878 protein-coding genes, 9 tRNA genes, 1 other RNA gene, 9 pseudogenes and 4 riboswitches (2 of these 901 cut by a window edge) are annotated in these 922,746 nt (G+C 49.7%); of the genes and pseudogenes, 443 read left to right on the plus strand and 454 right to left on the minus strand.

Annotation, left to right across the window (positions count from 1 at the left end; all coding sequences use genetic code 11):
• Both GUA87_RS00840 and GUA87_RS00845 read left to right on the plus strand, forming a co-directional pair.
• Positions 1-1,320 carry the 3' portion of an acetyl/propionyl/methylcrotonyl-CoA carboxylase subunit alpha gene (locus GUA87_RS00840; protein ID WP_193714638.1) on the plus strand. It extends 654 nt beyond the left edge of the window, so the window shows 1,320 of its 1,974 coding nt (coding positions 655-1,974); its start codon lies beyond the left edge, outside the window; its stop codon occupies positions 1,318-1,320.
• Complete coding sequence (locus GUA87_RS00845; protein WP_193714639.1) at positions 1,320-2,474, plus strand: acyl-CoA dehydrogenase family protein; 1,155 nt, start codon at positions 1,320-1,322, stop codon at positions 2,472-2,474. Before GUA87_RS00840 ends, GUA87_RS00845 begins: the two co-directional genes overlap by 1 nt.
• A 36-nt stretch (positions 2,475-2,510) precedes the next feature.
• Here GUA87_RS00845 and GUA87_RS00850 read toward each other — a convergent pair whose 3' ends face one another.
• Entirely contained in the window at positions 2,511-2,966 is a 456-nt protein-coding gene (locus tag GUA87_RS00850; protein WP_193714640.1) for an EF-hand domain-containing protein, read from the minus strand.
• Positions 2,967-3,096: 130 nt separating this feature from the next.
• Here GUA87_RS00850 and GUA87_RS00855 point away from each other — a divergent pair, with 130 nt between their 5' ends.
• From GUA87_RS00855 to GUA87_RS00870, 4 genes are read left to right on the plus strand one after another with little or no spacing between them, the layout of a single operon-like run.
• On the plus strand, positions 3,097-3,957 hold the full coding sequence (locus GUA87_RS00855; protein WP_193714641.1) for a crotonase/enoyl-CoA hydratase family protein: 861 nt from the start codon (positions 3,097-3,099) through the stop codon (positions 3,955-3,957).
• A complete protein-coding gene (locus tag GUA87_RS00860) occupies positions 3,945-4,574 on the plus strand; it encodes a TetR/AcrR family transcriptional regulator (protein WP_193714642.1) in 630 nt (209 codons plus the stop codon). The genes GUA87_RS00855 and GUA87_RS00860 overlap by 13 nt, the downstream gene beginning before the upstream one ends.
• Positions 4,575-4,607: 33 nt before the next feature.
• Positions 4,608-5,039 (plus strand): acyl-CoA thioesterase, encoded by a 432-nt coding sequence (locus tag GUA87_RS00865; protein WP_193714643.1) that lies wholly within the window; start codon positions 4,608-4,610, stop codon positions 5,037-5,039.
• Position 5,040: 1 nt separating this feature from the next.
• On the plus strand, positions 5,041-5,946 hold the full coding sequence (locus tag GUA87_RS00870; protein WP_193714644.1) for a thioesterase family protein: 906 nt from the start codon (positions 5,041-5,043) through the stop codon (positions 5,944-5,946).
• A 58-nt stretch (positions 5,947-6,004) separates the two neighbouring features.
• On the opposite strand, the gene GUA87_RS00875 is transcribed toward GUA87_RS00870, so the two are convergent.
• From GUA87_RS00875 to GUA87_RS00905, 7 genes are all read right to left on the minus strand, one after another.
• The gene (locus GUA87_RS00875) at positions 6,005-8,140 is read right to left on the minus strand and encodes a 3-hydroxyacyl-CoA dehydrogenase NAD-binding domain-containing protein (protein WP_193714645.1); all 2,136 of its coding nucleotides are present in this window, start codon (positions 8,138-8,140) and stop codon (positions 6,005-6,007) included.
• Positions 8,141-8,155: 15 nt separating this feature from the next.
• Complete coding sequence (locus GUA87_RS00880) at positions 8,156-9,364, minus strand: acetyl-CoA C-acetyltransferase (RefSeq protein ID WP_193714646.1); 1,209 nt, start codon at positions 9,362-9,364, stop codon at positions 8,156-8,158.
• Between the two features lie 25 nt (positions 9,365-9,389).
• Positions 9,390-10,526 (minus strand): acyl-CoA dehydrogenase family protein, encoded by a 1,137-nt coding sequence (locus tag GUA87_RS00885; RefSeq protein WP_193714647.1) that lies wholly within the window; start codon positions 10,524-10,526, stop codon positions 9,390-9,392.
• Positions 10,527-10,670: 144 nt separating this feature from the next.
• A complete protein-coding gene (locus tag GUA87_RS00890) occupies positions 10,671-12,461 on the minus strand; it encodes an acyl-CoA dehydrogenase C-terminal domain-containing protein (protein ID WP_193714648.1) in 1,791 nt (596 codons plus the stop codon).
• A gap of 11 nt (positions 12,462-12,472) precedes the next feature.
• A complete protein-coding gene (locus GUA87_RS00895) occupies positions 12,473-14,806 on the minus strand; it encodes a 3-hydroxyacyl-CoA dehydrogenase/enoyl-CoA hydratase family protein (protein ID WP_193714649.1) in 2,334 nt (777 codons plus the stop codon).
• A gap of 2 nt (positions 14,807-14,808) precedes the next feature.
• Complete coding sequence (locus GUA87_RS00900) at positions 14,809-15,945, minus strand: thiolase family protein (RefSeq protein ID WP_193714650.1); 1,137 nt, start codon at positions 15,943-15,945, stop codon at positions 14,809-14,811.
• Between the two features lie 96 nt (positions 15,946-16,041).
• Positions 16,042-16,491 carry a MerR family transcriptional regulator gene (locus GUA87_RS00905; RefSeq protein WP_193714651.1) on the minus strand — a complete coding sequence of 150 codons (450 nt, stop codon included), beginning with the start codon at positions 16,489-16,491 and terminating at the stop codon, positions 16,042-16,044.
• Between the two features lie 306 nt (positions 16,492-16,797).
• Between GUA87_RS00905 and GUA87_RS00910 the strand changes: the two genes are divergently transcribed.
• The 12 genes from GUA87_RS00910 to GUA87_RS00965 all read left to right on the plus strand — a co-directional run bounded on the left by GUA87_RS00910 (position 16,798) and on the right by GUA87_RS00965 (position 27,821).
• Positions 16,798-17,109 carry an ArsR/SmtB family transcription factor gene (locus GUA87_RS00910; RefSeq protein ID WP_193714652.1) on the plus strand — a complete coding sequence of 104 codons (312 nt, stop codon included), beginning with the start codon at positions 16,798-16,800 and terminating at the stop codon, positions 17,107-17,109.
• 110 nt (positions 17,110-17,219) lie between these two features.
• Positions 17,220-18,140 (plus strand): sulfite exporter TauE/SafE family protein, encoded by a 921-nt coding sequence (locus tag GUA87_RS00915; RefSeq protein ID WP_193714653.1) that lies wholly within the window; start codon positions 17,220-17,222, stop codon positions 18,138-18,140.
• Between the two features lie 4 nt (positions 18,141-18,144).
• Positions 18,145-18,912, plus strand: coding sequence for a TIGR02186 family protein (locus GUA87_RS00920; protein WP_193714654.1), 768 nt, complete (start codon positions 18,145-18,147; stop codon positions 18,910-18,912).
• Positions 18,913-19,025: 113 nt separating this feature from the next.
• A complete protein-coding gene (locus tag GUA87_RS00925) occupies positions 19,026-20,276 on the plus strand; it encodes an MFS transporter (protein WP_193714655.1) in 1,251 nt (416 codons plus the stop codon).
• Positions 20,277-20,283: 7 nt separating this feature from the next.
• The gene (locus tag GUA87_RS00930) at positions 20,284-21,099 is read left to right on the plus strand and encodes a CoA transferase subunit A (protein WP_193714656.1); all 816 of its coding nucleotides are present in this window, start codon (positions 20,284-20,286) and stop codon (positions 21,097-21,099) included.
• On the plus strand, positions 21,096-21,824 hold the full coding sequence (locus tag GUA87_RS00935) for a CoA-transferase (protein ID WP_193714657.1): 729 nt from the start codon (positions 21,096-21,098) through the stop codon (positions 21,822-21,824). Before GUA87_RS00930 ends, GUA87_RS00935 begins: the two co-directional genes overlap by 4 nt.
• Before the next feature lie 49 nt (positions 21,825-21,873).
• On the plus strand, positions 21,874-23,073 hold the full coding sequence (locus GUA87_RS00940) for a CaiB/BaiF CoA transferase family protein (RefSeq protein WP_193714658.1): 1,200 nt from the start codon (positions 21,874-21,876) through the stop codon (positions 23,071-23,073).
• A gap of 76 nt (positions 23,074-23,149) precedes the next feature.
• Positions 23,150-25,480: a xanthine dehydrogenase family protein molybdopterin-binding subunit gene (locus GUA87_RS00945; RefSeq protein WP_193714659.1), complete on the plus strand. Its 2,331-nt coding sequence runs from the start codon at positions 23,150-23,152 to the stop codon at positions 25,478-25,480.
• A gap of 153 nt (positions 25,481-25,633) precedes the next feature.
• Complete coding sequence (locus GUA87_RS00950; protein ID WP_193714660.1) at positions 25,634-26,095, plus strand: nuclear transport factor 2 family protein; 462 nt, start codon at positions 25,634-25,636, stop codon at positions 26,093-26,095.
• A 75-nt stretch (positions 26,096-26,170) separates the two neighbouring features.
• Positions 26,171-26,692, plus strand: coding sequence for a DUF2478 domain-containing protein (locus GUA87_RS00955; RefSeq protein WP_193714661.1), 522 nt, complete (start codon positions 26,171-26,173; stop codon positions 26,690-26,692).
• A 126-nt stretch (positions 26,693-26,818) separates the two neighbouring features.
• Entirely contained in the window at positions 26,819-27,283 is a 465-nt protein-coding gene (locus GUA87_RS00960; protein ID WP_193714662.1) for a MarR family winged helix-turn-helix transcriptional regulator, read from the plus strand.
• Positions 27,276-27,821, plus strand: coding sequence for a cysteine hydrolase family protein (locus tag GUA87_RS00965; RefSeq protein ID WP_193714663.1), 546 nt, complete (start codon positions 27,276-27,278; stop codon positions 27,819-27,821). The genes GUA87_RS00960 and GUA87_RS00965 overlap by 8 nt, the downstream gene beginning before the upstream one ends.
• Before the next feature lie 46 nt (positions 27,822-27,867).
• On the opposite strand, the gene GUA87_RS00970 is transcribed toward GUA87_RS00965, so the two are convergent.
• Positions 27,868-28,527 carry a glutathione S-transferase family protein gene (locus tag GUA87_RS00970; RefSeq protein WP_193714664.1) on the minus strand — a complete coding sequence of 220 codons (660 nt, stop codon included), beginning with the start codon at positions 28,525-28,527 and terminating at the stop codon, positions 27,868-27,870.
• Positions 28,528-28,624: 97 nt separating this feature from the next.
• Here GUA87_RS00970 and GUA87_RS00975 point away from each other — a divergent pair, with 97 nt between their 5' ends.
• Positions 28,625-29,074, plus strand: coding sequence for a MarR family winged helix-turn-helix transcriptional regulator (locus tag GUA87_RS00975; RefSeq protein ID WP_193714665.1), 450 nt, complete (start codon positions 28,625-28,627; stop codon positions 29,072-29,074).
• Between the two features lie 106 nt (positions 29,075-29,180).
• Here the strand turns inward: GUA87_RS00975 and GUA87_RS00980 are convergent.
• Positions 29,181-29,257, minus strand: a tRNA-Arg gene (locus GUA87_RS00980).
• A gap of 268 nt (positions 29,258-29,525) precedes the next feature.
• Between GUA87_RS00980 and GUA87_RS00985 the strand changes: the two genes are divergently transcribed.
• Positions 29,526-30,791 (plus strand): hypothetical protein, encoded by a 1,266-nt coding sequence (locus GUA87_RS00985; RefSeq protein WP_227711641.1) that lies wholly within the window; start codon positions 29,526-29,528, stop codon positions 30,789-30,791.
• Between the two features lie 148 nt (positions 30,792-30,939).
• The gene (locus tag GUA87_RS00990; protein WP_193714666.1) at positions 30,940-31,671 is read left to right on the plus strand and encodes a glutathione peroxidase; all 732 of its coding nucleotides are present in this window, start codon (positions 30,940-30,942) and stop codon (positions 31,669-31,671) included.
• A gap of 68 nt (positions 31,672-31,739) precedes the next feature.
• Here GUA87_RS00990 and GUA87_RS00995 read toward each other — a convergent pair whose 3' ends face one another.
• Together GUA87_RS00995 and GUA87_RS01000 are read right to left on the minus strand one after the other, a co-directional pair.
• Positions 31,740-33,218 (minus strand): ABC transporter substrate-binding protein, encoded by a 1,479-nt coding sequence (locus GUA87_RS00995; protein WP_193714667.1) that lies wholly within the window; start codon positions 33,216-33,218, stop codon positions 31,740-31,742.
• A gap of 14 nt (positions 33,219-33,232) precedes the next feature.
• A complete protein-coding gene (locus GUA87_RS01000; protein WP_193714668.1) occupies positions 33,233-34,234 on the minus strand; it encodes a P1 family peptidase in 1,002 nt (333 codons plus the stop codon).
• Positions 34,235-34,365: 131 nt separating this feature from the next.
• Here GUA87_RS01000 and ggt (GUA87_RS01005) point away from each other — a divergent pair, with 131 nt between their 5' ends.
• A complete protein-coding gene (gene ggt, locus GUA87_RS01005) occupies positions 34,366-36,078 on the plus strand; it encodes a gamma-glutamyltransferase (RefSeq protein ID WP_193714669.1) in 1,713 nt (570 codons plus the stop codon).
• On the opposite strand, the gene GUA87_RS01010 is transcribed toward ggt (GUA87_RS01005), so the two are convergent.
• From GUA87_RS01010 to GUA87_RS01035, 6 genes are all read right to left on the minus strand, one after another.
• The gene (locus GUA87_RS01010; protein WP_193714670.1) at positions 36,075-36,803 is read right to left on the minus strand and encodes an S-adenosyl-l-methionine hydroxide adenosyltransferase family protein; all 729 of its coding nucleotides are present in this window, start codon (positions 36,801-36,803) and stop codon (positions 36,075-36,077) included. The two genes, ggt (GUA87_RS01005) and GUA87_RS01010, sit on opposite strands and share 4 nt — an antisense overlap.
• A 3-nt stretch (positions 36,804-36,806) precedes the next feature.
• Complete coding sequence (locus tag GUA87_RS01015) at positions 36,807-37,583, minus strand: methyltransferase domain-containing protein (RefSeq protein WP_193714671.1); 777 nt, start codon at positions 37,581-37,583, stop codon at positions 36,807-36,809.
• A gap of 91 nt (positions 37,584-37,674) precedes the next feature.
• Entirely contained in the window at positions 37,675-38,070 is a 396-nt protein-coding gene (locus GUA87_RS01020) for a hypothetical protein (RefSeq protein ID WP_193714672.1), read from the minus strand.
• Between the two features lie 77 nt (positions 38,071-38,147).
• Complete coding sequence (locus tag GUA87_RS01025; protein ID WP_193714673.1) at positions 38,148-39,539, minus strand: sensor histidine kinase; 1,392 nt, start codon at positions 39,537-39,539, stop codon at positions 38,148-38,150.
• 74 nt (positions 39,540-39,613) lie between these two features.
• On the minus strand, positions 39,614-41,044 hold the full coding sequence (locus tag GUA87_RS01030) for a dihydrolipoyl dehydrogenase family protein (RefSeq protein ID WP_193714674.1): 1,431 nt from the start codon (positions 41,042-41,044) through the stop codon (positions 39,614-39,616).
• Positions 41,045-41,064: 20 nt separating this feature from the next.
• A complete protein-coding gene (locus GUA87_RS01035) occupies positions 41,065-41,844 on the minus strand; it encodes a TVP38/TMEM64 family protein (protein ID WP_193714675.1) in 780 nt (259 codons plus the stop codon).
• 400 nt (positions 41,845-42,244) lie between these two features.
• Here GUA87_RS01035 and rpmH point away from each other — a divergent pair, with 400 nt between their 5' ends.
• Genes rpmH through argB form a run of 6 tightly spaced genes read left to right on the plus strand, consistent with a single transcriptional unit; the run spans position 42,245 to position 46,372 of the window.
• Positions 42,245-42,379, plus strand: coding sequence for a 50S ribosomal protein L34 (gene rpmH, locus GUA87_RS01040; protein ID WP_193714676.1), 135 nt, complete (start codon positions 42,245-42,247; stop codon positions 42,377-42,379).
• A gap of 4 nt (positions 42,380-42,383) precedes the next feature.
• Positions 42,384-42,755, plus strand: a complete 372-nt coding sequence (gene rnpA / locus GUA87_RS01045; RefSeq protein WP_193714677.1) for a ribonuclease P protein component — start codon at positions 42,384-42,386, stop codon at positions 42,753-42,755.
• Complete coding sequence (yidD, locus tag GUA87_RS01050; RefSeq protein WP_193714678.1) at positions 42,748-43,029, plus strand: membrane protein insertion efficiency factor YidD; 282 nt, start codon at positions 42,748-42,750, stop codon at positions 43,027-43,029. The genes rnpA and yidD overlap by 8 nt, the downstream gene beginning before the upstream one ends.
• 16 nt (positions 43,030-43,045) lie before the next feature.
• Positions 43,046-44,770 (plus strand): membrane protein insertase YidC, encoded by a 1,725-nt coding sequence (gene yidC / locus GUA87_RS01055; protein WP_193714679.1) that lies wholly within the window; start codon positions 43,046-43,048, stop codon positions 44,768-44,770.
• Positions 44,771-44,793: 23 nt separating this feature from the next.
• Positions 44,794-45,444 carry a ribosome biogenesis GTP-binding protein YihA/YsxC gene (yihA, locus tag GUA87_RS01060; protein ID WP_193714680.1) on the plus strand — a complete coding sequence of 217 codons (651 nt, stop codon included), beginning with the start codon at positions 44,794-44,796 and terminating at the stop codon, positions 45,442-45,444.
• Positions 45,445-45,454: 10 nt separating this feature from the next.
• Entirely contained in the window at positions 45,455-46,372 is a 918-nt protein-coding gene (gene argB / locus GUA87_RS01065; RefSeq protein WP_193714681.1) for an acetylglutamate kinase, read from the plus strand.
• On the opposite strand, the gene GUA87_RS01070 is transcribed toward argB, so the two are convergent.
• Positions 46,373-47,626, minus strand: a complete 1,254-nt coding sequence (locus GUA87_RS01070; protein WP_193714682.1) for a DUF2336 domain-containing protein — start codon at positions 47,624-47,626, stop codon at positions 46,373-46,375.
• Positions 47,627-47,636: 10 nt separating this feature from the next.
• Positions 47,637-49,361 carry a diguanylate cyclase gene (locus tag GUA87_RS01075; protein WP_193714683.1) on the minus strand — a complete coding sequence of 575 codons (1,725 nt, stop codon included), beginning with the start codon at positions 49,359-49,361 and terminating at the stop codon, positions 47,637-47,639.
• Positions 49,362-49,486: 125 nt separating this feature from the next.
• On the opposite strand from GUA87_RS01075, the gene GUA87_RS01080 reads away from it, so the two are divergent.
• Positions 49,487-50,182 carry a pyrimidine 5'-nucleotidase gene (locus tag GUA87_RS01080; protein WP_193714684.1) on the plus strand — a complete coding sequence of 232 codons (696 nt, stop codon included), beginning with the start codon at positions 49,487-49,489 and terminating at the stop codon, positions 50,180-50,182.
• 87 nt (positions 50,183-50,269) lie between these two features.
• Positions 50,270-51,115, plus strand: coding sequence for a 2,3,4,5-tetrahydropyridine-2,6-dicarboxylate N-succinyltransferase (gene dapD / locus GUA87_RS01085; RefSeq protein ID WP_193714685.1), 846 nt, complete (start codon positions 50,270-50,272; stop codon positions 51,113-51,115).
• Here dapD and GUA87_RS01090 read toward each other — a convergent pair.
• Positions 51,112-52,035, minus strand: coding sequence for a DMT family transporter (locus GUA87_RS01090; RefSeq protein ID WP_193714686.1), 924 nt, complete (start codon positions 52,033-52,035; stop codon positions 51,112-51,114). The genes dapD and GUA87_RS01090 overlap by 4 nt on opposite strands.
• Positions 52,036-52,161: 126 nt before the next feature.
• Between GUA87_RS01090 and dapE the strand changes: the two genes are divergently transcribed.
• Both dapE and GUA87_RS01100 read left to right on the plus strand, forming a co-directional pair.
• Entirely contained in the window at positions 52,162-53,337 is a 1,176-nt protein-coding gene (dapE, locus tag GUA87_RS01095) for a succinyl-diaminopimelate desuccinylase (protein WP_227711642.1), read from the plus strand.
• 1 nt (position 53,338) lies between these two features.
• Positions 53,339-53,920, plus strand: coding sequence for a hypothetical protein (locus tag GUA87_RS01100; RefSeq protein ID WP_193714687.1), 582 nt, complete (start codon positions 53,339-53,341; stop codon positions 53,918-53,920).
• Here GUA87_RS01100 and truA read toward each other — a convergent pair.
• The 3 genes from truA to def are packed head-to-tail and all read right to left on the minus strand — an operon-like array spanning position 53,914 to position 56,101.
• Positions 53,914-54,651, minus strand: coding sequence for a tRNA pseudouridine(38-40) synthase TruA (gene truA, locus GUA87_RS01105; protein WP_193714688.1), 738 nt, complete (start codon positions 54,649-54,651; stop codon positions 53,914-53,916). The genes GUA87_RS01100 and truA overlap by 7 nt on opposite strands.
• The gene (fmt, locus tag GUA87_RS01110) at positions 54,651-55,574 is read right to left on the minus strand and encodes a methionyl-tRNA formyltransferase (protein WP_193714689.1); all 924 of its coding nucleotides are present in this window, start codon (positions 55,572-55,574) and stop codon (positions 54,651-54,653) included. The genes truA and fmt overlap by 1 nt, the downstream gene beginning before the upstream one ends.
• Before the next feature lie 5 nt (positions 55,575-55,579).
• The gene (gene def, locus GUA87_RS01115) at positions 55,580-56,101 is read right to left on the minus strand and encodes a peptide deformylase (protein WP_193714690.1); all 522 of its coding nucleotides are present in this window, start codon (positions 56,099-56,101) and stop codon (positions 55,580-55,582) included.
• Between the two features lie 122 nt (positions 56,102-56,223).
• On the opposite strand from def, the gene GUA87_RS01120 reads away from it, so the two are divergent.
• The gene (locus GUA87_RS01120) at positions 56,224-57,429 is read left to right on the plus strand and encodes a DNA recombination protein RmuC (protein ID WP_193714691.1); all 1,206 of its coding nucleotides are present in this window, start codon (positions 56,224-56,226) and stop codon (positions 57,427-57,429) included.
• Here GUA87_RS01120 and recR read toward each other — a convergent pair.
• The 4 genes from recR to ffs form a co-directional block, all read right to left on the minus strand.
• Positions 57,422-58,018 carry a recombination mediator RecR gene (gene recR, locus GUA87_RS01125; protein WP_193714692.1) on the minus strand — a complete coding sequence of 199 codons (597 nt, stop codon included), beginning with the start codon at positions 58,016-58,018 and terminating at the stop codon, positions 57,422-57,424. The genes GUA87_RS01120 and recR overlap by 8 nt on opposite strands.
• A 10-nt stretch (positions 58,019-58,028) precedes the next feature.
• Positions 58,029-58,352, minus strand: coding sequence for a YbaB/EbfC family nucleoid-associated protein (locus GUA87_RS01130; protein WP_193714693.1), 324 nt, complete (start codon positions 58,350-58,352; stop codon positions 58,029-58,031).
• A 13-nt stretch (positions 58,353-58,365) separates the two neighbouring features.
• Entirely contained in the window at positions 58,366-60,201 is a 1,836-nt protein-coding gene (locus GUA87_RS01135; RefSeq protein ID WP_193714694.1) for a DNA polymerase III subunit gamma/tau, read from the minus strand.
• 86 nt (positions 60,202-60,287) lie between these two features.
• An RNA gene (gene ffs / locus GUA87_RS01140) (signal recognition particle sRNA small type) lies at positions 60,288-60,383 on the minus strand.
• A gap of 112 nt (positions 60,384-60,495) precedes the next feature.
• Here ffs and nudC point away from each other — a divergent pair.
• Positions 60,496-61,419, plus strand: a complete 924-nt coding sequence (nudC, locus tag GUA87_RS01145) for an NAD(+) diphosphatase (protein ID WP_193714695.1) — start codon at positions 60,496-60,498, stop codon at positions 61,417-61,419.
• 467 nt (positions 61,420-61,886) lie between these two features.
• On the opposite strand, the gene GUA87_RS01150 is transcribed toward nudC, so the two are convergent.
• The 3 genes from GUA87_RS01150 to GUA87_RS01160 all read right to left on the minus strand — a co-directional run bounded on the left by GUA87_RS01150 (position 61,887) and on the right by GUA87_RS01160 (position 64,206).
• Entirely contained in the window at positions 61,887-62,450 is a 564-nt protein-coding gene (locus GUA87_RS01150; protein WP_193714696.1) for a VUT family protein, read from the minus strand.
• An 86-nt stretch (positions 62,451-62,536) separates the two neighbouring features.
• On the minus strand, positions 62,537-63,397 hold the full coding sequence (locus tag GUA87_RS01155; RefSeq protein WP_193714697.1) for a prephenate dehydratase: 861 nt from the start codon (positions 63,395-63,397) through the stop codon (positions 62,537-62,539).
• A gap of 62 nt (positions 63,398-63,459) precedes the next feature.
• Entirely contained in the window at positions 63,460-64,206 is a 747-nt protein-coding gene (locus tag GUA87_RS01160; protein WP_193714698.1) for a 3-deoxy-manno-octulosonate cytidylyltransferase, read from the minus strand.
• A gap of 153 nt (positions 64,207-64,359) precedes the next feature.
• Between GUA87_RS01160 and GUA87_RS01165 the strand changes: the two genes are divergently transcribed.
• The 8 genes from GUA87_RS01165 (at position 64,360) to GUA87_RS01200 (ending at position 74,229) form a co-directional block, all read left to right on the plus strand.
• The gene (locus tag GUA87_RS01165; protein ID WP_193714699.1) at positions 64,360-64,902 is read left to right on the plus strand and encodes a c-type cytochrome; all 543 of its coding nucleotides are present in this window, start codon (positions 64,360-64,362) and stop codon (positions 64,900-64,902) included.
• 17 nt (positions 64,903-64,919) lie between these two features.
• The gene (hisN, locus tag GUA87_RS01170; RefSeq protein ID WP_193714700.1) at positions 64,920-65,696 is read left to right on the plus strand and encodes a histidinol-phosphatase; all 777 of its coding nucleotides are present in this window, start codon (positions 64,920-64,922) and stop codon (positions 65,694-65,696) included.
• Between the two features lie 84 nt (positions 65,697-65,780).
• Positions 65,781-67,634: an extracellular solute-binding protein gene (locus tag GUA87_RS01175; RefSeq protein ID WP_193714701.1), complete on the plus strand. Its 1,854-nt coding sequence runs from the start codon at positions 65,781-65,783 to the stop codon at positions 67,632-67,634.
• Positions 67,635-67,711: 77 nt separating this feature from the next.
• Positions 67,712-69,523, plus strand: coding sequence for an extracellular solute-binding protein (locus tag GUA87_RS01180; RefSeq protein ID WP_193714702.1), 1,812 nt, complete (start codon positions 67,712-67,714; stop codon positions 69,521-69,523).
• A 10-nt stretch (positions 69,524-69,533) separates the two neighbouring features.
• Complete coding sequence (locus GUA87_RS01185) at positions 69,534-70,640, plus strand: microcin C ABC transporter permease YejB (RefSeq protein ID WP_193714703.1); 1,107 nt, start codon at positions 69,534-69,536, stop codon at positions 70,638-70,640.
• Positions 70,641-70,644: 4 nt separating this feature from the next.
• Complete coding sequence (locus GUA87_RS01190; protein ID WP_193714704.1) at positions 70,645-71,673, plus strand: ABC transporter permease; 1,029 nt, start codon at positions 70,645-70,647, stop codon at positions 71,671-71,673.
• On the plus strand, positions 71,673-73,283 hold the full coding sequence (locus tag GUA87_RS01195; RefSeq protein WP_193714705.1) for an ABC transporter ATP-binding protein: 1,611 nt from the start codon (positions 71,673-71,675) through the stop codon (positions 73,281-73,283). The genes GUA87_RS01190 and GUA87_RS01195 overlap by 1 nt, the downstream gene beginning before the upstream one ends.
• Positions 73,284-73,299: 16 nt before the next feature.
• On the plus strand, positions 73,300-74,229 hold the full coding sequence (locus GUA87_RS01200) for a 2-hydroxyacid dehydrogenase (RefSeq protein WP_193714706.1): 930 nt from the start codon (positions 73,300-73,302) through the stop codon (positions 74,227-74,229).
• 1 nt (position 74,230) lies between these two features.
• Here GUA87_RS01200 and GUA87_RS01205 read toward each other — a convergent pair whose 3' ends face one another.
• The 9 genes from GUA87_RS01205 to GUA87_RS01245 form a co-directional block, all read right to left on the minus strand.
• The gene (locus GUA87_RS01205; protein WP_193714707.1) at positions 74,231-74,581 is read right to left on the minus strand and encodes a MarR family transcriptional regulator; all 351 of its coding nucleotides are present in this window, start codon (positions 74,579-74,581) and stop codon (positions 74,231-74,233) included.
• Positions 74,582-74,628: 47 nt separating this feature from the next.
• The gene (locus GUA87_RS01210; RefSeq protein ID WP_193714708.1) at positions 74,629-76,008 is read right to left on the minus strand and encodes a leucyl aminopeptidase family protein; all 1,380 of its coding nucleotides are present in this window, start codon (positions 76,006-76,008) and stop codon (positions 74,629-74,631) included.
• Between the two features lie 75 nt (positions 76,009-76,083).
• Complete coding sequence (locus GUA87_RS01215; RefSeq protein WP_227711643.1) at positions 76,084-77,145, minus strand: TAXI family TRAP transporter solute-binding subunit; 1,062 nt, start codon at positions 77,143-77,145, stop codon at positions 76,084-76,086.
• A gap of 68 nt (positions 77,146-77,213) precedes the next feature.
• The gene (locus tag GUA87_RS01220) at positions 77,214-78,170 is read right to left on the minus strand and encodes a response regulator (protein ID WP_193714709.1); all 957 of its coding nucleotides are present in this window, start codon (positions 78,168-78,170) and stop codon (positions 77,214-77,216) included.
• 15 nt (positions 78,171-78,185) lie between these two features.
• On the minus strand, positions 78,186-78,587 hold the full coding sequence (locus tag GUA87_RS01225; protein ID WP_193714710.1) for a PilZ domain-containing protein: 402 nt from the start codon (positions 78,585-78,587) through the stop codon (positions 78,186-78,188).
• Between the two features lie 77 nt (positions 78,588-78,664).
• Positions 78,665-79,375 (minus strand): hypothetical protein, encoded by a 711-nt coding sequence (locus GUA87_RS01230; RefSeq protein WP_193714711.1) that lies wholly within the window; start codon positions 79,373-79,375, stop codon positions 78,665-78,667.
• A 19-nt stretch (positions 79,376-79,394) separates the two neighbouring features.
• On the minus strand, positions 79,395-79,958 hold the full coding sequence (locus GUA87_RS01235; RefSeq protein ID WP_193714712.1) for a hypothetical protein: 564 nt from the start codon (positions 79,956-79,958) through the stop codon (positions 79,395-79,397).
• Positions 79,959-80,570: 612 nt separating this feature from the next.
• Entirely contained in the window at positions 80,571-81,050 is a 480-nt protein-coding gene (locus GUA87_RS01240; RefSeq protein WP_193714713.1) for a MarR family winged helix-turn-helix transcriptional regulator, read from the minus strand.
• A 172-nt stretch (positions 81,051-81,222) separates the two neighbouring features.
• A complete protein-coding gene (locus tag GUA87_RS01245; RefSeq protein ID WP_193714714.1) occupies positions 81,223-83,394 on the minus strand; it encodes a malate synthase G in 2,172 nt (723 codons plus the stop codon).
• A gap of 97 nt (positions 83,395-83,491) precedes the next feature.
• Between GUA87_RS01245 and GUA87_RS01250 the strand changes: the two genes are divergently transcribed.
• Positions 83,492-84,304, plus strand: coding sequence for an IclR family transcriptional regulator (locus GUA87_RS01250; protein ID WP_193714715.1), 813 nt, complete (start codon positions 83,492-83,494; stop codon positions 84,302-84,304).
• Here GUA87_RS01250 and GUA87_RS01255 read toward each other — a convergent pair.
• Positions 84,241-85,458, minus strand: a complete 1,218-nt coding sequence (locus GUA87_RS01255; protein ID WP_193714716.1) for a sensor histidine kinase — start codon at positions 85,456-85,458, stop codon at positions 84,241-84,243. The two genes, GUA87_RS01250 and GUA87_RS01255, sit on opposite strands and share 64 nt — an antisense overlap.
• A gap of 112 nt (positions 85,459-85,570) precedes the next feature.
• On the minus strand, positions 85,571-86,923 hold the full coding sequence (gene guaD, locus GUA87_RS01260; RefSeq protein ID WP_193714717.1) for a guanine deaminase: 1,353 nt from the start codon (positions 86,921-86,923) through the stop codon (positions 85,571-85,573).
• Between the two features lie 152 nt (positions 86,924-87,075).
• On the opposite strand from guaD, the gene GUA87_RS01265 reads away from it, so the two are divergent.
• The 3 genes from GUA87_RS01265 (at position 87,076) to GUA87_RS01275 (ending at position 91,768) form a co-directional block, all read left to right on the plus strand.
• Positions 87,076-88,191 carry an acyl-CoA dehydrogenase family protein gene (locus GUA87_RS01265; RefSeq protein ID WP_193714718.1) on the plus strand — a complete coding sequence of 372 codons (1,116 nt, stop codon included), beginning with the start codon at positions 87,076-87,078 and terminating at the stop codon, positions 88,189-88,191.
• A gap of 74 nt (positions 88,192-88,265) precedes the next feature.
• Positions 88,266-89,471, plus strand: coding sequence for an acyl-CoA dehydrogenase family protein (locus GUA87_RS01270; protein ID WP_193714719.1), 1,206 nt, complete (start codon positions 88,266-88,268; stop codon positions 89,469-89,471).
• A 143-nt stretch (positions 89,472-89,614) separates the two neighbouring features.
• Positions 89,615-91,768, plus strand: coding sequence for a methyl-accepting chemotaxis protein (locus GUA87_RS01275; protein ID WP_193714720.1), 2,154 nt, complete (start codon positions 89,615-89,617; stop codon positions 91,766-91,768).
• Between the two features lie 52 nt (positions 91,769-91,820).
• On the opposite strand, the gene GUA87_RS01280 is transcribed toward GUA87_RS01275, so the two are convergent.
• Genes GUA87_RS01280 through GUA87_RS01295 form a run of 4 tightly spaced genes read right to left on the minus strand, consistent with a single transcriptional unit; the run spans position 91,821 to position 93,774 of the window.
• Positions 91,821-92,249: a c-type cytochrome gene (locus GUA87_RS01280; protein ID WP_193714721.1), complete on the minus strand. Its 429-nt coding sequence runs from the start codon at positions 92,247-92,249 to the stop codon at positions 91,821-91,823.
• 47 nt (positions 92,250-92,296) lie between these two features.
• A complete protein-coding gene (locus tag GUA87_RS01285; protein ID WP_193714722.1) occupies positions 92,297-92,626 on the minus strand; it encodes a hypothetical protein in 330 nt (109 codons plus the stop codon).
• A 9-nt stretch (positions 92,627-92,635) separates the two neighbouring features.
• Positions 92,636-93,247, minus strand: a complete 612-nt coding sequence (locus GUA87_RS01290; RefSeq protein ID WP_193714723.1) for a class I SAM-dependent methyltransferase — start codon at positions 93,245-93,247, stop codon at positions 92,636-92,638.
• Entirely contained in the window at positions 93,244-93,774 is a 531-nt protein-coding gene (locus tag GUA87_RS01295; RefSeq protein ID WP_265332180.1) for a TetR/AcrR family transcriptional regulator, read from the minus strand. The genes GUA87_RS01290 and GUA87_RS01295 overlap by 4 nt, the downstream gene beginning before the upstream one ends.
• Positions 93,775-94,027: 253 nt before the next feature.
• On the opposite strand from GUA87_RS01295, the gene GUA87_RS01300 reads away from it, so the two are divergent.
• A complete protein-coding gene (locus GUA87_RS01300; protein WP_415774783.1) occupies positions 94,028-94,327 on the plus strand; it encodes a VOC family protein in 300 nt (99 codons plus the stop codon).
• 45 nt (positions 94,328-94,372) lie between these two features.
• Here the strand turns inward: GUA87_RS01300 and GUA87_RS01305 are convergent, their stop codons facing one another.
• Positions 94,373-95,104, minus strand: a complete 732-nt coding sequence (locus tag GUA87_RS01305; protein WP_193714725.1) for an SDR family NAD(P)-dependent oxidoreductase — start codon at positions 95,102-95,104, stop codon at positions 94,373-94,375.
• Between the two features lie 98 nt (positions 95,105-95,202).
• Here GUA87_RS01305 and GUA87_RS01310 point away from each other — a divergent pair, with 98 nt between their 5' ends.
• Positions 95,203-96,096, plus strand: coding sequence for a LysR family transcriptional regulator (locus GUA87_RS01310; protein ID WP_193714726.1), 894 nt, complete (start codon positions 95,203-95,205; stop codon positions 96,094-96,096).
• Here the strand turns inward: GUA87_RS01310 and GUA87_RS01315 are convergent.
• From GUA87_RS01315 to GUA87_RS01335, 5 genes are read right to left on the minus strand one after another with little or no spacing between them, the layout of a single operon-like run.
• A complete protein-coding gene (locus GUA87_RS01315) occupies positions 96,089-96,712 on the minus strand; it encodes an alpha-ketoglutarate-dependent dioxygenase AlkB family protein (protein ID WP_193714727.1) in 624 nt (207 codons plus the stop codon). The two genes, GUA87_RS01310 and GUA87_RS01315, sit on opposite strands and share 8 nt — an antisense overlap.
• Positions 96,691-96,936: an Ada metal-binding domain-containing protein gene (locus GUA87_RS01320; RefSeq protein ID WP_193714728.1), complete on the minus strand. Its 246-nt coding sequence runs from the start codon at positions 96,934-96,936 to the stop codon at positions 96,691-96,693. Before GUA87_RS01320 ends, GUA87_RS01315 begins: the two co-directional genes overlap by 22 nt.
• Positions 96,920-97,633 (minus strand): 2OG-Fe(II) oxygenase, encoded by a 714-nt coding sequence (locus tag GUA87_RS01325; protein WP_193714729.1) that lies wholly within the window; start codon positions 97,631-97,633, stop codon positions 96,920-96,922. Before GUA87_RS01325 ends, GUA87_RS01320 begins: the two co-directional genes overlap by 17 nt.
• Positions 97,626-98,459: a methylated-DNA--[protein]-cysteine S-methyltransferase gene (locus tag GUA87_RS01330; RefSeq protein ID WP_193714730.1), complete on the minus strand. Its 834-nt coding sequence runs from the start codon at positions 98,457-98,459 to the stop codon at positions 97,626-97,628. The genes GUA87_RS01325 and GUA87_RS01330 overlap by 8 nt, the downstream gene beginning before the upstream one ends.
• 9 nt (positions 98,460-98,468) lie before the next feature.
• Positions 98,469-99,230 carry an SDR family oxidoreductase gene (locus GUA87_RS01335; RefSeq protein ID WP_193714731.1) on the minus strand — a complete coding sequence of 254 codons (762 nt, stop codon included), beginning with the start codon at positions 99,228-99,230 and terminating at the stop codon, positions 98,469-98,471.
• Positions 99,231-100,175: 945 nt separating this feature from the next.
• Between GUA87_RS01335 and GUA87_RS01340 the strand changes: the two genes are divergently transcribed.
• Both GUA87_RS01340 and GUA87_RS01345 read left to right on the plus strand, forming a co-directional pair.
• Positions 100,176-100,709, plus strand: a complete 534-nt coding sequence (locus GUA87_RS01340) for a type II TA system antitoxin MqsA family protein (protein ID WP_193714732.1) — start codon at positions 100,176-100,178, stop codon at positions 100,707-100,709.
• 12 nt (positions 100,710-100,721) lie between these two features.
• The gene (locus tag GUA87_RS01345; protein WP_193714733.1) at positions 100,722-102,683 is read left to right on the plus strand and encodes a KGGVGR-motif variant AAA ATPase; all 1,962 of its coding nucleotides are present in this window, start codon (positions 100,722-100,724) and stop codon (positions 102,681-102,683) included.
• 458 nt (positions 102,684-103,141) lie between these two features.
• On the opposite strand, the gene GUA87_RS01350 is transcribed toward GUA87_RS01345, so the two are convergent.
• Positions 103,142-103,232: transfer RNA gene (locus GUA87_RS01350), tRNA-Ser, on the minus strand.
• A gap of 141 nt (positions 103,233-103,373) precedes the next feature.
• Here GUA87_RS01350 and GUA87_RS01355 point away from each other — a divergent pair.
• Positions 103,374-103,739, plus strand: coding sequence for a hypothetical protein (locus GUA87_RS01355; protein WP_193714734.1), 366 nt, complete (start codon positions 103,374-103,376; stop codon positions 103,737-103,739).
• Positions 103,740-103,742: 3 nt separating this feature from the next.
• Entirely contained in the window at positions 103,743-104,105 is a 363-nt protein-coding gene (locus tag GUA87_RS01360) for a GFA family protein (protein ID WP_193714735.1), read from the plus strand.
• Positions 104,106-104,108: 3 nt separating this feature from the next.
• On the opposite strand, the gene lepA is transcribed toward GUA87_RS01360, so the two are convergent.
• The 10 genes from lepA to GUA87_RS01410 form a co-directional block, all read right to left on the minus strand.
• Positions 104,109-105,911, minus strand: a complete 1,803-nt coding sequence (lepA, locus tag GUA87_RS01365) for a translation elongation factor 4 (RefSeq protein WP_193714736.1) — start codon at positions 105,909-105,911, stop codon at positions 104,109-104,111.
• 40 nt (positions 105,912-105,951) lie between these two features.
• The gene (locus tag GUA87_RS01370; RefSeq protein WP_193714737.1) at positions 105,952-106,401 is read right to left on the minus strand and encodes a PaaI family thioesterase; all 450 of its coding nucleotides are present in this window, start codon (positions 106,399-106,401) and stop codon (positions 105,952-105,954) included.
• A 62-nt stretch (positions 106,402-106,463) separates the two neighbouring features.
• Positions 106,464-108,869, minus strand: coding sequence for a phenylalanine--tRNA ligase subunit beta (gene pheT / locus GUA87_RS01375; RefSeq protein WP_193714738.1), 2,406 nt, complete (start codon positions 108,867-108,869; stop codon positions 106,464-106,466).
• The gene (gene pheS, locus GUA87_RS01380; protein WP_193714739.1) at positions 108,866-109,942 is read right to left on the minus strand and encodes a phenylalanine--tRNA ligase subunit alpha; all 1,077 of its coding nucleotides are present in this window, start codon (positions 109,940-109,942) and stop codon (positions 108,866-108,868) included. Before pheS ends, pheT begins: the two co-directional genes overlap by 4 nt.
• A 112-nt stretch (positions 109,943-110,054) precedes the next feature.
• Positions 110,055-110,420 carry a 50S ribosomal protein L20 gene (gene rplT, locus GUA87_RS01385; RefSeq protein WP_193714740.1) on the minus strand — a complete coding sequence of 122 codons (366 nt, stop codon included), beginning with the start codon at positions 110,418-110,420 and terminating at the stop codon, positions 110,055-110,057.
• A 12-nt stretch (positions 110,421-110,432) separates the two neighbouring features.
• Entirely contained in the window at positions 110,433-110,630 is a 198-nt protein-coding gene (gene rpmI / locus GUA87_RS01390) for a 50S ribosomal protein L35 (protein ID WP_193714741.1), read from the minus strand.
• A 203-nt stretch (positions 110,631-110,833) separates the two neighbouring features.
• On the minus strand, positions 110,834-111,349 hold the full coding sequence (gene infC / locus GUA87_RS01395) for a translation initiation factor IF-3 (RefSeq protein WP_193714742.1): 516 nt from the start codon (positions 111,347-111,349) through the stop codon (positions 110,834-110,836).
• Positions 111,350-111,486: 137 nt separating this feature from the next.
• On the minus strand, positions 111,487-113,418 hold the full coding sequence (gene thrS / locus GUA87_RS01400; protein ID WP_193714743.1) for a threonine--tRNA ligase: 1,932 nt from the start codon (positions 113,416-113,418) through the stop codon (positions 111,487-111,489).
• 149 nt (positions 113,419-113,567) lie between these two features.
• Positions 113,568-114,503: a glycosyltransferase family 9 protein gene (locus tag GUA87_RS01405; RefSeq protein ID WP_193714744.1), complete on the minus strand. Its 936-nt coding sequence runs from the start codon at positions 114,501-114,503 to the stop codon at positions 113,568-113,570.
• Positions 114,503-115,699, minus strand: coding sequence for a glycosyltransferase family 4 protein (locus GUA87_RS01410; protein ID WP_321575853.1), 1,197 nt, complete (start codon positions 115,697-115,699; stop codon positions 114,503-114,505). Before GUA87_RS01410 ends, GUA87_RS01405 begins: the two co-directional genes overlap by 1 nt.
• Positions 115,700-115,733: 34 nt before the next feature.
• Between GUA87_RS01410 and GUA87_RS01415 the strand changes: the two genes are divergently transcribed.
• Positions 115,734-116,504, plus strand: a complete 771-nt coding sequence (locus GUA87_RS01415; protein ID WP_193714745.1) for an alpha/beta fold hydrolase — start codon at positions 115,734-115,736, stop codon at positions 116,502-116,504.
• Between the two features lie 186 nt (positions 116,505-116,690).
• On the opposite strand, the gene GUA87_RS01420 is transcribed toward GUA87_RS01415, so the two are convergent.
• Entirely contained in the window at positions 116,691-116,903 is a 213-nt protein-coding gene (locus GUA87_RS01420; RefSeq protein ID WP_193714746.1) for a DUF2842 domain-containing protein, read from the minus strand.
• Between the two features lie 162 nt (positions 116,904-117,065).
• Between GUA87_RS01420 and GUA87_RS01425 the strand changes: the two genes are divergently transcribed.
• From GUA87_RS01425 to GUA87_RS01445, 5 genes are all read left to right on the plus strand, one after another.
• Positions 117,066-117,590, plus strand: coding sequence for a bactofilin family protein (locus GUA87_RS01425; protein WP_227711644.1), 525 nt, complete (start codon positions 117,066-117,068; stop codon positions 117,588-117,590).
• Between the two features lie 91 nt (positions 117,591-117,681).
• Positions 117,682-118,236, plus strand: coding sequence for a sigma-70 family RNA polymerase sigma factor (locus tag GUA87_RS01430; RefSeq protein ID WP_193714747.1), 555 nt, complete (start codon positions 117,682-117,684; stop codon positions 118,234-118,236).
• Between the two features lie 14 nt (positions 118,237-118,250).
• Positions 118,251-118,697, plus strand: a complete 447-nt coding sequence (locus GUA87_RS01435; protein WP_193714748.1) for a hypothetical protein — start codon at positions 118,251-118,253, stop codon at positions 118,695-118,697.
• Entirely contained in the window at positions 118,684-119,178 is a 495-nt protein-coding gene (locus GUA87_RS01440) for a periplasmic heavy metal sensor (RefSeq protein ID WP_193714749.1), read from the plus strand. Before GUA87_RS01435 ends, GUA87_RS01440 begins: the two co-directional genes overlap by 14 nt.
• A complete protein-coding gene (locus tag GUA87_RS01445) occupies positions 119,178-119,798 on the plus strand; it encodes a DUF938 domain-containing protein (RefSeq protein ID WP_193714750.1) in 621 nt (206 codons plus the stop codon). The genes GUA87_RS01440 and GUA87_RS01445 overlap by 1 nt, the downstream gene beginning before the upstream one ends.
• A gap of 53 nt (positions 119,799-119,851) precedes the next feature.
• Here GUA87_RS01445 and groL read toward each other — a convergent pair whose 3' ends face one another.
• The gene (groL, locus tag GUA87_RS01450) at positions 119,852-121,501 is read right to left on the minus strand and encodes a chaperonin GroEL (protein ID WP_193714751.1); all 1,650 of its coding nucleotides are present in this window, start codon (positions 121,499-121,501) and stop codon (positions 119,852-119,854) included.
• Positions 121,502-121,534: 33 nt separating this feature from the next.
• On the minus strand, positions 121,535-121,822 hold the full coding sequence (gene groES / locus GUA87_RS01455) for a co-chaperone GroES (protein WP_193714752.1): 288 nt from the start codon (positions 121,820-121,822) through the stop codon (positions 121,535-121,537).
• 271 nt (positions 121,823-122,093) lie between these two features.
• On the opposite strand from groES, the gene argS reads away from it, so the two are divergent.
• The gene (gene argS / locus GUA87_RS01460) at positions 122,094-123,863 is read left to right on the plus strand and encodes an arginine--tRNA ligase (protein ID WP_321575854.1); all 1,770 of its coding nucleotides are present in this window, start codon (positions 122,094-122,096) and stop codon (positions 123,861-123,863) included.
• Positions 123,864-123,916: 53 nt separating this feature from the next.
• Here argS and ggt (GUA87_RS01465) read toward each other — a convergent pair whose 3' ends face one another.
• The 3 genes from ggt (GUA87_RS01465) to GUA87_RS01475 all read right to left on the minus strand — a co-directional run bounded on the left by ggt (GUA87_RS01465) (position 123,917) and on the right by GUA87_RS01475 (position 126,546).
• Positions 123,917-125,506, minus strand: a complete 1,590-nt coding sequence (ggt, locus tag GUA87_RS01465) for a gamma-glutamyltransferase (protein WP_193714753.1) — start codon at positions 125,504-125,506, stop codon at positions 123,917-123,919.
• A gap of 98 nt (positions 125,507-125,604) precedes the next feature.
• Positions 125,605-125,826, minus strand: coding sequence for a DUF4170 domain-containing protein (locus GUA87_RS01470; RefSeq protein ID WP_193714754.1), 222 nt, complete (start codon positions 125,824-125,826; stop codon positions 125,605-125,607).
• Positions 125,827-125,967: 141 nt separating this feature from the next.
• Positions 125,968-126,546 (minus strand): hypothetical protein, encoded by a 579-nt coding sequence (locus GUA87_RS01475; RefSeq protein ID WP_193714755.1) that lies wholly within the window; start codon positions 126,544-126,546, stop codon positions 125,968-125,970.
• 169 nt (positions 126,547-126,715) lie between these two features.
• Between GUA87_RS01475 and GUA87_RS01480 the strand changes: the two genes are divergently transcribed.
• A complete protein-coding gene (locus GUA87_RS01480; protein WP_193714756.1) occupies positions 126,716-128,536 on the plus strand; it encodes an adenylate/guanylate cyclase domain-containing protein in 1,821 nt (606 codons plus the stop codon).
• Here GUA87_RS01480 and GUA87_RS01485 read toward each other — a convergent pair whose 3' ends face one another.
• Entirely contained in the window at positions 128,537-129,349 is an 813-nt protein-coding gene (locus tag GUA87_RS01485; RefSeq protein WP_193714757.1) for a NifU family protein, read from the minus strand.
• Between the two features lie 102 nt (positions 129,350-129,451).
• Between GUA87_RS01485 and GUA87_RS01490 the strand changes: the two genes are divergently transcribed.
• From GUA87_RS01490 to GUA87_RS01530, 9 genes are all read left to right on the plus strand, one after another.
• Complete coding sequence (locus GUA87_RS01490) at positions 129,452-130,222, plus strand: enoyl-CoA hydratase (RefSeq protein ID WP_193714758.1); 771 nt, start codon at positions 129,452-129,454, stop codon at positions 130,220-130,222.
• A gap of 142 nt (positions 130,223-130,364) precedes the next feature.
• Positions 130,365-131,546, plus strand: coding sequence for a sensor domain-containing diguanylate cyclase (locus GUA87_RS01495; protein WP_193714759.1), 1,182 nt, complete (start codon positions 130,365-130,367; stop codon positions 131,544-131,546).
• A gap of 18 nt (positions 131,547-131,564) precedes the next feature.
• Positions 131,565-131,735, plus strand: coding sequence for a hypothetical protein (locus GUA87_RS01500; RefSeq protein WP_193714760.1), 171 nt, complete (start codon positions 131,565-131,567; stop codon positions 131,733-131,735).
• Between the two features lie 48 nt (positions 131,736-131,783).
• Positions 131,784-131,862: riboswitch (SAM riboswitch) on the plus strand.
• 42 nt (positions 131,863-131,904) lie between these two features.
• Complete coding sequence (gene metZ / locus GUA87_RS01505) at positions 131,905-133,089, plus strand: O-succinylhomoserine sulfhydrylase (protein ID WP_193714761.1); 1,185 nt, start codon at positions 131,905-131,907, stop codon at positions 133,087-133,089.
• Positions 133,090-133,199: 110 nt separating this feature from the next.
• The gene (gene apaG, locus GUA87_RS01510; protein ID WP_193714762.1) at positions 133,200-133,607 is read left to right on the plus strand and encodes a Co2+/Mg2+ efflux protein ApaG; all 408 of its coding nucleotides are present in this window, start codon (positions 133,200-133,202) and stop codon (positions 133,605-133,607) included.
• Between the two features lie 21 nt (positions 133,608-133,628).
• Positions 133,629-134,231, plus strand: coding sequence for a GTP cyclohydrolase I FolE (gene folE, locus GUA87_RS01515; protein ID WP_193714763.1), 603 nt, complete (start codon positions 133,629-133,631; stop codon positions 134,229-134,231).
• Between the two features lie 369 nt (positions 134,232-134,600).
• A complete protein-coding gene (locus GUA87_RS01520; protein WP_193714764.1) occupies positions 134,601-135,602 on the plus strand; it encodes an ABC transporter substrate-binding protein in 1,002 nt (333 codons plus the stop codon).
• A 72-nt stretch (positions 135,603-135,674) separates the two neighbouring features.
• Positions 135,675-136,568: an ABC transporter permease gene (locus tag GUA87_RS01525; protein ID WP_193714765.1), complete on the plus strand. Its 894-nt coding sequence runs from the start codon at positions 135,675-135,677 to the stop codon at positions 136,566-136,568.
• Positions 136,568-137,827 (plus strand): quaternary amine ABC transporter ATP-binding protein, encoded by a 1,260-nt coding sequence (locus GUA87_RS01530; RefSeq protein ID WP_193714766.1) that lies wholly within the window; start codon positions 136,568-136,570, stop codon positions 137,825-137,827. Before GUA87_RS01525 ends, GUA87_RS01530 begins: the two co-directional genes overlap by 1 nt.
• A gap of 56 nt (positions 137,828-137,883) precedes the next feature.
• Here GUA87_RS01530 and GUA87_RS01535 read toward each other — a convergent pair whose 3' ends face one another.
• The 4 genes from GUA87_RS01535 to GUA87_RS01550 form a co-directional block, all read right to left on the minus strand.
• Complete coding sequence (locus GUA87_RS01535) at positions 137,884-138,255, minus strand: DUF4870 family protein (protein ID WP_227711645.1); 372 nt, start codon at positions 138,253-138,255, stop codon at positions 137,884-137,886.
• 46 nt (positions 138,256-138,301) lie between these two features.
• On the minus strand, positions 138,302-140,182 hold the full coding sequence (locus GUA87_RS01540; RefSeq protein ID WP_193714767.1) for an acyl-CoA synthetase: 1,881 nt from the start codon (positions 140,180-140,182) through the stop codon (positions 138,302-138,304).
• Positions 140,183-140,238: 56 nt separating this feature from the next.
• A complete protein-coding gene (locus GUA87_RS01545; protein ID WP_193714768.1) occupies positions 140,239-143,478 on the minus strand; it encodes a hypothetical protein in 3,240 nt (1,079 codons plus the stop codon).
• Positions 143,479-143,598: 120 nt separating this feature from the next.
• Positions 143,599-144,741 (minus strand): CaiB/BaiF CoA transferase family protein, encoded by a 1,143-nt coding sequence (locus tag GUA87_RS01550; protein WP_227711646.1) that lies wholly within the window; start codon positions 144,739-144,741, stop codon positions 143,599-143,601.
• 195 nt (positions 144,742-144,936) lie between these two features.
• On the opposite strand from GUA87_RS01550, the gene GUA87_RS01555 reads away from it, so the two are divergent.
• Positions 144,937-145,758, plus strand: coding sequence for a hypothetical protein (locus GUA87_RS01555; protein ID WP_193714769.1), 822 nt, complete (start codon positions 144,937-144,939; stop codon positions 145,756-145,758).
• A gap of 26 nt (positions 145,759-145,784) precedes the next feature.
• On the plus strand, positions 145,785-146,672 hold the full coding sequence (locus tag GUA87_RS01560; protein ID WP_193714770.1) for a mechanosensitive ion channel family protein: 888 nt from the start codon (positions 145,785-145,787) through the stop codon (positions 146,670-146,672).
• Here the strand turns inward: GUA87_RS01560 and GUA87_RS01565 are convergent.
• The 3 genes from GUA87_RS01565 to GUA87_RS01575 form a co-directional block, all read right to left on the minus strand.
• Complete coding sequence (locus GUA87_RS01565; protein WP_193714771.1) at positions 146,669-147,163, minus strand: AAA family ATPase; 495 nt, start codon at positions 147,161-147,163, stop codon at positions 146,669-146,671. The genes GUA87_RS01560 and GUA87_RS01565 overlap by 4 nt on opposite strands.
• Before the next feature lie 236 nt (positions 147,164-147,399).
• On the minus strand, positions 147,400-147,861 hold the full coding sequence (locus GUA87_RS01570) for an SRPBCC family protein (RefSeq protein ID WP_193714772.1): 462 nt from the start codon (positions 147,859-147,861) through the stop codon (positions 147,400-147,402).
• A gap of 71 nt (positions 147,862-147,932) precedes the next feature.
• Positions 147,933-149,057 (minus strand): aromatic ring-hydroxylating oxygenase subunit alpha, encoded by a 1,125-nt coding sequence (locus tag GUA87_RS01575; protein WP_193714773.1) that lies wholly within the window; start codon positions 149,055-149,057, stop codon positions 147,933-147,935.
• Between the two features lie 187 nt (positions 149,058-149,244).
• Between GUA87_RS01575 and GUA87_RS01580 the strand changes: the two genes are divergently transcribed.
• Positions 149,245-150,303, plus strand: a complete 1,059-nt coding sequence (locus GUA87_RS01580; protein WP_227711647.1) for an alcohol dehydrogenase — start codon at positions 149,245-149,247, stop codon at positions 150,301-150,303.
• 4 nt (positions 150,304-150,307) lie between these two features.
• Here the strand turns inward: GUA87_RS01580 and GUA87_RS01585 are convergent, their stop codons facing one another.
• The 4 genes from GUA87_RS01585 to GUA87_RS01600 form a co-directional block, all read right to left on the minus strand.
• Positions 150,308-150,751: a MarR family winged helix-turn-helix transcriptional regulator gene (locus tag GUA87_RS01585; protein WP_193714774.1), complete on the minus strand. Its 444-nt coding sequence runs from the start codon at positions 150,749-150,751 to the stop codon at positions 150,308-150,310.
• A gap of 49 nt (positions 150,752-150,800) precedes the next feature.
• Entirely contained in the window at positions 150,801-152,015 is a 1,215-nt protein-coding gene (locus tag GUA87_RS01590) for an Acg family FMN-binding oxidoreductase (protein ID WP_193714775.1), read from the minus strand.
• A gap of 126 nt (positions 152,016-152,141) precedes the next feature.
• Positions 152,142-152,218: transfer RNA gene (locus GUA87_RS01595), tRNA-Val, on the minus strand.
• Positions 152,219-152,308: 90 nt separating this feature from the next.
• Positions 152,309-152,680, minus strand: a complete 372-nt coding sequence (locus GUA87_RS01600; RefSeq protein WP_193714776.1) for a response regulator — start codon at positions 152,678-152,680, stop codon at positions 152,309-152,311.
• Positions 152,681-152,783: 103 nt separating this feature from the next.
• On the opposite strand from GUA87_RS01600, the gene GUA87_RS01605 reads away from it, so the two are divergent.
• Together GUA87_RS01605 and GUA87_RS01610 are read left to right on the plus strand one after the other, a co-directional pair.
• A complete protein-coding gene (locus GUA87_RS01605; RefSeq protein ID WP_193714777.1) occupies positions 152,784-153,698 on the plus strand; it encodes an N-formylglutamate amidohydrolase in 915 nt (304 codons plus the stop codon).
• 60 nt (positions 153,699-153,758) lie between these two features.
• Positions 153,759-154,445 carry a hypothetical protein gene (locus GUA87_RS01610; protein WP_193714778.1) on the plus strand — a complete coding sequence of 229 codons (687 nt, stop codon included), beginning with the start codon at positions 153,759-153,761 and terminating at the stop codon, positions 154,443-154,445.
• A 2-nt stretch (positions 154,446-154,447) separates the two neighbouring features.
• Here GUA87_RS01610 and GUA87_RS01615 read toward each other — a convergent pair whose 3' ends face one another.
• Both GUA87_RS01615 and GUA87_RS01620 read right to left on the minus strand, forming a co-directional pair.
• Positions 154,448-155,359 (minus strand): DMT family transporter, encoded by a 912-nt coding sequence (locus GUA87_RS01615; RefSeq protein ID WP_193714779.1) that lies wholly within the window; start codon positions 155,357-155,359, stop codon positions 154,448-154,450.
• The gene (locus GUA87_RS01620) at positions 155,352-155,939 is read right to left on the minus strand and encodes a nitroreductase family protein (protein WP_193714780.1); all 588 of its coding nucleotides are present in this window, start codon (positions 155,937-155,939) and stop codon (positions 155,352-155,354) included. Before GUA87_RS01620 ends, GUA87_RS01615 begins: the two co-directional genes overlap by 8 nt.
• Before the next feature lie 177 nt (positions 155,940-156,116).
• Here GUA87_RS01620 and GUA87_RS01625 point away from each other — a divergent pair, with 177 nt between their 5' ends.
• Positions 156,117-156,623 carry a MarR family transcriptional regulator gene (locus tag GUA87_RS01625; protein WP_193715782.1) on the plus strand — a complete coding sequence of 169 codons (507 nt, stop codon included), beginning with the start codon at positions 156,117-156,119 and terminating at the stop codon, positions 156,621-156,623.
• Positions 156,624-156,625: 2 nt separating this feature from the next.
• Here GUA87_RS01625 and GUA87_RS01630 read toward each other — a convergent pair whose 3' ends face one another.
• The 6 genes from GUA87_RS01630 to GUA87_RS01655 all read right to left on the minus strand — a co-directional run bounded on the left by GUA87_RS01630 (position 156,626) and on the right by GUA87_RS01655 (position 160,836).
• Positions 156,626-157,684, minus strand: a complete 1,059-nt coding sequence (locus GUA87_RS01630) for a bifunctional transcriptional activator/DNA repair enzyme AdaA (protein WP_193714781.1) — start codon at positions 157,682-157,684, stop codon at positions 156,626-156,628.
• A gap of 89 nt (positions 157,685-157,773) precedes the next feature.
• Positions 157,774-158,040 carry a hypothetical protein gene (locus GUA87_RS01635; protein WP_193714782.1) on the minus strand — a complete coding sequence of 89 codons (267 nt, stop codon included), beginning with the start codon at positions 158,038-158,040 and terminating at the stop codon, positions 157,774-157,776.
• Positions 158,041-158,120: 80 nt separating this feature from the next.
• The gene (locus tag GUA87_RS01640) at positions 158,121-159,338 is read right to left on the minus strand and encodes a CCA tRNA nucleotidyltransferase (protein WP_193714783.1); all 1,218 of its coding nucleotides are present in this window, start codon (positions 159,336-159,338) and stop codon (positions 158,121-158,123) included.
• 7 nt (positions 159,339-159,345) lie between these two features.
• Complete coding sequence (locus GUA87_RS01645) at positions 159,346-159,621, minus strand: DUF6111 family protein (RefSeq protein WP_193714784.1); 276 nt, start codon at positions 159,619-159,621, stop codon at positions 159,346-159,348.
• Positions 159,618-160,271, minus strand: coding sequence for a CoA pyrophosphatase (locus GUA87_RS01650; RefSeq protein WP_193714785.1), 654 nt, complete (start codon positions 160,269-160,271; stop codon positions 159,618-159,620). The genes GUA87_RS01645 and GUA87_RS01650 overlap by 4 nt, the downstream gene beginning before the upstream one ends.
• Entirely contained in the window at positions 160,252-160,836 is a 585-nt protein-coding gene (locus GUA87_RS01655) for a DUF1285 domain-containing protein (protein ID WP_193714786.1), read from the minus strand. The genes GUA87_RS01650 and GUA87_RS01655 overlap by 20 nt, the downstream gene beginning before the upstream one ends.
• Before the next feature lie 80 nt (positions 160,837-160,916).
• Here GUA87_RS01655 and GUA87_RS01660 point away from each other — a divergent pair, with 80 nt between their 5' ends.
• From GUA87_RS01660 to GUA87_RS01675, 4 genes are read left to right on the plus strand one after another with little or no spacing between them, the layout of a single operon-like run.
• A complete protein-coding gene (locus tag GUA87_RS01660; RefSeq protein ID WP_193714787.1) occupies positions 160,917-161,915 on the plus strand; it encodes an AAA family ATPase in 999 nt (332 codons plus the stop codon).
• A 2-nt stretch (positions 161,916-161,917) separates the two neighbouring features.
• Positions 161,918-162,808, plus strand: coding sequence for a DUF58 domain-containing protein (locus GUA87_RS01665; protein ID WP_193714788.1), 891 nt, complete (start codon positions 161,918-161,920; stop codon positions 162,806-162,808).
• Positions 162,805-165,576, plus strand: a complete 2,772-nt coding sequence (locus GUA87_RS01670) for a DUF4159 domain-containing protein (RefSeq protein WP_193714789.1) — start codon at positions 162,805-162,807, stop codon at positions 165,574-165,576. The genes GUA87_RS01665 and GUA87_RS01670 overlap by 4 nt, the downstream gene beginning before the upstream one ends.
• Positions 165,573-167,666, plus strand: coding sequence for a hypothetical protein (locus GUA87_RS01675; protein ID WP_193714790.1), 2,094 nt, complete (start codon positions 165,573-165,575; stop codon positions 167,664-167,666). The genes GUA87_RS01670 and GUA87_RS01675 overlap by 4 nt, the downstream gene beginning before the upstream one ends.
• Here GUA87_RS01675 and GUA87_RS01680 read toward each other — a convergent pair.
• Positions 167,663-168,178 (minus strand): GNAT family N-acetyltransferase, encoded by a 516-nt coding sequence (locus tag GUA87_RS01680; RefSeq protein WP_193714791.1) that lies wholly within the window; start codon positions 168,176-168,178, stop codon positions 167,663-167,665. The two genes, GUA87_RS01675 and GUA87_RS01680, sit on opposite strands and share 4 nt — an antisense overlap.
• A 266-nt stretch (positions 168,179-168,444) precedes the next feature.
• On the opposite strand from GUA87_RS01680, the gene GUA87_RS01685 reads away from it, so the two are divergent.
• On the plus strand, positions 168,445-169,086 hold the full coding sequence (locus GUA87_RS01685) for a flavin reductase family protein (protein ID WP_193714792.1): 642 nt from the start codon (positions 168,445-168,447) through the stop codon (positions 169,084-169,086).
• On the opposite strand, the gene GUA87_RS01690 is transcribed toward GUA87_RS01685, so the two are convergent.
• Genes GUA87_RS01690 through GUA87_RS01705 form a run of 4 tightly spaced genes read right to left on the minus strand, consistent with a single transcriptional unit; the run spans position 169,083 to position 172,791 of the window.
• On the minus strand, positions 169,083-169,775 hold the full coding sequence (locus tag GUA87_RS01690) for a DUF1194 domain-containing protein (RefSeq protein ID WP_193714793.1): 693 nt from the start codon (positions 169,773-169,775) through the stop codon (positions 169,083-169,085). The two genes, GUA87_RS01685 and GUA87_RS01690, sit on opposite strands and share 4 nt — an antisense overlap.
• Before the next feature lie 60 nt (positions 169,776-169,835).
• Positions 169,836-171,233: a TRAP transporter large permease gene (locus GUA87_RS01695; RefSeq protein WP_193714794.1), complete on the minus strand. Its 1,398-nt coding sequence runs from the start codon at positions 171,231-171,233 to the stop codon at positions 169,836-169,838.
• Entirely contained in the window at positions 171,230-171,772 is a 543-nt protein-coding gene (locus GUA87_RS01700; RefSeq protein WP_227711650.1) for a TRAP transporter small permease, read from the minus strand. Before GUA87_RS01700 ends, GUA87_RS01695 begins: the two co-directional genes overlap by 4 nt.
• A gap of 35 nt (positions 171,773-171,807) precedes the next feature.
• Entirely contained in the window at positions 171,808-172,791 is a 984-nt protein-coding gene (locus GUA87_RS01705) for a TRAP transporter substrate-binding protein (RefSeq protein WP_193714795.1), read from the minus strand.
• 306 nt (positions 172,792-173,097) lie between these two features.
• Here GUA87_RS01705 and GUA87_RS01710 point away from each other — a divergent pair, with 306 nt between their 5' ends.
• A complete protein-coding gene (locus tag GUA87_RS01710; RefSeq protein WP_193714796.1) occupies positions 173,098-175,083 on the plus strand; it encodes an AsmA family protein in 1,986 nt (661 codons plus the stop codon).
• Between the two features lie 46 nt (positions 175,084-175,129).
• Here GUA87_RS01710 and GUA87_RS01715 read toward each other — a convergent pair whose 3' ends face one another.
• A complete protein-coding gene (locus GUA87_RS01715) occupies positions 175,130-175,525 on the minus strand; it encodes a rhodanese-like domain-containing protein (protein WP_193714797.1) in 396 nt (131 codons plus the stop codon).
• Between the two features lie 122 nt (positions 175,526-175,647).
• Here GUA87_RS01715 and GUA87_RS01720 point away from each other — a divergent pair, with 122 nt between their 5' ends.
• Together GUA87_RS01720 and GUA87_RS01725 are read left to right on the plus strand one after the other, a co-directional pair.
• The gene (locus GUA87_RS01720; RefSeq protein WP_193714798.1) at positions 175,648-176,853 is read left to right on the plus strand and encodes an acyl-CoA dehydrogenase family protein; all 1,206 of its coding nucleotides are present in this window, start codon (positions 175,648-175,650) and stop codon (positions 176,851-176,853) included.
• A 51-nt stretch (positions 176,854-176,904) separates the two neighbouring features.
• Positions 176,905-177,579 (plus strand): gamma-glutamylcyclotransferase, encoded by a 675-nt coding sequence (locus GUA87_RS01725; protein WP_193714799.1) that lies wholly within the window; start codon positions 176,905-176,907, stop codon positions 177,577-177,579.
• A 479-nt stretch (positions 177,580-178,058) separates the two neighbouring features.
• Here GUA87_RS01725 and GUA87_RS01730 read toward each other — a convergent pair whose 3' ends face one another.
• From GUA87_RS01730 to GUA87_RS01740, 3 genes are all read right to left on the minus strand, one after another.
• Positions 178,059-178,736 (minus strand): VPLPA-CTERM sorting domain-containing protein, encoded by a 678-nt coding sequence (locus GUA87_RS01730; RefSeq protein ID WP_193714800.1) that lies wholly within the window; start codon positions 178,734-178,736, stop codon positions 178,059-178,061.
• A gap of 350 nt (positions 178,737-179,086) precedes the next feature.
• A complete protein-coding gene (locus tag GUA87_RS01735) occupies positions 179,087-180,256 on the minus strand; it encodes a DUF1501 domain-containing protein (protein ID WP_193714801.1) in 1,170 nt (389 codons plus the stop codon).
• A 3-nt stretch (positions 180,257-180,259) separates the two neighbouring features.
• The gene (locus GUA87_RS01740) at positions 180,260-181,612 is read right to left on the minus strand and encodes a DUF1800 domain-containing protein (protein ID WP_193714802.1); all 1,353 of its coding nucleotides are present in this window, start codon (positions 181,610-181,612) and stop codon (positions 180,260-180,262) included.
• Between the two features lie 240 nt (positions 181,613-181,852).
• Here GUA87_RS01740 and GUA87_RS01745 point away from each other — a divergent pair, with 240 nt between their 5' ends.
• Both GUA87_RS01745 and GUA87_RS01750 read left to right on the plus strand, forming a co-directional pair.
• Complete coding sequence (locus GUA87_RS01745; RefSeq protein ID WP_193714803.1) at positions 181,853-182,302, plus strand: hypothetical protein; 450 nt, start codon at positions 181,853-181,855, stop codon at positions 182,300-182,302.
• 26 nt (positions 182,303-182,328) lie between these two features.
• Positions 182,329-182,751, plus strand: coding sequence for a hypothetical protein (locus GUA87_RS01750; protein WP_193714804.1), 423 nt, complete (start codon positions 182,329-182,331; stop codon positions 182,749-182,751).
• Positions 182,752-182,840: 89 nt separating this feature from the next.
• On the opposite strand, the gene GUA87_RS01755 is transcribed toward GUA87_RS01750, so the two are convergent.
• The 5 genes from GUA87_RS01755 to GUA87_RS01775 form a co-directional block, all read right to left on the minus strand.
• Positions 182,841-182,915, minus strand: a tRNA-Gln gene (locus GUA87_RS01755).
• Between the two features lie 73 nt (positions 182,916-182,988).
• A complete protein-coding gene (locus GUA87_RS01760) occupies positions 182,989-183,846 on the minus strand; it encodes an alpha/beta hydrolase family protein (protein ID WP_193714805.1) in 858 nt (285 codons plus the stop codon).
• Positions 183,810-184,679, minus strand: coding sequence for a 4-(cytidine 5'-diphospho)-2-C-methyl-D-erythritol kinase (locus GUA87_RS01765; protein ID WP_193714806.1), 870 nt, complete (start codon positions 184,677-184,679; stop codon positions 183,810-183,812). The genes GUA87_RS01760 and GUA87_RS01765 overlap by 37 nt, the downstream gene beginning before the upstream one ends.
• Entirely contained in the window at positions 184,676-186,427 is a 1,752-nt protein-coding gene (locus GUA87_RS01770; protein WP_193714807.1) for a tetratricopeptide repeat protein, read from the minus strand. The genes GUA87_RS01765 and GUA87_RS01770 overlap by 4 nt, the downstream gene beginning before the upstream one ends.
• Before the next feature lie 131 nt (positions 186,428-186,558).
• On the minus strand, positions 186,559-188,208 hold the full coding sequence (locus GUA87_RS01775) for an electron transfer flavoprotein-ubiquinone oxidoreductase (RefSeq protein ID WP_193714808.1): 1,650 nt from the start codon (positions 188,206-188,208) through the stop codon (positions 186,559-186,561).
• A gap of 317 nt (positions 188,209-188,525) precedes the next feature.
• Between GUA87_RS01775 and GUA87_RS01780 the strand changes: the two genes are divergently transcribed.
• The 11 genes from GUA87_RS01780 (at position 188,526) to GUA87_RS01830 (ending at position 198,064) form a co-directional block, all read left to right on the plus strand.
• The gene (locus GUA87_RS01780) at positions 188,526-189,344 is read left to right on the plus strand and encodes a uracil-DNA glycosylase (protein WP_193714809.1); all 819 of its coding nucleotides are present in this window, start codon (positions 188,526-188,528) and stop codon (positions 189,342-189,344) included.
• A 4-nt stretch (positions 189,345-189,348) separates the two neighbouring features.
• Positions 189,349-191,184 (plus strand): lytic transglycosylase domain-containing protein, encoded by a 1,836-nt coding sequence (locus GUA87_RS01785; RefSeq protein ID WP_193714810.1) that lies wholly within the window; start codon positions 189,349-189,351, stop codon positions 191,182-191,184.
• A complete protein-coding gene (moaB, locus tag GUA87_RS01790) occupies positions 191,171-191,719 on the plus strand; it encodes a molybdenum cofactor biosynthesis protein B (RefSeq protein WP_193714811.1) in 549 nt (182 codons plus the stop codon). Before GUA87_RS01785 ends, moaB begins: the two co-directional genes overlap by 14 nt.
• Before the next feature lie 70 nt (positions 191,720-191,789).
• A complete protein-coding gene (locus tag GUA87_RS01795; protein WP_193714812.1) occupies positions 191,790-192,152 on the plus strand; it encodes a PilZ domain-containing protein in 363 nt (120 codons plus the stop codon).
• Between the two features lie 47 nt (positions 192,153-192,199).
• The gene (locus GUA87_RS01800) at positions 192,200-193,294 is read left to right on the plus strand and encodes a PA0069 family radical SAM protein (RefSeq protein ID WP_193714813.1); all 1,095 of its coding nucleotides are present in this window, start codon (positions 192,200-192,202) and stop codon (positions 193,292-193,294) included.
• A 66-nt stretch (positions 193,295-193,360) separates the two neighbouring features.
• On the plus strand, positions 193,361-194,029 hold the full coding sequence (locus GUA87_RS01805; protein WP_193714814.1) for a TetR/AcrR family transcriptional regulator: 669 nt from the start codon (positions 193,361-193,363) through the stop codon (positions 194,027-194,029).
• Between the two features lie 2 nt (positions 194,030-194,031).
• Positions 194,032-195,012, plus strand: a complete 981-nt coding sequence (locus GUA87_RS01810; RefSeq protein WP_193714815.1) for an MDR family oxidoreductase — start codon at positions 194,032-194,034, stop codon at positions 195,010-195,012.
• Between the two features lie 17 nt (positions 195,013-195,029).
• Positions 195,030-195,602 carry a peroxidase-related enzyme gene (locus GUA87_RS01815; RefSeq protein WP_193714816.1) on the plus strand — a complete coding sequence of 191 codons (573 nt, stop codon included), beginning with the start codon at positions 195,030-195,032 and terminating at the stop codon, positions 195,600-195,602.
• 212 nt (positions 195,603-195,814) lie between these two features.
• Positions 195,815-196,435 carry a ribonuclease HII gene (locus tag GUA87_RS01820; protein WP_227711651.1) on the plus strand — a complete coding sequence of 207 codons (621 nt, stop codon included), beginning with the start codon at positions 195,815-195,817 and terminating at the stop codon, positions 196,433-196,435.
• A 97-nt stretch (positions 196,436-196,532) separates the two neighbouring features.
• The gene (locus GUA87_RS01825) at positions 196,533-197,609 is read left to right on the plus strand and encodes a site-specific DNA-methyltransferase (RefSeq protein ID WP_193714817.1); all 1,077 of its coding nucleotides are present in this window, start codon (positions 196,533-196,535) and stop codon (positions 197,607-197,609) included.
• Between the two features lie 35 nt (positions 197,610-197,644).
• The gene (locus GUA87_RS01830) at positions 197,645-198,064 is read left to right on the plus strand and encodes an EF-hand domain-containing protein (RefSeq protein ID WP_193714818.1); all 420 of its coding nucleotides are present in this window, start codon (positions 197,645-197,647) and stop codon (positions 198,062-198,064) included.
• Position 198,065: 1 nt separating this feature from the next.
• Here GUA87_RS01830 and mutY read toward each other — a convergent pair whose 3' ends face one another.
• Entirely contained in the window at positions 198,066-199,160 is a 1,095-nt protein-coding gene (gene mutY, locus GUA87_RS01835; protein WP_193714819.1) for an A/G-specific adenine glycosylase, read from the minus strand.
• A 44-nt stretch (positions 199,161-199,204) separates the two neighbouring features.
• Between mutY and GUA87_RS01840 the strand changes: the two genes are divergently transcribed.
• From GUA87_RS01840 to GUA87_RS01875, 8 genes are all read left to right on the plus strand, one after another.
• On the plus strand, positions 199,205-199,744 hold the full coding sequence (locus GUA87_RS01840; RefSeq protein ID WP_193714820.1) for a DUF721 domain-containing protein: 540 nt from the start codon (positions 199,205-199,207) through the stop codon (positions 199,742-199,744).
• A 64-nt stretch (positions 199,745-199,808) separates the two neighbouring features.
• Entirely contained in the window at positions 199,809-200,486 is a 678-nt protein-coding gene (locus tag GUA87_RS01845) for a DsbA family protein (RefSeq protein ID WP_193714821.1), read from the plus strand.
• Between the two features lie 18 nt (positions 200,487-200,504).
• A complete protein-coding gene (gene smc, locus GUA87_RS01850; RefSeq protein WP_193714822.1) occupies positions 200,505-203,966 on the plus strand; it encodes a chromosome segregation protein SMC in 3,462 nt (1,153 codons plus the stop codon).
• A 162-nt stretch (positions 203,967-204,128) separates the two neighbouring features.
• Positions 204,129-204,443, plus strand: a complete 315-nt coding sequence (locus GUA87_RS01855) for an AtpZ/AtpI family protein (protein ID WP_193714823.1) — start codon at positions 204,129-204,131, stop codon at positions 204,441-204,443.
• A 59-nt stretch (positions 204,444-204,502) separates the two neighbouring features.
• Positions 204,503-205,240 carry a F0F1 ATP synthase subunit A gene (locus GUA87_RS01860; protein WP_193714824.1) on the plus strand — a complete coding sequence of 246 codons (738 nt, stop codon included), beginning with the start codon at positions 204,503-204,505 and terminating at the stop codon, positions 205,238-205,240.
• A gap of 56 nt (positions 205,241-205,296) precedes the next feature.
• Positions 205,297-205,521 carry a F0F1 ATP synthase subunit C gene (locus GUA87_RS01865; RefSeq protein ID WP_169559668.1) on the plus strand — a complete coding sequence of 75 codons (225 nt, stop codon included), beginning with the start codon at positions 205,297-205,299 and terminating at the stop codon, positions 205,519-205,521.
• A gap of 54 nt (positions 205,522-205,575) precedes the next feature.
• Entirely contained in the window at positions 205,576-206,067 is a 492-nt protein-coding gene (locus GUA87_RS01870) for a F0F1 ATP synthase subunit B' (protein ID WP_193714825.1), read from the plus strand.
• A gap of 2 nt (positions 206,068-206,069) precedes the next feature.
• Positions 206,070-206,555, plus strand: a complete 486-nt coding sequence (locus GUA87_RS01875) for an ATP F0F1 synthase subunit B (protein ID WP_193714826.1) — start codon at positions 206,070-206,072, stop codon at positions 206,553-206,555.
• Between the two features lie 140 nt (positions 206,556-206,695).
• Here GUA87_RS01875 and gcvPB read toward each other — a convergent pair whose 3' ends face one another.
• From gcvPB to gcvT, 4 genes are read right to left on the minus strand one after another with little or no spacing between them, the layout of a single operon-like run.
• Positions 206,696-208,249, minus strand: coding sequence for an aminomethyl-transferring glycine dehydrogenase subunit GcvPB (gene gcvPB / locus GUA87_RS01880; protein WP_193714827.1), 1,554 nt, complete (start codon positions 208,247-208,249; stop codon positions 206,696-206,698).
• Positions 208,242-209,591 (minus strand): aminomethyl-transferring glycine dehydrogenase subunit GcvPA, encoded by a 1,350-nt coding sequence (gcvPA, locus tag GUA87_RS01885; RefSeq protein ID WP_193714828.1) that lies wholly within the window; start codon positions 209,589-209,591, stop codon positions 208,242-208,244. The genes gcvPB and gcvPA overlap by 8 nt, the downstream gene beginning before the upstream one ends.
• Complete coding sequence (gene gcvH / locus GUA87_RS01890) at positions 209,591-209,965, minus strand: glycine cleavage system protein GcvH (protein ID WP_193714829.1); 375 nt, start codon at positions 209,963-209,965, stop codon at positions 209,591-209,593. Before gcvH ends, gcvPA begins: the two co-directional genes overlap by 1 nt.
• A gap of 32 nt (positions 209,966-209,997) precedes the next feature.
• Positions 209,998-211,110, minus strand: a complete 1,113-nt coding sequence (gene gcvT / locus GUA87_RS01895; protein ID WP_193714830.1) for a glycine cleavage system aminomethyltransferase GcvT — start codon at positions 211,108-211,110, stop codon at positions 209,998-210,000.
• Between the two features lie 58 nt (positions 211,111-211,168).
• Positions 211,169-211,262, minus strand: a riboswitch (glycine riboswitch).
• 3 nt (positions 211,263-211,265) lie between these two features.
• Positions 211,266-211,352, minus strand: a riboswitch (glycine riboswitch).
• A gap of 170 nt (positions 211,353-211,522) precedes the next feature.
• On the opposite strand from gcvT, the gene GUA87_RS01900 reads away from it, so the two are divergent.
• Positions 211,523-212,047 carry a PAS domain-containing protein gene (locus GUA87_RS01900; protein ID WP_193714831.1) on the plus strand — a complete coding sequence of 175 codons (525 nt, stop codon included), beginning with the start codon at positions 211,523-211,525 and terminating at the stop codon, positions 212,045-212,047.
• Positions 212,022-213,434, plus strand: coding sequence for a methyl-accepting chemotaxis protein (locus GUA87_RS01905; protein ID WP_193714832.1), 1,413 nt, complete (start codon positions 212,022-212,024; stop codon positions 213,432-213,434). Before GUA87_RS01900 ends, GUA87_RS01905 begins: the two co-directional genes overlap by 26 nt.
• Positions 213,435-213,463: 29 nt before the next feature.
• Here the strand turns inward: GUA87_RS01905 and GUA87_RS01910 are convergent, their stop codons facing one another.
• The gene (locus GUA87_RS01910; RefSeq protein WP_193714833.1) at positions 213,464-214,036 is read right to left on the minus strand and encodes a hypothetical protein; all 573 of its coding nucleotides are present in this window, start codon (positions 214,034-214,036) and stop codon (positions 213,464-213,466) included.
• Positions 214,037-214,199: 163 nt separating this feature from the next.
• On the opposite strand from GUA87_RS01910, the gene ispH reads away from it, so the two are divergent.
• Both ispH and thrB read left to right on the plus strand, forming a co-directional pair.
• The gene (gene ispH, locus GUA87_RS01915; protein ID WP_193714834.1) at positions 214,200-215,147 is read left to right on the plus strand and encodes a 4-hydroxy-3-methylbut-2-enyl diphosphate reductase; all 948 of its coding nucleotides are present in this window, start codon (positions 214,200-214,202) and stop codon (positions 215,145-215,147) included.
• Between the two features lie 10 nt (positions 215,148-215,157).
• Complete coding sequence (thrB, locus tag GUA87_RS01920; protein ID WP_193714835.1) at positions 215,158-216,126, plus strand: homoserine kinase; 969 nt, start codon at positions 215,158-215,160, stop codon at positions 216,124-216,126.
• Here the strand turns inward: thrB and GUA87_RS01925 are convergent.
• Positions 216,123-216,857, minus strand: coding sequence for a protein phosphatase CheZ (locus GUA87_RS01925; protein WP_193714836.1), 735 nt, complete (start codon positions 216,855-216,857; stop codon positions 216,123-216,125). The genes thrB and GUA87_RS01925 overlap by 4 nt on opposite strands.
• Positions 216,858-217,013: 156 nt before the next feature.
• On the opposite strand from GUA87_RS01925, the gene rnhA reads away from it, so the two are divergent.
• Entirely contained in the window at positions 217,014-217,457 is a 444-nt protein-coding gene (gene rnhA / locus GUA87_RS01930; RefSeq protein ID WP_193714837.1) for a ribonuclease HI, read from the plus strand.
• 44 nt (positions 217,458-217,501) lie between these two features.
• Here rnhA and GUA87_RS01935 read toward each other — a convergent pair whose 3' ends face one another.
• Together GUA87_RS01935 and GUA87_RS01940 are read right to left on the minus strand one after the other, a co-directional pair.
• On the minus strand, positions 217,502-217,981 hold the full coding sequence (locus GUA87_RS01935; RefSeq protein WP_193714838.1) for a peroxiredoxin: 480 nt from the start codon (positions 217,979-217,981) through the stop codon (positions 217,502-217,504).
• Positions 217,982-218,079: 98 nt separating this feature from the next.
• Positions 218,080-218,922 (minus strand): protein-disulfide reductase DsbD domain-containing protein, encoded by an 843-nt coding sequence (locus GUA87_RS01940; protein ID WP_193714839.1) that lies wholly within the window; start codon positions 218,920-218,922, stop codon positions 218,080-218,082.
• A gap of 124 nt (positions 218,923-219,046) precedes the next feature.
• Between GUA87_RS01940 and GUA87_RS01945 the strand changes: the two genes are divergently transcribed.
• Positions 219,047-219,625 (plus strand): YqgE/AlgH family protein, encoded by a 579-nt coding sequence (locus tag GUA87_RS01945; RefSeq protein ID WP_193714840.1) that lies wholly within the window; start codon positions 219,047-219,049, stop codon positions 219,623-219,625.
• A gap of 6 nt (positions 219,626-219,631) precedes the next feature.
• Here the strand turns inward: GUA87_RS01945 and GUA87_RS01950 are convergent, their stop codons facing one another.
• The 12 genes from GUA87_RS01950 to coxB form a co-directional block, all read right to left on the minus strand.
• Complete coding sequence (locus GUA87_RS01950; RefSeq protein WP_193714841.1) at positions 219,632-220,228, minus strand: GNAT family N-acetyltransferase; 597 nt, start codon at positions 220,226-220,228, stop codon at positions 219,632-219,634.
• 45 nt (positions 220,229-220,273) lie between these two features.
• Positions 220,274-221,533: a M16 family metallopeptidase gene (locus GUA87_RS01955; RefSeq protein ID WP_193714842.1), complete on the minus strand. Its 1,260-nt coding sequence runs from the start codon at positions 221,531-221,533 to the stop codon at positions 220,274-220,276.
• Positions 221,534-221,553: 20 nt separating this feature from the next.
• The gene (thrC, locus tag GUA87_RS01960; protein WP_193714843.1) at positions 221,554-222,945 is read right to left on the minus strand and encodes a threonine synthase; all 1,392 of its coding nucleotides are present in this window, start codon (positions 222,943-222,945) and stop codon (positions 221,554-221,556) included.
• Between the two features lie 95 nt (positions 222,946-223,040).
• The gene (locus GUA87_RS01965) at positions 223,041-224,549 is read right to left on the minus strand and encodes a carboxypeptidase M32 (protein WP_227711720.1); all 1,509 of its coding nucleotides are present in this window, start codon (positions 224,547-224,549) and stop codon (positions 223,041-223,043) included.
• Positions 224,536-225,261 carry an SURF1 family protein gene (locus tag GUA87_RS01970; RefSeq protein WP_193714844.1) on the minus strand — a complete coding sequence of 242 codons (726 nt, stop codon included), beginning with the start codon at positions 225,259-225,261 and terminating at the stop codon, positions 224,536-224,538. Before GUA87_RS01970 ends, GUA87_RS01965 begins: the two co-directional genes overlap by 14 nt.
• On the minus strand, positions 225,261-225,695 hold the full coding sequence (locus tag GUA87_RS01975) for a DUF983 domain-containing protein (protein WP_321575856.1): 435 nt from the start codon (positions 225,693-225,695) through the stop codon (positions 225,261-225,263). The genes GUA87_RS01970 and GUA87_RS01975 overlap by 1 nt, the downstream gene beginning before the upstream one ends.
• Positions 225,650-226,447: a cytochrome c oxidase subunit 3 gene (locus GUA87_RS01980; protein WP_193714845.1), complete on the minus strand. Its 798-nt coding sequence runs from the start codon at positions 226,445-226,447 to the stop codon at positions 225,650-225,652. The genes GUA87_RS01975 and GUA87_RS01980 overlap by 46 nt, the downstream gene beginning before the upstream one ends.
• 61 nt (positions 226,448-226,508) lie before the next feature.
• Positions 226,509-227,120, minus strand: coding sequence for a cytochrome c oxidase assembly protein (locus tag GUA87_RS01985; protein WP_193714846.1), 612 nt, complete (start codon positions 227,118-227,120; stop codon positions 226,509-226,511).
• Positions 227,117-227,245: a hypothetical protein gene (locus tag GUA87_RS18030; RefSeq protein ID WP_265332183.1), complete on the minus strand. Its 129-nt coding sequence runs from the start codon at positions 227,243-227,245 to the stop codon at positions 227,117-227,119. Before GUA87_RS18030 ends, GUA87_RS01985 begins: the two co-directional genes overlap by 4 nt.
• Positions 227,242-228,159, minus strand: a complete 918-nt coding sequence (locus tag GUA87_RS01990) for a heme o synthase (RefSeq protein WP_193714847.1) — start codon at positions 228,157-228,159, stop codon at positions 227,242-227,244. The genes GUA87_RS18030 and GUA87_RS01990 overlap by 4 nt, the downstream gene beginning before the upstream one ends.
• Before the next feature lie 15 nt (positions 228,160-228,174).
• The gene (ctaD, locus tag GUA87_RS01995; RefSeq protein WP_193714848.1) at positions 228,175-229,779 is read right to left on the minus strand and encodes a cytochrome c oxidase subunit I; all 1,605 of its coding nucleotides are present in this window, start codon (positions 229,777-229,779) and stop codon (positions 228,175-228,177) included.
• 24 nt (positions 229,780-229,803) lie between these two features.
• On the minus strand, positions 229,804-230,658 hold the full coding sequence (coxB, locus tag GUA87_RS02000) for a cytochrome c oxidase subunit II (RefSeq protein WP_227711652.1): 855 nt from the start codon (positions 230,656-230,658) through the stop codon (positions 229,804-229,806).
• 461 nt (positions 230,659-231,119) lie between these two features.
• On the opposite strand from coxB, the gene tldD reads away from it, so the two are divergent.
• Both tldD and GUA87_RS02010 read left to right on the plus strand, forming a co-directional pair.
• Positions 231,120-232,553 (plus strand): metalloprotease TldD, encoded by a 1,434-nt coding sequence (tldD, locus tag GUA87_RS02005; RefSeq protein WP_193714849.1) that lies wholly within the window; start codon positions 231,120-231,122, stop codon positions 232,551-232,553.
• Positions 232,554-233,351, plus strand: a complete 798-nt coding sequence (locus tag GUA87_RS02010) for a hypothetical protein (RefSeq protein ID WP_193714850.1) — start codon at positions 232,554-232,556, stop codon at positions 233,349-233,351.
• Here the strand turns inward: GUA87_RS02010 and GUA87_RS02015 are convergent.
• Both GUA87_RS02015 and GUA87_RS02020 read right to left on the minus strand, forming a co-directional pair.
• Entirely contained in the window at positions 233,332-234,699 is a 1,368-nt protein-coding gene (locus GUA87_RS02015) for a glutamate--cysteine ligase (RefSeq protein WP_193714851.1), read from the minus strand. The genes GUA87_RS02010 and GUA87_RS02015 overlap by 20 nt on opposite strands.
• Before the next feature lie 137 nt (positions 234,700-234,836).
• Positions 234,837-235,577, minus strand: coding sequence for a 16S rRNA (uracil(1498)-N(3))-methyltransferase (locus tag GUA87_RS02020; protein ID WP_193714852.1), 741 nt, complete (start codon positions 235,575-235,577; stop codon positions 234,837-234,839).
• Between the two features lie 117 nt (positions 235,578-235,694).
• Here GUA87_RS02020 and ubiA point away from each other — a divergent pair, with 117 nt between their 5' ends.
• From ubiA to GUA87_RS02045, 5 genes are all read left to right on the plus strand, one after another.
• Entirely contained in the window at positions 235,695-236,639 is a 945-nt protein-coding gene (ubiA, locus tag GUA87_RS02025) for a 4-hydroxybenzoate octaprenyltransferase (RefSeq protein WP_193714853.1), read from the plus strand.
• An 11-nt stretch (positions 236,640-236,650) separates the two neighbouring features.
• Entirely contained in the window at positions 236,651-238,159 is a 1,509-nt protein-coding gene (locus tag GUA87_RS02030) for a UbiD family decarboxylase (protein WP_193714854.1), read from the plus strand.
• Between the two features lie 3 nt (positions 238,160-238,162).
• On the plus strand, positions 238,163-238,933 hold the full coding sequence (locus GUA87_RS02035) for a sulfite exporter TauE/SafE family protein (protein ID WP_321575857.1): 771 nt from the start codon (positions 238,163-238,165) through the stop codon (positions 238,931-238,933).
• A 62-nt stretch (positions 238,934-238,995) separates the two neighbouring features.
• The gene (locus GUA87_RS02040; protein WP_193714855.1) at positions 238,996-240,351 is read left to right on the plus strand and encodes a TldD/PmbA family protein; all 1,356 of its coding nucleotides are present in this window, start codon (positions 238,996-238,998) and stop codon (positions 240,349-240,351) included.
• Positions 240,348-241,145: a 3'(2'),5'-bisphosphate nucleotidase CysQ gene (locus GUA87_RS02045; RefSeq protein WP_193714856.1), complete on the plus strand. Its 798-nt coding sequence runs from the start codon at positions 240,348-240,350 to the stop codon at positions 241,143-241,145. The genes GUA87_RS02040 and GUA87_RS02045 overlap by 4 nt, the downstream gene beginning before the upstream one ends.
• Here GUA87_RS02045 and GUA87_RS02050 read toward each other — a convergent pair whose 3' ends face one another.
• Both GUA87_RS02050 and xseA read right to left on the minus strand, forming a co-directional pair.
• A complete protein-coding gene (locus GUA87_RS02050) occupies positions 241,146-241,970 on the minus strand; it encodes a M23 family metallopeptidase (RefSeq protein ID WP_321575858.1) in 825 nt (274 codons plus the stop codon).
• Entirely contained in the window at positions 241,967-243,382 is a 1,416-nt protein-coding gene (xseA, locus tag GUA87_RS02055; RefSeq protein WP_193715790.1) for an exodeoxyribonuclease VII large subunit, read from the minus strand. The genes GUA87_RS02050 and xseA overlap by 4 nt, the downstream gene beginning before the upstream one ends.
• A gap of 122 nt (positions 243,383-243,504) precedes the next feature.
• Here xseA and purD point away from each other — a divergent pair, with 122 nt between their 5' ends.
• From purD to GUA87_RS02075, 4 genes are all read left to right on the plus strand, one after another.
• Entirely contained in the window at positions 243,505-244,779 is a 1,275-nt protein-coding gene (gene purD, locus GUA87_RS02060; protein ID WP_193714857.1) for a phosphoribosylamine--glycine ligase, read from the plus strand.
• Positions 244,780-244,796: 17 nt separating this feature from the next.
• Positions 244,797-245,861 (plus strand): phosphotransferase family protein, encoded by a 1,065-nt coding sequence (locus tag GUA87_RS02065; RefSeq protein ID WP_193714858.1) that lies wholly within the window; start codon positions 244,797-244,799, stop codon positions 245,859-245,861.
• Between the two features lie 41 nt (positions 245,862-245,902).
• Positions 245,903-246,946 (plus strand): phosphotransferase, encoded by a 1,044-nt coding sequence (locus tag GUA87_RS02070; RefSeq protein WP_193714859.1) that lies wholly within the window; start codon positions 245,903-245,905, stop codon positions 246,944-246,946.
• 101 nt (positions 246,947-247,047) lie between these two features.
• Positions 247,048-247,500, plus strand: a complete 453-nt coding sequence (locus GUA87_RS02075) for a cache domain-containing protein (RefSeq protein ID WP_193714860.1) — start codon at positions 247,048-247,050, stop codon at positions 247,498-247,500.
• Between the two features lie 49 nt (positions 247,501-247,549).
• Here the strand turns inward: GUA87_RS02075 and GUA87_RS02080 are convergent, their stop codons facing one another.
• The 4 genes from GUA87_RS02080 to GUA87_RS02095 all read right to left on the minus strand — a co-directional run bounded on the left by GUA87_RS02080 (position 247,550) and on the right by GUA87_RS02095 (position 252,882).
• Complete coding sequence (locus tag GUA87_RS02080) at positions 247,550-247,780, minus strand: hypothetical protein (protein WP_193714861.1); 231 nt, start codon at positions 247,778-247,780, stop codon at positions 247,550-247,552.
• 77 nt (positions 247,781-247,857) lie between these two features.
• Positions 247,858-250,965, minus strand: a complete 3,108-nt coding sequence (locus GUA87_RS02085) for an efflux RND transporter permease subunit (RefSeq protein WP_193714862.1) — start codon at positions 250,963-250,965, stop codon at positions 247,858-247,860.
• On the minus strand, positions 250,965-252,218 hold the full coding sequence (locus GUA87_RS02090; RefSeq protein ID WP_193714863.1) for an efflux RND transporter periplasmic adaptor subunit: 1,254 nt from the start codon (positions 252,216-252,218) through the stop codon (positions 250,965-250,967). Before GUA87_RS02090 ends, GUA87_RS02085 begins: the two co-directional genes overlap by 1 nt.
• A complete protein-coding gene (locus GUA87_RS02095) occupies positions 252,211-252,882 on the minus strand; it encodes a CerR family C-terminal domain-containing protein (protein WP_193714864.1) in 672 nt (223 codons plus the stop codon). Before GUA87_RS02095 ends, GUA87_RS02090 begins: the two co-directional genes overlap by 8 nt.
• Before the next feature lie 151 nt (positions 252,883-253,033).
• Between GUA87_RS02095 and GUA87_RS02100 the strand changes: the two genes are divergently transcribed.
• Complete coding sequence (locus GUA87_RS02100; RefSeq protein WP_193714865.1) at positions 253,034-253,657, plus strand: TetR/AcrR family transcriptional regulator; 624 nt, start codon at positions 253,034-253,036, stop codon at positions 253,655-253,657.
• Here the strand turns inward: GUA87_RS02100 and GUA87_RS02105 are convergent.
• From GUA87_RS02105 to GUA87_RS02125, 5 genes are all read right to left on the minus strand, one after another.
• Complete coding sequence (locus GUA87_RS02105; RefSeq protein WP_193714866.1) at positions 253,647-254,255, minus strand: hypothetical protein; 609 nt, start codon at positions 254,253-254,255, stop codon at positions 253,647-253,649. The two genes, GUA87_RS02100 and GUA87_RS02105, sit on opposite strands and share 11 nt — an antisense overlap.
• A 65-nt stretch (positions 254,256-254,320) precedes the next feature.
• Complete coding sequence (locus GUA87_RS02110) at positions 254,321-255,241, minus strand: Hsp33 family molecular chaperone HslO (protein WP_193714867.1); 921 nt, start codon at positions 255,239-255,241, stop codon at positions 254,321-254,323.
• Positions 255,242-255,259: 18 nt separating this feature from the next.
• A complete protein-coding gene (gene argF / locus GUA87_RS02115; protein ID WP_193714868.1) occupies positions 255,260-256,186 on the minus strand; it encodes an ornithine carbamoyltransferase in 927 nt (308 codons plus the stop codon).
• Complete coding sequence (locus tag GUA87_RS02120) at positions 256,186-257,355, minus strand: aspartate aminotransferase family protein (protein ID WP_193714869.1); 1,170 nt, start codon at positions 257,353-257,355, stop codon at positions 256,186-256,188. The genes argF and GUA87_RS02120 overlap by 1 nt, the downstream gene beginning before the upstream one ends.
• Before the next feature lie 156 nt (positions 257,356-257,511).
• Positions 257,512-258,294, minus strand: coding sequence for an ABC transporter permease (locus GUA87_RS02125; RefSeq protein ID WP_227711653.1), 783 nt, complete (start codon positions 258,292-258,294; stop codon positions 257,512-257,514).
• 161 nt (positions 258,295-258,455) lie between these two features.
• On the opposite strand from GUA87_RS02125, the gene arsC reads away from it, so the two are divergent.
• The 4 genes from arsC (at position 258,456) to GUA87_RS02145 (ending at position 262,069) form a co-directional block, all read left to right on the plus strand.
• The gene (arsC, locus tag GUA87_RS02130; protein ID WP_193714871.1) at positions 258,456-258,803 is read left to right on the plus strand and encodes an arsenate reductase (glutaredoxin); all 348 of its coding nucleotides are present in this window, start codon (positions 258,456-258,458) and stop codon (positions 258,801-258,803) included.
• Positions 258,804-258,805: 2 nt separating this feature from the next.
• A complete protein-coding gene (gene meaB / locus GUA87_RS02135) occupies positions 258,806-259,744 on the plus strand; it encodes a methylmalonyl Co-A mutase-associated GTPase MeaB (RefSeq protein ID WP_193714872.1) in 939 nt (312 codons plus the stop codon).
• 134 nt (positions 259,745-259,878) lie between these two features.
• Positions 259,879-261,063: an acetyl-CoA C-acyltransferase gene (locus GUA87_RS02140; RefSeq protein WP_193714873.1), complete on the plus strand. Its 1,185-nt coding sequence runs from the start codon at positions 259,879-259,881 to the stop codon at positions 261,061-261,063.
• 109 nt (positions 261,064-261,172) lie between these two features.
• Positions 261,173-262,069 (plus strand): DMT family transporter, encoded by an 897-nt coding sequence (locus tag GUA87_RS02145; protein WP_193714874.1) that lies wholly within the window; start codon positions 261,173-261,175, stop codon positions 262,067-262,069.
• Between the two features lie 46 nt (positions 262,070-262,115).
• On the opposite strand, the gene GUA87_RS02150 is transcribed toward GUA87_RS02145, so the two are convergent.
• The 5 genes from GUA87_RS02150 to GUA87_RS02170 all read right to left on the minus strand — a co-directional run bounded on the left by GUA87_RS02150 (position 262,116) and on the right by GUA87_RS02170 (position 265,705).
• Entirely contained in the window at positions 262,116-262,988 is an 873-nt protein-coding gene (locus tag GUA87_RS02150; RefSeq protein ID WP_193714875.1) for a 3-hydroxybutyryl-CoA dehydrogenase, read from the minus strand.
• Positions 262,989-263,055: 67 nt separating this feature from the next.
• Positions 263,056-263,985: an electron transfer flavoprotein subunit alpha/FixB family protein gene (locus tag GUA87_RS02155; RefSeq protein WP_193714876.1), complete on the minus strand. Its 930-nt coding sequence runs from the start codon at positions 263,983-263,985 to the stop codon at positions 263,056-263,058.
• The gene (locus tag GUA87_RS02160; RefSeq protein WP_193714877.1) at positions 263,985-264,734 is read right to left on the minus strand and encodes an electron transfer flavoprotein subunit beta/FixA family protein; all 750 of its coding nucleotides are present in this window, start codon (positions 264,732-264,734) and stop codon (positions 263,985-263,987) included. The genes GUA87_RS02155 and GUA87_RS02160 overlap by 1 nt, the downstream gene beginning before the upstream one ends.
• Positions 264,735-264,934: 200 nt before the next feature.
• Complete coding sequence (locus GUA87_RS02165; protein WP_193714878.1) at positions 264,935-265,504, minus strand: cob(I)yrinic acid a,c-diamide adenosyltransferase; 570 nt, start codon at positions 265,502-265,504, stop codon at positions 264,935-264,937.
• A 6-nt stretch (positions 265,505-265,510) separates the two neighbouring features.
• Complete coding sequence (locus GUA87_RS02170; protein WP_193714879.1) at positions 265,511-265,705, minus strand: twin transmembrane helix small protein; 195 nt, start codon at positions 265,703-265,705, stop codon at positions 265,511-265,513.
• A 66-nt stretch (positions 265,706-265,771) separates the two neighbouring features.
• On the opposite strand from GUA87_RS02170, the gene GUA87_RS02175 reads away from it, so the two are divergent.
• The 6 genes from GUA87_RS02175 to GUA87_RS02200 all read left to right on the plus strand — a co-directional run bounded on the left by GUA87_RS02175 (position 265,772) and on the right by GUA87_RS02200 (position 269,813).
• Positions 265,772-266,944, plus strand: a complete 1,173-nt coding sequence (locus tag GUA87_RS02175; RefSeq protein WP_193714880.1) for an NAD(P)/FAD-dependent oxidoreductase — start codon at positions 265,772-265,774, stop codon at positions 266,942-266,944.
• A 132-nt stretch (positions 266,945-267,076) separates the two neighbouring features.
• On the plus strand, positions 267,077-267,307 hold the full coding sequence (locus GUA87_RS02180) for a hypothetical protein (RefSeq protein ID WP_193714881.1): 231 nt from the start codon (positions 267,077-267,079) through the stop codon (positions 267,305-267,307).
• A 13-nt stretch (positions 267,308-267,320) separates the two neighbouring features.
• On the plus strand, positions 267,321-267,518 hold the full coding sequence (locus tag GUA87_RS02185) for a 2-hydroxymuconate tautomerase family protein (RefSeq protein WP_193714882.1): 198 nt from the start codon (positions 267,321-267,323) through the stop codon (positions 267,516-267,518).
• A gap of 111 nt (positions 267,519-267,629) precedes the next feature.
• Positions 267,630-268,163 (plus strand): DUF4142 domain-containing protein, encoded by a 534-nt coding sequence (locus GUA87_RS02190; protein ID WP_193714883.1) that lies wholly within the window; start codon positions 267,630-267,632, stop codon positions 268,161-268,163.
• A gap of 65 nt (positions 268,164-268,228) precedes the next feature.
• The gene (locus GUA87_RS02195) at positions 268,229-268,873 is read left to right on the plus strand and encodes a Crp/Fnr family transcriptional regulator (RefSeq protein ID WP_193714884.1); all 645 of its coding nucleotides are present in this window, start codon (positions 268,229-268,231) and stop codon (positions 268,871-268,873) included.
• Positions 268,874-268,961: 88 nt separating this feature from the next.
• Positions 268,962-269,813, plus strand: a complete 852-nt coding sequence (locus tag GUA87_RS02200) for a YhjD/YihY/BrkB family envelope integrity protein (RefSeq protein ID WP_193714885.1) — start codon at positions 268,962-268,964, stop codon at positions 269,811-269,813.
• Here GUA87_RS02200 and GUA87_RS02205 read toward each other — a convergent pair.
• From GUA87_RS02205 to ccrA, 3 genes are all read right to left on the minus strand, one after another.
• A complete protein-coding gene (locus tag GUA87_RS02205; protein ID WP_193714886.1) occupies positions 269,802-271,082 on the minus strand; it encodes an NAD(P)/FAD-dependent oxidoreductase in 1,281 nt (426 codons plus the stop codon). The genes GUA87_RS02200 and GUA87_RS02205 overlap by 12 nt on opposite strands.
• Positions 271,083-271,194: 112 nt before the next feature.
• Positions 271,195-272,874, minus strand: coding sequence for an acyl-CoA dehydrogenase family protein (locus GUA87_RS02210; protein ID WP_193714887.1), 1,680 nt, complete (start codon positions 272,872-272,874; stop codon positions 271,195-271,197).
• Positions 272,875-272,934: 60 nt separating this feature from the next.
• Positions 272,935-274,236 (minus strand): crotonyl-CoA carboxylase/reductase, encoded by a 1,302-nt coding sequence (gene ccrA / locus GUA87_RS02215; RefSeq protein WP_193714888.1) that lies wholly within the window; start codon positions 274,234-274,236, stop codon positions 272,935-272,937.
• Positions 274,237-274,482: 246 nt separating this feature from the next.
• Between ccrA and GUA87_RS02220 the strand changes: the two genes are divergently transcribed.
• A complete protein-coding gene (locus GUA87_RS02220; RefSeq protein ID WP_193714889.1) occupies positions 274,483-276,498 on the plus strand; it encodes a methylmalonyl-CoA mutase family protein in 2,016 nt (671 codons plus the stop codon).
• A 37-nt stretch (positions 276,499-276,535) separates the two neighbouring features.
• Here the strand turns inward: GUA87_RS02220 and GUA87_RS02225 are convergent, their stop codons facing one another.
• Both GUA87_RS02225 and gluQRS read right to left on the minus strand, forming a co-directional pair.
• Positions 276,536-276,931: an MAPEG family protein gene (locus GUA87_RS02225; RefSeq protein WP_193714890.1), complete on the minus strand. Its 396-nt coding sequence runs from the start codon at positions 276,929-276,931 to the stop codon at positions 276,536-276,538.
• A 16-nt stretch (positions 276,932-276,947) separates the two neighbouring features.
• Positions 276,948-277,793 (minus strand): tRNA glutamyl-Q(34) synthetase GluQRS, encoded by an 846-nt coding sequence (gene gluQRS, locus GUA87_RS02230; protein ID WP_193714891.1) that lies wholly within the window; start codon positions 277,791-277,793, stop codon positions 276,948-276,950.
• Positions 277,794-277,922: 129 nt separating this feature from the next.
• On the opposite strand from gluQRS, the gene GUA87_RS02235 reads away from it, so the two are divergent.
• The 4 genes from GUA87_RS02235 to GUA87_RS02250 all read left to right on the plus strand — a co-directional run bounded on the left by GUA87_RS02235 (position 277,923) and on the right by GUA87_RS02250 (position 281,351).
• A complete protein-coding gene (locus tag GUA87_RS02235; RefSeq protein WP_193714892.1) occupies positions 277,923-279,209 on the plus strand; it encodes a S41 family peptidase in 1,287 nt (428 codons plus the stop codon).
• Position 279,210: 1 nt separating this feature from the next.
• Positions 279,211-279,858, plus strand: a complete 648-nt coding sequence (locus tag GUA87_RS02240) for a DNA-3-methyladenine glycosylase family protein (RefSeq protein WP_193714893.1) — start codon at positions 279,211-279,213, stop codon at positions 279,856-279,858.
• A 122-nt stretch (positions 279,859-279,980) separates the two neighbouring features.
• Positions 279,981-280,532: an HNH endonuclease gene (locus tag GUA87_RS02245; protein ID WP_193714894.1), complete on the plus strand. Its 552-nt coding sequence runs from the start codon at positions 279,981-279,983 to the stop codon at positions 280,530-280,532.
• A gap of 90 nt (positions 280,533-280,622) precedes the next feature.
• Positions 280,623-281,351, plus strand: a complete 729-nt coding sequence (locus GUA87_RS02250) for a hypothetical protein (RefSeq protein WP_193714895.1) — start codon at positions 280,623-280,625, stop codon at positions 281,349-281,351.
• Positions 281,352-281,363: 12 nt separating this feature from the next.
• On the opposite strand, the gene GUA87_RS02255 is transcribed toward GUA87_RS02250, so the two are convergent.
• Genes GUA87_RS02255 through GUA87_RS02265 form a run of 3 tightly spaced genes read right to left on the minus strand, consistent with a single transcriptional unit; the run spans position 281,364 to position 283,033 of the window.
• Complete coding sequence (locus GUA87_RS02255) at positions 281,364-281,942, minus strand: demethoxyubiquinone hydroxylase family protein (protein WP_193714896.1); 579 nt, start codon at positions 281,940-281,942, stop codon at positions 281,364-281,366.
• Positions 281,942-282,433, minus strand: a complete 492-nt coding sequence (locus GUA87_RS02260; RefSeq protein ID WP_193714897.1) for a disulfide bond formation protein B — start codon at positions 282,431-282,433, stop codon at positions 281,942-281,944. The genes GUA87_RS02255 and GUA87_RS02260 overlap by 1 nt, the downstream gene beginning before the upstream one ends.
• 18 nt (positions 282,434-282,451) lie before the next feature.
• A complete protein-coding gene (locus tag GUA87_RS02265; protein WP_193714898.1) occupies positions 282,452-283,033 on the minus strand; it encodes a YqaA family protein in 582 nt (193 codons plus the stop codon).
• A gap of 247 nt (positions 283,034-283,280) precedes the next feature.
• Between GUA87_RS02265 and GUA87_RS02270 the strand changes: the two genes are divergently transcribed.
• Together GUA87_RS02270 and GUA87_RS02275 are read left to right on the plus strand one after the other, a co-directional pair.
• Positions 283,281-283,994, plus strand: a complete 714-nt coding sequence (locus GUA87_RS02270; protein WP_193714899.1) for a response regulator — start codon at positions 283,281-283,283, stop codon at positions 283,992-283,994.
• Between the two features lie 90 nt (positions 283,995-284,084).
• Positions 284,085-284,170: transfer RNA gene (locus GUA87_RS02275), tRNA-Leu, on the plus strand.
• Between the two features lie 28 nt (positions 284,171-284,198).
• On the opposite strand, the gene GUA87_RS02280 is transcribed toward GUA87_RS02275, so the two are convergent.
• The 13 genes from GUA87_RS02280 to GUA87_RS02340 form a co-directional block, all read right to left on the minus strand.
• The gene (locus GUA87_RS02280) at positions 284,199-284,600 is read right to left on the minus strand and encodes a DCC1-like thiol-disulfide oxidoreductase family protein (protein ID WP_193714900.1); all 402 of its coding nucleotides are present in this window, start codon (positions 284,598-284,600) and stop codon (positions 284,199-284,201) included.
• A gap of 9 nt (positions 284,601-284,609) precedes the next feature.
• Positions 284,610-285,641: a glutathione S-transferase family protein gene (locus GUA87_RS02285; RefSeq protein ID WP_193714901.1), complete on the minus strand. Its 1,032-nt coding sequence runs from the start codon at positions 285,639-285,641 to the stop codon at positions 284,610-284,612.
• Positions 285,642-285,768: 127 nt separating this feature from the next.
• Positions 285,769-286,869, minus strand: a complete 1,101-nt coding sequence (locus GUA87_RS02290) for a branched-chain amino acid ABC transporter substrate-binding protein (protein WP_193714902.1) — start codon at positions 286,867-286,869, stop codon at positions 285,769-285,771.
• Positions 286,870-286,995: 126 nt separating this feature from the next.
• Positions 286,996-287,334, minus strand: a complete 339-nt coding sequence (locus tag GUA87_RS02295) for a DUF6867 family protein (protein WP_193714903.1) — start codon at positions 287,332-287,334, stop codon at positions 286,996-286,998.
• Positions 287,334-288,062, minus strand: coding sequence for an ABC transporter ATP-binding protein (locus GUA87_RS02300; protein ID WP_193714904.1), 729 nt, complete (start codon positions 288,060-288,062; stop codon positions 287,334-287,336). The genes GUA87_RS02295 and GUA87_RS02300 overlap by 1 nt, the downstream gene beginning before the upstream one ends.
• 2 nt (positions 288,063-288,064) lie before the next feature.
• The gene (locus GUA87_RS02305) at positions 288,065-288,937 is read right to left on the minus strand and encodes an ABC transporter ATP-binding protein (protein ID WP_193714905.1); all 873 of its coding nucleotides are present in this window, start codon (positions 288,935-288,937) and stop codon (positions 288,065-288,067) included.
• Between the two features lies 1 nt (position 288,938).
• Positions 288,939-290,276, minus strand: coding sequence for a high-affinity branched-chain amino acid ABC transporter permease LivM (livM, locus tag GUA87_RS02310; RefSeq protein ID WP_193714906.1), 1,338 nt, complete (start codon positions 290,274-290,276; stop codon positions 288,939-288,941).
• Positions 290,276-291,211, minus strand: a complete 936-nt coding sequence (locus GUA87_RS02315) for an ABC transporter permease subunit (RefSeq protein WP_193714907.1) — start codon at positions 291,209-291,211, stop codon at positions 290,276-290,278. The genes livM and GUA87_RS02315 overlap by 1 nt, the downstream gene beginning before the upstream one ends.
• A 380-nt stretch (positions 291,212-291,591) precedes the next feature.
• The gene (locus tag GUA87_RS02320) at positions 291,592-291,990 is read right to left on the minus strand and encodes a Zn-ribbon domain-containing OB-fold protein (RefSeq protein ID WP_193714908.1); all 399 of its coding nucleotides are present in this window, start codon (positions 291,988-291,990) and stop codon (positions 291,592-291,594) included.
• Between the two features lies 1 nt (position 291,991).
• Complete coding sequence (locus tag GUA87_RS02325; protein ID WP_193714909.1) at positions 291,992-293,158, minus strand: thiolase domain-containing protein; 1,167 nt, start codon at positions 293,156-293,158, stop codon at positions 291,992-291,994.
• 110 nt (positions 293,159-293,268) lie between these two features.
• Positions 293,269-293,682 (minus strand): response regulator, encoded by a 414-nt coding sequence (locus tag GUA87_RS02330; RefSeq protein ID WP_193714910.1) that lies wholly within the window; start codon positions 293,680-293,682, stop codon positions 293,269-293,271.
• Positions 293,683-293,696: 14 nt separating this feature from the next.
• Entirely contained in the window at positions 293,697-294,236 is a 540-nt protein-coding gene (hpt, locus tag GUA87_RS02335) for a hypoxanthine phosphoribosyltransferase (RefSeq protein ID WP_193714911.1), read from the minus strand.
• Positions 294,237-294,265: 29 nt separating this feature from the next.
• Positions 294,266-295,003 (minus strand): zinc-ribbon domain-containing protein, encoded by a 738-nt coding sequence (locus GUA87_RS02340; RefSeq protein ID WP_193715791.1) that lies wholly within the window; start codon positions 295,001-295,003, stop codon positions 294,266-294,268.
• Positions 295,004-295,131: 128 nt separating this feature from the next.
• Between GUA87_RS02340 and ftsE the strand changes: the two genes are divergently transcribed.
• The 6 genes from ftsE (at position 295,132) to GUA87_RS02370 (ending at position 301,016) form a co-directional block, all read left to right on the plus strand.
• Positions 295,132-295,827 carry a cell division ATP-binding protein FtsE gene (ftsE, locus tag GUA87_RS02345; RefSeq protein WP_193714912.1) on the plus strand — a complete coding sequence of 232 codons (696 nt, stop codon included), beginning with the start codon at positions 295,132-295,134 and terminating at the stop codon, positions 295,825-295,827.
• Complete coding sequence (locus GUA87_RS02350) at positions 295,824-296,714, plus strand: cell division protein FtsX (protein ID WP_193714913.1); 891 nt, start codon at positions 295,824-295,826, stop codon at positions 296,712-296,714. The genes ftsE and GUA87_RS02350 overlap by 4 nt, the downstream gene beginning before the upstream one ends.
• The gene (locus tag GUA87_RS02355) at positions 296,714-297,262 is read left to right on the plus strand and encodes a D-glycero-alpha-D-manno-heptose-1,7-bisphosphate 7-phosphatase (RefSeq protein ID WP_193714914.1); all 549 of its coding nucleotides are present in this window, start codon (positions 296,714-296,716) and stop codon (positions 297,260-297,262) included. Before GUA87_RS02350 ends, GUA87_RS02355 begins: the two co-directional genes overlap by 1 nt.
• The gene (locus GUA87_RS02360) at positions 297,259-297,870 is read left to right on the plus strand and encodes a YdcF family protein (RefSeq protein WP_193714915.1); all 612 of its coding nucleotides are present in this window, start codon (positions 297,259-297,261) and stop codon (positions 297,868-297,870) included. Before GUA87_RS02355 ends, GUA87_RS02360 begins: the two co-directional genes overlap by 4 nt.
• Entirely contained in the window at positions 297,867-298,595 is a 729-nt protein-coding gene (locus tag GUA87_RS02365) for a lysophospholipid acyltransferase family protein (protein WP_193714916.1), read from the plus strand. Before GUA87_RS02360 ends, GUA87_RS02365 begins: the two co-directional genes overlap by 4 nt.
• A gap of 99 nt (positions 298,596-298,694) precedes the next feature.
• Positions 298,695-301,016: an adenosylcobalamin-dependent ribonucleoside-diphosphate reductase gene (locus GUA87_RS02370; RefSeq protein ID WP_193714917.1), complete on the plus strand. Its 2,322-nt coding sequence runs from the start codon at positions 298,695-298,697 to the stop codon at positions 301,014-301,016.
• 40 nt (positions 301,017-301,056) lie between these two features.
• Here GUA87_RS02370 and GUA87_RS02375 read toward each other — a convergent pair whose 3' ends face one another.
• The 6 genes from GUA87_RS02375 to GUA87_RS02400 form a co-directional block, all read right to left on the minus strand.
• Positions 301,057-301,557: a DoxX family protein gene (locus tag GUA87_RS02375; RefSeq protein WP_193714918.1), complete on the minus strand. Its 501-nt coding sequence runs from the start codon at positions 301,555-301,557 to the stop codon at positions 301,057-301,059.
• Positions 301,558-301,580: 23 nt separating this feature from the next.
• On the minus strand, positions 301,581-302,294 hold the full coding sequence (locus tag GUA87_RS02380; RefSeq protein WP_193714919.1) for a DNA-binding domain-containing protein: 714 nt from the start codon (positions 302,292-302,294) through the stop codon (positions 301,581-301,583).
• On the minus strand, positions 302,291-303,184 hold the full coding sequence (locus tag GUA87_RS02385; RefSeq protein ID WP_193714920.1) for a DUF692 domain-containing protein: 894 nt from the start codon (positions 303,182-303,184) through the stop codon (positions 302,291-302,293). Before GUA87_RS02385 ends, GUA87_RS02380 begins: the two co-directional genes overlap by 4 nt.
• A gap of 2 nt (positions 303,185-303,186) precedes the next feature.
• A complete protein-coding gene (locus GUA87_RS02390; RefSeq protein ID WP_193714921.1) occupies positions 303,187-303,483 on the minus strand; it encodes a DUF2282 domain-containing protein in 297 nt (98 codons plus the stop codon).
• A gap of 81 nt (positions 303,484-303,564) precedes the next feature.
• Positions 303,565-304,074 carry a YHS domain-containing (seleno)protein gene (locus tag GUA87_RS02395; protein WP_193714922.1) on the minus strand — a complete coding sequence of 170 codons (510 nt, stop codon included), beginning with the start codon at positions 304,072-304,074 and terminating at the stop codon, positions 303,565-303,567.
• Positions 304,075-304,562: 488 nt separating this feature from the next.
• Positions 304,563-305,183, minus strand: a complete 621-nt coding sequence (locus GUA87_RS02400) for a cation transporter (RefSeq protein ID WP_193714923.1) — start codon at positions 305,181-305,183, stop codon at positions 304,563-304,565.
• An 82-nt stretch (positions 305,184-305,265) separates the two neighbouring features.
• On the opposite strand from GUA87_RS02400, the gene GUA87_RS02405 reads away from it, so the two are divergent.
• From GUA87_RS02405 to GUA87_RS02415, 3 genes are all read left to right on the plus strand, one after another.
• Entirely contained in the window at positions 305,266-305,703 is a 438-nt protein-coding gene (locus tag GUA87_RS02405; RefSeq protein ID WP_193714924.1) for a MerR family transcriptional regulator, read from the plus strand.
• A 138-nt stretch (positions 305,704-305,841) separates the two neighbouring features.
• Entirely contained in the window at positions 305,842-307,128 is a 1,287-nt protein-coding gene (locus GUA87_RS02410) for a hypothetical protein (RefSeq protein WP_193714925.1), read from the plus strand.
• Between the two features lie 168 nt (positions 307,129-307,296).
• On the plus strand, positions 307,297-307,488 hold the full coding sequence (locus tag GUA87_RS02415; protein ID WP_193714926.1) for a DUF1127 domain-containing protein: 192 nt from the start codon (positions 307,297-307,299) through the stop codon (positions 307,486-307,488).
• Positions 307,489-307,494: 6 nt separating this feature from the next.
• Here GUA87_RS02415 and GUA87_RS02420 read toward each other — a convergent pair whose 3' ends face one another.
• Positions 307,495-308,097 (minus strand): gamma-glutamylcyclotransferase, encoded by a 603-nt coding sequence (locus GUA87_RS02420; RefSeq protein WP_193714927.1) that lies wholly within the window; start codon positions 308,095-308,097, stop codon positions 307,495-307,497.
• Positions 308,090-308,998 carry a DMT family transporter gene (locus tag GUA87_RS02425; RefSeq protein ID WP_193714928.1) on the minus strand — a complete coding sequence of 303 codons (909 nt, stop codon included), beginning with the start codon at positions 308,996-308,998 and terminating at the stop codon, positions 308,090-308,092. The genes GUA87_RS02420 and GUA87_RS02425 overlap by 8 nt, the downstream gene beginning before the upstream one ends.
• A 96-nt stretch (positions 308,999-309,094) precedes the next feature.
• On the opposite strand from GUA87_RS02425, the gene GUA87_RS02430 reads away from it, so the two are divergent.
• The gene (locus GUA87_RS02430; protein ID WP_193714929.1) at positions 309,095-310,150 is read left to right on the plus strand and encodes a DUF2125 domain-containing protein; all 1,056 of its coding nucleotides are present in this window, start codon (positions 309,095-309,097) and stop codon (positions 310,148-310,150) included.
• A 2-nt stretch (positions 310,151-310,152) separates the two neighbouring features.
• On the opposite strand, the gene GUA87_RS02435 is transcribed toward GUA87_RS02430, so the two are convergent.
• The 3 genes from GUA87_RS02435 to GUA87_RS02445 are packed head-to-tail and all read right to left on the minus strand — an operon-like array spanning position 310,153 to position 313,067.
• Positions 310,153-311,085, minus strand: a complete 933-nt coding sequence (locus tag GUA87_RS02435) for a prephenate/arogenate dehydrogenase family protein (protein WP_193714930.1) — start codon at positions 311,083-311,085, stop codon at positions 310,153-310,155.
• 5 nt (positions 311,086-311,090) lie between these two features.
• Positions 311,091-312,182, minus strand: coding sequence for a histidinol-phosphate transaminase (gene hisC / locus GUA87_RS02440; RefSeq protein WP_193714931.1), 1,092 nt, complete (start codon positions 312,180-312,182; stop codon positions 311,091-311,093).
• A gap of 27 nt (positions 312,183-312,209) precedes the next feature.
• Positions 312,210-313,067 carry a chorismate mutase gene (locus tag GUA87_RS02445; RefSeq protein ID WP_193714932.1) on the minus strand — a complete coding sequence of 286 codons (858 nt, stop codon included), beginning with the start codon at positions 313,065-313,067 and terminating at the stop codon, positions 312,210-312,212.
• Between the two features lie 232 nt (positions 313,068-313,299).
• Between GUA87_RS02445 and metX the strand changes: the two genes are divergently transcribed.
• On the plus strand, positions 313,300-314,382 hold the full coding sequence (gene metX / locus GUA87_RS02450) for a homoserine O-acetyltransferase MetX (protein ID WP_193715792.1): 1,083 nt from the start codon (positions 313,300-313,302) through the stop codon (positions 314,380-314,382).
• Entirely contained in the window at positions 314,382-315,014 is a 633-nt protein-coding gene (gene metW, locus GUA87_RS02455; protein WP_193714933.1) for a methionine biosynthesis protein MetW, read from the plus strand. The genes metX and metW overlap by 1 nt, the downstream gene beginning before the upstream one ends.
• On the opposite strand, the gene GUA87_RS02460 is transcribed toward metW, so the two are convergent.
• The gene (locus GUA87_RS02460; protein WP_193714934.1) at positions 315,011-315,781 is read right to left on the minus strand and encodes a class I SAM-dependent methyltransferase; all 771 of its coding nucleotides are present in this window, start codon (positions 315,779-315,781) and stop codon (positions 315,011-315,013) included. The two genes, metW and GUA87_RS02460, sit on opposite strands and share 4 nt — an antisense overlap.
• Positions 315,782-315,834: 53 nt before the next feature.
• Here GUA87_RS02460 and gloB point away from each other — a divergent pair, with 53 nt between their 5' ends.
• Both gloB and GUA87_RS02470 read left to right on the plus strand, forming a co-directional pair.
• A complete protein-coding gene (gene gloB, locus GUA87_RS02465) occupies positions 315,835-316,605 on the plus strand; it encodes a hydroxyacylglutathione hydrolase (protein WP_193714935.1) in 771 nt (256 codons plus the stop codon).
• A gap of 26 nt (positions 316,606-316,631) precedes the next feature.
• The gene (locus GUA87_RS02470; RefSeq protein WP_193714936.1) at positions 316,632-317,051 is read left to right on the plus strand and encodes a VOC family protein; all 420 of its coding nucleotides are present in this window, start codon (positions 316,632-316,634) and stop codon (positions 317,049-317,051) included.
• Position 317,052: 1 nt separating this feature from the next.
• Here GUA87_RS02470 and GUA87_RS02475 read toward each other — a convergent pair whose 3' ends face one another.
• The 5 genes from GUA87_RS02475 to GUA87_RS02495 all read right to left on the minus strand — a co-directional run bounded on the left by GUA87_RS02475 (position 317,053) and on the right by GUA87_RS02495 (position 321,596).
• Positions 317,053-317,964 carry a DMT family transporter gene (locus GUA87_RS02475; protein ID WP_193714937.1) on the minus strand — a complete coding sequence of 304 codons (912 nt, stop codon included), beginning with the start codon at positions 317,962-317,964 and terminating at the stop codon, positions 317,053-317,055.
• A 138-nt stretch (positions 317,965-318,102) separates the two neighbouring features.
• Positions 318,103-318,825 (minus strand): acetoacetyl-CoA reductase, encoded by a 723-nt coding sequence (gene phbB / locus GUA87_RS02480; protein ID WP_193714938.1) that lies wholly within the window; start codon positions 318,823-318,825, stop codon positions 318,103-318,105.
• 26 nt (positions 318,826-318,851) lie between these two features.
• A complete protein-coding gene (locus tag GUA87_RS02485) occupies positions 318,852-320,027 on the minus strand; it encodes an acetyl-CoA C-acetyltransferase (protein ID WP_193714939.1) in 1,176 nt (391 codons plus the stop codon).
• A 143-nt stretch (positions 320,028-320,170) separates the two neighbouring features.
• Positions 320,171-321,424 carry an alpha/beta fold hydrolase gene (locus tag GUA87_RS02490; RefSeq protein WP_193714940.1) on the minus strand — a complete coding sequence of 418 codons (1,254 nt, stop codon included), beginning with the start codon at positions 321,422-321,424 and terminating at the stop codon, positions 320,171-320,173.
• The gene (locus tag GUA87_RS02495; RefSeq protein ID WP_193714941.1) at positions 321,417-321,596 is read right to left on the minus strand and encodes a hypothetical protein; all 180 of its coding nucleotides are present in this window, start codon (positions 321,594-321,596) and stop codon (positions 321,417-321,419) included. Before GUA87_RS02495 ends, GUA87_RS02490 begins: the two co-directional genes overlap by 8 nt.
• A gap of 124 nt (positions 321,597-321,720) precedes the next feature.
• Between GUA87_RS02495 and phaR the strand changes: the two genes are divergently transcribed.
• Both phaR and GUA87_RS02505 read left to right on the plus strand, forming a co-directional pair.
• Positions 321,721-322,335, plus strand: a complete 615-nt coding sequence (gene phaR / locus GUA87_RS02500; protein WP_193714942.1) for a polyhydroxyalkanoate synthesis repressor PhaR — start codon at positions 321,721-321,723, stop codon at positions 322,333-322,335.
• Between the two features lie 229 nt (positions 322,336-322,564).
• Positions 322,565-323,035: a hypothetical protein gene (locus GUA87_RS02505; protein ID WP_193714943.1), complete on the plus strand. Its 471-nt coding sequence runs from the start codon at positions 322,565-322,567 to the stop codon at positions 323,033-323,035.
• 7 nt (positions 323,036-323,042) lie between these two features.
• Here the strand turns inward: GUA87_RS02505 and msrA are convergent, their stop codons facing one another.
• Entirely contained in the window at positions 323,043-323,525 is a 483-nt protein-coding gene (gene msrA, locus GUA87_RS02510; protein WP_193714944.1) for a peptide-methionine (S)-S-oxide reductase MsrA, read from the minus strand.
• 141 nt (positions 323,526-323,666) lie between these two features.
• On the opposite strand from msrA, the gene GUA87_RS02515 reads away from it, so the two are divergent.
• Genes GUA87_RS02515 through yaaA form a run of 3 tightly spaced genes read left to right on the plus strand, consistent with a single transcriptional unit; the run spans position 323,667 to position 327,730 of the window.
• Positions 323,667-325,148 (plus strand): PLP-dependent aminotransferase family protein, encoded by a 1,482-nt coding sequence (locus GUA87_RS02515; RefSeq protein ID WP_193714945.1) that lies wholly within the window; start codon positions 323,667-323,669, stop codon positions 325,146-325,148.
• Complete coding sequence (locus tag GUA87_RS02520; RefSeq protein ID WP_193714946.1) at positions 325,145-326,905, plus strand: extracellular solute-binding protein; 1,761 nt, start codon at positions 325,145-325,147, stop codon at positions 326,903-326,905. The genes GUA87_RS02515 and GUA87_RS02520 overlap by 4 nt, the downstream gene beginning before the upstream one ends.
• 51 nt (positions 326,906-326,956) lie before the next feature.
• A complete protein-coding gene (yaaA, locus tag GUA87_RS02525; protein ID WP_193714947.1) occupies positions 326,957-327,730 on the plus strand; it encodes a peroxide stress protein YaaA in 774 nt (257 codons plus the stop codon).
• Here the strand turns inward: yaaA and GUA87_RS02530 are convergent.
• The 5 genes from GUA87_RS02530 to argH form a co-directional block, all read right to left on the minus strand.
• On the minus strand, positions 327,723-328,721 hold the full coding sequence (locus GUA87_RS02530) for a glycosyl transferase family protein (protein WP_193714948.1): 999 nt from the start codon (positions 328,719-328,721) through the stop codon (positions 327,723-327,725). The genes yaaA and GUA87_RS02530 overlap by 8 nt on opposite strands.
• Before the next feature lie 65 nt (positions 328,722-328,786).
• Positions 328,787-331,234 carry a TIGR02302 family protein gene (locus GUA87_RS02535; protein WP_193714949.1) on the minus strand — a complete coding sequence of 816 codons (2,448 nt, stop codon included), beginning with the start codon at positions 331,232-331,234 and terminating at the stop codon, positions 328,787-328,789.
• A gap of 41 nt (positions 331,235-331,275) precedes the next feature.
• Entirely contained in the window at positions 331,276-332,535 is a 1,260-nt protein-coding gene (lysA, locus tag GUA87_RS02540; RefSeq protein WP_193714950.1) for a diaminopimelate decarboxylase, read from the minus strand.
• A 12-nt stretch (positions 332,536-332,547) separates the two neighbouring features.
• Positions 332,548-332,682, minus strand: a complete 135-nt coding sequence (locus GUA87_RS18035; RefSeq protein WP_265332185.1) for a hypothetical protein — start codon at positions 332,680-332,682, stop codon at positions 332,548-332,550.
• A complete protein-coding gene (gene argH, locus GUA87_RS02545; protein WP_193714951.1) occupies positions 332,679-334,070 on the minus strand; it encodes an argininosuccinate lyase in 1,392 nt (463 codons plus the stop codon). Before argH ends, GUA87_RS18035 begins: the two co-directional genes overlap by 4 nt.
• Positions 334,071-334,111: 41 nt before the next feature.
• On the opposite strand from argH, the gene GUA87_RS02550 reads away from it, so the two are divergent.
• Complete coding sequence (locus GUA87_RS02550; RefSeq protein WP_193714952.1) at positions 334,112-334,681, plus strand: TlpA family protein disulfide reductase; 570 nt, start codon at positions 334,112-334,114, stop codon at positions 334,679-334,681.
• Here the strand turns inward: GUA87_RS02550 and GUA87_RS02555 are convergent, their stop codons facing one another.
• The 4 genes from GUA87_RS02555 to GUA87_RS02570 are packed head-to-tail and all read right to left on the minus strand — an operon-like array spanning position 334,682 to position 337,350.
• Positions 334,682-335,071, minus strand: coding sequence for a hypothetical protein (locus GUA87_RS02555; RefSeq protein ID WP_193714953.1), 390 nt, complete (start codon positions 335,069-335,071; stop codon positions 334,682-334,684). It abuts the gene before it with no gap.
• Between the two features lie 33 nt (positions 335,072-335,104).
• Positions 335,105-335,686 carry a TetR/AcrR family transcriptional regulator gene (locus GUA87_RS02560; protein WP_193714954.1) on the minus strand — a complete coding sequence of 194 codons (582 nt, stop codon included), beginning with the start codon at positions 335,684-335,686 and terminating at the stop codon, positions 335,105-335,107.
• Positions 335,687-335,734: 48 nt separating this feature from the next.
• Positions 335,735-336,604 (minus strand): SDR family oxidoreductase, encoded by an 870-nt coding sequence (locus GUA87_RS02565; RefSeq protein WP_193714955.1) that lies wholly within the window; start codon positions 336,602-336,604, stop codon positions 335,735-335,737.
• 5 nt (positions 336,605-336,609) lie between these two features.
• The gene (locus GUA87_RS02570) at positions 336,610-337,350 is read right to left on the minus strand and encodes a hypothetical protein (protein WP_193714956.1); all 741 of its coding nucleotides are present in this window, start codon (positions 337,348-337,350) and stop codon (positions 336,610-336,612) included.
• Between the two features lie 106 nt (positions 337,351-337,456).
• Here GUA87_RS02570 and GUA87_RS02575 point away from each other — a divergent pair, with 106 nt between their 5' ends.
• Positions 337,457-338,284, plus strand: coding sequence for a tetratricopeptide repeat protein (locus GUA87_RS02575; protein ID WP_193714957.1), 828 nt, complete (start codon positions 337,457-337,459; stop codon positions 338,282-338,284).
• 1 nt (position 338,285) lies between these two features.
• Here GUA87_RS02575 and GUA87_RS02580 read toward each other — a convergent pair whose 3' ends face one another.
• Positions 338,286-338,993 (minus strand): ATP-binding protein, encoded by a 708-nt coding sequence (locus GUA87_RS02580; protein WP_193715793.1) that lies wholly within the window; start codon positions 338,991-338,993, stop codon positions 338,286-338,288.
• Positions 338,994-339,056: 63 nt separating this feature from the next.
• Here GUA87_RS02580 and GUA87_RS02585 point away from each other — a divergent pair, with 63 nt between their 5' ends.
• The 5 genes and pseudogenes from GUA87_RS02585 (at position 339,057) to GUA87_RS17795 (ending at position 343,466) form a co-directional block, all read left to right on the plus strand.
• On the plus strand, positions 339,057-339,713 hold the full coding sequence (locus GUA87_RS02585; RefSeq protein WP_193714958.1) for a TnsA endonuclease N-terminal domain-containing protein: 657 nt from the start codon (positions 339,057-339,059) through the stop codon (positions 339,711-339,713).
• A gap of 5 nt (positions 339,714-339,718) precedes the next feature.
• A complete protein-coding gene (locus tag GUA87_RS02590; protein WP_193714959.1) occupies positions 339,719-341,599 on the plus strand; it encodes a Mu transposase C-terminal domain-containing protein in 1,881 nt (626 codons plus the stop codon).
• A gap of 3 nt (positions 341,600-341,602) precedes the next feature.
• Positions 341,603-342,511: a TniB family NTP-binding protein gene (locus GUA87_RS02595; RefSeq protein ID WP_193714960.1), complete on the plus strand. Its 909-nt coding sequence runs from the start codon at positions 341,603-341,605 to the stop codon at positions 342,509-342,511.
• Positions 342,498-342,932, plus strand: a pseudogene (locus tag GUA87_RS18280) (TniQ family protein); the annotation flags it as partial. The gene GUA87_RS02595 and the pseudogene GUA87_RS18280, both read left to right, overlap by 14 nt.
• Positions 342,933-343,058: 126 nt before the next feature.
• Entirely contained in the window at positions 343,059-343,466 is a 408-nt protein-coding gene (locus tag GUA87_RS17795) for a hypothetical protein (protein ID WP_227711789.1), read from the plus strand.
• Here GUA87_RS17795 and GUA87_RS02605 read toward each other — a convergent pair.
• Positions 343,449-344,441 (minus strand): relaxase/mobilization nuclease domain-containing protein, encoded by a 993-nt coding sequence (locus GUA87_RS02605; RefSeq protein WP_193714962.1) that lies wholly within the window; start codon positions 344,439-344,441, stop codon positions 343,449-343,451. The two genes, GUA87_RS17795 and GUA87_RS02605, sit on opposite strands and share 18 nt — an antisense overlap.
• 57 nt (positions 344,442-344,498) lie before the next feature.
• On the opposite strand from GUA87_RS02605, the gene GUA87_RS02610 reads away from it, so the two are divergent.
• Complete coding sequence (locus tag GUA87_RS02610; protein WP_193714963.1) at positions 344,499-344,660, plus strand: hypothetical protein; 162 nt, start codon at positions 344,499-344,501, stop codon at positions 344,658-344,660.
• Positions 344,661-344,736: 76 nt separating this feature from the next.
• Here GUA87_RS02610 and GUA87_RS02615 read toward each other — a convergent pair whose 3' ends face one another.
• A complete protein-coding gene (locus GUA87_RS02615; protein WP_193714964.1) occupies positions 344,737-345,258 on the minus strand; it encodes an antirestriction protein ArdA in 522 nt (173 codons plus the stop codon).
• Between the two features lie 340 nt (positions 345,259-345,598).
• Between GUA87_RS02615 and GUA87_RS02620 the strand changes: the two genes are divergently transcribed.
• Together GUA87_RS02620 and GUA87_RS18285 are read left to right on the plus strand one after the other, a co-directional pair.
• On the plus strand, positions 345,599-345,847 hold the full coding sequence (locus GUA87_RS02620) for a type II toxin-antitoxin system ParD family antitoxin (protein WP_193714965.1): 249 nt from the start codon (positions 345,599-345,601) through the stop codon (positions 345,845-345,847).
• Positions 345,834-346,166, plus strand: a complete 333-nt coding sequence (locus tag GUA87_RS18285) for a type II toxin-antitoxin system RelE/ParE family toxin (protein WP_193714966.1) — start codon at positions 345,834-345,836, stop codon at positions 346,164-346,166. The genes GUA87_RS02620 and GUA87_RS18285 overlap by 14 nt, the downstream gene beginning before the upstream one ends.
• A gap of 499 nt (positions 346,167-346,665) precedes the next feature.
• Here the strand turns inward: GUA87_RS18285 and GUA87_RS02630 are convergent, their stop codons facing one another.
• Positions 346,666-347,109, minus strand: coding sequence for a hypothetical protein (locus GUA87_RS02630; RefSeq protein ID WP_193714967.1), 444 nt, complete (start codon positions 347,107-347,109; stop codon positions 346,666-346,668).
• On the opposite strand from GUA87_RS02630, the gene GUA87_RS02635 reads away from it, so the two are divergent.
• The 3 genes and pseudogenes from GUA87_RS02635 to GUA87_RS18290 all read left to right on the plus strand — a co-directional run bounded on the left by GUA87_RS02635 (position 347,093) and on the right by GUA87_RS18290 (position 348,909).
• Positions 347,093-347,590 carry a hypothetical protein gene (locus tag GUA87_RS02635; RefSeq protein WP_193714968.1) on the plus strand — a complete coding sequence of 166 codons (498 nt, stop codon included), beginning with the start codon at positions 347,093-347,095 and terminating at the stop codon, positions 347,588-347,590. The two genes, GUA87_RS02630 and GUA87_RS02635, sit on opposite strands and share 17 nt — an antisense overlap.
• Before the next feature lie 68 nt (positions 347,591-347,658).
• A pseudogene (locus tag GUA87_RS02640) lies at positions 347,659-348,015 on the plus strand (transposase); the annotation flags it as partial.
• Between the two features lie 337 nt (positions 348,016-348,352).
• Positions 348,353-348,909, plus strand: a pseudogene (locus tag GUA87_RS18290) (transferase hexapeptide repeat family protein).
• A 111-nt stretch (positions 348,910-349,020) separates the two neighbouring features.
• Here GUA87_RS18290 and GUA87_RS02650 read toward each other — a convergent pair.
• Genes GUA87_RS02650 through GUA87_RS02660 form a run of 3 tightly spaced genes read right to left on the minus strand, consistent with a single transcriptional unit; the run spans position 349,021 to position 352,116 of the window.
• Entirely contained in the window at positions 349,021-349,497 is a 477-nt protein-coding gene (locus tag GUA87_RS02650; protein WP_227711656.1) for a biotin carboxylase N-terminal domain-containing protein, read from the minus strand.
• 12 nt (positions 349,498-349,509) lie between these two features.
• Positions 349,510-351,309, minus strand: a complete 1,800-nt coding sequence (locus tag GUA87_RS02655; RefSeq protein WP_193714969.1) for an acyclic terpene utilization AtuA family protein — start codon at positions 351,307-351,309, stop codon at positions 349,510-349,512.
• Positions 351,310-351,330: 21 nt separating this feature from the next.
• Positions 351,331-352,116, minus strand: coding sequence for an enoyl-CoA hydratase-related protein (locus GUA87_RS02660; protein ID WP_193714970.1), 786 nt, complete (start codon positions 352,114-352,116; stop codon positions 351,331-351,333).
• A 134-nt stretch (positions 352,117-352,250) separates the two neighbouring features.
• Between GUA87_RS02660 and GUA87_RS02665 the strand changes: the two genes are divergently transcribed.
• The 6 genes from GUA87_RS02665 to GUA87_RS02690 are packed head-to-tail and all read left to right on the plus strand — an operon-like array spanning position 352,251 to position 357,234.
• A complete protein-coding gene (locus tag GUA87_RS02665; protein WP_193714971.1) occupies positions 352,251-353,465 on the plus strand; it encodes an acyl-CoA dehydrogenase family protein in 1,215 nt (404 codons plus the stop codon).
• A gap of 13 nt (positions 353,466-353,478) precedes the next feature.
• Positions 353,479-354,678 (plus strand): acyl-CoA dehydrogenase family protein, encoded by a 1,200-nt coding sequence (locus GUA87_RS02670; protein WP_193714972.1) that lies wholly within the window; start codon positions 353,479-353,481, stop codon positions 354,676-354,678.
• Positions 354,679-354,687: 9 nt separating this feature from the next.
• Entirely contained in the window at positions 354,688-355,542 is an 855-nt protein-coding gene (locus GUA87_RS02675; protein WP_193714973.1) for an SDR family NAD(P)-dependent oxidoreductase, read from the plus strand.
• Positions 355,535-356,338, plus strand: coding sequence for an enoyl-CoA hydratase-related protein (locus tag GUA87_RS02680; RefSeq protein ID WP_152467137.1), 804 nt, complete (start codon positions 355,535-355,537; stop codon positions 356,336-356,338). The genes GUA87_RS02675 and GUA87_RS02680 overlap by 8 nt, the downstream gene beginning before the upstream one ends.
• Positions 356,339-356,350: 12 nt before the next feature.
• The gene (locus GUA87_RS02685; protein ID WP_193714974.1) at positions 356,351-356,833 is read left to right on the plus strand and encodes a PaaI family thioesterase; all 483 of its coding nucleotides are present in this window, start codon (positions 356,351-356,353) and stop codon (positions 356,831-356,833) included.
• Positions 356,833-357,234: a PaaI family thioesterase gene (locus GUA87_RS02690; protein ID WP_193715794.1), complete on the plus strand. Its 402-nt coding sequence runs from the start codon at positions 356,833-356,835 to the stop codon at positions 357,232-357,234. Before GUA87_RS02685 ends, GUA87_RS02690 begins: the two co-directional genes overlap by 1 nt.
• A gap of 15 nt (positions 357,235-357,249) precedes the next feature.
• Here the strand turns inward: GUA87_RS02690 and GUA87_RS02695 are convergent, their stop codons facing one another.
• Positions 357,250-358,551, minus strand: a complete 1,302-nt coding sequence (locus tag GUA87_RS02695; RefSeq protein ID WP_321575862.1) for a TetR/AcrR family transcriptional regulator — start codon at positions 358,549-358,551, stop codon at positions 357,250-357,252.
• Between the two features lie 156 nt (positions 358,552-358,707).
• On the opposite strand from GUA87_RS02695, the gene GUA87_RS02700 reads away from it, so the two are divergent.
• From GUA87_RS02700 to GUA87_RS02725, 6 genes and pseudogenes are all read left to right on the plus strand, one after another.
• Positions 358,708-359,469: a glucose 1-dehydrogenase gene (locus GUA87_RS02700; protein WP_193714976.1), complete on the plus strand. Its 762-nt coding sequence runs from the start codon at positions 358,708-358,710 to the stop codon at positions 359,467-359,469.
• Positions 359,470-359,582: 113 nt separating this feature from the next.
• A complete protein-coding gene (locus GUA87_RS02705) occupies positions 359,583-361,520 on the plus strand; it encodes an AMP-binding protein (protein ID WP_193714977.1) in 1,938 nt (645 codons plus the stop codon).
• Entirely contained in the window at positions 361,517-362,371 is an 855-nt protein-coding gene (locus GUA87_RS02710) for an SDR family oxidoreductase (RefSeq protein ID WP_193714978.1), read from the plus strand. Before GUA87_RS02705 ends, GUA87_RS02710 begins: the two co-directional genes overlap by 4 nt.
• Positions 362,372-362,670: 299 nt before the next feature.
• Positions 362,671-363,081, plus strand: a complete 411-nt coding sequence (locus GUA87_RS02715; RefSeq protein ID WP_193714979.1) for a helix-turn-helix domain-containing protein — start codon at positions 362,671-362,673, stop codon at positions 363,079-363,081.
• Between the two features lie 21 nt (positions 363,082-363,102).
• Positions 363,103-363,557 (plus strand): annotated as a pseudogene (locus GUA87_RS02720) (PaaI family thioesterase).
• A 295-nt stretch (positions 363,558-363,852) separates the two neighbouring features.
• Entirely contained in the window at positions 363,853-364,443 is a 591-nt protein-coding gene (locus GUA87_RS02725) for a DNA-3-methyladenine glycosylase I (protein ID WP_193715795.1), read from the plus strand.
• A gap of 86 nt (positions 364,444-364,529) precedes the next feature.
• Here the strand turns inward: GUA87_RS02725 and GUA87_RS02730 are convergent, their stop codons facing one another.
• A complete protein-coding gene (locus tag GUA87_RS02730; RefSeq protein ID WP_227711657.1) occupies positions 364,530-364,958 on the minus strand; it encodes a MarR family winged helix-turn-helix transcriptional regulator in 429 nt (142 codons plus the stop codon).
• Positions 364,959-365,009: 51 nt separating this feature from the next.
• Here GUA87_RS02730 and GUA87_RS02735 point away from each other — a divergent pair, with 51 nt between their 5' ends.
• On the plus strand, positions 365,010-365,441 hold the full coding sequence (locus tag GUA87_RS02735; RefSeq protein WP_193714980.1) for a DoxX family protein: 432 nt from the start codon (positions 365,010-365,012) through the stop codon (positions 365,439-365,441).
• Entirely contained in the window at positions 365,438-366,136 is a 699-nt protein-coding gene (locus tag GUA87_RS02740) for a glutathione S-transferase family protein (protein ID WP_193714981.1), read from the plus strand. Before GUA87_RS02735 ends, GUA87_RS02740 begins: the two co-directional genes overlap by 4 nt.
• A gap of 463 nt (positions 366,137-366,599) precedes the next feature.
• On the opposite strand, the gene GUA87_RS02745 is transcribed toward GUA87_RS02740, so the two are convergent.
• Both GUA87_RS02745 and GUA87_RS02750 read right to left on the minus strand, forming a co-directional pair.
• The gene (locus GUA87_RS02745) at positions 366,600-368,120 is read right to left on the minus strand and encodes a class I adenylate-forming enzyme family protein (protein WP_193714982.1); all 1,521 of its coding nucleotides are present in this window, start codon (positions 368,118-368,120) and stop codon (positions 366,600-366,602) included.
• Positions 368,121-368,146: 26 nt separating this feature from the next.
• A complete protein-coding gene (locus GUA87_RS02750; protein WP_193714983.1) occupies positions 368,147-370,180 on the minus strand; it encodes an NADPH-dependent 2,4-dienoyl-CoA reductase in 2,034 nt (677 codons plus the stop codon).
• Positions 370,181-370,273: 93 nt separating this feature from the next.
• On the opposite strand from GUA87_RS02750, the gene GUA87_RS02755 reads away from it, so the two are divergent.
• Genes GUA87_RS02755 through GUA87_RS02805 form a run of 11 tightly spaced genes read left to right on the plus strand, consistent with a single transcriptional unit; the run spans position 370,274 to position 382,753 of the window.
• Entirely contained in the window at positions 370,274-371,455 is a 1,182-nt protein-coding gene (locus GUA87_RS02755) for an acyl-CoA dehydrogenase family protein (protein ID WP_193714984.1), read from the plus strand.
• Positions 371,452-372,231, plus strand: coding sequence for an enoyl-CoA hydratase/isomerase family protein (locus GUA87_RS02760; protein WP_193714985.1), 780 nt, complete (start codon positions 371,452-371,454; stop codon positions 372,229-372,231). The genes GUA87_RS02755 and GUA87_RS02760 overlap by 4 nt, the downstream gene beginning before the upstream one ends.
• Before the next feature lie 9 nt (positions 372,232-372,240).
• Positions 372,241-373,401 carry an acyl-CoA dehydrogenase family protein gene (locus GUA87_RS02765; RefSeq protein WP_193714986.1) on the plus strand — a complete coding sequence of 387 codons (1,161 nt, stop codon included), beginning with the start codon at positions 372,241-372,243 and terminating at the stop codon, positions 373,399-373,401.
• 27 nt (positions 373,402-373,428) lie between these two features.
• The gene (locus tag GUA87_RS02770) at positions 373,429-374,820 is read left to right on the plus strand and encodes a phenylacetate--CoA ligase family protein (protein WP_193714987.1); all 1,392 of its coding nucleotides are present in this window, start codon (positions 373,429-373,431) and stop codon (positions 374,818-374,820) included.
• Positions 374,817-376,424, plus strand: a complete 1,608-nt coding sequence (locus tag GUA87_RS02775) for an acyl-CoA carboxylase subunit beta (RefSeq protein WP_193714988.1) — start codon at positions 374,817-374,819, stop codon at positions 376,422-376,424. Before GUA87_RS02770 ends, GUA87_RS02775 begins: the two co-directional genes overlap by 4 nt.
• Positions 376,425-376,434: 10 nt before the next feature.
• The gene (locus GUA87_RS02780) at positions 376,435-378,441 is read left to right on the plus strand and encodes a biotin carboxylase N-terminal domain-containing protein (protein ID WP_193714989.1); all 2,007 of its coding nucleotides are present in this window, start codon (positions 376,435-376,437) and stop codon (positions 378,439-378,441) included.
• Between the two features lie 4 nt (positions 378,442-378,445).
• Positions 378,446-379,405 carry a hydroxymethylglutaryl-CoA lyase gene (locus tag GUA87_RS02785; protein ID WP_193714990.1) on the plus strand — a complete coding sequence of 320 codons (960 nt, stop codon included), beginning with the start codon at positions 378,446-378,448 and terminating at the stop codon, positions 379,403-379,405.
• A 12-nt stretch (positions 379,406-379,417) separates the two neighbouring features.
• Positions 379,418-380,332, plus strand: a complete 915-nt coding sequence (locus GUA87_RS02790) for an SDR family NAD(P)-dependent oxidoreductase (protein ID WP_193714991.1) — start codon at positions 379,418-379,420, stop codon at positions 380,330-380,332.
• Complete coding sequence (locus GUA87_RS02795; protein ID WP_193714992.1) at positions 380,332-381,126, plus strand: citryl-CoA lyase; 795 nt, start codon at positions 380,332-380,334, stop codon at positions 381,124-381,126. Before GUA87_RS02790 ends, GUA87_RS02795 begins: the two co-directional genes overlap by 1 nt.
• A 3-nt stretch (positions 381,127-381,129) precedes the next feature.
• Complete coding sequence (locus GUA87_RS02800) at positions 381,130-382,293, plus strand: acyl-CoA dehydrogenase family protein (protein WP_193714993.1); 1,164 nt, start codon at positions 381,130-381,132, stop codon at positions 382,291-382,293.
• Positions 382,253-382,753 (plus strand): hypothetical protein, encoded by a 501-nt coding sequence (locus GUA87_RS02805; protein WP_193714994.1) that lies wholly within the window; start codon positions 382,253-382,255, stop codon positions 382,751-382,753. Before GUA87_RS02800 ends, GUA87_RS02805 begins: the two co-directional genes overlap by 41 nt.
• On the opposite strand, the gene GUA87_RS02810 is transcribed toward GUA87_RS02805, so the two are convergent.
• From GUA87_RS02810 to GUA87_RS02845, 9 genes are all read right to left on the minus strand, one after another.
• Positions 382,734-383,930 (minus strand): phenylacetate--CoA ligase family protein, encoded by a 1,197-nt coding sequence (locus GUA87_RS02810; RefSeq protein WP_227711658.1) that lies wholly within the window; start codon positions 383,928-383,930, stop codon positions 382,734-382,736. The genes GUA87_RS02805 and GUA87_RS02810 overlap by 20 nt on opposite strands.
• Before the next feature lie 27 nt (positions 383,931-383,957).
• Positions 383,958-384,767: an enoyl-CoA hydratase/isomerase family protein gene (locus GUA87_RS02815; RefSeq protein WP_193714996.1), complete on the minus strand. Its 810-nt coding sequence runs from the start codon at positions 384,765-384,767 to the stop codon at positions 383,958-383,960.
• A 28-nt stretch (positions 384,768-384,795) separates the two neighbouring features.
• Positions 384,796-385,947, minus strand: a complete 1,152-nt coding sequence (locus tag GUA87_RS02820) for an acyl-CoA dehydrogenase family protein (protein ID WP_193714997.1) — start codon at positions 385,945-385,947, stop codon at positions 384,796-384,798.
• Complete coding sequence (locus tag GUA87_RS02825; protein ID WP_193714998.1) at positions 385,944-387,068, minus strand: acyl-CoA dehydrogenase family protein; 1,125 nt, start codon at positions 387,066-387,068, stop codon at positions 385,944-385,946. Before GUA87_RS02825 ends, GUA87_RS02820 begins: the two co-directional genes overlap by 4 nt.
• Entirely contained in the window at positions 387,055-387,504 is a 450-nt protein-coding gene (locus tag GUA87_RS02830) for a MaoC family dehydratase (protein ID WP_193714999.1), read from the minus strand. Before GUA87_RS02830 ends, GUA87_RS02825 begins: the two co-directional genes overlap by 14 nt.
• Complete coding sequence (locus tag GUA87_RS02835) at positions 387,501-388,220, minus strand: transglutaminase-like domain-containing protein (RefSeq protein ID WP_193715000.1); 720 nt, start codon at positions 388,218-388,220, stop codon at positions 387,501-387,503. The genes GUA87_RS02830 and GUA87_RS02835 overlap by 4 nt, the downstream gene beginning before the upstream one ends.
• A gap of 63 nt (positions 388,221-388,283) precedes the next feature.
• A complete protein-coding gene (locus GUA87_RS18295; protein ID WP_415774784.1) occupies positions 388,284-388,619 on the minus strand; it encodes a CoA transferase in 336 nt (111 codons plus the stop codon).
• A gap of 112 nt (positions 388,620-388,731) precedes the next feature.
• On the minus strand, positions 388,732-389,400 hold the full coding sequence (locus tag GUA87_RS18045) for a CaiB/BaiF CoA transferase family protein (RefSeq protein ID WP_265332187.1): 669 nt from the start codon (positions 389,398-389,400) through the stop codon (positions 388,732-388,734).
• Between the two features lie 10 nt (positions 389,401-389,410).
• The gene (locus tag GUA87_RS02845) at positions 389,411-390,328 is read right to left on the minus strand and encodes a MaoC family dehydratase (protein ID WP_227711659.1); all 918 of its coding nucleotides are present in this window, start codon (positions 390,326-390,328) and stop codon (positions 389,411-389,413) included.
• On the opposite strand from GUA87_RS02845, the gene GUA87_RS18300 reads away from it, so the two are divergent.
• Positions 390,263-390,469 (plus strand): CoA transferase, encoded by a 207-nt coding sequence (locus tag GUA87_RS18300; protein WP_415774785.1) that lies wholly within the window; start codon positions 390,263-390,265, stop codon positions 390,467-390,469. The two genes, GUA87_RS02845 and GUA87_RS18300, sit on opposite strands and share 66 nt — an antisense overlap.
• Positions 390,470-390,486: 17 nt before the next feature.
• A complete protein-coding gene (locus GUA87_RS02855) occupies positions 390,487-390,972 on the plus strand; it encodes a CoA transferase (RefSeq protein ID WP_193715001.1) in 486 nt (161 codons plus the stop codon).
• Between the two features lie 145 nt (positions 390,973-391,117).
• On the opposite strand, the gene GUA87_RS02860 is transcribed toward GUA87_RS02855, so the two are convergent.
• From GUA87_RS02860 to GUA87_RS02930, 15 genes and pseudogenes are all read right to left on the minus strand, one after another.
• Positions 391,118-392,284: an acyl-CoA dehydrogenase family protein gene (locus GUA87_RS02860; RefSeq protein ID WP_193715002.1), complete on the minus strand. Its 1,167-nt coding sequence runs from the start codon at positions 392,282-392,284 to the stop codon at positions 391,118-391,120.
• Between the two features lie 221 nt (positions 392,285-392,505).
• The gene (locus GUA87_RS02865; RefSeq protein ID WP_193715003.1) at positions 392,506-393,432 is read right to left on the minus strand and encodes an electron transfer flavoprotein subunit alpha/FixB family protein; all 927 of its coding nucleotides are present in this window, start codon (positions 393,430-393,432) and stop codon (positions 392,506-392,508) included.
• A complete protein-coding gene (locus tag GUA87_RS02870; protein ID WP_193715004.1) occupies positions 393,432-394,190 on the minus strand; it encodes an electron transfer flavoprotein subunit beta/FixA family protein in 759 nt (252 codons plus the stop codon). Before GUA87_RS02870 ends, GUA87_RS02865 begins: the two co-directional genes overlap by 1 nt.
• Positions 394,191-394,230: 40 nt before the next feature.
• Positions 394,231-395,013 (minus strand): enoyl-CoA hydratase/isomerase family protein, encoded by a 783-nt coding sequence (locus GUA87_RS02875; RefSeq protein WP_193715005.1) that lies wholly within the window; start codon positions 395,011-395,013, stop codon positions 394,231-394,233.
• An 11-nt stretch (positions 395,014-395,024) separates the two neighbouring features.
• Positions 395,025-395,801 carry an enoyl-CoA hydratase/isomerase family protein gene (locus tag GUA87_RS02880; protein ID WP_193715006.1) on the minus strand — a complete coding sequence of 259 codons (777 nt, stop codon included), beginning with the start codon at positions 395,799-395,801 and terminating at the stop codon, positions 395,025-395,027.
• Positions 395,802-395,879: 78 nt separating this feature from the next.
• Entirely contained in the window at positions 395,880-397,130 is a 1,251-nt protein-coding gene (locus GUA87_RS02885) for an ABC transporter substrate-binding protein (protein WP_193715007.1), read from the minus strand.
• A 98-nt stretch (positions 397,131-397,228) separates the two neighbouring features.
• Positions 397,229-398,467, minus strand: a complete 1,239-nt coding sequence (locus tag GUA87_RS02890) for an ABC transporter substrate-binding protein (protein ID WP_227711660.1) — start codon at positions 398,465-398,467, stop codon at positions 397,229-397,231.
• Positions 398,468-398,500: 33 nt separating this feature from the next.
• Positions 398,501-399,310 (minus strand): ABC transporter ATP-binding protein, encoded by an 810-nt coding sequence (locus tag GUA87_RS02895; protein ID WP_193715008.1) that lies wholly within the window; start codon positions 399,308-399,310, stop codon positions 398,501-398,503.
• Positions 399,311-399,321: 11 nt separating this feature from the next.
• Positions 399,322-400,395 (minus strand): branched-chain amino acid ABC transporter permease, encoded by a 1,074-nt coding sequence (locus tag GUA87_RS02900; protein ID WP_193715009.1) that lies wholly within the window; start codon positions 400,393-400,395, stop codon positions 399,322-399,324.
• A 3-nt stretch (positions 400,396-400,398) separates the two neighbouring features.
• The gene (locus GUA87_RS02905) at positions 400,399-401,286 is read right to left on the minus strand and encodes a branched-chain amino acid ABC transporter permease (protein ID WP_193715010.1); all 888 of its coding nucleotides are present in this window, start codon (positions 401,284-401,286) and stop codon (positions 400,399-400,401) included.
• Positions 401,287-403,206, minus strand: a complete 1,920-nt coding sequence (locus tag GUA87_RS02910; RefSeq protein ID WP_193715011.1) for an AMP-dependent synthetase/ligase — start codon at positions 403,204-403,206, stop codon at positions 401,287-401,289.
• Positions 403,199-404,005: an ABC transporter ATP-binding protein gene (locus tag GUA87_RS02915; RefSeq protein WP_193715012.1), complete on the minus strand. Its 807-nt coding sequence runs from the start codon at positions 404,003-404,005 to the stop codon at positions 403,199-403,201. Before GUA87_RS02915 ends, GUA87_RS02910 begins: the two co-directional genes overlap by 8 nt.
• Positions 404,006-404,043: 38 nt before the next feature.
• On the minus strand, positions 404,044-404,898 hold the full coding sequence (locus tag GUA87_RS02920) for an SDR family oxidoreductase (RefSeq protein ID WP_193715013.1): 855 nt from the start codon (positions 404,896-404,898) through the stop codon (positions 404,044-404,046).
• Positions 404,899-405,003: 105 nt separating this feature from the next.
• Positions 405,004-406,126: pseudogene (locus GUA87_RS02925) on the minus strand (acyl-CoA dehydrogenase family protein).
• Complete coding sequence (locus tag GUA87_RS02930) at positions 406,123-406,875, minus strand: CoA transferase (RefSeq protein WP_193715014.1); 753 nt, start codon at positions 406,873-406,875, stop codon at positions 406,123-406,125. The pseudogene GUA87_RS02925 and the gene GUA87_RS02930 overlap by 4 nt, the downstream one beginning before the upstream one ends.
• 195 nt (positions 406,876-407,070) lie before the next feature.
• Between GUA87_RS02930 and GUA87_RS02935 the strand changes: the two genes are divergently transcribed.
• Together GUA87_RS02935 and GUA87_RS02940 are read left to right on the plus strand one after the other, a co-directional pair.
• Positions 407,071-407,913 carry a type IV toxin-antitoxin system AbiEi family antitoxin domain-containing protein gene (locus GUA87_RS02935; protein WP_193715015.1) on the plus strand — a complete coding sequence of 281 codons (843 nt, stop codon included), beginning with the start codon at positions 407,071-407,073 and terminating at the stop codon, positions 407,911-407,913.
• Positions 407,906-408,820: a nucleotidyl transferase AbiEii/AbiGii toxin family protein gene (locus GUA87_RS02940; RefSeq protein WP_193715016.1), complete on the plus strand. Its 915-nt coding sequence runs from the start codon at positions 407,906-407,908 to the stop codon at positions 408,818-408,820. The genes GUA87_RS02935 and GUA87_RS02940 overlap by 8 nt, the downstream gene beginning before the upstream one ends.
• 299 nt (positions 408,821-409,119) lie before the next feature.
• On the opposite strand, the pseudogene GUA87_RS17815 reads toward GUA87_RS02940, so the two are convergent.
• The 6 genes and pseudogenes from GUA87_RS17815 to GUA87_RS02975 form a co-directional block, all read right to left on the minus strand.
• A pseudogene (locus tag GUA87_RS17815) lies at positions 409,120-409,709 on the minus strand (transposase); the annotation flags it as partial.
• 365 nt (positions 409,710-410,074) lie between these two features.
• A complete protein-coding gene (locus GUA87_RS02955; RefSeq protein ID WP_193715019.1) occupies positions 410,075-411,865 on the minus strand; it encodes a hypothetical protein in 1,791 nt (596 codons plus the stop codon).
• Positions 411,866-411,944: 79 nt separating this feature from the next.
• A pseudogene (locus GUA87_RS02960) lies at positions 411,945-412,787 on the minus strand (YifB family Mg chelatase-like AAA ATPase); the annotation flags it as partial.
• Between the two features lie 98 nt (positions 412,788-412,885).
• A complete protein-coding gene (gshB, locus tag GUA87_RS02965) occupies positions 412,886-413,824 on the minus strand; it encodes a glutathione synthase (protein WP_193715021.1) in 939 nt (312 codons plus the stop codon).
• A 76-nt stretch (positions 413,825-413,900) separates the two neighbouring features.
• Positions 413,901-414,509, minus strand: a complete 609-nt coding sequence (locus GUA87_RS02970; protein WP_193715022.1) for a BON domain-containing protein — start codon at positions 414,507-414,509, stop codon at positions 413,901-413,903.
• Between the two features lie 70 nt (positions 414,510-414,579).
• Positions 414,580-414,948 carry a YraN family protein gene (locus GUA87_RS02975; RefSeq protein ID WP_193715023.1) on the minus strand — a complete coding sequence of 123 codons (369 nt, stop codon included), beginning with the start codon at positions 414,946-414,948 and terminating at the stop codon, positions 414,580-414,582.
• A gap of 118 nt (positions 414,949-415,066) precedes the next feature.
• Here GUA87_RS02975 and GUA87_RS02980 point away from each other — a divergent pair, with 118 nt between their 5' ends.
• Positions 415,067-416,536, plus strand: a complete 1,470-nt coding sequence (locus GUA87_RS02980; protein ID WP_193715024.1) for a penicillin-binding protein activator — start codon at positions 415,067-415,069, stop codon at positions 416,534-416,536.
• On the opposite strand, the gene hemW is transcribed toward GUA87_RS02980, so the two are convergent.
• The 3 genes from hemW to rph are packed head-to-tail and all read right to left on the minus strand — an operon-like array spanning position 416,529 to position 419,018.
• Complete coding sequence (hemW, locus tag GUA87_RS02985; RefSeq protein ID WP_193715025.1) at positions 416,529-417,710, minus strand: radical SAM family heme chaperone HemW; 1,182 nt, start codon at positions 417,708-417,710, stop codon at positions 416,529-416,531. The genes GUA87_RS02980 and hemW overlap by 8 nt on opposite strands.
• Entirely contained in the window at positions 417,688-418,299 is a 612-nt protein-coding gene (rdgB, locus tag GUA87_RS02990; RefSeq protein WP_193715026.1) for an RdgB/HAM1 family non-canonical purine NTP pyrophosphatase, read from the minus strand. The genes hemW and rdgB overlap by 23 nt, the downstream gene beginning before the upstream one ends.
• 2 nt (positions 418,300-418,301) lie before the next feature.
• Positions 418,302-419,018: a ribonuclease PH gene (rph, locus tag GUA87_RS02995; protein WP_193715027.1), complete on the minus strand. Its 717-nt coding sequence runs from the start codon at positions 419,016-419,018 to the stop codon at positions 418,302-418,304.
• A 143-nt stretch (positions 419,019-419,161) separates the two neighbouring features.
• Between rph and hrcA the strand changes: the two genes are divergently transcribed.
• Together hrcA and grpE are read left to right on the plus strand one after the other, a co-directional pair.
• On the plus strand, positions 419,162-420,190 hold the full coding sequence (hrcA, locus tag GUA87_RS03000; RefSeq protein WP_193715028.1) for a heat-inducible transcriptional repressor HrcA: 1,029 nt from the start codon (positions 419,162-419,164) through the stop codon (positions 420,188-420,190).
• Between the two features lie 28 nt (positions 420,191-420,218).
• The gene (gene grpE, locus GUA87_RS03005; protein WP_193715029.1) at positions 420,219-420,884 is read left to right on the plus strand and encodes a nucleotide exchange factor GrpE; all 666 of its coding nucleotides are present in this window, start codon (positions 420,219-420,221) and stop codon (positions 420,882-420,884) included.
• Positions 420,885-420,932: 48 nt separating this feature from the next.
• On the opposite strand, the gene rarD is transcribed toward grpE, so the two are convergent.
• Positions 420,933-421,865 carry an EamA family transporter RarD gene (gene rarD, locus GUA87_RS03010; protein ID WP_193715030.1) on the minus strand — a complete coding sequence of 311 codons (933 nt, stop codon included), beginning with the start codon at positions 421,863-421,865 and terminating at the stop codon, positions 420,933-420,935.
• 275 nt (positions 421,866-422,140) lie between these two features.
• Here rarD and dnaK point away from each other — a divergent pair, with 275 nt between their 5' ends.
• The 3 genes from dnaK to dapB all read left to right on the plus strand — a co-directional run bounded on the left by dnaK (position 422,141) and on the right by dapB (position 426,161).
• Positions 422,141-424,048, plus strand: coding sequence for a molecular chaperone DnaK (gene dnaK / locus GUA87_RS03015; RefSeq protein ID WP_193715031.1), 1,908 nt, complete (start codon positions 422,141-422,143; stop codon positions 424,046-424,048).
• Positions 424,049-424,145: 97 nt separating this feature from the next.
• Positions 424,146-425,279, plus strand: a complete 1,134-nt coding sequence (gene dnaJ, locus GUA87_RS03020) for a molecular chaperone DnaJ (RefSeq protein WP_193715032.1) — start codon at positions 424,146-424,148, stop codon at positions 425,277-425,279.
• A 78-nt stretch (positions 425,280-425,357) separates the two neighbouring features.
• Positions 425,358-426,161: a 4-hydroxy-tetrahydrodipicolinate reductase gene (gene dapB, locus GUA87_RS03025; protein WP_193715800.1), complete on the plus strand. Its 804-nt coding sequence runs from the start codon at positions 425,358-425,360 to the stop codon at positions 426,159-426,161.
• A 2-nt stretch (positions 426,162-426,163) separates the two neighbouring features.
• Here the strand turns inward: dapB and GUA87_RS03030 are convergent, their stop codons facing one another.
• Complete coding sequence (locus GUA87_RS03030; protein ID WP_193715033.1) at positions 426,164-426,652, minus strand: DUF2244 domain-containing protein; 489 nt, start codon at positions 426,650-426,652, stop codon at positions 426,164-426,166.
• A 73-nt stretch (positions 426,653-426,725) separates the two neighbouring features.
• Between GUA87_RS03030 and nth the strand changes: the two genes are divergently transcribed.
• Positions 426,726-427,367 (plus strand): endonuclease III, encoded by a 642-nt coding sequence (gene nth / locus GUA87_RS03035; protein WP_193715034.1) that lies wholly within the window; start codon positions 426,726-426,728, stop codon positions 427,365-427,367.
• Here nth and GUA87_RS03040 read toward each other — a convergent pair whose 3' ends face one another.
• The 3 genes from GUA87_RS03040 to GUA87_RS03050 all read right to left on the minus strand — a co-directional run bounded on the left by GUA87_RS03040 (position 427,368) and on the right by GUA87_RS03050 (position 430,044).
• Positions 427,368-427,865, minus strand: coding sequence for a hypothetical protein (locus GUA87_RS03040; protein ID WP_193715035.1), 498 nt, complete (start codon positions 427,863-427,865; stop codon positions 427,368-427,370).
• The gene (locus GUA87_RS03045) at positions 427,865-428,560 is read right to left on the minus strand and encodes an EI24 domain-containing protein (protein ID WP_193715036.1); all 696 of its coding nucleotides are present in this window, start codon (positions 428,558-428,560) and stop codon (positions 427,865-427,867) included. Before GUA87_RS03045 ends, GUA87_RS03040 begins: the two co-directional genes overlap by 1 nt.
• 80 nt (positions 428,561-428,640) lie before the next feature.
• On the minus strand, positions 428,641-430,044 hold the full coding sequence (locus tag GUA87_RS03050) for an amidase (protein ID WP_227711664.1): 1,404 nt from the start codon (positions 430,042-430,044) through the stop codon (positions 428,641-428,643).
• Positions 430,045-430,153: 109 nt separating this feature from the next.
• Here GUA87_RS03050 and GUA87_RS03055 point away from each other — a divergent pair, with 109 nt between their 5' ends.
• Together GUA87_RS03055 and GUA87_RS03060 are read left to right on the plus strand one after the other, a co-directional pair.
• Entirely contained in the window at positions 430,154-431,143 is a 990-nt protein-coding gene (locus tag GUA87_RS03055; RefSeq protein WP_193715038.1) for an adenosine kinase, read from the plus strand.
• Between the two features lie 70 nt (positions 431,144-431,213).
• A complete protein-coding gene (locus tag GUA87_RS03060) occupies positions 431,214-432,917 on the plus strand; it encodes an adenylate/guanylate cyclase domain-containing protein (RefSeq protein WP_193715039.1) in 1,704 nt (567 codons plus the stop codon).
• On the opposite strand, the gene GUA87_RS03065 is transcribed toward GUA87_RS03060, so the two are convergent.
• The 8 genes from GUA87_RS03065 to GUA87_RS03100 all read right to left on the minus strand — a co-directional run bounded on the left by GUA87_RS03065 (position 432,914) and on the right by GUA87_RS03100 (position 437,316).
• Positions 432,914-433,291, minus strand: coding sequence for a histidine triad nucleotide-binding protein (locus GUA87_RS03065; RefSeq protein WP_193715040.1), 378 nt, complete (start codon positions 433,289-433,291; stop codon positions 432,914-432,916). The genes GUA87_RS03060 and GUA87_RS03065 overlap by 4 nt on opposite strands.
• A gap of 25 nt (positions 433,292-433,316) precedes the next feature.
• Positions 433,317-433,643: a phosphoribosyl-ATP diphosphatase gene (locus tag GUA87_RS03070; RefSeq protein WP_193715041.1), complete on the minus strand. Its 327-nt coding sequence runs from the start codon at positions 433,641-433,643 to the stop codon at positions 433,317-433,319.
• 9 nt (positions 433,644-433,652) lie between these two features.
• On the minus strand, positions 433,653-434,411 hold the full coding sequence (hisF, locus tag GUA87_RS03075) for an imidazole glycerol phosphate synthase subunit HisF (protein ID WP_193715042.1): 759 nt from the start codon (positions 434,409-434,411) through the stop codon (positions 433,653-433,655).
• Positions 434,412-435,137, minus strand: a complete 726-nt coding sequence (gene hisA / locus GUA87_RS03080; protein ID WP_193715043.1) for a 1-(5-phosphoribosyl)-5-[(5-phosphoribosylamino)methylideneamino]imidazole-4-carboxamide isomerase — start codon at positions 435,135-435,137, stop codon at positions 434,412-434,414.
• Entirely contained in the window at positions 435,134-435,688 is a 555-nt protein-coding gene (locus tag GUA87_RS03085) for a GNAT family N-acetyltransferase (RefSeq protein ID WP_193715044.1), read from the minus strand. The genes hisA and GUA87_RS03085 overlap by 4 nt, the downstream gene beginning before the upstream one ends.
• Before the next feature lie 11 nt (positions 435,689-435,699).
• Positions 435,700-436,341 carry an imidazole glycerol phosphate synthase subunit HisH gene (gene hisH / locus GUA87_RS03090; RefSeq protein WP_193715045.1) on the minus strand — a complete coding sequence of 214 codons (642 nt, stop codon included), beginning with the start codon at positions 436,339-436,341 and terminating at the stop codon, positions 435,700-435,702.
• Positions 436,342-436,411: 70 nt separating this feature from the next.
• Positions 436,412-437,011 (minus strand): imidazoleglycerol-phosphate dehydratase HisB, encoded by a 600-nt coding sequence (hisB, locus tag GUA87_RS03095; protein ID WP_193715046.1) that lies wholly within the window; start codon positions 437,009-437,011, stop codon positions 436,412-436,414.
• A 104-nt stretch (positions 437,012-437,115) separates the two neighbouring features.
• Positions 437,116-437,316 (minus strand): hypothetical protein, encoded by a 201-nt coding sequence (locus GUA87_RS03100; RefSeq protein ID WP_193715047.1) that lies wholly within the window; start codon positions 437,314-437,316, stop codon positions 437,116-437,118.
• Positions 437,317-437,496: 180 nt separating this feature from the next.
• Between GUA87_RS03100 and hslV the strand changes: the two genes are divergently transcribed.
• From hslV to GUA87_RS03115, 3 genes are all read left to right on the plus strand, one after another.
• Complete coding sequence (hslV, locus tag GUA87_RS03105) at positions 437,497-438,045, plus strand: ATP-dependent protease subunit HslV (RefSeq protein WP_193715048.1); 549 nt, start codon at positions 437,497-437,499, stop codon at positions 438,043-438,045.
• 3 nt (positions 438,046-438,048) lie between these two features.
• Positions 438,049-439,359 (plus strand): ATP-dependent protease ATPase subunit HslU, encoded by a 1,311-nt coding sequence (hslU, locus tag GUA87_RS03110; protein WP_193715049.1) that lies wholly within the window; start codon positions 438,049-438,051, stop codon positions 439,357-439,359.
• 104 nt (positions 439,360-439,463) lie between these two features.
• Positions 439,464-440,234 carry a response regulator gene (locus GUA87_RS03115; RefSeq protein ID WP_193715050.1) on the plus strand — a complete coding sequence of 257 codons (771 nt, stop codon included), beginning with the start codon at positions 439,464-439,466 and terminating at the stop codon, positions 440,232-440,234.
• 1 nt (position 440,235) lies between these two features.
• Here the strand turns inward: GUA87_RS03115 and GUA87_RS03120 are convergent, their stop codons facing one another.
• Positions 440,236-440,991 carry an enoyl-CoA hydratase/isomerase family protein gene (locus tag GUA87_RS03120; RefSeq protein WP_193715051.1) on the minus strand — a complete coding sequence of 252 codons (756 nt, stop codon included), beginning with the start codon at positions 440,989-440,991 and terminating at the stop codon, positions 440,236-440,238.
• Positions 440,992-441,083: 92 nt separating this feature from the next.
• Between GUA87_RS03120 and GUA87_RS03125 the strand changes: the two genes are divergently transcribed.
• Positions 441,084-441,920: a class I SAM-dependent methyltransferase gene (locus GUA87_RS03125; protein WP_193715052.1), complete on the plus strand. Its 837-nt coding sequence runs from the start codon at positions 441,084-441,086 to the stop codon at positions 441,918-441,920.
• A gap of 56 nt (positions 441,921-441,976) precedes the next feature.
• Positions 441,977-443,341: an adenylate/guanylate cyclase domain-containing protein gene (locus tag GUA87_RS03130; protein WP_193715053.1), complete on the plus strand. Its 1,365-nt coding sequence runs from the start codon at positions 441,977-441,979 to the stop codon at positions 443,339-443,341.
• A gap of 2 nt (positions 443,342-443,343) precedes the next feature.
• Here GUA87_RS03130 and GUA87_RS03135 read toward each other — a convergent pair whose 3' ends face one another.
• From GUA87_RS03135 to GUA87_RS18155, 10 genes are all read right to left on the minus strand, one after another.
• On the minus strand, positions 443,344-444,543 hold the full coding sequence (locus tag GUA87_RS03135; RefSeq protein WP_193715054.1) for an ABC transporter permease: 1,200 nt from the start codon (positions 444,541-444,543) through the stop codon (positions 443,344-443,346).
• Positions 444,540-445,568, minus strand: coding sequence for an ABC transporter permease (locus GUA87_RS03140; protein WP_193715055.1), 1,029 nt, complete (start codon positions 445,566-445,568; stop codon positions 444,540-444,542). The genes GUA87_RS03135 and GUA87_RS03140 overlap by 4 nt, the downstream gene beginning before the upstream one ends.
• A 5-nt stretch (positions 445,569-445,573) precedes the next feature.
• Positions 445,574-447,490: an ABC transporter substrate-binding protein gene (locus tag GUA87_RS03145; protein ID WP_227711665.1), complete on the minus strand. Its 1,917-nt coding sequence runs from the start codon at positions 447,488-447,490 to the stop codon at positions 445,574-445,576.
• On the minus strand, positions 447,487-449,379 hold the full coding sequence (locus GUA87_RS03150; RefSeq protein ID WP_193715056.1) for an ABC transporter ATP-binding protein: 1,893 nt from the start codon (positions 449,377-449,379) through the stop codon (positions 447,487-447,489). Before GUA87_RS03150 ends, GUA87_RS03145 begins: the two co-directional genes overlap by 4 nt.
• Entirely contained in the window at positions 449,379-449,894 is a 516-nt protein-coding gene (locus GUA87_RS03155) for a hypothetical protein (RefSeq protein WP_193715057.1), read from the minus strand. The genes GUA87_RS03150 and GUA87_RS03155 overlap by 1 nt, the downstream gene beginning before the upstream one ends.
• A gap of 22 nt (positions 449,895-449,916) precedes the next feature.
• Entirely contained in the window at positions 449,917-450,699 is a 783-nt protein-coding gene (locus tag GUA87_RS03160; RefSeq protein WP_193715058.1) for a polysaccharide deacetylase family protein, read from the minus strand.
• Positions 450,699-451,850, minus strand: coding sequence for a glycosyltransferase family protein (locus tag GUA87_RS03165; protein WP_193715059.1), 1,152 nt, complete (start codon positions 451,848-451,850; stop codon positions 450,699-450,701). Before GUA87_RS03165 ends, GUA87_RS03160 begins: the two co-directional genes overlap by 1 nt.
• A 1-nt stretch (position 451,851) precedes the next feature.
• On the minus strand, positions 451,852-452,436 hold the full coding sequence (locus GUA87_RS03170; RefSeq protein WP_193715060.1) for a histidine phosphatase family protein: 585 nt from the start codon (positions 452,434-452,436) through the stop codon (positions 451,852-451,854).
• On the minus strand, positions 452,433-453,488 hold the full coding sequence (locus GUA87_RS03175; protein ID WP_193715061.1) for a glycosyltransferase family 4 protein: 1,056 nt from the start codon (positions 453,486-453,488) through the stop codon (positions 452,433-452,435). The genes GUA87_RS03170 and GUA87_RS03175 overlap by 4 nt, the downstream gene beginning before the upstream one ends.
• Before the next feature lie 62 nt (positions 453,489-453,550).
• Complete coding sequence (locus GUA87_RS18155) at positions 453,551-454,795, minus strand: glycosyltransferase family 4 protein (protein ID WP_193715062.1); 1,245 nt, start codon at positions 454,793-454,795, stop codon at positions 453,551-453,553.
• Positions 454,796-455,022: 227 nt separating this feature from the next.
• Here GUA87_RS18155 and GUA87_RS03185 point away from each other — a divergent pair, with 227 nt between their 5' ends.
• The 4 genes from GUA87_RS03185 to GUA87_RS03200 are packed head-to-tail and all read left to right on the plus strand — an operon-like array spanning position 455,023 to position 461,068.
• A complete protein-coding gene (locus GUA87_RS03185; protein ID WP_193715063.1) occupies positions 455,023-457,680 on the plus strand; it encodes an ABC transporter transmembrane domain-containing protein in 2,658 nt (885 codons plus the stop codon).
• Positions 457,681-457,701: 21 nt separating this feature from the next.
• A complete protein-coding gene (locus GUA87_RS03190) occupies positions 457,702-458,175 on the plus strand; it encodes a cyclic nucleotide-binding domain-containing protein (protein WP_227711666.1) in 474 nt (157 codons plus the stop codon).
• Between the two features lie 27 nt (positions 458,176-458,202).
• Complete coding sequence (locus tag GUA87_RS03195; protein WP_193715064.1) at positions 458,203-459,522, plus strand: AmpG family muropeptide MFS transporter; 1,320 nt, start codon at positions 458,203-458,205, stop codon at positions 459,520-459,522.
• 31 nt (positions 459,523-459,553) lie between these two features.
• Positions 459,554-461,068, plus strand: coding sequence for an AMP-binding protein (locus GUA87_RS03200; protein WP_193715065.1), 1,515 nt, complete (start codon positions 459,554-459,556; stop codon positions 461,066-461,068).
• On the opposite strand, the gene GUA87_RS03205 is transcribed toward GUA87_RS03200, so the two are convergent.
• Complete coding sequence (locus GUA87_RS03205; RefSeq protein WP_193715066.1) at positions 461,069-461,662, minus strand: GNAT family N-acetyltransferase; 594 nt, start codon at positions 461,660-461,662, stop codon at positions 461,069-461,071.
• Positions 461,663-461,802: 140 nt separating this feature from the next.
• On the minus strand, positions 461,803-464,067 hold the full coding sequence (locus GUA87_RS18160; protein ID WP_193715067.1) for an NADP-dependent malic enzyme: 2,265 nt from the start codon (positions 464,065-464,067) through the stop codon (positions 461,803-461,805).
• A gap of 105 nt (positions 464,068-464,172) precedes the next feature.
• Between GUA87_RS18160 and mutS the strand changes: the two genes are divergently transcribed.
• The gene (gene mutS, locus GUA87_RS03215) at positions 464,173-466,842 is read left to right on the plus strand and encodes a DNA mismatch repair protein MutS (RefSeq protein WP_193715068.1); all 2,670 of its coding nucleotides are present in this window, start codon (positions 464,173-464,175) and stop codon (positions 466,840-466,842) included.
• Positions 466,843-466,931: 89 nt separating this feature from the next.
• Positions 466,932-467,702 carry an SDR family NAD(P)-dependent oxidoreductase gene (locus GUA87_RS03220; RefSeq protein ID WP_193715069.1) on the plus strand — a complete coding sequence of 257 codons (771 nt, stop codon included), beginning with the start codon at positions 466,932-466,934 and terminating at the stop codon, positions 467,700-467,702.
• Between the two features lie 49 nt (positions 467,703-467,751).
• Here GUA87_RS03220 and GUA87_RS03225 read toward each other — a convergent pair whose 3' ends face one another.
• Complete coding sequence (locus tag GUA87_RS03225; RefSeq protein WP_193715070.1) at positions 467,752-468,369, minus strand: LysE/ArgO family amino acid transporter; 618 nt, start codon at positions 468,367-468,369, stop codon at positions 467,752-467,754.
• Between the two features lie 128 nt (positions 468,370-468,497).
• Between GUA87_RS03225 and GUA87_RS03230 the strand changes: the two genes are divergently transcribed.
• The 6 genes from GUA87_RS03230 (at position 468,498) to GUA87_RS03255 (ending at position 476,933) form a co-directional block, all read left to right on the plus strand.
• Positions 468,498-471,296, plus strand: coding sequence for a [protein-PII] uridylyltransferase (locus GUA87_RS03230; protein ID WP_193715071.1), 2,799 nt, complete (start codon positions 468,498-468,500; stop codon positions 471,294-471,296).
• Positions 471,297-471,321: 25 nt separating this feature from the next.
• The gene (gene murJ / locus GUA87_RS03235; protein WP_193715072.1) at positions 471,322-472,893 is read left to right on the plus strand and encodes a murein biosynthesis integral membrane protein MurJ; all 1,572 of its coding nucleotides are present in this window, start codon (positions 471,322-471,324) and stop codon (positions 472,891-472,893) included.
• A gap of 118 nt (positions 472,894-473,011) precedes the next feature.
• Complete coding sequence (trpS, locus tag GUA87_RS03240) at positions 473,012-474,010, plus strand: tryptophan--tRNA ligase (protein ID WP_193715073.1); 999 nt, start codon at positions 473,012-473,014, stop codon at positions 474,008-474,010.
• 84 nt (positions 474,011-474,094) lie between these two features.
• Positions 474,095-475,081, plus strand: a complete 987-nt coding sequence (locus tag GUA87_RS03245) for a DUF2333 family protein (RefSeq protein WP_193715074.1) — start codon at positions 474,095-474,097, stop codon at positions 475,079-475,081.
• Positions 475,082-475,132: 51 nt separating this feature from the next.
• On the plus strand, positions 475,133-475,621 hold the full coding sequence (locus GUA87_RS03250) for a universal stress protein (protein WP_193715075.1): 489 nt from the start codon (positions 475,133-475,135) through the stop codon (positions 475,619-475,621).
• Positions 475,622-475,889: 268 nt separating this feature from the next.
• The gene (locus GUA87_RS03255) at positions 475,890-476,933 is read left to right on the plus strand and encodes a glucosaminidase domain-containing protein (protein ID WP_193715076.1); all 1,044 of its coding nucleotides are present in this window, start codon (positions 475,890-475,892) and stop codon (positions 476,931-476,933) included.
• On the opposite strand, the gene GUA87_RS03260 is transcribed toward GUA87_RS03255, so the two are convergent.
• The 3 genes from GUA87_RS03260 to ddpX are packed head-to-tail and all read right to left on the minus strand — an operon-like array spanning position 476,906 to position 479,286.
• A complete protein-coding gene (locus GUA87_RS03260) occupies positions 476,906-477,676 on the minus strand; it encodes an HpcH/HpaI aldolase family protein (protein WP_193715077.1) in 771 nt (256 codons plus the stop codon). The genes GUA87_RS03255 and GUA87_RS03260 overlap by 28 nt on opposite strands.
• 5 nt (positions 477,677-477,681) lie before the next feature.
• Positions 477,682-478,722 (minus strand): polysaccharide deacetylase family protein, encoded by a 1,041-nt coding sequence (locus GUA87_RS03265; RefSeq protein ID WP_193715078.1) that lies wholly within the window; start codon positions 478,720-478,722, stop codon positions 477,682-477,684.
• Between the two features lie 9 nt (positions 478,723-478,731).
• Positions 478,732-479,286: a D-alanyl-D-alanine dipeptidase gene (gene ddpX / locus GUA87_RS03270; RefSeq protein ID WP_193715079.1), complete on the minus strand. Its 555-nt coding sequence runs from the start codon at positions 479,284-479,286 to the stop codon at positions 478,732-478,734.
• A 102-nt stretch (positions 479,287-479,388) separates the two neighbouring features.
• On the opposite strand from ddpX, the gene tsaB reads away from it, so the two are divergent.
• From tsaB to GUA87_RS03400, 26 genes are all read left to right on the plus strand, one after another.
• Entirely contained in the window at positions 479,389-480,102 is a 714-nt protein-coding gene (tsaB, locus tag GUA87_RS03275) for a tRNA (adenosine(37)-N6)-threonylcarbamoyltransferase complex dimerization subunit type 1 TsaB (protein ID WP_193715080.1), read from the plus strand.
• A gap of 3 nt (positions 480,103-480,105) precedes the next feature.
• On the plus strand, positions 480,106-480,567 hold the full coding sequence (gene rimI / locus GUA87_RS03280) for a ribosomal protein S18-alanine N-acetyltransferase (RefSeq protein WP_193715081.1): 462 nt from the start codon (positions 480,106-480,108) through the stop codon (positions 480,565-480,567).
• A gap of 222 nt (positions 480,568-480,789) precedes the next feature.
• Entirely contained in the window at positions 480,790-481,206 is a 417-nt protein-coding gene (locus GUA87_RS03285) for a MucR family transcriptional regulator (protein WP_415774781.1), read from the plus strand.
• Positions 481,207-481,290: 84 nt separating this feature from the next.
• Positions 481,291-481,779 (plus strand): Fur family transcriptional regulator, encoded by a 489-nt coding sequence (locus GUA87_RS03290; RefSeq protein ID WP_193715083.1) that lies wholly within the window; start codon positions 481,291-481,293, stop codon positions 481,777-481,779.
• A gap of 27 nt (positions 481,780-481,806) precedes the next feature.
• Positions 481,807-482,592: a lysophospholipid acyltransferase family protein gene (locus tag GUA87_RS03295; RefSeq protein ID WP_193715084.1), complete on the plus strand. Its 786-nt coding sequence runs from the start codon at positions 481,807-481,809 to the stop codon at positions 482,590-482,592.
• 138 nt (positions 482,593-482,730) lie between these two features.
• Positions 482,731-484,092, plus strand: a complete 1,362-nt coding sequence (gene miaB, locus GUA87_RS03300) for a tRNA (N6-isopentenyl adenosine(37)-C2)-methylthiotransferase MiaB (protein WP_193715085.1) — start codon at positions 482,731-482,733, stop codon at positions 484,090-484,092.
• A 14-nt stretch (positions 484,093-484,106) separates the two neighbouring features.
• Positions 484,107-485,183 (plus strand): PhoH family protein, encoded by a 1,077-nt coding sequence (locus GUA87_RS03305; RefSeq protein WP_321575864.1) that lies wholly within the window; start codon positions 484,107-484,109, stop codon positions 485,181-485,183.
• A gap of 52 nt (positions 485,184-485,235) precedes the next feature.
• Entirely contained in the window at positions 485,236-485,772 is a 537-nt protein-coding gene (gene ybeY / locus GUA87_RS03310; protein ID WP_415774786.1) for an rRNA maturation RNase YbeY, read from the plus strand.
• Between the two features lie 94 nt (positions 485,773-485,866).
• The gene (locus tag GUA87_RS03315; RefSeq protein ID WP_193715087.1) at positions 485,867-486,709 is read left to right on the plus strand and encodes a hemolysin family protein; all 843 of its coding nucleotides are present in this window, start codon (positions 485,867-485,869) and stop codon (positions 486,707-486,709) included.
• Between the two features lie 4 nt (positions 486,710-486,713).
• Positions 486,714-488,285 carry an apolipoprotein N-acyltransferase gene (gene lnt / locus GUA87_RS03320; protein WP_193715088.1) on the plus strand — a complete coding sequence of 524 codons (1,572 nt, stop codon included), beginning with the start codon at positions 486,714-486,716 and terminating at the stop codon, positions 488,283-488,285.
• 93 nt (positions 488,286-488,378) lie between these two features.
• Positions 488,379-488,789, plus strand: coding sequence for a helix-turn-helix domain-containing protein (locus GUA87_RS03325; protein WP_193715089.1), 411 nt, complete (start codon positions 488,379-488,381; stop codon positions 488,787-488,789).
• A 114-nt stretch (positions 488,790-488,903) separates the two neighbouring features.
• Positions 488,904-490,070, plus strand: a complete 1,167-nt coding sequence (gene metK / locus GUA87_RS03330) for a methionine adenosyltransferase (RefSeq protein WP_193715090.1) — start codon at positions 488,904-488,906, stop codon at positions 490,068-490,070.
• A gap of 16 nt (positions 490,071-490,086) precedes the next feature.
• Entirely contained in the window at positions 490,087-490,782 is a 696-nt protein-coding gene (gene trmB / locus GUA87_RS03335) for a tRNA (guanine(46)-N(7))-methyltransferase TrmB (RefSeq protein ID WP_193715091.1), read from the plus strand.
• A 151-nt stretch (positions 490,783-490,933) separates the two neighbouring features.
• Positions 490,934-491,446 carry a ribosome maturation factor RimP gene (rimP, locus tag GUA87_RS03340; RefSeq protein WP_227711667.1) on the plus strand — a complete coding sequence of 171 codons (513 nt, stop codon included), beginning with the start codon at positions 490,934-490,936 and terminating at the stop codon, positions 491,444-491,446.
• A 27-nt stretch (positions 491,447-491,473) separates the two neighbouring features.
• On the plus strand, positions 491,474-493,045 hold the full coding sequence (gene nusA / locus GUA87_RS03345) for a transcription termination factor NusA (RefSeq protein ID WP_193715092.1): 1,572 nt from the start codon (positions 491,474-491,476) through the stop codon (positions 493,043-493,045).
• 10 nt (positions 493,046-493,055) lie between these two features.
• Positions 493,056-493,679: an RNA-binding protein gene (locus GUA87_RS03350; RefSeq protein WP_193715093.1), complete on the plus strand. Its 624-nt coding sequence runs from the start codon at positions 493,056-493,058 to the stop codon at positions 493,677-493,679.
• Complete coding sequence (gene infB, locus GUA87_RS03355) at positions 493,672-496,344, plus strand: translation initiation factor IF-2 (protein WP_193715094.1); 2,673 nt, start codon at positions 493,672-493,674, stop codon at positions 496,342-496,344. Before GUA87_RS03350 ends, infB begins: the two co-directional genes overlap by 8 nt.
• Positions 496,345-496,428: 84 nt before the next feature.
• Positions 496,429-496,833, plus strand: coding sequence for a 30S ribosome-binding factor RbfA (gene rbfA, locus GUA87_RS03360; protein WP_193715095.1), 405 nt, complete (start codon positions 496,429-496,431; stop codon positions 496,831-496,833).
• 5 nt (positions 496,834-496,838) lie between these two features.
• Positions 496,839-497,735, plus strand: a complete 897-nt coding sequence (gene truB / locus GUA87_RS03365; protein WP_193715096.1) for a tRNA pseudouridine(55) synthase TruB — start codon at positions 496,839-496,841, stop codon at positions 497,733-497,735.
• Positions 497,736-497,752: 17 nt separating this feature from the next.
• Positions 497,753-498,022: a 30S ribosomal protein S15 gene (rpsO, locus tag GUA87_RS03370; RefSeq protein ID WP_193715097.1), complete on the plus strand. Its 270-nt coding sequence runs from the start codon at positions 497,753-497,755 to the stop codon at positions 498,020-498,022.
• 200 nt (positions 498,023-498,222) lie between these two features.
• Positions 498,223-500,337, plus strand: a complete 2,115-nt coding sequence (pnp, locus tag GUA87_RS03375; protein WP_193715098.1) for a polyribonucleotide nucleotidyltransferase — start codon at positions 498,223-498,225, stop codon at positions 500,335-500,337.
• Positions 500,338-500,452: 115 nt separating this feature from the next.
• Positions 500,453-501,850, plus strand: a complete 1,398-nt coding sequence (locus tag GUA87_RS03380; protein ID WP_193715099.1) for an NAD(P)H-dependent flavin oxidoreductase — start codon at positions 500,453-500,455, stop codon at positions 501,848-501,850.
• A gap of 83 nt (positions 501,851-501,933) precedes the next feature.
• Positions 501,934-502,380, plus strand: a complete 447-nt coding sequence (gene irrA / locus GUA87_RS03385; protein WP_193715100.1) for an iron response transcriptional regulator IrrA — start codon at positions 501,934-501,936, stop codon at positions 502,378-502,380.
• Positions 502,381-502,505: 125 nt separating this feature from the next.
• Positions 502,506-502,922, plus strand: a complete 417-nt coding sequence (locus GUA87_RS03390; RefSeq protein WP_193715101.1) for a rubrerythrin family protein — start codon at positions 502,506-502,508, stop codon at positions 502,920-502,922.
• Between the two features lie 75 nt (positions 502,923-502,997).
• Positions 502,998-504,335, plus strand: a complete 1,338-nt coding sequence (locus GUA87_RS03395; RefSeq protein ID WP_193715102.1) for a heterodisulfide reductase-related iron-sulfur binding cluster — start codon at positions 502,998-503,000, stop codon at positions 504,333-504,335.
• Positions 504,336-504,347: 12 nt separating this feature from the next.
• Complete coding sequence (locus GUA87_RS03400; protein WP_193715103.1) at positions 504,348-504,938, plus strand: DUF3501 family protein; 591 nt, start codon at positions 504,348-504,350, stop codon at positions 504,936-504,938.
• Between the two features lie 2 nt (positions 504,939-504,940).
• Here the strand turns inward: GUA87_RS03400 and GUA87_RS03405 are convergent, their stop codons facing one another.
• On the minus strand, positions 504,941-505,441 hold the full coding sequence (locus tag GUA87_RS03405; RefSeq protein ID WP_193715104.1) for an SH3 domain-containing protein: 501 nt from the start codon (positions 505,439-505,441) through the stop codon (positions 504,941-504,943).
• Between the two features lie 185 nt (positions 505,442-505,626).
• On the opposite strand from GUA87_RS03405, the gene GUA87_RS03410 reads away from it, so the two are divergent.
• The 4 genes from GUA87_RS03410 (at position 505,627) to GUA87_RS03425 (ending at position 508,948) form a co-directional block, all read left to right on the plus strand.
• On the plus strand, positions 505,627-506,622 hold the full coding sequence (locus GUA87_RS03410; protein ID WP_193715105.1) for a 2-hydroxyacid dehydrogenase: 996 nt from the start codon (positions 505,627-505,629) through the stop codon (positions 506,620-506,622).
• Positions 506,623-506,657: 35 nt separating this feature from the next.
• Positions 506,658-507,083, plus strand: a complete 426-nt coding sequence (gene arfB, locus GUA87_RS03415; RefSeq protein WP_193715106.1) for an alternative ribosome rescue aminoacyl-tRNA hydrolase ArfB — start codon at positions 506,658-506,660, stop codon at positions 507,081-507,083.
• 98 nt (positions 507,084-507,181) lie between these two features.
• Entirely contained in the window at positions 507,182-507,982 is an 801-nt protein-coding gene (locus GUA87_RS03420; protein ID WP_193715107.1) for a substrate-binding periplasmic protein, read from the plus strand.
• A gap of 102 nt (positions 507,983-508,084) precedes the next feature.
• The gene (locus tag GUA87_RS03425) at positions 508,085-508,948 is read left to right on the plus strand and encodes a DMT family transporter (RefSeq protein ID WP_193715108.1); all 864 of its coding nucleotides are present in this window, start codon (positions 508,085-508,087) and stop codon (positions 508,946-508,948) included.
• A gap of 12 nt (positions 508,949-508,960) precedes the next feature.
• Here the strand turns inward: GUA87_RS03425 and GUA87_RS03430 are convergent, their stop codons facing one another.
• The gene (locus GUA87_RS03430) at positions 508,961-512,041 is read right to left on the minus strand and encodes an efflux RND transporter permease subunit (protein ID WP_193715109.1); all 3,081 of its coding nucleotides are present in this window, start codon (positions 512,039-512,041) and stop codon (positions 508,961-508,963) included.
• Between the two features lie 14 nt (positions 512,042-512,055).
• Entirely contained in the window at positions 512,056-513,156 is a 1,101-nt protein-coding gene (locus GUA87_RS03435) for an efflux RND transporter periplasmic adaptor subunit (protein ID WP_193715110.1), read from the minus strand.
• Between the two features lie 151 nt (positions 513,157-513,307).
• Here GUA87_RS03435 and GUA87_RS03440 point away from each other — a divergent pair, with 151 nt between their 5' ends.
• The 6 genes from GUA87_RS03440 to GUA87_RS03465 all read left to right on the plus strand — a co-directional run bounded on the left by GUA87_RS03440 (position 513,308) and on the right by GUA87_RS03465 (position 518,463).
• Entirely contained in the window at positions 513,308-513,937 is a 630-nt protein-coding gene (locus GUA87_RS03440; RefSeq protein ID WP_193715111.1) for a TetR family transcriptional regulator, read from the plus strand.
• Positions 513,938-514,049: 112 nt separating this feature from the next.
• Positions 514,050-514,880, plus strand: coding sequence for a PhzF family phenazine biosynthesis protein (locus tag GUA87_RS03445; RefSeq protein ID WP_193715112.1), 831 nt, complete (start codon positions 514,050-514,052; stop codon positions 514,878-514,880).
• A gap of 135 nt (positions 514,881-515,015) precedes the next feature.
• Positions 515,016-516,071: a DUF2157 domain-containing protein gene (locus GUA87_RS03450; RefSeq protein WP_193715113.1), complete on the plus strand. Its 1,056-nt coding sequence runs from the start codon at positions 515,016-515,018 to the stop codon at positions 516,069-516,071.
• Positions 516,068-516,745 (plus strand): DUF4824 family protein, encoded by a 678-nt coding sequence (locus GUA87_RS03455; RefSeq protein WP_193715114.1) that lies wholly within the window; start codon positions 516,068-516,070, stop codon positions 516,743-516,745. Before GUA87_RS03450 ends, GUA87_RS03455 begins: the two co-directional genes overlap by 4 nt.
• Positions 516,746-516,883: 138 nt before the next feature.
• The gene (locus GUA87_RS03460) at positions 516,884-517,762 is read left to right on the plus strand and encodes a hypothetical protein (protein ID WP_193715115.1); all 879 of its coding nucleotides are present in this window, start codon (positions 516,884-516,886) and stop codon (positions 517,760-517,762) included.
• A gap of 296 nt (positions 517,763-518,058) precedes the next feature.
• The gene (locus GUA87_RS03465; RefSeq protein ID WP_193715116.1) at positions 518,059-518,463 is read left to right on the plus strand and encodes a hypothetical protein; all 405 of its coding nucleotides are present in this window, start codon (positions 518,059-518,061) and stop codon (positions 518,461-518,463) included.
• Here the strand turns inward: GUA87_RS03465 and GUA87_RS03470 are convergent.
• Together GUA87_RS03470 and GUA87_RS03475 are read right to left on the minus strand one after the other, a co-directional pair.
• The gene (locus GUA87_RS03470) at positions 518,460-520,235 is read right to left on the minus strand and encodes a TRAP transporter permease (RefSeq protein ID WP_193715117.1); all 1,776 of its coding nucleotides are present in this window, start codon (positions 520,233-520,235) and stop codon (positions 518,460-518,462) included. The two genes, GUA87_RS03465 and GUA87_RS03470, sit on opposite strands and share 4 nt — an antisense overlap.
• A 22-nt stretch (positions 520,236-520,257) precedes the next feature.
• The gene (locus tag GUA87_RS03475) at positions 520,258-521,223 is read right to left on the minus strand and encodes a TAXI family TRAP transporter solute-binding subunit (protein WP_193715118.1); all 966 of its coding nucleotides are present in this window, start codon (positions 521,221-521,223) and stop codon (positions 520,258-520,260) included.
• Positions 521,224-521,361: 138 nt separating this feature from the next.
• On the opposite strand from GUA87_RS03475, the gene GUA87_RS03480 reads away from it, so the two are divergent.
• From GUA87_RS03480 to GUA87_RS03490, 3 genes are all read left to right on the plus strand, one after another.
• Positions 521,362-521,967 (plus strand): LysE family translocator, encoded by a 606-nt coding sequence (locus GUA87_RS03480; RefSeq protein ID WP_193715119.1) that lies wholly within the window; start codon positions 521,362-521,364, stop codon positions 521,965-521,967.
• 144 nt (positions 521,968-522,111) lie between these two features.
• Positions 522,112-522,768 (plus strand): DUF1007 family protein, encoded by a 657-nt coding sequence (locus GUA87_RS03485; RefSeq protein WP_193715120.1) that lies wholly within the window; start codon positions 522,112-522,114, stop codon positions 522,766-522,768.
• Positions 522,759-523,694, plus strand: coding sequence for a nickel/cobalt transporter (locus tag GUA87_RS03490; RefSeq protein WP_193715121.1), 936 nt, complete (start codon positions 522,759-522,761; stop codon positions 523,692-523,694). The genes GUA87_RS03485 and GUA87_RS03490 overlap by 10 nt, the downstream gene beginning before the upstream one ends.
• Here GUA87_RS03490 and GUA87_RS03495 read toward each other — a convergent pair.
• Together GUA87_RS03495 and GUA87_RS18050 are read right to left on the minus strand one after the other, a co-directional pair.
• Entirely contained in the window at positions 523,674-524,798 is a 1,125-nt protein-coding gene (locus GUA87_RS03495) for a THUMP domain-containing class I SAM-dependent RNA methyltransferase (RefSeq protein ID WP_193715122.1), read from the minus strand. The two genes, GUA87_RS03490 and GUA87_RS03495, sit on opposite strands and share 21 nt — an antisense overlap.
• Before the next feature lie 51 nt (positions 524,799-524,849).
• A complete protein-coding gene (locus GUA87_RS18050; protein WP_265332189.1) occupies positions 524,850-525,494 on the minus strand; it encodes a TetR/AcrR family transcriptional regulator in 645 nt (214 codons plus the stop codon).
• A 76-nt stretch (positions 525,495-525,570) separates the two neighbouring features.
• On the opposite strand from GUA87_RS18050, the gene GUA87_RS03505 reads away from it, so the two are divergent.
• The 4 genes from GUA87_RS03505 to GUA87_RS03520 are packed head-to-tail and all read left to right on the plus strand — an operon-like array spanning position 525,571 to position 529,491.
• On the plus strand, positions 525,571-526,887 hold the full coding sequence (locus tag GUA87_RS03505) for a flavin-containing monooxygenase (RefSeq protein ID WP_193715123.1): 1,317 nt from the start codon (positions 525,571-525,573) through the stop codon (positions 526,885-526,887).
• Positions 526,884-527,786 carry a bile acid:sodium symporter family protein gene (locus tag GUA87_RS03510; protein ID WP_193715124.1) on the plus strand — a complete coding sequence of 301 codons (903 nt, stop codon included), beginning with the start codon at positions 526,884-526,886 and terminating at the stop codon, positions 527,784-527,786. Before GUA87_RS03505 ends, GUA87_RS03510 begins: the two co-directional genes overlap by 4 nt.
• Positions 527,783-528,733: an SDR family oxidoreductase gene (locus GUA87_RS03515; protein ID WP_193715125.1), complete on the plus strand. Its 951-nt coding sequence runs from the start codon at positions 527,783-527,785 to the stop codon at positions 528,731-528,733. The genes GUA87_RS03510 and GUA87_RS03515 overlap by 4 nt, the downstream gene beginning before the upstream one ends.
• Positions 528,730-529,491 carry an SDR family NAD(P)-dependent oxidoreductase gene (locus GUA87_RS03520; RefSeq protein ID WP_193715126.1) on the plus strand — a complete coding sequence of 254 codons (762 nt, stop codon included), beginning with the start codon at positions 528,730-528,732 and terminating at the stop codon, positions 529,489-529,491. Before GUA87_RS03515 ends, GUA87_RS03520 begins: the two co-directional genes overlap by 4 nt.
• A 4-nt stretch (positions 529,492-529,495) precedes the next feature.
• Here GUA87_RS03520 and GUA87_RS03525 read toward each other — a convergent pair whose 3' ends face one another.
• From GUA87_RS03525 to GUA87_RS03590, 14 genes are all read right to left on the minus strand, one after another.
• Entirely contained in the window at positions 529,496-530,269 is a 774-nt protein-coding gene (locus GUA87_RS03525; protein WP_193715127.1) for a TonB family protein, read from the minus strand.
• Positions 530,266-530,679, minus strand: coding sequence for an ExbD/TolR family protein (locus tag GUA87_RS03530; RefSeq protein WP_193715128.1), 414 nt, complete (start codon positions 530,677-530,679; stop codon positions 530,266-530,268). The genes GUA87_RS03525 and GUA87_RS03530 overlap by 4 nt, the downstream gene beginning before the upstream one ends.
• Complete coding sequence (locus GUA87_RS03535; protein WP_193715129.1) at positions 530,676-531,074, minus strand: ExbD/TolR family protein; 399 nt, start codon at positions 531,072-531,074, stop codon at positions 530,676-530,678. Before GUA87_RS03535 ends, GUA87_RS03530 begins: the two co-directional genes overlap by 4 nt.
• Positions 531,075-531,115: 41 nt before the next feature.
• A complete protein-coding gene (locus GUA87_RS03540) occupies positions 531,116-531,757 on the minus strand; it encodes a MotA/TolQ/ExbB proton channel family protein (RefSeq protein WP_193715130.1) in 642 nt (213 codons plus the stop codon).
• 54 nt (positions 531,758-531,811) lie between these two features.
• On the minus strand, positions 531,812-533,974 hold the full coding sequence (locus GUA87_RS03545; protein ID WP_193715131.1) for a TonB-dependent copper receptor: 2,163 nt from the start codon (positions 533,972-533,974) through the stop codon (positions 531,812-531,814).
• A gap of 121 nt (positions 533,975-534,095) precedes the next feature.
• Positions 534,096-534,542, minus strand: a complete 447-nt coding sequence (locus tag GUA87_RS03550) for a hypothetical protein (protein ID WP_193715132.1) — start codon at positions 534,540-534,542, stop codon at positions 534,096-534,098.
• Positions 534,543-534,583: 41 nt separating this feature from the next.
• Entirely contained in the window at positions 534,584-535,708 is a 1,125-nt protein-coding gene (locus tag GUA87_RS03555; RefSeq protein ID WP_193715133.1) for an MBL fold metallo-hydrolase, read from the minus strand.
• Positions 535,709-535,770: 62 nt separating this feature from the next.
• The gene (locus GUA87_RS03560) at positions 535,771-538,083 is read right to left on the minus strand and encodes a cytochrome c3 family protein (RefSeq protein WP_193715134.1); all 2,313 of its coding nucleotides are present in this window, start codon (positions 538,081-538,083) and stop codon (positions 535,771-535,773) included.
• Complete coding sequence (locus GUA87_RS03565) at positions 538,084-538,902, minus strand: hypothetical protein (RefSeq protein WP_193715135.1); 819 nt, start codon at positions 538,900-538,902, stop codon at positions 538,084-538,086. It lies immediately after the preceding gene.
• The gene (locus tag GUA87_RS03570; protein ID WP_193715136.1) at positions 538,899-540,617 is read right to left on the minus strand and encodes a cyclic nucleotide-binding domain-containing protein; all 1,719 of its coding nucleotides are present in this window, start codon (positions 540,615-540,617) and stop codon (positions 538,899-538,901) included. The genes GUA87_RS03565 and GUA87_RS03570 overlap by 4 nt, the downstream gene beginning before the upstream one ends.
• A 38-nt stretch (positions 540,618-540,655) precedes the next feature.
• The gene (locus GUA87_RS03575; protein WP_227711668.1) at positions 540,656-541,711 is read right to left on the minus strand and encodes a cytochrome c family protein; all 1,056 of its coding nucleotides are present in this window, start codon (positions 541,709-541,711) and stop codon (positions 540,656-540,658) included.
• A gap of 65 nt (positions 541,712-541,776) precedes the next feature.
• Positions 541,777-543,048, minus strand: a complete 1,272-nt coding sequence (locus tag GUA87_RS03580; protein WP_193715137.1) for a 2Fe-2S iron-sulfur cluster-binding protein — start codon at positions 543,046-543,048, stop codon at positions 541,777-541,779.
• A 32-nt stretch (positions 543,049-543,080) separates the two neighbouring features.
• Positions 543,081-544,496: a hypothetical protein gene (locus GUA87_RS03585; protein WP_193715138.1), complete on the minus strand. Its 1,416-nt coding sequence runs from the start codon at positions 544,494-544,496 to the stop codon at positions 543,081-543,083.
• Between the two features lie 41 nt (positions 544,497-544,537).
• Positions 544,538-546,574, minus strand: coding sequence for a multiheme c-type cytochrome (locus GUA87_RS03590; protein ID WP_193715139.1), 2,037 nt, complete (start codon positions 546,572-546,574; stop codon positions 544,538-544,540).
• A 506-nt stretch (positions 546,575-547,080) separates the two neighbouring features.
• On the opposite strand from GUA87_RS03590, the gene GUA87_RS03595 reads away from it, so the two are divergent.
• The 9 genes from GUA87_RS03595 to GUA87_RS03635 all read left to right on the plus strand — a co-directional run bounded on the left by GUA87_RS03595 (position 547,081) and on the right by GUA87_RS03635 (position 557,165).
• Entirely contained in the window at positions 547,081-547,653 is a 573-nt protein-coding gene (locus tag GUA87_RS03595; RefSeq protein WP_193715140.1) for an STM3941 family protein, read from the plus strand.
• Positions 547,654-547,691: 38 nt separating this feature from the next.
• A complete protein-coding gene (locus tag GUA87_RS03600; protein ID WP_193715141.1) occupies positions 547,692-548,246 on the plus strand; it encodes an STM3941 family protein in 555 nt (184 codons plus the stop codon).
• Between the two features lie 145 nt (positions 548,247-548,391).
• Positions 548,392-550,620, plus strand: coding sequence for a NosR/NirI family protein (locus GUA87_RS03605; protein ID WP_193715142.1), 2,229 nt, complete (start codon positions 548,392-548,394; stop codon positions 550,618-550,620).
• Positions 550,621-550,655: 35 nt separating this feature from the next.
• A complete protein-coding gene (gene nosZ / locus GUA87_RS03610) occupies positions 550,656-552,557 on the plus strand; it encodes a TAT-dependent nitrous-oxide reductase (RefSeq protein WP_193715143.1) in 1,902 nt (633 codons plus the stop codon).
• Entirely contained in the window at positions 552,558-553,841 is a 1,284-nt protein-coding gene (locus GUA87_RS03615; protein ID WP_193715144.1) for a nitrous oxide reductase family maturation protein NosD, read from the plus strand. It begins immediately after the preceding gene.
• A gap of 2 nt (positions 553,842-553,843) precedes the next feature.
• Positions 553,844-554,779 (plus strand): ABC transporter ATP-binding protein, encoded by a 936-nt coding sequence (locus GUA87_RS03620; RefSeq protein ID WP_193715145.1) that lies wholly within the window; start codon positions 553,844-553,846, stop codon positions 554,777-554,779.
• The gene (locus GUA87_RS03625) at positions 554,772-555,605 is read left to right on the plus strand and encodes an ABC transporter permease subunit (RefSeq protein ID WP_193715146.1); all 834 of its coding nucleotides are present in this window, start codon (positions 554,772-554,774) and stop codon (positions 555,603-555,605) included. Before GUA87_RS03620 ends, GUA87_RS03625 begins: the two co-directional genes overlap by 8 nt.
• A complete protein-coding gene (locus GUA87_RS03630) occupies positions 555,602-556,135 on the plus strand; it encodes a nitrous oxide reductase accessory protein NosL (protein ID WP_193715147.1) in 534 nt (177 codons plus the stop codon). Before GUA87_RS03625 ends, GUA87_RS03630 begins: the two co-directional genes overlap by 4 nt.
• Positions 556,136-556,139: 4 nt before the next feature.
• Positions 556,140-557,165 carry an FAD:protein FMN transferase gene (locus GUA87_RS03635; RefSeq protein ID WP_193715148.1) on the plus strand — a complete coding sequence of 342 codons (1,026 nt, stop codon included), beginning with the start codon at positions 556,140-556,142 and terminating at the stop codon, positions 557,163-557,165.
• 6 nt (positions 557,166-557,171) lie between these two features.
• Here GUA87_RS03635 and GUA87_RS03640 read toward each other — a convergent pair whose 3' ends face one another.
• Positions 557,172-557,861 (minus strand): Crp/Fnr family transcriptional regulator, encoded by a 690-nt coding sequence (locus GUA87_RS03640; RefSeq protein ID WP_227711669.1) that lies wholly within the window; start codon positions 557,859-557,861, stop codon positions 557,172-557,174.
• A 131-nt stretch (positions 557,862-557,992) separates the two neighbouring features.
• On the opposite strand from GUA87_RS03640, the gene GUA87_RS03645 reads away from it, so the two are divergent.
• Positions 557,993-559,165, plus strand: coding sequence for an NnrS family protein (locus tag GUA87_RS03645; protein WP_193715150.1), 1,173 nt, complete (start codon positions 557,993-557,995; stop codon positions 559,163-559,165).
• A 130-nt stretch (positions 559,166-559,295) separates the two neighbouring features.
• A complete protein-coding gene (locus GUA87_RS03650) occupies positions 559,296-560,207 on the plus strand; it encodes a hypothetical protein (protein WP_193715151.1) in 912 nt (303 codons plus the stop codon).
• A gap of 10 nt (positions 560,208-560,217) precedes the next feature.
• On the opposite strand, the gene GUA87_RS03655 is transcribed toward GUA87_RS03650, so the two are convergent.
• From GUA87_RS03655 to GUA87_RS03680, 6 genes are all read right to left on the minus strand, one after another.
• Entirely contained in the window at positions 560,218-561,834 is a 1,617-nt protein-coding gene (locus tag GUA87_RS03655; RefSeq protein WP_193715152.1) for a hypothetical protein, read from the minus strand.
• 81 nt (positions 561,835-561,915) lie between these two features.
• A complete protein-coding gene (locus GUA87_RS03660; RefSeq protein ID WP_193715153.1) occupies positions 561,916-562,212 on the minus strand; it encodes a YciI family protein in 297 nt (98 codons plus the stop codon).
• 20 nt (positions 562,213-562,232) lie between these two features.
• The gene (locus GUA87_RS03665) at positions 562,233-562,811 is read right to left on the minus strand and encodes a TetR/AcrR family transcriptional regulator (RefSeq protein ID WP_193715807.1); all 579 of its coding nucleotides are present in this window, start codon (positions 562,809-562,811) and stop codon (positions 562,233-562,235) included.
• 148 nt (positions 562,812-562,959) lie between these two features.
• On the minus strand, positions 562,960-564,696 hold the full coding sequence (locus GUA87_RS03670; RefSeq protein ID WP_227711671.1) for an alkyl sulfatase dimerization domain-containing protein: 1,737 nt from the start codon (positions 564,694-564,696) through the stop codon (positions 562,960-562,962).
• A gap of 32 nt (positions 564,697-564,728) precedes the next feature.
• Complete coding sequence (locus tag GUA87_RS03675; protein WP_193715154.1) at positions 564,729-565,274, minus strand: DUF1254 domain-containing protein; 546 nt, start codon at positions 565,272-565,274, stop codon at positions 564,729-564,731.
• 9 nt (positions 565,275-565,283) lie between these two features.
• Positions 565,284-565,895, minus strand: coding sequence for a DUF1214 domain-containing protein (locus tag GUA87_RS03680; protein WP_193715155.1), 612 nt, complete (start codon positions 565,893-565,895; stop codon positions 565,284-565,286).
• A 100-nt stretch (positions 565,896-565,995) separates the two neighbouring features.
• Here GUA87_RS03680 and GUA87_RS03685 point away from each other — a divergent pair, with 100 nt between their 5' ends.
• The gene (locus GUA87_RS03685; protein ID WP_193715156.1) at positions 565,996-566,907 is read left to right on the plus strand and encodes a LysR family transcriptional regulator; all 912 of its coding nucleotides are present in this window, start codon (positions 565,996-565,998) and stop codon (positions 566,905-566,907) included.
• Positions 566,908-566,924: 17 nt separating this feature from the next.
• Here the strand turns inward: GUA87_RS03685 and GUA87_RS03690 are convergent, their stop codons facing one another.
• Both GUA87_RS03690 and GUA87_RS03695 read right to left on the minus strand, forming a co-directional pair.
• A complete protein-coding gene (locus GUA87_RS03690; RefSeq protein WP_193715157.1) occupies positions 566,925-568,997 on the minus strand; it encodes an acyltransferase family protein in 2,073 nt (690 codons plus the stop codon).
• 105 nt (positions 568,998-569,102) lie between these two features.
• Entirely contained in the window at positions 569,103-569,996 is an 894-nt protein-coding gene (locus tag GUA87_RS03695) for a hypothetical protein (protein ID WP_193715158.1), read from the minus strand.
• Between the two features lie 378 nt (positions 569,997-570,374).
• Here GUA87_RS03695 and GUA87_RS03700 point away from each other — a divergent pair, with 378 nt between their 5' ends.
• The 6 genes from GUA87_RS03700 (at position 570,375) to asd (ending at position 575,897) form a co-directional block, all read left to right on the plus strand.
• A complete protein-coding gene (locus GUA87_RS03700) occupies positions 570,375-571,319 on the plus strand; it encodes an HAD-IIA family hydrolase (RefSeq protein ID WP_193715159.1) in 945 nt (314 codons plus the stop codon).
• A gap of 50 nt (positions 571,320-571,369) precedes the next feature.
• Positions 571,370-572,347: a phosphate/phosphite/phosphonate ABC transporter substrate-binding protein gene (gene phnD, locus GUA87_RS03705; RefSeq protein WP_193715160.1), complete on the plus strand. Its 978-nt coding sequence runs from the start codon at positions 571,370-571,372 to the stop codon at positions 572,345-572,347.
• A 79-nt stretch (positions 572,348-572,426) separates the two neighbouring features.
• The gene (gene phnC / locus GUA87_RS03710) at positions 572,427-573,239 is read left to right on the plus strand and encodes a phosphonate ABC transporter ATP-binding protein (RefSeq protein WP_193715161.1); all 813 of its coding nucleotides are present in this window, start codon (positions 572,427-572,429) and stop codon (positions 573,237-573,239) included.
• Positions 573,236-574,042 carry a phosphonate ABC transporter, permease protein PhnE gene (gene phnE / locus GUA87_RS03715; protein ID WP_193715162.1) on the plus strand — a complete coding sequence of 269 codons (807 nt, stop codon included), beginning with the start codon at positions 573,236-573,238 and terminating at the stop codon, positions 574,040-574,042. Before phnC ends, phnE (GUA87_RS03715) begins: the two co-directional genes overlap by 4 nt.
• Positions 574,042-574,866 carry a phosphonate ABC transporter, permease protein PhnE gene (gene phnE, locus GUA87_RS03720; RefSeq protein WP_193715163.1) on the plus strand — a complete coding sequence of 275 codons (825 nt, stop codon included), beginning with the start codon at positions 574,042-574,044 and terminating at the stop codon, positions 574,864-574,866. The genes phnE (GUA87_RS03715) and phnE (GUA87_RS03720) overlap by 1 nt, the downstream gene beginning before the upstream one ends.
• A gap of 134 nt (positions 574,867-575,000) precedes the next feature.
• The gene (gene asd, locus GUA87_RS03725; protein ID WP_193715164.1) at positions 575,001-575,897 is read left to right on the plus strand and encodes an archaetidylserine decarboxylase; all 897 of its coding nucleotides are present in this window, start codon (positions 575,001-575,003) and stop codon (positions 575,895-575,897) included.
• A 157-nt stretch (positions 575,898-576,054) separates the two neighbouring features.
• Here the strand turns inward: asd and GUA87_RS03730 are convergent, their stop codons facing one another.
• From GUA87_RS03730 to GUA87_RS03745, 4 genes are all read right to left on the minus strand, one after another.
• Positions 576,055-576,678, minus strand: a complete 624-nt coding sequence (locus GUA87_RS03730; protein ID WP_193715165.1) for an MAE_28990/MAE_18760 family HEPN-like nuclease — start codon at positions 576,676-576,678, stop codon at positions 576,055-576,057.
• 7 nt (positions 576,679-576,685) lie between these two features.
• Positions 576,686-577,816, minus strand: coding sequence for a DUF262 domain-containing protein (locus GUA87_RS03735; protein ID WP_193715166.1), 1,131 nt, complete (start codon positions 577,814-577,816; stop codon positions 576,686-576,688).
• A gap of 555 nt (positions 577,817-578,371) precedes the next feature.
• A complete protein-coding gene (locus GUA87_RS03740) occupies positions 578,372-579,676 on the minus strand; it encodes a HipA domain-containing protein (RefSeq protein ID WP_193715167.1) in 1,305 nt (434 codons plus the stop codon).
• A complete protein-coding gene (locus tag GUA87_RS03745; RefSeq protein WP_193715168.1) occupies positions 579,673-579,984 on the minus strand; it encodes a helix-turn-helix domain-containing protein in 312 nt (103 codons plus the stop codon). Before GUA87_RS03745 ends, GUA87_RS03740 begins: the two co-directional genes overlap by 4 nt.
• Before the next feature lie 575 nt (positions 579,985-580,559).
• Between GUA87_RS03745 and GUA87_RS03750 the strand changes: the two genes are divergently transcribed.
• The 5 genes and pseudogenes from GUA87_RS03750 (at position 580,560) to GUA87_RS03765 (ending at position 584,500) form a co-directional block, all read left to right on the plus strand.
• Positions 580,560-580,970, plus strand: a complete 411-nt coding sequence (locus GUA87_RS03750) for a hypothetical protein (RefSeq protein WP_193715169.1) — start codon at positions 580,560-580,562, stop codon at positions 580,968-580,970.
• A gap of 725 nt (positions 580,971-581,695) precedes the next feature.
• Positions 581,696-582,004, plus strand: a complete 309-nt coding sequence (locus tag GUA87_RS03755; RefSeq protein ID WP_193715170.1) for a hypothetical protein — start codon at positions 581,696-581,698, stop codon at positions 582,002-582,004.
• Positions 582,005-582,201: 197 nt separating this feature from the next.
• A pseudogene (locus GUA87_RS17850) lies at positions 582,202-582,348 on the plus strand (IS1380 family transposase); the annotation flags it as partial.
• Between the two features lie 151 nt (positions 582,349-582,499).
• Positions 582,500-582,850, plus strand: coding sequence for a hypothetical protein (locus GUA87_RS03760; protein WP_193715171.1), 351 nt, complete (start codon positions 582,500-582,502; stop codon positions 582,848-582,850).
• A 279-nt stretch (positions 582,851-583,129) separates the two neighbouring features.
• Positions 583,130-584,500, plus strand: coding sequence for an exonuclease domain-containing protein (locus tag GUA87_RS03765; RefSeq protein WP_193715172.1), 1,371 nt, complete (start codon positions 583,130-583,132; stop codon positions 584,498-584,500).
• 116 nt (positions 584,501-584,616) lie between these two features.
• Here the strand turns inward: GUA87_RS03765 and GUA87_RS03770 are convergent, their stop codons facing one another.
• Both GUA87_RS03770 and GUA87_RS03775 read right to left on the minus strand, forming a co-directional pair.
• Positions 584,617-584,919, minus strand: a complete 303-nt coding sequence (locus GUA87_RS03770; RefSeq protein ID WP_193715173.1) for a hypothetical protein — start codon at positions 584,917-584,919, stop codon at positions 584,617-584,619.
• 79 nt (positions 584,920-584,998) lie between these two features.
• The gene (locus GUA87_RS03775) at positions 584,999-585,322 is read right to left on the minus strand and encodes a hypothetical protein (protein WP_193715174.1); all 324 of its coding nucleotides are present in this window, start codon (positions 585,320-585,322) and stop codon (positions 584,999-585,001) included.
• 681 nt (positions 585,323-586,003) lie between these two features.
• Between GUA87_RS03775 and GUA87_RS03780 the strand changes: the two genes are divergently transcribed.
• Genes GUA87_RS03780 through GUA87_RS03790 form a run of 3 tightly spaced genes read left to right on the plus strand, consistent with a single transcriptional unit; the run spans position 586,004 to position 592,513 of the window.
• Complete coding sequence (locus GUA87_RS03780; protein ID WP_193715175.1) at positions 586,004-586,432, plus strand: helicase associated domain-containing protein; 429 nt, start codon at positions 586,004-586,006, stop codon at positions 586,430-586,432.
• Entirely contained in the window at positions 586,432-586,983 is a 552-nt protein-coding gene (locus GUA87_RS03785) for a hypothetical protein (protein WP_193715176.1), read from the plus strand. Before GUA87_RS03780 ends, GUA87_RS03785 begins: the two co-directional genes overlap by 1 nt.
• 10 nt (positions 586,984-586,993) lie before the next feature.
• On the plus strand, positions 586,994-592,513 hold the full coding sequence (locus GUA87_RS03790) for a tyrosine-type recombinase/integrase (protein WP_193715177.1): 5,520 nt from the start codon (positions 586,994-586,996) through the stop codon (positions 592,511-592,513).
• Between the two features lie 88 nt (positions 592,514-592,601).
• On the opposite strand, the gene GUA87_RS03795 is transcribed toward GUA87_RS03790, so the two are convergent.
• From GUA87_RS03795 to GUA87_RS03815, 6 genes and pseudogenes are all read right to left on the minus strand, one after another.
• Positions 592,602-593,786, minus strand: coding sequence for an Arm DNA-binding domain-containing protein (locus tag GUA87_RS03795; protein WP_193715178.1), 1,185 nt, complete (start codon positions 593,784-593,786; stop codon positions 592,602-592,604).
• A gap of 12 nt (positions 593,787-593,798) precedes the next feature.
• Entirely contained in the window at positions 593,799-594,014 is a 216-nt protein-coding gene (locus tag GUA87_RS03800) for a hypothetical protein (RefSeq protein WP_193715179.1), read from the minus strand.
• A gap of 170 nt (positions 594,015-594,184) precedes the next feature.
• Positions 594,185-596,962, minus strand: a complete 2,778-nt coding sequence (locus tag GUA87_RS03805; protein WP_193715180.1) for an ATP-binding domain-containing protein — start codon at positions 596,960-596,962, stop codon at positions 594,185-594,187.
• Positions 596,963-597,080: 118 nt separating this feature from the next.
• Positions 597,081-598,193 (minus strand): SbcC/MukB-like Walker B domain-containing protein, encoded by a 1,113-nt coding sequence (locus tag GUA87_RS18305; RefSeq protein WP_415774787.1) that lies wholly within the window; start codon positions 598,191-598,193, stop codon positions 597,081-597,083.
• Positions 598,194-599,414: 1,221 nt separating this feature from the next.
• Positions 599,415-600,155 (minus strand): annotated as a pseudogene (locus tag GUA87_RS18310) (AAA family ATPase); the annotation flags it as partial.
• Positions 600,152-601,294: an exonuclease SbcCD subunit D gene (locus GUA87_RS03815; protein WP_193715182.1), complete on the minus strand. Its 1,143-nt coding sequence runs from the start codon at positions 601,292-601,294 to the stop codon at positions 600,152-600,154. The pseudogene GUA87_RS18310 and the gene GUA87_RS03815, both read right to left, overlap by 4 nt.
• 77 nt (positions 601,295-601,371) lie before the next feature.
• Here GUA87_RS03815 and GUA87_RS03820 point away from each other — a divergent pair, with 77 nt between their 5' ends.
• The 9 genes from GUA87_RS03820 to brxL all read left to right on the plus strand — a co-directional run bounded on the left by GUA87_RS03820 (position 601,372) and on the right by brxL (position 618,502).
• Positions 601,372-602,169, plus strand: coding sequence for a hypothetical protein (locus tag GUA87_RS03820; protein WP_193715183.1), 798 nt, complete (start codon positions 601,372-601,374; stop codon positions 602,167-602,169).
• A 305-nt stretch (positions 602,170-602,474) separates the two neighbouring features.
• On the plus strand, positions 602,475-602,984 hold the full coding sequence (locus GUA87_RS03825; protein ID WP_193715184.1) for a BrxE family protein: 510 nt from the start codon (positions 602,475-602,477) through the stop codon (positions 602,982-602,984).
• Positions 602,954-603,766, plus strand: a complete 813-nt coding sequence (locus tag GUA87_RS03830) for a BrxA family protein (RefSeq protein WP_321575866.1) — start codon at positions 602,954-602,956, stop codon at positions 603,764-603,766. The genes GUA87_RS03825 and GUA87_RS03830 overlap by 31 nt, the downstream gene beginning before the upstream one ends.
• Positions 603,747-604,319: a BREX protein BrxB domain-containing protein gene (locus GUA87_RS03835; protein WP_193715185.1), complete on the plus strand. Its 573-nt coding sequence runs from the start codon at positions 603,747-603,749 to the stop codon at positions 604,317-604,319. The genes GUA87_RS03830 and GUA87_RS03835 overlap by 20 nt, the downstream gene beginning before the upstream one ends.
• A gap of 19 nt (positions 604,320-604,338) precedes the next feature.
• Positions 604,339-607,986 (plus strand): BREX system P-loop protein BrxC, encoded by a 3,648-nt coding sequence (gene brxC, locus GUA87_RS03840; RefSeq protein WP_193715186.1) that lies wholly within the window; start codon positions 604,339-604,341, stop codon positions 607,984-607,986.
• 16 nt (positions 607,987-608,002) lie between these two features.
• Positions 608,003-612,004, plus strand: a complete 4,002-nt coding sequence (gene pglX / locus GUA87_RS03845) for a BREX-1 system adenine-specific DNA-methyltransferase PglX (RefSeq protein ID WP_193715187.1) — start codon at positions 608,003-608,005, stop codon at positions 612,002-612,004.
• Complete coding sequence (locus GUA87_RS03850) at positions 612,001-613,887, plus strand: DUF262 domain-containing protein (protein ID WP_193715188.1); 1,887 nt, start codon at positions 612,001-612,003, stop codon at positions 613,885-613,887. The genes pglX and GUA87_RS03850 overlap by 4 nt, the downstream gene beginning before the upstream one ends.
• A 1-nt stretch (position 613,888) precedes the next feature.
• Complete coding sequence (locus tag GUA87_RS03855; RefSeq protein WP_193715189.1) at positions 613,889-616,411, plus strand: PglZ domain-containing protein; 2,523 nt, start codon at positions 613,889-613,891, stop codon at positions 616,409-616,411.
• Positions 616,412-616,414: 3 nt separating this feature from the next.
• Positions 616,415-618,502, plus strand: a complete 2,088-nt coding sequence (gene brxL, locus GUA87_RS03860; RefSeq protein WP_193715190.1) for a BREX system Lon protease-like protein BrxL — start codon at positions 616,415-616,417, stop codon at positions 618,500-618,502.
• A 287-nt stretch (positions 618,503-618,789) separates the two neighbouring features.
• Here the strand turns inward: brxL and GUA87_RS03865 are convergent.
• Positions 618,790-618,866: transfer RNA gene (locus tag GUA87_RS03865), tRNA-Arg, on the minus strand.
• Between the two features lie 266 nt (positions 618,867-619,132).
• On the opposite strand from GUA87_RS03865, the gene GUA87_RS03870 reads away from it, so the two are divergent.
• Complete coding sequence (locus GUA87_RS03870) at positions 619,133-620,683, plus strand: ubiquitin-like protein (protein ID WP_193715191.1); 1,551 nt, start codon at positions 619,133-619,135, stop codon at positions 620,681-620,683.
• A 44-nt stretch (positions 620,684-620,727) separates the two neighbouring features.
• Complete coding sequence (locus GUA87_RS03875; protein WP_193715192.1) at positions 620,728-620,874, plus strand: hypothetical protein; 147 nt, start codon at positions 620,728-620,730, stop codon at positions 620,872-620,874.
• A gap of 122 nt (positions 620,875-620,996) precedes the next feature.
• Here the strand turns inward: GUA87_RS03875 and GUA87_RS03880 are convergent, their stop codons facing one another.
• Positions 620,997-622,187, minus strand: a complete 1,191-nt coding sequence (locus GUA87_RS03880; protein ID WP_193715193.1) for a metal-dependent hydrolase family protein — start codon at positions 622,185-622,187, stop codon at positions 620,997-620,999.
• A gap of 85 nt (positions 622,188-622,272) precedes the next feature.
• On the minus strand, positions 622,273-623,223 hold the full coding sequence (locus GUA87_RS03885; protein WP_193715194.1) for an ABC transporter ATP-binding protein: 951 nt from the start codon (positions 623,221-623,223) through the stop codon (positions 622,273-622,275).
• Positions 623,224-623,388: 165 nt separating this feature from the next.
• Here GUA87_RS03885 and GUA87_RS03890 point away from each other — a divergent pair, with 165 nt between their 5' ends.
• From GUA87_RS03890 to GUA87_RS03900, 3 genes are read left to right on the plus strand one after another with little or no spacing between them, the layout of a single operon-like run.
• On the plus strand, positions 623,389-623,568 hold the full coding sequence (locus tag GUA87_RS03890) for a zinc-finger domain-containing protein (RefSeq protein ID WP_193715195.1): 180 nt from the start codon (positions 623,389-623,391) through the stop codon (positions 623,566-623,568).
• 37 nt (positions 623,569-623,605) lie between these two features.
• The gene (gene polA, locus GUA87_RS03895; protein ID WP_193715196.1) at positions 623,606-626,485 is read left to right on the plus strand and encodes a DNA polymerase I; all 2,880 of its coding nucleotides are present in this window, start codon (positions 623,606-623,608) and stop codon (positions 626,483-626,485) included.
• A 19-nt stretch (positions 626,486-626,504) separates the two neighbouring features.
• Entirely contained in the window at positions 626,505-627,446 is a 942-nt protein-coding gene (locus tag GUA87_RS03900; RefSeq protein WP_193715197.1) for an AEC family transporter, read from the plus strand.
• Here the strand turns inward: GUA87_RS03900 and GUA87_RS03905 are convergent.
• From GUA87_RS03905 to GUA87_RS03940, 8 genes are all read right to left on the minus strand, one after another.
• Complete coding sequence (locus GUA87_RS03905) at positions 627,443-628,468, minus strand: NADPH:quinone oxidoreductase family protein (protein ID WP_193715198.1); 1,026 nt, start codon at positions 628,466-628,468, stop codon at positions 627,443-627,445. The genes GUA87_RS03900 and GUA87_RS03905 overlap by 4 nt on opposite strands.
• Positions 628,469-628,540: 72 nt before the next feature.
• A complete protein-coding gene (locus GUA87_RS03910) occupies positions 628,541-630,586 on the minus strand; it encodes a methyl-accepting chemotaxis protein (RefSeq protein WP_193715199.1) in 2,046 nt (681 codons plus the stop codon).
• A gap of 100 nt (positions 630,587-630,686) precedes the next feature.
• Entirely contained in the window at positions 630,687-631,763 is a 1,077-nt protein-coding gene (locus GUA87_RS03915) for a DUF1513 domain-containing protein (RefSeq protein WP_193715200.1), read from the minus strand.
• Positions 631,753-632,847: an imelysin family protein gene (locus GUA87_RS03920; protein ID WP_193715201.1), complete on the minus strand. Its 1,095-nt coding sequence runs from the start codon at positions 632,845-632,847 to the stop codon at positions 631,753-631,755. The genes GUA87_RS03915 and GUA87_RS03920 overlap by 11 nt, the downstream gene beginning before the upstream one ends.
• Before the next feature lie 9 nt (positions 632,848-632,856).
• Positions 632,857-634,383 carry a di-heme oxidoredictase family protein gene (locus tag GUA87_RS03925; RefSeq protein ID WP_193715202.1) on the minus strand — a complete coding sequence of 509 codons (1,527 nt, stop codon included), beginning with the start codon at positions 634,381-634,383 and terminating at the stop codon, positions 632,857-632,859.
• A gap of 57 nt (positions 634,384-634,440) precedes the next feature.
• Positions 634,441-635,727 carry an imelysin family protein gene (locus GUA87_RS03930; RefSeq protein WP_227711674.1) on the minus strand — a complete coding sequence of 429 codons (1,287 nt, stop codon included), beginning with the start codon at positions 635,725-635,727 and terminating at the stop codon, positions 634,441-634,443.
• Between the two features lie 168 nt (positions 635,728-635,895).
• Positions 635,896-636,588 carry a hypothetical protein gene (locus GUA87_RS03935; RefSeq protein WP_193715203.1) on the minus strand — a complete coding sequence of 231 codons (693 nt, stop codon included), beginning with the start codon at positions 636,586-636,588 and terminating at the stop codon, positions 635,896-635,898.
• Between the two features lie 4 nt (positions 636,589-636,592).
• A complete protein-coding gene (locus tag GUA87_RS03940) occupies positions 636,593-637,294 on the minus strand; it encodes a hypothetical protein (protein WP_193715204.1) in 702 nt (233 codons plus the stop codon).
• A gap of 113 nt (positions 637,295-637,407) precedes the next feature.
• On the opposite strand from GUA87_RS03940, the gene GUA87_RS03945 reads away from it, so the two are divergent.
• Positions 637,408-638,172: a glycosyltransferase family A protein gene (locus GUA87_RS03945; RefSeq protein ID WP_193715205.1), complete on the plus strand. Its 765-nt coding sequence runs from the start codon at positions 637,408-637,410 to the stop codon at positions 638,170-638,172.
• On the opposite strand, the gene GUA87_RS03950 is transcribed toward GUA87_RS03945, so the two are convergent.
• Positions 638,164-639,114, minus strand: a complete 951-nt coding sequence (locus GUA87_RS03950) for a UDP-glucuronic acid decarboxylase family protein (RefSeq protein ID WP_193715206.1) — start codon at positions 639,112-639,114, stop codon at positions 638,164-638,166. The two genes, GUA87_RS03945 and GUA87_RS03950, sit on opposite strands and share 9 nt — an antisense overlap.
• Positions 639,115-639,250: 136 nt before the next feature.
• A riboswitch (cobalamin riboswitch) is annotated at positions 639,251-639,448 on the plus strand.
• A 51-nt stretch (positions 639,449-639,499) separates the two neighbouring features.
• On the opposite strand from GUA87_RS03950, the gene GUA87_RS03955 reads away from it, so the two are divergent.
• The 12 genes from GUA87_RS03955 to GUA87_RS04010 all read left to right on the plus strand — a co-directional run bounded on the left by GUA87_RS03955 (position 639,500) and on the right by GUA87_RS04010 (position 652,879).
• Positions 639,500-640,177: an energy-coupling factor ABC transporter permease gene (locus tag GUA87_RS03955; RefSeq protein WP_193715207.1), complete on the plus strand. Its 678-nt coding sequence runs from the start codon at positions 639,500-639,502 to the stop codon at positions 640,175-640,177.
• Between the two features lie 171 nt (positions 640,178-640,348).
• The gene (locus tag GUA87_RS03960) at positions 640,349-642,022 is read left to right on the plus strand and encodes a bifunctional protein tyrosine phosphatase family protein/NAD(P)/FAD-dependent oxidoreductase (RefSeq protein ID WP_193715811.1); all 1,674 of its coding nucleotides are present in this window, start codon (positions 640,349-640,351) and stop codon (positions 642,020-642,022) included.
• Positions 642,023-642,263: 241 nt separating this feature from the next.
• Positions 642,264-642,473, plus strand: a complete 210-nt coding sequence (locus GUA87_RS03965) for a cold-shock protein (RefSeq protein WP_193715208.1) — start codon at positions 642,264-642,266, stop codon at positions 642,471-642,473.
• Positions 642,474-642,653: 180 nt separating this feature from the next.
• Positions 642,654-644,093, plus strand: coding sequence for a sigma-54 interaction domain-containing protein (locus GUA87_RS03970; RefSeq protein ID WP_227711676.1), 1,440 nt, complete (start codon positions 642,654-642,656; stop codon positions 644,091-644,093).
• A 246-nt stretch (positions 644,094-644,339) separates the two neighbouring features.
• Positions 644,340-645,527 carry a substrate-binding domain-containing protein gene (locus GUA87_RS03975; RefSeq protein ID WP_193715210.1) on the plus strand — a complete coding sequence of 396 codons (1,188 nt, stop codon included), beginning with the start codon at positions 644,340-644,342 and terminating at the stop codon, positions 645,525-645,527.
• Positions 645,528-645,590: 63 nt separating this feature from the next.
• A complete protein-coding gene (locus GUA87_RS03980; RefSeq protein ID WP_193715211.1) occupies positions 645,591-646,358 on the plus strand; it encodes an ABC transporter ATP-binding protein in 768 nt (255 codons plus the stop codon).
• Positions 646,351-647,061 (plus strand): ABC transporter ATP-binding protein, encoded by a 711-nt coding sequence (locus GUA87_RS03985; RefSeq protein ID WP_193715212.1) that lies wholly within the window; start codon positions 646,351-646,353, stop codon positions 647,059-647,061. The genes GUA87_RS03980 and GUA87_RS03985 overlap by 8 nt, the downstream gene beginning before the upstream one ends.
• A 21-nt stretch (positions 647,062-647,082) precedes the next feature.
• Positions 647,083-648,108 (plus strand): branched-chain amino acid ABC transporter permease, encoded by a 1,026-nt coding sequence (locus tag GUA87_RS03990; RefSeq protein WP_193715213.1) that lies wholly within the window; start codon positions 647,083-647,085, stop codon positions 648,106-648,108.
• A gap of 12 nt (positions 648,109-648,120) precedes the next feature.
• Positions 648,121-649,182 (plus strand): branched-chain amino acid ABC transporter permease, encoded by a 1,062-nt coding sequence (locus tag GUA87_RS03995; protein ID WP_193715214.1) that lies wholly within the window; start codon positions 648,121-648,123, stop codon positions 649,180-649,182.
• Positions 649,179-650,021 carry an alpha/beta fold hydrolase gene (locus GUA87_RS04000; RefSeq protein ID WP_193715215.1) on the plus strand — a complete coding sequence of 281 codons (843 nt, stop codon included), beginning with the start codon at positions 649,179-649,181 and terminating at the stop codon, positions 650,019-650,021. The genes GUA87_RS03995 and GUA87_RS04000 overlap by 4 nt, the downstream gene beginning before the upstream one ends.
• Before the next feature lie 88 nt (positions 650,022-650,109).
• Positions 650,110-650,538: a YqaA family protein gene (locus GUA87_RS04005; protein WP_193715216.1), complete on the plus strand. Its 429-nt coding sequence runs from the start codon at positions 650,110-650,112 to the stop codon at positions 650,536-650,538.
• A gap of 274 nt (positions 650,539-650,812) precedes the next feature.
• On the plus strand, positions 650,813-652,879 hold the full coding sequence (locus tag GUA87_RS04010; RefSeq protein ID WP_193715217.1) for a cache domain-containing protein: 2,067 nt from the start codon (positions 650,813-650,815) through the stop codon (positions 652,877-652,879).
• Between the two features lie 68 nt (positions 652,880-652,947).
• Here GUA87_RS04010 and GUA87_RS04015 read toward each other — a convergent pair whose 3' ends face one another.
• Positions 652,948-653,916 (minus strand): NAD(P)H-dependent flavin oxidoreductase, encoded by a 969-nt coding sequence (locus tag GUA87_RS04015; RefSeq protein ID WP_193715218.1) that lies wholly within the window; start codon positions 653,914-653,916, stop codon positions 652,948-652,950.
• A gap of 92 nt (positions 653,917-654,008) precedes the next feature.
• Here GUA87_RS04015 and GUA87_RS04020 point away from each other — a divergent pair, with 92 nt between their 5' ends.
• From GUA87_RS04020 to GUA87_RS04045, 6 genes are all read left to right on the plus strand, one after another.
• Complete coding sequence (locus GUA87_RS04020) at positions 654,009-654,494, plus strand: winged helix-turn-helix transcriptional regulator (RefSeq protein ID WP_193715219.1); 486 nt, start codon at positions 654,009-654,011, stop codon at positions 654,492-654,494.
• Positions 654,495-654,602: 108 nt separating this feature from the next.
• Positions 654,603-654,920, plus strand: a complete 318-nt coding sequence (locus GUA87_RS04025) for an ArsR/SmtB family transcription factor (protein ID WP_193715220.1) — start codon at positions 654,603-654,605, stop codon at positions 654,918-654,920.
• Positions 654,901-655,968, plus strand: a complete 1,068-nt coding sequence (locus GUA87_RS04030) for a permease (RefSeq protein WP_193715221.1) — start codon at positions 654,901-654,903, stop codon at positions 655,966-655,968. Before GUA87_RS04025 ends, GUA87_RS04030 begins: the two co-directional genes overlap by 20 nt.
• A 65-nt stretch (positions 655,969-656,033) precedes the next feature.
• On the plus strand, positions 656,034-657,335 hold the full coding sequence (gene chrA, locus GUA87_RS04035; RefSeq protein WP_227711677.1) for a chromate efflux transporter: 1,302 nt from the start codon (positions 656,034-656,036) through the stop codon (positions 657,333-657,335).
• Between the two features lie 120 nt (positions 657,336-657,455).
• Positions 657,456-659,237: an acyclic terpene utilization AtuA family protein gene (locus GUA87_RS04040; protein ID WP_193715222.1), complete on the plus strand. Its 1,782-nt coding sequence runs from the start codon at positions 657,456-657,458 to the stop codon at positions 659,235-659,237.
• A 12-nt stretch (positions 659,238-659,249) separates the two neighbouring features.
• The gene (locus GUA87_RS04045; protein ID WP_193715223.1) at positions 659,250-660,065 is read left to right on the plus strand and encodes an enoyl-CoA hydratase/isomerase family protein; all 816 of its coding nucleotides are present in this window, start codon (positions 659,250-659,252) and stop codon (positions 660,063-660,065) included.
• 58 nt (positions 660,066-660,123) lie between these two features.
• Here the strand turns inward: GUA87_RS04045 and GUA87_RS04050 are convergent, their stop codons facing one another.
• The 3 genes from GUA87_RS04050 to GUA87_RS04060 form a co-directional block, all read right to left on the minus strand.
• Positions 660,124-661,905, minus strand: a complete 1,782-nt coding sequence (locus tag GUA87_RS04050; protein ID WP_193715224.1) for a methyl-accepting chemotaxis protein — start codon at positions 661,903-661,905, stop codon at positions 660,124-660,126.
• Between the two features lie 66 nt (positions 661,906-661,971).
• Positions 661,972-662,427, minus strand: coding sequence for a cache domain-containing protein (locus GUA87_RS04055; RefSeq protein WP_193715225.1), 456 nt, complete (start codon positions 662,425-662,427; stop codon positions 661,972-661,974).
• Between the two features lie 137 nt (positions 662,428-662,564).
• The gene (locus tag GUA87_RS04060) at positions 662,565-663,518 is read right to left on the minus strand and encodes a tRNA dihydrouridine synthase (protein ID WP_193715226.1); all 954 of its coding nucleotides are present in this window, start codon (positions 663,516-663,518) and stop codon (positions 662,565-662,567) included.
• Positions 663,519-663,674: 156 nt separating this feature from the next.
• Between GUA87_RS04060 and GUA87_RS04065 the strand changes: the two genes are divergently transcribed.
• Positions 663,675-665,159 carry an AMP nucleosidase gene (locus GUA87_RS04065; protein ID WP_193715227.1) on the plus strand — a complete coding sequence of 495 codons (1,485 nt, stop codon included), beginning with the start codon at positions 663,675-663,677 and terminating at the stop codon, positions 665,157-665,159.
• Between the two features lie 3 nt (positions 665,160-665,162).
• Here GUA87_RS04065 and GUA87_RS04070 read toward each other — a convergent pair whose 3' ends face one another.
• The 15 genes from GUA87_RS04070 to GUA87_RS04140 all read right to left on the minus strand — a co-directional run bounded on the left by GUA87_RS04070 (position 665,163) and on the right by GUA87_RS04140 (position 683,348).
• Positions 665,163-666,047, minus strand: coding sequence for an alpha/beta fold hydrolase (locus GUA87_RS04070; protein WP_193715228.1), 885 nt, complete (start codon positions 666,045-666,047; stop codon positions 665,163-665,165).
• Between the two features lie 65 nt (positions 666,048-666,112).
• On the minus strand, positions 666,113-666,433 hold the full coding sequence (gene trxA, locus GUA87_RS04075) for a thioredoxin TrxA (RefSeq protein ID WP_193715229.1): 321 nt from the start codon (positions 666,431-666,433) through the stop codon (positions 666,113-666,115).
• Positions 666,434-666,546: 113 nt separating this feature from the next.
• Entirely contained in the window at positions 666,547-669,957 is a 3,411-nt protein-coding gene (addA, locus tag GUA87_RS04080) for a double-strand break repair helicase AddA (protein ID WP_193715230.1), read from the minus strand.
• The gene (gene addB, locus GUA87_RS04085; protein ID WP_321575867.1) at positions 669,950-672,937 is read right to left on the minus strand and encodes a double-strand break repair protein AddB; all 2,988 of its coding nucleotides are present in this window, start codon (positions 672,935-672,937) and stop codon (positions 669,950-669,952) included. The genes addA and addB overlap by 8 nt, the downstream gene beginning before the upstream one ends.
• Entirely contained in the window at positions 672,934-673,635 is a 702-nt protein-coding gene (locus GUA87_RS04090; protein ID WP_193715232.1) for a nucleotidyltransferase family protein, read from the minus strand. Before GUA87_RS04090 ends, addB begins: the two co-directional genes overlap by 4 nt.
• A gap of 16 nt (positions 673,636-673,651) precedes the next feature.
• The gene (locus tag GUA87_RS04095; protein WP_193715233.1) at positions 673,652-674,608 is read right to left on the minus strand and encodes an aminoglycoside phosphotransferase family protein; all 957 of its coding nucleotides are present in this window, start codon (positions 674,606-674,608) and stop codon (positions 673,652-673,654) included.
• Entirely contained in the window at positions 674,608-675,081 is a 474-nt protein-coding gene (gene tsaE / locus GUA87_RS04100; RefSeq protein WP_193715234.1) for a tRNA (adenosine(37)-N6)-threonylcarbamoyltransferase complex ATPase subunit type 1 TsaE, read from the minus strand. Before tsaE ends, GUA87_RS04095 begins: the two co-directional genes overlap by 1 nt.
• A gap of 12 nt (positions 675,082-675,093) precedes the next feature.
• Positions 675,094-677,181 (minus strand): PAS domain-containing sensor histidine kinase, encoded by a 2,088-nt coding sequence (locus GUA87_RS04105; RefSeq protein ID WP_193715235.1) that lies wholly within the window; start codon positions 677,179-677,181, stop codon positions 675,094-675,096.
• 121 nt (positions 677,182-677,302) lie between these two features.
• Positions 677,303-678,598: an adenosylhomocysteinase gene (gene ahcY / locus GUA87_RS04110; RefSeq protein WP_193715236.1), complete on the minus strand. Its 1,296-nt coding sequence runs from the start codon at positions 678,596-678,598 to the stop codon at positions 677,303-677,305.
• A 188-nt stretch (positions 678,599-678,786) separates the two neighbouring features.
• Entirely contained in the window at positions 678,787-679,062 is a 276-nt protein-coding gene (locus GUA87_RS04115; protein ID WP_193715237.1) for an HPr family phosphocarrier protein, read from the minus strand.
• Between the two features lie 11 nt (positions 679,063-679,073).
• Positions 679,074-679,478: a PTS sugar transporter subunit IIA gene (locus GUA87_RS04120; protein WP_193715238.1), complete on the minus strand. Its 405-nt coding sequence runs from the start codon at positions 679,476-679,478 to the stop codon at positions 679,074-679,076.
• A gap of 52 nt (positions 679,479-679,530) precedes the next feature.
• On the minus strand, positions 679,531-680,394 hold the full coding sequence (gene rapZ, locus GUA87_RS04125; protein ID WP_193715239.1) for an RNase adapter RapZ: 864 nt from the start codon (positions 680,392-680,394) through the stop codon (positions 679,531-679,533).
• The gene (locus GUA87_RS04130) at positions 680,391-680,846 is read right to left on the minus strand and encodes an HPr kinase/phosphorylase (RefSeq protein ID WP_193715240.1); all 456 of its coding nucleotides are present in this window, start codon (positions 680,844-680,846) and stop codon (positions 680,391-680,393) included. Before GUA87_RS04130 ends, rapZ begins: the two co-directional genes overlap by 4 nt.
• 52 nt (positions 680,847-680,898) lie before the next feature.
• Positions 680,899-682,617 (minus strand): stimulus-sensing domain-containing protein, encoded by a 1,719-nt coding sequence (locus GUA87_RS04135; RefSeq protein WP_193715241.1) that lies wholly within the window; start codon positions 682,615-682,617, stop codon positions 680,899-680,901.
• 32 nt (positions 682,618-682,649) lie between these two features.
• Complete coding sequence (locus GUA87_RS04140; RefSeq protein ID WP_193715242.1) at positions 682,650-683,348, minus strand: response regulator; 699 nt, start codon at positions 683,346-683,348, stop codon at positions 682,650-682,652.
• 426 nt (positions 683,349-683,774) lie between these two features.
• Here GUA87_RS04140 and GUA87_RS04145 point away from each other — a divergent pair, with 426 nt between their 5' ends.
• The 3 genes from GUA87_RS04145 to GUA87_RS04155 all read left to right on the plus strand — a co-directional run bounded on the left by GUA87_RS04145 (position 683,775) and on the right by GUA87_RS04155 (position 687,161).
• Positions 683,775-685,379: a phosphoenolpyruvate carboxykinase gene (locus GUA87_RS04145; protein ID WP_193715243.1), complete on the plus strand. Its 1,605-nt coding sequence runs from the start codon at positions 683,775-683,777 to the stop codon at positions 685,377-685,379.
• A 99-nt stretch (positions 685,380-685,478) separates the two neighbouring features.
• On the plus strand, positions 685,479-686,132 hold the full coding sequence (locus GUA87_RS04150) for an HAD family hydrolase (RefSeq protein ID WP_193715244.1): 654 nt from the start codon (positions 685,479-685,481) through the stop codon (positions 686,130-686,132).
• A gap of 93 nt (positions 686,133-686,225) precedes the next feature.
• Complete coding sequence (locus GUA87_RS04155; protein WP_193715245.1) at positions 686,226-687,161, plus strand: AEC family transporter; 936 nt, start codon at positions 686,226-686,228, stop codon at positions 687,159-687,161.
• Here the strand turns inward: GUA87_RS04155 and GUA87_RS04160 are convergent.
• The 7 genes from GUA87_RS04160 to ubiE all read right to left on the minus strand — a co-directional run bounded on the left by GUA87_RS04160 (position 687,158) and on the right by ubiE (position 693,515).
• On the minus strand, positions 687,158-687,922 hold the full coding sequence (locus GUA87_RS04160) for a HesA/MoeB/ThiF family protein (RefSeq protein WP_193715246.1): 765 nt from the start codon (positions 687,920-687,922) through the stop codon (positions 687,158-687,160). The two genes, GUA87_RS04155 and GUA87_RS04160, sit on opposite strands and share 4 nt — an antisense overlap.
• A gap of 3 nt (positions 687,923-687,925) precedes the next feature.
• Positions 687,926-688,879, minus strand: a complete 954-nt coding sequence (gene cysK, locus GUA87_RS04165; RefSeq protein ID WP_193715247.1) for a cysteine synthase A — start codon at positions 688,877-688,879, stop codon at positions 687,926-687,928.
• 18 nt (positions 688,880-688,897) lie between these two features.
• Complete coding sequence (locus GUA87_RS04170) at positions 688,898-689,350, minus strand: RrF2 family transcriptional regulator (RefSeq protein ID WP_193715248.1); 453 nt, start codon at positions 689,348-689,350, stop codon at positions 688,898-688,900.
• A 10-nt stretch (positions 689,351-689,360) separates the two neighbouring features.
• On the minus strand, positions 689,361-689,819 hold the full coding sequence (gene dut, locus GUA87_RS04175; RefSeq protein ID WP_193715249.1) for a dUTP diphosphatase: 459 nt from the start codon (positions 689,817-689,819) through the stop codon (positions 689,361-689,363).
• 4 nt (positions 689,820-689,823) lie between these two features.
• Positions 689,824-691,029 (minus strand): bifunctional phosphopantothenoylcysteine decarboxylase/phosphopantothenate--cysteine ligase CoaBC, encoded by a 1,206-nt coding sequence (gene coaBC / locus GUA87_RS04180; RefSeq protein WP_193715250.1) that lies wholly within the window; start codon positions 691,027-691,029, stop codon positions 689,824-689,826.
• A gap of 91 nt (positions 691,030-691,120) precedes the next feature.
• Complete coding sequence (ubiB, locus tag GUA87_RS04185; RefSeq protein ID WP_193715251.1) at positions 691,121-692,728, minus strand: 2-polyprenylphenol 6-hydroxylase; 1,608 nt, start codon at positions 692,726-692,728, stop codon at positions 691,121-691,123.
• A 16-nt stretch (positions 692,729-692,744) separates the two neighbouring features.
• Positions 692,745-693,515, minus strand: coding sequence for a bifunctional demethylmenaquinone methyltransferase/2-methoxy-6-polyprenyl-1,4-benzoquinol methylase UbiE (gene ubiE / locus GUA87_RS04190; RefSeq protein WP_193715252.1), 771 nt, complete (start codon positions 693,513-693,515; stop codon positions 692,745-692,747).
• Between the two features lie 93 nt (positions 693,516-693,608).
• Between ubiE and mutM the strand changes: the two genes are divergently transcribed.
• The 10 genes from mutM to GUA87_RS04240 all read left to right on the plus strand — a co-directional run bounded on the left by mutM (position 693,609) and on the right by GUA87_RS04240 (position 705,899).
• Complete coding sequence (gene mutM, locus GUA87_RS04195) at positions 693,609-694,439, plus strand: bifunctional DNA-formamidopyrimidine glycosylase/DNA-(apurinic or apyrimidinic site) lyase (RefSeq protein WP_193715253.1); 831 nt, start codon at positions 693,609-693,611, stop codon at positions 694,437-694,439.
• Between the two features lie 120 nt (positions 694,440-694,559).
• Complete coding sequence (locus tag GUA87_RS04200) at positions 694,560-695,336, plus strand: enoyl-CoA hydratase (RefSeq protein WP_193715254.1); 777 nt, start codon at positions 694,560-694,562, stop codon at positions 695,334-695,336.
• Positions 695,337-695,493: 157 nt separating this feature from the next.
• A complete protein-coding gene (gene rpsT, locus GUA87_RS04205) occupies positions 695,494-695,760 on the plus strand; it encodes a 30S ribosomal protein S20 (protein WP_193715255.1) in 267 nt (88 codons plus the stop codon).
• A gap of 496 nt (positions 695,761-696,256) precedes the next feature.
• Entirely contained in the window at positions 696,257-696,703 is a 447-nt protein-coding gene (locus tag GUA87_RS04210) for a rhodanese-like domain-containing protein (protein ID WP_227711678.1), read from the plus strand.
• Between the two features lies 1 nt (position 696,704).
• The gene (gene dnaA / locus GUA87_RS04215; protein WP_193715814.1) at positions 696,705-698,114 is read left to right on the plus strand and encodes a chromosomal replication initiator protein DnaA; all 1,410 of its coding nucleotides are present in this window, start codon (positions 696,705-696,707) and stop codon (positions 698,112-698,114) included.
• A 305-nt stretch (positions 698,115-698,419) separates the two neighbouring features.
• Positions 698,420-699,538, plus strand: a complete 1,119-nt coding sequence (gene dnaN / locus GUA87_RS04220) for a DNA polymerase III subunit beta (protein WP_193715256.1) — start codon at positions 698,420-698,422, stop codon at positions 699,536-699,538.
• Between the two features lie 42 nt (positions 699,539-699,580).
• Positions 699,581-700,735 (plus strand): DNA replication/repair protein RecF, encoded by a 1,155-nt coding sequence (gene recF / locus GUA87_RS04225; RefSeq protein ID WP_193715257.1) that lies wholly within the window; start codon positions 699,581-699,583, stop codon positions 700,733-700,735.
• Positions 700,736-700,762: 27 nt separating this feature from the next.
• Positions 700,763-703,207 (plus strand): DNA topoisomerase (ATP-hydrolyzing) subunit B, encoded by a 2,445-nt coding sequence (gene gyrB / locus GUA87_RS04230; protein WP_193715258.1) that lies wholly within the window; start codon positions 700,763-700,765, stop codon positions 703,205-703,207.
• 99 nt (positions 703,208-703,306) lie between these two features.
• Complete coding sequence (locus GUA87_RS04235) at positions 703,307-703,693, plus strand: hypothetical protein (RefSeq protein ID WP_193715259.1); 387 nt, start codon at positions 703,307-703,309, stop codon at positions 703,691-703,693.
• 115 nt (positions 703,694-703,808) lie between these two features.
• Positions 703,809-705,899, plus strand: coding sequence for a transglycosylase domain-containing protein (locus tag GUA87_RS04240; RefSeq protein WP_193715260.1), 2,091 nt, complete (start codon positions 703,809-703,811; stop codon positions 705,897-705,899).
• Positions 705,900-705,903: 4 nt separating this feature from the next.
• On the opposite strand, the gene GUA87_RS04245 is transcribed toward GUA87_RS04240, so the two are convergent.
• The 5 genes from GUA87_RS04245 to GUA87_RS04265 form a co-directional block, all read right to left on the minus strand.
• Complete coding sequence (locus tag GUA87_RS04245; protein ID WP_193715261.1) at positions 705,904-707,583, minus strand: acyl-CoA dehydrogenase family protein; 1,680 nt, start codon at positions 707,581-707,583, stop codon at positions 705,904-705,906.
• Between the two features lie 101 nt (positions 707,584-707,684).
• Positions 707,685-708,884: a multidrug effflux MFS transporter gene (locus GUA87_RS04250; protein WP_193715262.1), complete on the minus strand. Its 1,200-nt coding sequence runs from the start codon at positions 708,882-708,884 to the stop codon at positions 707,685-707,687.
• A gap of 42 nt (positions 708,885-708,926) precedes the next feature.
• The gene (locus tag GUA87_RS04255) at positions 708,927-709,550 is read right to left on the minus strand and encodes a M48 family metallopeptidase (protein ID WP_193715263.1); all 624 of its coding nucleotides are present in this window, start codon (positions 709,548-709,550) and stop codon (positions 708,927-708,929) included.
• Positions 709,551-709,654: 104 nt separating this feature from the next.
• Positions 709,655-710,104 carry a YcgN family cysteine cluster protein gene (locus GUA87_RS04260; protein WP_193715264.1) on the minus strand — a complete coding sequence of 150 codons (450 nt, stop codon included), beginning with the start codon at positions 710,102-710,104 and terminating at the stop codon, positions 709,655-709,657.
• 34 nt (positions 710,105-710,138) lie between these two features.
• A complete protein-coding gene (locus tag GUA87_RS04265) occupies positions 710,139-711,362 on the minus strand; it encodes a polyhydroxyalkanoate depolymerase (protein WP_321575868.1) in 1,224 nt (407 codons plus the stop codon).
• Between the two features lie 173 nt (positions 711,363-711,535).
• Between GUA87_RS04265 and GUA87_RS04270 the strand changes: the two genes are divergently transcribed.
• A complete protein-coding gene (locus GUA87_RS04270) occupies positions 711,536-712,072 on the plus strand; it encodes an ankyrin repeat domain-containing protein (protein ID WP_193715266.1) in 537 nt (178 codons plus the stop codon).
• A 1-nt stretch (position 712,073) separates the two neighbouring features.
• Here GUA87_RS04270 and GUA87_RS04275 read toward each other — a convergent pair whose 3' ends face one another.
• A complete protein-coding gene (locus tag GUA87_RS04275) occupies positions 712,074-712,775 on the minus strand; it encodes a lipid-binding SYLF domain-containing protein (RefSeq protein ID WP_193715267.1) in 702 nt (233 codons plus the stop codon).
• A 233-nt stretch (positions 712,776-713,008) separates the two neighbouring features.
• On the opposite strand from GUA87_RS04275, the gene GUA87_RS04280 reads away from it, so the two are divergent.
• From GUA87_RS04280 to GUA87_RS04295, 4 genes are all read left to right on the plus strand, one after another.
• Positions 713,009-714,004: an MBL fold metallo-hydrolase gene (locus GUA87_RS04280; RefSeq protein WP_193715268.1), complete on the plus strand. Its 996-nt coding sequence runs from the start codon at positions 713,009-713,011 to the stop codon at positions 714,002-714,004.
• 31 nt (positions 714,005-714,035) lie between these two features.
• Positions 714,036-715,358, plus strand: a complete 1,323-nt coding sequence (locus GUA87_RS04285) for an ActS/PrrB/RegB family redox-sensitive histidine kinase (RefSeq protein ID WP_193715269.1) — start codon at positions 714,036-714,038, stop codon at positions 715,356-715,358.
• Between the two features lie 74 nt (positions 715,359-715,432).
• The gene (locus GUA87_RS04290) at positions 715,433-715,960 is read left to right on the plus strand and encodes an ActR/PrrA/RegA family redox response regulator transcription factor (protein ID WP_193715815.1); all 528 of its coding nucleotides are present in this window, start codon (positions 715,433-715,435) and stop codon (positions 715,958-715,960) included.
• Positions 715,961-715,965: 5 nt separating this feature from the next.
• Positions 715,966-716,772, plus strand: coding sequence for a DNA-methyltransferase (locus GUA87_RS04295; protein WP_193715270.1), 807 nt, complete (start codon positions 715,966-715,968; stop codon positions 716,770-716,772).
• Between the two features lie 21 nt (positions 716,773-716,793).
• Here GUA87_RS04295 and GUA87_RS04300 read toward each other — a convergent pair whose 3' ends face one another.
• The gene (locus tag GUA87_RS04300; protein WP_193715271.1) at positions 716,794-717,390 is read right to left on the minus strand and encodes a hypothetical protein; all 597 of its coding nucleotides are present in this window, start codon (positions 717,388-717,390) and stop codon (positions 716,794-716,796) included.
• A 398-nt stretch (positions 717,391-717,788) separates the two neighbouring features.
• On the opposite strand from GUA87_RS04300, the gene GUA87_RS04305 reads away from it, so the two are divergent.
• The 5 genes from GUA87_RS04305 to GUA87_RS04325 all read left to right on the plus strand — a co-directional run bounded on the left by GUA87_RS04305 (position 717,789) and on the right by GUA87_RS04325 (position 723,139).
• The gene (locus GUA87_RS04305) at positions 717,789-719,060 is read left to right on the plus strand and encodes a glycosyltransferase family 4 protein (RefSeq protein ID WP_193715272.1); all 1,272 of its coding nucleotides are present in this window, start codon (positions 717,789-717,791) and stop codon (positions 719,058-719,060) included.
• A gap of 73 nt (positions 719,061-719,133) precedes the next feature.
• A complete protein-coding gene (locus GUA87_RS04310; protein ID WP_193715273.1) occupies positions 719,134-719,721 on the plus strand; it encodes a D-sedoheptulose 7-phosphate isomerase in 588 nt (195 codons plus the stop codon).
• A gap of 6 nt (positions 719,722-719,727) precedes the next feature.
• Positions 719,728-721,227 (plus strand): D-glycero-beta-D-manno-heptose-7-phosphate kinase, encoded by a 1,500-nt coding sequence (gene rfaE1, locus GUA87_RS04315; RefSeq protein ID WP_193715274.1) that lies wholly within the window; start codon positions 719,728-719,730, stop codon positions 721,225-721,227.
• Positions 721,217-722,212 carry an ADP-glyceromanno-heptose 6-epimerase gene (gene rfaD, locus GUA87_RS04320; protein WP_193715275.1) on the plus strand — a complete coding sequence of 332 codons (996 nt, stop codon included), beginning with the start codon at positions 721,217-721,219 and terminating at the stop codon, positions 722,210-722,212. The genes rfaE1 and rfaD overlap by 11 nt, the downstream gene beginning before the upstream one ends.
• A gap of 75 nt (positions 722,213-722,287) precedes the next feature.
• Entirely contained in the window at positions 722,288-723,139 is an 852-nt protein-coding gene (locus GUA87_RS04325) for a DUF547 domain-containing protein (protein ID WP_193715276.1), read from the plus strand.
• Here the strand turns inward: GUA87_RS04325 and GUA87_RS04330 are convergent.
• The 8 genes from GUA87_RS04330 to GUA87_RS04365 are packed head-to-tail and all read right to left on the minus strand — an operon-like array spanning position 723,136 to position 729,527.
• On the minus strand, positions 723,136-723,591 hold the full coding sequence (locus GUA87_RS04330; protein ID WP_193715277.1) for an MmcB family DNA repair protein: 456 nt from the start codon (positions 723,589-723,591) through the stop codon (positions 723,136-723,138). The genes GUA87_RS04325 and GUA87_RS04330 overlap by 4 nt on opposite strands.
• Positions 723,588-723,956 (minus strand): helix-turn-helix domain-containing protein, encoded by a 369-nt coding sequence (locus GUA87_RS04335; RefSeq protein ID WP_193715278.1) that lies wholly within the window; start codon positions 723,954-723,956, stop codon positions 723,588-723,590. The genes GUA87_RS04330 and GUA87_RS04335 overlap by 4 nt, the downstream gene beginning before the upstream one ends.
• Positions 723,957-723,966: 10 nt before the next feature.
• Positions 723,967-724,653 carry a Smr/MutS family protein gene (locus tag GUA87_RS04340; RefSeq protein ID WP_193715279.1) on the minus strand — a complete coding sequence of 229 codons (687 nt, stop codon included), beginning with the start codon at positions 724,651-724,653 and terminating at the stop codon, positions 723,967-723,969.
• Positions 724,640-725,323: a LutC/YkgG family protein gene (locus GUA87_RS04345; RefSeq protein ID WP_193715280.1), complete on the minus strand. Its 684-nt coding sequence runs from the start codon at positions 725,321-725,323 to the stop codon at positions 724,640-724,642. The genes GUA87_RS04340 and GUA87_RS04345 overlap by 14 nt, the downstream gene beginning before the upstream one ends.
• A gap of 1 nt (position 725,324) precedes the next feature.
• Positions 725,325-726,743 (minus strand): LutB/LldF family L-lactate oxidation iron-sulfur protein, encoded by a 1,419-nt coding sequence (locus GUA87_RS04350; RefSeq protein ID WP_193715281.1) that lies wholly within the window; start codon positions 726,741-726,743, stop codon positions 725,325-725,327.
• Entirely contained in the window at positions 726,743-727,516 is a 774-nt protein-coding gene (locus GUA87_RS04355) for a (Fe-S)-binding protein (RefSeq protein WP_193715282.1), read from the minus strand. Before GUA87_RS04355 ends, GUA87_RS04350 begins: the two co-directional genes overlap by 1 nt.
• A 58-nt stretch (positions 727,517-727,574) precedes the next feature.
• Positions 727,575-728,825: a murein transglycosylase A gene (locus GUA87_RS04360; RefSeq protein WP_193715283.1), complete on the minus strand. Its 1,251-nt coding sequence runs from the start codon at positions 728,823-728,825 to the stop codon at positions 727,575-727,577.
• Between the two features lie 12 nt (positions 728,826-728,837).
• Positions 728,838-729,527 (minus strand): Tim44/TimA family putative adaptor protein, encoded by a 690-nt coding sequence (locus GUA87_RS04365; protein ID WP_193715284.1) that lies wholly within the window; start codon positions 729,525-729,527, stop codon positions 728,838-728,840.
• A 179-nt stretch (positions 729,528-729,706) separates the two neighbouring features.
• Between GUA87_RS04365 and GUA87_RS04370 the strand changes: the two genes are divergently transcribed.
• The gene (locus GUA87_RS04370) at positions 729,707-730,237 is read left to right on the plus strand and encodes an FxsA family protein (RefSeq protein ID WP_193715285.1); all 531 of its coding nucleotides are present in this window, start codon (positions 729,707-729,709) and stop codon (positions 730,235-730,237) included.
• 92 nt (positions 730,238-730,329) lie between these two features.
• Entirely contained in the window at positions 730,330-730,809 is a 480-nt protein-coding gene (gene secB / locus GUA87_RS04375; protein WP_193715286.1) for a protein-export chaperone SecB, read from the plus strand.
• 50 nt (positions 730,810-730,859) lie between these two features.
• On the opposite strand, the gene dnaQ is transcribed toward secB, so the two are convergent.
• The 5 genes from dnaQ to GUA87_RS04400 are packed head-to-tail and all read right to left on the minus strand — an operon-like array spanning position 730,860 to position 734,421.
• A complete protein-coding gene (dnaQ, locus tag GUA87_RS04380) occupies positions 730,860-731,531 on the minus strand; it encodes a DNA polymerase III subunit epsilon (RefSeq protein ID WP_193715287.1) in 672 nt (223 codons plus the stop codon).
• Complete coding sequence (gene coaE / locus GUA87_RS04385) at positions 731,524-732,132, minus strand: dephospho-CoA kinase (RefSeq protein ID WP_227711680.1); 609 nt, start codon at positions 732,130-732,132, stop codon at positions 731,524-731,526. Before coaE ends, dnaQ begins: the two co-directional genes overlap by 8 nt.
• Entirely contained in the window at positions 732,129-732,983 is an 855-nt protein-coding gene (locus tag GUA87_RS04390) for a shikimate dehydrogenase (RefSeq protein WP_193715288.1), read from the minus strand. Before GUA87_RS04390 ends, coaE begins: the two co-directional genes overlap by 4 nt.
• Entirely contained in the window at positions 732,980-733,591 is a 612-nt protein-coding gene (locus GUA87_RS04395; RefSeq protein ID WP_193715289.1) for a Maf family protein, read from the minus strand. The genes GUA87_RS04390 and GUA87_RS04395 overlap by 4 nt, the downstream gene beginning before the upstream one ends.
• Positions 733,588-734,421, minus strand: coding sequence for a pyruvate, water dikinase regulatory protein (locus GUA87_RS04400; RefSeq protein ID WP_193715290.1), 834 nt, complete (start codon positions 734,419-734,421; stop codon positions 733,588-733,590). Before GUA87_RS04400 ends, GUA87_RS04395 begins: the two co-directional genes overlap by 4 nt.
• Positions 734,422-734,842: 421 nt before the next feature.
• Between GUA87_RS04400 and hemE the strand changes: the two genes are divergently transcribed.
• The 6 genes from hemE (at position 734,843) to GUA87_RS04430 (ending at position 739,646) form a co-directional block, all read left to right on the plus strand.
• A complete protein-coding gene (hemE, locus tag GUA87_RS04405; RefSeq protein ID WP_193715291.1) occupies positions 734,843-735,889 on the plus strand; it encodes a uroporphyrinogen decarboxylase in 1,047 nt (348 codons plus the stop codon).
• Positions 735,890-735,901: 12 nt separating this feature from the next.
• Positions 735,902-736,927 (plus strand): ferrochelatase, encoded by a 1,026-nt coding sequence (gene hemH / locus GUA87_RS04410; protein ID WP_193715292.1) that lies wholly within the window; start codon positions 735,902-735,904, stop codon positions 736,925-736,927.
• Between the two features lie 13 nt (positions 736,928-736,940).
• Entirely contained in the window at positions 736,941-737,393 is a 453-nt protein-coding gene (gene hemJ, locus GUA87_RS04415) for a protoporphyrinogen oxidase HemJ (RefSeq protein WP_415774788.1), read from the plus strand.
• Between the two features lie 228 nt (positions 737,394-737,621).
• On the plus strand, positions 737,622-738,881 hold the full coding sequence (gene rho, locus GUA87_RS04420; RefSeq protein ID WP_193715294.1) for a transcription termination factor Rho: 1,260 nt from the start codon (positions 737,622-737,624) through the stop codon (positions 738,879-738,881).
• Positions 738,882-738,995: 114 nt separating this feature from the next.
• Positions 738,996-739,238, plus strand: a complete 243-nt coding sequence (locus tag GUA87_RS04425; RefSeq protein ID WP_193715295.1) for an AbrB/MazE/SpoVT family DNA-binding domain-containing protein — start codon at positions 738,996-738,998, stop codon at positions 739,236-739,238.
• A gap of 3 nt (positions 739,239-739,241) precedes the next feature.
• Positions 739,242-739,646, plus strand: a complete 405-nt coding sequence (locus tag GUA87_RS04430) for a hypothetical protein (RefSeq protein WP_193715296.1) — start codon at positions 739,242-739,244, stop codon at positions 739,644-739,646.
• 21 nt (positions 739,647-739,667) lie between these two features.
• Here GUA87_RS04430 and GUA87_RS04435 read toward each other — a convergent pair whose 3' ends face one another.
• Genes GUA87_RS04435 through GUA87_RS04445 form a run of 3 tightly spaced genes read right to left on the minus strand, consistent with a single transcriptional unit; the run spans position 739,668 to position 743,177 of the window.
• Positions 739,668-740,642, minus strand: coding sequence for a quinone oxidoreductase family protein (locus GUA87_RS04435; protein WP_193715297.1), 975 nt, complete (start codon positions 740,640-740,642; stop codon positions 739,668-739,670).
• A gap of 32 nt (positions 740,643-740,674) precedes the next feature.
• A complete protein-coding gene (locus GUA87_RS04440; protein ID WP_193715298.1) occupies positions 740,675-741,154 on the minus strand; it encodes a methylated-DNA--[protein]-cysteine S-methyltransferase in 480 nt (159 codons plus the stop codon).
• Between the two features lies 1 nt (position 741,155).
• Positions 741,156-743,177 carry a thioredoxin domain-containing protein gene (locus tag GUA87_RS04445; RefSeq protein ID WP_193715299.1) on the minus strand — a complete coding sequence of 674 codons (2,022 nt, stop codon included), beginning with the start codon at positions 743,175-743,177 and terminating at the stop codon, positions 741,156-741,158.
• A gap of 106 nt (positions 743,178-743,283) precedes the next feature.
• On the opposite strand from GUA87_RS04445, the gene GUA87_RS04450 reads away from it, so the two are divergent.
• From GUA87_RS04450 to GUA87_RS04475, 6 genes are all read left to right on the plus strand, one after another.
• Positions 743,284-743,529: a DUF6489 family protein gene (locus GUA87_RS04450; protein WP_193715300.1), complete on the plus strand. Its 246-nt coding sequence runs from the start codon at positions 743,284-743,286 to the stop codon at positions 743,527-743,529.
• A gap of 12 nt (positions 743,530-743,541) precedes the next feature.
• Positions 743,542-744,864 (plus strand): tRNA uridine-5-carboxymethylaminomethyl(34) synthesis GTPase MnmE, encoded by a 1,323-nt coding sequence (gene mnmE, locus GUA87_RS04455; protein WP_193715301.1) that lies wholly within the window; start codon positions 743,542-743,544, stop codon positions 744,862-744,864.
• A 96-nt stretch (positions 744,865-744,960) separates the two neighbouring features.
• Positions 744,961-746,826 carry a tRNA uridine-5-carboxymethylaminomethyl(34) synthesis enzyme MnmG gene (mnmG, locus tag GUA87_RS04460; RefSeq protein WP_193715302.1) on the plus strand — a complete coding sequence of 622 codons (1,866 nt, stop codon included), beginning with the start codon at positions 744,961-744,963 and terminating at the stop codon, positions 746,824-746,826.
• 9 nt (positions 746,827-746,835) lie between these two features.
• Positions 746,836-747,444: a 16S rRNA (guanine(527)-N(7))-methyltransferase RsmG gene (gene rsmG / locus GUA87_RS04465; RefSeq protein ID WP_193715303.1), complete on the plus strand. Its 609-nt coding sequence runs from the start codon at positions 746,836-746,838 to the stop codon at positions 747,442-747,444.
• Positions 747,445-747,455: 11 nt separating this feature from the next.
• Positions 747,456-748,259: a ParA family protein gene (locus GUA87_RS04470; RefSeq protein ID WP_193715304.1), complete on the plus strand. Its 804-nt coding sequence runs from the start codon at positions 747,456-747,458 to the stop codon at positions 748,257-748,259.
• 21 nt (positions 748,260-748,280) lie between these two features.
• Positions 748,281-749,228 (plus strand): ParB/RepB/Spo0J family partition protein, encoded by a 948-nt coding sequence (locus GUA87_RS04475; RefSeq protein ID WP_193715305.1) that lies wholly within the window; start codon positions 748,281-748,283, stop codon positions 749,226-749,228.
• An 18-nt stretch (positions 749,229-749,246) separates the two neighbouring features.
• On the opposite strand, the gene holA is transcribed toward GUA87_RS04475, so the two are convergent.
• The 4 genes from holA to GUA87_RS04495 form a co-directional block, all read right to left on the minus strand.
• On the minus strand, positions 749,247-750,266 hold the full coding sequence (gene holA / locus GUA87_RS04480) for a DNA polymerase III subunit delta (protein WP_193715306.1): 1,020 nt from the start codon (positions 750,264-750,266) through the stop codon (positions 749,247-749,249).
• Between the two features lie 4 nt (positions 750,267-750,270).
• A complete protein-coding gene (gene lptE, locus GUA87_RS04485; RefSeq protein WP_193715307.1) occupies positions 750,271-750,768 on the minus strand; it encodes an LPS assembly lipoprotein LptE in 498 nt (165 codons plus the stop codon).
• Positions 750,755-753,313, minus strand: coding sequence for a leucine--tRNA ligase (gene leuS, locus GUA87_RS04490; RefSeq protein ID WP_193715308.1), 2,559 nt, complete (start codon positions 753,311-753,313; stop codon positions 750,755-750,757). The genes lptE and leuS overlap by 14 nt, the downstream gene beginning before the upstream one ends.
• A gap of 85 nt (positions 753,314-753,398) precedes the next feature.
• Positions 753,399-753,947: a DUF3576 domain-containing protein gene (locus GUA87_RS04495; RefSeq protein ID WP_193715309.1), complete on the minus strand. Its 549-nt coding sequence runs from the start codon at positions 753,945-753,947 to the stop codon at positions 753,399-753,401.
• 409 nt (positions 753,948-754,356) lie between these two features.
• Between GUA87_RS04495 and GUA87_RS04500 the strand changes: the two genes are divergently transcribed.
• The 3 genes from GUA87_RS04500 to GUA87_RS04510 all read left to right on the plus strand — a co-directional run bounded on the left by GUA87_RS04500 (position 754,357) and on the right by GUA87_RS04510 (position 757,343).
• Positions 754,357-755,559 carry a porin gene (locus tag GUA87_RS04500; RefSeq protein ID WP_193715310.1) on the plus strand — a complete coding sequence of 401 codons (1,203 nt, stop codon included), beginning with the start codon at positions 754,357-754,359 and terminating at the stop codon, positions 755,557-755,559.
• Between the two features lie 110 nt (positions 755,560-755,669).
• Positions 755,670-756,503 (plus strand): sulfotransferase domain-containing protein, encoded by an 834-nt coding sequence (locus GUA87_RS04505; protein ID WP_193715311.1) that lies wholly within the window; start codon positions 755,670-755,672, stop codon positions 756,501-756,503.
• Positions 756,504-756,506: 3 nt separating this feature from the next.
• A complete protein-coding gene (locus GUA87_RS04510; protein WP_193715312.1) occupies positions 756,507-757,343 on the plus strand; it encodes a sulfotransferase domain-containing protein in 837 nt (278 codons plus the stop codon).
• On the opposite strand, the gene GUA87_RS04515 is transcribed toward GUA87_RS04510, so the two are convergent.
• Complete coding sequence (locus GUA87_RS04515; protein ID WP_193715313.1) at positions 757,340-757,891, minus strand: thiamine phosphate synthase; 552 nt, start codon at positions 757,889-757,891, stop codon at positions 757,340-757,342. The two genes, GUA87_RS04510 and GUA87_RS04515, sit on opposite strands and share 4 nt — an antisense overlap.
• A gap of 103 nt (positions 757,892-757,994) precedes the next feature.
• Between GUA87_RS04515 and GUA87_RS04520 the strand changes: the two genes are divergently transcribed.
• Entirely contained in the window at positions 757,995-758,663 is a 669-nt protein-coding gene (locus tag GUA87_RS04520; RefSeq protein ID WP_193715314.1) for a YggS family pyridoxal phosphate-dependent enzyme, read from the plus strand.
• Between the two features lie 2 nt (positions 758,664-758,665).
• On the opposite strand, the gene GUA87_RS04525 is transcribed toward GUA87_RS04520, so the two are convergent.
• Positions 758,666-760,072: an MATE family efflux transporter gene (locus tag GUA87_RS04525; protein ID WP_193715315.1), complete on the minus strand. Its 1,407-nt coding sequence runs from the start codon at positions 760,070-760,072 to the stop codon at positions 758,666-758,668.
• A 106-nt stretch (positions 760,073-760,178) separates the two neighbouring features.
• Positions 760,179-760,730, minus strand: coding sequence for a L,D-transpeptidase family protein (locus GUA87_RS04530; protein ID WP_227711681.1), 552 nt, complete (start codon positions 760,728-760,730; stop codon positions 760,179-760,181).
• A 16-nt stretch (positions 760,731-760,746) separates the two neighbouring features.
• Here GUA87_RS04530 and GUA87_RS04535 point away from each other — a divergent pair, with 16 nt between their 5' ends.
• Entirely contained in the window at positions 760,747-761,652 is a 906-nt protein-coding gene (locus tag GUA87_RS04535) for a DMT family transporter (RefSeq protein WP_193715316.1), read from the plus strand.
• Here GUA87_RS04535 and GUA87_RS04540 read toward each other — a convergent pair.
• A complete protein-coding gene (locus tag GUA87_RS04540; protein ID WP_193715317.1) occupies positions 761,649-762,467 on the minus strand; it encodes a hypothetical protein in 819 nt (272 codons plus the stop codon). The two genes, GUA87_RS04535 and GUA87_RS04540, sit on opposite strands and share 4 nt — an antisense overlap.
• A gap of 139 nt (positions 762,468-762,606) precedes the next feature.
• On the minus strand, positions 762,607-763,728 hold the full coding sequence (gene ribA, locus GUA87_RS04545; RefSeq protein ID WP_193715318.1) for a GTP cyclohydrolase II: 1,122 nt from the start codon (positions 763,726-763,728) through the stop codon (positions 762,607-762,609).
• Positions 763,729-764,010: 282 nt separating this feature from the next.
• Here ribA and GUA87_RS04550 point away from each other — a divergent pair, with 282 nt between their 5' ends.
• Entirely contained in the window at positions 764,011-764,700 is a 690-nt protein-coding gene (locus tag GUA87_RS04550; protein WP_193715319.1) for a response regulator transcription factor, read from the plus strand.
• Between the two features lie 3 nt (positions 764,701-764,703).
• On the opposite strand, the gene GUA87_RS04555 is transcribed toward GUA87_RS04550, so the two are convergent.
• The 7 genes from GUA87_RS04555 to GUA87_RS04585 all read right to left on the minus strand — a co-directional run bounded on the left by GUA87_RS04555 (position 764,704) and on the right by GUA87_RS04585 (position 771,310).
• On the minus strand, positions 764,704-766,008 hold the full coding sequence (locus GUA87_RS04555; RefSeq protein WP_227711682.1) for a bifunctional folylpolyglutamate synthase/dihydrofolate synthase: 1,305 nt from the start codon (positions 766,006-766,008) through the stop codon (positions 764,704-764,706).
• A gap of 3 nt (positions 766,009-766,011) precedes the next feature.
• Positions 766,012-766,974, minus strand: a complete 963-nt coding sequence (gene accD / locus GUA87_RS04560) for an acetyl-CoA carboxylase, carboxyltransferase subunit beta (RefSeq protein WP_193715320.1) — start codon at positions 766,972-766,974, stop codon at positions 766,012-766,014.
• Between the two features lie 12 nt (positions 766,975-766,986).
• Positions 766,987-767,802: a tryptophan synthase subunit alpha gene (gene trpA, locus GUA87_RS04565; protein ID WP_193715819.1), complete on the minus strand. Its 816-nt coding sequence runs from the start codon at positions 767,800-767,802 to the stop codon at positions 766,987-766,989.
• Positions 767,802-769,016 carry a tryptophan synthase subunit beta gene (gene trpB, locus GUA87_RS04570; protein WP_193715321.1) on the minus strand — a complete coding sequence of 405 codons (1,215 nt, stop codon included), beginning with the start codon at positions 769,014-769,016 and terminating at the stop codon, positions 767,802-767,804. The genes trpA and trpB overlap by 1 nt, the downstream gene beginning before the upstream one ends.
• Before the next feature lie 19 nt (positions 769,017-769,035).
• Entirely contained in the window at positions 769,036-769,686 is a 651-nt protein-coding gene (locus tag GUA87_RS04575) for a phosphoribosylanthranilate isomerase (protein WP_193715322.1), read from the minus strand.
• Positions 769,687-770,394, minus strand: coding sequence for an orotidine-5'-phosphate decarboxylase (gene pyrF, locus GUA87_RS04580; RefSeq protein WP_193715323.1), 708 nt, complete (start codon positions 770,392-770,394; stop codon positions 769,687-769,689).
• 175 nt (positions 770,395-770,569) lie between these two features.
• A complete protein-coding gene (locus tag GUA87_RS04585) occupies positions 770,570-771,310 on the minus strand; it encodes a glutathione S-transferase family protein (protein ID WP_193715324.1) in 741 nt (246 codons plus the stop codon).
• 105 nt (positions 771,311-771,415) lie between these two features.
• On the opposite strand from GUA87_RS04585, the gene GUA87_RS04590 reads away from it, so the two are divergent.
• Positions 771,416-772,117, plus strand: a complete 702-nt coding sequence (locus GUA87_RS04590) for a helix-turn-helix transcriptional regulator (RefSeq protein ID WP_193715325.1) — start codon at positions 771,416-771,418, stop codon at positions 772,115-772,117.
• A gap of 11 nt (positions 772,118-772,128) precedes the next feature.
• On the opposite strand, the gene GUA87_RS04595 is transcribed toward GUA87_RS04590, so the two are convergent.
• From GUA87_RS04595 to aroA, 6 genes are all read right to left on the minus strand, one after another.
• Positions 772,129-772,488, minus strand: a complete 360-nt coding sequence (locus GUA87_RS04595; protein ID WP_193715326.1) for a lipopolysaccharide assembly protein LapA domain-containing protein — start codon at positions 772,486-772,488, stop codon at positions 772,129-772,131.
• A gap of 49 nt (positions 772,489-772,537) precedes the next feature.
• Complete coding sequence (gene ihfB, locus GUA87_RS04600) at positions 772,538-772,819, minus strand: integration host factor subunit beta (protein ID WP_193715327.1); 282 nt, start codon at positions 772,817-772,819, stop codon at positions 772,538-772,540.
• Positions 772,820-772,866: 47 nt separating this feature from the next.
• Positions 772,867-773,784 carry a signal peptide peptidase SppA gene (gene sppA / locus GUA87_RS04605; RefSeq protein WP_193715328.1) on the minus strand — a complete coding sequence of 306 codons (918 nt, stop codon included), beginning with the start codon at positions 773,782-773,784 and terminating at the stop codon, positions 772,867-772,869.
• Positions 773,785-773,838: 54 nt separating this feature from the next.
• Positions 773,839-775,551: a 30S ribosomal protein S1 gene (gene rpsA / locus GUA87_RS04610; RefSeq protein WP_193715329.1), complete on the minus strand. Its 1,713-nt coding sequence runs from the start codon at positions 775,549-775,551 to the stop codon at positions 773,839-773,841.
• Between the two features lie 156 nt (positions 775,552-775,707).
• Positions 775,708-776,334, minus strand: coding sequence for a (d)CMP kinase (gene cmk, locus GUA87_RS04615; protein ID WP_193715330.1), 627 nt, complete (start codon positions 776,332-776,334; stop codon positions 775,708-775,710).
• A gap of 10 nt (positions 776,335-776,344) precedes the next feature.
• Entirely contained in the window at positions 776,345-777,682 is a 1,338-nt protein-coding gene (aroA, locus tag GUA87_RS04620) for a 3-phosphoshikimate 1-carboxyvinyltransferase (RefSeq protein WP_193715331.1), read from the minus strand.
• Between the two features lie 202 nt (positions 777,683-777,884).
• Here aroA and GUA87_RS04625 point away from each other — a divergent pair, with 202 nt between their 5' ends.
• The 6 genes from GUA87_RS04625 to GUA87_RS04650 all read left to right on the plus strand — a co-directional run bounded on the left by GUA87_RS04625 (position 777,885) and on the right by GUA87_RS04650 (position 780,504).
• A complete protein-coding gene (locus GUA87_RS04625) occupies positions 777,885-778,205 on the plus strand; it encodes an FYDLN acid domain-containing protein (protein ID WP_193715332.1) in 321 nt (106 codons plus the stop codon).
• A gap of 107 nt (positions 778,206-778,312) precedes the next feature.
• A tRNA-Ala gene (locus GUA87_RS04630) sits at positions 778,313-778,388 on the plus strand.
• A gap of 137 nt (positions 778,389-778,525) precedes the next feature.
• Complete coding sequence (gene nthA, locus GUA87_RS04635; protein WP_193715333.1) at positions 778,526-779,140, plus strand: nitrile hydratase subunit alpha; 615 nt, start codon at positions 778,526-778,528, stop codon at positions 779,138-779,140.
• Complete coding sequence (gene nthB, locus GUA87_RS04640; protein WP_193715334.1) at positions 779,140-779,805, plus strand: nitrile hydratase subunit beta; 666 nt, start codon at positions 779,140-779,142, stop codon at positions 779,803-779,805. Before nthA ends, nthB begins: the two co-directional genes overlap by 1 nt.
• Positions 779,798-780,160, plus strand: a complete 363-nt coding sequence (locus GUA87_RS04645) for a nitrile hydratase accessory protein (protein ID WP_193715335.1) — start codon at positions 779,798-779,800, stop codon at positions 780,158-780,160. Before nthB ends, GUA87_RS04645 begins: the two co-directional genes overlap by 8 nt.
• Before the next feature lie 68 nt (positions 780,161-780,228).
• The gene (locus tag GUA87_RS04650; RefSeq protein WP_193715336.1) at positions 780,229-780,504 is read left to right on the plus strand and encodes a hypothetical protein; all 276 of its coding nucleotides are present in this window, start codon (positions 780,229-780,231) and stop codon (positions 780,502-780,504) included.
• A gap of 27 nt (positions 780,505-780,531) precedes the next feature.
• On the opposite strand, the gene GUA87_RS04655 is transcribed toward GUA87_RS04650, so the two are convergent.
• Positions 780,532-781,011, minus strand: coding sequence for a GNAT family N-acetyltransferase (locus tag GUA87_RS04655; RefSeq protein WP_193715337.1), 480 nt, complete (start codon positions 781,009-781,011; stop codon positions 780,532-780,534).
• A 102-nt stretch (positions 781,012-781,113) separates the two neighbouring features.
• Positions 781,114-782,625 (minus strand): 3-hydroxyacyl-CoA dehydrogenase, encoded by a 1,512-nt coding sequence (locus GUA87_RS04660; RefSeq protein WP_193715338.1) that lies wholly within the window; start codon positions 782,623-782,625, stop codon positions 781,114-781,116.
• Between the two features lie 207 nt (positions 782,626-782,832).
• On the opposite strand from GUA87_RS04660, the gene GUA87_RS04665 reads away from it, so the two are divergent.
• Complete coding sequence (locus tag GUA87_RS04665) at positions 782,833-783,288, plus strand: Hsp20 family protein (protein WP_193715339.1); 456 nt, start codon at positions 782,833-782,835, stop codon at positions 783,286-783,288.
• A 31-nt stretch (positions 783,289-783,319) separates the two neighbouring features.
• Complete coding sequence (locus GUA87_RS04670; protein ID WP_193715340.1) at positions 783,320-783,538, plus strand: DUF1150 family protein; 219 nt, start codon at positions 783,320-783,322, stop codon at positions 783,536-783,538.
• Positions 783,539-783,587: 49 nt separating this feature from the next.
• Here GUA87_RS04670 and GUA87_RS04675 read toward each other — a convergent pair whose 3' ends face one another.
• The 9 genes from GUA87_RS04675 to GUA87_RS04715 form a co-directional block, all read right to left on the minus strand.
• Positions 783,588-784,619, minus strand: coding sequence for a M23 family metallopeptidase (locus GUA87_RS04675; protein WP_193715341.1), 1,032 nt, complete (start codon positions 784,617-784,619; stop codon positions 783,588-783,590).
• 154 nt (positions 784,620-784,773) lie between these two features.
• A complete protein-coding gene (gene ptsN, locus GUA87_RS04680) occupies positions 784,774-785,232 on the minus strand; it encodes a PTS IIA-like nitrogen regulatory protein PtsN (protein ID WP_193715342.1) in 459 nt (152 codons plus the stop codon).
• Positions 785,233-785,279: 47 nt separating this feature from the next.
• Complete coding sequence (gene hpf / locus GUA87_RS04685; RefSeq protein ID WP_193715343.1) at positions 785,280-785,873, minus strand: ribosome hibernation-promoting factor, HPF/YfiA family; 594 nt, start codon at positions 785,871-785,873, stop codon at positions 785,280-785,282.
• 153 nt (positions 785,874-786,026) lie between these two features.
• Positions 786,027-787,583 carry an RNA polymerase factor sigma-54 gene (gene rpoN, locus GUA87_RS04690; RefSeq protein ID WP_193715344.1) on the minus strand — a complete coding sequence of 519 codons (1,557 nt, stop codon included), beginning with the start codon at positions 787,581-787,583 and terminating at the stop codon, positions 786,027-786,029.
• 41 nt (positions 787,584-787,624) lie between these two features.
• Positions 787,625-788,398: an LPS export ABC transporter ATP-binding protein gene (lptB, locus tag GUA87_RS04695; protein ID WP_193715345.1), complete on the minus strand. Its 774-nt coding sequence runs from the start codon at positions 788,396-788,398 to the stop codon at positions 787,625-787,627.
• Positions 788,399-788,415: 17 nt separating this feature from the next.
• On the minus strand, positions 788,416-788,964 hold the full coding sequence (gene lptA / locus GUA87_RS04700) for a lipopolysaccharide transport periplasmic protein LptA (RefSeq protein WP_193715346.1): 549 nt from the start codon (positions 788,962-788,964) through the stop codon (positions 788,416-788,418).
• 15 nt (positions 788,965-788,979) lie between these two features.
• Positions 788,980-789,663, minus strand: coding sequence for an LPS export ABC transporter periplasmic protein LptC (lptC, locus tag GUA87_RS04705; RefSeq protein WP_193715347.1), 684 nt, complete (start codon positions 789,661-789,663; stop codon positions 788,980-788,982).
• A 9-nt stretch (positions 789,664-789,672) separates the two neighbouring features.
• On the minus strand, positions 789,673-790,677 hold the full coding sequence (locus GUA87_RS04710) for a KpsF/GutQ family sugar-phosphate isomerase (protein ID WP_193715348.1): 1,005 nt from the start codon (positions 790,675-790,677) through the stop codon (positions 789,673-789,675).
• 94 nt (positions 790,678-790,771) lie between these two features.
• On the minus strand, positions 790,772-791,386 hold the full coding sequence (locus tag GUA87_RS04715) for a ribonuclease D (RefSeq protein ID WP_193715349.1): 615 nt from the start codon (positions 791,384-791,386) through the stop codon (positions 790,772-790,774).
• Between the two features lie 125 nt (positions 791,387-791,511).
• Between GUA87_RS04715 and GUA87_RS04720 the strand changes: the two genes are divergently transcribed.
• Both GUA87_RS04720 and GUA87_RS04725 read left to right on the plus strand, forming a co-directional pair.
• On the plus strand, positions 791,512-792,177 hold the full coding sequence (locus GUA87_RS04720) for a GntR family transcriptional regulator (protein ID WP_193715350.1): 666 nt from the start codon (positions 791,512-791,514) through the stop codon (positions 792,175-792,177).
• On the plus strand, positions 792,174-792,524 hold the full coding sequence (locus GUA87_RS04725) for a YigZ family protein (protein ID WP_193715351.1): 351 nt from the start codon (positions 792,174-792,176) through the stop codon (positions 792,522-792,524). Before GUA87_RS04720 ends, GUA87_RS04725 begins: the two co-directional genes overlap by 4 nt.
• On the opposite strand, the gene GUA87_RS04730 is transcribed toward GUA87_RS04725, so the two are convergent.
• From GUA87_RS04730 to GUA87_RS04755, 6 genes are all read right to left on the minus strand, one after another.
• Positions 792,525-792,938, minus strand: a complete 414-nt coding sequence (locus tag GUA87_RS04730) for an OsmC family protein (RefSeq protein ID WP_193715352.1) — start codon at positions 792,936-792,938, stop codon at positions 792,525-792,527.
• Positions 792,939-793,061: 123 nt separating this feature from the next.
• On the minus strand, positions 793,062-794,348 hold the full coding sequence (locus GUA87_RS04735) for a TRAP transporter large permease (RefSeq protein WP_193715353.1): 1,287 nt from the start codon (positions 794,346-794,348) through the stop codon (positions 793,062-793,064).
• Positions 794,345-794,881, minus strand: coding sequence for a TRAP transporter small permease (locus tag GUA87_RS04740; RefSeq protein ID WP_193715354.1), 537 nt, complete (start codon positions 794,879-794,881; stop codon positions 794,345-794,347). The genes GUA87_RS04735 and GUA87_RS04740 overlap by 4 nt, the downstream gene beginning before the upstream one ends.
• A 12-nt stretch (positions 794,882-794,893) precedes the next feature.
• Positions 794,894-795,895: a TRAP transporter substrate-binding protein DctP gene (gene dctP / locus GUA87_RS04745; RefSeq protein ID WP_227711683.1), complete on the minus strand. Its 1,002-nt coding sequence runs from the start codon at positions 795,893-795,895 to the stop codon at positions 794,894-794,896.
• A gap of 21 nt (positions 795,896-795,916) precedes the next feature.
• Entirely contained in the window at positions 795,917-796,864 is a 948-nt protein-coding gene (locus GUA87_RS04750; RefSeq protein ID WP_193715355.1) for a hydroxymethylglutaryl-CoA lyase, read from the minus strand.
• Complete coding sequence (locus GUA87_RS04755; RefSeq protein WP_193715356.1) at positions 796,861-798,009, minus strand: CaiB/BaiF CoA transferase family protein; 1,149 nt, start codon at positions 798,007-798,009, stop codon at positions 796,861-796,863. The genes GUA87_RS04750 and GUA87_RS04755 overlap by 4 nt, the downstream gene beginning before the upstream one ends.
• Before the next feature lie 109 nt (positions 798,010-798,118).
• Between GUA87_RS04755 and GUA87_RS04760 the strand changes: the two genes are divergently transcribed.
• The 6 genes from GUA87_RS04760 (at position 798,119) to GUA87_RS04785 (ending at position 804,429) form a co-directional block, all read left to right on the plus strand.
• Complete coding sequence (locus tag GUA87_RS04760; protein ID WP_193715357.1) at positions 798,119-799,042, plus strand: LysR family transcriptional regulator; 924 nt, start codon at positions 798,119-798,121, stop codon at positions 799,040-799,042.
• 150 nt (positions 799,043-799,192) lie between these two features.
• Positions 799,193-800,314: a hypothetical protein gene (locus tag GUA87_RS04765; RefSeq protein WP_193715358.1), complete on the plus strand. Its 1,122-nt coding sequence runs from the start codon at positions 799,193-799,195 to the stop codon at positions 800,312-800,314.
• Positions 800,315-800,400: 86 nt separating this feature from the next.
• On the plus strand, positions 800,401-800,985 hold the full coding sequence (locus GUA87_RS18165; RefSeq protein WP_321575870.1) for a DUF2161 domain-containing phosphodiesterase: 585 nt from the start codon (positions 800,401-800,403) through the stop codon (positions 800,983-800,985).
• Between the two features lie 103 nt (positions 800,986-801,088).
• On the plus strand, positions 801,089-801,820 hold the full coding sequence (locus GUA87_RS04775) for a hypothetical protein (protein ID WP_193715359.1): 732 nt from the start codon (positions 801,089-801,091) through the stop codon (positions 801,818-801,820).
• Positions 801,821-801,849: 29 nt separating this feature from the next.
• Positions 801,850-802,587, plus strand: coding sequence for a hypothetical protein (locus tag GUA87_RS04780; protein WP_193715360.1), 738 nt, complete (start codon positions 801,850-801,852; stop codon positions 802,585-802,587).
• A gap of 129 nt (positions 802,588-802,716) precedes the next feature.
• Positions 802,717-804,429, plus strand: a complete 1,713-nt coding sequence (locus GUA87_RS04785) for an AMP-binding protein (protein WP_193715361.1) — start codon at positions 802,717-802,719, stop codon at positions 804,427-804,429.
• A gap of 1 nt (position 804,430) precedes the next feature.
• Here the strand turns inward: GUA87_RS04785 and GUA87_RS04790 are convergent, their stop codons facing one another.
• Entirely contained in the window at positions 804,431-805,156 is a 726-nt protein-coding gene (locus GUA87_RS04790; RefSeq protein WP_193715362.1) for a sulfite exporter TauE/SafE family protein, read from the minus strand.
• Positions 805,157-805,169: 13 nt separating this feature from the next.
• Complete coding sequence (locus GUA87_RS04795; RefSeq protein ID WP_193715363.1) at positions 805,170-805,799, minus strand: TetR/AcrR family transcriptional regulator; 630 nt, start codon at positions 805,797-805,799, stop codon at positions 805,170-805,172.
• 109 nt (positions 805,800-805,908) lie between these two features.
• Between GUA87_RS04795 and GUA87_RS04800 the strand changes: the two genes are divergently transcribed.
• Genes GUA87_RS04800 through GUA87_RS04820 form a run of 5 tightly spaced genes read left to right on the plus strand, consistent with a single transcriptional unit; the run spans position 805,909 to position 811,158 of the window.
• A complete protein-coding gene (locus GUA87_RS04800; protein ID WP_193715364.1) occupies positions 805,909-806,901 on the plus strand; it encodes a TRAP transporter substrate-binding protein in 993 nt (330 codons plus the stop codon).
• Positions 806,898-807,404: a TRAP transporter small permease gene (locus GUA87_RS04805; protein WP_193715365.1), complete on the plus strand. Its 507-nt coding sequence runs from the start codon at positions 806,898-806,900 to the stop codon at positions 807,402-807,404. The genes GUA87_RS04800 and GUA87_RS04805 overlap by 4 nt, the downstream gene beginning before the upstream one ends.
• Positions 807,401-808,660 (plus strand): TRAP transporter large permease, encoded by a 1,260-nt coding sequence (locus tag GUA87_RS04810; protein WP_193715366.1) that lies wholly within the window; start codon positions 807,401-807,403, stop codon positions 808,658-808,660. The genes GUA87_RS04805 and GUA87_RS04810 overlap by 4 nt, the downstream gene beginning before the upstream one ends.
• A gap of 6 nt (positions 808,661-808,666) precedes the next feature.
• Complete coding sequence (locus GUA87_RS04815) at positions 808,667-810,319, plus strand: amidohydrolase (RefSeq protein WP_193715367.1); 1,653 nt, start codon at positions 808,667-808,669, stop codon at positions 810,317-810,319.
• 5 nt (positions 810,320-810,324) lie between these two features.
• Positions 810,325-811,158, plus strand: coding sequence for a GTP-binding protein (locus GUA87_RS04820; protein WP_193715368.1), 834 nt, complete (start codon positions 810,325-810,327; stop codon positions 811,156-811,158).
• Here the strand turns inward: GUA87_RS04820 and GUA87_RS04825 are convergent.
• Positions 811,155-812,840: a FecR domain-containing protein gene (locus tag GUA87_RS04825; protein ID WP_193715369.1), complete on the minus strand. Its 1,686-nt coding sequence runs from the start codon at positions 812,838-812,840 to the stop codon at positions 811,155-811,157. The two genes, GUA87_RS04820 and GUA87_RS04825, sit on opposite strands and share 4 nt — an antisense overlap.
• 135 nt (positions 812,841-812,975) lie before the next feature.
• Positions 812,976-813,902: a bile acid:sodium symporter family protein gene (locus tag GUA87_RS04830; protein WP_321575871.1), complete on the minus strand. Its 927-nt coding sequence runs from the start codon at positions 813,900-813,902 to the stop codon at positions 812,976-812,978.
• A 143-nt stretch (positions 813,903-814,045) separates the two neighbouring features.
• Between GUA87_RS04830 and GUA87_RS04835 the strand changes: the two genes are divergently transcribed.
• The gene (locus GUA87_RS04835) at positions 814,046-815,995 is read left to right on the plus strand and encodes an ATP-binding protein (protein WP_193715371.1); all 1,950 of its coding nucleotides are present in this window, start codon (positions 814,046-814,048) and stop codon (positions 815,993-815,995) included.
• Positions 815,996-816,174: 179 nt separating this feature from the next.
• Positions 816,175-816,885, plus strand: a complete 711-nt coding sequence (locus GUA87_RS04840) for a DUF6869 domain-containing protein (protein WP_193715372.1) — start codon at positions 816,175-816,177, stop codon at positions 816,883-816,885.
• Positions 816,886-817,004: 119 nt separating this feature from the next.
• Here the strand turns inward: GUA87_RS04840 and GUA87_RS04845 are convergent, their stop codons facing one another.
• Together GUA87_RS04845 and GUA87_RS04850 are read right to left on the minus strand one after the other, a co-directional pair.
• Positions 817,005-817,571 carry a carboxymuconolactone decarboxylase family protein gene (locus GUA87_RS04845; protein ID WP_193715373.1) on the minus strand — a complete coding sequence of 189 codons (567 nt, stop codon included), beginning with the start codon at positions 817,569-817,571 and terminating at the stop codon, positions 817,005-817,007.
• Between the two features lie 81 nt (positions 817,572-817,652).
• A complete protein-coding gene (locus GUA87_RS04850) occupies positions 817,653-818,237 on the minus strand; it encodes a TetR/AcrR family transcriptional regulator (RefSeq protein WP_193715374.1) in 585 nt (194 codons plus the stop codon).
• Positions 818,238-818,373: 136 nt separating this feature from the next.
• On the opposite strand from GUA87_RS04850, the gene GUA87_RS04855 reads away from it, so the two are divergent.
• Both GUA87_RS04855 and GUA87_RS04860 read left to right on the plus strand, forming a co-directional pair.
• Entirely contained in the window at positions 818,374-819,276 is a 903-nt protein-coding gene (locus tag GUA87_RS04855) for a DMT family transporter (RefSeq protein WP_193715375.1), read from the plus strand.
• A 183-nt stretch (positions 819,277-819,459) separates the two neighbouring features.
• On the plus strand, positions 819,460-822,222 hold the full coding sequence (locus GUA87_RS04860; RefSeq protein ID WP_193715376.1) for a bifunctional aconitate hydratase 2/2-methylisocitrate dehydratase: 2,763 nt from the start codon (positions 819,460-819,462) through the stop codon (positions 822,220-822,222).
• Positions 822,223-822,295: 73 nt separating this feature from the next.
• Here the strand turns inward: GUA87_RS04860 and GUA87_RS04865 are convergent, their stop codons facing one another.
• The 4 genes from GUA87_RS04865 to GUA87_RS04880 form a co-directional block, all read right to left on the minus strand.
• Positions 822,296-823,090, minus strand: a complete 795-nt coding sequence (locus tag GUA87_RS04865) for a substrate-binding periplasmic protein (RefSeq protein ID WP_193715377.1) — start codon at positions 823,088-823,090, stop codon at positions 822,296-822,298.
• A gap of 161 nt (positions 823,091-823,251) precedes the next feature.
• On the minus strand, positions 823,252-824,010 hold the full coding sequence (locus tag GUA87_RS04870) for an ABC transporter permease (RefSeq protein ID WP_193715378.1): 759 nt from the start codon (positions 824,008-824,010) through the stop codon (positions 823,252-823,254).
• Between the two features lies 1 nt (position 824,011).
• A complete protein-coding gene (locus tag GUA87_RS04875) occupies positions 824,012-824,800 on the minus strand; it encodes an ABC transporter ATP-binding protein (RefSeq protein ID WP_193715379.1) in 789 nt (262 codons plus the stop codon).
• A gap of 86 nt (positions 824,801-824,886) precedes the next feature.
• Entirely contained in the window at positions 824,887-825,906 is a 1,020-nt protein-coding gene (locus GUA87_RS04880; RefSeq protein ID WP_193715380.1) for an ABC transporter substrate-binding protein, read from the minus strand.
• Between the two features lie 479 nt (positions 825,907-826,385).
• Between GUA87_RS04880 and GUA87_RS04885 the strand changes: the two genes are divergently transcribed.
• From GUA87_RS04885 to GUA87_RS04910, 6 genes are all read left to right on the plus strand, one after another.
• On the plus strand, positions 826,386-827,657 hold the full coding sequence (locus GUA87_RS04885) for a hypothetical protein (RefSeq protein ID WP_193715381.1): 1,272 nt from the start codon (positions 826,386-826,388) through the stop codon (positions 827,655-827,657).
• A 169-nt stretch (positions 827,658-827,826) separates the two neighbouring features.
• The gene (locus tag GUA87_RS04890) at positions 827,827-829,866 is read left to right on the plus strand and encodes a hypothetical protein (RefSeq protein ID WP_193715382.1); all 2,040 of its coding nucleotides are present in this window, start codon (positions 827,827-827,829) and stop codon (positions 829,864-829,866) included.
• 1 nt (position 829,867) lies between these two features.
• The gene (locus tag GUA87_RS04895) at positions 829,868-831,040 is read left to right on the plus strand and encodes a hypothetical protein (protein WP_193715383.1); all 1,173 of its coding nucleotides are present in this window, start codon (positions 829,868-829,870) and stop codon (positions 831,038-831,040) included.
• A 38-nt stretch (positions 831,041-831,078) separates the two neighbouring features.
• Positions 831,079-831,636 (plus strand): RNA polymerase sigma factor, encoded by a 558-nt coding sequence (locus tag GUA87_RS04900; protein ID WP_193715384.1) that lies wholly within the window; start codon positions 831,079-831,081, stop codon positions 831,634-831,636.
• Positions 831,637-831,638: 2 nt separating this feature from the next.
• Positions 831,639-832,244, plus strand: coding sequence for a hypothetical protein (locus tag GUA87_RS04905; protein ID WP_193715385.1), 606 nt, complete (start codon positions 831,639-831,641; stop codon positions 832,242-832,244).
• Positions 832,245-832,253: 9 nt separating this feature from the next.
• Positions 832,254-833,873 (plus strand): S8 family serine peptidase, encoded by a 1,620-nt coding sequence (locus tag GUA87_RS04910; protein WP_193715386.1) that lies wholly within the window; start codon positions 832,254-832,256, stop codon positions 833,871-833,873.
• Positions 833,874-833,917: 44 nt separating this feature from the next.
• On the opposite strand, the gene GUA87_RS04915 is transcribed toward GUA87_RS04910, so the two are convergent.
• On the minus strand, positions 833,918-835,417 hold the full coding sequence (locus GUA87_RS04915) for an aldehyde dehydrogenase family protein (RefSeq protein ID WP_193715822.1): 1,500 nt from the start codon (positions 835,415-835,417) through the stop codon (positions 833,918-833,920).
• A gap of 161 nt (positions 835,418-835,578) precedes the next feature.
• Between GUA87_RS04915 and GUA87_RS04920 the strand changes: the two genes are divergently transcribed.
• From GUA87_RS04920 to GUA87_RS04960, 9 genes are all read left to right on the plus strand, one after another.
• Positions 835,579-836,496 carry a LysR substrate-binding domain-containing protein gene (locus GUA87_RS04920; RefSeq protein WP_193715387.1) on the plus strand — a complete coding sequence of 306 codons (918 nt, stop codon included), beginning with the start codon at positions 835,579-835,581 and terminating at the stop codon, positions 836,494-836,496.
• Positions 836,497-837,203: 707 nt separating this feature from the next.
• Complete coding sequence (locus GUA87_RS04925; protein WP_193715388.1) at positions 837,204-837,944, plus strand: trypsin-like serine peptidase; 741 nt, start codon at positions 837,204-837,206, stop codon at positions 837,942-837,944.
• 217 nt (positions 837,945-838,161) lie between these two features.
• Positions 838,162-840,858, plus strand: coding sequence for a cation-translocating P-type ATPase (locus tag GUA87_RS04930; RefSeq protein ID WP_193715389.1), 2,697 nt, complete (start codon positions 838,162-838,164; stop codon positions 840,856-840,858).
• 18 nt (positions 840,859-840,876) lie between these two features.
• Positions 840,877-842,241: a dicarboxylate/amino acid:cation symporter gene (locus GUA87_RS04935; protein WP_193715390.1), complete on the plus strand. Its 1,365-nt coding sequence runs from the start codon at positions 840,877-840,879 to the stop codon at positions 842,239-842,241.
• Between the two features lie 43 nt (positions 842,242-842,284).
• Positions 842,285-844,684 carry a phosphoketolase gene (locus GUA87_RS04940; protein ID WP_193715391.1) on the plus strand — a complete coding sequence of 800 codons (2,400 nt, stop codon included), beginning with the start codon at positions 842,285-842,287 and terminating at the stop codon, positions 844,682-844,684.
• A 69-nt stretch (positions 844,685-844,753) separates the two neighbouring features.
• On the plus strand, positions 844,754-846,388 hold the full coding sequence (locus GUA87_RS04945; RefSeq protein ID WP_227711686.1) for a Na/Pi cotransporter family protein: 1,635 nt from the start codon (positions 844,754-844,756) through the stop codon (positions 846,386-846,388).
• Between the two features lie 29 nt (positions 846,389-846,417).
• The gene (locus GUA87_RS04950) at positions 846,418-847,836 is read left to right on the plus strand and encodes an MBL fold metallo-hydrolase (RefSeq protein WP_193715393.1); all 1,419 of its coding nucleotides are present in this window, start codon (positions 846,418-846,420) and stop codon (positions 847,834-847,836) included.
• Positions 847,837-847,851: 15 nt separating this feature from the next.
• Positions 847,852-848,655, plus strand: a complete 804-nt coding sequence (locus GUA87_RS04955; protein WP_193715394.1) for a TIGR00730 family Rossman fold protein — start codon at positions 847,852-847,854, stop codon at positions 848,653-848,655.
• A gap of 259 nt (positions 848,656-848,914) precedes the next feature.
• Positions 848,915-851,284: a PAS domain S-box protein gene (locus tag GUA87_RS04960; RefSeq protein WP_193715395.1), complete on the plus strand. Its 2,370-nt coding sequence runs from the start codon at positions 848,915-848,917 to the stop codon at positions 851,282-851,284.
• A gap of 451 nt (positions 851,285-851,735) precedes the next feature.
• Here GUA87_RS04960 and GUA87_RS04965 read toward each other — a convergent pair.
• Positions 851,736-851,822, minus strand: a tRNA-Leu gene (locus tag GUA87_RS04965).
• Between the two features lie 187 nt (positions 851,823-852,009).
• Between GUA87_RS04965 and GUA87_RS04970 the strand changes: the two genes are divergently transcribed.
• The 14 genes from GUA87_RS04970 (at position 852,010) to GUA87_RS05035 (ending at position 868,473) form a co-directional block, all read left to right on the plus strand.
• The gene (locus GUA87_RS04970) at positions 852,010-852,393 is read left to right on the plus strand and encodes a hypothetical protein (protein ID WP_193715396.1); all 384 of its coding nucleotides are present in this window, start codon (positions 852,010-852,012) and stop codon (positions 852,391-852,393) included.
• 106 nt (positions 852,394-852,499) lie between these two features.
• A complete protein-coding gene (locus tag GUA87_RS04975) occupies positions 852,500-853,060 on the plus strand; it encodes a plastocyanin/azurin family copper-binding protein (protein WP_227711687.1) in 561 nt (186 codons plus the stop codon).
• A 114-nt stretch (positions 853,061-853,174) separates the two neighbouring features.
• On the plus strand, positions 853,175-854,899 hold the full coding sequence (locus GUA87_RS04980) for a copper resistance system multicopper oxidase (protein WP_193715824.1): 1,725 nt from the start codon (positions 853,175-853,177) through the stop codon (positions 854,897-854,899).
• Positions 854,896-855,609: a copper resistance protein B gene (locus tag GUA87_RS04985; protein WP_193715397.1), complete on the plus strand. Its 714-nt coding sequence runs from the start codon at positions 854,896-854,898 to the stop codon at positions 855,607-855,609. The genes GUA87_RS04980 and GUA87_RS04985 overlap by 4 nt, the downstream gene beginning before the upstream one ends.
• Positions 855,610-855,667: 58 nt before the next feature.
• Complete coding sequence (locus GUA87_RS04990) at positions 855,668-856,111, plus strand: hypothetical protein (protein WP_193715398.1); 444 nt, start codon at positions 855,668-855,670, stop codon at positions 856,109-856,111.
• A 183-nt stretch (positions 856,112-856,294) separates the two neighbouring features.
• A complete protein-coding gene (locus GUA87_RS04995) occupies positions 856,295-857,245 on the plus strand; it encodes a complex I NDUFA9 subunit family protein (RefSeq protein WP_193715399.1) in 951 nt (316 codons plus the stop codon).
• Between the two features lie 426 nt (positions 857,246-857,671).
• The gene (locus GUA87_RS05000) at positions 857,672-859,102 is read left to right on the plus strand and encodes an NAD(P)-dependent oxidoreductase (protein WP_193715400.1); all 1,431 of its coding nucleotides are present in this window, start codon (positions 857,672-857,674) and stop codon (positions 859,100-859,102) included.
• Positions 859,103-859,124: 22 nt separating this feature from the next.
• Entirely contained in the window at positions 859,125-863,672 is a 4,548-nt protein-coding gene (gltB, locus tag GUA87_RS05005) for a glutamate synthase large subunit (protein WP_193715401.1), read from the plus strand.
• 204 nt (positions 863,673-863,876) lie between these two features.
• A complete protein-coding gene (locus tag GUA87_RS05010; RefSeq protein ID WP_193715402.1) occupies positions 863,877-864,149 on the plus strand; it encodes a hypothetical protein in 273 nt (90 codons plus the stop codon).
• A gap of 70 nt (positions 864,150-864,219) precedes the next feature.
• Positions 864,220-864,888, plus strand: a complete 669-nt coding sequence (locus GUA87_RS05015; RefSeq protein WP_193715403.1) for a glutathione S-transferase family protein — start codon at positions 864,220-864,222, stop codon at positions 864,886-864,888.
• An 11-nt stretch (positions 864,889-864,899) separates the two neighbouring features.
• Positions 864,900-866,054 carry a tRNA epoxyqueuosine(34) reductase QueG gene (queG, locus tag GUA87_RS05020; RefSeq protein ID WP_193715404.1) on the plus strand — a complete coding sequence of 385 codons (1,155 nt, stop codon included), beginning with the start codon at positions 864,900-864,902 and terminating at the stop codon, positions 866,052-866,054.
• The gene (locus GUA87_RS05025) at positions 866,038-866,526 is read left to right on the plus strand and encodes a class I SAM-dependent methyltransferase (protein ID WP_193715405.1); all 489 of its coding nucleotides are present in this window, start codon (positions 866,038-866,040) and stop codon (positions 866,524-866,526) included. The genes queG and GUA87_RS05025 overlap by 17 nt, the downstream gene beginning before the upstream one ends.
• Before the next feature lie 118 nt (positions 866,527-866,644).
• Entirely contained in the window at positions 866,645-867,265 is a 621-nt protein-coding gene (locus GUA87_RS05030; RefSeq protein ID WP_193715406.1) for a hypothetical protein, read from the plus strand.
• Positions 867,266-867,348: 83 nt separating this feature from the next.
• Positions 867,349-868,473, plus strand: coding sequence for a GGDEF domain-containing protein (locus tag GUA87_RS05035; RefSeq protein ID WP_193715407.1), 1,125 nt, complete (start codon positions 867,349-867,351; stop codon positions 868,471-868,473).
• 1 nt (position 868,474) lies between these two features.
• Here the strand turns inward: GUA87_RS05035 and GUA87_RS05040 are convergent, their stop codons facing one another.
• The gene (locus GUA87_RS05040) at positions 868,475-869,335 is read right to left on the minus strand and encodes a sterol desaturase family protein (RefSeq protein WP_193715408.1); all 861 of its coding nucleotides are present in this window, start codon (positions 869,333-869,335) and stop codon (positions 868,475-868,477) included.
• A gap of 83 nt (positions 869,336-869,418) precedes the next feature.
• Here GUA87_RS05040 and GUA87_RS05045 point away from each other — a divergent pair, with 83 nt between their 5' ends.
• On the plus strand, positions 869,419-870,015 hold the full coding sequence (locus tag GUA87_RS05045; protein ID WP_193715409.1) for a TetR/AcrR family transcriptional regulator: 597 nt from the start codon (positions 869,419-869,421) through the stop codon (positions 870,013-870,015).
• On the opposite strand, the gene xth is transcribed toward GUA87_RS05045, so the two are convergent.
• From xth to GUA87_RS05090, 9 genes are all read right to left on the minus strand, one after another.
• Positions 870,012-870,806, minus strand: a complete 795-nt coding sequence (gene xth, locus GUA87_RS05050) for an exodeoxyribonuclease III (RefSeq protein WP_193715410.1) — start codon at positions 870,804-870,806, stop codon at positions 870,012-870,014. The two genes, GUA87_RS05045 and xth, sit on opposite strands and share 4 nt — an antisense overlap.
• 22 nt (positions 870,807-870,828) lie before the next feature.
• Positions 870,829-871,434, minus strand: coding sequence for a hypothetical protein (locus GUA87_RS05055; RefSeq protein ID WP_193715411.1), 606 nt, complete (start codon positions 871,432-871,434; stop codon positions 870,829-870,831).
• A gap of 31 nt (positions 871,435-871,465) precedes the next feature.
• The gene (locus GUA87_RS05060; RefSeq protein WP_193715412.1) at positions 871,466-872,092 is read right to left on the minus strand and encodes a LolA family protein; all 627 of its coding nucleotides are present in this window, start codon (positions 872,090-872,092) and stop codon (positions 871,466-871,468) included.
• Between the two features lie 83 nt (positions 872,093-872,175).
• Positions 872,176-874,584 carry an FtsK/SpoIIIE family DNA translocase gene (locus tag GUA87_RS05065; protein WP_193715413.1) on the minus strand — a complete coding sequence of 803 codons (2,409 nt, stop codon included), beginning with the start codon at positions 874,582-874,584 and terminating at the stop codon, positions 872,176-872,178.
• 9 nt (positions 874,585-874,593) lie between these two features.
• On the minus strand, positions 874,594-875,787 hold the full coding sequence (locus GUA87_RS05070; protein WP_193715414.1) for an aminotransferase class I/II-fold pyridoxal phosphate-dependent enzyme: 1,194 nt from the start codon (positions 875,785-875,787) through the stop codon (positions 874,594-874,596).
• 345 nt (positions 875,788-876,132) lie between these two features.
• Positions 876,133-877,362, minus strand: a complete 1,230-nt coding sequence (locus GUA87_RS05075; protein ID WP_193715415.1) for an ammonium transporter — start codon at positions 877,360-877,362, stop codon at positions 876,133-876,135.
• Positions 877,363-877,589: 227 nt separating this feature from the next.
• Positions 877,590-878,906, minus strand: a complete 1,317-nt coding sequence (locus tag GUA87_RS05080; RefSeq protein ID WP_193715416.1) for an ammonium transporter — start codon at positions 878,904-878,906, stop codon at positions 877,590-877,592.
• 10 nt (positions 878,907-878,916) lie between these two features.
• The gene (locus tag GUA87_RS05085; RefSeq protein WP_193715417.1) at positions 878,917-879,255 is read right to left on the minus strand and encodes a P-II family nitrogen regulator; all 339 of its coding nucleotides are present in this window, start codon (positions 879,253-879,255) and stop codon (positions 878,917-878,919) included.
• A 189-nt stretch (positions 879,256-879,444) separates the two neighbouring features.
• A complete protein-coding gene (locus GUA87_RS05090; protein ID WP_193715418.1) occupies positions 879,445-880,803 on the minus strand; it encodes an amidase in 1,359 nt (452 codons plus the stop codon).
• A 55-nt stretch (positions 880,804-880,858) separates the two neighbouring features.
• Here GUA87_RS05090 and GUA87_RS05095 point away from each other — a divergent pair, with 55 nt between their 5' ends.
• A complete protein-coding gene (locus GUA87_RS05095) occupies positions 880,859-882,088 on the plus strand; it encodes an FAD-dependent monooxygenase (RefSeq protein ID WP_193715419.1) in 1,230 nt (409 codons plus the stop codon).
• Position 882,089: 1 nt separating this feature from the next.
• Here GUA87_RS05095 and GUA87_RS05100 read toward each other — a convergent pair whose 3' ends face one another.
• The 5 genes from GUA87_RS05100 to GUA87_RS05120 all read right to left on the minus strand — a co-directional run bounded on the left by GUA87_RS05100 (position 882,090) and on the right by GUA87_RS05120 (position 884,849).
• Positions 882,090-882,470: a gamma-butyrobetaine hydroxylase-like domain-containing protein gene (locus GUA87_RS05100; RefSeq protein WP_193715420.1), complete on the minus strand. Its 381-nt coding sequence runs from the start codon at positions 882,468-882,470 to the stop codon at positions 882,090-882,092.
• A gap of 2 nt (positions 882,471-882,472) precedes the next feature.
• Positions 882,473-882,640: a Trm112 family protein gene (locus tag GUA87_RS05105; protein WP_193715825.1), complete on the minus strand. Its 168-nt coding sequence runs from the start codon at positions 882,638-882,640 to the stop codon at positions 882,473-882,475.
• Between the two features lie 65 nt (positions 882,641-882,705).
• Positions 882,706-883,368 carry an LON peptidase substrate-binding domain-containing protein gene (locus GUA87_RS05110; RefSeq protein WP_193715421.1) on the minus strand — a complete coding sequence of 221 codons (663 nt, stop codon included), beginning with the start codon at positions 883,366-883,368 and terminating at the stop codon, positions 882,706-882,708.
• A complete protein-coding gene (gene trxA / locus GUA87_RS05115; RefSeq protein WP_193715422.1) occupies positions 883,365-884,258 on the minus strand; it encodes a thioredoxin in 894 nt (297 codons plus the stop codon). Before trxA (GUA87_RS05115) ends, GUA87_RS05110 begins: the two co-directional genes overlap by 4 nt.
• A 90-nt stretch (positions 884,259-884,348) precedes the next feature.
• Positions 884,349-884,849, minus strand: a complete 501-nt coding sequence (locus GUA87_RS05120) for a prolyl-tRNA synthetase associated domain-containing protein (RefSeq protein WP_193715423.1) — start codon at positions 884,847-884,849, stop codon at positions 884,349-884,351.
• A 157-nt stretch (positions 884,850-885,006) separates the two neighbouring features.
• Here GUA87_RS05120 and GUA87_RS05125 point away from each other — a divergent pair.
• Positions 885,007-885,081: transfer RNA gene (locus GUA87_RS05125), tRNA-Gly, on the plus strand.
• 100 nt (positions 885,082-885,181) lie between these two features.
• Here GUA87_RS05125 and GUA87_RS05130 read toward each other — a convergent pair.
• The gene (locus tag GUA87_RS05130; RefSeq protein ID WP_193715424.1) at positions 885,182-885,871 is read right to left on the minus strand and encodes a DJ-1/PfpI family protein; all 690 of its coding nucleotides are present in this window, start codon (positions 885,869-885,871) and stop codon (positions 885,182-885,184) included.
• 130 nt (positions 885,872-886,001) lie between these two features.
• On the opposite strand from GUA87_RS05130, the gene GUA87_RS05135 reads away from it, so the two are divergent.
• From GUA87_RS05135 to GUA87_RS05145, 3 genes are all read left to right on the plus strand, one after another.
• Entirely contained in the window at positions 886,002-886,970 is a 969-nt protein-coding gene (locus tag GUA87_RS05135; RefSeq protein ID WP_193715425.1) for a GlxA family transcriptional regulator, read from the plus strand.
• Positions 886,971-887,191: 221 nt separating this feature from the next.
• A complete protein-coding gene (locus GUA87_RS05140) occupies positions 887,192-887,974 on the plus strand; it encodes a substrate-binding periplasmic protein (protein WP_193715426.1) in 783 nt (260 codons plus the stop codon).
• 93 nt (positions 887,975-888,067) lie between these two features.
• Positions 888,068-888,853, plus strand: a complete 786-nt coding sequence (locus GUA87_RS05145; RefSeq protein WP_193715427.1) for a substrate-binding periplasmic protein — start codon at positions 888,068-888,070, stop codon at positions 888,851-888,853.
• A 56-nt stretch (positions 888,854-888,909) separates the two neighbouring features.
• On the opposite strand, the gene GUA87_RS05150 is transcribed toward GUA87_RS05145, so the two are convergent.
• The 4 genes from GUA87_RS05150 to GUA87_RS05165 all read right to left on the minus strand — a co-directional run bounded on the left by GUA87_RS05150 (position 888,910) and on the right by GUA87_RS05165 (position 891,728).
• Positions 888,910-889,725, minus strand: coding sequence for an MBL fold metallo-hydrolase (locus tag GUA87_RS05150; RefSeq protein ID WP_193715428.1), 816 nt, complete (start codon positions 889,723-889,725; stop codon positions 888,910-888,912).
• 126 nt (positions 889,726-889,851) lie between these two features.
• Positions 889,852-890,616, minus strand: a complete 765-nt coding sequence (locus tag GUA87_RS05155; protein WP_193715429.1) for a hypothetical protein — start codon at positions 890,614-890,616, stop codon at positions 889,852-889,854.
• Positions 890,617-890,796: 180 nt separating this feature from the next.
• The gene (locus GUA87_RS05160; RefSeq protein WP_193715430.1) at positions 890,797-891,339 is read right to left on the minus strand and encodes a hypothetical protein; all 543 of its coding nucleotides are present in this window, start codon (positions 891,337-891,339) and stop codon (positions 890,797-890,799) included.
• A 98-nt stretch (positions 891,340-891,437) separates the two neighbouring features.
• On the minus strand, positions 891,438-891,728 hold the full coding sequence (locus GUA87_RS05165) for a DUF1330 domain-containing protein (RefSeq protein WP_193715431.1): 291 nt from the start codon (positions 891,726-891,728) through the stop codon (positions 891,438-891,440).
• Positions 891,729-891,838: 110 nt separating this feature from the next.
• On the opposite strand from GUA87_RS05165, the gene GUA87_RS05170 reads away from it, so the two are divergent.
• From GUA87_RS05170 to GUA87_RS05180, 3 genes are read left to right on the plus strand one after another with little or no spacing between them, the layout of a single operon-like run.
• Positions 891,839-892,462 carry a TetR/AcrR family transcriptional regulator gene (locus GUA87_RS05170; RefSeq protein ID WP_193715432.1) on the plus strand — a complete coding sequence of 208 codons (624 nt, stop codon included), beginning with the start codon at positions 891,839-891,841 and terminating at the stop codon, positions 892,460-892,462.
• Between the two features lie 52 nt (positions 892,463-892,514).
• On the plus strand, positions 892,515-892,982 hold the full coding sequence (locus GUA87_RS05175; protein WP_193715433.1) for a YtoQ family protein: 468 nt from the start codon (positions 892,515-892,517) through the stop codon (positions 892,980-892,982).
• Between the two features lie 23 nt (positions 892,983-893,005).
• Entirely contained in the window at positions 893,006-893,614 is a 609-nt protein-coding gene (locus GUA87_RS05180; protein ID WP_193715434.1) for a carboxymuconolactone decarboxylase family protein, read from the plus strand.
• 3 nt (positions 893,615-893,617) lie between these two features.
• Here the strand turns inward: GUA87_RS05180 and GUA87_RS05185 are convergent, their stop codons facing one another.
• From GUA87_RS05185 to GUA87_RS05205, 5 genes are all read right to left on the minus strand, one after another.
• Positions 893,618-894,724, minus strand: coding sequence for a DNA alkylation repair protein (locus tag GUA87_RS05185; RefSeq protein WP_193715435.1), 1,107 nt, complete (start codon positions 894,722-894,724; stop codon positions 893,618-893,620).
• Between the two features lie 131 nt (positions 894,725-894,855).
• On the minus strand, positions 894,856-895,500 hold the full coding sequence (locus GUA87_RS05190) for an OmpW/AlkL family protein (protein WP_193715436.1): 645 nt from the start codon (positions 895,498-895,500) through the stop codon (positions 894,856-894,858).
• Positions 895,501-895,673: 173 nt separating this feature from the next.
• On the minus strand, positions 895,674-896,846 hold the full coding sequence (locus GUA87_RS05195; protein ID WP_193715437.1) for a M20 aminoacylase family protein: 1,173 nt from the start codon (positions 896,844-896,846) through the stop codon (positions 895,674-895,676).
• Positions 896,847-896,953: 107 nt separating this feature from the next.
• Positions 896,954-900,187: an ATP-binding protein gene (locus GUA87_RS05200; protein ID WP_193715438.1), complete on the minus strand. Its 3,234-nt coding sequence runs from the start codon at positions 900,185-900,187 to the stop codon at positions 896,954-896,956.
• A 120-nt stretch (positions 900,188-900,307) separates the two neighbouring features.
• Positions 900,308-900,559, minus strand: a complete 252-nt coding sequence (locus GUA87_RS05205; RefSeq protein ID WP_193715439.1) for a hypothetical protein — start codon at positions 900,557-900,559, stop codon at positions 900,308-900,310.
• A 403-nt stretch (positions 900,560-900,962) separates the two neighbouring features.
• Between GUA87_RS05205 and GUA87_RS05210 the strand changes: the two genes are divergently transcribed.
• Together GUA87_RS05210 and GUA87_RS05215 are read left to right on the plus strand one after the other, a co-directional pair.
• Complete coding sequence (locus tag GUA87_RS05210) at positions 900,963-905,798, plus strand: NAD-glutamate dehydrogenase (RefSeq protein WP_193715440.1); 4,836 nt, start codon at positions 900,963-900,965, stop codon at positions 905,796-905,798.
• A 63-nt stretch (positions 905,799-905,861) separates the two neighbouring features.
• The gene (locus tag GUA87_RS05215; protein WP_193715441.1) at positions 905,862-907,199 is read left to right on the plus strand and encodes an MFS transporter; all 1,338 of its coding nucleotides are present in this window, start codon (positions 905,862-905,864) and stop codon (positions 907,197-907,199) included.
• Between the two features lie 28 nt (positions 907,200-907,227).
• On the opposite strand, the gene GUA87_RS05220 is transcribed toward GUA87_RS05215, so the two are convergent.
• Both GUA87_RS05220 and purH read right to left on the minus strand, forming a co-directional pair.
• Positions 907,228-907,542 (minus strand): heavy metal-binding domain-containing protein, encoded by a 315-nt coding sequence (locus GUA87_RS05220; RefSeq protein ID WP_193715442.1) that lies wholly within the window; start codon positions 907,540-907,542, stop codon positions 907,228-907,230.
• 23 nt (positions 907,543-907,565) lie between these two features.
• The gene (gene purH / locus GUA87_RS05225; protein ID WP_193715443.1) at positions 907,566-909,161 is read right to left on the minus strand and encodes a bifunctional phosphoribosylaminoimidazolecarboxamide formyltransferase/IMP cyclohydrolase; all 1,596 of its coding nucleotides are present in this window, start codon (positions 909,159-909,161) and stop codon (positions 907,566-907,568) included.
• Between the two features lie 255 nt (positions 909,162-909,416).
• On the opposite strand from purH, the gene GUA87_RS05230 reads away from it, so the two are divergent.
• Positions 909,417-910,727 carry a nucleotide sugar dehydrogenase gene (locus GUA87_RS05230; protein ID WP_193715444.1) on the plus strand — a complete coding sequence of 437 codons (1,311 nt, stop codon included), beginning with the start codon at positions 909,417-909,419 and terminating at the stop codon, positions 910,725-910,727.
• Here GUA87_RS05230 and GUA87_RS18170 read toward each other — a convergent pair.
• Genes GUA87_RS18170 through rsmB form a run of 3 tightly spaced genes read right to left on the minus strand, consistent with a single transcriptional unit; the run spans position 910,724 to position 914,404 of the window.
• Positions 910,724-912,379, minus strand: coding sequence for a heparinase II/III domain-containing protein (locus GUA87_RS18170; protein ID WP_193715445.1), 1,656 nt, complete (start codon positions 912,377-912,379; stop codon positions 910,724-910,726). The genes GUA87_RS05230 and GUA87_RS18170 overlap by 4 nt on opposite strands.
• A gap of 8 nt (positions 912,380-912,387) precedes the next feature.
• Positions 912,388-913,050, minus strand: coding sequence for a ribulose-phosphate 3-epimerase (gene rpe / locus GUA87_RS05240; RefSeq protein WP_193715446.1), 663 nt, complete (start codon positions 913,048-913,050; stop codon positions 912,388-912,390).
• A gap of 55 nt (positions 913,051-913,105) precedes the next feature.
• Complete coding sequence (rsmB, locus tag GUA87_RS05245) at positions 913,106-914,404, minus strand: 16S rRNA (cytosine(967)-C(5))-methyltransferase RsmB (RefSeq protein ID WP_193715447.1); 1,299 nt, start codon at positions 914,402-914,404, stop codon at positions 913,106-913,108.
• A gap of 39 nt (positions 914,405-914,443) precedes the next feature.
• Between rsmB and GUA87_RS05250 the strand changes: the two genes are divergently transcribed.
• Positions 914,444-914,683, plus strand: coding sequence for a DUF1674 domain-containing protein (locus tag GUA87_RS05250; protein ID WP_321575873.1), 240 nt, complete (start codon positions 914,444-914,446; stop codon positions 914,681-914,683).
• Positions 914,684-914,686: 3 nt separating this feature from the next.
• Here GUA87_RS05250 and GUA87_RS05255 read toward each other — a convergent pair whose 3' ends face one another.
• From GUA87_RS05255 to GUA87_RS05270, 4 genes are read right to left on the minus strand one after another with little or no spacing between them, the layout of a single operon-like run.
• Positions 914,687-915,610: a DMT family transporter gene (locus GUA87_RS05255; RefSeq protein ID WP_193715448.1), complete on the minus strand. Its 924-nt coding sequence runs from the start codon at positions 915,608-915,610 to the stop codon at positions 914,687-914,689.
• Between the two features lie 45 nt (positions 915,611-915,655).
• Positions 915,656-916,069, minus strand: coding sequence for an EVE domain-containing protein (locus GUA87_RS05260; protein WP_193715449.1), 414 nt, complete (start codon positions 916,067-916,069; stop codon positions 915,656-915,658).
• A gap of 3 nt (positions 916,070-916,072) precedes the next feature.
• Positions 916,073-916,360, minus strand: coding sequence for a YciI family protein (locus GUA87_RS05265; RefSeq protein ID WP_193715827.1), 288 nt, complete (start codon positions 916,358-916,360; stop codon positions 916,073-916,075).
• Positions 916,361-916,375: 15 nt separating this feature from the next.
• Positions 916,376-917,377, minus strand: coding sequence for an NAD(P)H-dependent glycerol-3-phosphate dehydrogenase (locus GUA87_RS05270; protein ID WP_193715450.1), 1,002 nt, complete (start codon positions 917,375-917,377; stop codon positions 916,376-916,378).
• 140 nt (positions 917,378-917,517) lie between these two features.
• On the opposite strand from GUA87_RS05270, the gene GUA87_RS05275 reads away from it, so the two are divergent.
• The gene (locus GUA87_RS05275) at positions 917,518-918,144 is read left to right on the plus strand and encodes a TetR/AcrR family transcriptional regulator (RefSeq protein WP_193715451.1); all 627 of its coding nucleotides are present in this window, start codon (positions 917,518-917,520) and stop codon (positions 918,142-918,144) included.
• Positions 918,145-918,312: 168 nt separating this feature from the next.
• Here GUA87_RS05275 and rpiA read toward each other — a convergent pair whose 3' ends face one another.
• Together rpiA and tsaD are read right to left on the minus strand one after the other, a co-directional pair.
• A complete protein-coding gene (gene rpiA / locus GUA87_RS05280; RefSeq protein ID WP_193715452.1) occupies positions 918,313-918,993 on the minus strand; it encodes a ribose-5-phosphate isomerase RpiA in 681 nt (226 codons plus the stop codon).
• A gap of 16 nt (positions 918,994-919,009) precedes the next feature.
• Positions 919,010-920,065, minus strand: a complete 1,056-nt coding sequence (gene tsaD, locus GUA87_RS05285; RefSeq protein ID WP_193715453.1) for a tRNA (adenosine(37)-N6)-threonylcarbamoyltransferase complex transferase subunit TsaD — start codon at positions 920,063-920,065, stop codon at positions 919,010-919,012.
• Between the two features lie 65 nt (positions 920,066-920,130).
• On the opposite strand from tsaD, the gene hemC reads away from it, so the two are divergent.
• Together hemC and GUA87_RS05295 are read left to right on the plus strand one after the other, a co-directional pair.
• On the plus strand, positions 920,131-921,072 hold the full coding sequence (hemC, locus tag GUA87_RS05290) for a hydroxymethylbilane synthase (protein ID WP_193715454.1): 942 nt from the start codon (positions 920,131-920,133) through the stop codon (positions 921,070-921,072).
• 28 nt (positions 921,073-921,100) lie between these two features.
• Positions 921,101-922,746: the 5' portion of a uroporphyrinogen-III synthase gene (locus GUA87_RS05295; RefSeq protein WP_193715455.1), read on the plus strand. The gene runs 475 nt beyond the window's last position; the window shows 1,646 of its 2,121 coding nt (coding positions 1-1,646); the start codon lies at positions 921,101-921,103; its stop codon lies beyond the right edge, outside the window.

Raw genomic sequence — 922,746 nt, forward strand, 5'->3', positions numbered from 1 at the left:
AGCCACGGGAATGTGGTGCATTTGGGAGAGCGGGATTGTTCCATTCAACGCCGCCACCAGAAAGTCATCGAAGAAGCCCCCTCTCCTGCGGTTTCTGAAGAATTACGTCAAAAGATGGGTGCTGCCGCCGTTGCTGCGGCCAAAGCGATTAATTATCGCGGCGCAGGTACCGTTGAGTTTTTGTTGGGCGCAGACGGTTCCTTCTATTTCCTTGAAATGAACACCCGACTTCAGGTGGAGCATCCAGTTACGGAATGCATCACCGGCTTTGATTTGGTGGAGTGGCAATTACGTGTGGCTCGCGGGGAAGTATTACCTTCCTTACAGGATGACATCGTCTTGTTTGGTCATGCCATCGAGGCACGCCTTTATGCGGAAGACCCTTATAAAGACTTCTTGCCAAGGGTAGGTACCTTGGTAAGTTGGCGCCCCGCAATTGGCGAAGGGCTTCGGTGCGACCATGGTTTGGTAGATGGCATCGAAATTACGCCTCATTACGATGCCATGATCGCCAAAGTCATCGCTTATGGTGAAAGCCGTGAAGATGCGCGTCTACGCCTGATCCGGTCGTTGGAGCAAACACAGGATCTGGGACTGACCACGAACCGCCAGTTCCTGATCGATTGCCTGAAGCATGACGCTTTCACCAATGGCGAAGCGACAACAGGCTTTATTGAAAGCTATTTCCCCAAGAAGACAAGAACACGGCCAGAACCTACGAAGCAGGATATCGCCCTCGCAGCGTCACTTCTATTTGCCATTCAGCAACATGATACGGGGTCAGACACGGACGGATGGGATAGTGCGGCGATTAATATCTCACCAATGGTCGTTGAAGTGGGAGAAAACAAACATTCTTTCCAAATTCAACAAAATGATTTGTCATCCTACTTAGTAAGAGCAGGTGAGGAAGAATGGAACATTTCGTTCCTTGATGAATTTGACACTGAAATTCGCGTACTTTTGAACGGCGTTCAAAAAACCATACATTTTGCAGAAGATACTGACCTGCTTCACATCGCTGTAGGGGCATTGACTTTCTCTGCTCGCGAAGTAACGCTCGCGCCAGCAGGTAGTGCGGACGGCGCAGGTGACGGCCGAATAGCTGCCCCAATGAACGGTCGCGTGATCGACATCCTGGTAAAAGCAGGTGACAAGGTAGAAAAAGGTCAGATCGTTGCCATGCTGGAAGCCATGAAAATGGAGCATGAAATCCCGGCACGCATTTCAGGAACTGTCACGTCTATAGGCGCGAAGAAAGACGATCAGGTCGCCTCCAAAGCGATGCTGGTTGAAATCGAAGCAGAGGAGGACGCGTAATGGACCTTTTGGAACGCACTCTTCCCCCTTTTTGCAATGAGGATCATGTCGCCTTTCGCGATATGCTTCGGAAATTCGTTGATACGGAAATAGAACCTTTTGCCAGCGAATGGGATGAAGCCGAAACTTTCCCAAAAGAGCTTTATAAGAAGGCCGGAGAGATAGGCCTGCTTGGTGTTGGATTTCCTGAAGAGTATGGCGGGGTAGATACGGATATCTTCTATGGCATTATTGGCGCGGAAGAACTTTCCCGTGCCGGTGCAGGTGGTCTGACCGCCAGTTTGATGAGCCACACCATTGGCGCACCACCTATCAAAAATGTGGGTACTGAGGAACAAAAGAAGAAGTATCTTCCAAAGATCCTCTCAGGTGACATGATTTCCGCTCTGGCCATTACAGAACCAAGCGGTGGATCCGACGTTGCTAACCTCAAAACAACGGCCGTTCGTGATGGTGACCACTATGTTGTGAACGGGTCAAAAACCTTTATCACATCGGGTATGCGGGCTGACATTTACACGGTTGCTGTTCGAACAGGTGAACCCGGCATGGGCGGTATCTCCCTTCTTCTTATTGAAAAAGACACCCCCGGTTTTGATCAAACTCCGCTAAAGAAAATGGGTTGGTGGGCATCCGATACAGCGACGCTTTATTTCGACAATTGTCGTGTCCCTGTTGAAAATCTGTTAGGCGCGGAAAATATGGGCTTCCCGGCAATTATGCTTAACTTCAACTATGAACGGTTGTGGTTGGCTGCGGGGTGCGTCTCTTTTGCGCGAACCTGCTTTAATGAAGTTGTGGAATACGCCAAAGAACGCATGGTTTTTGGCAAACCTCTATCTGAGAAACAGGTCATCCGCCACAAACTTGTCGATATGGCACAACGCATCCGCGCAACTGAAGCCTATATGGATTTGGTGGCCTATAAAGTTGAGCAAGGTGAGCAACCTGTTGCGGATATCTGCATGTTAAAAAACCAGGCAACTGAAACCATGGAGTTTTGTGCCCGGGAAGGTGTGCAAATCATGGGTGGGGCCGGATTTATGCGAGGCCCTAAGGTGGAACGGATTTACCGTGAAGTACGCGTCAATGCCATTGGCGGAGGCGCCGAGGAGATCATGAGAGATCTTGCTTCCCGCCAGTTAGGTATCTAAGGAAAAGGGCCGGAGATTAACCCGGCCCTTTTTTATTTATCCTTTGCCGTGTCCATGATGGCCACGAAACTCTTCTTTAAACATCTTCTTCGCTGCCTTCATTTCTTCTTTAGTCAGGCTACCATTGCCATCCGCGTCGGCTTTCCTGAAATTCTGTAGAACAAAGTCAGTTACTTCCTGTTCACTCAACTCTCCGTTTTTATCGGAATCCAGCGCGCCAATCATAAAATCCATGCGCGCTTCACGCATCATTTTGCGGCCTTCCTTCGCTTCTTCTTTAGTGATAAAGCCATCGGAATCAGTATCCATTTTTTCAAACATGTTTGACCAACGGGGATCAATTTCATCTTTGGAGATCTTTCCGTCTTTGTTGGTGTCGTGACGATCAAACATACGCTCGTGTTTGTAACTCTTCACCTCAGTTGCTGCATATACAGCTGCCGGAACCGCCAGCATAACTGCGCCAATTACAATCATAGTCACTTTTTTCATAACAGGTCCTTTCGGTTGGTATCTGACTATGAAACGGAGCTGAAAATCTTTTCCGTCGTTTTATTTTTTATTCTTTTCTTGAACCTCGTTCATTTTTATGAACAATATATCAAAAATCACGGAGAATGAGATGACAGAAACAGAAAAAGATATCGTTCTTTACGAAACAGAGGGCCGCATTGCGCGTGTTACACTTAATCGCCCACATGCCCTGAACGCCATTTCAGATGAACTTCCCAAAGCCATTCGAAACGCTATAGAGCGGGCGAATGCGGATGACGATGTTCATGTGATTATTCTTCAAGGCGCAGGCAAAGCGTTCTGCTCTGGCTACGATTTGAAGATGTACGCACAGAAGGAAGGCCCTAACGCCGGTGTTCAGGAAATGCCGTGGGATCCGACCCTCGATTACAAAATGATGATGGGAAACACACAGGATTTCATGAGCATCTTCCGCTCCTACAAACCGGTGATTGCCAAAATCCATGGATATGCGGTTGCTGGCGGCAGTGACATTGCCCTGTGTGCGGATATCGTGGTGATGGAAGATACTGCGAAAATTGGTTATCCCCCTGCTCGTGTTTGGGGCTGCCCAACAACGGCAATGTGGGTCTACCGCCTTGGTGTTGAAAAAGCCAAACGTATGCTGCTGACGGGTGATCTTGTAACGGGTGTCGAAGCTAAAGAAATGGGGCTAGTGCTGGATGCAGTGCCTTACGACAAACTGGAAGAGCGGGTCATGGAACTTGCGAAACGTGTCGGATCCGTTCCCAAGAACCAGTTGATGATGCAAAAAATGATGATCAATCAGGCACTGGATAATATGGGTCTGATGTCCACACAGATGACAGCGACCATTTTCGATGGTATCACCCGTCATAGCCCTGAAGGAATGGGTTTCAAGTCACGCGCGGAAGAAGTTGGTTTCCAACAGGCCGTGAAGGAACGTGACAGTGGTGAAAATATTGATTGGGCCAAATGTCAAAAATAGACCGTAAATCCCGCAAAGAAGAAGTCCAGGAATATAAGAAACAAAAAATCCTGGAAGCTGCCGAAGTCCTTTTTCGCGAAAAGGGACTTGATGGCACAACCATGCGGGCAATCGCGACGCGCGCCGGATATTCCACCGGTGCGCCATACGCCTATTTCCAATCGAAAGAAGAGATTTACGCTGACCTGCTGGCGATGTCGCTCACCCGCCTTTCCAAATATATTAAAGACAAGGTTAGCAGGGCATATTTAAGCGAAGGAAAAGCCCGCGCCGCTGTTTTCGGGTACTTCAAATACTATTTTGATCATGCTGAAGATCTTCAGCTGGGACTTTACCTATTCTCCCCTGGTGAAGTGAAAAAACAAGGCTTTTCCAAGGAAACCAATCAGCATTTGAATAGCCGTCTTCTGTCCACATTGGGGTATATTGCAAACTGCCTGCATGATCTTGATGATGTAGATGCCCATTTGGCGCAGCGGGAAACGCTGGATGCCATAACCTACATTACGGGTACATTAATGCTGCATAGTACCGGACGCCTTGCCATTATCGGATCCGCGCCGGAAGAAATGATCGACCGTTATATAGATCAAATGCTAAAAAGGTTGTCAGCATAGATCTAAAATAACAAAGCGGGAGACAACCCCCTGATGAGCAGGTATCACGAAACCTATCGGGGTCACGTTCAGGCCAGTCAACTGGACTTGATCGGACATATGAATATCCAGTATTACCACACCACAATCAGCCTCGCGATGCAGAACATTTTCAGGCTGCTCGGCCACACTCCTGACATGTTTAAAAATGAAGGAAAAGGGTTCGCAGCAGTGGAGCAGCACTGCAGATATAAAAGTGAGCTTCTGGCTGGTGACATCATCCATATGATGAGTGGTTTAAAAGATTTTACCTCCAAATCCATTACAATCCATCATCAGCTTTTTAATAGCAGCACCGGAGAAGTTTCTTTTGATTGCGAAATGACCGTTCTTCATTTCGACATGAAAAACAGAAAAGTCACGTCCTTTAGTGAAGACCAATTATCGCACTTGGAATCCATGAAACTAAATGAAGGGGAGGCCTGACATGACTGAAAAACTCATCCCTTCCTACCGTGGCGCCGTTGAAGCATGGGAATGCGATCAGATGGATCACATGAACGTGCAGTTCTATTCCGACAAAGCCTCCGCGGCCTTAGCTCATCTGTTGAATGCGTTGGGCCTCACCCCTGCGCGTATCCGTGAAGAAGGCAAAACCCTTCGCTACAAAAACCTTCGTATTCAGTACAAGGCCGAGCTACGTGGCGGCAGTTTGATTAGTGGCGTTTCCGGAATTCGGTCAGCAGACAAAACAGAAATTCGAGGATTTACAAATCTCTACAACACTGGAACCAGTGTTCTTTCCTGCAATCAGGAATTTGCTCTTGTCTATCAGGATCTAAAATCAGGTGAAATTGAAGACATCCCTGATGACATTCTGGAAGCGGCGAAGGTGCTGTGCGATGAACATGTAAAGGAATATGCCCCCAAACCGATCCAGCATACAATCATACCTGCGACCCCGCTCGACAATATGTTCGAAACGAACCGCTCTGCTGTTGATGTATGGGAATGTGATCTTTGGGGTAACATCGAAACCAAGCAGATCGTCGCCCGTTTTTCAGATGCCGCCAGTCACATCATGGCGCATGTTGGGATCACCCGGGATACTTTTAAAGATCGCAATCTGGGCTCTGCTGCGCTTGATTATTATATGGAGTTTCATAACCCCATTAAGGAAAGCCAAAGCCTCGTTTTGAAAAGCGGACTTTTGGATCGCATGGAAAAACTCTTCGTCTTCGGCCATCAACTTATCGACTGCGATACAGGGAAAGTTGCGAACACAACAACCGTTCTTGGCTGCTATTTCGATATGACAAAACGGAAATCTGTTCAGCTACCGGAAGAGTACCGAAGGATACCCGAACAGAATTTGCTTCGGTCTCAACTCTAGGACAAAAAAAGGCGCGATATCAATCGCGCCTTTTTCACTTGGTACTATCGGGAGGAACTTAAGCTGCGTAGAACTGTTCGCCCTTGTCGGCCATATCACGCAGCATTTTTGGAGGTGTGAAGCGAGCACCATATGCTTGCGCAAGGCGATCACATTCAGATACGAAATTGCCGACGCCATCCGTATGGATCTGACTGATGGCACCGCCGCGGAAAGGCGCAAAGCCCCAACCTAGAATAGAGCCAACATCCGCATCTTCTGCAGACGTCACCACATTCTCTTCCATGCAGCGTGCTGTTTCCACCGACTGGATATAGATCAGGCGTTTGATAACTTCATCGACACTTGGCTGCTCTGCCTCAGGCAGCTGTGGGAAGTGTTCTGCGAGACCCGCCCAGAGGTGCTTTTTGCCTCCTTCAGGATATTCGTAGAAGCCTTTGCTTTCACGCTTACCAACGCGCCCAAGCTCTTCCACCATTTTGTTGACAACCGGATCGGCTGGTGATGGCAGATATTTGTCGCCAAGGTCTTTCTGAGTCTGATTACGGATTTTGTAGATCAGATCCAGCGCAACCTCATCCGCCAACGCAAGTGGTCCAACTGGCATACCTGCCTGTTTACCCGCATTATCGATCAAGGCTGGGTTCACACCCTCAGCAAGAAGCGCGATACCTTCGTTCACATAAGTTCCGAACACACGGCTTGTGTAGAAGCCACGGCTGTCATTTACAACAATCGGCGTTTTGCGGATCGCTTTCACATAGTCCATGGAACGGGCAAGCGTTTCCTGGCTTGTATCCTTACCGCAGATGATTTCCACCAATGGCATTTTGTCCACTGGTGAGAAGAAATGCAGGCCAATAAAGTTGGCTGGACGCTGACTGGCTTCCGCCAAACCTGTGATCGGCAGCGTAGACGTGTTGGAGGCAAAAATCGCTGTTTCTGGGATCACCGCTTCGGATTTTGCAGTAACATCAGCCTTGATTTCACGATTTTCAAATACAGCTTCAATAACCAGCTCAGCACCTTCAAGTGCTGCGTAATCAGTTGTCGGCGTGATCAGCCCAAGGATTTTATCCGCCTTGTCCTGATCCATCCGTTTACGTTGCATGGCTTTTTTCAGAAGGTTCTCTGAATAGCCTTTGCCGCGCTCAGCTGCTTCCTGATCCTGATCGATCAGAACAACTTCGACGCCCGCCATCGCAGTGACATAAGCGATACCAGCGCCCATCATACCCGCACCCAGCACACCAACTTTGGTGAATTTCTGTGTTGGGATGTCTTTTGGACGTGAGGCCAGTTTGTTGGCATTGCCGATACCGAAGAACAATGAACGGATCATGTTCTTGGCTTCTGGAGACATACAGGTCTTCACGAAATACCGTGTTTCGATTTTAAGACCGCTGTCGATATCCACACAGCAACCGTTATAGACGCAGGACATGATATTGGTCGCCGCAGGATAGTTGCCTTGTGTTTTCTCATGCAACATGGCGTTACCGGCGGTAAAGGTCATCATACCTTTTGGTGTCATTGGTGCACCGCCCGGAATACGGAAACCTTTCTTATCCCAAGGCTGCACGGCATCTTCCGGCTTTGCATTCATCAACCATTCTTTCGCACGCATCAAAAGCTGATCTGCTGGCACAACTTCTTCGATTGCCCCTGCCTTAAGCGCCTTTTCAGGGCTTAAATGCTTACCTTCAAGAAGCAATGGAAGGGCTGGCTGAATGCCGATAAGGCGTGGCAGACGTTGTGTGCCACCGCCGCCTGGCAGCAAACCAACTTTGACTTCTGGAAGGCCTATTTTGGCTTTTGGATTGTCGGCCGCAATACGGCGATGACACGCAAGGCAGATTTCAAAACCACCGCCAAGCGCTGTGCCATTGATCGCTGCAACAAACGGCTTTCCACCTTTTTCCATGGAACGGAACAGCATCTGCAATTCCATACCATTTGCGAACATTTCTTCAGCACCGCTCCAACCCTGAAGCATTTCAAGATCAGCACCTGCAATAAAGTCAGGTTTTGCAGATGTGATAATCACACCTTTGACATCTGCGTCTGCAATTGCTTTTTCGACGGCCTCTTTAAACGCTGGAATACTACCGTTGTTCAGCACATTCATGCTGCGATCAGGCATATCCCAGGAAATGGTTGCGATACCATCGCTATCAACTGAATAATTGATCATTGTTACTTTCGCCCCTTACACACGTTCGATGATTGTCGCTGTACCCATACCGGCACCCACACACAGGGTAATCAGTGCAGTATTCTGGTCACGACGTTCCAGTTCATCCAGAACAGTCCCCAGGATCATTGCGCCAGTGGCCCCCAGTGGGTGACCCATAGCGATTGCACCGCCATTCACATTGATTTCACTGTGATCCACATTCATCACATCCATGAAACGAAGAACCACGCCGGCGAAGGCTTCGTTCAACTCCCAAAGATCGATATCCGCATTTGTCATGCCAGCACGCTTCAGCGCCTTTTCAGCCGCATAGCTTGGACCTGTCAGCATGATGGAAGGTTCGCTACCGATGGACGCGAAAGATCTGAAACGCGCACGTGGTTTCAGGTTCATTTTCTGGCCAGCTTCTTCGTTGCCGATCAGAACCGCAGCCGCACCATCCACAATACCGGAAGAGTTACCAGCGTGGTGAACGTGGTTCAGGCTTTCCACTTCCGGATAACGCTGCTTGATCACGCCATCAAAGCCATACTGCTCACCCTGAACTGCAAATGAAGGATCCAGTGCACCCAAAGACTGCATGGTTGTTTCCGGACGCATATGTTCATCATGATCCAGAATGGTCAGACCGTTCATGTCTTTTACAGGCACAACAGAGCCTTTGAAGTAACCGTTGTCCCACGCGTGTTTTGCGCGATTTTGGCTTTCTACCGCATAGGCATCTACGTCATCGCGGCTGTAGCCCCATTTAGTACAGATCATATCTGCACCGATACCTTGTGGTGCAAAATATGTTTTGAACGCTGTTTCAGGGTTCATGGACCAAGCTCCGCCTGATGATCCCATTGGAACACGGGACATGCTTTCAACACCGCCGCCGATAGTGACGTCGCTTTGGCCGGACATAACCTGAGCAGCTGCCATATTCACAGCTTCCAGACCAGACGCGCAGAAGCGGTTGATCTGAACACCTGAGGCGCTTTCTGCATAACCTGCATGCAAAGGCGCAACACGGCCGATAACAGCGCCCTGCTCACCCACAGGCTCCACACAACCTAGGACGACATCATCCACGAGGGATGTATCCAATTCATTACGATCCCGAACAGCTTCAAGTGCAGCTGCCGCGAGCTCTACCGGAGACACTTCATGCAGGCTACCGCTCGCGCGGCCTTTACCGCGCGGTGTGCGGACTGCATCATAAATAAATGCTTCAGTCATTCTTAATTTCCTCCACTCTGCCGGCTTATAGCTGACGGCTGATAATTTCTTTCATGATTTCATTTGTACCGCCGTAGATCCGCTGAACACGGGCGTCGGCATAGGCACGGGCAACGCGATATTCCCACATAAATCCGTAGCCACCGTGAAGCTGCAAGCATTCATCAATGACTTTATTTTCAAGGTCGGAGCACCAGTATTTCGCCATGGCAGCTGTATCAACAGCAAGCTCACCCTTCATCAGCTCTTCAATACACCGGTCCACAAAGACACGGGCGATCTGAACTTCGGTTTTCACTTCCGCCAGTTTGAACTTGGTGTTCTGGAACTGAATGACATTGCGACCAAAGGCGGAACGGTCTTTTGTGTATTCAATGGTTTCTTCCAGGATCGCTTCCATTGTGCCGCATGCACCGATAGCAATCTGCAGGCGTTCCCAAGCCAGTTCCTGCATCAGGCAGATAAAGCCATTACCTTCACCACCAAGGATCGCGCTTTCAGGCACACGAACATCATCAAAGAACAGCTCTGCAGTATCTTGCGCTTTAAGGCCCAGTTTATCTAGATTACGGCCTTTCTCGAAACCAGGGGTTCCAGTTTCAACAAGGAACAAGGTTGTTCCTTTTGCACCGGCTTCAGGATCAGTTTTCGCAACAACGATGACCAGATCGCACATATACCCATTTGTAATGAAGGTTTTTGATCCATTGATCACATATTCGTCGCCATCTTTGATCGCGCGTGTTTTCACGCCCTGAAGGTCGGAACCAGCGGCAGGTTCAGTCATGGCAATCGCACCGATCATTTCACCACTGGCCAGCTTTGGCAGATATTTTTTCTTCTGCTCTTCTGTTCCGTAGTTAAGGATGTAAGGCGCAACAATTTCAGAATGCAGACTAAAACCAGGACCTGATGCCCCTGCGCGCGCCTGCTCTTCCATCATGATGACACTGTAAAGTTTGTCTGCACCTGCTCCGCCATACTCATCTGGAATAGACATACAAAGAAGACCCTGACGGCCTGCTTCCAACCAAGCCTCACGACTAATTTGCCCATCTTTTTCCCACTGGGCGTGATACGGCATGATGTGCTCGTCGTAGAATTTGCGCACTGATTCCCGGAAGATATTGTGCTCTTCCTCGAAGATGTTTCTTTCAATCATTATCCAGAACCCTTAACTTATTGTTTTATTTTGTTTATTTTATCTTTTTTGACAATTTGTCAATTTACTGACAAAAAAATACCGCCCAAAAACGAAAAAGCAATAATAGTGTTGACCATTATTGCTTTTTCTTCAAGGGCCGACTTAGAACGCTTCTGCGTCCAATGCCATCATTGTTTTAGAACCAGCGGACATTTTCACCAGAAGTGAGGAAACATCCGGGATCATGCGCTCAAAGAAGAACTGGGCTGTGATTAGTTTGGTTTCGAAGAATTCTTTATCTTCTGCACCATTAGCCAGTTTCTCTTTGGCAATTTTCGCCATCTGAGCCCACATGTAACCGAGGGCAACCAAACCGAACATATGCAGATATTCAGTTGAGGCTGCGCCTGCTTCATCCGGGTTCTTCATTCCTTTTTCACCGATCATGGCAGTTGCCTGCTGCAGTTTCGCAAAGGCTTTTGCCAGTGGCATGATGTAATCTTTCATTTCGGGGTTCATCATATTTTCCTGAATGAAAGCATCTACCGGGTGGAAGAAACGACGGAGTGAACGACCAAGGTTGGATGGTATTTTACGTCCCACCAAATCCAGTGCCTGAATACCGTTCGCACCTTCATAAATCTGCGTGATGCGGGCATCACGAACAAACTGCTCCATCCCCCATTCGTGGATGTAACCATGGCCACCGAAACATTGCTGTGCAACCGCTGCCAGCTCAAAACCTTTGTCAGTGAAATAGGCTTTAATAACTGGTGTCAGAAGACCAAGGGCTTCATCTGCCGCGTCACGCTCTTCCTGTGTCTGGCCTTTTTCAACCATATCCACCTGAAGAGCTGCCCAAAGACCAAGGGCACGCGCCCCTTCAGAAAACGCACGACACATCAGAAGATTACGGCGAATATCAGGATGTACGATAATCGGATCTGCTGCTTTTTCTGGTGCTTTCACACCAGTGATGGAACGACCCTGAATACGATCTTTTGTGTATTCAACTGCGTTCTGATAAGCGACTTCAGCCTGTGACAGGCCTTGAATACCAACGCCAAGACGGGCCGCGTTCATCATGGTGAACATGGCACGCATGCCTTTGTGTGGATCACCCAACAGGTAACCTGTTGCTTCGTCGTAGTTCATCACACAAGTTGAGTTTCCGTGGATACCCATTTTGTGCTCAATAGAACCACAGGATACACCATTACGCGCGCCTGGGTTTCCATTTTCATCCAAAACAAATTTTGGAACGATGAACAATGACACACCTTTAATGCCTTCTGGACCACCTGGGATTTTGGCAAGAACCAAGTGAATGATGTTATCACTCATGTCATGCTCACCGGCGGAGATGAAGATCTTGGTGCCGGAAACCTTGTAGCTTCCATCTTCCTGAGGTTCAGCTTTTGTGCGCATCAGACCAAGATCCGTACCACAATGTGGCTCGGTCAGGTTCATGGTACCTGTCCACTCACCTGAGGTCATTTTCGGAAGGTACGTTTCTTTCTGTTCCTGCGTACCGTGTTTCAGGATGGCAGCAGATGCACCATGGGTGAGGCCCGGATACATGCCAAAAGCCATGTTTGCGGAGCTCATCATTTCAGCGAGGCTGACACCCAGAAGATGAGGAAGGCCTTGACCACCAAATTCTTCTGGAACATCGATACCACCCCAGCCACCTTCGCAATAGGCTTGGTACGCTTCTTTAAATCCGGTTGGTGTGGTGACTTCACCGTCATTCCACTTACAACCTTCTGTATCACCCACCTGATTGAGAGGCTGAATAACATCTCTCATCAGTTTGGAGCCTTCCTCAAGAATGGCATCCACCATGTCCGGTGTCGCATCCTCAAATCCTGGCATATTTGTCATCTTGTCCAGACCCAGAAGGTCATTAAGGACAAATTTGATGTCTTTAACTGGTGCGTTATAAATTGGCATCTCGTCTCTCCCTAATTACGCAGTGGCTTACCGGTTGTCAGCATATGCTCAATCCGGAACAGTGTTTTCTCATTGCGGATCAGGTTCATGAAACCTTGCTGCTCTAGCTGCAGAAGTTTCTTCTCTGATACCGTTTCCGTCATGTCAGTGTCGCCACCGGACAGAACTTTGGCAATTTCACCGCTGACAACAGCATCATATTCAGTTGCCTTGCCCATAGTGACAAAGCCCTGTACGGCCATATCGAAGGCTGCAGCCGCAGTTGGTCCCGGCAAGGATACTTCGGCCATTTCAGGGGCCTCATACCCATCAACCATGGAAAGCGCTTTAGCTTTCGCATCAGCCAGAACACGTTTACGGTTCATTGTAATCTCATCACCTTCACGAAGGATCAGCATATCACGGCACTCTTCAGCGCTGGTCGCCACTTTCGCAGTTGAAATGTTTTCAAATACAGAAGCAATCGCTGGCATAGCGCCGCCCGGACGTTTTTTGTTGGACAAAGCACGCACGACAAGCTCTTTACATCCGCCGAAACCAGGCAACACACCGACACCGACTTCCACAAGACCCATATAGCTCTCACAGTGGGCTTGAACAGTATCCGCAGCCAAAACAATCTCACAGCCACCACCAAGTGCCATACCCGCAGGAGCCGCGACAACAGGGAACGGTGCGTATTTCAATTTCAGCAGCGCATTTTGACCTTCGCTGATGGAATTTTCAATCACCGGCCACATCGCGGCGTTAGCAGCAAACAGGACCACGCCAACATTGGCACCAACAGAGAAGTTGTCAGCGTCATTACCGATGACAAGGGCTTTGAAGCCTTTCTTATCGATCTTCACTGCTTCCTGAAGCATGCTCACAACATCCTGATCAATGCTGTTCATCTTGGTGTGAATTTCAAGACAGGCAACACCGTCACCAAGATCCCAGATGCTGGCACCTTTGTTGGAAACAACAGGTTCTTTACCGCGCTTGATATCCGCCAACATCCATGCACCTTCGGCAACTGGAATTTCGGCGTAATCACCTTCAAGCGTCATGTACAGGTTCTGCGTTCCATCTTCTTTGTAAAGCGGGCGATCGCCAACTTTTTCAAGGAAGGCTGGAACTGGCTTACCTTCTGCTTTCAGGCGGTCCATGAAATACTGGTTGCCCATCTGGTTCAATTGCTCGAACGGGCCATATTTCCAGGCGTAACCTGTTTTCATGGCACTATCGATACCCAGAATATCGTCTGAGATTTCCCCTACCAGATTGGCAGAGTATGAAATGACGCGAGACAGAATTTCCCAAGCATATTTTGATCCCTGATCATCAGCCTCCAGAAGGGCACGAAGGCCTTTCTTCGCCGCACGAACAGATTTCAACATTGGTTTTTCTGCTTTTGCATATTCGCCTGTCTTAAGATTGCGGGCCTCTTTAACTTTGCGGCCGCCTTCTTTATTCATGCGATAAAAACCACCTTTGCCTTTACGGCCTGTGTAACCTTCATCGATCATTGTCATAATCGTGGAGACCAGCGGATGATTTTCATCATATTCCTGACAGAAAGGATCACTTTCCGGCAGTTCATTCAACATGCTGGCGTTCACCTTCGGACCAAGGTCGATACCAGTGAGATCCCCAAGACCAAAGATACCTGTGCTTGGAATACCCATAGGTTTACCGCAAACTGCATCTGCTTCTTCAACGGTAAGGCCAAGATCAAAGGCTGATTTCATGGCAACGAAGGACCAGTAGATACCGATACGGTTACCGATAAAGCCTGGTGTGTCGTAACAATCGACAACTTCCTTACCCAACGCTTTATCCGCAAATTCACGAAGCTCTTCGATCGCGTCATCGCGTGTCAGCTCGCCTTTAACCAATTCAAACAAACGCATGTAACGAGGTGGGTTAAAGAAGTGCGTAATCGCAAAGTCTTTTTGCAAGCTGTCAGGCATTCCGTCCATCAGTGTTTTGAGCGGAATGGTAGACGTATTGGACGTCACAATGGAGCCGGCTTTACGAACACCATCAAGCTTCTTGTACAGATCCTGCTTCAGGCCCGGATGCTCAATAATCGCTTCCACGATCCAGTCGCAATCGGATACCAGATCCAGATTGTCTTCCAGGTTACCTGTCGTAATGCGACGTGCATTTTTCTTGTGCGTGAACGGTGCAGGTTTGGTTTTCAGCATGGTTTTCACCGCGCCTTCTGCCAACATATTCCGGTTATCTGCGCCTTCTGGGACAATATCCAGAAGAACAGCGTCATATCCTGCGTTGGTGACATGTGCGGCGATCGCCGCCCCCATGACACCTGCGCCGATAACGGCTACTTTCTGAATGGCCATGATTAGCAGGCCTCCAGAACAGTTGCGATACCCTGACCGCCACCGATACACTGTGTTGCAAGACCCAAGGACTTACCTTCACGCTGCAGAAGGCTAGCAACTTTACCTGTGATACGCGCGCCTGTGGCACCCATTGGGTGACCCATAGCAATCGCGCCACCATCAATATTTGTATTGTCGTAACTCATGCCAGCTTCTTTCAGGACAGCCAGTGACTGCGCTGCAAAAGCTTCGTTCAGCTCGATAATGTCAATATCAGACAGTTTTAAGCCAGCACGTGCCAGCGCTTTTTCTGTCGCAGGAACTGGACCAATACCCATGATTTCAGGCGCACAACCGGCAACCGCGATAGACTTAATGCGTGCCATTTTGTTCAGGCCATTTGCATCAGCATATTCTTCAGAACAGATCAGTGTTGCAGACGCACCGTCAGTAAGCGGTGAAGATGTCGCCGCAGTGACTGTGCCCGCTGCATCAAATGCTGGGTTCAGACCTGCAAGCGTTTCCATTGTTGTTTCAGGGCGAATACAACCGTCTTGCTCAATACGTTTGTTGCCATCAACAATTGGAATGATTTCGTCATCGAACTTGCCAGCGGCGCGAGCGGCAGCAGCGCGAGCATGGCTTTCAACAGCCATCTCTTCCTGTTCTTGACGAGAAATATTGTACTGCTTCGCAAGGTTTTCGGCTGTGATACCCATGGAAACATAGGCTTCTGGGTATTCTTTATAAAGACGTGGGTGCGGTGCTGGGTTAAATCCGCCCATTGGCACACGTGTCATGCTTTCAATACCACCACAAATAAACACATCGCCTGCACCCATCTGGATCGCACCGGCCGCCATGTGAATGGCCTGCATGGAAGAGCCGCAGAAACGGTTTACTGTCGTTGCCGCCGCTGTTTTTGGAATACCGGCCAGGAAACTAATGATACGGGCAACGTTCAACCCCTGCTCTGCTTCTGGAAAAGCACTGCCGATGATCACATCTTCGATATCTTCGACATTCACACCAGTTTTTTCAACAAGCCCTTTAACAACCTGACCTGTTAGTTCGTCAGGACGTACTTTTATCAGCTCTCCTTTATTCGCGAGTGTGAACGGAGAACGACTGTATCCTGCGATGACCACGTTTTTCATGATCCAGTTTCCTTTCAAATTTTCCTCTGGCAAGGTTTATTAATACAAAATAGAACGCGCCAAATCTGATTTACCGATTGGTTTAAATTTATGGGATTAAGCTAACTTTTTACCTTCTGGTATTTCCCCTGAAACGCGGGCTTCCAGATAATCTTTCAAATCCGCAATTCCGGCCTCAAGCTCTTCGATTGCATCATTAATGTCTTTGCGCTGCACCAAGAGCTTTTCCAACTGATCATTACATTTCTGCAATGTATATTTCAGTTGCTCCATTGGCTCTTCACCCGGATCGTACAGATCAATCATCTTCTTGATCTCCTGCAAACTAAACCCAAGGCGACGCCCTCTCAGGATAAGCTTCAATCGCGCGCGATCCCCTCTGGAATAGACACGCGTCAAACCCTGACGTTCTGGTGCAATCAGGCCCTTATCTTCATAGAACCTAATCGTTCTAGAAGTTACTTCGAACTCTTCTGCGAGATCGGTTATGGAATAAGTTATTGCTTCCATCATCTCCCCATGCCGGGCAACATCAATAAACAGCATTCTAATTGACGTTTACGTAAACGTCAACTTCACATTCCAGAAAGAAGCATGAATAGAATTCACTTTTTAACCAATACAGTTAATATTCAGGTGCATTATCAACATTTTTTGGTATACTCTCGCGCTAGCGAATCAATAAGCTGACATAACCATGTAGGCTTATAACTTCTATATAAAGCTCTGATCGATCTTTAGTAGAGGTGCTATACGGGGCGATCATTTTTGTCGGAATGCCGACATATGCCTTCGGGCGAAAGTATATTTAGTTGTTTTACATTTTGTGCCATCTGGGGGGAGGTACTTGATATGGGAAATGAATCCACTACCGGTCGGGACTTTTCTGGCCTCACTGACTCACTGGGTAAAGCCAGTAAAATCCTTAAATCTATGGGAAATCAACGCAGGCTGGAAATTCTGGCCTGTCTATCTGAACAGGAAATGTCTGTCGGGCAGCTGGAGCGGACGATTAAAATAAGCCAATCCGCCCTTTCTCAGCATTTAGGCAGGCTTCGCAGGGATGACATTGTCACAACGCGTCGAGACGCACAGACAATCTTTTATTCCCTGTATGACGATAAGATCAGGCAATTGTTAAGATCAATAGAGCTGGCTGCGTAATCATTTTTTACTATCGCAACTCTTTTTTTATTTGATCTTGTTACATTGACGGCAATTTTATTGTATAGGCAAATATAATTATATTTGCCTTTTCCGGAAATTGAGCCCGAATGCCTATTTATTTACCTATCGCCGAGATTTCAGTGAATCTTTTCCTGATACTTGGCATGGGTGGGGCTGTGGGCTTTTTATCCGGACTGTTTGGCGTTGGCGGGGGGTTTCTAATGACCCCGCTACTCATCTTTACCGGCATCCCGCCTGCAGTTGCCGTGGCGACCGGTGCCAATCAATTGGTTGCCGCCAGCGTATCCGGTGTCCTTGCACATTGGAGGCGTGGCAATGTTGATTTTAAGATGGGTACCGTCTTGTTGGTTGGCGGTGTTATCGGATCAGGCTTTGGCACCTGGATTTTTACGCTTCTGAAATCTGCAGGCCAGATCGACCTCATCATTTCCCTCTCTTACGTGATTTTCCTGGGTGTTATCGGCGGGTTGATGCTTGTAGAAAGCGTTGGGGCGCTTCTTCGAAGCCGAAAAGGAAACGCACCCCGAAAGAAACTACACCAGCATTATTGGATTCACGGCCTCCCGTTTAAAATGCGGTTTCGCAAATCCAAGCTATACATCAGCGCCCTGATGCCCATCGGCCTTGGATTTCTGGTTGGCATTTTGTCCGCCATCATGGGGGTGGGGGGCGGTTTTATCATGGTCCCCGCCATGATCTATCTGCTTGGAATGCCAACATCTGTCGTGATCGGCACTTCTTTATTCCAGATCATTTTTGTCACTGCAAATGTGACCCTTCTGCACTCCATCGCAACTCAGACCGTTGATGTTATGCTTGCGCTCCTCTTGATGAGCAGCGCAGTTGTAGGAGCTCAGTTCGGAACACGTATCGGTGCACGATTAAGAGGTGAGCAGCTCCGCTCACTGCTCGCAGCGATCGTGCTTCTCGTCTGCGGCAAACTGTTCCTTGATCTTGTCTTGACGCCGGAGGATCTCTATTCCATCGGCTTGCTAAACGAAAGATAAGATCATGAAGAAAGCCATCCTCTTCATACTGTCGTTAAGCGCATTGATCATCAGTAGTTTTAGCTTAGCCAAGGCAGACCAATCCCTCGTCACCGATATTTCCTCTCATTTAATCTCGGTGACATCTGATTTTACCGGCACCGAGCTTCTGCTGTTTGGAAAAATTGAATCCATTAGAGAAAACAACCCGTCTCGACATGGAGATATTATCGTTGTGGTTCGCGGCCCTTTGAAAGACCTACTCATTCGTAAAAAGGAACGTGTGCTCGGCATTTGGGCTAACACCCAATCTTTAGATATTCAAGCCGCACCTGGCTTTTACGCCATGCTTAGCAATCGTCCCGTTATGGAAATCTCTGACGAAAGCACTTTAAGAAGGCTTAAAATCGGGCCCGACAGACTGAATCTTGAGAGCAAACAAACTCTAAAACCAAATGATGAATATGCAGAGGCCGTTGTTCGTCAGAGAAAGCAGGAAAATCTCTTTGTACAGAATGAAAAAGGTGTTCAGTTTCTTGGTAATCAGCTTTTCCGATCTTCTGTCTATTTTCCGGCAAATGTACCCGTGGGCAACTATGTCTCTGAAGTATATTTCTTTGAAGATGGCGAACTGATTAGCGCCCAAACTTCCCCCTTATTTATCAAAAAATTTGGATTGGGTCGGCGCATATACGACTTCGCTCAGCAATACCCGGCGATCCACGGAATTTTGGCAATTATCCTTGCACTATTTGCGGGTTGGCTGGCCTCAGCAATCTTCAGAAAAGACTGACCCTATCGGCAAGGTATTTGGCAAAATCGCTGCAAGCTGATAAACTTGAGGCTTCTTGGGGTAACAAAATCAATAAAAATCCCGCTCATCGCGCCCCTTGACCGGAGATCATCTTGCTCGCCTCGCGCAATTCTGAATTTACAACCATGTCAGTGCTTGCCCTCATCATTTGCTTTGCCATTGGTGTCGTTGGGCGAATGCTGCTGGAACATTTCCCGAACCTAGTTCCTGAATTTTCAAGCGAATTTGGTTGGTCCCGCAGTTCCATTGCCTCCATTTTTTCGTTATGCGCCCTCACCCATGGGATCACGGGTCCGTTTGCCGGATGGATGTTCGATCGCTTCGGCCCTGTCATTGTTTTTTCTACCGGTTTTTTCTTTGCGGGCAGCGGACTGATCATAACCGGTTTTGGCAGTGAGCTTTGGCATATGTATGCGGGTCTTGGCTTGATGGTGGGGCTGTCAGCGGCACTTTGTGGCAATGTTCCAAATTCAACGTTAATATCCAGATGGTTTGATGCAAAACTCCCCCTCGCTCTGTCAATCATCTTCTCAGCGTATGGCGCAGGAAGTTTCGTCGGCCTATCCGCATCACAGTTTTTGATCACGAAGCTCGGCTGGAGAGATGCTGAAATTTATCTTGGCCTCGGCATCCTCGCCACAATGTGTGTTTTGTGGCTTTTGCCATGGAAGAAACTGTCATCCGGACTAAGCAAAAATACGACCAGTTCTTCTGATCACACTCTCCACCAAACCCGCGACATCACCCTGAAAGAGGCTATCAAAACACCTGCTTTCTGGGGATTGAGTGGGGTCTTCTTCTTTACAGCCAATGGAACTTACGGAACTTTATTCCAAAGCGTTTCCTATCTCATCCATCGAGGCTTAGCACCTCTTGAGGCTTCCTTTAATCTTGGCTTAACCGGGATACTTGTTCCGCCAGGAATGATCTTCTGCGGCTATCTGTTGACGCGTTTCAATATCATTGTCATCGGATACTCTACCCATATTTTCACCGCCATCGCTATAGCCAGTTTGTGGCTGTTTGACGGGGGCGAAAATCGGTTTTTCCTTTATGCCTTTATTATCTTCTTTGGACTGACCGCAGGAACCAGAGCCCCTATTGCAGGATCTCTTGCCAGCCGTTTGTTCAAAGGGCGGAATTTTGGTGTCATTTACGGAAGTATCTCGGTAGGGGGCGGTGTCGGTATTGCCATTGGCTCCTTTATGAGCGGCTTTATTTTTGATATCACTCAGAGTTACGGTGCTGCTTTTGCCTATGCTGGAACCTGTATGCTGATCGGAGGCTTACCGATTTTGCTAATACCGACTTTGCGCAAAGCCGGATCACAAAACAGAGGATAATAAGAACATGTTTGTGACATTAGAAGAAATTGCAGCCAAGATACCCGACGGTGCAAAGCTCGCCGTTCCGGCGGATTACGCAGGCATTGCGATGGCGGCAACCCGGGCACTCATCAGACGAGGCGTCAAAGATCTGCATATTGTGGGTGTCCCAACCAGCGGCTTTCAATCCGAACTACTTATCGCGGCAGGGTGTGTTAAAACCTATGAAAGCTCAGCTTTGACGCTTGGGGAGCATAATCCCCCCTATTGTTTCAATAATGCCATCAAGGAAGGTACAATCCATATCGTTGACGCTACCTGTCCGGCTATTCATGCGGCATTGCAGGCGTCACAAAAAGGGGCACCTTTTGCGACGCTCCGCGGTATCATTGGCAGCGATATTGTCAATCATCACCCTGATTGGAAAGTTATTCAAAACCCGTTTTCAGATAGTAATGATCCCGTTGTCGCCATTCCGGCAATCCAACCAGATGTGAGCCTTTTCCATGCCCCCCTTGCCGATCGAGAGGGCAACATATGGGTTGGTCGCCGAAGAGAACTCATCAATATGGCGCAGGCCTCCAAGACGGCCTTGGTGACGGTTGAAGAAATATCGGAGACAAACCTGCTGGAGGATGAAACCACTGCGGCAGGTACTTTGCCCGCACTTTACGTGGGCGGCATTGCACACGTTTCGAAAGGATCCTGGCCGCTAGGCTTCTGGCAGGGAGATGGTGAAGACAGTGATCATCTCCGCCTGTTTAAAGATATGAGCCGAAACGACTCCACTCTTCAGGAGTATTTAGCCGAGTATGTTTTTGGATCAGGGAGCGCGTCATGAGCGACATAGAAAACAAAAAACTACTGATCTCTTTTATTGCAGGCCTTCTGAGTGACTGCAATCATGTGGCTGTCGGCGCCTCCTCACCTATACCGGGGGCCGCTGCACTCCTAGCGAAAGAAATGTGGGGATCTCCTCGACACATCAATATTCTGGGATCGGTGAAAAACAACTTTTTCACAAATGGCGCGCAGGAACTGTTTGACTGCGCCGCACAAGGTCGCATTGACGCTTTCTTCCTTGGTGGCGGTCAGATAGACGGATCTGCAAATATCAACCTGATGGGACGGGGGGAATACCCCTACAACACGCCCAGATGGCCCGGCACCTTTGGCTCTGCGTATCTTTACATGCTGGTCCCAAAGGTCATTCTATTCCGCGAGGAACATTCAAAACGGGTTCTGGTCGATAAAGTGGAATTTATAAGTGCGCCGGGCGTTAGTGAGCCTGACACTTACCGAAAAGGGGGACCTTATGGTCTTCTGACCACCAAAGCCTTTTTCCTTTTTGATAAGGAAAAGCAATGTTTCAAACTTACTCATATCCACCCCGGCAGTTCGCTCGAAGATATTTTGGACAACACCGGATTTGAGTTCGATTATGACAAAGAGACGCAGACAACACCTTTACCTTCGGAAGAGATGATGCATCTTCTTATGGCAAAGGTTGCCCCAACGTTGAAGGAAGTTTATCCTCACTTTGCCGACACGGTGCTTGCCGCCTGAAGGCCAACAACTAACAACGAAGACCCCGATTTCTGAAAGTATTCCTGTAATGGCTTCAAAGACTGCCCTCCAAGGGTTGAAAGTAATTGATCTCTCCCGCGTACTTGGCGGACCTTTCTGCACTCAAATCCTTGCGGATCATGGCGCAGAGGTCATTAAAATCGAGCCGCCCCAAGGTGATGAAACACGCACTTGGGGCCCTCCGTTCAATGAACATGGGATTTCAGCTTACTTCTCAGGAGCCAACAGAAATAAACGCTCCATCGCTTTGGACATTCGAAGTGAACAAGGTCAGGAGATTCTCCTCAAACTTCTGGAAGATGCCGACATTATTGTTGAAAATTTCAAGACAGGTTCCATGGAAAAGTGGGGCCTTGGCTATGATGACGTTCTCTCCCAGAAATTCCCGCGTCTTATCCATTGTCGCGTAACCGGATTTGGCGGTGATGGCCCCTTTGGAGGCTTTCCAGGATATGACGCTGTCATTCAGGCATGGGCAGGGCTAATCAGCGTAAACGGATCGCCAGAATCTGGTCCTGTTCGTGTTGGTATCCCCCTCGTTGATCTTGGCACTGGCATGAACGCCGTGATTGGCATTCTGATGGCGGTAAATGAACGCCACACTTCTGGAAAAGGTCAATCTGTTGAAGTTTCTTTGTATGATACAGGCATCCAGCTTCAGCACCCGCATGCGGCTAACAATCTGATGAGCGGGAAAGCGCCGGTTTTGACGGGCAATTCCCATCCGAACATTGCGCCTTACGATTTATATGAAACAGCAGGCACACCGATTTTCCTTGGGATTGGAAATAACGGTCAGTTCAGAAAACTCTGTACGGCGTTGGGCTACCCTGAAATCGCTGAGGAAGAGCGGTTTATTGATAACAGTGCGCGCCTTGCGCATCGCCAAGAATTAAATGATGTTTTGGCAAAACTATTGTCTGACAAAGACGGCGTGTCTTTTGCGACCGAACTATTAGATGCTGGTGTTCCAGCTGGTGCCGCGATGTCCGTTCCCGAAGCCCTTTCACACCCTCATACAAAACATCGTGAAATGGTGGTTGAGAAAGATGGGTATCAGGGAACCGGCGTTGCCATTAAACTCAGCCGTACCCCCGGCAGTGTTAGATCCATTCCTCCTGGATTTGGCGCAAACGGTCGCGACATCCTGTCGGAAATTGGATATAGTGAAAAAGAAATATCTGATTTTGCTGAAAATGGCATATTGTGGGAGCAGCCAAAAACATAACGGCAAAATCTGTTGGGGCGCATCTACCGATTGGGGTTCTTAATCCCTTAAAATAACGAATGAATGGGACGTAGATATGGTGAAATTTGGTGTAAATCAGTCTGTAAACCGGGTGGAAGATCAGCGGTTAATTACCGGATCCGGTGAATATACGGATGACATTAATTTACCAGGGCAGCTTTATGGCTACATGCTGCGCTCCCCTGTTGCGCATGGCAAAATCCTGTCGATTGATTTGGAAGACGCGAAATCTGCGCCAGGTGTTGTAGATATTATCACAGGGGCAGAATTGGAAGCCGACAATGCCAACATCCGCCCTTGCATGATCCCGCTTAAAAACAAAGACGGTAGCAACCGTGCTGATCCCGGTCATCCTGTTATGACAACAGATAAGGTGCGATATGTTGGTGACAATATTGCCTTTGTGATCGCAGAAAGCTTGAACGCGGCGAAAGACGCAGCGGAATTGATCTATGTCGATATTGACGAGGAAGATGCCGTTACGTCTACGTCTGGGGCCAACGCCGCAGGTCAACCCCAACTGCACGAGGGCGCAGCCAATAACACAGCGTTTAATTGGGAACACTGTTCAGACGGTAGTATCGATGATGTTTTCGCTGGTGCGGCCCATGTGACAACGCTGGATATTGTAAACAACCGCGTCATTGTAAACTCGATGGAACCCCGTGGGCTGATTGCAGACTGGAATGCGGATGACGAAAAAATGGTCATCCGAATGGGAACTCAGGGCGGCTGGGTATTACGTGGCCTGTTGGCAGCGCACATCCTGCATATTCCAGAAGAAAAAGTTCAGGTGATCACACCTGATGTAGGCGGTGCCTTTGGCATGAAGCTTTTCTTCTATTCTGAATATGCGGTCACCGTCTGGGCAAGTCGTAAGCTCGGCCGTCCTATCAAATGGATTGGGGAGCGGAGTGACGCGTTTCTGTCCGACACGCAGGGTCGTGACCATACAACCACAGCCTCACTTGCCTTTGATGCCGATAATAAGATCCTTGGCATGAAGGTGGAAACAAATGCCAACCTTGGTGCATATCTTTCCACATTCGGCCCGATGATCCCAACGATGGCGGCTGTAAAAGTGCTGCCGGGTGTCTATGATATTCCGATGATCCGTTATAACTGCACAGGAGTGTTCACCAATACCACACCAGTGGACGCCTACCGCGGTGCGGGTCGTCCAGAAGCGATTTACGTCATTGAACGCTTGATGGATGCCGCAGCCCGCGAACTGTCCATTTCACCTGCAGAAATTCGCCGTAAAAACTTCATTGCTCCTAGCGCCATCCCGTACACCACGGCAACAGGCTGCGTATATGACAGCGGTGAATTTGAACGTCTGATGGATAAGGCGCTGGAAAATTCTGATTGGGATGGCTTTGCAAGTCGCCGCGCTTCATCTGAAGCGAGCGGAAAACTTCGCGGTATTGGTATGTGTTACTACATCGAGGCGACAGCAGGTAACCCAACAGAAACGGCAACTATTCGCTTTGAAGAGAATGGCATCGTTACTCTCGCAGTAGGAACTCAATCCTCTGGTCAGGGCCATTCAACGGCTTATGCGCAGGTCCTTGCGGACCGTTTGGGGGTGCCTTTTGAAAATATTCGCGTTATTCAAGGTGACACAGACAAGATCAAAACAGGCGGCGGCACAGGTGGCTCCCGCTCTCTCACCACTCAGGGCCCAGCCATTCACGCGGCAAGTGATGAAGTGATCGATAAGGGCACTCAACTTGCCGGTCACTTCCTGGAAGCCGCCCCGCAGGATATTGAATTTAATGCCGGCGAAGGTGAATTTTCGATCGCCGGAACAGACCGTAAGATTGGTATCCTGGAAGTAGCTGAACGTGCGCGCGGATTAGGACAGCTTCCTGAAAATCTCGCCGAAGGGTTGGATAGTGAAGCCAGCTTCACTGTGGAAGCTTTTACCTATCCAAACGGGTGTCACATCGTCGAAGTCGAAATTGATGAAAACACGGGTCAGACCGATGTGGTGAAATATGTCATCGTTGATGATTTTGGCGTTATCATTAACCCAGCCCTTGTCCGTCATCAGGTTATTGGTGGCATCGGCCAAGGTATTGGCCAAGCGCTCACCGAAGGAGTTGTTTATGACGAAAGTGGTCAGCTCCTTACCGGTTCCTTCATGGATTATGGAATGCCTCGCGCGGATAATATCCCACTAGATATGCAATATGAGACCATCGAAGTACCATGCACGATGAATCCGATGGGCGTAAAAGGCTGTGGCGAAGCCGGTTGTATCGGGGCTCCCCCAGCTATCATCAACGCAATTATCAATGCCATGGAAGATCGTGGCATTACCAAAATCGATATGCCTGCAACCCCGGCACGTGTTTGGCAAACCTTGCAGAACGCTTCCTAAGTACACAAACATTTATCACCTAATAAGGGTGTAGCTATAAATATTTTCTAGCTACACCCTTTTCTTTTGCCTCCCAAACCATTATATTATTACTTAATAATATATTAATTTACTAATTATGGTGCGTAATATAAACAAAATGAGGAGGTTCACATGCAAGGTGAAGCACATCTTTTGCGTCAGTTCCTCACCGATCTCGCCAACAATAAGGCGAGTGAACATCTGGACAACATAACCGAGGATTGTGAAATACATGTGTGTCTGGGCAATCAGATGTTCACAGATAGCTACTCCGCCACTTTTGTCGGCAAGGCAGGTGTGATGAACTTTATTCAAGCGTGGGATAAATTTCTTGATGAAGTGAAAATACATTTCGAAGAATTTGTTTCTGAAAAAGGGAAGGTCGTTGCCCGTGGGGAACTGAAATGTCATCTGAAACTGAGTGAGCATTATTGGTCCGCAAACTGGATGCAGATCTGCAGTTTTAATAATGGCAAGATACTGAAACTCAGAATTTTTTCAGATTTTCAGCCTTCCATTTTGTCCTCACGCATGGATCCGGTTGCTAAAGGGGAGGTTTCAGAGGAGAAAATTCTCCCCATTCATCGGCATTGATCAAAATCATTTAGGTGTATTAACAATACCTGAATGATAACAGGTAGAAATCTTCTATTCTGTTCGGTGTTTAACATGTCCAATGATATTTCCATCAAAGCGGCCGCCATGCTGTATCCATCCGGATCGGGCGACAAAAACACGCTGGCGTCTTTTGTGAAAGCTGTAAAAGCCAAAGGGTATTCCGTCGGTGGTGTCCTACAAGAACAAATATACGACACAGACGGCACCAATATTGGCGTAGATGCCGTTGCAATCGACACTGAGGAGCGCTTCCCCATTGTAAGGCCGAGCAAAGAGGATATTGCAGCAGGTAGCTGCGGCCTCAATAGATCTGTGCTCACAGAGTCCAGCATCGCTTTGCGGCGGGCAATTTCAAAACCAGTTGACCTGCTAATTGTAGAAAAATTTGGAGAAAGAGAGCAGCTTGGCGAAGGGCTCGCTGATGACATCATGTCTGCAATGTCAGGCGGTATACCAGTAATCGTTGCAGTTCCCATGTCGGCAAAACAAAAATGGACGGAATTCACCGGCGGTTTAGCTGCCAGCCTTTCACCGGACTTAACAGAACTTGAAGACTGGTGGTCAGGCTTATAAACCTGACATCACTCCCTTACGGGAATACTCTTATGGCGCAGCGGATCTTTTCGCCGCGCCATATTCATATTGACACCTTAGTTGTCGTTTTGATAACCTGTTAATAACGACAACTGAGGTGTCAATATGCAAAAATATGAAGATCAGTTATACGAAGTTATCAGACTCCTCCGGCCTACAGTCCGGCACATCGGCACTCATGTAGAAATAAAAAGCCGTAACCTAGGTCTTTCTGTTGGAATGAGAGCAACCCTTGAGATCCTAGTCGAAAGCGGCCCGCAATCCGTTCCTGACATTGCGCGTCACTTGTTTGTTGAGAGACAATATATCCAGCGCAGTGTAAATGACCTATTGGCGGCGAACCTGGTGACCCGCGAACAAAACCCCAAACACAAAAGCTCATATCTCATTAAACCAAGTGAGAAAGGGCGAAGAGCTTTCCATGAACTGAAATCTGTAGAAGGTGACGTGTTGAAAAACCTCCAATCGCTCATACCGATTGAAGATGTCCAGACAAGCTACACCACACTCAAAACTCTCACCGAACATTTTATAGACCTCAACAGAACAGAAGGGGGCTCAGATGAGTAAATCAGCTCTCCTCATCATTGATGTGCAAATCGACAATGTAGATCCAAATGGACCCTATCCTTTTCCTGAAAAAGACGTTGAAAGTTTGATTACAACGATTAACCAACTCTCCGAACAATGGAGGAGCAAGAGCCAACCCGTCATTTTTGTTCGGCAGGTTTTTAAAAGTGTTCTGGGAAGACTGGTCAGCCGACTTTTGCTGGGCGGCATTACAATAGAAGGTAATCCGGGCGTTGAGGTCGACCCACGCCTCAATTCCAATGGCGGGATTATCGTCGATAAGACTAAGCAAGATGCTTTTGCCAGCTCTGACATTCTGACTGTCCTGCGAGACCACGGTGTTACGGATGTCTACATTGCAGGGCTAGATGGCGCCTACTGCGTTGCTGAAACCGCCAAAGGCGCCCTCGACAACGGCTTCACCACTCATCTCATCACCAATGCCATCATCACCAACAAACCCGAAAAGGCTGCTCAGAAAATGAAACAGCTAAAACTAAAGGGCGTAAACGGTACGCTTGCAAGTGATGTCTCCTAAAGCATCTGGGGTCCCGAATAGAGCCACTAACTGAGAGAAAATATATTTAGATTAAAGTGCTCAAAAAGGAGTTTCTAGCCACCAAAAACACTTTCAGACGATCTTCATAGTCTGAGGGAACTGAGTTTTGAATAGAGGGACGTTTTGACAAATGTAGTCTCCAGTTTTTCAAACGATCGTAACCATCTATCTGAACAAATGGGGATATTTGATCGAAAACGTCAAAGTAGCGAAATACTGGCCCAAATGCGGCATCAACCAAACTAAAAGAAGCACCATCAAACCATGGCTCTCCCTTCGCTCTTTTATTAAGCCTTGAGAACTTGTCAGTTAAATCACCAATTTTCTTTTGGAAAGCTTCTTCATCCGGCGCATTATAGAAACCGGCGATATCGTTCAGAATTGCGGAACTGTACTCTATCCAAGCCCTATGATCTGCTCGCCGCAAAGGCTCGTGGGGATGAAGCTTGGGCGCTTGAGTATCTTCTAAGTATTCAAGTATTACAGCGGATTCAAAGACGCTAGAATTGCCAACTTGCAACACTGGTGTTTTTCCAAGTGGAGAAACCCCCAAAAACCAGTCCGGTTTATTTGATAAATCCACATATGCCCGTTCAAAATCAACACCCTTCTCAGCCAAAGAAATAGCCGCACGTTGAACATAAGGGCACAAATGATGAGAAACTAAAGTCAACTGTTCACCCATAGTACCACTCTCCATTTTTTGACGTGAATTTGGTATTTACATGCATTTGCATGCATTGTCAACTTCCATGCAGATGCATGTAATGTTAGAGTGACTCATGCAAAATAAGCCTAATGAACAAAGCGTCTCTTCATGGGTATCTCTCGTGAGGGCGTATCAAACAGCGATGAATACGGTGGAAACCGCGTTAAAAGAGGCAAATTTCCCTCCTCTCAATTGGTATGATGTGTTGTTGGAACTGGAAAAAGTCTCCCCTTCGGGCCTGCGTCTTATTGAGCTGGAGAAAAAACTTCTCATTGCCCAATATGGGATCTCCAGACTAGCTTCAAAAATGGAAGCAAATGGATTGATTGCACGCCGCCAGTGCCCCGACGACAAAAGGAGTCAAATTGTTGAATTAACAGACAAGGGAAGAACACTTAGACAAGATATGTGGCCAGTGTATTCCTCCGCCGTACAGCGTTCAATCGGCTCTAGATTAACCAACTTGGAAGCCGAAACACTTACTGAAATACTCAATAAAATTATCTTACAAAAACGTAGCTAACCAAAATATGTTAGCAGGTCAGCTCTCCACGACATGCAGGCAGTTCATAAAGTGTACGAAACACAATACTCTGTCGGCTTCTTGGATTGTTTTCTTTTGGGGGAAATGGCGCACCGGGGAAGATTCGAACTCCCGACCCCTAGATTCGTAGTCTAGTGCTCTATCCAGCTGAGCTACCGGTGCATCCTGAAGGTTTGACAACCTTTTGAATTGTTGCAGCAATGTGTCATTGGCTGCGGATCGGGAACCTAATCAAAAGCGATGAACAATGCAAGCACTGAATCGAAAAAAAATGATAATTTTTCAAATTGAATATCCTACTTGAGGCCTAGGCTTGGAATGACTAGTATTTAAGGACGTTTTATTGTATTTAAAAACGGATTTGTTCGAACAAGGGGGCTTCGTATACCCGCCGACGGGTAGTACGACAAAAAAAAGAGTGTTTCACGATATGTCATTTCGCATTTCACGACCAATCGCGCTGAGCGTTGCTTTGCTTGCCGCGGGGTGTTCTTTCGTAGATGAATCCCTACTGCCAGTACTCACCGGCGAAGAAGCGGGAGGAAGCGTTGGAGCGCCAGTTCCAATTCAGGCATCAGCTGCAGAAGCAAACCCAGCGCCTACTTTAAGTGCCGCAGCGGGAACAGCAAGTGCGACGGCACAAGGCGCAGCACAGGGTGCAACCAATGGCGTGACAGGTGTTAATACTGCGCCAGTCGTTGCCGGTCAGCCTCCGATCCTTGGATCGACCAACTTCGTGACACCGGGCGTCACCCCAGCCCCGAACACAGGAACTTTTGTCGGTCAGAAAGTTGCCGTTCTTCGCTCTGAACTTGGCGCGTTGCAACAGCGCCTGCAGACACGCAACCAGCAACTTCAGCAGATCCGTACAGCGACAACTGGAAACTCACAGGCCTATCACGGTACAATTGCGGCGATTAATACACGCCTGCAAGTGGGAACAACTCCTGGTAACCCTATTCTCATCAATCAATGGAATCAGGCTCAGTTGCAGCTAGAGCGAATCGGCGCTGACATTTCTGCGATGAACAGCTTGGCAAACGCAGTGGCGAGCGATTCAAGCATGTCCGCATATCTTCTCGAATCAACTCGGGCTGCCTATGGCCTTTCGGGCGCGATTGAAGAAGATCACCGTCAGCTAGCCATTCTGGAAGATGAAACCAACCGCACAGTTGTTCTGGTTGACCGTCTGTTGAACGAACTGTCAGAGGACATCAGCCGCCAGACAGCCTACGTGGGTAACGAGCGTGCAAACCTCACCACATTGTCACACGCGGTTAAGAATGGTGAACTTCTTGGAGCAAGCCTTGCTAATCGTGCCTACAGCGCACCTTCACCGATCGCAAGCAGTGCGCCATTTGCCGGTGCCAACACTCAGAGCTTCCAGGCAGGCAATCGTCAGCCACTGGTCGTCATTCGCTTTGACCGTCCAGATGTTCCATATGAACAGGCTCTCTACACTGCGGTGAACCGTACATTGCAGGGCCGCCCACAAAGCGTCTTTGATGTTGTTGCGGTTTCCCCAATGCAAGGTGGTGCCGCCGATGTGGCGTTGAACCAGTCCAAATCGACGCGTAACGCCCAAAAAGTGCTGCGCTCCCTTACAGATATGGGCTTGCCAGCTTCCCGCGTTAATCTGAGCGCGGCTTCAAGCGGTCAGGCGCTTACTGGTGAAGTGCACGTCTACGTCAGATAATTCCCTTTAACTGGGATTTTGAAAAGCGGTGCTTTTAGCGCCGCTTTTTTTTATGGGCTATTGAGCTTGCTCATACTTGTTGAACTCTTTCCGCTGTATATATGTAGAGCAGGAAATCAAATTTATTTGAACAGGAGAGAGGTCAAATATGCTGAAAAATATGGAAGGCCAAGCTGTACCAAATTGCTCGTTCCCTATCCGTGTTGGTGACAATTGGGGACAGGTATCCACTGAGGAGCTGTTTAAGGGCAAGAAGGTTATTGTATTCGCCCTTCCCGGTGCCTTCACCCCGACATGTTCTTCCAGCCACCTTCCTCGTTTCAATGAACTGGCGACCACTTTCAAGGAACTTGGCGTAGATGACATCATCTGCCTGTCTGTAAATGATCCATTTGTCATGGACGAATGGCAGAAGACACAAAATGCTGAAAACATCCATTTCGTTCCTGACGGCTGCGGCACTTTCTCAGAAGGGATGGGGATGTTGGTGGATAAATCCAATCTGGGATTTGGCAAACGCTCCTGGCGCTACTCCATGCTTGTGGATGACGGTATGGTCAAAAAGATGTTTATTGAGCCAGAAGTCGAGGGCGATCCTTTTGAAGTATCTGACGCCGATACAATGTTGAATTACATTGATCCAAATGCGAAAGCCCCAAAAGCTATTACGGTATTTGCCAAACCCGGCTGCAGCCACTGCGCCCGGGCGAAAGCTGCGCTGAAAGAGGCTAACCTGCCGTTCGAGGAAATCACGCTGGGCTCTGATGCGACCTACCGTAGTCTTGCAGCTGTCTCTGGCGCGTATACAGCCCCACAGATCTTCATTGATGGGGAACGCATTGGCGGGGCAGATGAGCTGGAAGCCTATTTAGCTGCTTAAGCTCCATACCATACATAACAAAAAAGCCCGCCATTTCTGGCGGGCTTTTCAATTAATCACTTGAACGCTTAGTCTTCCCAGCTCATCCGTGCAACGTCAGTTGCGAAGATATGCCAGTCTTTCCAAACACCGTTCAGTCCAGCACGTTTTACCTGAACCGCAGCCAGCTGGAACATGAAGCCGTTTACCGCATCATCAGCCAGAATTTGTTGCGCTTCTTTCAATTTTGCAGAACGAACAGCAGGTGTCAGCGCTTTTTCAGCTTCTGCGATAACTTTGTTGAAAGTCTCGTTTTCATAATTGAAGTAGTAGCCTTTACGAGCATAGATATTGATATCCATTGGCTCCACATGGCTCACAATAGACAGGTCGTAGTTTTTCTTCTTATAAACTTCGTCCAGCCATTTTGGCCAATCAACATTTTCGATTTTGATCTTGAAGCCCGCTTTTTCAAGCTGAGATGCCACGATCTGACCACCCGCACGGGCATAGTCGTCCACTGGAGGCAATTTCAAAGACAGTTCCAGACCATCCGCATAACCAGCTTCTGCAAGCAATGCTTTGGATTTTTCCGGATCATAAGGATACGTGCCAGACAGATCTACATAATCTGGGTGGTGAGGTGCGAAGTGTGATCCAATTGGAGTACCATAACCGAACATGGCACCATCAATGATTTCCTGACGGTTGATCGCATGGGCAATCGCCTGACGGACTTTCAGCTTGGACAGCGCTTCATTTTTGTTGTTCGTGCTGAGAATGGTTTCACCGTTGGTGGTACCTTCCAGAATTTCGAACTGATCACCAATTTTAAACTGCTCCAACGTTTCGTTTGGAACAGACGTCAGATCAAGATCACCTGTCAGAAGGGATGCCATACGAGCCGCAGAATCGTTGATAAAGCGGAAGTTGACTTTTTTGATCTGGATAGCAGCTTTGTCACGGTAAGTGTCCGCGGCAACCAGCTTCACGCTATCGCCTTTAATCCAACGGGAGAATTTGTAAGGACCTGTCCCAACTGGATTTGTTGCGTTGCCGCCATCTGAGTCAGGGTCCACGATTACCGCTGTTGACTCGCCAAGCTGAGCAAGGAAATCACCGCGTGGTTCTTTCAAAGTCAAAACGACAGTGTTTGCATCAGGTGTGTCGATGCTTGCGATATTTGTGAAACGACCTTTACGTTTATTCTGGCTGCCTTCTGCGGCATTTTCTTCAAATGTGTATTTCACATCGGAGCTGTCAAAGTCAGATCCGTCGTGGAATTTCACACCTGCTTCCAGGTTAAATGTATAAACAAGACCGTCTGGGCTGATCGTCCAGCTTTTCGCAAGTGCTGGCTTTACAGTACCGTCAGCATCAATACGTGTCAGACCTTCATAGATGTTATAAAGGGTGATACGGGAAATCGCTGCCGCTGCACCTGTACGCGGGTCCAGTCCAGGTGGTTCCAAACGCATACCATAGTTAAATGTGGTTTTTGCAGCTTCCGCAGCAATCGGCGACAGGACCGCTGATGCCAATGCAGCTGCGACAAGTACTTTTTTCATCCCACTCTCCTGTTTCATTTCTTGTCAAATAGTTCGCGATAGCCGGGGTAAATCCCAAGACTATCAGCATGGTAAACGGCGCGGGCAACTGCCCTTGCGACGCAATCCGCTGCGATGGCCCCAATTTTCGCCAACGCAAGTGGTTCTGGCTTGTCCATTTCTTTTTTCTCGGTGGACATAGCAAAGATAGTATCCCCATCAAACGGGGTATGTACAGGCCGTATTGCACGTGCGTAACCATCTTGTGCCATGATCGCAACCCGTTGTAGCTGTGATTTACTCATTGCGACATTGGTTGCCACAACACCTATTGTAGTATTTGCCCCAAGGCGACTTCCATCCAACCCGTCTAGGCTCAGGTTACCTTCAATTTTTGGCGCTCCAAAGCCGCCAAATTCGTTATTTTGCTCCAGCTCCCAAGCCCAGAAGTTATGGGTCCCAGGAACAACAACACTGCCAACCGGGTTTACGGCGATCACGGCACCAACCTGAATACCGCCTTCTGTCACCGCGGAGCAGGATCCGAGTCCCCCTTTTAAGGTTCCCGCATTGGCACCATATCCTGCACCCACATTACCAAGTCCGAAATCTTCTCCGGCATCCAGAACCGCCTGTTTTCCAAGATCTCGGTAAGGGGGCATATCACCCCAGTTTTTATCGCCCCCATTGATCATGTCGAATAGAATAGCCGACGGCACAATGGGGATATTAAAGTCGTGGATGGCAAATCCGCGCTTTTGGGAGGCCAGTGCTGATACCGCACCAGAGGCAGCTTCAAGACCATAAACAGATCCGCCGCTCAACACGATGGCGTCAACCCGCTCAACCAGGCAATCGGGCCGCAGAACCTCGGTTTCTCGGGTTCCAGGACCACCGCCCCGCACATCAACCCCGGCAACCGCTGCGTTATCAGGAACAATTGCCGTCACCCCTGAAATAGACGTCTCATCATGGCTGTTCCCAACCTTGATACCATCCACATCGGTAATCAGATTTTTGTGACCGGGGTTAATCATTTGCACTTTTCTACTTCACTTTTTATGGCAACAATTTAAGCTTTTAAGTTGTTTAAAGCCTACCGTTGTTATCAGTGTACCAATAATTTTGTTTGAATAAAAACAATATTTTGTCTCATTCGGGTGATGATATGAAACTTTCACGAAGATTGGCAAACCCAATCATTAAATTAGTTACGTTGTTCTTTTTTGTGGGATTGGCAATACCCGTCTCCGCGGGGGAACACAAAGGCAAGTTCATCATCAGCGCGGCGAACCCGCACGCGTCCCAAGCTGGGTTTGATATTCTCTCTAAGGGGGGAAGCGCGGTTGATGCAGCGATTGCCACTCAGATGGTGCTAACACTGGTAGAACCCCAATCCTCCGGCATCGGTGGGGGCGCTTTTTTTCTTCACTATGACAATAAAAGCCAAAAGGTCACAACCTTTAACGGCCGCGAAAAAGCACCGGCGGCTGTTACCCCTGACCTTTTCTTGAAATCAGATGGCACGCCCCAGAAATTCTACGATGCGGTTGTGGGCGGTAAAGCCGTAGGTGTTCCAGGCATCATTGCCATGATGGAACTCGCTCACAAGAAGCACGGTAACCTGCCGTGGAAAGATCTTTTTGAACCTGCCATCAGGCTTGCAGAAAATGGCTTCGAGATTTCACCGCGTCTACATTTTTTGCTTAACCGCGACAAGTTCCTTAAAAATAAAGAACCTGCCCGCAGCTATTTTTACACTGCGGAGGGTGAGGCCAAACCAGTTAGGACCCTTCTTAAAAACCCGGAACTTGCAGCAAGCCTTCGCTTAATCGCCGAGCAAGGATCTGATGGATTTTATAAAGGCCCACTTGCAGAGAAAATTGTCGCTGCCGTCAAGAGCGATCCACAAAATCCGGGCCTGCTGACCATGGAAGATATGGCAAGCTACAGCGCGCAGGAGAAAGAACCTGTTTGCAGTCTCTATCGTGGGAATAATGTTTGCGGCATGGGAATGCCCACATCTGGTGGCGTGACCAGTCAGCAAATTCTGAAACTGGTGGAACCCTTTAATTTAAGTGCCCACAACGCCGGTAGCGAAAAAGCCGTCCATCTTATTTCTGAAGCCAGTGCCCTTGCCTTTTCAGATCGTGGATTATATCTGGCCGACGATGATTTTGTAACCGTTCCTGTCAAAGGACTTCTGTCTGACACATATCTGCAGACAAGACGATCCCTGATATCCGAAGACAGAACAGGCGTTCCATTTGAAGCTGGTGACCCGTCCAAGAAAGCAGGCCTCCTAAGTCCCGATGACGCGATCGAACTTCCCTCCACAAGTCATTTCAGCATTGTGGATGGAAATGGAAATGCCGTCTCTATTACAACGTCAGTCGAAAATGTCTTTGGCTCTCGCTTGATGGCGGGTGGATTTATTCTCAACAATCAGCTGACTGACTTCTCCTTCCGTCCAGAGAAAGATGGCAAACTGATCAACAACCGAATTGAGCCAGGTAAACGCCCCCGAAGCTCCATGTCCCCATCGATTGTGCTGGATAGTTCAGGAAATCTGAAAATGGTGATCGGATCACCTGGGGGCAGTCGCATTATCGGATATGTGACGAAGACAATTATTGGCGTACTGGATTGGAACCTTTCCATGCAGGAAGCCATCGACCTTCCTCATCACATCAACCGAAATGGGACATTGGATCTGGAACAGGGGACAATTCTGGAAGCCTTGCTGCCAGCTATGGAAGCCAAGGGATATAAGGTGAAAATCCGCACCCTTAACAGCGGCCTTCATGGCATCCTTGTGACAGACCAAGGATATGAAGGCGGCGCGGATCCTCGCCGTGAAGGTGTTGTTTTACAGAACTAACCTCTAATTACGTTAATCGGGCTGCCAACGGATAAGTCAAACCGTTGGTCAGCTCGCCCTTGGTTGACGGAAATCTCAAGAAGGCCGTTGGCGTTTTTGTATGCCAGCGAAGCCCCTTTATCGGCATCAGAAAAGGTTCTGAGGAGAGGGATTATATCGCCTCCAATTCTGACACCTTGAACATCTTCCAGATCATCAACTCCGGTCATAGCATTGCCGTAATGATCGATGTAGATAATCTCTTGCATTTGCTCAGGCCAAGGGTGACGCACAATTTCTGAAAGTTGTAGCTTGGATAACACCTCTACCGCCTCCCCCAACGCGATCTTGGCCGCAACCGGTGCAAATAAATCCCGTCCATGAAAACTGGAGGACAGTTTTTCCGGTCTCCACGATATTTGATAAATCTCTGCTTCCGGATCTTGGCGAATGACATATTCAAACAAGCCGTTGTCAGGACCAACGAACCACTGCCCCAAGCTTTTGATGGCAATTGCGCCCCTATCGCTTCCGACACCCGGATCAACTACGCTTAGGAAAACTGATCGCCTTGGAAAGTCCGGGGAATAAGCCCCCAGCAAACGTGCCGCACATTTGGAATCAAAACTTGGCGCATCAGAAAACAGGTCCCAAATATCCCCTTTAAATCCGTGTTTACGGATCGCGGCCTTCATTTGGGTAAGATAGGGTCCCCGCCCGCCGAAATCCGTAAATGTCAGGATCATGACTTAATCGCTTTCGGTTTCCGCCACGATAAAGAGACGAGAGAAAGGATATATAGTGGAGCCATCTTCCTGTTGCGGATAGGCATCAAGAAGGAGATCTGCATATTCCTGCTCAAAAGTGTTGCGCTCTTCATCGCTATCAAGCGCCGCCAAGAAGGGGCGAAGAGCCGTTCCACGCGTCCATTCAAGAACCGCGTTCTTGCCGCCCAACACCTGAAAATAGGTAGTCTCCCACAGGTTCAGGTTTGCGACTTTTGAAGACAGTAGATCATAGTACCATTCAAGTTTATGGACTGGGGCAGGACGCACAAGACTGCCCACCTTATCTCGCCACCCATTGGAAAGGGCGAGATCATACAATAACTGGTGAGAAGGCGCCTGAAAGTTATTTGGCATTTGGACAGCCAAGACGCCACCCGGAATCAATTGCTCCAACAAAGACGGGATCAACTCGTCATGTTTGTCCAGCCAATGAAGCGCGGCGTTACTGAAAATCAGATGGCCCTTGCTTGTAGGTTCAAAATGCTGAATATCTGCCTGTTTCCACTCCAGCGCGGGGTGGTCATTTTTTGCTTTTTCCAACATCTCAGCAGAGCTGTCCACACCAACGATAATGGAATCACCCCACCGCTTTGAAAGAAGTGATGTTACGTTTCCTGTGCCGCACCCGAGATCATATATGACACGTGGCGTCGTGAGGTGAACTTGGGACAACAAGTCCAGCGCCGGGCGCAATCTGTGATCTGAAAACAAGTGATATTGGTCAGGATTCCATACCATTCGACATAACTCCCAAACATAGAAATGACATACGACAACCACTAATATAATAGGCCAGTGGGTCTCTTATTGTAAGGGATGAAATTTGATCTTAGTCGACTTCGGCTGTCTCAGAGTTGTCTTTTCCGAACAACCATGACAATGGTCCTGAAGATTGCTCCGACTGGCCAATATAGGTCACTTTTGCCCCATCTGAACCCAAGGCGCTGGCTTCACGCACCCGCTCGCTGGAGCTGGCTTCATATGGATCCTTTGTGGCGTAGCAGTCAATCCCGCCAAGTGTTTTATAGCAATATACCTGCTCTTGTTTGATTTGGCGTTTCTTGTCCCGACAATAATCTTCACCCAGCATGATATTAACGGTCGTGCAGTCCTTATCCGTCATCTGAGAAATTTTCTCATCAATAACGGCAACAGCCGCAGTCGTGCAGCCGCTTGTAAGCGACATCAGCGCAAGCAATAACCCAACTGTGAATAGACGCAACATACCCAAGACCTCGCGCTTCATTTTGAACGCAACATTATTCCAGAATGAAGAATAATTGCGAGGGAGTTTCCATTTCCTTAACAAGGAAGGTTAATAACGAAAATAGTTCCGCTGTTATCTGAGCGTAAAAGCCTTACATCACCACCATGGGACTGCATCAGCTCTCGGGCAATTGATAGCCCAAGGCCGGTACCGCCACTTTTCACAGACCCTGCGAAAGGCTCAAACAAGAGCTCTTTTGCTTGGTCAGGTATTCCTGGTCCGTTATCTGCTACCCTGATTTCAATCAGATTACCGTTGTAAATTGCAGAAACCTGGATTTCGCCATTGCCGTTAATTGCTTCCGCCGCATTACGCACCAGGTTCATCAACACACGATAGAGCTGCTCCCTATCTGCAAAAACCTGCATGTCTTCGGGAATGCCGTTTTTCCAAACAACTTTCTGATCAGGGTGGTTCGACACCATTCCCCCCACTTCCTCCACAAGGGGTCTTAATGGGAAATTGGCCCGGTCTGGCGCACGTTCGTCTGCCTTGCCATATTTCAGCGTTTCGGTACAAAGCTGAATTGCCCGGTTAATACTGTCCACCAATCGCGGAACCACTTTCTGAACCCGTGGATCATCCACTTGAGACAGACCATCACTTACGATGTGGGAAGTGGACAGAATATTTCTGAGGTCATGACTGATTTTTGTAACCGCCGTTCCAAGGGCCGCCAGATGTTCTTTTTGCTTGAGCGCAAAACGGAGACGGGCCTGAAGAATGTTAAGCTCTCTCTCCGCGACCCCAATTTCATCAAGACGATCAGACGCCTTGATACCCGCATCTACATTTTCCGGATTACGCCTAAACGCGATCATGCTCGCACTTAACCGGCCCATAGGACGGACAATAAACCAGTGCAGTGACAGATACACAAGGAAAGCGGTTAGCAGGGAAATCACCAGAGAAAGCCAGAAGATGTTGGACGCATATTCCAACATCGCATCTTTTAATGGGGCTTCATCAATGACCATTTCCAAAGAAGACGTTGGCACATCTTTAATCGGAGCCGTCACCCGAATGATCCGATCCTTCGTCTGCAACAACGCTTCCAAGGCGTCTTCTATGAGTTTAACCGGCCCCATTTCATTCAAGTCAAATACCGCATCCACATGAGTAGGCATATCTTCAGCGAGCATCAGCATTTTCGAGTTAGGGCTTCTGAAAACCACCGATCTGGCACCTACCCGGAAGAGGAGTTCTTCTTTCAGTTCTTTAGAAACCATATTGTCTGGCGCCGCCAGCACGGACAGCGCTGCCAAATGGGCAAATTCAGCTTTTTTGTCCAGATAATTAAGCCGATAGAACGCTACAGAAGGCACAAAAATTAATACCTCTGCCAGCATGACAAAGAGGATTGTCAAAAGCAGAAGTCGTGCTGAAAGGCTTCGAAAGATGCCCAATATGGATTTGATCATAGCCATGGGTCAGGAGAATATACCCTATGCCGTTGCCCCACAATGAAAGAGGGAGGTTTTTATGCCTCCCTACACCACAACTACCCGAATTTAGAGAGAAAACGGACAATCTTCCTGGTTTTCTCACTAAATAATGAAGGTGTATAGAAACTGCCTGCGGCCCTTTTATTTAGCTCGCCCAATGTTGGGTAAGGGGCAATAAAACTCGCCATCGCAGATATTTTCAAACCACCTGAAATGGCAAGGGTCCACGGATGAATAAGTTCACCGGCCTGCAGGCCTACAATACCTGCACCAAGGATTTTGCCTTTCTTTGTCGTAATTGCCTTCACCATGCCTTCGGTGCGAAGTTCTGCGCGGGCACGATCATTTTCTTTATAGTCAAAAGTCAGCACCCGGATATCATCCCCAAATTTCTCCCGTGCCTGCACTTCGGTAAGGCCCACATTGGCAATTTCAGGATCTGTATAGGTCACCCATGGCACTGCGTCATAGTTGACTTTAGCAGGGAGCCGGAACAAGGCGTTTCGAATAACAATGCCTGCATGATATCCGGCCATGTGGGTAAACTGATATCCGCCAGCCACATCGCCGATGGCAAAAACCTTCTTGTTACTGGTTCGAAGACGGGCATCAACTTTAATGCCCGGACGGTCATACTCAATACCCGCCGCTTCAAGATTAAGACGATCAATGTTTGGCTTGCGACCCGCCGCGACCAACAAATGCGATCCAGAGATCACTTCGCCGCCTTGCTCACTCTCCAAGTGGATCTGAACACCGTCCACATCCCGGCTCACGTTCGCAATTTTGACGCCTTCACGAATATCAATACCTTCACCCCGCAAGGCTTCAAGTGCGATGGAGGTAAGATCGGGATCATCTTTACCCAAAGCCTTAAAGGCTTCAAGTACAGTTACCTTGCACCCAAGGCGGCGATGCGCTTGTGCCATCTCCATACCAATGGGCCCCCCGCCGATCACGATCAAATGTTCTGGCATCTCGCGATTTTCAAAAAGGGTTTCATTGGTCAGATACCCCGCGTCTTCCAATCCAGGGATTGGAGGAGCGGTTGGGGATGAGCCTGTAGAGATGATAAAACGCCGCGCTTCCACGATCGTATCATTAACTTCAACCTGACGGGGACTGATAAAGCGTCCATATCCTTCCTGAACATTGACACCAAGTCCTTCAAACCGCTCTACAGAATCATGAGGGGCGATACCCGCAATGACGGAGGCAACGTGATCCATCACGGCGCCATAATCCACATTCGGGCGCTCTCCTTTCACACCGAAATCGGACGCGTGATCGAGTGATGCCGCTTTCTTAGCGGCTGCGATCAAGGCTTTAGAGGGAACACAGCCATAATTCAGGCAATCTCCCCCCATTTTGCCGCCTTCAATAAGGACCGTATCCGCCCCCATTTGAACAGCACCTGCGGCAACACTTAAACCACCTGATCCACCGCCTATCACGCACAGATCCGTCTTGATAACTTTTTGCGCCATTTCCAATCTCCTGACTATTCTTACGCGGACCGCTTTACGCGCTTGATAATAATTGGAATGAGAGAAATGACACCCAAAGCAACAAAGGCCCAAATTATCTCGGTGGTGATTAAGGAGCCAAGTTCAAAATTCTCATTGCAAACAGCGGCGCCACTTGCCTTACAGGCAGCAACTTTTTCCTGCTGTTCCACAATAATGCTATCAAGCCCAGTCCCCAGGAAGGCGAAAACAAAAGTTCCCGGAATAATACCAACAAACGTTCCGATAATATAAGTACGAAGCGAAACCCCGAGAAAAGCGGGTGCAATATTGACGAGCCAAAATGGAAATGCTGGTACGAGCCTTAAAAAGAGTAGGTAGCTAAGCGCATTGTCTTGAAAACCATGTTCCAGCCGCTTCAACCATGGTCCTGCTTTCTGGCGCAGCACTTCACCAACAGACGTTGCTGCAACCATAAACAGGATTGTCGCACCGACCGTTGCAGCAATAACGGTAACCAGCCCGCCAACAAACCATCCAAACAAGAACCCTCCTGAGATTGTCAGAAGCAAGCCACCTGGCAAAGATGCTGCCACAGCGATTGTATAAAGAACTGAATAGATCAGCAGAGCGATCACATAGTTTTCCGCGACAAATTCCAGCAATTTGTCTCTGTTGTCGCTCAACGCATTAAAAGAAAGATATTCGTCCAGCCCCAAAATAAAAAATAAAGCAAAAACTGCCACAATTATTAGAAGCGGTAGAAACCTCTTAATCTTACTGACTGCTTCGACCGTCTGACCGTTTGCCGTGTTGCTCATAGTCGAATCATCCCTTCCTCGTAAATTCAACTCCACCCCAGGCGCCGCGACACGCCAAAAACCAAAATCGCACTGAAAACCCTTTAAAAAGCAGGCCAATTCTGATCAGTCGCTTGACTATACACTTCGAATCCCGAAAAAATCCGTTAAATTGGCTCATTTCCAATCTTTTTGAGCCCTTTAACAAAAGATCCGTTGCTTCAACATAGTCATAACTCTGTGTCCGTTAAGCTCTGATCACCCAAATGTGAGACGAGTTTATGTGAGCAAATCCACGGCTCCCTAACAATTGTCATCAAAAGTAACTTGATCCATTGACTTCGTGAGGATCACCCCGTATACAGCGGGGCTTGAATTTCTCTTCGTGCAATTTGGTACGAATGATAGTCGGAGAAGACACGTGAAACGTACATATCAACCAAGTAAACTTGTGCGCGCTCGTCGCCACGGTTTCCGCGCTCGCCGTGCAACAGTAGGCGGTCGTCGCGTTCTTTCTAATCGTCGCTCTAAAGGCCGCAAGAGCCTTTCTGCGTAATATCATGCCGAAAGGCGTCGAACGACTAAAGAAGCGCGCGGATTTTTTACGCGTTGCGGGAGTTCGGCGCAGATGGGCAACTCCCGGAATGGTCCTGCAAGCTGCGTATGATCCGTCATGCGCGGATGCGGGCCGTTTGCGTGTGGGCTTTACGGCAACAAAGAAAACCGGCAATGCTGTTGTGCGGAACCGGATCAAAAGACGGCTTCGCGCCATCGCTGATGAATTGTTGCCCCTTCACGCCAAGCCGGGCTGGGACTATGTGCTCATAGGCAGAAAAGACACCCCCGAACGAGAGCATAACGACCTCAAAGCTGACCTGATAACAGCTTTGAAAAAGGTAGGTGCTTACGAAGAAAGGGGGGTACATGCGTAATTTTGTGACTTTTCTGCTAAAGGTGCCAATAAAGGTTTACCAATACTGCATATCCCCTTATCTTCCTGCCAATTGCCGGTACCAACCGACTTGCTCCGCCTATGCTATTGAGGCATTGCAGCGTCATGGACCTATAAAAGGGTTATGGCTGGCCGCGCGGCGTATTGGCAGGTGTCATCCATGGGGTGGACACGGATACGATCCGGTTCCACCTTTGAAACATAAACAACATCAATGTGGGGCACATTCGTCCGACGGCGTCACCACTGAGTAGAATTAGGGTTTAAATAATGTCAGATCAGAAGAATGTGTTTCTTGCGGTCATCCTTTGCCTTGCCATTATCCTAGGCTGGCAATATTTCTTCCCGTCCCCTGTCCCAGAACAAACCGCTGAACAACAGGCAATAGCGACGGACAGCTCTACTCCGGCCCCGACAGGGGTAACACCGGGCAACGCCAGCGCCCCCTCTAGCGGCGCGGCTCCGGCTCAAGTCCTCTCGCGCGAAGAAGTTCTGGGTAAAGCTGCACGTGTAAAAATCAACACCCCTTCATTGCACGGCTCCATTTCCTTGAAAGGTGCACGTTTCGATGATGTAACCTTGATCAACTATCGCCAGGAAGTAGACCCGAACAGTGGCGAAATTGTCCTTTTTGCCCCTTCAGGTTCACCTAACCCCTATTACGCTGATTTTGGCTGGAGCATAGCACCTGGAACAAATGTCAAACTTCCAACACCTGACACGATTTGGTCCACCTCTGCAAAGGAAATAACACCAGACAAACCACTTGTCCTTACATGGGATAATGGTGAGGGCCTTGTCTTCACGCGTACCATCGCTGTCGACGACAAATTTCTGTTTACCGTTGAACAAAAGGTTCAGAACAACACAAGCGCAGACGTAACGTTGTTTCCATACGGTCTGATTTCACGGACAGGCATGCCAGAGGTTGAAGGTTTCTACATCCTTCACGAAGGTCTTATTGGTGTCTTCAACGAAACTCTTGAAGAAATTGATTATGACGACCTCATGGAAGGCGATTCCAAAGAAATCAGTTCCACAGGCGGTTGGCTTGGTATCACAGACAAATTCTGGCTGGCAGCGCTGCTTCCAGATCAGAACGCGAACTTGAAAAGCCGCTTTAACTACATCAAATCTAACGGTCGTTTCCAAACAGACTATCTGAACCAGACAGGCGTTACAATTGCCGCAGGCCAATCAGCCTCCGCAACAAACAACCTGTTTACTGGTGCGAAGGAAGTTGATCTTCTTGATGATTACGAAAAGAACCTTGAAGTCGACCGCCTGGAACTGGCGATTGACTGGGGTTGGTTCTACTTCCTGACCAAGCCACTTTACATGGCGCTGGACTTCATGCACGGCCATGTTGGAAATATGGGTATCGCGATCCTGATCATTACCGTTTTCATCAAGCTGTTCTTGTTGCCATTGGCCCACAAGTCTTATGTGTCCATGTCGAAGATGAAAAAACTGCAGCCTGAAATGACAAAACTTCGTGAGCGTTTTGGCGATGACCGTCAAAAGCTGAACGAAGAAATGATGGCGCTTTACAAGAAAGAGAAGGCAAATCCAGCGGCAGGCTGTTTGCCGATTATCATTCAGATCCCTATCTTCTTCGCCCTTTATAAGGTTCTGTACGTAACACTGCTTATGCGCCACGAACCATTCTATGGCTGGATTAAAGATTTGTCTGCGCCAGACCCAACCAGCATGTTCAATCTGTTTGGCCTGATCCCGTGGGATCCGCCGCAAATGCTGATGATCGGGGTCCTGCCGGTCCTGATGGGCCTTAGCATGTTCTTGCAGCAGAAATTTAACCCGCAGCCAGCAGACCCTGTACAGGCAAAGATCTTCCTGTTTATGCCGATCTTCTTTACAGCACTGCTTGCAAGTTTCCCTGCGGGTCTTGTGATTTACTGGACATGGAACAACATCCTTAGCATTGCCCAACAATGGTATATTATGCGTCGGATGGGAGTTTCCGTTAATAGCTGAGGATAAGGGAGGCTTTTAAAGCCATGACACATCCAACAGAGCAAAATGAAGCAGAGGCGGCCCGCATTGAAAAGGGCCGCCTCCTTTTTGCGCAAGAATGCAAATTTGTGGCAGGAGCAGCAACCCTAACAATGTTGCCTGACTTGCCACTTAACGAGGTTGCCTTTGCGGGCAGATCGAACGTGGGTAAATCCAGCCTGATCAATGCGCTGACAAATCGCAATACGCTGGCAAGAACATCCAACACTCCGGGACGCACCCAACAGATCAACTTTTTCGAACTGGGCGGGGAACTTTACCTTGTTGACTTGCCTGGGCACGGATATGCGAAAGCCTCCAAAAGCAAAATTGAAGCGTGGACAGGTCTGGTAAATACCTACTTAAGGGGTCGCCCGAAACTACGACGGGTTTGCTTATTGATTGATTGCCGTCACGGATTAAAAGATGTAGACCGCGACGTGATGAAAATGCTGGATACAGCGGCAGTGAATTACCAGATCATTCTGACGAAATCGGATAAATCCAAAAAGTCAGAACTCGACAAAGTCATTGAAAAAACCGAGCAAGAATTGTCCAAACGTCCAGCAGCACACCCTGTTGTTCTCTTGACAAGTTCTGCAAAAGGGACCGGTATTGAAGAATTAAGGGCAGAGATCGCCAGCTTGGCCGAGTAAGGACGAGAAAATGACAAATGAAAATATGAGTGTGGAAGAGCAACTTAAAAAAGCACAGATCCTGTCTGAAGCTCTGCCATATATGCATCAATTTGCTGGCCAGACATTTGTGATCAAATACGGCGGTCATGCGATGGGTGACAAAAAACTTGCGGAAGACTTCGCAAGAGACATCGCTCTGATGAAACAGGTCGGCATTCATCCGATTATCGTGCATGGCGGCGGCCCACAGATTGGTAATATGCTGGATCGCCTGAAAATCAAAAGCTCCTTCATTGATGGCTTGCGGGTGACAGACACGGCCACTGTTGAAATCGCGGAAATGGTCCTCTCCGGTTCTCTCAACAAGAATATCGTGATGGATATTAATGCGGCAGGCGGCCTTGCTGTTGGCCTTTCCGGTAAAGATGGCAATCTTATCCAGGTCAACAAACTGAAGCGGACAAAGCGCGACCCAGACAGTAATATCGAACGGATTGTTGACCTTGGCTTTGTCGGAGAGCCTAGCCACATCAATCCGGAACTATTGCAGAGTCTGGAAGAAATTGATGTTATTCCTGTCATTGCCCCTATTGGCGTGGGCCCAGATGGTCAGACATATAACATCAACGCCGATACCGCGGCTGGTCATATCGCTGCGGCCATGGGTGCCAGCAAGCTTATTATGATGACGGACGTGGAAGGTGTTCTGGATAAGGATAAAAAACTTATCAACCGTCTGACACCGCAGAAAGTGAACGCATTGCAAAATGACGGAACGATCGTAGGCGGTATGATCCCGAAACTGGAAACCTGCCTGTATGCCTTGGAAAGCGGTGTGGAAGCAGCTCACATCCTTGACGGGCGTATTCCCCATGTCTTGCTGCTGGAAACATTCACAGCACATGGCATCGGCACAATGATCCATCAGGAAAATGTGAGGGGCTAACTAGCCCCCTGTAAAGAAGGACAGTTGCCAGTCCATTTCCTTTTCATCAAATGGGTAGGCAACACCGTCCTTGGCGTTCACAATATCCCGCGGTGGCACATGTGCAATATCCTGCTGAATTTTCATGGCAAGGCGCATGGAAAGGCCGGCTTTCCAGCATAGTGCTGTCACCACTTTACCATTCCGGGAATTTAGGATCGACTTACCCGTTGTCACCGGAATATCAGCCATTAAGGCCAAACCAGCCTGAATAAACTCAACGTCCTTATTCGCAACCGCTTCGGTAATGGTATCTTCGTTCAGTTTCCGGACTTTGTGGGCAGCGATCGCACGGTCAACACCAGTCTCCTCTTCTTCCTCAGAAAAAGTGTTTTTCTTGCCGATACGATCGCGCACCTGTTTCTTCAGCTCTTTTTCAACATCCTTGGAAAGTTTGTTCTTTTCGACCAGCTTGTCCACCAGAGACACAGCAACAAACCCAGCAATTCTGCGCATTGCCCTTATGGAAAGATCCACCCGCATCACCAAAGGTTCATGCAATTGTTCAATCCCCTGCGCCTGATCAATGATCTGATCCAGAGTTTCCTCGCGAACCTGCGCGGATTTATTGGCAAGTAAGGCCGCAACAGCAGGGACATCCAGACTGGCGGCAACCGCCTCAGAAATATCCTCAGAGATATTCGCGCGGCGTGCGATAGATGACATAGCTCCAGAAGCTACACCGCCCGCGATAATTTCAAGAAGGTCCGCTTCTGAAAGCAGCGGCGAAAACTCAAGAACAGGACCGGCAACGATTTCTTCAACATCCTGCGCAAGAGATTTGATCACGTGCTTAGGTGCATCCAGACTGTCTTTTAAGGACTGAGACAGAATTGCCCGTATAGTAGGAAGCTGGTCTTGCGCTAGTATTTCCAACACTTCGATGGTTTGCTCACGCAACTGCGCAGCTTCTTCGCCGCTTAGTGAAGGCAGTAATCTGCATATCTTTCGCGCCAATTCACCGCGAACTTCCTGATCCTCATCCGTTGCCAGAATATTGTTCGCCTGATGGGGAGTATTACTGTTACCCGCCACATTCTTACGAACGTCAGCATTGGTGTCTTCCGCCAGAAAATAAAGGACCTCAGGACGCGCAGTTGGATTAGACGCAAGTTTTGCGCGCACCTTTGGATTGTTATCCTTGGCTAATAGTTTGCTATCTTCGTAGCTAACCTCTTTGACCTTCTTACGTCCGAACAATTTGCCCAGAACCATACCAAACCCCTTAAGTATCTTTAGCCAGGGCAAATGCTCCTTTGCCCATTTTCTTAACCTCATACATAGCCGCATCTGCTCGGGAGAGCAGGCTTTCCAGAGTATCTTCTGTATTTCCGTGGGACATGACTATGCCAATAGAGAAACTCAAACTCGGATCATGAACATCCAACTGGTTAGAAACTTCCAAACAATCCTTTTGCAGCTTTTCAGCTTTCAAGACAGCGTCTTCCTCACTTAAGTCTTCAAGCCACATTGAAAACTCATCACCGCCAAGACGAGACACCAGATCCCCAACGCGGCTGCTTTCTTTCAACAGATTGCTAATCGCAATCAGAACTTCATCGCCCTTTTCGTGACCAAATCGATCATTCACGGGCTTGAAGTTATCCAGATCGATATAGAAAAGAGTATTCGTCCGCTTAGTTCGCTTACCATGAGCGATGCGTTTGAGCACATCCTCGTTAAAGGCCCTGCGATTGAGCAAACCGCTTAATTCATCAGTCCTTGAAAGTTCAACCAGCATTTCACGGGCTGTCAGTTGGATAAGCGCCACCCCCAGATGGCCTGCAATAACCCCAAGAAGTGCTTCTTCATCATTGGTTATGGCGAGCGCAGTTCGATCACGGACCATTGCGATATAGCCGTGCAAGTTATCTTTAAGCTGAATAGGCGCGACATGAACAAGCTGGTCTTCCTGCTGAAGCGTTATCACTTCTGACGAGGTAAGTTCTGCTTCCCTCGCCTTCCAGAACCATTCATCAAGCATATTCTCGATCTCAGCGCTCACACCTTTTGAATAGGCAACTTCCAGATGGCTCGCCAGATTAAGGCGCCCGATCACAATTTGGGTACTGTGGAGCGCGTCACACGCTCCCTGCCCTGCAATATCAAAAAGACTATCTGCCTCCACTTCCCGGCGGATGGCATCCACAATCTTGCTTACAGTTTCTTCCTGTGCCTTCAAAAACTCCAGATACTGCTTTTGTTCAATCTCTGCAGTGAGGTCATGCCCAGCGCCCCGGCTACCCACATAGTTTCCAAGAGTGTCAAAAACCGGAATGGAATTAATCACCATACATACAGGACTTTTGTCTTTGGCCCTCAGCCAGATTTGCTTGGCATGAACAGGTTCTTTCACTGAAAATGGGTTGATATTTCCCGCTTCCTGATTTGCCTGCCCCATCAAGAGGTCTGCCACATTCATCCCGTCCAGTTCGGCAGCGGAAAATCCAAATGCGCCGCGCGGGGATACATATTGAAAATGTCCTTCCTCATCTGTTTCCCAGACAAATTCAGCCGTACAGGTAATAAGATCCTTAAAGAGCTGACGAGAAGCAACCAAGGCATCAATGAGATTATACTGCATGCTGCCGTCAAGGGCGCACACCAGGCAAAGACTTTCATCCTCATTCTCAATGGGTACCACTGCGATATCATAAGCGCTTTTTTCCCCAAGAGCATTTTCAAGTTTGAGGTTTAGCTGCTTGCTGATCCCATCTGAAATTGCTTCTTTCAGATTTTCGACACCGTTTGTTTTGGCCGACGTCAGCTCGCGCAAAATAAGGTCGGATTTTTCATTCGCGTGTAACAGGCGGCCGTCTTCAGCGACCAGAAATGCAGGGCCTGGATACTGGTCAATGACCAACCCCGGGTTCAAAAGAAGATCATCCCCCTTTTGCCCGGATTTCCCTAGCAGCCCTAATCCCGCGATCTGATTTCGCAGTTTTCCCATTCCAATACCCGTTTAAAAACACCAAGAAGTCGTAAGACTAGAAGTTTCTGCTTAACAGGCTCTTAAAAAAGAAACATTCAGCTTAAAATCTTGCTTGAATCTGAAAAGATCGCTTTACTGACGTCATGATAAAAAAACCCAACTGGCAAGATTTTGACCATATTGATGTCTGGATTTTCGATCTGGATAACACTCTGTATCCCTCCCACTGTGATCTGTTTGTACAGATGGACAAAAAGATGGGAGAGTTCGTTTCTCAATACCTTCAGGTTGAGTATGATGAAGCCAAGAAAATCCAGAAAGAATACTTTTCGGAATATGGGACGACCCTGAACGGACTTATGCATCGTCATGGAATGGATGCAGCGGCCTATCTTGAGTATGTGCATGATCTGGAGATTGATCATATCGAGCAAGATATCAAACTTAATGAGGCACTAGACCAGTTAGACGGGCGAAAAGTAATTTTCACCAACGCCTCCGATGCCCATGCCCGAAACATTTCCAAACAGATCGGCATTGATCATCACTTCGATGATATTTTTGATATTCACCAGTCGGATTTTATTCCGAAACCGGAGATGTCGGTTTACAAAAAATTCTTGGAAGAATTCGATATTGATCCGACTAAATCCGTTTTCTTTGAAGATATGGCAAAGAATCTCAAACCAGCGCATGATCTGGGAATGAAGACAGTATGGATCCCAAATAAAGCCCATTGGTCTCATGAACAGTCGGAAGGGGAACATATTCATTATGTTGCAGACGATTTATCTCAATGGCTTACAGATCTAGTAAGCGATAAACCAGCCAAAAGTTAGTATTTCAGCGGGATCGGCAGTTGACTTGCGGTCCCGTGTCGCTATGTTTTTGGGCAACATTTTACAAGAAAACCCCGAGGGAAAATAATGAGCCTTTTCGAATTGCAACCGGTCGTCGAAAAAGCGTGGGATGATCGTGAGAATATCTCCACCGCGACCACAGGTGAAGTCCGCGATGCCGTGGCAGAAGCCCTGAACGCATTGGACTGCGGCAGCGCACGTGTTGCCGAAAAAGTGGATGGTGACTGGCAGGTTAATCAGTGGCTAAAGAAAGCCGTTCTTCTTTCCTTCCGTCTCAATGACATGGAAGCAATCGCAGGTGGCCCGGGAAACAACACAAACTGGTGGGACAAGGTTCCAAGCAAGTTTGAAGGCTGGAGCGACACAGAGTTCAAAGAAGCTGGTTTCCGTGCAGTTCCAGGCACAATCGTTCGTCGCAGCGCTTATATCGCGCCAAGTGTTGTCCTGATGCCAAGCTTTGTAAATCTTGGCGCCTATGTGGACAGTGGTACCATGGTTGATACATGGGCAACTGTTGGCTCCTGCGCGCAGATCGGTAAAAACGTTCACCTCTCTGGTGGTGTTGGTATCGGTGGTGTTCTCGAACCACTTCAGGCTGGCCCGGTTATCATTGAAGACAACTGCTTCATTGGCGCCCGTTCTGAAGTTGTGGAAGGCGTGGTCGTTGAAACTGGTGCTGTGCTTTCCATGGGTGTATTCATCGGCGCTTCCACAAAAATCGTGAACCGCGAAACGGGTGAAATCCATATCGGCCGTGTTCCGGCCTACTCCGTTGTGGTTCCAGGTAGCCTGCCAGGCAAACCACTTCCAAATGGAGAGCCAGGACCAAGCCTCTACTGTGCGGTTATCGTTAAAACAGTGGACGAGCAGACACGTGCAAAAACAGATATCAACGATCTGCTGCGTGACTAAGGCGCCGAAACGTTTTGATCTTCAGGCTCGCCTTTCGGGGCGGGCCTTTTTTTATTCTCGCGGTAAACCATATAGAGGCCGCTTAACAAGATAACTCCGACACCAATCCAGACATGCTGCCCTGGAATTTCATCAAAGAAGAACATGCCAAACAATACCGCCCAAAGAAGGCCAGAATATTCAAACGGCGTGATGACACCCACTTCGCCAATGGTAAAGGCACGGACGATAAAGAAGTTCCCCGCCAATGACAAAAGCGCCATCAAGCCAACAACCGCAACATGTTCCAGCGGGATCGGCTTCCAGACAAACGGAACAATGACGCCTGTAAAAATGGCCGTCCAGAAGGTTACATAGAAGACAATTGTAAATGTCTTATCCGTTTGTCCAAGCCAGCGGCTTGCCAGCATCAGGAAAGAATAACAAAGGCTGGATCCCAAAACCAGAAATGCCGCGGGGTTAAAAATACTGCTGGTGGGTTGCATCACATAGAGAACACCGCAAAAACCAACAATGATAGCTCCCCACCGGTGAATACCCACCTGCTCCTTAAATAACGGAACAGAAATTGCTGTCATCACAAAGGGGGAGATAAAGAAAATCACCGTCGCTTCGGCGATGGGCATACTTTGCAAGGCGCTGAAGAACAGGGCTGGCGCCCAAAATCCAAAAAAACCCCGAATACCGTGTGCGGCAAAGCGTTTCGTCTTAATCAGATCAATACCGCCCATAAACGGCATTAGCGTAGACAGGATCACGAAATTGATACAGGCGCGGATAAACAGGATCTGAAATACGGAATAGTCTGCCTCCACCAACCACTTCGCCACCGCGTCCATTGAGGACAGCATGAAAATGGCCGCACTGATAAACAGAATACCATGCAGATTATTACTCTGTACGCCAATTGGGGATGACATCGCAGTGACTTTCGAAAGGAGGGATTTGATCCGGTGAGTAATTCCACTTCTACATAGATGATTTATATAGTCAAGAATATTGCCCTAACGCCATTGACCGAAGCCATTGAGGGGAGTAACACTCAAATGATGAGTTACCTTGATGATATAGATGAAGTGACCCTGACGCAGGATCTTATCCGCTGTCCGAGTGTCACCCCAAAAGATGCCGGTGCCCTTGATGTCTTACAGGCGGCTCTTGAAAAGCTCGGCTTCAAATGTCAGCGCCTTGTCTTCTCGGATGAGAACACGCCTGACGTTGATAATTTGTATGCGCGCTACGGCACAGAAGCGCCAAACTTCTGTTTTGCAGGACATACAGATGTTGTCCCGCCCGGCGAGCTGAGCGAGTGGTCAGTTGATCCATTTGGCTCCATCATCAAGGATGGCATGTTAATCGGCCGCGGCGCAGCTGATATGAAAGCGGCCATCGCCTGCTTTGCTGCCGCTGCCCAGCGGGTCATTAAAGCCAAAGATGGAAAGATCCCAGGCTCCATCAGTTTCCTGATTACAGGTGATGAGGAAGGCCCCGCCATCAACGGCACCCGCAAAGTGCTGGAGTGGATGGCCGAAAATGGGGAGCGGATTGATCATTGTATCGTTGGGGAACCCACCAATCCAAATCAGCTGGGTGAGATGGTGAAAATCGGGCGCCGTGGATCCTTTACCGGATATCTTACCGCCCTTGGAACGGAAGGCCACGTTGCTTACCCTCATCTTGCGGACAACCCAATTCCGCACCTTGTGGCAATGATGTCTGCTCTGGATCATTTAGTGCTGGATCAGGGAAGCGAGCATTTTCAGGCAAGCAACCTTGAATTTACCACCATTGATGTGGGCAACCCGGCGACGAATGTGATTCCACAGTCTGCGAAAACAACCTTCAACATCCGCTTCAATACGCATCACAGTTTGGATGGGTTGGACCGCTTGATCCGGGAAACACTTGATAAAGTGGCCGAGGAAAGAGGCGCGAAATATCATCTGGATGCTCAGAAAAATTCTGAACCGTTCCTGACGGAAGAAGGCGATTTCAGCCATCTGATTGCCGCTTCTATTGAAAAACACAGCGGTCAAAAACCCGTAATGTCGACAACCGGCGGGACGTCAGATGCACGCTTTATCAAGAATTACTGCCCTGTAGCGGAGTTTGGGTTAATCAGCCAAACCATGCATAAAATTGATGAACAGGTTGCCGTTGCAGATATCAATGCACTCGCCAATATATATGAAAGTGTTCTAGACGGATATTTTGGCGACTAACATGACGCGATGGCAGGAAATTCAATATGCCCTTCAAGGCTGTTTCAGAATTCTGAAGCGAGACAAAAGCGCGAATGAGTATTTCAACTTAAGCGCCGATGGCTTTTGGTTTTCCTTTATCGCAATTCCAATCATGCTGGGCTTAAACTTTATTGGAAAATCCATGGAGTTTAACCTGGCAGGCCTGGAACATGTTGGCGTTGCTGAAACATTTGGCTTTGCCGCGTCCATCTTGCCCAGTATCTTCCTCTTTTTCTGCGGAATGCTAATCATTACCAGATCGATGGGTCTGTCCGGTGCGCTTCCAAGTTTCATTATTATCTACAATTGGGCACAACTAGCCGTCTATGTGGTTTGGACTGTTTTATCTACAGTCACGCTTACAGTGCTCGGAACTGAAGGCAACAGTGTCTTAGGATTACTGTTCTTCTTTGGAAGTTATTTCTACCTTTATATGGTGATCCGTTTTGCCTTGCCTGTTGATCCCGCAGCTGCGATGGGTATCTGCTTTATGGAGTTCGCCATTGCAATCCTGATCAACATGGCTGCGATCCAGATTTTCCTAAAACCTGCCGTTCAGTAATCAACGTCGGTTAGATACAATCCATAAGGTGGTGCATTTGGGCCGCCGCGCTGACGATCACGAGCTTCTTTTGCATCCAGAAAATCCTGCTCTGACCACTGACCCATGCCCACCAAAGACAGACTACCAACCATTGCGCGCACCTGATTGTGCAAGAATGACGGCGCAGAAACCCGCACCTGAATTTCCTCGTCTTCGCGGTTCACATCAAGTCGTGACAAGGTTTTTACCGGACTGTTCGACTGACATGCCGCCGCCCGGAAAGTGGAAAAATCATGTTTCCCTACCAGATGCTGCGCCACTTTATGCATCAATTCATGATCCAGATCCTGATGCACATGCCAGGCATAACCACGGTCCAACGTCAGGCGTGCTGGGCGATTAATAATGCGATAGAGATAATGCCGCGCGGTTGCCGAAAACCGGGCGTTAAACTCATCATCTACCAATTCCGCTTCTACAATCGCCACTTTTGCTGGTTTCGTATGTTGGTTGATAGCATTTCGAACAGTGCGCGTAGAATGATCTTTCGTCAGGTCAAAACTGGCCACCTGCCCCAAGGCGTGAACCCCTGCATCGGTGCGCCCGGCCCCTTGAATACGGACATCTTCACCGGTGAATTTAAAGATGGCTTCTTCAATATGCTGTTGAACCGAAGGACCATTTGTCTGCCGTTGCCAGCCGACAAGTCCCGTTCCATCATATTCAATGGTCACCTTATAGCGTGGCATTACTCAAGAACCTCACCGGCTTTCAGCGGATATCCGTTAAGAAACGTTTTGGTATCCATTGGGGATTTTCCAGCACGCTGCAACAATGTCAGCTTTAGCGCGCCCTCCCCGCAAGCCACGGTCAGTTGATCATCGACCAAGGAGCCCGGGGCTCCCGAGCCCTCCACAACTTCCACATTCAACAACTTGACCCGCGTACCGTCTTTTTCAAAATATGCACCCGGGAACGGGCTTAGCCCGCGAATATGGCAGCTGAGCTCTTCCGCACTCTTCCGCCAGTCAATCTTGGCTTCTGCCTTGTCGATTTTCTTGGCGTAAGTCACACCTTCGTCGGGTTGCACTTGCGGGTCTGCATCTGCTGTTCCGATAACAGGAAGTGTTTCCAGCAACAAATTTGCGCCAAGCTCCGCCAGATCATCATGAAGGCTACCTGCTGTCGTATCCGCATGAATAGGTGTGCGGGCTTCCGACAAGACATCCCCGGTATCCAGGCCTTCCGCCATTTGCATGATGCCAACACCGGTCTCCCGATCACCTGCCATGATCGCCCGCTGGATCGGCGCCGCACCGCGCCAGCGTGGCAGCAAGGACGCGTGAATGTTAAGGCATCCATATTTTGGGGCATCAAGAATGGCTTTTGGAAGTAATAATCCATAGGCCACAACAATCGCGGCATCCAAATTCAAATTGGTGAAATAAGCCTGCTCTTGCTCGTCTTTTAAAGAAAGCGGGGTGCGGACCTCAATGCCATTTTCTTCTGCCAATTTGTGGACAGGTGTAGGCCGCAATGACTTACCCCGCCCTGCGCGTCTTGGCGGCTGTGAATAGACACAAACGATTTCATGCTCAGAGTTAAGCAGTGCTTGAAGAACTGTGCAGGAGAAATCGGGCGTCCCCATAAACGCCAGCCGAAGACCTGACATCGGATTTAGCTCGCCTGTTTTTTCTGTTTAAGAAGTTTACGAAGGATCATGTTGCGTTTCAGCGCGGAGAGATGATCTACAAACAGAATACCATCCAGATGGTCAATCTCATGCTGAATACAGGTCGCAAGCAGACTATCCGCGTGTAGTTCCTGTTTATTCCCGTCAACATCCAGATAACTTACTTTGATCTCTGCCGGGCGAACCACATCTGCGTAATGGGCAGGCACGGACAAGCAACCTTCCTCATAAACGCTGTCATCGTCAGATACCCAGGTAATTTCAGGATTGATGATGGCAATCGGCTGCGGCTTGTTTCCTTCGTCGTTTTTACCAACGATATCGACAACCAGAACCCGTTTTTGCACGCCAACCTGAATGGCTGCCAGACCAATACCCGGCGCGGCATACATGGTTTCGAACATATCGTCCACCAGCTTGCGAATTTCATCGTTCACCTCAGCGACAGGTTCTGAAATTGTCTTGAGGAAGGGATCCGGGGCTGTGATAATCGGCAAAAGGGCCATGGTCTAAACTAAATCCAACAGTTAAAATGGTTCTTAAATAAAGTCACACAGTAGGTATTACTCCGCGGCTAAAAGGTCAAGATTAATGCGGATAATCCAATATAGGGGCAGGGGTTTCTTTGATGGAATATGTATTGATCGGTCTGGTGGTTATTCTGGCTATCGCGGTTGGTCTGGCGATCTTAAAGATTTCCAAGTCAGAGCAGATGATCCAAAACGCCACTACGAACAGTGAAAACCTGACCCGGCTTACTGAAACCCTCTTAAATCAGCAAGCGCAACTTGAAGGTCAGTTGAAACAAATGTCATCTGATGGTGCGACAGGCCAAAGTGAAATTAACAAGACGCTGGCGGAACGGTTGGATGCCGTCTCCAAACGCCTGGGGGACAGTCTGGCCGAAAACACCGACAAAACCAGTCGCACGCTTGCGGAACGGCTCGATAAAGTCTCTCAGCTATTGGGGGAAAATCTGACCCAATCTACTGAGAAAACAAATAAATCCTTAAGTGACTTGCAAGAAAGACTGGCCGTCATCGACAAAGCGCAGGCGAACCTGACTGACCTGTCCACGCAAGTTGTGGGTTTGCAGGATATTCTTGCCAATAAACAGGCACGCGGCGCTTTTGGCGAAATTCAGCTCAATGACCTCGTTTCCGCCGCGTTGCCACCGTCGGCATATGATTTTCAGGTGACACTTGAAAATGGCCGCCGTGCTGACTGCCTTATTCGCCTTCCAAACCCGCCTGGCCCCATTGTGGTAGACGCCAAATTTCCGCTGGAAAGTTATCACCTACTCCGGAACGCTGAGGATGACAGTGCACTCAACAATGCAAAGCGGGCCTTTATTACGGCCATGACCAAACACATCACTGATATCAGTGAAAAATACATCATCGATGGGGAAACCGCAGAATCGGCGCTACTATTCCTGCCCTCCGAAGCTGTCTACGCGGAACTTCATGCGAACTTCCCCCAGATATTGCAAAAATCATATGAGGCCCGCGTTTGGATCGTCTCCCCGACGACGCTGATGGCAACGCTAAACACTGTTCGCGCGGTTCTTAAAGACAGCCAAATGCGAGAACAGGCCGGAGTTATTCAGAAAGAGGTTGGTGTTCTTTTGAAAGATGTGGATCGGCTTGATAAACGTGTGGACAATCTATCCCGTCACTTTGCGCAAGCGTCCAAGGACATCGCTGATATCGAAACATCCAGCCGAAAAATTGTCAGCCGCGGTGAGAAAATAGAAGACCTGCAGCTCGGCGAAGACACCTCTGACGAGGAATTACTTTCTTCTCCGCCTGATATGCTGAGCGGTTCTAGGTAAGGCTTCGGCGAGATTTAAGCGCCGTCGCGAGGGTGCCATCATCCAGATAATCAAGCTCCCCACCGACCGGGACACCATGGGCTAGATGGCTCACTTTTGCAGGATTTTCCTCCAGTCGATCGGTCAGATAGTGGGCTGTTGTCTGCCCGTCTACCGTGGCATTTAGGGCAATGATCACTTCCTGAACATTGTCCGCCTGGACCCGCTCCAAAAGCTCCTCAACGCGAAGCTCTTCCGGCCCCACACCATCCAATGGGGACAAGGTGCCCCCCAATACATGATACTGACCATTAAAAGCCCCGGCCCGTTCCAGCGCCCAAAGGTCGGACACATCCTCAACCACGCATATGGTGGTTATATCCCGCGATCCGTCAAGGCAGATGGCACAGGGGTCTGAGGTGTCCAGATTTCCACAAACGCTGCAGCTCTTTACATGTTCAGCAGCAGACGACATGGCATTTCCCAAAGGCACCAGCAAGGTTTCCCGGTTTTTAATAAGATGCAGCGCCGCCCGCCTTGCAGACCGCGCACCCAACCCGGGGATTTTTGACATCAACTGAACCAGCTGATCAATTTCGGAATTTGCCATGTATTAAGCCTTAGAATGGCATCTGCATGCCAGGTGGCAGATCCAGGCCACCGGTCATTTCTTTCATCTGTGCTTGTGTATAGGCTTCAACTTTCGCCCGCGCATCAGCATGCGCCGCCTTGATCAGATCCTCCAGCATTTCTGCTTCTTCCGGATCAATGAGCTTTGGATCTACGGTAAGGCCTTTCATATCCCCTTTGCCGTTCAAGGTCACCGTCACCATACCGGCGCCAGCTTCACCCGTCAGCTCATGGGTTTCCAGTTCCTTCTGCATCTCAGCCATCTTGGCCTGCATCTGTTTGGCCTGCTTCATCAGGTTGCCGAGATTTTTCATTTAGCTTTCTCCACTACTCAAATACTTCATCTGCGTCGATGGGCATGTCTGCGCCACCAAATTCCATATCAATATCGGGGGACAAGTCGCGCACTTCAACAACTGTCGCCCCATTAAAGGTATCCTTGATTTTCTGTACCAGCGGGTGACGCTCCGCTGCAGCAAGCATCGCCGCACGGTCCGATTGGCGTTTTTCCGCAACGGTTGGTGCCCCTTCCGCGTCAGCAGACAGTTCAACCTGCCAAGGCTCCCCTGTAATTTCACGAAGGCGACGTCCCAACTTCGCCGCCAGATCAACTGGTGCTCCGGGTGCCGGGCTAAATTCAAGATAGCCTTTGTCAAATTTTACAGGGCGAACGAAATTGATCACCTGCCCCTTCAACATCACATCCGCGCGGTCTTGCAGCAGATCCACCACATCATCCATATTACGAAGGGCATCAGGCACCATGTTTTGGACAGGCTCTTCCACTTGCGGTGCAGGGGTTTCCACAGCCACTTCTTCAGGTAGGGTGTCATTTACAATCTTTAACTGAGCCCTTGGTGCAGATGTGGGTGCTGGTGTGGGGGCTGGATTTGAAACCGCAAGTGCCGCAGCACTGCCGCCCATACGCGCAGCTGGACCTCCATTAGGTACTCCGCCTCCACTAGAAGGAGAAGGCGCCCCTCCGCTCGTTACATTTCCATCCTGAACCTGACGGGCAAGATCACCCGGACTTGGTAAATCACTGGCGTAAGTCAAGCGCACCAACAACATTTCAGCCGCAGCAATTGCACTTGGAGCCCGCCGTGTTTCATCCAAACCTTTCAAAAGCATTTGCCAGGTACGTGCCAAAACCGGCATGGAAAGTTTTCCGGCCATCTCCTGACCACGAGTGACATCCCCGCCGCTCACCGCCACATTGTTCGCTGCTTCCGGCGTAACCTTTAAAGCTGTCATCCAATGTGTTAGTTCCAACAGATCCTGAATGATAACAACTGGGTCTGCGCCGCGGTCATATTGGCCACGTAATATATCGAGCGCCTCAGCAATGTTTCCTTGAAACACCACATCCAGCAAATCCAGCATGCGGGACCGATCCGCAAGACCCAGCATGTCGCGGGCCTGATCCGCATCCACATGCCCATCACCATGGGCTATTGCCTGATCAAGAAGTGACAGGCCATCACGCACGGACCCTTCCGCCGCGCGTGCAATCAGTGCCAATGCCTCTTCTGAGACACTGGCATTTTCTTTTTCTGCGATTTTTCCGAAATAATCCGCGAGCGTTGCTGCATCGACCCTTTTTAGATCGAACCGCTGACAACGCGATAAAACCGTTACAGGAATTTTACGAATTTCTGTCGTCGCAAAGATAAACTTCACATGCTCTGGTGGCTCTTCCAGCGTCTTCAAAAGCGCATTGAACGCGTTTTTCGACAGCATATGCACTTCGTCGATGATATAGATTTTGTACCGTGCATTGATAGGTAAATACCGAACCCCATCAATCAATTCACGGATATCATCCACTCCAGTACGGCTGGCGGCGTCCATCTCAAGAACATCCTGATGGCGATCTTCGGCAATCGCCACGCAGTTTTCACAGACACCACAAGGATGGACCGTCGGACCGCCATTACCGTCCGCCCCGATACAGTTGAGACCACGCGCGATGATTCGCGCCGTCGTTGTTTTGCCGATACCCCTTGTTCCTGTCAAAACAAAGGCGTGCGCCAGGCGGCCAGCCTCCAAGGCATTGGAAAGCGTTCTGACCATGGCTTCATGGCCAATCAGATCGTCAAAGTTGGACGGGCGGTACTTTCGCGCCAGAACACGATAGGCTGTTTTTTGCTCTTCTTCAGACATGTCCGCAGCATAACAGACAGACCAAGTCGATCAAAGATTTATGCGCAGCTTCAAGCTGTGTTTGGAGAGATTTTTTGTGGGGATTTCAAGAAGACTGGCAACGACCCGCACCAAAACTCGTTACGGCTGCTTCCTTCCGGACCTGACCGGGTTGGCGAGGGGCACGCCCATCACCAGCCTTCCACCGCTTATATCTGATATGTTTGTGGGAATAGCAAGCCTTTTTCTGCAATTTTTTTTGACCGAATGCTGCATTTACAACCAGTAGGGAGTTATGCCAAAGTCAAAACCATCATGAATAATCCACTCGTCTTCACCGGTAATAGCTTTGACCGGGCAAGTCACTTGCGTGGTGATGCCAACTGGCTTGCAGAACAACAACAAAAATCCGACAGTCGATGGCTTCCCATGCATCGGCTCAAAGCACTGATCAACCTTGGAGAAGGCGCAGAGATTTGCTGGCGCCCTTACGATGAGGTCAAATCATTCGTTGAGCACAATGCCACAGTTATCTTTTTGGGCATCTTGGAAGGTGTTTCGCATTTCGCCGTAGATGTCTCTGAAATGGAAAACCCGAAAACACTTCCTTATGAAAGATGGGGGAAGTTTATTGATGTCCGTTCCATTTCTGCTCAGCTGAATTCACATGAAGCCGGTGTATTGGCGCAAGCACGTTCAATGATCGCCTGGCATGACAATCACAAGTTTTGTTCAGTTTGCGGCCAACCTTCTAAGGTGCAGGAAGCTGGCTATTCACGAAAATGCAGTAGTGAAGACTGCAACGCCCCTCACTTCCCACGTACGGACCCTGTTGCCATCATGATGGTTGTGAAGGATGACAAATGCCTTCTCGGGTATGGCCCCCACTTCCCAAAAGAGCAATATTCCGCGCTTGCCGGCTTTATTGAACCGGGTGAGACCATTGAACAAGGGGTGCGCCGCGAGATATTTGAGGAAACAGGTGTTCAGGTGGGCGAGGTTACCTACCATTCATCTCAGCCTTGGCCCTATCCATCATCACTGATGATCGGCTGCTTTGCCGAAGCTCTGACAGAAGAAATCACACTTGACCCAAAAGAGCTGGCGGATGCGGGCTGGTTCACAAAATCCGAAGTACAAGACATGCTGGCAAAATCCTTAACCCGGGAAACACCGCGCATGTCACCGCCGCTCGCGATTGCTCACCAACTTGCAAAGGCTTGGGCCGAAAGCGACTAACCAAATCCGCGAATCAACAGGAATCAAGGAAGATTGTTCAAATTGATCAATCTTCCTTTTCTTTTGGAAATTAAAGAACTCAAAAAGCGATTAGATTATTGATTTGTTGCAATGCAGCAATTTTAGAAAAATTTGATTTAGATTTTGCCGCGCCATTTTCTCTGAATCTTCAAATCTCCATCGAAAAATCTTGATTTCAAACGCTGAAGTAAATCACAGAAAAGTAACGAAATGGGCTAATTTTCGGCATTTCACGCCTACTAATTAATCAATCAGCTTATTTCGCGAGCAGAATTTATTTTTTGGAAAAAAAGTCGGCAAAAAAAGAAAAATTGCACTTGCGATATCATTTCGCAGGTGCAATATAGTCCTTGTCAGCACACACACACTGACTGCCCTCAATGAGGGCGTTTCCTCCCTTACTTGGGCTGCGTTGCCGCGCAGCCCTTTTTTTTTGTTCGAAAACTTTATCGGGCAGTACTGGCCAATGTCAATGGGTCTGTGAATTTTAATAGACCACGGAACGGAATGATCAACACTGCGATCATCGCAAGTTTCACACCATAGTCGCCCAGCGCCCATGTCATCCATGGAAGACCTGTGCCTGCGAAAGCGAGGGAGAAGAAAATTACTGTATCCACAGAAGACGCGAAGAAAGAAGAGATAATCGGAGCTTTCCACCAAGAACCACGGCGTAATTTGTCAAACAGAAACACGTCCAGAAGCTGGGCAGTCAAGAAGGCTGAACCGGAGGCGATTGCGATACGCGTATCAGCAAGCCATAGAGACATGATGACCGCAGCCACAAAACCAACGAACACAACAACTTGTGCCTTCTTTGGACCAAGCGCGCGATTTGTAAGGTCAGTTACCAAGAACGCAAACGGATAGCTGAGCGCCCCCCATGTCAGCCAATCATTAATCGGCATTTCCACCAGAATATTGGAAGAGGTCACAACAATCGCCATAGCGACAACACCAAGCAGAAGAAAAACACGCTGCGCTGATGTGGTTTTGGATACGGTTTCCATCAAATACGTCCTACAAATAAAAAAGCGCTCCCAAAGCGCGTAAATTTGGGAGCGCTTATATTCTGATTTTCGCCCGGGATCAAGCGTTAAGCGCTGTATTCCTTGCGATATGGATGCGCAGGGTACACTCCAAGCAGCTTCAATTTAGCTGAAAAGAACTGCAACTCTTCAATCGCGCGGGAAAGATGTGCCTCATCCGGGTGCCCTTCTACATCAATATAGAACTGCGCTGCTTCGAAACTGGCGTCGGTAATGTAACTTTCCAGTTTGGTTACGTTGATCCCGTTTGTGGCAAATCCGCCCAGTGCTTTATAAAGGGCCGCTGGCTGGCTTCTTACCTGGAAAACAAAACTTGTCATGCAAGGGCCGCTTTTCATGCCAGGATCAATGCGATCACGGGAGAGAATCAAAAAGCGTGTTGTGTTACCCAAACGATCTTCCACACGTTCGCGCAAAACATCCAAACCATAAATCTCTCCAGCGAGGCTGGAAGCGATTGAGGCTTGGGTCTTATCCCCCATCTCAGCAATCATTTTGGCAGATCCGGCCGTATCTGCATGAATGATCGGCTCAATACCAAGCTCATGGGTGAAATTGCGGCACTGAGACAAAGCCTGTTCATGGCTGTGCACCGCCTTTACATCTTTAAGGGTGGCGCCTTTGACACCAAGCAACTGATGTTGAACAGACTGGAAATGTTCACCAATTGTATAAAGACCCGATTCAGGCAGTAAATGGTGAATATCCGCAACGCGGCCGCCCAATGAGTTTTCAATGGGGATCATAGCATATTTGGCTTTCTCCTCACGAACGAGCGTGATGGCGTCCAAAAAAGTTTCACACGCCACCGCTTCCATGTTTGGAAACACCGCTTTACAGGACAAATGTCCGTAAGCACCCGGGACACCCTGAAAGGCGATTGAATTTTCTGGTTCTGGCGTGGTCATAATCCGATCCTGGTTTCTTTATCTTTAGGCGTTACTGTATATCGATTACTTGTTGGTCATTTCTAGAGGCCGCTAAATATTTCCCGCATTCTCTCTAGATCCTCGGGAGTATCAACACCAAGCGGCACGGTGTCAACGCATGCTGCACCAATTCGCATCCCAGCCTCTAATGCCCTGAGCTGTTCCAGTTTTTCACGAAGCTCAAGCGGCGACGGTGGTAAGGCGACAAAGGCCTGAAGCGCAGCGCGTTTATAGGCATAAATCCCGATATGATGATAATGAGGCCCCTCCCCCCATGGGGTTTTAAGGCGGCTGAACCACAAGGCAGGACCATATTTCTCCCCTTCTTTCAAACTCACCACAGCCTTTACAGCCGCATCGTCATCCAACTCTGCCGGATCTTTAATTTCTGCAACTAGAGTTGCGATGTCTGCATCAGTTACTTTCAGCGCCTCCGCGGCATCTTTCACGGCCTCCGGATCCAATTGCGGTAAATCACCCTGCAAATTTATGATGACGTCATGCTTTCCATCTGGATCAAATTTCTGAACGGCCTGATACACCCTATCTGATCCTGAAGGCAGGTCTGGATCTGTCATAATCGCCAGCCCACCAGCATTTCGAACGGCATCGGCCACCTCTTCTTCAGATACGGCAACCACAACCGGTCCCACATCTGCTTCCATGGCCCGGCGCCAGACCTGCACAATCATCGGGGCACCATCAATGTCAGCCAATGGTTTTCCTGGTAGTCTTGTGGACGCCATACGGGCTGGGATCACCACAACAGGATTGTTCGTGTTCGGCATGGATTATCTCTTAATCTTTCGTGTCAGACTGTGTCAAAAAGGCAGATATTTTATACGATGACCTATTTAAAAGGAAAAGTTCCTAAATTCCCCTCGCTTTTTTTATTCGTGTTTGGTAGAGCTAGCGCCAGTATTCAAGAGCTGAGGTAAGCTATGAACTCTTTTGAGCTGAACAAAATTGCCGGTGCCGTATTGGCTGGCGCCCTGACTGTTGTAGCTGTCAACGAATTTGCAAATATTGCAATTTCTCCTGAAATGCCTGAAAAAAATGCCTATGCGATTGACACAGGCGCAGAAGAATCAGCAGGCACAGCAGCGGCTGCCACCGAAGAAGGACCATCTCTCGCCGCTTTGATGGCAAGTGCAGATGCTGCTTCTGGTGAAAAGATTTTCAAGAAATGTTCTTCCTGTCACACAGCTGAAGAAGGCGGCGCCAATAAAATCGGCCCGAACCTTTATGCCATCCTGAATAAAGCTAAAGGCTCAGTAGCAGGCTTCTCTTACTCAGGTGCCCTTATTGAAAAAGGTGGTGACTGGACTTACGAAGATCTGGACGCCTTCCTCAAGAAGCCTAAAGACTTCATTGCAGGCACAAAGATGTCCTTTGCTGGCGTGAAGAAACCAGAACAGCGCGCAGACCTGATTGCGTATCTTCGCACACTGGGTACAGCTGACGCACCGCTGCCTACCGAATAAGTCAGGCGTTATCTCCTGTGACGTGTCCTGTAGAATTTATTGACCTCGCCCACCGCCTCGCTGATGCGGCTGGCGAGGTTATTCGTCCATTATTCCGCCAAAAACTTGATATTATCTCCAAAGATGATATGAGCCCTGTGACCATTGCAGATCGCAATGCAGAACTGGCTATGCGCAAAATTATCGAGGCTGAATTTCCAGAACACGGTATTTACGGTGAAGAACACGGGCAGGTCAGAACCGATGCTGACTATGTGTGGGTTCTGGATCCTATTGACGGCACCCATTCTTTTGTCTCAGGACTTCCAACTTTCGCAACTCTAATCGGCCTGACCTATAAAGGCAAACCTGTCATGGGTGTGATGGACCAACCCATCAGCAACGAACGCTGGGTAGGTGCCAATGGCGAAACAACTTTTAACGGTAATGCTGTTCAATGCAACGCAGCCAGCACAGATATGGCAACAGCTTCCCTTTTCTCTTGGGGCATTGAATTGCTGCAAAGTGACCGGGGATCGGACTATGAACGTCTGATGAAGGCCGCAGGGCGTAAACGCTTTGGTTATGACAGTTACGCCTATGGATCCGTTGCCCTCGGTTTCGTTGATATCGTTGCAGATTTCGATATGAAACCATTTGATTACTGCGCCCTTGTTCCTATCGTTGAGAATGCAGGTGGTGTGGTTTCTGATTGGGATGGCAAGCCATTAATGCTGGATACCCCTGGTTATGTATTGGCGTCTGCCAATCAGGATCTACATGACCAAGCCCTTTCACTTTTAAGTGGGAAGTAATCCAAGGCACTCATTTCGCCTTGATGTCGCCGCGTTTTCCCCCCATCTTGTTTAAAACCATATGAAACAAGACACAGGGATGTTATGGGGATCGCAAAATCTGTTGCCGCGGCACTGACCGCAATCTGTATCGTTGTTCCAAACGCACAATCAGCGGATGTCAAAGTAACGAAATCTCATGGCCTTTCGCTCGCAGGCCCTTTGAAATATCCCGCAGATTTCACCCATCTTGAATATGTTAATCCGGATGCTCCCAAAGGTGGGCAAATCAAACTATCTGCACAAGGTGGTTTTGACACCCTGAACCCACACATTGCAAAAGGACAGTCAGCAAGTGGCTTAGGCCTGACCTTTGCCACGTTGTTTTCGCAGCCAGGCGATGAAGGGTCTGCAGAATATGGGTATGCGGCGGAAAGCATCGAGGTGGCTGAAGACCTAAGCTTTGCCATCTTCAACATACGTGAAAATGCCAGCTTTCATGACGGCAGCCCTATCACTGCCGAAGACATCCAGTTCAGTCTGAAAATGGTAAAAGAAAAAGGCCGGCCTCTTTTTCGGTTCTATTATGCGGACGTGGCAAAAGCGATCCCGTTGGGGCCAAAGCGGATAAAATTTGAATTTTCAGGGCCTCCCAACCGAGAACTCCCCCAAATCGTTGGGCAGTTGCTCCCGATCTTGTCCAAAAAGCACTTCGAGAACCGAAACTTTGAAGAGACAACACTTGAGCCCATTTTGGGCTCTGGCCCATATAAAGTGAAAGAATTTGAAGCCAACCGCTTTATTACCTATGAGCGGGTGGAGAATTTCTGGGGGGCAGATATCCCGATCAATAAAGGCCGTTTCAACTTTGACGAAGTCCGGTTTGATTTCTATCGCGATACGTCCATCCTTTTAGAGGCCTTCCGTAAGGGTGAATATGACTACCGTGCTGAAAACAGCGCAAAAAACTGGGCCACCGGATATGACTTCCCAGCACTTAGAAAGGGTCTGGTCGTAAAAGAGGAAATTCCCAGCAACACTCCAGCCGGGCAACAGGTTTACGCCTATAATCTGCGCCGGGATAAATTTAAGGATCCTGCGATCCGCGAGGCCATGATTTACGCCTTCGATTTTGAATGGCTGAATAAAAACATCTTCTATGATCAATACACCCGTACTGACAGTTTCTTTTACAATTCTGTGATGGCCGCAAAAGGGGAACCGACAGGGAAAGAGCTGGAGATTTTGGAAGAATATCGCGGCCGCATCCCTGATCGTGTGTTTGGCCCGGCTTATAAACCTCCCGTGTCAGATGGCAGTGGCCGAGATCGCAAACCACTTCGCGCCGCCAGGAAAATTCTGAAAGACGCAGGCTGGGAAGTGAAAGATAAAAAACTGATTGATCCTGCGACAGGTCAACCGCTGGAAATTGAGTTCCTGCTTTATGATCCAAACAGCCTTCGTATCACGGGGCCCTTTATCAAAAACCTGGAACGCCTTGGTATCACCGCAACAACCCGTGTAGTAGACGCGGCACAATATACGCAGCGTGTTCGCGATTTTGATTTCGACATTATCACCTCTGGGTTTGGCCAGTCTGCAAGCCCTGGTAATGAACAACGCGAGTTTTGGAGCTCTGCGGCCGCCAATCGACAAGGCAGCCGTAATGTGATGGGTATAGAAAACCCGGTTGTGGATGAGCTTATCGAACGCCTTATCGGTGCGCCGGACTATGAAAGCCTGAAACCAATTGTTCGGGCATTGGACCGGGTCCTTACATGGAATTTCTACGCCATCCCGCAATTCACAGCCTCTTTTGATCGTATTGCCTATTGGAACAAGTTTGGCAAAACCGATATCAACCCGAGCCAAGGACCAGACATTCTGTCCTGGTGGGTCGATGTTGAAAAAGAGGCGCGCCTCAAAGAAGGCCTTAAAGCCCTTCCGAAGGAAAAATAACCCGTTTGTCCATGAACCAATTGCTCGGTAAATATTTAAAATCCTTAGCCCTTGGCCTTGCCTCAAGCGCTTTCGTGATGAATTTAGCCGCCGCGGGTGAAGTCATTACGCATGGATTGTCTTCTTTTGGGGATCTAAAATACCCAGCGGATTTTGCGCATTTCGAATACGTCAATCCTGACGCCCCCAAAGGCGGTACGGTGCGTATTCGGAATTTACAAACTTTTGACAGTGTTCATCCATTTATCCTCAAAGGCTATTTTGAAGCCATAAATACCGATACCAATGGTGATGGAGATCTCTTCTTCAATTTTGCCTCTTTAATGACACGTGCCCATGATGAACCTGATGCGGTTTACGGACTTGTTGCAGATCGTGCGGTTGTTGATATGGCGGGTCGGTGGGTGGATTTTTTCCTTCGGGAAGGTCCCGAGTTTCATGACGGAACCCCTATCACCGCAGAAGATATTATCTTCACCTTTGATAAATTTAAGAATGAAAGCAGCCCGAGATATCGGCTCGAATTGCAGGATGTGGAGAGCGCAGAAATTTTAAGCCCGCGTCACATCAGGTATAATTTCAATAAAGGTGCAAACACGCGCGGCTTACCTGCCCGTATTGCACAGCTTCCCATTCTGTCCAAAGCCTCTTTCAAGGATCGGGAATTTAACAAAACAACGTTGGAGCCATTGCTCGGATCAGGCCCCTACAAAATGGTCGATGTGAAACCGGGCAGATCGGTGACATATGAACGTGTAAAGGATCACTGGGCAGAAAACCTACCTGTGCACAAAGGCCGCTTTAACTTCGATAGGATCATTGTGGATTATTACCGTGATCGCACCGTCGCATTGGAAGCTTTCTTTGCCGGGGAGTATGATTTCCGCGAAGAATTTACATCCCGCTCCTGGGCCAAGGATTATGACCCGAAACCAGCAGTAAAATCCGGTGACATCATCCGTGAAACTTTACCCGATGCGCGTCTTACTGGATATCAGGCCTTCTTCTTTAACACGCGGCGGGCGCCCTTTGATGACATTCGGGTTCGAAAAGCACTTGCCCGTCTGTTCGATTATGAATGGACTAACAAAAACCTCTTCTACAACAGCTACAACAGGCTGACATCTTTCTTTGAAAACTCTAACTTGAAAGCAGCCGGCAAACCCTCCGCTGACGAGTTGACATTGCTTGAAAAATGGCGATCTGATGTACCAACCGCAGTTTTTGAAGACGCGTTCATCGCAGAAAAAACCGATGGATCCGGCAAAATCCGCCAGCAAATCCGTCAGTCCTTGAAGGAGCTGAAAGAAGCAGGCTGGACCATTAAAGACAAAAAACTGGTCAATGCCGCCGGGGAGCAAATGAAGGTCGAGTTCCTGCTTTACGACACCGGTTTTACTAGGATCATCAACCCTTTCATCCGCAACCTGGAAAGGGTCGGTATCGAGGCCAAGCAGCGTGTGATTGATGTAGCCAGTTGGCAGAACCGTGTGCAAGAATTTGATTTTGATATCGTTACTCGCCGTTTCGGACAACCCGCGTATCCGGGGCCGGAACTTAAAAACTGGTGGGGATCAAAAGGCGCAGATGTTGTGGGCAGCCTCAATATTGCAGGGGTCAAAAACCCGGCCGTTGACCATATGATCCAGCAAATCATTGACGCCCAAAACAAAACAGAGCTTACCATCGCGGCGAGGGCTCTTGATCGGATTATCATGACATCGCATTATACCATTCCGCAGTGGTACAAAGCGTCTCACTTCGTCGCATACTGGGATAAATTTGGGAAACCGAACAAACCGAAACCAGGCTATAGCCGCGCCATGCTGCATAGTTGGTGGATTGATAAAGATAAAGCCGCGGCGCTCAGCGCCCGCAAAGGGAAATAGGGGTAAATAAGTGCTAGCCTATATCATCCGGCGCATACTTCTAATGATACCGACATTATTTGGCATCATGGTGCTGAATTTCGTGGTTATTCAATTTGCTCCCGGCGGACCGATTGAACAAATCATCGCTGAAATTCAAGGCACCGCTGTTGGTGCCACCGCGCGGATCGGGGGTTCCGCTTCCGGCGATGTGGCGGGAGGCGGCACATCGGCCTCAAGTACCGGATCTGAAAGCACCTACCGCGGGGCACAAGGTTTGGATCCTCAGTTTATCAAGGAGCTAGAGCAACAGTTCGGCTTTGATAAACCGGCCCATGAACGCTTCTTTCTGATGTTGAAGAACTATCTGGTTTTCGATTTTGGCACTAGTTATTTCCGTGATGAAACCGTGGTCAATCTGGTATTGGAAAAAATGCCGGTATCCATATCATTGGGGTTATGGACCACACTTCTTGTCTATGCCATCTCCATCCCACTGGGCATTCGCAAAGCCGTCAAAGATGGTAGCCGCTTTGATTTGTGGACCAGTAGTCTAATCATTATCGGCAACGCCATCCCGAGCTTTATGTTCGCCGTTGCGCTCATTGTCTTTTTTGCCGGCGGGTCTTATTTCGACTGGTTCCCTCTTCGCGGGCTAACGTCCGAAAACTTTGAAGAACTTTCTTTGCTGGGCAAGATCGGCGATTACTTCTGGCATCTGGCCTTGCCTATCACCGCGATGGTCATCGGTGGATTTGCGGCACTGACGCAGCTCACGAAAAATTCGTTTCTTGATCAGATCAGCCAGCAATATGTGCTGACTGCCCGCGCCAAGGGTTTGAGCGAGCGGCGGGTTTTGTACGGACATGTCTTCCGTAATGCGATGCTGATTGTCATCGCCGGCTTCCCAAGTGCCTTCATCGGCATTCTCTTTACAGGATCTCTTCTAATTGAGGTTATTTTCAGCCTTGATGGTCTTGGACTTTTGGGATTTGAAGCCGCCATTAACCGCGACTATCCGGTCATTTTTGCGACGGTGTATGTGTTCGCGCTGCTTGGCCTCGTGATGAACCTTATCGGGGATCTGACCTATACCTTGATCGATCCACGGATCGATTTTGAAGCAAGGGAGGCGTGATCTGATGAAGCTGTCAGCAATTAACCGGCGCCGCCTCGATAATTTTAAGGCCAACCGCCGCGGCTATTGGTCAATGGTGCTGTTCTTAACATTGTTTATTTTGTCGTTATTTGCGGAACTGATCGCCAACGACAAGCCACTACTGATTTCCTATAAGGATGAGTTTTATACACCTTTTCTCGTGAGTTACCCTGAAACAGCCTTTGGCGGCGATTTTGAAACCGAAGCCGATTATCGCGACCCCTTTGTCACCGAATTGATTGAAGAAGAAGGCGGCTGGGTTCTCTGGCCTCTCATCCCTTACAGCTACAACACCATCAATTATGATCTGAAGTCGCCCGCCCCCAGTTCCCCGGACGCTGAGAACTGGCTTGGCACTGACGATCAGGGGCGCGATGTACTTGCGCGCGTTATCTACGGCTATCGCATATCAGTGGCGTTCGGTCTGATCCTCACGATTTTGAGCTCCATCATTGGAGTTATTGCTGGGGCTGTTCAGGGATATTTCGGCGGCACCACCGATCTGATTTTCCAGCGCCTGCTTGAGATTTGGGGTGGGATGCCAAGCCTCTACATTCTGATTATTCTAGCTGCGCTTATCGAGCCATCTTTTGGCATTCTTTTAGGATTACTTCTGCTCTTTAGCTGGCCAAGCCTTGTGGGTGTTGTCCGCGCAGAGTTTTTAAGGTCTCGTAATTTCGATTATGTGCGGGCAGCACGTGCCCTAGGGGTGCGCGATAGCGTGATCATGTTCAAGCATTTATTGCCAAACTCCATGGTGTCTGCCCTTACCTTCCTGCCCTTTATTCTCACGGGTTCCATCGTCAGCTTGACGTCACTGGATTTCTTAGGATTAGGACTACCACCGGGGTCCCCATCCCTCGGGGAACTTCTGGCCCAAGGCAAAGCCAACCTTCAGGCCCCCTGGCTTGGAATTACGGCCTTTATGGTTCTCTCCATTATGCTCACCCTCGCCTTCTTCATGCAGGAAGGGATCCGCGACGCCTTTGATCCAAGGAAGACCTTCAACTGATGACATTGATTAACGTTGATAATCTGGCCATTTCCTTCAAAGTCCAAGGCAAGGACGTAGAAGTGGTGAAGCATGTCTCCTTCTCGATCGAACGCGGAGAGACGTTAGCTTTAGTTGGTGAAAGTGGTTCGGGCAAATCCATTACAGCCCTCAGTATCCTGCAGCTTCTACCTTATCCAATTGCCTCCCACCCAGATGGGTCCATCACCATTGATGGGATGGAAGTCATTGGCAAGCCGCAAAAGGACATGCATTCCGTACGCGGCAACAAGGTTTCTATGATTTTTCAGGAACCGATGACCTCGCTTAATCCGTTGCACAGTATTGAAAAGCAGATCAATGAAACACTGCTGGTGCACAAGGGATATACCAAGACAGAAGCAAAAGCGCGGGTTATTGAGCTATTGGAACTCGTAGGCCTTGATACCAACGAAGAACGCTTAAAAGCCTTTCCACATCAGCTATCGGGCGGGCAGCGTCAACGTGTCATGATCGCCATGGCCTTGGCGAACGAGCCCGACCTGCTGATAGCGGATGAGCCAACCACTGCCCTTGATGTGACCATTCAGGCACAAATTCTGGAGCTTCTTCAAGATCTTCAAAAACGTCTGGGCATGGCTATTCTGCTGATTACCCATGATCTTGGCATCGTGCGTAAAATGGCAAAGAATGTCTGCGTTATGACCAACGGCGGGATTGTAGAAGCCGGACCAACCGAAAAGCTGTTTGAAAATCCGGAACATGAATATACCCACATGCTTTTAGGGGCGGAGCCGAAGGGGCTTCCTTCTCCTAAAGATGAAAGCGCTGCAGAAGTCATGCGCGGGGACAATATCAAGGTCTACTTCCCCATCAAAAAAGGACTTCTGAAACGCACTGTGGACTATGTGCGGGCGGTCGATGATATCAGTGTGTCCGTAAAGGAAGGCCATACTGTTGGTATTGTGGGCGAGAGCGGGTCCGGTAAATCCACATTGGGGCTTGCGCTGCTTAGGCTCCTAAAATCAGAAGGGTCCATTCATTTCGTTGGCGACGAACTTCAAGGACTTGGCTGGAAAGAACTTCGTCCGCTCCGCAAACATATGCAGTTTGTCTTTCAGGACCCATACTCTTCTTTAAGCCCACGTCTATCTGTGGGGCAAATTATTGAAGAAGGTCTTCTTGTTCATGAAGGGAAAGGCGATCCTGCCAAACGACGTCAGCAGATTTCCGATATCCTGGAAGAAGTCGGTATTGATGGGGAGGCGCAGGATCGATACCCCCACGAATTTTCCGGAGGCCAGCGTCAACGTATTTCCATTGCCCGCGCACTTATCCTGAAGCCAAAGTTCATTGTTTTGGATGAACCTACATCCGCGCTTGATATGTCCGTACAGGCACAAATTGTTGAACTGCTTAGGGATCTTCAAGCCAAGTACAATCTGTCTTATCTGTTTATCAGTCATGACCTGAAGGTAGTTCGCGCGCTTGCGGATACTGTCCTTGTGATGAAGGGTGGCAAGGTGGTCGAGCAGGGTCCCGCCGCCAAGATCTTTGACAATCCGGAAACACACTATACAAAGATGTTAATGAAAGCTGCATTCGAGCTTTCAACCCTCGATAACAACTAAAATAACGGAGGCGGCAGTGGCGCTTATTTTCCACAGCAAAATTAAACGGGATGACTGGTGGCGTGAGGTTTTGGGCAAAGTCCTACCCGGAATGGAGGTCCGCTTCTACCCTGAAATCGGGAACCCTGACGATATTGAATATGCCCTCTGTTTTGCAATGCCGCACGGCGTTTTATCACAATTCAAAAACCTGAAGGGTATCTTCTCTTTGGGTGCTGGTGTGGATCATTTCTTTGCCGATCCGGATTTTCCAAAACATCTTCCTTTCGCCCGCGTAGTGGATGATGAACTAACCGCCCGCATGAGCGAATATGTTCTACAGCATGTTCTTAATCACCACCGCTATCAGGCGGATTTTGACCTTCAACAAAAAGACCATGTGTGGAAGGAGCGCTTTCCGCCAGCAGCCAGAAACCGAAAGGTTGGCATTTTGGGTCTCGGTGCTCTCGGCCAGGGAGCGGCGGAGCGACTAAAATATCTGGAATTTGATGTTGCTGGATGGAGCCGTTCACCTAAAGAAATCGAAGGGGTGACCTGCTATCACGGCGCGGACCAACTGGATGAATTTCTTGCCCGAACTGAAATCCTTGTCTGCCTCCTGCCACTTACCGAAGAGACAACGGGCATCATCAACAAGGATCTACTAGCCAAGCTTCCTGAAGGGGCTGCGGTTATCAATCCGGGTCGAGGCCCGCATGTGGTACCCGAAGACTTAATGACGGCCATAGATAGCGGTCATATTTCAAGTGCCACACTGGATGTTTTTATTCAGGAGCCTCTTCCCGAAAATGATCCTCTGTGGGATCACCCAAAAATCCGCATTACACCCCACGTGGCAAGTGTCGCCGCACCGGAGCGTGTCGCCGCCCTCACGGCGGAGAACATTAAACGGATTGAAAATGGGGAAGATCCACTCAATAAGGTGGATCCAGAACGCGGTTATTAAGTTATCCGAGGTGGCTTTTTGCCGCCTCGTTCACCACATCCGAAAACTCACTTAAGTAAACAGAGCCTTTAACGGTTCGGACAATATTAACTGACCTTTTGTCATTTTCGTCCGGTTTACGCTTCAGCAGATCCATTCGGCTGAGGGTATCCAGCGCCCGAACAACAGCGGGTTTTGAAATCTTTAAACTGCTCGCCAACCCACGAACGGTATGAGGAGGGGGATCAAGATAAACGGTGAGCATAATTGCCATTTGGCGCGCCGAAAGATCCGGTCCACTACGCCGAACCAGTTCGCCTAAGGCTTGTTCCCACATCCGTAATGCAGCTTGAGGAGAGGCTTTATCCGTCATAGATAAAGTCTCTCACATCAGCCTTTATTTCGCAAGCGTAACGTTTTTCAGGAATACTTCTCTTTAATCGCTGAATAAAGCGCACGAATGGCAAAGGCTTCACCGCCCACGGGACGCCCTGCGCGATCGCGGTTGTTGTAGGCCATGATGTCAAAATGAACCCAGCTTTTGGATTTCTCAACAAACTCTTTCAGGAACAATCCTGCCGTTATTGCACCTGCAAAGGGACTGTTTCCTGAATTGTTGATATCCGCAACCTTGCTGTCGATCAGGCTACGGTATTCATCCCAAAGCGGTAGACGCCAGACAGGATCTTTCTCCGCTTTCGCGTGCTTTTCTATCAGCGCATACAGTTCATCATCATCAGTGAATGTCGCAGAGATTTCAGCGCCCACTGCCACACGTGCGGCCCCTGTCAAGGTTGCCATATCAATCAGAAGATCTGGTTCTTCCTCATCGGCTGCGGTGATGGCATCCGCCATGACAAGGCGACCTTCCGCATCTGTATTGCCGATTTCAACGGTTTTGCCTGATCGGCTGGTCAGCACATCACCAGGACGGTAAGCGTTTCCAGAAACGGCATTTTCAACTGCCGGAATCAACAGACGAAGACGCACCGGAAGGTTTGCATCCATAATCATATAGGCAAGTGCCAAGGCATTTGCCGCACCGCCCATATCCTTCTTCATTAGCAGCATGGCAGACGACGGTTTTAAATCCAAACCACCTGTATCAAAACAAACCCCTTTGCCAACAATTGTCACTTTTGGGTGGCTGCTATCGCCCCAGACCATATCGATTAGTCTTGGGGCTTCTGCAGAGGCCCGCCCAACCGCGTGGACCATTGGGTAGTGATAAGTAAGAAGATCATTCCCAACCACATTCATCTGGCGGGCTTCAAATTCACCCGCGATTTGCGACACAGCTGCTTCCAGAGACTTCGGCCCCATATCCCCTGCAGGAATATTAATGAGATCACGCGCCAGATTGATCGCGTGAACCTGACGCGCCGCTTCATCCGCGTCAGCCCCTGCCGGTAAGACGAGTTTGGCAAATTCCTTGTCAGAGGATTTGTAGCGATCGAATTGGTAGGTCCCCAAAGACCAGCCGATTGTCACAGCCGTGGCTTCTTCTGCGTCCAGCGCTGCCTCAAGCACATAACTTCCAACCGGAAGGGTTTTTGGAAGGTCTGCCAAAGACCAGATATTCCAGCCGTCTTCGGACAGAATGAAAACAACACTTGCCATCTCTCCCTTTTCATTTGGAAGCGTGATGGTCTTCCCGGCCTTTTCTTCAAAACCTTGCGCAGAAATCCAATTCTGCACCAACTCAGATTGCTCTTCCAGCCAGACAGAAAAAGCTGCTTTTTCAATTACTTGTATAGGGGTTGCGTTGTCATCACCTGACAGAATGATATGTGGAATCAATGTGTGTTCCTCCTTGCTGCGAAGAAGGTATCAAAGGGCTTGTAGGGGAACAAGCACAGATAAAGGAAAACGCATTTATTCTTCGTTTTCCGTATCTCTCTCCTTGTAAAAGCGCAATGCGCCAGTGTGAATGGGAATACCCACACCACGCCTTGAACTTTCATAAGTGATCAGCCGTCCTTTTTCATGACCGCCATCCAGAATTGTCCGGTTACGTGGATGCCACAACGATTTTGCCAATCCATATGCCAGCTCATCGCTCATACTGTCTTTTACAATCCATTGTGTGCTCACTGCTAGTGTTGGCGTGGAGGCAACCCCTTCATATGTATCTTCAGGTATGACGCTTTTGGAGAAGAACTCATACAGATTAATAATGCGGCTTGCCGCTTCACCTTCAATGGGCAGAAGGTCAACAAGGTCTGAATCTGCCAATTCTTCAACGGCACCTACCGGATAACCGGCGATAAAGAAGAAGGCATCCAGCTCCCCTTTGCGAATTAATTTGAGAGATTTATCTGAATTGGCATCAATCGGAATATAATCGTCAGACGTAATCCCATAGGCTTTCAGAATATTGATGGCATTCTGACGGGTTCCTGATCCCGGCAAGTCAATTGAAATACGCTTTCCCTTTAAGTCCGCAATTGATTGTATCCCTGCACCTCTTCGGACAATCAAATGCACATCTTCAGGATAAAGATTTGCAATCACTCTCAATGATTGCCCATCAGTAAATTTCTTTTGAAACTGCCCTGTTCCGTAGAAGGCCGCGAAAATAACATCCGATTGCGCCAGGGCAGATTCAAGGCTGCCATCGAGAACACCAGTGATATTCGCAACACTGCCACGTGTTGTCTGCGCCGCGGCGATCAATCCGGGTACGCCACACGATCCGCCGTCTTCACAGCTTCGGCTGCCCGGTGGACCAGTGATGGTTGACCCGATGAGAGTGCCAATGGGAAAGTAAGTACCTGAAGTTGCTCCGGTGCCAATTCGAAAGAATGTCACGTCTTGTGCAAAAGTCGGCAAAGAGAACCCGATCAGGAAAACAAACGCAGCAAACAAAGAGGCAACCCTTTTCTCCATAAATCTGAAAATGGAGGTACTTTTCACTCTTTGATTATCTGGCGTCATAAATTGCCTCTTTCCTGTAGGCTCTTCCTATACTTGATATAGAAAAAAAATGTGCCGAAAAGAAGTCTTCATTTCGAAAACCCGATCTTCCGAACTGGGCGCGTTTTGATTTCCTGGGACAGTCTTGCAATATCAAACCGCATTTCCGCAGACATCCGGACCTGTTCTGACGCTTTGTGAAGGGCAAAAGGGATTTGATACATCAATTCTCTATCCTGATCAGAAAGCTCTGTCGCGCTGCCTCCCACTTTCTCAAGGACTTTGTCCAGCGCCTCTGCCAAAGGCAACAGATGTTCAAGTTCAGTTCCCTTGATCCGGTCGATCAGGTCCTCGGTCATATTTAGCATCTGCAAGACCAGTTTCCGGCGCGTCTCCAAATCTTCAAGCCCTCCCGTCAGAGACATGACTTTTTTGGAAAGTTGCACAAATCTCTCAGTATAAATGGAAACCTTGCGTTCATTTACAGCGCTTATAGCCAGTTTGATGTTACCGGGTGTTGCGTCCAGTTCCGGTCGGTTCTCCACCTTCGCTTTCAAAGAATTGGGGACAATCAGTTGATTGTTACCATCCACAACACGCCCAATACTTCGCCGTTCCGGCCCAACATAATCTTCTGCAACAACAAAGGGTTTTCGGGAACTTACCAATCCCGCGACCCTTTCAGAGATCTGTTGCGTAGACATGGGACGTCCCACCAGATCATCCACTCCCGACGAGATCACCTTCTGCACTTCCTCCGGTGCCGTATTCCATGTTGTCACGATGATGTTCGCGAACGGATTTTCTCCAACTTTGTGAAGACGAATTTTCTCAACGATTTCATTGACGCGACCTTCCGGCCCTTTTGTATCGGCAACAATGAGATCGTACGAGTTTTCTTTGGCCTTTCGCGTGAACTCTTCGAGGGAGCCAACCGCCTCTACTGATCCGAACCCAACGCCAAGCAAAGCCACCCGCGTGTTATGACGCATGGTTGCTTGCGGATCATAAAGTAATACTGACGCTGGCTCGAACCGCTTATCCATATCAAGCGTTCTGGTTTAGGCGTTCGGCAAAACGCGGGTGAGATATTTGAAAACTGTTTCAGGGTCGTCTTTAAACTGAACACCAACCATGCAGTCATTTACCCAGACGGCGTCGCACATGAAGTGTCCCAATTTGGGAATAATAAGATCCAACCCCATGGTTTCAGAAATAGGCTCTTTCAGGACTAGTTTAGCACCATTTGCAGAAATGTCGCGCACCATGCCATGGACTTCACGCACTTCACTTTTCAGCGTCACGTCGTTGAAATAGACCTTGACCTTCGCTTCCCAGACAACTCTGCTCCGGCGGAAATGGCGATTTTCCCGATAACGCGCTTCTGCATCGCCCTTTTCAGAGGATCGCGCCGCGTCCAACTCATCTAGCATTCGTTGTATATCTTTGCCGATTATCATCATTTGCCCTTTCAAGCCCCCCTTCAGCAATGTTGGAGAGCTATTAAACGCCTAATTGGTTAACGTTTTGCGAAGAAATATCACCAATTTGAACAACGACTATCAACCCGCCGATAACTGCTTTCCGTATCAATTTTACTACTTTCCCGCTTCCCAACTCTTCCATGCTCAACAATTATTGGTTGCATATCCTCTATTAGCCTTTTTGTCATAAGGTCGGCTCCACTTGTTGAAACACTCACTTGTACAGGCTGCATGTTATGTGCCCACCTGGTCAGTCGATCACGAAGTATTGCTTCATACTTGCGTTTTACTCGGGCGTAGATACTAATATGCTCCTTTTCATGAGAAAGTACCGCATCAAATTCACACGTCCCTTTCCTGTATTTTCTATCCACAAAAACCTCACTTTTAATGGTATCGAAAGTCATCTTAGCCTTGAGAAGCCAAACGCATTTTACACCGCTTCTCATCTCCAACTCTCTGACTTCAATTCCATATTTAGGCTGTACGAAGACTGAAGCTAATCCTCTCAGTCTAGAAAACAGGTGACTATTAGCAGAACCAGATGTCGCCAGTTCGGTAATCTGGCTTGAGGAAAGGTTGTGATTTAGGGTCGTTGCTACATCCTCGTGATTAAATATCACTTGTGGTTCTATTTTTTGCGCAAGGCATTCGCGGGAAGTCGCATGGCCTTCATGGACATTGCCGAAAGTTACCAAAGACATAACCGCAACAGATAACGCGATAACCGCTCTCAGATTTCCAAATTGTGCAGATAACAAAGGCATGGTGAAACAGCTTTTCATCTTAATCAAACAAAGCGTCAATATCAGCCTGATCCAGCATATCACCTTCAGGCGCATTAATAACCTGTGTTTCTTGGCCAGTAGACTTGCCTTTAGCAGCAGCGGCCGATTTATCAAATGGTAGATGTCCATTGATAATACCGCCCGCTTTGTCAATGAGGGTTCTGATCAGCTCACATTTTGCCAATAAAAAGTCATTCTTGGAACCTGTCAGCAAAGTTTCCTTTTCTGCCAACAAGGATTTCTGAAGAAGCCCCAGTTGTTTGTTCAACATGGAAATCGTTTTGTCAAAAGGCTCGCGGTATTCTGAAGGAGAGACGTCATATGCTTCTACAGCCAACTCGCGATCTGCGATGCCGCTATCTCTGAAGTGGTCGCGGTAATGCTTGGGTTCCCACAAAGCAAATTCGTCCAACATGTCAGGCATGTCCACCAATAACTCTGCCAGCATGAGGGCTTCGTTAAAGTGATTCAGATAGTCTGTCGCAAGAAGGGATTTCTCATTTACATTAGTCCCAATAGCTCGCGCTCGATATGTTTCTAACTGACTGGTAACCTCGGACATCAACTTTTGCCTATACGCACACAACTCTCGCATATAATATTTCCCACAATAAGGAATACTATAATATTCTTAACGAAGTGTGTTTGAAACGCGAAGGCTCTTAACTTCAGGAAAGTGTCTAGTGTTTACCCAATTGAAGAGGATCGTCGCTTTTAAGAGTGAGGCCAGAAAGATTTATAGGACTCTCAACTTGTTTTTCGCTTTCCATCGTCGACAGAGTAATCGCGAGTATGAGAGATAAAAATACAAGTGATGCAGATTGCATCATTCGCGAATAATGATTTTTCACTTCCAGCGCTGCACCCAACTGTCGAAACATAACTCCCCCCAATTTCATTTGAAACGATATGACTTGGCCAAATCGTAACGCGTGTTAAGAGAGAAAAACAAGCGTGTTAATAGTAATATTTAAAACAATCACACTCATAAGTATGCATTTAGTAGGAAAATAGAATGCAACTTACAGGACGTATACCAAATATTGATTTCCCTCAGCGTTTCAATTTACGAGAATTTAATATTTTGTCAGCACTAACCAATGGTTGTATCCATGGAAAAGCGGAAATTACGCGAATCAATGGATCCACCCAAAATCAAGAATTGATCAAAAACCTAGTTTTGCAAGGTATCGTGAAACCGTTTCAGGAGCGAAATCAGTTGTTGGTGATTTCTGGCTCCAAGCCCACCAACGAATACCTGCTCCATTTCATTGATTTTGATGCGCAAACTGTCAAGTTCGGCATGCCCTTGCTCTGTCAAGGTAACTGCGTAAGCGCGTTTATCATTCAAAACGGGCTCGCGAACGATCAAACCGCTCTTCTCCAGCTGGTTAAGAATAGGCACCAATGAAGACCGATCCAGTCCCGCCGCCCAGGCAATCGCCGATTGTGTTCGTCCAGGGTTATTTGAAATGATTTCCATGACGGAATATTGTCCCGTCATCAATTTCACACCGGTTTCTTTCAAAAATGCACCCTGAGCCGCCAAAAACGCTTTACGCATATGGAAGCCTACATTTTTCTCCAAAGAACTCAGATCCATATCAGCGTGTGCTGGCTCATCGATCTTCCCGGACTTAAGTTTTGTACGCACTAAAATTCTCCCACTGGCCCCATGCCCAGTTTCCCCCTGCTTTGTTATTGGCATTGGGATTACTTTTTTTCAAGCATGGAAATGGATTTAGCACAAACTAAAAAGGGGAGGCGTGCTATTTATGATATTATAGCGCGCCTCCCCAGTTCAATTATATCAGCGTAGAGAACAATTAACTTGCTGCTTTCAACTCTCTTCTGCGGGCGTGTAGAATAGGTTCTGTATATCCACTCGGCTGGTTAATACCTTCAAAAACCAAATCCAGGGCCGCTTGGAACGCGATGGATCCCTCAAAATTCTCGGCCATGGCATGATAGTCAGGATCAGAAGCGTTCTGCCCATCGACAACAGCCGCCATACGCTTCATAACTTCCATCACCTGATCTTTAGTGCAGATGCCGTGATGCAACCAGTTTGCGATATGTTGACTGGAAATACGCAAAGTCGCACGATCTTCCATCAAACCCACATCATGGATATCGGGCACTTTGGAACAACCAACACCCTGATCCACCCAACGCACCACATACCCAAGGATACCTTGTGCGTTATTTTCCAGCTCAGCCACAATATCCGCGTCAGACAGATTTTCACCTTTCATAACTGGCGGTGTCAAAATAGCGTTGATATCAGCACGGCCGCGTTTGGAAAGTTCTGCCTGACGGTCCTGAACGCTGACCTGATGATAGTGGATAGCGTGCAATGTCGCTGCAGTTGGGGACGGAACCCAGGCACAGTTGGCCCCCGCTTGAGGATGCCCTACCTTAGCCGCCATCATTTCTTTCATTTCATCTGGCTTTGCCCACATCCCCTTACCGATTTGGGCGTGACCTGGCAGCCCAACCTCCAGGCCAATATCCACATTCCAATCCTCGTAAGATGCAATCCATGGTTCCGCCTTACAATCGTCTTTACGCATGAAAGGGCCAGCTTCCATATTGGTGTGAATTTCATCACCCGTCCGATCAAGGAAGCCTGTATTGATAAAGAAGATGCGCTCAGATACAGCCCGGATACACTCTTTAAGGTTGGCGGTAGTGCGACGCTCCTCGTCCATAACACCAACTTTCAGGGTATTACGCGCCAACCCCAAGCCATCTTCAATGGCAATGAAAAGGTCGTTCGTAAATCCAACCTCTTCCGGACCATGCATCTTCGGCTTCACAATATACACACTGCCCGCGCGGCTGTTCTTCAAGGACCCGTTTCCTTGCAAATCATGCATGGCGCATACGGATGTCATCACCCCATCCATAATACCTTCCGGGATTTCGTTGCCGTCTGCATCAAGAACCGCAGGGGTAGTCATAAGGTGGCCAACATTACGAACCAACAGAAGACTACGGCCATGCAAAACAAGGTCACTGCCGTCACGCGCTGTATAGGTCCGATCTGCTGCCAAAGACCGCGTGATGGTCTTCCCGCCTTTTTCAAGCCGCTCCTGCAGATCCCCTTTCATCAGGCCGAGCCAGTTGCGGTACACAAGTGCCTTGTCTTCTGCATCCACCGCCGCGACGGAATCTTCACAGTCCTGAATGGTAGACAAAGCCGCTTCCATCACCACATCTTTCACACCAGCGGCATGGGCACTTCCAACAGGATGTGACTTATCAATTTGAATTTCCAAATGCAGACCATTGTCCACACATAAAACAGATGAGAGCTCACCTTCACCGTTATACCCCACAAACTGAGAGGCATCTTTCAAACCGGTTTCTGATCCATTGGCAAGCGTTACCACCAAGTCACCGGTAGCAGCCAGCACATAAGAGGTTGCATCCTTATGTGAACCGTTGGCAAGCGGGACCGCCTGATCAAGGACATCCGCGGCATAAGCAACAACCTTTTCACCGCGAACCGGATTATATGAAGAGCCTTTCTCGGCACCACCTTCTTCACTGATAACATCTGTGCCGTACAGGGCATCATAAAGGCTTCCCCAACGGGCATTTGCGGCGTTAAGGGCATATCTTGCGTTCATTACCGGCACAACCAGCTGAGGCCCTGCAACAGACGCGATCTCGGGATCCACATTGGCAGTGGTTACTTTAAAGTCCGGGCCTTCAGGAACCAGATAACCAATTTCGGTCAGGAAGGCTTTATAGGAATCCATATCCACATTTTTGCCGGCATTCTCTTTACACCATGCGTCCATTTTCTCTTGAATGATGTCTCTTTTTGCCAACAGGTCCCGATTGCGCGGGGCGAAGTCCGCGACCATCTTATCCAGCAGGTTCCACACATCTGCGGCCGACACGCTCAGACCGGGTGTCAATTCATTTTCAACAAAGGTGATCAGTTCATCTGCCACCTGAAGGTTTCCAATTTTCTGATAGCTGGACATTAAATTCTCCATTATTCCGCTTTGTGGAAATCATATTGACATATAGAAAAAGAAAGCAAAATATATTTTGGAAATCTTTTCACAATATGGAAACGACATGGCCAGCACCGACAAACAACCTGCCAATCGAAGCGGACAGGTTCAATCCCTGACTCGCGCACTATCCCTTATGAACGCCATTAGTCAGACCCCAAACGGAATCAAACTCACAGATCTGGCAAGAAAGGTCGGGCTGGCCGCCTCAACAGCACACAGACTACTGACCACGCTTCAGGAACAAAGATATGTCCAATATGACAGAGATACAAATTTCTGGCAGATCGGTATTCAGGCCTTCGTTACTGGTAACGGTTTCCTGTCCTCAAGAGATCTTGTAAGCGTGGCACGGCCCATCATGCGGCGTATGATGGAAGAAAGCGGCGAAACCATTAATCTCGCCATCAGTGAAGGGGATGATGTAATTTACATGGCACAAGTAGAAAGCCGTGAAATGATGCGTGTTTATTCAAAGCCCGGCAATCGTGTGCCCCTTCATTGTTCCGGCGTCGGCAAAGCCATTATGAGTGTCATGTCAGATAAAGACATAAACCGTATCATCCATGAAAAAGGCCTCCCTCGCCTCACAGACCGAACACTTACGGATCCCGACGCCCTGATTAAAGAGCTAAAAAACAGCAGGGAAAACGCTTACGCCATTGACGATGAGGAACATGCAATTGGTCTCAGATGTGCCGCATCCGTTATTTATGATGAGTATTCTGAGCCTATGGCCGCCATTTCCATCTCTGGCCCGGCTGCCAGGATTTCAAATGAGAAGCTGGCAAAACTAGGGCAGACAGTTCGCACCTATGCCGCTGAAATAACCTCGGCTCTTGGCGGAGTGATACCTGCCTCCATAGATGCAGGATAAAGGGTTACCCGTTCAGGCGGAAAATACATTTTAGCCTCAGAGCCCACATCAAGTTCGCTTTCCAGCTTAAACTCTGCCCCGTGCAATTCGGCTAGGGATGCAACGATGGAAAGGCCCAGCCCCGTACCTTCCGTCTTGTTATCAATACGGCTTCGCGCTTGCGCAAACGGCTCCAACACCCGCTGAAGATCACCTTCTGCAATGCCGATACCAGTGTCGCGAACGGTTAAGCTCAGCCCGCCGATCTGATCAACGATCATGCTGACAACCACCTCGCCGCCGACCTTGTTATATTTCACCCCATTGGAGACAAGATTGACCATCATTTGTTTCATGGCTCGCTCATCCCCCAAAATACTGAAGTCCTGCCCAGCCTGCTCAATCCGCAATGTGACATCTTTTTGATCCGCAAGCGGTTGGCACATTTTTAAGGTGGATTTCAATATCCCCCTCACATCAACCTCAACCAGATCAAGCGTATAACGTCCCGCCTCAATCTTTGACATATCCAGGATATCATTGATCAAAGCCAACAAATGGCGGCCACTATCCAAAATATCATTAGTGTATTCCAGATATCGCGGTGGACTAATAGGACCGTATGCTTCGGTAGAGATCAATTCTGCAAATCCAATGATCGCGTTCATTGGGGTGCGAAGTTCGTGGCTCATGCTGGCAAGAAACTGGGATTTTACTGTATTTGCATGTCGCGCCTGTGCTGACGCCGCCTCTAGCTTTGCATTTCTATATCTGGATTGATCCACACTTTTACGAAGAAGCGCAATCGCGGTGCCCATTCCAAGGTAGGTTCCGCCTTGAGTAATAATAAATCCGGTGGAGAGAGCATGTGAATACTGCTCTGCAATTTGTTGTTCCACATGATCAACATCTGCCGTGACATCAACGATCAGCGGATGGATATCCATCAACTCGCTTACCGGGCGTTTGGCGTACACAGCATGCCCATACTGCGCCGCCATCTTAATGATCAGATCATCCCTTCCGATAACCCCAACGGGTAGGCCATCATTCAGGACAGCAAACCCGGGCACGCTCGGAAGGGCGCGAAATTTTTCCGCCACATCATTGCAGATTTCGGTGTGTTGAACAGCGGGTACCGCGTCCAAGATATCCAGCATCCGAGTACTATCCATACCCCCTCACAAAACTCTTACAAATCTCAAGCCCCTGAGTTAAGGATCTAAGGCTAAAAATCTTAACAAGTCGTCACCCCAATATGACAGTTTTGTGAAACCTCAATAAAACCTATGCGAGATCGTTGGCTGGAATATAGTATTGTGCCTGATGTGTTTCCCTATCCCGTTCCATCACCAAATTACCCGCAACGTAGGTTGCGCGCACAAGCGCATCCGGCGCCAATGTCATCGTGGCAAATAATTGATCATGAACACTTTCTGCCGCTTCCATGCGGTATTTAAGAAGTGACGTCGCCTGCAAATCCAGAATAGCCAAATCTGCTTCCATACCGATATCAAGGCTTCCAATTTGATTTTCAAGGTAAAGCGCTTTCGCTGCACCTCTGGTTGCAACATAGAGCGCTTCAAATGCGCTCAGACTTTGGCCTCGCAACTGGGCAATTTTATAGGCCTCCCCCATCGTTCTGAACTGGGAAAAACTTGTCCCCGCCCCAAGGTCCGTTGCTAGTCCCACCCGAACCGGATTGGGCCTTTTCATAGCTCCCTGAAGATCAAACAATCCGCTTCCCAAGAACAAATTCGATGTCGGACAGTGCGCGATGGAAGCCCCTACTTCACTCAAGCGATCGAGTTCACGCTCTTCTAAATGAACGCCATGGCCAAAAACCGCCTTGGCCCCTACTTGTCCAAACCTGTCATACACATCGAGATAATTCTTCGCATTTGGGTAAAGCTCTTTCACCCATTTAATTTCGTCCAGATTTTCTGAAATATGGGTCTGCAAATAGGTCCCAGGAAATTCTTTCCACAAGGCACCTGTAGCCTCCATCTGCTCATCCGTACTGGTAGGCGCAAATCTTGGCGTCAGGCTATAGAGAAGACGCCCTTTCCCATGCCAGTTTTCAATAAGCTCCTTGGATTGATCATACCCGGTTTTTGCCGTATCACACAAAGCATCCGGGGCATTTCGGTCCATTAGAACCTTACCTGCAATATTGCGCAGCCCGTATTCTTCAGACGCTTTGAAGAAAGCATTGACCGATGCAGGCTCAACCGTACAAAAGACAGACGCCGTTGTAGTTCCCGCGCCTAGCATTTCACGCATAAAAAGACGGGCCGTTCCCAAGGCATAGTCAGGGTCTTTATATTTTTGCTCGGCCACAAAGGTGTATTTATTCAGCCAGTCGATTAACTGCTCGCCATAGGCACCAATGATCTCTGTTTGAGGATAATGGACATGGCAATCAATAAAGCCAGGCATAATGAGGCAATCTTTATAGTGATTGACCACTGTTCCCCGCTCAAGTTTTGGAAGAATGTCTGATGCGCTTCCTAACGCGGTTATCACGCCACTTTCCATCACGATAACACCATCCGCTTCGTGATAAACACACTCTTCCAAAGGCACCTCAAAAGGATCAGCCCGAAACGACAATAACGCCCCTCTAACAGCTTGTTGCATCCTCTACCCTTACACTCTCCATAACGCGGCCCAACTAACGATAATAGCCCAAACATTTGCCAAGTTGAGTCATTTTTTCAGATAAGATTTACAGCCACGCTTCCGACCCGTTAAACTCACCGAAAACCAATAACAATAATAACGAGGCGAATATGCAGTTTCAGACACCCGGGCTTCAGGACATTGTGGACGATTTTGTCTCTTCCTTTTTGAAAGATAAACGCCACGAATGGGAAAGTACTAAAACGCAACATATGGAGCTATTCCAAGAAGCCTCAAAATTTGGATTATTGGGTCTTGAAACTGATCCTGCCCATGGCGGTTTGGGCGCACCATTTTCCGATAAAGTCAAACTTGCTGAACTGATGGCACAAACCTCTTTTGCCGCCGCTTTCTCCATTATTAACAGTCAAAATGTTGCGGCCCGCTTGCGAGAAAGCACCGCCCAGCGCCATCATCAGATGGCAGACGAAATCATGGCAGGTGATCGTGTGGGTTGCACCGCACTTACGGAACCCACGGCCGGAAGTGATTTTGCGGCCATTCAAACGTCAGCCAAGAAAATCGATGGGGTCTGGGAAATTTCAGGGAACAAAGCCTGGATCACAAACGCAACTAACGCTGAAACAATTATCCTTTATGCCCAGACAGATCCTACAAAAGGTTGGAAAGGCATTGCGTCTTTTCTGATAGACGGCCGGAAAGCTGGCTTTGAAAGAGGAGAGAGCTATTCTCTGATCGGCGGACATATTATTGGCGCAGGGGAGTTTTCATTAAGCAGCTATGTTGCTTCAGAAGAAGATATGCTTGCCCCGCCAGGTGAAGCGTTCAAAGTAGCGATGACATCTATAAATGGGGCGCGAACTTATGTAGCAGCTATGTGCGTCGGCATGATGAAAAATGCTTTGGAACTTGCCACGGCTTACGGGAAAGAAAGAAATGCCTTTGGCAAACCCCTCCTCACTCATCAGGGGATGGGATGGTCCTTATCAGACATCTATACAAATATCGCAGCACTTGAAGGATTGGTGGAAAAATCCGCAGCACTGATTGACGGGAAACAGGATGCCGTCTTGGCTGCTGCACTTGCCAAGAAAATGGCGGGTGACATAACGATACCAGCCATCTCCGCTTGCATCCAAGCCATGGGGGCTAATGGTCTTCGATCCGAACATTTCTTAGGCGAACATTTAGCGTGCGCAAAAATTGCCGCCTATACCGATGGCTCTACCGAAATGATGAAGGAGCGGATTTCTGCATATCTTTGAATCAAATGCAGACAAGACCTGGCAGTCGTGTTAATTAGTAAGCTAGCTAATAAATAAGAAAAACGAGCGACAAAATGGAACTGGCACTTAAACCCGAAGACGAAGCCTTCCGTCAGGAAGTCCGTGACTTCATTTCAGAAAACTTATCTGAAGAACTCCGCGCCAATACGGCAATTCAAGCATCCATTCGGACAGATCCCGACACGGCCGGCCGTTGGGCCCGTATACTGGGTCAAAAAGGCTGGCTTGCATACAACTGGCCCAAATCCATGGGCGGTCCAGGTTGGAACGTCCTGCAGCGATATATTTTTGAATCCGAATGCGCCACCGCAGGAGCCCCTGCAATTAATTCCATGGGCTATCGCATGATCGGTCCGCTTATTGATAAATTTGGCACTCAGGAACAAAAAGATTTCTACCTGCCGCGGATTGCTCTACATGAAGACAGCTGGTGTCAGGGATATTCTGAACCTGGTGCAGGGTCAGACCTTGCTGCCCTTCAGACCAAGGCGGAAAGTGATGGCGATGATTATATTATCAACGGCACTAAGATCTGGACGACAGGTGCCCATTACGCGAACAGATGCTTCTGCTTGGTAAGAACTTCGAACGAGGGAAAAAAGCAGGAGGGCATTTCCTTCGTTTTAATGGATATGGACACACCGGGCATTACAGTTCAGCCCATCATGATGCTGTCCGGGGATCATGAACTCAATCAGGTCTTCTTCGACAACGTTCGTATTCCGAAAACCAACAGGATCGGAGAAGAAAACCAGGGCTGGACCGTAGCAAAATACCTTCTGGAATTTGAGCGTGGCGGCATATCCTATACGCCGGGCCTCAACGCCAACCTCGCCTCCATTCGAAAAATTGCGGCGGAAGAGCGCAGCAATGATGGCGGTAGATTAATCGATGATTCAGGTTTCGCTGGACGCCTTGCCAAACTCGAAGTGGAGGTGATGTCCGCTGAATATACCGAGAAAAAACAGATGGCCGCATTGGCAAAGGGGCATAACCCCGGTGCAAAGTCATCTATTACAAAACTTCTGGGTTCGGAGATTGGCCAGCGGGTTGCGGAATTAAAAATGGAAGCCATTTCCTATTATGCGCTCCCCTTCCTTCCTGAAAGTCGCATCCCCGGCAACAACGTTGAATATCCGGGCCCAGAATACGCAAGAACAGTCACCGCTAGCTATCTGAACGGACGCGCCTCAACCATTTACGCCGGCTCCAGTGAAGTTCAGAGAACTATCCTTTCAAAACAAGTACTTGGACTTTAATTCAGCTAACACTCTCCCTCTCAGGTCTCGCACTCTGAGAGGGATTACCATTCGGGAAATCGCCACCGCGCTTCATAATTGATTTACCATTTCGGCATATACCGAAAGTTAGAAGTGCAACTTTTAATTCGGGCGATCCCATAATGAACTCAATTCGTCAACGGCTCCTTGTATTCATCGTCAGTATTTTGCTGCTCAGCAATCTATCCTTGGTGTTTACGACAAACTCAATCTCCACAGATAATGCTCAGAAAAGTGTTGATGAACTTCTGAAAACAGACGCTGCTAAAGAATCTGCGGCTATTCAGAAAATTGTAAATGAAGCATACAACACGGCCAAAGCTCTGGGTGCGACCGTTGAAAGTATGATGAAAGCCGGCATTGCCACACGTGAAGGCATTGCACAGGTTGCAATCCGGGTTGTGGAAGAAAACCCGACTTTGATTGGGTCCACCGTCGCATTTGAACCAAATGGATTGGATGGCAAAGACGCAGATCACAAGGATGGTATCTATACAGATGCTGCGGGTCGCTACGTCCCCTACTTCTTCCGTCAAGGTGACGGCAAAGTAGGTGTTGAAAAGCTGGTCATGACAAAAGAAGCTGGAATTGACGGCTGGTACACCGCCCCTCTGGAAGCGAATAAATCAATTCTCACAGAGCCTTACATTTACCCAATTGAAGGGGTTGATGTCTTGATGACGACGATTTCCGTTCCTATTCGCGATGCTTCCGGAAAGGCTGTCGGTATAGTGACTTCAGATATTGCCATGACGGACCTGCAAGCCACAATGGCAGCAGTTAAACCATTGGGCGCAGGCCACATCAAACTGACCTCCCCGGGAGGCCTATATGTCTATACACCTGAAACAGATAAGTTAGGGAAACAGACTGAGTCTGAAGCAATGATGGCAGCCCTCGGTGAAGTCGCAAAAGGGAATAGCAGCGATTATGAAGGTTCCGCCGCAGATGGTACAGCAGACGCACTGGTAAAGGTCGTCCCTGTTCCTTTCAACGGTGTAGAGTCCCAATGGGCACTTGTTTACGTTACCCCAAATGAAGCGATCTTTGCATCCGCAAACGAAATCAGAAACATTTCTCTGATGGTTGCAGCAGGCGTGATCTTGGTCGGTATTCTTATCGTCTGGTTTATTGCGAACGGTATTTCTTCACCGATTACTCGTATGACAGAAGCCATGGGTGTTATTGCAGGCGGCAATTTTGACGCTGATGTACCTGAACAAGATCGCAAAGATGAAATCGGTAAGATGGCAGCCGCCGTTGAAACCTTCCGTCAAAATGGTATGGAAAACGCCCGACTTCAGCGCGAAGCGGAAGAAACACGCGTTGCAAGACAAGCTGCGAAAGAGCAACGTGAAAAAGAAGCGCGTGAAGCCGAAATCAAACTAGCTGAGGAGCGCCGTGAGGCAGAGGAGAATTCAAACCGTGAACGCGCTGAGGCTCTCAACAATATGGCTAATTCATTTGAGCATGAAGTTGGTTCCGTCATTGATCAACTATCAGGTTCAGCGACAGAGATGCGAAACTCAGCAGAGTTGATGACACAAACAGTTGACCGTGCGTCTGAGCAATCAAGTGTCGTCAGTACCGCCTCTGAAGAAGCGACCATGAGCGTAAATTCCGTGTCTGCTGCAACTGAGGAACTCTCAAGCTCCATTCAGGAAATCAGTCGACAAGTCAATACATCTGCAACGATTACAAGTCGTGCAGTAGATGAGGCGAACAACACAAACCAGACAATGAACAGCCTTGCAGAATCTGCTCAGCGCATTGGTGAAGTTGTCGGAATGATCAATGATATTGCGGAACAGACAAATCTCCTTGCCCTCAATGCAACAATTGAGGCAGCACGTGCCGGTGAAGCAGGTAAAGGTTTTGCTGTTGTAGCGTCAGAGGTTAAGAACCTCGCCTCTCAAACGGCGCGTGCCACAGAAGAAATCACTGAACAAATCTCCGGAATGCAAGGCGCAACCGGTGATGCCGTATCTGCCATTGAAAATATCGTGAAAACCATTTCTGAGATCAGTGATGTTACTGGCAGTATCGCAGCCGCTGTTGAAGAACAGGGTGCCGCAACCAGTGAAATTGCACGCAATGCTCAAACAGCAGCAAGTGGTACAACCGAGGTGAACAACACCATTGGATCCGTTAGCCAAGCCGCAAGTGAAGCGGGTACTGCCGCAAGTACTGTTTTGCACACAGCGACAAATCTGGAAGGTTATTCTCGTGACCTCAGGGAAAAAGTACAACATTTCCTGGCAAGTGTTCGAAGCTAGTCTTCTGCCAATCTGGAAAAGGCCGCGCTTACCACGCGGCCTTTTTTTGTGTCTACATTTTGTGAGGTTTGCTTACGATGCCGTTTGCAACCTGCGTTTCCCGTATAAAAGCAATGATCTCCGCTATCTGCTGATCTGTTACCTGGGTCTGAGGCGGCATGTTGCCAAATGGCCAATGATGGGCTCGCACACCTTGTTTAACAGCACGGTAAAACGATCCGTCTCCATGATGGCCCGGATTGTAAATATCGTGAATAAGCGGCGGCCCTTGCTTGGTCCCTCCCGCTGATGCGCCATGGCAAGCCGCGCAATTTTCTTTAAATGCTTCATGACCGCCTGACGCCATATTGCTCAGCGCCGGAACGTTCACCGCAATCATTTCCGCGGGTTCACCTCCTTTGATGATGATCTCAATAAAGAAATACACACCAGCAAGCCCTGCAATAATACCCAGCAGGACCATTCCTTTTTTTACATTCATAAAAATACTCGTTTCAGATTGTTTCAATTTGGTTGGTTAAAGAACAATCACACGATCTTGGGAGGAGGTATGAGTATTGGTATGACGGCTGAAACCGCCTGATCTTTCCGAAACTGCGGCTTTGCAGTAACAACGTATGACAAATTGGCTTCGGTACGTACTTGACGTGCCAAATCAGTGCAGGATGTCTGCATACTACATCCCCCTTCATCTGTCATGCAGGTCGCCCCACACACATCCATTTGCATATCAGAAGCCATCTCAGCCATGGCAGCTGATGAACCGCAATGAGCCTCACCTGCCAAGCCAAGCCCAACCGCAATAAATGAGCTGACTATTAAGGCCACAAATAAATATGTCAGAGTCCGTTGCCACATTCGGGGATATTAGCTTACTTTTTTTGCAAGAAGAAGTGTGGAGCCATCACATTCCGGATCCTCGGGCATAAAATCAACGATATCAATTCCATATTTTGCGAGCTCTTGGCGATATCCGTTTGGGGAGAGGCTGGAATGATAAACGGGCTCTCCTCCGACCATACCGTCAACCTCACCTTCTTCTGGACCAACGGTGAGAAGAAGGGCGCCTCCCAATTTCAAATGATCTGCAAAATGTTTTATCGTTGCCTTCTGATCTTCCTGTGTGAGGTGGAAAAAACTATGCCACGCGATAATGCCATCGAACTGTTGTCCCATAGACAGTTTCCGCATGTCCATCTCAATCCAGTTATTATTCGGAAACCTTTCTCTGGCCAATTTCAGCATGGAGGTTGAAAAATCAACACCCGTAAGAGCAAACCCTTGTTCGATAAAATAGGCGGCAATTGGATCAGCCGCCCCGCACCCCACATCAAGAATAGCGCCGCCTGACGGCAACAGCTCCTGAAAACGCGACAACCACTTTCTCTCTTGAAGCCTTTTAGGGCGCTCTGCATCAAAGCGAGGACCTAAGCGCTCGTAGACATCCTGTGTCGTTTTTTCAATGTCTCGAAGGTTCATTCCTCAAAAACCTTATTGGCAAACTCTTCAAAAGCTGCGGCATACAACTCATACGTCTTTTCCGGCTCTTCAGAAATGGCGATCCGCTCCGCATAGAAATCTACAGCACCTGACAGGAAATCAGTTAACAGCATCGCTCTTTCAGCATTCGGTGTAAATGCATGTATGCCGTCATAAAGCTCTTTATAAGCAGTTTCAGCATCTCTGGATCTGCAATACTCCATCCCTAGAACATTTGGCGCATCCATCAGAATGATGCGAGCGAAAGCGGGATCAGTAAAAAACCTTAAATACTCAAGGCACCCCTTCACCAGTTCCTTGGGCGGATTTATTCCCTCATATGGATACCCACCGACACGATCGGAAATGACCACGCACTGCTGATCATAAACCGCCTGAAAAAGCGACTTTTTGTCCGGAAAATGATGATAGAGCGACCCCCGGCTGCTGTTTGCAGCCTTGATAATCATGGTTGTGGAAGTCTCCGCAAAGCCATGCTCGGCAAAACAGGTTGTTGCAACAGACAATAGATGTGCCCGCGTACGTTCCCAGTTTTCCTTATTTTTCCCCGTTGGTTTTGGCATATGAGAAATATATTGACTTACAGACAATCTGTCTATAAATAAATTTTTATAGACACCCTGCCTGTAAAATGAATGGAGATTATCTGATGAAACTGAACAGCTATTATCCAGTACTATGTGTTGAAGATGTTTTCGAAGGCGCCGCTTTTTCAAAACCTATTTTGGCTTCAAGACAATCTTTGAAAGCGATTGGTACATTCACCTACAGATGGAAGGTAATGAGAATGTTAATCTTGCCTTTGTCTCTGCAACCCATGAAACTGTGCCGGAGGCATATCGTAAAACCACCGAAGGGGTTCTGCTGAATTTTGAATTTGAAGAAGTGGATGATTTGTACGAACGGCTTCAATCCGCCAACCTCAATATCCCTCTTAAACTTCGGGATGAGCCATGGGGTCAACGCCACTTTATCGTCACCGACCCATGCGGCGCGATGGTGGATGTGATCAAGCTGATCGAACCTTCTAAGGAATATCAGGAACAATATGTTGCTTAAATCGTCTTACTGCTTCGCCCTTATGTGGGCGAAGCAGTCGATCCTTTATGCGCCAGTAAACTGTTGCTCCAACTCTCTTGGGCTACGCTTCCAAAGCAAGCCAACTTCCTGTCCATGTCCCGGGTAAATATCAAGAACGCCCTGCGACATCTGATCAAGGATCTCCTTTGCAATCAACGTTGGATCATCCTTCTCCTCTCCGGTCACGGCCGCCAACATGTCCGTATCCATTCCCCCCGGAAATGCCGCGTGAACGGCAATACCTTCCTTAAACAAGGTCCCGCGGATGGCTTGCGTTGCTGAAAAAGCCGCAGCTTTGGAAGTGGCATACCCCCCAATTCCCGCTTTGCTAGCCAAGGAAACAATGGAAAGTATATTTAACACCCTGGCGTCTTTCGACAATTTCAAGTGGGGTGTGAATTGGCGAATCACTTCCAAGGTTCCATAAAAATTAACCTCCATGTCTTCCCGAATATCCCTCACCGGCATATCCAGAACATTTCCAAAATGAAGAAGTCCGGCGTTATTAATAACAATAGACGCAGATTTCGCCGCTTCCACCGCCTTATGAATGGAAGCCGGATCACTTAACTCCATTTCAATCGGGACAACTCGATCTGGGGCTTGAGCAACCAGATACCCCAGATCTTCAGACTTTCGCGCTGTCACAAATATTCTGTCAGCACCACGTTCGATAACCTCTTTTGCAAACGCCGCCCCAAGGCCACGTGATGCCCCGGAAATGAAAACACTTTTTGAATTGAACATCGCATCCATGATTTACCTCTCTTTCTAAAGGGAGGTTCACATTTACCTAATGCACATTTCTCAATAAATAGGTACAAATGCACTTATATCATGCGTAATATGCACGAATGGAAACTGACTTACTTCGCATATTTCTTTCTGTCGCGAATAAGGGAAGTTTCGCGGCTGTTGCTAAAGAGCGAAACGTTGACCCTTCTTCCATTTCCCGTGCCATAGCCACCCTTGAAAGCCAATTGGACGCTCGCCTTTTCCAGCGCACAACCCGAAGCTTAACCTTAACCGAAGCAGGCCATTTATTCTTGGCGCGCGCCAAGCCCATCTGCGATGAACTGGAAATTGCACGAGACGAACTTGCTTCTTTTCAAAAAAAGGTCAGTGGAAAGCTGAGGATTTCCACCTCAGTTGCCTTTGGGCAAACCTGTCTCCTGCCGCACTTACCCATATTTAGGGACCTATACCCTGATTTGCAGATTGACCTGAAATTAAGTGATCAAAATCTGGATCTCATTTCCAACGAAATTGATCTGGCAATCCGCCTTAACCCTCTCTCTGACAATCGTTTTATTCGTAGCCGGCTTAAACACACCAGATACCGGGTCGTTGCGGCGCCAAATTACTTATCTAAAAATCCACCCCTCTCAACACCAGCCGACCTTGAACAGCATGAATGCCTGTTATTTGACTTACCTCAGTATCAGGATTTCTGGAATTTCAAGGATGGGCAAGGAAAATTGTCGCAAATTCCCATCAGCGGCAACCTGACCATGAGCAATGCGCTTGCGATCAAAGAATGCGCTCTTCGCGGATTAGGGATCGCACTTCTCGCCGACTGGATGGTGGAGAAGGACATCCAAGATGGAAAGCTGGTTGACCTGTTCCCAAACCATGAAGTTTCTGCGGAAGAATTTGATACCGGTATCTGGATCATATACCCAGACCGGGCCTTTCTTCCCTCAAAGACCCGGGTGATGATTGATTTCCTGAAAGATAACCTCAAGTGAGCGGTGCATGACCTTCAATGGTTCGGAAGGTGAGGTTTATACGCGGGGTAAAGACACGTTTTGTGGTCGGAAGGCTGTGCAACCAGTGACTTTGCGTCTCCCCTTTCATGATAAGAAGGCTGCCATGCTCCAATATCTGCGCGGCGGTTTCCTTCGTTTTCTTGTGTTTAAAAGAAAACTTCCGCTCCGCCCCGAAACTCAAAGACGCGATTGCCCCATTTCGTTTAAGTTCTCGCTCGGCATCACTATGCCAGGCCATGCCTTCTGATCCATCATGATATAAATTCAAAAGACAGGAATTAAACAACTCCTGACTTTCCCGCTCGGCAATGGCTTTTAGCTTCAATAGCTCATCCGTCCAGGGAAGCGCTGATTTCGTTGTCCCGGAATAGGTGTAAGAAAAAGGCTCCGACCCGTACCAGGCTACTTTTCGTTTTGTGGTGATTTTCTTGCCAAAAATAACGGCTTGATCATGTTGCCAACTAATCCCGGTGAGAAGTTGATCATAAAAACGATCCGCATCCGTCAATGACATAACGGATCCATGATAATGGACCACACCATCCTTCGGCAGAAGGTTACGGGGTCCTTCTTCTACCTGTTCAAAGAGATCCATTGCCGATACGCCTTTTTCATACAATGACCGCAGGGCCGGAACCCACTCGATTGGGCCTCTTCCTTGCTCTTAAAAAACACCCGATTTTCCCGTTTCATCTTTTTGCCAGACCAGCAATCAAGACGACCATAAATCTTCAATTTGCGATGCCCGCCCCACTGAATGTCTCCAGCTTTGATATACGCCTTAAACGCCGCATCCTGAATTTCAAGATGTCGCATCATGGAAGATAATCCCTAGAGTATACCGGTTTCCGCTTTTGACTTCACTGACCCCATGACGGATTTTAGCTCGGTAGTACCCACGCGTGCCCAGAACTGGACGGAAATTGGTTGTGAAGATGATCATGTCACCGCGCCGTGGCGCTAGCACCATTGCTTTTGATTGCGCCCGTGGCACCTGCTCGGTCAATACAAACTCACCGCCTGTATAGTCCTCACCCGGTTCGTTCAAAAAGCAAGCCGCCTGAATGGGGAAATACACCTCCCCATACAAATCCTGATGCAATGTGTTGTAGCCACCTTGCCCATATTTCAGGATAAGCGGCGTTGGTTTCGATTGTCCCGCCCTCTGACACTGCTCACTCAACGAAAGCAGGTCTTTTGGAAACTGATCAGAAATTCCAAGCCATTTCATCCAGGAATTGGCGACAGGCACCAGATTTGGATAAAGTCCTTCCCTCAGTTCCTGTACCAAATCCGGCAAAGGGTAATTCCAATATTTGTAGGATCCTTTGCCAAAGCGATGCCGTTCCATAACAACGGTCTTTCGATACCCCTCCTCCTGATCAAAGCCTTCAATCAAAGCCCCGCATTCATTGGGGGACAGAAACTCAGGAACAAGCGCATAACCTTTGTTGTTGAGGTCATCGGCAACAGTTTGCCAATCCAGTACCGCTATTCTATCCTTCAACTCAGACATGGGCAGCCTCCCACCCGAGGATGGCAGATTTTTTATCTTCACCCCATCGGTATCCGCCCAAATGACCCGATTTTTGGATCACACGATGGCACGGGATAAGATACGCAACCGGGTTATTTCCAATGGCAGTCCCAACTGCGCGGAAGGACTTTGGATTCCCGATTTTAGTCGCAATATCCCCATAAGTGGACACGGCCCCTTCCGGAATTTTAAGCAGGCTTTCCCAAACTTTAATCTGAAATGGCGTCCCTGAAAGATGCAACTTGATCTGATCAAGACGCTTCCAATCATCCTGGAAAATAAACAAAGCATCTTGTTGCAACTTGTCTGTAATCTGACGGAACGGAGCGTTTGGGAAACGTGCCCGAAGCCCTTCAAAGGCAAGGTCCTCATCTTCTTCAAACTGCATGTGACACACCCCTTTGGGGGTTGAGGCTACAATCAGCTTTCCAAATGGACTTTCCGCGATGGAGTAATTAATAGGCAAGTTCGCTCCACCATTTTTAAACTCTCCCGGTGTCATTCCTTCGATAGACACAAACAGATCATGTAACCGACTTGTCCCGGAAAGTCCCGTTTCATAGGCCGCATCCAGCAATGTAGACCGATTTTTCAGGAGCTCTTTAGCGTATTCCAAACTTAAATACTGCATGAACTTTTTAGGGCTTACTCCGGCCCATTCCTTAAACATCCGCTGAAAATGATGGGGGCTGACATGCACTGCCTCGGCAATCTGCTCAAGCGACGGCTGTTCCTTAAAATTCTCACGGATAAAGTGGATCGCTTTCTCAATCCGCTTGTAATCAATCTCGTCCTGATTTTGCATGTCACTACCTTACACCTTGCTGATGGAAACACCACCATCGGCCAAAAGCGCGGCTCCTGTGGTAAAGCTTGATAGATCTGATGCCAAATACAGCGCTGTCATGGCAATTTCTTCGGGGGAAGCTGTTCTCTTTAGCGCGTGAATGTTTCTCACGAACTCTTTTACTTCCGGGCTATCTCCGAACTCCTTTGCCATGTCGGTATTTGTGCCGCCGGGTAGAAGGGCATTTACGCGAATACCTTCCGCGCCATATTCACTCGCCAGCGTTTTTACGAGGCCGATAATACCCGCCTTGCTGGCCGCATAAGCAGATTGATGGGGCATTCCCATCTCATACCCCACGAAAGAAGACGTGAAGATAATAGACCCGCCAGCCGCCACCATCACCGGGACCTGATATTTTGCTGCCAGAAATCCACTTGTCAGATTTGTTGAAAGCGTCTGGCTCCAATTATCCAAAGAAAGATCAGTGATGGCACCCGGCCACCCCAAAGTCCCTGCATTATTAAAGGCGATATCCAGCTTTCCGAACTTAGACAAAGTCAGTTCAACCAGCGCTTTGTTGTAATCTTCTGAGGCAACATCTCCTGAAAGCGCCACTGCATTTCCGCCTTTAGCTCGAATTTCGGAGACTAGCTCCTGCAATAACTGCTCCCGCCGAGCGGCGAGCACAACACTTGCCCCCTCTTCCGCAAATAACAACGCCGCCGCCCGACCAATACCCGCACTCGCGCCAGTTACAATGGCGACTTTCCCATCCAACATACCCATCTTCGTACCCTTCTTCTAATTTTCGAATGAAGAAGGAGTAGCTGCGGGAATAAGTAAGCTCGACCCGTTTCTTGCGGTATTTAATAGAATGGAAATCACGGCGAAGCGTTGGTCTAGACAAAAAGTTCCAGTTCCAAAAAAACAACATGGGCTACAAGCCGAAGATTGAAGTCTTCCAAAGCATCAGGAATACCGTTGCCACCTAGTTTAATAACGCTGGAGTTCCTCCGCCAACATCTTAGGACATGACATCCCTACCCTCACCTACGGGCTGTATGCATCTGACACTGACTTTGAGGTGGCGAAGGAGGCGATGGGGAGGTTAGTTTATCCTTAGCTGAACAATAAAAATATGTACTTTAACTATTTTCTGGAGCACAATAGGTTGAATCGAAATATCAAAATTAATAACAATACATGTGCCACTCTCTTAACATTCACACACGCCTCACTAATCAGTATCATTTGAGATCTCTTAACGATTTTTTAGTCAATTTACTTGACAATCCTTCCTTTCAGCATCATATGATACCAAGCATGATGCCTGCTCCGTCATACAAGTTTAACAAGTGAGCTTCACGTAGAATGAACGGGAGCAAACTTGATTCAGTTAGAAAGGAACTAGTTCGACTTTGTCGCGACGGTAGAAAAAGGTTCGTGGCTCGAAAATACCCACACAACTGGCACCCCCATTCTGTTCCTCGTAATTCAGCTCTCGGAACATTCTCAGACGAAAGCGCCTGGGAGTGGATTGCTGACCAAATTGAAGCAGGATGTGAATTGAAAGCAGAAGATTGGCGGCACGGCCCTCAAGAAAAAATAGCGCACATTTTCGTCGCGAAAGCGTCTAAAGATGGCAAGCCGATATACGTCAAACTTCATTTAGGTAACCAAGTAGTCCTTGGGATTAGTTTTCATATTTCTACCAAATAATGAAAGGGAAGCATGATGAGTAAATACCTCGAAGATAACCACCAACATATTTGCTGCCCTCTTTGTGAAAACGAAAACCTCACCAGCACTTTTCAATCCGAAGACATCCAATACGGCAGTAGTGGAAAATCAGTTACAGTTGACATACCAGTTTTTATCTGTCCGTCTTGTAGCTTTGTATTTAGCGGCGAAGAAGCCGAAACTGTAATTCACGACGCTATTTGCAAAGATATGGGCGTCCTTACCCCCTCAGAGATTACAGAAATTCGTAGGAAGCTTGGACTATCTCAAGAGAAATTTGCTGAACTCACAAAAATTGGAGTTGCTTCGATAAAGAGATGGGAAAGCGGTAAAACCATTCAAGATGCCAGCAAAGATACTTATCTTCGCCTCTTAGCAATCCCAGAGGTGATGGATAAACTTGAGAGAATCAACAATAAGGCGAAACAATTACCAACCAAAAAGGAACCAAAATTTAGATCCCAATTTAGTCCCGCAACAATCTCGCGGGCCGAGAACTTCCAATTGAGAAGGCTAGCCGCTTAAGGTGATCATCAAATGCACGTAGTTACTTTTTATTCATATAAAGGTGGAGTTGGCAGAACACTCGCCCTAACAAATTGCGCTGCAGAATTTGCGAAAAGAGGTAAAAAAGTCCTGATTGTCGATTTCGATTTGGAAGCACCAGGAATTACTTCCATTGACACTTTCAAAGAATGTGCTGGAAAAGGTGTAGTTGAGTATATTTCTGACTACATGCACAACGACTTAAAAGCTCCTGACATTTCAGGTTACATTCGAAAGTGCGACAAATGGCTTTCCACAACTAATAAGAACAATGAAACCGTGGATGGAGAGATTTGGGTTATGCCAGCTGGTGATAGATCCCAAAACTATGAACAAAATTTGCAAGGCCTGGATTGGCAATTGCTCTACAGTGAATACAGTGGCTTCCTGTTGATGGAGGAGATGCGCAACCAATGGGAAGCTGTTTGCTCTCCAGATTATGTCTTAATTGACAGCAGGACAGGACATACCGATGTAAGCGGTATTTGCACAAGACAATTGCCAGATTCTGTAGTTATTGTATTCGTGCCAAATACACAAAATTTAGACGGCCTAACAAAAGTTGTAGAGTCCATTCGGGATGAAGCTTTATCACAAAAAAGCGGACTAGAAAGGTGCGCCAGAGTTCTATTCACGCCAAGCAGACTTCCAACGATCGATGATGAAGAACAAATACTCAAATCACAGCTGGAGACCTCTTCTATAAAGCTTAACTACAGAAAAGCAGCGGCATCCATATATCATTATGAGAGCCTTGAGCTTTTCACACAATCTTTGTTTACATTACACAGACCCAACACCAAGCTCTCAAAAGACTATTGCAAACTAGTTGACGCAATTTCAATTGGCAATTTTGAAGACAAAATTGGCGTTCTGAAGTATCTTCAAAAACAAGCTAGCATCACGATCAGCCAACTCACCAACAATCCATTTAATTCTGATAATCAAATTATTGATCCAGGAAGAGAGCAGGACAACTGGGCGGACACCAAAAGCAAGATTCTTTCAAACTTCAATACTGATGAGGAGGTCACCTTAAGCTTGGCTCAAGTTGAACACCTTCAAGGCAACAGTGAAGAAGCAGTATCAATCTTTGACCACTTTAGTCTCAGCGAACAAGACCTAGCCACTACTCACTTTTCATATGCACAGGCCTTAGAAGCAATTGGCAATACTGAAAAAGCGAACGCCAGTTATTTGAACGTTATTAATAAAAGCAGATATATTGAAGGTGCAGATATTGAATTGAGAGCTGTATCGAAGTTAGCGAATACATACCCTAAATCACTAGATTTAGTTGATGTATACCGATTACTAGAGAATTCTCCAATCGAACACTTACTCGAAATTGTAAGAAATGACTTATTAGTAGATGGAGTAAATTTCAGCAAAAGAACCGAATTCGCTTATCGAGTTGTTAAGGCTCTCGAACAAACTAAGTTAAATAAGGAAGAACTCAACCTTCAAAGACACACACTAACAATGCTAAATATCGCAACAAGAAGGTTCCCTGAAGCTACTGATGTTATATTCAACAATATGGAACAGAGAACCATCAAAATGTTTGCAAGCATATCTGATGCTTTCAACGCTTCTATCGCTCTATGGGGGTTGGAAGGACGCCCAGACAAATCGAATTTTGTCTACGTGTTAAAACTGTTCCGGCAATATCAAAAAAAAGCAGCTCTACGGGATCCGAATATTCTTTTCTGTATTGGTATTACCAAAGCCGTTTGTGGAGAAACAAACGAGGCAATTCAAATCCTCGAACAATCTGCTAAAAGCGTGACTTTATACGGTTCAAGAGCGTTTAGCCCTTGGCGCTACAGAGAGGTCACATCAAATGTATTTAAAGAGGATATTCAGGAAGCAATCAAAACCATCAAATCGGACAACCACATACGCCCCTGGATAATATACCAAGATCAAGAAAGACTGCCGCTATTGAACTAGTGGGCTAGCCTATCGAACACTTCATAACGCTGCTACATATCCCGATCACTTAGCAAATTATGAGCATCAACTAACATTGCCCAATTATAGACGATATGGCTTTACTCAACACCACTCAACCAGTATTTGAGTGAATTGAAATCTCTATGTCCGCAGTATATTTTGACTGTCAAACATGATTTGCGACCTTGCCTATAACAACCTCTATGGCATTACTCCATACTACACTTAGGTAGACAAAATAATATTCGACAAAAACTAGTGTTACGCATGGTCAACTCTACTTTTTTATGTAGTCTATGGAAAACCACTGTAAATTTCTGAATGGGTATTAATACTTGGGGAAACGGCTTATCCCCCCTTGCCCTTAAATCCAAGTGCACCACAAGTATTCTGGACAAACACTACCCAATGAACTGCATCTAATAAACAGCTGGCAGTCTTATTCCAGAAAATAATGGCGGAGGGAGGGGGATTCGAACCCCCGATACGGTGTTGCCGTATACACACTTTCCAGGCGTGCGCCTTCAGCCACTCGGCCACCCCTCCGCGGGGGTCCCGGCTGTATTTGCGGGACCGCGGCAATATAACGGACAAGCCACAGAATGCAAGCCTGCAAACGCCAAATTCGGAAAAATATTGTCACGTCCTTTGAATTAGCGGTAGGGTAGCGGTTTACGAGCTGGAAAAATGGGGGAAACCCCTGATTTTGGACGCATCGCAAGGGGAAATAACGTGATTTTCGGGCGTATTATTGGGTGGATCCTGCTGATCATCGGCTTGATGCTGGTCGGCGCAGAGCTTTTAGCGTCCTTGCAAGCCGGCGAATGGGCCCCGATGCTGCTGGGTCAGCTGTGGTTTGAATTTGATTCTGAAAGCCTGAACCTGGTTCAAGCGGTCGTTCAGCGTTACTTATTGCCGTTCCTATGGGATCCTATGATCGTCACATTGCTGCTTGCGCCTGCATGGGTGAGCTTTATTGTGCCGGGTTTATTGCTGCTTTTGATCTTCAGGAAGCGCCAGAACCGCTTCGCCCCACGTAAATACTTAAGCTGAGTTATGTCTATTATTGGTCAATGCCATTGCGGCACCGTGCGTTTTCGCCTTGATGAAGCCCCAAGATGGCTGACGGAATGTAACTGCTCCGCCTGCCGGAAACTCGGGGCGCTTTGGATCTATTCTCAGGATCAGCGCATTATCCTTGAATGTGAAGCTTCAGATACGCTGGGATACAGTCACGGGGATCGCAATATTGCCTTTCATTCCTGTATTCTTTGTGGATGCACCACCCATTGGGAAGGGTTGAAGGAAGGTTTTGATGATAAAATCGCGGTGAATGCGCGCCTGCTGGATCCCAAAATAACAAACCCCATCAAAATTCGTCATTTCGATGGGGCCGATACATTTCAGTTTCTGGATTAGCGTTTAATCGTCACCCATTTTAAGGGCGGCGATAAAGGCTTCCTGCGGAATATCCACATTACCGACGGAGCGCATGCGCTTCTTACCCGCCTTCTGTTTTTCCAGAAGTTTCTTCTTACGTGTGATGTCACCACCATAACATTTGGCGGTCACGTCTTTACGCATGGCACTGATGGTTTCACGGGCAATCACCTTGCCGCCAATGGCTGCTTGCAGGGCAATTTTAAACAGCTGACGCGGGATAAGTGTTTTCAGACGCTCACACAGGTGACGACCACGGGCCTCCGCCTGGCTTCTGTGCACCAGCATGGCAAGGGCGTCCACAGGCTCACTATTTACAAGGATGCTGAGCTTCACAAGATCGCTCTGTTCATACCCCATCATTTCATAGTCGAAGCTGGCATAACCACGGCTGACGGACTTCAGGCGGTCATAGAAGTCAAACACCACCTCGTTGAGCGGCAATTTGTAGATCACCATGGCACGGTTACCCGCATAGGTGAGATCCAATTGCGCGCCGCGTTTGTCCTCGCAAAGTTTAAGAACCTGTCCCAGATATTCGTCCGGTACCATAATGGTCGCCTTGATCCATGGCTCCTGAATATGGTCGATCTTCATGACGTCCGGCAGGTCAGCCGGGTTGTGAAGATGTTCAACTGCACCATCTGTTTTGTGAATTTCATATACAACGGATGGGGCTGTTGTAATCAGCTCCAGATTAAATTCACGCTCCAGACGTTCCTGGATAATTTCAAGATGCAGCAATCCTAAGAAGCCACAACGGAAACCAAAGCCCAAGGCCGCGGATGTTTCCGCTTCAAACGAGAAACTCGCGTCATTCAGGCGAAGTTTCGCCAAGCTGGATTTCAATTCCGTAAAGTCCGCGCTATCCACTGGATAAAGACCACAGAACACCACCGGCTGATTTGGTTTAAATCCGGGAAGGGGTTCTGATGCCGGTTTTTTATCGTCGGTGATGGTGTCACCCACATTGGTGTCGGCCACTTCCTTGATGGCGGCGGTCATAAAACCGATTTCACCCGGACCCAGCTCATCCACGATCAGGCCTTTTGGCGTAAACACACCCACACGGTCCACAAGGTAGGATGCGCCTGTTTCCATCAGGCGGATTTTCTGCCCCTTCTTGATCACGCCATCGCGCACACGGAACAGAACCACAACCCCAAGATAGGCGTCATACCAGCTGTCAATCAGCAGGGCTTTGAGCGGGGCATCCCGGTCCCCTTCCGGCGCTGGCATTTTATGGACAACAGCTTCCAGAACTTCGTCGATACCAAGGCCCGTTTTGGCGGATACGGCAATCGCGCCGCTGGCATCAATACCGATCACATCTTCAATCTGTTCAGAGACACGATCCACGTCTGCGGCCGGAAGATCCACCTTGTTCAACACAGGAACGATCTCATGATCCACTTCCAGTGCCTGATAAACATTGGCCAATGTCTGCGCTTCAACCCCTTGGGAGGCGTCAACGACCAGCAGTGATCCTTCACAGGCCGACAAGGAACGGTTCACCTCATAGGCAAAGTCCACATGGCCTGGGGTGTCGATCAGGTTCAGGGTGTAAGTTTCCCCGTCTTTCGCTGTATAGAGAAGGCGCACCGTCTGGGACTTAATGGTAATCCCGCGTTCGCGTTCAATATCCATGCTGTCGAGAACCTGCTGCTGCATTTCCCGTTGATCCAGACCGCCGCAATCCTGAATCAACCGATCCGCAAGGGTAGACTTGCCGTGGTCGATATGGGCAACGATAGAGAAATTTCTAATTTTGCTAAGGTCTGTCATGGTGTCACTATCTGAACAAAAGAACCGTAGGGTCTAGATATTACCCTTTTGGTTCGAAAACAATATCTGAAAATTGCCCATTGTCGCCGGGAATTTTCATAATGCCGGAGGCGCTGAAACATGTTTCGCCATCCGCGGTTACAAGGCAGGTCGCAAACATTGTTTTACGGGTCTGCTTTGTCACCAATGTTGTGCCTTCCAGCCAGCTTCCAAGCGGGGCAGGCGCCACAAAATCACAGGACATATGAACCGTTGGCAGGAATTTATGGATCTTCTGCGCCACTTGAGACCCGACGCCAAGCTGCATATCCGCAAAGGTCATCAACATACCGCCGTGGCAAATATTTGCGATATTGCAGTGTTTCTCTTCTACCCGAAGGCCAAGATTGGCCTGACTATCGTGATATTTCACATAAAGCGGTCCGGTCGTGATGAGAAAACCCGGCAATCGTGCGAAGGGTTCAAACCCTTCCGGTGCATTAATATCCATAAAACTCTCCTGACAAGTTTAAAGGGGGCGCAACAGCACCCCCTTCATCCTGTTTCTTGTTATTAACCGCGAAGGGTGCCGCCGCTCGTTTTCTCGACGTTGGCGATAACCTTCTGGGCTACAGCTTCGATCTCTTCGTCGGTCAGGGTCTTATCCTGAGGTTCCAGACGAACGGACAGTGCAATCGACTTCTGACCTTCGCCCACTTTTTCACCTTCATAGATGTCGAAGACGGTCGCATCAGCGATCAGTTTCTTATCCGCTCCTTTTGCCGCCCGCAAGACTTTGTCCGCTGTTACATCACGGTCCATGACAAAGGCAAAGTCACGCTCGACCGCCTGGAAGTCAGAAACCTGAAGAGGATCTTTCGCTGTTTTGCGCTCCCCCTTCGGCATTGGAACATTATCCAGATAAAGTTCAAACGCCATCACACGGCCTTTGACCTTCATGGCTTCCAGAACCGCAGGATGCAATTCACCGAAGGCCGCAAGGCGGTTCTTTGGACCCAACTGCAGCACGCCAGAACGACCCGGGTGATACCACTCAGGGGCACCTGTATCAATTTGCGGTGATGCTGGACCGCCAATGGCTTCCAGCAATGCAAGAACATCCGCCTTCACGTCAAACAGATCATATTCACGACCGGCACCCACCCAGTGGCGTCCTTGAGTGACACCTGCGCGAATACCCGCGGCAACTGTGCTTTGCCCAGATGGCGTATCATCATGATATTCACCCGCGACTTCGAACAGACAGATATCATTAAATCCGCGCGCCTGATTGCGGCCCGCCGCTGCCACCAAGTTTGGCAGCAAGGATGGACGCATTGTGTCCAGATCCGTACTGATCGGGTTGGCAAGAACCAGATCTTCATTCGCACCGCCGAACAATTCAGCGTGGGCACGTGGCAGGAAGGAATAGGTCACCGCTTCAATCATACCGCGACCGGCAAGGGTGCGTTTTGCGGTGCGAACCCGGCGCTGTTTTGGTGTAACGGATGGCTTGGCCACCACATTTTCACGATCAAGCGCCACCGTTGGGATATTGTCATACCCCACCATTCGCATCACTTCTTCCACCAGATCGGCTTCGCCATCAATATCCATGCGCCAGGACGGCACATCAGTGACAATGACATCACCTTCTTCTTTTGGCGCAAATCCTAAGCGATCAAGAATGGAGATCATGTCGGCAACCGACACATCCATACCACCGAGTTCTTTGACCCGTGTTTTGCGCAAAGAGACTTGCTTCTGCCATTCAGGACCTTCCCCGTCGGAGACAACATGGCTTGGCTCGCCACCGCATAGTTCCATCACAAGACGTGTCGCGATTTCCATGCCTGTACCAACAAAATCGGGATCTACACCACGTTCAAAACGGTAGCGCGCATCAGATTCAATGCCAAGACGGCGACCCGTTGTGGCAACGGCAATCGGATCGAACAACGCAGCTTCGATAAAGAGGTTTGTAGTCTCTTCGGTGCAACCGCTGAGCTCCCCGCCCATAATGCCACCAATACCTTGAGGCGCCGCATCATCAGCGATGACACAGTCTGTATCTGACAGTGTGTATTCTTCACCATCGAGCGCCAACAGTTTTTCACCGGCTTTGGCAAGACGCGGCTGAATATTGCCTGACAGTTTATCCGCATCAAATACGTGAAGCGGACGACCCAGATCAAAAGTCACAAAGTTTGTGATATCCACAAGTGCGGAAATTGGACGCAAGCCAATAGACAGCAGGCGATCCTGCATCCATTTCGGGCTAGGACCGTTTTTAACGCCTCTGACATAACGACCAAGGAATTTGGAACAAGGAAGCGGATCTGCATCTGCATCAAACTTCAGCTCAACACCGATTGGGCTGTCATATGAACCTGCAACAGCAGAAACATCCAATTCTTTCAGTGTGCCAAAGCCACCAGCGGCCAGATCACGGGCGATACCGTAAACACCCAAAGCATCCTGATGGTTAGGTGTAATGGCGATTTCAATGATTGGATCATCAAGACCAGCCAGAACCGCAAACTGTACACCAACTTCTGTATCTTCTGGCATTTCGATGATGCCGTTATGCTCGTCGGAAATACCCATTTCCCGCTCGGACACCAGCATGCCGTTACTTTCAACGCCACGGATCTTTGTTGGCTTTAGCCACAGATCTGTCCCCGGAACATAAGATCCAGACGGTGCAAACACACCTTTCATGCCTGTGCGGGCATTTGGCGCGCCGCAGACGACCTGTACGGTTTCCGAACCTGTGTCCACTTGACAAACGCGCAGCTTATCCGCATCTGGGTGCTGCTCGGCTTTAATCACGTGGCACACACGGAACGCTTCGAGTTCTTTGGCGCGGTCGGTGATTTCTTCCACTTCCAGACCGATGGCGGTTAGCTTTTCGGACAATTCATCAAGTGTTGCGTCAAATTCCAGATGTTCACGCAACCAGGATACTGAGAATTTCATCGTGACAACCCTCCGCCCAATGTTGGGACATCCATTGGAACAAACCCATAATGCTTCAGCCAGCGAAGATCTGAATCGAAGAAGGCACGGAGATCAGGAATACCGTATTTCAACATGGCGATGCGGTCGATACCCATACCCCAGGCAAAGCCTTGATATTCAGTTGGATCGATACCGCAGTGGGCCAGAACCCGTGGGTTCACCATGCCGCACCCCAGAATTTCCATCCAGTCGTCACCTTCACCTACTTTGATATGATCCTTCGCAAAGGTGCAGCGAATATCCATCTCGGCGGATGGCTCCGTGAACGGGAAGTAGGAAGGGCGGAAACGCATTTCCACATCATCTACTTCGAAATAGGCACGGCAGAACTCTTTCAGGATGCCTTTCAGATGACCCATATGGCTGGTTTTGTCGATAACAAGACCTTCGATCTGATTGAACATCGGTGTATGCGTATGATCGCTATCACTACGGTAGGTACGGCCCGGCACCACAATGCGGTGCGGTGGCTCTACACTTTCCATGGTGCGAATCTGCACGGATGAAGTGTGCGTACGAAGCAACTGACGGCTGCCATCTTCTTTTTCAGGAAGATAGAAAGTGTCATGCATCTGACGTGCAGGATGTTCAGGCGGAATATTAAGGGCGGTAAAGTTATGGAAATCATCTTCCACATCCGGACCTTCAGCAATATCGAAGCCCATGTCGGCGAAAATCTCGGTGATTTCATCAACGACCTGACTGATCGGATGAATTCGTCCAAGATTTTCAGGACGGCTTGGCAGGGTGACATCAATTGTCTCTGCAGCAAGGCGCGCTTCCATGGCTTTTTTATTCAGGCCAGATTTGGCCTGATCAATTGCATCGGCAACTGATTGCTTCAGTTTGTTCAGACGTGGGGCGACTTCCTGTCGCTCTTCTGGTGCCATCTGGCCCAGCCCCCGCATCATCAGACTGACACGACCTTTTTTACCCAGCGCGGAAATCCGGACCGCTTCCAGCGCATCCAGATCATTTGCGTTGTTGATTTCACCCAACAATTCGCTTTCTAGCGTTTCAATATCCTGCATCGTCTCTTTTCAATTAAAAAAGGGGACCCGTAGCAATGGGCCCCCTTTTTAATAAAGTGGTCTTCGAAAAAGTCTAGTGCTCTAACATGAAGTTTTCGAGGGCCCGATAAAATCAGGCTTTGGCAGCAGTTGCTTTCTCAGCAGCTTCAACCAATGCCTTAAAGGCCTCAGGCTCACGCACAGCAATATCAGCAAGTACCTTACGGTCAAGATCAATGCCAGCCAGCTTGAGGCCGTGCATAAAGTTGCCGTATGTCATACCAAGTTCGCGTGAAGCGGCATTAATACGCTGGATCCACAGAGCGCGGAAGTTGCGTTTCTTAACGCGGCGGTCGCGGTATGCGTATTGGCCTGCTTTTTCAACAGCCTGAACAGCAGTACGGAAAGTGTTCTTACGGCGACCGTAATAACCTTTCGCTGCTTTAATAACTTTTCTGTGGCGGGCGTGAGTAGTCACACCGCGTTTAACACGTGCCATGGTCTACTCTCCTTAGCCGTAGGGTAAAAACTTTTTCACAATGCGGGCATCCTGTTCGGCCAGGATAGTTGTGCCGCGCTGATTGCGGATCTGTTTGTTAGTCCGTTTGATCATACCGTGCTGTTTACCAGCCTGGTTTCCACGGACCTTTCCTTTGGCTGTCAAAGAAAAACGTTTCTTGACGCCACTTTTGGTCTTTAGCTTGGGCATTTTGGCTTCCCTTAACTAGAAATGAAGCAAATGAACAAACGCGGCAGCCCTTGTTGGCCGGAATGTTCGACGAAGCGTGGGTTATATCCACAGGCTTGCAAAAGATCAAGCCCTGATTTCCCCACAAAAGACAAAGGCAGCCACCTTCCCCTCTCTATTCGAAAAGCTTGGAAAACTGCGTTTGTCAGTAATTACAAAATTGATCAGTTGCCGATTGGGGCAACAACCATCGTCATCTGCCGACCTTCCATCTTTGGATGGAGTTCCACTTTAATGGAATCGGCAAATTCCTCTTTGACCTTGTTCATCAATTCCATGCCAAGTTCCTGGTGGGCCATTTCGCGACCGCGGAAGCGGATCGTCAGTTTCACCTTGTCACCTGAGTTCAGGAATTTAGTCACAGACCGCATCTTGACTTCATAGTCATGCTGATCAATGTTCGGACGGAGTTTGATCTCCTTCACGTCGACCGTTTTCTGCTTCTTACGGGCTTTCGCGGCTTTTTTCTGCGCCTCAAACTTGGCACGGCCATAGTCCATAATTTTGCAAACCGGTGTCTGACCCGGGGAGACTTCTACAAGATCCAATCCGGCCTCATCAGCCAGACCTGCAGCAACCTCAACAGTGACAACACCGATATTTTCCGCCTCTTCTGTAATAAGGCGAACTTCAGCGTTCTCAATTTCTTCGTTCATACGAGGGCCTTCTTTGGCCGGCATCGTATTTCTTTGTGGACGAGCTATCTACCTTCTCCTTCGTCGTTGACAGCAGCATAAAGGTGCCCCAGAGAGCACCTTCACTGCATCTTAGCCGAGAATTTGGGAATTTTCTATCAAAATCAGCTTTGAAACCGCTTTCAAGTCCCGGGAACGCGTGCTTCTTCAACAAGCGCGTCCAGGGCTTCTTCCAATCCCATCACCTTCTGGTGTTTCTCACCAAGACGGCGAACCGAAATGGTGCTCTCTTCCGCTTCGCGCGCACCCGCCACCAGCAAGGCCGGAACCTTGGCGAGACTATGCTCACGAACCTTCAGATTGATCTTCTCATTACGAATATCCAGCTTGGCACGCAGACCACGGGCTTCACACGCGTCCAGAACCTTTCTGGCATATTGATCCGCATCCCCGGTAATGGTCGCGACCACAACCTGTGTTGGGGACAGCCAAAGCGGGAAGCGACCTGCATATTCTTCGATCAGAATGCCAATGAATCGCTCCATGGATCCAAAAATCGCACGGTGCAACATCACAGGTCGGTGTTTTGCCCCATCCTCACCAATATAGTTGGCGTTCAGGCGTTCAGGCAGCACGAAATCCACCTGCAAGGTGCCACACTGCCAATCGCGCCCGATGGCATCCGTCAGAACGAATTCCAGTTTTGGACCGTAAAATGCGCCTTCACCCGGGTTCATTGTATATTCAAGCCCCGCAGCCTCCACAGCTTCTTTCAAAGCCCCTTCTGACTTATTCCAAGTAGCATCATCACCCGCACGCACATCTGGACGGTCAGAGAATTTCACCCGAACCTTGGTAAAACCAAAGTCCTTATAGATGTCCATCAACAGGTCACAGAAAATCTCTGTCTCAGACGCAATCTGATCCTCAGTACAGAAAATATGTGCATCATCCTGTGTAAAGCCACGCACTCGCATAATGCCGTGCAAAGCACCTGACGGTTCATACCTGTGGCAGGAGCCAAACTCAGCCATACGAAGCGGAAGATCGCGATAACTGGTGATGCCCTGATTAAAAATCTGAACGTGACACGGACAGTTCATCGGCTTTAGCGCAAATGTGCGCTCTTCCGATTCTGTTGTGTACATGTTTTCGCGGAACTTATCCCAGTGACCTGACGCTTCCCAAAGCTTACGATCCACAAGCTGAGGTGTTTTCACCTCTTCATAACCTGCTTTTTCAAGCTTGTTACGAATGTAGCTTTCCAAAGTACGATAGACTGTCCAACCTTGCGGGTGCCAGAAAACCATGCCAACAGCCTCTTCCTGCATATGGAAAAGATCCATTTCACGGCCAAGTTTCCGGTGATCACGGCGCTCTGCTTCTTCCAGACGATTGAGATAGGCTTTCAGCTCTTTCTCGGTGCGCCAGGCAGTACCATAGACACGCTGCAGCATCTCGTTATTTGAATCGCCCCGCCAGTAAGCACCGGCAAGTTTCATCAATTTAAACGCATGTCCGAGCTTCTTTGTACTCGGTAAGTGAGGTCCGCGGCAAAGATCCTGAAAGTCACCTTGCTTATAGATACCGATCGGCTGATCCGCAGGAATGGAAGCAATGATTTCCGCTTTATATTCCTCGCCCTGATCACGGAAAAATTTCACCGCGTCATCGCGATCCCATTCTTCACGATCAATGGATTCATCGCGGTCTACAATATCGTGCATCCGTTTTTCGATCTTTTCCAGATCTTCCGGTGTAAATGGCTTTTCACGCGCAAAGTCGTAGTAAAAACCATCCTCGATCGCAGGACCAATTGTGACCTGAGTTTCCGGGTAAAGCTCTTTTACAGCTTCGGCCAACACGTGGGCAGCGTCGTGACGGATCAGTTCCAGAACTTCGTCGCCCTCTTCCTTGGTCGTGACAATTTCCACCGTCGTATCTGTGGTGAGGACTGTTTTCAGATCTCTCATCTCACCATCGATGCGCAGCGCAAGCGCCGCTTTTGCCAGACCAGGACCGATATCTGCCGCAAGTTCTGCACCAGAAACGGGGTTTTCAAAGCTTCTGACGCTTCCATCTGGAAGCGTGATATTTACATTTCCGTTTTCCACAATATTGACCTTTGCTAGGTTCCGATCATTACCCTGACCTGAACCGGGTTTTTGAGAATGCTGACTGTAGAAATCTGCGCTTCTATGTCAAGCAAGCTGACAGGCATCTTGCGCAGAAAACGTCAATATTGCCTTATTAGGCACAAGTTTTAGGAAATATCGGGAAATTTAAGCTTTTTCACCACGGTCTCAAACGATAGATCTGCGAGATCCGCTTCCCTCAAGACCGTGACATCAGCGCCTCTGGGTCGTGCCCTTGCCGGATCAGACGCGTTTGAGAAAAGAACCACCGTTGGACATCCTACCGCCGCGATCAGATGAAGGGGGCCAGTATCATTTCCAACGGACAAAACGGCTTTGTCACCTAACCCAGCAAGATCTTCCAATCCAGTCTTACCGGAAAGATCAATGCAATCCGGGCAGAGGCTCATAATTTCATCAAGGACGTCCTGCTCAGCCTTGCCGCCGATCAGAACCGGCGCAATCCCTTTTTGCGTCAACAAATTGGCAAGCTCCGCATATTTTACGGCAGGCCAACGCTTTTCAGGACGATGAGCAGACCCGCCTGGCACCAGCAACGAATAAGGAGAAGGCAAGTTGAAATCCTTCGAGGCCGAAATCGCCCAAGTAAAATCAGCCTTAGGGATGTATTTAATACCGGCATGATTTAACTGCTCTGCCTGACGCTCAATAGTATGTAACTTACCACGCTCAGGATTATTGTGAGGATGAGTACATCCCTTTGCCACACCGGACCACTCAACTTTCTGAGAGGTTGGAATTAACCCAAGATAAGAGCTGGATCTTGTGGACGTTTGAAGATCATAGACTCGGTTAAACTTACCGGACACGAGCTTGCGTTTTAAATCCCAAAGGCGCGCCAGTTGCCAGAATTTCGGTTTTTCATCCACCCATACCTCATCAAACAGGCCTGACTTTTCCATGAAAGGTTTAAACAGCTTAGTGGTGAGAAGTGTAATTTTTGCATCCGGATGATGGGCACGAATGGCTTGAAACGGTGATTGCGCCAACACTACATCCCCAAGTGCCCCGTGCTTGATGACTAGGATATTCTCCGCAGTCATTATACCGCAGCCCCTTCCCGGTTTTTGAGGACATCCTCATAAACTTCCAAAGTAGCATTACACATTTTCTCAACAGTAAAGTTGTCTGTTACGTGTTGCCGCGCACGGGCGGCAACCTTCTCGCGCTCTTCTCCCGACATCCCAAGCGCCGTTTTTACAGCACTCGCCATGGCATCGATGTCGCCAACCGGAACAAGCCAGCCGGTTTCCCCATTAAGCACTGTTTCAAGAGATCCCCCATGCGCCGTAGCAATTACCGGGCGCCCCATGGCTTGGGCTTCTACTGAAATGCGGCCAAACCCTTCCGGGACATTCGTCGCAGACACGACGATATCCGCCAACATCAAAGCGGCGGGCATATCGGAGCAATAATCCTTAATCTGGACCTTGCCTTCCAACCCCTTGGATTTCACCAAATTGGTGATCTCGGTGCGGTAGGCTTCTCGCCCCTGCCCGGCGCCCACAAAAAGTGCCAGAAAATTCTTATCCTCAAGACGGGACAACGCCTGTATCAGTTCCACATGCCCCTTAAGGCGCGTCAGTCGCCCTGGCAACATAATGATCGGCACACCATCAGGGAGTGCCCAATCGGTCGCCATTTTGATAATACGTTCAGCGCTCACGGCACCCGGATTAAACTTATGGCAATCCACACCCCGGGGGATCGTAACGATCTTATCTTCTGGGGTCATGTAATTTTCTGCGATATGCCCTGCAATAAAATCAGAGATCGCAATCACTTTTTGGCCACGCGCCATAATTCCGTTATAGGCGTTTTTGAAAAATCCACCACGCGTGTAGGCCGCATGAAAGGTTGTGACATAGGGTACTTTTTCGGCTCTAGCAGCGGCATAGGCACTCCACGCTGGCGCACGACTTCTGGCATGAACCAAATCCACACCATAACGTTCAATCACCTGACGGATCCGCTTGATATTGCGATACATCACCCATGGTTTTTTGGAATGCACCGGTAAAGTCAGATGGGTCGCACCAATTTTATCGAGCTCATACACCATCTTGCCACCGTTGGAGACAACGATAGCATTCCACCCCTTTGCCTTGATCGCAGCTGCCATCTCGATGGTACCGCGTTCCACTCCACCCCCTTCAAGGGCAGGAAGGATTTGCATAATTGTACGCACCTGTTTGTCCTGGCTTTCGTTTTTCGCAAAAGAGGTGTTATGTTGATTCACGGTATTTATTCTCTAACTCACACAAGCGGATACGATGACCCAACCTGAACTTCTCCAACGTCCCGACGGCCAATCCATAGCATACCACCATACACCCGGCGATGCACCTGGTGTGATATTCTGCTCTGGCTTTATGTCCGATATGGAAGGCACAAAAGCTCTGGCCCTTGAGCAGGCCATGAAGGATCTTGGACGAAGCTATACACGCTTTGACTATTTAGGGCACGGACAATCTACAGGTTTGTTCAAAGATGGCACAATTAGCCGCTGGACGGATGACGCACTGGCTGTATTGGATGAATGCACCGCGGGTCCTCAGGTTGTCGTGGGATCTTCCATGGGGGGATGGATCGGTCTTCGCATGGCTCTTCTTCGCCCTGAAAGGGTTTTAGGATTTGTTGGCATTGCGGCGGCCCCTGATTTTACACGGCGCATGAAACGGGACCTTACCGATGATGCAAAAGCGGATATCGAACGTCAGGGTTACTGGGAAGAACCATCTGAATATTCGGAAGAGCCATACACAATCACCGGCAAATTGCTGGGAGATGGTGAAAAGAACTGCATCATGGATAATGCAATCCCTTTTGATGGCCCGGTTCACCTTCTTCAAGGTATGAAGGATGACGCGGTGCCATGGCAAACCGCCCTGGATATTCAGGAGAGGCTGACCAGTGACAATGTGAATGTCACATTAGTAAAAGAAGGGGATCACCGTCTATCAGAAGATATCGATCTAAATCGTTTGATATTGACCACAGAAACAGTTTGTAGTCAGGTCGCCCGTAACTTGCTTCACAGGTAGGTCACAGTTCCAGCTGCAGGAGTAAAAACACTCATCTCTAATACAATGAGATTGTAATGTTTGAAAGGCGCCATATATCTATTTTTGTAGAGTGAAATGCATTCAGTGAGAAACTCCCCTCTTCCACTGGAAGCAAATAACCGGGCCGGCTCCCCCCCTAGCTGGCCCGGTCTCTATTTCAAAACCCTAAATCTCTTCTTCAGGATCCCCCGGCTGCATGAACTTTACAATTTTCATAACAGGGAAAATCCATAGCACCCCGGCTATTGGATAATAAATCAGATCAATCCACTTATTCTCTGGCAAGAAATTCACAGCGATCAACATCGCCCCAAAGCAATAAACCGTCAGAAAAACCAGGATCATCAGAAGGCCAATCGGTTTTCGACTTTTATTCATAGCACACTCCATTTCTACCCTGCTTTTAGATAACCAAGCCTGTTTTGAAAAGGGGGCATCCACAGCAAACAGTCTTTTCCACAAAAAAGTCTAAATCTGCCCCGCATTTCAACATCTTTCCCCTGTCTTATTTGCCAGCTCAGAATTCAAGGGGATACCATCATGTTCAACAAGAAAAACCAATCGCTTTCAAATCAATCTAGAGACACCACGGATTCATTAGAAAAGCAGGTCGCCAAGCCGGCCTCCATGCCGCGCCCCGCGCCTTCAAACCCCGTACCGGCGGGAAATTCCTCATCAGCGTTTCCGCTGCGCCCGTCTGGCATGAATATGCAGGAAGAAACCAAAGAAGGGAGCCGCCTGCATGTGGGAAAAGATATCCACCTGAAAGGTGAAATAACCGCTTGTGATCGCCTGATAGTTGAGGGAACGGTTGAAGCCTCTATGGACTCCAAAGAAATTGAAATCACTGAAAGCGGCATCTTCGAAGGAGAAGTAACCATTGACCGTGCAGAAATTTCAGGGCGGTTTAACGGAACAATGACCGCACGCAAGAAACTGGTCATTCATAAAACCGGAATTGTCAGTGGCACCATCCGATATGGCGAGATCGAAATAGAACCCGGCGGATGCATTTCCGGCCAGTTGGCACAACAAAGTAAAACCCCCGAAACCACTACTACATAATTCTTTTTATCTTCGCGACGGATTTGTCGAACTCAGCCGTTTTATCATAAGATAGTTTGAGTTTTTCTAATTGGATTGACAGTATAACGGCATGAGCGACAGCAACCTGATAGATCGGGATGCCCAATTGCTAAGGCAACTGGCTAAGGGTGATTTGCGTGCGAGTCGTGAAATTACGTCGCTGTATACAGATCAGGCATACAGAACCGCTTACCGGATGACGGCGGACCAAATGGTTGCCGAAGACATTACACAGGAAGCCTTCCTCAAACTTTGGAAGGCCGCTGCCAAATGGGAAGCCAAGGCACGCATCAGTACTTGGCTTCACCGGGTCATTCATAATCTGGCCATAGATCATTTGCGGAAAACCAAACGGTTTTCTGATGCAAAAGTCCCTGAGCGGGAAGATCCTGGTCTCAATCCATATGAAAATCAAGCACTGGCGGAAATGAAACGCTCGGTTCGCTCCGGCGTGGTGGATTTGCCGCACAGGCAACGGGTTGCTATAACGCTTGTTCACTTTGATGAATGTGGCAACAAGGATGCAGCCGAAAGAATGGGGATTTCAGTAGAAGCTCTCGAGTCGCTCCTCTCAAGGGGGCGCCGAAAACTGAAAGAACTCTTATCGCCTGACCATATACGATAGCGTGGAGATGGAAGATGACACATTCAGAAAATCCGTCAATTGAAAGGCTTCAATGGATTGTAGATTGCTACGGCAATGATCCGAAACGCTGGCCTGCGGATGAACGTCAGGCACTGCAAAATCTGGCATCGACATATCCTCATTATCTCTCCGATTATGCAGAGGAAATAGAGTTGCAGGATTTGCTAGACCACGATCTTGAAGATCTTCGCGCACCATCTACGCTACACGCCCGTATCCTCTCAGATGCCGAGGCAATCCACGGCGATACATTCAGTTTAGCTGATTTGTTTGGTCATGGTTTTTTACGCCCCCTTGCAGGCCTAATGACCGCTGCGGCCCTTGGTGTGATGGTTGGATGGTTTGGTCCCGGCATTCTGATTCCAACTGATGTAACCATAGATGAGCTGGCCCTGTCAGACTCAGTTCTGGATTGGGAGCAAGATAATGAAAATGGGTAAAACCAGAGTTCTGACCATTCTGCTGATTGCTTCCATCGGCTTGAACATAGCCGGTGCCGCTTTTGTCGGCGCGCAATGGTATCGATACAATGTGAAATCCGCACGAAGCGGGGAACTCACCTTCGATCGCCGTGCGGCCTTGTCTTCTCTTGAAAAATCAGAGAAGAAGCAAATCCGCGCCATTTGGAACTATCACAAGCCGTATTTCAAAGATGAAGTGAGAGATTTTAGGGAGGCGAAACGTATCCTGAGTGACAGTCTTTCTGCGGAAAACTTGGATGATACCGAGATTAAAGAGGCTTTTGATGTGTTAATCTCAAGCCGGCAGAATGTTGAGAAAAGGCTATTCACAATATTATACGAGTCAGCCCGTTTACTTCCTCCAGAAAAACGAGAGACGTTTTTTAACAGAGGGTTCAAACGCTGGTCAGACAGGCATCACAAATTTAAAGATCACAAATTCGGTGATAAGGACGACTGATGGACAACAGAATCTACTCTCCGTCGACAGCACGAAACAGGAGCTTTATCGCTGAGGCATTATTACCTCGTCTCCCAAAAGGTGGATCTGTTTTGGAAATTGCCTCAGGCAGTGGCGAACATGCGACCCACTTCACCCCAATACGTCCCGATGTCACATGGCAGCCCAGCAATCTGGAAGAAGACCAGATTTTAAGCACTGAAAGCTGGCGAGCACATGTCGGCACCGAAAACTTCTTGCCTGTCCTTAAACTGGATGTAACCGGTGAAGTTTGGCCGACCGAAGCCCCAGATTACAGCCATGGGCCCTTCGACGCCATATTCAACGCCAATATGATTCATATCGCCCCATGGGTGGTAACAGAAGGATTGTTTAAGGGTGCAAACCGTGTTCTTAAGAAAGGCGGATTTGCGTATCTATACGGTCCCTACAAAGTAGGCGGGAAACATACATCCGAAAGCAACATCGCCTTCGAGGAATGGCTGAAAGCGAAAGATTCTTCTTTCGGCGTTCGTGATATTGAAAAGGTTGCCGCCGAAGCTGAGAAAAATGGGTTACTCCTGAAAGAAAGCCTGCCCATGCCTGCCAATAACTTCTTTCAGATTTTTGAAAAGCAATAAAAAAGGGCCGGAAAATCCGGCCCTTCTTCATATTCGATATCGGATATGATGGCTTAGAAACCGCCCATACCACCCATACCGCCCATGCCGCCCATGTCAGGCATTCCAGAGCCGGAACCTTCTTTTGCAGGTGCATCTGTTACAGTTGCTTCTGTTGTGATCAACAGACCTGCAACAGAGGCTGCATCTTCAAGGGCTGTACGAACAACTTTAGCCGGGTCAACAACACCGTCTTCCAGCAGGTTACCGTATACACCTGTCTGTGCGTTAAAGCCGTGCTTCGGATCGTCTTGTTCCAGAAGCTTACCAGCAACAACCGCACCGTCGTGACCTGCGTTTTCAGCGATCTGACGGATAGGAGCCTGCAAAGCGCGTGCGATGATCTTAACACCAACGTTCTGATCTTCGTTTGCACCTTCGAGACCTTCAAGTGCGCGGGATGCGTATAGAAGCGCAGTTCCGCCACCTGGGACGATACCTTCTTCAACAGCTGCGCGTGTCGCGTGCAGAGCATCGTCAACGCGGTCTTTGCGTTCTTTCACTTCAACTTCAGTTGCACCGCCAACTTTAATCACGGCAACACCGCCAGCCAGTTTAGCCAGACGTTCCTGCAGTTTTTCGCGGTCATAATCGGAAGAAGTTTCTTCGATCTGCGCTTTGATCTGACCAACGCGTGCGTCGATGTCGTCTCTTGTGCCGGCACCGTCAACGATTGTTGTTTCCTCTTTGGAAATTGTAACCGTCTTAGCTGTACCCAACATGTCCAGAGTAACATTTTCAAGTTTGATGCCAAGCTCTTCGGAGATCATTTGACCACCAGTCAGGATCGCGATGTCTTCAAGCATTGCTTTACGACGGTCACCAAAGCCAGGAGCTTTAACAGCAGCAATTTTCAAGCCGCCGCGCAGTTTGTTTACAACGAGAGTTGCAAGTGCTTCACCTTCGATGTCTTCAGCGATGATCAGAAGTGGCTTGCCTGACTGAACAACTGCTTCAAGGATTGGAAGCATTGGCTGCAGGTTTGTCAGTTTCTTTTCGTGCAGCAGGATGAATGGGTTTTCCATCTCTGTCAGCATTTTCTCAGCGTTTGTCACGAAGTATGGTGACAGGTAACCGCGGTCGAACTGCATACCTTCAACAACGTCCAACTCTGTTTCCAGGCCTTTGGCTTCTTCAACAGTGATAACACCTTCGTTGCCAACTTTTTCCATGGCTTCAGAAATAATGCTGCCGATTTCTGCTTCACCGTTTGCAGAGATTGTACCAACCTGAGCGATTTCAGATGCACCCGCAACTGGGTTTGCACCATTTTGGATGCTTTCGATCGCTTTACCAACAGCAAGGTCGATGCCGCGTTTCAGATCCATCGGGTTCATGCCAGCAGCAACAGCTTTCAGACCTTCCTGAACGATAGACTGAGCCAGAACAGTAGCAGTTGTTGTACCGTCGCCAGCCAGGTCGTTCGTTTTGGAAGCAACTTCACGCACCATCTGTGCGCCCATGTTCTGCAGCTTATCTTCAAGCTCAATTTCTTTGGCAACGGAAACACCGTCTTTAGTCACGCGAGGTGCGCCGAAGGATTTGTCCAGAACGACGTTACGGCCTTTCGGACCCAGTGTAACTTTAACGGCATCTGCAAGGATGTTTACGCCTTCCAGAATTCTCGCGCGTGCCTCAGCACCGAAATGTACTTGTTTAGCCATTTTCTAATTCCTTAATGTCTGTAATTGCGGTGATTAGCTAAGAACGCCGAGAATGTCGGATTCTTTCATGATCAGGAAATCTTCGCCTTCCAGCTTGATTTCTGTACCGGACCATTTACCGAACAGAACTTTGTCGCCTACAGCTACGTCAAGGGCGCGAACAGAGCCGTCTTCCTTAATCGCGCCGCCGCCAACAGCAACAACTTCACCTTCACTTGGCTTTTCCTGTGCGCTATCTACGAGGATAATACCGCCAGCAGATTTTTCTTCGCTTTCAACGCGTTTGATCAAAACGCGATCGTGCAATGGACGAAATGACATTAATAACTCTCCCAATTGGTTCAATGAGTCGTCTTCAACTTTTCTGTCATTAGCACTCACCAGAGGGGAGTGCTAACAAAATTCCTAACCGATGTAGGCGCTCCATCAAAATGAGTCAAGAGAGAGGGGGAAAATTTTTGTCAATAAACGGATTAAAAGGACTGTTTTCAGGGATTTTCTTGGCCTTTTTTGTCTTTTCCAGTAGATAAGGCTCAGAATGTGGGTTATGTCCCACCCATCAAATATGAATCCTTGGATTTGAGAGATTAAAGTGACTGCATCCCTACTCACTCAACTAAGTGCCCGCGTTGGGCAGGTTTTCGAAACATGTGATCTGGATCCAAAATTCGGTAAAGTGGTTCTCTCCCAACGCCGTGAACTTGGTCAGTTTCAATGCAATGGTGCGCTTGCCGCTGCAAAATCTGCGAAAAAGAACCCACGCGACATTGCTCAAACCGTTTTGGAGGCGCTTGAGAAAACAGGGATCTTTGCAGAGCTTTCCCTTGCAGGCCCCGGCTTCATTAATATGAAGCTAACTGACGAGTTCCTGAAATCACACCTGAATACGATTGCAGCGGACGACAGCTTTGGCATTCGTGAGGAGCATAATTCAGAAAAGGTTATTCTGGATTATGGCGGACCAAATGTAGCTAAAGCGATGCATGTGGGGCACCTTCGTGCCACCATTATCGGTGAAAGTCTGCGCCGCTTGCATGTCTTCATGGGCGATGACGTCATCAGTGACGTTCACTTTGGTGACTGGGGCCTTCCAATGGGCCTGCTCATTAAGGAAATTGAACTTCAGAAACCGGACCTTCCATACTTTGATGCTGATAACGAAGGACCGTTCCCCGCGGAATCTCCAGTTACTGTGGATGAACTACAAGAGCTGTATCCTGCTGCGTCTTCACGCAGTAAAGAAAACCCGGAATTCCTGGAAGCCGCCCGCGAAGCAACTTTTGAGCTTCAAAAAGGCCGCGCAGGATATCGCGCCCTTTGGAAACATATGCTGGATGTTTCTATTGCCGAGACGAAAATCGACTTTGATCTATTAGGCGCGCACTTCACTGAATGGAAAGGTGAAGCCGACACAAACGATCATATTCCGTCTATGCTGGAGCGGTTCGCCTCCAACAATCTGTCAGAAGAATCTGATGGTGCCATTGTAGTACGCATCGCAAGGGAAGATGACAAAAAAGAGATGCCGCCATTGATCCTACAAAAATCAGATGGCGCGGTGATGTACGGCACCACGGACCTCGCCACCATCGAAATGCGGCAGCTGGAACATGACCCGGACAGCATTCTCTATGTGGTAGATGCCCGCCAAGGATTGCATTTTGAACAGGTCTTTCGCGCCGCCCGCGTAGGTGACAGCCTAGATGCTGACGCCACCTTGGAGCATGTCGGATTTGGCACCGTGAACGGCAAAGACGGCAAGCCACTTAAAACCCGTGATGGCGGAGTGGTACGTCTTCGCAGCATGATCGAAGATGCCATTGGCGAAGCCCGTAAAGTCGTTGAAGAAGCGGGCTTGAAAGACAAATTCTCAAGTGAAGAGCTTGAAGATATTGCCACCAAGGTTGGCATTGCCGCCATTAAATATGCGGATCTTTCCAACCAACGCATGTCCAACTATGTTTTCGATCTGGAACGTTTCACCAAGTTTGAAGGTAAAACCGGTCCTTACCAGATGTATGCGGCGGTCCGGATTAAATCCATGTTGCGCAAAGCCACAGATCAGGGAATTGCATCTGGTGATATTGTGGTCACTCACGAAGCCGAACGCAACCTGATGCTCGCCTTGTCACAGCTCTCCGAAGCGGTCTTTGCAGCAGCCGACAAAAGTGCGCCGAACATTCTTTGTGATCATGTTTATGCGCTCACGCAGGAATTCAACAGCTTCTATCATGATTGTCAGGTTCTCGGTGAAAGTGATGAAGCCATCCGCGCATCCCGCCTGAAACTTTGCGAGATTACGCTCCGTCAAATTGAAGCGGTTCTGGATATGCTTGGGATCGCAGTACCAGAACGTATGTAAAACGAAAAAAAGCCGGAAGAACTCTTCCGGCTTTTTCTTTGAAGGTTTTTTCATCAGTATGCGAGCGCGTGCCCGTCTTTACGGGATTCTGTACCAGCTTCCAGAACACCTGTTTCCTGATTAACGTAAATCATCTGCGCACCGCCATGAGGCATTTCAGGGGCAGTGATTTCATACCCCATATCTGCAAGTTCCTGCTTCACGCCATCAGAAATGGTTTCTTCCATTTCAAGAACACCCGCGTTGTAGAAGGCCCGCGGTGCTTCGATGGCTTCCTGAACATCCATACCAAAATCAAAGATATTGGACAGAACATGCGCATGACCGACAGGTTGATACGCGCCGCCCATCACACCGTAACAATGGGTCATTTTACCGCCTTTGGTAACCATACCTGGGATAATGGTATGCAGTGGACGTTTACCCGGTGCCACACAGTTTGGATGATCTTTGTCCACGACAAATCCAGCGCCGCGGTTCTGGAAGATCACACCTGCCTCTGCATCGGCAATGCCTGATCCAAATGGATGGAATAGGGAGTTAATAAAGGAGACTGCCATGCCATCCTTATCAACAACTGACAGATAAACCGTATCTTTATGCTTATCCAACGCACCTGCGCCGCCAGCGTCACCGGCTTTACCAACTTCGATAAAAGTCCGAAGGTGAGCCGCGAACTCATCAGAGAGCAGCATCTCAACCGGCACATCCGCTTTCGCCGGGTCAGCCACATATTTATCCCGTGCAAGATAAGCAAGACGCGCAGCCTCTGCCTGAAGGTGGAAGCGTTTTGCACCGACCGGATCCAGCCCATCCATGTCATACCCTTTAAGGATATTCATCATCAGCAAAGCTGTGATACCCTGGCCGCTTGGTGGGATCTGATGCACATCATGCCCGCCGAATTCGGTCTGTATGAGGTCAACTACATCTGCAGAAGCCGCACCAAAATCACTGGCTTCGTGGAGGGCACCTGCCGCGTTGAGGGTCGCCACCATCTTCTCGGCAAGCTCTCCTTCATAGAAGGCACTGCGCCCTTCCTTGGCAATACGCTTCAAAGTTTCTGCCAAAGCTGGGTTTTTCCAGACAGTTCCCGCCCCCGGAGTTTCTCCATCTTTCAGGAACAGCTTCGCCGCCTGTTCATTTTCAAGAAGTTTATCTTTCGCAAGGAGCCAATCCACAGAGGTGCGCTGCGTCACCACAAATCCGTTTTCCGCGCAATCAATGGCAGGGGCTAACAGATCCGCAAAATCCATAGAAGCAAATTGTTCATGAAGACGCGTCCAAGCGTCGATGGCTCCCGGCACCGTTACCGCATGAGGGCTGGTCAGCGAAATCTCGTCAATACCATCATCCAACAGTTTATCTGCTGTAAGAGCATTAGGTGCCTTACCGGAGCCATTGAGGCCAAAAAGTTTGTCATCACCAGAGGGGGAGACAATCGCGAAACAATCGCCGCCAATACCTGTTTGCATGGGGTCCACAACACACTGAACCGCGCAGGCTGCAATAGCTGCGTCCATGGCGTTACCGCCTGATTTCAGGATTGATAGAGCAACCTGGGAAGCGTGCGAGCTTGATGTCGCAACCGCACCGTTCATTCCATAAGTTACCGAGCGCCCGGGATTGGAGAAGTTTCTCACTTTGACCACCTTAATTATTATTGAGAGGCCAAAGAGTACTGCGATCACTGAAAAGCGCAAAACAACTTTTTGCGCCTTTTCATGATCCGGAAGTCAAATTACCAAAGGCGAACGATGACATATTTGGTAAATGCGTCATCAACCTTGCTTTGACTGGCTGCACGCCAGGCACCCATAGCCGCATCGTGCGATTCAAAAAAACCGCGCACATCCATATTACCCGGATCTACAAAATCACGACCACGTGTATCAGTAACCCGGCCGCCGAACACCACAAACAATTCCTTCTTAGTGGCGTTAGCTGTCGCTGTATCTGTCATTTCTTCGTCTCTTCAAAACACAAATAGTTCCAGACCAGCAAATAGCCGGTCTGCTCAAATACACTCGGATTATTATAGTTATGGGAGTTTTTACCGTGTTTATGATGAACAAACGGCTAACGCAAGGAAGAAAAACAGTTTTTACTCTTTAGAAGCGAATATTCCAAAAGAGAGGACCGATGCACTAAGAAAGCTGTGGTAAACGTTAAGTTCAGGGACCGAAAATTGCGCGGCAACAATTGCACTTCCAAGCCCGGCGGCAACCAGAAAAACCACACCCGCAAAAATGAATATCCCACTATTAGGTTTTACAAACAGCCGGTACAGTGCCGCCAAGGCCAACAAGCCAACAACACCGTATCGAATTTCTTCGCTTAATTGCCAACGGTCAAACAAAGTCACTCCCGTGAGAGACAACAAACCGATTAACACGATCCACCAGCCCGCCTGATGGAATTGTCGCGCAAATACACCGCCAACAGCGGCGATAGCGAAAGATATAATACCGATGGAGCCCGCAAATGCAGATAACTGCTTGTGATAAGGTTTGAAGTCAGACATTCCCCCATAAACGGCCGCCCCGAGCAGAGCCGCCAACGCAATTGTTGACACTCCAAATGCCCAGAAAAGGTTCATTGGGAAATAGGTACGACGCATCAAAACAAGTGCAGCAATTGCACTCATGACAAGTATGAGTTCAAAGATGACCAAGCTATTCATGACATCCGTCATAACTCGGTCATCATGGAAAGTCTAACGATCTTGGAAAATAAATATGACAGTGGACACATAAATGTCGTTGAATTGTAGAAAATTCCTATACATTACAATAGTGTGTGCAAAAAGTTTTTGAGGTGGCGCCATTCTCAACTTAGATTCCAACAAACCAATGCGGCAATTCTCCATTGCAATGGTCCTGACCATGAGCTTTGGAACATTGGTAACATGCGCCGTTCTCTCGGTCCTCACGATCAGCCTCTATTCCGGACTTGCAAATACAAGGGATCTTCTTGAAGAAAAGGCAACATCTGAACTGGCTTCTGTTGAACAGAACTTAAGGAACTTGCTCAACCCGGTTGAAAGACAGGTTCAGTTCCTGTCCGAACTGATTTATCGCGAAGAAGTCGATATTAATGACCCCAAAAGCATTAACCAGGCGCTCTTAACCTCTTTAAGCGGCATGAACGAAAATGTCGGTATCTCTGTTGTTTATCCGGATTTCAGCAGCCGCGTTGCAACTCGTTATGACAAGAAGATTGAATATAATCCTCCGGTGGAGCCGGAAGGCCAAGACAGCTTGAAGGAAGTCTTGATGACGGGAGTCGGCCATTGGGGTCCCCTTATCTATTCACCTGAAGTCCACGAAACCCTCATGGCTTTTCGCCAACCGATTATCCGGAATGAGAAATTTATCGGCCTGGTTATAGGAGGTATTCCTGTAAGTGAAGTCAGACGCGCGGTCCAGCTTGACGGGCTGTCCAGAAATGACGGCCGGTTTATTCTTTATGGTAAAGAACATATTCTAACCTATGACGGTTTTCAGGTTCATTCAGATAAACTGACCTATAAGGGCGTCGCTCCAAAACTTTCTGAAATTCCTGACCCGGTGCTGTCAGCGATTTGGAGCGCAGAGCGAAAAGACTTTAAATGGGTGAAGCCCAAAGGGGCCATGCAAGGCCATTTCATCGAACTCAACGATGAAACCTATCAATTCATTTACACCTCTGTCGAAGGCTATACGGACAAGCCCCTTATTGTTGGCTACAAAGTGAAATTTGAAGATGTGGCGGGTGCTCTGAAACGACTGGCCTGGGCGGGGTTTGCTGGTCTTGGCATTCTCATTGTCAGCTGCATAATCGCGATCCTTATCGGTCGTCGCATCGCAGGGTCAGTCCACACAATTTCAGAAGCCTCGCAGAAAATCTCCAAACTGAACTTCAATGAGGTTGGCACCCTGCCCCCAAGTCACCTGAAAGAACTTCATGAAGCAAGCGAAGCCTACAACACCATGCTCCGGGGACTCAGCTGGTTTGAAAACTATGTGCCGAAAAGCCTTGTCAGGAAGTTGATGGAGACAGGCGAGGCCCATTCAGAGACACGCTCTGTCACGGTTATGTTTACAGATATCTGTGAATTTACCCCTTTTGCAGAAAACATGTCCTCCGAAGATGTTGCCAGCCTGCTGAACCAGCATTTTGAATTGGTTACGGCCTGCATTGAAAAAGAAGGCGGCACCGTTGATAAATTTATTGGGGACGCCGTTATGGCTTTTTGGGGTGCACCAGAATATCAGGAAGATCATGCTGCCCGCGCATGCCGCGCGGCCCTTGCCATTACTGAAACAATTGAACGTGACAACGAAAAACGCCGACAAGAAGGGCGTGCGCCTGTGAAAATGCGAATTGGCATTCACACTGGTGATCTTGTTGTTGGGAATATCGGATCATCTGGCAGGTTGAATTACACCGTTGTTGGCGACACGGTGAATATCGCTCAACGGATTGAGCAACTGGGGAAAAGCATTCAAATCGATCCACAGCCGGACGTGCTAGCGCTGATTTCCACGACAACAGCAGATCAAGCAGGAGAGCATTTCCCATACCAAAGTGTCGGAGTTCACCGCGTCAAAGGGCGCAAAGAAGAAGTAGACGTCTGCCGTCTGCATCAGGCCGAAGCATCCCGGCCTAATGAAATGGAAGTAGGTGCCTGATCAGGACGGCTGGTAGTAAGGATTTGTTCCGCCTGCGTGGTCTGTCACATCCAGCACTTCAGTAATGCGCGGCACCAATTCCATGATCTCTTTGGCAACACCTTGCTTCAAGGTGACATCGGCCATGCCACATCCCTGACATCCACCCTCCAGGCGCACATATGCTTTATCGTCCTGCAAATCCACAAGAGTGATGTGACCGCCATGGGCAGCGATTGACGGGTTAATGCGGTCCTGAAGCAGGCCGCGAATGGCTTTACCTTCTTCCGTATCCAGACCGGGACGCGGCAAGGCTTCGCGATGATCAACCACCGCCTTAATTTCTGGAATATAGTGTTTCAGCATATTCGTAATACCGGTCAGCATCCCGAAAGCGGATCCCTGCATTTTCAAATACAGGTTGCCGTCCTTGTAGCTGTGAAACTCAACATCACCACCGGATTGTGTCACCGCAGGAATAATGCGCGTAGCAAGCAAGTCTTTGGCTTGCGCCACTATTTCTTCGTCCATATCCACACCTTGTTCACTTTCGGCAATAACCGGTTTACCAGAATTAAAATGCGCCATGATGGCAGAAAAGATGGAGGTATTTAGTTCACTCCAGTCTGTATCCTCAGGCTTCTCAACCAAAATACTCTCTGCCAGCAGAGTGACGGTCTGGACACCCTCCACCCCATAAATTGCACAAGCGAGCGGAGAAATCTCAGCCGCTTCATCAGCAGAAATATGCCGCTGACCTTTACCCAGAACAGCCTGTCCGGGGAAGAATTCCTGATAATTGGCATTGTGCCCTGGTTTGGTTTGTATAAACATTTCTTCTCAACCTTAGCCGCAGAAGTTAAACTGCACTTCATGATGCGCAAATGCACGTCTCATCTACATATAATGCCGGACAACGAAAAAAAAGGGATAAAAATGGCAGAATTTGTGACGGTCACACGGTCAAGCCGTGGAAATGGTAACTATTGCACCATTGCAATCAACAATCCAAAGAAGCTCAACACCTTGAGCTCTCAAATTCTTGAGGAACTTGAAGACGAGGTTAAAAAGCTCGTAAGTGATCAGGAAATTCGTGCTGTTGTCCTGACCGGGACTGGTGATCGTGCCTTTGTCGGTGGTGCAAATATCTACGAGATGGCTGAACTGAACCCAGAGACAGCACGCGTTTTCATTACGCGCATCCATACTTTATGCACCGCCCTCCGTGACCTGCCAGTTCCGGTTATTGCCCGCGTTAATGGGTTCTGCTTGGGCGCAGGAATGGAAATTGCCGCGGTTTGTGATCTGATCATCGCGGAAGAAAGCGCTGAATTTTCCATGCCGGAGGTTCGTGTCGGCATTCCATCCGTCATCGAAGCAGCCGTTCTCCCCCGATTACTGGGCAGTGGCCTCGCACGGGATCTTGTCATCACGGGACGTGCGTTGAATGGCAAAGAAGCCGCAGATGCAGGCTTTGTCCAACGACTGGCAGAGTCTGGAAAGCTGGATGAGGCCGTTGGAATTGCGCTTGATGAAATTATGGCGGGTGGCCGGGAAGCCATTCGCCTGCAAAAAATCCTATGTAACTTCTGGGAAGAGGAAAACATGTCAAAATCGGTTCAGTTTGGAATTGATATGTTTGCCAAATCCTTCGAAGGACCAGAACCGGCAGAAATGCTGGGTGCCTTTACCAAACGTAAGCGCTAGCACCGCAACCTGATTGCCATAGATGAAATAAAAAATTTTCATCTATGGCAGATTTGTTTTTCGTCCATGGTTAATTATTGGTTAAACTAATAAATCAAGTTGAGTGATTTGTGGACGAAAGTAGATAAGCGGGGCTGGGCTTTTGAGTATTCTCAACTCCTGGATTGGAGGGCTGACAGGTGTAAGCGGATTTAATCTGACCGCTGATCGCATTGGTGGGTTGATATCGGCAACTGATCACTCCCCTTTGCTGACGCGCAGGCGTGCCCTGGTTATCCTGAGCCGCATTCGCTTTATGTGCTTGCTCGGGGCTTTTTTCTATGTGGCCGGTTTTATTTTCGATATCACACATTTTGATGCGGAAGTAACAAGAAGTTTGCTCATCTATCGTGCGACAGCCGCCTTTTTATATCTCGCTCTCCTGTTCGCCATTCGCAAAGCCGACAGCCTTAACAGCGCCTACCGCTCCCTTTTTGTGTTCTTTGCCACATCAGTAATTTTTCAGGCATTATATCAGCCGCTGGTATTGCCCGAATTTCTCTTCTCCATTCAAGGGCTAGCGACAGCAGGATATGCAATTTTCCCTTTCCTGATCTGTGCGACAATTGCGGTGTTTCCGCTCACCATAAAGGAAAGTTTTCTGATCAGCGTTATCTTCCTGACATCGGAACTCATCTTTATCGCGGTAGCCAATCCCCAACCCGACCCGCAACCCGGTCTTGGAATGCTCCTATCTCTTGGGACGATTGTTGGTATTTGCACCTTCTCTGCAGTTAGCCAAATGAGCTACATGCTCTCTCTTGTGGAGCAGGCCTCTGTTGACAGCCTGACCAACTGCTACAGTCGGAACAGCGGCGAAGAAATCCTTGATGTTCAGTTCAGGATTTCATCGCGCCAAAACTCCAAACTGTCAGTGGTTTTTCTGGATCTGGATAATTTTAAATCCATTAACGACAGATATGGACACGAAGCCGGTGACCGGGTTCTTCAAAATGCCGCCAACAACATACGCAAAAACCTTCGCGATTCTGATGTTTTGATCCGGTGGGGCGGTGAAGAATTTCTAATGATCCTGCCATATACAGATGGGGAAGGCGCCAGTATGGCAATCCGTAGAATGCGCAATAATGGCTTTGGCAAACGTCCAGATAAAAACCAGGTCACTGCCAGTATCGGCATTGCGGAACTAACAGCTACCAAGGCATCTGACTGGCAGGAGCTGGTCGACATTGCCGATGAGCAAATGTATCTGGCCAAGACAAAAGGGAAAGATCAGTTCCAACTTTACGCGCCTGAAGAAACACCCAATAGCAATGCTTCTTAACCCCCGGAAAGTAAATCCATGCTTCTCAAACTTATGTTGCTGGCCTTTGTCGCACTTTTCATCGGGCGTATTCTCTTTGCCAAGAAATTAAAGGAAATGGGCCGGGCGGCTGACCGAACGTTGAATTTATGTCTGATCGCCATAGCGATCTATCTCGCCCTTCAAGCCCTTCTTTTTTACGCAGTTTAGTTCAAGCCCACGCCTACATCTCTTGACAGGCCATAAAACCCTTATATATTCCAGAAACGTGGTGATTTGTGCCGACCGGCTTGCGGCCACGATAAATGAAACGCTAAAAGGTCGGGGCTCGCGAGAACCCTGACTGGTGGTCGGGGTTTTTTTATGCCTCGAGGACATTATGACGAAGGATCTTAAAAACAAGGGACTGGCAACCAAAGCCATCCGCGGCGGTCTGGAAAGATCGCAGTTCAAAGAAACATCGGAAGCCATTTTTCTCAACTCCGGCTTTGTCTATGACAGCGCTGAAGAAGCAGCTGGAAGATTTAGAGGGGAAAATGACGGCTTCATCTATTCACGCTATGCAAATCCAACAACGTCGGTCTTCGAAGAAAGAATGTGCCTTCTGGAAGGTGCAGAAGCGGCGCGCGCAACCTCCAGCGGAATGGCAGCCGTAAACCTGGCGATCATGAGCCATGTAAAAGCAGGAGATCATGTTGTCGCCCCGAAGGCCTTGTTTGGATCCTGCCTTTATATCATTGAACAGATCCTCCCCCGCTTTGGTGTCAAAGTAACACTGATAGACGGGACGGATATTGACCAGTGGCAAAAAGCGCTACAGCAACCAACATCGGCTGTTTTTCTGGAAACACCTTCCAATCCAACGCTGGAAATTGTGGACATCGCGGCTGTTGCGGATCTCGCCCACAAGGTGGGGGCGAAAGTCATCGTTGATAATGTGTTTGCGACAACTATTTATCAAAAACCGCTGGAGCTTGGCGCGGATGTTGTCATCTATTCCGCAACGAAACACATAGACGGCCAGGGACGTTGCCTTGGTGGCATTGTTCTTTCCGACGAAGAATTTATTGAAGAAGTAGTGGCCCCGTATCATAAACACACAGGCCCTTCACTCAGCCCGTTCAATGCCTGGAACCTTCTAAAAGGGTTGGAAACACTGGAACTGAGAGTGGAGAAGCAAACGGATAATGCAAGCCGCGTAGCAGACGCTCTTGCCGAGAATGCCAAAGTTGCACGTGTTATCTATCCCGGCCGTGATGATCACCCTCAAGCTGCCCTCGCCCGTCAGCAAATGAAACGGGGAAGCACGCTGGTCAGCTTTGAAATTAACGGCGATCAGGAGGAAACTTTTGCCTTCCTCAACAGGCTTCAACTGATCGATATCAGCAATAATCTGGGCGACAGCAAGAGCCTGATCACCCATCCAACGACAACAACACATTCCAGTGTTTCAGAAGAACTGAAGGCCGAACTTGGGATTAACAGCAACTTGGTTCGTCTCTCTGTTGGCCTGGAAACAGCTGATGATCTTGTTGAAGACCTTCTTCAAGCCCTGGAAGGATAATATCCGGCCTTTTTTGTTGAAGTCCAACTTGGCTTTCCTTGCGTATAAGTTTATGTCTTAGATAACGTATGGAGACAGCAAGGATACAAGTTGGGCAAAGGGCTGCAGACATGACGTGGGATAATGCCTACAGAAAAATCACCCATAACATAGAGATATTGGTCATTCCAGAATATCAGACAGATCGTTCGCAGCCAGACAACAATCTGTTTATTTGGTCCTATAGGATTCGCCTCGAAAATCACGGGGATGTGGCCGTCACGCTGCGTCAGCGCTGCTGGCACATTACCGATGCCCTCGGACATACCGAAGTGGTTCGGGGCGCCGGTGTTGTTGGGGAGCAACCCACTCTGGCCCCCGGGGAGAGTTACGAGTATGCGAGCGGGACACCTCTTGCAACCCCCTCTGGAATTATGCTTGGCACATACGATATGGAAAAAGAGGATGGCGATTGGATCACCGTAGAAATTCCCGCCTTCTCGCTTGATAGTCCGTACGAACAGTCGCGGATGAACTAATTTGGATTAGGATATTTTTTGATGGATAAGATAGCCGATCAACAACAGGCAAACACAGCCAAACCCACCAAGGAAGAAGCCGAGGATGCTATTCGCACCCTGATCAGATGGGCCGGAGATGATCCTACCCGCGAAGGCCTGCTTGGAACACCGGATCGCGTCGCCAGATCCTATCTGGAGTTCTTCAAGGGTTACACCGAAGAGCCCGCGGAGTTCCTTGAGCGAACCTTTGAGGAGGTTGAAGGATATGATGAGATGATTATCCTCAAAGGTATCCGGATGGAAAGCTACTGTGAGCATCACATGGTCCCCATCATCGGAGAGGCTCATGTCGCCTATATGCCCGACAACCGTGTTGTTGGTATCTCCAAACTGGCTCGCGTCGTCGATGCTTTTTCAAAGCGCCTGCAAATTCAGGAAAAGCTGACCGAACAAATTGCGGAAACAATTGACGAGGTTCTTCGTCCAAAAGGGGTGGCCGTAATCATTGAGAGTGCGCACCAGTGCATGACCACACGCGGCGTTCATAAAGACGGCGTTACGATGATCACCAGCTCAATGAAAGGCTGTTTCAGGGATTCTGATATTACGCGAAAAGAGCTTCTATCTTTCCTTAGATCCTGAGTTTTCCCCAAAAGAGACTCCAAATTTATGAAGGCGGTGATTTTTACCGCCTTTTTTTATGTGTCACTAATATTTAAATGAAGTAAAAATACAATTGACCTCAAGTAAAATTCAAATAAACAAAATCATCAAAAAAAGTGAATTAAATTTTCTCCAACTATAATTATATCTAAATAAATTTTATAACTATTGATACATCAATACTTTTCCTTTACATCAATTTTTTCTTCATGTTGACTTAAATTACTCAAATTTGACACTTACACCCACCTATTATATTTTTAATTTGTCATTTTTTTCAGTAACTAAGAAAATTTTTTGAAATTTGACACAACAGAAAATATTAGTCGCAAAGACTGGGAGATCATCATGAAGAAACTGTTGGGTGCCGCCCTTGTAATGGCAGGTATGGCTGGCACAGCCCAAGCAGGTGAAAGCTGCGGTAGTGTCACTATTGCAGATATGAACTGGAATTCCGCAACCCTGATCGCGCATGTGGATCAGTTTATCCTTGCAAATGGATATGGTTGCGAAGCTGAGCTCGTACCAGGCGATACAATGCCGACCGGCACCTCCATGACAGAAAAAGGTGAACCTGATATCGCACCTGAGCTCTGGAGCAACTCCATGAAAGCCGCCATTGACAAAGGGGTGGCTGAAAAACGTCTGCGCATCGCAGGCAAATCACTATCCGATGGCGGTGAAGAAGGTTTCTGGGTTCCTGAATATCTTGTAAAAAAAGACCCTTCCATGGCAACAATTGCCGGTATTATCAAAAACGCCAAAATGTTCAAACATCCTGAAGATCCTGACAAAGCTGCCTTCTACGGCTGCCCGGCCGGTTGGAACTGCCAGATTTCCGGTGTAAACCTAAACAAAGCACTTGGTCTTGATAAAGCTGGTTTCGACATCATTGATCCAGGCTCAGGGGCTGGCCTTTCCGGCTCTATTGCAAAAGCGTACGAGCGTGAGCAGGCTTGGTTTGGGTATTACTGGGCGCCAACTGCGGTACTTGGTAAGTACAAAATGGTAAAAGTGGACTTTGGATCTGGCATAGATCTGGAACATTTCCGTAGTTGCACGACGAATGCCGACTGTATTGATCCAAAACCAACAATGTACCCACCTTCACCGGTACACACCATTACGACAGAAGCATTTGCATCAAAAGCACCTGCTGCCTATGAGTATCTGACAAAACGTGCCTTCAAGAACGCCGAAATGAACGGCTTCCTGGCATGGATGGAAGACAATCAGGCAGATGGTGAAACAGCTGCAATTCAGTTCATGAAAAACAACGAAGATAAGTGGTCTGCATGGGTCACACCTGATGCCGCCACAAAAATCAAAAAAGCACTGGCATCTTTGTAATCGTTTCACATCACCCCGACCGAATAATCGGTCGGGGTTTTTATATTTATTGACCAAGTCTGGAGTTGACTTATGTCAGACAAAAACTTGCTGATCGAATTTCCCCAATTGGATCGCGAAAGTCTCCTATACATTCGAAAAACACTGGATGGAGCCTACAAGGATTTCTCTCGTGCTTACGGAGATATCATTGAAAGCATTTTCGATCCCCTTCTCTACTTCCTTGTGTGGTTTGAGAAATTACTTCTGAATTCTCCATGGGTTGTTGTTCTCGCTGTCATAATTGGCATCGTTTACGCCGCAACGCGCTCCTGGAAGCTCAGTCTGGGTGTTCTGATATCCTTCCTGCTCATCGGCTATTTCGGCATGTGGGAAGATACGATGCGGACGCTCAGCATCATCTTTGTTTGCACAGTTCTCTCAATTGCACTTGGAATCCCTGTTGGCATTATGATGTCTCGCTCCGATCGTGTTCAGGCGGTCGTGACTCCGATATTGGACATTATGCAAACAATGCCGGCTTTTGTTTATTTGATCCCGGTTGTGATGCTTCTCGGTATCGGTAAAGTCCCCGGGGTTATTGCGGTGGTAATCTACGCGATCCCGCCAGTTATCCGCCTGACAAATTTGGGCATTCGCCTTGTCGATAAGGAAGTATTGGAAGCGGCGACAGCTTACGGCGCAAATCCGATGCAGCGCCTGTTCGGTGTTCAGATCCCACTTGCCATTCCAACCATTATGGCAGGTATCAACCAGACCATCATGATGTCTTTGGCGATGGTTGTTGTGGCCTCCATGATCGGCGTAAAAGGTCTTGGACAACCGGTTTTGAAATCTATTACCAACCAGTATTTCACATTGGGCTTACTTAATGGTTTGGCCATTGTCGCGCTGGCTATCGTGTTTGATCGTGTCTCTCAGGCCTACGGCAAACGAACACAGAAACATTTGGAAGGTTCCCACTAATGAATATTGCAAGTAATTTGGAACCGCTTCTGCGCGTAGAAAATCTCTACAAGGTTTTTGGTAAAAACCCAAAAGACATCATTCCTTTGATTGAAGCAGGAGAAACCAAAGATGATATTCTGGTAAAGACCGGCCACACGGTTGGTCTAAAAGAGATCAATCTTGAGATCCAGAAGGGCCAGATCTATGTGATCATGGGCCTGTCCGGGTCTGGAAAATCGACCCTGATCCGACACTTCAACCGTTTGATTGACCCCACTGTTGGTAAAATCATCGTTGAAGGTCAGGACATTATGGAACTTAACCAGAAAGAACTGGAAGAGTTTCGCAAACATCGTATGTCCATGGTGTTTCAACGCTTTGGCCTGATGCCTCATCGAACGGTTATCGAAAATGTCGCCTATGGCCTTACGGTCCAGAAGGTAGACAAAAAGACACGCATGGCAAAAGCTCAAAAATGGCTTGAGACAGTAGGTCTTGCAGGATACGAAAATCAATATCCATCACAGTTGTCTGGCGGCCAGCAACAGCGTGTCGGCCTCGCCCGCGCCCTTTGCACGGATGCGGATATTTTGTTAATGGACGAAGCCTTCTCAGCTCTTGATCCACTGATCAGAAGCGAAATGCAGGACCAGCTTATCGAATTGCAGGAAACGCTTCATAAAACCATTATTTTCATCACTCATGATCTGGACGAAGCTTTGCGCCTTGGGGATCGGATCGCCATTTTGAAAGACGGCGAACTGGTTCAGGAAGGCGCACCAGAAGATATCCTGCTTGAACCTGCCACAGATTATGTGGAAGCCTTTGTAAAAGACGTGAACCGCGCCCGCGCGCTCACCGTTGAAACGGTCATGCGCCCACCGGCTCATCGGATCACTGAGGGCACCATCGATGATGCACTTGACCAAATGAAAAAACTTTCTGGTAACTACGGATACTATGTCACCAAGGATGGATATCAGGGGGTCCTCCTGCAGGAAAAACTGGAAAAAGCGGCGAAACTCAACGGCAGTTCCCCAGTTGGCGAAGCACTGTTTGAAGAGTGTGACCCACTTTCTCCAGACTCAGTCCTGGAACAAATTATTCCTGAGACCCTTGAATCCCAGTATCCGCTGCCTGTGGTAGATGAGGATGGAGATTTGCAGGGTAGCCTGCCTCGCTCATCGTTAGCTGAAGTCCTCTCAGTTCGGGATGACTCTGATGAAAATGGTAAAAAATCTGCTGTTGGGTTACCTGAAGAAAAAGTCAAAGCGTAAGCCTTAACGAAAAAAAAGGGCTGCCGAATTTGGCAGCCCTTTTTTTAATCTTACCTCTACCAGATCCATGTAGCAGGATCAGGAACAGCTTGCTGGTTTCCGTAGTATTTCAACCCCTTGATACAACGGACAATAAACCAGACCAGGAAAGCGATCATAATCAGGAAACCAATGCCAAAGGCGATGGTAAAAGCACCAATAATTGAGATCAGAATACCGATCCAGAAGGTGCGAATTTGGAAACGATAGTGCGTTTGTGCCCACTCAGGCGCATCGCCTTTATTCATGTAAGCGATAATAACACCGATCAAACCAGTGATACCCAGAACCAAGCTGGCTAAATAAAGCAAGTAGACGATCTGAACCATCTTGTTGTTGTTATTGTCCAGAACCTCTTGGACAACGTCAGTAGATTTCTCTTCGGACATAGACCCCTCCAATAAAATTGGTTGCCGAATGTAAGGAAACTCTGGCTCAGTCGTCAAAACTCAGCCGATACTTAACTGGATAAGTCCCGAGTATATCCAGAACAGCCTGTTCTATCTCGGTTTTATTAACATTGGATTGAACGATCACCTCAACAGTTGCCACAATGCCATGACTGCCTTCCGCGCCCACTGTGACATTAAAAGTCACGCCCTGCAGGTTAAGATCATTTAACAAGGGCTGAAAAGTTCGCGCTATAATGTCGTACCGCAATGAAGGTTTAAAGATCTTACCAACCGCCGTTACCGGCATTTCATCAATAAGAATGACCTCGGCCGGCAAAGCGGGGCGTTCAAAAATGTTCTCTTCTGCAAATTTTCTGATCTCGTCCGCGGAAGTATTCGAGCCTGGGATCAGTTCTACATAAGCAACCGGAATTTCACCTGCATAGGCGTCAGGCCGCCCAACCGCAGCGGCCAATTGAACAGACGGATGCTGATGCAGGCATTCCTCAATCATGCTGGGTTCAATATTATGACCTCCCCGAATAATCAGATCTTTTGCACGGCCTGACAGCCAGAAATATCCGTCCTTATCGATATAGCCCAAATCACCCGTGTCCAGCCACCCATCCCCAACAAACAGTTTTTCATTAAACTGTTCCTGAATATAACCGCGAATGGCGTTAGGCCCTTTGATACAGATATGCCCTGCTTCTCCGATATCACAGTCCCCGTAATACGCCCCGTCTTCATCCACCCGTTTTACAGCGACCTGCTGATAGGGATAACGAATACCGATGGATCCCACAGGGCGCGGTCCATTTGCCGGATTACAAAGAGAGACAGACGTCCCTTCGGTGAGACCATACCCTTCCAGAATGGAAATTCCCGTCACGCTTTCAAACTTACGAATGACCTCCTGAGGCATGGGTGCCGCTCCGCAGATACCAAACTTCAAAGACGATACATCCACCCCATTTAGCGGGACATTCAGAAGAGCCGAATAAATTGTAGGCACTGCTGAGAAATGGGTCACCTTATGGGTATCCACAATTTTCCAGAAATTAGGGATCAATTGCGGTGTTCTGAAGCCTGCAACACCGGCAAACAAGACCGTTGCCCCCGCCTTAAAGCCAGCCAAGGAACTTACCAGCACCGCGTTTACGTGGAACAGAGGAAGTCCAACAAGAACAACACTGTCGCTGTCATATCCCGCGGTATATTGGGTTGCCCATGCTTCATAGACTTCACCGCGGAAAGAATGTTGTGCCACTTTTGGCGATCCCGTAGTGCCACCTGTATGGAAGTAGGCGCAGACATCATCCTGATCAAACTGTCGATCGAAGTTGAGTTTATCTGACGGGTGCTTTGCCAATTCTTCTTCAAACGACAAAATCTTGTTGCCTGGATCTGCACTTCCCCCAACCTGAAACACAAGCTCAAGTTCTGGCATCTGTTCGATCACTTCGGCGGTTTTCTCCCAGATATCGGAACCTGCCATCGGTCCCAAGGCGACCAGCATCTTGGATCCGGTCGCCCGCAAAATTTCGACAATCTGCTCTGCCCGAAGCAGTGTATTGACGGCGCTTACGATCCCTGCCGTCTGTCCGCCCCATATGGCATACTGCGCTTCCGGCACATTAGGAAGAAGGTAGGTAACCGCTTCGTCTTCTTTAAGCCCATGAGCACGAAACATGTTGGCCGTTTGCGTTACTTTGTCCAAAAGTTCCTGGTACGTAATATCAACCGCTGCTTCGCTCACCTCACAGGTCGGCAAGAACCGGACAGCAACTTTGTCAGGATTGGCTTTCGCAGCATTCACTAGAATATCGTATGTGCTAACTTCATCAAACCGCTCCGATAATGGCGTTTTTTCGATTTCCTCGATATCTTTTACAGAACGGATTTTTCCCTTCAGATCGGCCATCTGACGACACTCCTACTTATTATTCTTATTTGTAACTTTGTTTTTTATTCTCTGGTTCAGTGCACGGATCCCAACGCGTCATTGAGCATAAAATAGACTTTCCCCAGATCTGAGCTGGCATATGTCTCCGCGAGCAGATCGGAAAATTCAGAATTTTCTGCTTCCTGCAACAGCTGTTCAAACGCTGCACGATATTGATCTACATATCGCCTGAAATCACCCTGTTCCTTGTATAGGTGTTGTATCCGCTCTTCGTCTCTGTTTTTGATCAAGCGTCTTGTGAAAATACTTTTTTCACCCTTACGGTACCGGTTCCAAAGCTCATCCGGCAGCGTATTATCAATGGAGCGGGCAATATCAATCGACATGGAATGCATACTGTCCATGATGAGGGCAGACGCCTTTCGCATCGCATCTCCTGTTTTTTCCCGGCGATCACTCTCGATATATTCCAGCTGACGACGGACAACTTCTGAGGCTGTTTTAAGACGATCCGCTTGTTGCTGGAATTTAAGGGACGTCACCAGTGCTTCCTCTGACGCACTGGTGGACGCCTCCCGCAGGTTCCTGCTTTCTTCACTCAGCATGCTGGACGTTTCCTGCAACGAGTTTTCAACCTGCTTAGCTGTAACCTCGATACGTTGGCGTTGTTGTTCAAACTGATCCAGTAGCCCTTCTGTTTCTTCACGGGCGCGACCTGTGAATTTCAGCAGGTCCGACGCGCGTTCTTCGAAAATGGTTGCCGCTTCGCTTCCCATTTCCGTTGCCTGACGGCCTGCATCTCCCACTTGCTCGGTGACCCGCGTCATATCCAATTCAAATCGCTTTCGGGTCTGATCAATTTCCTTGCGGTGCCGCATCAAGGCCTGATCCGCCTGTTGCAAACCTGACAGCATCAACTCGCTTGCCTTGGCAAGTTCAACCGTCTTACGGCGAAACCCTTCACCCACAATATTGGCCTGCCCGGCGGATTTATGCAGAAGGCGCGTACGATCTTCCAAAGAAGTCCGAATATAGTCCGCACGATCCGCCAATTGCCTCGCAATCTCAGTTAAGGCAGCCGTTTCCTTGCCGATCACCTGCTCCATATCTACACTGCTCTGTTTTGCTTTTTCGGAAAGCTCTGCCAGTTTTTCAAATTGCGCATTCGCCAAATCACTAGCGGTGGCCAAACGCTCTACATTTCCAGCTGTCGTCTCTGAAAGGCTGGAGGCTTGCTCATTTGCGGTGTTTGCCGCTTTCGCAAGACTATCAAGATGTTCCCGTGCCTGATCCCCCATGGCCCGCAGCTCACCTGATGCTTTTTCCGCCATGCGCGCAAGCTCTGCACTTTGCGAGCTTGCCGCTTCTCCCGATTGGCGGGCCTGCAATGTTGCACGCTCTGCGCTTGCCATCAGATCCTGATGTTGGCGCACCGCATCTTCGGCCGCCGCTTTCAGTTTCGCAGTTGAAACATCCGCGGTATTTCCAAGTTGCTGGTTTTGTTTTTCCAGATCTTCTGCGGCAGTCTTGATGTTTTTAGCGGCTTTTTCACCGTATAGTTCGATGCTTTCGCTCTCCCGGCGAATTTCTTCTCCGGCTTCCCTGATTTCACCCGCAACCTTGTTGGTAGTGGAGGTAATAATATCCGCCTGCCTTTGAAAACCTGTCCCCAACTGGGTGATTTGATTACTGGTCTCCAGACTTGCCTGAGAGAGATTATCAACATTTTCACCGAGCTTAACGGCAATTTCTTCGGTCAAACTATTCACATGGTTGGACGCCTGCTCCAGCGCGTTTAATTGCTTACGTAACGCGGCTTGCATTTCCTGCGCCCGGCCATAGGCCAGTTCCGCGCTTTGATCGAGGCGGTTCGCATGGCCTGCAAATTGCTCGCCCAAACTTCTGGAATCACGCAGTGCCTTATCACCAGATGCCGCGATCAACTTCTGCGCTTCATCCAGTAAATTTTCTACAGCTTTGATTTTGTCCTCGGCCTGATGCAGGCTACTTTCCATCATCGCAGCCTCATCGGAGATTTTCTGGCTGGATGTGCCAAGACTTTCACTCAGCTCCTGCCCCAACGTAGAAAGACGAGAGGCTTCCGCTTCCAGTTGCGCAATCGCGTTCATGGAGTCATTAGACGCATCCACTGCCTGTTGCCGAACGCGATCCTGTTTGCTTTCCAATTCGGTAAGAATGGTCTCAACCGCCTCTCGGGCAGAATATAAGCCGTCGCGCAGTCCGGAAAGGCGGCCGATGACCTCATCACCTGTACGCTTTGAATCCTCTCCGCCCTGACGCAGAGTTTCAGTGGCTTTCTCAATCTGGAAAATAATATCCCGGGATTGTTTCTCCAACTGATCCGCACGGGAGCGAAATTTCTCACCACCGATCTCAAGCTCGCTCAAGGTCTTGTCTCGCGCCTCTTCCATTTCATTCAGGCTGGCAAGCATGGATTTATTGCTGAGCTGCACCCTCTCTTCGGAGCGTTTCGCCATTCCTTCAATTGCCTGACCTGATTTTTCAAGTTCCTGGACAAGATTTTGGCTGGCTGTTTCACTGTCGGTGATGGACGCTTGAAGCTGTTCAACCTGCTGCGTGATCGCGCTTTGAATTTTCTCGGACTTCTCAGCCGCCAAATCCAAGGACTTCTCAAACTGTTCGGTTTGCGTCAAAGCGAGATTATCAAGAGTTTCTCTCTGGCCTTCGGCTTTGGCCAACAGGTCAGCCAGCTCGGCAATCCGGCTTTGCAACTCGTCCCTCAACGCACTGTTCTGAGAAGATAATTCATCCATCAGATTTTCCGCTACGTCTTGCTGCTGGCTCAAAGCAGCCGTCGCAATTTCGATTCTCCTTGCCGCTTCTTCTGTTCGAACCTGAACTGCGCTGGCATGCTCTTCAAGGGTGCGGGTGAGGCTTGCCACACGTGCCTCCGCTTCCGGGCTTGGATACCCAAGCTCCCGCATCAACTGATCCAGCGCGGCACCTTTGTAGTAAGCTTCGTTGCTGCGGCGCGCATAGGACACAAGTAACCAGAGAAAAGCAATCGGCGTGAAGGCCCCGGCAAACAAAGCCCCAAGTTCATGGGGGAGCAATTGCAGGATATTGCTGAGGCCTACATTCTGATCCACATAGAAACCAACCGCGGCGAGCCAGAGAATTGTCACCAGAGAGACGGCGATGAGAAGCAGGACGTAAAATACACGTGTCTTGTGTGAAGCCGTTGCCTGCTCTGCAGCTCCCAAAATCAGCGGACTGTCATCTTTGAGAGTTTCCCCCTCAAGCGTTTCCAATCCGTTTTGTTTCCCAGTCATTTAGCCGCTCCCTGTTATCCTGATTAGGTTCCTGCAAATTGAAAGCGGCGTCAAGTCTCCCCTGTGACGGCAAGGCAATAAAAAAGGCCGGAATTACCGGCCTTTTAGTCGATTTTTATCTTATTTAATGATGCCTTGCTCTTTCAAACCGCTTATGCGGTCACTTGCAACCCCCCAGTCAGTGAGCGCTTCTTCTGTATGCTCACCTTTCTTTAAAGGTGGACGCTGAATTTCAGAAGGAGTTCGAGAGAATTTCGGTGCAGGCCCAGGCTGTTTCACCCCACCTACCTCTACAAAACTGCCGCGCGCAACGTTATGCGGATGCTCCATGGCTTCTTCCATGGAAAGAACCGGCGCAAAACAGATATCTGTGCCTTCCATGATCTCACACCACTCAGCACGGGTTTTGGTTTTAAAGATATCGGCAAACTTGTCTTTCAGTTCTGCCCATTTGGTCGCATCCATCTGATGCGGCAACTCTTCGTTCTCAAGTCCCATTTTCTCCAGCAAGAGCTTGTAGAATTTGGCCTCGATAGAACCGATGGTCACATATTCACCGTCGCTGGTCTCATAGACGCCATAGAAATGAGCACCCCCATCAAGCAGGTTCTGTCCGCGTTTATCTGACCAGAAGCCGGACGCAGAAAGACCGTAGAACATAGTGATAAGGCTTGCCGCTCCTTCCACCATGGAAACGTCAACAACCTGCCCTTTACCGGAAGCACGTGCTTCCAGAATAGCAGCCAACATACCCATCGCCAGATACAAGGCACCGCCGCCAAAATCACCGACAAGATTTAGTGGTGGAACAGGCGCACCATTTGCCGGGCCAATTGCGTGAAGCGCCCCGGACAAGGCAATATAGTTAAGGTCATGCCCAGCAGCATGCGCCATCGGACCATCCTGCCCCCAACCCGTCATACGGCCATATGCGAGTTTCGGGTTTCGTTCCAATGCCACGTCAGGACCCAGTCCTAAACGCTCCATCACGCCAGGGCGAAATCCCTCAATAAGGCCATCCGCCCCTTCGATAAGCTCAAGGATAAGCTCACGCCCTTCTTCTGTTTTTGTGTCCACAGCGATAGAGCGACGCCCCCGCATCATCAGATCGTATTTTTCACCTTTATTGACCCCTAGCCCTGGATCGACAAGGCGATCTACACGGATAACATCGGCCCCCATATCAGCGAGAAGCATTGCACACATTGGTCCCGGGCCAATGCCCCCCATTTCGACGATTTTAACCCCTTTTAGCGGTCCCATTATTCTTCCTTTCTTAATTTAAGACGCTAGCTAACTAATTTTCATGGTAACTCGAAAAACCCTTCGAAGCTATCATTCAATTTCGCACCTAACGACCGTTTGAAAGGGAGACTACTCGACTATTAAATATTTGCAAGCCTCACGAAAACATCGTTATATCCGTATATCAGCTGATCCAATATAAAAGGGACAATTATGGGTAAGGTCATTGGGGGCGCCATCGCGCTAGTTGCCATCATTCTGGCAGTCATTGTTGGGGTATTTTACTTCAATCTGGACAAAATCATTATCGCTGCTGTTGAAAAATACGGTTCCGAAGTTACGAAAAGCGACGTTAAACTTGCTGAAGTTGACTTGGATCCGACATCCGGCAGCGGCGGCCTTCGAGGCCTGACTGTGGGCAACCCCTCAGGATTTAAGGAGCCAAGTGCCTTTGATCTTGGCGGCATTTCCTTGAAAGTTAATGTTGCTGGTTCCAGCGAAGAACTCATCCATATCGAGGAAATCATCGTTTCCTCCCCTCAAATCACCTATGAGGTGAATGAAAATGGGAACAATCTGGATGTTCTTAAAAAGAATATCGACGATTTCATCAAAGCGCAGGGCGGGGAATCAAAAGATAGCAGCAGCTCCAGTTCCGACGGTGAAGAGGGACCAAAACTCATTATTGATCGTCTATCCATTACAGGCGGCAAGGTCACCGTCAGTGCACCGATTACAATGAACCAGAAGATCGAAGGTAATCTTCCTGACATTAACCTGAAAGATATTGGCAAAGACAGCGGAGGTGCTGACCCCGCTGAAGTTGCCGCGCAGATCGCAGATTCCATTACGGAAGGTGCCCTTGGTGTTGTTTCCGGTTTGGGTATCGGCAAAACACTCGACAGTTTGAAAGAAGGCCTGTCAGGAGTAACGGGTGCTGTTGAAGGTGTGACTAAAAATCTGCCAACAAGTGGCGGCGGTGCAACCAAAGCCGTGGAAGATGCGGCAGGTGGTATCAAGAAGCTGTTCGACTAAAAAGTAATTGAGGGGGTCGGATCGAAATGGAAAATCTTGAAAGCAATCTGGATACTGTTGCAAAACTTCTGGATTTAGCGATGGAATTTGCCGTCAAATACGGCTTTCAGATATTGGGTGCACTTGTCTTTTTCGCCTTTGGTTTTCTTGTGGCGAACTGGATTGGCAACCGGGTGGCCAAACTCGCCATTTCCAAAAATATTGATCCGACTCTTTCCCAATTCATAGGCAGCACTTCCAAACTCATCTTGATTGTCATGCTGGTGATTATCACCCTTGGCAATTTTGGTATAAGCATCGCCCCGCTTATTGCCTTGGCAGGTGCTGTCTCTTTGGGCGCGACACTGGCCCTACAGGGACCCATGTCCAACTTCGGCGCCGGTATCGCCATTATTCTGACCCGCCCTTTCGTTGTTGGCAATGTGATCACGGTGCTGGGTGTTCATGGGATTGTCGATAAAGTTACCTTGGGCATGACATTTCTCACGGGTGAGGATGGAGAACAGATCGCCATTCCCAACAAGGAAATTGTCGGCCAAGTTATCGTGAACTCGCATGACACGCGTATTCTAGAACTGGATTTTGCGGTCCCGGAAGATGCAGACATCGACAAACTTATTCCTGCTATTCAGGGCATTCTCGATGACCACTCAGAAATTACAAAAGAACCAGCCCCTCAGGTGGGACTGCATGATTTCACATACGGCGGATTAGTCATTGGCTTCAGGGCCTGGATCCCGGGGCGGACCTATTTCAGCGTTCGTTACGAAGTAAATAAAAAGATCCGCGATCTTTTGAAGGCGCAAGAAATTCATTTATTTGCTCCGGAAGGGGTTGCCATGCCATTGCAACGTCGCACTGCGGGTACAATGACGCGCCCTGACATAGTTCCCCCAACCAAGCAAAACCCTTAATGCTGTTGCAATGTGAAGCCTTCTTCCATGGAAGGGGCTTCAAAGTAGCTGGTCACACTCATAAACTCTTCAGGTGAGGTGAGTTTTGATCCAAACGGGCGCTCTTTGTTCCGCTTTTTAAGCTGCACCAGACATTCCGCATTGGAACGATCCAGAAAATGCAAAACATGGGGTACACCAGCTTCCCGGGCGAGGGTTTTGAACCACGCACGTTGGGATTTGGTATTACCCGGAAAATCCATGACAACTGTCACACCGGATCTCAGCAGATCTTTGACATGCTCGGACAGGATCCGTTTTAGCCGGGAAGAACAGGTCAGGTAATCTTCAAAAGTATGGATTGTTTCAGGGAAGAGCCGCGCGAGCCACTGATCTTCACTAATGAGTACCGCATCCACATCATCCGCAAGCTTACGTGCAAGCGTAGATTTCCCTGCAGCCATTTTGCCGCAAAAGAAATGTAACGATGGTTCAGGATATTGGGTATTCATTGTTCTTCTCCATAAGGTTTTGTCCGGTACGGGGAAGAACACACATGCAATCCACCCCGGTAACGGGCGGATGCTTTATTCAGATACGACTAAAACTCCGCCATTATTTCCTTAATAATGACGGCCACGAGTGCCACAGGTTTGATTGCGTAAGTTCTAGTCATGGGCAGGATGCTAGTAAGACATTTTCAGATTGTAAAGGGGGAAAATCCCACCCATTGTAATTTTGTTGCCCTCTAGCTTTCCACCTGATGCGGTTTTCCCACACCTGTATCTAGGAAAGATTTCAAGCTATCGACAAGGAAATGATCCCAGCTGCGAGAGCAAACATCATAACAAACAAGCTGATCGTTTAATCCTTCATGATTGAATTTCACCAACGTTCCGGAAGGTTTGCTTTGCATTTTCCAATCCAGATGTGATCCCAACCAGTCCCGATCGATTTCGTCAGGATGGTCCAATAACAGAAGATGCGCTTCAGTACATTTCAACCTGACATGTTCAGGGGAAAGCTCTTCTGCTTCGAACACCCAATAGCTTTCTCCCCCAAAAGCGAACTTGGACTGATCTCCCACAGCTTGAAAAGAATGACTGGGTTCTGTCCACCAATTGCCATACCCAGTTGTGAGGCACTTAAATACCTCCTCTATGGGCGCGTCCGTAGAAAACTCGGTGTAATAATCACTTGTTGTCATCATTTCCCCCTCGATGTGAACGCGCCCTGCTCAATTACATGCTAATTGGCTCCCCCCAATTAAAAAGCAAGTGATCAAAGTTTAGAGATGGCGTCATCCAGATATTTGTGGAAATGGATTATACCACTTTCATTCTGGCCAAATGTGAAATGTGTATTGGCCTCTGTCGCAAGTGATTCCTGAATTGCAATGGCCGCATCCCGATCTTCAACCAATCCAACATCTTTCACAAAATCCACATCTTTTTTGATTTCTTCGAGGCTCTTTTTCGGGCCTTCGCCTGGCTTATTTGTCATTCTGTAAAAATACCAGTGGGTCTCACTTGGTGAAATGGGTTCCAAAACGACCATGACAGTATGATTGGATAGCTGCGATAGATGCGTATTTGGAAACAGTTGATTTACATAGGTAACCATTCCGCTTATGCGACGCTCTTCCTTCGGAATATCACGCAATTTTTCAATGCGCCTGAACGGAAATGTAATCCGGAAGTTTGGACCGAAGGTCTCCACAACATTCACATTGTCCATGCCATAAGGATAGAAGGATTTATTATGCAGGGATTTAATGTGATACCCCTCCATTGAAGTCTCCGCGATCAGTTTCCAGTTGGACTTGTCGACAAATTCGATGCTGCCAAAATATTCCTGCTCTGGGGACAGCATTTCCGGCATAGCTTCCAATGCACCATCCGAAATAGGATCATCCTGAGTTACAAACACAAGCCCGCCTTTTTCAACTGCGGTGACTTCAACAAGACCGTGATCCCCTTTTTCGACCCCCGGAAACCCTTCACTGCCAGGAATGTGTTTCAGCTTACCATCCAAGCCATATGTCCAAGCGTGATACGGGCATACAAACGCACGGGAACAACCTTCACCTTCGGTTGTAACGGACATTCCGCGATGTCGGCAGGCATTCTTAAAGGCGCGGACGACACCATCATCGCCTCTCACAACAATAATTGGTCGCCCTGCCGCTTTACGGGCGATATAGGATCCCGCTTCTGGCAATGCCGCGGAAGGGCAGAAAGCAACCGGAGTGCGCCGCAAGACTTCCAATTCCTGCTGGAAACGTTCCTCACTGATGTAATTTTCAACCGGTTCTTTCCAGGTAACATTCCCCAAATCGGTGGTCTTGTTGTCCACATGTTCGAAAATACGATCAATAACGTCAAGGTCGCTCATCAGATAGGTCATTTTCTAACTCTTCTCTTTTATTTCCCATTTTTCTTTAGTTTAACGGCCTCTTTCTACAATTTCAATGTGCGAAATTATGTACCTTCTACGCATATGTGAATTTTTGTTCCCAAAATGCCAACTTCACTGCTAAGGTTAGAAAAACAGAATAAACAAACCGATCAAGGTTGAATAAGGGGGATCCACCATGCATTTGCATTGCCAGCAAGTCGTCGAGTTTGGCGCACCACTGGAAGCACGCGATTATCCAGCACCAGAGCCACAAGGAACTGAAATCCTCATAAAAATTGATGCCTGTGGTGTCTGTCATAGCGACCTGCATCTGTGGGAGGGATATTTTGATCTCGGAAACGGGATGAAACTGGATTTGGCGGATCGTGGCATGTCCCTTCCCTTCACCATGGGCCATGAAATTGTTGGGGAGGTCATTGCGGTTGGTCCTGATGTAGAAGGAGTCGAAATCGGAGATAAAAGGATCGTATTCCCCTGGATTGGCTGTGGAAAATGTCCTGTCTGCCAGGCGGGGGATGAACTTTATTGCAATAACCCACTCACCTTGGGAACACGTTACAACGGCGGATATGCGGACATGGTCATTGCCCCACATCCGAAATACCTGATCCCATATGATGGCGTTCCTACTGAGCTTGCCTGTACCTACGCCTGTTCGGGTCTCACCGCCTATAGTGCCCTTAAAAAACTCTCTCATCTCACGGAAGATGATCATGTGGTCATTATAGGTGCTGGTGGTGTTGGCTTATCCGCAGTGCATTTTGCATCATCCGTACTGAAGGCCAAAATCATTGTTGCCGATATTGATGACACAAAACGTGCTGTTGCGCGGCAAGCAGGGGTTTTCGACACCATTGATAACAGCGATCCAACAGCCCTTGAAAAACTGATGGAAATCACTGGCGGTGGTGCCGCGGGTGCCATCGATTTTGTGGGGGCACCAGCCTCCGCTCAATTTGGCATGAACGGCCTTCGGAAAGGAGGCACTTACGTCTGCGTGGGTCTGTTTGGCGGCGCAGCTCCCGTTCCGCTCCCTGTACTCCCTCTTACCATGCGCACCATTACCGGATCTTATGTGGGCACATTGGATGAGATGCATGAACTCATGGAGTTGGTAAGGTTGGGCAAAATTGCCCCTATCCCTTATGAAACAAGACCTCTTGAAGAAGCGAATAATGCCTTGGAAGATCTGCGGGATGGCAAAGTAAAAGGGCGTGTTGTCCTAAAACCGTAAAGGATTACCTGTTTTCATCCAAATACTGCCTCAGTTCCTGTAACGGAGGCAGTATCCCTTGTAAAAACTCACTTGAAAATTGGCTCATGAGCTTTTCAATCTCTGGCATCAGCCGAAAAATACACTGCTGGTACATTTCCTCCCCTTCCTTATTGAGCCGAACCAGCTTACCCCGTCCATCTTCAGGATCCGGAATTACATCGATCAATCCTCGGGCTTCAAGGCGTTTGATCGTATTGGTCATCGCCCCTTTGGTCACCTGGAAGGCATTTGCCAACCGAACGGGACTCCACTCCCCGCCCAGACGGACAAGATGACTGAGCACACCAAATTGGGAAATCTTCAACCCGTCAGGCAATTGTTTTTCCAGTAGGCTACTGGAAAGCTGGCTAATGATGCCAATTTCAGTGAAGACAGCAAAGGCTGACGGGATGTCGGACGATTTCATGTAACTTTGAGGATCCTCGTTTTTAAATAAGGGTATTCCCTTAAGGTACTCAGATCAACACTTCCCGAACAGGTTTACGCGGGCTTATAGGTGCCGAGCCATCCCGATATCCCATTCTGAAAGCAAATGTGGGTTGCCAATCCCGACTACCTAAAAGTTCTGAGATCTGTCGATCAAAAGTCGGGGCTTTGCCCAGTTGTTTCTCCCGATCAATCATTTCTACGGGTTGGTTCATGGGGTGCATGGAAAGCCCATATGTTGTAGCGAGCAAGTGCAATCGTTGCCAAACCTGTCCGGCGATAACGTTATCTGATTTATCATAACGGTCTATTACTGACAGAAACCCCGTAACAGGTGCCGTCGCAAGATGAGAACTCTCAGTCGCATCACGCCACATTTCATGGCCAGTTTTAGCGCTTGGATCAGGAAAAATCTTTGCCGCATACTTAATCATGGCTGGCAAGCCGGCACCATCCAGCGTTGGTCCATCTTTGTGCTTTTGAATGGCTGCATCAGTTGTCCTGATCCAATCGTGACTAGCCTGTACCATGCTCATATCAGACACAATCGCATTGGTCGCCGCCATCATGATTTGGTCGAATTTTGTCCGGCTTTCACCTTCCTCAAATAATTTTAAGTCAACCCCCGAACCTTCAGCCATTTCCGTCATTTTCTGAAGAATTTTCTGAGGGACAGCTTTGCTGCGATCATAAGGGGATCTATCCGTATGCCTGTGCGGAATGGCCTTAAACAAATCCGACACCTGTTTGCCTGCGGCCACCAGATCAATCACGGCGATCAGTTCTGATCCATTAGATTTTATACCTAAATCCAATGTCCCTTGCTTAATCGCCAACTTAGCGTCTAAGCCATGCGCCGGGGCGGACTGAACAATGTTTTCTATGGCACACCCAAAACCGATTTGCATCTCTCGCCGATAAGGGTCGAAATCTCCAAGGTGTCTTGCCCGATCCGCATAAATCTCAATCCGGTTATCGGTGACTTTAAACCGCCAAGGCTGAGTATTGTGGGGACTGGCCGCAAGAATGGCCATCTGAACCAAAGCAAGAGGACCTTCCATTGGGTCCGTTTTCCATGTGCTCCATGGCTCGTAGGCAGGCCCATCAAAGGGTGAAAAAATATCCTCTTCCAAACCTCGCCATACCAAACCACCCGCAGCTACAACTGCAACACCACCAGACACCAGAAAACCTTTCTTCAACAAGCCGCGTCTTGATACCAGATTAGAGTTTCGCTTTTCCATTTTGATCACTCCCTCAGGAAAACACTACAACATTTAGTTTAACGATAAACCAAATATTTAGTTTAACGTTAAACTTTACAAGTATCATTTAAGCGTTTTGTTATGTTGATCACAATTTTAGGGGAATGGTGGGTGTAACAAGATTCGAACTTGTGACCTCTGCCATGTCAAGGCAACGCTCTAACCAACTGAGCTATACACCCTCATGCAACTGCATTTGAAGTTCGGGTCTTATAAGCCTCGCCAAAGCTCAATGCAAGACCCTTTTTGCGAAGACGTTTAAATTATAAAGATCAGGACGCTTCACGTGCTAAAAGCGCCCTATCAACAGCATCAACCAAAGAATTCAGGTGAAATGGTTTGGACAATAGCTGTGTAATCTCGCCAATATTCACGTCCGCTTCAGTTGCGACCGCAGCGAATCCGGTAATGTAGATAACTGGCAATCCCGGTAGGATTTTTTGCGCCCGCTTAGCAAGTTCAAAACCGCCCAAGCGTGGCATCACAACATCAGTGATGAGAATATCAAAAGGACTTGCATCTAAAGCTGGAAGCGCATCTTCTCCATCCCCGAAGGCAAGAACTTCATGACCCGCCATTTCCAGACTTCTCGCCAGAAAATGCCTCATGGAGTTATCATCTTCGGTCAGTAATATACGCGCCATCTACTCTTTGCCTATTTCGGTCTTTTTGTTGAAATCCATGATACAAACTATACCATTGCATAATGACAGGGACCAAGCCTCTAACGAAAAACTGTGATCAAGCGTGAACAATAGTGACGAAAAAATAGGATTTAATGATCCCAATCAACATAACGAGGAACAAATTAACCTTGTTGAACCAGGTTATTGGGATTTTCCAGCCGTTTTTTCCTCGCCTCACAGTGGACAGATCTACTCCGATTCCTTTCTTACACAAACAATCCTGGATCCCGTTGACCTGAGACGCTCCGAAGATTTTTGTGTGGATGAGCTATTTGAGCATGTCAGTGAATTGGGCGCACCGTTATTAGCAGCGCATTTTCCAAGGGCATATTGTGACGTGAACCGGGCTGCGAACGAGTTGGATACGGGTATGTTTGAAGGTTCCCTTCCTTTATCGCAAGGTCATCAAAGCGCCCGTGTTCATGCTGGCCTAGGCGTCATTCCAAGCCGGATCAATGAAGACTTAAATATTTATAGCGGTAAAGTTCCCTCCAAAGAGGCTGTTCAAAGACTGGAACAGTGCTACCACCCCTACCATAAGGCATTGAAAAAATTACTATATCACGGTCAGATCCTCTTTGACCCTTTGCTCTTGATAGACTGCCATTCAATGCCAGGACATTTAGGAGACAAGGGACAACGCTTCTATCTTGCCGATATCGTTTTGGGCTCACGCTTCAAGACCAGTTGCCCGGTGCACATTCTTGATTTTGTGGCTCAGAAATTCAGAGAACACGGCCTGACCGTATCTTATGACGAGCCTTACGCAGGTGGTTACATCACCCAAACCTATAGCCTGCCGGCGCGGGGAACCTACACGCTTCAAATCGAATTAAACCGAAATCTCTATATGCTTCCGGGCAGGCTTGAGAAAAACAGCAACTTCACGTCATTGCAATCCAGCATCCGTCAAATCATGACAGAATTGAAAGCCTGCTTGATCTCTACACAATCCCTGAAACAAGCGGCAGAATAACTTCGCCCAAAATCGGCACAGCCTTTGCATTTAAATTCTGCAGATGAAAGGAGCTGCAGAATGCGCAAATTTTTAACCCTCGTGATTTTCACCTCAGCACTTATGATGAGTACTGCGGTGGCGGCTGCCTCATTTCCTGGCGGCGGCAAAAAACACTTGGAAACCTGTAGGTTAGCAACTGAAAAGGTCGAAACGGAACTCAGGCTTCCCAAAAGACTACTAAATGCCATCTCCCTTACTGAAACAGGTCGCTGGCATAAAGAGCGCCGGGAAAAAATTGCCTGGCCTTGGACCGTCTATTCCGAAGGAAGAGGAAGATATCTTCCCACCAAAGCAGCAGCTATCGAAGAAGTTAGGAAGTTGAAAGACAAAGGTGTTAAAAACATCGACGTGGGTTGCATGCAGGTAAATCTTTATTGGCACCCTAATGCCTTTTCTTCACTGGAAGAGGCCTTTACCCCTATTGAGAATGCACGTTATGCCGGAAGCCTTCTTAAAAAGCATCGCGATGACAGTCGATCCTGGAATGTGGCCATCGCCCATTATCATTCACAAACAAAAAAATACTATGTGCCTTATCGCAAGAAGGTCATGAAAATCTGGCAAGAAGAAAGAAACAAAGACACCCAACGTCGTATGGCGAAGGCGCGGGCAGCTTATGAAAAACGCCGCACCGAAATTCAAAAAAAACAGGAAGAGTTTAAAGCTCGCAGAATTGCTGCCCGAAAGGAAGACGCTGAAGGATAACCTTAAACAGCTAAAGCCACCCTCTTTGGTTTTCTGATTTCTGCAGCAATCGTCACACAAATACCAACTGTGATTACAGCAGCACCAACCCATGTAAGCGGGCTGTAAATTTCGCCAAGGAACAACGTCGCTGCCAGCAACCCAACCGCTGCCGCCACATATCCAATCTGGCTTAACAGGACAGGACCTGCTGCTTTTTGTAACCTGAAGAACAGCGGAAATGTCATTCCTGCAAAAACAAGCTGAAACAGCAAAGCTTCTGGTACATTAAAAACAGACCATGTCATCTCCAGGTTCTGCTGATACCCGAGCAATATTAGGTAGATAATTACAGCCACAGCATGGCTCCAAAAAGCAAGTGCATCGGGGCTTTCGCCTTCAGGCCAATCTATTGTTCGATATACATTTCCAAAAGCGAGAGAAAGAGGAACTGCAAGCGCCGCCAAGATCCAGAAATAGGAACTGACATCCGCATGCTGGCTTCTGGAAAAACTGACAATGGTTGCTCCAATAAGCCCAAGCACAATCCCGACAACCCCCAAAAAACTTGGCCCCTTCAACCTCGCCATCAATGAGATGGTCAAAGTAAAGACGGGGGAGAGTGCAAACATCAAACCACTAAAACCCGACCCCACATGGGGGATCACCGTAAAAAGAAGAATGTTAGGGATTACAAACGAGATGACCGCTGAGATCACAACGTATCGGATGGCTTTACCTTTTGGGAAACTGAACTTACCGCCAAGTAAAAGAAGGGGCAATAATGTCAAGCATACACCTGCGGACAAGACGAGCGCCCAAACCATTGGGGGGACACCCGCTTCTGCTGAGATTTTGCCCAAAGGAAAGTTGAAACCAATGAGGGCTCCGGTCGCCAATAAAAGGGCGACCGGATTTTTAAGCAAATCACGCATGTTGAAAACTGCCTCTATAGGCAATCTCTTCAACAGCTTTACGAGGGGATGGAACCTCAGCTGCTTTTTGTTCTGCGTCTAAAGCATGATCGGCAATGCGTGTTCCCACTGCAATACCAGCTTCAATTTTGAAACGCTCCGGGATTTCCAGTTTTTCGCGGATCTGATCATACTCGATACCAGCCATTGCATGTGCATGATATCCCATCTGTGTTGCCTGAAGCGCAAGTTGAACCCAAGCACCGCCAGCATCCAGGCTATTTGTTGTCGCCGGCATATCAGGACGATCACCGTCTCCGGGCATAATTGTATCGGATACAAGGAAAAACAGTGCGGAGGCATCCTTCGCCCATCCCGCATTGAACGGATTCAGTAAAGATACAAACTCTTCCCAGTTTTCATCATCACGCAGCGCATAAACAAAACGCCATGGCTGAATATTATATGCGGATGGCGCCCAGCGGGCTGCTTCCAACATACGATTTACATCTTCTTCAGGGATGGATACAGGATCAAAAGCCCGTGGGGACCAACGGCTTACAAAAATGGGATCAACATCAAACTGTGTGCTTCTTGTCATTGTCTCGCGCCTTTACTCAGTATAAGATCAGTTAGTTAGACATAAAGAATTTTGACGCCTCATATTTTGATATAATATATTTTGACGTCGAACTATTCGATATCGAAGCATATATATTTTTGGTTGGTAGAGATCAATATGGAAAATGAAAAAATGCGACCTGTGTCACAAAAAGGCATGTCCTGCCCGACGGAAGGTATGAGCATTGATTGCCCAACTGACCGCATTGTTGCCCAGTGGCGCGCTGTTAGACCAGACCTGGACCCAAGCCCAATGGCGGTTTGCGGTGATGTATGGCATGCCGGAGATGTTCTTAAGAAAGGCGTCCTGGATAACATCGCAGAATACAAACTGGATTTCCCGCAATTTGACGTGCTGATGACGTTACGCCGTCAAGAAGGGGGCAAAACCCTGTCCCCGTCTGAACTGGCCAAAGAAATGATGCTGTCCACTTCGGCCATGACCAACAGATTGGACCGGTTAGAGAAACGAGGCTTTATTGAACGCCTCACCGATCCCAGCGACCGGCGCGGTCAGAAAATTGCTCTTACAAAGTCTGGATTTGAAGTGATCGACCATATTGTAGTCTCTCATCTGGAGACAGAAGAAGAAATGCTGACAAATCTTAACATGGAAGAGCGGGATCAACTTCGCAGCCTGCTGTCTAAAGTAATCAACAAATAGGCTTAAGCATACTTATGTTCCATCTGGCGAAGCTGTTCTTTACGCGGAAGACCCCAGCGGTACCCATGTAACTTACCATCTGTTCCTACCACACGGTGGCATGGGACGATTAAGGAAACCGGGTTCGTCGCGCAGGCCCGCCCCACCGCGCGGGAGGCTTTCTCATTTCCAAGATCTCGCGCGATATCCATATAGGTGCGGGTCTCCCCAGGTGCAATTTTCAAAAGTTCCTGCCAGACTTTCCGTTGAAATGCGGTGCCATACATATCCAGTGGAATGTGACGTGGCACTGTCATATCCCTCTGGAGATAATCCAGAATATTGGCTACCCATTGTGACAGATCACCGATTTCTTTTCCGATCTCCGCCTTTGGAAACTCGCCTTTAAGCTCTTCCACCAACGCATCATCATCGTCCCCGAAATAGATAGCACAGATTCCATGATGGGTGCCAGCCGCCAACATTCGGCCGAGATGGCAATCAACAATCACATAAGCGATCTCTGCCCCTTTGCCGCCTTTTGCATATGAAGCTGGCGACATTCCCAAATTATCCGATGATTTCTCGTAAACACGGCTTAAGGACCCAAAACCTGTCTCATAGGCCGCTTCACTGATAGACTGCCCTGACTTTAACGCTTGTTTGAAGGCTTTTTGCCGCAATAGCTCGTAATAATCAGCGCCACTAATCCCCAATGTTTTTTTAAACATTCGGCTTAAATGATCAGGGCTACATCCTTCTGCCTCGGCAAATGCTTTCAGGGGAACCTTGCATCCATCATTATCGTTCAAAGCCTCACTCATGCGCCCAATGACAGATTTGACCAAAATCTCCGCATCACTTCCCCCTCCCAAATGAGGAGAACATTTCCTGCAAGGGCGAAAACCATTACTTGCAGCAAAGGCTGGTGTTTCAAAGAACACCATATTTTCATCCTTTGCAGGGCGGGATTTGCAGGACGGCTTACAAAATATCCCAGTGGTTAAAACCCCATACACAAAAACATCGTCATATTTTGCAATCCGGTTTTTAATGGCCTGCAACATTTCATCTCGTGTCATGATCAAACTCCGCAATTGTTCACGACATAGGGGTAGCAGATACAATACAGGTATTTATATCCGGAAGACGATCAGCAATTTGAATTATCTTAAGTCGATGTTTCTTCTGTTTTTCCGTCCTTATCTTCATCATCCATCTTTTTCTTTTTACGAATGATGATGTCACCATTTTCAAGGATTTCCGGGGTTTCATACTGCGGGATATTGTCAACAAACAAGCGAAGCGCATCCATGAGTTTGGAAATTCCTTCGACCGCAAGATCACCAGCGCCTTTATCATCCTGCGCCTGAACAGGCATAGCAAGCATGGCCGTCATTGAGGCAACAATAACTGGTGTCAAAATGCGTTTTTTCATGGATCTGTCTCCAATAGACCTTGTTTATTTATCCAAACTTAAGGATAGAATTTGTCTTTTTCGTGAAATGGTCGAGCTGCTCAGTCGATATGCGTGGGCAACTGCGAAAGAAGCGCTTCCTTAGAAAGTTTAAATTCACTCTCTATCCAACTTTTCTCCAGTTCCTTTAGAATCTTACCAACAAGTGGTCCAGCGCGCACTCCGGCCAGCAGAATATCCCTGCCTTTTACAGGCAACTCGGGCACCTCCCAGGTCCTCACCAACTCCACCCGGGAATTGAGAAGAGAGTGATTTCCATCCTCCAAAATGGCGAGAACACACTGATCTTCGATAATTGCGGGACCAAAGGTGTATATTAAAGACTTCAGTTCTTTATCATCTGTTTGCCCAAATACAACGGGAGTGCATCCGCCGATTACCCTATTATGCTCTGATAGCGGGAGGCGAAGATGATTGGAAAGGTTTTTCGCCCAGCCTAAATCCCTCTCAAAATACGCAACCAATCGCACAATGGGATCAGATGTCACCTCACTGATCGCCTTTAGCTTTTCAAGCGACGAGGCACCCGGCAATATCGCATTCTGTACCCCGGTCAGATCCATCACCCTTACCGCATCCATAGGTGCGAGTGTTGAAAAGAGCAACTTAATTTCCCGGGTCACCCTTTCAATGGATAAAGATCCAAGTTTATCTTTCGCTTTGGCGCATGCCAGAAAAGCGTCTTCATCGACATCCCCTTCGCCATAGCGCGCATAAAACCTGAAAAACCGGAGGACACGAAGACGGTCTTCTTCAATCCGCTCAGAAGCATTTCCGATAAAGCGCACCCGCCCCTCCCGTAAATCTGACAAGCCATCGAAATAATCGAATAGCTTCCCATTTTCGTCTACAGACAGGGCATTAAACGTAAAGTCTCGGCGCGCAGCGTCTTCTTCGAAGGAAGTGGTGTAGGCAACTGTCGCATGACGACCATGTGTCTCCACATCATGGCGCAAAGTGGTCACCTCAAACTTTCGGTCATTCATTAGCGCCGTGACAGTGCCGTGATCTATACCTGTGGGGATAACGCGAAAGCCCGCCTCTTCAAGCACTTTCATGGTCTGATGCGGCTCTAGGTCAGTGCAAATATCAAGATCGTCGCTGACTTTGTCAAAGAAGGCATCCCTGACACATCCGCCAACAAACCTCCCGCTCCCGCCAGCTAGACTAATCGCAGAAAACAGCTTTTTGCTTTCTGGATAATCCAGCCATTCCGGTTGCCCAAGTGACAGGTTTTGGCTTTTGAACGTATCAGACACAACCGCCTCAATCAGAAGGTTTAGGTATAATCTCGGATTCAATCAACTTGCCATCTTTATATCTTGTGGGTACATAGTCGCCATCTGGCGTCTGTTCAGTAAATGCCCAAAGCGCAACAAAACTGAGGCTCATCAGAATTAAACCGATCATCGCCAATACAGCCACGGTTTTTCCGGCCCAGGTTTTCTCCCCACCCGCCTTATTCACATAATACAAATACACCGCATAGACGAGAAACGGCAGAAGTAACGGGATTACGTGAACAAGAAAAGTACGGATCATAATGAATGCACCCTTTCCGAAAGATCCTTAATCATGCCGGCGGTTGCCCCCCAGATGTAATAGTCATTGTAAGGCATTGCGTACCAGAAACGCTCAATGCCGTTATGAAAGCCGCTATGTTTCTGATGATTACTCTTATCGAGCAGGAAGCCAAGCGGTACTTCGAAAATCTCAGAAACTTCTCCCTCTTCGGGAGTTAAATCAAAATCAGGCTCGACCAATCCAACAATGGGAACAACAGAATATTGCGTAACGGTGACATAGGTACTCAACGTTCCAACCACATCGACCAGATTTGGATTAAGGCCGATTTCTTCTTGGCTCTCCCGTAGGGCCGTATGGACAATGCTGTCATCAGCATCCTCTGCACGTCCTCCCGGAAAACTGATCTGCCCCGCATGTTTCTTTAAGTGACTCGCCCTTCTGGTCAAGATGACAGAAGGTTCTTCTTGCCGCATGACAATAGGCACTAGAACAGCAGCAGGTTTGAAGGTGGTAACTTCTCCCGGAAAACTCGCCGGGTTCAGATCATGATCCCCCCGATAAGAAGCATCAATTTCAGCCAAAGAAAGATGGGCTTCAGGAAAAGGGTCAAGAACCGGTTCGATGGTATTCCTGAAATCCATCTGATTATGCTTCAAAAAGTTCATCCATTACCCCAAAATCAAAAAACTCACCGCTACTCCAAACACCGAAATGCCGGACGCCGTCTACTTCTTTTTCAACACCCAAACCAATCAGATCATAAAATACTGATCGGATGATCAGCGCTTCCAGATTTGCTCTTACTAACACATACGGCGCGGGCTCCTTGCTGGATGCATCAATTGTTAGTCTGATCGGGTGTTCTTTATCGACAATCACGAAATCTTCAACATGTGTGCGAAAGCTGATCACCTGATCCTGACTGCTTCCCTCTACAAACATTTCAACCGCGACAAAAGGGGCATCCTCAACCGTAATTCCGATTTTCTCAACCGGTGTCACCAGATAGTATTTCCCGTCATCATCATAGCGAATAACGCTAGAAAACAGCTTAACAAGCGGTTTTCTCCCGATCGGTGACCCCAGATAATACCAGGTTCCATCTCGGGCGATTTTCATATCCAGATCACCGCAAAATTCCGGGTTCCATAGATGGACGGGCGGATGCTTTTTATCTTTGATCTGCGCGATGATGGCGTTTAGACCGTCCGTAGATGCAGAACTTGTCATATTTTGGCCTTATCCTACCTTAATTCTGTTACTATATTTACTAAACAACGGTCGATTTTCAAAAGGAACTTACCTGCATCATGGAAAATCTCAGCAATCCGGAACAAAAAACACTAGAGCAAATCGAAGCGTTGAGTGAAAAACTCGACAAATTGCAGGAAGAAATCCGCGGCCAGGTATTTGGTCAGGAAGATGTTATTCAGAAAACTATTATCACCCTTCTGGCAGGTGGGCATGCGCTTCTAGTAGGTGTTCCCGGGCTCGCTAAAACGAGGCTCGCCCGCACCCTTGGAACGGCAATGGGTTTAGACGAAAAACGGGTTCAATTCACCCCGGACCTTATGCCCGCTGATATTTTGGGCTCTGAAATTCTGGATAAAGATAGCACCGGACGCCAGCATTTCAGGTTCGTTAAAGGCCCTGTATTCAGTCAGCTATTAATGGCGGATGAGATTAACCGGGCCAGCCCCCGCACCCAGTCGGCACTGTTGCAGGCAATGCAGGAAAAGCATGTCACAATCGCGGGGCATCAATATGACCTGCCGACACCCTTTCATGTGCTTGCTACGCAGAACCCGATAGAACAGGAAGGGACCTACCCTCTACCTGAAGCCCAACTTGACCGTTTTTTGATGCGGATTGATATCGACTACCCGTCCATCGAGACAGAAAAGCAGATCCTTTTGGAAACCACGGGTAACCAGGAAACCCCTTTAAGTCAGGCCCTTAGTTCAAATGATCTTATAGAAGCGCAAACTCTGGTCAGAGACATTCCTGTAAGTGATCAGGTTATTGAAGCCATTTTGAAAATTGTGCACTCGGCAAGACCGGGAAGCAGTGACAATCCATTGGTTCGCGATTACGTAATTTGGGGACCCGGCCCTCGCGCCAGTCAGGCTATGATCCTCGCGGCCAGAGCGCGGGCCCTTCTTCAAGGACGTTTCAGTCCGTCAATTGAAGATGTTATCTATCTGGCGCCGTCCATTTTGGGCCACCGCATGTCCATCAGCTATCACGCCAGAGCTGAGGAAATCTCGCTGGACGGCATTATTCAAAATCTGCTGGAATCCATAAGGTAAGTATGAAATCCATTCAGGATCATTATCGAAAGGTGAATGAAAGCAGGGCTGCCGCTGACGAGCTTGTCGCCGGTCTCCCTGCGTTGACGCTTTCGGCTGAGAAACTATCCCGGATGATAATTAATGGACCTCATGGCCGCCGCAGATCTGGTGAAGGACAGGATTTTTGGCAATTCAGGCCTTATGAAGCTGGTGAAGAAGCCCAGCAAATCGACTGGCGACAATCTGCAAAACGCCAATCGCCTCACATCCGCCAAAGCGAGCAACAGACAAGTGATGCGATGTATTTTTGGTTGGATCGCAGCCGGGGTATGTCTTATCGCTCCGACCGTGAAATCAGGAGCAAAGAAGAGTATGGTCTTCTTCTTATTCTCTCACTTGCCATTCTTCTAGACCGAGGTGAAGAGGATTACACTTTAATCAGTGGGGAGCTCTCTCTGTCCCATGGTCAGCTTCATTTGGACCATTTTGCCCGAGCTCTGGTGGAAAGGCGCAAATCCAGCTATGCCTTAAACAAAAACGCAACGAAGCGAACAACGGGTCATGTTCTGATGGTCAGCGACTTCCTGATGAACGAGGAACATTTGGAAGATTTGGTCGAAGAATTTTCTTCCATCGGCAGAAGAGGAATTTTCCTTCATCTTGCTGACCCTGCTGAAATCACACTTCCTTTTGAAGGGCGTATAAAATTCTCTCACTATCAAGATGAAGACACCGTGACGATTGAGAAAGTCTCTGAGGTGCGAGAGGCCTATCAGAGTAGATTCAAATCACACTGCAAGAACATACAGAAACTGGCGCAAAAAATTGGTTGGACCTATCTATTTGCAGATACGTCTGAACCGGCAGTAGATATACTTGCAGAGCTCATGCACCAGGTCGGAGGGCGATGATGTTTTCCTCACTTTCCAGCCTGACATTTGCCTTCCCATGGGTTTTAAGCCTGTTCATTTTCCTGCCACTTCTTTACTGGTTTTTGAAAATCATTCCACCGCGGCCAAGAGAAATTGTCTTCCCCGCGATGCGCCTCTTACTCTCACTCCCAAACACTGAGCAAACAGCCAAATCAATTCCCTGGTGGTTGCTCCTGATCCGAATGTCGCTTGCTGCCCTTATTATTGTTACGCTTGCCGGACCTCGCCTTCACGCTGAAGCGGATCAGGCGCGCTCAGGCCCTCTCGTACTGTTGATAGATAATAATTGGCAGCTTGCACCCAGTTGGCGCGATGCGGAGATTCGCATTTTACAGCTGATCGAGCAGGCGGAGAAGAATGAAAGACTTATTGCATTCCTGCCTTTGGCAACACTGGATGATAAGACCAAGAACACGGTCGATCTCCTGACACCTGACGTGGCAAAATCACGTCTTGGGGAATTGACGCCACTTTCCATCCCGCTTTCGCCGGATTTCAAGCCTGAACAATTGGCCGCCTTAAAAAACCTGACCACACCAGAGTTTGCTTACGTCAGCTCTGGCTTTATCAGCAAAAGCGATGAAAAATCCCATTTGGCTCTTCTCAGGTTTTTAGAAGAACTGGGTCCTGTCACCGTTTATCAATCTGACCTACCGGATGGCCCACACATCATTGCCCCCCCAACCCATCAAGGCAGCCGCTTTGTTATCCCTGTATCCCGCGCGCAGGGAAGTAAACTTGCCATTGGCCGGGTGAGCGGCAAAGACAGCAACGGAAAGGCACTATTTGTAAGAGACTACCTGTTTGAAGCAGGCAAGGATGCAATGGAGGTAGCGATTGATCTACCGGTCTCGCTTATCAATACGATAGAACGTCTGGAAATTGTGGGCGGGAACAGTGCCGCGTCGATCTACTTACTGGATAATCGCTGGCAGAGACCAGAGATTGGAATTGTTGATCAATCAAGGCAGAAAACGTCTCATGCCTTACTGGATGAGTTGCATTACTTAAGGAAAGCACTACACCCCTTCTTCACGATCCAAAACGCCCCAATTGACGAACTAATCGCGGAAAAAGTCCAGATTATTATCTTGCCGGACACAGGCCAATTGCCCCTCATCACTCGGCAAAAACTTACAACTTGGATCGAGCGCGGCGGCCTTTTAATACGCTTTTCTGGCCCTTTACTGGCGGCGTCAGGTACTGATTTCACACCTGTTCGCCTCAGAACCGGCAATCGCAATCTGGATGGCAGCATTTCCTGGAGCAAGCCCGCTGCGCTTGGCCCCATGCCAGAAGACAGCCCGTTTCGCAACCTGAGCATTCCGAAAAATGTAGAAGTTCGAAAGCAGGTATTAGCGGTTCCCTCCTCTGACCTTACAGGTAAAATCTGGGCACAATTGAACGATGGCACACCTTTGGTAACCGCTGCCAAAATGGGAGGCGGTCAGAATATTCTATTTCATACTACGGCCTCAACGGCATGGTCAAATCTGGTATTAAGCGGCCTTTTTGTTGAAATGTTACGTGAAATTGGCTTTCAGGCAAACAATCCGTCTGAGTTCAGATCCGCAGAGGCCACGCTTCCCCCGCTTATGATCTTGGACGGGCTTGGGCGCGCCGTTCTAGGGGCCTATGACATATCACCCGTCGCATTGGCACCCGGTGCATTCCCTGAAGTCAGCGCTGCACATCCTGCGGGGTATTATGGTGACACCACACAAAGAACCGCTTTGAATGTGGGTAGTGCAAACCTCTCCTATAAGATCACTGATTTTTCCAGCTTGAAGGCTCCTATACTACCTCTTGTTACAGAGCAGGAACTGGATCTGAAGCCCTACCTGATCAGCGCCATTTTTCTTCTACTGCTCGTTGACCTTATCGGTCTCCTTTATTTGCAAGGACCGAGCATTGCTCGATTTGGCAAAAAGCCAACAGAGGCACTAACGCTTCTCATTGGTCTGTCCATCTTGTCCTTTTTTATAGGTGCGCCTGAGGCGTTGGCGGAAGAAACTGAGGAACGTATTCTTGCCGCGACGCTGAAAACCAGATTGGGCTATATCGTCACTGGAGATCCTGAAGTCGACCGCATTACGCGCGCTGGAATGAACGGCATCAGTCTGCTGATTAACAAGCGAACTTCCGTCGAAATTGCAGAACCAATGCCCGTAAACTTGTCGGAGAATGAGCTGCTTTTCTACCCTTTTGTCTATTGGCCCATGACAGCTGATTTCCCTATTCCTGATGATAAGGCGATCGAGAAAATCAGAGCCTATATGGCGAACGGTGGAACGCTTGTTGTCGACACACGCAATCAGATTAAGAAAAGTGTTTTCGGCGGCAGCCTGTCAAACAGTCCAGAAAATCGGCGCCTTCAAGAAATCATGGCAAAGCTCGATGTTCCAAGGCTGCGACCTGTGCCAGTGGATCATGTCCTAACTCGTGCTTTCTATCTTATGCAGGCCTTTCCTGGCCGATATTTTGACGGAGAAGTCTGGCTCGCGGATACCGAGGATATTCTGGGGAATGACGGTGTATCACCGATCATCATTGGCAGCAACGATTGGGCAGCCGCCTGGGCCATTGATGAGAGCGGGCGGCCTACAATTGCCGTCTCCCCGGGAGGGCCGCGTCAAAGAGAGCTTGCCCGACGATTTGGAATTAATCTGGTGATGTATACCCTGACAGGTAGTTACAAGTCGGACCAGGTTCATATACCTGCTATTCTGGAACGATTAGGCCAATGATGAATTACGGGACAATAACATCACTTGAACTTGCCCCGCTCATACCAATTGTGTGGATCGGGTTGCTCATGGGTGTTGCCGCTCTTCTTTGTGCGGCTGCTTGGTGGCTGCGTATTGGCGGCTCACTCATGCGGATTTTGGCATTTGGGCTCTTAAGTATCTACCTTCTTAAACCAGTCATGACACAGGAAAAACGCGATCCTCTTCAGGATGTCGCAATTGTCATTGTTGACAAAACTGATAGTCAAAAAATTGGAGGGAGAGAAGACGATGTTTCTAAAACTCATCAAGAGATCCACAACAGATTAAGCGAATTTGAAAATCTTGAGATTATTACAAGCTATGTGCAAAACCCCAAAGCGGGTAGCGGCGCCGAAGATATTGGAACAGCCCTTTTTGAAAACCTGAAGGAAACTTTGAAATCAGTGGACCGGGGCCGCGTTGCAGCAACATTTCTCGTTACCGATGGTCAAATTCACGATATCCCAAAGACCACATCCGACATTTTTGATAATACCGGACCGATTCACACGGCCTTGACCGGAACCAGAAACCAAACTGATCGGGTTCTGGAACTGATTGCCCCACCCACATTTGCTCTGGTTGGTAAACCAATAACGTTGCGTTTCAAGGTAACAGATTACCCTAATCCGTCAGAGGCACGCGCAACCGTTGTCAGCATTGAAGTGGATGGTGAAATCGTCCGACAAATGGCTGTCAGAAATGGTGAGGTGAGCGAAGTTGATATCAAGTTGCCCCATGCAGGAGCTAACCATATCGTCTTACGTGCGGTAGAAAAAGAAAACGAAATTTCGAAGCTGAATAATTTAGCCGTCGCCCAAATCAATGCCGTCCGGGATCGCCTGAAAGTTCTACTGGTCTCGGGGGAGCCGCATATGGGAGAGCGCGGCTGGCGCAATATTCTGAAATCAGACCCCTCCGTTGATTTGGTCCATTTCACAATTTTGCGCCCACCAGAGAAACAAGATGCAACCCCTCTAAATGAATTGTCCCTCATTCCGTTTCCAATCGTGGAATTGTTTGAAAGAAAGCTCTCTGACTTTGATCTGATTGTTTTTGATCGTTACAGAAAACGGGGCGTTCTGACAGATCGATATTTAGATAACATCGTCAATTATGTTGCTGATGGAGGCGCCCTCTTAGAGGCCGCGGGGCCTTCATTTGCAACACCGTTGAGCCTTTACAGGACACCACTTGCCAATATCCTACCTGGCGCCCCAACCGGTGCCATTTTAGAGGCTCGATATACCCCAAAATTAAGTGACCCGGGGAAACGACATCCGGTAACTGGCAGGTTGACGTCCTCCAAAAACAGTCAAGATAACTGGGGACCCTGGTTCAGGCTGATCGATGTACGGAACAGAAATGGCACTGTCCTCATGACAGGAGCTGACGAAAAACCTCTTCTCATTTTGAACCGATTTGGTAAAGGGAGGGTTGCTCAGCTTGCCTCGGATCATGCCTGGCTTTGGGGGCACGGGTTCGAAGGCGGTGGACCGCAATCTGAGTTGTTTCGTCGGATTGCTCACTGGTTGATGAAAGAGCCGGATCTGGAAGAGGAGAAACTTACCGTCACACGGGTAGGCGGTGCGTTAAAGATTGAACGCCAATCCATGGAAGATACGGCGCGATCTGTAACTGTGGATTATCCAGACGGAACAAGGGAGACCGCGCCCTTTTCATCCTATAAAGAGGGAAAAGCCAGTGCTTCTGCACCTGTGAAAGGCATTGGCCTTTATCAGCTTAATTCCGGTGGTCTCAGAACCATGGTAGCTATTGGAAACCTCTCCCCAAAAGAGAACCGCAAGATAAGAACGACGGACGAACTTATTTTCCCGATCAGTGAAGTCACTGGAGGCGGCATGATTTGGGCAAGTGAAGAAGCCCTTCCCTCCCTTCGTTACATGTCGTCCGCTACAAATTATACCGGGCGCGGCTGGTGGGGACTTCGCCAAAATAATGCTTTCGAAATCTCAGGCTACACTCGTGACACCCTGTTCCCTGCCTGGTTTGTCCTGCTTATTCTGGTGGGCCTCCTCATGACCATCTGGTATCGGGAAAGTCGCTAACCGCGCATCATCTCAGCTGCCGGATTTCCTGAAACCATCCCGCTAACACCGTCCAATGCACCTTCTTCCAATGGAGCGATAAGAAAACGCCGCCTTTCAACAGGACCAGGAAGCTCAAGCCCCAAATCTGCGGCGGAAACGAAACCGAACCGTTCATAATATTCAGGATCTCCGACTAGGATAACCCGCTTATGACCAAGTTTTTTGGCTTGCTCCATGCTGTACCGAATGAGCGCAACACCTATTCCTTCTCCCTGATGAGAGGGCTGGACAGCAATGGGGCCCAATAAAATAGCATCATGCATATTTCCAACAAGAAGTGGCCAATAACGGATCGACGCCAGCAACTCACCCTCGTCTGATCGTGCAACAAGGCTCAGCTCCCAGATTGGAAACAGGTTTTTCCGCACTGTGTATACAGTTTTTGTGAAACGATCTTTGCCGAAACACTCATCAAGCAGAATTTCGATTGTTGCCGCATCTTGCGGTTTTTCAGAGAGAATTTTAAACATGACAATAATCCGAACAGGAAGAAATACAGGCGCCCGTTCAGGCTTCAATGTCAGTTATCAATGAAGGGAAACGGGCAGGATCAACGGTTTGCGCAGGGCAGCGCAACCTGTCGTCGTCGTCGAATTATGATCCAGTTCTCGTTCATGCTTTGCGAAATAGCATATCGGCATTCGGAGATAAACTTAAAAATTGCGCCTTGTACCATTGATCGGGCAAATTATATTTGGAATACTCGTTCAAAACGCCATACAGGAATACTGAAAACATGTTCTATGAAGCTTCTGGCCCGCACGGACTCAAACACAATCCATTTAAAGCCCTCGTCTCACCGCGCCCTATAGGCTGGGTCAGTAGTATGGATAAAGACGGTGATCTTAACCTCGCACCGTTCAGTTTTTTTAATGCGATCGCGGATAATCCCCCTCAGGTGGTTCTTGGGGTTAATGGCCCACATCCTGAAGGCGGATCAAAAGATACACTGTCCAATATTCGTGAAACCGAAGAATTTGTGGTCAATCTGGTATCATATGAACTTCGGGATGCCATGAATGCGACATCTGAAATGGTCGCGCGCAAGGTGAACGAGTTTGAATTAGGTGGGCTAACGTCGGCGCCTTCGAAAATGATTAAGGTCCCGCGCGTCAAAGAAAGCCCAGCTAATCTGGAATGCAAACTCCAACAAATTATCGAGTTGCCAACCAATAATCCGGATCACATCAACAGCATGATCATTGGCGAGGTCGTTGGCATCCACATTGATGATGCGGTTATCGATGATGGTATGGTGAATATGGAGAAATACCAGCTTTTGGCGCGCCTTGGCTATAAAGACTACACTTACGTCAATAACGTGTTCAGTCTGGATCGTCCGGATCAGGAAGCCCAGAACAAATACCTCAATCGCTAACTGCCATACCAGTTGCCGCGAATTTCCCTAACCAATTTACGTAAAATTGCTTTTGGGAAGGCTTTGAAATCCGGTGCAGATTCTACAAAAGAGCCTGCGCCGACAATGACATTTTTCATGTAGTAAAAATCAAGTTCGGGCACTTCGTTCAGGATCGTCACCCCGTTGATGGTAACACCCCGTTTCAATGCCAATTGCTTTGCGGCAGCTAGATCTGCACCATGGCTTTGCTTGCCGTCACCAGAAACATCAATAACCCGTCTAAGCGCCGTGCCGGGTGCACTGTTAAACATCGCCAATGAGGCAACGATCGCATCTGCAATAGCAGTACCACCTGCCGGAAATCTCCGCGGCACATATTCCAATCGGTCCGCAAATGCCCCAAGATCCTTCGCACTTTGAAGCACTATCCAATTAGTGACAGGTTCCGCTTGTTCGGGATTTGCCCACTGCAGCATAGCAACCGCAATCCTGCCGTTTTTGCCGCTTTTAATGGCTTCCAGAATTGCGGGATCACGAAAAGCAGAAACATATCCCCGCATCTGCTGATCAAACTCCCTGTAATCAATACTGGAAGACACATCCACTGCCAGAACCAGATGCAAGTCCACTTCTTCGGCAATCACCTGGCGGCAAAATCCTATTAGAACAGACAAAGACAATAAGGAAGACATTAAAAGTCGAAACATGATCCAGCCCGGTTGATATCCAACCATGATAGGCCGGATCATGTTTAAACTATGGCACCTTTATCCCTTTTTCAAACCATCCAGAAACTCAGGTAAGAACAGAGAAATTTCCGGGATATAGGTGACCAGTATCAGGAAGAATAAAAGCAAACCGAGCCAAGGCAATGCTGCCTTCACAACCCACAAAATACTTCGCCCCGTAATCCCGGCGGTCACAAACAGATTAAGCCCCACCGGCGGGGTGATCATACCGATTTCCATATTGACCACCATGATGATGCCAAGGTGAATTGGATCAATTCCATACTGCAACGCAATGGGGAACAGGATGGGAGCCATGATCAACAGGATCGCTGACGGTTCCATAAAGTTACCCGCCGCGAGCAATAACAAGTTCATGACGATCAGGAAACCCCAAGCGGGCAACCCCATACCTGTAATAACCTCAGCAATGATATGCGGGATCCGTTCAGTGGTCAGTACATGGGCGAACAGCATTGCGTTTGCGATGATAAACAGCAGAACAAAGCTCACCTTTGCGCCATCTAAAACAACCTTCTGAACATCTTTCGAAAAGAAACTTACCGGCAAGGCAACAAGTGATTGCCCTGTATTTCGGACAATCGCCGCGCCGATGCTCTCCCCGTCTTTGCGCCAGGGAATTCCTTTCAAAGGCCCCATGTCCCGGTAGCCTACAACAGCGATTGCGAAGGCATAAAACGCTGACACCGCCGCAGCCTCCGTGGGACTAGCCACACCGCCATAAATTGCGCCAAGAATAATGAAGATAAGTAATATCCCGCCCGACGCACTAAAAGCAGAGGAGAAAAACTCTCTCGCCGTTGCCCTGGGCTGTGCAGGTAATCCTTTCACTTTGGCATAGATGTAGATGGCGATCATCAGCAACAATCCCATCATGATGCCCGGGATGAAGCCCGCCATAAACATGCGCGCAGCTGATACTTCTGTTGCAGCTGCATAAACCAGCATCACAATGGACGGTGGGATCAAGATACCCAAAGTCCCTGCATTGGAGATAACACCCGCAGCAAAACTTTCAGGATACCCTGTGCGGACCATTCCTGCGATCACAATAGAGCCGATTGCCGCCACTGTTGCTGGAGAGGAGCCTGACACCGCCGCAAATAACATGCACGCGAGAACAGAAGCCATGGCAAGGCCGCCCTGAATATGCCCAACACCCGCATTGGCAAAACGGATCAAACGTCTTGCCACACCACCCGTTGACAGAAATGCACTGGAGAGAACAAAAAACGGGATCGCAAGAAGGGTGTAATGTTCCGTGAGGTTATCGATGAATTTCAAACCCATCGACGCGATACTGTCACCGGAGAGGAAGTAAATCGTGACAACGCTTGAAAAACCAAGCGCAATTGCGATCGGCATTCCCATAAACATACATAGGAATAATAAGATGAAGAGAACCGCAGCCGTCATTTGCCTGCCTCCTCTTCATTCTTGATGCCAATTTCTTCCAGCGCCTCTTTCGCTTCATCCGCAAGATGGAAGCCATCCTCTTTGCCGATGATCATTTTCCAAAGCAGCTCACCAAAGCGTATAAACAGCAGCCCAAAACCAATCACCAGAATCGAATGAGCCACCCACTTTGGGAACTCCATGTCTTCCAGCTCAAGATTGATTTTATAAATCTTCGCCAGATATTCCCATGACCCGATAAATAAAAGGGCGCAATAGAACATGCACATCAAAACGGCGGCGATAGAAATCAACCGGCGTGTGTTGGGAGGAAATTTTTTAACAAATACATCAACACCGATATGGGCACCAACGCGCACACCATAAGACGCACCCAGCAAGACAAACCAGCCCGACACTAGAAGGGTTAGTTCCTGTATCCACAAAAATCCGGCATTGAAACCAAATCGCATGACCACTTCCAGAAACACCAGAAATGTCATACTGACGAGAAGGAGGGAAATTAACCCCTCCTCCGCTTTATCAAAAATGTTACGCAAAGTGGGTCTCCGCGATTTAAAAGAACCGCAGAAGATTAGTTATTGGAAGCAACCGCTGCGTCGATAAGATCCTGACCAATTTGATCTGCAAATTTCGCCCAAACAGGTTTCATCGCATCGACCCATTTGGCGCGCTCAGCATCGCTCAGCTCAAGAATTGTGGAGATACCGGAATCTTCAATTCTTTTCCGGTCACTGGAGACTTTCTCCGCGGCAATCATGTTACCATGCGCAATCGCATCCTTCATCGCCGCATTTAAGACAGCGCGATCAGCGTCCGGAACACTGTTCCAGAACTCAGCGGATGTCACCACAAGGTAATCAATCAACCCGTGGTTTGAGGCTGTGATATGTTTCTGTACTTCAAAGAACTTCTTGGAAAAAATGTTGGACCAAGTGTTTTCCTGACCATCAATACCTTTTGTCTGCAAAAGCAAGAACACTTCAGAAAACGGCTTTTTAAGTGGCAAAGCACCTATAGCTTCAAACTGAGCAGCCAAAACATCAGACGCTTGAATGCGGAATTTCAATCCGTTTGCATCTGTTGGATTGCGAAGTTCACTATTTGCAGAAAGTTGCTTCAGACCATTATGCAGATATCCAAGGCCCAGCAGGCCTTTGCTTTCCATGGATGCCAGAAGCTCCTGTCCCTTTGGTCCGCTTTGGAATTTTTCTACAGCTGTCATGTCTTTAAACAGGAACGGTAGATCAAAAACCTGTAGTTTTTTCGTATACTTATTGAATTTGGAAAGTGACGGCGCAGCAATCTGAACATCACCAAGCAGCATGGCTTCAAGAACTTTACCATCACCAAAAAGCTGAGAGTTTGGGTAAACTTCGACAACATACTTCCCTGCAAGTTTGCTCTCGACCAGTTCCTTAAAGCGAAGCGCCATCTGACCTTTAGGTGTGTTTTCCGCAACAACATGAGAAAACTTAATTTTCACAGGCTCAGCAGAGACTATTCCTGCCGCAAGCGTCATAGCAGCGGCAACTGCCGCAGTAACGAGTTTATACATGTATTCCTCCCTTGATTTGGAATATTCAAATTAGATTTTTGTTTTAGAGAATATATTTATAACGTTAGCCTCTCAAGGCTGTTTTTTTCTGACATGAAAACACAGTTCAAAATTACTGAGAACAAAGTTGCACCTGTGAGGTTCGGGGAGTAGGCTAATAGCATCAGCTAACGCTCGATATGTAGTTGAAAATCAGCCTTTCTGTAGATGTTCCAGTACCAAGTATTCCATATATAAAAAATTCCCGAACTGACAGGGAATGCCGTCGACAGTTTATCGTCTTTCGCAATCAGGAAGAGAGAACCCATGAAAAAAGCGCTTTACGCGGTTTTGATACTTGTTGGATTAGTCATCGCAGCCGTTATCGCCCTGCCGTTTCTCATACCCGCTGAAAGACTGAAAGAAGAACTCATTCTTGCTGTTGGCGACGCCACAGGACGAACGTTGTCCATTGATGGTGAGTTAGGTGTCAGCTTTTTCCCAACCTTGGGCCTTACTGCCTCAAAAGTGTCTTTGTCGAACTCTCCGCAAAGCTCCAAGCCAAATATGGCCAGTATCGATGACTTAACCGTTGCGCTAAACCTGATGCCGCTCTTGAGCGGCAATGTATCCGTCGACAAATTTATCCTGACTAAACCTGTGATTAGTCTGGAAGTTGACAAAAACGGGAAGAAAAACTGGGAATTTGAAACGGCAGCAAAAGAAGAAGCTCCTAAAGAAAGTGATGCGACTTCTTCTGATGGAGGCTCAGGACTAGGGATTTCGGATTTGAACCTTGGTGATGTTCGTATCGTTGATGGTGCAATCAGCTATATCGATGCACAGAACAATGTGACCCATGAAGTGACAAACGCCAATTTAACATTGGACCTTCGCGGCCTTGATCAACCTTTTAAAACAGAAGGGTCTGCGGATTGGCAAGGTGAGACAATTACTCTCAACACAGAAGTTGGAGCTTTGCGCGCCCTTTTGGAAAACAAGTCAACTTCAGTTGCCGCAAATGTTTCCTCCACAAAGGTTACACTGGATTTCAACGGTGAGGTTGCAAAGCTGGATCCGCTTGCAGTTGGCGGGAAAGTTAATCTGGCGATCCCGTCACTTAAAGATCTGACCGCATGGGTTGGCTCTCCCATGGAAGCTCGGGAGGGCACTTTTGGCCCTGTTTCCATTGAAGGAAATGTTGCCGTAAAGGGGACTACGTACAGCTTCTCAGACGCTAAGATGGCCTTTGATCAGATCACCGGCACGGGAAGTTTTTCCGCAGATACCGGTGGTGCGGTTCCAATGCTAACCGGCATTCTCGACATCCCTGCACTGGATGTAAATCCATACCTACCTGAAGGAACAGGCGAGGCTTCTAAACCTGCTGAAAGTGCTGAAAAACCTATAAATAGCGACGAAAAATGGGATAGCACGCCTATCGACCTGTCTGGCCTCAAAGCTGTCAATGCGGACCTCAAACTCAAAGTCCAGAAAATCCTTGTTCAGAAAGTTAAGATAGATTCAAGTCAAGTATTTGCAAATCTAAAAAACGGTGTACTCAACCTGAGACTAGGTGAGCTTGCTTTGTATGAAGGGAAGGGAACAGGCGAAGTGGTTTTGGATGCCAGTTCATCTGTTGCAAAACTTTCTGAAAGCTTCAATCTTGAAGGGCTTCAACTACTTCCTTTCCTAACTGATGCCGCAGATTTTGATAAGCTTGAAGGCACTGGTCGATTTGATTTCGCAATCACAACATCAGGTCAGTCCCAGAAAGACATGGTCGAGAAACTTAACGGCAAGGGCTCCTTCCTGTTCAATGATGGGGCCATTAACGGCATTAATCTGGCTGCCATGGCCCGGAATGTCACAAGTGCCTTCACAGATAGCGGTGGGGCGCAGAAAACTGACTTTGCGGAATTTAGCGGCTCCTACACAATTACCAATGGTCTTGTTGAAAATAGCGACCTGAAACTGCTTAATCCATTTATTCGGGTTACTGGTAAAGGCACAGCCAATATGCCACCTAAAACGGTAGATTACCGGGTGGAGCCAAAAGTCACGGCTTCCACCGAAGGGCAAGGCGGCAAAGATGCTGGCGGCCTCATGATCCCGATTTTGATCACAGGCAGCTGGGAAGATCCAAAGTTCGCGCCTGATCTGGCCGGCACTATCGGAAATGTTGCGGATCCTAAAGCCTTGAAGGAAAATCTTGAAAATGTCAGCAAAGAAAAGCTGAAAGAGCAGCTCGGTGGTGGCGATATCAAAGATACCCTCAAAAAAGGTCTCGGCGGGTTCCTCGGCAAACAATAAAAAGAGGGGCCGGTTAAGGCCCCTCTTTCCCACTCCATCCTCGAAATTACTTTCGGGATGATTTCTCCTCTATGGGAGCTCCGGCTTCTCTCCAAGCGGAAAAGCCACCGTCAATGTGAGCCACATTTTCAAGGCCCATTGATTTTACTGTATCTGTTGCAAGCGCTGATCGCCAACCAGCGGCGCAGAAAAAAACAAACTTGTTTCCGCTTGCGAACACATCTTTATGATATGGGCTCTCCGGGTCAACCCAAAATTCCAACATACCGCGCGGGGCGTGAACAGCGCCGGGGACAACGCCCTCCCGCTCTAATTCCCTTACATCGCGAATATCCACGAAAGTTACGCTCTCGTCTCCCAATAACGCTTGCGCCTCCTCCACAGAAAGAGTTTCAATTCGGGAATTTGCGTCCGCCACCATCTGTTTGACTGTTTTTTTCATTGGTACTCCGCCGCTCAGGTTGTATGTTTTTTTTAGTTTATGCGCCAACTGGCATTTTATGCTACAGATAACATCAGGGCCGCGCTAGATAGAATAAAAGAAATAAAAATAAGAGGGCATTCATGGACCTTTCATTCACAAAAGACGATAACGCCTTCCGCGAGGAAGTCATCGAGTTTATTAATGAAAATCTGACAGATGATTTAAAACAAAAAATGGCAGAAACCAGAAACAGTTATCTGCCTAAAGAAGATCATGAAAGATGGCAAAAGGCTCTCCATGCAAAAGGTTGGGCTGCACCGGATTGGCCCGTTGAATATGGCGGACCCGGATGGACAACCACTCAGAAATATATTTTTGAAACTGAGATGGCGAACCACAACGCACCTGGCATTATGCCATTCGGCATTAAGATGTGTGCCCCTGTTCTGATGAAATTTGGCAGTGAAGAACAAAAGCAACGCTTCTTGCCTAAAATGCTCGCGAGTGAAGACTGGTGGTGTCAGGGGTATTCTGAGCCAGGCTCTGGATCTGATTTGGCATCACTTGCGTGTAAAGCTGAAGACAAGGGTGACCACTTCCTCGTCAATGGATCAAAAATCTGGACAACCCTTGCACAATATGCGGACTGGATTTTCTGTCTCGTACGTACATCCAACGAAGGCAAGCGTCAGGAAGGCATTTCCTTCCTTTTGATCGACATGAAATCCGAAGGTATCACTGTCGATCCAATTTACACGGTTGATCAGCCGATTGAAGGCTTTCAGGAAGTAAACCAGGTATTTTTCCAGGATGTAAAAGTACCTAAAGAAAATCTGGTGGGTGAGGTCAACAAAGGCTGGACATACGCCAAGTATCTTCTGGAATTTGAACGCGGCAACGCCTATGCCGGTCGCCTGAAGCGCGGTGCCAAGAAAATTCGCGCCATTGCCAGCAACGAAGTAGAAGGCGGCGTGCCGGTTATTGAAAACACTGAATTCCGCAGCAAACTTGCCAAGCTGGAAGTTGCGATCGAAGCACTGGAAATGACCGAACTTCGTATCCTCAGCAAACTGACATCCGGACAGAATATGGGCCCTGAATCATCGTTGATGAAATGCCGCGGAACTGATCTCTATCAGGAAGTTGTGGAACTCGCTATGGAAGCTGTTGGCAGCTATGCCATGCCATTTATCCCGTTGCGTCCTGGTGCCAATGACGAAGGCGTTGGCCCTGACTATGCAAATGGATCCGCTCCGCGATACTTTAATGCACGTAAAGTATCCATTTATGGCGGTTCCAACGAAATTCAGCGGAACATTATGGCCAAACTCATTCTTGGCCTTTGATAAATTGCGGCAGATGGTTTCAAATCATCTGCCCATTCTCACGCGGGTACTATGTTAAAACGCGAAGACCTGACCGAAGAACGTGTCGAAATGCTGATCAAAGAGGCCCGCAAACTAGGCCCCTTTGAAGCATTAAGCCGCGAAGAGCGCGAAGCCAACAGGCGAAATTTTCTGGACGCACGGCCTAATGACGATGACCAAGGTCTCTGGGTCTTTGGATATGGCTCCCTCCTCTGGAATCCGGCTTTCCTTTATACCGAAGACACCCCTGCACGACTCTATGGATATCGGCGGCGCTTCTGCCTGCACCTCACTATGGGACGGGGTAGCCCTGAAAAACCAAGCCTGATGCTTGCTTTGGACACCTCCGGCTCCTGTAACGGTCATGCCTTCTTCGTCAGGCCAGATCAAGTCGATAGCGAAACTACAATCCTCTGGCGTAGGGAAATGATGTCAGGTGCCTATCAACCCAAATGGATTACCCTTTATCTTGAGGGCGGCCACAAAGTGACGGGTATGACTTTTGTGGTCAATAAAGACCATTCCCGTTACATACAGCATCTGGAAGAAGATGAAGTTGTGCGCAGGTTATCTCATGGCGAAGGGCATTTGGGCACAAGTCGGGAATATCTGGAAAATACGGTTGCCCATTTAGAGGAAAGTCAGGTGAAGGATGTCTACCTTCACAGGCTGTGCCGCAAACTGCGGGAAAAATACCCCTTATAAAAAAAATGTCCCGGCACGAGGGGTCAGTGCCGGGATCATATTATCAGCTGGTATTTGGTTTCCCATCTACCAGAGGGGTACTAGGGTACTTGGTACTACAATACGCAAAGGGTACTTCTATACTACTTCCATACTCGGGTACTTGGTACTAGCGGATATCGGGGGGATATCCTGCCTGATCGGATGCGCGCCCGATCAACTGAATACAGTATTGCCGCGGGGCCTTAAAAATTCAAGTAAATTAAAATTTTACAATAAATTCATCAACGAAATTAAATGTAGTATAATAGTAATATTTCACTGTCTCAGGTTGATTACTTTGGTGAATATTTAAGTTTCATAAGTAATTATTTGGTTACACTTTAGTCAGTATATGTAATTTTTTTATTACACACATCCGAATCACCGCTCAAAACTAATGGACAACAAAAAAGGCGCCCCGAAGAGCGCCTTTCAAATTGTGTATGTTTCCCGAAGTCTTATGCAGATTTACGACGACGACGTCCGAGGAAACCAAGACCAGCAAGCGCTGCGCCGAACAGCATTACTGCTGGTGGCAGAGGAACTGCTGTCAAGCGAACATCATCGATGTAACCACCGAGACGGTCAGCTGTACCAGTTGCTTCAAAGATCACATCAACAGATGCGTCAGCTGCAAGTGTGAAAGTCCGTTCGATCAATGTCCAACCGTCGCTCGCAATACCAGTTACGAAGTCTGGGCCAACAGTTGTGTTTGTCAGAACAAAGTCGATACCATTGGTACCGGAGTTATTTGTACGACCACGGTACATGAATGAGAATTTATACTGACCTGCAGTCAACTGAACGCTCTGCTGCATGTCAGAGTTTGTTGTTGTTGCCTGGCCATCACCACCGCGGTTCGGGTCACTGTCCAGCTCAACTTTGTTGAGGCCTTCAAATGCAGTGGAACCACCGATGTTACCGCGTTGAATTTCGATACCAGTACCTGTGAAAGATTCCCAACCAGGAATGTTCTGATATACACCCCAATCTGGGTTACCCAGTGGGTCGATACCTGTCATATCTTCAAAACCACCGTTCTGAAGAAGGTTGACGCCCATTGCGGATGCTGGAGCAGCTGCAAAAGCAACTACGGAAATAGCAGCAGCAGCAACAAGTGCTTTTAGCTTTTTCATTTAAGATCTCCTACTCGTCTTGCCCGGCAATATGAAAATTCTCAAAATACGTTTGAGAAAAGCATCGCACCCTGTTCAGGTACGCGTAACATAAACAACTCTATACAACATATTCATGCTGCGCGGATCTGTTAATACTTTATTAACCAATTGATACTTGCAGGGGATGTTTCGAGTCAACACAACTTTACCAAAGCAGCTTAAAACAAGGTATTTTTTGCCGGATATCGACAAAATTACAGCTATTATGATTAACGAAAATGGTTAATTTCTAATATTTAAGGTTAATACGAAATCGGTTTCATATTATTTATGTTGCAAGTGCGAATCACATATGGATATGCAATTAATCAGATAAAGAGATTCCCATAAGGTACCAACTCTCGCTTTGGAAGTACCTTTTGGCGCACTGTTTTATCGCTAAGGCCCAAATGTTCCTTTAAAATTACGGCAATGACATTGTCCAGATTATTTTCTGGAAACACATCCCGACCCTGATACAGATCACCTTTTGCAAGGCCCGGCCATTTACCCATAATCTTACCACCGCGCACCGCACCGCCCAATAAAATGGCAAGGCCGCCTGTTCCGTGATCCGTACCGCCAGTTCCATTCTCTGCAGCGGTTCGGCCAAATTCTGACACCACAAGTACGGCGGTTCGCTTCCAACTCGCTCCAAGCCCATCCATCAAGGCAACGATCCCGTCATCCAGCGCCTCAAATTGCCGATCCAGTCGCCCAACCTGTCCAAAATGAGTATCCCAGCCGCCCATTTCCAAAACAGCGACCCTGGGCCCTTTTTCTTTTATAAGAAGCGCCGCCGCTGACTTTGCTGCATCTGCCAGACTGTCTTTCCTTGTTTTCCCGCCCATCACATTGCTATCCGGCTGCGGCGACATCATGGCTGTTTGCAGGGATTTCTGAAATGCCGGAAAGTCGCTATAGGCATAATCCAGCCGGTTCAGGAAATCTTCCCCGGTCTCCCGAAACGGGCTTTTGCCATATGTTTGAATTCGCGCCTCCCCCTGCAGGATCAAGGGAAGGTTCGATCCAATGGTAAGCCCTAAACGATCATCATCATCCTTTGGCAATTCAGATATGGCCCGGTTAAGCCAGCCATCTTTCAGCTCAAACGGACTTCGCCCGCCGATCTCCAACACATTTTGCCCGTCAAAATGCGACCGCTCCCGATAGGGGGTAGAGGTGGCGGGGAAAAGCGCAAGCTGTCCTACCTTATATAATTCCGACAATCGTTTGAGCTTTCCATGCAGGGCAAACGCGTCATTAAGACGAATTAGCTTTCTTGGAGCCTCAAAAGATTTCCAAAGCTTGGGACGCAAATTCCGGTAATTTCTATCCGCATACGGGACCAGCGCATGAAGGCCATCCATGCCACCGCGCAAAACAATCACCACAAATCGCTCTTCCATATTCGCAGCGGCAAGACAAAGGGAGACAGGCATGGTTGCCGCAGCCGTCATAGCCATGGTTGATTTCATCAAATTCCGACGATTAATCATGCCCTATCTCCTTTGAAACTCGGCGGAGGCAAATAAAAGCGCCATCCCATCCGATGCGGTTTCGGCCCCCGCCACCATTTTCATCGCCTCGTCAGAGGCCTGATCCCCCACCGCTTCTTTGAAATAACGGGCAGGGTTATGCTCAATCTTCATATTACGGCTCAAACTTTGCCCCCACTCAATTCGCCGCATTAACGCCTCGGGCGTTAGCCAGTGCTTTTCCGTATCTGCCCAGCCTTGGGGGCTATCGGCGTTAAAGGGCACATGCCCCAATGTAACGAGCCCCTTGGTAACTTGCTTATCTTTACGTGGGTAGGTGCCGGTAAGACGGTAAATGGACAAAAGAAGCTCATAGGGTGTTTTCATTTTTGGAAAACCGGGCTGCCAGGCCTCCTCCATGGATACCAGCGCCCGATAAAGGGACGGAAGATCTCCGTCAGTTTTCATATAAACTTTCACAAGCTTGTCCACGGCCCGCGCCGGTGGGTTATCTGCAATGAAATGACGACAGAGCTTTGTCGCGATAAACCGCGCGGTAGAGGGGTGCCGCGCCAGATCTTTCAAGATCCGCACAACCTCCTGCTCCCCTTCCTCGCCATATCTTTTGCCAAGGATGGTCTTCGCGCCCGGCTCGTGAAGGTTTGGGTAGAACTCAAACCCGCCGTGATAGCTGCCACTTTCGATTTTTCGCTTACCGCCCAATGCCCCATGGCTCCAGCCTGTCAGGGCTTTGGCAAATTCGGTGACGTCTTGTTGGTTATAACCACCGCGCACCCCCAGGGTGTGAAGCTCTAAAATCTCCCGCGCCAGATTTTCATTCAGGCTACGTCCGCGCCGTTTACCCGCACGGGAGTTCGGCCCCACGGAAATGGCGTTATCCAGATAAATGAGCATCCCCACATGCCGGGTGGCAGACAGAAGCAGATCTTCAAAACGGCCGAACACATGGGGCCGGATGGCTTCGCGCTCATAGGCGGCTGTGGCCAGACCAACCAGCGGCCGCTGCCCTGAGATGGTGAAATGATTAGACCAGAAATAGACGAGCCGTTCTGCAAAGGGTGTGTTTGTCTCTATCCCATATTGAAGGCGCGCCGCCAATTCACGGCGCAGATTTTGCCGGTATGTCTTTCGAAGGCTTTTCTTCTCATCCTGATCTTTGATAAAGCGTGTCTTGAACACGGCCTTCATGATCTCATCTGACGGCAGGAATTTATCCAGCATCGGCGCTTTCGCTGCGGCAGGGGTGATCTGCGCTTCCAGCCAGGCACACCCTTCCCGGCCAATCACCGCCCCTTCCCCAAACTGCGCCCCCAGCCCAAACCGGTTCAACGCAATAAATGTCGTCTCATCCTGCATAACAACACCTCACATTTACAATGTAACGCGCGTGAGAGGTTTTTCCGTCGGGGAAAAAAGTATGCACCCACCATCATCAAATAAGCAATAACTAAACAGGGGTCTAATGGCAGTTCGTAAAGCACGCTTTGTGTCTAAAGATAGCAGTGTGAAAAACAGACATCTTGTTACAATTCCTTAGGTAGATTAAATTGTAATTCGATTCTATCTTTTTGACGAAGTAAAAGGCCATTTAGTGAGATGCACGAAGAACCAGCCAGAAATAACTTGGGCACGGAAACACAATGGTATGAGCAAAAGACACCAATTAGAGGGTGCAGCCTTTCTCTGCCAGAATTAAAAAAAGCTTGCAAAGAATTGGAAACACTTAACAGAGAAACAGGAATGAAAATAATAAGGGAGCTTGTTAAGCCCGACGATACAACTGAAGCTGCCTTTGATGAACACAAAAAACATCTTCTAGAAGATGCATTTAAAGTAACGTCTCTGTCATTGGTTATGATGGACAGACCACTTATGGTGAGTCTGCGGATGTCTTTGATGCAAACGATCTTCCTCATCCAATCCAGAGGGTGTATTTTACAAATGCCAATGCCTACAAAAGAAATGCAAATGGTGGAGATCCTTCTAACCTGTTTTCAGCTTGGATTGATTTTGACAAACCTCCACTATTTGATCCAAACCCTTTAGTCTCTAGCCCAACCCCTAACGCTAGCATGGCTCTAATAAAGGCTAGTGATCTGAGCTTTTTCCGAGCAGCACAAAAGATTATGGAGGAACGATTTTTTCAAAAGAAAAAATGGTTTTCCTTTGTACATGAAAAGTTTGCTTACGATGCGGGTTTATGGTTTCTGGGGCTACCTTATGCCCTATATTGGATAACCATCTACTCTGAAAAATGGTTCTCTACAGGCAGCAAGTTCCATTCTTTCAATATTGCGTTTTTTATATACAGTTTGGGTTTATCTCTTTTGGTCTATAGAGCCCTGTTTTCCTATTTAAAATGGGCGTTCCCTGTGAATATTCTCAGTGAGAACAAAGACACGGCAATGCGTCATAGAATTTTTTTAGGCGCAATTGTTCTTGGCCTCATAACCGCGGGCGCACAATCATTACTAAAGACCATCTCCGGATTATAGCTCGAAATCACCCTAGTGTTCGCTTTGTAGGTTTCAAAAACTGAGCTACCGAAAGACCTTGTAGTACTGGATAATCAATTCTGGAAAAATGGCTGGGGTGGCAGGATTCGAACCTGCGCATGGCGATACCAAAAACCGCTGCCTTACCGCTTGGCTACACCCCAACGAGGAGCCTTTTTCTATCGAAATAGGCGGGGAAGCTCAAGAGGAAATTTCAAAAAAATTTAAAAGTCCGATTTATCGGAACATTTGCTGATCAAAAAACTGCAGCATTTGAGTAAAAACAATAGGTTCCGCCAGAATATCCCGGGGGTAGAGCATGGGCAGTGTGAGCTTTCGGCTTTGCGGATTTTGGTCAAAATATCGGCTGCATCCCCCTTCAAGGGCGGGCACATAGGCCGAGGTCACCGCAAAAGAGGCGAGCTTGTCCGCATCCCGAAGCCCAGAGATCGCCTGACCACCTCCGCAATCCCATTCCGCAAGAACGCGCCCCTTCACCCGCGCGCCATAAAGATACGCCACTGCGGGGGCCGCCTCCGCCATGCCGATGATGAAGATATTATTCTGATCCGCCCAGCTACGACCTTCCAGCGCCTTTAAGGCGTAATTCAGGGTCGCTTGCCGATCCCGCATATCCTCGGCTGCGCGACCGTGAAGCAGCTTGTTGGGGTCACATTTCAAAGGTCGGGTCAGACGATGACGGCTGTCCAGTTGCAGGACGACAAAACCCTGCTCGGCAAGCCCTTTGATCGTAGCTTCAGACGGGAAGGCCTGACACCCGCCATAAATCATTACCACCGGCCACCTAACCCCCGGATTGGTACCTGAGAGATTATAGAATTTGAGATTGGGATCATTTGTGGTGATCAGGGACCCCGTTGTACCGCGAACGGGAATGGCAAGGCGGGCGCGACGCCAAACACCTTCCGCGTCTGAGTATTTCGGGGCGGCAAAGGTCGCTTTTCGGGGGACAAGATCGGGATTGCCATAATCAGGCCCGCTGCATGCGGCGAGCAGCAGGAAAAGCACTCCTATAAACAGCCCCCGCCCCAATGCGCCTACTCCCTCGCCGTCACAGGCATCAGCTCGGCCCACCAGTCAGGATGCGCTTTGGTAACTTCCTCAAGCACCTTCTGCCCTGCGTTTTTCGTATCAAACTGGCCAAAACAAGTAGCCCCGCTTCCGCTCATCCGATGGAAGAGACATGTCTCTGATTGATCCAGAAAATCCAGAACATCAGCAATTTCAGGAATGAGTGACACCGCTGGCGCTTGAAGGTCATTGGTGAGCGCTTCCAAAGACATCACCAAATCATCCAAACTCTCGGCGGCACCCACTTCTTTTGGGCGCGCTTCCTCTTGCCCTATTGGGTAGGCGAGGGCTTTAAAAATCTCAGGTGTTGAGACAGACTTTCGGGGATTGACCAGCAACATATGGAAATCAGGAAGAGATACTGGATCAGAAAGCTCTTCCCCGATCCCACGCATATATCGCGTTTTGCTGTCAATACAGACCGGAATATCAGCCCCGAACTTTATCCCGATGCCTTCCAATTGAGAGACGGACAGGTTCAGACCCCATAAACGGTTGACCCCCCGAAGGGTCGCCGCCGCATCCGCAGATCCCCCCCCGATGCCAGAGGCGACCGGCAGGTTTTTCTCAAGTCGGATGTGTGCGCCTGTCGTGATGGTGTATTGAGTTTTCAAAAACTCGGCGACGCGGTAGACCAGATTTTCCTCCGCCGGGCCAATCTCACTAAGGCCTTCGCCCGTCACCTCAAGGGTCAGATCATCCGCTTTTTCAAAGGAGAGGACATCCCCGCCTTCTGGAAAAACGACGAGACTGTCCAGCAGGTGATACCCATCAGATCGGCGCCCCACCACTTTTAAGGAGAGATTGACCTTGGGTCGGGCCAGCTCGGTGATCATTTGTCACTGCCACCGTCTGGCATACCTTCATCCAGCTTCTTCTGAATGCCCGGCACCAGATCTTCTTCAGGCTCCAACCAGAGCGCACGCTGCCACTGATAGCGGGCCTCGGATTTGCGTCCGACTTTCCAGTAGGCATCGCCCAGATGATCATTGATGGTGGGATCTTCTGGCTGCAACGCCACGGCTTTTTCAAGCTGGATCACGGCATTTTCAAAATCGGCAAGGCGATAATAGAGCCAGCCGAGACTGTCGACGATATAACCATCTTGCGGGCGGAGGGCGACGGCCTTGATAAGAAGGCTTTTCGCTTCCTCCAGATTTTCACCGCGATCTACCCACGAATATCCAAGATAGTTCAGGATCTGCGGGTTATCCGGGCGAAGCTCCATCGCTTTTTTAAGGTCTGCTTCTGCCTTATCCCAAGTGCCTTTGCGCTCATAGGCGATGCCCCGCGCATAATAGAGGGACCAAAGTCGCGACTTGGCAGAGCCGATATTATCAATGGCAAAACCATAATTTCGCGCGGCCCGGTCCCAGTCTTTGCGGTCCCGGCTTAAATCCGCCAGCACAATCAAAGGCTCAATATTCCCCGGATTTTCTGCGATCAGCTGTTCCAGATTTTGAATGGCCTGATCTTCTTCTCCAAGACGATAGGTGAGCCATGCCACCCGAATGCGGGCATTAAGCGCATAAGGAGAGTTTTTAGGGATCGCACTGTAATACTCACGTGCACGGGCATATTGCAGACGATCTTCCGCCACTTCCGCCAGTAAAATACGGGCAGGTGTAAGGTCCGGACGAAGACGAAGGGCAAAATTTGCCAGAGTGACGGCAACATCATTGATCTGTTGCTGCGAAATGATGCTGGCGGAACTGTAAAGCGCTTCTGCGGCTCCTTCCGCAGGGTTACCGATCAAAGGCTCCAATGATCCGCCCGCTTCCAGTGTCGTAATGATCTTCTGGATGGTTGGGCTCATGGGATAGCGTGTGCGATAATCCGTAAACAGTTTTAAGGCCGCGTCCCGCTGCCCCTGTTCCAGCAGGAAAATGCCATAAGATTGCACAAGGCGCACGGCGCGACCTGAGGGTCCTTTGAGCGCCGCATCATAGGCTTCCCGCGCCACGTCATCCTGACCGGAGGCATGGGCAAGCAGCGCCAGATGATAAGGTTTTAACAGCTTAAAACCGTTATATTTATCCAGCTCATCCAGCGCCTTGTTGGCTTCCAGCAAATTGCCTTGCGCCACCAAAATCCAGGCCTGCAGAACAGGTTTTAAAAGGATGTTAAACCGATCCGGCTGGATTTTTGCAACCCGGCCCGCGGCCTCTTCAAAAGCGCCGGTGCGGATATTCTCAATAGCCAAGACGAGGCGCGCGGTGGAAACCCCCACCAGATTTCGCGCCTCCACCAAACGGGCAAGGGAAATCGCCTCTTCTATCTGCCCATCTGCCAAAGCTGCCTGAAACGCGCTTCCCAGAAGGAGTTCATCTTCCGGGTCATTTTGATAGGCTTTGCTGAAATATTCCCACGCGGCTTCGGTATCACGGGCGCGAAGGGCCTGACGGCCCGCAAGATAGTGTCCGGACAGTGTACCTTCGACAGCTTGGGATGTGCCGCCTTCATCCAGGAAAGTGCCGGGGACAACATCATTTCCTGCCCCAACGGTTGAACACCCGACCAGTGATAGCAACAAAACCCCGCCTGCGGCGCTACGTTTTAGTCTGCTTAACAATCTGGTATTCATGCACACAACCTCGGATCTCATTCTGTTAGATATTGGAAACAGTAAAGTATTCCGCATCCAATGAGAACAAAGATAATTGCTTTTTAAATAAGAACGAGGGGTTTTTTAGGCCCCTCGTGATCAAATCAAAGTTACATGTTTGGATAATTCGGACCGCCGGCCCCTTCAGGGACAACCCAGTTAATGTTCTGGGTCGGATCCTTAATGTCACATGTCTTACAATGCACACAGTTCTGCGCGTTGATCTGCAGACGTGGGTTTGAACCATCATCATCTGTCAGGAACTCATAAACACCCGCAGGGCAGAAACGCTGTTCTGGACCGGCATAGTCTTTGTAGTTCACAGAAACAGGCACACTGTCATCTTTCAATGTCAGGTGAACCGGCTGATCTTCTTCATGGTTCGTTGCAGACAGGAACACGGAAGATGGCTTATCGAAAGAAACCACGCCGTCATATTTTGGATATTCGATCGGCTTGCACTCGCTTGCTTTCTTAAGCTGCGTGTGATCGTCATGCACTTCAAATGTCCAAGGCTCTTTACCACGGAACAGTTTCAGGGAAAGACCTGTGTAGAGTGTACCCGCGAGCAGACCCCAGCGGAAGGCTGGCTTACTGTTACGAACGGTATGCAGTTCTTTGTAAACCCAGCTGTTTTCATAAAGTTCTGGATATTCGGACAGAACCTTAACAGGGGCTTCATGGTTTTCTTTCAAGGCATTAAAGGCGGCTTCTGCTGCCATCATGCCGCTTTTCATTGCGGTATGCGTGCCTTTAATTTTCGGCACGTTCAGGAAACCAGCGGAACAACCAATAACGGCACCGCCCGGGAACACCAATTCAGGAATGGACTGGAAACCGCCTTCGTTGATGGCGCGGGCACCGTAAGCGACGCGCTTACCACCTTCCAGCATTTCCCGCATCATTGGATGGGATTTGAACTTCTGGAATTCATCATATGGAGACAGGTATGGATTTGTGTAATCCAGCGCCACGACGAAGCCCACATAGGCTTGGTTATTTTCGAGGTGATAAACGAAGGAACCACCATAGGTGCTTGTATCAAGCGGCCAGCCAAATGTGTGGAAGATCTGACCTTCATGATGCTTGGAGGGATCCAGATCCCAAATTTCTTTGATACCGATACCGAAAGATTGTGGGTCACAATCTTTACGCAGATCAAATTTTTCAAACAGCGTTTTTGTTAGTGAACCGCGAACACCTTCCGCGAACAAAGTGTATTTCGCGTGAAGTTCCATGCCTGGCTCATGTGTTGGTTTTGGCTGACCATCACGACCAATACCCATATCACCGGTTGCGACACCTTTAACACTGCCATCTTCATGATAAAGAACTTCAGCCGCAGCAAAACCTGGATACACTTCGACACCCAGTTCTTCAGCCTGTTCAGCAAGCCAGCGGCACAGGTTACCAAGGCTGATGATATAGTTGCCATGGTTATGAAGCTGCCCCGGCAGAAGGAAGTTCGGGAACCGCATTTCGCTATGTTCCGTCATAAAATAGAACTTCTCTGATTTCACAGGTGTGTTGAGCGGCGCGCCCTTTTCTTTCCAATCGGGGATAAGTTCATCCAGCGCGTGCGTTTCAAACACGTTACCGGAAAGAATGTGGGCACCTACTTCGGATCCTTTTTCAAGAACGCAGACGCTTAAATCCAATCCAGCTTCCATGCTCAGCTGGCGTAGTTTGATAGCCGCAGATAGTCCGGAGGGTCCCCCGCCTACAACAACGACGTCAAATTCCATAGATTCGCGTTCCATAACAAGCCTCTTCTAGCTATTTATCGTTACTACAGTAGCCCGATACGAAATTATATCCACAAATGCTTTGAGAAAAATCGCGCCCGACTTCTGCTTTTTTTCCACGACACTATATTTTTTTTGCGGTGCGTCAATCCCGAATTTACAATCTGAATGGCAGTTTTCTGCCCTTAGATGATTTTATTAGCAGTTTGTTTGTACACATACTCCCCCACCTAGCCCCATATTTACCCTAGGAAAATGGTCTAAGAACAAGCCGATGTTATTCCTATAATTGGTCCTTCTAATTTCTACCCGCTGCCTGTTATGATGCGCCCATGCAAAGCAGGGAAGAAATTTTAGAAACCTTACACTTCTATATAGAGGCAGGTGTGGATGAGGTTATTGGTGACACTCCGGTGGATCAATACGCGTTGTCTGCACAGCCAAAGGCGGCCCCTGCACAAAAACCATCCGCTCCTACAATTAGAGCTTCTGCTGCGATTGCCACGCCAGCGCCGAAAGCAAAAGCGCCGAGCCTCAACATTTCCGAAGAAATTGCACGGGCTGAAAAACTGGCGGCTGAAGCCTCTACGCTGGAAGAGCTTAATTCTGCAATTGCTTCTTTCAATGGATCAGCCTTGCAAAAAATGGCGATGAACACGGTATTTGCAAAAGGCAATGCCGGAGCGCGGTTAATGGTGATCGACCGTCCACCGGGGGCAGAGGAAGATCGCCAAGGCATCCCCTTTGCGGCTGCCAATGGTCAAATGCTGTCGCGGATGCTGAAAGCCATCGGGATTGAAGAAGATGGATTTTATGCCGCTGCTTGCTTGCCGTGGCGCCCGCCGGGGGGACAAGCCCCTGCGAAAGAAGATCGGATGTTGTGCCTACCCTTCTTGAAAAGGCACATCGAATTAGCCGCACCGGAAATGCTGCTTCTTTGCGGTGAGGCTGCCGCCATTCTTCTTGAAAAAGACAGAGTGGGCATCAACAAACTTCGCGGAAATTGGGAAAGTGTAGAAGTTGGCGATAAGTCTATTCCAGCCCTTCCCATCTTTCACCCCGCATTTCTAATGGATCATCCTGCGTCTAAAAAACTGGCGTGGCGCGATCTATTGGATCTGAAAAGTCACTTGGCCTCAGGCACACAGTAATTACATGTCATCAGAGTTTATTATCAGTATGGTCTCCTGGTTCGGTTCAATGCGCCAAAATTTAACAAAATGCCTTACGCTTTCTCTTTTGGTCATTGTGACGCTTGTTGCTGTTAGCGTATCTAATATTGCGCTCGCCGACACACAGGAACTTCCCCAAATCTTATCAGAAAAAGATGCGGGCCTTTATCAACGCATTTTTGATCTGCAGGAACAAACCAAGTGGCGCCAAGCAGACAAGTTGATCAAAAAACTGGATAGCCAGCTTTTGATGGGGCATGTGCGGTATCAGCGCTATATGCACCCAACGGCTTACAGATCCACATATCCTGAACTTCATTTGTGGATGAAAGCCTATGCGGATCATCCGGATGCAGAAAAGCTATATCGCCTAGCGGTTTCCCGTCACCGGTCTGACTGGAAGCCCACACCAAGACCAAAATCAGGAGGGTATTTGGGAGGTACTGGTCCGGGACAACCTTTCTTTTATTCAAGGCCCTACAAAAGCAAGCGCAAAAGGTCTGGTCAGATTGCCAACGAAGTGGATCATGCCAAAAGGGTTGTACGGCGTTACTTGTTCAGAGGTCAGCCAACAAATGCATCTGATTATCTGAATAAGGAAAAAACCCGTAAACTTCTGGACGATGTGGAAGAGGCCCAACTTGAAGAGAAAATTGCCTTAAGTTTCTTCCTGTATGGCAAAGACAAAGAAGCCATGGAATATGCAGATGCGGCGTTGAAGAAAAGCGCATATTACGCGCCACATGCCAATTGGACCGCAGGTCTCGCCTCTTGGCGCATGGGTAACTTTGAAAAAGCGAGCAAATACTTTGCGGCTTTGTCAAAAACCAAGAAGATCTCTGGATGGACAGCCAGCCGCTCCGCTTGGTGGGCCTCCAGAAGTCTCTTCCGGATTGGGAAAGCGGGCGAAGCGGTCAAGTATTTGAAGAAAGCGGCCGCTTACCCCAGGACTTTTTATGGATTGCTCGCCTTGCGTCAGTTGGGGGTCCAAAAACCATTTGATTGGGCGTTACCGGAACTTAACGACAAAGACCTTAAAATGCTGAGCAAACTTCCCGCCGCCAGAAGGGCGATGGCCCTCAGCGAAGCAGGACAGTTCCACCTTGCTGAACGGGAGCTAAGATCTGCCTTCCCAAGCGCGAAAGCGAAACTGGCCCCAATGCTCGTCTCTTTGTCTCATAAGATCGGTGCCCCTTCCGTCGCCATGCGGATGGGTCTCTATCTATGGGAATATAAAGATACCACATGGGATGCGGCCCTTTACCCTGTGCCAGCGTGGAAGCCTGAAAAAGGTTTTAAAGTGGATCAAGCACTGATTTTCGCATTTATGCGTCAGGAATCAGGTTTTTATAGCCGCGCCCAAAGTTCTGTTGGCGCCAAAGGCTTGATGCAATTGATGCCCAGCACGGCCGCTTACCTTTCCGGTGACAAGAGCCTTAGAAACCGGAAAAACCGGAAATTGTTCGACCCGGAATATAATCTGCAACTTGGGCAGAAGTATTTGCAGTATTTGATGGAGCTCAAAGATGTGGGGCCGAACCTGTTCTACCTTACAATCGCGTATAATGGCGGTCCGGGCAACCTGATAAAGTGGAAGAAACGCGCTAAAGGAAGCCATGACCCACTCTTTTTCATTGAAGCCATGCAAAGCCGTGAGACAAGAAGCTTCATCAAACGTGTTTTGACAAACTTCTGGGTGTATCGCCATCGTTTAGGTCAGGATTTGCCAGCACTTGACGAAATAGCGGAAGGCCGCTGGCCCACATATCACGCACTAGATAACAAAAGCAGAAAGGTTGCAGATCATGCCAGGAATTGACGAAAGCCGCCCTTTTATTCCTGTCAGAATAGCGGTTTTGACCGTATCTGACACCCGCGGACTTGAGGAAGATCGCTCCGGCAACACACTGGTTGAGCGCCTAGAGAAAGCGGGGCATATTCTTGCCGACCGTATAATCGTCAAAGATGAAGTTAGCGATATTCAGGCTGTGCTTAAAAACTGGATTGCGTCTGACGAGGTGGACGTGGTGATTTCTACAGGAGGCACGGGGGTCACCGGCCGTGATGTCACACCAGAGGCATTCTCTGAACTTTATGAGAAAGAAATCTCCGGCTTCGGTGAATTATTCCGAATGCTCAGTTATCAGAAAATTGGCACCTCCACCATTCAATCGCGTGCAACCGGCGGCGTTGCGGGCGGCACCTATTTATTTGCTCTTCCCGGCTCCACCGGTGCTGTAAAAGACGGTTGGGATGACATTCTTGTCCATCAACTGGACTACCGTTACATGCCGTGCAACTTTGTAGAATTGTTTGGTCGCCTTCAGGAACATCAAAAACGCAGTAAAAGCTAATTTTGAATACCATTTTTTAAACAATTGTCGTGAATACTTATTTTTCTAATAGGGGACATTCACAACAAAGATGGCAAATTTCTTCACAGTTGGGGCTCACCGACCTCATAACAGAAAAGACAGACGCTATGATATGCCGCGGCTGTCCTTGAAAATTGGTGACAAAGAGTTTGAAACCTTCGACTGGAGCCTTGGGGGATTTCGCATCCCTGACTTTAAAGGCCGCCCCCCTGTTGGTGAAGTTATGCGTGTTACTGAACTTTGTTATTCAGACACTCACCGCGTCCCTGTTAATTGTGAGGTAACAGTTACTCGCGTTGTCTTAGGTAAAAATCAGGTCGCCTTCTCGTTCAAAACAATTGATGACACCGCTTTTGATTTTCTGGAATCCGCGAGCTTACAGCGTTTATCACTTCTGTCTAAAAACAACTAGTCAACAATTGTTCTTCTTTTGTTCCATTTTTTCTGCTATGCTTTTGCATGGCAGAACACTCCTTAAATAGGCATGAAGATCCCCGATATCGTGGAAGAGGCGCAGGAATAAACCCAGCGGGGCGATTCGAAAAGACATCCTCAGAAATATCTGATGATGGGTGGCGCGACTATCGGGAAGAACTACCTCCTCTTAGAACTTCGGTTACAATCGAAACACCAAAATCAGTTCTCACACGCAATCAATCTCCGGACGTCCCGTTTGATCGATCCGTAAACCCCTACCGTGGATGTGAACATGGATGCATTTATTGTTTTGCACGACCAAGTCATGGCTATTTGAATTTGTCCTCCGGTGTTGATTTCGAAACCAAATTATTCGCAAAGCCAACTGCAGCGGCTTTGCTACAAGCTGAGATTTCTGAGAAAAACTACAAATGCCGGCCAATTGCCTTTGGAACAAATACCGACCCCTATCAGCCCATAGAAAAAGAACGTAAGATCACCAGAAGCATACTAGAGATGTTAGGAAATTGTGCGCACCCGTTTACCGTCACAACCAAATCAGCTTTGGTGACCAGAGATATTGATATTCTGGCCCCGCTTGCGGAACGCAGATTAACGGCTGTTGGCATTTCGGTAACAAGCCTTGACCCGCATCTTTCCAGACGGATGGAACCCCGCGCCAGTAGCCCTGCCAAACGTATTGATGCCATTAAGAAGCTAACGGACAAGGGCATCCCCGTCGTTCTTCAACTCGCTCCCGTCATTCCCGCTATAAACGACATGGAAATGGAACGCATAATGGAGACGGCAAAAACCGCTGGGGCGACCCAAGCTATATTCCTGCCAATTCGCCTCCCCTTTGAAGTCTCAGAGCTTTTTCAAAACTGGCTGCAAGCACACTTTCCTGACAGAGCCTCAAAAGTCATGGCGCAAATTCGAAGCCTACGCGGAGGCAGGGAAAATGATCCGAGGTTCAAAGAACGTATGAAAGGACAAGGCGCTTATGCAGAAATTATGCATCAACGTTTCACAAAACTGTCCAAAAAACTTGGATTTTCAGCCCGAAAGTACGATTTGGACTGCAGCCAATTCAAGGCACCGGGCGCGCCGATTAGTCAACTTCCTCTCTTTTCTTAAACATCTTTTTGGCATGGGGTACTTTCTTTCATTGCCATTTAATAGACGATCGGTCTATAAATAGACATGACAGATAAGCAACCGATCAAAAGAGGTCGCGGAAGACCCCCGAAAGTTCATGAAGGCGAATGGGATACAAAACAGCGCCTGATAAGACATGGCACAGCGGTACTAACCGAAAAAGGTTTTGCCAGTACTGGCATTGATCAAATCCTGAAAGAAGCTGGAATTCCTAAAGGTTCCTTCTACCATTACTTTGATAGCAAAGACGATTTCGGTCTGGCGATGGTCGCAAATTACAAACAGTATTTTGCCAATCGGTTGGACCGGTTTCTTTTAAATAAAGAAAAGCCCGCATTGGATCGGCTGCAGGATTTTATTAATGACGCGAAATCCGGACTTGAGCGTTTTGATTTCAAACGTGGATGCCTCGTTGGAAATCTGGGACAGGAGCTGGCTTCTTTAAGCGATACGTTTAGGGAGCCTTTGGAAGAGATTTTTCAGGATTGGCAGTGCCGTGTTAAAGCCTGCCTCGATGAGGCTGTCATTGAAGGCAGTATGGATAACCGGCTGGATACGGCTGAAATGGCCGCAACCTTCTGGATAGGATGGGAAGGCGCGATTTTAAGATCGAAACTCGTCCGCTCCACAGCCCCTGTAGATTTATTTGCCAAAAGTTTTTTCCGGTGCCTGTCATCGGACCCATACCCCCACCACCCCAAAAAGGGAGAGTAGAAATGAAAGCCATCGTAATTACAAATGATGACAATAACTATAAAGCAGAGCTCACCGACATCAGTGAAGATCAACTGCCAGAAGGTGATGTAACCGTTAAGGTCGACTATTCCACCATCAACTTTAAAGAAGGTCTTGCGATTACGGGTAAGTCCCCTGTGGTTCGCAAATTCCCAATGACACCGGGCATTGATGTTGCCGGCACCGTAGAGACAAGCACCCATCCAGATTACAAAGCGGGTGATAAAGTGATCCTGAACGGTTGGGGTGTGGGCGAAGTTCATCCGGGTGGCCTTGCAGAAAAGATCCGCCTGAACGGTGACTGGCTCGTCCCGATGCCCGAAAAATTCTCCTCCAAACAGGCGATGGCAATCGGAACAGCTGGATACACAGCAATGCTCTGCGTGATGGCGTTGGAGCGCCAAGGCGTGACACCTGATAAAGGTGAGATCCTGGTCACTGGTGCCGCCGGCGGTGTTGGCAGTGTTGCCATTTCCATCCTGTCCAAACTTGGCTACACCGTTGTCGCCTCCACAGGTCGTCCAGAAGAAGCGGACTACCTCAAAAAACTAGGCGCTTCTGATATTATTGATCGTAATGAGCTTTCTGAAAAAGGCCGCCCGATGGGTAAAGAGCGTTGGGCGGGTGCTGTAGACACAGTTGGCAGCCACACCCTTGCAAATGTCTGCGCCACAACAAAATACGGCGGTGTCGTCACAGCATGTGGCCTTGCACAAGGCATGGACTTCCCGGCAACGGTTGCACCTTTTATCTTACGTGGTGTGATCCTAAACGGCATCGACAGCGTATATTGTCCAAAGGAAACGCGTTTGGAGGCTTGGCGTCGTCTTGCAGAGGATCTGGACACCTCTAACATTGATCTGATGACAACAGAAGTTCCGCTTTCAGAAGCCATTCCAACGGCCGAGAAAATCCTGGAAGGAAAAGTTCGCGGCCGCGTCGTTGTGAATGTAAACGCGTAACATTGGGGGGAAGCAAAATGTCAGAACAACCAATTAGCAGATATCCGGTTCCAGATGTGATGGAACTCCCAGAAGATATGAGGGACCTTATACTCGGCGTTCAGGAAAAGGCTGGATTTATTCCGAATGTATTTTTGGCCCTTGCCCATCGTCCGGACGAGCTTCGAGCTTTCTTCAATTACCATGATGCCATCATGCTTCGTGAAGACAGCAAGCTGACCAAAGCCGAAAAAGAAATGATTATTGTCGCAACGTCATCAGACAATAATTGCCTTTATTGTGTCGTTGCCCATGGGGCACTGTTGCGAATTTACTCAAAACAGCCACTTCTTGCCGATCAACTCGCGACAAATCACAACAAGGCGGACATCACACCGCGCCAGAAGGCGATGATTGATTTTGCCCTGAAAGTTTCAAACGATGCTGGCTCCATTGGAGACGCTGATTACGAAAACTTGAAGTCTCATGGCTTTGACGAAGAAGACATTTGGGATATCGGTGCCATCACAGCATTTTTTGGTCTCAGCAACCGCATGGCAAACCTGACCTCCATGCGACCAAATGACCAGTTTTATACGATGGGAAGATAGTTTATGGGTTTGCGCACAATCATGATTGATTGCATTCAAACTATTTGAACATCTTTCATAATTGGAGGCAGGCATGTGTATTGGCTCCCCCCTCTGCCAATTTGCCTGTCTTTCCCCTCAACCGTCCCCCCGGTTGAGGGGATTTTTATATCTACATCTATTTTCCTGACGATATCAGCACGATAAGATATCTCCATTGAAGGAGAGATATTTTGAGTGAACCGGATTTATCTTTGGAGCAGGAAATGGGCGGCATTGTTGCCGGGGTGGATGAAGTGGGACGTGGGCCTTTTGCGGGTCCTGTCATATCAGCCGCTGTCATTCTCGATCCGGATAACATCCCAATGGGCATTCGCGACTCCAAAAAGCTCTCCAAAAAGAAACGCGAGATCCTGTTTGATCAGATACTGGAGACGTCTATCGTCGGGATTGGCCGGGCGGAGGTCACCGAAATTGATGAGTTGAATATCCTACAAGCCACTTTTGTTGCCATGCGTCGGGCCGTGAAAGAACTCGGCACCCCCCCTTCCAATATATTGGTTGATGGCAATAAAGATCCGGATTTTGGCCTTCCGACACGAACAATTGTGAAAGGAGACAGCCTTTCTTTGTCCATTGCAGCCGCTTCTATTGTTGCAAAAGTGACACGCGACCGGGAAATGTTAACCTTATCAAAGCTCTATCCACACTACGGATGGGAGAAAAATTCCGGATACGGAACAGCCGAACACCGCAAGGGATTGAGTCTATTTGGCGTAACACCACAACATAGGCGAAGTTTTGCCCCCATTCGCAAAATTCTTGATTCATGTAAAGTTAAAAATGAACTGTAGCCACTAAAGCACTGATTCAACAAAAAAATATTGACGGAGCGAATCGGTCGAATCAGTATTAACCACAAATGAAGGCAAATTCTTCACGGTGAAATACATGAGCAAACTGCCCCTGAATCAAATTTTAAAAGGTGACTGCATCGAACTGATGAACAGTCTTCCAGAGAAGTCCGTAGACATGATTTTTGCGGATCCTCCCTACAATATGCAGCTGGCGGGTGAACTGCATCGCCCTGACAACAGCCTGGTGGATGCTGTCGATGATCACTGGGACCAATTCGATAGTTTTCAGGCCTATGACCAATTTACAAATGACTGGCTGAAGGCGGCTAAGCGGGTTCTGAAGGACAATGGAACTTTGTGGGTTATCGGCTCCTACCACAATATCTTCCGTGTAGGAGCAACGCTGCAAGATCTTGGGTATTGGATGCTCAATGATGTGATTTGGCGGAAAACCAACCCAATGCCAAATTTCCGTGGCACTCGTTTCACAAATGCCCATGAAACATTGATCTGGTGTTCAAAGGACAAAGACGCCAAAGGTATCACCTTCAACTATGACGCCATGAAAGTCATGAATGATGACGTTCAGATGCGCTCCGATTGGCACCTGCCAATTTGTAGTGGCGGAGAACGCCTCAAGATCGACGGCGAAAAGGCTCACACAACCCAAAAACCCGAAGCCCTGCTCTATCGTGTTCTGATGGCTGCGAGTAAGCCGGGTGACATTATCCTCGACCCGTTTTTTGGATCCGGTACAACCGGTGCTGTGGCGAAGAAACTTGGTCGCCGTTATATCGGGTTGGAGCGCGAGCAGAAATACATCGACGTCGCAGAAAAACGCATCTCTCGCGTTCAGCGCATGGACAAAGACGATCTGGAATACACTAAAGGCAAACGTCAGGAACCTCGGGTCCCATTTGGCTCTGTTGTGGAACGTGGACTTCTCTCTGCTGGACAGACATTGTTCGATCGTCGTAAAAAATACAAAGCTAAAGTACGCGCCGATGGTAGTCTGGTGGCTGCTGACTTAAGTGGTTCAATTCATAAAGTCGGTGCGCAACTTCAAGGCGCCAGTACATGTAATGGCTGGACTTTCTGGCATTTCGAAGTGGAAGGTCAGCCCGTATCCATCGACGTCCTGCGTCAGCAGGTACGATCTGAAATGAACTAGAAGGGGTTATCCCCTTCAAAATAACAGGGGATAACATGAAAAAAGCACTTCTCACCACTTCGCTGGCCGTCTTCTATTGCCTATTATTACAAACGGCCAGCGCACAAAGTTTTAACAGTGCACAGTTTATCGGCATCGACCGGGACGCCAGTAACGCCATCAGCAAAAGCGAAGCCGCCAATTTCCGTCAGCGGTATTTCACCACTTTGGACATAAACGGGGATGGTCAAGTTACCTATGATGAGTATGTAGAAGCGAACCAGTTGAAAGGTGCCTCTACCAATCCTGATTATAAAGTCCCCGTTCCAGAAGATTTCAGCCAAACAGATACGAATAAAGACAAGATATTGAACGCTGACGAGTTCGCCGCTGAGGGTGTGCGGAGGTTCGAGCTGCTGGATAAAGATAAAGACGGTTCCGTTAGCCGCGCAGAATTCGTTGCTCCGGGCCTCTAAACTATAGAGACAAACTCTTTTGTTCTTCCAAGACCCTGCCTGCGACTTTGGTCATTAATGTGGGCAGGGCATAACTATCCAACTCTCTATGATCCACCCATTGTCCCCAGTTTAGTCGCGGACTGTTGTCTTCAATAAGCGTCACCTGAAATGGGTGCAGGAATAAATGGAAGTGGGTAAATGTGTGTTTAATTGGGGCATGCGCGGCAACTTGATGTTTGAATCTGCCAAGCCCCAACTCTTCAATCAACCGAGTGCCAAGTGTTTTCATCTCATCGGTTGTTACACTTTGCTCCCGCCACTCAGCGGATGGAAACTCCATCATCCCCCCTAAAAGCCCCTTCTCCTCGCGCTTTTGGATCAGGACTTTCCCTTGGTTGTTTTCGATCCAAAGGACAGGTGCATATTTTGTTGGCTTGACCTTTTTCGGGGCTTTCTTTGGAAAGGCTTCCATATCCCCAACCTCAAAAGCCTTACACATACTGGATACAGGGCATTCACCACATAAAGGCTTCTTAGGCTTACAAATACCAGACCCCAAATCCATCAAACTTTGCGCATAATCTCCGGGCCTTGTGTTCGGTGTCAAAGTTTCTGCAAAAGCCCGGATTTCAGAACGCGCTTTGGGAAGTTGCTCTTCAATCCTGAAAACTCGGCTCACAATTCGTTCGATGTTGCCGTCTACAACAACAGCAGGTTGCTCAAAGGCTATGGCGGCAATGGCTGCCGCGGTATAGGGACCAACCCCTGGAAGGGAAAGAAGTTCTTCTTCTGTTTCAGGGAATTTTCCGCCCCATTTGTGACATACTTCGACGGCACATTTATGCAAGTTGCGGGCGCGGGCATAATAGCCCAATCCCGCCCAATGAGTTAATATATCATCCAAGGGGGCAGCAGCCATCGCCTCAACCGATGGCCATAGTTTTATAAATTTCTCGAAATAGGGTTTTACTGTCACCACTGTCGTTTGCTGCAGCATAATTTCGCTAAGCCAGACATGATAGGGTTCAGGATGTGCTTGCCCCGCAATGCGCCAGGGGAGGTCACGGGCATTCTGATCAAACCAGTTCAGCATTGCATCGGCAAAGTTGCTCATTTTTTCGTGATCCAATAAAACTTCCAGCAAGATGTCCCATCTATATGGTATTGATCGGGGAAAGCAAACAGAGAGGTTCAATTCAGGTGCGCAAGTTTGGCAAACAGGCCGGACCAAGAGCTATAAACCAGTTTATTGGCAAGTCGGCGCGGGCGACTTTGGTCAAGCGTGGCTTTGCGCAAGCCGACATCCTGTCCAAATGGGAGAGCATTGTCGGCCCCACTTTGGCACGCGCTTCCAGCCCGGAAAAAATGAACTTCAGCCGGCATCAAAACCGGGATGCATCTTTGCGGGTGAGAGTGGCGCCTGGCTTTGCCCCTGAGTTCACCCAATTCGAACCTTTGATCATTGAGCGAATCAATAGCTTCTTCGGGTATAGAGCCGTTGGACGTCTGCAAATCATTCAGGCACCGGTAAAATTACCCCAAAAGCCTGAAAAACAGCCAATTCCGCAACCATCAAAAGCGCAAAAGGCGGAAATTTTGGAGGTCGTGAGCTCCGTTCAGGATCAAGATCTACGCGATCGATTAGCCCATTTGGGAGGGCTGCTCAAAGCCCGAAACCAGCAACCAAGATCGAAATAAACTTTTAATAACATATAGTTACTTAGAAATCAGCGATACATCAGAAAAGTTTGAGGAATCAGAAATGAAAAGATATAATGACACAACATCTAGTATGAAAGGTAGTGAATTGGCGATTTCACGTCGACATTTTGTGTCTTCCTCTTTGATTGCACCAGCCGCAATTGGTGTTGCAGGCAGCATGTTCGCGTCAAAAGCGCAGGCTGGCGTTATGGATATCACAGAGGATGACATGGTGCTCGGCGACGAAAACGCACCTATCACAATCGTGGAATATGCGTCATTGACATGCGGTCACTGTGCAAACTTCCACAACAATACGTTTCCAAAGCTCGAGGAAGACTTCATTAAAACTGGCAAAGCCAAACTGATTTACCGGGACTTCCCGTTGGACCGTTACGCATTTCAGGCCTCTGTCCTCGCCCATACAGCAGGTGAGAAACTTTTCTTTCCTGTCCTGAAGATGTTGTTTGCTGAACAGGATGACTGGGCTGGCAATCCAAATGAAACAACTGAAAAGCTGATTGCAATCGGCCGCAAAGTTGGCATTTCTCGCGCCCGCTTCGAAGAAGCCTTGAAAGATCAGAAGCTGGGCGAAGCGATCTTGACGGACCGAATGGTTGGGGCGAACGAGTATAACGTGCGCGGCACCCCTACTCTCTTTATCAATGGCGATCTTTATGAAGGTAACTGGTCAAATTACGACGAGTTCTCTTCTGATCTGAAAGAACTGATCGCATAAAACCATGATGGAGGGGCCGTGAAATTTTCTCAATTACGTCTGTCAGGCTTCAAATCTTTTGTTGAACCAACAGAACTTTTGATTAAAGACGGCCTCACCGGCATCGTCGGGCCCAATGGATGTGGTAAGTCCAATCTGGTCGAGGCCCTGCGTTGGGTGATGGGGGAAACCTCCGCCAAGAATATGCGTGGCGGTGCCATGGATGATGTCATCTTCGCGGGCACCACCAGCCGCCCTGCGAAAAACGCAGCTGAAGTTACACTTGGCCTTGATAACAAAGACCGAACTGCACCGCCAAGCTATAACGAGAATGAAGAACTGGACGTTACCAGACGTATCCGGCGCGATACAGGCTCTGACTATCGCATTAACGGCAAAGTCACGCGCGCCCGTGACGTGCAGTTGTTATTTGCCGATATGGCAACGGGCGCAAACTCAACAGCCATCGTTAGTCAAGGCCGTGTGGGGTCGTTGATCAACGCCAAGCCAAAGGATCGCCGTCACTTGCTAGAAGAAGCCGCAGGTATTTCAGGGCTTCATTCCCGCCGTCATGAGGCGGAACTTCGCCTTCGTGCCGCAGAAGGAAATCTGGAACGGGTCGATGACGTCACGGGACAACTTGAAGTACAACTGGGTAGTTTAAAACGTCAGGCACGACAGGCCACACGCTATCGCAATATTTCTGGACATATCCGCACGGCGGAGGCGCTTCTTTATCTGAAACGACAGGAGATTGCCGAAGCTGCGCTGACAGAAGCCAAAGAAAAATATAAAGAGGCCAGCAGTGCTGTGGCAGAGCTGACGAAGCATGTGGCCCTTGCGCAAAATGCATCGCTTAAAGCCGGCGAAGCCCTTTCCCCTCTTCGCGAAGCCGAAGCGGCGACAACAGCCAAGTTGCAACGCCTGACGTTAGAGAAAGAACAAATCACCAGCGAAGAAGAGCGTATTCAGAAGACCAAGAAACAGCTTGAGGACCGAAAAAACCAGATCCAGAGCGATATGGAACGTGAAAAAACGCTGGAACAAGAAGCTGAAGAAGCGCTTGTGCGTCTGGAAAAAGAAGAAAAAGAAATTGTGGCACTTACGGCAACTACAAAGCCGGAAATCGAAAAAAGCAATGCCTTGATTTCTGAAAAACAACAACTGGTGCGCGAAACCCAGCAGGCACTGGATCATAAAACAGAAAGCCTCGCAGAAGAACGTGCGCGTCAAAACGCCTTGGAGCAACAGATACGCAATCTGGAGCAAAATCAGGAACGTCTTCAGAACCGGAAAAAAGAAACTGATAAAGAAATTCTGATTCTGCAAAATCAGCTCGCCAATATGGAAACCACTGACAACGCCTCCGATGAACTCAAAGGCCTGATTGCAAAACTGGACGATCTTAGTGTCCAGATTGAGAGCGCGGAAGAGAAACGTCAGGAAGCAGATCGTATTGAGCGCTCCCTTCGCGACAAACTTCGCCAGCAGGAAAAAGATCTAACAGCAACTGAGACCGAGATTAAAACTCTAGAGCGCATGATTGATCAGGGCCGCGATGGCAACTGGCGCCCTGTTGCGGATAATCTGAAAGTAAAAAGCGGGTATGAAAAGGCGCTCGGCGCGGCCCTTGGCGATGACCTGGATGCCCCGACCGATAACGGGGCGCCGTCCTTCTGGCAGATACGTGATGATTGCAAGATCTCTGCATCCGGATCATCGCTTCCAACTCTTGATCAATATGTAAAGGGATCGGATGAGCTTCACCTTCGCCTGAAGCATATTCTTGTGGCAGGAACTGTCGAGGAAGCTGCGAACGAGGCCTCAAATTTGTTGCCCGGATATCGTATCGTCACCAAGGAAGGTGACCTGTGGCGCTGGGATGGATATTCCCAAAAAGCGAGCGCCAAAACGGCAGCGACCATTCGGCTTGAGCAGAAAAACAGACTGCAGGAACTGCAAGCGGAGTTGGAAGAGAAATCACGCGCCACCTCTGCCATGGCAACTGAGCTTGAAGGAGCAGAGGAAAATCTGCAACTCCTTAAACAGCAGGAGCAGGAAGCCCGCGGCGCACGCCGTGATCTGGAAAAGCAACGGAACCAATTACAGTCGAAGGTTGCCGAGCAACAACGCGCCCTTAATGCAAAAACATCTCGTCTTGAAAGCCTTCAGGAAACCCAAAAAGAACAGGAAGTTGAGATCACTGACAGCGCTGGCAGCCTTAAGACCGCACGTGAAGACAGAACATCGCTTCCGGATTTGAGCGAATCACAAGCTGAAATTGAGCGCATGAAAAGCACACTGCGCGAATCTCGTGATGAAATAGGCGGGATGAGAAGCCGTTTGGACAGTAAAATCCGAGAAATGGCAATTAAGGAAGACCGCTTAAAATCAATCGCGTCGGAAAAAGAAAGCTGGCGTCGACGTGTGGCCAGCATGGCTGATCATTTCTCACAATTGGAAATTCGATTCTCCAGCACCGAACAGGATCTGGAAGCGCTAGAGAACAAACCGCAAGAACTCGCCCAGAAACGTGGTCAGATCATGGATGAACTGGCCCGCGCAGAAGGCGCGCGCGCACAAGCACGCGAGCATGTGGAAGAGGCCGAAGCTGTAAAAAACCAATGCGAAAGTGCGCTAAGGGAAGCTGAACATGCGCTTGGTCGCTGCCGCGAGGAGCGCGTGCGTTATGAGGCGGACAAGGAACATTGCGAAAGCGACATTCAATCTCTGGCACAACAAATTGCAGAGAAACTGGATTGCGCCCCAAAAGATATTCGACCCGCCTGCCAGATCAATCAGGAAGAAGAACTTCCGCCTATTGATGTAAGTGAGCGGAAAGTCGAGCGTTTAAAGAAAGAACGCGACGGCATGGGGCCCGTGAACCTTCGGGCTGAGATTGAAGCCGAAGAAGTTAATGAGCAACTGGAGACACTCCTGAATGAGCGTCAGGACCTTGAAGAAGCCATTGCTCGCTTACGGCAGGGAATTGCCAGCCTCAATAAGGAAGGCCGCGAACGACTGCTTGTCGCCTTCAAAAAAGTGGATGAACATTTTCAGACGCTATTCAAGGAAGTGTTCGGCGGTGGTTACGCCCATTTAAAACTAACCGAATCAGAAGACCCGCTGGCAGCCGGTCTTGAGATTATGGCTAGCCCGCCAGGCAAACGACTACAGCTGATGTCCTTGTTGTCGGGCGGGGAACAGGCCCTAACTGCTGTAGCCTTGCTTTTTGCTGTATTTTTGACCAATCCTGCTCCAATCTGTGTACTGGATGAGGTGGACGCCCCGCTGGACGATGTGAATGTGGAACGGCTCTGTAATCTTCTGGATACCATTTCAAAGGATTCGGCGACCCGATTCCTTGTAGTTACCCACCATCCTATCACCATGGCACGAATGGATCGCCTATTCGGTGTCACCATGGCGGAACGCGGAATTTCTCAATTGGTGTCTGTTGATCTGACAAGGGCACAATTAATGACAAATGAGGTCGCCTAAGCGCTTCGGGATCGGTTATTTCATGCCAGTTTGCCACAATATTCCAAACCTTACGAACAGGGCATGTTTGGACCTTGACAGCCTGATAGCCAGACCGTATGTTTCCCGCGCTTTCAGTAGGGGAACCGATATGTCATTAATTTTTCGTGAAAATGAAAAAAAATGACTGAACCGACCCCAAAGGAGAAAGAAGAATTTAGAGCTCGGCTTGAAAAGGCACGCCAGCAACACGAAAGTGGAACCTGGGACGGACGCCTGAAAGTGGAGCGAACCGGCGCAATAGGACGGGCTTGGCGACTTTCAGTCGAGATTTTAGCGGCCTTTCTTGTTTGTGGCGGTCTTGGCTGGTGGTTGGACCAATGGTTGGGCACTCAGCCGATTTTATTGCTGGTGTTTGTCGTGCTGGGTATGGTAGTTGGCGTCTATAACGTCTACAAAGTCGCCCGGGCAATGAACCCAGAGGATTTTGAAGATTAAGGGGCAGAGTGCAATCTCGGCCCTTTTAGTGTGGAACATATTAAGGCGGGAATAGTATCGTGGCAGAAGGTCAAAGCCCCTTAGCGCAGTTCGAAATTAAACGGCTCGTTGAATTGAATGCCGGTGGAGTGGATGTATCCTTCACCAACTCCTCCCTGTTCATGATTATTGCTGTTGCAGCAATCACCCTGTTCCTGACATGGAGCATGCGCGGACGGGCAATGGTCCCAGGCCGTATGCAATCACTCGCAGAACTCAGTTACGAGTTCATCGCCAATATGCTGAAGGAAAATGTCGGCTCCGAAGGCCGCAAGTATTTTCCATTCATCTTCTCCATTTTCATGTTTGTACTGTTCTGTAACCTGATCGGCATGATCCCTTACAGCTTTACAGTCACAAGCCACATCATCGTAACTTTCGGTTTGGCAGCATTGGTATTTGTTACCGTTACTCTGGTTGGTATTTTCCGCCACGGTTTCAAATTCCTGTCATTCTTCGTCCCAAGCGGCGTTCCTGCTGTCCTTTTGGTGATCCTGATCCCGATCGAAGTTATCTCATACTTCGTGCGTCCAATCAGTCTTTCTGTTCGTCTGTTTGCGAACATGCTGGCCGGTCACACGTTGATGAAGGTTTTTGGTGCATTTGTAATTGCACTCAGCTGGTGGGGTGGCTGGTTGCCTCTCGCCTTTATTTCGGCACTGACTGGTCTGGAATTCCTTGTGGCATTCCTGCAGGCTTACGTTTTCGCAATCCTGTCCTGTCTGTACCTGAATGATGCCGTTCATTTGCATCACTAAGTTTTTGATATTGTCTAAACAAATAGATTGTTCTTGTTGAAAGAAGGAAGATTATCATGGAAGTAGAAGCCGCTAAAATGATTGGTGCCGGTCTCGCGACTATCGCTCTGGCTGGTGTTGGTCTTGGTCTCGGTAACATCTTCGGATCTTACATCTCTGGTTCTCTGCGCAACCCTGCTGCAGCTCCGAAAGTATTCGGTAACGTTCTGCTGGCATTCGCCCTGACAGAAGCTGTTGCGCTGTTCGCGCTGGTTATTGCGTTCTTGATCCTGTTTGCCTAAGAACTTCAACAGTTACGTTGAAGTCCCTTAAACTCTAGGTATTTAGGAACGGGTATGCCGCAGTTAAATTTTGCAGACTTCCCACCACAGCTTGTGTGGCTGGCTATTAGCTTCATCGTCCTTTATGTGGCGATGGCGAAAGTAGCTGTGCCACGCATCGCAGAGGTACTGGAAAGTCGTCAGGACCGCATTGCCCGGGATTTGGACGAAGCCAAGCGCTTGAGTGAAGAATCCGATAAGGCAAAGGCGGAGTACGAAGCTGCGCTGGAAGAAGCTCGGGCAAAAGCCCACGGCATGGTTACCGAATTGAAGGCAACCTTGTCCAAAGAGCAGGAAGCCAGCCGTGTCGATCTTGAAGCCAAACTTGCTTCCAAATCTGCCGAAGCGGAGAAGTCCATTGCGGCAGCCAAGGATGAGGCACTGTCAAACGTGCGTCAGATCGCAGGTGAAGCTGCTAAGGCAACCGTCTCCAAACTTGTTTCCATTGATCTGGCAGACGGCGATGTCGATGCTGCGATCGAAGCAAGTGCGAAAGGGAGGGTTTGATCATGTTATCTGATCCTACTTTTTGGGTAGCCGTTGCTTTTGCTATTTTCATCGGGATCCTGCTTTATGTGAAGGTTCCAGGCATTATCGCCAAACAGCTGGATGATCGCGCAGAGCGCATCAAGAACGAACTTGATGAAGCTCAGAAACTGCGTGAAGACGCCCAGGCTATGTTTGCTGATTACCAGCGTCGCCAACGTGACGCCATGGCAACTGCCGAGGAAATTGTTGCAAAAGCCAAGGAAGATGCTGAAATCCTCCGTAAGGAGAGCGAAGCCGAGCTGGAAGCTACTCTGAAACGCCGTCAGGAAATGGCTGAAGCCAAAATCCGTCAGGCAGAAGAGAAAGCCCTGGCTGAAGTCCAGAGCCTTGCTGTTGATGTGGCTGTTGCCGCAGCAGAGAAGCTCATGAAGGAAAACATCAAGGCCAAAGAAGGCGGTGCCTTGATCGACCAGTCTATTAAAGATCTCGGCTCTCAGTTAAACTAAGCGATAGCCTGATACTAAAAAGAACCTCGCCTATGGCGGGGTTTTTTTTGGCCTATTCACAGCCCTGCATTTTCTGTACTTCTAGTGAACTAAAAAAAACCCCTGCCTTTCGACAGGGGTTAGTTTGGGAGCTCCAACGCCTAGTCGGCGTCGGAGGGGGTCCAGCGCAGCACGGGCTTACGGGCTGCACTGGTTTCATCCAGGCGCCGCCGAGGTGCGAAACGCGGTGCCTGGGTGAAGAAGTCTGGATCGTTCCCGGTCTGCGCTTTTGTCACCAGGTGACGCATGCTTCCGATAAACATATCCAGGGTTTCTTTGCTCTCACTTTCTGTTGGCTCAATCAGCATGGCGCCATGAACCACAAGTGGGAAATACATAGTCATTGGATGATAGCCTTCATCGATCATCGCCTTGGCGATATCAAGGGTAGTTACTCCAGTATCTTTCAAACTGCTATCGTCAAACAACGCTTCATGCATGCAGATCCCGTCAAATGGGGAATTGAGAATATCGTTGAGACCAACACGCACATAGTTGGCGTTCAAAACTGCATCCTCTGCAATCTGTTTAAGGCCGTCTGATCCGTGGCTTAGCATGTAAGCGAGGGCACGGATAAACATACCCATCTGCCCGTGGAAGCCTTTCATGCGGCCAAAGCTTGCTTCTGCGTCCCCTTCTACGTTTTCCTGAAGGCGATATTCATCTCCCTCTTTCACTACGTAAGGAACGGGAGCATAGGCCGCAAGTGCATCAGACAGAACAACTGGACCAGAACCCGGACCACCCCCGCCATGCGGTGTGGAGAAGGTTTTATGCAGATTGATATGCATCGCATCTACACCAAGATCTCCAACACGTGTACGGCCAAGAATGGCGTTCAGGTTTGCTCCGTCACAGTAGAAATAACCCCCGACACCATGAATAAGATCGGCGATTTCCTTCACGTCTGTTTCAAACAGTCCGCAAGTATTTGGATTTGTCAGCATAACGCCAGCCACATCCGGGCCGAGTTTTGCTTTAAAGGCTTCCATATCCATGCGTCCATCAGGACGGGCTTGAACTGGATCCACTTTATAACCACACAGAGCCGCAGTTGCCGGGTTTGTACCGTGCGCTGATTCTGGAACCAGAATGCGTGTACGGGCCTCTCCTTTTGCATCATGGGCCGCACGAATAGCCATCACACCGCATAGCTCACCGTGGGCACCCGCTGCGGGCGACATGGCAACCGCTGGCATGCCAGTGATGGTCTTCAGCCACTCACCAAGATCATGGATAAGCTCCAGCGCGCCCTGAACTGTTTCTGTTGGCTGCAAAGGGTGAATATCACCCAGCCCCATAATTCGCGCAGATTTCTCATTAATGCGCGGGTTATGCTTCATGGTACAGGAACCAAGAGGATAGAAACCGGCATCAATAGAATAGTTCTGACGGCTAAGACGCACATAATGGCGTAGCACCTGAGGTTCAGACAAATCTGGCAGACCAATAGCACCTTCACGATCCAGACCACCAAGGCGACTTTTTACCGCTTTGGGTTCAGGCAGATCGACACCGATACGTCCAGGTTCCCCTTGATCAAAGATCAAAGGTGTTTCCAGATTAAGTGCTTTGTTCCCTGTGAAGGTTTCAACCAGATCTGATTCTGTATCTGACGCTTCGGGGCGTGTTGGTCGTCCTACATTATTAAGCATCGACAATCTCCTTCAGCGCAGAAACAAACTGATCAATTTCCTCATCAGTAGACGTTTCAGTGACAGCCACCAGCAGAAGGTGCTTCGCTCCTTCCACATCCGGCATCAGACGAGAGACAGGAACACCGCCCAAAATCTCTTGCTCAGCCAGTTTTCCAACAACCTCTTCTGCGTCTACAGGCAAACGCAGAGTAAATTCATTGAAGAAACTGTCATTCACAAGCTCCACGCCTCTAAGAGCGGTAAGTTTGTCAGCCGTATCCGCAGCCAGCGCATGATTAACCTGCGCCAGTTTTGTAAATCCGGTTTCACCAAGCAAGCTCATGTGAATGCTAAAAGCGAGTGAGCAAAGACCTGCATTTGTACAGATATTACTTGTCGCTTTTTCACGGCGAATATGCTGTTCACGCGTGGACAATGTCAGAACGAAACCTCGGTTTCCTTCCTGATCCACTGTTTCACCGCACAGGCGACCAGGCATCTGGCGCACATATTTCTGGCGTGTCGCGAACAGCCCAACATATGGCCCGCCATATGACAGTGGCACACCAATTGACTGACCTTCACCGACAACAATATCGGCGCCCATTGCACCTGGTGATTTAACGGCTCCCAACGAGACAACCTCGGTAACAACCACAACCAGAAGCGCACCAACTTCATGACAGGCGTCTGCAAGATCGCTTAAGTCCTGAAGGCGGCCAAAGAAGTCAGGGTTTTGTACAACAACACAAGCAATCTCTTTGGAAAGCCCGCTGGTCAGATCTTCACCACCATCTGTCGCAACAGGTAATGATTCAGCGGAAAACTCAGTGAACTGAAGTGTTGTGTCAGTGACCTGCCTATAGTGGGGGTGAAGGTTACCTGACAGAATAGCTTTTTTACGGCGTGTGGCACGACATGCCATCAAAACCGCTTCCGCACAGGCAGTTGCCCCGTCATACATGGACGCGTTGGCCACATCCATACCAGTGATCATGGCAACCTGTGTCTGAAACTCAAACAGGGCCTGCAATGTGCCCTGACTGATTTCCGGCTGGTAAGGTGTATAGGCTGTCAAAAACTCTGACCGCTGGATCAGATGATCAACAACTGTCGGAACATGGTGGCGATAGGCACCACCGCCAATGAAAAAAGGTATACCGGCCGGAGACAGGTTTTTCCGTCCGTAGGCGTGCATGCGACGATCAACTTCCAGTTCAGTTTTATGCGTCGGCAGATCAAGTAAACCTTCCACACGTGCACTGGCCGGAATATCGGCGAACAGATCGTCTACTGATCCAACACCAACTTTTTCCAGCATCTCCCGCCGCTGCTCAGCGGTATGGGGCATATATCTCATTAGGCAAGACCTTTTACATATTCCTGATACGCAGCTTCATCCATCAGACCATCAGCTTCACTTGCGTCACTGACTTTCAGTTTCGCAAACCAGCCATCGCCTTCAGCGTCCTCATTAACCTGAGACGGGTTATCTTCAAGGCCTTCGTTCACCTCAACCACTTCACCAGTGATCGGAGCGTAAACTTCAGAGGCGGCCTTTACACTTTCAACAACGGCCAGCTCATCGCCTTTACTCATTTCCGCGCCAACTTCAGGCACTTCAACAAATACGACATCGCCCAGTTGTTCCTGCGCATAGTTACTGATGCCAACAGTAGCTGTTTCGCCATCAATGCTGACCCACTCGTGATCTTCAGTGTATTTCTTTGTCATAGTCTCATTCCTGTAATTTGAGAGGAGCCGCGTTATTCACCGCGATAATAACGTTGTTCAACAAATGGCATCTTCGCCACTTTTGCGGGTCGCGCTTTACCGCGAACCATCAATTGAATGTCTGTCCCAACGGCAGAAAGTTCCAACGGAACGTAACCCATGGCAACAGGCGCCTGCATTGTGGGCCCAAAACCACCAGACGTGATTTCGCCAACAATGTTACCGTCCATATCGGCAATTTCCGTATGCTCACGTGCAGGTGCACGGCCTTCCGGCAAAATGCCAACGCGTTTCATGGCAGGTTTTTCTGCGATCTGTTTAAGGATCACATCAGCGCCTGGGAAATTGGCTTCTTCCCGGCGACGTTTTGCAATGGCCCAAAGAAGGGTTCCCATAACCGGCGTTGTTTCCTGCGTGAGATCGTGACCATAAAGGCAAAGCCCGGCTTCCAGTCTTAGGGAATCTCTTGCACCCAGACCAATAGGGGCAACCTCATCTTCTGCCAACAATTTACGGCAAATCATTTCCGCCTCAGATGAAGGCATGGAAATCTCATAGCCATCCTCGCCTGTATAGCCGGAGCGTGTCACAAAGCAGGCGACGCCTGCAATATCGAGTTCCCGATATGTCATAAAAGGCATTGTGGTGACTGCGTCGTTAAAGCGCGCCAAAACATCAGCTGCTTTTGGCCCCTGCAGAGCCACGAGAGAGCGGTCTTCCAGAACTTCAACTGTTGCTTCGCCCGCAAGGCCCGTTTTGAAAATTTCGATATCCTGTTCCTTACAAGCGGCGTTCACCACAACAAACAGGTCATTTTCGCGGCGAGTAACAATAAGGTCGTCCATAATGCCGCCCCGAACATTTGTCAGGAAACTGTAGCGCATTTGCCCCGCTTCCAGCCCCTGAATATCACCAGGCAAGAGTTTTTCAATGGATTTAGCTGGGTCATCACCTTTAATGACAACCTGCCCCATATGGGAAACGTCAAACAGACCAGCGGCATCCCGCGTGTGCAGATGTTCTTTCATAATGCCGTCAGGATACTGCACAGGCATGTCATAACCTGCAAATGGAACCATTTTACCACCTAGTTCCACATGCAAATCATAAAGAGCGGTACGTAATGCTTGCTGATTATCGCCCATATGTTTCTCACTCCATAAAACAGAATCGTTTACATCCGCAAATTTGCGGAACGACCCCCTCTGTCTTATGGACCTGAGAGATTTAACCCTGCCTTGGCAGTGGGCCTACCCCCTTCGGTGAGACACGCTAAATAGCTGTCTTCTTTCCAGAGTTCCATCCTCCTGCGGTCCGGGTGCCTGAGAGTTTCCGGGGCGGTTGCTCCTTCGGCGATGGGCTTGACCATCTCTCCCGCAGGGATCATCTGAATGTGGCCCTTATAATAGTGTAGAAGTTCATTCTGTCAAACGGCTTCACATCCAAAATGACAGTTAAGACGATAGCTTTAAAATAGTAGTATTAATGCTTACCAAGCGTTAACCAATTTCATGAATTATAGGGCCTCCGTAAATCTAGTCGATGTGGTGAAATTTAATGAGACCCAGCACCGAGCTCACGGGACAGGAACGTACCTTGGGTGAAAAAGAAATTATCGTTAGCAAAACAGACCTGACTGGCAAGCTGACATATGCAAATAAAACCTTCCTCAACATCTCCGGATATACCGAAGAAGAAATACTGGGTGTTCAGCACAATCTGATCCGCCACCCTGACATGCCGAGAGCGATCTTCAAGTTCTTGTGGGACCGCCTTGAAGCTGGCGAAGAAGTATTCGCCTACGTCATCAACCAATCTAAAAACGGAGATCATTATTGGGTGTTAGCCCATGTCACCCCGTCCAAAGACCCACAAGGTAACGTGGTTGGATATCACTCCAACAGACGCGCCGTAGATAAAGAACTGATTAAAAACGTGATTATACCTGTATATGCCTCTTTAGCAGATATTGAAAATTCTGCGTCATCGCCAAGGGAAGGCTTGGAAGCCTCGACTGCAGCCCTATATGACTTTGTTGATTCAAAAGGAGGCAACTATGACAAGTGGATCTTCTCACTTTAAAATGGCGATCATTTTTATCGTTGCTTCTGTTGCAACCGCAATTGTTCTTTTTCTGTCTAATCTTCTGTCAGATAGTACAATGCTACAGGCTATTGTTACCCTTGTTGCGTTTGTTATTCCGGCGGCGGCGGCAACTGTCTTCTGGCGAAAAGGTAGAAAAGCTGAACAGGAACGTGACAACATGCGCTCTTTCTTGGAAGCGCGTGCCAGTGAATTGGCGGGCGATGGGCCAGCGCGCATTACGTCCAGTCTTGACGATGAAATAAAGCGCACCACAGAGATTTGTCTGGATATCTGTAAAGGTAATTTTGAAAATCGTATTCGCCATATCACCCCTGGCGGGGAGCTAGAAGATATGCAGTGGGCGATTAATGAACTTGTGGACAGAACCGATGCGTTTATGCGCGAAGCGGAGGCGTCTATGGAGCATGTATCGCAGCAAAAATACTATCGCCGGATTATTTCATTGGATATGCAAGGTTCTTACAAACGTACCGCTGATGCAATCAACGCCTGCACCGAATCCTTTGAAGAGCGACTCACCCGATTTGATGGTGTTATTCAAAAATTTGAAAACGGCATCTGGGAACTTTCCAACAAGATCTCTGAAACATCTACTGAGCTGCAAGATACAGCCGACACGCTTTCCAACAATGCCGGTTCAACAAACACTCAGGTAGAACGCGTATCAACGGCCGCCAACAGTGCAACCGGCAGTGTGCAAACAGTGGCGAGTGCAGCAGAGGAGCTTTCCGCCTCCATTAGTGAAATTAGCCGGCAGGTGAATTCTTCATTGGATAGCACCGGTATGGCACGCGAAACAGTTGAAGAGGGCAATACAAAAATTCAGGGCCTTGCAGAAGCTGTTAATTCAATTGGTGAGGTGGTTAAACTGATTGAAGACATTGCCAGCCAGACCAACCTGCTAGCCTTGAATGCGACCATCGAAGCCGCCCGCGCAGGGGAAGCTGGTAAAGGTTTTGCGGTTGTTGCCAATGAAGTAAAAAACCTGGCCACGCAAACTGCCAGAGCCACGGAAGAGATCAGTCAGCAAATTCTGGATATTCAGACTGCTTCTGGAGATGCCGTTCAAACAATGGATGTTATCAATACCTCCATCGGTAATATCAATATGGCAGTTGAGACAATCGCAACTGCCATTGAAGAACAAGGCTCCGCAACACGTGAGATCTCTGAAAGCGTTGTTAGCGCTGCAAGTAACACACAATCGGTTAGTGAGCATATCGGCGAGGTCAGAAGTTCAGCTGAGACCACGAACAAGACGAGTAAGACGGTTTTGGAAGAAGCCAATTCTCTTCAGCAACTCACCCATGATCTTGAGAAAAATGTTCTAGAATTTCTCAATGAAGCCAGAAAAGCGATCTAACAAGAAAACCGCCCGGAGGGGCGGTTTTTTTATCTCACTTTTTTCTGATTGTAGGCGAGTTGTTCCTCGCTCAATTGAAAACCGATTATGATATTATAATCGCTTCCCCGTGTTCCGCTTCTGATTGGGAAGCGTTGACGTAATTCTTCTTGTACAGCACCGCGCCGACGTCCTTCTGGAACCTCAACGGGGCTATTAAACACGCGTTTGTTCAGAATACGATTGTCTTTGTCCGCTACAGCCACGAAAAAATTATACTCCTGCGTCTGAGATGTTGCAGCAGGCCCTTTGATCGCGCCAATGCGTAAAATCAGGTCCACCTCAACCCAGGCGAAGTCATCCTCATACTCACATTCACCGCTTACAGGTGCGATGACCCCTTCATACTCAACATCCACAAGATCCCGACCAGGCCCTTGCCTGAAAATTGTAATTTCATCTGCATTGGGAAGTGTAGTCACATTTGGGCAGGTAATCACCCTTTGCTCAGTGGAAAAGAAGTCACCAGAAAATAAATCAGTGTCGAAACCACCACTACATCCCGAAAGCAAACCGAGCCCGCCTAACGCAACAAGTAATTTGCCTTTGTTTAGTATTTTCATACGCCTCTGGTCTCCCACCGTATCTACTTCTCGCCAGATGTTTGCTGTGCTGGTCTTTTGCTGATAATTGATGTACTTATTCGCCAAACTTATGATGCTCTTGAGTTGAGCGCAAGGAAAGCCTGCTCATTTCAAAGACTTCTCTTGGGAGTAAAGGTTCAGAATGGCACAACTGTCCAAAAAACTGCTTCTTGCGGCGCCACGTGGCTTCTGCGCCGGCGTGGATCGGGCAATTCAGATCGTTGAAAAGGCGCTGACAAAATATGGGGCGCCAGTTTACGTCAGGCATGAAATTGTCCATAACCGCTATGTGGTCGAAAACCTGGAGAAAAAGGGCGCCGTTTTTGTCGATGAACTGTCGGATGTGCCTGAAAATGTTCCTGTAATCTTCTCTGCACATGGCGTCGCAAAATCGGTGCCTGCAGAAGCGGAAGAGCGGGAAATGTTCTATATAGATGCCACCTGCCCTCTGGTAAGTAAAGTACACCGCGAAGCCGAACGTCATGACAAGGATGATATGGAAATTATCCTGATCGGACATAAGGGACACCCGGAAGTCATTGGTACAATGGGTCAGTTACCGGATGGTCGCATTCAACTGGTGGAAACCGTTGAAGACGCCCGGAATTATAATCCTGCAAAACCGGAAGCGGGCCTCGCCTATCTCACCCAGACAACCCTTTCAGTGGACGAGACAAAAGACATCGTTGACGTCTTGAAGAAAAGATTTCCTCATATCTCTTCCCCCAAGAAGGAAGATATCTGTTACGCGACAACGAACAGGCAGGCCGCTGTCAAAGAACTTGCCAAACACTGCGATGGGGTTCTTGTTATCGGCGCCCCGAACTCTTCAAATTCCATGCGCCTGGTAGAAGTTGCCAATAAGGCGGGATGTGCGATCTCTGAAATGGTTCAACGTGCAAGCGACATCCCTTGGAAAAAGTTGGAAAAGTGCCAGACAATCGGCATCACTGCAGGGGCTTCAGCGCCTGAAGAGCTTGTTGAGGAAGTCGTCGATGCCTTCCGAAAGAGATTTGATATTACCGTCGAAGAAATCACCAACAGCGAAGAACATGTGACGTTTAAACTTCCCCGGGTTTTGGAATCATAAGGATAGATTTATGGCTGTCTATACCCACGTTTCTGACGAAGAGCTGGATCAATTACTTCATAATTATGATCTGGGTGAACTGTTATCGTGCAAGGGAATTGCCGAAGGCGTTGAAAATTCCAACTTTCTTCTTCATACCACAAGCGGATTTTACATTCTGACCTTGTACGAAAAACGCGTAAATGTAGACGATTTACCCTTTTTCTTAGGCTTAATGGAACATCTTGCGAAAAAGGGATATGTCTCTCCGCGACCGCTAGCAGATAAATCGGGAAAAACGCTCAATGAGGTTGCAGGCCGACCAGGCGCAATTATTGAATTTCTTGACGGGCGATCGATTGGGCGCCCTTCCCCCGACCATTGTGCATTGCTGGGGGATAGCCTTGCAAACCTGCATATGGCGGCGGCCGACTTTGATATCCAGCGAAAAAACAGCCTGTCTATAGATGCCTGGCGCCCTCTATTTGAAAGCGCCCTACAAGATGATAGAAAAGGCATGATCCGGGAAAGTGAGCGTCAGGAAGTCACGGCGGAACTTGATCATCTTGAGGCAAACTGGCCAAAGGATTTACCGTCAGGAGTTATCCATGCAGATCTTTTCCCCGATAATATCTTCTTTTTGCGGGAAAAAGTGAGCGGCGTAATTGATTACTACTTCGCGTGTAATGATTATCTCGCCTACGACATCGCTGTATGTATGAATGCCTGGTGCTTTGAAAGCGATGGCAGTTTTAACGTGACCAAGGCCAAGAAGCTGTTAAAGGCCTATAACAACGTCCGTCCATTAAGTTCAGCCGAACAGAAGGCCCTCCCCCTCCTCTGTCAGGGGGCAGCCATTCGGTTTTATCTAACAAGGTTATATGACTGGATTAATCAAGTTGAAGGGGCATTAGTGAAACCCAAGAACCCAGAAGAATACTTGAAAAAAATCCGCTTCCACCGCGCCGTTAAAAGCACGGCTGATTATGGCATTGATTAATCAAACAGGGCGTCAATTTCGTCCTGACTGATTTCCTGACCACCAGCCTGCGGACCGCTTAGGGCAACATCGCCATCCATTTGCTCCTGGAATTCAACTCCACCCAGTTCAGCAAGATGTTCTTCACCGCCCAAGATGTCGATCATTTTTTCAATGCGATCTTCTACAAATTTCAGGGTACCCACAACCTTCGAAATTCGCTGGCCCGTAATATCCTGGAAGTTACACGCCTCGTAAATCTTCATGACAGCCTGACTGATTGATTCGGTAATTTCCAGCTCATCCGGATCAGTAGCATTTAGCTCAAGGCTTTCATTTTTGTCTTCGATAATTTCAAGAGATTCCAAAATCGCGTTTGTTGCCCCTTCAGTATCTGCGACAACCGCATCAAGTTGATCAGTCATTGCATGAATTTGCGGACCGCTATTTTGGGATTTAATGGAGGAGATTTCCCGGCGTGTGTCCATAATCACGCGTGATAGCTCTTCAAGTTCATGCTTAAGTTCTGTGGCTTCCAGAACTTCCTTTTTAAAACCTTCCAGCACAGTTTCATCAATAACAGGGGCTTTGGTTTCTGAGAAGCCAGCCGCAACCTCTTCCCGAAGACCACTGATCGCACCCATCAACTCTTCATACTGCTCTGTACTAATTCCTCCGCCGGCAGGAGCCGCGCTTTCACCGTTATGTTGCTGAAGCTGCTGAATTTCTGCAGAAAACATTTTCTTTGCCATGGACCTGACCGAGCTCCCGAGAGAAACATAAAATTGAACTAAATTAGTTTCTATCCTGCGGGACGCTGCCTAACATTCAGTTAATTTTCCATAATTTCCCCTTAATCCATTGGCTGTGATATAGAAGCTGAAATCAAACACGGGATGCATCACATAATGTCTTCAGACAACAGAGTAATCATTTATACAGACGGCGCTTGTTCTGGAAACCCCGGGCCTGGCGGCTGGGGGGCCATACTGGAATTTAACGGCAAATCCAAGGAAATCTGCGGCGGAGAACCCGAAACGACAAACAACCGGATGGAACTCACTGCAGCAATTGAAGCGCTCAATTGCCTGAAACGATCCAGCGAGGTTCTCCTGCATACGGACAGTAAATACGTTATGGACGGCATTACCAAATGGATGCACGGCTGGAAAAGAAACAACTGGAAAACCGCTGCGAAGAAGCCAGTGAAGAATCAGGACCTTTGGATGGCTCTGGATGACGCGATCAGATCACATGACATTGAATGGAAGTGGGTGAAGGGGCATGCCGGAATTAACGGTAACGAAAAAGCAGATGAGCTTGCCAACAAGGGAATGGATGAATACCGATAAAAAAGGGGGCTGCGGCCCCCTTTTTCGAGAAATTCAGTTGCTGATTAGATCTGGCCTAGAAGTGTTTCCGCATCAGATACTTCAAATCCGCCTGTTTCTTCCAAATTAAGCTGAGTAACAGAGCCATTATCCACAACCATTGAATAACGACGAGAGCGGACACCAAGGCCTGCGCCTGAAGCATCGAACTCAACACCCATCGCTTTTGTCAAAGCGGCATCCGGATCTGCAAGCATACGTACTTCACCGGCTTCTTGCGCTTTACCCCATGCACCCATCACAAACGGATCGTTTACAGACAGGCAGTAAACAGCATCAACACCTTTTGCTTTCAGGGCATCCAGATTTGCCACAAATCCTGGCAAGTGTTTCGCGGAACATGTTGGTGTAAAAGCACCAGGCACAGCGAACAACGCCACTTTTTTACCGGCGAAAAGATCGTCAGCAGAGACTTTGGATGGACCGCTTTCAGTCATCTCCATCAGGTCAACTGATGGCAGTTTATCACCTACGCTAATTGTCATTTTGAAATTCCCCATTCCATTTTTGGATTTATTCTAATTCACAAGATAACATACTGATCCGAACTTGCCACAAAAACTGAAGCGCACCGTGCGCGCGATCACTCAACAATTTTGCTGTCTTCAATGGCTAGATTCTCATCCAGTAACGTTACTGTTAGTTGCCGCCCTTTTAGGGGCAGGTCTCGATTGACGGCATCAACGCCAATGCCAAAAACCACGCGCTGACCTTCCTCTGAAATCGACATTTTACGAAGTTCAAAATAGTCGCCATTTTCCCCTTCCAGAATGATCTCGGGATTCTGGAACACGGGTTGACCACGCACCTCTATCTCGATCATATCTTCGCTTATAGCTGTGATATTCAGGGCATTGATATAACTGGTGTCCAAAACAGATTTTGGAACCCGTTTTTCAAAATGGGTAATGCGTTCAGAGTGAATTGTCGGTACGGCTTTCTTTGCTTCCAGATGAACCGTAAATTGCTGCTGGATCGGCACGCATACTGCCTCGCATACGCCATAAGAGACTTGCAGTTTTGCAGTGAGTGGCTTGCTCGGATCCTCAATGTCGATTTGAATTGGCAGCAAGATTTCCTTTGAATATCCCCAGGTAGAAAGACCAAAACTGTCAAATCCTTCCGGACGTGGCCATTTCACTTGTGCTGATTTGAAATTCTGGGATCCTGACCAGTTGAAGACAGGCGGCAAACCAGAATCTCCCGGTGTTCGCCAATAGGTTTTCCAGCCTTCCTTAAGCTCTATTTGAAATCCTAAGATCACTGACTGATCACCATTTGTCGCCGTCTGTGCAGATACCAGCCGGGCACGCGCCATATCCTCACTTTGCCAGGCATCGCTGGCATAGGAGATGGCTGCACCCAAACTACTTAGTCCAGCGGCAACAACCACCGGTGCTACAACATTTTTGACAAATCGCTTCATTTTTTCCCCAGAAACACCAGATAAAATATAAAGGAGCTGATATTCAATATAGTATCGATTTTAAAAGTAGCACCTCACAATCTGTTTATGTTTTAGTGATCCCGGGCAGAGGACGGAAATAGATATGACTGTTGAGACCACATCTGGCGGTGAGTATTTAGAAGGGCGTATCCTGATCGCCATGCCAACCATGAGTGATCCACGCTTCAAGAAGACCATCATTCTTCTCTGCACCCACAATGAAGAAGGTGCCATGGGGATTGTCCTCAACAAAAATATTGAGGCTTTCACTTTCGGATCTTTACTGGAACAGCTTGAGATACAACATGACAACAGTCTCGATAAAACACGAGTGCATTTCGGCGGACCTGTAGACGCAGAACGGGGGTTTATTCTCCATTCCACAGATACTATTCAGGAAAACTCCACTGTCATTGGTGAGGGTATCGCCTTAACCGCAACACTGGATATGTTGGAGAGGATGGCAACAGGAGAAGGACCTGATAGCAGCTTTATTGCCCTTGGCTATGCGGGTTGGGGGCCTGGTCAATTGGAAGCTGAAATTCAAAGCAATGGCTGGCTTGTGGTGGATGCAGACCCTGAGCTTGTCTTCAGTGAGCAGATAGGCGGCAAATGGCAGGCAGCCATTGATAAACTTGGTTTTGATCCGGGATTATTGTCTATGGATGCCGGGCACGCTTAAAAGACCTTAATCTTCTGTGACGTTTCCAATTGGATCGTCTTTTAAAATTGCAAATAGCAGATGGTCCTGCCAGATCCCGTTGATACAAAGATATTGACGGGCATACCCTTCCCGAGAGAATCCAGCCTTTACCAGCAATGATGCACTTGGGACATTTTCAGGAAGACACGCCGCTTCGATCCGGCGAAGACCATATTCCTTAAACAGAACCGGCAATAACTCAGTTATCGCTTCATACATATATCCCTGACGGATATAGGGAAGACCTGTCCAGTATCCCATGGTGCCAGTCTGGGCAACACCGCGGCGGACATTCCCAACGGTGATACTGCCGATTAATTTGTCATCGCTACGCCTGAACAGAAAAAAAGCGTATCCTGCGTCCGCACGCGCATCATGGGCATAGCGCCGAACGCGATCCCTAAAGCTGCGCTGGGTCAGGGTGTCTTTTTGCCATAGCGGCTCCCATGGGACAAGGTGCTGTCGGCTTCCTTCTCGGACAGCTGCCCATTTTTCCCAGTCTTCATTTTCTGGCGCACGTATATATAAACGATCTGTCTTGATCGTTGAAAATCGGCGAATACCCAAAAGATTTTTTAACAAGCCAGGCCTCTTGTTTTCACCTGACGTTATTTAATCAGGTTTTTCTTATTGAAATCTTGCCGCAAATCGATCGTAGGTTTCAAGATTTTTTAAAGGGCCAAGGGCAGCAATTGTTGGTGTTGCACCAATAAAAAGACTTTTGGCAAGGCTCGTTACCTGATCCAGGGTGACACTATCAATTTCCTGTGCAATTTCTGCAGCGGGGATCACGCGGTCATATATCAGCATCTGACGCGCATGAACTTCACACCGTGCTGCAGGGCTTTCCTGCCCCATCAAAAGTCCGGCTTTTTGCTGCGCCCGTGCACGAGACAGCTCTTCTTCTGTGATATTTTCAGTAGCTTTGTGAAGCTCATCCACAATCACAGAGGACAGATCCTTGATCTGGTTTTCGCCTGTTCCTGCATAGACGGTAAACAGACCTGAATCCATAAATGACGATGAGAAAGAGAAGATCGAATAACAAAGCCCGCGATTTTCACGAACTTCCTGAAACAACCGAGAAGACATGCCTCCGCCCAGCAGCGCCGACAAAATCTGCAATGCGTAAAAATCATCGTGGGAGTACGCGAAGCCCGGAACTGTCAACGCAAAATGCACCTGCTCCAGATCCCGCTCTTCCCTGTAATCGCCCCCGACATAGCTGGCAGGTTCCATATCAGACTTGCTGTTCGTTGGCAGATGGTCAAACATTTTGGAGGCCAGATCGACCATTCGCTCATGCTCAACCCCACCAGACGCACTTAGAACCATTCGAGGCGCACTGTAACGTTCAGTCATGTAGCCTGAGATCATTTCCCGGCTAAAGCCGCGCACACGTTCCGCCGTACCAAGGATAGAACGTCCTAGGGATTGCTTTGGAAATGCGGTTTCCTGCAAGTGATCAAAGATAATATCGTCTGGCGTATCATTGGTCTGACCAATTTCCTGAACGATCACCTCTTTTTCACGGGTAAGTTCGGTTTCATCAAAAGTTGAGTTTTGCAAAATATCCGAGAGGATATCCACTGCAAGCGGGGTATCTTCTTGCAAAACCCGTGCATAGTAAGCGGTTTGATCGCGACTGGTATAAGCGTTCAGATGTCCGCCAACAGCTTCGATCGTTTCCGCAATTTCCTTTGCACTGCGCTTCTCCGTACCCTTAAATGCCATATGTTCCAACACATGGGAGATTCCATTCTCTGCAACGGTTTCATGGCGGGCACCTGTGTTCACCCACACGCCAACAGCCGCTGTTTCAAGGTGCGGCATAGGGTCAGTGATTACACAAAGGCCATTTTCTAGGGTAGTGACGGACTGCGTCATATAACAACTTTCACTTCAACTTATTTAATGCGGGATCTTTCCCTGATATAGGACTGAACAGCCTGAATGTCATTGGGTAGAACATCAAGTTTTTCTTCCCGATCAAAAAGGCCTGCCATATGTGGGGGCAAGTCCGGATAAATTCCAGTGGCCTTTTCCACGGCAGCAGGAAATTTTGCAGGATGAGCAGTCGACAGGGTCACCATCGGCACCTCTTTTGACTTCTTACAATCCGCAGCTACCTTCAAGCCAACCGCTGTATGCGGGTCTACAAGTTTTGCACTTTTCTCAAGCGTTTCCTTGATTGTTGCCAGTGTTTCCTCTTCGTTACAGGCCCCTGCGGAGAAGATAATCTGATTCAACTGCTTCATATCAACAGCAAAGCCATCCTTCTCATCCAGGTCCTTCATCAAGGACTTCACTTTTTCGCCATCTTGCGCACAAAGGTCAAAAAGCAGACGTTCAAAATTGCTGGATACCTGAATATCCATGCTTGGGCTGATGGTTGGGTTTACTCCTTCTTTACGGTACTCACCGGTGTTAAAGAAGCGGGATAAAATATCGTTACGGTTCGTTGCGACGATCAATTGTTCAATGGGTAGCCCCATTTTCTGCGCACAATACCCGGCGTAGATATCGCCAAAATTGCCGCTTGGGACAGAAAAAGCAACTTTCCGGTCCGGCGCGCCAAGGGACACCGCAGTTGTAAAGTAATATACAATCTGCGCCATCACACGGGCCCAGTTGATGGAGTTTACCGCAGACACACCATATTCATCGCGAAAATCATGATCATTGAACATGGCCTTCACAAGAGCCTGACAATCGTCAAAATCCCCCTCAATGGCAATGTTATGAACGTTCGCATCCAAAACAGTTGTCATCTGACGGCGTTGAACGTCCGACACACGCCCTTTAGGATGCATGATAAAGATATCAACCGCATCGCGGCCACGTGTCGCCTCAATCGCAGCGGAACCAGTATCACCTGAGGTCGCGCCAACAATTGTGACTTTCTTGCCCTGACGCCCCAACAGGTGATCATATAGAAGGCCAAGCAACTGCAGCGCTACATCTTTAAAGGCGAGAGTTGGACCGTGATAGAGTTCCATCAGGAAATCGTTTTCAGAAAGCTGTGAAAGCGGCACAACGGCTTTGTGGGAGAAAGAGCCGTAGGCCTTTTCCGTCATCTCCCGAAAGTCGCTTTCTGAAATGCTGTCTTCAACAAAGGGAAGCAGCACCTGGCAAGCGACTTCTGCGTAACTTTTGCCGGCAAGTCCGCGAATATCCTCTGGAGACATCTGTGGCCACGTCTTTGGCACGTAAAGACCGCCATCGCGAGCCAAGCCAGTAAGAACCACTTCTTCGAAATTCAATGTGGGCGCGTCACCACGGGTACTGATATACTGCACCTTGGTATCTCCAGTATCTGAAATAGATCAACTCGTCCGTCCTACGCGACAGACCTCACCTTTCTATACCGACTGTTTGTTAAAAGACAGGCCTTTTATCGAGGAAGATAGCGGCTTTTCAGATGCTGTTTGAAAGCATCCACACCCAGAGCAGAACCGGTTGCTTCCAGAAGAATTTCATCAGCGGATTTCAAACTGCCTTTTTGGTGGATATTTTCAGAAAGCCATTGGACGAGAGGCTTAAATTCTCCAGCCGCTACGTTGTTATCCAGTCCCGAAATATGAGTGTCTGCCGCCTGATATATCTGCGCAGCTGCCAAGGCCCCTAAAGTATAAGTTGGGAAATAGCCAATAGCACCGCCGGGCCAATGGATATCCTGAAGACATCCAAGTCGATCATTTTCAGGGCGCACACCGAGCAACTCTTCCATTCCTTCATTCCATGCGGAAGGAAGATCTTTTACCTGCAAGTCACCAGACAACATTGCTTTTTCAAGTCGGTAGCGAAGAATCACGTGAAGGGGATAGGTCACCTCATCGGCATCCACACGGATAAACCCCTTCTCCACATGGTGATAAAGGTTTTTGAGGTTTTCAAATTCCCACTCCTCACCAATAGCGCTAAACGCAGACTTCAATTTGGGCTGGAGATAGCGAAGAAACGCCTCCCCACGGGAGAGCTGCATTTCAACCAGCAGAGATTGACTTTCATGCAGCGCCATTCCTCGTGCATCTCCCGCCGGTTGCCCACGCCACTCCTTGGGAAGATTTTGTTCGTACAACGCATGACCGGTTTCATGCAATGTCCCCATCAGGCTCTGGGTAAAATCGTCCTCTTCATATCTGGTGGTCAATCGCACATCGTCCGGAATGCCGCCGGTAAATGGATGATGGCTTGTATCTAGACGTCCCCGATCGAAGTTAAAGCCCAGATCCTTCATCAACTCAATACCGAGCGTTTTTTGAATTTCCAGATCGAACGGACCTTCTGGCCGTTTAAAATTTCCGTGCTCTTTCTGATATTCCAGAACCTCTTCGAGGAAGGAAGGGAGGAAATCCGCAAGGTCATCAAAAAGCGGATCAATCTGACTGCTTCTACAATCGGGCTCATACTCATCCAACAAGGCATCATAGGGTGCAAGTCCCAACACGTCCGATTTCACTTCAGCGATTTCGCGAACCAGATCCACAACCTTTGTCAAACTCGGTTGCAGGGCTTCAAAGTCATCGTTAAGGCGTGCTTCCCTCCAGATCATCTCACATTCAGAAGTGGCCCGTGAGAAGGCTTCGACGAGATCCACGGGAAGGGCATTGGCATGTTGCCAGCCTCGTTTCATTTCCCGAAGGTTTGCTTGATCAGACGCAGACAGCGTTGCGGAATTTGACTCAGCCTGATCCAGTAGATCTTTCACTTTAGGATCGGTCATCATCTCGTGACTGATCACACCTAGGACGGCCATGGTATCTGCACGAGATTCTGCGCCGCCATCAGGCATAACAACGGCGTTATCCCAACTTAAAATCGCACTTGCCCCACCGAGAGCGGACATCTTATTAAAATGTGACCTCAGTTGCTCATAAGCTGAAATGTCAGTCACGCGCATCCCCTTTGCGAGCGCGGCGCATACCATAAAGGCCATATATCACCGCCATCGCCAATGCCAGGCCCAGCCATGTCAGACTATATTCAACATGGTTATTGGGAACCGTCACACGGGTCTGTCCCCCTTTGGGCCAACCACCGGGAATTTCGAGATCATCAAGCTCAACAAACACCGGCTTCACTTCCAGTTTTAGATGTTTAGCCATTTGGTCAAGTTCACCGTAAAGCCACACGTTGGTCTCGGCGTTGCTGCCTGGCAGGAAATCGTATGATTTTGTCCAAGGTGCGCGGATGACCCCACTTACTGTTACCTCACCCGTCATATTCCCTTCAGCTCGGTGCTCTGCATCTTTCAAGCGTTCAGGCACCCATCCTCGGTTCACAAGAATTACATCGCCGCTATCCACCAAAGTAAATGGCGTGATGATCTGAAAACCCTTTAGCCCTTTTACTGTGTGCGCAAAGAGATGAATTTCCTTGGAATGATCAAATTCACCGGTGATGGCGACGCGGCGGTAAACCCATGTATCCAGATCAATGTCGCCAGATGGGAAGGCTTCTGCTTCCTGCGCCATCTGATCGGCCACATTCTGAAGTAGATCCACTTTCCAGAAATAACGGTTCAACTGCCAAAAACTTAAAGACAGAAGGATGAGGATGGCCGGAACCGTCATGACGGTTGGCCAGACGCCTGGGGAGAATTTTTTGATCATTACTGAAGTTCAATATCCGATGATGCTTTGTGGTAGTACTGTAGTGCAATCATCAAGGATTTTAAAGGCCGAAGCAGCCCCAATGAGAGGATTAGGATCGTAGGGAGCCAAATGGTCAGTTGCAGCCAGTATGGTGGGTGAAACGTAAATTCCATCCAAAAGGCCAATGCAACAACAATAAGTCCGACAATCAAAATAACAAAAACAGCGGGGCCATCCCCGCTGTCTATGGATTTCAGATCAAACCCGCATGTTTTACACACGGGCTCGACATCTATGTATGAGCGAAACAGCTTCCCTTTTCCACAGGACGGGCATTTGCAGGTGATGCCCGCCACATACGGGGAAACCTTATTCCGCTGCTCGTCGCTCATATAAAGTGTCAGGCTTAAGCCGAACCCCACCAGTAAATGGCGACGAACAGGAACAGCCACACAACGTCAACAAAGTGCCAGTACCAAGCGGCAGCTTCGAAGCCGAAGTGGTGATCAGATTTAAAGTGACCACGTGCAGCGCGGATCAAGCATACCAGCAGGAAGATTGTTCCAATCAGAACATGTGCACCGTGGAAGCCTGTTGCCATGTAGAAAGTGGAGGCGTAAATGCCATCCTGGAAGGCAAAGGCAGCGTGTGAATATTCATAAGCCTGAACACAGGTAAAGATCGCGCCCAGAACAACAGTAAGTGTCAGTCCCTGGATCAAACCCTTGCGGTCACCGTGCTGAAGTGCGTGGTGGGCCCATGTTACCGTTGTACCGGAAGTCAACAGGATCAAAGTGTTGATCAGTGGCAAGTGCCAAGGGTCAAAAGTCTGAATACCTTCCGGTGGCCAAACAGCACCAATTGCTTCTGTTGGGAAGAAGGCTGCGTTAAAATACGCCCAGAACCAGGCTACAAAGAACATCACTTCGGAAGCGATGAACATGATCATGCCATAACGCAGACCAAGCTGAACAACCGGTGTGTGGTGACCCTGATGTTCGCCTTCTTTCACCACATCACGCCACCAGACATATGCTGTGTATAAGAGCATCAACATGCCGATGACAAAAACGGCGACACCTTTTTCATGCATCCACATTACGGCACCAATGGCAGTAATAAATGCGGACAAAGAGGCCAGCGCCGGCCATGGGCTTGGATCAACCAAGTGATAATCATGCTGTTTAGCGTGAGAATCTGCCATTTCTAACTCCTGCAATCCTCCCCGAGTTATCGGGTGTTAAAATAAGTGACCTTCCCTTTGGTCAGTTTAATGAAGCGGATTTATCTTCCGCCGATACTTTTGTTTCCACCGAGGCGGAGTTGCTTTCTTTTTCATCTTCTTCCGGTTCGGTCACGAAGAATGTGTAGGAAAGCGTAATTGTTTCAACTTCAAGCGTGTTTGGATCACTTGCAATTTCCGGGTCCACATAAAATGTCACCGGCATATCAACTCTTTCACCAGGTTTCAGTGTCTGTTCTGTAAAACAGAAGCACTCGATCTTTGTGAAATACTGACCCACTTTTTGCGGTGTAACGTTAAATGAAGCCGTTCCTGTTACCGTTTTATCGGTTGGATTCATGGCTTCATAAAAGGCAATACCCGTTTCACCGATACGAAGTTTAACTTTGCGTTCCACCGGTTTGAAGTTCCACGGCATATCCTTAGCCGTATTGGCATCAAAATCGATGGTGATCATTTTATCCAGAATAACATCAGATTCTGCGTCAGCCCGTTGCGTTGTTCCGCCATATCCTGTGACACGGCAAAACAGATCGTAAAGCGGGACGGCCGCAAAAGACAGGCCCACCATACCCACTGCCATCAAGGCGAGGATACCGGCAAGGCGTGCCGATTTTTTCTGGGATGCGCTCAAGAAACACCTCCGGTCAGTTTCGCAAGTGTGATCAGATAAAACAAAATCACCAGGGCTGCCAGAATACCTCCGACAACCAGATTGCGATTACGACGTTTCTGCTTCTCTTCATCAAGGGACATCATACTAGACCTTTTACAATGGCTTCCCCGAGGAGAAGCGCAAAAATGAGGAAGAGATACAGCAAAGAGAAGGCGAAAAGCTGCTTTGCGCTTTTCTCATCTTTCTTCAGCCAAACCTTCACAGCACCAAACAGGAACACACCACCTAGAACAGCTGATCCTAACCCGTAAACAATGCCAGCGTAGCCAAGGAAATAAGGCATCACTGCAATTGGGAACAGAAGAACACTGTAAATGACCACCTGACGGCGTGTGGCTTCGCGGCCAGCTACAACAGGCAACATCGGGACACCCGCATTTGCGTAGTCAATGTCGCGCCATAGCGACAACGCCCAGAAATGCGGCGGAGTCCAGAAGAAGATAATCGCGAACAAGACCAAAGATTCAACACTGACATTTCCGGTCACAGCCGCCCAACCAATCATGGGAGGGAAAGCACCTGCGGCACCACCAATCACAATATTCTGTGGTGTCCGGCGTTTCAGCCACATGGTGTAAATGAAAATGTAGAACCCGATGGTAATCGCAAGCAATGTTGCAGCCACCAGATTGACGGCAAGTCCCATCAAAATGACAGACGCGACAGAAAGGGAGACCCCAACCGCCAGCGCTTCACCTGCTGTTACTTTACCAGATGGAACCGGACGGTTCTTTGTACGCTCCATGATCTGATCGATATCAGCATCATACCACATGTTAATCGCACCGGAGGCACCTGCACCTACTGCGATACAGAGAAGCGCAGTGAACGCGAGGACCGGATGCAAGTCACCTGGGGCAACTGCCATACCAACAAGACCTGTGAAAACAACAAGTGACATCACCCGCGGCTTTAACAGGGCGAAATAGTCACTCGCCCGTGCCGATCCATAATCGGCGCGGGCTGTGTTTTCTGATGCAATGCTTGTGTCAGACACAAGAAGCTCCGTTTCTTACTTAACTACTGGCAGTTCATTGAACTGGTGGAACGGAGGAGGTGAAGACAATGTCCACTCAAGTGTGGTTGCACCTTCGCCCCATGGGTTGTCGGCTGCCCGCTCACCGCGCATGAAGGCATGCAGAACAGTAAACAGGAAGATCAGAACACCAAACGCAGAAATGTAGGAGCCATAAGAAGAAATGGCGTTAAATCCTGCAAATGCATCTGGGTAATCTGGAATACGACGTGGCATACCTGCAAGTCCCAAGAAGTGCATTGGGAAGAAGATCAGGTTCACACCGATAAAGGTAACGAAGAAGTGAAGCTTCGCAAGACCTTCGGAGTAAGTGTAACCAGTCATCTTGCCGAACCAGTAGTAGAAGCCGGCAAAGATCGCAAACACGGCACCAAGGCTGAGAACGTAATGGAAGTGAGCCACAACATAATATGTGTCATGCAGGATCACATCCAGACCACCGTTCGCAAGTACCACACCTGTCACACCACCAACGGTAAACAGGAAGATAAAGCCAAGTGCCCAGATCATCGGAGCCTTAAATTCGATAGAACCGCCCCACATTGTGGCGATCCAAGAGAAGATCTTCACGCCAGTTGGAACCGCAATAACCAGTGTCGCACCCAGGAAGTATGCACGTGTATCAACATCCATACCCACTGTAAACATGTGGTGAGCCCACACGATGAAGCCAACACCACCGATGGCAACCATCGCATATGCCATTCCGAGGTAACCAAAAACAGGTTTACGGCTGAACGTGGAAACGATCTGACTGATGATACCAAAGCCTGGCAGGATCATGATGTACACTTCAGGGTGACCGAAGAACCAGAACAGGTGCTGGAACAGAAGTGGGTCGCCGCCGCCTTCTGGAACGAAGAAGCTCGTACCGAAGTTACGGTCTGTCAGAAGCATTGTAATCGCGCCAGCCAGTACAGGCAGAGACAGAAGCAGCAGGAACGCTGTTACAAGAACGGACCACACAAACAGTGGCATCTTGTGCATTGTCATGCCAGGGGCACGCATGTTGAAAATCGTTGTGATGAAGTTGATCGCACCCAGGATAGAAGATGCACCCGCGATGTGCAGGCTGAGGATCGCAAAATCAACGGCCATACCCGGCTGACCTACAGTAGAGGAAAGCGGTGGATAGATGGTCCAACCACCACCAACACCGTCGGCGCCTGCAGGACCTTCCACAAAGATGGAGATCAGCAGAAGACCAAGAGCAGGTGGCAAAAGCCAGAATGAAATGTTGTTCATTCGTGGGAAGGCCATATCCGGCGCCCCGATCATCAACGGGACGATCCAGTTACCGAAGCCACCGATAACGGCTGGCATCACCATGAAGAACACCATGATCAGGCCGTGACCTGTCACAACAACGTTAAAGAAGTGGAAGTTCCCATCAAGGAACTGATCTCCAGGCATCTGCAATTCGGCCCGGATAAAGACGGACATGGCACCGCCGACAATCCCCGCAAGAACGGAGAAAATCAGATACATGGTTCCGATGTCTTTATGGTTTGTCGAATATACCCAACGCTTCCAGCCAGTTGGAGTATGATCGTCGTGAGCGGCTGCTGCACTGTTAGCCATTTTTCTTGCCTCTCTCTAGCCGATTTACTGAGTTACGGGAGTTGCCGCAGCAACCTTGATGTTTGTGTGGCCATTGGACGCGAACTGTTCTTTCGCCTTCACAAGCCAGGCTTTGTATTCTTCCATGCTGACCGCTTTAATGGCGATCGGCATAAAGCCGTGACGTGCACCGCAAAGTTCAGAACACTGACCGTAATACATGCCTTCTTTTTCAATACGCATCCAAGTTTCGTTTACACGACCTGGTACCGCATCCATTTTCACACCAAAAGCAGGGATTGCCCATGAGTGCAGAACGTCTTCAGCGGTTACCAGCAGACGGATGTTCTGGTTCACTGGCAGAACGATTGTATTGTCAGTGGCGAGCAGACGAGGCTGACCTTCTTTCAGTTCATCTTCTTCAAGCATCACTGCATCAAATGCCAAACCGTCTTCATCTACATATTCGTAGCCCCAGTACCACTGATACCCGATGGCTTTCAGTGTCATGTCCGCTTTTTCAACGCGGTCACCGAAATACAGGAGGCTGAAAGATGGAATAGCAATCACAATCAGAATCAAAACCGGAACAACGGTCCAGATGATTTCAATCAGTGTATTATGGGAAGTCTTGGAAGGGGTTGGGTTCGCTTTACGATTAAAACGAATTGCCACGTAAATCATCAGCGCCAGAACAAACAGCGAAATGATTGTAATGATCCACAAAAGCAGATTGTGGAAGTCGTGCATTTTGTGCGCAACAGGAGAGAAAGCCTCCTGAAAACCAAATTGCCAAGGGACTGGTTGTCCCTGACCTGCCGCTGAGGCAGTCCCTGTGGTGAACACCATCATTGCATACGCAGCAATGAAGGTGATGATACCCTTAACCTTAGCCATCATGTGTTCCCGTCTCTAATAGCTTTTACGTTTTGGAAAATCGCAGCACACACGTTTTGCGATTTACCTTACATCGTTGTTTTCTAGCCAGTCTTACGAAGCTAATCAAAAATGATTTGGATCAATTTTGAGCGGGAAATTACATCATGCCAACCCAAAAGGACAAGCCCAACAATGGAATTATATCCTTAATAATAATGGGCAGAAATTCAGATATGTGACAGGAAGATCAATATACCAAACAATTACAATGAGTTAGATATATTTAGATGGTTGTAATTTATACTTTTTGGATGTGTAGAATTGCCGCGACACGTTACATTCATGTGACACTTTGTCGCACTATTTGGCCGGGATTCACAAGTTTCTGAATCAAATATTGGGACTGATGTCTCGACATCAAGGTCCGGAATGCACATATTTGTATAAATTCAGAAATAACCCGACCGGAGTGGGAGTAACACGTGACGGACGCAAATATCGCCAACAGCCTTTTTTTTGAAAATAGCGAAATGGATCGTTCAACGGTCGAGAGACAGGTCTCTGACGCCTTGAAAGGGGCCGATGACGGTGAACTCTTCCTTGAATATCGCCAGTCAGAAGCTTTCTCTTTTGACGACGGTCGCCTGAAAAGTGCCAGTTTTGATACCACTCAAGGATTTGGTCTGAGGGCTGTATGCGGGGAAGCAACCGGTTTTGCGCACGCATCCGAATTATCTGACAGAGCAGTTGAAAACGCGGCAGATACAGTGCGCGCGGTAACAAGCGGTAAAAGCGGATCTATCGCCTTACCACCAGCTGGCGTGAACCGGAGCCTCTACAGTGATGAAAATCCCATCTCGGACATCCCGTTTGAGACCAAAGTAAAGACACTTGCTGAGATTGATGCTTACGCCCGCGCGAAAGACAGCCGCGTTGTTCAGGTATCCGCCTCCCTTGCCGGATCCTGGCAAGTGGTCGAGATTATCAGAAGCGGCGCGGAGCGTTCCTGCGACATTCGCCCCCTCGTCCGCCTCAACGTATCCGTGGTTGTTGAAAAAGATGGCCGCCGTGAAAGCGGAAGCCATGGCACGGGCGGCCGAACAGGCTATGACTTCTATCTTCAAGAAGACACATGGAAGTCAGCTGTGGATGAAGCCTTGAGACAGGCTGTTGTTAATCTTGATTCTGTTGATGCCCCAGCTGGTGAAATGGAAGTGATTGTGGGCCCCGGTTGGCCTGGCATCATCCTTCACGAAGCTGTTGGCCATGGTCTTGAGGGTGATTTTAACCGCAAAAAAACATCTGTTTTCTCTGATCTGATCGGGGAGCGTGTTGCCGCGCCCGGCGTCACTGTTGTCGATGATGGAACAATTCCTGATCGCCGTGGATCACTGACCGTAGATGATGAAGGGACTGCAAGTTCCTGCACCACTCTGATCGAGGACGGCATCTTGGTTGGATATATGCAGGATCGCCAAAATGCACGTCTGATGGGTGTGGATCCGACCGGCAACGGGCGCCGCGAAAGCTATTCCCATCTTCCAATGCCGCGTATGACCAACACCTATATGCTTGGCGGAGACAGAGACCCTGATGAAATTCTGGGATCCGTCAAAAAAGGTCTCTACGCCATCAACTTTGGTGGCGGACAGGTAGATATCACATCCGGCAAGTTTGTGTTCTCCTGCACTGAAGCCTACATGATCGAAGATGGCAAGCTCACCGCCCCTGTTAAGGGTGCAACTCTGATCGGTACTGGCAGCGAAGCTTTGAAGAAAGTGAAAGCTGTTGGTAACGACATGGCCCTTGATAGCGGCATCGGCACTTGCGGCAAAGCGGGGCAAAGCGTTCCTGTGGGTGTGGGACAGCCAACCATGCTATTGGAAGGCCTCACTGTTGGTGGTACGGCCTCCTAAATGAAAAAAATTCTCTGCGGCATCTTATTGACAGTTCTTATGCCAATGGCAGGTCATATATATGCCGCAGAAGAAGACTGGATGCCGCCGGGCAGCAAGATCAGTACGTTAGAAAGCCCAGAAGAATGGACCTTTTCCCCAATGCTTGAAAAAGACGCCTTGCTGGGGCGGCTTCTGTTTCATTCCCCATCGCTTCTTGGGGAAAAAGCGGTGCGAATGGGGCTCACCTGCGCAAGTTGCCATCCTGCCGGTCATAAAAACGATCAGTTTTTTATCCCCGGTCTATCTGATGAGCCCGGCACCATCGACCTCACCAGTGACTTTTGGTACGAAGGGGGTGACGACCATAAATTTAATCCCAAATTGATCCCTAGCCTTCGGATCTCACGATTTAAAAACAATTTTGGCACAGGACCGCATTTTCGAACTCTCGATGATTTCTCTCGCCATGTCATCGTTACTGAATTTGGCGGACCGGAGCCCAACGTAAAAATCCTGAAACTGTTGGCAGCCTATATGTCAGAGCTGTCCAATCCCGCACAACCAAGCACTACAAAAGTGCCTCCCCAAATACCGTTTCATCACTATGTGGGGCTGTTTGAGGATCTCCCCCAGGAGCGTCATTTAATTGCTTCTATGCTGCTTGAAGAAACAGGGCGGCGCTACAAGCAAATCAAAAACCCTGCGTTCATTGAAATCGCGAGGGAACTAAAAAAGCTCCGGGAAGGAAACCTGCCCGAAGCTCAAATTAACGCGTCGATTAATAGTCTGAGAAAACTTAGTAAGCGTATTCTTTGAAAATCGGATCGATATTTCCGTTCCACTTACCGTGATAGCATTCCAGCAATTCATCTGCTGGTGTTTTACCGGATTCGACAGTGTTCTTAAGAGCGTTCAGGAAGTGAACTTCGTCTTCACCGAAGCTATCCAGACGTTTTCTGGCTTTAAGGCCCGCACTTGCTATTTCCAGAACCTCTTTGGATAGATCCTGAATTGTACGCCCGCCGGGAACTTCGGTTTGAAGCGCTGTGGTCACCACATCTTCGCGAAGTTTTTGGCGCTCTTCTGCTGTCCAGTTTTTCACCAGATCCCACGCGGCATCCAGCGCCGCATCATCATAAAGCAGACCAACCCAAAGCGCAGGCAATGCACAAAGGCGGCGCCAAGGACCACCATCTGCCCCGCGCATTTCCAGAAAACGCTTCATCCGGACTTCAGGGAACAATGTGGTCAGATGGTTATCCCAATCCACCAAATTTGGACGCTCGCCCGGCAAGGCGGGAAGGCGACCTTCCATAAAGTCACGGAAAGATTGGCCTGATGCGTCAATATATCTGCCGTCCCGGTAGACAAAATACATCGGTACATCCAACGCATAATCCACATATTGTTCAAAACTGAATCCGTCTTCAAAGACAAAAGGCAACATACCTGTGCGATCCGGATCTGTATCTGTCCAGATATAGCTGCGATGGCTCAAATGGCCATTTGGCTTACCCTCAGTAAATGGGGAGTTTGCAAATAAGGCTGTTGCAATTGGCTGCAATGCCAGACTTGTGCGGAATTTCTTGATCATGTCCGCTTCGGATCCGAAATCCAGATTAACCTGCACCGTGCAGGAGCGGAACATCATATCCAGACCATGCTGACCGCGCTTTGGCATATATTCGCGCATGATGCCGTAACGGCCTTTTGGCATAATAGGTGTTTCTTCGCGGGTCCATTTCGGACTAAATCCGAGGCCTAAGAAGCCCACACCGATTTCATCACCGACTTCGCGAACTTGTGCCAAATGGGTGTGAACTTCACTGCAGGTTTGGTGAAGATTTTCAAGCGCCTCACCAGAAAGTTCCAGCTGACCGCCCGGCTCCAAGCTCACAGAATATCCTCTCATGGTCAGCGCAATGACGTTGTCGCCTTCCATTTGCGGCTCCCAACCGAAACGCTGCAACCCTTCCAGCATGGCTTTGATGCCGCTTGGCCCTTCGTAAGGCAGGGGTTCCAATGTTTCCAGATTAAAGCCGAATTTTTCATGCTCGGTACCGATGCGCCAATCGGTTTTTGGCTTACAGCCGCTTTCCATAAACTCGATGAGTTGGGCTTTGCTGGCAATTTCAGTTGCCTTGCCTTGTGCTGGTCCTGACATCCGGTTTCCTCTAACTCTTCATTCAGGGTAAAGCGCCCACTCACCCGTTCATTGATATCTGACTTAATGGAACAATCAAAGTGCATCAAGTCAAAATCCAGAAAATAGACTTATGCGCGGCAGCGGTCACATTACTGTCACCAGTCCCCTAAGACCGATTGCACAAGAGTAACCGCGGAGATTGCCGCTGTTTCCGCCCGCAAAATGCGCGGCCCGAGCTTTAAGGTGCAGGATTTACTGACGGCTTCAAATTGCTCAAGCTCTTCATCTGCAAATCCGCCTTCTGGGCCGATCAATACGGTAACTTTCTCTGATTTCTCTATACCGCTTAATGCCTGAACCGGATTAAGGTCATCAGACCTTTCCGCACAGTAGATAAGGGTGCGTCCTTCCGCCTCAACATATTTCAAAAATGTGCCAAGTTTCGATGTAGCGTAAACCTCCGGTATATCCAGACGCTCACATTGTTCAGCGGCTTCAATCACCTGAAGTAGCATTTTATCTTCACGAAGCCGGTCTGCATTGGTTCGATTGGTTTGCACAGGCCGTAGCGCCGAAACACCCAGTTCCGTCATTTTCTGAACGACAATCCCGTTCTGGATTTTCTTCAACGGCGCAAAGGCGATTTCTATATTGGAAGAAGATGTCTGTTCTCTCAATTGTTCAACAACATGAACCAGACACTGGTTTTTGCGCGCTTGCTGAATAACACCCCGCCACTCTCCATCACGGCCGTTAAACAGGATAAGCTCATCCCCTTCCCCGCGCCTCATCACCGTCACTACGTAATGGCTTTGCTCTTTCCCAAGGGGAATACCCTGATCTTTAGAAAGGTCACTTTCAACATAAAGACGAGGGGTGTTTTGTTTTTTCAGCATCACATCGGCCCACTTGCAGATAATTGCCCGTTATTTCCGGGTATAGCGCTAAAGGAACGTTGATGTCATCCCATCATTCAGGTAAGTCCATGTAACGGCCCTTTTCAGGACAGGTGAATGAGTAAGACGGTGAAAACCAAAGAAGATAAGATCATAGCGGATGCCAGCCGCCAGAACTGGGTGGACAAATACGCCCCGGAGGGTGTGCAGCCCTATTTCAAACTGTCCCGTATAGATCGCCCTATTGGCACCTGGCTTTTACTGTTTCCCTGTTGGTGGGCGCTTGCCATGACGGCTGGTCCAGAACAGCTGCCAAACTTCTTATATCTTCTTCTGTTTGCCATTGGTGCATTTGTAATGCGCGGGGCGGGATGTACGCTCAACGATATCGCAGATCGAGATTTTGATGGATCTGTGGAGCGAACCCGAAAGCGCCCCATTCCAAGCGGACAGGTAAGCGTGCTTCAGGCTTTTATCTGGCTTGGCGCCCAATGCCTTATTGGTCTGCTGGTTCTGCTGCAGTTTAATAATTTCGCTATCATTGTGGGTGCCTGTAGTTTGATTTTAGTGGCGATTTACCCCTTCGCTAAACGCTTTACCTATTGGCCGCAGTTTTTTCTGGGGCTCGCCTTTAATTACGGGGCGCTTCTCGGGTGGGCGGTGACCACAGAGAGCATTACACCTGCGGCTGCCTCCTTATATCTGGCAGGTATCCTCTGGACACTTGGTTACGACACCATCTATGCCCATCAGGATAAAGAGGATGATATTCTGATCGGGGTCAAATCCACCGCCCTTAAATTCGGTGAACAGACCGTTAGTTGGATGATCACCTTCTATTCCTTCACCTTGTTCTTTATAGTTTTAAGCGGTTTCTGGATGAATATGTCACCGCTTTTCTATGTGGGCATGGCCGGGGCGGCGGTACATCTATTGTGGCAGGTGAAATCTTTGGATATTCATGACGGGGACAAATGTCTCGCCTTGTTTAAATCCAATAAATCATTTGGTGCCATTGTCTTCTTCGCCATTGTCGCTGGCAATTTCAATATCACGGGTTAGGACTGAAATTTATGGCCTATTCATCACTACGAGATTTTCTGGAACAGCTGGAACGTGAAGACAAATTGGTGCGCGTCTCAGAGCCCGTTTCCACCAACCTGGAGATGACAGAAATCCAAACCCGCCTTCTAGCAGAAGGGGGTCCTGCGGTTCTGTTTGAAAACCCGATCACGGAAGATGGCACACCGGCCAAAATGCCAATGCTTGTCAATCTGTTCGGGACAGTAGATCGTGTTGCCATGGGGATGAACAGAAAGCCTGAAGAATTGCGGGAAGTTGGTGAAACGCTCGCCTTCTTGCGCCAACCTGAACCACCAGCCAATTTCAAAGAGGCCATGGGCATGCTACCGGTCTTGAAAACCGCCATGACCATGCGTCCAAAATCCGTTCGCTCAGCTCCCTGTCAGGAAGTGGTCCTTACAGGGGATGATGTTAATCTGGATGATCTGCCCATTCAGACCTGCTGGCCGGGAGAACCTGCCCCGCTGATCACCTGGCCGCTGGTGGTGACCAAGGGGCCAAGTGACGATAAAACGGATAATTTCAATCTTGGCATCTACCGAATGCAGAAACTGGGTCGCAACAAGACCTTGATGCGGTGGCTGAAACATCGCGGCGGCGCGCAGCATTATCAGCGTTGGAAAGATAAAAAACCTGAACCGCTTCCTGCGGCAGTGGTCATTGGCGCAGATCCCGGCACCATTTTGGCGGCGGTAACTCCAATTCCGGACACCTTATCTGAATATCAGTTTGCAGGCCTTTTACGCGGTCAAAAAGTGGAACTGGTGGATTGTAAAACCGTTCCGCTGAAAGTACCCGCTACCGCCGAGATTATTCTGGAAGGTTATGTGTCACTGGATGAATATGGTGACGAAGGTCCATACGGTGATCATACCGGGTATTATAATTCCGTTGAATCCTTCCCAGTGTTCAATATCACTGCCATTACACGCCGCAAAAACCCAATTTACCTGTCCACCTTCACAGGACGCCCCCCTGATGAACCTAGTGTATTGGGGGAAGCAATGAACGAGTTGTTCATTCCGCTCCTTCAGCAGCAATTCCCCGAAATTGTTGATTTCTGGCTACCACCGGAAGGGTGTAGTTACCGGATCGCTGTGATCTCCATGAAGAAAGCCTACCCAGGTCATGCAAAGCGCGTGATGATGGGGGCGTGGTCCTTCCTTCGCCAATTCATGTACACGAAATTCCTGATTATTGTGGATGACGACATTGATGCCCGGGATTGGAAGGATGTGATGTGGGCCATCTCCACCCGCATGGATCCGGTGCGCGACATCACCACCATCGAAGGCACACCGATCGACTATCTAGACTTTGCGTCTCCTGAAAGCGGACTTGGCGGCAAACTGGCGCTGGACGCCACCAACAAAATGCCGCCGGAGACACACCGGGAATGGGGTGAGAAAATCCAGATGGATGAAGAGGTTATCAAGAAAGTGGATGATATGTGGTCCCGCCTTGATCTGCCGGGCAGCGGCAAAGCGATCTGGAAGTAATCTGTGACTTTTATTGACGATCCCATATTCTATGTCGCTGCCATTCCGGCCATGCTCATCATTGGCATTTCCAAGGGCGGGTTTGCTGGAACCCTTGGCATGTTGGGGGTCCCATTGGTTACATTGGTTATCCCACCGGTTCAGGCGGCGGCGATTATCCTGCCTATTCTTTGTTTGATGGATATCTTTGGTCTGATTGCGTATCGCCGCGGGGCCGACTGGAAGAACCTTTGGTGCATGTTGCCAGGCGCGGTAACGGGCATATTCATAGGTGCCTTGCTGTTTAAGTATCTAAACGACGATATTGTGCGCCTGTTGGTAGGATCCGTTGCGGTTCTCTTCACCCTGAACCATTGGCTGAAACCCGCTATCAAACAACAGGTGGCAGGCCGCAGTTTTATAAAGGGCAGTTTCTGGGGCAGCATTTCCGGCTTCACCAGCTTTGTTGCTCATGCAGGCGGGCCACCACTTCAATTTTATATGCTGCCACAGAAAATCAATAAGACATTGTTTGTGGGAACCAGCGTCTGGTTCTTCTTTGTGGTAAATTATGTAAAACTGATCCCCTACACCTACCTTGGACAGTTTTCGTCTGAGAATTTAGGCACTTCGCTTCTTCTGTTACCCTTAGCCCCTATTGGTATCTGGTTGGGTGTAAGACTTCACAAGCTGGTCCCGGAGGAGCTTTTCTATCGTTTCGCGTATCTGATGCTCTTCGCCGTTGGTCTGAAACTTCTATTTGATGCCTTTAACGGACTTTTTGGCATTTTCTGATTTTAATTTAACCACGCAGCCCCTACTTTAAGGGCAGTGATTAAGCCAGTGGTCAGGAAAATATGTCAGAAGCCAAGAAAAACGAACTGCACTCTCTCAATATTCTAGACGACATTATTGCTAAGGCAAAAAAGGCAGGGGCCGACGCCGTGGATGCTGTCCGCATTCAGGGCACGTCAACCAGTGTTTCCTTCCGTCTTGGCGAAGTTGAAGAGATTGAAAGATCAGAAGCCCATGACCTTGGCCTTCGGGTGATGATTGGAAAACAGCAGGCGTTTGTCTCCTCCAATGACACAAAACCTGAATTGCTGGACGAACTGGTAGAACGCGCCATCAGTATGGCGAAAAACATGCCAGAAGACGAATATTGCGGTCAGGCAAATCCAGACCTGCTGGCGAAAGACTATCCTGAACTGGAACTCTATGACGAAAGCACCCGCACAGCGGAAGAGCTGATCGAAACCGCGAAACAAGCTGAAGAGGCTGCATTGGCGGTAGAAGGTGTGACAAATTCCGAAGGGGCAAGCTCCGGCTTTGGTCATACTTCTATTGCCCTTGCCACATCTGGTGGGTTTCGCGGATCCTACTCCAGCTCTTCCCATTCCGTTGGCATTTCTGTAATCGCAGGAACCGGCACAGGAATGGAGCGCGATTATGATTATGACAGTGTGCGTTTCTTTGAAGATATGCGTGATCCAGCTACCGTTGGCAAACGTGCCGGGGAAAGGGCTATTCAAGCGCTGAACCCACAAAAAATGCCAAGTGCCAGCGTCCCTGTTGTCTATAGCAACCGTATTTCAGGTGGATTGTTAGGGCATTTATCGGGCGCCATTAGCGGTGCCTCTGTTGCCCGCGGCACCAGTTTCCTAAAAGACAGCATGGGTGAACAGATCCTGCCAAAGGGTATTAATGTGGTGGATGATCCCCATCGTATTCGTGGTCTTGCGTCAAAACCCTTTGATGGTGAGGGCGTCGCCAATTCGCGCATTAACTTTGTCGAAGATGGTGTGTTGCAAAATTGGGTACTTAACAGCGCTGCTGCCCGCCAATTGGGATTAGAAACTAACGGCCGCGCGACACGTGGGACTTCCTCTCCTCCTGGCTCCGGCATGACAAACCTGTATATGGAAGCCGGCGATCAATCTGTTGAAGAGCTGATCAAGGATATTAAATCGGGCCTCTTTATCACCAGCCTTATTGGTTTTGGTGTTAACGGTGTTACTGGCGATTATAGTCGCGGTGCTTCCGGTTTTTGGATTGAGGACGGTGAAATTACCCATCCAGTGTCAGAGCTCACCGTTGCAGGTAACCTCAAAGATATGTTCCTCAATTTGACCCCAGCCAATGATCTGGAATTTGTTTATGGTACAAATGCCCCAACCATTCGCATTGACGGGATGATGGTAGCGGGCACGTGACACATAAATTTCAAGAAGAACAACAATCGCTGAACGATGCGGTTCGCGAAGCAGGTGATATCGCCCTGAAATATTTTCATGGGGATTTGAAAAGCTGGGAGAAAAAGCCCGGCGACCCTGTAAGCGAGGCCGATCTTGCCATTGACACCTTCTTGAAAGAAAGACTACTCGACCTTCACCCAGATTATGGCTGGTTATCAGAGGAAACAGCCGATAATCCGGAGCGTCTTAGGAAGGACCGCGTTTGGGTTGTGGATCCCATTGATGGGACCCGTTCCTTTATTGCGGGCAAGCCGGAGTTTACCGTGTGCGCCGCCTTGATTGATGCGGGACGACCGGTTGCTGCTACTGTGTTTAACCCGGTGACAGAAGAGTTTTTTGAAGCCTCATTGGGGCAAGGCGCGTATCTTAACGGTGAAAAACTTGAATGTAGCCCACGGGCCGATCTAGAAGGCGCACATCTGCTGGCAAGCCGCAAAGCGTTTGAGTGGCACAACTGGTTAGAAGATGCGCCCCTTGCCAAATTCAGTCACCTCAATTCCATCGCCTATCGTATGGTGACCGTCGCAAGTCAGGACTATGACGCCTCATTGTCGCTATCGGCAAAGTCAGATTGGGATGTGGCTGCGGCGGAACTGATTTTGAACGAAGCTGGCGGTATTTCGACAACCACCAAGGGCCAACCACTTACCTATAACAAAGCTGATCCAGTACATGATACCGTGATTTCAAGTGGGCTTGCCCTTCACGACACCTTGATGGATCTATTGGGTGACTTCACCCCAAGAAGCTGATCATTTCTTCGGCATGGGTCCCATCAATAGCCCCGGATCCAGCCTTTCCTTGAACCAGTTGAGACGCCAATCCAAATGGGGCCCGCTAGATCGCCCGGTGGAGCCGATTTCCCCAATCTTCTGGCCTTGTTTGACAAAGTCCCCTGATTTCACATCCAGCTTCGATAAGTGTGAATAGACAGACACTAAACCATATCCGTGATCAATCATAATGGTACCGCCTGTATAGAACAGGTCTTTTTCTGCCATACGTACCATTCCATCGGTTGACGCCCACACTTCAGTTCCCGTTGGAGCCGCCACATCGATCCCGAAATGAGGACGTTTAGGAATACCGTTCAAAACGCGCTGGCTACCGTAAACCCCGCTAATACGGCCAAAGGCTGGCCAGTTCCATCCTGATTGAAACCATTTTTCAGGTGTATCAATGGCACGGATACGGGCGATTTCAGCATTCTCCTGACGAATGCGTTTTAAAAATTCCTCGCTGGGTGTGACCTTTGCTTTTGGCAGGCCATCCACCCGCTCAATACGATATTTGCGCGGCGCAACTTTTAACTCACGTTGAACGGCTTCCCCATCTGGAAAAACGATCTTTAAGGTCGCAGTGGATTTAAAGTCGCGCCCAAAACCAAACAGAAACTCACCTGCTTCAGACACCCTGATTTCCGCACCTTCAAAGAAAACTTTGGAGCCAGCCACTGCCTTCCCAAAAACCAACCCGCCTTGGGACATTGTTCCGCTTAGGGAATAACGATCCTCTTTGGCGATGGCGGATCCACTGATCAACAACATTGCCAAAATTGAGACAACAAAACGGATCACAGAAGGCTCCCCTGCTCTGGTGGTGTGTTCTCTGGTTTTTTAGGTTTAGGAGCCACTCGTTTGGGTTTGGCGTCCCCCTCCCCAAATGTGATGGATCGGCTGCCATCCTTCACTTCGGCAATACCAGAGGCACCGTCTTTCATTTGCTCTACAGAGGAAATGACTTGCCCGTTCTCATCTTTGACGATGGCATAACCACGGGCCAGAACACGTTTAAAAGATAGGCTTTCAAGCATTCTGCCACTTGCCGCCAACCGATCACCCGCCCGTTCTCTTCGGATGGTGATCGCACGAGACATGCGTCCTTCAAAATTGTTGAGCTTTTCCTGATCCCGTGCCATGCCCCGTGTCAAAATTTCAGGGCGAAGTCGTGCCGCTGTTCCCTGGAAGCGTTGGGTTTTCAAGTTCACCATAGACCCCATAGCGCTTTTAAGTCGGCTATCCAGATGGTCCAAATGCTGGATCTTCTCTTCGATCAGGGATTTCGGATCACGCAATCCTCTGGATAACCCAACCAGACGTTCTTTCTTTTCCGTAATTGAACGGGAAAGGCCGCGGCGAATACGCCGGTCCATATCGTCAACATAAGCCAACAATTCAGATCGGACAGGTACGGCCATTTCAGCCGCAGCCGTTGGTGTTGGCGCACGACGATCCGACACATAATCAATCAGTGTTGTATCCGTCTCATGGCCCACAGCAGAAATAAGCGGTATTTCACTTGCAGCCGCGGCGCGTACCACCACTTCCTCGTTAAAGGACCACAGATCTTCCAGACTACCGCCGCCCCGGGCGACGATCAAAAGATCAGGTCTTGGGACTAACTCATCGCCACCATCAATCTTGTTGAAACCTTCGATCGCCGCTGCCACTTGTTCTGCGGCCGTCTCCCCCTGCACGAGAACAGGCCAGAGCAACACATGGGTTGGAAAACGATCGCGTAACCGGTGCAAGATGTCCCGAATCACAGCGCCTGTCGGCGATGTCACGACACCGATAACCTTCGGCAAATAAGGCAGTGGTTTTTTGCGCTCCTGCGCGAACAAGCCTTCGGCAGCAAGTTTGCGTTTACGCTCCTCCAGTAAGGCCATCAACGCACCGACACCGGCAGGTTCCATACTATCGATGACAATCTGATATTTCGAGCGGCCGGGATAGGTAGTAAGCTTGCCCGTGCAAACCACTTCCAAGCCATCTTCAGGACGGAAAGAAAGTTTTTGGGCACTCCCACGCCACATCACCCCATCCAGCACCGATTTTTCATCTTTCAATGCCAGATAAACATGCCCAGAAGCCGCTTGCTTCAATCCGGAGATTTCAGCGCGCACCCGAACGTGGCCATACTGATCCTCCACCGTCCTTTTCAGGGCAGTACTCAGTTCCGTTACGGTAAATTCGTGGATGTTTGACATGCCGGGAATGGAAGATTGTGACACGTTGCCTCTGCAAGTTTCTTTTGTATCGTTCGCACTGTATGTTACAAACTCTACACGCTTCGTGTTGAACACAAAACTGTTAATATAGATCGACTGTTATGAATGTACTCGTCATTGGCTCAGGTGGCCGCGAACATGCGCTTTGCTGGGCGCTTTCCCGTTCTCAATCTGTTGAAAATCTCTACTGTGCGCCGGGTAATGGCGGCATATCGGATATGGCCGCTTGCGTACCTCTAGACGTTTCACATTCAGACACTGTTCTGGATTTCTGCCAAAGTCACAATATTGGGTTTGTTGTCGTCGGACCGGAAGCCCCGTTGGTGGACGGGCTTGTTGATGACTTGAGCCGGGCCGGACTTCCTGCATTTGGTCCACGAAAAGGCGCGGCAGCTTTGGAAGGGTCCAAAGGTTTTATGAAAGACCTCTGCCGTGAATACAATATTCCAACCGCAGCTTATGAGCGTTTTTCCGATGCCACCGCCGCCAAAGAATATCTAGCCACACAAAATATGCCGATCGTTATCAAAGCTGACGGACTAGCCGCCGGTAAAGGTGTGATCATTGCCCAAAACCTGGAAGAGGCAAATGCCACTGTTGACGATATCTTAGGCGGCATGTTTGGTGGTGCGGGTGCCGAGATTGTTATCGAAGAATTTCTGACAGGTGAAGAAGCCAGCTTCTTTGTTCTAACAGATGGCATCAATATCCTGCCCCTTGCCACCGCACAGGATCACAAGGCAGTTGGCGATGGGGACACCGGCCCCAATACGGGTGGTATGGGCGCCTATTCCCCTGCACCAGTTATGACCGATGCGATGATTGAACGATCCATCGAAGAGATTATCAAACCAACCGTTGCTGCCATGCAGGACCGTGGATGCCCCTACACAGGTGTCCTTTATGCAGGCCTGATGATTACAGATCAGGGACCGAAGCTGATTGAATATAATGTGCGCTTTGGTGATCCAGAATGTCAGGTCCTCATGGCACGGTTAGACAGCGATATTCTGCCCGCGCTGCAGGCAACGGCAGACGGAACCCTTTCAGATGTTTCCCTGAAATGGAAAAATGATGCGGCAATGGTTGTTGTCTTGGCCGCAAATGGATATCCAGGATCTTACGAGAAGAATACCGAGATCAAAGGCCTGGATGATGCCAACGCAATGGAGGATGTGATTGTTCTTCATGCCGGCACAAAGAAAGAAAATGATCGGTATTACGCAACGGGTGGCCGTGTGCTTGGTGTCACAACCTTCGGGGAAACCGTGACAAAAGCGCAAAAGAAGGCCTATGATGCCATTGCAAAAATTGACTGGCCCGAAGGCTTTTGCAGGAAAGACATTGGCTGGCGGGCGATTGAACGTGAAAAATAATAATAAAGGAACGACAAATGGCGGATCAGTCATCCCAGTTTTCTGGGACAATGGAGGTGCAGGAACGTCACAAACTTGATGTTGCTAAACTTGAAGCCTATTTGAAGGAAAATGCCGCCGGGTTTGAAGGGCCGCTGGAAATCCAGCAGTTCAAGGGGGGCCAATCGAACCCGAGCTACTTCCTCATCACACCCAACAAACGATATGTGCTTCGCAAGAAACCACCGGGCAAACTATTGCCGTCAGCCCATGCGGTGGACCGCGAATACAAAGTTATTTCGGCACTCAAGGGAACAGGCGTGCCTGTGCCGGAAACCTTTTGTCTTTGCGAAGATGAAGATGTGCTTGGCACCATTTTCTACGTAATGGATTTTGTTGACGGGGACGTGGAATGGGATCCAGCCCTGCCGCATTTCACCAATGATCAACGTAGTACGGCTTTTGCGTCCATGAACGATGCCATGGCGAAATTGCATTCCGTGGATTACAAAGCCGTTGGCCTTGAAGATTTCGGAAAGCCTACCGATTATCTAGCGCGGCAAATCAGCCGCTGGTCCAAGCAGTATAAAGCATCTGAAACCGAGAATATCGACGCCATGAATAAACTTATGGAATGGCTTCCTAATAACATTCCGGAGGGGGATGAGACATCGGTTGTTCATGGCGATTATCGCCTTGATAACACGATCCTTGATCGCAATAGCAAGGAAGTCATTGCCATTTTGGACTGGGAGCTTTCCACTTTAGGTCATCCGCTCGCGGATTTCTCCTACCATTGCATGACCTGGCGATTGGAGCCGGAATTATTCCGTGGCTTGAAAGGTCTGGATTTGAAATCCTTGGGCATCCCAACCGAGGAAGAATATGTGGCCATGTATTGTGAGAAAACAGGCCGCTCTTCCATTCCAAACTGGGATTTCTATATGGCTTATAACATGTTCCGCCTCTCTGCCATTTTGCAGGGGATCATGGGCCGTGTTATGGATGGTACCGCCTCAAGCCAACATGCAAAAGACATGGGTGCACGCGCAAAACCCCTTGCCATTAAAGGGTGGGAGCAAGTGGAACTTATGTTAAAGTGACCTCAGAAACCTAAAAACAAAAACAATAAAGAGGCAAGCTCATGGGAGATAACGCAGATATCACCGAAGTGCGCGATGCGCATAAGTTTAACGAAGATAATCTGACATCCTATATGGAGGAGAATGTAGAGGGTTATAAAGGCCCTCTCACCGTTCAGCAGTTTGAAGGTGGGCAATCCAATCCGACCTTCTTATTGAAAACGCCTGAGCGTGACTATGTCATGCGCAAAAAACCTCCCGGGGTTTTGCTTCCTTCTGCCCACGCGGTAGAGCGGGAATATCGCATCATGAGTGCCTTGCAGGATACAGATGTCCCTGTTGCCCGCACTTACTGCCTTTGCGAAGATTCTGACGTTATTGGCACACCTTTCTACATTATGGAGAAAGTTGAAGGCCGCATCTTCCGCCAGCCGGAACTTCCCGGTATGGATCCAAAGGAACGCGCCGCCATCTACGATGCTATGAATGATACTCTGGCCAAGATGCACAATGTGGACATTAAGGCGCAAGGTCTTGAAGATTTTGGCAAGCAAGGTAACTATTTCGAACGCCAGATTGGCCGTTGGACAAAGCAGTATCGTGCATCAGAAACTCATCATGTGGACAGTATGGAAGAGTTGATCAGCTGGCTTCCCGCAAATATGCCCGATGATCAAACCAGCACGATCTGCCATGGCGACTATCGTCTGGAAAATATGATCATCCACCCAACAGAGCCTCGTGTTGTGGCGGTGTTGGATTGGGAACTCTGCACTTTGGGGCATCCGCTTGCAGATCTTTCCTATAACTGCATGACTTACCATTTCATGCATCCGGCATCAGGTGGGTTGGTGAACACAGACTTTGACGCAACAGGCATTCCCTCTGAGCAAGCTTATATCGAAGCCTATTGCAAACGAACCGGTCGTGACGGGATTGAAAACTGGCCTTTCTATATCGCTTTCTCATTCTTCCGTCTGGCCGCCATTGTTCAAGGCGTTTACAAACGTGGCCTTGATGGCAATGCCAGCTCAGAGCGGGCCAAAACCTATGGGGCCTTCGCGCAAATGCTTGCTGATCTTGGTGTGGCTGCCATCAGAAAATAGTAAAGTTAGAAGCAATCATTTAAAACATTAGCATTATGTTAATGTTTTAAATGATATGTGAGCGTCCAGTATTCAATTTTTATCAAGTACAGGATATTCACATGATCTCCCGCATTTTCACCGGACTGTTTGTTGCCGTCTTCCTTTTCTCTGGATCTGCTTTCGCTGAAGATAAAAAAACTAAGGTAGTCAGCATGATTGATGCGGCTGTCGCACATTTCGAAAAAGTAGGTAAAGAACAAGCGTTTAAAGATTTCGCCGTCAAAGGTAGTGATTTTTACCAAGGCGAGTTTTATATCGCTGCCTATTCCATGAAGGATAACACTAACGAATTCCATGCAGTAAATCCGAAGCTCGTTGGAAAAAACCTGATGAAGCTGAAAGACACTGATGGAAAGCTGATCCTGAAAGAAATGTATGACGTTGCAAACGCTTCCGGATCAGGTTGGGTTGATTACAAATGGCCACACCCTGAAACAAAGAAGATTGCCCAAAAACGCACTTATCTTAAAGTCGTGGGCGATGTATTCCTGATGATCGGTTACTACGAGTAACTTGAAAAGATCTCTTAAAAAAAAGCCGGCGCCTAACGCGTCGGCTTTTTTATTTGGCTTCAGCACCTTTGACGCGCAGATCCATCCAATTTTGAAAGCACTCCTGCTTTCCCATAAGATGAGCTGCTGTTGTCCCAAGACCACTCACGCCAGACAAACCAGCTGAGCGGGTCAACTCCTGTGTCATCCATTCACACGGATCAAGACTCTTATATTCAAAATAGAAACCGCCAACCAATATGGTGATCCCTAGCGCACTCCAACCAATTGCCTTGATCATTCTGTTGTACCTAAACTAAAGCCACTAGAGTGGCCTGTATATCTGGGTTTCTGACCTACTGCAAAGGAAAAGCCGGGTTATCCGGCAACCAGTCTTCTTACGCCTGAGAATATTCTTCTGAAATCCTCCTGAATCATCAAAAGAGCAGGAACAAGGAATAACACCAGGAACGTGGCAACCATAAGGCCGAAGACCAAGGTGATTGCCATCGGGATCAGGAATTGTGCTTGAAGGCTGGTTTCAAACAATAGTGGGCTCAAGCCCCCGATTGTTGTTAAAGACGTCAGTAAAACTGCCCGTAAACGATCACAAGTCCCGTCCACCACAGCGTTCATATACTGCTCCCCGTTGGCCAGGCGTTCGTTTACGATACTCACCAGAATGATGGAATTGTTGACAAGAATACCTGACAGGCCAAGCAAAGCGATCAGTGACAAGATGGTCAAATCATATCCCAGAATATAGTGACCGAAAATCGCCCCGACCAACCCAAATGGGATAATGGACATCACCACAATAGGCCGCGAATAGGAAGCAAACACCCACGCCAGAATCAGATAGATCGCGGTCATACCAATCATGGCACCCAGTTGCATGTCAGCCAGCGTATCCGCCTGTTCTTCCGCTTTCCCTGCAAAACGATATTTGAGGCCATATTTCGCTGCAATTTCAGGAAGGCTAGAGTTTTCAAGACCCGCAATCACATCATTGGCTGAAGTCACATCTTCATTGATGTCAGCGGTAACGCCTACTTCTCGCACCCCATCTTCGCGTTTGATACGAGCGTAACCTTGCTGCAAAGTGATATCAACCACCTCAGTAAGCGCCACTTCATCACCATTACGGCTTCTCAGATAAAAGTTTTGCAAAGCACCACTTGAAATACTTTCCCGCGGATACTGTACCCTGATGGTAACTTCCTCATCTTCACGGGCAAATTTGCGAGCAATCACACCTTCAAACGCGGCCCGCACCTGCGAGGAAATATCTTCTGTTGTAAAACCGAGCGCTTTCCCGCGCGACGTTAGATTCAGGATCAATTCCTGCTTACCTGTTGGTAAGTCATCATCAATACTGCCCACACCATTAAAGGACGCGAGGAGAACCTTTACTTCATCGGCAGCCTGTTTCAGGTTTTCGATGTCATCCCCTTTCAGGCGAATATCGAGCTCTCGCCCCGGAGGGCCACCGACCCTCTCCCGCATGGCAAGTCTCTCCAGTCCCGGAAGGGGTCTGATTTCATTTTGCCACGCTATTAAGAAATCTTTGGTGCGCACATCACGCTGATCGGCGGATACCAGTTCCACTTGAATTCCAGCGCGGTGATCCCCTGCCACAGAACTAAATTGATCCCCGATACTAGTGCCAATTTTCCCAAGGCTGGTGACGACCAACCCGCCTTTGCCATTAGACAGTTCATCTTCTACCTTCAGAAGCGCCCGCTCCATCTCGTCAACCATCTGCTCTGTCGTTTCGCGTTTAACACCCGGCGAGAAAACCACGTTCGCATAAATTACATCCGCTTCTGGTGTTGGGAAGAAGTTAAAGGCAATCCGCCCCCCGATCAACATACCAACGGCCAAGATCAAAACAGAAATAGCTGCTGCAAATGTCGCGTAACGCCAATGGACTGCGCCTGTTACAATGCGTTTGAACAGATGGGTCTGAAAATACTCAAATTTGCCATCGAACCATTTTCGGGCTCTGCTATCCTCCCCTTTTTGACGCAGGGCGAAACGCATATGCCCCGGCAAGACTAGGAAACATTCCACCAAAGACGCGATCAGGACCGCAACAACCACAGCCGGAATCGCGCCGATAATCTGGCCGATGATATCGCCAATCATGAAAATCGGCAGGAAAGCAGCAATTGTGGTCAAACTGGATGCAAGAACTGGTGCCAACATCCTAAGGGCACCCTTTTCAGCCGCCTCCAATGGGCGAAGACCTTTTGATTTCAGGTGACTGCTATGCTCCCCCACCACAATGGCATCATCCACGATAATGCCAAGGCTCATGATAATGGCGAAAAGACTGATCATGTTAATGGATTGTCCGGTAAATAACATGACACCCGCAGTGGCCATGATCGCCACCGGGATACCCGCCGCAACCCAAAAGGCCACACGGATATTGAGGAACACAAACAGGACGATCAACACCAGCGCCAATCCGCCAAGTCCATTTTCGAGAAGAAGGCGGATACGGTCTTCAATAAGGCCGGCCTGAACATCAAACAGTTTTATTTTCAGGGCTGCTGGCCACCGCTTCTTTTCTGTTTCCAGATATTCGGCGACGATTTTGTTGGCTTCCAGCGCGTCAGTGCTTTGCGATCTTTGGATAAAGATCTCGATGGCTTGTTCACCTTCGATTTCCCCGGTGACCCCTTTTTCTTTAAAGGCGTCTTCTACATTTGCAATATCCCGAAGATAAATCTTCTCACCGCTGGGTAATGACTTTATTTCAAGACTACCCAGTGCTTTCGCATCTGTTTTCTGCTCCAATGTTCGCAGCTGACGTTCGAACCCGCCACCAATGGTGCCGAGCGGCACATCCTTCGAATTGTTTCTGATGACGGTGGAGATATCGCCAAGTGTTAGATCCAGTCTTCTAAGTGCTTGGTCCGGAACCTCTACCCAAATCTCCTCATCCCGCGCACCGGTCAAGGTGATTTTGTCGATACCAAGGTCCAAAAGATCGTCCCGGATTGTCTTGGCGATAGCCTTCAAAGCTGTTTCAGAATAAGGGCCTGATACTGAAATCCGGGCGATAGGATCATAAAGGACGATCCGTTTAGTGATGGGTGTTTCGATCGTCTCGGGGAAAGTTGTGATTTGCGTAACGCCCTGCTCCACATCCGAAAGGGCTTCCTGCATATTCGTGCCCGCTTCGAACTCGACAATTACTGTGCTACTGCCTTCCACAGAAAAGGACTGAACATTTTTCACACCGTTCAGAAAACGAACTTCTGGTAACAAGGCTGTGGTGATGTTCTTGTCCACATCCTCCGCACTGGCACCAGGCCACACGATGTTGACAGAAACCACTTCCGTTCCAAAGTCCGGGAAAAACTGAGTGTTAAGACGAAGAAGCGAGAATGCCCCCACTACCAACATCATAATCATCAAAAGATTATGGGCGTTTCGGTGCTGAACAAATATGGAAACGATACGATTGAGGTCCATTAGCGTATCTCCACCCGCATGCCCGGCCCGATTTCAGCAAAACGCGTGGTGACGAGCTTATCACCTTTTTTCAGATTCCCTGTAATGACAACGGTATCGCCATTATCGAAAAGCACCTGAACATCTCTTTTCTCAAGCACCCCTTCTTTTGCGACATAAACCACCATATTATCAAAAACAGCAAAATCGGGGACGGACACGGCTTGATCATATGTTTCACCGTTCAAGAGAATTTCAACGAAGGCACCACTTCGAACCAAAGCAATTTCTGGCGCTTTATCCAGCACCGCAAAAACTTCGATACCACCTGTATTAGCGGTAATGGTTGATCCAACCCGATCCACACGCCCCTTAAATTCGGTAGCCTTGTCACCTGCTTTCCAGATGGCTGTGATGGGCCGCCCGACGATACCGGAATTGCTTTTCAGAATAACACCATATTGCCTGTTTGAGAGATGAAAACGCGCTTCCAACTGATCAGCTTCCAAAAACTGTGCAACTTTGTCCCGGGCATCCAGCCGTTTGCCAAGTTCTGCGGAAACCTCCGAAACATACCCATCAAACGGGGCAACCAGCCGCGTATTTTCCAGATCCCGCATTGCCACGCGAACGGACACTTCCATGCGCTGAATGGTCGCTTTTTGCTGCCCGATTTTTGCATCCATGACATTGAGTTGCGACCGTCTCTGCGCCACCTGCTGCTTTTGTCGGCTCAAACTTGTCTGCGCTGCATCCAAAGATTTATCGGAGATATTTCCTTTTTTCCGGAGTTTTTCGGATCGCGCTAGATTTCTTTCTTCCAACTCCAGAATCTCAAGATCCCGATCAAGAAGGATACGATCAGACGCATTTGTTGCTTCCAACTCTTCCAAGCGAGCCTTTGCTTCCAACAAGGAACTGCGTTTTTCATCTAAGGCTGCTTCATAAGAAAAGGGATCAATCTCTACAAGTAACTCCCCACTTTTGATAAAGCCACCGTCCCTGAAACTCTCCCCGACCTTTATCACTTCACCCGCAACCAATGAACGTAGCTCCACCTCTCTCGCGGCAAGAAGGGATCCAAATACGGAGATCTTTGGCGAAATAGCGCCTGGATTGACCTCTATTGCGGATACATTCCACACCCGTTCCGCAACCGGCTTTGGTTTTTCTACAGGTTTGGTGTTCTTGAAATGAACAAATGTAGAAACACCACCGGCGATCAGCGCAATTGGGAGGATCACCTTGAATAACAATGTGAGAGGTCTACTCATTTACGTCACCTTCTACTGCAGGAATGCCCAATAGCGCCCATGCGCTTTTGACGGTTTCTTCAATTAAAACTTCGACTTCATCCGGACCAAATTTTTCCCAGCCAAAGCGTTGACATACAAAAGCTTCATTTAGTCCAAATTGCAGACACAGCCCCACCAGACTGTGGGTCTTCAGCCCCACTTCTGCTTCGGATGCATGAGGTCCAATGGCGACCCTTACTAGACGTCCAATCAGATCGTGGACAATGTTGATATGCTGATTGAGGACCAAGTCAAAACAGGGACCCTTTTCTTGTACTTCCCTCATGACCAGACGCATCCGCCACTTTGGATTATTTTCATCTGTAATCGCACTGATAAAGAAACTGACAATATTTTTGACAGTTAAACGGAGGTGGCCGGGATCTTCCGTCGCTTTTTCACAGTTCTCATCGATAAATATTTTAAGGCTCCCGCGAACGAAAGCCAGATCATCAACGATCTTTTGGAAGACCGCCTTATACAATCCGTCTTTATTTCCAAAATGATAGGAAATCGCCGACAGATTGGCGTTTGCCTTGTCCGCAATTTCCCGTGTTGAGACAGCCTCAAATGATTTACTGGCAAAAAGAGGGCCGGCTACATCTATCAAATTAAGCGCTGTAGTAGAGAGTTTTGTTGTCATTTTCAAAATTAGGTCAATCGTTTGAATTATTCATATAACCCATAAACGAAAAATTACAAGTATTGGAATTTGCATCGAAACCATTTGTCAGTTTTTACGTCATTTCGTAGAAAGAGATTATATTTGCATTATAAATTTCTTTTGGGCGTCCATGATCGATATTGAAAAACCTGAAACATCAAACCGCACAGCAATACAACAGCGCACGCGTAAAATGATCATGGATAAAGCCGCCCGTCTGTTTCGGGACAAAGGCTACGGTTCAACTTCCTTTCGCGATATTGCTGCCGCGACGGGCATGAAGGCGGGAAGTCTTTATTATCACTTCTCATCGAAGGAAGAACTTGCAGAAGAAGTATTGAGTCAGGGTCTTTTGCATGTGGCCGAACGTGTACAGGAGGCGGTGGAGGCGCTCCCCGATGGGGCAACTCCCATTCAGAAAATCAAGGCCTCAATGGTCGGCCATTTGACCGCTTTGCTTGAAAAGGGGGATTACACATCCGCCAATATCAGATGCTACAACCATGTCCCCGCGCCGATTAAGAAAAAGCTGAAAGCCAGCCGCGAACAATATGATGATTTCTGGGCGGAACTGATCAAGGCAGGTGTGGATCAGGGATTGATCCGTAAAGACACCGACCAAACAACCCTTCGCTATGCGCTCATTGGCATGTTGAACTGGACGCTGGAATGGCGGGCAACAAGCAGTGGCACACCCGAGGAACTTGGTGATCGCTTCTTCAGGATCTGCTTTGAGCCAACTCTTAGTGCGTAAGCCTGCCGTTTAAAAACGGCTGCATGAATTTATTGATGCTGGCGACCATCTCAACATTGAAGTCACTCATCAGCTGTTCAACCTGCTGAAAATACATCATATCCCGATCATTCAGCGTAATATCTTCGGCAACCGTCTTAATCCGTGACACTTCTGCAGTTGCGATAGCCTTGTTGCCGTTTACTTCTTCAATTCGAAGTTCCGCCATCACTCTAAACTCATATCGCTCTGACTGGTCATTGGTGAAGAAGCCAGTCAGGCCCGTTTTCTTTTCCAGCTGTTTTTCAACAACGCTGGCATCTTTGATGGTGAGGACGGCAAACGCGTTTTGGTTGCCATTGGCGCGCAGGCGCTGCTCCGCCCATTTTCGAACGGCCTGATCAATTTTAACCGGCATTTCATGCTCAACATTTGGCGCTTTAAGCGGGGAGCGATATTCGTTCACCACCCGCACCTCACTGACATCCAGAATAATTTGAGAGACATGATTGAAGTTCAGCTCAGGGAGAACCTGACGTTCCGGGGTGGCAGCACAAGCGGAAAGCACGGCACCCAATAAAGCCAATAATCCAATACGAAACGCAATACTTCTTAGCATCTGGTGTCCTTCCCCCTCATCACATTGCCGCCACCTTCCTTTAAAATCGTGGCAACTTTATGAAGCTATTCGCGGGCAGCCTCTACATCGTCAACAGTATACGCATAGTGAGTGCTACAGAACTGACAATCCACACCAATTTCACCGTCTTCTGCCATTTCTTCCAGATTTTCGCGGGAGAAAGAGACAAGCGTTTTCATCACCCGTTCAGCACTGCAGCTACATTTATCCTGCAATTCAGATACATCGTAAAGCCACACCCCATCTTCATGGAAAAGGCGGTACAATAATTCAGAAGCCCGCAAATGCGGGTGGGTCAGTTCTTCGGGTTTCACCGTGGCGGCAAGCGCTTCGGCATTACGCCACCCTTCATTCGCTTGTTCCTGCTTCAATTCCGCCAGACTTTCTTCAGGAAGCCGCTGGATCATTAGGCCGCCCGCACGCCACTTGCCGTTTTTCTTTTCAACGGCAACATGAAGGCGGGTCTCCAACTGCTCTGATCGCGCAAAGTAGTTTTCCATGCAGGATTGAAGGCTATCCCCTTCCAGATCCACAATACCCTGATAGCGTTGGCCTGTGTCGGCGCTATCGATAGTAAAAGCGGCATATCCGCCGCCCAGATATTTCTTGATGGATTTATCGCTGCCCGCCTTTTCGGCCTGCCTCAACATATCCTCGTTAAAGGCGGCATAACCACGTAAAGAACCCGGGGTCGTCAAGTCCGCAGCGATCATTCCAATAGGACCATCACTTTTGGTTTGAACGGTGAAAATTCCGTCAAATTTCAACGCACCGCCCAGCACTGCCGCCAAAACCAGGCCCTCACCCAGCATATGTGCCACTGTGTCAGGATAATCGTGACGCTTCAGGATACTGTCTAACGCACTTCCTAAACGAACAACACGACCACGCACCCCGGCTTCCGCCATCTGAAATGGTTGGATCAGATTGTCTGCGACCGGGGCAATTTCGGAATTTTCACCCATAACTTTTTACTCTTTCAATTATGAAGCGGCGTTCAGGCACCAGCGTAAAACGGCTTTCTGGGCGTGAAGGCGATTTTCCGCTTCATCGAAAATAACAGATTGAGGTCCGTCCATGACGGCTGCAGTCGCTTCTTCTTCACGATGCGCCGGTAAACAATGCATGAATATGGCGTCGCTTGCGGCTTTTTCCATCAATTTTTCATCGATCTGGAAAGGGGCCAGCAAGTTATGACGATCTCCTGCATCATCACCCATGGAAACCCAGGTATCTGTCACAAGGCAGTCTGCGCCTACAGCGGCTTCCTCTGCGCTTCGGGTCACATGAACATTTGCACCCACTTCACGGGCCCAATCCAGCGCGCGCTGATCGGGGTTCAGTTCCTCAGGACAAGCAATACGGAACTCAAAATCAAATTTTGCAGCCGCATGGATCCAGGAAGTGACCATGTTATTGCCATCACCGCTCCAGGCGATGATCTTGTTTTTGATGGACCCTTTATGCTCTTCAAATGTCATGACATCCGCCATCAACTGGCACGGATGGCTGTCATTTGTCAGACCGTTTATCACGGGAATTGTTGCGTGTTTCGCAAGCTCCGTCAGTTTGGAATGCGCGTCGGTGCGGATCATGATCGCATCAACAAATCGGGACAGGACTTTTGCCGTATCCTCAACCGTTTCTCCGCGGCCTAACTGCAGGTCACCACTGTTAAGAACCATGGCATCGCCGCCCAATTGACGCATCGCCATGTCAAAAGACACGCGTGTTCGTGTGGATGGTTTTTCAAAAATCGCCGCAAGCGTATAGCCTTCCAACGACTTATCATCGTCTTTGGTACCTTTGGGTTTACCCGCACGGGCCTTTTTGACCTTTATCCCATCATCAATCATCTTGCGAAGGTCTGCAGCGTCTATCTCATGCAGATCGAGAAAATGCTTTACCATTACGCCAACTCCTCACACGCAGCTTCCAGCGCAGAAATAAATTCTACGATATGCTCTTCTTCGATAATCAGTGGTGGCAGAAGACGCACAACATTGTCGCCGCCCTTTGCGGTCAGAACGCCATGTTTTTGCAAGGCATTAATCAACGCCCCGTTTTCCACCTTACATTTAAGGCCGATGTGAAGACCCACACCACGAAGTTCCTCAATGACAGATGGATAGCGGTCGACAACCCCTTTCAAGGACTGCTGAAGACGTGCACCTTTACGGGCAACGCCTTCCATAAAGCCTTCTTCCGTCATTGTATCCACAACCGTTCTAGCAACGGCCATGGCAAGCGGATTACCGCCATAAGTGGATCCGTGGCTGCCAACGCTCATGCATTTCGCCACTTTTTCAACGGCAAGGCAGGCGCCCACAGGGAAACCATTACCAAGCGCTTTGGCGGATGTCATAATGTCAGGCGTAATCCCGCTATGTTCATAGGCGAACAGCTTACCCGTCCGGCCCATGCCTGTCTGGATTTCATCAAACATCAGAAGCAGGCCACGCTCATCACACAATTTACGCAATTCACGCAGGAATTCAGGTGCAACTACCTGAATTCCACCTTCACCCAAAACAGGCTCAATGATAATACCTGCTGTCTCATCTGTAATTTCTGCTTTCACAAGCTCGATATCACCAACTGGAACCTGACTGAAACCTTCCATTGGCGGCCCAAAGCCTTCCAGAAGTTTTTCCTGTCCTGCCGCCGCAATGGTTGCAAGCGTCCGACCGTGGAACGCATTCTCAAAACCGATGACACGGAACTTTTCAGGCTGACCATTTTCCGCAAAATATTTGCGGATCATTTTCAGGCCACATTCATTTGCCTCAGCGCCAGAGTTACAGAAATAAACAGCATCCGCAAAAGTGTTATCCACCAACTTTTGCGCCAGCTCTTCCTGGCCTGGGATTCTGTACAGATTGGAAATATGCATTAGTTTGCCAGCCTGATCAGAAACTGCTTTCACAATGTCAGGATGGGCGTGCCCCAAAGAGGTCACTGCGATGCCGGCAAAAAAGTCGAGATATCGTCGGCCATCGTTCCCGAACAGGTATACGCCTTCCCCCTTCTCGAAAGAGAGATCTGCAGGAGCATAGTTCGATAACAAAGCCGGTATCATTTTGCCTTCTCCAATTAAATGGCCAACTAAGCATGGCCTAAAAAAGAAAAACCGCCCCAAAATACTGGAACGATCTAAGAAAGCGCGGAAGTATCGACAGGAGTTAGTTTCCTGTCAATCAGAGTCTTTATATTTTGAGCGAAAAACGTCTGTTTTCTACGCTTTTAGTTTAAATCCACGGCCCAGCATAAACCACACGACAGCAAACAGAAACAGATCAAGCAAACCGACGACTAGGGCGCCTTTCAAAATTTCACTATCGGAGGTACCAAGGAAACCATAACGGAAGCCGTCAATCATATAGAAAAACGGATTCAAATGGCTAAGCTCATACCAGATACCGGACAAACGCTCGACAGAGTAAAAAGTGCCGGAGAGGAAAGACAAAGGCATGATCACAAAGTTTGTCACCGCAGCCATATGATCAAATTTATCAGAGATAATCCCGCCGATCATTCCAAGCAACGACAACATCAAACCGGCCGCCACGAGGAAGTAAAGAACGGCAAACCAGTTATGAACGGAGAGGTCCACAAAGAAATACATGCAGGTTGCAACGGCAACAGCAACAACAAGACCGCGCGCAAGCCCCGCCAATGAGATCGCTAATGTGAGCTCAAGCGATGTAAGGGGCGGCATCAACAGATCAACGATATTGCCCTGTACCTTTGAGATGACAATCGAAGAAGATGTATTGGCAAAGGCGTTCTGAATGACGGACATCATAATGAGGCCCGGCGCCAGGAAAGTAGAAAATGGCACACCACTTTCGTGCCCGCGCTCCCCGCCGAAAGCCAATGTGAAGATGGCCAGAAACAGCAACGTTGTCATCATGGGCGCAAACACCGTCTGAAGAGGCACCTTCAAAAAGCGCTGAATTTCTTTTGCCAGAAGGGTGAAGAAACCCAGCATAGGGACAAATGTGATAGAACCGTGCATGGGAGTTTCCCGCTTCTTCAACGAAACGTTATTTTCTGTTGTCTGGTAAGTCATGGGGCATTACATATTCCGGGATCAGATTTTAAGCAAGTTACAGTTATCACACTTGTGCGAATTAGATTTTAAGGGTACCGGATAAATAACAAAGACCGGAGGTTCAAATGTCACTCACAATTTTCCACAATCCCCGCTGCAGTAAATCCCGCCAGACACTGGCCCTGTTGGAAGAAAACGGTCACACACCTGAAATCGTGGAATATCTAAAAACCCCTCCAAGCAAAGAACAGCTCAAAGAAATTCTGACTGCCCTCGGAATGAGCCCGCGCGAGTTAATGCGCAAAGGCGAAGCGGAATATAAGGACAATAATCTGGGAGATGAGAGCCTTTCAGAAGAAGAGCTGATCGATGCCATGGTCAAGTTCCCAAAACTGATTGAACGCCCCATTGTCATCAGCAACGGCAAGGTTAAAATCGGTCGCCCGCCGGAAGGCGTGCTGGAGATCGTGTAACCTTGCGTACTTCCCTTGATGATTTGGTAATTGGATTGCGTGCTGGAAACCGTGCGGCGCTCGCTCGTGCAATTACCCTGGCAGAGAATAACAGCCCAGAAACAGGTGCGCTGCTACAGCAGATCGCGCCTGATCTGGGCCGTGCAATAGTTGTTGGTTTTACCGGCGCCCCGGGCGCGGGAAAATCAACGCTTGTTGGTGCGATTGTCAAATCTTTGCGGGAGCGCGGAAAAACGGTTGGCGTCATTGCGGTTGACCCGTCCAGTCCCTTAAGCGGCGGTGCCGTACTTGGGGACCGCATCCGCATGAGCGAACATTCTGATGATGATGGCGTATTTGTCCGCTCCCTCGCCTCCCGCGGGCATTTAGGGGGACTCAGCCGGTCTGCCTCTCATGTTATTGATGTCATGGATGCCTACGGCATGGACTATATCGTCCTTGAAACCGTTGGCGCGGGTCAGTCAGAAGTTGAAGTGGCTGATATTGCCGACGTGAAGATCGTCGTTTGCGCCCCGGGTCTTGGTGATGACGTTCAAGCCATCAAGGCGGGCATACTGGAAATCGCCGATATTCTGGTCGTCAACAAGGCCGACAACCCCCTTGCGGAACGCACCGCCCGACAACTGGAAGCCAGAACCACTGGATCCATGGGTCGCAAAGTACCTGTGATGAAGACCATCGCGTTGGAAGGTGTTGGTCTTGACGATCTGACATCCCAGATTGAAACCATCGCCGCCCTTCAAGGGAATGAGGAAAAAGGTAAAGACCGCCCCAGAAAGCTGTTGAAGACAGCAGCGATTGAACATTTAACGCAGATTCTTGAACGCGACGATATTCCAGAGTTTGAAGAGCTTGCCGTAAAAATCGTCACGGGTGAGATTAACTTTGAGCGAGCCGCCGCTGAAGCGCTTCGCGTTGCGGCGAAGAAAAGCGGCAAATAATCTCTATTTTCAGTGATATTTGAACAGTTAGTCCAATTTCCTGCTTTTCAATGTTGCACCAGCACATTACTCTGCCTGTCATCAGTGTAGCTGACCCCGAATAAAAAAAACCAAAAAGAAACAGGAGATAAAAAATGGCTGACGCCGTAATCGTTTCCACCGCCAGAACCCCGATCGGCAAAGCCTATCGCGGTGCTTTTAACAATACACATGGCGCCGATTTGGGCGGCCATGTCATTAAACACGCTGTAGAACGCGCTGGCATCGAAGGTGCCGAAGTAGAAGACGTTCTGATGGGTGTCGCAAATCCAGAAGGCGCAGCAGGCGGTAATATCGCCCGTCAGGCAGTCCTTCGGGCAGGTCTTCCTGTGACAACATCTGCGGCAACTGTGAACCGTTTCTGCTCCTCAGGTCTGCAAACAATTTCCATGGCGGCACAACGCGTCATTGTTGACAAGGTTCCTGTAATGGTTGCCGGCGGTCTGGAAAGCATCAGCCTTGTTCAGAACGAAAATATGAACACGTTCCGCTTCCAGAACGAATGGCTGCTTGAGAACAAACCAGCCATTTACGACCCAATGCTGAAAACAGCGGAAACTGTTGCCACACGCTACGGCATTACACGTGAGCAGCAGGATGAATATTCCGTACAGAGCCAGACGCGTACTGCCGCAGCTCAAGCTGAAGGCCGCCTGGACGCTGAAATCGTTCCAATGACAACAACCAAAATCCTTGTGAACAAGGAAACTGGTGAAACTCTGGAAGAAGAAGTTACCCTGACAAAGGATGAAGGCAACCGTCCAGGTACCTCCATTGATGATCTGGCAAAACTGAAACCGGTTCTGGGTGAAGATTGCTTTATCACTGCTGGTAACGCTAGCCAGCTTTCTGATGGTGCTTCTGCCAGCGTAGTGATGGACGCGAAACTTGCTGAACAGCGCAACATCGACCCACTCGGCATTTACCGCGGTACAGTGATCGCCGGTTGTGAGCCAGATGAAATGGGTATCGGTCCAGTATTCGCCATTCCAAAACTGCTGAAGCGCAATGGACTGACTATGGACGACATCGGTCTTTGGGAACTGAACGAAGCCTTTGCTGTTCAGGTTCTATATTGCCGCGACAAACTGGGCATTCCAAATGACCTGCTGAACGTTGATGGCGGTGCGATCTCCATTGGTCACCCATACGGCATGTCCGGTGCCCGCATGACAGGTCACGCCCTGATCGAAGGTAAACGCCGCGGCGCCAAATATGTTGTTGTGACAATGTGTATCGGTGGCGGCATGGGTGCTGCGACCCTGTTTGAAGTTGCTTAAGACTCTAAATTGATAAATTAATCGCAAAAACCCGGGCCCTTTACGGTCCGGGTTTTTCATTCCAGTTCCTAATTTCCCACACCGGCTTTGCTGAGTTGTCGAGTACCTAATGACGGAAATTCACCGCCCCAAAAAATTGCTTGGTTATCTTGCCGCATTTTCCATCGTCTTTATTTGGTCGGGATGGATCGTTGCGACACGTTCCGGGGCAACCTCACCGCTGACTATCTATGACAGCACTTTTCTTCGGTTTGGAATTTCAGGTTTGCTGGTCCTGCCCGTCGCCATTTATTTCAAAGCCTGGCGAGGGCTTACTCTCAAGCAAATTCTGGTAACTTCTCAATCCCTCGGCATTGTCTACATTCTAGTCGTTTTTCTGGCTTTCAAACATGCGCCCGCCGCCCATGGTGGTGTGTTTATGAACGGGGTTATTCCTGCGCTAACCTTGTTCTTCGGTTGGATTTGGTTTCGGGACATTCCCCATAAAATGCAGTATCTGGGCGCAACACTGATTATTGTCGGTGCTGGAATGACCTTGCTGGGAGCAGAAAATACGGCCACACCTGATGCATGGCTTGGCGATATTCTGTTCGTTATCGCAGGCCTGTTTTTCACCTTTTATATGATCCTCACCCGGCTTTGGAGCCTCACTAACATGCAGATCGTGTTCTGCTCCTCTGTCGTGAACGGGATCCTTGTGGTGCCGGTTTGGTATTTCTTCGCGCCTTCGGGTCTGGATCAAGCGACTATTGCGGACATAGCACTGCAAGGCACCTATCAAGGACTTATAGCCACACTTGTTGGGATGTTGCTTGTTGCGTTTGCTGTTCGTCATATTGGCGCCCCAACTGTTGCCGCCTTTATGTCTGCAGTACCCGGCGTCGCAGCGTTACTTGGACTGTTCTTATTGGGGGAGGAATTTGGCTTATTAGGTTGGCTAAGCCTTCTTGTCCTGACCCCCGGCATTTTAATAACCGCGATCTGGAACAGACCTTCAAAAGCATAAAAAAAGCCCCGCAAAATTGCGGGGCTTTTTTTGAATTCGTTTCGCCTTAACGCGTTGGCGTTGGCTCATCTGTTGTGTAGTCATAGAAACCACGTCCGGTTTTGCGACCATACCAACCCGCTTCCACATACTTCACAAGCAGTGGACATGGACGGTATTTTGTATCTGCCAGACCTTCATACAGAACCTGCATGATGGAAAGACAAACATCCAAACCGATAAAATCAGCCAATTGCAGTGGTCCCATTGGATGGTTTGCACCAAGGCGCATACCGGAATCAATAGCCTGCACAGTCCCCACACCTTCATATAGGGTGTAGATGGCTTCGTTAATCATCGGAAGCAGGATACGGTTCACGATAAAGGCCGGGAAATCTTCCGCAGGTGTTGGGGATTTACCCAGACGAAGTGTCAAATCCTGAACTTTCTGGAAGGTTTCTTCACTTGTGGCAATACCACGGATCAGCTCAACCAGCTTCATCATCGGAACCGGGTTCATGAAGTGCATTCCCATGAACTGATCAGGACGATCCGTGACCGACGCAAGCCGGGTCACGGAAATGGAAGATGTGTTTGTTGCGATGATAGCTTCGGGCTTCAACTGCGGACCCAAAGGCGCCAAAATGGCTTTCTTTGTTTCCTCATTCTCGGTCGCAGCCTCGATAACAAGGTCGACTTCCGGAAGATAGTCATCGTCCATGACAGTTGTGATGCGGGATAGGGCTGCAACCATATCCCCTTCAGCAAGTTTACCCCTGCCGACCTGGCGTTGCATATTGCCTTCAATAACTTTCAATGCTTTTGAAAGCTGTTCCTCAGAGATATCTCTAAGATACACATCAAGACCAGCAACCGCCATTACATGGGCAATACCATTGCCCATCTGGCCAGCACCAATTACACCTACCTTATTAATCATCGCGTACCGTCCTGTAGTCCAGAATAACGCAAGATCATAGCGTTGGAATCATCGCAAACACAAGTCATTAAAGTGCAGCTTCCAGTTCAGGTAGTGCTTTGAACAGGTCTGCAACAAGACCGTAATCAGCGACCTGGAAAATAGGTGCTTCTTCGTCTTTGTTGATCGCAACGATCACTTTACTGTCTTTCATACCAGCCAAGTGCTGGATCGCGCCGGAAATACCAACTGCGATGTAAAGCTCTGGTGCAACCACTTTACCTGTCTGACCTACCTGATAATCGTTTGGAACGAAACCAGCGTCAACAGCTGCACGGCTGGCGCCAACTGCGGCACCCAGCTTATCGGCAACTGCCTCGATCAGTGGGAAATTGTCGCCGGACTGCATGCCACGACCACCAGAGATAACAACACGTGCGGCTGTCAGTTCTGGACGTTCGGAAACAGACAATTCTTCACCAACGAAGGAAGATAGACCGGCGTCTGCTGCAGCAGATGCGTTTTCAACAGCGGCAGAACCACCTTCTGCAGCAGCCGCTGCGAAAGCTGTGGAGCGAACTGTGATAACTTTCTTGGCATCTTTAGTCTGAACAGTTGCCATGGCGTTACCTGCGTAGATCGGACGCACAAATGTGTCAGCAGACACAATACCGGTAATTTCAGAAAGTTGCGCAACGTCAAGAACGGCTGCAACACGTGGCATGATGTTTTTGCCTGATGTTGTCGCAGGTGCAACCAGTGCGTCATAAGATCCAGCCATGTCCACGATCAACGCAGAAACATTTTCAGCCAGAGAATTTGCATAAAGCGCATCGTCAACCAGAATGACTTTGGCAACACCAGCAACTTTTGCAGCTTCGTCAGCAACAGCGGCACAGCCGGAGCCTGCAACCAGTACATGGACGTCACCACCAAGCTGAGAAGCAGCGGTTACCGCGTTCAATGTGGCCGCACCAAGAGCCGCATTGTCATGATCAGCATATACAAGAACAGTCATTAGATAACTCCCGCTTCGTCTTTGAGCTTGGCAACAAGCTCTTCTACACTTCCAACCATAACACCGGCTTGACGCTGTGCAGGCTCTTCAACTTTCAGAGTTGTAAGGCGCGGTGCCACATCCAGACCCAGATCAGCGATATCTTTTTCATCAATCGGCTTTTTCTTGGCTTTCATGATGTTTGGAAGAGACGCGTAACGTGGCTCATTCAGACGCAGATCAGTTGTCACAACTGCTGGCATCTTCAGGTCAACTGTCTGTAGACCACCGTCGATTTCACGAGTTACCTTCACAGAACCTTCGCCAAGGTCAACCTCGGAGGCGAATGTACCCTGTGCCCAACCCAGAAGAGCGGAGAGCATCTGACCTGTCTGGTTGCTATCGTCATCAATAGCCTGCTTACCAACAATGATCAGGTCCGGAGCTTCTTCAGCAGCAACAGCTTTCAGAACTTTAGCAACGCCCAGTGGCTCGACTTCGTCATCAGTTTTTACCAGGATACCGCGATCGGCGCCCATGGCGAGAGCTGTACGGATTGTTTCCTGTGCGGCCTGCGGGCCAACAGAGGCAACAACAACTTCCGTTGCTTTACCAGCTTCTTTAAGACGAAGAGCTTCTTCGACGGCAATTTCGTCGAATGGGTTCATTGACATTTTTACGTTAGCGAGTTCGACACCAGTGTTGTCCGATTTAACACGGATCTTCACGTTGTAGTCTACGACACGCTTAACAGCGACGAGGATTTTCATGGATCGGTTTTCTCCCAAGCCAAATGTCCCTCCGGTCGTGCAGGAAACTCATTAATCCTACATCCGTAAGGGGGGGTGTTTCACTTTCTTTTTCGGCAGTGCACAATAATTAGCAAATGACATTCTGTCAAACACCATGGCACAGCCATTTATTTATGCCCCTGCGCTTCTTTTATAGAAAGATTTCGGGGACGAAAAGGCTATCTGTTTGCGCCGGGCACCCAAAGGACGTCTTTTGTCCCTTTGCCATTAAGATATCGCCCGATAACAAACAGAAAATCCGAAAGACGATTTATGTAACTTATTGAAATTGAATTTATATTTTCGATTTCAGACAAGGAAACCATGCGCCGCTCTGCTCTGCGGCAAACTGTCCTAGCATGATGCAAATGGGCAGAAGCGGCAGAACCACCCGGCAGAATAAAGGAATTGAGGGTGGAGAGTTCACTATTTAGCGAATCAATTTCTGCCTCCAACCGGTTCACCTGATCCTGCACAATCCGCAGAGGTGGATATTTGGGATTCTCTTCCTCCGGTGTACAAAGATCAGCCCCGAGATCAAAAAGATCGTTCTGAATACGGCTTAACATAGCATCCGCATCTGGCAATTCGGATGTATGAAGGCGGGCAACACCAACAATGGCGTTCAGCTCATCCACATCGCCATAAGCCTCAACCCGCGCATCGTCTTTCGCTACACGCGCGCCATTCCCAAGAGACGTCTGCCCCTTGTCACCACCACGGGTGTAGATTTTCGTCAGTTTTACCATGCTTTTCTATTCCAAACCGAACCAAAGTGCGATCAGGATGAGCGCAACAGTAATCGCCTGCATGATAATTCTAAGACGCATTAACTTGTTGCTGTGCTTGCGGTTAAACTCCCCTCCCTTACCCATGGAGAGGACACCGATTAAAACAACAAGAAAAGTTGCTGCCATTGCGGCAATAATGAGATAATTAAACATGCCCATTCAAATAACACAGTTTTCCCTCCCGGCAAACAGCGGGAGCCTGTTTCTAAGTGGTAATTTTGTGAAATGACATTCGACATAATCATTATTGGCGGCGGCGTTGTTGGCGCATCCATAGCTTACTTTTTGACCAAGAATGCAGCCTCTGATTTGAAGGTCGCAGTCGTTGAGAAAGACAGCAGTTATCAATATGGCTCCACCGCCCGGTCAGCAGGTGGCATTCGCCATCAGTTTTCAACACCTGAAAATATCCGCATTTCACAATTTGGGACCGAGTTCCTGAGAAACATCACAGAACATCTGTCAACGGATGGCACAAAGGTGGATGTATCTTACAATGAAGGTGGATATCTCTTCCTCGCGTCCAATCAGAACATCCCGATCCTCTATAATAACAATACCATTCAGCGCCGCGAAAATGTGGATGTAGCCCTAATGGATCCCGATGACTTAAGCCGCGCGTTTCCCTGGATGAATGTTGGGGATCTGGCTGGCGGATCACTTGGTCTTTCCGGCGAAGGGTGGCTTGACGCTTATGGACTGAACCAGGCGTTTCGCAAAAAAGCCATTCAACAAGGGGCCACTTTCTTAAAAGAAGAAGCGCTTTCCCTCGAAATGGACGGAATTAAAGTTACAGCTATTAACCTCTCGGAAAGCGGGACCGTTAAAGCGGGTACTTTTATTAACGCCGCCGGCGCACGTGCAGATGAAGTTGCCAAATGGGCAGGCATTGATCTGGATGTCCGGTCCCGCAAAAGATATGTTTATTCCTTCTCCTGCCGAACTGAAATCCCCGATTGCCCGCTGACAGTTGACCCAAGTGGCGTGTATTTCCGCCCCGAAGGTCATCAGTTCATTTCAGGTTGCTCTCCTGAAGCTGACAATGACCCTGACTGCACCGACTTTGAAGTGGATTATGGCTGGTTTGAAGAACATATCTGGCCCGTTCTGGCAAATCGCGTGCCCGCATTTGAAGCCATCAAAATGGAAAATGCCTGGGCAGGTCACTATGCCTATAATTTGTTGGATCAAAATGTCGTTCTTGGCCCTCACCCAGAGGTTACCAACTTTGTCTTCGCCAATGGCTTTTCGGGTCACGGATTGCAACAGGCCCCTGCTGTTGGCCGCGCCATCAGTGAATTGGTTCTGGATGGAAAATATTCCACACTGGATCTTAATGTCTTTAACTTCGAGCGCATGCTCACCGGCAAAGCCGTCAAAGAGATAAACGTCGTTTAGGAAAATCGAATTTAAACCGACAGCCCCTCTATAGATTCCGACCTATTGTTGAAAAACCTTACTCGATTAATACATAAAGAGGAAATAACAAGCGAAGGAGGGTCGGAAGTGGGGCACATAGGTGAAGGTATTATGCGTATCGTTACGTATTTGATCTTCGAATTGTTACTTCATAATTTTCCTGGCTTCACACTTGGCGCGTTCGTCGGTGCTCTTCAATGCGGATTATTCTTTGTCTTCGATTTACCAGAAAGCGATATTGTTATTGGAGCAATGATGTTCACCTCTATGGTAATCTCTGGCATCCTCTGTGAATATGCCCGGCGATGCATGTCGACGGACCAACGCCAAAACACGCAATAGAGAAAGTTGTAAAATGCCAGTCGTTAGAATTGAAATGTTTGCGGGCCGCGATGCGGAAACAAAGCAAAAACTGGTTAGAGAAATGACCGATAGCATGGCGCGCCTTACGGGGTGCTCCCCTGAAAGCGTCAGCGTCATTATCACTGATGTGCCTAAAGAAAACTGGGGACTTGGCGGTGAACTTGCCTCTACCAAATTTCCGGATAAATAAATCTCTCTAGCAGAAGCGCTCACTTATTTTTTCCAATGTATCTCAAGATACATAAGTGAGCCTTCCATCTCGCTATTCCTAAGGCATCCCGATGTTTTAAGGATTAGAAAGATGAAAAAACTCTACGCACTCACCCTCCTCTGCTTCCTCCCCTTTGTTACTCTTGCACCTACAGTGTCGCAAGCAGGTGGGCTGGATGATGAGACCATTTTTGCGATTTTCGATCAGGCGAATATGGCGGATATCGCGACAGGGCGGCTCGGCTTAAAGAAAAGCACAAATTCCAAAGTTCGAATGCTGGCCACCATGGTTGTAAAAGACCATTCAGCGGTTCAGCAAATGGGCCGGGATATTGCCTATAAATCAGGTATGCTCGGAACCCCGCCAGCGGACGATAAATCCTGGGAAAATCAGGCGGCGGCGCTTGCAAAGCTGGATAAACTGGAAGGTGCCGAATTTGATAAAGCCTATGTGCTTTACGAAATCGCTTACCACACTGCGGTTATTGACGCGATCAACACAACTTTGCTACCCGCCATTAAGAGTGCAGAATTTAAAGGCATCGTTCTGAAAGTCCTGCCCGGATTTGAACATCATCTGGCGGAGACCAAGCGGGTCGCAGATGAAATGGGACTTAAATACTAACAAGGTGGTGGCGCTGGCCGGATCTGCCCTTTAGTCTGGCCAGCAACCTTTTAAAAGGGGCGCAAATGACATTAGAGAACGAACTTTCAGAAAGTGGGCGAGAGCTTTACCACTCCCGCCTGATCACAAAAAAAGTTAAAGCCGGTCAGGCAATTTTGGATAAAGGCGACACCGTATCCGGGGCGTATATCGTCCAAAAAGGCCGCTTACGTGTCTACACCTTAAGCGAACAGGGACGTGAAGCTACGCTTTACAATATTGGACCGGGGGAGACCTGCATCCTTGCCATCAACAGTCTGTTCAATGAATTTCTCTACCCCGCTTGGGTTATCGCCGATGAAGACACCGAAATTGGTGTTCTTCCGGGAAACATCTTCCGGGATCTCTTCCGAAGTGAAGCGGTTATTCAGGACACAACTATTAAAGCGCTCTCTTCAACTGTGTTTGGATTGATGACCCAGCTGGAAATCCAGCACGCACAAACCGTCAAACAAAAGCTTGCCGGATATCTGCTTCGAAGCGCCTCTCCAGAACATGTGGTTGAGGTTACCCAGCAGAAAATCGCAGATGATTTGGGATCGTCCCGGGAATTTGTGGCTCGGCAAATGGCCGCACTCGTTCAAGATAATCTGGTCAAAACCTCCAGAGGAAAAATTGAGATCCTTAATCCGCGTAAACTTGGAAAGTTAAGTGCAAGCGAAGAGAATTAGAATCTATCGCTCTTGTCTTTGACCTTTAAGTACCGTTAAGCTGCGCCAGTTGAATTGTTCTGCTAAAGAAGAAATCAAAAGGGGCGGCATGGGCAATATTATTAAGGACATCCTGCTGGATATTCTGCGTCATTTTGCGCGGCGAAACTGTCCGCGTATGGCGACTGCTTTGAGTTACCAGACATTGCTGGCCATTGTGCCGCTGTTTATCCTAGCCATCTCCCTTTTGACCTATGTAGATGCGTTTTACACCTTGCAGGAAGACATCCTGTTTTTCCTGTTCGACAACTTCCTGCCGGGCACAATCGCCAATGTGTATGACATGTTGCAGGATCTGGTCTTGAACGCCAAACAACTCACTTTTGTTGGTTTGGCAGGGCTCGCGGTTACAGCGGTTCTCTTGTTTTTGGGGATTGAGGATAGTTTTCGTGAAATCTGGCGGGTAAACTCAACGCGAAATATTTTTGTGCGTTTGTTTGCCTATCATTTTTTCATTGTCATTGGTCCCATTGCCTTGTCTTCAAGCCTGACATTGGTGACGTGGCTGTCTTCCCTAACCGAAGAAGCAAGTGGCATTTCCTTTGAAGGGATTGCCCCCTATTTCAATTTTGTTCTGCCCTTCCTTTTAAGTTTTGTGATCCTTTTCAGCCTCTACAAACTTGTGCCTGCACAAAAGGTATATTGGACACATGCTGGTATTGGTGCCGGGATCGCCGCGTCCCTTTTTGTTTTAGGCAAGCAGATATTTGGCTATTACCTGCTTCTTTTTCCGGGGTATGAGTTGATTTACGGGGCGTTGGCCATCTTGCCGCTTTTTCTGGTTTGGCTATATGTCAGTTGGTTAATGGTTATGCTTGGGGCCACCATCACAGCGGTTTTGGGCTTTCACTTAAACGGCAATTTGACACCGCGTGAAAATCCGATTGAACTATATTCCTAAGCGATCGGCAAATCGGTGCCACATGATCACCGCGGGCATAAACCACGGGTTCCCTGAATAAAGCACCTTGGTTGGCATGGGCATATCGTCAAAAGCGGTTCTGCCTTTTTCAGTATCCCCAAGAATCTTATATCCAAGCCGCTGCCCAAAATAGGTAGATCGCGCCACGCCAGATCCGCAATATCCCATGGCATAGAAAAACCCGTTTTGCTGTCCAATATGTGGTGTGTGATCAAAAGTGTAAGCCACTCGACCAGACCAGACATGGCTGGTTCCAACGGATTTCAATTCAGGATAAATTTCCTCCATACAAGCGCGCAGGAGATTTTTATTAGCTTCTGGACGGTCTTTCAAACTGGCCGCGCGTCCGCCAAACAAGATCCTCTTTCCATCAGGGGATGGACGATAATAGGCAACCAACCGGCGACTATCTCCATACATCCGCCGTTTCGGCATTAGTCGATCCATCATCTCTGAGGAGATTTCATCAGTCGCAATCATCGCACTTCGAATAGGCAGCAGTCGGCGTCGCCATTCAGGAAACGCTTTCCCGGTATACCCATTTGTACAAATAGCGACATTTTGTGCGGTAACAATGCCTTTGATCGTTTGGACTTTATACCCGCCCGGTGTTTTTTCAATGGCTTCAACCGGCGTAAAGGCGTGAAGATGAACGCCTGCATGTTTCACAACCTCAAGGAAACCGTCATAATATTTGCCGGGATGCAAACCGCCATCTTGAGAATAAACCAATCCACCACAGAATTTATTCGACCCCGTTTCTTCTGCCTGATCTTTGGCGCTTACCATATGTCCTTTCAGACCGGTTTCGCGGGCTAATTCCTCCAATTGCCGGGCCATTTGATCATAATGAGCAGGCTTTAACGCCCCACGAAAACGGCCAACACGCTGAAAATCTGCGTCTATATTTTCGGTGCGAATAAAATCTTCCAGAAAGTCAACAAACCCAAGGCTTTCTTTTAAAATCTCGCTGGTTTTCTCTTGCCCATACACAGACTTCAAACCTGCAATACCAAGTTTATGAAAGCTGGGCCCCACCATACCGCCATTTCTCGAACTGGCCCCTTCGCCTAAACATCCCGCCTCGAACAAAGTGACTTTCACACCGGCACGGGCCAGCACAAGCGCGGTGGATAATCCTGTATATCCCCCGCCGATCACAACCACATCCGTGTTGGTTTCAAGCGGCTGATTATCCGGGCTTAGATCTCTTGGGGCGGCTTCCCACCAGTATGGAACTTGCTTCATTTTTCCCTGCCTTTTGTCAGACGATAGGACGGCAGATGGATCATCGCAAGGCAAGAAAAAAGCGCCGCAGTTTCCTGCGACGCCTTTTGTCTTTTGTTGGATTGGAAAAGGCTTAATTTGCCCCTTCCAGCAGACGACGGGCAATAACCTGCGCCTGAATTTCGCCTGCACCCTCGAAAATATTGAGGATACGAGCATCGCACAAGACCCGACTGATCGGATACTCAAGTGCAAAACCATTACCGCCGTGGATTTGCAAGGCGTTATCCGCAGCATTCCATGCTACACGCGCACCTAGCAGTTTTGCCATACCAGCTTCCAGGTCACAGCGGCGACCTTCATCCTTGGCACGGGCAGATGCATAAGTCAGCTGACGAGCCATCATGATCTCAACAGCCATCCAGGCCAGCTTGCCGGAGACACGTGGGAATTCAATGATAGGACGGGCAAACTGTACACGATCCAGCGCGTAGCGAATGCCAAGTTCCATGGCGTTCTGCGCAACACCAATGGCACGAGCCGCAGTTTGAATACGGGCACTTTCAAAAGTCTGCATCAGCTGTTTAAAGCCATTGCCTTCTTCTTCACCCAAAAGGTTTTCTGCCTTCACTTCGAAGTTATCGAAGCCAAGTTCATATTCCTTCATACCGCGGTAACCCAGAACTTCAATTTCACCGCCAGTCATACCTTCGGTTGGGAAATCTTCGTCCTCTGTCATGTGCTGCTTTTCAGCAAGGAACATGGACAGACCTTTATAACCTGGCTCATCCGGGTTCGTGCGAGCCAGCAATGTCATCACATCGGCACGTGCCGCATGGGTAATCCATGTTTTGTTGCCCGTGATTTTGTAAACGTCACCGTCTTTCACCGCACGTGTGCGAAGGGAGGCAAGGTCAGATCCGGTGTTAGGCTCTGTGAAAACCGCTGTCGGCAAGATCTCACCTGACGCAATTTTCGGCAGCCATTTCTTCTTCTGCGCGTCCGATCCACCAGCCAGAATAAGTTCAGCTGCAATCTCAGAACGTGTTCCAAGGGAACCCACACCGATATAACCACGGGACAACTCTTCAGACACCACGCACATGGACATCTTGCCAAGGCCCAATCCGTCATATTCTTCGGGAATGGTCAGACCAAAGACGCCAAGCTCAGACATATGCTTCACAACTGGCATCGGGATCAATTCATCTTTCAGGTGCCATTCATGGGCATACGGGCCCACTTCTTCGTCACTGAAACGACGGAACTGGTCGCGGATCATGGCGTAGGTTTCATCAAGGCAAGGATCGCCGAAGAAACCTGTATCCATGCCTTCGGCCAGAAGTTCGGCCATGCGCATCCGAACAGGTGTTGTATAACCCTCATTGATCAGCTTCTTAACATCCGCTGTCTGGAAAGCGTCCACATCGTCGTCAGAGACACCCAAATCCTGTGCGCGAATAATTTCGCCCAAGGTCATTGGGATACCACCCGCCATCTGTGAAAGATAACCTGAGAAACCGGCCTGTAGCGTAAGTTGCTCCAGCTCTCCCAGCTTGCCTTCTTCTTTCAGAGAACGTGTCCAGACGAGGGTTTCTTTTAAGGTTTCCACATAGGTCACAAGCCATGCAAGGCCGTGGGTCGCATACTGGTTTTGCTCAACCAGCTTCGCGCTCACCCGACCATCGTCACCACGTGTGAAAGAAGCAACGGCTTGTATAGCCTGCTGTTTCAAAGTTTCCGCTGAACCCAAAGCGGATTCGCAAAGCGAATCCAGCCCGGACAGAATCAGGGAAGAATTAGAATCTGTCATGATTACTATTGCTCATTATTGTTGTCGTTGACCGATCAACGCAAAGTGTGGAAACCCCTATTAGGAGTTTCCTGCTTCAATTGCATCTTCAAGTGTACGAAGACCCGGCACTTTTGCGGAAACCAGCACAGCCATATTACCTGGTTTGTGTTGGTTGTTCAGCATTTTAGTGTGGGCACGTGGAATATCTTCCCAAGAGAAGACTTCTGACATACACGGATCAATACGACGTTCAATCACCAACTGGTTCGCCTGTGACGCCTGTTTCAGGTTCGCAAAGTGGCTACCCTGAATACGCTTCTGACGCATCCAAACAAAACGGGCATCCATTGTGAGGTTAAAGCCAGTTGTACCCGCACAGAACACGACCATACCACCACGTTTTACAACGTTACAGGACACAGGGAATGTAGATTCGCCTGGATGTTCGAAGACGAAGTCAACGTCGTTGCCTTTACCTGTGATATCCCAAATGGCTTTACCAAATTCGCGAGTTTTCTTCATATACTCAGCAAAACCCTCGCCGTTCACTGTTGGAAGCTGACCCCAGCAGTCAAAATCATTACGGTTGATCACACCTTTGGCGCCAAGGGACATAACAAAGTCACGCTTGGATTCATCTGAAATCACACCAATGGCATGGGCACCGGCTGCGGCACAAAGCTGAATGGCCATGGAACCCAGACCACCAGATGCACCCCAAACCAGAACATTGTGACCTGGACGCAGGATATGTGGACGGTGACCGAACAACATGCGGTAAGCTGTTGCAAGTGTCAGTGTGTAACAGGCGCTTTCTTCCCAAGTCAGGTGCTTAGGACGTGGCATCAATTGACGGTCCTGCACGCGGCAGAACTGAGAGAAAGATCCGTCAGGCGTCTCATAACCCCAGATACGCTGGGATTTGGAGAACATTGGATCGCCACCGTTACATTCCTCATCGTCACCATCGTCCTGGTTACAGTGAATGATAACTTCGTCACCAACTTTCACACGCTTCACTTTGCTGCCAACTGCGTAAACGATACCGGACGCGTCAGAACCTGCGATGTGATATGGCTCGTTATGAACGTCAAATACCGATACTGGCTGACCCAGGGAGGCCCAAACACCGTTATAGTTCACACCAGCTGCCATCACGAGGACCAGCACGTCATGGGAATCAAGCTGAGGTGTGTCCACCACTTCCATCTGCATGGCTTTTTCTGGCTCACCTTCGCGCTCGCGGCGAATGGCCCACGCATACATCTTGGATGGGACGTGACCTACTGGTGGAATTTCACCAACTTCATACAGGTCTTTCAAAGGCGCACTGTTTTCAGTGCTAGGGGAGTTTTGCTCAACTGCTTCAGGTTTCGACATCGTTACTCAGTCCTTCTGCTCCGGTTTTGCATCAGCCCTGTTATAAATTATTGTCGGAGTGCAGGGCCAATGCGCGTCATTTTTTGTCGCCAGAAATTTATCCAGCGGTAATAATGATGAAACATTACCTTCTGAAATCAACGGTGCAAGTTTTTTTTGCACTGCAAAACAAAGTTATGATATTACTTATCTCAACAACAACGAGAAACAAGTAACCGTTTTGCGGCAGAAAGACGAAAGATTATTATGAGCAAGAACGCAACGGAAAGTCCGAAAAACGCGACTGCAGCAAAGAAAGATCGCCCCTGGCTGTTTAGAACCTATTCAGGTCATTCATCTGCCAAGGCATCTAATGAACTTTATAAAACGAATCTTGGAAAAGGGCAAACAGGATTGTCTGTAGCCTTTGATTTGCCTACGCAAACCGGATATGATTCGGATCACGTGCTCGCACGTGGTGAGGTCGGCAAGGTGGGTGTTCCTATCTGTCACATCGGTGATATGCGGACCCTTTTCGATGAGATTCCCCTCGAAAAAATGAACACTTCCATGACAATTAACGCCACTTCAGCGTGGTTGTTAGCCCTCTATATCGCAGTTGCGGAAGAACAGGGTGCCGATCGGAAGACCTTACAAGGCACTGTTCAGAACGATATCATCAAGGAATACCTGTCTCGCGGCACCTATATTTTCCCTCCTGCACCTAGTATGAAGCTAATCACAGACGTGGTGAGCTTCACGTATCAAGAAGTGCCGAAGTGGAATCCAACAAATGTGTGTTCCTATCACCTGCAAGAAGCCGGCGCGACCCCCGTTCAGGAGCTTTCCTTCGCACTTGCAACAGCGATTGCCGTTCTGGATGCTGTAAAAGAATCAGGACAAATCAGTCCAGAAGACTTCCCGGAAGCCACCGGACGTATCAGTTTCTTTGTAAATGCAGGCATTCGTTTCATCACTGAGATGTGCAAAATGCGCGCATTTGTGGACCTATGGGACGAGATCCTTAAAGAACGCTATGGCGTAGAGAACGAAAAATTCCGCCGCTTCCGCTATGGCGTGCAGGTGAACTCTCTCGGTCTTACCGAACAACAGCCAGAGAATAACGTCTATCGTATCCTGCTTGAAATGCTGGCGGTTGTGTTGTCCAAAAACGCGCGCGCCCGCGCGGTACAGCTCCCAGCGTGGAACGAAGCACTTGGTTTGCCGCGCCCATGGGATCAGCAGTGGTCACTGCGCCTGCAGCAGATTGTCGCCTTTGAAACGGATCTTCTTGAATATGCGGATATCTTTGAAGGCTCTGTTGAAATTGACCGTAAGGTGGAAGAGCTGAAAACCGCGGCACGCGAAGAATTGTCCCGTATTGAAAAAATGGGCGGCGCTGTCGCAGCTGTTGAATCAGGGTATTTAAAAGAAGCTCTGGTTCAGTCCAATACTGGTCGCGTTCAGTCCGTGATTTCAGGCGATACCACTGTCATCGGCGTGAATAAATTCACCGAAAGCACCCCGTCACCGCTCACCCAAGAAGGGGATGGTGGCATCATGACTGTGGATGCGGCGGCTGAACAGGAACAGATTGAGCGCCTTAAAGCGTGGCGGGCATCCCGTGATGAAGACGCTGTTGCCAAAGCCATTGCCGATTTGAAGGCGGCTGCGGAAAATGGCGACAACATCATGGAGCCATCCATTGCCGCCGCAAAAGCTGGCGTCACCACAGGCGAATGGTCGGAAGCCCTTCGCAACATCTATGGTGAATACCGCGCCCCAACTGGGGTGAGCGGTGCCATTTCCAGCACAAATGGCGACGCCATCGACGCGGTACGCGCAAAAGTTGGCAAAGCGGCTAACAAGCTAGGCCGCCCTCTCAAAATTCTTGTTGGCAAACCGGGTCTTGATGGCCACTCCAATGGCGCTGAACAAATTGCCGTTGCTGCCCGTGATAGCGGCATGGAAGTGGTCTATGAAGGCATTCGCCTGACCCCGGATCAGATCGTCAATGCCGCATTGGAAGAATCAGTTCACTTGGTTGGACTGTCTATTCTGTCAGGATCTCACCTGTCACTTGCAACAGATGTGGTTGAAAAACTAAACGCTGCGGGCCTTGGTGACATTCCGGTCGTGGTTGGCGGTATTATTCCGCCAGAGGATGCTGAAAAGCTGAAGGCGAAAGGCATCGCTGCGGTTTACACACCGAAAGATTTCGACATGACGGGCATTATGTCAGACATGGTGGACATCATCCTCTCCTATGAAGAGGCCGCCTAAAGTAAAAAGCCCCGCTTCAAAGCGGGGCTTTTTTTTATTACCAGGCCAGCAAGGCAAGCGCGCCAATTAACATCAGCAACAACGTCCCGATAACGGACAGCATGCGCCCCAGTTTTTGGAACTTCGTTGGTTTCACCTGGCCAAACAAAGCAAATGGGTGAACCACACGACAGATCATGAACACGGCGCCATAGGCATGCAGATATTGCGCTTCGACACCTTTAAGCTCCAACATCAAAAGAAGCAATAAAACCGCCGGGGCGTATTCCACCAGATTGCCAAATCCGCGCATCCGGATGGACATATCTTCGTTGCCGCCATCCCCTAGCGACACTTTGTGCTTCCCGCGACCGTTGGCGACACGAACGGCCAGCACGATCATCCATAAAGCCGTGAGCGCCACATAAATTGGCGTAACCGTAATCAACTCCATTTAATTCCTCCAAGGTTTAACTGAAACCGATCAACTTCCTGACATCATCGACGCTATACCCTTCTTCACGCATATGACGAAGGGTGGCTGCTTTATCTCTTTTTGCCAGTCGGCGCCCTTTCAGATCGGATACCAAGCCATGATGTTTGTATTGAGGGGTCGGAAATTCAAGCAAAAACTGTAACAAACGATGCAAGTGAGTTGCCTCGAACAGATCCTGTCCGCGCACCACAAGGCTCACCCCTTGCAGCGCATCATCATAGACAACGGCCAGATGATAACTGGTTGGGGTTTCTTTGCGGGCAAGAACCACATCCCCGAACTTCGCAGGATCCGCTTCAATGACACCCTTATCCAACTCTTCAAAATATAAAGGTTGATCCCCTTTTTCTTTTAAAGCCGCTTCCATATTAAGACGGAGCGCATATGCATCCCCCCTCTCGAACCTTTCTGCGCGCTCATCATCTGTTAAGTGACGGCAAGTTCCCGGATAAAGCGGCCCATCTGGTCCGTGTGGTGCGTTTGCCGATTGCGCCACTTCCGCGGCGATTTCCTTTCGGGTGCAAAAGCAAGGATAAACCAACCCTCGGTCATAGAGTTTTTCAAGAACAGCAGCATAATCTTCAAAGTGATCGCTCTGACGCCGAACTGGCTCTTCCCACTTCAAACCGATCCAGGAAAGATCTTCATAAATGGCGTCTTCAAACTCCGGTGTACAACGGGTCTGGTCAATATCTTCCATGCGTAAGATGAATCGCCCGCCGCTCTCCATCGCATATTTATATGCCATAGATGCAGAATAGGCGTGACCGGCGTGTAAAAAACCGCTTGGACTTGGTGCAAATCGCGTTACATATTTCATAAGTCACACTATTAACCATATTAAGGCGAAAAAAGAACAAAAAATCCGAAATTTGCATTTGTTTTCAATAGTAAATCTATGGCACTAATATATTACGTTAAGAAATTATTAACCTTGGACCCGGTGCCTATGCTGCGCAAGTATCTCATATTGGCCAACGCCATATTGATGTTGACCGCCTGTACACTGCCCTTCGCGAAGGAGCGGCATATTGTCGGCGCACTTGAGCAGTTCGAAAATGCATACACGGACACTTATGGTGATAAAGAGGAAGCGGAAGACGCGCGCGAGCTATTTTCAGAGGTCTTGCTTCGGATCGAAACACGTTATGTGGATGAAGTAGATACCCAAGTCATCACAGATACGGCCATTGCCGCGTTGAAAGACGCGAAAGGCAAAGAAGAAGTTCCTGTGACGCTGGCCCTCAATAGCGTGCTGAAATCACTGGATCCTTATTCCGCCTATATGCCGCCTGAATCCTATGAGCGTTATCAGGACAGTCTGGATGGACGCTTTAAAGGGTTTGGCTTCCGCATTGAACTTCGGAACGAAGAACTCACCGTTATTACACCGCTTCGCGGCTCCGCTGCAGAAGAGGCTGGTATCTTACCCGATGACGTTATTAGCCATATTGATGGCAAGTCTCTTAAAGGTTTCACATTACCAGAGGCTGTTACCGTCTTACGGGGTCCTGTTGGCACGCGTGCCGTTTTGACCATTAAACGCCCGGGAACGCTAAAATCGTTTGATCTCTCAGTTGAGCGCCGCGCCATCAATATTGTTCCGGTAGAATACCGAATTGACGGTGACGTCGGGTATATCAAGATTGAGACCTTCAATAAGAACACAGGGGCCAATGTCCGTGAAGCACTTGAGCATTTCGAAGAGAAACTGGGCTCCCGCATGTGTGGCGTTATTCTGGACGTTCGCAGCAACCCGGGCGGAACAGTAACATCAGCTGTACAGGTTGCTGATGAGTTCCTGGAAGAGGGAAATATTTTTTCTGCCATCAACCGTGGTAAAAGCTTTACTGAAGAAGAAGCCCACTCTGGTGATAGCATCAATGGCTTACCCATCATGGTTATGATCAATAAAGGCTCTGCGTCTGCTTCTGAAATTGTTGCAGGTGCCTTGAAGCACACACACCGCGCGCGCCTGATTGGCGAGACAAGTTACGGCAAAGGCACCATGCAGACATTGTATGATCTGGATAATGGTGGTGGCATTCGTCTGACAACCGGTCGCTTCACTGTAGGCGGCGGTGCCTCTTTCAACGGCACCGGCCTTGCCCCAGACATTCAGGACAAAACTCATCCTGATGAAAATGAATTGGCCCCTATCGCCCGCGCGGGCAAAGCCATGAACTGCACAATGTCTTTGAGAACTGCGGCAACCGACTCCACTCCACGCCAATAACATGGAAGATCCGCTTCTCAGAGAAGGTTTAAATCACCTCCGTGAAGTGGATGAAGATTTTGCGCGGGCCTTGGGTATGATCACACCGCTGCCTTCGCGAAAACGGGATATGGGGTTCGAAGCACTGACCCGGATCATCATTGAACAACAAGTGTCTTTAGCCAGTGCAGCTGCCATCTGGGGACGCATTCAGGATGACATTAATCCTTTTACCCCAACGGAATTTCTAAAGCGCAACGAAGATCATTTAAGGGAACTGGGCCTAAGCCGACCTAAAGCGCGATACTGCCTTGCCTTGGCTGGTGATATCTCTGATGGCCGCCTTGATCTTGACCGCCTCCCTGAACTTTCTGATCAGGAAGCTGCTGAGCATCTGACACAAGTGAAAGGTATTGGTCGCTGGACGGCTGAAATTTATTTGATCAGTTGCCTGCAACGTCCAGATATCTGGCCTGCAGGCGATGTCGCCCTGCAAATTGCCTTACAGCATTTAAAATCGTTGGAAACGCGACCAACAATTGACGAGATGGACGAAATATGCGCCCATCTCAGCCCGCACCGTACCCTGGCAGCCCGTGTTTTATGGCGTTACTATGTAGATGTGGTAAAGCCTCCAAAGAACCCGAAACAAATTCAAACACCTGCCTAAAAGCCCATATACAGTAGGATCACAAAAGTTTAACACAAAATACTGTATTAGGATTTGATTTTTCACTCTCTTCGGGCCACACTTACCTTATAAAGATTATCTGATTGAAGGGTCTTTATCACGTGTTGGCATCGACAGAGAAATTTCCGGCGCTTGTCCTTAACGCCGACTATCGTCCTCTCAGCTACTTCCCATTGTCGCTGTGGTCATGGCAGGATGCGCTAAAATCTGTATTCCTTGGCCGCGTCGAAATCATTTCAGAATATGATCGGGTGGTCCATTCACCAAGTTTCGAAATGAAACTACCGAGTGTCATTTGTCTGAAACGATTTGTGAAACGCAATCAGCAACCTGCCTTCACACGGTTCAACTTATTCCTGCGTGACGGATTTCAATGCCAATATTGTGGATCAAAAGAAGATCTTACCTTTGATCACGTGCTTCCAAGGCGTCTGGGCGGGGCGACCTCCTGGGAAAACATCACCACTGCATGCGCCCCCTGTAATATGAAAAAAGGGGGAAGGCTTACCCATCAGGCCGCCATGTTCCCAAGGATAAAGCCCTTCATCCCCACCCTTCACAACCTCAATGAAATGGGGCGTCTGTTCCCACCAAATTACTTGCATGAAAGTTGGCGGGATTTTCTTTATTGGGACACGGAGCTGGTCGACTAACGGGTACATTTTAGGAACATATCTTGCCTTTGATAATTGGGCGGGGTAATACAGGGGTATCCCATCGACTACCGGATTATGTGATCGACCATGAGTTACGGATTAGGCCTTTCTGAGAAAAGAAAAGCAAAAGAACGGCGCAGCAAATTCTTCAAATTTGTCTTCTACCTCCTCCTTTTGGGGGCAGCGGGCGCATATGGCTATTTTGAAGGCCAGTCAGAGGCTGACCGCAAAGTCGCGCTCGCCGATGAACAACGCCGTGTACTGTTAAAGGAAAATGATAATTTAACAGAGAAAACCCGTGCCGCCATGGACAAACAAAGCGCGGCGCTGGCAGAGGCACGCGCTTGGCGGGACAAATACGAAAAAGAGATCCCAACAGGCGAGCCACTTGAAATTCTAAACTTGGCGCGCACACGTTTGGAAGAAGGTCTGGACCCTGTTCGTATCAAGAACTTGATCACCTTGGCGCAGAATACTGAAAACTGTTCTTTGAAGCCGACCACTAAGCGCTTCATCGTCAACACACCCATTTATCAGCAACCTGGCAACTCCATCAGTTTGGCTGATGGCAGTGTAACGGTCAGCGGTCTTGGCGCATCGACACTGAACGCAGATGGCAAACCGGAAGCCTGGTATGACCCCTCCAAGCCTGTGGCGATTACGTTCACAAAAATTGGTGGGAAAACGGAAAAAGTTGAAGGCGTGTTGCCGATCAGCAAAAGTCTGGTTTTCGGATCAGATGAGTTCCGCTTCACCGTCCAACAAGGGAATCAGAGCTTCGCGGTTATTTCTGTAACCCGCTGTGATTTCCCTTAAGGTCTATTTCAATTAAATTCGTGAAGAAAGCCAGATTGCCAGTTTGGATCCGGCTTTAACGGCAGTTGTAAGCGCCTCATATCCAGGCGCTTCTTTTGCACCATGCTCCCGCGCAATATCCCGATGCTCGATCTCTTCCGCACGGAACTGCTCAATAATCTCACGAAGCTCCGGCTCGTCCTCACCCAATTGCTCAAGCTGATGCAGATAATGCTCGTCGATGACCTCTTCGACGGCCTCGGTACATGCCATTGCCGCCTCCCGGCCGAGAAGGGCCGTTCCCGCGCCCAACGCATAACCCGCCACATGCCAGATCGGAGATAATAGTGTTGGACGAACCCGACGTTCCGCGATCAGCTTTTCAAACCTCTCCCGGTGAACTTCTTCCTGTTCTTTCATATGCTGGATCGTCGGAGCATCTTCATGATCTTTGAGAACGGCATATTGCCCTTCATAAATCCTCACGGCCCCAAATTCACCAGCATGATCCACGCGAATAATCCGCTCGATCAGCTCTTTGGGGGATAGGTCACCGGGGTTGCGGCCTTCACCAGTTACTTTTGGTCCAATACCAACTTCTTGATCAGTCATTATTTTGCTTCTCTGACAAGATACCTAACAGACAACAGCATAAATATGGTCATGGCGGCGGCAAAAATAAAGTTATACCCCGCCATGGAAATACCAAACAGCTCCCAGGCAATTTCATTACACTTCACAATGGGGGCCGTCATCAGCTGCTCGCGCAATTGATCAAGCGACAAGCCGGCAGATGTGTCAGCAGCGCATTCCGCTGTACCTTCCCACCAGCCTTGCTCCACACCTACATGGTAAGCCGCGATCCCTGCAGTTGTCGCAAATGACGCGGCGACCAGCAAGCGAACAATCACCTCAGAGACCATTTGTCGCAAGAAAAACCAAAGCACCACAAGGGCAATAATCGCCGCATAAGGCCAACGCTGATAAATACAAAGAACACAAGGATACAGGTCAAAACCATACTGGGCGATAAAGACCATACCAATGGTGACAACGGACATCGCCAAAGCAATCCAAAGTGCGTTCCTATACAATACGTCCATCTGCGCCCCTCTATCGGTCTAGATCACATACTTAATCAGTACGAAGCCACCAAACAACAGAATGAAGAACAAAAATGTCAAAATTCCGAGATATTTCTCAATAAACTCTCTAATGGGTTCACCGAACCAATAAAGAAGTCCAGCTACCAGGAAGAAACGCGCGCTGCGTGATAAAACAGAGGCTGAAATAAACGCGGCCAAGTTCAGCTGAACAACACCACTTGCGATTGTAATCACTTTATAAGGGAAAGGGGTCAATCCAAAGAAGGCGACAATCCATGCCCCCCATTCTTCATAGGAGGCCTGAAAATTCGCGAATTTGTCCTGATAGCCATAGAAACTGATGATGCTATCCCCGATGAGGGTGAAGAAGTAGTACCCGATCACATACCCAAGCAGCCCCCCGAGCACTGAGAAGATGCTACAAACCAGCGCATGACGCCACGCCTTGGCCCGATCCGCCAACACCATCGGGATCAACATCACGTCCGGCGGAATAGGAAAAACAGAACTTTCTATAAAGGAAACCCCTGCAAGGAAATAACTTGCGTTGGGGCGGGCTGCGAAGCTCATCGTATAATCATATAATTTTCGCAGCATATTCAAAGCACCCTTCTAGAAAACTGTTTAATTTTTTGGCATCGGAACCTACATAAGGCCATGCAAATTCTTATCGCAAGAGTTTTGAAATTGAAACAGATTTAAGACTGGTATAAATCATTGGTCTGATTAAAGTTTAATCCAGAGTGTCGGATTTTATTGATTTTGTAACTTTTTTATCACATGATAAGAAAGGTACACTTATGAATTGTGAGCGACAACCGGTCAGTATGGACTTACCGTCAATATGAACAGCAACATTCTAATAGTAGATGACGAGCCTGAACTGCGCGATGTTTTACGCGAAACGCTCGAAATGGAAAACTATATTGTTAGCGAAGCCGCCAATGCAGAAGAGATGCGGCACAAGTTCAATGAAGAGGATTTTGACCTCGTCATCCTGGATCTGATGATGCCAGGTGAAGATGGCCTTAGCCTTACACGGTACTTGAAAGAACGCTCAGACGTGGGTGTCATTATTCTGACGGGTAAGGGCGAAAGTGTTGACCTGATTATTGGCCTCGAAATGGGGGCGGATGATTATGTCGCCAAACCATATAACCGCCGCGAACTTCTTGCCCGAATTAAAAGCGTTCTTCGCCGTAGCGGGCGCCCTGCAGGAAAGTCTGCAGAAATCACAGATGGAAAATCCTGCATCACATTTTCTGGATGGGAACTGGATCTGCCGCATCACAAGTTGGCAGCCCCGGACGGATCAGACGTGCCGCTGACCATGGCCGAATTTCAACTGCTTAGGGTTCTTCTTGAAAACCCGGGTCAGCCGATCAATCGCGAAGACCTAAGCCTTAAAATCTTTAATAAAGAACTCCGGGAAAACAGCCGCAATATTGACGCCTTGGTGCGTCGCTTACGCCAAAAACTGGAATATGACGGCAATCAACCGCAGATGATCAAATCCGTGCGTGGTTCAGGCTACACGATCCTGACTGCCTTGGATTAATGAACTCAATCCAACGATTTTTTCAATATCGTCGTTATCTGTATTGACCCATCAAATTTGGACGCTATAGTGCGTTCACTTCCACAGATTGCCCCTGTGGCGGAATTGGTAGACGCGATGGATTCAAAATCCATTGTCCTTAGGACGTGCCTGTTCGAGTCAGGCCAGGGGCACCATATCTCTTTCTCAGTCATGACTTACAGCTCACTGCCCTGAGTGGATTTTCTGAACACCATTTATCCATAAGAGAAAATTCCGACCTGCCCGCAAAACGGGATAGCAAACCCTTGCCATGGTGGGGGATCGGAACATGATGGCATTGAAACGGTTAAACCACCCTACATTGCCGCCAAGAATGGCCATCATATTAAGGGCGTCAGCTCCATGGTAGAACATCCCCCCGTAAACCAGGACCATCCCTTCATCAAGATCCAAGCCTCTGGCGAGTATCTCTTCATACAAGGGATGACCCGCGCCTTCTCGAGCATTGAGAACATTTAATTTCCCAACCTCTTTTCGAATGCGCAAGGAATAAGAGACCAGTCTGCAGACGGGGCAATCCCCATCATAAACAACCCAGACTTCATTTTCCTTTTGTGGCTTCACGAGAGTTACCTACCCAAGCATATTGCCGTTACCCAGAAGATTGGCACTCTGCAATACCGTCTGCAAGCTCTCTTTCGCAGTATCATCAAGCCTCGAATAACAGTCTCGCAATTCCTTTAAGCATTTCGCTTGATACGGAAAGGTTGGTTGCTCCCACGGCTTGCCATCAATGATTGTCTTAAATGACGTCTCCGCCCCCATTACCGCGGCGGCATTTGCCAAAAGGAACGGTCCATATACATGTCCGATCTCTTTTAAAAGCGGAGCCAGGTGAGCAGAGACATCCTCAAAAGAAGACCACCCCTCTTCACGGCAATCCAGGCCCGACAGATCGTCCATCCGATCTATCCAGGCCCGAAGGCGGGGACTACGGGTAGCCATAAGCTCGGCGGGTGTTGGTTCAATAATCCCGATTTGCGTCAATTGTCCCTGCAGGGCGAAATCAGCAGACGATGGACGGTCGCCAAATAGAAACTGCGACTTCTGTAACAGGCTTTCCAAAACATCCAAAAGACGAAGATAGCTCTCTTCAATTGTTTGGCGTGTGGTGTCATTCGACCCCACCACATACAAACGATTAATCTGCCGATCAGCGAAAGCAGCGGCCGCTTCTTGTGCTTTCGCTGGTTCCATTGTTGGGTGAGACCAGTGAACCAGTAGCGGTGCCGCATTTTCCGCATCCCGTTTGTGCGCCCATCTGAAATGGAACATGATCTTGGTCAGCCATTCATCCGCAAAATCTTCTAACAGGTCATTCAAAAAGGATAGCCTAGGGTCCGCTGGAATAATACTCCGCCCTTCATATTCATCCTCTAAACGCCTGATGATAGGCGTCGAGTCTACAACGGCCTCCATCTCACCGTTGTCGTCCTGAAAATAGAAAGTCGGAAGCAACGGCACCCTCGCGTCAGGATATCCTTCCTTTTTCTTTGTTCCCATGGTCCAGTGAACCACATAGGGAACGCGCCTATATCGCAGCACACTTAACATTTTACGCGTGTAAGGTGACCCGGGTGATCCCAATAGTTCAAGCGTCGCCATCTCTCCCTCCTTTGTTCTTTTTATGTGAGGCCTTTGAAGAGTATCGGGAAAGTGGAGCCCAATCAACGCAACAAAAAAGCCCTGCAGGTTTCCCTGCAGGGCTCTTATTCAAAAAATAGAATACGACTTAGCGGTAGTCGTACTTGCCATTTTTCCATTCGTACCAAACGTAACCAGGCAGCTTCACGTCGCCTTTGTTATCGAAGGACAGGTTACCAAGAACAGTGCTGAACTTGCCGGAGTTCAGCGCGCCCATCACTTTACCTGGCTCAGCTGTACCAGCTGTTTTTGCAGCCTGTGCCCATGCTTGAACAGCTGCGTAAGTGTACAAAACGTACCCTTCTGGCTCGATGTTCTTCGCACGGAATTTTTCAACAAGACCAGCTGCACCTGGGTTCTTACGTGGATCTGGTGAGAATGTCATCAGAGTGCCTTCACCAGCCGCACCAGTGATTGACCAATATTCGTCTGTTACCAGCGCGTCACCGGAAACCAACTGAGTTTTCATACCCTGGTCGCGCATCTGACGCACGATCAGACCAGCTTCTGTGTGGTAACCACCAACGTAAGCAACGTCGATATTTTCCTGTTTCATTTTGGAAACAAGCGCTGTGTAGTCTTTTTCACCAGCTGTGTAGGCTTCGTACATTTTAGCTGTACCGCCCATGCTTTCCATCGCACCTTTAGTCTGGTCAGCAAGACCCTTACCGTAGGCTGTTTTGTCGTGCAGGATTGCGATGTTCTTGCCTTTAAATTCTTTAGCAAGAAGGGCACCAGCTACCTGACCTTGCTGGTCGTCACGACCACAAACGCGGTAAACATTTGGTCCACCTTCGTCAGTCAGTTTTGGGTTTGTAGAAGCAGGAGAGATCTGAATGATACCTTCTTCTTCGTAAACTTTAGATGCTGGAATAGAAGAACCTGAGCAGAAGTGGCCTGCCATAAAGACAACGCCTTTGGATACCATCTGGTTGGCAACCGCAACGGCCTGTTTTGGATCACAAGCATCGTCACCTACGGTTAGAACCAGTTTCTCACCGTTGATACCGCCAGCGGCGTTAATGTCGGCTACAGCCTGCTCAGCACCAGCTTTCATTTGCTGACCAAAGCTTGCGTACTGACCAGTCATTGGACCAGCAGTAGCAATCTGGATATCAGCCCATGCGCTTGTTGCTGTCATCATTGTGCCAGCAGTTAGCATAGTCGCTGCCAAAAGGAATTTTTTCATGAATATGACTCCCTAGTTAGTTGAATATTTAAGTTACCCTTACGTCGATGTTCGGCAATAACTGCCCAATTGTAAAGAGTAATTTCACATAAACCGGGCGACACCCCCTGCCGCCCAAGCTTAATTCTACTTCTCTTTCCAGGCGAACGGACCCGCAGGTGCATACAGCCATGGATATTGGGTAACCATCTGACGAACACGGGTCAGACGATAGCCAATGAGTGAGATGCCAATCAGCACCAAAGTATCCACAATATAGTACTGAAGTGACAACAATGTGCCTTCAAACAGAGCAAAGTGGAAGAAGCGATCTGCAAGACCTAAAAGCAGCATATAAAGCACCGGTTGGATCGGTGAGCGCCACTTGGCCGCCAGTGAGCGACCGGACATAAAGGCAGCACCACCAGCGATACATACGGTCAGCGCAAAAAAGACGCCAAAGCTGTTTTCCCAAAGAATGCCCATTAGTGCGCTCCTCCTTCAAGATAGGCTGCACGAACTTCTTCTTTTGCCAGAAGCTCTTTGCCAGTCCCGCTCATGGTAATGGCGCCGTTCACAACCACATGTCCCTTATCTGCAAGTTTCAAGGCGTGATAGGCGTTTTGCTCCACCAGGAAGATGGTCAGACCTTCGGTCTTGTTCAGCTCCTTAATGGCATCAAAAATCTGTTTCACCACAAGTGGCGCCAGACCCAATGATGGTTCATCCAGCAACAGGAGTTTTGGTCGTGCCATCAAGGCCCGTCCAATGGCCAGCATCTGCTGCTCTCCGCCTGACAACGTACCGCCTCGCTGATCCCGACGTTCTTTCAAACGCGGGAACAGGGTGAAAACCTTTTCAAAATCCTCTTCAATATGGGACTGGTCCGTCACCGCGGCTCCCATGATCAGGTTTTCATACACGGTCATACGCGGGAAAATACGGCGTCCTTCCGGAGACTGAGCAATTTGACGGCGCATAATCTCATGCGTCGGCATCTTGGTAATATCAACACCATCATAGATGATCTGCCCAGTGGCCGCCCGCGGGTTGCCACAGATTGTCATCATCAACGTCGATTTCCCGGCGCCGTTGGCACCGATCAAAGTGACAATTTCACCTTCATGAACGTCAAGGCTGACACCGCGAAGAGCCTGAATTTTACCGTAGAATGTTTCGACATTCTTGATCTGTAGAAGTGGTTCTTTAGCCATGATTATGCCTCCCCTCCTTCAGATGTGCCGGTTTGTTCGATCTCATGCTCAACTTCATCAACTTCGTCATCATCCACACCAAGATAAGCGGCAATCACTTTTGGATCACTTTTCACCTCATCCGGTGTGCCGTCAGCAATTTTCTCACCATAGTCCAGCACAACAACATGGTCGGAGATTTCCATCACCACATTCATGTCATGCTCAATGAGAAGAATGCCTGTTCCCTCCTCTGAACGAATATCCAGCAATAGTTTATTCAGCTCATCGGATTCTTTCGGGTTCAGGCCTGCTGCCGGCTCATCAAGGCAAAGAAGATTTGGCTTCGTACACATAGCACGAGCGATCTCAAGCTTGCGTTGCTCACCATATGGAAGGTCTGCTGCCGCATCATCAGCGCGATCAGTTAGACCCGTTTTCTCCATCCAGTATTTGGCAAGATCAATTGCCTCTTTTTCAGCTTTTCTGTATCCAGAAACGCCAAAAATACCGCCAAAGGTGAATTTAGAAGCCTTCATCAGTGGGTTATGCTGTCCCACCATCAGGTTTTCCAGAACCGTCATACCGCCGAACAGACGGATATTCTGGAAGGTTCTGGCCACTTTTGCCACCTTTGGGATCTTGAAGTCATCCATACGCTCCAACAGATACTTCTCACCATCTTCATGATATGTGGTGATCATGCCTTCTGTTGGCTTGTAGAAACCTGTGATGCAGTTAAACACAGTTGTTTTACCAGCACCATTTGGTCCGATGAGCGCCGTAATATCACCACGCTTCACATTGAATGACAGATCATTGACCGCAAGCAAGCCGCCAAAGCGCATTGTCAAATGCTCCACAGAAAGGAGCGTGTTCGCATCAATCGTGCTCATATCAGTGCCCCTCTCCTTGTGCGACCATATCTGCCGAGACACCTTTCTTCTTCTTCAAGAAGACGGACGGATCACGGGAAGAAATCAGACCACGTGGACGCCATACCATGATGACAACCATCGCAAGACCAAAGATCAACATACGGAACTGTTCAGCTTCACGGAACACTTCAAAGCCGCCGATCAGGAAGATAGAGGCGATAACAACACCGATCTGCGATCCCATACCACCCAAAACAACAATGGCCAGAATGAGAGCCGATTCGATAAAGGTGAAACTCTCCGGTGAGATAAAGCCCTGACGAGTTGCGAAGAAGGATCCGGCAAAACCTGCGAACATTGCTCCGATAGAGAAAGCAGACAGTTTCACCAATGTGGTATTCAACCCAAGTGAACGACAGGCAATTTCATCTTCACGAAGCGCTTCCCACGCGCGGCCAATGGGCAAACGGCGCAAGCGGTTCGTCACCACATTTGTCACAAGAGCCAAAATCAGGATCAGGAAGTAGAGGAAAATAATCCGGTGCATGGAGGAAAACTCCAGTCCGAAAAAGTCAGCAAAAGTTCCCTCACCGAAACGCTTGAACTCAAGTCCAAAGAAAGTTGGCCGCGGAATGCCTGAAAGGCCATCTGGGCCACCGGTAAATTCGTACCAGTTCAGAAGAACCACACGAATAATTTCACCAAAGGCCAATGTCACAATGGCCAGATAGTCACCGCGAAGGCGCAACACAGGGAAACCAAGAATGATCCCCCAGAAAGCGGCCAGAATACCGGCAAGCGGCAGACATAGCCAGAAAGACAGTCCAAAATAGTGTGCGAGCAGCGCATAGGAATAAGCGCCCACCGCGTAGAAGGCCACGTAACCAAGATCGAGAAGCCCCGCAAGTCCCACCACAATATTAAGGCCCCAACCAAGCATCACATACGTGAGGATCAGAATACTGAGATCCAGGAGGTAACGATCGGTTGTTGGCAAAAACGGCCAAACCAGCGCTAGTAATAGCATTGTTGGTAGGAAGAATTTCCCAACCGGAGCCAAACTTGTCGTAACTGAAGCCTTCAGGCCGTCAGAAATAAGCGGCTGACGCTCGTTCACAGGTTTACGCCAAATGGTAACCCAGAGGATCAACCGAACAACAACGACCAACGCCACAGCGCCAAGCCCCAGCATAGCATCTGTCTCAATTGAAAGGCCACCAGAAGCAGTTACTGTCTGAAACCCGAGGGTCGTACCAAAGATTGCTGCCGCCAAGAAGGCCGTCACGACAAGATCTTTCAACAGGTGCGCCGGGTTTAAACCTCCAGCGCCGCCTGTCTGTGTTGCAGATCCGCTCATTATACTTTTTCGACCTCTGGTTTACCGAGGAGACCCTGCGGCAAGAAGATCAACACAACGGCCAGCATGGCAAAGGCCGCAACGTCTTTATATTCCACCGAGAAATACGCAGACCAGAAGGTTTCAATCAAGCCAATCACAAGGCCACCCAGCATCGCCCCTGGCAGGGAACCGATACCGCCAAGAACCGCAGCTGTAAAGGCTTTCACACCCGCAATAAAGCCTATGAAGAAGTCAATCACACCATAGTAAAGCAGGAACATCAAACCAGCCACTGCCGCCAGTGCCGCGCCCATCACGAAGGTCGTGGAGATCGTGCGGTCCACATTGATACCCAGCAAGGATGCCATTTTCTGGTCCTGCTCACAGGCGCGCTGCGCACGGCCCAGAGATGTCTTGGCAATGATCAAAGAGAAGACAGTCATCAACACCACAGTTACCGCAATAATCGCGATTTGGATATTTGATATCTGGACAAGGAATTCGCCATTTTCATCAACCCGCTTCATAATCGTGTAACCACCAGACACAATTGGCTGCAGCGGTTTCACGCGTGCGCCTTGTGCGATCTGGATGTAGTTCTGAAGAACAATGGAAACACCAATAGCAGTAATCAGTGGAGCAAGGCGGAAGGATCCGCGAAGGGGCTTGTAAGCCAGTCGTTCAAGTGTCCAACCGTAAACGGAGGAAATCACCATTGCGCATACCAACACTAGGATCAGGGCGAGGATAATAACACCAACACCAGACGAAACCGCAATCCCGAGAGCTGTAATTACAATCAAAGAAATAAACGCGCCGACCATAAAGACGTCGCCATGCGCAAAGTTAATCATTCCGATAATGCCATAAACCATCGTGTAACCGATGGCGATCAGGCCATAAATCGAACCCAGCGTGATCCCATTGATCAACTGCTGAAGAAAGTATTCCATTCGGCACCTCCCTGTCCGCTGATGCCATAATATAAAAACAACACTGTCCGCCTTCCCTCGGGCGGACTGATCAGATCATTGTTAAGAAAATATGAAGATCTGATTTGCCCAAGCCTATGAAGTCGCGTCCGATTAGGCAAGCCTGTTGTTAGGCAAACTCGAATTTAGGTGAATTTTGAGTAATAAAATAACCCAAAGAGCAATTTCCGTCAGATAATTATTACGGAATAAAGTATTTCTGTCGGATTTCCAACCAAACCCGCGGCATGAATCTCGAAAGAATATTTCGCACGTTAAATAAAGCATTCCGTTAAGTAAGCAAAAAGGGCGGTGATAAAAGATTCACCGCCCTTCCAAAAATTCCATCTACACCCTGTTCATTATGCCGGTGTGAATGTCGGAACCGGAGGGCCATCCCCTTCCGTTTCCGAGAATTTCAATTTCACCTTCTGCCCAATTTCAAGTTTGGAAAGATCACAATCCACAATATTGGTCATCATGGAAATATCAGTTCCATCAAGCGTGACATAAGCAATTGCATATGGGACAGGCGCCCGCCACATCACACTAAAGGAGTAAATTGCGCCGCCGCCCTCTGCTTCCTTGAAGTAGGTATCGTCACTGCCGCAGTGCGGACAGATCGGACGCGGATAATGGTGCGGATTTCCGCAAGAATTACAGTAACGCACCAGCAATTTACCTTCGCGGGCACCGTTCCAATATTCTTCCGTTCCCGGATACACTTCAGGGGCGGGAATGCTTCTTTGTTCCTGTGTCATTTTATTCCCTTTCCAGAATGAGAGTTGCACTGCCGTGACGTGTTCCGAGTGATCCACCCGTACCATGAGCGAGAACCAGATCACAGTTTGGCACCTGAACAGCTGGATGAGCTTCGCCGCGAAGCTGACGCACCGCTTCGATAACCTTGGTCATGCCACCGCGGTTAGCAGGGTGGTTGTTGCAAAGTCCGCCGCCGTCTGTATTAAAAGGCAACTTACCGACACCGGAAATCAGGTTCCCATCGGAGACAAACTTGCCGCCCTCACCCTTTTCACAGAAACCAAGGTCTTCAAGCTGCATCAATACGGTGATTGTGAAGCTGTCATAGATGGAGGCGTACTTAATATCGGATGGTTTCACACCTGCTTCTGCGAAAGCGTTTGGACCGGAGACAGCCGCACCACTATATGTCAGATCAACACGCCCCCCCATTTGACCCTTTGGAGACTCGCCTGCGCCTTTAATTTTCACTAAAGGACGATTGAGCGTTTTAGCGATTTCAGGGGAGACAACAACCAATGCCCCGCCGCCGTCACTGATAACGCAGCAATCAAGGCGGTGCAGCGGATCGGAAATGAGCGGGGAGTTCACTACATCTTCAACGGTCACCACATCCTGCAACACAGCATTTGGATTGTGCTGCGCGTGATGTGACGCCGCCACTTTAATCCAGGCCAGCTGTTCGCTTGTTGTGCCAAACTCATACATATGACGCATGGCACACATGCCATACATGTTTGTGATCACAGGCGCAAAAGGCAGCTCAAACGGAACGTCCGGGCTGTCACCATAGACACGTGGCTTGGTGCCTGTTGCCATGCCTTCCGCTTTTGGACGACCTGCAAGCGTAATAAGCGCGACGCTACATTTTCCAAGAGCAATGGCTTCCGCAGCATGAGCCACATGAACAAGGTAGGATGATCCACCTGTTTCCGTGCTATCCACATGGCGCAGTTTCAACCCCATATAGTCTGCAAGGTTGATGGGCCCCAAGCCCGGCGCATCACCCGCACAGAAATAGCCGTCCACGTCATCTTTAGTGAGGCCCGCATCTTTTAGGGCGCCCAACGCACATTCCGCGTGCAACTGTGCGACCGATTTATCCAAGGCTTTACGTGTCGGATGCTCAAACGCACCGGCAATATAGGCCTTGCCATTAATAGACATTGATTGATCCCTTCTTATTTTGTTTGTTTTTGGCGCTGGGAATTGCGCGGTTCATTAACTAGGGCTAGCAAAGAATTTTCTTAAATTCAACAATATAATAAGCTAGCTAGTTAATTTGTCAGCCCTTTGTCAGCTGTGGTTGTTTTTGCTGATAGGGAAGACGCTTTTAACGCCTCTTCCACCCGCTCGCAGATCTCATCCAACGTGAAAGGTTTTGCGAGTACATCAAAAATCAGCTCTTCCAGATTGTGAGCGCGTTGCCGCTCTGCGGCATATCCTGTCATCAGGAGTACTTTCAAATCCGGAAATTCTTTTGCGACCTTTAAAGACAAGGCAATGCCATCCATTACCGGCATCACAATATCTGTCAGCAATAGGTCAAAAGGTGGATCCGCTTCCAGTAGCGCGTGCAAGCCTTCTGCGCCATCACGGACAGCGACAACGTCGTGCCCGTGATAACTCAAGGCACGTTGGACAAACTCCCTTAAAGAAGCCTCGTCTTCTGCTACCAATATCTTAGCCAATCCCCCCTCCGGTCTTAGGCGTCAGTGATATGTCCGATATACGGCAATTCACGATAATAGTGCGCATAATCCAGGCCATAGCCAATGACAAATTTGTCAGGACAGTCGAAACCGACGAAATCTGCTTCGAAATCTACAATGCGTTTGCCTTTTTTATCAAGCATCAGACATGTACGCACCATTTCAGCGCCTCGATCCAGAAGCTCCTGCTGGGCAAAAGCCATTGTCCGGCCCGATTCCAGAATATCATCAATCAGCAGAACACGTCGGCCTTTGACGGTATCCACAATATCACGGGTGATCACAACGGTACCGCTGCTGATCTGTTTGTCGCCGTAGGAAGACAGCGCCATAAAATCGATTTGCGGACGAACGCCTGCGTGGTGTAATTCGCGGATCAGATCCGCGGCAAAAACAAAACTGCCTTTCAGAACCGCAATCACCAGAAGATCTTCACCCATGTCAGAGGCAATCTGCTCAGCCAGTTCTTTATTGCGTCGCTCAATATCAGCGCTGGAAAAAAGTACTTCAATATTTGGCTTTTTATCGGCCATTTGTGTCTCCAAACGGGAAAATCCCGATCCTATTGTTTATCGTCTGTGACCGCTTTTCTTGGTGCAATCAAATTCGCTTTAATATGTTTGGCTTCAGCCGGCGGCTGGTTCATGCTTGAAGAAAATTCAACTTTCTCCCAAGGGCCAACCTTCTCAGCTTTTGGTTTAGCCTGCCAGCTATAGACATGCAGTCCCTCCGAATCGACCAACTGGATTGCAATGCGCGGGATTGGGCGCTCTTCACTGGTGATGTTGACGATTTCACCCGTCACTGTCAGGCGGATAACACCATTTTCTTCAACTGATGTATTCTGGACATTTCGAATTTCCAGACCCAACGTATTGGCTGTTTTTACATCCAGTTTCAACGAATGATAAAGGGACGCTGTGCCAGGCATGATCTGAACAACAAAATTACGTCCATAATAGGCGCCAGCCCCAAGACCGCCCAGAATTATCAGGAAGATCAACCATCCAAGCCAGCTACGCTTCTTTGGCTCAGGCTTGGGGCGCGGGCGCGGTTTCGTCGCCCGTGTCATCTCCTCGATACTCATCCCTGCTTCTGGCGCGGGGGCAACCTCTTCCCTAGGTTCCGGCGCTGGTGCGTCGTCTACAACAGGTTCATCCAGAGTAATTGGCGCATCTTCAGGCGGAAACTCCCGCCATTTGTGACCACACTTGGCGCATTTCACCATCCGTCCTTCCGGGCCGATGGAAGCCGCATTAATCGAATAACGCGTTGAACAGGAGGAACAAGTTAATATCATAGGTCGGAAGCTATCAGTCCTAGAGTTTAAGAATTCTATTTTTATAGGCTTTCAGACAAACATGCACAAGACTAGGCAATAAATCCACTTTAGATTATTGTGGGTTCAAAATTTAAGGGGAGGATTTTTTGGTCAGGTTCGAAAATGTTGGTATGCGTTACGGAATGGGACCAGAAGTTCTGCGGGATATCAATTTACATCTAAGCCCCGGATCTTTTCACTTTTTGACCGGCCCTACAGGTGCCGGGAAAAGCTCTCTCCTTAAACTTCTTGCCCTCTCTCACCGGCCAAGCCGCGGTCTTCTGACCCTATTTGGTCAGGAAGTGAGCCAGTTAAAACGCGAAGACCTGCCTGACTTTAGGCGGAAAATTGGTGTGGTTTTTCAGGAATTTCGCCTGATCGATCACCTAACCGCCTTTGAAAATGTAGCCCTGCCCCTTCGAATCGCTGAGGCGGATGAGGAACTCGTTCGAAAGAACGTGCATGAGCTTTTAAACTGGGTTGACCTTGGGAATCAGATGAACGCCAAACCACCAACTTTATCGGGCGGTGAAAAACAGCGTGTTGCCATTGCTCGGGCCATAATCAATCGCCCGCAACTTCTCATTGCGGACGAGCCCACAGGCAGTATGGATCCGGAAATGGGTCTGCGCCTGATGTATTTATTTCAGGAACTCAACAAACTTGGGACCACTGTAGTCATCGCAACCCACGACATTGAAATGATCCGGCGTTTTGCCCACCCTGTCATGTATCTCGAAGACAGCACCCTGCATTCAACAACACCTTCGGCCTACCTTGCCCGTTTTGAGGGGTTGAGATGAAATTCAGCTTCCTTGCCAAACCCTCCGAACTACAATTGGAGAAAGACGCTTCCAGTAAATACCTGCCTGTCGTAGTTGCAGCCATGGTCTTTTTGGCGTCGCTTTCTCTTATTGGATTGTTTTCCATCAATTCTGCCATTTCCAGCTGGTCGGGTGCGATCAGCGGTAATCTGACCGTAGAAATCGCCTATGACAAAGACTCGGATATGGATAAAAAATCCCAAAAGGCGGTCTCTTTCCTAAAAACTGTACCTGGATTGGACGAAGTGAGAGCCATTAGTTCTGGGGAAGCGGCCAAGTTGCTGGAGCCGTTTCTTGGGCGCGCTGATGTCATTGAACGCTTACCTCTTCCCCGCCTTATAGAAGTCACTGTTGCCGAGAACAGCGCGCTTGACCTTCTGGCAACAGCCAATCAACTGGAACAAGCCGTGCCGGGTGCACATTTGAACACCCATCGGCCATGGCTGGATAAAATGTTGCTGCTTGCAAGATCCGTTCAGTTCCTAGCAGCAGCCATAATGTTCCTGATCAGCATGGTGACCGTTGTAATTATTATTTTTGCCGCCCGAACCGGTATGGTGATGCATCATGATATTATCGAAGTCCTACATTTGATCGGAGCCAAAGACAGCTATATTGCCCGTCAATTTCAGGATTATTTCGCCCGCCTTGCCCTTTATGGTGCAATTCCCGGTCTGATAATCGCCATAATCACCATGCAACTATTCACCTATCTTGCTGGACGTTTGGAAGCTGGCTTAATACAGCCCCCAACGATGATTTTGGAGGGGTGGATAGCACTTGCCATGCTGCCGCTTCTGGTTGCAATTTTAACAACATTTACAGTACGCTGGATTGTATTGAGTTCCTTAAAACGGATGATGTAGTGCTTATCTTGCTGGACAGAGATGGTGTTCTAAATGAAGACCGTCCGGACTTTGTGAAAAATCCGGGTGAATTGATTATGATCCCCGGTGCAGCCGAGGCCGTTGCCCGACTAAAATCTGCAGGGCATCATCTGGCGATCGTTACAAATCAATCCTGTATTGGACGCGGTATTATCTCAGATGAAATGCTGGATCAGATCCACAGCAAACTGCTTCAGGCCATTCGATCTGCAGGTGGGGACATTGACCATATTTACGTGGCCCCAGACGCGCCGTGGGAAGCAAGTGAAAACCGAAAACCTGGTGCCGGGATGATTTATCAGGCCTTGGACCGTTTCCGTACCCTTCCAGAAAAGGCGGTCATGATCGGGGATGCTAAAAGAGATCTGCAGGCGGCAGCAAAAGCAGGGGTTCATCGTATTCTTGTCCAAACAGGAAAAGGTGTGAAAACTCAAAAAGAAGGGTTGGATCAAAATCTGATGCCAGTTTCCGTCGCCGCTAACCTTGCAGAAGCGGCCGATTTCATAGATCAAGGGCGGTATACATGATGAGGTTTCTGCAGCAGCTCTGGCTCAATTTCCTGATGATCGTGATCCTCGCTTGGTTTGGCGGATACGTGCTTTTCATCCATCAGGTACGCACGCAGCCTAACGATGTCACCCGCAAAGCAGATGCCATCGTAGTGCTGACAGGCACAACCGCGCGCCTGAATGTCGCTTATCAACTCCTGACGGAAGGGGCGGGAGAGCGATTACTCATATCCGGCGTCAACCGGGTTATCAGCAAAGAAACCCTGCGACAGGCATTGGACGTTAATGAGAAGATCATGGAATGCTGTATTGATATTGGCAAACAGGCACTGGATACGGTTGGAAATGCAGATGAGATTTCCCTCTGGGCGGCAGAACGAGGGTATAAATCGCTGCTTGTCGTAACCAGCGCCTACCATATGCCAAGATCCCTTGTAGAGATCCGCCGCATGTTGCCAGACGCAACACTTTTGCCCGTTCCCGCACAGGATAAATCACTTGATCTAGAAAATTGGTGGCAAAATCCGAAAAGCATGTACATATTGGCGGCCGAATTTAACAAGTTCCTGTTCAGCCTCATCCGCGCCCGAACAGAGAGCGCCGTCATGTCAGGAGACAGCAATTGACCGCTATTAGATCCGCCCTGTTTTTTACCCTGTTCTGGATCTGGTCCGTTATCATGAATATTCTGTTCCTTCCCGGCCTCATTCTGCCAAGAATGGTGATAGTCTGGGGACAACATATCTGGACCGGCGGCATTATTCTCATGATGCGCTTCATCTGTGGCCTGAAGGTTGAAATTCGCGGAAAAGAATATCTGCCAAAACACAAAGCGCTGATCGCCTGTAAACATCAATCAGCATTCGAGACGATGGTGTTTCACTGGCTGACACGTGATCCGGCCATGATCTTGAAAAAAGAACTGCTGATGATCCCTGTTTACGGCTGGTATTGCATGAAAACAAAAATGATTGCAGTTGACCGTAAAGGGCATGCGGCGGCCCTTCGTTCCATGATCGAACAAGGACAGGCTGCTCTTGAAATGGATCGCCAGATTGTCATTTTCCCCGAAGGTACCCGCAGTGCTATGGATGACTATCCGGCTTTCCAGCCGGGAATCGCGGCATTGTATGGGAAATTGGATATACCGGTGACACCTGTCGCGCTTAACACAGGACTTTACTGGCCGCGCAAACAATTCCTTTGCCGTAAAGGCACACTCGTCATTGAATTTCTGCCGCCCATTGAGCCTGGCCTGAAACGCAGAGATTTCATGGGTAAATTGCAAACCACCATTGATGAAAACAGCCAGCGGTTGGTCGAAGAAGGTCGCACAAAGGACTTTAATTAGCTCATAAAAACGCCATATGTCGTGGGGCAGCATTTGTGAATTACCTTTATCTGGTATATAATGCGATCCTAACTGTTTCTAATCACGAACAGGGTTCCTATGGCGTCTATTGCACCTATTTCGCAACAAATCTGGGATATGAAGTACCGTTTTCGCTCCGCTGATGGGCAGGAGACGGAACGAAGTATTGAAGATACGTGGGCAAGGATCGCCCATGCCTTGGCGGAACCTGAAGACGATCCGGATAAGTGGCAGGAAATTTTCTATAAAGCCCTTGAGGATTATAAATTCCTGCCCGCGGGCCGTATAGTTGCGGGTGCCGGAACCAAACGCAACGTGACCCTGTTTAACTGCTTCGTCATGGGCAACATCCCCGATGACATGGCAGGAATTTTCGACAATCTGAAAGAAGCTGCCGTCACCATGCAGCAGGGCGGCGGCATCGGATATAATTTCTCCACCATCCGCCCCAAAGGTGCCCCTGTCAAAAGCATGGGATCAGACGCCTCTGGCCCGCTTAGTTTTATGGATGTGTGGGACAGCATGTGCCGCACAATCATGAGCGCAGGGTCCCGCCGCGGCGCCATGATGGCAACGCTTCGGTGTGATCATCCGGATATTCTGGATTTCATCCGCGCCAAACAAGACCCCGGACGGCTGCGCATGTTTAACTTGTCAGTTCTCGTCACCGATGACTTTATGGAGGCGGTTAAATCGGATGGGTCTTGGGATCTGGTATTTGAAGGCACTCATTTCAAAACCCTTCGCGCTCGTGAACTTTGGGACGAGATCATGCGTTCCACCTATTCATATGCTGAGCCGGGCGTGATCTTTATCGACCGGATCAACAAACGGAACAACCTCTATTACTGCGAAGATATCACCGCCACCAACCCGTGCGGTGAACAACCCCTGCCTGCATATGGAGCGTGTTTGTTGGGTTCGGTGAACCTTACCCGTTTCGTCAAGGATCCGTTTAGTTCAGATGCCGCCCTTGATCTGGAAGCACTGGATGAAACCGTTCGCACCGCCATTCGCATGATGGATAATGTGGTGGATGTGTCCAATTTCCCGCTGGAGGAACAACGTCATGAGGCAAAAGCCAAACGCAGGATAGGCCTTGGGATTACAGGCCTTGCGGATGCATTGATTATGTGCGGCGTACGCTATGGGTCGGATGAAGCCATTTCCCTCACCCGACAGTGGCTGTCCACCCTACGGAGATCCGCTTACCTCGCTTCCACCGATTTGGCGAAGGAAAAAGGGGCCTTTCCCCTTTATGATGAAGAGGCTTATTTAAGCGGAGAGACCGTTAAAACGCTGGAGCCTGAAATTCAGGGCGCCATCAAGAAAAACGGGATCCGAAACGCGCTTGTCACCTCCGTTGCACCAACGGGAACCATTTCCCTGCTCGCCGATAATATCTCCAGCGGGTTGGAGCCGGTTTTCAGTTTTTCCTACACCCGCAATGTTCTGATGCCGGACGGCACCCGCAAATCGGAAGAAGTGAGCGATTATGCCCTTCGCCTGTTCCGTCGCCTGAACGGTGAAGATGCGCTCCTACCCGACTATTTTGTAGATGCGCAAATCCTCACCCCTGAAGATCATGTGAAGATGCAGGCGGTGGTACAGGATTATATCGACAGCTCTATTTCCAAAACCATTAACTGCCCTGAAGATATCAGCTTTGATCAGTTTAAAGATATCTACATGCAGGCCTATGATCAGGGCTGTAAGGGCTGTACAACCTACCGCCCCAATGATGTGACCGGCGCCGTGTTAGAAGCGAGCCAAAGCGGTCAGAAGACCGACGAACAGGCGTCCCTACCCTTGGATGAGCCAACCCCTCGCCCCAAAGACAGCTTTGAGGCTGGCGGCGTCGTATATATGACAAGGCCACTTGATCGCCCTGGCACCATTCCGGGACAGACTTACAAGCTGAAATGGCCCGAAAGCAATCACGCCATGTATATCACCCTGAACGATATTATTCAGGATGGTCGCCGCCGCCCGTTTGAGATTTTTATCAACTCCAAGAACGTGGAACATTTCGCCTGGACAGTGGCCCTCACCCGCATGATTTCGGCTGTATTCCGCCGGGGCGGAGATGTGAGTTTTGTTGTGGAAGAATTAAAAGCGGTGTTTGATCCGCGCGGCGGTGCGTGGGTACAAGGGAAATATGTCCCGTCTTTGCTGGCAGCCATTGGAGATGTGATTGAAACCCACCTGATCCAGATCGGCTTTCTGCCGGAAAAACAATCACCGGATAAGCAAAATTCTGCCCATCAGGTCATGCCTGTCGGCGGCGCCCCACAAAAGACCGGATTGCAACGCCAATGCCCCGAATGCGGAGAGCTCTCCCTCATCCGAAGCGAAGGGTGTGACACCTGTTCGTCCTGCGGATTTTCTAAATGCGGGTAGGGGCATTACGCCCCTACCCAAGCATATTCTTACAAGACGTTTAAGCCTTCAAAGAAGCGCCTTGTGGCTGATCTTTAGCTTGTTGCCCCGATTGTTTCTGAGCGATCAAGTGATCCAGAGACAGGCTTCCTGGTCCTTTGGAGATAATGGCAAGGGAGAGCGCCATCCATCCAAGGTGGGTTGAGAGGAAAGCATCTGGATAGACGAAGATCTGAATGACCAGTGTCATAAAGAAAAGACCAAGTGCCGCAAAGCGCGTGGCAAACCCGAACAGAAGCATTAATGGGAGAATATGTTCTGCATAGGTTGCCAGTGGAACCAAAAAGTCCACGGAGAAGAAGGGAAGTTGATACTCCTCTTCGAAAAGGAAATAGGTGTTGTCGGTAATGGTCAAAAAGTCAGTGACTTTCGTACGTGCGGACACCCAGAAAATACCGGCAAGTCCAAGACGCAGTGACAAATTGACCAGACTGTCTGGAATTTTAGACATCAAAGCGATGATGCCTGTGGTGGCATTATGAATAAAGCTGGAAGCGCTCATTTTAATTCTCCTCTTGCCGGGTCTCAAAGTGTCAGGAAACCCAGGTTCAGGTAGTTGATAAAAGCGCCGATCTTCACGGCGACTTGTTCTTCATCTTCAATTTGTTGCAAGTAATTTACGAAAGGCGCGCCTTCTAGAATTTCCGCGAAACATTCCAGTTCGTCCTCAGGAACAATTACCTGTTGAATGTCATCCTCCCCCTGCCAAACGGCAACGGTTTCCGCTTTCCAATCCGCGATTGGTGCGGGGGTCTCTTGCTGGTGATTTGCCCAGATGGTTCCCACTGGATAAGGGGAGTGCAGCAAGGTCGCCCCTTTTGAAATCACAGCTGGAAAGTTAATTGCCTGCAGAATTTCATCTTCCGAAGAAATCTGGTGGGGCAGTAATGCGATGACCGTTTTCGCGGTCGCACGTGCCCATTCCAGCCTCGCGACATCTGCAAGATAGGGAACTTGCTGAACAGGCTCGAACCCTTCAAGGAACTCGGCAAACCGCTCCCCATATATCCCCATCACTGGGGAGGTTGGTGGGATTTGAGTTGCATATTCCTGCACTAAAGCGTCAAAAAACTCGGGCCCAACAAGTTCTGCCGTCACGGGAAATTGCTCAGTCAGGACGGCGATCAGACTCGAAAAGTAGTTACTTCTATAGGTGTTAAACCTGCCCCCAGTGTTGACGACATCGTCAGGAGTGTTCGCACCCAAATCCGTGACTGCATTGGCAAAGGCTTCTATCATTGGAACCGCTCTTTCGCTGCATCAATGAGAAGCTGAGCAGCGCTCACCTCATTGAGCAGATCACCTAAGGGCGGCACGTTGTTATCCCGCTCAATCAATGTTGGGCATGGTCCGATTTTCGACAGAAGCTCGCAATAAAGTGTCCAGACAGGCTCCACAACCTCAGAACCGTGAGTATCCACAAGATACGAATTACCGTTGTCGTCTTCGGATGCCTCATGTCCGGCCAAATGAATTTCGCCCACCGCTTCAACGGGGATGCGAGACAACCAGTCTTTCGTATCCCACCCATGATTTTGGGCAGAAACATAAAGGTTGTTTACATCCAGAAGTAGACCGCAGGAGGTCTCATCCACCAGCTCGGCGATAAAGTCAGCCTCAAACATGGTATCTGATTGAAAGCGCACATAACTGGATGGATTTTCCACCAACATGCGTGTTCCAAGAATCTGCTGAACCCGATCAATGCGATCCGCAAGATGATACAAACGGCGCCGATTATAAGGGATGGGAAACAGATCGTTGTAATAAACCCCGTTATGGCTTGACCAGGCGATATGTTCTGAAAAGCTGCCGGGTTGAATGGTATCAATCAGATGTTTCAAACGTCTGAGATGATCCTTATCGAGAGGGTCTTCCCCGCCCAAGGAAAGCGCAACGCCATGAATGGACACAGGCCAGATTTTTGAAATGTCTTTTAACAATTCCAACTGCGGGCCACCATCCATAAAGTTCTCGGCGTGAACTTCCACAAATTGAATTTGATTGGGGTTGTCCCGAAGCCCGGGAAGGTGTTCACGCTTCAGGCCAACCCCAACACCAAATGGCAGCCCCGACCGGATCGTGGGGTTGAGAGTCAGATCACCGATATCAATGGGCTTGCCGTACATGGTTATTTCTTCACTTCTTTAAAGGCTGCAAGCTGACCGAAGCCAGTTGGCGAAGTGGGGGATTCAATCGTTGTGCAGGTACCCTGTGGAACTAGTTTCCAGGCGTTTGTCTGATAGTCTTTCTTGGAAGTCCCTGCACAGGAGGTGCCTGGGCCTGCGGAACAATCGTTATGTCCTGCGAGAGAAATACCATAGCACTTCTCTTTTTTGGCCCGAGCTTCTGCTGAGTCAGTCACGGCAAGACCCGCGGCAACTGTAGCAAGGGCGGCTGAAATAATCATCGTCTTCTTCATGCTCATTGTCTTAATCCTTTCGTTTCTTGGAAACCGGGTTGTCGGTGGCCCGGGTGGTCGCCCGGGCCACGTAAAGCAATCAAAAGATTAGTTGGCGTTCAGAGAAGCTGGTGTCTGGTGCTTAAGTTCTGGCCAGTAGTCGTCAGCTGTCTGGATGTTTTCATTAAGGTTACGGTTCCAGGCTACAGAAACGTCTTTGTTCACGTTGAGGTACAGTTTTCCATCAACGATTTTCCATACATTTGGATCACCATCGAGTTTTTTACCAAGGGCTGTACCCATTGCGCAGAAGCCACCATATTGCGGCAGGTATTTTTCTGGGTTCGCGATAAACGCTTTCATGTTTTCCGCGCTGGCGAAGTAGTAGTTACCGCCAGTGTGCTGAACAGAAAACTTCTTCATGCCTTTTTGCGGGCCACCGGATTTGAAGTAAGCAACCGGATCATAACCCTGCATCGCCAGGAACTGCTCATCTGTATTCACGGCAGAAGTTGCGTTATCAACAACCGCGTAAGATGGGGAGCTGAGGGTCACAGTCGCTGCAGCCATAGTCAGACCAATTGCTGCAATCAAAGAACGTTTAGACAGTTTGTTCATTTTCAAAATCTCCAATTTATAAAACAGACCAAAGTTGAGGGGGTCTGGTGTAACTCTCTGCTGTTTTGCTGTTGCCCCAGATAGAACGCTCACCAGAAAGGTCAGAAATTCAACCGAAACAACAAACGGGCGTCACGGCCCTGTTTAAAATCAGCACAACATTAACAGATCGGTAAATGTCAGTTAGGAACGAAGTGCCAGTCAATCAATAGGGAAATTGATTTTTTTTTGAAATATTCTCAAAAATACACCAAATTACGGTGAAATATGGCGGTTTTCTTGAACTTTCACGTTTATAAATAGGTTTACGTATCGGTAACGTTAAAATCAAATAAGCGTTATCGGCGCGTGATTATATGAGAAGAATAGAGCAGTACGCCGGCAGATCGGCGCGCATAATCATTTCCAAAAGGATGGAAGAGCCCTGCTTTCAGGTGAGGGCAAGAACACCTGAAGAGATTTTGAAGGAGCAAATCAGGGTAGAGGCGTTACGCCTCTACGTGCCGGTATTCCTGTGCGGCTTGGGTAAGGATCTGCACGGCGGACCAGAGGAAAAGCCCCGCCATAATTCCGGCGACGATTAAGTCAGGCCACGCGGTTCCGGTGATTGCAACACCACCTGCGGCCAACATGACCGCCACATTACCGATGGCATCGTTTCGGCTGCACAGCCAGACGGAGCGCACATTTGCATCCCCGTCTTTATATCGGACAAGGATCAAGACACTTGCCATATTGGCGGCGAGCGCAAGAAAGCCGATACCGCCCATAAGCGGCGCATTTGGCACCCCAAGGACCAGCACCTGATAGGCCGTGGAGCTGAAGACCCAAAGCCCCATCAAGGCAAGGGAGCCGCCTTTAAACAAGGCCGCCAAGGATCTTGCCTTCACAGACATCCCAATAACAGCAAGGCTTATTCCGTAAGTTAAGGTGTCCCCCAGAAAATCGAGGGCGTCTGCCTGTAAGGCTTGCGATCCGGCAAGGGCACCCGCAGCCATTTCAACGGCAAACATGATGGCGTTTATGGCAATAACGATCCACAAGGCCCGGCGAAACCCACCTGAGGCACCGTCAAATTTTGGCTCGTTCTGACAGCAGCTTCCCGCCATTTATCTACTCCAGCGCACTTTAATAATATCTAGGAGTATCTTATGTAATATCTACAGTAACTATAGGTTCAAGAGAAAAATCATGAAATATGAGCATACCATCGGTCAGGTGGCGAAATCTGCGGGCTGCAAAGTACAAACCATCCGGTACTACGAACAAATCGGCCTGCTGCCCGCGCCCATCCGCTCAGAAGGCAATCAGCGGCTCTACACCGATCATGATATTCACAGGCTTTCCTTTATCCGCCATGCCCGCGACCTTGGCTTTCCTCTTGATGCCGTGCGGGAGCTGATCAGCATCTCTGACAGCCCAGATCACGCCTGCGATACCGCCGATGAAATCGCTGCCAAACAACTCGCCGATGTCCGCGCCCGCATCGAACGCTTGCAAGCGTTGGAAAAAGAACTCAGCCGAATGCTGGATCACTGCAAAGGCGGGAAAGCATCTGATTGTCTGGTTCTGGAAACGTTAAGCGACCACAGCTTATGCGTGACAGAAGACCATAAGAACCCTGGTTAGGAAGAAGTTTAACAGCAGCCTTAGAATAATTTATCACGGCTGCCAGTAACTTTACATAATAATATACTAATACTTGCCCGGAGCCTCAATCTTTAGTAATATTTAAAATAATAAAATACGACCTAAAAGGAGGCTGAAATGAAAAGATTTTTTGCCGTTTTAGTAGTTTTTGCGTCGGTTACTATTATACCCCAACAATCAAAAAAAGCTGTCGCACAAGAAATTCCATCAGCGGCAGCTGCAAGCATGGTGTTGGATGAACTTTTTAAGAAATTAGATTTACTCATTGAAACAGCCCGCTCCGATGGAGAGTATTTGTTGGCAAGCGCTGGCTTAGAAGCAAAAGAGGCCCTAAAAACCTGGAAAGAAGTAAACAATGAACTTTTAGATACAGCTTTTTCAGAGTTAGATAAAGCAAGTCAGGATAACTTTTCAAGAGCTCAAAAACTTGTTATCGATGCGAATAATAGCATTGGCAGTAATATAGAATTAGCTCAACAAATTACAGACTCTGCAAATCAAATTCTAGCAAGTATACCAACTCAGATGAGAGCTCATGTTTTAAGGTATTATCCTCGCATTATGCCTCCACAAACAGGAAAAGAGCTAATTATTAGAATAAGAGGGGTGAATTTGGACGAAGCTGACCCCATCCTTAACTTAGCAAACGGCAAAGCACAACGAACTCTTACAGGTCCTTTAGAGGCACAATTCAAAATTCCGGCATCTGAGTTGCCTGTCGATCAAACTCAAATAAAAATGCATTCTTTAAAATTGACTTTGAGTCCTCCTTCAAGCTCATGGTGGAAGAGAATTTTTGGTGGCAAAGACAATATTGAAAGAGAAATAACTGTTTTCTCTCTACCGAAAATTCTAGCGAGTTTCACTTTGAATGGAGATAGAAAATATAAAACGAGAATAGAACGAGAATTTACACGGAATCTTGGTCAATTTAAAGCGTCAAATAGACGTATCTATAAAATTGCAAAGCCAGATAAAGGCTGGAAATGGGATCTAAACCAGGCTTTCACCAAAATTCAAGGGCAAGGGGAGTCTGGCAGATGTGAGGGGGTAGATATGAATCAATCCACAGAGGATGGAGTTTCATTTTTTGCACATCTCGATAGAATTAATAAGTGGAATCATCAGGGGCCGGGTTATGTAAATTGCTCTTTAAAAGGTAAAATTTATAGAGTCGTTTCCGAAACGGATACCTTTGCAACTCAATCAGGTCAACTTTCGTGGACACAAGATAAAGTCCTGAAACTACCTTCTGATTTTAATAAATTTCAATTAAACATAACAAAATTTGATGGTGTCAAAAGATCTTTTACCAATACCGGAAGCGATCAGTTTTTCGGTGTACAATTACAAGGAGATAGAATCCTGATTACTCCAAAGATCCCTAAGGATATTGTCAACTAGCGACTCTACCTCAGTAAAATTTACAGATACCCGGAAACTATGCAGAGGAAATTAAGAAACTCCTAATACAGCTATGCAGAAACTGCATATCTGAGGACGAGTAATTATGCATGTCATTGCTGTGAAATAGGACTACATACCCTCCACAAGTTAAGTATGGAGGAAATCATGGCTACTTTAGTTTCAAAATCAGCAACACACGCAGCACACCACGGTGTATTCGGTAAAGTCTTCGACAGCATTGTTCACGCATACCGCGTTCGCAAAACAGAAGCTGCCCTTTACGCACTTGATGATCGTGAACTTGCTGACATCGGTCTAAGCCGCGGTGACATCCACAACGTCTCTCGCGACATCTAAGACTATTTAGTCCTGAAGCTTATCAACCAGTTTCAGGATAGCGTGGAGCGGACCATCACTGATGCCAAATTCATCAAGATGTTCGACCGTGCTAACCAGATAATCCCTGTTGGGACCGCCGCGCCCTGAGGCGCGAGCTATGATGCGGGCCGCTTCTTCTACGGAAGGGCGGCCGCAATATTGTTCATGGGACGGATCCGCCACAAAGGTGAGCGCATCAACCCACTCCCCGCTCCCCCCAAGTTTTAAGCGCACCATCTTCGGCACATACACCCGCGTCACCATTTCCCTGCGATAGAGATAATCCACGACAGGTTCGCGAATGTCAGACGGACAGCGGATCGCTTTCCCACGGCAGGAGCCCCCCCGATCAAGGCCAAGGACCAGCCCTGGGTTCTCATGGGTCCCCCGATGCACAACGGACGAGACACAAAAAGCGCGGTGATATCCGTAAAGGCGCGCGTCATGGATACCTTTATGATCAAAGCCCGGACGCCACATCAACGATCCATACCCGAAAATCCAGAGATCTTCGTTGGGCACAAAATCCGGTAGGGGATGATCCACCGGTGGCAGGTCAGGTTCCAGAACCAGATCATATTTACGCATGTTTGGCCTTTCCAAAATTCAGGTTCACCAGCGCCACGCCCACAATGGTCACCCCCATCCCGATCATGGAATTTCCGGTGAGCGTTTCACCAAACAGGAAATAGGCCACGATGGCGGTGGAGGGCGGTACAAGGAAAAACAGGCTGGAAACCGATGCCGCAGCGCCTTTCCTCAGCAGAATATAAAGTAAAGTCACCGCGCCCAATGACAACACTAGAATAAGCCACGCAAGGGCAATGATCAGGTCCATGTGCCAAATAATTTCACGGGTTTCAAACAGGAAAGCAAAGCCTGTGAAATAGATGGAGGCCACAATGAACTGGATGAAGTTGCCACTTTTGAGATCCATGGTGGAACAAAACTTCTTCTGATAGAGGGTGCCAAAAGCGATACTGAGAAGGGCAAAGAAGCTGAGAGCCATGCCGAAAACGGTGCCTTCACCAATATCCAGTTTATCCAGCACCACAAGAAACACACCGGCGAGGCCCAGCAAAAGACCCGACCACTGACGGATGGATACTTTTTCCGAGAGGAAAATACCGGCAAGGGCCGCAACGATCAAAGGCTGCACCCCTGCGATCAGCGCGGATGTCCCTGCGGGCACGCCTTCGCCAATGGACCAGAAGACAAAGCCCAGATATCCCCCATGCATCAAAAGACCCGCCATGCCGATATGGAACCAGTCGATGCCTCTGTTCGGCCATAGTGTTTTTGTAAATATCACCACAGGCAGCATCAAAATCATGCAGACCACAAACCGAATGGCGAGGAAGGTCATCGGCTCCACATAAGGAAGACCCAGCTTGGCGCCGATAAATCCGGTACTCCAGAGAAACACAAAAATGAACGGCATGGCCCTGATATACAGGTCCTGACTAAGAGACTGGGATTGCGGGGCCATAAAGGGGAAGCCTTTGCAAATATGCGATGACAGGATTGCCGCTAAACATATAGAGTGACCCCCGAAATCTCAAGCGCCTATGAGGATATAGAACCTATGACGAAATTCCGTATTGCCATCTTTGCCATTATCCTTGCCCTCGGCGGATATGTCTTCTGGTGGTATCAGGTGTCAGAGGCGGCCCTCACCGAGACGAAGAAGTCCATCGCCGCGATGAAGCAGGATGGCCTTAAAGTTGAGTATTCCAATATGGCAACGGATGGTTTTCCGTATCGGGTGCGCCTCACCATCTCGGACGTGAAAATTGAAGGTACTGAGCCCGCTCGCGGTGGCAGTTACGCATTTTCCGCAGACAGCGTCTGGGCAATTGCACAGCCGTGGAACCTGAAACATGTCATCTTCGGGACAGAAGGGAAAACGGAACTGAAAGTACAGGAAGGCGAGGGCCTTGCTACCTTCCTTCCAAAAACTGTTCTTGGCAGCATTACCATGGAAAAAGCGGCAGAACTGAAAGCCCTTGCCCTTGATACCAATGACATCACAGTGATTGGCAAAGATGAAGCGGCCCAGATCACCATCAAACGGGCCCAACTTCATATGCGTCAAACCGAGGTCGTTGAAAAACAGCCGGAACATAAAGATAGCCCAGCCAGCGAAAAGGCGATCAGATCAACCGAGGCTGCCTTGCGTATCAACGACATACTTCTGCCAGATATGGGCGGAGAGAATGCCCTTGGACGAGAGATTTCAAACGCCGCCCTCCTTCTTGAATGGCCGGGTCAGCCACAGAATTTCCTGGATGAAAGAAATCTGTCCAAATGGAGCCAAACCGGGGATGCGCTTGACATCAAATCGGCGGAGCTTAACTGGAAAGATGGTCGCCTGAAAGCAAATGGCACTCTGACACTGGACGAAAAACAACGCCTTTTGGGAACTCTGACACCGGAGATTTGGGGATATGCAGCGCTGCTGGATCGCTCCGGCGTTTTGAAGGCCGGCGGCACGCCGCCGGAATTTATGGCGATGATTTTGGGAATGATGAATAAAAAGGACGAAAAGGGAGAAGATTACCTCTCCCTTCCCATGACATTTCAGGATGGCTGGGCCACATTGGGTCCGCTAAAGCTGTTTGAACTGGAGCCTTTACTATAAGGCTATTCACCTTCGCCTTTGGGAGCACGGCCAAAGTCTGTTTCGGCCGTTTCCTGACCCGCATCAATGATCTGACGGCGGATCGCCCGGGTGCGGGAGAACATCTGAAATAGCGTATCCCCATCATCCCAACGGATCGCCCGTTGCAAGGCAGACAGATCTTCTGTAAAGCGCCCCAGCATTTCCAGAACCGCATCCTTGTTGTGCAGGAACACGTCCCGCCACATAGTAGGGTCGGAAGCTGCGATACGGGTAAAGTCACGGAAACCACCGGCAGAGTATTTAATCACCTCGGATTGTGTCACCTCTTCCAGATCATCCGCCGTTCCCACAATGTTGTAGGCGATCAAGTGCGGTACATGAGAGGTAATCGCCAACACCAGATCGTGGTGTTTAGGGTCCATTGTCTCGACATTACTGCCGAGGGCTGCCCAAAAATCAGAGAGCTTTTCCACCGCTTCATCACGGGATTTGGCAGAGGGTGTCAGGATACACCAACGGCTTTGGAACAGTTCGGCAAAACCTGCCGCCGGACCTGATTTTTCTGTACCTGCAACCGGGTGGGCGGCCACGAAATCAACACCTTCCGGAATATGAGGTTCGATGGAATCCACAACTGTCTTTTTCACAGAGCCCACATCACTGATCAATGCACCCTTTTCAAGATGCGGGGCAATTTCTTCAGCAATTTTGCCGTAAGTACCAACAGGTGTGCAGAAAATAACCAGATCTGCACCCTTGACCGCATCCGCTGAATGCTCATAGGCGTGATCCACAACCCCAAGTTCCATGGCGACACGGCGGGTATCGTGGGTACGGGCGGAACAGACGATTTCCTCTGCCAGTCCTTTTTGGCGGACCCCCCGTGCAATGGATGATCCGATCAGGCCAATACCGATCAGGGCAAGTTTCTTGAACTGGGCGGTGTCAGACATTGTTACTACTCCAGAAATTCTCTCAAAGCGTCAATGACGTTGCGGTTGTCTTCATCGGTTCCAATTGACATACGTAGGCATGTTGGAAGACCATATGACGCCACATTACGCAAGATCAGACCACGCTCCATCAGAAACTTATCGGCTTCCACCGCGTCTTTACCCGTTTCGGCAAAATCCATCAGTAGGAAGTTTCCAACGCTTTCCGGAACTTTCAGACCCATACCGCGCAAGGACTGTAAAAGAATTGGCATCCATTTGGCATTATGGGCGCGTGCCTCATCAATAAACGCCTGATCTTTCACTGCCGCGATACCAGCAATCTGTGCCGCCGCGTTCACATTGAACGGCCCCCGAATACGGTGCAGAACGTCAATCACAGCATCCGGACCATAGGCCCAGCCAAGGCGCAAAGCAGCAAGACCATAAATCTTTGAGAATGTGCGTGTCATGATCACGTTATCATTCTCACGCACCAGTTCGACACCCGCTTCGTAATCTTCACGCGCGACATATTCCGCGTAAGCTGCATCCAGAACCAGCAGAACATTTCCTGGAAGACCCGCGTGCAAACGCTTTACTTCATCGGTGGAAATATACGTCCCTGTTGGGTTGTTCGGGTTTGCCAGGAACAGAATTTTGGTTTTGTCTGTAACCGCGGCAAGCAATGCATCCACATCTGTTGTCAGATCCTTCTCAGGGGCTTGAACAGGGGTTGCGCCATTGGCAAGGGCCGCCAGTTCGTAGACCAGAAATCCATGCTGGGAATAGAGAACCTCATCCCCGGGGCCTGCATATGCGTTGGCGATCAGGGAAAGGATCTCGTCAGACCCATTACCACAAATCAGATTTGTGGCTGGTAGATCATGAACGTCCGCAATGGCCTCAATAAGGGCAGAGAACCCACCATCAGGATAAAGCTGAAGTTCAGCGCCCAAACCGTTCAGCGCGTCTTGCGCTTTTGGGCTTGCGCCAAGTGGTGTCTCGTTTGAAGATAGTTTGGCAACTTTCTTGTTATCGCCTGCTTTGGATTTACCGCCAACATATGGGGTAATTTCCAGAATACCGGATTTTGGTGTAGGAATAAGTGCAGTCATGAACTTAACAACGCTTTTACAGAGATTTTAACTATCGATGGCAACCGCGTAGGCGCCAAGAATTACGGTTTTGATGAGATTATCACCCAGTATTTCATTAAATGCTTTAAGACGGGTGTCGTCGTTATGCAAGAAATCAGGAACCTCAAACAGATGGAGCGAGTCGCCTTCTTCAACAGCGGGTGACCGGCTATCCAGACAATGCCCGGGCAAGCCTGCCTTTTCCATATATTCATTAAGTCGGGCCCGACTCACTTCCCCTTCTGTAACCACAACAAAGAGAGTAACGTCTTCACCTGAAGGCTCTGGCGATGCCTGCCCAATAACCAAGGCGTTCAAGTCTTCGAAACGGCCGGTCCCATTTTGGGTAAATGGTAACGCCGCCAGAATTTTGGGGACGTCTTCCCCTCCTTGCGCCAAATGTTCCCACCAGGTATCCCGTTCAATATTTTTCCAGGGCATCACGCCCAGCACAGTTGGGTCGGCGGATACTTCGCGTAGAACAACCGTTGGGGATTTGTGCAGTGTCATGGGGGTCGCTGACCCAAAATGGTTGCGCGCCAGATCCCAATAACCCACAGATTTTTCTGGTGCCGTGATGGAAACAGACATCGGCTTTTGCATCCGGCATACGGCTGAGATAATCTCCCGCCAGATGCGCGCAACTACCGCGTCCGGCAGATCACTTGAATGGGCAGCCAAACGACGACGAATGACGGCAGCCTCACGACCCGGACGGAACGCAATGGCGGTCCCATCATCTTCCTTTGCCGCTGCGATATCTTTTACAATGGCAATACGTTTTTCCAGAACCTTCAGCAGTTCGTCATCCAGACGATCTACCTCAGCGCGCAATTCTTCCAGTTTTTTATTTGTTTTGCTCACGGCTCAATCCTGAAATGGGTGCAATCATGCTAAAAAGTCTCTTTTAAGGGGTATTTACGCCCTTTAAAAGAAAAGAAATCATTGACAGATAATATGCCTCGGCCCTAGCTATCAGCAAAGACAGTTAATACAAAGATTTTTCTCAACTCCCTAGAACAAAAGAGTCGAAACCGTGTCCATAATCCCTCCAAAATCCAATCATCATACTGTGATACTGGGTCGTGAAGAACCCATGCCACTGGATTGCGGAGCCATGTTGAGCGACATCACGGTGGCTTACAACACATATGGGACACTCAACGACAACAAATCCAATGCCATTCTGATCTGCCATGCTCTCACAGGCGATCAATTTGCCGCAAGCCATCATCCGGTAACCGGCAAGGAAGGCTGGTGGAGTGTCCTGATTGGACCGGGCCGCATTCTGGATACGGACAAGTATTTCATCGTCTGCTCCAACGTTCTCGGGGGATGCATGGGAACAACAGGACCGAAGGAAATAGACCCTGATACAGGCAAACCTTATGGCCTCAATTTCCCGATCATCACCATTGGTGATATGGTCAGGGTTCAGGCCCTGCTGCAGGATTATCTGGAAATCCCTGACTGGTTTTCTGTTGTCGGGGGATCCATGGGTGGCATGCAAACCCTACAATGGGCCAGCGCTTATCCGGAGCGGTGCTTCAGTGTAATCCCGCTGGCAACCGCAGCCAAACATTCAGCTCAAAACATCGCTTTTCACGAAGTTGGTCGTCAGGCAGTGATGGCCGATCCGGACTGGTGCGGCGGTAAATATTTGGAACAGGATAAAAACCCGCGCTCCGGCCTTGCAGTGGCCCGAATGGCGGCCCATGTGACCTATTTGTCCGAATCAGCCTTGCACCGGAAATTTGGCCGCAATCTGCAAGATCGTGACAGTCTGGCCTATGGGTTTGATGCTGATTTTCAGGTGGAAAGTTATCTTCGGTATCAGGGAATGAATTTCGTGGATCGTTTCGATGCGAACTCATACCTCTATATCACCCGCGCCATGGATTATTTCGATCTGGCCCGTGATCATGGGGGGTCATTGGCGGCCGCGTTTAAGGATACAACCACTCGCTTTTGTCTTGTATCTTTCTCAAGCGACTGGCTTTTCCCCACCTCGGAAAGCCGCGAGATTGTCAAAGCCCTCAACGCAGCTGCGGCGAATGTCAGTTTCGTTGAAATTGAAACCGACAAAGGCCATGATGCCTTTTTGCTGGATACACCTGAAATGCTCGACACAATTGGCGGCTTTATGGAATCAACTGCCCGCAGCAGAGGGCTTGCCTAATGACTGAAGTAGCTCAAAATTTTCGCCCTCAGGATATTCGTGTCGATTTCAGGCTGATCGCCGAAATGGTAGAACCGGGCAGCCGCGTTCTGGATGTGGGATGCGCCGAAGGGACGCTTCTTGATTATCTGGTTGCCACCAAAAATGTGGATGGTCGCGGTATTGAACTTAGTCAGGAGGGCGTGAATATCTGTGTATCCAAAGGCCTGTCGGTTATCCAAGGGGATGCGGACGCGGATCTCGTCGATTACCCAGATAAAAGTTTCGACTATGCGCTCTTAAGCCAAACATTGCAGGCAACGCACCGCCCGAAAGAGGTTATTGATCAACTACTTCGGGTTGGGAAGAAGGCTGTTGTGTCCTTTCCAAATTTTGCCTACTGGCAGTGCCGTGCTTATCTGGCGTTTAAAGGGCGTATGCCCATGACCAGTGATCTGGATTACGCATGGTATGAAACGCCAAATATCCACTTCTGTACGCTTCGGGATTTCACCGTCTTGTGTGAAGAGTTGGGGATTACTATTGACCAATCCGTCATTTTGGGCGCGAAGGGTAAAATTCTGAATTACCCGCTGGAGAGCAGCCGAGCCAATCTGTTTGCCGCCCAAGGTGTCTTTTTGCTATCTCGCTAAACTGATTTCTCGCGCTTGATGGCACCCGATTGCTGGATCGCCCCTATAGGGCGGGCCGCAGGGGCGATCACGGGGCGCACCTTTTTCTTCTTTAATGGCTCTTGCGGTATTGCAAAGACCTGTTTTTCAGCTTCGATAATGCGCACGCCACTAAATTGCGACCACCATTTCTCGCCAATTTTTTCCAAAAAACTAGCCATCCGCAGAATGATCCGCATGTTGCTGGGCGGAAAATAAAGAGCCCCCTGAACATCTGAAAAAGTGAACATATTGTCGCGAAGCGCCCGGCGCAGCTGCTTGTCAGAAAAAGGATGACCATGCCCAAATGGTGTCTTTTCAAGTCTCGCCCAGAGCCCACGACGTCCCGGCACGACAACCAGCAATTTCCCGCTGGAGGTCAGAACCCTCCAGATTTCCTGCAAAATAACATCGGCTTCACGGGTGTTTTCTAAACCATGCACCAGAATAATCCGATCAACTGAATTGTCCTGCAAAGGAAGACGTGTTTCGTCACACAAACCCACAAGCCCCGGCCCTTCATGAGGCCAATGAATAACACCCTGCTGCGCAGGCATTAATGCAAATGTGCGTTCCGTTTCATTTCGAAAGGGATAAAGATACGGTGTTGCATATCCGAGACCTAGCAAGCGGAAATTTGAAATATCCGGCCAAATTGTGCGGATTTTACGAACCAGCGCTTTTCTGACTGTCACACCAAGACGAGTGTGATAGAATTTTCGCAAATCTATGACATCGGGGCGCATCATGGTGTTATACTCTTAATTAATGACAACAATCAGAAAACAGAAGCCCGAAGGTCATGAGCAAACTGGAAATTCATCAGATCCCTGTCTTACATGATAATTATCTCTATCTGATTAAAGACCCGGATAGCAATAACGTCGCAATTGTTGATCCTGCCGTTAGCGAGCCGGTTCTTGAAAAGCTGGACGAACTGGGATGGAAACTTACCCATATCCTGAACACCCACCATCACATGGACCATACGGGTGCCAATCTGGAATTGAAAGAGAAAACAGGCTGCACCATTGTCGGTGCTGACTGTGATGCAGAACGCATCCCCGGCATCGATATCCGCTTGAAAGATGGGGATAACTTTGAATTTGGCTCCCAGTCAGCCGATATTTTTGAGGTGCCGGGTCATACAACTGGTCACATCGCCTATTGGTTTAAAGACTCCGATGCTCTTTTCTGCGGAGATACCTTGTTTGCCCTTGGCTGTGGTCGCCTGTTCGAAGGGACACCTGCCCAGATGTGGGACAGCCTTGGGAAATTTATCGCCCTTCCAGATACAACAGGGGTGTATTGTGCCCACGAATATACAGAAGCAAACGCGCATTTCGCCATGACGATTGAGCCGCAAAATCCAGAACTTCGAAAACGTTTCGATGAAATTCAGGATTTACGCGCCAACGGCAAACCAACAGTGCCGTCCACTATCGGCCTTGAAAAAGCGACCAACCCATTTCTGCGCCCAGACAGCGCTGATATCCGGGAAACCCTTCATATGAATGACGCCGATACTGTTGCGGTATTTGCAGAAATTCGGGCGCGCAAAGACAGTTTTTAAGAGTTAGATATCACAGGGAAAATAACATGCGATACCTGCATACAATGGTCCGGGTAAAAGACCTGGACGATAGCCTCGATTTTTATTGCAACAAGCTGGGCCTCAAAGAGATTAAACGCAAAGAAGTTGAAGCCGGACGCTTCACACTCGTTTTTCTGGCTCCGGAAGGACAGGAAGAAGCCCAGGTTGAGCTTACCTATAACTGGGATCCAGAAGATTATGATGAAGGCCGCAACTTCGGTCATCTGGCTTATGAGGTGGATGATATTTACGCCCTTTGCCAGCATATGATGGATAATGGCGTCACCATCAATCGCCCGCCTCGGGACGGCCGCATGGCATTCGTCCGCTCACCTGATAACATCTCCGTAGAGCTTTTGCAAAAAGGTGATGCCCTTGCCCCGCAAGAACCATGGGCGAGCATGGAAAATACCGGTAAGTGGTAATTTACTCGGCGGGTGATGTAGGTCGCCCGCCTATCATTTCTTTTAATGTATTAAGCGACCCGATCGCCGCCCCGACTGTGATCAACAAACACCCCGCCACCAAAGACACGCTCATGACCGTTGGCGTGAGGGCAATCAGGATCAACGTAGACAGAAGCGGCGACAGGTAAGACAAAACACCAAGCCCCTGAATATCGCCGTGCTTTACCCCAAAGTCCCATAAGAAAAAGGCCGCCCCAACCGGTCCAAGCCCCAATCCCAAAACAGCGAACCATGTAATAAGGTCACCGGGAATAACGGTTTCCTCCAATGCGAGATGGCAAACAAACGACAGGATAGCGGTCACCCCACAGAATGTCCCGATGACATCAGTTGAGACGTCTGAAAACTTCCGGCTCAAAACCGAATAACTGGACCAGATAAACGCGCAGGTTAATGCCGCCAAATATCCATCTGTATATTCAGGATTAAGGTTGAGGCTTTCCCCTTTGGTAATAAGAAGGCCAGCCCCCAAAAGACTGATAATCGCGCCCGCAATATGGAACCAAAAAAGGCGCTCCCCCGGCAGCAAAGCTGAAAACAAAACGATCAAGAGCGGCCATAGGTAAGCGATCAAACCAGCTTCGGCGGGTGGAGCTGATTTCAAGGCCAGAAAATAGAAGAAATGATAGCCAAACAGACCCCCTACTCCCAACACCCAAAGGGCGGGCGGCAATTTCAAAAACTGTAGCGGATTTTGGCGTGCGAAAATCCATTTGAGCAGGGCCGCGCTAAACGCAATTGCAAAACTCATAGCCGTCAACTGAAAAGGCGGAATATCCCCGGTATAAACAGTAAATAGTGCCAGTACAGCCCAAAGAAGAATAGCAAACAATCCAAGAAGGGTCGCAAATTTTCGGGAAGGTTGAGCCATCGGAGAAGTTCCTCAATCAGATACGAGAAACATCCATATCAAAGAAAACTGGGATCAGATAGCCCCAAAAAGTGAGAAGGCACGCGTCCAAGGGAGGAAACACGTGCCTTCTCTAAGTCGGTTTGACAGGGAGCCGACTTAATACATGTGCTGACCACCGTTAATGGACAGCGTTGATCCTGTTACGAAACCGGCGTCATCCGCGACGAGGAAGCAAACACCGCGGGCAATTTCACTGGCTTTACCCAGACGGCCAACCGGGATTTTAGCAACGATTTTTTCAAGAACCGGTGCGGGAACCGCGGCCACCATATCTGTATCGATATAGCCAGGTGCAATCGCGTTCACGGTTACGTTCTTCGCTGCACCTTCCTGCGCCAAAGCTTTTGTAAAGCCATGGATACCGGATTTAGCAGCGGCGTAGTTCACCTGACCATATTGACCGGCTTGACCATTGATGGATCCGATATTGACGATCCGACCAAAATTACGCTCGCGCATTCCTTCGATAGTTGCACGGCACATGTTGAAGCAGGAACCAAGGTTGGTATCGATCACCTGCTGCCATTTGTCATGGTCCATACGGTGGATCGTTCCGTCCCGTGTGATGCCTGCATTATTAACAACAACATCAACTGGCCCAAGATCTGCTTCAACTTTCGCCACGCCTTCAGCACATGCGTCGAAATCAGAGACATCCCATTTGTAGGCAGGAATACCGGTTCTGTCGGTAAATTCCTTCGCGGCTTCATCATTTCCACCGTAGTTAGCGGCAACTTTATAGCCTTTTTCCTTCAGCATGACGGAAATTGCTTCACCAATTCCTCGTGTACCACCTGTTACGATTGCTACTCTGCTCATGTCCCAAATTCCCTGATTTTAGTGGATCATTCTCTCTCTACACACATCGCGATACCCATACCGCCACCAATACACAGGGTCGCCAGACCCTTCTTCACATCACGTTTTTCCATTTCATGGAGAAGCGTCACAAGAATACGTGCACCGGACGCGCCGATCGGGTGTCCAATGGCAATGGCACCGCCATTGACATTAACTTTATCTGTATCCCAGCCAAGATCCTTATTCACGGCACAGGCTTGTGCAGCAAAGGCTTCATTGGCTTCTACAAGTTCAACATCGTCGATCGCCCAGCCGGCTTTTTCAATCGCTTTGCGGCTGGCGGGAATTGGGCCAGACCCCATGATGGATGGATCAACACCCACCTGCGCCCAGGAGACGATTTTCGCAAGTGGCTTAACACCACGTTTGTCAGCTTCTTCGCGGCTCATCATGACAACCGCAGCAGCACCATCATTAATGCCGGACGCGTTACCAGCAGTTACCGTACCGTTTTCTTTTTGGAAAGCTGTCCGAAGGCCGGAAAGTTTTTCTTCTGTTGTTTCACCGCGGATATATTCGTCTTCGGAAACTACCACTTCACCTTTACGGGTTTTGATAGTCACAGGAACGATTTCATCTTTAAAACGACCCGCAGATTGTGCCGCTGCCGCTTTTGCCTGTGAGGCCGCTGCGAATTTATCCTGCTGTTCCCGTGTGATCTGCCATTTGGCCGCAACATTTTCAGCTGTATTACCCATGTGGTAACCATAGAAAGCATCCATCAGGCCATCGTTGATCATAGTGTCGACAAATTTCATGTCGCCCATTTTCTGACCGTCACGAAGGTGGGCACAATGTGGTGCCTGGCTCATGCTTTCCTGACCACCCGCAACAACAATATCGCTGTCGCCGTTCAAAACTGCCTGAAAACCGAGGGCAACGGCGCGAAGGCCGGAGCCGCAAAGTTGGTTCACGCCCCAAGCAGGCACTTCTACTGGAAGTTCTGCTGCCATAGCTGCTTGGCGGGCGGGGTTTTGCCCCTCACCAGCGGCAAGAATCTGGCCCATAATAACTTCGGAGACATCCGCACCATCAACGGAAGACCGCTTCAAGGCTTCGCGAATTGCAGCTTCGCCGAGTTTGTGCGCAGGCAAACTTGACAAGGATCCGTTAAATGATCCTACCGGTGTGCGTGCCGCCCCTGTAATTACTACTTCCATAGTTGACCTCTTTTGTTTGCAAACTAATTAAAGTTCAATTTCCTTGGTCATTGCGTAATTTTCAGCATAATTAGCTGCTAAATTCGAAATAACCTTATATTTTCGCATATGCAACATATTTTATCGCATCTGCGGCAAAAAGTTTAATAACTTTCGATCCACTCTGTGACATTTGACCATAACCCACTGCACGCCCGCGCCCCTGCCATCATCCCCACATGACCGGAAGGGGGTGTCACAATCGTTGCATTTTCTAGCTGTTCAGCAAGTGAAAGTGCTGATTGAGGCGGAACGATCTTATCCGATTTCGGCACAGCAATCATTGAGGGAATTGTGATATTTTGAGGACATACCGGATTATCACCTAAAATCCACTCCCCTTTGTGCGGCGCATTATCACCATACCAGCTTCCAAGGCATTCCATTGCTACCTTTCCGGCAAGGGGCACCCCATCATTGAGCCAATCTTCAAGGGCCACAAAATCCTCTGCTCGCTCACTCGACATATCCATTTGATTGAACATGTTGAATTTCTTCATGCATAAATTGGGATCAAGCGCCGTGAAAAAGGTCTGCAATATATCTACCGGCAGATTTCCAAAAGTGGCGATTACCTGTTGCCATTGTTGGGTCGCAGAGAACATGGTTTTGCCGACCTCACCCAGCCCCGCATGGAAATCCCAGGGGGCCGCCACCGCCATAAAAGAGGTGAGGTCCGATTGATACCTTTCTGCCACGGCAACAGACATGGTCCCACCCATACAATATCCAAGTAGGTGTTTCGGCGATTCGGGATAGGCTGATTTTAGAAACTCAAAAGCCGGAAAAAGAATATTATTGAAATAATCGGCCAAAGAAAAGGACGCCACATCCCCTTCCGGCACTCCCCAATCGAGTAAAACAGCCCGAAACCCTTTGGATTGTAAAAAAGCCGCGAAACTTCTGTTTTCCTTCAAATCCAGAATGTAGGACCTGTTCACTAGTGACGGCACTAAAAAAACAAGGGGAGCACCCAGCGACAGTTTTTTATCCGCAAATTCCTGCAGGCAGCATCCCTGCTGCTTCCAGATAATTTTGTGATCCGATATTTTCCGGCGATAAGGGTGCCGATGATATTTCTGAATACCTGTCAGCATTCCCGAAAGTCTGGACTGCCCCATTTTCCCCACGGCGAGCATCAATTCTGGCAATGTAAATTGTTGTAACTTCGCTGACAGCGCGTCCGCTTCTTCCTCAAGTTCGGGAAGCCAAGGGAAATTCCCTATTTGCGCAAGAGGTAGTGCTGCAACAGAAGACGTAACAGTAAGAGACCCCAATCCCAAATGAAGCCCCATAGGACGCGGCCCTATTCTGACAGGAGGAATTTCAGCTACGGACTGGCTCGTCTTTTCAGACATCTTCTGGACTTTCTTTATCCACTTGACCTTTCAGGTAATCAGAAATTCCTTCAGCCTTGTTGAACAACGCCTTCACACTATCTTCCGGCCGCTGAGAGGAAAGGGTGACCTGCCGCTGCCAAAGGTCCAAAAAGGCCGCCGCCGCCTCATCAATGTTTGTCTTCTTTACCATGGGGATAATATAACGCCCTAAAGCCCCCTAGACCAGCCAAAGCGAATTATGATTGCCAAATGGATGACGGCATTGCACAATAACCGACTGCAACGCAGCATTCTTCAAGGGGGGTGGATAAAACTTGTCCGATAAAACCAATCAAGAAGCAGACGCAATTGTCATTAAAAAATATGCCAATCGCCGACTGTATAATACTGCAACATCTTCATATGTAACCTTGGATCACCTCAGCAGCATGGTGAAAGAGGGAACTGATTTTGTTGTTTATGATGCAAAAACAAATGAAGACATTACGCGTTCTGTCCTCACTCAAATTATCTTTGAGGAAGAAGCCAAGGGACAGAATCTGCTGCCTATCAATTTTCTTCGCCAGTTGATCCGCTACTATGGTGACAGCTTGCAAACGGTAGTTCCAGATTATCTGGATATGTCCATGCGGTCATTCACCAGCAATCAGGAAAAAATGCGCGAAGCCATGCCTGACAATCTGACGGATAACCCACTTTATCGTCAGTTTGAAGAAATGGGACGCCAAAACATGGCCATGTTCAGCCAGGCCATGAAAATGTTCTCACCGCAAGGATTTGGCGTGGCACAAGAACAGCCGGAACCTGTAGCAGAAGAAAAACCTGCCCCTGCGGCAAGTGATGAAACAACATCAATGATGAAACAGTTGCAAGAGCAGCTCGCGCAGATGCAATCACGCATTGATGAATTGGATAACAAGAAAAAGTGATCCGGAGGTGAGGGTTAGGGGCTTGTAATCCTCACCACCTACTGACATATATGATCAACAGACTTAAGAACATCATTGTATTATGATTTAATGTTTTGTTAACTAAATTGGTCACAAAATATTCGTTTGAAAGTCTTTCCTCCAGAGAATCTGGAGTCTGGTTTACGATTAGCCGCGTCAATACTCCGTAAGTCTTTGTCGAATTAACAACGATGGTGATGAGCAACTAATGGAGCCCGCTCGGTCCGGCATAATACCTCTATCCCAACATCATGCGGCGGCCCTTCGCCAAGCTGACCTGTTGGCATACGCGGAACAGAAAGCCCTCATTAATGAGGAGCGTCTGTCCCGTAAGGTGGACTCTACTGACAATTCAGCAATTGGATCCAGGCGGCAACCTGTTCAAGTCGATCCCGACCAGCACTCGGCAAGGTCCGTTACAGGGCATATCCGCTCCCTACAGGCATATCAGCGCCCGGAAGAGAGATTTGCACTTCAAACTTATGAAGTTGGGCAGCACTCAACTCCTTTCCTTGCGCAACAGGTCGCACAAGGTCAGTTACCTGAACTGTCTGCCCATGAGATTTTCAGAAGCGATGCCGAACTTGAGCATCAACAGGCGACACAGGCCTATCAGGATACCCGCGCCCTCACCGCAACTGTGCTTGGATTGCAAGGCTTCAGAGAACGGATTGCCTAAAGCGCCATTAGATGCGGCAGGTCGCCAGGCCGCGTTTTTCCAGATATTGCTGATGATAATCTTCCGCCGGATAAAAATCCGGTGCCTGCTCGATAATCGTTACAATGGGATCCCGAAAGGCTTTTGCATCCGTGAGCGCTTGTTTTGATCTTTCAGCCGCTTCTTTTTGCGCGTCGTCGCAATAGAATATCACAGACCGATATTGTGTGCCGATATCCGGGCCCTGCCTATTCAGCGTTGTGGGGTTATGGCTCTGCCAAAAAACGTTCAAAAGCTGCTCATAAGAGACTTTTGCTGGATCAAAACGAACGGCGACAACTTCAGCATGTTGTGTTGTGCCGCTACAAACCTCTTCGTAAGTTGGGCTTATTTTATGTCCACCCTGGTAGCCGACAGCCGTTTCAATAACCCCTTCAACATTACGATATGCGGCCTCGACACCCCAGAAGCAGCCTGCCCCAAAGTAAGCGATTTGTGATCCGTTACCCATTCTCATCCCTTTCTGGCCTGAATTACGCCCTATCAATCTATTAGGTATACGAAAACTCGAAAACAATAGATTTCAGATAACTTTATTGTAATCAGTCCCAAAGTAATTCTAAATTACCGGAATTCACAGGGCCAATTTGACATGAAACAAATACTGCTTTCCGCTATCTCTTTGGATTTAAAAAGTAAAGATCCACTACATCGTCAATTATTCCTACAACTAAGGGAAGCCATCCTGGATGGCACCTTAAAGGCAGGAACACGGCTGCCCTCTACACGGCTGCTGGCAAAAGACCTGAACGTTTCCAGAAACACTATTCTCGCTGCATTTGATCAGCTCATGGCGGAAGGATATTTGACAAGCCGGACCGGATCGGGAACTTTCATTTCAGATCAGATCCCCGATGAAATTCTGACGAAATCTGCCAAGAAAGAAAATCCACAAAAAATTGATCGCCATTTTCCACTTTCAAGTCATGCAGCGGCATTGCATCAGAAAAAAGCGTCACAAGTTTATCACGGCGGCCCCTTTTCACCGGGCACCCCGGAACTGGAACAGTTTCCTTTTGTGGATTGGTCACGATTGTTAGCAAAGCACTGGCGGCGTCCCAAAAGGGAATTGCTAACTGGAAATCCTATAGGTGGCTCCCGAGATTTGCGAGAAGCTTTGAGTGACTATCTTGCCCAAACCCGCGCCGTAAAATCCGATCCCGAGCAGATCATTGTCTTAAGTGGATCCCAGCAGGCCATTCATCTGGTTGTTCGGGCCTTTGCAAATCCGGGAGATCCCATTCTAATGGAAGATCCCGGATTTCCTGGGGTTCGCAACACCATTATTGGCGCTGGCGCAACGCCTATACCTGTTCCCGTTGATGACGAAGGATTTTCTTTGGAGGCAGCTGAAAAACTGGCACCAGAAGCGCGCCTTGCCTGTATCGCCCCGTCCCATCAGTATCCCCTTGGACCTACCATGTCTTTGCCCAGAAGGTTGGATCTTCTGAATTGGGCAAAACAAACGGACAGCTTCCTGTTGGAAGACGATTATGACAGTGAATATCGCTATACGGGTCGTCCCCTTTCCTCTTTGCAGGGGCTGGATACGGATCAACGGGTTATTTATGTGGGTTCCATGAGCAAGGTGATGTTTAGTGGACTCCGAATCGGATACATGGTTGTCCCGCCCGACCTTGTGGATATGTTCCTGTCTTTAAGGCGGGATATGGATGGGCATTCACCTGCCACAGTGGAACCTGCCCTTGCCGAATTTATTCGTGAAGGGCATCTGTCTAGCCATATTCGCCGGATGCGGTTACTTTATGACGAACGTCAACAATGCCTTTTGAAACTGCTCCAAGATAAATGTGGTGATTTTCTTGATGTGAAACCGCAAGAGTCTGGCATGCATCTGGTCGCTTTTCTAAAGGACAATATCAGAGATTTGGATGTTGAGGCCAAATGCAAGGAAGATGGATTGCTCTTGCGGGCGTTATCCCGGTTTTATCACGGGCCGAAAAGTCGTAACGGTCTGATCATTGGTTTCGCCGGAACCTCCAAAGAGCACATGCCTGCCCATGTGGATAAACTGCAACAGCATTTAGTAACCCTAAATGGTGGGAAAACATGATAAAGCGGGCCATCATCGCATTTGCGCTCACCCTTCTTGTTAGACATGGCACAGCAGCATCTGAAGAGGGAATTGCCATGCATGGAAGTCCGAAGTATCAAGCGGGCTTTTCCCATTTTTCATATGCCGACCCTGCCGCCACTCAAGGGGGACATTTACGCCTTGCGTCAGTTGGAAGTTTCGACAGCTTGAACCCGTTTATTGTGCGGGGGAATCCGGCAAAAGGTTTGGGCCTGATATACCAGTCTCTTCTTAACCGAAGTGCAGATGAACCCTTCAGTTTGTATTCCGGTCTTGCTTCCATTGTTGACATCAGCAGCGACAGGCGGCGACTGCATTTGCGCCTTCATGACAAAGCCCGGTTTTCTGACGGCACCCCTGTCACCGCTACAGATGTAAGGTTCAGTTTCGAAACCTTAAGAGACAAAGGCCGACCCAATCACAGGCAATATTACCGTGAAGTCTTAACTCTGGAAGCCCCAAACGATAGAGACCTTATCTTTACCTTCCGGGAAGCCAGTGGTCGGGAGTTACCCCTTATACTTGGGCTAATGCCCGTGCTATCAGCCAAATTCTATAGCCAGCAACCCTTCGCAGAGACACATCTTTCACACCCGGTTGGCAGCGGTCCCTATCGCATAAAAACTGCCGAGGCCGGCAATCAAATAACATATGAACGCATTCGCCCCTTTTGGGGGGATGAGCTGCGCTCCATGAAGGGACGCCACAATTTTGATCAGGTGACCTACAAGTATTTCCGCGACAAGGAAGTTGCCTTTCAAGCGTTCAAAGCCAATGAAGTGGATCTCTATACAGAAGGTGATCCTGCAAAATGGAACGCTCGCAAAAAAGACACCACCTACCGTTCAGTGGCACTATCGAGGCGGCTCCCCCCATATATGGAAGCCCTCGTTTTCAACACACGGCGCGCGCCTTTTGACGACAAAAATATCCGAAAAGCGCTAGCGAGGTTGTTTGATTTTGAGTGGATTAACAAAAATCTTCTTCACGGTTTATACCAAAGGACCGGCAGCTTTTTTGAACATACTCCCCTTTCCGCCTTAAACCCTCTGTCTACAACAGAACAAGAGACCTTAAAAATCCTCGGCATAAAATCCGACGATTACGAACTTCTAGATCAGCAAGCATTTGCAACCAATCTGGACAGACGAAACTCCCTTCGGGCTGCGAAGAAAATCCTTCGTGAAGCGGGTTGGAAAATTGGCCCTGATGGGATGTTGATAGATCGCAACAAAAAAGCATTTGAATTTGAAATTCTGCTGGTCGATCGTCAATACCAGAAAATACTGGCAGGTTTCATCGATACCCTTCGAAAAATCGGCATTCAGGCGAAAATCCGAATGATGGATAGTGCTGGATATCAACAGCGCATCAACCAATTTGATTTTGATATGATGATCGCGAGATGGGGCCAAAGCCTGTCTCCCGGAAACGAACAGGCCTTTTACTGGGGCAGTGCTGCTGCTGATCTTTCAGGAAGCCGTAATTATCCTGGAATCCGATCAGCAGCCGTTGATGAAATGATCCAGAAGATCAAAGCCTCGATTACGAAAGAGGAGCTACAAACCGCTACCCGTGTACTGGACCGGCTTCTTTTGGCAGGGCATTACGTTATCCCGCTTTATCATCGAAATTCGGTCTGGGTGTATCATCACAAACATCTCACATATCCAACAACTCTTCCTGATCGGGGTCTTTCGACCGACCTTTGGTCCATGCGCCCTATTGACGAATAGCTGTGAATTGCCACATAACAAAAGCGACTAATTAATAATTGGAATAATTCTATGCTGGTATTGCTTTCTCCTGCAAAAAAACTCGATTTTGACCGTACCTACGCGCCTGAAACCTATACTGAACTTAAATTTCAGAAAGACACTCAGGAACTGTTGAAAACGGCAAAGAAGCAAAACCCGGCGGACCTGAAGCGACTGATGAAGATCAGTGATGACCTCAGTGACTTAAACTATAAACGCTTTCAGGCCATGGAATTTCCGTTTAATCCTGAAAATGCCAAGCAGGCCGGCTTTGCCTTTGCAGGCGACACCTATACAGGCCTCGACATCACGACATTGTCGGAAGCGGATCTTGCTTTTGCACAGGATCATGTGCGTATTCTTTCCGGCCTCTATGGCATTGCACGGCCGCTGGACCTGATCCAGCCATACCGTTTGGAAATGGGAACCCGCATGGCCAATACTCGCGGTGAAAATCTCTATGACTTCTGGGGGGAGCGGTTGGCCGATGGGCTGAATGATGAACTTTCCTCTCATTCTTCAAAAATGATCATCAACTGTGCCTCAAACGAGTATTTCAAAGCGGTCAAACCCAAGGCATTAAACTATCCAGTCATCACTCCCGTCTTTAAAGAGGTGAAAAGCGGCGTTGCAAAAGTCATTGGCTTTAGCGCCAAACGCGCCCGCGGCATGATGGCCCGTTATATCAGCCAGAACCGCATCGAAAATCCAGAAGACATCAAAGCCTTCGACATGGCTGGATACAGTTTTCAGCCAGATGCTTCAAACGACAAAGAATTTCATTTCCATCGGGACGTTAGTTAAAACGTCCCTTATCCCGGGCTTCCCATATCTCCCGGGCGATGTTGTCCAATTCGTCCGGTGATTTCTCTGGCTGCTTCATTTTAAGCGCCGCCGCCAGTGTTCCGATCACGGCAAGCGTGGGAACCTCAAGCACCAGCTCGCCGCTCCACAATCGTCTCAGGTTTTCAGGATCAAGATCCTCTTCCCGCCATTTATAATCGTTGATATCCGTAAGCTTCGGCCAGACGATTTCAGAGACGTCACCCGATAAGATCGCATCCATGCGGGATGGCTTCATGGGATTCCGCATGACTTCACCGCCCCCGCCTTTGAAAATCAACGCATTCTCCTGCGACAAATACTCCGCAGCCCCCAAATGCAACGCTTTATAGGGTGGGTGGAATACCCCCTGCATCTGACAGCGGGCATTTAAAGGGTTAAGATCCCGACCAAATGTATTGACGGCAGTGCGCACCCCAAGCAACGGTCTTAAATCAAACAGCTGTTGAAGGGGAGCACAGAAAGTCTCCAGCCCAACATAGGTGAGCGGGTTATCTTGAAGAAGGCTCGTAGCTTCCTTCAAGGAACTTGCTTGCGGGATACCGAACAGATCAAGCCCGGGTCTCGTGGGCGCAAAACCATCGCTGTACCCTTCGATACCATGCATCAAAACGCGATATCCCTGATCTGCCAAAAGGATTGCTGACAGGATAAACCAAGGTTGCTGGCGGTGGCGATCTGCGTATGAAGGCCAATCAAAATCCACATGGGGTATTTCTGCTGGCAACTCAAATGTCTCTTTGGCAGCCGCTGCCATGCCTGCAAGTTCCTCGCCTGTCTCTCCTTTTCGGCGAAGAAGCAGAAGAAATGCCCCTAGCTGCAGCGGTTCAACCTCATCTCGCAGGATCATTCCCATGGCACTTTTAGCTTCGTCAAAAGTGAGGTCACGCCACATATTTGGCCCTTTGCCAAGAATGCGGACATATTCAGAAAAAGGGTGATCTTGGGTCATTCTTGGTCCTGCTTAAGGCGGTTTCTAACCTTAAACATATGGGAAGGTGAGGCCCGTTGCCAGTCTCAATTGAAACGCTCCAGCAATCGCTTCAAGTAGTCTTTTTCAAGAGGGCTCCGACCGGGTTCGTTAAGTCGCCTTTGTAATTCATTTAAGATGGCGCGGGCGCGGGAGACACTACTTGCCCCTGGAATTTGGTTCTTGCCTGCGCTGTCTGGCGGGCTACCCATTGGACCATCTGAACGCCCCAGTGGATCCTGATTGCCATCTTGACCAAAAGCGCCTCTTAACTTTCCACTTCCTTGTCCCTGCATCATTTGCTGTGCAAGACTGGATGCGCTTTGCTGCAGTTGTTGCAGTGCATTTTGTTGCCAATCCTGCGCTTCATTCGATTGCTGTCGGGAAAGCGCTTCTAACGCCCGTTTCATGGCACGTTCTGCGCGGCCAAGTGGGGCCGGAATAGGTCCGTTAAGGCCAAGGTCTCCCATTAAATCTCCAAGCTGCTGACGCAGCACCTTCTGCTGCTCTTGCAGACCTTTATAATCCCCCGGTCTGGTGGCGAAGGGCAGGCTGTCAGGATTGCGGGCAGCCTCATCTGCTTTACGCATCTCTTTTTCAGACAGGGAAAAAGTTTGATCCAGAAGCTTCTGCTGCTCTGAGACGATATCCCCAAGCTCCTTCAACATTTTTTGGCCTGCCTGCATTTGACCATTTTGCGCAGCCTCTCCTGCGGCCTGAAGGTTTTCAAGGATATTTTGAAGCTGATTTAGAAGATTACGTGCCTCATCCGTCGCCCCGGTTTTTGCCAGATCATCAACCTGCGACAACATCCTGTTCAAATCATCCTGCGCAAAAGCGTTGGGGGTGCCAGACATAGGAAGGTTTTGAAAATCTTCCGGGCTCATAGCGCGGGCCGCCATTTCCGCCAGAAAATCATTCATCGCTTCTTTCAATTCCTGAACCCGACGGGAGATCTCATCAGCATCTGCGCCATTGTTAAGCGCCTCCATCAAAGCTTTTTCGGCATCTCTCATGCGTTGCTCTGCGATATTCAGATTACCATTTTCCAGCTTCAGTGCCGCTTGCCACAGTAATCCGGCCACAGGCTCAATTTTCTCTGACATAAGATCCGTGATTAAAGAGGCGCGGGCCACAGAAATGGCTAAAACCACCCCCCAATCATTGTCCATTGCCTCTGGCAGCGACGTGATGGCCTCCAATGTGGCGATAACGGGAAGGCGATTATGAATAGGGTCCAGTACCAGTTTCTTGCGCTCCCCGACAAGTACGCGGGCAACCGGATGAGAAAACTGGCGTTCAGGCAATATCATTTCAATGGTGCGTGATCTGCCTACTTGGCCCTGCTCATCCACGGCTTCCAAATGCAGTCGAACGGGTAGGCCTGCCCAGATGTCCGCCGTCAGGTCAATATAGCTCTGGCTCTCGCTTTGCTTTTGCCCCTCGGGATAAGGCAAATCAATCAGTAACTCTCTTTCGTTTCCGTCACGGTAGAAACGCGCTTTTAACCCGTTTACGCCGTAATCATCTTCCGCCCGACCTAATATCTGAAGGGCATTTCTACTGGTAACTAAAGGCGTCGCCAGAAGATTTGCAACCGGTGGCAAATCAGGAATAGGGGTGATGGTAAAATCAGAAATCACATCCCCAGCAACCACCATCTGCCAGCGACCCGCGGGAATATTATCCCAACTGATCTGGTAATTACCCGGGGCAATTTGGGTAAGTTCCTTCTCCGTTTGCTCCCCTTTTAGCAAAGGCACCTCATCCGCCCCCGACAAACTGGCAACCAAACTGCTTCCTTCAGGAAGTCTAAAATCCGTCACTGGTCCCGCCTCGGTTACCTCTCCCTTGAACAGCAATTTGGGCGCTAACGCTGTATATTCAGGTGGGGTGGCCCAGATATCCAGTTGAATGACCTGCTTTTCAAAATGGATCGCGATATCAAAGGAAGAGGCGAGACGGCCTTTATAGTCGCCACTTGCGAAAATAGCCGATGCAACGACAGTAAAGAGAGCCATCGCCCGAAGGGCATGAGGGTCGCCCTCTGAGAGCCATAAGCGCGGGAGAATATATTTAAGCTGCCTTAGCCGTTTAGCCTGCTGCGCCATATGAAGGCGCCACAAAGAAACGGCCTTGTCGCTCTCTACAAAAGAAACCGCCGTTGGCTGCTCCAGATCTTTTAAGGGGTTATGCTTGATGTGGCTGCGCCGCTCCAGCGCCTCCAGAACATCATCATGGTGTGGAAAATGGATATTTCGAACCGCCTTCCAAAGAAGGATGTAGAAAATAATCGCCCCGGCAACAAATAACGAAAAATGCAGTAAATCGGGGATGGCCTGCCAAAATCCAGTAAAGCTGACGGCAACGTAAAGGCAAATAAAAACAAAAAGATAAGTGCTGGCTTTCCAGATATTTTCGACAAGAAGAACGGCTTGCGCCCATTTCAGGCGCAACCCCACTTTCCAGTCTGACATCTGCACTTCGTCGTTCATCTGCCCTCCAGCTTCCATAGCTGAAAAGCAGATGCCCTACCTTACAGCCACTCTGGCAGCTTATCCTGTTTTAGCAATTCCTCCAATGCCGGACGTTCACGGATCACGGCAAAGTCATCACCGTTCACCAAAACCTCTGGCACCAGTGGCCGGGTATTGTATGTCGACGCCATCACGGCCCCATAAGCACCCGCACTTCTAAAGGCAACCAGATCGCCAGCAGACACAGGGGGCAATTCACGCCCTTTAGCGAAAGTATCACCGGTTTCACAAACAGGCCCAACAACATCCACCATTTCCGTGCCATCCGCCTCATTAGGCTGACGGATTGTGTCGATATGATGGTAGCCGTCATACATGGCAGGGCGAATAAGGTCATTCATGGCAGCGTCCAGAATGACAAACTTTCGTTCAGCCCCCTGTTTGACGTAAATCACCTCAGATACCAGAACACCCGCATTACCTACAATTAGGCGACCCGGCTCAAAGATCAACTGTACGCCAAGGTTCCCCATAGCCTGCAAGGCAACCTGACCATAGTTTTCTGGCGCAGGTGGGATCGTGCCATCATAGGGAATACCAAGACCGCCGCCCAGATCAACTTGCGTAATTTCATGACCTTCTTTGCGTAGTTGGTCCACGAGTTCACGGACCCGCATAAAGGCATTATTGAACGGATCCAGATCCGTGAGCTGCGATCCGATATGGACATCAACGCCCTGGATTTTAATGCCAGGCAGCGTTGCTGCTTCCCCATAAATGCGCGACACATCCTGCCACGGCACACCGAACTTGTTTTCAGCCTTACCGGTTGAGATTTTCGCGTGAGTTTTGGCATCCACGTCCGGGTTCACCCGAAAGGCAATCGGCGCAACTTTTCCAAGGCGCGTTGCGACTTCGGATAGAACTCTCACTTCTGGTTCGGACTCTACGTTGAACTGCAAAATCCCTGCGTTCAGTGCCAGTTCCATTTCATGTGGTTTTTTACCAACACCAGAGAACACGATTTTGTTCGCAGGAATACCAGCTTCCAGCGCCCGGCGTAGTTCCCCTTCAGAAACTACATCTGCGCCCGCACCCAATTTGGCAAGGGTTTTGATAACAGCCAGATTGGAGTTGGCTTTTACCGCATAGCAAACCAGTGCATTTGCCCCGTCAAACGCCTTTGAAAAGACATTGAAATGACGTTCCAACGTCGCCGTGGAATAACAATAAAAGGGCGTTCCCACCTCTTTCGCAATTTCAGCAAGAGGAAGATTTTCGGCGTACAGTTCGCCGTTCTGGTAATTAAAATGATCCATTATTCAGGTCCGTTATTCAGTGACGACAGGGAGGGTGTAACCGCTTGCTTGCTTCTTATATGTGGGACTGCCCTTCTTGCCGCACGCAGCAAGACCGCCCAACATAAGACCAGAAACAACAAGTAAGGTTACAACTTTCCGCATCATCCTTCTCCGTCCAGAATTGTCTGCCAACGGGCCACCTGCGCCCGCACTTGACTAGGTGCTGTTCCGCCATAACTTACGCGGCTGGCAACAGAATTATCCACACCCAGTACATCAAAAATCTCATCAGTGATTTCAGCTTCAACAGATTGCATCTGTGCAAGCGTCAAATCTTCAAGACCACAGTTATTATCTTCTGCCATTTTCACAAGTGTGCCCGTCACATGATGGGCATTACGGAACGGCATGTTCAATTTACGAACCAGCCAGTCCGCAAGATCTGTCGCAGTTGTGAAACCTGCGCCAGAGGCCGCTTTCATGATCTCACCATTTACTTTGATATCGCGGATCATGCCTGTCATCGCCGCAAGGCAAAGCTGCAGGTTATCGGCGGCATCAAACACAGGTTCTTTATCTTCCTGCATGTCCTTGCCATACGTCATCGGCAGCCCCTTCATCATCATGAGCAGGGTCTGGAAAGCACCGGCACTACGGCCCGCTTTACCACGGATCAATTCCGCCGCATCCGGGTTTTTCTTCTGCGGCATGATGGAAGATCCGGTTGAGAAACTGTCGGAACATTCCACAAATTTAAACTGCGCACTGGACCAAATGACAATTTCTTCTGCTAGACGCGACAGATGCATGGAACAGATTGAGGCAAAACTCAAAAACTCCAACGCAAAATCGCGATCTGCAGTTCCATCCAATGAGTTTGCAGTTGGACGATCAAACCCCAGCGCCTTTGCTGTCATTTCCCGATCAATTGGGAACGATGTACCGGCAAGGGCCGCTGACCCCAATGGACATTCATTCAGACGCGCCCGTGCATCGGCAAGGCGGCTTCGGTCCCGCGCAAACATTTCAAGGTAAGCCAGCATATGGTGACCGAAAGTCACCGGTTGCGCGGCCTGAAGGTGAGTAAAGCCTGGCATAACTGTGTCGGCTTCAGTGTCCGCCTGAAACAAAAGCGCTTTTTGCAGGTCTTTCAATTCACCATCAAGATGGTCCATCGTATCCCGCACCCAAAGGCGCATGTCCGTTGCCACTTGGTCGTTACGAGATCGTGCGGTATGCAAACGACCTGCCGGATCGCCGATCAATTCACGCAAGCGTGCTTCCACATGCATGTGAATATCTTCAAGGGCCGGATCGGTTTTGAAATTGCCAGCCTCGATCTCACGAAGAATTGTCTGTAATCCTTCCTGTATTTTCTGGCAATCTTCACTTGAAATGATCCCCTGTTCCCTCAACATAGTTGAATGGGCCATGGATCCGGCGATATCCTGCTTATAGAGCCGTCGATCGAAATCGATGGAGGCGTTAATACGTTCCATAATTTCGGCGGGGCCTTTGGCAAATCTGCCACCCCAAAGCTCATTTGCGCTCATGTCTGTGGGCTCTCTTTAAGTAACTGTTGGACCAAGTCACGATGATGTTTAAAAAATTACCGATCGCAACCCTTCTTGCTGTGCTTACATTTACAGGGCTTGGGCTCTCGACTTCAACTGCTTTCTCCCAAAATCTTGACCAATATCTCAACGGTGAGATGAAAAATGTCACCTTGAAGAAAGAACGGGAAGAAATTGCGGACATCAGCTTCAAAGATGGGGATGGCAACACGCGCCAGATTTCAGAATTTAAAGGCAAAGTGCTCCTGGTCAATTTCTGGGCCACATGGTGCGCCCCCTGCCGCGAAGAAATGCCAAGTCTGGATAACTTACAAGCGGAACTAGGATCAGATGACTTTACCGTTCTTGCCGTTGGGCAGGACCTTCAAGGTGTTGAAAAAACAAAAAAATTCCTGAAAGCACTTAAACTTGAAAACCTGGCTGCTTTCAACGATAAAACCGTTAAATCTGGCCGCAAACTTGGTGTTTTTGGCCTTCCTGCCACATTGATCATCGACCGGGAGGGCCGCGAAGTAGGACGGCTTGTGGGTCCTGCAGAGTGGGATTCTGAGGAAGCGATAGAACTTTTGAAAGCCGTGATCGAAGGCTAGTTATTTCTTGGGCGCGGTTTCATCATATGTTTTGACGCCGCGCATCTCCCGCTCGAACCTTTCACGGACAATTTTATCGCCATAACTTTCTGGTGGCTTATTTTGCTCCCGGCGGATCAGCCAGATTCTAAAAACCCGTTCCACCAGAAAACTGCTCAGGAAGAAGAAGACGCCCTTCAAGATATCAAGAAGGGCAAGGTCCTTGGCGAGCGCAAGCTCTCCTTTTTCCATACCAACCAAGATATCCAGCGCGACAATAGCGGCCAGCCCCCCAAAACCAAGCACCGCAAAAATCAGCCGAATGCGTCCGACCGTCCAGGGGAAAAGAATGAGTGAAATAAACACGGCCGCATAAACGACAGGCCCCCAAATTTCTGGACTAATCGGCATTTTCACTCACTCTAAATTTTCAGATAAATCAGCTTAACCTTTTAAGGAAGCCAGTGCCACTTCTACCATGGGCCGAAGGGTGGTTTCTTCCGGGCGCAATTTACCCATAACCCGGATACCCTGCATCACACCAACAAAGAAGGTCGCAAGCTCTGCTGCCTCTCTCTGGTTTTCGATTTCGCCATTTTGCTGACCTTTGGCAATCAGCGCAGTGAGATCTTCTTCGATTTTACCGTAATATTCCCGAATCAGCTTTGCACATTCCGGATCGTAGGAGCCGCGTTCCACCGTTGTGTTGGTGATAAAACACCCACGCTTTTCAGGATCTTCCAGCGTGCGATACATGAAGGCGTAAAGGTAGTCGGTCAGGATTTCGACAGTGTTTCCATCCTGCTTCAGGGCATTTCCCCGGGACAGGGAGCGCTGTGTGTATTGATCAAGAGCAGAGATAAAAAGCTGATGCTTATCACCGAAAGTATCATACAGGCTGCCCCGGTTGATACCCATGCAATCCACTAGATCCTGAATGGAAGTTGCTTCATATCCACGGGCCCAAAAGGCTTTCATGGCTTTCTGTAAGGCATCTTCTTTATCAAAACACTTTGCGCGGGGCATGTGCAAACTCGACCAATTGTTAGAATTTCATTTATGTTACATAAACGCTCAAAGCGCCTCTGACAAGGCTTTCAATCCCTCTTTATAGGTTGGAAACCTTAAAGAAATCCCAAGTTCATCCTTGATGCGTTTATTACTGACTGTCTTATTGTCATTATAGAAGCTACGCGCCATTGGGCTTAGGTTAGCCGTTTCAAAATCCTGAAGCGGCGGCGCCTCAATCCCCAGCAATTCTGCGGCGTAAGCAACCACATCCTGCGGCGGTGCCGGATTGTCATCCGCAATATTATAAATACGTCCGGGATTAGGCTGTTTCATGGACGCTGATAGAATGGCCGCGATGTCCTCAACATGAATTCGTGAGAAAACATGATCTTTTTTCACAATTCTGTGAGCTTTCCCTTTTTGCAGGGAAACAAGCTGATTTCGGCCAGGACCATAGATGCCCGGTAAACGGAAGATATGAAGCGGCAATCCATTGCGAGCGTGTAGATCTTCCCACGCCATTTCTGCATCTACCCGACGCTGTCCGCGTGGACCGCTTGCATTGCGGGGGGTTTCTTCGGTTGCTTCACCGCCGTTCAGATTGCCGTAGACACCAGTAGTCGAGAGATACCCGACCCACTCAAGGCTATTCAGGGTGACCAGCGCTTCTGACATCGTCAGAAATACCGGATCCCCTTCCCCTGACGGCGGAATGGATAAAAGGACATGAGTGATGGTATCCGCCACCTCGTCCCACCAGATGGGAAAGGCTTCGCCTTCAAAAGGCTTCAAAGTGACATTAGGCGGCAAGGTCTCCCCTGCCGCCGTGACATCTCGTTTGGTTCCGATGAAATTCCAGTTTGGATTTTGCCGGGCAAGTTCCCTCGCCGTAAACCCAAGACCAAAACAAAGAACCGTCTTCTTATCCGTCATAAATCCTAATTCTCTTCCGCGGGCATCTGGCCCAACACAACCGTGGCAGACAGCATCGCCTTTCTGGAGACCGGCATCTGGGCACCGCCGCTGCTTTGCCCAGCGACCCCGCGCGCGTCCATTTCCGCCATCGCCATTTTTGGCTCCATCGCAGGACGTGCCATCAAGCGCGGGCTAGGCATACCTTCGCCCACAAAATCCACCATACGCACACGATATTTGGCGCCTTCAAAAGCAGTATTCAAGCGTTTTGCTTCTTCAGCGGCCATTTTATAGATCTTACCGCGAAGTTCGCCCATCAGCCCCTGCATCGCTTCCAAAGAAGGAGCAAAGTTCACATAATTGATGGTCGCTTTAAAACCGGGGCGGCTCACTTCTTCGGCTTTATCGCGAAGACCTGCAACATATTTTTCATGGAGACGCGCTTCCGCCGCAACATACCAGCGATTGAGACCGGTTTGGTCTTTAGATTGATTTGTGGATGTCACATGCCACTTGGCATCGGGAGAGAATTTCTTCAGCTTATCCAGAATTTCCTGCCGGATTTCAGAGGCAGTTTCTTTCTGCTGCACAACAGTAAATTGCACCCCAACCCGGGCATCTTCTGTTGTCACCCACCCTTCAGTTTGCAGGTTCATAACAACTTCATCTTCCACCAATGGATAGTCCTGCACCTCATCGGCATATACTGCCAGAGGCGCAACAAAACCCAATCCCATTGCCAGACCGAAAACTGCTGATTTCATAAGATTCCCTCATCCTTTGGAACGTGTAACCTCATACCTAAAATTCAATTTAGACCGATTTGTGTCGAAACAGGAGCGGTTTCTGGACCAATTAAGGTAAAATAAGATGCTGGCACTCCTGCGTACCAGCCCCTATAAATTCAAATTGGAAATCAATTTACAGCTTGAAATAACACTGATGATCAAACCCTTTGTGAGTTTTCTGCTTCTGACCTCGTTTCTAAGCCTTCAAACCACTGCCGCGACAGCAGCAGTACGTAACGAGAAAGACGAGTATGACGCCTGTATCAAGCTGACAAAGAAAGATCCGGAGCTAGCTTTTGAAAGTGCTCTGAGCTGGCGCGATCAAGGAGGCGGATTTCCGGCCCGCCATTGCGCCGCACTTGCCCTCGTCGGCATGAAAAAATACCATCTGGCAGCCCCGCGCCTTGAAAAACTGGCACAGGAAATGCGCGAAGCGGGCTCTCATCTTGTCCTCGCCGTCCTCTCGCAAGCCGCCAATACATGGCTTCTTGCCAAGGATTATTCCCGCGCCTACGGTGTGGTGACCGCCGCGTTGGAACTCAATTCAAATGACGTGGATCTGCTGGTGGATCGCAGCCGTATTCTGGCCGCCGCAGAAAATTATCAGGACGCCTTCAACGATCTGGATCTTGCCCTGCGCATTGATCCGACCCGTATTGATGCCATGGTTTTCCGTGCGGTTGCCTGGCGGCATCTTGGCAATAATGAGCGGGCCTTTGAAGATGTGGACTTGGCTCTCTCCTTGCTTCCTGATGATGTGGATGGCTTGGTGGAGCGCGGCATTCTCCACCGCCTTTTGGGGCGCCCGGATGAGGCCAGAAAAGACTGGCTAAAGGTGCTGGAGCTCACCCCCAATAGCCCGGCCGGAGAGACCGCCAGACGAAACATTGAAAAACTGGACGTAAAATAATTCAAGCTGCGGCAGATGACCTAAGGCCGTGTAGTGCTGCACGATACCCCAATGCTTCAGCTATATGAGCACGACCAAGCTGTTCCTTCCCTTCCAGATCTGCAAGTGTGCGCGCTACCTTCAACACCCGATGATACCCCCTTGCGGAAAGTTTCAGCTTACCGATGGCATCCTGCATCAAGGCACGCCCACTCTCATCCAACACAGCAACCTGCTCAAGCACTCTCCCTTCGGCTTCTGCATTGGTACGAATTGGGTTGAGAAGGTTCAGCTTTCCATATCGTGCCCGCTGAATGGCACGGGCACGTGCGACTCGCTCCGCCACCATTTCACTGGTCTCGCTTGGCGGCGGTAAAGTTAAATCCATAGCGGAGACCGCGGGCACTTCCACAAAGATATCCATACGATCCAGCATAGGGCCAGATATTTTGTTCCGATATTCCAACGCGCATTTAGGGGCTTTTGCACAGGCAAGTTCCGCATCATCCAAATGCCCACATCGGCACGGGTTCATGGCGGCGACCATTTGAAACCGTGCAGGATATGACACATGTGCATTCGCGCGAGCAATCACCGCCCGGCCAATTTCTACAGGTTGCCGCAAGGCCTCCAGAACCTGTCTTCCAAATTCCGGCAACTCATCCAAAAAGAGAACCCCAAGATGAGCCAGCGACACCTCCCCTGGATTGGCTTTGCGCCCACCTGACAGGAATAATTTTAAATGATAGTATGGTCAAAATAAGATATAATTATATAGAAAAAGGCGATATTGGTGACAGTTAGGCGGATACAAAAAAGCTATCGTAGCCTTACAGGGTACGTGGGAACTTCAAGATTTGGCTCTATTCAATTTGAGTCTACTCTTGAGAGAGACTTTATCGAACTGATGGAGTTCAACACACAGGTAACAAACATTATCTCTCAGCCAATTAAGATCAGATATGTCAACTCAGAGCAGGCAATACGCCACTATACCCCCGACTTTTTGGTCAGTTATGAAGTATCAGATAGCAATGAAGAAGAGACCTGGATTTATGAGATCAAATATGTCGATGACCTTCACAAGAATTGCTCTGACTTAAAAGAAAAGTTCCGCGCGGCCATTCGCCATAGCAAGTCAAACCAGTACCGGTTCAAAATTTTAACAGAGCGGCAAATCAGAACCCCTTACCTTGAAAACGTGAAAATTCTTCAAAAACACCTCAGGTACCCTCTCCCGGAATATTGGAAAGTAGTGTTTGAAGTTTTTAACAACGGCTTGGCAACCTCTTTAGACACTTTCGTTTCAAAACACGGCATCGAAGGCATTCAACTTCAAGAGCTCATATTTGTTATCTGGCAGCTCGTTGCACGCAACATCCTAATTACGGACCTGAATAAACCATTGTCAAAAGACACGATAATCTCAACACATCCGGAAGGAATCTGATCGCTATGGTACAACCATTAAGCTTTGAAGTATCTGTAGGTAATTACTATCGATGTGATGGGGTGTTGGGTCGCGTAATGAGTTTCGTGGAACACAATGTTGTACTAGTTAAGTTTGATCCGATCAAAGACCTAGTTAGATATAAAATCCACGATCTAGAACCACTCCAGTTTCCAGAAAATACTTTTAGGCTTAAGGATATTACGAGCTTAACTGAAAAAGAGCAGGAAATAATTGATTTCCGATTTAATGCTATCAAAGACCTATTAGATAACCGCCAAAAAGGAAACGGATTCGAAAAAGTAAAATCCAGAGCTCAAGAATTAAATGTAAGCTACACAACACTCTATCGGTGGATCAAAAAATACAAATCTGGAAGAAGTAAATCAGCGCTGTTAGACGTCACACGAAGCGACAAAGGAAAATCCCGTATCGATCTTCAAGTCGAAGAGTTAATGCAGGACATTATAGATAATCACTACCTGACACCTGAACGACCCACTATCGAGTCTTCATATAATTATCTAAAGGTTAAATGTGACGAACTGAATCTTAAGCCTCCCCATAAAAACACACTCTTAAACCGAATTAGACAACTACCAGACCAACAAATCAGAAGTGCAAGATTTGGCAAGAAAGCCAAACGTGTTTTCTACGCCCCGTCGCCTGAAGGATATCAAGAAGCGATCCGTCCGCTCTCAGTCATCCAAATTGATCATACGCTGATGAATATTGTCTGTGTGGATGAAGAGTTTGGAGAAGTAATTGGAAGACCTTGGATAACCTTGGCAATTGACGTTTACTCCAGAATGGTTGCCGGTTTTTTTATCAGTTTTGATCCTCCAAGCGCCGGCTCAGTAGCCCAATGCATTTATCATGCAGTCCAACCTAAAGATGAATGGTTGAAGTCTATGGGTATTGAGGCTGACTGGCCTGTATATGGATTACTGGAAACCATTCATTGCGACAATGCCAGAGAATTTAGGGGAAATACCCTAAAAAATGCCTGCGAGCAGTATAATATGAACCTTCAATTTCGTCCTGTCGCCAAACCAGAGTTTGGCGCTCATATCGAAAGACTAATGGGTACTTTATCAACCCAACTTAATTCAATGAAAGGGACAACACGTTCCAATGTAACAAGCAAGGGTGACTACGACCCGGCGAAAAATGCAACTTACACGATTTCTCAAGTACAAAAGCACTGTACGATTTTTTTCTCAAAAATTTACCACACTAAAGAGCATACTGGTTTAGATTTTGGTTACTGCCCCTTACTTAAATACAAAGATGCTTTGCACCCATATAACGACAGCGGGCTTACAGGGACGCCACCGCTGATTGTTGATCAACACAAATTTAGACTGGACTTCATGCCCATGTTTGAACGAACCATACAAAAAGACGGTGTTAGTCTGGATACTCTAACCTACTACAGTGACACGCTGGAACCCTTCATCAAATACCGGAAATCTGAAAATTCTAAAGCCTCAGAAAAGTTTATATTCAGAAGAGATCCATGGGACATTTCGAAGCTATACTTCAAAAATCCAATTACTGAAGAATATTCAGAGATTCTGTGTAAAGACACTCGCTTTCCCCCAATGTCTCTTTGGGAGTTCAAAGCTGTTTCCAACTATCTTAGTCGACAAAACCTCAATCGAATAGATACACAACAAATCATTGAGGGCCACAGAGAACTGCAGGAGCTGGCAAATGAAGCTCAGAAAACCCAAAAACAGAAAAAACTTGCCAAACCCTTTATGAGAAAGCCTGGGCATCACGACCCAACCCCAGCACAAAAAAAACAAGTTTGTGAAGAAGTTGATGACTGGCGCTCACAAATAGATCCCTCTGAAATCACCGCCTTTACCGATGAGGATTAACGCGTGCCCTTAGATCACATGACTCAAAAAACACAACAGGTGTTTCTTGCTGGGAAAGATCAACGCACTCTATGGGTGCAACAGGATCATTGGATTAATTATCCCACTGCAGCAAAGGCTCTCAATCAAATGGAGAAGTTACTTACCTCTCCGGCAAGGACCAGAATGCAGAACCTATTAATATTTGGGGAAAGCAATAATGGTAAAACGGCAATCCTAAATCAGTTCTGTAAAGAACATCCGATCGATGAAAACCCTGAAGGGGATCACATCCTATGTCCAGTCTTCAAAATAGAGGCTCCGCCGGAAGCCAGTATCCAAGCCTTCTACACAACGATACTTGATCTTCTTTGCGTACCTTTTCGATACAATGACAGGATTGAGAAAAAAGCCCATCAAGTTGAAACAGTCCTTCGCCAGATCGGTGTCAAGGTTCTCATCATTGATGAGGTTCACAATATGCTTGCCGGCACAGCTTTAAAACAACAACAATTTCGCAATGTTCTTAAATATTTAAGCAATACACTTCAGATTTCCATAGTGGCCGCTGGTACTAACGATGCGTTAAATGCCCTCTCTGCCGACAAACAGATTCGGAGCAGGTTTATGCCTTTCAAGCTAAATCATTGGACTTTAAATAAGGATTACCTTCGCCTGCTCTACACTCTTGAAAGTCGCCTTCCTCTTGCGGAACCAACAAGGCTGGTTGATCACAAGACGCTCTACATGCATCTGTTCGAAAGATCTGAACAGGTGATTGGAGAAATCATTGAACTCGTTCGCGAAGCAACACTCATTGCAATTGAAGAGGACGCACCGAAGCTAACTTTAGACATCTTCCGAAAAGTGGACCGATTGAGTCCTTCTTCTAGGAGACAGCTCTATCGAGAACGACCTCGTGAGACTTTCTAAAACATGGCCGATACATTTAAACCCCCTACCAGATGAATTAACCTCATCCTGGCTCATTCGATGTGCTTCCGCTCACGGGCAAAAAATCCAGACATTCACAACGCTTACCCTAAAGTCTACAGATATCTGGACTAGAGACCTTGATAATTCGGTATCTGACGAAAAGCTTCAAACTCTATCAGCGCAATCGGGCCGCTCATTCAGGATCCTTGATCAAACACGCCTTAAGAGCTTTGAAAATTTAGCGTTCAAATCTCACGCACCTAAATCCTATACAAGAAATATTCTCTCACTTGGCGTCTACCATAGAACCCGCAAGCGTTACGGCTTACAGTATTGCCCATTATGTCTGCGCGATGACGCTATACCCTATTACCGGCGAACCTGGCGCCTTGTATTTATTGTAGCTTGCCAAAAACATAAGGTTCTACTTCATGATCAGTGCCCATTCTGTTCCGCTCCAGTAGCCCCTCATCGATTTGACTTTCGAAACCGCATAATCCCAGAACCGCTTGATTTCCGGCTTTGCAGTTTCTGTAAGGGAAATTTGGCTGCCGCAAACACTGTATTGGCTGAAAAAGAACATCTCAGCTTCGCGATCAAGTTTACCAACAGCTTTTCTGATGGCCGTGTAACACTTAGTGATGGCACCTGCGTGAATGCATTTGAATTTTTTGAGTTTGCGCGTGAACTATTGAAAATTCTTTTACAGCATGAGGTTAAGGTCAAAAAATTTAGAGATCTTGTATGGAAGACCTACTCAAAACCAGAAGACCTTGATAATGCTAAGCAGGTTGAGATGATGAGAGTAAAGGCTCGTTCTTTAGGGCTCCAACTTGTTTATAACATTCTGGAAGATTGGCCCGCCAGATATAAAGATATACTGTCACGCTCACGTGTTTCACCAAGTCTGGTTACCAAAGAGCTTGGATACCCACTACAGTGGCTCCCTTAGAGGACAGTTTACCCCTTCTCCAATGTCATCCCAAATGTAAAATCTTCCTGTAACTTCTCGATCCTCAATCCGTGGCGACGTTCCTTGCATATGACTTAAACCCAGAGCTCTACATTGCGTCCATTCCCGATAGGACTTGCCGAATCCCTCTTCCAAGGCACTCAGGCGAACGCCACGTCCCATCTGGGAGAGTTTGGCAACCTGCCTGCCATCAGTGATGATTGCGCCCTGCCCTTTGGGCATAAGGGTGTATCCTTTCGCGCCCAGCCGATCTTCAAGGTCTTTCCAACTGGCGGCTTCGGAAAAATCAACGCCGATCAGGTCTCGAAGGTCTTTGAGCTGAGACTTCTCGAACGGGATATCCGGAACACGATTTTCCTTCAGGGCTTGTTGGAGCTCTCCCTCCGAAGGTTTCGGCCCTTCGATATCCAGATCGTCACGCTCAATCCGTTCCTTCACGCGCTCCAGGTCGCGCTCAAAGTCCACGCCCCAATGATCCACAAGATCGAGACCGAGCTCCCGTTCCTCGTCCGCCAGCACCTTGTTGATCCGCTGCCAGTCCCGAGACGTAGACCATGCCCGGCCCGTTTCAGGGTCAATGCGGTTGACCAGAATATGGATGTGCTTATGGCCCGTGTCGTTGTGGGCATAGATGGCCGCTTGGTGATTCTCCAGCCCGAGTTCCTTTAGCAGCCGGTCGGCAATGCGCTCCATCTTCTCCCGGTCCAGATTCGGGGCGTCCTCTTTCGTCCAGGATACTGGTAGATGCAAAACCGGTTTCTTGGTTCGTGATGACAGGTTGGCCGTTGCCCGCATGATCCGCCCGATCTCTTTCGCGTCACCCTGCGCGTCGAGCCTGCCGAGATTGCGCGTCGAGCTCCATTCTACCCGCTCCGGATTCTTCCTTTGTCGCCCCCTGGTCAGATATGACAGGCATCCCCTGAAGCCATTTCCATAGATGGGTTTGCCGATCACCGCCCTGCCTCACTTCTTGGTCGCGGCTTCTTCGATAGCGCGAAGGGTGGTCAGCACATGGCCCAGGCAGTCTTGTATCTCCGCATTGGAAATTTCCCGCCCCATATTGGCGCGGCGGGTCAGGCGATTGAGGGAGACACGCGCGAGCCGACGCTGACGGCTTGGCAGTCACAATCCTTGCGCCCCATGCCCCAGCGGGCGGCTGGGCGCGCCTCATAAGGGGGGCGGGCTATTACATCCTGAAAGCCTGAAACAAATCATCATCAGCCCTGCAATCGCAGGGCTGATTTCTTGTCTATCCATGATACTCGATCACAAACTGATTCCCGTCATGTTCAAAGGTGGTAAACCCGCCGTTGATTTCCATATCGCGGGCATAGGCGTCCGTGTCGATATAGAATGGATTAAGGCCTGCCTTTTCTACAGCATCCAGAATTCCGCTACCTTCAAGATACTGCTCCGCATAGTCCTTGAGCGAACCTTCAAACAGATAAACGTCATCCAGATCACGCTCCAAGATTTCCTTCATGCTCAAGCCAAACTCACCAGATAGGTAGAGCACCTTCACCAACTCCTCATCCGTGAACGCGCCTTCAAAGTCATCAAACCAGATGTTCAAGTTTGCCTGATTAACCGACAAGGCATGAAACAAGTCGCAATCGTCTCCGTCGCCGTCGATATACTGGATTTCATATTCCTCAACCGGATCACCGTATTCGTTTCGGTGTTCGCCTGCTTTCTTCTGGTACTCTTCCAAAGTCTGAAAATAAAACCCTGTGGCGGAAATATCGTAAGGGGTCGCATGGTAGGTGTTCATCGTCTTTAGTCCTTCTCTTGAATTACCCGCAGGGCAAACCCCCGCGCTATACCTTCTGCCCAGCGGCGAGCGACCAAAGAGCCGCGAGCAAGAGAAGGGAGTGAGACCGATAAACAGACGGCTCCAAGAAGCCGCCCTTCAATCAAAGGGGCATCTGGCCAAACACGTTTGTGCGGGCATGGCCGGACGGCGACCTTGGGAAAGCCGGAGGTGTTCGGTAAAGCTGGAAGAACAAGGATATCGCGTGGAACACGCAATAGAGTAATAGCAATATCTGATAACAAAGATTGACATTTTGTCGTTTATTACCATACTTAAATGTAGTTAAGGAGGGTCAGAGATGAATTTCAGCCTAACACCGAATTTAGAACAATTTGTTCGCGATCGCGCAGATTCAGGCGATTATAACAATGCGAGCGAAGTCGTTCGTGAAGCGCTGCGTCTTTTGAAAAAACATGAGGAAATTGAAACCCTCAAACTCCAGAAACTCAAGATAGCTCTTAAGGAAGCGGACAACGATCTTAAAAATGGAGATTTTGTTGACCTAGAGACATCCGAAGTTTTGGATCGGTTTTTTGCCGAACTCTAATAGAAAAATCCGGATTACGGCTTCCGCGGAACGTGACCTTAAAAAGATAGGCGATTACACCCAGAAAGAATGGGGAAGAAAACAGAAGGCAAAATATCTTTCTGGTATAAGGAATAAGTTCTCTGAATTGAATGACATGCCCGATATAGGGAAAGAGCGAGACAATTTACGTAAGGGCTTACGCTCACACCCGGTTGGAAGTCATGTCATCTTCTATGAATCGACATCAAAGAGACTGACAATCATGCGCATCCTGCACAAAAACATGGAGCCTGAGCGGTATTTAAATATGGATCGTGGTCGGGGCTTATCTCGTTAAGCTACGGAAAATGCAAAATGGTACAATTTGGTACAGCAAATTGTAGCCAACATTGTTGAGAGCTATTGTAGCCTGAAATTTATTTTTGAGATTTAGTGTACCAAAACTGTACCATTGGCATAAACGAAGGGCTTAGCATTTCTGCTAAGCCCTTGATTTTATTGGTTGCGGGGGGCAGGATTTGAACCTGCGACCTTCAGGTTATGAGCTTTACGCTCTTTTATAATTCTGAACAACCTTGAACAAAGAATATCGCCATTTCCTGCCATTTTCAACGGTTTCAGTTGTTCGAAATTGTTGCTACGTCTCCGGGTTTTTCGTATTCTAGTGACCCCATATTGACCCCACGGGGCCAATTGACCCCTTTTTACCGAAAGCCGCGCTCATGGCCTACATTGAGAAACGAGAACGACCGGGCGGCACATGTTGGCGTGCCCGCGTTCGCATTAAGGGCTTTCCAGCCCAACAAAAAACCTTTTCCCGCAAGACCGACGCGAAACTATGGGCGCAGCAAACCGAGGCCGCCATACGCAAGGACGAGTTTAAGAACGTGGTCAAAACAGCGGGCCGCTACACCTTGAGCGAGGTTATAAGCCGCTATCGCTTGGATATTGCCCCACACAAGGCCGCGACCACGCGCCGGACAGAAGGCACCTAGGAGGCGGCTGGATTGAACAACAACCCTTTCAACAAGGCGGAAGAATTGACGCAAAAATATGGAAGCTTCAAAGCCTACCGCCTTGCCTTGGAAGCCGCCGACCGGGAAATCAAAAAGGCCCGGTTCCGGGAAGATAGATACCTCTATTAGCGAGACGTGGCGTTTACCGTCCGCGAAATCCGCTACCGGGAACTTGGCCTTATTCCGACCCCCTAAAACAGAAAGCCGCGCAATAGACGCGGCTTTCCCTTCTCGGTATCCTTGTCCCATGACGGCCAACGACACCACGCTCCCCAACCCTTTTGACCATCCCGCCACAATGGAGCTTGCGCGGGAGGTTTTAGATTTGCCCAGCCTTTCCGGCTTGCCCGCCCTTGACCGCTGGACAAAGGCCAAACTGCAAGACGCTATCGCCTATAACGAGGCCGCCGTATTTGTTGCTCTTATGTGCAACGTCATTGAGAACTTTTTGCCGGAAACCATGCTCACCCGCTTTCGGCAACTCCCTATCGCCCCCTACGTCACACATGACGGGGCCGGGCTTCAAATGAAGCTTGCCGCACTCAAAGAAGGCCGCGCCATGATTGACGCGGTAGAGGGCGCAATCTTGGCCGAAAGGCAGGCGGGCAATCGCAGTTTTTCAAATGAATTCGATTTTGATGCTTTTTTTAGCCAACTGGCCGAGGACTTTTTGCCCGGACTGAAAATTCCGGCGAGGCTCCCCAACAGCGCCAGCATTATCGAAGCCATCCTAAAGAAAGAATAGCTCTTAGCGGCGCATGGCAAAGCTACTTGTCGCCGCCCACTTGCCGCCAATGTTTAGCATTGTGTCGCTTGGTGGCATTTTACAATCACCGTGGCACGGCGGAGCAGTACATCAAGGAAGGCAAGAACGCCATTAAGTGGACCCGGTTGTCGTGCCGCAAGTTCCGCAATTACGAGGTTCGGCTCCACCTTCACGCTCTGGCTTACAATCTGGCGAACTTCATGCGAACGTTGGCCTTGCCGAAGGAAGTGGAACACTGGTCGCTGACTACGATTCGGGAAAAATTGGTGAAGATCGGTGCGAAAGTGGTCAGCCATGGCCGATACGTCACGTTCCAATTAGCCGAGGTGGCCGTACCACGGAGCCTGTTCCAAAAAATTCTGGGACTGATTGATGATCTGCGACGAAGACCCGTCCCGACGTAGGCCGGGATCATCGACGGCACAGGGAACAAGATGGGAGAAGTGCGTTCGGATGACGACAAAAACTCCCATTGGGCATCTGAGCTTGATCAAATCGTCAAATCGAGGCTGTCGCATCGCCGATCGGGGAAAATTCTTTCCTTCGATAACGGGGAGCGGCTACATTGGCAACGAAATAAAGGTTATCTGGGAAATGTCGGCTAACATATGTTCTTTTATTTGAATGTGGGTAATGGAAGGCAGCGCATTTCGGACCTTCGGTTGCCAGCATGACTGTCCATGAACGTTTGGTGACTGTTTTCTTAAACCAGCGACATGCAGACTGCGAAAGGAAGCGAGAATGGCGTACTGTTATGAATTCAAAGGGTTTATACCCGTTGTGCCTGAGGATACATATGTCCACCCCCAGGCCGTTCTGATCGGAAATGTCATCCTGGGGCATGGGTGCTACATCGGACCCGGGGCAAGCATGCGGGGCGATTTCGGCAGGATCGTGATCGGGGATGGTGCCAATGTTCAGGACAATTGCATCATCCATTCCTTTCCCGGCCGCGACGCCGTGGTGGAAACCGACGGCCACATTGGCCATGGCGCGATCCTACACGGTTGCACAGTGGGGCGGAATCGATTGTCGGCGCGCAGGCGTTTGTGCGGGGCGAAACCGTGATTCCGCCGCGTTCGATGGTGGTCGGATCGCCAGCCAAGGTGATCCGCGGCGTCAGCGAGAAGGAAGTCGCGTGGAAGACACGCGGGACGGCGGAATACCAGAAACTCGCGCGTGACTGTCTGGCCGGATTGATGTCCGTCGAGCCGCTGAAGATGGTCGAAGCCGACCGGCCCGAGGTGGCAGCCTCTGACGTCGTTTCGATTCAGGAGGCGCGGCAGACGTCGTCCTGACCTGTCCGGGCACCGGACCGCGGCGGCGAACTTCGCATTGCGAAACCGCCAGATGGAAAGACCTTGACGCGGGACGGCACCCCCTAAATCGGTGCGCCGTCCCGCAAGCAGTTACAGCCGGAAGATCCCGTAGCCCAAAGCGCGGGCGCGTTCGACAAAGCTCGCCGGATCGTCATCCTCGATCGCCGAGGGTGCGACGGGAAATCCGCGTTCCTCGACAAAGGCGCGCGCTCGGACCTTGTCACGCATCAGGTCGATGACCTCGGACGTCGGGCCGACAAAGGTCACTCCGGCTTTTTCCAGCGCCGCGACAAAACCGGCATTCTCTGACAGAAAGCCATAGCCGGGATGCACCGCATCCGCGCCGATCTTTTTTGCAGCCTCGACGATCTGAGGGATATCCAGATAGGCGGCCACGGGCGTCGGGCCATCGATGGTCACGATCTCGTCGGCAATCAGGTGGGCGGGCCCCTTCTGCTCCGACGTATGGCGCAGCACAGCCGTCGCAAGGCCTCGGGCCTTGGCGGTGCGCAACACGCGCGCCGCGATCTCACCCCGATTGGCGACCAGGAGTTTCGAAATGGTCATGGTGTCGTCCTCTTAGTTCGGGTTCGCGGCATTCAGCCCGTCACGTGCGGCCAGATCGGACGGCACGGGAATTTCGATATCAAGCAGCATTTGCGCGAACCCTTTGCCCTGCGGGTCGATGCGGACCGAGGCGATGCCGCCACCGCCAAGCGATTCGTGCAGCAGGAAGTTAAGCGAATGGCTTCCGGCAAGGTCGAATCGCTCGACCTTGCCTTCGCAGACATGGGAGAAATAGTCTTTCACCACCTCTTCGCTGAGAGCTGAGCGGATATATGGCAGGTAGTCTGGCTTGCGCGCAAGGATGCCGATATTGGCGATATCCCCCTTGTCGCCCGAGCGGCCCCAGGCCAGATCGACGAGGCGCACCTTGACCGCGTCCGGACCGGGCTCGCGGCTATCTGCGGGCGGCGCAGCAGGCGGATCAAGGTGGACTGGCGTGGTGGCCACGGTGACGGGCACTTCCTTGCCGTCGACCTCGACTGCGACGGGGGTCTCGGCCTTGCTCTGCAGGAAGGAGAACAGACGGACCACCGGCTGCACCTTTGGCCGTCCGGCGAAGAACCCGGTTAGACCCTGCGCGGTCGAAATCGCCATCGGTGCGATTTCTCCGGCAAAGATGTTCAGCGCGGCGCGATCGTCATGGACCGCGCCGATCTTGAGCACCACCTCGCGGGTCCGGGCGCGCGCATTTGCGCCATAGGCCGCCTCGGCCCCCAGCACCTCGACGCTGACCTGCCGGAAATCGCCCATGTTCCGGTCGCGGAAAATCCGGTGGCAGCGGGTCAGGATCGCCTCGGCCACGCGCTCGGCCTTCGCAGGTGCATCAATCGCGGCCAGTGTCAGTGTGGAGACAGCGCGCCAGCCATCGGCATGGGTCGCCGACACCTTGTAGCTGTCGGTGCGCCCTAGCCCCCTGCCGCCCTTGACCAGCACCTGATCAGGTCCGACCTGTTCCAGGGTGACCCCGGACCAGTCGCAGATCACGTCGGGCAACAGGTAAGCGCGCGGGTCCCCGATTTCATAAAGCATCTGCTCTCCGACTGACCCGGGCACGACCAACCCGCCTGTGTCAGGCGTCTTGGTCATAATGAAACTGCCGTCTTCGGACACCTCGACGACGGGCATCCCCATGTTGTCCCAACCTGGCACGTCCTGCCAGTCGGTGAAGTTGCCGCCCGTTCCCTGGGGGCCGCATTCGATCAAGTGGCCGGCCAGCGATCCCTGGCTGAGCTTGTCCCAGTCGTCATCGCCCCAGCCGTATTCATGCATCAGGGGACCAAGCGCGACCGCGCTGTCGGCGCAGCGCCCGGTGATCACGATGTCGGCCCCGGCATCCAGCGCCGCCGAGATCGGGCGAGCACCCAGATAGGCATTCATGCTCCAGATATCGTCTGGAAATTCTACACCCGAGAACATTTCCGTCTGACCGCTTTTGCGAATTTCATCGGCCCTAGGCAACAGGTCATCGCCCAGCACGACACCGACCGAGAGATCAATCCCGGCCTCGGCGGCGGCTTTGGCAAGCGCATCACGGCAGCCACGCGGGTTCACGCCCCCGGCATTGGCAACGACCTTGATGCCCTGACGCTTGATTGCAGGCAGCCACGGAACAAGCGCCTTTACGAAGTCCGGCGCATAGCCCGACTCGGGCGTTTTGGCGCGCGCCCGCGCCATCAGCGACATAGTCACCTCCGCCAGATAGTCAAAAACCAGATAGTCGATCTCGCCCTTTGAGACCAGTTGACCGATCGCTTCCGGTGTATCACCCCAGAAGCCCGATGCGCATCCGATGCGCAGTTTTCGTTCCGACATATGTCTCTCCTCCCCGCTTGATTAGCGGCCTGTCCATTCAGGTTTGCGTTTCGAAATGAAGGCATCAAAGCCTTCGCGCGCGTCTTCGGTCTGCGCTACTCGCGGCAAAAGTGTTTCTGCAAACCGCATTTGCTGCGGATAGGTCATGTCCTCCATCGCGTGACAGGCGTATTTTCCCAGCCGGATCGCGCTTGGCGACTGCGCAGCAATCTGGGCAACCAGTTCTGCAACCTTCTCGTCCAACCCCGCGGCATCGGTCACATAGTTGACCAGATTGAATTGCAGGGCTTCCTCGGCCGTCAGAGGAACGCCGGTGATGAACATCTCCATCAGCCTCCGCCGGGGCAAAACACGCATCATAGGTGGCACGATCGTCATGGGAAACAGACCCACCTTCACTTCCGGCGTTCCGATGCGCGCATGATCCGCCATTACCGCAAGGTCGCAGGCACAGATGATGCCCACCCCCGCCCCCATCGCGACGCCGTTTATACGCGCGATCGTTGGCTTTCGGCACGCCTGTATCGTTTCGAATAACCTTCCGGCAAAATGATCCGGGTCCGAGGGATCCTGAACAAACGGGCCGCCATCCGCACCCGCCTTGATGTCACCCCCGGCACAGAAGGCGCGCTCGCCCTCGCCGGTCAGAACGATCACACGACAATCGCTGTCACTCTCGGCAGCTCGCATGGCGGCCATGACCCCGTCTGCGACCTCGCGGTTGAGGGCATTTCGATTATCAGGACGCCGAATCGCGATACGCACTTCATTGCCACACGCCTGCGATTGAACAACGCTCTCAGTCATATTCGAAGCTCCCCCTGTGTGATCTGGGCACCATGCTTTCAAACCTTAGGTCTTTAAGAACTTGGCTTGATTTATTTTCTAACATATGTTTGATTTTGGTCAATACCGCAGACGAAATTTTTTGGGAGGTTGATATGGCGACTCAAAGTGAGACTATCGCGGCTGATCTGGAAGCCATCAGGGCGAACTATTCTTTGACCGATCAGCAACGCCAGATTGTCGATCACGTGGATCGGGTATCGCGCGAGGTGCTGCACCCACTGCAGGCGCGCATGGATGACGAGGAATGGTGGCCCGATGATCTGTTCAAGCAGATGGGCGAACTAGGCTTGCTGGGGATTACCGCGCCGGAGGAGCTAGGTGGATCGGGACAGAACGAGTTCACCCAGGCGCTGGTGTCCGAGGTGATTTCGAAGTGGAATCCGGCTGTGGGCCTCTCGCACGGGGCGCATGACAACCTGTGCCTGAACAACCTGCTGCGCAACGGATCCGAAGAGCAGGTGAAGAAATATGTGCCGGGCCTTTGCTCCGGCGACTTGGTTGGTGCTCTGGGCCTAACCGAACCGGGTGCGGGATCCGATGCGCTTGGGTCCATGGCGACCACTGCGCGCCGCGACGGCGACGAATACGTCATCAACGGCTGGAAGATCTACATCACCAACGGGCCGATCGCCGATGTGATCCTGCTTTATGCCAAAACCGACAAGTCGAAGGGCGCCAAGGGCATTTCTGCTTTTATCATCGAGACGGACAATCCTGGTTTCAAGGTGGCGCAAAAGCTTGACAAGATGGGCTTCCGCGGCTCGCCAACCGGAGAACTGGTGTTTGAGGATTGCCGCGTACCCGCATCCGCCATGGTTGGACAGGAAAACACCGGCGTTTCGGTGGTAATGAGCGGGCTGGATCTGGAGCGTGCTATGGTTGCCTCAGTCTGCGTTGGCATGGCCGAACGTGCGCTGGAACTGGGTCTGGAATACGCCAAGATTCGCGAACAATTCGGCAAGCCGATTGCTAGTTTCCAGATGATGCAGTCGAAACTGGCCGAGATCTACACCGAGGTCGAAACCGCGCGTGCCTTCAGTTATCGAGCCTTGGCCGCCTGTACCGGCCTGCCGAAAGGGGCCGGGGGCCGCGGTGAAATCCACAAACTGACCGCGGCGGCCTGTCTTTACGCAGGCGAGGCATTCAACAAGGCGGTGACCGAAGCCTGCCATATTCATGGTGGCTCTGGCTACATGCAGGACACCGAGATTAACCGGCTGTTCCGCGCCAACAAGCTGCTGGAAATCGGCGCGGGTACAAGCGAAGTCCGCAAAATCATCATTGCCGAAGAACTTTTGCGCGCCTGAGGGGGACGAGACCATGAACAAGCAACTGCGCAACGACACCGCTCTGCCAACACATTTCATGACGGACGAACAGCAGGCCCTGGCCGATCAGGCCGGCAAGTTCTTCATGTCCGAATTCCACCATCTGAATGCGGAAATGGACGATACAGATGACCTGCCGCCTTCGGTTTTCCCCAAGCTGGGCGAGATGGGATATCTCGGCCTGAACGTGCCGCCGGAATTTGGCGGCGCGGGGCTGGATTTTACCTCGGCCTGTATCATCACCGAGGAAATGTCGCGCGCCTCGGCGGCCATCGGACTGACCCATGTGGCCCATGACAATTTGTGCGTCAACAATATCTACCGCAACGCCAATGACGAGTTGCGCCGAAAATACCTGCCAGGTCTGTGCGACGGCACGCTGGTGGGTGCCCTGGGTCTGACCGAACCCGGCGCGGGGTCTGATGCGCTTGGCTCGATGCGGACCACGGCCAAAAAGGATGGCGACGACTACATCCTGAACGGCGCCAAGATCTACATCACCAATGGGCCGATTGCCGATCTGGTGCTGGTCTATGCCAAGACATCGCCCGAAAAAGGGGCCAAGGGCATTTCCGCCTTTATCGTGGAAACCGACACGCCCGGTTTCAAGGTGGCGCAGAAGCTGAACAAGATGGGATTCCGCGGCTCGCCGACGGGCGAACTGGTATTCGAAGATTGCCGTGTTCCGGCCAGAAACATGGTCGGCAAGCTGGATGGCGGGGTTGCCGTTACCATGTCCGGACTTGATCTGGAACGTGCCATCGTCTGTTTCAACGCTCTGGGCATTGCGCAGCGGGCGCTGGATATTTCCATCGATTACGCCAAGACACGCCAGCAATTCGGCAAACCGATCGCCAGTTTTCAGATGGTTCAGGCGATGCTGGCCGACATGTATACGCAGATCGAGGCCGCGCGGAGCCTGTCCTTGCGCACCGCTGCCATGTGTGAAGGCCTCGAAGAGGGCGAAGGCGGGCGCGGCGAAATACACAAGCTCACCGCTGCGGCGATCTACAAGGCCGCTGAGGCGACATCCTTCGTGCTGGACAAAGCTGTCCAGATTCACGGCGGCTCGGGTTACATGCGTGATACAGAAGTGAACCGGCTATACCGGACCGGTCGCGTGCTTGAGGTCGGCGCAGGCACCCAGGAGGTTCGCAAACTCATCATCTCTGGCGAATTGCTGAAGAACTAGGGGCGGAACATGAACGAAGCGAAATCAAGGCGTTACGCGTCGGATCTCATGGCGGGTCAAGTTGCCCTGGTCACGGGGTCCGGATCTGGAATGGGCCGGGCGACGGCGATCGAAATGGCCGCTTGCGGGGCAAGGCTTGCGCTGTTCGCGCGCCGCGAAGAGCCGCTGGAAGAGACCGCCGAAATGATCCGGGCGGCGGGGGGCGAGGCCTTTGTCGTGCCCGGAGACACCCGCGACGAAGACAGTATCGAAGCTGCGATGGGGCGGATCAAGGACCACTATGGGCAGTTGGATGTTTTGGTGAACAATGCCGGCGGCCAGTATATCGCGGCCGCCCGCGATATCACCAACAAGGGCTTCGAAGCCGTGATCCGCAACAACCTGATCGGATCTTGGCAGATGACCCGGGCAGCGGCGGATCACTTCATGTACGACAATGGTGGATCGGTTGTGTTTGTCACCGCCATCTCTGCGCGCACCGCGCTTACCGGCTTTACACACACCGTCGCCGCCCGCGCCGGTGTGACGGGCATGATGAAAACGCTGGCCGCCGAATGGGGCGAGTACGGCATCCGGCTGAACTGTGTCGCGCCGGGCACGATCAAGACCGATGCGCTTGGCCGCTATCCGATTCCGCCGGAACAGTGGAAAAAGCTGAACCGCTCGGTGCTAAACCGGATGGGGGCGGCCGAGGACATCGCAGGCACGATCATTTTCCTGGCCTCGAAACTTGGCGGTTTCATCACCGGAGAAGACATTTATGTAGACGGCGGTGAGACCTTGCATATGGGTCATGACGCGCGGGACATGATCAACCCCGCGATGTTCGAGAAACGCGAACGGGGAGATGGCAAGAATGAATAAACAGCCCGTCCTTCTGGAGATTTCCGACAGGATCGCTACGGTTACGCTGAACGACCCCGAGCGGCGCAACCCGGTCACCGGCAACGACATGATCGCTGCCCTTCTGGAGACCTTCGCCAAGGTGCAGGCCGATCCTCAGGTCAGCGTGATGATCCTGACCGGGGCCGACCCGGCCTTTTGTGCAGGCGGGGACATCAAGGAGATGAACGATCCCGACAGCGTGTTCCGCAAGGAGCCGCTGGCGGCGGCGCAGAGCTATGTTGATGGGGTGCAGCGGCTGCCGCTTGCGCTCTACAACATGGATATTCCGACGATCGCCGCAGTCAACGGCCCGGCGGTGGGCGCGGGGTGCGACCTGACCATGATGTGCGACATGCGCATCGCGTCAGAAAAAGCAAGGTTCGGCGAGGTGTTTCTGAATCTCGGAATCATTCCGGGCGATGCGGGCAGCTGGTTCCTGTTGCGTCGTCTGGGCCACCAGAAGGCCGCCGATCTGACCTTCTCGGGGCGCATGGTCGAGGCCAAGGAAGCGCTGGAGCTTGGTATGGTGCTTGAACTTGTGCCTCATGAAAAATTGATGGAACGGGCCCGTGAACGGGCCGCTGTCATCGCCGCGAAACCGCCGCGCGCGGTGCGGGTCGCCAAGCGTCTGATGCGCAATGCCGAACGGATGGACCTGCCGGATTTCCTGAATTCCGCGGCGGCCTATCAGGCGCTCATGCATCAGACCGAAGACCACCACGAGGCGGTTGCTGCGTTCGTCGAAAAACGAAAACCCAATTTCACGGGGCGTTAAAGGAAAGATCGCATGTCAGACATCACCCAAAAGAAGATGGAGCAAATCGCGCAGATGTGGAATGCGCGCGGCAAGGGTCTGATAACGCATATGGCGCTTGAGATCGAAGAGGTCTCGACGGAAGGTGTCCGGGTTCGGATGCCGTTCAATCCGGACTTTTGCGTCGATGCGGAACAATCGCTGCTCCACGGTGGTATCCTGACGGCACTTCTGGACAGTGTCTTTGGACTGGCGAACTTTGTTGCCATCGAAGGCGTCAGTACCATGGCCACTCTTGACCTCAGAGTTGATTACCTGCGCCCGGCCCGTTCGCGCGCGGATGTCATCGTTCAAACGCATTGTTTTCGCAAGACCCGCCACATCGCCTTCAATTCCGGCAGCGTCTGGTTCGCGGGCCATGAGGATGCTGAAATAGCTAGGGGAACCGCCTCGTTTGCATTGACGCGCGGCGAAACCAGCCTGTTTGACGCAATGACAAAAGGAAAAACCTCGTGATGGACGTGCAAACTGTCAATGCCAATGTATCCCGGGTGCCGTTCTTCCGATTTCTCAACTTTGAGGTCAGAAGTCTAGACAGTCTCCATGCTGAGGCGGAAATGACCTTTGATGACCGCCATATCGGTAACCCGATCATGGAGTACTACCATGGCGGCATAATCGCGAGTTTTATGGAGGCCACTGCCGCCATCGCGGTACAGCCCGATTTCGCCGACGTTCCGGCCAAGCCGATCAACCTGACCGTCGATTACCTCAGACCCGGTACAAAAGGCCCGCTTTTTGCGCGGGCTAATGTCACGCGCAAGGGCAATCGGATGGCGAGCGTTAGCGTGCTGAGCTGGCAGGTGGAACGGCAGAAGGCAATTGCCGAAGGACTGTATCACTTCCTTCTGGTCTGACAAAGCCAACCGCGTTCAGGGCGTGCCTTGTCCCGTGGACGGGGCCGCCTCCCGGTTACAAATTCCTTCTAGTAACAGATTGATTAGCATGCTGGAGAATTCAAGCAGTGATAGATATCCTTCCACTCCTGCCTTGTTCGGGTCGAACCATTCCACCGTCCAGTTTAAGGCGCCCAACATCACTTGGCGCAAGGGGACGATCTTGATATCCGACCTTATAGCGCCGTCGTCCTGAGCTTCACGGAGTATCCGATCCCAGAGTTTTCCATATTCATGGCGAATACCCCTGTGCCTCTCCTTGAAATGATTGGGGAGCATTCCATAGCTTCTGATATTCGCCGAGGTGAACTCGCTTGCCTTGAAGAGGAAATCCAGGTGCGCCCAGATTGCAGTCGCTATCCTGACGTGATGGTCGTACGGGGCATCGAATTTCCGAACGGCGGTTTCGACACCTGATAGCAAGTCCCTTAGTCCGGCGTTTAGAACTTCGTCAACGATCGTTTCCTTGGAGTTGAAATGGTAATAGACGCTACCCGCTTTCATGTCGGCATCTTCCGCAATCTTTCTCAGAGTCGTCGCCTTGTAGCCATTGTCCCTCAGAACGCGCGCTGCGGCCTTTAGGATTTCTGCACGGGTCTTAGCCGCCTTGCCGTCGGGTTCCGGGATTTTGAAGGGAGTGGCGGGGCACAGCTTCAAACCTTCGGTATCCGCCCTACAATGCAGACACATTCCGTCAAGTATCAGCTTACTCATTCGTTCCGCGAGGATGCGCACCGGATACTTGTCGATATTATACCATTCCACAGTCCAGTTCATGGCGCTCAGGATGAACTGGCGAATGACTGTTGTGGATATGTCATTTCGAAGGTGACCGGCGCGCTTGGCGTCATTTAGGAATCTGCCCCAGGCCCCTGCATATGAAGCACGCAATTCGCGATGCGGGGCGCGTGTTTCTTCCGACAACATCGGATAGTTCCGAATATTGGCCGACGTGAAGTCGCTGTCGGTCAACAGATAGGTAAGGTGTGTTTCAATCAGCAATTCGAAGGTCTTGCGAAAATCCTCCGAACTTGTTGTTGCCGACCGAACGATTTCACTGACCATCTCATAAAGCTGACGCACACCAAGTTCGAGGACTTCGTTCAGAATCTGGTCCTTGGATTGAAAATGGTAATAAATGCTGCCGGCCTCAATGCCAGCTTCCTGCGCAATGTCGCGCATCGTCGTTGCGTGATAGCCTTCATACCGAAAAAGTCGCGCGGCCGCAGCGAGTATGACTTCGCGGGTCCTCTCAGACTTGCTCAGATTGTCATTCACTATCCTGGTATCTTCAATCCGTAGTGCCATTCATTATCGATACTTGTCCGAGATGAGTTTGTCCATTGCAAAAAAATCTAATAACTGTTAGAATTCATCAAAGAGAGCATAGAATCAAACTCTTTACAAGGTGCAACGGAAGAGGAGGACCTCCACATGCGAGGGTTGAGTGGAAAACGGGTCATTGTGACCGGCGGTGGGAGCGGCATTGGCCGAGCGGTTTGCGAAATGTTCGGCGCAGAAGGTGCCGAAGTCGCCGTTTTTGATCTGAACAAGGCCGGGGCGGATGAAACTACCAAAATAATCACCGAGGCCGGCGGAAAAGCGACGGCATTTCAGGTGGATATTACCGATCGTGCCCAGGTCGACAAGGCCGTTGCCGAGTTCGAATCCGGCGGACCGATCGATGTACTGGTGAACAACGCCGGCTGGGACGTGATCAAACCGTTCCTCGACACCGATGCCGATCTTTGGAAGAAGGTCATCGACATCAATCTTTATGGACCGCTTAACATGCATCACGCGGTGCTTCCGGGCATGGTCAAAAACGGCGGCGGCCGCGTGGTCAACATCGCGTCCGACGCCGGCCGCGTCGGATCATCCGGCGAGGCTGTGTATTCGGCCTGCAAGGGTGGCATCATCTCGTTCACCAAGACCGTGGCGCGCGAACTGGCACGCAAAAATATTCAATTGAACGCGGTCGCCCCCGGACCGACCGACACCCCGCTGTTCGCTCAGGTTGCCGAGGGCGAAGCCGGTCAAAAGATCGCCGAGGGTCTCAAGCGGGCGATCCCAATGAAGCGCCTAGCGCAGCCGAAAGATTACCCTGGCATCATCTGTTTTCTGTCGTCCGACGACGCGGGATTCATCACCGGTCAGGTGATTTCGGTTTCGGGCGGCTTGTCCATGCACGGTTAAAACGCTGACAGCAGCGCCGGACACAAGGCGCTGCTGCCAATCCGTGCCAAGAGTTGCCTACCCGACTGGCCGCACCTTAAGTGCGGCCCTTTTTCATTGCAGAAAGTTTACAAATGTTTCAGCCAGACTCTGACATCCGGCGGACAAGCACGCTGACCGCATTTCTGAAAGACTGCGGTCTTGACAGTTACGAGGAGCTCGTCCGCCGCTCGAATGAAGAGCCGGACTGGTTCTGGCGCCGGGTCATCGACCATGCCGGGATACGGTTCGCGCGGCCCTACACCCGGTTGCGAGATATCTCCGAAGGGTCCGAATCTGTCAGGTGGGCCGTCGGGGGTACTTTGAATCTGACGGAAACCTGTCTTGACGCCCGAATTACCGATGGCCTGGGCGACAAGGTCGCAATCGACTGGGTCGGTGAAGACGGAAGCCGCCGCCACTGGACCTATTCCGAACTTGCCGCCGAAGCCTCCCGCGTCGCCTCAGCCCTTGCCGCGCGCGGTGTAAAGCCCGGTCAGGCAGTGGGCATCTATATGCCGATGATCCCCGAAATCGAGGCCGCGCTTCTGGGTATTGCCCGGCTGGGCGCGGTTGCGGTGCCGCTGTTTTCCGCCTTTGCGCCCCATGCCATCGTATCGCGTCTGAACGATGCCGCTGCGGTTGCGGTGCTGACAGCGGATGCCACATCCCGACGAGGTAAGCCGGTCTGGATGGAGGCGAGCCTTGCCCAGGCTTTGACCGACGTGCCATCGGTTCATACCGTGATCAGCCTGCGACGGTTCGGCGGCGCGGCGGCCGATCCGGCCCGCGATTTGGACTGGACCGAAACTGTCGACCGCGCCAGTCCGGAGTTTTCCGCCGTTCCGGTCAAGGCCGCAGACAACTTTTTGATCGCCTATACTTCGGGCACCACCGGGCGGCCTAAAGGTGTCGTGCATACCCATTTGGGGGCGCAGGCCAAGGCCAAGGCCGATTTCCTGCTTTGTCTCGACATGAAACGGGACGACCGGCATCTTTGGATGACCGACATGGGATGGGTCATGGGGCCGCTCACCCTTTTGTCGGTGCTCTTGTCCGGTTCGACTCTGGTGCTGGCCGAGGGTGCACCATCAATACCCGGCGATCCCTTCAGGCTGTTGCGTCTTGCGTCCGAGATGGAGGTCACGCATCTTGGCCTGGCCCCGACTTTGGTGCGGCAGTTCATGACGCAGGATACTGAACCTTTGTCGGGTTACAACTTGTCGCCCCTGCGCATTGTCGCCTCGACCGGTGAACCCTGGACCGACGACGCCTGGCTCTGGCAGCTCGATCATATCTGCCGCCGCCGTGCCGTGCCGCTGAACATCTCGGGCGGGACCGAGCTTTTTGGCGCGATCCTGACCTCGACTGTGCTGCACGAGATCAAGCCCGGAGGATTTTCGGCTCAGGCCCTGGGTGTCGGGGCCAAAGTGCTGCGTCAGGACAGCGGCGAAGCCACACCGGGCGAAGTGGGCGAACTGGTCGTGACTCAGCCGCCTCTGGGTTTGACCCCGGCCATCTGGGGGGACCGCGATCGCTACCTTGAAACCTATTGGTCCACCTTCCCCGGCCTCTGGCGGCACGGCGACTGGGTGCGCTGCGATCCAGACGGGACTTGGTATATCCTGGGCCGGTCTGACGACACGCTGAACATCGCCGGTAAACGCATCGGCCCGCCCGAGGTCGAGGCCGCCCTGACCGAATCCGGAGAGGTGGTCGACGCCGCTGCCATCGCGGCACCTGATGACATCAAGGGCGTGGCCGTTATCTGCGTCTGCGTGGCGGCGCCAAATGTGTCGCCGGACGAGGAGCTCGTGAACCGGCTCAAGGATCGGGTCGGAGAGATCGTCTCGAAACCATTCCGCCCGCGCGAGATCCACTTTGTCGAGGCGCTGCCCAAGACCCGCAGCATGAAAACCATGCGCCGTGTCGTGCGCGCCGCCTTTCTCGGTGAAGATCCGGGCGATCTGTCGTCTATCAGCAACCCGGAAACAATTCAGCCCATCGCAGACCTGCAAAAGGATAAGTCATGATTACTGTTTTCGGAGCCACGGGCACGACTGGCGCGCCCCTCGTCGATACGCTTCTGGCAAAAGGCGCGTCCGTGCGCGCTGTCACCAGCGACCCATCCAAGTTAGACGCGCTAAAGGCCAAAGGATGCGAAGCGGTCGCAGCGGATTTCACGGACCCTGCCGCGCTGGCGCGGGCCTGTGACGGGGCAAAAAAGATATACCTGGTCACGCCTGCACATCTGAACATGCGCCAGTGGAAGGCGAACGTGATCGAGGCGGCCAAGGCTGCGGGCGTGCGCCATATCGTTGTGGCCACGGGGCTTGGCGCCTCGCCCAAGGCGGGGCTGACCTTTGGAAAGTGGCATTCCGAAACCCAGGAGCTGCTAAAGCAAAGCGGCCTTGACTGGACTTTTGTCCAGCCAACCTATTTCATGCAGAACCTGCTGTGGCAGGCCGGCAACATTGCAAAGGACGCCGTGTACTATGACGATCTGGGCGGCCCCGTGGCCTGGATCGACGCCCGCGACATCGCGGATGTCGCCGCCGAGGCGCTGACCGCTCCGGGTTACGAAGGGAAGGCTCTTGGTCTGACCGGGCCCGAAGCTCTTACCGGAGAAGATATCGCGGCCCTCCTGTCCGGGGTGACCGAGCGCACTGTCACCTGCGCACCCCTGTCGGCCGAAAATGCCAAGGCGGGCATGGTGGCTGGCGGAATGCAGGACGAGGTCGCCGGGGCCATGGTCGAATTGGCGTCCATCGCGCCCAAGGGCTACCTTGCCGGCATCGAGACCACGGTCAGCGATGTGATGGGACGCCCGGCGCGCCGATTTGCCGATTTCGTCATCGAGAACCGGAAAGCTTTCGACAAGTAACCTGATGGCGGCGCCGCTTTATCTCGAAATGGCGCCGCCTGAGGAAGCGGCCAAACAGATCGACCATCTGTTCGTGTTCCGCGATACCGGTGTGCTGAGCGGTGGTGGACGCGGGCGGTTCGTAACCGACCTCCCTACCCTTTCGGAAACGCGCGACGACAGCGGCGGGGGCGCGTATATCGCTGGCGCCACCGCGCTCGGGTTTCGCTCCCCGCCCAAGGCCATTCCATGGAGTCGTGGCCGGGCTGAGGCTGCCGTCACGACCGAAGCACTTACCCGAATCCGAAGTGTTGGACACGTTGGCCTCAGGACTGGCCCGTTTTCAGACCGGTGACGATGACCTGTCTGCGCTCATCGCAGTGCTTGACGGCCTTGCGAGAGACCTACGCTTTGCCGCACCACCCGGAGCTTACAGCGACCGGACCGAACGTCGAAAGGTGCGGGCGGATACCGGCGTGTCGCGGCGGCGGCTTGTCGCCTCGCGGCGCTTTCGCCAGGCTCTTGGGCAGCTCGCGTCACAGAGCCTGCCGCTGGGCGATCTGGCGCTGGACGCCGGATATTGCAATCAACCCCAAATGTCCGTCGATTGCCAGATCTTCGCCGGCAAACTGCCCGGCGCGTTGCGCGCTCAGTCCGTTCCGCGTCATTTTGACCTTTCTCTACAAGATACGCGCCTCAAAGACCGCCTAAGATTGGTCATTGACGAATGAAATCGAAGAGGAAGACCCGCCATGACGCAATTCAAACCGAAAAACCCCGACTATGACGCACGCGTGCGCAACAGTTTCGATCGCCAGAAGGTGATGAACACGTTGGGGACCAGCATTGCCGAGCTATCGCCGGCCGCATTGTTCTGGAGATGGCACATGAGGATGCCCTGACCCAGCAAAATGGGTTTTTGCATGCCGGAATCGTGTCGACCGCGCTGGACAGCGCCTGCGGATACGCGGCCTTTTCGCTGATGCCCGCAGAAGCGGCCGTTTTGACAGTCGAATTCAAGATCAACCTGCTCAACCCCGCGGATGGCGAACGGTTTCGTTTCGTCGCTAACGTGGTAAAATCAGGCAGGACGCTGACCATTTGCGAGGCGCGTGCCTATGCTGTGACGGGCCAGGATGAAAAGCTCGTCGCAACGATGACCGGAACGCTCATGGCGCTGATCGGGCGGGCGGGGGTCGCGGACTGAGCGCAACCCGACCGCGGCACATCCGATCCCGGCGGCCGGGCCGATTATTCAGACAGCTGGATCAGCTGTTCCAGCGGCTCGCGACCTCGGTCAACCGTTTCCCGTAAGCGCGCGCGGTATCCAGATTGCCGCCAGCAGGTTCAGACCTGCCAAGCGGTAATGTTGGCCTTCAGCAGTGCGGTCGCCGATTGTCCGTCGTCAGGGTTTTTCGGAGAGCTGAGACTGTATCGTAACGGCGGATCTGGTTCGGTTTCTGTTCAAGTTTATGCGGTAGCGGCCTGATGCTGCAACCGTAATTGGAACAGATGGACGCCCACGGTACCGATGGGCTGCCGTCACGCCGGACTTTCCATACTACCATGACCGGGAATGGGGTTGGCCCGTTGTTGACGACAGAATGTTGTTTGAGAAAATGTGCCTTGAGAGTTTCCAATCAGGGCTGAGCTGGCGCACCATTCTGGCCAAGCGCGAGAACTTTCGTGCAGCCTTCGCCGGGTTCGACTTTCGGAACGTTGCGAACTTTGACGACAACGACATTCAGCGCCTACTTGCCGATGAAGGAATTGTTCGCCATCGAGGCAAGATCGAAGCCGTGATCAACAACGCTCGCCGTACTTGCGAGGTCGTCCAAGATGAAGGCTCCTTCGCCGCATTCATCTGGCTATATGAACCTGCCAAGGACGACGCACTGCCACAAATGCGGTCCAAATCACCAGCGTCCGAGACCCTGTCCAAAGACCTACGAAAGCTTGGCTTCAAATTCGTGGGACCGACCAACGTATATGCATTCATGCAGGCCATGGGATTGATCAACGATCACGCGGAAGGCTGTTGGATGCGAAAGGACGTCGAAACAGCTCGAAACACCCTTCACACACCGACATAGGCGGCTGTCGGCCAATTAACGTGAAAAAATCAGGGCCACTTAGCGTGAAAAGTCACAGACGGGTTTCGCGTCAGTCGACCGAGGCTTCAGAGCCTTGAGAGTAGCGTGGCCAATTGAGCGGCGTCTTTGGGTTTCAGCTTTGCGCCGATCCTTTCCGACAGAACCCGTTCATAGATCGGCCACATCGCCCTCCTGACAGATTTACCCTTTTCAGAGATAGAAATGTTTTGACCTCGCCCATCTTCCGAGCAGTCCTGTCGGTCCACCAGCCCTGCTTTCACCATGCGATCCAGCAACCGCGATGTACTGTATTGGGGTAACAAAATCCGGTCTTTGAGTTCGAATGGACGGAGTCCGTCCGGGCCTGCCTTCTCGAGTTCGAGAAGCGCGTCATACCATGCAAGTGGCGGGTATCCTGCCGATTTCAGAGACGATTCGACAACCTCAAGCAAAACGCGGCTTTTAGTCATGCGGGTTGTCCAGGCGGCCTCAGTAGCATGGTCAATCTCGTTCATATCCAGCACCTATCATGTACATGTAAATGCATCTATATATGGGATCATATCATGTCACAATCGCACCTCACAGAATTTGGGATATTCCTGCTCCGTATAGCACTCGGGATCATGTTCCTGGCGCACAGCCTGTTTCTCAAGCTCTTCATTTTCACACTTCCCGGAACGGCGCAGTTCTTCGTTTCGATCGGGCTGCCCGGCTGGTTTGCCTATATGATCTTTGCAGTCGAGGCGATTGCCGGTGCCCTTTTGGTCCTCGGCGTACAGGCTCTGTGGGTCGCGTCGGCGACCGTGCCCATCCTGGCCGGAGCGACCTGGGCTCACTCCGGAAACGGCTGGATGTTCGGATACGAGAACGGCGGGTGGGAATACCCGGCATATCTGACGCTGCTTGCCGTCGTGCAAGGGCTTCTGGGCGACGGCCGTTTCGCCCTCAGCCCCTCCTTGCCCGGCAACGTGCAGATGGAGGGAGAGACAACATGAGTCTCCACCTCATTAGCCATGCGCTCTGCCCATATGTGCAGCGCGCGGCGATATCGCTCACTGAGAAAGGTGTCACGTTCGAGAGAACTCACATCGATCTTTCGAACAAGCCCGACTGGTTTCTTGCCATATCTCCGCTGGGCAAGACGCCTGTCGTGGACGGGACGCAGATTTTCGAATCTGCGGTTATCCTCGAATATCTTGAGGATACACAACCCCACGCGCTTCATCCGCACGACGCTCTCGATCGCGCCCGCCACCGTGCCTGGATTGAATTTGGATCTGCTGTCTTGAACGACATTGCCGGGTTCTACTCGGCGCCGGACGATAAAGCGTTGGAAGCAAAAGTCGCGGCGCTCCGCGCAAAGTTCTTTCGGCTGGACGCGGAACTTGGGGAGGGACCAAGGTTCGATGGCCACCGGTTCAGCCTCGTCGATGTCGTATTCGGCCCGGTCTTCCGCTATTTCGACGTTTTTGACGCCATCGGAGAGTTTGGCGTCTTCAAAGGGCTTGCCCGGGTAAGGGCCTGGCGACATGAACTGGAGCATCGGGTTTCTGTGAAGAGTGCCGTCAGTGAAGACTACCCGACTCTTCTGCGTGACTTCATCAGACGGCGCAATTCTTACCTGTCCCAGATCATGCAGACAGGAGGGTCGAAGAAGACAGTTACACAGGTGCAATCGGCTGACCGCTGATCACTTGATATCGTTTTGTCGGGCCGCAGTACAGAACGGGACGTTTGAGTTCGCTTGGCGAATGCGCGCTCTGTCCCGCACATCGGATAGTCGCCGACTTTCCCTTGAAGGCCCGCAGCAGCCCCAACCGGCACTTGCCGGCATTCCATGCCCGTCCGTGCGAAGCGCCGGGTTACCTGCTGCTCCCACAGGGCAACCTGGAACAAACCACCGATCGCGCTGATGAATGGCTCAGGGATCGAAGAATCCTCCTGAGCTCAAACCCCCGGAATACACGCAGCCGTGTGGTCCGACAGAGGGCAGCACATCAATCGCGGGTCAATCTATCCCAGTTGGTGGACCTCTTTCAGGGGGCTACTCCAAAGGGCGGGGATGAGAAGCTCATCGCAACGATGACAGGAACGCTTATATCGCTAGTGGGGCGAACGGGCGTGGCGGGGTGACGATCGGGTCAGAGCGAAAATTAATCTGCGAGCCGGGCTTCGAGGATATGCCGCTGGACCTTTCCGCTGGTCGATCTGGGAAAATCCTCGAACGCGATGAATAGAAACTCGCGCGGCCGTTTGTAGCCAGCGAGGTTTTCGCGGCACAAATTCATCAGCGCCTCGGCATCCGGCCCGTCCTTGCTGCAGGCGACAAAGGCCACCGGGCTTTCCCCCCATTTCACGTCGAATGCCCGCACTACCGCGGCATCGACCACACCGGGATGAGATAGAAGCACACGTTCGATTTCCGCCGGATAGACGTTCTCGCCACCGGTCTTGATCAGGTATTTCGCCCGATCCACAAAGTCGACAGTGCCGTCCGCATTGCGCCGGAACAAGTCGCCCATGTGGAAAAACCCGTTGCGAAAATCGCGGGCGTTGGTGTCGTCGTCGTTCCAGTACCCTGAAAACAGCGTCTGACCCCGAAGCGCCATTTCGCCAGGCGTTCCTTCCGGGACTTCGCGGTCGTCGGGATCGACCAGCCGCACCTCGCAAAAGGCGCTGATGCGTTTGGAAAGCCGGTCCGGGGTCACACCCGGCGCGATCAGATCGGCGGTTCCCGGCGGCAGGCCGGTTTCGGTTGCCCCGAAGGAATTCAGGTAAGGCGTGTCCAGAAGACCGGTCAGGTCCGCGATCTGATGCGGCGGCACCAGATCGGCCATTGCCCCGCAAACCTTGATGCCTTTTACCGGCAAAGGGTTGGCGCGTCGTTCGGCAATAAAAGCTTCCAGCGCCCCGGGCATCATCACGAACCAGCCGATCCTGTGGCGTGACAGCGCCTCGTTGATGACGGCAGGCCTCAACCCGTCCACCATCACCACGGTCCCGCCCCGCAGGATCGTCGCCAGCGCATGATCGGTGGAGGCCATGTGGAACATCGGCGCCCAGGCGATGAACCCGTCGCCGGGATCCAGCGCCAGCTGCGCCGCAAAAACCATGGATCGGGCGATATGCGCGCGGTGGCTGATAAGCGCCCCCTTGGGCAGGCCCGTGGTCCCCGAGGTATAAAGGATCGTCAGACCGGCTTCGGGGTCGTCAACCATGTTTCCGGTGCGCGGGTCCGGCCCGGCCCCGGCAATGGCCGTGTCCAGATCCGGCCCGATGGTCAGACAGGGCGTTGCCGCGACGGCCCGGTAAGCTTCTGAAAGATCCGGTTCGACAACCGCGAGAACCGGCGCGACCAGATCTATGCAATGCCGCAGTTCCTCGGGGGCAAGCCGCCAGTTCAGACAGGCGACGATCGCGCCGATTCCCGCTGCGGCCAGTTCGACCTCCAGGTATTCAGAGCGGTTGTGCGACAGGATCGCAATCCTGTCGCCCGGTGCAACGCCCCTGGCCAGAAAGACGGTAGCCAAACGATCGACCCGCTCCAGCAGTTCTGCATAGGTCAGTTTCCTGCTGCCGTCCTCGATGGCGAGGGCGCGGGCGCAGTCATGTGCGCGGGTTCGAAAGATCGAATACAGATCAGCGCGCCCCGCGCGGATGACGTCGGTCAGCATAGTTTCCCCCTTGCCCGAGCTTCGGTTCAGAGATCCTGCGCCAGGCGCACACCCTCATCAATGGCGCGCAGCGCATCCAGTTCGGCGGCCTCCTTTGCCCCGCCGACCATCGTAACCGGGACGCTGCGCGCGGCAAGCTCTTGGGCCAGGGCCCGTTCCGGTTCCTGACCGGTGCACAGCACAATTGTATCGGCTGCGATGACCTTTGGCATTCCGTCCGCGACGATATGCAGCCCCGCATCGTCGATATATTCATAGGTCACGCCGCCCATTGCCTCGACCCCATGTTTGCGCAGCGCGTTGCGCAGGATCCACCCTGTCGAAACACCAAGCCCCGCCCCCGGTTTAGCGGTCTTGCGCTGCAGCATGACGACCTTGCGGCGCGACGGCTTCGGTGCCAGAGGGTCGCCCGCCAGGGCACCCGAGGGGACAAATTCGGGGTCCACACCCCAGGTTTCGCAAAAGACGTCGGAATTGGCGGTCTCGGCGGGTTCGGTCACCAGGAACTCGGCCACATCATGACCGATGCCCCCCGCCCCCATCACCACGACACGGTCGCCCGCCTCGCGGTCACCGGACAGAATTTCGGCATAGGTCGCGACGCTGGGATGGTCGATACCCGGCAGGTCGGGAATGCGCGGCGTGACCCCGGTGGCGATAACAACATGGTCATATTCGTCAAGATCGCTCGCCTCTGCCCGATGTCCCAGACGCAGCGAGACCCCGTGTTTCTGCATCTGACCGGCATAATACCGCAGAGTTTCGTCGAACTCGTCCTTGCCCGGTGCCGCGCGCGCCAGGTTCAGTTGACCACCCAGCTTGTCCTGCGCCTCGAACAGCGTGACATCGTGGCCCAGCCGCGCCGCCTCAGCGGCTGTGGCCATGCCCGCGGCACCACCGCCAACGACGGCCACTTTCTTTGGCGTGTCGGCTGGCGTGTCCCGGAATTCCGTTTCACGCCCGGCCCTTGGATTGACCAGACATCCGACCGGCCGGTCCGAAAAGATGAAATCTAGGCAGGCCTGGTTGCAGGCGATGCAGGTGTTGATCTCGTCCGCGCGGCCCTCTCGCGCCTTTTTCACGAAATGCGGATCGGCCAGAAACGGTCGCGCCATCGAGATCATGTCCGCATCGCCAGAGGCAAGTATGTCTTCGGCAAGCTGGGGTGTGTTGATCCGGTTCGAAGCGACCACTGGGATCGATACCGCCGCTTTGACGTTGGCTGCCGCCTTGCGCCAGGCACCACGCGGCACCGGATAGGCAATCGTCGGCACGCGGGCCTCGTGCCAGCCGATGCCGGTGTTCAGAATATCCGCACCTGCTGCCTCGATCTTGCGCGCCAGTGCGGCAATTTCATCGGCGGGCGCGCCGCCCTCGACCAGATCGGCCGCCGAAATCCGATAGATGACCAGGAAGTCGGGACCACAGCGTTCACGTACTGCACGCACGATCTCGACCGGGAATCGATGACGGTTCTCAGCGCTTCCGCCCCAGTCGTCGTCGCGCTTGTTGGTGTGAGTAACGGTGAATTCATTGATGAGGTATCCCTCGGACCCCATGATCTCGACGCCATCGAAGCCTGCGGCCTGCGCATTCGCAGAGGCCACGGCAAAATCCTCAATGGTACGGAGAATGTCGGCTTCGGTCATTTCACGCGGGATGAAACGGTTGATCGGGGCGCGGATCGGCGACGGGGCCACACACCCTTCGATCTTTGCATAGCGCCCGGCGTGAAGAAGTTGCGCGCAAATCAGGCTACCTTCGGCTTGCACCGCCTCGCAGATCGGGCGCAGGCTAAGCGCTTCTTCGGGGTCATCGATTCGCGGACCTTCTGGATCGAATATACCCTCGGCATTGGGCGAAAACCCGCCAGTGACCAGAATAGCCGCTTCCCCCCGCGCACGCTCGGCGTAAAATGCGATCTGTTTGGCTAAGCCGTCAGGCTCGGTTTCCAATCGCGTGTGCATCGACCCCATGATGACACGATTTCGCAATGCATGCTGGCCTACACGAATAGGGGAAAGCATGGTTTCAAAGCTCCCCGATGGTCTATTTTCCATTTTGATCCTCCTCCTCAAAATTACTCTTGATCTATATTCTAACATCTGTTAGATTTTTGGAAAGATAAATTTCGGCCATAAGGAGGAGCACCGATGCAATTCCAGCCTACAGAAGATCAAAAGGCGTTTCGCGAAACCGCGAAGCGCTTCGCAACTGAGAAACTTGCGCCCACTTATCAAGAGCGCGCAAGCGGCCACACCTTTGATCGCGCCCTGATCAAAGAGATGGGCGCACTGGGCCTGATCGGGGCCGATCTGCCTGAAGAATTCGGTGGGCTGGGCGAAAGCTCTGTCACGTCGGGGCTGATCGTCGAAGAGATCGCCTATGCCGATTTCAACGCAAGTTACGTGCAGCTTCTGGGCTCTCTCATGGGCGGCATGGTGGCCAAGCACGCGTCCAAAGAGATCGCATCGGAATGGGTTCCCAAAGTTGTTTCGGGTGAAGCTGTCATTGGTCTGGGTCTGACCGAGCCGCGTGGCGGGTCAGATGCGGCCAATCTGATTCTAAAGGCGGAGAAATCTGGGAACGGATGGCGGTTGAACGGCGAGAAAACCTCGATGAGCTTTGCGTCCCAGGCCGATGCTGCCGTGGTTTTCGCGCGCACTGGCGATCCTAACGGCGGCTCACGCGGGGTCAGCGCCTTTTTCGTCGACCTGAACCAGGAAGGCATCAAGCGCACCCATTTTGACGACATCGGCACCAAGCCTGTCGGGCGCGGGTCGGTGTTCTTTGACGATGTTTTCGTGCCGGCCGAAAATATGATGTCGGAACAGGACCGTGCCTTTGGCACGATCATGGTGGGCTTCGACTATTCCCGCGCACTGATCGGGCTGGAGTGCCTGGGGGCCGCGCAAGCGTCGGTGGATGAAACCTGGGCCTACGTTCAGGAACGCGAGGCATTCGGGGCCCCGATCGTGCAGTATCAGGGTGTCAGCTTTCCCTTGGCCGAGGCCGAGACCCAACTGACCATGATGCGCCAGCTTTGCTATTACACGCTGGACCTGCGCGACCGTGGCCTGCCCCACACCTCTCAGGCCGCCATGTGCAAATGGTACCTGCCCAAAACCGCCTGCGAGATCCTGCACCAGTGCCTGATCCTGCACGGACATTACGGCTACACCACCGACCTGCCCCACCACCAGCGCTACAACGATGTGCTCGGCCTGCAGATCGGTGACGGCACCGCGCAGATCCAGAAGCTGGTGATCGCCCGCGAGAAGGTCGGTCGCATGGCGCTGCAGTATGACAAGAAAGCGAAGGGAGCCTCGAAATGAGCGACCCCATCCTCGCCACTTCCGAGGGCAACACCGGCATCATCGAACTGGCCCGCCCCGAGAAATTCAATTGCCTTTCACTTGACGTGCATGAGCGCATTTCTGCTGCGCGGTCGGAATTCGAGGCGAACCCGGATATCCGGGTGATCCTCATCCGGGCGCAAGGCAAGAACTTTTGCACCGGCGCCGATCTGGTGGAAGTGAAAGGTAAATTGAACAATCCCGCCGCGCTGGACCATTTCATCGCCTTTGGCATGAACAACCTGCGAGCGCTCGAAACCTCCTCCCTCCCTATCGTGGTGGCAGTGCAGGGGTTGTGTCTGGCCGGCGGGATCGAACTTATGCTGGCATGCGATGTGTGTTTCGCGGCCGAAAGCGCCCAGTTTGGCGATCAGCACGCGCAATTCGGGCTGATTCCCGGTTGGGGTGGCTCGCAGCGGCTAACACGGTTGATGGGGCAGCGCAGGGCGCTCGACCTGATGTTCTCGGCCCGCTGGCTCAGGTCGGACGAGGCCAAAGAGGCCGGATTGGTCAACTACGTTGTGCCGGATGTGGACCTGCACAAGTCCGCGCTGGAATACTGCGAGAAAATCGCCACCCGTTCACGTCCCGGCATCGCCGAGATGAAGCGGTTGGCGCGCGAAGGCGCGGACCTTTGTATCGACCAGCAGATGCGGCTTGAGCGCGATGCCGCGGTGCGTGCACTGCCCAACGATGACGTGACCGAAGGACTCGACGCATTCGAGAACCGGCGCACCCCCGAATTCAAGGCCTGAGGACGAAACATGGAATTCACTTTAAACGACGAACAGCGCCAGATTTACGAATACGGCGGTCAGTTGGCGCAGAAATACGACAATGCGTATTGGCTGGATCACGCGCGCAGGCATGAGTTCCCGCACGCAATGTTCCGCCAAATCGCCGATGACGGCTTCCTCGGCATCATGGTGCCCGAAGAATACGGCGGCGCGGGTCTTGGCATGACCGAAATGGCCCTGTTCATGGAGGGCACTGCCAATCACGGCATTCCGCTTTTGATGATGGTGGTCGGGCCGACCATGTCTCTGGCCCATATCGCCACCCACGGGAGCGATTTCCACAAGAAAGAACTGCTGCCGGCTGCCTGCCGCGGCGAAATTCAGTTTTGTTTTGCGATCACGGAACCCGGCGCAGGGTCGAACACGATGAAGGCCACTACGCTGGCCAAGCGTCGAGGCAACCGGTTCAGCCTGTCGGGCGAAAAGACCTTCATCACCGGGGCCGAAGTGGCCGACTACTGCCTCGTGGTGGCGCGGACCAAACCGCATACCGAGGTCAGCCGCAAGACCGACGGCTTTACCCTGTTCGCCGTGGATCTGAAGAAAAAAGGCGTCGACAAGCAGCGGGTGAAGATCTCGATCCCCCTGCCCGAGGAACAGTGGACGCTGTTCTTTGACGAGGTCGATCTGGGCCCCGAGGATGTGGTCGGCGAAGTTGATGAAGGATTCTCGATCCTGTTCGACAGCCTCAACCCCGAACGCATCATCCTGGCCGCTCTGTGCTGCGGCATCGGCCGGTTCGCCCTGAACAAGGGCGTGGCCTATGCCTCCGAACGCAATGTGTTCGGCCAACCCATTGGCGCGCACCAAGGTGTGCAGCATCCGATGGCCAAGGCTCATACGGCAGTCGAAATGGCCAGTCTGATGACCCGGCGCGCGGCATGGGAGTTTGACAACAAGCTGCCCGCGGGGGCGTCGTCGAACATGGCGAAATACGCCGCCGCCGAAGCCGGGATCGAAGCGGTGGACGCCGCACTGCAGGCGCATGGCGGATCGGGCTTCACCGAGGATACGGGACTATACGAGATGTACCCGCTGGTGCGCTTGTTGCGCACGGCGCCCGTGAACCGCGAGCTGTGCCTCAGCTTCATCGGCGAAAAGATCATGGGTCTGCCGCGATCCTATTGATCGCCACGGCTTGGAACGGAGAACGACATGCAATTTGGAATGCGCTTCCGGCGGGAAGATGCCGCCGACAAGGTAAATGATCGCTTCTGGCACGCGATCGAGGGCACGCCGCTCGACGAGGTGCGCCGCATTCAGGAAGAGCGGCTGCGCGATCAGATGGCCTATCTCAAGGCAAACTCGACTTTCTATCAGGAGAAGTTCGCGAAAGCCGGTGTGGATTTCGACGATATCCGCACCTTCGAAGACCTGCAGAAACTGCCCTATACCTACAAGACCGAGATCCGCGAAAGCCTGGCCGCCGAACCGCCGTTCGGCAAACACCGCGCCGCGCCCATGTACGAGATCATCCAGATGCAGGCCTCGTCGGGCACGACCGGCAGCCCCTCATATGTGGCCCTGACCGAATCCGACGCCGAAATGTGGCACGAGATGACGGCGCGCTGTTTCTTTGCCAATGGCGTGCGGCCGGGCGACATGGTGCTGCACGCGTTTTCGCTCGCCAAGGGCTTTGTCGGTGGCATCCCCGTGATGCAGGGATTGCAGTACATGGGCACGATTGATGTGCCGGTGGGCGCCGATGGCGGTGCGGAACGGCTGCTGCGCGCCTGCGCTGACACCCGCCCACGTTGCGTGGTCGGCGCCCCGAACTTTGTGCTGCACCTGGCCGAAAAGGCTCCCGAGGTGCTGGGATGCAAGGCCAGCGAACTGGGTATTGAGCGTGTGATCGTCGGCGGCGAACCCGGCGGCGGCATTCCCGCAATTCGGGCAAAGATCGAAGAGGCCTGGGGTGCGAAATGCACCGAAATGCTGGGCGGCACCGATCTGGGCGTGACCTATTGGGCCGAATGCGACGCCCAGTCGGGTATGCACATGGTCAACATGGATTATGTCCTGACTGAGCTGCTCGAACCAGAGAGTGGAAGGATCATTCCCTGGGAAAAAGGCGCAGAAGGCGAGATGGTCTATACCGCGCTCGGCCGCCAGGCGAGCCCGCTCGTGCGGTTCCGGTCAGGCGATTATATCGAAGTGATCGATACCGAATGCTCCTGCGGCCGCACCGGACCAAAGATTCGCTGCACCGGCCGCACCGACGACATGCTGATCGTGCGCGGGGCCAATGTCTTCCCGTCGGCCATCAACAGCATCATTACCGAAATGGTACCGGACACCAACGGCGTCATGCGCATCGTGGCCGATTTCGAGGGCCACACCACGCAGGGTGCGCTGACGGTGATTGTCGAACGCGGCCCCAATCGCAACCCGGCCGATGACGTCACCCTCAAGAAGAAAATCGAGCAGCGGCTGCGCGACTCCTTGGTCTTCAAGGCCGACGTTCACCTGGTTGCGGCCGACACTTTCGAAAAACCTGGCGCCGCAAAGGTCGCCTTTGTTCTCAGGAAATACCCGGACCTGCCATGACAAAAATGAAATCCCTTCTCGACAGCGGATCGGACGACTTCCGCGCCAACGACGTGTCTTACCGCGAAAAGGTCGATGAACTACATGCCCTCCGGCTCACACAGCGCGTCGGCGGCCCCGAAATGGCGCGCAAACGTCATGTGGACAAAGGCAAAATCCTGCCGCGCGAACGGATCGAACGGCTGATCGACCCGGGTACGCCCTTTCTGGAACTCGGCGAGCTGGCCGGGTTGAACAAATATGACGGCGTGCCACCGGGCGCGGGCATCATCACCGGCATCGGTGTGATCGAAGGCCGTCAGTGCATGATCATCGCCAATGATGCCACCGTAAAGGGCGGCACTTATTTCGGCATGACTTCCCGCAAGCATGTGCGCGCCCAGAAGATCGCATGGAAGAACCGTCTGCCCGTCATCACGCTCGTGGACTCCGGCGGTGCCTTCCTGCCGGATCAGGAAAACATCTTTCCCGACGAAGGCCAGTTCGGGTCCATCTTTCACCAACAGGTTGGCATGTCCGGCGATGGTGTGCCGCAAATCGCCGTGGTTATGGGGCCCTGCACTGCGGGTGGTGCCTATATCCCCGCGCTTTGCGACGAGGTGGTCATCGTACGCGGCCAGGGCTTCATGTACCTGGGCGGACCAGAGCTGACCTTTGCCGCGACCGGCGAAAAAGTGGATGCCGAGACATTGGGCGGCGGCAAGATGCATTCGTCCGTTTCCGGTGTGACCGACCATTTGGCCGAAGATGACGCCCACGCTTTAGCCATCACGCGCGAAATTGTCAGCCATCTGGGCGAAAAACCCCAACCCCGCAAGACACCCGAAGCGCCCCGTGCGCCTGCCTACCCAGTCGAAGAGATTTATGGACTCATCAGCCGCGACCCCAAGGTGCCGACCGACAACCGTGAAATTGTTGCGCGGCTGGTGGACGACAGCGACTTTCATGAATTCAAGCCGCTCTATGGTGACACCATCATGACCGGCTGGGGCCGCATCCACGGGCATGAGATCGGTATTCTCGCCAATACCGGCGTGCTGTTCGTTGAGGCCGCGTTGAAGGCGACGCATTTCATCAATCTCTGTGTCCAGCGCGATATTCCGCTGCTGTTTCTGGCCGATGTGAACGGCTTCATGGTGGGCCGCGAGGTCGAGCAGATGGGCATTGCCAAGGCCGGTGCTAAGATGATCACGGCCATGTCTTCGGCCCGGGTGCCGAAATTCACCATTATCACCGGTGGCTCTTACGGGGCCGGATACCTGGCGATGCTGGGCAGACCGTTCCAGCCGGACGCAATGTTCGCCTGGCCGACGGGACGGTCGGCGATCATGGGGCCGGAACAGGCTGCCAGCGTGCTGGCACAGGTGCGCGCGCAGATCAACGAACGCGAAGGCAAAAGCTGGACCCCCGAGGAGGAGGAAGCCTTCAAGGCACCGATCCGCAAGGAATACGAGGATTTTCAGGGGGCCTATAATTTTGCTTCAAACCTTTGGATCGACAGCGTGATCGAGCCCTGTGAGACCCGTGACGTCATGGCGCTGATGCTGGATGTGACATCGCGCAGACCCAAGGCCGATACCAACTTCGGCGTGTTCAGGATGTGAGGAGCGAACCGTGAAAATCAAAACGCTTCTGATCGCCAACCGCGGCGAAATTGCCTGCCGGATCGCGCGCACCGCGCGGGCCAGCGGTATCACCCCTGTCGGCGTGCATTCGCAGGCCGACACCAATGCCCTGCATGTCCGCGAGATCGGCAAATCGGTCTGTATCGGCGCCGGACCTGCATCCGAGAGCTATCTGAAAATTGACGCGGTCATTGCCGCCGCGCAATCGGTGGGCGCGGATGCGATCCATCCCGGTTACGGCTTTCTGGCCGAAAACCCCGATTTTGCTCGTGCGGTCGAAGCCGCCGGCATGATCTTCATGGGGCCGACGCCGGCGACGCTTGAACGTTTCGGCGACAAGGCCAGCGCCAAAGAAGCCGCCGTGGCGGCCAGCGTCCCGGTGATTTCGGGCGCAGAAGGCGCGCGGTCAGATCCCCAGCAAATCGCCGACGAGGTGCGCCAAATGGGCCTGCCGGTCCTGCTCAAGGCTGTCGGCGGCGGAGGCGGGCGCGGACAACGGCTGGTCACCGACGAAAACACGCTGGTCGAGGACATCGAAGGCGCGCTGCGCGAAGCAAAATCCACCTTCGGTTCCGAAGGGCTTCTGTTGGAGCGATTCCTCCCCGAGGCGCGCCATGTTGAAGTGCAGATCGCAGGTGACGGCAAGGGCCATGTGGTGCACCTGTTCGAACGCGATTGCACGCTTCAGCGCCGCCACCAGAAGGTCATCGAGGAAGCCCCAGCCTGGGGTCTGCCGCGCACGCTTCTGGACGACATCGCGCGCGACGCGGTGCGCCTCGGTGAAACGCTGGACTATCGCGGGCTGGGCACGGTCGAGTTTCTGGTCGCGGGAGACGAGTATTTCTTCCTTGAGGTGAACCCGCGCATTCAGGTGGAACATCCCGTCACCGAAGCGATAACCGGGCTGGACCTTGTCGCGCTTCACCTGCGGATTGCCGAAGGCGCGGGCCTTGGGCTGGTACAGGATGACCTCAAGATCAATGGACACGCGGTCGAAGCGCGGCTTTACGCCGAGGACCCGGGTATGCAATTCGCCCCGTCGACGGGTACGCTCTCTACACTCAGCCTGCCGTCGGGCACGCGTATCGACAGCGGCGTCGAGGAAGGCGATGCCGTCACGCCCTATTACGATCCGATGATCGCCAAGCTGATCGTGCACGCGCCCGACCGGGAAACCGCATTGGCACGTCTGGCCACGGCGCTTGATCATGTCGCTGTCGAAGGTGTCGAAACCAATCGCGCCTTTCTCACGGCGCTGGCGCGAAACCATGAATTCGAACGGATGCAGGTGCATACCCGCTGGATCGACGGCAGGCTGGATGAGCTGACACGGGCACCCGGCCTGACCCGCACCGATCTGTGGAAAGCGACCGCTGCCATTCTCTTCGTGACCCAGTCGCGCGGTGACACAAACGCCAATCCCTGGACCAACCGTGATGCCTTTACCGGCTGGCGGCTTGGCTTGGGGGGTGATGCCATGGAAGCAGGGCAAAGCGTGACGCTCACCGATTCTGACGAGGTATCCGAAGAACTGCGCATCGGCCCTGTCAAACCGGGCACCAAGTACACCGTCCATTCGGAGAAAGGCGAGGCGCTGACACTGTCGGCACGTGAACTGACCCCGGGCCGTTGGCGTGTCGGCGAAGGCGACACCGTCCATCTGATCGACGCGCGCCTGCACGCGGGCGTGATCGAACTGGACACGCCCGAAGGCCGCCTGGTCTTTCGGCCCGCCGCGCCCCTTGCCTTTGCCGGCGGCGATGCCGCGGAGGATCGCGCCGTGACCTCTCCACTGACGGGTATGATTGTCGAAATCAAGGTTTCCGAAGGCCAGACTGTCGCCGAAGGCGACGTGGTTGCGGTCATGGAATCGATGAAACTCGAAATCTCGATCCGGGCGGCCGCGGCCGGGATCGCCAGCAATATATCCGTCTCGAATGGGGACATGGTCGATCGCGGCCAGGTCATCGCCGAGATTCTGCCATCCGAGGAGTGATGAAATGAACGACTTTCCCAAATTCGTAGAATTTCGTGAAGAAGGCCCGCGCGAGGGTTTTCAGATCGAAAAAAAAATCTATCCGGTTGAAGAGCGGATCGAACTGATCGACATGCTCAGCGAAACCGGTCTGAAGCGCATTCAGGTCGGAAGTTTCGTCAGCCCGAAATACGTGCCGCAGATGGCAGATACAGGTGAACTGTTCCAGCGTATCAAACGCAAGCCGGGGGTGAATTACACCTCGCTTTGGCTGAACGACAAAGGGTTTCGCAAGGCCCTGACCGCGCATGAGGTCGATATCGACCCGCGCCTGCTGTTCTATCCATCCGAGGCGTTTGCCCAGTCGAACAACAATTGTTCCTCGGCGGAGATGCGGGAAAAACAACGCGACTGGGTCCGTCTTTACAAGGAAGAAGGATATACCGTCGACGCGGCCTATGTGATGACGGCCTTTGGCTGCAACTTCGAAGGCCCCATCCCGCAAGAGCGCATCTTGGACGATTTCCGCTTTATCCTTCAGCTGTGCGAAGAAGAGAACATCCCCGTGCCGATCCTCGTGGTCGCCGACACCATGGGATGGGGAAACCCCGAGGCGGTCAAACGGATGATCGGCGCGCTGCGCGAAATGGCGCCCGAGGCGCGCATCGGTATGCACATCCATGATACGCGTGGGCTGGGGATCGCCAACGTTTATGCGGCCCTGTCGATGGGCGTGGACATGTTCGAAAGCTCCGTCGCCGGTCTTGGCGGCTGTCCTTTCGCGGGCCACGGCCACGCGCGCGCCGCAGGAAATGTCTGCACCGAGGATGCAGTGTTCCTGTGTCACGAGCTCGGCATCGAAACCGGCATTGATCTGGACAAGCTGATCGCAGCGGCGGTCAAAGCAGAAGAGATCATCGGTGTGCCGCTCATAGGCCGGGTCATGCACACCGGCGGGTTGGACAAATACCGCAAGTCACGCTGAGGGAGCAAGAAGATGACAAAAGCACTTGACGGAAAGGTGGTTCTGGTCACCGGGGCCGGCGGTGGGATCGGGCGTGATATCGCCTTGATGGCAGCTACAGAAGGCGCCGCCGTGGTGGTCAATGATCTGGGCGCATCCCTGAAAGGCACCGGTCAGACAGAAACTGCGGCGCAGAAAGTCGTCGAAGAGATCAAGGCGGAGGGCGGCGATGCGATCGCCGATGGCGGCAACGTCACCGATCCGGACGCCGCGCGCGCGATGATCGAAGCCGGAGTCAGCGAATTCGGCCGAATCGACGCGGTGGTGAACAACGCGGGCATCCTGCGCGACGGGTTCTTCCACAAAATGACCTACGAGGATTTCGACGCGGTTGTGAAGGTCCATCTCTACGGCGCCTTCAACACCAGCCGCGCGGCGGCCGATTATTTCCGCGAACAAGAGGGCGGTGCTCTGGTGCACATGACCTCGACCTCGGGGCTGATCGGCAATCTGGCGCAGGCGAATTATTCGGCGGCAAAGCTGGGCATCGCGGCCTTCTCGAAATCGGTCGCGCTCGACCTGAAACGCTGGAACGTGCGGTCAAACTGCATCGCGCCCTTCGCCTGGAGCCGGATGATCTCGTCTATCAAGACAGACACCTCGGAACAGGTGGCACGGGTCGAAAAGATCAAGGAAATGACACCGGCCAAAGTCGCTCCAATGGCCTGTTTCCTGATGAGCGACCGCGCGGCCGACGTGTCCGGACAGATCTTTGCGGTTCGCAAGAACGAGATCTTCCTGTTCAACCAGCCGCGCCCGGTAAGGTCGGTCCATTCCGGAGATGGTTGGACCGCCGATGAAATCGCCGAGCGCGCCATTCCCGCGCTCAAACCGCAGTTCACGCCGCTCGAAGTTTCGGCGGATGTCTTTTCGTGGGATCCGGTCTGATGGGAAAACGCAAAGAAAAAATCAGCTCCGACATTGCCTGGAGCACCTCTGACAAGATCTGCGTGCGTGGGCTCGATCTGCCCAACGAGATCCTGGGCCACATGAACCTTGGCGATCTGGCGTTTCTGCAGTTGACGGGGCGCAAGGCCACACCCGAGGAAAGCCGGTTGTTCAACGCCATCGTCATTACCCTGGTCGAACATGGCATCACGCCTTCGGCCCTGGCGGCGCGGATGACCTATATGGGGGCGCCGGAATCGCTTCAGGCAGCTGTGGCGGCTGGCTTGTGTGGGCTGGGCACCGTCTTTGTCGGTTCTATGGAAGGTGCCTCGAAAATGCTTTACGAGGCACTGCCACAGGACAAGTTGGGCACCGGTGTCGATCTAGATGCGCTGGCCGTCGAGACGGTGGAAAAATTCCGCGCCCGCAAGATGATCGTGCCGGGGCTCGGACATCCGGTGCACAAACCGGTCGATCCGCGCACCCCGCGCCTGTTCCAGATCGCTGCCGAGAACGGCAAGTCCGGTGAATACATCGAGTTGATCCAGAAAATTCAGGCCGTTGCCGAAGAAAAATCGGGTAAGATGCTGCCGATTAACGCCACCGGGGCGATCGGAGCAATCTGCTGTGAATTTGGCTTCCCCTGGAAGATCGTGCGGGGTTTTGGCGTTATGGCACGCGCCATCGGTCTGGTCGGTCATATCCTCGAAGAGAGCGAAAACCCGATTTCCTATGAGCTTTGGCAGCGTGCCGAGCAGGAAATTCTTGAAACGTCGGGTCCGGGAGCGAAGTAACCGATGCAGACGTCAGCCCCAGACACTCATACCGATCTGCGCGACGCCTTGCGCGCACTTTGCGCGCAGTTTCCGCCAGAATATCATCGCAAGTTCGGCGAAAACGAAACCTACCCCGAGGAATTCGTCGATGCGCTGACCCGCGAGGGCTGGCTTGCCGCGATGATCCCAGAGGAATACGGTGGCTCGGGTCTGGGGTTGACGGAAGCCTCGATCATCATGGAGGAGGTGAACCGCTGCGGCGGAAACGCGGGCCATTGCCACGGGCAGATGTATAACATGGGCACGCTTCTGCGACATGGTTCGGATGAGCAAAAGCAGAAATACCTGCCCGGTATTGCCAGCGGCGCGTTGCGCCTGCAATCCATGGCCGTGACCGAACCGACAACCGGGACCGACACCACCAAACTGAAGACCACCGCGGTCAAGAAGGGTGACCGGTATGAGATCAATGGCCAGAAGGTCTGGATCAGCCGTATCCAGCATTCTGACCTGATGATCCTGCTGGCACGCACCACGCCGCTGAACGAGGTCAAGAAAAAGTCGCAGGGCCTGTCGATCTTTATGGTCGATTTGAAAGAGGCAATCGGCAACGGGATGGAAGTTCGCCCAATCGCCAATATGCCCGGCCACGAAACCAATGAAGTGTTTTTCGACAACCTGGAAATCCCCGCCGAGAACCTGATCGGCACCGAGGGGCGCGGGTTTTACCATATTCTTGACGGGCTGAACGCCGAACGGACCCTGATTGCGGCGGAATGTATGGGTGATGGATACTGGTTCGTTGACAAGGCCCGCGCCTATGCCGGTGACCGCGTGGTCTTTGACCGTCCTATCGGCCAGAACCAAGGCGTGCAATTCCCTATCGCCAGGTCCTATGTGAACATCGAGGCCGCCAATCTGATGCGCTTTGAAGCCTGCAGGCGCTTCGATGCCGGGCTGGATTGCGGAGCGCAGGCGAATATGGCCAAGCTGCTGGCCTCGGAGGCCAGCTGGGAAGCGGCCAATGCCTGCATCCAGACCCATGGCGGCTTTGGTTTCGCACGGGAATACGATGTCGAGCGCAAGTTCCGCGAGGCCCGACTGTATCAGGTGGCCCCGATCTCGACCAACCTGATCCTGTCCTATGTCGGAGAACATATCCTCGGCATGCCGCGATCCTTCTAAGGCCAGAAACATGGGTGAGATCGACCTTGACGCGCGAAGGCACCGATTCCCCGCCACTCTCGGGCCGGCTGGATGCGGAGAAGCTGCCACTGGAGAGGGAGTTCAGGTCACGGCGATCCTTGATGGCACCGCCCGCAGCTTTGTGATGACACCTGATCAGGAAATCGAAGGCGAGGCAGAGATGACGCTGAACTACGCTTTGGAGCCCTGGGAGTTGAAGGAGAATTTTGTCCTGACCTGCCAAACCCGTCCGAAAACCAAAAAAACTGACAGTCGATTTCGACCACGTTTGACCTGTGCCGCTTTCCGCGACACCGCACGGGCACACGCGGCCGGGATCCCCAAGACCTCCACCAAGGTGAAAGTCTTGGGTCCACGAAAACCCGCGTGCCGGTGTCGGCTAACAGGTCGGATTCAGGCAAAGCCCACAGTTCCAGTGCTCAGCCGTCTTTTTGGTTGACGATCAGTTCTGTATTCTCGGGTAGTTCCGAAACAATGTTCACCTCATCAGCACGAATTCGTGCATGCAGTTTGAAGGTTTCGGCGGCGGATGCTTCCGCAGCAGAAGCGTCGGCACCGTCTTCCAGCACAATCGAAAGGCGAATTATATCGCGCCCATTCTCGCGTGTTACCACGGCCTGCGCGGCCTTTGCGCCCGGCGTACCGATGACAACTTCTTCAACCACGCGCGGATAAACGAAAATCTCGCGCACTTTGACCGCTGCCCCGACCCGGCCCTGCAATGCTGAAATCCGGCTGACAGAGCCATCCGCATTGCTTTTCAGCGCAAGGGCGCTGTCGCCGGTACCGAACCGGATCATCGGCCAGGTGGCATCGCGCGCGGTCACTACAACCTCACCCGGTTCCCCGTGAGCGACCTGTTCGCCACTGACCGGATCGCAGATCTGCACCACGCGGTCGGGATGAACGATATAGCCTTCGCCGCCATCCTCATAGGCGACCAGGCCCAGATCGGCGGTAGCATAGGCAGCCCAGGTTGACACGCCATAGTCTTCCTCGATCCGGCGGCGCTTGGCCATCCAGTCGCCCATCTCACCGCCGAGGAACGCGGTTTTCACCTTCCATGCGTCCTGGCCATAGGTTTCGATCACCTTTTCCGCCAGCGTCAGGAAAAACGCAGTCGAAGCACAGATCGAAGTCACGCCGGTTTCGACTATGATCTGTGCCTGAAGTTCGGTATTGCCGACGCCGCCGGGGATCACCGTGGCGCCCGCGGTCTGTGCCGCTTCGTCGAACAGCAGGCCAGCCGGCACCAGATGATACATCCAGGTGTTCAGGATGATATCTCCGGGCCCCACGCCTGCCGCCTTGAACAGCAGGTCCAGGCCGTGACCGCCACCGCCCGAAAGGGCCGGTTCGAAAATCGGGCCGGGGGACACATAGATCCGTCCAATATCCTTCAGATCCGAGGCGATAAACCCACCAAAAGGCGGGTTTTCGCGCTGAATCTTCAGAAGCTCTTCCTTCTTCATCACTGGAAGACGCGAGAGGTCCGCCACCGATTTGACGGCTGCCGGATCGAATCCGGCAGCCGTGAATCGCGATTTCAGGCCAGGGGCCTTTTCGGCCGCAGCGGCATAGGCTTGAGCTACTTCTTGGTAGATATCTTCAGACATTTCCATGCCTCCTCGTCCAATCAGGTGTTAGAGCGGGCAGTCATTGCGGAAGTTTGGCGCGCGCTTCTCCCGGTGTGACAGAACACCTTCCTTGACGTCCTCGCTCATGAAGCCAAGCATCTCCAGCGCAGTCGACGCATCGAAGATCGGGCCGGCCTGGCGCAGCCAGTTGTTCAGCGAATACTTGGTCCAGCGGATCGCGCTTTGAGAGCCGTTGGCCAGTTCGATGGCCGTGTCCAAAGCGATCTGCTGCAGCTCGTCATCTTCGACGCACATTGACACCAGACCAATGCGCTCGGCCTCTTCGCCCGACACTGGCTTGCAGGTCATCAGATAGTATTTCGCCTTGGCCATCGAGGTCAGCAGCGGCCAGATGATTGCCGCGACATCGCCAGCGGCAACACCCAGGCGCGGATGACCATCGACAATCTTGGCCCGTTTTCCAGCGATCGAGATGTCGGCAAGGATGGCAACCACAAGGCCCGCGCCGGCAGCAGGGCCGTTGATCGCGGAAATGATCGGCTTGTTGCAGTTGATGATATTGTAGACGAGATCCTTGGCTTCTTTCCACGTCTTCATAATCTCATGCGAATTGCCGATCATGTTTTCGATCAGGCTGAAATCACCACCGGCGGAAAACGCTTTGCCCTCACCCGTCACGATGACCGAGTTGATGTTGGGGTCGCGGTCGATATCGATCCACATGTCCGTCATCTGGGTGTGGGTTTCGGCATCGACTGAGTTGAAGGTCTCGGGCCGGTCGAACGTGATGCGCAGCACGCGATCCGCCGGGTAGTCAAATTTCAGTTTGTCATATTTTGCATAACGATTCGACATAGTTCTATTTCCTCCGTGGGTTGTTGAATCAGCCAGGCAGTCCCAGGACGGCCTTGGAAAGGATGTTTCTCTGGATTTCGTTCGATCCACCGTAGATCGTGGTAGGTCGGGCCTTGTAGAAACTCGCCAGAACATCGACACTTACGTTGCCGACCTGAAGCGGCCCGATGGCGCCGCCATCGGGGCCGGCCGCTTCGATCATCAGTTCGGTAATACGCTGAAAGCATTCGGTCACCCAGATCTTGAGCATCGAGACATCCGCGCCCAGCGTTTCGCCTCGCTTCAGCTGGTCGGCAAATCGGGCGTAGAGCGCCGCGTGGTCTTCAACATCCAGCGCGGCCTGGGCAAAATGATCGCGGAACACCGGATCGTCAAACGCTCCACGGCCACGGGCAAAGCTTTCCAGCTGTCCCAGAGCGTTCTGGGCCAGGCTCGGCGAACCGATGAAAATGCGTTCAAAGCTCAAGAGCGCCTTGGCCATCGTCCAGCCCTTGTTCAACTCGCCGACAAGGTTCTCGCGGGGCGTCCGGGCATCGTCAAAGAAGACTTCGCAAAACTCTGTATCACCCGACAGGGTAGTGATCGTGCGCACGTCGACTCCGGGCTGATCCATCGGAGCAAGCAGGAAACTGATGCCCTGTTGTTTCTTGGGTGCATCCGGATCGGTGCGCACCAGCATGAAAATATGCGTGGCGTCATGCGCCATCGTGGTCCAGATCTTCTGTCCGTTTATGACAAAGTCGACGCCGTCAATCTCTGCGCGTGTGCGCAGGTTTGCCAGATCGGACCCGGCGCCGGGTTCCGAGTATCCCTGGCACCAGATATCTTCGCAACTCAGGATACGCGGCAGCCAGTAATCTTTTTGTTCCTGGGTGCCGAATTTGATGATCAGCGGCCCGACCATCTGCACGCCCATGTCGCGGCCGCGATTGACTCCCCAACGCTGCTGCTCTTCGTAAAAGATCAGCAGCTTAGCAGCGTTCAGCCCCATTCCACCGAATTCAGCGGGCCAAGCTGGCGCGACCCAGCCCTTGGCGTGAAGCTTGCGGTGCCAATGTTCGATCTCGGCGAACTTCGGGCGGTGCGGCAGGTGACGTAGCTCCTCGGGATATTCCGCCTCGAAGAACTGGCGCACTTCTTTGCGGAAGTCCGCATCGCTCATTGCGTTCCAGTCGGTCATTGTGCTGCCCCCTCTGCTTCACGTGCATCGAACCAAATCCGCCTGTGATAGGCATCGTCGCCCAACCAAGCCGACAGCACCAATGCCCGATTCAGGTAGAGCCCGATATCGAACTCATCCGCGTACCCGACCGCGCCATGCAACTGGATGGCGTCGCGGGTGATTTTTTTGGCGGCCGTGACGGCGCGCGCCTTGGCGCGGCTGGCAATCGGGTTCCGAACCTTCGGATCGGTTTCGCTGTCCATATGCGCGAGCACCTCGCGCACTCCGGCCTGCGCCACCTCGCACATCACGTTGAGGTCCACGGCACGGTGCTGGATGACCTGGAAAGACCCGATCGGCTTGTCGAACTGCTCACGCGTCTTGATGTAGTTGAGCGTGATCTCGAAGGCGCGCTCGCTCAGGCCGACAAGCTCGGCCGCGGCAAGCGCCGTTGCATCGGCGACAGCCTCAGCCAGTGCAGCGGAAACCGCACCGCCGCTGGCCAATTCCGCAGCCGGCGTTCCCGAAAAAGAAAGCTCGCCCAGGGAGCTGCCGTCGGCCTGCGTCCGCTTGTCGATAACAAGGCCGTCCGCGTCTGCCTCGGCCAGAACCAGAACCGGGCCATCATCTTGTTCGGCCACGACAAGGAACCCTTGCGATCCGGTCACACCGACGACCCAAGCCTTGCTTCCGGTCAGCCGCCCCTCTGCGTATCGGCAGGTCACATCGGCAGGCGCCCCGCCCGGGACGCGTTCCTGCCAGGCAACCGCAAGGGAAATTTCACCGCCGATGAGCTGTGCCATCTTCGGATGATCCGGACAAAGGCGGCGCAGAAGGCCAAGACTCAGACCGATCGTCAACACGACCGGTTCCGGTGCAATCACGCGGCCGACTTCCTCGGCGATAACACCCCCGGCGGCCAGGCCCATACCAAGCCCGCCTTGATCTTCGGGCACCGCCACGCCGAAAACACCTGCCTCGGCCAGTTCCCGGACCAACTCCGCATCGAAACCGCCCCCGGCATCACGGAGTTTTCTGGCTCTTTCACTTCCGCCCGCCCGTTCAAACAACGTGCGCGCGCTTTCTCGCAACAGACGAAGGTCTTCTTGTTCGCTGGAAAGGATATCAGTCTGTGTCATTTTGTTTTCGCTGGATCATCACGGGGGTGTCGGTCAAAAACACGATTTCGCCCTCGGGGTTTTTGGCGCTGAGCGTATAGTGCAAAACACCTCTGTCGGGCTTGCTTTTTGACGGCGTGACCGCGTTGACAGTCAGTTCGACATCAAGGGGTTCGTTCGGGCGCACAGGCCGTAGCCAGCGCAAATTTTCAAAGCCCATGCCACCGATATTGGCGACACCCACCATCATCTCGGTCATGACTGGCCTAAACACCTCCAGCATCGTCTGAAAGCCCGAGGCGATCAGGCTGCCATGTATGGCGGTTGCATAGTCTTCGTCGGTGTGCAGCCGCTGCGGATCCCATTCCTCGGCAAACGCCTTTATCGAATCCGCGCTCATCGAAGCGCTACGAAAGCGATAGACTTGGCCCGGCGAGAAGTCTTCCAGATACCTCAAGAGGCATTCTCCTTTGCGAAACCGTCATCGTACCCGCTCGCATCTTTGAAAATCCGGACGCGGTTGAATTCCTCCAGCTTCGGATAGGTTTCCTTGAACGCCGCCAGGAATTCCTCCATCGGTGCATCGAAATAGAGACCCCGGTCGTTCACATATTCCATGTGCCGGTGATTCTGTTCGTCAAACTCGTGAAAGAGCGCGTCGTGATAGCCGTCGAAGACCAGGGGTTTAACCCCGAATCTTTTACACAGTTCCATGTTGAATGCAGGTGTTACTTTGTAAGCCTCATTCCCCAACCACAGTTGAACATAGCCGTGGTAGATAAAGAGATCGGTTCCCATCAATTCCTGCAACTTGGGTGTATTCAGGTGGTTGCGCACATCCGCGAACCCCAGCGCGGCGGGGATACCCACAGAACGCAGACAAGCCGCCAGCAGAATTGCCTTGGGAACGCAAAACGCCGCTTCCGCCCCAGCGATACGGCTGGCACGGTAAGAGTCCTCATCCAGCGCGAAACAATAAGGATCATAGCGAATATCGTCGCGTACCGCTTCGAACAAGCGAATCGCCTTGTCTCGATTGGTTGCGTCCACAGGAAGATCGCGCAAAGCCGATGTCACGAAACCCTGCACTTCCAAGCTATCGCTTTCCACAAAGCGCGATGGCATGACATAACGCTCAGCTTCAGCCGCTAGGTCATCGTCGGACTTGTCCATTGACTTCTCCTTTTTTCTAACGTTTGTTAGAATACCGATTCCGAACCTACCCGTCAACAAGATTTACTCTGTCTTCGGCAAGTCCACGCCACAACGCGTATTGACATCGCCCAAAGAAGCTGCAACTCCGACCGAACTTCCCGAAGAACGGAACTCCGGTGCAATTGGCGGCGGCAAAGCGGGTGCGCCCCGGCCGGAGATTTTTACGGTCCGCCCGAACACGTCACGTGCTTTGAATTGCGGTTCACGCGACGCCGCGGCGGGTGTTTTCACGACCGAACAGCAGCAATCGGCCACCGCCAGCAAAGGCTCCCAATGGGTCGAGGTGTGTTCCCTCAGACGACGTGCAACCTCCGCGGCGCAGGCATTTGGGCCGGACCAGTCATCGCGAAGCGCCACCGGCAAACCAACGACATCGCAGAACGACTGCCAGAACTTTTCTTCCAACTAGCCGACGGCGATATAAAGCCGATACCGGGCTAGACCACCCGTCAGCCGGCCGTCGCCGCTTTTAATGCTCTGCCCGGCGATCACACCTTCGGCATGGGGCCAATAGGTAAAAGGCGAACGCTCCTTCGGACATTGCGATATCCAGATGCGTCCCCTGCCCGCTTGCCTGCCGCGCAATCAGGGCCAGCAGTATATTCATCATAGCCGGATAGGTTCCGCCGCCGATATCGGCGACCAGCCCGAACGGTGCCGTTGGCTGGTCATCCGGTCCGCGACTGAGCGACAGGATACCCGCATCGCCGACGTAGTTGAGGTCGTGGCCAGCGGCGCTGGCCTTTGGTCCGGTCTGGCCATAGCCGGTGATCGAACAATAGATGAGACCGGGATTGAACTTGCGCACAGCTCCATAACCAAGCCCGAGCCGGTCCATCACGCCGGGACGGAACTGCTCTACCAGAACATCGGCCTTCTCGATCAAGGGGCGCAGACGTTCCAATGCGCCCCTTGATTTGAGGTCGATGGCAACCGATCGCTTGCCGTAGTTCAACACGGTAAATCCGAGGCTCTCTCCGTCGATCTTGGGCTCGGTTTGGCGCGCGTCCTCGCCGACTCCGGGACGCTCGAAGTTGATCACTTCGGCGCCCGCCTCAGACAGCATGTGCGTCGCCGTCGGACCGGGAAGAAGGGTGCTGAAATCCAGCACTAGAATATCCTTTAGCGGTTGAGCCATCTTCACTGCCTCAGGCGAAGCGCGCCGCGCCGTTGTTCAGAATAACCACGTCGCGTGCCGGAATAGACGCTCGAAACCGGGCCTCGCCGTCCTCTTCCCAGATTTCGAACCGCACGGTTTCGCCGGGATAGACCGGCGCCGAGAACCGAACGTCCAGACCGACAAGTCGGGTAGAATCATAGTCAAGCAACGTCTTGAGAATCGCCCGGGCCGCCAGCCCATAGGTCGCGAGACCATGTAGGATCGGACGGTCGAACCCGACAGAACGGGCGACATCCGGGTCAGCATGAAGCGGATTGAAATCACCGCTGAGACGATAAATGAGCGCCTGTCGCCGCAGGGTATCGATATCACATACCTGATCAGGCGCCCGATCAGGCAGCGTGGCGGGTGCGGGGCCAGCCTGGTTTTCACCGCCAAACCCCCCATCACCGCGACAAAAAGCCGACATCGCCACGCGCGCCAGTTTTTCACCGCTATCCGCGTTGACAATATCGCGACTTTGGTAAATGATGGCTCCCTTGCCCTCGCCCTTGTCGGCGACGAAGTCGATCTTGCTGCGGCCGATAATCCGGCCATGTGTCGGCAGCGGTTTGTAGATGTCGAGCCACTGTTCTCCATGCAGCACTTTCTGCCAGTTTACGCCGGTCTTGGGATCGCGTAGCCAGAAGCCAGGATACCCCATAATGACCGCCATTGAGGGAACTGCCTTGAGCCCGTCTTCATAGACATAGGCCAGTTCCTTTTTGTCGGTCGGATCCTCGCCAAACCCAAGGCCGATGTGATTGAGGTGGAAGGCCCCGAGGGCGATCTTCTTCGCTAGGTCCATCCATCGCGCAACAAGCTGACGAGTGTCGCTTTTCTGGCTGCCAACCGTAACAAGCGCAGTGTCGTACTCGACCTCAAAACGCAAACTGGTCGCGATCAATTCCGCAAGCTGCTCATCGATGCCGATGTGGTGATTTCGAGCATCCAGCCTGCGACGCTTGCCAGATTGTCTTTGGATCTCGAAACCCTACGCCAGGAAAACCCGAACCTGATCACGGGATCGGCCAGCTTGGCGGCGTGACCGCCGCCTGTGCCGTGATGGGCGCCCTATTCCACCGCGAGCGTACGGGAGAGGCCCAGCATGTTGAAGTTCCGATGTCTGAAACGCTGGCCACCTTCCTGCTGGCCGAACACATGGATAGCGCCACCTTCGAGGAGACTCCGCAGGATTTCAGCTATGCCCGCATGCTGGTTCCGCACAGGCGTCCGATTCAGACGGCAGATCGCTATATCACCGTTCTGCCCTACACCAACATGCAATGGACGCGGTTCTTTCAGGCGGTCGGGCTCGACGACATGATCGAGTATGTCTGGGTCACTGACGCGGACGCCCGAAGCCGCAACATCGGCGCAGTATACGATATGGTGGCGCAGATTGCGCAGACCCGGACCACGGATGACTGGCTTGCCCTGATGGAGCAGGCAGACATACCCGCCATGCCGGTGCGCAACCTGTCAAATTTGCCGAAAGATCCCCATCTTGCCGTGACCGGCTTCTTTCAACGGATTGATCACCCATCCTAAGGGCCGATCTGGACGACACGCTCGCCGATACGATTCTCGGCGACGCCGGCGCGGCATGATCATCGCCTGGCCCCGCGACTTGGGGGAACACAGCGACGAGTTTCTGGTACAGGGTGAAGAATAGCCTCCCCCGGCACCGGACGGATCAAACGTCCATCGAACGCGCGATCAGTTCCTTCATGATCTCGTTGGTGCCGCCATGAATCATCTGGACCCGGCTGTCAGCATAAAGACGCGCGATGGGGTATTCCATCGTGAAACCGTGACCGCCTTGTAGCTGCAGGCATTCGTACATGACCTCGTTCTGCGTCTGGCTGCCCCACCATTTCGCCATCGAAGCCGTGGCCGCATCAAGCTCGCCCTCTTTAAGACGTGCGAGCCCGTCATTGACGAAGGAACGTAGCAACTCGGCCTTGGTTTTGCATTCCGCCAGTTTGAAGCGTGTATTCTGGAAGTCCATGATCCGGCTTCCAAATGCCTTGCGGTCCTGAATATATTTCACAGTTTCAGCGATCGCAAAGTCAATAAAGCCAAGCGCGGCAATGCCGATCATCAGCCGCTCCCAAGGCAGCTGCTTCATCAGCTGGTAGAACCCCTGCCCCTCTTCCGGACCAAGCAAGTTCGACGTAGGCACTCGCACTTCCTCGAAGAACAGCTCAGCCGTATCCGAACCTTTCATGCCCAGTTTCTTCAGGTTCCGTCCCCGGCGAAAGCCCTCGGCGCCCTCGGTTTCCAGAACGATCAACGAAACGCCCTTGGCGCCGGCGTTGCGGTCGGTCTTTGCCCCGATCACAACCAAATCCGCCGCGTGCCCGTTGGTGATGAAGATCTTCGATCCGTTGATCTTGTAGTGGTTGCCATCCTTTTCCGCATAGGTCTGGAGGTTCTGGAGGTTCTGGAGGTCAGAACCCGGTCCCGGCTCGGTCATCGCGATGGTCGCGACATGGTCGCCGCTGACCAGTTTCGGCAACCACTTTTTCTTCTGTTCTTCGCTGCCATATGCGTTGAGATAATGGATTACGATGGACTGGATGCCATAGCCCCAACTCATATCACCTGTGCGCCCCTGCTCGTAAACGGTAATCGCGTCGAACCCGATGCCACCACCGAACCCGCCATATTCTTCGGCAATCGAGCCACCCATGACACCCTGCTGACCGACTGTTTTCCAGAAGTCGCGGTCAACAATGCCCTGCCTCGCCCATTTATCAATGTTCGGAGCCATCTCTGCATCGAAAAGCCTGCGTGTACTATCCGCGAACATTTTGTGTTCATCCACTGCCCAACTAGGGGAGTTCTTTATCAGAGACATCAATTATTCCTACCGATTCAAGCTTGTGTTGAGCAAAAATCTAACAAGTGTTTTGCTCTTGACAATGAACCGGAGCCATTCTGACGGGGCGTCACAAGGCTTCGGACCGTGCGCATCCGGGTTTATCCAATCCACTCGCCGCCCTTTCGGCTCGTACAAAAAAGGCCCGCCAGGGGTTCGACGGGCCCTTGATACGTTTTGGCTGGTTGGGCCGTGTGCCCTTACAGCTTCTCGGTCAGTTCCGGAACGGCCTGGAACAGGTCAGCGACCAGTCCGAAGTCGGCGACCTGGAAGATCGGGGCTTCTTCATCTTTATTGATCGCGACGATGATCTTGCTGTCCTTCATCCCGGCCAGGTGCTGGATCGCACCCGAGATGCCGGCGGCGATGTACAGGTCCGGGGCCACGACCTTGCCGGTCTGACCCACTTGCCAGTCGTTCGGCGCATAGCCAGAATCGACCGCAGCGCGGGAGGCGCCGACCGCCGCGCCCAGCTTGTCGGCCAGCGCTTCGATGATCTTGAAGTCTTCCTCGGAACCAACGCCACGGCCGCCCGACACCACGATACCGGCCGAGGTCAGCTCGGGGCGGTCGCTTGCGGCGACCTTGTCTTCGACCCATTCGGACAGACCCGGATTGTCCGCCGCGCCCACGGTTTCGACCGGGGCGGAACCGCCCACGCCGGCCGCATCAAAGGTCGAAGTCCGGAAGGTAATCACCTTCTTGGCGTCTTTGGATTTGACTATCTGCACGGCGTTGTTGGCATAGATCGGGCGTTCAAAGGTCGACCCGTCCACAACTCCAGAGACGTCCGACAAGACCATCACGTCCAGCAGCGCGGCAACGCGCGGCATGACATTTTTGGCGTCGGTGGTGGCGGGTGCAACGATATGTTCAAACCCTTCTGCCAGGCTGACGATCAAAGCTGCGGTCGGTTCAGCCAGGCGGTGGCCCAGCGATGCATCTTCGGCCACCAGAACCCTGGCCACACCGTCGATTTTCGCGGCCGCGTCGCCGGCTGCGGCGGCGGATGCACCGGCGCACAGAACAGTCACGTCGCCAATGGCCCTTGAGGCGGTGACAGCCTTGGCGGTGGCGTCCATCGCCAATTCGCCATTGGTCACTTCGGCAAGTAGAAGAACAGCCATTACACAGCCCCCGCTTCTTTGAGTTTCGCAACCAGATCATCTACCGACTCGACGATAATCCCGGCCGAACGTTTGGCGGGTTCTTCGGTCTTCACGATTTCCAAACGCGGAGAGACATCGACGCCGTAGTCGGCGGCGGTCTTTTCATCCAGAGTTTTTTTCTTGGCCTTCATGATGTTGGGCAACGAGGCATAGCGCGGCTCGTTCAGGCGCAGGTCCACGGTAATGATGGCGGGCATCTTCACCGCAATGGTCTGCAACCCGCCGTCTACCTCGCGGGTTACCCTGGCGCAGTCGCCGTCGACCTTCAGTTCAGAGGCAAAGGTCGCCTGGGACCAGCCTAGCAGCGCCGACAGCATCTGACCGGTGGCGTTCATATCATTGTCGATCGCCTGCTTGCCGCAAAGCACCAGAGCAGGCTGCTCTTCATCGACAATGGCTTTCAGAATCTTGGCCACGGCCAGCGGCTCAACGTCCTGGTGTACGTCATCGGCGGCCACAACCAAAATCGCGCGGTCTGCACCCATGGCAAGGGCGGTACGCAGGGTTTCCTGGGCCTGTTTCACGCCGATCGAAACCGCAACGACCTCATCGGCCTTACCGGCCTCTTTCAAATGGATCGCCTCTTCGACCGCAATCTCGTCGAATGGGTTCATTGACATTTTAACACTTGCGAGATCGACACCGCTTCCGTCCGCTTTGACACGAACCTTCACGTTGTAGTCGATCACGCGCTTGACAGGTACAAGCACCTTCATCCACGTTCTCCTTGAGTTTTGTGATAAGATTTCAACAGAACTAACGGTCTTTGAATTCTGGAGTTCTTTTTTCCGAGAAAGCTTTCATGGCTTCGGGAAAGTCATGCGCGCACAGCAAAACACTTTGGGCATCGCGCTCGATGTCCAGCGCCTCGAGATAGCTGCACTCGGCTGCGGCGCGCATCACACGCTTGGCGGTCTGAACGCCAAACATCGGGTGCGTTGCAATCTCGCGGGCGATTTCCAGAGCCCGCCCCTCGACCTGGTTGGCCGTTACGCATTCTTCGACAACGCGCAGGTCCCTGGCGGTGCGCCCGTCGATTTCACGGCCCGTGAGCACAAGCATCCGGGCCACGCCCGCACCGGCCCGCTGCTGAAGCAGCCAGCTCGATCCCGTGTCGGGACAGCCGCCGACGCGTGCAAATACTTCGCACAGCCGGGCATCTTCGGCGACAACGACAATGTCCGCCGACAAGGCCAGGCTTAGACCTGCACCAAAAGCCACGCCGCATACCGCTGAAATCAAAGGTTTGCGAAATAGATAGGCCGCGCGCCCGCCATCGTGAACCAACTCCACCATTTCCGAGGTCGCCCTTGCGCCTTTCGCGATCTCAGACTGAAACCCGACAAGATCGCCGCCGCTGCTGAAATGCTCGCCACCGGTCATGACAACGGCACGGATCGTATCGTCCTGTTCTGCTTCGCTTAGGAGCGCCACCAGTTCTTCGACGAACCCGATGCTGTAAGGGTTGCGTTTTGTCGGCTGAAGAAAACGCAGGATTCCGACAGGGCCTTCCCTGTCCAGGCGAATAAGTTCAGTCATTCAAACCTCCATCAGGTCCCGGTCCAGACGGGTGCTCGTTTTTCAGCAAAGGCCTTGGGGCCCTCAATCGCGTCGTTGCTGGCGTAAACCACCTCGTGCAGGCGCTTGCCCTCTTTCAGGCCACCCGAACAGCCCAAGTCCATGGTCGCGCGAACGCCGCCTTTGGCCGCAATCACCGAAAGCGGCGCCGCGCTGGCAATGCGTTTGGCAAGGTCAAAGGCCCGTGCGCGAACGCAATCGGGGGTGTCTTCGATATAATTGGTGAACCCGTATTCGTGCAGGCGCTCGATCGGCATCCAGTCGCCGGTCAGAACAATTTCCATAAGGATGGGCTGCGGCAGCATGGATAGTGCTGGCGATGCCCAGGGCGATCCACGACCGATCTTTACTTCGGTAATACCGACATTGGTCCCCTTGAGACCGACCCGCAGATCGCAATTCAAGGTCAGCATCATTCCGCCCGCCATCAGCGACCCCGTCATCGCCGCGATGATCGGTTTCTTGCAGGCCCGCATGGTCTCGTGAAACGGGTCGCGCATCTTGGTCAGAATATCGACGCCCTCGTCGCGTGCGATTTGTGTGGCTTCCTTCAGATCCAGTCCGGCGCTGAATACGCCGCAATCGGCCGAAGTCAGAATTGCAACACGAACACTGTCGTCCGCCTCGATCTTCTCCCAGGCGTCGGTCAGCCCGTTCGTAGCCGCCACAGAAAGCGCGTTTTTGCGTTCGGGCCGGTTGATACAGACGGTCGCAATTCCGTCTTCGATCTTCACGTCAATGGGGCTCATAATACCTGCTTCGTTTTTTTGAACAATCTAACTGCGGAAAGGTTCCCCGCGACATGTTTGCCGCGGGGAACCTCAGTCTTATTCGACTTTGAACGTCGCGGAGCTGTGCTTGATGACATCCCACACAACGTCGAGATAGTCGGCGCTCCAGTCGGTCAGCGGAACCCAAGTTTCGCCATTCCACTGCTCGACCCTAGTCTTGCCACCGCCACCGTGGTCTTTGTCGGTCACTGTTACCGGGGCCATGACGCCGTTTCCATCGAAGTTCTCGATCGATTCATAGGCATTCTTCATGCTTTCCGGTGTGATCGGCCAACCGTTTTCGGTAATCGCGATACGCGCAGCTTCAAAACCGACCGAGTAGATCGCCATGCCCGTGTTGTAGTACACGTCGCGCACCAGGTTCTCGGGTCCGCTGCCCTTGCCATTGGCATAGTAGCTGTCTAGCATCGTCTTCACGATCGGAACTTCCTGGCCACCGGCCACGTTGGTCCCGCGCAGGATGCCTTTCGCCTCTTCCGCGCCGATGTTGGCGATATCGACTTCGTTCAGCCAGTTCACCGAAAGATAGCGTTCGATCGGGAAACGGTTGCGACGCATTTCTTTCGAGGCGACCACATGACCGCCCGCCAGAAGCCAGCTGATCACGTAGTCTGGCTTGTCACGGCGGATATTGCTCCATGCACCGGCTTGATCCGACCCGGGAAGCGGCACGGGATAAAGCTCCAGCTCAAACCCTTCCTTTTCGGAAAGTGTTTTGAGGATCTCGATCGGTTCCTGGCCAAAGGGATAATCCAGATAGATGAACCCGATCTTCGCCTTGCTCAGGTCACCGCCCATCTGGCCCTTGATGAAGGAAACGTCATTTGCCGCCTGCTGCCAATATGTCGGACCCACCGGGAAAACCCATTCGAACACATCGCCGTCCACGGCGTCACCGCGACCAACGAAAGACTGCATCAGTATGTTGCCGTCCTTCATCGCACGCGGCAGAACCGCGTTCGTGACAGGCGTCGAGAGCATGTTGAAAAGGAAAACGCCTTCGCGCTTGAGCTGCTCGTAGCATTCCACGCCACGCTGCGGTTCGTTGCCGTGGTCGCGAACGATAATTTCCACCGGATGACCTTCGATACCGCCATTCTCGTTGGTGTACACCGCCAAATCCTGCGCGGCCTGGGCCACCTGCGGCGAAATGAACGTATACGATTTACTGAGGTCGAAGCAGAGTCCGAAGCGGATCGGCTCCTTGTCTTGCGCTGCGGCCACAGCTGCGCTTGCTGCCAGCGCGGTAGCAAGGACCACTGCCTTAATGTGCTGTTTGAGTTTCATGTTTTCTCTCTCCCATTGCTTAGGTTTTGGGGCGATGATACCGTTTCGTAAGCGCCGCTGCCGCCCCGCGTAGCGTCACCCTTCCTGCTACCAGTCTTTCACTGCTCGTATTTTGAGGAACTATCCTTTACCACATCCCACACGACGTCGGTGTATTCAGAGATCCAGTCGGTTTGTGGCACCCAAGCCTCCCCGTCCCACATCTCGATCCGCGTCTTACCACCGCCGCCATGATCTTCGGCCGTCACCGTAATGGGTGCCATCAGCCCGTTCGCGTCGTATCCCTCAAGCGACTCCAATCCCACTTTGTAGGACTTTGCGGTAAGTGGAAGGCCTTCGTGTTCTGCCGCCTTGCGTGCGGCCTCGAACATGATTGAATACATGGCCAAACCAGTGTTGTAGAAAACGTCCTGGGTCTTCTCAACCGGGCCCGAACCCTCGCCCTTGTCGTAGAGCTCGGTCATGATCTCTTGATACAGAGCGACATTCTGACCGCCCACAACATTGGTACCGCGCTTGATACCCTTGGCGGCCTCGTTGCCAATATTAGCGATATCGACTTCGTTCAGCCAGTTGACGGAAATGTATTTGTCCATCGGGATACGATTACGCTGCATTTCCTTAGACGCAACCACATGAGCACCGCCCAGCATCCAGACAATCACATGATCTGGGTTGTCCCGGCGCACCTTGGACCACACACCAGCCTGGTCGCTGCCAGGCAGTGGCACAGGGTAAAGCTCAAGCTCGAAACCCTCTTTTTCGGACAAGGTTTCGAGAATCTCGATCGGCTCCTGTCCAAAAGGATAATCGAAATAAACAAACCCCACCTTCACGTCCGACAAGTCGCCGTCATGCAACTGCTTGATATACGCGACGTCGTTGGCGGCCTGTCCCCAATAGGTCGGTCCGACCGGATAGACCCAATCGAAGACGGTGCCGTCCACGGCATCGCCGCGGCCGACAAGAGACTGCATCAGGATATACCCATCTTCCATGGCCCGCGGCAGGATAGCCAGAGAGACCGGGGTGGACAGTGTATCGAAGACGAATACACCCTCGCGGCTGAGCTTCGAGTAGCACTCGATCCCGCGCTGCGGTTCGTTCCCATGATCGCGCACGATAACTTCGACCGGCTCTCCTCCTATGCCGCCCTTCATGTTGACCAGTTTCGCAAGATCCTGTGCCGCTTGGGCAACTTGTGGCGTGGCAAAGGTATAAGCTTTGCTGAGATCGTAGCAAATGCCGATCTTGAATGGCTCAGCCAGAGCCTGGGTGCTGAACATTGCTCCCCCGAACATGGATAACACAACCAAAGCTTTGGTAAGTTTCTTCATTTGTTCCTCCCTGAACTGTTTCCAAATAGTACCTTAGCTCAGCCAACGCTTGCGTCGGCTGTAGTGCTTGACGTTGTGAAAATCGGTTTCCCCGCCGCCCAGATAGAACTCCTGAATGTCGGAGTTGGATTTGAGCTCCTTGGCCGTGCCGTGCATGACAACACGGCCGTTCTCGATAAGGTACCCTTGCGAAACGATTTCCAGAGCTGCCAGTGCGTTCTGCTCCACCAGCAGGACGGACAGGCCCTCTTCCCTATTGATCCTTTGTAGGATTCCGAAGATTTCCTCGACCAGGAACGGAGCAAGCCCGAGACTTGGTTCATCGAGCATCAACAGCTTCGGCTGGGTCACGAGGGCCCGCCCAATGGCAAGCATCTGTTGCTCACCCCCCGACAGATAGCCTGCTTGCGAATTGCGGCGTTCGGCAAGCCGCGGAAAATATCCGTAGATCATTTCTTTTTCGGCTTTCAGCGCTGATCGGGACATTCCGAGCGGCGCGGCGGCGGTCAGGTTCTCGTCGGGGGTCAGGTGTTCGAAAACCCGTCGCCCTTCGATGACATGACAGATGCCCATCTCGACACGTTTTTGCGCGAGCGCTTCGGTAATTTCAGTTCCTTGGAACGTTATCTCACCTCGGCTGATGCGTCCGCGCTCAGCCTTCAAAAGACCGCTAATCGCTTTCAACGTGGTGCTTTTCCCCGCTCCGTTCGATCCCAAGAGTGCGATCATCTCGCCTGTAGGGACCTGGACCGAAACACCTTTGACCGCCAGCATCACATTGTCGTACAGCACCTCGACGCTGTTCATGGACAGAATATTCTGGGTTTCAACTTGTTCTTGCATCGGCCTTTCCCCTATTTCTTGAATTGATCGAAGGGCCAGACCATCAGATAGTCTCTGATGTTGCCGTAGAGTTTTCCCAAACCGAGTGGTTCGATCAGAAGGACAATGACGATCAGTGCGCCATAGACTGCGTTCGGAATGTGAGCGAGTGTTTCAACATCGATCTGCACGCCAATCCAGTGACTCAGCGTGACGACGAGACCATTCACCAGACCGGGAACAAGAAGGATAAGGGCAACACCAAAATAGGATCCGATTATGCTGCCAAGACCGCCAACGATCACCATTGCAAGAATCTGGATCGAAACGGCAACCGAGAACTGTTCGGGGGCAGCTAAAAAGAAGAAAGTCGCGACAAGCAACGCACCGCTGACACCCGCGATGAAAGACGAAGTCGCGAAAGCCAGAATCTTGTAGTAGAAGCTGTTCACACCCAAGATCGCGGCGGCAAAGTCTTTTTCCCGCACTGCGACCAAGGCACGTCCAAGCCCCGTGCGTTTGAGGTTGAGCATGAACATCGTCACCAACACGCACCATCCAAAGGCAACATAGTAAAAGCCGGTGTCAGACGTAATCTCTTGTCCAAGCAGCGCCAATGTCGGTGACTGGAGCGACGCGTGTGAGCCCCCAGAAATCGCCGGAGAGTGGGTCAGAACCCAGTCCATCACGAATTGCATAGCGAGAGTAGTGAGGGCGAGATAGAGCCCTTTGACCCGCAAGGCGGCAAAAGCGAACAGGCTGCCAATCACAGATGAAGTCAACCCGCCAATGATCAAGGCAAATTCCCATGGCACTCCGAAACGCGCAGCGTGGATCGACGAATATGCTCCGACGGCCATAACCGCAGCATAACCCAAGTGCAGTTGGCCGGCCCACCCTGTCACCAGGTTCAGTCCAAGCGCGGCAGCCGTCCAGATCAGCCACGGAAGCATGTAGCTGTTCAGATAGAGCGAAGGAATGATGAATGGCGCGGCAAGACCAATCAAGAAGATGAATGCTGTCAGGTTCCTGTCAGCAGGCACCTTGAAAACACGGCTATCCGAAACATAGTCGGTGTGAAGTACACCGGAGAGTCTATAAAACATGCCTTACACCCTTTCGATGTCGTGACGACCAAACAGCCCGTGCGGACGGATCATGACCGTAAGAATGAGCACGGCAGCGACGATAAGCTCACGGCTTCCGCCTCCGACAAGAGGATCGAGGAAATCAGCGCCAACGTTTTCGACGACGCCCAGGATGATGCCCGCGATCACCGCGCCCAGAATACTGTCGAGACCACCGAGAACGGCAACCGTCAGACCCTTGAGAAGCAACAGCGACAGCGCCTGATCGACACCCTGAATTTCGCCCCAGATAACGCCTGCGGCGACGGCAACAACAGATGCCAGCGCCCAGGACAAGCCAACTCCGCGTTCAACCGAGATGCCGACAGACCACGAAGCCATGTAATCATCCGCGATCGCTCGCAACTTGATCCCGGTCCGGGTTTGGAAGAACAGCATGAAGGCGACAAACAAGGCGAGCGCAACACCGGCACCGACCAGATGGATGCGGCTGATGAAGATTTCGCCCAGGAACAGCGGATCATAGCTGATGCCCAGCTCCATAGAACGTGACGTCCCGCCCCAGATCGCAAGCGTCGTACCCCGCAGAAAAATGTCAAGGCCGAGTGTCAACATCAGGATCATGACGACCGGCCGACCTGCGAGACGGCGCAGAGCAACACGCTCAATAGCAAACCCCAAGCCGAACATGACTATTGCGGCGAGTGGAATGGCGGCCCAGAGCGGCAAGCCCACGTCGCGTGCTAACGCCAGGACCACATAGGCCCCGATCATTGTCAGCCCGCCCTGCGCCAGATTGGGCACCGAGGATGCTTTGTAGATCAGCACAAGGCCGATAGCGAATAGCGAATATAGCAGACCCGTCAAGGCTCCGTTGATCGCAAGTTCTGATAGAAAAATCCATTCCATTTACACCTCCCTGACAGGAAGGCTTCTTTCGACCTTCCCTACTTCTCCGGTCTCGTAAGTCACCTGCGCGCTTACATGGACCTCTTTTGAACCGTCGTAGAGCGCTGCAATCACGTCGGCATAACGTTCCTGAACGACCTTCCGCCGCAGTTTTCGGGTTCGCGTGATTTCGCCATCGTCCGGGTCGAATTCTTTCGGCAAACTGACAAAGCGTTGCAGGCGCAACGGTTCGATGACGGCCTTGTTGACCCGCTGGAAAGCCTCGCGAAGCAACGTCGCAACCTCTTCACGCTGAGAAAGATCGGCATAAGACACATAGGGCACACCCTTCACCTCTGCCCAGTGGCCAACTGCTTCGAAATCCACGCAGACCATGGCAGTCAATTCGTCAAGACCGGCGCCTATTACGGCCGCATCCTTAATGTAAGGGCTGAATTTCAGCCGGTTTTCGATGTAGTTTGGCACATAACGCTCGCCTCCGGCTGTATGCATGACCTCGGAGACGCGCCCCAGAACAACCAAGTGTCCGTCTTCCTCCAGATACCCGGCATCACCTGTATGCAGCCACCCGCCCTCAAGGGCTTCGGCGGTCGCTTCTGGTTTGTCGAAGTACCCTTCAAACACACTGTCCGAACGCACCAGGATCTCGCCGTCTTCCGCGATCATCACCTCGACACCCGGCGCGGGTTTGCCAACGGTATGAAGGCGCACTTCACCCGGAGCCTGAATAGCATTGATCGCGCTGTTTTCGGTTTGGCCGTAGAGTTGGCGCAATTTGATTCCCAGGGCTCGGTAGAAAACAAAGGTGTCTTCGCCGATCGCTTCACCGCCAGTGAACGCGTTCTTGAGGCGGCCCATTCCGAACTGGTCCTTGATCGGACCGAAAACGATTGCCTCACCCAAAAGTCGACCCAAAGGTTCCAATGCACCACCGCTTTTGCCATTCAGTTTGCGTGTCTCAGCTGCGACGGCACGGTTCATGAAAAAATGGTACAGCCATTTCTTGAAAGGGGTCGAATTCTCGATACCAACCTGGATTGTCGTCAGCATCTGGTCCCAGCTTCTCGGCGCCGCCAGATAGAAGGTCGGAGCGATCTCGCGCATGTCGCGCACGACTGTTTCCTGACGCTCAGGCACATTCACGGTGAAACGCCAAAGTAGTGCCGCCGCAACGGTTATGGCGTAGTCTCCCACCCAAGCCATAGGCAAGTACGCAAGGATCTCCTCATTTTCGTCGAATGCACCCGCCGCACGCCCATTCTGAGCCGCAGCAAGAACGTTCTTCTGACTCAGTACGATCCCTTTCGGTGCGCCAGTCGTTCCGGAGGAATGCAGAAAAATGGCCGAATCTTCAGGTTTCGCACGACTAAGCAATTCCTCACGCAGACCCGGGGTTTCGTTAAGATCGTGCTGACCAACTTCAATCAGATGATCCCAGGACATCAGCCCTTCAACCTCGTAGAAGCCAAGACCGCGCGCTTCATCATAAATGATGTGGTCGATGCCCTGTGCACCCGCGCCATTCAGTTCAATGATCTTGTCAACCTGTTCCTGATCTTCCGCGATGGCCGCGACGATCTCGACTTCGCCAAGAAAGTGCCGCAGTTCCTCGAGCGTTGCGCCCGGATAAGCGGGCATTGCGTAGGCACCAAGCAACGAAACAGCCAGCATGCCACCATACAACCGCGCACGGTTATCGCCCAGAAAAAGCACTGCTTTGCCCGGCTTCACGCCGATTTTTTCAAGTCCAGCCGCACAGGCTAGTACCTCTTGGGCGTATTCCGCCCAGGTGATTTCTTTCCATATCCCGCGCTCTTTTTCGCGAAGGGCGATATCCTTTCCGTGGAGCGACGCGTTCTTCGCCAGAAGTGCGCCAATCGTTTCACCGCCTGAAGACCGGTTTTTCGTAAAATCAGTCATGCGACCCTCCGATATATGCCTCGATGACCCGCGGGTCCTTCACAACCTCTTTCGGGATGCCACTGGCGATCATTTCGCCATAATTTAGGGCCAGCATCTGATCGCAAATTCCGGTGATGACATCCATATGGTGCTCGATGAGTAGAACGCTTACGCCACGTTCAGCCCGGGCATCCAGAATGAAGCGGGACATGTATCCCTTTTCTTCCTGATTCATGCCTGCCATCGGCTCATCAAGAATCAACATCTGCGGCTCAGCTACCAATGCCCTTGCCAACTCGACACGTTTTTTCAACCCGATCGGAAGCCCATCAACCAACTCATGCCGGATGCTTTCGAGTTGTAGAAACTCGATCACCTCTTCGACTATTTTACGGTTCTCGATCTCTTCACGCTGTGCTGCCCACCAATAGAGCGCCGTGCGCAAAACGCCTGGACTCATGTGGATGTGCCGCCCGAGCAGGATGTTGTCCAGAACGCTCATCCCGTTGAACAGGGCAAGATTCTGGAAAGTCCGGGCAACCCCAAGCCTGGCAACCTTGTGAGGCGCTGTGCCCGTGATGTCTTTTCCTGCCAGCCGGACTTTGCCCTCGTTTGGCGGGTAAAATCCGGTAATTGCGTTCGTTAGTGTTGTCTTGCCGCTGCCATTTGGACCGACAAGTCCAAAGATTTCCCCTTGCCGAATGACAAGATCCACACCGGTGACAGCGACGATGCCGCCAAACCGCCGTTCAACCCCCTTACACTCTAGTATCGCTCCACCATCGTCACCCAAGGCCGTTTTTCGCTTCGTCGTCATTTAAATACTTCCCTCTCCACTGACGTTCATGGATTTCATCAGGAAATCCGGAAGTAATCCGGTCGCCCAGTTGGCCACGGATCCCCCCACAATTGCTGCCCACCGTCGATGTTCAGAACTTCACCGGTTACGAATTTCCCTGAATTGGCCGCCATATAGACAACGCCTTCTGCGACATCCCATTCGTCCCCGGCGTGCCGCATCGGATTGGAGTCCTGAAAGGTTGCAGAACCCTCCGGAGGGTAGTTCCCGAAACCGTTACTTTCGCAGCAACCCGGTGCCACGCAGTTCACTCGGATATCATGCGGGGCCCACTCCACCGCAACCGACTTGGACAGATAAATTACCCCTGCCCGGGCCGCACAGGTGTGCGCGATCCCGGGCATACCGCGCCAGATATCGGCCACGATGTTGACGATGGAGCCCGATTGCTTGTTGGCAACCCAGTGGCGCGCTGCGGATTGCATCATCCACCAAGTGCCGTTGAGGTTGGTGTCTATGACCGCATTCCAGCCCTTTGGACTGAACTCCAACGCAGCTTGCGGAAACTGACCCCCAGCATTGTTCACCAAAACGTCAATCGCCCCAAATTCCTGGTTCGTCTTGGCGACAAAATCCTCGACTTGTTCTGGCTCCCGGATGGTCATAGGCGAAGCTAAAACTCCGCCCCCGAAACTTTCGAGGAACTCCCCGGTCGAAGCCAGTTTCTCTTCGTTGCGTCCATTGATCGCCAGATTAGCCCCCAGCCTTGCAAACAGGGTCGCAATTGCCAGCCCCAGCCCGCCTCCTGCGCCGGTCACCACAACGGTTTTGCCTGCGAATAAATTGTTTGCGTAAACGGTTGCACGTTTTGACAGGTCCCCCTTTGAGGACCCGAACCGCCTTTTATTCATAACGCCTCCTCTCATTCCCCTTTTGGGGTAGTTGACGCTAATCTAACATCTGTTAGAAAATTCGTCAAGACAACTTTCCCCAGTAGCCCTGCCTGTTATCTCCGATCAAAAAGACTTTGGTAGCCCAAGGGCTTTTTCCGCTATGAACGACAAAAGCATCTGCGGTGTCACCGGTACGATGCGGAAAAGCAGAGCCTCCCGCACTAACCGCTCCACGAGATATTCCTTGGCATATCCGAATCCGCCAAATGTAATTTGTGCGGCTTCGTTCGCCTCGACGCCGCAGAGCTCTCCCGCATCGTAAAGGGCGGCGGCATGCATCACCATGAGATTGGCAGATTTCACCCGCGCCCATGCCCGAGCCAGCGGATGCTGAACACCCTGGTTTTGGCCGATCGGGCGGTCAAAAATCACACGTTCGTTTGCATAATGCGCCGCGCGCACCAGTGCGTTGCGCGCAATACCAATACATTCGCCGGCCACCAGAATGCGTTCGGGATTCAACCCGTGCAGAATTTGCCTAAAGCCTTTGCCCTCCTCCCCGATCAGGTCCTCAGCCGGAATCGGTAACCCATCAATGAAGACTTCGTTCGAATCGACTGCCTTTCGACCCATCTTTTCGATCTCTCGCACATCAATGAAGTCACGGTTTAGATCCGTATAGAACAGGCTCAGTCCTTCGGTCGGCTTGGTCACATCCTCAAGCCGCGTCGTTCTGGCCAAAAGAAGCATCTTGTGCGCCACCTGCGCGGTAGAAATCCAGACTTTTTGTCCGTGTACGACATATCTATCTCCCTGTCGTACCGCCATTGTCTTCAGTTTTGTGGTGTCCAGGCCGGTGGTCGGCTCGGTCACGGCGAAACAAGCTTTTTCATCACCAGCAATTAGAGGGCCAAGCATGCGCGCGCTGCTCATCGGTCCCAAACTTCACCACCGGGTTGAGCCCGAAAATGTTCATGTGGATGGCCGAGGCTCCGCTTGCGTCAGCTCCTGACTCGGCTATTGCCTGCATCATAATAGTCGCTTCGGTGATCCCCAGACCGGCGCCGCCGACAGCTTCCGGCATAGCGATACCAAGCCAACCGCCATCGGCCATTGCCCTGTGCAGATCATGAGGGAAACCACCTTTGCGATCCCGTTCCAGCCAGTAGTTGTCGTCAAACTGGGCACAAATCCGAAGAATCTGGTCGCGGATTTCCTGTTGGTCAGCGCTCATTCTAAATGTCATGGCACCCTCTTCCCTTCCAGCCTCACGACTCCTGCCTCACAAAGGGCAGTGATCCGCTCGTCATCAAAACCCAGATCACGCAGAATGCTTTGGCTGTCTGCGCCAGGCTGTCGTCCCAGCCAACGAAGCTTGCCGGGCGTCGCGCTCAGATGCGGGACCGGGCCAATGACCTGAGTCTGCTCACCTGCGACCGATACAATATCCCCGCGATGGCGTATCTGCTCGTTCGTCGTGATTTCCTCGACACTCAACACACGCGAAACAACGGCATCATGGCGGGCGAATTCCGCCTCCACTTCTTTAGCCGTGTGCTGCGTGACAAAATCATTTATCGCATCGAAGACCACCGCCATGTGCCGCGACATCTCGCCAAGTGTCGCAAACCTCGGATCATCGGCCAGGGCGCCCCCGCCGACGGCACGCAACAGTCGTTGCGCGGTTTCGGCGCTCCCTGCAGAAACTGTCAGCCACACCCCATCAGACGTTCGGAACATACCCCCTGGAGCAAAGTCCATCGGCTGGCGGAGTCCATTGCGCCGCGGCGAGAGGTTTGCGCCTGTCAGTGCGGGGACATCTTCCAGCAGCTTGTCGTTCTTGCTCACCCACAAGGCGCGCTTACGGCCCTTGAGACGGTTATCAAGAATGATCCCGGCTACCTGCCGCCCTTTGCCGCAACCGGTGCCGTCACCAAGGAACCAGCCTTGTCTGAATTGCACCGAGCGGATCTGGTTCTCTCCCCCAGCCTCCATCTCGCTTTCGCCAGCTAGGTCGTGATGCTGGTTCTCCTCGCCCCCGGCTCGTTCCCCAAAACCTTTCCGGCCTCTAACTCTCATCACGCCAAGTTATTTTGAAATCTTCTTATTTGCATGGCTAACAACCAACTAATTTAGCAAGCATCAAATCACTCCTTGCCTATATTTTAAAAACATGCGATTTTCATGGTTATGAGCCATCAAAGACAGCCACGATTAAAGCCCCTTCTTGACAAGGTGCCGCCAGGTTTTCTGGTGGATACCCGCTGGCTCAAGGCCCAAGGCATTGACGCCAAGTCGATCCACGACTACGTGGCGCGGGGATGGCTTGAACGGATCATACGCGGCGTTTATCGCCGCCCTCTTCCGGAAAGCGTACAGGCGCCGACGGCTGTCCCGTGGGACAGCGTCCTGCTTTCTCTCCAGCGAATCATGGAGTACGAGGTGCACCTGGGCGGCCTGAGCGCGCTCGATCTGGCGGGTTATGCGCATTACCTGCATCTTGGCGGCGCGCCGCGCATCCACCTCTATGGCGATGCGCCCTCATGGCTAAAGCGCCTGCCGAGCGACGCAAAGATAGTTATGCACCGGCGAACCCTGTTCGGCGATGACCGGACCGGGATCACGGATTCCGACCGCGACGCCCGTGAAAGCAACCAGAGCGTAAATGTCTGGCGCTGGCCTTTGATGGCATCGTCTCCAGAACGGGCCATTCTCGAAGCCCTCGACGAATTGGGCGACGAAGCTGGTTTCGAGAAGCTGGATAAAATCTTCGAAAGCCTGACCACCCTGCGTCCCAAGCAATTAATGGCGTTGCTCACGGTCTGCCGGAGCGTAAAAGTCCGACGCTTGTTTTTTGTCTTCGCGGATCGCCACAAGCACGCCTGGCGCAAACACCTTGATGCCGACCGGGTTGATTTTGGTTCCGGGCCTCGGGCGCTCATCAAAGGCGGCAAGCTCCACCCCATCTATCGCATCTACGTACCGGCAGATTTCATCCCGGAGAAAGAAATGAGGGAACGGGCCGATGCATGAGCGTTATGTGGAGCAGGTTCGGCTTCTATTGAGCGTATTGCCGGACATCGCCCCGGAGAACGTGTTCGCCCTGAAGGGCGGCACGGCCATCAATCTGTTCTATCGGGATATGCCGCGCCTGTCTGTGGACATCGACCTCACCTATATGCTGGTTGACGACCGTGACACCTCACTAAAAGATATTGACGAAACCCTTGAGCGAATCATGGCTCGTATCATCCAGCGCAATCCTGCGGTTCAGGCCAAGCGCATCGCTGGCGGCGGCAACAACGATACCCGCATCATGCTCAGCAACGGGAGGGCGCACATTAAAATCGAGACATCCCCGGTGACACGCGGCGCGGTTTATTCGCCCGCATTAATGGTGGCGTCGGACGCGGTAACGGAACAATTCGGTTTTGCGGAAATGAACGTTGTCGCCTTTGAGGACCTGTACGGTGGAAAGCTTCACGCCGCCCTTGACCGCCACCACCCGCGCGATCTGTTTGATGTAAAGCTGCTCTATGAGAATGAAGGCCTCACCGACGACTTGTTCCGCGTATTCATGGTCTACGTGGCGAGTTCCGGTCGTCCCATGCATGAACTGCTGGCTCCAACGGCACCATTCAATGACGCCCTTTATGACAGTGAATTTGTCGGCATGACGAAAGAAGCTGTTTCCAGGGAAGAGCTGCTGGAAACACGCGAGCAATTGCACGCGGACATCCGGAACAGATTGACCGGCGACATCGCCGCCTTTCTGTTGACCCTTCATGACGCGTCGCCGGATTTCGATCTGATTGGCCTGCCGGAAGCCGCAAACCTGCCCGCCATCCGCTGGAAGCTCATGCACCTGGAACGGCTGAAGCGGGAGAACCCTTCCAAGCACGCCGAACAACGCGAGGCGCTTGAGAAGCTGTTCAGGTAAACAGCGACGAAAAACCGCCCACGGCAACGCCGGGGCGGTAAAATCGACGGAGCTGTTCTTGATCGTTAGGCTACATCTGGCAATTCCATGTTGAAATACAGCGATTTGGTTTTGGCGTCGAACCCGGCGGGCTTGCGGCCCCGGGTAATACGGATGCTGGCCTGACAGCCTTTGCTGTGTTCGGTGGTGAAGGCTTTGGCCTCGCCAATAGCTTCGTCCGTGGTGGATGCCTGAAATTGTTTTTGCGGCAATTCCTGCCCGAAGCCGAAAGAGGTGACGAAGAACCCCCGTTCCAGCTTTGCCGGGTACAGGGTACCGATTGCCCGCTTGCGGCCACCTCGTTTGCGAACCTGCAAACCTTCTTCCCGATAGAGCCGTCTCAGCTTTTTGTGGTTGATATGCCAACCTTCACGGACAAGCAGAATATGCAGACGCCGATAGCCGAACCGGCGGCGCTGTCGGGAGAGATCCCGTAATCGGCTCCGAAGCAACTCATCTGATGGCCGAATGCTCTTGTAGCGAATTGATGACCTGTCGGCCTCCAGCACCTGACACGCCCGCCGCTCGCTCACCTCATGCGTCTCGCAAAGGTAAGCGACGGCCTCCCGCCTGACACCGGGCGTTACCATTTTTTTGAGGCAACATCCTTCAGCATCGCAATGTCAAGGTGGGCATCCGCTAAAAGGCGCTTCAATCGATTATTCTCTTCTTCCAACGTCTTAAGACGCCGGGCCTCGCTGACATCCAGACCGCCATACTTGGCTTTCCAATTGTAAAAGGTCGCTTGGCTGATCCCGTGACGGCGGCACACATCTGCCGTCTTCATGCCACTTTCCTGCTCCCGCAAGATCCCGATGATCTGTTCTTCTGTAAACCGTGAACGCTTCATTTCCATCTCCAATTCTCAAGATGGACTCTAACACAATTTGGAGGAAATTTAGGGGCTCAGGTCAGGGCTAACGTTCTTATTACCAGCCTATCTTATCAAGCTATATAAGTATTTAAGAGATGATCTTCCAACATATAATGGCAATTCTAGCTGGACATTCCCGATACCAGCGCGATACGTCATCGTACCTGACATAACCATTTTCTATTCGGACATAAATTCTGACCATACAAAAAGACCAGAGACCGAAGAGCTAATACCAACCCTGCGCCAATTCGCAATCCTATAAGCTTAATCAATTCTCCCTGCTCCCCTACCGTCGAGGCACTTTACCCTCTAAGAACATCGCCGGGTTTTTGAGCAGGTTACTCAGAGTAAGGTAGATTTAATAAGTGAAGCTTCACCTTTTCTAGAAATCTCTTCTTATAGCTTTCAGCATCCGTCATAGAATGCCTGATACTAGTCAACCTATATCCTTTAAACCAATTGCTCCTGCGCGCTTCAAAAGAGATATGCTTCAGAAGATTAATAAGTTGATCATTGTTCAGTGATCCGAAATCGTTCTTACTAAACATATTGATTGCAAACAACTGATTACCGCCTGGTTGAATTTTCAGTATATAAACAAAATTATTAAGGTACTTTAACTCAACTAGCACACAGGTTCTTCTTTCGCTTCGTTCGTGATTTGTAAAACGAAAGCTTCGGTTTTTTTTAGATTTTTCTAAGCAGATAAAATTAAGATCAAGATTATTACGTTTAATGTATCTCTCTCCAAGCTTCTTGAACGTAACTTTCAGACTAATATCATTTAATTCTTCTAATTTTTTAACTCCATCACAAAAAACCGCTAGGCTCTTGTCTGTTCCAAGCTCTACCGTTCCAACAAACTCGTCTGCGGTAGAAGGACGAAACGTAGAATCTCCAAAAGCACCTTCACCAATAGCGTTGCCCTCGACCTCAATCGGTAAGGCCGTAATATACCCTTTTGAATCCGTTAAATGGTCTTCTTGGGCATGTTTCGTGTCTATCACAATGTCATTATACGCTTCGAATACAGCATTCATTTTACTATCAACAAATTTGTTTAACAGCTTCTGGGCTTCCTGATCCTCTTCGATAGATACGTCTATTTCTGGAGAATCATCAATTTCTATGGCTTTGACACTTTGCTGACCAGACTTCTCTCTGTCCTCTCCGGGGAAACTTTCGCGGTTAGAGCCTGGATTATCTCGTCTTATCTCCAATCTTTTGAAAGGAAATGCTCCACTGCAATTTAGAATGCGCAAACCAAGAAATCTCCAGGTGCCATCATGACACTTCACTCTCTTGCCCAACATCCTAAGTTTTGTCTCTCCATCGAACGGAAAGCAAAAGCCGATATCTGTATCTTGATGAGGGGAGTAACTTTTAATTTGTATTTTCTTTCGGAGCGATACCGCTCCTTGGCGGGCTTTTTCACAGCCAATAATTTTGGCAAGAACTATCGCATCAAAATTAGTTAATTGCTTTCGGACCCCCACATAAGCTGTTTCATGTTCTTTGTCATAATAAGTATGATTTCTGTTATATAGCTGATCAGGGTCTTCAGACAATCTCCCGTTGACCAAAGATTGGTTCCAAAACCCACTCGACCCGTAATAAAACCAAAACAGAACAAATTCTGGTACCAAGAATTCTACTTTGTCCTTTGTCCGGACAAATCGGCACAGCTTTCCATCCAACGCACCTTCAAATCGATAGTATTTTCCGGAAATTAAATAAGATGGCTTTCCAGACTGAGAGGAAGACACATATGGTTCAAATTCTATTTTTTCAGTTTGATCACTTGAAAGAAAAAGAGTTTCCGTATCTCCAACTAAAGACCAATCATTTTCGTCCTCTCGTTGACCATCAGTCCAAACTGATCCAATCTCCAAGGCCGCCATCCAATCTAATGACAGCTTAACTGGCCTTACAATCGGTTTCCCATTCTTGTTCTCTAGCGCAGTGTTAGAAAAAATCGGTTTGCCTGAATTTGGTTTTAATTGGTGAAAATATGCATTTACAACCCATTCAGTAGTTTTTGTAGGATGCTTAGAGATTTGCCCAAGAGCACTTAATCTCCATCTACCGGGACATTCTTTCTCAAGTTTTTTACTAGTAATAATTGCCATTCCATGACAATACTATTTTTCCTCTATTTTTGTTATTTCTATTTAATAATATTTTTTTTCATATAGTTTTGTTCACGACACCACCGCCCACAAGCGCGGCAACAGATGTTGAATGGTGGGGATCGCGAAAAGGGCGCGCGCGGGTAAGCCCCCCTTCTTTAATCTCTCCTGCGATACTGGCGATCATACTGACCTCCAGCGCTTCTTCCGCATCCAGGGGTGGTAATATCCCCGGCAATCTTGCCGCCAACATGGATTTTCCGGAACCGGGTGGACCACTCATCAGAAGGTTATGCCCCCCTGCCGCTGCTACTTCCAGCGCCCTTTTCGCACTTTCCTGCCCTTTGATATCTTCAAGGCCAAGATAAGCTGAGCTCTCCTCTATCTGCCCTCGAGTCGGCGGAGAGAGAACCTGCGTTCCTTTGAAATGATTAATCAGCTCCAAGAGATTGGCGGGGGCTAAAACCTCTAGATCCCCTGCCCATAAGGCTTCGCTTCCGGTTTCCTTGGGACAAATCATATTTTTGTCCTGCGCAACTGCTTCGACGGCTGAGGGCAAAACACCTGAAACCGCGTTGCAGCTGCCATCCAATGACAGCTCTCCCATCACAAGATAACCTTCCAATTCTTCCGGGGGCAGGACACCCATGGCAGCCAAAACCCCAAGGGCAATGGGAAGGTCGTAATGCGCCCCTTCTTTTGGAAGATCAGCCGGAGCCAGATTAACCGTAATACGTTTTGGAGGAAGGCCAACACCCAGTGAATTAAGCGCCGCCCGCACCCTTTCGCGGCTTTCCGCAACCGATTTATCTGCAAGGCCAACGATGGTGAAAGCTGGCAGGCCACTGCTCATTTGAACCTGAACGGAAACGGTCTTCACCTCCATCCCCTGAAAGGCGACCGTATAGACGCGCGACTGCATATTCCCCCCTCTTAACCCCCAATTAGAAGAGAAAAGGATAGCAGGATTTAGGCTGGCGTTAATTTATGAACACCAGCCCGGATTTTAATAGGATTAAATCAGAGTTTTGCTTCGATGCAGTCCCAGATCTCAGCTTCCAGTTTCACACCGTCATAACGGTTGATTTCCTGAATGCCTGTTGGGGAGGTGACGTTAATCTCTGTCATATAATCGCCAATCACATCGATCCCGACAAAGATCAGGCCCTGCTCTTTCAAAGACGGGCCAATAATATCACAGATTTCCTGCTCCCGCGGGGTGAGTTCCGTTTTGAGGGCTTGGCCGCCCACATGCATGTTGGAACGGCTTTCACCCTCCTGAGGGACGCGGTTGATGGCACCAACGGGTTTTCCATCCACCAGAATGATCCGTTTGTCGCCATTGCGAACTTCAGGCAGATATTTCTGAATGATCATTGGCTCACGGTAGAACTCGTTGAACAGCTCATGGATCACCGTGAGGTTCTCATCTCCCGGTTTCAGGTGGAACACACCTGCGCCGCCATTGCCGTAAAGCGGCTTGATAATGATGTCTTTATGTTCTTCCCGGAAGGCTTTCATTTCTTCCAGATTGGAGGAAATGAGGGTTGGTGGGAGAACCCCATCAAAGTGGGTTACAAAAATCTTTTCAGGTGCATTTCGAACGCTGACCGGATCATTGACGACAAGTGTTTTTGGATGCACACGCTCCAGCAAATGGGTGGCTGTGATGTAGGACATGTCAAAGGGAGGGTCCTGACGCATCAATACAACATCTGTATCCGCCAGATTAATGCGTTCCGCATCACCTAACGTGTAATGGTTTCCATGTTCGCGGCGCACTTCAAGAGGCCGTGCTGTTGCAATGACCTCACCGTCCAGGAAGGACAGATCCTGAGGGCCGTAGTGGTATAATTTATACCCGCGGGCCTGCGCTTCCAGCGCCAGAACAAAGGTACTATCGCCATTGATATCAATGGATTCGATAGGGTCCATCTGGATTGCAACGGTTAAACTCATGGTTTTTTCCTAAATTATTAATATCCGCACACGCCCGCTTGGAATGTAATTCGAACTTGGATTTATGCAAGAGAAGTTAGGTTTTCTGCTTTTTTCTTTTGGGCGAATCTTTGGTAATTGCGTGACTGATTATTTTCCGAACGCCAGAGATATCCCGGGCATGTAGATATACCCGTTCGATTTCATCGCTGTCCTGACCAATTCCAAAGATATACACAACCCGGTTCACTGTATCGAAGGAGTAATTCACATGCTTGATGGAAGTGTCCTGAAGTACTCTGGTTTTTAGTTTGGCAGATATCCAGCTGTCTTCGGTGGCATTGACGACGGTGTTCTTATCACTGATTTGCAGCTCATTTATCACCTCGCGAACGCCGTCAATTTTCCAGATAAGTTCGGCAACAAGGCGCCGCGTATTTGCGTTCTGCACCTCACCCGTTAACAGAACACGCCCCTCAATAACAGTGGTGGAGACATCGACAAACAGGCTCTGACTTTCTTTTAAAAGCCGGTCCACGATGCTCACTTTTATCTGCCCGTCTTCAAACGCATCACTCACCGAGCGCTCTTCCGCGACCACAACACCTGCAATCGCCGCCCCACCAAGCGCAGCCCCAACCGGGGTACATCCGGACAAGACACCAAGACCCAATATACCCAGCATGAAAATACCGCAGAATTTCATTGAAAATGACCTCAACTGTTCTTTTTCGCCACTATATCGGCAACTGTTATTCTTATAAAGCCTGACCTTGTTACCATGCGTTTTTGACATGAATGGGACGGCTTTTGAAATTCCGAACGACGATGACATCATGCCGCAAGTCCATCTGACTATATTGTGATTTTTTGGCTGTAAGATTGCATAACGCGCGCGATATTCTTTGTTGCTGCAACTGACTTACAGCCAACAAGCCTTCTTCCAGGGATGGGCGAAACTTCACCTCAACGGCGATCAGGGTTTGCCCCTTTTTCGCAATAATATCGATCTCCCCCTGAGGGGTTTTCAACTGCCTGGCCACAATGCGGTACCCCTTAAGGCGCAGATAGAAAGCCGCAACTGTTTCGGCCCGCTGCCCTTTCTTAAAATGCAGCCTCTTGCTTTCCAATTGATCCGCTGTCAAATTCCTGCCTCAGTTATAGGGTTCCCTGACGGTAGAATGACATTAATTTCTTGCCGCTCCAAGCCCCATGCTTTTAGACTGCAACAAATACCATGTCCCAATTTTAGGAGCATATGACGTGCGTTTGAAACATAGTCAGACATCCAAAACGACAAAGCTCATCACTTCCCTATTTATGTGCTGCCTGCTGGGACTGAGCGCCTGCCAAACTGTCGATTTTGGCGGTAGCAATCAAGCCGAAACTCCAAAACCCGTCGAGACCAAAAAGCCTGAACCAGACCCGAAAGCCTTGGAAGCGGAAGCCATGGCAAGAGAGAAAGCAGAAGCTGAACGTCTTCTTGCCGAACAGCGTAAAGCCGCAGCTGAAGAACAAGCGCGCCTCGAAGCCATGCCAAAAGGGCCTTCTCTATCTCTTCGCCCCCCCGAACTTACTCCGAAGGAGCAAATCTCTCGCATTGCGATTTTACTGCCTCTCACCGGGAAATACGAAAAGGTCGGCAATGACCTTCTGAAAGCGGCTTATCTTGCGCTTTTTGATCTAAGAAACGAGCAACTCAAACTCCAACCTTATGACACCAAAGGAACAGCTGAAGGGGCACTGCTGGCCACCCGCGCAGCTATCCGAGAAGGGGCGGAAGTGATTTTGGGGCCGCTTTTCTCTGATGCGGTAAAATCTGTTCGAAATGAAGCGGCCGGCCGGGTAAATGTAATCGCCTTCTCCACTGACATTACTGCCGCAGGAAGCGGGGCATATCTGATCGGCCTGACACCACAACAACAAATAGAGCGGGTTATGGGATTTGCCTATCAGCAGGGCATTTCAAAATTTGCCGTGCTTGCGCCAACAACCCCTTATGGGCAAACGGCCGTTGACAGTGTTCGCCAGACGGCGTCACAGCTGGGTGTATTTCTAACTCATATCAACCGATATCCCGCAGATCTGCCTCCTGGGTCTGAGGAGTTGCATGAGTATGCCAAGGAAATTGGCAATTATGAAGAACGCCAAAGGCAATTGCAGCTCGCCATTAAAGAGGTTGAAGACAAAGAAGATGACGTCTCAAAGGCAGAGTATAAACGCCTTAAAAAACTGGATACATTAGGGGATGTGCCTTTTGAAGCCATTATCATCCCGGAAGGCGGACAACGCCTTCGTGAATTGGCGCCGCTTCTGTCTTACTATGATATTGACCCGCTTAAAGTAAAATATATCGGCACCGGCCTTTGGGCAGATCGCAATCTGTCAACGGAACCTGCCTTGGTGGGTGGATGGTTCGCTGCCCCGTCCCCAGAGCCAAGCCGACAATTTCTGGAACGCTTTAAAGCCACATATGGATATTACCCGCCGCTTATCAGCAGCCTTGCCTATGACGCCTTTGCCCTAACAGGTATTCTGGCATCAGAAGGGGGCGAAGATAAATTCAGTAAATTGCGACTTGAAGATCCAGATGGATTTGCTGGCTACAACGGAATTTTCCGTCTTCTACCAAATGGGCTAGCGCAACGCGGCCTTGCCGTGATGACCATTGGGCAATCTGAACTGGAAGTCTTAGAACCTGCCCCGGACAGCTTTACACCTGCAATTAACTAAGCAAATGCGCAAGAACACTGTTTAAGACAAAGCGCCCCTCATCAGTTGCGGCAACATAGTCATCGGTTTTTACAAGAAGGCCTGCATCCACCAAGGATCGCAGGTTTTCGCCTTTGACGACCTGATCAAATTGAAGGCTTGTAATCCGTTCGAAATTTTCAAACCACACCCCTTCCTTCAACCGAAGTCCCATCAGAAGCGTCTCTTCCGCCATTTCCATGGGGTTAGAGATGATAGACTCAGCTTCGGTTCCGTGGCCCTGCTCCATAACTTTCTGAAGCCAGCTTTCCGGTTTTTTAGTCTGGTTGGTCGCCATTCGCCTGGCAGCGGTGGGAAGCCGCCCGTGGGCCCCTGGACCCACACCCAGATACCCGCCATATCGCCAGTAGGTCAGGTTATGACGGCATTCCGCGCCCGGTTTTGCATGGTTTGAAATCTCATAGGATGGCAATCCGGCATTAGCGCAAATCTCTTGCGTGGCCATATACATTTCTTCAGCGATTTCATCTTTGGGAAGGTTGAACTCCCCCCGCTTGTAAGCCCCTGCAAATCCTGTATTGGGCTCAATCGTCAACTGGTAAAGGGAGATGTGATCCCCAGCTAAAGAGAGCGCCGCTTTTAAATCAGCCTCCCATTCCTGCAAGGTTTGATCCGGCAATGCGTAGATCAAATCAAAGGAAATGTTGGGAAAGATATTCCGCGCCATGTCGATGGTCTGCCGCGCTTCTTTCACAGAATGTTCACGCCCCAAAAACCGAAGAGCCTCATCCCGCAGGGACTGCACCCCCATGGACAGACGATTGACCCCCGCCTCATGATATCCCTTGAAATTCTCCGCCTCGGCAGAGGTAGGATTGGCTTCCAAGGAGATTTCAATATCCGAAGCGATGGGAAAACGCGCCTTCACACCGTCAATCAAGTCATTGACAGTATCAGGTGACATCAAGGACGGGGTGCCGCCCCCAAAGAATATACTGGTAACCGTTTGCGGCTCTATCCTGTCTGCAAAATACTGAAATTCAGCAAGCAAGGCATCAGTCCATACACGTTGATCCACTGAGTCACGAACATGACTGTTAAAATCGCAATAAGGGCATTTCTTGCGGCAAAATGGCCAATGAAAATAGATCCCGAATCCGGGATCCGGGGCCTTATTTGCCGCCAAAGCAGGCATTGATCAACTGGCGGAAAGCGTCCGCACGGTGGCTTATGGCATGCTTTTCAGCAGGCTCCATTTCGGCAAAAGTTATGTCCATACCATCCGCGACAAAAACCGGATCATATCCAAAGCCTTTATCACCACGCATAGGCCAGACAAATTGTCCGTTCACGCGCCCTTCGAAACTTTCCATATGCCCATCAGGCCAGGCAAGTGTCAGCGCACAAATGAAAGACGCTGGTGTCGGGATAGAATGTCCCCCCTCTTCCAGCTTGTCTTTCACCGCCTGCATGGCAACTGTGAAATCTTTGCCAGGTCCCGCCCAACGCGCGGAGTATATACCCGGATCACCATTCAAGGCCTCAACCGCAAAGCCGGAATCATCACTTAGGGAAATCTCACCAGATGCTTTTGCCGCCGCCAGCGCTTTGATTTCCGCATTGGCGATAAAGGTATCGCCATCTTCTACGGGTTCGGGCAGTCCGAGTTCACCTGCAGAAATGGGGGTCACGTTAAATTCGGCGAGCAATTCACCGATTTCACGGACTTTTCCTGCGTTATGGCTGGCAACAACCAGCTTATTTCCGTCGAACTGCCGTGCCATTTTTAAATACCCAATGCCTCGCGCTGCAATTTACAAAGGTCCTGAACCCCTTTTTTGGCAAGGCTGAACATGGATGTAAATTGCGCTTCGGTGAACGGATCTTCTTCGGCTGTTCCCTGAATTTCAATGATACGGCCGTCAGAAGACAGAACAAAATTTGTATCGGCTTCAGCGTTGCTGTCTTCCGGGTAATCCAGATCCAGAACAGGCGTGCCTTTGTAAATACCACAGGAAACCGCGGCCACTTGCTGTTTCATTGGCACTTGCAAAATCTTGCCCTGCTCAACAAGTTTATCAAATGCCTGATACAACGCCACATAAGCGCCTGTGATCGACGCTGTGCGTGTTCCGCCATCTGCCTGAATAACATCACAGTCAACGGTAATCTGACGCTCACCAAAGCCTTCCATATCAACAACTGCGCGAAGAGAGCGGCCAATGAGGCGTTGAATTTCAACGGTACGGCCCTGCTGCTTACCACGCGCCGCTTCACGGCCCATGCGGCTACCGGTGGAACGTGGCAGCATGCCATATTCCGCGGTTACCCAGCCTTTACCTGTATTGCGAAGGAAAGGCGGCACACGTTCCTCGATACTGGCTGTGCATAATACATGGGTGTTTCCGGCTTTAATAAAGCAGGAACCTTCAGCATTCATTGCATAGCCTGGCTCCAGAATAATATTTCTAAGCTCGTCAGCCTGTCTTCCAGATGGGCGCATCGTGTTTCCTTCGTTCACAGATGATATTGTAAGTCTGCGTCTCTTGTAGCGCCTCACCTTGATTGACGCAAGGCTCCCCCTTTACTACATATGACTAAATTTGATGTACTATCGTCAGCGCTTCCATTGGGTTATGGTGCAGAATGGATATTCGAGAATTAAACGACAGAAGCCGAGAGATTTTCCGCGCGATTGTGGAGAACTTTCTTGAAACGGGGGAGCCGCTCGGCTCTCGTAGTCTGTCACGCATCGAAAATATCGGCCTCTCCCCTGCTTCCATCCGAAATATCATGGCGGATCTGACTGATGCAGGGCTTCTCTATTCCCCTCATGTATCGGCGGGGCGCTTACCAACACAAATGGGAATGCAGCTTTTCGTAGATGGGCTGTTGGAAGTTGGCAACCTCACGGATGCAGAGCGGGCGGACATTAAAACCCGCTGCGCCGTAGATGGAAAAAACTTCGACGAAGTTTTAGGGGAAGCCAGCAGTATGCTCTCAGGCCTGTCCAATTGTGCGTCTTTAGTGATGGCACCAAAGACGGACAGCCCGGTTAAACAAATTGAATTTGTGAACCTTGGGGGCAATCGGGCCTTGGTGATTATGGTCACCGCCGATGGACAGGTAGAAAACAGAACCATTGAACTTCCGTTGGGGTTAAGCCCCAGCGCCCTGATTGAAGCTGGTAACTACCTCACTCACCGCCTTCAAGGGAAAACGCTTTCAGAGGTAAAAAGCCAAATCCGAAAAGAGATCTCATCTCAGGAAGCGGAACTGGATGATCTGACCGCTGGTCTTGTTGAGAAGGGAATCGCCAGTTGGGGCGGTAAAGAAACCCTGATTGTCAAAGGCTACTCCAACCTGCTGCAGGACGTCCAGGCCGTTGAAGATCTGGAACGGGTCAAACAGCTTTTTGACACTCTGGAGGCCGGCAAGGAAGGTATAAAACTGCTGGAATTGGCCGAGGGCGGGAGCGGTGTGCGTATTTTTATTGGGGCTGAGAACAATCTTTTCTCGCTTTCCGGCACATCAATGATTATCTCTCCCTATCAGAATAGTAGAAATCAGGTAGTTGGTGCCCTTGGAGTTATTGGCCCAACCCGCCTTAACTACGCGCGTATCATCCCAATGGTGGATTATACGGCAAAGATTATTGGTCGTTTGCTGGACTGATGTGACCAGCATATGAGGAAATGAAAAGATGAGTAACAACAACCAGAATTCTTCTGAAAATCCTGAACAGGAAATGGAAAATACTGCTCAGACCGAACAGGAAAATCTGGAAGGCGTCATGCAAGAAGACATCGATAACGGCGCCATGGATGCCCTGTCAGACGCAGAAGCAGCGGCTACCCCTGAAGAAGAGCTTTCTTTAGAGGAGCAGCAAGCCGCTGAGATTGCGGAGCTGAAAGACAAACTTCTACGCACTTTGGCGGATATGGAAAACCTTCGCCGCCGCGCAGAAAAAGACAAAGAAGACGCCCACAATTTTGCAGTGTCCAAATTTGCCCGCGATATGCTGGGTGTCTCTGACAATCTTCGCCGGGCACTGGATGCGGTTCCGGAAGAAGCCCGAACTGACGAGACCGTAAATAATATTCTGACCGGTGTCGAAATGACTGATTCAGAAATTTTGAAAACTTTTGCAAAGCACAAGATCGAAAAAATCGAATCTGTAGGCAAAAAGTTTGATCCAAACTTCCATCAAGCCATGTTTGAGATCGAAAACCCGGATGTGGAAACAGGAACGGTTCTGCAGGAAGTTCAGTCCGGTTATGTAATCGCCGGCCGTCTGCTTCGCCCATCTCTGGTGGGTGTGTCCAAAGGCGGGCAGGATAAACCTGCGGGTGTTGATCAAACCGCTTAAGAAGTAGATCAGATCACTTAAAAAGCCGCCTATTTCAGGCGGCTTTTTTTATGCCTTGCGGTTCCTAATCCCATCCCAGGTGTATATAATCAGCCCAACCCAGATCAGACCAAATGCAATAAACCGGTCCTGAGTGAAGGTCTCTCCAAACACATATATGGCAAGGAACACTTGAATGGTTGGGGCTATATACTGGAGCAACCCAACCGTAGACAGACGCAATCGCTGTGCCCCAAAAGAAAAAAGAATAAGCGGAATAGCTGTTACGAACCCTAGTCCTGCAAGCAGCAGATTAGTTTGCGTATCATAGAACCCACCGCCAGCACCGCCGGTTCCTGTAAAGGCCAGATATCCCACATAAACCAGACAGATGGGTGTCAGGATACCGGTTTCCATCGCCAAGCCAACCGTTGATTCCGTTGGGATTTTCTTCCGAAGCAAGCCGTAGAAACCAAAAGAAAACGCCAACACAAGCGAAACCCATGGAACCACACCCAATCTTATGGTGAGCAGCAGGACTGCCACCACAGCAAGACCAATAGCTAAGCCTTGCGCCTTGTTGAGCCGTTCTCCTAAAAACAGCATTCCCAGCATCACATTTACAAGCGGGTTTATGTAATAACCAAGGCTGGCTTCCAGCACCATATCCGACGTTACAGCCCAGACAAATGTAATCCAGTTGACACCAATCAGAAGTGTTGTTGCGGTGAACCACACCAGACTGCGTTTGTTGAGGGCTGTTTTCTTTAAGGTCTTCAATCGTCCCGTAAAGGCAAGGATCAGGATCACCAGAACCAAAGACCAGATAATCCGGTTCGCCATGATCTCCAGCACCGGGACATAGTCCACCATCTTGAAATATAGCGGGAAAACACCCCAGAGCGTAAACGCACCAAGCGCCCCAGCAAGACCCTGAAGCTGCCGATTTTCTTCTGATGGCGCTGCACTTACGGCATCGCTGGTTTGACCGGATTTTGACATGGATACCCCAAATGGGAAAAGGAATGTCCATTCCAAATAACAGAGCTGAAGGATAAGGTAAAGGGGAGCCTGCTGATATCACGGAGATGTTTTTTTATTGATCCCCCGTGAACAGTGAATAACGGCCAGAAAATGTAAAAAAACTATCATTTCGCGCCTTGCACTGCATACTCAACACACCTATATAGACGACAGAAAGTACAGATTATTAATCCTGGGGATCACCATGGTGCATTCAATGGCTATTGTGATCTGCCAATATAGATGAGGATAAAATGGCTAAAGTAATTGGTATTGACCTTGGTACCACGAATTCTTGTATCGCAGTCATGGATGGCAAGGATTCAAAGGTTATCGAAAATTCCGAAGGCGCCCGCACAACTCCCTCCATGGTAGGTTTTACCAAAGATGGTGAGACTCTTGTGGGACAGGCCGCGAAACGCCAAGCGGTTACAAATCCTGAAAACACACTATTCGCCATTAAGCGTCTTATCGGTCGTCGTTTTGATGACAAAGCGACCCAAAAAGATAGAGAGATGGTGCCATACAACATCGTCAAAGCCGACAACGGTGACGCATGGGTAGAGGCGCGTGGCAAAGAATATTCCCCAAGTCAGGTTTCTGCTTTCATTCTACAAAAGATGAAAGAAACAGCTGAAAGCTACCTTGGTGAAAACGTAACACAGGCAGTTATTACTGTTCCTGCTTACTTTAACGATGCACAGCGTCAGGCAACGAAAGATGCCGGTAAAATTGCCGGGCTTGAAGTTCTGCGTATCATCAACGAACCGACTGCTGCGGCTCTGGCCTACGGCATGGACAAAGATGACCAGAACATCGCTGTGTTTGACCTTGGTGGTGGTACATTTGACGTATCCATCCTGGAAATCGGCGGCGGCGTCTTTGAAGTGAAATCCACTAACGGTGACACATTCCTTGGCGGTGAAGACTTTGACCTGAAACTGGTTGATTATCTTGCTGACGAGTTCAAAAAAGAAAACGGCATCGACCTTCGCAACGACAACATGGCGCTGCAACGTTTGAAAGAAGCTGCGGAGAAAGCGAAAATCGAACTGTCTTCTGCACAGGCCACAGAAGTGAACCTGCCATTTATTACGGCAGACGCGTCTGGTCCAAAACACTTGCAGCTGAACCTGTCTCGCGCACAGTTTGAAAATCTGGTTGCGGACCTGATTAAACGCACATTGCCACCATGTGAAAAAGCCCTGAAAGATGCAGGCCTTGATAAGTCTGAAATTGATCAGGTTATTCTGGTTGGTGGTATGAGCCGTATGCCTAAGGTTCAGCAGGTCGTTACCGAGTTCTTCGGTCGTGAACCACATAAAGGTGTGAACCCAGACGAGGTTGTTGCCATGGGTGCCGCCATTCAGGCTGGTGTTCTGCAAGGTGACGTGAAAGACGTTGTTCTTCTGGACGTGACACCATTGTCACTTGGTATTGAAACTCTGGGCGGTGTGTTCACACGCCTGATCGAACGGAACACAACAATTCCGACGAAGAAAAGCCAGACTTTCTCTACAGCTGAAGACAATCAGTCTGCTGTGACCATTCGGGTTTTCCAAGGTGAGCGTGAAATGGCCGCAGATAACAAGCTGCTTGGCAATTTCGACCTGACAGAAATTCCTAACGCACCACGCGGCATCCCTCAAATTGAAGTTACTTTCGATATTGATGCCAACGGTATCGTAAATGTCTCCGCGAAGGATAAAGGAACTGGAAAAGAGCAGAAAATCCAGATCCAGGCTTCCAGCGGCCTGAGCGATGACGATATTGATCGTATGGTGAAGGAAGCTGAACAGCACGCAGCGGAAGATAAAGTCCGCAAAGAACAGGTGGAAACTCAGAATCAGGCTGAAAGCCTCATTCACACAACCGAGAAAACCATTGAAGAGCTTGGTGATAAAATCGGTGACGATGTGAAGGGTCCTGTTACGGCTGCTCTTGACGAGTTGAAAGAAGTTAAAGACGGTGACGATGTTGAGGCCATCAAAGCGAAGATGGAAGCCCTGCAACAGGCATCCATGAAACTTGGTGAAGCTGTATACGCTCAGTCGCAAGCTGAAGAAGGCGCGGAAGCTGAAGGTGAAAGCGCAAGCAACGCTGATGACGATGTTGTCGATGCCGATTTCGAAGAAGTCAAAGACGACAAAAAAGACAGCTAAGGGCGGCCCGTTTGAATGACGGTCCTGAACCAAAAATAAGTGATACCGCCCCGGTTTGAGAAATCAGGCCGGGGCGGCATTGGTTAGGCGATAAGAAATGTCAAAACGCGACTATTATGAAGTTCTGGGTGCTGATCGCGGTGCGGACGCGTCCACCTTGAAAAAAGCCTATCGCAAGATGGCGATGAAGTATCACCCGGACAGAAACCCGGATGATGCGGAGGCTGAAGAGAAATTCAAAGAGATCAACGAAGCCTACGAAATTCTGAAAGACGATCAGAAGCGTGCAGCTTACGACCAATATGGCCACGCCGCCTTTGAAAATGGTGGCATGGGCGGTGCAGGTGGTTTTGGCGGCATGGGCGGCGGCGGATTTTCTGACATCTTCGAAGATCTGTTTGGTGATTTCATGGGCGGCGGACGCCGTGGTGGCAACGGTCAATCACGTGGCTCTGACCTTCGCTACAACATGGAAATTACTCTGGAAGAAGCCTTCCATGGAAAAGAAACCGAAATCAGCATTCCTTCTTCCGTAGAGTGTGACAGTTGCGATGGCAGTGGTGCCGCAGACGGCTCCTCTCCTGTAAACTGTGGAACCTGTCAAGGCCACGGCAAGGTTCGTGCCCAACAGGGTTTCTTCACCATCGAACGCACATGCCCGACCTGTCATGGTCAGGGCCGCGTAATCGACAAGCCTTGCGGAAAATGCCACGGCGAAGGACGTGTTGAGAAAGAGAAAACTCTTTCCATCAACATTCCTGCGGGTGTGGATGACGGCAATCGCATCCGTCTGACAGGCGAAGGTGAAATTGGACAGCGGGGCGGCCCTCCAGGCGATCTATATATTTTCCTCACCATCGCTGATCACCGGATTTTCCAACGTGATGGACAGAACCTGCATTGCCGGGTGCCTATCCCGATGACAACAGCGGCACTTGGTGGTGACATTGAAGTGCCGACACTGGATGGTGCTCGCGCCAAAGTCTCTATCAGTGCGGGGTCTCAATCCGGCCGGAAATTCCGTCTTCGCGGAAAAGGTATGCCGATCATGAATACCAGTGGTCACGGTGATATGTATATTCACACCATTGTGGAGACACCCGTGAACCTCACGAAACGTCAAAAAGAACTCCTGAAAGAGTTTGAGGAAGAAGGGAAGGGAAGCCATAACCCTGAATCTGAAGGCTTCTTCTCCCGCGTTAAAGATTTTCTGGCAGACCTGAAGGACTAAAGTCCTCTTACCAGAAACCTCCAACTATGCTACATCCTTCATTCAGCACGCTGTTTGAAGGATGTGGACATGTCAGATATGAAAATTGGTATTGTCGGTTGTGGTGGTCGTATGGGCCGCATGCTGGTTGCGGAAATTACTAAAACCAAGGGCACCATAGTTTGCGGTGGCACTGAACCAGACGGCTCTCCTTTTCTTGGCAAAGATATTGGCCTATTGGCAGGTATCGAACCACTTACCATTGAGATTACCAATGACCCTCGCGCGCTTTTTGAAAAATCAGACGCGATCATTGATTTCACATCTCCAATGGCAACCGTAGAGCATGCCAAACTGGCTGCCGAATACGGCAAAATCCACGTGATAGGAACAACTGGGCTCAGCAACGAAGAACAGACCGAGATTACAGCCTCAGGTTCTGACGCCACAATCGTTCAGGGTGCAAATATGAGCCTTGGCGTTAATCTGTTAGCTCAGCTGACCAAAAAAGTTGCCGCCATTCTGGACGATGAATTTGATATTGAAGTTCTGGAAATGCACCATCGCCATAAGGTAGACGCTCCTTCAGGTACCGCTCTCCTTTTAGGTAAAGCTGCTGCGGAGGGTCGCCAAGTGGATCATGATTCAGTTGCGGATCGTGGGCGCGATGGCATTACAGGCGCTCGCAAAAAAGGCGATATCGGATACGCTGTCTTACGCGGCGGAAATGTGGTTGGTGACCACACTGTCATGTTCGCGGCTGAAAATGAAATCATTGAAATCAGCCACAAAGCAGGTGACCGCGCTATCTTTGCTCGCGGTGCTGTCCGCGCTGCCCTTTGGGCAAAAGACAAACCTCACGGAAATTACGATATGATGGATGTGCTGGGGCTTGGCGACTAATGTTAATGAAGTACCGCGTTATTTCTATATCGGTATAAGGCATGGGTGATCATCTCTTTCACCTCTGCCTTCTCCTCTTCTATCAGAAACCGCCCAAACTCCAGTGTCTCCATGCGGCATCGAACGCACAAAATATTATTATCCAGAAGAATACGCGACCAGTAAGCCTGAAAAACAGTTATTGAACTCCGCCCATTGGGAAGAACCGCTTTTACAGTGAGATCACTTCCGCGAATTTCCACTATTTCATAACGTTTGCCAGATTTAAAATTCATCTTAAAGGCGATGTATATGGCCAGTACATCCAGCCCAAAGAAGCCCAGAACCGGCCAGGCTCCCATCATAAGAAATACCATACCGGTGATAAAGCTGACCCCGGCGATACAGCCCATCAAAATAAGAAAGGCACGCGGGCTCAAGCTGCGATGAGGATGAAGTATGATCGAAAAATGAATTCTCTCTTCTCCCTCATGTCGTTCAACTTGTTCCATGAAGCTGCGCCTTCCACTTGCACGTCGTCACAAGATGATTGCACGATGCGCCGAGCTATGCCAATAACAACTTATGAAAAAGGCAGATATCCATGAATTCTTCCGCCGGATGGAAGAGCAAAACCCGGAGCCGCAAGGCGAACTGGATTACGTTAATCCGTTCACACTGCTGGTAGCCGTTGTTCTCTCTGCTCAAGCAACGGACGTGGGGGTTAACAAAGCCACAGGCCCTTTATTTGCCGTGGCAGATACACCAGAGAAAATGCTGGAACTTGGAGAAGATACTGTTCGAGATTACATTAAATCCATTGGTCTTTATAAAACCAAGGCCAAGAACGTCATCAAACTCTGCGAAGCCCTGATCCGCGATCACAACAGCGAAGTTCCGCAAACCCGGGAAGAGCTTGAAAAACTAGCGGGTGTGGGCCGCAAAACAGCCAATGTTGTTCTCAATATCGCATTTGGCCAGCCAACCATCGCTGTAGATACCCATCTATTCCGTCTTGGCAACAGAACCAGAATTGCGCTTGGAAAAACGCCTCTAGAGGTAGAGAAAAAACTGGAGAAGAAAATCCCTAAAGAGTTTCTTCGCCACGCGCACCACTGGTTGATCCTGCACGGACGATATGTTTGCAAAGCAAGAAAGCCGGAATGCTACCGCTGTATTGTGGAAGATCTTTGCCCCTACAAAGCAAAAACGACACTTGCAAATTAATCAGCTGGTCAGCTCTTTCACTTTTTCAGCCCCCAGTTTCTTGAGCTGGCTTTCAAAGCAGGCACGAACCGGGACATCTTTAACCGATTCCCGGTCATTCATCGCAATATGCTGAACGGTGAGCGGGCCTGTTTTACCGTTTTCGGGGTAGAATACCAGGTGAAGCGCGCATGAACTTGAAAGATATTGCCAGATCTCGGTTGGTTTATCTTTTCGGCGCAGAACCGGCTCCCCAAAAACCGCCTCAATCTCAGCTACTTCCTTACCTTTCAGAATATCAATTTCCGGCACTTCGAAAGCAGGTTCAGGTTCGGGTTGTGGCTTTTCTTCAGGTAGCTTCGCCACAACAACCGGTGTTTCTACAGGCTGTTCAGATTTTTTTGTCTTAGCCAAAGGTTTGACCTCAGCCGCCGCCTCTGTCGATGCCGTCTGGGTTGTCGCACCGCAAGCCGTGAGAAGGGTCAAAAATCCCATAGACGCAATGATCTTCAACTTCATCAGACTGCTTCAATTTCTGTTGAGGTCGGCGTAGAAACCATCGCCGCCCGTTTTTTATAAAGGTGAACCATGGCTGCAGTGCCGATAATTGGCACAATCAGATTCAGGATCGGAATGGTCATACCGAAAGCCATTAAAGCACCGGTCAGGAATAATTCCATTCCGCCAATTCTCCGAAGTTTACTGACCACACTCATTTCATGATGGCGCACGGCGACTTGCTGGAAAAATTCACGGCTGAGCAGGTAACCATTGAGGATGTAATACACAAATAGATTAATGCCTGGAATGAAATAAAGAGGCAGAGCCAGAATATTGCAAAGGACAATCACCGCAAAAAACTTAAGCGCATCCCAAACACTTGACCATAAGGGGATTTCACGGGATTTAGGATCATTTGGATAGTGCTTGTCTTCAACGGCATCTGCTATGTCATCAAGGAAAATGCCAATTACAGCACTCATGGAGAGCGGGAAAATAAACAGCGCCACAAAGAAAGCGCCAACTCCGCTCAGCCAGCCAACCATCGTGTTGACCCATTCCCAGTCAGAGGAAGGGATCAGGCCCGCAAGCTGCAACACAACAATAAATGTCAGTACCAGCGCCAGCAGAGAAAACATCACTGACTTCAGGATCACGGATCTAAACGCAGGATCCGAAAATTGCATGATGGCTTTATTGATGGCTGAAATCACTGTACGCCCCCAGTTGCTTTAATTGATCAATGCTGTTGATTTAGGCATTTATACCCACTGTTGCAATATTTTCCTTTGCCTCATGACCGTGGATCCACGGGAACCATAGCAGCAAAATCATGATCTGTTTCGAACAACCAAGCGGCTTGCAAAACCAGATCCTCACGATGCGGTGCTGCCATGATCTGCAATCCCACAGGCAAGCCGGATTTTGTATAGCCGCAGGGAACCGAAATGGACGGACATCCGGTGATCGTCAATAGATAGGTCTGCGCAAGCCACGCTACGTAATTATCAAATTTAACACCGTTCACCTCTGACAAAGATCTGATTTCGTGATTAAACGGCGGCACCATCACGGTCGGGGTAAACAGAAGGTCATATTTTTCAAAGAAGGCTGCGACCCGATGAACCAACTGCCCTTGCGCCCTTTGCGACCAGCCAATATCTGCCGCCGTTAGTTTCAGCCCCGCTTCAATATTCCAAATCACATCAGGTTTTAACTTGTCACGATCCGTTTCAAGTTTCGGTCCATGAGTAGCTGCAAATTGTGCCGCCCGCTGAATCTGGAAAATGTCATGCCCTTCAGAGAGATCAAAACAATCCTGCTCCAAAGAATTGGCATGAGCCACAAAAGAGCGAACGGCCGTTTCACAGATTTCTGCCACCTCGGCATCAATGGGGTTCGTCCCTAAATCGGGGCTATACGCCACGTGATCAAACTTCCCGCCCTCTTTCACCTTATCAAGATAAGAATAGGGTGGTCGTTGCAGGCTGATAGGATCAATGGGGTCTTCCCCAACCATCACATCCAGCATCATCGCTACATCGGCAACCGTTCTGCCCATGGGTCCTTCCACAGAATTTTGTGCAAAAGGCAGTGTCGCCGGCCCATGGGCCACACGACCAGGGGAGGGTCTAAGTCCCACAGTGCCTGTAAAGCTGGCAGGAATGCGCAGACTGCCGCCCAAGTCACTTCCTTGCGCGAGCCAAACCTGTCCGGCCGCCAGCGCAGCAGCAGAGCCACCGGAAGATCCACCCGGCGTTTTTGTTGTGTCCCAAGGATTTGTAGTTGTGCCAAGAACTTCGTTAAAAGTTTGGGCTCCTGCGCCAAATTCAGGTGTATTTGCCTTACCCATCACAATGGCACCAGCGGCTTCCAAACGCTTCACCATCAGATCTGAATGGGTTGCCACCTGGTCTGCATAAATAGGGGAGCCAAGCGTAAATCGCACCCCTTCCACAGGTGTCAGATCCTTAATGGCAATAGGCAGACCATGCAGATAATTGGGATTATCTGATTTCCCTTCCGCCATGATGCGTTTTGCATGATCACGGGCGCGATCAAAACATCTGATCGGCATTGAATTGACCGCGTCATCTGTCTCAAGGATCCGCGCTGCGGAGAACTCAACCAGTTCAAGTGGGGATACCTCGCCCGCTTTTAACAGCTCAACCGCTTCAACGGCTGTTTTCTTTATCATTTCCTGCATTACATATTGTTGGCAAATTACAGCGTAAAAGTACAGTGTTCACTTGCATAGAAGGTCGCGGGCTCTATACTCCCGGCAGATTTTAATTCGTGGAGGTCCCATGACACATACCCGTTTTGATACAACTTGCATCGGTAATGCCATTGTTGATGTCATCAGCAAAGTGGATGATGCATTTCTCGAGCGGGAACAGCTTGTCAAAAACTCCATGAACCTGATTGACGAAGCGCGCGCTGAAGAACTTTACGGACATATGGGCGCGGCTGTTGAAATCTCCGGTGGTTCCGCAGGTAATACGGCTGCGGGTGTCGCTTCCCTTGGCGGGTCCAGCAATTACATCGGTAAAGTGAAAGACGATCAGCTGGGCGCAATCTTCGCCCATGACATCCGCGCATTGGGTGTGAATTTTGAAACAACAAAAGCAGCCGATGGCCCGGCAACTGCCCGCAGCTTTATTCTGGTGACACCTGATGCTCACCGCACAATGAACACGTATCTGGGTGCTTGCGTAGAACTCAGCCCAGAGGATATCAATCCAGAAGAAATTGCCAGCTCTCAGGTGACATATATGGAAGGGTATCTTTGGGATCCAGAAGGGGGTAAAGCCGCGTTCAGAAAAGCTGCGGATATTTCCCATGAAGCGGGGCAGCGGGTCTCCCTTACTCTTTCCGACAGTTTCTGTGTCGATCGCTACCGTAATGAATTCAAAGAGTTTATCAATGGCGGTGTGGATATCCTTTTCGCCAACGAGGACGAGATCAAATCACTCTATCAGACTGATGATTTGGCAGCGGCAATTGACGCAGTCCGCGGACAGGTGGAGCTTGCCTGTGTGACCCGGAGCGCTGAAGGCTCGGTCATTATTGAAGGTGATACTTCCATTGAAATTGCGGCGGATACAAGTATTGAAGTTGTCGATACAACGGGCGCGGGCGATCTGTACGCTGCGGGTTTTCTTTACGGTTTCACAAACGGCCGCAGCCTTGCCGAAAGTGGAGCGATTGCGTCTATCGCGGCCGCAGAAGTCATCAGCCATGTTGGCGCACGACCTGAAAAAGATCTCAAAGAGTTGATCAAAGCCCGCCTCTAAAAGCAGGGCAATTCTTGACAGGCAAGCATATTAATTTCAGAGTTCCTGTATTAGTTTCTTCCGAGGTTTCATGACATCGACCACTGCTGATACAGAATCTGGAAACACACGCCTTAAGTGGCTGCGCGCAGAACGGTTGCGACTTTACAGTGGTATCGTTCTCATGTTGTTTCTGACGACCCACCTTCTCAATCACACCCTTGGTCTGGTCTCATTGGAGGCACTTGAAGCGGGGCGAGACGTTTTCCTTGCCATATGGCGAAATCCCCTTGGCTCCCTCCTTCTGCTTGGCGCGCTGATAATCCATGTAATTCTGGTTTTCGCCAAACTACTTGCCCATCGTTCTTATCGAAGCATCCCCTTAAAAGAAGCCATACAAATTATCTTCGGACTGGCGATCCCGCCAATGGTGATCTACCACATCATTGGCACCAGAATTGTTCACGAGACGTTGGGGGTAAATGATACATACACATATGTCATTTACGCCCTTTGGATCGCGACCCCCTATCAATCCCTCCTACAAACCGGGGCATTGCTCATCGCGTGGGCACATGGATGCATAGGTGTTCATTTCTGGCTCCGCCTGAAGCCCTCTTACGAGAAAGCCTATCCGTTCCTGTATCCGATAGCACTTATTCTGCCCGTGCTTGCCATATGCGGATTTCTCGTTGCCGCCCATGATGTGGAAATACTGGCTCAGGATCAGGAATGGCTGAAGCACTTCTTCGCCAAATTGGGACTGACCAACGACGACCTGATTTGGGCAGAAGGTGTCAGAGACACAGGATATATTCTTATTCTTGGTGCGTGGATCATTCTTGGACTTAGCCGCCTGTTCTGGAGTGTTCATTTCCGCGTTAAACAACTGGTTACCGTCAAATATCCAGACGGCAGAGAGGTTCGGGTGACACCTGGAACAACCGTTTTGGAAGCAAGCCAGTCTGGCGATATCCCTCATGCGGCGGTGTGCGGAGGCCGTGGACGCTGTTCAACTTGTCGCATACGTATTATTGAAGGGGCACATTTGTTGGCCCCGCCAAGCGATCAGGAACTTTCTGTTCTAAAACGTGTGGGTGCCACAGAAAACACACGCCTTGCCTGTCAGGTAGCGGCTGTTGGCAATCTCTCTGTGATCCCGTTACTGCCACAACAAGCCACTTCAAGGGCTGCTTTTTCACGTCCAGATTATTTGCAAGGGCGTGAAAAAACTATTGCTATTCTGTTTGCTGATCTTCGGGCTTTTACAAAATTTTCCGAAACCAAACTTCCCTATGACGTGGTTTTTGTGATCAATCAGTATTTCCGCCACATGGGAGAAGCCATCGAAAATTCCGGTGGGCATCTGGACAAGTTTATTGGTGACGGTGTTATGGCGCTGTTTGGGCTCGAAGATGAGCCCAAAGTCGCGGCTGAAAACGCCCTAAAAGCGGCAAAGGCCATGTCTGACGCACTGGATCGACTGAACGACTCTTTGAAATCCGATCTTGAGGAGCCGTTACGTCTGGGTATCGGGATCCATATCGGTCAGGTCATTATTGGCGAAATGGGATATGGCAAGGCGACATCAATCACAGCAATCGGGGATTCTGTAAATACCGCCAGCCGCCTTGAGGGCCTCACCAAGGAATATGGGGCGCAGCTTATTTTTTCAGATCGATTGGCAAGAGCGGCCGAATTTGAAGGGTCAAGTAGAACCGAAGAGGTATCCATCAGGGGCCGCGCCGAGCCCCTGAAAGTGCATATCATGACGAGCGCGCAAGCCCTGCCTTAGGCGCCGTCCATACCACGGGCCATGCTTCCCTCTTTGATGCGCTGTCCACCCATAAGATGGATATGGAAATGCGGAACGATCTGACCGGCATTTTCACCATTGTTGGTCACCAGACGGTAGCCACCTTCATGAAGACCAAGTCCGCGCGCAATCTCACCTGCTTTTGCAAAGAAATGTGCGATTTCAGCAGCAGATGCGTTCGCGGCAAAATCGTCCATATCGATATACTCGCCCTTTGGAATAACCAGTACATGGACAGGTGTTTTCGGCGCGATGTCATTAAAGGCAAGGATTTGATCATCCTCATAAACCGTATTACTCGGGATCTCTCCTCGCAGGATTTTCGCAAAGATATTTTCTTTATCATACGCCATGGCGCTTCCTTTCCTTTACGGCCCCTCAAGTCTTGCGGGAGGCTTTCTCAACGAGCCCGGACAGGCCCTCCCGCTCTGCCAGTTTGGCATAAATTTCTGAAGGCTCAACCCCTGCATCGGCCCAAAGAACAAACATGTGATAAAAAAGATCCGCGCTTTCGCTGATCACTTCATCCCGGTTATTCTGAACTGCTGCCAGCGCCAGCTCCACACCCTCTTCGCCTACCTTTTGGGCTATCTTGGAAGTGCCCTTGGCGTAAAGTTTGGCAGTGTAAGAACTGTCCGGATCTGCAGATTTGCGTCCTGCAATGGTTTCAAACAACCGGTCCAGTATTTCTGCTGTTTCACTCATGCTGCCCCCTTAAAGTCGAACAGGGATACCTGCATCCCGCATGGCTTCTTTTGCTTCGCGTATGGTGTATTCACCAAAGTGGAAAATAGACGCCGCCAGGACGGCCGTTGCATGACCATCTCGGATCCCTTCCGCGAGGTGATCCAGATTTCCAACACCGCCTGAGGCAATCACAGGAATGGTCACCGCATCTGCAATCGCGGATGTAAGCGGAATGTTAAATCCTTCCCGCGTGCCATCCCGATCCATTGAGGTGAGCAAAATCTCACCTGCGCCATAGTCGGCCATTTTCTTGGCCCACTCCACTGCATCGATGCCTGTTGGATTGCGACCACCATGGGTGAAAATCTCAAATTTGCCGGGGGCAACCTGTTTAGCATCCACGGCAACAACAATGCACTGGCTGCCAAATTTTTCTGCCGCTTCGCGCACAAATTCAGGATTATGTACCGCCGCGGTGTTAATGGAGACCTTATCCGCACCTGCCAGAAGAAGTTTACGAACATCTTCCACGGTCCGCACCCCGCCCCCAACGGTAAGCGGCATAAAGCACTGCTCTGCTGTTCGGCGGACCACATCATAAATGGTCTCACGGTTATCGGAACTGGCGGTGATATCCAGAAAACAAAGCTCATCCGCACCTTGTTCATCATAGATACGGGCCTGCTCAACCGGATCGCCTGCATCAATCAGGTCAACAAAGTTGACGCCTTTAACAACCCGACCGTCTTTCACATCAAGACAGGGGATTACCCTTGCTTTCAGCATTTACCCCTCCACCAGTTTCATGGCTTCTGCCGGATCAATACGGCCATCATAAAGCGCGCGACCAATAATCACACCTTCAATGCCACTATCCTGCACTGCCAACAGGTTCTTGATGTCTTCAATCGACGCCACACCACCCGAAGCAATCACCGGAATAGAAATGTTGCGGGCAAGCTCCGCCGTGGCTTCTACATTTACACCTTGCAACGCCCCATCGCGATCAATGTCAGTGTAAATAATGGCCTCAACCCCAGCATCCTCAAACTTACGTGCAAGATCCAACGCAGATGTCTCGCTGGTCTCTGCCCAGCCTTCAACGGCGACCATGCTGTCGCGCGCGTCAATACCTACGGCAATATGACCCGGGAACGCTTTACAGGCATCTTTGACGATTTGTGGGTCTCGCAAGGCAATCGTTCCAAGGATCACGCGGCTGATACCCTTCTCCAGCCACATTTCAATGGTTGCAAGATCCCGAATACCGCCGCCAAGCTGCGCCGGAACGTCTGTTGCAGCCAGAATACTTTCCACCGCAGATGCGTTCACGGGACGGCCCTCAAAAGCACCATTCAAATCCACGAGATGGATCTTTTTGAACCCCGCATCCTTGAAAGCGCGGGCCTGATCGCCAGGATCATTATTAAACACAGTGGCCGCGTCCATTTCACCGCGAAGCAAGCGGACACAGTTTCCATCTTTCAGGTCAATTGCAGGATAGAGGTTCATAATTCTTCTACCGTTTCCAAATCTTTTACATAGTAGAAACCGCGCACATAACGGTCTCCAACATAGGCATATTTCTCTTTAATGGCCCAGCGTTCAAAGCCACTGTTTTCGATCAGGGAAATCGCCGCTTTTTGTGTTTCACGCACATCAACTTCAAGGCGCGTAAAGCCCTGCTTGCGTGCTGATTGTTCAATAACCGCCAGAAGCCCTAGCGCCAGTCCGTGGCCCCGCGCATATGGCGCAATGAAGAAGGTGGAGACCTGTGCGATATGCCCGCTTGCTTCATTATTGGAGAACGGTTTGACCAACTGCCCTGTCCCCACAATGGAGCCTTCAAGGCGCGCGCAATACAGCTCCCGCACGGGCATCATCATGACACCTTTCCAGAAAGCTTCCTGCTTTGAACGTTCAGGTGGAGTAAGCCAACCAAACCCGTTTCCATCCAAAATGGCCTGATCCGCTGCATCGCATAGATCTGATAGATCCCCCGAGGCCAGCTTTGTAACCAGTTCGATAACAGGTTGCTGAATTTTAGATGATCCAGAGGTCATGATCAGCTCCCTTATGGTTTCCAGTTCAGGAAGTTCCCGATCAATCTGAGACCGGCTTCCTGACTTTTTTCAGGGTGAAACTGCGTCCCGATCATATTATCACGGCCCACAATAGCGGTAACCGGCCCTGCATAATCCACTGTCGCCAGCACATTATCAGCACTCGTTGGCTGCATGTGATAGCTGTGAACAAAATACACGTGTGCGCCCGGATTAATGCCATCCAGCAGAATGTGATCGCTGGAAATTTCCAGTTCATTCCATCCCATATGCGGAATTTTCAGTGTTTTATCCGCTGGCTCCAGCTTAACCACATCACCTTCGATCCAGTTAAAGCCTTCTGTGATGCCGTGCTCCACACCACGTGTGGCCATCAACTGCATGCCAACGCAAATGCCAAAGAAGGGAATGCCTCGCTTCTGAACGGCTTCTTCAATGGCATCATACATACCACTGACCGCATCAAGCCCCTGGCGGCAATCCTTATAGGCACCAACACCAGGCAGAACAATTCTGTCCGCCTTGGCTGCCACTTCGGGATCACTGGTAACAATAACCTCTCCGGCGTAGTCTACAGCTAGGGCCGCGCGTTCAAACGCCTTGGCTGCCGATCTCAAGTTGCCGGATCCATAGTCGATAATTGTAATCATCATTAATTTCCAACGGTCTCTCTAAGAAACACATCTCAGATCGCCGCTCGTCTCTTATAAATTTGGCGAAACGCTAGAGGCTGCCGCCCAACACACCTTTGGTGGAAGGAACAGTATCAGCCCGGCGTGGATCAATTTCCGTTGCCTCACGCATGGCGCGGGCAAGGCCTTTGTAGCAGCTTTCAATGATATGGTGATTATTCTCACCATACAGGTTTTCCACATGCAGTGTGATGCCTGCCGCCATGGCAAAAGCCTGAAACCACTCCTTAAAGAGTTCCGTATCCATATCGCCAAGTTTATCGCGCGAGAAATCAACCTTCCAGATCAGGTAAGGACGGTTGGAAATATCGAGGGATACTCGAGACAGAGTTTCATCCATTGGAATATAGGAAGATGCATACCGGGTGATCCCTTTCAGATCACCAAGCGCTTCTGCCACTGCCATACCAATAGCAATACCCGTATCTTCGGTCGTATGATGAAAGTCGATATGCAGATCGCCTTTGGCACGGACTTTCAAATCAATCAGGCTATGCTTTGAGAAATTCTCAAGCATATGATCCAAAAAGCCGATACCTGTCTCTACATCATATTGTCCGGTACCATCAAGATCGAGCCAGACTTCAATCTGGGTCTCCTTGGTATTCCGTGTAACACGACCTTCACGCATGAATTATCCTTCCGGGCGCAGAGTTTTAATTTACCAGCGTGGATATAGCAGTTGTCGCGCCTGAATCCAAGATAAAGACGCCTTTTGGTCGTATCAGATGCAGCTTAAAGGCCTGTTGAAGGTGGCATTTTCAATTCTTTCAGCTTCTGTTCCGCATACGTCATGGCAAATTCCAGACGATCCGCAAGTTCTGGATGACCATCTTTACGGGCATCTACTTGCAAATATGCCAGAATCTCAAAAGTCGCCCGCAAATTATTCACACGATCATTCGCCGGGAGTGGCTGTTCCATAGTTCCGTTCATGTCGCAACGCCTTGTCTTCGGTTAATTACCTGTTCATGACGTTGTATGTCCAAAAACGTGAAGTTCACTCCTGTTCAAAGGGGCGGTAGTTCGCCTCTACACTTGACCCCGCTCTGAAAATGGTTACATCGTGAGAACAAAGACTGAAAACCAAACTCAAGTTCAGGAAACGAATTAAAAATGTCCGAACAACCAAAAAGCTGGCGAGGAACGACCATCCTTTCCGTTCGTAAAAACGGTAAGGTCGTGATCGCGGGCGATGGACAGGTCTCCCTAGGCCAAACTGTGATTAAAGGAAATGCCCGCAAGGTGCGCAGAATTGGCGCTGGCGGTAATGTGATTGTCGGCTTTGCCGGTGCAACGGCAGATGCCTTCACGCTTTTCGAACGACTGGAAGCAAAGCTGGAGCAACATCCGGGCAATCTGACCCGAGCTTGCGTAGAGCTTGCAAAAGATTGGCGTACGGACAAATATCTGCGTCGCCTTGAAGCCATGATGGCAGTGGTTGACAAAGATGTATCCCTGATCCTGACAGGTAACGGCGATGTGCTGGAACCTGAAGATGGCATTATTGCTATTGGATCCGGCGGTAACTTTGCCCTGTCTGCTGCACGCGCGCTTGTGGATATTGATGATCTCGACGCGGAACATGTCGCCCGTAAAGCCATGAAAATTGCCGCGGACATCTGTGTATATACCAACGAAAATCTGACCGTAGAGAGTATCTAGAGAATGGCAAATTTTAGCCCTCGTGAAATCGTAAATGAACTGGATCGTCATATTGTCGGTCAGGCAGATGCCAAACGTTCCGTTGCCATTGCACTTCGAAACCGTTGGCGCCGTCAACAGCTGCCGGAAGAGCTAAAAGACGAAGTCCTGCCAAAGAACATTCTGATGATCGGCCCAACCGGTGTTGGTAAAACCGAAATTTCCCGCCGCCTTGCCAAACTGGCAGAAGCACCCTTTGTCAAAGTCGAAGCCACAAAATTCACTGAAGTGGGGTATGTGGGCCGCGACGTTGAACAGATTGTGCGAGACCTGGCAGAGGTCGCCATCAACATGGTTCGCGAACAAAAACGCAAATCCGTAACCGCGAAAGCAGAACAGGCGGCGGAAGAGCGTGTTCTTGATGCGCTTGTCGGTGAGGGTGCAACCAATGAAACCCGCCAGAAATTCCGCAAAATGCTGCGTGAAGGGGATCTGAACGACAAAGAAATCGAACTGGATCTGGTTGATCATGGCGGCAACGGGATGCCAACTTTTGAAATCCCAGGTATGCCGGGCGCTCAGATGGGAATGCTGAACCTTAATGACATCTTCGGCAAAATGGGTGGTCAGCGCACCAAGCCGCGCAAGCTCAAAGTCAAGGAAAGCTACAAGGCCTTGATGGATGAAGAAAGCGACAAACTTCTCGATGAAGATGAAGTTGTCCGCGATGCGTTAAAACTAGTTGAGGACAATGCCATCGTCTTCCTCGACGAAATTGACAAGATCTGCGCACGTAGTGATCGTCAAGGCGCAGATGTCAGCCGCGAAGGGGTTCAGCGTGATCTGCTTCCTCTGATCGAAGGGACTTTGGTGAGCACGAAATATGGCACCATCAAAACAGACCATATCCTGTTTATCGCCTCCGGTGCCTTCCACGTGGCAAAGCCGTCAGATTTGCTTCCAGAATTGCAAGGCCGTCTTCCTATCCGTGTCGAGCTGACCGCTCTCACAGAAGAAGACTTCAAACGCATTCTGACAGAACCGCAAGCGAGCCTTTTGAAACAATATGTGGCTTTGATGGAAACAGAAGGTGTGAAGCTGACCTTTACAGAAGATGCCATTGAAGAGATTGCGAAAATCTCTGCTGAGGTAAATGCGTCTGTTGAAAATATCGGCGCGCGTCGCCTTCACACGATTCTTGAAAAAGTTCTGGAAGAGGTGAGTTTTTCAGCAACCGATGCATCTGGTGCAGAAATTACTGTAAATGCTGCCTATGTGAAGCAACATCTTGGAGATCTCACGACAAATACGGATCTTTCCAAGTTTATCCTCTAACAATTCAAGCCCGGGATCACCTCCCGGGCCGCTTCTTCAGATTTGATTAACAAACAGGGTTTACCCTTTTACGCTCAATATTTATGCGTGAAAGTCATACTACAATGAAAATTCTGTCCGAAGAAGAAATAGAAGCCCAATACGAGATGGAAGCACTCGATGAGGCCCGCGATGTGGTGGCCAATCTGGAAGTGCGTATGCAACAAATCAGAAGCGGTACTCTGTCAGGGGAAGATGCCGCTATCCAGATGTCTCAAGAGGCTTCAAATCTTCGTCTAAAAGTCAAAGCTGTTAATCTGCCGGGTCTCACAACCCTGAGCCACCGTCTTGACGAATATCTTGCCAAAGCCAAATCCATTACGGTTGATCATTTAGACGATCTGCAGCGGTTCAGTGACCGTATCAGCGCCATTCTTGATGGTGACAGCGTTCCGGCCGAAGAAATCGCCACGGTTATACGTAGCCTCCCTCATAAAAGTACATTTGATGTGGCTGATGTGGTTGTTACTGACACCGAGGTAACGTTGGTCATGCCACAGAAAACAGCCGCCCGTGTTGTTGAACGTGAACTTGCGGCTTGCGGTTATCGCGTGTCCACCGTTCTTGATCCGATTGAAGCCTTTGAAATCATTCTGGATACAAAACCAGATATGGTGATCACTACTGCAGTTATGCAACGGATGTCAGGTATTGATCTAGCATGCGCACTTGCCGCAATGCCGTCCACACGCGAGATCCCTGTCGCCGTCCTGACAAGTCTGGATGCAAATCATCCAGACCTGAAAGCCTTGCCAATGACTGTTGGGATTATCCGCCGCGGACCTCAATTCGGCACGGATCTGGCAGAAACGCTGGCACGTTTCAGCATTACTTAAATCACTTACCCTTAAAAGCAGGTTTGCGCTTTTCCTTGAGCGCGGCCTGCCCTTCCAGGAAATCATCTGAGCTGATGCAGGCAATCTGCCGCGCTTTCGCTGCGTCTGCCTCATAAGATTGCTCAGCGATGTCATTAAACGTCGCTTTCATGCCTGACAAGCTCAGCGGTGCCAGCGCGATCATGGAGGTCACAAGTTCATCCACCTTGCCATCCAGTTCTTCTTCCGCAACCAGATAATCCAAAAAGCCAACGTCTTTCAATTGGTCGCCAGTCATTGTTTCCATGGTAAGAAACAGACGCTTCGCAACGCTGATCCCCAGAATAGAAACCGCCCGCGCCATGCCGCGTGCATGATAATGAATGCCGATTTTGGCAGGCGGAATAAAACACTTCATCCCGGGAGTGCCGACACGGAAATCACAGGCAAGCGCAAGATCAGTACCCCCGCCATAAACCCCGCCATTTAAGCGGCATATCATGGGAAAGGGCATGCTTTCGATTTGGTTGGTGAGCATTTCCAACGGGTTTTTAGAAAAATCGTAGTCCTTCAGTTCCCCAAGGTCTGCTCCGGCGCAGAAACTTTTACCTTCACCCGTCAAAATACCAATTCTTAAGTTTTCGTTTTTAGCCACGCCTTCAAGATATTCACGAAGCTCCCCCATCTCATCCGGGTTCAACACATTATGCTGCTTTGTCTTGGTGAGGGTGACCGTCAAAACGGGGCCATCAATTTCAGCGGAGAAGAAACTACTCATGGACGTTTACCTGATTTGTGTGTTTTCTTTGACTTGTAACACAGGCTAAGGCTATTTGACACCGCAAGATCGAAAATCACAAGGCAGGGCATATGACAATTCGGCGTCTCAAAATGGGATTGAACACAATTCTGGATGTCAAAAAAGAAGGGTACTTTATTCCCTACAGATATGCTGAAACCACACCTACCCTTCCCAGCCAGGAACCCTATAAAGGCCTTTTTCCCCTTTTTCAGAAAAGAGAAGGCGTATTTGCTGATTGCCTAAGACAAATTGCAGGTTACCAAGAAGAATTTGACACTTTTGGCACTCAGTCCCCGCCAGAGCCTAGATGGGAACAGGACTGGTTTCCTAGATTAGACGGTGCAGCAGCCTACACAATGGTCAGGAGCCATAAACCCAAACGCATTATTGAAGTAGGGTCAGGCCACTCCACCCGTTTTATGTACCGCGCCATTCGGGACGAGGGCCTCAATACAACGCTATCCGCTATTGACCCGGCACCACGCGCTGACATTACAAAACTGCCTGTGAAGATAGATAACCGCATCGTGCAGGAAACAGATCTTGATATTTTCAGTGCTCTGGAAGCAAACGACATCCTGTTCATCGATTCCAGCCATATAGCCATGCCGGGAACAGATGTGGATTACCTGTTCACCAACGTCCTTCCCACCCTACCTGAAGGCACCATTGTTCATATCCACGATATCTTCCTGCCAGATGCCTATCCTGCGGAATGGGAATGGCGCGGATATAATGAGCAACAAGCCGTTGTCGGTTTCTTAAGCGGCGGTTATGACATCCTGTTTTCCAGCCATTACGCCAGCAAATATATGACTGATGAAATCTCGTCACAGGGATTGGATAATATCCCGCTGCAAGAGGGTGCGTTTGAGACAAGCCTTTGGCTGCAAAAGAAAAGCTAACGAAAATATGAGCAAATGTGACTGATTTTTAACAAAAGCCAGTCCATATTCACCTTATGTTTGAAAAAGTACGCGACACCCTGCTTGGGAAACCGATTGATGGGCAACTGCCCTCCCGTGTCCAGCAGGCCATTCAAAAACAACAGGATCAATCAGAGATCCTTATCGCATGGGTACAGCTTGGCCTTGTGCTGCTCTTCTGCGCGCTATACGCCTTGTCGCCCAAAACTTTTTCGTCTGAAGCTATGTTTGCGCCTGTGCCATATGCATTGAGCATCTATCTTGGCTTTACCATGATCCGTTTGATCATCGCCTCCACCTGGCGGTTACCCTCGTGGTTTTTGACGATCTCTGTCCTTGCGGATATGAGCCTATTGATGTTCCTGATCTGGAGTTTTCATATTCAGTATGAACAGGACCCCTCCTTTTACCTAAAGGCACCCACACTCCTCTATGTATTTATTTTCATTGCCTTGCGCGCCCTGCGGTTTGATGTTCGCTATGTATTGCTTGCCGGATTATCGGCCGCTGTTGGTTGGATGATCTTACTGGGATATGCGGTTCATTACGGTGACGGAATGAGTGTAATAACGACGGATTATGTAATTTACACCATGTCTCATCGAATTTTGTTAGGCGCCGAATTTGATAAGGTTATCAGTATTCTGGTGGTAACCCTGATCCTTGCCCTTGCTATTGTTCGGGCAAGACGCCTGCTAATAAATTCTGTAGCCCAAGCAACAGCGGCGGAAGATCTCTCCCGATTTTTCTCCCCGGAAATTGCTGCCAAGATCACTCATTCTGAAAGCTGGATTGAACCGGGCACAGGACAAACCCGAAATGCTGCTATCCTTCATTGTGACCTTCAAGGGTTCACCCGCCTGTCCATGGAAAAACCAGCAAATGAAGTGATTTCGCTTTTGGCGGAATATCAATCCCGTCTTGTGCCAATCATTCAAAAGCATGGGGGCACGATTGACAAATTTCTGGGGGACGGCATTTTGGCGACATTTGGTGCCGCTGTTCAAACAGACCACTATGCCGCGGATTGCCTGATCGCCATGGAAGAAATGATGGCAGAGTCTGCCCGTTGGGCCAAGGAAAGGTCATCAGCCGGACAGCCACCACAAACCATCCGATTTACAGCAGCATCCGGCCCTATTCTGTTTGGGGCGGTTGGTGATAAAAGCCGGCTTGAATACACGGTTATTGGGGAGCCTGTGAACTTAGCCGCCAAGCTGGATAAGCATGCAAAAGATGAACAGGCCGAAGCTGTGGTCACCCTGCATACTTTCGAAGAAGCGTTAGAGCAGGGCTACAATCCCACAACAAAAAATGAAATCCGCGCCGCACGACATGTCGGCGGGGTCACCGGCCTTATTGATCTGGTGGTCCTCTCCCCGGAAATGGTCGTTAGCTGACCCTATTTGTAAGGGTCAGCAGCATCCCGAAGGCCATCGCCCAGGAAGTTAAAGGCGAGCACCACAATAATCACAGGCACCACCGGATACATCAACCAAGGTGTTGTTGCCACCGCGTTGATATTAGTGGTTTCATTCAGCAATACGCCCCATGAGGTAATTGGTGGACGCAATCCCAATCCAAGGAAAGACAGCGCCGTTTCACCCAAAATCATACTTGGAACTGCAAGCGACGCGCTGGCAATCAAATGCGATGCAAAGGATGGTAAGAGGTGTTTACCAATAATACGTGACGGACGTGCCCCCATTAGCTGAGCCGCGGTGGTAAAGTCCTCCTCCCGCAAGGACAGGAATTTCGACCGGACAGCACGGGCAAGGCCTGGCCAATCCAGCAATCCCAAAATAATCGTAAGGCCAAAGAACACCCAAATGGGTGACCAGGTGACAGGCAACGCCGCCGAAAGCGCCAACCACAACGGCAACTGCGGCAGGGATTTTAAAAGCTCGATTGTCCGCTGAATAATGTTGTCAATCCAACCACCATAGTAGCCGGAAATCCCCCCCAGAATAATACCCAGCGTAAAGCTGATGATGATACCGATCAGGCCAATGGTCAGGGAAATCCGCGTTCCGTGAATGATACGGGAGAGGATATCCCGACCCAGACGGTCAGTTCCCAGCCAGAAGAAAGTTGCACGGCGTTGATCATCCGGGCATACCAGATGGATATCAGATTTGATCAGACCCCAAAATTCATAATCATCACCGCGACAGAAGAAGCGAAGCGGGTAGATCCGGTTTGTATCCACCCGATATTCGCGTTTGAACGTATCCAGATTTAACTTCTGACGATAGCCATAGACAAATGGCATGCGAAGCTCACCCTCGTGGAAAATATGAATCTCCTGCGGTGGCGCGAAAATATACTTCGTGTTTCTTGTATGCAGATCATACGGGGCCAAAAACTCAACAAACAATGTCCCGAGATAAAAGAGCAGAAGGACTATGCCACTGATCACCGCAAGACGATGGCGGCGGAATTTCCACCACATCATCTTCCATTGTGATGCCATGAAGAACTTCTCCTGTTCAGGAGAAAGCTGCTCTACGGCATAGGGATCAAATGGCTCATCTGAATGCCAATGCTCCAGTTTATCGGTTTTACCCGACCCGAGATTTCCGGGACCAAGCGTATCACTCATTTTGTTGCCCCCCCAGAAAGTCGAATACGTGGATCAAGTAACGCCAGCAAAACATCCGAAATAAACATACCAATGACGGTCAGCAATGCCAGGAACATGAGGAAAGATCCCGCCAGATACTGGTCCTGACTACGCAAGGCTTCAAGCAGCATCGGGCCAGCGGTTGGCAAACTCAAAACCGCACTTACAATAACCGAGCCTGAGATGACATCCGGCAGCAAGTTACCGATGTCAGCGATAAACGGGTTCAAGGACATACGCACAGGATATTTCACCAGTGCTTTGACCTTTGGCACCCCTTTGGCCTTTGCAGTTGTCACATACTGCTTCTGCAATTCATCCAGAAGATTTGCTCGCAGTCGCCGGATCATAGCGGCCGTACCACTGGTACCGATCACAATCACGGGAATGATCATGTGATCCAATACTGACAGGAATTTATCGAAACTCCACGGTTGATCCAGATACTTCTCATCCATCAACCCGCCGATGGAAAGACCGAAATAATAGTTGGCATAGTAGAGAAGCACCATGGCAAGCAGGAAGTTTGGTGTCGCAAGCCCAAGATAACCTATTAGCGTGAAACCATAGTCACCTATGGAATATTGACGGGTTGCCGAATACACCCCGATAGGAAAGGCCACCAGATAGATAAAGATAATAGTCGAGAAATTGACCACAAAGGTGAGCAGCATTCGGTCCCCGAGTACGTCTTGCACCGGCAGATCGTAGGCAAATGAATGCCCCCAATTTCCCTGAATAAGGCCGGAAAATCCATTTGGTCCCGGCCAAAAGCCCATCCAGATCGCATATTGCTCGATCATGGGTTTATCAAGGGAATATTGCTCTCGATAGAAAGATATTTTGGCGGCTGCGCTTGCGCTTTCCCCTTGGGCTTTCAGTTCCTGCAACTGGTTGGAAAGATAATCGCCAGGTGGCAATTGAATGATTACAAACGTGAGAATACTGATCACCAGCAACGTAGGGATCATGACCAGAACTCGTTGGATGAAATAGCTGAACATTTCCTCTATTCCTCCTTGCCGCCGTCAACGAAATAAAACAGATCGGGATGGTAGATGCCAAAATGGGCCCCAGGATCCCAGTTGAAAATCACTGATTTTGGCACATTCTTAAGCCGCTCAGTGACAACAATAGGCTGCAAAATCCCGCTTACCACACCAATGTTAAACTGCTGCTCAGCATGGATGGACAGCATTTCAGACCAGATTTTCGTCCGGTCATCGTCATTTGTCGCGGTCAGCCAATTTCCATACAGCTCCATCAGGCGCTTTGCTTCCGGCATATCAATAGGCTCGCCAGAAGCCCCTTTGGTTTCGTAATATTGACCCCACTTGGGCCATTGATAGCTGATCTGGCTGGTAGGTGCCAAAATAGACGGATTGGATTGTGGTCCAGCCACCCCGTTTTCAAGCCCCCCCCAGATCGAAATAAGGGTTTCACCGGCAAAAATACGGTTTCGGAAAACAGCGCGCTGAGATGGTTTGGTAAAGAGCGCGATACCAACTTCACGCCAGCTATCGCGGATCAGCTCCAGAACGTCTGTTTGCTCGGTACTCTCACCCGCGGTTTCGACGATGATGGAAAGATCCTGCCCATCAGGCAGCAGGCGAATACCATCCTCGTTACGTTTATCCAGCCCCATTTCATCCAGAATCTGGTTGGCTTTATCAAGATCCAGCGTGGCCCAGCGGGTTCGATATTCATCATTGAACAGCGGGCTTTGTTTCTGAACTGTATTATTCCCTTCGGTTGCCAGTCCGAAATAAAGAACGTCGTTAATTTCTTCACGGTCGATCGCCAACGATAGAGCACGGCGGAACCTCACATCCCGTATCAGTTTTTTCCAAACAGGGTCTGTCACATTCAGATTTGGGTAGAGAGCAAAATGCGAGCCCTTGACCGTTGGCCAAAGAAGGGTGCGATAAGCTGAGCGTTTCTCATTTTCCTTCAAGAAAGTGGCGTCCTGAAGTTTGAGTGCCCGTACCTGCAAATCCACATCACCGGAGGCTGCTTTGGCAGAAATCAGTTTTGGTTCAGAAATCGAAAGAATAACACGATCGATGTAAGGGAGTTGATTTCCGGCACTATCCACCCGATGGAAATAAGGATTTCTCACCCCAACAAAGCGGTTGGCGGGTGCCGATGTTGTGTTGCGCCATGGCTGCAATGTGGGTAGTTCCGGGTTATCGAATTTATAGAGATTATCCAACCGGTTATGCTTAGACGCCCAGGATTTCAATTTGATCTTCTGGATCTTGTTCAGTTTGGATTTATCAATGTAGCGAATATGGAATTCACTGAGATAATGCGCGGGACGATAGATCAAAAGCGGTGACGCCCCCGCCAGAAGAGGCAGGAAATTGGGGTTCGGTTTTGACCACTCATAACGAACGGTGTAAGCATCCGGAAAAGAAACTTTGGGAAGCTCTCCATCCAACAATAGAGATGCGGGCGGTCCAGCCGGGGTCAGCTTTTTGTTATTGGCGACATCTTCCCACCAATAACGGAAGTCATCCGAAGTAAAGGGAGCGCCATCCGACCAACGATGGCCTTTGCGAAGTTTGAAGGTAAATATCCGACCTTCCTTCACGTCAAAACTTTCCGCGATATCCGCCTCAAGCTGCAAATCGCGATTATACCCAACCAGACGCGCATAGCCGTACACAAACATAAGCTTCACATCGGCCGGATTACCGATCAAAGATCGCAGGCTACCGCCATATTTTCCAAGTTCCTGATCCTCCGCAGGGGTTACGACCAGCGGTGCCTCCGGAAGGCGTTCAACCATCGGCGGCAATTTACCTGCCTTCACATCAGCCTGCAAAGAAGGTACTTCCGCCTGAGCAATTGTGGCACTCAGCACCAGGACTACCGCCCAGATGCCAACGCAGAATTTTCTGAATTCACCTGAAAAATCCCTCAACTTTTCAACTCCGAAATCTCTGTGCCTTCTTGCACTCGGACAAAATGCCCCTCTCCCAAATCCAGCATCACAGGATGAATATGCTCTGACACCGTAAATGGCTCTGGCCAAGCAGCAGGGTCCGACGCTTTTTCCGAGACCAAATGATTGAAATCCAGTTTATGTTCCGGATCTGGCTCCGGCACAGCGGCGAGCAATCGTTTGGTGTATGGATGAACAGGATTATTAAACAGCACATCTTTTGGTGCCGTTTCCACAAGGCGACCACGACACATAACTGCAATCCGATCCGCGATATAGTCAACCACAGCGAGGTTATGGGAAATAAATAGATATGTGAGGCCCAGTTCTTTCTGCAAATCTTTAAGCAAGTTCAAAATCTGCGCCTGAATGGACACATCCAACGCCGAAACAGGCTCATCGCAAATCAGAAGATCCGGCTTCAAAGCAAGGGCTCTCGCGATTCCGATACGCTGACGCTGTCCGCCAGAGAATGAATGAGGATAACGACGAAGGAAGCGGATATCTAACCCCACCAGGCGCATCAGTTCCTTCACTGTTTCTTCCCGCTCTTTCTGTGTGCCAATATCATGGATCACCAGAGGCTCAGAGATGATATCAAAGACCGTCATGCGCGGGTTCAACGACGAGAACGGATCCTGGAAAATAAACTGAACTTTAGACCGATAATCAAAAAGTTCTTTATCCCCTAGACTTAAAACGTCCAGATCTTTACCACGGTCATTATAGGTAACGGACCCATCAGATGCTGAGATTGCCCGCAGAATCATTTTCGACAGGGTGGTTTTACCACAACCAGACTCGCCCACGAGACCCAAACATTCACCCGGCTTGATAAAGAAACTGACCTGATCAACCGCTTTGACATTTCCGGCTGATTTTCCACCAAGAAGTCCCGATTTCCGGGTAGGGAAAACCTTGGTGAGATCTTTCACTTCCAGAATTGGCTTTTCTTCTTTGCCGGTAATTTCGCGCGGATTGGCCTGCGCCAGAAAATTGCTGTCTTCATCGCGCTTTATTTCGCGGATCGGCGTGAGGCGCTCTCCCTCTTCCATGTTGAAGCGCGGCACCGCCTTTAAGAGAGCTTTTAAGTACGGATGACGGGGATCGTCAAAAATCTCTTCCAGTGTCCCCTGCTCCATGACCTTGCCGTGATACATAACGACCACTTCGTCAGCCATGCTGGCCACCACACCCAGATCATGGGTAATCAACAAAATGGCCATCTTCAGTTTCTTTTGCAAAGACTGCATCAAATCCAGAATTTGCGCCTGAATGGTCACATCAAGTGCGGTTGTTGGCTCATCAGCGATCAGTAATGCAGGATGGCAGATCATGGCCATGGCAATCATAGCACGTTGGCGAAGTCCGCCTGAAAGCTCAAAGGGATATGTATCAATGGCGGCTTCAGGGTCCGGGAAGCCAACAAGGCGAAGCATATCAATAGTGAGCTCTCTGCCTTCTTCTTTTGATTTCTTGTGATGGAGGTGAAGGGCCTCAGAAATCTGATCCCCGATTGTGTGAAGCGGCGACAAAGATGTCATCGGTTCCTGGAAAATGATGGTAATCCGGCCACCCCGGATTTCCCGCATTTCCCGGCTGTCGGGTTTTAACTTGGCAATGTCGTAGAAATTACCTGGCTTTTTGGGATCAAAAAACAGGATCTCGCCCTTGGTAATATGGGCCGTCCTTGGCAAGATCGACATGATCGACTGACTGATCACGGATTTACCGGAACCGGACTCGCCCACCAATGCAACGGTTTTCCCTTCAGGCACACGGAAACTGACGCCATCGACAGCTTTAACCGTTCCCTCCGGCACCCGGAATTCGACTTTCAAATCACGAACAAGCAACACGTTAGACATCAGTTACCCTCATACGCACTAAAGGTTCGCGCAGCGTCTTGAACACTGATATCAAGGGATTTGAGGTTTCTCGCGGTTGTTGCATCAAAGCTTACACCCGCCTCCTTGGCCTTGATGGCACAAAGCCTCACCAGATCTTCAAAATCTGATATGGTGGATTCAAAGGTCAATCCAGTACCCCTCCCTTTTAACTTAAGTTGCATCCACCCCTTTTCTCCATCGCGCCGCGTCGAGAAATAGGAAAGCTTCAGCGCCTCAAGCGCCTCCCAATCAATGTTTTTCCCCTTCAGGCCTTCAACCGAAATCCCGTCCGCTGAAACTTTAACTTTCATTTTTTTTCGAACGAGTGCTCTGCCCCCATAGGCAGCGAACATAATGGCCAAGCCTGCCAAGATATAGACAATGACAGATGATGGCCTGAACAACAAGAGGGGAACAAGGCTAAACAGCATTCCAAGGGCGGATCGTGTGACATCCCGGACAATTTCTTTTGCCGGATATGCAAAAACTCTCAAGGCAGCCCCCCCACTCTTGCCATCAACCTATATCATCCGGCAATCCATCGATCAGGGACATGGCACCCGGATATGTCATCCATCTTACAGAAGAATGACCATTTAGAAACGAAAACAGTTTAAACAGAATTTCCCATATGGCGTCATCATGTACCAAATGATGGGATAGGATCCCCGTGGGCTCAAAGGGATCAGCCGCGCCGGTTCTTTTTGCAATGAGATGCGACAAAACTTGATCCAGGATTTCTTCTTCAGGTAAAGCGCTTCGATGACCCCGCCAAAAGATTGGATCCACATGCGTGTTTATCAGCGCAACGCGATTACTTGATACCTTATCCGTTTTACGCGCCTTGTAGCTGGAGAGGCCAACAACCCCAATATCTCCAAGCCTTTCCGTCACAGCATCAGAAATACGGTTCCACGGCGGCACAAAAACGGGCAGGAATTTATCTTCAAACAAAGTCTGCATACGTGAAAGCCCGACCCCAATATGATCCAACGCGTCTTCCACGCCCCGACTTTCAGGAAACTCCGATTTCTTTTCCCCGCCTTTGGCCTCGGATTGATGGGTAACCCCGTGTTGAACCAGCAGACATCCATCAAGGTCATCCGCAATATGCGGGTCAACCCGATCGGGAATGACAGCCAAAGTCAGGGGGATATCAAAATGAGATCTTAAGGCAATTAATCGATCAAAAGCCGGGGTCGGTTCATTTAAATCATCGTCACGCCACCAGAAGGTCGCCTTCTTACCATCGGCTTCCCATTGATCCAGTTCTGCCTGCAACTGATCCCAGCTTGCCATTACCGCGCGCTCATCCACTCTTTTAAGAGATCAGCTGATTTCTCTGCGCCGTTCACATCAATCTCAGCAGATGATGGTGGTCCTGACAGTGCTTCATCTACCTTTTGAGCCAGCTTCTCCGGTGTCAGGCCATCTTCATCGGCGATATGTAAGACGCCACGCGACGCCAACAGCTCCGCCCGCATGGTTTGTTCTGTCTCCACACCCCCGGCGTAAGGCACGATCACAGCTTTACATTTCGCATGAAGGATTTCCATGACGGTATTATAGCCGCCCTGACTGATAGAAAGATCACAATTCATCAAAAGGGTCGTGAAATCGCGTCGCGCGCGCTCAACCACCACGCCTTCCGGTGCCATGGATTGCAACTCATCAAATTTCTGAGCCTCCACAGTGGCACCCACCATCATGCGCCACGTTCTGTCGGAAGCCTGACTTAACTCTCTCGCCTGCATTGCGGTTTTCAACAGCGCTTCACCAACGGCACCGCCGCCGCTGGATACAATAACTTCACCTTCACCCGGGGCGTCACCCCCGCCTTTCACTCCGGTACGATCCACCACATATCCGGTATATGTGATCAGATCTTTAATGGCTTCGGTATGAGGGAAGGTCCGATCCAGGGAAATAAGGTCCGGATCACCATGAACCATGACATGATCAAAATATTTGCGAACCAGCGCCAACATTTCGTCATTGCGACCTGGTTTTGTCTGCGCCACCAGAATGTCACGGACAGACGAGATAATCAGTGGCTTATCTGGATCCGATTTCGCAGCCTCCAAAAGCGGGAGTAATTCAAACCGCATTTGTCGGCGACCAAAGGGGAAAAGCTCTGTGATCAGGATGTGAGGCTGAACATCTTTATAGATGTCGAGCAAACGACCCGCACGCATATCGCGCCAGCCATCGTCAATTTCCTGTCCGTCTTCATCCACAAGTTTCTTGAAAAACAGGTCTGTGGCGCGGGTAGCCGGAAGCTGAACCAGATCTGCGCCGCCCAAATCAATATCAATGGGATGACCACCGGAGACAACCGTAACATCAAACCCGGCGCGCACAAGATTTCTGGACAAGGTGGCAGTTCGGCGTAAATGCCCAATCCCGAGAAGATGCTGAACATAAAAGAGAATGCGATACGGTTCCGCCATCTTAAGCCTTGCTTTCCAGTTTGATATTCACTTGTTCGGGATGCGGATGACCCTTTTCATCAATCATAAAAAGGTGGGCCGTCCCCCAATCAAACGCCACAGGAGCTTTGTCCGTCATATCCCAATTATACGCAAGTGATTTAAGTGCTCGGATCACGCCTTTATGGGTAACCACGATGGAGGGTTCTTGCAGGTTTTTTAAGAAAGGGATCAATCTTTCCTGTACTTCTGCCGGACTTTCACCACCATTTGGCTTCATATGGCGACCGCGGGCTTCATTTTCTGCCATGGTGGCCCCGTATTTTTCGCGAAGCTCCCGAATGGTGAAGCCTTCCCAATCCCCAAAATTCATCTCAATCAATTCTTGCGCAACTTCATGATCTTCCCCACCTAACAGTTCAGCCGTTTGACGTGCACGTTTCAAGGGGCTCGCATACCACTTAAATCCATCAAACCGCTCAGGTAGGGACGCCGCCCTCATTTCCGAAATACCAATCTCGGACAAAGGAATATCGGTCCGGCCTTGCAGCTTCTTCTGCAAATTCCATTCGGTTTTCCCGTGCCGAATGACAAGTAGGGGGATCATTTAACATCCTCTTTCATATAATCGCTTAAGCGATCTGCGGCGGCTTGCAGACTTCTCTCTTTCGCCACAAAATCTATGGCAGACTTCAACATCTGCTCCCGCAATTCCTGATCATCCAGCGCCTGCCTAATCGCGGAAGCAAGAGCCGCTATATCATCGGGATCCACCAATATCCCACTTTCACCATCCGCGACGACATCCGGGACTCCGCGGACACGACACGCAATAGAAGGCAACCCACTTCGGGCTGCCTCAAGGAACGCCATCCCAAAGGCTTCACCTACGGCAGGCCAAACATATAGATCTGCGAATGAGTACAGACTGACCAGTTCCGCCTCAGTTCGGCGGCCGAGGAAATGGACGCGACTTTCCATTCCTTGAAACAGTTCCCTGATTTCACTTTCTTTTGGACCGTCCCCAACAATCAATAACTGCCAATCATCCCCTCCGATCAAGGGCAACGTTTTTGACAGTTGCGCAAAGGATTTGAACTTATCGCCGCCTCTTAGCATCCCAACAGACAAAAGGCTCATTCGGTCTAATCGGCCGCCCGCGTCCAGAACCATAGCGGCCGCGTCCCCTTGCCCATCCGGCTTGGTTTCAATAAAGGGAGGGAAATGAATAAGATGTTTCGGATCCGATACAAGCTGACCAAGACACGCCCCATCCAACCTGGTCATATGGAAAACACGTGTAGCCTTTTTTATGGCGTTTGCCGCAGCTTTATAACCGCTGGCCCATCTTCCATTTTCCTGTTTAGGGGCATGACTTGCCTCAGCGATATAGTAGGGAATATCCAGCGCTTCCGCCACTAAAGGTCCGATCCAGTCCGGTGCCTTGTGATAAACATGATAGGTAAAGAAAAGATCCGGCCATGCCTCTTTTGGCTGGTTGCGGTAATTTTCGACTATTCGATGAGCTTCTGCCTCACCTTCTCGCTTTAGGCGAACTTGCTGGGTCGGATCACCGGCTTTATCGAAACTTCGAAACTCGCTGATGAGCTCTACTTTCGCCCCTGCCCTCTCCAATGCCGCCATAAACAACCGTGCCATCCGCCGATCCCCGGAAGGGGTCGGGTTGTTCGGTGACTTCATGGGGGCGTAGAAGGCTGTTTTCACGCAAGATCCTTTTCAAACTGGGCCGCGAGTTTCTCAATCCAATGATCCGCGCCAAACTCTGACCGCAGCTTTTGATCTCCGGCATCACTTAGAGTCTGGCGCAATTGGGGATTGGTTATAAGATCTTCAAGCCCGCGCGCCAGCGCTTCAGGGTCACGTTCCGAAACCAGTAATCCTGTTTCACCATTATTGATCAGTTCAGGAATGGCCGATACCGCCGTGGAAAGCGCCGCGGCTTTTTGGCTTTGCGCTTCCATCAGCACATTTGGTAACCCGTCACGATCCCCATCTTCTGCAATACGGCTGGCCAAGGTAAAAATATCCGCTGCCTGCAGATGCTCCAGAACAAATTTCTGGGACTGGGCGCCGTGCCAACTGATTTTGTCGGTGAGATCTAGTTTTTCAGCTTGCGCTTTCAATTCATCCAGCAGCGGACCGCCGCCAATATGTTCGAAATGCCAACTTAAGTCAGATGGTAATTTCGCCAACGCGATGAGCAGATCATCATAGCCTTTTTTGATCACCGCCCTTCCCACAGAAACGATTTTCACAGGATCATTCAAATCATCCCCGTTACGGGTATGTTTTTTGCCTTCCATTACGGGAAAACGATCCAGATCCAGTCCGTGATAAAGCAGGGATACTTTTTCCGGATTAGAGGCCAGTTTCTTCAAATGGGCCACATTAAATGCGGTACAGGTGACAAGCCAGGAAACATCCTCCAGTTTTTCGGACAACTCCCAATCGGGGGATGTATAGATATCCTTGGCATGGGCAGAACAGGACCACGGGATATCCCGGATCATCGCCGCATAACGCGCCACAGAGGCAGGGGTATGCAGAAAATGCGCATAAATCTCGGCTGTGCCTTCTGGAAGTTCTGCCGCCAACACCATTGCCTGACCAAAGCGGCGTACCCGGTTTCGGGTGGTATCTCTTTTTAAATCCTGCTGCCAAACGGCAAATGCCTTCGCATACCCCCTGAACTTCCGTGCTTTTTTCCACGCGTAATAAACGCGGGCGGGTTCGTCATGAAGATATTCCGGCAGATAATTTACAGGTGCCGTAATTTCATCATGTATGGGATGCGTCTTTTTGTCTGTTGGATGGCGAAGTGAAATAAAGTGCAGACTAAATCCGCGCTTTTGCAGCGCCAGCAATTCCTGAGCGATAAAAGTTTCGGAAAGGCGAGGGTATCCTTTAAGAATAACCGTTATGACCTTGGATGATAATTGTGTCACCAATTGCAAACCTTCCCAGAAAATAGACAAGGCTATTTGTTAAGGGCTAAGGCCCAGAAATTCAACCGCCATCTTGATCCCGGCCCGCCAGCTTAATCGTTTTTATCTTCACATGTATAAGCGATTACAAAATTGCCCCTTGCGAATTTCACGAAAAAAATGGAAAACTAAAGAAATAGAAGGGGTTCTAATAAAATTCACTGGGGCAGAGGGGCTGCGCACAAGGCATGGAACACAGTATTTACAAATACATACTGCGTCACAGTAAGAAGCAGCAGATTATCCTCACCTTGATGTCATGCGCATCATTCCCGTTCCTCTATTACTATCTTGAACTCCCCAAAATCATCATTGACCAGGCTATTCAGGCGAAAGACATCATCTTCCCTGTTGAAATTATGGGTTTCGCCATTGATCAGCAGGAATTTCTATTTGTCTCAGTCGCGGCCTTTCTGCTTCTGGTGATCATCAACCAGAGCTTTAAATATATGATCAATGTCTATCAGGGGATCACAGGGGAGCGAATGCTCCGCCGTTTGAGATTTGAACTTTATAGTCGCATCCTGCGCTTCCCACTGCCGACATTTAAAAAGAAAAGCTCAGGCGAGATCATTCCGATGATCACCGCCGAAGTGGAGCCATTGGGCGGGTTTATCGGCGAAGCCTTTGCGCTCCCTGCATTTCAGGGGGGGTATCTGATCGTTATCATGGGCTTCCTGCTTGTCCAAAATGTCTATATGGCATTAGCTGCGATCGCCCTCTACCCACTACAGGCGTATTTTATCCCCAAACTGCAACGCAAAGTGAACCTGCTCGGGAAAGAACGTGTACAGAGGGTTCGTGTTCTTTCGGATAAAATTGGAGAAACCGTTGCCGGTGTGCAAGATATTCACGCCCATGACGCTTCCAACTATCTGCGGGCTGGGTTTACCCGTCAGTTGGGCCGCATCTACTATGTGCGCTATCGTATTTACTTGCTCAAATTCATCATCAAGTTCCTGAATAACTTCATTCAGCAATTGGGTCCGTTCTTCTTCTATGCCATCGGTGGCACCATGGTCATCGCGGGCGATCTGGAAATTGGTACATTGGTAGCGGCAATTTCCGCGCATAAGGAAATGGCTGCCCCTTGGAAAGAACTCCTCGCCTATTATCAACGCCGTGAAGATGCCCGCATCAAATACGAACAGGTTGTTGAACAGTTTGAACCAGCTGGCATTCGTTCCGATGATTATCAAATGGATGAACCTGATCCGCTTCCAAAATTAGAAGGTGAAGTGGTCGCCTCCAATCTGGTGCTGGCGGATGATACGGGATCTGCACAACTGGAAGGACTTAACCTCCGCTTCAATATGAACGAAAAACTGGCCATCGTCGGTCCTGCGGGATCTGGCCGGGATGCGCTCAGCCGTGTCCTCTCTCGTCTTGTGGATCCTGACCGCGGGCAGTTAAAAGCGGGAAGTGTTGATCTTTTAAGTGCACCGGAATCTGTTGTGGGTCGCCGCATCGCTTATGTTGGCCAGACAGGATATATCTTTAACGCAACCCTTGGTGAAAACCTGTTGTTCAGCTTGAAGCATCGTCCGCTTCACGATCTGCAGAACACGGATGACATGGAAGATGATAAAGAATTTTTTGAGAAGGAAAAAATAGAAATCCCACTTACCGGTAATAGTGAGTTTGATTTCGACAAGGACTGGATCGACTACGAGGGAGCAGGCGTTAGCAACCGCGAGGAATTGGATGCCCGTGCCATAGATGTTTTGGAAATGGTCGGCCTTGGAGATGATGTCTATCAACTTGGTCTTCGAAGCACCGTGGATACGGCCCACGATCCATATACAGCCGACCATATTTTGCGGGCACGGCTTCGTTTCTTTGAAAAGCTGGAAGCGGATCCAACCTTGAAGGATCTGGTGGAGGCGTTCGATCAAAATAAATACAACACCAACGCCACTTTGGGTGAAAATCTGCTATTTGGAACCCCTGTTGATGGCAGCTTCGACATGGAGCGCCTCGCAGAGAACTCCTACGTTCAAAAGGTGATCGAGGAAGCAGACCTCACCAACACTTTTGTGAAAATGGGATATCAGGTCGCCACCTTGATGGTGGAACTGTTCGCCGACCTGCCGCCTGATCATGAGTTTTTCCAGCTATACAGCTTTATCTCCTCAGACGAGCTGCCCGATTATCAGGCAATCCTGAGCCGTGTGGACCAAGATCATCTGGAACAGTTACGTGAAGAAGACAAACTTCGCTTTATGTCCCTGCCGTTCAAAGTAATCCCCTCCCGACATCGTCTTGGTGTGATTACCGAAGATATTCAGGCAAAAATTGTAGAGGCCCGGCACAAGTTTGTGGAAAACCTTCCCAACAGCCTGAAAGGCCACATTGAGTTCTTTGATCCCGCCGCCTACAACGCTGCCGCAAACATTCAGGATAATATCCTGTTTGGTAAAGTGGCCTACGGCTATGCGCAAGCAGTAGAGCGGATCGGCACTCTTCTGTCTGAGGTGGTCCGGGAAATGGATTTGAAACGCGCTATCTTGAAAGTGGGCCTCAGCTTCCCTGTAGGTTCCGGCGGAGCGCGGCTCAACGAAAATCAGCGTCAGAAACTGTGTATCGCCCGTGCGATTATCAAACGCCCTGACATGTTGATTATGAATCAGGCGACAGCTTCTTTCGACCATAAGACACAGTTTCATATTCTTGAAAATGTTTTGGCCGAATTTGAAGAACGTACTGTTGTTTGGTCATTGGAGAAAACGGATATGGCCTATCTGTTCGATAAAGTTGCTGTTATTGCCGGCGGCACCGTCGAGGATATCGGCAGTTACGAACATATCCATACCAATAACGAACAATTTAAGGCTTTAAGCGCCTGATGAAGAAGAAATAGGAGTGGAATGGTGAGCCTGAAGGAAGAGGTAGAAACCCTGCGACAGATCCCACTTTTCGCAAAAGTGGATCCAACCAAGGTTAAGTTGCTGGCTTTTACGTCCGAGCGTGTCACATATCAGCCCGGACAGATCGTCTGTCAGCAAGGTGAAATGGGAGATGCCGCCTATGTGATCATAAACGGTGAGGCACAGGTCCTAATCGACACACCATCCGGTCAGATCAATGTTGCAACCATGAAGAAAAATGACGTCGTTGGTGAAATTGCAATCCTGATCAACATTCCACGTACCGCCACAATTCGGGCGGAAAGTGAGCTTATAACGTTACGCATTACAAAGGATCACTTCCTCAGCACATTGTCAGAGTTTCCTGAAATTTCTGTGGAAATGATGCGGGTGCTGGCAGAGAGATTGGTGCGAACGACGGATGAGCTTCAAAAAGCAAAAGAACAACTTCAGAATGCAGGGCTCACTGATTAAGCCCTCAACAAATCACGAGTAAGGTAAATGGTCCGCCAGTTTCTGGAGTCGTTGCAGGTCTATCTGGACCGACGCGTTATCACAATCCTGCTTTTGGGATTTTCTTCTGGCCTGCCATTGGCGCTCACGGGGACCACCCTGTCCCTATGGCTTCGTGAGGAAGGGATTACCCTGACTTCCATTGGTTTATTTGCCAATGTGGCAACGCCATATGCGCTTAAATTCATCTGGTCGCCCCTTGTGGACAAAATGCCGATCCCGCTGTTCAGCCGTTTTCTCGGACGGCGGCGTGGCTGGCTGATATTCACACAAATCTGTCTGATCCTGTCCATCTTGGGACTTGGGGCAAGCAATCCGAATATCAGCATTGAAATGACGGCACTGTTTGCCTTTCTGGTTGCCTTTTCATCTGCCAGTCAGGATATCGTTATTGACGCCTACCGCGTTGAAATATCGGACGAGAAAACCATGGCAGCGGGGGCTGCGGCCATTGTCTTTGGCTACCGTATCGGCATGTTGGCCTCTGGTGCGGGCGCACTTTACCTTGCGTCCTCCGTCAGTTGGCAAATGACCTATAGCATTATGGCCGGTCTTATCTTTATAGGCATTCTCACCGTTCTGTTTAACCGCGAACCAGAAAAAGCTGGTGCTCCCGAGCCCCAAGAAAACATGGTGGGTGCAAGCGCGTTGGAAAAAGCTGGTTATTGGCTGAAAGAAGCCGTTTATGACCCGCTTGCGGAGTTTTTCAAGCGTCCTGGCTGGGTGCCCATCCTGCTTTTTGTGATGCTCTACAAATTCGGGGATAGCCTTGCCGGGGTGATGAGCACACCCTTCTTTTACGATCTTGGCTTCACAAAAATTGAACTTGCCAATGTCAGTAAGATCTATGGAACCGCCGCGACCTTTATCGGGCTGGCCCTCGGCGGTTGGTTGATGGCGGCGACAGGCCTATACCGCACTTTATGGATTTGCGGCTTTCTTCAACTGGGATCCAACTTGATGTTTGCGGGTCAGGCCATGGCGGGCAACGATATTGTTTTTCTGGCGGCAACCGTTGGCATTGAAAATCTGGCAGGCGGTATGGGAACCGCTGCATTTGTGGCCTATCTATCCAGCCTTTGTAATATCAGCTACACCGCGACGCAATATGCCCTTCTGTCATCCTTTATGGCAACGGCGCGGATCTGGTTTTCTTCCCCCGGTGGGTTTCTGGCGGAACAAACAGGCTGGATCACATTTTTTATCCTGACAACGCTAGCGGCTGTTCCCGGTCTGGTGTTATTATGGTGGCTCACGCGGAAATCCAGTGAAACGCGCCCGGAAGAGGCGCGGGCTAGCGCCAATTAAAAAAACACCGAAAAAGGTGTAGGGAGACGTTATGAATATCGCCAATCTATTGGTACGCACCGCCCAAAGCCATGCGGGTCAACCAGCCTTGGCTCATGGGACCGAGACGGTTGCGACATACAGAGAATTTGCAAATAAGGCTGCGTCACTGGGCGCTGGCCTTATGCAACAATATGGGTTGCAAAAAGGGGATCGCGTCGCCCTGATTATGAAAAACCATCCCGAATACTGGATCAGTCTTTTTGCAGTTTGGCATGCGGGCCTGACCGCAGTGCCTGTAAACGCGAAACTTCATATCAGTGAATTTACCTACATTCTTGAAAATTCAGGGGCAAAGCTGGCTATTGCCACGCCTGAACTGGCAAAGGAACTGACCGAAGGGCAGGATCTGGCCCCGGTATTGAGCATTTCGGATGCCAATTACGCGGATCTTAAAAACGCGGCACCAATTCCAATGGTGGATATGGCACCTGATGACTTGGCGTGGCTGTTTTATACCTCCGGCACAACGGGAAAACCAAAAGGCGCCATGCTGAGCCATCGCAATTTGCTCTGCGCTATTTTAAGTTATTTTGCCGATGTGTCGTCACATGAGCCGGGGGACTGCATCATTCACGCCGCGCCGCAAACTCATGGCTCTGGTCTTTATGGCCTTCCCCTTATTGCCAAAGGCGGCATTCAGGTCACCCCGTTAAGCGGCGGGTTCGAGCCGGCGGAAACGCTGGAATTGATTGCGCATCATAAAAACTGCTGCTTCTTCTTTGCCCCCACCATGGTGCACCGCCTGATCGGTGCAGAAGAATTTAAAAGCGCGGATACCAGCAATATCAAGCTGATCGTTTATGGCGGGGGGCCTATGTATGAAGCGGATATCCGAAAAGCCCTCGATGCCATTGGCCCAAAATTCTGCCAGATATATGGGCAAGGTGAAGCGCCCATGACCATCACGGTTCTCACCCAGCATGAACTGGCAACCGGTGGTGATCATCCAAACCGGTCAGAACGGCTTGCCTCTGTCGGGGTGGAGCGAACAGATGTGGAGGTTTGCATTCGCCGTGAAGACGGCACCCCTTGCGATCTTGATGAAATCGGGGAAATTACCGTTCGCGGCGATGTGGTGATGCTGGGATACTGGCAAAATGAAGAAGCCACGAACAATACGTTAAAGGATGGCTGGCTTTGGACCGGTGACATGGGGGCTAAAGATCAGGATGGCTTCATCACCTTAAAAGACAGATCCAAGGACCTGATCATTTCGGGTGGCACTAATATCTACCCCCGTGAAATAGAGGAAGTCCTTCTCACTCATCCGGATGTTGCGGAAGTATCGGTCATCGGACGCCATCATGCCGACTGGGGGGAAGAGGTAATCGCCTTTGTTGTGCCAAATGGCGATGTGCCGTCCATAGAAACACTGGACGCCCATTGTCTTGAGCATATGGCCCGCTTCAAACGCCCCAAGGAGTATTTCATTCGGGAAAGCCTGCCAAAGAATAACTATGGTAAGGTTCTGAAAACGGAACTCCGTAAAGAGTTTGAAAACTGATCAGCGGGTTTTGTCCCGCTGAAAAGTAAGATGGGTTTTGACCGTCGGCCATTCATGAGCAAGGATGCTATACACGCACGTATCCCGAAGGCTGCCATCTGGCATCATCTTGTGACTACGTAAAATCCCGTCCAGTTTTGCGCCCAGCCGTTCAATGGCCGCACGGCTTTGACGGTTCATAAAGTGGGTGCAAAATTCAACGGCGTTGCAGTTAAATTCCTCAAAAGCATGGGTGAGCAGCATCAATTTACAGCGGGTGTTAAACCCACCCCGCTGCACTGATTTCCGATACCATGTGGACCCGATTTCAAGGCGGCGATTAGCCTCATCAATATTCATGTAAGTGGTCATGCCTACGGCTTTGCCAGATGCATTATCAACAATAGCAAAAGGACACATGCTGCCCGCCTTCTGAAGATCCAGCCGTCTGCTGATTTCTGCCCCCATATCCTCAGGTTTTGGCACCGTTGTATACCAAAGCTTCCAAAGTTCCCCATCCTCAGAAGCCTCTTTTAAGTCCGCTTCATGATCAGAGGACAAAGGAACCAGAGAGACAATTTCATCTCTCAACGTAATTGGATCTGCATACGCCATTTATTACATCCACAACAATATCAGTATGAAAAGGATGTAGCCAAATATTGGTCCCATCAAAAGAGCCAATTCCTACAATCATACAGAACCAAAAAAGGCCGCCCAAAGGGCAGCCTTTTCATAGGATATATTGATCTGACTTACCGGCCAGCTTCGTGCGCGGCAAGAGCGGCCATGTTGACCAGTTCGGATACGGTCGCCCCGATAGGAACGATTTGAACGGGTTTGCTGAGGCCCACCATCAGTGGTCCGATAACTTCCGTCTCTCCCAGAACAGGCATCAATTTAGATGTGATATGGGCAGAGTGAAGGCCTGGCATAATCAGAACGTTGGCTGGGCCGGATAGGCGGCAGAAAGGATAAAGCGCCATGATGTCCGGGTTCAGCGCCACATCTGCGGACATTTCACCATCATATTCAAAATCCAGCTCTTCCTGATCCAGAAGGCGAACAGCTTCACGAACCTGTTCAGACGTTTCATGGGCCGGGTTGCCAAAGTTGGAATATGACAGAAGGGCCACACGTGGCTCATGGCCCAAACGGCGGGCCACTTCTGCGGTCTGTTTGGTGATCGCGACCAGATCTTTTGCATCAGGAAGCGTTGTGACGGCGGTGTCACCGATAAACACGGTACGGTCACGTCCTACGGCGATGGAAACGCCGATAGGCTGCTGATCTTCCTTAGCATCCACAACCTTGCTGACTTCCTTAAAGGAGACAGAGAAACGGCGGGTCACACCGGTGACCATGGCATCCGCATCCCCCATGGCGACCATGCAGGATCCGAAAATATTCCGATCCCGGTTCGCAAGGCGCACACAATCACGGTAGAGGTAGCCTTTGCGTTGCAAGCGGCTATAGAGGAAGTCGTGATATTTCTCGCGATCTTCCATTTCGCGAGCATTGTAAATCTCGATCCCTTCAGGAAGCTCAATACCAATATTTTCGACAGTTTCCTGAATAAATTCTTCCCGGCCAATAAGAACCGGAATGCCGTAACCTGCCTTCTTAAATTCAAGGGCCGCACGGATCACTTTTTCTTCTTCGCCTTCCGCAAAAACAACCCGGCGTGGGTTCGCGCGAACCTCATCCATGATCAACTGCAGGGAACCGGCTGTAGGATCAAGACGGGCGCGGAGTTCATTGCGATATGCTGTCTCGTCAATGATCGGACGGCGGGCAACGCCTGTTTCCATGGCTGCTTTCGCAACAGCTGTTGGAACGTGGCTGATAAGACGTGGATCGAACGGCACAGGGATGATGTAATCCGGACCATAAACCGGGCGATTTCCTTTGTAGGCGGCCGCCACTTCGTCCGGCACATCTTCACGGGCGAGCTCTGCCAAGGCTTCAGCTGCCGCGATTTTCATTTCCTCGTTGATGGTTGTTGCCCGAACATCCAACGCTCCGCGGAAGATGTATGGGAAACCCAGAACATTGTTCACCTGATTTGGGAAATCCGAACGACCTGTTGCCACAATGGCATCACCGCGCACATCTGCGATATCTTCGGGACGAATTTCAGGATCCGGGTTCGCCATGGCAAAGATAATTGGCTTCGCCGCCATATCTTTGACCATCTGCTTGGTCACCGCGCCCTTAACGGACAGTCCAAGGAAGATATCCGCACCCACCATGGCTTCTTCCAAAGTTCGGGCTTCTGTTTCCACGGCATGGGCAGATTTCCACTGGTTCATACCCTCTTCACGGCCTTTGTAGATCACACCTTTTGTGTCACACAGGATCGCGTTGTTGTGGGGCAGACCCATTGCCTTGATAAGCTCAAGACAGGCAATCGCCGCGGCACCAGCACCGTTTACAACAACCTTCACATCCTTCATATTCCGGCCGGTAAGGTCGAGCGCATTAATCACACCTGCCGCACAGATGATTGCCGTACCATGCTGATCATCATGGAACACAGGAATGTCCATAATTTCACGAAGGCGCTGTTCAATAATGAAGCATTCCGGCGCCTTGATGTCTTCCAGGTTGATGCCACCAAAACTTGGCCCCATGAACTTCACGGCATTGATGAACTCATCCACATCTTCAGTATCAAGTTCCAGATCAAAACAGTCCAGATCCGCAAAGCGTTTAAACAGAACCGCCTTCCCTTCCATCACCGGCTTGGATCCAAGTGCACCGAGGTTACCAAGGCCTAGAACCGCTGTACCGTTGGAAATTACCGCAACGCGGTTACCTTTAGTGGTAAAATCATAAACGGTGTCTGGATCTTCTGCGATCGCAAGACAAGGGGCCGCAACGCCGGGTGAATAGGCAAGAGATAGGTCCTGCTGGGTCGCAACAGCTTTGGTTGCAACAATTTCTAACTTACCGGGCTTACCCTGTGCATGATATCGCAGCGCTTCTTCATTATGGCTTGAATCCCGCGTATCGCTCATCTCACTGTTTCCTCAAAATCGTCTTTACTTTTTTTGCGCCTCGCCGCCCTAAATTTTCCTGTTAAAAGGTGTTGGCAAAACTGGCGGCTATGATAGTTTTCCTTCATGCCTACAGTAGTCAAAACAAAGTCGCAACAGAATAAGTCGGTTACCCCAATGATGGCCCAGTTTCTGGCCATTAAGGAGCAGCATCAGGATAGCCTGCTCTTTTACCGGATGGGTGATTTTTACGAGCTGTTTTTCGACGATGCGGTGAAAGCCGCTGCCGCCCTTGATATCGCCCTCACTAAACGCGGTAAGCACGAGGGAGAGGACATCCCCATGTGCGGCGTACCCGTTCATTCCGCTGAAGGGTATCTTTTGCGCCTTATCAGGCGAGGCTTTCGTGTTGCTGTTGCAGAACAGACAGAAAGTCCGGCGGAAGCCAAAAAACGGGGCAGTAAATCCGTTGTCGCCCGTGATGTGGTCCGGCTTGTCACCCCCGGTACCATTACAGAAGACAGCCTTCTGGATGCACGCAGTCACAACTTTCTGGTGGCGATCTCTCGCGGGGGACAAAATTACGCGCTCGCATGGGCGGATATGTCCACAGGTGAGTTTATGTGCAGCACCGCAACACAGGATTCTCTTGGGGCACAGCTTTCCCGCCTGAACCCTGGTGAAGTGATTATTCCAGATCGCTGGATGGATGATCCTGCCATGGAAAACCTTGTGGATGAGTGGGATTCGGTTCTAACGCCATTGCCATCTGCGCGGTTTGACAGTCAAAATGGCGAGAAACGACTTAAAACTTTATTTGAGGTTTCTGCCCTTGATGCTTTTGGTCAGTTCAGCCGACCTGAGCTTGCCGCTGCAGGTGCCCTTGTCGATTATGTGGAGCTCACCCAAAAGGGTAAATTCCCCCATATCAAACCACCCCTGCAGCAGGCGGCAGATGATGTTATGTCTATTGATGGCGCGACCCGACGCAATTTGGAACTGACCCGCACCATGAGTGGAGACCGCCAAGGAAGCCTTCTTGCGACCATTGACCGAACCATTACCGGAGCTGGCGCACGTAAACTCGGCGCGGATATTTCCAGCCCCTTAACCGGGGTCGAAGCCATTCACCATCGTCTCAACATGACGGACTATTTCCATCAGGATGATCGCCGACGCGAGGCTTTGCGCGACATTTTGCGCCGCTGTCCCGATATGGAACGGGCGCTAAATCGTTTGGCCTTAGGCCGGGGTGGCCCACGTGACATGGCCGCCATTCGGGATGGCTTGTCAGAAACCGCCAACCTTCGCGCAACTTTGGATACCGCCAATATCAGCGATGATGTCAGCGGCATTCATGAAGCAGCTGAGCATCTGGGCCTTCACGCAGAGCTGGTAGACGAACTCACCCGTGCCCTTGCAGGTGATCTGCCGCTTCTTCCCCGTGATGGCGGGTTTATCGCAACCGGATATCGCCCAGATCTGGATGAGATGAAGACTTTGCGTGACGAAAGCCGTCGTCATATTGCAAACCTTCAAGCCAAATATTCAGAGTTGGCCAATGTGCCCTCCCTGAAGATCAAACATAACAATGTGCTGGGATATTTTATCGAGGTAACACCCCGCTTTGCAGACAATATGGGCGAAGACTTCATCCATCGCCAAACCATGGCCAATGCTATTCGCTATAGCACGGTGGAACTTGGAGAACTGGAAGATAAAATCTCCCGCGCGGCAGATCGCGCGCTTGCGTTGGAGCAAGAGCTTTTCACCGAACTTCAGGAAATGATCCTTGGGCGCGGCACCGCCATCTTGGAAGCCGCAGAAGCAATGGCCACACTGGATGTGGCAGCAAGCCATGCTGATCTTGCAAAAGATCTGAATTACACTCGCCCTGTTGTGGATGACAGCCTTGAATTTGAAATTAAGGGCGGCCGCCATCCAGTCGTCGAAGCGGCGCTTAAATCCAACGCCGATGGGGCCTTTGTCGCCAATGATTGTGTCTTGAATAGTGAAAACCGGCTTTGGCTGCTCACCGGTCCAAACATGGCCGGTAAAAGTACGTTCCTCCGTCAAAATGCATTGATCACGATCTTAGCGCAAATTGGCAGTTACGTGCCTGCGGAACATGCCCATATCGGTGTTGTAGACCAACTTTTCAGTCGCGTGGGCGCCGCAGACGATCTGGCACGCGGAAGGTCTACCTTTATGGTGGAAATGGTGGAAACCGCCACAATCCTTAATCAGGCGGGCGCGCGCGCCCTTGTTATTCTGGATGAGATCGGGCGCGGTACCGCAACTTTTGACGGCCTTTCCATTGCGTGGGCAACCGTTGAGCATTTGCATGACATCAATTCATGCCGCGGCCTCTTTGCGACACACTATCATGAACTCACCGCCCTCTCCGGTAAATTGGGGGGTCTTTCCAACCACAGTCTGAAAGTGCGTGAATGGAAAGGGGATGTGATTTTCCTGCATGAAGTGGGGCCAGGGTCCGCGGATCGATCCTACGGTATTCAGGTGGCGAAACTGGCCGGTCTTCCAAAGGCCGTGGTCACCCGCGCAGAAGATGTTCTTCATCATCTGGAAGAGAAAGATCAGAAAAACGCCAAGGCAAAACTGGTGGATGATCTGCCTCTCTTTGCGACGGTGGTTGAAGAAACCGCACGAGAGGAAGCCGTAGCAGCCCCATCTGAAATGGAAGTTCGAATTTCAGAGATAAATGTGGATGATCTCACCCCCCGTGAAGCCCATGCCCTTCTTTATGATTTGAAAGGGATGCTGGGCGAAGATTAGAAGAACAGGTGACAAAAGCATATGACATCGCTACTCTCAGCTCGTTCCAAATAACCAACTAATAAAAAACGAACTAGGGGAGCGATTTCATGTTCGATCTTTCAGGTAAAAATGTCCTGATCACCGGATCCAGTAAAGGTATCGGTAAAGCAATTGCCCAACAGATGGCCCTTGCAGGTGCGAAAGTGACTATTTCCAGCCGTAAAGAAGATGTCTGTCAGCAAGTAGCTGATGAAATTAACGCGAGCCTGCCAGAAGGTTCCTCAGGCGGTGCTGTTGTAATTCCATGTAACATCAACAGCAAAGAATCCCTGCAAAATCTGGTGGATGAAACCCACAAACAACTGGGTCAGATTGATGTGCTGGTTTGTAACGCCGCGCTAAACCCGTACTTTGGTCCATCGGCTGGCATTCCAGATGAAGCGTTCGACAAAATCATGTCTGCCAACATCAAATCCAATCACTGGCTCTGCAACATGGTGCTGCCCGAAATGCAGGAACGTAAAGACGGCTCTATCGTCATTGTTTCTTCCATCGGTGGTCTTCGCGGATCTAAAGAACTGGGCGCCTATAGCATTTCCAAAGCCGCTGATATGCAGCTTGTACGGAACCTGGCCGTTGAATATGGACCAGACAACATCCGTGTAAATGCCATTGCGCCGGGTCTGATCCGCACTGATTTTGCCCGCGCGCTATGGGAAAATCCGGAAATCTTGAAACGGGCCACATCTCGTGCACCACTTCAACGTATCGGGGAGCCTGAGGAAATTGCTGGTGTTGCTGTACTCATGGCATCAAAAGCTGGAACATTCCTCACCGGTCAAACCATCACGGTTGATGGGGGTCAGACGATCACTTGATCAATTGAGAGTAATTTATTTGAAAAAGGCTCGCTCAAGCGGGCCTTTTTTAGATGATGCGCGCTATCAGATGCCACGCAACAACCAGCATCATGACCCCAACCAAAGTATCGAGAACCCGCGCGGCACTTGGGCGACCCAGAATAGGGCTCATAAAGAGCGCCCCATATCCCAGGGCGAAAAACCAGACAAAAGACATGATCACAGCACCGCTTATGAAGTAATAGCGAAGCTGCAATTCATAAGTTCCGGCAATGCCCCCAAGCATGACAACCGTATCCAGATAGACATGCGGATTTAGAAGACTAAAGGCGATAGTCATCATGGCCGCTTTTTTCGCGCTGCTGGTAACCGGCTCCCCTTCCCCTGTAGAGACAGGTTTTGCCTGTATGGCCCGCCAAAAGGAAAGCCCGCCGAAGACAAGCAGGAAGGCAATACCGCCATAGGTCACATACTCAACCGTATCAGGATAAAGATCAATCAAACTTCCAAGTCCCAATGCGCCCGCAATGATCAAGGACGCATCCAGAACAGAGCTTAACAAACAGACCACAAAAACCTGATCTTTCGCCACGCCTTGGCGCAGAACGAACATATTCTGCGCGCCAATGGCGATGATCAGCGCGCCACCAAGCAGTAGTCCGTTTATAAAAGCGGTCGTTTCCATGGAAGGTTCAGTATATCTCTTGAAATAAGGTGAGAAGTGTTTGCGGAAAGGGCATTTTTCTGTGCTATATTCGCACCATATGGGACAATAAACACGAACGCAAGATTAACAGAGCGGACCGCGAGTACATGGAAAAAATACCCAATCGCCGGGAAATCATCGACAGAAAAAGCCTGATGGCGGAACTGGCCACATTGTCCCAGGAATTCAAGCCCGACAGTTTCGAATTTCGAAATGCCCTGCTGAAAAAACTGAAAGAGGTTTACGCAAGCGGACGGGAAGTCGTGAAGGGTCGCTTCTTTGCGACCAATAAAGGCCGCCCCTCCATGCATGCGGAAGCGTTCTTGGTGGATCAGATCATTCGTGCCATTTATGACGTGGCGACTGAGATGGTCTATCCACTGAACAACCCAACACCTGAAGAAAAACTGTCCCTGATGGCTGTTGGTGGCTATGGACGCGGTGAATTGGCCCCACAGTCTGATGTGGATCTTTTGTTCCTGTTTCCCTACAAGCAAACCTCCTGGTCCGAACAGATCATTGAATATTGCCTGTATATGCTGTGGGATCTGGGTCTGAAAGTGGGCCATTCCACCCGTAACCCGGATGAATGCGTTCGTCTTGCCAAGAAAGACATCACCATCCAGACGGCATTGCTGGAAGCGCGATATCTCTGGGGGGATCAGGAACTCGCGAATAACATGCGCTCCAAGTTTCACAATGATATTCTGGAGGCACAAGGCAGTAATCGCGCGTTCATTGACGCCAAATTACAGGAGCGGGATGATCGGCACTCTCGCTTTGGTAATTCCCGTTATGTGGTAGAACCCAATATGAAAGAAGGCAAAGGGGGCCTGCGTGATATCCAGACCCTGTTCTGGATTGCCAAATTTGTCTACCGGACAACTGAAGTTTCAGAACTGGTTGCCAAGGGCGTATTTACGGACTCAGAACGCCGTCGCTTTACCAAAGCGTCCAACTTTCTTCGAACCGTTCGCTGCCACTTGCATTACCTGACGAACCGCCCGGAAGAGCGCCTCACCTTTGATGTGCAAGCGGAACTCGCCCATCGTTTGGGATATAAGGACCATGCAGGCACCCGCGGTGTTGAACGCTTTATGAAACACTATTTCCTTGTGGCGAAGGATGTGGGGGATCTCACCCGGATTTTCTGCGCAAATCTGGAAGCACAGCAACAAAAGAAAAGCCGTATTCCTATCCCGACGTTCGGTTTGTTAAAACGGAAATTGGATGGTTTTCAAGTTGATGCGGGGCGTCTCAATATCAACTCGGAAGATGACTTCAAGGAAGATCCGCTTAAATTTCTGGGGCTGTTCCATCTGGCGCAAAAAAAGGATCTGGACGTTCACCCCAACGCTTTGCGAATTATTCGCCGCCAGTTGAAGGATGTGAACAAAAACCTTCGGAACGATCCGGAGGCCAATCGCCTTTTTCTGGAAATGCTCACAAGTAAGAAAGACCCGGAAACCACTCTTCGCCGCTTAAGTGAGGCGGGTGTGCTTGGCAAATTTATTCCAGATTTTGGTCGCGTAGTCGCACAAATGCAGCATGACATGTATCATGTCTATACGGTGGATGAGCATACCATTCGGGCAATTGGCATCCTGACCCAAATCGAAGAGGGTCATCTGGAAGAAGAACACCCCTTAAGCCATCGCCTGCTGCCTAAGGTTCTCTCCCGCACAGTTCTATATGTAGCGGTTCTTCTACATGATATTGCCAAAGGGCGGGGTGGTGATCATTCCGTATTGGGGGCGGAAGTTGCAGAAAAACTCTGTCCGCGCTTGGGGCTTAGCCCATCGGAAACAGAAACCGTAGCATGGTTGGTAAGGTATCATCTGTTGATGAGCAATACAGCCTTCAAACGTGATCTCTCAGACCCTAAAACCATCGAAGATTTTGCCCAAATCGTACAAAGCCCTGATCGGTTGATGCTTCTTCTTATTCTGACTGTTGTGGATATCCGCGCAGTGGGCCCAAACGTCTGGAACGGTTGGAAAGGACAGCTTCTGCGCGAACTTTATCATGCTGCAGAAAGCGCTCTTACCGGCGGTCATATTTCAGAAGGGCGCGCCGCACGAGCCCGTCACCATCAAGAAGATCTGCGGGATGAACTAAAAGACTGGCCAACTGAGAAGATTGATGCACACCTTGAGAAATTCTATGAATCCTATTGGGTATCCAACAATCTGAACACTCATAAAGCGCATGCCGAACTAATCAAAAAAGCTGAAGAAAGCGGCGATAAATTAGTCATTCATGCTGAGAGCGACCCTTTCAGATCCATTACTGAAGTCACCGTTTATACAGCTGACCACCCGGGTCTTTTCGCCCGTATTGCCGCAGCTATGTCCCTTTCTGGTGCGAACATTGTGGATGCGAAAATCCACACAACAACAGATGGGATGGCCTTGGACACCTTCTTCATTCAGGACAGCGAAGGGGATGTTTACGATCAGGGCGGACGCATGTCCAAATTGCGCGAAGTGATCGAAGCGACGCTCAGTGGTGAAATTCGAACCCATAAAGAACTGGATAAACGCGAACAGTCCAACATTCCAAACCGGACAAAAGTGTTTATCGCTCAGCCATCTGTTCTGGTGAATAATGAAGCCTCCAACATTCATACGGTAATTGAAGTGCGAGGCCGGGACCGGGTGGGGCTTCTGGCTAATGTAACCCGTGCGTTATTTGGCCTCTCACTCACCATTTCTTCTGCGCATATCTCCACCTTTGGCGAGCGGGTCGTGGACGTTTTCTACGTAAAAGACATGTTTGGCCTTAAAATCACCAATAAGGTGAAGATAAAGAACATTGAGGACAAAATCATGGAAGTTCTGGATACGCCAGAGGAACAGAAGAAAAAGGCGCGTTCAGCACTTAAAAAGAAATCGCTGAAGGTATAGGTGTACCAGCGGGAGAAGTGGGTCATTGAGTCTTTTAAGATCGGTTGCCACGGTGGGTGGCTTCACCATGGCAAGCCGTGTACTTGGCTTTATTCGCGATATTCTGATCGCTACAGTTTTAGGTGCCGGTCCGGTCTCTGACGCCTTTTTTGTGGCTTTTCGCATCCCCAATATGTTCCGTCGCCTTGTGGCCGAAGGCGCTTTTTCCGCCGCTTTTGTTCCCCTGTTTGCCCGGCAACTGGAAGAAGGGGATGAAAAAACCGCACTGGAGTTTGCCTCCCATGCGCTTGCCTTCCTGACCGGATTTCTGTTTCTGTTTTCCGTCCTTTTCATGATCTTTATGCCGTTTCTGATGCAATATCTGGCACCGGGCTTTGAAGTTGGCGGAGATCGGTATGAACTGGCGGTTACCTATACACGGATAACCTTTCCCTATCTCACCGCGATGGCTGTCGTGGCCCTTTTGGGCGGGGTTTTGAACGCCTTCTATAAATTCGCGGCCATGTCAGCGGCGCCTATTCTGCTCAACATCATTCTGATAAGTGCCCTTTCGGTACAGCTTTATCAGCCCTTTACCGAAGCCGGATTGATGTTGTCTATCGGGGTGGCGTTCGCCGGATTGGGGCAAGTGATTTATCTTGTCGTGGCCTGCAAGCGCGAAGGGGTGATGCCGCCGCTTCTCATCCCGCGTCTCACTGATAAAATTAAACGCCTCTTTAAATTGATGCTACCGGGCTTGCTTGGGGCTGGCGTTCTTCAGATCAATATTCTCGTGGGCACAATTATCGCGTCATTACTGGCAACGGGATCCATTTCTTATCTTTATTATGCGGACCGGGTTTATCAATTGCCGCTGGGGGTAATCGGGATTGCTGTGGGAACTGCGCTCCTTCCCATGCTGACCCGGCAAATCAGATCAGGCAATGAGGGACCGGCCAATGACACACTCAATCGCGCGGTTGAACTATCCATGCTGTTCACAATCCCTGCAGCAGCAGCCCTGATGGCCATAGCAACCCCGATCGTACAGGTTCTGTTTGAACATGGCGCTTTTGACGAACAGGCCACGAAGACAACTGCCGAAGCGTTGATCGCTTTTTCAAGTGGACTGCCTGCCTATGTATTGACGAAAGTCTACGCCCCCGGCTTTTTTGCCCGTGAAGATACAACAACGCCTGTCATCATCGGCGTGATCGCCATGGTCATCAATATTGCACTGAGCCTTCTCCTCCTTGATCTCCTCGCTCATGTAGGGATCGCCCTTGCCACTTCCATCGCAGCGTGGGTCAACGCAGTGGTTCTCTTTTCCCTTCTCATTTTCAAAGGGCAGCATCGACCTGATCGGCGTTTACTAAAGCGTATCGCGGGCATGGTTTTGGCAGCCGCGGCAATGACGGCCTTGCTCTTATACCTCAACGCAGTTTTGCAGCCTCTGTTATCTGCCGATCTTCTTTCCAGCCGGATCTTGGGGCTCGCTATGCTTATCGCTGCTGGTGGTGGAATCTACGGCATTACTGCCGTCATTTTTGGGGCCGCACGTCTTTCAGACCTGAAATCCATGCTGAGACGCCGGACACCGAATAAAGATCACGAATAATCGGTTGACGATAACTTCGCCCCTTGCCATAAGCTAGGCTCCCTTTAACTCCCGCCCGGACGGTTTGCATGTTGTGACCGGGGATCCGGGCTCGTGTCCAAAGCGTGAGGAGCGTTTTATGTCTCGAATTTTCTCTGGCGTTCAGCCAACTGGTAACCTTCATCTTGGCAACTATCTGGGTGCTATCCGTAACTTCGTCCGTCTTCAGGATGATTACGAATGCATTTACTGTGCGGTGGATATGCACGCCATCACCGTATGGCAAGAACCAGAACAGTTGCGCAAAAACATCCGTGAGGTTGCCGCTGCCTATCTGGCATCCGGTGTCGATCCGAAAAAATCCATTATTTTTGCGCAAAGCAATGTTCATGCACATGCAGAACTTGCCTGGATCTTCAACTGTGTGGCACGTATTGGCTGGCTTAATCGCATGACCCAGTTCAAGGAGAAAGCGGGTAAAAATCGGGAAAATGCCTCCCTTGGCCTGTACGCATACCCGTCCCTGATGGCGGCAGACATTCTTGTCTACAAGGCAACACATGTGCCTGTGGGTGAAGACCAAAAACAGCACCTGGAGTTGACACGCGATATTGCCCAGAAGTTCAATAATGATTTTGGTACCGAACTATTCCCAATGGTTGAACCTCTTATTTTTGGTGAAGCAACCCGTGTGATGTCCTTGCGTGATGGCACAAAAAAAATGTCCAAATCCGATCCAAGCGATTATTCCCGCATCACTTTGACAGATGGCAAGGATGAAGTGGCAAAGAAACTAAAGAAAGCAAGGACAGATGCCGATCCATTGCCTGAAGAAGTGAAAGGCCTCGAAGACCGCCCGGAAGCAGCCAACCTTGTTGGCATTTACGCTGCCCTTGCGGATATGAGCAAAGAGGATGTCTTAAAAGAATATGCGGGATCGCAGTTTTCTGTCTTCAAACCTGCCCTTACTGAACTTGCCATGGAAAAGTTTGGTCCTATCGGTGATGAAATGAAACGCCTGATGGCAGATCCAGGATATGTGGATGAGGTTCTGAAAGATGGTGCAGAACGCGCTGCGGCAATTGCCAACCCGATCATTCGCGAAGTTAAGGAAACAGTTGGTTTTCTGGTTTCCTAAATGACCACGTTTTGGGGCGGAACTTGTAACCGTCCCAAAAAACACCTAAATCAATTGGGTAGATGGTAATATGGGGCAGAAAAGATGAGCGAAATCGGTACAGGTGGTCGAGGTAGCACCACCCGTGATATTGCAGGTAATATCGGTAATCTGTTTAGGGGACATATCGGCCGCATTCTGGCGGCTGTTGTTGGTTTCCTCTTTTTATATTTTGCTGTTGGCATGATCCTCATCCACAAAATTGATGACGATCTGAATTTTGCTCCCAACACTCAGAACCTTGAAAAAAACGGTAGCCGGGCCGTTGAGGTTGTTGCAGGCCTTATTGACCGGGAAATTAATGACAACCGATGGACGGCCAACGATCCGTTCTTTATGCCCGCCACCCTCCTCGACAATATGCCGAACTATCAGCAGGGCATTGTCTCAGCCCTCGCCCGCTTCACTTTTGAACTGACCGATCAGATCGGCCGTACCCGCGGGTCCAGCCAGACCGATACGGATCTTCAAAATGCAGCAGGGCTTTTGCAATATTCTGGTACCGTCTGGAGTTGGGATCCGACCGTCTCCCTTCTACCTACAGCCGCCTCTGAAAAGCAGTATGAGAAAGCGCGCAAATCACTTGTTGCCTACAACAAGCGTCTGGCGGAGGGAAACGCGGTTTTTGAAAAACGCGGCGACAACTTGCTCGCCACGTTGGACCGAATTGCTCTTGATATCGGCTCTTCCACTGCGGTAATTGATAGTCATATCGCGGAACACTCAGGTGCTTATGTGGACTTTCAGGCTGATGATCTCTTCTATGGCTTCAAAGGTCAGGCCTATGCCTACTATATGATCTTAAAAGCGCTCTCCACGGATTTTGAAGGCCTGATCCGGGACCGTGAGCTCGGCAATGCCTGGGAGAAAATGCTGATAAGTTTCCGATCTGTCGTGGAGCTGGACCCATACGTCATTTCAAACGCCAAAAATGACGGGCAACTATTCCCGAACCATCTTGCTGTTCAGGGATTCTATCTGTTGCGCGCCCGCACGCAGCTACGTGAGATCAGTAACATTCTCTTGAAATAGACCCCCGTACAGTGGCAAAATGGGATATCGATAACAACTTTCGGAAACTTCATGAGTAGTGAAGCCCAGGCCCCATCGAGACGAAACAAGTTTCTGGTTGTCGTAGATGACACACCGGAATGCCGTACCGCAATCCGCTTTGCCTGTCGTAGAGCATGGCATGTTGGGGGCGGCGTTATCCTTCTTCGGGTTATCGAGCCCCCTGATTTCCAACATTGGATGGGTGTTGAACAGGTCATGCGTGAAGAAGCGCGTGAAGCCGCCGAAGAGCTTTTACAAAGTCTTGCCGATGATATTAGTAAAGACACCAATCTGGTGCCTGAATTTGTTATCCGTGACGGCTATGTCAAAGATGAACTTATTGGTTTGATTGAAGAAGACCCGGATATTCGTATTTTGGTTTTGGCAGCCTCTCCTGATACGGGAGGGCCAGGGCCTCTTGTGAAAAGCCTTGTTGGAGAAATGTCAGGCACCTTCGCCATTCCAATTACGGTAGTCCCTGGCAACCTGACCGATCAACAATTGGACGCAGTTACCTAATTCACGATTCGATAAAACAGGTAGTACAGCTTTGTGATCTAAATTCGCGCAAAGTTGTAAGCCTTTGACTCTTGATGAGAAAAATCAGCTTCTCAAGATAACTTGCAATTAACCTTTTGTTAGGACATAGTCGCCCTCCGCTGATCAAAGAATAGGTTGGATCCGGCGGCAACATACTGTATATTGTAGTAAATGAGGATTCGTACACATTATCTGGTGACAATGACCACCGACTCGTTAAACGATAAATGTGCGGAATATAACGGAAATGCGTCAAATTAAACATGCGCTCAGGTCGAGCAAGGCCGCAACTGTGGTTGCAATGGTGGCCATCGGACTATATGCGCTGACAGAATTTGGGGATCATCCCTCTTATATGGCGGCGGCAAAATTGCCTGCCGGATCCACCTCTGCTGCTATCAGCAATGTTACTAATGAGGGCAAGTTTGACATTGGGGGTATTCCAACACCTGCCCCGCGCCCGACAAGCCTTCCTGAGGTGGCGCAACCAGATCAACTTACCGTTCTTGCCATGTTGGGCAGTCTGGAAAATGCCTCCTTCAATTTGAGCGCAATCAGGGGCGGTACAGACGTTCCCCGTGTCTTTGTATCTGAACTACCAGTCGATATTCAGGATGTTGACCAGGTTAAACTGAAGAAAGACCTGTTTATCTCTGTGACACTTCCCTTGATCCTAGAAGTGAACGACAAAATCAGGCAGGAGCGCAATTCGCTCAAACATCTGATGAAGCTGCGCGCTGACGGTCAAAGCTGGTCCGGCGAACAGATCGCCTGGGTAGGAGAGATTGCAGAGCGCTACAAGGGATCTATCACAAATCTTGAAGAACTGCTGACGCGCGTTGATATCATTCCAGTGTCATTGGCTCTTGCCCAAAGCATTGAAGAAAGTGGTTGGGGTACGTCTCGTTTTGCCCGTCTCGGCAATGCTCTTTATGGCCAACGCGTCTGGGCAGAAGGAAAAGGTATTGTCCCCCATGAGCGGGCAGAAGGTGAAGCCTATGAAGTTCGCTCTTTTGGCAAACTTGGTAATTCAGTTGCCTCTTACGCGTTGAATCTGAACCGCCATGTCGCCTATGAAGGATTCCGTGAAGGTCGTGCCAGACTACGTGCCGCAGGACTGGAACCAAATGGGTACACACTTGCGGCCTCTTTGTTGTCTTATTCAGAGCGCGGTGAAGAATATGTTCAAACCCTGCGGATGCTGATGCGGGTGAATGATTTGAGCCAGTTTGACAATGCCAAACTGGCCCCGAAACAGGTTGCTCAGGCGTCCAGACTTTCCAGCAACTGATCCGCTGCGCTTTTCATCAACGATACATCTGATCCGCTCAAGATGAAATCAAATCCATCTTTATACATCTGATTTGGACCTTCTTTAGCGCTCGCAATGCAGCCAAGCCATTTTCCAGTCGCCTTGATCCGGTCGCGAGCATTTTCAAACTGCGCCTTTACTTCCGGATCTTCAAAGTCACCCAGTTTGCCAATACTTCCAGACAAATCATACGGGCCGATAAACAACATGTCCACACCATCAACGGCTGCAATTTCTTCGATATTCTGAACGGCTTCAGCTGTTTCAATCTGACAGATAATCATCATTTTATCTTCAAATTCAGCGCGATAAGCGTCCGTATCACGCCCGTAGGTAGCAAGACGTGCCGCGCCAAATCCAGCACCGCGCGTCCCATTTGGTGGATAACGGCAGGCATCTACTGCGGCTTTCGCTTCTGCAGCGGTATTAACGCAGGGGAACATGATCCCTTCCATACCCGCATCCAGCGCCCGCTTAACGGCCACAGGGTCGTTCGATGGTATGCGCATCAATATGCTGCTGTCGCCCACAGAACGAATAGCCCGGTGCTGGTGGATGGCATCTGCCAGATTGCCGCCGCCATGTTCATGATCGATCATAATCGCGTCAAATCCGGCAGCACCCAGAATTTCAGCCATATCCGCAGATCCGGTAAAACACCAGCAACCAGTTCCCTTTTTACCTGCTGCCAATTTGGCTTTCAGCCGTCCCATTTGTTTCATTTATTTTAGTTCCTTGGAATGTAGAAAAGGGTGCCGAACCAGCGGAAACGCTGATCTGGTCCCGGTAATGTGCAGTTGATACGACCGCGTCCGGGGCGGTAAGGTTTACGAAGTCTAACCTCGATGCGGTTCACCCCAACCCTGTTAATCGGTACCGTGCCGGAAGACGCATAACAATTGAGCTGGTTCAGATTGTCGTATTCTTCGTCCAGCGTAAAACCGAAATTGGGTGGGTTCCGTTTCAGGATTTTATCTTTCGGCACCACGTTGCGGACCCTAAGAGGCAATGCGTTCGCCGCAAGACGTAAGCGCCCAATATTGCCGTAGGTTTCATTCATCGTGAAACGGGGAAGCTCAAATCGGTCAAGAGAGCTGTAACTGACCCCTGAATGCTGACCGAAGGCCGCTTTAAACCCCATATCCTCGATCAGGTTTTTGATATCCAGACCATATTCACCGTAAGGGTAAGCGAAAATGCCTGGGACAAAGCCCAGATTAGTTTGAAAGGCTTCGTTGGCTTTTAAAAGATCCGCCCGTACCTTTTCCAGACTTAAAGCAGGCATATGAACATGCCCTGCCCCATGGTGCCCCACATACATATTCCCGCTAGCGACCATTTCCTTCAGGTCAGCCCAGCTCATATAGTCATTATTGCCGTCACCAAGCTGATTAGTCGATACGAACAGGGTGAAAGGAAAACCAGCGGCTTTGAGGCGTGGCCAGGCTTCTGTATAGACACTTTTATATCCGTCATCGATGGTGATCGCGACAGTTCTGTCTGGAAGCTCTTCCCCTGTGGTCAGGGCGTCGACGATTTTACCGAGCGGAAGAACTGTATATCCACCCGTTTTCAATTCCTGCAAATGCGCTTCAAACTGTTCCAGTTTGATGTTCGTGCTTGGATATCTATCTTCACCAAATCGGTGATACATCAGGACATTCGCCCAATCGGCCGCCATGGCCACCGTTCCTGTCATAAGGCCGCTTGCAACAGCGCAAATGGCCAAGGCCCGTTTTACGAAACTGTTCTGTATAAGTTTACTCATATCTTCCTGCTAACCCATCATGTTCGTGCCAGCCGCCACATCGGACAGCGTTGGGTATCGACGGGGTTTAAACAATTGATAGTGCCACCATTCATTCATGTAATGATCCCAGCCTGCGGCGGTCATGATCCCAAGCAAAATGGCTCTGTTTTTCTGAGCCTCCTTGGAAACTTCTGTCACGCCGTGATGGGAAAGCGGGGTCATGGCATCAAAATCCGTCCCCATTTCCAATTCTTCACCATTACCATCAATTAGTGTCAAATCAATGGCGGCCCCGCGCGCGTGAGGAGAGCCACTTGTTGGTGGTGCCAGATATGTTGGATTTGGTGTATGGTCCCACAAAGCCTGCACGGCTTCGGTTGGTCGAAACCCATCGAAAAGTTTAAACCGATATCCGATGGCCCCGGCAAGTTCTATGGCCGTTTCAAGTTTGTCGGCCGCCTCTACATTCAGAAAACAGGCCCCGCGCGCATAGATAGGCACCCCAGTAAAATTATTTTCTGACGCGTAGCGAATATCAATCTCAACATCAAATTCTGATGTTGTAATTTCGACAAGCTCCATACCCGTAAAAGACCTCTTAAATTTCCCTGATTGGAATAATCCAGACAAGAATTAAACTTTATGCTATGGCGTAGCCACTTTTTTAACGGAGCCTACAAGGACATGACAGAGAAGGCAATCAAGATACTGGCTATGGACACCGCTCTGGATGCCTGTTCCGTGGCAATCCTGCACGGTAATACTGTACTTGCCGCCTCTTTCGAGAAACGCAAAAGAGGTCATGCCGAAACTCTTCTTCCTCTCATCAAGTCTTTGATGAATGAGGCAGGCCTTCAATTTTCAGATCTTGATATGCTGGCAACAACCGTTGGCCCCGGAACCTTTACCGGACTTCGCATCGGGCTAGCCGCGGCCCGCGGGATCTCATTGGCCTCCGGCCGGCCCTGTGTGGGCATCACAACTCTTGAAGCTCTTGCGGCCTCTGTCCCGGAAGATCTGGCAAGAGGCCGCACCATTCTGGCATCGGCCGATGCGCGCCGAAAAGAAGTTTATATGCAGCTTTTCCAAGCTAAAACGCTTGCCACTGTGTCAGAAGCAAAAGCCGCTCCTTTGGATCAGGTGCGGTCCTTACTTCCCGATACCCCGATTTTAGCTGTGGGCGGCGGCAGCCAGATCCTGAAAGACGCAGGTCAATTTGATGGGATTGACGTGGACATACCTGATCTGGAGACAAATCCGGACGCCCGCATTGTAGCAAAACTGGCCATTGAAAAAGGAATACCATCTGAGCCTTTTATTCCGCCAGCCCCCCTTTACCTTCGTGCGCCGGACGCCAAATTGCCGGGTGGCATTAATCCCGCCGACATAAAGCCCTGACCCATGACAGATCCGGAAATTGCTTTTTTTGAAGACGCCACAGCCGCAAGTGTCATGGCGGTTTTGCACAAACAGTGTTTCGATAAAAACTGGAGTGAGGAAGAATTCGGCAAACTCTTGGCGCTACCAGGTGTATTTTGCCATATCCTTTCGCTTAACGGGCAACCTTGCGGCTTTTCACTTTGCAACAACTCCGGGGAGGAAGCGGAAATCTTAACGATCTGCATCTTGCCAGATTGCAGAGGGCGAGCCCTTGGTGACTGCCTTTTAAGTACAGACATTGAACACTTGCGCGCCTCCAACTGCCCGCGCCTTTTCCTTGAAGTCGCTGAAAATAATGTCTCTGCAAGACGCTTGTACGAGAAATCCGGGTTCAAGAAAATTGGCATCCGTCGCAACTATTATCTGGTGGGGGAACAAAAAATTGATGCTCTCGTGCTTGAAAAAAACTTAAACGAGATATAGGTCTCTTAGGAAGACGCGAAGCCAAATAATTTAGGCGCTTTGCGCATCTTTCGCAAACTGCCTGTAAATTGATTTCAAGGTAATTTAAAGAACAGACTAAATAGAGTTTGAAGAAATAAATTCATCTATTTCAGACATATCACTTTATCTTACAGAAATATTGCACATATTATTTGCATACATTATAAGGCACCAAGTTATTTGATGGAGGACTGGATTAAAGTGTCTGATAAGATTGAGAAAATGGAACTGTTGGCCTTGACCACAGATATCGTGACTTCACATCTGTCACGTAACACCATGGAGACATCTGAAATTTCCAGTCTAATCCGTGAAGTGTATGCCACACTCGCCAATGTTGGAACTGCGGAACCTGTCAGTGATCGACCTCAACCCGCCATTTCCGTCCGCAAATCAGTGCAACCTGATTACATCATTTGTCTGGAAGACGGCAAAAAGCTGAAGATGCTGAAGCGGCATCTGAAAACGGCTTATAACATGACACCAGAAGAATATCGTCAGCGCTGGGGATTGCCTTCCGACTATCCGATGGTTGCCCCCAATTACGCCAGCCAGCGTAGAAACCTTGCCAAGAAGATCGGTCTTGGAACCAAACGCAAGAAAGCAGCTGCAAGCTAACGTTAATTCACTGGCGAGCGCGCCCGGAATTGAGTAAACTGGCGCCGGTGCAGGATCAACGGGTAGAGAATTAAAGGGGCGTATATGTCTTCCAAACTGGAACAACTTTGCATTGACAAAGGACTACGCATGACCGGTCAACGCCGCGTAATTGCACAGGTTTTATCGGATTCCAAAGATCATCCGGATGTGGAACTTGTGTATAAACGGGCGTCCGAAGTTGACGACACTATCAGCATCTCCACCGTATATCGCACCGTACGTATGTTCGAAGAGAACGGTATTCTGGAACGCCATGATTTTGGCGATGGGCGCGCGCGCTATGAAGAGGTGTCTGACGAACATCACGACCACCTCATCAATGTGGAAACTGGTCAGGTCATCGAGTTTACGAACAGTGAAATCGAAGAGTTGCAGCGTGTAATCGCTGAAAAATTGGGCTTCGAGCTGATCGACCATCGCCTGGAGCTTTACGGCAAACCCATTAAAGGGGCAGCGATAAACCAAAAGCCTGACCCGGAAGAATCTGTTGTTAAAATAAACCAGACTTCGTTACACAGTAGAGAACACTAGTTCTTGTTAAATGGATTTCTTTTGTAAATGACGGCCCTTCGTTCAAGTTTTGTTATCCTGCTCATCTTCTTGTGGGCAGGAATCTTGGTCCTGCCTCAACTTGTTGTGCTGGGTGTTATACCGAGCAAGCGCTATAGCTTGCCGCAACTTTTCCACAAAGGCCTTTGCCGTCTTTTACGTGTCCGCGTGGAGATCCAGGGAACAATCAGCGACATTCATCCCACCCTTTTTGTGATCAACCACATCTCGTGGCTGGATATTCCGGTTGTGGGCAAAGCCATGAAAGGGAGCTTTGTTGCCAAGCAGGAAGTGAAGGGTTACCCCCTTATTGGCTGGCTCGCGAAATTGCAGCAAACCATCTTCATTGCAAGAACGCGCCCTTCGGTCCGAAATCACAAAGATGGAATGCAGGAACATCTGGAACAGGGGGACAGTATCTTCCTTTTTCCTGAAGGAACGTCTTCTAATGGCCTTGTCTTACAGGATTTCAAAAGCGCCTATTTTGCCCTTGCCGAAGGATATGATGGACACGGACCGTTGAACGTTCAGCCGGTTACCCTCGCCTACAGCAAAATGGATAACCTCCTCATGAGCCGTGGCATCATGAAATTGGTGGCCTGGGTTGGCGACGAAGAGCTTCTGGGGCATGTGTGGAATTTCCTGAACGCGGGCCGCGTGACAGCGGAACTTCGATTTCACGAGCCGGTCACAATTGACCAGTATGATTCTCGTAAAGACATGGCAGCAGATTGTCAGCGGAAGATTGCACGGGGATTATCCCGCGCTTTGACCGCCAGACCCGAGCCAACTTAAGAGAATATCAGGGTTTCTTTGACTTTTTTCATCATTGGCTTCATTCTGGAATAAATATCTGATATGAAGCCCCGCTTTAGGTATTAATACAGGGCTCACACGTTGTGATCCCAAGTTTTAAGTGGTCTGCGAGGACGAGTGACCAAACAGCTTTATATTTCAACATACGGATGTCAGATGAATGTCTATGACTCTGCCCGTATGGCCGACATTCTCTCTCCGCTGGGTTACCAGCTTACTACCGATCCAAACTCTGCGGATATGGCAATCCTCAACACATGCCACATTCGTGAGAAGGCCTCTGAGAAAACCTTTTCAGAGCTTGGACGCCTGCGCAACATGCGCAAATCCAAGGAAGAAGCAGGCAACGGAGAAATGGTGATTGCGGTTGCCGGATGTGTGGCACAGGCTGAAGGTGCGGAAATTATGAAACGCGCCCCATATGTGGATATGGTATTTGGCCCGCAGTCCTATCACAAACTCCCTCAGATGCTGGCGGAAGCCACGCGCCAAAGCGGCGGTGTTCTGGACACAGATTTTCCGGTTGATGCCAAATTCGACCATCTGCCAAAAGAAGCCATCGACAAGAACTTAAGCGCTTTCCTGACGGTTCAGGAAGGATGCGATAAGTTCTGTGCTTTCTGCGTTGTGCCTTATACACGCGGTGCGGAGTTTTCCCGCACGGTCGATGAAATCATCGATGAAGCCAAGCGGATGATTGACGGCGGTACGCGCGAAATCACGCTGCTTGGACAAAATGTAAATGCCTATCACGGTCTTGATGCAGAAGGCGAAAGCCAGACGTTAGCGGAACTGATTTACCGCTTGTCTGAGCTGAAGGACCTTCAGCGTCTCCGATATACAACATCGCACCCACTGGAAATGACAGAAGATCTTTGTCAGGCCCATCGGGATGTGGACATTTTGATGCCTTACCTGCATTTGCCGGTTCAGGCGGGTTCCGATCGTATTCTGGAGGCCATGAACCGCCGCCATACTGGGGATGAATATCGCCGCATCATTGAAAAATTGCGGAGTTATCGTCCAGATCTGGCCTTGTCTGGTGATTTTATCGTGGGCTTCCCGGGAGAAACCGACGCGGAATTTGAAGACACCATGCAGCTGATCCGTGATGTGAATTACGCGCAGGCCTACAGTTTCAAATATAGCCCGCGCCCAGGCACCCCAGCGGCGGCGTTAGAAAGTCAGATGATCGCGGAAGAGGTCAAATCAGAACGTCTTGCCCGCCTTCAGGCCCTGCTGAACGAGCAACAACTCGCGTTTAACAAATCATTTGAGGGGAAAACCGTTCCTATCCTGCTGGAGCGGGAAGGTAAACGGGAAGGTCAACTCATCGGCCGCAGTCCCTACATGCAATCAGTATATGTACAATCACCACCGCATCGGATCGGCCGTATTGCCGAGGTTATTGTCGAAGAAGGCAATGCAAACTCCTTACGCGGTAAGCTGAAACCCGGCAGCGAACAGGACGCTGCCTGACATCTGGAGAGAAAGTGCCCAACCCGTCGAAAGAGAAAACCAAAGCTCAGAACAGCAAAAAGAGCAATACAACGGTTGTTGAATTTGAAGACAACCACCTTCTCGCCCAGTTGGTCGGCGAACATGATCGACATCTGGCCCGTATTGAGCAGGGACTCGAGGTTTCTGTAACCCCGCGGGGAAATAAAATGGCTATCGACGGCCCGGCACACGCGCGAAAAGCGGCGTCTCATGTGATGCGGGATTTATACGCACGCCTTGAAAAAGGTTTTGATGTGACCGAAGGCGAAGTTGACGCCGCCATGCGAATGGCGGAAGACCTTGTTGAAGGCGAAAGTCCAACTGCATCCGTTGCCAAAACCGACGACATGATCGTCACCAAACGGCGCCGGATCACTCCAAGATCAACCAATCAGAAAGTCTACGTCAACGCGCTTCGGACCAACGAACTTGTCTTTGGTCTGGGGCCGGCTGGTACCGGTAAAACATATCTGGCCGTGGCGAATGCCGTCTCCATGCTCATCAATGGACAAGTTGACCGCATTATCCTTGCCCGCCCAGCGGTTGAGGCAGGTGAAAAACTTGGCTTCCTGCCCGGCGATATGCGGGACAAGATCGACCCGTATCTGCGCCCACTCTATGATGCACTTTATGACATGCTGCCGGCAGAAGAGGTGGTGAAGCGCCTTGAGAACGGCGAAATCGAAGTGGCCGCCCTTGCCTTCATGCGCGGACGGACGCTTGCAAATTCAGCGATTATTCTGGATGAGGCGCAAAACACGACCCCAGTTCAAATGAAAATGCTGCTCACCCGCATGGGTGAAAATTCCAGCATGGCCGTTACGGGTGACTTGTCGCAGATTGACTTGCCACTTGGCGTGCCCTCTGGTCTTAAGGAAGCCGTGAAAATCCTCCGAGGTGTTAAAGGGATCGACATTATCGAATTTGGCGAAGCAGACGTTGTCCGCCATCCCTTGGTGACACGTATCGTCCGCGCTTATGGTGAACATGAGCGCGAGAAAAAGCTCAACCTTGAGGGCGCCGAAGAAACATCTGGCAGGCGCAGAGGAAGGAAAGCAAGTCGTGACTAAAGGCGAAGCTGCCAAACCGGACTGCGACATATCAGGCGAGAACACACACCGCCTGCCCCTTCCCTGTGACCTCATTCAGTCTTTCGAAGCTGAAAACTGGCCACTGGATGAAGATGATCTCAAAAACCTTGCAGATCGTCTTTTCAATCTGGCCCTTGCGTCTGTTCTGAACGAAGAGGTAGAGCTGGAAATTCCAGAGGCTACTTCTCTCGAAATCAGTCTTCTCTATACAGATGATGGACACATTCAGGAGCTAAACAGGGATTTTCGCGGCAAAGACAAGCCAACAAACGTTCTCTCCTTTCCTGACACCCCCTTGAGCAATGAAGCATTGGCGCAATCCGCCGCATGGCAAGAGCCTCTTTTCCTTGGAGACATTGCTATTGCAAAGGAAACGCTTATTCGCGAAGCCGAAGAACAGAGCAAGAGTTTCGAAGATCACCTCAGCCATTTACTCCTGCACGGGATCCTTCATCTGGTGGGATATGACCATATTGAAGATGACGAAGCAGAAGAAATGGAAGCGTTGGAGATAAAGCTTCTTGCAAAAATGGGGATCGACAACCCATATCAATCGGGTGATAGTTGAAAGATAACATCAATATCCAATCATGACTGACGATAGATCCAATTTAACAAACACAGATACGCCAGATTCCGATTCAGAAGAGAATACGGGTTTAATGAAGCGTATTGGACAGGCCCTTGGCCTTTCATCCGAACCAGACAGCAGCGTCAGAACCGCCCTTTCTGAGCTTATCGAAGAGCATGATGATCGCGAGCAGCAGATTAACCCTGCCGAACGCGCCATGCTCACCAATATTCTGACGATCGGTAATCTCAGCATTCGCGATGTGATGATCCCCCGCGCCGATATCGAAGCTATTGACGCCAATCTGGATCTTGATCAGTTGGTTGCGCGATTTACAGAAACCAGCCATTCTCGCCTTCCTGTCTATGAGGAAAACCTCGATAATGTAATCGGGATGTTCCACATCAAGGACCTGATCAACTTCTGGAATCGGGATACAGATTATCGGTGGCAGAATTTCAAACGCGAACTTCTTTTTGTACCTCCCTCCATGTCTGTTCAGGATCTTCTTCTTAAAATGCGGGCAACACACATTCATATGGCCTGTGTGGTAGATGAATATGGCGGAATTGACGGTCTCGTCACCATTGAAGATCTGGTTGAAGAAATCGTGGGCGACATTGAAGATGAGCATGATGAGCAGGAAGGCCCGCTGATCATTGTCTCCAGCAATGGCACCATTGAAGCGGATGCCCGCGCGCCCATTCCGGAACTAGAACAAATGCTGGAACTGGACCTGCTTCCCGAAGAAGAAGATGAGGAAGTTGACACCGTTGGCGGCCTTGTGTTCCAGATCGCGGGTCATATCCCTGTCCGTGGTGAAATTATCCATCACCATGCCGGGCTGGATTTCGAAATCATTGACGCGGATCCGCGCAAAGTGAAGCGCGTCCGTATTCTTCGCGGACCGGAATTGCTGATCGACGAGGAATAAACCTGTGCAAAACTGGCTCACGGAGCGCCCTTTCTGGCAAGTGTCGCTTCTCTCCTTTCTGCTTGGCTCGCTGTTGGCGGCAACCTTTGCGCCAGTTCACCTGATTTTTCTTCTGCCCCTCTGCTACAGTGGTTTACTGGTGTTGCTCGCGCGTGCCAAAACTGCAAAACAAGCCTTCTTTATTGGTTGGTGGTTTGGTTTCGGACAATTTGTGCTGGGGCTTTATTGGATTGGGGTCGCCTTTACCATTGATGCAAATGCCCATGCGGCACTGATACCGGTTCCAACGCTTCTGCTTCCTGCCTGCCTCGCAATTTTCAATGGCCTTGCAACCTACATCATCTACAAATCCCGCACCAGCGGGATAGCGCGGATCCTCTTGTTCACCGCTGTATGGACAAGTCTGGAATATGTCCGTGGGCTTCTCTTCACCGGCTTCCCCTGGAATCTCGCGGGCTATAGCTGGGGTGGAATGTTGGCAATGCTTCAGTGGACAGCTTATCTTGGAATTTATGGCCTGACTTTGCTGACCATTTTGATCAGCAGCATGCCAGCCTTGCTTGCCGATAACACGCTTTCTCATCAGCAACGCCGTAGATATATCCTTCTGGATTGCGCCCTGCTCATCGTGCTCGTGGGGGCTGGTTTCTGGCGATTACAAGCTCCCGCACTTGATATGATGGCAAACACTGAAATTCGTGTTGTGCAACCCAACAATCCCCAGAAAGATAAATGGAAGGGGGATACTCGGTTCCAGCACCTTCGGAAATTGATGGATATCAGTCAGTCTGAAGGCGGACAAAACCGCCACTGGATCTGGCCGGAAACAGCCTTGCCCTTTTTCATGACGACAGATGATCGCCTGCAAAACTATTTGGCCCCGCGTCTACCGGTTGACAAAACTGTTATTACAGGTGCCCCTCGGCGCCACCCGACGGAGCGAAAATACTGGAACAGTGTTCAAGCCCTCGGTAGTGATGGTTCAATTCAAGGCGTTTATGACAAGCGTCATTTGCTGCCTTATGGGGAATATCTGCCGATTCGGGAGTTTTTCAAACAATCCGGTATCGCCTCCCTTATTCCGGTGCTTGATAACATGTCCGACTTCTCGTTTCCTGAACAGGATATGGCCAAAACCACTAACTATGGCAATCTGCCTCCTGCCCGAACCCTGATTTGCTATGAAGTTGCTTTCCCTTGGGAAGTCAGCGCCCCGGATCCCTTTGACTGGATTCTCAACGTCACCAACGATGCATGGTTTGGAAATACATCTGGTCCGCACCAGCACTTCGTCATCAGTCGCACCCGTGCCATAGAACAAGGGGTGAGCATGATCCGAAGCGCCAATAACGGAATATCAGCGATCATCGACGGTTATGGGCGAATTTTGCAAAAACGGTCCCCGACAGATGCTGGGCTTCTGGACAGTTCAATCCCCGCCCCTATCGAAGGCCGGACCGTTTACGCAAAGTACGGAGAAAGCATTCCGATCACTCTGACATTTCTGGTATTTCTGTTCTCCAGCCTCCTGACCAAAAGGCGTATGACAACAACACTCAACCCAAGCAAGCAATAAAAAGGTTTTCAGACCCCTATTCGATGTTTAGAATAGACGAGTATCCTGCTTCAAAAGCGCAATTTGTTTCTACGAAATTAGAGGCCCGTCGAAATGTCACATCATCCAGTAGACGTCTATGTGGGCAGCCGCATCAAACATCAACGGACGGTAAGTGGTATTAGCCAAGAAAAACTTGGTAGCGAACTCGGTCTTACTTTTCAGCAAGTACAGAAATATGAAAAAGGCGCAAACCGTGTCGGCGCAAGCCGCCTTTTTCAGATTAGCAAGATATTGAATGTTTCGCCTGCCTTCTTCTTCGAAGGAATGCCCGAAGACCCAGTAAATGGATATTCACCGGGCATGGCTGAAGAATCCGCTGGTTTCGAGCATGACAATCTTTCCAAACGTGAAACACTCGAACTGGTTCGTGCTTATTATAAGATAGACGATACTGACGTCAGGAAACGGATTTTTGATCTGATCAAGTCCATCGGCGGCCAAGAAGACGAAGGCGCCGAATAGGAAAACGGTCTTGACCTCAACCCATATCACAGTAAATTGCGGGTTCGATTAATCAATTTGCGTAACCTGAGAAATGGTTAGCAGCAATCACTGATAAGAAAGCTGAGGCCCACTGTGCCAATTTCCAATTATTTATTTACCAGCGAATCCGTATCTGAAGGTCATCCAGATAAGGTCTGTGACCGCATTTCAGATTCAATCGTCGACCTCTATCTGGATGCGGACCCCTATGCCAGAGTTGCCTGTGAGACACTGACAACAACCAACAGGGTTGTTTTAGCAGGTGAAGTCCGTGGCCCCGGATCCATCACTAAAGAGCTGATTGAGGAAGCCGCCCGGGATGCCATTAAGGCAATTGGATACGAACAGGAAGGCTTTCACTGGAAAAATGCCGCTGTAGACATCTATCTGCATGAGCAATCAGCGGATATTGCTCAAGGTGTTGATGCCAGCGGCAACAAGGATGAAGGTGCGGGTGATCAGGGCATTATGTTTGGCTATGCGGTCAATGAAACCGACGTACTCATGCCAGCGCCGATTTATTATTCCCATAAAATCCTGCGCTCAATGGCGGAAGCCCGTCATTCTGGCGCTGAGACCATTTTTGGTCCAGATTCCAAAAGCCAGGTCACATTGGCCTATGAAAACGGAAAGCCGGTTCGCGCCACATCTGTTGTGGTATCTACCCAGCATATTGAAGGTGTAGAGCAGGATGAAATCCGTGAAACCGTCCGTAAATATGTTACTGAGACTTTACCTGAAGGCTGGATGTGCCCTGAAGATGAGTTCTATGTAAATCCAACAGGTAATTTTGTCATTGGCGGTCCTGATGGTGACGCGGGCCTTACGGGTCGTAAGATCATTGTGGACACTTATGGTGGTGCCGCACCACATGGCGGCGGGGCTTTTTCCGGAAAAGATCCGACCAAGGTAGACCGATCTGCGGCCTATGCATCCCGCTATCTTGCCAAAAACGTAGTTGCGGCTGGACTTGCAGAAAAATGCTGCATTCAGGTTTCCTACGCCATTGGCGTTTCCAAGCCTTTGTCCCTGTATGTTGATCTTTACGGCACGGGCAATGTGGAAGAGGCAAAACTTGCTGGCATCCTCATGGAAGCCATGGATCTGAGCCCCCGCGGCATCCGTGAACATTTAGGCCTTAACAAACCTATCTACACACGCACAGCAGCATATGGACATTTCGGTCGCGCTCCGACGGAAGACGGAGGTTTCTCCTGGGAGAAGCTGGATCTAGTGGATCAACTAAAGACTGCCTTCTAAACAGGTATCATCAGGTATGGAAGTAAGACAGAAACGTATCCTTTTCGGGCGCCGAAAAGGAAAACCCCTTCGCAAAAGTCAACAAATAGCTGTTGATGAACTTTTACCTGAGCTTGAGGTCAATCTGGACTGTGACCAAATTGACCTTGCAGCCCTTTTTGATGGAAAAGTTCAGGAATACTGGCTGGAAATCGGCTTTGGCGGCGGGGAGCATCTTGCGTGGCAGGCGGAACATCATCCTGAGGCTGGTATCATCGGATGCGAGCCTTTTCTCAATGGTGTCGCCATGATGTTGATGAAGTTGCAGGAAAGCGGGGTGCGCAATGTGCGTGTCCATAACGAGGCAGCTGAACCTCTGATGGAAAAGATTGCAGATGCATCTCTGGACAAAGCGTTTCTACTATTTGCAGATCCATGGCCCAAAACATCCCATCATAAAAGACGATTCGTCACCGACAAGAATATTACCGAACTCGCACGCATCTTAAAAGACGATGCGATTTTACGAATTGGCACCGACCATACGGACTATGGTGCATGGATCCTGCACCACTTCCTGCGATCAGACCAGTTCGAGTGGCTGGCTGAAAAGCCGCAGGATTGGCTAGTCCGGGGGGATGATTGGCCACAAACCCGCTATGAAGCGAAAGCAGTTCGGGAAGGACGCCGGTCCGTTTACTATCGATTCAGGCGCGTGCCACGTGGTTCGTAATTCCCTCACATTGCAAGAAAATGCTTGGCTTTAACGCCTCATCGTCTATTATATAGATAAATAGTTACTGTTACGTCAGATTAACATCTGGCTAGTTAGGACAGTGGGCCTCTGGTCCGCTGTTTTTGTTTATGGGGCATTTACTTTTTAAATGCACATGAAAGAGGCACCATTGGACCCGACCGCTAAAATTGCAGAAATGATTACGCCGACCCTTGCAGACCTTGGGTATGAGCTTGTTCGCGTAACCTTTAAAGGTGGCGATCATCAGTTATTGCAAATTATGGCCGAAAAAGAAGATGGTACCATGACCGTTGAGGGATGCGAGGAAATCAGCCGCGCAGTATCTGTTCTTCTGGATGTGGAAGACCCGATTGCCGAAGCCTATGATTTGGAAGTGTCCTCCCCCGGAATTGATCGCCCTCTCACCCGTGAGAAGGATTTTGATCGCTGGGCTGGTTTTGAAGCAAAAGTTGAGTTACAGGAAGCGGTAGAGGGACAGCGCAGATACCGCGGCAAACTTCTTGGAATGAAGGAGGGGATGATCCTTCTTCAGGAAAGCGCTGACAAGAAATGGGAACTGCCTTTCGCGGATCTTCGTAAGGCGAAACTGGTTTTAACAGATGAACTGATTGCTGCCTCTCAAGGTGGCAAAAAGTCCTGAATGTCATAAAGTAGACGGAATAAAGATATGGAATCGGCCGCAAGCTTGAACCGACTGGAACTTCTGCAAATTGCAGATGCCGTTGCCAGGGAAAAACTGATTGACCGTGACATCGTTCTGGAAGCGATGGAAGAAGCTATCCAGAAAGCAGCCCGCGCAAAATACGGACATGAAAATGATATTCGTGCCCACATTCACCGCGGCACAGGTGAAATTACCCTGATGCGCGCCCGTGAGGTTGTTGAAGAAGTTGAAAATGAAGCGACACAGCTTACCCTTGAAGAAGCGCGTTATGAAAAACCAGACGCTGAAATGGGTGAGACACTTCTGGACCGTCTACCACCTCTGGATCTTGGCCGTATTGCCGCTCAGACTGCAAAACAGGTTATTGTCCAAAAAGTTCGTGAAGCTGAGCGCGAGCGCCAGTATCAGGAATATAAAGATCGCGTCGGCGGTGTCATCAATGGCATCGTCAAACGTGTTGAATATGGCAACGTAACCGTTGACCTTGGCAAAGCAGACGCCGTCGTTCGCCGTGATGAATTGCTGGCCCGTGAAAGTTTCCGTCAGGGCGATCGCATTCGTGCCTATATCTTTGATGTCCGCCGCGAACAGCGCGGACCGCAGATTTTCCTCTCACGCAGCCACCCGCAATTCATGGCAAAACTATTTGAGCAGGAAGTCCCGGAAATCTTTGAAGGCACGATCGAGATCAAGGCTGTTGCCCGCGATCCGGGAAGCCGTGCTAAAATCGCAGTAACCTCTTCGGATCCAAGTATCGATCCGGTGGGTGCCTGTGTTGGTATGCGAGGCTCGCGCGTGCAGGCCGTTGTAAACGAACTGCAGGGCGAAAAAATTGACATCATTCAATGGTCCCCTGATCAGGCAAGCTTCATCGTAAACGCACTGGCACCTGCAGAAGTTGCCAAAGTTGTTCTTGATGAAGATGCAAACCGTATCGAAGTTGTTGTCCCTGATGATCAGCTGTCTCTGGCAATTGGTCGTCGTGGTCAGAATGTGCGTCTGGCAACACAACTTTCCGGTTGGGATATCGACATTCTGACTGAGGAAGAGGAATCTAATCGTCGTCAGGCCGAGTTCACTGAACGCACTAAAGAGTTCATGGAATGCCTCGATGTGGATGAAACCATCGCGCAGCTTCTGGCATCAGAAGGTTTCACATCCGTTGAGGAACTGACTTACGTCGATATCAGTGAAGTATCCACCATCGAAGGTTTCGATGAAGAGTTGGCCGAAGAAATTATCCGCCGCGCTCAGGATTACATCACAGCCATGCACTCTGAAATGGAAGCAAAACGTCAGGAACTTGGTGTGACTGATGACATCGCCGCCATCGAAATCCTGACTCCACCAATGCTTGTTGCACTTGGTGAGGCAGGTGTGAAGGAACTGGATGATCTTGCCGACCTCTCAGGGGATGAGCTGACCAATGGTGAAGACGGTATTCTCCGTAACTTCAACATGGATCTGGACACTGCCAACGAAATGATCATGGCAGCGCGCGCTCATTGGTTTGAAGGTGAAGAAGGCGCTTCTGATGAAGGCGAAAATGCTTCCGACGAGGAAGAGAACGCCTAACGGAAAGCAAATGGTCAAAGATCGAGGGTTGAGTGAACCGGAACGTAGGTGTATAGCCACAGGGCAGGTTTCAAAAAAAACGAACCTGATCAGATTTGTGGTTTCACCAGATGGTGAGTTGACCCTCGACTTGAAAGGTAAATTACCTGGCCGGGGTATTTGGCTCAGTTGCCAGCGAAGTAGTTTGGAAACCGCCCTTAAAAAAGGGTTGTTTTCTCGGGCGGCGCGGCAAAAGGTGAGTGTCCCGGAAGATCTGGAAAGCCGGATCGATGAAGGTCTCAAGGCTCAATGTCTGGGACTTTTGGGTCTGGCGAGACGAAGCGGTGATGCCATCGCGGGATTTGCCAAAGTTGAAGCAAATCTGCGCAAAGGTAAAGCCGGTTTGTTGTTGGCGGCCTCGGACGGGGCGCCGGACGGAAGAAATAAATTGCGATCACTCGCAGGTTCCCTGCCAGTGATTGAGCTATTTGAGAGTAGCGAATTGAGTCAGGCACTGGGCCAGGAAAATGTGGTTCATGCCGTCCTGCCACGGCGGGGATATACAGAGAAGTTTTTGATCGATGCCTCAAAGCTGAGTGGGTTTAGAGGTTTAGATGCTGAAGTGAAAGAACCGGGTCGGAGTAACGATGACTGAAACAAACGACAAGGGCGGGCGTAAATCCTTAAGTCTGAACAAGCCTCTGGAGATGAAAAAAGCTCCGGGTGACAGCGGACAGGTACGTCAAAATATCAGCCACGGTCGCTCCAAGACCGTTCAGGTTGAAGTGCGTAAGAAGCGCGGCGCACCGGCGGGACCGATGAAACCCGCAGTCAGCACAGCAGCTCCTTCTACCGTTGCACCAAAGAAAACACTAAGTGTGTCCAAGAAGTCAGCGGCGAAACCAGCGCAGGGTGGTCAGAACAAAGCGTCTGACAATCAGCTCCTGACGGATAATGAAAAAGCCAACCGTATGGCGGCTCTACAGCTTGCCAAGCAGCAACAGGAAAAAGATGCTGAAGAAGCAGCCGTTCGCGCGCAGGAAGAAGCACGCAAAGCTGCCGAAGAAGCGGAAGCTGCAAAATTGGCTGCGAAAGAAAAACGTCATCAGGAGCGGACGACCAAACGTCGCTCTCCTGAGGAGCGTCGCCGTGCGGAAGAAGAAGAAGCCAAGCGTCTGCTTGAAGAAGCAGAAGCGGCAAAAGAAGCGGAAGCCATTAAACACCGTGAAAAGCAGAAATCTGCACCGCAACCTGCCGAACCCAAAAGAGAACAAAAACCAGCGGCCCGCACACAGCGTCCCGGCCCTGCGCAAACTCAGGAAGAGCCGGATCGTGCCGCAGCCGCCGCTCCTCGCAAGAAAACCAAAGGCAAACCTGCTGGTGGTGGCGAAGAACGCCCATCCCCGAGCCGTAGTCGCGTTGGTGATCAGCGCCGCCGTTCAGGCCGCCTGACCATTGGTGAAGCTCTTGATGATCGCGGACCAAAGCAACGTTCACTCGCTTCCGTTAAGCGTGCCCGTCGCAAGCAGATGGCGCAACCGGAAGAAGCACCGCAGAAAGTTTATCGCGAAGTAACCATTCCTGAAGTGATTTCTGTTCAGGAACTGGCGAACCGTATGACAGAGCGTTCTGTTGACGTGATTAAAGAGTTGATGAAACTTGGTATCATGGCAACAGCGCAGCAGACAATTGACGCGGATACTGCGGAAATCGTTGTAGCTGAACTAGGTCACGCACCTAAACGTGTTGCCGCCTCTGACGTTGAAATTGGTTTGGGTGGCGATGACGCGGACCCAGAAGGTAGCCTGATCCCACGTGCTCCTGTGGTAGCTGTGATGGGTCACGTTGACCATGGTAAGACTTCCTTGCTGGATGCCCTTCGCAAAACCGACGTTGCTGCAGGTGAGGCTGGCGGTATCACTCAGCATATCGGCGCCTATCAGGTTCAGCTGGCCTCTGGTGATCTGATCACCTTCCTGGACACACCTGGTCACGAAGCCTTTACAGCCATGCGTATGCGCAGCGCCAAGGTAACTGATCTTGTGATCCTGGTGGTTGCTGCTGACGATAGCGTTATGCCGCAAACCATTGAAGCCATCAAACACGCAAAAGCAGCGGAAGTACCGATCATTGTCGCGATCAACAAATGCGACAAACCAGGCGCAGACCCGAACAAGGTGCGTCAGGAACTTTTGCAACATGAGATCTTCGTTGAAGACATGGGTGGTGATGTCCTTTCCGTTGAAGTTTCCGCCCTGAAAGGGACGGGTCTTGATAAACTTCAGGAAGCGATCCTTCTGCAATCTGAAATCCTTGAGCTTCGGGCAAACCCCGAGCGCAGCGCGCAGGGTTCCGTTGTGGAAGCCAAGCTGGAAACAGGTCGTGGTATGGTCTCCACGGTTCTTGTTAAACGCGGCACGCTTCGCATTGGCGATAACTTCGTTGCAGGTACTGCCTATGGTAAGGTTCGCGCCCTTCTTGACCACCATGGTCGCCCAACAGAAGAGGCCGGTCCATCTGTTCCTGTTGAGGTTCTGGGTATTCAGGGCACGCCAACAGCCGGTGATGAATTTGTCGTGACCGAGAGCGAAGCACAGGCAAAAGAAATTGCTGAATACCGCCTGCAGGTCGAGAAAGACAAGAAAGTTACTGCAACGGCTCGCGGCAGCATTGAACAGATGTTCTCTGCTATCAAAGAGGGTACTGCGGATGAACTTCCTGTTGTGATCAAGGCTGACGTAAACGGCTCCGCCGAAGCGATCGTCAACTCTCTTGAAAAACTGGCAACAGAAGAAGTGAAGGTAAATGTTCTTTACGCTGGTGTCGGCGGTATTACTGAATCTGATATCGCACTTGCCGCCGCTTCCAATGCCATGGTGATCGCGTTTAACACACGGGCCAACAAGCAGGCGAAAGAGGAAGCTGCGCAACAGGGTGTGGATATCCAGTATTACTCAGTGATCTACAACGTGATCGACGACATCAAAGCGATGCTGTCCGGTATGCTTGCGCCTACCTTGCGTGAAGACTTCCTGGGTTACGCTGAAATCCGTGAAGTCTTTAACATTACCAAAGTTGGTAAGATCGGTGGTTGTATGGTCACTGAGGGCGTTGTGAAACGTGGTGCGAAGGTTCGCCTGCTCCGTGACGATGTTGTAATCCACGAAGGTACGCTTGCCACGCTCAAACGTTTCAAGGATGAAGTGAAGGATGTTAAATCCGGCATGGAATGTGGTATGGCCTTTGAAAATTACCACGATATTCAGGTTGGTGATTTCATCGAATGCTTTGAAGTGGTCGAAGTTGCCCGCGAACTCTGACCTGAAAACGGTAAATACTCGTAATTCTCAAGCGGGAGGGGCGTATGCTTCTCCCGTTTGTCTGTTGTGATCAAGGATAGCCCCATGGCAAACCAAAAACGTTCCAGCAAAACAGCAAGCAAACGTCAACTTCGCGTTGGTGAACAGCTGCGCCATATCATCTCCGAAGTATTGGCGGAAGGTAACATTCACGACCCTGATCTCGTCGGGACTTCAGTGACTGTAACAGAAGTAAATCCAAGTCCGGATATGCGGAATGCAACCGTCTATGTCCTGCCGCTTGGTGGCCTTAACGAAGATATCATTATTAAGGCGCTGAACCGTACATCCGGCTTTATCCAAAGCGAGATGGGCCGCCAGCTCACCATGAAATTCACCCCTCGCCTTTCCTTCAAGAAGGACGAATCCTTTGAGTATGGGGATCACATCGATGCCCTGATCAGGGATATTCATAAAGATGACCCTGAGGAAACCTCAGAAGAAGGCTGATTAACATGGGACGTAAAAGACGCGGTATTCCCATTCACGGCTGGCTCAATATTGACAAGGACGCGGGCCTAAGTTCCGCGGCCGTTGTGGGGGCTGTGCGCCGAATCACCAAAGCGCAAAAAGCGGGCCATGCAGGGACATTGGATCCCTTCGCTACTGGTGTCCTACCCATCGCCTTGGGGGAGGCTACAAAAACAGTTCCCTACCTTGTGGCGGATGAAAAAGAATATGGCTTCACTGCCCGCTTTGGTGAAGCGACCAATACGGATGATATTGAAGGAGAGATATGCGAGACCTCTGATCATCGTCCGTCAGATTCAGATATTGAAGCGATCCTGCCAAAATTTACTGGAGTGATCACACAGATCCCTCCCGCCTATTCTGCCATCAAAATCAATGGTCAAAGGGCTTACAAACTGGCTCGTGAAGGCGAAGAAGTGGAAATGCCGGAGCGGCAGGTTACAATCCATGATCTGCGCTTTGAAGAACGGGTCGATGAGACCCATGCACGATTCTATGTGAGGTGCTCAAAAGGCACCTATATCCGGGCACTTGCGCGGGATATTGCGATTGCCCTCGGGACAGTGGCACACTTAACACAATTGCGCCGACTTTCAGTGGGGCCTTTTTCTGAAAAAAGTGCGATTTCACTGGATAAACTGGAGCAGCTGTGGCAGTGTCCGGCAGATTTTGAGGACTTGCTTCCATTGACGACCGCGCTGGACGACATCCCGGCGGTGGCCATATCGGAAACTCAGGCAATTCGCGTGAGGCACGGCAATGACGTGGCGGTTTCAAATCACGCAGACGGAATGGTCTGCGCCATGGACGGGGAAGTCCCGCTCGCCATTTGCAAAGTTGAAAATGGCATCGCGTTTCCTGTCCGCGTTTTTAATATTTAGAAATTGGAGTTTACCCGATGTCGATTACTGCTGAGAAAAAAGCGGAACTGATCAAGGAATTTGCAACAAAAGAGGGAGACACCGGTTCTCCTGAAGTACAGATTGCGATCCTGTCAGAACGGATTAGCAACCTTACAGAACATTTCAAAGACCACAAAAAAGACAAGCACTCTCGTCGTGGTCTGCTGGCACTGGTGAGCAAGCGCCGCCGTCTGCTGGACTATCTGAAAGGTAACAGCGAAGAACGCTACCTGGACACAATTAAGCGTCTTGGTATTCGTAAGTAAGCAGCGCTGTGTTGCCCCTATTTCGGGGACATAAAAATCCAACGCCGGAGTAGCTTCGGGGACATCCCCACGGCTTCCGGCGTTCGGTGATTCTGGAGTTCGCTCCAGAGGCAAGTAAGAGATTGGAATTTTCAGCAACACATAGGGTGTTGTCTATACGCGTGCGGACATAGGGTCCAAGCGCCTTGGAAGGAAGAAAAATGTTTGAAGTACATCGCAAGGAAGTGATGTGGGGCGGCCGTCCGCTCGTAATGGAAACAGGGAAAATCGCGCGCCAGGCTGATGGTGCTGTATTGATTACCTATGGCGGTACACAGATCCTGTGTACAGCAGTTGCTGCAAAAGCAGAAAAGCCGGGACAGGATTTCTTCCCGCTTACAGTAAACTATCAGGAAAAGGCGTATGCTGCGGGTAAAATCCCAGGCGGCTTCTTCAAACGCGAAGGACGTCCAACCGAAAAAGAAACTCTTGTCTCCCGCTTGATTGACCGTCCACTGCGTCCATCTTTCGTCAGCGGCTTCAAGAACGAAACACAAATCATTTGTACAGTGCTGGCACATGATCTGGAAAATGATCCAGACGTGATCGCCCTGATCGGCGCATCCGCGGCTCTGACAATTTCCGGTATTCCATTCCTTGGCCCAGTTGGTGCGGCCCGTGTTGGTGTAATCGACGGCGAATATGTCCTCAACCCAACAATGGAACAGATGGAAAATACAGATCTGGATCTGGTTATCGCAGGTACAGGCGAAGCGGTTCTGATGATTGAATCAGAAGCAAACGAACTGTCCGAAGAAAAAATGCTCGGCGCTGTCATGTATGGCCACGAACAGTATCAGGCGGTTATCGATGCCATCATCGACCTGGCAGAGGCTTGTGCAAAAGAGCCTTGGGACTATCAGCCAGCTGAAGTTGATGCTGACCTTGCTGCACGCGTAAAAGCAGCTGCAGAAGCTGGTCTGTCCGAAGCCTACAAAGAGCAGGTTAAACAGACACGTGTTGAAAAAGTAAATGCTGCAAAAGAAGCCGCACTTGCAACACTGGAAGAAGATGAAGTTGAAGCCGCTGCTGGTATCTTGAAAAAGATCGAAAAGCAGATTGTTCGCGGCAACATCATTTCAACAGGCACACGTATCGATGGCCGTGACACAAAAACTGTCCGTCCGATTGTTGCTGAAGTTGGCTCTCTGCCTCGCAGCCACGGCTCTTCCCTGTTCACACGCGGTGAAACACAGGCTCTTGTTGTGACAACATTGGGTACTGGTCAGGATGAGCAGATCGTTGATGCGCTTGAAGGCGAATATCGCGAAAACTTCATGCTGCACTACAACTTCCCTCCATATTCTGTAGGTGAAGCAGGTCGTGTGGGCTTTACAGGTCGTCGCGAAGTTGGTCACGGTAAATTGGCATGGCGTGCGGTTCACCCACTTCTGCCAACGAAAGAAGAGTTCCCTTACACATTGCGTGTTGTTTCTGAAGTTACAGAATCAAACGGCTCCTCTTCCATGGCAACCGTTTGCGGTACCTCTCTGTCCCTGATGGATGCCGGTGTTCCTCTGAAACGTCCAGTTGCGGGTATCGCGATGGGTCTGATTTTGGAAGAAGACGGTCAGTTTGCAGTTCTTTCTGACATTCTGGGCGATGAAGATCATCTGGGTGACATGGACTTTAAGGTGGCGGGTACTGAAGAAGGTATCACGTCCCTGCAGATGGACATTAAGATCTCAGGTATCACAGAAGAAATTATGCGTCAGGCACTTGCTCAGGCAACTGAAGGCCGTCTGCATATTCTGGGTGAAATGGCAAAAGCCATTGATGCTGCCCGTGACGGTGTTCGTGATGGTGCCCCACGCATCACACAGATGACCGTTGCCAAAGACAAAATCCGCGACATCATTGGTACTGGCGGTAAAGTTATTCGCGAAATTTGCGAAACAACTGGCGCCAAGATCGATATCGATGATGACGGTACTGTTAAAGTTGCGGCCACATCTACAGAAGCAGCGGATGCCGCTGTAAACTGGATTAAATCCATTGTGGATGATCCGGAAGTTGGCCAGATCTACAACGGTAAAGTCGTAAAAGTTGTCGACTTTGGTGCTTTCGTGAATTTCTTCGGAAACCGTGACGGCCTGGTTCATATTTCTGAACTGGCACCGAAACGCGTTGCAAAAGTAACCGACATTGTAAATGAAGGTGACGAAGTTCGCGTTAAAGTCCTGGAAATTGACAACCGCGGCAAAGTTCGTTTGTCCATCAAGGCGGTTCAGGCCGAAGAAGGTGGATCTGACGAAGGCGAAGCTTCCGACGATTGATGATCTGCAGGGACGGATGAAAATCCGTCCCTGTCATTACAGGCATCTTGATGCTATGGTTAAGTCTCTATATGTCTTAGTCAGGGCATGAATTAAAAGTATTAGGGATTATCCGGTGAAATCACTCAACTCCATCGTAATGTCCGGGAAAGAAGTTCTTCCCCTCATCGAAGGCGGAAAAGGCATTGCCGTCTCTTCCGGTCAAAGTTCTGGCGCATGGGCGGCCGCTGGCGGTATCGCGACCTTTTCCGGGGTAAATGCAGACAGTTATGACGAAAATGGTGATGTGATCCCGCAAACCTATTCTGGTCGGACTCGTCGGGACCGCCACGAAGAACTGGTCGCTTACGGGATCCAGGGTGGTATCACCCAGGCCCAAATCTCTCATGATCTAGCAGGTGGCCAAGGTGCCATCCATATGAATGTTCTTTGGGAAATGGGCGGGGCTGAGCGCATTCTGCATGGTGTGCTGGAAGGCGCAAAAGGCCTGATCGACGGCATCACTTGTGGTGCGGGAATGCCATACCGCGTCGCCCAGATTGCCGCTGACTACAAAGTTCACTATTACCCAATTATTTCCTCTGCCCGCGCGTTTCGCGCCCTCTGGAAACGTGCCTATCACAAGTTTTCAGACTGGCTTGGCGGAGTTGTGTACGAAGATCCATGGCTAGCAGGTGGTCATAACGGTCTTAGCAATTCTGAAGATCCACTTCAGCCACAAGACCCTTACCCACGTATTGTGGAGTTACGGACCCTGATGAATTCCGTTGGCTTGGAAAACACACCTATTATTATGGCAGGTGGTGTGTGGGCTCTGGAAGAATGGGAACATTGGCTGGATAACCCGGAAGTTGGTCCGATTGCCTTCCAGTTTGGCACGCGCCCGCTTCTGACAAAAGAAAGCCCGATTTCCGACGCCTGGAAACAGAAACTTCTGACCCTGAATGAGGGCGATGTTTTCCTCAATAAATTCAGCCCAACAGGCTTTTATTCCTCTGCTGTTCGAAACGAATTTCTACAAGAGTTGAAAGCACGGTCTGACCGTCAGGTAGCATTTTCCACAGAACCTGTGGGTGAGCATACTGAGGCCTTTAGCATGGGCGCACGTAAACGCGAGGTTTTCCTGACACCAGCTGACAGGGAAAATGCTGAAAATTGGGTGGCGGAAGGTTATACCGAAGCCATGAAAACTCCTGATTCAACAATGATCTTTGTGGACAAGCCAAAAATGGCTGAAATTCGCAAAGACCAAGTGGATTGCATGGGTTGCCTTTCACATTGCAGTTTCTCTAACTGGGCTGAAGGTGAAAAGGGTAATACTGGTCGCAAAGCAGATCCACGCAGCTTCTGTATTCAGAAAACATTGCAGGACGCGATCCACACATCTGACATCAACCACAATTTGATGTTTGCGGGCCACGCTGCGTATCGTTTTGCAACAGATCCGTTCTATGCAAACGGCAATATTCCAACTGTTAAAGAGCTTGTTGACCGGATCATGACCGGTAAATAAAGCAGCTTTTCTCTCGCAGATTTGAATTATTCCAGCTTTTACACTATATAAGGTTGGAATAATTTTTCTGTGAGCGTTGTGTGATGACCGATTATCCCGCCAGAAAAGACGACCATCTGTCTTTACAAAAAGTGTTGGAATTGAAAATTCGTGATGCGGATTTACGTCCAACACGTCAGCGCCTTGCCTTGGCAGCCCTTCTGTTTGCTGAGGGAAATCGCCATATCACCGCAGAAATGTTGCATGGTGAAGCTATTGATGCCGGCGTGAAAATCTCACTTGCCACTATTTATAACAATCTGCATCAATTTACCGACGCCGGCCTTCTTCGTGAAGTTGTAGTCGATACGACCCGTTCCTATTTCGACACAAATGTCACGCCCCATCACCACTTCTTCCATGAAGAAGAGCTTCGCCTTCAAGACATCCCTGCGGGTGAGATTAAGCTGGAGAAACTTCCAGATCTTCCAGAAGGCTATGAGATATCTGACGTGGATGTCATAGTCAGACTTTCAAAGAAAAGAACCTGAAGCACGGCTAATAGTTGTTTAGAAAAATTCTAAACTATTGACTCCCTCCTCATATAAGCTAAATTTTATTTAGGGAAAAATGTTGTGTGGCATTTCCTGCCCACGCAGAGCTAGAGGAGGATGCAATGAGCCTAAAAGGAACTCAGACCGAACAGAATTTAAAAGACGCCTTTGCCGGAGAATCTCAGGCAAACCGCCGGTACTTGTATTTCGCGCAAAAAGCGGACGTTGAGGGGTATAATGATGTTTCAACAGTCTTCCGCTCCACCGCGGAAGGGGAAACAGGTCATGCCCACGGCCATTTGGAATATCTGGAAGAAGCGGGTGATCCTGCGACAGGAATGCCTATTGGCACAACATCCGACAATCTGAAAGCGGCCATTGCCGGGGAGACACATGAATATACGGATATGTATCCGGGAATGGCCAAAACCGCCCGCGAGGAAGGTTTTGATGAAATTGCCGATTGGTTCGAAACTTTGGCAAAAGCTGAAAAAAGTCATGCTGGACGCTTCCAGAAGGCCTTGGACGAACTTGACTAGAACGTCCGGCATTTGAGAGGCATTTCCTCGGAGATGCCTCTCCTAAATCTCATAACTAATTAATGGACGGGCAACATGAGAGAAGGCAGCTTAGATGCCCCGACAAGGCATCCTATCGACTGGAACAATCCGGAATTTTACGACGAAGCCCTCCTCGACGAGGAGTTACGGCGCGTCTTTGACATCTGTCATGGTTGTAGACGTTGCTTCAACTTATGCGATTCATTCCCACGCCTATTCGACCTAGTGGATGAAGCACCGTCAGAGGAATTGGATACGGTCGATTCTAAAGACTTTAAGTCGGTTGTTGATGCCTGCACATTATGTGACATGTGTTTCCTGACGAAATGCCCATACGTACCGCCCCATGAGTTTAATCTGGATTTCCCACATCTCATGCTACGCTACCGGGCTGTTGAGAAATCAAAAGGCGAAGATAAATTTATTCCCCGCCAACTTTCAAAAACAGACCGTAACGGAAATCTGGCGAAACATGTCGCCCCCATCGCAAATTGGGCAAGCAGCCGTGAGAATGGCGTGACCCGGGGTGTTATGGAAGCCACCTTGGGTATCCATAAAGACGCGGCTCTTCCCAAATATCATTCTAAAACTCTTGAACAACTGGCCGCAGAGAACGCGCTTACCGTCAATAAAGACGCTCCTGCCTACGGCCGAAAGGTAGCCATTTACGCCACCTGTTTTGGCAACTTCAACAATCCCGACATCGGCGAGGCAACCCGCAAAGTCCTTGCCCAAAACGGGGTTGAAAGTGAGGTTGTCTATCCTGGCTGCTGCGGAATGCCATTGCTGGAACAGGGAGATATCGCAAGCGTTGCAGAAAATGCCAAATCGGTTTCCACAGAACTGTGCCAGTGGATCGACAAAGGCTATGACATTATCGCGCTCGTCTCCTCTTGCGCGTTGATGTTAAAGTTTGAATGGCCCCTCATCGTGCCAAATCACGGAATGGTCGAAAAACTATCCCAAAATACTTTTGATGTGAGCGAATATATTGTTGATATCGCCAAAAAAGAAGGCATTGCAGAAGGGTTGGAGCCTTTGGACGGGCCCGTTTCCATGCATCTTGCCTGCCATGCGCGCGCGCAAAATATGGGGGCGAAAGGCGCGGAAATGCTGCGGTTGATCCCAAAAACCCGCGTCGCCATTGTGGAGCGTTGTTCAGGTCATGGTGGATCCTGGGGTATTATGAAAGAAAATTTCGAAACCGCCCTTAAAGTCGGTAAAGTTGCAGCTTCCAACGCGTTAAAATCTGGCGCGCCTCATATTGCTTCTGAATGTCCCCTTGCGGCAGACCATCTATTGCAGGGAATTGAAAAACAGGATGCCGAAGCGGCAAAATCAAGAACGGCCCATCATCCCATTCAACTCTTGGCCAAAGCTTATGGCCTCTAAGCGGAGCGTAGAATGAGTACCCCCAAGCGTGAGATCACTCGTCAGGATATTCTTGATATCGACGACTATATTAAAATCAGGAAAGAGAAGAAGACCGAACTGCTTGAGGTCAAGAAAAACCGCCGCGTTCCCATTGGTCCCTACACGACTTTATATTTTGAAAATTACGACACTATGTGGTCGCAAATTCACGAAATGCTCTATATCGAGCGGGGTGGTGAAGAGCAGATTGCAGATGAGCTTAGCGCCTATGATCCTCTCGTACCCAAAGGGAGTGAGCTTGTGGCGACCTTTATGATCGAAATAAACGACCCGGTCATGCGCGCCCGGGAACTCTTGCGCCTGACAAATATTGAAGAGAAAATCTATCTCTCTCTGGGTGGTCACAAGGTTTATGCAGTTCCAGAAGATGACGTGGAACGCACAACAGAAGATGGTAAGACATCCTCCATCCATTTCTTGCGTTTCCCACTAGGATCTGACGACATGTCGGCTCTCAGATCCCCTGATAGTGACGTAATGGCGGGGATTGAGCATGAAAATTACGGTCATGTGGCGATCTTGAACAACGCAACGAAAGAAGCTTTAGCGAAAGATCTCTGACCTTAACGAACCTTCTCGTTTTCAAGAACCCCATAGAAATGTGAGGTCAGCATCCAGCCTTCATTGCCAGCGATATCGACCTTGCACCATGGCCCATCACATTCCAGAAGGCGCCCCTGCACACCCGGTTCCGCAAGCAAAAGAACCGCGCTTTTCTTTTCCCGGTCCTCATACATCGGGCGCCTCTTTCCAGTCACCAGAATGGTCCGGCGGTTCGACAGCAGGCTTTTGTGGATCCAACCCGTGGCCCCATCCACATCCCGCACCTGACGCCAATGTTCATATTCTGCAATCACTTCCAACGGCCAGCCGCTTCGCACGAACACCCAGGAAATGGGATAACGTTTACCCGGCCCAACCCGCACATTGACCTCGTCGGATGACAAGGAGACAAAACGCGGGACTTTTCCGGCAGCTTGCGAAGACGGTATTTGGGCAAGGCCTGTAAAAAAGACCGAAACCAAGGCCAATGCGACACATTTTTTGAAAAAGGTTCTGAACAAGCTCTGCCCCGCCCATGATTTTATTGATGTGAATTGTCCATCTTTATGCCAACTGGACCATATGATGGTCAAGACAGCAAAAAAAGTAAGCCAAAGCGCAAGCCGCTAATTGTCTCGGCGCGAGTGATCTGCTAGATATCTAAAGCGATTAAACGCTAGAAAATGCCCCGAACAGAGAGGCCAGTATGTCAGAGTCGTCCAAGAAGAAACCTATTGTTGTTGTTACGCGCAAACTTCCTGATGCGGTTGAAACCCGTATGATGGAGCTGTTTGACACGCGCTTGAATCATGACGACACGCCCATGACGCAAGCCGAGCTTGTTGAAGCGGTGAAAATTGCCGACGTTCTGGTCCCAACGGTAACCGACAAAATTGATCTGGGTGTTCTAAGTCAGGCCAACCCGAACCTGAAACTGATCGCAAGTTTCGGTACAGGTGTTGACCATATTGATCTGGACACCGCCCGTCAGCGTGGCATCACTGTGACAAACACCCCGGGTGTTCTAACCGAAGATACAGCGGACATGACAATGGCCCTGATTATGGCTGTACCGCGCCGCCTCACCGAAGGCGAACGCCTGATGCGCAGCGGCGATTGGGAAGGCTGGTCACCAACGGGGATGCTCGGTCACCGGATCTGGGGCAAGCGCCTTGGTATTGTGGGTATGGGCCGGATTGGTCAGGCAGTTGCCCGCCGTGCTAAAGCCTTTGGTCTGTCCATCCACTATCATAACCGTAACCGTGTAAATTCAGATGTTGAAGGTGAACTGGAAGCCACTTACTGGCAGAGCCTGGATCAGATGCTGGCCCGTATGGATATCATTTCCATCAACTGCCCGCACACACCCGGCACATTCCACCTTCTGAACGCCCGTCGTCTGAAGCTGATGCAGAAGCATTCCTATATCGTCAACACTTCCCGTGGTGAAGTGGTGGATGAAAACGCACTGACACGCATGTTGATGAACGGTGATCTTGCCGGTGCTGGCCTTGACGTGTTTGAAAAAGAACCTGCGGTTAATCCGAAGCTTCTGAAACTGGATAATGTTATCCTTCTGCCGCATATGGGCTCGGCCACAATTGAAGGCCGGATCGATATGGGCTCCAAGGTTATTATCAACATTAAGACATTTGTTGACGGCCACACCCCACCTGACCGGGTGCTGGCAGCCATGCTCTAATCACAAGGCCCGCAAATGCGGGCCTTTTTTCCATCATGATACAAATCACTCCCCACATATTTATTCACGAAGATGAATTGATCGAAACCTTCGTTCGATCCTCCGGCCCTGGAGGGCAGAATGTGAACAAGGTAGAAACGGCGGTCCAACTGCGCTTTGACGCAAAGGGCAGTCCAAATCTGCCGCGCCCGGTATTCTACCGCCTTCAAAAACTGGCGGGTCAGCGAATGACCAAGGACGGTGTCCTTATCATTAATGCCAGTGAATACCGCACACAGGATCGCAATCGTAAAGCCGCGCAGGACAGGCTGATCACCCTTATTCAACAAGCAACCATCGTCCCCAAAAAACGCCGCCCGACAAAACCAACCTTCGCCAGTAAACAAAAGCGTTTGAAACAGAAATCCGAACGGAGTGAGGTCAAAAAGGGGCGTGGACGCATTTCAAGGTCAGATTATTAGTAGTTCCTTTAGTTGATAATTTATTCAAAGTTAATTCGAACTTAACAGATCTAACGTTATATTCGGTTTTACTCTCAGATTCTCTGTGAAAGTAAGAAATGTATTTTGTCCTTTTCAAGAATGTTCTTTTGATACTTTTCGCCTTTGTTTTTTTGGGGGCAAGAACAGTCATCGCAGAGTCAAATAAGGAGAAAATTGCCCTCGTATATGCCAATAAATGGGCACCTATTTCCGCGGGCGACGAAGAACAGGTTAAGGGAATCCTGCCTGATTTGATGCATGAAATTCTACACATACGCATGGGTCTTGATATTTCCCATTTGGGAAGGCCTTGGGGCCGGGCTCAACAGGATGTCGAAAGCGGAATTGCGGACGGTTTTATAACAACACCGACCAGTGCCAGGAAAATATACTCAAACCAATCAGAGCAAGATGTGCTCTACATACCTTTTCAGGCTTTTGTCCGAGCGAATAGTGAGGCCGAAGTCAGCCTTAAAGAAGGTAAGGCTTTGGATAAACTCCAGAATACGACCTTTTGTGATGTTCTTGGCAACAATTGGGCAGTGGAGTTTTACGGCGCAAGAAACATTGATTATCTGACCGTTCCGTCAATCGATATCTGCCTGAAAATGCTCGATAAAGAACGCGCAGATGTTATCATTCACGCAAGCCCTGTTACGCAGCTTTTTATCAAGAAACTAAAGCTGACAGATAGAATATCTATGATCCCGCATGTCTACAAAGAGAGTCCGAGATTTCCCCTCCTCATTTCCAAAAAATCAAACCTCGACCCAGAATTCTTGGACCATTTTGACAGCACGGTCTCTGAAATGAAGGATACGGGAGAATATGATCGGCTGCTCAATAACCTGATAAAACGGAACCTGGATCTCTTCTAGGCTGAATTGAGCGAACTCACTATTTCTAATTCGCTTGCAATACTCCCCTGAAAATAGTGAGATCAGGATCGGTCGTGGGCGCGTCCATCTGGAATTAAATCAATGCAAGACAACAACATTGCGAGAGCTATCTCCCTGACCACACTTGCCATGTTGGCTTTTGCGGCAAATTCTGTCCTTTGCCGCCTTGCCCTTGCAGATAGCACAATAGACGCAGCCAGCTTTACCGCTGTTCGAACACTGTCAGGAGCAATAATTCTGCTGGTACTTTTTAGTTTTTCCGCTCAAGCACGCAAGACGCCAGCTCCCTTTAAACCCCGTATTTTCCAGATAATAAGCCTCATCGGCTACATGGTTTTCTTCTCGTTTGCCTATAACACTCTTGCAGCAGGTACTGGTGCCCTCATCCTGTTTGGTGCTGTTCAAATCACCATGTTTATGATCGCCCTAAAGCAAGGGGAGCATTTCCCGCCCCTCGCCTGGGCGGGGCTCGTTCTAGCCATTGGTGGCCTTGTCTATCTTGTCTCTCCGGGGTTGAGCGCGCCTGATCCGGTAGGTGCTGTTCTCATGGCAATTGCAGGGGTATCTTGGGGCGTTTATTCACTGCTTGGACGCGGCACGGGTAACCCGCTTCAGTCCACCATGTCCAATTTTCTATATGCTGCACCTGTGACCATCCTTTTAGTTTTGATCATGATGGAAGACCTGCACGTCACCCCCTTTGGGATGATAATGGCTATTCTATCAGGTGCTCTTGCGTCCGGATGCGGATATGCCATTTGGTATGCCGCATTGAAAGGACTTACGGCTAGCCGCGCCGCAACAGTTCAACTTACCGTTCCGGCCATTGCGGCCATCGGCGGTGCGTTTTTGTTATCCGAAGATATTACTTTCCGCCTTGCCATTGCTGGTATCGTTACATTAGGGGGTGTCGGGATCGTCCTTAGCCAGAAAATGAAGGCCTGATCCCGACTAACCTTATCCAGCTGCTGCCAAATCCCCTTTTTGGTATTTCACCCGATAGAACAACGCAAATAGTACCGGCACAACAATGAGTGTCAGGACAGTGGCGAAGCCAAGACCGAACATGATGGTCACCGCGAGCGGCGCAAAGAAAGCATCGGTGAGCAGCGGGATCAATCCAAGCACCGTTGTAATGGCCGCCAATGTCACGGGACGCAGACGACTTACCGCAGCGCGAAGGATCGCCTCTTTCATTTCCGTCTGCTCTTCTTCCACAAGGCGTTTAATTTCTTCCACGAGAACGATCCCATTTTTCAGCAACATTCCTGACAGGCTGAGGAAACCAAGCAAGGCTGTAAAACTGAACGGCTGGTTTAATAGAAGAAGACCAGAGCTCACCCCGATGATGGAAAGCGGCACAGTCAGCCACACCACAAGGGTTTGACGAACGGAGTTGAATAACAGAACCGTAATGGCCACCATCGCCAACACGCCAATAGGCACAAATTCAAACACGGCTTTGTTGGCATCTTGTTGGGCTTCATATTCACCGCCCCATTCAAGACGGTACCCCGGTGGCAATTCCAGCGCCTCAACCTTCTTACTGAGCTGATTGTAAAGTTCGAACGAGTTCACCCCGCTGTTTGGATCAGGATCCGCCCAGATCTGCACGGTCCGTTTCCGGTCCCGCCGCATAATCAACGGATCTTCCCAGCCCACATCAATTCGGCTCACCACATCGTTGATGTTGACGTAGGTACTAAGCGCCGGACTGAAGATCTGGATGTCTTCCAGCTGCTGCACTTCTTTACGATCCTCAAGCGGAGGCTGGATCAGGATCGGAAGCAATGTAGACCCTTCACGATACAGCGCCACCTGAACACCCGACACATTCATACGAATGGCATTATTAAGATCCGTTTTAGAAATCCCCAAGCGACGAGCTTCTGCTTCCAAAAAGCGCGGATGTAGAACCTTCGCCCGCTCCCGCCAGTCATGGCGTACATTGATGGCATTGGGATTATCCAAAAACAGGTTACGCACCTGATCTGCAATCTCCCGAAGTTTGGCACTGTCCGGCCCACTTATGCGGGCCTCAATTTTCGCTTTGGTCGCGGGACCGATAAAGATCCGATCCGATTTTGAGAAGGCCTGCGGGGCTTCCTCTTTCAGGATTTTCTCTACCCACTCGCGGGTCGGCTGCACTTTGTCGTAAGAAGAAACTTCAATGATATATTGACCGTAACTCGCATAGTTTTTTTCTAATGCGTATGTCAGCATAAAGCGTTCCGCACCGCGGCCCACTGTTGTGGTCACTTTTTTCACATCCGGGTTTTCAAGGATCCGTTTTTCAAATTTCTCCATATCCGCGGAAGTACTTCTGATGTCTGAACCTTCCGGCAGCCAGTAATCGACAGTAAAGACAGGCAATGTGGAAGGTGGGAAGAAGGCTTGGCTCACAAAGGTAAAGCCATAAATGGCACCAGCAAGGCCACCGATCATCACAATTGTAGACAACCATCTGAACCTCAGCGTGATAAACAGAAATCCTTTATAGGCACGGTAAAAGACACCTTTGTAAGGGTCAATTTCTTCAGCTCCCTCTTCCTGCGCGTCTCCTTCTTTAAACATCATGCTCGCAAAGAAAGGGGTTAAGGTAATCGCCATCACCCAACTGATCATGAGGGAGAAGAGCAAGACCCAGAACAAAGACCCGGTAAACTCACCGGAGGCATCAGGGGACAATCCAATGGGCGCAAAAGCCGTTACAGAAATCACGGTTGCACCCAGCAAAGGCCATTTCGTCTGGGAGACAATAAGTTTTGCTGCCTCTACCCGGTTTAGGCCGCGTTTGATACCGATAAGGATCCCTTCGGCCACCACAATGGCGTTATCCACCAGCATCCCCAGCGCAATGATCAGCGCCCCCAATGAAATACGGTGCAGATCAATGGCAAATAACTTCATGGCAATAAAGGTCGCCAGGATCGTGATCAGCAGAACAAGGCTCATCAGGATACCGGAACGCAACCCCATAGAGACAAGTAGAACCACAATCACAATGGCAATGGCTTGACCCAGACTGATCACAAAATCACTGACGGATTGGTCCACTTGCGCAGGCTGATCATAAATCACGCCGATTTCCATGCCGATAGGACGCGCATATTCCAGCGCTTCCAGCCGTTCATTAACGGCCTGACCGACTTCAACAACGTTCACACCGGTTGAAAAGGACACACCCAATGTAAGAGCGGCTTCACCGTTGAAGCGATAAATATGGGACGGGGGATCCGAATATGTACGCTTCACATCTGCAACGTCAGACAGATAAATGATCTTACCATTGGCCTGACCCAACATCAGATCACGAAGCTCACCTACACCGCTTCTGTCCTCAGCGCTTTCAATACGGATATATTCACTACCGACAAGGATATTGCCGGCATCACTCACCAAATTCTGATTCTGCAACAAAGACGCCAGCATGGAAACCGACATGTTAAGCGCTGTCAATTTCGCACGGTTTACTTCCAGGACGATTTGTTCCGTCCGGCGACCACCCACGGCAACCTTGCCAACTCCCTCCACAAGAACCAACTCACGGCGAATATAATCCACATAATCAGCAAGCTCCTCATAGGAATATCCGGGCCCGGTCACCGCCATAAAGACGCCATACACGTCGCCAAAATCATCATTGATGATCGGGGCGTTTGCCCCCGGTGGAAGCCTTCCTTCCATATCCCGGATTTTGCGGCGCATTTCATCCCAGATCTGGGCAAGATCCGCTTTACGGTAGATGCTTTTCATCTCTACCTCTACCTGGGAACGGCCTGCAGAAGATATGGATTTGATATTGTCCACATATGGAAGTTGCTGCAGTGCGTTCTCAATGGGCAGCGTGACTTCCTCTTCCACCTCAACCGGGGATGCCCCAGGGTATGACGTGACGATCACAGACTGTTTAATCGTAAATTCCGGATCTTCAAGGCGCCCAAGTCCCAAAAAGGCAAGTATACCGCCGCCGATCAGGATCAGCGTGATCATCCAACTGACGGTCGTGCGTTTGATGGAATATTCTGTAAGGTCCATTTCTACACCCCGCCTTAAAGGCCACGTTCTTTAGGAAGGGCGCGGACGGTCTGACCTTCGCGAAGATAATCTACACCCGCAGCAATCACGCGGTTACCTTCAATCAACCCTTGTGAAATGAGCAACTGATCCCCTTCGATCCGCTTCACAGCAACCCGCGTTTTGGTCACCGTATTGTCCGACTTCACAAGCCAGACCCATGTTCCGCCATCTTTCTCAAACACGGCCTCTACAGGGACGCTGAGATCATTTTTCTGCTCTCCGATGATTTGGCTGACATCCACGATCACATTCACACTCATACCCGGCAGCGCGGTCAGGCCTGTCGGGATCGGCATGCTGACAACAACACGGAAAGACCGGGTCGACGCATCGGGGAGTGTTTCATGTTCCTTGTAATAGGCTTCAAATACCTGATCGGGGACAGAATCAAACTTCACATGAACAAGGCCACCATTGGTGTTGCCTTCATTGACCCGAACCAGAAGGTCTTCCGGTACATTGAAGGCTACATCGATATTCTGGTTCCCTTGAAAAAGGACAATGGTCTGTTTTGCCTGAACATTTTCGAAATTTTCAACAAGAATGCGGCTGACGATACCATCATAAGGGGCCACAAGACGCGTATATTGCAAATCATCCCTTGCCTGTTTTAACGCTGCTTTCGCTCCTTCAAAATTTGTGCGGGCAATATCGAGCGTCGATTTGGAGACGTGATTTTTCTTTTGGAGCTGCTGACGACGCTCCAGCTCAATCCGGGTGAGATCATATGTCGCCTTCCGGTCCGCCAAAACATTCTGATAGCGGGCGTCATCAAGACGGGCGATCAAATCTCCTTGTTTCAGTTCCTGCCCGGCCCGAACGGGCAGATCATTAATCGGGCCACTGACACGAAATGCCAGTTCTGATTTTCGGCTCGCTTCAGTGATACCAGGGAACACCTTGGTCAAAATTCCAGAACCGGCACCCACTTCAATAATCTTCGCCGGCCGGATGATGTTGGGTTTAACTTCTGCCTCTTTGTCACCGTCCTCAAGGCACGCTGACAAAAGAACCACCAAAGGTAACAATAAAAGGCTTTTTAGCGCCAGCTTCGTTGAAACACGTCTACTCATCGTTTCACTCCATCCGGGGGCGTCTGCCCACTGAAACTTATTTGAAGAGGGTCGTTTATATACTTATACATACATCCGTGTATGTATATTTAATCACATTTCACATATTAAGTTTCTTGATATTACAAATTGATTGATATTTAGTTTGGGCATGGCCAGGAAAACCAAAGAAGAAGCAGAGAAAACCTATCACGCGCTTTTAAGCGCTGCCGCAGAGATGTTCACATCGCTGGGGGTGGAGGCCTGTACACTAAACGCCATTGCAGAAAAAGCTGGGGTAACGCGCGGGGCCTTTTACTGGCATTTCAAAAACAAGGAAGACATCCTAAAAGGCCTTTGGCTGACTTACACGAAACCCGCTTTGACCGAAAATCGTGAGAAAATCCTGACCGCACCCTCTGAAGATAAGCTCAAGACACTCTATCAGTGCCTGATTGATATTCTACACCGCATAGAGAAGGATACCGAACTTGGGCAGGTCTTCTCCATTATTTTGGGAAACTCGGAACTCACTATCAGGAACCCAGATGTGAAAGCCTTCTTCGATGAAGAAAGAAGCATGTTTCGCGAAACTATAGAACATGCGTTTGAGGCTGAGCGGAATATTGGAAATCTACCCGAGAATACCAATATCCATATCTCTGCCACTGGATTGGTTTGTCTGGTTTCCGGTATGGTGAGCGAGTTCTTTACCGGCTTTGAAGATGTCAGTCTAACAAAGCATGGGCAGATTTATCTCGATACTTATTTCAAAGGCCTGGGCTTGAAAATTCCCACCTAACATTTACTGATCTGTAAATGTGTGATGTTCATCACACTTTGAAATGTTGAAAAACTTTCCAACAAGCGCCACCTTGGTCACAACAGAGATCAATTAAATGAGAGGTGCCCTCATGAATATTCAACGTTTTGCCTCCTTTTCGGCGGCAGATGAAGGTGGAAATCCCGCCGGTGTCGTCTTGTCTGACACAATGCCAGAAGTATCAGAAATGCAACGAGTTGCCGCGGAAGTCGGCTATTCTGAAACCGCTTTCGCCGCGCCTGAAAAAGACGGTTTTCGGGTTCGCTATTTTGCGCCTGAAAGCGAAGTTCCCTTTTGCGGTCACGCGACCATCGCTCTGGGCGCTGCCCTTGCTGAAACCCATGGCGAAGGAAACTATCCACTATACTTGAACAATGCTGAAATCAGTGTTGAAGGGTCAAAAGAGACCAATCTGTACAGTGCCGCGTTAATCTCGCCGCCGACAAAAAGTGAAGCCCTTGATGGGGGAACACTCGCCCGTATCTTGGCCCTTTTTGGATATTCCGAAGATGATCTGAACACCGATCTGCCCCCTGCCCGCATTCATGGGGGGGCTGATCATGTGGTGATCGCCCTAAACTCACGTGAAGCGCTCGCCCGTATGGATTACGATCTGGCGGCCGGTGCTGACCTGATGCGAGAGCTGGGTCTGGTGACTATTATGCTGGTCCACCAGATTTCGGATAACGCGTATAATGTCCGCAATGCCTTTGCCAGTGGCGGTGTTCTGGAAGACCCGGCCACGGGGGCTGCCGCCGCAGCTTTCTCTGGCTACCTCAGGGATCTTGGTATCGTTACTGATGGCAAACTTTCCCTGCGCCAGGGCGAAGACATGCAAAGCCCAAGCGACATTACAACCGAGATCACTCCTGAAAAAGGCGCGCCCATTCGCGTTTCAGGAACGGTTCGTGTTATCTCGTAATCCAGCTTTCGTCCCGCCCGTTCCCTTTATTGTGATTGGACCCCGTTAAAGGGGACGGGCCCCTAAACTCCCTGTCTTGATTTTGACAATTTCCCCTGTCATTGTGGCCTGGGGTAAACGGGTTTATGGGGCAGCATGAACAAAAGAGACGCACAAAGGCGCGCTGAACAGATCCTCTCCTTTCAACAGGAAATGGAGATTTTGAAATCCGAACAGGTTCTACGGCTTAGTGAAACAGACCGGTCGGCAGTATCCAACTATCATGAGGAGCTGCTCGATCATCTCTCCGCCACTTTCGATACAGATCGCACCAAAGGGCAGGCGAACCTGTCTATCGGGATGCAGATCGCATCTACATTAGGGGCCATTGCCTTTTCTTTTGCCCTGTTTCTGGTTTTTGAAAATTTCTGGGATGATCTTGGCATCTATATCCAGTTGGGGCTTGCCAGCCTCCTTCCGTTTATTGGGTTAGGTCTTACGATAGCCGTCGATCGTATTTTCAAAACACCTTATTACACGGGGCTTTCGGTAATCGTTGCCATCGCCTGTCTGGTCGGAAATATTCTGATTTTGGGGCATTACTTTAACTTACCTGACAGTCCCAATGCCTTTTTGCTGTGGGGGGTATACGGGGTTATCCTGTCCCTCCGATATCAATTGGCCTTCCCGTTTTTCCTATCCGTTTTGTCCATCTTCACCTTTATCGGTGGGTATATAACAGAGGTGCTGGGCTATAACTGGTCCCACACCATCTATGGGGAATTATACCTTGCCCCCGCATTGATCATCGCGGCGGCCTGTTATCTTTATCTGCCAGCCCGGCGCTATCACCTGACCCCTGTTTTATTCCTGACGGCCTTTCTTGTGGCGGCCGTCAGTCTTCTGCAACTTAGCCTTGCGGGGCGGTACAGTTTTTTCACCATCGACAGGGACTTCGTCGAGTTTTTCTACACATTGCTTGCGCTTGGCTTTGGTGGCATCTCAATTGCTATTTCCCTGAAAGAGGATTGGAGCTTCAGTAAATATGCCGCTATCGGTTTTCTGATATTGGTCCTCCTCACCAAATATTATGACTGGGCGTGGGATGTGCTGCCGGAATATGTCTTCTTCCTGATCCTGGGCATATTCTCCATCGCAATTATTATCGTATTGCGGAAAACACGCGCTTACCTGCAAGGAGCTTCCTCATGAAGAAATTATACCTTCCTTTGGCGCTCCTCACGCTTATTAGCGCAAATTCCTTTCTATACGCAAAAGACCAGATCAATAAGGGGAGTGAGCCCGTCGGTACGCTCGCCATCAATAATTGCAATCTGAATTATTCGAAATACTCAAACCCGTTCCGCTTGCCCTCTTTAAGCTTTTCATTTGAATCTTTAACGCTTTCACGGGCAGAGCTGCTGGCCTCTGGCGTTCCTGAAAGCTACTTCCCAGCCATAGAAGACTGGAAGGAAAAGAAACTGTTCATAGTGGTCAGCAACAAAGAAGAATACCGTGAACGCTTCAAGTCGGATTGGAGCAAATATTACGACCGTCCTTTTTATGGCAAAACGGATAGTGCGATGCTCATCGCCGCAGGCAGTGACAAAGACGCACTTGCCACCAGATACCCGAAATCAGGTGGATATATTATCCTGAACGGCCATGTGCGCCCCACATATCAGCCTAAAGACCTGACCCACTACACGCTTGCACCACGTTATGTAAGCCTTGCCATCCCCGCCGCCTTACGCGAAGAAATAGACGCGCTATTGGAAACTCCAGAAAATGTAGGCGCGTCCTGCAAACCCGAATACAACATCACGGTCAAATGGGGATCCAGCAGGATCCCATGGATCGATACCGCAAGAAGAATTAGTGGTTAGATTGTTAGAAAAGAAGATAGATATGCTTTCCACCTGCCCAAGATTTAAGCTGTCGATATTCCGTTAGCCAAATCACAACCATTTATATAATATGAAACTAAATCATAATCCAATTTTGGGAATTCAGATTGTATCAATATGAGCAACAAGGAATCTGAGGATTACGGCATAAAATTATACGCTGCCTTAGCTATTGCTGCCATTTCAATTGGTGTCGTAGCGTGGCTTTCATCAATCTGGCCAAACCTCAGTACGAATGAAAGGCTAATTGCCGCGCTACTCCCACCGCTTATAGGCATCTCCATTTCCTGCTTGTTAGAGTTTTTTCTGAAAGCACCTCAAGTAGCAGCAATAGCAGCGCTAATATCTACCGCTTTAACAATAGGTTCTGTTTATGTACTCAATGCCTATTTCAATTTGCCGACATCAAATTCATCACAGTTCCTTCTCGTAATGGCAGTGATGTTCTTTGCACTGCACTACCATTCAAGAATATTGCTTTTTTTCGCTACAATTTTTGTGATCTACTTATTTAATAGCCTAATTAAAGATTTCTATGGCCTTGCTAATCCTAATCTCTACTTCTCAGATGTAGATCTTTTAGTCCCATTCACTTTATTTACTATAGTTAGTTCAATAAAACGAACCGATCCCCATTCCTACTTACCAGTGCTTTTCTATGCTGCATTTATTTACATAGCAGCATATCTCCTCCCTCTATCAGTTTTGAGAGATGCAAGCTTTCTTAAAATAGATAATCAAGCTCCCAACCATGTTTATTTTTTCACAGCATTAGTATTTGGATTTGTTTCATTAATAATTTCGATAATGAGGGATTGGTTTGTAAACGTGTGTGTTTCTATCGGATTTTTGATTTTTCTTTTGGTTATCAAGTTTTTAGCTGAATTTTTTACTACTATCCCAATTCATTTTTCACTTCTTATTCTGGGTTTTTTCTTCTTAACAGTTTTCGAAACGATCAGAAGAAATAGAGCCAAACTGAGTGGCAAACACTAATGAATGCGCTGTACTTTTTTCTAGCACTCATATGCCTTTTCGCAAGCTGCGCGATCCCATACGTCGAGGATTTCATGAACAAATCTTCAGTTGTCATTGGAGAGCTTGAGTTCACGAACTGCAGCACAAATTGGAAGTCAAACTATTCTCGGAACCGAAAAAAAGAAGTTGTTTATTCGCTGCCAAAAATGCACTTCTATCTTAAATACAATTCGCTGAAACTGCGTGAAAGAGAGCTACTAACACATGGTATCTCTGTCCCTCTCGAAGGTAAAAAACCACATAGCATTTAAAATGTGTATGTCGTAGCCACAAGCGCAGATAGCTATATCTCTAAATTTAAATCTCAGTATAAAGAGTTTTATAAGACACCATTTATTGGCGATTCAGCAGGGCATATCCTTATCGCTGCAGGAAATGATATTGATACTCTCATTGAAAGCTATCCTCTTAAAGAAGGTTACTCTGTCCTTCCAGGTAAAATTTACAAGAATTCTGACGCTGAGTTAGGAACGTATTTTAAACTTTCGCTTTCAGATATTGAGGCCATAGTACCATCTGAATATGAAACTTCATTAGATCTTGCCAACCCCAAGAAAGATAGCGCAACTAACAGCTGCATTCCTCTATACACCATTACTGTCAAATGGGGATCCAGCGGGATCCCATGGATTGATGATGTCGGGAAAATAGACGGCTAGCCGATTAAAACGGGCAACAGGAATATCCCTGCTGTACCAACAATGACCAGCACGCCGCGTAGCAGCAATTGCAGGGGGGCAATTACTCCGTAGGAAATAGCGGTAAGGGAGAGGCCGATCTGCACAAAGCTGACCACAGCACCGATTGGATTGGTTTCAAGCGCGATCAGGCTTGGGTTCGCGATCAAGGCAAGCGGGATAATGTAAAGCCCAAGACCCAATGCCATGGCCTTCATGGAAACTTTAAGCCAGTTTTCTTCCACCATACCGGCCGCAATAAAGACGGCGCCGCAAACGGGTGGGGTGATGGTAGACAAAAGTGCAAACCAGAACACAAAAAGATGAGCCTGCAACGGCGCAAGTCCCAATTGCTGCAGCGCGGGACCTGCCACAGAAATACAGATCACATAGGCGGCTGTGGTTGGCACTTCCATGCCCAAAATAAGACAGGCACCCGCCGTCAGAAGCAGCGCGGGCCACAGCATCTCGCCGGAGCCGGAGAGGATAAGCGAAGTGATCTTCACCCCAAGTCCCGTTGCCCCCAGAACCCCGATCACAATGGACGCGCAGAGGATAATGGAAGCAATCATCGCCACCTGCCTGCCTGTATTGATGCAGGCCTGCTCCAACCGTTCAAACGCACGCTTGATATTGAACTGCATTTTCCCGTTGATAAACAGCAGCAGAAGCGCCGCAAGGATCGCGACTGAGGCCGCATATTGAGGGGTGAACCCACCGATAAACATCCGCTCCAGCAGGACTAGGAACGGAACCGCGAAAAAGGCAGATGTTATAAGAACAGCTTTTCGATCTGGTTGCTCTTCTTCTGGAAGGCCTTTCAGATCATAACGCCGGGCAAAGGCGTTAATCCCAATCCAAACCGTCACAAAATACAAAAGCGCCGGCAATAACGCCGCTGCCATAATGCTGGTGTAGGGCACACCGGTGAGCTCCACCATCACAAAGGCCCCGGCACCCATCAATGGCGGCATGATCTGACCACCGGAGGAAGCCACCGCCTCCACCGCACCGGCAAATGATTTTGGATATCCGAGCCGCGTCATGGCGGGCAGGGTGATCGCCCCAGTGGACGCCACATTGGCGGATGCAGACCCTGAAATGGACCCAAATAATGCCGATGACAAGGTTGATACTTTCGCGGCCCCGCCTTTAAGACGGCCCGCAGCCGCGGTTGCAAGGTTCATAAATCCCTGACCCGCTTCACCCGCGTTTAAAACAGCCCCCATAATCACAAAAACCGCAACGATGGAGACAGAAACCCCCGTCAGTTTTCCCCAAAGTCCCCCTTCAGCGATGGTCAGATTGCCCATAACGCTTTGTAAGGGAATGCCGGGATGTCCAAATTCACCGGGAAGGTGCTGCCCAAAAAGGCCGTAACAAAGGGCGAAGAGCGCAACAAGCGGCAGCGGCCAACTGATTGCCCGGCGAGCCATTTCCAATGTCACAAAGATCAATGTGAAGGCGATGGCAATCTGTAGATCACTGTTCAGAAACCCATATTGATCGGACAGGGCTTCCTCATTGATCGCCACATAAAGAACGGCGGCCCCACCAAGAACCGTCAGGATCCCGCCGCTAATCAGTTCGGATCGGGATTTGGCGGAAAACACAAACACCCATGGTAATGCCAAAAGCATATGAAGTGGGCGCGCGAAAAGATTAGGAACGAGACCTGTAAAAATCAGGCCCAAGTGAAAGGCGATAGAGGCAGCACCGAGCGCCACCCAGATGTAACGACCCGGTGCTGACATACTTAATATCCTTTACGCGAACTTACTTGGCGGAGGCTGGAACAGCCATTCCTTTTTCCATGTAGTATTTGAGGGCACCAGGGTGAATTTTGCCTGTGATATTTTCAAGCAAAGCACCGGAGACACCATTCCACCATGCGTTATCCGCACCCATTTTTGCTTTCTGCTCCCAATATGTTTTGGTCAGCGCATAAGCAGTTGCCTCATCCATGGATGTTGTTGTGTAGGCCACAACTGGCAGGGATGTGGTGTTTACTTCTGTGTCCACACCGGCATACGTGCCTGCAGGAATTGTCAGCTTTGTCCGTTTTGTTTGCTTAATCTGCTCATCGCTCAAAGACAGAACGGTGATACCTGTGCCCGCAGCAGCTTCAATCACATTTGGCGCAGGGTAGGAGCCGGCTGTTACAAACGCATCAGTTTGTTTGTTCTTGAGGGCCTGAACCGCGTTGGAAAGTTCCATCTTGGCAAGTTCAACTTTGCCTTCCAGACCAAACAGCTTCAGATATTTCGCACCTTCACGCGCACCGAAGGAGCCTTTGCCGATAAGAACGGTTTTACCTTCCAGATCCGCAAATGTCTTAATGCCGGAATCTGCGCGGGCCACAAAATGCATGGTGAGGGACGGGATTGGGAAAAGCGCGCGAATATCAGCAAATTTCGGGTTCTGCTTGTCCTTGAACATCGCTTTACCAGAGTTGGCAAGCTTCACCAACACTGGTGGTGTTGTGAACACGTAGTTACCTGGGCGAACCGCTGCTTCCATCACGTTCTGAACAGAACCTTGGCTTTCTTCCACGGTCACGATGATGTCACCGTTAGAGCCTGCCTTCATGGCTTCCGCAATTTGCACTGCCATCTGATAGTAAGAAGATGTGCTTTTCGCAGATTTATACGTAATTCTGGTTTCCGCATTTGCAGCACCTGCAAACGCGATTGAGCCTGCCAGCGCGGCAAGGGACAGTTTTTTCAAAAGACTGGAACGCATCGGGGTCTCCTCCACAAATTATACTTTTTCGGCTTATGCCATTTTGCCAGTATCATTTCCTAAATTTTGTTGGATTTCAAGCAATATGCATACATACTAACCCGTCCCCAAAACACGACACCTTAAAGAGAGATCACCATGACAATAGAACATATGATCGCCTTTAATCTGACCTTGCTCGCATCGATTGTGAGCCCTGGCCCAGCCTTTCTTGTGGCTATTCGGACGACTTTGGGTAACGGGCGCGCATCTGGTATGGCAGTGGGATTGGGGCTTGGCATAGTTGCCGCAGGTTGGACATTAACGGCGTTATTGGGCCTGGATATTGTATTTGAACTATTCCCCTGGGTTTACACAACCGCAAAAGTTGTGGGGGCGCTATATTTGATTTATGTGGCCATTAGCATGTGGTGCGGTGCGAAAACTCCCATAAATACCGAGGTGAAACCGGCACGCCATGCTTTCCGTCAAGGCGTCCTTATCAATCTTCTGAACCCAAAATCAGTGCTATTTGCAGCGGCGGTTCTGGTGATCATTTTTCCAGAGAATCTCAGCATGACCGAAAACCTGATTATTGCCGGCAATCATTTGATTGTTGAGATCCTGTTTTATGGCTTGCTGGCCCTGACCATGAGCACCAACGCCATTAGCAGCCGTTATATGCGGGCGAAGGTTTATCTGGACCGAATTGCCGCAGGTGTTTTAGGTGCGCTGGGTTTACGTATCTTGCTGGATCGTTCCTGACAATTGCACTGACCGGGTTTTTGAAAAGATCTTCAAGATGAGTTTGAGAACAGGCTTACACAGCAAGAAATTTGTTATACTATAACACATTCTTGCCAGATTCTGGTTCCATTGTGTAAGCCTTCTTTGGCGTTGGGGTTGATCATGTTCTTGAAAAATGCTGTGACACGCTTCTTTTTCTGGAGTTTTCTGGTTGTTTTTACAGCCATTTCCGCTCCGGTTTCTGCGCATCCGCACGCATGGATCGATCTTAAAACAACTCCGCTGTTTAATGACAAAGGGGAAATTATTGGATTGAAACAGCTATGGCTGTTTGATGACTTTTATTCCGCTTATATTTTGCAAACCCTGCCAAAAGCTGATGATGGATTGTATGAGCAAAAAGCCATTGATGAACTGGCGAAAATGAACCTCCAAAATCTTGAGGAATATAAATATTTCACGGTTATCAAAGGAGGCGAGAAACCTTTGGAACATGATGCAGTTACCAACTACAGAAGTTATGTTGAAGGCAGCCGCCTTGCCATGGAATTTGACCTCCCCCTTAAAACACCTGTCGATCCGAAAAAGGTCCCGGTGGAGTATCTGGTTTATGATCCGATTTATTATATCGAAATCCTGCATGCCAAATTAGACGATGCCATCACACTTCCAAAGGCAGGCCCTTGTACCTATAGCCTGATCCCACCTTCCCCTGCGCGGGAGCAAAGTCTAGCGGCAGCAAATCTGGATCGGGATGATACAGCCGAATATGGCTTCGGCGTCTATTTTGCGGAGATTGTAAGCCTGACATGCGAATAATCATTCCCGCCGCGCTTCTTCTCACGGTGATCCCTACCGCCGCGCATGCAGCAGATGTCAGCCTCTGGACTGAGTTTTTATTCTATGTCCAAACCAAACAACAGGAATTTCATCGCGAGCTTGCCTCCGCTCTTCGTGCCCTTCAAGGGGGCGGGATGGCGGCGCTTATTGCCATGATTACGGTGAGTTTCCTTTACGGTGTTTTTCACGCAGCCGGGCCAGGTCACGGCAAAGCGGTGATTGGAACCTATCTGCTCACCCACAAAAGTGCATTAAAACGCGGGATTACTCTTTCTGTCCTCGCCTCCTTGCTTCAAGGAATTATGGCGATCCTGCTGGTAGAAGGAGTGGTTTTGATCATCGGGATCAGCAGCCGAGATGCCATCAGTTCAGTGCCGTACCTTGAAAAGGCTAGCTTTGCGCTGGTCGGACTTATTGGACTTTATCTGATTAAACGAGCAGTTGATCTTTTCCGCAAACCGGCAGCGCACTCTCATGGTCACGACCACGAACATGTGGGGCATGGTGACACCTGTGACAGTTGCGGGCATGCTCACGGACCCACCGCAGAGGAACTTACAAAAAAGGCCTCGTTACGTGATCATATCGCGATCATTTTCTCGATCGGTATCCGCCCCTGCAGTGGCTCTGTTCTCGTGCTGGTTTTCGCCGAAGTCCTGGGCCTTCGTCTTGCCGGGATTTTGAGCGTTCTGATGATTTCCGTTGGAACTGCCATAACGGTAAGCGCCTTGGCCATTATCGCTGTGTATTTCCAAAAAGCAGCACGCGCTTTTGCAAGCGATGCCTCCGGTGATACAATTCGAAAACTGGCCGCAACAGCAAATCTGGCAGGGGGAATTTTCATTACCTTCCTGAGTTTGTCATTGCTGATGCAACCTATGGGATCAGGAAACCCGCTCCTCTAGCACGTCGGTCAGATACAATTTGACCTTGATGCCTCCATGGGAGAACCCCACCGGATCTGGATTAAACGGCAGTTCCGTTGCTTCCGCGAGCTTTCCTGTATTGGTCAGGATCGCAACCCGCCACCCTGCAAATCGGGTTTTCAGAACATGGCCCAGCTTCTGATATAGCGGTGCCAATTTCTTCTGATCTCCAATACGTATGCCATAAGGGGGGTTCACAATGACCAACCCTTTGGGACCATCAGGCGGTGTTAAGTCGCTAACCGTTTGCCGGGTAAAGGAACACACATCGTCAACATCCGCCCGCTCTGCATTGCTGATGGCACGTTCGACCGCCCCAGCATCCCGATCAAAGCCATAGAACTGGAATTCACTTTCAGCCTTTTTGGTGCGATCTTTCAGTTCCTGAAATGCATCTGCATCAAAAGATGGCAGCAACTGAAACGCAAAATTGCGAGACCGACCGGCATCCAGCCGGCTGGCAATTTCAGCGGCTTCCAGTACCAGTGTTCCGGAACCGCACATGGGATCTACAACTGGCTCTTTACCTTTAAATCCAGCCTGGCGAAGAATAAGCGCAGCCAATGTTTCCCGAAGAGGGGCTTTGTTCAGCGCCTGTTTGGTACCGCGGATATGCAACCCGTCGCCAGAGCTGTCCACGCTGATGGTACACACATCCTTAAAAAACCGGATCTTCAACACCAGATCTGCTTCGGGATCAATGTCCGCATCAATGGCAGAAACCAGTGCTTTTTCGAACCTCTCAGCCGCTGCCTTTTGGTGATAAATCTTAGACTTATGGGATGTCACATCCACACGAAGGGACGTTCCGCGGGCAATATGTTCTTCCCATGGAAAATGACGCGCCATGCCTTCCAGTTTTGACAGATGCGCAATTCGAAAGGATCCGATACGCACCAGAATACGGCTCGCCCCGCGAAGCTGTAAATTGGCCCGCCACACATCTGGCCATTTACCCTTAATCAGGACACCGCCAGTGACAATGGATGGTTTTTTAAAGCCCTTTTCAACGGCTTCAGCACGTAACAAGTCTTCCAGTCCCGGTACGGTCACCAGAAGTATTTCCATGAGTTCAGATTTCATAGGCGCCTTACTACGCTGTTAAGGGCAGTTGGTCGAGGGATTATTGAGAGTTTAACTAGGGCGCTTTAAGACAGCTTCCATCCCTGCGGTGCAGAAATCGATCAGATGTTCAATATCCGCATCCCCCGCGCCCGGGCTCATGGCCTCAATACGCCATCCGGAATTGAGGAAGGCCAGCATCGCAGAAACGGAATAAATCTGACCCGCCGCCGCCGCATCGCGGGACGCTTCAGGATAAAGTGCGAGGATCTCATCCAGGAAACGGGCGACCGTTGGATCAAAGCACTCCGCTGCCAGATCTTTCCATCTGGGGTCCGATGAAACATGTGCCACCAGCCGGCCATAGGCCAGCCAGTGGTCTCCCCCATCCCCTGCAAGCGTGAGGTAGGCACGCATAAAACAATCAAGGATATTACGAAGGGTTAAGTCCCCGATTTCCTTTAACTCTTCCAGGCCCTCAACTCGAATAAGGGAGAGCTCCTCCGCCCGGCGAGACACCGTCTGGCAAAACAGATCTTCCTTGTTATTGCCGTGATGTTGCACAAGGCCAACCGGGACCTCCGCAAGTTTGGCAATGTCCCGTAACGATGCCCCTTCGAACCCATGAACGGAAAAAACCTGCTCCGCCGCATCTAAGATGCGGGCCTTGGTTTCCAGTGATCTGGCGGAGGGGGCTCTTTTACGCGCTGTGGTCAATAATTTACTCCTTTAGAAAAAACTTATTGCCTTATTTTGTACAATTGTTCAATCTAATAATCATAGGGAGAAACAAATGACAAAAACCAATAAGCGATTTGCCCTGATCGGGGCGGGTCCTATGGGGCTTGCCATGGCCAAGGTGATGAAGGAACAGGGAATCCCCTATCAGGGATTCGAACTGCACTCTGATGTCGGTGGCCTATGGGATATTGAAGGCCCCAAATCAACAATGTACGAAACAGCACATCTGATTTCGTCAAAGCGCATGACCGAATTTACGGACTTCCCCATGAAGGAAGAGGTCGCGGAATACCCATCCCACCGGGACTTAAAAGGGTATTTTCAGGATTTTGCAGATCATTTCGGATTGCGTGAGGACTATCTGTTCAATACAGAAGTGATCAAGGCGGAACCCATTGGGGAGTCCGGTGAGGGTTGGCGCGTAACCTGGCGCAATGAGGAGGGGGAGCAAACGGAAGAATTTGCAGGCCTGCTTATCGCCAACGGCACCTTGTCTGAACCCAATATGCCGGAATTTCCAGGGTCCTTTGATGGGGAAATGATTCACTCAAGCGCATACAGATACCCCTCCCAACTAACGGGCAAACGGGTTCTTATTATTGGTGCCGGTAATTCCGGCTGTGACATCGCGGTGGACGCCATTCATCACGGGGCCATTTGCGATCTGTCCATGCGCCGCGGATATTATTTCGTTCCAAAATACGTCTTTGGTAAACCCGCAGATACAATGGGCGGGTTGATCCAGCTTCCCATGTGGCTGAAGCGCAAAATCGATGGCATGATCCTGAAATGGTTCGTCGGTGATCCGCAAAAGTATGGATTTCCAAAACCGGATTATCAACTTTACGAAAGTCATCCCGTGGTCAATTCACTGGTTCTCTATCATGCTGGGCATGGGGACATTAAAATCCGCCGCGACATTGAAAACATGGAAGGTAAAACCGTCTTTTTCAAGGATGGGACGAAAAGTGATTATGACCTTATTCTGGCGGCAACCGGATATAAGCTTCACTATCCTTTCATCGATCAAAAACACCTGAACTGGCAAGGGGATGCACCGCATCTTTATTTGAACGCCATCCATCCGGAGCGGGATGACCTGTTTATTCTGGGCATGGTGGAAGCCAGCGGTCTTGGTTGGCAAGGTCGCCATGAACAGGCAGAAATGATTGCACGCTACATCAAGGGTCTGGAAAGTGGCAGTGCCGCTGCCAACGCCCTGAAAGCTGAAAAATCCAGCGGGTTTGAGCGCGCAACGGGCGGGATGAATTACCTGAAACTTGCCCGGATGGCCTATTATGTGGACAAAGCCACCTATCGCAAAGCGGTCACTGGTTGGATCGACAAATTGAAAGGCGGTGCGGCATGACCGGTATTGATGAGGTTACCCTCAATTTCAGTCCGGCCTCCCTCACCCTTTTGAATGCGATATTGGCGATTGTGATGTTTTCTATCGCCATTGATCTGTCACCTGCCGATTTTCACCGGCTTCGCAAAGCGCCGAAGCCTGTGATCATTGGCCTGATGTCGCAGTTTATTGTGTTGCCGGCGTTGACCTTCTGTCTTGTTCTGATCGCTGAACCACGCCCGTCCATTGCTCTTGGTCTTATTCTGGTGGCGGCCTGCCCGGGCGGCAATATTTCGAACTTCATCACCCATCGTGCAGGCGGCAATGCCGCCTTGTCCGTCTCCATGACAGCTTTTGCAACCATTGGGGCGATCTTGCTGACCCCGCTTAACATTGCATTTTGGGGCAGACTTTATGAACCCACACGAGAGATCTTGCAAAAGACGGAAATCGATCCGGTGCAAATCGCCATTACGGTGGGGTTGATGTTGGTTCTTCCGCTTGTTTTGGGGGTACAGCTTAATATCCGAAAACCAGAAATTACGCGCAAACTAAGACGTCCCCTTCAATGGCTGGCCATGGCAATTTTTATTGCCTTCATCGTTCTTGCGCTATTGGCGAACTGGAATTTCTTCCTGCAATTTGCTGGCGCTGTTGCGGGTCTGGTGATTATTCACAACGCCCTTGCGTTGGGCGGCGGATGGGTAACGGCCACTATATTCGGTCTGTCACAATATGACCGCCGCGCCATTACCATTGAAACCGGCATCCAGAATTCCGGCCTTGGGCTGGTCCTGATTTTCGCTTTCTTTAACGGTCTTGGCGGGATGGCAGTTGCAGCGGCCTTCTGGGGTATCTGGCACGCCATATCAGGGCTTGGCCTTGCGTCAATCATGTCCCGGACGGAGGCCAAGCGATGAACGATCCCCTTCGTATAATGGTCACAGGTGCGGCCGGAATGGTCGGGCAGCACACATTGCAATATCTTGCCAAACTTCCCCATACGGAAACATTGGCAACAGATATTGCCCCGCCAAAAGACATGCCGGAAAACATCCGCTTTGAAAAAATGGATGTCACAACGGATGATCCGGAAAAAGTAATTTCTTCCTTCAAGCCGGACGTGATCCTGCATCTGGCCTCGGTTGTAACCCCTCCTAAAGGAACCGGGCGGGAATTTGCCTATAAAGTAGATGTGGAAGGCACCCGCAAAGTCATTGAGGCGGCGATTTATAACAAAACCCGCCGTATCGTGGTCACCTCTTCCGGGGCGGCCTATGGATATCATGAAGACAACCCGGACTGGCTCAATGAAACCCATACCCTTCGCGGTAACGCGGAATTCCCCTACTCTGATCATAAAAGGCAGGTAGAGGAAATGCTCGCCGTAACGCGCCACTCCTATCCGGAGCTGGAGCAGGTAATTTTGCGGGTAGGAACGGTCCTTGGAGAGAAGACCGACAACCAGATCACTGCCTTGTTCCAACGCCCCAAACTTCTTGCCATTAAGGGCAGCGAAAGCCCCTTTGTCTTTATCTGGCTTGATGATTTGGCAAAAGTTCTGGTGCGCGCAGCAACTGATGGGCCGGAAGGGGTATTTAATGTAGCAGGGGACGGTGCTATGGGTGTCAATGATCTATCAGCCGCCCTGAAGAAACCCATTAAATGGCTACCCGCATGGGCCGTAAAACTGGCCCTTGGCATTGCCAAACCCCTTGGTCTTTCAAGATATGGCCCAGAGCAGGTCCGTTTTCTTCAATACAGGCCTGTGCTGGATAACACAGCCCTGAAAGAAGAATTTGGCTTCACCCCAGAACATACAAGCCGCGAAGCGTTTGAACGATGGCAAAAGGGGATGGGGCTATGAAGACCGCAGTTGTCACCGGCGGGGCTGGTGGGCTTGGCCTCGCCCTCTCTTCCCAGCTTCAGAAGGAAGGTTGGCAGATTTATCTGCTGGATCTGGATATTTCCAGAATTGAAACGTCAGAGGCGATCCGCGCGATCCAATGTGATCTTACCAAAGCGGAGGATTTGAAATCTGCAACGGATCAGATTTTGGCGGAAAGCCCTTCTGTTGATCTGGTCATCTACAATGCCGGGATCACGCAGATTAACCCCTTCGACAAAGTGACCGAAGAAAGCCACCGCAAAGTCTTTGATATCAACTATTTTGCGGCGACCAACATGGCGCATCTGTTTTTAGGCGCCGTTCGGGCTGCCAAAGGAACGCATCTTGCCATTTCGTCAGTTGCGGGGTTTGCACCGCTTTATCACCGGACCACTTACGCAGCTTCCAAACATGCGATGGAAGGGTTCTTCAAATCCTTAAGATCGGAAGAGAAAGCTTATGATGTGGATGTCCTTATTGCCGCCCCGTCTTTTGTGGCAACAAATCTTGGCAATCCCGAACGCAGTGACGATGGCACAGCAAGGCCGGGATCGGCTGAAGATGGCAAGGATTACATGACCCCGGATCAAGCAGCCGCGGTTATTCTGGATGGGTATAAATCCCGAAAACCCATGACTCTTGTAGGGCGCATTGCCAGGCTTTCCTGGATCATTAATCGCCTTTCCCCGCGCCTGTATCAACGCCTGATGGAGCGGGAAATAGACGGCAACGCATAAAGCCTTATTTGAATAAATAGGGGATGGTGAAAACCAGTTTCCGCCCCTGCATAACGGTGGGCGGTACAGGAAAAGGGGCGGCGTTTTGGATGGATTTAAGGGCAATCTGATCCAGCGCCGCGATCCCCGAAGATTTCGCAACGCGGAAATTCAAAATCTGCCCGCCCTCATTCATTTCAAACGTCACGCTTACAATGCCTTGCCGCCCCGCACCGGTAAGTTTTTTGGCGGCAATATGCGCCTGCAATTCACCGAAATAACTTGCGATAATGGCCTGATGGTCAGCCTTGCTTCCCAAAGATTGGCTGGGTTTTACCGCCATTTGCCCTGTTGATTTCTGGCTGGGGCTTATGGGTTTTGGCGCCGCTTTTGGTGCAGCTTTTACCGGCTGCACCACGGGTTCCTGCTTCGGAGGTTCCTTAACCTCCTCAATCTTCCTTATTCTTTTGGGACGTATTTTGGGAATAGGCGCGCGCACAACTCTTTCTTCTGAGGGCCTGACTTCAGGTACTATTTCAGGTTCGGGTGTCGCCTCTTTAATAACCTCTTGTGATTTCTCCTCTTCTGGCTCTTTTTCCGCCTCTACTTTGGCAGGTTCCGGCGGAGTCGTCACAGCAGAAGCCTCCTCCCTTTGCGGAAGTGATGTCATCGCGATGGATATCTGTTTACTTTCTGTGCTGCCGCCTGTGGGTTGATCCTGTTCCCATTGAAATAACAGCGCAGCATGACCACTCAAAATCCCAAGAAAGAGCGCAATTTTGAAACCCCGCCCCATCATCGCGCCCCAACACTTTGACGGAGGACAAGGTTTATCTCGCTGGCTCCAAGAAGCTCCAGCTTTTTCCAAACAGGCCTGAGTTTTTCCATAACAAGCCCGCCATCTGCATAAAGAATGATCGGGTGATCTTTGATGGATGAGCTAAGCGCTTTAAGTTCTTGTGAGTTATAAACCTCACCTTCAAGTCCCACAGTCCCGTTTGACAGTAAAATAAGGCGCAGACCGTCTTTTTCTGAGGGCGCTTTTATATCGGCGCCCGGCAGTGCAATATTTGAAAGATCAACGGCACTAAATGTCCCTGCCAAAATGAAAAACGCGAGAAGCAGAAAAACCACGTTAATTAAAGGGATCATCCGATCCACATGCGGCTTTCGTCTTTTGCGGCCTATCTGGTAGGGAGCCATTTTCATGACTTGGGCGCCTCCTCAATCAGGCTGTATTGAAGGCCGCCGACTTTCTCAAGTTCGGCAATGAGCGAGACCAACATCTGGACAGTAACATCCCCATCCATGCGGATAAAAAGCGCGGTCCCTTCTTCAAGAAAACCGTCAGCAGAAAAGACAGCCTCAATTCTATCCATAGGCACACTTCGTCCCCTGAACTGTATTTCTCCCGTGGATTTCAATCGGATAATATTCTGGTTCATATGGGAACCTTTTGATGAAATTGTTTCGTTTTCGTAATGATTTTGTATCAAGCCCAGCACTGAATGAGTGTCCAACTGGCTGACCAACATAAAAAAAATGAGGAGAATAAAAATCACATCGATAAGCGGCGCAAGAGAGAGCCCTCTGCGTCGTCTCATTTTCTGTGTTCTCTCCAATGAAAAGGCCATAATTAATTTGCCTATTCTTTTATTGGGATGCGCGCAAATACCTGATCCAACGCCATGGAGGCCTGATCCAGTATCTTGTCATAGCGATCATCACAGAGGCTATGTGTCACAATTGCAGGAATGGCCACAACAAGCCCTAAAGCGGTGGTGAGCAACGCTTCCCATATACCCCCGGCAAGCAAAGCGGGATCCGCTTGACCGGTGGCTGATTGCAGGTTCTGGAACGCCTCAATCATCCCCAAAATCGTCCCAAGAAGCCCCAAAAGCGGTGCGATCATACCGATCAGTTCTAAAGGTCGGTTATACCGCTCCAACCCAGACAAACGCTCCGCCGCCAAAGCCCGGATATCCGATTGCACTATCTGCAAATCTTCCCCGCTTTTTAGCCGCTGAGTAGCTGTCGACAAAAGCGCCTCAGCCGGGAAAGATTTCCGTACCGTAAAGGAGGTGTCTTTTTGTTTGGATTTTGCTGCCTCCAATAGCCACTTTATTTTTGATTTCGGGGATATCCGATATCGGAATAGCGCCCAGATTTTCAGACTCACCAATGTCAGAGAAAATGCTGACATCAGAATGAGCAAAAACCCAACCGGACCCAAAAAACCATAACTTTCCGCAAGTTGCGGGGAAATCGCTTCCAAAAATTCTATCATGAAATTGCTCCTGGGGAAAAAGCGGTGCGAACATCCCTCGCACCGCTTTCGGTATTAGAATTTTGTAACGGCCCGAATGTAGAAAGATCGGCCCGGTTCATTTACACGAACCCCTGAAGGATCAAGCAGATTGGTCTTGTTCAGATGCGTTGCATATTCCGCATCCAGCAAGTTGGTCACCCCACCTGTTACCTGGAAGTTTTCCGTGAAATTATAGGCACCGAACAGATCAAAAGTGACATATCCGTCTGCATCCCCTGAACTGTCACGACCACTGCCTGTGGTCCGGTCATCATCAACCCGCGTCTGTTTGGCAGCGGCGTTCATGCGAACTCCGGCCATCCAGTCGGTTGTGTCATAGGCCAGTTCCATCCTTCCGGAAAGCGGCGCGATCTGTGACAAAGGAATGTCGTCGCTTTCGTTCTCACCATATGTGAACGCAACAGAGCCTCCCAACCGCCAGTTTTCAGCAAATCTGTATTCGCCTTCAAATTCCAGTCCGGCAATAACGGCATCAATGTTCGTATAGACGCTGGCAGTCGTGGTTGTCTCCTGAACGCCACGCTGACTTCTTGCGCTATCAAGCTGAATAAAATCAGTGATGTTGTTGTAGTAGACACTACCAGAAAACGAGATGGACTTCTGTTTATAGGCAAAACCCACATCCAGCATGTGATGCTGCTCAGGATCGATATCTGGATTACCCACCCAACTATTGGCACCGCCAGCACCCATATAGCTCGCCATATACCGCTCGGTGGCATCTGCGGTTCTGACAGAACGGCTCATGGATCCGTAAACACCAAAACTGTCGGACAGGTTATGCTCAACGCGCACCAGACCACCTAAGTTATGTTCAGTTTTGTCTTTTGAAGCGTCTGTTCCATAGAAACGCTGATACAGATCATTTGGCGACAAGCCTGGCGCCGCAACCGCGTTTTGATCCGCTTCATCAGCAGACGCACGCACCAGATCATACCGCACACCCATCACCAATTTGGTTTGTGTGGCAACCGGCATGGTCATTTCACCAAAAATACCCACATTCTTGATGGAGGTGTCAGGCCATAAAACAGACTGCACTGTTGATGGATTATAATCACCATTTGGACCTGCGTACCGGTTACCGTCTCGCATCACGTCACGATAATCAGCACCAAAATCGAAAGTGATGTCATCCACTTCACCGCTGAACATCATTTTACCGCCAAACGTATCGGATTCCATTTTGGCTTCCAGGAACGGGTTCGGCGCCAATCTTTCACGAAGATCAAAATTGTTCATGGTATGATCAACAGTGGTAAGATACACATCCCCTTCCACCGATTTCAAAAATCCCCAATTGAGATCCGTCTGACCTTTCAGTTGATAAGACCAGTCATCAGTTACCGGCGCATCCATCCCGCTTCCTGGGAACAGGGCATCATCCACATTGTTATTTTCGATCTTCAGCGTGATCCAGCTGTCGGCATCAAAGGTGCGGCCGACAACAATACCGCCGCCAAACTGATCGAAGGAGGAGCGAATATCATCGCCATCACCATCTTCATAATTATTGGCGGTTGCCCCTGACCCAAAAGCGCGAATGTAACCAAAGTCGTTGCCCATGCTGCCATCGACAAAAACTTCCAGACCATCCCCTTGGGAGTTGTAACCAAAGCCCGCCTTCAAATTGGTGGTAATGTCATCGCCCGGTGCAAAAACGGGGTTCAGGCGTTCAAACTGAATGCTACCACCCGGGGCTGCCGGGCCATCGGTCACAGACATGTAGCCTTTTTTGATGATCACCTGATCAAAGGTGTAAAGCTGCATGTGGGAGGTTGGCGGATCCATCCGATTTGGACAGCCCCCAAACTGGTACGCCCCATCGTTAGTAATGGAGATCTGGTTTTGATCCAGGCCCCTAATGGCAGGCTCCAACCCGTGGCCACCCATCCGGCCCGCATCTACACCATTTACATGGCGCAGAAATTCACCGCCATCACCAATGGAAGGCGGACGGGCAGGACTGTGGGGATCTTCACGGATCCAGTCAGGGTTATCCTCACTATTGATCACTTCAATCTCGGCCGGGACACGGGGTGTTGTGCTGTAAATTGTGACGCCGGGAAGCTGAAACCCTTCTTCAGCTAGTGTGGGTGCTGTGACGCTCAGCAGCAGTATAATTGACGATCCGCAAAGGGCGGTCGTTCGCAACATGATTTCTTTGGACTTCATTTGAAAGCCTCTTATTCCTTAATTGGGCAAAAGCGGCCGCAAAGTCGCACAGCCTGCCATAAGCAAGACGCAACGATACGTACAAGGCGTCAGCCTTGAGCCGCATTAAATTATGAGTGAATTAGCCGCGCGCTGGCGGTGCCCTAGAGGAATATTCAGTTGGAAGATTTTCCCAATCTTTTGAAACATAAAGGCTAGGCAACATCGTCTGGGAGACATCAAGCGATGGTGCAAAACTTCGTGTTTCAGGGTTTAGGGTAGAATTTCCAAGATCAATGGAGATGCAGATCGGGCATTTGGCCCCTACCTCTTCGGCAGAGACAACAACTTCTTCTCCGGTCGTCAGATCAATATATTTGACCCCATAATAGGAACAAACGATCGCTTTGCCGGGAAGATCCTGATCAATAGAATTTGAAGCCGCGATGGCATAGCCAACGGGAAGGGCAAATTGCAAATAGAGGGCAAAGAACGCAAATAATGCGCCCCACTTGCTTAAACCTCTACGCTTCGCCCCAATAAACACAACAAAATCCTGTGAAATCCACGATGCTGCAGTGATTGCCACAGATGCGACAAAAAATCAATGCGGCTTTTCGCATAAGGATTTCAGCATATTGCGCCCGTCTTTCTACATTGCTTTTTTGCAAGGGCCGGCTTACCCCTTTTCAAGGGATCCACCTGTCTCATCCCGCCAACGGGTAACGTGATAAAACTCTCTGCTGGCAAGCCTGCTTCCTTCACGGCTTTTTTCAAACGCTCAGGCGGCTCCATCACTGGCTCACTAGTCAGTATAAACGTTCCCCAATGCATCCCAATGGATTTCTGCGACTTCACATCCAGATGGATCTGAACAGCCTCTTCCGGATTGGCATGAGCATCTTTCATAAACCAGCGCGGATCATAGGCCCCGACCGGTATGAGGGACAGGTTAAACGGCCCCAGACGCTCTCCAATTTCCTTAAACTGGATGTCGTTATATCCCGTATCGCCGCCGAACCAGATACGATCGGTATCGCCAGAAAACTGTACCGCCCATCCCCCCCAAAGCGCTTTATATCTGTCAAACAGCCCTCGGCCGGACCAATGCTGGGACGGGGTGAGAGTGTAAACTGTCCCCTCGTATGTCTCTTCCTCCCACCAATCCAATTCTTTGAGGTTGGTAATCCCCGCTTCTCTGAAAAGCCCGCCATTCTTTAAGGGAACATACCACCTGGGAGTGTTCCCCAAGGCTTCAATGGTGGCTTCATCCATATGATCATAGTGATTATGACTGATGATCACCGCATCAATGTCAGGCAAATCCTCCAGCGCGATGGCGGGTTCAGAATATCGCCTTGGCCCCAAAGATGCGAAGGGAGAAGCCCGGTTTGAAAAGATGGGATCGGTTAGAATGTTTACCCCGTTTTTCTGCAATAGAAAGGTTGAGTGTCCAATCCACGTCACTTGCAATTTTTTAGGGTTCGGATTTCTGATTTTATCGAGATCAACCTCTACCGTTGGCGTGGGAGAATTTTCAACAAGCGCATCTTCATCGGGCCAGTTTTCCTGCAATCTCACCTTAAAGAGAAAACTGAAAAATCCCGGTTTATCTTCGTCATCAATATAAAGATTACGAAAACCATCATCAGTGTGATGTGCTTTCGGAGCGGAGGGGTCAAAATCTGCGACCGGTCCTGTCCCACTACAGGCCGCCACTACAAACAAACTTATGACAAGAAGGGTATATCTCATGAAAGGAGAAAAACAGCTTCAACAGCGACCGTCAAGGCACACTGCCGAAACTGTGATATCTCTTACTTGGGCATGGACATTTTGGTTGGTGCCATCAAGGTTTCGAACTCACCGACATGATAATTGTGGCACGTGGTGCATTCTTCAGGCGCCCGTTCATCCATATGACAGCTTGCGCATGTTTCCCGATTGATAGGTTTGAAAGTCCCTACAAATTCGTGCGGGTCCCTGTTTTCATAACTTTTAAGATATGCTGCTTCCTTGTCCATGACATGACAATCAGCGCAGCCCTCTTCACTGATCACACTGAAATGCGGATCATGGGCAAAGCGTGTGAACGGCGCCGCATCCTTGGATCGGGAGAACGGATCCCAGTTGATTTTCGCGCTGCCCTCCGCGGTTTCTTCCACGCTATGGCATTTCGCGCACTGTCCCATGGATAGCGGATTGGTCAGTTGATCAAACAAAGCAGTTGCTTCCGGTTTACCTTTCAAATTCGCCGACAGATTGATCCAGCTTTTCAAGAAAGCATCCCGATGCCCGGTGGAACGATATTCCAAAGAGAAGTCCTGCTGGAACCATCCACCTGCGGCCATCCATTCATCGGATGACATGTGAACCACTGCAACTTCCTCGTCAGCTGCTTTTTCTCCACCATCTTCATCATCATCCGTTGCGATTTCTTCATCGTCATCGTCACCAATGGCATTATCGTCATCATTCGTGTCGATCTCATCTTCATCATCAGTGGCAATTTCTTCGTCTTCGTCACCGGTATCAATTTCCCCATCATCGGAGGTATCAATCTCCTCATCATCGTCGGTGTCGATTTCTTCGTCGTCATCATCCCCAAGTATACTGCCAGAGCTCTCTTCCTCGTCGCTCTTGTCGTCTTCTTCCTTGGCGGTGGCCTCTTCTTCAGGTTCCTCTTCCGGGAAGGGAACATCTTCGCCCGCGTTATAGAGGGCTATTTCCTTCATCAGGCCCGGGAACCACCTTGCTTGCGCGGTCCGCACCGCATCGGCAGGCATGGTTCCGCTTAAGCGGGCCAACTCGCGTACAGAAATGTCCCGACCAGAGGCAAGCTGCAACTGGTCTTTAAAGCCCATCACACCATCCTGAACCAGCTTGGCCATCAGACCTTTCAGGCTCCAAACGATGGTTTTAACAGCTTCCAGCTGCTTATCCGTTGCTTCTTCAAGATCGTACAGTTCAAGCCCATCAACCGCGATCAAGGCGTCGTTAAATTTCTGATCATGGGACAATAGAAGCTTGGTGAAATTGGTAATGTTTCCGTCTGCATCTTCTGGCCAATACCCGATTGCAATCTCGCGATCCTGCAAGGTTGCAATATCAAGGCCCGGCAAAGATAAAATCTTCATGCCTTTACCTGTTGACCTTGCCTCCCCGCGCACCTGATCCGAATGGCATGAGTTGCAAGTCTGACCAAAGGATTTGACCAGCATGGTCTCCCCGCCCGCATCTGTTTCATGGCAGGAACTACATTCTTTTGGTGCATTGGGGAGAAGCTCCCCGGATTTATCCAGAAAATGTTTACCCGCATGGGAGACGTGATCGAAAATGATCCGGCTCCGCCGTTCAAACGGGTAGCTTGTAAATTCAGGATGTCCATCAGACAGACTATTGAACTTATTCACATGGCAGGACTGACAGCCTTCTTGAATATCCGTCAGGTCAAATTTACGGCCCTGATGTTCAATATGGCAGGTGCGGCAGGTAATATCCCCGTCATTCGTGCTGCGCACATCGAACAGGCTTTGCGCCAAAGATGCCTCCATTGGGGTCGCAGATGTTGCGCCTGACGCTTTATGACGGGCTGTCATTTCCGCAATGCTGGCAACCGGCTGGCTATGTGGCTTAAACGCATTTTCTCCCATGGCATGGCAGGAAAGACAGTTTTTGCTATCCGTCATTTCATTAAAAGACATAAAAGCCGCATGGATCCAGCCTGCGGGTTTCGTCTCTTGCTCGCTATGACATCCTTGACAGTCCGTAATTTCTGCATGCTGCGCCGTCAGTTTGCCGGGAGAGATAAATTCCTCCCCGTATGGGCTGGCGATCAGGAAAAGCAGCAGTCCAATGGTTGCTGCAACAAACCAACGCACAGCCCGCCCGCGCTTGAGGCGAACACTTGGCTTGAGACTTGTATCGCTTGAGGCATGGCAACAACTGCCATCTGCATTTGGACCTTGCGCGCAAATTCCGCCACGATTTAACGGGCGCGTGCATTCCCAGCGGTCCCCATTTTTACGTGGCGTACACCCAATCGAGTTTTCATCTTCTACCCATTTTGCATTTGGGCGTTCATAGGCGCTGCTTTTCTCATCAAATCGCTGCAAAGGAGGACGGGCCATCTAAAATCCTCCTGTATAGGCGAGTGCCAAAACCATATGAACCAACGCAATAAGCAACATGCCGTAAGTCAGTGGGATATGAACAAACAACCAAAGACGCAGGGTCCTCTGCAGGGATCGATGGAAATCCAGGGCATCTTTCTGATCCACAATCTCTGCAAGTTCCTCAATGATCTTTTGACCATCGTCATTGAGATACCGACATACTGCGTCAATATCCTCTTTTAGAAGATGAGGGCTTCGGGCCGCGCCAAACAGATATGCCACCTGATTGCGCGGACGGATCATAAAAGGTTGAATACGTTTGGTATAAAAATCAGCGATTGTGCGGTTTCCAGTTATCTCCACAGAGGCGAGCGCCAGTTCATCTGCTTCCTTTTGCAACTTCGCCCGAAGCTGGGGAATACGCTCCAGAATGACTTCCTGACCACGGCGCGTGAGCCGTTGTGGGTAGGATTTTGAAATTGACGTTCCTACAACACCACTTAATGCGACCAACACAAAAAGTGTCGCCAGCAACACTTCAAGATCCCCATCTGGCAGTTGGAAACCAATATGAATTAAGAAGAGACCAACAACAAACCACCCCATCAGAATATGCAGATGCGTCCAGGTGGCGACCCGCCCAAGCGGCAGCATGGGGAGTTTTTTCCGAAGATTAAACAGGCACAAAAATAACACGCAGCCTAAAAGCGTGAACCCGCTGATAAAGGATGGGTCATGCAGGCTCATTCTCGCACTGCTTGTCAGAATTTGTGCCGCAACCAGTAACAACAGACCCGCGAGGGTTTTCCACCAATATTTCCGGATCATCGTCATGACTGGTTCATCCAATCCTGATCGGAACCAAGATCCCGCATATTGACCCGGTGCAACGCATCATGAGGACACGCTCGCTGACAGGCAGGACCGCCCAACTGATCCATGCATAAATCACATTTGGTGGCTTTACGAATAGGTTGCTGAGAGGCTTCATCCACAAGCTGCAAGCCTGACTGATCATTTATTTCGACAAGACGGATATTGTGATAGGGGCAACTGGCAGCGCAGGTGCCGCAACCAATACAGGTGTTGTCATTGATCACCACTTGACCCCCAAGATCAGATCTGTGAATAGCCCCTGTGGGGCAGCCGATCAGACAAGTTGGATCCACGCAATGCATACAGGCATTGGCAATCATATGGTTGCCATGCTGTTTTCCATGACGCAGAAAGCGCGGGTTGCCGTTGTGGGTGGAAGCACATGCCCTGACACAATCATCGCAGCGGACACATTTGTTGGTATCAATGACCATGGTCGCCGTTCCATTGATGAAACGGTTCTCCACCATAAATTCCATAAAGTCAGTTTCAAGCCCGCTGTGCCGCGCAATATTGGCCAAGCTGTTTTGATGTTCATCCACGGCAAGGGGTTGCGGCAATTCACTTTCCGATAAATTCGGAAGGACATGCTGCTCAACGGCGCTGGCGGGTACGACCAAAACGTCCACATAACCAAGCGCCCGAAGGTTCAGCTGATAGGGCACATCCTTGTCATGTTTCGCATTATGAATAACTTCTTCAAACCCGAAACTATCACCCTTACCCAGATAATTAACGGTTCGCTCCCCATCTCCCAGATTTTCGGTTACACGGCAAAAACCGGCGCGGATCAGGATCAGGTGATCTGCATAATCACCGGCCTTTACAATAACCGGCTCTTTTCCAAGGCGAACATTGAAACTCTCCCCCGCCATCGCACGGTAACTGCTATGCCAGTCAAAGCTGCCATAACTTTCAAAAACAGTGCATCTGGCAACTTCTTCCAGCGTTGGGGCATCAAGGCATTGCAGTTCTTTGGTCTGCTGAAGGTGGCTGGCAAGCCCCCGCTCGCGATAGATCTGATCAATATGCTTTTTATAGGCTTCATCACGGCTCCGGATATCCCGAAATCCTTGCCAGCGAATTTCCAGAAGTTCTGTATCGCCTTCTACAAAAACCGTTGCCGTCCTTGGGATACGTCCAAGGGCCGCGATTTCACCGAAGGTCTCTCCTTCTCCGATGACGACCGTGTTATGTTCATTCAAGATACCCGGAACATCTTGCAGGAAAATTCGGGTATCTGCCCTGAAACCACGGCGCTTCACTTCATCAACAAGACCAAATTTTTCAGGGTCACGCGCTTCCGGCACCTTCGAATTTGTCCAAATCTGGGAAATGGAACTCCACAGGCTACGCTTCTTGACCTCACGGCGGCCCAGAAGTTTTTCCGGCAACGCAGGTTCCACCACCACATGAACCTTGCCGGAAATGACCAGAAAAGCAGAACTGCCATAGTCACCTGCACGGAAAACAATGTCTCCCGTGTGACGCTTCAAAAGGCGCGTATCGTTCAGGATGATATCTTCGAGGGAAGCCGAAGCTGGGAAATTCTCTCGCCGCATGGAGCTGAACGGCTCCAGCGACAGGATGCGCGTTACATCTTCCGCCGTCATATCAGGCGAAAAAGGCGCATCCCACCTCTGTGGTCTTTGAATTTTAACAGCTTCCGCCATTTATGGCTCCCCCGGAAAGTACAGTTAAATGGACCAGATTACTGGAACACTTTACCTTTGTATTTTTCAGCCGCCGGAATGAACTCATCCAAGGCACCGAAAGTGGAACCATCATAGTTGGCTGCTACTTTCCTCGCCATTGCCTGAACCTTGTCAGCCGCTTCTGTCAACTTGGCTTCATTATTAAGTTTCAATTTTGCAGCTTTTGCTGCGGCAACTGCCTCACCAAGCTCAGGCGCGTCAATTTTGTCGGAAATTGCTTCAACCCGTTTACGCGCTGTTTTTGCGCGTTTCGCCATTTTTACCGCGTAGTCAGCTTTCTTAGTTGCTTTTGCCACACCACGCAGGGAGTATTCCAGGTCCAGAAGGCGCCCCACCACATACATCATGCGTTTGCGTTCTGCACCGGCTTCGTCATTGGACTTGGTGTACCAGACATTGTGGCGCACTTCACCTTGCGACCAGGAGACCAGCTCAAATTTACTGCCCGCCGGGTGACCGCCCACATTCACCAGTTTTTCATCAGGAACCGTGTGGCAGCTATAACAGTTTGCTGCCACATCATAAAGATTTGCAGGGCGGATCATGCCAGCCGCAGTGGATTTCGCCCAACGTTCTTTTTTATGCTCAGCTGTTTCTGTCTCCGCGGTTACATCCTTGCCGCCAAAGTCACTGTGCAACTTGATCCAGTCTTTACCTTCACCGTGACAGGATTCGCAGGTGATACCCGCAATCGGTTTTGTCTTGCCTTCTTTTTCCTGAGAGGTGAAGTGACAGTTGAGACATTGGCTGTCAGACTTAAGGCGCTTGATCCCCATCTTTTCAGCGATCTCTTTGGCATCCTTGTTTCGCGGCAATTCCTTGAAGGTGCGCGAGTGATGAGTTGGCTTCCAAGCCTCAGCGGAACTCTTATGGCATTCCGCACAAGCATCCGGCCCCATAACTTTTGATGCGTCCAGATGATAGTCACTGGTCGCGGCCTGAACGGTGGACGTGCTTACAAACCCGATACCTAGCCCAACCACAGCAACGGCCCCAAGTGTTTTCACCACTTCGGACAGCCGCGTCATGTGCTTTGCCAACTGAAATCTCATCTCTCTTACCTCTCCCGAATAAATTCGCTAACCCCGATAGCTCAAATTGTGTGTTGATCTGCCCCTTACGCTTCCAGTGTCAGATCAGATTTTGGAACAGAAACACAGGTAAGGCAGGATCCCGCCTCAGGCATTGCCCCTGGTTCGTTCATATATTCAACATCCCCTTCCAGAACCGCCGCAACGCAGGTGCCACAGTTTCCGGCCCGGCATCCGCAGTCCATTGCAATGTCATTCTTTTCTGCAAATTCCAGCAGGGAATCATCTTTGCCATCCCATGTCAGCGTCTTGCCGGATTTGGCAAAGTTTACCTTATAGGTTTTCGCATCCGCTTCTTGCTCCTGCTTCTTTTTCACGCTGGCCGGTCCAAAGGCTTCAAAATGAATTTGTTTCTCGGGAACACCCCACGCCTTCAAATCAGCGGTAATGGCATTCATCATTGGCGGCGGACCACAAATCAGGAAGTCAAAGTTGTTGGACGGTAGTTCCTTCTTAAACAGATCAACGCTCACCCAACCATCAACCTGATAATCCTTCCCAAGTTCATCGGTATCTTGTGCATCGCTGTAACAGACACGCAGATGCACATTGTCATGCTCCTGTGCGATCTGCTCCAGATGTTCTTTCATCACATGTTCTGTGCCAAAACGTACTCCGTAGAAGAACCAAACTTCGCGTTTGCTACCGGAGTCGCAGATAGCATTTAACATGCTGAGAACCGGTGTAATTCCCACACCACCGCCGATCAGAACAACCGGCGTATTTTTCGTCATATCCAGATAAAAATTCCCGGATGGCGCCTTCACATCCAGAATATCCCCTTCTTGTACCTGATCATGGAAATAGTTGGAGCTTTTCCCCGGCGGTAATTCTGGCTGATTTGGCGGCGGCGGGACCCGCTTGATGCTGACCCGATAATAATCAGGATTTGCCGAACAATCTGACAGGGAATAACAGCGGGTGAGCGGTTTATCCTGCCCATCCATTTTCAACTGAAATGTCAGATACTGACCCGGCTTGAACGGAGGCAATCCTCTGCCTGAATGCGGCACTAGATAGAAAGAACAGATGTCTCCACCTTCCTGGATTTTCTTTTCAACACGAAACTTCCGAACGCCGTTCCACGTCAGAGACACCTGTGAGCGCGAAGACGCCGCCGCTGCGCTGGCAAGCTCGACCTTCTCTTCCATTTCCCGCAATGCAAGTTGATCAAGGCGCGCATTTACGCTTCCTTTTCTGAAGTTGGTGAATAACAGGTAAGATACCTGAAGCAAAGCACCCAGAATGATAATGGCCCCGATGACCTGCACCGTTCCCGGTTGTAACAATGCGTCCATATCAGCTCCCCCTTACGCTTTCCTGCATCCGATCAGAACTTGAACTGCAGCTCGGTGCGAAGGCCAGATCCTTCATCCATATGCTCATGCGCCGCGCCAAACGCTTCCACCGTCAGCACGGTTCTTGTCCCAAATGCTTGCTGGTACCTTGCGGCAATCGCACCAGAATTTCCGATATCGTCATCTCGATCATGGCGGAAACCGGCTTCGAAGGTCAGCTGTTTGCGAATACCGCCCAAGAACATCTGATACCCGATGGCCCCACCAAAGGCATTGTCTGCACGGTTGCTAAGCGGCGATCCATAACGACCAAGACCACGTGCCGCAAAGGTAATCCCTGTCCGGCCAAGAGGACCGCCTGCGGTTGGATCACGAAGCGGGGATGAGTAATTATCTATACCCCAGAACCCATTTACATATGCATGATCACTTCCATCAAATGGCGCCCAGGAAACTTCACCAAATACGAGCAGACCATCATCCGCACGATCTGAATTTTCATCATCCAATGCGATAGATCCCAACACACGGAAAGACGTGTTGACCAGCCCAATACGCTGTGTGGTACTGATACCGCCGGCGATCATACTGCTGTCATCAGAATCAACATACACCAGATCGAAGTCCATCGTGTTGTGTGGCAAATCAATAGCAGTCAAAAGCGCAAATAAATTGGCGGATCCATCATCCTGATTGTTATCACGATGAAGTTCGTTCCATCCCCAAAGGCCGGTAATACGGAAATTGGACACGCCCGGAAAACGAATTGAGTTTTGCGTGATGCCAATGGCATCAATGGTGTCGTTCAGCAGCATTCCTTCCTGAAAGAAGACGGACTGACGTCCCACTGAAAACCCGATATCCCAACCGATGCTATCGTTAATATCAAGGTTGGGGAAAATTTCGCCAAAGTCGCCTTCGAAGAACAGGGTCGTTACATCAAAATTAAGCGCATTATCCCACTCGTTATCATCCGCGCCTTCAAAGCTGTAACCGGAGAAACGACCAGATTCCCGAAGTGGGCTGACCCCGATGAGCAGACGTTCTGTACCTGTCAGTTGAAGGTTGGCGAAAAGGTCCAAACGATTGGCCCATTCGGTCTCCCTCTCTCCATCCCCCCCATCAAAGGTCTGCAAAGCCGTACGCATACTGCCGTAAACCCAAAGGCGCGGCTGCCAATACGCGCCTGTTGGAAGTTCAAAACCAGCGTCCAGATTGCCATTGCCAAGGAAATCACCGCCAAGCTCAATCAACGGTGGCGTGCGCTGTGGCAATTCATCATCCAGATAGGGTGTCGGTTCATCGGACAAACGGCTGCTTCCCCCTGCGGCCTCCACATCGGACGCGGCAAAAGACGCAGCAATCATCGCCGCCCCCACAGTAACGCCCATGGCTTTCAGAGTGATCGACGCTGTTGTCGCTTTCAGGTGTTTGATCAACGCTTTCATTGTAGCCGTTGCCCCCTCTTGAATTATCCCGGCCATATCACTCAGTTCTTCACATCAATGACGATGTTTTCTTCCTGCACAATGGAAGCGTGCTGCACCACAAGGTCTGCAACCTGACGAGTGCTCATACCGTAATCCCAACCCACGGCGGAAATCGCAGCGACCAGATTTACCGGCACCATTTGGGAGATAAGCTTGACGTTCACCTCATACTTGCCTGGGCCCGTCAGTTTGTCCGCATCAATGGAATAGTTTGCCCAGCGGTGCCCATTTGGCTCAATACCAACCCGGTGCGTCCGCGCAGCCCCCGGCTGACCTGTCAGGATTGTGGAACGTGTGCTTGGGCGCACAAATGGCAGCGGATCCTGAGACCAGTTAATTGGCAAAACCTGTTCTCTTTCACCACCGCGCAACATCCGGACAAGGAACTTGGATTGCAGGCTAAAAAGCTGACGATCTAGCGGGAGTTCACCGTTATGCACATACAATGAGTGGCTGTCCCGCACATCACCATTTGGATCACGATCACCAGAGACAAAAACCGTCTTACCGTCACTGTCTTTCACCGTTATCTGCAGGGCAACAAGCCGTTCTGCGATAAAGCCTGTCGGGACGTTATGTCCATCTGTGCCGTTGGCCACCTTCACCTTGAAATTCACACCGGTCGTGCTGGCTTTTTCAACGGCTACATCGTGGATCTGATATCCATTACGCAAAACCTCTAGACGTTTCTCTTCCGCCCATCCCAGTAGATCCAGCTGATCATTGATAATGGCACGCGCATCATATCGGTCATCCACAGATGTCCAACGTTCCGGGAAGACCGCATCCTCTGAAACGCTATCTTCAAACTCATCTGTACCCCAACCGGCATCCACGTCAAATTTCAGCCAATCTCGCAATGTTGCCATCTTCTGGGCTTCGGCGTTGTGTGGGAAAATACCGGGATGAACAATAGAATAGTCAGGCCCCGCGAAATAGTGGTTCGTCAGTTTCCGTGTTTTCGTTGGCTCACCGCCCACAAGGGCAGCTGGACCTTGATCATATCCACTTTTCACACCCTGGATTTTGCCCATATGGCAATCCTGACAAGTTGTGCCAGCAGAAGCCGCAGGGGAGTGTTTATATTCACTGAACGCCTCTTCAAGACGGAACCCGTTAAACAGGTTCACATCATGGCAAGTGCCACAGAAGGCGGGTGTGGTCAGTTGAAAGAATTTCTTGGCCTCAGTATGGATTTTACGGCCGCTTTCCTCGGGTTCTGTCACAACACGATATTGGTCGCGGTTGTCCAGAACACGCTCCAGCTCCGCATTTCCTTCAGGGCCGAACACCGGTTGCAGAAGGTCACCTTCTTCCAGCGCCACGCGCCCGCTCACCTTACCATATGACTTGCTCACACGGTGACAGACCACGCAGGTGATGCCTTCGCGGGATGTGGGGTGACGGTCCAGATTCGAAATAAAGATATCTTCTTCTTTATTCATGCCCACTTGATTATGGCAACGAATGCAAAAGTCGCCATTGGTGGAGCTTGTCGCCGCGTTCACTGTCCGCTGCATGGACATGAAAATTGGGCTCAGCTGAGCATAGGCATGCTGGGAGACAGACCATTCTTTATATTGTTTTGGATGACAGGCTTTACAGGTAGCGGCAGAAGGGTAGCGGTTTTCTTTAAACAGGGCTTCATGCTCAAGAAGGGCGCGATCCACAACTTCGTCACGATCACCGTCGTCAGTTTCAGCTTTCCGCTCGTCTTTCTCTTCACCGTCATCGTCATCCGACAAAAGGCTGTCATCATCCTTATCGTCGTCATCGGCAAGAAGACTATCCTCTTTATCTTCGTCATCATCATCAGCAAGGAGGCTATCTTCCTCGTCATCATCATCTTCTGCCAGAAGACTGTCTTCATCTTCTTTTGCCGCGATAACAACACCGTCACTGAAACGGAAAAATTCCGGCTTTGCCACTGTCTGCTCACTGGCGACAGCTAGTGTGGAAATGGATAGATGACCCATTAACAACATGACAGTTGCCACAAGGCCAGCCACGACTTTCCCAAAGTCTAGCGCTTGCATTCCCAATATCCCTGGTTCGCTTTTGATTACTTCTGCACCAAAAGGAACTTAACATGGCGCTAGCGATACACCCCTAAAGATTGTATTGATCGCGACCATCTCATAGCTCATTCATCAGAGGAACTGCCGCTTAATTACCCAATATTTAATTAAACGACTGAGGCCTCTCTCCCATAACGTCTTTATTGTTAATCCCCTCACGCCGTTCTGCAAAATTTTTTATTTTAATTTTGCACTAACAATTTACTTGAAATTTATAATTGTCATTTATTTTCAATAGCATGAAATTATATTAGTATTAATTTCCATAATGCATACTATGCTTTTTTTATCTGATCGAAACACTATTTCCACACAATCCGAAGTCCTTTGAACGATTTAGTCACACACCATAAATAGAAAAGGTCTACTGACTCACCCACATGCATAAAATTAATTGCAATTCCCATATATTGATGATTATCTAAACACCACGCTTTTAGGTTGAGAAAACAAAGATACATTACATGGAAGAAACGGAAATACCCAGAAGCAGGTTTAAGGGTGAGCTGCTACTTTTTGCCAGCTTCATTATGATCCTGATATTGGCGTGGTCTTTGTTTAACGCTCCAGAATTTCTGAATTCCGGGCATAAAAAAGCGCTGGTGATTTATTTTGCACCTTTTGGAATTCTGATATTTGGGTATCTGGGAGTTAAGGCACTCAAAGACCAGTTTAGAGACGATCCCTATTACATCCTGTCGAGCAAAGGGATATTGGATTTAGGAACTGCTCCTGATGAGTTCTTTTTACCTTGGTCCGAGATCACCAAAATTGAACTGGAAAGTTTTAGGCATTCCAGAAAAATAGCTATCACACTTCGAGACCCTAAAAAGGTCCAGCGAAAACTTAGAGGACTTCAAAAGTTTTTCCATATGCTGGGTAAGCCCTTTATAGGTAAGCATCTAATCTTCGCGGCCAATTTAACAACTTATTCCCACAAAGAGCTTTACGAACTCATGGTTCAGTATTTTAACGCCAGCCAACAACAAGAAACTCCTCCGCAACGCGAAAAGGAACTCACGGGTGTCTGGAGCTAATCAATATTTGCTTCAACCAACAACTCACGGGATCATTGATGGAAGAAACACTGGTTTACCGGAGTAAGATCAAGTCTCTGCTTTTATTGATCGGTTCCATAGGATTTGTTTTGGTCTGCTTATGGGTACTTTCTTTTCTGTTCACTGAAGAGGAGTTACCGCGCAAAGGAGCTTTTGCCACTATTGTTGCGCCGTTTGGAATTGTCTTCTTTGGTTACTGTGCCATCATTGCCTTCAGACACGTGCTGAATAATCGCCCATTTTTTATATTGAACTCAGCTGGTTTACTGGATCAGGGAACGAGAAAAAGTGAGCTATTCATTCCTTGGTCAGAGGTCAATGAAATCATCCTCAGCAAACTACGCGGAAATAAGATAATCATTGTTGAGGTTAAAGATCCTCACAAATTAAACCAATCAGCAAGCAGTTTTGATAAGTTTCTGAGCAGCGCCAATAGTATGGTTGGTTACGATCACCCAGTTTTCTCCGCCAATGCCACGACACTTTCAAACCAAGAGCTGTATGACTTGTTCAACAAGTATTTTGACGCCTATAAGCAGCAAAACAGAGAAACCGACACTCAGCCCAAATAAGAATCTGCGCTGAGTTTGCGAAATCGCAAATAACGGATTTTTGAAATCCATACATTGATAGCCCAAAGAGACTAGCCACCGGTTTATCCGATTTGGCCAGCTTCATACTCACAAGTCATAACCGATGGGTAAGTAGGGCATAGCGATGAGCAGCTTTGGTAAATATGTACAACTCCCCCTGATTTGGGCGTTCTTTTCCCTAATGATGGCGCTGGCGTTACCGGCTGAAAGCGCCGCGACCCCGAGTATCAAAACTGCCCTTAAAACATCTGCTGTTGGCGATTACTTCCCGGACGCAAAAAAATGGGAAGAGGCTGTTGGTGGCCTGCCTATCTACGCGGCCAAAAATGGCGGCGAAACCGTTGGCTATGCATTCTTAAACACTGATTTCGTCGGGGCGATCGGATATTCAGGCAAACCTATTGTTGTCCTGGTTGTGATGGATCCTACCGGCAAAATCGTCGGGGCGAAGCTGGTTCATCATACAGAACCTATTATCCTCTCGGGTATTCCAGAACAGAAAATCATCGACTTTATTGACGGGTATGTTGGCACAGATATCTTGACCGTCGCCCGCGAAAAAGGGGGGGAGCCGCCGCCTGTTGATATCGTCTCAGGTGCAACCGTGACCATCATGGTCATCGATGACAGTATCAAACGGGCGGCTGTTCGCGTGGCAAAAGCACTTGAGATCGGCGGCCTTTCCAATGAAGACCAATCCTTAAAAGCCAAAAGAACACTTATCCCAGCAGATAAGGAGATTCTGGACTGGGATACCATGATTGGAAATGGATCCGTTCGCAGACTTCTTCTGAATGTCAAGGACGTAAATGCCGGCTTTGAAGAGCAGGGCAATCCCAAAGCCATCAGAAGGCGTGAACGCGGTAACCATCAGGACGTTTACATCGACTTATATGTCGCCTCACTGGCGGTCCCTGAAGTAGCGCGCAGTCTTCTTGGTGAAAACGAATATAAAAACTACCTGAAAAAACTGAAACCGGGACAGAACGCGTTTCTCGTTATGGGAACGGGCCGCTATTCCTTCCGCGGCTCCGGATATGTACGCGGTGGTATTTTTGACCGTTTTCATATTGTTCAGGATGGCGAAGCCATTCGCTTTAAAGACCGTCTTTACAAAAATCTAGGCCGGGTTGAAGCTGAAAACGCACCAGAATTGAAGGAAGTTGGGCTTTTCTACGCCTCCCCTGACATTATTTTCAACCCTGCCGAACCTTGGCAGCTACAACTTCTGGTTCAAAGGGCTATTGGCGCCCTTGAAAAGGTCTTCATTACTTATGACCTATCCTATCAACTGCCTGATCAGTATGTAAAAGTTGAAGCCCCTGCGGCCCCTCCTGTTGCCGTTGCAAACACACGCAGCAGTGAAGAGATTGCCGCCGCGAATGCCCTTTGGCAGCGCATCTGGATGCAAAAATTGCCTGAAATTGGCATCCTGGTTGGCGCAATTGCTCTGCTGACAATTCTGTTCTTTGTGCAAAATCAGGTGGTCAAACACAGCGTTCTAACCGACAGAATTCGAATTTTCTTCCTGCTGTTTACTCTGTTCTGGATTGGCTTCTATGCACAGGCCCAACTGTCCGTGGTTAATGTGTTCGTCTTTGCCAATGCACTATTGACTGATTTCCAATGGCAGTTTTTCCTGATGGAGCCTTTGATCTTCATCCTATGGTGTTCTGTTGCAGTCTCGCTTCTTTTCTGGGGTCGCGGTGCTTTTTGCGGCTGGCTTTGCCCCTTTGGCGCTCTGCAGGAACTGACCAACAAACTGGCCCGCTTCGCAGGTGTTAAACAGATCACCGTTCCCTGGTGGTTGCATGAACGGCTATGGCCCATCAAATACATCATCTTTCTGGCCCTTCTTGGTATCTCCGTCTATTCCCTGCACCTTGCTGAAACTCTGTCAGAGATAGAACCTTTCCGCACATCCATAGTGCTTCGCTTCATGCGCGGATGGCCATATCTGATGTTTGTGTTCTCACTTCTGGCAGCAGGCCTCTTTATCGAAAGATTTTACTGCCGGTACCTCTGCCCCCTTGGTGCGGCACTAGCGATCCCCGGCAAACTGGCCATGTTCAACTGGCTCAAACGCTATCGCAACTGTGGGGACCCCTGCCAGAAATGTGCACAGGACTGCATGGTTCAAGCGATTGATCCGCAAGGCAACATAAATCCAAATGAATGCCTGCACTGCCTGAACTGCCAACAACTCTACTACGATCAGGACGCCTGCCCTGTCGTCATACACGCATTAGCCAAGGCTCGGAAATCCGACCCAAAGGCCAAAAAAGATGTTGCGGACAACGATGCGCAATATAGAAGGCCGCGGCGCCTCAATCAGCCACGACCTTATGAATAAGTTCTCAAAACGATGTTTGAAACTGGAGAATTAAGATGAAAGATGACGCAGAAAAAATCGCTGATGTATCACGCCGATCTCTGCTGGGAGGGTCAGCTGCTATAGCTGGTCTTGGGGCACTAAGTGGAGCCGCAGTTCTGTCGACGCCAAATGTGGCAAAGGCAGCAACGGGGTCAGGTGCCGTCGCTCCAGGAGATTTGGATGAATATTATGGCTTCTGGAGTGGTGGACAATCAGGCGAGGTTCGTATCCTCGGCATTCCATCCATGCGGGAGCTGATGCGCATTCCAGTGTTTAATCGCTGTAGCGCAACAGGTTGGGGGCAAACTGACGAAAGCGTCAAGATCCTGACCGAAAACATGCTTCCACATGAAAAAGAATTTTGGAAAGACAAAGGTGGTTTCCCGCTAAATGGCGACACGCACCACCCACACATGTCTTTCACCGACGGGTCCTATGATGGGCGTTACATCTGGGTAAATGACAAGGCCAACACACGTGTTGCCCGTATCCGCTGCGATATCATGAAAGTGGATAAGATCATTTCCATCCCGAACGCAGCCGATATCCACGGTTTGCGCCCACAGAAATTCCCGAAAACGAAATATGTTTTCGCCAATGGTGAACACCGGGTACCTCTACCAAATGACGGTACTGTTCTGGATGATCCATCCAAATACCATGCTGTCTTCTCAGCCGTTGACGGTGAGAAAATGGAGGTTGCGTGGCAGGTGATCGTCGACGGTAACCTGGATAACGTCGAAGCCGACTATCAGGGCAAATACGCCATCTCAAGCTGTTACAACTCTGAAGAAGGTGTGACCCTTGCGGAAATGACATCGAACGAGCAGGACTGGTGTGTTGTGTTTGACATTGCTGCCATTGAAGACGGCGTTGCCAAAGGTGATTTTAAAACCTATGACGGCGGTGTTCCTGTTCTGGATGGTCGTAAAGGGTCACGCTATACACGTTACATCCCGATCTCTAACAGCCCACATGGCGTAAACGCCTCGCCAGATGGCAAATACATGATGATCAACGGTAAACTGTCACCAACAGTATCTGTGATCGAAATGGCGAAACTGCCTGATCTATTTGCTGACAAAATCAAACCTCGTGATGCGGTAGTTGCAGAACCTGAACTGGGTCTTGGTCCACTTCACACGGCCTTTGACGGTCGCGGTAATGCCTACACCACACTATTCCTGGACAGTCAGATTTGTAAGTGGAATGTGGACAAAGCGGTTCGCAAATTTGCAGGTGAAGACGTGGATCCGATCATTGAGAAACTGGATGTTCAATATCAGCCAGGCCACAACCACACCTCCATGGGTGAGACCAGCAAGGCCGATGGTAAATGGCTTGTCTCTTTGAACAAGTTCTCCAAAGACCGTTACATCAATGTAGGTCCGCTGAAACCTGAAAACGAACAGCTGATTGATATTTCAGGTGACAAAATGAAAATCGTTCATGACGGTCCAACATTTGCGGAACCTCATGACTGTATCATCGTTCATCGCTCTGTTGTGAACCCAAATCAGGTTTATGACCGTAACGATCCAACCTTTGATCTTGCCAAAGCCCGCGCGAAAGCAGACGGCATTGAAGATCTGGAGTATGCGGAACAAGTTGTCCGCGATGGCAATAAAGTTCGTGTCTATATGTTCTCTGCGGCCCCTAATTTCTCACTTGAGAAATTTACGGTGAAACAAGGGGACGAGGTGACCATCACCATCACAAATATTGACGATGTGGATGACCTTTCACACGGCTTTACAATCTCCAACTACGGCGTTGCTATGGAAATCAGTCCACAGCAAACCGCATCCGTCACCTTCAAGGCAGATATGCCAGGTGTTCACTGGTTCTATTGCCAGTGGTTCTGCCATGCATTGCATATGGAAATGCGCGGCCGGATGTTCGTGGAGCCTAAATAAATGACGAAACGCCCTGGAAATCTCTGGCGGGGCAAATGGGGTGCGGCAGCAGTTTTTGCTGTCGCCCTCCTCCTCACGCCGAATATCGCCCTGTCGAAATCAGTTATCGTCGATGGGTCCTTAACGACCGCCCTTCATGAAGCAGCTGATGGTGATATTTTGCGTCTAAAACAAGGTGTCTATGAAGGCCCTTTTGTGATCGACAAGTCCATCAAGATCATTGGTGATCGTGGTGTCACCTTAAAAGGACATGATCAGGGAACCGTTGTCCGGGTTCTCGCCCCCAATGTCACGCTCAAGAATTTGAAAATCACTGGGTCCGGAATTTCACTCGCCGAACAGAACAGTGGTATTTTTCTGGATAAAACAGCCGAAAATGCAGTTGTCGAAAATAATCAGGTCGAAAATAACCTGATCGGAATTTATGTATCCGGCGCGAAAAACAGCATGGTTCGCAATAACCACATCATTGGCCGTCAGGACCTTCGTATTAACGAGAGGGGCAACGGCATACAGATCTGGAACGCGCCCGGGACCATCATTGAAAAGAACACCATTGAATTTGGTCGGGACGGTATTTTCGTTACCACCAGCAAGAAAAACATCTTCCGCGGAAATATCCTCAAAAACCTGCGTTTTGCCATTCACTACATGTACACAAACCGAAGCGAGGTGAGCGATAATATCTCCATCGGTAATCACATTGGTTATGCGTTGATGTCTTCCACCCATTTGAAGGTTAAAAACAACCTGTCATCTGGTGATCGGGATCGTGGTTTCCTGTTTAATTACACAAACAGGGTTAAAATGACCGAAAATGTCGTCCGCGGTGGGCCGGAAAAATGCATCTTCATCTATAATTCCAACAAAAATGAATTTACAGAAAATGTACTTTCCGACTGCCTGATCGGCATTCATTTTACCGCAGGATCTGAACGGAATGTTATTTCCGGCAATGCTTTTGTCGGCAATCAAACTCAAGTGAAATATGTGGGCACCAGATGGCTTGAATGGTCCAAAGACGGTGTTGGCAACCATTGGTCTGATCATGTGGCGTTTGATCTGGACAAGAACGGTGTTGCCGACAGCGTCTATCGCCCCAACGACCTGACAGATCAGATTATCTGGAAATATCCATCTGCAAGACTGTTGATGAATAGCCCAGCCGTACAAGTCCTGAAATATGCACAAAGTAATTTCCCTGCCCTGCACCCCGGTGGTGTTGTGGACAGTGCGCCTCTCATGCAGATGCCTGAAAAACTGGCGAAAAAGGCTCAGAAATGAAAATGACATTAAAAAGCACAGTAGATGCCGAAGGTCTTTCAAAGTCTTTTGGGAATGTAAACGCCTTACAAGATGTGTCTCTCTCTTTACGGGAAGGTGAATGCCTTGCTTTGGTGGGCCATAACGGCGCAGGAAAAAGCACCCTCATTAAAATCATTCTTGGTCTGCTGGAGCCAACAGAAGGCAGTGTTCACGTCCTTGGAAAAGGTAAATCGGGGAAAAGCCAGAAGGACTGGAAACGAAAAACCGGGTTTTTGCCAGAACAGATCCTGTTTCAGAAAAATATGACGGGTCGCGAAGCCCTAACCTTTTACGCGCGTTTAAAAGGCGCACCTTTATCAGAAATTGAAGAACTGTTTGCACGGGTTGATCTTACCCATGCCATCGATAACCGCATCGGCACCTATTCCAAAGGCATGCGGCAAAGGTTGGGGATGGCACAGGCCCTTCTTGGGAAACCAGATTTCCTGGTTCTGGATGAGCCAACTTCGGGTCTGGATCCGGTTGCTCGTCAAAACATTTATAAAATTCTGGATGAAGAGAAAAGACGTGGCACCTCAATTCTGATCTCTTCTCACGTCTTGACCGAAATCGATGAGCGGGTGGATCGTGTCGTGATCCTCAATTCCGGCAAGCTGGTTGCAGATGGAACCCTCTCCAGCCTGTGTCAGGAACAAACCCTGCAGTCAAAACTCTATATTGAAGGCACTCCCGAAGCGTGTGAACGCATCCAAAAGGTGTTTTCTCATGAGCTCCCAATTACCAAACTCTCTGAAAGCGCAATCATTATTCATTGTGAAATGGCGCGGAAAGTCCTTGTCCTGAATAGCATTTACGCCTTGGCCATTCCCCTTTCGAATATCCGCATTTCAGATCCAACTCTGGAAGAAGTGTTTAGCGCTTACATGCAAAATACAGGTGATACGCAACATGACTAGTCTTCTTACACTGACTTTCAAAGAAATTCGGGACGGCTATCGCAACTGGTGGGTTGGAACCGCCATTGTGGTGATGACAGCCCTCGCCCTCGTCCTAAGTCTGCTTGGAAGTGCCCCTGTTGGTACGACCAGCATCAGTGCGCTGACCGTCACAACCGTCAGTCTCTCTTCTTTAAGCGTCTTTTTCATTCCGCTTATCGCCCTCCTCTTATCCTACAACAGCGTTGTTGGAGAGGATGAGAGAGGAACTTTGTTGCTGCTGCTGACATATCCCGTTCCAAGAAGTTTCATCGTCCTTGGAAAGTTTATAGGCCAACTTGTCATCCTGACCCTCGCCATCCTTATTGGGTACGGCGTTGCTGCAATGACTATTGTCTTAACGTCAAGCGCAGGGTTTGCAGATCAAAACTGGCTGGTATTTGGGAAATTGATCTTCTCTTCCATCATGCTGGGAGCGGTTTTCTTAGGTATTGGAATTCTGGTGAGTTCTGTATTGAAAGAAAGTGCAACTGCCGCTGCATGGGCCATCGGAATATGGCTGATATTTGTTGTTCTGTTTGATATGGCACTTCTTGGTGTTTTGTCTTCCGGTGCGTCATCTTACCTTCCAGATGCGGTTGTTAAATGGGTCATGCTGGCCAATCCCGCTGATGCGTATCGGATGTTCAACCTTGCAACGTCCGATGAAACGGCCTTGCTGTCCGGAATGGCGGGGTTGCGATCTGATCAGATTGTCTCTCCCACTGTTATGATTGGAGTTCTCACAACTTGGGTGTTGCTGCCCATATGTGCCTTCTGTCTTTCCTTCCAAGGGAGAAGAACATGAAAAAACTCCTCTTCTGTATCGTCAGCCTTCTAATGTCAGGAATACTGGTTGCGTGTGATGATGACGCGCCACTTCCCAACCCGCTGGCGCTCACCCATGAAGCCATCGGTGCTTATTGCGGGATGATCCTGACAGAACATCCGGGCCCAAAAGCGCAAGTTTTTGAAAAGAACAACCCTGAGCCACACTGGTTCACCTCTGTCAAAGACGCGGTTATGTATCTAACCCTTCCCGGGGAAGCACAGGATGCGATTGTCACTTATGTGCAGGACATGGCTGTCGCCCATAGTTGGGAACGTCCCCAAGATGACGGGATCTGGATTAACCTGAAAGACGCGTATTTTGTGGTCGGTAGTCGCAAAATTGGGGGCATGGGCATGCCGGAATTTGTGCCTTTCAGCATCAAAGAAAAGGCAATTGATTTTTCAAAACAATATGGTGGCCGTGTCGTCCGCCTTTCAGAAATCACGACAGAAGATTTGGATCTTGCCCATACCCAGATTGATATGGGCAAAATTGCCAAGGAATAGTGCGATGAGTATAAATGCAAAAAAAATACGCCCATCAAGACGGTCTTTTATGATCATGGCATCGGCATTTGCTGTGAGTAGTGCGGCCATTCCCACGGCTTCGGTCGCTGGGCCACATAATATAGAGCCGATTTATTGGCGTGGAGCCGCGTTGGGGGCCGAGGGTATTATTGAACTTCATCATCCAGATAGGAAAAAAGCGGAAGCCGCCCTTATCCGGTGTCAAAAGGAAATCGACAAACTCGAGGAGCTTTTCAGTCTGTATCGTCCGGAATCAGCTATTTCTCAGCTTAATGGTGAGGGATTTATCAACGACCCGGATATTCGTTTTCTGGATCTTCTCTCGCAAGCTCAGTCTTTTTCAGAAAAAACCAACGGTGTTTTTGACATTACGGTTCAATCGCTTTGGGTATTCTATGCCCATTTCTTCAATAACCCGGCGACAGAAGATGTGAAACGCCCCCGCCCTGCTGATTTGCAACAGGTTTTGAGACGAACCGGTTATCAACATCTTGAAATCTCAACGCGTAGAATTGCTTTTAGCAAGCCGGGGATGGCGATCACCCTGAACGGTATCGCACAGGGTTATATTACGGATCGGATCAAAAACCTCCTGAAAGAAGAAGGTTTTGACAATGTTCTGCTCTCCCTAGGGGAAATTGCCACAATTGGTCCAAAGGTCGACGGATCAGCGTGGCAGGTGGGTCTTGAAGGGGGGATGGCTAAAGAGGATACAACACAACGGATCATTTCCCTGCAAAACCAAGCGGTAGCGACATCTGGTGGATATGCAAGCCCGTTCAGTTACAGGTCCACCGCCAACCATCTGCTTCACCCAAAAACAGGGCATTGGTCCTCACTGGAAGGGTCGGTATCCGTGGTCGCTAAAAAGGCTGTGATCGCCGATATGGCCTCTACCGCACTTGCATTGATGACCCACGAGGAGCGCGCGCGCTTTTTAAACAGTCAAAGTGTGATTGATGCTGTCTATTTCTCATCCTCTAAGGATGGAGAAAACTGGAAAGCCTGAGATATTCTACTTGTCACCAGCAGTGAGTGCATGGAGTTTTTCCCTGTTGGTGACAATGACCCTTTTTCGGCTGCTCTTCACTAGACCATTTTGCTCCCATCCGCTGAGAAGTCTTGAAACCGAATGCAATGTTGTCCCTGACAACTCCGAAACGTCCTGACGGGTTAGAGGAATATCGATCAGAATCCCCTCCTCCACTTCTTTACCCGCTTGATCAAGCAATTTGAGTAATGCAGCCGCTACACGGTATTCTACCTGTTCGGTAGCAAGCTCGATCACCCGCTCCTGCACATCCATCAAACGGCTTCCAAGTGTCTTGTTGGCGGCGCAACAAAAGGAGGGGAACTTTCTGACCGTCTCCCCCCAAAGGGACATGGGCCACGCCAGAGCGACACAATCAACGGCGGCAACAGCATTGGCAGGATAAGTGTCGCGTCCAATAGCCTGCGCGATACCAAACAGTTCATTGCAGGCGATATATCGGACAATGATCTGCTCTCCCGCCGGGCTTATTCTCACAACCCGGATATACCCATCCAGCAAAAGGAAAAAATGATCTGCCGTTTCGCCTTCTTCAAAATAGTGCCCGTTTTTTTCAACGCGCCTGGCACGGCTGTGGCCGATAAACTCTTCCAACTCAGACCGGGAAAAGTCCGCGAAGTTGGGTAGATGAGAAATTAGGGCAACATCAAGCATGTTCAAATTACCTAATTTTTATTTGCCAAAGCGCAAAGAAACAACACATGGGCGGATGTTAGCTTAAGTCTTGAAAAAGGAAAAGTACTGTCGATCGTTCCAAAGGTGACACCGAAATGAAGGATCCCAATATGCCGAGTTCAAGAAAACGCGATTACGAAGGCCCCGCTATTTTATCCTATGGGTTTCGTGTGTTTTTCCTGGCGGCTTCCCTTTATTCAGGGATCTCTATCGTATTATGGCTCCCCATTTTCCAAGGCCTTCTCGAACTCAACAGTGTTTTCGCGCCTGTTGAATGGCACATTCACGAAATGCTCTTTGGGTTTGTTGCTGCTGTAATCACCGGTTTTTTATTTACGGCGGTCCCTAATTGGACTGGAAGACTCCCTATAAGGGGACTCCCTCTTTTTGCTCTATTTGTCATCTGGTTTGTTGGACGAATAGCTGTTGCCTACTCAGACACCATCGGCTGGATACTGGCGATGGTCTTTGATTGTTTGTTCCTAACCGCCATCTGGATTTCCATCGCCATTGAAATCATCGCTGGAAAAAACTGGCGAAATTTGAAAGTCCTGGTCCCTCTTACCGTCCTGTTACTTGCCAATATCTGTTTCCATTTGGAAGTGAGCTTATATGGCGGGGCCGACATGTCCCCCCGCATCGCTTTAATGGCGGTTATTGCATTCATCCTTCTTATAGGCGGACGTATTGTTCCGAGCTTCACACGAAACTGGCTTGCCAAAAATAATCCGGGGGAACTTCCAAAATCATTTTCCACTTATGAAAAAGTGAACCTTGCAGTTGCTGTCCTCTCAATGATTTTATGGGTCTTTTTTCCGCAAAGTAACATCACAGGATTGCTTCTTTTAATATCCTCAGCCCTTCTAGTCGGTCAGCTTAGCCGTTGGGTTGGATATCGAACAACGCAAGAGCCTTTGGTTACCGTGCTTCACATCAGTTATCTTTTTATTCCCATCGGATTTTCTCTACTTGCTTTATCCGCTTTTATACCCGACATGTTTCTACCGGTTACAGGAACACATGCGTTAAGCGCGGGCGCCATTGGCGGCATGATATTGTCTGTGATGATCCGGGCGACGAAAGGTCATACCGGCCAGGCGCTTACAATAACCAAAGCCGACAATATTATCCTCAATCTTGTCTATCTATCGGCCTTATTCCGTATCTTCTCAACCGTGCTTCATGAAAATTCAATGGAACTCCTGCATATCTCCAGCGCTCTTTGGGCCTTCGCATTCCTGGGTTTTGCAATAACTTACTGGAAATCTATGACGCAGAAGTAAAATGAGGGCTAAAGGGGTTTACTGGCTTCTCTTTATATGTGATATGAAATTCTTTTCATGTAATCATTTGGTGTATAAACTACCATCAAATAAATACCTTCTATGAGAAACTCTCTTTAACGGTACATGAATGCAAAAAATCGCAGCAACAATCTTCTTATTGCTCTTACTCTCCTCGTGTATCCCTGAAAATTCTTCGGATTATGCTGAAGTAAAAGTTGGCGAAAATTACGAGAATTTTCTTCGTATCGGTACAGCGGACATGCAAATTCCCCTCCCAAAAGGGGTTTGGAAGTTAGTTGGGATTCATAATTATAAGAATGATGTTGGAACCACATTCTCTGTCGGCCTGTTAGCAGACATTCAGGATGGGCTTTTAGAACGCTCTATAGTTTTTGAAGTTCCTTTGGGAACCACTCGAACAGGCTATGAGAAAAACGAACGCTGTGAGCGGGGCACGTATCAGTTCACTAGAAACCGCTTTAATGTGGAAGGTGGTATTCAGGATTGTTGGTACGTTAATCACAATCTATTTCGCATGAACGCTCAATTCGAAGAAACAGACCTCAAACCTGATTATATGAAACAAGCAAGGCGTTTCTTTATCGCCAACGACGTGAAAACCCCAACCGAAACTGTCTATGTCAAATACCACAAGGCCAGTTCAACCAAACTAATGAATGTCTGGTATCATTTTAATCCAGAAACAAAAGGATTTGCAGGCTCTTCTGCTACATCATGGGGGAAGAGCAGCTGGCACCGAGATCAAACGAAATCTGATCCCACCAGATCCAAGTATATTCAGGACCTAAAGAACTGGGGCATCCGATTTGAAGAGTTCGTGACAGCAGGGTTTGCAGGAAAAGTTGGTGAGAAAGGTCAGATCCCAGACATGATCGAGTTGGCTAAGGACTTAAAAGGAAAAAAACCATCTCCAGAAGCCAAAATGGAGCTCGCAAGGCTAACAGAGATGCATAGTGAAGGCCACATCACGAGTGAAGAGTATGGTGAGCTTGTTTTGTACATAATATGGAAATATTAATCATATTCATTCATTCCTTATACGGAATTAAATCCGCCAACGCGTCAATCCCTGTGTTAGACATGCATTCATTATCCGTTGGATCCAGCGCGCACATGCGTTTTGATTGCGGGCGAATGTACCAATCAATAACCGCTTTTTGATAAGCCTGTTCCGCTGTCATCTCGTCGGTTGCAGTTGGGATCGTGACCTTATTGGGAAGGGGTAAAAGCAGTTTAATCACATTGGGATTGCCGCTTGGCATCGCCGTCTTCAGCTTATCTGCAACACAATTAAACCAAGTCTCAACCGGACAATTTCCTTCCAATTCTCCTTTTTCACCAGGGGCACGAAGTATGGACGGCAGATCCAACCTGAACTTCTCCTCCGGCGCATTGGGAAACCAGTTCCGATCCACTTTATCCAGCAAAGCCTGATCTGGAAGGCGGCCAGTGTAATAGGCATTTGATATTTCAAAAAGGGCCCGGCGGACATCCAGTATTTCATCCTGAATCTCTTTAAAATCCTTCACAGAATAACTTGTTTTGTCGTGATACCCCTTCATATTGGAGATAACATTCTCCAGATCCTCATAAACAGACGTCAGCATCCAGTAATAGTCTGTAATGATCTCAAACGCATCTTCGTTTGAGGTAAATACGAGGCTATCTGCATCCGGTATTTCACGGTAACTCCTAAGTTCAACTTTATGGAATTTGGGATCTTTAGAAGCCTCTGTTGGTAAGCTTTTCAACTTCTCAAGCAGATCGTCTTTTGACGTGGGAATTTCCCCGCCTGCCCCGCCAATCTGCAGAAAATGAATATTGAAGTCCGTTGAGTCGCTTTTTGATTTCTGGGTTTGCTTTGACGCAGCGCTGGCGCTGACCGATCCGTATTTTGCTTTAACGGATGCGGAAATGATTTTGGCATCCGCAACACTTTTGGCAGAAAAATTAATCGTCGCAATCAGTTCTGCGCCGCTATAAATGGCGGAAACATAATAATCCCCACAATGTTCCCGAAATCTATCTGGGGATTTCACCTTGGCGCGAATAAACGGTTTAAACGAAACTTCAGGAGAGGAGTAATCAGATTTGCGGCTATGAGGCCTTAAACCAGCAGCGTTTCCAAAACCCATTCCTGCTTTTTCATCTTCCAGCCCTGGATAAGCATTGCGAACCCGACCAGGCAATGCGGGTGGCCCCACAAATAGCACCCCGTTATTAACCTGCGCGTTTAACAGAATGGTCGTACTGCTGGAATTGACCTGACGACTTTTGGCAAAGCTCGCCTTGGCACTTCCTGATGCCACTATACTTTTGGCTTCTACCGCTGCGCTGACATTCAAACTGTCCATGACCTCTGACTGATCAGAGACCTCTTTCAGATCCATGGTGATTTCTTGACCGCTCGAGCGAATGGGGGAGAAATCTATGCAGTGATTGGGAATAATTTCACCGCGCCTGGAATCCCATCCCATACCCAGTTCGACACCCGACGAGGGGGCTTCAATCAGCATCCGCGCCGGGATCTTTTGGCTATATTTCCCAGAAGTTTCAGCAGCTGCATTTTCTGTCTCTGCTTTGCAGGACGATAAAACAACCGCAGACATCAGCAGCCCTATAGGCGCAATTCTTGATAACCCCATCACCGCTCCCCCCATTTGGTAAGCGTATCGTATTAGAGATATCTAATTTTGTCTATTGATTGCTTGTGCAAATCCATCCCATCAAGCGGCTTCTTTTAAAATCATCTTTAACTGCTCATCCATCATAGCTGGCGAGACTTCCAGAATTTCAGCGTTTACAACATTTTCAGCAACAAAAGGGTCATTGTTTACCCTGTCTTCCAGATCCTCACGAGAGCTGTTATGAGCCAATAGGGCACCGCCCAGTCCGGGCTGCAGACTACCCGCCATGAGGAAAACACTGTCGTCAAAACCTTGTTTGATCCATTTCTTATGATCTTCCATAAACTGGCTGGCCTGGCTTTTATTGTCTGAAAATTTAAGCAATATAATAAACATGAAATTATTCTCCTGATCAGTTATGCAGCGCATTGTTGTTCGATTTCAGATAGCCAGTTCATGATCTGATTGACTTCATTCTGAAGAAACGTCTCTTCCCCAAATGCGTTTGACAGGGTTGCAACCCCTTGACTGTGAGCCAGAACATGCATGGCAAGTTGGTCCGCGTCATTTTTGCGTCCCATTAGTTCAAACTGCCGATGAAGCCAGGTTCGAAATAAGGTGAACAACTCATTCGCTTCATTTGCCGCGTCGTGATTAAGCTTGGCAAGCTCTGTGCTGAGCGTTCCAATGGGGCAGCCGTAACTTTTGATCTTTTCTTTGTTGACGATAAGAATGTTGATGAAGCTTCGAATGCGATCAGCTGGGGTTTCCCCTTCAATTTCCCATTGGGCCAACATCGCCTGTCTATCCGCTAGTCGCTTAGCAATAACGGCGTCAAGGATCTGATCCTTGGTCTTGAAGTGATAATAAAAATTTCCCCGAGAGATTTTCACGACATCTGCGATATCTGCAAAAGACGTGATTTCAAACCCCCGTTGATAGAAGAGGTTATCTGCAACCACGACTATCTGATCACGTGTATTGATTTTCGCCATCATTAACACCCTTCACTTTAGGACAATTGTCCTATTAATCTGAATTAGGACAATTGCCCTAATTTGTAAAGGGCGTTTTTTAGATGCTCGCAGAAAGGGGCAAATCTGCTTATGACAAGATCAAGTGTAATCGGTCGATTTATGATACTCAGGACGGCTGGAAAAGTTTCAGGAAATTTACAAGGTCTATCAGACTGCCATCCACGTCAATATCACCCCCTGCGTAAGCCACAGCGGGATTGCGACGCTTGCTTAAGATTTCTTTCCAGATCAAAGAATTGACCGTGACAGTGATATCGGCATTTTCCATCAATGTCTCACGGACTTCCGCTACACCACGCCGAAGATGGATCGTGTAATTCTCATTGATATCAGGGAAGGTGAAAGCAACCACGACATTCTCATCCAGCGCGTCCTCTGCCCGCAAATTCACTGGCATCGCCCGCATCATATTACCAACGGGCAAGCTATGCAGAATTTTGATGGGGCTTTTAGACGGGTCGATAGGCGGAATGCTCACCGTACCGTCCAGTTCATAGGAACGGGTGAGATAATAGTTCCTGCCATTTGCACTGATCTGTGTTTCGGCCAAAGCTTTAAGCGCCTGCGCCTTAAGGCCTTTGGCTTCTTCCTTATTCTCTGAAACAAGAATCAGGTTATCAGATAGTTCCGCAGCCCATTGATAGTCCTTATCGCCAAGCGCCTGTTTCGTGGCATCCAGCAAACTAGTACCGCTGCTTGCCAGTTTTGCCATGCGCGTCGCGCGTTCTCCTTTTGGCAAAGGATGGAGTTCTGTCGCATTCCCGCTAAACCAGCCCAAATATCCGGTAAAGACAGAACGAACGGACCAATCAACCATACCATAGAATTCCTTCAGGTAGGGGCTATTTGCCAAATGGTCAGGCAACTTGACCCGTTCAACGATTTCATCTGGACCCAAGTCTTTGTTAATCCAGCGAACGGTCTGGTCATGGATAAACTGAATTGCATCCCGGTAGTCGGTCAGAATTCCATCAATTTTTTCCGCTCCGGACAAGGGGCGAGAGTGACTTGGTACCAAAAAGTCCGGCTTCATATCCCGCATCATATCCAGACTTTTGGACCATTCTAGTACATCCCTGTATGACGTTCCGCGAATGGCATAAAGGTTTGGAAAGGCTTTATAGAAATTATCACCCGGTAACAGGACTTTTTTCTCTGGCAGCCAGACAAATAACTGATCCGCGGTCTCGCCCGGTGCGTGATAAAGTTCCATCTTGATACCGGCAACCTCGGTTTTCAAAACCTTGTCAAAGGTAATGGTGGGCCGCGCCAGGCTTAACGCATCCTCGCCCACCACATTGGCAAGGAAAGGCCCGATCCCATCATTAATTACACCTCCCGGCGGTAAATGATTGCCAAACTGGCGCATGGAACGTTTGTAAATGGCGGGCTGGATAATATTCACCACACGGTCGATGTAATGGTTGGTCGTCTCATGGGCATATACATCAGGGGTGTCATCTTCAGCAAAAACACCTGACCCAAAAATATGATCTGTGTGATTATGGGTAAAGACGATTGCTTTTACCGGTTTATCAGTGATTTTTTCAAATTCTGCCTTTACGGCACGGGCACCGGCATTACTCTCCATGGTGTCGACAATGACAATCCCGTCATCCCCTTCCAACATGATGGAATTGGCAAGACCAAACCCAACGGCCACATATATCCCGTCTGTGACCTTAATAACCTCTTTTCGAAACTCTTCTGAATGAGCGCTGAGTTCAGCATTTGCGTCCACCCTTACAGGTGTTTTCTGTTTTGGTGTATCGTCGCATGCACCTAAAAACAAAGATGCTGCAAGCACCGTTGCCACAGACGATAATTTTATCAATGAGGTCAATTTTTGTCTCCGTCCATGCCTAAAGAAGCTTATTATTTAGTGAAACTTGAAAGTTTCAGGGAATTTTGAACCTGATGAACCACTGGATAGTCTCCCTCTTCGCTAATCAAGAAGCGCCCGAGCACCCAGACCATTTCCGAAGACGATGCAATCACCTCATGGGCACCGGTATCTCCTCTATATCCCGGCGGGGTTATCAATACTTCTTGTGGTTTCCCTGTTCCATGGGTTCGGCTCGCCACATACCCGATCACATCCGTATCTTCGTTATAGATTGCAAAACTGTAATAGGAGTTGATCGCCGGAATGGAGAGAAGTTTTGGCCCTTCCGAAAGATCCACAAAAACAGAAGAATAGATCGTATCCTGATTTGGCCGGACAATTTCCCGAAATTCTGCACCTACAAGTTTCCGAAGATGCACCCACTGCCCATTCCCAAATTTCTCAGAACTGGCTTTTGCTTTCTCGTGAAAGATGTGACGAGGATAGTCTCTTATGCCTCCAAACAATCCGGCACCTAAACCGACGATTGCCAAAAGAAATACCAACAGAATTTTAGCGATTGATTTAACTGTCATCACCGCCCCCTACAATTTCTTGATCATTGGTAACGAAACAGACGCCGGGGCATCAATCATCACTTTTTTTGGAATGTAATAGCGAAGCGTCAGAGAAAATCCGCCCGCCTTTGGCGCGGGCAACCAGTTTGCCGGTGCGTCAGGCTTTGTTGCAGACACGATGACAGAAAATGACCCATCAGGGTTTTTCTGAACCCCGCTTCGCTCACTCAGTGAATTGATGCCTGCTTCATTTTCCACAAAGAAATGATCATCTCCGTATAAAGACAAACTCCAAAAACCGCCGATTTCATGCAAAGGTGTCGCGGAAAACTTCACTTCGTATTTCTCAGCGCTGTTAAGCGCTACCGCGGTATCATCATCTGTGGACACCCAATAAATCGCCTCATCAGAGGTAAGCGCCCCTAATCCGATATGAGCGACCATGGCTTTAACCATGGGGTGAAGGTCCACTGTTGCAAGTCCTTCATATGTTTTCCAAGGTCCATTTTTAACGGCCGTGCTACTGCCATCCTGACTTTGGAAAACATAGTTCAGAACCGTACCCACCGATCTGAACCCAACAATCCCACTTATAATAAGAACCACTAGACAAATGGCCCAATATCGAAATCCGCTCATTTCCATCCCGATCATTATTTTTCTTTTTTCTTGTATGGAAATTGGTATCATTGAATGATAGTTATCAAAAAGAGAATGTTACTTATCAATGAGATGGAACGTGGATTTTGAACTGCGCCAACTTCGCTATTTTGTAGCCCTCTCTCGACTACAGAATTTTCGGCAAGCCGCCGATGAACTAAGGATCAGCCAAGCGGCCCTTACCAAGAGCATTCAGAAACTGGAAGATCGACTCCAACTGAAACTGTTCGATCGCACCACCCGCACAGTGATTGCAACTGATGCTGGAGAGCATTTATTCGCTTATGCAACAGATGTGCTATCCAAAGCCGCTGAATTGCAGCAGGAAGCCGACTTGCTAAGGGGAGCATCAAAAGGGAATATCAGCATCGGCACTGGCCCTTACCCACCGGAATGCCTGATCAGCCCAGCCCTTCAAAAAATGATCGGTCAGGATAAAAACATATCCGTAGATATCCGTATCGGTGGCCCTGAAGAAATGCTGGCGGCACTTCTGGATCGACGATTAGATTTTGTAATCTATGATGTCTCCAATTACGAGGTCTCTGCCAGGTCAGAAAATATTGAAGTAGAACTTCTCCCTCCCGAACCTGTTGTTGCCCTCTTCAGAACAGGGCATCCACTTGATGGCACCATTATGAGCTTTGAAGAAGGGATCAAATACCCTTGGGCCACTCCAACGCCCCCCCCTTTCTTTAAGAGGCGCCTACCACCAGAGCTTCGCGTGATCAACGGACCCCAATTTAACATGGATAGTATTTCCGCCTGTGTTTCCTTGGTTCGCCGGACCGATGTGATGACCCTCCTCCCACTTTCCGTAGCCATAGATCTTAGTCAAGGAGGAGAATTCAGATATACTCGGACCGCCCTACCCTTTGTCACTAATATGGGTATTCACTTTGTTAAAGGGCGCACACTCTCCCCCGCCGCAAAAGACCTGATCCGCGAAATCAGGAAAGTGGCAAATTCTAATAGCAAATTGGAAGCATAAGATGCAGCGGTCCCCTATCACTCTAATCCAGCGAATGATCTTTCAAAAAGCGGAATAAGTTTCCGGGACCCGAAAAGGCTTAGGTGACTACCATCACGATACAGCGGAATAACATCCGATGTTGTGCCCTGACACACATTTCCCTCACACAGAATATCCGCTGGATCAATAAGGGTCACTCCACATTCACGAACAGCTCGATTGAGGAGGACATCCTGTGCAGATGTGAGTTTTCTATGGAGTGCTATAGGTTTATCGAAATAGGCCTGATTAAGGTCGGAAATTGTCCCGTTGAGAACACTCTGAACCAATGTCTTGACGACAGGAACTGCGGTAGAGGGTACGGATTTCATAACGAAGACTTTTCTGCTACTGGTGATCTTGCAAACCATGTCCAACCAGGCATCCCCTACAGATAGATCCTTTTCCGCTCCATCTTTCTTATCCAAATAGCGAACCTTACTCCAACGGCCTTTTTCCTTTAGATATTGCGGAAAATTATTGGCCAACAGCAGAGGAACAGATACAGGTACCGCGTCCAACATTTCCTGGAAATTCTCGTAAGCCCTCTTACATCGGCTGAATTTTTTATCAATCGGTAAAGTATGTTCGTATCCCCTAAAAAATATACAAGCGGCACTGCCCGACAAAAGAAGGTTCAAATTTCTATCTTTGAAACTCACTTCCGAAAGAGCATGCGCGATCGCCATCGCATGGCTATCGCCACTCAAAATTAAATCGGGTTTCCACTTTGGTGTTTTTACTTTCTCGCCGGCGGTGAGATAGCATGGTTTTGCGTTGTTGGGGCATTTATCTGCAATCCCCTCCAGCAAATATAGTTCGGGGTTTTCAAACAGATAGGTTGGAATATTTTCAAAAGGCAGACTTTCTAATCGTTGAACCACGCCACTGTTTTCCCGAACCGCTTTCGCGGAACCATACACCCCCCCGAGAACAATAAAAGTTGCTGCCATTGCCACAAGAGGTCGCCAATTAAAACCGTTAGCTTGTCTCCGTTTGGCGTACGTGTTTGCTGTCTTTTCGATGAAATGAAAAGAAAGAGCGCTTAATAAGAAAGTGGCCAAAATAGCGATAAACGTCGCTCCAGCACTTTCTTCGTATCCTGTATATTTTTGTATAAGCCGAACTGGCCAATGCCACAAATAAAGCGAGTAGGAAATCTGGCCGACATAATGAACAATCAGCTTAAACAAAGACAATCCGGGCACTGCCAAGTGAGGTAGGCAGGCACTTGTGGCCAGAATTAGAACGGCTCCCACTGTTGACAGAATTGCCCAGCCGGCCGCAAAGCTCTCATTCCCAACCCCTAAAGCAGCTGATACTAAAATCAGGACTATTCCAAAAGAGCGGAGGCCCTGCTGCAGTTTACCGGGCTGCGCTTCCATTGTGAGATTATATACTGGGAAAATAACAATCAATCCCCCTGCCAGCAATTGCCAGGCTCGGCTTTGCAACAGATAGAATGCTACATTCGCTTCTTCTCGGGACATTGCCCAAATATAAAAACCCAAACTTGCCAGGAAGCCCGCAACTAACAAAACGCGGACACCAATCAGTCCAAAAATCTTATAAATCAAGATCAATAGGAGGGGATAGATCAGATAAAACTGCATCTCTACAGAAAGAGACCAGGTGTGCAGAAGCCATTTTAGATCCGCTCCCGTATCAAAATACCCCGTTCCCCTGGAGAAGGTGATATTCGATTTGAAAGTAAGGGCATGATTAATGTTTTTGGCGAGGTATGCGTAGTCGAAGGGAAAAATCAAAAACCAGCCCAAACCACCTAAAACCAGACACAACATAACCAATGCCGGTACAATCCTGAGTAGCCGAGAAACATAAAAACTACCCAAGTTGAACTTCTTCTGGGTCAAACGGGAGAGGATGATCGCCGTCATCAAATAGCCCGAGATTACGAAAAAGACGTCAACCCCAAGATAACCACCCAGCGCAAAATCAAAGTCAAAATGAAAGAGAATAACGGCAGTTACTGCAAACGCCCTTAAAACATTAATATCTTTCCTAAAATTGACGTTCAGATGAGAGTTTTCCGCGCTAATCAGTGACATCCAATTTACCCACACGCCCATTAAAGGCATTTCTGTTTTCTGAAGTTTTGGCGATCTTAATCAAGACCCGCTCCATTATCCAGTTATTCCCAATTTCAAAAGAAGTTACTCAAATCCGGCTTCTTCTTCCGCACGGTCGATACTGTACCAGTATCTTGAAGGGAGGTTTCGGATACGATCGGAAAGATATGGATTATCAATTTCAAGCGCGGTCATTTTTTTCAAGGGAAATTGGGTAAGTGCCGCACGGATATTTGGATGAGAGAAAAAAAATCTTTGAAAACTTCCATTTTTGTAGGCGCGATCAAGTCCCTCTGTCAGGATTTCATGAAGTCTGGAAGATTTCTTGTTGAGGTAGATGAAATAGTCGAAGGGGTAGGTTACCAGCAGATTTCTATCGACCGCAAAATTATACCCGTTTGCATTCTGTTGCCTGATCTCGGTTGCCGCCTCATTCAATCCACGATTAAATAGGTCATATCTTTCCTTGTCCAGCATGGGCCAAAGATTGTCATAGGTGGATTTCGCCACCTGAAATCCAGCTGCTTCAAAAATATCTGTGTCTGGCCAACCTTCACCTGAACCTATTATGAATTTCGATAACTGTTGGATTGTTTTAACGTCATTAAGTGGAGAAGGACCTGCTTTTCGAATAAACACTCGATGCCCCAAAAGACCCCGCGTTAGAGGGACGTCGACCTGTAGAAATGTCTCTTCCCTCTCTTTGGAATATCCTGTGAAAAACACATTAATATCATCCCGATATTCAAGTATTTTTAACACGCGCGTTTGTGTCACTCCGGGCATAGGAATAACCTGCAGCTCATGATCCCCATCAGCCTGCTCCAGGGCAAGGCGGATAACACCAATTTCATAATCAAAAATATCAAGATTGCCGTGCAGTATGGCGAGCTTGAAAATTTCTGCCGAGGCGCGATCAGTCGGTATGGCCAAAACTGTTAGCAAAGCAAATAGAAAGCGGATCAACAGAATCTTCATTTACGCACCAGAGAAATATCCTCTTTCAGGAGTTGAGACAACAGAACCACAACACTCTAATATAATGCGTGAATTAATTAAAAAAATGTGCCTTTCGGAGACTTCTTTGGAGTTTTCTAATCTTAAAGGCCAGTAAAAGAAGAGAGAATAGGACTGAACAAGGCCAGTCTCATGAATTTCACTTTCTGCTAAAAAACGAAAGTAAATGAAAACCATATTTTCACATTATTTTCTGTTGACATAAAAAACGAAAACGCTTCAACTCGTTTATCAAGATTGTTACAGTTTTATGACAACGACCTTTAGGGCTCTCAAGCTGTGGCGTTTTCAGTATTTACGTGTTTTGAGGAGCAGCCTTTCATCGGGCTTTGGAACAGGATGAGTATTGCCACCCCGGAATGGGCATTTAAACGGTATGAAGAAGTCCGGCCGCGATTGCCGGAAATGCCATCCTTTGACCAAATTCCAACACCACAACAGGTGGATGATCTGGGGGTTATCGACCCTCACTTTGATGTTTTTCTGTTTGATGCCTTTGGGGTCTTAAATGTGGGGGAAACGGTGCTGGAAGAAGCGCCAAAACGTCTCGCGTCCTTAAGGGAAAAAGGCAAGCAGGTTTTTATCCTGACCAATGCCGCAAGTCAGCAAAAACAGGCACAGATCGAAAAATATAAACGCTTTGGGTTCAATCTGGCAGATGAATGCATTGTCAGCAGCCGTGAAATCCTGATGCAGAATATGCAGGAAGATATCCTCACCCAAGGATATGAACGCCTTGGTATTATCACGATCTGCGATCTAAGCGACTGGCCGGAAGACAGCCCTTACAGTCGATATAACTATGCAGATGATGCGGATAATCAGGCATTCTATAACTGTGACGCCTTCGTTTTTATGAGTAGCGGCCAGTGGAATGAAACCCACCAACAAAAGCTGCAAGCCGAACTTCAGAAAAACCCGCGCCCTGTTTATGTGGGTAATCCGGACATTGTCGCCCCGCGCGAAACCCATTTATCACTGGAGCCTGGATATTTCGCCCATGAATTAATGGACATTGCGAATGTGAAAACCAGTTTCTATGGAAAGCCATACGATAACGCCTTTGAAGAAGCAATTTCACGCGCCAAACGCAACATGCCGGATTTGAAACGAAACAGGGTTCTGATGATCGGCGATACCCTGCACACGGATATTCTGGGCGGCAAGGCCGCGGGCGTTTCAACAGCACTTGTTACCAATTACGGCGCCTACAAACAGGGCGACCCATACGAATTTATAAAAATATCCGGGATCTACCCGGAATATGTGATGCCAACCATTTGAAGTTGGTCAATAGCGGTATTCGCCGCATCCTTAAATTAAGGGAGGATAAAATGAAATTTGGTAAATTCCTGTTAGCGTCGGTTGCCGCGGCGACCATCGCCTTTACATTTAGCAGCCCTGCAAGCGCTGCCTGCAGCAATCACGGTGATCTTGATAAGCGTTACTGCGATGAAGACGGCGATCTGATCGCGGATATCCCGAAAGATAGCTCCAAATGGGTGGACCCAGACACCCTGATCTTCGCCTACACACCTGTTGAAGATCCTGCGGTTTATAAGGAAGCCTGGTCTGATTTCCTCGCCTATCTGGAAGAAAAAACAGACAAGAAAGTGGTCTTCTTCCCTGTTCAGTCCAACGCCGCGGAAATCGAAGCCATGCGCTCTGGCCGTCTGCATATCGCGGGCTTTAACACAGGGTCAAACCCGCTGGCTGTAAACTGCGCCGGTCTTCGTCCCTTTACAATGATGGCGTCCAAAGACGGCAGCTTCGGGTATGAGATGGAAATCCTGACATATCCAGGTTCCGGCATTACGAAAATTGAGGATATCAAAGGCAAGAAAATGGCCTTCACATCCCCAACATCCAACTCCGGCTTCAAAGCGCCATCTGCGATCTTGAAAGCAGATTACAACATGGTGCCTGAAAAGGACTTCGAACCTGTCTATTCCGGTAAGCATGACAACTCCATCCTTGGTGTTGCCAATAAAGACTATCCAGCCGCGGCGATCGCCAACTCCGTTCTGGCCCGTATGCTGAAGCGTGATGTGGTGAAACCTGAACAGCTGGTTTCCCTCTATAAATCACAGACTTTCCCAACAACCGGCTACGGCCTTGCCCATAACCTGCATCCAGATCTTCAGAAGAAAATCATCGATGCCTTTATGAGCTTCAAATGGGAAGGCTCCAGCCTGGAAGAAGAGTTCTCAAAATCCGGTGAAGGTCAGTTTGTGCCGATCACTTACAAAGGACATTGGGAAGTTATCCGCAAAATTGATGCGGCAAACGGCGTTTCCTACTCCTGTTCATAATCGAACGACCTAAATTGGGCGGGTTGCAGTCACTGTAACCCGCCTCTTATTTTATATTTTAGTTAAGAGGATGGCTGCGGTGCTTGAGCTTAACGGATTAACAAAAGCATATTCTGACACGGACCTTGCGCTCAATGATGTCAGTTTCACCATCGAAAAAGGACAGGTTGTGGCCCTTATTGGCCCCTCCGGCGCGGGTAAATCCACGCTGATCCGGTGTATCAACCGCCTTGTAGAGCCAACCAAGGGCAGCGTTTCCCTAAATGGTACAAATATCACCACATTACCGACGCGAAAACTGCGTGAAGTGCGCCGTCAGATGGGCATGATCTTTCAGGAATATGCCCTCGTGGAACGCCTCACTGTCATGGAAAATATTCTGTCCGGACGGCTTGGTTATGTGGGTTTCTGGCGGAGCTTCTTCCGAAAATATGGCGCCGAAGCGGAAGATACAGCCTTTCGCCTTCTGGATCAGGTAGGCCTTCCCGATGCCGCCGACAAACGGGCCGATGCCTTGTCTGGTGGTCAGCGTCAGCGTGTCGGTATTGCCCGCGCGCTTATTCAGGATCCGTCCCTTCTTCTGGTGGATGAGCCAACCGCGTCCCTTGACCCCAAAACCGCCCGTCAGGTCATGCGCCTGATCCGTGATTTATGTCGGGAGCGGAACCTTGCCGCTATTATCAACATTCACGACGTGGCCCTCGCCCAGCAATTTGTGGAGCGGGTTATTGGCCTGAAAGCCGGTCAGATCGCCTATGACGGGCCGCCAGAAGGCCTCACCCAGGATGTTCTTACCGAAATTTACGGTGAAGAAGACTGGAACGAAACCATCCGCAAAGTCGAAGATGACGATGAGGAAGGCGCTGAAGCTGATCAGGCGGTGACCGCATGACAGATCATACAGCAGATTTTCGGCGGTGGAAAAAACCGCCCATGATCAAAAACAGGTGGCTGCGCCTCCTCGTTTTTGTGGGGCTTCCCCTTTATGTGGCGCTCGCCTTTGGCAGCATGGAAATCAACTGGGTCCGTATCATCGAAGGCCTGCCGCGCGGCAAGGATTTTATCCTGTCCTTCGCGACCCCCGATTTTGTGACCCGTTGGGCCGATATTCAGGAAGGCATTCTGGAAAGTATCGAAATGGCCGTGGCCTCTACGGTTGTGGGTATCCTGATTTCCATTCCGATCGGGCTGGGGGCCGCACGTAATCTGGCCCCAACACCAGTATATCTTTTCTGCCGGGGGATTATCTCCCTCAGCCGTGCACTGCAGGAAATCATCGTGGCAATCCTGATGGTGGCCATCTTTGGTTTTGGCCCGTTCGCAGGCTTCCTCACTCTTGCTTTCTCCACCATTGGCTTCCTTGCCAAATTGCTGGCCGAGGCGATTGAGGATATCAACAAATCCCAATCAGAAGCCGTGCGTTCCACTGGCGCAAGCTGGGGACAGTGGATCCTTTATGGCATTCAGCCACAGGTCTTCCCGCGCCTTATCGGGCTTAGCATGTATCGCCTTGATATTAACTTCCGCGAGTCTGCCGTGCTTGGCATCGTGGGTGCGGGCGGTATTGGTGCCACGCTTAACACAGCGTTTGACCGCTATGAATTTGATACGGCGGCGGCCGTGATCCTGATCATCGTGGCGCTTGTCATGGTGGCCGAATACACATCAAGCTGGTTAAGGGTGAAGGTGCAATAATGGCTGTTAGAACCTTGGAAGACGGCTCAAAGAAATGGAGCCGCAGGACCCTCCGCCAGAGCATGATGATCTGGTTTGGCTGGTTGATCGGACTGATTATCTTCGTCATCTGCTGGCAAGCGATCTCAGAGGCAACCACATGGTTTTTTGTCCTTGACGCCCCGCGCATCGCAGAGGATATCTTCACACGGGCCATGCCGCCCAGATGGGGCTATATCGACAAATTGTGGGAGCCGTTATGGGATACCTTTAACATCGCCACGCTTGGCACCGGCATTGCCATCTTGTTGGGCGTTCCCATGGCGTTTTTGACGGCACGGAACACAACCCCATCGGTCTATTTTATCCGGCCGATCTGTATGTTGTTCATCGTGGCATCCCGCTCCATCAACTCGCTGATCTGGGCGCTTCTGACCGTGGCGATTATCGGCCCCGGCGTGCTTGCGGGTGTGGTGGCCATCGCCCTTCGCTCCATCGGCTTTTTCGCCAAGCTCGTCTATGAAAGCATCGAAGAGATCGACGAAACCCCGGTTGAAGCCATCAAAGCCACGGGTGCCTCGCCCACGCAGGTGATGCTCTACGCCATCTGGCCTCAGGTGAAAGCGGCCTTTGTGGGTGTTGCCGTGTTCCGCTGGGACGTGAACATTCGCCACTCCACCGTGCTTGGTCTTGTGGGCGCGGGTGGTATCGGCCTGCAGCTGAGCTCCTCGCTCAACACGCTGGCCTGGCCACAGGTTTCTCTGATCATCCTCACGATCTTTATCACGGTGGTGATCTCCGAACTTGTCTCCGCCAAGATCCGCGCGGCGATCACCAAAAAATAACAGCTGTCGCAGGGCGCAAAGCGCGCCCTGCACCTCCCCCGCAGTCAAAAAATTCGTGACAAGCGGGGGGATAAATGATTAGTGACGAAGAATAGAAATGTCTTTGTCACTATTGTTATCCAGCAAGGCGCGTTATGAGCAAACCGGCCCCCATTTACGTTATCGATCGCAAAACCGGCGAACAGTTTGAAGAAGCCGTCTTGGGCGAAAAGTGGATCCGCTGGGCCTATCAGAACTCTAACAGCAGCTTCCTTGAAAAGATTTTATTCCGCTCCTCTTTCATCAGTAAATTGATGGGCGCGTGGTACAGCTCTCCGCTCTCCAAGGGGAAGATCGCCCCCACCATCGCGGAGCTTTCCATCGACGAAAGTGAATTTCTGGATAGCACCGATAGCTACGCCACTTTCAACGACTTTTTCATTCGCCACCTGAAAGACGACGCCCGCCCCTATAGCGATAAGGCAGAAGACATCGTCTCCCCCGCGGATGGGCGCACGTTGGTTTTTCCAAAACTGGATGAGAACACTTTTGTGCCGGTAAAAGGCTTCCCTTTTTCCATCAAGACAATGCTGCCGGGTGTGTATGAGCGTTTCACCAATGGCGCGCTGGCCATTGTGCGTCTGTGTCCCGCCGATTATCACCGCTATCATTTCCCATGCGCAGGCACCATCACCGACACCCGCGATATTGAGGGCGCGCTTCATTCGGTAAACCCCATCGCGCTTGGCGCGGGCCCGGATGTGTTTGGCGACAATAAACGCACCTACACAATGATCGAGACGGAAAACGCCGGCACCATGTGCTTTATCGAAGTGGGCGCCTTTGGCGTTGGCAGCATCGTCAACACCAAAACCAACGGCACCGTCGCCAAAATGGAAGAAAAAGGCTACTTCAAATTCGGCGGCTCCACCGTCGTCGTCGTCTTCGAACCCGGCAAAATCGAGTTCAGCGAAGATTTGGTGAAAAACAGCGCGGCGGGTAAAGAGACCTTGCTAAAAGTCGGAGAGACGTTGGCGAGGGTTGTTGGGTGAGTTGATTGCAGACAATCCCAAAGCACAACAAGTGCAACAATTCACTCTTTGAACTTTCTCAATGCTAAAAAACGTCAGCATCGAATATATTTCCGAAAACACTCGCATACCAACTTTCTTAAATACTCTTTTATTAACTATCGCATATGTTGAAAATCTAAGAATACTCATATATTAAGTTTTCAAAAGTATCCCCAATGAGTAGCATTAACTCTTCACACAACTGTGTATGCGATTTAACGAAATCATTTTCCATAGTGAACATCTCTCCATGTGCAACCATATGCCTCCATTTCACCAGTTCACCATCGAGTCTAATTCTATGCTTTTGAAAAGGCTGAATATCCTCTCCTAAGATCGAATACACAAAGCGCAATCTATCAAAATTTAGGTTTGATCTGGGCAACAGAACCTTTCTATCAAACAATGCAAAATCCTGATTTTTTATTCCTCTTAACTCCTGTGTGACAGTCAGTCGATTTGCTAAATTATCGGTCTTGTTTTTATAACTATCAAATATTGGAGTAACCGCGCCCAAGATAAAATTTTCATTGAGGTTATAATAAGAAAAACCCGCTTGTTGGAAATAGTCTATTAGCGTGTTTATACAGTCTGCAAAATATCCCTCCCAATGGGCATAGCATAATACAATCACAGCCCTCGAAGAAAACTTCTTGTTTCTCTCTAGATTAGTATCGTAGTGAAAAGCCCGAACATCCGATATTTCGCGTGCGCGCCAAATTCGGTTTATCGCAATTCGGTTCAAAGAAACATCGCGCATGTTTGTATTAGGCCTTCGCGGGATCGAACCAATTCGTTCCAAAAGGAACTGTTCTTTGAAGTCGTTGAGTACCTCTCAGCCCACCAACGGACATTTGCTGTACTTCTTCATTGTCCCAAAAGGTTTCAACACGATTTCTGAGGAAATTTTCAGGATCATCCAGTGCCTTGATATTCACTATATTCTTACAGACCCCAACAAAAATTGCTTCTAGAGAACGTAAGGAAAATCGCTGACCTTTACCTTTTTTATCTCCAGCGAATGGAAATAATGCTCTATCCCCAAAACATGCATGCAATATTTCAATTGTCTCTGTAATATTGAGAATGACATCATCAATGTCTTCTTTTTCAAAGACATCAATTATTTGTGTATTCAGAAATTCTTGGACATCGCTTTTATTGTCATAGTCACGATAAGAATGAACCATAATCCTTGTAAGATAATCTAAATCCTTTTGCCCCTTCACTGAGTCTTCATTTATTGAAGTCATTGCTCTCAGTTTTTCATTAGATGCCAGCTCTCTTACTTTCCTCATTGCTTCAGGATTCGCCATAACCATCGCACACGACCTAACCTCTTGTTCGTTGGCATAAGCTCCTCCTCTATTCAGCCGCTGGAAAAGATGGAATTTTGTTTCTGAATCACTTGGCTGCTGCAAAATTTGAACATCAAACCTAGATCTCCGAAGCATGAGCTGAAGTGATTTATCCAATGGCACCTGGCTATTTATATCAAGGTTTTCGATATCTTCAGATCTCTCCCAGACAGTGTTTTGCAATGAAGGTAGGTAAGTTGTACCGGTCAGTACGGATCTTGGTAGTTTTTCATCCGTGTCTGGCTTTCTCAAGGAACCATGAAACTCTAATATTGTTGATAATCTCTGTAATCCATCCACTAATTCCCAAGTACCTTCTTCATTTTCAAAAACAAATATCGGAGGAATTGGGATATTAATTAGAATAGATTCAATCAAACTTGATTTTTTCTCTATTGACCATCTAAATAGTCTTTGAAAATCAGGCTGAATGTTGAGCTCACCTTCATTATACATCGAAATAATTTCGCCAATCGATAGAGCCAAATTCTCTGTTTTTACTGTTTGACGTGTTTTTTCTATTTCGTTTTTTAAGGTCATTATCTTACCTACTCAATCCGCCTGATTTTACCCTTTTCTATTATACACACTATTTTATTTAAAAAAACCTTAGGTTGATATAAAATTGAAACAATAATATCTCGTCAAGGTTGTTTGTAGAAAATAGCGTATATTCGACTGCTTATTTTAAAAAATAGATAAAACGTAAGTACCAATTTTTATATTTAAATCTTAAAAGTTTGATCTTTTCTTCATTGGGAGAAGAGCACTAACGGCATCAATCAACAACCTTGAAGAGCGTTTAACTCACAATCTTCAAAAATGCTAAGTCATTGGAAAATATGGCGCACCCGACAGGATTTGAACCTGTGACCTCTGCTTTCAGAGATTGTGCTCTATCCAGCTGAAATAAGAATACGGGGAAGGCTTCGACTTGCCTTACGATATTGCAGCATAGATTACAGCTCTTGCTGTCATGGCAAATATCCACCCGAGATTGCAACCGATATACCTCACAACCATATAGGGCTGGACGATGCACGCGGTCATGCGGATGTTTTCAGAAAAGCAACCCAGCTCATGCGCGGCATATGATCAAAGTTGTTTTTCGATGGTAAGAGCATTTTGTTCAATTACCTCAGCAAACTCTTTCACGCTTTCTTCGGAGGCATCCGGCTGACAAGAAATTAATTCAATGGCTTCATTTCGCTTCGTCACCATGGCATCCACAATTTTACGGATTTGAACTTTCAAGTTACGTGGATTTGCTCCGATTTCTTTGGCGATAATGTCCCAATGTCGGCCTTCCAACCGTTTTGTTTCCCGTGATTTTCCGGCAAGTTTTTGTGCATATTTTTGGTTGATATTCTGTTTTTTCCAAAGCAACACCGTTGAAACATCATAAAGTGGCGCGAGGGTGCAATCGTTAAGCAGTATGGAATAGTTTTTGGCATGGGCATCTGTGTTGCCAATCAATATATTGAAAATCACTTGATCGAGGAGCTTCGGACGATCCGCGGGTTGTAACCTCTTACCTGTTTGCATCAACGCCTTTAACGTCAAACCAGGAACAGTCCCCTTTTCATATTTTTGTGTAGGATAAATGCCATTAGCCTGTGCAAAATCTTCCTGATGTAGTCGCTTGATACCCCCATTCCCGGTTACGCTTCGATCATATCTGGAAACAATCAATAGCTTTTTGTCTCCTGCTTTGCTGATCATTGCTTCAACAGCCTCAATACCGATTAATCTTGCTAATGCAAGGCAATAGGCTTCGTTCTCTACAATTCCAGGCAGCCTCTCATTTTGTGGTTTTACGATGATCGTTGACGGCGCGCCAGCCGTTGGTATGGCAAGTTGGTCACCTTCTTCCGGCAATCCAAGTTTGGGTTTATTATTGGTGCCCAAAACAGTTAGAACTGTCTTCTTCTGTCCTCCAGCAAGCGATAGCCTTATCCCTTCTTCACCCGCCATAAAGGGCCTTTGCTCTAGGTCGGAGACATGCGCTATCAATGACGTCTCTTCGTTTTTGGCGCCATAATACTCTTTGAGGGAAATAAATTTCCAATTGTCTCTCTCACTTGGCTCCCCAATTGAAAGAGCCCCCGCAGTGTCGCCCCCAATTTCTTTTAACAGCGCAAGAGGGTCGGAAGACGCAAGTTTTAAGATTTCTGTGAGACTGGCTAATTGTTGCTCTTCAGGCAGGAGATTAGCAATCCAAGGCAGAATCGTTTCATACTGATCATCCCCAACAGGCATAGTGGTGGATATGGGGAAGTTTCCAGCTGTATTTTTCCATTTATTTTCATAGGAAAATGACAACCCGGTTTCACTATCCACAAAGATGCGCCCGACGACGAAGCGGCTATAGAAGATTTCGACTGTATCGATGATTGTCATTCATCTTCCCCCAGCGAATAGCCGTCTTCTTGGGGCTCTCTATCTGCAGTTTCCCCTTTTTGGGCCAAGGCCCCAGATTGCTCATCCCCCCCGATGAATAATTCCGGCAGTTTTATCCCAAGAGCCTCACACAGAGAAACCATTGTCGCGAGGGTGATATTGGCTTTACCTCTTTCAATTTTGGATAAATTTGCAATGGTCGCGCCTGATAACAAAGAGAGCTGTTCAAGGCTCAATCCTTCTCTGTCGCGCACTGTGCGAAATCTGCGGCCAATCTCTTGGGCCCAGTATTCTTTATCGTAAGACATAATGTCACCATTTATCCTAAAAGATAAATTGTATAGATAATCAATAGAAAATCAAATATTTTATCTTATAAAATAAATTCTACTGGATTTTGGCGAATTTTCACATATTTTATCTTTAAAGATAAATAATATGGCTGCAAAAAGCACCATTTAGAACACACTAAATTTTTGTTTTTAAGGGGAAAATATGGCGCACCCGACAGGATTTGAACCTGTGACCTCTGCCTTCGGAGGGTCACCACGCATTGAGTTTCAAATTGGTGTCTTCTGTTGTCACTCGTTGAAAATCACTAACGCATTGAATTAATTAAAAAAATATAAGTGCTAATTTAGGGCCTAATAAAGCCGATTTATTCAAGTAAGTATGGTTTGAATTCAATTTGGTCACAAAACACTTTTTATTTTCCTGGTATATTTACCAAGTTTTCTGATGGTGTTTCGCCTCAAAATAATAGTTTGCCTAATCGAAGCTTCAAAAAACTATTCGGAACTACTTTTTTCTTTAGTAAATTCATTGCTATCAAAAGTAGTTTTTTAAAGCTAGTTTAGATCGTTCTAGGACTCAGGGGAACAACATGGGTGATGGCGTTTCTATCAGATGCAGCAACTGTCAAAACCAAGAAGATTTTGGCATTGGTAGTGGTATGACAACTTATATGCCATTCATTAAACACGATAGTCGTTTTGGTGAAAATTCAGAAGTACGGAAAGCCATCGAGATATGGCAAAATAACGAGAATGTTCGAGATGTTTGCTCTTATCAGCTTTGTGTATGCCCAGAATGCAAGCGTATAAAACACCGATTATATATAGAGCTTTTTCTCGATAAGAAATTAGTATTCCAATCAAATTACATCTGCCGTAAACACAATAATGCCATGTCTTGGATTAAAGATCCTACAGTCAGTTTAGGCGATAATTGTGAGTGCCCAAAATGCGGTAGCCATGATCTATTATGTTATGATAATGGCTTAATGTGGGACTGAGTTTGATCAGTAATCATTAACATTCCCCATTTGGCTGACAAATACTTTTTACGTATAGCATTCACATGAGCCTTCGAAAGCAAATGAGTTTTGGTGAGTTGCTGTCTGGTTCAACGCAGAAGTTAGAGTGGCCTCAATCAAAATTTGAAGAAGCAAGATCATGTGCCCCTGCAGGTTCTTCATGTAAAAAAGATCTTGCTGTTCGGGAAGCTATTGCGCTTCCCAATCCAATAGCTCGATTAGGATTTGTATCAGATCGTCCGGCTAACTGTAGTGTTGCCGGCGACTACCTGAGTTACAGTCAGGTGGTTCCGGAAAATAGGCTCTTCATTTCCCGGACAAATTAAAATGCACAGCATGTAAAGAGTAGGTAACTGAGGCGCGTTTCCACTCTAGTTACGCTTATGAGACATTTGTTTTAAATAAGGGTGACAACTAACCCGGCATTACCGCCAGGCAGAGGTTGCGTCACACAACCTCTCCCGCTCCCACTCAGTAGTCCTTGTCAAACCAATCTAAGATTGCAAGTATTAGCCTGATAATTCTGAGTAAGTTTGTCATTTGTTCACCTTATGTAGCAGGGGTACATGCGCTTAATTGCCACAATTGGTTGCTACATAGGTATTTATCAAAGTTGTGATTTTTACCGCTGAAACGGCTCAAAAAACGCTGAAAATTCCGGCTGAGTGTTCAGACATCAACTAACAAGCTTAATGGGGGGCAACATGAACGAAGAAAAAACACTAGTAATTGAGTGTCCTTATTGTGGACTGTGCCATTTTGATGAGGAAGAGTTTAAGGGGGTGAAGACCCTATTAAGAACTTATCGTGATGAAGGGCAATCAAATCCAGGAATGATCATGGAATGCTCATGCCATAATGAGTTTTCAGTCTCGTTGAAATTCCTCGACTGTGATCTTGGTGAGATCTACACAGGTGTGAAAATTGATGACGTCGGCGAACCAGGTCACATAAGAACAGCGGACCCTGGTTTTTTTGAATTAAAACCAAAATGGTGGGAGATCTGGAAGTAGTAGTCAGTATCATAAGCGGTCGTTTTTGACCACAGTTTGAAGCTGGGATTTCACGGTTCCAAAATAACCTCAGGCGTCGGGTGTAATTCCTATCGAGAACTTGATGAAGCCCTCGGTCTCAACCTAGTGACTGGGGACCACCGAAAGATGTGATCCTCGGTATGGTCTAGGGCATCAGCCCGGTCGACAGCAAGTAGGAAGGCGAGATCTACAATTGCCACTTTAGCTGCATCAATTACCATCCGCTGTTCCTATTCAACCAGTCGGGGGACCTCGAACAGTATTCGCCGCGTCCTGGCAATGTGCATTGTACCGATGGCCGGCGGGATGTATTAGCACCGGTGTCGAGCGATAAAAGAAACGGAAGGTCCGGCTCCAACTTCATGCGAACCTTGGTGTTGCCGAAAGAGGTTTCTCTTGCCCATTCCTTTTTAAGGAAATTTCTGGCATAAGAGAAATATGCCATCATCTGTCAAAGATTAAATGGGTGGTCAAATGCAGAGTGAGGAAATCACGGAAAACGGACTTTTGAGTCCTCATAAAATTGCTGAAGCCTTGGGCACTCCATTAGAGGAACTAGCGTGGGCGCTTGGTTTTAGTGAAGAGGATCTAAAGCGTAGTAGTTTTGTGCTTACCGACAAAGCGCAAAATCGCTTGAGCAACTTTATTGACATTTTGGCAATTGCGACACCTCGTTTTGGCTCGGCTTTACTGGCTTATGCCTGGTACAGATCTGAACCTCTGTCAGGGTATGCCGACCTAACCGCAATGCACCTGGTTTGGGAGGGAAACGCTAAGCAGGTTCTTGAGTATTTAGAAGCCATTGACTCGGGGGTTTTCGCTTGATGTGGCGAAAAGGGTTTATCCTACTACTATTAGGTTCCAGAGCATTTTAAATAATATTATTGAATTACGCAGTAGTTTTTACTACTTTAGATAGTTTGAAGGTTTTTCTTTCTCTCTGAACTTCGGATTGCCCAAACTCAATTTGCACTTCGTTGTATTCCAGTCAGTTAGGAACTCTGAGGGTGGGTTTTTTGGGTCATCGATTGATAGAGTGTCTCATGCCAAGTTCAGTCCATTTGACGACGTAACAAACAAACTATTGGGAGTGTGGGGTGAATAATGTTTGCATTCTATGACTTGGAAACCTCAGGGACATCACCTGCATTCGACCAGCCTTTGCAATTTGCTGGTATTCTGACAAACGATGACTTGGAAGAGGTAGAACGCGTTAATATCAGGTGTCGACTATCCCCTCATATTCTACCGGCTCCATGGGCGATGGCTGTGACCGGTGTTACTCCGGATATGTTAGCTGACCCAAGCCTTCCTAGCGCTTTCGAGTTTGCACAAGAAGTGAAAGATTTGATTTCTCGATGGGGGCCTGCAACTTGGGTGGGTTTCAATAGCATTGCATTTGACGAACAGATGCTGCGTCAGATGTTTTATCAAAACCTACACCCTGATCTCTATAGTACTCAAATCAATGGGAACGATCGATTAGATATTATGAAATTGGTGTATGCAACATGGGTTCTGGCCAATGATGCATTAGCGTGGCCAACAGACGAAAATGATAAGGTAATTTACAAATTGGACAGGTTGGCTCCAGCGAATGGATTTGTAAGTGACAATTTTCATGATGCCTTGGCCGATGTAGAAGCAACTATACACATCGCAAAGTTGATACGTGACCGAGCCCCAGCGGTCTGGGAGCAATCTCTGAGAAACAGGTCTAAAAACGATGTGCTGGATTTGTTATCCTCAGGCCAGGTCTTAACGCTGATCGAAAGATTTGGAGCAGCTCCTCCGCGAGCTTACTTGGGTGCATATGCAGGTCAAAACCCTCAAAATCAAAACTCCATAGCTTATATGGACCTCGAATTAGTTGATCCCAAAAGCCTGGACCCTGTAGATAGTGGACAACTCGCTGACGCTGTAAATGCATCGCCAAAACAAGTGAGAACAATTGCAATTAATAACGCTCCAAATTTATTCCAGATGGAGATTGACACTCAGGTAGTATTAAGCCGGGCCAACGAATTACAAAACATGCATGAATTGCATGAGGCTATTGGTCAAGCACTGGCAGATAGGTATCAAGGAGCGGAAGAACCTGAAGAGATTGAGAAACAGATATATGCAGGCTTCTTTTCGTACGAGGACAAAAACAGACTAATCCAATTTCAGAAAGTAGATTGGTTGACGCGTATCGAAATCGCCCAAGAATTTAGCGATCGACGACTGAGATGGCTTTCCAGCAAGCTGTTATACTTGAATAAGCCCGAATTGCTTTCGCAATCAGCAAGAGATCATTGGCAACAAAGTATCTCTCAGCGATGGCAAAGCAATGACCCAAAAGCTGAATGGACCACATTTTCTCAGGCTAATAAGCAGTTATCCGAAATCGAACAACAAGGAGCGATTGACACAGAGCAATATAATGCTCTCAAAGAGTTCTATGGAGATTTGGCTAGAAAATTCTCTCCATAGTAATTCGGGTTCAGCACATTTGGACTTTTACTGGCCGTATAGTGCATATATCGATTGATCACTAAAAAGCCCCACACATCTCTTTAGGATATGTGGGGCCTTCAATTTAATGCGACCTATTGAGTAGCATCATATTCCTTTCCAGATGCCGTGATGAATATCCGCTGCACATCAACAGATGTTGTATCGTCATCCTCCAGTAAGGATTGATACTCCAAATGTATTGGAAATAAGGCGTTTCTCTCTTTAGCATATTTTGTCACATTTGGTTTTGAGAGATAGCCAACGAATTCGGCGACTTCAAATCTATTTTCAATAGGTACTGCAAAATCGGGTTTTCTAATGGGTTGCACTTTTTCTTGGATTTTGCGGCGAAAACTTACAACAGATTTAATTGGGCTTTTTGCGGACTGGGTCATGGTAACTCTTTCTAATGAATAGGTGATGGGAACAATGAAAACGGGCAGCAAGTACTTATTGCTATTGCCCGTTGAGGTTCTATTGGTATAGGAATTTCTTCAAAGAGATTGGGGTGAGCTCATCTGAACTACCGGGCTTATGGCGGCCGCTGGTGATGATCTTGTGGTGGTGGGTAATGATTGGGCCATAACCTTCATTTTCTTGAACGATTTTATCGACTTGGAAATCGCTCAAATGTTCGTCTACGACCACCGATCTTTGATATGCATCAACGAATTCTTGTTGCTCGGTCGCAAGATGGAGCTTTTCTCTAGGGTTGCGATAAACGCTTTCATCGAAAAGGTTCAAAGGCGGTTCTTCGGTGAAAAAATAGATATAAGTGCGATAACGTAGATAAGACATAGTAATTCCTTCTCTTGGGTGAGTTTAGTCTTAAGAAGATTAGATTTTGGGATGTGGTAAGGGGCGCCTATCCAGTCATAATCGAACTATGAGAACGGCTAATGAATATGGGAGCGAAACCCTGCCTCTTAGAAACAAGAGTCTCGATCTCAGTATCTGTCAGATATTTTTCACAAGAGAAACTAACAGCGTGGTTGTGAAAAAATTCCTCTGCAGAAAGTCTGATTTCAAAGCTCTTGAAAGAGCCTTTTGATAGGCCCTCACCAATTGAGGCAGGCGGTTTTTGGTCCATAAATGTGATGGATGTAAGTGAACTTGCATTCGGATACATACTCTTCTCCGTAACAGAATGTGGGTTTTGGCTTGAGCCGGTTCGAAAGAACAATCCGGCTCAAACCAATACCCACTTGAAGACTCAATGAGCGTCGAACGACGGGATTTGTTTTAGGGATAACTTCCATGCCATAGGCATTAGTCCGCCAAGGCCAGAGTATGAGGGGAGTCAAAAACCTTAAAATTAATTATTATTTATCAATGCGTTATATCAATTTCCCAATTAAATCCGTAATTATTGGGCCGATTTGCGTGCAGTTTTTTCTGATAAGTCTAAATCTTACTTACCCGCTGATAACGGGCGGTGAAGCTAGTAGCAATCTGCGGAATTGCATGGAGACGAGAGTAATGAAAAAGATATTGAGGCGGCAAAATTGGGACGCAAATTTTCGACAATTACAGAAGTATTATGAGATCCACGGGCATATTCATGTGCCAAATATAAAACAGTATTCGAGCTTGCGTGCTTGGCGAAGGTATCAAACTGAACGTGCCCGGCAGGACCGCTTGCCTGATGATCAGCGAGAGAAGCTAAAATCTCTCGGAATGTTCGGTGAAACTCTCGAGGAGAAATGGCTTAGGAATTTTGACAAATTGGTGGCTTTTCACGAAGAACACGATCATTTTCGTGTTCCGCGGACAGGTGACACCAGTGCGCTCGCTCATTGGCTGCGCCGTCAAAAACAACAGAAAAAGCAAGGTCGCCTGCGCGTGTTCTATGAGCGGAAACTGCGGAGGTTGGGTGTTCCCTATTTTGAGTATGAGGCACGTCAATAATGTCAGCGTTTGATGTAAGCGCAGGCAAGTCGCAAACGATATCGACCAAAGCTCAAATCTTGACTGTTCATTCTCAAGCTGAATCGGCTTTTGATGCCTGGCGCGAAGTTACTTTTCAGCAGCCAAGTTGGAATTTACCTAAACGTACAGCTGATATTATTGCTGCAAGGCATCCCCTTTTTGCCATGAAGCATGGAAAGAGTAGCTATCAGTTTTTTGGTGGATTTATGACCGCAAGCCTGTTCCTTACGGGGCAAGTCACGAAGGCCCGGTGTTTGGAATTTAGTAATAGGAACTCGATAAATATTGAGCGCGTCGCATGGGAGGAGTTTCAATTTCTATTGAGCTTTCAACTCGATCGGCGTCAAGGCTTGGATAGTGTTTATCAATCGGTAAAGGGTTTCATCTCTAAAGAAATTGCAGAGCAGATTTATGGGAAAAAACAGATCAGCCGTCATATTCTCCACAAAGTCACAGGAGTGCCAGTAGAGCAGTTTAGATACCGTCAGAAATTTATGACAGCGCCTTCAAAAAAAGCAAATCAACAGTAGGGTGTGAGCAATGCAAGCCATCACATGTCTTAAAATTGAAGAGCTGCCGGAGTGTTTTCATCATGCGGTCTATAGTGAGATTTTCGAGGTTTTGACCCGATTGGAAAATAGTCATCCTTGGGCAAAAAAGCTAGTCGATGGAGCACGTGATTTTCTCTGTTGGCCAGGGGGTGACGGAGGGGAAGCGGAAAGCCTTGGCGGTGTATGGCATCACCTAAAAAGCGAGAGAAAAGTTTCTGAAGCTCCTTTTACAGCGATGCTGGCTTTTTTGGGTTCTGAGGTGCAACTGGATCCAAAAATTTCCGTTTATCGCGATGTTTATATTTTGCTCTTTTTGGCGTTATTGAAGCGAAAAGAGGCAAACCCTGAATTTAATGCCCTGAGTGCTATTGAAAATGCGTCAAGCTGTTTAAGGCAACTTACAACGTCCAAATATCAGGATTTGCGTGAAGCATTACCCTGGGAATTTAGTGATTTTTCCGATTTGCTTGCGCAAATGGAAGGCCTAAAAAAAGCACTAGAAAGTAATGATAAAATTTTTAGTTCTCTCAACCGACTAATGCCGCCACTACGTTATGTAGTGAAGCATTTCATCCCTCCAAAGAGAGAGAGAAAGGATGCAAGTAAAGGAAGTTCAAAATTAGAGCGAGCAACCGTTAAGACCTCCCCTACGCTGGAAAGCGAAGAGACCCACGAAACTGTTGAAGATGTTACTTTTCTTCCTATCAAGTCAGTTGAAGCCGAAGAGCAAAAAGGAGACCCGGCATCTTCTATTCAATATAATCAATTTGAGGGAGGCGAACCTGACGGCGTTAATCAATCTAATGCGCTAAAACAGAAACAGGCCAGAGGCTTGGTCAACGACATGTCCATGAAGAATTACTTGCCTTCTTGCCATTGGGACTATTTACATCTGGGTGAGATTTCTGATGGAGTTAGGGAGTTGTGGAATATTGCGACGGGCGATGAGCCAAAAGGGAAAGATCAGCAAATCGCCGCAACTCTTTGTTGTCTTATCATATTGACAGGCCGGTCTTTTGAGCGTTGCGTTGCAATGTTGGAGGCTGCAGCCGAAGGCAAATTAGAGTGGTTGTTTCGTGCGGAGAATTTTGAGAATCGTAGTGGTTTTCATGAATTTCTCTATGTTGCAAAAGATGCCCGAATGTTGGGACTGCGGGCAAAAACGGTTCTCCCTAAGCATCGTTCTTACGCATCTCAAACAAAAGATAAACCCACCGAGGGCACATGGATGATGCTACCTATTACTTTGTTGCCCGCTGTCCAAATGTTGATTGAGAATTATAAAAGCCTTCCCGAAAAAATGGCGGTGGCAAGTTTTCTTAAGGATATTGCACGAAAATCAAATACACGGACCACCATTGCACGACTTACAAACTTGCTTTTCTCGGTTGTTAAGCAGCAGACGGGTTCGAAACTTATGGCAGGGCATGTTACCGGAAAATCACCACGGCAGATTCCAGCTACTTATTATACTCACCTTGGTGAGTTGGAGGTTAAAAAGGCACATCAGCGGGCAGTGAATTGCATTTTGGAGGCTGCTTCCTTGCCATTAATGAGAGGAAAGTTTGATCGTAATAATAAATTGGGAAGCTTGATTAGAGTTGATGAAAGTAAGCTCTTTGAATCCATTGCCTTGATCCGCGAGGAGGTTATCAAAAAACAACGCCAGAAAACTGTATCTCCAGTTGATATACATGGCGACATGGTTGCATATACTTTGTTATTGCTCAATATATGCACTGCTCATCGCCCTGTTTCAACCCCTTTTGATTGCCTGAACAATTTTGATTTAGAGCGAGAGCTGGTTTGGATTAGTGATAAAGAAAACCAGTCAAGCCTTGCGGCTCGCACAGTGTATTTGCCTAAAGTGGCAATTGAGCAGATAAAAAGTTACATCACTCACTTACATGAATTACGCGTTTATCTTAAGCGGTATCAAAATTCCAATATCTGTTGGGTAGAAGAAGCTATTTCTGGACTAGGTCCTTTATTTTTTGTTGCAAAGACCAATAAGGTAAGTAGTCCAGAAAAACAAAAATTTGAAATAGCACTTCCCAAGCATTTCGATCTTTATTTTGCAGACAAAATCCCTCTTCCGCTCAATTGGCCGAGGCATTATTGGGCGACCTATTTGAGGTTTGAAACGTCACTTTCTGAGGAACTGATTGACGCCATGTTTGGACATGGCGGCTTTGGAGAGGAAGCTCAGGGCTGTTGGTCAGGATTATCTGTGCAAGGTCTCAAAAGTACGAGAGATATTATTTCCGAAAAATTAAGTGAAGGAACTTTTCCTGTCCTTCCTATTCCTCAAAAAGAACGAGAGAATTTAGCCTTTAACATAAGAAAAAAGGAAGAGGAGGAAAACGAAGACAAGCTCTATGGCTCAGTATTGCGCGCTCAGAAAAGAAAAAACGAAATCTTGAGAGTTAGGGCAGAAATTGAAGCAAAATTTAGATCTCATGTTTTCAGTTTAACGTCGCCTGATAAAAGCATAGTAGAAAAAAACAGCGTGGTTGATTTTCTTGTAAGTTCTATTGATGAAAAAGGATATGGACTTGAACATATTTGGGTAGCAAAAGAGTGTTTGGCACGCCTTGTTAGCAACTTGAACACGGATCAAAACTTAATGTTGAGAGTGCCAGCAGTCCCTCAGCGCGTTACCCGTTTAAAGCAGACCAGAACGAGAAACTGGAAGGATAAAGCATGTGAAGTAACCAATCTCAAAATAGAGTTTTTGGCATCCCTAGAAAAGAATGGCAGTATTGATCAATTGACCCCCCGCCATCGCTTAGGGCTTTGCATCATTTCAGCGGCTTTATTTGGTGCTCTCAATACAGAAGCAGTTTTAGTTGCTCTTGCTAATAAGTTAGCTTCTGAGGAAATGCCGCTAACGATTACTAATGTATCAAGTGAAGCTCCAAAGTGGTTAGATGCGGCAAAAACATATCTGGATTTATTTTACCATGACGGCAATATCCATTCCATACAGAAAGACGGGCTGCTTACCAGTCACAAAAGATGGCATCCAGATCCTTTGTCTCTTTGTTTTTTACAGGGTTTTTCTAACGGTAGAACATCTGATCAGCTTAGTTTAGAGCCCAGTTTCAAAAAAGAAAGTCTGAGATCACTGCTTGGTGACACTCTGGAAGCGCTGCAATTAATTGGAAAAGGCAAGAAGACTCGCAAGAAAAGACAGTTGGTCAATAGTCTCATTAGGGCCGGTATAGTTGTAGCTGAAGAGCAAGAATGTGTTGATTTGAGCAATGCGTTGGCAGAATGCGCAATGGGCCATCAAGTTACTGCCCCTTTGCCGCCAGAATTTTATCGTTTCATATTTGAGGACAAGCAGTGGCCTATCGTTAAGCTTGATCTCCACCAATATGGTGCGTTGGATCGGGAAAGAGCTTCGGCTAATCGACGACTCTACAAAGCCAAAAATTTCGGCCGGTTGGAGTACAAAAAATTGCGTAATGCGATTTCGTCAAAGACAGAGGCCGGAGCCAAAAGATCATCCCATGAAGTGATGCAAAAACTACGTCTACTAGAGACAAAAAACTGGTGCTTGTCGGTCTCAATTATGCGGGATTGGGCCTTAAAACTTTTGGCTGAAGATAAGATCAAGGTTACGACGCTCAACACATATATTTCGCGAATTAGTAGCCATTTTAGGGAGATGGATGCAACGTGTGATTTGCAAGAGATGGAACCCGAGGAGTTTGAGGCCTGCTATGCAGAAATTATGGAAACGGTCAAAACCGCTGCAAAGAAAAATGATCTTGCATGGTATGTGAACCGGTTGCACGAATTTTGTGTGGATAAGTATGACTTTCCTCTACTCACAAATAATATTGCAGCTGGCCCAAATTCAATACCGGTAGTGCGGGCAGGCTACATCAGTCAAAAGCTATATTCTGCAACGCTTGAAAGTATTTTGCGGCAAAATCATTGGTCCGGTGATTTTATTAGATCCATAAGGCTCTTGGTGATCTTAGCATATCGTACCGGCATGCGTATTGGCGAAATTTTAAAGCTGCAGCTTTCTGATGTGGTAGGCGATAAACAGCAGTTTGTGGTCTTACGGCCCAATAGATACGGCAATAACAAGACAAACTCTTCAAAGCGCGTGCTTCCTGTCCAAACCTTATTGTCCAAAGATGAGTTTGGTGAATTTAGGACTTTATTGCGAAATAGAAATTCAGTCGCAAAATCCAAAAATGAGCTCCTTTTTTGCTCCTCTAACAATGGCTATATTGCATGGAATGCCATTACATTCTCTCGTATGTTGAGTGATTTGATGCGCAAGCTATCTGGCATTGAAACAATAGTCTTCCACCATTTGCGCCATACGGCTTTATCAAATTTGCAGGTGATTATTGAGAAAGAGTCTGGCTTAGCGTACTTCCTCACTGGTTTCAGTGAACAAAAACAAAAAGAGATTTATGTTGCCATTTGCGGGAGTGAAAATGCGAAGCTTGGTAAATATTGGTGTCTTGCTAAAGCCGCGGGGCATGTAAACCCAGAGACTACTTTCCGGCACTATTTACATTTTTCTGAACTGATCAGCTCTTTAAAACTCAATCAATCAATTGAAGTTTACAGTCGTAAATTATTGTCGAATATTTCAGGTTTGAGCCTTAATAAACTTACTCGCCTTGCAGGCGAGACAGAGCGAACGATACCAAAGCTTCCTGCCCAAATGTTGAAACCCGCATTTTGTGAAAAATTACCGAAATCGGAGGAGATGAGAGTAGTGAGTGAGGCTTATGAGCCGGCTTATCCAAGCCATGAAGATTTCATGATTGATATGCGCCACTCACATGATGTGGTCTTGCGAATATTACAGCATATTGAAAATGGTCGATCCATTGAAAGGATTGCTGAAGAGTTTCTCATTGAGACAACTATGATCGAAAATTATGTGGAAAATTGTCACCTAATTCAAAACCAGAATACTCGAGAGGGACGGTCTCGGGTAATGATGGAACGAATAGAAAATGATGTTGAGGGACGACGGTTTGCGCCAATTAAACCCAATAAGTCTGGAGTGTTAAAACGAGCTGAACGTCTCATTGACACGATGGATCCTGTCTTACGAGAAAAAGGTGGAGAGGCGGAAAAACTAAAGTCTTGCCTGAAACATTACATACAAAACTCCCGTCGCGGTCATACATTCATTAGTTTTAAAAATTTTGAAGCCCAAGAGCAATTCATTGAATCTCTTAAGCCTTACATAAACCGCAATCGATGGGATAGAGATAATCATACGATTATGGAAGAGGAGGTCGCCCGAAAAAAAAGGGGCCATAAGATCGATCGAAATTTTAAGGGCCGATACCATCTGACCTTGTGCGAAGATGCTGTAAAGCACAAGAAGCTTAGCGGTAGAGAAAGGGCGGACGCGCCTAAAGCTGCATCAGAGATCAGATATGCGTTCACTATTTTAGCCATCATATATTTTAACTCTCAAGACCGAGCGAGCTTGCAAGGCTATTCATCCTTGGTCATGTAACTTAAGGGTAGCGCAATGCATCAGCTTTATTCAGGGGTATGATTAGTACATCCGGGCTTCTTGAAGCCCGGATGGTTAGGGTGGCATCTCAAGATGAAGGAGAAGGAGGTTCTGAGAAGCTTCGTTGCAGTGTTGCTTCAAAAGCAGAACCGTCTTGCCTGGTTAGATTTGGCACATATCTGGAATAGACCCTGAATAACATTTCGGTAGTGGAATGACCCATTTGCCGAGCAATCCATTCGGGATTTTCACCAGAAGCAAGCCATAAAGTGGCCGTCGTATGTCTTGTTTGATATGGCCGTCTTTTTTCAAGATCAAGAAGGCGTAATAGTGGATACCAGACCCTCTTCGTGAAATGAGAGTTATCAATTGGTGCTCCTTGAGTGTTGCAAAAGACATACTCGCCGAGATGCCTCGAAGCCTTCTCTTGAATTTTTAAGGCATCAAATACTGGTTGAGACATATCGATTGCTCGAAATGACGCATCAGTCTTTGTATCTACCTGTCTACGTTGTACATTCGCCTCCCTGATAAGTATTTGTCGTCTTTTGAAATCAACATACTTCCATTTCAAACCGTGAATTTCACTTGTACGCATACCTGTAAAGAAACGCACTTCAAAATAGGCTCGGAAATCTTTCCGCACTGTATCTAAAATGAGTGAAACCTCTTCGATTGAGAAAGGGTGAATTTCAACGCGAGGCTCTTTGAGCGGTTTGATGTTTCGCCAAGGATTAGTGAATTCAAATCGATCAGACGCTTCAGTTAAGATCATACGCAGTGGCGTCATCACATGATTGATGCGTGAAGCTGACAAGGTGGTATTCTGTTTCCTCCCTGGTTTCATAGATAGTTGCCTGCGAAATTCCAGGATATCTGCTTTTTCAATCATCCCAACAGCTTTATCTCCAAAATATGGAATGAGATGGGTGTGAAGGTTGATTACGGAAGTATCAAAATAGGATTGACGCCACTCAACTCGTTTTTCTCGAAGCCAGGTTTCGGCAAAGTCAGTGAAAAGCGGCGTACCGCTTTTCTGGTTCTCCAAGAGCCTTGCTCTTTTGGAGAATGTTCTAGCCTTTTTGCTGTTTGGAAAGTACTTCGCGTAATCGAGCTGATCTAACAGTATTTCAGCTTCGATTTTGTTAAGGGCTTTCTCCAGTTTTTGTCGATTAGCCGGTGTGTCCATTAGGTTAGTTTTTTCGCGGCAGCGTTGATTTTGATAACGAAAGTCAAGATAGAGGCGGCCGTTGCGATTTGTAATCGATCCCATTATCCAACCTCCTTAGTTTAAGCCAGCGATGATAGAGGCAGTGGAAGAGTCTTTTTGCATATCCGCTTCAATGGTTTCCCAGATATAGAGGATTTTGCGACCGCCAAACGGGCGGAAATAATGCACTCCTTCAAAAAGCACTGTGTCTTTAAGGCGCTCTCTAATCGTTCTGGTATCGTAATGAATGCGGTCAGAGAGTTCTTGGGTTGTAAGGTAAGTTTGAGACATTGAGTCCCTCCTATTCAAATTTGTGGAAATTTGAAACTCTTTGGAGGGCGCGTAACCCTTTGTCCGAAAGTCGTTTCGCAAAGCATGAATGACTTTCGGACAAAGGGTTAAATGCCAGTAGAACTAGTCTACATTGGCATCAAATCGTCATAAATTGGAAAAGTACCTTCTCACCAGTTTGCTTCAAAATGAGAGGAGAGTGACTGTATCTGCTCCGGAATTTCACCTTGGAATGTAATACCCAAATATGTAGCCGCGCGTGTTGCTCCGACATAGAGATATTTGAAATACAGTTCTGGATGACTATCGATAGTAGTGTCTAAGTCGATGAAGAACACTGCTTCGAACTCAAGGCCTTTAATATGCTCAAGATTGAATACGCGCACATCTCGGTCGTTGCCTACTACCCTTCCATCTTTACAAGCGATAGCAGATAGATTGATGTCTTCAAGGTGTTTGTTTAACTCAACAGCTAACGGCTCTACTTGTTCCTCCGTATTAACCAGAATAGCGATTGTTGTCCCATTTGGTAAGGTCCGGTCAATTTCACGAATTCGTTCAGTTAACCATTTAGCAGTTTCGTTATATTCTGAAAGGCCCGATTTCCAAACAGGGGCGACACCTTCTGCGTCAACACGGTCGGGTAAGATGATATCATCTGCGCTTACTCCACCAAGCCTTGCAATGTCCTTGGCAAAATTTACGAGATGCCTACTTTGGCGATAAGAAACTGTAACCGACTTATGCTGAATGGGAATACTTAACCAATCTAATGCTTCATTAGACTTTACACCCCATGACGTCAGGCGCTGATTTACGTCACCACACATAAAAAAGGATTTCGTAGCCGGGTGAGCAAGCTCAAGCATAGCTGCAAGTTGAACTCGAGAAAAATCTGTCGCTTCGTCGACCAATATCTGTGCTCGCTTTAAATACCGAACTTCAGATAGGGGGCCAGTAGTAGGTAACTCTTCCCCAACTTTTTCTCTATACGTAGTCAGAAGCACATTTGCTATTTGAAAAGTGGCTAAAACTAGAAGATCAAGCTCTTTCCAGTGGATGTCCGAAGATTTAGCAGGTGTTGAACTGTACCAGCGGGACACATTGGTGCGCTCACTTCGAAAACGCTTATATTTTTGCGGAATGGCTCGTAAAAAAAGTCGATCTAGACGTTCAAATTTACGCAATCGACCTTGTTCCTCCAGGAGTGTACCGAGAGTTGCAATGTCATCATCGGAAGGTAATCTTTCGGGCCCGAGCCAAGCAAGTAGCATGCCATTCTGCGACTTATTTGATATTTTACGTCTGTTTGATTTAGCCTTTGCTAATACTTTTAGCGCGCGTTCAAACCTAGAGAGGGCTTGCTTAAAACTAACCGGCTGGCCCGCCTGTGGTTCAGCTGTATTCGCATCGTCATCTTCCAATGCAATATCCATATCTTCATCGTCTACAATGTCGTTCGATTCTGCAGCTAATTGCTTTGAAATCTGTTCCCTGAGAAGATTAGGAAAATTTCTATCAGAATAGGTGATGGTATTTCTGGTACGGGTAAGTATTCGATCAATGTCTTGACTTCTGGTTTCGATAGCCTCTTGGATTTGAGGAATTAAATCAGAGACGCCGAAGAAAGTGCGGGCGTAAAAATTATGTTTTGAAGAGTTGAGTATCTTGAGAAGACGCTCGCCAATAAGTTCAAGTTCTTCAACTTCACTTTCCAAAAGCCATTGTGAATCAGTTTTGAGCTCGAGAGCATTAACACTGTCGATGTAGCTACGAAAATCATCGTACCATGCCGCATCGTCAACGGTATCAGAATTTAAGTACTGTTCATTTTGTTTTTCAATAAATGGGCCCGCTCCTGCACTGGTGCGCAGAAGCCCAAGGCGCTCTCGACTCAATTCTCGCCGGAAAGTGCCCCAAGTCCGAATATGCTCGTCTGAGGCAACCAATCCTTCACGAGCGAACGCTTCTTTTACATATTGACGTAGTAGCTCCGTGGGCGAAAAAAGAACCCAACTAGAGATATGATTTAGTCCCGTATCATTTTCAACTAGTCGTGTAAGTCTAGCCTCTTCCAATGATTCCTCTAAAACTTGAGTATCAGTCTTTTGCCCTAACCTACGAATTAAGGTTGTAGTTTTACCCGTTCCAGGCGGTCCAGAGAGAAAACATTGACTATTGATCGGCATGCGAAAAATTTCGTCTTGATGTTGATCTAAAATTGGTTGGTCTCGAAGCCCCATGTGAGTAAGAATAGCTCGGCGTACACCAGCGACGACATTTTCATCACTTTCATCTTCCCATAGAGATTCAAGCTCACTCTCATCGATTTCGAGTTTGGGTTCGAGAATTGCACGAAGAGAACCAACAGTAAATTGGCCTATATCTCTGATATCGATTTCAGAATTAAAAGAGTCCCAAACACCCTGCTCTTGGCGAGGAGTAAGCTTGGCAGTATTTTCGACCAATAGGTCTTGAGAGGAACCTGCAAAAGAGAATATTCCATCATCACCCGCAGCCAATGAAGCAATTCGTCCTAATGGGGAGCGATAGCTGGCTATCGTAAATCCTCGGACCGACCTCGGAGTATTACGGGTAATAAAGACGGTATCTTCTCTTCCTTGCTCGTCTGTAAAATGAACACGCGCTATAATAGGTTGCGCCAGTAATTCACTAAGATTCAGCGTTTCTGCGTCAGAAATCCTACCTAGGTTGCGGATTTGTTGTTGATTGTTGAAAGTGTTCATATGCGCAAAAGAGCCGGCATTTCCACGCCTATGTGCAATTAATGCTTTTTCAGCCTCATCAGCAACCTTCTCAATGCAATCAAGGGAACTCGTTGCTATACTCGCAATCGCCACGTCTTTATTGTTTTTCAAAATATCCCCCAGTTTAGTCTGATGCCAATAATTATTACATATAAACGCTATAATTGAATTACCTTTCAAGCAAAAATACTAAATTACCAAAAGATCCACACTAGTAAATTTCGAGTTCAATTTTTCAAAGTTTGGACTTCATTTACTTGCATGAACACACGTTACACTTTGAAGATAAACTAACCAACTAAAGGGCGTTTCTAGTTTCTACTGAGCTACCTCCTATACTCTTTTGGACATAAAACCCGTTAGGGACGGCTTCTTGTACGAGAGGTACATGTGAAATCAAACCAACGGAGCGGTTCTGGCTTACAAGGGTGTTAAGTACATTTAGAACTTGGTCCAGAGTGCCTGCGCCGTTTTCTGTGTCCAGACTACCGAAGCCTTCGTCGATAAAAATGGTGTCCAGTCGAACCTTCCCACTCGAACATTCAACGATATCCGCCAACCCAAGTGCCAGCGCCAGAGCTGCAATAAAAGTCTCGCCGCCAGACAGCGTTGAAGTCGGGCGCGTCTTTCCTGTGTGAAGGTCGAAGACCTGAATTCCCAAGCCTCTTCGACCACGGCCACCGCCATCGATGTCGCGTTCGAGCTGATACCGATTGGAGGTCATTGGTCCAAGCCTCAGATTCGCTGCTTCGAGAACTTGATCGAACATCGTGCCGATAGCGAATGTTTCCAGGTCAAGCTTATATGGATTGTCACCATTTGTTAGTGCCGCTAGGCCGCGCAATGGTCCAGAAGTTTTTTCTTCCTCTTCAAGCATACTTAATGTTTCTGCGAGCTCATCGCGTAACTCTGTTAGGTGAGTTAAACCTTGCTGAGCGGCGGCACGCTCGTCAGTCGCTTCATTTAGATTGGCTTGGGCTTGATCCTGTTTTGATCCAATTTCTTTGAGATCGGGGCGAACCAAGTCGTGAATTTCGCCAGCTTTCGTTTTGGCGGAATCTTCTGCGTTCTTGAGGTTGCGACGATACTCCTCAATAGTCTCGCGAACATCCTCTATGCTCTCGATGGCCGGTTTGAGCCTTACAAATTCATCATGTGTTAGGTTTGCTTTTTTTAGCCGTGAAATGAAGGAGTCTTCTGCTTGTTTCCGGCGTTCAATGCATTCCGTCAAGGCCGTTGTTGCGGCCTTATGTTCCTCACTAGCAATGATGGCACGTTCTCTGGCCTCAGTGGCCGCTTTCTCTGCTGCTAGTTTGGCATTTTTTCTTTCGTCTAAGGCGCTGGAGGTTTCTTCGGTTTGCTCGGCTAGTGCTTCAGGCGTGCGAAGTTCTTCCGGTACGCTTGTGAGCATCTCTTCGAGCCGAGCAGAAGCCGAGGCCGATGATTGTCGTTTGCTAGAGCAGTCTTCACGCAATCTCTCTCGTTCATCTTCTAAGCCAGTTATCTCTTCTGCTAGGCGGTCAATCTCGGCTTCAGCTGTAAGTATGTCTGTTTCGGAGCCGAGGTCTTCCAACTCACTCTCTTCAGATTTGATTTGTGCGCGGATGTCAGCGGCGGGTTCCTCAGGTTTTGGAAGGTCTGCTAGAGCCTGCTTATGGACTTCTAACGTACTCGTCGCGCCCGCAACATCTTGCTCGGCCTTTCGGACTACTGCTGTGGCTTTCTCTAAACTTGCCTTTGCCTCGCGAAACGTCTTGTCCAAACCGGCTTGTTCTATAGTCCCGATTGCCAGACTGGGGTGGTCAGTTGCTCCACATACGGGGCACGGATCTCCGTCTAAGAGTTTTGAGGCGAGGTGAAGTGCTTGGGCTTCCGAGAGATTATTCTCGGCAGTTTTAGACTCTTCTTGAGCCTTGCGCTCGCCATTTTGTGCCAATTCAAGGGTGGATGTGAGTGTTTCAAGATTCTCCTCTGAAGTCGTAATGGTGGACTGGGTCTTCTCATAGGCCTCTGCGGCAGAGAGGGAGTTATTGAGATTGGTCAGGCGAGCGTTGATCCTGGTCCGCTGCGTCTCGGCCTCCCGTGCTGCCTTGAGTACATCTGCTTTTTGCCGTTTTTTGTTTTGATGCTCATGTAGTCGTGTTTGAGCGTTTTCGAGTTTCTTTGATGCTTCATTTCCTGCGGCAACTGCCTTGTCAACGCTCTTGTTCAACACTTTAGCTCTTTCAAGGGTTTCTTTATGCCGTTCCAGATCGTTAAGCTGCTTAGCCAAATCATTAATTTCGGAGGATCGTTCCTCCTCTCGTTTCAAAATTTCATCAGCAGAGGTAGCATTTTCCTTTGCACTCGCGTCAGCTAACCGAGCGGTTTCGAGTTTCTTTTCTGCTACTGTGGCGCTGTTCGTGGCTTCTGTGAACACGCTCTCGCGGTCAAGAAGTAGCTGAGCTTTTTCTGCTTTTTTTACCTGCGCAGCCAACTCGTCCATACTGACTTTGCCTTCTTGGAGTCCGGCGAGTGTTTCATGAGCATCCTCAGAAGCCTTGAATTTGCCTTCCAATATATGAGCGTCATGCAATGCCTTCTGCGCGCCCGCAAAGGCGGTGCGTGCGAGCGTTTCCTTCTTTTTAAGATCGGTGAGTTTTTGTTCGGAATCCGAGATTTCCATCACTAAGGCATCAGTGCTTTCGAACCCTTCTGAGACTAGTCGACGGGCACATATCTCACGTTCGTCACGGACGCGGCGTTCCACGATTTCTGCATCAGCCTTTAGCTTTTCGGTGAGTTGTCGGTATAGGGACACATCAAATAGGTCACGGAGAATGTCGACGCGTTCCTTGGTCTTGGCGGAGAGGAATTTCTCAAATCGGCCTTGTGGGAGGAGGACGATTTGACGGAATTGCTCAGATCCGTATCCGAGTAAATCTTCTATGGTTAAGTCGACAGAGCGGACTTTTTTCTCTTCAATGATTTTGCCACGTTGTTCCTTGTTGATTTCGTCAAGCGCCATACCCGTTGCATCAAAAAGGAAGGCCTCGTGCTTGCTGGTGGTTTCTCCTTCTCCTCGCAGCTTTGGACGAACCTGATCCGGGCGGCGGACAACGACAAAACGGCGCTCGCCAATATCGAAGACAAATTCAACTTCGGTTGTAAGGCTTGGATCAGCATGGTCAGACCGAAGAGACGGCGCATCCTGTTCGGATTTTGCAGCCTCTCCAAAAAGCGCAAAAGTCATCGCGCTAAAGATTGTCGATTTGCCAGACCCTGTAGGCCCGTAAATACCAAAAAGACCTGCATTTACAGCATCACGAAAATCTATGACTTGGCGATTGGAGTAGGGGCCGAGGGCCTGCATAGTTAGGCGTAATGGTCTCATGCTGCATCCTCACCATACTGAAGGGCCTGAAGTGTTTCGGCTATGATGGCTTTCTCGATATCATCTATGGCTTCGGCTCGAACAGTTTGAACAAATTCATCAATGACGTCAGAAGGTTTGGTCACAGGAGCTATCCTTGATCCGGTCGCCTCTAATTCCAATTTCCTTTCATTCCTTTCGTAGGTTAACTCGCAAACGTTGGGAAATATTTCGCGCAAGCGCTTCATGCCATCGATGACTGGAGCATCATCAGTAAGAACGACTTTTATAAAATCTGTTGAAGGTTCCCCGAGAAGCAATTCAGCGTGTATTCCTCGAAGGATGCGAACATTACGCATTGGCGTGAGCGGAATTGTTTCAATCTGTGCGACGCCCTCTTTATTGAGATCAATGAAGCTCATGGATTTTTGCGCGTCGGCTTCATCAAATCCAAATGCAAGTGGCGATCCTGAATAGCGAATATGATTGCTTCCAACCTTTTGAGGACGGTGAAGATGCCCGAGAGCTACATAATGCGCCCCCTCGAAGATATCTGTCGGAACTGTTTCGATCCCTCCAACACGGGTTAGGGAGCGCTCGCTTTCGCTGTGTTTTGCACCAGAAACGAAGGCGTGTGCGATTACAACCCAACGTGCGTCCTTGGGTACATTCGCACGAGCCCTAGCAACCTGTGCTGTCAGGACATCTTCAGGCGTCTGCAGGCTCTCATCTTCAAAGCATTCACGCGCTGCGTACTCATACGAAAACGGCAAGCCAGAGAATGCTACAGGACCATATTCATCTCTAAGGATGAGGGGTTTTTCTTCAGCACTCACGCCCCCTCGTATATGTGCGCGTGCTTTATCGGTCATGATCGACATAGAAGCAATGCGATCGCCGGAATCATGGTTACCAGCAATCATAACTACAGCCGCTTCGGTATCTTGGGCAATCCTCTCAAGAAAGCCATTAAACTGACGAACCGCTGTCGCAGGTGGTGAAGCCCGGTCGAAAATGTCGCCAGCTAATATGAGGACATCAATGGAGTGGTCGGTAACTGCACACGCAATTTGGTCAAGGATTGATCTGTGATCATCTTCTAGTGGAATACCGTTGAATTGACGACCCAAATGCAAATCAGACGTGTGCAGAATTTTCATTATATACATCCATATAGTTATTACACGTATAAAAAATATATAGACATAGCAGTGAGAGTCAAGTTAAGAGTATTCTCATGTACTTTGATGATCTGAAACATGCTCAACGAGAGCGCCTGATTTTTCTTGACCGCTGTTTTACATGGCGGGGAATGGCCAATCGCCGAAACCTTATTTATCGCTTTGGAATATCTGAGGCTCAGGCGGCTTTGGATTTTCGTACATATTTGGATTTGGTGACGACAGCACCAACCTACGACAATGTTCGCAAAAGCTACATTGCTGCTGATAACCATATACCTCTATCGCCCTCAACGCTCACGGAAGCATTTGAGGTTGTTGTCGGCGAAGATGGATACAATGACATGGCTGTTCTTCCGCGCCCGGAACGAAAAGCAGACCCATCTACTGTAGCCAAGTTATATCAAGCTATGAAAGCAAGAAATTCTCTTCATATTCGGTATACATCAATGTCTTCCGGGCACGATGAAGGTCAATGGGTTGCTCCGGTGAGATTTACCTCAGATGGAGAGAGTGTCTATTTTAGGGCCTTTAGTTTTAAACATGGCGAATATCGGAACTACCTACCAATTAGAATTAGCTTAGATAGTAGCTTTGATCAGATGGAGCTTTTAGGTGAGCTGCCTCAAGACATTGATTGGAATACAAAGGCGATCATTTGGTTGCGACCACGGTCAGATTTATCTGATGAACAAGTGCAGGTAGTGCGTCGGGAATATGGGTTTGACGGAGAATTTCTGCGCATTGAAACCAGAAAGGCTTTAGAGTTTTTCTTCTCTCGACGTTGGGGGTTGGCAGAAGAAGGGGCTCGGTTGAAAATAATTAAAATCGAGTACGAATCAATGGAAGTATAAGATCTTCAAGCCCTTTCATTTTTCTTTTCTTCCAGATACAAGACTATGTATGTTGAGTGCAGCTGATCTATTTTAGATTGTATTTTCTTGAGGGTATGTTACGTGTTAGTGAATAGAGTGGGTGCTTGTGTTATTGTGGCTGATTTACTTTGAAAGAGGAAGAGAAACTTCAAAAAGATTTATAGTTGGGGGTAACTTGATGCGACGATGCGACTTATAGGTTAATAACCTGAAACCTATGTATGGTGAGCAAAGCTAGATCATTGCGCAAGTTACGGACAATCAAACTAATGGTTGGGTAGTTAATGAACAATAATGTTGAAAAGTTGATTGTAGAACTTCGGCTACTAGTAGGGTTTCTCGGCGAGAAGTCTCAAGGCAATTGGTGGGGCAGCAATTTTATCGGCACCAGCAGCGAGGCATTTCTAGTGCCTATTTTTTCTCGTACCACGATGTTTGCACGTTATCACGGCGTTTGCGAAGCGGCAATGCTCGTGCATGATGAGCATATTGGTGTCGGCACCAATTTCCACTTGTATCGTATGCCAGATTCTGTCGAACGTGGAGCCGCTAAGGCGCTTGCCGATAGCGACTTCCAACAACGGCTGAACGATGTCTTGGGCAGCAGCGAGGTAGCCCAAACACGGCTTGTTGAGCTGGTAACCACCGACACAAATATTGTCGAGGGCCCAGTTGTATTGGGTACTTACGCTGATGCCGGTCTGAATCAGCGGTTACATCAGGCTGCTAGTCACTATTTGCGAGCATTTAAAGAGGGTTACAAGTGCTTTCCCTATATGCGGGAGGCACAGTGAACGAAATTAAGCCCTTCTACACGACGCAGCTGCAAGCTGGGCTGGGCCTGGTTGATGAGACGAAACTGTTGTTGTCCTTATATGGAAAGGATTTGTCGGCAAATCAGCTATACGAAAAGGCGCTGACTTCCGGGCTGTTTCCCATGGTCTCAGCGAGAAGGCTTCGCAACATCGTCGTTGAGTGCTTTGCGCCAAGGTATATCAAGACAGGTGGTGCCGAGTATTTAGATCGTCTGGCTGCACATTTGTCGTCATCAGCTATCAACCAGTTGTTTCTGATTTATACCGCAACTGCCAATGAGATCCTGCAGGATTTTATTCAGGAAATTTACTGGGACCGATATTCAGGTGGCTACGATTCGATATCGACGGATGATGCTAAAGGTTTCGTTGGGCATGCAGTCAGGGAAGGTAAGACCCAGAAGCCGTGGTCAGACTCTACTATCAAACGTGTTTCATCTTACCTTATCGGTTGTTGTGCGGATTACGGGATGCTGTCGACCGGTCGCGGATCAAAGCGCACCATACAACCTGTGCGCGTCCAAAAATCCACCGTTCTCTATCTCGCCTATAAGCTCCATTTTGACGAACTGGGTGACAACGCGGTTATCAATCACAAGGCTTGGGCGCTGTTCGGTCTTGATGGCTCCGATGTGAGAGAAGAGCTCAAGCGGCTGGCGAAGAACGGGTGGCTTATTGTCCAGTCTGCCGGTGATGTCACACGGATTGGCTGGCAGTTCAAATCCATGGAGGAGGTGATCGATGTCATCACTCAAATCTGATTTCAATGAGCTGATGGAGCGCATCAAAGCCGGCCGGGATTTTGGACATGCCAGCTTCGAGCCCATTTTCTACCTGGTTTTTTCGCCCGCCTCGATACTGGAAGTCAAAAGACAGACGTCTGCGTGGGAAGCGAAGCTTCGTAATGACGGCTGGAGTGTGCACAAGTTTTCCATCGCTGAAGAAATACAGAAAATCCTCGATGCGGCACCGTTGAAAAAGATCTGGATTGTGGCAGATAGCAAAGAGCCGCTGCAGTGGGAAAAAACTAACAAAGCTTTGGCAAATGCACTGACTAATGGTTCGCTGCAAGAGCGATTAGAAACTGTGTTACGGAAACTCGAGGGTCAACGTAACACTATTTTATTGGTGACGGATGTAGAGGCGCTTCACCCTTACATGCGCATTGGTTCTATTGAGAGCCAGCTTCAGGGCAAATTTCATGTGCCCACTGTCTTCTTCTACCCAGGTGTCAGAACTGGCAAAACCCAACTCAAGTTCTTGGGCTTCTACCCAGAAGATGGCAACTATCGCTCGGTTCATGTGGGCGGATAAGAACGTTTTAGGAAAAACGATGGAAATAAAACAGTTATTCGATAGCAACAAAGACATCTATCGCACCATCGAAAAGGTGATCACCTACAGCGCGTCTCAGGAACAGCGCTTGAAGGCCGAAATATCCGAATACGTGGTGACCGAAAGCATCGAAGAGCAGTTCGAAAAACTGTTGGGAAAGATGCAGGCAGCCATGGAAGTCGGAGGGGAAAATGAAGTTGGCGTCTGGGTATCTGGTTTTTATGGTTCAGGTAAAAGTTCGTTTACCAAGTACCTCGGTTTAGCGTTTGACGAAAGCGTCACCATCGATGGCACGCCTTTCATTCAGCATTTACAGAATCGCTTCAAGAAGCAAACAACCAAGCAGCTACTGTCCACCGTAGCCAAACGGTTCCCGGCTGCTGTCGTCATGCTCGATCTGGCCAGTACTCAACTCGCCGATGCCAGTATGAAAGAGGTATCGACGGTTCTCTACTATAAGATCCTGGAATGGGCGGGCTATTCGCAAAACCTCAAAGTTGCGGCTTTTGAGCGCAGGCTGAAAAAGGAAGGCCGATATGAGGAATTCCTTAACATCTTCGCCGACCAACTCGGTGGCGAACAGTGGGCCAACTATCGCAATGACCCCCTGGTTGTTGATAGCGTGGTGCCGGAAATCGCGCACCAGATGTATCCCAATTTCTTCAAAACCGCTGAGTCATTTTCCACAGTAACGGAAGACTGGTTGGTGTTCACCGACCAGCAAGTAGAGGAGATGCTGGAGATTGCCCGTGAGGCAACCGGTAAGGAATACATCATCTTTATCGTGGATGAGGTGGGCCAGTATGTGGGCTCCCGCCAGAACCTTATTTTGAACCTGGATGGCCTTGCCAAAAACCTCAAAAACATCGGCGATGGCAAAGTCTGGATTGTCGGTACGGCCCAGCAAACCCTGACCGAGGATGATCCCAAAGCCTCGCTGAACTCACCCGAGCTGTACAAGCTAAAAGACCGCTTCCCCATCCAGATCGACCTGGAAGCCAACGATATCAAAGAGATCTGCTACAGCCGCTTGCTGGGTAAATCGCCGAGTGGTGAAACGGAACTCGGTAACCTGTTCGATAAGCATGGCCAGGCCCTACGCCACAACACCAAGCTGGTGGATGCTCGCGCCTATGGCGCCGATTTTGACAAGCAGACCTTTATCAATCTGTATCCATTCCTGCCAGCGCATTTCGATATCCTGCTGCATCTGTTAGGCGCTCTGGCGAAATCCACCGGCGGTATCGGACTGCGTTCTGCCATCAAGGTGATTCAGGACGTATTGGTAGAAGGGGCCGACCACAGTACTCCAATAGCAAACCAACCGGTGGGATGGCTGGCCACTACGGTCACGCTGTTCGATGCTCTCAAGAAGGACATCGAAAAAGGCTACCTGTCGCTATACCAGTCGGTGGGCAAAGTAAAAATCCGCTTCCCCGATTCCAAGCTGCACCAGGACATCGCCAAGACGGTCTGCGTTCTGCAAATCCTGGGCAACCTGCCTATCTCTATTCAGAACGTTACCAGCCTCATGCATGGCGGTGTTGCTGATGCATCAGCGGCAGATCAGTTTGAGAAAGCGGTAGAAGAACTGATTAGCGATGCCATCGTGCCGCTGGGTGAGCAAGATGGCAATCTGTGCTTCCACAGTGAAAAACTCAACGACATAGAGCAGGAGCGGGGCACCATCCCCTTGCGTGCGGTAGAGCTGCGTCGTATTCAAAATGAAACCTTGCGCGAGGCCTACTCTCCACCGCCCTCAACACTCCTGAATGGCACCTTAACGGTACAAACGGGGCTCAAGGCGCAAACGTCTGGTGGTGTACCGACTTCCCTTTCCGGAGAACGTAACACCGTACAAACGGTGGTCGAGCTGGTTGATCCCACCGACTACGAAGCCGCCAAGGCCAGGCTAACGGAAGAGAGCCGACACAAGAGCGCCAATTACACCATCTTCCTGTTCGGCCGCACCTCGCCCGAGATGGAGGAATTGACCGCAGAAATCTACCGCAGCAAAGAGATTGTCAATAAATACCGCAACGAGCCGGATCAAGAGGTCAAGGAATACTGCAACGGCCAAACCGATCGCGCCAATCGCCTGATGGGCGAATTGGAGCGGCTGATTAAACGAAGCCTGGTTCAGGGGTCGTTTATCTTCCGGGGTGAGATCACCGCAGCAGAGAGCATCAACCAGGATCTAGCCGAGGCAGCACGCAAGCATCTTGCCAGCGTGGCCGAGCAAGTCTTTGATCGGTACAACGAAGCGCCGGTGCGGGCGGGAACTGACCTCGCAGAGAAATTCCTTCGCCTCGGTAACCTGAGCGGCGTCACCAACGCAACCGACCCATTAAGCTTGGTGCAAACCCAGGGCGGCAGGCCGTCCATCAATACCGGCCACAAGGCCATCACCAGTATTCGGGACATGATCGAGCGCCAGGGTTCCATCGAGGGCAAGCGCCTGATCGACTTGTTTACTGATGCGCCCTATGGCTGGTCACAAGATACCCTGCGTTACCTGGTAGCTGCCATGCTGGTTGCGGGGGAGATCAAACTCAAAGTCGCAGGCCGCGAAGTGACGGTAAATGGTCAGCAGGCGATTGATGCCCTGAAAACCAATAACGCTTTCAAGTCTGTTGGCGTCTCCCTGCGCGAGGAGCGGCCAAGTAATGAGATCCTGGCAAAGGCCGCTGAACGCCTGACCGAACTCAGTGGTGACATGGTCGTGCCGCTAGAGGACGATATCAGTAAGGCGACCACGAAGCTTTTCCCCCAGTTACAGCACCAGTACGGTCCCCTGGCCGAAAAGCTGAAGGGCCTGAAGTTGCCTGGTTCAGATCGTCTAGAAAGCCTGAGCCAGGATATCAAGGATATTCTGTTCACCGATGCTTCCGATGCACCCCAGCGACTGGGTGGGGAAGAATCCGAGCTCTACGCCAACCTCAAATGGGCGGCTGACCTTAAACGCGCATTGGAGCAGGGCCTGGAGCAAACCCTGGGCGAGCTACAGCAACATCGCCGTGAGCTGGAAAGCCTCCCCGCCAGCGGCACGCCTGGCCAACTAAAAACCGAGTTGCAGGATGAAATCGCGGGATTGAACGAACGCCTAAACCATGCGGACTTCTTCAAGTACAGCACCGAGTTCGCCGGCAGCTTAACCACCTTGAAATCCAGGGTGCGGGATACCGCCATTGCCCTGCAAACTGAGCAGCAACAGCGCATCACCGATGCCGAGCAAGACCTGCGCCGCCTGTCAGAGTGGCCGGAGTTGACTCAGCAGGAACAGAACAATCTGCTGGCTGACCTGGAAAAGCTGGCTGTTACCGCCAGCGAAGATCTCACGGGTCTGCGCCTGCTCGTCAATCAGGAGTACACCATCCAGAGCCAGGTACAGGATATCAAACAGCGTATCCAGCGTATTGGCCAACAGCGCTTGCAGGACAAGTTAAGTGAAGAGCAGGAGCAAGCCAAGAAAGAGGGTAAAAAGAAGATCTCTCGCACCCTCAACTCGAAAGCGCTGATTACCTCTCTGTCGGATCTGGATGCACTGATTGTCGAGCTGCAACAGCTGCGCGGTGAGCTAAAATACGCCCACGATTTTGAGCTGGTGATTGGGGTCAGCGATAACGATGACACACAAGAATCCTAAGAAGGTTGCACAGTAAATGGCATTTGATCAGAGCACCCGTAACCGCCTGCAGAAGTTTGTTAACGATGCACGCAACCTGCTGACCGAGGAGTTCACCCGGCAGTTGCAAGCAACTTACGGCCTCGATCCCAAGGCCGGATCTGTCGCGGATGTCGATTCGCTGACACATCTGGATAATCGGCAGCGGCAAACGGCAAATGTTCTACGAGACACCCTGGCGCATTACCTCGCTACAACCCATGGTAAAGGTGAAAAGGACCGCACCAAGCAGGCTTTAAGTCGCATAGTTCGCGAACAGGCATTTACCGTGCTGAACCGCCTGGCCGCCTTGCGAATGGCGGAAGCCCGTGGATTTTTGTTGGAGACAATAGCCAAAGGCTACAATGCCAAAGGGTTCCAGCTTTATAAGCAGCTCGCCGGAAGTTCATTGGGTGAGACAGGCGAAGCCTACCGCAACTACCTCTACAGCGTATTCGATGAATTCAGCCTGGATTTGGCGGTGCTGTTCGACCGTCATAGTGCTCAAGGCCGCTTGTTTCCGAGAGACTCAGCGTTATTAGAATTACTCGACCTTATCAACCATCACGAAATCGAACCACTGTGGGCCGAAGATGAAACCATCGGCTGGATATATCAGTTTTGGAATGCACGTGATGAAATTGATCAAATGCGCTCCGCTTCTCGGGCACCTCGAAATAGTAGAGAAATGGCTGTCCGCAACCAGTTCTTCACGCCGCGTTATGTGATTGAGTTTCTAACTGACAACACCCTGGGACGCATCTGGTACGAAATGACCCAGGGCAATACCGGCTTGGTCGAGAGCTGCCGATACCTGGTGCGTCGGCCTACAGAGGTCTTTCTAAAGCTAGGAGAGCTGGCCCCCGAACAAGAGGAGATGCCAGGGCATACGGAAACGCTAAGCCAGGAAGAGCTATTAAAGCAACCTATCTACATAACACATCGTGCCATTAAAGACCCGCGTTGTATACGCATGCTAGATCCGGCCTGTGGCTCCATGCACTTTGGTCTTTATGCCTTCGACTTGTATGAACACATTTACGAAGAAGCCTGGCAATTGGAGTCAGAACTGGGCGCAGAGGCCTTTGTTCGCGAGGGTGATCTAAAGCCTCTTCATCAATCCTATGACAGTTTTGAAAGCTACAGAACAGAAATCCCGCGACTCATTATTGAGCACAATATTCATGGCGTTGATATTGATTCCCGCGCGGTACAGATTGCCGGACTTTCACTGTGGCAACGTGCCCAACGCGCATGGAAACAACAGGGTGTCAACCCCCAGCAGCGCCCTATGGTTAAAAAGTCCAATATCGTTTGCGCCGAGCCGATGCCTGGCGAAAGAACATTGCTGGAAGAGTTTTCTAATACTCTGAATCCACCAGTGTTAGGGCAGTTACTTGAAGCCATCTTCGAGAAAATGGAGCTTGCGGGGGAAGCGGGCACTTTGCTGAAGATGGAGGAAGAAATTCAGTCTTCCATTCATAAGGCAAGAGACCAGTGGCATGCCAGGGCCGGCTTAAATTCCGTCCGAGATATGTTTCAGGCCGAACTAGATCAAGCGACACCTCAGAAGGAGTTAGGCTTCGATCTCAGCGGTGTTGATGACGAGTCATTCTGGGATGGAGCGGAGTTGCTGATTCTGGAAGCACTTAGCGAGTATGCGAGCAAAGCTGAGTCAAATATAGATCAAAAACGACTGTTCGCTGAGGATGCATCAAGAGGGTTTGCATTTATCGATCTTTGCAGAAAGCGATATGACGCATTGATGATGAATCCGCCTTTTGGCGAAGCCTCCACAGCTTCGAAAAAGTACATCGACGAAACATACACAAGGACTAAAGGTGACGTTCTATCTAACTTCATAGAAAGGGCGATCGAAATTACTGGAAGTTCTGGGTTGGTTGGTGCGATTACGAGCAGAACCTGCTTATTTTTGTCAACCATGTCAGGACTTCGTGAAGAGGTGTTAGGTGTTGAAGCAGAGATAGAGCTCTGCGCAGATCTCGGTGACGGCGTACTGGATGCAATGGTTGAAACCGCTGCCTATACGATTTCTAAGTCATTTATTCAGCCCCAGTTCTATCGCCTTACATTAGAGAGTGACAAGCAGAGTGAGCTTGAAGATTTATGTAATGGAACACTCAAAAAAGGAACTGGCTTTATTGTCGATGCCGCAAACTTCAGAAAGCTTAATGGGTCGCCATATTGTTATTGGATCGATGTATCAATTATCGACAAACTTGCACTTGCGTCGATAGAGCCAGCCGCTTGTCTCGTCAAGGTAGGACTTCAAACAGGTGATGATTTCAGGTTTTTGCGTAATTTCTGGGAGGTGCCTTCATCAAGCGAAGAGTGGAAATTTTTTAGTAAAACCGAAAGGGCTATAGCTTGGCATTCCCCCATTCAAATGAAACTGCGTTGGGTGAACGAAGGTGAAGAGCTTAAAGGGTTTACTGATGATAAAGGAAAGCCAAGATCTGCATTGAGGAGCCCACAGCAGTACTTTAAGCCAGGCTTTAGCTACATGCTGCGCTCATCGCGCTTGGTTCCGTACATTGTACCTAAAGGGTGCATTCCAACGGCAGGTCGATCTCAGGTTTTTCCGGATCTAGGAAAGGAAATTGATGTGCTCACAATTTGCGCTTCTAACTTAGGGAGTGCGGTTGCCAGATTTAGAGGAGAAATGTTTGCCCGGCCCAAATTCCAGGCTAGCATGGTACAGCAACTACCCTTTACTGATTTGTCTGATGATGTGAAAGCATCAGCAGAACACACTATGTTGACCGAAATTGCAGCCGCCAAGAAATTCTATTCAACAGATGAAACAACTCTTGATTATTCTGGCTGTGCAGACCTTGAAATCAAGCGAGAACCTACTACAAATTTCAGAACTTTGTTGGGTGAGAACAATGAGATTGCAGTCGCAAAATGCTATGGCTTATCGCGCGACGAATACGATGATCTTCAATTAGATCTTCAACAAGCTGTTTCTCTGCGCAAAGACTATGAGGCGACCCCTGAAGAAGAACTATCCAAGCAGGCGGCATTTAGATATCTATCTTGGCTCATTGGTAGAGTTTTCGGGCGCTGGCAAGATAAAGTGGTACAATATGTTGATACTGACATTTACGCGGAACTGCCGGAGCAGGCACCAGCATTTCAGCGGCAACAGATTAGTAGTGCAATACAGCTGAATGGTGTTGCGGACTTAGAGTCAAACACATCCTTGATTAAACATGTTGAAGAAATAGCTACTCCAGACATGATTGAAAAATGTCTTGCGTTGCTCGGCGAAAAGGACTGGGTAATGTTTTTGTCAAAACCGACGCAGTTCTTTGCATTGCATTATGATCAATACTCACAGAATAGACGATATGCGCCTATTTACTGGCCTCTACAAACTCCCTCCGGTTCCTATACTCTATGGGTTTATTATCATCGACTGAACGCGCAAACTCCCTATATCTGCGTTAACAATTTTGTTCAACCAAAGATTGAGAAAACGGAGCAAGATCTCAATAATTTGCGCGGAAAATCGGCTCGTAGTATCCAAGAAGAGAAAGAGCTAGTGAAACTCACTGACCTTTCCAGCGAACTGAGTGATTTTCGTGACGAATTGTTGCGGCTAGCCAAATTCTGGAAGCCCAACCTCAATGATGGCGTACAAGTTACTGCCGCACCGCTTTGGAAGTTGTTCCAACACAAGGCCTGGCAGAAGAAACTGAACGACACCTGGGAAAAGTTAGAGCAGGGCGACTATGACTGGACGCATCTCGCGATGAACTATTGGCCCGAGCGCGTGCTGCGCAAATGCCACCAGGACCGCAGCTTGGCCATCGCCCACGATTTTGAAGACACCTTCTGGCATGAAGTCGAAGTGCCCGTCATGCGAGGCAAAAAGCCTACTGGCGAAACCAAGTTGGAGTGGCAACCCAAGGCACTGACAGACGATGAGCTGGATGCGCTGATCCAGGCGAAGATCAAGGAGATGCGCGCATGAGCATTATGCAGCAGTCCAGCAAGGCCCAGGATCGAACGCTGGGTGTCTGGTTCCAGGCTATCCAACAGGGGCAGGTTAAATTGCCGCGGTTTCAGCGTTATGAAGCCTGGGACCGAGGGCGTATCACCAGCTTTCTCAACACCATTATCAATAACCTTCCGGTTGGCGTAACACTCGCATTGGATGTGGCGGGGGACGAGAAGTTTATCTCTCGCTATATCGTTTCTGCTGATCCCGCCGTGCCCGGAACGGTTACGCAGCACTTGCTTGATGGCCAGCAGCGACTGACTGCGTTCTGGCGCGCGATGCACAACAACTACGAAGATGAAGATTATTTTATCTACCTGCCGGAATTTGATCAGAAGTGGAATCTCTCTGAGGAAATTGAGGTTTACTGCCAGAGCCGCTGGCCTAATAAGGAAGGGGCGTGCCGCCCAGTGTGGGCCGATCGCCCTTCAAAGTGTCTAGAACGAGGTCTGTTTCCCATTGATTTGTTGTGTCCGGGCGATAAAGCGACAGAAGTTGATAAGTGGGTTAACAAGGCAACACTTCATCTTGAGCCAAACGAGGATGATCCAGAAGCGCTCAAGAAATACAAGGTATACACAGCGACCAAGGAAAAGCTGAAACAGGAGATCAATACCCTCCGCGAGCGGGTGACGCACTTCAACCTGCCGTATCTCTCATTGCCCTCCAATACACCAAAAGACGTGGCGCTCCAGGTATTCATTAATATGAATACCAACAGCAAGCCGCTCTCCTTGTACGACATTATCGTTGCCGAAGTGGAGAGTGTAGCGGGCAAGTCCCTGCATGATTTGGAAGAGCACCTGGTCAGCAAGTGCCCCAAGGCGGCGCGCTTTGGCGATGTCAGAAATCTGATATTGGCGACCTCGGCGCTGTTGCAGGAGAAAACGCCCAATAACAAGGGCATGGTCGAGATGGACAAACAGGTGCTGCTCGACAATTGGGAGAAGCTGGAACACGGTCTGGAGCGCATGGCTAATCTGTTGGAAAGCCAGGGTGTCTTTGATGAAGCGCGCTTGCCCACCAGCAACGTTTTGGCGGTCGTCGCGGCAGCCTATGAGCTGGTGCCGGAACATGGCGATTTTGTCGCCAAGGCTGAAAAGCTGTTGCGTGCCTATTTGTGGTCGTCCTTCTTTACCGACCGCTACGAGAATTCCGCCGCCTCCAGGGCCTATGCCGATTTTATTGGTGTGAAGGACAAACATCGTGGCATCAAAGCATTTTTGAGTATGCCAGATTTTGATGAAAAGGCGTTATCCGAAGTGCCTGTCTTCAACCGCAGGGAGCATGAGCTGGCGGACGTAGACGCCCTGATGGCCGCAGGCTGGCCGAAGAAAAAGGGTATTGAAGCTAGAGGAATACTGGCGGTTTCCAATTATTTTGGCGCCCATGACTTTGCTGACAGTAAGCCAGCATCATACGAGAGTATTCAAAACCGCGAATATCACCACATCTTCCCCGATGCGCTACTCTCTGAGGTGGGTATCGACAGTTACTACGCGCTGAACTGTGCCCTGATTACCTGGAAGACCAACCGCATAATCGGTCGCAAAGATCCGCTGGACTACCTGAAAGAACGTGTGCAATGGGCGGATGAACTCGCAGTATCTAACCGGTTGAAAACGCACCTGGTCTCCTTCGACTTGTTGAGCAATGCCCATTACCAAAGCTTGGAGGGTGAAGCACTTAAAACCAAGCTGGAGGAGGATTTTCGCCGGTTTATGCGTGATCGGGCAAAGCTGGTTCACAAGGCGGTGGTTCGTCTTGCTAGTGGTGAGCAGCCTTCGCTGGATTCCATTTGGACGGTGTATTCAGATGAGTCAGCGGTAATTATTCAGCAGGAGGCTTCGAACTGATATGAGTTTTGCAGAGTTCTTCAAAAGCTCGGTGCTGGAAGCGCGGCTTGCGAAATCACAGGTCATGGTGGTGTATGACCCGGAACGGCGCTATCGGGATGTTTGCCTGGAGATGGCGACAGAGAAAAGAGCGGTGGTCGATAGTTCTGAATCGAGCATCATCAGCCGGGCAAAGGCGATAGCTGATCTAGGCAAGCTGGGTGAGCGCCAAATCGAGCAGTTGCTGGTCTATGTGCCGGCCGCCAAGCCGCTAGAAGATGAAGACAAACAAAAAGATCCCTTCGCGTTATATGGCGCGTGTGGCGATGTCTTCCCCAGTGGTGATGGTGATAACTACCTGAGCTTGTGTCTGAAAGCGAAACCCGACCATGCGACACAAGTGCGGGCGGTATTTGATCAAGACCCTAACCCCAGTTTAGCAGTGATTGATGCTATCGGTGGCGGCCTGAACTGGCCCAGTCTGCGTGCCTTGCTCAAGGTTGAGTCTACCCGTGACATTTTGTTCGCACTGTTGGTGCCCAGTGATCTACAGCAAAATGCACTGAAGGAGAGTGATACTTGGGTATCGGAAGCTAAAGCACTTCTGCAGGCCAGTATTGGTTTGGGACTGAAAACTCGTGGTAAGGCCAGGTCGGCCATTGGCGATGAGTTATGGCGCTTTGTGCTGTTCAGTGAGTTTGTCTTTGATCTGCCGGAGGAATTACCACCCAGTTTGCAGGATGTACCGTGTGCTGCAGCGGCGGCACAGCCGCTGATAGAGGATATGTGTGAGCGACTGCGCAGCGACCGACGCACCCAGAATATCTATATCGAACGAGCCGAAACGATTGAGGCAGAGCTGGATCTACCCAGCATTTGTGGGCATATGGCGGATTTGGGCGAACGAGATACCTTCCCGTTTGAGGAACGGACCTTCTTGCAGCGCGCCATGGAGGCTTTGGCACGCGACGATACCGACAAGGTAAAAGCTATTCTTGGGCGCCATGCCCAATCGGTTTGGACCGGTAAAGGCGAGAGTCAGGCGCAATGGGATCTGATTCGCTCAGCATTTTCTCTGATGGAGTGCTGCCAAGATAATGATCGTTTGCTCAGCGAGCATACACGGAGCATGGACCGCCTGATTGATTTGTATGTGAGCCAACTACGGGAAATCGACCGCCTGCATCGCGAGTTTGAGCAAGCGGTCAGTGATTACGATTGGCAGGATGCGCAGGGCATTATGCAGCCGGTTCAACAGCAGGCGCGCAAGCAGTACGGCAAACTGATCGAGAAAGTCCAACTGCTCTTTACAAAGCACCTACAGCATACGGGCTGGCCGGTTGTCGGACGGCTGGCCAATGGCGACGTATTCGATAAGTTGGTGGCACCCAAACTGCAGCAAAGTGGTATCAAAGTCGCTTACTTAATGGTGGATGCCCTCCGTTATGAGTTGGGTGTCGCGCTCGAAAAGCAGCTGGCGGAGGATGGCATGGTTGAACTGAAACCAGCGCTTGCTCAGTTGCCGAGTATTACACCGGTCGGCATGGCTAGTCTGTTGCCAGGTGCCGGTACCGGCCTGCGACTGGTAAAAAATGAAAGTGGCTATACCCCGCATCTCGGCGATCAACCGGTAGCAAACGTTGGTCAGCGGATGGAGATTCTCCGTAAGCGATATGGGCAGCGATTCCAGGAAGGGCGTTTGGAGGAGTTCGTCCGCAATCGGTTCGAGGTTGACGGCGATGTTGAATTGCTGGTGCTGCGCTCAGTAGAGATCGACAGCCACTTCGAAAATCATCCGGATACCGCCCCGACCGAGATCATCAATGCCCTTAAGCGTATTCGGGTGGCTGTACACAAGTTGAAAGATGCGGGCTTCAGCGAAGTCGTGATCGCAACCGATCACGGGTTCTTTATGAACACCCATGCCGGGGCGGGAGACACCTGTAGCAAGTTGCCGGGTGACTGGCTGAACGAACACCAGCGCTGTTTGTTGGGTGACGGGAGTTCCGATAGTCACCACTATCTGTTGAGTGCCGAGAAGGCTGGTATTCGCGGCGACTTCACCAGTATCGCTGGGCCATTGAGTATGGCTTCTTATAAGTCGGGGATGCTCTATTACCACGGTGGTGCCTCGCTACAGGAATGCGTTGTGCCAGTGATTACTCTGCAACTGGACGCTTCAGAGCAGGCGCCGGTCTCCCAGGCGACGGTTTCCTTGAATTACAAGAACGGTGCTAAACGCATCACCACACGCTTGCCCGTGATCGAAATCAGCCTCGATAACCAGGATATGTTCTCAGTGGGCCGTGATTTCGAGATCTTGCTGGAAGCCCACGACAAGAAAGGCGAAGTGGTCGGTGAAGCGAAGCCTGGCGGACTGGTGAATCCCGCTACCGGCACGATCACGCTGAAGCCGGGTGACAAGGTACAGGTCACTTTGAAGATGCAGATGGAATACGAAGGCAAGTTCAAGGTGAAAGCGCTCAATCCGTCCACGATGGTAGCGTTCTGCCAGCTGGACTTAGAGACTGATTATACGGTGTAAGCTATGGATGAATTAGATAAGAAGGTTACGGGTGTATTTGATGGCAAGGTCGTGAGAAAAGACCTGCTCCATCGGATTAAAAAAGGCACCAACGTGCCCACCTTCGTGCTGGAGTTTTTGTTGGCGCGGTACTGTGCCAGCGACGACGAAGCTGAGATCCAGGGCGGATTGGAGGCAGTACTTGAAACCCTGAACGATAACTATGTGCGCCCCAACGAGGCCAACAAAGCACAGTCCAAAGTTGCGACCAAGGGTAAGTACAAATTCATCGATAAAGTACACGTCAACTACGTGGAGAAAGACCGCCGCCATTGGGCGGCCCTGGAAAACTTTGATTCCAGGCGTGTCGCGATCTCTGAAAAATTCTACCGTGACAACGATCGACTGCTACAGGGTGGGTTGTGGTGCGAGGTCTCCATCGCCTACAACGAGATTGAGGACGACGATTACGCGTTCTACATCGAAGACCTGCGCCCGATTCAGCTTAGCCGGTTTAACTTCGAGCAATACTGCGAAGGCAGGGAACAATGCTCACGTGATGAATGGTTCGATATCGTACTGCGATCGGTTGGCTTGGAGCCCAGTAAGTTAACGCACCGGGTCAAAATGCACTTCGTTGCCCGGTTACTCCCACTGGTTGAGCCGAATTTTAACTTCATCGAGCTTGGTCCTCGCGGTACCGGCAAATCTTATTTCTTCAGCGAGTTTTCACCGTACTCCACGCTGATTAGTGGAGGCCAGGCTACGAAAGCTACCCTGTTTTATAACAATCAACGCAAGAAAATTGGCCTTGTGGGATTTTGGGATACCGTCGCATTTGATGAAGTAGGCGGCATTAAAGTCAAAGACCCCGACACCATTCAGATCATGAAGGACTTTATGGCCAATGGCCGGTTCTCGCGTGGGGTGGAGGTGATCGCCGACGCCTCTATGGCCTTTGTCGGGAACCTCGATCTTTCCGTCTCACAGATTGTGAATTCCGAGGTCTACGATCTGTTCCAGCCGCTACCCAAGGAATTTGATCTTGCAGTAATGGATCGGTTCGCCTGCTATCTGCCCGGTTGGGAGATGCCGAAAAACAGCAGTGAGTTCTTGACCAGTAACTATGGCTTCATCACTGATTACCTGGCCGAAGCTTTCCATCACCAGCTCAAGCAGACCAACCGTTTTGAAGAGGTCAACAAACGCATTCGTCTCGGTGCATCAGTCGAAGGCCGTGACGAGAAGGGTATCAAGAAAACCGTTGCGGCTTTTCTGAAGATTCTACATCCCGCTGGCGCGCCTTCCGATGAGGAGTTCCAGGAGTATGTGGAATATGCGGTCGAATGCCGACGCCGCGTGAAGGAGCAGATGAACAAGCGCAAGTCAGATGATGAGTTTGCCAAGATCAATCTGTCCTATATCAGTGCGGATGGCAAAGAGGTGGTCGTTTACTGCCCCGAATCGAAGTCGGCTCCAGCTACACAAGAACCTATTCGACGTGATATCCATTCCGACGAGGCGCCAGACCAGGCATCTAAAGAACCACCAAAATCCGAGGCAGTGGCAACACCACCCCAGGTCGCCGCGGACGTCGCTGAGATTCCTGAACCGCCACCGGTAGATGAACCCGTCATTGAGGAATTGAAAGAACAGCACTACACCATTCATTACGGTGCCACGGGATACAACTATGAATCGATTGTCGGGCCCTATTTGGAAGGTGCCAAGTCGATTGAAATAGAAGACCCCTATATTCGAGTGACGCATCAAATCCACAATTTTGTTCGTTTCTGCGAAGCGGTGATCAAGACCCCAACGGTTCGCAAGATTCGCTTGGTTACCAGCTATGACGACGATACGGACGTTAAAAAAATGTCGGAGAACCTGAGCGAGCTGAAACAAAGCCTACTTGAACTCGATATCGAGTTGGAGCTCAAGGTCAACGAGCACATGCACGACCGGGAAATTCGTATCGATAACGGTTGGACAGTGAAGATCGGGCGCGGTTTAGATTTTTTCCAGAAGCCGGATAGCTGGTTTGGGGTCGGTGCCAATGACTTGAATCTTAGGAAGTGCCTGGAAACAAAGGTAGATATCTTTAAACGTTAGCAATATTTGAACTGTGATGACTGTCTTACCACTTGCTTCTTAATCTGGATAATTCAGAGGAAATATTTCTAATCAATCTGAGGATGAAAAATTTATTTAGTAGTTTAATTTAATTTCCATGGGGTTTGACCTGAGACACTTGATGATAATGGTAACTTCTGAATCTCAATTTCTATTATTGTTAATGATGAGATTTCTATCCTGGTCACGTTTTGGTCACAAAATGGTCACCGCGAAAATTGACAACTTTTCGCAACTGCGTAAGTGATTGATATTATTAAGGAAAATGGCGCACCCGACACGATTCGAACGTGTGACCTCTGCCTTCGGAGGGCAGCGCTCTATCCAGCTGAGCTACGGGTGCTGAAGAGCGGTCAGCTATACCGGAATGCCGGGAAAAGTGCAACGTGAAATCGAGGCCCCATAACCACCGAAAAACCTATTAGACGTATATCTAATATACAATTGCATCTTAAAATGGCAAAAACGCTTCCTAAGGACACCGCATTAGTGCTAAACCCATAAAAAAGAAACAAATTTGCTTAATCGTGGCTTCCTATGCATCTCCTCCCTTCAAAGGTCTCTGGCCTTTTTACCCTCTTGTTTTGTGTTGTTTTCCTTAGTTTTGCTATGGCTGGCACCGCCCATGCCATGCAGATTTTTGTCAAAACACAGACAGGAAAAGTCATCTCACTTGATGTGGAAGCGGGTGACACCATAGAAAATGTGAAAGCAAAAATTCAAGATAAAGAAGGTGTTCCACCAGAACAGCAACGGCTGATTTTTGCAGGAAAGGAACTCGAAGATGGGCGCACCCTTAGCGATTATAATATCCAGAAAGAAAGCACGCTTCATCTTGTCCTCAGATTGAGAGATGAGACTGAAGATGTCAAAAAAGACAAGCAGGAACAAGCTGTTAATCAGGCCGCCTCTAATACGCAAATCGCCTTTAATGTAAAAACCGTTCGCTACCGGTTCCAAAAATTCAATTCCGGAGGTGGCTTTTCACGGCCCGCCGCCCCAAGCACCCCGACCCCCGGCGGACCAAATGCACCAACGACTTCTTCTGGGAATAACGGCACGAGTTTCGCGTCTATTTCGGCCTCAAATGATGAGCCTTATGTAAATACAGATTTGACGAGCTTTGCCTCCCTCCTGTCGTTTGATACATCTGACACAACTGTGGCGGAGGCTTCAACTTCTGGATCAAAATCCGCCCTCTCTTCACCGCTCACCATTTGGGGGCAAGGGGGATATCTTTCACTTGAAAATGATCGAAATAACGCGAGCGAAGATAACCGCATGGATGGCCATGTGTGGGGATACAATTTGGGCGCAGACTATCGCATTACGGATCAATGGTTGCTGGGTCTCGCCCTTGGGTATACCACCACCGATGTGACAACCGATTTTAACGATGGCTCTTACGAGGAGGATACATTCTCAGTTCTCCCCTACATCATGTATAAACCAACCGAAAATCTGTCTCTGTCTGTGGTGGCAGGATACAGCATCGGCCGGGTGGACCGGACGAAAGACACGACAGATACCGGCAAAACCGACAGTGACGGATGGTTCGCCAATCTGCGTGGCTCCTATGAACATAAATTTGCCAAAATCCCTTTATCCCTAAAGGGTAAGTTGGAGTTTGAAGCGGGTCGCAAAACCCTTGATGCCTTTACCTACAGCGACGCAACAGTAGAAGAAAAATCCATCTCCGATACCCAACGCCTCTCCCCCGGTGTGGAGATGGCCTATAGCTTTGACTTGGAAGATTTGCAGATAGAGCCCTTTGGTGGTGTTGAGTATGTATATGATTTTGGCGATACCATTAACGGAGACGAAGATGCCTATAACCTGTCAGCGGGTTTGCGCCTTAACTCCAAAGGGTATGGGCTTTCCGGCTCGCTGATTGCAGAGAGAACAGTTGGACGCGAAGACTATCAGGAATTTTCCATATCTGGCCTGATCTCTTATGGCTGGCAAATCGATGACCGCCGCGGCGAAACCCTCGGTATCGCCATGCCATTCATGAAATTCGATTTCGATGAAGAAGAAGGGGCTTACCTTAACACGGGCCTTAGTTTCAAAAATGCCATTGGAAACCTCTCCGCCGACTTGAACATCGGACAGTCAGAGATCAGCACCTTTGGCGGCGCAAGGCTCACCCTCGCTTTTTGAGGTTACGAGCTGCGCGCTGACATTACTCGGATCTTTTCCCGATTTTGACTGCTGTAGGTGGCTTCCTCTACCCTGTGAGCCAGTTGGCGGCCATGATGCGTGAAATTGCTGCGCTGCATGGCTTTTTCGCGCTGCATCCGTTGCCAGAAACGCTGTTTTTCGGACATTCTGCGGCTGAGATCGTGACTTAACATCTGCTCTCTCCTGCTACTAATCAGATGTCCTATTATATCACATTTTCAGCATAAAAACAAAAACCGGCCCCAATTTAAATTTTGGGGCCGGTTTTCTTGTTTTGGGTTGGGAGTGCTTTTTAAGCGAACATCACTTCCTTGCCGTTTTTATAAACGGTGCGGAGGTTCTCATGGTCCGCCGCCTGCATGATGTCTTCGGCGGGGTTGCCCTCCACGATCAGCATGTCAGCCTTGAAGCCTTCCTTGATCTGACCACGATCTTCGAACTGCATCAATGAGTGACCCACAGATGTGGCAGCGCGCAGGCTGTCCATATTGCTCATGCCGCATTCCACCATAAAGGCCAGCTCCATGGCATTTTTGCCGTGCAGGTTAAAAGGGGTGCCCGCATCGGTGCCCATGGCGATCTTACCGCCCGCCTTGTAGAACATTTCAAAGCTTTCGATATGGCGGTCATAAACACGCAAGGATTTATCCACGGCGCTTTGCGGGATGCCTTTATCCTTGTTGTTGATGATGTTTTTCACTGCTGCGAGAGTTGGTACCAGATAAGTGCCCCGCTCCAACATAGCATCCAGGCATTCCTGATCCATGAAGATGCCATGCTCGATAGACGTGATGCCCGCATTAACCGCGTTCATGATGCCTTCGGCGCCTTGTGCGTGGGAGGCAGAGGTTTTATGGAAACGGGCCGCTTCGTGAACGCCAGCTTTCATTTCTTCGGCGCTGTAATGAGCGTCTTCGGGGTTCACACCCGGGGTCATCACGCCGCCCGTCGCCATGATCTTGATAAGGTCGCTGCCTGCGTGAATCTGTTCCCGCACGGCTTTCACCACTTCATCGCAGCCATCGGCCACACGGCCATAGCGGTTACCATGACCGCCTGTCATACAGATCATGCGGCCAGACGCCATGATGTTCGGCCCTAAAAAACGGCCTGAGTTACAGGCATCACGCACCGGAAATTCAATATATTCCTTACCACCGCAATCGCGAACGGCAGTGATGCCGTTTTTAAGGGAGGTCTGCGCATTTTCCAGAACACGCAAAGAAAGCTCAGACGCGCTGGCGTCAGAAACGCTGGCATGTGGGTTGGCTTCCCCGTGGTAAATCAGGTGCACGTGGCAATCGGCGATGCCCGGCATCAAGGTGCCGCCAGAGGTATCCACGCGGTCGCCGTCATAATCAGCAAAATCACCCACTGGCGCAATTGTTTTGACATTTGCGTCTTCTACGAGGACGGCCATGCCTTCCTGCATTTCGCCGACGCCATCAAAAAGAAGTCCGCCGCTAAAAAGTGTTGTTGTCATTTTTATTCCCGTACAAAAAAACTAAAAATCTGCGCCCATTGTTTTACGTCCACCAATTATGCACAGATCATGGGGATAAATCCAGTTAGCCTTGCGATGACGTCATCTGAAGGAAAGCATCTTCCAGATCCGGCTCCTCGGTTGAAAGATCCGTAATCGTAAGACCGGCGGCGCTCACCTCGCTTAAAATATCGGTAATGGCAATTTCACTTGGGGCATAATTCACACTAAGGCGACGACCGTGAGACAGGCTGGCGTTAAAGCGGGCGAGGCTGTCCGGTACCTCCCCAATTTCTTCCGCCAAGGTGAGGTTCACGGTTTTCGCATCCAGACGAGAGAGCAGATTTTCCGTTTTCTCGCACGCCACCACTTCGCCGTGGTTAATGATGGCGATCTCATCACACAACTCTTCGGCTTCTTCCAGATAGTGGGTGGTCAGAATAATCGTGGTGCCCGCTTCGTTCAGCGCGCGGATATACTGCCAAAGCTGCTGCCTGAGGCCGATATCCACACCGGCAGTTGGCTCGTCCAGGATCAAAACCTCTGGTTGGTGCACCATGGCTTTGGCCACCAGAAGACGGCGGCGCATCCCGCCTGACAAGGTGCGGGCATAGGAATCGGCCTTATCGGCAAGACCCATGGCCTCCAGAATTTCATTGGTGCGGCGAGCGGATTTTGGAACGCCGTAAAGCCCTGCCTGAAATTCCATCACCTCATATGGGGTGAAGAACGCGTCCAAGTTCAGCTCCTGTGGGACCACCCCCAATGCCCTGCGCGCGGCGCGCATATCTTTTTCAATGTCATGCCCACAAACGCGGGCGGTGCCGCTTGTGCGGTTTACAAGACCTGCCAGAATGTTGATCAAAGTGGATTTACCCGCACCATTTGGCCCAAGCAAACCAAAGAAGGATCCGCGCTTTACCTGTAAGGAAACACCTTTCAAAGCCTCTTTATCGGGGGCTTTACCTTTGCCTTTATAGATTTTGCGAAGGTTCTCTACTTCAAGCGCATATGGGGAGTTAGACGCGGCGGTCATGGGTCACCTTTGAATAGTGCAAGCAATCAACTACATTTCAAACTTGCGAAAGCACGGGCTTTCGATATCATCCGGGCAGATGTACCGAATTGTTAGATCAAACACTTAAGGTGTTGGTCGATCGGATGCAAGTTTTGTCGATAGAAACAGGAACGGAAACGGGTCATGAGCGCACCTGAAACAACCGAAGTCACCACATTAAAAGTTCATTGCGATGGTGGAAAAGGGCCATTGGGTCACCCACGGGTTTATCTGAACCTTGGCAATGACAATCAAGTGGAATGCCCTTATTGCGGCCATCTGTTTAAGCTGAAAGAAGGCGCGAAGGTCAGCGACGCCCACTAATCCCACCTTTCGGGCGCCTCAAACAGAAGGAAACACCATGAAGGAAGCCGACGTCACCGGAGATCCGAACCAGAAGCATCGCGTCTATCTGGTGGATGGATCCGGGTATATTTTCCGTGCCTATTTCGCGATGATCCGCGGGCGCGGTCCCATTACCCGATCCGACGGAACACCAACCGGTGCGGTTCTCGGCTTTTCCAACATGCTGTTCAAGCTGATCCAGGACACGCAGCGTGATGACCGGGTCAGCCACTTGGCGGTTATTTTTGATACCAGCCGGAAAACCTTCCGCACGGATATCTATCCGGAATACAAAGCCAACCGGGATGCGCCGCCTGAAGACCTGATCCCGCAATTCCCGCTAGTGCGTGAAGCCACCCGCGCCTTTAACGTGCCTGCCATTGAAAAGGCGGGGTATGAGGCCGATGACATCATCGCCACCTACGCCCGTCAGGCACGCGAGCAGGATATGGAATGCGTGATTGTCTCGTCTGATAAGGACTTGATGCAGCTTGTGGGCGGTCCGGTGACCATGCTGGACCCCATGAAGAACAAGCCGGTCGCCGAAGACGAAGTCTTTGAAAAGTTTGGCGCAGGCCCGGACAAGGTCGTGGATATTCAGGCCCTTGCCGGGGACAGCGTGGATAATGTGCCGGGTGTACCGGGGATCGGCATTAAGACCGCCGCGCTTCTGATCAATGAATATGGGGATCTTGATACCCTGCTGGAGCGGGCGGGTGAGATCAAACAAAAAGGCCGGCGCGAGAAATTGTTGGAACATGCGGACAAAGCCCGTATCAGCCGCGAACTTGTCCGCCTGAAAGATGATGTGGAACTGGACATTCCAGTGACAGACCTCAACATCAAGGATCCGGTGATCGAGGAACTGACCAGCTTCATCAAGGAAAATGAATTCCGCCAGCTGAGCAGCCGTATCGCGTCTTTCTATGGCCCTGATTTTGCGGTCACCATTCCGGCAAGCCCGGCAAAGCAATCCGTCAAAGAAGAGGCCGCCGCGGCAAGCAACATTGACCTTTCCAGTGTTGAAAAGAAATACAGCACCGTCACGACAGAGGCGGATCTGGATAAATGGATCGCCAAGGCGCGCAAAATCGGTACCCTTGCCATTGATACGGAAACCACCAGCCTGCATGCCATGGAAGCAGAGCTTGTAGGGATTTCATTATCTGTGGAACCGGGGGAAGCCTGCTACATCCCTGTGGGGCATGTGGGGCCAAAGGTTCAAGGCGGTTTTGATTTTGGCGATGGCGGGGAAGTGACCACCGATGATGGCAAACCGGACCAGCTGGATAAAGCGCTGGTTATTGAAAAACTGAAGCCATTGCTTGCGGACCCTACGGTTTTGAAAGTCGGTCAGAATATCAAATATGATATGACTGTTCTTGCCAACGAAGGCGTGGTTCTGCACCCAGTCGATGACACCATGTTGCTTTCCTATTGTCTGGATGCGGGTCTTCACGGGCATGGCATGGATGAACTGTCCCGCCTGCATTTTGACATCAGCCCGATCCCCTACAAAGAGGTGGCAGGCACCGGCAAATCACAAATCAGCTTTGCTGAAGTTCCGATCGAAAAGGCATCTGAATATGCGGCGGAAGATGCGGATATCACCTTGCGCCTTCATAAAACATTGCGCCCGCAATTGTTCCGTAAAAAAGTCACCACCCTTTACGATACAATCGAACGCCCTTTGGTGCCTGTGATTGCGGATATGGAACAGGCCGGTATCAAAGTGGATGCCGCTTTCTTAAGCCATCTATCGGAAGATTTCGGTGCGCGTATGGATGGGTTCGTGAAGGAAATCCACGAACTTGCCGGTGAAGAATTTAATGTGGGATCGCCCAAGCAGCTTGGTGAAATTCTGTTTGATAAAATGGAAATTCCGGGCGGCAAGAAGGGTAAAAACGGCGCTTACACGACCGATGTAAACGTGCTGGAAGGCCTTGCCGCAGATGGGGTGGAACTGGCCGCGAAAGTTCTGGAATGGCGTCAGCTTTCCAAACTGAAAAGCACCTACACAGATGCGCTGCAGGCGCAGATTAATTCCAAGACAGGCCGCATTCACACATCCTTTAGTCTGGCAGCGGCGGCAACGGGCCGTTTGGCGTCAAGTGAGCCAAACCTGCAAAATATCCCGATCCGCACCGAAGAAGGTCGCAAACTTCGTCAGGCCTTTATTGCCAAAGAAGGCTGCAAACTGATCAGTGCCGACTATTCGCAGATTGAACTTCGTATTCTGGCCCATATGGCCAATATCGAAAGCCTGCAACAAGCCTTCGCAGATGGCATTGATATTCACGCGAAAACCGCATCGCAAGTCTTTGGCGTGCCCTTAGAGGGCATGGATCCCATGATGCGCCGTTCTGCCAAGGCCATCAATTTCGGGATCATCTACGGGATCAGCGCCTTTGGCCTGGCCCGTCAGCTGGATGTCAGCCGCACACAGGCACAAGGCTATATTGACGCTTATTTTGAGCAATATCCTGGCATCCGCAAATACATGGAAGAAACCAAAGCCTTTGCCAAAGAACATGGCTATGTGGAGACCCTGTTTGGCCGCCGCGTCCATCTTCCGGGTATGCAGGATACAAACGGTGCCCGCCGCAGTTTCTCTGAACGGGCCGCGATCAACGCCCCTATTCAGGGCAGTGCCGCCGATATCATCAAACGCGCCATGATCCGCCTTCCAGATGCGCTCAAAAATGCCAATCTGAAAGCCAAGATGCTGCTACAAGTCCATGACGAATTGATCTTTGAGGTCCCTGAGAATGAGGCCGATGCCACCATTAAGGTAATAAAAGACATCATGGAAAATGCCGCAAGCCCCGCCATTGATATGGCGGTTCCACTGATCGTGGATGCGGATGTAGGTGATAACTGGGGTGAAGCACACTAATGCGGGGGGCTGACATCATATGTTAGCCGTTCTTGAGGTCATCGGTCCCGTTTTTGCCCTTGTTGCACTTGGTTATTTCAGTGTTCACCGGGGCCTCTTCCCCACAAGTGGCGTGGGCGGACTTATTGCCTTTGTGAATAACTTCGCAACGCCGTGTCTGTTGTTTCAGGCCATGCTCAATATAGATTTTGGCGCGGCCTTCAAAGTGACCTATATCTTTTCCTTCTATGCGGGGGCGTTCTCTGCCTTTCTTATATCCTACATGATTGCCAGATTTGCCTTCAAACGCCCTCCGGGACAGTCAGTCGCGGTTGGCTTTTCGGCTTATTTCACCAATACGGTTCTTTTGGGTCTGCCCATCATTCAGCGCGCCTACGGGGACGAGGCCTTGCCGTCCCTTTACGCCATTATCGGCTTTCACGCGCCGCTTCTCATGAGCTTTGGCATGCTGGCTATGGAGTTTTCCCGTCGTGATGGGGCGCCCATGGGACAGGCGGCCGTGCAATCCCTTTCCCGTGTGATCCGAAACCCGCTTCTAATTGGAATATCGCTCGGGATCATTGCAAATTTCAGCGGGATTACCCTCCCCACCGTCATTGATGACGCCACCAAGATGCTGGCGACAGCAGTTCTGCCTGCGGCACTTTTCGGTCTTGGTGGGGCGCTCAATCAATATAAGCTTCGTGAAAGCGTTGGGGCGGCACTTATCTCATCCTCATTGAAACTTGTTCTTCATCCAATGATCGCGCTTATTCTGTCTCACTATGTGTTTGGGCTCGATCCAGCCTTGGTGCGAGTAGCCGTTCTCACGGCCGCCATGCCAGCCGGGCTTAACGTCTATATTTTCGCAACGCTCTATGATCGCGCCACAGACATCGCCGCCAACACGGTGCTTTGCAGTACCGTGCTGGGTGTTGTGTCTATTTCCGGCTGGCTTTTGTTTTTGGAAGCGCTGCTTTAAAGCGGCTGGTAGTCAATTTCTTCAAATTCAACGACGCATTTACCGTCCACCTTCCGGTCCAGAACCGCCGTCATGGCCTCTTTAAATTCGTGAAGCGGATAGCTCGCGCCGATGGTGGGTTTCAGGTAACCCTTCCTATAAAGGTCAAACACCCCTGCCACCATCTCATCCAACTCTTCCACAAAGTCATGGCGATGACATCCGGGGGACCATCCAAAGAAATGTCCTAAGTTAAATCCCATCACTGAGGCATTTTTTAACAGCAGCCGATTGGCGGGAATGTCGGGAATGGTGCCAGACGCATATCCGATAGTGAGGATCCGTCCCTCCCATGCCAGGGTGCGCAGGGAACTGGCCATCACCTCACCGCCAATGCTGTCATAGATGACATCCGCACCATATCCGTCTGTAATTTCCAGAACCTTTTCCCGGAAATCTTCTTCGCGGTGATCAATGACATAGTCCGCACCATGTTCCTTGGCTGTTTTGCAGTGGGCAGGACCACCTGCAACCGCAATAACTTTGGCGCCAATAGCCTTGCCAATCTCAACAGCAGCAACCCCAACGGCACCTGCCGCACCGTGAACCACAAGCCATTCACCCGCCTTTAACTTCGCCCGGCGGATAAGCGCACCATAAGATGTGGTGTAGGAGAGAACCATGGCCGTTCCCTCAGCAAAGCTCATGCCACCCGGCATCACATGACAGCAAACCTGATCCATCAGGTTAAAACCCGAAAGGCCACCACTATCCACGTTACACATCACCCGATCCCCAACTTTCACACGGGTAACGCCTTCACCAACGGCATGGACAATACCGGAGCTTTCTGTAACTGGAGAGAAGGGCCGTGGCGGTTTCCGCTGATACTTCCCGGCAATGGTGAGAGAAGTCGCAAAGCTCACCCCGCAGGCCTTTTGTTTAACAACAACATCACCGGGGCCTGGTGTGGGGATGGGTAAATTTTCAAGATTGGCAGCGGTCAGATAATGACCAAATTCGTGGACGACAATTGCGCGCATGTTATCTCCTTAGTGACCCGGCGGTCAGAGCTTTTTTCTATACTATGCCCTGCCGCCGGATAGGAGACAACCTTAACCTACCGATTTAACCTCCGACAGGAAGGCTTCGATCTGACCTTTAAAGCTATGTGTGGCTTCGCGCATCTGTTCAGAAATGGACCGGACATTGCTCGATGCCTGTTCACTTTCCTCTACACCTGAACGGATTTGCTCCACGCTCCCGGCAACGTCATTGGCTGCGGAAGCAGCTTCTTGAACACTGCCTGAGATTTCGCTAGTTGCGGCGCTTTGTTCTTCTACCGCGGCGGAGATGCCTGTGGTGATGTCGTTATTGTTGTTGATCTGGTTACTGATCTTATCCAGAACACTTACAACTTCAGACGTAACAGATTGCATTTCCTGAATTTGCTGACCGATTTCCTCGGTCGCTTTCGAAGTCTGGTTCGCAAGACTTTTCACTTCGCTTGCCACAACGGCAAAACCTTTACCCGCTTCACCAGCACGGGCCGCTTCAATGGTGGCGTTGAGCGCCAGCAGGTTTGTCTGATTGGCGATATCCTGAATAAGATCCACCACGGTTTCAATTTTCTGGCCCGCGGTTTCCAGATCCCGGGCATGCCCAACACCGGTTTCTGCACTGTTTACGGCACTTGAACTCGCCGCTGCGGAATTTTGAACCTGCTGGGAAATCTCCCGGATCGAGGCGGACAGCTGTTCCGTTGCAGATGCCACGGCACCCACATTGTTGGACATGGTGCCGCACCGCTGATCAACGCGTTCTGCCAGATTGCCATTTTGCGATGCCAGAGAACTCATCTGATCAGAGGCATTCATCATTTCAGAGGATACATTTTCAAGTGTTCCCATCGCATGTTTAACATGTTGATCAAAATCTGCGATCAATCTGTTGAGAGTTTCTGCTTTCGCTGCAGCTTCGGCTGTATCTCTGGCCAATCGTTCCTGCTCAGCCTTTTCGGCTTCACGTTGACGGGCCAGCTGTTCGGCTTCCGCTCTTGCCCGTTCTTCACGGGCACGCTCATTCTCTTCACTCAGACGCTTATTCTCAATGGCGTTGACTTTAAACACATTCACAGCCGTTGCCATGGCACCGATGATATCCTTCCGCTCAGTGCTTGGAACATCGGTATCGAGTTTTCCATCCGCAAGTCTGTTCATCGCTTTTGTCATGGCTGACATCAGGCCAGACAGACTGCGCCCAATAAGTGTTGTACAGACTATCATCAACAACCCGATCACAACCAAAGCAAAGGTTATCCAGAAACTGGCATTTTGCCTTGCATCATCGGTTGCCACCTGAATTTTCTCGTAAACTTCTTGCAGGTAATCAATGGTAGCCTGATTTGCAGCTTCCGCAGTATTTGCGGACGTTTCCAGAGATGTTACGTCCTCCCGCAGTTTAAGCCACCCCTCTGCCATGGTTTTAAAATCTTTATGATAAGCTGCCATTCGCTGCGTAATCACCGCTTTTGCATTATCTGGGATATCCGCAACTTTCAATTGCTCTGTAAATTCGGCGAGTCGCTTGTCCATACGCCCGATATATTTGGGATCAAAGCGTAGCAGAAAATCTTTTTCATGACGGCGCATCATCAACATGGTGACCGTCAGTTTGTCGTTTTGATGCTCTTTCAGCAATTCCTCAACGGAGTGTACCGCTTTGCGAAGGGCGCCCTGAAAGCCCGCTTTTTCATTTTCGCCGACGACCTTAATCTGACTGACAACAGACTGAAAACTCGCTTCATAATTATCGATGCCACTGATCATGTTTTGAACCAAGGTCTTTTCATCCTCGGTTGTCGTTGCCTCCATAATCTGGGTAGCAAGCAGTCTTGCCTCTTCAAGCAGCGCTTTGTGATGATCGATCAGTTCCGGCTGACGATATTGAATGTAATCCGTCTCAGCTTTCCGTGCTTTTAGGAAATCTGCTTCAAGATGGAGGATATTCTGACTGACCTTATTCGTGCCAACCATAACGCCCATAATCCGTTCACTGACATTGGCGTTAAAGAAGAAAATAGCTGCTATGAACAGCAGGCCGATCACTGTCGCAACAATAGGTACCGCAAGTTGTGCCTTAAAGGACATGCGAGAAAACATGATGATACATCCCAATTGAACATGATAAACACATACATTAGATGTATTCGATGCATCCTTAAAATTGAGTAAATTTTTATTATTCTAATATTTAATTTGCCTACAAATGAATGGCGTGATTATCCCATTTGAAATCCGCTATTTCCGCGACAATATTGCGGGAGATTGTGATCGCACCCCTCCCTGTCGCACCAATAAACCACTCTTCTTTTGGGCTGACGGCGCAGATATCCTGATGGCGGAACACGTCTTTCAATTGACCTGATATTTCATCAAAGATAAGCAGCATATTTCCTCTGGGTGCAGAAACCGCAACCAACCCCGCCTTTGGATTAGCGGACACCGACCCACCATAATTTCTGGTCTCAATTGCAATTTCTTCTGGCAAGGAAACAAGCTCTAATCTCTCTTTCCCGGGAGAATAGTAACCCACCATATCTACCGGACGGATTTTATCTCCCTGTTGTTGTCCTGCAAACCAGACCCGCCCCTCATTCCCTTCGGATATATGACGGATGGACAGCTTATGCATCTCGCTAGGTAGCGTGGCACGCGACATAAGATCGCCAGACACTGCGTCCAGCAAAACCATTGACGGTTTCATCTCAGAGACATTCAATTTCTGACGCGGGAAATCGGGATGGGTCGCGATCCCCCCATTTGCAACCGCGATGGTTTTCCCATCCGACATCATCAGCGCCTCATGAGGGCCAATGCCGCCAGTGTCAATCTCGCCCACCCGCACATAATTCTTTCGCGTGTCATAAATGCCGAGAACCCCCTGTTCGCCATCGAAATCATTTTCCGTAGCGTAAAGAAAATTTCCATCTGGCGTGAAGAAACCGTGGCCATAGAAATGACGATCTGAGATAGGGTCAATATCCCGTTCAATCTCTCCGGATTGCAGGTCGATCATTCGAATATAATATCCCGGCCGCCGGGCGAAAACGGCAAGTTTGCGTCCATCGGGACTGACCGCCAACCCGTGCCCCCGCCCTTCCAATGGATATGTTTGAAGGACACTCCCCCCACCATCCAGAACGGCCACAATGTAACCAGTGCCAGCTTTACCAGCTACGGCAAAACGATAGGTGCTTGCCGCAGCCCCTTTCCCCAAAAAAGGAACCGCGCCCAAAGCCAAAGCCCCTTGCATAAATATGCGTCTATTAGTCACCATCCAAAGAGTTAAACCCCAATTGAAAGCCAAGAGTTTGTGGATAATCTTCACTTAGTAGACTTCTCATACCTCGGATAGGGAATTGAACATATTGAAGTTTTTCATATCCCACAGATGATATGACCAAATCAGTCCATGTTGTTTCTTTAACCATCAGCTCTGCAAAAGTTTCTTTGGCTTGCCTGTTTTCAAACTGAAAACTGTTTCCTAAATGAGCATCCTCGTCTTCAATCAAACTATCCAAATTAATCACTTTAAACAGATCTTCCACTGCTTCGATATTTTTTGAAAAACCCGTCAAAGTCAGTCCTGACCGCCAGAAAGGCGCACGTTTTGGTTTCGGTTTGCCCGCTGATTTTCCAAGGCTGCTGCCGATCTTGCTTGCATCCAGTAATTGCAGAAGTTCTACAGGCATTTTGATAATGTCCTGCATAACCTCATCTTCATTTCGGTAAATCGGATTTTCAGGCCCATGGGATTTCATTAAAGCATGGTAGCCCCAAGGACCGACCCATCCATCCGTCAGTTCCCTAGAAATATTTCGGATGTTACCTGTTATGGCCTTTACAAAAGAACATCTGCTGCCCGTTCCAATAAACTGCTTCGTCACATCACCCGGTTTGGGGAAAAGCAGAAACTCCAGCGCAGGCAAACCTTGTGTTGCAACGCTCGTATGCTTCATATTCTGTAGTGACTTGGACAGTTTTTCTGGCTCTTCATTAAGGCGGCGCTCAACCTGCTTTAACCCACGGGAGCGAACATCAGGCCAGAAGAAAATTCTCTCAAGCCGCCCCTGTTCACGAATAGGACCGATACGAATAACTTCTGCATATGACCAATTGACCATCAAATCTTTAAAAGCGCCGCGTGCTGCCTCTAAGGTATTTTTTGAAGGCGTGGCACATAACGCATGTGCCGCCTTATCCATCGCTTCTGACGCCGTTAAAAGCGCCCGGTACGCCGGAATAACAAATTCAGATCCAAACCGTTCAATGACGTCAGTGTATGTACCGTCAGCGAGCGCTTTTTGTAACGGGAAAACCATCGCCCCCAGTACAATGATCAATGTCAGATATTTCTTCATACCGGTACCCTAAAGGGAATTGAGGAAACTGATCAGTGCTTCCCGGTTTGCTTTTGGCAAAGCAACAAACGCTTCTTTCGCGGCTTTACCTTCACCGCCATGCCAGAGGATCGCTTCTTTCAGGTTTCGCGCACGCCCATCATGCAGAAAGAAAGTATGACCGCTGACCGTTTCCGTCAGGCCAATTCCCCAAAGAGGTGCCGTACGCCATTCTGATCCTGCTGCCTCTCCTACCGGGCGATTATCGGAAAGACCCGGGCCCATATCATGAAGAAGCAGATCCGAATAAGGCCAGATCAACTGAAACGCATGTTCTTTCTGAGCCGCGTCCCGGCGGGTCACAAATTTCGGCGTATGACAGCTGGCGCATCCGATGGAGTGGAAAATCTCTTTGCCTTTTAGAACTTCCGGATCGCCTACGTTACGTCGTGCAGGTACTGCAAGGTTGCTGGAATAAAAGCTCACAAGATCCATCACAGGATCAGGGGCTTCTGTATCCCCAAGGCGCTTTTGGACACCGGTGCGCGCCTCAAGGCAGGCTTTCTGGTTTTCGGTACAATCACCGTAGTGGCGCGGCGCATCAGGGGAGGAAATGCCGATATCCCCAGCAAAGGCACCTGCGGATTGCTGTCGCACTGTTGGAGTGGAAGCCTTCCAGCCAAAACGTCCGATAACGCGATTTGGGTCAGACTTTGCCCCGACCCAACTGATCTTGCCTGAAATACCGTCCTTATCTTTGTCGTCTGGGTCTGCAAGATGCGATATGTCAGCAGGATGTATGGCTTCCAGAAGGCCAAGTCCGATCATCTGAGGTGCCACACGGGGTGAGAACATGACATCTTTTGACATGGGACCATAGCCAAGATCTGCCACACCATATGTTGGCTTGCGAAGTGAGACTACTTCTCCCCCTTCAAGCGTAACTGATTGCTCCTCATAAGAAATGGTCATACGACCTTCTGCAGGGACACCCTGGATGGCGAAATCCTGAAACTGACCCCCATAGGTCGGCTCGGGAATCAGAGCTTTCTCACCACTTTCAATGGCTTGCCTTTCTTCACTATTCCTTGGCGGAACAGAAAGGCGCAGGAACATGGATATGGCCGTATCTTCAGGGGAGGTCGGTGGATGACCGCGACCATCTTTTAAATGACAACGCTGGCAAGATCTTGCATTAAATAGCGGCCCCAAACCATCCGAGGCTTGCGTTGACGAAGGAGAGGAAACCCATAGTTTTCGGAATAGGCCATTCCCCAACTTAAACTTCTCTTGACCTTCAAAGCTCAAATTCGCGGAATGCTCCGAAAAAGCGTTCCGATCCGGCGTGCCCTTGTGCGTTCCTGCACCGCCTGACATATTTTCAAAGGCTTCGGGTTTAGAAAACTGCTCTGCCGACCTGATGACTGCCTCAACTCGGGCACGGTCTTTCTCGGACAAATCTGTTCTGACAGTATTTTCTGAAGCCGTGGCAGAAACGCAAAATAGGGACAATGCCAGAAAACTGGCGCCCCCCACACAACGGATAAAATTTTTCATTTGCTCAAACCTGAAAGCGGGCGACTATCCGACCAAAGAAAGCCGCCCCGGTTACTGTTAGTTGAAGACGGCGTTTGGATTATCGAGGCTGTCCGAACCTTCAATTTCCAGCGCTTCAAGACCCAACGCGCTCACGACGCGTTCAATGGAACGGGTCTGCGCAACCAAATCATCAATAGCCGCTTGAACAACCGCGTTTCCTTCCACATTGCCTTCACCAATCATTTGGTCATAGGCTTCGATGGTTTCTGCACGGGATTTCATTGCCGCCATGGATACAACAGTTGCGTTGAGCTTACCTGTCATTTCACGGTCCAGATCTGCACTTTTGGATTTGACCAGGTCAGAAAGGGACGGGCCGGAGACAACGGATCCGTCCAGACGCTTGTAACGTCCTGAATAAACGTTGCGAATACCGATCTGATCAAAATAGTGGGAGTTATGCGTGTTATCGGAAAAACAATCATGCTCTTCTTCCGGATCCTTCAACATGAGACCCAGCTTCATGCGCTCACCTGCCAATTCACCATAGGACAGAGATCCCATACCTGTCAGCATCACAGAAAGAGCGGTTGAAGGGTTTTTCATCAAACCAACACGTGCCGCGCCGCCTGCTTTCCAGTTGGCCAGCATTTCTTCCAGATCAGTAATCAGCAAACTAGTTGCTGATACCAGATACTCTGCGCGGCGGTCACAATTCCCGCCCGTGCAGTTCTTCACGTCAAAATCTGTGTAAGGGCGATTACCTGCACCGGCACCTGTCCCGTTCAGGTCCTGCCCCCACAAAAGAAATTCAATGGCGTGATACCCTGTGGCCACATTGGCTTCTACGTCTTCTGCTTCATGCAAAGTGTCTGCAAGCAAGGCAGGGGTAATTTTTGAGGCATCCACTTTTTTACCGCTGACGGTCAACGTGCTGTTGGCAATCACATTTACAGTATAAAGCGCGTTTTCATCGGATTCGCTACCATAACCCTGATCCACATAATCTATCAGACCTTCGTCCAGTGGCCACGCATTTACGCGACCTTCCCAGTCGTCGACAATGGCATTACCGAAACGATAAGCTTCACTTTGCTGATAAGGAACACGGGCCGCAACCCAGGCCGCACGCGCCGCATCCAATGACCCTTGAGAAGGGTTGGCAACAAGCGCATTAACAGCAGCCTTCAGCGCTTTGGCACTGATCAGGCTATCTTCATAAATCGCTTCAGCCACGTTGGCATAAGTTTCGACAATTGCTTTCTCCTTTACCATTTCCGCAGCCGCAAGCGGGCTGGACAGTAGTGAAGTCGCAGCAATGGTCACGCCCATCGCCTGCACAAATCGTTTTCCAAACAGCATTAAATTTCTCTTTGTAAGTGGGATGAGGGTGAAATAGCGGAACTGCCCCACGCGATTTCTCCCTCAAAAAAACTGGTGGAATTTTAATAATGCTTTTGAGAATGATTTGCAAGTAGTAAAAACTGACTATGCCATATTGGGAGTAATCTCGTTTTTAAAACCTGCTAATTAAGTGGCACGCACCATTTTGAACGCGATCGACCCCGCAAAAGTGGTTTTACCGCTTCCTGTGGTTAGGTTGTGATCTGCATTAAACAAGAATGAACCAGCTCCGCCTTCACCATCTTTACAGGTCATATCCCAAATCCCCCTATTCCCTCTTTTGAATTGGAAAACCACACGGCACTGACGGTTGTCATCTACAATAAATTCTTCGGTCTGGCCTTCTTTCCCCTGTTGAGAGAGGTTAAACGAATGAGTTGTTTTAGTCTCCTTGTCGACCCAGGTGACGGTCAATAGATGGGGGGTGTCTTTCAAGACAAACTTGGGAGCCTTAGTTGGATAGGATTTCTGAGAAAGCGCCTCTTTTTTTGCGTAGGTCAGTTTAAGGCTACCATTCACATAACCGCATTCTGGCGGAGTTGCCCAGTCGTATTGCGTATAGTTTATGAAATGCCGATAACCCGCTTCGAATTCACTACTATTGCTGTATTTGGTACGAAAATGATTGATGATTTTGTTATCAATCCTATTACCCGTGAACTGAGCACACATCTCACTATAGCCGACAAATCGCCCCAGATTCTTTTCTCCAAAAATAATCCCAGGCTCTTGACCTTTAAGGTTCTTGTTAGACGTTTGACAAGCAACCAATCCACCTGCAATTGCAATCAATACAGACACCCTAATAACTGTTTTCATATTCTTACCCCGAAGATTTCTCTGACAATGGCACAAGTCTGAAATCTATGGTTTTTGATCCAACCTTACCGCCCCCCGAATAGATACTTGTGGTGAGGTTTCCATCAAACCTACCTTTTGCACTTTCTCCATCATCACAGGAGAATTTCCAGTATCCTTTTGGTTTTGTAGTTACAGACCATTCGAACTTGCAGAATTTACCTTTTTCAAGTTCGATGTAGTCACTGATTTTCCGCAGATAACTCGTTTTTATAGAAGTGGTGATAATCTCATAAGTCTTGACGTCACCATTTCCATCCCATTCCAAAGACAGTTTATGACGCTTGCGCTCATTAGACTGGGCAGAGGCTGATTTGTTTGGCTCAGCCACCCAATTATTAAACCTCTCATAGGAGTATTTAAGGGAAGCATTTACATGAGGGCAGTTCTGCAAACCTGTGACAAAGCCGGATCCCACCAAACTTGAATTCAAGCGGTACCCAGCGTCAAAACTTGGGTCATCTCCGTGAATTTTTTTGAAATGGGCAAGAATTTTGTTTTCAACAGAAAGGCCGCGGTGAAAACTACACACCTCGCTATATCCAACGGCCCAACCCAGATGATTTGGGTTTTTATAGAGCTCTGGTTTCTTGCCTGACGCGTTTTCTGTTGTCTGACAGGCTGCCAAGGTAAGAAATAAGCACACTACTCCAACTATACGTCCCATGACCCCTCCGAGCGTATATTTTAACTTTTTTACTACATTAAATTGTTTACCCTTTTATGTATAGAAAAACCTTAGCTATACTCCTGTTGCTATTCACCTGAAGGGGCAGAGATGTGAATTTCAGAAACAGCCAGAAAATTGACGCACCATTTGATGCGGCCGTTGTGATCCCGACCATTGTGCGGCCTGAACTGGTGCGGGCCATGGAATCTCTGTTTCGTCAGGATCTCAAGGGGACAATTCAGGTTCTCATTGGCGTGGATAAGTGCCTTGGGGATGAGTCGATCCTTGATGACATTCTAAAAGCGGCCCCAAAGAAGGTAACGGTTTCCATTGTGGATCCGGGATATTCAACCTCTACCCGGCATACAGGGGTGCATTCCGCACGAGACGGTGGCTCCCTTCGCACCGTCATGAGTTTCCTAGCTAACAGTCAGTATGTCTCTTATCTGGATGACGATAACTATGTGGCACCGGAGCATATCTCCTCTCAACTACGTGCCATCAAAGGTGTGGACTGGACCTGCTCGCTGCGTTGGTTGGTGGATGAGGAAACCGATGAGTTGCTTACCATAGATAAATGGCACTCCGTGGGGATTGGAACAACCACTTTACAAAATCACAAAGGCGGATTTGCCGACCCCAACACCATTATGGTGGATAAACTGTCTTGCGCCCCGCTTCTGCACACCTGGTCGAAGGAATATTTCTCCAAGGAGGGCATGGCCGGGGCGGATCGCCGCTTTTCAGATTCGCTCATCCGCAATAGAAGCCACCGCCCGACGGGCCGGGCAACGACCTTTTATTTTCTCCGCCCGAACAGCGTTCTTTGGAAACATATCCGCGCCGAGAAAGCAAAAGCCGCACAATCAGCCTGATATCTTCAACAGCTGATCAAAATAGGAAATGGTTTTGGCAAGACCCTCTTCCAGTTTGGTTGACGGTTGCCAGTTCAACAATTTCTTTGCTTTTGTAATATCCGGGCAGCGCTGGGTTGGATCATCTTGCGGTAAAGGCCGATAGGTAATCTCTGACTTGGATCCAGTGAGAGCGACGATCTTCTCTGCCAGTTCCCGAATACTGTACTCATCCGGGTTACCCACATTTACGGGCCCTGTCTTATCTTCTTCCAGCGCCATCATGGCCATCATGCCGTCGATCAGATCATCCACATAACAGAAGGATCGGGTTTGAGACCCATCCCCATAGAGCGTGATCGGCTCATTTTTGAGCGCCTGCACGATAAAATTGGACACCACACGTCCATCATTTGGGTGCATGTGAGGCCCGTAAGTATTGAAAATGCGCATCACCCGAATGGACAGGTCATGCTGCTGCTCATAATCATGGAAAAGGGTTTCCGCACAGCGTTTCCCCTCATCATAACAGGCGCGCGGCCCAAATGTGTTGACCCGTCCCCTGTAGGTTTCCGGCTGAGGGTGAATTTCAGGATCGCCGTAAACCTCACTGGTAGACGCTTGCAGAATACGGGCCTTCACGCGCTTGGCAAGCCCCAGAACATTGATCGCGCCATGTACGCTGGTCTTCGTCGTCTGCACCGGGTCAAACTGGTAATGTACAGGGGAAGCCGGACAGGCCAAGTTGTAGATCTGGTCGACCTCCACATAAAGCGGGAAGGTGACATCGTGACGCATGAGTTCGAAATTAGGTTTACCCAGCAACGAAAGAACATTGTTTTTTGAGCCGGTAAAGAAGTTATCGACGCAAAGAACATCATGCCCCTGATCCACCAGCCGCTGACACAGATGTGATCCCAAAAACCCCGCACCACCTGTTACCAGCACCTTTTTCTGTTCCATTTTCGCCCCCGAAATTGATCAATGGAATTGGCCTTATACAGTAGTGTAAATTAACAAAGCCTCAATTTATTTACGCACAAAATCTGCCTTAAGTACTGATTATTATTGCAATTGCACAATTCCTTTATTTACAAGGGACCTTATTCTGATACTATTTTTTTGCTCTAGAATAAGAATTTACATCAGGGAACACGGTAGGAGGGACACTCTGATCCGGGACTGCCCCCGCAACTGTGAACGTGGAGCCCCTTCAAATTGCCACTGGGAAACCGGGAAGGCGAAGGTTGGTTTTGAAGCGTGAGTCAGGACACCTGAAGAGCAAAGAGAAAACACGCGGCATAGCCGCCAGAAATTGCACGGTGGGTGCAAAACAGGAGTTATAAAAATGCATATTGAACCAGGAATTGTTCAAGGCGCGAAAATGGGGCTTAGCTTTGCAACTGCCGCAGCAGCCTTTGGCGTCGTTCTCAAAAACAGCTGGACCGCGATTAAGACAGAAGGTCTGATCTCCCTGCTCGTGCGCAGTGTGATCGCCACTGTCCTTGTCTTCAGCTTCTTCGAAGTCCTCCCACGTCAACCGATCGGCATCTCTGAGGTTCACTTCATCTTGGGATCAACATTGTTCCTGATGTTCGGTGCGGCTCCTGCTGCAATTGGCCTGGCTCTCGGCCTTCTGACACAAGGTCTTCTGTTCGCGCCATATGACCTGCCGATGTATTTCGTCAACATCACAACATTGCTGGTTCCATTGATGGCGGTAGCGGCGATTGCAAAACGCATCATTCCAGCAAAAACAGCCTATAAAGACGTGACCTACAAGCAAGCACTGGCTCTGTCCACAGCTTATCAGGGTGGCATTGTTGCCTGGGTTGCTTTCTGGGCATTTTATGGCCAGGGCTTTGGCGCGGAAACACTTGCTTCCGTTGGTTCTTTCGGAGCGGCTTACATGATCGTCATCCTGTTTGAACCACTTGTTGATCTGGGTGTTCTGGCCATGGCCAAGACATTCCACCAGCTGAAAGACAGTCCGCTGTTCCACGATCGTCTGTATAACGGCGCGTAAATATATAGCGACTAACAGTTTCAAGAAGCCCCGGTTTTCCGGGGCTTTTTTTGTGTTTATTTTCTCCTAGTTTCCTTATGTGACTTAATCACCGACAGTTCACATTCTTGTGATCTATTCTAGTTTAGATAAGTAAAATAGATCAGGCCGGACACGCTTTAGGAGGAAATGATGGAAGCGAAGAAAATCTCGGACAGCTTGTCCGTCAGCCCGCAAATCACCAAAGATGATATCGCCGCATTAAAGGAAATGGGGTTTCGTTCCATTATTTGTAACAGACCCGATGGCGAGGGGGCGGATCAACCAACATTTGAAGAAATCGAAGCCGCCGCTAACGAAGTGGGCCTTACCATCAAATACCAACCTGTCACCTCCGGCAAGGTAACTGATGAAGATGCCGAGAAATTTGGCGCCCTGTTTGAAGAACTTCCAAAACCTGTCTTCGCTTATTGTCGTACAGGCACCCGCTCTGCCACCCTCTGGTCCCTCTCCCAAGCGGAGAAAATGGAGCTTTCAGATATTCTGACGCAGACAAAAGCCGCGGGCTATGACATGGCTGGAGTGGTGCGCCGCATTGCCAATGGCGGAAAAACTCCAACGGATCTTGCCGATGCCAGCTATGATGTGGTGATCGTGGGCGGGGGTGCCGCAGGGATTTCTGTGGCGTCCAGCCTGCATAGCCGCCTTCCCGACCTGAATGTTGCCATCATTGATCCAGCTGATATCCACTATTACCAGCCCGGCTGGACAATGGTGGGCGGTGGTATTTTTAACGCCGCAGATACAGCAAAAACCATGGGCTCCCTGATCCCGCAGGGTGTTCATTGGGTGAAATCAGCTGTGGCCGCGTTCGAACCTTCCGACAACGCCGTCATTCTGGACGGCTGCCGAGTCGTCAAATACAAACGCCTGATTGTTTGCCCCGGCCTTAAACTGGACTGGCACAAGGTGGATGGCCTTGTGGAGACATTGGGTAAAAACGGGGTAACCTCCAACTACCGCTATGACCTGGCCCCTTATACATGGGAGTTGGTGCGCGGTCTTCGCAAAGGTCGGGCGCTCTTTACCCAGCCACCCATGCCGATTAAGTGTGCGGGTGCGCCGCAAAAGGCCATGTATCTCTCCGCTGATCACTGGTTCAGAACGGGTGTCTTGAAGGATATTGATATTCAATTCCATAACGCAGGCGGTGTGTTATTCGGTGTGCCTGACTATGTTCCCGCTTTGATGGAATATGTGGAGAAATACAATGCGGACCTCAACTTCTTCAACAATCTGATTGCCGTTGACGGTATTTCGAAAACAGCCACCTTCCAGGTGAACAAACCCGACACCGACCCTGAAACCGTCACGGTCGAATTTGATATGATGCATGTCTGCCCACCGCAGACAGCCCCAGATTTCATCCGCGTCTCCCCCCTTGCGGATGCTGCAGGGTGGGTTGATGTGGATCAGTCCACCCTGCGCCACAAAAGTTTCGACAATATCTGGTCCTTAGGTGACGTGATGAACGCCCCCAACGCCAAGACAGCCGCCGCAGCCCGCATGCAAGCCCCGGTTGTTGCCGCAAATGTAGCTGCAGATATTCAAGGACAGGGTGCTTATGGTCATTATGACGGTTATGGATCCTGCCCGCTCACGGTGGAGCGCGGCAAGATTGTCCTTGCGGAGTTTGGATATGGCGGAAAACTGCTACCGAGCTTCCCCAAATGGGTCATCAACGGCACGCGCCCTTCCCGACTTGCTTGGCTGTTGAAAGAGCAGATTCTACCTCCAGTCTACTGGAAGGGTATGCTTAAAGGGAAAGAATGGATGGTAAAACCGGAAAAAGTTTCCGCCGGTTGAGACATATAAGTCAAATTCCTGTCATATAAGGCTGTCAGAGTAACCTTACTGCTAAAATCAGTTGACCATGACAGATTTCCAGTAAACACTCTGGCAGCGAAACATTCGATTTGAGATTCCGACCCGTCTGTCTGCAGATAGACACAAGGCTAACAGAAAGCATGTTCGTTGAAGAACTGGGTCCTTTCGAATCTATAATCGGCAGGGCCCTGATATTAAAAGCTATCGAAGGAGATTTAAGATGGCGACAGGTACCGTAAAATGGTTCAATGCAACTAAAGGATACGGATTTATTGAACCCGACGATGGAGGTGCGGATGCATTCGTACATATCTCCGCCGTTGAACGCGCGGGCCTTTCAAGTTTGAAAGACGGACAAAAAGTATCTTACGAACTGGTTCCAGGTCGTACCGGCAAGTCATCTGCAGAAGAATTGGCAATTGTCGAATAATGGATCTACGCCCGGCACTGTCCGGGCGTAACCTATTTCCCCAAAATCAACATAAAATGTTGTTTTAAAACAGATAATTTTCCCCTCGACAATTTGCTTTTTAAATTTCATCCTAAATGAAATGGAATTCTAACGGGCATAAGACCGAGGCGCGACATGCTACGAGGGGGCAAAAATCAATTGGATGAAGCAGCTGTTCGTCAGCTAGCTGCCAATTCTATCGCGCGACTTTTCGATAATCTTTATGAAGGCGCTGTTGTCGTTGATACATCCGCAAAGATCGTATGGATGAATGACAAATACAAAGCCCTGATCGGCTGGAACGGTGTTGAGAAAATGCGTGGCATCCCCGTTGAGGATGTTATTCCCCAAAGCCGTATGCGTGAAGTTGTGGAAACGGGCAAAGCCGAACTTCTGGATATTTTCTCCATTTCAGGGCGGGATACTGTGGTGTCGCGCATTCCACTGGAAGATGAAAGCGGTGACATTGTCGGCGCTTTGGGTGTCATTCTTTACGACCGCCTTAATGCGCTCAAACCTCTTGTTTCCCGTTTTCAGACCATGCAGTCGGATTTGAAAAAATCCCGAAAAGAGCTCGCGGAAACACGACGCGCCCGCTACAGCTTTAGAGAATTTGTCGGGCACACCCCCTCCATCCGTGCTCTAAAAAATGAGGCAAGGCGCGCCGCCAAGGGAACGGCAACAATTCTCTTGCGAGGGGAGACCGGAACAGGCAAGGAGGTTCTGGCCCATGCGATCCATGCCAGTTCTGATCGTGCCCATATGCCCATGATCCGGTTGAACACCGCAGCAATCCCTGAACATCTTTTGGAAGCGGAGCTTTTCGGCACCGAACCTGGTGCGTTTACCGGAGCCTCTGATAAAACCCGGCGCGGAAAATTCCAGGCAGCAGACGGTGGCACGTTATTTTTGGATGAAGTTGGCGATATGCCTCTCCCCCTACAAGCCAAACTTTTGCGGGTTCTGCAGGAAAAAGAGGTGGAGCCTCTGGGTGCTAACAAAGTGGTGCCGGTTGATGTGCGGATCATCGCTGCCACCAGCCGTAATCTAGAAAAGATGATTGAGGACGGCGAGTTTCGCCCAGATCTGTTTTACCGACTTAATGTGGTTCAGTTAAATATTCCTCCTCTTCGTAACCGTAAGGAAGACATCGCGCTCCTTTGTGAGTTTCTGATGGAAATACATGCAGGTGAACTGGATCGGGGTGCCATTGATCTTGCCCCAGAATGTCTGGAGCTTTTTCACGCCCATAACTGGCCAGGAAATGTTCGGGAATTGTCCGGCCTTCTACAACGCGCGATGGTCACCTGCACAGGAGACCAACTAACATCACAGGATTTCAAGGAAGTTCTGAAACTAAATCCAAAAACCATAACCCCTTCAACCGAGCCGTCCCCTTCGCTTTTGGACACGGAGGGGGAAATAATGGATCTGAAAACTTTACAACAACAAACTGAGAAACGGGCCATCATTAAGGCGCTAAAGATAACAGGTGGAAACCGTAGTAAGGCAGCCAAACTTCTGGGTATTAGTCGGGCTCAATTCTACGAAAAACTGGGAAATATTGACGAGTTGTCTGGAATTCCGGACAACAAATGAACTGTCCGGTTTTCCGGACAAATCACCTTACCTTATTGTATATAAACAGATATTTTATCTTTGGATTTCAACTATGTCCGGCAATCCGGACACTCTCCGGAAAGCAGGCCACCACAATCCCCAGAAAACTGCCATTCTCAAACTGGCACAGTGTTTGCGATAGAGAAGATGGATAAGCGACATAAGATCGCTTACCCGTCTGCCAAGCCGCCGGGCCTGCAGATGTAATGAATTTGGGAGGACACAATGAAGAAAGCACTCTTGGCCCTGGCTGCAGCCAGCCTGGCCGTTCTTGCCACATCTGCGCATGCGGCGGATCCCATTAAAATTGGTCTGGTTCACGGTATTTCCGGCCACACCTACGAAGTATTTTCCAAACAAACACAAACTGGTTTCATGTTGGGCCTTGAATATGCCACAGGCGGCAGCATGGAAGTGAAAGGCCGTAAAATTGAGGTGATCAAAAAAGACACTCAGTTTAAGCCTGACGTCGCCCGCGCAGTGCTGGCAGAAGCCTATGGTGATGACGAAGTTGTTCTGGCTGTTGGCGCCACATCTTCCGGGGTGACCAAAGGTCTACTTCCAATCGCCGCAGAATATGAAAAAATCCTGATTGTGGAGCCAGCTGTTGCCGACAGCCTGACAGGCCCAGACAGTAACCGTTATGTGTTCAAGACATCCCGCAACTCCTCCATGGATATGCAGGGGCAGGCGAAAGCCCTTCGCCCGGATGCAAATCTCTATGTTGCTACCATCGCACAGGATTATGCCTTTGGCCGCGATGGTATCACCGCCTTTAAAGCAGCCTTGAAAGGCACAGGTGCAAATCTGGTTCACGAAGAATATGTGCCGCTCAAAACAGATGATTACACATCTGCAACGGAACGTGTTTACGCTGCCCTGAAAGACAAGCCAGGCCGCAAAGTAATCATGATCTATTCTGCAGATACTAAAGCCCTGGGTAAGATCGCAGCGACCAAACCAGAGCGTTTCGGTATTGAAATCTCTGCGGGTGGTCACATCCTTCCGGTTCTGCCAACATACAAGGTAGTTCCAGGCATGGAAGGCGCCATTTACTACTACTACGGCATTCCAAAGAACCCGATCAACGACTGGCTCGTGAAAACGCACCAGGAACGCTTCCAAAGCCCCCCTGACTTCTTCACCGCAGGTGGTATGTCTGCGGCGATCGCGGTTGTGAAAGCGCTTGAAACAGCGAAGTCATATGAAACCGAAGATCTGATCACTGCCATGGAAGGTATGGATTGGGATACGCCAAAAGGTAAAATGATGTTCCGTAAAGAAGATCATCAAGCCCTTCAATCCATGTATCACTTCAAGATCAAGGTTGATCCAGATGTGAAATGGGCCATTCCTGAGCTTGTTCGTGAGATCAAAGCGGAAGAAATGGACATTCCGGTTGGTCGTAAGTAACCATTATCGGGGGGACTTTCGGGTCCCTCCACCTTTGGACAAGACTTTAGCAAGTACAGCATAATGGAAACTCCATCTTTGGAAACAGACGGCCTGACAATTCGCTTTGGCGGACATGTTGCGGTCAATAACGTCACAGCCAGCTTTCAGCCCAACACTCTGACCGCCATTGTCGGTCCGAACGGCGCAGGAAAGACAACCTTTTTCAATCTCATTTCAGGGCAGCTCAAAGCCACAAGTGGCCGGGTAAAACTGTTTGGGGAGGATATCTCAGAAAAAGGCGCGTCAAAACGCACTGCCATGGGTATTGGCCGCGCTTTTCAGCTAACGAACCTGTTCCCGAGCCTCTCGGTTCAGGAAAATGTGCGCCTTGCCGTTCAGGCACGCGAAGCACAAGGCTTCAGCTTCTTCTCAATGGCGACAAGTCATGTTGAGCTGATTGAAAAGGCGAACCACTACCTGCATGAGGTAAGACTCTATGATCAGCGGGACCAGGTGGCCTCAGCCCTCTCCCACGGAGATCAGCGGAAACTGGAAGTGGCAATCTTACGCGCGTTGGAGCCGGATATCTTCATGTTCGACGAGCCAACTGCCGGTATGTCCGTAGATGAAGTTCCCATTGTGCTGGACCTGATCGCCGACATTAAAAAAGCAGGCGATAAAACGGTCCTTCTTGTGGAACATAAAATGGATGTGGTGCGCAATCTGGCGGACCGGATCATCGTTCTTCACAACGGTTATCTTGTGGCAGATGGGGAACCTGAGGAAGTGATTGCCTCCCCTATCGTTCAGGAAGCCTATCTGGGTGTGGGGGCGTCAACCAATGTCTAATTCAATTTTGCAGCTCAAAGGCGTGAAGACCAATATCGAGCAATACAAGATCCTGCATGGTCTGGATTTTGATGTTCCAAAGGATGGCCTGACCGTGTTGCTGGGGCGGAACGGTGCGGGTAAATCCACCACCCTTCGCACCATCATGGGGCTTTGGAAGGCTCACGAAGGCGAGATCCTTTTTGATGGGGAAGATATCCGCGAAAAGCAAACCTCCGACATCTCCAAAGCAGGCATCGCTTTCGTGCCCGAAGATATGGGTATTTTCTCTGCGCTTACCGTTGCCGAAAATATGGCCCTCGCTGTCCGGTCCGGCAAACAGTCCGAAGAGCGACTGGAGCAAATTTTCAAGCTGTTTCCGGCCATGGAAAAGTTTTGGGATCTGCCTGCAGGCAACCTCTCCGGTGGGCAAAAGCAAATGCTGGCCATCAGCCGCGCCATCTCTGAACCACGGCGGCTTATCCTGATTGATGAACCGACCAAAGGCCTCGCCCCGGCGATTATCGGCGCGATGATTGAGGCTTTTCAGGAGCTGAAAGAAGAGACCACCATTTTGCTGGTGGAGCAGAATTTCCAGTTTGCAAAGTCGCTCGCTGATCATGCCGTGGTTATCGATGACGGCCATATTGTTCACAAATCCCCCATGGAAGAGCTCAGCCGCGATAAAGCCGCACAGCAGCAATTCCTCGGCCTCGACCTCTAGAATTGGCAGAAAGGAAAGAACATGAACACAAATAATTCTGCCATAGAGACGGGCAAAACCAGCCCGATCGAATGGTTCAATGAAAAGCTCCCCTATCTGGTGGTGCCTCTCGTTATCCTGTTGGCACTCCCCTTAATCGGGGGCCTGCCCACTTGGGTGACACTAACCCTTGCAGGCCTTGCCATGGGCATGATGATCTTCACCATGGCATCGGGCCTCAGCCTTGTTTTTGGTCTGATGGATGTCCTCAATTTCGGTCACGGGGCCTTCATCACTTTTGGGGCTTTTGTCGCCTCCTCCTTCGTCATTCCGTTTTCCGGTTGGCTTCAGGTCGACAGCTTCGCCCAAAACTTGGCTGCGCTCTTAACTATTATGCTCATCGCTGTGGCCGTAGGGTCGGCCTTGGGCCTGGCCTTTGAAAAGGTTGTGGTGGCTCCTGTCTATGGCGATCATTTGAAACAGATCCTGATCACCATGGGTGCCGTCATTGTTGCCGAGCAGATGATCCCCGTGATTTGGGGCGGCGCACCTGTCTCCATGCCAAAGCCAGCCTCCTTAAATGGAGTTCTGGTATTTGGCGAAATCGCGTTTGAGAAATACCGCCTCTTTGCTTTCTTTGTCGGGGTCGTGGTGTATCTCGGTCTTTACCTGACCCTCACGCGCACACGTATTGGACTATTGGTCCGGGCAGGGGTTGAAAATCGGGAAATGGTCGAAGCCTTGGGCTATCGCATTGATTACCTCTTTATCGGTGTCTTTATTGCAGGCTCTGCTTTGGCGGCGCTTGGCGGAACGCTTTGGGGTTTCTACAGCGAATTGATCACGGCAAGTGTGGGCAGCGAGATTATGATCCTCGTCTTTATCGTTGTGATCATTGGCGGTCTGGGATCGGTTCCGGGCTCCCTGATCGGGGCATTGCTTGTGGGGCTGGTTGCCAACTATATGGGCTTCCTGGTTCCAAAGCTGGCCCTTGGATCAAATATCCTGTTGATGCTGATTATCTTACTGTGGCGGCCAAACGGGTTGTTCCCGGTCAATAAGCACTAAGGGAGAAGAGATATGATTAACACGCTTCTTTCTGGCGATCGCTTTAACAGCCGCCTTCTTGGTGCCATCATCATCAGTATCCTGATCTGTCTGGCCTTCGCACCGTTCCTGTTTCCAGGTACCCGTTCGTTGGAGGTAGCCGCCCGGATCTGTATCTTTATCCTTCTTGCCGGCTCCTTTGACATGCTGCTTGGTTATGCGGGAATTGTCTCCTTCGCGCATACCATGTTCTTTGGCATCGGAGCCTACGGTGTCGGTATTGCCCTCAACAATATGGGCGGGGAATGGGCGGCGATTTTTATCGGCAGCATCCTCGCCATATTGTTGTCGGTGGTGCTCGCCCTGCTGATCGGAATGTTGTCCCTTCGGGTGAAGGCGATCTTCTTTGCCATGATCACCCTCGCGGTAGCCAGCTTTGTGATGATCCTGGCCTCACAACTGCACGGTATCACCGGTGGTGAAGACGGCATCACCTACAAGATCCCCAGATTATTTTCACCAGCCTTCAAACTGTTTGATGACAAGATCCTTGGGGTGCGGTTTAACGGAAAAGTCGTCGCCTATTATGTGGTCTTCTTCCTTTCCCTTATCCTGTTCCTCACCATGCTTCGAATTGTAAATTCGCCGTTCGGGCGGGTTTTGCAGGCCATTCGTGAAAATGAATTTCGCGCAGAAGCCTTGGGCTATCAGGTTGTTATTTACCGCACCGTTGCTTTCTGCCTATCAGCAATCATTGCGACTATTGCAGGTATCGAAATGGGCGTTTGGCTGAAATATACGGGGCCAGATACCAGTTTCTCCTTCACCATCATGGTGGATATCCTGCTGATGGTGGTAATCGGTGGCATGGGATCCATGTACGGGGCTGTGATTGGCGTTGTTGCCATGATCATGGCGCAATATTACCTGAAAGACCTGATGGCAATCGGGGCAGAAGCCACCGCCAATATTCCGATTTTGCCGGAACTCCTTCATCCAGATCGCTGGCTTCTGTGGCTTGGCCTTCTGTTTATCTTGAGCGTTTATTACTTCCCTAAAGGGGTTGTCGGAAAATTAAGAGGGGTATCATCATGACAAAGGGAGTCTCACGTTTCCTAACCGCTGCGGGCCGTGAAGTTCACTTTATGGAGTGGGGAGCAAGCAACAAAGATGTCATTATCATGTGGCACGGCCTTGCCCGTACAGGTCGTGATTTTGATGAATTGGCAGAAGAAATGTCGTCACAATACCACGTTATCTGCCCCGATACCCTCGGCCGAGGTTTGACCCAATGGGCGGTTAATCCAGATACGGAATACTGCTTCGATTTCTACCACAAGATCATTCTGGATCTGCTGGATCAGTTAGGCATCGACCAATGTCATTGGGTTGGGACATCCATGGGTGGCCTGATCGGAACAAGTCTGGCGGCGGGTCCCATGAAAGGGCGCATCAAGACATTACTGATCAATGATATCGGGCCAGAAATCCCTCAGGATGCCGTGGATCGGATTGCCCAATATGTCGGAAACCCGCCGGAATTTGACACAATTCTGGAGATGGAAACCTATCTTAAGACGGCTTATGCGCCTTTTGGAGATAACACTGATGCCTTCTGGCGCCGCATGACAGAGACATCCTATCGCCGGGCGGACAACAAGAAAATAACCGTTCATTACGATCCGCAAATTGTGAATCAGTTCACCTTACATAAATCAGATCTGGATCTATGGGACGCCTATGACAGTTTGGACATTCCTGTTCTCTTGCTCCGGGGTGTTACATCCGATGTTCTGCCTGCAGCCGTCGCCGACGATATGGCCACCCGCAATAAAAACACCCAATTGGAAGTTCTGGAAGGTTTCGGGCACGCCCCGACCCTTTGTAGTGAAACAGAAATCAAACTGGTCAAACAGCTACTTGCCAGAGCATAAATCCTGAAGGGCGGTTTAACCCGCCCTTTTTTCTGGCCCCCGCCAACGGCTTGCTGATAGAACAACATCAACAGGACCGGGGGCACGTTTGGCGACTTACTTCACACTTTTCTTTTCGGCGTTTACGTCTGCGACACTGCTCCCCGGATCATCAGAAGCGCTGCTCGCCTATCTGATCAGTGAGACCCCTTCCCAGATTATCCTTCTGATTGCGATTGCCAGTATTGGAAATATCCTTGGGTCCGTCTTCAACTGGTATTGCGGTGCCTTTTTAATGCACTTTCAAAACCGCCGCTGGTTTCCGGTTACCCAGACCCAAATTCAAAAGGCACAACACTGGTACGGCCAAATTGGGTATTGGTCTCTTTTGTTAGCCTGGCTTCCTGTTATTGGAGATCCGCTCACCGTCCTTGGTGGCGTGTTGAAAATACGCCTTTCGATTTTCATTTTGTTGGTGGGAATTGGCAAAATCATCCGATACGCGGTGATCGCGGCCGCAACTGTTTCAGTTTTTTGATTATTTAACGAATCAAGTGATCAACTCCCCCTACCCCTAAAGTGGTAGATTTCTGATGCCCTACGTTTTTGCAACTATAATTTAAGTCTGAGTATTAGGTAAAATTCTCCCCAAAGTAGTGTGATTTAAGTTTCACTTCTTGTAGTTGTTTGATGGCCTGCAAACAAATTTGAAAAACAGCGGTACATTAAAGGCTTGTTAATATTCTCCGCGATATTTGTAACCTTAAGTAACATTAACACTGGAAAAACCAGCTATCGTACGGGGTTATCTCATGTTCTCAACTTGGCGCGTAAGTGAGCGTTTATTCGCTCTGACAGGGTTTTTTATAATCTGTCTTGTTTCTCTCAGCCTTTTTGAACTTATGGATCTACGCAGGAATCTTCTCGAAGATCGGAAAGAGAAAGCACATAATGTAGTACAAGTTGCATATTCTGCAGTTGAGTTTTATGCCGACAAGGCCCAAAAAGGCGAGATCAGCCTACAGGAAGCCAAAGATCTGGCGCTCAATAATCTGGAAAGCCTCCGCTACGGTGAATCTGATTATTTCTGGGTTAATGACTCCAATGCAAAAGTCCTGATGCATCCCTTCGCCAAGAAACTGGTTGGAACCGATGGCAGTAATGTAAAGGACACTAACGGCATCGCAATTTTTGCTGAAGCTGGTAAAATCGGCGCCAATGGCGGAGAAGGATTTATCGATTATCTATGGCCCCGCCCTGGATCAGAAGAACCCGTTGAGAAAACTTCCTATGTGAAGGGGTACGCGCCCTGGGGATGGGTGATTGGAACAGGCATCTATATCGACGATGTTGATGCAATTTTCTACAAAGACCTGACCTTCCTCGGTATTAGCGCTTCACTGATATTGATCGCCGGGATCTTTGTCAGCATCTGGATCAGCCGAAGTGTCACTTCCCCGCTTGCCAATATGGTCAATATGGTAGGCCGTCTATCCAAAGGCGATTTTTCCTCCAGCCTAGATGTTAACAGCACCCGCAGTGAACTTGGTAAAATGGAAGAAGCGCTTATGCTTTGGAAATCGTCTGCGATCATCGCCAAGCGCCGCGAGGTTGCTCTGGATGAGTGCGCCACATCCGTCGTCTTGATGGGTCCAGACAATGCCATTACCTATGTCAATCAGTCCGGCAAGAAACTCCTTGAGGAATGCAAAAACTCCATCTCCAGGCAGGTTGCCTCTTTTGATAAGGATGATGTGGTTGGTAAGCATATCAGTAACGTTCTTCCTGCTGTTGCCAATCTGTTGACAGAAGGGGAGCGGAAGCTCATCGAAGATCGCGTTGAGTTTGAAGAGATTACCTGGAACGTTCATGTGTCTCCCGTCGTGAATGACTTCGGCGAGCATTTGGGAACTGTTATTGAGATTGAGGACCTCACACATAAACTTCGCGAAGAGATGCTGAAACACGAAGCTGAAAAACAGCAGCTGGAAGCAGAGCGTGTCTTCATGGAAAAACAAAAGGCACGGGCACAAAAAACAGCGGAACTTTTGGAAAATCATGTCGCGGGTGCTATTGAAAATGTAGTGTCATCGACGGTAAGCATGCGTCAAGAAGCGGAACGCATGACTGAAATCTCTCGCAGATCCTCAGACAAAAGCAACGTGGTCACCAGCGCCTCTGAAGATGCAGCCCACAGCGTGGAAGCTGTTGCCGCTGCGGCCTCTGAGATTTCTCGCTCCATCTATGATATCCGGAGTAAGGTTATTAACGCTGCGGAAACCGCCCGCAATGCGGTGTCTGATGCTAAAAGCGCCAACGAAACCGTTCAGGGGTTGTCTGATGCCTCCATCAAGATCGGTGACGTGGTAGGCCTCATCCAGGATATCGCAGCCCAAACCAACCTTCTGGCACTGAACGCCACCATCGAAGCGGCCCGCGCCGGAGAAGCCGGTAAAGGCTTCGCGGTTGTAGCCTCAGAAGTGAAGAATCTGGCAAGCCAGACCGCAAAGGCCACCGAAGATATCGCAAATCAGGTTAATGCCATTCAGGATGCAACGCTGGGGGCTGTAGATGCCATCGGACAGGTTACCGAAGCGGTTGAAAAAATTGATATGATCTCCAGTGATATCTCATCGCAGGTTAATCAGCAGGCTGATGCGACCAACGAAATCACGCAAAACGCCCAGACCGCGGCCCATAACACGGGTCAGGTCACAGATAATATTTCCGAGATTGCCTCTGGCAGCAGCCAAATTGGTACCGCAGCAAATGACGTCCTAAGCGCATCTGACAATCTGTCCGGCATCGCACGCCAGCTGAACCATACGGTGAGCAATTACCTGAAAGAGTTGGAGGAAGAAGATCGGGTCAGTGCCTGACGCCCCACCGGTCTTAAATAAAAAACCCCCGGTGAGCCCCGGGGGTTTTTATTAAATTTAAATTGTCTTTAAGCGACGATCGCACCAAGACGTTCGCGGATGATATCTTCCGCTTCACCAACAATGCGATCCACCAGTTCCTGAACTGATGGAACGTCGTGGATCAGACCGATACACATTCCGGCAGACCAGACACCCGCATTGACATCCCCCTCTTCGTAAACTTTCCGGCCACGCATACCACTGGCAACAGGACCGATTTCCTGGATGGTTTTGCCCTCGCCTTCCATTTCAACAACCTGCTTGGAAACCGAGTTGGTAAACATGCGGGCGGTATTGCGAAGAGACCGGAAAATCAGGGTCGTATCCAGTTCAGTGGCCGCTACGATTTCCTGTTTGATTTTCTCATGTACAGGCGCTTCTTTTGTCGCCATAAAGCGGGTGCCCATATTGATACCATCGGCACCAAGGGCAAGCGCTGCCGCAAGGCCACGCCCATCGGCAAAACCACCGGAGGCTACAATCGGGATATCCAGCTGCTCAACCGCACGCGGAATCAGGATAAGACCTGGTGTGTCATCTTCACCCGGGTGACCTGCACATTCAAAACCGTCAATGCTGATGGCGTCTACGCCTATTTTCTGCGCGGAAAGACCGTGACGCACAGACGTGCATTTATGAATAACCTTAATGCCAGCCTCTTTCAGTTTTGGCATAAAGGCTTTTGGGTTGTTACCCGCAGTTTCGATGATCTTCACCCCCGAAGAGACAATCGCATCCATATATTCTTCATAGGGAACCGGTTTCAATGTTGGCAAGATCGTAAAGTTCACTGCGAACGGCTTGTCGGTCATGTCACGGACTTTGGCAATTTCCTTGGCAAGATCCTCAGGCGTGGGTTGAGTGAGCGCAGTAAGGCACCCAAGTGCACCCGCATTTGCAACGGCTGCGATAAGTTCTGCGCGGCCTACCCACTGCATTCCGCCCTGGACAATAGGGTGTTCAACCCCAAACATTTCGGTAAATCTGGTTTTCATTTTTCTTGTTCTTTTCCAAAATTGACTTGCATAACAAAAGCTAATTGACAAAATAAAGACCTGCAAGCTGTTTTTCCGCCGACCAGAGTATCATGCAAAAGAAAACCTTTTCTGACATCAATTGCGCCATTGCCCAAACCCTTGAACAAATCGGGGATGGATGGACGCTCCTTATCTTACGGAATGCCTTCCACCGGATGCGCCATTTCGATCAGTTTCAGGAAAATCTTGGGATCCCGACCAATACCCTGTCCAACCGCCTAAAGAAGCTCACCGAATCCGGGATATTGGAGCGGCGACCTTGCGCCCATGACAAACGAGCATTTGAATATCGGCTGACCGATAAGGGGTTGGATCTATATCCGGTCATCGTCACCCTCTTTCAATGGGGGGAAAGGTGGTATTCACAGCCTGACGGACCGCGCCTTGAGCTTATAGAAAAAGCAACAGATATCCCTATTCCAGAAGTAAAGGTGCGGGGTGCTGATGGAAACGCCCTTCATGCGAGAGAAGTGAAAGTGGTTGTTGGTCCTGGCGGCGGCGAACACGCCACTGATCTTGTAAAACATCATGGATAATCGAATTTTTTGAGATTATTTAGGCTATAATTCAAACACTTAATAACCAAACAACCATTAAACTAGTTTTATGGTTGTTTTTAATGAAAAAGAGGATATATTCCTGTCATGAATAGTTCGGAAATTGCCCGTACATTGGCAGAGCTAGGAAACGAAACCCGTCTTGATATCTTCAGGGCCCTGATTAAGAAGGGATCTGATGGCATGTGTATCAGCGATATTCGGGACCATCTGTCGATCGCAGCATCGACCCTCGCTTTTCATCTGAAAGGGCTCACTGAATGTGGCTTGATTACACAGGAAAAAGCGGGAAGACAGACAATCTGCAGGGCAAATCTCGAATGTCTGACAACCGTACTGCGGCAACTTGAAGAAGAATGCTGTAGTGATCAGGAAGTATCTGCCCATGAGCGAGACACCGCATAACCTATCATCAGCCTCAAGTTTTTCATTTAAAGCTGCGTTTTCAGATCTGCATTCACGCCTTGGAACCCCAGTCTGGCTAATCCTTGGTACCCTTATTCTTCTGACGGTTATTGTTCCTGAAAATACAGGACAACATATCCAGTTTGCGGGAAAATCCCTTCTCGACATTGCCCCCTTCCTATTATTGTCAGTGGGCTTGGCTTCCTATCTGAAAGCCAGCGGGGCTGACGATCTTGTCGCCCGCGCTTTTGAAGGCAATCCAACACGCGCCATTATTATCGCCTCCATTTTCGGCGCATTGTCACCCTTTTGTTCCTGCGGAGTAATACCGTTGGTGGCTGGCCTTCTGGCAAGTGGTGTTCCCTTGGCCCCGGTATTGGCCTTCTGTATCGCCTCCCCGATCATGGATCCGGAGATGTTCATCCTGACCGCTGCCGGTTTGGGCATGGATTTCGCCATCATCAAAACCGTTGCCGCCATTGGTATGGGATTAATGTCAGGTTTCGTCACCCAAGCGATTTCAAAAACCGGCCTTCTTAAAAACGGTCTTAAAGAAATTGCCAAATCTTCTGGCTGTGGGTCCAGCTGTTCTGCCCCAAAACAGATCAACGTCACATGGGCCTTCTGGAAGAGAGAAGGGGGCATGGATACGTTCCTGAGACAAGGGGGAGATGCGGCGTGGTTCTTGGGGCGCTGGCTTGCTTTTGCCTTCCTGTTGGAAGGGATCATGATCTCTTACGTTCCTGCCGACAATGTGGCCACTTTGCTTGGCGATGGCAACGCCTTTGCCCTGCCCCTTGCAGCCCTGATCGGTGTGCCAACCTATATGAACGGATATGCGGCCATCCCACTGGTTAGGGGATTGATGGACCTTGGCATGCCCCTGTCCACCGGTCTTACCTTTATGCTGGCCGGATCTGTAACAAGTATTCCAGCCGCTATTGGGTTCTGGTCTTTGGCAAAGCCTAAAATCTTTGCCCTCTATCTTGCCTTTGCCGTCAGTGGCGCATTAATTGCCGGATATATTGTAAAACTGGTTGTCACATAAGTTTCACAGGTCATTATTTGACGGACCCGCCCCGACAGTTCAGGGTGCGGGTCATTGTGAGATAAATGATGACCGATACGACCCATACCGCGCAAGATACTACCGGAGAACAGTTGAAAATCTGGGGACAGATTGGCCTTCAGTCCTTTGGTGGCCCGACCGCCCAAATCGCGTTGATGCATCGCGTATTGGTTGAAGAAAAAGGCTGGCTCACTGAACAACAATTTTTATCCGCTTTGAGTTTCTGTATGTTGCTCCCCGGACCAGAGGCTATGCAACTTGCCACATATGCCGGCTGGCGTAGAAGCGGCGTGATGGGCGGGTTAATTGCAGGATCCTTGTTTGTCCTGCCGGGTGCCGCCGTCATACTCCTGCTCGCAACCCTCTATATGAGCTACGGTCAAATATCCGCTGTTCAGTTTGCTTTCCTTGGTGTGAAGGCGGCGGTCCTGGCAATTGTCGTGGATGCCTTGATCAAGATCTCCAAACGGGCACTTACGGGCGGGTTTCAATATGCATTGGCCATCGGTGCCTTTATTGCCCTGTTCGCCTTCCAGCTCCCTTTCCCGCTGGTCATCTTAATCGCTGCCGTTCTGGGATTTCTGTTCCAGAAGGCAGATGTTGAAAGCACCCAATTAACACCGGCACCTTCAAACAAACTGACCGCGCTTATTAAAACGGTTGTTATTTTTGGTCTGCTTTGGGGTGTGCCTGTCGCGGGTTTGTTCCTGGTACTTGGGCAAGATCATATCCTCACGGGTATTGCTACTTTCTTCTCTAAATTGGCGGTGGTCACTTTTGGCGGTGCCTATGCCGTGCTTGCCTATATGGTGGATGACGTGGTCAGCAATCATGGCTGGCTTCAGACAGAACAGATGATTGATGGCCTTGGCCTTGCTGAGACCACACCCGGCCCCCTTATTTTGGTGACTCAGTTTGTTGGTTTCGTTGCCGCCTATCAAGCGGATCAAGCCATGAGCTTTGCCCAAGGGTTCGCAGGGGCTGTGGTCACGCTTTGGGTGACCTTCATTCCCTGCTTTTTGTGGATCTTTGCAGGTGCACCTTATATTGACTGGATCAGCTCCCGCCCCCGTCTGAAGTCAGCTTTGTCAGCCATTACCGCGGCTGTGGTTGGGGTTATCGCGAATTTGAGCCTCTGGTTCTCTCTTCATATTCTATTTGCAGACCTGAAACCCACCTCCCTCGGGCCTGCCACCGTGATCACACCAGATCTCGCCTCAATTGATCTGTTCAGTGTTGGACTGACCCTGTTAAGCGGGTATTTGCTAATCATCCGAAAATGGAACCTTTTCTGGCTCCTGGGACTTGCCGCAGGGGCAAGCTTGCTTTTCAAAAGTCTGGTTTAGTGGGATTTTCTACTGAAAATTAAATATGCAGGGAAAAACCATTCCCACTGGACAATTGAGGACCTGACAGTACCTTCATTATCAACCAAGAATAAATGAAGAAATTTCAGGAGCGCCAGCATGAGCGACAACGCCACTGATATCATTCGCATCGCCAATTGCAGCGGATATTACGGAGACAAACTATCCGCCGCCCGTGAAATGGTCGAAGGCGGCCCAATTGATGTGCTGACAGGTGATTATCTGGCAGAACTGACCATGTCCATTCTGTTCGCCAAAAAAATGAAATCCCCGGATGAGGGGTATGTGGGCACCTTCCTGAAACAGGTCAAAGACGTTCTGGAATTGTGTCTTGAGAAAAACATCAAGATCGTCAGCAACGCCGGAGGCCTCAACCCGAAGGGCATGGCAGAAGAAGTTGAGAAAATCGCTGCCGAACTTGGAGTAACCTGTAGAGTCGCCTATGTGGACGGGGATAACATGTTGCCCCGTATCAAGGATCTGGCAAGTGAAGGAGAGACGTTCACAAATATCGACACAGGACAGGAACTGAAGGAAAGCGGCCTTCGCCCAGCAACGGCTAACGCCTATCTTGGCGGTTGGGGCATCAAGGAAGCATTGGACCAAGGTGCCGATGTGGTGATTGCTCCGCGCGTGACCGATGCCGCTGTTGTCATGGGACCTGCCGCGTGGAAATTTAACTGGAAGCGGGATGATTTTGATGCGCTCGCAGGCGCTTGCGCCGCAGGTCATCTGATTGAATGCGGGGCGCAGGTGTGCGGTGGTAACTATGCCTTTTTCGAAGAGGTCCCCAGCTTTGCCAATGTGGGCTACCCCATTGCGGAAATTGAAAGTGACGGCAGCTTTACCATTACAAAACAAGAAGGCACAGGTGGCCTTGTTTCCGTTGGAACGGTAACGGCGCAACTTCTCTATGAAATCAACGACCCCGCCTACAAAAATCCGGATGTGATCAGCCATTTTGACACCCTGCAAATGGAACAGGTGGGCGAGAACCGGGTCCGTGTTTCAGGGTGCCGTGGGTCCAACCCACCGGCGGAACATAAAGTCTGCATGAATATCATGGGCGGCTTCAAAAACAGCATGGAACTGTTGGTAACCGGCCTCGATATTGAAAAGAAGGTGGAGATTTTCACCGAAGAGCTTTTCCGTCAGGTTGGCGGAAAAGATCTGTTTGATGACGTGGATATCAATCTGGTTCGTACAGATAAAGAGGATGCGGACACCAATGACGAAGCCATGGCGCTTCTTCGTATAACGGTCAAATCCTCTGACCCTAAACTGGTGGGGCGTATTTTCTCGGCAAAGGTAATTGAAATTGCCTTGGCGACCTATCCTGGTTTCACAGGTCGCTCTGCCCCGGGGGGGGGCGGCCCGTTTGTTCTGCACTGGCCTGCACTGGTAGATAGCCGCCATATCACAGAACACGTCCATATGGGCGGAGAGGTTACCGATGTCCCACCAACCAACCAGTTGGATTTGGAAGAGATTTACTATCAGAAACCTGTAGTGGATATAGCAAAACCTGCAAGCTCTGATATGGGGGATATCCACTTTGGTCGTGTGTTCGGAACCCGCAGCGGGGACAAAGGCGGCGCTGCCAATATAGGTGTCTGGGCGAAAACGGATGAGGCCTATCAATGGCTCTATCACAATATGACCGCTGAGAAATTGAAAGAAATGATGCCTGAAGTTGAAGGCTATGAGGTCAAACGCTTTGACCTTCCCAATATCCGTGCCGTCAATTTCATGATCTATGGCATATTGGGCGATGGCGTCGCCGCCAACACGCGGATCGACGGACAGGCAAAAAGCATGGGTGAATTTTTGCGCTCTCGCAAAGTTGCCCTGCCAAAAAGCATTTTTCCAGACGCGGCATAAGGGAGAGCAAAAATGACAGATAATAATGAAACCTTATCCCTTGAAGGGCTGACCTTTACAACGATCAAGCTGGAAGAAAAAGATCACATCTTTACGATTACCCTGAACCGGCCTGAGGCAAAAAACGCCATCAATCCTATCATGAGTAATGAACTGATCTACGCCTTCGATTATGCCAGGCAAACCCGCAGCATCCGTGTGGTTGTTCTGGCGGCAGAAGGAGATATCTTCTGTGCAGGCGGGGACCTTCGCACCATGAGCGGCGGCAAAGTTGACGGTCCGGTTTCCAACGTGCCCAAACGCGGTGAAACTGACGAAATTTCCCTTAAACTTCGCCATATGAACAAGCCGGTTATCGCCCGCATTCAGGGACCGGTTCTGGCTGGCGCACTGCTCATGGTCTGTAACGCCACTCACGCCTTTGCCGTGGACAGCGCGCATTTCTCTGCCCCTGAGATCAAACGGGGTATTTGGCCCTTTATGGTCATGGCGGGCCTGTTTCGGGTTATGGGGAAGCGTCAGGGTCTTGATTTTATTATGAGGGGGGAGCGGATCTCTGCTGCTGACGCGGTACAAACTGGACTGATCAACAAAGCGGTTCCAGCGGATGAATTGGATGAAACTGTCGCTCAAACAGCCAAACAACTGGCCTCCCTTGCCCCAGGTACCATGCAAATGGGGCTTGCCGCCTATAATGCCATTGAAGATATGGATTTTGATCCAGCATTGCCGTACTTGCGTGAGCAACTCAACGAATGCCTGAAAAGTGAAGATGCCCGGGAGGGGATTTCCGCCTTCCTTGGAAAACGGGAACCCAACTGGGACTAAGACAGACAAAAAGCCCGGCATCATGGATACCGGGCTTTTATGTGAAAAATTGAAGTATTTACGCTGCCCGAACTTCGGACAGGAACCCTTCAATATCATTTTTCAGCTTGCTGGACAGCTCTTCCAGGCGGGAGGCAGCTGACTGCACATCACCTGCAGCAACTCCGGTTTCACCCGCTTTTTGAGACACATCACCGATTTTCTCACTCACCTGAGTGGTACCATTTGAAGCTTCCAGAACATTTCTGGAAATCTCATTAGTCGCGGCACTTTGCTCTTCAATCGCGGAAGAAATACCAACAGTGGATTCGCGAATACTTGAAATCACCGTATCAATGTTACCGATTGCCAATACCGCGCTATCTGTCGCGGCCTGCATATCATTGATCTGCTGAGCGATTTCTTCTGTCGCACGCGCTGTCTGGTTCGCAAGGCTCTTCACCTCGCTTGCCACAACTGCAAAGCCTTTACCAGCATCACCCGCACGGGCCGCTTCAATTGTCGCGTTCAGTGCAAGCAAATTGGTCTGTCCGGCGATGTCGTTAATCATATTCACAACTTCACTGATTTTCTTGGCGGTTTCAGCAAGAGCAGAAACAGATGTTGTGCTGTTACTGGCTTCAACCACCGCTTTTTCAGACACATGGTTAGCCTGCTGAACCTGACGGCTAATCTCACTGATAGAAGAGGTCAACTCTTCGGCGGCCGAGGCCACCGTTTGAACATTTTGTGACGCATCAGCTGACGCGGAGGCCACACCCTCAGCCAGTTCACGGGAAGATCCAGCTGTTTCGGTCATCCGATCCGCTGTGGACTGAAGTTCTTTGGTTGCCATGGCAACTGTTGACAAGACTTCGGAAACACGCGTTTCAAAATCACTGATAAGATTTGCAACTTTTTCGGCACGTTCCTGTTTATCGGCAGCTTCACGTTGTTCACGTTCACGTTCACTACGTTCTCGCTCTTCTTTCTCAGCACGTTCACGTGCTTGACGATCCGCTTCTTCCTGCGCATGTCTCTCAGCTTCGGAGCGAAGACGTTCCTGCTCAATGGCATTGTCTTTAAAGACCTGAACGGCGCGGGCCATTTCACCGATTTCATTCTTCTCACTCTGTGAGGGAATCTCGACGCTATTATCACCTTGTGACAAAGCTGCCATGACAGATGTAAGAGACAAAATTGGCATGCGGATAAGTCGTGTGACCATCACGGTTACACCTAAGGCAATAACCAGACAGACAATACTAACAATCATTGTCTGCAACGTATTTGCTTCACCATCTGCAACAGCTTTGGCATAGAGGGCATCCCCCTCTTCCTGCCAAAGTACGGCAATTTCGCTGATCTGCTTGTACATGACATTAAACTGCTCGTCCGCCGCTACCATCATCACAACAGCGGTCGTTCCGTCAATTTCAGTCATATCAATGACGTCATTTGCGGATACAGAATACTCGCCCAACTTTGTATTGATAGCTTGAAGCGCCTCAAGTTCTGTAGCATCGAATTCGCCTTCTTCGATGAACTTGGTCAAAGCCGCTTGAGAGCCTGCGAGAACTGCACGTAATTGCTCACGCATTACTTGAATTTTCTCTTCTTCCACACCTGCGTTCAGCTGCGAAATAAGACGAAACACACTGCCGTTAAACGCCTGCAAATCACGTTGGAAACGATAAGCTGCACCTGTTTTCGTTTTCGATTGCTCGTTTAAGATGGAGGTAACTTCACCATTTTGTTTATTCCCCGAATACGAAGAGACGCCGAGAATAACGAGCGCAATAACAAAAATCGCTGGTGAAATCAGAAGCTTAAGCGAAATGCTCAGGTTTCGAAAATTCATACTTCTTTACCTTTCCAAGGAGGGTTGCCGGAGGGGCGTTTGGATGCACCCGATCCGGCGAAATCCTTACTCGTAATAACCGATCATCAAAAATGTATCGGAATCATCTACACGCGTAACATAAGTATATTTCTGTGCGATTTTCTTGGTTTCCGGATGTGGCCATTTGTAGTCAACCCAGCCTGTGCCTTTGGTTGCAGCAAGCTCTGACATTTCCGCAACGAATGCTTTTCCGTCAGTGTCTTTAACCTTTTGCAGGTTTTTGCCAATCAATTTCTCGTTCGCACCATGGAAAATGATGCTGCCTTTGGAAATAGACTGTCCGATCACGTAAAACTCACCGTTTTTAAACTCACCTTCAACAGCAAAATCTTTGAAGGCCTGTTCTTGTCCAACTGACTTGTAATGCGCAATCGCTTTATCCATCATGGAGAGAACGTGGGCTTTTTTATCTTCAGCGTGAGCGGCACCTACGACAAAGAAGACACCCATAAAAATAGAGAGAGCTAATTTTTTAAACATTTATATACTCCGTACATCAACTTGGAGGAAAATCATCCTCAACATACGGCGGAGAAATTAATTGTTCCCTAAAATCAGCAGAAAAAAAGGCATATGAAAACTGCCAAAGAAGCATGTTTTTGTGCAAAATTTAGTACTTATTGGTTAACTAAATTAGTTTTATATATGTGCACATATGAAATAATCTCTTCGGATGTTTTTAATCGGCGAATCTTATCGAAGATAACTCGGCAATCTTCATAGGTACGCCCCAGAAGTTTGATCCACTGCTTCAATCGACCCGCTCGGCGTGTGGGGTGGTCAATGGATTTCAACAACTGATTATAATCTATTATCAGGTCTAGGATCTTCGAGGCCTCGAACATATCGGATGCATCACCCTTTACTTCAAGCGCCAGACTTGGGCGGGCGATTAACCCACGCCCTAGCATGTAATGCTCATATCCGCAGACATCACGGCAGGCTTCAAAATCTTCCTTCGTCCAGATTTCTCCATTTGCCACAACAGTGATTCCAAGCTGTTCTTTGATAGGCACCAGATATTCCCAATGAGCGGGCGGCTTATATCCCTCCATCTTGGTTCTGGCATGGATGGTCAGTTTACTGGCACCCGCCTCTTCAATCGCTTTTGCGTTTTCAAGGTACAGAGACTTGTCTTCAAAACCCAACCGCATCTTGGCGCTGACCGGGATGTGATCTGGAACGGCCCTGCGCACCGCCGAGGTAATGTCATGAAGACGGTCTGGCCATTGAAGCAATGTGGCACCTGCATCATGGCGGTTTACGGTTTTTGCTGGGCATCCAAAATTAAGGTCAATCCCCGGCGCGCCATATCCCGCAACTTTCTCTGCACTTTCTGCCAGAAGAGAAACGTCTCCGCCCATCAACTGCACATGCACAGGGGTTCCAGCAGCCGTTTTGCCCTCATTATCTAATTCTGGACAGATATCCAGAAACACCCGCCGCGGATATAACCCACCGCTCACCCTGATAAATTCGGACACGCACAGATCAATCCCCCCGATGCGGGTCAGGATATCTCTCATATGTTGGTCCACTACCCCTTCCATTGGGGCCAGGGTGACAGTCATTCAAACAATCCAGCTGCTACATAAACGTGTCGGGGTTCTATCACATTTTCAAAAAAAGACAGTTGTTTATTGTCTTGTCACAATTTCATGCTAAATAGGTCAGGATTAGAAAAAGATTAAATGAGCGATGATCATAGGGATTATCAAGGAGATTATATGACAGGATTTTTGACAAGCGTCACTTCTGGCCACGGTAATACTCGCGACTTGAAAGAGTACCACACTGCTGCTGAGGCCCTCACCGCGATCAAGCGGATCTATAAAGAAAATTCCGAAAAAGTAAAAACACGTTTCAAGGCCTTTTCTGAAGGAGATAAAAAAAGCCCTTTGGATGTGGGATACTATCCCTATCTTGGGCTTGAGATCGGACCAACAGATATCAACCTCAATAGCCGGCTCGCTTATGGTAATCTGCATTCTGCCGGATTCTTTGGCACAACTTTGACCCAACCGGAACTTTTCCACAGTTATTATCTGGAACAGATCGAACTGATCATCCAGAACCACGACCGTCCAGTCGTCGTTGGGGTCAGCGATAGACCCATGCCGCTTCCTTTTGTCATTGAAAAAGCCTCATCCAACGTCTCTGGCGATGATGTGCAAGCACTGCAATCCATCTTCCCTATGCCGGAACTTGCCAATATCAACGATGCCATAGCCAATGGTATTCATGAAACAGAGGCGGGGGCCGCCCACCCCCTTGCGTTATTCTCTGCCGAGCGGGTTGACTATTCTTTGCTGCGGCTTTTCCATTACACGGGCACCTCTCCTCACCATTTCCAGCGCTTTGTTCTGTTCACTAACTATCAGCGTTATGTGGATGAATTTATCGAATATGGTCTGGATCAGGTGAAAAATGGCTCAGAATACCGCGCCTTTGTGGAGCCGGGAAATGTGCTGACCCCCAACCCTCGCCTGACCGATATTGACGCAAGCGGTGAGGCTCCACATCATCTGCCTCAAATGCCTGCCTACCATCTGGTCAGAAATCGCCATGAAGGTATCACCCTGGTCAATATCGGTGTTGGCCCGTCCAACGCAAAAACCATTACGGACCACATCGCGGTTCTCCGGCCCCATTGCTGGTTGATGGTGGGTCACTGCGGCGGCCTTCGGCGCACACAGCGTCTTGGAGATTATGTGCTCGCCCACGCCTATGTGCGCGAAGACCATGTACTGGACGAAGATATCCACCCAAGTGTTCCTTTGCCAGCCATTGCGGAAATTCAAATGGCACTGACAGATGCGGTGGCAGAGTTATCGGGTGAGACCACAAATCTGAAAGAGCATTTCAGAACGGGTACCGTCTACACCACAGATGATCGGGACTGGGAACTTCGCCACAAAGAACTGGCGCAGCGCTTTAACCAGACCAAGGCCATTGCCATTGATATGGAAAGCGCAACCATCGCCGCTAACGGTTTTAGGTTCCGCGTTCCCTACGGCACGCTTCTTTGTGTGTCAGACAAACCGCTCCATGGGGAAATTAAACTCCCCGGAATGGCCAACAAGTTTTATCAGGACCGAACCGCCAAACATTTGCGGATCGGCATTGAAACACTTCGGTCATTGCGTGAAAGCGGAATTGAAAGCCTGCATTCCAGGAAACTGAGAAGTTTCGACGAGCCCGCTTTCAGATAGGCCTTAGCTGTTCCCTCTCACATGTGGCAACACGAGCTCCGCTAATCGCGAACAGAGGAGAGGGGACAGATCATGCCCCATTCCGGCAACCTCAACATATTGAGCCCCCGGAATACTGTTTGAAACATCCTGCCCACAAGGCGCTTGGACAAGCGGATCCTCACTTCCGTGGATCACCAAAGTTGGTGTCGTAAGGCTCTTCAATCGCTGCCGGCGACCGGGGGCAGCCATCACAGCAGCGTACTGACGCATATATCCTGTCGGGCAATAACAGCGCGACACGCAGGCTTTGATATGGGCTTCCAACTCTGATGCATCCCAGCGGAAGCCGGGGCTACCGATCACGTCATTTACCTCAAGGCCAAAGCGAACAATGTCCGCCATCTCCTGACTTAGTGGGGCACTCGCTAAAATGGCGGCTGCGGCTTCATTTGGTCCCGGCAGGTCAATTTCAGAAGACGACGACATGATGGAGGTGAGGGAAAGGGTTTTCTCTGGATAATTTAAAGCAAAAAGCTGGGCAATCATTCCGCCCATAGACATGCCAACGATATGCGCAGCGCTAATATCCAGTGCTGACAGAATATTAGACACATCCGCCGCCATATCCTCAAGGGTAAATGGAGTGTCAGGGAAAGTACCAGATAACTTCGCGCCCATGACGGCTGCAAGATCCGGTACTCCGCCCTCTTCCAATTTGTCAGACAGGCCCACATCCCGGTTATCAAATCGGATCACCTGAAATCCGGCATCCACCAGCGGCGAGCAGAAATTCTGGTGCCAATCGATTAGCTGGAACCCAAGTCCCGCGATCAGGATAACGGTGGGTGCCGCTGGATCCCCCTGGCGGTCCACTTCAAATGTCAGTTCGCCTGCTTCTATTTTCATTATTGCCCCCTGAAACGAAAAAGACGGGCACTTGGGCCCGTCCTTAAATCTTTATCTTCCCGATTTTATGAGGAAGATTTAATCCAGTCTTCGATCTGTCCTTTAGGAGACGCGCCCACTTTCGTGGAAGCAACTTCACCATCTTTGAACAGCATCAGTGTTGGAATACCGCGTACACCATATTTTGTAGGGGTGTTCGGGTTTTCATCGATGTTGATTTTGGCAACTGTGACGTTTCCAGCCATCTCTGCGGCAATTTCATCAAGTGCTGGTGCAATTGTCTTACACGGTCCACACCACTCGGCCCAGAAATCAACCAAAACCAGACCTTCATTTTTTAGAACGTCTTCCTCAAATGAAGCATCAGTTACATTTGTTGTGGCCATCTATATGTCCTCTTTCAGGCAAAAAATCCAACCCGCCCTTTAATCAAGACGAATTTTGTAATGTTTTGATATTTACGTATCACACCCCGGTCCGTCAAGTGATCGCTGTCATATCAGCTTTGTGGAATCTCCATCAAGTAAGGGCCGTCTGTCCACAACAGACCGCATTTAATTGCCTTTTCAGGATGTATCTTCTTAAGAGCCTCTCTGTAAATCTGCATCTGGCGAATATAAACCTGCGGCACCTCCGCAAGATCCCGGGGTGAGGGACGATTGGTTTTATAATCAACGATCAAAATATCGTCATCGCGGATCAAAAGCCGATCAATCTGACCTGACATGATCCGGTCCCCCATCAAACCGGTGAGGGGAACTTCCGCCCGGCTACCGGGGCCAAAAATATCGGAAAAATCAGGATGGGTTAGAACCTTCAACGTTTCCGTTAGAATTTCCCGCTGCTGCGCATCACTTAGTCCATGTGCCGGACGGGCAAGCCAGTTGGCCGCCACTTCTTCCCGGCGCGCAACAGGCACCTCTGGCAGGCTTTCCAGCAAGCGGTGCACCAATAGTCCCCGGTGGAACCGATGTCCATCATCCGAACCAAGCGGGGAGCGCACAGACGGCTCCTCTTCCTCTTTGGAAGGGGTAAGTGGTTGAGGCGGGAAAGGCTCTTCCGGTGGGGGACTCTTAATCCAGCCGGGCAGGGCCGCGTGGAAAATTTCTCCGCGGCCGGTATCTGCTTCTTTCACTTCCTTGAACGTTGTTCCGCTCGTCAAACGCCGGGCGATATGCCCATTGGCAAGCTCAATTTCCTCAACACCTTCTGCTTCCTGGAAGGCATGATCAATCAGATCATACCAACATCCTTCGGGGCGCTTTCGCACATTCTCCCAACCGCAGATATAAAGTCGGTCTTCTGCCCGTGTCAGCGCCACATAAAGAAGACGGCGCTTTTCTTCTTCCTGCCTGTTTTTCTCTGTGGCTTTGGCTTTACGCGTGGCTTCATCCTCATTGGCGCTTCCCGCCGCCCAAAGTGGCCCCGGGATATCTTCTTCTGTCCAGATCAGGCTTGTTTTGCTCGCATGGGGGGATCCCTGACATGTATCCGGCAGGAAAACGATAGGGGCCTGCAAGCCTTTTGATCCGTGAACGGTCAAGACACGCACCTCATCACGTCCCTGTTCCATATCGCGTTTTACTTCCGCGCCGCCCGCTTCCATCCAATGCAAAAATCCTTGAAGGGAGCTGGCCTCACTTCGCTGATAGGCAAGTGCCAATGACAGGAACTCTTCTATGGGATCAACCGCCTCTTCCCCAAGGCGCGACAACAGCTTTTCACGGCCCCGATCCGGCCCTAGAATATCGGCGAAAAATTCAAACACCGGAATAAAGTCCGCCTGCCGCAGGACTTTTCTTAAGAAAGGTAAGGCTTTTACCAACTTGGGATTTTGATCTGCCTTTTCCTGCACCGCCTGCCACAAGCTCCCTTCCCGGCGATAGGCAATGTCAAACAGTTCATTATCATCCATTCCCACAAATGGGCTTTTAAGGATAATCGCCAAATTCAGATCATCTTCCGGCAACAGTGCGAATTTCGCGAGCGCCATCAAATCCAGTACCGCAAGCTGTTCTGACAGTTGCATACGGTCCGCACCAGCTACGGGAACGCCAGCCTGTTTCAGGGCACGCACCATTTCCTCAAAAAAGGCGTTCCGTTTCTGCACCAGTATCAACACATCTTGCGCCCGAATAGTCCGGCCTGTTGAGGCAAGTTTTTCACCGGATTTCAGCCAGCTTTTCACCTGTTCCGCAATTTGCCGGGCAAGGGTCGCGGCGGGGTTTACCGTCTCCATACTGTCGAGCGGAATATCCCACGCATCCCCTTCTTCCGCCTCATCGGGGCGGGTTACCGGCCAAATTTCAGTAAGGCCCTGATGACCCTCCCGGAAAATATAATGCTGGATCTCAGATGCGTCCGCCGTCAGTCCTTTTCGTGCCGGAGGCGGAACAAAAGTGGCATCCACCAACGACAACACCGCATGGGTGGAGCGGAAAGACAGATCAAGAGGCACCACTTCCCATGGCTTATCTGCAAAGCGGGCTTGCGCTTCGAAATGCTGACGCATCTTGTCAAAGGCTGCGGGATCCGCGCCTTGGAAGCTGTAAATACTTTGTTTTTCATCCCCCACCACAAACAAAGTTCGTGCCGCGTCACGCCCCCCATCAATGGCAAAGAACTCTTCAGCAAGCGCACCGATCACATCCCACTGCTCAGGGCTTGTATCCTGCGCTTCATCCACAAGGATATGATCCAGACCCCCATCCAGTTTAAACATGACCCATGGGGCCACATGCGCCCCGCTTAAAAGCTGCCGCGTGGTCAAAATCAGGTCATCAAAATCAAGGGCGCCGCGCCGAACTTTCTCCGCCTCATATTCTGCGATCAGACTATCCGCCAGCTGCAGCACCGCCATGCTGGATTTCAGCACCCTTATCCGGCGACGCTTTTCCAGCACCTCCAAGATTCTGTCCGCTTCTTTTGACAGAATTTCCTTGAGGCCGGGCAGTTTGTCTTCGCATTTTTTAGACCCCAGATTCCGCTCCGACTTCTTTTCCATCTTCTGGGTCAGAAATCCGGAAAGGTATCGATCAAACAGAGCGGGCCGATCTGCGGGGCGGGAAAGCCATGGCTCCATCACCTCGGCAATTTTCTTGTCATTGACCCCACCTTCAAGAAGCACTTCCAACGCGGCGCGAAGGGCCGCCCCGTCAAACGCATCTTCCGCGCAAGCAGCGCTGATTAAATCTTCTTCTCGAAGGGCAGGGTCAATGCCCACATAAACCGCGATATGATCTCGCGCGCCTTCAAGCCCGTCATGGTAGTCCAGATATCGTTTCAGGCGGCCCCGGCGATTGGCAAGACCGGACATCAACTGCACAAAATCCCCTTCATGCAAGTTCTGGCTAACATGGGAAAGGGCTTTTGAAAGGTCGCTCCGTGCGCCGCTTTGGGTTGCCGATAACATCCGATCCCGGGCAATTTGCATAATCTCAGATGCGGTCCGGTCATCCAGTTCCTGAAAATTAGGGGGAATACCGGCTTCTAGCGGGAAACGCCCCAATATGGATCCACAAAAGGAATGGATCGTTTGAATTTTAATGCCGCCAGGGGCATCCAGAACGCTGGCAAACAAACGCCGGGCGCGGACCATCTCGGCTTCGGTTGCAGGACGCCCTTCCAGATCCGCAATATCTGCGGCAAGCTCTCCTTCCGGCATCACCGACCATTTACCCAGCATTTCGTTCAGGCGGTTGGACATCTCCGCCGCGGCGGCTTTGGTGAAGGTAATACAGAGAATACGCTCCGGCGCGAAGCCTGCCAGCATAAGACGCAAAGTACGGTTCACCAGAACCCGTGTTTTCCCTGATCCCGCTGATGCAGATACCCAAACGGACCTGACAGGGTCCGCCGCCCGCCTTTGAAGCTGATTACCGCGCTCTGCAAGCTTTGCCGCATTATCCATCGCTGCCGTCCCCCCCGGACCATTCACGAAGACGGCTTAGATGTTCATAATCGTTAAAGCGGCTCGCATATTTGGGGCGCGGGCTCACCAGATATGGGGTCGCCTCTTTGTCAAATTGGGCAATCAAACGACAAAGCCCCTCATAAGCCCCTTCAGCCAATTCTTCAACGGACACCTTCTTGGACGCAGGACGCGCTTCCCCTGCGGGATCGCCGCCGCTTAACCGGATATAAAGAAGCTCAATAACAGAGACCCCATCCGGCCCTAAATCCGCAAAGCCCCCCTTGCCCGCCATCACAGCTTCCAATGACAGCTGGGGGGAGACACCCGCTTCCACTTCCTTGTCAGACGGCAGCCCCCCGGTTTTATAATCCACAATGGATACTTCACCGATCCCGTTTTTGTCGATGCGGTCCGCCGTGCCGGTTAAGCGGAACCGACCATAGGGGGCCGCAATTTCCATGCTGCCCTTGGCCTCCCTCGCCACCGTTTTAAAAGTGAGGCGGCGGTCCTTTTCAAAATCAATAAACCACGCGGCAATCCGTTCAAACCGTGGCCACCAGAAGGCCCAGACCGCTGGCCGGTTTAATAAATCCCCGAAAACGTCTCGGCCAATTTCCAGTAATTTTTCCAAGGCATCCTCCGGAAGATCTTTTGGATACTGTTCCGTGAAAATCTCCAGCGCCTTATGGATAAAAGTCCCGCGATCCGCCGCCCCCGGATCTTCAGCGATCTCGTCAAGAGGACGGAGTTTCAAAATGGCATCGGCGAAAATGGAGTAAGGATCGCGGATCCATTTCTCAATCCGGGTCACCGATAACTGCCGTGGGCGCGCGGCAACGGGCGGGGTGGGGCGCGGCGCTTCTACGGGGCGCACCTCGGAAGGGGCATCCTGCTGACGTTGCCAGCTGAGCAACGTCTCTCCCTCTTCCGATTGCAGATCCATCCCAAACTGCCCCAGTAATGTCTGAAGACGCAGCAGCCAGCGACTTGGAACCGTTGGGGTGCCATCCACTTTGTCGGATCGGGTGATCAGGACTTCTTTGCCGCAAAAGGCCTGCTGAAAGTCATGGGCGGAAAGGCCCGTTTTCTTCTCGGGCAGTGGTAACGTGAACTGCTCCCGCATAGGGCGGCTCATCCAAGGATCATTACCCGCTTCCGGCGGCCAGATCCCCTTGTTAAGCCCCGCCAATATCATCACATCTGCCCGCTGCAAGCGACCCTCTATCGGACCCCAGATTTGCAGCCGCGGATGTTGACCATAGGTGGCGCGGACCATGCGCCCGCTCATCAGATGATCCAGAAGATCAGGCCAGTGCCCCGGGTGGATTTCCGCCATCACATCGGTTGCGCGCAATAACTCCCCAATGAAATTGGCGGCAGCTTCACCAAAATGCCCATACCAAAGCTTTGGCGTGTCTTTCTCTGCTTCCATGGACAGTTTTTCGGCAAAACGAATATGGGCTTTTAGATATTCCCCAAAATCCACCTCTGATGAGGGCGGGTATTTGGCCACTTCCGATGAAATCTCTTCAAATTCTGCAAACCACCCACGCAGCACATCTTCTTCCGGCAGTTTCTCAACCTCTGCTTTTAACCCGGCAAGCCCGCCCGCAATTCGGGGACCGCGCAGGATTTTCCGCTCCAGTGCGCGTACCGATCTTCTGAAATCAGCGGCAGCATGTCCCATATTGGCATAAGGATGCTTCAGGGCTGCCAAAACAGCGATGGGATCAAAATCCGTGGCAAGCATCCGCGCGGTCAGGCGCAAAAACACACCCGGCGGTGACTGATCCAGACTGGTGCCCGCGCTATCATCCACCAACACACCCCAGCGCTTTAGTTCACTGCTCACCCGGCGAGACAGGTCACGATCCGGGGTGACTAGCGCCGCCGTTTTATTGGGCGTATTCAATACATCACGCATCTTCAATGCAATCACCTGTGCTTCCGCATCCGGGGTCGCACAGTTAATCAATGACACCCCGTCAGTTGCCCCTGAATCTGGCGTGGAGACGTCCCGCCACTTCTCTGTGGTTGTCGCAGGGCGCATGGCCTCTGCCACCAAGGCGGGGCGACTTGCCGGGCAGGACTGGCCATCGGGATCCACCAGATCAATTACTTGATCCCGTGTTACCCCAGCCTTTTCGATCAGGCGTGCCAAACCATATTGAGGGTGGGATGGGTCCTGGCGAATTTCCAGCCAACACTCGTCATCAATGGATTTATCGAGCCCTGGCAGGATCACCGTGCCATCTGGAAGACGGGATACCAAATGAAGGAGCTCCGCCGTTACGGGAATGGAACCGGTGGAGCCCACAGCGTAAATGGGGTGTTCAGGCGGGTTTTGCCGCCATGCTTCGATTTGCCCCCGAAGCAGCAAATCACGGCGTTTGGCAGGATCCATCGCCCCTTCCGCCTCCAACAAGCCCGGCCAGATATCACTGATCAGGGTGAGAAACTCCAGCGTGATCTGCCAATGCTCTGCATATCGCTCCGGCACCAGATCTTTAAGGCCGGAGAGTTCAAGACCTTCTGTCTGCACCTGATCCAGTAACTTACAGAGCTCCTGCGCCAGCCCGATCACCTGCGCTGGATCCCGTGCGGTCTCATCTTTTCGCTGGATAAGTCGGGCGAGCAATAACTGACGTCTGAGCGGATCAATGGCAGGTGGCAGTTCCAATACGCCCTGCATATCCCCGGCCAGGTCCCCGCCTATTTGAAATTCCAGCTCGTCTTCATCTACATCGCCAATTGGCCGCATCCGCGGAAGCAACAAAGGCTGCCCTGCTGTTTCCCGTAAAAATGCACTTTGAAGGGCGCGTGCCGCCCGGCGTGTGGTGGTGAGAACCGTTACATCCCCAAGATTTCCGCCTTCTCCACCATGACGGCGCAACAATTCCTTGGCCAGACAGTCGACAAAAGGCTGCTCCGGCGGGATATTGAGGAAATTTGGCGTTTCTTTAAGCGGCGCTGTCACGATCCTGAAATTATTTTCTCTGCTTGTTGAAGGGCATCTACATCCCCAACATGCAACCATTGCCCGTGATGAGGCAAGCCAAATAATCGCCCCTTGGCTTCTGCGCGATCAAAAATCCGGTTCATGGAAAAAGCACCGCTGTCAAGGCCTTCAAAAAGGTCGGGGTTCACGATCTGGACACCGGCAAACAAAAACGGCGCCATGGCCCGTTCATCCCGGCGGGTCAGACGCCCCCGCTCGTCCATGTCATAATCCCCTTTGCCTGAATAACCGACGGCGTCCTGCGTTCGCTGCATTAACAACAGAACATCCATCCGCTCCGGATCCCATGCGTCAATCAACTGTTTCAAGGAACTCGCTTCCCCGTCCCGCACAATCACATCAGAGTTCAGCACCGCAAATGGGGAGGTTCCCAGTTTTGGAAGCGCCTTTAAGACACCGCCTCCCGTTTCCAGAATTTCATTCCGTTCATCGGAAAGGGTGATATCCAGATTATCGATGGTCTTTATATGGGCCTCAATCTGATCGGCAAGGTGATGACAGTTTACCACGGCCTCTTGAATCCCAGCGCCCCGCACCAGATCCAGTGAATAATCAATCAGCGGCTTACCGGCAACTTTGACAAGAGGCTTGGGGGTTGTTTCGGTGAGGGGCCGCAATCGCTTACCAAAGCCCGCCGCCAGAACCATTGCTTTCATACTAATCCTCAACCCCCTAAATCAATTCACCCAATGTGACCTTCACCCAATGCTTCAGTGCAATCAAATCAGGGTGAGCCAGATTGGCATTTAGATGCGCAATGACCCGTGGCCGAAACGCTTCGTAACGCATCTTCCCATCCTGTTCTTTCAATCGCGTGAAAATACCCAGAATGCGCATGGCACGATGGGCCCCAAGGATGGCGTATAGGCGGCGAAACTCCTGTTCTGGTTCCGCCATCTTTTGCATATATGTTCTCAGGACAGTATTCGCCACCTCCGGTGACACATCCCGCCGGGCATCTTGAAGCAAGGACACCAGATCATAGGCAGGTGGCCCGGTCATCGCATCCTGAAAATCAATCAGGCCAAGTGCCTTCAACCCACTTCTGCCGGAGAGATGAAATAGATTTTCCGCATGGAAATCCCGATGCAGGAAAACTTCGGCCTGATCTTCCAAATGGCTGAGCAGATCCCGCCAAATCTGCTGAAAAAATATACGTGCCTTGTCTTCCAGAACCTTTCCGGTTCGAAACGGCACATACCAATCCAGAAACATAGTGTTCTGGTCCAGCACATAATTGGAATTGAAGAACTTCACCCCCTTGGGCAGTTCTGCTCCGCGAAGGGAGATTAAAAACTCCAGCGCTAGATTGTAAAGGGGCGCTTCATCCCCGCCTTTTTCAAGCAGACGCGCAAACAGATCATCCCCAAAATCTTCCAGGATCAGAAATCCACCGTCCTGATCTTTTTCAAGAACAGCAGGCACACTATAGCCCTGTTCGTTCAAATACTCGGTAATCTTAAGGTAAGACTGAAGGGCTGCGCTATCTGGATCTTCCATCAGGATTGCGGCTTTATCGACCCGAAACAGACGGGTATACCGGCGCGACGATGCATCCCCCGCCAGTTCCTTTTTAACAGTTTCATCCCATCCGGTTTGTTTCAGAAAGTCTGCCTTCAAATCTGTCATCAGACCGCCCCGATATCAGCAAGGCGGGCTTTCCAGCTCTCATCGCCGGACAGGTGAATGATACGGCGACCCTCTTCTCCTTCTGGAATTTCAAGACGAACGGTCAGGGCACCCTCCGGCGCCAGATCTTCCAGCTGGCTTACCCATTCCATCAGACAAATTCCGTCTTCCAGCGCATCTTCCAGATCCAGTTCCCACACTTCTTCCGGATCTTCAAGGCGATAAAAGTCATAATGATAAATCTCCCCCGCCGGACTGTCATAGGTCAGTAAGAGATTAAAGGTCGGGCTCGGCACTTCGATATCTTGCCCACATAACTGCTGAATCAGGTTTCTCGCGAACAAGGTCTTTCCGGCCCCCAGAGTCCCTTCCAGAAAAAGAACATCCTTTTCCTTCAGATAAGGAGCCAGTTTTCGGGCAAACTTGGCGGTTTCCTGCTCTTTTGAGATATGAAAGGTGGCAAATTCAGACATGTATTTAATGGATCAGCTTGGTTTATTATCAATATAGAGCGAAGAGGGGAGATGGCAGGCAATTGTTGTGCCTTTGCCTTCCTCTGATTGCAGCTCCACATGACCGCCATGCATTTCTACGAAACTTTTCACCAAAGACAGACCAAGTCCTGCACCGGCGTTTTGGCTCGTCGTATCTCCCTTCGCAAAACGCTCGAAGATGTGATCCTGTGTTTCTTTTGGAATGCCGATACCCGTATCAATGACCCGAATGATCATTTCATCTTTCTGGCGTTCCGCTTCCAGGGAAATGGAACCGCCGGCTTCTGTAAATTTAATGGAATTGCTGAACAGATTGAAGATCACCTGTTTCATCCGGCGTTCATCAAGGTTGGCCCAACCCAAATCATTGATCATCTCAAAATCAATCTGAACCCGGCGTTTGCGGGCGCGGTCATGAACCATGGTGACAACATTGGCAAGCAGGGCGTGTACCTCTACAGGCTCCAGCTCCAATTCGATTTTACCGGCCTGAATATTGGCCATATCCAGAATATCGTTGATCAGATGTAACAGATGGTTTGAACTTTCCAGAATGCCCCGGCCATATTCTGATTGCTTCTCGTTCAATTCACCAAAGAACTGTTTCACCAGAATTTCGGCAAAACCGATGATCGTATTAAGTGGGGTTCGAAGTTCATGGCTCACACTTGCCACAAATTCGGTCTTCATCTTATCCGCTGCTTCCAGCGCGTCGTTTCTTTCGGTCAAGGCCCGCTGCACGTTAAGCTGATCTGTTACATCGATATAGGTGAACAACACATTGCCATCGGGCAACGGAACACGGTTATAATTAATGATGCGGTCATTTGGCATGGTCATCTGCCCGGTATAAGGATCACGGCGCGTCACATTTGCAACATAACGCTCCATCTCATCTTCATCCGTATCCCGTTTCCAGACACCAAAAATGCGGCTCATCAGCTCCCGAATATGAAGGTTTTCCTCAATCATTTCAGGGGTCGCCCCCCAGATTTCCGTGAAACCGGAATTATAGAGCTTCAACCGGGCATCTGCGCCAAACACAGCAACCCCTTCATATAGATTATCAAGGGTCGCGCGCTGCACGGCTGTTTGCGTGTTATGGGCCCGCTCCAGCGCCATTTTGTCCGTAATATCTTCAAACATGAAGAACAGGCCACCTGATGAGTGCGGCGAGATCAAAGTTCGAAGAACCGTTTCATCCGGAAGCTGTACCAACTCTTCCTTGGTTTCGATCAGGTTGGTAAACAAAGCACGCCGCTTGGCACGATAAGCGGAAAAATCTGCTTGTTCCGGAAGGCGGCGAAGTTCTCTTTGCTTATCCAGAACCTCAATAATGGTGGGGCCATCCTCCAAAAAGGAATCACTCAATTTCCAGAGTTTTGCATAGGCCTGATTATAAAAATTGAGCCGCTGGTCCGAACCGTAAATCGCCACGGCTGTTGGAATATTCTCCAGCACATTCTCCTGACCGCGAAGATGGGTCTGCATCTCCTGCGCCATGGCTTCCTCGCGGGAGACGTCTTCTGCAAAGCCGGCCAGTTCATTTTCAAATTCCAGAGGCACTTCATGGATCCGGAAACTATGCAGATCCCCCTCCACCACATAACGGCGAAGTTCCGTTTGCGGGGTCATGGCAACACGTGCCTTTGCGGCAAGTTTTCGGGCTCGGTCCGGCTCCCGACTGGAGACCAGCTCTTCAATTTCCCCCATTTTATTGGGGCCGCCAACGATGTCTTCGTATTTTTTGTTATGCCAAACAATGCGCGATTGTTGGTCTCTCCGCCAAACAGCAATAGGGGCCGCGTTCAAAAGGTCGATAAAATCATCCCGCTCTGCCCGGGTATCCATCAGCGCGGATTTAAGGGACAGAACTTCTTTATCAGATTGATTTTTTTGTTGTCTTTCATTTTCAAGCTCATCTTCAATAAGACGAACACGTTCCGCCAGTTGATCAGAATGAAACAAGAGAGACAGGGCTTTTTTGCGCATGACGTAAAACGCCATTGCCAGAATGATAACCAGCAGAATTGCAAGCCAGAGACCGATCAGTTCGGCTGATGAATAGTCAAAATCCATACGTCCTGTTCACCGTTGGACATCAATAAAAGTAAATCTTGTTCGGATATTAACCACTATTTTAACGAGTTGGCACAAAAAAGGGGCGCGATGCGCCCCTTTTCCGAAATTCTGCTACCAATTAGTAACGATAGTGTTCCGGCTTGAACGGACCAGCCTGCGGAACGCTAATGTACTTCGCCTGCTTTTCGGTCAATTTGGTCAGTTTCACACCCAGTTTGCCAAGGTGCAGTGTTGCTACTTTTTCATCCAGGTGTTTTGGAAGGACATATACGTCATTGCCATACTTCTCTGAGCGTTCCCAAAGTTCGATCTGCGCCAGAACCTGGTTTGTGAAAGAGGCGCTCATCACAAAGCTTGGGTGACCTGTAGCGCAGCCAAGGTTCACGAGGCGGCCTTCCGCCAGAACAATGATGCGTTTTCCATCAGGGAACTCAACTTCATCCACCTGCGGCTTCACATTGTGCCATGGGAAATTGCGCAAGGCCTCAATTTGAATTTCTGAATCGAAGTGACCAATGTTGCTGACAATCGCGCGGTCTTTCATGGCACGCATATGATCGATGGTGATCACGTCAATGTTGCCCGTTGTGGTAACGAAGATATCCCCAACAGGAGCGGCATCTTCCATTGTCACCACTTCATAACCTTCCATGGAGGCCTGCAACGCGCAGATCGGATCGATTTCTGTTACCAGAACACGTGCCCCTTGGGAGCGGAGCGAGGCCGCGGAGCCTTTACCCACATCACCATAACCCGCAACAACCGCAATTTTACCGGCAACCATAACGTCTGTTGCCCGCTTGATGCCATCAACAAGGCTTTCACGGCAGCCGTAAAGGTTATCAAATTTGGACTTTGTCACACTGTCATTCACATTGATGGCAGGCACTTTCAGGGCCCCATCGCGAGCCATTTCGTATAGACGGTGCACACCTGTTGTTGTCTCTTCAGACAGGCCTTTCACGTCTTCCAGATACTGTGGGTATTTATCGTGCATGATCTGAGTGAGATCACCACCATCATCCAGAATAAGGTTTGGACGCCATCCATCAGGACCTTCGATGGTCATCTCGATACACCACCAGAACTCTTCCTCAGTCAGGCCTTTCCAGGCAAAGACAGGAACGCCGGTTTCAGCGATAGCAGCTGCCGCCTGATCCTGTGTTGAGAAGATGTTACAGGAGGACCAGCGAACTTCCGCGCCCAAAGCTGTCAGGGTTTCAATAAGAACTGCTGTCTGAATTGTCATGTGCAGGCAACCTGCAATGCGCGCGCCTTTCAACGGCTGTGATGGTCCAAATTCTTCACGCAATGCCATCAGACCAGGCATTTCAGTTTCCGCAATTCTGATTTCCTTGCGACCCCAGTCCGCAAGGGACATGTCTGCAACTTTGAAATCCTCAGTCTGTGTCATGGGAGAGTTCCTTCATGAATAGGGATAGAAACAACCACAATAGAGTGGGTGTGTTAATGTTCAGTTGCGGCTGTATAACAGGTCAGAAGAACAGGTTCAAGAATTATATAAAGATGTCTTTATATCATGGTTACCTGATGGTTAAATCTGCAGTTAATGCACCCAATAAATTAACCTATTTTTTGACGTTATTCTTCACCGAAGCGGTCGTTGACCAGCGTCTCAATGGCGCTCATGGCGGCGTCTGCCTCCGCACCGCTGGCTTCAACATCGATCGAGGTTCCCTTGGAGGCGGCAAGCATCATCAATCCCATGATAGAAGCGCCAGAGACATTATTGTCATCTTTGGTCACCAATATATCCGCATCATAGGATTCGACGCATTTCACAAATTTGGCAGCAGCCCGCGCATGCAGGCCACGTTTATTCTCTATTTGAAGGGTCTTTCGTAACGGCTCGCTCATTACTGCTTCCATCAGGACTTATTAGACAGAAGATGAGACGCCACATTGATATATTTGCGGCCAGATTCCTGCGCCGCGGCAACTGCCTTTTCCATATCATCTTCACCGCGCAGACTGGCGAGCTTGATCAACATGGGAAGATTAATACCGGCAATCACTTCCACATTGGCTTTTTCCATCACGGAAATTGCCAGGTTGGAAGGTGTGCCACCAAACATATCGGTCAGAAGAATAACACCAGATCCGGTTTCCACATCGGCAACGGCGGTCAGAATATCCTGACGGCGCTGCTCCATATCATCATCGGGACCGATAGAGATTGCCCGTACCTGATCCTGTGGACCAACCACATGTTCGGTTGCTGCGACAAACTCCTCAGCAAGACGGCCATGCGTTACCAGCACCATACCAATCATTCAACTTTCCTTCCCAGAACTCGGTTCAGATATTATGTCGTCCCATCGCCGATTACGGCAGGTCACGATGTACCAAATGGGTAAGATACCCGTTTCTTTCCATATGGTCATGAATATTTTCTGCCACGCATACAGATCGATGCCGCCCCCCCGTGCATCCGATGGCTATGGTCAGGTAGGATTTACCTTCCGCCCGATATCTTGGCAACAAGGTGTCGAGCATATTTTTCAACTGATCCAGAAAGGGGGCAAAGCTCTCGTCTTCGGCAATATAGTCTGCTACTTCTTTCTGCTGGCCTGTCTTTTCCCGTAAATCCGGGTCGTAATAGGGGTTTCGCAAGAAACGCATATCGAAAACCAGGTCCGCTTCCCGTGGCAGACCTTTTTTGAAGGAAAAAGACGTCACTGTGATACTAAGGGCTGGCTGATCTTCCAGACTGAACCGATTAATCAGTTGCTGCCGCAACTCAGGCAAAGACAACAAAGTTGTATCAATCTGTTCGTCGGATTCTTTGGAAATCATCTCCAGAAGCCGTTTTTCTTCCAAAATCCCATCCATTACAGGACGATCAGAAGCCATGGGATGGCGTCTTCGGGTTTCTGTAAAGCGCCGCTGCAACGTTGCCGCATCACAGCCCAGATATAAAAGCGTCACCTCGCTGGAGGGGTCTTCGCGCAGCTCATCCCGTAAATTCAGGACTTTCTGTTCCGAAAACCCGCGGGTACGTGTATCCACCCCAACAGCAATATTGCGCCAGCCCTCCGGGGATATCTCCCGCACCATCGGCGTGAGCAGGGAAATGGGAATATTGTCCGCCACTTCCCAGCCCAGATCCTCAAACTGTTTCAGCGCTGTGGATTTTCCCGCCCCTGACAGGCCGGTGACAAGAACAATTCGGGTCAGCCCTGCGCTCATGACAAAATTCCTTTTTGATCCGGGCCAGACAGTAACGCATCCAAGTGTTGAAGCGCGAACCTGACCCGCGCCTTAGCCGAAGCAGACGACGCATCAAGATAGATCCGCGGCAATTGAACACCCTCCATCTCAACAAGCTGGGGTCCGTCCGGCAGTCTTTCCATTTCCGAAGCAGGCATCAAATCACAGCGAAGTGACAAGGATATTTCAGGCAAATATGGAGTTTTCACGACCCCCATGCCCCGCACCTCCATTAATCCGGCGATAGTGCCTGGGGGCCGGGCAATCAGATGTCCCCCTTCATTAGCAACAATCACATAATCATCGGACACTAATTGGGCCCCTTGATCCAGAAATCTGAGCGCGAGATCAGATTTGCCGCTGCCCGAAGGGCCCACGAACATGATACCCTGGCTTTCCAGCGCTACTACGGTTGCATGAATTTTTCCCATGGGCCGAGGGTGCACCCTGCCCTGACCCCTGTCAATAACGGAAGTTCGGGATTTACGCAGGAAGCCTGACCGTAAAGCGTGCGCCGATAATAGATCCATCAGAACTCATGCGGTTTTGCGCCCGAATTGTCCCGCTATGCGCATCCACGATCAGCTTAGATATACTAAGGCCCAGGCCAGAATGCTGACCGAAATCTTCCCCTGCCGGGCGTTCCGTATAGAAGCGGTTGAAAATACTATCCAGTTTATTGGCAGGGATACCAGGCCCTTGATCTTCCACGTCTATCTGTACCCAGACTTTACCGTCCCTATCCACATCTTCTGCGGCGCGCACCAGAACGGTTCCCCCTTCCGGAGAAAAGGAAATGGCATTTTCAATAAGATTTCGAAGGACCTGTCCCAAACGACCGGGCAAACCAAAGACTTTCAGGTCCTGCTGACTGGTTTCAACACTTATGCTTATATGATCAGGGCCCCTGCCATGCTTGTACATGTCCGCCACACTATCGATCAGTTCAACAATGGAGACAGGCTCCCCTTCGCTTCGGGAAAGTTCCGCATCCAGACGGCTGGCAGCGGAAATATCCGTTATAAGACGATCCAGACGCTTCACATCACTTGAAATAACCGCCAGCAATTTTGCGCGGTTGTCTTCATCCTTGATGCGACTGAAAGTGTCTACAGCTGTCCCCAATGACGTCAGCGGGTTCTTAAGCTCGTGCGAGACATCCGCCGCAAAACTTTCCACAGCATCCATCCGGTCATAAAGCGCCTCGGTCATATTCTGAAGGGATCCGGACAACAGACCAATTTCATCCTGACGTTCTGTAAAGTCGGGAATATCTACACGGCGGCCGAGCCCCAATCGAACATTATCCGCTCCCTCCGCCAGATCATGGATCGGCCGCGCGATGGTACGCGCCAGATACAAAGACAGCAGAAGGTTGATCACCAGCGTGATGGAGAAGACGATCAGTGTTGTGACCTGTGCCGATTTCACGGCCTCATCAATGGCGTTACCATCTTCCACCAGCAAAAGACCACCCAGGATCTGTTTAAACCCTTCAACCGGTAAGGCGACGGTTAGCATGACGGTCCCATCGCGGGTCTGACGAATAGCGCTGCCATCTTTACCACGAACAGCCGTGCCGACCTCATCCAGCATTTCGCTCCGCTGTAGGTTTCCTGTTGGGAAAAGCGGATATTCCTGCGAATTGGGAATAAGCTCTGCCAGAAAATCATAAATATCTTCATAGAAGGCCCGGACATTGCCTGGGGCTTCCGGCGGCGGCAAAGGCTCGTTCAGGATTTCACGACCTGAGGAGATCAAAAGGCGGCTATCGGCAATCAGATCTCCGTTCTGGTTATACAAAAGCGCCGTGGTATCGGTCACAATGGCAAGGCGCCGAAGAACCGCTTTTACAATTCGGCTATCCAAAGTGGTGGGCCTGACCTGACCGTCATAAGGCACGTCACGAAGGGCGGCTTCGCCCAAAGCGCCGGCTATCAGTTTACCGTTTGTGGACATGGCCTGAAGGCGCGCTTCCACAAGACCCCCACGGAACTGATCAAGGTAGAGAATACCCCCCACTAGAAAAACGAGGGAAAACAGATTGATAGCCATGATCCGGTTGGAGAGGGACGAAAAAGGCCCAAAGCGGCGCGCCTTGCGGCGAGGCGCAGCATCCCGAACGGAACCCGATCCGGCCACTTTGCCAGACAGCGGTAATTCCTGATCCCCTCTATGTTCCGTTGATGTGCTTTCTGCCACTTACCCCAACCCGGCTACTCAGCTATTGATATCTACTTCTCCTTGAAGCGATACCCGACACCGTAAAGGGTTTCAATAGCGGAAAATTCAGGATCCACAACACGGATCTTTTTACGAAGGCGTTTAATGTGGCTATCGATGGTGCGATCATCCACATAAATATTGTCATCATAAGCCGCATCCATCAACTGATCGCGGCTTTTCACGTGACCCGGACGTAGCGCCAGACAATGCAGCAACATAAATTCGGTCACCGTCAATGTGACTTCCTGATCCCCCCAGAAACAGGCATGGCGAACACTGTCCAGTTTTAAACGCCCGCGAACCAGAACATCTTCTTCTGCGGTTTCATCATTTGCTTCTTTTGCCTTGTGACGGCGAAGAACGGTGCGAATACGCTCTACTAGCAGGCGCTGTGAGAACGGTTTTTTGACATAATCGTCCGCACCCATTTTAAGACCCAGAAATTCGTCAATTTCGTCATCTTTTGAAGTGAGGAAAATAACCGGCATATTGGATTTGCGGCGGAGACGGTTAAGAAGCTCCATCCCGTCCATGCGGGGCATCTTGATATCCAGAACAGCAAGATCCGGGGGCGATGTATCAAACGCTTCTAGCGCCACTTCCCCATCGGAATATTTCGTTACATCAAATCCCTCGGATTCCAGCAAAATGGAAACCGTTGTCAGGATATTCTGGTCATCATCCACCAGTGCAATTCTTGTCGTCACTAGCGTCCCCTTTCCTCTTTAGCCTCATATATAGGCAACCTTTCCCTGTAATACCACGCCCCATTTGGCACAAATAAGGCACAAGCGGGGCTTAAGCGTGACAATTATCGGCAGGAAAAAGGCGTAATTCAGTACCCAATTGAACTTCTAATAATGAATCCGCGTCACAAATCATCAGTTTCAGAAGCGCAAAAAAAGCTGACCAATCAGACAAAGTAAACAAAATCACTGGAAAAAAATGATGAAATAATTTCGTAATTTTTCGAAAGTTTAAGAAACCGAAAGTAAAATGAAATTGCGTCAAAAAAATTTCAGTTTTTTGAAAGTTTCGCTTTTCCAACGGTTGCGAAGCAAAAGTCCGTTCCTTATTCTTGCGGCACTTTTGAAATCCTGACAATAGAAAATAGACATCATTGGAGAGGCGCAGTGGAACATAAAGGACCTCGGAAGAGTTCTTACGGGCTGGACAATCAGGGGCTTGGAAATGTTGGCGTGGCAAACTGGAATTTGTCTGCAGCATCCCTTTATACTGAAGCACTAAATCGCGGAGAGGCAAGCCTTTCCGAAGGTGGCGCACTGGTCGCCATTACAGGTCAGCACACTGGCCGTTCTGCCAACGACAAGTTTATCGTCAAAGAAGGCAGCAGCGAAGACAACATTTGGTGGGGTAAGGTCAACAAACCTTTCGAAGAAACCAAATTTGCAGGTCTTCACAAGAAGATGATCGATTACCTTTCCGGCAAGGAAGTATTTGTTCAGGATTGTTATGCCGGTGCCGATGCCGATAACCGCCTTCCGGTTCGTATCGTTACAGAATGTGCCTGGCACAACCTCTTCGCCCGCAACATGTTCATTCAGCCAAAAGCCGAAGAACTGGATGATTTCAAACCAGAGTTTACTGTTCTCCAGGTGCCTTCCTTCGAAGCCGACCCGGAAGTTGACGGCACACGTTCCGAAGTGTTCGTTCTTGCCAACTTCGCAGAACGCCTTGTGATCATTGGCGGCACATCCTATGCCGGTGAGATCAAGAAATCTGTCTTCTCCATCTTGAATTATCTGCTGCCAGAAAAAGACATTCTGCCAATGCACTGCTCCGTCAATGTGAGCAACGAAGGTGATAGCGCCGTGTTCTTTGGTCTGTCAGGCACCGGTAAAACAACCTTGTCCGCCGACGCCAGCCGTATGCTGATCGGTGATGACGAGCATGGCTGGTCCGATGAGGGTGTGTTTAACTTCGAAGGTGGTTGCTATGCGAAAGTGATCCGCCTTTCCGAAGAAGCAGAACCTGAAATTTACGACACAACACGTCGTTTCGGTACCATCCTTGAAAATGTTGTCATGGATGAAAATGGCAAACTGGATCTGGATGATAACCGTTATACGGAAAACACGCGTGCGTCTTACCCGATCGAGTTTATTCCAAACGCGTCTGACACAGGTATTGCAGGTAACCCTAAAAACGTGATCATGCTGACAGCTGACGCTTTCGGTGTTTTGCCTCCAATTGCGAAACTGAGCCCAGAGCAGGCCATGTATCACTTCCTGTCCGGTTACACAGCGAAGCTTGCTGGTACAGAAAAAGGCCTCGGCAATGAGCCACAGGCAACTTTCTCAACCTGTTTCGGTGCGCCGTTCATGCCACGTCACCCATCCGTTTACGCAAAATTGCTGGGTGATAAAATCGCCAAGCATGGTGTGAACTGCTGGCTTGTAAATACAGGTTGGACAGGGGGTGCCTATGGTACTGGTCACCGTATGCCAATCGCCCATACACGTGGTCTGGTAAATGCCGCCCTTGATGGAACGCTGGCAAATGTTGAAATGGAAAAAGATCCGTTCTTCGGTCTCTCCATCCCAACAGCCTGCGAAGGTGTTCCAAGCGACATTCTGAACCCACGTAACACATGGGCAGATAAAGACGCTTATGACAAACAAGCCGCCCATCTTGTTAACCTGTTCATCGAAAACTTTGAACAGTTCGCAGAATATGTGGACGACGATGTCATGAGTTCAGCGCCAAAAAGCGCCTAAAACCAATAAATAGTGTGTGATGACTTTAGCCCCGGTTTTACCGGGGCTTTTTTTATTGTATGAGGAGTATTCGACCCACCCCCACAAAGCGGACCCAAGATGAAAAAGGCAGTAATTTTTGACATGGACGGTTTGCTTCTGGATACAGAAGTGGTGGCCCTGCGCACCTTTCAGCAGGTCTGTGATGAGCTGGGTATCCAATTTGATCGCGCCATCTATAACAAATGTCTTGGGCGCAACCTGCAATCCACAGAAAAGCTGCTGACCCGCGAACTTGAGGGCTTTGAAACTTCCACCTTTATGCCTTTATGGACGGGTCTTTATCATGAAGAAGCTGTGTTAAGGCCTGTCCCCACAAAGGAGGGGGTCGAAGACTTTCTGAACGCCCTTAAAAACTGGGACATCCCCATGGCGGTCGCCACATCGTCAGGCCAAGATAAAGCCGCCAGCAAGTTATCCAATGCCGGAATTGATCATTTTTTTCATGAGGTTATCAGCGGCGATATGGTGGAGAACAGCAAGCCTGATCCCGAAATTTACCTGAAAGCCGCCAAAGCAGTTGGGTATCACCCAACGGACTGCCTTGCTCTGGAAGATAGCGACAATGGTGTGAAAGCCGCCCATAGCGCCGGAATGCTGGTCTTTCAGATCCCGGATCTGGTCCCACCGTCACCGGAAACAGAAGCACTTGGACATAATATCGTGACCTCCATGACCGTGGTTCATGGAAGATTTGTTCCACATACGAAATGAAATTCGACAGAAATAGGAAAATTGACAAAGATCCATCCTGCAACCTAATGTAGCAGCTTCTTTTCTGTCTCCACCCCTATTGGAATTGCGCTTATGTGGTCCGTGTCCCTGTCCATTCTGCCGATCTTTTTGCTGTTGATCCTTGGCTATGTCTTGCGCCGCAATGCGTTTCCGGGGGAAGGTTTCTGGCCAATGGCGGACAAGGTCACCTATTGGATTTTGTTCCCCTGTCTTCTGTTTTTCAGAACCACAACAGCTCCGCTGGGCGGTGATCTGGTCGGGCCATACGCGCTGGCGCTTGTGGGGGCGCTCACCCTTTGCGCCATCTTCGCGGTGGTCAGCACCAAGCTGTTTGGTATTTCAAACCGGGTCGGCGGATCCCTTTTTCAGGGGGCAACACGACACAACACCTTTATCGCCTTTGCCACCGCTGATCTTCTTTTTGGCAATGACGGCCTTCTGATTGCGGCGGTTGCCACGTCATTGTTGGTGCCGCCAACCAACCTTTTCTGCGTCACCGCCCTTGTCACCTATCAGGGCAATGAAAATGGGGATCTGAAACGCAGATTGTTGCAAGAGATTTTGCGAAACCCATTACTGATTGCCATCGCGGCAGGGGTCACCTTGAACTTGACCGGTATTGGCCCGCTCCCCGTGATCCATGATATGGCGGACATTCTCTCCCGTGCAGCGTTGCCTTTTGCGCTTCTGTGTGTAGGTGCCGGGCTTCATATCCGCGCCATGAAGGCGGAAACCAAATCACTTATTCTGTCCAGCCTTGGCAAATTGGTGGTCTTTCCGGCCATCATGATTTTGGTGATCAATATCTTCGATCTGGATGGTCCGGCAGCGGTTATCCTGCTGATTTACGGCGCGGTGCCAACGGCGAGCTCAGGCTACGCCCTCGCCCGTCAGCTTGGCAGTGATGAAAAGGTCATGGCCGCCATCATCACCATTCAAACCCTGCTGTCCATGATCACCCTGCCAGTGACCGTGGCGTTAGGAATGCAGTTTTATGTAACGGGTTAATCAGGGTTTCCGCACAGACTGCATTTGGGATCAGGGCGGACCTTCACCTTTCGAAAATCCGTGTAGAGAGCATCATAAATCAGAAGCTGGCCGGACATGCTGTCCCCAACTTCCAACAACTCTTTCAGGATTTCAGTGGCCTGCAAGGATCCCATGGTTCCGGCAAGCGCCCCCAAAACGCCTGCTTCCCCGCAGGTACGCGCCACATCGGCGGGCGGAGGTGCCGGGAAAATGCAGCGATAACAAGGGTGATCACCACCAAGGTAAGCCTTGTAAGTGGAAAGCTGCCCTTCAAATTGCAGCATGGCCGCAGAGACCAGCGTTTTCTTCATGCGATAGCAGGTATCGTTGATCAGAAAACGGGTTCCGAAATTATCAGATCCATCCGCAATCAGATCATAATCCGCAAACAGCTTTTCCGCATTATCCTCGGTCAGACGCTCATTATGGGGGACAATTTTCACATCCGGATTAATCCGCGCGACGGACTGTTCTGCGCTCACCACTTTTGGGGTGCCAATATCCGCGTTCCCGTGGGCGATCTGACGTTGCAGATTACTCAGATCAACAACGTCATCATCAACCACGCCAATGGTCCCCACACCGGCCGCCGCCAGATAGAGGATTAAGGGGGAGCCAAGCCCCCCTGCCCCGATAACCAGCACCTTGGACTGCAGCAATTTCTGCTGACCCATGCCGCCCACTTCACGAAGAACAAGGTGACGGGCATAGCGGTCAAGCTGGTCATCGGTAAGCGCCATATTTTAGATCCCGTCAAACAGGGCTGTGGACAGGTAGCGTTCTGCGAAAGACGGAATGATCACAACGATCCGTTTTCCGGCCATATCATCCCGTTCCGCAAGTTCCAGCGCCGCCGCCAGTGCCGCACCAGAGGAAATACCAACCGGAATGCCTTCTTCACGCGCGATTGCACGGGACGTTTCGAACGCTGTTTCATTACCGATGGTGATGACTTCATCAATCAGGGAACGATCCAGATTTTCCGGAATAAAGTTCGCGCCAATACCCTGAATTTTGTGCGGACCAGGCTTACCACCAGAAATGATCGGGCTGTCTTCAGGTTCAACCGCAATGATTTTGATGTCTTTGTTGTGAGCTTTTAGCACTGTGCCAACACCGGTCAGCGTTCCGCCGGTGCCCACACCCATAACAACCGCATCCACATTACCCTCTGTGTCTGCCAGAATTTCTTCGGCAGTTGTGACTTTGTGAACGGCTGGGTTTGCTGGGTTTTCAAACTGCTGCGGGATGATGGCATCACCATATTCTTCTACAAGTTCCTGCGCGCGCTGAACAGAACCGTTCATGCCTTTTGGCGCTTCCGTAAGCTCCAGATTGGCGCCCAGAAGTTTGAACATTTTTCGGCGTTCAATGGACATGCTTTCCGGCATCACCAAAGTCAGGTCATATCCTTTGGCGGCACACACGAAAGCAAGGCCAATACCTGTATTACCGGAAGTAGGTTCCACAATTTTTGTATTCGGGCCGATTTTACCCGCTTCTTCCAGAGCTTCAATCATAGCGATGGAAATACGATCTTTCACAGAAGCCAGTGGGTTGAAAAATTCCAGCTTCAGCAGAATTTCCGCTTTTGCACCACGAGATTTGGCAAAACGATCTGCGCGAACGAGCGGGGTGGCGCCGATGGTATCGATAATGCTGTCGTAGATTTTCCCGCGAGGTGGGTTCTTGTTCATATCTCTGTTCCTGTTCGCTTAAATGTTAAAATCGCTGATATTCTTTGGCCCGCTTTCACCGCAAGTCTTTTCAATATTGCGGCAAAGCTGTTCCAACGTCACCTGATCCAGTTGTTTCAAAAGCGCGTTCTGAGCCTCCGCCCATAACGGAGCCACAACATTCTGACCAATTTCAGACGTAAAAATTTGTTCGCCGCTTTCAAGGTTATCGGCATCACTGATCACGCGAACAATATCGCCAGCCGTAATCCGGCGGCGCTCCCGTGCCAGACGATATCCGCCGCGCGGCCCCCGCACCCCCTTTAGGATCCCGGCATGGACAAGTTGCTGCATGACCTGTTCCAGATAACGCTGTGGAATACCCTGGCGCTGTGTAATTTCCTTGGATTGCACCGGATCCGGCCTCGCATGAAAGGCGATGTCCACCACCGCTTCCAGCGCATACAGCATTTTCTTTGGAAGATGTAACATATGCTTTTCCTTACTCCGCTGACACACCAGTGGATCCGAAACCGCCTTCACCGCGATCGGTTGTGGACAGTTCATCCACCTCCACCCATGTGGCAATGGTGACGGGGGCGATGACCATTTGGGCAATGCGATCGCCCCGTTCAATGACGAAATCCTCGTCCCCTAAATTCATCAAGATGATCCCAAGTTCCCCGCGATAATCGGAATCAATGGTTCCCGGTGTATTTGGAAGGGTAATCCCTTTTTTAAGCGCCAGACCGGAACGGGGACGGATCTGCGCTTCATATCCTACGGGAAGCGCCATCTTAAGACCCGTTGGAACCAAGGCACGCCCCCCTTTTGGAATAGTCATCGGCTCACTCACCGCCGCTTGCAAATCCATACCGGCACTGCCCACTGTTTCGTAACGGGGAAGCGGAAGGCCTTCAGCATGTGGCAAACGGGTAATCTGTACAGGAACGGCTGACATTGGGTTAGTCTCCAAAAAACTCTGCAATTCGGTGGGCCAGATGGGCAGCCACCTGATCTTTTGTCTGTTTCGGCCAATTTTCGACCTGATCTGCTGTCACCAGATGCACCTGATTGTGGTCACCACCAAAGGTGCCGGTGTCAGGGCTCACATCATTGGCGACAATCCAGTCGCAGCCTTTCTTGGCCAGCTTCTTCTGCGCATTTTCAATGACCGTCTCGGTTTCAGCAGCAAAACCCACCACCAGATCCGGGCGGGAGCTTTCCAATTGGCTGATGGTTGCCAGAATGTCCGGATTTTCTGTCAAAGAAAGCTCCGGCAGGTCGCCGCCTTTTTTCTTGATCTTCTGATCCGCACTATTGGCAACGCGCCAATCCGCAACAGCCGCTGCAAAAACAGCACCGTCCACAGGCAGCGCCTGTTCACAGGCCGCCAACATATCGGTGGCACTTTCAACCTCGATACGGTTGACCCCAGCAGGGGCACTTAGACGTGTTGGGCCAGACACCAAAGTAACATCTGCGCCCAACGCCGCGAGCTCTGACGCGATGGCATAACCTTGCTTACCGGAAGATCGGTTGGCGATATACCGAACCGGATCAATCGGCTCATGGGTAGGGCCTGCCGTCACCAGTATCTTGCGCCCCTTTAACGGGGCGTCTGCCTCTTGTCCAAAGAACGCGAAAATCGCCTCCGCGATAACATCAGGTTCCGCCAATCTTCCCGGGCCAAACTCGCCGCAGGCCATATCCCCTTCATCGGGGCCGATCACCGCAACACCATCTTCTTCCAGTGTTTTCAAATTCCGCTGGGTCGCGGGATGTTCCCACATGCGCACATTCATGGCAGGGGCGATCATAACAGGCTTATCAGTTGCAAGAAGCGCGGTTGAGGCCAGATCATTGGCGTGACCATTTGCCATCTTTGCCATCAGATCGGCTGTTGCAGGGGCCACCACCACCAGATCCGCGCTTCGGGACAACTCAATATGGCCCATTTCCGCTTCATCGGTGAGAGAGAATAACTCCCCATAGACTTTATCATTTGTCAGCGCAGACACAGACAAAGGGGTGACAAATTCTGCCCCTGCTTTGGTCAGGATCGCACGGCACTTCACGCCGCCCTTGGCAAGTAGGCGGATCAGTTCCAATGATTTATAGGCGGCAATCCCTCCGCCAATTATCAGCAACACAGAATTCTGGTTTGTCACAGATCACCTGTTATTTTACTCACCAAATATGTGAATAAAATAGTAACCCATAATTTTGTGTGCAAGTTATAAATTTACAAAATTTTTGGCTTTAGGAAACCAGATAGAGAAGAGTTGCCGAAATCCCCACCGCGATGCCCGCAATAAAGTAAAGCGGTGCCAGCGCTGATCCGCCTTCGCTTTGTCTTCTGCGGGGATTTTCAGATTGGGACGCGGCTTCTTCTTCAAGGCGCTGCAACAGACGATCCGCCTGGCTCACCAGCGCCGGTAATTTTTTGGCAAAATTCAGCCCATCATTCACAATCTGTGCGACCTTTGCCTCTGGTCCCATATTTTCCCGCATCCAGCTTTCAACCGTTGGATAAGACACTTCCCAGAAATTCACATTCGGGTTCATGCTATGGGCCACCCCTTCGGCGGTCACCATTGTTTTCTGCAACAGAAGAAGTTGCGGCTGTGTTTCCATTTCAAAGGTTTCAGTGATCTGGAACAGCTGAACAAGCAGACGGCCGATGGAAATCTCGTTCACGGGTTTACCCAAAATCGGCTCGCCAATGGAGCGGCAGGCTTGTGTGAAGGCATCCAGTGATTTGTTTTTCGGCACATATCCCGCTTCAAAATGAACTTCTGCAGCGCGTTTATAATCACCCGTCAAAAAGGCATAGAGCATTTCAGCCATAAAGAGACGTGTTTCCACATCCATGCGGCCCATAATACCGAAATCAACGGCCACCAACTTGCCTTCGGGTGTCACAAACAGATTGCCGTGATGCATGTCCGCGTGGAAAAAGCCGTCCCGCAGCACCTGATCCAAAAAGACGCGAATAACCGTCGCCGACAGATCCACCAGATCAATGTCCGCTTCAATCAAAGCTTCGCGGTTGGAAAGACTAATCCCTTCCACCCGGCCTTGCGTCATCACCCGCTGGCCCGTGCGTTGCCAGTCGATCGCCGGAACGGAGAAGAACTCATCCCCTTCGAAATTTTCCGCCATTTCAGAGGCTGCCGCGGCCTCAAGGCGCAAATCCATTTCCAAAGACACGGACTGCTCCAGAATTTCCACAATCTTGCGGGGGCGCAGACGGCGCAAGTCGGGCTGGAAACGTTCCACCAGATCAGCAATCCAGTAAAAAAGCTGAATATCCCGCTCAAACGCTTTTTCAATACCAGGGCGCAAAATTTTAACAGCCACTTTGCGGCGGAAAGGCTCTTCACGCTCTTCGCCTTTGTCATCCACGACAATGGCCGTCTCTTCAATTTCAGCAAAATGGACCTGTGCGATGGACGCGGCAGCAACCGGCTCTCTCTCAAAGGAGACAAAAACCTCCCGCAAAGATTGGCCCAGTTCCTGTTCGACCGTTTTGCGCGCCTCTTCATAGGAAAAGGCAGGCAGGCGATCCCGGAGATTGCCCAAATCCTCGGTGATTTCTTCACCCAGCAAATCCGCCCGAACAGATAAAGCCTGCCCCAATTTAATAAAACTTGGACCCAGTGCCTGCAACGCAAGGGCAAGACGTTCCCCGCGGCGCAAGGATTTGTCAGGTTTTCCACCAAAGGCAAAAAGCGGAATCATTTTGCGGGCAAGTTTTAACGCAACGGGTGCCTGATCCAGTTCATCCACCAGAAACAGCGCGTCATATTTCGCCAACACACGGATGACATATAAAAGGCGCAGGATATTGGAAAAAGAGTTCTTCAACTGGAAACCCCTTCACCTATATGCGCCAGGCGGAATGAATGGCGGCAATCCCACCGGACAGGGACCTGTATTTCACCTGCCCAAAGCCCGCCTCTTCAATCATTTTCTTAAACCCGTCCGCATCCGGGAATTTACGGATACTTTCCACCAGATACTGGTAACTCTCCCGGTCCCCGGCAACGGCTTTGCCAATCTCGGGTAGCATCTTGAAGGAGTAGAAATCGTAGAACTCTTTCAAGACCGGCAGTGTCACGGTACTGAACTCAAGACACATGAAACGGCCACCGGGTTTCAGAACCCGCCGCGCTTCACGGAGCGCCATAGGAATGTCAGTAACGTTTCGAATACCAAAGGCAATGGTGTAGGCATCCACAGATTTATCCGGCAGCGGCAGCGCCATAGCGTCCCCGTTCACCCACTCAAGCCCAGAAAGGCGGCCCTGATCCAGCGCCCGGTCCTGCCCCACACTTAACATGGCGTGGTTGATATCAAGAACGGTAACCTTACCGTCCCCTTTCAGGCGATCCAGAAACTTGAACGCGATGTCACCTGTACCACCCGCCACATCCAGAAGATGTTGACCCGGGCGCGGCATCAGCCAGTCAATCATCGCCGTCTTCCAAAGGCGGTGCACACCGGCGCTCATCAAATCATTCATCAGGTCATAATTTTCCGCTACGCTGTCAAAGACGCCGCGCACCATCGATGCTTTTTCCTCAACCGGAACATCGGTAAAGCCGAAATGGGTTGTTTTTGTGCCGTTTTCGGTGGTGTCTGATGTTGACATGATCAATCCTGACCTGAAGTAAGTAGCGTCACCCTTTCTTTTGCGTAAAATGACGCTTAAGCGCAACCCTCTATTTAGGTTACCCGTCACGATATGCCAGAATTACCCGAAGTTGAAACCGTCGCTCGCGGATTGGAGCAGGCCCTTAAAGGTCAGCGATTTACAAAGGTGCAGACCATGCGGCCGGATTTGCGTTTTCCTTTTCCCGAAGATTTTGCGGAACGGCTTGTGGGAAAAACCATCACGGATATTTCCCGCCGCGCCAAATATGCCCTTATATATCTTGAGGATAACACGGTTATCATCTGTCACCTGGGCATGTCTGGAAGTTTCCGCATTTATAAAGAAGCGCCCGGCGCGCCTGACAAACATGATCATGTCCTGTTTGAAACGGACGGCGGTGTTTGGGTCAGATATCACGATCCCAGACGCTTTGGATTTATCCTACTGACCACCCGCGATGAATTGCCGCACCATCCCACTTTCAAGGATATGGGACCGGAGCCCTTAGGGAACAGTTTCAACGGACCAGAACTTTCCGCCCGACTTGAAGGGCGAAAAGGGCCGATCAAAACGGCCCTGCTGGATCAGAAAGTTGTCGCTGGTGTCGGCAATATCTATGCCTGTGAAGCCCTGTTCAGATCCGGTATTTCCCCCAAAAGGCAAGCAGGCACCATCAAGGGTGCGCGTGCGGAAAAGCTTGTTTCTGCGGTGCGTCAGGTACTGGAAGAGGCCATCGAAAGCGGAGGGTCCACCCTTCGAAATTACAGCCACACAGACGGCGAACTAGGCTATTTCCAGCACAAATTTCAGGTTTATGGTCATGAGGGTGACGAGTGCGTGAATGAAGGCTGCACGTCAAAAATTAAGCGATTGGTTCAGTCCGGCAGATCCACTTTTTACTGTTCCAGCTGTCAGCGATGATTTTACCTAACACACGTTTGATAAATCACTGGACAATCTGTCCACCAACTTCATAATACAGCCCAAATTCGCAAGGGTTTCCCCAAACTGACCCCTGCATAAAGGCAACAGGAGGAAATTATGTCCTACAATCACATTCTTGCTGAAACTCAAGGTCCGGTTGGTATCATTCGTCTGAACCGTCCACAGGCACTGAACGCGCTCTGTCAGGAACTGACCGAAGAAATGGGTGAAGTTCTGAAACAATATGAAGCTGACGATGCGATCGGCTGTATTGTTATTACAGGCTCTGAAAAATCTTTCGCGGCTGGCGCTGACATTAAAGAAATGCAGTCCCGTGACTATATGGATGTCTATAAATCAGACTTCATCACAGCCACATGGGAAGAAGTAACACGCTGCCGCAAGCCGGTTATTGCGGCTGTTGCAGGTTATGCATTGGGCGGCGGCTGTGAGCTCGCCATGATGTGTGACTTCATCATTGCAGCTGATAACGCGAAATTTGGTCAGCCAGAAATTAATCTGGGCACTATTCCAGGTGCCGGCGGCACACAGCGCCTCACACGCTTCGTTGGTAAATCCAAAGCTATGGAAATGTGCCTCACTGGCCGCATGATGGATGCGGAAGAAGCTGAACGTGCCGGTCTTGTAAGCCGTATCGTACCTCTTGCTGATCTGGAAGCTGAAGCTTTGAAGGCGGCAAACTCCATCGCCGCGAAATCCATGCCTGTTGTCATGATGGCAAAAGAGAGCGTGAACAAGTCTTACGAGATGACGTTGCGTGAGGGAATCATGTTCGAACGTCGTGTTTTCCACTCAACTTTCGCGACAGAAGACCAGAAAGAAGGCATGGCTGCCTTCGCTGAAAAACGTAAACCCGAGTTCAAAAACCGCTAAGTTTACGATGATTTATGGAGGATTCCTGCCACACTGGAAGGAATTCTCCAAAGAATCGCCATTTTCTCACCTTTAAGGGCAATTCTCCTGTTGACGGGGGAAAAATGGCTGGCTATAACCCGGCTTCCGAAATTCGAAGCTAATGTACAGGATTGTCATGGCGCATCATAAATCTGCTATTAAGCGCATCAGACAGACAGAAACTCGCACTGAGCGCAACCGTGCTCGTCGCAGCCGCATCCGCACTTTCGTCAAGAAAGTAGAGACAGCGATCACTGCAGGTGACCAGACACAGGCAAACGAAGCTCTTCGCTTGGCTCAGTCTGAACTGGCACAGGGCGTTGTTAAAGGCGTGCTGAAGAAAAACACAGCATCCCGCAAAATGTCTCGTCTGAATGCACGGGTGAAAGCCCTGTCTGCATAAGCACAGACAAACCCTAGAGAATCAAGCCGCACCTGGTAGACAGACGCGGCTTTTTTTTCGCCCAAAACGTGTATTTTGAGTGCGTTTTAAATCTTAACAATTTTCCACATATTTTAATTTTCAGCGCGATTATTAGACAGATCTACAATATGTAGTAGGTCAAGATTTTCTTTCACCGATTGCCAACTTTATTTTATGGATTCCTCTATCGGTGTCTTGCATCTGTGGATAACTTGAGATTTAATCTCTCCGCATTGGGAGTACAGATATACTTTTGATAGCTAGCGGCGATCCGGAGGCGGGATAAATACCGATCTCTCGGAAAGAAACCGACCTCATCCGTCGATTGCGCATCCGCTATCATTTTCAACTTTTCGGGTTTCTGAAAACCTGCACTGCCCCCCTTCTGAAATATTTTCAGTCGGGGTAGGGGATGCTTTGACCTTGGCGGCTGTAGGGCGGAAATCTGAGCGTTACAGGGGAAGGCCGAAGTAGAATGACCGACATGAGTTCTGGAGCCGGCAGCGCCGGATATGCAGGTGATATTACACCGAACAAGGCTTGGCAAATTCTGGAAGAGAATCCTGACGCCGTTTTAATTGATGTTCGCACCACCGCTGAATGGACTTTTGTGGGTGTGCCAAACCTGACATCTCTGGATAAAAAAACACATCTTATCTCCTGGTCTGTGTTCCCTGACATGCACCAGAACCCGCATTTCACAGAAGAGCTGGAGAAAATCCAGCCAAAGAAAGACGCACCAATTCTGATGCTGTGCCGTTCCGGCGCCCGCTCCATCTCTGCTGCCATTGCGGCAACCCAGGCAGGCTATTCCGCCGCTTTCAATATCCTTGAAGGCTTCGAAGGGGATAAAGATGCCAATGGTCATCGTGGCCAACTGGGGGGATGGAAAAAACACGGGCTGGATTGGGCACAAAACTAAGATGGCGCAGCAGGAACTTCAGCATATAGCCGATTTGTATCAAGAGGCCTGGCAGAATATTCACCAGCGCCTTCGCCATGAATATGGGGAAGCCACTTACAATTCCTGGCTAAAAAATATCGAACTGGACCGTGTTCAGAACGGCCATGTTGTCATGACCCTCCCCACCAAATTTTTGCGGGACTGGGTTATCAACAATTATGCAAACCGCATTCGCCAGATCTGGGCATTGGAATCTGAAGAAATTCAGTCCATTGACATTCAGGTACGCGATGCGTCGGTGGCCCAAGGCACGGCACCAAAAATCTCCGCCAACTCCGCCCCGACACCAGCTGCGGGTAATATTAAATCCCTGCCGCAAGACGGGGAAAATGATCAATCCAGCTTTATCTCACAGCTGGATCCGCGTTTTACCTTTGAAAATTTCGTTGTTGGTAAATCAAATGAACTGGCCCATGCCGCGGCCCGCCGTGTGGCAGAAGCAAAAGATAACATTCCTTTTAACCCGCTTTATCTGTATGGCGGGGTGGGTCTTGGTAAAACACACTTGATGCATGCCATTGGCCATGCAATTGCAGCCAACTGCCCGGAAAAAAAGGTCCTGTATCTTTCAGCCGAGAAGTTTATGTACCGGTTCATCCGGGCGCTGCGATTTAAAGACACCATGAACTTCAAGGACCAGTTTCGCTCCGTTGATGTGCTGATGATTGACGATGTCCAGTTTATCTCTGGCAAAGACAGCACTCAGGAAGAATTTTTCCATACTTTCAATGCGTTGGTGGACCAGAATCATCAGATTATTATATCTGGTGACCGCTCCCCTACAGATCTTGAAGGCATGGAAGAGCGGATGCGCTCTCGCCTTGGCTGGGGACTTGTCGCTGATATACACCCGACAGACTACGAACTACGCCTTGGTATTTTGCAGTCCAAGGTCGAACAGGCTGAAGTGGATATTGACCACCGTATTCTGGAGTTTCTCGCCCATCGCATCACCTCCAACGTGCGGGAGCTGGAAGGCGCGCTGAACCGTGTTCTCGCTTATTCCGATCTGGTAGGACGCGCGGTGACGCTGGAAAGCACTCAGGAAGTCCTTCGCGACCTTCTTCGGGCCAATGATCGCCGGACGACCATTGAAGAGATCCAGAAGCGCGTAGCTGAGCATTTCAACATCCGCATGTCCGATATGCATTCCGCCCGCCGGGCCCGTGCAGTTGCGCGCCCACGCCAAGTGGCCATGTATCTGGCAAAACAGTTAACCACCCGATCTTTACCTGAAATTGGGCGAAAATTTGGGGGCAGGGACCATACAACGGTCATGCATGCTGTCCGCCAGATCGATAAATTGCGGGCTGATGACATTTCGCTTTCAGAGGACATCGAACTTCTGAAACGAATGCTGGAAAGCTGATTTCCCACAAAAATTCTGCCAATTGTCTGATTTTATCCGATTTTCTATTGCGAATCGGCAATATACGCCTGTTTTCAACAGGTTAAATGGCGCAATATTTGTTTGGGCCTGATCAGGGTATCTGATATAGTATTTTTGTTTCCTATCTGGCGAAACCGTTTTGAGATTCTCTGATTCATATTTTTGAATCAAAATCTTATTGGACACCGGCAGAGTTGGAAAGGGAGGCAAAAATTTTGGGGGAACGTTCCGTCGCACAAGTCATGTTCCCACCATCAAGTTAAGTCTGGAAGCCGATAGAACCAATGAAACTAACAATCGAACGCAGCACGCTGCTTACCGCATTGAACCATGTACAGAGTGTCGTCGAACGTCGGAATACCATTCCGATCCTGTCGAATATCCTGCTGAATGCGGAAAATGGATCTTTGGGCCTGACGGCAACGGATCTGGATCTTGCGATTAACGAACAGGCCGAAGCCGATATTCAGACACCGGGCGCCATTACCGCGCCGGCCCATCTGCTCTATGACATCGTTCGGAAACTTCCGGACGGATCCCAGATTGAAATTGCATATCAAGGCGAAGAAGGCCGCATTCTGGTCCGCGCAGGACGCTCACAGTTTGCCCTCTCCTGCCTGCCACGGGATGATTTCCCGATTATGGAAACAGGGGAACTGCCGTTCCGCTTCAGTGTTTCCACATCTGAGCTGAAACGCCTGATCGACAAGAGCCGTTTCGCCATCTCAACTGAGGAAACCCGTTATTACCTGAACGGTATTTATCTGCACGCCGCAGATAACGAAGGTATTCCCGTGCTTCGCGCTGTGGCAACGGACGGACACCGTCTGGCCCGTGTTGAAACACCGCTTCCTGCAAATGCGGAAAATATTCCAGGCATCATCATCCCGCGTAAAGCCGTGGGTGAGCTTCGCAAACTTATTGATGACAATGAAGGCGATGTTGCCATCTCCATGTCTGACAACCGTATCTGCTTCTCATTTGGTGGCTCTGTGCTCACCTCCAAGCTGATCGACGGCACCTTCCCGGATTACGAACGCGTTATCCCAAGCGGAAATGACAAGGTGCTGGAGCTGGATGGCCGCACATTTGCGCAGGCTGTAGATCGTGTCTCCACAATTTCCACAGAGAAATCCCGTGCCATTAAACTGGCACTGTCTGGTGATACGGTAACCCTGTCTGCGACAGGTGCAGATAGCGGCAGTGCAACCGAAGAACTGGCTGCCAGCTACCAGTCAGATTCCATGGAAATCGGTTTTAACTCCAAATATCTGCTGGATATCACAGGTCAGATTGAGGGTGATAATGCCCGCTTTATTCTAGCGGATGCTCAGTCCCCAACTATCGTACGTGACGGAACCGATGACGGTGCCCTTTACGTTCTGATGCCAATGCGCGTGTGATTTGCAGGTTTTTAGTATATCAAAACTGCACAGGAGCTTTCGTTGCCCCCTCTCGCTTTAACGCGACTGGTGCTGAACGACTTTCGTAATTACACGTATCTGAAACTGGATACGGATACACGGCCTGTTGTTCTGACCGGCCCCAATGGCAGCGGGAAAACAAACCTGCTGGAAGCCATCTCCTTTCTAAGCCCCGGACGGGGCTTACGCCGCGCGCGCCTGCATGATCCTGCGCGGCAAGATGGGGATGGGCAATGGGTGATTTCCGCCAACATCATCAATCAGGGATTTGAACATAAGGTGGGAAGCGGCCTGTTAAGGCCTGCGGGCGGCGGTCCTGGGTCTGAAAAGCGTACCGTTCGTATTGATGGTGTGGATGGAAAACGCACCTCCGATCTGGGGGAGATTTTTCAGGTAAGCTGGCTCACTCCACAAATGGACCGTCTCTTTACCGACACCGCAGGGGGGCGCCGCCGTTTTCTTGACCGCCTGACCTATGGATTTGATCCGGAGCATGCCAAACGAACCGCGTCTTTCGAAAAAATCATGAGACAGCGAAATCGGTTGCTGAAAGAAGGGCGTATGGACCCTCATTGGCTGAATTCTCTGGAGCACCAAATGGCGGAACTAGCCATCTCAATTATTGCGGCCAGAGGACAAACCATTGATCGACTCAATCAGGCCATGGAAGAGGGGAAAAATGGTGATAAAAATATCGTCATCGCCTTTCCAAAAGCGCTTCTTCAACTCACAGGTGCCCTTGAAGAGCGCATAAAGGATATGCCGGCCTTGATGGCGGAAGACAGCTACAAGCAAGCACTTGAAAATAATAGGAAAATTGACGCCGCAGCGGGAAGCACAACCCATGGCCCGCACCGTTCTGATCTCGGTGTTTTCCATCGGGAGAAGGACCAGGCGGCAGCTCTTTGCTCCACCGGTGAACAAAAAGCGCTATTAATTTCAATTATCCTGTCAAATGCACGCCTTCAGGCTGGATTACATGGCAAAGCACCGGTATTATTACTGGACGAAATTACGGCCCATTTGGACCGCTTCAGACGCTGTGCACTTTTCGATGAAATCTCACGCCTGAACATGCAGGCCTGGATGACCGGAACCGACGAAGCGCTGTTTGCGGAATTTGCAGATCGGGCACAATTTTTTACGGTTGAAAACGGGACCCTGACGCGGGTTTGACACGTTGGATATTAAGGGAAGTGACGTATGAGTGAAGAACAGGTATCCGCCGAGGAATATGGCGCAGAGTCGATCAAGGTTCTAAAAGGCCTTGATGCCGTGCGAAAGCGCCCCGGTATGTATATCGGCGATACTGATGATGGCTCCGGTCTGCACCACATGGTCTATGAGGTGGTGGATAACGCCATCGACGAAGCATTGGCAGGGTATTGTGATCTGGTTTACGTCTCTCTGAACAGCGACGGCTCCGTCACCGTGCGTGACAATGGTCGTGGTATTCCCGTTGATATCCACGAAGAGGAAGGCGTCTCTGCCGCTGAGGTGATTATGACCCAGTTGCACGCCGGTGGTAAGTTCGACCAGAATTCCTATAAGGTTTCCGGTGGTCTGCATGGTGTGGGTGTCTCCGTTGTGAACGCCTTGTCCGTGAAGCTGGATATGAAAATCTGGCGTAACGGTAAAGAGCATCAGATCAGCTTCTCCCACGGTGACGCTATTGATCGCCTCGCAGTTACAGGTGATGCCCCTATTCGCGAAGATAAGGGGGAACCTTTAACCGGTACAGAAGTTACCTTCCTGCCTTCAAAAGAAACTTTCTCGGCTGTTGAGTTTGATTTTGCAACGCTGGAGCATCGCTTGAGGGAGCTGGCCTTCCTGAACTCCGGTGTTCATATTCAGCTTAACGACTTCCGTGGCAGCGAACCTATTACAACAGACCTTCACTATGAAGGTGGTATTGCGGCATTTGTTCAGTATCTGGATAAATCCAAGACTCCACTGATCAGCGAAACCATCAATTTCGATTCTGAAAAAGACGGCATTGGTGTGGAAGTGTCTTTGGAATGGAACGACAGTTATCATGAAAATGTACTGTGTTTTACCAACAACATCCCTCAGCGTGATGGCGGGACTCACCTTGCAGGTTTCCGCGCGGCCTTGACCCGTACCATCAACAAATATGCCACCAGCAGCGGCATTGCAAAGAAGGAAAAGGCCTCCATCACGGGTGATGACGCCCGTGAAGGTCTGACCTGCGTTGTTTCCGTGAAGGTACCGGATCCAAAATTCTCCTCCCAGACCAAAGACAAACTGGTCTCCAGTGAGGTTCGTCCAATTGTTGAAAGCTGTGTCAATGATGCGCTGGATCAATGGTTTGAAGAGCATCCGAAAGATGCCAACAATATCATCACCAAGATCTTTGAGGCCGCCGCAGCGCGTGAAGCGGCCCGTAAAGCCCGTGAACTTACCCGCCGTAAAGGCGCGCTCGATATCTCAAGCCTGCCAGGCAAACTGGCTGACTGTCAAAGTAAGGACCCGGCTATTTCTGAACTCTTCCTGGTGGAGGGTGATAGTGCGGGCGGTTCTGCAAAACAGGGCCGTGATCGCCATAATCAGGCGGTTCTTCCGCTTCGCGGTAAAATCCTGAACGTGGAACGGGCTCGTTTCGACCGGATGCTGTCTTCTCAGGAAATCGGCACGATTATTACTGCGCTTGGTACCGGTATTGGTGCAGAAGAGTTCAATATCGAAAAAGCGCGGTATCAGAAAATCATCATCATGACGGACGCGGACGTGGACGGATCGCACATTCGGACCCTTCTGCTCACCTTCTTCTATCGCCAGATGCCTGAACTTGTCGAAAAAGGTTATCTTTATATTGCGCAGCCACCTTTATACAAAGTAACCCGTGGTAAATCCTCCGTTTATTTGAAAGACGAAGCCGCCATGGAGGACTACCTGATTGAGCAGGGTATTGAGGACGTGATCCTAACTCTTGCCAATGGGGAACAACGGAGCGGTCACGACCTTCTGCAATTGATCAATCATGCCCGCGTCTGCCGTGATCTTATCACCTCCGTGGCTCGCCCAAGTACAATGGGCGTGGTTGAACAGGTTGCGATCGCCGGTGCACTCAGTGATGATGTTCTTGCCGACCCTCAAAAAGGTCCGGAAGCCGCCAACTTTGTCGCAGCCCGTCTGGATGCCATGTCGTCTGAAACTGAACGGGGATGGAACGGTGAGATTATGCCGGACTTCAGTATCAGATTCGCTCGCGAGGTACGAGGCGTTACTGAAAGCCTTCATGTGGACAGCAACCTGATTAACTCCACCCAAGCGGCGCAGTTGAACGACATGAAGGAAGAGCTTGCAGAAGTTTATGGCAAAGCGGCAACCTTCGCCTTTAAAGAAACAACGCAGACCATCAATTCCCCAATTGAACTTCTGGAAGCCGTACTGACTATCGGACGTAAAGGCCTTTCCATGCAGCGTTATAAGGGTCTCGGTGAAATGAACCCGGATCAGCTTTGGGAGACAACACTGGATTCCGAGGCGCGGACTTTGCTGCAGGTGAAAGTAAGCCATGGTGATGAAGCCGACGAGGTGTTCTCCACCTTGATGGGTGACGTGGTGGAGCCACGCCGTGACTTTATCCAGCAAAATGCTCTGAAAGTACGAACTCTGGATGCTTAAAAAGTGTCTGTTTTGATTAACGGTTGCTTAAATAGTTAAAGATAGTAATTCTAATACGCCCCCTTATAGGGGGGCAGGATAACAACGAGTAGGCGCGACATGAAAAAATCGGTAATTCTTGCATCCATGGTGGCTTCTTTTCTGATGTCTGGTACTGCTTTTGCGGCGGGTAAAGCATCAAAGGAACAGCAAGATGATGCCGAATATATGATGCGCAAAATTGTGGAAGACATCCACGCCCGTAAACTGCGCACCACGGTTACGGACACAACACTGGATAAATCCATTCAGGTTGTGGGCGCCCCTGTAAAATTTATGGACAAGAAGAAGGGGAAAAACTCCAAAGAGCTTTTCGCCTGCGCCCATGTTTCCTTGAAAACCAAAATCCGCAATGGCAAAAAAGTGGTACATCAGGTCAAACGCACCGATGAGCTATGTAAGGGAACAAAAAGCGGCAAAGTCCTATATGTGGCTGATATCCGCTGACAGGAATGCTGAGCCTGCCTAAAAAGGCTCTTTTTGTTGCCTTAAATTTGCACCACTTCTCCGTCAGGTTTATCTTGCATATGAGTGTAAGAAATAAACTGTTATTGCGGGCTTGATGACAAACAAAAAACCCACAGGATCGTCCGGAAAAGGGCATAGCACACCGCGATATGATCAGCGGAAGCCCCCAACCAATGGCGGCAAGAAACCTGCGAAAAAGCCCGCGCCAAAATCAAAAGCCAAACAGGCACCCGAGAGTCAAGAAGCCGCATCTGGTGGATGGGGAACAATGCTGCTCAACTGGGGTGGCACCGTAATCCTTTGGGGCATTTTGTTTGTCGGGGCCGTGATGGGCTATTTCGCTTACACCCTTCCCGATATTTCCGGCATCAATGACATTCAAAAACGTCCTTCCATGGTCTTGGAAGCCTCAAACGGCACCCGGTTTGCGACCTATGGCGACCTATATGGGAAGATGTTGAAGCCTGGTGAAATCCCGCAAGTGATGAAAAATGCCATTCTGGCAACAGAGGACGCCCACTTTTACGACCATTTTGGCATCAACCCCTTTAGTCTGGTCCGGGCAGCGTGGCGAAACTATGAAGCCGGCCGCGTAGTTGAAGGCGGTAGTACGATCACACAACAGCTCGCCAAGAACCTGTTTCTGACCCCCGAGCGCAGTATCGCCCGCAAGATCCGGGAAGTTCTCCTGGCTTTCTGGCTGGAGGCCAATTACAGCAAAGAAGAAATTCTGGCGCTCTATCTGAATCGAGTTTATTTCGGATCCGGTACATATGGGATCGACGCCGCTACCCGCAAATACTTCTCCAAACCCGTCGCTAAACTCTCAACGGCCGAAGCCGCCATGCTGGCAGGCCTTGTCAAAGCGCCGACATATTATGCCCCAACGGTTAGCCTGAACCGCGCGCAGCAACGCTCCACCGTTGTAATGCGCCGGATGCAAGCGGTGGGACATTTGACAAAAACTGAAGCCGACAAATTGGTGAAACAGCCAGCGACTTTGCGGCATGCAGGCAGTAATTTCAGGAATGTCCGTTATTATTCCGACTGGGTTGTCAGCGAAGTGCGCAGCTTCATTGGGCGCAGCGACCTTGATCTGGTGATCCGTACCACACTGGACCTAAATCTTCAAAAGGCCGCAGAAACATCCATTGAACGCACCCTTGCCAAACAAGGCAAAAAATTTGATGTGGAGCAGGCAGCCATGGTCGCCATGGGACCAAAAGGGGATGTGCTTGCCATGGTGGGCGGGCGGAAATACGCATCGTCTTCCTTCAACCGGGCCACATCCGCAAAACGTCAACCGGGCTCCGTCTTCAAAACCGTTGTTTTCGCAGCAGGCTTTGAAAATGGTCGAAACCCCAATGACATTTATCAAGACAAGCCCGTTAATATTGGCGGATGGAAGCCCAATAACTATACCCGACGCTATCAGGGACCCATGTCCCTGCGGAGCGCATATGCGCAGTCTATAAATACGGTTGCCGTTCGCCTTGCCGAGGATATTGGACGGGGCAGGGTGGCCGACATGGCCAAAACACTGGGACTTACGGGATCTTTTCCAACGCATCCCTCCATTTCCCTTGGCACCAACGAAGTGACGCTGATTGAGATGACGTCCGCATATGCCATTATCGCCAATGGAGGCAGCGGAGTTTTGCCCTATGGTGTTCTTGAAATCCGCACCAAGGGTGGGGAGGTCCTCTACAAACGTCAAAGTTCAGGCAAAGGTCGTATGATTAGTGGGCGGACCGTCAATAATATGCGGGATATCATGTCCCACACACTGACCAATGGGACCGGACGCGCGGCAAATCCAGGATTTGCGGCGGCAGGCAAAACCGGCACTACGCAAGATTATCGCGACGCGTGGTTTATCGGATTTACGCCTGATTTGGTGGCTGGTGTCTGGTTTGGCAATGATAATGGCTCCCCCACCAAGAAGGTCACCGGCAGTAACCTGCCAGCGGTAACCTGGAAGTCTTTCATGCAGGAAGCGAAGGGCAAGAAACCAGCGCCCCAATTTGTGGCGGTTGCCGAGAAACCGCTGGAGGATCAGACAAGCATCTGGCAGCGGATCTTAAACACCTTCAGCGACAGTGCCGATGGCCGCCCTACTGGGGGTAATACGCCTGCCTCTAAGGTAGAGAGGGCATATCCCCGTGAGGATGATGCCCGCCCATAATCTCTTAGTCCATCATGCCGCCCATGGCACGTTCGAGGATGAAGTCCATAGGGGCATCTTCCGGCAAGGCCCCGTAAACATGACCGCCATCGCGCCCCAGGCGAGAGGCGGTAAAGGTATGAGATACTTCTTTCGGAGCATGACGTAGCAGGATATTTGCCTGCAGAAGTTTCGCGAGCTGCTCTGTGAGCCAACGGGCGCGGCTTTGCGGAATATTTCCGCTTTCAAGGACATCTACAATTTCGGCAAAGGCAGTATCGTAATCCGGATGTTCTCCTGTGGCTCGGCTAAGCTCAACAATAAGGGCCTTTGTGCTTTCCGGCTCCCGCGACATTGCCCGCAAAACATCAAGGCACATCACATTCCCGGAGCCTTCCCAGATGCTGTTGACCGGGCTTTCACGGTAGATCCGACCCAACATATTTTCTTCGATATAGCCGGAACCGCCAAAGCATTCCATCGCTTCATACGTGAAATTCGGAGTGCGCTTGCAAACCCAGTATTTTCCAATAGCCGTAGCAATACGTTTGTATCCATCTTCCAAAGGATCAGACGGCGCGCGGTCAAAAGCCCCTGCTACCCGCATCATCAATTGAGTTGCCGCTTCACTTTCAAGTGCCATGTCCGCCAGAAGGTTTCGCATCAACGGCTGTTCAATAAGGCGACGCTGAAACGCCCGGCGATGTGATGTATGGTAGAAAACCTGTGTCAGGGCGCTTCGCATCAGGGCTGCAGATCCCATAATGCAGAACAGACGTGTATGCTGCACCATCTCGATAATAGTGGGAACACCGCGCCCTTCTGCGCCCACCATGACGGCGTAGGTGTCAATAAACTCCATTTCGCTGGAGGCGTTGGACCTGTTCCCTACTTTGTCCTTCAAACGCTGGATGAACAGGTTGTTACGTGTTCCGTCCGGCTTCCAGCGCGGCAGGAAAAAGCAGGTAAGTCCTTGATCTGTATAGGCCAGCGTCAGAAACGCATCGGACATAGGGGCTGAGCAGAAAAACTTGTGGCCATTGAGAAGATATTCCGCGCCCGGTCCTGTTTTTTCACCAAGCGGGGTTGCTTTGGTGCTGTTGGCACGAACGTCACTGCCGCCCTGCTTTTCCGTCATGAACATGCCCATTGTCATGGCGGTTTTTTCGGAGACCGGAATAGATCTTTCGTCATATTCATCGGACATCAAAAGATCCTGAAGCGGACCTGCAACATCCTCCTGAACCTTCAACGCAGGGTAAACCGCATATGTCATCGCCATCGGGCAGGAAACACCACCTTCTGTCTGGTTAAAGATAAAGGCTTTTGCCATTTGCGCTGCATGAGCACCAGGCCGCCCTTCATGGACCCATGCCAGATTATGGATCCGCCCCTTCATCGCCATGGACATCAGATTGTGATAGGCCGGGTGGAATTCCACTTCGTTCAAACGTCGCCCTTGCGGATCAAAAGGTTTAAGTTCCGGGCTGAACTTATCGGCAAGCCGTGCCTGTTCTCTGGCATGAACCGATCCCATAATAGCCCCAAATTCCCGTATTTCTGAAAAAGCCCAGTCAGCTTCTTCTCGGTTGACGCCTTCTTTCAAGGCAGCATCGATATTGAAATAGTTAATATCACCCATGGCAGGTGGCTGATTTTCAACATCATGGGTGGGAAGCTCAGTCATTGGGGAACGGTTAGGCATACTCTTCTCGACGCTTACAGTTTACGTAAACGTAAACATGAACCAACCGATATATTTTTGCAAGACGATCTTCCGATTTTAATAATAACCAGTTGAATTTATTATCGGATTGAACCCGGATTCCGGAAAATAGTCATATGGAAGAAAACAAAGGTTACAATCGCCATAACAAAGACAATAATCACCATGGGGATCTCGGTTCCGTTAAACAAGTTACCCGCTAACGCCCCCATTAATCCTGCAACACCCAAAATAATAAAACCGCTAAGCGCCGAGGCCGCGCCTGCTTTTTCAGGGAAAGGGTGCATGGCACCTGCCTGACATTGAGGCATGACCATACCAACACCAATATTGTAGAAGATCATCGGAACAACCAGCATTACTGGACTTCCATAGCCGTTCAGAAAAAGCACCAGCAATAATGAGCCCCCAAACAGGGACACAAACACCCCGACCTGCAGTGAAAACCGCAAAGTTGATAGCTGGGTTACTTTTGGACCAATGAGGGTCCCGGTCATAAAGCCGATCACAACAGATCCAAAATAATATCCAAATCTGTCCACTGGCAGTTCATAAACCGTGATCAGAACAAAAGATGAAGACGAAATATAGGTAAAAAACCCGGCAAAGCAGAAGGAAGCCGTCAGAACATATCCCAAATATTCCCGCGACTTCAGAAGATCGGCATAATTGGAGATGATATTTCGCAGCCGCAAGGACGATTTATGGTGATCATCCAAAGATTCATCAATTGAAACCAATAATATAATGGCAACCAACGCCCCATAGGTTCCCAGGAAGAAGAATATCCCCTGCCACCCGTAGTAAGTGGCGATATATCCTCCAAATACAGGTGCAATGGCAGGCGCCACAGCCATAATTGTCCCGATGCGGGAAAGCTGTTTCGCTGAATCCTTCAGCTCAAACAAATCCCGCACCATCGCCCGAGGGACTACAACTCCTGTGCAAACGCCGAAACTCTGGATGATCCGGTAGAAAGTCATTTCGACCACATTGTTGGCGTACATACAACCATAGGAAGCGAGAATAAAAACCGCCAGACCCACAAATAATGTCTTCTTACGACCAAACCGGTCTGAGATTGGTCCCACGACAAGCTGGAAGGCCGCGATCCCGATCATGAAGGCGCTTAACGTCCACTGCACCTCATCAACGCTGGCGGAAAAGGCTTCTTGCATTGCCGGCAGGCTGGGCAGGTACATATCCGTTGACAAGGCCCCCAGGGCCACCGACATCGACAGAAACACCGTGTAGCTAAAAGTGTCAGGCTTAAGCTTCATAACTCGGAGGAAGTGCCCTTTTTTGGAAATTTTTATTATACGCTAATTAGTTGTATCATATTTATGCAAATATGTACCATTAATTTTGAGCCATTTTCTATGTTGCTCAAAGGCAGGGCAATAGGCTTCCACCAGACGCCAGAAGGCGGGGCCATGATCCAAATGGACTAAGTGGGAAAGCTCATGAATCACAATATATTCAAATACTTCCTCTGGCATCATCACCAGTCGCCAGGAGAAGTTTAATGACCCGGTGGATGAACAGCTTCCCCATCTGGTTTTCTGGTCCCGAACAGTAATTTTCCGATAGCGAACCCCCATATGACCAGCCCAGTACTGACACTGTTCATGAAGACGCTCTTTAGCCTGCTTTCTCAACCATTCTTTTATACGGCGGGGAATATGAGGCTGGTCTGCATTGACAATGATTTGTCCATTTTCAACCAGAACACCCCCACGAAGGCGAGGCCCTTGTGCAATTTCATGCGACGTGCCCAGATAGGGGATAAGCTCCCCGACATTGAAGCTCTGCCGTTTAGGTAATTTGGTAATTTGTCTTGCTATCCAGACCCGTTCAGCTTCTGCAAACCTGTAGGCAGCTTCCACACCCACGCGCGCAGGAATAACGATTTGGACGTTACGGGGGTATCGAATTTTAAGGCGCATTTTTTTGGCGCGCGGGGATCGTTTAATCTCTAGGGGAATTTTCTCCCCCTCAAGAATAAAACACGGATCTTTTCCGATCAGCAGCTGAATATCCTGATAAGATCCTATGGAATATCCTCCTCAGGCCACTCAACAATATAATCCTCAGGATCTTTCGCTTTGCGTTCGGACACCACGCGGCCACGGGCTGAAATCCCAGCTTCATGTACCGTTTCGCTGGATCCCGATACCAGAGGATGCCACCAGGCAAGGGTCTTCCCCTCATATAACCGGCGATAGGCACAGGTTTTCGGCATCCACTCCAATTGCTCAATCAGTTTTGGGGTAATGGTGATGCAGTCAGGAACCAAAATCGCCCGCCGTTCATAATTCATGCAGCGACAATTACCCAGATCAAGCTGACGACAGGCGATGTTGGTATAGGCAACTTCACCCGTATCTTCATCTTCCAGCTTCAACAGGCAGCATTTGGCACAGCCATCGCACAGGCTTTCCCACTGCTCCAGTGTCATCTGGTCAAGCGGTGTTGTTTCCCAAAAGGGCTGATCGGTCACGTTGGATCCTTAACGTAGAACTTTAACTGATGTCCTACTTACCATGCTTTCGCATGAATTTGCCAATCCGTGGTGCAATAAATTTGGAGAATTTTGACCCATTGAAGACGCCATAATGACCAACGCCTTTCTGTTCATAATGTTCCCGCTTCTCTTTTGGAAGATTTGTACAGAGATCATGGGCCGCAACCGTCTGGCCCGGACCTGAGATATCATCCAGCTCCCCCTCAACAGTCATCAAGGCTGTTTTGGTGATTTTTGTCGTATCAACAAGGCGATCCCCGCGATACATCATCTCACCCTTGGCAAGGGATTGCTTCTGGAACACTGTTTCGATGGTTTGCAGATAAAATTCCGCGCTCAAATCCATCACCGCATTATATTCGGCGTAGAATTGACGGTGTTTGTCTGCGTTATCCCCATCACCTTCAACAAGATGCTCAAACTGTTTCAAATGAGCATCCATGTGACGTTCCAGGTTCATGCTTACAAACCCGCCAAGCTGCAGGAAGCCTGGGTAGACGCGACGAAACGCGCCCGGATACCCCAAAGGAACGTTATGGATCACGGTGCGTTCAAACCATTCCAATGAATGGTCCATGGCCAAATCACAAGGAACAGTTGGATGGCGACGTGTATCGATGGGGCTGCCCATCAATGTGACAGTGGCCGGGGCGTTTGGATCTTCATCTTCCGCCATAAGGGCGATCGCCGCCAGAACGGGGACACCTGGCTGGCACACGGCCATAACATGGGTTTCCGGGCCCAAAATAGAAATAAATTCTCGGACATAATCTATATAATCGTCCAGATCAAAGCCGCCTTCATACAAAGGTACCGCCGACGCATCGCGCCAGTCCGTGATGTAAATGTCGTGATCAGGCAACATGGTTTCAACCGTACCGCGCAGCAACGTCGCAAAGTGACCGGACATTGGCGCCACCATCAGGACTTTTGGATCCTTCCGGTTAATCTCACGTTTGAAATGTTTCAGCTGTCCAAAGGGTTTGCGCAGCAGGATTTGCTCTGCCACCGGAACCGCTTTACCGTCAATAACCGTTTCGTGAAGTCCGAAATCGGGCTTTCCATGATACTGTGTTGTGTCAGAAAACAGTTCACATGCCGCCGCCAATGTGCGGGCCTGTGCGGTTTCAGCAAAAGGATTAAAGGGGCTACGAAGGAGCTGGGATTGGAACTGAGCGCCTATACGAAGAGGCATTAGCGCGTAGCGCTGCATCTCATTGAACTGGTAAAGCAAATGCGTATTCCCTTCACAGAAAAAGCACTCAAAACATATTGTGCAAAGCAGCATATTAGATCATTTTTGTTTGCGGTGCAACAATTGCGCCTTTTCATACAATTTGATTACCCCCATTGCACAAATTCACTGGCTATTGTTAGTATGAGAAAATTGCCATTGAGGAGGGCCCCATGCTCCGTTTTTTTGCAACTATGATCGTATTCTTTGGACTGGTCTCCAGCGCCTCCGCACAGTTATTTGGCGATCCTGAGATTTTCGATGCCGCCATAGATAACGATGTGGAGTCAGTACAGCAGTTCCTGATCAATGGGGAAAATGTGAACATACGCGACAAAGCGAAGGTTCCACTTATTGTACGTGCTGCAGATGCGGGTGCTACAGCGGTGATAGAGCTTCTCATTCAAAACAATGTCAGTATTGATCTGGCTGACCGGTATGGAAACACCGCGCTCATGCTGGCTGCGTATCGAGGGTTTGAAGATATTGTCACCCTCTTGCTGAATGCGAATGCCAAGGTAAATGAAGAAAATCAGCAAGGGGAAACCGCGCTTTTCAAAAGCGCTCAAGGCGGGTCACATCAAGTTGCCAAACTTCTTCTACAGGCGGGAGCGGATGCCGCCTTCACAGATTTTACAGGCAGGACGGCTCTCGACCATGCGATCGAGAACCGAAAAAGAGCCGTTCAACGCCTGCTTGAAAATCAGTAGACTATGGTGCTTCGGCCGCAGACAGTGCGTCTTTCAGTTCAGCCGCACCAACCGCATTAACGGATCTGCGCAACACTACATCACCTGCGGTAACTGTCTGGCCATAATAGGCTTTTTGCCAGTCATCACGAGCGTCCAGAATGGACCCTTCCACAGAGGCGCCAATAAACAGACCCGAGTTCTTGGCAAACGAGAACACATCCACATCAAGGTTGGTCGTGCTTGAAGCCCCGACATTTGTGCCCATGGGGCCAACCGCCGCACTTAGGTCGCCACCCAGTTTCACCTGATTATTGATGATGGCTTCAAGACCCTTCTGGGTCATGATCACCAAAACCAGCTCCTTCGCTTCTGCACCAATTTGAAGTCCGAAACTTGCCTGACCCATTGTATAAAAGGCCGGGCTGCTCCAGCTCCCATCAACACCACGAGCCAGAAGCACGCCAGATCCGCCAGCACCGCCCACAAAGAAGCCTGCTTTTAGAACCTGCGGAAAGACCATCACACCTTTTGAGACGGCCAGAAGTTTACGAAACTGTTCCAGATCTGATTGTGTTTTCAGACTTTCCACCGTCAATTTCGCTTTGTCCACAAGCTGTTGCTGTTCCGATGCCTGAGCGGAGACCGACCACAGAATAACCGCTAAAAATGCCACAGCAGCCTTTAAAACCGGTTTTACACCAAGTGTTTTTCCAAAAAACATAATTGCCCCCTGATCAGCAGTTCCTTATAGGCTGCTTTGCCAGATGTAAATGTTGTGCCCTTGTCTTTAGGCATTCGAACAATACTGTAATAAACAATATATACACCGATCGCCGGATCACCACGCCAAAAGCGTTGTAAATTATTAGCGGATCAATAAATGAGACATATAAAGCCCTGAATTATGACATTATTAAGGTTGTGAGATGGGTAAAGAAAATGAGGGTTGGGTGCATGTCAAATACTGGAAGCAAAAATTCAGGTGCAGGAAAATCCAAAGGGCGATTTCAGAACCTGCCCAATCCAGACATCAAGAAACCGAGCCGTAAAACCTACGTATCCTTCGTCATGCGAATGATGAAATACAGCCGTGAGATTGTCGATATCCCGGAGGGACATATCATTCCACAAGACAAAGCCGCTAATGATGTCAAAAGCCGTCTTGAAGACGGGGCTGATTTCATTACCTGGCTCGGTCAGGCCTCCTTCCTGATCCGTATGAATGGCAGAACTTTTCTAACTGACCCCTATCTTTCAAGTCATGCCTCCCCGTCCAGAATTGCGGGCCCGAAACGCTTTGTAGAACCCGGTCTTCGCATCGAGGATCTGCCAAAAATTGACTATCTCGTTCTGTCCCATAATCACTATGACCATCTGGACAGCAGAACGCTTAAAAAACTGGCAGGGAAAACGGAAATGATGGCGATTGTTCCGTTGGGGCTTGGGAGATATATGGAAAAACGCGGGTTTCATCATGTTCAGGAAATGGATTGGTGGGACAGTCTGCAAGCCGGTGACGTTACGTTGCGGGCCCTGCCATCACAGCATTGGTCAAAGCGTACTCTCTTTGATCGCAACAAAAGCTTATGGGCTTCTTTTGCCTTTGAGGGAAAAAACAACAAAGTCTTCTTCACGGGGGACACCGGATATGGACCTCTGTTCAAGGATATCGGTGAGGATTTTGGCCCCTTCGACTACACGCTGGTGGGCATCGGCGCCTATGAGCCACGTGAGATCATGAAGGCCCATCACACAAATCCGGAAGAAGCCGTTCAAATTGGATTGGATGTCAAAAGCCGCATTCTGGTCGGGATGCATTGGGGCACTGTCCGTCTTACGGATGAACCTTTGTTTGAACCCCCCGGACGCTTCTTGCAAGCCGCCAAGAATGCGGGGTATGATGCGGAAAATACATGGGTGATGAGTATAGGGGAGAGCCGGTCTTTATAGCCTTTTAAGCTCTCTTCCATGATGGGTTGAAATGGCGATAAGTGATTTGTTCAGCTCCGGTGATAAAAGCCGTGAAGCGCTTACAGTTAGCGAAGGCGTCCGCCTTCAATCTCTGGTCTATATTCGTTGGCTCGCCGTTCTGGGGCAGGCATTTGCTCTGTTTTTGGTCCATGTCACTTTGGGGTTTGACCTTCCCATTGTAGAGGCGTCTTTGCTTGTTGCCGCAAGTGCCGTAGTCAACGTTCTGGTTACCATCAGCCAAAAACCCACTGCGCGCCTCTCTGACAGTGGCGCCATCATCTATCTTTTCTATGATGCCCTTCAACTTACGGGGCTGTTATATTTGACCGGCGGACTCACAAATCCGTTTTCCTTGCTGTTTTTGGTGCCAGTTACTATTTCGGCCACGAACCTGTCTTTAAGGGGAACTGTTTTTCTGGGGCTCACCACCCTTGTTGCCATCAGTTTTCTGGCCATTTTCTATATCCCGCTGCCTTTATCTAAAGAACAGCTGGTGGTTTCTGACATCTATATCGTCGCCATTTGGTCCGCGCTTGTGATCGGTACCGTGTTTCTGTCCGGATATGCTTGGCGCATCTCTTCAGACAGCCGACGAATGAATGAAGCATTGACAATCGCCCGCCTGTCCTTGGCCCGCGAACAGCAACTTTCCGCGGTTGGCGGGATTGCGGCGGCGGCGGCTCATGAACTTGGGACACCGCTGAATACTATTTTGCTGGTCTCAGAAGAGCTTTCCCGTGAGTTTCCGGAAGACAGTGACCATGCCGAGGATGCCCGCCTTCTTTATGGTCAGGCCCGAAAATGCGCTGAAGTGTTGGAACAACTCTCCACAAAACCGGATACAAGCCGCTTCCTTCAAACCGATGCTCACCATAACTATCTGCCACTTCACAGCCTTTTGGCGCTGGTTCGGGATAAACAGATGGAAAAGGGTAAGGAAATTGAGGTTCTAACTCACGGAAGTGTGGAGGAAGAGCCAAAGCTCTATGCGACGCCTGAGTTGATGTATGGCCTTGGTAATGTGATGAGCAATGCGGCAGAGTTCGCCCGCAATAAAGTCACCATCACCGCGGACTGGCGGGAGAAAAACGTCAAAGTCACCATTCAGGATGATGGTCCGGGCTTTAATCAGGAAATTCTGGATCGTTTGGGAGAGCCTTATACATCCAGTCGGGCGGGAAATGGCGGTATGGGGTTGGGTGTTTTTATCGCCCAGATGCTGATCCGCCATACGGGCGGAAATATCGATTTTAAGAACAATAAATCAGGCGGTGCTCTTGTGATCATTCAATGGCCCCGCAGCCAATTGGAAAAAGCAGCCCCAAGCAACTAAAACAATGGGTTTTGACCCATGAGAACCTATATTGCTATAGTGGAAGAGTATTTGAATGGTGGAGCGTATAAGTGATGGATGAAAAACGCCTGCTGATCGTGGATGATGACGAGATTTTCCTGAACCGGCTGGGCCGGAGCATGGAGAAAAACGGATTTACGACAACTTTGGCAAACAGTGTTGAAGACGGCAAAAACAAAGCGCTGACCTCTAAGCCGCAATTTGCGGTTGTTGATCTGCGCCTTGAAGATGGCAGCGGCCTTGATGTGGTGGAAGCCATCCGCCAGCATAACCCTGACGCTCGCATCGTTATGCTCACCGGATATGGAAACATCGCCTCTGCCGTTGCGGCGGTGAAAGCCGGCGCCATCGATTATCTGGCAAAACCTGCCAATGCCGATGACATTATTGCCGCCCTGTATGCCAAAGAAGGTGAGAAACCAAATCCGCCTGAAAACCCCATGTCCGCAGACCGCGTTCGGTGGGAGCATATCCAGCGGGTTTACGAGCTTTGCGATCACAATATGTCTGAAACAGCGCGCCGCCTGAATATGCACCGCAGAACCCTGCAACGCATTATGGCCAAACGCTCCCCTCAGTAGGTGTGATGGAAGCAACCGATCATAAGCTGTTATGTGGCGATGCCCTCTCTTTATTGGCGGAGGAAGCATCCGAAAGCGTGGATCTGATTATCGCCGACCCACCTTATAATCTTGGCAAAAACTACGGCAATAATATCGACCTTAAAGAACGGGCCGAGTATCAAACTTTCACGCGCGCTTGGCTTGAAGAAGCCAGGCGTATCTTGAAACCAGGTGGATCGCTTTTCTGTTTTATGGGGGTGAAGTTTATCGCCCGCCTTTATGTCACCCTGGAAGAAGAGTTGGAGCTGACCCCGCAGGGTTGGATCACCTGGCATTACACCCAAGGCATTGGCCGTAAACGCGGTTTTTCTCCGCGCCATGAAGATATTTTGTGGTTTTCAAAAGGCGAGGAAGCCACTTTCAATCTGGATGATGTGCGTATCCCGCAGAAATACTACCGAAAACGCAATAACATGGCGGGGGCAAACCCTGGTGATGTCTGGCAGTTTAGTCACGTTCACTACTGCGCAGCGGAACGGCAACCTCATCCCACCCAAAAACCCGAAGCCTTGATCGAGCGGATTATCATGGCCGCCTCCAACGCGGGTGATGTGGTTCTGGATCCCTTTATGGGAAGCGGGACAACAAATCGGGTCGCCAAAATTCTTGGTCGTCATTCCATTGGCTTTGATATTAACCCAGATTATCTGGAGATGAGCAAAACCCGATTGGATCAACCTTTTGAAGGTTTTGACAGCATTGATCCCAGAAAAGACAGGGCACCAAAGGATGTTCCAACAAAAAAGGCGGCTGAAGAAGCCGCCTCCTGATCTCTATCTGGAAATCTACCTTCAAGCAGATCTGCGCTTGCGCCAGCCGAGGAAACCAAGCAGCGCAATACCAGCACCGTAAAGCGGCAGGGCAGCAGGAAGGGGAACAACCGATATTTTCAGATTGCCAATTTCAAATGCGTTTTGCGATGAAGAAAACTCAATCCGATCAAACAGGGAATTTGCCATGATCATCACTTGCGCAAATCCAGAACCTGATGTTGCACCTTCACCAATCACTGTTCCGCCCGTGATAAAATCCACCAAAGTTGTGCCTTGATAGAATTTTACAAGGTTAAAGCTGTCAACGGATCCCCAGACAAATTCAACTTTGTTCGTTGAGGTGCCAAGGTCGTAAGTTGCAGAAGAGTTTGCACGAACAGCTGTAAATTTCCCGTCCGCCAAAGATGTACCTTCAAAAGGACTACGGTAATACAGGTTCACATTGTCTGTACCGATAATATTCTGGTGGACCAATCCCGTTGTGGCATCCGCATCGGGCATATCCAATGCTTCTGTCGGGACCGTAAAGTCCAAAGCAACCGTTGCTGCTGTTGCTGGAGTTATCATCATCAGACCTGTAAACAGGCCAAGTGCCATAGCCAGAACTTTTTTCATCTTACGCCTAACCAAATAATCAACCGGGGGACAGAATGTCTGCTTGAACGTGAGCTCCTATATTTCACGTAACTAGCTCAATTTAAACAGCAAAATTAGATCAACTTTTCGCGAAATTGTATCTATCGTGAAATTGGCTATGTTTTTCAATTGTTTGAACAGGTTTAGACAAAATTTGATGAATTAAGGCATTTACTAAAAATTAACCATAAATTCTGATCGCCACTTTACTCCTATCCTCCATATGGGGGATAAGGATTTTCACATAAAAACGAATCACGCCTGTCACCTACAGGTCACAGATTTCGAAAATGAAGATTTTCCAATGTTATTATTGAATTAACATATTCAGGATAACTCTATGCTTCGGACTTAAGGGTTGAAGATCGAGGGGATCTATGCGCGTTCTGTTCTTACATAATAACTTTCCGGCTCAATATCGGCATGTGGCCAAGAAGCTGGCAGAGAAAAAGAAAAATCAGGTTGTGTTTGCCTCCCACCGCGCGGTCGAGAAAATCCCCGGCGTGATTAACCGCCTGTATAAACCCCACCGCGAGCCGGGCGAGAAAACCCATCACTATCTGAAAACCACTGAATCTGCGGTGATTAATGGTCAGTCCCTGTTCAAAAGCTGTGTGGAGCTGAAACAGAAAGGTTTCTACCCCGATATCATCTGCGCCCATTCAGGATGGGGTCCAGCCCTTTATGTGAAGGACCTGTTCCCCAATGCCAAGCTGCTGTGCTATTTCGAGTGGTACTACCATGCCTTCGGATCGGACGCGGATTTTTTAAAAGACAGTCAGCTCAATCTGGATGATGCCGCCCGCATTCGCACAAAAAACGTGCCCGTTCTCATGGATCTGGCACATTGTGACTGGGGGCAGGTCCCAACCTATTTCCAAGCCTCCCAATTCCCCGAAATATTCCACAACAAACTTTCTGTGCTCCATGACGGGGTAGATACCGCCTTCTTTAAACCTAACCCGAAGGCAGAGAAAAAATTTGGAAATCTGGATCTCACCCACGCTGAGGAGATCCTCACCTACGCAACCCGGGGGATGGAGCCTTACCGAGGCTTCCCTGAATTTATGCGCGCGGCCCATATTCTTATGAAGCAGCGGCCCAACTTGCATGTGGTGGTGGTTGGCAGTGACCGCGTGGCCTATGGCAAGAAATTGCCGGAAGGGGATAGCTGGCGCAAACGTATGTTGAAAGAGCTGGATTTCGACGAAAGCCGTTTGCATTTTACAGGCCTTCTCCCTTACGAAGATTATGTGAAAGTTCTGCAAGCCTCTACGGTTCAGGCCTATTTAACTGTGCCTTTTGTTCTGTCCTGGTCACTGATTGAAACCCTGTCATGCGGTGCATTGTTGGTTGCGTCCGATACCGCACCAGTTCGCGAAGTTGTCCGCGATGGGGAAAATGGCTTCCTTGCAGATTTCTTTGATCACGAAGCCTTTGCCGAGAAAATCGCTTACGTTCTGGATAATGAAAAGGACCTGCAACATGTGCGGGATGCCGCCCGTCAGACGGTTCTGGATAACTATTCTCACAAGAAACTTCTCAATCGGCAATTGAAGCTGATCCGTGATGTTGCCGCTGGGACTTTACCCCCGACCGAGGGACCGACAGCGATCCCAGATCATATTCAGCCACTTGCCCCGAAATAAACTGGGCAATTGCATCCCGTTTATGGCTATATTATTACCCTAGTAGAACTTTACAAATCTCTAGGGGATACCGTTGGACGCTTCGGCCTATTATGACGACGAGATGGAAGATCACGCTTCCGTTCTGAAAGCCACCCGCGAAAGCATGAAAGAGCCTTTTGAAAAGATGCTTGGCATCTGGGCCAACTGCATTAGAGGCGGCGGAAAAATCCTCTTTTGCGGTAACGGGGGCAGCGCTGCGGATGCGCAGCATCTGTCCGCTGAGCTGGTGGTCCGCTTTATCAAAGACCGCGCGCCCATTCCGGCCATCGCCCTTAACACAGATACCTCAGCCATGACAGCAGGGGCCAATGATCTGGGATATGACATGGTTTTTGCCCGTCAGGTGGAAGCTTTGGGCCGCCCGGGTGATGTGGTTGTTGGAATTTCAACCTCCGGCACCAGCCCAAATATTGTGGCTGCCTTAAAAATGGCGAAAGAGAAGGGTCTTATCCCCACCGCAATGACGGGGCGGGATGGTGGCGTGATGCCGGACCTTGCCGATCATTCCATTATTGTGCCTGCGCAATCGACCCGCCGCATTCAGGAAATGCATATCACATTGGGTCATATGTTGTGCGGGGCGCTGGAAATTGAACTGGAACTAGCAAAGACTGAGTAAAGCCGCATGAGCGAACTGGACCCACGACAACTGTCGTCCATTGTCAACAAATTCAAAGACGTCCATGTCCTCTGTCTTGGGGACGTGATGCTGGACCGGTTCACCTATGGCAGCGCAGGGCGTATTTCCCCCGAAGCCCCCATTCCGGTTCTCAGCATTTCCCATCAGCAAAGCATGCTGGGCGGTGCAGGGAATGTGGTGCGTAATATCCTGTCCCTTGGCGGTAAGGCCACTTTGGTTGCCGTTGTAGGCGATGACGCGGAAGGCCGTGAAATTCAGCATCTTCTTGAAAAAGAAGAGGGAATAACGCCTGCGCTGGTCACGTCAAAAGGCCGCCCTACCACGGTGAAAACCCGCTTTATTGCCGATGGTCAGCAACTTCTTCGCGCTGATGCGGAGGCCTCTCATCCGGTGACAAAACCAACCGCTGTGGGACTGGTTGATAACTTCAAAGCGGCTTTAAATAAAGTGCAGATGGTGATCCTCTCTGATTATGCTAAAGGGGTGTTGTCAGATGAAGTTCTGAAAGAGGTCATTGCCGCAGCTAATGAAGCCGGAGTTCCCGTCGTTGCAGATCCAAAATCTGAAGATTTCAGCCGCTATCAAGGGGTGGATCTTCTCACACCAAACCGCAAGGAAATGATCGCCGCTGCAGGCATGCCGTGTGATACCAATTCCGATGTGGTCGCCGCCGCCAGATCCGTGATGTCCCGTGATAATATCAAGGCGTTACTGGTTACTCGTTCCGAAGCCGGAATGAGTTTGATCTCTGAGGCAGATGAAACCCATGTGGCTGCTCAAGCCCAGGAAGTTTTCGACGTCTCCGGTGCCGGTGACAGTGTCATCGCTTGCCTGTCCCTTGGTATCGGGGCGGGGGCCTCCCACGGGGAGGCGGCCTATCTTGCCAACCTGGCAGGGGGTGTTGTGGTCGCCAAACAAGGCACCGCAGCCGTCACAGCCGATGAAATTGAAGCCGCCCTTCATAACGTGGAGGTGCGCGAAGCTGATAATAAGATCACGTCACTTACCCATGCGAAAGACATTGTCGACGGCTGGCGGGCAAGGGGTCTTAAAGTGGGCTTCACCAACGGCTGTTTTGATCTGGTGCATCCGGGGCATATTTCCCTGATCCGTCAGGCCCGCGCTGAATGTGACCGCCTGATTGTGGGCCTCAATACTGATGACAGTATCCGCCGTTTGAAGGGCCCGGATCGCCCGGCCACCAACGAAACCTCCCGCGCCATTGTTCTTGCGGGGCTGGAAGATGTGTCCCTTGTGGTGCCTTTCGCAGAAGACACACCGATCAACCTGATCGAAGGCCTGAAGCCGGATGTGCTGGTAAAAGGTGCTGATTATACGGTGGAAACGGTTGTGGGTTCCGACATTGTGCAGGCCTATGGCGGCCGTGTTTTGCTTGCAGAACTTAAAGAAGGGTTCAGCACAACTCGCACGATCCAGCGCCTTTTGGAAACCGACAGAAAGAAATTTGCAAACGATGACAGCTAAACGCATTTTGGTGACCGGCGCCGCCGGCTTTATCGGCTCCAACATTGCCGCCGCCCTTTCCGATCGCGGGGATGACGTGATTGTCTGTGACTGGCTGGAAGAGGGGGAGAAGTGGAAAAACCTCGCCAAGCATGTGATCACGGATTTTGTGGATCCCGATGAATTAGAATGGTGGATGGAAGATAAAGGCGAAGGCCTTGATGCGATCATCCATATGGGCGCGATTTCCGCAACCACCGAAACGGACGGCGACCTTATTCTCAACCGTAATTTCCGCCCAACGAAGTTCCTGTGGGATTGGTGTACGGCCCATAAAGTCCCGTTTATTTATGCGTCTTCTGCGGCGACTTACGGCAATGGGGAGGGCGGTTTTACAGATCATCAGGACAGCGAAGCCCTTGCCAAGCTTCAACCGCTCAACCTTTATGGGTGGAGCAAGCATTCCTTTGATAAATTCGTAGCCCGCACTTTGGAAACACAGGGCCCAACCCCACCGCAATGGGCAGGCCTGAAATTCTTCAATGTCTATGGCCCCAACGAATACCACAAGGAAGGCATGAAAAGTGTCATCGCGCAGGCCTATCCAAAGGTTGCGGCTGGCGATCCGGTCACCCTGTTTAAATCCCATAACCCTATATATGAAGATGGCGGTCAGCTTCGGGATTTTGTCTATGTGAAAGACTGCGTCAAAGTCATTCTCTGGCTTCTGGATAACACTCAGGCGTCTGGCCTGTTCAATATCGGTACTGGCGAAGCCCGCTCTTTCAAAGATCTGGCCCTTGCAACGTTTAAGGCGGCAGGTGTTGACCCCAACATCAATTATATCGACACCCCGGTCAGCATTCGCGACAAATACCAGTATTTCACCCAAGCCGACATGAGCAAACTTCGCGCTGCGGGCTTTGGGGGGAATTTCTATTCACTGGAAGACGGGATTGCTGACTACGTATCGGAATATCTTTCAAAGGAAGACCCCTATCTGTAGCTGACATTTTCGTGAGGGGTTTTGAATTTTACCGTGTGCCCCACATCTCTATCTTCTAAGTCTAAAGGATGTTTGATGATGAATGTGACACGCGTACCTGTCTTAACCCTTCTTGCGGCTATCTTTGTTGGCCTCGCCAACCTGTCTTTTGCTGCCCCGGCGTCAGAACTTATCCCCCGCTGGGATGCTCATGATCAAAACAGTAAAACTGTTGTCAATCACAGCAAACTTGATCAGTTCCTCGCCAAATACCGATATGTGGGGGATGATGGTGTTGCGCGCCTTCACTATAATCATGTGACACCAGAAGATCGGAATTTACTGAACGGTTATGTGTCGGATCTGGAAGCCGTTCCCGTCAGTAAACTGAACCGGGCGGAGCAATATGCCTACTGGGTGAACCTTTATAACAGCGGCACAATCAAAGTTATTCTCGACCATTTCCCGGTACCAACCATCAAGGACATCAACATCTCCCCGGGGTTTTTCTCTGTGGGGCCTTGGGGGAAACAGTTTCTGAAAGTCGAAGGTGAAGCAGTTTCCCTCGATAATATCGAACATGGCATTCTTCGCCCAATCTGGAAGGATCCTCGCACCCACTATGTGGTGAACTGCGCCTCCATTGGATGTCCGGATATCCCGGAAAAGGCCTTAACCGCTCATAATACCGAACAGACACACGAGAAGGCCGCCCGCGCCTATGTGAATAACCCACGCGGAGTTCGGGTCACAGAAAGTGGCGATGTTTACGCCTCCAGCATCTATGACTGGTTTTCTTCTGACTTTGGGAATTCAGAGGCCGACACCCTCGACCATATCCGCAAATATGCCGCGGAAGACTTAAAATCCAGACTAGAGGGTAAGTCCGAAATAGAAGGTTATAATTACAACTGGTCCCTTAACGGGGATCCAAAACCAAACGGTTAGAACAGGTTTTTCTGGCGAAGTTGACCTGTCTCAATGGACCGAAGGCGGGTCGCAGCCTGCCTTGCAAAACGCAAAGTCATATTTTTGCGCCGCGCGGCATTTAATTTGAAATCTGTGCTGGGACGCAAAATCTCTGCATGAAAGTCATCCGCAATGATGAGCCCCTGATCTTCCGGGATCATGTCGGTTGGAAAATCCTCGGCGACAGCAAAGAAGAATTGATCACAAAATTCCAGATAGTCCTGCCATTTATTATCGGCACGATAATCTTCAGGCCCGCTTTTCACTTCCGCCACGATAATGTGGCCCTTGTCATTTATCCCCATCACATCCACACGGCGGCGGGACCTTAATTTCACCTCACACATGGCCGCATAACCCATGGTTTCAAACAGGACCTGCACCCCACGGGCTAGCCTCACACCCTTATCAGATCTGGCGCTTTCCGTCATTTGCGCTCCGGTGTGGATTGTTTCAGATACTCCAGCATTTCCTGAAGGCGCGGCTCTGACAGGTTGCGAATTTCACGCGCCAAAAGATTTGCGTATTCAGTGGCTGTTGGGGATAACCCACTGGTATCCACCGTCGCTTTGGGGTGGGAGAGGGACGCAAGGCGGTGCATTTCCTCTGCCTCATCCCAGATAATATTAAAGTAGGAGCAAATCTGCTCCACCAGTGACCAGGACGGTTGACCCCGATGCCCATGTTCCAGCGCGGACAGATAGGCTGAACTGATCTGCAGGTCTTCCGCCATTTTCTTTAAGGTCACATCCTGCGCTTCACGGAGGGCACGTACTTTCAGGCCAAATGGTGTCATTTATCTCTCCTCACACCCCGCGATGCCGCCGAAGCAGAACATAAAGGGCGCCGCCGCCGCCGTGGCGGGTCTGGGCCACCCGATAATCCAGCACCATTCGCCGCATTTCAGGTTCAGACAACCAGCGGGGAACCTCTTCGCGCAGAATACCTTTACGGCCGCCGCCCATAAAATCTGCATCTTCCGTTTTGTGGGCCGACGATCCTTTCCCTGTAATCACCAGAACACAGCGCCATCCTTGACGGTGGGCATGTCCCAGAAAGGATTTCAGCTTGGAATGCGCTACCCGGCGGGTAAGCCCATGAAGATCAAGCCGCCCTTCAATTTCCATCTTTCCTTTACGAAGGCGTTCTGATGTGTTGCGGTCCAGCCCCGGTACATTCTGACGGCTTGATGGATCCGCTTCCAGATCCCGGCTGACCAGTTTGTTATGCGATGACAACCCGGACAATTGATGCCCAAGGGAGGAAAAAGACCGCATTGGAGCCGATTTTTCGGTTGGTTTTGCGGATCGCGATCTGGAAATTTTAGGTTTGGATGACTGCCCATCCTTCATCGCATCATAAGCAGAATAAAGATCAGAACTGATCGGGGTAACCTGTTTGGCAACATGGTTCCAAAGGCGACTGTCTTCATCTTTCGATGACCCCGTGTCGCCCTTGGTCGTCTTGCCACCTTTACCCTTATTCGTCGACATCACCCACCATGATGATGTGAAGCTGTTTAGGGCCGTGGGCCCCCATGATCAGGCGTTGTTCAATATCTGCGGTTCTGGAAGGGCCGGAGATAAAGTTCACCGTGCGGGGCATGGTTGCCTCACCATATGACTCACGAAGGCGATCCCATGCTTCTTCATAAGAGCCCGTCATGCTGTTCACATCCAGAACAACGATATGATTTTCAGGCACGAAATTCACTGTGGAAGGCGTGTCTTTCCCTGATGCCATCATCAAAGTGCCAGATTCAGCCACCGCCGCAAAAGCCGGGCTCAAGCCCACCATATCTTCTTCAGCACCCGCACCTTCCACCATTTCAAGGGTAGGAATCTTATCCCAAGGAAGGTCCGTTACCTCTTTAGAAGGGGTGATCTTAATGCGGCTTGGCAGGTTATTTTGCGCCAGATATTCCTGAACTTTCGCCGGAATATCTTCTTTGCTAGACACCCGTTCTACCGTGGCAGCCAAAGCTTCGATCTTCTTCTGGAACAGATCCAGACGATCTTTTTGCGGAATATCGCCCCGTTTTGGGATAATGCCCCGCTTATGCGCCTTGATCCGACGTGCCAGAACATTGGCGTCTTTCTTGGCAAGCTTGTCGCGATTGTGGCCCGCACGAATACGGCCAAGGATTTTTGATCTTGAATCCATCTTAGCGACCCTCCTGCTTTTTCCATTGTTCCATAAAGGTTGCCCCTTGCGGCGCGGGAAGGTCACGAACGGCGGTCCATCCATTATTCATCGGCAAAGATTTAATCTTGCCATTTTTGCCGCCCATCAGGCCAAGAACACGGACTGCAACCTTGGTCATCAGACGATAGGCCCATGGGCGCTTGGCGAAGAAGCCCCAAAGCTCAATGCCCCAACGCTCCGGTTTTGGGCTAATCTGTTGTTCAAACGCCTTTTCGCGCCAGTGACGCAGGATCTTTGGAATAGGAATACGAACCGGGCAAACTTCTTCACAGCGACCACAGAAACTGGACGCATTTGGAAGATGGCGGGCTTCTTCAATTCCCACCATCTGCGGGTTAAGGGCCGCCCCAATTGGACCCGGATAAACCCAACCATAACTGTGACCACCTACAGCATGATAAACCGGGCAGTGGTTCATACAGGCACCACAGCGGATACAACGCAAGAGCTCCTGTAATTCCGTGCCGATCATTTCAGAACGGCCCCCATCCAGAAGTACCACATGGAAATTCTCAGGCCCGTCGATATCATCTGAGCGTTTCGGACCAGTTGAAAATGTGGTGTAAACGGACATTTCCTGCCCCGTGGCAGACCGTGCCAGAACACGCATAACCGTGCTCACATCTTCCAAAGTTGGAATGACCTTTTCGATGCTGGCCACCGCAATATGGGTTTTTGGCAAAGATTGGGTCAGATCACCGTTGCCTTCGTTGGTCACAATGGCGGTAGATCCGGTTTCAGCCACCAGAAAGTTTGCGCCGGTAATTCCCACATCTGCCACAACATATTTATGACGCAGAACAGCGCGGGCTTCACCTACCAGCTTTTCCGCATCTTCTTCGCGTTCAGTATAGCCATATTGCTGATGATGTTCGTGGAACAGTTCGGTGACCTGTTCCTTGGTCTTATGAACCGCAGGGCCAATAATGTGGCTTGGCGGCTCATCAGCCAGCTGAATGATATATTCACCAAGATCCGTTTCGATCGGCTCAATTCCTTCACTTTCCAGGAATTTATTAAGCCCGATTTCCTCGGTGATCATGGATTTACCTTTGGTCACCGTTTTGGCATCCACATCCCGGCAAATCTTCAGGATCGTTTCCTTGGCTTCCTTGGCATTGCTGCACCAGTGCACAACACCGCCCGCCTCGATCACTTTCTTTTCGAAATACTCCAGATAATAATCCAGATTTTCAAGAACATGATCCTTGATGTCCCGCGCCTGATCGCGCAGATCTTCAAATTCTGGAAGGTCTGCGGCGGCTTCGGCCCGTTTCGCGGTAAAGCCTTCTTTTACGCGCCCCAGCGCCGCACGCAGATTTTCATCCTGCATGGCCTCATGGGCATTTTCTTTAAATTTACGGCTGGTTACCTGCATCAGTCACGACCCTCCGCAATTCCGGGTTTATCCCCCATACCGGCCAGAATTTCCGCAACATGCAGAACCTTCATTTTGTGGCCCTTACGGCTGAGGCGTCCTGCGATATTCATCAGGCACCCCAGATCACCGGCGGTGACGATATCTGCTTTGGTTGCCAGAAGGTTGGCAATCTTCTGATCCACCATTTCTTCGGAAATCTCGGAATATTTGATACAGAATGTGCCGCCAAATCCGCAGCAGGCTTCCCGGTCTTCCGCTTCGATCAGTTCCAGATCATCCACTTCACCCAGAAGCTCCCTTGGTTGATCTTTCACTTTCATCTCACGCAGCGAGGAACAGCTATCGTGATAGGTAACCTTCTTGTCCAGCTTCACGTCATCTGGTTCAAAATCCGCAATGTCATTGAGGAACGATACCAGTTCATGGGTACGGGCCGCCAGATCCTGGGCTTCCAGCAGCATTTCCGGATCATCTGCAAACAGCTCTGGATAGTGCTTTTTAATCATCCCGGCGCAGGAGCCGGACGGGGCCACCACATAGCGGAAACTTTTAAAGGCCCGGATGACGTTTTTGGCAATATCTTTTGTGCTTTGCTTATCACCTGAATTATATGCCGGCTGCCCGCAGCAGGTCTGCGCATTAGGTACAACGACCTTGCATCCTGACTGTTCCAGCAATTTAACGGCGGCAAATCCGACGGACGGTCGGTTGATATCAACAAGACAGGTGACGAAAAGCGCCACCTCCACATTTTCCAGCGGTTTAGACATAAAAAGGTACTCCCTGCTCAGTGGCCGGATTATATGAGGAGTTACGCGTTTATGCCAGTCAACTTGACGGGTTATTTTCGGAAAAATGTCGGGCCGCGACAGGTTTTGGCAGAAGCATCCAATACTGGCCTTCATTTTTCATGGCGCCAGCCCCTTCATAGGCCTTTTTCCCATAGCCCCAGAACACATCCCCGCGGACCGGGCCGCGGATTGCCCCGCCCGTATCCTGCGCCACCATCAGGCGGTTAAATTCTTCGGGATCTGACCCGTCTTCTGTTGGAATGGTGGTGGACAGCCAAAGCGGCACCCCAAGCGGCATCCATTTTCGATCAATCGCCAATGAGCGAAGAGCGGTCAACTCCACCCCTTGCGCCCCGATAGGACCGTTTGTGTTCAATTCTCTGAAGAAAATATAAGACGCATTTTCCTGCATCAGCTCGGTCGCTTTGTCAGGGTTTTGTTCCAGCCAGGACCGAATGGCCTGCATGGACATGTCTTCAACGGACACATCCCCATTTTTAATCAGCGTTTTACCAATGGCATAATAGGGATGCCCATTTTGACCCGCATACCCCACCCTAAGGGCTCCGCCGTCGTCCAGTGCAATACGTCCCGATCCCTGAATATGCAGGAAGAAAGCATCAACCGCACTGTCGACCCAGACGATCTCCAGATCCCGGCCTTCAAGCGCGCCTTCTTCAATTTCCTTGCGGTCCGCAAAGGGGTAAAGCTCCCCGTTTTTCACAACACCTGCAATACGCTGACCTTTTAAGCTATCGCGAAAACGGCCAAGGTGAACCATTACCAATTCATCGGGACGTAGATATAATGGCGTTGCGTATTTTTCGGATTGGGTGAGGCTGCCGCGCAAAGACGCCTCATAATATCCGGTGAACATCCCTTTGGGATCTTCCTCATTTTTCACCAGAACCGGTGTGAATTTACGCTCGATAAAGTTCCGAAGAACATCTGCTTCTTTGGGTAGCAGTTCCATTTCCTGACAGATAGGAGACCAGTCCGCGACAGTTCCCGCAATCCCCTGGCCACCTAAGCTCCGATCCTGTGGAAGACGGCTGAATTTTTCGCAGGATTTCCCAAAGGCCTCCATAAAGCCATCGAAATCATCCGCCTGCCATCCTTTAAGATCCGAAAAACTGGCTTCTTTCAAAACCAGTCGATCCTCAACAAGTGGCTCTTCCGTTACGTAGGAGAAAATCCAGTATAACAACGCAATAACCGCCCCTGGAATAAGGACAAACACCATTATTGCGGGGAAAATTCTCCGGATCAGGGATTGCTCAACCGCCATGTGGATAGGACCTTAGTCTGCGCCGCGGGTTGCAGCCAGTAACCAGTTTGGATTTGTGGAACCAAGGCGGCGGGTAAAGGTCCAGTCTTCGCGCACCGTGTGGGGATGCGGATCGCCCTGAACAACTACGCCGTCTTCATCCTTTGTCATGGAAATCATTTCCGTTTCAAAATGGATGGTAATCTCGGCCTGTTTGCCGCTCAGGGTCGCATCTTCAATACGGGATTCGTGGATAGACAGGATATCCGTTGTCATAGTCTCATTTGCATTTGCCCGTGCATCAATGGCTTTTTCGAAATTCTCATACACGTCTTTTTCAAGAAGATCCTGAAGCGTTTTCAAATCTCCTTGGGCAAAAGCCATCACAATGGCTTCATAGGCCATCTGTGCCTGTTGGGCGAAACGGTCTGGATCCAGGCTTCTGTCGATTTTGTTCATTTCCCACATGGTCTGCATCACAGGGCTTAAATCTTCCATGCGGGGTTGCTGAGGCTGAATATCAATCTGATCGTTCAGAACAACCACATTGTCCTGATCGCGAATGGTCCCGTCCATATTGCGGGCGGATGTTTGCTGACGCGGATCTTCGCGCGGTGGTTGTTCATGTCCGGTCCGCCGTCCCAACACACTCCGTAGCCTCAAGAAAATAAAGGCCGCGACCATAACCAAAATAATAATGTCGAGAAATTGCATTCCGCCCATGACGTTATCTTTACATCCAAATCGAATTTCTATCGTATTTATAGGCTACCTTTCCTACATTGAAGAAAAGTAGTGATGAAAAGGTAGCTTTTGTTTGCGCGTGGGTCCAGTCGGATATTGACCCGGCGCGGAAAAGACCTCTAATGACTAGATAGAAACTCTTACAAGGATTAACAAGTTTGCCTCTATTATTTTTGGCCATTTTGATCGGTATTCCGCTGACAGAGATATATGTCTTTATTGCTGTGGGTGAGGAAATTGGTGCCTTAAATACCGTGATCTTAACCGTTTTAACCGCGATTGCAGGCATGGCCTTGCTCCGTCATCAGGGGTTATCGGTCATTATGCAGGCGCAGGAGCGTTTAAATGCAGGTCAATCTCCTGTCAAAGAGGTGATGAGCGGGGTTCTTCTCGCTTTGGCCGGTCTATTTCTGTTAATCCCCGGTTTTGCCACCGATTTCTTGGGCTTTCTGTTATTTATGCCCCCACTTCGCGACTATCTGGCGTCTAAAATCGGCGAAATGGGTCGGTTCACAGCGCATTCTGCTCATTACGGACAAAGCCACTATTCCCATCACAAGGACGGCAGTTCCACCATTATTGATGGGGAATATTCGGTAGTAACAGAAGACGAGGAAAAAACATCTGATGACGAAACCCCGCGCCTTAAAAGCGACGATAAAGATAATCCGTGGGGCAAAAACACGTAACTGTCATTATTCCAAGGCTTGTCGGGCTAGCCAATAAATGCTAGCCAGTATGCCAATTTTTACGACCACGCCATTTAGGAGACTTATTTAATATGGCCGAAAATGAAGTAGGGGCCGAAGCACAAGCTGCTGAAGAGGGTCCAATTCTTGCGATTATCACGCAATATGTGAAAGACATCTCTTTCGAGAACCCAAACGCCCCGGCCAGTCTCAACCCAGAACTGCCACAGCCAACTGTTGAACTGGCTGTTAATGTTCAGGCGCGTGCGCTGACTGAAGAAAATTATGAAGTTGAGCTTCGTATTCAAGCTACTGCGAAACACGAAGAAAACACAGCCTTTATCCTTGAGCTGGTTTACGGCGGCATGTTCCTGATCCGTAACTTCCCGCAGGATGCGCTGGAAATGATGTGCATGATTGAATGCCCACGTCTGATCTTCCCATTTGCACGCCGTGTGATCTCTGATGCGACACGCGATGGTGGTTTCTCACCACTGCAACTGGATCCAATTGATTTTGCTGGCCTTTTCCAGGCTCATAAAGCACAGGAACACGAAGCTGGAAACGCTTAAATCCTGTTGATAGATCAAAGTAAAAGCCGCCTCTTGAAGGGCGGCTTTTTTTATCCTTTGGTCCAAAGCGGATCGCTTAATTTCTCCAAGAAAGCTGCGTGGGCGGCCAGTTCCTCTTCACTCGCCGAATGCGGCCTTGGATCGCGTACCACGGATTTTGCAAATTTGGAGTCGCCTTCCATTTGATCGGGAGACAGGGACAGGCCCGTTTGACGCCCACCGCGAAGTTCCAGATAGACTTCAGCCAGCAACTCCGCATCAAGTAACGCGCCGTGTTTTGTACGGGCGGAGTTATCAATACCAAACCGCCGGCAGAGCGCGTCCAGATTGGCCTGTGCGCCCGGAAACATACGCCGGGCCATGGCGACCGTATCAATGGATTGTTCCATTTTCAGCGGCAGGCGTTTATGGCGGATCAATTCGGCATTGATGAATTTCATATCAAATTCAGCATTGTGAATGACCAGCTTGGAATCCCCGATAAAATCAAGAAAGCCGTCAATCTCATCTGCCATGACGTTATGCTGTTTCAGAAACTCTTCGCTCAGCCCATGCACCTTAAAGGCCGCTTCAGGCATATCCCGCTCAGGGTTGATATATTTGTGATAAACCCGGCCTGTCGCAACGAAATTTTCCATCTCCACGCAGCCAATTTCCACAATCCGGTCACCCGTAGACGGATCAAAACCTGTCGTCTCCGTATCCAGCGCAATCTCACGCATGGCCAAATTCTTCCTTCAATTCCGCAATAAGTGCTTTCACCTGCGCGTGTGTTTCTTCTTCGCTGCAATGGGTATCAATCACATGATGAGCGCGATCCCGTTTTTCCGCATCAGGAACCTGCCGTGCCAAAATGCTTTCAAACTTTTCAAGCGTCATATCATCGCGGGCAAGTACCCGTTCTTTTTGAACCTCATATGGGGCGCTGACCACCAGCACTTTATGAAGACGTTCTTCCCCGCCTGTTTCAAATACCAGTGGCACATCCAAAATAGCCATCTTATGACCGTCTTGAACTGCTTTTGCGAGAAATTCTTCGCGATCCTGATGCACAAGGGGATGTACAATTGACTCAAGTTTCTTGATGGCCTCTTCGTTGCCAACAACCATTTTACTAAGGGTCGGACGATCCACTTTTCCGTCAATTACTGCCTCTGGGAAGGCTTCGCGAACCGGTTCAACGGCAATGCCACCCTTGTCATAAAGTTTGTGGACCTCTGCATCTGCATTGTAAATAGGAATCCCTTCCTTTTCGAACATGCGGCCCACGGTGGATTTTCCCATTCCGATGGATCCGGTCAAACCGATCAGCTTTATTGTCATTTATCTGCAAGTCCCTGCAATACAAATTCTCGTAGATCTGCGTCTACTTCTGGTCTCACACCAAACCAGGCTTCAAATCCCGCTTTGGCCTGATGCAGCAGCATACCAAGCCCATCTACGGCCACAAACCCGTTTTTCTCCGCTTCCAGAAGAAGGCCTGTTTTTAAAGGGGTATAGACAATATCAGTCACGACCGCACCCGCCTTCAATCCTTGTAAAGACATCTCAAGGGCAGGTTGTCCTTTCATGCCGAGGCTTGTTGTATTCACCACCAAAGACACTTGGGATAAGACGCTCTCCCGTTCGTCCCAATCCAGAACTTCGGTCCCGTCGGTCAGATGATCCGCTAATTCTTCCGCGCGGGTGCGGGTGCGGTTGGTGATCAGAATTTTTGCAAAACCCATTTTAATAAGCGCAAAAACAATGGCTTTTGCCGCCCCGCCAGCACCAAGAACAAGGGCTGTTTTCCCTTTGAAATCAGCGACATCAATCTTTTCTGCAAGGCTGTCGATAAATCCAATCCCATCTGTATTGCGTCCAATTAGGAGACCATCCCCTTCCACAACAACCGTGTTGATGGCGCCAATGGCACGGGCGTCTTCTTCTACGATATCCACAATCTCCAACGCTTTTTCCTTCAGCGGAATTGTGAGGTTCGTGCCGCGAAACAGCTCCCCGTTTTCACCCAGTAAATCGGGCAAGTTTTTTAGCTTTGCAGCGAGGCGCTCCGGCGGGACTTCCCACGCCACATAAGTTGCCTCAAGCCCGTATTTCTTGATCCAATATCCATGAAGACGAGGGGAGAGAGAATGGGAAATGGGAAATCCCATCACACCGGCGGCTTTAATCATGTGAGAACAACCTTATGATTACGCAGGAAATCAAGCAGCGGAAGAAGAGGCAGGCCAAGGATGGAGAAGAAATCCCCGTCAACTTTATAGAAGAGCTGTGATCCTAAGGCTTCCAGCTGATATGCCCCAACAGACCAGAGAATGTCTTCACCGGCTTCTTTTAAATACCAATCCAGAAATTCATCTGAAAAAGGGCGCATTTCAAGTTTGGCTTCATTCACATAATGCCAGATCACCTGACCTGCTTTCACCACACAGACCGCATTATGCAACGAATGGGTTTTTCCGCGAAGGGCGGAAAGATGAGCCCGTGCATGATCCATATCTGGCGGCTTATCAAACCATATCCCACCGCATTCCAGCATTTGATCCGCCCCCACAACGAAATGGTCGGGGAACTGGCTCGAAATTCTGGAGGCTTTTAATTCTGCAAGGGTCACTGCGGTCTCAGGCGCGGAAACACCGGAAGCCTGCAGGGAATGTTTCACCTCATCCTCATCCACATTGGGAGAGATGGCTTCAAAATTAACGCCAGCACCAGCCAGAAGATTTTTTCGGGACTGGCTGGAGGAGGCCAAAATGATTTCATCGCGAACGGTTTTACTCATAGGGTTCGCATATCCTTCTCATCTGTGAAACGGCGATTATAAAGGGTAATGATCTGCGCAGCGGTTTCCTCGACCGATCGACGGGAGACATCAATAATGGGCCAGCCCTGCTTTGTACAAAGTTTTCGGGCAAAAATAACTTCCTGCTTAATCCGCTCTAAATCCACATAAGAGGTTTCATTTTTCTCCTGCAAAGAAAGCAGCCTGTTTTTACGGATCTGTGATAACCGATCCGGGCTTGTGGTCAGGCCTACGACAAACGGATTTTTCAAATGAAATAACTGATCGGGCAGGGGACAATCCAACACAATAGGGACATTGGCCGTTTTGATCCCCCGGTGGGATAAATAGAAAGACGTTGGTGTTTTAGAGGTCCGAGAGACCCCAACCAGAACTATATCCGCATCTTCCAGCCCTTCGGGCATCTGACCATCATCATGGGCCATGGTATAATTCAAGGCCTCGATGCGGGCGAAATACTGCTGGTCCAGCGCATGTTGCCTTCCAGGGCGATTTCGGGCTTCCTGACCCAAATACTGTGAAAAGGCCGCAAGAACCGGATCCAGAACAGAAACACAAGGCACCCCCAGATTTCGGCATCCCTTTTCCAGAATGCCGCGAAGCTCCTTATTCACCAGCGTAAAAAGCACCAGACCCGGATTTTTCTTAATAGAATCAATAATATCATCCAATTGGCGAACGGTGCGTGTCATGGACCAGACATGTTCAATTGGAACAGCACTTTCAAATTGAACCAAGGATGCCTTTGCCATGGATTGCAGGGTTTCACCTGTTGAATCTGATACCAGATGCAAATGAAATTCACCCATATGTTCGTCCCGCTTAGATTTTAACGTCAACCACTTGCCTGTGGATTATGTGGATAACAGGGATAACACGGCAGTTGGGATAGGTTCAAAATTTTTATTCCCCGCTTACCCCTTTTTTTGAGGTGTAAATCTACACGGGTGCATAACTGTAAATACATGTTTTGAAAAATGGGGATAAATACCTGTATAGGCAGGTTTTAGAAAGTTATCCCCGCTATTCACGTTTTTATGCACACCGTAAAAACGCGGTTATTAAGCTGTTATCCGCAAATTCCTGAAAAGACTGGATTCAATCCACAAATTTCCTGTAAAGAATGTGCATGAAAAATCATCCCCGTTATCCACAGGTATCAACTACAACAACTACCTTTTTATATAAATATATATTGATAGGGATAACTTTTTTAAGGAAAGCAGCTCCGTGCCAAACTCTACAGACAAGCGTTTTTTAAAAGCTCTGAATAAGGAAAAACTGGATCGTCCTCCTTTTTGGCTCATGCGCCAAGCGGGTCGCTACCTTCCAGAATATCGCCAGACACGGGCAGACGCAGGCTCTTTTCTTGATCTTTGCTACACACCAAAGCTTGCCGAAGAAGTAACATTGCAGCCGCTTCGCCGCTACGATATGGATGCTGCCATTCTTTTTGCGGATATTCTGCTTATCCCGGATGCTTTGGGGCAGCCTCTTGCTTACAAGGAAGGCGAAGGACCTGTTCTGGATCCCGTTCGCTCGGCAAAAGAGCTAAGCTCATTGTCTATGGATCGGCTTCATGATCATCTAGCGCCGGTGTATGAGACCGTTAGCCGCCTTAGTAGCTCCATCCCTAGCCATTGTAGCTTAATAGGCTTTGCGGGTGCTCCCTGGACCGTGGCGACCTATATGGTGGAGGGTCGTGGGTCCAAAGATTATGCCAATATCAAAAAATGGATGTACTCAGATCCTGCTGGTTTTCAGCAACTGATGGATATTCTGGTCGTTTCGACTGCGGAATATTTAATCCACCAAATCAAGGCCGGGGCTGAAGCTGTTCAGATCTTTGATACCTGGGCCGGTGTCTTGCCAGATGTAGAATTTCGCCGTTGGGTGATCGAACCCACCAAACGCATCGTAGAACTTATTCGGAAAGACTATCCGGACTTCCCTGTGATTGGCTTTCCAAAAGGGGTTGCGGGCAATCTGATGGAATTTGTGAAGGAAACAGGGGTAACAGGGGTGAGCCTTGATGCTTCTGCACCACTAGAGTGGGCCAAACGGGAAATTCAGCCGCATGTGACGGTTCAGGGTAATCTGGATCCGATCCTGTTGGTGGCGGGTGGACAGGCCATGGTGGACCGCATTCATCAAATTCTGGAAACGTTTAAGGACGGGTCGCACATTTTCAATCTGGGGCACGGGATTATTCCGCAAACTCCCCCTGAAAATGTGGGCTTGCTTGCAGACACTTTAAAAAACTGGAAAGCAAGTTAAAGGATAAGATCTGTGGCACGCAAAGCGGTCGTTTTATTTAATCTGGGTGGTCCTGATAATCTGGAGGCGGTTGAACCTTTTCTGTTCAATCTCTTTTATGATCCAGCCATTATTCGTCTTCCAAAACCCCTTCGGTTTCTGGTGGCAAAGCTGATTTCAAAACGCCGTGGTCCCATTGCCCGTGAAATATATGAAAATATGGGGGGCAGGTCTCCGATCGTGCCGCAAACCGAAGATCAGGCCTCTTCTCTCTCTGCTTTGTTAAATGATGGGGGGGATGAATATCAGGTCTTTATTGCCATGCGTTATTGGCATCCAAGGGCAGTACAAACCGTAAAGGACGTGAAAGCCTTTAATCCGGACGAAGTTATTCTTCTGCCTCTTTATCCGCAGTTTTCAACGACAACGACGGCGTCTTCTTTGGAAGAGTGGGAAGGGGAAGCAAAAAGACAGGGGCTTGAGGTGCCAACCTCCTCCATCTGTTGTTATCCTGATGAAGCCGGATTTGTTGAGGCTAATGCCGAGCTTATCAAGGCAAAGCTGGCGGAGGTTAAAGGCGATCAACTTCCAAGGCTTTTATTTTCAGCTCATGGTCTTCCTAAAAAGATTGTGGATGCAGGGGATCCATATCCCTGGCAGGTGGAACAATCAGTTAATGCCATTATGAAGGCACTCGGCCGGGATGATCTGGAGCATCTGATCTGTTTTCAAAGCCGGGTTGGACCTGTGGAATGGATCGGCCCCGACACCGAAGAAGAGATTAAACGGGCGGGCGCAGAAAAACGCTCTGTCATGGTGATCCCGGTGGCTTTTGTATCGGAGCATTCAGAAACACTGGTCGAGCTGGATATTGAATATGGAGAGCTTGCCAAAGAAGTCGGTATTCCTGAATATTTGCGTGTTCCGACAGTGACCACAAATCCGTTCTTCGTTGAAGGGCTTGCCCGTCTGGTTAAAGGATGTCAAAAGAACTGCATGACAAGTAGTTGCGGGAAGCGGATTTGCCCGGCAAATGCGGCTGGTTGTAAGACAACCTAAAAACTGAGGGGATATTATGGGCGATTTTCTGGCAGATAATTATCAGTGGATCAAAGCGTTCCATATTATCTCTGTTATTGCCTGGATGGCGGGCATGTTCTATCTGCCACGTCTCTTTGTCTATCATGTAGATGCGGAGGTTGGCTCTCAGCAATCTGAGACTTTCAAGATCATGGAGCGGCGTCTACTTCGGGCCATTATAAACCCGGCGATGATTTCGAGCTTTGTCTTTGGTATTTTTCTTCTTCTGACACCGGGTATTGTAGATTGGAACTCTGGCTGGATCTGGGTGAAACTGGCTATGTTATTCCTGATGACAGGATTTCATGGTAGCCTTTCCAGATGGCGTCGGGATTTTGAGGCAGATAAAAATCAGAAGTCCGCGAAATTCTATCGGTACGCAAACGAAATACCGACTATATTGATGATAATTATTGTCATTATGGTGGTTGTTAAGCCTTTTTAAGCGATTTTTACTCTATATTAGTTGTTATTCCCGTTGACTTAGCCCGATTTAGCTGGCATTCATAATGCCCAACCAGAGAGGGCGATGACGGGTATCGCCTTACACCAAACGGAAATTGGTATTCTTCTTACAGGGAAGACAAACATCTCTTAAAAGCGAGTTTACCTTCGCTGTAAAAAATCCACCTTACCTTCACGTATTAATTATTGCTCATCTTCAGAGATTTACATGAATCTTCAAGAACTTAAAAAGAAATCCCCACCAGAACTTCTCGCAGCAGCAGAAGAACTTGAAATTGAAAATGCATCAACGATGCGTAAACAGGAACTGCTTTTTGCCATATTAAAGCAGAAAGCCGAAAACGGTGAAGAGATCACCGGTGGGGGCGTTCTTGAGATCTTGTCGGATGGTTTTGGTTTCCTCCGATCCCCTGACGCCAACTATCTGGCGGGTCCTGATGACATTTATGTCTCTCCAAGCCAGATCCGCAGATTTTCTCTACGTACAGGTGATACGGTAGAGGGTGAAATTCGCAGCCCTAAAGACGGGGAACGATATTTTGCCCTTCTTAAAGTTCAGAAGATCAATTTTGAAGATCCTGAAAAAGCCCGTCATAAGATCAATTTTGACAATCTGACACCTCTCTATCCGGATGAGCGTATTAAGCTGGAAACGCCGGACCCAACCAGTAAAGATATTTCCTCTGCCCGGGTGATTGACCTGGTCTCCCCACAAGGTAAAGGACAGCGTGCCTTGATCGTGGCGCCGCCAAGAACTGGTAAAACTGTTCTTCTTCAAAATATTGCGAATTCCATCACCACTAATAATCCGGAAGTCTATCTGATCGTTCTTCTGATTGATGAACGCCCGGAAGAGGTGACGGATATGAAACGCTCTGTGAATGGTGAAGTGATTTCCTCCACCTTTGATGAGCCTGCCTCCCGTCACGTTCAGGTGGCTGAGATGGTAATCGAGAAAGCAAAACGTCTTGTTGAGCATAAACGGGATGTTGTGATCCTTCTGGACAGCATCACTCGCCTTGCACGCGCCTATAACACGGTGGTTCCATCCAGTGGTAAGGTTTTGACCGGTGGTGTGGATGCGAACGCTCTGCAGCGTCCTAAGCGCTTCTTTGGTGCCGCCCGTAATATTGAGGAAGGCGGCTCTCTCACAATCTGTGCGACAGCCCTGATTGATACGGGCTCCCGTATGGATGAGGTGATCTTCGAAGAATTTAAAGGCACCGGTAACTCCGAGATTATTCTGGATCGCAAACTTTCTGACAAACGTGTCTTCCCAGCCATCGACATCACGAAGTCTGGTACCCGTAAGGAAGAGCTTCTTGTGGATCCGGCAACCTTGCAGAAAATGTGGGTTCTTCGCCGTATTCTCAACCCAATGGGCACAACGGATGCGATGGAATTCCTGCTCGACAAGTTGAAATCCAGCAAGACAAATGACGATTTCTTCGACTCTATGAATACATAGAAGATCTGGATATTTTTCTTAAAAAGGCGCAGAAAACAGCGCCTTTTTTAATGTCTGGTTAATGGTAATAACATATGTTATTACTAATTTGATTTAAATTTTATCCATTGCCTGATGAAAAAAGACGTAAAAGAATTTGAAACAAAACTCCGTAAAACGGGGAGTGCAGCAGGGGTGACCATCCCGGCCGAATTTTTACGTCATCTGGGATATGATATTGGTGATCAGCTACGTGTCACCTTGATGGATCAGGGGCTTAAAGTTCAAAAAGTCGATCCTGATTTTGATGCTTATATGAAGCTCTATGATCAGGTGGAAGATCGGTTTATGCCTCTGTTCAAAAGATTGGAAGGGTGAGAAATGTCTGTTCTTCTTCCAAACCGCTCTACCATCCTTGAAATTGCCAGACGCCAATCCCGTCTTTTTTCAATCCCGGAAATCGACATGGATGAGAAAAAACTGACAGCCGCCCTGGCCTGGCCGCGTTTGATGATCAAGACGGATCAAAATGCCAATATCTTTCAGGTGGGGGCAGCCCTCTTTACGGGCATTATCTCGGAGAAGCCTTTAAGCATTGGAAATCCGCATCTGGCGTTTACCTTGTTGGTTCTCATGCTTCGCCGAAATGGGGTATCTTTGGATATCAGTAATCAGGATGCCTTAAAGATGATCAAGGCCCATATGATGGGGAAACTGGATGAGGAACAGATCGTCCAATTTATTACCGGTCAGTCTATTCCTCAAAATCTGTTGGAAGCAGGCTGACCCGAAAGTCAGCCTTGTTTTTTACAAAGTAAAGATGGTGGATCCGGTTGTTTTCCGGCCTTCCAGATCTTCATGGGCTTTGGCAGCCTCGGACAAATGATACCGTTGTCCGATATTCACTTTCACGATGCCTTTTTCGACCATATCAATAAGATCTGCAGCTGATTTGACCAAATCTTCGCGTTTGTCGTTATATGTCATCAAGGTAGGGCGGGTGACATAAAGGGAACCTTTTGCCGCCAAAATACCCAGATCCACATCATTTACCGGACCAGTGGCATTACCGTAAGATACCATCAAACCACGGGGTTGCAGGCAATCCAGCGATCCTTCAAATGTATCCTTACCAATACTGTCATAGACAACAGGAACACCTTTTCCATCAGTGATTTCCATAACACGTTTCTGGAAATCTTCTTCGCGGTAATTGATGGTGTGATGACATCCATTGGCTTTGGCAAGTTCGGCTTTTTCTTCTGATCCAACCGTACCGATCACTGTTGCCCCAATATGATTGGCCCACTGACAGGCCATCAATCCGACACCGCCCGCTGCGGCGTGAAAGAGGATCGTATCCCCTTGTTTCACGTGAAACGTCCGTTGCAGAAGATATTCTGTGGTCATGCCCTGAAGCATCATGGCAGCAGCCGTTTCATCATCAATGCTGTCCGGCATTTTGATCAGAATGTCAGCGGGCATGACTCGCTCTTCTGCGTAGGCCCCGATTGGACGCCCAGCATAAGCAACGCGGTCACCAACGGCAAATTCAGTAACACCTGATCCCAATTCCACAATAACACCGGCAGCTTCCATACCTGGTGTGTTTGGAAGAGGGGCAGGGTAGAGACCTGTTCTGAAATAGACATCGATAAAGTTCAAACCAACAGCTTTATGTTGAATGCGAACTTCACCGGGACCGGGAGATCCAACCTCCACATCTTCCCATTTCATAACTTCCGGTCCACCGACCTCATGAAAACGAATTGCTTTTGTCATCTTTTACCTCTTCAGCGCGCCCCGCTTTAAACTCAAAGATCCAGTGTTTGCTGCTGTGGGGGAAGGGCTCCTTCCAGTTGCAACAATATTTTTTTGGTATCCACACCACCAAGGCCTGAAAAACCGCCCATTTCCTTACCTGCTGCCAAGACACGATGGCAGGGGATAATAACAGGAATGGGATTAAGTCCGCAGGCATTACCAACGGCTTGGGCTGAACTGTCAATTTCCTTGGCAATCTCTCCATAAGACTTAGTGGATCCTCCAGGAATGGCAGACATGGCAGCACAAACCTGCTTTTGAAAATCCGACCCTGGTGGATTTAGGGGCAGATCAAAATCAAGCCGGTTTCCGTCAAAATAGTCATTGAGCTGATCTACGGCTTCTTTCAACAGGTCTGTTTCTGTTTGCCATTCTTCCGGCACCCATCCCCAATCCAGTGAAATAATGGCTCCGTTTTCTTCTGTCACTGTCAGATCCCCGATGGGACTATGCATACAAAGTTGCGGCATCCTAATTCCCTCCAAACAGTTTATGGATCTCTGAGATGCTGGTTACAGGTTCAGAGCAGGTTGGACCGGTACAAAGATAAAGGGTTGTTTTTCCCCCTTTCGCCGTTTTTCCGTTGGCAGGGTGGTCAAATGGCAGATGTTCGGTGTTTTTGAGAACATTCACCACTTTATTAGGCAGGCTATAGTCTTTCAAGGCACTTAAGAAGGCCTTTGTTTCTTCCTCATTTCGATCCCCAACGATGATGATTTGCTTGGCAGCGATCAGGGTTTCAAAATTATTGAGAAAGGTCGAAAGTGGGAAAAAGTTGCGTCCTATTTCCACAGAGAACACCTGCACCATCTCTTTGGCTTTTTCAAAATAGTCCCGGCCGCCTGTCAGATAATGCAAGCGTGCCAGGACGTCTATCATGATGCCATTGCCGGCGGGTGTGGCATTATCATTGGCATTTTTCGTTCTGATAATCAGGCTTTCCGCATCATCAGCGGTGAGGCAATATCCGCCATCTTTCGCCCAGAAATGTTTATTGAGGATACCTACCCATTGCTGCGCCTGATCCATATAGATGGCGCGGCCCGTAGTTTCATATAGGGTGAGGGCAGCACGGCACATATTGGCATAGTCATCCAACAATCCTGAATGCTTCGCCTGCCCCAGACGATAGCTGTGATAGAGACGGCCATCTTTTTCCATAGCAGTGCTGGTAATGGCGAAAAAGGCACTTTCTGCCCGTTCCAGCCATTTGGGTTCGTTATAAAAATCACCGGCTTTTGCCAATGTGGTGATCATCATGCCATTCCAGTCAGCAAGGACCTTATCATCCAGACCTGGACGGATACGTTTCTCCCGCTCTTTAAACAGGATGTTGCGGCAGTCTTTCAAAAACTCTTCTGTTTCTTCATCTAACCGGGTTGGATAGGCGAGACGATTGAGGATATTCACTCCTTCCCAGTTACCTTCGAGGTCTACATCATAGATCTCAAGGAACTGTTCTGCTTTATCGCCAAGTAGAGTTTTGATCTCCGCCTCATCCCAAACATAGAACTTGCCTTCCACACCTTCACTGTCTGCGTCAATGGTGGCGGAAAAAGCCCCATTTTCGGCAATCATTTCCCGAAGGAGCCAGTCAATGGTCTCGTAAATACGATCCTTAAACAGATCATTTTTATTTTCTGCCTGCACCAACAACATCAGATCCAGAATCTGGGCATTGTCATAAAGCATTTTCTCAAAATGGGGCACAAGCCAGGCAACATCAGTGGCGTAGCGGGCATATCCACCCCCCAGATGATCATAAATGCCCCCTTGTGACATATGAGTGAGGGCTTTGATCACCGCTTCTGCAAGACGTTCGTTGCCCGTCCTCAGGTAACTTCGCCACATATTTTCAAGAACATAAGTGTGTGGGAATTTGGGGGCAGATCCGATGCCGCCATGTTCCGGGTCGGCTTCTTCCGAATATCGTTCTGCAATACGGTCCAGAACCTCCAAAGTAAGTTTTGGGCGGTCCCCTTCACCGGTTTCGTTCATTTTTTTAAGGGATTTACGAAGAATATCGCGGTTTTTACTGACCTTCTCAGGCTCATTCTTGAAAATTCCATGAACAGTTTGAAGAACATGTTTAAACCCCGGACGACCATAACTGTCTTCGATCGGGAAATAGGTGCCACCCCAGAAAGGCTCTCCTTTAGAGGTCAGGAACATGGTTAGCGGCCATCCGCCTTGCTCCCCAAGAAGGGCGAGGGCGGTTTGATAAATCTGATCAATATCCGGGCGCTCTTCGCGGTCCACTTTGATATTGATATATAGATCATTCATTAGGGCGGCGGTCGCCGGATCTTCAAAACTTTCATGGGCCATCACATGGCACCAGTGACAGGCCGCGTATCCCACGCTCAACAGAATGGGCTTACCTGTTTTTTTAGCTTCTTCCAACGCTTCTTTCCCCCAGGGGCGCCAATGCACAGGGTTGTCTTTATGCTGAAGAAGATAAGGGCTTGTTTCCTGTCCGAGGACATTTTCCATGTTTTTTTCCAGTTTTTCGCTGCAAAGAACGGCTTTGATTGATCCTGAATGACTATTCACCTAATCTCTGTTCCATCACCGTCAAGGGACAGAGGAGCCTTCTGCCATGAAGATTAAACTTGATATTGACTGTACACCAGAGGAAGCAAGAAAATTTTTTGGTTTACCGGATGTAGAGCCCATGCAGCAGGCCCTCATGAAGGAGCTACAGGACCGGATGTCAGAGAATATTGCTAATCTGGACCCTGAAAAAATGATGAAAACATGGCTTCCTGCAGGAATGCAGGGATTGGATCAGATGCAAAATATGTTCTGGAACGCCATGTCTGGCAAAACCGACAAAGGTAGCTGACGGATTTAAGGTATGGATACTGTATTTGCATTGGCCAGCGGCCGGGGACGGGCGGGGATTGCTGTTGTTCGTCTTTCAGGCCCTGCCGCCTTTGATGCTGTTGAGAAACTTACCGATAAACCTCTGCCGGACGTCAGATATGCAGCGGTTCGGGAAGTTAAATCACTGGATCGATCCTTTCTTATCGATGAAGCAATGGTTCTTTTGTTCAAAGGTCCTCACAGTTTTACAGGTGAAGATGTGGCGGAAATCCATCTTCATGGGGGTCCCGCCATTGTTGAGGCCTTATTTGAACAGCTTCAATCCCTGGACGGGTTTCGCCCGGCTGACCCCGGAGAATTTACGCGGCGCGCCTTCGAACATGGCCGGATGGATTTGACCGCCGCGGAAGGCATTGGGGATCTGGTAAATGCAGAAACCCGTGCACAGCATCAACAGGCCCTTCGTCAGATGCGTGGGGCGCTGGGGGAGATGTATTCCCGTTGGCGCGAAGAGCTCATTGGCAGCCTTGCCCATCTGGAAGCGGATATTGATTTTCCCGACGAAGATCTTCCCGAAGGTGTCGCAGGCGCGATCCGTCCGAAGATTGAAAAACTCAGACAGGAAATTGAGGCCCACTTGGCAGATGGCGGAAGAGGGGAGAAAATTCGGGAAGGCCTGGATGTGGCCATTATCGGTGCCCCCAATGTGGGGAAATCAAGCCTTCTCAATTATCTCGCCAAGCGGGATGTGGCCATCGTTTCTGACCAGGCGGGAACCACCCGGGACATTGTGGAAGTTCATCTGGATCTTGGTGGATATCCTGTCACCATTGCGGATACCGCGGGGATCCGGGATGCGGAAGATCTCGTGGAACAGGAAGGGGTTCGCCGTGCTGTGAAGCGGGCGGAAGAAGCAGACATAATTATCTCCATGACCGCAGATGGTAGTCCTAACCTCGCAGAAAACCTCGATTTATCCGCAGGTAATTACATATATTATTACCTCAAGAATAAGGTGGATTTAACCGATACAGGTGCCCGCTCAGATGGGGATCGGGAGTTTGAGGTTTCCGTTAAATTTGATCTAGGCGTTGAGGCGTTCTTGAAGAAGCTGACAGAGGATGTTGTCTCCTTGTTGGATGTCTCAGGCGCACCTTCTCTCACCCGGATGCGACATCGTCAGGCATTGGAAGAATGTGTCGCATCACTCTACCGGTTTGATACGGCACCTGATCCCGAACTGGCTGCAGAAGATGTCAGATTGGCGACACGATCCCTTGGTCGAATCACAGGACGGGTGGATGTGGAAGATATCCTGGATGTGGTTTTTGGGGATTTCTGTATCGGGAAATAGGTCAATTTGTGACATGTTTCACGTGAAACATTCTTCTAATTTACCCAGTGTCATTATTGTTTTGACTTTTGGGGGAAGCCCCCTAAATTGGCGCTCATGATGGTATATGATGTAATTGTAATTGGGGGTGGACACGCCGGTTGTGAGGCTGCTGCAGCCTCGGCCAGACTAGGCGCAAACACCCTTTTATTAACCCATAAGATTGACACAATCGGCGCCATGTCCTGTAACCCGGCGATCGGGGGATTGGGCAAAGGCCATCTGGTGCGTGAAATAGATGCCCTTGATGGTGTGATGGGTCGTGTAGCGGATGCAGCTGGTATTCAGTTCAGATTGCTGAACAGACGGAAGGGTCCAGCGGTAAGAGGTCCACGCGCCCAATCAGATCGTAAACTCTATAAAGCCGCTATGCAGGAAACTCTGTTCAATCAGGATAATCTGGAAATCAGGGAAGGGGCAGCTGAAGACCTTGTGGTCAAAGATGGTGAAGTCTCTGGTGTTATTCTGGCTGATGGTACTGAAATTCCGTGCGGGAAAGTGATCCTGACAACAGGGACATTCCTTCGTGGCCTGATCCATATGGGGGAAAAGAAAATCCCTGCGGGCCGTATTGGGGATGATCCGTCAAACGGTCTTTCCGAAACCCTAAACAAAGCCGGTTTTGATCTTGGACGTTTGAAAACAGGAACACCTGCGCGACTGGATGGGAAAACCATCAACTGGTCCATTTTGGAAGAACAGCCGGGTGATGAGGATATAGTGCCTTTCTCTTTTCTCACGAAAGAGATTACCACACCCCAGATCCCGTGCCACATTACATATACCACCGAAGCCACCCATCAGGTGATCCGCGACAATTTGCACCGGGCCCCGATGTATTCGGGTGAGATTACAGGAACAGGTCCGCGTTACTGTCCGTCTATTGAAGACAAGGTTGTTCGCTTTGCTGATAAATCCAGTCACCAGATTTTCCTGGAACCAGAAGGGCTGGATGTGGACACCATTTATCCAAACGGAATGTCGACATCTTTACCAGCTGATGTGCAGGTGGAATTCCTCCGCTCCATTCCCGGATTGGAGAAGGTAGAGTTTTATCAGCCGGGTTATGCCATTGAATATGATTTCGTGGACCCACGGGAGCTGAAACCAACTCTCGAAACCCGGAAGCTCAAAAACCTTTATCTGGCAGGCCAGATTAACGGAACTACCGGATATGAGGAAGCAGCTGCGCAAGGGTTGATGGCGGGTCTTAATGCGGCGAGAAGTGCAGGGGATCAGGGTGCCTTCATTCTGGATCGCGCCGATGCCTATATCGGTGTGATGATTGATGATTTGATTACCCGTGGCACGCAAGAGCCATATCGCATGTTCACATCTCGTGCCGAATATCGTTTGATCCTTCGGGCCGATAATGCAGACAGCCGACTAACTGGACTGGGTATGGATATTGGCTGTATTGAATATGAACGGGAAAAAGCGTTTACTGAAAAGCAGGAAGCACTCAACACTGCTCATGATCAATTCGCTTCTTTGAATCTGACACCTAACGAAGCCAAACAACATGGTTTGAACGTTAATCAGGATGGGGTGAGGCGATCTGCCTCCGATCTGTTGGCTTATCCAAATATTGATATGGATGATATTATTCGGATCTGGCCAGAACTACAGCATTACTCAAAAGAGGTATTGGAACAGGTCGCTATTGACGCCCAATATAAAGGGTATCTGGAACGTCAGAAAGCGGACATTCAGGAGTTCCGGAAAGACGAAGGCCTTCTCCTTCCTGCTGATCTTGATTATAAGAAAATCGGCGGCATGTCGGCTGAGGTTTCCCAGAAACTGGAAGATGCACGTCCAGATACATTGGGGCAGGCAGCGCGTATTTCTGGCGTGACCCCGGCAGCGCTGACAGCCTTGCTGTCTTATGTCAAACGCGGTGACCATCGTAAACGGGTAGGATAACCCCTTTAAATGACTGAACAGGAATTCGCATCCCTTACCGGTGTTTCACGTGAAACATTGGAAAAGCTCTCACGCTATGTTGCCTTGTTGAAGAAATGGCAAAAGGCCATTAATTTGGTGAGTAACTCTACGCTTTCCGATGCCTGGCGCCGTCATATTCTGGATAGCTATCAGATTCTGGAACATGCGCCATCCAATGGGAAAGTTTGGATGGACTTTGGTAGTGGGGCAGGTTTTCCAGCTTTGGTCGTGGCCATATGCAGTGATTATGACGTTCACGTAGTGGAAAGTGATCAGAGAAAATGCCAGTTCATGCGTGAGGTTTCACGTGAAACATCGGCAAATATCACCGTCCATAACTGTCGAATTGAAGAAATGCAGCCCTTAAAAGCGGATGTTATCTCCGCTCGTGCGCTGGCATATTTGGAAAAACTGTTCGAGTATTGTGTGCCATTTTCGTCTCCAGAAACAACTTTTTTGTTCTTAAAGGGACAAGATGTAGATGCGGAATTGACCAATGCCGCAAAATGTTGGAATATAGATAGTATCAAACACCCAAGTTTATCTAGTGAAGAGGGCTGCATTTTGGAATGCAGGAATGTTCGCCCTCTCGATTAAAGGGGCGACAGATGGAAGAGCTTAAGATGATTGGATCCTCCCGGATCCTGGCAATTGCCAATCAGAAGGGTGGTGTTGGTAAAACCACAACAGCCATTAATCTTGCAACTGCGCTTGCGGCGGTTGGAAAAACTGTTCTTGTTATCGATATTGATCCGCAGGGAAATGCCAGTACAGGTCTCGGTATTGACCGTAATGAGCGTGAAAATAGCGTCTATGAAGTGTTGATGGGGGAAGTCACACTGGAAGAAGCTATCTGCAAAAGTGTTATTCCTGGTCTGGATTTGGTCCCATCTACCGCTGATTTGACCGGTGCAGAGCTTGAGCTCATCGAAATGGATCGTCGTAGTCATCGTCTTGTGGAAGCAATTAGACCTGTAAAAGACAGATATGATTACATCCTGATCGATTGCCCACCGTCCTTGAATCTTTTGACATTGAACGCGCTTGTGGCTGTTCAATCCGTTATTGTCCCGCTTCAATGCGAGTTTTTCGCTCTTGAAGGCCTAAGTCTTCTGATCAAAACCATTGAAAGAGTCAGGAATACCCTTAATCCTACCCTTGAAATTCAGGGTGTGGTCTTGACCATGTTTGATCGTCGTAACAATTTATCTGATCAGGTGGCACAAGATGTCCGTGATTATCTTGGGGAGAAGGTCTATCAGACAGTTATCCCGAGAAATGTAAAGGTCTCAGAGGCACCAAGTCATGGCAAACCGGCCCTGATTTATGATCATAAATGTGCGGGTAGCCAAGCCTATATCAAACTTGCAAGTGAAGTTATTCGGCGCGAAAAAGCCCTTTATGCAGCCTAAAATCTGATAGCGAATAGATAAATGTCTGAAGATACTGGAAAGAAAAAACTGGGGCGGGGTCTTTCCGCACTCCTTGGTGATGATTCTGCGGCGGACTATTCAGAATTGGATAAGGTTCGCACCTCAAAAGACGTGCCTGTGGAATATCTGCATCCAAGCCCTTTTCAGCCAAGACAGGATTGGGACCAGGAAGCCTTACAAAGTCTGGCAGATTCCATTGCCGAAAAAGGTATTTTACAGCCAATTTTGGTACGCCGGGATCCAAATAACTCAGATTTGTTTGAGATTATCGCGGGTGAACGCCGTTGGCGCGCCGCCCAGATCGCTAAACTCCATGAAGTACCAGTTATTATTAAAGACCTATCTGACGTAGATAGTCTTGAAATTGCAATTATTGAGAATATTCAGCGTGAAGATCTTTCCGCAATCGAAGAAGCGGAAGGGTATAAGCGCTTAAGTGATGAATTTAATTATACTCAAGAGACGCTGGCAAAGCAGTTAGGCAAAAGCCGTTCTCACATCACCAATATCATGCGGCTATTGAACTTACCGACATCTGTGCAACTCATGATCAGAGATGGAGATTTGAGTTCCGGCGCTGCACGCGCACTAATCACGGCTGATAATCCTGAGAAATTGGCGCGAAAAGTGGTGAAAGAGGGCCTTTCTGTCCGCCAAGTTGAGAAATTGGTGCAGAAAAAACCCTCAAATAGAGCGAGCTCAGTGTCCCAGAGTACGAAGGATCAAGATACGCTCGCTCTAGAGGCCGATTTATCTGCGGCTATTGGGCTCAAAGTTGCCATCAATCATAAGGAAGATCACGGTGGGCAGATCACTATTTCTTATGAACATCTGGATCAATTGGATGACATTTGCCGTAGATTGACCCGTCAAGCGGGCCAAACTCATGAAGATGAAGATCATTTCGAAGGCGATATGACATCTGCCTTGGACGAAGATTTTCATTAAAATCAAAGGGTTATAGGATTATCGTGCTCTACTTGCCATGGCAATGCGCAAGAGAGCACGCCGGCAGATAGCTTCCGCTGGAAAGCCGGTTGTCTTTGTCTCTATCTCTGCATTTAAGGAGATCTCGATCGCTTGCGCAAAATGAGGGGCCTTCTTTCGCCCAATTTGAACTTGCGCTTTTTGCTGATTGAAAAAGGGGATACCTGCCCTTTTAACGGCATCAGCTACAGACGATCCTCTATCTATGAAACAGGCTGCTTTATGAAGCTGTTTTAATTGACCCTGGATAAGTCGCATAAAGGTCACCGGGGATTCGCCTGCGAAGAAGGCTTTGTTCAGCGCTTTTTCAAGATCATCCATTTTTCCGAGCAAAGTAGCATCGATAACGTCAAAAATATTGTCTTCGGAACTGTCCCCCACCATTTCTTTGGCGTCTTCCAAGGTAACCTGTTTTCTCTCCTCTCCAAGATAAAGAGCAAGTTTTTCAAGCTCTTGGCGGGAAATCGCTCGATCGCTTCCAAGATTGCTACGTAAATATTCTGAAGCGGCTTGATCCACCTGATACCCTTTGGAAGTCAAGACTTCTTGAATCAGCGAGTTCAGGTTTTGGTTGCTGTCGTGATAGCAGGCGAGGGAAGCGGACGTTTTCTCTTTAGAAAAGAGTTTAGGTAAGGAACCTGTTTTTTTGAGATCCGCGCCTTCCAGAACCAATATAGATTGCGAAAAATTGGCATCAAGGACGGATTCGATAACCTTGGTGTGGCGATTGGTGATGTCTCTCACCCTTATGACCCGAGTGCCACCCATCATGGAAATGGCTTCAATTTCATCCCGAAGCCTGGCTGGATCTTCATCGAGTTGCGCGGATGTCATCTCCACATAGCAGAAAGGATCATCCAGTGTTTCGACAAAATTGAGGGCTATTTTTTTACCACGTTCCCGAACAAGTCCTTCATCCTGACCATAGATGAGGAAAGACCGAATTGCCGGGTCTGGCTTTTTGATAAACGCATCTATGGTAGCTGGTTTAATTTCCACCGGACTACCTTGAGAAAAAGACGGACAACTGACGGTGGATTTCTTCTGCTAAAACGATTGCGGACCGTTTTTCTGCATTCTTTTCAGCGGAGAGGTTGGCAAAGTCTGAATCCACAACATTATAGGAGGAAATGGATTGAGCAACACCATTGTAAAAGGCTATTTTTCCAGTACTATCGGTCAGGGTATAATTAGCGCGCAAATTTAAATTATAGCGATTTGTAGATGCCGTTTTATCTATCGCGACACCTGACTTTTTGTGTGTTAACTGCACACTTAGGCGATATTGGGCGTTGGCAGGAACGCCTGTAGGTGTAACACGGTCCAGAAGATTATTACGAAGAATTTGTCCGGTTCTTCCTTCAATCGGGAGAACATAAGTCTGGGAAAGTTGAGCCTGAACTTTGGCGTTATTACCGGTACGGCCATAAAGTGGCTGGAACCCGCAGGCCCCAGCCATAAATAGAATAAGAACTGATGTGAGGAGTTTAGATAACCACATTGACGATCCGATTTGGCACTACAATAACCTTTCTGATCGGGTTATCACCAATTGCCTTTTTCACATTTGGTTCTGCAAGGGCGATTTCTTCCACCTTCGCACTGTCTTCATCTTTGGCAACTTCAATGGTGCCGCGAAGTTTACCTTTAACCTGAACTGCCATCGTGATGGTGTTATCAACAGTAAGCTCTTCGATGGCTACAGGCCAAGGGCTATCTGCAAGGATTGTATCATATCCTATCATTTCCCAGATTTCTTCAGCCAGATGAGGCATCATGGGACCAACAAGCCCTGTCATAAATTCAAGTGCTTCACGAAGAACCCATTTATCACCTTCAGATCCATCGGTTTTGAAGTCTCCAAGAGCCTTCATAAACTCATAGATACGGGCGATGGCATTGTTGAAATGCAGTTTTTCGATCGCATCTGTAACATGCTTGACGGTTTTGTGGGCTTCTTTACGAAGGGCAGAGGCGTCATCGCGAATTTGAGAAGGCTCAGTTGTGCCTTTTGCTGCAATATTTTCGACATTTTCAACAGCAAAACGATAGAGGCGTTGTTTAAAGCGCCAGGCACCTGTTGCTCCGGAATCTGTCCATTCCATATCACGGTCAGGTGGACTGTCAGAAAGGACAAACCAGCGGGCAGCATCCGCGCCGAATTTGTCGATAATCTCGCCCGGATCCACAACATTTTTCTTGGATTTCGACATCTTTTCGACGCCGCCAATGGTAACCACTTCGCCTGTTTCCACATGAACAGGTTTGCCTTCATCATTTTGCACAACTTCGTGCGGGAATAGCCAGGTCCCATCTGCTGCACGATATGTTTCGTGGGTGACCATGCCTTGTGTAAACAGCCCTTCGAAAGGTTCATCAAAGCCAACAGACCCGGTAACTTTCATGGCGCGTGAGAAGAAACGGGAGTAGAGAAGATGCAGGATCGCATGTTCAATACCGCCGATATATTGATCCACGGGTAGCCAGTAATCTACGGCATCTCGGTCCACAGGTGCTTCATCACGAGGGGCACAGAAGCGGGCGAAATACCAGGACGAATCCACAAAGGTATCCATGGTGTCCGTCTCACGCGTTGCAGGCTTTCCGCAAGATGGGCAATCCGTGTTCTTCCAGCTTGGGTGGTGATCAAGCGGGTTACCCGGCTTGTCGAAGGTGACATCGTCAGGTAGTTCAATCGGAAGGTTTTCAGCTTTTTCCGGAACGGTTCCGCAGCTATCACAATGAACCACCGGAATTGGGCAACCCCAGTACCGCTGACGGGATAGACCCCAATCGCGAAGACGGTAATTGATCGTCTGTTCACCGATTTCAAGCTCTTCCAGCTTCGCAATTGCAGCGGCTTTGGCGTCTTCACTTGAAAGGCCGTTTAAAAATTCGGAATTGATGATTTTGCCTGGGCCCGTATATGGCTCATCCCCAAGTGGGCCTTCTTCGCCTTCCGGTCCAGCAACCACGCGGGTGATCTCCTGATCATATTTACGGGCAAATTCAAAGTCGCGCTGATCATGGCCCGGGCAGGCGAAAATAGCGCCAGTGCCGTAATCCATAAGGACGAAGTTGGCGACAAAAATAGGAAGTTTTTTGCCTTCGATAAACGGGTGATCCGCATAAAGGCCTGTTGGAACACCTTTTTTCTCAGCTTTTTCGATGGCTTCTTCGCTTGTCCCCATTCTGTGGCATTCCGCCACAAATTCCGCGATCTTCGGGTCATGCATTAAGGACTGGGTGAGAGGGTGATCAGCAGCAACGGCCATAAAGCTGGCACCGAAAAGGGTATCCGGACGTGTTGTGTAAATCTCCAGCTTTTCGTCTTTTCCTGAGATCTGGAAATTAACTTTGGCACCTGTGGATTTACCGATCCAGTTTTCCTGCATCAGGCGAACACGTTCCGGCCAACGATCCAGTGTTTCAAGACCTTGAAGAAGTTCATCACTGTAATCAGCGATGCGGAACATCCATTGGTTCAGTTTGCGTTTTTCAACGAGAGCACCAGAGCGCCAGCCACGGCCGTCGATGACCTGCTCATTGGCAAGAACCGTCATGTCTACAGGATCCCAGTTGACCCAGCTTTCTTTACGGTAGACGAGACCTTTTTCAAGGAAATCCAGGAACAACTGCTGCTGCTTGCCGTAGTAGCCGGGGTGGCAAGAGGCGAGTTCCTTGCTCCAATCAAGAGAGAGGCCCATGGATTTCAGCTCAGCTCGCATGTTTGCGATATTGGCGTAGGTCCATTCTGCCGGGTGAATTTTCTTGTCCCGTGCTGCGTTTTCAGCAGGCAGACCAAAGGCGTCCCATCCCATCGGGTGAAGAACATTAAAACCACGGGCCCGTTTAAAACGGGCAACAACGTCACCCATTGTATAGTTTCGCACATGACCGATATGAATATTACCGGATGGATAGGGGAACATCTCCAGCACATAATACTTTGGTTTGGAGCGATCGACGTTGACTTCAAAAGTCTTGTTGTCTTCCCAGACGGATTGCCACTTGGCTTCCACCTGTTTGGCGTTGTAGCGGGACATTAGTGTGTTGGTCCGTATACTCTAAATGTTAACGATAAGGAGGGCGCATTTGGTTTGGTCTGCGCGCCGCCTTCAAATATGGTCTTTACTCACCTTCGCGGGAGATACGCAATTCACGTGCCCGGCGCAAGATGGCATTTTCAAGGTTTGTAATTGTTTTTGGCGTCAATTGAACTGGGACCCAGTTATTGGCTGTATCCAGATTCTGCTTAAAGGCAGAAACGCGAATACCGTCAGCGCGAAGGCGTCTGTCCAGAATATAAACGGTTACCTTAAAGCGTTCGCCCGGGGATTCGGCTGGTGTATACCAGTCGGTAATAATAACACCCCCAAAAGGATCAGCGGAGCTTAAGGGCATAAAGGAGAGTGTATCCAGTGACGCACGCCACAGGTAGCTGTTGACACCGATGCCACCGCCGCCTTGACCGTCTTCAAGAGATTTGCTGCCGCCACCCAGAAGCCCGCCATCTCCAAATACTGTTTCCTGCTTCCCGTCAGCTCCCTCCTGAAAGACTTGCCCGCGTTTCTGTTCGGGGAAAGTGGAATCAGTGCCCAAATTAGAGCCACAGGCTGACAACATCAGTAAACCAGCTGATGCGATTACCAGTTTCGTGTGTAAACTACGCAACAACATGCAAGACAATCCCCTAGCAAAATATCCAAGTCTCAACGGGGCATGATGTTTCCCCAATTGCGCTGCAGTTTAATGGAGCTTAGATTTCGGTACAACCACTGAAATAGTAAAAAAGAAGACGGAATCTGCCTTTTTTCCATGCTTTTCAAGAAATTCACCCGGCTGACATATGCACTTACGCTCAGATTCTAATCTGGAAAAAAGAGTGTCAATTTAACGGCAAAGGGCTAGTAGGGTGATTTTGTGTCATTTTCACCACAGTTTTTCTGAAACTGGAAAAAGTGGAAGGGTGTACTGCTTGACCATATGGTCCATTACGTCTTTTACTCATTCCCGGCTAACAGGGCCATCGTGCCTTGCGTCGTTTTAATTTTTTATTTCTCTAGCTTTCGAGCAGAGGGGAGACAAAATGAAAAAAGTTATCTTGGGCACAACAGCTTTGGTAGCTGCAAGTGCACTGACAGCAGGCACAGCTTCTGCTGCTGAAAAAATCAAACTCGGTCTCGGTGGTTACCTGCAGACTTCTTTCGTAGTTGCTGACTACGACACAGACACAGACCAGCTTCCAACTGACATCCGTCACGAGGGTGAGGTTTTCTTCGTTGGTTCCACAACTCTGGACAACGGCCTGAAATTCGGTGTGAACATTCAGCTTGAAGCTCGCGCAACTGGCGACCAGGTTGACGAAACATTCATGTATGTTTCCGGTAACTTCGGTCGTATCAACGTTGGTTCTGAAGACTCAGCTGCATACCTGATGCACTACTCTTCACCATCACCAGTTCCAGCTTGGGGTCTTGCTTCTCCAAACGCAAACGCAGGTGGCTTCACTAACCCATCTACACTGCCAAACGAAGTTGGTGATACAGACAAAATCACATACTTCACACCACGCTTTGCAGGCTTCCAGTTCGGTGCTTCTTACACACCAGATGCTGACGAAGAAACTGGTACAGGCGCAAGCCCATATGCACCAATCAAAGACGAAGGCAAAGCTGACGAAGCATTCGCAATCGGTGCTAACTACAGCAACAAATTCGGTAGCGTTTCTCTGAACGCGTCTCTGGGTTACCAGCTCGTAACTCGTACAGACACAACAACTACTACAACAGCAAACACAACATACACAATCACTGACGGTGCTGCAGCTACGGTTGTAACTGTAAACTCCAACGGCGAAATCGTAAGCATCACAGATGCTGACGGTGTTGTAACTGCTGGTGGTGCAACAACTACTACAACAGTAAACAACGAAGATACTGACGAATTTGCAGCTGGTATCACTCTTGGTGTAGCTGGCTTCAACATCGGTGCAGCATACAAGTTTACTGACAACGACGGCGGTACTGACGATCTTGAGCGTCATGACTGGAACATCGGTGTAAACTACGGTCAGGGTCCATGGAAAGTTGGCATCCAGTATGCTGGTGTTGAACTTGACGACGCTGGTGACGGCGAACTGCACGCATTCGTAGTCGGTGGTCAGTACGTTCTCGGCCCAGGTATCACAGCATTCGGTGGTATCCAGTACTGGGACGGCGAAGATGATCTTGCTGGTTCCGAAGGCGAAGATGCAACTGTATTCTTCGTAGGTACATCTCTGTCCTTCTAATCTGAAGCACAGATATATATCGAGAAGGGGTGGGATTTTTCCCGCCCCTTTTTTATTGGAAAATCGCCGGATGAAAAGTAAAGTTGCCCCAACAAAGTAAGGGGAAATAAATGGGCGGAATTATCTGGCTGGCATCCTATCCAAAATCTGGAAATACATGGATGCGGTCCTTCCTTCAAAATGTGATCTTGGGCGGACAGAACACGGTTCATATCAATGAACTTTCCCAATTTGCTTACGGGGATGGCCAAAAGATCTGGTATGAGCAAGCCGCGGGCGGATCAATAGATGGATTATCCGCTGAACAGAAGATGAAGCTCACCCCGCGGGCCCATATGGCCATGACGCGTTCACGCCCGCAATCGGTTTTTGTGAAAACCCATAACTGGATGGGACTCACCTATGATACCCATCTGATTACGATGGAAGCCACAGCTGGCGCCATTCATATCATCCGCAACCCCCTTGATGTATCTATCAGCCTTGCCCATCATTTTGGCTTCAGCATTGACGAATCCATTGAGTTTATGAGCGACCCTGAGGCGCAAACCGCTGAGGATGATTATAAGATGCCTCAATATTATGGATCCTGGTCGGATCACACTAAAAGCTGGGATCGCCTTAATCCGCAATATATGCATCGGGTCAGGTATGAGGATATGCTCACCAAACCCGGCAAAACATTTTCTGAGGTATTGAAGTTTTTGCAGATTAAAGTCCCGAAATCAACGCTTGCCAAGGCGATTAAGCAGTCTTCTTTTAAAACACTGCAATCTCAGGAAAAGAAAGATGGCTTTCTGGAACGTTCTGATAAAGCGGAGAGCTTTTTCAGATCCGGAAAGGCCGGGGAGTGGAAATCGGTTCTAACCGATGAACAGGTGAAAAAGATAGTAGATACCCATCATGATGTGATGGAAAAATACGGGTACTTAAAAGGGCTGTAGGAAATGGGACAGATCATTTGGCTCGCCTCATATCCTAAATCTGGGAACACCTGGATGCGGATGCTGCTTAATAATTATTTTGCTGAAAAAGATGAAAAGCAGGGTCTGGATTCGCTGGATCTCATTACTTTTGGTGGATCCAGTAAAACATCTTATCGGGCCGTGACCGCGCTGGATGTGGATAAGCTGGATGATGATGAGATTGTTAAGCTAACCCCTATGGCCCACGCGTTTATGGCGGGACAACATCCGGATATGGTATTTGCAAAAACCCATAACATCCTGTCAGCTTATAAAGGCATCCCTCTGATCACGCCGGAGGTGACAAAAGGGGCGGTTTACATTATCCGAAACCCTTTGGATGTGGTGTTGTCCGTCGCAGATCATTTCGGCCTCGAAATGGATGCGGCGATAGACTTTCTGAACAGCAACAACGCCAGTACCGCTGCCAATGAGACAATGGTACGGCAGTATTTCTGTTCCTGGTCAGAGAATGTGGTGACATGGACAACGGAACACCCTTTCCCTATCAGCATTGTCAAATATGAAGATTTGCACCAATCAGCAGGCAAAATATTGTCCGAGACACTGGAGCAGTTAGGGTTTTCAGTTGATCCTAAAAAGGTATCTCGGGCTGTTCTGAAATCGTCCTTTAAAAGCCTGAAATCCATGGAGAAAAAGCAGGGCTTTAATGAGCGTTCGCGCCACAGCAAAGCCTTCTTCCGGGTGGGGAAAACTGATCAGTGGAAATCCAAATTGACGGATGAGCAAGTTAGCAAAATAGTGAAGGCCAATTACGCACAAATGAAGCGCTTTGGCTATTTACCAAAAGGATTTTAAGCCCCTTCAAACAGGTCAATTGCGCCGAATCCCTGAAACCCCATTTGCTGAATTTGTCGCCAGCGATTGTGGGTGATACCGCCCAACCCCAACACAGGTATGTCGAGATCTCCTAATTCACGGGCTACAGCATGTACGGGTAAATGTCGGGCTCCCGGGTGGCTGTTTGTGGGGAAAAGTGGGGAGATAAAGGAGAAATCAGCGCCCAATTGATTTGCTTGCCTCAGTGAAGACACAGAATGACACGCCGTACTTATGATGAGGTTTGGATATTTGGTGATCATTAGGGGTATTTTTGCGATCATAAACTCAGGTAGATGTACCCCTTCTGCTCCAACCTCGGCCGCAAGCTGTGGGTCACCCGCAATGCTCAGAAACAAGCGTCTTTTTTGGCAAATTTCACTTATTTCCTCGGCTATCTGAGCCCGGTTGGGGGCCTCATAATGGCGAAAAATAATCCCAACCTCCTGGGGGAGAAGCTCTGCCATCTCCAACGGGGCACGTCCCCGCCCGTGGTCGGTGAAATAAAAAAAATGAGGTATCTGCATGACGAGACCCTAGCATTCTGATTTGCTGCCATCCAAAAGGTTTTTTTAAGTCCCTTTTTCTGCTATCTGCTTGGGAGAGACCTAACAAACGGATACGCCGATTATGACGGACATTGCAGCAAATCTTGAAGATGTGAAATCCCGGATTGCCAAACGGGCCAAAAACTGGGGTCAGGATGCGGATAAGGTTACCCTTGTTGCCGTCTCCAAGAAACAGCCCGTAGAGAAGTTGCAAGCCGCATTGGATGCTGGGCACAGGGTATTTGGGGAAAACAGGGTTCAGGAAGCCAAGGAAAAATGGCCAGCCCTTTGTGACGCTTATGAAGGCGTAGAATTGCATCTTATCGGTCCATTGCAGACCAATAAAGCGAAGGAAGCCGTTGCCCTGTTTGATGTGATTGAAACGGTGGATCGCCCAAAACTGGCCCGTATTTTGTCTGAGGAAATGAAAAAGCAGGACCGGAACCTGCCTGTTTACATCCAGATCAATATCGGTGCGGAAGATCAAAAAGCGGGCATCGCCATTGAGGATGCGGATGACTTTATCAGTCAATGCCAAAATGAATATGGCCTGACTGTGAAGGGTCTGATGTGCATCCCACCAGCGGGGGAGCAGCCCTCCCCGTTTTTTGCCATCCTTGCGCAAATTGCAGAACGTAATGGTCTTGAGCACCTGTCCATGGGGATGAGCGGTGACTATGAATATGCGGTCCAGTTTGGGGCAACGTCCGTTCGGGTTGGCACAGGTATTTTTGGGGCGCGGGAAGGGTAAGGTTACGCTTCCACAGGCCCCATCGCACTATACCGGCGCTCCATCCAGATTTTGAGGTTGCGGCTTTTCCGTAACGTCCAACCCACGACCACGATGGTCAAGACAGCTCCCAGAAGTTCTGTAAGAGGTGACGCATACCAAATGCCTATCTCCCCAAAAATATTCGGAAGCAACAGGATAGAAGGTACTGCGATCAGGTAAACCCTTGTCAGGCTAAGCAGGGCAGCGCGTCCCGCATCACCAACCGCCTGGAAGAAGTTCGAGATCATCAAAAGCGGCCCAAACAGAATGTAAAGCGACATGATCAGCGGCATGATGCGGGTCGTCTCCGCAATCACTGCCGGGTCATCCACAAACAGGGCCGCGATATCTTCTGCAAAGAAGGTAAAGCAGAACTGCAACGTGGCACAGTACACAAAAGAGATCCCGATCCCGATCTTTAGGGTGGTGAAGGCGCGGTCCATCAGACCACCCCCATAATTGTTCCCGACAATTGTCTGTTGGGCGAGGGTCATGCCAAGTAGCGGCATATATCCGAAAGTAAACAGGCGGTTGATAATGCCGTAGGCCGCGGCACTTGCTGCGTAATTATCTCCGCTCCAGTTTTGCATTTGATAGATGATACTGCCGGTGAGGGCCGAAACCCCCACATAGGTAAGACTGGTTGGTGCCCCAAGCGCGAGATATTGCCGCCAGTTGAGCGTGAGAGCGCCAACTTTTGGAAGACGCACCTTGATAGCCTCTGATTTGACGATACTGAAGGATAGTGTGGCGATGATGGCCAGGGTTTGGGCCATGGCGGTGCCATAAGCAGCCCCTGCAACCCCCATGTCATAGTGAACCACCAGAATATAGTTACAAACCCCGTTCAACACATTTGCGCCGACCGTGACCAATGTCATAAAGCCCATATAGCCTTGACAGCGGAGCATATCTGAAAAAAGCGCGCCGTAGAAAAACAGGATGGAGAAATAGACACTGAGGGAGAGATACACATCTCCCATACCCGCAAGCTCCAACGACCCATTGGCGATGGCGAGAGCAAGGTCATACCCCCCGGCCATATATAGCGCGACCAGCAAAAAGCAGATCAGAAGCGCAAGCAGCATGGCACTTGAGAGGGATTTTCTGGCAAGATCCAATTCACCTGCGCCAAGGTAGCGGGCAAAAATACTGGAAAAACCGCCGGAGACCAGCGTGGCAAGGGCGACAATCACCATATAAAGCGGGAACACCATGGTAACCGCAGACAAGGCATCCGCCCCAATAAAGCGGCCGATAAACCAGCCATCCACGACCGTAAACAGGCCATTTGTCAGCATGACCAGAATGATCGGGAGAGCCGTTTTCACAAACAATGCCCCAAGAGGGGTGTGTAAAAACATATTATGTTCGGTGCTACTTTGCATGGGGATCGTCCGGTTGAGAAAAGAGGAGACGGGAACAACACGGTACTTTGAGCCCCTCTTTTACATCATTTTTGTACAAATGAACGGGCAAAATTTGTGCGCGCTCTCACATGTTTGCCGTTTGGATTTCCAGTGTGCTTTTGATGTCAATAAGCGACAACAGATCAAGCAAATCTTCCAGCTTCAATGCTACACAGCCTTCGGTGCCTGAATAATCAGGCCTTGCCACATGTAGGAATATAGCGCTTCCCCGTCCCGGGACAGGGGGGGCGTCGTTATATCCAAGCGGGACAATCACATCGTAAACATCATCCTCCCGCCAGAGTTTTTCATGACTTGCCTCAAAGGGCAGGGGGACGGGTCTGTTATATAGCTCATGTTCCGGCGCGTCACACCAACCATCAGTTTTTTTAATCTCTTTAAAGTGCAGACGGCTTTTGGGCATGTCTATCTTGTCTGCCCTGTAATACCCTTCCCGTATGGAAAACCGGCCAATAGGGGATTTATTATCGCCCTCTTTCTTATCAGTCGTGACCCCGGCCTTTCCAATGGCGGCGGGAAATTCCCGATCACCGACAGTTAAAATGGCGCGGTGGCCCTCTACAGGTTTTACTTGAATATTCATGATCTTGGTGCGAGTTTGTTGAAATCTCATCATCGCCGAGTTTTCCTGAATGTCAAATAAAGTAGAAACAGTGGACTATCTGGTTCTGGTGGCACTTTCTGTCATGTTCAGTTCCAGTTTCATGTTCATCAAAATTGCCATCGAAACCCTGACACCTTTAATGGTGGCAAGTGGACGTCTGATGATTGCAATGGTTCTGCTTTATGTGTTTATGAAATTTCGGGGAGAAAGCCTGCCAATGGACAGGCGCAGCTGGTTGTTTTTTATCGCCATTGGCATTGTGGGAAACGCGTTTCCGTTCTTTATCATCAGCTGGGCAGAGCAAACGGTGGATAGTTCCGTTGCGGGTATCTTGATCGCCACCATCCCGCTGATCAGTTATGTGGTGGGTCATTTTGCAACCCAAGATGAAAAACTCACCCCTCTAAAGATGCTGGGATTGTTGGTTGGTTTCGGCGGTATTATTGTTCTCATCGGTCCGGCGGCGTTGCTTAATCTTGGGGACAATGTGGTGAGCCAATTGGCGGTTATTCTGGGCGGTTGCGGTTATGTGGCAGCGAGTTTCATCGGGCGCGCCATGCCGCCAATGAGCCCAACAGTGCGGGCAACAGGGGTTCTCATCACGGCAACAATCATTGCTGTTCCCATATGTCTGATTGTGGATAATCCGTGGACGGCAAGCCCAAGTCTGGCCTCCATCGGGGCCGTGGTGATGCTGGGTATCTTTCCAACGGCCATCGCCACCATATTGCTGTTTTTTATCATTATCCGGGCAGGGGCCACTTTTCTAGCGCTGAATAATTATCTGAACCCTGTTTTTGCGATAATTTTGGGATTTGTGTTTTTGGCGGAAGTCCCGGAAGCGAAAACCTACCTGGGTTTGCTGCTGATTTTGGGTGGGGTTGTGATCACCCAACTTCCTCAAAAGGCGAAAGCCCAACCGGCAAAAACTTAAACCGCGCTATCCAGATAATTGAAGTTATCACTCACGTTACGTGGTGCTGTGTATGCTTCTGCAGCAGCGGGTGCGGAAACCTTTGTTGGGGTAACTGGTGCCGTAGCCTCAGGTTTTGGGGTAGTCGCAGCTTCAGGGGCGGCTTTACCAAAACTGCTGAGGATCTGGGCCATTTGTCCTTCGCTTAAGTTCTTACCCTGCATTTGCTGAAGTTGCTCAAGCCCCCGTTGAAGGTTGGGCGGCATCTGTTTCCATTCCAGACCTTGCGCTGCGGCTGGTGTAGACGCTTTTACAAGTTCCGGGATAACAGGGGCAGCGGCTTGGGCCTGAATAAGGGGAGAGGCGGCAGATTCCTGTTTGGGAGGTGCCACATCTGCTGCCGCTTTTTGAGGGAGATTTTCTGCAGGTGTTGCGGCTGTCACGGCAGTACTGTCTTCTGGGGCTTCATCTTTAAACATGGCGAGAACATGGTCGCCAATGTCTTTTCCAGTTCCCATTTCAATGGCGGAGTTAACAACAGAGGTGGCAAGACCAATACCACCCCCGAAAATGCCACCGCCGATAACACGGGCACCAGGACTTAACTCATCACCGGTAAATTCGCGGTAGAGAGTTGAGATAACCGGAATATGTTGCAGTGGATTAATGATGTCTAGAAAATCATCAAAACCAAAACCGTCTTCACCCCATAATGACACATCCGTCCCAGACTGTTCCCCTTCAGTTTTTGAAGCTGAAGTAGGCGTGTAATCCTGAGTGGCAAAGGCTCTGTCAAGATAGTCAAAATCGTTTCTGGCAGCTGTTGCAACGGTCATGCTTGTCTCCTCGCCTCAATATAAGCAAAGAGTATGCCATTGTAACAACCGCAGTTTCCCGCGGTGTTTGAGTGTTGTAGGTGTGATTATATTGTTTGGAAAAGGCAGTTTTTACCGCCTTTAGGCAGCTTTTTCTGCCTTACAGATAATGACCACTTTTCTTTCGCTTGGTCGCCAGATAAAGCTCGTTATGGGTGTTGGAGGGGAACTTGTGGGTGACCCGTTCCGTGACATCAATCCCGAGGCGCTGAAGCCCTTCAACTTTTTCAGGGTTATTGGTCATGAGCCGAACCTGTTTAAACCCAAGGTGGCGCAGCATTTCGGCTGCAGGTCTGAAAAGGCGCTCATCATTTTCAAAACCGAGCCGTTCATTGGCATCCACCGTATCAAAGCCATCCTTTTGCAGTTTATAGGCACGGAACTTGTTCATCAGGCCAATGCCGCGGCCTTCCTGTGCCAGATAGAGGATGACACCGCCACCTTCTTCCGCGATCGCCTTGATGGCCCCGTTTAACTGCTCCCCACAATCGCATTTCAAGGATCCGATCAGATCCCCTGTAAAACATTCGGAATGAAGGCGGGCAAGGACTGGCTCATGACGGTTTGGATCCCCGATCAGGATCGCCATATGTTCAATGCCACCATCCAGCGGTCTGAAAGAATGGATTTTGGTCTCTTCTGCCCCTTGCAACGGAACCCATGCCGCAGCCACAGGCTTTAATTCCTTGGCGGCCACATCTTCATATTCAAAGATCGTGTCCGATGAGAGCAACATCAGATCTTCTTTTTCCGCGATGGCAGCTGCTTCCTCTTTCTTGATGTAGGAGAGGATGACAGAGGGGAGAAGCCGGGCCAACTTGGCCATTTTGATCGCTGCATCCGCAGCGACACCGGGATTGTTTTTCAAGCGCGTGAAGGGTCCGCGAAAAGGCTGATCCAGATCATGGGACGCATCGGCAAGGGCGCGCATCAACGGCGCATCCATCCATTTTTCGATTTCCAACAGAACCGTTTTGTTGCCTGTAGGCATAATATGCAGAACGTTAGCCCGGTGAGATGTGAGGGCAAAGTAGGCTTCACTGCCTGAGATTTCTTTTAAATGCGCCAATTCAGGGTCAAACGCCATTTCTGTTGAGACAAAAATAATGGCATCATCCTCGCCCGTGAGAACAACTGGCAATCCCCGGCGCAAATCGGCAATTGCACGATCTGTATCACGAAGCTGCTTTAGATTGAGCTCGTTTCTGTCTAGGTTCTGCATTACTTTTGTTACCTTATAACGTTTTTCTCTGTTTGTAGCAGTCTTCCATATAAAATTCCAATTCGAAAATGTCTTTTCATGCGTAAACTGGACGCTAACGAATTTGGGTCTATATTCATTCACGAAATGGTGAGTATGTCTGTAAATGCTATCACAACTGCGTGACAGAAGGTTTTTCTTCTGTCCCAAAGACTTGAATGGTTTAAGTATCAAACAATCTGTATAGGCGGGCCACGGCAAATTGCCTGCCTATGAAGTAGCATTAGGATTGGGGAGAAATACATGTCCAGTGTTCGTAAAATCCTTCTGGTCGATGACGACAACAACCTGCGGGAAACTCTGGCAGAACAGCTTGATCTGCATGAAGAGTTTGAAACCCATCAGGTTGATTGCGCGGGCGCCGCATTGGAGCAGATCAAGGCAAATCATTTTGATTTGATCTTGCTTGACGTCGGCTTGCCGGACATGGATGGGCGTGAAGCGTGCAAAATCATTCGTAAAAATGGATCCCGTGCCCCGATCATTATGCTGACGGCACAGGATAGTGACAGTGACCAGATCCTCGGCCTTGAAAGCGGGGCAAATGATTATGTGTCCAAGCCGTTCAAGATTGGCGTCTTGCTTGCCCGTATTCGCGCGCAACTCCGTCAACATGAACAAAGTGAAGATGCGGTTTTTGCCATCGGTCCTTATTCCTTCCAACCAGCGAAGAAACTGCTGGTGAATGATGAGAAGGAAGAGAAAATCCGCCTGACAGAAAAAGAGACCAACATCCTGAAATATCTCTATCGCTCAGGGCATAAGGTGGTTTCTCGTGATATCCTTCTCAATGAAGTGTGGGGGTATAACGCCGAAGTGACGACCCACACGCTGGAGACGCATATCTATCGCCTTCGCCAGAAAATCGAAGCGGACCCTTCATCTGCCGCGATTTTGCTGACAGAAACAGGGGGATACAGGCTGGCTCCGTAAGGGTCAGCTATTTTCCCGAAGGATCGTTCCCGCCAGATACAGGCTTCCAGCGATAAGCAGCCGGCAAGGCTGGCGCTGGATATATGGGTAGAGGTGATTAATCGCCTCTTCCACGCTTTCGGCGGCCACGCAATCAAGGCCGCTTCTGATGCCCACGTCACATAACTCTTGTGCAGGTGATGCGCCGTCTTCACCGGGGATGTTTACCATCACGGCTTTGTCCACCAATGGCTGAAAATGGGCAAGAAAGGCCCCCTGATCCTTATTGGCCATCATGCCGCAAATCATAAAGAGCGGTAGGGGGTTATCCCTATTCCAGGCGGTAAGGCTTTCGGATAGGCGCGCACCCGCGGCTTCGTTATGACCCCCATCCAGCCAAATTTCCGTATGGGTGGGGAGGGAGCGGACCATCTCTCCCTGGGTCAGTTTTTGAAGGCGGGCAGGCCACTTCACAGAGGCGAGACCATTAACGATGTCTTCGCGGGTGACAGATAAACCTTCCAGTTTTTCCAGAACAGCCAGAGCCGTCGCCGCATTGGCAACTTGGTGGAGCCCATTAAGGTTGGGAAAGGGATAGATCCCCGACAGGTCACCGCCTTTATATTCCCATGCGTCATCAGATATGCGCAGGCAGGACCAGTTATCCCCATGAATATAGGCCGGGGCATTCAAGTCAGAAGCCCTCGTTTTTAAAACACCCATCGCGATGTCGGTTTGCGGTCCGAAAATAGCAGGAACACCTGCTTTTAGGATACCGGCTTTCTCTCCGGCGATCCCTGCAAGGTCAGACCCCAGAAACTGTTCATGGTCATGAGAAATGGGAGTGATGGCGGTTGCAAGGGGTCGCTCCACCATATTGGTGGCGTCAAGGCGGCCGCCAAGCCCGGTTTCTAACAGCAGGATATCTGCAGGGTTGTCGGCAAATGCCTTGAAAGCGGCAGCGGTTGTGATCTCAAAATAAGTGATGGAATCCGGCCCATTGATCCGCTCACATTCCAAAAGCATCTCACTTAGTTTCGCTTCCGAAATAATCTCGCCAGCCAACACAATGCGTTCGGCGAATTTCACAAGATGAGGTGATGTATAGACGTGAACTTTCTTACCGGACGCTTCCAAGATGGCACGCAAATAGGCCAGCAAAGACCCTTTGCCATTGGTGCCTGCCACATGAATAACAGGCGGCAACCGACGCTCAGGGTGTCCAAGTTTTTCAAGAATGGTTTCCATCCGGTCCAGTGACAGATCTATCACCTTTGGATGAAGCGCCAGTAGGCGCTTCAGGATGGTATCACTATGCCGCGCTGGCAAGGGTCAGCCTTTGTCTTCCGGGGCTTCTGATGCGGCAACCTCTTCTGATTTGGTGTCTGCCTCAATGTCAGTTTTCGCCTCTTTTACAGGAAGCTGTTCCACATTGCCCTCACGTTTCAGCTTATTGCTGATCAGATCAACGATCGTTGCCAGCGTATCTTTCATCTTGTGGCGGTGGACAACCATGTCCAGCATGCCTTTTTCAAGAAGAAATTCTGCGCGCTGGAAGCCTTCTGGCAGTTTTTCGCGAATGGTTTCTTCGATTACGCGAGGACCCGCAAAGCAGATCAGCGCACCCGGTTCTGAGATCTGAATATCCCCGAGCATGGCATAAGATGCCGTCACACCACCAGTTGTCGGATCCGTCAGAACCACAATAAAAGGAAGTTTGGCTTCCTTCAGGCGCTGGATCGCGGCTGTTGTTCGCGGCATCTGCATCAAGGATAAGATCCCTTCCTGCATACGGGCACCACCGGCAGCCGTGAACAGAATAAGCGGTGCTTTTTGTAAGATGGCAAGTTTCGCAGCGGACACAATGGCCTCACCGACGGCCATACCCAAAGAGCCACCCATGAAGTTGAAGTTCTGAACACCTACAACGGCTGGATTGCCGGCCAGTTTACCGTGAGCGACAATCATGGCGTCTTTATCGCCAGTTTTGTTGCGGGCGTCTTTCAGGCGGTCGGTATATTTCTTGGAATCGCGGAATTTCAACGGGTCGACCTGCACATCAGGCAGTTCAATCACGTCATATTTCTGCTCATCAAAGAGGGCTTTGAAACGATCTACCGGACCGACACGCATATGATGCTCACAGTGGGAGCATACATTCTGATTTGCGGTCAGTTCATTGTGAAACAGCATCTGCCCACATTCTGGACATTTCACCCAGAGATTGTCGGGGGTGTCCTTGGATGCCGCAAGGTTTCTGATTTTCGGAAGAACTTTGTTAGTAAGCCAGTTCATCTAGGGTTCCTGTCAATTTTTAGTCACGCTCTGCACACCGGCAGATAGTTCTTGGGCCAGCTCAGTTACAGATGAGACGGCCTCTTCTGGGGTTGTTGCATTTGCCACGCGTTCAACCAATGCTGTGCCTACGACAGCGGCATCGGCGATTTTGGCGATCTCAGCCGCCTGCTCACCCCGTCGAATGCCAAATCCAACGGCGATCGGAAGGTCAGTCGCTTTTCGGATCCGCTCCAGCGCTTTCGCAACATCCTTCGGCTCAGGCGCTGCGGCCCCCGTTGTTCCGGCAATCGATACATAATATAGGAAGCCAGAGCTGTTATGTACAACCGCTGGCAAACGTTTATCATCTGTTGTCGGTGTTGCAAGACGAATAAAGTTAATCCCGGCCTCACGTGCAGGGATGCAAAGTTCTTCATCTTCTTCTGAGGGAAGATCAACGATGATTAACCCGTCCACACCGGCTTCAACCGCGTCTTTCAGGAATACATCCACCCCGTAGGAATAAACAGGGTTGTAATATCCCATCAGAACAATAGGGGTCTCGTTATCTTCTTTGCGGAAGTCAGCGATGAGCCTCAGGGTATTCTTTAAGGATCCGCCTGATGCTAATGAGCGAAGACCTGCGGCCTGAATAGCCGGACCATCGGCCATAGGATCGGTGAAAGGCATACCGACTTCAATGACGTCTGCACCTGACTTTGCAAGGCCTTTTACAATCGCGAGAGAAGTGTCGTAATCCGGATCGTTGGCCATGATATAGCTGACAAAAGCGGCGCGGCCTTCTTTTTTCAGCGCGGCAAAGCGGCGGTCAATACGGGTTTCAATCACAGTTCTACTCCCAACGCGTCGGCAACGGTAAAGATGTCTTTGTCGCCCCGGCCGGAAAGGTTGACCACGATGATATGATCCTTCGGCTTGTTCGGGGCCAGTTTTTCAAGATAGGCGAGCGCGTGACTGGATTCCAGCGCTGGAATAATCCCCTCAAGACGGCAGCAAAGCTGGAACGCTTCCAACGCTTCGTCATCGGTCGCGCTTACATATTCAACGCGCCCCGTATCATTGAGCCATGAATGTTCCGGACCGATGCCCGGATAATCAAGACCGGCAGAAATGGAGTGGGCTTCGATAATCTGACCATCATCATCTTGCAGCAGATAGGTGCGGTTACCGTGAAGAACACCCGGGCGGCCGCCTTTCAGCGATGCAGCGTGCTTGTCGGTGTCCAGACCTTTACCCGCGGCCTCAACACCGTAGATGTCGATTTTTTCATCATCCAGGAACGGATGGAACAGGCCCATAGCGTTAGATCCACCACCAATGCAGGCCAGAAGCGTATCCGGCAGTCGGCCTTCCAGTTTCATGATCTGGCTGCGCACTTCTTCGCCGATGACATTCTGGAAGTCACGTACCAGCTGTGGGTAAGGGTGAGGGCCGGCAACAGTGCCAATAATATAGAAAGTATCATCTACATTGGTCACCCAGTCACGAAGCGCTTCGTTCATGGCATCTTTCAAGGTGCTGGAGCCTGACGTTACCGGAATAACTTCCGCGCCCATCAGTTTCATGCGAAACACGTTTGGTTGCTGGCGGGCGATATCTGTGGCGCCCATATAAATGGTGCAAGGCAGACCAAAGCGGGCCGCAACAGTTGCGGTGGCCACACCATGCTGACCGGCACCGGTTTCCGCAATAATGCGTTTCTTGCCCATACGAAGGGCCAGCAGGATCTGCCCCATGCAGTTATTGATCTTGTGCGCCCCTGTGTGGTTCAGATCTTCCCGTTTCAGGTAGATCTTGGCACCGCCGAAATGTTCCGTCAGGCGTTCTGCAAAATAAAGCGGGCTTTCACGGCCCACATAATGTTTCAGCAGACCGTTCAATTGTTCGGCAAATTCCGGATCTTTCTTTGACGCTTCATAAGCGTCGTTCAGTTCCAGAATAAGAGGCATCAGGGTTTCAGCAACAAACTGGCCGCCGAAAATACCAAAATGGCCTGTCTCGTCAGGTCCCGCCCGATATGTATTTAACTGCTGTGACATATTTAATCCAATTCCATCACTATATACTGTGCACCTTCTGGACAAAGTCCCGGATCATGTCCGGGTCTTTGACACCAGCCCAGAACTCGGCTCCAGACGAGGTATCCACGATAGTTGCACCGCTGATTTCTACAGCTTGTTCCACATTTTCTGTATCCAGTCCACCTGCCAGCATCCAGGGAAGCGGGAACTCTCTATTTTGCAGCATCCGCCAGTCAAAAACGAGCCCATTTCCACCCGGTAGCGCATTTTTCAGGTCTTTTGGCGCCTTCGCATCAAACAGCAGCATGTCACAGACGGAAAAGTAACTTTTCGCAGCATCAAGATCCGCTTCTTCTGCAATTTTAAGGGCCTTCATAACCTGACTTTGCGACAGAGATTTAATCTCTGCCACACGGTCCGGTGTTTCGCTGCCATGCAGTTGAAGGATATCTGGTTGTACGTGTTTCATGACCTCAAGGATCAGGTCATCATCCGCATCTACAAGAAGGGCCACTTTTTTAACGTGAGCGGGTACCGTGGAGGCAAGTTGTCCCGCTTGTTCAGGTGTGACAGAGCGAGGGCTTTTGGGGAAAAAAACAAACCCCACGTAATCTACATCGACATCCACAGCAACCTGAAGGTTGGTGAAATCGGAAAGGCCGCAGATTTTTACCGCAACGTGACCCATTTAGGACAGGCTTTCCAGAACGTCGGTGACCGCCTTTTTCGGATCCACAGCCGCAGCAATCGGGCGACCGATAACCAGATAATCTGCCCCATCATTCAGGGCTTCTGGCGGTGTTTTTACGCGCTTTTGGTCGCCATGGTCGCTGCCTGCCGGGCGAATACCTGGGACCACCAGTTTGAAATCCGGACCAAATTCACGGCGAAGGGCGGCAATTTCAAGGGGGCTGCAGATGACGCCATCTGCGCCGTTTTCCTTGGCGAGAGCCGCAAGGCGAAGTACTTGATCGCTGGCCTGATCATTAACACCTACCGCGTTAAGGTCAGCATCATCCATGCTGGTCAGAACCGTAACGGCGAGGATCCAGGGCGCACTTGCGCCAAATTCTGCGGCTGCATCGGCGGCGGCACGGATCATGGCCGGTCCCCCACTTGCGTGGATGGTCATCATGTTCGGACTCATGGTCTGTGTGGCGGCGCGAACGGCGCCTGCAACCGTATTTGGAATGTCGTGAAACTTCAGATCCAGAAATAGCGGGGTTTTGTTGCCCACAACCTTCATGATCCCCTCCGGCCCGAAGGCGGTGAAGAACTCTTTTCCAAGTTTGATACCACCGGTCAGGCCATCGATCGCATTTGCCACGTCTTTGGCGGCGCTCAGGTCGTTTTTGTCGATCGCGGTGAAGACCGGATTGGAAGGTATCTGTCTCATGAAGGATGCTCAATTTTGTCTAAATGGCAAAAAGTCACTGGATAATAGCCATTTTCGCATGAAAGTGAAGCGATAGAAGGGGAAAATGGCAAAATTGTGAAATATGAGCAAAAACGGCAGAATCCTGATCAGGCTCTGCCGAATTATTCAGAAAACAGACGGTGGTTTTTTAAATTTACGGGGTAAACTTCGTCTTCTCACCACCACCACGAGAGGCGTCACTCCAGAAACCACTTTTCATCCGCTCGCTATATTGGATCAGGTTTGGAGATTTCTTCAAAATTTCCAAAAGACGCGTTTGTGTCGGATCATAAAGGATGTTTGCTAGAAGCCCATAAGCGGAAGCATCGGTTAGCGTTGGGCTATCACCCAGAAAATAAGTGCCCTCTCCAAGAATAGTGGAAAGTGTGTTTAAGTCATCTTCTGCCATCTGATAAATCTCATCCCGCGTATGCCGGGCAATGCCTTGGGATTTAAGAAGGGCCCCCATGGCTTTATGCGCTTTGTTGGAAATGAAGCCCCGAATAAAGAAGGGAACACCAGAGAAGACAAGCTTCTTAAAGGGCTCCCACCCTACAGGATCTGCCCATCTGGAATAGACAAGAATAAAATAGAGATGTTCTTCGACCATCCGACGCACAAGCAGGCCCTTTGCTTTGTCTTCGGGATTGAGGCCTTCTTCCTTTAGGCCGTGTTTGGCTTGGAGCGCCTCAATAATAAGCTCGCTATCTCCCATTACCTGATTGTCAAAAGAAACGAATGGGACCTTTCCCTTTGGACCCATCTTCATCGGAGAAAACTCTACATCGTAGGGTAGTTTGTTCATCCGAAGCCATGTTTCGAGTTTCAGGCCGAACGGGCTTGGTTGCATATTTATAAAAGCCGGGAATTGGTGCACGGTGAGGGGGGCTGACATTTGGTATCCTTTCAAAGTCTCGCGCTGTTGTGATCAGTTCTGAGCTTGATATCAGACCCCAACTGACAACATACTGTCAGTAATGTTCATCAAGGATCAAAACTCATGCGCCGTGCGGATCGCTTATTTCAGCTTATCCAAATCCTGCAACGTCAAGACGGTATTGTGACAGCGGACAAACTGGCAGAAGAGATGGAGCTGTCGGAGAGAACCATCTACCGGTATATCCAGGATCTGATCGCCAATCGTGTTCCCATAAAAGGGGAGCGCGGCGTTGGTTATATGTTGGACAAAGGCTATGACATGCCGCCTCTGATGTTCACCGAAGAAGAAATTGATGCGCTTATGCTTGGGGCCAGCTGGGTCGTCAATAATGGGGATCCCCATATCAAAAGGGCGGCGTCCGACATCCTGAAAAAGGTTGAGGCGGTCTTACCCGCTGATCGGCGGTCCTTAATGCAGAAGGCTCGGCAGGTTGTCCCCATTGTGGAGAGCGCCCCTGAGATTTCGATTTCCATGCCAGAAGTGAGGCAAGCCATTCGAGAGCAAAAAAAGGCCCGCACCAAGTATGTGAGAGAAGATGGCGCAGCGTCGGAGCGTATCCTGTATCCGCTGCTGACGGTGTTTTTTCAGAACATTCAGTTGCTGGTTTGCTGGTGTGAATTGCGTCAGAGCTTTCGCAATTTCAGAATGGACCGGTTTCAGGAATTTGAAATGCTGGAAGAGGGTTTTCCAGCAAATGTTGCGAGGGATCTGGATGTTTACCTTAAGCGGCAGCGCCAAGCGACAGAAGAAAATCAGACCTAAAGAACAAAGCCTTATGCAGCAGAATCTTTTCGATGGTCCGCCAGTTTTAAAAGGTGGTCTGCGTCTTTGGCGATGGCTGCATCCTGCGCGGCCATTTCTCGCTCAAGCCGGCTAACCACACCTTTCAGGCGGAGGACTTCCTGCTTGTTGGCGCGATTTTCACGGCGCGCTTTACCGTCCGCCATCCAAGTTCTGAAAGCGCCGAGGATAACCCCCAGAAAGCCACCAGAGAGGATGAGAATGAAGAGGGGAATATCCATAACAAAAGGCAGAGGAAACAAAGAGAAGGTCACCGTGTCCCTGTTTCCGATGCTCAGTGTAATAATGATCAGACCCAAGATAGCGAGAAACGCCCAGGAGATATATTTCACGATCACTGCCTTTAAATAAGTACTTTGGTTGGTCAGATCTTACGGGGGTTTATTTGCTGTTCAAGCGCTCCCGAAGTTCTTTTCCGCATTTGAAGTAAGGTACATATTTCTTTTCAACCTGCACTGCTTCGCCTGTGCGTGGGTTACGTCCCACACGGGCGGCGCGCTCTTTGGTTGAAAAAGCACCAAAACCTCTAAGCTCGACCCGGTCACCCCGTGCCATCGCGTCAGAGATTTCATCAAAAATTGTCGTCACAATCTGCTCTACGTCCCGCAGATACAGATTTGGGTTTTTTTCCGCGAGAAGTGCAATCAGTTCCGACTTAATCATTCTACGTGCCCCCAATCGTCTGTTGTAATACAGCGGTTTTTTATAATTCAGTTCCTGTTGGCACTAGGGTGCCAAAGCGAAACAAGTCCGTCAAGTGTAAGCCGTTCAGATATAACGCTTTTCCCTAACATTCCTTCCAAAAGCTGGTCTACAAGCCCTTTTGGTGGCCCATATTCATGGATCAGTGTGGGAAGATGTCCGGGAATCTGCCTGTCCGATTCCAGCCAGCGCCGCGCTTCATAGAGGCCACCAAGCTGATCGATCAGGCCATTTGTCACGGCTTTTTTACCAATATAAATGCCACCATTGGCAAGTGCTTCTGCCTCTTCGCGGCTAATCGGGCGTCTCTCTGTCACCAGATCCACAAACCACTCGTGGGTTGAAGAGACCATTTCCTGCAAGTTCGCCCGGCCTGCAGCTGACAAAGGCTTAAACGGTGATGGCTCGCCTTTTAACTCTCCGGAAGTAATGGCATCACCTTTGATGCCCAATGTGTCCATAAGCTCGGAAAATTCGGTAAGCTGAATAATGACACCGATAGATCCGGTAATTGAGCTTTCGCCCGCGAAGATCTGCTCGCCTGCCAAGGCCGTCAGATATCCGCCGGATGCCCCAACTGTCCCGATCACAGAGATAACAGGCTTCTTTTCGGCCACGCGGCGCAGGGACTTATAAAGTCGTTCGCTGCCATAGGTGGAGCCGCCGGGGCTGTTGATATAGACGATCAGCGCCTTGGCGGTATCGTCTTCCAGAATTCCTTGAATGGCTTCTTGTCGCCATTCGTCTTCAACAATCACATTGTTGATATTGAGCCGCGCCACGTGATCTTCCGCAATCTCATCAGCGGACATGCCAACAAACATACCGATGACAATAAGCAGAAGGATAACGGCTGCTGCGCGCCAAAAAAACAGGCGCCGTTTTGCACGGCGCCTGTCATGATGTGTAAAAGTCTCAGAAGACATAGATATCGATCCTTATCAATTTCATTGTGATCTGAGACCCAGAAGTCGTCAGACTTATTCGTCACCACCTTCGGCTTTGCGCATTGCAGCACCGAGGATATCACCGAGGGAAGCACCAGCATCGGAAGAGCCGTACTGAGCGACCGCTTCTTTCTCTTCTTCAACTTCCTTGGCTTTGATGGACAGTGAGACTTTACGAGTTTTGTTGTCGATGGATGTGATTTTCGCATCCAGCTTGTCACCAACCGCAAAGCGATCTGGACGCTGTTCTGCGCGATCACGGCTCAGATCACCCTTACGGATAAAGCCTGTTACGCCTTCGGCAACTTCAACTTCAACACCAGCTTCCTGAGTTGCTGTTACAGTACATGTAACAACCGCGCCTTTACGCAGATCATTTGCACCGGCAAATGGATCTTCAGACATCTGTTTGATGCCGAGGCTGATGCGTTCTTTCTCGATGTCGATGTCGAGAACTTTCGCAGTAACTTCGTCACCTTTGTTGTAGCTCTGGATGGCTTGCTCGCCTGGCTGTGACCAGTCGATGTCAGACATGTGAACCATGCCGTCAACGTCATTTTCCAGACCAACGAACAGACCAAACTCAGTGATGTTCTTAACTTCACCTTTGATTACGCTGCCAACAGGAGTTGTTTCAGCGAATTTCTCCCAAGGATTGTCAAGGCACTGTTTCAGGCCAAGGCTGATACGACGACGGGATTCGTCCACTTCCAGAACCATAACTTCCACTTCCTGAGATGTGGAAACAATTTTGCCTGGGTGTACGTTTTTCTTAGTCCAGCTCATTTCGGAAACGTGGACAAGACCTTCAACACCTGGTTCCAGCTCAACAAACGCACCGTAATCAGTGATGTTTGTTACGCGGCCATTGAATTTGGCGTGCAGTGGGTATTTGGCTTCGAGGCTTTCCCATGGGTCAGTCTGAAGCTGTTTCATACCGAGGCTGATGCGCTGAGTGTCTTTTGTCAGGCGGATAACCTGAACTTTAACAGTCTCACCGATTGTCAGAGCTTCGGATGGGTGGTTCACGCGGCGCCATGCAATGTCAGTGACGTGCAGCAGGCCGTCAACACCGCCGAGGTCAACGAACGCACCGTAATCGGTGATGTTCTTAACGACACCTTCAAGTGTCTGACCTTCTTCGAGTTTGCCGATTAGCTCAGTACGTGCTTCTGCGCGGCTTTCTTCAAGAACAGCACGGCGGGAAACAACGATGTTGCCACGACGACGATCCATTTTCAGGATCTGGAATGGCTGTGGAATGCCTTTCAGCGGAGAGATGTCGCGAACTGGGCGAACATCTACTTGACTACCAGGCAGGAAGGCAACGGCACCAGAAAGGTCAACTGTAAAGCCACCTTTAACGCTGCCGAAGATAACGCCATCAACGCGTTGTTTGTCTTCAAAGGCAACTTCCAGTTTTTCCCATGCTTCTTCGCGACGTGCTTTGTCACGAGAAAGAACGGCTTCACCGGCTGTGTTTTCGATGCGTTCCAGAAATACTTCTACTGTGTCACCAACTTTGAGGTCGGCGTCCTGTCCTGGGGCTGCGAATTCCTTCAATGGAACGCGACCTTCGGATTTCAGTCCAACGTCGATAATGGCCAGGTCTTTTTCAATATTGACGACTGTACCTTTGATGACGGTGCCTTCGAGGCTGTCGCTGGCGCCATATGACTCTTCCAGCATTGCCGCAAAATCTTCAATTGCAGGCATACCTTCTTCGGCGATTTCGGTATTTGACATTTTGATTTCCTTAAATCTGATCCAACTATCATGCCTCACCATTTCTGGCGGATCGGAGGCCTCCTGTTTTCCAGTTCTAAAAGTCGCGCGCATGGAAAACGCTATATAAGTCAGCCCCTGCGCGGGCGGGGCCATTCCTGAGTTTGGATGTTGAGATCAGTCAGAGGTTTTTTCTGAAATAATTTCAACGGCCTTTTCAAGAGCCGCCTCTATATCCAATTTTGTTGTATCAAGCAAGTAGGCATCGTCAGCTTTTGCAAGGGGTGCGGACTTTCTGCCACTATCGCGGGCGTCCCGGGCTTCAAGGTCTTTGAGGACCTCTTCAAAAGTAACCGTTTCACCCTTGCCCAAAAGCTCTGTATGGCGGCGTCTGGCCCGCTCTTCTGCGGAGGCGGTTACGAAGAGTTTTACATCCGCATCCGGACAGACAACAGTGCCGATGTCACGACCGTCTAACACCGCGCCTTCCGGGGTTTTCGCTACATTTCGCTGGTACTCCAGAAGGGCATCACGGACCCCCTGATTGACAGCTACTTTGGAGGCGGCATTGCCGGTTTCCTCTGCTCGAAGGTCGGGATCGGTCGGGTCAATTTCACCTACATGGGCCGCGGCGGCCACAGCGGCTTCCTGATCTTCCGGGTCCTGACCCGCGCGGATCATGTAAAGGCCAACAGCCCGGTAAAGGGCGCCCGTATCCAGATATTTATGCCCAAAATGGGCAGCGATTCGTCGGGCGAGGGTCCCTTTTCCGGCAGCGACAGGTCCATCAACAGCAATAATCATGACCGTAACCTTATGCGATTTTTGCGCCGAGGCTGTTCATCAGTTGCGTAAAGCCCGGGAAGCTGGTTTCCATAACAGACCCGTCATCCACGGTGACAGGCTCTTCCGATCCCATACCCAGCACAAGGAAAGACATGGCAATCCGGTGATCAAGTTCCGTTTTCACAGTGGCACCGCCTTTCGGGGGGAGGGCATTTCCGTGAATAATCAGACCGTCTTCTTTCTCTTCCAGTTTCACGCCGCAGGCTTTGAGCCCTTCGGCCATCACTGCGATACGGTCGCTTTCCTTCACGCGCAGCTCTTCCAGCCCCAGCATGGTGGTTGTTCCTGCCGCGTAAGCTGCGGCCACAAACAGAACCGGATATTCATCGATCATGGAAATGGCGCGGGCAGGGGGAACTTCGATCCCTTTCAAAAGACCGCCTTTGACACGCATGTCGCCGACCTGTTCACCGGCTTCGGTCCGTACATCCAGAATTTCAATATCCGCGCCCATATCCCCAAGTGTCTGGAAAATGCCGTCACGAAGGGGGTTAAGACCCACATTGCGGATGGTCACATCTGATCCCGGAATAATAGCGGCGGCCGTTGCCAGAAAGGCCGCAGAGGAAGGATCGCCCGGTACAACCACTTTAGCGGCTCTCAGTTCTTGCTGCCCTTGAAGGGAAATCACGCGCCCGCCATCTTCGCGTTCTTCGACGGATACCGCAGCCCCAAAGTGGCGCAGCATATTTTCCGTATGGTCACGGGTGGGTTTGGGCTCAATCACTGTTGTGATGCCGGGGGTGTCGAGCCCAGCCAGAAGCACACAGGATTTCACCTGTGCAGAGGCCACAGGCAATTCATACTCGATGGGCATCAGATCGCGGCCCGTGACACAAAGCGGGAAACGATCTCCGCTTCGGGAGGTGATGGTTGCGCCCATTTTGCTCAAAGGTGTCGCTACCCGTTTCATGGGACGTTTATGCAACGAGGCGTCGCCTGCAAAAAAGCTGTTAAACGGGGCGGAGGCCACAAGACCCATCAAAAGGCGCGCGGCGGTGCCGGAATTTCCCATTTCCAGTACACCATCAGGCTCACTTAATCCCCCGACACCAACACCGGTTACCTGCCAGGTGCCGTCATCCTGGCGCACAATGGTTGCTCCCATCTGGCGCATGGCTTCAGCTGTGCAAAGGACATCTTCCCCTTCAAGCAGGCCTTCAACCTCGGTTGTGCCGATGGCGAGGCCGCCAAGGATAAGGGATCTGTGGGACATGGATTTGTCGCCCGGGACATGAACATCGCCGGAAAGCGGACCGGACCGGCGTGAGGAGACGGGGCCGGACACTTTATCTTCAGTTTTCATGACGTCTTGATTTTCTGGCTCAATTTTTTTGGGAGCCCAAAAACTGTTTAAAATAATGCCCTTATTAACAACCTTTTCATAACTTGTCACATATTCCTGATTGAGGATTGCAAGAAACTTTTGACAGGGCGATTTGTTTCTGGCAATTGAGCAAAAAACACTGTCAATATTTTGTCCAAAATAGCGTGGATGAGAGGTAAGCATGGCAAAACCGGAATGGGGCGCGAAGCATCGGTGCACTTCTTGTGGTAAACCATTTTATGACATGAACAAGGACCCAATTACGTGTCCTGCCTGCGGATCAGAGCATAAGCCTGAAAAGCTGCTTAAATCCGTACCAACCCCAAAAAAGGAAGCGGCCCCAGCGAAGCCTGTGAGGACCGATGATGAAGAGGGATCAGATCTGCTTCTTGATGATGACGAGATTCTTGAAGAAGAAGATGTGGATCTTCCTGATGATGATAGTGATGACGACCTGAGCGGCGTTGTCTCATCACCAAAAATGGAAAACGAAGACCTGTAATCGGGCTGTGTTTCGGGGAAAATTGCCAAACAGCGCTTTTTTCCCTTGAAATCCATCCGGCTTCGGCATAGTTTCCGGACCCGTTGGCGATATTTGTCGCCGTCTGTGGGGCCATAGCTCAGTTGGGAGAGCGCTTGAATGGCATTCAAGAGGTCGTCGGTTCGATCCCGATTGGCTCCACCAGAATTTAGAAAAAGCCCGGATAGAAATATCCGGGCTTTTTTGCATTTTCACCTCAATTTGACTGCCCTCCCATTGACTTAACCCCCCGATCCGCTTCATCATTATTTTGGGCGTTGTGATAGGGGCCGGAGAAGAGAATGGGACATAATCATAAACATAGTGCGCCGCTGCCGGAGACGGTACTTCGGGTGAAAAGCCTGGAATCCCTGTTGGTGGAAAAGGGGCTTGTGAAAACCGAGGCGCTGGATGCCTTGGTGGATCGGTATGAAAACAAGGTCGGTCCCCGAAATGGGGCGCAAGTGGTCGCCAAAGCCTGGAGTGATCCTGACTATAAAGCCCGCTTGATGAAAGATGCGTCCGCCGCCATTGCAGAGCTTGGATATACAGGTGCGCAAGGCGAGGAAATTGTTGCCGTTGAAAACACCCCGGATGTTCATAACGTGGTGGTTTGCACCCTTTGTTCCTGCTACCCATGGCCGGTTCTGGGTCTGCCGCCGGTCTGGTATAAATCCGCGCCCTATCGCAGTCGCGTGGTGCGGGAGCCCCGCGCCGTTTTGGAAGAATTTGGCACCCATATTCCGGACGATGTGGAGGTGCGTGTTTGGGATAGCACGGCAGAGACCCGCTATCTGGTCATTCCGGAGCGCCCTGAAGGCACGGAAGGATTAAGCGAAGAGGCCCTTGCAGATCTTGTGAACCGGGACAGCATGATCGGGACCCGCAAAGCGGACAGCCCAGAGGAGGCGGCCTGATGGATGGTGTACATGATATGGGCGGCATGCATGGCATGGGCCCGGTTGAGCAAGAAGAGAACGAGCCGGTCTTCCACGGAGAGTGGGAGCAGCGTATGTTTGCCATGAATAATGCGGTAAGCGCCCTTGGGGTGCGCAATATTGACGAATCCCGACACGCCCGCGAACGCATGAACCCCGGTAAATATCTCAGCAGCAGTTACTATGAGATCTGGTTGGATGGGCTTGTGCGCATCCTGTCAGAAAAGGGGCTGATTTCCGAAGAGGAACTCAGCGGTGAGGTGCCTCCAAAACCTTTTACTGGGGAACATCGTCCGGCGCTGACGGCAGACGCCGTGGATCCCATGATGGACAAAGGGGCGACCTACACCCGTGAAGACGGTAAGCCTGCGAGTTTTAAAGTAGGGGATCGGGTGAAAGCCAAAAACATCCATCCAAGTGGTCACACCCGTCTTCCCCGTTACGCCCGCGGGGCTACGGGTGAAATCATTGCCGACTATGGACTGCATGTCTTCGCCGACAGCAGTGCCCATGGGGATGACGACCCGCAGCATCTTTATTCTGTGCGCTTTACCTCCCGCGATTTATGGGGGGAGGATGGTCACGATAATGACGCCATCTATGTGGATCTCTGGGATGATCATCTGGAGGCGTCCAATGACTGAGATGAACCAGGCGCTGGAAAATATGCCGATCCCTCATGATGAGGAAGGCCCGGTTTTTGATGAGCCATGGCAGGCGCAGGCTTTTGCCTTGACGGTGAAGCTGAATGAAGCGGGGCATTTTTCCTGGCCAGAATGGGCGGATATCTTCGGAGCGGAGATTGCCACCGCGACTAAGGAAGGCCGGGGCTGCGGTAATGAAGATTACTTCCTGTGCTGGCTTGCGGCGCTTGAGAAAATCGTGGCGGAGAAGGAAATTTTGTCTACCGATCAGCTTCTGACCCGCAAAGAAGAATGGCGTCACGCAAATGAACATACGGAACATGGTGAGCCCATCAAATTGGGCGCAGGCCATTAATCTTTTGCGGTTTCGCGCGTTTCGCACTATGTCTGTTGGCAAATAGACAGAGTAAGACAGGTAAAGTTATGGAACAGACCCCTGATATGTCCATGCCAGACATGGAAACAAAGGAAAAGCTGGATAAAGCGGCAAAGATCGTCACTGACCATCTGGATCAGGCATTGCAAGAATGCGTGGAAGGCGGACTGGAGCGGGATCATTTTAATGCTGCTGTTGTGGCGACCTTGCTGCAAGCCATGGAAACAAGCCTTGGCGGCAGCGCGCAGGTCGCCGGCGCTTTGCACCAGATGGCGGAAATGGCCGCCGCCGCGGCAGAGCGCGAAGCGCAAGAAGCCAACTAAAGAAAAAGCCGCAAGAGATTGCGGCTTTTATTTTGTCTCTATCTTGAATTTCCGAAATTCCTGCCCGTCATAAGTGATGGTTCCAATGTCTACTGCCCCTAATTTTCGAAGGGCGGACAGTTTCCGTCGTGACGGAGGAAGCAGGAAGGTCACATAAGGAATTCTGGCATCTTTTCGGGCCTGTTTCAGAAATTTTTGTGTGAGATTAAGGCCGTAGCCAAAGGCAGTGGGGCTTAAAACCAAGCCAAAATCCCACTCATTACCTTCTTTCTGAAAACCACCCCATCCAAGATAGGTATTGCCATCAAATATGGCCTGATGCCCAAGTCCATCCCTATGCCAGCAGGTTTCTTTCTTGGCAATAAAGTCGGATATGGACTTGTGGTTCCAGATCCCGGTCTTAAGGGGAAGGTGAGCGGTGACACGCGCATCGTTCATCTGCCAGAGCAATAAATCCGGTGAAATTTCAGTAAGACGTTTAAATTTTATGTCTGGGGTTTTGTGCATTTGAATATCTCTGTTGCACAGAACCATATGGGTTGAAAGACAGGGCTATTCAATAATCTTCAAGCAATTGTGAAAAGGCCGGGGCATGCCCCGGCCTTTAATTTAGTCAGCAGTGTGGATCGGCAGGTCCAGAAGCGCGCGGCGACGGAGCCAGAGGCTTGGGCGATACCGTTCTTCACCTGTGATGCCTTGCAATTCTTCCAGAACGATCAGGGTGTTTTCCTTGCCCATCACATCTACCATTTCGATGGACCCTTGCGGGTAGTTGAGGCCTAGGGTCATGCCCTTGTCGATATCTTCCGGGGTAGCCACACCGATCTGTGCCATTTCACAGCCGAGATTGGCAACCATGGCGCGGATACGCTGGGCGACAAAGCCCGGGCAATCTTTAATGCGGGTCACGGCATTTGTGTTTTTGCGAATGGCGACCATAACGGAATGAACCACATCATCATCTGCACCCGGTGCCGCCATAACAGTAGCGTGCATATGAACACCAGTGAGGGTATCGACAGCAACGGTTCGTTTCGGGTCCAGCTCCAATCGGACAATAACGGATGTACAGTCTTCGCCAACCGGGGCCACCAGAATTGGGCTGACCCCATCATCATTTGCGAGCACGGAGACCCCCAGATCCCGAAGCATCTGTTCAAGTTCCGGTGCTGGTTCTGGCAGATAAGCGCTGCGCATTGGTTCTGCGTCTATATCCACTTTGGGCGCTGGCTGGATCAAGGCGCCTGTTTCATCGTAATCGTAGAAACCGGCTTTGGTTTTACGGCCAAGACGTCCTGCTTCCATCATGCTTTCATGAAGCGGCGCGGTGGAGAGGCGTTTATCCTGAAAATATCCGTTATAGATGATGTTGCTGACCGGGAAGTTCACATCAATACCGGTCAAGTCCATCAGCTCAAACGGGCCCATACGGAAACCACAGGCGTCGCGCATAATGGCGTCCACTTCATGAGGCTCCGCCACCCCTTCAGAGACAATTCGAAGCGCTTCTGTTGTGTAGGCGCGGCCACCCAGGTTCACAAGGAAGCCAGGGGCATCTTTCACCACAACAGGCACACGGCCCATACGTTTGCCGATCACCACTAGGGCGTCTGTTGTTTCTTTGGATGTGTCCGTGCCGTTGATCACCTCAACCAGTTTCATCAAAGGCACTGGATTGAAGAAGTGAAGGCCCGCGATGCGATCTTTATGTTCGCACGCTGCGGCAATGCTGGAAATGCGGATACTTGAGGTGTTGGAGGCAATGATGGTGTCTTTGGAGACAACTTTTTCGATCTGCTGGAAAACAGACCGTTTGATGTCGATATTTTCAACGATGGCTTCCACGATCAGGTCGCAGTCTTTGAAATCTTCTATCGTGTTTGCCACACCAAGGCGACCTTTGGAGGCCAGGGCTTCCGCGTCGCTCATCCGGCCTTTTGTCGCCGCGCGGTCAATCATACCGCCGATAAAATCCACAGCACCTTGCGCCGCGCCGTCTGCAGTATCAAAGATAACGGCCTGCATGCCACCTGTCGCGGATACCTGGGCGATCCCTCTGCCCATCGCGCCAGCGCCGACAATACCGACTTTTAACGTCTCACTGTTTGGATCGATCGTCATTATTTTCTCCGTAAATTATTGTTTTTATTAGTTTCAGCCTATATTTCCCCACCAATCCAGCCATCCGCAATTTCTGGCCTTGATGGATGCGCATCGGCAACCTACATTAAATGACAAGGCAGCGCCATACCGGGTTGCCGCAAAAGGTGCCATTTTGGACCTGAATTTTAGTCACTCGCTCGTTTGAGGAGATGGAGGCATTTGAAGATGTCTGTATTTAACAGTCCCCTGTTACTGGGATTTGACAGGTTTGAAAACATTCTGGAACAGCTCGCCAAGTCGGGTGGTGAAGGATATCCCCCTTACAATATCGAACAGATGTCTGATACCAGACTGCGAATCACCCTCGCGGTTGCGGGATTTTTTAAAGATGATCTGAAGATTACGCTGGAACAGAACCAGCTTATTATTCACGGCAAGCAAATGGAGGATCCGAACCGGGTCTATATACACCGCGGAATTGCGGCACGGCAGTTCCATCGGAAGTTTGTTCTGGCGGAAGGCGTCACCGTTGCGGGTGCCGATATGGATAATGGTCTTTTGCATATTGACCTGAACCTTCCAATACAGAAAAATGACGTGACTCATATCGAGATCAATGCGAAAGACACAGGATCAGATATGAAAACCATTGATGCGCCGTCAAAGACGGTAAAAACGTGATCCTAGAGGACACAGGAACAGGAGTTGAGTAATGCAGTATCAGGAAGCGACCCTTCGCCAGATTAGCCCGGCGGCGCTTGCTGTCCTTGGATCGATGGAAATGGCTTATATTCGTGAAGTTGAAGAAGAGGGTATGACCCTTTACGCCATTTATTCCGCAGACGGTCAGCGTCTTGGTGAAGAAGAGACACCGGAAATTGCCATGGTGGTGGCCAGACAAAATGATCTGGATGCTTTTTTGGTAAGCTAAAAACAAACCGACCGGAAACGGTCGGTTTTTTATTTGGGCCTATGCCGCTTTATTGAACGACAATCAGACTTTCGTTCTTAAAGACCTGACCTTCCCGGGTCACTGTGATTTCCCCGCGATAAGTTCCGCTCCGCCACCCTGCAGGGGGCCGTTTAACACCCACCCAAAAAGTGTTCGAAATCTGGTTCTTCGTCATGCGTGGTGGATTGTACGCCTTTAGTTTGCGCCCATCTGGCCCCGTAATTCTCAGACTGACCTGATCCTCTTTTTGACTGCCGATATAATAGCTCCAGAAGAACATGGTTGGGGCGGCCGGGTTCAGAACTTTTTCTTTCTTTTCACCGCTCTCCAGATCTTGTCTGCCTTTTGGTTTTGTTTCTGAGAACCCCGTATTTACAAAATATGTCGGGGTGTATTTTAACTCTCTTTGAGCCATTTCAGACCACATGGAAAACGTAGCTTTCCCGCAGCCCTTGTCGTGCTCCAGCCCGGTAAAGGGATCAACGGTTCTGTTGCGATGGCGTACATCAAAATGAAGATGTGGAAAATCTGTCACTCCTGACAGGCCGACAAACCCCAGGATATCCCCTTTTCGAACGCGCTGGCCCTTTTTGACGGTCACAGAGCCTTCTTTCAAGTGCGCATAGAAAGTAGACCATTTATTGCCATGATTAAGCACAACGGCATTTCCAAGACCAATCTTATAAATCTCTTTGCGTTTTTCAGGCGGGTAATTGCTGAAATAATGATCTTTGATGTCATCTCTAAAATTCCCGACAACTCCATCAGCCGCGGCGATAACAGGCACACCCGCCTCCATATCTTTCAAGGTGCGAATGCGAATATCGGTGCCGCGATGATTATTGTAGGTGAGGAAGCCACAACGATGATCCGCAGCTTTTGATCCCCCTTGCATATCCACAAAATGTTGAATGAAGCAGTCCTGTCCCAACGTACATTTGATCGGGATATCCAGTTTTGGTGGACGTTTTTGTTGGGCTGAAGCGGCCCCGAACCCAAAGACGAGAAAAACTGAGACAAGAAGAAGGGGTTTGATAGCGGATTGTAGAGTCTGTCGCATATTTTCCGGATACCTGTTGCGTGTTCCGGCACCTTAAGTTTGTAAGAGTGCCTTGTCAGTGTCCATCAGCACATATGGGGCCTATTTTCGCTGCGCCCAGTTAACTTTCCGTATTTGAAAATAAAAAACCCGCCGAGGGAGGCGGGTTTTTAAATCAGGCTGCCATATTGTCTTCTGTGAGTATGGCATAGAGGGCATCGGTATTTTCCGTGCCCCTTAATCTTTCGCACCTTTCCTGATCCCGAAGCGTTCGGGAGACACGTGAGAGAGCCTTCAGATGTTCCGCGCCGCCTTCAAGAGGGGCGAGAAGCAGGAAAATAAGATCAACCGGCATGTCATCCATGGCATCATAATTGATGCCGGTGTCCAGACGGGCAAAGAAGCCATGGATTCGATCCAGACTTTCCAGTTTGCCATGGGGGATGGCAATGCCATGCCCCACACCGGTTGTCCCAAGACGCTCTCTTTCAATGAGAACGTTCAGGATTTCCCTTTCATCACAATTTGTTGCTTCAGCCGCGCGGCGTGACAATTCCTGTAACGCCTGCTTTTTGCTGGTCGCTTTAAGGTCAGCAACCACCGTTTCAGGACTGATTAAATCAGCTATTTCCATAGGTATCTTAACTGTAGCTCCGCGGATTAAAGGGAAATCCTTATCCGTTAGCTACCCTGTTCAAGTTTAGGATCTATCCATCCGATATTTCCATCAGGGCGCCGATATACAACATTTAATCCTTTTGTACCAGAATTATGGAACATCATGGCTGGAACGTTTGCCAGATCCATGCGCATAACCGCTTCGCCAACGGAACAATCAGGGATGTCCTGGCTGGTTTCTGCGATAATCATGGGTTGCCATTCGCCGTTCGCCGCATGATCTTCAGGCTCTTCATCTGGTTCAGGTGCTAGTACATAAGCCTGAGCAGCAATCTGCTCTTTCGCTTTTGCGCGTTCTTTACTGTGATGATCTTTCAGGCGGCGTTTGTAGCGGCGCAGTTGTTTGTCGATCCGCTCGCACGCGCTGTCAAAACAGGAATGTGCATCTGCATGGTTGGCCGAGGCCGCTACCGTAATACCCGATCCCAAATGGACGTTGCATTCAATGTGGAAATCGTGGGTCGGTCTACTGAGTGTCACCGTGGCATCTATGGCATTGTCAAAATACTTTGAAACATGTGCCTCCAGAGTGGCTTCGATATACTCTGTAAGTGCTGCACCGACGTCTACCTGTTTACCTTTAACGATTACATGCATGATTTAACCCATTTCCTTTATAAATTTGCAACTAGGTGATCAAGTTCGTCCAGAGATCACCAATTTTAGGGGTTTCAGCGGTTCTATGCTGAAACGGGTTTTAGTAGGGTGGCTCCATATAAATCCTCTTCGTTGTTGATAGGGGGTAAGCTGTCAAGCGAACTGTTTTTTCTTCTGCCGTCGCCTTTGAACGGATGACGGGATATTCAGGGCATCGCGATATTTGGCGACGGTCCTGCGGGCAATGTCGATACCCTCCTTCTTCATCAGTTCAACAATCTTGTCATCGGAAAGGATAGCGCTCGGGCTTTCTGCGTCAACAAGCTGCTTGAGTTTGTATTTCACGGATTCTGCCGAATGAACATCCCCGCCGCCTGTGGATCCGATGGCCGATGTGAAGAAATATTTCAACTCGAACGTGCCGCGGGGGGAGGCAATGAACTTATTGGAGGTGACCCGGCTCACGGTGCTTTCATGCATTTCAATCGCATCAGCGATTGCTTTCAGGTTCAGCGGTTTGAGATGCGTAATTCCGTGTGTAAAGAACATTTCCTGCTGCCGGACGAGTTCCGATGCGACCTTCAAGATAGTGTTTGCCCGTTGATCCAGAGATTTTACCAACCAGTTCGCCGTGTTCAGGCATTCGGAGATAAACTCTTTTTCCTCTTTTTTTCGGGCCTTAGTATTTATCTGTGCATGATATCGGTTATTTACAAGCACGCGGGGCAAAGTTTCGCTGTTAAGTTCTACTTTCCAGCTGCCATCCGGGTTTTGATTAACAAAAACATCCGGGACAACGGTCTGGGCAACGTGGGATCCGAACTGTAAACCGGGCTTTGGGTCAAGCGTTCTGATCTCGGCGACCATGTCCATTATATCTTCCTGATCGGTGCCGCAAACACGGGTAAGTTCAGCAAGCTTGGCGTCCGCCAACAGATGCAGATTATCTAGGAAGGTCTGGATCATACTGTCCAGCCGACCTCGCTCTTTCAGTTGCAGCGCCAGGCAATCGCCCAGATCGCGGGCGAAAACGCCAGCCGGTTCAAAATTTCGCAAAATATCCAGTGTTGCGATGACCATTTCTTCAGGACAACCCAGTTGTTCACTTAACTCCTGAGTATCTTCGGTCAAATATCCAGCCTCTGAAATGAGGTCAATCAAATAGCCGGCAATAAATCGCTGATTATCCGGCATCACCTGTCCCAGAAGTTGTTCGCGCAAATGATCTTGCAGGGAAATCTCTTCTGACAGATTTTCTTCGAAACTGTTGTTTGGGTCAGAAAATCCGCCGCCGCTGCCGATGGGACCGCTTAAATAGTCTGTGTCCCCAATGGGCGCATCCCCTGCGGTTTCATTTGGGCCATCGTTCAGGCTGTCATTGGTGTAGGTGTTATCATAATCCGTATCAAGCGGATCACTGGATTGGTCCGGTAGGCCCGCCCCTTCCACCATGTTCAGTTCAGAGAGAGGCTCTGATGCAGGTTCATCCGCGCCAAATGCGTCCGTATCTTCGCGCACTGTTTCGGTGGGTTGATCAGGGTTAAGGTCAGCATCCCCCCGCTCCAGCAGCGGGTTTTTCTCCAACTCCTGCTCTACATAAGCGCTCAGATCCATGTTGGAAAGTTGCAGCAGTTTAATGGCCTGCTGCAATTGAGGCGTCATGACCAGTTGCTGGCTTTGTCTTATTTCCAGTCTTGGCGCAAGAACCATTTTTACTCCCGATGGATCAACTTATCCCCTTTTCCAAGGAACTAGAGATTAAAGCGATCTCCCAGATACACACGTCTGACCCCTTCATCTTCTACAATCTCGGATGGGCTTCCTTCCATGATGACATGGCCATCGTTAAGAATGTATGCACGATCTATGATTTCCAGAGTTTCTCTTACATTATGTTCAGTGATGAGAACCCCGATGCCCCGATCTTTCAAATGAGAGATCAAATCCCTGATATCTCCTACCGCAATAGGGTCAATACCGGCGAAGGGCTCATCCAGCATGATATATCCCGGTTTGCTGGCAAGGGCGCGGGCAATCTCAACACGGCGGCGCTCACCACCGGATAGGGCAATGGAGGGTGTGCGGCGGAGATGAGTGATAGAAAACTCTGCCAGAAGTTCTTCCAGCATATTTTCCCGTTTCTCCCGAACTGGTTCAATCAACTCCAGCACAGATCTAATATTTTGTTCCACAGTCATTCCCCGGAAAATAGAGGCTTCCTGCGGCAGGTATCCAATTCCAAGACGTGCCCGGCGATACATGGGCATGTGGGTGACGTCGGTGCCATCCAGTGTCACAGACCCGTAATCAGCACTTAAAAGGCCGGACATAATATAGAAACTGGTGGTTTTACCGGCACCGTTGGGGCCCAAAAGGCCAACGGCTTCGCCGCGGTGGACTGTTATATCCACACCCCGAAGCACCGGGCGTTTTTTGAAGGATTTACCAATATTTTCAGCGCGCAAGCCCGAGTTTTCACTTACCAGACGTGGACCGTTCTCCATTTTCGCTTCCTGATCCGTCATATTCGCCCCAATCCCGATCAGTTTTTCTTCTGAGGTACAAAAATACCTCTGACACGGCCACCTGTGTTACCTGTGCCCGTACCGACGATGCGACTGCGCCCTGAAACCAGATCCAGAACCATTTGTTCGCCGCGCAAAACATTCTGCCCCTGCGTCAGCACAACAGCTCCATTTAACTGGATCTGTTTGTTGATCACGTCATAAATACCCTGGTTTCCCTTTGCCGTTTCCCGCGGGCTGGAGAGGAAAACATCACCAATGGCATCAATTTTGCGAATCTGCGGTGCCTCTTCGCCGCTTGCTGTCTTGGCGTTACTATCTGCGTAATGGACAATCAGCTTTTGTGCTTTCAGCCGAATTTCACCTTGCAGTACCTGAACGTTACCAGCAAAGGTGGCGGTTTGCTGTTGCTGCTGTACTTCCAAAGAATCCGCAAGTATTTCAATGGGTTGATCCGTATCAAACCCTTTAAGGGCTGCAGATTGTGCCATGGCGCCACCGGCAAGGACGAGAACAAACAGGGCCGTCATGGCTGCCGTCAGTTTTTCGAATAATTTCAGTCTCATACTGGTTTTTGCGCCTTACGGATAAAGAGTCATTTTTACGTTACCCACGAACTTTAGCGTACCTTCTAGCTGATTGGCAACAAAGCTATCAGCTTCGATATCGCCGAGCGGCCCATGACCTTTCAGGCCGCTGGGACTAAAGAACTCTTTTGCCTCCAGATCGGCGCGCATATCGGGGGCGCTGATCTGATCCCCCGTATCAGAGAAAATCTCAATCCCGCCGGTCAGATCCATGATCTTTGTATCCAGATCCATAATGCCATCCGGTGCAGAAAGTGAGATCCATTGACCGTCTTTCAGGGTGATATCCGCCTGCAGGTTCTTAAGGGCTACAATACGTTTGGGTGGATCGATCTGGGTTGCACTATCTGCGGTCACGACAAACTGCTGATTGCCTCTGTCGCTGGAGAGAAAGCGGGGGTTTGTCATGGTAAGCTGGCTGTCCTGCTGGGAGACTTTCAGATATTCCAGATTGATGGTCTGACCTTTTTCTTCCAGTGCAGGTAACAGAAATGCAAGAAGGATTAAAATACCCGCTGCCGCCGGTAGGAGCCATTTCATAAAGGACACAAAGCGGGTATAGCGACCCGTCTCCCGCACCACGCCCGCGCCGATGGGGGCCGACCAGTTCTGGCTGCTCAGTCCGGTCTTGCCGGACGCCGGTTTGTTGTGATCGGGTGTATTTTCAGGGCGGCTCATGCGGGCGGCCTACATGACACCGGCACGAAGACAGTCATGAACACTTAACACCCCGAGAGGTTTTCCATTTTCAGCAACGAACAGACATGTAATGCCATTAAAGCCGGTACGGTTCATCTGGGCCAGTGCCTCGGCAGCAAGGGAGGCGGGCGCAATGGTCTGCGGATTGGTGGTCATCACATCCCCCGCCCGCTTGGTCAGAAGATCCGCGCCCATATGGCGGCGAATGTCACCGTCCGTAATTATGCCAAGAAGGTCGCCACTGTTATTGGTGATGCCCACACAGCCAAACCCTTTGGTGGTCATTTCAAGAAGGGCCGCTTCCATGGTGGCATCTTCTGAAATCAGCGGCATGGTATCGCCGTCATGCATCAGATCCCGTACCCGAATGAGGGAGCTGCCAAGTTTACCGCCAGGATGGAATACATGGAACTGATCCGCAGAAAAACCCTGACGTTCCAATAGGGCAACCGCCAATGCGTCACCTAGCGCCAGTGTTAGTGTTGTAGATGTGGTTGGCGCAAGGCCGATGGAGCACGCCTCCGGCGCGTCTGGCAGGATTAGGGCCACATCACTTTGACGGGCAAGGGTGCTATCCTCTCTGCCCACGATGGCAATCAGCGGAATATTGAAGCGTCTTGTATAGGCAATGATGTCAGACAGTTCTTTCGTGCCGCCTGAGTTGGACAAACACATCACCACATCATCTGGTGTGATCATACCAAGGTCGCCGTGGCTGGCTTCTCCTGGATGAACAAAATGGGAGGGCGTGCCCGTGGAGGCAAGTGTTGCTGCGATTTTCTTGCCAATATGCCCGCTTTTGCCCATGCCCGAGACAACAACCCGGCCCTTGGCGTCACTGATCAGATCCAGCGCCTTGATAAAATCACCGTTCAAGCCGTCTTTCAGCTGAACAAGGGCATCCGCCTCGATCTGGAGGACGCGGCGGGCAGCGTCCAGATCATTTTGATCTGTATTGGAAGCGGATTGTTTGCTGTCACTTGTCACTGTCATCAATGTATGCCTGTTTCATGGGGTGGCATGGGTATTATTGGCCGCAATATAAGAACCAAATTTGACCATCTCAAGGAAGGTTTGTCCTCAAACCTCAAGAATGGGCAAAAATATCTGTTTCATCCCAGCCCGCAAGGTCCAGTTCTGCCCGCATTGGCAGGAATTTAAAACACTCTGCTGCCATTTCGGTACGCCCCTCACGGGCCAGCATTTCATCAAGTTTCTCACGCAGTTGATGAAGGTAGAGAACGTCAGAGGCTGCATATTCCTGCTGCGCCTGCGTCAATTCCTCTGCTCCCCAGTCAGAACTTTGCTGCTGTTTGGAGATATCCACGCCGATCAGTTCCTGACAGAGATTTTTAAGACCGTGGCGATCTGTGTAGGTGCGCACCAAACGGGAGGCGATTTTTGTGCAATAAACCGGCTTACAAGTTGCGCCCAGATATTTCTTCATGACCGCGATATCAAAACGCCCGAAGTGAAACAGCTTTTCGGAATTTGGATCTTCCAACAGACGCACCAGATTTGGCGCGTTGTAGGTTTTGCCGTCAAATTTTACCAGATGGGCATCACCGTCTCCCGCTGATAATTGCACAAGGCAAAGGCGGTCCCGGTGCGGGTTCAGACCCATGGTTTCACTATCAATAGCAACAGAGCTTCCAAGGTCCAGATCGTCAGGAAGGTCATGATGGTGAAGGAAAACGGCCATGAATTTCTACTCCGTAAGGCGAAAGTTTGGCTGGAGTGTAAGGAGAGAAGCCTGTAAATTCAATGGGAAAGCGACGTTTTAGGCCAATTGGGGACGCACCCGAAAGAAGCGATTAGGAAAACAGGATGGAAAATCGCCGCGCGGATAGGATAGCCCGCGAACTGGAAGATTTGATTTTTGCCGGGGAATTTACCGATGGTATGCGTCTGGATGAGGTGCGTCTGGCGGAACGGTTTGGTGTCTCCCGCACTCCTATTCGTGAGGCATTTCAAAAACTTAGCCTTTCTGGAATGGTAGAACAACTGCCGCGCAGGGGGGTGTTCGTGCGTCACCCCGGTCCTGTTGAGCTGATGGAAATGTTCGAAGTGATGGCGGAGCTTGAGGCCGCGTGTGGCCGTATGGCGGCAAGGCGGATAACGGATCCCGCCCTTGAACAGCTTCATGAAGCCAACCGCAAATGCCGTGACGCGCTGGAAGCAGGCGAAGCGGAGACCTATTATTCTGAAAATGAGGTCTTTCATTTTCTGATCTATAGCCAATCAGGCAACAGATTTCTGGAAGAGGAAACCCGCAAACTTCATCGCCGTTTGAAACCGTATCGCCGCAAGCAGCTTCTGCTTCGGGGGCGCATGAAACAATCCATGGCAGAACATGAAGCGGTGCTCAAAGCGCTGGAAGACGGGGACGGTGATAAAGTTGCCGAGACTTTACGCCCCCATGTGGCCGTTCAGGGGGAGCGTTTCAAGGATTTGATGTCCAGCATGACAAATGATGTGCAGAAAATTGGATGAAGGTTTTCAAGAACATCATTAATGACCGCGGATCCAAATATGCGGTGGCGGGATGTGCTGTTAAAAGTCGTGCCGAAGCCGTGGCGGCGGTGAAAGCGCTTAAAAAGGACAAGAAATTCGCCAAAGCGACCCATAATACATGGGCGGTTCTTTTATCCGATGAAGGCCCCGTTAAAAATGATGATGGGGAAGGGGGCGCAGGTCAGGTCATCCTTCAAATGCTGGAGGGGCATAACCTGACCGATCATGTTGTTGTGGTCACCCGCTGGTTCGGCGGCACTAAACTTGGCGGCGACCGTTTCCGCCGCGTTCAAGACAGCGTGCGTTATTATCTGGAGAATATGTAACTATTCTGCTTCTTCGATGATAATCTCGCGGGTGATGTTGGCTGCTTTTTCCATCATGACAGAGGCGGAGCAGTATTTTTCAGCGGATAAAGCGACCGCCCGTTCCACTTTATCTTCAGACAAGCCGCGTCCGATAACACGAAACACCATGTGAATATCGGTGAAAACTTTGGGTTCCGTATCCGCGCGGGTGCCTTCTACTGAAACGATACAGTCCACCACATCCTGACGGGATTTTTTGAGAATATGCACCACATCAATACCGGAGCAGCCACCAAGGCCCAAAAGAAGAAGTTCCATAGGGCTGTTGCCAAGGCGCTGCTCCCCGCCGGAGCCATCCATAACAATACCGTGGCCTTCAGCGTTATTGCCAATAAAGCGGTAGCCTTCTACCCATTTCGCCTGAACTTTCATTTTCCATCCCGTCCGGTTTACCAGTGATTTTGAGCCATAGAATGTAAGCCCATTTCTGCAAACGGCAATAGGAATAAAAAAGCCCGCCGGATACAGCGGGCTTTTCTTGAGATCATGAGATCGCTAACGTCCGTATCCAGCAATTTCCGGAAGCCATGTGGCAAGGGATGGGAAGGCAAGGACGATGAACAGCCCGACCACCATCAGGACCACATAAGGCAGCGCCCCGCGGATCACCTCAGCCAATGGTGCATCGGCAATCCCCTTAATCACAAAGAGATTCATCCCAACGGGCGGGGTAATGAGCGCCAGTTCCAGATTGATCATCAAAAGAATGCCATACCAGATCAGGTTAATATCAAACTGGATCAGGGCTGGCAGGATGATCGGTGTGGTGATCAGGATGATGGAAATTGTTTCCATAAACATGCCCAGCACGAAAATCACCGCCATGACCACAAGGATAAACATCATGGGGGTCAGGCCCAACGTCAGAACACTTTCCACTAGTTCAATAGGAAGGCGGATGATGGTCACCGCATGTCCAAACAAGGCTGCCGCTGCCAAAATCATAAAGAGCATGGCCGTGGTGCGGACAGTTTCAAAGGCTGTTTCATAAAGCTCTTTGAAACCGAAGTTTCGATAGACAAGCGCACCAACCAACAAGGCATAGATACAGCCGATGGAGGCGGCTTCGGAGGCCGTGAAGATGCCAAAATAGATACCACCTAGAACAATCGGTGGCATCAGCAGCGCCCAGAAAGAGCGGCGCATGGCGGCGGAACATTCCCTCCAGCCAACCCACTTGTTGTCACGGATATTTTTGTTGGTGTAGCCTTGCCCCACGCTCCAGAAAGCGAAAATAATCGCCATCATGATGCCCGGAATAAGACCTGCCAAAAACAGTGCGCCAATGGAGGTTTCCGTAACAATCGCATAAAGGATCAACGGGCCAGAAGGGGGGATCAGAATACCAAGGGTACCACCCGCAGCAATCACACCATAGGATTCATGAGGGCGATAACCGAAGCGTTTCATTTGGGGGATGGCGCTGGATCCGATGGTAAGCGCGGTTGCGACGGAAGAGCCTGAAATTGCCGCAAAAATGGTGCAGGAGAGAACGGTTGCCACACCAAGACCGCCTTTCACATGCCCCACCATGGCGTTGGCGGCCTCGTAAAGGTCGTCCACAACCCGGGATTTGATCATCACATGGGCCATAAAGGCAAACATGGGGATTGCGGTCAGAAGGCCATTGTCCAGCTTGCCGAAAATGGTATCCGCGGCGCTGGAAATGCTGCCTTCGGTGATCAGCATAATAATAATGGAGGTGAGACCAAGACCCACAAAAATAGGAATGCCGGTCAGCAGAAGTGCGATCAGCAGGGCCAAAATCAAAAGCGTGGTCATCTACGGTGGCCCCCGACAAACAAAATCTCAAAGAAACGAAGAACGGCAATCATCAAACAAAGCGCGGAGCCGACCACCATTGTGGATTGAGGAATCCAGAGGGGGGCTTCCAGATAGCCTTCGGAATAGACACCAAAGTCCACAGAAAACAGAACCGCATTCCAGGAGCTCAGGAGAATAACGCCCGCCACAAAAGCGGTTGCCACATAGAACCACAGATCCAGCAAAAGGCGGGTTTTGCCTTTCACTTTGGTGGAGAGCAGATCCACGCTGATATGGTCCCCGCGGCGCAAAGTTTCCGCCATGCCGAGCATAACAATTGCAACGACCAGAAAACCGGAAAGTTCATCGGTCCAGGTGAGCGGTGTACCCAGCACATAACGCTGAAACACACTGTAGCCTGTCATGCCAAGAACAAAAACCACCATTCCCGTGCTCACAATTGCGGCAAGCAAGGAGAGATATCCGGCGAGGCGAGAAATAGGAGAGGAGGTGCCGGGCACCTCCTCAAATGGGTTGGATTCAGGGTTCATCCCCTATCGTCCTTATTTAAGTTTGCTAATCAAACCGAGAAGTTTCTTGCCGTCTTCACCTGTGGCATCACCAAAGGCTTTATCGAAGGCTGGGCTCATCAGACCTTTGAGTTTTTCAATGTCTGCATCTGTTGCCATGTGAACTTTCATGCCTTTTTCGGCAAGCTGACCTGGCGCTTTTGCCGCAGAGGCTTCAGAAGCTTCAATCGCCCACGCGGCTGCTTTATTACCAGCTTCGGTAACGGCTGCTTTGCCTTTGTCGGAAAGACCATCATACCATTTTGGGTTTACGTAACCGTGGAAGTAGATGCTGAACAGCGGAAGAACGGTTACGTGGTCCTGAACTTCAAAATATTTACGGGAAACAGCCGCAGAAACGTCTGTCAGACCCGCATCAATAACACCTGTGGACAGGGCCTGATACACTTTACTGCCGGACATGGCGGAAGGAACCGCACCCATCTTGATAAAGCCAGAGTCAGGAACAGGACCCAGACCGCGGATTTTTACGCCTTTAAAATCTTCAGGGGCAATAAGCGGTGCACCTTTGGAGGTGATAGCAGTGCTGCGTGTTGTGAACATCCAGACAACGTTCTTCACGCCTTTTGTCATCAGTTTTTCTTCCAGGAAGCCAGCGGCTTCTGAACCGTTCCATTTTTTAAGCGCATCAAGGCTACTGACCGCAAATGGGCCCAATGTAACGTTCATGATCGGCAGGGTTTTACCCCACTGCGGGTTAATGGAGAACGCACAGTCGATGTCACCTTTTGCAACGGCAATGGCGTTCTGTTTTGCACCTGTCAGGCTGTTGGCACCAAAAACCTGTACGTCGATTTCACCAGCGGACAGTGTTTCGATTTCAGCGGCCCAGCGATCAATAACTTTCGCGATATGGTGGGCTGGTGGAAGCTGGTGGCTGCAGCGCATTTCTGTTGCGGCTGTAGCTGTGCTGGTTACAGACATTGCGCCTGCCAGAGCGCCAATACCAGCGGCAATTGCCATTAGTTTTTTCATGTTTCTCTCCCTATAGAGTTTTTATTGCCCGTCCAAACCTGTTGGTCGGGGTAATCCTGCTTTCGCGATGGAACCGTAAAGTGCCTCTTGAGGCATGGAGTTCTGAACGACATCGCGCACCTTCAGAAGTCCGTTAATTTCAATGCCTGTCTCGATGCCTTCTTTCTGGCAAAGGAAAACAAGGTCCTCAAAAACAATATTTCCGGTGGCGTTTGGTGCAAAGGGGCAGCCACCAAGGCCAGCTGTTGCCCCGTCAATAATGGTCGCCCCGTTCTGAATAGCCGCCAACGCATTGGCAAGGCCGAGACCCCGTGTGTCGTGAAGGTGAATACCAAAGACCCGATTTGGGAAGGCTTTGGTGAAAGCCCGGCAAAGGGTTGCCACTTCGCTTGGGCCTGCATATCCAACGGTGTCGGCCAAACTGATCACATCCACCCCGGCATTGAAGGCGCGGGCCGCCAGATCGAGGACCGTTTCCGGGTCCACGTCGCCACTGATTGAACAGCCAAATGCCATGGCAATTCCAACAGAAACAAGTGGTTTGTGGTCTGCTGATTTTGCCAGATCCACCAGAAATTCAATCTCGCCCACAGCCTGATCGCGGGTTCGGTTGATATTGGCTTTGCTGTGGGCTTCACTGGCCGACAGGACAGCCGTGATTTCTGCGACACCGCTTTGAACGGCGGCTTCTGCGCCGCGGCGGTTGAGCGCGAGGGCTGATCCATGTGCGCCATCCAGCGTGCCGACCAAGTCGATTAGTTCCTGAATGTCAGCAAATTGAGGGAATTTCTGTGCAGGCAGGAAGGATCCAAGTTCAAAACAGCGAACCCCCGCATCAAATTCACGTTGGATCCAGGCTTTTTTATCTTCAGTGGTCGGATGTTGTTTGACCATCTGCAATCCATCGCGAAGACCTACTTCGCGCAAAATCACTTTGCCGGATGGATAGATGTCTGAAACCTGCGTCATGCGGAGTTCCCCACCTTGTCAAGTTCGCCCAGAATCTCGTCATTATCGGCACCTAATAGAGGAACATCAAGGTCTTCCCCCAGATGCTGCCCATCCAATTCAATTGGCAAGACGGGGGAGCGGAAAGTTCCACCGTCAGGATGACGGGAGGTGACCAGACCACCGGGGCGCAGCACATGAGGATCGTCAAACAGATCTTCTGGCGCATTGATACGGGCAAAAGGCAGCGCCAAGGCTTCCAGTTTTTCAAGCAATTCTGTGGCTGTGAACGGGGCCAGTTTTTCGCGGATCAGCGGGATGGTCCAGCTTCTGGCTTCAATGCGATCTGTGGCGGTCTTAAGATCCTCGTTTTCCATCAATTCCGGCAGGTCAAAGCTCTTACAGAAGATGTTCCAATGGCCTTCGGTGACTACTCCGATAAAGACCTTTTCACCGTCGCTGGTGTCGAAAATATCATAGACCGGCCAGGCGTGGGTCCGCTCCGGCATAGGAGTGGAGGGAACACCCGTTAAGTCAAACTGCACCATATGCTGCGCAACCATGAACAGGGCATTTTCAAATAGCCCGATGCGGATATTTTTGCCCTTGCCGGTCTTTTCGCGCTCCCACAGGGCGGCGATAATGCTGATGACCCCAAACATTCCGCCCATAATGTCATTGGCGGAGGAGCCAACACGAAGGGGTTTGTCCTTGGACCCGGTCATCATGGCAAGACCGGACATCATCTGCACCACTTCATCCAAAGCGGGGCGGGCTTCATAAGGGCCGGACAGGAAGCCCTTATGACCTGCAATAATCAGATTGGGGTTGGATTTTTGCAGACTGGACGCATCCAGGCCCTGTTTTTCAAGTGTCTGATCGCGGAAATTTTCCAAAAAGACATCCGCTGTTCCGATCAGCTTGTGGAGTGTCTTGAGGTCATTTTCGTCTTTTAGATCCAGCGTGACGCTTTTCTTGCCGCGATTGAAAAGCGGAAAGAAAGACGTCCCCATGCCGCGCAGATCCCGTGTTTTATCGCCGGTTGGCGGCTCCACCTTGATGACCTCCGCGCCCAATTGGACAAGGATCATCCCGCAGGCCGGGCCCATCACCATATGGCTCATTTCAATTACACGAATGCCGTCAAGCGGAAGCGTCGCAGTCATCACACACCAGTTACTGTTTCATTTTTATTGCAAAGAAGGGTATTGCCAGTTCAGCTATCTTAAAAATATAATCTTTTGAAAATTGCGTTCTAAAAACCAGATACCATAAATGAATCTTCGTCAGATGGCCTGTTTTCAGGCGATATTTGAACTTAAAAACCTTTCCCACGCGGCGGCGCAGCTGAACCTCGCCCAATCCGCCGTGAGCCATCATCTGACCAATCTGGAAGAAGAACTTGGGGTTGCTCTTTTCGTGCGAAAGCAGCGCGGGGTGGAGCCAACAGCCGCTGGTATCAAATTATATGAACATGTGAAATCCATCTTGCGGGCCGTTCAGGCCGCGGAACAGGATGTGCTCAACGAAAGTGAAGAGGTAAGCGGGGACATTGCCATTGGGCTTCCCCATTCGGTAATGCGGGCCATTGGACTGCCGCTGATGCAATCGGTGTTGAAGGAATATCCGCGTGTCCGGTTGTCCATCGTTGAAAGCCTGTCTGGGCAGACTTTTTCAAACTTGCTGTCGTCCGAGGTAGATCTGTCCCTTTTCTACAACCCGCAAAGTGATGAGAGGATCACCATGCGCGCGCTGTTGCAGGAAGAAGTGATGTGTGTGGGCAAAAAGGAGATCATTGGCGATACGGACGCGCCGATCACCTTTGATGAACTGGCAAACCTGCCCGTTCTCCTTCTTCGCCAAGGGATTTCCACCCGCGCCGTGGTGGATCGTCCGGGCCTATTGAATAAATTGGAGGCGCGAGTACCGCTACAACTTAACTCAATAAATGGGATTATGACGGGGCTAAAAGCGGGACTTGGATGTACATTGGCACCGCAAGTGTTTGTGGCAGAAGATCTTGAAAAAGGGGAGCTGCATTCTAGAAAATTGATCTCCCCTACCCCAACGCGGCGTCTGTATTTTGGCAGTTTGAAGGAGCGCCCCTCTACTCATCTGATGGAGGCGATGACCGACCTGATCCTGAAATTGATCTACACAGAAGTAGACAGCGGCCGATGGCTGGCCCGCCTTCTGTGATTTCAGTTTCAGCTCTTAACTTTGGACTAATTGGATCATATCAACATTTTGATAAGTATTTTGTCCTAGTTTTCCACGCACTGTCGGCTAGTCGGCATAAAAAATTACAAATCAATGAGGGGTCATTGGATGCGTTGCGCATGGGGGGCTGTGCTCAGTCTATTTTTTGTATCAGGTGCTTATGCAACAGAATTGGTTAAGATGCCGGTTTCAAATAAGCCGGGATGTGAGATTTACCACTGGCACGATCATAAAAGCCGAGAAAAGGTCAATTGGGACGGCAAGTGCGTAAATGGGTTGGCACATGGTGTGGGTACAGCGACTTTTTGGCACCCGAGATCGGATCATCCTTTTTTAGAGAAACATTCTTATAAGGGGAAGTTTGTAAAAGGATTTATGGATGGACATTCTTATCAAGTAACCATTGATAAGCGTGGGGACCAAATCGTCGAAATGGCGAAATATAAAGATAGAAAGCTCCACGGCCCGTTTAAGACCACGTTTCCCAATGGAGTTATCCTTGAGCGTACTTACAAAAATGGGAAGCCCGAGAAAATATCCGTCAAAACACTGGCAAACGGAGATATTTACCGGGGCGTATATGATGAGCTGGGGTTTCAGGGTGACGTGCGGATCAAATTTAATGACCCGGTCTTTAACACGGAAGCTGAGATCCTTTTCCAAGATAACAAGCCAGCCAAAACGGGCAAGTTGACGTTGAATGATGGACGTGTGATTTTTGGGCCGGTAAAGGGGCATCAGGTCACAGGTGAGGGGAGCATCATCTATTCCAGTGGACGGGTTTATCACGGCCATATTGTGAAAAACCAGCCACATGGCAAAGGCTTGTTCGAGAGTGCCCTGATAGAAATTACGGGAACCTTTAGTGGGAGCGAAAATGATGGCAAAGGCCGAATTCTTTTTAAGAAATCCAAGAGCCGTTACGAGGGAGAGTTTCGAAGTGGAAAACCACATGGTAAGGGTGCGTATATGATGCCTTCAGGGCTTTTCCTGAAAGGATCCTTCGTTGACGGTAAAATTCATGGTGAAGGCCAGGTGATAACCAAGCGCTGGGGAAAACTCGCAGGCACGTTTGAAAGTGGTGCTCCTGTTGGTACTTTTAAGCTTAAAGCAGGACGTGAAGGATATTGTAGTATCAAGTTGAATGAAGATTTCACCCCCTATGGTGATGGAATATGGCTATCCGATCAGCAGCATCAAAAGGGTGTTTGCAATTATCAATCCGGTAGTGGATTTGTTTTTAGATATTAGGCGGGATAAAGGTTATTCAGGAGACAGATCTATATCCACTGGTAAAAGGGTTTCTGACCTCCCTTGGTTATGAGGTCAAGGCTGAGGTGAAAGGCTGTGACGTTGTCGCCCGAAAAGAGGGGGAGCCCACTGTGGTGGTGGAGCTTAAAACCACCTTCTCATTGGATTTAGTCCTGCAAGGGGTAGATCGTCAAAACCTTACCGATGATGTGTATCTTGCCGTGCCTGCACCCAATACACCGCAAAAACGAAAGAACTGGCGATCAAAACAGCGAGATATCCAGAAACTTTGCCGAAAATTGGGACTTGGTCTGATGCTGGTGTCGGTGGATAAAGACAATGTTACGGTCCTTCTGGACCCAGCCCCTTACACCCCGCGTAAAAACAAACGCAAAGAAACCCGTCTTGTGGCCGAATTTAATCGCCGCAAAGGGGATCCCAATACGGGCGGCAGTACCCGAAAAACCATTGTCACCGCTTACCGTCAGGATGCCATGCGCTGTGCAGACCTGCTTAAAAGCGGTCCCATGAAAGTCAAAGACATACGGGAGCAGAGCGGCGCAGACAACGCCGCGTCGATCTTACAGAAAAACCATTACGGATGGTTTGAGCGGGTGAGCCGCGGTGTCTATGCCCTCACTGAAACCGGCGCTGAAGAAAACGCCAAATAACTGTAAGAAATTACCCTTATAATCACCTCAAGATAGAAATTCACTGTACTGTTACAACGTCGTATGCGAACGTATGTAAAAATAGAAGTGAGGGGTTATTGGTATGAGAATTTGGGGGTCACGTTTCCTTATCGCGTTTGCATGTCTGTTTGGATTGGCAACATCTCCGCAAGCGAGCGAACAAAGCGTTCAACTGGAAGGGGAAACAATTAGATACTCCCTGCCAGATGGGTTTTGCCTTCTGGATCCCAACAATCAACCATATGACAAGATGCTCTTGAAAAACATGGAAGATGCACAGAATGGTGTTAATAGGGTTCTACAAGTTTTGTATTTGTGTGAACATTTAGAGAAAGCACGTTCCTTTCTGAAATCACACGATTTTGTCTATTCAATGTTAATGGCCCCAACCCCAAATGGCGCTGACGTGGTGAAATTACCTCTTGGAATGGATAAGTCAGAATTGTTTCAGACCATAAAACGCAATGTGGATCAAAGCCTTTCTGAGGTTGATGAGAGTGCAATTTCTGATCGCCTTAATGCAGCCCTTTCCAAGAACATGGAGACTGATGGAAATGCTGTTGATATACAAAAAATTCAGAATTTGGGTGTTCTAAAAGAGAATGAAAATGCTCTCTACATTGGCCTGTTGGTCTCAGCACATGCTCAAGGGCGATTACATAATATCGCTTCAGTTTTCGCTTATGTTCCTGTGAATCAAAACCTTATCACTGTTAGCAGTTATGGGCCACTTGAGGGAAAAGAGTCATACGTTAAGCTGTTAAGCCAAGCGAATGCGCTGGTTGTAGATGTGGTTGAGCTAAATTCATTCTGAAGCCTCATTAGATTGTGAGGGGGGCCCAAATGATCCTGGTTAGAAATTTGATCACGTATGTGGTTGGTGTCATCAGCTTGTTCGTATTTGCCAATACGGCAATAGCGGATGGCTTTACGTTACAGCTTGATGAGCAAACTATTTCCTACACTTTACCAGAAGGATATTGCCTACTGGACCCAGCAAACAACCCAAAAGACAAAGTTATTTGGGATGAGGCTAATTTAAATGGCAATGGGAGAAAAACCGTTTTCCGCTATGGCTTAATGGATTGCGAAAGCTTAAAAGAAATGCGTACAGGCTCGGAGGAGGCGAATTTTATTTTGGTTGCCTTGGCGGTCTCCACTACTGATGGCTCCACCTATCGAAAGCTGCCTGAAGGTGCTTCGAATGGCTGGTTTTTTAACAAGGTACGTCCTCGTATTAACAAAGGAATAGAGGTGGACGAAGAAGCTAATAGCTATGATCGAATTAACACCGCCCTTTCACGAATGGAAAAGCCAGATACCGAAGATGCAGCATTACCCATGGGTGTTTTTGAAGAAAGTGAAGAGGCAATCTACGCTGGGATATACAGCCCAGTTGTTTCGGGCGGCGAGACAGAAACGCTTGCTTCTATCATGTCTTTCTTTCCGGCGGATAGACATATTCTCGTGTTTGTGGTGAGCCAACGCTTTGAAGGTATTGCTTCCTACATGGAGGCCCTCAAAACTTCAAAGCAGTTTACCCGGGGCTTGTTAAGGCAGAACGGGTTGCTGGCAGAATAAATTAGGTGACTTACGGATCTAGTGTGATTGTCGCCTCAGGAACAAACCCCATATTTCCCCTGCTGCAACCTCGTCATTTTGTGGTATCCTCCGTTCACGCAAAAAATGAAATATCAGGGGCTGTGTGTGATGAGTGACGTTAAGCAGGTTGAGGCAGGGAGTTTGGCACCTATTGGGGGGAAATCCCATGTGGTGGGAGAGACTTCCGAGCCTTTAAAGAACCAGACGATCCCGGAAATGTTGGCGGAGACGGTTGCGAAATTCGGAGACCGTGAAGCGGCGGTATTTGCCGAAACTGGTCGCCGACTTACCTATCGTGAATTTGCCGAAGAGATTGACGCCTTGGCGTCAGGGCTTGTGGCGCTGGGGCTTCAGAAAGGGGATCGGATTGGTATCTGGTCACCAAACCGTCTGGAATGGTTGCTGACCCAATTTGCAACGGCCCGAATTGGTTTGATTTTGGTGACCATTAATCCGGCCTATCGCCTGTCAGAGCTGGAATACGCGCTCAATAAGGTGGAATGTAAGGCGGTGGTGATCGCCAATGAATTTAAAACCTCCAACTACGTTCAGATGATCCGGGATCTGGCCCCGGAAATTGATGGATCGGAGCCGGGGAGCTTGAACGCTGCGCGCCTGCCGCATCTTAAAACCGTGATCAAAGCGGGCGGCGCACCGGAAAGCGGTTTCCTTGATTTTGAAGAGGTGATCAAAAAGGGCGCGCCGGTTGATGTGGCAGCGCTGGATAACATCACGGCGACACTGGACCCCCAAGATGCGGTCAATATCCAGTTTACCAGTGGCACCACAGGGTCGCCAAAAGGCGCAACGCTGACCCACTTCAACATCGTCAACAACGCCCATTTTGTGACGCGAACCCTGAACCTGACCGAAGAAGATCGTCTAACCATTCCGGTCCCGTTATATCACTGCTTTGGTATGGTCATGGGGACCCTTGGCTGTGTGACCAAGGGCGCGGCGATGATCTTCCCGGGCGAAGCGTTTGAGCCTTTACAAACACTGGAAACGGTCAGCAAAGAAGGGGCGACAGTTCTTTATGGCGTGCCGACCATGTTTGTGGCCATGCTGGAGCATCCGGAATTTGGGCGTATGAAGCTGGATACCCTTCGAAGCGGCATTATGGCAGGGGCGCTTTGCCCGATCGAGATCATGAAAAAAGTGATCGCCGAGATGCATATGTCCGAAGTGACCATCGCCTATGGTATGACGGAAACAAGTCCTGTGTCCTTCCAAAGCCATGTGGATGAGACGCTGGATCGCCGTGTGAGTACGGTTGGCCGTATCCATCCCCATGTGGAAGTGAAAGTGGTCGATGAAGCGGGTGAGATTGTGCCTGTGGGTCAGCAGGGTGAGATTTGTACCCGCGGCTATTCCGTCATGCAGGGATACTGGAATGATGACGAGAAAACCGCCGATGCACTCGGCGATGGCGGTTGGATGCATACAGGCGATCTTGGCATCATTGATGAGGATGGTTATTGCCGCATTTCAGGTCGTGTGAAAGATATGATCATCCGCGGCGGTGAAAACATCTATCCAAAAGAGATCGAGGACTTCCTCTATACCAATCCAAAAGTACAGGAAGTCCAGATCTTTGGCGTTCCGAGCGATAAGTTCGGTGAAGAAGTGGCCTGCTGGATTGTCCCTGTGGCTGGTGCGGAGATTACGGAAGAAGAGATCAAGGACTTCTGCAAGGGTCAGATCGCCCACTATAAAATCCCGCGCTATGTGCGCTCCAAATCAGAGCTTCCCATGACAGTGACCGGCAAACCACAAAAGTTCGTCATGCGCGATGAAATGGTGAAAGAGCTGGAGGCCTGATTTAAACAGGCAAGAACAGGCTGGAGATGGCGGTGAAGGTGATGACACCTACCGCCACCGGCTTGTACCAGGGCATGTCCCCCCGAAACGCAATTTTCTGCCCGATGATGGCACCTGCCAGAATGGCCCCCAGCATGACGGAAAGCGGCAGGATGAGCTCTAATATCTGTTCCAGAGAGCTGAGCGCGATGGCGGCAAGTACCACATCGATCACCAGAAAATACATGATTAGATTGGCGCGAATACCGTGGGCATCCGTCCCTTTCAGCATGAAATGCAGCACGACCGGTGGTCCGGTAAGAGCGCCCAGTCCGCCAAATAGTCCGGACTGAAAGCCGCTCAGCCACTCTGAAATACGAAAGCCAGCCCGATGCAGAACACCGGAGGCGAGAAAAATGAGAGAGAAGAGAACGGCAACCGAAGAGACGATGAACCTTACCGTTTCTTCATCCAGCGATTTCAAAAGATAAAAGCCGGGGATGGTCCCCACCAAGGCAAAAAGGGTGAGCAGGGCGATGCTTCGAAAGGAGGCGCGTTTCGCCGCCGCCGGAATAAGGGGCAGGGAAACAAGACAGTCCATCACCAGCACATAGGTGACGGCCTGAAGAGGGTTATAGAGGGCTGATAAAACAGGCACCAGGATCATGGCAGACCCAAAGCCGACAGTGCCGCGCAAAATTCCAGCACCTAAAGCGGTCAGCGCCGCCCAAATCAACATCATGTCCATAAAAAATGTACCCTCAGAACATCAACACGCCTTTGGCAGCGCGGGCGATCACCTCTGCCCTTTCTATCGGGTCCGCGGGCAGCATGGGGCCTGACCCCAATGCAGTTTGTATGGTCATGGTGATAATAATTTGAACAGCCTGGCGCATGGCGGTTTCTTTATCTTCAACGGCGATCTCGTCGGCGAACTCCCCGACATTTTCAACAAACAGATCGCCGATCCGAAGGGCCAGTTCCTTAAGGTGTTCCCAAACTGCGGGATCATGGACGGTTATTTCCTGCGCCGCCCGGTAAAAACCAAGATTGCTATTTGTCAGTTCAAAGGAGCTTCTGGCATAAAAAAAGAGAAGGCTTTCAAGATCACCGTGGGTATCACGGGAGAGGTCGAGGGTTTTCGTTCGCTCTTTCGCTGATTCAATAAATTGTTCCAGCATGACGTCAAACACATCCCGTTTGTCGGAAAAACGGTGGTAGAAAGACCCGGTTGACCCTTTTGATTTCTTGATGATGTCAGCAACACCGGTCGCCGCAAACCCTTTCTCCAAATAGAGTTTTTGGGCTGCGTCCAGAAACCGCTGTTCTGATTTTCGGGACCGTTCCTGCTTGGCTGGCTGATATCCCTGACCGCTTTTTTTCGCTTTCACATGACTACCTTTTAAGAAAATTCTGATTGACAAATACAGAATATTTTGAGGATATCAAATTGGAAAAAAAATTCTAGTTTATAAAAATAACAATTAAGGGGAGGACAAAATGAAGCGGATTCTAACTGCTACGATCGCAGCCATGGCCCTCACAGCCGGTGTTGCCGAAGCCAAAACCGAGATTAAAGTGGCTTCCATTGCGCCAGAGGGAACACCTTGGATTCAGGCGCTGAAAGACTGGGAGAAAAATGTCGAGACCGCCACAAATGGCGAGATTGATATTGTCATCTATCCAAGTGCACAGCTTGGCAATGAGTTTGATACCTTCAAGCAGGTACAGCGCGGCCGTATTGACGCTGCGTCGATCTCCGGCGGCACGCTCGGCTCTTTTGTGAAAGAAGTGTCCCTGATGTCGACACCTTTCCTGTTTGATAAAACCGAAACGCTGGATTGTGTGTATGACGGCCCGATGGGCAAAAAATTGGCAGATCTTGTCTCAGCAAAAAAAGTGGACCTTCTTCAATGGGGAGAGACCGGTTGGGTTCATATTTATGCCAAAGACAATCTGTCCAATGTTGCCGATGCCAAGGGGTATAAGGTTCGCATTGCGCCTCATGATATGTCCCGGACACTCTGGCAATCTGTTGGGGCAAACGGCACCGAGCTTCCTTATGCGGAGACACCAGCCGCCCTTCAAACGGGTCTTGTAAAAGCCGGCGAATCTGCCGAGATTTCCTTTGTGGCCTTTGGTTTGGGTAAAGTCGCGCCGCATTTGATCATGACCCATCACCTGCATCAGGCGGGCGGTGTAGTGATGAGCCAGAAGACCCTCAAAAAACTCTCTCCTGAGCATCGCAAAATTGTGAAAGAGGGGCTTCCTTCTTTGCAGCAAACCCGCGGAACCATTCGCCAGATGGGTAAAGCCCTTGTGGGCAAATACCAAAAAGCGGGTGGTCCGGTTCATTACCTGAGTGATGACCAACGCAATGCCTGGAAAGACGCTGTTAAACCAAACTGGCCGAAATTTGTGAAAAGCCTGGGCAGCGGAGCCGAAGCCTTGTGGCCTGATCTTCTTAAAGCGAAGAAGAACTGCGGGGCATGACCACTGTATCCGGTCCGGGCCGGTTTCTACACGGATTATTTCGTGTAGAAGCCGCCCTGGCAATGGCTGGGTACACGGTTATTGCCTGCCTTTTAATTGTAGATGTGAGTTTGCGTGAAACGCTGGAGACCTCCATTTACGGGGCGCAGCGTATTTCCGTCTATATCATGATTATCACAGGGTTTCTGGGGCTTGGCCTTGCGGCTGCGCAAGGGCGGCATTTGCGTCCGCGTTTTGCCGACGGGTTAATACCGGCTGCGTTTGCACGAGCAGTGACCCGCCTTGGGGATCTGGTGATGACGGCTGTCTTTTTCTTCTTCGCCTGGCTTGGCGTCCGATTTGTTCTGGATGCCCATAGCTACGGCGATATGGCGATGGTTATTGATATCCCCCTCTGGATTTTACACCTGATTGTGCCATGGGCCTTTGCCTCAACAGGGCTTCGATATCTCATGTTTGCTCTCTTCCCCCGCCTCCGGCCTGAGGAGGTCAGCTCCGAATGATTTATGCCCTGATTTTACTTTTGATGACCGTGACGCTTCTGGCGATCCGGGTCAATCTGGTGGTTGTCCTGCTGCTGGTCGGCTCCTTTATCCATATCGTCTGGGGGGAAGGGGAGCTTCTCTACATCATCGAAGATATGTGGATTGCCCTCGATAAAGAGGTGCTTCTGTCCATCCCGTTATTCCTGATCTGCGGGGCCGTCATGGGGCGCGGGGCCATTGCGGCGCGCCTGATTGAAATCATGTCGGCGCTGACGGCACCGCTGCCGGGTGGCCTCGCCATTGCAACGGTGATGACCTGTGCTGTATTTGCGGCTATTTCCGGCTCCTCCGCCGTGACACTGATCGCTGTGGGATCCATTGCTTATCCTGCCTTGTTGCAGCAGGGATATGACAAGAAATTCTCGTTAGGGGCGCTGGCGTCCAGCGGGACATTGGGGGTTATTATTCCTCCGTCCATTCCGATGATCCTCTATGGAATTGCCACGGAAACCTCAATCATTGATCTGTTCACGGCTGGTATTCTGCCGGGGCTTTTATTGATGGGGTTGATCGCCACTTATGCGCTGTTTCGTAATATCAAGATGCCACGGCAGGCCTTTTCTTTCTCAAGGCTAGGGGCCGCGCTCCGTTCCGGTATCTGGTCCATGTTGATGCCGGTCATTCTGCTGGGTGGTATCTACAGTGGGTATTTCTCCCCTACGGAATCTGCGGCGGTTGCGCTAGCCTACGCCATCATTATCGAAGTGTTGGTCCACCGTGAGTTAGGCCTTTCTGACCTAAAATTCATTGCGACTGACACCTCCACCATGATGGGGATAATTTTTCCGGTGCTGGCCATTGCACTCAGCGTCAATATTCTGCTGACGACCCATCAGGCCCCGGCCATGCTTGCCGATTGGGTAGGCGGATTTATTGACAGTAAGGTGACTTTCCTTCTGGCGGTAAATATCTTGCTGCTGATTGTTGGTTGTGTGATGGATATGGTCTCTGCCATCCTGATTTTGGCGCCCATTCTACTCGCCCTTGGTCGGAACTACGGCATTGATCCGGTGCACTTGGGGATCATCATGACCGTTAATCTGGAAATCGGTCTTTTGACGCCGCCTGTGGGGATCAACCTGATCGTGGCCATGACGGCTTTTCGTGAAAATTTCGGTCTCATTACCCGCGCTGTCATTCCGTACATCCTGATGATGATCATTGGGCTGTTGATTATCTCCTTCGTTCCTGAACTCTCACTTTCCTTGCTATAGGTTATCATGTCTCAAATAACTGTATTTAAAGCCCGCCGTATTCACACGATGAGCAAATCCAACCCTGTCGCAGATGCCGTCGCAGTTCGTGACGGCATGATCCTGGAAGCGGGTAAGTTTGAAGATCTTGAGCCCTGGCTGGAAGGGCAAGATCACGTCGTGGATGAGCAGTTTTCCGATAAAATCCTGTTTCCGGGTTTTATTGATCCCCATTTGCACCCGTCATTGGGGGCGATCATTCTGCCTTGTGCTTTTGTGACGGCATTTGAGTGGGATCTGGGCGGTAACCGAAAAATTCCGGCGACCCGCGGAAAGCAGGAATGGCTGGATCAGGCGGCGAAGGAATTTGAGGAAAGAGATAAATCCCAGCCGATTTTCGTGCTTTATGGATATCATCGCACCTGGCATGGTCAGATCGGCCGACATGAGCTGAATGAAATCTCATCTGATGCACCGATTATCAGCTGGCACCGTTCCTGCCACGAAGTGATCCTCAATGATGCGGCGATTAATCTATTGCAGATCGACCGGGAGGTGATGAAAAACCATCCGCAAATCGATGAAGAGAACGGCGTCTTTTTCGAAAGTGGGTCCATGGTGGCCGTGGGTGCCCTTCGTCCTTATCTGTTCTCCCCAGACTGGTTTATGAAGGGCCTTGAAGACTTGAAAACCCTCATTCAAGCGGGTGGTCACACCACTGTGGGTGACATGGCGTGGGGGATTTTTGATTTCGAAGCGGAATGGGCGGCCTATTCTCATATTATTGAAGAAGCTGAAGCCCCCCTTCGGGTTCAACTGATCCCGCGCGGTATTCCTGAAGCGGAGCTGAGCGGAGATCCCAAAGAAGCTCTTCAAAAAATCGAGGAACTCTCTGACCGTGGAAGCCACCGGCTGTTCTTTGATAAGCATGTGAAGCTCTTTACCGACGGGGCGTTTTTCTCTGAACTGATGCAGTTGCAGGAGCCGGGCTTTATTGATGGGCATCACGGCGAGTGGCTAACCCCGCCAGAGCAGTTTGAGGCAGCGGCCCGTGCCTACTGGAATGAAGGGTACCGCATTCACGTACATTGTACAGGCAGCTTGGGGGTCGAGCTTGCCGTCGATGTGCTGGAGAAGCTGCAATTTGAACGCCCCCGCTTTGACCATCGTTTCACCATCGAACATTTCGGTGTGTCAACGGAGGAACAGGTGGGGCGCATCAAGGCCTTGGGCGGTCTCGTCTCAGCCAACGTATATTATGTTCATGAGCTGGGAGAGGCCTATTGGAAGCACAGTATTGGGCACGAGCGGGCAAGTCAGATGTCTCGGCTTGGCAGTCTTGCCCGTGCTGATATGCCCTTTACTGTGCATTCTGATTTTCCGCTGGCCCCTGCGCGGCCATTGACCAATGCGTGGGTCGCCGTCAACCGGATCGCAGAATCCGGGGTTGTTTTTGGACCGGAAGAGCGGGTTTCTGTTGACGATGCCATGCGGGCCATCACCATTCATGCCGCTTATATTCTGGGGCAGGAAGACCGGATCGGTTCCATCCGGTCGGGTAAAGCGGCTGATTTCACTGTGTTGGACGAAGATCCTTATGAAGTGGACCCGATCACCCTCAAAGACATTCGTATTCATGCCACCGTCTTTGAAGGCAAAACGGTTCTGTGTGAAAGATAGTTTTCATGACACCGGTTTGCATCATAAGCGGCTATCTTGGAGCGGGAAAAACCACCCTTATTCAGGAGTTCCTCGAAAATCCGGGACCATGGCGGGCTTGCGTGCTGGTCAATGATTTTGGAAAAATCAATCTTGATGCCGCGCTGATCGCAGAAACCGGGGCCGATACCATTGCCCTGACAAATGGCTGTGCCTGTTGTTCCATTGGGGATGATTTGCTGGCAGCGGTTCAAAAAGTGATGGCGGGACCCGCGGAATATGATCTGATCATCGTGGAGGCGAGCGGTGTTGCACAGCCTGGACGGTTAAAGATGCTGGTGGCGGGTGCCAAAAGGACGAAACCTGCCCGCTGTTTGACGGTTGTTAATTTGAGCAAAGCCAAGGCGCTGTCACAGGACAAATTCGTGGGCCGGCTTTTCAAGCAGCAGGCAGATCAGGCCGATGGCTTTTATCTTAACAGAGGCGCAGATACAGGGGACCTTCTGCCCCTTGATAAGCCCCGATTTACCTCCTTGATTGATTTCCTTGCCTTTGAAGCTTTGCCTGATGCTGGAGGGGTTGATGGGGACATGGACACAGGTGTTTCCCCTCTTTTCCGGCAGGAATTTGTCTCCCTTGAAGAGGGAATGAGTGAAGCAGACTTCAATAAATGGTGTGAAAACTTGCCGTCAAATGTTCATCGTGCAAAAGGGTACGTGACCCTGTTAAGCGAAGAGAGACAACTAAAAACTGTAAAAGTGGATTTGGTTCAAGGGCATCTCAGCACTGTTCTCACTGAACGACTTCCAGTGGGGCAGTGCGGTGGTCTTGTTTTGATTTCGGTTGCAGGCGCTGCTTAAGGCGGGGAGGTGACTATGATGTCTGTAGCGGCGACGGTGCTGTCACTTGTTTCAGCGATCACCACATATCCGGGGGAAGAGGAATCATCTTCGTAGTAAACTGTATTGTTTCCAAAGATGATGGTGCCTGCTGTAATAACACCTGCATTGGTACCATCATAGGCAGCCCCCCCAATATCAATAAAGTCTGTTCCCGGGTTATAGACCCCTGAAAAAGTGAAGGTTGCCCCATCCAGTTTGATTTTGTCCGTGCCACTTGCAAAATCATCTATCTGATCCACTAAACCGAGGGAGGCGATTGAATCCGTCATATGGACATAGGCTTCGGAAAAGCTGCTATAGTTAAAAACATCGTCTCCGACACCACCGATTAACAGATCTGTTCCTGTACCGCCGATAAGGGTGTCATGTCCGCCTCCACCGTAAAGCGTGTCATTTCCGCCTGTGCCGAGAAGGGCATCATCTCCCCCCAATCCGTTAAGAATGTTATCTCCATTGGTTCCCATCAGGTAATCATCACCGGGCGTTCCGTTTAAGATATGCAGGAGGCTTTCTGTATGGGGATTATCCTTTCTGGGTGTCAACGGGCCTTCTGTCAGGTCCAGAATCGCGGTGAATTTGTCAATATCCAGATCACCTGGATTATTGGGAAGGAATTCTTCGTCACTGACGACATCCAGAAAATCATCTTCAAAAGCCCGGTCCAATGGCGCCGGTTCTCCTTCGGGAGCTTGATCAGGAGAAAGTGACCGTTCTTCCTCCTCCTGTTCATGTTCGCGTCTTTCTTCTTCGGTCGTATCCCGCTTTTCAAGGGTACGTCTCTGAGCTTCAAACAGAGTCGGATATTTGGTTTTGATCACTTCGATCAAAAGGTCGGTGACGGGGGAGAAGCCCATTTCCCCAAGGGTGACAAGCTGTCCGATGTTTAAAAGAACCTCAGAATCCCCTCGGATCACGGCAACGGATCCATCAATCACAGAAATGGTCGTGCTGCCATCGCCTCTGACATCTACGACAAATTCTGTCCCGCGAATACCGATGGAACCGTATGGGACTTTAAGGCTTACATCACTGTAGTCATTTTTCGCAATTTTGCCGGAGACAAAGGAGAAAGCGCCTTTCAAAAAAGAGACTCCCAATGACCCATCAGAGCCGGAAGAATCATAAGCAAATTCATCGATTACCATACGGGAATTTGTACCAACGGTAAGAGTTGTTTGATCCTTAAAAACAATCCCTACAATGCCGCCAGGACCCGTCTCAATAACATCATCCGCAAAAACGGCTTGGCCCGCTTCCAGCAGCTCACTGACGCCATTTGCATGTTGAACTGTGGCCTGACCGGACAGGCTTTCGACCGTTCCGATGGGTACTCCCGATTCAGTTGACGCAGGAGTGTTTTGCGCAACCAGGCCGGGGCCTGCAAGTTTTGCGACAATGTTGCCATCCAGACCAGCGCCCCATTGATTGGCAATTCGGGGGAGGGTGCTTTCGCCAAAATAATCCTGAACTACAATTTCAGTGCTAAGCTCATCCCGGATTATCAGATCCGTCCCGCGTCTGAAATAGGACGCGTCAGCAAGAAAGGCTTCATGGGGGACATGAACAGGGTCACCTACCTGATATACGAGGGTTTGAGACGTGCCCGCCTCGCCCTGCGTTTCGTAAGTTCTAATACTCATTTAATCTACAAAAACTCGATAGGTCCCGAATGACATTTCATATGATTGCAAATTATCATTCCAATAATTTACAACAGGTAAATCCTCGCAAAAATTGCGATTTGATTTCTAATCAAATTTGAGAATACGTCAAGCCTACGTCTGTTGCTTTTTAGCAATGAAAAGATAGACAATTGCGGTCGCAAACATAAGCAAACCATAGATACCACCCGGTACCATCATTGTTTTATTGCCGATAAGCGTGGCGGCGACAAAAATGGCGAGCGTTCCGTTCTGCAACCCACATTCGAAGGTGATGGCAACCCGTTGCTTGATCCCCATGCCTGCAATGCGTGCAAGAAAGGCTGCAAAAACCATCATAACGATATTAAGTGCAAGGGTCACTGGACCTGCCTGAATGAAGTAATCAATGATGTTCTCCCGCTCGCTTGCGACAGCCCCGATGATGATCACAACGAACAGTACTGTGGCGATATTTCGGGCGATGGGCTCAAAACTTTTGGCAAAGCGGTCGGTAAATTTTTTGACCAGCATCCCAATGACCACCGGAACCGTAGTGATCAGGAAGACCCCGATAATGGTTTTGCCAACGGGCAATTCCGGTGCTGTGGACGCATCCATAAAATGCAGGATGGAGAAACTGACGATAAAGGGCAGGGTGACGACCGCGAGCAGACTGATCACCGCGGTGAGCGAGACGGATAAGGCGGTATCGCCGCGGGCAAGATAGGTCATCAGGTTGGACGTGACCCCACCGGGACAGGCGGCGATAATCATCACCCCCACAGCCAGAACCGGATCGATGGTCCAGACCGACAGCATGCCAAAGGCCACAAGAGGCAGGACCACCACCTGACTGATGGCGCCTACGATAAAGTCTTTGGGCTGGACAATGACACGTTTGAAATCATCAAGGGTCAGCTCCAGCCCCATGGAAAACATGATAAAGGCAAGCGATAGCGGCAGGAAAACCTGCGTGATGATATTTGTCTCTTCCATAATCCCCCCAAAAAGAAACCAGTCCCTGAAAGCGACGATAGCGGTCAAATAAGAAGAAGGCAATTTAAGCTGTGACTGGAATGTGTTTTTGGTGCAGTCGATAGTACTAAATTAACAAAATGAAATTATACTCATATATTAGCAATGCAGATGCGATATCTGCTCTCGATTGTTGGATTTGTTACTAGCATCAACCGGATTTCTTAATGGCGTTATTGTATTTCGTTTATGGCTTGTCCTTTTTCACACTTGGGCTTGTCCTTTTCGTGCGGGATATGCCCAGTAATCTGGTGCGTATGAATGTCACGCTGCGTTATCTGGGTGTCTTTGGGCTGCTCCACGGTTTCAATGAATGGCAGATCATGCTCCGGATTAATGGGGGTTTTGACGCCTGGGAAATTCTCTATTCTCCCGCCCTTACGAGCTTGGTAAGTGGCGTTTCCTTTCTGTTTCTGCTGCTTTCAGGATTGTCTGGATATTGGCTTACCCGCATTTTTGGTGACAGGCCTTTAAAATGGGTCTGGTTTGTCATTGCCGTGACATGGCTGCTGATGTATGTGGCGGCGCTCTCTGGCACGTTGGAGTTCAGATATGTGGATTTCGCGGCGAGATGGCTGGCCGGTGGCCCGGGCGCGTTTTTCGTGGCGGTGTCTTTTTACACTATGGGGATTACAAAGCTCAAAATCATCCCAAAAGAGCGTAAAGAGGACGAGGATGAGGTGATCCGCATCAAGTTTCCTGAGCGTCTTTCAAGGGTGTTTATCATCGCGTCGGTCGCCATATGCTCTTACGGCATCTTCACATTGATCGGACCGAAACTGCCTGTTTTGCCTTTTTCCCATTTTAACCAGGAAATGTTCTATGAGCTGTTCGGCTTCCCCGTTCAGGGCTTAAGGACGGTGTCCGCCTTTGTTCTGGCCATCACCATGTTCCTGTGTTTTCGGCGCTTCCAGATCGTCGATCAGCGCAATATGGAGGCCATGGTCACCCAAAGAACACGTCAGCTTTTGAAAAGTGAAACCCTGCTGCGTCACGCCCAGAAGATGGAGGCGGTGGGCCAGCTCACCGGTGGGGTCAGCCACGATTTCAACAATATCCTTGGTGTCATTCAGGGAAATGCGGAGCTTCTGTCGGAATCAGAAGAGATTAAAAGCGACAGAACAAGAAATATGCTGGACGCTATCGTTAAAGCCTCGGCGCGGGGGGCGGATCTTACGCAGAACCTGCTGGCCTTCTCCCGAAAACAGGAACTGAGCCCCGAAAGCGTCCGCATTGACGAGCAGGTGCGCGGCACCATCCATATTCTGCAACGTACCTTGGGGGAGAATATCGATCTTACCGTCGCCACTGATGAGGATCTGTGGAATTGTATCGTGGATCCCGGGCAACTGGATAACGCCCTTCTTAATCTGGCGATTAACGCGCGGGATGCCATGAAGGACGGGGGCAAGCTCACCATTGAAATTCGAAACGCGGTTCTGGATGATGAATATGCCGCCGCCCAGACGGAACTGGACCCCGGTGAATATGTGGTCATCGCCGTCAGTGACACCGGCAGCGGGATCGGCAAAGGCGACTTGCAGCGGGTGTTTGAACCTTTCTTCACCACCAAGGAAGTGGGCAAAGGCACTGGGCTTGGCCTTAGCATGATTTACGGTTTCGCCAAACAATCAGGCGGCCATGTAAACATCTATTCTGAGGCCGGAAGCGGCACCACGGTGCGTCTCTACCTGCCAAGATCCATGGAAAATGCCCCCTCATCCGAAGTTGAAAAAGGCATTGCCGTCACCGGGGATGAGATCATCCTGATTGTGGAAGATGATCCTGACATGCGCACCCTGACCGTTGCCCTGGTCAGCAGTCTTGGCTATCAGGTGAGGGAGGCGAAAGACGCCAACGCCGCGCTGATCAGCCTTGATAAGGAAGGCCCCGTAAATCTGTTGCTCACCGATGTGATTTTACCCGGTGGCCTGAACGGGCCGCAACTTGCCGACATTGTCGCCGAAAAATTCCCTTATATCTCGACCCTCTTTATGTCCGGCTATACCGAACAGGCCTTTATCGGCAGCAATCTGGCAGACCGCCACAGCATGCTCCTCCAAAAACCCTTCTCCCGCTCCGACCTCTCCAGCAAAATCCGAATGGCGTTGCAGTAGGGTTAGATCTTAAATTTCAGTCGAGATCACACCAACTAGACTGATATCGCAAAACCTAATCAACTTATGATATGGTTTTCGAAATTGTAGAACTAGTTCGTGAGTTGATTATGAAATATGATCAAGACTTCCAGCTTCACTTATACTCTTTGGAAATAAACTATCATGTGGATAGCATCGTGGATGCGGCAATGGGCCTGTTTCCTGCGGCGATCGAGTTGGAAGGTTTAAGTTATGAGCCGCCTTACAATGAGATTTACGCGGATCTTGAAGGTGTTATTGGGGAGGCTTTTAAGGCTGCGACAAATGAAGAAAGACGTCGCTACCTTCAGATATTGAATGTGGCTACTTGGGCAGTATTTCAGGCTATAGTTAGCGAAAGCAGAATCTTTTCTGACAAGGCAAGAACAATCCATGTGAATTCAATAAACAAGGAAACAATCCGGCAGTTGTTTTTGGATAAGATGTTTGAGGATTCAAATGAGCTTGCTGTGAAACTAATACTAGAGAGGGATCGAGAGAAAGTCCTAATTAATGCGTGGATTGGATATCATCAAACTGGCAGAGAACCTGCTGAAGATGATCCCTTGTTTTGGGCATGTGAGGAGCTTTTTACAGTAGCGCAAGAAGCTCCTGATAGAGCAATTGATCTTATTTCGAAAATCTGTGCAGAGGCGGAAAGTGAAAAGGTTCTTGCTAATCTTGGCGCTGGCCCAACTGAAGACCTTCTAGTTTACAACGGTAATCAAGTCGCCGATCAGGTCGCGGATAAAGCAAGACAAGATCCAAAATTTGCAAGAATGCTCTCCAATGTGTGGGGAGACGGTATTGATAAAGAAGTGTGGGATAAAATCCGCCCACTTTTGAAATTTGAAAATTCTGGCAATTGATTTCCTAACTCACACAAAGCGTCGTCCATAATTGCGTAAATAGTTACAGATCAGCGATCGCACAATACAGGACCCGGTGAGAGACAGAGGGAAAATCTACCGGGTCCTGTTGCTGGAGCTTAGCTGGCTTTGGCGAGCTCGGGGCTCCAGGCGTTGGCTTTGAAAGCGTCGTCGAGGTCTGTGCCGGCCACATGGTTGGTGTAGTTGGACAGGACTTTAAGCGCGGTGCCGAGGATCACTTCCAGAACCGTTTGCTGGCTGTAACCGGCGGCGATGAAGGCATCCACCTGTTCGTTTGTCGGCCAGCCGCGGGTTTCCACGATAATGGCAGCAAAAGTGCGCAGGGCTTCCAGTTTTGGATCACTGATCGGCGTGTCTGTACGAAGCGCTTCGATCACGTCAGCCGGCACATTGGACATCTGGGAAATGGTTGTGTGTGCGGCCATGCAGTAGGTGCAGCCGTTCAGGCGGTTGTTTGTCATCAGGACAACCTGACGTTCTGTTGGGGTCAGGCTAGATTTATCAAGGATGCCAGACAGGGTCAGGTAGGCTTCCAGAATGGTTGGGGCTTCGGCCATATTCCGATACAGGTTTGGCAAAAATCCATAAGCCTTTTCTGCGCCTTCCAGCAGAGGTTTTGCAGCTTCAGGGGCAGATTCGATTGTGTGGCTTTTAAAGTCAGTCATGTAAGAGTTCCATTGTTTGTAACGATCGGTATAAACTCATGTAAGTGTTTAAACCGATCGTTCAAGACCCTTCTGTAAAATTTATGGAGTGATGAGTTTTAAGGCCTGATTGCTGAGGGTTGTCAGACCATCACGGTCAAAAACGCCCCGCGCCAGAACACGGATACTGACGATATAGCTGAGCAGCGCCGCCGCCGTGGATTTCATATCAAAGGATTTAGGGAGTGCGCCGCTCTCCACCGCTTTTTCAAGCTGATGGAAGAAGAAATTTTCAAAATCTTCCATGGCTTCCTTGACCAGTTTCTGCACATCTTCGTCATGGTTGGGAAGGTCAAGCGCCGTATTGACGAGCAGGCATCCGCTTTGGGTCTGATCAGTCATGCTTTCTTCGACCAGCCCGGTGAATAACAGCCGAATGGCTTCCAGCGGGTCTTCCATCGCTGAGAGTTTCGTCAGCATGGCCCGGCGTTTTTCCCGGTCATATTTATCCAGCGCCCGAAGGAACAGCGCCTTTTTACTGCCATAGGCGTTATAGATGCTGCCTTTATTGAGCTTCATGGCGTGGGAGAGATCGGTGATAGACGTGGCCTTATAACCCTTGGCCTTGAACACTCCCATGGCCAGATCCACGGCTTCTTCTACATCAAAATCCTTTTCCCAAGGCATTGAACATCTCCATTTGCGCTTACCCAATAGATAACAGTTTTGACCGAATGTTCAATACAATGGGGGGTGATCTCTTCCCTAAATGAGAAAGCCCCGCTAACATGACGGGATAATTTGCCTCAATAAGGATAATAAAATGCAGGCTGACGACGGATCAGGGGGGCGGGCTTGGCCCAAGGCAGGGGATCTCTATTTGATCGCGTCTGTCTTTGCGTGGGGGGTGAATTTCCCGATTGCAAAATTGGTGCTGGACTATATGCCGCCGCTGGTTTTCTCCGCGAGCCGATATTTTGCTGCCTCCGCCTTTCTATTTGCCCTGCTGGCTTTAAGAGGCGACTCATTGAAAATCACTATGACCGAAGCGGTGAGGCTGTTTGGGATTGGCCTGTTGGGGATTGCCTTATTCCAAGGGGGCTGGGCCTATGGGCTAAGCCTCACGTCGGCATCGAAAGCGTCCATTCTGGTGGCAACTTCGCCTGTCTTTGCCATCTTTATCGTGACGGTGATGGGGGAGAAGACCAGCCTTAAAGCCTGGCTTGGTGTGTTTGTCTCCCTCTTCGGGGTGGCGATTATCATCAATAACTCATTCAGTGAAATCACCATTGGCGGCGGAAGCCTGATCGGGGATTTGCTGATCATTGGCGCGGCGGCGGTTTGGGCCATCTATACGGTGGTGTCCGGCCCCATGGTGCAACAGAAGGGGCCACTATTGGTGACGGCGTGGGCCATGTTGTTTGGCGCCTGTATCCTGACGGCGGTGGACTTTAATGCTATTGCCGCACAGCAATGGACGGCAATCCCGACAAAGGGCTGGATTGCCTGGTCCATGACGGCCTTGTTGGGCGCGGCGTTGGCGTTCGTCTGGTATTGCTCCGGCATTGTTCGTCTGGGCGTGGCGCGGGGCATGGCCTACAGCTTCTTGATCCCCATTATTGCCATTGCCACATCGATCCTGTTTTTTGAAGAAACCATGACCTGGATACAAATCGCCGGGGTTGCAGTTGTCATGGGCGGGATCCAAATGGCCAGAAAAAACTGAAATAACGTGACGAGCTTGGTTGACAGGTAGAAATTCGCGGGTATTCCCCGCTGAAAAGGTGGAAAAATCTTGCATGCGCAGGTGGGATAAACTACTACTGCGCACAGCAAGCTTTTCCCGGCCTGCCAGAGCCTTCTGCCACCCGGTGTTAAGCCCCATCATTATTATAACGTCGGGACAGTCATGAGCTATTATACAGATTACCTGAACGAGATCGAAACTCGCAAAACAGAAGGGTTGCACCCCAAACCAATCGAAGATGGTGCACTTGTCGCAGAGATCATCTCTAACATCCAAGATGCCAATAGCGAACATCGCGAAGCGTCCCTTAACTTCTTCATCTATAACACACTACCCGGCACAACAAGCGCCGCGGGTGTGAAAGCGGATTTCCTGAAAGACATCATTCTGGGTGCCGCCAAAGTAGAAGAGATTACGCCAGACTTTGCGTTTGAGCTTCTCTCCCACATGAAGGGTGGTCCTTCTGTTGGTGTTCTGCTTGATCTGGCGCTGGGTGACGATGCGGCGATTGCTGGTCAGGCTGCTGACGTTCTGAAAACTCAGGTGTTCCTGTATGAAGCGGACACAGATCGTCTGAAAGACGCATATGAAGCTGGTAACGCGGTTGCCAAAGACATTCTGGAAAGCTACGCAGCCGCTGAGTTCTTCACAAAACTTCCTGATGTGGACGAAGAAATTAAAGTGGTTACCTATATTGCCGCTGAAGGTGATATTTCCACTGACTTGCTGTCTCCAGGTAACCAGGCGCATTCCCGCTCTGACCGTGAGTTGCATGGTAAGTGCCTGATCACAGAAGAAGCACAGGCTGAAATCACAGCGCTTAAAGAAGCGCACCCAGATGCTAGCGTTATGCTGATTGCCGAAAAAGGCACCATGGGTGTGGGATCATCCCGTATGTCCGGTGTGAACAATGTGGCACTTTGGACAGGTAAGCAGGCCAGCCCCTATGTTCCGTTTGTGAACATTGCCCCGATTGTTGCGGGTACGAACGGCATTTCCCCGATCTTCCAGACAACTGTTGGTGTGACCGGTGGTATCGGACTTGACCTTAAAAACTGGGTGAAGAAAACAGATGCAGACGGAAACACTGTTTTGAATGAAAATGGTGATCCAGTTCTGGAGCAGGCTTATTCTGTTGAGACAGGCACCGTTCTGACCATCAACACAAAAACCAAGAAACTTTACAACGGTGATAAAGAGCTGGTGGATATTTCCTCCGCCCTTACACCGCAGAAAGTTGAGTTTATCAAAGCGGGCGGCTCTTACGCTATTGTCTTTGGTAAGAAGCTGCAGAATTTTGCTGCTGAAACACTTGGTGTGGATGTCACACCTGTCTTTGCACCTTCCAAAGAAATCTCTCACGAAGGTCAGGGCCTCACAGCCGTTGAGAAAATCTTCAACAAGAACGCCGTGGGTGTTGCAGGCGGTAAAACACTGCACGCCGGTTCCGACGTTCGTGTGAAAGTGAACATCGTTGGCTCTCAGGATACAACAGGCCTGATGACATCTCAGGAACTGGAAGCCATGGCGGCGACCGTTATTTCCCCAACAGTGGACGGTGCCTATCAGTCCGGCTGTCACACAGCGTCTGTTTGGGATTCCAAAGCGCAGACAAATATTCCAAAACTCATGAGCTTCATGAACCGTTTTGGTCTGATCACTGCGCGCGATCCAAAAGGCAAATATCACGCCATGACAGACGTGATCCACAAAGTGCTGAACGACATCACTGTGGATGACTGGGCGATCATTATCGGTGGTGACTCTCACACCCGTATGTCCAAAGGTGTGGCCTTCGGTGCCGATAGTGGTACGGTTGCGCTGGCCCTTGCCACAGGTGAGGCGACAATGCCAATTCCTGAATCTGTGAAAGTGACCTTTAAAGGCCACATGAAGCCTTACATGGATTTCCGTGATGTTGTGCATGCAACACAGGCGCAGATGTTGAAACAGTTCGGCGAAAACGTCTTCCAGGGCCGCATCATCGAAGTTCACATCGGCACATTGCTGGCGGACCAGGCCTTTACATTCACTGACTGGACTGCGGAAATGAAGGCGAAAGCCTCCATCTGTATTTCTGAAGATGCAACGCTGATTGAATCTCTGGAAATTGCGAAAAGCCGCATTCAGATCATGATCGACAAGGGTATGGAAAATGAAGCCAAAACCCTGCAGGGTCTGATCGATAAAGCGAATGCACGTATCGCAGAGATCAAATCTGGTGAGAAACCAGCTTTGAGACCAGATGATAACGCGAAATACTACGCCGAAGTTGTTGTGGATCTGGACATCATTGATGAGCCAATGATCGCCGACCCAGACGTAAACAACCCGGATGTATCCAAGCGTTATACTCACGATACAATTCGTCCGGTTTCCTACTACGGTGGTGACAAGAAGGTTGATCTTGGCTTTATCGGCTCCTGCATGGTCCATAAAGGCGACATGATCATTCTGTCTCAGATGCTTCAGAATCTTGAGAAAATCCACGGTGAAGTGAAGTTCAACGCGCCGCTTGTTGTGGCCCCTCCAACCTACAACATTGTGGATGAGCTGAAAGCGGAAGGCCGTTGGGAAACTCTGCAGAAATATGCTGGTTTCGAATTTGACGATGCAAATCCGAAAACAACCGCCCGTAAAGAATATGACAATATTCTGTATCTTGAGCGTCCAGGCTGTAACCTCTGCATGGGTAACCAGGAAAAAGCGGAAAAAGGTGACACTGTAATGGCGACATCTACTCGCTTGTTCCAGGGCCGCGTTGTGGAAGACACTGACGAGAAGAAGGGCGAGTCTCTGCTGGCCTCTACTCCAGTTGTGGTTCTCTCTACTATCCTCGGCCGGACACCAAATATGGATGAATATAAAGCCGCTGTTGAAGGTATTGATCTGACTAAGTTCACACCGTCAACAATGCAACACTAAGCCTTAGCTTAAACCGACAAAATAAAAGCAGCGCTCAAGAAATTGGGCGCTGCTTTTTTGTGCTTGAAAACGACTAACTGCTTCCAGGTTTTCTGAGTTCTTTCCATTGCAGGAAACTCTCTTCCTGAACACGGTCGAGAGTACCGTCCCCGGCAAATCGTTCAATCAGCAGGTTTATTTCAGGTAATAACTCCCGGCAGGGGGAGTTTTTGGAAATCATAATTGATGCCTGCCCAAAGCCAACAGGGTGCGGAAGAATGTTAAAGAGGTCAGACAGGCCTCGTTTCTCAACCTGAACTTTAAAGGGGTATAAGCTGGAGATGATGTAGTCGACGCGGCCATGCTGTAACAAGGAAATCAGGGTGGAAAAATCGTCTGCCGCTGTCACATTCAGGTGTTTTTTCCGATAAAGATCAAATTCCTCACCATAACTCTCTCCCCGCACTGCTGCGCCATGCTTTCCTATCAAATCAGGCCACTTCTGAAATTCAAACCCCTGATTATTAAGGGTAATAATAACGATGGGATCTTTTCTGGTGGTTGACGTGAAGACAAAATGTTTGGCACGTTCTTCGGTATAGTAGGCCCCATTTACAAGATCCAGATCACCCGCTTTGGCGCTATGGACCACTCTTTTCCACGGGCCGACCTCAACAAACGTAATTGGGATTTTTAAATTTTCCCCAATTAACCGGACCAACTCATTATTTGCCCCTCTAAAGACATTGTCGCTGACCCAGGAAAAAGGGGGGTAATTAGGATGGCCGCCAGCTATGAGTTTCGTGCAGCTACTGGCAAAAGCAGTCGTGCTGAAAGAAAAGGTTATAATCAGCATTAATCCAAATCTAATTGCCTGTATGGCTGTCATAGATACTCTCATCACTCTCCATCACTTGAAGTAATAATATATAGTAGATTTTAAAAAGATAAATATATTAGCCGTAACTAATTATAGGGATGTGGGTTTTAGAGAATATCCATGAAAAAGGCCGCTGGTAAGCGGCCTTCATTTTGAGTGTTAGAAACCGATTAATTCGCTTCGCGCTCAGCCCAACCGGCGAAGATTTTCTCCAGCACCACCACTACGTAATAAAGCGCGATACCCAGAAGGGCGAGGGCAATGAGAACGGCAAACATAAGCGGATAGTCCGCGTTGATTTTGCCGCTATCAAACAGGTGCCCAAGACCCCGACCATGTGGTTCAACAATCTCCATCAGGTTGGTTCCGATGAAGGCCAATGTCACTGCCACTTTCAACGCGCCGAAAAATTCTGGCAGTGTTTTCGGCAAGGCTATTTTACGGAAAATGGTGAGCTTGCTTGCGCCCAAGGAATGCAGGATATCCCGATATTCAGGCTCCAGCGTGCTAAGGCCGATGGAGATACTCACCGCGATCGGGAAGAAGGAGATCATGAAGGCGATCAGGATCGTATTCATGTCATGCTGTCCCACAAACAACAGGGCGACAACAGGCACAACCGTTGCCTTTGGTACCGCGTTAAAGCCAACCAAAAGCGGATACAGCGCTTCACGCATGGTGCGGGAGAAGCCCATGATCATGCCAAGACCAAGCCCGAAAACAACCGCCAGCAAAAGGCCGACAATTGTCCTCCACAAAGTATCCCAGCCATATTCCAGAAACAGCGGCCAGTGCTTTAAGAAAGCCGGTCCCAGATCAGAAGGGGAGGCCATCACATAGTTCGGCCAGCTATTCACCCAAACAAGCGCTTCCCAAAGGAGCGCGAAAATAACGAGGGCGAGCACAGGAATTCCAAATTTACGGATCATATCAGTGTCCCTCCATGTCGCGGCCCTGGGCGATCTGAATCTGATGGCGAAGGGTCGCCAGCATTTCCACTGCAGGCCCTTCATAGAGATCATCCAGTGTCCGATCAGGACCTAGCGGAACGTCCATGACAAACTGTGTTTTCGCCGGACGGCCGGACAAAACCACAACCTGATCCGCAAGGAAAATGGATTCGCGCAAATCGTGGGTGATCAGAAGGCAGGTAAACTGCTCTTTATGGCGAAGGTCATGCATGATCTGCCACAGATCCTCACGGGTGAAGGCATCCAGCGCGCCAAACGGTTCATCCATGATGAGAACATCCGGACGATGAACAAGAGCCCGACACAGGGAGGCACGCTGACGCATCCCGCCTGAAAGCTCGGACGGTTTTTTATCTTCAAACCCTTCAAGGCCCACCATGGCCAGAAGTTCGCGGCCACGATCTTCCCGTTCTTTTTTAGAAAGATTATTGGGCACAATTTCAAGGGGCAGCAGCACATTATCAAGAATGCTTCGCCATTGAAGTAGTACCGGATTTTGAAACGCCATACCCACGTTGGAACGCGGACCGGTTACCGGCTCCCCGTCCACGGAGACGGTCCCGCGATCGGGGATCATCAAGCCGGCGATAAGGCGTGTAAGGGTAGATTTGCCGCAGCCGGAGGGTCCGACCACAGCCGTAAAGGCACCAGGGGAGATATCGACGTTCAGCCCGTTCAGCACATGCAGAGGGCCCGTGTCGGTCTTAAAGGTATGGTGCACATCAGAAATGGAGATATGTGAACTCATGATGTCACTTCTGGAAAAATTCAGGCCAAAATAAAAGAAGAGGCCTCAGATGGGGCCTCTTCCCGTTGATATAGATGTTGCCGTGCTTATTTCAGCATCAGGCTGCCATCTTTTGGCAGATAAGCGTCCGTATAGATCGCGCCGATATCTGGTGTGTTCTGGAACTTGTAGTTCTCACCCAGCTGCATAAGAGCTTTCTTCATGCGCGCCATGTCGATACCACCCATGCCATTGGCTTTGGTGTAATCTGTGACAACATTCTGGTCGATAGACAGTTTCAGGCGACGTGTTTCGAGCGCGACGTCAGAAGCAGGGTTGCGTTTAGCAACCATCTTTGCGCCTGCTTCTGGGTCTGCAATCACATCGTTCCAGCCTTTTGCAACCGCAGACAGGAAGTTTGTCACTGTCCCTGCATTGGCTTTAGCAAAGTCTGTGTTCACGATGATGGCATTACCATAAAGGCTGAGGCCGTGATCTGCCATCAGCAGAACTTTGATGTCATCTTCGGCAACACCCAAACGAACCAGGTTCAGAAAGCTGGAGAAGGAAAAGCCTGTGATCGCGTCAACATTACCTTCGGCAAGCATTGGCTCACGTGTTGGGAAACCAACTGGCTCCACTTTGATTTTGGACATGTCCAGACCGTTGGCAGCGGCAAAAGCCGGGAACTGTGCCCATGCGCCATCAGGTGGCGGTGCACCCAGAACCTTACCTTCAAGATCTTTCGGGCTGCTCACGCCTTGGGACGCACGACCCACAACAGCGAAAGGAGGCTTATCATACACCATCATCACGGCTGTGACAGGCGCACCTGGATTTTGATCAAGGAATTTGATCAGGCTGTTGATATCCGCAAAGCCAAGCGGAAACTTGCCTGTGGCAACCTTTGGAATGGCGTCCAATGAGCCTTTACCAGCAGAGATTTCTACATCAAGGCCAGCTGCTTTGAAGTGACCGTTATCTACAGCGGCGAAATAAGCAGCACTTGGACCTTCAAATTTCCAGTCGAGTGCGAACGGAATTTTTGTGTCTGCTGCGGCGCCAGACAGTGCCGCGCCCATGACCCCCGCTGCCGCTGTCAAAGACAGGACAAGTTTCTTTAACATATTTTATTGCTCCCAATATCAGATAAAATCTTGCCTCTATGACAGCAGATTGATGGACTTCAATCAAGTAAGAATTGTGCCAATTTAGTAGGCGAACCTAGTCTATAATTTCATCATCCTGCTGATTTTGCAGTCATTTCCTGAACCGCGGGTGAAAAAGTGAGGAAAGGGGGTGAAACTGTCAGAAAGTTCGGATTCACTTCAATCGCTTATAGCTTTGCTATAAAACAACGGAGCGGGTTGAGAAAACTGACTACAAAAGCGTCCTTCGCCTTCTCAACCGGGTTCAACCTGAAAAGTGAAACGGGACCTTGTGTTTAGCAGTTTTTATTGCACCATATAAAATTCAATAAAAATAATGTATGTTTTTGTTATGAAGAGGTTGGGCGAGATTTTTTGAACCTTTTTCGGATAGCCAACGACCAAGCATTATCCAAGTTCAATTGCTGCCCTGAAAAAGATCAGGAAGGAAGGATAATATGTTTAAGTATACGTCAAAGATCCTGAAGTTTGGCCTAGTAGCCTCTACAGTTTTAAGCACTGGTTCCGCGGTGGCGGCATCGGCACAGTATTCCGAATATATTGAGAGCATCTCTTTTGAGAGAAAAGCAGGCGTTCATATCGATGTTGTGTTGGAGAATGTCTCCCCAAACAAACATGTGGATAATGTCAAAATCTTTCCAAAATCAGCCAATATACCAATCGAGTTTGATGGAACGGTAAGGTGTGAAAAAGACCGCAAAGTGGATTATCACGGCGCCAAGCTTTATTTTGGGGATGTTTCTCTGTTCGTTGACATGATCAATGTCGGTAATGCAGTTGATCTGGGAACATATTTTCCTAGTTACTATGAATGGACAGGAACCAGATGGGCAAATGAATCTGGCAATAATGAAGCGTTTAATCTCTCGCTACTGACTGTTAAAAACCTGCCTGCCAATCTGCGTATTGACCCGGTAGCGGAGCTTAACAAAAAACTGCAGGCCCATATGGCAGGTGGTAAAAGCAAGGCTTCCTTCTATCAGAAAGAACAGTTTATTGAACTCACCCGTCCGGTGACCCTTGCGGCGGCCTGTGAGAAATATATTTCTGCGGGGAAAGTTCCAAAAAAATGGGGATATAGAACTGCGAATGTCAAATTTGTCATTCGGTACGCGGGTGATCCCGAGGTTAACGAAACAGGAAAACTCAATCCGGTGCTAGGTAACAACCAGCCGGGGGGTGGAAATATTAATCAGAACTTGCCCTTGCAATTGACGGAAGCAACCTTCCAACCAAATATACCTCATTATATCGGCAAATGTGTGCCTAATCAGGATCCTAAAATCCGCTTTAACTTCAAAGGAAGCGGAAAGGGTAGCATCCAGTTTATCATCGAAGATGGCAGCAGCCCGGTCTACTCAACTCCTGTGATCGCCTATGATTCAAAAAGCCAGCATAATCGCTATCATGATTTCGACTATCCTTTGAAAGCCAAGATGGCGCAGAAAGCGGCTTGGAAAGTGGTCAACCAAACCATCAACCACAATCTTAAGATCCGAGCGAAGGTAAAAACGGCAGGTAGCAATGATTGGGGACCTTATCAAAACTTCGGTCAGGCAGTGTGGAAGCATCGTTGCACACCACAAACGACTGTCCCAGGGTCCAACGGCGGAAAAGTATTCAACCCTCAAAACTCAAACCCCGGAGACAAGCTGCAAATTCAGTTGAACAACACCTCTCCAAAGCCAGCGCGTAAAAGTAGTGACTAGAACAGGATGGGCACCGGAGCGATCCGGTGCCCATGGCATTCGGGCAACAACAAAAAATCGCGTGACCCTAGGTGTCGACTAATGCTTTTTGCTGATTTTTAAATTAGTGATATACATCTCGCGGGTCGTGCCTAATAAAAAGTGAGTGGATGGGGAAGTGGGGATTTTCTTGAGACATGAAAAAAGGCAAAGGCGTCTTTGGGCGTCGTCTGTTGCTTTGTCTGTTTTTCTTCTCCCGGCTTATGCTCAGGCAGAGATTAACTGGCCAGAAACTATCTCCGCGACAGGTGAAACTGGTCAGTTTGTTATTGCCCTTGATACGACTTCTGATGAGTGGGGGGCACGCACTGAAAATCTGATTATCGAGATTGATAATGTCGATGTTACCGAGCTGGTCGCTTTTACCCCTGCGGGTTTCCGTTATGAAGTTCTGCAGCCCCTTAAAGTGGGTCTGCATACGCTGAAGATTTACGAGGCGGATCAGGCTGGGGATTATCAATTGGTGCGGGAGTATCAGTTTGAAGCAACCGCGGATCAGGCCGGTGTGGCGAGCGGCGGATCGCTCACCCTTGAAAGCGATAACAGCCTCGAGATTTCCCAACGACTGTTTGAGACAAATATCACCTCATCCATTGACGATACAACAGCGTCGGGTGCGGGGAACACCTCTATTCGATATGAGAACGGTGGTTGGTCGCTGAATATCAACAGTAATTATTTCCTCGAAAGCGAAGAAGAGATTTCCCAGACAGGAAACGAATTTGATCTTGGGGAATATGACGCGCGTCTTGCCTATAGCGGCGATGGATATGGGGCCGAAGTAAATCTGGGTCATCATGACGTGGGACTGGAAAGCCTCGCGTTTTCAGGTTTCAACAGACGGGGTGTCTCCTTAAAGACTAGTTTTCTGGATGATGCCATTCAGATAACCGGGTTTAGCCTGTCCAGTGATAGCCTTGCGGGTGTGGATGATATTTCAGGGCAAAAAGAAGACAGCGGATATGTAGCCGGCGGTGCCGTTGCGATCCGGCCTCTCTGGAATGAGATCGGCAAGATTGAGCTCACGGGTGTCTATTTTGATTCCAAGGGCGGGGAAGCTGATTTTGGCAGTGGGGGTGGTCTTGGTGTTGATGCGGCCCCCAAAGGGCAAGGGGCAGCGCTGATTGCAGATACCCTCTGGTATGAGGACCGTCTTCGGGTTCGCGGGGAATACGCCTATTCCAATATGGATCTGGATGGGGATGACGCCGCGCTGGATAAAGATAGTGCCAACGCACATGCCTACTCCCTTGATTATGATCTGATTAGGGATGACGGGACACATGACACACCCACATCTTTAAAGATTGGCGCTAGATACGAGCGGATTGATACCTATTATTACAGTCTGGCTAATAGTGGTCTTGCCACGGACCGTGATGGGTTCACCGCTTATGCCAATATGTATTACGGGTCTTTTAACCTGAACGCCTTGTCGTCCGTATTCGTGAATAACGTTGATGATCATGAAGATCTGGCTACGGATCGGGTGATTACTGCGTCGCTTGACGGCAGCTACAGTTTTGATCCGCAGGTAAACGAAGAAGGGGAGATCGGCTGGCTCGGTACCCCATTTATGGGCTTTGGCGTCAATTATATGGATGCCAATAGGGTGGATACCCCTGTTGGATATCTGGGGGATGATACCAACAATCACAGCGGAACCCTTTATTTTAATTTTGGCTCTTCCTATGAAACCTGGAACTGGCAGCTTGGATATAATCATGCCCTGTTTGTGGATGACACCAATGTGTCCTCAGATACAGCCAATGATCTGATTGATCTTAGCGCGTACTGGAATGTTTCAGATTACACCAGCCTCTCTGTTGGGGCACAGCTCAACAGGTATGAGCAGAAAGCGGATAGTGAACGTACCTATAGTGTTTCAGGCAATCTTGGACTGCAAACAGCCTTCATTCCCGACGTTCTTAACGCACGACTTGATTATAATATGAACCTTTCATCAGGCAGCAACGACATACCAGATAGACACCTTCTGGCAACAGAGGTGGAATGGACTTTAATTCCTGCTGAAATCAATAGCGCCGGTGTTGCGCTGGCTTTCCGCGGGGCGATGGAGAAACAACATGGTAATGAAGACAGCTCCCTGGACGATGCGGCTTACGAGGGCTTTTTCGTCCTTAAATTCAAAGCGCCGTTATTGTACTGATATGCGTAATCTTCAATTTGGCTTGCTTGCGATATTTGCGTTCTGTGGTCTGATTGCGCCGCAAAGTGCAAATGCACTCGTGAATTCGGCAACCCCTGTTCCCGCAACCGTGACAGTTTCCCCCACGGGAGGATCCGTAACGATTACTTGGAGGGTTGTGCATACGATTTCTGCGCCGGCAACAACGGTCACCTCTTCCCCTGACTATCAGTTCAGGATTGACGGGGTTTTGATCAATACGGTTGCCAAAGTTCTGACCCGGACGACCACTCCGACAGTTGGTGTTCCTGAAACCCTTACCTATACGGAAACTCTTCCTATTTCTGCGGCAACGGCCATTCAGATTGCCAACGGTAATAACAATTCCACCTTCACCAGAACTTTCAATGATGGCGGGGGTGCGCAAACGGCTGTGGCCCGTGTCATTGTGGGCGGCGCAACGGGAGAGCTGTCGATCAATCGCATTGATCTTAGTTTCGAAAACGGAACGAAAACCAAGATCATTAATCAAAGCGATCAGCTGCATGCCATCGCAGATGTATCATATCGTGCGCGTGGTTTGCTGGAAGCGGAATGGCGCGTTATTGATAGTAACTCCATCCGTGGGGGGCAGTTTGAGCGGGTGATCGGTCTGTCCAGACATCAGCTTAGCGCGCCGGGCAATGGCCGCATTCGGATTAAAAGTCCGCGCTTGCCGACGGATTTAAGCGGCTTGCACCAAGTGCGCCTGTTCATTCGGAGCCCTGAGCTCAGATTTGAAGAGCCGGTCTTACGCTACTATGTCAGTCCTTCTGCTGTAACAGGTGCTGGTAGATTGCAGCCTATGCAGGTGGTGCAACCATCAGAAAATGCACTTCTTGGGCCTGACCTACAATTCGCATGGTTGTCAGTTCCTGGGGCGGCAGCCTATCAGATCGAAATTTTCGGCTCTGGCGCGCCTGGTAATCCGGTAGAAAATCTGAGCAAGGCCCCGTTGGTTGTAGGGGCGCTGGATATTGAGAAGCGCTTGGTTGCCGGGAAGGTAATCCCGGGTGACAAGACAGCAACTGTTCTGGCCCGTACCACTTTCCAGCATCTGGAGCATGGACGTGAGTATCTGTGGCGGATCAGGGCCATCAATGACAACGGAAATGTGCTGTCTCAATCTGCTTTGAGAAAAATCAGGTTCCCTTAATTAAGGGCGCTACAGGATCCGTATGGGGATAATTCCACATGGAAATGAATGGACCCTCAGATATTGAACTTATCGAAAGGATCGCCCGTCAGGAACGGGCGGCCTTTGATACGTTTTACAGGCGTCATGAAAGACGTCTCTATCATTTTATCCTAAAAAAAATGAACGATCCGTCGGAGGCCTACGACATACTCCATGAAGTCTTTATGGAAATCTGGCGAAAAGCAGATCGGTTCGAAGGCAGATCAAAGGTGAGCACCTGGTTTTTCGGGATCGCCTTTAACAAGTCAGTGGACCGCCTGCGCAAAAAGATGCCAGACCAATTTCCTGAAGATGAAGATATGGATATTGAGGATGAAGAGGTTTTAAATCCGATGGAGTTGGTTTCGGCAACAGAAGAAGCAACATTGATTGCAAAATGCGTTGAAAAGCTTGGGGAAGCTCAGCGCGCTGTTGTTCAGTTGGCTTTTTACGAAGATATGTCCTACCCGGAGATTGCCAAGGTTATTGAGCGTCCGGAAGGAACCGTAAAGACCCGCATATTCCACGCCAAGCAGGCCTTAAAGCTCTGCATCTCTAAATTTGCAGGAGTATGACCATGACTGAGGTGGATAAAAATCTGGATCAGCTCTTACCCTTCTACGCCAACGGGACGCTTGAAGGGGCCGAGAAAGAAGCTGTAGAGGCCCGATTAAGCGAAGACGCAGATTTCAGAGCCGAGCTTGCCTATTTGAAAGCCTTACGTGCAAACATCCAAAGTGAAGAAATTGTCGGTAGTCCCGGTGAGTTGGGCTTGAAACGGCTCCATAAGGAGATGGACGCTGAGGATAGGATTTCAGCACCACCTGCTCCGGCAAATGACAACAGCTTCTGGCGTCTGACAGCGATCGCTGCTGCCATTGCGCTGGTGATATCCGTTGGCATGCAAGTTTACGGGACTGTGTCAGGCGAGGATACTTATACGACGGCATCTGGGACCCAACAGATTGACGGGCCGGTGTTCCAGATCTTCTTTAAAGATGACAGCTCTGAAGTGGATATTAGAAGCTTGCTTCTGAAAGAAGGGCTGACGATCGTCGAAGGCCCCACGGAAATCGGTTATTACCGGATTGCCTCCCGGGCGAAACTTGACAATCAGGCGCTTGGCGCATTGTTGAAACGTTTATCTGCCTCCCCTCTCATTCAAGAGGCCCTTCAGGAGTAGGAGGTCCAGATGACGCACCTTTTGCTCAAAATGATGTTGGTGTCAGCCTTATGGAGTTGGTCGTGTGCAGCAAATGCGCAAACCGCGCCAACGGATCCTGCAGGCTCTCCTTCCAGTTCGGTGCCGGGAACAAGCACTCCGCGTCCTGGCACTGCGCCTCTAACTTTGCCTGCTCGCCGCGTTCTTGGTGGGGCGTCCCTCAAACCCGCTCAGTTTTTGCGGTTTGAAGGAAGTTGCCTGCCCCCTCAAGGGATCTGGCGTCTTGTGGGGTCAAATTTTGCAGAAGGCCGAAGCACAGCCTATCGGTTATATCTGAAATCCAGTAAGGGAGATAAAAAAGCGCTGCCAATCTCGTCGGTGCGAAAAAACGTTATTTCCAGTCGTATCTCGTCATCTGATTTTCTGGAGAAGGGTCAAAAATACTGGTTCGAGCTTTATGTGGGTCAACAGATTGTTGAAGGCCCCGGCAATCGGCTTCGCCTCGAAAGATGCACAGATGAAACCCCTTTGCTTTCCCCTTCGCGTGAGAGGGAATATCTACCCCGCGAAATTTTGGTCCAGTTACCGTTTAGCGCCTTTAGTGAGGCTGAGAAGCAAAGCATCGTTAGCCAGTTGCAAAGCTTAGGATACACCATCGCTCGCGATGAAACACTGGAGGTGCTGGAGGTTTATTTGCTCCGCATCGGGACGGGGGCTGGCGCGGATTTACCGTCATTGATCGATGAACTTCGTAACCGATATCCTGAAGCGCAAATCGATTTCAACCATATTGCAACATTGGCAAATGGTCGAAAACACTACGGACGCAAATTATCAGGTCTTCCCGTGCCACCGCTTCAATGCGGGGTGCTGGAGACACTTCAAACACGGGTCGGAATTGTAGATGGCGGGGCAAATCTGAACCACAGTGCGCTGAAATCTGTGCCTAATGTGCATATGGCTCGCTTTGGCGATGGTATATCGGCGGGAAGTATCGCAAGTGCTCACGGAACTGCTATTCTCTCTCAGTATAAAGGCGCAGACAAAGAACTGGATCTAAGGGGTCTGCTACCCAATTCCCATGTGTTTCTGGCAGATGTACTGGATGAGGAAAGCGGTAGTGGTAACAGTTTCACGGTGATAACGGGCCTCAATTGGTTGGCAAAAAGAAACGTAGATATCGTTTCCATTTCCATGGAGGGGCCGCCCAATCGATTGTTGGAGAAGGTCTTCCAGACGCTGGATCGGCTTGGGGTTTTTGTGATTGCCGCTGCCGGAAATGGGGGGCACAGGGGAAAGGCTGTCTTTCCCGCAGCATATCCGTCAGTGATCACTGTAACGGCGGTGGGGCCAACAAGGTCCATTTATGGTAAAGCCAATCAAGGGAGTTTCGTTGATATCGCCGCGCCGGGGTCGAGTATTTGGCTCGCTCGCAAAGACACAGGGGCAAGCTATCAAACAGGAACCTCATTTGCGGTTCCTTTTGTCGTTTCAAAAGCGGCGCTGGTGCTTGGGAGTAGATCTAAAGGTTCTGGTTTTACACATACTGATCTGCGGCAGGCGCTCATACAACATGTGATCGATCTTGGCACAACGGGTCGGGATGATGTTTTTGGCGCTGGACTTGTTCAATTTTTTAATTGTGAATAAGTCGGATTTTTAAAAGGGGGTCTCACAGACCCCCTTTCAAGTTGTCAGATATCGAACTTAACGCCCTGTGCCAGGGGGAGTTCAGAGGAATAATTCACCGTTGAAGTTTGACGGCGCATATATCCTTTCCAGGCGTCTGATCCGCTCTCGCGACCTCCGCCGGTTTCTTTTTCACCGCCGAATGCCCCTCCAATTTCAGCACCTGACGGACCAATATTGACATTGGCGATCCCGCAGTCGGACCCAACAGCAGAAATAAAGGTCTCCGCTTCGCGCACATTCATGGTGAAAATGCAGGAGGACAGACCTTGCGGTACGTCATTTTGAAGATCAATGGCCTCTTCCAGATCCTCATAGGAAATCACGTAGAGAATAGGCGCGAAGGTTTCCGTCTTCATGGTCTCTGTTTGGGACGGCATTTCCACCAAAGCAGGGGATATATAAGCTCCGCCCGGCACATTCTCGGTGACCACATTACCACCGTGAACTATCCCGCCCTCAGCCGCCGCGCTCTCCAGTGCCTGTTGCATATTCTGCAAGGCACCCTGATCTACCAACGGGCCGATCAAAGTAGAAGCATTGCGCGGATCTCCAATATTAAAAGAGCTGTAGGCGGATTTCAGCTTTTCAACCAGTTCATCCTTGATGGAGGAGTGAACGATCAGGCGGCGAAGTGAAGTACATCGCTGCCCCGCGGTGCCAACGGCAGAGAACACAATGGCGCGTACAGCCATTTCCAGATCTGCGGATGGGGCAACGATCATGGCGTTATTCCCACCAAGCTCCAGAATAGGGCGTCCCCAACGGGCGAGGACCTTTGGCCCTACGATATTCCCCATACGGGTGGAGCCAGTTGCAGAAATAACTGGCACATCTTTGCTTTCCACCAACGCTTCACCAATATCGGCGCTGCCAATGACGACCTGGCTCAGACCTTCCGGCGCATCCTCACCAAAACGCCTGAGGGCGCGTTCCAGAATTTTCTGGCAGGCAAGGGCGGTGAGTGGCGTTTTCTCTGACGGTTTCCAGATAACGGGGTTGCCGCAGACGAGGGCCAAAGCAGTGTTCCATGACCAGACGGCAACTGGAAAGTTAAAGGCAGAAATAATACCAACCGGGCCGATAGGGTGCCACGTCTCCCGCATGGAATGGCCCGGACGTTCTGATGCGATGGTCAGGCCGTAAATCTGACGGGAAAGGCCAGTTGCGAAATCGCAGATGTCGATCATTTCCTGAACTTCGCCTAACCCTTCTGACAGGATTTTGCCTGCTTCAAGTGTTACAAGGGCACCGAGCTCCTCTTTAGAGGCACGTAGCTCCTCCCCCAGTAAGCGGACAAGCTCTCCGCGCCGCGGGGCTGGAACCGCGCGCCATTTATTAAACGCGGCTTTTGATCTTTTGATGATCGCAGGCATTTCTGCCGCGGTAGTCTCCTCGACCGCAGCGATTTGGGTCCCATCAATTGGGGAGTGTACGGTCAGATTTCCGTCTGTGATTGTTGGGCCATTAAGGCCAAGAGATGTCAATAACTCGTGAGGGGTCATCATTTTCTCCTGCGTCTATCTACTAGGATATCTAGGGCGATCCGGTCCATTTGGCGACGTGATCACTCCTGCTTGAAAATGATTTAGCACGGCAAAAACTTGATTATAATATCAGTAATAGTCATATTTGATTGACTGTTACTCAATGAATATATTTTGCCATGACACTTCCCAGCCTATCCCTTCTTCGCTGTTTCGATGCTGCTGCCCGCTATGAAAGCTATGCCGATGCAGCAGAAGAGCTGGGGCTTTCCGTGGGTGGAGTCAGCCGACAGGTGAAAGCTCTAGAAGTTCATTTGGGGGTTAATCTCTTTCGGCGGGAAGGGCGGGGTGTTCGCCTGACCACTGCGGGCGAAGCGCTTGCCCCCCGGGTTCATGAAGATCTGGAGCGATTGAGTTTAACGGTGGAGGCAGCAAAGGCCCTTGGGTCATTGCCCAAGATGCTGTCTATCACCGCACCTTCTACGTTTAGTGAGCGTTGGCTCGTCCCGCGGTTAAAGCAATATCGGGATGCGCATAAGGACGTGGCGCTTGTGGTCAAAACAAGGGCGGAGCCTTTTGATCTGGTCACTGAGAAGGTGGATGTGGCCATTCATTTTGGCGCGATGGATTGGCCGGGGGCGCAGCTAACGCCCCTGTGCCCGGAAAACCTGACCCTTGTGGCTGCCCCTAGTTTTCTGGATGGGCAAGGCGGGACGGTTCCTGAGATCGTCTCCCACCGTCATCGACTTCACCTCACCACACGTCCCCACATGTGGGAAGGTTTTGTAGCCTCCTTATCGAAACAGACAAAAGGTATTCAGGAAGGCACCTATTTTGACGAATTTAATCTACTTATTGCCGCCGCAACAGCAGGCATGGGGCTTGCGATTATCCCATCTTACATGATCGAAAAGGAAATCGCGACCGGCGCCCTTCGCGTGTTGGCAAGTGTGCCCGATGACAGTAATCGCTCCTATTATATCGCAACCCAACCCGCGACCGGATCAAAACTGGTCAGCGATTTTATCATCTGGCTGAAAGGTCAGGTCAGCGGCAAATACACCATCGATCAAATGATCAGCTCCGATAACGGGTAGCCAAGAGACGGCAATTCTCAAGTTTTATTAGCGAAGTAACTGGGCGTCCAGGTGTTAAGAGGTGCGTGATACTCTCTGTTGTTACAATAAACTTTCGCATCAAACATGACCTCACCATAAGCAGCTTCGTTGAATATATCCGTGACGTTAATTTGCCCGCCGCTTAGGGAACATATGATCCTGATGTTGCCTGATTCTGTCTTGGTTTGGCTCAAGAAATAACGTCCATTCTTATGCTTTTTTAGGAAAGGCGCAGATGTTGAGGCAGCAGAGTATCTGGTTATTCCCATGCTGGAGGCGTAAGGCTCATCGCCTGACACACTTGATTTGGTTAGTCCGAGCGAAGACCCAACGATCACCGGAGTATGCCCAACAACTGAACACCCGCTAAGCAGGATGCAGAACAGTAGGGTAATGAGTTTACTATGCCACTTGATATTCACTTGAATAGCCTTTTCCCTTTACTGGTGAGATACATAGATTGTTTTGCTTAGCATGTTTTCCCAATTGATCGTAATTTTTTACTGCTCTTTTTGGCCTAAACAGTAATTGAAATTTATCTTTGAACTGGAACTTAGAAACATTGACAATTAACCATAAAGCAATCAAGATTCTGACAGACCTACCTTGGGAGTAAATGGTGATAAAAGCAGACATTTATACATCAACCGTAACAATAAAAATTAGTCGGATTGAGTATATTGTCGATGCCTTTTAATTGTAGGTTCTGGCTGATTTTTGGCCTCTTCATTAGTCTATTTCCAATTTCTGTAGTGCATGCGGAAGACGAATTATTTGCCGAACAAATCGGGCCGTGGAAGAGTATTGGCCGAATAAACAAGGACGGTGGATATTGCACGGGTATTCTTGTTGCCAAAAACAAGGTGCTGACAGCCGCTCATTGTCTATGGAATGTGAGCAGCAATAACTGGATAGCGCCCAATTTATTGCATTTTCTGCCCGGTTATCACAAAGGGCAGTATGAGGGACACGCAACCGGTGTTAGCTACATACTTCCTGAAAAATTCGCGGGCCTGACCACACTTAAAGAGATTGATCGCTCACAGGATTGGGCCGTGCTTACGATTAACAGAGATCTTGGGAATGAACTTGGGTGGCTGGGCATCAAGTCAGAAAAGTTTGCCAATGCGTCCATTAAGGGCAAAACAGTAAGCCAGGCTGGATATAGTAAGGATTTTGAATATGTCCTGACCGGTGACAGAACTTGCGAAATTAAAAATGTGCTCAAGATCGGGATCGACCTAAGTCCCGTATATCATCATAGCTGCAATACGGGGCGAGGTGATGCCGGCGCGCCCATCCTGATCGAAGAAGACGGCGAATTTAAAATTATTGGAATACACAGCTCCTCAATTAAGCGGTGGAAAATGTCAGACATCAGCATTGCCATTCCTGGACATTCTTTTGCGAATTATGTTCTTCAATGATCGCTAATCGCAAATAGAAGGGCGGCCTTGGCAGCATGGGGAAGGGCGCCAGATTCTCGGTCACCAGACTTATCGCAGAGTTAACGGTTGTCTGGAAGACAAGAAGCAGGAAATCAGGCTTTGCGATGAATTGATAGGGACAAGTGCAGGACAAATCAGTGGTAAATGGGAAATGATAATCCTAACCTGACTATTCAATTAGAGTGGGCGGCCATCCATGAAGCAGCAAATTGAACCTCACAATTGTAAATTGCATCAGGTGTTTGAGGCGTACAATACCTCAGAAGAGGGGCTGAGCGCTGAAAAAGCTAAGGAACGTTTGAGTGAATATGGCAGAAACAGCCTTCCACTTGCACCGCCTAAACCAGCATGGGTAAGGTTTATCACCCAGTTCCAAAATGTGTTGATATATGTACTGATTTTCAGTGCCATCGTAAGTGCGATCTTACACCACTATGTTGATAGCGGCGTTATTTTTGCTGTTGTTATTGTAAATGCTGTTGTCGGTTTTATTCAGGAAGGTAAAGCGGAGCAGGCGTTGCGGGCCATCCTGACCATGACAACCTCGCAATGTCTTGTTGTTCGAAATGGTGACGTTGAAACGGTAGACAGCGGTGAAGTTGTTCCAGGCGATGTTGTCATGTTGCAGGCCGGCGACAGGGTTCCCGCCGATATCAGGCTAATTTTCAGTAGAGACTTTCGTTGTGATGAATCACCTTTGACTGGGGAGGCCCATCCTGTCGGTAAACAAACGGATGTTTTGGCGGGTGATGTTGTGCTGGCGGAGCGTACCAACATGGCGTTCATGGGAACCATGATTACATATGGTATGGCGAGGGGTGTGGTCACTCACACTGGCGTAAATACTCAGATTGGACAAATAAGTGAGCTTGTAAAACGCGTTGTTCTTGCCCCAACCCCCCTTCAGGTTCAATTGACGAAATTTGCAAAGCAGTTAACCGGTGCCATTATTGTTTTTTCAGCTCTGACCGTGTTTTTGGGGGTTTGGTTGCATGGGCATAGTTACGCTGAAATGTTGCGCGGCGCGATCGGTATAGCAGTTTCCTCTATTCCAGAGGGATTGCCAGCCATTGTCACAATTGCACTTGCCATTGGGGTTCAGAGAATGGCAAAAAATCGTGCCCTTGTCCGGCGCTTGCCGGGTGTAGAGGTGTTGGGTTCTGTCGACGTCATTTGTTCTGACAAGACTGGTACACTTACCGCCAACGCCATGTCGGCACGTGAAGTATTCACCTCCCGAGGGGTCTACCATATTACAGGGGAGGGCTACGCTCCCAAAGGATCAATTCAGCTTGCGCAAAGCTCGGAACATATTCTGATAGATGGCGATCCCTGTTTTTCGCGGGCGTGCCTTGCGGCGGCTCTTTGTAATGATGCCAGAATTGAACACGAGAATTCGGATTGGATCCTGCATGGAGATCCGACAGAGGGTGCGCTTGCCGTCCTTGCCATGAAACATGGGCTGGTTCCAAAGGAATTAAATCGGGAATGGCCGCGATTGGACATTCTGCCTTTTGAGAGTGAAAAAAGGTATATGGCGACGTTGCACCACAATGCTGATGGTCAAGTAGAGCTCATGATAAAAGGTGCGCCTGAAAGGTTGCTGGACTTCGCCGGATTGCAGTTGGGTGTAGATGGACCGGAGCCTTTGGATAAAGAAAGGTGGTTGGCCGCGGCGCAGGATTTTGCCAGAAGGGGCATGCGGGTCATGGCTCTGGCGCTTAAAGAATACCCGTCCAGGCCCAGTGTCTTAAGTCATAAAGAGGTGGAAGCAGACCTTGTTATGCTGGGGTTGGTTGGAATGAGTGATCCGCCTCGAGCAGAAGCAATTGAAAGCATTAAGGCATGTCATTCCGCGGGTATCACCGTGAAGATGATCACAGGTGATAATCCGGTAACAGCCGCTGCTATTGGTAGTGAACTGGGGCTTGATGTGAGCCGGGTGCTGACCGGAAAAGAGATAGATGAACTAACCAAGGAGCAGTTGGCAACTGAGGTCGAAAAAACGGATGTGTTTGCCCGCACCAGCCCGGCAAACAAGTTACAGCTTGTAAATGCTTTGCAGCAGAACAAACATGTGGTCGCCATGACTGGCGATGGAGTAAATGATGCTCCCGCTTTGAAAAAAGCCGATATTGGTATTGCAATGGGCCACAAGGGAACCGATGCAGCAAAAGAAGCCGCAGACTTTGTACTGACGGATGATAATTTTGCGACCATTGCCAAGGCTGTGCGCGAAGGACGCACTGTATATGACAATATTGTCAAATCGATTGTATTTGTTCTTCCCACAAATCTTGCAGAGGCATTTGTGGTTTTTGTATCGATTCTGTTTGGGAGAATGATGCCGATTACACCCGCACAGATTTTATGGATCAACATGGTGACAGCAATAACACTGGCGTTGGCGCTGGCTTTCGAAAAACCAGAATCCAGAGTTATGGAACGCCCCCCAAGGGCTTATGATTCAGGTTTATTCACTCTTCCCTTGCTGGTGAGAATGTGTCTGGTTGGGAGTTTGGGAGCGACTGTCGTTTTTGCACTTTTCTATGCGTATCGCGATAATGGCGTCAGTATTGAATACGCCCGAACAGTGTCAATTAATGCATTGGTGATGATTGAAGTATTTTATCTGCTGAACTGCCGGTTTCTGACAGAATCAATTTTTAAGAAAACCTTTCTGAAAGGCATTGCGCCAACATTGATAGCGTTGATTTCAGTCATTTCACTACAATTGATTTTTAGCTATCTAACTGTATCGCAAAAGGTTTTTGGATTGGAGAATATATCTCTTAATGATTGGGTTGTAATTATCTGTGTAACCGCGCCTATCCTATTGATGGTAGAGCTGGAAAAAGCTGTTTATCGGCTCATTCACGCAAAGTGGATTTAGAGCAATGAGCTAAAATTTATGGAGAATCTATTAAGCCGGTCGCTGAAAGGACTAACCTACCAGTTTGATCGTTTGATCAAAAGCAAGCTATGGCTCAAAGTCGTGATTGCGCTCGTATTGGGTATCTTGAGCGGGATACTGCTCGGGCCTGATCTTGGTCTAATTGACAGCAAGACTGTCTTAACGATTACATCGTGGCTGGCCTTGCCTGGACAAGTCTTTCTGTCTGTCATTCAGATGATTGTCGTGCCGCTTGTGGTGGCATCTGTTGTCAGGGGGCTCGCCGCAAACAATAATCCAGCCGCCATAAAGAAAAATGGTTTGCTGGCCATAACGTTCATTTTTGTTTCGACTGCTATTGCGGCTTCGATAGGTATTATTCTTGGACTGAACATTCAGCCTGGGAGCTTCATTGACGCAAGCGCGTTAATCGATATGAGTGCTGTTAGCAGTTCAAAAGAAGTAGCAGGTGGTTTTCCGCCCCTTGCAGAGTTACCCGATAAAGTGTCCTCTCTCATTCCCCGGAATCCAATTGCATCAATGGTTTCTGGTGAAATGCTGCAAATTATTCTGTTTGCTGCTGTTTTAGGTGCTGCCATGCTGTCTATACCGGCACATCAGTCGAAGCCACTGTTTGACGTATTAGCTGCATTACAGGAAGTTTGTTTGCGGATTGTATCCTGGGCGATGGTATTGGCGCCACTGGCTGTTTTTGGCCTTATTACCAAATTGGTTGCCAGTGTTGGTTTGGAAGTGCTGGCCGGGATGGCAATATATGTGGTGACCGTTATTGCAGGGCTTTTAATGATTGCCGTGCTTTATATCATCATCGTTCGTTTGACACTGGATCAACCTGTAAAAGAGTTTTTCAATAATATTAAAGAGCTGTTATTGCTCGCTTTCTCCACTAGTAGTTCAGCGGCTGTTATGCCGATAACTTTGAAAGTGGTTGAGGACAAACTGAATATTCGCACTGACATCTCCCGGTTTCTTATCCCACTGGGCGCAACTATCAACATGGCTGGTACGGCCCTCTATCAGGGAGTGGCAACGGTTTTTTTAGCTCAGGTTTTCAATGTTGATTTAAGTATCTCCAGCTACCTTTTTGTTGTGACGATGGCCGTGGCGGCATCTGTTGGTTCGCCGGCGACACCTGGTGCGGGAATTGTTATTCTGAGTATTGTTTTGGAAGGGGTGGGTATTCCATCTGCAGGAATTGCCTTGATACTTGGTGTGGATCGCATACTGGACATGTTCCGTACATCCATCAATGTTTTAGGTGATGTAACAGCATGCACGGTGGTCAAATTTCTTACGACAAAAAAGAACGACCAGCATTTGGAGCTGAAAACCCAAGTCATACAACCCCAGCCTGAAGACTGACGAGCAATGTTGGTGCCCAAATATCATAAGGATGGACGTTAATATGAGCGAGAAGCAGAAGCTTACTGAAAAAGCGGCAGACCCTATTTCGGAAGAGGAAATTGATCTGTTGGATGCTTTTTGGCGTGCTTGCAATTATCTGGCAGCAGGCATGATCTATCTAAGGGATAACCCACTGCTACAGAAAAAATTGGAAGAAGGTCACTTAAAGAAAAGACTGCTAGGGCATTGGGGAGCAAGTCCGGGTTTGTCCTTCATGTACACCCATATGAACAGACTGATCGTAAAACATGATCTTGAGGCCATCTTTCTGGCAGGGCCTGGACATGGTGCGCCGGGGGTAATTGCGCCTGTATATCTGGAGGGGTCCTATTCTGAGACCTACCCAGATGTTGGGCAGGATATCCGGGGTATGAAAAACCTGTTCAAGCGGTTTTCCTTTCCAGGCGGTATTGGAAGTCACTGCACACCGGAGTTACCCGGTTCAATCCACGAAGGGGGAGAACTTGGGTACAGTGTATCGCATGCTTTTGGGGCAGCCTTTGATAATCCGGAACTTATTGTAACTGTTGCAGTTGGGGACGGGGAGGCGGAAACCGGGCCTTTGGCAACCTCATGGCATTCCGCAAAGTTTTTAAACCCGGTCAGAGACGGGGCCGTGTTACCCATTCTGCATCTGAACGGTTACAAGATAAATAATCCGACACTTTTATCCCGAATTCCCAAGGCGGAATTGGAATCTCTGTTTGTTGGATATGGTTGGAAGCCATACTTTGTGGAAGGGGAAGACCCCCGGGACATGCATCGGCAGATGGCAGAAGTGATGGATCAATGCTTCAAGGATATCCGCACTATTCAGGTACAGGCAAGAGAGGCAAAACTGGTTACCAGAGCGCATTGGCCGATGATCATATTACGTTCTCCGAAAGGATGGACAGGTCCGAAAGAGAGTGAAGGCAATAAAATTGAGGGTTATTGGCGATCACATCAGGTGCCTTTGTCTGGTGTGCACGGAAATGCAACTCAGCTTGAAGCGCTAGAGGAGTGGTTGAAAAGTTATCGTCCTCAGGAACTTTTTGATGAGGCGGGAAAACCGGTCAAAGAGTTGGAAAAACTGTTGCCTAAAGGTGCCCGCAGAATGGGAAGTAATCCGCATTCAAACGGCGGGTTGGTTAAAAGAAATCTTCGGCTACCCGATTTCAGAGACTATGCGGCGCAAGTGAAACAGCCGGCGAAGACCTTTGCGATGAATACAAAGCCGCTTGGAATGTTTCTAAGAGACATAATGCGCATGAATATGCAAAATTTTCGTGTGTTTGGACCTGATGAAAACACATCAAATAAACTTGATTCCATATATGAAGTAAGCAAGAAACTTTGGCTTTGCGACTATTTGCCAGAGGATGAAAATGGCGGGCAACTCAGCCCAGATGGCAGAGTGTTGGAGATGTTGTCTGAGCATACTTTGGAAGGTTGGCTGGAGGGGTACCTTCTGACCGGGCGACATGGTTTTCTGGCGAGCTATGAAGCCTTTGTTCATGTTATTGATTCAATGTTTAATCAACATGCAAAGTGGCTTGCGATCTGCGAAGAGTTATCATGGCGGGCGCCAATTGCTTCTCTTAACCTGCTGATTACATCGACTGTGTGGCGTCAGGATCATAATGGCTTCACTCATCAGGATCCCGGGTTTCTTAATCTGGTCGTTAATAAAGATCCCAAAGTCACCCGTATCTATTTGCCGCCAGATGTTAACTGTCTGTTATCGGTGGCGAACCACTGTCTGAAAAGTCAAAATGATATCAATGTCATTGTCAGTGATAAGCAGTCCCATATGCAGTATCTGGATATGGAAAACGCCATAAAACACTGTACTCAAGGCATTGGTATTTGGGATTGGGCCAGCAGTGATGATGGGGTTGAGCCGGATGTGGTTATTGCCGGTTGCGGGGATATTCCAACTAAAGAAGCACTTGCGGCAACAGCACTGTTAAGAGAGAGTTTCCCGGATTTGAAAATCCGGTTTATCAATGTTGTCGATCTTTTCAGGATGACGCAGGATACGGAACATCCGCACGGTCTTTCCGATAGTGATTTTGACAGCTTGTTTACAACAGATAAACCGGTGATCTTCAATTTCCACGGCTATCCATGGCTAATTCATAGGCTTGCCTATAGACGAACCAATCACAAGAACCTTCATGTGAGGGGCTATATTGAACGGGGAAACATCAATACACCATTGGAACTTGCCATCGAAAATCGCGTTGACAGATTTAGCCTTGCAATGGATGTGATCAATCGTGTGCCTCATTTACAAGCGACGGGAGCGCATGCGAAACAGAGATTTAGAGAGCGTCAAATAGAATGCCAGTTATATGCTCACGAGCATGGGATAGATAGCCCAGAGATAACGAATTGGGTATGGCCATTTGATAAGTAAATTGAATGGTCTAACTAGCCCTTAAAGTGACAACCAAAAGGCCTGGTGATTTTGGAGACATTACTATTGATGGGGACCGTGTTTGGCGGCCTCGGATTATTTTTGCTGGCCATCAACATGATGACAGATGGCCTGAAACTGGCTGCGGGCCCGTCCCTGAAGGGCCTGCTATCCAATTGGAGCAATACCCCTCTGAAAGGTGTGTTTGCCGGCTGTCTAATGACGGCGTTAGTTCAGTCCTCCAGCGCAGTCACGGTTGCGTCGCTTGGCTTTGTAAATGCTGGTCTGATTTCAATGTACCAGGCTTTTGGTATCATTTACGGCGCCAATGTCGGGACAACCATGACAGGTTGGTTGGTCGCGCTGGTTGGCTTTAAAATCAGTATTCAAGCCTTTGCCTGGCCCATGATCGGCCTTGGAATGGTCTTCAGGTTGTTGAAGCCACAGGGAAGGCTTGCTGCAGTGGGGCTTGCACTGGTTGGTTTTGGGCTGTTTTTTGTGGGCATTGATCTTCTCCGCAGTTCGTTTGAAGGGGTGGTGCAGGCCTTTGACATCAGTAAGCTAACGGCGACCGGGATTTCCGGGATCGCAACTTTCCTGCTGGTCGGTGTGTTTTTGACGATCCTTACCCAATCCTCCAGTGCGTCAATTGCCCTGACAATTACGGCGGCGTCCAGTGGCTTGATTGGTCTTTACGCCGCTGGGGCAATGGTAATTGGGGCCAATATCGGGACCACATCGACTGCGTTGATTGCGTCGATAGGCGCGACTGCCAATGCAAAAAGGGTCGCCGCTGCGCAGGTTGTGTTTAACGGCTTAACAGCAATTGTTGCTTTAATTATTCTTCCCATCTTGTTCTTCATTATTGAAAGCCTGACCGTATTTTTAAGTATTGATGCATCACCCGCGATTTCACTCGCTATTTTCCATACACTTTTCAATATTCTCGGTGTTCTTCTGATCTTTCCTCAAAATGAGCGGTTGGCCAATTTTATGAAAAGCAAATTCCGATCAGTTGACGAGATTGCCTCGCAGCCCAAGTATCTCGATAAAACAATTGCACAAACTCCGGATTTGGCCGTTCAGGCATTGTTGATGGAGATACAGTCTATTTCAGAACGTGTTTTCATCATGTTCAGATCCCTTTTGCCACCGAACAAAATTGATCTTTTCAAGTGCGAAAAAGATGTCAGCGTTCTCAGGCAGCTCTCCTCAGAAGTGTCAAGGTTTGTGGTTAGTATTGAACGTTCCTCCTTGAACGAGGAGACAATTTCCGCGTTAGCAAAAATAATGAGAGTGCAGCAGTACTTTATTTCCTGTACCGCCGCTATTGGGCAATTTGCTCACCTGAATGTCAGACGGGAAAAGCTGGAATTACCTGAGCTGGAAAGAGAATATCAGGCGTATTTAGCTTATATTCTGGATTTATTTTCGAAATGTCAGGATATTGAATTTTGTGGCAGCGAGGAATTTGAAGGCTCATACGAAGAATTGCAGTTGGAGTATGACGCAGTTAAAGCCAATCTGGTATTGAACGCTACTCAGAAGAAGATTTCGGTGACACAAATGTCCGAAACAATTGACTGTCTGAACCACCTTCTACTGTCAGCACAACAGTGGCACAAAGCGTTCAGGCGGATCCATGTATTGCACATGAACGGGGATACTCTTGGCAACTCAGTGAACGAACAGTTGGTTGAGTAGCAATTGAAAATAATCGGAGAAGCAGGTTAATGGCACAAATTACATTCTTGGGGGCGATTGAAGGTGTGACGGGGTCAATGTATCTCATTGAGACCCGTGAGAGCAAAGTCTTGTTAGATTGCGGCCTTTTCCAAGGGAGGAAGGTGGAAGAAGAAGCAAATCTACAACCGTTACCCTTTGATATTTCGGCAATTGACGCTGTAGTTTTATCTCATGCGCATTTGGATCATTCCGGGCGCACCCCGCTTCTGGTCAAACAAGGGTATAGTGGCCCTATTTTCATGACACGCCCGACATGTGATTTGATAGAAGTGTTGCTCAAAGATGCCGCATCACTTCAGGAAAGAGATGTCTTCTGGGAAAACAAACGCAGAAAAAGAGCCGGTAAAAAAGAAATTGAGCCCCTCTATACGATGGCTGATGTTGAAGAGGTTCTGGGACTATGTATCGGTGTTGGTTATTACCAGAAAATAAACATTGCTGACGGAATTGGCGTTCGTTTCTCCGATGCTGGACATATCCTGGGTTCCTCTATCGTTGAGATATTTGTTGAGGAAGGCGGGAAAGAGAAGAAACTGGTGTTTTCGGGGGATCTGGGCAATTCGGAAGCTGCGTTATTGCGTGATCCAGATGCTATTAAATCCGCAGATATCTTGTTGATGGAATCGACCTATGGTGACCGTGACCATCGATCAATGGAAGATACGCTTGTAGAGTTTGAAGGCATCTTACAAGAGGCTTTCGAAAATGGTGGAAATATTCTCATTCCTTCCTTTGCACTGGGCCGGACCCAAGAGCTGATTTTCAGATTGGGTGAGCTGTACCAACAAGGGAAAATAAAGCACAGGGCTATTTTCCTGGATAGTCCGATGGCAATTGCAGTGACGGAGATTTATCACCGTTATCAGAATGTCTATAGTGATGAAGACAAAGAAGTCATTCAGAATTCATCCAAGAATATTCCCCTGCACAAACAAAGTCTTCATACGTTACTGCCGATACTGAGATATTCCACAACGACTGAAGAGTCGATGGAGCTCAATAAAATTGAGGGCGGAGCCATTATTATTGCAGGAAGCGGAATGTGTAATGGCGGACGCATACGACATCATTTGAAGCACAACCTCTGGCGTAAACAGTCTCATGTGATCATTGTAGGGTTTCAAGCCGCAGGAACACCGGGTCGGGCTCTGGTGGATGGAGCAAAGAAATACAAAATTGCCGGCGAGGAAATCTCAGTACGCGCGAAAATCCATACGCTCGGTGGGTTTTCAGCTCATGCCAGTAAAACTCAGTTGTTGGATTGGTTATCAAATTTCGAGGGAAAAAAACCACCATTATACCTGATCCACGGCGAAGCGAAGGCAAAAGAATCGCTGTTGAAGTCGGTTCAGCAGCAGGGCTGGTCAGCAAGTATTCCTGAGTTGGGCCAGGTAATTACTTTTTAGTTCTGGGGAAATGATATGAGTGAACACCGGAAAAACCAGTCGTCTTTTCCGTCAGCTGCGGAGGATCTAGAGCTCGTACGTCAAAGTCATATGGAAAACCCGTCATATCGGTTGGCCTATGCCGATGATGAATTTCTGCTTAGGGATGACCTGCGGGCGGTCCGATTACAACTGGAATGGCTTAAACCAGAATTAATTCAGCAAGAGCATGAAATTGAATCAACAATTGTCGTTTTCGGGGGGGCGAGATTTTCTGACACACCCAAGAACAAAGAGAATCAAAATCTCCTGAAAAACAGTTCTTACTACGACGTTGCGAGAGAGCTTTCACAGAAAATCACCAAGCTATCAATACAACATGATCACAAGGAGTTTGTCGTTGTTACGGGGGGCGGCCCCGGTATTATGGAAGCGGCAAACAGGGGGGCGGCTGATGTTGGGGGGAAAAGCATCGGATTGAATATTGTTCTGCCCCATGAACAAAAGCCAAATCCTTATATCACCCCGGACCTGTGTTTTCAGTTTCATTATTTTGCTATTCGCAAAATGCATTTCCTGAAACGGACCAAAGGGTTGTTTGCATTCCCCGGAGGGTTTGGCACGTTGGATGAGCTTTTTGAAACTTTGACGCTTGTGCAGACGAAAAAGATCAAGTCTTTGCCAATTATTCTTGTTGGAAAAGAATATTGGCAGAATCTGGTAAATTTTGATTTTCTTGTAGATCAGGGAGCAATTGATCCGAAGGATCTCGACTGCATTTTTTATGCTGATAATGCTGAAGATGCGTATCGAATTTTGACTAATTATTGGGATCTATAGTAACCGGCTACCGAGAAATATTGAAGCCGCAATGGATGTCAGCTAGAGGGCCCTGAGCAAATACAAGCGGCACAATAACTAAACAGGATGAACCAATCACTCCCTTTATCATCCCCTCAATCTGTGACAAATGTTTTGACGATGGAGGACACTGGTCCTAAAGATTTAGGTTAATTGTCTGTAAATTAATATCGTATCAATACATAAGTCATATATTATTCATGTGTTATGTTTTGTTCGTGTTGGTTGGATCGTTCCTATGTCAAAGCCCTCATTAAGTAAGGCGCTTACCTTAAGGCTCCTGTTTGTTACTATTTTAACGACCGTAATTTTGGGTGGATTCTGGGTTTATAGTATTTATTCCCATTACCAAGAACGCATTCAGGAAATCCGTCAGGATTATATCAGCCAACAACAGCAATTTATCAAAAGCTTTGTCCAAAGCGCTGAAAGACTTATCAACAAAGAAATGACTGCTGCGAAAGCCCACACAGAAGAGAAGGGCTTGGCGGAATATCAATCTCTGGCCCTTGATCAGATTAATCAACTTCAGTTCGATGATGGCGGGTATGTGTTCGCGGCCACGTGGGATGGGTTCTCTTTGGCGGGGCCAGCCAGGGGTAAAAGCGTGTTTGGCGCGAAAGATGTGAACGGTGTTTTTGTGGTTCAGGAGCTGATTAAGCTCTCCAAGCAGGGAGGCGGCTTCTTTACCTATCATATACCCGCTTCAACCGGGGCAAAGCCTATTGAAAAGATCAGTTATGTGCTCGGTATCCCGGAGTGGGAATGGTATATCGGCGCGGGGTTTGATCTAAGGATTCTCGAGAACTCTATCGCTGGGTTGCAAGAGAAAAGCCGGCAAGAGCGCGACACCGTTTTGCTGATTGTGTCCGTCGCTTTGGTGTTACTGGTTTTGGTGATTTTCTTCTCGGCGGAGCGTGAGACTGCGAGAATTAGACGTAACTATCAGCGTTTCATGGACTTTTTTACAAGTGCCGATCCCGAAGACTCTAAAATCGACACGGATAGTATGAAATTTAAAGAGTTTGAGGAGATTGCAGTTGCGGCCAATGATATGGTCGCTCGCCGCCTTCATGTGGAGGATGCCCTTCAAGAGAGTCAGGCCAGGCTATCGCATCATCTGGAGAATACTCCGCTTGGCAGTATGGCATTCAATAGAGATTTTCGAATTACAGAGTGGAATAAAGCCGCTGAACGTATTTTTGGGTTTACAGCCAAGGAGGCCATTGGCCGTCACGTAACTGAGACAATTTTACCCCCTGATGTCGAAGAAGAGGTGAACCAGATTTGGGAGCTGCTTCTTGACAATCGTGGCGGTATTCGCTCGAACAATGAAAATCTGACAAAGGATGGACGGGTCATTAATTGTGACTGGTACAACACTCCCATCATTGGAAAAGACGGTGAAGTCATTGGGGTGATGTCTCTGGTTCAGGATAATACTGAGCGGAAGATGTTGGAAGAGCAGGTGAACCGGTCGCAAAAACTGGAAGCTGTGGGGCAGCTTACCGGTGGTGTTGCCCATGATTTCAATAACCTGATGGCGGTTATGATGGGTAATCTTGAGCTGGCCCTTGAGCAGTTGGACCCGGATACGCCATTACGTCGGCAGATTGATAATGCCCTCAATGCTGTAGGGCGGGGTGCCACCCTCACAAAACAGTTACTTTCATTCTCCCGGCGCCAGATGTTATCCCCTGCGGTGATAGACATTCAGCATCTCGTTGATGATACACTTTCCTTCCTTGAGCGGACTTTGGGCGAGACTATTCAGATCGTCATCAAGCATCCTGACGATGCAATATTCGTCAATATTGATAGCGACATCTTTGGAAACGCCCTGGTGAATTTGTCCCTGAATGCAAGGGATGCCATGCCAGATGGCGGAACTCTTACATTTTGTATGGAGAGGGTTGATCTGGATGAGGAAGTCATAGGACTTTCAAAGGATCCGGTTTCAGGTCCGCATGCGCGCCTAACGGTGAGTGATACCGGCTGTGGGATGAGCGAAGATATTCTAAGGCAGGTTCTTGATCCTTTCTTCACAACGAAAGAGGTTGGTAAGGGCAGTGGACTTGGCCTGAGCATGGTTTACGGTTTTGTCAAACAGTCCTGCGGACACATGAAAATCGCCAGTGAAGAAGGGGTGGGAACAACCATTTCCATTTACCTGCCGATTTCTGAGCCGTCAGACGTGGGCGGCGGCGGGGATACTAATTCCGCGCTGGAGTTAGGTGCCCAAAGATCTATTCTTCTTGTGGAGGATGATGAGCAGGTTCGCGAAGTAACGTCTGCGACGTTGAAGAAGTTGGGATACGAAGTGATTGAGGCCGAAGACGGGGCTGCCGCGCTGACGACTTTGCGTGAAACCGCGGATCAAATTGATCTGGTGATCAGTGATGTTGTAATGCCAAAAGGGGTCAGCGGTATCGACCTTGCGAAGCAGATCACTGTTCTCTATCCAGATAAGAAGATCCTGCTGACGTCTGGATATCCAGATAAAATTGCTGATCATGAGGATGTGAAAGAGCTTGGTATCATGTTGCTGGCCAAGCCTTTTACCAGGTCGACATTGGCTGCAGCTTTGGAAGCTATAGCCAGACAATGAGCGGTTTATTGAAACGCCTTCAAGTCCGCTAAGAATTCATCAAACTGGTCATGAGGTAGCGAATGCTCTGCATTTTGGTAGGTTGGCGCTGTCACATTAACATCGTGGCGGGCGAGTTAAATATGGTTTGGTATGGGCCAGTGCAAAAGGTCTCATATTTCCGGCATCCCTTTCCACCTCAACTAATTCAGCATGCTGTATAGCTCTACGCTGGATTTACATTGAGTTATCGAGACATGGAAGACCTTTTGGAATATGTACCGGAGAAGTGATTCCGTGTTTCGGAAGCAAGTCATCATAGAGCGGTTGGGCCAAGATAGTCTTTCTTGTGAAAAGTCTGATCCATTAATGGTCAACTCAATAAATGTAGAGGCTTTGGGAAGTCGCTATAGTTGCTCTCTTTACTCCCCCAAAGAGTCGTTTATTCTATTTATTTCAAATATTTGAGGATTGGTGCCCAGGAGAAGACTCGAACTTCCACTTCCATACAGAAACTAGCACCTGAAGCTAGCGCGTCTACCAATTCCGCCACCTGGGCAACTTAAAAGCGAGGCCATGAAATATAAATGTTCCGTCCTTCTGTCAATAGTTCTTTTGCTTAGTGGTCAAAAATCTTTCTATCCTGGGTCAGAACCGCTGCGAGTAGTCCAGACTGGGGCGTGGCAAAAGTTAGTGGGTTGAAAATTTGGAACCGCATTGTTAAATAAGGACAGGTTTTCGCATGAGTGCAGGAAAAATTTGACGATATGTCTACAGGCATCAAAAACAGGCTGTTACGCTTTGTTACCATGGCATTGGTAGCCGTGATGCTTGTGAATTTCCTGTCAATGCTGAGCGATAACCATATCCATTCACCCGGCAATCACATTGGGACAACACAACAACAGTCTGTCGATGTCACTGCAAATGAAGGAACTTCTGAGCTACCGGGTGACTATACAAAATCAGTGGAAGAGTGTGGGATGACCAGCTGTAGTCTGGTGCTCTATGGTTTGAACGGTGAAGCACACCGGTTACAGATCTCTTCTATTGTTTTTGGATTGAGCGGTGATCGGCTTAAATCGTCCAAACACTATCCGCTACCTCGCCCTCCCAAGGCATTAACTTGATCTGACAGCCCAATATCGGCGGGCTGAACTTTTCCAAAATTATTGTTGAAATATGCAGTCCGGTCGAGCGCGGCCGGAAACTGCTTCCTTTGAAAAGGATCAAGTTATGAAACTTAAAAATCGTATGCTGGGTGCCGTGCCCGGCGGAATTCTTGTTGCGTTGGGTCTGGTTATGTCCAGTGCAGTATATGCCGCAGGTTCTCATGGTGGAGGGCATCATGACGAAGCGCCTAAATATGGAAAGCCAGGCATTGCTTCAGAAGCAACGAGAACTATTCAGATTGAACTTGGAGATAACTTTTTTGCTCCGGAAAAACTTTCTTTTAAAGCAGGGGAAACAATCCGGTTTGAAGTGGTGAACAAGGGTGAATTTGTTCACGAATTTAATATTGGTACGCAACTCATGCATGCAGCTCATCAAAAGGAAATGGCGATGATGATGGAGCATGGTGCCATTGAGGTTGATCGTATCAATCACGACAAAATGAAAATGGATATGGGGGGTGGCCACAAGATGGGCCATGACGATCCAAACAGTATCCTTTTGGAGCCGGGGAAAAGCGGTGAGGTGATTTGGAAGTTCAGTACTTCAGGATCACTGGAGTTCGCCTGTAACCTGCCGGGTCATTACGAATCCGGAATGGTGGGTGAAATTTCCGTCAACTAATCCTTTGGGGCGGACTTCCAAAGCCGCCCCGCTTTCCCTATCTGAAAGGATAAGATCGTGAAAAAATATATGATCCTCCACGCGAGGAGACATAGCCGCCGGTTGCTGACTGCAATGGTGATTGGGGCGGGTATATTGACTACTTCATCTGCGCTGGCCGGTGTCTACAACATTTCAGTCGATGAAGTTGGCATTTCTACTGGAGATTTTGAGAAAAGAGGTATTGGCTATAATGGATCTTCCCCCGGTCCGGTTCTTCGCTTTAAAGAAGGTGAAGAAGTCGAAATCAACGTTACCAATAATCTGGATGAAGAAACCTCTATTCACTGGCATGGGCTGATTTTGCCTTATGACCAGGATGGGGTGCCGAAAATCAGTTTTCCGGGAATAAAGCCGGGTGAAACTTTTACCTACCGTTTCCCAATACAGCAAAGCGGGACTTATTGGTTCCATAGCCATTCCGGATTTCAAGAGCCAGATGGCGCATATGGCGCCATTGTGATTGAGCCGAAAAAACGCGAGCCATTTCGATATGATCGTGAATATGTGGTTCAGCTCACTGATGCCCATCCGCATTCCGGGGCTCGTATCATGAGGAACCTGAAAATGATGCCTGATTACTATAATCGGCAGCAACAAACCTTGATGGATTTCTTTAACGATGTGAGCAGGAACGGGTTTTCAAACACTGTCTCCGACAGGATGGCGTGGGGGCAAATGCGAATGATGCCTGCTGATGTTGAAGATGTCCAAGGCTTTACCGGATTGATCAATGGCAAGGGGCCAGAACAAAACTGGACGGGGCTGTTCAAGGCTGGGGAACGTATTCGTCTTCGGTTTATCAATTCATCTGCTATGACCTATTTTGATATGCGCATTCCGGGGTTGAAAATGACGGTGGTTTCCGCAGATGGACTCAATGTTCAACCGGTTACCGTTGATGAGTTTCGAATTGGTGTTGCGGAAACATATGATGTGATTGTCAGGCCGAAGGAAGATAAGGCCTATACCATTTTTGGGGCAAGTATGGGGCGCTCGGGATATGTGCGGGCCACTCTTGCGTCCAAGGCAGACATGACTGCGGAAGTCCCAGAACTTGAAAAGCCACCTTTGCTGACCATGGCAGATATGGGCATGGGACATGAAGGTATGGAACATGGGGATATGTCATCCGATGGTTCAGAACCGGCAATGGCAAAAGATCATCAAATGAAAGGTGGTATGAAACATGGATCAATGATGGATCACTCCCAGATGGGGACAGGTATGAAGCATGGAGAGATGTCTCACGAAGCTATGATGAAAATGGGTGGTGCGAAACCCGATCCCTTTTACGCGAACGGAAGTGGCCTGACCCCCGTCGCCGCAAATGGCGGTAAGTTCCTTTCGTATCAGGACCTCAAGGCCCAAAAACCACTTTATCCCCATAGGGAAGCAACACGGGAAATTGAGCTGCGCCTTACCGGGAATATGGAAAGGTATATCTGGTCGATTAATGGTGTGAAATATGAGGACGCTGAGCCCATCAAACTTCAATATGGAGAGCGGGTGAGGTTCAAGTTTGTCAATGAAACCATGATGACACACCCCATGCATCTTCATGGCATGTGGAGCATTCTCGACAATGGAAACGGGAAGTGGAATCCGATCAAGCACACGATAAGTGTGGCTCCTGGTACAACTGTATATACCGAGACAGAAGTTGATGCTGAGGGGCAATGGGCTTTCCATTGTCATCTGTCCTACCATGCAGACAGTGGAATGTTCCGTAAAATCATCGTTGAAGGAGGACCAGACAAAACCGCAGGCAATCAGACAGAGAAAGGAGCACGCTCATGAATAAGACCAAATTGCTCAAATCTGCCTGTCTTATGTTCACAGCCCTAGGTGCAGGTTTTGCACAAGCTGAGGAAATCTATTACGGCGTTCAATTTGAAGAATTTGAATTTCGGGCGACAGAGCACGGCGGTGAATTGTTTGTTTGGGATGCGGATAGCTTTATCGGAACGGATGACATCAAACTCCGCTGGAAATTTGATGGTGAGTGGGACCTTGATGAAAACTATCTTGAAGGTTTGTCCAATCAATTGGCACTACAAACACCAGTTTCAGATTTCTGGGATGTAAAAGCGGGTATTCAATTTGACAGTCCGGAAGGTCCAGACAGGTTTTATGGGCTTATCGGTTTGTCCGGCTTGGCGCCCCAATGGATCGAGATGGATCTTGATTTACTGGTCAGCGAAAAAGGAAAAGCTTCAGCCGTTCTGGATATGGAATATGAGCTTTTGCTGACCAATTACCTCATTCTTACCCCTTCTTTGGAAATCTCGGGTGCATTTTCCGGTGACAAAGAAATAGGGGTGGGGTCCGGTATTAACGGGACGGAAGTTGGTTTTCGGTTGAGTTACGATCTTATTGATCGGACGGTCTCCCCTTATGTCGGTCTTGTTTACGAGCGAAAATTTGGGGAAACCGCTGATTTGGCAAAAGACGAAGGTGAAGAAACAGCAAGTTGGCAATTTTCAATAGGTGCCAAATTCCTGTTTTAAGTCTGAGGCCGGTATCAGGAGATTTCCTGATACCGGTTTTTTTGAGCCGGAGACTGTTATGAAAAAATACCTTACACTGTTGTTAGCCTGTTTGATGATTGAAACCCTGTCGTTGTCACTTGCTTTTGCTGATGACAACACCGCAGATTATTCAAGCGTAAGTGTTCGTAATGCCAAGATCGTCGAAAGCCAAGAAACAGGTCGGTGGAGATTGATGGCGACTTTTCAAAATGAAAGCCAAAGTAATCTTGTCTTGCTTGGATTTTTAGTGGCGGAAGAGGAACACAGCCTACCCTTCAAGATAAAAGTGGGGGAAAATGACTATAGAAACATTCAATCCTTATCGCTGTCCCCAGAAGAGGTGTTGGATCTTTCCACCAGCCATGTGGTAGCTGAATTTGACAGGGCGTTGGATGTTCACGGGGCTATAGGTACGGTAAAAGCTGTTTTGCATACCTCCCATGGGTATGTGCCCTTTTGGGCCCATAAGATAATAAACTGAAATCAATGTTTTCGATTGGTTGCATCCATATGCTGGACAAAGTCGCGTAAATCGCTGGAAACTTTTTTGAAATAATTGGAATTTATCTTGGACTTCTCAGCCCTGAGCGTTAAAAAAGCGGGGAAAGAGATACATATGCAGGGCTTTTGGGAAGCCTTCTGTTGCTAGATGAAGGATAAGACGATGTCAGCAGGTTTAATCACCATTATTGGCGGGTCTGGATATATCGGCCGTCACCTGACCGGCAAACTGGCTGAAAAGGGATACCGTATCCGTCTTGCGGTGCGGGATACTGAAAAAGCGGCGCAACTGATGACACAGGGTGACGTGGGTCAGGTTGTGGGCGTTCAGACCAATATCCGTAACGTTCCTTCCATTGAGCGTGCGGTCGCCGGTGCTGATGTGGTTATTAATCTGGTGGGTCTTCTTTATGAAGCGGGCGCCCAGAAATTTGATGCTGTTCATGCGGAAGGTGCAGGTAACGTTGCCGCTGCTGCCAAGGCCGCTGGTGCCAGTCAGCTTATTCAAATGTCTGCCCTCGGCGCAGATGAAAAAGGCGAATCTGCTTACGCCCGGACAAAAGCTGAAGGCGAAGCCCGTGTGAAAGCCGCCTATCCAGAAGCAACCATCCTTCGCCCTTCTGTTGTGTGGGGCAATGATGACGACTTCACCAACAAATTTGCGCAGATGTCTGCAATGATGCCAGCCTTGCCATTGGGTGAGGGCGGTAAGAACAAGATGCAACCACTTTGGGTTGAGGATCTGGTGGATGCGATTGTGAAAATCGTCGAAACACCTGCCCTGCAAGGTAAAACCTACGAGCTCGGTGGTCCGGATGCTCTCAGCATGGCTGAGATCATTGATGTTATTACAAGCGTAACTGAGCGCACCATGTTTGTTTTGCCAGCCCCTTACAGCATGATGGGTGTAATGGGCTTCTTCATGGGCCTTATTCCCGGTAAGCCGATGCTCACTTCAGATCAAGTGAAGCTGACCAAGGCAGATAGTGTGGTAAGCGAAGGCGCGGAAGGATTCGCGGAATTGGGTATTGAACCAAAACCATTCCAGGCGGCGTCCCTTGAATATCTTCGCCGTTTCAGAAAAGGCGGTGGCTTGAACGAACTTCATGCCTAAAGCCGCTTCTGCGCGCGCGAAATTTGTAGAATCACGGATGCCCCCTGTGTGTAGCAGGGGGCATTTTTATTGCGTCCTGTCAGTAATTTAATTTCAATAGGTCCGATATGGGACTAATTAGATTTGAAAATAGTAAAAATCAGGCAAAAATCCTCCTCTTTGTGACAGGTCGGTGAAACTATAGGACAGTATTTATGTCCTATATGTCATTTTTTACTGGTCTAAAGCCATTTCCTTCGGTAAAAGAAGACAACTTCCGTTGTGTGCTTGTTCGGAAATAGACGTGGATGCGTGTGGCTCCACCCTGAATAAGAAGCAAAAGGCAATCAAGATTGCCTGGCGTCAATGAAACGCCAAAACACTTTTGGAAAATAAGGACGAAACAAATGCCCGGTGATTTCATCGGGCCAGAGCTAGGGACGCCCGATGACAGAGAAGATGTTAAAATTTATCTCGCTGGAAAAGCAGATGCCAACCAAACGGGAGGCGGAAAGCCGCCGCGAAGATTTTAACGAGATCTATGAAGAGTTTAAGCCGGAGAGCGCTGCCGAACAGGCAAGCCGCTGTTCCCAGTGTGGTATTCCGTTCTGTCAGGTGCATTGCCCGGTGCAGAACAATATCCCTGACTGGTTGAACCTTACGGCTAATGGTCGCCTTGAAGAAGCGTATGAGCTGTCTCAGTCCACAAACTCTTTGCCAGAAATTTGCGGCCGTATTTGTCCGCAGGACCGTCTGTGTGAAGGTTCCTGCGTGATCGAAAAGGGCTTCAGTTCTGTCACCATTGGTGCTGTTGAAAAATACATCACGGACACAGCATGGGAAAATGGCTGGGTAAAGCCTGCCTCCCCGACATCTGAAAAAGAACAGTCCGTTGGTATCATCGGTGGTGGTCCAGGTGGGATGGCCGCTGCAGATCTTCTTCGCCGCAAAGGATATCAGGTTCACGTCTACGACCGGTATGATCGCGTTGGTGGTTTGCTGGTATATGGTATTCCAGGATTTAAACTTGAAAAAGACGTGGTGGAGCGTCGTGCTAAGCTTCTGGAAGATGGTGGTGTCACTTTCCACATGAATTTTGAAGTTGGCAAAGACGCCACTTTGGAAGAGTTGCGTGCCAAACATGACGCGATCGTCATTGCAACGGGTGTTTATAAAGCCCGTGACATCGCCCTGCCGGGAAGCGGTCAGGAAGGTGTGGTTGCCGCCCTTGACTATCTGACAGCGTCCAACCGTAAAGGTCTGGGTGATCAGGTGCCTGCTTTTGAAGACGGCACGCTCAACGCAGACGGCAAGGATGTCGTTGTCATTGGTGGTGGTGATACGGCCATGGATTGTGTACGGACTGCGGTTCGTCAGGGTGCCAAATCTGTAAAATGTCTCTATCGTCGTGACCGTAAAAACATGCCAGGCTCCCTTCGCGAAACACAAAACGCGGAAGAGGAAGGTGTGGAATTTGTTTGGCTATCTGCGCCAAAAGCCTTCCACGGTAATGGCAACGTCACAGCTGTGAAAGCCATCCAGATGCATCTGGGTGTGGCCGATGCCACTGGCCGTCAGGTTCCAGTTGAGCTGGAAGGGTCCGAATATGACATTCCGGCCGATCTGGTAATTAAGGCCCTCGGTTTTGATCCGGAAGATATTCCAACAATGTTCGGTGCGCCGGAACTGGAAGTTTCCCGTTGGGGCACAATCGATGCGGATCCGATCACTAAAATGACAAATCTTGATGGCGTGTTTGCCATCGGCGACATCGTTCGCGGTGCTTCCCTGGTGGTTTGGGCCATCCGTGATGGACGCGATGCAGCCGTCTCTATTGATGAGTATCTGCAGCAGGCAGCAACTGCCAAAGCGTCTTAAGGTAAGCTGGAGGATAATGAAGATGACTAAAGATATTCAAAAAAATTCTGGCGAAGAATTTGTTAAATCCTGGCAGGAAAATGCTGCTTACCTTGCTGAAAACGGCATGTACAACCCCGCTGAAGAGCATGACAACTGTGGTGTTGGTCTTGTGTCCGCCATGGATGGTGTCCCGTCCCGTAAAGTGGTTGAAGCCGGTATTGATGCGCTGAAAGCGGTATGGCACCGCGGTGCGGTTGATGCAGACGGTAAAACCGGTGACGGCTGTGGTATCCACGTTCAGATCCCTCAGGATTTCTTCAAAGAGCATATCGCCCGCACAGGTCACGAGCCACTTGATGGCCGTCTTGCGGTTGGCATGGTGTTCTTGCCACGTACAGACTTCGAAGCGCAGGAAACATGCCGGACGATTGTTGAATCTGAAGTTCTGAAGTTCGGTTATTATATCTATGGCTGGCGTCAGGTGCCGGTGAACGCGTCCATTATTGGTGAAAAAGCCAACGCGACCCGCCCTGAAATTGAACAGATCATGATCGCCAATAACCGCGGCGTAGATGATGAACAGTTCGAGCGCGAGCTTTACATTATTCGTCGCCGGATTGAAAAAGCCGTCCTGGCGGCTCACATCACTGGCTTCTATATCTGTACGCTGTCTTGCCGTTCGATCATTTATAAAGGCATGTTCCTCGCTGAACAGCTCTCCAGCTTCTATCCTGATCTGCTGGATGAGCGTTTTGTGTCTAACTTTGCCATCTATCACCAGCGGTACTCCACAAATACCTTCCCTACATGGCATCTGGCCCAGCCGTTCCGGGTTCTGGCCCACAACGGTGAGATCAACACCATCCGTGGCAATATCAACTGGATGAAAAGCCATGAAATCCGTATGGTTCACTCCACTTTCGGGGATCATTCCAATGATGTGAAGCCAATCGTTCAGGCGGGTAGTTCCGATAGTGCGGCGCTGGATGCGGTGTTTGAGGTTCTGGTCCGTGCGGGCCGTAGTGCGCCGATGTCCAAAACCCTGTTGATCCCGGAAAGCTGGTCCAACTCACCATCCATGCCTGAAGCCCATAAAGCGCTTTATGCTTACTGTAACTCTGTGATGGAGCCATGGGATGGCCCGGCCGCGATCTGTGCAACAGATGGACGTTGGGTGATTGCGGGTCTTGATCGTAATGGTTTGCGTCCGCTTCGTTTCACAACAACACGTGATGGCCTTCTGGTCGTGGGTTCTGAAACCGGTATGGTGCCGGTTGACGAAGATAATGTGGTGCGCAAGGGCCGGGTGGGTCCGGGCGAGATGATCGGTGTGGATCTGAAGAAGGGTAAGTTTTACTCATCTCACAAGCTGAAAGACAAAATGGCTGCGGCCCGTCCGTTCGAGAAATGGATCGAAAATGTTGTCGAGCTTGAAGACACACTGAAAGATGTAGAAGAGCCCCGCAAATTTGATCGTAAAGAGCTGCGTCAGCGCCAGATGGGTGCCGGCTGGAGCCTTGAAGATCTGGAACTGATCCTGCAGCCAATGGCCGAAGACGGTAAAGAAGCTGTGGGCTCCATGGGTGATGACACCCCGCTTGCGGTTCTGTCCAAAAACTACCGCGGTCTTCACCACTATTTCCGTCAGCGCTTCTCTCAAGTGACAAACCCGCCGATTGACAGTCTGCGTGAACGAAGTGTCATGACACTAAAAACCCGCCTTGGTAACCTCAATAACATTCTGGATGAGGATCCAAGTCAGGCAGAAATTCTGTCGTTGGAAAGCCCAATTCTGACCAATGGTGAATTTGAAGCCATGCAGAAATATATGGGTGACAGCTGTCAGGTTATTGATTGCACATTTGACGCAAATGGCGGCGCCGATGCGCTGTCTCAGGCTTTGCAGCGGATTCGTAAAGAAGCCGAAAATGCAGTACGTGGCGGTTGCGCCCACCTGATCCTGAGCGATCTGGACACAAATGCTGAACGTGCCCCAATCCCAAGCATTCTGGCAGCAGGTGGTGTTCATACCCATCTGGTGAACGAAGGCCTGCGGACCTTTACATCGGTCAATATCCGTACAGGTGAATGCCTTGACGTTCAGTATTTTGCCGTTCTGGTGGGTGTGGGTGCGACAACCATCAACCCATATCTGTTGCAGGAATCCATTGCGGATCGCTTCGATCGCGGCCTGTTCCCGGGTCTGGATCTGAAGACATGTCTTGCCAATGCCAAAAAAGCAGTGGATCAGGGCCTTCTTAAAGTGATGTCCAAAATGGGTATCTCTGTCCTCAGCTCCTACCGTGGTGGTTACAACTTCGAAGCGGTGGGTCTGTCCCGCGCGCTGGTAGCAGAGTTTTTCCCGGGTATGCCGTCTCGCCTTTCCGGTATTGGTTTGCCAGGTATTCAGAAAACAGCCTTGAAGCAGCACAAAAAAGCCTATCAGGAAGATGTGGTGGCGCTGCCGGTTGGTGGTATCTACCGTTACCGCGCGAAGGGTGAGGTACACTCTTTCGATGGTGAGCTTATTCACATCCTGCAGACAGCCGTTGAGAAAGACAGCTACTCACTTTATCGCAAATACAGCGAAGGTCAGCAAAGCCTGCCGCCTGTAAATCTGCGTGATCTGCTGGACTTCAAATCTGACCGGAAGCCAATTCCAATCGATGAAGTGGAAAGCATCACTGAAATCCGCAAACGTTTCGTGACCGGTGCCATGTCCCTGGGTGCGCTTTCAAAAGAAGCGCATGAGACACTGGCCATCGCCATGAACCGGATCGGCGGTAAATCCAACAGCGGTGAAGGCGGGGAAGATGTCAGCCGATTCACACCTCGTAAAAACGGTGACAACGCAAACTCTGCGATTAAGCAGGTGGCGTCCGGTCGTTTTGGTGTAACCGCGGAATATCTCAATAACTGTGAAGAGATTGAGATTAAAGTGGCCCAGGGTGCGAAGCCGGGTGAAGGCGGTCAGCTGCCAGGATTTAAAGTTTCCGAAATGATCGCGAAACTTCGTAACTCCACACCGGGTGTGACCCTGATTTCGCCACCGCCGCACCACGATATTTACTCGATCGAGGATCTGGCGCAGCTGATCTATGACCTTAAGCAGATCAACCCGGAAGCACGTGTTTGTGTGAAACTGGTATCTGAGGCAGGTATCGGTACGGTTGCCGCCGGTGTTGCGAAGGCGAAAGCCGACGTGATCATGATCTCCGGTAACTCCGGCGGTACAGGCGCAAGCCCACAGACATCTGTTAAATATGCAGGTGTTCCATGGGAAATGGGTCTGCCGGAAGTGAACCAGGTTCTGACTCTGAATAAACTGCGCCATTCTGTTCAGCTTCGTGTTGACGGCGGTATGAAAACAGGCCGTGACATTGTCATCAGTGCCATGATGGGCGGTGAAGAATATGGTCTGGGTACTGGTGCACTTGTGGCGCTGGGTTGTATTCTTGTGCGTCAGTGTCACTCCAACACTTGTCCTGTGGGTATCTGTACGCAGGATGAAGACCTGATCAAGAAATACGAAGGAACTGCCGATAAGGTTGTGAACCTCTTCAGCTTCCTCGCCGAAGAAGTTCGCGAAATTCTGGCCTCCTTGGGCTACCGTTCCTTGGAAGAAATCATCGGTCGCAGTAATCTGCTGACACAGGTGAGCCGCGGTGCAGCCCATCTGGATGATCTGGATCTGAATCCGCTTCTGGCGGAAGCGGATGCCGGTGACAAGCCGCGTTATTGTACAAATGACGGTCCGGTTGCGGTTCCAGAAACTCTGGATGCCCAGATGATTTTGGATGCGGCCAGCGTCTTTAACAAAGGCGGTGAAAAACGTCAGCTCGCCTACAGCATCCGTAATACGCATCGTGCCATCGGCACCAAACTGTCCTCTCAGATTGTTCGTACCTTCGGTATGACAGGGTTGGAGCCAGGCCACATCACTGTGCGCCTTCGTGGGTCCGCCGGTCAGTCCTTGGGTGCCTTTGCGGTGCAGGGTCTGAAACTGGAAGTGCTGGGTGATGCCAACGACTACTGCGGTAAGGGTCTCTCTGGCGGTACCATTGTTGTCCGTCCAATGACCTCCAGCCCGATCGTCTGGAACGAAAATACCATTATCGGTAATACGGTTCTCTATGGCGCCACATCTGGTTACCTGTATGCAGCAGGTCAGGCCGGTGAGCGTTTCGCCGTCCGTAACTCAGGTGCAACGGCAGTGATCGAAGGTGCCGGCACGAACGGTTGCGAATATATGACCGGTGGTAAGGTTGTGATCCTTGGTGCGGTTGGCGGCAACTTTGCGGCGGGCATGACCGGCGGTATGGCCTATGTTTATGATGAAAACAACACCCTGCCGACGGATATCAATGATGAAAGCGTCGTCTACCAGCGTCTGCAATCCTCCCATTGGGAAGAAGACCTGAAAGCAATGGTTCAGGAACATCTGGACCAGACCGGATCTCCAATGGCTGAGCGCTTGCTGGCCCACTGGGAAATGGAACGTGATCACTTCTGGCAAATCTGTCCGAAAGAGATGATCAACAAACTGGAACATCCCCTGTCAGATGAAGCGGATAAACAAACCGCTTAATCCAGTAAAGATCATCAGAGAAAGCCGGTGCTCGTCACCGGCTTTTTTTGTGCCCGGCAAATGTTTCCGCCTCTGGCAATGCCTGCCTATGAGTGATATTTCGGTTGCTAGCGAAGCCGAGTAAAAACAGTTGCTTAGGTCCGTGTGAAACTTGGCCTGTATCTTGCTTTTGAGTAGGGAGTTGCCCCAAACCGAGGTGTTAAGATGCAAGAAGTTCCACAGACCGTCACCCAAATCCCTGCTGATCAAGCCAACACTCATTTTGATCCAATTATTGAGCGCGAAGATGTGATGTGGGCGGCACGCCGCTTCATTCTGATTTATGGCGTGAAAGCAACAGAAGTTGTACAGAGCGAAGTTCGCCGTCTGGATATGGCTGGAAAACTGCATGTGGCCGAGATGTTTACCCGCGTCGAGCAGGAATGTGAACGTCTCCTCAGCAAAAGTGAGAAGCTGCGCCTTCGCGATGTTCACTAAGGGCTTAAAAATTTGATAGGTGGGCAGGAAACAATTTTCCTGCTCCGTCTTGCTGGGTTATGTTAGGCCCATGCGAATTCTTTATCATTTCTGGATTTTACCAGCCTGTAGAAAAGTACGTTTGGCGCTCAACGAGAAGGGTCTGAACTATGACCTTGCCGTTGAAAAGCCATGGGAGCACGCCGATAGCCTGTTGGCGCTCAACCCTGCGTCGGAGGTCCCTGTTTTAAAAGATGAAAATGGGTCGGTGATCGCGGATTCTCAGGCCATTTGTGAATATCTGGAAGAAACCTATCAGGACGTCAAATTGATGCCTGAGGAAATCGCAGAAAAGGCAGAGGTGCGCCGCCTGATTGCCTGGTTTGACCGGAAATTTCAAACAGAGGTCACCGATAATCTGGTGGATGAAAAAGTCCTGAAACGGCTGACCCGAACAGGCACCCCCAATACGGCCGCCATTCGCGCTGGACACCACAATATTCACTATCATCTGGATTATATTTCCTTTCTGACAGAGCGGAGAAATTGGCTCGCAGGGGAAGAGTTGACCTACGCCGATCTGGCCGCTGCGGCGCAAATTTCGGCCGTGGATTATCTGGGGGATGTGCCGTGGGAACAGCATCCGTCCGCCAAAGTTTGGTATTCCCGCATTAAATCGCGGCCGTCTTTCAGGCCGTTGCTAGCAGATAACCTGCCCGGAATGCCTGCACCGCCTCATTACGCTGATCTGGATTTCTGATCGCTTCTTCCATGACACGCTTATCTCCTGAACAGAAAGATGCCCTGATTTCCTATTCTTTGGAACAGGGGTTTGATGTGGCACGTGTGACCGCCGCGGATTTTGGGAAGCTGCCGGGGGAGCGGTTGCAAGCCTTTCTGGATGCGGGCCTGCAAGGAGATATGGACTGGCTGGAAAACAGAAAAGAATGGCGGAAAAATCCGACTAATCTTTGGGAGGAAGCCAAGTCCGCGCTTGTTCTGGCCATTAATTATGGCCCCGATGAAGATCCGCGGGCTTTGGCAGATTATCCTGATAAAGGCATTGTGTCCGTTTATGCAAGGGGGCGGGATTATCATGATGTGGTCAAAAAGCGCCTGAAACGTATCGCCCGCTGGATCGTGGAGCAACATGGTGCGGACGTAAAAGTATTTGTGGATACGGCCCCAGTCATGGAAAAGCCGCTGGCCGCGGCAGCGGGTGTTGGCTGGCAAGGAAAGCACACCAACCTTTTAAGCCGTGAATTTGGATCGTGGTTGTTTTTGGGGGTTATCCTAATCACTGCTGATATTGATCCCGATGAGAAAACAAAAGGCGATTGCGGAAGCTGCGATGCTTGCCTTCGGGCCTGTCCCACCAATGCATTTATTGCGCCCTATCAGCTGGATGCCCGGAAGTGCATTTCCTACCTTACCATTGAAACCCGATTGCACATCCCCCGTGATATGAGATCCCAAATCGGCAACCGTATTTACGGATGTGATGATTGTCTGGCGGCGTGCCCGTGGAACAAATATGCGCAAGTTTCCAACGAAATTGCCTTTGAAGCGAAAGAAGCGCTTAAGTCGCCCAATCTTGAAGACCTTGCCTGTCTTTCGGATCCAGAGTTCAGAACCATATTCAGTGGGTCTGCGGTGAAGCGGCTGGGACGAAATAGATTTGTTAGAAATGTGATGGTCGCCATTGGAAACTCCGGGAAATCAGATTATGTGCCAGTGATAGAGGAACGGCTTCAGGATGTATCGGATCAGGTGCGACTGGCAGCTGTCTGGGCGCTTGGAAAAGTGGCCGCGTCAGAAGAGTTTAATGCGTTGAAACAAGCGCATTATGCCTTGGAAACGGATCCTCTTGTCTTGGAAGAATGGGATTTGAGCGGAAGAGAGCTTATCGATGAGCAAACTGGATAGTTTTATCAGGCGTATGTCCGCACAGCGAGATTGCCTTAATCACGTTGCCCGGAAGATTGAAAATGTAACGGGTCCGGTTCTGGAACTGGGACTTGGAAACGGCCGCACCTATGATCATCTACGCGAGAAGTTTGGGGCGGAGGATGTGTATGTTTTTGATCGACAGAAAGCCGCACATCCAGATTATTGTCCTGACGATGACCATATGGTGCTCGGCGATTTTACCGAAACATTGAAACAAGTAGCCGACCGGTTGCCTGAGAAAGCCCGTCTTGCCCATTGCGATATTGGAACAGGTGACAAAGTGCAAAGTATGGAACTTGCCAATCTTATCGTCGATGATCTCGACCTACTGTTGACCCCCGGCGCGTATATCGTCAGTGATCAACCCTTTGATCGCGTCAACTGGATCCCACAGCCCCTACCCGAAGAGGTGGCGGTTGGGCGGTACCATATTTACCGCAAAGATTGAGAAAGCGGAAAAATTTACCTGCTAACGACGAGTTCAAAATAAAAGAAACGGCTAAAAACAGACACTCTTAAAGTGGAATGGTTTTTGCTTCTCTTCTTGGAAAAGAGGAGAGGGGATCATGATACATTCCGTTCAGCAAAGCCAAACCGTCGCCAATCTTTACCAGACACGCCTTCCCACAGATAGCCCTGCGGCCGAACCCACTAAAGTTAAAGCAGAGCCACAGGATAAAGTAGATATCTCTCCAGCCGGGAAGGTGATGACTGAGTCACTGGAAGGTTTAGCGCCTCTTACCCTGGATCCAGCGGTTCATTTCGCCAATGCAGACAAAGAATTGAAGAAACTGATGGACCGTTACGGGGTACCGGAAGGCACTGAGATTGATATAACTTCTGATAGTCGAGGAAATTTCAAAGTAGAGGGTGACCATCCGATGCTGAAACAGATTGAGGAAGATCTCAACTCTGGTGAGGCAGGGGATCTTCGAAATTCTCTGATTGGGGGGCAAACCGGGCTCATCATCCAGCGGATTGGAATGGCTATGGAGATGGCGATGAACGCCGCGGACAAGAACCCGTCAAAAACAGAGCAATATTATGATTGGGTACTCAATGTAGCGAGTGAGGCAAAAGGCGGTAGCCTCTCCTACACTTACCTGAACGGGGAGAGTACCGCCGACCTTGTGGGTAAGAATAATCGCGTTATCACTGCGGATGCGGGCCTCAAATTGAATGTTTGATTGTAAACATATTCAAGTTAAGTAAATTTTTATAAAATAAGCGGACGATCAAATATGTAGCTTACCCTTTAGGAGATTGTCCGATGCAGACCGTCGTACCTGCCGCCGAGCAACAACTCATTGATCAAATGGGATTGTCAGAACGAGAAGTGGCCAGACGATTACATTTTCTGAACTTCACTGAAGAAGATCGCGCGCGCGTTCAACTTGTTCAGAAAAATATCACTGCCCGCGTTCAGGAAATTGTCGAAGAATATTATGAATTTCAGTTGGCAGATCCGGATATCGCCAGTGTTATTGGCGATATTGACACGCTCAACAGGCTCAAAGGATATATGACCACTTATATCAAAAGCCTGTTTAGCGGGGTCATTGACCTTCAATATGTAAATACCCGTCTCCGTATTGGGAAGGTGCATAAGCGCCTTGATGTGCGGCCCAAACTTTATATGAAAGCGCACGCAAAGCTGCAGTCGTTGCTGGATCAGGAAATTGAGGACTGTTGTTTTGTTGAAGACGCCATTTTGATCAAGCAGGCGGTTCACAAAATATTATTGTTTGATGCGGAGCTCGTCTTTGATGCTTATGTGGAGGCCTATCTGACAGAGATGCAGACTGCGACCCGGGAGGTTGAGAAATATGCGTCTAAGGTTGGCATTAAAACCGATAGCATGTTTAGCCGCCTGCACGAAAAGTCACAAAAAGATGGGCTGACCGGGCTGCATAATCGCCGGGCGCTTTATGATTATCTGAAGCATGAATCCCAAGTGGCGGAGCGGCACCATCTTTCCTTTGTTCTTGTCTATTTGGACCTGAATAACTTTAAAGCGGTTAATGACTTGCATGGTCATCAGGTGGGGGACGAAGTACTCCGGCAGGTGGGGAAATCCATGCTTGAAATGACCAGAAAAGTAGATATCCCTGCCCGTTATGGCGGTGATGAGTTTTGTATCATCATGCCGCGCCTGACATTGGAAGAGGTGGAAATCCCGCTGACACGCCTTTGCAAGGATTTTGATCTTCACTGCAATTACCCTGTGACTTTCAGCATGGGGGTGGTGCAAGTAGGCCCTACTGTTTTTGAAGAGCCCGAAGAGCTTATGGAAATCGCCGATAAGCTGATGTATGAAGCGAAACGTGAAGCGCACCGGGATGGCGCGCATCACTGGCATTTCGAAGGCAAAACAACGTCAGTGAAAAACCACTGATTTACGTACCGGGCGGGCCAAATACCGCCCGGATTTTTGCACTAATCCCCGTCCTTGTAAGTAGATCTTTTGCCATGCTGGCAAATTCGTGGAACTGGATAATAAACGGGTTGGATGTATTAAGCGGTTCGGTAATACCAAATTTCACTTTTTCTTCTTCTGCTTGGTAGGATCCAAACAAGTGGTCCCAAAGCATCAAAATACCCCCATAGTTTTTATCAAGATATTCATCGTTGGAGCCGTGATGAACCCGATGATTTGATGGCGTGTTGACGATTTTATCCACCCATCCAAGTTTCCCGATTTTCTGGGTATGGATCCATGTCTGATATTCAATGACAATCAGGATCGCGATAAGCGTTTCCAATATGCCAAAACCAAGTAGGATCATGGGAATAAGGAAAATCCACTCAAACAGGCTCTCAACCCAGGACAGGCGATAGGCGGTTGTTAGATTGTATTCTTCTGAAGAATGGTGAACCACATGGATTGCCCAGAGAAAACGGATTTCATGTTCGAGGCGGTGCATCCAGTAATAGGTGAGATCAGCGGCCAGAACGAGTAACGGCCAATACCACCATCTATCGGCAAAATTGCCTTGCATGTCATAAATGGCAAACTCATGAAAAATGTAGAGGCCAACCAAAAACACGATCCCCAAGCCGAGGCGATCGAGAAGGGCATTTGCGGCGGCGATAAACGCGTTGGCAGCGGTCTCTTTCCAGCTTTTGCGTTCTTTATTGGTGAGATCCCAGATGGTCTCGATGGCGGTCAGCCCGATAAAGATCAGAAATGTCCATTCAAAAAGTTCCAGAATTTCGTTGATATAGGGGGTTGTGCTGTCAAACGTACCAAGTTCCATTTATTTCATCTCCAAACTTGAATGAACGTACGTTCAGTATATATAATGGTAGAAGAGGCTTTCAAGAAGGAGAGGTGAATAAAATGGTAGATCAAACAAGTCGGATGGATAAAGTCTTACGGCGTCGTGAGAGAATTGTTGAGGCGGCCGCCACCTGTTTTGCGTTAAAGGGCTTTCATCAGACAAGCATGCGGGAGATTTCGGCTGCAGCTGGGGTGAGCCTTGGCAACCTCTATAATCACTTTGACAGCAAATCCGACCTCATTCTGGAAATGGCGAAACTGGAAGAGAAGGAGGATGCGCCCTTACTTGCCCGCCTCAAATCCATGACAGACCCTGAAAAAGCGATTGAAGAAGGGGTGAAGGAGCTATTCTTTTCCTATCAGGAGCCTCTTATCGCTGCGTTGGCATTGGAAATCACAGTTGAAGCGACAAGAGATGAAGCTATCAGTGAGAGTTTTGAGAAAAATCGGAAGGCCTATTGCTCAACACTTGCGGAGCAAATTTCCAATTATCAATCTGCAAAAGGTACAGAGATGAGCGGAGACATTGAGTTTCTCGCCCTTTGTATCCTTGATCTTGTAGAATCAGCCGCCATACGGCAGGCGCTGGAAAGCGAAAGCGATGCGAACACTGCTTTCGAAAAGCTCATGCCTATTGTAAGGAAATTGATCTCCTAAAAGTCAAAATCCACAATGACCGGTGCGTGGTCCGAAGGTTTTTCACGATCCCGAGCTTCCAAATCGATTTGCATGGCTTTCAGGGTATCTTTGAGCGCAGGAGTTACCCATACATGATCAAGGCGACGCCCTTTGTTGGATTTACGCCAGTCGCGGGCGCGGTAGCTCCACCAGCTGTATATTGGTTCCGGTTCCGGAATAAAATGGCGCATAGCATCGACCCAATCATGGGCGTCCATCATTTCCTGCATGAGTGCTGTTTCAATGGGGGTGTGGCTGACCACTTTTAGAAGCTGTTTATGGCTCCAAACATCACTTTCCAAGGGGGCAACATTTAGGTCACCGACAAGAATAAAGCGGTTATCGTCGGCCTTACGCTCCTTAAACCAGTCTCGAACTTCGCTCATGAAGTTCAGTTTATGTTCGAATTTGTCATTTTGTTCCGGATCCGGAATGTCGCCGCCTGCAGGGATGTAAAAATTATGGAGCTCGGCCCCATTTTCGAGTTTCACAGCCACATGTCGTTTGTCATCGCGGCCACACCAAAGCGGAGATTCCAGTGTTTCGATCGGTTGGCGGGAGAAGATGGCAACCCCGTTATAGCTTTTCTGACCGGAGAAAACATAATGTTCAAACCCAAGTTTTGTGAGGGATTTGGTCGGAAATTCGTTGTCTGTTACCTTCGTTTCCTGAAAACAGAGAATGTCAGGATTATGGGTTTCAACGAAATGATCAACGTGATGCAGGCGGGCACGAATTGAGTTGATATTCCAGGTGACGAGGCGGGTCATTATATTTCGCTTCCGAAATGAATTAGAAAATGTTGAAACTGTTGCCGGAAATGGCGATCGGCCAGTGGCCTTTTTCAAACAGTTTGTATTTTAAGGCAAAGGGGTGCGTATCTTCCTGGCCTGAGGCAAGCACCAACGCGGCCTGATGACAGGCTTGCAAGGCGGAACCCATAGCAGCACGAATAAGTTCTGCATCCACAATGCCTGCCTCTTCCGCCATATCTTCAATGGCTTCCTCAATCAGGGGAGACGCGGTGGAGGCAATATGAGTGAGCGCCATGGTAAGGTCTGCTTCGGGGATAAGTTCCAAGGCTTCCATGGTAAGGCCCGCGCGCATTTGTTCTTCCGCTTCCCACCACATGCTGTTGAGATCCGGGCTCTGCGCGGCATAAGCGGCGTCCTCCCAGCTTTCAACAGGCGCCACATATGATCCAGTGAAACCCATCAGGTCGATATATTCGTTGGCTGCGTCATATACATCGGCCCCAAGCGGTGTGCCAACAGCGCTAAACCACGGAACAGACACCAGCAGTTTGTTAAAGCGCGCTACTGAGACAAGCGTTGGAAATTCATCAAGATCAGGGCTCTCGTCATCCCAATCTTCTTCATCATAATCGTAGCCAGCCATGATTTAACCTGTGCCTTTTATTCGCTTGACCTTAGTTCTTGCGATCATATTCTTCATCGAAGAAAGTGAAAAGCTTTGCTTCAAATTTGCCGCCAAATTCCTGATCGCTCATGGTGACACTTGTGGTTTGCCCTTGTGGATCAGTGACGAGCCATTTTTTTAGTTCAAAAGGAAAGAGGGAAAACACAAGGGTAATTCCGCCCTCATCGGGCTCTTCGGTATCAATAAGGTTTACCCGCAACACACCTGCATCTTTCTCAACTGACGTCACGGTCACTTCACCGCTGAGCGTTGGGTTTTCTTTTAACAGCACCGAGATTGGGGTCGAGGAAAGGGGGATGCGGGTGGTCTCCTGCAATTCCTTATCATGGAACACAAGCCAAAGGCCGTCAGCCACCACCAAAATTTGTGCAGGTGGGAAGTATTCAAACCGGGCGCGTCCCGGCCTGCTCATATAGAAAACACCTTCGGCAATGCCGCCTTCTGCATTGACTTGCAGGAAACTGGCTTTCATGGTTGTGATGCCTTTTAGATATTCTTCAATTCGCGCGATATCTTTTTTGTCTTCTTCTGACAAAGGGGCAGCTACAGCGGGGCTTATCAATGCAGTTGTTGCAAAGAATAGAAGTGCTGTGCATGTCGCGAATAATTTTTTCATATCATCTCTTTTCCCAAAAGCGTTCTATTGCAAATAGGCTGTTATCCTAGAATGTTAAGGGATTGTGCTGAAATAAAGGCAGTTTAGTTATAGGGGTCCTCAATATCACGGGCGAGGACTTCACGTTTACCCACATGATTGGCGGAACTGATCACACCTTCTTTTTCCATTTCATCAATGATCCGGGCTGCACGATTGTAACCGATTTGAAGATGTCTTTGGACAAAACTGGTTGACGCTTTACGCTCACGACACACAAGGGCCACCGCCTGATCATACAGCGCATCAACAGGACCGTCACTGCTACCGCCGCCAATGCCGGGGATACCGGGCTCTGATTCTTCGGTAACCTCCTCAACATAGTCAGGCTGACCTTGATCTTTGAGGAAGCTCACAATCTTTTCAACTTCTTCATCCGAAACAAACGGGCCATGGACACGTTGCACACGGCCCGCGCCCGGCATAAAGAGCATGTCACCTTGTCCAAGAAGCTGCTCCGCGCCCTGCTCACCAAGGACGGTGCGGCTATCGATTTTGGAGGTCACCTGGAAGCTGATCCGGGTTGGGAAGTTTGCTTTAATAGTACCTGTGATCACGTCAACAGAGGGGCGTTGCGTCGCCATGATAACATGCAGACCAGCGGCACGGGCCATCTGGGCCAGTCGCTGTACAGCGCCTTCGATTTCCTTTCCAGCGACCATCATCAGGTCGGCCATCTCATCCACGATGATGACAATCATGGGGAGTGGGTCGGTGTCCAACGGCCGCTCTTCAAAGACGGGCTCGCCAGTTGTTTCATCAAATCCGGTTTGAACGGTGCGCTTAATCTCTTCACCGCGCTTTTTGGCTTCACGAATGCGCTGGTTATAGCCGTCGATATTACGAACACCCAGTTCCGCCATTTTCCGGTAGCGATTTTCCATCTCTTTCACCGCCCATTTAAGGGCGCTAACCGCTTTATCCGGTTCTGTCACCACAGGTGCCAGCAAATGCGGAATGCCGTCATAAACAGACAGTTCCAACATTTTCGGGTCAATCATAATGAAACGGCATTCTTCTGGTGACAGGCGATAGAGGAGGCTGAGGATCATGGTGTTGACCGCCACCGATTTACCGGAACCCGTTGTACCCGCAATCAACAGATGCGGCATACGGGCAAGGTCAGCCACGACCGGATCACCGCCGATATCTTTACCCAAGGCAAGGGTGAGTTTCGACGATGTGCTTTCGTAAGCGGCGGTGGAAAGCAGATCCCGAAGGAATACAGTTTCCCGACGCGCGTTTGGAAGTTCGATACCGATGGCGTTCCGGCCCGGAATAACAGCAATACGGGTCGAGATGGCACTCATAGAGCGGGCGATATCGTCCGCAAGGCCAATTACACGGCTGCTTTTAAGGCCTGGCGCAGGTTCCAGCTCATAAAGCGTTACAACAGGGCCCGGACGTACCCGGCTGATCTCACCTTTAATGCCATAGTCATCCAGAACACCTTCCAGAAGGCGGGCGTTATTCTGAAGGGCTTCTTCACTGAGGGGTTTGTTGACCTTCTTTTCATCCTGCAGGGCCAATAATCCAAGCGGAGGGAGTTGGTAAACATCCGAAGGCCCAAGATCCAACGCAGCCTGTTTTTCAGCGGTGACACGTTTGCCGGCCTTGGCTTCCTGTTTGCGGGCTTCAATTTTGGGCTCCCGAACCAAGGAAGGCTCCGCCTCTGGCTCTTTTTTCTTCCTCAGGCTAATGCGTTTCGGTTTTGCTTTCTTCTCCGGCTTTGAGACTTCAGGCTCTTCTGTGCCGCCGAGAACTATTGGTTCTTCTTCCTGATCCGCGTCAGTTTTCCCCCGCACTCCTTTTAAGGAGCTTCCAACTTTATAGGCATATTTGCCGCCGGAAATAACCCCCCGCGCCATGCTCTGCCATTCTTGAAGAGGAAGTGCATAGGCAACAATAAGAGCAGCCAATCCCAGAAGTCCGAGAACGAGCGATAATATACTGCCAGGGATGATCACACCGGCCTTTTGGCCAAGGACCATGAGGTTGTTAAAGATAACCTCCCCGACAATACCGCCATACCCTGCATTTAACGGCCAGCCTTCACTTGCAGGGATCGCCGCCAGCGTCGCCGCCATCAATGAGAGGCCAACGGGCATCAATGCCACATGTACCCAACCCCAGCGAAGGCCTCGATGAGACATGATCCGCCATGCCCACGCAACAAACCCTAACAGCAGCCCGATGGAACTTAAGCCAATGGTCTGCAAGACAAGATCAGCCACATGAGACCCGGCACTCCCCAGAATGTTGCTGGCCGGATTATCTGTGGCGTGGTTGAAATTGGGATCGTTTGGCGAATAGTCTATCAGGGCCACGGCCCCAAGCAGGGCGATAGCCAGTAACAGAAAGCCAAAAAGCTCCACCGCACGGCGATACAGGAAGTCTGTGCTGCCACTTGGAAGCAGGGACATGGATTTGGATGCGCTACCTTTTAAACTCATATTTCCAGTCTATAGGATATTAGCGATTCGCGTCAAAGCCTCATCCATCATTTGTGGATCAAAGACAAGGGCAACACGGATATATTCCTTACCCGGATTAATGCCTGTGGCATCTGTTCCCGCCAGATATTCACCCGGCAGAACCCTTACAGCCCCTTCCGTCCAGAGTTTTTTGGCAGCTTCAACGCCATCCCCCACATTAAGCCACAGGAAAAACCCGCCGGGCGGACGATAAAATTCAAAGCGATTACCTAAGTGCTTTTCCGCAATGGAGATATTCTCCTGATAAAGGGCACGGTTTTTGGCAACATGGTCGTCATCATTCCAAAGGGCTTCCGCTGCGGCGCAGGCTGGCAGTGGGTTTGCCGCGCCGCCAAAGTTGCGCAGGTTAATGAAGGCCTTGATAATCTCCTCATCCCCGACAACAAAACCGGAGCGCAGCCCCGCCGCGCTCGAGCGTTTGGAGAGGGAGTGGAACGAGACAAGGTTTTTAAGGCCTCCGCCTTGATTGCGGACAACCTCCATCATGCCGATGGGGACATCGCCATCATAAATTTCGGTGTAGCATTCATCCATAATCAGGGTGAAATCATAATCACGCGCCATTTGCAGCGCTTTGACCAGATACTCTTCGCCGGCCACCGTTCCTTGTGGATTTGATGGGCTGCAAAGGAAGAAGGCGGATGTGCGTTTCAAAAGATCCGGGTCAATTGCATCCAGATCAGGGAAGAAGTTATTTTCCTTTGTGGCGTTTAAGAATACAGGTTCAGCCCCTGCCATGACGGCTGCCGCGTGATACACATGATAATAAGGGTTTGGCATCAGGATGGCTGGCTTGGCGCCTTCAGGATCAACATCCGTTACCACCGCTGCCAGCATATACAATGCTTCTTTGGTGCCATTGACAGGCGCAATGTTTTGATTGGCTGAAATCATGTCTTCTGGCAGGTCATATCGTCTGTTTAACCAATTGACGATGGCGGCGCGAAGGGCTGGTGTTCCATCCACAGGCGGATATTTGCCATACAGATGATCATTGTCGATCAATGCCTGCTTCATCAGTTGTGGTGGCTGGTTTTGCGGCTCTCCGATCGTCAGGGCCAGAGGCTCCAGATCAGGGGCAGGATCGAGTGGATCCAGAAGAGATCTCAGGGCGACAAATGGTGAATTTCTAAGACCCTTTAGTGACCTGTTAAGAGGCATTTTTCAGCTACCTTCGAAAAATGGTTAACGAATAATCCTTGTTTTACATGTTTTTAGGTGACATGCACGGAAAATTACAGATGGATCAAGTTACTGTTTTTATGGTAGCACGGTTTTTGCAGAAAAGAACAAAAGCAAAACAAATTAATCTATATGGGGAAAATCAAGATTTAGATTATTCAATCAGTTGCATTATAAAAAACTAAATAAATAAGAAAACTGGCTGTTTGGTCAAGTGTTCTACAAAAGTTCTAAATTAGGAAATAGTACTATTTGTATAGATAGGCATATGGCTTACGGGTAGTGGTCACGAAAATGTGAACACTACCCGAAATTATGGTAAAATTAGCGCAGATCTTCTTCAGGATATGCACCAATTTTGTGGATACTAAGGTCCGCGCCCTCAAACTCTGATTGTTCATCAAGGCGAATACCCATTGTGGACTTCAAGACGCCATATACGAGGAAGCCGCCGATCAGGGCATAAAGACACCCGGCCAGGCTCACGATCAGCTGTACGACAAAGTCGACGCCGCCTAGGCCACCAAGCGCTTCAAGGCCGAAAATGCCTGCGGCGATCCCGCCCCAAAGACCACAAAGACCATGGAGTGGCCAGACACCAAGCACATCATCAATTTGTAGTTTGTTCTGGCAAAGTGTGAAGGCATACACAAACAGTGCACCTGCCACACCCCCTGTTGCCAATGCGCCAAGCGGATGCATGACATCGGATCCCGCACATACGGCTACCAGGCCTGCGAGTGCGCCGTTATGTACAAAGCCCGGGTCATTTCGGCCAACGATGAGAGAGGTGATGATACCGCCGACCATGGCCATGAGGGAGTTCATGGCAACAAGGCCGGAGATACCATCAATGGCCTGTGCACTCATGACGTTAAATCCGAACCAGCCAATACACAGGATCCAGGAGCCAAGTGCGAGAAACGGAATGTTTGAAGGCGGAATGCCGACAACGCGACCATCTTTACGGTAACGACCCATGCGGGCACCAAGGAGAAGAACAGCGCCCAGAGCAATCCAGCCGCCTACACCGTGAACCACAATGGAACCGGCGAAATCGTGGAAACCAACCCCAAAGGTTTCTTCAAGGGCAGACTGGATGCCGAAATTGCCGTTCCAGATAATGCCTTCGAAGAATGGATATACGAAAGCAGTCAAGATAGCTGTTGCCGCAAGTTGTGGCCAGAATTTGGCGCGTTCTGCGATGCCGCCTGAAATAATGGCTGGGATCGCGGCCGCAAATGTGAGCAGGAAGAAAAACTTCACCAGATCATAGCCGTTGGAGGCAAAACTGTATCCTTCCGCAGTGGCTGTGCCAGAAAGCACGGCTGCACTCACGAGGAAATCGATCCCGTATGCGACGGAATAGCCGATGAAGAAGTAGGCAATGGTTGAAATACCAAAGTCCACAAGGATTTTGACCAGGGCATTAACCTGGTTCTTGCGGCGGACGGTACCGACCTCCAGAAAAGCAAAACCTGCATGCATGGCAAAAACCATGATCGCCCCAAGCAGGATAAAGAGCACATCTGTGCCGGTGACGGACTGGTCCATTTCGTCGCTCCCAAAAATGGCAAATTCAATAAATTGCCTCTTTGTTAATCAAGGAGCGTGCCAAAACGGCAAATGCCTGTTTTTAGGGCGAATGAAGGAGGGGGTAGGGTGTTGCAAAAGTGCAATTGCCCAATATTTAACCATTTCGCGGCCAAACACTGGGCAATTGCCTCTCATTTGAGCAGGTAGGCTATGGGACTGGTGCCCGCCTGCTCAATTCTTAAGATTTAGGTAGATGGACCAAACTCTGGGTAGGCTTCCAGGCCAAGTTCAGCTTTGTCCAGACCGTTGGCTTCATCTTCTTCATTTGCGCGGATGCCAACTGTATATTTCAGGGCCACCCACAGGATTGTGCTTGTGATCAGAGCGAAGGCACCGATTGCGACAACACCTGTCAGCTGAGTGAGGAATGTGGCTTCTGCGTCGAAGATCGCAACTGCCAGTGTGCCCCAGATACCTGCAACCAAGTGAGCGGAGATCGCACCGACCACATCGTCGATTTTCAGCTTATCAAGAAGCGGTACTGCGAAGACAACCAAAACACCACCAACGGCACCGATGAGAACTGCACCGCCCATTGTTGGGTCAGCAGGTTCTGCGGTGATGGATACCAGGCCAGCGATTGCGCCGTTCAATGCCATTGTCAGGTCCACTTTCTTGTAGAGGATCTGTGTTGCGGCCATGGCTGCAAGAACACCGCCGACAGCTGCCATATTTGTGTTGGCAAATACGTTGGCCATTTCGATAACAGCTTCTGCAGTACCCAGTGCGAGTACAGAACCACCGTTAAAGCCGAACCAGCCGAGCCACAGGATAAATGTACCGAGTGTTGCAAGTGGCAGGTTTGCACCTGGGATAGGCTGTACGCGACCGTCTTTGCCATATTTGCCTTTACGGGCACCCAGAATAATTGCACCGGACAGAGCTGCCCAGCCACCTACAGAGTGAACCAGAGTAGAACCAGCATAGTCAGAGAAGCCCATTTCGGACAACCAGCCGCCGCCCCATACCCAGGAGCCCTGGATTGGGTAGATAATTGCAGTCAGTAGGAAAACGAACGCCAGGAAAGGCCATAGTTTGATGCGCTCAGCCAGGGCACCGGAGACGATAGAGGCTGCTGTCGCAACGAAAACCATCTGGAAGAACCAGTCAGAAGAAGCAGAATAGCTGCCATCTTCAAATGTACCGCCGAGAGCAGCAGCGTCATCTGGACCCCAAAACGGGCTGAAGCTTCCGATAAAGCCGGAAACGTCCATATACATCAGGTTATAACCGACAAGATAGAAGGTCAGGCCTGAGATGGAATAAAGGGCAATATTTTTCAGGCAGATTGTTGCTGTGTTTTTCTTTCTGACAAGGCCAGCTTCCAGCATGGCAAAACCGGCAGCCATCCACATGACGAGGGCGCCGTTAATCAGGAAAGAAAATGAGTTCAGGATAAAACTAACTTCTCCTTCAACGGCAGCGTTGGCAGCGCCCGGGAGGAGGGTTAGTAGCGCGGCGCTTGCCGCAATTAGACTTTTATTTGTTGTTAGCTTGCTCATGGGGATACTCCTACAGGGCTTCCGCGTTGGACTCGCCTGTTCTGATGCGGGTCACACTGCTCAAGTCATAGACAAAGATTTTACCGTCACCGATCTGGCCGGTTTTGGCTGTGTTCATGATGGTCTCGACGGCCTGCTCAACCAGTTCATCTTTAACAGCCAGTTCAATTTTGATTTTTGGCAGGAAGGAAATGGCATATTCCGCCCCACGATAGATTTCTGTATGTCCTTTTTGGCGACCGAAACCTTTAACTTCGGTTGCCGTCAAGCCTTCAATCCCAATGCTGGTCAATGCATCGCGTACATCTTCCAGTTTGAACGGCTTGATGATTGCCATTACCATTTTCATTTCTACACCTCGTGGCTTACGCCTTCTTTATGACAGCATCGCTATCGGATGATCCCTTTATTTCAAGAGGTGTGCCAGTTTTGAAAAATGCATAAATATCAATGGGATAATAAAAAACCGCCCAAAAAATGGGCGGTTAAGGGTGTGTTAACGTGATTAAAAATTAATCACTGTATAAAAAATAGGCATCTATGCGCTCAAGGCGTCTTCTACAGCTTTACTGAGCCTCAACAGCTTGCCCTCCTGATACCCCGGTGCCATAAGCATCATGCCGACAGGGAAGCCTTTAGCGAAGCCAGCAGGCAGTGATGTTGCACAAAGTCCCAAGAGGTTTGACAAGCGCGTCAAGGAAATCGACATGAGCGCCATCTCTATATAATAGTCGTTATCCTCATAGAGTTTCTCAAGGATTGGCGGAATATCTGGTTGGGTTGCGCCGACGACCAGATCAAAGTCCGCTACTTGTTCCACATATTCCTTCGTCAGACGTTTCAGGGCGAAGCCCAGTTGTATGGCTTGCGCGGCTGTGAAGTTCTCGCCTGCCATAAAACGTTTGCCTATTGCGGATGCAATTCTGTCTGGATTTTCGCGGATCATGTCCCCGTAAAGTGCATAACCTTCAAGCATTCCCGGATATCCAAGTCTGTTACAGGTGTCCAGAACGTCTTTGAAGGCGGGAACGGGGCCTTCAACGATTTCTGCACCTGCGTTCCTCAATTTATCAAGGGCGACATCAAGGGCTTCTTTAATTTCCGGGATCACCAAATCATCAAAAACGGTGGTTGCCTTTAAAATACGCACTCCTGTTAAGGAAGCCCCTTCAAGGTCCGCTGCTGGTTTGCCTGATAAAATGGCACAGAGGGCATTGGCATCCGCCACATCACGGGTGAGAGGCCCCACCGTATCCTGTGTCGGGGACAGAGGAACTGAGCCTTCCAAAGAGATCAGACCGTGGGTGGTTTTTAGGCCGGTGATACCGCACCATGCGGAAGGGATACGAACAGATCCTGCGGTGTCCGATCCAATACCTGCCGCAGCAAGCCCATGATAGACCGAGAGGGCGGCACCAGATGATGATCCCCCCGGCACGCGATCCGTTTCCGTATCATGTGGGTTGGGGCCAGTTCCCGTCCAGGGGTTGTTGCCAAGGCCAGAGAAAGCCAAGTCAGGCATGTTGGTTTTCCCAAGGCAGATAAGTCCGGCCCGTGTCGCCCGGGTTAGGCACTCGGCATCCGCTTCGGGGACCCGTCCTTCCAGAAGCTGACACCCCGCTTCGGTGGTTACACCCGCCGTATCAAACAGATCTTTCCAGGAAATGGGAACGCCATCCAAAGGACTGAGCCGTTCTCCGCGATCCGCACGCACTTTTGCGGCTTCCGCTTCCTTCATCGCCCGCTCTTCGGTCAGGCGGACATAGATTTTTTTATCCGGATCCTTTTCCTTGATGCGGGTGAGGAAATATTGGGTGAGCTCGACAGGGTTGATCTCTCCCTGTGCTATTTTGTCGCCCAGTTGAAGGGCTGTTAATTCGTGCCATTTTTTAGTCATTCTGATAGGTTAGCCCTTAACAGTAGGAAGAGCAATAAACCGAATTGGATTTGAGATGCCTAAAGCGAAGGTTCCAGATACCCTTAACACCGATATTCTGGTTGTCGGTGGGGGGCTAAACGGATTGCCGCTTGCCATTGCGGTGGCGGATGCGGGTCTTGATGTGATTGTGCTGGAGCGCGATGATCCGGGAGCGGTTGTTGCAGATACTTTTGATGGGCGCGTGTCGGCAATCGCCCACGCCTCCCGTAATCTTTTGAAATCCATTGGTGTTTGGGATCATGTTCCTGAGGCGGAACCCATGTTGGACATCCGTATCACAGATGGCCCCAGCAAACTGTTCCTGCATTACGACCATCGCCAGCTTGGGGATGAACCTTTCGGGCATATGGTGGAAAATCGCCACATGCGTATGGCGTTGCTGGCACGGGCCGCGGAGGTTCCCTCCCTCAATGTTATCGCCCCGGCCCTATATACTGAAATTGACAGGCGTCAGGATGGGGTCACTGCAACTTTGGCCGATGGCCGGATCATTAACGCAAGGTTGGTGGTGGCCGCAGATGGGCGTGGGTCTGCTCTTCGGGAAAGTGCAGGCATTGGAAAGGTTGGCTGGTCCTATCATCAAAGCGGTATCGTTTGTACGGTGAAGCATGAACGCCCCCATAACGGTGTGGCTCAAGAGAGGTTTTTAAATCCCGGACCTTTTGCCATCCTGCCCATGTCTGAAAACAGATCATCCCTGGTTTGGACGGAACATACTGATACCGCCGCCAAGATCATGAAGCTGGATGATGAAAACTTCCACCGTGAAATGGCCCGCCGTTTTGGCACCTATCTTGGTGAGCTTGAAATCACTGGTCCGCGCTGGAGTTATCCGCTTACCTTGCATCAGGCGGACGCTTATGTAGCTGAAAGACTGGCTCTTATCGGGGATGCGGCCCATGGTATGCACCCAATTGCCGGGCAGGGGCTTAATCTTGGCCTTCGGGATGTGGCAGCCTTGGCGGAGGTGATTATTGATAATGCCCGTCTAGGTCTTGATCCGGGATCAGATAATGCGCTGGAAAAATACCAGACATGGCGTCGTTTCGACAGCTTGATGCTACTTGCCATTACAGATGGGCTGAACAAGCTGTTTACAACAGATGTGGGAGCAGTGCGCCTTGCCCGTGATCTGGGACTGGCGGCAGTCAACAAAATGCCGAAGCTGAAGGGTTTCTTTATGGAACATGCCCGCGGCACAGTGGGTGAACTGCCGCGCTTGCTTGAAGGGCGGCCCCTCTAATTCAGGGGTCGCGGCTTAAGCCTGCGTTATAAAGTGCGGTTTCATATTCAAACCACACCTCTTTCTGGCGGCATCCGAGCTCGTATAAATAAGCCCATGAAAAAATGCCACTGTCGTGAAGATCATCGAACTTCAGACGGACGGCATAATTGCCTACAGGTTCCATGGTCATAATACCCACGTGGCGGCGGCCGGTGATCAGTTGTTTCTGATCTGAACCGTGCCCCTGAACTTCCGCTGAGGGGCTTTCAACACGCAAAAGCTCAGCTTCCAGAGAAAAGCGTTTTCCATCTGCATAGGCGATTTCCAGAAGTTTTTCAGCGGTTTTAAGGCGCACCTCGGTTACCTTTGGGCGTCCCGCCGTGTCATATAAATCTGTCATGCTCAGTCGTCCAGTTGACGGGCTTCATCAACCAGCATGATAGGAATGCCGTTGCGAATTGGAAACGCAAGTTTTGCCTTTTTGCTGATCAGCTCTCCAGCGTCCTTATCATAGGACAGGGCCTCTTTGGTCAGCGGACAGACAAGGATCTCCAGCAGCTTTGGATCAATTGTGCTGTGGTCAGGCCCTTTGGCCTTCTTCTCTTCTGCGTTACTCAAGGTGGTTTCCTTAAATTCTACTGTAAGGTCTGGTTTACATTGCCCTGCTGCATCATCATGGTCAACAGGCTGATCAGTAAATCCCCCCGTTGAGAAACGGTATCCGCTTCCAGCAAGGCTTGTTTTTCAATTGGGGAGAAGGGGCAAATGATCGACAAGGAATTGATCAGGTTGTCATCATCAAGGCTATTGAGCATGTCCCAGTCGGCCTGTTCATCTTCAAACTCCAGAAAATACTTCAATACTTTCTGCAAAGCGTCTCGATTAACAGATTGATTGTTAGATGGGTGGAAGTCATGAAGGAAAGGTTTGTAGTCCGCAACCACCTGGCGATATTTGGTGATGCGATTTCCGACTTCCTGCACAATTCTAAACCGGCAAAGACCTTCTAGCGTAATGCGATAGACATTGTCTTGAATTTCAGAGAACTCGCAGATTTTGCCAACACAGCCGATATCAAATAAAGGCGGCTCATGAGAGGTGTCTTCTGCGTCTCGTGGCTGGATAATGCCGATCACCCGTTTCCCTTCCATGGCATCGTGAACCATGTCCACATAGCGCGGCTCAAACACGTTCAAGGGAAGCTGGCAGGTGTTTAAGAGCAGGGCACCGTTCAGCGGAAAGACCGGCAGAATGGCCGGAAGTTCATCCAATCCTGAAGTAGTGCCCTGATCACTCATGAGAATAACGCGGCTGACAATTTACGACGAAGGTCCTTGGAAATGTCATGCATAGGACCCAGAACTTCGAAAATTTTCAAAAGCTCTGTGCGGGCAATTTGATCATTCCATTCGTTGTCACGTTTGATGATTTCCAAAAACTGGTCACCACCGGCATGGTAGGAACCAGCCCCCACAAGTGCCTGTGCCAGCTCAAAGCGCGCTTGCAGGTTTTCAGGGTCATTGGCAACGTTTTCTTCCAGCGGGGCAAGGTCACCCGCGTTGGCAGAATTTTTTGCGATGGAAAGGGCGGCGAAAGCAGCTGACACATGTTGATTGCCGCGGTCTTTCTCCTCAATGGTCTCCAGCAGGGTTTCAGCAGCCTCCGCTTCGCCCAGATCCAGATACACACGGGACAGATGCGCCTTGGCTTCGATATTGTCTGGCTCAAGTTCCAGGATTTTGGCGAAAGCGGTGAGCGCAACTTCGGTGTTATTTTCTTCCAAGGCGGCAAGACCTGCTTCCATGGCTTGCTCAACCGGGGAGGGACCAATAGCCCCGCCAAGGTTCTTTTCGATAAATTCCTTCACCTGACTTTCAGGCAGGGCCCCCATAAAGGCGTCGACCGGCTGACCATCTTTAAAGGCAAAGACAGCAGGAATGCTCTGTACGCGCAGGGCCTGCGCAATTTGAGGGTTCTGGTCGATGTCAATTTTTACCAAGGAGACCGCACCGCCTGCATTGTTGATTACTTTTTCAAGAACAGGACCCAGTTGTTTGCAAGGCCCACACCATGGAGCCCAAAGATCAACAAGAACAAGACGCTCGGTACTTGCCTGAACCACATCCACCGCAAATCGTTCTGCGTTGCTGTCAATTACCAGATCTGCGCCTGCAGGCGCTGTGTTCATTTCAATGTCCATTATTCTCTATTTCAGTTTTTGGTTCAGGTTTTACGCACAAATTGCGCGTCCTTAAGCTTATAGAAATCTCTAGCGCGGTTACTCACCTGAATCAAGGGTGAGGATTTGTGCTTCATGGCCTGTTTGTTCGATAAAGCTTTTCAAGCCCTCTTGTGAAATTTGCGTTGTCTTGTCATTAATCAAGGGGTGAAAGTTCAAAAACTCCTCTTCCATCATCAAACTATCGAGTAAAACCTTCACGCGATGCTCGGTGTCATTAATCAGGGCAAAGGGGGTAACGGAGCCCGGGGTGACCCCCAGAACCTCTTCCAGAAGTTCCGGTTTGCCAAAGCTTAAATTCTTGGCACCGATCTGTTTTTTCAAGGCTTTGAGATTTACCTTTGTATTCTCCAGACAAACCAGCAGATACAAATCGCCATTTTTGTCTTTCAGAAACAGGTTCTTGCTATGTCCTCCTGCCAGGGTGCGAGAAACCGTTTGGGCATCTTCCACGGTGAAAACCGGTTTGTGATGATGCGTTTCAACTTTGATTCCAAACTGATCCAGTTTCTCAAACAATTCGTCTGGTGTAACAGCCATAAAGCCCCCTGTTGAATAGATGAATTTAAGTCCAACCCTCAGCGGTTTAGCCGCTTTTGCGGCCTTTGTAAAAAAAAATGACAATTATTTAAAAAAGGGGCTTGCGTTTACTTCTCAGATGCATATTATCCCGCCTCGCAACGACGTTGCACGCCGAGCGGGCGTAGCTCAGGGGTAGAGCATAACCTTGCCAAGGTTAGGGTCGTGAGTTCGAATCTCATCGCCCGCTCCAATTTTCAAAAAGCCTAGCCAGTAATGGCCGGGCTTTTTTGCTTTTCGGGGGTCGTAAAGCCTCAGACGAGGATCATCTAAGGCGGTAATTTTCCAGCAAATCAGGACACCGACGTTACAGAGCCAGCAAATGGGGGCTTCTGCTGAATTTGTTTTACCCCACCGCGCTCTTCAAAAGCTGCGATGGCTTGTTGAGAGTATTCCGGCGCATCTTCAGGTTTTGTTTCCAGATATTGTGGCGCAGGATAATATTCGATGCCAAGCTGCAGGGTCTTGGCGACGCTCTTGCCTGCTATCAAAGAGGTAAGATACAAACCTGTTTCAATAGACGCAGAAACCCCTGCCCCAGTTATATACTTTTCATCGCGATAGAACCGGACAGGTTTTACGTTGGCACTATAGTTTTTTGCCACGCGATCACGGTGGAAAAAATTTGTCGTCACTGTTCTGTTTGTAATCAGCCCCGCGGCGCCCAGAAGATCAACGCCGTTGCAAATTCCAACAGTCCAGGTTGAAGAAGCATCAAGATCACGTAGTTTTTGTAAGCTACTTTCATCCTGTTTGACGAGCTCTGCGCCCGGCCCGCCTGGAACATAAAGAATATCGGTCTCAGTGACGTCAGAAAATCCTTTCCAGGCGGCCAGTCCCAACCGACGGGTATCGGCCGCAATCAAAGACGGCTCTTTTGCAAAAAATTCGGTTTCCATATTTGGAACGCGGGATAAGACCTCATACCCGCCGACAACATCCAGTGTGGTGAGCCCGTCATAAAGGAAAATAGATAATTTCATGGTTACCCTCATGTTGTGATCGTGTTTTGAATTTGTTTTGGTGCGCGACATAGGTGGTCAGCGCATCGAGTAATTAATGTATGGAAATTTAAACTGGCAGAAATGACAAGAAACGATATAATTCTGCCAAATGGAAAAGCAGCGTAATATCATATTCTTTCTCTATCCGGGCTTTGAAACTCTGGATATGGCAGGCCCTACCAGCGTTTTTCACGCAGCAAATGGCAGAACTAAAGCGGCCTTCTATCAACATCACTATGTGTCTTTGAGTGGCGGGGAAATAGTAAGTAACGCTGGACTTCCGGTCTCCACTCAGAAAGCATCATTAGATCAGGTAGGACCAAATGATACGCTTATCGTTCCAGGCGCAGATAGATGGGCAATGAAAGAAGGGTTGGCTAACGACCAGATCATTCAATCCATTCGCGACTTGGCGGACAAAGTGGGGAGGGTCTCTTCAGTATGCTCCGGATCCTTCTTTCTGGCGGCATCTGGCTTACTTGATGGCAAACGCGCGACCACACATTGGGAGGCGACTTCCGAACTCGAAAAACAATACCCGAATATCCTGGTGGAACCAGATGCTCTTTACACTGTGGATGGGCGATTATGGACATCTGCGGGGGTATCAACGGGAATAGATATGGCGCTTGCCATGGTAAAAGTGGATCTGGGTTTGGACGTGATGCGAAAAGCTGCGCAGCGCCTTGTTGTTCATTCAAAACGTGCGGGATCGCAATCCCAGTTTTCTGACTTATTGATTGCTCAAACGTCGGGTGATGGACAGTTTTCAGATCTAATTGTCTGGATGAGTGATAATATGAGTGCGCGTATTACGGTTGTTGAGCTTGCCAATAGATGTGGGATGTCCGAGCGAAACTTTCACCGCAAATTCACGCAAACGGTTGGCGATACGCCAGCCAAATTTCTGGATGATCTACGTATGCAACGTGCAAAAGAACTGCTGGATGCAGGGCACTTGATTAAAGCGGTGTCCCATGATGTTGGGTTTCGATCAGAAAGCGGTTTTCGGAATGCATTTGAGGCCCAGTTTGGTCTGTCCCCCTCCGTATATTCCTCCCTGAACAGCATCAGTTGAGGCGTCAACTTTGTTTGATCCCACGTGCGTAAGAACGTTCCGGTAAAAGATCTCATACCCCTTCACCACCATTTTTTGGTCGAAGATGGATGATATGCTTTTGTAACTCTGTTTTCTTGTAAAACCTATGTGAAGGCGATTGGATTGTTTTGCCTTTGTTATAAACCGTCCTAACTCTTGATTATTGGAATACGCGATTTCTTTAGACAGGTTGGCGTGCGATGTATGGCGAGAAGCTAAAATTTTTCTTTCTAGTGATGGTTTTGTGTTTGAGTATGAGGCAAATAGCGCAGTCTGAAGAAGTGACGTCTGCCGCTTATACTGATTACCCTCCTTTTACCGCAGACTATTTGGAGGGAGGCGGTTTTGCAATTGTCCTGGCGACGGAAGCATTTAAGCGTGAAGGGTTCGTCGTAAAACATAGCTGGATGCCGTGGGTAAGAGGCGCGACCTTGGTTGAAAAAGGAGTCGTTGATTTTACACTACCCTATTACTTTACCCATAAACGCACCTCGATATTTGAATATTCTGAGCCCATCTACAGTATCTATATCCGAGCATACGGGCGCCGTGGGAGTGGGGAAAATGTCACTTCGATTGAAGGTTTAGAGGGGAAGACAATATGTCATCCCCGTGGATACGCGAACCCAGTTTACTTGCAGAATCTGTTTGATACAGGAAGGGCTACTTTGAGGCGCCCAATGGACATGGAGCAGTGCCTTAAACTTACTCTTTCTAAACGAGTTGATTATTTTCTCTCTTCACCAGAAGTTTGGAAAGGAAGCCTCGAACGGTTGTCTCTTTCAGAAGATGAATTTGAAGAATTGAGTTTCAATGTGCAGGTTAACAGGTTGTATTTGGTCTTTGGGAAAAGTAACCCAAGAGCTCCTAAGCTTGTATCCGCATTTAATTCTGGCCTTGAAAAAATGTCGGCGGATGGGTCACTCAGAAAACTAGTAGAAAAGTATGATATCGACGTCCGGTTTGTAGATCCGTTGAATTGAACCCACAATTTAGGACAGGGGCTGTTTTTTGACTTTTGGCTTGATAAGGCTATCTGGTTTTTTGGGGGAGCTGTACTAATTCATAGGGCTGCCATGTTATTTACGCTAAATCGATTAGTCTCAAGTATCCTTCTCGGTGTTTTTCTTTTTTCCTCCCCAGCTGTAAAAGCTTCGGATGTATCTTCTACCGCCTATAAGGATTATCCGCCTTTCACAACCGACAGATTGCCAAACGGTGGTTTCGCAATAGCGCTTGCGAAAGAATCTCTTAAACGAGAGGGCTTGAATTTAAAGCATTCTTGGAAGACGTGGGTTCGAGGATTGTCTGAGGTTGAGAATTCCAAGACAGACATCACACTGCCGTATTTCTATACGGAAGAGCGTGAGCAGATTTTCGAGTATTCAAAACCTTTTTACAGTATTCCCACACGAGTTTATGGCTTGAAAGGTACTGTCGGCGTTGTGTCTTCCGTCGACGATCTTGTGGGTAAATCGATTTGTAATCCCCGAGGATATGCTAATCCTAAAAACCTGCAGATGTTATTTGACGAAGGAAAAGCAACACATCGTGATCCTAAGAATATGGAACTATGCCTAAGATTGGTTCAGGCCAAGAAAGTGGACTATTTCATATCGTCTCCGGAAGTAACGAAAGATACCATCGTAAAAATGAACATACCACTTGATGTGTTCGAGGAGGCTGGTTTTGATGTGCATGTAAACAGGTTGCATGTCATTATCAGCAAATCAAATCCCAAGGCTCAAAAGATCATAGCTGCTTTCAATGCGGGGCTTGATCAAATGGCTTCAGATGGGTCACTTAAGGCAATGGCCGAAGAGTACGGGCTAAATACAAAATTTGTTGATCCCCTAAATTGAGAAACGAAAGAATCTGAACTCGGTTTGTGGAACAGGCTTCATGTCTCAAATCGAGTTCAGGCAGACATATCTGTGACCTCAAGGGCGCCTTTGATCAGGTTTCTTTTAGAGAAATTGAAACTCGTAAGTTTTGCCATGGCGTCTTCCGGCCCCAGGATTTTGTGCACAATTTCATCCAGAGTCTTACCCTGTTTGCGAAGTTCCTGAGAGCGTTCACAGAGCGTCACCATGTTCTGGAGTTTTTCTCGCAATTTGCTTTTGCCATCTTCCACAAGGCCGCGGTGAGGGCAGAAGATCGTATCAAAATCGAGGGTCAGAGCCTTTCTGATGCTATCCATTAACAGAGGCAGATCCTCGTCACTTCTAAGATACCGTATTGCTCGTGCGATATAGAGGTCTCCTGAGAAAAGCCAGCCTTTTTCCGGAACATGCAACACATGCAGATCCTTGGCATGGCCCGGAGTGAAAAGGGGCACCAGATGGTCGCCGGATTTCACCTGTATTTTTGCAGGTAAAGGGGCTGTTTTTACAGGGATCGGCGCTCCCCAGATGAAGCGCTGCATAATTGGAACGCGATATCCGTTTTCCAATTTATCGCGCGCTTCAATCGGTGCCATAGGGGTGAGGCCATACAAGTCTGCAATTCTGGCGGCATTTCCTGCATGATCTTCATGATGGTGGGTTAAGACCAATTGCCGCACAGGTTTTTCAGACAGATAGGATTTTACTTCGCGCCATTGGTTGGGCGGGCCAGCGTCAATGACCGTATCGTCCCAGCGATAGACGATAAATGTACTATTGATACCGCGGTTCATGCGTCCAACACGCGCGGCATCAATCGGGCCGTAGCAAAATCTTTCACGAATAGGCATTAGGGTCTCGAATCTGTGCTCAGTTCGAGCGGACCATACCCCTAAATTGACAATTTGTCATTTTCTTTATGGGGGTAAAAAAGCGGCCCGAAAGCCGCTTCCTTGTTGACGTTGCGTCAAGTTGCGTTACGTGGTTTTTTGCCTCCGGCGCCAGCCAAAGAAGCCGAGGATAGCAACACCCGCAGCATAAAGTGGCAAAGCAGCAGGAAGAGGCACTGCGGTGACAGCAATGTTGATCGATGTATCCGCCAAAATGCCGTTTACATCATTTGCCAACAGTCTGAGCGTATAGATGCCCGTTGCTGTAGGGTCGAACAAAGCATCAAACCAATGCATGGACCAGGAGTTTTGGGCAACATTATTCTGACTGATCAAAGTGGCGTATTCGCTACCACTACCCGCGATAATTTTCGTGGCTGAAGTGGTCAGGTTTGTTCCCAGCGCATGGTCAGCATAGGCGGTATTAATAGGGTCGAAGGCAAAGGTTCCCTGATTTATTCCACCCGTTGGTGTAAAGCTGGCCAGCAGCAGATAATTTACATCATTTAGTTTTCTGCCGCTTGTCCCATCAAAATCTGTATTGATGGACCATTCAAAATTCCAAAGAGGGCGGCTTGGATTTTGTCCGGCACCCGAAGGTGTATCGGCCGCGCGGCCTGCTTCAAAAGTATATGTATCCACGCCATCATAATTAAAAACGTTCGCTGCTGGATAACGTTGTTTGGCACGAAGCCCGATTTCAATGCCGTTCTGGCGATCGACCGTGAAGTCACCATTGGCATTACCTGATCCGAAAATGACACCAGGTGTTACATTGGCAGCACCGGCGTAAGAAGTGATTCCGGTCAGTAGTAACACTGCGCCGAAAAGTGAGCGAAGTAAGTTAGTCATCTTTCCCCCAAATGACATGTTCAAGGATATGTACAGCAACTACATTGAACTGAAGTTTGCGCAATTCCGTGTCCAAGGAAGAGAGAAGGCTCTCACAAAGCGCGAGAATCTATATTAGTAGTTTGTATATTCAGGTAAAGAGAAGAGTTTGTGACACTCACCGTCTGATAATTAATACGATTATTTAGATTGTAGTGCTTTCAAGTCTTCTGCGTAATATTGCTTTTTACTACAGGTATCGATGAAGGTTTGCTGATCATTATCGAACTGGTCGGCCATATCGGCGTAGGCTTCCTGGTCTTTCTGATATTTGATAATCCATTCGTTATATTCGTTTGTCAGCTGGTTGTGGCGCTCCACTTTTTCGGCACGTGCCTTGATCGCTTCGTCATCGTTGAAAGTTTTTGTCGGGTTTTTCTCCAGATATTCATTGGAGATATCAACCTCTTCACCGAGCGCTGCTAGATTGTCTGCCTCTGTTTGCAATCTGGCGAACTCAACATCCAGTGCTTTGGTATCTTTATCCAGTTTCTTGGCAAGATTGAGGCATTTTTTGAGCTCTTCCGGGCGGAGGATGATGTCGTCATAGACTTTATCCACCCCCATCGCTCTCAGCGGTCCATTCAGGGAAAAGAGTTCTTCAAAGCCTTGTTCTGCCGCGGCAGGAAAGCTGACAGCGCTTGCAAAAACAAAGGCAGCAATAAGACGTCCGGTATGGGCCATGATGTTCTCCTAAAAGGGGGAATTCCCTGAATAAAAGAACCGTAGAGGAACAATCGGACATTTTTAAGAAAAAAGCGCCCAGAGGGGCGCTTTTGACATTAAGAGGGAACTTCGTGTGACACGAGTGTCATATCCGCAGCTTCGTCGCGCAAAGGAATAAGCGCTTGATAGGCATCGGATTGGTACCAACCTTTCAGGCTGTTGCTATCAGGAAATTTTACGATGGCGACCATTTGGTGATCGGCAGATCCTGCAAGATCTTCTACTCGCTTTCCCTTGAGAAGTGGCTCTCCGCCAAAGGCAGTGAAGGTTTTAGCCGCCGCCGCCGCATATTCTGCCATTTTTTCGGGGTTCTTAACGGTAACGCTCGCAACAAAAAATGCAGTCATTTCAGGTCTCCTTTTATATCGACCGAACTGTGGATAAATGGTATTGTACATGTGTGATCAAAATACATATATGTTTTGTTCATTATTGTACAATACTTTTTGGAGAAGACATGCCGCGCCCATCCAAATTCAATCGCGAGGAAGCTATCGACAAGGTGATGAATATCCTTTGGCGAAACGGGTATGAAGCTTCATCCGTGAAAGCCTTGTCCGAAGAGTTGGGCATTACCAGATCCAGTTTCTACAACGCCTTTGGAAGCCGTGAAGATCTGTTTCGGGAAGCTGTGAAACGATATGCAGACCAATCTCCGGATAAAGCCTTTGCTCAATCGTTGCAGGGTGTGAACATCAAGAAATTGATCACCAGAACCTTTCATCAGGCGGTAAAAGCCCGTCTTGCAGATCAAGAGGCGAGGGGATGCCTTCTGATAAATAGCGTTACAGAACTTTGTAATGTGAACAACGAATTGGGGCCTGAGCTTTGCGACATAATCTTGTCCAACCGCGATCGTTTGCGTGAAATTATTCAAGCGGGTTTGGATAACGGTGAATTCCCTAAAGGAATGGATGTGCAAGCAACTGCCTTGTCCCTGCAAAGCCAGTTAATTGGGATAAATGTCCTTTCAAAAGCCATTCGGGATGAAGATGAATTGTGGTCGGCAACGGTCAAAGGGCTTCAGGGGCTTGGGGTGTATGATGAGACTTTTTCAGAAGATGGAATGTTTGAGCACTGACAAAGTCGCCTATAACCGTTAGAACAAGTCTAAGACAGCTAGTGAGGATCACATGAACGAAAAAATCTGGAGCATTTACTTATCTGGGGAAATTCACACCGATTGGCGGGAGAGAATTATGGACGGCGCAAAAGCAGCAGGCCTGCCGGTTGTTTTTAACGGCCCCATTACGGTTCATGAAGATAGCGATGATTGCGGTGTGGCCATTTTTGGCGCAGAAGAAAATAAATACTGGCACGATCATAAAGGCGCGCTTCTAAATAGTGTCCGCACCGGGACATTGTTGAAAGAGGCAGATATCGTCATTGTTCGTTTTGGGGAGAAATACAAACAATGGAACGCGGCTTTTGATGCAGGACAGGCAGCCGCATTTGGTATTCCGTATCTGACATTACATCCCGCGGAACATGATCACGCGTTGAAAGAAGTGGATTCTGCGGCGGCTGGCATGGCTCGGGAGCCAGAGCAAATTGTCGAGGCTTTGGCCTATATCATTCATGGTCAGATGCCAGTCAGATAAATAATAACAAATGTGGGGGGAACATGGCTTGGATTGAGGTTATTCCATACGAAGCGGCAAAGGGTCGTCTAAAGAAGCTGTATGATCGGGTAAAGGGGCCGGACAACAATGTGGACAACATCATGATGTCCCATTCATTGAGGCCCCATACGATGGAAGGGCATATGGCCCTTTACAAGTATGTATTGCACCATACCGGCAACAAGGTCCCCAAGTGGTTTTTGGAAACCCTTGGTGTCTGGGTGAGTTCCCTCAACAATTGCGATTACTGTGTAGAGCATCATTTTGCGGGCTTGAAGCGGTTGCTTAATGATGACCCAAAAGCCAACGCGATCCGCGCGAGTATTGATGCCCGCGATCCGGATCAGGCCCCCCTTACAGATCGCGAGAAAACGGCTATGAAATATGCGGTCGTCCTCACAGGGGATCCATCCGGTGTAACTGAACAGATGATTGAGGAGCTCAGAGCTTCCGGTTTTGATGACGGAGAGATCCTGGAGATCAATCAGGTAACTGCCTATTTCGCCTATGCCAACAGAACGGTTCTGGGGCTTGGATGTTCCACAGACGGGGATATCTTAGGCCTGTCACCCGGAAATTCAGAAAATCCGGATGACTGGTCACATAAATAGGATTTAGGGGAGTTTAAGGGTAAAGCTCTCGCTGGCGACTTCCGTCCCGTTCACAAGGATGCTGATTTTATGGTCACCCGCATAATGCTTGCGGGTGGTGAAATCTGTGAAGTTATGAGATTTGGCAAGGTTTATAGAGCTGCTATCCGGCTCTCCCTCACGGAACATAAACACTTTGCGGGAGGTTTTGCCTCTCGCCTTCATAAAATCCACCGCATATTCAATACGAAGCCGTTCCGGAAGCGGACCGATAAGGTTGGCGTTAAACTGGAAATGTTGTTTTTCTCCAAGATTAATCTCAGAATTTTCGAGTGTTAGCACTGCATTCTCGACCTGCACTGGGTTCATCCCAAACAGGGCTAGGGCGTCCGGATGGCTGGCTTTTAAAAGGGTACGAAGACCATGTCTTAAGATCCAGTCCGTATTGGGGTGTGTGCCAATTTTGCGCTTTGCAAAATCCAATACGGCATCCGGGTTGTCTTTCGCAATATCGTTGAGATTGTTGGCGACACTCTTCTGTACAAACTTACTGTTATCCTGAACAAGATTTTCCAGTATGGGAAAGATGGGGGTCGGGTCTTTCTTTAAGGCGGGAAGTGCCATCGCCCACGGAAGGCGTGGGCGGCACCCCTCGCTTGAAAATCGCCGGACGTGATCATGAGGGTGCGTCGATAACTCTTGCATCCAAGACATCATGTGGTCGTGGTGGTCTTGAATAAAAGGGCGAACAGCAAGTTCTGAAGAGGTTCCATGATGTGTGAAATAACAGAGGGCTTCCTTGATCCCTTCAAGATTCATATCTTCGCGCCTTAACACAACATAGTCAGGCACGAATAAAGAAAGCATATCGGCATATTTCTGCGCGTCCGGGGCCGCCACAGGAGGCAGAATTTCTTTCAGTATTGCGATGGCCTCAGTTGGCTCATCTGGAAGGAATTCATTGAGTAGAGAGGTTATTCTGGCAGCACGTTCTTTAAGGGTCATCTCCTCCCAGGGAGCGTTAAAGCAGGCGTCTATAAAGCCATCTGTAGAGACATTGTGTTTTGCCAGCTCTGCAGCAATTAACTCCACATAGTCTTCTGAATACAGGCTTCTCAGCTCAACAGCCATTTAAACTCCCCCGAATTATTAGTGATTGATTAGGGAGGATATGGGGAAGTGTAAATTGAATACAAACAAAAAAAGCCCGGCCATCTCTCCCCTTATCGAGAGTTGGCCGGGCGAGCTAGAGAGCTAAACTCTTAGAATGTGTAACCGAAACCGATACCGAAGATCCAAGGGTCGATATTCACATCTTTGGCGTTAATGGCACCGCCATTAACTTTTACATCGGTTTCAAGGAAGATTTTCTTCACATCGAAGTTGAGGGACCAGTTATTACCAAACTGATAGTCCAGACCGGCCTGAAGGGCGAAGCCAAATCCGTCTTCATATTCTACAGAGTTTACAGGGGCGCTTTCGCCATCCTGATTGTAGAAGAAGGTGTAGTTCACGCCAGCGCCGATATAGGGGCTGAAGCTGCTTTTTGGCATGAAGTGATACTGTAGTGTCAGGGTAGGTGGCAGAAGCCATACATCACCCAGATCCGCATCACCTGGCAGGGTGGTGCCGCTGACTGTTACATCATGCTTTGTTGTGGCAAGGATCAGCTCAGCTGCGATGTTGTCTGTAAAAAAATAGGTGAAGTCAACTTCAGGAACGTAAGACTCGTCCACATTTGCCTGACCGCCGATGGCATCAGTTGTACCGCTTGAATCGGGGGTCACCGCGATACCGCGGAAACGAACCAGAAAATCACCAGCTTCTTTTGCAACGGCGCCGGAGGCACCTGTTGTTACCAATACAGCCGCGCCCGCGAGCATGGATAACAATTTACCTGCTTTCATAATAACTCTCCAAATACTGGACCAAATGGCAGTGAACTGCCGGAAAAAGGTTCCCCCACCTCTTTGTTAGTAACCAGATAACGCTCGAGAGTTTGATTGGAATTGATTGAAATCAACCCAATGAAATGTCCGGCAGCCTGTTGTATGGATGCAACAAAACTGCCGGTCAAAAGTCAGGATTTCGGAAGCTGTGTTTCGACCAAATGGGCCCAAAGGCTTGCGCCGGTCGACAGGATTTCATCATTGAAATCATATTTCGGGTGGTGGACCGTATGTGTGTGATTTTCATCCCGTGCCCCAAGGAAAATATAGGCTCCCGGGCAGGCTTCCAGCATAAAGGCGAAGTCTTCACTGCCCATTCGTACAGGGGCTTCCGTGTTGACATTATTGGCCCCAACGATATCAGCAGCTGCTTTTGCAACAATATCCACCTCACGGTCGTGGTTGACGGTGCATGGATAGTTTCGTTTGTAGTTGAGCTCTACTTCCACTCCAAATGTCGCACCGATTCCTTCGCAGATCTCACGGAACCTGTTTTCTACATAGTCACGGAGTTCAGGTGTCGTAGTACGGATAGAGGCCGTCAGTTTCGCGTCATGCGGAATAACGTTCTGGGCGGTTCCGGAATGAAATTCGGTAACACTGATAACCACATTATCAATCGGGCTGATATTTCGGGACACAATTGATTGCAGGGCAACATGAAGCTGAACTCCTGCGGTCAGTGGATCGTTCGACCGCTGTGGGTGCGCAGCGTGACCACCTTTGCCTCTTATGGTCACCTCCGCTACATCCGCAGACGCCATCAATGTGCCTTTGCGGATGTGGAAAGTACCTTTGGGCTGATCGGGCATGTTGTGAAGACCATAAACCGCATCACAGGGAAAGCGTTCGAACAGACCATCTTTAACCATGGCATCACCGCCGCCGCCGCCTTCTTCGGCGGGTTGGAAGATGAAATTTACCGTGCCACTGAAGTTACGGGTTTCGGAAAGGTATTTGGCGGCACCCAGCAAGATTGCCGTATGGCCATCATGGCCACAGGCATGCATTTTACCTTCATAAATGGACTGATAGTCACAGCCGGTAAGTTCCTGCATCGGCAGGGCATCCATATCAGCCCGGATCCCGATGGTACGGTTGCTCTCTCCTTGCCCTTTCAGAACCCCTACCACACCGGTCACACCAATGCCTTCGTGAACTTCCATCCCCCAATCACGGAGCTTTTCTGCGACAATTTGCGCTGTGCGAACTTCTTCAAAGCAAAGTTCAGGGTGTTTGTGAATGTCACGGCGCCATGTTTGCATGTCATCATGCAATTCTGCGATCCGGTTATAAACGGGCATGAGGTTCCTCTTATTGTGCGATAATCCAACGGGTGATCAGACGATCTGGGCCGGAACAGTATAGCGGTTCATCGTTTGATATCACACAATAAAAGTTAAGCTGGTGATCAGTCTACTTTTGCGGAAAGCCAGTCAATGGTCTCTGCAACCGTTTCTCTTAATTCACCCAATCGACTGGTCACTAATTCCAATTCATCGTTATTTTTCTCAAAAACGGCGGCTATTTCTGATAGACGATAGCAATAAAGTGCACTTGCCGCCCCCCTAAGAGCATGTCCAGCCTCCAGCACCCTTTTGGAATCTCTACCAGCAACCCCTTCTTCGATTTCTGCCAGTTGTTCTTTAAAACTGTCTGGCGCGAGGGCCAGCATGGCAGACATTGCTTCCTGTCCGATTTGCTCGCCGAGGGCGGATAGCTCCTGTTCGTCTCCCATCGGAGTTTCCTCAGCCGCTACATCACTTGTTGATTTTTCTTCGGTCAAAGTTATCGACACTTCATCTGTCTCCGGGAAATACTTGTTAAGGATAGTATGCAACTGATCTTCCTTAAAGGGTTTTGTCAAAATATCATCCATGCCTGCCTTGAGGAACTTTTGCCGGTTTTCTTCAAAGGCATCCGCTGTCAGACCAATAATCTTGGTGTTACGGCCATTTTTCTGGGCGCGAATGGTGGCTGTTGCTGCAATTCCATCCATGACCGGCATATGGGCATCCATGAAAATCAAATCTGGTTTTACGTCGGCAAAACTGTCCGCCGCGATCTTGCCATTGGCCGCTAACGTCACTTCACAGCCTGTTTTGTTCAGGAAGGATTGAGCAACGATTGCGTTGACCGAATTATCTTCAACCACCATTACCTTAAGGCCCGGGCGAAGGACTATTGTATTGGACGGGGCTGCGGCTGGTACATCAACTTCTTCAACTTGTTGGGCTGCGTTCATCGGAATTTCAACCTTAAACTCGGTACCTTCTCCGACTTTACTGGTCACGGATATTGTCCCGTCCATTAATCTTACCAGTTTCGAGACGATGGAAAGTCCCAGCCCTGTTCCCCCAAATTTTCGTGTGATGGTGTTGTCTTCCTGGGTGAAAGGGTTGAAGATTTCCTCCAGACGGTCTGAAGCGATGCCGACACCCGTGTCCGTGACCGTCATTTTCAGCAGGAACATGGCCGGTGCATAATCCGGCTCAAGGTCAAGCCGAACAGTAACATTGCCTTCGTTGGTAAACTTGATCGCGTTACCGACCAGGTTGGTGAGGATCTGCCTGAATCTCACAGGATCGCCAATGAGTTGAGGTGAAGGATGATAATCCGGCAAATGATGAATGAGGGTCAGATCCTTTTCAGAGGCCATGGCTCTTAACGGGGTCAGGCTTGTTGAGACAAGAACACCCAGGTCAAAAGGTGTTTGCTCAATCTCTAGGGCACCCGCCTCGATTTTGCTCATATCAAGAATATCATTGATGATGGACAACAGGGCGTTGCTGGAACTCATGATGGTTTGCGTAAAAGTTTCCTGTTCGGCATCCAGATCTGTACCCTGCAGCAGCTGCGCCATCCCCATGATACCATTTAGAGGCGTCCTGATTTCATGGCTCATGGTTGAGAGAAACGTTGATTTGGCTTCGTTCGATCGTTCAGCATCGATCCTGGCCCGAATAAGGTTTAACCGATCAAGGCGGCGTTCTGTGATATCCGTTTCGATACCAATAAACCCGGTTACTTCCCCATCTTGATTGGTCAGCGGGTTTCCAGTGATTTGAAGCCAGATCTCCCGCCCGTCTTTGGTGTAGTTGAGGATTTCTTCGTTAAAGGCGCGTTTTTCGCGCACGGCTTTAGAAATACGTTTTGCGGTCCGTGGGCTGGTATTCTCTCCTTGTAGCAATAGCCCAGGTTTTTTCCCCTTCATATCTTCTAGGGTATAGCCGGTGATGCGCGTCATGCCCTCGTTGGCCCATTCAAGAACTCCTTTCTCATCGGTAATAATCACGCCATTAGTCGTCTGGCTGGCCACCATGGAAAGGCGCGCAAGCTCTTCGGTGCGCTCTTTTACCCTGTCCTCCAGATTGGCGCTCATTTCTTTCAACGCATTAATATAGCTGCGCATACTGTCGCTACTATTCTGAAGCGCTTGTGAAAGTTCATCATACTCAAGAATTGGGCTTCTTGGAAAAGTGATCTCTTTATCATCTTTTTCAAGGGTCTTGATTTTCTTGCTGGCTTTAGCAAGCCGCTGGATAGGTGAGATGAGGATATGACCCAGCAAATGAGAAACGGCGAGTGCGGTGGCAACAAGGATTGCCAGAGAGAACATGGTTTGGGCGCGAACCTTGTACAAGATATCAACAAGCGGATGGGCCGGAGAGGAGACCATGATTTCTGACACGCCAATGTCCGGAAGGGGTGGAAGAATGGTATAATATTCGCTTAATGACCATCTGGTCATGGAGGCCATTTCCCCCTCTGGCTGCCAGATATTTAAATTATCGTACAGGTGCTGCCTTGTTCCTTTTTCAGTCGATACTTTGCTTTTCCCCAGAAGGATGGGAGGGGTGTCGTTGAAAAAACTGACCCTTGCAGCGAGTCCAGCCAGTTGGAAATGCAGGTTATTTTTACCGGGTTCCACGTTTCCAAACTTACCCTGAATACCTTCATCGCTTTGATAGGATGCTTGCAGTTCTTCTGCGATAAGAGTGCCATAGTCCAGCATGTTGTGATGCAGATTATCTTCCTGCAGGGATTTCACCCGATAGCCATTAAGAATGATGGGGATGGCACCTGCCAGAATGGTGAGCAGCATCAGAAAGCTGGTGACAATATATTTTCCGGAAAACTGGTAGTTTACATCTGCGGTTTCATCTTTTTTAATCAAATAGAAAAAACTGACAATCAAGGAGGCCAAGACCGCATTGAAGACGCCGTTAATGGCCTGTTTCATAGCGATTAACAGACTGGCGTTCAGGTTCAGGTCAAGCACGCCAAAATAAAAGACGAAAACAAGGGGGACGCCGCAAAAGACCCAATAGAGGAGGTCGGCAAAGGCAATGGTTGGAATTCGTTGTCTTAAGGCACCCACAACAACAATTTCCATCGTAAAGATAATGATAGCGTAAGGATGTCCCCAGAGAAAATAGGTATAGCTGCTGACAATTATGGCAACCACCAGTGCAGGAGCGAAACCAAATACCATGAGTGTAATCAGGCTGAAAACAGAGCCAAATATCAAACTTACCGAGAAAAAAAGCGGCACATTGAAGTGATTTGCCAATAGCCCCAAAATGATCAGAACAGGGGTATATATCAATACGTTTTTCGGGAAGGTGCTATTGTTTGTCGCCATTTATGATCACCGAACCATGTCTGGTTCCCTGTAACACTTCTAATGCAAATATTACGCTAACGTAATTCGATTGTCTTAAAGTTTGGTGAATACGCGACTGCCCAAACCGACAGGACCGGATCAGTTTTTAACAATATTAGAGTCTTTGGTTACAGAGACAAGCGCTGTTTGTAAAAACACTTTAACAGCCTCTTCAGAGGGTGGAATATCCAGTTCGGATGAGGCAGAAAGCAATTTACCTGCAAGCTGTAGAACCTTGTCCGGGCTAAGGCTTACCGTCTTCCTTCGTTCCGGATCAGCCTCGTCAAATAAAGACAAGTATACTGAATGGCTTTCCTGACTTGAGGTTACTTTGATGCCTGTTCTGCTCATTTTCTAGCTACCTTAACTGTAAGCGTTTGTCAGAGCTTTAGTCTAACTGTGTAAAAAGCATGTTAAAATAGCGGGAAAGAAAAAACTTCTCATCAACACCAAACGTTTGTTTTCTAAATTATTGATTTTATGTCAAATTTTTATGTTGAACTGAAAAGTTCAGGGGCATAAAGATGGTTGAGAAGGGGCTGTGCAACTATTCGCGGTTTTGTGATCTTTACGCGTCAATATTCAATGTCATTTTTGTGAAGAATACTGTCTGTTTATTTACCTCATTACTATTGAATTTGACCCTGATCGCAATTCATATAGGGATTGAAAAGAATACGTTAACCATCTTCTGACTAGTATTTTAGATAAATCAGATGCATTGGGCTGCAAAACGGAATAGGGACATCCAAATATGGCACTTACGGCAATTGAACTCAAAAACGAACGGATCGCGGAAATACTGGAAATGATTTCCGGTCGTTTTGACAAGAAACAGGCCGCCGATCTGAGCCTCTTTGTCGAAAAGCTGTACGAGAGGGTGGCGGCAGATGACATTTTGTCGATACAGTCTGAAAACCTCTATGGTTCAGCCCTGTCTCTATATAAATTCGCCGGTGAAAGAGAACCGAACACTGTAAAAATCCGGACGTTCAGCCCAACTCTGGAGGAGCATGGATGGAAAACGTCTCATACGGTTATTGAAATCGTCAATGACGACATGCCGTTTCTGGTCGACAGTGTCACTGCGGCACTAACCCAAAGGGGACTGAATGTCCATGTCTTGATTCATCCGGTTCTGTGCGTGAAACGTGACAAAAAAGGTAGTCATATCAGTTTCGAAAAAACAGAAAATGGCGGAAAACAGACCGGCCTTCCTGAATCCATCATGCATATCGAAGTGGATGAGCAATCATCCCCAGATGATATGAAGGAGATTGAAGCCACTCTATATGAAGTGCTGGATGATGTTCGGGCTGCTGTTGAAGATTGGAAATCTGTCTTGGCGCAGGTCGATAAAATCACCAAGTCTTTGAAACCGGGATCAATGCCGCTTGAAGATGCCGAAGTGGAAGAAGGCAAGGCATTGCTGGAATGGATGGCGGATAACCATTTCACCTTTTTGGGTTTTCGAGAATATAAATTTAAAGTCGAAGACAAAAACAATACAGAGAACTGGGAACCGGTTCCGGGATCAGGTCTTGGCATTCTTCGAAATCCTGAACGGCGCATTATGTCTGGGAAAGTAGAAGTTTCCCCAGAAGTAAGCGAGTTTTTACACCGGCCTGAGCTGATTATTGTCACCAAGGCGAACGCTAGATCCACAGTTCATCGTCCGGTGCAGTTGGATTATGTCGGAGTTAAAAAGTTTAACAAAAAAGGTGAGGTTGTTGGGGAATATCGCTTTACTGGCCTGTTCACATCAGCGGCCTACAACCGCATTCCCCGCGATATTCCTTACCTGCGCCGTAAAGTTCAACAGACCCTTGAAAAATCCGGGTTTGCAAAGAGCAGCCATGACGAAAAGGCGTTGGCCCATATTCTGGAAACATATCCACGGGACGAACTTTTCCAGATTTCTATTGATGAACTATACGATATTTCCTGCCGGATTCTTGAATTGCAGGAACGCCCGCGTATAGCGGCATTCCTGCGCCGTGACAGGTTTGAAAGATTTGTGTCCGCGTTGGTGTATGTGCCGCGCGAGAGATACAACACAGAGATCAGACAGAGCTTTGCAGCAATTCTGGCGGAAATGCACAGCGGTGAAATCTCGGCCCATTATTCCCAAGTTGGTGATGATGTTTTGGCACGTATTCACTTCATTATTAGTCTCAATCCGGGCCAGACTCCCGATGTTGACGAGGATGTCCTTGAGCAGCGCCTAGTTGCGGCAGCGCGTGAGTGGTCTGATGATCTGAATGACGCCTTGCTGGAGCGTTGGGGAGAAGTGGAAGCCCTTCGCCTGAAAGCCAAATATGGGGACGCATTCCCGGTTGGATACCGGGCTCGTTTCAACGCTAACCTCGCCCTTCGTGATATTGAGAAACTGGAAGAGGTTTCCGCTTCAGGTGAGGTAGGCCTCAATCTCTATCGTTGGGTCGAAGACCCAGACAACCGGGTTCGGTTCAAAATTTATAACCTCAATGATCCAATGCCACTTTCTGACTGCTTGCCCATGATTGAAAATATGGGTTTGAAAGTGCTTTCCGAAAATCCGTATTTCGCGAAAGGCGAAAATTTGGAGAACGGTATCTGGATTCATGATTTTGAACTGGAAGAGCCGGACGGTCACGCGCTTGATCTGCATCTTTTGAAAATCAAGTTCGAAGAGACATTTTTGCGGGTCTGGCAGGGAACGACCGAAAGCGACATGTTCAACCGGTTGGTTCTTCGGTGTAACCTGAGCTGGTCATCTGTTGCGGTTCTTCGCGCTTACGCAAAATATCTGCGTCAGGCCGGTGTGACGTTCTCGCAAAGCTATATGGCGAGAACCCTCTATGATAACTCGGCTATCAGTAATCTGCTTGTTGATCTGTTCCATGTGAGATTTGACCCCGATTATAAAGGGAAGCGTAACGCGGATATCGAAATGCTGCGGCAGAAAATTCAGGAAGAACTGGAGCAGGTGGACAGCCTCGACGATGACCGTATCCTGCGCCGTTATCTTAACCTGATTGAGCACACACTTCGAACTAACTTCTTCCAGGAAGGCGCGGGCGAGGCGGATAAGCCCTACTTCTCCTTCAAGTTGGACAGTCAGAATATTACCGACTTGCCGTTGCCGCGCCCCTACCGCGAGATTTTTGTTTACAGCCCACGGGTGGAAGGCGTTCACCTTCGTGGTGGCTCTGTGGCCCGTGGTGGCCTGCGCTGGTCTGACCGCCGGGAAGATTTCCGGACGGAAATACTGGGCTTAATGAAAGCCCAAATGGTGAAAAACACGGTAATTGTTCCTGTGGGATCTAAAGGCGGGTTTTATCCCAAGAACCTGCCTGTTGGAGGTAGCCGTGAGGAAATTCAGGCGGAAGGCATTGCCTGTTACAAGATCTTTATCTCTGGTCTGCTGGATGTAACAGATAATCTGGTAGGGGGGCACGTAGTGGCACCATCGCGTGTCATTCGCCATGATGATGACGATCCCTATCTGGTTGTGGCGGCAGATAAAGGTACTGCGACTTTCTCTGATATCGCCAATGAAGTGGCAATTTCATATGGTTTCTGGCTAGGAGATGCGTTTGCATCTGGCGGTGCCGCAGGTTATGACCACAAGAAAATGGCCATTACCGCGCGCGGTGCTTGGGAATCTGTGAAGCGCCATTTCCGTGAGCTAGGTAAAAACATTCAGGAAGAAGATTTCACCGTTGCTGGTATCGGCGATATGTCCGGTGATGTTTTCGGAAATGGAATGCTGTTGTCGCGCCATATCAAACTTGTGGCGGCTTTTGATCACCGTAATATCTTTATTGACCCTACCCCCGATGCGGAACAAAGCTTTAAGGAGCGAGAGCGGATGTTCGCGCTGCCGCGTTCGTCCTGGGAAGATTATGATGCAAAGCTGATTTCCAAAGGTGGTGGCGTTTTTGACCGAAAAGCAAAATCCATCACATTGACGCCAGAGATTATGGAACTTTTGGATGTCAAAGAAAAGGCAATGACGCCAAACGACCTGATTTCAGCAATTTTGAAGGCCAATGTTGATCTTCTTTGGTTTGGTGGTATTGGCACCTATGTGAAATCGAAACAGGAAAGTAACGCCGAAGTTGGTGATCGTGCCAATGACGCCATCCGTATCACCGGTAATGAAGTCCGTGCAAAAGTTATTGGCGAAGGCGGTAACTTGGGGGTCACGCAGTTTGGACGTATTGAATATGCACTAAGCGGCGGCAAGCTCAACACAGATGCCATTGATAACTCTGCCGGTGTGGATTGTTCGGACCATGAGGTCAATATCAAGATCCTCCTTCGGGCTGTCCTTGATGATGGTGAAATGACCGATAAACAGCGCGATCGCCTTCTGTCTGATATGACGGATGACGTTGCCGAGCATGTTTTGAAAGATAACTATCTTCAAACTCAGGCTCTCACCACTGCAGAGCGTCAAAGTATTGCAAACTTTGAAGAACAAGTTCGCTTTATGAAAGAGTTGGAAAAGCAGGGTCGCCTTGATCGGGTCGTTGAAAACCTTCCTGATGAAGAAGTGCTAGCCGATCGCCGGTCAAGTGATCAGGGGCTCACACGCCCAGAGACCAGTGTTCTTCTGGCATATGCGAAGATGACTCTATATTCAGATGTTCTGGATACAGAACTTCCGGATGATCCGTTTTTTGTCTCTTGGCTGGAAGACTATTTCCCGCCTCAACTTCGCAAGAAATACAAGAAATACATTGCAAGCCATCGCCTGCGCCGGGAAATCATCACAACCATTGCCATTAACAGCTTGGTCAACCGTGCGGGTCTCACCTTTGTAATGCAGATGGTGGAAGAGTTGGGGGTTGGCGTCGATGATGTGGTTCGTGCCTATGTTCTGGTCGCCGAAGTCTTCAACTTGCAGCAAATCTGGGGTGACATCGAGGCGCTGGATAATGTGGTCGATAGTCAGGTTCAGGGGCGCATGATTGATGCGACGCAGATGCTGCTTCGCCGGGCGACCCTTTGGTGCCTGCGTCATTTGAGCTTCCCAATTGCCATTTCAGACAACTTGAAGGAACTGGCCCCAGCGATGAAAGAACTGGAGACGGAACTTGAAGGTCTGTTGAGCCCTGAAGGGTGCCAGGCCTTCCGCGATCGGGTTCAGTATTTTGTTGGCATGAAAGTGCCTGAACCTCTGGCACGCCGCGTGGCCTCTCTGGCGCCGCTTCGCTCCTCTTTGGATGTTGTGCAAGTGGGTCGTAACTCCAAGCGTGACATCCCAGAAGTGGGTGAGGTTTATTACGCTGTGGGGGCAGGGCTTAATCTTGATTGGCTTCGGTTTGCAGCTGAGGGTATTGAGCCAGAAAACCACTGGGAGCGTCTGGCCGTTACAGCCATTATTGATGATCTCTATGGCCAGCAACGGGCGCTGACAAATACAGTATTTTCTTTTGCAGGAGATCATAAAGGCATTGCAGCTTTTGAGCACTGGCAGGATGAAAACAAAAACCCTGTGCGCCGCTGCAAAGAACTGATCGAAGAGTTCAAGGCTGCGGGCAGTGTGGATGTTTCCAAACTGGCATTTGCAAACCGCCAGTTCCGCTCCATGATCAGCTAAACGCAATATTCACTTCTCCTTTCTCCGCTTCTGGGTCAATATATCCGGAAGCGGGAGGGGCTTATGGGACACATACAAGAAGCGTCACGCCTTGGCAAATTTTCCTGGGCGATGTTTGATTGGGCGAACCAGCCCTATTTCACAGTTATTACCACTTTTATTTTCGCGCCTTACTTTACATCTACGGTGGTGGGTGACCCGGTAGAGGGGCAGGCCTATTGGGCCTACACACAAGCCATTGCCGGGGTGATGATTGCGCTGTTGAGCCCTGTGCTGGGATCCATTGCAGATGCGGGTGGTCCAAGAAAACCTTGGATTTTTGCCTTTGTCATCATCTGTGCGATCAGCAGCATGTCCCTTTGGGCGGCAGTTCCGGCACAGGAGACCGGCCTTATCTGGATATTGGTGGCGATTATTGCAGGCACCATCGCCGTGGAATTTTCCCTTGTGTTCAACAACGCCATGCTGCCAAGCCTGACCACAAGAGAACGGATGGGAACGTTAAGCGGATTTGGGTGGGGGCTTGGTTATCTGGGTGGTCTGGTCGCCCTGTTTATTGTCCTTCTAGGATTTTCATTTCCAGAAGTCACCTGGTTTGATCTGGATAAAACAGCCCATGAGCATGACCGGATGACAGGACCCTTGGCGGGCTTCTGGTTTATTCTGTTTGTCCTGCCGATGATGTTTTTTACCCCGGATTCAAAACCGTCAGGTCTTGGTAAATCAGAATCGATCAAACACGGGATTGGATCTTTAATCCAGACGCTGAAGACCCTCAAAGACTATAAGAATGTGGTGTTCTTCCTCATCGCCCGCATGTTCTACAATGACGGTATTCTGGCGCTTATTGGCTTTTCTGGTATCTATGCGGCAGGTCTTTTTGGCTGGACGACAACAACCCTTGGCATCTTCGGCATTCTCATTAACGTCTTCGCAATCGCCGGATCCTTTATCGGCGGTTGGCTGGACGACAAGATGGGATCCAAGCCAACCATTGTGATCTCCGTCCTAGGTCTTGCTTTTGCCTCCATGGGGGTTCTTTCCATTGGAAATGGTGAAGTTCTCTTTGGCATACCGGCGGCGATGCCCGTTGAAGGGGGCGCCATGCTTTCAAGCCCCGCTGAGATTGTCTTTATGTGCTTTGCTTTTGTGATGGGTATTTTCTTTGGACCAGCCCAAGCCGCCAGCCGTACTTTGGTGGCAAGATTGTCGCCACCTGAAAAAATGACAGAATTTTTTGGTCTGTTTGCACTGTCTGGAAAAGCAACAGCCTTTGTTGCCCCCGCGTTGATCGGGGTGGTGACTTCCATAACAGGCCAGCAGCGTCCGGCAATGATGGTGATTTTGGTATTGTTGCTTATCGGGGCAGCATTAATGAGTTTCGTGCGCGAGGAACGCTAGGAAAAAGGGCGGCACTGCCGCCCTTTTATTACTCGACCGTAACAGCTGTGCCTGTAGCAACAACCATCAGCATGCTCTCACCCATCACTTCCGTATCCAGATTGATACCAACAACTGCATTGGCACCAAGCTCAGCGGCTTCTTCCATCAAGTCTTCAAGAGCAAGGCTGCGAGCTTTGCGAAGCTCTTTCTGGTAGGCACCACTACGGCCGCCCACGACGTCAGTGACGCGCGCGAAGAAATCTCGAACGAAGTTGGCACCCATAACCGCATCACCGGCGACGATGCCGTGATATTGTGTGATGCGTTTTCCTTCAACAGATCCTGTTGTCGATGTGATCATATCTGATCTCTCCCTTTGGAAAATTAATGACGGAAATGTCTCATACCGGTCATGACCATGGCAAGACCTGCTTCGTCAGCAGCGGCAATAACTTCATCATCGCGCATGGAACCACCTGGCTGGATCACAGCGGTAGCCCCAGCTTCAGCGGCTGCAAGCAATCCGTCTGCAAATGGGAAGAATGCGTCAGAAGCAACTACAGACCCTTTGGCCCAGGCTTCTGTCTCGCCGGCGTTCTGTGCCGCTTCCAAAGACTTGGAGGCTGCAATTTTAGAACTGTCTACACGGCTCATCTGACCGGCGCCAACACCCACGGTGGCCCCATCACGCACATAAACGATCGCATTGGATTTCACATGCTTGGCAACGGTAAAGGCAAATTTCAGATCTGCCATTTCCTGCTCGGACGGGGCGCGTTTTGTGACCACTTTAAGTTCTGGTGACGTGAGTGCATTGTCGCGTCCCTGCACCAGATAACCACCAGCCAGTGACTTGATCAGGCGACCGCCAACTTTTGGATCAGGCAAGCCACCTGTGAGCAGCAGGCGAAGGTTTTTCTTGGCGGCAATCAGTGCCTTTGCTTCGTCACTTGCATTCGGGGCGATAATCACCTCGGTAAAGATCTTGGTGATTTCTTCGGCGGTTGCTGCATCCAGTGTCTGGTTGAGGGCAATGATACCGCCAAAGGCTGATGTTGTGTCACAGGCAAAGGCGCTGCGGTAAGCATCTGCCAATGTAGCGCCGGTTGCCACACCGCATGGGTTCGCATGTTTGATAATGGCGCAGGCAGGACCTGAGATTTCCGGATCAAATTCCGCGACCAATTCAAAGGCTGCATCGGTGTCGTTGTAATTATTGTAAGAAAGTTCTTTCCCTTGCACCTGTATTGCTGTTGCAATGCCAACGCGGTTTTCAGAATTGGCGTAGAAGGCTGCACTTTGGTGCGGATTTTCGCCGTAACGCAAAGTCTGCTGCAAGGTGCCTGCCATGACAAGGCGTTCTGGGAAGTCATGATCCAGCTGCTCAGCGTACCAATTGGAAATAGCAGCATCGTAAGCGCCTGTCCGGGCGTAAGCTTTGGCGGCAAGTGATTTACGAAGCTCAATACTTGTCTTCCCGCCATGTTCTTTCAACTCGGCGATCACTTTTTCATAGTCGATGGCGTCGGTGACAACGTTCACAAAGCCGTAGTTTTTCGCGGCAGATCGGATCATGGCTGGGCCGCCAATATCAATATTTTCGATGCAGGTGTGGAAATCAGCACCTTTAGCAACGGTCTCTTCAAACGGGTAAAGGTTCACGACCACCAGATCAATAGCACCGATATTATGTTCTTCCATCGCGCCCACATGATCCTTGTTGTCGCGAAGAGCAAGAATGCCGCCGTGGATCATTGGGTGAAGGGTTTTTACTCGTCCATCCATCATTTCAGGGAATTTTGTGTGGTCAGCAACTTCAGTGACTGGAACACCGGCATCTGCCAGCATTTTGGCGCTGCCGCCGGTGGAGAGAATCTCGACACCGAGGTTGGCAAGAGCCTGGCCAAATTCAACAAGGCCTGTTTTGTCAGAAACAGAGATGAGAGCGCGGGAAATAGGTTGTAAGTCAGTGGCAGACATGGGCTACGATCCGATCATTTTGGGAAAACTGCACATGGCGGGCGCTATAGCATGATGAAAGGCGTTTCGTAACCACTTTTCCGCCCTTTTTTCCGTTTATTGCAGAGATTATTCGAAGACGTGGGATATATGCATGTTTTTGTGAAATAACTGACTTTTTGGTCAAAAATTTAGGGGTGGATTTTCCGTTCGTTGACAAAGGTACGGGATTAGTTCTACCTAGGCACTTCACAAGAGATAACGCTTGGAAATCTAATGACAGCAACAGCACCTACCGCACTTGGACAGGATCAGGAAATCAGCCGGGACGCCCTTATTTCGGTTGTGGGTTTAGGATATGTCGGCTTGCCTTTGGCTGTTGCGTTGTCACGTCAGTTCAATGTCATCGGGTTCGATATTAGCGAAGATCGCGTATCTGAGCTTCTTTCCGGTCATGATCGGACAATGGAAATCGACCCGCCGGTGCTGCGCGCAAGCACCATGGATTACACAACGGATATCGCAAAAACGGCGGATGCGGATATCCATATCGTTACTGTGCCGACTCCTGTGGATGAAGGCAACAAACCGGACCTTAAACCCCTTGAAGCCGCCTGTAAGGCCATTGCCCCAATCTTGAAGAAGGGGGCAATCGTTGTTGTTGAAAGCACCGTGTATCCGGGGGTGACCGAAGATTTCTGCGGCCCGTTGCTGGAAGAAGGTTCTGGCCTTAAATGCGGGGAAGAGTTCTATTTGGGATATTCGCCCGAGCGGATTAACCCGGGTGATAAAGTTCATACCGTGGATAAAATCATCAAGGTTGTCGCGGGTCAGACTGACGATGTCGCTGATATTCTGGAAGTGATGTATGGCGCGGCCACAACGGGGGGAACGTTTCGGGCGCGGAACATTAAGACCGCCGAAGCCGCCAAGGTTATTGAGAACGCACAGCGGGATATCAACATCGCCTTCATTAACGAAGCGACCATGATTTTCCAGAAACTTGGATTATCTGCCTATGACGTTCTGGAAACCGCTGGCACAAAGTGGAATTTCCTGAATTTCACACCGGGCCTTGTCGGGGGGCACTGCATTGGTATTGATCCCTTTTATCTGGCCCACCGCGCCAGTGAAGTGGGGCATGATCCAGATCTGATCTTAACAGGGCGCCGGATCAACGAATCTATGGCGGGCTTTATCGCTGAAAGTGTGGGCAGCCGCATTCCAGAAGGGTCTCGTGTCCTTGTTTTAGGGCTCACCTTCAAAGAGAATGTTCCAGACCTTCGTAATACCAAGGTGACGGAGATTGTCTCTGGTCTGACGGAGCTGGGGCATAGCGTGGATGTGCATGATCCATTGGCTGATAAAGCAGAGGCGCAACAGTTCTTTGATATTGATCTCGAAGAGAATCTCAAAAATCTGAACGGTTATGATGCCGTCGTGGGTGCTGTGGCCCATGATGTATACCGTGAACTCTCAGATGCCGCTCTTGAAGGGATCATTAAAGAAGGTGGCCTCATCGCCGATATCAAAGGGATCTGGAGAGACCGTGAGCTTTCTGCAGCCACCAAACGCTGGCAGCTTTAATCCGTTTCTTTTGTGCCCATTTGGTGGAACGCCCATTTGACGCTTAACTCATCCGTGCCATGGATTTGGCCACGAAGGACAATTTGCTGGCTTTTGCGGCTCTCCCCCGGTTGGCTGCAATAGATACTTTCCTCCAGTGTCAGTTCTGAAAGGCTCGAGATAAATTGCCAGCCCGTCCCTTCTGGGGTCATCATGAGCAATTGCCTGCCACTCATGGCGCGGGAAAGACTGAGATCAGGATGTAGATGGAAACGCAACGTGAATTGGTGGCTTTTGTTGCTATTTCCCAGCACGCTAACCATATCCTCGCCGCGGAGACTTGTGCCATGGCTATCCAGATAAAGACGGCGTGTATGGCCCAGATTTGCTGATTTCTCGTAACCGTGATTGACAAAATCGAGCCAGATATTTCCCCCATCCTCAAGAACAGTGATGTCCGGATCCTCGGTATTTTCCGCAATTTTGGGTGCGGGAAAATCAGCATTAAGTTCTTCATAGGACAAGGTTGAATGGGCCGCTGTCGCCCCTAATGCTTTTGCCCAGGGGGATTTCGTATCCGGGTGGGATCCGCAATTGACAACGATACGGTCACGACCATGGCTAAATTCAAAAGCACCAGCGCCGTGATATTTAGCCCCTTGAGGCCGACCACCTTGCCCCGTTTCCATGATAATAGTGGCGCGCCCCGTCCGAAGACGCTCAAACCCGCCTTTGGGAAGATGGAGGGGTGGACGGCCCATGGCTTCGCTTAAAGCCAGTATCTGATCAGGCATTCCGTCTTCTTCCGCCATACCGCCGTTAAACAGTGCCAGTTTACCATCGCCGTGCTGAAAGAAACGCACCGCTGGGGCAAGCCTGTCTATGGCGCGGATCAGGGCCTCAGGGATGGTTTTGTCTTGTTTTCGAAATGATTCGCGTAAATTCACGAGATCCAACAATGTGGCCATATGCTGGCTTGGGTTGCGTGAGATGTGGCATCCATCGGCGAGAATGGTTTTGTCCAACTCTTCCAACAAATTGTTTTTGAATTTGGCCGCGTCGCCTTGACTGTCCTTAAAACAGGCAGAGCCCACATAGAGCGCCAGATAGAACAGAAACTTGTCTTCTTTTTTGGCGAAATACTTCACATAACGCTTTAGATGCTGAAGCTGGCGGCGGATGGAGCGGATAAATTTGTAATTGAAGTCGCCATCATTACTGGTGAGCAGAAAATCACTTTGCTGCATCCAGTTGAGGAGCCTTCGCGAGAGAATATCCCCGTCCCAGATATGAGGGTGATAGTCATCAAAGCGCTGGATCCAGTTGGTGACGAGGGCGCGGGCATGGCGTTTGGCGCTGTCACTGCCATTGGCGGCGAAGTCTTTCATCCAGCCAAATTTGTGAAGTTCCAGATGCCAGTAAAGCGGCATCTTTTTGGCAAGCCATGGCTCTTCCCCGCCAAGGCGCGCATCTAGTCCTTCCAGCAGATAATTTCCGTGAAAAAGGTGATCAGCCTTTTCGGCATCGCCTGCGATCACATCAACAGGGCAAAAAAGCAGTCGTTTGGGGATCCGGCCTTTCAGCGTTCCCCGGTAAAGGGAAGATGAAAAAAACAGGTCCGCTGCCGAGCGTCTCGCCGGCAGAATATCAAACTGTGACTGCTTTGTTGCCACTCATCCCCCTAACGGCCCAATATTGCGTCAATATTTGCCGCGTATTGATCTTGTTCCCCTTTAAAGGCGGCAGATCCTGCGACCAAAAGGTCCGCACCCGCTTCGATAACGAGAGGTGCCGTTTCTGCGGTAATGCCGCCGTCCACTTCCAGATAGATATCCCGCCCTGTCGCATCAATCATTTCACGAAGGGTACGGATCTTGTCAAGTTGTGATGGGATAAATTTCTGTCCCCCGAAGCCCGGGTTCACACTCATCACCAGAATAAGATCCACTACGTCCATCACATGTTCCAATGTGCTGGCAGGTGTCGCCGGGTTAAGGGACACGCCAGCCTTGATACCATGAGACTTAATCAGCTGCAGGGTCCGATGCAGATGAGGCCCTGCTTCCTGATGCACGGTGATAATATCAGCCCCCGCATCCACAAACTCAGCGATGTAGGGATCCACCGGAGAGATCATCAGATGAACATCAAAAGGCTTTTCCGTAACTTTACGGATTGATTTGGTTACCGAAGGCCCAAAACTGATGTTTGGAACAAAATGACCATCCATAATGTCCACGTGAATGAAATCAGCGCCGGCTTTATCAATGGCGGCTACTTCCTCACCCAGTTTGGAAAAATCGGCGGCAAGGATAGAAGGTGATATCTGGACAGGTTTTTTCATGATCTTCCTCTACCACGGCGCGGCACTTTTCTCAAGCCACGCCAATGGGTTAAACTCAACTTGATTTAATCAATCTGGCGGCAAAAAAGCCGTCCATTCCACGTTCTTTCGGGTTTTCAGCTTTTCCGTAGTGACAGGGCAGGGCTCTTAAATACCCTTCTTCGCTAATCACTTCTTCGAGACCTTCAAATTCTTCCGATTTTGCGGGGAGAAGAGAAAATTCAGGGTGGCGCGCCAAAAAGGCGGCGATCTGACCTTCCCCTTCTTCAGGCTGCAAAGAACAGGTGCTGTAAACCAATGTACCGCCGGGTGCCAACTGACCTGCCGCCGCATCCAGAAGCCGCGCTTGAAGGCCCGCCAGTTTTTCCACATCTTTTTGAGTTTTCAGCCAAGCCACATCTGGGTGACGGCGAATGGTTCCGGTGCTGGAACATGGGGCATCCAGCAAAATGGCATCAAATGGATTGGCGGGGACAAAACCAGTGGCGTCCGCGGCTTTAACCTCCACATTTAGCCCAAGGCGTTCCATATTTTCGGTCAGGCGTTTGAGGCGCGCCGCAGACCGATCGAGGGCAGTAACATTGCCGCCTTTCAAGGCAAGTTGTATCGTCTTGCCACCGGGCGCCGCACAAACATCCAGAACGCGTTTGCCGGTAAGATCGCCAAATAGTTTGGCAGGCAGGCTGGCCGCATAATCCTGAACCCACCACTCACCTTCATCAAAGCCTTCCAGTTCCGGGACGCTTTTTGCATCAATAAGCCGTAGATGCTCTGTTGGTAGAAGTACCGCGTCCAATTTAAGCGCCCAAGCTGTCGCTTCGCTTTTTACATTGATGTCGAGAGGGGCTTCAAACTGGTGCGCTTTGGCAATGGCGCTCGCATTCTCTTTGCCATAAGCGTTGATCCAGCTTTGCCACAGCCAGTCTGGCGTGTTGGCCCGTTTGGTATTCATACGGGCAAGAAGTTTGTCACCCTGACGATCCGCGCGGCGAAGAAGTGCGTTTACAAGGCCGCGAAACTTGCTGTTGGCCGGGATCAATTCAACTGTATCGTGGACCGCAGCATGGTTTGCGACTTCCATAAACAGAACCTGCGCCAAGCCGATACGTAAAGCGTTACGAACATTCATTGCGGCTTTTGGCAGGGGACGTTCAAGCATTCTGTCAATCAGGGTATCAAGAATACCCAGATGCCGAAGTGTCGTAGATGTAATGGCCCGGGCAAGAGCGCGGTCACGGGGTTCCAGGCTTTTCAGGCCTTCATCCAGAACATCTTCCAGAAGCTGCTTTTTCTCCAATACGCGTGAGAGCATCATGGAGGCGCGTTTGCGCGGATTTGGTACAGTTGTATTCATCGAGGCTATGTAGGCTAAAAACCAGTTCGGGTCTATAGCGTGGTTGCGACAAACGTGATAGATAGGCAGAAATTATCTGAACGTACAGGTATCAAGATGTCCAAACCCGAAGATAAACAGCCAGAAGACAAAGCGCAGAGCAAAGTTTCTGAGGATGAAAAAAAGACAAATCCCGCCCATAAGCTGGAGCAGGCCGAAGGTGAAATTGGCGGCCCAAGTGGTCTTGAGCCAACTCGCTATGGCGACTGGGAGCGAAAAGGGATTATCAGCGATTTCTGAGGCTTAGCTGGCACCCGCTTTCTTGCCGCGTTCCGCCAGCCAGATGCCACCCAGAACAAGAACAAGTGCTGCGCCGTGGTAGATCTCAAAATCTTCTGACAAGAACAGAACGGCCAGTATGGCGGCAAAAATCGGTACCAGATTGATAAAAATCCCTGCCCGGCCCGGCCCGATCAATGTCACACCATTGATGAACAGAAGCTGCGCAAGAAAAGAGGGCAGGATCGCGATGGCGAGAATCAGTGCCCAGCCTGTGGGTGTCGGCATCTGAGCCTGACCAGAATAAATCTCGTAGGCGAGAAGCGGCAGGCATGTCAAAAAGGCGGCAAAAGCCAGAACCGCAAAGAAGGAAAGGGCGGACACATCCGGCTTAAAGCGCAGAGCGATCGTATAGACGCCGTAAACCAACGCTGCGATTAGTATTAGGATATCGCCGTCATTGAATGAGAGCGATAGAAGCGTATCCAGGCTGCCCGCGGATGTCACAACCGCCACACCAATCAATGTCACCGCCACACCCAGCATCTGTGAAATGGTGACCGGGGTACGAAACAGAATAAACGACCCAAGCAGCACAATGACGGGCATGGCCCCTTGAATAATGCCGATGTTGAGGGCGGTTGTTGAATGGGCTGCGATATAGAACATCGCGTTAAAGCCGGTGAAGCCGGTCGCCCCCATGATCATGAAATACCCAAGGCGTGGTTTCAATTTTGGCCAATCCCGCTTTACATTTTTCCGGGCGATCACGAAAACCATGCTGATCACAACGGCCCAGCGAAGGGTGACAAGTGTCAGCGGAGACACTTCTCCCACGGCAAGTCGGCTAAACACAGCATTGCAGCCCCAAAACAACATTGTGCAGGTCAGGAACAGATAGGCATGGCCATTGGTGCCAAGGCCTGGAATTGTAATGCGGTTACTCATATTGATCGCCTGCGACAGCTAAGGGGCGGGACGGGCGGGGTCGGGTTAAAGGCCACCCATTTCGCAAATCAGCTCCCATGATGCAGGATCAATAGGAACCACGGAGAGGCGACTTTGCCTCAGAAGCGCAAGATTGCCAAGTTTTTCTTCGGCCTTGATCTGGGCAAGGCTTACCGGGGAGGGCATGGTTTGAACGGCTTTCACATCCACCATACCAAACCGGCCCTTTTCATCAGTGTGATCAGGATAGTATTCGCGGATCACTTCAACGATACCGACAATGCTTTTCTCTTTTACTGAATGATAGAAGAAGCAGCGATCCCCCTTTTTCATGGCTTTCATGTTATTGGACGCTTGATAATTGCGCACACCATCCCAGTGGGTGCCGCCTTCCCCAGCATCAAGCTGATCCTGCCAGGACCAGCTTGAAGGTTCAGATTTTATCAGCCAATACTGCATTTCTTAGAAACCTGCGCCGAGGACTTTCTTCCAAGGACGTACCTGTACGTCTGAGAAAAGACCGGCCTTGGCATATGGATCGCCAGCAATCCAGTCACGAGCAGATGCCAGATCTTCCGCTTCGAAAATAATCAGGCTTCCACCGGGTGTTTCCCCGTCATCTTTCAGTGTTGGGCCCGCGTAAACAATTTCATCGCCTTTTGCGCCGAGGAAATCCAGATGGGCAGGGCGGTTGTCCATACGTACATTGAGATGATCGTCTTTGTCAGTGCAGAAGGCAGCAAACAGCATTTTCATTCCTTAAATCTAAAAGCCCGCAAGAGATTCGTCCCGGATAGGGCGGGCAAGTAAGTCTTCAACAATGGATGGGACGGAAGCGCCCGTGTTGAGCAGTTTATCAACCGCTTCGCAAATTGGCATCTCAATTTTATGTTGGTGGGCCAATGCACACAAAGCCGCAGCCGTATGAACCCCTTCGGTAACGGCCACACGGTTTTTAAGGATATCATCCAGTGATTGCCCCTGACCCAAGGCTTCCCCGAGCGAAAAATTCCGTGACGCGCTGGAAGAGCAAGTGAGCACAAGGTCTCCAAATCCTGAAAGCCCCATTAAAGTCTCGGCGCGTGCGCCAAGCTTAACCCCAAGGCGCAAGATTTCTGCCATGCCGCGGGTAATAAGGGCAGCGCGGGCGTTTTCTCCAAGATTAGCCCCCGCAACGACACCACAGGCAATGGCGAGGACATTTTTAACCGCGCCGCCAAGTTGGGCACCCATAATGTCATCCGTGTAATAGGGTCTGAAGGAGGTACTGCTTAGAGACTTCGCCAATCGTTCCCCAAGTTTCTTTGAGGACGCCGCAAGTGTCGTGGCTGCGGGCAGTCCTTTGGCAATTTCATGGGCGAAGTTGGGACCGGATAGGATGGCGAAAGGCTGTTCTGGCAGACACTCGCTCACCACTTCGCTCATTAATTTGCCGGATGATTTTTCAATCCCCTTGGCGCAAATAACAACGGCTGTGGTAGGATTAAGCTTATCTTTTATCAGTTCCAGATTAGATCTTAAGTGCTGCGCAGGGACAACATTAAGAAGAATATCTGTGTTCAGAACGTCAGATAAATCTGTTGTTGCCGTAACCGTGTCAGGGATTTTTATACCGGATAGGTATTTCGTATTTTCATGGGCAGCATTTATGTCGGATGCCTGTTTTTCATCACGGCAATGAAGAAGAACCTGCCGATTATTTTGCGCAGCAGCGATGGCAAGTGCGGTCCCCCATGCGCCTGCGCCAATAACATTTACTCTGTCCATATGATCCAATTCTCCGGCTGTTGCTGTTATCTAGCACGAGTAGCGCATCAGCGGAATGGAATTGAGAAAATTTGGACAATTATATATAACTAATATAACGAAAGATGGCGGATCAGTTTTACACGTGCAAGTGGGGCGCGATGACCAGAACCAAGAAACAACATCGGACGAGAATTTTACAGGCCGCACAAAAGCGGTTCTTAAATTTTGGCTATACCAAAACCACTACAGAAGATATCGCCTCAGATTGTCAGATCTCGCCCGCTCACTTGTATAATCATTTTAAAAATAAACTCGATCTCGCCATTGCCGTGGCGGAGCATGAAGAACAAGAGCTTCAACGTGAATTGAAGGCGCATTTGTCAAAAGAAGGGTACCCTGAAGAAAATCTAGAACGCTATTTTCGTGAAGAAATGATCCTTCGAAAAGCAAAAAGGCGGGACCATCCGGGATATCAGGCACTACTTGAGGTAATTGAGAAAAAGCGACCGGCCGCCATCGAAGGATTTCGCCATAGGTTATTGAAGGATATCAGCCTGTATCTGGACCGGGTTATTCAGCAAGGGGCTTTACAAAAAACAGACCCGTTCCGACTGGCAGAGATGTTTCATCTGGCAACTTACCCTTTTCGGTTTCAGGCCTTTTTTCTGGATCGATCAGAAGAGGAGCTTGAAAGGGATCTCAACGAGATAGTTGCGCTGGTTTATGCCGGTGCGCAAAAAAAAAGGACCCTCCGCCGGGAGAGCGGAGGGTCAGGTCTGAGCTAGAGAGGATAAGCAAGCTTATTCTCGAGAAGGAATGTAGCCGGGAGTTATTGCTATTGCAAGTCATTATTAACTGCAATTAGGAAGTTTTTTCACTTAAGAACAAAAAAGGGCAGAAAACTAACGTTTTCCACCCCAAAAAAATTTGAATTTTTTTATGCCTGATAAGGATTATTCAGCTTTTTCGAAAGATTTTACGCCTTCATCCGTGCCGATCAGAACCAAATCAGCCATATCTATAAAGAGCCCGTGTTCAACCACACCCGGCATCAGGCTGAGGGTCAAAGCGATGGCTTCGGGATCCTCGATCTTGCCAAAGGCACAATCGATGATCAGGTTGTTTTCGTCAGTTCGGAAAGGCTCATCCCCGTTCATACGAATGGCAGGTTCTGCGCCCAAGGCTTCCATTTTTGGCAAAAGCGCGCCGGAGGCAAAAGGGATCACTTCGACAGGCAGTTTAAAGGCGCCAAGTTGATCGACCATTTTCTTGTTTTCAGCGATGACAATCATTTTGTCAGACAGGGACGCCACAATTTTTTCCCGAAGGTGAGCACCGCCACCACCCTTGATAAGCCGCATTTGTGGGTCCACTTCGTCGGTACCGTCAATGGTAAGATCAATAACCGACACCTCATCCAGTCCAACCACCTTGATGCCAAGGCCGCGCGCTTGAGCTGCTGTAGCCTCGGAGGTTGGAACCGCAATGATATCAAGGCCGTCTTTGACGCGGGCGCCCACAAGATCGACCATTTTCGCAGCTGTGGATCCTGTCCCAAGACCAACAACCATACCGTCTTTGATATGCTCAACTGCGGCGGCGGCGGCCATTTGTTTCTGTTCGTCTTCAGTCATCTTTTTGTCCTTGATATCAGGCTTTGTAGCCCGCAAATGGGGCAGGTTCAGCATCCGGATCCAGTGGCCAGCGTGCTTTTGCGGCCAGATCCAGTGTGTCGGTTTCATTTCGTTTCAGGCGTTCCATGCCCGCCCAGGCAATCATGGCACCATTGTCGGTGCAAAGGGCAGGGGGCGGAACCACCAGTTCCAGTTTGTGCTTTTGCATCATGATATCCAGCTCTGCCCGCAGGTGCTTGTTCGCGGCGACACCGCCGGCGATCACCATGTTTTTGGCATCTGGATAGTCTGCTTTGTAGATTTTAAGGGCCTGTTTGACGCGCGATAGCAGCGCATCCACTGCGGCCACCTGAAAACTGGCCGCCAAATCGGCTTTGTCCTGATCCGTGACATCATCCCCCAGATCCGCGAGGGCCTGACGGACCGCAGTTTTAAGGCCTGAGAATGAAAAATCACAGCCGGGTTTGCCTTTCATAGGCCGCGGGAGTTTGAAACGGGTTCCATCACCGCTTGCAGCGGCTTTTTCAACGGCAGGACCACCCGGAAAACCAAGACCCATCATTTTCGCCGTTTTATCGAAGGCTTCCCCAACTGCATCATCAATGGTGGTGCCAAGGCGTCGATACTTACCAACCCCTTCCACCACAAGAATCTGAGAGTGCCCGCCGGAGACGAGAAGCAGCAAATACGGAAAGGCAATGCCGTCTGTCATCCGAACGGTGAGCGCATGGCCTTCAAGATGATTGACACCCACAAGAGGGATATCTGCCACCGCTGCGATGGATTTAGCCGTCATCAACCCAACGAGGACGCCGCCAATAAGGCCGGGACCTGCCGTTGCGGCGACACCATCCAGTTCATCAAAGCCGATACCGGCTTCTTTCATGGCCCTGTCCACAATCTGATCCATTTGTGTCACGTGGGCGCGTGCCGCAATTTCGGGAACAACACCGCCAAAAGGGGCATGTTCTTCAATTTGAGACAAGACAACATTTGACAAAATCCGGCCATCTGCCGTAACGACGGCAGCAGCGGTTTCATCGCAACTACTTTCAAGGCCGAGTACAATCATTGTGTTCTGTGTTAAAGCGGTGCAAATTGGCTAAGGCTGTATCACTGAATAGGGTATCCTGCAACATGACGACACACAAAAAGTACAGAATCGGAACACGGGGAAGTCCATTGGCGCTTGCACAGGCCTATGAAACTCGTGACAGGCTGGTAAAAGCATTTCCAGACCGCCTGAAAGAAGATGATCTGGAAATTGTGGTTATCAAGACCACGGGGGATCAGATTCAGGACCGCCCCTTAAGTGAAGCGGGCGGAAAAGGCCTTTTTGTGAAAGAGATCGAGCAGGCGCTGATCGATGGGGATATCGATTTTGCGGTTCATTCCATGAAGGATATGGAAACAACCCTGCCGGATGGTCTGGTTATTGATTGTATTCTGCCCCGGGAAGATGCGCGTGATGCCTTCATTTCCGCCTCAGGCAAAAGTCTTGAGGAATTGCCTGCGGGATCCATGGTGGGAACCGCTTCCCTTCGTCGTCAGGCACAGATTCTGAATAAACGACCAGATCTGAAGGTATGTATTTTCCGGGGGGCCGTCGCAACCCGTCTTCGTAAACTGGAAGAAGGGGAGGCCGATGCCACATTGCTGGCAATGGCAGGTCTTCGCCGTTTGGGCAAGGAAGACGTTGTCACCCAAAGCCTTGAGAAGAACGAAATGCTGCCAGCGGTGGCACAAGGGGCCATTGGCATTGAACGGCGCGCAGATGATGCGGATGTTGGTGAATTGCTAGCGGCCATCAATCACGTTGAAAGCCGTACCCGTGTGACAGCGGAGCGGGCCATGCTCGCTGAGCTTGATGGATCTTGCCGAACCCCGATCGCGGGTCACGCCATTTTGCAGGAAGATGGAAGCCTGTATTTGGAAGCCAGTCTTTTAAGTCCCGATGGAAAAGACCGTTTTGATGTTTCTGGAACCGCGGCCCCGGAAGACGCTGAAAAACTTGGGCAGAAGCTTGGCGCAGAGCTTCGCGATTTGGCTGGCCCGGATTTCGCCGCTTTTCAGATTTAGGATCATCATAGAATAACAGGGGCGGCATATGAAATTACTGATCACAAGACCCATGAGCGCGGCGCGGGAAATGAAATCTGCGTTGGAGACTATGGGACATGATGTGATTCTGTCGCCCTTGCTGGAAATTTCCTTTCGGAATACCGAACCGCTGGATATTGAGAAGGTTCAGGCATTAATAGTGACCAGCGCGAACGGCGTGAAAGGCCTGGTTCGCGCGACTGAAAATCGGTCAATTCCTGTTTATGCGGTCGGAGATAAAAGCGCCGCGGTGGCCAAACAATCTGGATTTGAGAAGATCTTCAGCGCCAATGGGGATGTGGATGATCTGGCCCGTTTGATAAAAGAGAGGTTGCCTGAAGATGGCGGAACCCTTGTTCATGCGGGGGGCGCACGCCTTGCCGGCGATCTTGGCGGCGATCTTCAAAAAGCGGGTTACAGCTATCGCCGGGAAATTCTTTATGATGCCCATGATGCGGAAGGACTGACCCCGGTAGCATTGTCAGAATTAAAAGCGGGTAAGCTGGACGGGGTGCTTGTTTTTTCACCTCATACTGCAAAAGTTTTGAAGCAGATCATTGATGCGGATAAACTGTATGATCATATTAGTAAATTGAGCATCTGGTGTTTGAGCCAGAATGTTGCAAATGCCTTGAGTGACCTGCAGGCTGGTCAGATATTTGTCGCGGAGCATCCGACAGAAAAAGACCTGCTGGCGTTAATTGAAAAAGCAGATCCCAAGGATAAGAACTCTGCCCAGACGGAGGGCGGGAAAGTTAGGGAGCATAAAGTGGCAGTACCACCAAGCGGAAAAGACACCGCAAAAGGCAATGCGAAGCCGGACGCGAAGGAAGCATCCAAACAGGCGGACGCTAAAAGCGCGCCCCCTAAAACACCTACGGGAAAAGTGGATGCCAAATCATCGGGCCCAACAACAGCTGCAGCCTCTTCCAAAACTGAAACAACAGCGGCAAAACCTGCGGCGAAAAAAGGATCAAACACAAAATGGGTCCTTGCTGGTGTTGGCGGCGCGTTTATCCTGGGTCTGGTTGCCTGGCCGCTGATCCTGCCAAAAGTCGCCCCTGTTCTGCCTGAAGGTACGCAAGCCATGTTGAAAGGCTACTGGCCTGAAAACCCTGCGATTAAAACACTGGAAGAGCGGCTTGCCGCGCTGGAGAGTTCAAAGACTACGGCACCCGTTCAGAATGTGGATCTGGGAGCCGTGAACGCGCAGATAGCAGCGCTTCAGAAAAGCCTGGACGAGAAAGTATCGCTCAACCGTGCTGATCTTGAAACCTTAAGTGGTCGCCTTGGTGAAATTGAAACGGCCAAGGCTGAGTTGGAAGCCAGCATTTCGAAATTGCAAAATGCAGCGCCGATTGCAGTGACCCCGACGGGAGATGAGGCTTCAGCCACCGAAGCATTGCAGGCAGCGCTCAATACCCGCCTTCAAGACCTTGGGGATAGCCTGTCAAAAGCACAGGCCGAAATTGCACGTCTTAGCGAACAGCAGGTCACCACAAAATCCGGACTGGATGATCAGCAAACTGAAATCTCGGCGTTGAGCGCGGCTGTGAAAGCCGCAGCAGAGACAAAACAGGTGGCGGATGCAAATGGCAACGAAAGTCTGATCCTTCTTGCCCTTGGTCAAATTCATCGGGAAAGCCGCGCGGA

This window comes from Sneathiella sp. P13V-1, assembly GCF_015143595.1.
Lineage (GTDB): Bacteria > Pseudomonadota > Alphaproteobacteria > Sneathiellales > Sneathiellaceae > Sneathiella.

Bases quoted from the DNA above. Each gene is read 5' to 3' on its own strand.
- GUA87_RS00845 (WP_193714639.1), top strand. From the start codon at position 1,320: ATGGACCTTTTGGAACGCACTCTTCCCCCTTTTTGCAATGAGGATCAT.
- GUA87_RS00850 (WP_193714640.1), bottom strand. From the start codon at position 2,966: ATGAAAAAAGTGACTATGATTGTAATTGGCGCAGTTATGCTGGCGGTT.
- GUA87_RS00855 (WP_193714641.1), top strand. From the start codon at position 3,097: ATGACAGAAACAGAAAAAGATATCGTTCTTTACGAAACAGAGGGCCGC.
- GUA87_RS00860 (WP_193714642.1), top strand. From the start codon at position 3,945: ATGTCAAAAATAGACCGTAAATCCCGCAAAGAAGAAGTCCAGGAATAT.
- GUA87_RS00865 (WP_193714643.1), top strand. From the start codon at position 4,608: ATGAGCAGGTATCACGAAACCTATCGGGGTCACGTTCAGGCCAGTCAA.
- GUA87_RS00870 (WP_193714644.1), top strand. From the start codon at position 5,041: ATGACTGAAAAACTCATCCCTTCCTACCGTGGCGCCGTTGAAGCATGG.
- GUA87_RS00875 (WP_193714645.1), bottom strand. From the start codon at position 8,140: ATGATCAATTATTCAGTTGATAGCGATGGTATCGCAACCATTTCCTGG.
- GUA87_RS00880 (WP_193714646.1), bottom strand. From the start codon at position 9,364: ATGACTGAAGCATTTATTTATGATGCAGTCCGCACACCGCGCGGTAAA.
- GUA87_RS00885 (WP_193714647.1), bottom strand. From the start codon at position 10,526: ATGATTGAAAGAAACATCTTCGAGGAAGAGCACAATATCTTCCGGGAA.
- GUA87_RS00890 (WP_193714648.1), bottom strand. From the start codon at position 12,461: ATGCCAATTTATAACGCACCAGTTAAAGACATCAAATTTGTCCTTAAT.
- GUA87_RS00895 (WP_193714649.1), bottom strand. From the start codon at position 14,806: ATGGCCATTCAGAAAGTAGCCGTTATCGGCGCAGGTGTCATGGGGGCG.
- GUA87_RS00900 (WP_193714650.1), bottom strand. From the start codon at position 15,945: ATGAAAAACGTGGTCATCGCAGGATACAGTCGTTCTCCGTTCACACTC.
- GUA87_RS00905 (WP_193714651.1), bottom strand. From the start codon at position 16,491: ATGCTGTTTATTGATGTTGCCCGGCATGGGGAGATGATGGAAGCAATA.
- GUA87_RS00910 (WP_193714652.1), top strand. From the start codon at position 16,798: ATGGGAAATGAATCCACTACCGGTCGGGACTTTTCTGGCCTCACTGAC.
- GUA87_RS00915 (WP_193714653.1), top strand. From the start codon at position 17,220: ATGCCTATTTATTTACCTATCGCCGAGATTTCAGTGAATCTTTTCCTG.
- GUA87_RS00920 (WP_193714654.1), top strand. From the start codon at position 18,145: ATGAAGAAAGCCATCCTCTTCATACTGTCGTTAAGCGCATTGATCATC.
- GUA87_RS00930 (WP_193714656.1), top strand. From the start codon at position 20,284: ATGTTTGTGACATTAGAAGAAATTGCAGCCAAGATACCCGACGGTGCA.
- GUA87_RS00935 (WP_193714657.1), top strand. From the start codon at position 21,096: ATGAGCGACATAGAAAACAAAAAACTACTGATCTCTTTTATTGCAGGC.
- GUA87_RS00940 (WP_193714658.1), top strand. From the start codon at position 21,874: ATGGCTTCAAAGACTGCCCTCCAAGGGTTGAAAGTAATTGATCTCTCC.
- GUA87_RS00945 (WP_193714659.1), top strand. From the start codon at position 23,150: ATGGTGAAATTTGGTGTAAATCAGTCTGTAAACCGGGTGGAAGATCAG.
- GUA87_RS00950 (WP_193714660.1), top strand. From the start codon at position 25,634: ATGCAAGGTGAAGCACATCTTTTGCGTCAGTTCCTCACCGATCTCGCC.
- GUA87_RS00955 (WP_193714661.1), top strand. From the start codon at position 26,171: ATGTCCAATGATATTTCCATCAAAGCGGCCGCCATGCTGTATCCATCC.
- GUA87_RS00960 (WP_193714662.1), top strand. From the start codon at position 26,819: ATGCAAAAATATGAAGATCAGTTATACGAAGTTATCAGACTCCTCCGG.
- GUA87_RS00965 (WP_193714663.1), top strand. From the start codon at position 27,276: ATGAGTAAATCAGCTCTCCTCATCATTGATGTGCAAATCGACAATGTA.
- GUA87_RS00970 (WP_193714664.1), bottom strand. From the start codon at position 28,527: ATGGGTGAACAGTTGACTTTAGTTTCTCATCATTTGTGCCCTTATGTT.
- GUA87_RS00975 (WP_193714665.1), top strand. From the start codon at position 28,625: ATGCAAAATAAGCCTAATGAACAAAGCGTCTCTTCATGGGTATCTCTC.
- GUA87_RS00985 (WP_227711641.1), top strand. From the start codon at position 29,526: ATGTCATTTCGCATTTCACGACCAATCGCGCTGAGCGTTGCTTTGCTT.
- GUA87_RS00990 (WP_193714666.1), top strand. From the start codon at position 30,940: ATGCTGAAAAATATGGAAGGCCAAGCTGTACCAAATTGCTCGTTCCCT.
- GUA87_RS00995 (WP_193714667.1), bottom strand. From the start codon at position 33,218: ATGAAAAAAGTACTTGTCGCAGCTGCATTGGCATCAGCGGTCCTGTCG.
- GUA87_RS01000 (WP_193714668.1), bottom strand. From the start codon at position 34,234: ATGATTAACCCCGGTCACAAAAATCTGATTACCGATGTGGATGGTATC.
- ggt (WP_193714669.1), top strand. From the start codon at position 34,366: ATGAAACTTTCACGAAGATTGGCAAACCCAATCATTAAATTAGTTACG.
- GUA87_RS01010 (WP_193714670.1), bottom strand. From the start codon at position 36,803: ATGATCCTGACATTTACGGATTTCGGCGGGCGGGGACCCTATCTTACC.
- GUA87_RS01015 (WP_193714671.1), bottom strand. From the start codon at position 37,583: ATGGTATGGAATCCTGACCAATATCACTTGTTTTCAGATCACAGATTG.
- GUA87_RS01020 (WP_193714672.1), bottom strand. From the start codon at position 38,070: ATGTTGCGTCTATTCACAGTTGGGTTATTGCTTGCGCTGATGTCGCTT.
- GUA87_RS01025 (WP_193714673.1), bottom strand. From the start codon at position 39,539: ATGGCTATGATCAAATCCATATTGGGCATCTTTCGAAGCCTTTCAGCA.
- GUA87_RS01030 (WP_193714674.1), bottom strand. From the start codon at position 41,044: ATGGCGCAAAAAGTTATCAAGACGGATCTGTGCGTGATAGGCGGTGGA.
- GUA87_RS01035 (WP_193714675.1), bottom strand. From the start codon at position 41,844: ATGAGCAACACGGCAAACGGTCAGACGGTCGAAGCAGTCAGTAAGATT.
- rnpA (WP_193714677.1), top strand. From the start codon at position 42,384: ATGCCGAAAGGCGTCGAACGACTAAAGAAGCGCGCGGATTTTTTACGC.
- yidD (WP_193714678.1), top strand. From the start codon at position 42,748: ATGCGTAATTTTGTGACTTTTCTGCTAAAGGTGCCAATAAAGGTTTAC.
- yidC (WP_193714679.1), top strand. From the start codon at position 43,046: ATGTCAGATCAGAAGAATGTGTTTCTTGCGGTCATCCTTTGCCTTGCC.
- yihA (WP_193714680.1), top strand. From the start codon at position 44,794: ATGACACATCCAACAGAGCAAAATGAAGCAGAGGCGGCCCGCATTGAA.
- argB (WP_193714681.1), top strand. From the start codon at position 45,455: ATGACAAATGAAAATATGAGTGTGGAAGAGCAACTTAAAAAAGCACAG.
- GUA87_RS01070 (WP_193714682.1), bottom strand. From the start codon at position 47,626: ATGGTTCTGGGCAAATTGTTCGGACGTAAGAAGGTCAAAGAGGTTAGC.
- GUA87_RS01075 (WP_193714683.1), bottom strand. From the start codon at position 49,361: ATGGGAAAACTGCGAAATCAGATCGCGGGATTAGGGCTGCTAGGGAAA.
- GUA87_RS01080 (WP_193714684.1), top strand. From the start codon at position 49,487: ATGATAAAAAAACCCAACTGGCAAGATTTTGACCATATTGATGTCTGG.
- dapD (WP_193714685.1), top strand. From the start codon at position 50,270: ATGAGCCTTTTCGAATTGCAACCGGTCGTCGAAAAAGCGTGGGATGAT.
- GUA87_RS01090 (WP_193714686.1), bottom strand. From the start codon at position 52,035: ATGTCATCCCCAATTGGCGTACAGAGTAATAATCTGCATGGTATTCTG.
- dapE (WP_227711642.1), top strand. From the start codon at position 52,162: ATGATGAGTTACCTTGATGATATAGATGAAGTGACCCTGACGCAGGAT.
- GUA87_RS01100 (WP_193714687.1), top strand. From the start codon at position 53,339: ATGACGCGATGGCAGGAAATTCAATATGCCCTTCAAGGCTGTTTCAGA.
- truA (WP_193714688.1), bottom strand. From the start codon at position 54,651: ATGCCACGCTATAAGGTGACCATTGAATATGATGGAACGGGACTTGTC.
- fmt (WP_193714689.1), bottom strand. From the start codon at position 55,574: ATGTCAGGTCTTCGGCTGGCGTTTATGGGGACGCCCGATTTCTCCTGC.
- def (WP_193714690.1), bottom strand. From the start codon at position 56,101: ATGGCCCTTTTGCCGATTATCACAGCCCCGGATCCCTTCCTCAAGACA.
- GUA87_RS01120 (WP_193714691.1), top strand. From the start codon at position 56,224: ATGGAATATGTATTGATCGGTCTGGTGGTTATTCTGGCTATCGCGGTT.
- recR (WP_193714692.1), bottom strand. From the start codon at position 58,018: ATGGCAAATTCCGAAATTGATCAGCTGGTTCAGTTGATGTCAAAAATC.
- GUA87_RS01130 (WP_193714693.1), bottom strand. From the start codon at position 58,352: ATGAAAAATCTCGGCAACCTGATGAAGCAGGCCAAACAGATGCAGGCC.
- GUA87_RS01135 (WP_193714694.1), bottom strand. From the start codon at position 60,201: ATGTCTGAAGAAGAGCAAAAAACAGCCTATCGTGTTCTGGCGCGAAAG.
- nudC (WP_193714695.1), top strand. From the start codon at position 60,496: ATGAATAATCCACTCGTCTTCACCGGTAATAGCTTTGACCGGGCAAGT.
- GUA87_RS01150 (WP_193714696.1), bottom strand. From the start codon at position 62,450: ATGGAAACCGTATCCAAAACCACATCAGCGCAGCGTGTTTTTCTTCTG.
- GUA87_RS01155 (WP_193714697.1), bottom strand. From the start codon at position 63,397: ATGACCACGCCAGAACCAGAAAATTCAATCGCCTTTCAGGGTGTCCCG.
- GUA87_RS01160 (WP_193714698.1), bottom strand. From the start codon at position 64,206: ATGCCGAACACGAACAATCCTGTTGTGGTGATCCCAGCCCGTATGGCG.
- GUA87_RS01165 (WP_193714699.1), top strand. From the start codon at position 64,360: ATGAACTCTTTTGAGCTGAACAAAATTGCCGGTGCCGTATTGGCTGGC.
- GUA87_RS01175 (WP_193714701.1), top strand. From the start codon at position 65,781: ATGGGGATCGCAAAATCTGTTGCCGCGGCACTGACCGCAATCTGTATC.
- GUA87_RS01180 (WP_193714702.1), top strand. From the start codon at position 67,712: ATGAATTTAGCCGCCGCGGGTGAAGTCATTACGCATGGATTGTCTTCT.
- GUA87_RS01190 (WP_193714704.1), top strand. From the start codon at position 70,645: ATGAAGCTGTCAGCAATTAACCGGCGCCGCCTCGATAATTTTAAGGCC.
- GUA87_RS01195 (WP_193714705.1), top strand. From the start codon at position 71,673: ATGACATTGATTAACGTTGATAATCTGGCCATTTCCTTCAAAGTCCAA.
- GUA87_RS01205 (WP_193714707.1), bottom strand. From the start codon at position 74,581: ATGACGGATAAAGCCTCTCCTCAAGCTGCATTACGGATGTGGGAACAA.
- GUA87_RS01215 (WP_227711643.1), bottom strand. From the start codon at position 77,145: ATGACGCCAGATAATCAAAGAGTGAAAAGTACCTCCATTTTCAGATTT.
- GUA87_RS01220 (WP_193714709.1), bottom strand. From the start codon at position 78,170: ATGGATAAGCGGTTCGAGCCAGCGTCAGTATTACTTTATGATCCGCAA.
- GUA87_RS01225 (WP_193714710.1), bottom strand. From the start codon at position 78,587: ATGATGATAATCGGCAAAGATATACAACGAATGCTAGATGAGTTGGAC.
- GUA87_RS01230 (WP_193714711.1), bottom strand. From the start codon at position 79,375: ATGCCTTTGTTATCTGCACAATTTGGAAATCTGAGAGCGGTTATCGCG.
- GUA87_RS01235 (WP_193714712.1), bottom strand. From the start codon at position 79,958: ATGTCCGAGGTTACCAGTCAGTTAGAAACATATCGAGCGCGAGCTATT.
- GUA87_RS01245 (WP_193714714.1), bottom strand. From the start codon at position 83,394: ATGTCCAGCTATCAGAAAATTGGAAACCTTCAGGTGGCAGATGAACTG.
- GUA87_RS01250 (WP_193714715.1), top strand. From the start codon at position 83,492: ATGGCCAGCACCGACAAACAACCTGCCAATCGAAGCGGACAGGTTCAA.
- GUA87_RS01255 (WP_193714716.1), bottom strand. From the start codon at position 85,458: ATGGATAGTACTCGGATGCTGGATATCTTGGACGCGGTACCCGCTGTT.
- guaD (WP_193714717.1), bottom strand. From the start codon at position 86,923: ATGCAACAAGCTGTTAGAGGGGCGTTATTGTCGTTTCGGGCTGATCCT.
- GUA87_RS01265 (WP_193714718.1), top strand. From the start codon at position 87,076: ATGCAGTTTCAGACACCCGGGCTTCAGGACATTGTGGACGATTTTGTC.
- GUA87_RS01270 (WP_193714719.1), top strand. From the start codon at position 88,266: ATGGAACTGGCACTTAAACCCGAAGACGAAGCCTTCCGTCAGGAAGTC.
- GUA87_RS01275 (WP_193714720.1), top strand. From the start codon at position 89,615: ATGAACTCAATTCGTCAACGGCTCCTTGTATTCATCGTCAGTATTTTG.
- GUA87_RS01280 (WP_193714721.1), bottom strand. From the start codon at position 92,249: ATGAATGTAAAAAAAGGAATGGTCCTGCTGGGTATTATTGCAGGGCTT.
- GUA87_RS01285 (WP_193714722.1), bottom strand. From the start codon at position 92,626: ATGTGGCAACGGACTCTGACATATTTATTTGTGGCCTTAATAGTCAGC.
- GUA87_RS01290 (WP_193714723.1), bottom strand. From the start codon at position 93,247: ATGAACCTTCGAGACATTGAAAAAACGACACAGGATGTCTACGAGCGC.
- GUA87_RS01305 (WP_193714725.1), bottom strand. From the start codon at position 95,104: ATGGATGCGATGTTCAATTCAAAAAGTGTTTTCATTTCCGGGGCATCA.
- GUA87_RS01310 (WP_193714726.1), top strand. From the start codon at position 95,203: ATGGAAACTGACTTACTTCGCATATTTCTTTCTGTCGCGAATAAGGGA.
- GUA87_RS01315 (WP_193714727.1), bottom strand. From the start codon at position 96,712: ATGGATCTCTTTGAACAGGTAGAAGAAGGACCCCGTAACCTTCTGCCG.
- GUA87_RS01320 (WP_193714728.1), bottom strand. From the start codon at position 96,936: ATGATGCGACATCTTGAAATTCAGGATGCGGCGTTTAAGGCGTATATC.
- GUA87_RS01325 (WP_193714729.1), bottom strand. From the start codon at position 97,633: ATGTCTGAGTTGAAGGATAGAATAGCGGTACTGGATTGGCAAACTGTT.
- GUA87_RS01330 (WP_193714730.1), bottom strand. From the start codon at position 98,459: ATGCAAAATCAGGACGAGATTGATTACAAGCGGATTGAGAAAGCGATC.
- GUA87_RS01335 (WP_193714731.1), bottom strand. From the start codon at position 99,230: ATGGGTATGTTGGATGGGAAAGTCGCCATTGTAACTGGCGCGAGTGCG.
- GUA87_RS01340 (WP_193714732.1), top strand. From the start codon at position 100,176: ATGATGAGTAAATACCTCGAAGATAACCACCAACATATTTGCTGCCCT.
- GUA87_RS01345 (WP_193714733.1), top strand. From the start codon at position 100,722: ATGCACGTAGTTACTTTTTATTCATATAAAGGTGGAGTTGGCAGAACA.
- GUA87_RS01355 (WP_193714734.1), top strand. From the start codon at position 103,374: ATGGGGGAAACCCCTGATTTTGGACGCATCGCAAGGGGAAATAACGTG.
- GUA87_RS01360 (WP_193714735.1), top strand. From the start codon at position 103,743: ATGTCTATTATTGGTCAATGCCATTGCGGCACCGTGCGTTTTCGCCTT.
- lepA (WP_193714736.1), bottom strand. From the start codon at position 105,911: ATGACAGACCTTAGCAAAATTAGAAATTTCTCTATCGTTGCCCATATC.
- GUA87_RS01370 (WP_193714737.1), bottom strand. From the start codon at position 106,401: ATGGATATTAATGCACCGGAAGGGTTTGAACCCTTCGCACGATTGCCG.
- pheT (WP_193714738.1), bottom strand. From the start codon at position 108,869: ATGAAATTCTCAGTATCCTGGTTGCGTGAACATCTGGAATTTGACGCA.
- pheS (WP_193714739.1), bottom strand. From the start codon at position 109,942: ATGCAGGATATTGAAACGCTAGAAAGCGAATTGTTGGGTGAAATCAAC.
- rplT (WP_193714740.1), bottom strand. From the start codon at position 110,420: ATGGCACGTGTTAAACGCGGTGTGACTACTCACGCCCGCCACAGAAAA.
- rpmI (WP_193714741.1), bottom strand. From the start codon at position 110,630: ATGCCCAAGCTAAAGACCAAAAGTGGCGTCAAGAAACGTTTTTCTTTG.
- infC (WP_193714742.1), bottom strand. From the start codon at position 111,349: ATGCCGGCCAAAGAAGGCCCTCGTATGAACGAAGAAATTGAGAACGCT.
- GUA87_RS01405 (WP_193714744.1), bottom strand. From the start codon at position 114,503: ATGACTGCGGAGAATATCCTAGTCATCAAGCACGGGGCACTTGGGGAT.
- GUA87_RS01415 (WP_193714745.1), top strand. From the start codon at position 115,734: ATGACCCAACCTGAACTTCTCCAACGTCCCGACGGCCAATCCATAGCA.
- GUA87_RS01420 (WP_193714746.1), bottom strand. From the start codon at position 116,903: ATGAATAAAAGTCGAAAACCGATTGGCCTTCTGATGATCCTGGTTTTT.
- GUA87_RS01425 (WP_227711644.1), top strand. From the start codon at position 117,066: ATGTTCAACAAGAAAAACCAATCGCTTTCAAATCAATCTAGAGACACC.
- GUA87_RS01430 (WP_193714747.1), top strand. From the start codon at position 117,682: ATGAGCGACAGCAACCTGATAGATCGGGATGCCCAATTGCTAAGGCAA.
- GUA87_RS01435 (WP_193714748.1), top strand. From the start codon at position 118,251: ATGACACATTCAGAAAATCCGTCAATTGAAAGGCTTCAATGGATTGTA.
- GUA87_RS01440 (WP_193714749.1), top strand. From the start codon at position 118,684: ATGAAAATGGGTAAAACCAGAGTTCTGACCATTCTGCTGATTGCTTCC.
- GUA87_RS01445 (WP_193714750.1), top strand. From the start codon at position 119,178: ATGGACAACAGAATCTACTCTCCGTCGACAGCACGAAACAGGAGCTTT.
- groL (WP_193714751.1), bottom strand. From the start codon at position 121,501: ATGGCTAAACAAGTACATTTCGGTGCTGAGGCACGCGCGAGAATTCTG.
- groES (WP_193714752.1), bottom strand. From the start codon at position 121,822: ATGTCATTTCGTCCATTGCACGATCGCGTTTTGATCAAACGCGTTGAA.
- GUA87_RS01470 (WP_193714754.1), bottom strand. From the start codon at position 125,826: ATGACAGATACAGCGACAGCTAACGCCACTAAGAAGGAATTGTTTGTG.
- GUA87_RS01475 (WP_193714755.1), bottom strand. From the start codon at position 126,546: ATGAATAGCTTGGTCATCTTTGAACTCATACTTGTCATGAGTGCAATT.
- GUA87_RS01480 (WP_193714756.1), top strand. From the start codon at position 126,716: ATGCGGCAATTCTCCATTGCAATGGTCCTGACCATGAGCTTTGGAACA.
- GUA87_RS01485 (WP_193714757.1), bottom strand. From the start codon at position 129,349: ATGTTTATACAAACCAAACCAGGGCACAATGCCAATTATCAGGAATTC.
- GUA87_RS01490 (WP_193714758.1), top strand. From the start codon at position 129,452: ATGGCAGAATTTGTGACGGTCACACGGTCAAGCCGTGGAAATGGTAAC.
- GUA87_RS01500 (WP_193714760.1), top strand. From the start codon at position 131,565: ATGCTTCTCAAACTTATGTTGCTGGCCTTTGTCGCACTTTTCATCGGG.
- metZ (WP_193714761.1), top strand. From the start codon at position 131,905: ATGACGAAGGATCTTAAAAACAAGGGACTGGCAACCAAAGCCATCCGC.
- apaG (WP_193714762.1), top strand. From the start codon at position 133,200: ATGACGTGGGATAATGCCTACAGAAAAATCACCCATAACATAGAGATA.
- folE (WP_193714763.1), top strand. From the start codon at position 133,629: ATGGATAAGATAGCCGATCAACAACAGGCAAACACAGCCAAACCCACC.
- GUA87_RS01520 (WP_193714764.1), top strand. From the start codon at position 134,601: ATGAAGAAACTGTTGGGTGCCGCCCTTGTAATGGCAGGTATGGCTGGC.
- GUA87_RS01525 (WP_193714765.1), top strand. From the start codon at position 135,675: ATGTCAGACAAAAACTTGCTGATCGAATTTCCCCAATTGGATCGCGAA.
- GUA87_RS01530 (WP_193714766.1), top strand. From the start codon at position 136,568: ATGAATATTGCAAGTAATTTGGAACCGCTTCTGCGCGTAGAAAATCTC.
- GUA87_RS01535 (WP_227711645.1), bottom strand. From the start codon at position 138,255: ATGTCCGAAGAGAAATCTACTGACGTTGTCCAAGAGGTTCTGGACAAT.
- GUA87_RS01540 (WP_193714767.1), bottom strand. From the start codon at position 140,182: ATGGCCGATCTGAAGGGAAAAATCCGTTCTGTAAAAGATATCGAGGAA.
- GUA87_RS01545 (WP_193714768.1), bottom strand. From the start codon at position 143,478: ATGACTGGGAAACAAAACGGATTGGAAACGCTTGAGGGGGAAACTCTC.
- GUA87_RS01550 (WP_227711646.1), bottom strand. From the start codon at position 144,741: ATGGGACCGCTAAAAGGGGTTAAAATCGTCGAAATGGGGGGCATTGGC.
- GUA87_RS01555 (WP_193714769.1), top strand. From the start codon at position 144,937: ATGGGTAAGGTCATTGGGGGCGCCATCGCGCTAGTTGCCATCATTCTG.
- GUA87_RS01560 (WP_193714770.1), top strand. From the start codon at position 145,785: ATGGAAAATCTTGAAAGCAATCTGGATACTGTTGCAAAACTTCTGGAT.
- GUA87_RS01565 (WP_193714771.1), bottom strand. From the start codon at position 147,163: ATGAATACCCAATATCCTGAACCATCGTTACATTTCTTTTGCGGCAAA.
- GUA87_RS01570 (WP_193714772.1), bottom strand. From the start codon at position 147,861: ATGATGACAACAAGTGATTATTACACCGAGTTTTCTACGGACGCGCCC.
- GUA87_RS01575 (WP_193714773.1), bottom strand. From the start codon at position 149,057: ATGACCTATCTGATGAGCGACCTTGACGTTATTGATCGTATTTTCGAA.
- GUA87_RS01580 (WP_227711647.1), top strand. From the start codon at position 149,245: ATGCATTTGCATTGCCAGCAAGTCGTCGAGTTTGGCGCACCACTGGAA.
- GUA87_RS01585 (WP_193714774.1), bottom strand. From the start codon at position 150,751: ATGAAATCGTCCGACATCCCGTCAGCCTTTGCTGTCTTCACTGAAATT.
- GUA87_RS01590 (WP_193714775.1), bottom strand. From the start codon at position 152,015: ATGGAAAAGCGAAACTCTAATCTGGTATCAAGACGCGGCTTGTTGAAG.
- GUA87_RS01600 (WP_193714776.1), bottom strand. From the start codon at position 152,680: ATGGCGCGTATATTACTGACCGAAGATGATAACTCCATGAGGCATTTT.
- GUA87_RS01610 (WP_193714778.1), top strand. From the start codon at position 153,759: ATGCGCAAATTTTTAACCCTCGTGATTTTCACCTCAGCACTTATGATG.
- GUA87_RS01615 (WP_193714779.1), bottom strand. From the start codon at position 155,359: ATGCGTGATTTGCTTAAAAATCCGGTCGCCCTTTTATTGGCGACCGGA.
- GUA87_RS01620 (WP_193714780.1), bottom strand. From the start codon at position 155,939: ATGACAAGAAGCACACAGTTTGATGTTGATCCCATTTTTGTAAGCCGT.
- GUA87_RS01625 (WP_193715782.1), top strand. From the start codon at position 156,117: ATGTCCTGCCCGACGGAAGGTATGAGCATTGATTGCCCAACTGACCGC.
- GUA87_RS01630 (WP_193714781.1), bottom strand. From the start codon at position 157,684: ATGACACGAGATGAAATGTTGCAGGCCATTAAAAACCGGATTGCAAAA.
- GUA87_RS01635 (WP_193714782.1), bottom strand. From the start codon at position 158,040: ATGAAAAAACGCATTTTGACACCAGTTATTGTTGCCTCAATGACGGCC.
- GUA87_RS01645 (WP_193714784.1), bottom strand. From the start codon at position 159,621: ATGATCCGTACTTTTCTTGTTCACGTAATCCCGTTACTTCTGCCGTTT.
- GUA87_RS01650 (WP_193714785.1), bottom strand. From the start codon at position 160,271: ATGAACTTTTTGAAGCATAATCAGATGGATTTCAGGAATACCATCGAA.
- GUA87_RS01655 (WP_193714786.1), bottom strand. From the start codon at position 160,836: ATGACAAGTTCTGCATCTACGGACGGTCTAAACGCCATCATCGCGCAG.
- GUA87_RS01660 (WP_193714787.1), top strand. From the start codon at position 160,917: ATGGAAAATCTCAGCAATCCGGAACAAAAAACACTAGAGCAAATCGAA.
- GUA87_RS01665 (WP_193714788.1), top strand. From the start codon at position 161,918: ATGAAATCCATTCAGGATCATTATCGAAAGGTGAATGAAAGCAGGGCT.
- GUA87_RS01670 (WP_193714789.1), top strand. From the start codon at position 162,805: ATGATGTTTTCCTCACTTTCCAGCCTGACATTTGCCTTCCCATGGGTT.
- GUA87_RS01675 (WP_193714790.1), top strand. From the start codon at position 165,573: ATGATGAATTACGGGACAATAACATCACTTGAACTTGCCCCGCTCATA.
- GUA87_RS01680 (WP_193714791.1), bottom strand. From the start codon at position 168,178: ATGTTTAAAATTCTCTCTGAAAAACCGCAAGATGCGGCAACAATCGAA.
- GUA87_RS01685 (WP_193714792.1), top strand. From the start codon at position 168,445: ATGTTCTATGAAGCTTCTGGCCCGCACGGACTCAAACACAATCCATTT.
- GUA87_RS01690 (WP_193714793.1), bottom strand. From the start codon at position 169,775: ATGTTTCGACTTTTAATGTCTTCCTTATTGTCTTTGTCTGTTCTAATA.
- GUA87_RS01695 (WP_193714794.1), bottom strand. From the start codon at position 171,233: ATGACGGCTGCGGTTCTCTTCATCTTATTATTCCTATGTATGTTTATG.
- GUA87_RS01705 (WP_193714795.1), bottom strand. From the start codon at position 172,791: ATGTATAAACTCGTTACTGCGGCAGTTGCCGCTGCTATGACGCTTGCG.
- GUA87_RS01710 (WP_193714796.1), top strand. From the start codon at position 173,098: ATGAAAAAAGCGCTTTACGCGGTTTTGATACTTGTTGGATTAGTCATC.
- GUA87_RS01715 (WP_193714797.1), bottom strand. From the start codon at position 175,525: ATGAAAAAAACAGTCAAACAGATGGTGGCGGACGCAAATTCCCGAATT.
- GUA87_RS01720 (WP_193714798.1), top strand. From the start codon at position 175,648: ATGGACCTTTCATTCACAAAAGACGATAACGCCTTCCGCGAGGAAGTC.
- GUA87_RS01725 (WP_193714799.1), top strand. From the start codon at position 176,905: ATGTTAAAACGCGAAGACCTGACCGAAGAACGTGTCGAAATGCTGATC.
- GUA87_RS01730 (WP_193714800.1), bottom strand. From the start codon at position 178,736: ATGAAAAAGCTAAAAGCACTTGTTGCTGCTGCTGCTATTTCCGTAGTT.
- GUA87_RS01735 (WP_193714801.1), bottom strand. From the start codon at position 180,256: ATGATTAATCGTCGGAATTTGATGAAATCAACCATGGCTATGACGGCT.
- GUA87_RS01740 (WP_193714802.1), bottom strand. From the start codon at position 181,612: ATGCAGGATGAGACGACATTTATTGCGTTGAACCGGTTTGGGCTGGGG.
- GUA87_RS01745 (WP_193714803.1), top strand. From the start codon at position 181,853: ATGCACGAAGAACCAGCCAGAAATAACTTGGGCACGGAAACACAATGG.
- GUA87_RS01750 (WP_193714804.1), top strand. From the start codon at position 182,329: ATGGCTCTAATAAAGGCTAGTGATCTGAGCTTTTTCCGAGCAGCACAA.
- GUA87_RS01765 (WP_193714806.1), bottom strand. From the start codon at position 184,679: ATGATCACCGAGCTGGCCCGACCCAAGGTCAATCTCTCCTTAAAAGTG.
- GUA87_RS01770 (WP_193714807.1), bottom strand. From the start codon at position 186,427: ATGAATACCAGATTGTTAAGCAGACTAAAACGTAGCGCCGCAGGCGGG.
- GUA87_RS01775 (WP_193714808.1), bottom strand. From the start codon at position 188,208: ATGGAACGCGAATCTATGGAATTTGACGTCGTTGTTGTAGGCGGGGGA.
- GUA87_RS01780 (WP_193714809.1), top strand. From the start codon at position 188,526: ATGCAAAGCAGGGAAGAAATTTTAGAAACCTTACACTTCTATATAGAG.
- GUA87_RS01785 (WP_193714810.1), top strand. From the start codon at position 189,349: ATGTCATCAGAGTTTATTATCAGTATGGTCTCCTGGTTCGGTTCAATG.
- moaB (WP_193714811.1), top strand. From the start codon at position 191,171: ATGCCAGGAATTGACGAAAGCCGCCCTTTTATTCCTGTCAGAATAGCG.
- GUA87_RS01795 (WP_193714812.1), top strand. From the start codon at position 191,790: ATGGCAAATTTCTTCACAGTTGGGGCTCACCGACCTCATAACAGAAAA.
- GUA87_RS01800 (WP_193714813.1), top strand. From the start codon at position 192,200: ATGGCAGAACACTCCTTAAATAGGCATGAAGATCCCCGATATCGTGGA.
- GUA87_RS01805 (WP_193714814.1), top strand. From the start codon at position 193,361: ATGACAGATAAGCAACCGATCAAAAGAGGTCGCGGAAGACCCCCGAAA.
- GUA87_RS01810 (WP_193714815.1), top strand. From the start codon at position 194,032: ATGAAAGCCATCGTAATTACAAATGATGACAATAACTATAAAGCAGAG.
- GUA87_RS01815 (WP_193714816.1), top strand. From the start codon at position 195,030: ATGTCAGAACAACCAATTAGCAGATATCCGGTTCCAGATGTGATGGAA.
- GUA87_RS01825 (WP_193714817.1), top strand. From the start codon at position 196,533: ATGAGCAAACTGCCCCTGAATCAAATTTTAAAAGGTGACTGCATCGAA.
- GUA87_RS01830 (WP_193714818.1), top strand. From the start codon at position 197,645: ATGAAAAAAGCACTTCTCACCACTTCGCTGGCCGTCTTCTATTGCCTA.
- mutY (WP_193714819.1), bottom strand. From the start codon at position 199,160: ATGAGCAACTTTGCCGATGCAATGCTGAACTGGTTTGATCAGAATGCC.
- GUA87_RS01840 (WP_193714820.1), top strand. From the start codon at position 199,205: ATGGTATTGATCGGGGAAAGCAAACAGAGAGGTTCAATTCAGGTGCGC.
- GUA87_RS01845 (WP_193714821.1), top strand. From the start codon at position 199,809: ATGAAAAGATATAATGACACAACATCTAGTATGAAAGGTAGTGAATTG.
- GUA87_RS01855 (WP_193714823.1), top strand. From the start codon at position 204,129: ATGACTGAACCGACCCCAAAGGAGAAAGAAGAATTTAGAGCTCGGCTT.
- GUA87_RS01865 (WP_169559668.1), top strand. From the start codon at position 205,297: ATGGAAGTAGAAGCCGCTAAAATGATTGGTGCCGGTCTCGCGACTATC.
- GUA87_RS01870 (WP_193714825.1), top strand. From the start codon at position 205,576: ATGCCGCAGTTAAATTTTGCAGACTTCCCACCACAGCTTGTGTGGCTG.
- GUA87_RS01875 (WP_193714826.1), top strand. From the start codon at position 206,070: ATGTTATCTGATCCTACTTTTTGGGTAGCCGTTGCTTTTGCTATTTTC.
- gcvPB (WP_193714827.1), bottom strand. From the start codon at position 208,249: ATGCTTAATAATGTAGGACGACCAACACGCCCCGAAGCGTCAGATACA.
- gcvPA (WP_193714828.1), bottom strand. From the start codon at position 209,591: ATGAGATATATGCCCCATACCGCTGAGCAGCGGCGGGAGATGCTGGAA.
- gcvH (WP_193714829.1), bottom strand. From the start codon at position 209,965: ATGACAAAGAAATACACTGAAGATCACGAGTGGGTCAGCATTGATGGC.
- gcvT (WP_193714830.1), bottom strand. From the start codon at position 211,110: ATGGGCGATAATCAGCAAGCATTACGTACCGCTCTTTATGATTTGCAT.
- GUA87_RS01900 (WP_193714831.1), top strand. From the start codon at position 211,523: ATGAGACCCAGCACCGAGCTCACGGGACAGGAACGTACCTTGGGTGAA.
- GUA87_RS01905 (WP_193714832.1), top strand. From the start codon at position 212,022: ATGACAAGTGGATCTTCTCACTTTAAAATGGCGATCATTTTTATCGTT.
- GUA87_RS01910 (WP_193714833.1), bottom strand. From the start codon at position 214,036: ATGAAAATACTAAACAAAGGCAAATTACTTGTTGCGTTAGGCGGGCTC.
- ispH (WP_193714834.1), top strand. From the start codon at position 214,200: ATGGCACAACTGTCCAAAAAACTGCTTCTTGCGGCGCCACGTGGCTTC.
- thrB (WP_193714835.1), top strand. From the start codon at position 215,158: ATGGCTGTCTATACCCACGTTTCTGACGAAGAGCTGGATCAATTACTT.
- GUA87_RS01925 (WP_193714836.1), bottom strand. From the start codon at position 216,857: ATGGCAAAGAAAATGTTTTCTGCAGAAATTCAGCAGCTTCAGCAACAT.
- rnhA (WP_193714837.1), top strand. From the start codon at position 217,014: ATGTCTTCAGACAACAGAGTAATCATTTATACAGACGGCGCTTGTTCT.
- GUA87_RS01935 (WP_193714838.1), bottom strand. From the start codon at position 217,981: ATGACAATTAGCGTAGGTGATAAACTGCCATCAGTTGACCTGATGGAG.
- GUA87_RS01940 (WP_193714839.1), bottom strand. From the start codon at position 218,922: ATGAAGCGATTTGTCAAAAATGTTGTAGCACCGGTGGTTGTTGCCGCT.
- GUA87_RS01945 (WP_193714840.1), top strand. From the start codon at position 219,047: ATGACTGTTGAGACCACATCTGGCGGTGAGTATTTAGAAGGGCGTATC.
- GUA87_RS01955 (WP_193714842.1), bottom strand. From the start codon at position 221,533: ATGACGCAGTCCGTCACTACCCTAGAAAATGGCCTTTGTGTAATCACT.
- GUA87_RS01965 (WP_227711720.1), bottom strand. From the start codon at position 224,549: ATGCGCGTGACTGACATTTCAGCTTATGAGCAACTGAGGTCACATTTT.
- GUA87_RS01970 (WP_193714844.1), bottom strand. From the start codon at position 225,261: ATGATCAAAAAATTCTCCCCAGGCGTCTGGCCAACCGTCATGACGGTT.
- GUA87_RS01980 (WP_193714845.1), bottom strand. From the start codon at position 226,447: ATGGCAGATTCTCACGCTAAACAGCATGATTATCACTTGGTTGATCCA.
- GUA87_RS18030 (WP_265332183.1), bottom strand. From the start codon at position 227,245: ATGATGTCCCTTGATGAAGAGAAGCAGAAACGTCGTAATCGCAATCTG.
- ctaD (WP_193714848.1), bottom strand. From the start codon at position 229,779: ATGGCTAACAGTGCAGCAGCCGCTCACGACGATCATACTCCAACTGGC.
- coxB (WP_227711652.1), bottom strand. From the start codon at position 230,658: ATGATGGCTAAGGTTAAGGGTATCATCACCTTCATTGCTGCGTATGCA.
- GUA87_RS02010 (WP_193714850.1), top strand. From the start codon at position 232,554: ATGAAAAAAATTCTCTGCGGCATCTTATTGACAGTTCTTATGCCAATG.
- GUA87_RS02015 (WP_193714851.1), bottom strand. From the start codon at position 234,699: ATGTCAGGACCAGCACAAGGCAAGGCAACTGAAATTGCCAGCAAAGCC.
- GUA87_RS02020 (WP_193714852.1), bottom strand. From the start codon at position 235,577: ATGCTGAAAAAACAAAACACCCCTCGTCTTTATGTTGAAAGTGACCTT.
- ubiA (WP_193714853.1), top strand. From the start codon at position 235,695: ATGAGTAAGACGGTGAAAACCAAAGAAGATAAGATCATAGCGGATGCC.
- GUA87_RS02030 (WP_193714854.1), top strand. From the start codon at position 236,651: ATGGCCTATTCATCACTACGAGATTTTCTGGAACAGCTGGAACGTGAA.
- GUA87_RS02040 (WP_193714855.1), top strand. From the start codon at position 238,996: ATGTCAGAAGCCAAGAAAAACGAACTGCACTCTCTCAATATTCTAGAC.
- xseA (WP_193715790.1), bottom strand. From the start codon at position 243,382: ATGTCAAACATCCACGAATTTACCGTAACGGAACTGAGTACTGCCCTG.
- purD (WP_193714857.1), top strand. From the start codon at position 243,505: ATGAATGTACTCGTCATTGGCTCAGGTGGCCGCGAACATGCGCTTTGC.
- GUA87_RS02065 (WP_193714858.1), top strand. From the start codon at position 244,797: ATGGCGGATCAGTCATCCCAGTTTTCTGGGACAATGGAGGTGCAGGAA.
- GUA87_RS02070 (WP_193714859.1), top strand. From the start codon at position 245,903: ATGGGAGATAACGCAGATATCACCGAAGTGCGCGATGCGCATAAGTTT.
- GUA87_RS02075 (WP_193714860.1), top strand. From the start codon at position 247,048: ATGATCTCCCGCATTTTCACCGGACTGTTTGTTGCCGTCTTCCTTTTC.
- GUA87_RS02080 (WP_193714861.1), bottom strand. From the start codon at position 247,780: ATGATCAAGGCAATTGGTTGGAGTGCGCTAGGGATCACCATATTGGTT.
- GUA87_RS02085 (WP_193714862.1), bottom strand. From the start codon at position 250,965: ATGGACCTCAATCGTATCGTTTCCATATTTGTTCAGCACCGAAACGCC.
- GUA87_RS02090 (WP_193714863.1), bottom strand. From the start codon at position 252,218: ATGAGTAGACCTCTCACATTGTTATTCAAGGTGATCCTCCCAATTGCG.
- GUA87_RS02095 (WP_193714864.1), bottom strand. From the start codon at position 252,882: ATGACAACAAAACTCTCTACTACAGCGCTTAATTTGATAGATGTAGCC.
- GUA87_RS02100 (WP_193714865.1), top strand. From the start codon at position 253,034: ATGATCGATATTGAAAAACCTGAAACATCAAACCGCACAGCAATACAA.
- GUA87_RS02105 (WP_193714866.1), bottom strand. From the start codon at position 254,255: ATGCTAAGAAGTATTGCGTTTCGTATTGGATTATTGGCTTTATTGGGT.
- GUA87_RS02110 (WP_193714867.1), bottom strand. From the start codon at position 255,241: ATGGGTGAAAATTCCGAAATTGCCCCGGTCGCAGACAATCTGATCCAA.
- argF (WP_193714868.1), bottom strand. From the start codon at position 256,186: ATGGTAAAGCATTTTCTCGATCTGCATGAGATAGACGCTGCAGACCTT.
- GUA87_RS02120 (WP_193714869.1), bottom strand. From the start codon at position 257,355: ATGATACCGGCTTTGTTATCGAACTATGCTCCTGCAGATCTCTCTTTC.
- GUA87_RS02125 (WP_227711653.1), bottom strand. From the start codon at position 258,294: ATGCACGGTTCTATCACATTTGTCCCTATGCTGGGTTTCTTCACCCTT.
- arsC (WP_193714871.1), top strand. From the start codon at position 258,456: ATGTCACTCACAATTTTCCACAATCCCCGCTGCAGTAAATCCCGCCAG.
- GUA87_RS02140 (WP_193714873.1), top strand. From the start codon at position 259,879: ATGGCTGACGCCGTAATCGTTTCCACCGCCAGAACCCCGATCGGCAAA.
- GUA87_RS02145 (WP_193714874.1), top strand. From the start codon at position 261,173: ATGACGGAAATTCACCGCCCCAAAAAATTGCTTGGTTATCTTGCCGCA.
- GUA87_RS02150 (WP_193714875.1), bottom strand. From the start codon at position 262,988: ATGATTAATAAGGTAGGTGTAATTGGTGCTGGCCAGATGGGCAATGGT.
- GUA87_RS02155 (WP_193714876.1), bottom strand. From the start codon at position 263,985: ATGACTGTTCTTGTATATGCTGATCATGACAATGCGGCTCTTGGTGCG.
- GUA87_RS02160 (WP_193714877.1), bottom strand. From the start codon at position 264,734: ATGAAAATCCTCGTCGCTGTTAAGCGTGTCGTAGACTACAACGTGAAG.
- GUA87_RS02165 (WP_193714878.1), bottom strand. From the start codon at position 265,504: ATGGTAAAACTGACGAAAATCTACACCCGTGGTGGTGACAAGGGGCAG.
- GUA87_RS02170 (WP_193714879.1), bottom strand. From the start codon at position 265,705: ATGGGCATGTTTAATTATCTCATTATTGCCGCAATGGCAGCAACTTTT.
- GUA87_RS02175 (WP_193714880.1), top strand. From the start codon at position 265,772: ATGACATTCGACATAATCATTATTGGCGGCGGCGTTGTTGGCGCATCC.
- GUA87_RS02180 (WP_193714881.1), top strand. From the start codon at position 267,077: ATGCGTATCGTTACGTATTTGATCTTCGAATTGTTACTTCATAATTTT.
- GUA87_RS02185 (WP_193714882.1), top strand. From the start codon at position 267,321: ATGCCAGTCGTTAGAATTGAAATGTTTGCGGGCCGCGATGCGGAAACA.
- GUA87_RS02190 (WP_193714883.1), top strand. From the start codon at position 267,630: ATGAAAAAACTCTACGCACTCACCCTCCTCTGCTTCCTCCCCTTTGTT.
- GUA87_RS02195 (WP_193714884.1), top strand. From the start codon at position 268,229: ATGACATTAGAGAACGAACTTTCAGAAAGTGGGCGAGAGCTTTACCAC.
- GUA87_RS02200 (WP_193714885.1), top strand. From the start codon at position 268,962: ATGGGCAATATTATTAAGGACATCCTGCTGGATATTCTGCGTCATTTT.
- GUA87_RS02205 (WP_193714886.1), bottom strand. From the start codon at position 271,082: ATGAAGCAAGTTCCATACTGGTGGGAAGCCGCCCCAAGAGATCTAAGC.
- GUA87_RS02210 (WP_193714887.1), bottom strand. From the start codon at position 272,874: ATGACAGATTCTAATTCTTCCCTGATTCTGTCCGGGCTGGATTCGCTT.
- ccrA (WP_193714888.1), bottom strand. From the start codon at position 274,236: ATGTCGAAACCTGAAGCAGTTGAGCAAAACTCCCCTAGCACTGAAAAC.
- GUA87_RS02220 (WP_193714889.1), top strand. From the start codon at position 274,483: ATGAGCAAGAACGCAACGGAAAGTCCGAAAAACGCGACTGCAGCAAAG.
- GUA87_RS02225 (WP_193714890.1), bottom strand. From the start codon at position 276,931: ATGGAGTTGATTACGGTTACGCCAATTTATGTGGCGCTCACGGCTTTA.
- gluQRS (WP_193714891.1), bottom strand. From the start codon at position 277,793: ATGAAATATGTAACGCGATTTGCACCAAGTCCAAGCGGTTTTTTACAC.
- GUA87_RS02235 (WP_193714892.1), top strand. From the start codon at position 277,923: ATGCTGCGCAAGTATCTCATATTGGCCAACGCCATATTGATGTTGACC.
- GUA87_RS02240 (WP_193714893.1), top strand. From the start codon at position 279,211: ATGGAAGATCCGCTTCTCAGAGAAGGTTTAAATCACCTCCGTGAAGTG.
- GUA87_RS02250 (WP_193714895.1), top strand. From the start codon at position 280,623: ATGAGTTACGGATTAGGCCTTTCTGAGAAAAGAAAAGCAAAAGAACGG.
- GUA87_RS02255 (WP_193714896.1), bottom strand. From the start codon at position 281,942: ATGACTGATCAAGAAGTTGGTATTGGACCAAAAGTAACTGGTGAAGGC.
- GUA87_RS02260 (WP_193714897.1), bottom strand. From the start codon at position 282,433: ATGGACGTATTGTATAGGAACGCACTTTGGATTGCTTTGGCGATGTCC.
- GUA87_RS02265 (WP_193714898.1), bottom strand. From the start codon at position 283,033: ATGCTGCGAAAATTATATGATTATACGATGAGCTTCGCAGCCCGCCCC.
- GUA87_RS02270 (WP_193714899.1), top strand. From the start codon at position 283,281: ATGAACAGCAACATTCTAATAGTAGATGACGAGCCTGAACTGCGCGAT.
- GUA87_RS02285 (WP_193714901.1), bottom strand. From the start codon at position 285,641: ATGGCGACGCTTGAACTATTGGGATCACCCGGGTCACCTTACACGCGT.
- GUA87_RS02290 (WP_193714902.1), bottom strand. From the start codon at position 286,869: ATGAAAAAATTCCTTTTGGCAGCGACTATGCTAACTGCTGGCACAATG.
- GUA87_RS02295 (WP_193714903.1), bottom strand. From the start codon at position 287,334: ATGGGCATTCTTTGGGAAAACAGCTTTGGCGTCTTTTTTGCGCTGACC.
- GUA87_RS02300 (WP_193714904.1), bottom strand. From the start codon at position 288,062: ATGGCTAAAGAACCACTTCTACAGATCAAGAATGTCGAAACATTCTAC.
- GUA87_RS02305 (WP_193714905.1), bottom strand. From the start codon at position 288,937: ATGAGCACGATTGATGCGAACACGCTCCTTTCTGTGGAGCATTTGACA.
- livM (WP_193714906.1), bottom strand. From the start codon at position 290,276: ATGAGCGGATCTGCAACACAGACAGGCGGCGCTGGAGGTTTAAACCCG.
- GUA87_RS02315 (WP_193714907.1), bottom strand. From the start codon at position 291,211: ATGGAATACTTTCTTCAGCAGTTGATCAATGGGATCACGCTGGGTTCG.
- GUA87_RS02320 (WP_193714908.1), bottom strand. From the start codon at position 291,990: ATGACACAGGAACAAAGAAGCATTCCCGCCCCTGAAGTGTATCCGGGA.
- GUA87_RS02325 (WP_193714909.1), bottom strand. From the start codon at position 293,158: ATGTCTATTAATGGCAAGGCCTATATTGCCGGTGCGTTTGAGCATCCG.
- hpt (WP_193714911.1), bottom strand. From the start codon at position 294,236: ATGGCCGATAAAAAGCCAAATATTGAAGTACTTTTTTCCAGCGCTGAT.
- GUA87_RS02340 (WP_193715791.1), bottom strand. From the start codon at position 295,003: ATGATATTAACTTGTTCCTCCTGTTCAACGCGTTATTCGATTAATGCG.
- GUA87_RS02350 (WP_193714913.1), top strand. From the start codon at position 295,824: ATGAAATTCAGCTTCCTTGCCAAACCCTCCGAACTACAATTGGAGAAA.
- GUA87_RS02360 (WP_193714915.1), top strand. From the start codon at position 297,259: ATGATGAGGTTTCTGCAGCAGCTCTGGCTCAATTTCCTGATGATCGTG.
- GUA87_RS02370 (WP_193714917.1), top strand. From the start codon at position 298,695: ATGGCGTCTATTGCACCTATTTCGCAACAAATCTGGGATATGAAGTAC.
- GUA87_RS02375 (WP_193714918.1), bottom strand. From the start codon at position 301,557: ATGAGCGCTTCCAGCTTTATTCATAATGCCACCACAGGCATCATCGCT.
- GUA87_RS02380 (WP_193714919.1), bottom strand. From the start codon at position 302,294: ATGATAGAAGCCTTTGCCAATGCAGTCACGGATTTGGGTGCGAACACT.
- GUA87_RS02385 (WP_193714920.1), bottom strand. From the start codon at position 303,184: ATGTACGGCAAGCCCATTGATATCGGTGATCTGACTCTCAACCCCACG.
- GUA87_RS02390 (WP_193714921.1), bottom strand. From the start codon at position 303,483: ATGAGCATGAAGAAGACGATGATTATTTCAGCCGCCCTTGCTACAGTT.
- GUA87_RS02395 (WP_193714922.1), bottom strand. From the start codon at position 304,074: ATGAACAAACTGTCTAAACGTTCTTTGATTGCAGCAATTGGTCTGACT.
- GUA87_RS02400 (WP_193714923.1), bottom strand. From the start codon at position 305,183: ATGGCGGGAAGCTGCTGTCAGAACGAGCCAAAATTTGACGGTGCCTCA.
- GUA87_RS02405 (WP_193714924.1), top strand. From the start codon at position 305,266: ATGAAATATGAGCATACCATCGGTCAGGTGGCGAAATCTGCGGGCTGC.
- GUA87_RS02410 (WP_193714925.1), top strand. From the start codon at position 305,842: ATGAAAAGATTTTTTGCCGTTTTAGTAGTTTTTGCGTCGGTTACTATT.
- GUA87_RS02415 (WP_193714926.1), top strand. From the start codon at position 307,297: ATGGCTACTTTAGTTTCAAAATCAGCAACACACGCAGCACACCACGGT.
- GUA87_RS02420 (WP_193714927.1), bottom strand. From the start codon at position 308,097: ATGCGTAAATATGATCTGGTTCTGGAACCTGACCTGCCACCGGTGGAT.
- GUA87_RS02425 (WP_193714928.1), bottom strand. From the start codon at position 308,998: ATGGCCCCGCAATCCCAGTCTCTTAGTCAGGACCTGTATATCAGGGCC.
- GUA87_RS02430 (WP_193714929.1), top strand. From the start codon at position 309,095: ATGACGAAATTCCGTATTGCCATCTTTGCCATTATCCTTGCCCTCGGC.
- GUA87_RS02435 (WP_193714930.1), bottom strand. From the start codon at position 311,085: ATGTCTGACACCGCCCAGTTCAAGAAACTTGCCCTGATCGGTATTGGC.
- hisC (WP_193714931.1), bottom strand. From the start codon at position 312,182: ATGACTGCACTTATTCCTACACCAAAATCCGGTATTCTGGAAATTACC.
- metX (WP_193715792.1), top strand. From the start codon at position 313,300: ATGCCACTGGATTGCGGAGCCATGTTGAGCGACATCACGGTGGCTTAC.
- metW (WP_193714933.1), top strand. From the start codon at position 314,382: ATGACTGAAGTAGCTCAAAATTTTCGCCCTCAGGATATTCGTGTCGAT.
- GUA87_RS02460 (WP_193714934.1), bottom strand. From the start codon at position 315,781: ATGATGCGCCCCGATGTCATAGATTTGCGAAAATTCTATCACACTCGT.
- gloB (WP_193714935.1), top strand. From the start codon at position 315,835: ATGAGCAAACTGGAAATTCATCAGATCCCTGTCTTACATGATAATTAT.
- GUA87_RS02470 (WP_193714936.1), top strand. From the start codon at position 316,632: ATGCGATACCTGCATACAATGGTCCGGGTAAAAGACCTGGACGATAGC.
- GUA87_RS02475 (WP_193714937.1), bottom strand. From the start codon at position 317,964: ATGGCTCAACCTTCCCGAAAATTTGCGACCCTTCTTGGATTGTTTGCT.
- phbB (WP_193714938.1), bottom strand. From the start codon at position 318,825: ATGAGCAGAGTAGCAATCGTAACAGGTGGTACACGAGGAATTGGTGAA.
- GUA87_RS02485 (WP_193714939.1), bottom strand. From the start codon at position 320,027: ATGGAAGTAGTAATTACAGGGGCGGCACGCACACCGGTAGGATCATTT.
- GUA87_RS02490 (WP_193714940.1), bottom strand. From the start codon at position 321,424: ATGTCTGAAAAGACGAGCCAGTCCGTAGCTGAAATTCCTCCTGTCAGA.
- GUA87_RS02495 (WP_193714941.1), bottom strand. From the start codon at position 321,596: ATGGTAAAGAAGACAAACATTGATGAGGCGGCGGCGGCCTTTTTGGAC.
- GUA87_RS02505 (WP_193714943.1), top strand. From the start codon at position 322,565: ATGGAGCCCGCTCGGTCCGGCATAATACCTCTATCCCAACATCATGCG.
- msrA (WP_193714944.1), bottom strand. From the start codon at position 323,525: ATGGGTAACGGATCACAAATCGCTTACTTTGGGGCAGGCTGCTTCTGG.
- GUA87_RS02515 (WP_193714945.1), top strand. From the start codon at position 323,667: ATGAAACAAATACTGCTTTCCGCTATCTCTTTGGATTTAAAAAGTAAA.
- GUA87_RS02520 (WP_193714946.1), top strand. From the start codon at position 325,145: ATGATAAAGCGGGCCATCATCGCATTTGCGCTCACCCTTCTTGTTAGA.
- yaaA (WP_193714947.1), top strand. From the start codon at position 326,957: ATGCTGGTATTGCTTTCTCCTGCAAAAAAACTCGATTTTGACCGTACC.
- GUA87_RS02530 (WP_193714948.1), bottom strand. From the start codon at position 328,721: ATGACCCAAGATCACCCTTTTTCTGAATATGTCCGCATTCTTGGCAAA.
- GUA87_RS02535 (WP_193714949.1), bottom strand. From the start codon at position 331,234: ATGAACGACGAAGTGCAGATGTCAGACTGGAAAGTGGGGTTGCGCCTG.
- lysA (WP_193714950.1), bottom strand. From the start codon at position 332,535: ATGGATCATTTTAATTACCAGAACGGCGAACTGTACGCCGAAAATCTT.
- GUA87_RS18035 (WP_265332185.1), bottom strand. From the start codon at position 332,682: ATGATGCGGAAAGTTGTAACCTTACTTGTTGTTTCTGGTCTTATGTTG.
- argH (WP_193714951.1), bottom strand. From the start codon at position 334,070: ATGAGCGCAAATGAGCTTTGGGGTGGCAGATTTGCCAAAGGCCCCGCC.
- GUA87_RS02550 (WP_193714952.1), top strand. From the start codon at position 334,112: ATGATGTTTAAAAAATTACCGATCGCAACCCTTCTTGCTGTGCTTACA.
- GUA87_RS02555 (WP_193714953.1), bottom strand. From the start codon at position 335,071: ATGCCGATTAGTCCAGAAATTTGGGGGCCTGTCGTTTATGCGGCCGTG.
- GUA87_RS02560 (WP_193714954.1), bottom strand. From the start codon at position 335,686: ATGCCCCGCGCAAAGTGTTTTGATAAAGAAGATGCCTTACAGAAAGCC.
- GUA87_RS02565 (WP_193714955.1), bottom strand. From the start codon at position 336,604: ATGACGGATAAGAAGACGGTTCTTTGTTTTGGTCTTGGGTTTACGGCG.
- GUA87_RS02570 (WP_193714956.1), bottom strand. From the start codon at position 337,350: ATGAAATCAGCAGTTTTCGGTCTGGCAATGGGATTGGGTTTTGTTGCG.
- GUA87_RS02575 (WP_193714957.1), top strand. From the start codon at position 337,457: ATGCTGGCACTCCTGCGTACCAGCCCCTATAAATTCAAATTGGAAATC.
- GUA87_RS02590 (WP_193714959.1), top strand. From the start codon at position 339,719: ATGGTACAACCATTAAGCTTTGAAGTATCTGTAGGTAATTACTATCGA.
- GUA87_RS02610 (WP_193714963.1), top strand. From the start codon at position 344,499: ATGGCCCAGGCAGTCTTGTATCTCCGCATTGGAAATTTCCCGCCCCAT.
- GUA87_RS02615 (WP_193714964.1), bottom strand. From the start codon at position 345,258: ATGAACACCTACCATGCGACCCCTTACGATATTTCCGCCACAGGGTTT.
- GUA87_RS02620 (WP_193714965.1), top strand. From the start codon at position 345,599: ATGAATTTCAGCCTAACACCGAATTTAGAACAATTTGTTCGCGATCGC.
- GUA87_RS02635 (WP_193714968.1), top strand. From the start codon at position 347,093: ATGACGGCCAACGACACCACGCTCCCCAACCCTTTTGACCATCCCGCC.
- GUA87_RS02650 (WP_227711656.1), bottom strand. From the start codon at position 349,497: ATGACCATTTCGAAACTCCTGGTCGCCAATCGGGGTGAGATCGCGGCG.
- GUA87_RS02655 (WP_193714969.1), bottom strand. From the start codon at position 351,309: ATGTCGGAACGAAAACTGCGCATCGGATGCGCATCGGGCTTCTGGGGT.
- GUA87_RS02660 (WP_193714970.1), bottom strand. From the start codon at position 352,116: ATGACTGAGAGCGTTGTTCAATCGCAGGCGTGTGGCAATGAAGTGCGT.
- GUA87_RS02665 (WP_193714971.1), top strand. From the start codon at position 352,251: ATGGCGACTCAAAGTGAGACTATCGCGGCTGATCTGGAAGCCATCAGG.
- GUA87_RS02670 (WP_193714972.1), top strand. From the start codon at position 353,479: ATGAACAAGCAACTGCGCAACGACACCGCTCTGCCAACACATTTCATG.
- GUA87_RS02675 (WP_193714973.1), top strand. From the start codon at position 354,688: ATGAACGAAGCGAAATCAAGGCGTTACGCGTCGGATCTCATGGCGGGT.
- GUA87_RS02680 (WP_152467137.1), top strand. From the start codon at position 355,535: ATGAATAAACAGCCCGTCCTTCTGGAGATTTCCGACAGGATCGCTACG.
- GUA87_RS02685 (WP_193714974.1), top strand. From the start codon at position 356,351: ATGTCAGACATCACCCAAAAGAAGATGGAGCAAATCGCGCAGATGTGG.
- GUA87_RS02690 (WP_193715794.1), top strand. From the start codon at position 356,833: ATGGACGTGCAAACTGTCAATGCCAATGTATCCCGGGTGCCGTTCTTC.
- GUA87_RS02700 (WP_193714976.1), top strand. From the start codon at position 358,708: ATGCGAGGGTTGAGTGGAAAACGGGTCATTGTGACCGGCGGTGGGAGC.
- GUA87_RS02705 (WP_193714977.1), top strand. From the start codon at position 359,583: ATGTTTCAGCCAGACTCTGACATCCGGCGGACAAGCACGCTGACCGCA.
- GUA87_RS02710 (WP_193714978.1), top strand. From the start codon at position 361,517: ATGATTACTGTTTTCGGAGCCACGGGCACGACTGGCGCGCCCCTCGTC.
- GUA87_RS02730 (WP_227711657.1), bottom strand. From the start codon at position 364,958: ATGAACGAGATTGACCATGCTACTGAGGCCGCCTGGACAACCCGCATG.
- GUA87_RS02735 (WP_193714980.1), top strand. From the start codon at position 365,010: ATGTCACAATCGCACCTCACAGAATTTGGGATATTCCTGCTCCGTATA.
- GUA87_RS02740 (WP_193714981.1), top strand. From the start codon at position 365,438: ATGAGTCTCCACCTCATTAGCCATGCGCTCTGCCCATATGTGCAGCGC.
- GUA87_RS02745 (WP_193714982.1), bottom strand. From the start codon at position 368,120: ATGCTGACCGACGTCATCCGCGCGGGGCGCGCTGATCTGTATTCGATC.
- GUA87_RS02750 (WP_193714983.1), bottom strand. From the start codon at position 370,180: ATGGAAAATAGACCATCGGGGAGCTTTGAAACCATGCTTTCCCCTATT.
- GUA87_RS02755 (WP_193714984.1), top strand. From the start codon at position 370,274: ATGCAATTCCAGCCTACAGAAGATCAAAAGGCGTTTCGCGAAACCGCG.
- GUA87_RS02760 (WP_193714985.1), top strand. From the start codon at position 371,452: ATGAGCGACCCCATCCTCGCCACTTCCGAGGGCAACACCGGCATCATC.
- GUA87_RS02765 (WP_193714986.1), top strand. From the start codon at position 372,241: ATGGAATTCACTTTAAACGACGAACAGCGCCAGATTTACGAATACGGC.
- GUA87_RS02770 (WP_193714987.1), top strand. From the start codon at position 373,429: ATGCAATTTGGAATGCGCTTCCGGCGGGAAGATGCCGCCGACAAGGTA.
- GUA87_RS02775 (WP_193714988.1), top strand. From the start codon at position 374,817: ATGACAAAAATGAAATCCCTTCTCGACAGCGGATCGGACGACTTCCGC.
- GUA87_RS02785 (WP_193714990.1), top strand. From the start codon at position 378,446: ATGAACGACTTTCCCAAATTCGTAGAATTTCGTGAAGAAGGCCCGCGC.
- GUA87_RS02790 (WP_193714991.1), top strand. From the start codon at position 379,418: ATGACAAAAGCACTTGACGGAAAGGTGGTTCTGGTCACCGGGGCCGGC.
- GUA87_RS02795 (WP_193714992.1), top strand. From the start codon at position 380,332: ATGGGAAAACGCAAAGAAAAAATCAGCTCCGACATTGCCTGGAGCACC.
- GUA87_RS02800 (WP_193714993.1), top strand. From the start codon at position 381,130: ATGCAGACGTCAGCCCCAGACACTCATACCGATCTGCGCGACGCCTTG.
- GUA87_RS02805 (WP_193714994.1), top strand. From the start codon at position 382,253: ATGTCGGAGAACATATCCTCGGCATGCCGCGATCCTTCTAAGGCCAGA.
- GUA87_RS02810 (WP_227711658.1), bottom strand. From the start codon at position 383,930: ATGTCTGAAGATATCTACCAAGAAGTAGCTCAAGCCTATGCCGCTGCG.
- GUA87_RS02815 (WP_193714996.1), bottom strand. From the start codon at position 384,767: ATGTCGAATCGTTATGCAAAATATGACAAACTGAAATTTGACTACCCG.
- GUA87_RS02820 (WP_193714997.1), bottom strand. From the start codon at position 385,947: ATGACCGACTGGAACGCAATGAGCGATGCGGACTTCCGCAAAGAAGTG.
- GUA87_RS02825 (WP_193714998.1), bottom strand. From the start codon at position 387,068: ATGACACAGACTGATATCCTTTCCAGCGAACAAGAAGACCTTCGTCTG.
- GUA87_RS02835 (WP_193715000.1), bottom strand. From the start codon at position 388,220: ATGGACAAGTCCGACGATGACCTAGCGGCTGAAGCTGAGCGTTATGTC.
- GUA87_RS18045 (WP_265332187.1), bottom strand. From the start codon at position 389,400: ATGGCTCAACCGCTAAAGGATATTCTAGTGCTGGATTTCAGCACCCTT.
- GUA87_RS02855 (WP_193715001.1), top strand. From the start codon at position 390,487: ATGGGCGCCCTATTCCACCGCGAGCGTACGGGAGAGGCCCAGCATGTT.
- GUA87_RS02860 (WP_193715002.1), bottom strand. From the start codon at position 392,284: ATGTCTCTGATAAAGAACTCCCCTAGTTGGGCAGTGGATGAACACAAA.
- GUA87_RS02865 (WP_193715003.1), bottom strand. From the start codon at position 393,432: ATGGCTGTTCTTCTACTTGCCGAAGTGACCAATGGCGAATTGGCGATG.
- GUA87_RS02870 (WP_193715004.1), bottom strand. From the start codon at position 394,190: ATGAAGGTGCTTGTACCTGTCAAGCGCGTGATCGACTACAACGTGAAG.
- GUA87_RS02875 (WP_193715005.1), bottom strand. From the start codon at position 395,013: ATGACTGAACTTATTCGCCTGGACAGGGAAGGCCCTGTCGGAATCCTG.
- GUA87_RS02880 (WP_193715006.1), bottom strand. From the start codon at position 395,801: ATGAGCCCCATTGACGTGAAGATCGAAGACGGAATTGCGACCGTCTGT.
- GUA87_RS02885 (WP_193715007.1), bottom strand. From the start codon at position 397,130: ATGAAACTCAAACAGCACATTAAGGCAGTGGTCCTTGCTACCGCGCTG.
- GUA87_RS02890 (WP_227711660.1), bottom strand. From the start codon at position 398,467: ATGAAGAAACTTACCAAAGCTTTGGTTGTGTTATCCATGTTCGGGGGA.
- GUA87_RS02895 (WP_193715008.1), bottom strand. From the start codon at position 399,310: ATGCAAGAACAAGTTGAAACCCAGAATATTCTGTCCATGAACAGCGTC.
- GUA87_RS02900 (WP_193715009.1), bottom strand. From the start codon at position 400,395: ATGTTTTATAGACTCTCCGGTGTACTTCACACCGACTATGTTTCGGAT.
- GUA87_RS02905 (WP_193715010.1), bottom strand. From the start codon at position 401,286: ATGGAATGGATTTTTCTATCAGAACTTGCGATCAACGGAGCCTTGACG.
- GUA87_RS02910 (WP_193715011.1), bottom strand. From the start codon at position 403,206: ATGACTGATTTTACGAAAAACCGGTCTTCAGGCGGTGAAACGATTGGC.
- GUA87_RS02915 (WP_193715012.1), bottom strand. From the start codon at position 404,005: ATGACGACGAAGCGAAAAACGGCCTTGGGTGACGATGGTGGAGCGATA.
- GUA87_RS02920 (WP_193715013.1), bottom strand. From the start codon at position 404,898: ATGAATAAAAGGCGGTTCGGGTCCTCAAAGGGGGACCTGTCAAAACGT.
- GUA87_RS02930 (WP_193715014.1), bottom strand. From the start codon at position 406,875: ATGGAGGCTGGGGGAGAGAACCAGATCCGCTCGGTGCAATTCAGACAA.
- GUA87_RS02935 (WP_193715015.1), top strand. From the start codon at position 407,071: ATGAGCCATCAAAGACAGCCACGATTAAAGCCCCTTCTTGACAAGGTG.
- GUA87_RS02940 (WP_193715016.1), top strand. From the start codon at position 407,906: ATGCATGAGCGTTATGTGGAGCAGGTTCGGCTTCTATTGAGCGTATTG.
- GUA87_RS02955 (WP_193715019.1), bottom strand. From the start codon at position 411,865: ATGGCAATTATTACTAGTAAAAAACTTGAGAAAGAATGTCCCGGTAGA.
- gshB (WP_193715021.1), bottom strand. From the start codon at position 413,824: ATGAGTTTAACCGTTGCAATCCAGATGGACCCTATCGAATCCATTGAT.
- GUA87_RS02970 (WP_193715022.1), bottom strand. From the start codon at position 414,509: ATGAAATTCTGCGGTATTTTCATGCTGGGTATATTGGGTCTTGGTGTC.
- hemW (WP_193715025.1), bottom strand. From the start codon at position 417,710: ATGCCTGCTTTGGCGGCAAATAAGGCCCCGGATCCCGGATTCGGGATC.
- rdgB (WP_193715026.1), bottom strand. From the start codon at position 418,299: ATGGCACGGCAGTTCGACGGAAATAAGCTGGTTGTTGCCAGCCATAAC.
- rph (WP_193715027.1), bottom strand. From the start codon at position 419,018: ATGCGCCCATCTGGAAGACAGGCTGACGAGCTTAGAAATATTATTCTG.
- hrcA (WP_193715028.1), top strand. From the start codon at position 419,162: ATGGATATTCGAGAATTAAACGACAGAAGCCGAGAGATTTTCCGCGCG.
- grpE (WP_193715029.1), top strand. From the start codon at position 420,219: ATGAGTAACAACAACCAGAATTCTTCTGAAAATCCTGAACAGGAAATG.
- rarD (WP_193715030.1), bottom strand. From the start codon at position 421,865: ATGTCAAAATCCGGTCAAACCAGCGATGCCGTAAGTGCAGCGCCATCA.
- dnaK (WP_193715031.1), top strand. From the start codon at position 422,141: ATGGCTAAAGTAATTGGTATTGACCTTGGTACCACGAATTCTTGTATC.
- dnaJ (WP_193715032.1), top strand. From the start codon at position 424,146: ATGTCAAAACGCGACTATTATGAAGTTCTGGGTGCTGATCGCGGTGCG.
- dapB (WP_193715800.1), top strand. From the start codon at position 425,358: ATGAAAATTGGTATTGTCGGTTGTGGTGGTCGTATGGGCCGCATGCTG.
- GUA87_RS03030 (WP_193715033.1), bottom strand. From the start codon at position 426,652: ATGGAACAAGTTGAACGACATGAGGGAGAAGAGAGAATTCATTTTTCG.
- nth (WP_193715034.1), top strand. From the start codon at position 426,726: ATGAAAAAGGCAGATATCCATGAATTCTTCCGCCGGATGGAAGAGCAA.
- GUA87_RS03040 (WP_193715035.1), bottom strand. From the start codon at position 427,865: ATGAAGTTGAAGATCATTGCGTCTATGGGATTTTTGACCCTTCTCACG.
- GUA87_RS03050 (WP_227711664.1), bottom strand. From the start codon at position 430,044: ATGATAAAGAAAACAGCCGTTGAAGCGGTTGAGCTGTTAAAAGCGGGC.
- GUA87_RS03055 (WP_193715038.1), top strand. From the start codon at position 430,154: ATGACACATACCCGTTTTGATACAACTTGCATCGGTAATGCCATTGTT.
- GUA87_RS03060 (WP_193715039.1), top strand. From the start codon at position 431,214: ATGACATCGACCACTGCTGATACAGAATCTGGAAACACACGCCTTAAG.
- GUA87_RS03065 (WP_193715040.1), bottom strand. From the start codon at position 433,291: ATGGCGTATGATAAAGAAAATATCTTTGCGAAAATCCTGCGAGGAGAG.
- GUA87_RS03070 (WP_193715041.1), bottom strand. From the start codon at position 433,643: ATGAGTGAAACAGCAGAAATACTGGACCGGTTGTTTGAAACCATTGCA.
- hisF (WP_193715042.1), bottom strand. From the start codon at position 434,411: ATGCTGAAAGCAAGGGTAATCCCCTGTCTTGATGTGAAAGACGGTCGG.
- hisA (WP_193715043.1), bottom strand. From the start codon at position 435,137: ATGAACCTCTATCCTGCAATTGACCTGAAAGATGGAAACTGTGTCCGC.
- GUA87_RS03085 (WP_193715044.1), bottom strand. From the start codon at position 435,688: ATGACCTCTGGATCATCTAAAATTCAGCAACCTGTTATCGAACTGGTT.
- hisH (WP_193715045.1), bottom strand. From the start codon at position 436,341: ATGATGATTACAATTATCGACTATGGATCCGGCAACTTGAGATCGGCA.
- hisB (WP_193715046.1), bottom strand. From the start codon at position 437,011: ATGCGTGAAGGTCGTGTTACACGGAATACCAAGGAGACCCAGATTGAA.
- GUA87_RS03100 (WP_193715047.1), bottom strand. From the start codon at position 437,316: ATGAACGGAACTATGGAACAGCCACTCCCGGCGAATGATCGTGTGAAT.
- hslV (WP_193715048.1), top strand. From the start codon at position 437,497: ATGTCCGAACAACCAAAAAGCTGGCGAGGAACGACCATCCTTTCCGTT.
- hslU (WP_193715049.1), top strand. From the start codon at position 438,049: ATGGCAAATTTTAGCCCTCGTGAAATCGTAAATGAACTGGATCGTCAT.
- GUA87_RS03115 (WP_193715050.1), top strand. From the start codon at position 439,464: ATGAAAATTCTGTCCGAAGAAGAAATAGAAGCCCAATACGAGATGGAA.
- GUA87_RS03120 (WP_193715051.1), bottom strand. From the start codon at position 440,991: ATGAGTAGTTTCTTCTCCGCTGAAATTGATGGCCCCGTTTTGACGGTC.
- GUA87_RS03125 (WP_193715052.1), top strand. From the start codon at position 441,084: ATGACAATTCGGCGTCTCAAAATGGGATTGAACACAATTCTGGATGTC.
- GUA87_RS03130 (WP_193715053.1), top strand. From the start codon at position 441,977: ATGTTTGAAAAAGTACGCGACACCCTGCTTGGGAAACCGATTGATGGG.
- GUA87_RS03135 (WP_193715054.1), bottom strand. From the start codon at position 444,543: ATGAGTGATACGCTTGGTCCCGGAAATCTCGGGTCGGGTAAAACCGAT.
- GUA87_RS03140 (WP_193715055.1), bottom strand. From the start codon at position 445,568: ATGTTCAGCTATTTCATCCAACGAGTTCTGGTCATGATCCCTACGTTG.
- GUA87_RS03150 (WP_193715056.1), bottom strand. From the start codon at position 449,379: ATGTCTAACGTGTTGCTTGTTCGTGATTTGAAAGTCGAATTCCGGGTG.
- GUA87_RS03160 (WP_193715058.1), bottom strand. From the start codon at position 450,699: ATGGCAAGCTGGGATCAGTTGCAGGCAGAACTGGATCAATGGGAAGCC.
- GUA87_RS03165 (WP_193715059.1), bottom strand. From the start codon at position 451,850: ATGGCGGAACCGTATCGCATTCTCTTTTATGTTCAGCATCTTCTCGGG.
- GUA87_RS03170 (WP_193715060.1), bottom strand. From the start codon at position 452,436: ATGATCCCCCTACTTGTCATTCGGCACGGGAAAACCGAATGGAATTTG.
- GUA87_RS03175 (WP_193715061.1), bottom strand. From the start codon at position 453,488: ATGGCACGGTTGTTTATGGCGGCATTGGAGAGGGCAGGGGCGAAAGTA.
- GUA87_RS03185 (WP_193715063.1), top strand. From the start codon at position 455,023: ATGGAACACAGTATTTACAAATACATACTGCGTCACAGTAAGAAGCAG.
- GUA87_RS03190 (WP_227711666.1), top strand. From the start codon at position 457,702: ATGGTGAGCCTGAAGGAAGAGGTAGAAACCCTGCGACAGATCCCACTT.
- GUA87_RS03195 (WP_193715064.1), top strand. From the start codon at position 458,203: ATGGTCCGCCAGTTTCTGGAGTCGTTGCAGGTCTATCTGGACCGACGC.
- GUA87_RS03200 (WP_193715065.1), top strand. From the start codon at position 459,554: ATGAATATCGCCAATCTATTGGTACGCACCGCCCAAAGCCATGCGGGT.
- GUA87_RS03205 (WP_193715066.1), bottom strand. From the start codon at position 461,662: ATGGCGTATGCAGATCCAATTACGTTGAGAGATGAAATTGTCTCTCTG.
- GUA87_RS18160 (WP_193715067.1), bottom strand. From the start codon at position 464,067: ATGAGCGATACGCGGGATTCAAGCCATAATGAAGAAGCGCTGCGATAT.
- mutS (WP_193715068.1), top strand. From the start codon at position 464,173: ATGCCTACAGTAGTCAAAACAAAGTCGCAACAGAATAAGTCGGTTACC.
- GUA87_RS03220 (WP_193715069.1), top strand. From the start codon at position 466,932: ATGTTCGATCTTTCAGGTAAAAATGTCCTGATCACCGGATCCAGTAAA.
- GUA87_RS03225 (WP_193715070.1), bottom strand. From the start codon at position 468,369: ATGGAAACGACCGCTTTTATAAACGGACTACTGCTTGGTGGCGCGCTG.
- GUA87_RS03230 (WP_193715071.1), top strand. From the start codon at position 468,498: ATGGAAAAAATACCCAATCGCCGGGAAATCATCGACAGAAAAAGCCTG.
- trpS (WP_193715073.1), top strand. From the start codon at position 473,012: ATGTCTCGAATTTTCTCTGGCGTTCAGCCAACTGGTAACCTTCATCTT.
- GUA87_RS03245 (WP_193715074.1), top strand. From the start codon at position 474,095: ATGAGCGAAATCGGTACAGGTGGTCGAGGTAGCACCACCCGTGATATT.
- GUA87_RS03250 (WP_193715075.1), top strand. From the start codon at position 475,133: ATGAGTAGTGAAGCCCAGGCCCCATCGAGACGAAACAAGTTTCTGGTT.
- GUA87_RS03255 (WP_193715076.1), top strand. From the start codon at position 475,890: ATGCGTCAAATTAAACATGCGCTCAGGTCGAGCAAGGCCGCAACTGTG.
- GUA87_RS03260 (WP_193715077.1), bottom strand. From the start codon at position 477,676: ATGAAACAAATGGGACGGCTGAAAGCCAAATTGGCAGCAGGTAAAAAG.
- GUA87_RS03265 (WP_193715078.1), bottom strand. From the start codon at position 478,722: ATGAGTAAACTTATACAGAACAGTTTCGTAAAACGGGCCTTGGCCATT.
- ddpX (WP_193715079.1), bottom strand. From the start codon at position 479,286: ATGGAGCTTGTCGAAATTACAACATCAGAATTTGATGTTGAGATTGAT.
- tsaB (WP_193715080.1), top strand. From the start codon at position 479,389: ATGACAGAGAAGGCAATCAAGATACTGGCTATGGACACCGCTCTGGAT.
- rimI (WP_193715081.1), top strand. From the start codon at position 480,106: ATGACAGATCCGGAAATTGCTTTTTTTGAAGACGCCACAGCCGCAAGT.
- GUA87_RS03290 (WP_193715083.1), top strand. From the start codon at position 481,291: ATGTCTTCCAAACTGGAACAACTTTGCATTGACAAAGGACTACGCATG.
- GUA87_RS03295 (WP_193715084.1), top strand. From the start codon at position 481,807: ATGACGGCCCTTCGTTCAAGTTTTGTTATCCTGCTCATCTTCTTGTGG.
- GUA87_RS03315 (WP_193715087.1), top strand. From the start codon at position 485,867: ATGAAGCGTATTGGACAGGCCCTTGGCCTTTCATCCGAACCAGACAGC.
- GUA87_RS03325 (WP_193715089.1), top strand. From the start codon at position 488,379: ATGTCACATCATCCAGTAGACGTCTATGTGGGCAGCCGCATCAAACAT.
- trmB (WP_193715091.1), top strand. From the start codon at position 490,087: ATGGAAGTAAGACAGAAACGTATCCTTTTCGGGCGCCGAAAAGGAAAA.
- rimP (WP_227711667.1), top strand. From the start codon at position 490,934: ATGCACATGAAAGAGGCACCATTGGACCCGACCGCTAAAATTGCAGAA.
- nusA (WP_193715092.1), top strand. From the start codon at position 491,474: ATGGAATCGGCCGCAAGCTTGAACCGACTGGAACTTCTGCAAATTGCA.
- GUA87_RS03350 (WP_193715093.1), top strand. From the start codon at position 493,056: ATGGTCAAAGATCGAGGGTTGAGTGAACCGGAACGTAGGTGTATAGCC.
- infB (WP_193715094.1), top strand. From the start codon at position 493,672: ATGACTGAAACAAACGACAAGGGCGGGCGTAAATCCTTAAGTCTGAAC.
- rbfA (WP_193715095.1), top strand. From the start codon at position 496,429: ATGGCAAACCAAAAACGTTCCAGCAAAACAGCAAGCAAACGTCAACTT.
- truB (WP_193715096.1), top strand. From the start codon at position 496,839: ATGGGACGTAAAAGACGCGGTATTCCCATTCACGGCTGGCTCAATATT.
- rpsO (WP_193715097.1), top strand. From the start codon at position 497,753: ATGTCGATTACTGCTGAGAAAAAAGCGGAACTGATCAAGGAATTTGCA.
- pnp (WP_193715098.1), top strand. From the start codon at position 498,223: ATGTTTGAAGTACATCGCAAGGAAGTGATGTGGGGCGGCCGTCCGCTC.
- irrA (WP_193715100.1), top strand. From the start codon at position 501,934: ATGACCGATTATCCCGCCAGAAAAGACGACCATCTGTCTTTACAAAAA.
- GUA87_RS03390 (WP_193715101.1), top strand. From the start codon at position 502,506: ATGAGCCTAAAAGGAACTCAGACCGAACAGAATTTAAAAGACGCCTTT.
- GUA87_RS03395 (WP_193715102.1), top strand. From the start codon at position 502,998: ATGAGAGAAGGCAGCTTAGATGCCCCGACAAGGCATCCTATCGACTGG.
- GUA87_RS03400 (WP_193715103.1), top strand. From the start codon at position 504,348: ATGAGTACCCCCAAGCGTGAGATCACTCGTCAGGATATTCTTGATATC.
- GUA87_RS03410 (WP_193715105.1), top strand. From the start codon at position 505,627: ATGTCAGAGTCGTCCAAGAAGAAACCTATTGTTGTTGTTACGCGCAAA.
- arfB (WP_193715106.1), top strand. From the start codon at position 506,658: ATGATACAAATCACTCCCCACATATTTATTCACGAAGATGAATTGATC.
- GUA87_RS03420 (WP_193715107.1), top strand. From the start codon at position 507,182: ATGTATTTTGTCCTTTTCAAGAATGTTCTTTTGATACTTTTCGCCTTT.
- GUA87_RS03425 (WP_193715108.1), top strand. From the start codon at position 508,085: ATGCAAGACAACAACATTGCGAGAGCTATCTCCCTGACCACACTTGCC.
- GUA87_RS03430 (WP_193715109.1), bottom strand. From the start codon at position 512,041: ATGGACCTTACAGAATATTCCATCAAACGCACGACCGTCAGTTGGATG.
- GUA87_RS03435 (WP_193715110.1), bottom strand. From the start codon at position 513,156: ATGAGTAGACGTGTTTCAACGAAGCTGGCGCTAAAAAGCCTTTTATTG.
- GUA87_RS03440 (WP_193715111.1), top strand. From the start codon at position 513,308: ATGGCCAGGAAAACCAAAGAAGAAGCAGAGAAAACCTATCACGCGCTT.
- GUA87_RS03445 (WP_193715112.1), top strand. From the start codon at position 514,050: ATGAATATTCAACGTTTTGCCTCCTTTTCGGCGGCAGATGAAGGTGGA.
- GUA87_RS03450 (WP_193715113.1), top strand. From the start codon at position 515,016: ATGAACAAAAGAGACGCACAAAGGCGCGCTGAACAGATCCTCTCCTTT.
- GUA87_RS03455 (WP_193715114.1), top strand. From the start codon at position 516,068: ATGAAGAAATTATACCTTCCTTTGGCGCTCCTCACGCTTATTAGCGCA.
- GUA87_RS03460 (WP_193715115.1), top strand. From the start codon at position 516,884: ATGAGCAACAAGGAATCTGAGGATTACGGCATAAAATTATACGCTGCC.
- GUA87_RS03470 (WP_193715117.1), bottom strand. From the start codon at position 520,235: ATGTCAGCACCGGGTCGTTACATCTGGGTGGCGCTCGGTGCTGCCTCT.
- GUA87_RS03475 (WP_193715118.1), bottom strand. From the start codon at position 521,223: ATGCGTTCCAGTCTTTTGAAAAAACTGTCCCTTGCCGCGCTGGCAGGC.
- GUA87_RS03480 (WP_193715119.1), top strand. From the start codon at position 521,362: ATGACAATAGAACATATGATCGCCTTTAATCTGACCTTGCTCGCATCG.
- GUA87_RS03485 (WP_193715120.1), top strand. From the start codon at position 522,112: ATGTTCTTGAAAAATGCTGTGACACGCTTCTTTTTCTGGAGTTTTCTG.
- GUA87_RS03490 (WP_193715121.1), top strand. From the start codon at position 522,759: ATGCGAATAATCATTCCCGCCGCGCTTCTTCTCACGGTGATCCCTACC.
- GUA87_RS03495 (WP_193715122.1), bottom strand. From the start codon at position 524,798: ATGAAATCTGAACTCATGGAAATACTTCTGGTGACCGTACCGGGACTG.
- GUA87_RS03505 (WP_193715123.1), top strand. From the start codon at position 525,571: ATGACAAAAACCAATAAGCGATTTGCCCTGATCGGGGCGGGTCCTATG.
- GUA87_RS03510 (WP_193715124.1), top strand. From the start codon at position 526,884: ATGACCGGTATTGATGAGGTTACCCTCAATTTCAGTCCGGCCTCCCTC.
- GUA87_RS03515 (WP_193715125.1), top strand. From the start codon at position 527,783: ATGAACGATCCCCTTCGTATAATGGTCACAGGTGCGGCCGGAATGGTC.
- GUA87_RS03520 (WP_193715126.1), top strand. From the start codon at position 528,730: ATGAAGACCGCAGTTGTCACCGGCGGGGCTGGTGGGCTTGGCCTCGCC.
- GUA87_RS03525 (WP_193715127.1), bottom strand. From the start codon at position 530,269: ATGATGGGGCGGGGTTTCAAAATTGCGCTCTTTCTTGGGATTTTGAGT.
- GUA87_RS03530 (WP_193715128.1), bottom strand. From the start codon at position 530,679: ATGAAAATGGCTCCCTACCAGATAGGCCGCAAAAGACGAAAGCCGCAT.
- GUA87_RS03535 (WP_193715129.1), bottom strand. From the start codon at position 531,074: ATGAGACGACGCAGAGGGCTCTCTCTTGCGCCGCTTATCGATGTGATT.
- GUA87_RS03540 (WP_193715130.1), bottom strand. From the start codon at position 531,757: ATGATAGAATTTTTGGAAGCGATTTCCCCGCAACTTGCGGAAAGTTAT.
- GUA87_RS03545 (WP_193715131.1), bottom strand. From the start codon at position 533,974: ATGAAGTCCAAAGAAATCATGTTGCGAACGACCGCCCTTTGCGGATCG.
- GUA87_RS03555 (WP_193715133.1), bottom strand. From the start codon at position 535,708: ATGAGATATACCCTTCTTGTCATAAGTTTGTTTGTAGTGGCGGCCTGT.
- GUA87_RS03560 (WP_193715134.1), bottom strand. From the start codon at position 538,083: ATGGCCCGTCCTCCTTTGCAGCGATTTGATGAGAAAAGCAGCGCCTAT.
- GUA87_RS03565 (WP_193715135.1), bottom strand. From the start codon at position 538,902: ATGACGATGATCCGGAAATATTGGTGGAAAACCCTCGCGGGTCTGTTG.
- GUA87_RS03570 (WP_193715136.1), bottom strand. From the start codon at position 540,617: ATGGCGGAAGCTGTTAAAATTCAAAGACCACAGAGGTGGGATGCGCCT.
- GUA87_RS03575 (WP_227711668.1), bottom strand. From the start codon at position 541,711: ATGAGATTTCAGTTGGCAAAGCACATGACGCGGCTGTCCGAAGTGGTG.
- GUA87_RS03580 (WP_193715137.1), bottom strand. From the start codon at position 543,048: ATGGACGCATTGTTACAACCGGGAACGGTGCAGGTCATCGGGGCCATT.
- GUA87_RS03585 (WP_193715138.1), bottom strand. From the start codon at position 544,496: ATGAAAGCGTTGATCAAACACCTGAAAGCGACAACAGCGTCGATCACT.
- GUA87_RS03590 (WP_193715139.1), bottom strand. From the start codon at position 546,574: ATGCAAGCGCTAGACTTTGGGAAAGTCGTGGCTGGCCTTGTGGCAACT.
- GUA87_RS03595 (WP_193715140.1), top strand. From the start codon at position 547,081: ATGGAAGAAACGGAAATACCCAGAAGCAGGTTTAAGGGTGAGCTGCTA.
- GUA87_RS03600 (WP_193715141.1), top strand. From the start codon at position 547,692: ATGGAAGAAACACTGGTTTACCGGAGTAAGATCAAGTCTCTGCTTTTA.
- GUA87_RS03605 (WP_193715142.1), top strand. From the start codon at position 548,392: ATGAGCAGCTTTGGTAAATATGTACAACTCCCCCTGATTTGGGCGTTC.
- nosZ (WP_193715143.1), top strand. From the start codon at position 550,656: ATGAAAGATGACGCAGAAAAAATCGCTGATGTATCACGCCGATCTCTG.
- GUA87_RS03615 (WP_193715144.1), top strand. From the start codon at position 552,558: ATGACGAAACGCCCTGGAAATCTCTGGCGGGGCAAATGGGGTGCGGCA.
- GUA87_RS03620 (WP_193715145.1), top strand. From the start codon at position 553,844: ATGACATTAAAAAGCACAGTAGATGCCGAAGGTCTTTCAAAGTCTTTT.
- GUA87_RS03625 (WP_193715146.1), top strand. From the start codon at position 554,772: ATGACTAGTCTTCTTACACTGACTTTCAAAGAAATTCGGGACGGCTAT.
- GUA87_RS03630 (WP_193715147.1), top strand. From the start codon at position 555,602: ATGAAAAAACTCCTCTTCTGTATCGTCAGCCTTCTAATGTCAGGAATA.
- GUA87_RS03635 (WP_193715148.1), top strand. From the start codon at position 556,140: ATGAGTATAAATGCAAAAAAAATACGCCCATCAAGACGGTCTTTTATG.
- GUA87_RS03640 (WP_227711669.1), bottom strand. From the start codon at position 557,861: ATGCTTGATGTTGCCCTAATTTCTCATCTACCCAACTTCGCGGACTTT.
- GUA87_RS03645 (WP_193715150.1), top strand. From the start codon at position 557,993: ATGCCGAGTTCAAGAAAACGCGATTACGAAGGCCCCGCTATTTTATCC.
- GUA87_RS03650 (WP_193715151.1), top strand. From the start codon at position 559,296: ATGCAAAAAATCGCAGCAACAATCTTCTTATTGCTCTTACTCTCCTCG.
- GUA87_RS03655 (WP_193715152.1), bottom strand. From the start codon at position 561,834: ATGGGGTTATCAAGAATTGCGCCTATAGGGCTGCTGATGTCTGCGGTT.
- GUA87_RS03660 (WP_193715153.1), bottom strand. From the start codon at position 562,212: ATGTTTATTATATTGCTTAAATTTTCAGACAATAAAAGCCAGGCCAGC.
- GUA87_RS03665 (WP_193715807.1), bottom strand. From the start codon at position 562,811: ATGGCGAAAATCAATACACGTGATCAGATAGTCGTGGTTGCAGATAAC.
- GUA87_RS03675 (WP_193715154.1), bottom strand. From the start codon at position 565,274: ATGACAGTTAAATCAATCGCTAAAATTCTGTTGGTATTTCTTTTGGCA.
- GUA87_RS03680 (WP_193715155.1), bottom strand. From the start codon at position 565,895: ATGAGCGGATTTCGATATTGGGCCATTTGTCTAGTGGTTCTTATTATA.
- GUA87_RS03690 (WP_193715157.1), bottom strand. From the start codon at position 568,997: ATGTCACTGATTAGCGCGGAAAACTCTCATCTGAACGTCAATTTTAGG.
- GUA87_RS03695 (WP_193715158.1), bottom strand. From the start codon at position 569,996: ATGAAGATTCTGTTGATCCGCTTTCTATTTGCTTTGCTAACAGTTTTG.
- GUA87_RS03700 (WP_193715159.1), top strand. From the start codon at position 570,375: ATGAGTATTGCCACCCCGGAATGGGCATTTAAACGGTATGAAGAAGTC.
- phnD (WP_193715160.1), top strand. From the start codon at position 571,370: ATGAAATTTGGTAAATTCCTGTTAGCGTCGGTTGCCGCGGCGACCATC.
- phnE (WP_193715162.1), top strand. From the start codon at position 573,236: ATGACAGATCATACAGCAGATTTTCGGCGGTGGAAAAAACCGCCCATG.
- phnE (WP_193715163.1), top strand. From the start codon at position 574,042: ATGGCTGTTAGAACCTTGGAAGACGGCTCAAAGAAATGGAGCCGCAGG.
- asd (WP_193715164.1), top strand. From the start codon at position 575,001: ATGAGCAAACCGGCCCCCATTTACGTTATCGATCGCAAAACCGGCGAA.
- GUA87_RS03730 (WP_193715165.1), bottom strand. From the start codon at position 576,678: ATGCGCGATGTTTCTTTGAACCGAATTGCGATAAACCGAATTTGGCGC.
- GUA87_RS03735 (WP_193715166.1), bottom strand. From the start codon at position 577,816: ATGACCTTAAAAAACGAAATAGAAAAAACACGTCAAACAGTAAAAACA.
- GUA87_RS03740 (WP_193715167.1), bottom strand. From the start codon at position 579,676: ATGACAATCATCGATACAGTCGAAATCTTCTATAGCCGCTTCGTCGTC.
- GUA87_RS03745 (WP_193715168.1), bottom strand. From the start codon at position 579,984: ATGTCTTACGATAAAGAATACTGGGCCCAAGAGATTGGCCGCAGATTT.
- GUA87_RS03750 (WP_193715169.1), top strand. From the start codon at position 580,560: ATGGGTGATGGCGTTTCTATCAGATGCAGCAACTGTCAAAACCAAGAA.
- GUA87_RS03755 (WP_193715170.1), top strand. From the start codon at position 581,696: ATGAACGAAGAAAAAACACTAGTAATTGAGTGTCCTTATTGTGGACTG.
- GUA87_RS03760 (WP_193715171.1), top strand. From the start codon at position 582,500: ATGCAGAGTGAGGAAATCACGGAAAACGGACTTTTGAGTCCTCATAAA.
- GUA87_RS03765 (WP_193715172.1), top strand. From the start codon at position 583,130: ATGTTTGCATTCTATGACTTGGAAACCTCAGGGACATCACCTGCATTC.
- GUA87_RS03770 (WP_193715173.1), bottom strand. From the start codon at position 584,919: ATGACCCAGTCCGCAAAAAGCCCAATTAAATCTGTTGTAAGTTTTCGC.
- GUA87_RS03775 (WP_193715174.1), bottom strand. From the start codon at position 585,322: ATGTCTTATCTACGTTATCGCACTTATATCTATTTTTTCACCGAAGAA.
- GUA87_RS03780 (WP_193715175.1), top strand. From the start codon at position 586,004: ATGAAAAAGATATTGAGGCGGCAAAATTGGGACGCAAATTTTCGACAA.
- GUA87_RS03785 (WP_193715176.1), top strand. From the start codon at position 586,432: ATGTCAGCGTTTGATGTAAGCGCAGGCAAGTCGCAAACGATATCGACC.
- GUA87_RS03790 (WP_193715177.1), top strand. From the start codon at position 586,994: ATGCAAGCCATCACATGTCTTAAAATTGAAGAGCTGCCGGAGTGTTTT.
- GUA87_RS03795 (WP_193715178.1), bottom strand. From the start codon at position 593,786: ATGGGATCGATTACAAATCGCAACGGCCGCCTCTATCTTGACTTTCGT.
- GUA87_RS03800 (WP_193715179.1), bottom strand. From the start codon at position 594,014: ATGTCTCAAACTTACCTTACAACCCAAGAACTCTCTGACCGCATTCAT.
- GUA87_RS18305 (WP_415774787.1), bottom strand. From the start codon at position 598,193: ATGCTCACAAGCGTACCGGAAGAACTTCGCACGCCTGAAGCACTAGCC.
- GUA87_RS03815 (WP_193715182.1), bottom strand. From the start codon at position 601,294: ATGAAAATTCTGCACACGTCTGATTTGCATTTGGGTCGTCAATTCAAC.
- GUA87_RS03820 (WP_193715183.1), top strand. From the start codon at position 601,372: ATGTACTTTGATGATCTGAAACATGCTCAACGAGAGCGCCTGATTTTT.
- GUA87_RS03825 (WP_193715184.1), top strand. From the start codon at position 602,475: ATGAACAATAATGTTGAAAAGTTGATTGTAGAACTTCGGCTACTAGTA.
- GUA87_RS03835 (WP_193715185.1), top strand. From the start codon at position 603,747: ATGTCATCACTCAAATCTGATTTCAATGAGCTGATGGAGCGCATCAAA.
- brxC (WP_193715186.1), top strand. From the start codon at position 604,339: ATGGAAATAAAACAGTTATTCGATAGCAACAAAGACATCTATCGCACC.
- pglX (WP_193715187.1), top strand. From the start codon at position 608,003: ATGGCATTTGATCAGAGCACCCGTAACCGCCTGCAGAAGTTTGTTAAC.
- GUA87_RS03850 (WP_193715188.1), top strand. From the start codon at position 612,001: ATGAGCATTATGCAGCAGTCCAGCAAGGCCCAGGATCGAACGCTGGGT.
- GUA87_RS03855 (WP_193715189.1), top strand. From the start codon at position 613,889: ATGAGTTTTGCAGAGTTCTTCAAAAGCTCGGTGCTGGAAGCGCGGCTT.
- brxL (WP_193715190.1), top strand. From the start codon at position 616,415: ATGGATGAATTAGATAAGAAGGTTACGGGTGTATTTGATGGCAAGGTC.
- GUA87_RS03870 (WP_193715191.1), top strand. From the start codon at position 619,133: ATGGCTGGCACCGCCCATGCCATGCAGATTTTTGTCAAAACACAGACA.
- GUA87_RS03880 (WP_193715193.1), bottom strand. From the start codon at position 622,187: ATGACAACAACACTTTTTAGCGGCGGACTTCTTTTTGATGGCGTCGGC.
- GUA87_RS03885 (WP_193715194.1), bottom strand. From the start codon at position 623,223: ATGACCGCCGCGTCTAACTCCCCATATGCGCTTGAAGTAGAGAACCTT.
- GUA87_RS03890 (WP_193715195.1), top strand. From the start codon at position 623,389: ATGAGCGCACCTGAAACAACCGAAGTCACCACATTAAAAGTTCATTGC.
- polA (WP_193715196.1), top strand. From the start codon at position 623,606: ATGAAGGAAGCCGACGTCACCGGAGATCCGAACCAGAAGCATCGCGTC.
- GUA87_RS03900 (WP_193715197.1), top strand. From the start codon at position 626,505: ATGTTAGCCGTTCTTGAGGTCATCGGTCCCGTTTTTGCCCTTGTTGCA.
- GUA87_RS03905 (WP_193715198.1), bottom strand. From the start codon at position 628,468: ATGCGCGCAATTGTCGTCCACGAATTTGGTCATTATCTGACCGCTGCC.
- GUA87_RS03910 (WP_193715199.1), bottom strand. From the start codon at position 630,586: ATGTTTTCTCGCATGTCCTTTAAGGCACAACTTGCGGTACCTATTGTT.
- GUA87_RS03915 (WP_193715200.1), bottom strand. From the start codon at position 631,763: ATGGTGACTAATAGACGCATATTTATGCAAGGGGCTTTGGCTTTGGGC.
- GUA87_RS03920 (WP_193715201.1), bottom strand. From the start codon at position 632,847: ATGAAGAAATATCTGACATTGATCATTGTACTGGGGGCGATGGTTTTC.
- GUA87_RS03925 (WP_193715202.1), bottom strand. From the start codon at position 634,383: ATGAAAAATTTTATCCGTTGTGTGGGGGGCGCCAGTTTTCTGGCATTG.
- GUA87_RS03930 (WP_227711674.1), bottom strand. From the start codon at position 635,727: ATGCTGTTTGGAAAACGATTTGTGCAGGCGATGGGCGTGACCATTGCT.
- GUA87_RS03935 (WP_193715203.1), bottom strand. From the start codon at position 636,588: ATGAAAACAGTTATTAGGGTGTCTGTATTGATTGCAATTGCAGGTGGA.
- GUA87_RS03940 (WP_193715204.1), bottom strand. From the start codon at position 637,294: ATGGGACGTATAGTTGGAGTAGTGTGCTTATTTCTTACCTTGGCAGCC.
- GUA87_RS03950 (WP_193715206.1), bottom strand. From the start codon at position 639,114: ATGGAACAGAAAAAGGTGCTGGTAACAGGTGGTGCGGGGTTTTTGGGA.
- GUA87_RS03955 (WP_193715207.1), top strand. From the start codon at position 639,500: ATGCATATTGAACCAGGAATTGTTCAAGGCGCGAAAATGGGGCTTAGC.
- GUA87_RS03960 (WP_193715811.1), top strand. From the start codon at position 640,349: ATGGAAGCGAAGAAAATCTCGGACAGCTTGTCCGTCAGCCCGCAAATC.
- GUA87_RS03965 (WP_193715208.1), top strand. From the start codon at position 642,264: ATGGCGACAGGTACCGTAAAATGGTTCAATGCAACTAAAGGATACGGA.
- GUA87_RS03975 (WP_193715210.1), top strand. From the start codon at position 644,340: ATGAAGAAAGCACTCTTGGCCCTGGCTGCAGCCAGCCTGGCCGTTCTT.
- GUA87_RS03980 (WP_193715211.1), top strand. From the start codon at position 645,591: ATGGAAACTCCATCTTTGGAAACAGACGGCCTGACAATTCGCTTTGGC.
- GUA87_RS03985 (WP_193715212.1), top strand. From the start codon at position 646,351: ATGTCTAATTCAATTTTGCAGCTCAAAGGCGTGAAGACCAATATCGAG.
- GUA87_RS03990 (WP_193715213.1), top strand. From the start codon at position 647,083: ATGAACACAAATAATTCTGCCATAGAGACGGGCAAAACCAGCCCGATC.
- GUA87_RS03995 (WP_193715214.1), top strand. From the start codon at position 648,121: ATGATTAACACGCTTCTTTCTGGCGATCGCTTTAACAGCCGCCTTCTT.
- GUA87_RS04000 (WP_193715215.1), top strand. From the start codon at position 649,179: ATGACAAAGGGAGTCTCACGTTTCCTAACCGCTGCGGGCCGTGAAGTT.
- GUA87_RS04010 (WP_193715217.1), top strand. From the start codon at position 650,813: ATGTTCTCAACTTGGCGCGTAAGTGAGCGTTTATTCGCTCTGACAGGG.
- GUA87_RS04015 (WP_193715218.1), bottom strand. From the start codon at position 653,916: ATGAAAACCAGATTTACCGAAATGTTTGGGGTTGAACACCCTATTGTC.
- GUA87_RS04020 (WP_193715219.1), top strand. From the start codon at position 654,009: ATGCAAAAGAAAACCTTTTCTGACATCAATTGCGCCATTGCCCAAACC.
- GUA87_RS04025 (WP_193715220.1), top strand. From the start codon at position 654,603: ATGAATAGTTCGGAAATTGCCCGTACATTGGCAGAGCTAGGAAACGAA.
- GUA87_RS04030 (WP_193715221.1), top strand. From the start codon at position 654,901: ATGAGCGAGACACCGCATAACCTATCATCAGCCTCAAGTTTTTCATTT.
- chrA (WP_227711677.1), top strand. From the start codon at position 656,034: ATGATGACCGATACGACCCATACCGCGCAAGATACTACCGGAGAACAG.
- GUA87_RS04040 (WP_193715222.1), top strand. From the start codon at position 657,456: ATGAGCGACAACGCCACTGATATCATTCGCATCGCCAATTGCAGCGGA.
- GUA87_RS04045 (WP_193715223.1), top strand. From the start codon at position 659,250: ATGACAGATAATAATGAAACCTTATCCCTTGAAGGGCTGACCTTTACA.
- GUA87_RS04050 (WP_193715224.1), bottom strand. From the start codon at position 661,905: ATGAATTTTCGAAACCTGAGCATTTCGCTTAAGCTTCTGATTTCACCA.
- GUA87_RS04055 (WP_193715225.1), bottom strand. From the start codon at position 662,427: ATGTTTAAAAAATTAGCTCTCTCTATTTTTATGGGTGTCTTCTTTGTC.
- GUA87_RS04060 (WP_193715226.1), bottom strand. From the start codon at position 663,518: ATGACTGTCACCCTGGCCCCAATGGAAGGGGTAGTGGACCAACATATG.
- GUA87_RS04065 (WP_193715227.1), top strand. From the start codon at position 663,675: ATGACAGGATTTTTGACAAGCGTCACTTCTGGCCACGGTAATACTCGC.
- GUA87_RS04070 (WP_193715228.1), bottom strand. From the start codon at position 666,047: ATGAAAATAGAAGCAGGCGAACTGACATTTGAAGTGGACCGCCAGGGG.
- trxA (WP_193715229.1), bottom strand. From the start codon at position 666,433: ATGGCCACAACAAATGTAACTGATGCTTCATTTGAGGAAGACGTTCTA.
- addA (WP_193715230.1), bottom strand. From the start codon at position 669,957: ATGGATAATGCGGCAAAGCTTGCAGAGCGCGGTAATCAGCTTCAAAGG.
- GUA87_RS04090 (WP_193715232.1), bottom strand. From the start codon at position 673,635: ATGAAAGCAATGGTTCTGGCGGCGGGCTTTGGTAAGCGATTGCGGCCC.
- GUA87_RS04095 (WP_193715233.1), bottom strand. From the start codon at position 674,608: ATGACAGATTTGAAGGCAGACTTTCTGAAACAAACCGGATGGGATGAA.
- tsaE (WP_193715234.1), bottom strand. From the start codon at position 675,081: ATGTCTGAATTTGCCACCTTTCATATCTCAAAAGAGCAGGAAACCGCC.
- GUA87_RS04105 (WP_193715235.1), bottom strand. From the start codon at position 677,181: ATGGATTTTGACTATTCATCAGCCGAACTGATCGGTCTCTGGCTTGCA.
- ahcY (WP_193715236.1), bottom strand. From the start codon at position 678,598: ATGACACAGACTGAGGATTTCAAAGTTGCAGACATGTCCCTTGCGGAC.
- GUA87_RS04115 (WP_193715237.1), bottom strand. From the start codon at position 679,062: ATGAGCGAGCCGTTACGAAAGACCCTTCAAATAGAGAATAAACGTGGC.
- GUA87_RS04120 (WP_193715238.1), bottom strand. From the start codon at position 679,478: ATGATTGGTATGGTGCTGGTAACGCATGGCCGTCTTGCTGAGGAGTTT.
- rapZ (WP_193715239.1), bottom strand. From the start codon at position 680,394: ATGAGCGCAGGGCTGACCCGAATTGTTCTTGTCACCGGCCTGTCAGGG.
- GUA87_RS04130 (WP_193715240.1), bottom strand. From the start codon at position 680,846: ATGGGAAAAATTCATGCAACCGTAGTAGCGCTGGAAAGCCAGGGTATC.
- GUA87_RS04150 (WP_193715244.1), top strand. From the start codon at position 685,479: ATGAAAAAGGCAGTAATTTTTGACATGGACGGTTTGCTTCTGGATACA.
- GUA87_RS04155 (WP_193715245.1), top strand. From the start codon at position 686,226: ATGTGGTCCGTGTCCCTGTCCATTCTGCCGATCTTTTTGCTGTTGATC.
- GUA87_RS04160 (WP_193715246.1), bottom strand. From the start codon at position 687,922: ATGGCGCTTACCGATGACCAGCTTGACCGCTATGCCCGTCACCTTGTT.
- cysK (WP_193715247.1), bottom strand. From the start codon at position 688,879: ATGAACAAGAACCCACCTCGCGGGAAAATCTACGACAGCATTATCGAT.
- GUA87_RS04170 (WP_193715248.1), bottom strand. From the start codon at position 689,350: ATGTTACATCTTCCAAAGAAAATGCTGTATGCGCTGGAAGCGGTGGTG.
- dut (WP_193715249.1), bottom strand. From the start codon at position 689,819: ATGTCAGCCGTTCCTGTACAGATTACCCGTTTGCCACATGCTGAAGGC.
- ubiE (WP_193715252.1), bottom strand. From the start codon at position 693,515: ATGTCAACATCAGACACCACCGAAAACGGCACAAAAACAACCCATTTC.
- mutM (WP_193715253.1), top strand. From the start codon at position 693,609: ATGCCAGAATTACCCGAAGTTGAAACCGTCGCTCGCGGATTGGAGCAG.
- GUA87_RS04200 (WP_193715254.1), top strand. From the start codon at position 694,560: ATGTCCTACAATCACATTCTTGCTGAAACTCAAGGTCCGGTTGGTATC.
- rpsT (WP_193715255.1), top strand. From the start codon at position 695,494: ATGGCGCATCATAAATCTGCTATTAAGCGCATCAGACAGACAGAAACT.
- GUA87_RS04210 (WP_227711678.1), top strand. From the start codon at position 696,257: ATGACCGACATGAGTTCTGGAGCCGGCAGCGCCGGATATGCAGGTGAT.
- dnaA (WP_193715814.1), top strand. From the start codon at position 696,705: ATGGCGCAGCAGGAACTTCAGCATATAGCCGATTTGTATCAAGAGGCC.
- dnaN (WP_193715256.1), top strand. From the start codon at position 698,420: ATGAAACTAACAATCGAACGCAGCACGCTGCTTACCGCATTGAACCAT.
- gyrB (WP_193715258.1), top strand. From the start codon at position 700,763: ATGAGTGAAGAACAGGTATCCGCCGAGGAATATGGCGCAGAGTCGATC.
- GUA87_RS04235 (WP_193715259.1), top strand. From the start codon at position 703,307: ATGAAAAAATCGGTAATTCTTGCATCCATGGTGGCTTCTTTTCTGATG.
- GUA87_RS04240 (WP_193715260.1), top strand. From the start codon at position 703,809: ATGACAAACAAAAAACCCACAGGATCGTCCGGAAAAGGGCATAGCACA.
- GUA87_RS04245 (WP_193715261.1), bottom strand. From the start codon at position 707,583: ATGCCTAACCGTTCCCCAATGACTGAGCTTCCCACCCATGATGTTGAA.
- GUA87_RS04250 (WP_193715262.1), bottom strand. From the start codon at position 708,884: ATGAAGCTTAAGCCTGACACTTTTAGCTACACGGTGTTTCTGTCGATG.
- GUA87_RS04255 (WP_193715263.1), bottom strand. From the start codon at position 709,550: ATGCGCCTTAAAATTCGATACCCCCGTAACGTCCAAATCGTTATTCCT.
- GUA87_RS04270 (WP_193715266.1), top strand. From the start codon at position 711,536: ATGCTCCGTTTTTTTGCAACTATGATCGTATTCTTTGGACTGGTCTCC.
- GUA87_RS04275 (WP_193715267.1), bottom strand. From the start codon at position 712,775: ATGTTTTTTGGAAAAACACTTGGTGTAAAACCGGTTTTAAAGGCTGCT.
- GUA87_RS04280 (WP_193715268.1), top strand. From the start codon at position 713,009: ATGTCAAATACTGGAAGCAAAAATTCAGGTGCAGGAAAATCCAAAGGG.
- GUA87_RS04285 (WP_193715269.1), top strand. From the start codon at position 714,036: ATGGCGATAAGTGATTTGTTCAGCTCCGGTGATAAAAGCCGTGAAGCG.
- GUA87_RS04290 (WP_193715815.1), top strand. From the start codon at position 715,433: ATGGATGAAAAACGCCTGCTGATCGTGGATGATGACGAGATTTTCCTG.
- GUA87_RS04295 (WP_193715270.1), top strand. From the start codon at position 715,966: ATGGAAGCAACCGATCATAAGCTGTTATGTGGCGATGCCCTCTCTTTA.
- GUA87_RS04300 (WP_193715271.1), bottom strand. From the start codon at position 717,390: ATGAAAAAAGTTCTGGCTATGGCACTTGGCCTGTTTACAGGTCTGATG.
- GUA87_RS04305 (WP_193715272.1), top strand. From the start codon at position 717,789: ATGCGCGTTCTGTTCTTACATAATAACTTTCCGGCTCAATATCGGCAT.
- rfaE1 (WP_193715274.1), top strand. From the start codon at position 719,728: ATGAGCGAACTGGACCCACGACAACTGTCGTCCATTGTCAACAAATTC.
- rfaD (WP_193715275.1), top strand. From the start codon at position 721,217: ATGACAGCTAAACGCATTTTGGTGACCGGCGCCGCCGGCTTTATCGGC.
- GUA87_RS04325 (WP_193715276.1), top strand. From the start codon at position 722,288: ATGATGAATGTGACACGCGTACCTGTCTTAACCCTTCTTGCGGCTATC.
- GUA87_RS04330 (WP_193715277.1), bottom strand. From the start codon at position 723,591: ATGACGGAAAGCGCCAGATCTGATAAGGGTGTGAGGCTAGCCCGTGGG.
- GUA87_RS04335 (WP_193715278.1), bottom strand. From the start codon at position 723,956: ATGACACCATTTGGCCTGAAAGTACGTGCCCTCCGTGAAGCGCAGGAT.
- GUA87_RS04340 (WP_193715279.1), bottom strand. From the start codon at position 724,653: ATGTCGACGAATAAGGGTAAAGGTGGCAAGACGACCAAGGGCGACACG.
- GUA87_RS04345 (WP_193715280.1), bottom strand. From the start codon at position 725,323: ATGGATTCAAGATCAAAAATCCTTGGCCGTATTCGTGCGGGCCACAAT.
- GUA87_RS04350 (WP_193715281.1), bottom strand. From the start codon at position 726,743: ATGCAGGTAACCAGCCGTAAATTTAAAGAAAATGCCCATGAGGCCATG.
- GUA87_RS04355 (WP_193715282.1), bottom strand. From the start codon at position 727,516: ATGTCTAAACCGCTGGAAAATGTGGAGGTGGCGCTTTTCGTCACCTGT.
- GUA87_RS04360 (WP_193715283.1), bottom strand. From the start codon at position 728,825: ATGGCGGTTGAGCAATCCCTGATCCGGAGAATTTTCCCCGCAATAATG.
- GUA87_RS04365 (WP_193715284.1), bottom strand. From the start codon at position 729,527: ATGGGCGGAATGCAATTTCTCGACATTATTATTTTGGTTATGGTCGCG.
- secB (WP_193715286.1), top strand. From the start codon at position 730,330: ATGGCCGAAAATGAAGTAGGGGCCGAAGCACAAGCTGCTGAAGAGGGT.
- dnaQ (WP_193715287.1), bottom strand. From the start codon at position 731,531: ATGCGTGAGATTGCGCTGGATACGGAGACGACAGGTTTTGATCCGTCT.
- coaE (WP_227711680.1), bottom strand. From the start codon at position 732,132: ATGACAATAAAGCTGATCGGTTTGACCGGATCCATCGGAATGGGAAAA.
- GUA87_RS04390 (WP_193715288.1), bottom strand. From the start codon at position 732,983: ATGATTAAAGCCGCCGGTGTGATGGGATTTCCCATTTCCCATTCTCTC.
- GUA87_RS04395 (WP_193715289.1), bottom strand. From the start codon at position 733,591: ATGAGTAAAACCGTTCGCGATGAAATCATTTTGGCCTCCTCCAGCCAG.
- GUA87_RS04400 (WP_193715290.1), bottom strand. From the start codon at position 734,421: ATGGGTGAATTTCATTTGCATCTGGTATCAGATTCAACAGGTGAAACC.
- rho (WP_193715294.1), top strand. From the start codon at position 737,622: ATGAATCTTCAAGAACTTAAAAAGAAATCCCCACCAGAACTTCTCGCA.
- GUA87_RS04425 (WP_193715295.1), top strand. From the start codon at position 738,996: ATGAAAAAAGACGTAAAAGAATTTGAAACAAAACTCCGTAAAACGGGG.
- GUA87_RS04430 (WP_193715296.1), top strand. From the start codon at position 739,242: ATGTCTGTTCTTCTTCCAAACCGCTCTACCATCCTTGAAATTGCCAGA.
- GUA87_RS04435 (WP_193715297.1), bottom strand. From the start codon at position 740,642: ATGACAAAAGCAATTCGTTTTCATGAGGTCGGTGGACCGGAAGTTATG.
- GUA87_RS04440 (WP_193715298.1), bottom strand. From the start codon at position 741,154: ATGCCGCAACTTTGTATGCATAGTCCCATCGGGGATCTGACAGTGACA.
- GUA87_RS04445 (WP_193715299.1), bottom strand. From the start codon at position 743,177: ATGGAAAATGTCCTCGGACAGGAAACAAGCCCTTATCTTCTTCAGCAT.
- GUA87_RS04450 (WP_193715300.1), top strand. From the start codon at position 743,284: ATGAAGATTAAACTTGATATTGACTGTACACCAGAGGAAGCAAGAAAA.
- mnmE (WP_193715301.1), top strand. From the start codon at position 743,542: ATGGATACTGTATTTGCATTGGCCAGCGGCCGGGGACGGGCGGGGATT.
- mnmG (WP_193715302.1), top strand. From the start codon at position 744,961: ATGATGGTATATGATGTAATTGTAATTGGGGGTGGACACGCCGGTTGT.
- rsmG (WP_193715303.1), top strand. From the start codon at position 746,836: ATGACTGAACAGGAATTCGCATCCCTTACCGGTGTTTCACGTGAAACA.
- GUA87_RS04470 (WP_193715304.1), top strand. From the start codon at position 747,456: ATGGAAGAGCTTAAGATGATTGGATCCTCCCGGATCCTGGCAATTGCC.
- GUA87_RS04475 (WP_193715305.1), top strand. From the start codon at position 748,281: ATGTCTGAAGATACTGGAAAGAAAAAACTGGGGCGGGGTCTTTCCGCA.
- lptE (WP_193715307.1), bottom strand. From the start codon at position 750,768: ATGTGGTTATCTAAACTCCTCACATCAGTTCTTATTCTATTTATGGCT.
- leuS (WP_193715308.1), bottom strand. From the start codon at position 753,313: ATGTCCCGCTACAACGCCAAACAGGTGGAAGCCAAGTGGCAATCCGTC.
- GUA87_RS04495 (WP_193715309.1), bottom strand. From the start codon at position 753,947: ATGTTGTTGCGTAGTTTACACACGAAACTGGTAATCGCATCAGCTGGT.
- GUA87_RS04500 (WP_193715310.1), top strand. From the start codon at position 754,357: ATGAAAAAAGTTATCTTGGGCACAACAGCTTTGGTAGCTGCAAGTGCA.
- GUA87_RS04505 (WP_193715311.1), top strand. From the start codon at position 755,670: ATGGGCGGAATTATCTGGCTGGCATCCTATCCAAAATCTGGAAATACA.
- GUA87_RS04510 (WP_193715312.1), top strand. From the start codon at position 756,507: ATGGGACAGATCATTTGGCTCGCCTCATATCCTAAATCTGGGAACACC.
- GUA87_RS04515 (WP_193715313.1), bottom strand. From the start codon at position 757,891: ATGCAGATACCTCATTTTTTTTATTTCACCGACCACGGGCGGGGACGT.
- GUA87_RS04520 (WP_193715314.1), top strand. From the start codon at position 757,995: ATGACGGACATTGCAGCAAATCTTGAAGATGTGAAATCCCGGATTGCC.
- GUA87_RS04525 (WP_193715315.1), bottom strand. From the start codon at position 760,072: ATGCAAAGTAGCACCGAACATAATATGTTTTTACACACCCCTCTTGGG.
- GUA87_RS04530 (WP_227711681.1), bottom strand. From the start codon at position 760,730: ATGATGAGATTTCAACAAACTCGCACCAAGATCATGAATATTCAAGTA.
- GUA87_RS04535 (WP_193715316.1), top strand. From the start codon at position 760,747: ATGTCAAATAAAGTAGAAACAGTGGACTATCTGGTTCTGGTGGCACTT.
- GUA87_RS04540 (WP_193715317.1), bottom strand. From the start codon at position 762,467: ATGACCGTTGCAACAGCTGCCAGAAACGATTTTGACTATCTTGACAGA.
- ribA (WP_193715318.1), bottom strand. From the start codon at position 763,728: ATGCAGAACCTAGACAGAAACGAGCTCAATCTAAAGCAGCTTCGTGAT.
- GUA87_RS04550 (WP_193715319.1), top strand. From the start codon at position 764,011: ATGTCCAGTGTTCGTAAAATCCTTCTGGTCGATGACGACAACAACCTG.
- accD (WP_193715320.1), bottom strand. From the start codon at position 766,974: ATGAACTGGCTTACTAACAAAGTTCTTCCGAAAATCAGAAACCTTGCG.
- trpB (WP_193715321.1), bottom strand. From the start codon at position 769,016: ATGTCACAGCAGTTAAATACATATCGGGCGGGACCTGACGAGACAGGC.
- GUA87_RS04575 (WP_193715322.1), bottom strand. From the start codon at position 769,686: ATGGGTCACGTTGCGGTAAAAATCTGCGGCCTTTCCGATTTCACCAAC.
- pyrF (WP_193715323.1), bottom strand. From the start codon at position 770,394: ATGAGACAGATACCTTCCAATCCGGTCTTCACCGCGATCGACAAAAAC.
- GUA87_RS04585 (WP_193715324.1), bottom strand. From the start codon at position 771,310: ATGTCAGCCCCCCTCACCGTGCACCAATTCCCGGCTTTTATAAATATG.
- GUA87_RS04590 (WP_193715325.1), top strand. From the start codon at position 771,416: ATGCGCCGTGCGGATCGCTTATTTCAGCTTATCCAAATCCTGCAACGT.
- ihfB (WP_193715327.1), bottom strand. From the start codon at position 772,819: ATGATTAAGTCGGAACTGATTGCACTTCTCGCGGAAAAAAACCCAAAT.
- sppA (WP_193715328.1), bottom strand. From the start codon at position 773,784: ATGTCTTCTGAGACTTTTACACATCATGACAGGCGCCGTGCAAAACGG.
- rpsA (WP_193715329.1), bottom strand. From the start codon at position 775,551: ATGTCAAATACCGAAATCGCCGAAGAAGGTATGCCTGCAATTGAAGAT.
- cmk (WP_193715330.1), bottom strand. From the start codon at position 776,334: ATGATTATTGCTGTTGATGGACCTGTCGCTGCCGGAAAAGGGACCCTC.
- aroA (WP_193715331.1), bottom strand. From the start codon at position 777,682: ATGAAAACTGAAGATAAAGTGTCCGGCCCCGTCTCCTCACGCCGGTCC.
- GUA87_RS04625 (WP_193715332.1), top strand. From the start codon at position 777,885: ATGGCAAAACCGGAATGGGGCGCGAAGCATCGGTGCACTTCTTGTGGT.
- nthA (WP_193715333.1), top strand. From the start codon at position 778,526: ATGGGACATAATCATAAACATAGTGCGCCGCTGCCGGAGACGGTACTT.
- nthB (WP_193715334.1), top strand. From the start codon at position 779,140: ATGGATGGTGTACATGATATGGGCGGCATGCATGGCATGGGCCCGGTT.
- GUA87_RS04645 (WP_193715335.1), top strand. From the start codon at position 779,798: ATGACTGAGATGAACCAGGCGCTGGAAAATATGCCGATCCCTCATGAT.
- GUA87_RS04650 (WP_193715336.1), top strand. From the start codon at position 780,229: ATGGAACAGACCCCTGATATGTCCATGCCAGACATGGAAACAAAGGAA.
- GUA87_RS04655 (WP_193715337.1), bottom strand. From the start codon at position 781,011: ATGCACAAAACCCCAGACATAAAATTTAAACGTCTTACTGAAATTTCA.
- GUA87_RS04660 (WP_193715338.1), bottom strand. From the start codon at position 782,625: ATGACGATCGATCCAAACAGTGAGACGTTAAAAGTCGGTATTGTCGGC.
- GUA87_RS04665 (WP_193715339.1), top strand. From the start codon at position 782,833: ATGTCTGTATTTAACAGTCCCCTGTTACTGGGATTTGACAGGTTTGAA.
- GUA87_RS04670 (WP_193715340.1), top strand. From the start codon at position 783,320: ATGCAGTATCAGGAAGCGACCCTTCGCCAGATTAGCCCGGCGGCGCTT.
- GUA87_RS04675 (WP_193715341.1), bottom strand. From the start codon at position 784,619: ATGCGACAGACTCTACAATCCGCTATCAAACCCCTTCTTCTTGTCTCA.
- ptsN (WP_193715342.1), bottom strand. From the start codon at position 785,232: ATGGAAATAGCTGATTTAATCAGTCCTGAAACGGTGGTTGCTGACCTT.
- hpf (WP_193715343.1), bottom strand. From the start codon at position 785,873: ATGCATGTAATCGTTAAAGGTAAACAGGTAGACGTCGGTGCAGCACTT.
- rpoN (WP_193715344.1), bottom strand. From the start codon at position 787,583: ATGGTTCTTGCGCCAAGACTGGAAATAAGACAAAGCCAGCAACTGGTC.
- lptB (WP_193715345.1), bottom strand. From the start codon at position 788,398: ATGACGGATCAGGAAGCGAAAATGGAGAACGGTCCACGTCTGGTAAGT.
- lptA (WP_193715346.1), bottom strand. From the start codon at position 788,964: ATGAGACTGAAATTATTCGAAAAACTGACGGCAGCCATGACGGCCCTG.
- lptC (WP_193715347.1), bottom strand. From the start codon at position 789,663: ATGAGCCGCCCTGAAAATACACCCGATCACAACAAACCGGCGTCCGGC.
- GUA87_RS04710 (WP_193715348.1), bottom strand. From the start codon at position 790,677: ATGACAGTGACAAGTGACAGCAAACAATCCGCTTCCAATACAGATCAA.
- GUA87_RS04715 (WP_193715349.1), bottom strand. From the start codon at position 791,386: ATGGCCGTTTTCCTTCACCATCATGACCTTCCTGACGATCTGGACCTT.
- GUA87_RS04720 (WP_193715350.1), top strand. From the start codon at position 791,512: ATGGAAAATCGCCGCGCGGATAGGATAGCCCGCGAACTGGAAGATTTG.
- GUA87_RS04725 (WP_193715351.1), top strand. From the start codon at position 792,174: ATGAAGGTTTTCAAGAACATCATTAATGACCGCGGATCCAAATATGCG.
- GUA87_RS04730 (WP_193715352.1), bottom strand. From the start codon at position 792,938: ATGAAAGTTCAGGCGAAATGGGTAGAAGGCTACCGCTTTATTGGCAAT.
- GUA87_RS04735 (WP_193715353.1), bottom strand. From the start codon at position 794,348: ATGACCACGCTTTTGATTTTGGCCCTGCTGATCGCACTTCTGCTGACC.
- GUA87_RS04740 (WP_193715354.1), bottom strand. From the start codon at position 794,881: ATGAACCCTGAATCCAACCCATTTGAGGAGGTGCCCGGCACCTCCTCT.
- dctP (WP_227711683.1), bottom strand. From the start codon at position 795,895: ATGAAAAAACTAATGGCAATTGCCGCTGGTATTGGCGCTCTGGCAGGC.
- GUA87_RS04750 (WP_193715355.1), bottom strand. From the start codon at position 796,864: ATGACGCAGGTTTCAGACATCTATCCATCCGGCAAAGTGATTTTGCGC.
- GUA87_RS04755 (WP_193715356.1), bottom strand. From the start codon at position 798,009: ATGACTGCGACGCTTCCGCTTGACGGCATTCGTGTAATTGAAATGAGC.
- GUA87_RS04760 (WP_193715357.1), top strand. From the start codon at position 798,119: ATGAATCTTCGTCAGATGGCCTGTTTTCAGGCGATATTTGAACTTAAA.
- GUA87_RS04775 (WP_193715359.1), top strand. From the start codon at position 801,089: ATGAGAATTTGGGGGTCACGTTTCCTTATCGCGTTTGCATGTCTGTTT.
- GUA87_RS04780 (WP_193715360.1), top strand. From the start codon at position 801,850: ATGATCCTGGTTAGAAATTTGATCACGTATGTGGTTGGTGTCATCAGC.
- GUA87_RS04785 (WP_193715361.1), top strand. From the start codon at position 802,717: ATGAGTGACGTTAAGCAGGTTGAGGCAGGGAGTTTGGCACCTATTGGG.
- GUA87_RS04790 (WP_193715362.1), bottom strand. From the start codon at position 805,156: ATGGACATGATGTTGATTTGGGCGGCGCTGACCGCTTTAGGTGCTGGA.
- GUA87_RS04800 (WP_193715364.1), top strand. From the start codon at position 805,909: ATGAAGCGGATTCTAACTGCTACGATCGCAGCCATGGCCCTCACAGCC.
- GUA87_RS04805 (WP_193715365.1), top strand. From the start codon at position 806,898: ATGACCACTGTATCCGGTCCGGGCCGGTTTCTACACGGATTATTTCGT.
- GUA87_RS04810 (WP_193715366.1), top strand. From the start codon at position 807,401: ATGATTTATGCCCTGATTTTACTTTTGATGACCGTGACGCTTCTGGCG.
- GUA87_RS04815 (WP_193715367.1), top strand. From the start codon at position 808,667: ATGTCTCAAATAACTGTATTTAAAGCCCGCCGTATTCACACGATGAGC.
- GUA87_RS04820 (WP_193715368.1), top strand. From the start codon at position 810,325: ATGACACCGGTTTGCATCATAAGCGGCTATCTTGGAGCGGGAAAAACC.
- GUA87_RS04825 (WP_193715369.1), bottom strand. From the start codon at position 812,840: ATGAGTATTAGAACTTACGAAACGCAGGGCGAGGCGGGCACGTCTCAA.
- GUA87_RS04835 (WP_193715371.1), top strand. From the start codon at position 814,046: ATGGCGTTATTGTATTTCGTTTATGGCTTGTCCTTTTTCACACTTGGG.
- GUA87_RS04845 (WP_193715373.1), bottom strand. From the start codon at position 817,571: ATGACTGACTTTAAAAGCCACACAATCGAATCTGCCCCTGAAGCTGCA.
- GUA87_RS04850 (WP_193715374.1), bottom strand. From the start codon at position 818,237: ATGCCTTGGGAAAAGGATTTTGATGTAGAAGAAGCCGTGGATCTGGCC.
- GUA87_RS04855 (WP_193715375.1), top strand. From the start codon at position 818,374: ATGCAGGCTGACGACGGATCAGGGGGGCGGGCTTGGCCCAAGGCAGGG.
- GUA87_RS04860 (WP_193715376.1), top strand. From the start codon at position 819,460: ATGAGCTATTATACAGATTACCTGAACGAGATCGAAACTCGCAAAACA.
- GUA87_RS04865 (WP_193715377.1), bottom strand. From the start codon at position 823,090: ATGACAGCCATACAGGCAATTAGATTTGGATTAATGCTGATTATAACC.
- GUA87_RS04870 (WP_193715378.1), bottom strand. From the start codon at position 824,010: ATGATCCGTAAATTTGGAATTCCTGTGCTCGCCCTCGTTATTTTCGCG.
- GUA87_RS04875 (WP_193715379.1), bottom strand. From the start codon at position 824,800: ATGAGTTCACATATCTCCATTTCTGATGTGCACCATACCTTTAAGACC.
- GUA87_RS04880 (WP_193715380.1), bottom strand. From the start codon at position 825,906: ATGTTAAAGAAACTTGTCCTGTCTTTGACAGCGGCAGCGGGGGTCATG.
- GUA87_RS04885 (WP_193715381.1), top strand. From the start codon at position 826,386: ATGTTTAAGTATACGTCAAAGATCCTGAAGTTTGGCCTAGTAGCCTCT.
- GUA87_RS04895 (WP_193715383.1), top strand. From the start codon at position 829,868: ATGCGTAATCTTCAATTTGGCTTGCTTGCGATATTTGCGTTCTGTGGT.
- GUA87_RS04900 (WP_193715384.1), top strand. From the start codon at position 831,079: ATGGAAATGAATGGACCCTCAGATATTGAACTTATCGAAAGGATCGCC.
- GUA87_RS04905 (WP_193715385.1), top strand. From the start codon at position 831,639: ATGACTGAGGTGGATAAAAATCTGGATCAGCTCTTACCCTTCTACGCC.
- GUA87_RS04910 (WP_193715386.1), top strand. From the start codon at position 832,254: ATGACGCACCTTTTGCTCAAAATGATGTTGGTGTCAGCCTTATGGAGT.
- GUA87_RS04915 (WP_193715822.1), bottom strand. From the start codon at position 835,417: ATGACCCCTCACGAGTTATTGACATCTCTTGGCCTTAATGGCCCAACA.
- GUA87_RS04920 (WP_193715387.1), top strand. From the start codon at position 835,579: ATGACACTTCCCAGCCTATCCCTTCTTCGCTGTTTCGATGCTGCTGCC.
- GUA87_RS04925 (WP_193715388.1), top strand. From the start codon at position 837,204: ATGCCTTTTAATTGTAGGTTCTGGCTGATTTTTGGCCTCTTCATTAGT.
- GUA87_RS04930 (WP_193715389.1), top strand. From the start codon at position 838,162: ATGAAGCAGCAAATTGAACCTCACAATTGTAAATTGCATCAGGTGTTT.
- GUA87_RS04935 (WP_193715390.1), top strand. From the start codon at position 840,877: ATGGAGAATCTATTAAGCCGGTCGCTGAAAGGACTAACCTACCAGTTT.
- GUA87_RS04940 (WP_193715391.1), top strand. From the start codon at position 842,285: ATGAGCGAGAAGCAGAAGCTTACTGAAAAAGCGGCAGACCCTATTTCG.
- GUA87_RS04945 (WP_227711686.1), top strand. From the start codon at position 844,754: ATGGGGACCGTGTTTGGCGGCCTCGGATTATTTTTGCTGGCCATCAAC.
- GUA87_RS04950 (WP_193715393.1), top strand. From the start codon at position 846,418: ATGGCACAAATTACATTCTTGGGGGCGATTGAAGGTGTGACGGGGTCA.
- GUA87_RS04955 (WP_193715394.1), top strand. From the start codon at position 847,852: ATGAGTGAACACCGGAAAAACCAGTCGTCTTTTCCGTCAGCTGCGGAG.
- GUA87_RS04960 (WP_193715395.1), top strand. From the start codon at position 848,915: ATGTCAAAGCCCTCATTAAGTAAGGCGCTTACCTTAAGGCTCCTGTTT.
- GUA87_RS04975 (WP_227711687.1), top strand. From the start codon at position 852,500: ATGAAACTTAAAAATCGTATGCTGGGTGCCGTGCCCGGCGGAATTCTT.
- GUA87_RS04980 (WP_193715824.1), top strand. From the start codon at position 853,175: ATGGTGATTGGGGCGGGTATATTGACTACTTCATCTGCGCTGGCCGGT.
- GUA87_RS04985 (WP_193715397.1), top strand. From the start codon at position 854,896: ATGAATAAGACCAAATTGCTCAAATCTGCCTGTCTTATGTTCACAGCC.
- GUA87_RS04990 (WP_193715398.1), top strand. From the start codon at position 855,668: ATGAAAAAATACCTTACACTGTTGTTAGCCTGTTTGATGATTGAAACC.
- GUA87_RS04995 (WP_193715399.1), top strand. From the start codon at position 856,295: ATGTCAGCAGGTTTAATCACCATTATTGGCGGGTCTGGATATATCGGC.
- GUA87_RS05000 (WP_193715400.1), top strand. From the start codon at position 857,672: ATGACAGAGAAGATGTTAAAATTTATCTCGCTGGAAAAGCAGATGCCA.
- gltB (WP_193715401.1), top strand. From the start codon at position 859,125: ATGACTAAAGATATTCAAAAAAATTCTGGCGAAGAATTTGTTAAATCC.
- GUA87_RS05010 (WP_193715402.1), top strand. From the start codon at position 863,877: ATGCAAGAAGTTCCACAGACCGTCACCCAAATCCCTGCTGATCAAGCC.
- GUA87_RS05015 (WP_193715403.1), top strand. From the start codon at position 864,220: ATGCGAATTCTTTATCATTTCTGGATTTTACCAGCCTGTAGAAAAGTA.
- queG (WP_193715404.1), top strand. From the start codon at position 864,900: ATGACACGCTTATCTCCTGAACAGAAAGATGCCCTGATTTCCTATTCT.
- GUA87_RS05025 (WP_193715405.1), top strand. From the start codon at position 866,038: ATGAGCAAACTGGATAGTTTTATCAGGCGTATGTCCGCACAGCGAGAT.
- GUA87_RS05030 (WP_193715406.1), top strand. From the start codon at position 866,645: ATGATACATTCCGTTCAGCAAAGCCAAACCGTCGCCAATCTTTACCAG.
- GUA87_RS05035 (WP_193715407.1), top strand. From the start codon at position 867,349: ATGCAGACCGTCGTACCTGCCGCCGAGCAACAACTCATTGATCAAATG.
- GUA87_RS05040 (WP_193715408.1), bottom strand. From the start codon at position 869,335: ATGGAACTTGGTACGTTTGACAGCACAACCCCCTATATCAACGAAATT.
- GUA87_RS05045 (WP_193715409.1), top strand. From the start codon at position 869,419: ATGGTAGATCAAACAAGTCGGATGGATAAAGTCTTACGGCGTCGTGAG.
- xth (WP_193715410.1), bottom strand. From the start codon at position 870,806: ATGACCCGCCTCGTCACCTGGAATATCAACTCAATTCGTGCCCGCCTG.
- GUA87_RS05055 (WP_193715411.1), bottom strand. From the start codon at position 871,434: ATGGCTGGCTACGATTATGATGAAGAAGATTGGGATGACGAGAGCCCT.
- GUA87_RS05060 (WP_193715412.1), bottom strand. From the start codon at position 872,092: ATGAAAAAATTATTCGCGACATGCACAGCACTTCTATTCTTTGCAACA.
- GUA87_RS05065 (WP_193715413.1), bottom strand. From the start codon at position 874,584: ATGAGTTTAAAAGGTAGCGCATCCAAATCCATGTCCCTGCTTCCAAGT.
- GUA87_RS05070 (WP_193715414.1), bottom strand. From the start codon at position 875,787: ATGCCTCTTAACAGGTCACTAAAGGGTCTTAGAAATTCACCATTTGTC.
- GUA87_RS05075 (WP_193715415.1), bottom strand. From the start codon at position 877,362: ATGGACCAGTCCGTCACCGGCACAGATGTGCTCTTTATCCTGCTTGGG.
- GUA87_RS05080 (WP_193715416.1), bottom strand. From the start codon at position 878,906: ATGAGCAAGCTAACAACAAATAAAAGTCTAATTGCGGCAAGCGCCGCG.
- GUA87_RS05085 (WP_193715417.1), bottom strand. From the start codon at position 879,255: ATGAAAATGGTAATGGCAATCATCAAGCCGTTCAAACTGGAAGATGTA.
- GUA87_RS05090 (WP_193715418.1), bottom strand. From the start codon at position 880,803: ATGACTAAAAAATGGCACGAATTAACAGCCCTTCAACTGGGCGACAAA.
- GUA87_RS05095 (WP_193715419.1), top strand. From the start codon at position 880,859: ATGCCTAAAGCGAAGGTTCCAGATACCCTTAACACCGATATTCTGGTT.
- GUA87_RS05100 (WP_193715420.1), bottom strand. From the start codon at position 882,470: ATGACAGATTTATATGACACGGCGGGACGCCCAAAGGTAACCGAGGTG.
- GUA87_RS05110 (WP_193715421.1), bottom strand. From the start codon at position 883,368: ATGAGTGATCAGGGCACTACTTCAGGATTGGATGAACTTCCGGCCATT.
- trxA (WP_193715422.1), bottom strand. From the start codon at position 884,258: ATGAACACAGCGCCTGCAGGCGCAGATCTGGTAATTGACAGCAACGCA.
- GUA87_RS05120 (WP_193715423.1), bottom strand. From the start codon at position 884,849: ATGGCTGTTACACCAGACGAATTGTTTGAGAAACTGGATCAGTTTGGA.
- GUA87_RS05130 (WP_193715424.1), bottom strand. From the start codon at position 885,871: ATGAAATTATCTATTTTCCTTTATGACGGGCTCACCACACTGGATGTT.
- GUA87_RS05135 (WP_193715425.1), top strand. From the start codon at position 886,002: ATGGAAAAGCAGCGTAATATCATATTCTTTCTCTATCCGGGCTTTGAA.
- GUA87_RS05140 (WP_193715426.1), top strand. From the start codon at position 887,192: ATGTATGGCGAGAAGCTAAAATTTTTCTTTCTAGTGATGGTTTTGTGT.
- GUA87_RS05145 (WP_193715427.1), top strand. From the start codon at position 888,068: ATGTTATTTACGCTAAATCGATTAGTCTCAAGTATCCTTCTCGGTGTT.
- GUA87_RS05150 (WP_193715428.1), bottom strand. From the start codon at position 889,725: ATGCCTATTCGTGAAAGATTTTGCTACGGCCCGATTGATGCCGCGCGT.
- GUA87_RS05155 (WP_193715429.1), bottom strand. From the start codon at position 890,616: ATGACTAACTTACTTCGCTCACTTTTCGGCGCAGTGTTACTACTGACC.
- GUA87_RS05160 (WP_193715430.1), bottom strand. From the start codon at position 891,339: ATGGCCCATACCGGACGTCTTATTGCTGCCTTTGTTTTTGCAAGCGCT.
- GUA87_RS05165 (WP_193715431.1), bottom strand. From the start codon at position 891,728: ATGACTGCATTTTTTGTTGCGAGCGTTACCGTTAAGAACCCCGAAAAA.
- GUA87_RS05170 (WP_193715432.1), top strand. From the start codon at position 891,839: ATGCCGCGCCCATCCAAATTCAATCGCGAGGAAGCTATCGACAAGGTG.
- GUA87_RS05175 (WP_193715433.1), top strand. From the start codon at position 892,515: ATGAACGAAAAAATCTGGAGCATTTACTTATCTGGGGAAATTCACACC.
- GUA87_RS05180 (WP_193715434.1), top strand. From the start codon at position 893,006: ATGGCTTGGATTGAGGTTATTCCATACGAAGCGGCAAAGGGTCGTCTA.
- GUA87_RS05185 (WP_193715435.1), bottom strand. From the start codon at position 894,724: ATGGCTGTTGAGCTGAGAAGCCTGTATTCAGAAGACTATGTGGAGTTA.
- GUA87_RS05190 (WP_193715436.1), bottom strand. From the start codon at position 895,500: ATGAAAGCAGGTAAATTGTTATCCATGCTCGCGGGCGCGGCTGTATTG.
- GUA87_RS05195 (WP_193715437.1), bottom strand. From the start codon at position 896,846: ATGCCCGTTTATAACCGGATCGCAGAATTGCATGATGACATGCAAACA.
- GUA87_RS05200 (WP_193715438.1), bottom strand. From the start codon at position 900,187: ATGGCGACAAACAATAGCACCTTCCCGAAAAACGTATTGATATATACC.
- GUA87_RS05205 (WP_193715439.1), bottom strand. From the start codon at position 900,559: ATGAGCAGAACAGGCATCAAAGTAACCTCAAGTCAGGAAAGCCATTCA.
- GUA87_RS05210 (WP_193715440.1), top strand. From the start codon at position 900,963: ATGGCACTTACGGCAATTGAACTCAAAAACGAACGGATCGCGGAAATA.
- GUA87_RS05215 (WP_193715441.1), top strand. From the start codon at position 905,862: ATGGGACACATACAAGAAGCGTCACGCCTTGGCAAATTTTCCTGGGCG.
- GUA87_RS05220 (WP_193715442.1), bottom strand. From the start codon at position 907,542: ATGATCACATCGACAACAGGATCTGTTGAAGGAAAACGCATCACACAA.
- purH (WP_193715443.1), bottom strand. From the start codon at position 909,161: ATGTCTGCCACTGACTTACAACCTATTTCCCGCGCTCTCATCTCTGTT.
- GUA87_RS05230 (WP_193715444.1), top strand. From the start codon at position 909,417: ATGACAGCAACAGCACCTACCGCACTTGGACAGGATCAGGAAATCAGC.
- rpe (WP_193715446.1), bottom strand. From the start codon at position 913,050: ATGAAAAAACCTGTCCAGATATCACCTTCTATCCTTGCCGCCGATTTT.
- rsmB (WP_193715447.1), bottom strand. From the start codon at position 914,404: ATGAATACAACTGTACCAAATCCGCGCAAACGCGCCTCCATGATGCTC.
- GUA87_RS05255 (WP_193715448.1), bottom strand. From the start codon at position 915,610: ATGAGTAACCGCATTACAATTCCAGGCCTTGGCACCAATGGCCATGCC.
- GUA87_RS05260 (WP_193715449.1), bottom strand. From the start codon at position 916,069: ATGCAGTATTGGCTGATAAAATCTGAACCTTCAAGCTGGTCCTGGCAG.
- GUA87_RS05265 (WP_193715827.1), bottom strand. From the start codon at position 916,360: ATGCTGTTTGCTGCCTTCTGCACTGACAAAGACGATCATCTCAATGTA.
- GUA87_RS05270 (WP_193715450.1), bottom strand. From the start codon at position 917,377: ATGGACAGAGTAAATGTTATTGGCGCAGGCGCATGGGGGACCGCACTT.
- GUA87_RS05275 (WP_193715451.1), top strand. From the start codon at position 917,518: ATGACCAGAACCAAGAAACAACATCGGACGAGAATTTTACAGGCCGCA.
- rpiA (WP_193715452.1), bottom strand. From the start codon at position 918,993: ATGACTGAAGACGAACAGAAACAAATGGCCGCCGCCGCCGCAGTTGAG.
- tsaD (WP_193715453.1), bottom strand. From the start codon at position 920,065: ATGATTGTACTCGGCCTTGAAAGTAGTTGCGATGAAACCGCTGCTGCC.
- hemC (WP_193715454.1), top strand. From the start codon at position 920,131: ATGACGACACACAAAAAGTACAGAATCGGAACACGGGGAAGTCCATTG.